The sequence below is a fragment of the Microbacterium sufflavum genome (genome assembly GCF_023101165.1).
GTDB lineage: Bacteria > Actinomycetota > Actinomycetes > Actinomycetales > Microbacteriaceae > Microbacterium > Microbacterium sufflavum.
The window spans coordinates 167,569-1,068,288 of sequence record NZ_CP078076.1 but is presented as its reverse complement, the minus strand read 5'-3'; the positions used below and the strand labels follow the sequence as shown (position 1 = coordinate 1,068,288).

The 900,720-nt window shown below is 71.2% G+C and carries 893 protein-coding genes, 5 tRNA genes, 4 pseudogenes and 2 riboswitches (2 of these 904 cut by a window edge); of the genes and pseudogenes, 538 read left to right on the top strand and 364 right to left on the bottom strand.

Annotated elements, in window-relative coordinates; translation table 11 throughout:
- Positions 1–129, bottom strand: partial view of a sensor histidine kinase gene (locus KV394_RS05360; RefSeq protein WP_247982482.1) — the beginning only. It extends 1,137 nt beyond the left edge of the window; the window shows 129 of its 1,266 coding nt (coding positions 1–129); its start codon is at positions 127–129; its stop codon lies beyond the left edge, outside the window.
- A 117-nt stretch (positions 130–246) separates the two neighbouring features.
- Between KV394_RS05360 and KV394_RS05355 the strand changes: the two genes are divergently transcribed.
- Positions 247–957, top strand: a complete 711-nt coding sequence (locus KV394_RS05355) for a VIT1/CCC1 transporter family protein (RefSeq protein ID WP_136036484.1) — start codon at positions 247–249, stop codon at positions 955–957.
- A gap of 65 nt (positions 958–1,022) precedes the next feature.
- Here the strand turns inward: KV394_RS05355 and KV394_RS05350 are convergent, their stop codons facing one another.
- The 7 genes from KV394_RS05350 to dnaA all read right to left on the bottom strand — a co-directional run bounded on the left by KV394_RS05350 (position 1,023) and on the right by dnaA (position 10,992).
- On the bottom strand, positions 1,023–1,427 hold the full coding sequence (locus tag KV394_RS05350) for a DUF3566 domain-containing protein (RefSeq protein ID WP_136033734.1): 405 nt from the start codon (positions 1,425–1,427) through the stop codon (positions 1,023–1,025).
- Positions 1,424–3,982, bottom strand: coding sequence for a DNA gyrase subunit A (gene gyrA, locus KV394_RS05345; RefSeq protein ID WP_136033736.1), 2,559 nt, complete (start codon positions 3,980–3,982; stop codon positions 1,424–1,426). Before gyrA ends, KV394_RS05350 begins: the two co-directional genes overlap by 4 nt.
- Positions 3,983–4,033: 51 nt before the next feature.
- Entirely contained in the window at positions 4,034–6,115 is a 2,082-nt protein-coding gene (gene gyrB / locus KV394_RS05340; RefSeq protein WP_247982481.1) for a DNA topoisomerase (ATP-hydrolyzing) subunit B, read from the bottom strand.
- Between the two features lie 118 nt (positions 6,116–6,233).
- Positions 6,234–6,737, bottom strand: coding sequence for a DUF721 domain-containing protein (locus tag KV394_RS05335; RefSeq protein ID WP_136033739.1), 504 nt, complete (start codon positions 6,735–6,737; stop codon positions 6,234–6,236).
- Positions 6,730–7,923, bottom strand: a complete 1,194-nt coding sequence (gene recF / locus KV394_RS05330) for a DNA replication/repair protein RecF (protein ID WP_136033741.1) — start codon at positions 7,921–7,923, stop codon at positions 6,730–6,732. Before recF ends, KV394_RS05335 begins: the two co-directional genes overlap by 8 nt.
- Before the next feature lie 59 nt (positions 7,924–7,982).
- The gene (dnaN, locus tag KV394_RS05325) at positions 7,983–9,125 is read right to left on the bottom strand and encodes a DNA polymerase III subunit beta (protein ID WP_136045157.1); all 1,143 of its coding nucleotides are present in this window, start codon (positions 9,123–9,125) and stop codon (positions 7,983–7,985) included.
- 478 nt (positions 9,126–9,603) lie between these two features.
- Positions 9,604–10,992: a chromosomal replication initiator protein DnaA gene (gene dnaA, locus KV394_RS05320; RefSeq protein ID WP_206252153.1), complete on the bottom strand. Its 1,389-nt coding sequence runs from the start codon at positions 10,990–10,992 to the stop codon at positions 9,604–9,606.
- A gap of 315 nt (positions 10,993–11,307) precedes the next feature.
- Here dnaA and rpmH point away from each other — a divergent pair, with 315 nt between their 5' ends.
- The 17 genes from rpmH to KV394_RS05235 all read left to right on the top strand — a co-directional run bounded on the left by rpmH (position 11,308) and on the right by KV394_RS05235 (position 28,674).
- Entirely contained in the window at positions 11,308–11,445 is a 138-nt protein-coding gene (gene rpmH / locus KV394_RS05315) for a 50S ribosomal protein L34 (RefSeq protein ID WP_022879826.1), read from the top strand.
- Positions 11,446–11,451: 6 nt separating this feature from the next.
- Entirely contained in the window at positions 11,452–11,802 is a 351-nt protein-coding gene (gene rnpA, locus KV394_RS05310; protein WP_247982480.1) for a ribonuclease P protein component, read from the top strand.
- Positions 11,799–12,149 (top strand): membrane protein insertion efficiency factor YidD, encoded by a 351-nt coding sequence (gene yidD, locus KV394_RS05305; protein WP_247982479.1) that lies wholly within the window; start codon positions 11,799–11,801, stop codon positions 12,147–12,149. Before rnpA ends, yidD begins: the two co-directional genes overlap by 4 nt.
- A 3-nt stretch (positions 12,150–12,152) precedes the next feature.
- Positions 12,153–13,223, top strand: coding sequence for a membrane protein insertase YidC (yidC, locus tag KV394_RS05300; RefSeq protein ID WP_136033750.1), 1,071 nt, complete (start codon positions 12,153–12,155; stop codon positions 13,221–13,223).
- Positions 13,220–13,711: a Jag family protein gene (locus KV394_RS05295; RefSeq protein ID WP_136033753.1), complete on the top strand. Its 492-nt coding sequence runs from the start codon at positions 13,220–13,222 to the stop codon at positions 13,709–13,711. The genes yidC and KV394_RS05295 overlap by 4 nt, the downstream gene beginning before the upstream one ends.
- Positions 13,711–14,376 (top strand): 16S rRNA (guanine(527)-N(7))-methyltransferase RsmG, encoded by a 666-nt coding sequence (gene rsmG, locus KV394_RS05290; RefSeq protein ID WP_247982478.1) that lies wholly within the window; start codon positions 13,711–13,713, stop codon positions 14,374–14,376. The genes KV394_RS05295 and rsmG overlap by 1 nt, the downstream gene beginning before the upstream one ends.
- A 3,268-nt stretch (positions 14,377–17,644) precedes the next feature.
- The gene (locus KV394_RS05285) at positions 17,645–18,517 is read left to right on the top strand and encodes a ParA family protein (RefSeq protein ID WP_247982477.1); all 873 of its coding nucleotides are present in this window, start codon (positions 17,645–17,647) and stop codon (positions 18,515–18,517) included.
- Positions 18,517–19,485, top strand: a complete 969-nt coding sequence (locus tag KV394_RS05280) for a ParB/RepB/Spo0J family partition protein (RefSeq protein WP_247982476.1) — start codon at positions 18,517–18,519, stop codon at positions 19,483–19,485. Before KV394_RS05285 ends, KV394_RS05280 begins: the two co-directional genes overlap by 1 nt.
- A 60-nt stretch (positions 19,486–19,545) precedes the next feature.
- Complete coding sequence (locus KV394_RS05275) at positions 19,546–20,994, top strand: sugar porter family MFS transporter (protein WP_206252159.1); 1,449 nt, start codon at positions 19,546–19,548, stop codon at positions 20,992–20,994.
- 9 nt (positions 20,995–21,003) lie between these two features.
- Complete coding sequence (locus KV394_RS05270; RefSeq protein ID WP_136033761.1) at positions 21,004–21,339, top strand: tryptophan synthase subunit alpha; 336 nt, start codon at positions 21,004–21,006, stop codon at positions 21,337–21,339.
- A 464-nt stretch (positions 21,340–21,803) separates the two neighbouring features.
- Positions 21,804–22,991, top strand: coding sequence for an exo-beta-N-acetylmuramidase NamZ family protein (locus KV394_RS05265; RefSeq protein ID WP_247982475.1), 1,188 nt, complete (start codon positions 21,804–21,806; stop codon positions 22,989–22,991).
- Between the two features lie 112 nt (positions 22,992–23,103).
- A complete protein-coding gene (locus KV394_RS05260) occupies positions 23,104–24,060 on the top strand; it encodes a GNAT family N-acetyltransferase (RefSeq protein WP_136037082.1) in 957 nt (318 codons plus the stop codon).
- Positions 24,061–24,084: 24 nt separating this feature from the next.
- Positions 24,085–25,389: an extracellular solute-binding protein gene (locus tag KV394_RS05255; protein WP_247982474.1), complete on the top strand. Its 1,305-nt coding sequence runs from the start codon at positions 24,085–24,087 to the stop codon at positions 25,387–25,389.
- Between the two features lie 65 nt (positions 25,390–25,454).
- A complete protein-coding gene (locus KV394_RS05250) occupies positions 25,455–26,429 on the top strand; it encodes a carbohydrate ABC transporter permease (RefSeq protein WP_205812707.1) in 975 nt (324 codons plus the stop codon).
- On the top strand, positions 26,429–27,316 hold the full coding sequence (locus KV394_RS05245) for a carbohydrate ABC transporter permease (RefSeq protein ID WP_136033769.1): 888 nt from the start codon (positions 26,429–26,431) through the stop codon (positions 27,314–27,316). The genes KV394_RS05250 and KV394_RS05245 overlap by 1 nt, the downstream gene beginning before the upstream one ends.
- A 24-nt stretch (positions 27,317–27,340) precedes the next feature.
- Positions 27,341–28,027 (top strand): PIG-L deacetylase family protein, encoded by a 687-nt coding sequence (locus KV394_RS05240; protein ID WP_247982473.1) that lies wholly within the window; start codon positions 27,341–27,343, stop codon positions 28,025–28,027.
- Positions 28,024–28,674: a GNAT family N-acetyltransferase gene (locus KV394_RS05235; protein ID WP_247982472.1), complete on the top strand. Its 651-nt coding sequence runs from the start codon at positions 28,024–28,026 to the stop codon at positions 28,672–28,674. The genes KV394_RS05240 and KV394_RS05235 overlap by 4 nt, the downstream gene beginning before the upstream one ends.
- A gap of 66 nt (positions 28,675–28,740) precedes the next feature.
- Here KV394_RS05235 and trxA read toward each other — a convergent pair whose 3' ends face one another.
- The 4 genes from trxA to KV394_RS05215 all read right to left on the bottom strand — a co-directional run bounded on the left by trxA (position 28,741) and on the right by KV394_RS05215 (position 34,029).
- Positions 28,741–29,064, bottom strand: a complete 324-nt coding sequence (gene trxA / locus KV394_RS05230) for a thioredoxin (protein ID WP_136033773.1) — start codon at positions 29,062–29,064, stop codon at positions 28,741–28,743.
- 68 nt (positions 29,065–29,132) lie between these two features.
- On the bottom strand, positions 29,133–30,107 hold the full coding sequence (gene trxB / locus KV394_RS05225) for a thioredoxin-disulfide reductase (protein WP_136033775.1): 975 nt from the start codon (positions 30,105–30,107) through the stop codon (positions 29,133–29,135).
- 98 nt (positions 30,108–30,205) lie between these two features.
- Positions 30,206–31,822, bottom strand: a complete 1,617-nt coding sequence (gene murJ, locus KV394_RS05220; RefSeq protein WP_136037079.1) for a murein biosynthesis integral membrane protein MurJ — start codon at positions 31,820–31,822, stop codon at positions 30,206–30,208.
- Complete coding sequence (locus KV394_RS05215) at positions 31,819–34,029, bottom strand: DUF6049 family protein (RefSeq protein WP_247982471.1); 2,211 nt, start codon at positions 34,027–34,029, stop codon at positions 31,819–31,821. The genes murJ (KV394_RS05220) and KV394_RS05215 overlap by 4 nt, the downstream gene beginning before the upstream one ends.
- Positions 34,030–34,125: 96 nt before the next feature.
- Here KV394_RS05215 and KV394_RS05210 point away from each other — a divergent pair, with 96 nt between their 5' ends.
- Positions 34,126–35,634, top strand: coding sequence for a N5-glutamine methyltransferase family protein (locus tag KV394_RS05210; protein ID WP_247982470.1), 1,509 nt, complete (start codon positions 34,126–34,128; stop codon positions 35,632–35,634).
- Positions 35,635–35,662: 28 nt separating this feature from the next.
- Positions 35,663–36,721 carry an LLM class flavin-dependent oxidoreductase gene (locus tag KV394_RS05205; RefSeq protein ID WP_136037430.1) on the top strand — a complete coding sequence of 353 codons (1,059 nt, stop codon included), beginning with the start codon at positions 35,663–35,665 and terminating at the stop codon, positions 36,719–36,721.
- A 34-nt stretch (positions 36,722–36,755) separates the two neighbouring features.
- Here KV394_RS05205 and KV394_RS05200 read toward each other — a convergent pair whose 3' ends face one another.
- From KV394_RS05200 to KV394_RS05155, 10 genes are all read right to left on the bottom strand, one after another.
- The gene (locus tag KV394_RS05200; RefSeq protein ID WP_206252166.1) at positions 36,756–38,525 is read right to left on the bottom strand and encodes an alkaline phosphatase family protein; all 1,770 of its coding nucleotides are present in this window, start codon (positions 38,523–38,525) and stop codon (positions 36,756–36,758) included.
- A gap of 147 nt (positions 38,526–38,672) precedes the next feature.
- Entirely contained in the window at positions 38,673–39,716 is a 1,044-nt protein-coding gene (locus KV394_RS05195; RefSeq protein WP_247982469.1) for an ABC transporter ATP-binding protein, read from the bottom strand.
- Complete coding sequence (locus tag KV394_RS05190; protein ID WP_206252167.1) at positions 39,716–40,516, bottom strand: ABC transporter permease; 801 nt, start codon at positions 40,514–40,516, stop codon at positions 39,716–39,718. The genes KV394_RS05195 and KV394_RS05190 overlap by 1 nt, the downstream gene beginning before the upstream one ends.
- Before the next feature lie 2 nt (positions 40,517–40,518).
- On the bottom strand, positions 40,519–41,346 hold the full coding sequence (locus KV394_RS05185; RefSeq protein ID WP_136037433.1) for an ABC transporter permease: 828 nt from the start codon (positions 41,344–41,346) through the stop codon (positions 40,519–40,521).
- Positions 41,343–42,428, bottom strand: a complete 1,086-nt coding sequence (locus tag KV394_RS05180) for an ABC transporter substrate-binding protein (RefSeq protein ID WP_136045691.1) — start codon at positions 42,426–42,428, stop codon at positions 41,343–41,345. Before KV394_RS05180 ends, KV394_RS05185 begins: the two co-directional genes overlap by 4 nt.
- A gap of 46 nt (positions 42,429–42,474) precedes the next feature.
- On the bottom strand, positions 42,475–42,942 hold the full coding sequence (locus KV394_RS05175) for a DUF3830 family protein (protein WP_136033794.1): 468 nt from the start codon (positions 42,940–42,942) through the stop codon (positions 42,475–42,477).
- Positions 42,939–43,697, bottom strand: a complete 759-nt coding sequence (locus KV394_RS05170; protein ID WP_247982468.1) for a gamma-glutamyl-gamma-aminobutyrate hydrolase family protein — start codon at positions 43,695–43,697, stop codon at positions 42,939–42,941. Before KV394_RS05170 ends, KV394_RS05175 begins: the two co-directional genes overlap by 4 nt.
- Positions 43,694–45,184, bottom strand: a complete 1,491-nt coding sequence (locus KV394_RS05165; protein ID WP_247982467.1) for an aldehyde dehydrogenase family protein — start codon at positions 45,182–45,184, stop codon at positions 43,694–43,696. The genes KV394_RS05170 and KV394_RS05165 overlap by 4 nt, the downstream gene beginning before the upstream one ends.
- 115 nt (positions 45,185–45,299) lie before the next feature.
- Entirely contained in the window at positions 45,300–46,325 is a 1,026-nt protein-coding gene (locus KV394_RS05160; protein ID WP_136045693.1) for an Lrp/AsnC family transcriptional regulator, read from the bottom strand.
- A 107-nt stretch (positions 46,326–46,432) separates the two neighbouring features.
- Complete coding sequence (locus tag KV394_RS05155; protein ID WP_247982466.1) at positions 46,433–49,006, bottom strand: purple acid phosphatase family protein; 2,574 nt, start codon at positions 49,004–49,006, stop codon at positions 46,433–46,435.
- Positions 49,007–49,137: 131 nt separating this feature from the next.
- Between KV394_RS05155 and KV394_RS05150 the strand changes: the two genes are divergently transcribed.
- Positions 49,138–50,565 carry a CCA tRNA nucleotidyltransferase gene (locus KV394_RS05150; protein ID WP_247982465.1) on the top strand — a complete coding sequence of 476 codons (1,428 nt, stop codon included), beginning with the start codon at positions 49,138–49,140 and terminating at the stop codon, positions 50,563–50,565.
- Between the two features lie 22 nt (positions 50,566–50,587).
- On the opposite strand, the gene treZ is transcribed toward KV394_RS05150, so the two are convergent.
- The 5 genes from treZ to KV394_RS05125 all read right to left on the bottom strand — a co-directional run bounded on the left by treZ (position 50,588) and on the right by KV394_RS05125 (position 57,848).
- Entirely contained in the window at positions 50,588–52,336 is a 1,749-nt protein-coding gene (gene treZ, locus KV394_RS05145; protein ID WP_247982843.1) for a malto-oligosyltrehalose trehalohydrolase, read from the bottom strand.
- A 16-nt stretch (positions 52,337–52,352) separates the two neighbouring features.
- Positions 52,353–54,701 (bottom strand): malto-oligosyltrehalose synthase, encoded by a 2,349-nt coding sequence (gene treY, locus KV394_RS05140; protein WP_247982464.1) that lies wholly within the window; start codon positions 54,699–54,701, stop codon positions 52,353–52,355.
- A complete protein-coding gene (gene glgX, locus KV394_RS05135) occupies positions 54,698–56,875 on the bottom strand; it encodes a glycogen debranching protein GlgX (RefSeq protein ID WP_136046094.1) in 2,178 nt (725 codons plus the stop codon). Before glgX ends, treY begins: the two co-directional genes overlap by 4 nt.
- Positions 56,872–57,159, bottom strand: a complete 288-nt coding sequence (locus KV394_RS05130) for a hypothetical protein (RefSeq protein WP_247982463.1) — start codon at positions 57,157–57,159, stop codon at positions 56,872–56,874. Before KV394_RS05130 ends, glgX begins: the two co-directional genes overlap by 4 nt.
- 119 nt (positions 57,160–57,278) lie before the next feature.
- A complete protein-coding gene (locus KV394_RS05125; protein ID WP_247982462.1) occupies positions 57,279–57,848 on the bottom strand; it encodes a dihydrofolate reductase family protein in 570 nt (189 codons plus the stop codon).
- A gap of 70 nt (positions 57,849–57,918) precedes the next feature.
- Here KV394_RS05125 and KV394_RS05120 point away from each other — a divergent pair, with 70 nt between their 5' ends.
- The 5 genes from KV394_RS05120 to KV394_RS05100 all read left to right on the top strand — a co-directional run bounded on the left by KV394_RS05120 (position 57,919) and on the right by KV394_RS05100 (position 63,216).
- Complete coding sequence (locus tag KV394_RS05120) at positions 57,919–58,485, top strand: TetR/AcrR family transcriptional regulator (protein WP_136033830.1); 567 nt, start codon at positions 57,919–57,921, stop codon at positions 58,483–58,485.
- Positions 58,486–58,597: 112 nt separating this feature from the next.
- Positions 58,598–59,932, top strand: a complete 1,335-nt coding sequence (locus tag KV394_RS05115; RefSeq protein WP_136033832.1) for a GAF domain-containing protein — start codon at positions 58,598–58,600, stop codon at positions 59,930–59,932.
- Between the two features lie 9 nt (positions 59,933–59,941).
- Positions 59,942–61,054 carry an epoxide hydrolase family protein gene (locus KV394_RS05110; RefSeq protein WP_247982461.1) on the top strand — a complete coding sequence of 371 codons (1,113 nt, stop codon included), beginning with the start codon at positions 59,942–59,944 and terminating at the stop codon, positions 61,052–61,054.
- A gap of 109 nt (positions 61,055–61,163) precedes the next feature.
- Positions 61,164–62,714, top strand: a complete 1,551-nt coding sequence (gene exaC / locus KV394_RS05105) for an acetaldehyde dehydrogenase ExaC (protein WP_206252179.1) — start codon at positions 61,164–61,166, stop codon at positions 62,712–62,714.
- 115 nt (positions 62,715–62,829) lie between these two features.
- Positions 62,830–63,216, top strand: a complete 387-nt coding sequence (locus KV394_RS05100; RefSeq protein ID WP_206252180.1) for a DUF779 domain-containing protein — start codon at positions 62,830–62,832, stop codon at positions 63,214–63,216.
- 11 nt (positions 63,217–63,227) lie between these two features.
- On the opposite strand, the gene KV394_RS05095 is transcribed toward KV394_RS05100, so the two are convergent.
- Positions 63,228–64,142: a LysR family transcriptional regulator gene (locus KV394_RS05095; protein WP_136046087.1), complete on the bottom strand. Its 915-nt coding sequence runs from the start codon at positions 64,140–64,142 to the stop codon at positions 63,228–63,230.
- 104 nt (positions 64,143–64,246) lie between these two features.
- Here KV394_RS05095 and KV394_RS05090 point away from each other — a divergent pair, with 104 nt between their 5' ends.
- Positions 64,247–65,626 carry an MFS transporter gene (locus tag KV394_RS05090; RefSeq protein ID WP_136035285.1) on the top strand — a complete coding sequence of 460 codons (1,380 nt, stop codon included), beginning with the start codon at positions 64,247–64,249 and terminating at the stop codon, positions 65,624–65,626.
- Complete coding sequence (locus KV394_RS05085; protein ID WP_247982460.1) at positions 65,623–66,369, top strand: 3-hydroxybutyrate dehydrogenase; 747 nt, start codon at positions 65,623–65,625, stop codon at positions 66,367–66,369. Before KV394_RS05090 ends, KV394_RS05085 begins: the two co-directional genes overlap by 4 nt.
- 12 nt (positions 66,370–66,381) lie before the next feature.
- Here KV394_RS05085 and KV394_RS05080 read toward each other — a convergent pair whose 3' ends face one another.
- Positions 66,382–67,020 (bottom strand): TetR/AcrR family transcriptional regulator, encoded by a 639-nt coding sequence (locus KV394_RS05080; protein ID WP_136045389.1) that lies wholly within the window; start codon positions 67,018–67,020, stop codon positions 66,382–66,384.
- Positions 67,021–67,083: 63 nt separating this feature from the next.
- Between KV394_RS05080 and KV394_RS05075 the strand changes: the two genes are divergently transcribed.
- Positions 67,084–68,397, top strand: coding sequence for a glycosyltransferase (locus tag KV394_RS05075; protein ID WP_247982459.1), 1,314 nt, complete (start codon positions 67,084–67,086; stop codon positions 68,395–68,397).
- Between the two features lie 216 nt (positions 68,398–68,613).
- Here the strand turns inward: KV394_RS05075 and KV394_RS05070 are convergent, their stop codons facing one another.
- Together KV394_RS05070 and KV394_RS05065 are read right to left on the bottom strand one after the other, a co-directional pair.
- On the bottom strand, positions 68,614–69,723 hold the full coding sequence (locus KV394_RS05070; RefSeq protein WP_136044608.1) for a hypothetical protein: 1,110 nt from the start codon (positions 69,721–69,723) through the stop codon (positions 68,614–68,616).
- A complete protein-coding gene (locus KV394_RS05065) occupies positions 69,720–70,682 on the bottom strand; it encodes a hypothetical protein (RefSeq protein WP_247982458.1) in 963 nt (320 codons plus the stop codon). The genes KV394_RS05070 and KV394_RS05065 overlap by 4 nt, the downstream gene beginning before the upstream one ends.
- Positions 70,683–70,769: 87 nt before the next feature.
- Between KV394_RS05065 and KV394_RS05060 the strand changes: the two genes are divergently transcribed.
- From KV394_RS05060 to KV394_RS05050, 3 genes are all read left to right on the top strand, one after another.
- Entirely contained in the window at positions 70,770–71,129 is a 360-nt protein-coding gene (locus KV394_RS05060; RefSeq protein ID WP_247982457.1) for a hypothetical protein, read from the top strand.
- 54 nt (positions 71,130–71,183) lie between these two features.
- Positions 71,184–71,555 carry a hypothetical protein gene (locus tag KV394_RS05055; protein ID WP_136035824.1) on the top strand — a complete coding sequence of 124 codons (372 nt, stop codon included), beginning with the start codon at positions 71,184–71,186 and terminating at the stop codon, positions 71,553–71,555.
- Between the two features lie 99 nt (positions 71,556–71,654).
- Positions 71,655–71,813, top strand: coding sequence for a hypothetical protein (locus KV394_RS05050; RefSeq protein WP_168387164.1), 159 nt, complete (start codon positions 71,655–71,657; stop codon positions 71,811–71,813).
- A gap of 7 nt (positions 71,814–71,820) precedes the next feature.
- Here KV394_RS05050 and KV394_RS05045 read toward each other — a convergent pair whose 3' ends face one another.
- Positions 71,821–72,408, bottom strand: coding sequence for an Lrp/AsnC family transcriptional regulator (locus tag KV394_RS05045; RefSeq protein ID WP_206252186.1), 588 nt, complete (start codon positions 72,406–72,408; stop codon positions 71,821–71,823).
- Positions 72,409–72,560: 152 nt separating this feature from the next.
- Between KV394_RS05045 and KV394_RS05040 the strand changes: the two genes are divergently transcribed.
- From KV394_RS05040 to KV394_RS05020, 5 genes are read left to right on the top strand one after another with little or no spacing between them, the layout of a single operon-like run.
- Positions 72,561–74,147, top strand: a complete 1,587-nt coding sequence (locus KV394_RS05040) for an ABC transporter substrate-binding protein (protein WP_136033859.1) — start codon at positions 72,561–72,563, stop codon at positions 74,145–74,147.
- A gap of 11 nt (positions 74,148–74,158) precedes the next feature.
- Positions 74,159–75,220, top strand: coding sequence for an ABC transporter permease (locus tag KV394_RS05035; protein WP_247982456.1), 1,062 nt, complete (start codon positions 74,159–74,161; stop codon positions 75,218–75,220).
- On the top strand, positions 75,217–76,128 hold the full coding sequence (locus KV394_RS05030; RefSeq protein WP_136033863.1) for an ABC transporter permease: 912 nt from the start codon (positions 75,217–75,219) through the stop codon (positions 76,126–76,128). The genes KV394_RS05035 and KV394_RS05030 overlap by 4 nt, the downstream gene beginning before the upstream one ends.
- Positions 76,125–76,967 carry an ABC transporter ATP-binding protein gene (locus tag KV394_RS05025; RefSeq protein ID WP_206252188.1) on the top strand — a complete coding sequence of 281 codons (843 nt, stop codon included), beginning with the start codon at positions 76,125–76,127 and terminating at the stop codon, positions 76,965–76,967. Before KV394_RS05030 ends, KV394_RS05025 begins: the two co-directional genes overlap by 4 nt.
- Positions 76,960–77,799, top strand: a complete 840-nt coding sequence (locus KV394_RS05020; protein WP_247638013.1) for an ABC transporter ATP-binding protein — start codon at positions 76,960–76,962, stop codon at positions 77,797–77,799. Before KV394_RS05025 ends, KV394_RS05020 begins: the two co-directional genes overlap by 8 nt.
- Before the next feature lie 60 nt (positions 77,800–77,859).
- On the opposite strand, the gene KV394_RS05015 is transcribed toward KV394_RS05020, so the two are convergent.
- Positions 77,860–78,564, bottom strand: coding sequence for a hypothetical protein (locus tag KV394_RS05015; protein ID WP_136044604.1), 705 nt, complete (start codon positions 78,562–78,564; stop codon positions 77,860–77,862).
- Positions 78,565–78,789: 225 nt separating this feature from the next.
- Here KV394_RS05015 and rpsF point away from each other — a divergent pair, with 225 nt between their 5' ends.
- The 5 genes from rpsF to KV394_RS04990 all read left to right on the top strand — a co-directional run bounded on the left by rpsF (position 78,790) and on the right by KV394_RS04990 (position 81,303).
- Positions 78,790–79,158, top strand: coding sequence for a 30S ribosomal protein S6 (rpsF, locus tag KV394_RS05010; protein ID WP_021201450.1), 369 nt, complete (start codon positions 78,790–78,792; stop codon positions 79,156–79,158).
- Between the two features lie 5 nt (positions 79,159–79,163).
- Complete coding sequence (locus tag KV394_RS05005) at positions 79,164–79,664, top strand: single-stranded DNA-binding protein (protein ID WP_136033869.1); 501 nt, start codon at positions 79,164–79,166, stop codon at positions 79,662–79,664.
- A 59-nt stretch (positions 79,665–79,723) separates the two neighbouring features.
- The gene (gene rpsR, locus KV394_RS05000) at positions 79,724–79,978 is read left to right on the top strand and encodes a 30S ribosomal protein S18 (RefSeq protein WP_017203799.1); all 255 of its coding nucleotides are present in this window, start codon (positions 79,724–79,726) and stop codon (positions 79,976–79,978) included.
- Between the two features lie 11 nt (positions 79,979–79,989).
- Complete coding sequence (gene rplI / locus KV394_RS04995) at positions 79,990–80,442, top strand: 50S ribosomal protein L9 (protein ID WP_136033871.1); 453 nt, start codon at positions 79,990–79,992, stop codon at positions 80,440–80,442.
- Positions 80,443–80,571: 129 nt separating this feature from the next.
- Positions 80,572–81,303, top strand: coding sequence for a GntR family transcriptional regulator (locus tag KV394_RS04990; protein WP_136033873.1), 732 nt, complete (start codon positions 80,572–80,574; stop codon positions 81,301–81,303).
- Positions 81,304–81,372: 69 nt separating this feature from the next.
- Here KV394_RS04990 and kynU read toward each other — a convergent pair whose 3' ends face one another.
- From kynU to KV394_RS04945, 9 genes are read right to left on the bottom strand one after another with little or no spacing between them, the layout of a single operon-like run.
- Positions 81,373–82,662: a kynureninase gene (gene kynU / locus KV394_RS04985; protein WP_247982455.1), complete on the bottom strand. Its 1,290-nt coding sequence runs from the start codon at positions 82,660–82,662 to the stop codon at positions 81,373–81,375.
- A 26-nt stretch (positions 82,663–82,688) separates the two neighbouring features.
- Positions 82,689–83,681, bottom strand: coding sequence for an amidohydrolase family protein (locus KV394_RS04980; protein WP_247982454.1), 993 nt, complete (start codon positions 83,679–83,681; stop codon positions 82,689–82,691).
- Between the two features lie 7 nt (positions 83,682–83,688).
- A complete protein-coding gene (locus KV394_RS04975) occupies positions 83,689–84,213 on the bottom strand; it encodes a 3-hydroxyanthranilate 3,4-dioxygenase (protein ID WP_136033880.1) in 525 nt (174 codons plus the stop codon).
- Entirely contained in the window at positions 84,210–84,662 is a 453-nt protein-coding gene (locus KV394_RS04970) for a RidA family protein (RefSeq protein WP_136033882.1), read from the bottom strand. Before KV394_RS04970 ends, KV394_RS04975 begins: the two co-directional genes overlap by 4 nt.
- Positions 84,659–85,465, bottom strand: coding sequence for a 2-keto-4-pentenoate hydratase (locus tag KV394_RS04965; RefSeq protein WP_247982453.1), 807 nt, complete (start codon positions 85,463–85,465; stop codon positions 84,659–84,661). The genes KV394_RS04970 and KV394_RS04965 overlap by 4 nt, the downstream gene beginning before the upstream one ends.
- Complete coding sequence (dmpG, locus tag KV394_RS04960) at positions 85,462–86,499, bottom strand: 4-hydroxy-2-oxovalerate aldolase (protein ID WP_247982452.1); 1,038 nt, start codon at positions 86,497–86,499, stop codon at positions 85,462–85,464. The genes KV394_RS04965 and dmpG overlap by 4 nt, the downstream gene beginning before the upstream one ends.
- On the bottom strand, positions 86,496–87,434 hold the full coding sequence (locus KV394_RS04955) for an acetaldehyde dehydrogenase (acetylating) (RefSeq protein ID WP_247982451.1): 939 nt from the start codon (positions 87,432–87,434) through the stop codon (positions 86,496–86,498). Before KV394_RS04955 ends, dmpG begins: the two co-directional genes overlap by 4 nt.
- Positions 87,431–88,261, bottom strand: coding sequence for a 2-keto-4-pentenoate hydratase (locus KV394_RS04950; RefSeq protein WP_282187140.1), 831 nt, complete (start codon positions 88,259–88,261; stop codon positions 87,431–87,433). The genes KV394_RS04955 and KV394_RS04950 overlap by 4 nt, the downstream gene beginning before the upstream one ends.
- Complete coding sequence (locus tag KV394_RS04945; RefSeq protein ID WP_247982450.1) at positions 88,258–89,766, bottom strand: 2-hydroxymuconic semialdehyde dehydrogenase; 1,509 nt, start codon at positions 89,764–89,766, stop codon at positions 88,258–88,260. Before KV394_RS04945 ends, KV394_RS04950 begins: the two co-directional genes overlap by 4 nt.
- A gap of 83 nt (positions 89,767–89,849) precedes the next feature.
- Here KV394_RS04945 and KV394_RS04940 point away from each other — a divergent pair, with 83 nt between their 5' ends.
- The 11 genes from KV394_RS04940 (at position 89,850) to cofD (ending at position 103,001) form a co-directional block, all read left to right on the top strand.
- A complete protein-coding gene (locus KV394_RS04940) occupies positions 89,850–90,818 on the top strand; it encodes a LysR substrate-binding domain-containing protein (protein ID WP_136033891.1) in 969 nt (322 codons plus the stop codon).
- Between the two features lie 123 nt (positions 90,819–90,941).
- Complete coding sequence (locus KV394_RS04935; protein WP_247982449.1) at positions 90,942–92,555, top strand: LVIVD repeat-containing protein; 1,614 nt, start codon at positions 90,942–90,944, stop codon at positions 92,553–92,555.
- Between the two features lie 100 nt (positions 92,556–92,655).
- Positions 92,656–94,146 (top strand): DHA2 family efflux MFS transporter permease subunit, encoded by a 1,491-nt coding sequence (locus KV394_RS04930; RefSeq protein ID WP_247638004.1) that lies wholly within the window; start codon positions 92,656–92,658, stop codon positions 94,144–94,146.
- Between the two features lie 56 nt (positions 94,147–94,202).
- On the top strand, positions 94,203–95,327 hold the full coding sequence (locus tag KV394_RS04925; protein ID WP_168387144.1) for an ABC transporter ATP-binding protein: 1,125 nt from the start codon (positions 94,203–94,205) through the stop codon (positions 95,325–95,327).
- Between the two features lie 57 nt (positions 95,328–95,384).
- The gene (locus KV394_RS04920) at positions 95,385–96,545 is read left to right on the top strand and encodes an ABC transporter substrate-binding protein (protein WP_136035839.1); all 1,161 of its coding nucleotides are present in this window, start codon (positions 95,385–95,387) and stop codon (positions 96,543–96,545) included.
- 2 nt (positions 96,546–96,547) lie between these two features.
- Positions 96,548–98,416 carry an ABC transporter permease gene (locus KV394_RS04915; protein ID WP_247982448.1) on the top strand — a complete coding sequence of 623 codons (1,869 nt, stop codon included), beginning with the start codon at positions 96,548–96,550 and terminating at the stop codon, positions 98,414–98,416.
- Between the two features lie 111 nt (positions 98,417–98,527).
- A complete protein-coding gene (locus KV394_RS04910; protein WP_247982447.1) occupies positions 98,528–99,520 on the top strand; it encodes a TIGR03557 family F420-dependent LLM class oxidoreductase in 993 nt (330 codons plus the stop codon).
- Positions 99,517–100,317 carry a coenzyme F420-0:L-glutamate ligase gene (cofE, locus tag KV394_RS04905; protein WP_247982446.1) on the top strand — a complete coding sequence of 267 codons (801 nt, stop codon included), beginning with the start codon at positions 99,517–99,519 and terminating at the stop codon, positions 100,315–100,317. The genes KV394_RS04910 and cofE overlap by 4 nt, the downstream gene beginning before the upstream one ends.
- Positions 100,314–101,327 carry a glucose-6-phosphate dehydrogenase (coenzyme-F420) gene (fgd, locus tag KV394_RS04900; protein ID WP_247982445.1) on the top strand — a complete coding sequence of 338 codons (1,014 nt, stop codon included), beginning with the start codon at positions 100,314–100,316 and terminating at the stop codon, positions 101,325–101,327. Before cofE ends, fgd begins: the two co-directional genes overlap by 4 nt.
- Positions 101,328–101,337: 10 nt before the next feature.
- A complete protein-coding gene (cofC, locus tag KV394_RS04895; protein ID WP_247982444.1) occupies positions 101,338–102,006 on the top strand; it encodes a 2-phospho-L-lactate guanylyltransferase in 669 nt (222 codons plus the stop codon).
- Complete coding sequence (cofD, locus tag KV394_RS04890; RefSeq protein ID WP_240753265.1) at positions 102,003–103,001, top strand: 2-phospho-L-lactate transferase; 999 nt, start codon at positions 102,003–102,005, stop codon at positions 102,999–103,001. Before cofC ends, cofD begins: the two co-directional genes overlap by 4 nt.
- Before the next feature lie 42 nt (positions 103,002–103,043).
- Here cofD and KV394_RS17430 read toward each other — a convergent pair whose 3' ends face one another.
- A complete protein-coding gene (locus tag KV394_RS17430) occupies positions 103,044–103,307 on the bottom strand; it encodes a helix-turn-helix transcriptional regulator (RefSeq protein ID WP_366627241.1) in 264 nt (87 codons plus the stop codon).
- A gap of 173 nt (positions 103,308–103,480) precedes the next feature.
- On the opposite strand from KV394_RS17430, the gene KV394_RS04885 reads away from it, so the two are divergent.
- The 3 genes from KV394_RS04885 to KV394_RS04875 all read left to right on the top strand — a co-directional run bounded on the left by KV394_RS04885 (position 103,481) and on the right by KV394_RS04875 (position 105,436).
- Complete coding sequence (locus KV394_RS04885) at positions 103,481–104,380, top strand: hypothetical protein (protein ID WP_247982443.1); 900 nt, start codon at positions 103,481–103,483, stop codon at positions 104,378–104,380.
- A 15-nt stretch (positions 104,381–104,395) separates the two neighbouring features.
- Entirely contained in the window at positions 104,396–104,791 is a 396-nt protein-coding gene (locus tag KV394_RS04880; RefSeq protein ID WP_136045935.1) for a hypothetical protein, read from the top strand.
- Between the two features lie 219 nt (positions 104,792–105,010).
- Positions 105,011–105,436: an ImmA/IrrE family metallo-endopeptidase gene (locus KV394_RS04875; protein ID WP_136045936.1), complete on the top strand. Its 426-nt coding sequence runs from the start codon at positions 105,011–105,013 to the stop codon at positions 105,434–105,436.
- Positions 105,437–105,471: 35 nt separating this feature from the next.
- Here the strand turns inward: KV394_RS04875 and KV394_RS04870 are convergent, their stop codons facing one another.
- From KV394_RS04870 to KV394_RS04860, 3 genes are read right to left on the bottom strand one after another with little or no spacing between them, the layout of a single operon-like run.
- Positions 105,472–106,287 (bottom strand): ABC transporter ATP-binding protein, encoded by an 816-nt coding sequence (locus KV394_RS04870; protein ID WP_136045937.1) that lies wholly within the window; start codon positions 106,285–106,287, stop codon positions 105,472–105,474.
- Positions 106,284–107,357, bottom strand: coding sequence for a putative F420-0 ABC transporter permease subunit (locus KV394_RS04865; RefSeq protein ID WP_407665456.1), 1,074 nt, complete (start codon positions 107,355–107,357; stop codon positions 106,284–106,286). Before KV394_RS04865 ends, KV394_RS04870 begins: the two co-directional genes overlap by 4 nt.
- The gene (locus KV394_RS04860) at positions 107,354–108,337 is read right to left on the bottom strand and encodes a putative F420-0 ABC transporter substrate-binding protein (RefSeq protein WP_247982442.1); all 984 of its coding nucleotides are present in this window, start codon (positions 108,335–108,337) and stop codon (positions 107,354–107,356) included. Before KV394_RS04860 ends, KV394_RS04865 begins: the two co-directional genes overlap by 4 nt.
- 228 nt (positions 108,338–108,565) lie before the next feature.
- Between KV394_RS04860 and KV394_RS04855 the strand changes: the two genes are divergently transcribed.
- The 8 genes from KV394_RS04855 (at position 108,566) to KV394_RS04820 (ending at position 115,053) form a co-directional block, all read left to right on the top strand.
- Positions 108,566–109,531: an alpha/beta hydrolase gene (locus KV394_RS04855; protein WP_136035178.1), complete on the top strand. Its 966-nt coding sequence runs from the start codon at positions 108,566–108,568 to the stop codon at positions 109,529–109,531.
- On the top strand, positions 109,528–110,934 hold the full coding sequence (locus tag KV394_RS04850; protein WP_136035177.1) for a dihydroorotase: 1,407 nt from the start codon (positions 109,528–109,530) through the stop codon (positions 110,932–110,934). Before KV394_RS04855 ends, KV394_RS04850 begins: the two co-directional genes overlap by 4 nt.
- Before the next feature lies 1 nt (position 110,935).
- Positions 110,936–111,910: an LLM class flavin-dependent oxidoreductase gene (locus KV394_RS04845; RefSeq protein WP_136035176.1), complete on the top strand. Its 975-nt coding sequence runs from the start codon at positions 110,936–110,938 to the stop codon at positions 111,908–111,910.
- Between the two features lie 40 nt (positions 111,911–111,950).
- Entirely contained in the window at positions 111,951–112,778 is an 828-nt protein-coding gene (locus KV394_RS04840; RefSeq protein ID WP_136035175.1) for an ABC transporter ATP-binding protein, read from the top strand.
- Entirely contained in the window at positions 112,775–113,608 is an 834-nt protein-coding gene (locus tag KV394_RS04835; protein ID WP_136044370.1) for an ABC transporter permease, read from the top strand. The genes KV394_RS04840 and KV394_RS04835 overlap by 4 nt, the downstream gene beginning before the upstream one ends.
- The gene (locus tag KV394_RS04830; RefSeq protein ID WP_247982441.1) at positions 113,605–114,438 is read left to right on the top strand and encodes an ABC transporter permease; all 834 of its coding nucleotides are present in this window, start codon (positions 113,605–113,607) and stop codon (positions 114,436–114,438) included. Before KV394_RS04835 ends, KV394_RS04830 begins: the two co-directional genes overlap by 4 nt.
- A 106-nt stretch (positions 114,439–114,544) precedes the next feature.
- Positions 114,545–114,796 carry a type II toxin-antitoxin system Phd/YefM family antitoxin gene (locus tag KV394_RS04825; protein ID WP_136035172.1) on the top strand — a complete coding sequence of 84 codons (252 nt, stop codon included), beginning with the start codon at positions 114,545–114,547 and terminating at the stop codon, positions 114,794–114,796.
- Entirely contained in the window at positions 114,793–115,053 is a 261-nt protein-coding gene (locus KV394_RS04820) for a Txe/YoeB family addiction module toxin (RefSeq protein WP_247982440.1), read from the top strand. The genes KV394_RS04825 and KV394_RS04820 overlap by 4 nt, the downstream gene beginning before the upstream one ends.
- 65 nt (positions 115,054–115,118) lie before the next feature.
- On the opposite strand, the gene KV394_RS04815 is transcribed toward KV394_RS04820, so the two are convergent.
- The gene (locus KV394_RS04815) at positions 115,119–116,195 is read right to left on the bottom strand and encodes an ABC transporter substrate-binding protein (protein WP_247982439.1); all 1,077 of its coding nucleotides are present in this window, start codon (positions 116,193–116,195) and stop codon (positions 115,119–115,121) included.
- A 189-nt stretch (positions 116,196–116,384) separates the two neighbouring features.
- Between KV394_RS04815 and KV394_RS04810 the strand changes: the two genes are divergently transcribed.
- The 5 genes from KV394_RS04810 to KV394_RS04790 are packed head-to-tail and all read left to right on the top strand — an operon-like array spanning position 116,385 to position 120,666.
- Positions 116,385–117,389 carry an alcohol dehydrogenase catalytic domain-containing protein gene (locus KV394_RS04810; protein WP_247982841.1) on the top strand — a complete coding sequence of 335 codons (1,005 nt, stop codon included), beginning with the start codon at positions 116,385–116,387 and terminating at the stop codon, positions 117,387–117,389.
- 27 nt (positions 117,390–117,416) lie between these two features.
- Positions 117,417–118,595 (top strand): CaiB/BaiF CoA transferase family protein, encoded by a 1,179-nt coding sequence (locus KV394_RS04805; RefSeq protein ID WP_247982438.1) that lies wholly within the window; start codon positions 117,417–117,419, stop codon positions 118,593–118,595.
- Positions 118,595–119,458 carry an amidohydrolase family protein gene (locus tag KV394_RS04800; RefSeq protein WP_247982437.1) on the top strand — a complete coding sequence of 288 codons (864 nt, stop codon included), beginning with the start codon at positions 118,595–118,597 and terminating at the stop codon, positions 119,456–119,458. Before KV394_RS04805 ends, KV394_RS04800 begins: the two co-directional genes overlap by 1 nt.
- 21 nt (positions 119,459–119,479) lie before the next feature.
- Positions 119,480–120,322 (top strand): DODA-type extradiol aromatic ring-opening family dioxygenase, encoded by an 843-nt coding sequence (locus tag KV394_RS04795; RefSeq protein WP_136035166.1) that lies wholly within the window; start codon positions 119,480–119,482, stop codon positions 120,320–120,322.
- Complete coding sequence (locus tag KV394_RS04790; protein WP_136035165.1) at positions 120,319–120,666, top strand: hypothetical protein; 348 nt, start codon at positions 120,319–120,321, stop codon at positions 120,664–120,666. Before KV394_RS04795 ends, KV394_RS04790 begins: the two co-directional genes overlap by 4 nt.
- Positions 120,667–120,870: 204 nt before the next feature.
- Here KV394_RS04790 and KV394_RS04785 read toward each other — a convergent pair whose 3' ends face one another.
- Entirely contained in the window at positions 120,871–122,787 is a 1,917-nt protein-coding gene (locus KV394_RS04785) for a hypothetical protein (RefSeq protein WP_282187139.1), read from the bottom strand.
- Positions 122,788–122,887: 100 nt separating this feature from the next.
- Positions 122,888–123,916: a hypothetical protein gene (locus KV394_RS04780; protein ID WP_247982436.1), complete on the bottom strand. Its 1,029-nt coding sequence runs from the start codon at positions 123,914–123,916 to the stop codon at positions 122,888–122,890.
- Between the two features lie 528 nt (positions 123,917–124,444).
- On the opposite strand from KV394_RS04780, the gene dnaB reads away from it, so the two are divergent.
- The 3 genes from dnaB (at position 124,445) to KV394_RS04765 (ending at position 129,067) form a co-directional block, all read left to right on the top strand.
- Positions 124,445–125,818, top strand: a complete 1,374-nt coding sequence (gene dnaB, locus KV394_RS04775) for a replicative DNA helicase (protein ID WP_062637804.1) — start codon at positions 124,445–124,447, stop codon at positions 125,816–125,818.
- A 73-nt stretch (positions 125,819–125,891) separates the two neighbouring features.
- A complete protein-coding gene (locus KV394_RS04770) occupies positions 125,892–126,638 on the top strand; it encodes a LysM peptidoglycan-binding domain-containing protein (RefSeq protein ID WP_247982435.1) in 747 nt (248 codons plus the stop codon).
- 77 nt (positions 126,639–126,715) lie between these two features.
- A complete protein-coding gene (locus KV394_RS04765; protein ID WP_247982434.1) occupies positions 126,716–129,067 on the top strand; it encodes a metallophosphoesterase in 2,352 nt (783 codons plus the stop codon).
- Here the strand turns inward: KV394_RS04765 and KV394_RS04760 are convergent.
- Positions 129,007–129,681 carry a winged helix-turn-helix transcriptional regulator gene (locus tag KV394_RS04760; protein ID WP_136028494.1) on the bottom strand — a complete coding sequence of 225 codons (675 nt, stop codon included), beginning with the start codon at positions 129,679–129,681 and terminating at the stop codon, positions 129,007–129,009. The two genes, KV394_RS04765 and KV394_RS04760, sit on opposite strands and share 61 nt — an antisense overlap.
- An 89-nt stretch (positions 129,682–129,770) precedes the next feature.
- On the opposite strand from KV394_RS04760, the gene KV394_RS04755 reads away from it, so the two are divergent.
- Complete coding sequence (locus KV394_RS04755) at positions 129,771–130,283, top strand: hypothetical protein (protein WP_247982433.1); 513 nt, start codon at positions 129,771–129,773, stop codon at positions 130,281–130,283.
- On the opposite strand, the gene KV394_RS04750 is transcribed toward KV394_RS04755, so the two are convergent.
- A complete protein-coding gene (locus tag KV394_RS04750; protein WP_247982432.1) occupies positions 130,192–130,815 on the bottom strand; it encodes a TetR/AcrR family transcriptional regulator in 624 nt (207 codons plus the stop codon). The genes KV394_RS04755 and KV394_RS04750 overlap by 92 nt on opposite strands.
- Positions 130,816–130,848: 33 nt before the next feature.
- Between KV394_RS04750 and KV394_RS04745 the strand changes: the two genes are divergently transcribed.
- Positions 130,849–131,823: a DMT family transporter gene (locus tag KV394_RS04745; RefSeq protein WP_247982431.1), complete on the top strand. Its 975-nt coding sequence runs from the start codon at positions 130,849–130,851 to the stop codon at positions 131,821–131,823.
- Here the strand turns inward: KV394_RS04745 and KV394_RS04740 are convergent.
- The 6 genes from KV394_RS04740 to KV394_RS04715 form a co-directional block, all read right to left on the bottom strand.
- The gene (locus KV394_RS04740; protein ID WP_136028492.1) at positions 131,763–131,990 is read right to left on the bottom strand and encodes an RNA-binding S4 domain-containing protein; all 228 of its coding nucleotides are present in this window, start codon (positions 131,988–131,990) and stop codon (positions 131,763–131,765) included. The genes KV394_RS04745 and KV394_RS04740 overlap by 61 nt on opposite strands.
- A 30-nt stretch (positions 131,991–132,020) precedes the next feature.
- Positions 132,021–132,896, bottom strand: coding sequence for a hypothetical protein (locus KV394_RS04735; protein WP_247982430.1), 876 nt, complete (start codon positions 132,894–132,896; stop codon positions 132,021–132,023).
- A 71-nt stretch (positions 132,897–132,967) separates the two neighbouring features.
- Positions 132,968–134,284 carry a sensor histidine kinase gene (locus KV394_RS04730; RefSeq protein WP_247982429.1) on the bottom strand — a complete coding sequence of 439 codons (1,317 nt, stop codon included), beginning with the start codon at positions 134,282–134,284 and terminating at the stop codon, positions 132,968–132,970.
- Entirely contained in the window at positions 134,277–134,954 is a 678-nt protein-coding gene (locus tag KV394_RS04725) for a response regulator transcription factor (RefSeq protein ID WP_136030477.1), read from the bottom strand. Before KV394_RS04725 ends, KV394_RS04730 begins: the two co-directional genes overlap by 8 nt.
- Before the next feature lie 57 nt (positions 134,955–135,011).
- A complete protein-coding gene (locus KV394_RS04720) occupies positions 135,012–135,542 on the bottom strand; it encodes a putative immunity protein (protein ID WP_247982428.1) in 531 nt (176 codons plus the stop codon).
- 2 nt (positions 135,543–135,544) lie between these two features.
- Positions 135,545–135,985 (bottom strand): DUF6194 family protein, encoded by a 441-nt coding sequence (locus tag KV394_RS04715; protein WP_136036230.1) that lies wholly within the window; start codon positions 135,983–135,985, stop codon positions 135,545–135,547.
- A gap of 61 nt (positions 135,986–136,046) precedes the next feature.
- Between KV394_RS04715 and KV394_RS04710 the strand changes: the two genes are divergently transcribed.
- A complete protein-coding gene (locus KV394_RS04710) occupies positions 136,047–136,850 on the top strand; it encodes a MerR family transcriptional regulator (RefSeq protein WP_247982427.1) in 804 nt (267 codons plus the stop codon).
- Positions 136,847–137,023 (top strand): hypothetical protein, encoded by a 177-nt coding sequence (locus tag KV394_RS04705; protein ID WP_168387206.1) that lies wholly within the window; start codon positions 136,847–136,849, stop codon positions 137,021–137,023. Before KV394_RS04710 ends, KV394_RS04705 begins: the two co-directional genes overlap by 4 nt.
- A gap of 6 nt (positions 137,024–137,029) precedes the next feature.
- Here KV394_RS04705 and KV394_RS04700 read toward each other — a convergent pair whose 3' ends face one another.
- The 8 genes from KV394_RS04700 to KV394_RS04665 form a co-directional block, all read right to left on the bottom strand.
- Positions 137,030–138,412, bottom strand: a complete 1,383-nt coding sequence (locus KV394_RS04700; RefSeq protein ID WP_247637978.1) for an LLM class flavin-dependent oxidoreductase — start codon at positions 138,410–138,412, stop codon at positions 137,030–137,032.
- An 83-nt stretch (positions 138,413–138,495) separates the two neighbouring features.
- Entirely contained in the window at positions 138,496–138,753 is a 258-nt protein-coding gene (locus KV394_RS04695; protein ID WP_247982426.1) for a type II toxin-antitoxin system RelE family toxin, read from the bottom strand.
- Positions 138,750–138,998: a type II toxin-antitoxin system Phd/YefM family antitoxin gene (locus KV394_RS04690; protein WP_247982425.1), complete on the bottom strand. Its 249-nt coding sequence runs from the start codon at positions 138,996–138,998 to the stop codon at positions 138,750–138,752. Before KV394_RS04690 ends, KV394_RS04695 begins: the two co-directional genes overlap by 4 nt.
- A gap of 47 nt (positions 138,999–139,045) precedes the next feature.
- A complete protein-coding gene (gene pnuC / locus KV394_RS04685) occupies positions 139,046–139,756 on the bottom strand; it encodes a nicotinamide riboside transporter PnuC (protein WP_247982424.1) in 711 nt (236 codons plus the stop codon).
- Between the two features lie 5 nt (positions 139,757–139,761).
- Positions 139,762–140,301, bottom strand: a complete 540-nt coding sequence (locus KV394_RS04680; RefSeq protein ID WP_247982423.1) for a GNAT family N-acetyltransferase — start codon at positions 140,299–140,301, stop codon at positions 139,762–139,764.
- Between the two features lie 192 nt (positions 140,302–140,493).
- Positions 140,494–141,699 carry a hypothetical protein gene (locus KV394_RS04675; protein ID WP_247982422.1) on the bottom strand — a complete coding sequence of 402 codons (1,206 nt, stop codon included), beginning with the start codon at positions 141,697–141,699 and terminating at the stop codon, positions 140,494–140,496.
- A 66-nt stretch (positions 141,700–141,765) separates the two neighbouring features.
- Positions 141,766–142,683: a DUF808 domain-containing protein gene (locus KV394_RS04670; protein ID WP_136031943.1), complete on the bottom strand. Its 918-nt coding sequence runs from the start codon at positions 142,681–142,683 to the stop codon at positions 141,766–141,768.
- A 50-nt stretch (positions 142,684–142,733) separates the two neighbouring features.
- Positions 142,734–143,456 (bottom strand): FadR/GntR family transcriptional regulator, encoded by a 723-nt coding sequence (locus KV394_RS04665; protein WP_240745299.1) that lies wholly within the window; start codon positions 143,454–143,456, stop codon positions 142,734–142,736.
- A 128-nt stretch (positions 143,457–143,584) separates the two neighbouring features.
- On the opposite strand from KV394_RS04665, the gene KV394_RS04660 reads away from it, so the two are divergent.
- From KV394_RS04660 to msrA, 10 genes are all read left to right on the top strand, one after another.
- Positions 143,585–145,183: an ABC transporter substrate-binding protein gene (locus KV394_RS04660; RefSeq protein ID WP_247982421.1), complete on the top strand. Its 1,599-nt coding sequence runs from the start codon at positions 143,585–143,587 to the stop codon at positions 145,181–145,183.
- Positions 145,184–145,261: 78 nt separating this feature from the next.
- Positions 145,262–146,218, top strand: a complete 957-nt coding sequence (locus KV394_RS04655; RefSeq protein WP_247982420.1) for an ABC transporter permease — start codon at positions 145,262–145,264, stop codon at positions 146,216–146,218.
- A gap of 1 nt (position 146,219) precedes the next feature.
- On the top strand, positions 146,220–148,271 hold the full coding sequence (locus KV394_RS04650; RefSeq protein ID WP_136031950.1) for a dipeptide/oligopeptide/nickel ABC transporter permease/ATP-binding protein: 2,052 nt from the start codon (positions 146,220–146,222) through the stop codon (positions 148,269–148,271).
- Positions 148,268–149,068: an ABC transporter ATP-binding protein gene (locus tag KV394_RS04645; RefSeq protein WP_136031953.1), complete on the top strand. Its 801-nt coding sequence runs from the start codon at positions 148,268–148,270 to the stop codon at positions 149,066–149,068. The genes KV394_RS04650 and KV394_RS04645 overlap by 4 nt, the downstream gene beginning before the upstream one ends.
- A gap of 18 nt (positions 149,069–149,086) precedes the next feature.
- Complete coding sequence (locus KV394_RS04640) at positions 149,087–150,031, top strand: dihydrodipicolinate synthase family protein (RefSeq protein ID WP_136035578.1); 945 nt, start codon at positions 149,087–149,089, stop codon at positions 150,029–150,031.
- Positions 150,031–150,963 (top strand): ROK family protein, encoded by a 933-nt coding sequence (locus KV394_RS04635; protein WP_247982419.1) that lies wholly within the window; start codon positions 150,031–150,033, stop codon positions 150,961–150,963. The genes KV394_RS04640 and KV394_RS04635 overlap by 1 nt, the downstream gene beginning before the upstream one ends.
- Positions 150,960–151,646 carry an N-acetylmannosamine-6-phosphate 2-epimerase gene (locus KV394_RS04630; RefSeq protein WP_247982418.1) on the top strand — a complete coding sequence of 229 codons (687 nt, stop codon included), beginning with the start codon at positions 150,960–150,962 and terminating at the stop codon, positions 151,644–151,646. The genes KV394_RS04635 and KV394_RS04630 overlap by 4 nt, the downstream gene beginning before the upstream one ends.
- Complete coding sequence (locus tag KV394_RS04625) at positions 151,643–152,563, top strand: DUF4862 family protein (protein ID WP_247982417.1); 921 nt, start codon at positions 151,643–151,645, stop codon at positions 152,561–152,563. Before KV394_RS04630 ends, KV394_RS04625 begins: the two co-directional genes overlap by 4 nt.
- Positions 152,564–152,671: 108 nt before the next feature.
- Positions 152,672–153,166, top strand: coding sequence for a peptide-methionine (R)-S-oxide reductase MsrB (msrB, locus tag KV394_RS04620; RefSeq protein WP_136028559.1), 495 nt, complete (start codon positions 152,672–152,674; stop codon positions 153,164–153,166).
- On the top strand, positions 153,163–153,708 hold the full coding sequence (msrA, locus tag KV394_RS04615; RefSeq protein ID WP_247982416.1) for a peptide-methionine (S)-S-oxide reductase MsrA: 546 nt from the start codon (positions 153,163–153,165) through the stop codon (positions 153,706–153,708). The genes msrB and msrA overlap by 4 nt, the downstream gene beginning before the upstream one ends.
- A gap of 6 nt (positions 153,709–153,714) precedes the next feature.
- Here the strand turns inward: msrA and KV394_RS04610 are convergent, their stop codons facing one another.
- The 11 genes from KV394_RS04610 to KV394_RS04560 all read right to left on the bottom strand — a co-directional run bounded on the left by KV394_RS04610 (position 153,715) and on the right by KV394_RS04560 (position 165,515).
- Entirely contained in the window at positions 153,715–154,515 is an 801-nt protein-coding gene (locus KV394_RS04610) for an alpha/beta fold hydrolase (protein WP_247982415.1), read from the bottom strand.
- Between the two features lie 146 nt (positions 154,516–154,661).
- Entirely contained in the window at positions 154,662–156,131 is a 1,470-nt protein-coding gene (locus tag KV394_RS04605) for a catalase (protein ID WP_136035556.1), read from the bottom strand.
- A gap of 67 nt (positions 156,132–156,198) precedes the next feature.
- A complete protein-coding gene (locus KV394_RS04600) occupies positions 156,199–156,618 on the bottom strand; it encodes a Fur family transcriptional regulator (RefSeq protein ID WP_136028563.1) in 420 nt (139 codons plus the stop codon).
- Positions 156,619–156,697: 79 nt separating this feature from the next.
- Positions 156,698–158,728 (bottom strand): hypothetical protein, encoded by a 2,031-nt coding sequence (locus KV394_RS04595; RefSeq protein WP_247982414.1) that lies wholly within the window; start codon positions 158,726–158,728, stop codon positions 156,698–156,700.
- A 4-nt stretch (positions 158,729–158,732) separates the two neighbouring features.
- A complete protein-coding gene (locus KV394_RS04590; protein WP_136046037.1) occupies positions 158,733–159,719 on the bottom strand; it encodes a glycoside hydrolase family 130 protein in 987 nt (328 codons plus the stop codon).
- 15 nt (positions 159,720–159,734) lie between these two features.
- Positions 159,735–160,577 carry a carbohydrate ABC transporter permease gene (locus KV394_RS04585; protein ID WP_136028565.1) on the bottom strand — a complete coding sequence of 281 codons (843 nt, stop codon included), beginning with the start codon at positions 160,575–160,577 and terminating at the stop codon, positions 159,735–159,737.
- The gene (locus tag KV394_RS04580) at positions 160,574–161,473 is read right to left on the bottom strand and encodes a carbohydrate ABC transporter permease (RefSeq protein WP_136028566.1); all 900 of its coding nucleotides are present in this window, start codon (positions 161,471–161,473) and stop codon (positions 160,574–160,576) included. The genes KV394_RS04585 and KV394_RS04580 overlap by 4 nt, the downstream gene beginning before the upstream one ends.
- A 1-nt stretch (position 161,474) precedes the next feature.
- Positions 161,475–162,740: an ABC transporter substrate-binding protein gene (locus KV394_RS04575; protein WP_206252255.1), complete on the bottom strand. Its 1,266-nt coding sequence runs from the start codon at positions 162,738–162,740 to the stop codon at positions 161,475–161,477.
- Between the two features lie 36 nt (positions 162,741–162,776).
- Positions 162,777–163,769, bottom strand: a complete 993-nt coding sequence (locus tag KV394_RS04570; RefSeq protein ID WP_247637968.1) for a LacI family DNA-binding transcriptional regulator — start codon at positions 163,767–163,769, stop codon at positions 162,777–162,779.
- Between the two features lie 107 nt (positions 163,770–163,876).
- Positions 163,877–164,794, bottom strand: a complete 918-nt coding sequence (locus KV394_RS04565) for a J domain-containing protein (RefSeq protein WP_136028569.1) — start codon at positions 164,792–164,794, stop codon at positions 163,877–163,879.
- 67 nt (positions 164,795–164,861) lie between these two features.
- The gene (locus KV394_RS04560; RefSeq protein WP_136046034.1) at positions 164,862–165,515 is read right to left on the bottom strand and encodes an IMPACT family protein; all 654 of its coding nucleotides are present in this window, start codon (positions 165,513–165,515) and stop codon (positions 164,862–164,864) included.
- An 80-nt stretch (positions 165,516–165,595) separates the two neighbouring features.
- Here KV394_RS04560 and KV394_RS04555 point away from each other — a divergent pair, with 80 nt between their 5' ends.
- The 3 genes from KV394_RS04555 to KV394_RS04545 all read left to right on the top strand — a co-directional run bounded on the left by KV394_RS04555 (position 165,596) and on the right by KV394_RS04545 (position 168,009).
- Positions 165,596–166,861: a sensor histidine kinase gene (locus KV394_RS04555; RefSeq protein ID WP_247982413.1), complete on the top strand. Its 1,266-nt coding sequence runs from the start codon at positions 165,596–165,598 to the stop codon at positions 166,859–166,861.
- Positions 166,858–167,481: a response regulator gene (locus tag KV394_RS04550; RefSeq protein ID WP_136028572.1), complete on the top strand. Its 624-nt coding sequence runs from the start codon at positions 166,858–166,860 to the stop codon at positions 167,479–167,481. The genes KV394_RS04555 and KV394_RS04550 overlap by 4 nt, the downstream gene beginning before the upstream one ends.
- 78 nt (positions 167,482–167,559) lie before the next feature.
- On the top strand, positions 167,560–168,009 hold the full coding sequence (locus KV394_RS04545; RefSeq protein WP_247982412.1) for a DUF2871 domain-containing protein: 450 nt from the start codon (positions 167,560–167,562) through the stop codon (positions 168,007–168,009).
- A gap of 91 nt (positions 168,010–168,100) precedes the next feature.
- Here KV394_RS04545 and cycA read toward each other — a convergent pair whose 3' ends face one another.
- Positions 168,101–169,546, bottom strand: a complete 1,446-nt coding sequence (gene cycA / locus KV394_RS04540; RefSeq protein WP_247982839.1) for a D-serine/D-alanine/glycine transporter — start codon at positions 169,544–169,546, stop codon at positions 168,101–168,103.
- A 222-nt stretch (positions 169,547–169,768) separates the two neighbouring features.
- Here cycA and KV394_RS04535 point away from each other — a divergent pair, with 222 nt between their 5' ends.
- The 3 genes from KV394_RS04535 to KV394_RS04525 all read left to right on the top strand — a co-directional run bounded on the left by KV394_RS04535 (position 169,769) and on the right by KV394_RS04525 (position 172,551).
- Positions 169,769–171,241, top strand: coding sequence for an MATE family efflux transporter (locus KV394_RS04535; RefSeq protein ID WP_136028574.1), 1,473 nt, complete (start codon positions 169,769–169,771; stop codon positions 171,239–171,241).
- A 229-nt stretch (positions 171,242–171,470) separates the two neighbouring features.
- Positions 171,471–171,905 carry a hypothetical protein gene (locus KV394_RS04530; protein ID WP_247982411.1) on the top strand — a complete coding sequence of 145 codons (435 nt, stop codon included), beginning with the start codon at positions 171,471–171,473 and terminating at the stop codon, positions 171,903–171,905.
- 220 nt (positions 171,906–172,125) lie between these two features.
- The gene (locus tag KV394_RS04525; protein ID WP_136029013.1) at positions 172,126–172,551 is read left to right on the top strand and encodes a hypothetical protein; all 426 of its coding nucleotides are present in this window, start codon (positions 172,126–172,128) and stop codon (positions 172,549–172,551) included.
- Between the two features lie 4 nt (positions 172,552–172,555).
- Here the strand turns inward: KV394_RS04525 and KV394_RS04520 are convergent, their stop codons facing one another.
- Entirely contained in the window at positions 172,556–174,259 is a 1,704-nt protein-coding gene (locus KV394_RS04520) for an AMP-binding protein (RefSeq protein ID WP_247982410.1), read from the bottom strand.
- A 423-nt stretch (positions 174,260–174,682) separates the two neighbouring features.
- Positions 174,683–175,150 (bottom strand): Lrp/AsnC family transcriptional regulator, encoded by a 468-nt coding sequence (locus tag KV394_RS04515; RefSeq protein WP_136029008.1) that lies wholly within the window; start codon positions 175,148–175,150, stop codon positions 174,683–174,685.
- A gap of 112 nt (positions 175,151–175,262) precedes the next feature.
- On the opposite strand from KV394_RS04515, the gene KV394_RS04510 reads away from it, so the two are divergent.
- The 3 genes from KV394_RS04510 to KV394_RS04500 all read left to right on the top strand — a co-directional run bounded on the left by KV394_RS04510 (position 175,263) and on the right by KV394_RS04500 (position 178,114).
- Positions 175,263–176,504, top strand: a complete 1,242-nt coding sequence (locus tag KV394_RS04510) for a trans-sulfuration enzyme family protein (RefSeq protein ID WP_247982409.1) — start codon at positions 175,263–175,265, stop codon at positions 176,502–176,504.
- Positions 176,505–176,688: 184 nt separating this feature from the next.
- Entirely contained in the window at positions 176,689–177,387 is a 699-nt protein-coding gene (locus tag KV394_RS04505) for a hypothetical protein (protein ID WP_247982408.1), read from the top strand.
- On the top strand, positions 177,374–178,114 hold the full coding sequence (locus KV394_RS04500) for a hypothetical protein (RefSeq protein WP_247982407.1): 741 nt from the start codon (positions 177,374–177,376) through the stop codon (positions 178,112–178,114). Before KV394_RS04505 ends, KV394_RS04500 begins: the two co-directional genes overlap by 14 nt.
- 52 nt (positions 178,115–178,166) lie before the next feature.
- On the opposite strand, the gene KV394_RS04495 is transcribed toward KV394_RS04500, so the two are convergent.
- Positions 178,167–178,640 carry an acyl-CoA thioesterase gene (locus KV394_RS04495; protein ID WP_136029001.1) on the bottom strand — a complete coding sequence of 158 codons (474 nt, stop codon included), beginning with the start codon at positions 178,638–178,640 and terminating at the stop codon, positions 178,167–178,169.
- Between the two features lie 137 nt (positions 178,641–178,777).
- Here KV394_RS04495 and KV394_RS04490 point away from each other — a divergent pair, with 137 nt between their 5' ends.
- Positions 178,778–179,392 (top strand): ClpP family protease, encoded by a 615-nt coding sequence (locus tag KV394_RS04490; RefSeq protein ID WP_136029000.1) that lies wholly within the window; start codon positions 178,778–178,780, stop codon positions 179,390–179,392.
- Positions 179,389–179,985 (top strand): ClpP family protease, encoded by a 597-nt coding sequence (locus KV394_RS04485; RefSeq protein WP_136028998.1) that lies wholly within the window; start codon positions 179,389–179,391, stop codon positions 179,983–179,985. Before KV394_RS04490 ends, KV394_RS04485 begins: the two co-directional genes overlap by 4 nt.
- Before the next feature lie 151 nt (positions 179,986–180,136).
- On the opposite strand, the gene KV394_RS04480 is transcribed toward KV394_RS04485, so the two are convergent.
- From KV394_RS04480 to KV394_RS04470, 3 genes are read right to left on the bottom strand one after another with little or no spacing between them, the layout of a single operon-like run.
- Positions 180,137–180,496 carry a helix-turn-helix domain-containing protein gene (locus KV394_RS04480; RefSeq protein WP_247982406.1) on the bottom strand — a complete coding sequence of 120 codons (360 nt, stop codon included), beginning with the start codon at positions 180,494–180,496 and terminating at the stop codon, positions 180,137–180,139.
- A gap of 60 nt (positions 180,497–180,556) precedes the next feature.
- A complete protein-coding gene (locus tag KV394_RS04475; protein ID WP_136045102.1) occupies positions 180,557–181,027 on the bottom strand; it encodes a MarR family winged helix-turn-helix transcriptional regulator in 471 nt (156 codons plus the stop codon).
- A gap of 17 nt (positions 181,028–181,044) precedes the next feature.
- Complete coding sequence (locus KV394_RS04470) at positions 181,045–181,704, bottom strand: GTP cyclohydrolase II (RefSeq protein WP_136032021.1); 660 nt, start codon at positions 181,702–181,704, stop codon at positions 181,045–181,047.
- Between the two features lie 126 nt (positions 181,705–181,830).
- On the opposite strand from KV394_RS04470, the pseudogene murJ (KV394_RS04465) reads away from it, so the two are divergent.
- Both murJ (KV394_RS04465) and KV394_RS04460 read left to right on the top strand, forming a co-directional pair.
- Positions 181,831–183,497 (top strand): annotated as a pseudogene (murJ, locus tag KV394_RS04465) (murein biosynthesis integral membrane protein MurJ).
- 9 nt (positions 183,498–183,506) lie between these two features.
- Complete coding sequence (locus KV394_RS04460) at positions 183,507–184,346, top strand: sulfurtransferase (RefSeq protein WP_247982405.1); 840 nt, start codon at positions 183,507–183,509, stop codon at positions 184,344–184,346.
- Here the strand turns inward: KV394_RS04460 and KV394_RS04455 are convergent.
- Positions 184,334–185,266: a hypothetical protein gene (locus tag KV394_RS04455; RefSeq protein ID WP_247982404.1), complete on the bottom strand. Its 933-nt coding sequence runs from the start codon at positions 185,264–185,266 to the stop codon at positions 184,334–184,336. The two genes, KV394_RS04460 and KV394_RS04455, sit on opposite strands and share 13 nt — an antisense overlap.
- A 288-nt stretch (positions 185,267–185,554) precedes the next feature.
- On the opposite strand from KV394_RS04455, the gene KV394_RS04450 reads away from it, so the two are divergent.
- The 3 genes from KV394_RS04450 to KV394_RS04440 all read left to right on the top strand — a co-directional run bounded on the left by KV394_RS04450 (position 185,555) and on the right by KV394_RS04440 (position 188,038).
- Entirely contained in the window at positions 185,555–186,199 is a 645-nt protein-coding gene (locus KV394_RS04450; protein ID WP_136036388.1) for an acyl-CoA synthetase, read from the top strand.
- Positions 186,196–186,558 carry a hypothetical protein gene (locus tag KV394_RS04445; RefSeq protein ID WP_247982403.1) on the top strand — a complete coding sequence of 121 codons (363 nt, stop codon included), beginning with the start codon at positions 186,196–186,198 and terminating at the stop codon, positions 186,556–186,558. The genes KV394_RS04450 and KV394_RS04445 overlap by 4 nt, the downstream gene beginning before the upstream one ends.
- A 127-nt stretch (positions 186,559–186,685) precedes the next feature.
- Positions 186,686–188,038, top strand: a complete 1,353-nt coding sequence (locus KV394_RS04440; protein ID WP_378803840.1) for an MFS transporter — start codon at positions 186,686–186,688, stop codon at positions 188,036–188,038.
- Between the two features lie 12 nt (positions 188,039–188,050).
- Here the strand turns inward: KV394_RS04440 and purB are convergent, their stop codons facing one another.
- A complete protein-coding gene (gene purB, locus KV394_RS04435) occupies positions 188,051–189,433 on the bottom strand; it encodes an adenylosuccinate lyase (RefSeq protein ID WP_247982838.1) in 1,383 nt (460 codons plus the stop codon).
- A 23-nt stretch (positions 189,434–189,456) separates the two neighbouring features.
- Complete coding sequence (locus tag KV394_RS04430; protein WP_205812681.1) at positions 189,457–189,978, bottom strand: low molecular weight protein-tyrosine-phosphatase; 522 nt, start codon at positions 189,976–189,978, stop codon at positions 189,457–189,459.
- Positions 189,979–190,118: 140 nt separating this feature from the next.
- Here KV394_RS04430 and KV394_RS04425 point away from each other — a divergent pair, with 140 nt between their 5' ends.
- Positions 190,119–190,388 carry a hypothetical protein gene (locus tag KV394_RS04425; RefSeq protein WP_247982401.1) on the top strand — a complete coding sequence of 90 codons (270 nt, stop codon included), beginning with the start codon at positions 190,119–190,121 and terminating at the stop codon, positions 190,386–190,388.
- Complete coding sequence (locus KV394_RS04420; protein WP_247982400.1) at positions 190,376–191,659, top strand: hypothetical protein; 1,284 nt, start codon at positions 190,376–190,378, stop codon at positions 191,657–191,659. The genes KV394_RS04425 and KV394_RS04420 overlap by 13 nt, the downstream gene beginning before the upstream one ends.
- A 25-nt stretch (positions 191,660–191,684) precedes the next feature.
- Here the strand turns inward: KV394_RS04420 and KV394_RS04415 are convergent, their stop codons facing one another.
- Positions 191,685–192,365: a hypothetical protein gene (locus KV394_RS04415; RefSeq protein WP_247982399.1), complete on the bottom strand. Its 681-nt coding sequence runs from the start codon at positions 192,363–192,365 to the stop codon at positions 191,685–191,687.
- Position 192,366: 1 nt separating this feature from the next.
- On the bottom strand, positions 192,367–192,771 hold the full coding sequence (locus KV394_RS04410) for a phage holin family protein (protein ID WP_136032042.1): 405 nt from the start codon (positions 192,769–192,771) through the stop codon (positions 192,367–192,369).
- A gap of 52 nt (positions 192,772–192,823) precedes the next feature.
- Between KV394_RS04410 and KV394_RS04405 the strand changes: the two genes are divergently transcribed.
- From KV394_RS04405 to KV394_RS04390, 4 genes are all read left to right on the top strand, one after another.
- Entirely contained in the window at positions 192,824–193,891 is a 1,068-nt protein-coding gene (locus KV394_RS04405; RefSeq protein WP_247982398.1) for a histidinol-phosphate transaminase, read from the top strand.
- Positions 193,892–193,987: 96 nt separating this feature from the next.
- A complete protein-coding gene (locus tag KV394_RS04400) occupies positions 193,988–195,115 on the top strand; it encodes a thiamine pyrophosphate-dependent dehydrogenase E1 component subunit alpha (RefSeq protein WP_247982397.1) in 1,128 nt (375 codons plus the stop codon).
- Positions 195,116–195,126: 11 nt separating this feature from the next.
- Complete coding sequence (locus KV394_RS04395; RefSeq protein ID WP_247982837.1) at positions 195,127–196,092, top strand: alpha-ketoacid dehydrogenase subunit beta; 966 nt, start codon at positions 195,127–195,129, stop codon at positions 196,090–196,092.
- A gap of 24 nt (positions 196,093–196,116) precedes the next feature.
- Positions 196,117–197,469, top strand: coding sequence for a dihydrolipoamide acetyltransferase family protein (locus KV394_RS04390; protein WP_136032052.1), 1,353 nt, complete (start codon positions 196,117–196,119; stop codon positions 197,467–197,469).
- 1 nt (position 197,470) lies between these two features.
- On the opposite strand, the gene KV394_RS04385 is transcribed toward KV394_RS04390, so the two are convergent.
- The 3 genes from KV394_RS04385 to KV394_RS04375 are packed head-to-tail and all read right to left on the bottom strand — an operon-like array spanning position 197,471 to position 199,270.
- A complete protein-coding gene (locus KV394_RS04385) occupies positions 197,471–197,914 on the bottom strand; it encodes a MarR family winged helix-turn-helix transcriptional regulator (protein WP_247982396.1) in 444 nt (147 codons plus the stop codon).
- Between the two features lie 30 nt (positions 197,915–197,944).
- On the bottom strand, positions 197,945–198,274 hold the full coding sequence (locus tag KV394_RS04380; protein ID WP_247982395.1) for an NIPSNAP family protein: 330 nt from the start codon (positions 198,272–198,274) through the stop codon (positions 197,945–197,947).
- Positions 198,275–198,283: 9 nt separating this feature from the next.
- On the bottom strand, positions 198,284–199,270 hold the full coding sequence (locus tag KV394_RS04375) for a quinone oxidoreductase family protein (protein ID WP_247982394.1): 987 nt from the start codon (positions 199,268–199,270) through the stop codon (positions 198,284–198,286).
- Between the two features lie 194 nt (positions 199,271–199,464).
- On the opposite strand from KV394_RS04375, the gene KV394_RS04370 reads away from it, so the two are divergent.
- Complete coding sequence (locus KV394_RS04370; RefSeq protein WP_247982393.1) at positions 199,465–200,550, top strand: serine hydrolase domain-containing protein; 1,086 nt, start codon at positions 199,465–199,467, stop codon at positions 200,548–200,550.
- A 16-nt stretch (positions 200,551–200,566) separates the two neighbouring features.
- On the opposite strand, the gene KV394_RS04365 is transcribed toward KV394_RS04370, so the two are convergent.
- Positions 200,567–201,787 (bottom strand): ROK family protein, encoded by a 1,221-nt coding sequence (locus KV394_RS04365; RefSeq protein ID WP_247982392.1) that lies wholly within the window; start codon positions 201,785–201,787, stop codon positions 200,567–200,569.
- Positions 201,788–201,887: 100 nt separating this feature from the next.
- Between KV394_RS04365 and KV394_RS04360 the strand changes: the two genes are divergently transcribed.
- From KV394_RS04360 to KV394_RS04320, 9 genes are all read left to right on the top strand, one after another.
- Positions 201,888–203,213, top strand: coding sequence for an ABC transporter substrate-binding protein (locus tag KV394_RS04360; protein ID WP_205814396.1), 1,326 nt, complete (start codon positions 201,888–201,890; stop codon positions 203,211–203,213).
- Complete coding sequence (locus tag KV394_RS04355; protein ID WP_205812616.1) at positions 203,210–204,151, top strand: carbohydrate ABC transporter permease; 942 nt, start codon at positions 203,210–203,212, stop codon at positions 204,149–204,151. Before KV394_RS04360 ends, KV394_RS04355 begins: the two co-directional genes overlap by 4 nt.
- A complete protein-coding gene (locus KV394_RS04350; protein ID WP_136036820.1) occupies positions 204,151–205,029 on the top strand; it encodes a carbohydrate ABC transporter permease in 879 nt (292 codons plus the stop codon). The genes KV394_RS04355 and KV394_RS04350 overlap by 1 nt, the downstream gene beginning before the upstream one ends.
- A 38-nt stretch (positions 205,030–205,067) precedes the next feature.
- Positions 205,068–206,759: a glycoside hydrolase family 13 protein gene (locus tag KV394_RS04345; RefSeq protein WP_247982391.1), complete on the top strand. Its 1,692-nt coding sequence runs from the start codon at positions 205,068–205,070 to the stop codon at positions 206,757–206,759.
- A 106-nt stretch (positions 206,760–206,865) separates the two neighbouring features.
- Positions 206,866–207,873 (top strand): metal ABC transporter solute-binding protein, Zn/Mn family, encoded by a 1,008-nt coding sequence (locus KV394_RS04340; protein ID WP_247982390.1) that lies wholly within the window; start codon positions 206,866–206,868, stop codon positions 207,871–207,873.
- A complete protein-coding gene (locus KV394_RS04335; RefSeq protein WP_136036817.1) occupies positions 207,870–208,703 on the top strand; it encodes a metal ABC transporter ATP-binding protein in 834 nt (277 codons plus the stop codon). The genes KV394_RS04340 and KV394_RS04335 overlap by 4 nt, the downstream gene beginning before the upstream one ends.
- The gene (locus tag KV394_RS04330) at positions 208,700–209,578 is read left to right on the top strand and encodes a metal ABC transporter permease (protein WP_205828273.1); all 879 of its coding nucleotides are present in this window, start codon (positions 208,700–208,702) and stop codon (positions 209,576–209,578) included. Before KV394_RS04335 ends, KV394_RS04330 begins: the two co-directional genes overlap by 4 nt.
- 19 nt (positions 209,579–209,597) lie before the next feature.
- Complete coding sequence (locus tag KV394_RS04325) at positions 209,598–210,020, top strand: hypothetical protein (RefSeq protein WP_136044656.1); 423 nt, start codon at positions 209,598–209,600, stop codon at positions 210,018–210,020.
- Positions 210,001–210,375 carry a DUF5615 family PIN-like protein gene (locus tag KV394_RS04320; protein WP_247982389.1) on the top strand — a complete coding sequence of 125 codons (375 nt, stop codon included), beginning with the start codon at positions 210,001–210,003 and terminating at the stop codon, positions 210,373–210,375. Before KV394_RS04325 ends, KV394_RS04320 begins: the two co-directional genes overlap by 20 nt.
- Before the next feature lie 111 nt (positions 210,376–210,486).
- On the opposite strand, the gene KV394_RS04315 is transcribed toward KV394_RS04320, so the two are convergent.
- A complete protein-coding gene (locus tag KV394_RS04315; RefSeq protein WP_247982388.1) occupies positions 210,487–210,669 on the bottom strand; it encodes a hypothetical protein in 183 nt (60 codons plus the stop codon).
- A 241-nt stretch (positions 210,670–210,910) separates the two neighbouring features.
- Between KV394_RS04315 and KV394_RS04310 the strand changes: the two genes are divergently transcribed.
- The 10 genes from KV394_RS04310 (at position 210,911) to KV394_RS04265 (ending at position 219,378) form a co-directional block, all read left to right on the top strand.
- Positions 210,911–211,327: a Fur family transcriptional regulator gene (locus KV394_RS04310; RefSeq protein WP_136032082.1), complete on the top strand. Its 417-nt coding sequence runs from the start codon at positions 210,911–210,913 to the stop codon at positions 211,325–211,327.
- A complete protein-coding gene (locus KV394_RS04305) occupies positions 211,324–212,364 on the top strand; it encodes a permease (RefSeq protein ID WP_136032084.1) in 1,041 nt (346 codons plus the stop codon). The genes KV394_RS04310 and KV394_RS04305 overlap by 4 nt, the downstream gene beginning before the upstream one ends.
- 28 nt (positions 212,365–212,392) lie before the next feature.
- Positions 212,393–213,163 (top strand): TIGR03943 family putative permease subunit, encoded by a 771-nt coding sequence (locus KV394_RS04300; protein WP_247982387.1) that lies wholly within the window; start codon positions 212,393–212,395, stop codon positions 213,161–213,163.
- Positions 213,153–215,009, top strand: coding sequence for an Ig-like domain-containing protein (locus KV394_RS04295; RefSeq protein ID WP_247982386.1), 1,857 nt, complete (start codon positions 213,153–213,155; stop codon positions 215,007–215,009). Before KV394_RS04300 ends, KV394_RS04295 begins: the two co-directional genes overlap by 11 nt.
- 16 nt (positions 215,010–215,025) lie before the next feature.
- Positions 215,026–215,733: a DNA-3-methyladenine glycosylase gene (locus KV394_RS04290; protein WP_282187160.1), complete on the top strand. Its 708-nt coding sequence runs from the start codon at positions 215,026–215,028 to the stop codon at positions 215,731–215,733.
- 140 nt (positions 215,734–215,873) lie between these two features.
- Positions 215,874–216,110, top strand: a complete 237-nt coding sequence (gene rpmB / locus KV394_RS04285) for a 50S ribosomal protein L28 (RefSeq protein ID WP_025102729.1) — start codon at positions 215,874–215,876, stop codon at positions 216,108–216,110.
- The gene (gene rpmG, locus KV394_RS04280; RefSeq protein ID WP_017203558.1) at positions 216,110–216,280 is read left to right on the top strand and encodes a 50S ribosomal protein L33; all 171 of its coding nucleotides are present in this window, start codon (positions 216,110–216,112) and stop codon (positions 216,278–216,280) included. The genes rpmB and rpmG overlap by 1 nt, the downstream gene beginning before the upstream one ends.
- A 3-nt stretch (positions 216,281–216,283) precedes the next feature.
- A complete protein-coding gene (gene rpsN, locus KV394_RS04275; protein WP_017829734.1) occupies positions 216,284–216,589 on the top strand; it encodes a 30S ribosomal protein S14 in 306 nt (101 codons plus the stop codon).
- A gap of 394 nt (positions 216,590–216,983) precedes the next feature.
- Positions 216,984–217,271: an HU family DNA-binding protein gene (locus tag KV394_RS04270; RefSeq protein ID WP_017203554.1), complete on the top strand. Its 288-nt coding sequence runs from the start codon at positions 216,984–216,986 to the stop codon at positions 217,269–217,271.
- Positions 217,272–217,353: 82 nt separating this feature from the next.
- Positions 217,354–219,378, top strand: a complete 2,025-nt coding sequence (locus tag KV394_RS04265; protein WP_247982385.1) for a cytochrome c oxidase assembly protein — start codon at positions 217,354–217,356, stop codon at positions 219,376–219,378.
- Between the two features lie 9 nt (positions 219,379–219,387).
- Here the strand turns inward: KV394_RS04265 and KV394_RS04260 are convergent, their stop codons facing one another.
- Entirely contained in the window at positions 219,388–220,461 is a 1,074-nt protein-coding gene (locus KV394_RS04260; protein ID WP_136044270.1) for a hypothetical protein, read from the bottom strand.
- A 115-nt stretch (positions 220,462–220,576) separates the two neighbouring features.
- Between KV394_RS04260 and KV394_RS04255 the strand changes: the two genes are divergently transcribed.
- Positions 220,577–221,962, top strand: coding sequence for an ATP-dependent DNA helicase (locus KV394_RS04255; protein ID WP_136029696.1), 1,386 nt, complete (start codon positions 220,577–220,579; stop codon positions 221,960–221,962).
- A gap of 56 nt (positions 221,963–222,018) precedes the next feature.
- Here the strand turns inward: KV394_RS04255 and KV394_RS04250 are convergent, their stop codons facing one another.
- Together KV394_RS04250 and KV394_RS04245 are read right to left on the bottom strand one after the other, a co-directional pair.
- Entirely contained in the window at positions 222,019–222,666 is a 648-nt protein-coding gene (locus KV394_RS04250) for a biliverdin-producing heme oxygenase (RefSeq protein WP_240744512.1), read from the bottom strand.
- 54 nt (positions 222,667–222,720) lie between these two features.
- Positions 222,721–223,035: a DUF2470 domain-containing protein gene (locus tag KV394_RS04245; RefSeq protein ID WP_247982384.1), complete on the bottom strand. Its 315-nt coding sequence runs from the start codon at positions 223,033–223,035 to the stop codon at positions 222,721–222,723.
- Between the two features lie 99 nt (positions 223,036–223,134).
- On the opposite strand from KV394_RS04245, the gene KV394_RS04240 reads away from it, so the two are divergent.
- The 3 genes from KV394_RS04240 to KV394_RS04230 are packed head-to-tail and all read left to right on the top strand — an operon-like array spanning position 223,135 to position 226,792.
- Positions 223,135–224,418: a serine hydrolase domain-containing protein gene (locus tag KV394_RS04240; protein WP_136029698.1), complete on the top strand. Its 1,284-nt coding sequence runs from the start codon at positions 223,135–223,137 to the stop codon at positions 224,416–224,418.
- Positions 224,419–224,444: 26 nt separating this feature from the next.
- Positions 224,445–225,461 (top strand): magnesium/cobalt transporter CorA, encoded by a 1,017-nt coding sequence (gene corA, locus KV394_RS04235; protein ID WP_136044266.1) that lies wholly within the window; start codon positions 224,445–224,447, stop codon positions 225,459–225,461.
- A 20-nt stretch (positions 225,462–225,481) separates the two neighbouring features.
- Positions 225,482–226,792: an FGGY family carbohydrate kinase gene (locus KV394_RS04230; protein WP_247982383.1), complete on the top strand. Its 1,311-nt coding sequence runs from the start codon at positions 225,482–225,484 to the stop codon at positions 226,790–226,792.
- 10 nt (positions 226,793–226,802) lie between these two features.
- Here the strand turns inward: KV394_RS04230 and KV394_RS04225 are convergent, their stop codons facing one another.
- Both KV394_RS04225 and KV394_RS04220 read right to left on the bottom strand, forming a co-directional pair.
- Positions 226,803–227,423, bottom strand: coding sequence for a beta/alpha barrel domain-containing protein (locus KV394_RS04225; protein WP_247982382.1), 621 nt, complete (start codon positions 227,421–227,423; stop codon positions 226,803–226,805).
- Complete coding sequence (locus tag KV394_RS04220) at positions 227,423–228,373, bottom strand: sugar-binding transcriptional regulator (protein ID WP_168387142.1); 951 nt, start codon at positions 228,371–228,373, stop codon at positions 227,423–227,425. The genes KV394_RS04225 and KV394_RS04220 overlap by 1 nt, the downstream gene beginning before the upstream one ends.
- Before the next feature lie 139 nt (positions 228,374–228,512).
- On the opposite strand from KV394_RS04220, the gene KV394_RS04215 reads away from it, so the two are divergent.
- From KV394_RS04215 to KV394_RS04180, 8 genes are all read left to right on the top strand, one after another.
- A complete protein-coding gene (locus KV394_RS04215; RefSeq protein ID WP_206252318.1) occupies positions 228,513–229,163 on the top strand; it encodes an SIS domain-containing protein in 651 nt (216 codons plus the stop codon).
- Positions 229,160–230,653: a xylulokinase gene (xylB, locus tag KV394_RS04210; RefSeq protein ID WP_247982381.1), complete on the top strand. Its 1,494-nt coding sequence runs from the start codon at positions 229,160–229,162 to the stop codon at positions 230,651–230,653. The genes KV394_RS04215 and xylB (KV394_RS04210) overlap by 4 nt, the downstream gene beginning before the upstream one ends.
- Entirely contained in the window at positions 230,646–231,701 is a 1,056-nt protein-coding gene (locus KV394_RS04205) for an NAD(P)-dependent alcohol dehydrogenase (protein WP_136029711.1), read from the top strand. The genes xylB (KV394_RS04210) and KV394_RS04205 overlap by 8 nt, the downstream gene beginning before the upstream one ends.
- Positions 231,698–233,197 carry a sugar ABC transporter ATP-binding protein gene (locus KV394_RS04200; RefSeq protein WP_136044353.1) on the top strand — a complete coding sequence of 500 codons (1,500 nt, stop codon included), beginning with the start codon at positions 231,698–231,700 and terminating at the stop codon, positions 233,195–233,197. The genes KV394_RS04205 and KV394_RS04200 overlap by 4 nt, the downstream gene beginning before the upstream one ends.
- A complete protein-coding gene (locus KV394_RS04195) occupies positions 233,194–234,237 on the top strand; it encodes an ABC transporter permease (RefSeq protein WP_240744513.1) in 1,044 nt (347 codons plus the stop codon). Before KV394_RS04200 ends, KV394_RS04195 begins: the two co-directional genes overlap by 4 nt.
- 47 nt (positions 234,238–234,284) lie before the next feature.
- Positions 234,285–235,295, top strand: coding sequence for a sugar ABC transporter substrate-binding protein (locus tag KV394_RS04190; RefSeq protein ID WP_136029715.1), 1,011 nt, complete (start codon positions 234,285–234,287; stop codon positions 235,293–235,295).
- A 77-nt stretch (positions 235,296–235,372) separates the two neighbouring features.
- Positions 235,373–235,987 carry a nucleoside/nucleotide kinase family protein gene (locus KV394_RS04185; protein WP_136037151.1) on the top strand — a complete coding sequence of 205 codons (615 nt, stop codon included), beginning with the start codon at positions 235,373–235,375 and terminating at the stop codon, positions 235,985–235,987.
- On the top strand, positions 235,984–236,754 hold the full coding sequence (locus KV394_RS04180; protein WP_247982380.1) for an SDR family NAD(P)-dependent oxidoreductase: 771 nt from the start codon (positions 235,984–235,986) through the stop codon (positions 236,752–236,754). Before KV394_RS04185 ends, KV394_RS04180 begins: the two co-directional genes overlap by 4 nt.
- 62 nt (positions 236,755–236,816) lie before the next feature.
- Here the strand turns inward: KV394_RS04180 and KV394_RS04175 are convergent, their stop codons facing one another.
- The gene (locus KV394_RS04175) at positions 236,817–237,038 is read right to left on the bottom strand and encodes a multidrug transporter (RefSeq protein WP_136029719.1); all 222 of its coding nucleotides are present in this window, start codon (positions 237,036–237,038) and stop codon (positions 236,817–236,819) included.
- Positions 237,025–238,380 (bottom strand): APC family permease, encoded by a 1,356-nt coding sequence (locus tag KV394_RS04170; protein WP_136037149.1) that lies wholly within the window; start codon positions 238,378–238,380, stop codon positions 237,025–237,027. Before KV394_RS04170 ends, KV394_RS04175 begins: the two co-directional genes overlap by 14 nt.
- A 253-nt stretch (positions 238,381–238,633) precedes the next feature.
- On the opposite strand from KV394_RS04170, the gene KV394_RS04165 reads away from it, so the two are divergent.
- On the top strand, positions 238,634–239,284 hold the full coding sequence (locus KV394_RS04165) for an MIP/aquaporin family protein (RefSeq protein ID WP_136029723.1): 651 nt from the start codon (positions 238,634–238,636) through the stop codon (positions 239,282–239,284).
- 201 nt (positions 239,285–239,485) lie between these two features.
- Positions 239,486–240,754 (top strand): hypothetical protein, encoded by a 1,269-nt coding sequence (locus KV394_RS04160; RefSeq protein ID WP_247982379.1) that lies wholly within the window; start codon positions 239,486–239,488, stop codon positions 240,752–240,754.
- A gap of 109 nt (positions 240,755–240,863) precedes the next feature.
- On the opposite strand, the gene KV394_RS04155 is transcribed toward KV394_RS04160, so the two are convergent.
- On the bottom strand, positions 240,864–241,901 hold the full coding sequence (locus KV394_RS04155; protein WP_168387219.1) for an FUSC family protein: 1,038 nt from the start codon (positions 241,899–241,901) through the stop codon (positions 240,864–240,866).
- Between the two features lie 53 nt (positions 241,902–241,954).
- On the opposite strand from KV394_RS04155, the gene KV394_RS04150 reads away from it, so the two are divergent.
- Together KV394_RS04150 and KV394_RS04145 are read left to right on the top strand one after the other, a co-directional pair.
- Entirely contained in the window at positions 241,955–242,767 is an 813-nt protein-coding gene (locus KV394_RS04150) for a sugar nucleotide-binding protein (protein ID WP_247982378.1), read from the top strand.
- A gap of 47 nt (positions 242,768–242,814) precedes the next feature.
- Positions 242,815–243,444, top strand: a complete 630-nt coding sequence (locus tag KV394_RS04145; RefSeq protein WP_136028766.1) for a DUF1684 domain-containing protein — start codon at positions 242,815–242,817, stop codon at positions 243,442–243,444.
- Between the two features lie 12 nt (positions 243,445–243,456).
- On the opposite strand, the gene KV394_RS04140 is transcribed toward KV394_RS04145, so the two are convergent.
- Entirely contained in the window at positions 243,457–243,849 is a 393-nt protein-coding gene (locus KV394_RS04140) for a hypothetical protein (RefSeq protein ID WP_136036557.1), read from the bottom strand.
- Between the two features lie 46 nt (positions 243,850–243,895).
- Complete coding sequence (locus tag KV394_RS04135; protein WP_247982377.1) at positions 243,896–245,398, bottom strand: M23 family metallopeptidase; 1,503 nt, start codon at positions 245,396–245,398, stop codon at positions 243,896–243,898.
- Positions 245,385–245,449: riboswitch (guanidine-III (ykkC-III) riboswitch) on the top strand. (Overlaps the previous gene by 14 nt.)
- An 87-nt stretch (positions 245,450–245,536) precedes the next feature.
- Between KV394_RS04135 and KV394_RS04130 the strand changes: the two genes are divergently transcribed.
- Together KV394_RS04130 and KV394_RS04125 are read left to right on the top strand one after the other, a co-directional pair.
- Positions 245,537–245,695, top strand: coding sequence for a hypothetical protein (locus tag KV394_RS04130; RefSeq protein ID WP_247982376.1), 159 nt, complete (start codon positions 245,537–245,539; stop codon positions 245,693–245,695).
- Between the two features lie 14 nt (positions 245,696–245,709).
- Positions 245,710–246,420, top strand: a complete 711-nt coding sequence (locus tag KV394_RS04125) for a WD40/YVTN/BNR-like repeat-containing protein (protein ID WP_247982375.1) — start codon at positions 245,710–245,712, stop codon at positions 246,418–246,420.
- A gap of 880 nt (positions 246,421–247,300) precedes the next feature.
- On the opposite strand, the gene KV394_RS04120 is transcribed toward KV394_RS04125, so the two are convergent.
- The 4 genes from KV394_RS04120 to KV394_RS04105 form a co-directional block, all read right to left on the bottom strand.
- Positions 247,301–247,780: a hypothetical protein gene (locus KV394_RS04120; RefSeq protein ID WP_247982374.1), complete on the bottom strand. Its 480-nt coding sequence runs from the start codon at positions 247,778–247,780 to the stop codon at positions 247,301–247,303.
- 155 nt (positions 247,781–247,935) lie between these two features.
- The gene (locus KV394_RS04115) at positions 247,936–248,748 is read right to left on the bottom strand and encodes a TIGR04255 family protein (RefSeq protein WP_247982373.1); all 813 of its coding nucleotides are present in this window, start codon (positions 248,746–248,748) and stop codon (positions 247,936–247,938) included.
- 163 nt (positions 248,749–248,911) lie between these two features.
- Positions 248,912–248,985 (bottom strand) — tRNA-Gly (locus KV394_RS04110).
- Positions 248,986–249,057: 72 nt separating this feature from the next.
- Positions 249,058–249,435: a winged helix-turn-helix transcriptional regulator gene (locus tag KV394_RS04105; protein WP_136044995.1), complete on the bottom strand. Its 378-nt coding sequence runs from the start codon at positions 249,433–249,435 to the stop codon at positions 249,058–249,060.
- 86 nt (positions 249,436–249,521) lie between these two features.
- Between KV394_RS04105 and KV394_RS04100 the strand changes: the two genes are divergently transcribed.
- From KV394_RS04100 to KV394_RS04090, 3 genes are read left to right on the top strand one after another with little or no spacing between them, the layout of a single operon-like run.
- Complete coding sequence (locus KV394_RS04100) at positions 249,522–250,874, top strand: MFS transporter (RefSeq protein ID WP_168387208.1); 1,353 nt, start codon at positions 249,522–249,524, stop codon at positions 250,872–250,874.
- Positions 250,875–250,929: 55 nt separating this feature from the next.
- Positions 250,930–251,535: a dCTP deaminase gene (gene dcd, locus KV394_RS04095; protein ID WP_136028727.1), complete on the top strand. Its 606-nt coding sequence runs from the start codon at positions 250,930–250,932 to the stop codon at positions 251,533–251,535.
- Between the two features lies 1 nt (position 251,536).
- Entirely contained in the window at positions 251,537–252,103 is a 567-nt protein-coding gene (locus KV394_RS04090; protein WP_247982372.1) for a hypothetical protein, read from the top strand.
- Between the two features lie 25 nt (positions 252,104–252,128).
- On the opposite strand, the gene KV394_RS04085 is transcribed toward KV394_RS04090, so the two are convergent.
- Positions 252,129–253,655 (bottom strand): MFS transporter, encoded by a 1,527-nt coding sequence (locus tag KV394_RS04085; protein WP_247982371.1) that lies wholly within the window; start codon positions 253,653–253,655, stop codon positions 252,129–252,131.
- A gap of 120 nt (positions 253,656–253,775) precedes the next feature.
- On the opposite strand from KV394_RS04085, the gene KV394_RS04080 reads away from it, so the two are divergent.
- Entirely contained in the window at positions 253,776–254,156 is a 381-nt protein-coding gene (locus tag KV394_RS04080; RefSeq protein ID WP_136045524.1) for a winged helix-turn-helix transcriptional regulator, read from the top strand.
- 68 nt (positions 254,157–254,224) lie between these two features.
- On the opposite strand, the gene KV394_RS04075 is transcribed toward KV394_RS04080, so the two are convergent.
- On the bottom strand, positions 254,225–255,244 hold the full coding sequence (locus KV394_RS04075; protein ID WP_247982370.1) for an alpha/beta fold hydrolase: 1,020 nt from the start codon (positions 255,242–255,244) through the stop codon (positions 254,225–254,227).
- 73 nt (positions 255,245–255,317) lie between these two features.
- Here KV394_RS04075 and KV394_RS04070 point away from each other — a divergent pair, with 73 nt between their 5' ends.
- Entirely contained in the window at positions 255,318–255,971 is a 654-nt protein-coding gene (locus KV394_RS04070) for a TetR family transcriptional regulator C-terminal domain-containing protein (RefSeq protein ID WP_136036424.1), read from the top strand.
- Positions 255,972–256,029: 58 nt separating this feature from the next.
- Here the strand turns inward: KV394_RS04070 and KV394_RS04065 are convergent, their stop codons facing one another.
- Positions 256,030–256,704 carry a hypothetical protein gene (locus KV394_RS04065; protein ID WP_247982369.1) on the bottom strand — a complete coding sequence of 225 codons (675 nt, stop codon included), beginning with the start codon at positions 256,702–256,704 and terminating at the stop codon, positions 256,030–256,032.
- Positions 256,705–256,846: 142 nt separating this feature from the next.
- On the opposite strand from KV394_RS04065, the gene KV394_RS04060 reads away from it, so the two are divergent.
- Positions 256,847–257,428 (top strand): MarR family winged helix-turn-helix transcriptional regulator, encoded by a 582-nt coding sequence (locus tag KV394_RS04060; RefSeq protein ID WP_240745364.1) that lies wholly within the window; start codon positions 256,847–256,849, stop codon positions 257,426–257,428.
- 82 nt (positions 257,429–257,510) lie between these two features.
- Here KV394_RS04060 and KV394_RS04055 read toward each other — a convergent pair whose 3' ends face one another.
- From KV394_RS04055 to KV394_RS04045, 3 genes are all read right to left on the bottom strand, one after another.
- The gene (locus KV394_RS04055) at positions 257,511–258,437 is read right to left on the bottom strand and encodes a cation diffusion facilitator family transporter (protein ID WP_407665454.1); all 927 of its coding nucleotides are present in this window, start codon (positions 258,435–258,437) and stop codon (positions 257,511–257,513) included.
- Between the two features lie 30 nt (positions 258,438–258,467).
- Positions 258,468–259,874: an MFS transporter gene (locus tag KV394_RS04050; protein WP_247982368.1), complete on the bottom strand. Its 1,407-nt coding sequence runs from the start codon at positions 259,872–259,874 to the stop codon at positions 258,468–258,470.
- A gap of 87 nt (positions 259,875–259,961) precedes the next feature.
- Complete coding sequence (locus tag KV394_RS04045) at positions 259,962–260,471, bottom strand: DUF3253 domain-containing protein (protein ID WP_247982367.1); 510 nt, start codon at positions 260,469–260,471, stop codon at positions 259,962–259,964.
- Between the two features lie 108 nt (positions 260,472–260,579).
- Between KV394_RS04045 and KV394_RS04040 the strand changes: the two genes are divergently transcribed.
- Entirely contained in the window at positions 260,580–261,155 is a 576-nt protein-coding gene (locus KV394_RS04040) for an ATP-dependent endonuclease (protein WP_136044337.1), read from the top strand.
- Positions 261,156–261,209: 54 nt separating this feature from the next.
- Here the strand turns inward: KV394_RS04040 and KV394_RS04035 are convergent, their stop codons facing one another.
- Positions 261,210–262,106 carry an Lrp/AsnC family transcriptional regulator gene (locus tag KV394_RS04035; protein ID WP_136028719.1) on the bottom strand — a complete coding sequence of 299 codons (897 nt, stop codon included), beginning with the start codon at positions 262,104–262,106 and terminating at the stop codon, positions 261,210–261,212.
- A 219-nt stretch (positions 262,107–262,325) separates the two neighbouring features.
- On the opposite strand from KV394_RS04035, the gene KV394_RS04030 reads away from it, so the two are divergent.
- The 4 genes from KV394_RS04030 to speB are packed head-to-tail and all read left to right on the top strand — an operon-like array spanning position 262,326 to position 268,019.
- Positions 262,326–263,669 carry an MFS transporter gene (locus tag KV394_RS04030; protein ID WP_136028718.1) on the top strand — a complete coding sequence of 448 codons (1,344 nt, stop codon included), beginning with the start codon at positions 262,326–262,328 and terminating at the stop codon, positions 263,667–263,669.
- Between the two features lie 48 nt (positions 263,670–263,717).
- Positions 263,718–265,406 (top strand): amidohydrolase, encoded by a 1,689-nt coding sequence (locus tag KV394_RS04025; RefSeq protein WP_247982366.1) that lies wholly within the window; start codon positions 263,718–263,720, stop codon positions 265,404–265,406.
- 14 nt (positions 265,407–265,420) lie between these two features.
- A complete protein-coding gene (locus KV394_RS04020) occupies positions 265,421–267,037 on the top strand; it encodes a thiamine pyrophosphate-binding protein (RefSeq protein WP_247982365.1) in 1,617 nt (538 codons plus the stop codon).
- A gap of 34 nt (positions 267,038–267,071) precedes the next feature.
- The gene (speB, locus tag KV394_RS04015; protein ID WP_136028715.1) at positions 267,072–268,019 is read left to right on the top strand and encodes an agmatinase; all 948 of its coding nucleotides are present in this window, start codon (positions 267,072–267,074) and stop codon (positions 268,017–268,019) included.
- Positions 268,020–268,028: 9 nt separating this feature from the next.
- Here speB and KV394_RS04010 read toward each other — a convergent pair whose 3' ends face one another.
- Entirely contained in the window at positions 268,029–268,901 is an 873-nt protein-coding gene (locus KV394_RS04010) for a serine protein kinase RIO (RefSeq protein ID WP_136044705.1), read from the bottom strand.
- A 251-nt stretch (positions 268,902–269,152) separates the two neighbouring features.
- On the opposite strand from KV394_RS04010, the gene KV394_RS04005 reads away from it, so the two are divergent.
- A complete protein-coding gene (locus KV394_RS04005; protein ID WP_247982364.1) occupies positions 269,153–270,349 on the top strand; it encodes an MFS transporter in 1,197 nt (398 codons plus the stop codon).
- A gap of 183 nt (positions 270,350–270,532) precedes the next feature.
- Here the strand turns inward: KV394_RS04005 and KV394_RS04000 are convergent, their stop codons facing one another.
- A complete protein-coding gene (locus KV394_RS04000; protein ID WP_136035955.1) occupies positions 270,533–271,450 on the bottom strand; it encodes a helix-turn-helix domain-containing protein in 918 nt (305 codons plus the stop codon).
- 106 nt (positions 271,451–271,556) lie between these two features.
- On the opposite strand from KV394_RS04000, the gene KV394_RS03995 reads away from it, so the two are divergent.
- Positions 271,557–272,018, top strand: coding sequence for a DUF3817 domain-containing protein (locus KV394_RS03995; protein WP_247982363.1), 462 nt, complete (start codon positions 271,557–271,559; stop codon positions 272,016–272,018).
- 115 nt (positions 272,019–272,133) lie between these two features.
- Positions 272,134–272,514 carry a YybH family protein gene (locus tag KV394_RS03990; protein ID WP_136028710.1) on the top strand — a complete coding sequence of 127 codons (381 nt, stop codon included), beginning with the start codon at positions 272,134–272,136 and terminating at the stop codon, positions 272,512–272,514.
- Positions 272,515–272,609: 95 nt separating this feature from the next.
- Here the strand turns inward: KV394_RS03990 and KV394_RS03985 are convergent, their stop codons facing one another.
- Together KV394_RS03985 and KV394_RS03980 are read right to left on the bottom strand one after the other, a co-directional pair.
- Positions 272,610–273,122: an RNA polymerase sigma factor gene (locus tag KV394_RS03985; protein ID WP_168387175.1), complete on the bottom strand. Its 513-nt coding sequence runs from the start codon at positions 273,120–273,122 to the stop codon at positions 272,610–272,612.
- Between the two features lie 73 nt (positions 273,123–273,195).
- Positions 273,196–273,789: an HAD family hydrolase gene (locus KV394_RS03980; protein ID WP_247982362.1), complete on the bottom strand. Its 594-nt coding sequence runs from the start codon at positions 273,787–273,789 to the stop codon at positions 273,196–273,198.
- A 179-nt stretch (positions 273,790–273,968) separates the two neighbouring features.
- Here KV394_RS03980 and dnaK point away from each other — a divergent pair, with 179 nt between their 5' ends.
- From dnaK to KV394_RS03955, 5 genes are all read left to right on the top strand, one after another.
- Positions 273,969–275,834 (top strand): molecular chaperone DnaK, encoded by a 1,866-nt coding sequence (dnaK, locus tag KV394_RS03975; RefSeq protein WP_247982361.1) that lies wholly within the window; start codon positions 273,969–273,971, stop codon positions 275,832–275,834.
- A gap of 2 nt (positions 275,835–275,836) precedes the next feature.
- Positions 275,837–276,493 (top strand): nucleotide exchange factor GrpE, encoded by a 657-nt coding sequence (locus tag KV394_RS03970; protein WP_247982360.1) that lies wholly within the window; start codon positions 275,837–275,839, stop codon positions 276,491–276,493.
- A 7-nt stretch (positions 276,494–276,500) separates the two neighbouring features.
- Entirely contained in the window at positions 276,501–277,484 is a 984-nt protein-coding gene (locus tag KV394_RS03965; protein ID WP_136044710.1) for a DnaJ C-terminal domain-containing protein, read from the top strand.
- Positions 277,485–277,518: 34 nt separating this feature from the next.
- On the top strand, positions 277,519–277,932 hold the full coding sequence (locus KV394_RS03960; protein ID WP_136028704.1) for a heat shock protein transcriptional repressor HspR: 414 nt from the start codon (positions 277,519–277,521) through the stop codon (positions 277,930–277,932).
- Positions 277,933–278,043: 111 nt separating this feature from the next.
- Positions 278,044–278,484: a DoxX family protein gene (locus KV394_RS03955; RefSeq protein ID WP_136035959.1), complete on the top strand. Its 441-nt coding sequence runs from the start codon at positions 278,044–278,046 to the stop codon at positions 278,482–278,484.
- Between the two features lie 4 nt (positions 278,485–278,488).
- Here the strand turns inward: KV394_RS03955 and KV394_RS03950 are convergent, their stop codons facing one another.
- From KV394_RS03950 to KV394_RS03935, 4 genes are read right to left on the bottom strand one after another with little or no spacing between them, the layout of a single operon-like run.
- Positions 278,489–278,917: an ATP-binding protein gene (locus KV394_RS03950; protein WP_136028702.1), complete on the bottom strand. Its 429-nt coding sequence runs from the start codon at positions 278,915–278,917 to the stop codon at positions 278,489–278,491.
- Complete coding sequence (locus tag KV394_RS03945) at positions 278,907–279,239, bottom strand: STAS domain-containing protein (protein WP_025102664.1); 333 nt, start codon at positions 279,237–279,239, stop codon at positions 278,907–278,909. Before KV394_RS03945 ends, KV394_RS03950 begins: the two co-directional genes overlap by 11 nt.
- Positions 279,223–281,187: a glycosyltransferase family 2 protein gene (locus tag KV394_RS03940; RefSeq protein WP_247982359.1), complete on the bottom strand. Its 1,965-nt coding sequence runs from the start codon at positions 281,185–281,187 to the stop codon at positions 279,223–279,225. The genes KV394_RS03945 and KV394_RS03940 overlap by 17 nt, the downstream gene beginning before the upstream one ends.
- Positions 281,184–282,341, bottom strand: coding sequence for a PP2C family protein-serine/threonine phosphatase (locus KV394_RS03935; protein ID WP_282187138.1), 1,158 nt, complete (start codon positions 282,339–282,341; stop codon positions 281,184–281,186). Before KV394_RS03935 ends, KV394_RS03940 begins: the two co-directional genes overlap by 4 nt.
- A gap of 293 nt (positions 282,342–282,634) precedes the next feature.
- Between KV394_RS03935 and KV394_RS03930 the strand changes: the two genes are divergently transcribed.
- The 4 genes from KV394_RS03930 (at position 282,635) to KV394_RS03915 (ending at position 286,317) form a co-directional block, all read left to right on the top strand.
- Positions 282,635–283,555, top strand: a complete 921-nt coding sequence (locus KV394_RS03930) for a carbohydrate ABC transporter permease (protein WP_247982357.1) — start codon at positions 282,635–282,637, stop codon at positions 283,553–283,555.
- On the top strand, positions 283,555–284,508 hold the full coding sequence (locus KV394_RS03925; protein WP_136028698.1) for a carbohydrate ABC transporter permease: 954 nt from the start codon (positions 283,555–283,557) through the stop codon (positions 284,506–284,508). The genes KV394_RS03930 and KV394_RS03925 overlap by 1 nt, the downstream gene beginning before the upstream one ends.
- A 29-nt stretch (positions 284,509–284,537) precedes the next feature.
- Positions 284,538–285,902 carry an extracellular solute-binding protein gene (locus KV394_RS03920; protein ID WP_136044713.1) on the top strand — a complete coding sequence of 455 codons (1,365 nt, stop codon included), beginning with the start codon at positions 284,538–284,540 and terminating at the stop codon, positions 285,900–285,902.
- Between the two features lie 103 nt (positions 285,903–286,005).
- Positions 286,006–286,317 (top strand): helix-turn-helix domain-containing protein, encoded by a 312-nt coding sequence (locus tag KV394_RS03915; protein WP_205812625.1) that lies wholly within the window; start codon positions 286,006–286,008, stop codon positions 286,315–286,317.
- 539 nt (positions 286,318–286,856) lie between these two features.
- On the opposite strand, the gene KV394_RS03910 is transcribed toward KV394_RS03915, so the two are convergent.
- On the bottom strand, positions 286,857–287,375 hold the full coding sequence (locus KV394_RS03910) for a hypothetical protein (protein ID WP_136044714.1): 519 nt from the start codon (positions 287,373–287,375) through the stop codon (positions 286,857–286,859).
- Between the two features lie 336 nt (positions 287,376–287,711).
- Here KV394_RS03910 and KV394_RS03905 point away from each other — a divergent pair, with 336 nt between their 5' ends.
- The 6 genes from KV394_RS03905 (at position 287,712) to KV394_RS03880 (ending at position 295,370) form a co-directional block, all read left to right on the top strand.
- The gene (locus KV394_RS03905; protein ID WP_247982356.1) at positions 287,712–288,863 is read left to right on the top strand and encodes a DUF4185 domain-containing protein; all 1,152 of its coding nucleotides are present in this window, start codon (positions 287,712–287,714) and stop codon (positions 288,861–288,863) included.
- Between the two features lie 155 nt (positions 288,864–289,018).
- Positions 289,019–290,341, top strand: a complete 1,323-nt coding sequence (locus tag KV394_RS03900) for an ABC transporter substrate-binding protein (RefSeq protein ID WP_205812626.1) — start codon at positions 289,019–289,021, stop codon at positions 290,339–290,341.
- The gene (locus KV394_RS03895; RefSeq protein WP_205828199.1) at positions 290,334–291,260 is read left to right on the top strand and encodes a carbohydrate ABC transporter permease; all 927 of its coding nucleotides are present in this window, start codon (positions 290,334–290,336) and stop codon (positions 291,258–291,260) included. Before KV394_RS03900 ends, KV394_RS03895 begins: the two co-directional genes overlap by 8 nt.
- A complete protein-coding gene (locus tag KV394_RS03890; RefSeq protein ID WP_136028683.1) occupies positions 291,257–292,159 on the top strand; it encodes a carbohydrate ABC transporter permease in 903 nt (300 codons plus the stop codon). The genes KV394_RS03895 and KV394_RS03890 overlap by 4 nt, the downstream gene beginning before the upstream one ends.
- Positions 292,156–292,887 carry a hypothetical protein gene (locus KV394_RS03885; protein WP_247982355.1) on the top strand — a complete coding sequence of 244 codons (732 nt, stop codon included), beginning with the start codon at positions 292,156–292,158 and terminating at the stop codon, positions 292,885–292,887. The genes KV394_RS03890 and KV394_RS03885 overlap by 4 nt, the downstream gene beginning before the upstream one ends.
- Positions 292,884–295,370, top strand: a complete 2,487-nt coding sequence (locus KV394_RS03880; RefSeq protein WP_247982354.1) for a GH116 family glycosyl-hydrolase — start codon at positions 292,884–292,886, stop codon at positions 295,368–295,370. Before KV394_RS03885 ends, KV394_RS03880 begins: the two co-directional genes overlap by 4 nt.
- 51 nt (positions 295,371–295,421) lie before the next feature.
- On the opposite strand, the gene KV394_RS03875 is transcribed toward KV394_RS03880, so the two are convergent.
- Positions 295,422–296,555, bottom strand: coding sequence for a glycoside hydrolase family 172 protein (locus tag KV394_RS03875; RefSeq protein WP_247982353.1), 1,134 nt, complete (start codon positions 296,553–296,555; stop codon positions 295,422–295,424).
- Between the two features lie 102 nt (positions 296,556–296,657).
- Between KV394_RS03875 and KV394_RS03870 the strand changes: the two genes are divergently transcribed.
- The 3 genes from KV394_RS03870 (at position 296,658) to KV394_RS03860 (ending at position 300,915) form a co-directional block, all read left to right on the top strand.
- Complete coding sequence (locus tag KV394_RS03870; RefSeq protein ID WP_247982352.1) at positions 296,658–297,644, top strand: LacI family DNA-binding transcriptional regulator; 987 nt, start codon at positions 296,658–296,660, stop codon at positions 297,642–297,644.
- A 122-nt stretch (positions 297,645–297,766) separates the two neighbouring features.
- A complete protein-coding gene (locus tag KV394_RS03865; RefSeq protein WP_247982351.1) occupies positions 297,767–299,284 on the top strand; it encodes an FGGY-family carbohydrate kinase in 1,518 nt (505 codons plus the stop codon).
- On the top strand, positions 299,281–300,915 hold the full coding sequence (locus tag KV394_RS03860) for a fucose isomerase (protein ID WP_136036302.1): 1,635 nt from the start codon (positions 299,281–299,283) through the stop codon (positions 300,913–300,915). Before KV394_RS03865 ends, KV394_RS03860 begins: the two co-directional genes overlap by 4 nt.
- 15 nt (positions 300,916–300,930) lie before the next feature.
- Here the strand turns inward: KV394_RS03860 and KV394_RS03855 are convergent, their stop codons facing one another.
- Complete coding sequence (locus tag KV394_RS03855; protein WP_247982350.1) at positions 300,931–301,209, bottom strand: hypothetical protein; 279 nt, start codon at positions 301,207–301,209, stop codon at positions 300,931–300,933.
- Between the two features lie 123 nt (positions 301,210–301,332).
- Positions 301,333–303,252, bottom strand: a complete 1,920-nt coding sequence (locus KV394_RS03850; protein WP_247982349.1) for a heavy metal translocating P-type ATPase — start codon at positions 303,250–303,252, stop codon at positions 301,333–301,335.
- A 144-nt stretch (positions 303,253–303,396) separates the two neighbouring features.
- Here KV394_RS03850 and KV394_RS03845 point away from each other — a divergent pair, with 144 nt between their 5' ends.
- Positions 303,397–304,602, top strand: a complete 1,206-nt coding sequence (locus tag KV394_RS03845) for an endo-beta-N-acetylglucosaminidase H (RefSeq protein WP_247982348.1) — start codon at positions 303,397–303,399, stop codon at positions 304,600–304,602.
- Here the strand turns inward: KV394_RS03845 and KV394_RS03840 are convergent.
- From KV394_RS03840 to KV394_RS03825, 4 genes are read right to left on the bottom strand one after another with little or no spacing between them, the layout of a single operon-like run.
- Positions 304,586–307,819 (bottom strand): GH92 family glycosyl hydrolase, encoded by a 3,234-nt coding sequence (locus KV394_RS03840; protein ID WP_247982347.1) that lies wholly within the window; start codon positions 307,817–307,819, stop codon positions 304,586–304,588. The genes KV394_RS03845 and KV394_RS03840 overlap by 17 nt on opposite strands.
- A complete protein-coding gene (locus KV394_RS03835) occupies positions 307,816–308,745 on the bottom strand; it encodes a carbohydrate ABC transporter permease (protein WP_136036573.1) in 930 nt (309 codons plus the stop codon). The genes KV394_RS03840 and KV394_RS03835 overlap by 4 nt, the downstream gene beginning before the upstream one ends.
- Positions 308,742–309,629: a carbohydrate ABC transporter permease gene (locus KV394_RS03830; RefSeq protein WP_136035139.1), complete on the bottom strand. Its 888-nt coding sequence runs from the start codon at positions 309,627–309,629 to the stop codon at positions 308,742–308,744. Before KV394_RS03830 ends, KV394_RS03835 begins: the two co-directional genes overlap by 4 nt.
- A 41-nt stretch (positions 309,630–309,670) precedes the next feature.
- A complete protein-coding gene (locus KV394_RS03825) occupies positions 309,671–310,954 on the bottom strand; it encodes an ABC transporter substrate-binding protein (protein WP_247982346.1) in 1,284 nt (427 codons plus the stop codon).
- Positions 310,955–311,187: 233 nt separating this feature from the next.
- Between KV394_RS03825 and KV394_RS03820 the strand changes: the two genes are divergently transcribed.
- Positions 311,188–312,498: a glycoside hydrolase 5 family protein gene (locus KV394_RS03820; RefSeq protein WP_247637904.1), complete on the top strand. Its 1,311-nt coding sequence runs from the start codon at positions 311,188–311,190 to the stop codon at positions 312,496–312,498.
- 19 nt (positions 312,499–312,517) lie between these two features.
- Here KV394_RS03820 and KV394_RS03815 read toward each other — a convergent pair whose 3' ends face one another.
- Positions 312,518–313,543: a LacI family DNA-binding transcriptional regulator gene (locus KV394_RS03815; RefSeq protein WP_136035143.1), complete on the bottom strand. Its 1,026-nt coding sequence runs from the start codon at positions 313,541–313,543 to the stop codon at positions 312,518–312,520.
- 133 nt (positions 313,544–313,676) lie between these two features.
- Here KV394_RS03815 and KV394_RS03810 point away from each other — a divergent pair, with 133 nt between their 5' ends.
- On the top strand, positions 313,677–316,670 hold the full coding sequence (locus KV394_RS03810; protein ID WP_247982345.1) for an alpha-mannosidase: 2,994 nt from the start codon (positions 313,677–313,679) through the stop codon (positions 316,668–316,670).
- Between the two features lie 55 nt (positions 316,671–316,725).
- A complete protein-coding gene (locus tag KV394_RS03805) occupies positions 316,726–317,136 on the top strand; it encodes an MmcQ/YjbR family DNA-binding protein (protein WP_136035145.1) in 411 nt (136 codons plus the stop codon).
- 35 nt (positions 317,137–317,171) lie between these two features.
- Here KV394_RS03805 and KV394_RS03800 read toward each other — a convergent pair whose 3' ends face one another.
- Positions 317,172–317,759 carry a hypothetical protein gene (locus KV394_RS03800; RefSeq protein WP_206252422.1) on the bottom strand — a complete coding sequence of 196 codons (588 nt, stop codon included), beginning with the start codon at positions 317,757–317,759 and terminating at the stop codon, positions 317,172–317,174.
- A 125-nt stretch (positions 317,760–317,884) separates the two neighbouring features.
- On the opposite strand from KV394_RS03800, the gene KV394_RS03795 reads away from it, so the two are divergent.
- The gene (locus KV394_RS03795) at positions 317,885–319,111 is read left to right on the top strand and encodes a glycosyltransferase (RefSeq protein ID WP_136045519.1); all 1,227 of its coding nucleotides are present in this window, start codon (positions 317,885–317,887) and stop codon (positions 319,109–319,111) included.
- A 4-nt stretch (positions 319,112–319,115) separates the two neighbouring features.
- A complete protein-coding gene (locus KV394_RS03790; protein WP_247982344.1) occupies positions 319,116–320,348 on the top strand; it encodes a glycosyltransferase in 1,233 nt (410 codons plus the stop codon).
- A 19-nt stretch (positions 320,349–320,367) separates the two neighbouring features.
- On the opposite strand, the gene KV394_RS03785 is transcribed toward KV394_RS03790, so the two are convergent.
- A complete protein-coding gene (locus KV394_RS03785) occupies positions 320,368–321,009 on the bottom strand; it encodes a hypothetical protein (RefSeq protein WP_247982343.1) in 642 nt (213 codons plus the stop codon).
- Positions 321,010–321,060: 51 nt separating this feature from the next.
- Positions 321,061–321,222, bottom strand: a complete 162-nt coding sequence (locus KV394_RS03780; protein ID WP_168387248.1) for a hypothetical protein — start codon at positions 321,220–321,222, stop codon at positions 321,061–321,063.
- 85 nt (positions 321,223–321,307) lie between these two features.
- Between KV394_RS03780 and KV394_RS03775 the strand changes: the two genes are divergently transcribed.
- Entirely contained in the window at positions 321,308–322,279 is a 972-nt protein-coding gene (locus KV394_RS03775; RefSeq protein ID WP_136035150.1) for a GlxA family transcriptional regulator, read from the top strand.
- A gap of 143 nt (positions 322,280–322,422) precedes the next feature.
- Here the strand turns inward: KV394_RS03775 and KV394_RS03770 are convergent, their stop codons facing one another.
- On the bottom strand, positions 322,423–323,121 hold the full coding sequence (locus KV394_RS03770; RefSeq protein ID WP_247982342.1) for an NRDE family protein: 699 nt from the start codon (positions 323,119–323,121) through the stop codon (positions 322,423–322,425).
- 136 nt (positions 323,122–323,257) lie between these two features.
- Here KV394_RS03770 and coaBC point away from each other — a divergent pair, with 136 nt between their 5' ends.
- Both coaBC and KV394_RS03760 read left to right on the top strand, forming a co-directional pair.
- Positions 323,258–324,457: a bifunctional phosphopantothenoylcysteine decarboxylase/phosphopantothenate--cysteine ligase CoaBC gene (gene coaBC, locus KV394_RS03765; protein WP_247982341.1), complete on the top strand. Its 1,200-nt coding sequence runs from the start codon at positions 323,258–323,260 to the stop codon at positions 324,455–324,457.
- A gap of 121 nt (positions 324,458–324,578) precedes the next feature.
- Positions 324,579–326,795, top strand: a complete 2,217-nt coding sequence (locus KV394_RS03760; RefSeq protein WP_136035153.1) for an ATP-dependent Clp protease ATP-binding subunit — start codon at positions 324,579–324,581, stop codon at positions 326,793–326,795.
- Between the two features lie 57 nt (positions 326,796–326,852).
- Here KV394_RS03760 and KV394_RS03755 read toward each other — a convergent pair whose 3' ends face one another.
- From KV394_RS03755 to KV394_RS03740, 4 genes are all read right to left on the bottom strand, one after another.
- Positions 326,853–328,364, bottom strand: coding sequence for an APC family permease (locus KV394_RS03755; protein ID WP_136035154.1), 1,512 nt, complete (start codon positions 328,362–328,364; stop codon positions 326,853–326,855).
- 124 nt (positions 328,365–328,488) lie between these two features.
- Complete coding sequence (locus KV394_RS03750; protein WP_247982340.1) at positions 328,489–329,076, bottom strand: nitroreductase family protein; 588 nt, start codon at positions 329,074–329,076, stop codon at positions 328,489–328,491.
- 106 nt (positions 329,077–329,182) lie between these two features.
- On the bottom strand, positions 329,183–330,670 hold the full coding sequence (locus tag KV394_RS03745) for a glycosyltransferase (protein WP_247982339.1): 1,488 nt from the start codon (positions 330,668–330,670) through the stop codon (positions 329,183–329,185).
- A 60-nt stretch (positions 330,671–330,730) separates the two neighbouring features.
- On the bottom strand, positions 330,731–331,639 hold the full coding sequence (locus tag KV394_RS03740; RefSeq protein ID WP_136035157.1) for a LysR family transcriptional regulator: 909 nt from the start codon (positions 331,637–331,639) through the stop codon (positions 330,731–330,733).
- A gap of 138 nt (positions 331,640–331,777) precedes the next feature.
- Here KV394_RS03740 and KV394_RS03735 point away from each other — a divergent pair, with 138 nt between their 5' ends.
- Positions 331,778–335,239, top strand: a complete 3,462-nt coding sequence (locus tag KV394_RS03735) for a proline dehydrogenase family protein (protein ID WP_247982338.1) — start codon at positions 331,778–331,780, stop codon at positions 335,237–335,239.
- Positions 335,240–335,305: 66 nt separating this feature from the next.
- On the opposite strand, the gene KV394_RS03730 is transcribed toward KV394_RS03735, so the two are convergent.
- The 5 genes from KV394_RS03730 to KV394_RS03710 all read right to left on the bottom strand — a co-directional run bounded on the left by KV394_RS03730 (position 335,306) and on the right by KV394_RS03710 (position 340,535).
- Positions 335,306–336,409, bottom strand: a complete 1,104-nt coding sequence (locus tag KV394_RS03730; protein ID WP_247982337.1) for an ABC transporter permease — start codon at positions 336,407–336,409, stop codon at positions 335,306–335,308.
- Positions 336,406–337,290 (bottom strand): ABC transporter ATP-binding protein, encoded by an 885-nt coding sequence (locus KV394_RS03725; protein ID WP_247982834.1) that lies wholly within the window; start codon positions 337,288–337,290, stop codon positions 336,406–336,408. Before KV394_RS03725 ends, KV394_RS03730 begins: the two co-directional genes overlap by 4 nt.
- A gap of 91 nt (positions 337,291–337,381) precedes the next feature.
- Positions 337,382–338,554 carry a benzoate/H(+) symporter BenE family transporter gene (locus KV394_RS03720; RefSeq protein ID WP_247982336.1) on the bottom strand — a complete coding sequence of 391 codons (1,173 nt, stop codon included), beginning with the start codon at positions 338,552–338,554 and terminating at the stop codon, positions 337,382–337,384.
- Between the two features lie 38 nt (positions 338,555–338,592).
- A complete protein-coding gene (locus tag KV394_RS03715; RefSeq protein WP_247982335.1) occupies positions 338,593–339,285 on the bottom strand; it encodes a response regulator in 693 nt (230 codons plus the stop codon).
- Entirely contained in the window at positions 339,282–340,535 is a 1,254-nt protein-coding gene (locus KV394_RS03710; protein ID WP_247982334.1) for a sensor histidine kinase, read from the bottom strand. The genes KV394_RS03715 and KV394_RS03710 overlap by 4 nt, the downstream gene beginning before the upstream one ends.
- Positions 340,536–340,638: 103 nt before the next feature.
- Between KV394_RS03710 and KV394_RS03705 the strand changes: the two genes are divergently transcribed.
- From KV394_RS03705 to KV394_RS03695, 3 genes are read left to right on the top strand one after another with little or no spacing between them, the layout of a single operon-like run.
- Positions 340,639–341,043: a VOC family protein gene (locus KV394_RS03705; RefSeq protein WP_247982333.1), complete on the top strand. Its 405-nt coding sequence runs from the start codon at positions 340,639–340,641 to the stop codon at positions 341,041–341,043.
- On the top strand, positions 341,040–341,351 hold the full coding sequence (locus KV394_RS03700) for a winged helix-turn-helix transcriptional regulator (protein WP_247982332.1): 312 nt from the start codon (positions 341,040–341,042) through the stop codon (positions 341,349–341,351). Before KV394_RS03705 ends, KV394_RS03700 begins: the two co-directional genes overlap by 4 nt.
- A 1-nt stretch (position 341,352) precedes the next feature.
- Positions 341,353–341,991 (top strand): dihydrofolate reductase family protein, encoded by a 639-nt coding sequence (locus KV394_RS03695; protein ID WP_136036464.1) that lies wholly within the window; start codon positions 341,353–341,355, stop codon positions 341,989–341,991.
- Between the two features lie 6 nt (positions 341,992–341,997).
- Here KV394_RS03695 and KV394_RS03690 read toward each other — a convergent pair whose 3' ends face one another.
- Positions 341,998–342,801 carry an HAD family hydrolase gene (locus KV394_RS03690; RefSeq protein WP_247637891.1) on the bottom strand — a complete coding sequence of 268 codons (804 nt, stop codon included), beginning with the start codon at positions 342,799–342,801 and terminating at the stop codon, positions 341,998–342,000.
- Positions 342,802–342,815: 14 nt separating this feature from the next.
- A complete protein-coding gene (locus tag KV394_RS03685; protein ID WP_247982331.1) occupies positions 342,816–343,661 on the bottom strand; it encodes an exodeoxyribonuclease III in 846 nt (281 codons plus the stop codon).
- Positions 343,662–343,698: 37 nt separating this feature from the next.
- On the opposite strand from KV394_RS03685, the gene pyrE reads away from it, so the two are divergent.
- Positions 343,699–344,259, top strand: coding sequence for an orotate phosphoribosyltransferase (gene pyrE / locus KV394_RS03680; protein WP_136036467.1), 561 nt, complete (start codon positions 343,699–343,701; stop codon positions 344,257–344,259).
- A complete protein-coding gene (locus KV394_RS03675; protein ID WP_247637890.1) occupies positions 344,256–345,158 on the top strand; it encodes an ROK family protein in 903 nt (300 codons plus the stop codon). The genes pyrE and KV394_RS03675 overlap by 4 nt, the downstream gene beginning before the upstream one ends.
- A gap of 18 nt (positions 345,159–345,176) precedes the next feature.
- On the opposite strand, the gene KV394_RS03670 is transcribed toward KV394_RS03675, so the two are convergent.
- Both KV394_RS03670 and KV394_RS03665 read right to left on the bottom strand, forming a co-directional pair.
- The gene (locus KV394_RS03670) at positions 345,177–347,021 is read right to left on the bottom strand and encodes an MFS transporter (RefSeq protein WP_247982330.1); all 1,845 of its coding nucleotides are present in this window, start codon (positions 347,019–347,021) and stop codon (positions 345,177–345,179) included.
- The gene (locus KV394_RS03665; RefSeq protein WP_136045042.1) at positions 347,018–347,920 is read right to left on the bottom strand and encodes a MurR/RpiR family transcriptional regulator; all 903 of its coding nucleotides are present in this window, start codon (positions 347,918–347,920) and stop codon (positions 347,018–347,020) included. Before KV394_RS03665 ends, KV394_RS03670 begins: the two co-directional genes overlap by 4 nt.
- Before the next feature lie 163 nt (positions 347,921–348,083).
- Here KV394_RS03665 and KV394_RS03660 point away from each other — a divergent pair, with 163 nt between their 5' ends.
- The 7 genes from KV394_RS03660 to KV394_RS03630 all read left to right on the top strand — a co-directional run bounded on the left by KV394_RS03660 (position 348,084) and on the right by KV394_RS03630 (position 356,383).
- A complete protein-coding gene (locus tag KV394_RS03660) occupies positions 348,084–349,634 on the top strand; it encodes an ABC transporter substrate-binding protein (protein WP_136035409.1) in 1,551 nt (516 codons plus the stop codon).
- A 70-nt stretch (positions 349,635–349,704) separates the two neighbouring features.
- The gene (locus KV394_RS03655) at positions 349,705–350,676 is read left to right on the top strand and encodes an ABC transporter permease (protein ID WP_136030810.1); all 972 of its coding nucleotides are present in this window, start codon (positions 349,705–349,707) and stop codon (positions 350,674–350,676) included.
- A complete protein-coding gene (locus KV394_RS03650; RefSeq protein ID WP_136030808.1) occupies positions 350,673–351,560 on the top strand; it encodes an ABC transporter permease in 888 nt (295 codons plus the stop codon). Before KV394_RS03655 ends, KV394_RS03650 begins: the two co-directional genes overlap by 4 nt.
- Positions 351,557–352,462 carry an N-acetylmuramic acid 6-phosphate etherase gene (gene murQ / locus KV394_RS03645; RefSeq protein ID WP_247982329.1) on the top strand — a complete coding sequence of 302 codons (906 nt, stop codon included), beginning with the start codon at positions 351,557–351,559 and terminating at the stop codon, positions 352,460–352,462. The genes KV394_RS03650 and murQ overlap by 4 nt, the downstream gene beginning before the upstream one ends.
- Positions 352,462–353,652: an anhydro-N-acetylmuramic acid kinase gene (locus KV394_RS03640; protein ID WP_136044747.1), complete on the top strand. Its 1,191-nt coding sequence runs from the start codon at positions 352,462–352,464 to the stop codon at positions 353,650–353,652. Before murQ ends, KV394_RS03640 begins: the two co-directional genes overlap by 1 nt.
- Entirely contained in the window at positions 353,649–354,755 is a 1,107-nt protein-coding gene (locus KV394_RS03635) for a serine hydrolase domain-containing protein (RefSeq protein ID WP_247982328.1), read from the top strand. Before KV394_RS03640 ends, KV394_RS03635 begins: the two co-directional genes overlap by 4 nt.
- Complete coding sequence (locus tag KV394_RS03630; protein WP_247637885.1) at positions 354,752–356,383, top strand: ABC transporter ATP-binding protein; 1,632 nt, start codon at positions 354,752–354,754, stop codon at positions 356,381–356,383. Before KV394_RS03635 ends, KV394_RS03630 begins: the two co-directional genes overlap by 4 nt.
- Positions 356,384–356,409: 26 nt before the next feature.
- Here KV394_RS03630 and KV394_RS03625 read toward each other — a convergent pair whose 3' ends face one another.
- From KV394_RS03625 to KV394_RS03605, 5 genes are read right to left on the bottom strand one after another with little or no spacing between them, the layout of a single operon-like run.
- A complete protein-coding gene (locus KV394_RS03625) occupies positions 356,410–356,574 on the bottom strand; it encodes a hypothetical protein (RefSeq protein WP_168387172.1) in 165 nt (54 codons plus the stop codon).
- Positions 356,571–357,140, bottom strand: a complete 570-nt coding sequence (locus KV394_RS03620) for a YdeI/OmpD-associated family protein (RefSeq protein WP_136044664.1) — start codon at positions 357,138–357,140, stop codon at positions 356,571–356,573. Before KV394_RS03620 ends, KV394_RS03625 begins: the two co-directional genes overlap by 4 nt.
- Position 357,141: 1 nt before the next feature.
- The gene (locus tag KV394_RS03615; protein ID WP_247982327.1) at positions 357,142–357,951 is read right to left on the bottom strand and encodes an HAD-IIA family hydrolase; all 810 of its coding nucleotides are present in this window, start codon (positions 357,949–357,951) and stop codon (positions 357,142–357,144) included.
- Positions 357,952–357,987: 36 nt separating this feature from the next.
- Positions 357,988–358,620 (bottom strand): metal-dependent transcriptional regulator, encoded by a 633-nt coding sequence (locus KV394_RS03610; RefSeq protein ID WP_206252459.1) that lies wholly within the window; start codon positions 358,618–358,620, stop codon positions 357,988–357,990.
- Positions 358,621–358,629: 9 nt separating this feature from the next.
- On the bottom strand, positions 358,630–359,301 hold the full coding sequence (locus KV394_RS03605) for a TetR/AcrR family transcriptional regulator (RefSeq protein WP_136030791.1): 672 nt from the start codon (positions 359,299–359,301) through the stop codon (positions 358,630–358,632).
- A gap of 69 nt (positions 359,302–359,370) precedes the next feature.
- Between KV394_RS03605 and KV394_RS03600 the strand changes: the two genes are divergently transcribed.
- Both KV394_RS03600 and KV394_RS03595 read left to right on the top strand, forming a co-directional pair.
- Entirely contained in the window at positions 359,371–360,984 is a 1,614-nt protein-coding gene (locus tag KV394_RS03600; RefSeq protein WP_247982326.1) for an amidohydrolase, read from the top strand.
- Positions 360,985–361,034: 50 nt separating this feature from the next.
- On the top strand, positions 361,035–362,480 hold the full coding sequence (locus KV394_RS03595) for a Na+/H+ antiporter NhaC family protein (RefSeq protein ID WP_136030787.1): 1,446 nt from the start codon (positions 361,035–361,037) through the stop codon (positions 362,478–362,480).
- A gap of 1 nt (position 362,481) precedes the next feature.
- On the opposite strand, the gene KV394_RS03590 is transcribed toward KV394_RS03595, so the two are convergent.
- Positions 362,482–362,784, bottom strand: a complete 303-nt coding sequence (locus KV394_RS03590) for a hypothetical protein (protein WP_136030785.1) — start codon at positions 362,782–362,784, stop codon at positions 362,482–362,484.
- A 20-nt stretch (positions 362,785–362,804) separates the two neighbouring features.
- Positions 362,805–364,085 (bottom strand): Nramp family divalent metal transporter, encoded by a 1,281-nt coding sequence (locus KV394_RS03585; RefSeq protein WP_247982325.1) that lies wholly within the window; start codon positions 364,083–364,085, stop codon positions 362,805–362,807.
- Between the two features lie 114 nt (positions 364,086–364,199).
- Here KV394_RS03585 and KV394_RS03580 point away from each other — a divergent pair, with 114 nt between their 5' ends.
- Entirely contained in the window at positions 364,200–364,892 is a 693-nt protein-coding gene (locus tag KV394_RS03580) for an RNA methyltransferase (RefSeq protein ID WP_136030783.1), read from the top strand.
- A gap of 33 nt (positions 364,893–364,925) precedes the next feature.
- Here the strand turns inward: KV394_RS03580 and KV394_RS03575 are convergent, their stop codons facing one another.
- Positions 364,926–366,248 carry an MATE family efflux transporter gene (locus tag KV394_RS03575; protein ID WP_247982324.1) on the bottom strand — a complete coding sequence of 441 codons (1,323 nt, stop codon included), beginning with the start codon at positions 366,246–366,248 and terminating at the stop codon, positions 364,926–364,928.
- A gap of 91 nt (positions 366,249–366,339) precedes the next feature.
- Between KV394_RS03575 and KV394_RS03570 the strand changes: the two genes are divergently transcribed.
- The 4 genes from KV394_RS03570 to KV394_RS03555 all read left to right on the top strand — a co-directional run bounded on the left by KV394_RS03570 (position 366,340) and on the right by KV394_RS03555 (position 370,984).
- Entirely contained in the window at positions 366,340–366,903 is a 564-nt protein-coding gene (locus KV394_RS03570; protein ID WP_247982323.1) for a DnaJ family domain-containing protein, read from the top strand.
- 61 nt (positions 366,904–366,964) lie between these two features.
- Positions 366,965–368,929 (top strand): M13 family metallopeptidase, encoded by a 1,965-nt coding sequence (locus KV394_RS03565; protein ID WP_247982322.1) that lies wholly within the window; start codon positions 366,965–366,967, stop codon positions 368,927–368,929.
- A 110-nt stretch (positions 368,930–369,039) separates the two neighbouring features.
- Positions 369,040–370,005: a serine hydrolase gene (locus KV394_RS03560; protein ID WP_247982321.1), complete on the top strand. Its 966-nt coding sequence runs from the start codon at positions 369,040–369,042 to the stop codon at positions 370,003–370,005.
- 220 nt (positions 370,006–370,225) lie between these two features.
- Positions 370,226–370,984, top strand: a complete 759-nt coding sequence (locus KV394_RS03555) for a hypothetical protein (RefSeq protein ID WP_247637878.1) — start codon at positions 370,226–370,228, stop codon at positions 370,982–370,984.
- A gap of 299 nt (positions 370,985–371,283) precedes the next feature.
- Here the strand turns inward: KV394_RS03555 and KV394_RS03550 are convergent, their stop codons facing one another.
- Positions 371,284–372,723, bottom strand: a complete 1,440-nt coding sequence (locus KV394_RS03550) for an MFS transporter (protein WP_136045961.1) — start codon at positions 372,721–372,723, stop codon at positions 371,284–371,286.
- Between the two features lie 61 nt (positions 372,724–372,784).
- On the opposite strand from KV394_RS03550, the gene KV394_RS03545 reads away from it, so the two are divergent.
- From KV394_RS03545 to KV394_RS03535, 3 genes are read left to right on the top strand one after another with little or no spacing between them, the layout of a single operon-like run.
- The gene (locus KV394_RS03545) at positions 372,785–374,110 is read left to right on the top strand and encodes an alpha-hydroxy-acid oxidizing protein (protein ID WP_247982320.1); all 1,326 of its coding nucleotides are present in this window, start codon (positions 372,785–372,787) and stop codon (positions 374,108–374,110) included.
- A 32-nt stretch (positions 374,111–374,142) separates the two neighbouring features.
- A complete protein-coding gene (locus KV394_RS03540; protein WP_247982319.1) occupies positions 374,143–374,763 on the top strand; it encodes a hypothetical protein in 621 nt (206 codons plus the stop codon).
- Positions 374,764–374,812: 49 nt separating this feature from the next.
- Positions 374,813–375,502: a GNAT family N-acetyltransferase gene (locus KV394_RS03535; protein ID WP_136030761.1), complete on the top strand. Its 690-nt coding sequence runs from the start codon at positions 374,813–374,815 to the stop codon at positions 375,500–375,502.
- A gap of 25 nt (positions 375,503–375,527) precedes the next feature.
- On the opposite strand, the gene KV394_RS03530 is transcribed toward KV394_RS03535, so the two are convergent.
- A complete protein-coding gene (locus tag KV394_RS03530; protein ID WP_206252480.1) occupies positions 375,528–376,997 on the bottom strand; it encodes a peptide MFS transporter in 1,470 nt (489 codons plus the stop codon).
- Between the two features lie 115 nt (positions 376,998–377,112).
- On the opposite strand from KV394_RS03530, the gene KV394_RS03525 reads away from it, so the two are divergent.
- Complete coding sequence (locus KV394_RS03525; RefSeq protein WP_136030756.1) at positions 377,113–378,498, top strand: glycine--tRNA ligase; 1,386 nt, start codon at positions 377,113–377,115, stop codon at positions 378,496–378,498.
- An 8-nt stretch (positions 378,499–378,506) separates the two neighbouring features.
- On the opposite strand, the gene KV394_RS03520 is transcribed toward KV394_RS03525, so the two are convergent.
- A complete protein-coding gene (locus KV394_RS03520; protein ID WP_247982318.1) occupies positions 378,507–379,463 on the bottom strand; it encodes a helix-turn-helix transcriptional regulator in 957 nt (318 codons plus the stop codon).
- Positions 379,464–379,530: 67 nt separating this feature from the next.
- Between KV394_RS03520 and KV394_RS03515 the strand changes: the two genes are divergently transcribed.
- Entirely contained in the window at positions 379,531–380,664 is a 1,134-nt protein-coding gene (locus tag KV394_RS03515) for an epoxide hydrolase family protein (RefSeq protein WP_206252483.1), read from the top strand.
- 254 nt (positions 380,665–380,918) lie between these two features.
- Positions 380,919–382,634: an ABC-F family ATP-binding cassette domain-containing protein gene (locus tag KV394_RS03510; protein ID WP_247982317.1), complete on the top strand. Its 1,716-nt coding sequence runs from the start codon at positions 380,919–380,921 to the stop codon at positions 382,632–382,634.
- A gap of 24 nt (positions 382,635–382,658) precedes the next feature.
- Here KV394_RS03510 and KV394_RS03505 read toward each other — a convergent pair whose 3' ends face one another.
- Together KV394_RS03505 and KV394_RS03500 are read right to left on the bottom strand one after the other, a co-directional pair.
- Entirely contained in the window at positions 382,659–383,084 is a 426-nt protein-coding gene (locus tag KV394_RS03505) for a DUF1801 domain-containing protein (RefSeq protein ID WP_247982316.1), read from the bottom strand.
- On the bottom strand, positions 383,081–383,653 hold the full coding sequence (locus tag KV394_RS03500) for an HhH-GPD-type base excision DNA repair protein (protein ID WP_136030746.1): 573 nt from the start codon (positions 383,651–383,653) through the stop codon (positions 383,081–383,083). Before KV394_RS03500 ends, KV394_RS03505 begins: the two co-directional genes overlap by 4 nt.
- A 96-nt stretch (positions 383,654–383,749) precedes the next feature.
- Here KV394_RS03500 and KV394_RS03495 point away from each other — a divergent pair, with 96 nt between their 5' ends.
- The gene (locus tag KV394_RS03495; RefSeq protein ID WP_207205401.1) at positions 383,750–383,974 is read left to right on the top strand and encodes a FitA-like ribbon-helix-helix domain-containing protein; all 225 of its coding nucleotides are present in this window, start codon (positions 383,750–383,752) and stop codon (positions 383,972–383,974) included.
- On the top strand, positions 383,971–384,354 hold the full coding sequence (locus tag KV394_RS03490) for a type II toxin-antitoxin system VapC family toxin (protein WP_247982315.1): 384 nt from the start codon (positions 383,971–383,973) through the stop codon (positions 384,352–384,354). The genes KV394_RS03495 and KV394_RS03490 overlap by 4 nt, the downstream gene beginning before the upstream one ends.
- Before the next feature lie 70 nt (positions 384,355–384,424).
- Here the strand turns inward: KV394_RS03490 and KV394_RS03485 are convergent, their stop codons facing one another.
- Entirely contained in the window at positions 384,425–385,720 is a 1,296-nt protein-coding gene (locus KV394_RS03485) for a glutamyl-tRNA reductase (protein ID WP_247982314.1), read from the bottom strand.
- 73 nt (positions 385,721–385,793) lie between these two features.
- On the opposite strand from KV394_RS03485, the gene hemE reads away from it, so the two are divergent.
- The 11 genes from hemE (at position 385,794) to KV394_RS03430 (ending at position 395,165) form a co-directional block, all read left to right on the top strand.
- Positions 385,794–386,816, top strand: coding sequence for a uroporphyrinogen decarboxylase (hemE, locus tag KV394_RS03480; protein WP_247637870.1), 1,023 nt, complete (start codon positions 385,794–385,796; stop codon positions 386,814–386,816).
- Between the two features lie 39 nt (positions 386,817–386,855).
- A complete protein-coding gene (locus KV394_RS03475) occupies positions 386,856–388,424 on the top strand; it encodes a protoporphyrinogen/coproporphyrinogen oxidase (RefSeq protein ID WP_247982313.1) in 1,569 nt (522 codons plus the stop codon).
- Positions 388,425–388,609: 185 nt separating this feature from the next.
- The gene (locus KV394_RS03470) at positions 388,610–389,020 is read left to right on the top strand and encodes a hypothetical protein (RefSeq protein ID WP_136036608.1); all 411 of its coding nucleotides are present in this window, start codon (positions 388,610–388,612) and stop codon (positions 389,018–389,020) included.
- 1 nt (position 389,021) lies between these two features.
- A complete protein-coding gene (locus KV394_RS03465; protein ID WP_136030735.1) occupies positions 389,022–389,429 on the top strand; it encodes a phage holin family protein in 408 nt (135 codons plus the stop codon).
- Positions 389,416–389,688: a hypothetical protein gene (locus KV394_RS03460; protein ID WP_136036607.1), complete on the top strand. Its 273-nt coding sequence runs from the start codon at positions 389,416–389,418 to the stop codon at positions 389,686–389,688. Before KV394_RS03465 ends, KV394_RS03460 begins: the two co-directional genes overlap by 14 nt.
- A 67-nt stretch (positions 389,689–389,755) precedes the next feature.
- Entirely contained in the window at positions 389,756–390,433 is a 678-nt protein-coding gene (gene hemQ / locus KV394_RS03455; protein WP_206252488.1) for a hydrogen peroxide-dependent heme synthase, read from the top strand.
- Between the two features lie 7 nt (positions 390,434–390,440).
- A complete protein-coding gene (gene hemC / locus KV394_RS03450; RefSeq protein ID WP_136036605.1) occupies positions 390,441–391,442 on the top strand; it encodes a hydroxymethylbilane synthase in 1,002 nt (333 codons plus the stop codon).
- Entirely contained in the window at positions 391,439–392,236 is a 798-nt protein-coding gene (locus KV394_RS03445; protein WP_136030727.1) for a uroporphyrinogen-III synthase, read from the top strand. Before hemC ends, KV394_RS03445 begins: the two co-directional genes overlap by 4 nt.
- Entirely contained in the window at positions 392,233–393,210 is a 978-nt protein-coding gene (hemB, locus tag KV394_RS03440; protein ID WP_136045113.1) for a porphobilinogen synthase, read from the top strand. Before KV394_RS03445 ends, hemB begins: the two co-directional genes overlap by 4 nt.
- A gap of 98 nt (positions 393,211–393,308) precedes the next feature.
- Entirely contained in the window at positions 393,309–394,631 is a 1,323-nt protein-coding gene (gene hemL, locus KV394_RS03435) for a glutamate-1-semialdehyde 2,1-aminomutase (protein ID WP_136030724.1), read from the top strand.
- Positions 394,632–394,715: 84 nt separating this feature from the next.
- Positions 394,716–395,165 (top strand): hypothetical protein, encoded by a 450-nt coding sequence (locus KV394_RS03430; RefSeq protein ID WP_136030722.1) that lies wholly within the window; start codon positions 394,716–394,718, stop codon positions 395,163–395,165.
- Between the two features lie 62 nt (positions 395,166–395,227).
- Here KV394_RS03430 and KV394_RS03425 read toward each other — a convergent pair whose 3' ends face one another.
- A complete protein-coding gene (locus KV394_RS03425; protein ID WP_247982312.1) occupies positions 395,228–397,819 on the bottom strand; it encodes an ATP-binding cassette domain-containing protein in 2,592 nt (863 codons plus the stop codon).
- A 110-nt stretch (positions 397,820–397,929) separates the two neighbouring features.
- On the opposite strand from KV394_RS03425, the gene KV394_RS03420 reads away from it, so the two are divergent.
- From KV394_RS03420 to KV394_RS03410, 3 genes are all read left to right on the top strand, one after another.
- Positions 397,930–398,991 (top strand): enoyl-CoA hydratase/isomerase family protein, encoded by a 1,062-nt coding sequence (locus KV394_RS03420; protein ID WP_247982311.1) that lies wholly within the window; start codon positions 397,930–397,932, stop codon positions 398,989–398,991.
- A 234-nt stretch (positions 398,992–399,225) separates the two neighbouring features.
- Positions 399,226–400,953: an ABC transporter ATP-binding protein gene (locus KV394_RS03415; protein WP_136030718.1), complete on the top strand. Its 1,728-nt coding sequence runs from the start codon at positions 399,226–399,228 to the stop codon at positions 400,951–400,953.
- Complete coding sequence (locus KV394_RS03410) at positions 400,950–403,211, top strand: ABC transporter ATP-binding protein (RefSeq protein WP_247982310.1); 2,262 nt, start codon at positions 400,950–400,952, stop codon at positions 403,209–403,211. Before KV394_RS03415 ends, KV394_RS03410 begins: the two co-directional genes overlap by 4 nt.
- A gap of 97 nt (positions 403,212–403,308) precedes the next feature.
- Here the strand turns inward: KV394_RS03410 and KV394_RS03405 are convergent, their stop codons facing one another.
- Positions 403,309–405,315 carry a D-alanyl-D-alanine carboxypeptidase gene (locus tag KV394_RS03405; RefSeq protein ID WP_247982309.1) on the bottom strand — a complete coding sequence of 669 codons (2,007 nt, stop codon included), beginning with the start codon at positions 405,313–405,315 and terminating at the stop codon, positions 403,309–403,311.
- An 80-nt stretch (positions 405,316–405,395) separates the two neighbouring features.
- Positions 405,396–405,507: riboswitch (TPP riboswitch) on the top strand.
- Between KV394_RS03405 and KV394_RS03400 the strand changes: the two genes are divergently transcribed.
- From KV394_RS03400 to KV394_RS03380, 5 genes are all read left to right on the top strand, one after another.
- Positions 405,498–406,142 (top strand): ECF transporter S component, encoded by a 645-nt coding sequence (locus tag KV394_RS03400; RefSeq protein ID WP_136033345.1) that lies wholly within the window; start codon positions 405,498–405,500, stop codon positions 406,140–406,142. Its footprint overlaps the riboswitch before it by 10 nt.
- Positions 406,142–407,599, top strand: a complete 1,458-nt coding sequence (locus tag KV394_RS03395) for an ABC transporter ATP-binding protein (RefSeq protein ID WP_247982308.1) — start codon at positions 406,142–406,144, stop codon at positions 407,597–407,599. The genes KV394_RS03400 and KV394_RS03395 overlap by 1 nt, the downstream gene beginning before the upstream one ends.
- On the top strand, positions 407,596–408,387 hold the full coding sequence (locus KV394_RS03390; RefSeq protein ID WP_247982307.1) for an energy-coupling factor transporter transmembrane component T family protein: 792 nt from the start codon (positions 407,596–407,598) through the stop codon (positions 408,385–408,387). The genes KV394_RS03395 and KV394_RS03390 overlap by 4 nt, the downstream gene beginning before the upstream one ends.
- Before the next feature lie 100 nt (positions 408,388–408,487).
- Positions 408,488–409,858: a glutamate decarboxylase gene (locus KV394_RS03385; RefSeq protein ID WP_136033349.1), complete on the top strand. Its 1,371-nt coding sequence runs from the start codon at positions 408,488–408,490 to the stop codon at positions 409,856–409,858.
- A 10-nt stretch (positions 409,859–409,868) separates the two neighbouring features.
- The gene (locus tag KV394_RS03380) at positions 409,869–411,350 is read left to right on the top strand and encodes an amino acid permease (RefSeq protein WP_206252507.1); all 1,482 of its coding nucleotides are present in this window, start codon (positions 409,869–409,871) and stop codon (positions 411,348–411,350) included.
- Between the two features lie 31 nt (positions 411,351–411,381).
- Here KV394_RS03380 and KV394_RS03375 read toward each other — a convergent pair whose 3' ends face one another.
- Both KV394_RS03375 and KV394_RS03370 read right to left on the bottom strand, forming a co-directional pair.
- Positions 411,382–412,311 carry a helix-turn-helix domain-containing protein gene (locus KV394_RS03375; protein WP_247982306.1) on the bottom strand — a complete coding sequence of 310 codons (930 nt, stop codon included), beginning with the start codon at positions 412,309–412,311 and terminating at the stop codon, positions 411,382–411,384.
- Between the two features lie 105 nt (positions 412,312–412,416).
- Complete coding sequence (locus KV394_RS03370) at positions 412,417–413,151, bottom strand: aminoglycoside 3'-phosphotransferase (RefSeq protein ID WP_206252509.1); 735 nt, start codon at positions 413,149–413,151, stop codon at positions 412,417–412,419.
- Positions 413,152–413,372: 221 nt separating this feature from the next.
- On the opposite strand from KV394_RS03370, the gene KV394_RS03365 reads away from it, so the two are divergent.
- Both KV394_RS03365 and KV394_RS03360 read left to right on the top strand, forming a co-directional pair.
- On the top strand, positions 413,373–414,131 hold the full coding sequence (locus KV394_RS03365; protein ID WP_136033355.1) for an SDR family NAD(P)-dependent oxidoreductase: 759 nt from the start codon (positions 413,373–413,375) through the stop codon (positions 414,129–414,131).
- A 23-nt stretch (positions 414,132–414,154) separates the two neighbouring features.
- On the top strand, positions 414,155–414,985 hold the full coding sequence (locus KV394_RS03360; RefSeq protein ID WP_247982305.1) for an SDR family oxidoreductase: 831 nt from the start codon (positions 414,155–414,157) through the stop codon (positions 414,983–414,985).
- A gap of 16 nt (positions 414,986–415,001) precedes the next feature.
- On the opposite strand, the gene KV394_RS03355 is transcribed toward KV394_RS03360, so the two are convergent.
- The 4 genes from KV394_RS03355 to KV394_RS03340 all read right to left on the bottom strand — a co-directional run bounded on the left by KV394_RS03355 (position 415,002) and on the right by KV394_RS03340 (position 417,972).
- Positions 415,002–415,751 carry a sulfite exporter TauE/SafE family protein gene (locus KV394_RS03355; protein ID WP_407665453.1) on the bottom strand — a complete coding sequence of 250 codons (750 nt, stop codon included), beginning with the start codon at positions 415,749–415,751 and terminating at the stop codon, positions 415,002–415,004.
- The gene (locus KV394_RS03350; protein WP_247982304.1) at positions 415,748–416,470 is read right to left on the bottom strand and encodes an ankyrin repeat domain-containing protein; all 723 of its coding nucleotides are present in this window, start codon (positions 416,468–416,470) and stop codon (positions 415,748–415,750) included. Before KV394_RS03350 ends, KV394_RS03355 begins: the two co-directional genes overlap by 4 nt.
- Before the next feature lie 38 nt (positions 416,471–416,508).
- Positions 416,509–417,147, bottom strand: a complete 639-nt coding sequence (locus tag KV394_RS03345; protein WP_247982303.1) for a bifunctional 4-hydroxy-2-oxoglutarate aldolase/2-dehydro-3-deoxy-phosphogluconate aldolase — start codon at positions 417,145–417,147, stop codon at positions 416,509–416,511.
- Positions 417,148–417,210: 63 nt separating this feature from the next.
- The gene (locus tag KV394_RS03340) at positions 417,211–417,972 is read right to left on the bottom strand and encodes a GntR family transcriptional regulator (protein WP_136033361.1); all 762 of its coding nucleotides are present in this window, start codon (positions 417,970–417,972) and stop codon (positions 417,211–417,213) included.
- Positions 417,973–418,144: 172 nt separating this feature from the next.
- Here KV394_RS03340 and KV394_RS03335 point away from each other — a divergent pair, with 172 nt between their 5' ends.
- The 16 genes from KV394_RS03335 (at position 418,145) to KV394_RS03260 (ending at position 438,497) form a co-directional block, all read left to right on the top strand.
- Entirely contained in the window at positions 418,145–418,846 is a 702-nt protein-coding gene (locus KV394_RS03335) for an MgtC/SapB family protein (RefSeq protein WP_136033363.1), read from the top strand.
- 72 nt (positions 418,847–418,918) lie between these two features.
- The gene (locus KV394_RS03330) at positions 418,919–419,827 is read left to right on the top strand and encodes a sugar phosphate isomerase/epimerase family protein (protein ID WP_247982302.1); all 909 of its coding nucleotides are present in this window, start codon (positions 418,919–418,921) and stop codon (positions 419,825–419,827) included.
- Positions 419,824–420,993, top strand: coding sequence for a Gfo/Idh/MocA family protein (locus KV394_RS03325; protein WP_247982301.1), 1,170 nt, complete (start codon positions 419,824–419,826; stop codon positions 420,991–420,993). Before KV394_RS03330 ends, KV394_RS03325 begins: the two co-directional genes overlap by 4 nt.
- Positions 420,994–421,056: 63 nt before the next feature.
- Complete coding sequence (locus KV394_RS03320) at positions 421,057–422,466, top strand: extracellular solute-binding protein (RefSeq protein ID WP_136033371.1); 1,410 nt, start codon at positions 421,057–421,059, stop codon at positions 422,464–422,466.
- 2 nt (positions 422,467–422,468) lie between these two features.
- A complete protein-coding gene (locus tag KV394_RS03315; protein ID WP_240744632.1) occupies positions 422,469–423,416 on the top strand; it encodes a carbohydrate ABC transporter permease in 948 nt (315 codons plus the stop codon).
- The gene (locus KV394_RS03310) at positions 423,413–424,267 is read left to right on the top strand and encodes a carbohydrate ABC transporter permease (protein ID WP_205812745.1); all 855 of its coding nucleotides are present in this window, start codon (positions 423,413–423,415) and stop codon (positions 424,265–424,267) included. The genes KV394_RS03315 and KV394_RS03310 overlap by 4 nt, the downstream gene beginning before the upstream one ends.
- A complete protein-coding gene (locus KV394_RS03305) occupies positions 424,267–425,340 on the top strand; it encodes an ABC transporter ATP-binding protein (RefSeq protein ID WP_136033373.1) in 1,074 nt (357 codons plus the stop codon). The genes KV394_RS03310 and KV394_RS03305 overlap by 1 nt, the downstream gene beginning before the upstream one ends.
- Positions 425,340–426,596, top strand: coding sequence for a CehA/McbA family metallohydrolase (locus KV394_RS03300; protein WP_247982300.1), 1,257 nt, complete (start codon positions 425,340–425,342; stop codon positions 426,594–426,596). The genes KV394_RS03305 and KV394_RS03300 overlap by 1 nt, the downstream gene beginning before the upstream one ends.
- 39 nt (positions 426,597–426,635) lie before the next feature.
- The gene (locus KV394_RS03295; protein ID WP_247982299.1) at positions 426,636–429,323 is read left to right on the top strand and encodes a glycoside hydrolase family 38 N-terminal domain-containing protein; all 2,688 of its coding nucleotides are present in this window, start codon (positions 426,636–426,638) and stop codon (positions 429,321–429,323) included.
- 66 nt (positions 429,324–429,389) lie between these two features.
- Positions 429,390–430,346, top strand: coding sequence for a 5-dehydro-2-deoxygluconokinase (gene iolC, locus KV394_RS03290; RefSeq protein ID WP_247982298.1), 957 nt, complete (start codon positions 429,390–429,392; stop codon positions 430,344–430,346).
- 1 nt (position 430,347) lies between these two features.
- Entirely contained in the window at positions 430,348–431,247 is a 900-nt protein-coding gene (locus tag KV394_RS03285) for a Cgl0159 family (beta/alpha)8-fold protein (protein ID WP_206252520.1), read from the top strand.
- A 15-nt stretch (positions 431,248–431,262) separates the two neighbouring features.
- On the top strand, positions 431,263–432,780 hold the full coding sequence (locus KV394_RS03280) for a CoA-acylating methylmalonate-semialdehyde dehydrogenase (RefSeq protein ID WP_247982297.1): 1,518 nt from the start codon (positions 431,263–431,265) through the stop codon (positions 432,778–432,780).
- Positions 432,781–432,818: 38 nt separating this feature from the next.
- Positions 432,819–433,730 carry a 5-deoxy-glucuronate isomerase gene (gene iolB / locus KV394_RS03275; RefSeq protein ID WP_247982296.1) on the top strand — a complete coding sequence of 304 codons (912 nt, stop codon included), beginning with the start codon at positions 432,819–432,821 and terminating at the stop codon, positions 433,728–433,730.
- The gene (gene iolD, locus KV394_RS03270) at positions 433,730–435,640 is read left to right on the top strand and encodes a 3D-(3,5/4)-trihydroxycyclohexane-1,2-dione acylhydrolase (decyclizing) (RefSeq protein ID WP_247982295.1); all 1,911 of its coding nucleotides are present in this window, start codon (positions 433,730–433,732) and stop codon (positions 435,638–435,640) included. Before iolB ends, iolD begins: the two co-directional genes overlap by 1 nt.
- Before the next feature lie 44 nt (positions 435,641–435,684).
- Positions 435,685–436,974, top strand: coding sequence for a 23S rRNA (adenine(2503)-C(2))-methyltransferase RlmN (gene rlmN / locus KV394_RS03265; protein WP_205828305.1), 1,290 nt, complete (start codon positions 435,685–435,687; stop codon positions 436,972–436,974).
- Between the two features lie 50 nt (positions 436,975–437,024).
- Positions 437,025–438,497: a DUF4407 domain-containing protein gene (locus tag KV394_RS03260; RefSeq protein ID WP_206252522.1), complete on the top strand. Its 1,473-nt coding sequence runs from the start codon at positions 437,025–437,027 to the stop codon at positions 438,495–438,497.
- Here KV394_RS03260 and KV394_RS03255 read toward each other — a convergent pair.
- Positions 438,485–438,958 carry a hypothetical protein gene (locus KV394_RS03255; protein ID WP_247982294.1) on the bottom strand — a complete coding sequence of 158 codons (474 nt, stop codon included), beginning with the start codon at positions 438,956–438,958 and terminating at the stop codon, positions 438,485–438,487. The two genes, KV394_RS03260 and KV394_RS03255, sit on opposite strands and share 13 nt — an antisense overlap.
- Before the next feature lie 19 nt (positions 438,959–438,977).
- Here KV394_RS03255 and KV394_RS03250 point away from each other — a divergent pair, with 19 nt between their 5' ends.
- On the top strand, positions 438,978–440,477 hold the full coding sequence (locus KV394_RS03250) for an aminotransferase-like domain-containing protein (protein ID WP_247982293.1): 1,500 nt from the start codon (positions 438,978–438,980) through the stop codon (positions 440,475–440,477).
- 29 nt (positions 440,478–440,506) lie between these two features.
- Positions 440,507–441,520, top strand: a complete 1,014-nt coding sequence (locus tag KV394_RS03245; RefSeq protein ID WP_136036085.1) for an aldo/keto reductase family protein — start codon at positions 440,507–440,509, stop codon at positions 441,518–441,520.
- Positions 441,521–441,581: 61 nt separating this feature from the next.
- Here the strand turns inward: KV394_RS03245 and KV394_RS03240 are convergent, their stop codons facing one another.
- The 4 genes from KV394_RS03240 to KV394_RS03225 form a co-directional block, all read right to left on the bottom strand.
- Entirely contained in the window at positions 441,582–442,502 is a 921-nt protein-coding gene (locus KV394_RS03240; protein WP_205812679.1) for a carbohydrate ABC transporter permease, read from the bottom strand.
- Positions 442,499–443,449 carry a carbohydrate ABC transporter permease gene (locus tag KV394_RS03235; RefSeq protein ID WP_136029429.1) on the bottom strand — a complete coding sequence of 317 codons (951 nt, stop codon included), beginning with the start codon at positions 443,447–443,449 and terminating at the stop codon, positions 442,499–442,501. Before KV394_RS03235 ends, KV394_RS03240 begins: the two co-directional genes overlap by 4 nt.
- Before the next feature lie 3 nt (positions 443,450–443,452).
- Positions 443,453–444,766: an ABC transporter substrate-binding protein gene (locus KV394_RS03230; protein ID WP_247982292.1), complete on the bottom strand. Its 1,314-nt coding sequence runs from the start codon at positions 444,764–444,766 to the stop codon at positions 443,453–443,455.
- A 61-nt stretch (positions 444,767–444,827) separates the two neighbouring features.
- Positions 444,828–446,063 carry an aminotransferase class V-fold PLP-dependent enzyme gene (locus KV394_RS03225; protein ID WP_206252525.1) on the bottom strand — a complete coding sequence of 412 codons (1,236 nt, stop codon included), beginning with the start codon at positions 446,061–446,063 and terminating at the stop codon, positions 444,828–444,830.
- 164 nt (positions 446,064–446,227) lie between these two features.
- On the opposite strand from KV394_RS03225, the gene KV394_RS03220 reads away from it, so the two are divergent.
- Positions 446,228–446,938, top strand: coding sequence for a FadR/GntR family transcriptional regulator (locus KV394_RS03220; RefSeq protein ID WP_136029435.1), 711 nt, complete (start codon positions 446,228–446,230; stop codon positions 446,936–446,938).
- Between the two features lie 21 nt (positions 446,939–446,959).
- Here KV394_RS03220 and KV394_RS03215 read toward each other — a convergent pair whose 3' ends face one another.
- The 5 genes from KV394_RS03215 to KV394_RS03195 all read right to left on the bottom strand — a co-directional run bounded on the left by KV394_RS03215 (position 446,960) and on the right by KV394_RS03195 (position 450,360).
- Complete coding sequence (locus tag KV394_RS03215; RefSeq protein ID WP_136036054.1) at positions 446,960–447,478, bottom strand: glycine cleavage system protein R; 519 nt, start codon at positions 447,476–447,478, stop codon at positions 446,960–446,962.
- A gap of 65 nt (positions 447,479–447,543) precedes the next feature.
- Positions 447,544–448,281, bottom strand: coding sequence for an anti-sigma factor (locus KV394_RS03210; RefSeq protein WP_247982291.1), 738 nt, complete (start codon positions 448,279–448,281; stop codon positions 447,544–447,546).
- Positions 448,268–448,831 carry an RNA polymerase sigma factor gene (locus tag KV394_RS03205; RefSeq protein WP_136036703.1) on the bottom strand — a complete coding sequence of 188 codons (564 nt, stop codon included), beginning with the start codon at positions 448,829–448,831 and terminating at the stop codon, positions 448,268–448,270. Before KV394_RS03205 ends, KV394_RS03210 begins: the two co-directional genes overlap by 14 nt.
- Before the next feature lie 39 nt (positions 448,832–448,870).
- Positions 448,871–449,533 (bottom strand): class F sortase, encoded by a 663-nt coding sequence (locus tag KV394_RS03200; protein WP_247982290.1) that lies wholly within the window; start codon positions 449,531–449,533, stop codon positions 448,871–448,873.
- Positions 449,530–450,360 (bottom strand): DUF4397 domain-containing protein, encoded by an 831-nt coding sequence (locus tag KV394_RS03195; protein ID WP_136045316.1) that lies wholly within the window; start codon positions 450,358–450,360, stop codon positions 449,530–449,532. Before KV394_RS03195 ends, KV394_RS03200 begins: the two co-directional genes overlap by 4 nt.
- 211 nt (positions 450,361–450,571) lie before the next feature.
- Here KV394_RS03195 and KV394_RS03190 point away from each other — a divergent pair, with 211 nt between their 5' ends.
- Positions 450,572–450,838, top strand: coding sequence for a hypothetical protein (locus tag KV394_RS03190; protein ID WP_136045315.1), 267 nt, complete (start codon positions 450,572–450,574; stop codon positions 450,836–450,838).
- 12 nt (positions 450,839–450,850) lie between these two features.
- A complete protein-coding gene (locus tag KV394_RS03185) occupies positions 450,851–451,720 on the top strand; it encodes an FHA domain-containing protein (RefSeq protein WP_136029446.1) in 870 nt (289 codons plus the stop codon).
- A gap of 16 nt (positions 451,721–451,736) precedes the next feature.
- On the opposite strand, the gene KV394_RS03180 is transcribed toward KV394_RS03185, so the two are convergent.
- The 4 genes from KV394_RS03180 to KV394_RS03165 are packed head-to-tail and all read right to left on the bottom strand — an operon-like array spanning position 451,737 to position 455,016.
- A complete protein-coding gene (locus KV394_RS03180; RefSeq protein ID WP_136029448.1) occupies positions 451,737–452,795 on the bottom strand; it encodes a PLP-dependent cysteine synthase family protein in 1,059 nt (352 codons plus the stop codon).
- A 25-nt stretch (positions 452,796–452,820) separates the two neighbouring features.
- On the bottom strand, positions 452,821–453,633 hold the full coding sequence (locus KV394_RS03175) for a GntR family transcriptional regulator (protein WP_247982289.1): 813 nt from the start codon (positions 453,631–453,633) through the stop codon (positions 452,821–452,823).
- Positions 453,633–454,037 carry a D-ribose pyranase gene (gene rbsD, locus KV394_RS03170; protein ID WP_136045312.1) on the bottom strand — a complete coding sequence of 135 codons (405 nt, stop codon included), beginning with the start codon at positions 454,035–454,037 and terminating at the stop codon, positions 453,633–453,635. The genes KV394_RS03175 and rbsD overlap by 1 nt, the downstream gene beginning before the upstream one ends.
- 16 nt (positions 454,038–454,053) lie before the next feature.
- The gene (locus KV394_RS03165; protein ID WP_247982288.1) at positions 454,054–455,016 is read right to left on the bottom strand and encodes a ribokinase; all 963 of its coding nucleotides are present in this window, start codon (positions 455,014–455,016) and stop codon (positions 454,054–454,056) included.
- A 118-nt stretch (positions 455,017–455,134) separates the two neighbouring features.
- Between KV394_RS03165 and KV394_RS03160 the strand changes: the two genes are divergently transcribed.
- Positions 455,135–455,797: a transaldolase family protein gene (locus KV394_RS03160; RefSeq protein ID WP_168442788.1), complete on the top strand. Its 663-nt coding sequence runs from the start codon at positions 455,135–455,137 to the stop codon at positions 455,795–455,797.
- Positions 455,798–455,929: 132 nt separating this feature from the next.
- On the opposite strand, the gene KV394_RS03155 is transcribed toward KV394_RS03160, so the two are convergent.
- Entirely contained in the window at positions 455,930–456,607 is a 678-nt protein-coding gene (locus KV394_RS03155) for a FadR/GntR family transcriptional regulator (RefSeq protein WP_136029458.1), read from the bottom strand.
- A 47-nt stretch (positions 456,608–456,654) separates the two neighbouring features.
- On the opposite strand from KV394_RS03155, the gene KV394_RS03150 reads away from it, so the two are divergent.
- Positions 456,655–457,557, top strand: a complete 903-nt coding sequence (locus KV394_RS03150) for an amidohydrolase family protein (protein WP_247982287.1) — start codon at positions 456,655–456,657, stop codon at positions 457,555–457,557.
- A gap of 173 nt (positions 457,558–457,730) precedes the next feature.
- On the opposite strand, the gene KV394_RS03145 is transcribed toward KV394_RS03150, so the two are convergent.
- Positions 457,731–458,498 carry an SDR family NAD(P)-dependent oxidoreductase gene (locus KV394_RS03145; protein WP_378823341.1) on the bottom strand — a complete coding sequence of 256 codons (768 nt, stop codon included), beginning with the start codon at positions 458,496–458,498 and terminating at the stop codon, positions 457,731–457,733.
- Positions 458,480–459,340 carry a fumarylacetoacetate hydrolase family protein gene (locus tag KV394_RS03140; protein ID WP_247982286.1) on the bottom strand — a complete coding sequence of 287 codons (861 nt, stop codon included), beginning with the start codon at positions 459,338–459,340 and terminating at the stop codon, positions 458,480–458,482. Before KV394_RS03140 ends, KV394_RS03145 begins: the two co-directional genes overlap by 19 nt.
- Positions 459,341–459,462: 122 nt before the next feature.
- On the opposite strand from KV394_RS03140, the gene KV394_RS03135 reads away from it, so the two are divergent.
- From KV394_RS03135 to KV394_RS03125, 3 genes are read left to right on the top strand one after another with little or no spacing between them, the layout of a single operon-like run.
- Positions 459,463–460,758 carry an L-fuconate dehydratase gene (locus KV394_RS03135; RefSeq protein ID WP_247982285.1) on the top strand — a complete coding sequence of 432 codons (1,296 nt, stop codon included), beginning with the start codon at positions 459,463–459,465 and terminating at the stop codon, positions 460,756–460,758.
- Positions 460,745–461,710 (top strand): aldo/keto reductase, encoded by a 966-nt coding sequence (locus KV394_RS03130; RefSeq protein WP_247982284.1) that lies wholly within the window; start codon positions 460,745–460,747, stop codon positions 461,708–461,710. The genes KV394_RS03135 and KV394_RS03130 overlap by 14 nt, the downstream gene beginning before the upstream one ends.
- 16 nt (positions 461,711–461,726) lie before the next feature.
- Positions 461,727–462,146, top strand: coding sequence for an RbsD/FucU family protein (locus tag KV394_RS03125; protein WP_136044849.1), 420 nt, complete (start codon positions 461,727–461,729; stop codon positions 462,144–462,146).
- Between the two features lie 128 nt (positions 462,147–462,274).
- Here KV394_RS03125 and KV394_RS03120 read toward each other — a convergent pair whose 3' ends face one another.
- The gene (locus KV394_RS03120; protein WP_247982283.1) at positions 462,275–463,276 is read right to left on the bottom strand and encodes a LacI family DNA-binding transcriptional regulator; all 1,002 of its coding nucleotides are present in this window, start codon (positions 463,274–463,276) and stop codon (positions 462,275–462,277) included.
- A 186-nt stretch (positions 463,277–463,462) separates the two neighbouring features.
- Between KV394_RS03120 and KV394_RS03115 the strand changes: the two genes are divergently transcribed.
- The 5 genes from KV394_RS03115 (at position 463,463) to KV394_RS03095 (ending at position 468,902) form a co-directional block, all read left to right on the top strand.
- Entirely contained in the window at positions 463,463–464,332 is an 870-nt protein-coding gene (locus KV394_RS03115; RefSeq protein WP_247982282.1) for a sugar phosphate isomerase/epimerase family protein, read from the top strand.
- Positions 464,333–464,522: 190 nt separating this feature from the next.
- Positions 464,523–466,025 carry a sugar ABC transporter ATP-binding protein gene (locus KV394_RS03110; RefSeq protein WP_136029476.1) on the top strand — a complete coding sequence of 501 codons (1,503 nt, stop codon included), beginning with the start codon at positions 464,523–464,525 and terminating at the stop codon, positions 466,023–466,025.
- Entirely contained in the window at positions 466,025–467,059 is a 1,035-nt protein-coding gene (locus KV394_RS03105) for an ABC transporter permease (RefSeq protein WP_205812648.1), read from the top strand. The genes KV394_RS03110 and KV394_RS03105 overlap by 1 nt, the downstream gene beginning before the upstream one ends.
- Positions 467,060–467,216: 157 nt before the next feature.
- Positions 467,217–468,221: an ABC transporter substrate-binding protein gene (locus KV394_RS03100; RefSeq protein ID WP_136029478.1), complete on the top strand. Its 1,005-nt coding sequence runs from the start codon at positions 467,217–467,219 to the stop codon at positions 468,219–468,221.
- Positions 468,222–468,347: 126 nt separating this feature from the next.
- A complete protein-coding gene (locus KV394_RS03095; protein ID WP_247982281.1) occupies positions 468,348–468,902 on the top strand; it encodes a VOC family protein in 555 nt (184 codons plus the stop codon).
- Between the two features lie 126 nt (positions 468,903–469,028).
- On the opposite strand, the gene KV394_RS03090 is transcribed toward KV394_RS03095, so the two are convergent.
- The 9 genes from KV394_RS03090 to KV394_RS03050 all read right to left on the bottom strand — a co-directional run bounded on the left by KV394_RS03090 (position 469,029) and on the right by KV394_RS03050 (position 476,827).
- Positions 469,029–469,706: a hypothetical protein gene (locus KV394_RS03090; protein WP_247982280.1), complete on the bottom strand. Its 678-nt coding sequence runs from the start codon at positions 469,704–469,706 to the stop codon at positions 469,029–469,031.
- Positions 469,707–469,789: 83 nt separating this feature from the next.
- The gene (locus KV394_RS03085; RefSeq protein WP_247982279.1) at positions 469,790–470,332 is read right to left on the bottom strand and encodes a hypothetical protein; all 543 of its coding nucleotides are present in this window, start codon (positions 470,330–470,332) and stop codon (positions 469,790–469,792) included.
- Between the two features lie 78 nt (positions 470,333–470,410).
- Complete coding sequence (locus KV394_RS03080; RefSeq protein WP_136029484.1) at positions 470,411–470,707, bottom strand: putative quinol monooxygenase; 297 nt, start codon at positions 470,705–470,707, stop codon at positions 470,411–470,413.
- A gap of 48 nt (positions 470,708–470,755) precedes the next feature.
- A complete protein-coding gene (locus tag KV394_RS03075; RefSeq protein ID WP_247982278.1) occupies positions 470,756–471,724 on the bottom strand; it encodes a phosphotriesterase family protein in 969 nt (322 codons plus the stop codon).
- Positions 471,724–472,683 carry a shikimate dehydrogenase family protein gene (locus KV394_RS03070; RefSeq protein ID WP_247982277.1) on the bottom strand — a complete coding sequence of 320 codons (960 nt, stop codon included), beginning with the start codon at positions 472,681–472,683 and terminating at the stop codon, positions 471,724–471,726. Before KV394_RS03070 ends, KV394_RS03075 begins: the two co-directional genes overlap by 1 nt.
- A complete protein-coding gene (locus KV394_RS03065) occupies positions 472,680–473,645 on the bottom strand; it encodes a phosphoglycerate dehydrogenase (RefSeq protein ID WP_247982276.1) in 966 nt (321 codons plus the stop codon). Before KV394_RS03065 ends, KV394_RS03070 begins: the two co-directional genes overlap by 4 nt.
- Positions 473,645–475,135: a xylulokinase gene (gene xylB / locus KV394_RS03060; protein WP_247982275.1), complete on the bottom strand. Its 1,491-nt coding sequence runs from the start codon at positions 475,133–475,135 to the stop codon at positions 473,645–473,647. Before xylB (KV394_RS03060) ends, KV394_RS03065 begins: the two co-directional genes overlap by 1 nt.
- Before the next feature lie 9 nt (positions 475,136–475,144).
- A complete protein-coding gene (locus KV394_RS03055) occupies positions 475,145–475,720 on the bottom strand; it encodes a glucose-6-phosphate isomerase family protein (RefSeq protein WP_206252559.1) in 576 nt (191 codons plus the stop codon).
- 132 nt (positions 475,721–475,852) lie between these two features.
- Positions 475,853–476,827 carry an acetylxylan esterase gene (locus tag KV394_RS03050; protein ID WP_247982274.1) on the bottom strand — a complete coding sequence of 325 codons (975 nt, stop codon included), beginning with the start codon at positions 476,825–476,827 and terminating at the stop codon, positions 475,853–475,855.
- Positions 476,828–476,934: 107 nt separating this feature from the next.
- On the opposite strand from KV394_RS03050, the gene KV394_RS03045 reads away from it, so the two are divergent.
- A complete protein-coding gene (locus KV394_RS03045) occupies positions 476,935–477,744 on the top strand; it encodes a DeoR/GlpR family DNA-binding transcription regulator (protein ID WP_247982273.1) in 810 nt (269 codons plus the stop codon).
- Between the two features lie 11 nt (positions 477,745–477,755).
- Here the strand turns inward: KV394_RS03045 and KV394_RS03040 are convergent, their stop codons facing one another.
- From KV394_RS03040 to KV394_RS03015, 6 genes are all read right to left on the bottom strand, one after another.
- Complete coding sequence (locus KV394_RS03040) at positions 477,756–478,643, bottom strand: LacI family DNA-binding transcriptional regulator (RefSeq protein WP_240744503.1); 888 nt, start codon at positions 478,641–478,643, stop codon at positions 477,756–477,758.
- Between the two features lie 68 nt (positions 478,644–478,711).
- Positions 478,712–480,973, bottom strand: coding sequence for an FAD-dependent oxidoreductase (locus tag KV394_RS03035; protein ID WP_136035245.1), 2,262 nt, complete (start codon positions 480,971–480,973; stop codon positions 478,712–478,714).
- A 64-nt stretch (positions 480,974–481,037) separates the two neighbouring features.
- Complete coding sequence (locus tag KV394_RS03030) at positions 481,038–482,447, bottom strand: BNR-4 repeat-containing protein (protein ID WP_247982272.1); 1,410 nt, start codon at positions 482,445–482,447, stop codon at positions 481,038–481,040.
- A gap of 10 nt (positions 482,448–482,457) precedes the next feature.
- Positions 482,458–483,789 carry a type 2 periplasmic-binding domain-containing protein gene (locus tag KV394_RS03025; RefSeq protein ID WP_247982271.1) on the bottom strand — a complete coding sequence of 444 codons (1,332 nt, stop codon included), beginning with the start codon at positions 483,787–483,789 and terminating at the stop codon, positions 482,458–482,460.
- A 49-nt stretch (positions 483,790–483,838) separates the two neighbouring features.
- Positions 483,839–484,744 (bottom strand): carbohydrate ABC transporter permease, encoded by a 906-nt coding sequence (locus KV394_RS03020; protein ID WP_136029501.1) that lies wholly within the window; start codon positions 484,742–484,744, stop codon positions 483,839–483,841.
- A complete protein-coding gene (locus tag KV394_RS03015) occupies positions 484,741–485,595 on the bottom strand; it encodes a carbohydrate ABC transporter permease (protein WP_205812600.1) in 855 nt (284 codons plus the stop codon). Before KV394_RS03015 ends, KV394_RS03020 begins: the two co-directional genes overlap by 4 nt.
- 331 nt (positions 485,596–485,926) lie before the next feature.
- Here KV394_RS03015 and KV394_RS03010 point away from each other — a divergent pair, with 331 nt between their 5' ends.
- Genes KV394_RS03010 through KV394_RS03000 form a run of 3 tightly spaced genes read left to right on the top strand, consistent with a single transcriptional unit; the run spans position 485,927 to position 491,269 of the window.
- Positions 485,927–489,997 carry an Ig-like domain-containing protein gene (locus tag KV394_RS03010; RefSeq protein WP_247982270.1) on the top strand — a complete coding sequence of 1,357 codons (4,071 nt, stop codon included), beginning with the start codon at positions 485,927–485,929 and terminating at the stop codon, positions 489,995–489,997.
- Positions 489,994–490,593: an SGNH/GDSL hydrolase family protein gene (locus KV394_RS03005; RefSeq protein WP_247982269.1), complete on the top strand. Its 600-nt coding sequence runs from the start codon at positions 489,994–489,996 to the stop codon at positions 490,591–490,593. Before KV394_RS03010 ends, KV394_RS03005 begins: the two co-directional genes overlap by 4 nt.
- Positions 490,594–490,612: 19 nt before the next feature.
- Positions 490,613–491,269 carry a GntR family transcriptional regulator gene (locus tag KV394_RS03000; protein WP_136044536.1) on the top strand — a complete coding sequence of 219 codons (657 nt, stop codon included), beginning with the start codon at positions 490,613–490,615 and terminating at the stop codon, positions 491,267–491,269.
- A gap of 63 nt (positions 491,270–491,332) precedes the next feature.
- On the opposite strand, the gene KV394_RS02995 is transcribed toward KV394_RS03000, so the two are convergent.
- The 8 genes from KV394_RS02995 to KV394_RS02960 all read right to left on the bottom strand — a co-directional run bounded on the left by KV394_RS02995 (position 491,333) and on the right by KV394_RS02960 (position 499,772).
- Positions 491,333–492,142: an amidohydrolase family protein gene (locus KV394_RS02995; protein WP_247982268.1), complete on the bottom strand. Its 810-nt coding sequence runs from the start codon at positions 492,140–492,142 to the stop codon at positions 491,333–491,335.
- Positions 492,143–492,225: 83 nt separating this feature from the next.
- On the bottom strand, positions 492,226–493,170 hold the full coding sequence (locus KV394_RS02990) for an aldo/keto reductase (RefSeq protein ID WP_247982267.1): 945 nt from the start codon (positions 493,168–493,170) through the stop codon (positions 492,226–492,228).
- Complete coding sequence (locus KV394_RS02985) at positions 493,140–493,919, bottom strand: RraA family protein (RefSeq protein WP_247982266.1); 780 nt, start codon at positions 493,917–493,919, stop codon at positions 493,140–493,142. The genes KV394_RS02990 and KV394_RS02985 overlap by 31 nt, the downstream gene beginning before the upstream one ends.
- On the bottom strand, positions 493,916–495,832 hold the full coding sequence (locus tag KV394_RS02980) for a hypothetical protein (protein WP_247982265.1): 1,917 nt from the start codon (positions 495,830–495,832) through the stop codon (positions 493,916–493,918). The genes KV394_RS02985 and KV394_RS02980 overlap by 4 nt, the downstream gene beginning before the upstream one ends.
- Entirely contained in the window at positions 495,829–496,683 is an 855-nt protein-coding gene (locus tag KV394_RS02975; protein ID WP_136029520.1) for a carbohydrate ABC transporter permease, read from the bottom strand. The genes KV394_RS02980 and KV394_RS02975 overlap by 4 nt, the downstream gene beginning before the upstream one ends.
- The gene (locus KV394_RS02970; RefSeq protein ID WP_136029567.1) at positions 496,683–497,597 is read right to left on the bottom strand and encodes a carbohydrate ABC transporter permease; all 915 of its coding nucleotides are present in this window, start codon (positions 497,595–497,597) and stop codon (positions 496,683–496,685) included. The genes KV394_RS02975 and KV394_RS02970 overlap by 1 nt, the downstream gene beginning before the upstream one ends.
- Before the next feature lie 168 nt (positions 497,598–497,765).
- A complete protein-coding gene (locus KV394_RS02965; RefSeq protein ID WP_136029522.1) occupies positions 497,766–499,034 on the bottom strand; it encodes an ABC transporter substrate-binding protein in 1,269 nt (422 codons plus the stop codon).
- A 201-nt stretch (positions 499,035–499,235) separates the two neighbouring features.
- The gene (locus KV394_RS02960; RefSeq protein ID WP_247982264.1) at positions 499,236–499,772 is read right to left on the bottom strand and encodes a CGNR zinc finger domain-containing protein; all 537 of its coding nucleotides are present in this window, start codon (positions 499,770–499,772) and stop codon (positions 499,236–499,238) included.
- A 39-nt stretch (positions 499,773–499,811) separates the two neighbouring features.
- On the opposite strand from KV394_RS02960, the gene KV394_RS02955 reads away from it, so the two are divergent.
- The 6 genes from KV394_RS02955 to KV394_RS02930 all read left to right on the top strand — a co-directional run bounded on the left by KV394_RS02955 (position 499,812) and on the right by KV394_RS02930 (position 506,742).
- A complete protein-coding gene (locus KV394_RS02955) occupies positions 499,812–500,783 on the top strand; it encodes an EamA family transporter (protein ID WP_206252582.1) in 972 nt (323 codons plus the stop codon).
- A 48-nt stretch (positions 500,784–500,831) separates the two neighbouring features.
- A complete protein-coding gene (locus tag KV394_RS02950) occupies positions 500,832–501,497 on the top strand; it encodes a GntR family transcriptional regulator (protein ID WP_247982263.1) in 666 nt (221 codons plus the stop codon).
- Positions 501,494–503,020: an MmgE/PrpD family protein gene (locus tag KV394_RS02945; RefSeq protein ID WP_247982262.1), complete on the top strand. Its 1,527-nt coding sequence runs from the start codon at positions 501,494–501,496 to the stop codon at positions 503,018–503,020. Before KV394_RS02950 ends, KV394_RS02945 begins: the two co-directional genes overlap by 4 nt.
- A complete protein-coding gene (gene prpB / locus KV394_RS02940; RefSeq protein ID WP_136029531.1) occupies positions 503,020–503,922 on the top strand; it encodes a methylisocitrate lyase in 903 nt (300 codons plus the stop codon). Before KV394_RS02945 ends, prpB begins: the two co-directional genes overlap by 1 nt.
- A gap of 2 nt (positions 503,923–503,924) precedes the next feature.
- Complete coding sequence (locus tag KV394_RS02935) at positions 503,925–505,115, top strand: bifunctional 2-methylcitrate synthase/citrate synthase (RefSeq protein WP_247982261.1); 1,191 nt, start codon at positions 503,925–503,927, stop codon at positions 505,113–505,115.
- Between the two features lie 148 nt (positions 505,116–505,263).
- On the top strand, positions 505,264–506,742 hold the full coding sequence (locus tag KV394_RS02930; RefSeq protein WP_136029535.1) for an MFS transporter: 1,479 nt from the start codon (positions 505,264–505,266) through the stop codon (positions 506,740–506,742).
- 3 nt (positions 506,743–506,745) lie between these two features.
- Here KV394_RS02930 and KV394_RS02925 read toward each other — a convergent pair whose 3' ends face one another.
- Positions 506,746–507,345, bottom strand: coding sequence for an antibiotic biosynthesis monooxygenase (locus KV394_RS02925; RefSeq protein ID WP_205812669.1), 600 nt, complete (start codon positions 507,343–507,345; stop codon positions 506,746–506,748).
- Positions 507,346–507,754: 409 nt separating this feature from the next.
- Here KV394_RS02925 and KV394_RS02920 point away from each other — a divergent pair, with 409 nt between their 5' ends.
- The 4 genes from KV394_RS02920 (at position 507,755) to KV394_RS02905 (ending at position 512,239) form a co-directional block, all read left to right on the top strand.
- Entirely contained in the window at positions 507,755–509,254 is a 1,500-nt protein-coding gene (locus KV394_RS02920) for a CoA-acylating methylmalonate-semialdehyde dehydrogenase (RefSeq protein WP_136029537.1), read from the top strand.
- A 17-nt stretch (positions 509,255–509,271) separates the two neighbouring features.
- Positions 509,272–510,453, top strand: coding sequence for an acyl-CoA dehydrogenase family protein (locus KV394_RS02915; RefSeq protein WP_247982260.1), 1,182 nt, complete (start codon positions 509,272–509,274; stop codon positions 510,451–510,453).
- Positions 510,450–511,337 carry a 3-hydroxyisobutyrate dehydrogenase gene (gene mmsB, locus KV394_RS02910; RefSeq protein ID WP_136029541.1) on the top strand — a complete coding sequence of 296 codons (888 nt, stop codon included), beginning with the start codon at positions 510,450–510,452 and terminating at the stop codon, positions 511,335–511,337. Before KV394_RS02915 ends, mmsB begins: the two co-directional genes overlap by 4 nt.
- Before the next feature lie 125 nt (positions 511,338–511,462).
- On the top strand, positions 511,463–512,239 hold the full coding sequence (locus KV394_RS02905) for an enoyl-CoA hydratase-related protein (RefSeq protein WP_136029543.1): 777 nt from the start codon (positions 511,463–511,465) through the stop codon (positions 512,237–512,239).
- Between the two features lie 93 nt (positions 512,240–512,332).
- Here the strand turns inward: KV394_RS02905 and KV394_RS02900 are convergent, their stop codons facing one another.
- From KV394_RS02900 to KV394_RS02890, 3 genes are read right to left on the bottom strand one after another with little or no spacing between them, the layout of a single operon-like run.
- Positions 512,333–512,776 (bottom strand): YdeI/OmpD-associated family protein, encoded by a 444-nt coding sequence (locus KV394_RS02900; protein ID WP_247982259.1) that lies wholly within the window; start codon positions 512,774–512,776, stop codon positions 512,333–512,335.
- Between the two features lie 9 nt (positions 512,777–512,785).
- The gene (locus tag KV394_RS02895; protein ID WP_247982258.1) at positions 512,786–513,244 is read right to left on the bottom strand and encodes an SRPBCC family protein; all 459 of its coding nucleotides are present in this window, start codon (positions 513,242–513,244) and stop codon (positions 512,786–512,788) included.
- Positions 513,244–513,780 (bottom strand): MarR family winged helix-turn-helix transcriptional regulator, encoded by a 537-nt coding sequence (locus KV394_RS02890; protein WP_136029549.1) that lies wholly within the window; start codon positions 513,778–513,780, stop codon positions 513,244–513,246. Before KV394_RS02890 ends, KV394_RS02895 begins: the two co-directional genes overlap by 1 nt.
- 173 nt (positions 513,781–513,953) lie before the next feature.
- Between KV394_RS02890 and KV394_RS02885 the strand changes: the two genes are divergently transcribed.
- Genes KV394_RS02885 through KV394_RS02865 form a run of 5 tightly spaced genes read left to right on the top strand, consistent with a single transcriptional unit; the run spans position 513,954 to position 518,875 of the window.
- Positions 513,954–514,730, top strand: a complete 777-nt coding sequence (locus tag KV394_RS02885) for an electron transfer flavoprotein subunit beta/FixA family protein (RefSeq protein ID WP_247637815.1) — start codon at positions 513,954–513,956, stop codon at positions 514,728–514,730.
- Between the two features lies 1 nt (position 514,731).
- Positions 514,732–515,703 carry an electron transfer flavoprotein subunit alpha/FixB family protein gene (locus KV394_RS02880; protein ID WP_247982257.1) on the top strand — a complete coding sequence of 324 codons (972 nt, stop codon included), beginning with the start codon at positions 514,732–514,734 and terminating at the stop codon, positions 515,701–515,703.
- Positions 515,704–515,705: 2 nt separating this feature from the next.
- Positions 515,706–517,628: a cytochrome b/b6 domain-containing protein gene (locus KV394_RS02875; protein WP_247982256.1), complete on the top strand. Its 1,923-nt coding sequence runs from the start codon at positions 515,706–515,708 to the stop codon at positions 517,626–517,628.
- A 54-nt stretch (positions 517,629–517,682) separates the two neighbouring features.
- Positions 517,683–518,429 (top strand): hypothetical protein, encoded by a 747-nt coding sequence (locus KV394_RS02870; RefSeq protein WP_136034426.1) that lies wholly within the window; start codon positions 517,683–517,685, stop codon positions 518,427–518,429.
- Positions 518,414–518,875, top strand: coding sequence for a nuclear transport factor 2 family protein (locus KV394_RS02865; RefSeq protein WP_136034428.1), 462 nt, complete (start codon positions 518,414–518,416; stop codon positions 518,873–518,875). The genes KV394_RS02870 and KV394_RS02865 overlap by 16 nt, the downstream gene beginning before the upstream one ends.
- A 16-nt stretch (positions 518,876–518,891) precedes the next feature.
- Here KV394_RS02865 and KV394_RS02860 read toward each other — a convergent pair whose 3' ends face one another.
- Together KV394_RS02860 and KV394_RS02855 are read right to left on the bottom strand one after the other, a co-directional pair.
- The gene (locus tag KV394_RS02860) at positions 518,892–520,052 is read right to left on the bottom strand and encodes an NADH:flavin oxidoreductase/NADH oxidase (RefSeq protein WP_206252593.1); all 1,161 of its coding nucleotides are present in this window, start codon (positions 520,050–520,052) and stop codon (positions 518,892–518,894) included.
- Entirely contained in the window at positions 520,049–521,413 is a 1,365-nt protein-coding gene (locus tag KV394_RS02855; protein ID WP_247982255.1) for an MFS transporter, read from the bottom strand. The genes KV394_RS02860 and KV394_RS02855 overlap by 4 nt, the downstream gene beginning before the upstream one ends.
- 120 nt (positions 521,414–521,533) lie before the next feature.
- On the opposite strand from KV394_RS02855, the gene KV394_RS02850 reads away from it, so the two are divergent.
- Positions 521,534–522,568, top strand: coding sequence for an MBL fold metallo-hydrolase (locus KV394_RS02850; protein ID WP_247982254.1), 1,035 nt, complete (start codon positions 521,534–521,536; stop codon positions 522,566–522,568).
- Here the strand turns inward: KV394_RS02850 and KV394_RS02845 are convergent.
- The 5 genes from KV394_RS02845 to KV394_RS02825 all read right to left on the bottom strand — a co-directional run bounded on the left by KV394_RS02845 (position 522,555) and on the right by KV394_RS02825 (position 526,765).
- On the bottom strand, positions 522,555–522,989 hold the full coding sequence (locus KV394_RS02845; protein ID WP_136045339.1) for a nuclear transport factor 2 family protein: 435 nt from the start codon (positions 522,987–522,989) through the stop codon (positions 522,555–522,557). The genes KV394_RS02850 and KV394_RS02845 overlap by 14 nt on opposite strands.
- Entirely contained in the window at positions 522,986–523,429 is a 444-nt protein-coding gene (locus KV394_RS02840) for an acyl-CoA thioesterase (RefSeq protein WP_168387243.1), read from the bottom strand. The genes KV394_RS02845 and KV394_RS02840 overlap by 4 nt, the downstream gene beginning before the upstream one ends.
- Entirely contained in the window at positions 523,426–524,169 is a 744-nt protein-coding gene (locus KV394_RS02835; protein WP_247982253.1) for an SDR family NAD(P)-dependent oxidoreductase, read from the bottom strand. Before KV394_RS02835 ends, KV394_RS02840 begins: the two co-directional genes overlap by 4 nt.
- Before the next feature lie 77 nt (positions 524,170–524,246).
- Entirely contained in the window at positions 524,247–525,845 is a 1,599-nt protein-coding gene (locus KV394_RS02830) for a flavin-containing monooxygenase (protein ID WP_247982252.1), read from the bottom strand.
- The gene (locus tag KV394_RS02825) at positions 525,842–526,765 is read right to left on the bottom strand and encodes an alpha/beta hydrolase (protein WP_247982251.1); all 924 of its coding nucleotides are present in this window, start codon (positions 526,763–526,765) and stop codon (positions 525,842–525,844) included. The genes KV394_RS02830 and KV394_RS02825 overlap by 4 nt, the downstream gene beginning before the upstream one ends.
- 81 nt (positions 526,766–526,846) lie before the next feature.
- Between KV394_RS02825 and KV394_RS02820 the strand changes: the two genes are divergently transcribed.
- A complete protein-coding gene (locus KV394_RS02820) occupies positions 526,847–527,419 on the top strand; it encodes a PadR family transcriptional regulator (RefSeq protein ID WP_247982250.1) in 573 nt (190 codons plus the stop codon).
- 30 nt (positions 527,420–527,449) lie between these two features.
- Here the strand turns inward: KV394_RS02820 and KV394_RS02815 are convergent, their stop codons facing one another.
- Positions 527,450–528,229, bottom strand: a complete 780-nt coding sequence (locus KV394_RS02815) for an SDR family NAD(P)-dependent oxidoreductase (protein WP_247982249.1) — start codon at positions 528,227–528,229, stop codon at positions 527,450–527,452.
- A gap of 132 nt (positions 528,230–528,361) precedes the next feature.
- Here KV394_RS02815 and KV394_RS02810 point away from each other — a divergent pair, with 132 nt between their 5' ends.
- From KV394_RS02810 to KV394_RS02790, 5 genes are all read left to right on the top strand, one after another.
- Positions 528,362–529,588 carry an ABC transporter substrate-binding protein gene (locus KV394_RS02810; RefSeq protein ID WP_136034060.1) on the top strand — a complete coding sequence of 409 codons (1,227 nt, stop codon included), beginning with the start codon at positions 528,362–528,364 and terminating at the stop codon, positions 529,586–529,588.
- A gap of 110 nt (positions 529,589–529,698) precedes the next feature.
- A complete protein-coding gene (locus KV394_RS02805) occupies positions 529,699–530,556 on the top strand; it encodes a branched-chain amino acid ABC transporter permease (RefSeq protein ID WP_136034062.1) in 858 nt (285 codons plus the stop codon).
- Positions 530,557–530,558: 2 nt separating this feature from the next.
- The gene (locus KV394_RS02800; protein ID WP_136034064.1) at positions 530,559–532,376 is read left to right on the top strand and encodes a branched-chain amino acid ABC transporter ATP-binding protein/permease; all 1,818 of its coding nucleotides are present in this window, start codon (positions 530,559–530,561) and stop codon (positions 532,374–532,376) included.
- Entirely contained in the window at positions 532,369–533,088 is a 720-nt protein-coding gene (locus KV394_RS02795; RefSeq protein WP_247982248.1) for an ABC transporter ATP-binding protein, read from the top strand. Before KV394_RS02800 ends, KV394_RS02795 begins: the two co-directional genes overlap by 8 nt.
- 41 nt (positions 533,089–533,129) lie before the next feature.
- Positions 533,130–533,591, top strand: a complete 462-nt coding sequence (locus tag KV394_RS02790) for an ASCH domain-containing protein (RefSeq protein WP_136034068.1) — start codon at positions 533,130–533,132, stop codon at positions 533,589–533,591.
- 44 nt (positions 533,592–533,635) lie between these two features.
- Here KV394_RS02790 and KV394_RS02785 read toward each other — a convergent pair whose 3' ends face one another.
- The 3 genes from KV394_RS02785 to KV394_RS02775 are packed head-to-tail and all read right to left on the bottom strand — an operon-like array spanning position 533,636 to position 535,478.
- Complete coding sequence (locus KV394_RS02785; protein WP_247982247.1) at positions 533,636–534,118, bottom strand: nuclear transport factor 2 family protein; 483 nt, start codon at positions 534,116–534,118, stop codon at positions 533,636–533,638.
- A complete protein-coding gene (locus tag KV394_RS02780) occupies positions 534,115–534,648 on the bottom strand; it encodes a nuclear transport factor 2 family protein (protein WP_247982246.1) in 534 nt (177 codons plus the stop codon). The genes KV394_RS02785 and KV394_RS02780 overlap by 4 nt, the downstream gene beginning before the upstream one ends.
- Positions 534,645–535,478, bottom strand: a complete 834-nt coding sequence (locus KV394_RS02775) for an SDR family NAD(P)-dependent oxidoreductase (protein ID WP_136034075.1) — start codon at positions 535,476–535,478, stop codon at positions 534,645–534,647. The genes KV394_RS02780 and KV394_RS02775 overlap by 4 nt, the downstream gene beginning before the upstream one ends.
- A 72-nt stretch (positions 535,479–535,550) precedes the next feature.
- On the opposite strand from KV394_RS02775, the gene KV394_RS02770 reads away from it, so the two are divergent.
- Entirely contained in the window at positions 535,551–536,369 is an 819-nt protein-coding gene (locus KV394_RS02770; RefSeq protein ID WP_136034077.1) for an SDR family oxidoreductase, read from the top strand.
- Complete coding sequence (locus KV394_RS02765) at positions 536,366–537,586, top strand: acetyl-CoA C-acetyltransferase (RefSeq protein WP_247982245.1); 1,221 nt, start codon at positions 536,366–536,368, stop codon at positions 537,584–537,586. The genes KV394_RS02770 and KV394_RS02765 overlap by 4 nt, the downstream gene beginning before the upstream one ends.
- Positions 537,587–537,601: 15 nt before the next feature.
- Here KV394_RS02765 and KV394_RS02760 read toward each other — a convergent pair whose 3' ends face one another.
- Positions 537,602–538,033: a hypothetical protein gene (locus KV394_RS02760; RefSeq protein WP_136034081.1), complete on the bottom strand. Its 432-nt coding sequence runs from the start codon at positions 538,031–538,033 to the stop codon at positions 537,602–537,604.
- 72 nt (positions 538,034–538,105) lie between these two features.
- Positions 538,106–539,707, bottom strand: coding sequence for an AMP-binding protein (locus tag KV394_RS02755; protein WP_136035582.1), 1,602 nt, complete (start codon positions 539,705–539,707; stop codon positions 538,106–538,108).
- A gap of 110 nt (positions 539,708–539,817) precedes the next feature.
- On the opposite strand from KV394_RS02755, the gene KV394_RS02750 reads away from it, so the two are divergent.
- A complete protein-coding gene (locus KV394_RS02750; RefSeq protein WP_136034085.1) occupies positions 539,818–540,429 on the top strand; it encodes a TetR/AcrR family transcriptional regulator in 612 nt (203 codons plus the stop codon).
- Between the two features lie 12 nt (positions 540,430–540,441).
- On the opposite strand, the gene KV394_RS02745 is transcribed toward KV394_RS02750, so the two are convergent.
- On the bottom strand, positions 540,442–541,215 hold the full coding sequence (locus KV394_RS02745; protein ID WP_136034087.1) for a CoA-transferase subunit beta: 774 nt from the start codon (positions 541,213–541,215) through the stop codon (positions 540,442–540,444).
- Positions 541,212–542,078 (bottom strand): CoA transferase subunit A, encoded by an 867-nt coding sequence (locus tag KV394_RS02740; protein WP_136034088.1) that lies wholly within the window; start codon positions 542,076–542,078, stop codon positions 541,212–541,214. Before KV394_RS02740 ends, KV394_RS02745 begins: the two co-directional genes overlap by 4 nt.
- Before the next feature lie 90 nt (positions 542,079–542,168).
- On the opposite strand from KV394_RS02740, the gene KV394_RS02735 reads away from it, so the two are divergent.
- Positions 542,169–542,903 carry an SDR family NAD(P)-dependent oxidoreductase gene (locus KV394_RS02735; RefSeq protein WP_205812726.1) on the top strand — a complete coding sequence of 245 codons (735 nt, stop codon included), beginning with the start codon at positions 542,169–542,171 and terminating at the stop codon, positions 542,901–542,903.
- Positions 542,900–543,778: an aldo/keto reductase gene (locus KV394_RS02730; RefSeq protein ID WP_323131763.1), complete on the top strand. Its 879-nt coding sequence runs from the start codon at positions 542,900–542,902 to the stop codon at positions 543,776–543,778. The genes KV394_RS02735 and KV394_RS02730 overlap by 4 nt, the downstream gene beginning before the upstream one ends.
- On the opposite strand, the gene KV394_RS02725 is transcribed toward KV394_RS02730, so the two are convergent.
- A complete protein-coding gene (locus tag KV394_RS02725; protein ID WP_247982244.1) occupies positions 543,760–544,209 on the bottom strand; it encodes a VOC family protein in 450 nt (149 codons plus the stop codon). The two genes, KV394_RS02730 and KV394_RS02725, sit on opposite strands and share 19 nt — an antisense overlap.
- Before the next feature lie 56 nt (positions 544,210–544,265).
- On the opposite strand from KV394_RS02725, the gene KV394_RS02720 reads away from it, so the two are divergent.
- Genes KV394_RS02720 through KV394_RS02710 form a run of 3 tightly spaced genes read left to right on the top strand, consistent with a single transcriptional unit; the run spans position 544,266 to position 546,063 of the window.
- The gene (locus KV394_RS02720) at positions 544,266–545,006 is read left to right on the top strand and encodes an SDR family NAD(P)-dependent oxidoreductase (protein ID WP_136034092.1); all 741 of its coding nucleotides are present in this window, start codon (positions 544,266–544,268) and stop codon (positions 545,004–545,006) included.
- Positions 545,006–545,623 carry a gamma carbonic anhydrase family protein gene (locus KV394_RS02715; RefSeq protein WP_136035313.1) on the top strand — a complete coding sequence of 206 codons (618 nt, stop codon included), beginning with the start codon at positions 545,006–545,008 and terminating at the stop codon, positions 545,621–545,623. Before KV394_RS02720 ends, KV394_RS02715 begins: the two co-directional genes overlap by 1 nt.
- Positions 545,620–546,063 (top strand): nuclear transport factor 2 family protein, encoded by a 444-nt coding sequence (locus KV394_RS02710; RefSeq protein ID WP_168387307.1) that lies wholly within the window; start codon positions 545,620–545,622, stop codon positions 546,061–546,063. Before KV394_RS02715 ends, KV394_RS02710 begins: the two co-directional genes overlap by 4 nt.
- Positions 546,064–546,083: 20 nt before the next feature.
- Here the strand turns inward: KV394_RS02710 and KV394_RS02705 are convergent, their stop codons facing one another.
- Genes KV394_RS02705 through KV394_RS02690 form a run of 4 tightly spaced genes read right to left on the bottom strand, consistent with a single transcriptional unit; the run spans position 546,084 to position 550,190 of the window.
- Positions 546,084–547,196 carry an acyl-CoA dehydrogenase family protein gene (locus tag KV394_RS02705; RefSeq protein WP_136034098.1) on the bottom strand — a complete coding sequence of 371 codons (1,113 nt, stop codon included), beginning with the start codon at positions 547,194–547,196 and terminating at the stop codon, positions 546,084–546,086.
- Positions 547,196–548,161: an acyl-CoA dehydrogenase family protein gene (locus KV394_RS02700; protein ID WP_247982243.1), complete on the bottom strand. Its 966-nt coding sequence runs from the start codon at positions 548,159–548,161 to the stop codon at positions 547,196–547,198. Before KV394_RS02700 ends, KV394_RS02705 begins: the two co-directional genes overlap by 1 nt.
- Complete coding sequence (locus KV394_RS02695; RefSeq protein WP_136034102.1) at positions 548,161–549,330, bottom strand: acyl-CoA dehydrogenase family protein; 1,170 nt, start codon at positions 549,328–549,330, stop codon at positions 548,161–548,163. Before KV394_RS02695 ends, KV394_RS02700 begins: the two co-directional genes overlap by 1 nt.
- Positions 549,327–550,190: an enoyl-CoA hydratase gene (locus tag KV394_RS02690; RefSeq protein WP_136034104.1), complete on the bottom strand. Its 864-nt coding sequence runs from the start codon at positions 550,188–550,190 to the stop codon at positions 549,327–549,329. The genes KV394_RS02695 and KV394_RS02690 overlap by 4 nt, the downstream gene beginning before the upstream one ends.
- Positions 550,191–550,299: 109 nt before the next feature.
- Between KV394_RS02690 and KV394_RS02685 the strand changes: the two genes are divergently transcribed.
- Genes KV394_RS02685 through KV394_RS02675 form a run of 3 tightly spaced genes read left to right on the top strand, consistent with a single transcriptional unit; the run spans position 550,300 to position 553,423 of the window.
- Positions 550,300–551,466 (top strand): acyl-CoA dehydrogenase family protein, encoded by a 1,167-nt coding sequence (locus KV394_RS02685; RefSeq protein ID WP_136034106.1) that lies wholly within the window; start codon positions 550,300–550,302, stop codon positions 551,464–551,466.
- The gene (locus KV394_RS02680; RefSeq protein WP_247982242.1) at positions 551,463–552,251 is read left to right on the top strand and encodes an SDR family oxidoreductase; all 789 of its coding nucleotides are present in this window, start codon (positions 551,463–551,465) and stop codon (positions 552,249–552,251) included. The genes KV394_RS02685 and KV394_RS02680 overlap by 4 nt, the downstream gene beginning before the upstream one ends.
- 20 nt (positions 552,252–552,271) lie before the next feature.
- Complete coding sequence (locus KV394_RS02675) at positions 552,272–553,423, top strand: acetyl-CoA C-acetyltransferase (RefSeq protein ID WP_136034111.1); 1,152 nt, start codon at positions 552,272–552,274, stop codon at positions 553,421–553,423.
- 80 nt (positions 553,424–553,503) lie between these two features.
- On the opposite strand, the gene KV394_RS02670 is transcribed toward KV394_RS02675, so the two are convergent.
- Genes KV394_RS02670 through KV394_RS02655 form a run of 4 tightly spaced genes read right to left on the bottom strand, consistent with a single transcriptional unit; the run spans position 553,504 to position 556,920 of the window.
- The gene (locus tag KV394_RS02670; protein WP_136044613.1) at positions 553,504–554,577 is read right to left on the bottom strand and encodes an NAD(P)H-dependent flavin oxidoreductase; all 1,074 of its coding nucleotides are present in this window, start codon (positions 554,575–554,577) and stop codon (positions 553,504–553,506) included.
- Positions 554,574–555,323: a CoA-transferase gene (locus tag KV394_RS02665; protein ID WP_136044614.1), complete on the bottom strand. Its 750-nt coding sequence runs from the start codon at positions 555,321–555,323 to the stop codon at positions 554,574–554,576. The genes KV394_RS02670 and KV394_RS02665 overlap by 4 nt, the downstream gene beginning before the upstream one ends.
- Positions 555,320–556,165: a CoA transferase subunit A gene (locus KV394_RS02660; protein WP_247982241.1), complete on the bottom strand. Its 846-nt coding sequence runs from the start codon at positions 556,163–556,165 to the stop codon at positions 555,320–555,322. Before KV394_RS02660 ends, KV394_RS02665 begins: the two co-directional genes overlap by 4 nt.
- Complete coding sequence (locus KV394_RS02655) at positions 556,162–556,920, bottom strand: enoyl-CoA hydratase family protein (protein WP_136037419.1); 759 nt, start codon at positions 556,918–556,920, stop codon at positions 556,162–556,164. The genes KV394_RS02660 and KV394_RS02655 overlap by 4 nt, the downstream gene beginning before the upstream one ends.
- Positions 556,921–557,073: 153 nt before the next feature.
- On the opposite strand from KV394_RS02655, the gene KV394_RS02650 reads away from it, so the two are divergent.
- Genes KV394_RS02650 through KV394_RS02640 form a run of 3 tightly spaced genes read left to right on the top strand, consistent with a single transcriptional unit; the run spans position 557,074 to position 559,666 of the window.
- A complete protein-coding gene (locus tag KV394_RS02650; protein WP_247982240.1) occupies positions 557,074–557,976 on the top strand; it encodes an SDR family oxidoreductase in 903 nt (300 codons plus the stop codon).
- Positions 557,973–558,755, top strand: a complete 783-nt coding sequence (locus KV394_RS02645; protein WP_136044617.1) for a MaoC/PaaZ C-terminal domain-containing protein — start codon at positions 557,973–557,975, stop codon at positions 558,753–558,755. The genes KV394_RS02650 and KV394_RS02645 overlap by 4 nt, the downstream gene beginning before the upstream one ends.
- The gene (locus KV394_RS02640; RefSeq protein ID WP_136034126.1) at positions 558,752–559,666 is read left to right on the top strand and encodes an NAD-dependent epimerase/dehydratase family protein; all 915 of its coding nucleotides are present in this window, start codon (positions 558,752–558,754) and stop codon (positions 559,664–559,666) included. The genes KV394_RS02645 and KV394_RS02640 overlap by 4 nt, the downstream gene beginning before the upstream one ends.
- Here the strand turns inward: KV394_RS02640 and coaE are convergent.
- Entirely contained in the window at positions 559,641–560,273 is a 633-nt protein-coding gene (gene coaE / locus KV394_RS02635) for a dephospho-CoA kinase (protein WP_206252619.1), read from the bottom strand. The two genes, KV394_RS02640 and coaE, sit on opposite strands and share 26 nt — an antisense overlap.
- A 24-nt stretch (positions 560,274–560,297) precedes the next feature.
- Positions 560,298–560,807: a GNAT family N-acetyltransferase gene (locus tag KV394_RS02630; RefSeq protein ID WP_136034128.1), complete on the bottom strand. Its 510-nt coding sequence runs from the start codon at positions 560,805–560,807 to the stop codon at positions 560,298–560,300.
- Between the two features lie 130 nt (positions 560,808–560,937).
- Here KV394_RS02630 and KV394_RS02625 point away from each other — a divergent pair, with 130 nt between their 5' ends.
- On the top strand, positions 560,938–561,498 hold the full coding sequence (locus KV394_RS02625; RefSeq protein ID WP_136034130.1) for an acyl-CoA thioesterase: 561 nt from the start codon (positions 560,938–560,940) through the stop codon (positions 561,496–561,498).
- Between the two features lie 39 nt (positions 561,499–561,537).
- On the top strand, positions 561,538–562,938 hold the full coding sequence (locus tag KV394_RS02620; RefSeq protein WP_136034132.1) for a hypothetical protein: 1,401 nt from the start codon (positions 561,538–561,540) through the stop codon (positions 562,936–562,938).
- On the opposite strand, the gene KV394_RS02615 is transcribed toward KV394_RS02620, so the two are convergent.
- The 3 genes from KV394_RS02615 to KV394_RS02605 are packed head-to-tail and all read right to left on the bottom strand — an operon-like array spanning position 562,893 to position 564,720.
- The gene (locus tag KV394_RS02615) at positions 562,893–563,483 is read right to left on the bottom strand and encodes a hypothetical protein (protein WP_247982239.1); all 591 of its coding nucleotides are present in this window, start codon (positions 563,481–563,483) and stop codon (positions 562,893–562,895) included. The two genes, KV394_RS02620 and KV394_RS02615, sit on opposite strands and share 46 nt — an antisense overlap.
- Complete coding sequence (locus tag KV394_RS02610; RefSeq protein ID WP_247982238.1) at positions 563,480–564,043, bottom strand: DUF4352 domain-containing protein; 564 nt, start codon at positions 564,041–564,043, stop codon at positions 563,480–563,482. Before KV394_RS02610 ends, KV394_RS02615 begins: the two co-directional genes overlap by 4 nt.
- Positions 564,040–564,720, bottom strand: a complete 681-nt coding sequence (locus KV394_RS02605; RefSeq protein ID WP_136044621.1) for a hypothetical protein — start codon at positions 564,718–564,720, stop codon at positions 564,040–564,042. The genes KV394_RS02610 and KV394_RS02605 overlap by 4 nt, the downstream gene beginning before the upstream one ends.
- Positions 564,721–564,794: 74 nt before the next feature.
- On the opposite strand from KV394_RS02605, the gene KV394_RS02600 reads away from it, so the two are divergent.
- From KV394_RS02600 to rocD, 6 genes are all read left to right on the top strand, one after another.
- Positions 564,795–568,448, top strand: coding sequence for a proline dehydrogenase family protein (locus KV394_RS02600; protein WP_247982237.1), 3,654 nt, complete (start codon positions 564,795–564,797; stop codon positions 568,446–568,448).
- 168 nt (positions 568,449–568,616) lie between these two features.
- Positions 568,617–569,051, top strand: coding sequence for a hypothetical protein (locus KV394_RS02595; RefSeq protein ID WP_136034142.1), 435 nt, complete (start codon positions 568,617–568,619; stop codon positions 569,049–569,051).
- Positions 569,051–569,281, top strand: coding sequence for a helix-turn-helix transcriptional regulator (locus tag KV394_RS02590; protein WP_136034144.1), 231 nt, complete (start codon positions 569,051–569,053; stop codon positions 569,279–569,281). Before KV394_RS02595 ends, KV394_RS02590 begins: the two co-directional genes overlap by 1 nt.
- On the top strand, positions 569,278–570,270 hold the full coding sequence (locus tag KV394_RS02585; protein ID WP_247982236.1) for an NAD(P)-dependent alcohol dehydrogenase: 993 nt from the start codon (positions 569,278–569,280) through the stop codon (positions 570,268–570,270). Before KV394_RS02590 ends, KV394_RS02585 begins: the two co-directional genes overlap by 4 nt.
- 166 nt (positions 570,271–570,436) lie before the next feature.
- A complete protein-coding gene (gene ddaH / locus KV394_RS02580; protein ID WP_136034148.1) occupies positions 570,437–571,315 on the top strand; it encodes a dimethylargininase in 879 nt (292 codons plus the stop codon).
- Positions 571,312–572,535 carry an ornithine--oxo-acid transaminase gene (rocD, locus tag KV394_RS02575; RefSeq protein ID WP_240744654.1) on the top strand — a complete coding sequence of 408 codons (1,224 nt, stop codon included), beginning with the start codon at positions 571,312–571,314 and terminating at the stop codon, positions 572,533–572,535. The genes ddaH and rocD overlap by 4 nt, the downstream gene beginning before the upstream one ends.
- Positions 572,536–572,618: 83 nt before the next feature.
- Here rocD and KV394_RS02570 read toward each other — a convergent pair whose 3' ends face one another.
- The 3 genes from KV394_RS02570 to KV394_RS02560 are packed head-to-tail and all read right to left on the bottom strand — an operon-like array spanning position 572,619 to position 574,738.
- Complete coding sequence (locus KV394_RS02570; protein ID WP_247982235.1) at positions 572,619–572,897, bottom strand: hypothetical protein; 279 nt, start codon at positions 572,895–572,897, stop codon at positions 572,619–572,621.
- A 60-nt stretch (positions 572,898–572,957) separates the two neighbouring features.
- Positions 572,958–574,292, bottom strand: a complete 1,335-nt coding sequence (locus KV394_RS02565; RefSeq protein WP_136034163.1) for an MFS transporter — start codon at positions 574,290–574,292, stop codon at positions 572,958–572,960.
- Between the two features lie 5 nt (positions 574,293–574,297).
- Positions 574,298–574,738 (bottom strand): MarR family winged helix-turn-helix transcriptional regulator, encoded by a 441-nt coding sequence (locus KV394_RS02560; RefSeq protein ID WP_136034152.1) that lies wholly within the window; start codon positions 574,736–574,738, stop codon positions 574,298–574,300.
- A gap of 71 nt (positions 574,739–574,809) precedes the next feature.
- On the opposite strand from KV394_RS02560, the gene KV394_RS02555 reads away from it, so the two are divergent.
- From KV394_RS02555 to KV394_RS02535, 5 genes are all read left to right on the top strand, one after another.
- On the top strand, positions 574,810–575,553 hold the full coding sequence (locus KV394_RS02555; protein WP_247982234.1) for a copper homeostasis protein CutC: 744 nt from the start codon (positions 574,810–574,812) through the stop codon (positions 575,551–575,553).
- Positions 575,554–575,562: 9 nt separating this feature from the next.
- On the top strand, positions 575,563–576,417 hold the full coding sequence (locus tag KV394_RS02550; RefSeq protein ID WP_136028536.1) for an alpha/beta fold hydrolase: 855 nt from the start codon (positions 575,563–575,565) through the stop codon (positions 576,415–576,417).
- Positions 576,418–576,652: 235 nt separating this feature from the next.
- Positions 576,653–577,390, top strand: coding sequence for a DUF1684 domain-containing protein (locus KV394_RS02545; protein WP_136045497.1), 738 nt, complete (start codon positions 576,653–576,655; stop codon positions 577,388–577,390).
- Positions 577,391–577,423: 33 nt separating this feature from the next.
- Positions 577,424–578,473 (top strand): lipoate--protein ligase family protein, encoded by a 1,050-nt coding sequence (locus tag KV394_RS02540; protein WP_136028538.1) that lies wholly within the window; start codon positions 577,424–577,426, stop codon positions 578,471–578,473.
- A gap of 65 nt (positions 578,474–578,538) precedes the next feature.
- Positions 578,539–579,450, top strand: a complete 912-nt coding sequence (locus tag KV394_RS02535; RefSeq protein WP_136045501.1) for a DNA-methyltransferase — start codon at positions 578,539–578,541, stop codon at positions 579,448–579,450.
- 3 nt (positions 579,451–579,453) lie between these two features.
- On the opposite strand, the gene KV394_RS02530 is transcribed toward KV394_RS02535, so the two are convergent.
- The 3 genes from KV394_RS02530 to KV394_RS02520 are packed head-to-tail and all read right to left on the bottom strand — an operon-like array spanning position 579,454 to position 581,694.
- Positions 579,454–579,804: a cupin domain-containing protein gene (locus KV394_RS02530; protein WP_247982233.1), complete on the bottom strand. Its 351-nt coding sequence runs from the start codon at positions 579,802–579,804 to the stop codon at positions 579,454–579,456.
- Positions 579,801–581,204 carry an NAD(P)/FAD-dependent oxidoreductase gene (locus KV394_RS02525; protein WP_247982232.1) on the bottom strand — a complete coding sequence of 468 codons (1,404 nt, stop codon included), beginning with the start codon at positions 581,202–581,204 and terminating at the stop codon, positions 579,801–579,803. Before KV394_RS02525 ends, KV394_RS02530 begins: the two co-directional genes overlap by 4 nt.
- 25 nt (positions 581,205–581,229) lie before the next feature.
- Positions 581,230–581,694, bottom strand: a complete 465-nt coding sequence (locus KV394_RS02520; RefSeq protein ID WP_247982231.1) for an Lrp/AsnC family transcriptional regulator — start codon at positions 581,692–581,694, stop codon at positions 581,230–581,232.
- 99 nt (positions 581,695–581,793) lie between these two features.
- Between KV394_RS02520 and KV394_RS02515 the strand changes: the two genes are divergently transcribed.
- Entirely contained in the window at positions 581,794–583,242 is a 1,449-nt protein-coding gene (locus tag KV394_RS02515) for a gamma-aminobutyraldehyde dehydrogenase (protein ID WP_247982230.1), read from the top strand.
- A gap of 24 nt (positions 583,243–583,266) precedes the next feature.
- Here KV394_RS02515 and KV394_RS02510 read toward each other — a convergent pair whose 3' ends face one another.
- A complete protein-coding gene (locus KV394_RS02510) occupies positions 583,267–583,794 on the bottom strand; it encodes a GNAT family N-acetyltransferase (RefSeq protein ID WP_247982229.1) in 528 nt (175 codons plus the stop codon).
- A gap of 122 nt (positions 583,795–583,916) precedes the next feature.
- Here KV394_RS02510 and KV394_RS02505 point away from each other — a divergent pair, with 122 nt between their 5' ends.
- From KV394_RS02505 to KV394_RS02495, 3 genes are read left to right on the top strand one after another with little or no spacing between them, the layout of a single operon-like run.
- Entirely contained in the window at positions 583,917–585,065 is a 1,149-nt protein-coding gene (locus KV394_RS02505; protein WP_136035391.1) for an ROK family protein, read from the top strand.
- A 17-nt stretch (positions 585,066–585,082) separates the two neighbouring features.
- The gene (locus KV394_RS02500; RefSeq protein WP_247982228.1) at positions 585,083–586,012 is read left to right on the top strand and encodes a polysaccharide deacetylase family protein; all 930 of its coding nucleotides are present in this window, start codon (positions 585,083–585,085) and stop codon (positions 586,010–586,012) included.
- Entirely contained in the window at positions 586,009–587,334 is a 1,326-nt protein-coding gene (locus tag KV394_RS02495) for an MFS transporter (protein ID WP_247982227.1), read from the top strand. The genes KV394_RS02500 and KV394_RS02495 overlap by 4 nt, the downstream gene beginning before the upstream one ends.
- A 3-nt stretch (positions 587,335–587,337) precedes the next feature.
- Here KV394_RS02495 and galE read toward each other — a convergent pair whose 3' ends face one another.
- Genes galE through galT form a run of 3 tightly spaced genes read right to left on the bottom strand, consistent with a single transcriptional unit; the run spans position 587,338 to position 590,709 of the window.
- Complete coding sequence (galE, locus tag KV394_RS02490) at positions 587,338–588,318, bottom strand: UDP-glucose 4-epimerase GalE (protein ID WP_136045195.1); 981 nt, start codon at positions 588,316–588,318, stop codon at positions 587,338–587,340.
- Positions 588,319–588,364: 46 nt separating this feature from the next.
- Complete coding sequence (gene galK, locus KV394_RS02485) at positions 588,365–589,543, bottom strand: galactokinase (RefSeq protein WP_247982226.1); 1,179 nt, start codon at positions 589,541–589,543, stop codon at positions 588,365–588,367.
- Complete coding sequence (gene galT / locus KV394_RS02480; RefSeq protein ID WP_247982830.1) at positions 589,540–590,709, bottom strand: galactose-1-phosphate uridylyltransferase; 1,170 nt, start codon at positions 590,707–590,709, stop codon at positions 589,540–589,542. Before galT ends, galK begins: the two co-directional genes overlap by 4 nt.
- Positions 590,710–590,853: 144 nt before the next feature.
- On the opposite strand from galT, the gene KV394_RS02475 reads away from it, so the two are divergent.
- Positions 590,854–591,816 (top strand): LacI family DNA-binding transcriptional regulator, encoded by a 963-nt coding sequence (locus tag KV394_RS02475; RefSeq protein WP_247982829.1) that lies wholly within the window; start codon positions 590,854–590,856, stop codon positions 591,814–591,816.
- 2 nt (positions 591,817–591,818) lie between these two features.
- Here the strand turns inward: KV394_RS02475 and KV394_RS02470 are convergent, their stop codons facing one another.
- A complete protein-coding gene (locus KV394_RS02470; protein ID WP_247982225.1) occupies positions 591,819–593,825 on the bottom strand; it encodes a DUF2264 domain-containing protein in 2,007 nt (668 codons plus the stop codon).
- Positions 593,822–594,835 (bottom strand): hydroxyacid dehydrogenase, encoded by a 1,014-nt coding sequence (locus tag KV394_RS02465; protein WP_247982224.1) that lies wholly within the window; start codon positions 594,833–594,835, stop codon positions 593,822–593,824. The genes KV394_RS02470 and KV394_RS02465 overlap by 4 nt, the downstream gene beginning before the upstream one ends.
- A 193-nt stretch (positions 594,836–595,028) precedes the next feature.
- Here KV394_RS02465 and KV394_RS02460 point away from each other — a divergent pair, with 193 nt between their 5' ends.
- The 10 genes from KV394_RS02460 (at position 595,029) to KV394_RS02415 (ending at position 605,452) form a co-directional block, all read left to right on the top strand.
- Positions 595,029–596,129, top strand: coding sequence for a substrate-binding domain-containing protein (locus KV394_RS02460; RefSeq protein ID WP_247982223.1), 1,101 nt, complete (start codon positions 595,029–595,031; stop codon positions 596,127–596,129).
- 155 nt (positions 596,130–596,284) lie between these two features.
- Positions 596,285–597,454, top strand: a complete 1,170-nt coding sequence (locus KV394_RS02455) for a Gfo/Idh/MocA family protein (protein WP_136034629.1) — start codon at positions 596,285–596,287, stop codon at positions 597,452–597,454.
- On the top strand, positions 597,451–598,662 hold the full coding sequence (locus KV394_RS02450) for a DUF993 family protein (RefSeq protein WP_247982222.1): 1,212 nt from the start codon (positions 597,451–597,453) through the stop codon (positions 598,660–598,662). The genes KV394_RS02455 and KV394_RS02450 overlap by 4 nt, the downstream gene beginning before the upstream one ends.
- On the top strand, positions 598,659–599,531 hold the full coding sequence (locus KV394_RS02445) for a sugar phosphate isomerase/epimerase family protein (protein ID WP_247982221.1): 873 nt from the start codon (positions 598,659–598,661) through the stop codon (positions 599,529–599,531). Before KV394_RS02450 ends, KV394_RS02445 begins: the two co-directional genes overlap by 4 nt.
- Before the next feature lie 60 nt (positions 599,532–599,591).
- Positions 599,592–600,356, top strand: a complete 765-nt coding sequence (locus tag KV394_RS02440; protein WP_247982220.1) for a sugar phosphate isomerase/epimerase family protein — start codon at positions 599,592–599,594, stop codon at positions 600,354–600,356.
- Between the two features lie 43 nt (positions 600,357–600,399).
- Positions 600,400–601,464 carry a LacI family DNA-binding transcriptional regulator gene (locus KV394_RS02435; RefSeq protein WP_206252667.1) on the top strand — a complete coding sequence of 355 codons (1,065 nt, stop codon included), beginning with the start codon at positions 600,400–600,402 and terminating at the stop codon, positions 601,462–601,464.
- A complete protein-coding gene (locus tag KV394_RS02430) occupies positions 601,461–602,564 on the top strand; it encodes a glycerate kinase (RefSeq protein ID WP_136034639.1) in 1,104 nt (367 codons plus the stop codon). Before KV394_RS02435 ends, KV394_RS02430 begins: the two co-directional genes overlap by 4 nt.
- Before the next feature lie 141 nt (positions 602,565–602,705).
- Positions 602,706–603,557, top strand: a complete 852-nt coding sequence (locus KV394_RS02425) for an ABC transporter permease (protein ID WP_136034641.1) — start codon at positions 602,706–602,708, stop codon at positions 603,555–603,557.
- A 30-nt stretch (positions 603,558–603,587) separates the two neighbouring features.
- Positions 603,588–604,622: an ABC transporter substrate-binding protein gene (locus tag KV394_RS02420; protein WP_247982219.1), complete on the top strand. Its 1,035-nt coding sequence runs from the start codon at positions 603,588–603,590 to the stop codon at positions 604,620–604,622.
- Positions 604,623–604,633: 11 nt separating this feature from the next.
- Positions 604,634–605,452, top strand: a complete 819-nt coding sequence (locus KV394_RS02415; protein WP_136045508.1) for an ABC transporter ATP-binding protein — start codon at positions 604,634–604,636, stop codon at positions 605,450–605,452.
- Positions 605,453–605,545: 93 nt separating this feature from the next.
- Here KV394_RS02415 and pgm read toward each other — a convergent pair whose 3' ends face one another.
- Entirely contained in the window at positions 605,546–607,189 is a 1,644-nt protein-coding gene (gene pgm, locus KV394_RS02410; protein WP_136034647.1) for a phosphoglucomutase (alpha-D-glucose-1,6-bisphosphate-dependent), read from the bottom strand.
- A 77-nt stretch (positions 607,190–607,266) separates the two neighbouring features.
- On the opposite strand from pgm, the gene pheA reads away from it, so the two are divergent.
- A complete protein-coding gene (gene pheA, locus KV394_RS02405; RefSeq protein WP_136034649.1) occupies positions 607,267–608,217 on the top strand; it encodes a prephenate dehydratase in 951 nt (316 codons plus the stop codon).
- Between the two features lie 218 nt (positions 608,218–608,435).
- Here pheA and KV394_RS02400 read toward each other — a convergent pair whose 3' ends face one another.
- The 5 genes from KV394_RS02400 to KV394_RS02380 form a co-directional block, all read right to left on the bottom strand.
- On the bottom strand, positions 608,436–608,642 hold the full coding sequence (locus KV394_RS02400; RefSeq protein WP_136034652.1) for a methyltransferase: 207 nt from the start codon (positions 608,640–608,642) through the stop codon (positions 608,436–608,438).
- Positions 608,643–608,759: 117 nt separating this feature from the next.
- Positions 608,760–609,632: an endonuclease domain-containing protein gene (locus KV394_RS02395; RefSeq protein WP_247982218.1), complete on the bottom strand. Its 873-nt coding sequence runs from the start codon at positions 609,630–609,632 to the stop codon at positions 608,760–608,762.
- Positions 609,633–609,963: 331 nt separating this feature from the next.
- Complete coding sequence (locus KV394_RS02390) at positions 609,964–611,001, bottom strand: LLM class flavin-dependent oxidoreductase (RefSeq protein ID WP_247982217.1); 1,038 nt, start codon at positions 610,999–611,001, stop codon at positions 609,964–609,966.
- 82 nt (positions 611,002–611,083) lie between these two features.
- On the bottom strand, positions 611,084–611,308 hold the full coding sequence (locus KV394_RS02385) for a DUF2795 domain-containing protein (RefSeq protein ID WP_247982216.1): 225 nt from the start codon (positions 611,306–611,308) through the stop codon (positions 611,084–611,086).
- A 72-nt stretch (positions 611,309–611,380) separates the two neighbouring features.
- Positions 611,381–611,803, bottom strand: coding sequence for an Hsp20/alpha crystallin family protein (locus KV394_RS02380; protein ID WP_136034660.1), 423 nt, complete (start codon positions 611,801–611,803; stop codon positions 611,381–611,383).
- 124 nt (positions 611,804–611,927) lie between these two features.
- Between KV394_RS02380 and KV394_RS02375 the strand changes: the two genes are divergently transcribed.
- Together KV394_RS02375 and KV394_RS02370 are read left to right on the top strand one after the other, a co-directional pair.
- Positions 611,928–612,242: a MerR family transcriptional regulator gene (locus tag KV394_RS02375; protein ID WP_136034662.1), complete on the top strand. Its 315-nt coding sequence runs from the start codon at positions 611,928–611,930 to the stop codon at positions 612,240–612,242.
- 30 nt (positions 612,243–612,272) lie between these two features.
- Positions 612,273–614,003, top strand: coding sequence for a cation:proton antiporter (locus KV394_RS02370; RefSeq protein ID WP_206252674.1), 1,731 nt, complete (start codon positions 612,273–612,275; stop codon positions 614,001–614,003).
- A 73-nt stretch (positions 614,004–614,076) separates the two neighbouring features.
- On the opposite strand, the gene KV394_RS02365 is transcribed toward KV394_RS02370, so the two are convergent.
- The 5 genes from KV394_RS02365 to KV394_RS02345 all read right to left on the bottom strand — a co-directional run bounded on the left by KV394_RS02365 (position 614,077) and on the right by KV394_RS02345 (position 617,673).
- The gene (locus tag KV394_RS02365; RefSeq protein WP_247982215.1) at positions 614,077–615,507 is read right to left on the bottom strand and encodes a dicarboxylate/amino acid:cation symporter; all 1,431 of its coding nucleotides are present in this window, start codon (positions 615,505–615,507) and stop codon (positions 614,077–614,079) included.
- 143 nt (positions 615,508–615,650) lie between these two features.
- Positions 615,651–615,992: a hypothetical protein gene (locus KV394_RS02360; protein WP_136034667.1), complete on the bottom strand. Its 342-nt coding sequence runs from the start codon at positions 615,990–615,992 to the stop codon at positions 615,651–615,653.
- 72 nt (positions 615,993–616,064) lie between these two features.
- Positions 616,065–616,301 (bottom strand): helix-turn-helix domain-containing protein, encoded by a 237-nt coding sequence (locus tag KV394_RS02355; RefSeq protein WP_247982214.1) that lies wholly within the window; start codon positions 616,299–616,301, stop codon positions 616,065–616,067.
- Positions 616,298–617,050 carry a hypothetical protein gene (locus KV394_RS02350; RefSeq protein ID WP_241115082.1) on the bottom strand — a complete coding sequence of 251 codons (753 nt, stop codon included), beginning with the start codon at positions 617,048–617,050 and terminating at the stop codon, positions 616,298–616,300. The genes KV394_RS02355 and KV394_RS02350 overlap by 4 nt, the downstream gene beginning before the upstream one ends.
- Positions 617,050–617,673: a hypothetical protein gene (locus tag KV394_RS02345; RefSeq protein ID WP_247982213.1), complete on the bottom strand. Its 624-nt coding sequence runs from the start codon at positions 617,671–617,673 to the stop codon at positions 617,050–617,052. Before KV394_RS02345 ends, KV394_RS02350 begins: the two co-directional genes overlap by 1 nt.
- 176 nt (positions 617,674–617,849) lie before the next feature.
- Between KV394_RS02345 and KV394_RS02340 the strand changes: the two genes are divergently transcribed.
- From KV394_RS02340 to KV394_RS02325, 4 genes are all read left to right on the top strand, one after another.
- Positions 617,850–620,381, top strand: a complete 2,532-nt coding sequence (locus KV394_RS02340) for an ATP-dependent Clp protease ATP-binding subunit (RefSeq protein WP_136034677.1) — start codon at positions 617,850–617,852, stop codon at positions 620,379–620,381.
- A 105-nt stretch (positions 620,382–620,486) separates the two neighbouring features.
- Complete coding sequence (locus KV394_RS02335; RefSeq protein ID WP_136045512.1) at positions 620,487–620,987, top strand: amino-acid N-acetyltransferase; 501 nt, start codon at positions 620,487–620,489, stop codon at positions 620,985–620,987.
- Positions 620,988–621,047: 60 nt separating this feature from the next.
- A complete protein-coding gene (locus KV394_RS02330) occupies positions 621,048–621,692 on the top strand; it encodes a hypothetical protein (RefSeq protein ID WP_136045513.1) in 645 nt (214 codons plus the stop codon).
- A 353-nt stretch (positions 621,693–622,045) separates the two neighbouring features.
- A complete protein-coding gene (locus tag KV394_RS02325) occupies positions 622,046–622,456 on the top strand; it encodes a dehydrogenase (protein ID WP_136034683.1) in 411 nt (136 codons plus the stop codon).
- Between the two features lie 15 nt (positions 622,457–622,471).
- Here KV394_RS02325 and radA read toward each other — a convergent pair whose 3' ends face one another.
- Positions 622,472–623,839 (bottom strand): DNA repair protein RadA, encoded by a 1,368-nt coding sequence (gene radA, locus KV394_RS02320; protein ID WP_136034686.1) that lies wholly within the window; start codon positions 623,837–623,839, stop codon positions 622,472–622,474.
- A 100-nt stretch (positions 623,840–623,939) separates the two neighbouring features.
- Here radA and KV394_RS02315 point away from each other — a divergent pair, with 100 nt between their 5' ends.
- Genes KV394_RS02315 through cydC form a run of 5 tightly spaced genes read left to right on the top strand, consistent with a single transcriptional unit; the run spans position 623,940 to position 630,424 of the window.
- Complete coding sequence (locus KV394_RS02315) at positions 623,940–624,617, top strand: helix-turn-helix transcriptional regulator (RefSeq protein ID WP_247982212.1); 678 nt, start codon at positions 623,940–623,942, stop codon at positions 624,615–624,617.
- Positions 624,604–626,019: a cytochrome ubiquinol oxidase subunit I gene (locus KV394_RS02310; RefSeq protein WP_136034689.1), complete on the top strand. Its 1,416-nt coding sequence runs from the start codon at positions 624,604–624,606 to the stop codon at positions 626,017–626,019. The genes KV394_RS02315 and KV394_RS02310 overlap by 14 nt, the downstream gene beginning before the upstream one ends.
- A gap of 14 nt (positions 626,020–626,033) precedes the next feature.
- Positions 626,034–627,062 (top strand): cytochrome d ubiquinol oxidase subunit II, encoded by a 1,029-nt coding sequence (gene cydB / locus KV394_RS02305; RefSeq protein WP_247982211.1) that lies wholly within the window; start codon positions 626,034–626,036, stop codon positions 627,060–627,062.
- A gap of 30 nt (positions 627,063–627,092) precedes the next feature.
- The gene (gene cydD, locus KV394_RS02300; RefSeq protein ID WP_247982210.1) at positions 627,093–628,760 is read left to right on the top strand and encodes a thiol reductant ABC exporter subunit CydD; all 1,668 of its coding nucleotides are present in this window, start codon (positions 627,093–627,095) and stop codon (positions 628,758–628,760) included.
- Entirely contained in the window at positions 628,757–630,424 is a 1,668-nt protein-coding gene (gene cydC, locus KV394_RS02295) for a thiol reductant ABC exporter subunit CydC (RefSeq protein WP_247982209.1), read from the top strand. Before cydD ends, cydC begins: the two co-directional genes overlap by 4 nt.
- Before the next feature lie 3 nt (positions 630,425–630,427).
- Here cydC and moaA read toward each other — a convergent pair whose 3' ends face one another.
- Positions 630,428–631,486 carry a GTP 3',8-cyclase MoaA gene (gene moaA, locus KV394_RS02290; protein ID WP_247982208.1) on the bottom strand — a complete coding sequence of 353 codons (1,059 nt, stop codon included), beginning with the start codon at positions 631,484–631,486 and terminating at the stop codon, positions 630,428–630,430.
- Between the two features lie 3 nt (positions 631,487–631,489).
- Entirely contained in the window at positions 631,490–632,728 is a 1,239-nt protein-coding gene (locus tag KV394_RS02285) for an MFS transporter (RefSeq protein WP_136045182.1), read from the bottom strand.
- Positions 632,729–632,857: 129 nt separating this feature from the next.
- Between KV394_RS02285 and KV394_RS02280 the strand changes: the two genes are divergently transcribed.
- From KV394_RS02280 to narI, 4 genes are read left to right on the top strand one after another with little or no spacing between them, the layout of a single operon-like run.
- The gene (locus KV394_RS02280) at positions 632,858–636,610 is read left to right on the top strand and encodes a nitrate reductase subunit alpha (protein WP_407665452.1); all 3,753 of its coding nucleotides are present in this window, start codon (positions 632,858–632,860) and stop codon (positions 636,608–636,610) included.
- Positions 636,607–638,244: a nitrate reductase subunit beta gene (narH, locus tag KV394_RS02275; protein ID WP_136045180.1), complete on the top strand. Its 1,638-nt coding sequence runs from the start codon at positions 636,607–636,609 to the stop codon at positions 638,242–638,244. The genes KV394_RS02280 and narH overlap by 4 nt, the downstream gene beginning before the upstream one ends.
- Positions 638,245–638,303: 59 nt before the next feature.
- Entirely contained in the window at positions 638,304–638,945 is a 642-nt protein-coding gene (gene narJ, locus KV394_RS02270) for a nitrate reductase molybdenum cofactor assembly chaperone (protein ID WP_247982206.1), read from the top strand.
- Entirely contained in the window at positions 638,942–639,697 is a 756-nt protein-coding gene (narI, locus tag KV394_RS02265) for a respiratory nitrate reductase subunit gamma (RefSeq protein WP_247982205.1), read from the top strand. The genes narJ and narI overlap by 4 nt, the downstream gene beginning before the upstream one ends.
- 281 nt (positions 639,698–639,978) lie before the next feature.
- On the opposite strand, the pseudogene KV394_RS17425 reads toward narI, so the two are convergent.
- The 4 genes and pseudogenes from KV394_RS17425 to KV394_RS02245 form a co-directional block, all read right to left on the bottom strand.
- Positions 639,979–640,402, bottom strand: a pseudogene (locus KV394_RS17425) (ATP-binding cassette domain-containing protein); the annotation flags it as partial.
- Positions 640,403–640,503: 101 nt separating this feature from the next.
- On the bottom strand, positions 640,504–641,322 hold the full coding sequence (locus KV394_RS02255; protein ID WP_136045176.1) for an ABC transporter permease: 819 nt from the start codon (positions 641,320–641,322) through the stop codon (positions 640,504–640,506).
- A 10-nt stretch (positions 641,323–641,332) separates the two neighbouring features.
- Complete coding sequence (gene modA, locus KV394_RS02250; RefSeq protein WP_247982203.1) at positions 641,333–642,100, bottom strand: molybdate ABC transporter substrate-binding protein; 768 nt, start codon at positions 642,098–642,100, stop codon at positions 641,333–641,335.
- Positions 642,097–642,486, bottom strand: a complete 390-nt coding sequence (locus tag KV394_RS02245) for a TOBE domain-containing protein (protein WP_136045174.1) — start codon at positions 642,484–642,486, stop codon at positions 642,097–642,099. The genes modA and KV394_RS02245 overlap by 4 nt, the downstream gene beginning before the upstream one ends.
- Before the next feature lie 163 nt (positions 642,487–642,649).
- Between KV394_RS02245 and KV394_RS02240 the strand changes: the two genes are divergently transcribed.
- The 6 genes from KV394_RS02240 to KV394_RS02215 are packed head-to-tail and all read left to right on the top strand — an operon-like array spanning position 642,650 to position 646,625.
- Positions 642,650–643,825 carry a ThiF family adenylyltransferase gene (locus KV394_RS02240; protein ID WP_247982202.1) on the top strand — a complete coding sequence of 392 codons (1,176 nt, stop codon included), beginning with the start codon at positions 642,650–642,652 and terminating at the stop codon, positions 643,823–643,825.
- On the top strand, positions 643,822–645,048 hold the full coding sequence (locus KV394_RS02235; RefSeq protein WP_247982201.1) for a molybdopterin molybdotransferase MoeA: 1,227 nt from the start codon (positions 643,822–643,824) through the stop codon (positions 645,046–645,048). Before KV394_RS02240 ends, KV394_RS02235 begins: the two co-directional genes overlap by 4 nt.
- Positions 645,045–645,518, top strand: a complete 474-nt coding sequence (gene moaC / locus KV394_RS02230) for a cyclic pyranopterin monophosphate synthase MoaC (RefSeq protein WP_247982200.1) — start codon at positions 645,045–645,047, stop codon at positions 645,516–645,518. The genes KV394_RS02235 and moaC overlap by 4 nt, the downstream gene beginning before the upstream one ends.
- Entirely contained in the window at positions 645,515–646,120 is a 606-nt protein-coding gene (gene mobA, locus KV394_RS02225) for a molybdenum cofactor guanylyltransferase (RefSeq protein ID WP_247982199.1), read from the top strand. Before moaC ends, mobA begins: the two co-directional genes overlap by 4 nt.
- Positions 646,117–646,392, top strand: coding sequence for a DUF6457 domain-containing protein (locus KV394_RS02220; RefSeq protein ID WP_247982198.1), 276 nt, complete (start codon positions 646,117–646,119; stop codon positions 646,390–646,392). The genes mobA and KV394_RS02220 overlap by 4 nt, the downstream gene beginning before the upstream one ends.
- Complete coding sequence (locus tag KV394_RS02215) at positions 646,392–646,625, top strand: MoaD/ThiS family protein (RefSeq protein ID WP_247982197.1); 234 nt, start codon at positions 646,392–646,394, stop codon at positions 646,623–646,625. The genes KV394_RS02220 and KV394_RS02215 overlap by 1 nt, the downstream gene beginning before the upstream one ends.
- A gap of 25 nt (positions 646,626–646,650) precedes the next feature.
- On the opposite strand, the gene KV394_RS02210 is transcribed toward KV394_RS02215, so the two are convergent.
- From KV394_RS02210 to KV394_RS02200, 3 genes are read right to left on the bottom strand one after another with little or no spacing between them, the layout of a single operon-like run.
- Positions 646,651–647,085 (bottom strand): molybdenum cofactor biosynthesis protein MoaE, encoded by a 435-nt coding sequence (locus tag KV394_RS02210; protein WP_247982196.1) that lies wholly within the window; start codon positions 647,083–647,085, stop codon positions 646,651–646,653.
- A complete protein-coding gene (locus KV394_RS02205; RefSeq protein ID WP_136044460.1) occupies positions 647,082–647,558 on the bottom strand; it encodes a MogA/MoaB family molybdenum cofactor biosynthesis protein in 477 nt (158 codons plus the stop codon). The genes KV394_RS02210 and KV394_RS02205 overlap by 4 nt, the downstream gene beginning before the upstream one ends.
- A gap of 37 nt (positions 647,559–647,595) precedes the next feature.
- The gene (locus KV394_RS02200) at positions 647,596–648,372 is read right to left on the bottom strand and encodes a hypothetical protein (RefSeq protein ID WP_136034697.1); all 777 of its coding nucleotides are present in this window, start codon (positions 648,370–648,372) and stop codon (positions 647,596–647,598) included.
- A gap of 140 nt (positions 648,373–648,512) precedes the next feature.
- On the opposite strand from KV394_RS02200, the gene KV394_RS02195 reads away from it, so the two are divergent.
- Entirely contained in the window at positions 648,513–649,559 is a 1,047-nt protein-coding gene (locus tag KV394_RS02195; RefSeq protein ID WP_247982195.1) for a hypothetical protein, read from the top strand.
- 45 nt (positions 649,560–649,604) lie between these two features.
- Positions 649,605–649,695: transfer RNA gene (locus KV394_RS02190), tRNA-Ser, on the top strand.
- A gap of 62 nt (positions 649,696–649,757) precedes the next feature.
- On the opposite strand, the gene KV394_RS02185 is transcribed toward KV394_RS02190, so the two are convergent.
- The gene (locus tag KV394_RS02185) at positions 649,758–650,870 is read right to left on the bottom strand and encodes a site-specific integrase (RefSeq protein ID WP_247982194.1); all 1,113 of its coding nucleotides are present in this window, start codon (positions 650,868–650,870) and stop codon (positions 649,758–649,760) included.
- A complete protein-coding gene (locus KV394_RS02180) occupies positions 650,857–651,429 on the bottom strand; it encodes a helix-turn-helix domain-containing protein (RefSeq protein WP_247982193.1) in 573 nt (190 codons plus the stop codon). Before KV394_RS02180 ends, KV394_RS02185 begins: the two co-directional genes overlap by 14 nt.
- 250 nt (positions 651,430–651,679) lie before the next feature.
- Here KV394_RS02180 and KV394_RS02175 point away from each other — a divergent pair, with 250 nt between their 5' ends.
- The 7 genes from KV394_RS02175 (at position 651,680) to KV394_RS02145 (ending at position 655,510) form a co-directional block, all read left to right on the top strand.
- Entirely contained in the window at positions 651,680–651,877 is a 198-nt protein-coding gene (locus tag KV394_RS02175) for a helix-turn-helix transcriptional regulator (RefSeq protein ID WP_247982192.1), read from the top strand.
- A gap of 68 nt (positions 651,878–651,945) precedes the next feature.
- A complete protein-coding gene (locus KV394_RS02170; protein WP_247982191.1) occupies positions 651,946–652,437 on the top strand; it encodes a hypothetical protein in 492 nt (163 codons plus the stop codon).
- On the top strand, positions 652,437–652,742 hold the full coding sequence (locus KV394_RS02165; RefSeq protein WP_247982190.1) for a hypothetical protein: 306 nt from the start codon (positions 652,437–652,439) through the stop codon (positions 652,740–652,742). The genes KV394_RS02170 and KV394_RS02165 overlap by 1 nt, the downstream gene beginning before the upstream one ends.
- The gene (locus KV394_RS02160) at positions 652,739–653,167 is read left to right on the top strand and encodes an Lsr2 family DNA-binding protein (RefSeq protein WP_247982189.1); all 429 of its coding nucleotides are present in this window, start codon (positions 652,739–652,741) and stop codon (positions 653,165–653,167) included. Before KV394_RS02165 ends, KV394_RS02160 begins: the two co-directional genes overlap by 4 nt.
- Positions 653,168–653,367: 200 nt before the next feature.
- A complete protein-coding gene (locus KV394_RS02155) occupies positions 653,368–654,162 on the top strand; it encodes a helix-turn-helix domain-containing protein (RefSeq protein ID WP_247982188.1) in 795 nt (264 codons plus the stop codon).
- 536 nt (positions 654,163–654,698) lie between these two features.
- Entirely contained in the window at positions 654,699–655,250 is a 552-nt protein-coding gene (locus tag KV394_RS02150) for a hypothetical protein (RefSeq protein WP_247982187.1), read from the top strand.
- Positions 655,247–655,510 carry a hypothetical protein gene (locus KV394_RS02145; protein WP_247982186.1) on the top strand — a complete coding sequence of 88 codons (264 nt, stop codon included), beginning with the start codon at positions 655,247–655,249 and terminating at the stop codon, positions 655,508–655,510. Before KV394_RS02150 ends, KV394_RS02145 begins: the two co-directional genes overlap by 4 nt.
- A gap of 168 nt (positions 655,511–655,678) precedes the next feature.
- On the opposite strand, the gene KV394_RS02140 is transcribed toward KV394_RS02145, so the two are convergent.
- Complete coding sequence (locus KV394_RS02140) at positions 655,679–655,855, bottom strand: hypothetical protein (protein ID WP_247982185.1); 177 nt, start codon at positions 655,853–655,855, stop codon at positions 655,679–655,681.
- A 307-nt stretch (positions 655,856–656,162) separates the two neighbouring features.
- On the opposite strand from KV394_RS02140, the gene KV394_RS02135 reads away from it, so the two are divergent.
- From KV394_RS02135 to KV394_RS02105, 7 genes are all read left to right on the top strand, one after another.
- Positions 656,163–656,324 (top strand): hypothetical protein, encoded by a 162-nt coding sequence (locus KV394_RS02135; RefSeq protein WP_247982184.1) that lies wholly within the window; start codon positions 656,163–656,165, stop codon positions 656,322–656,324.
- Between the two features lie 101 nt (positions 656,325–656,425).
- Positions 656,426–656,587, top strand: a complete 162-nt coding sequence (locus tag KV394_RS02130) for a hypothetical protein (protein ID WP_247982183.1) — start codon at positions 656,426–656,428, stop codon at positions 656,585–656,587.
- Positions 656,580–656,810, top strand: coding sequence for a hypothetical protein (locus KV394_RS02125; protein ID WP_247982182.1), 231 nt, complete (start codon positions 656,580–656,582; stop codon positions 656,808–656,810). The genes KV394_RS02130 and KV394_RS02125 overlap by 8 nt, the downstream gene beginning before the upstream one ends.
- An 89-nt stretch (positions 656,811–656,899) precedes the next feature.
- The gene (locus tag KV394_RS02120) at positions 656,900–659,131 is read left to right on the top strand and encodes a tape measure protein (protein ID WP_247982181.1); all 2,232 of its coding nucleotides are present in this window, start codon (positions 656,900–656,902) and stop codon (positions 659,129–659,131) included.
- A gap of 80 nt (positions 659,132–659,211) precedes the next feature.
- Positions 659,212–660,855, top strand: a complete 1,644-nt coding sequence (locus tag KV394_RS02115) for a hypothetical protein (protein WP_247982180.1) — start codon at positions 659,212–659,214, stop codon at positions 660,853–660,855.
- Positions 660,856–661,098: 243 nt separating this feature from the next.
- Positions 661,099–661,605 carry a hypothetical protein gene (locus KV394_RS02110; RefSeq protein ID WP_247982179.1) on the top strand — a complete coding sequence of 169 codons (507 nt, stop codon included), beginning with the start codon at positions 661,099–661,101 and terminating at the stop codon, positions 661,603–661,605.
- A gap of 24 nt (positions 661,606–661,629) precedes the next feature.
- Positions 661,630–662,730: a fatty acid desaturase family protein gene (locus KV394_RS02105; protein ID WP_247982178.1), complete on the top strand. Its 1,101-nt coding sequence runs from the start codon at positions 661,630–661,632 to the stop codon at positions 662,728–662,730.
- A gap of 162 nt (positions 662,731–662,892) precedes the next feature.
- Here KV394_RS02105 and KV394_RS02100 read toward each other — a convergent pair whose 3' ends face one another.
- The gene (locus KV394_RS02100; RefSeq protein ID WP_247982177.1) at positions 662,893–663,297 is read right to left on the bottom strand and encodes a hypothetical protein; all 405 of its coding nucleotides are present in this window, start codon (positions 663,295–663,297) and stop codon (positions 662,893–662,895) included.
- 57 nt (positions 663,298–663,354) lie between these two features.
- Between KV394_RS02100 and KV394_RS02095 the strand changes: the two genes are divergently transcribed.
- From KV394_RS02095 to KV394_RS02085, 3 genes are all read left to right on the top strand, one after another.
- The gene (locus KV394_RS02095) at positions 663,355–664,641 is read left to right on the top strand and encodes a hypothetical protein (protein ID WP_247982176.1); all 1,287 of its coding nucleotides are present in this window, start codon (positions 663,355–663,357) and stop codon (positions 664,639–664,641) included.
- Between the two features lie 98 nt (positions 664,642–664,739).
- Positions 664,740–665,912, top strand: coding sequence for a tyrosine-type recombinase/integrase (locus KV394_RS02090; protein WP_247982175.1), 1,173 nt, complete (start codon positions 664,740–664,742; stop codon positions 665,910–665,912).
- 62 nt (positions 665,913–665,974) lie between these two features.
- The gene (locus KV394_RS02085; RefSeq protein ID WP_247982174.1) at positions 665,975–666,370 is read left to right on the top strand and encodes a helix-turn-helix transcriptional regulator; all 396 of its coding nucleotides are present in this window, start codon (positions 665,975–665,977) and stop codon (positions 666,368–666,370) included.
- Between the two features lie 251 nt (positions 666,371–666,621).
- Here the strand turns inward: KV394_RS02085 and KV394_RS02080 are convergent, their stop codons facing one another.
- On the bottom strand, positions 666,622–667,239 hold the full coding sequence (locus KV394_RS02080) for a TetR/AcrR family transcriptional regulator (protein WP_136035218.1): 618 nt from the start codon (positions 667,237–667,239) through the stop codon (positions 666,622–666,624).
- A gap of 75 nt (positions 667,240–667,314) precedes the next feature.
- Between KV394_RS02080 and KV394_RS02075 the strand changes: the two genes are divergently transcribed.
- The 7 genes and pseudogenes from KV394_RS02075 (at position 667,315) to KV394_RS02045 (ending at position 673,380) form a co-directional block, all read left to right on the top strand.
- Positions 667,315–667,695, top strand: a complete 381-nt coding sequence (locus tag KV394_RS02075) for a DUF1761 family protein (RefSeq protein ID WP_136034719.1) — start codon at positions 667,315–667,317, stop codon at positions 667,693–667,695.
- A 17-nt stretch (positions 667,696–667,712) separates the two neighbouring features.
- The gene (locus KV394_RS02070; RefSeq protein ID WP_136044462.1) at positions 667,713–667,997 is read left to right on the top strand and encodes a DUF1905 domain-containing protein; all 285 of its coding nucleotides are present in this window, start codon (positions 667,713–667,715) and stop codon (positions 667,995–667,997) included.
- A 153-nt stretch (positions 667,998–668,150) separates the two neighbouring features.
- The gene (locus tag KV394_RS02065) at positions 668,151–669,083 is read left to right on the top strand and encodes an aminoglycoside phosphotransferase family protein (protein ID WP_247982173.1); all 933 of its coding nucleotides are present in this window, start codon (positions 668,151–668,153) and stop codon (positions 669,081–669,083) included.
- A gap of 32 nt (positions 669,084–669,115) precedes the next feature.
- On the top strand, positions 669,116–669,454 hold the full coding sequence (locus KV394_RS02060) for an ArsR/SmtB family transcription factor (protein WP_136034744.1): 339 nt from the start codon (positions 669,116–669,118) through the stop codon (positions 669,452–669,454).
- A 1-nt stretch (position 669,455) separates the two neighbouring features.
- A pseudogene (locus KV394_RS02055) lies at positions 669,456–670,100 on the top strand (dihydrofolate reductase family protein).
- 9 nt (positions 670,101–670,109) lie between these two features.
- Positions 670,110–670,571: an SRPBCC domain-containing protein gene (locus tag KV394_RS02050; protein WP_247982172.1), complete on the top strand. Its 462-nt coding sequence runs from the start codon at positions 670,110–670,112 to the stop codon at positions 670,569–670,571.
- 91 nt (positions 670,572–670,662) lie between these two features.
- Positions 670,663–673,380: a glycoside hydrolase family 97 catalytic domain-containing protein gene (locus KV394_RS02045; protein WP_247982171.1), complete on the top strand. Its 2,718-nt coding sequence runs from the start codon at positions 670,663–670,665 to the stop codon at positions 673,378–673,380.
- A 52-nt stretch (positions 673,381–673,432) separates the two neighbouring features.
- On the opposite strand, the gene KV394_RS02040 is transcribed toward KV394_RS02045, so the two are convergent.
- On the bottom strand, positions 673,433–675,571 hold the full coding sequence (locus KV394_RS02040; RefSeq protein ID WP_247982170.1) for an alpha-galactosidase: 2,139 nt from the start codon (positions 675,569–675,571) through the stop codon (positions 673,433–673,435).
- 118 nt (positions 675,572–675,689) lie between these two features.
- On the opposite strand from KV394_RS02040, the gene KV394_RS02035 reads away from it, so the two are divergent.
- The 6 genes from KV394_RS02035 to KV394_RS02010 are packed head-to-tail and all read left to right on the top strand — an operon-like array spanning position 675,690 to position 682,957.
- Complete coding sequence (locus tag KV394_RS02035; protein WP_247982169.1) at positions 675,690–678,125, top strand: glycoside hydrolase family 97 catalytic domain-containing protein; 2,436 nt, start codon at positions 675,690–675,692, stop codon at positions 678,123–678,125.
- A gap of 44 nt (positions 678,126–678,169) precedes the next feature.
- Positions 678,170–679,423, top strand: coding sequence for an ABC transporter substrate-binding protein (locus KV394_RS02030; protein ID WP_247982168.1), 1,254 nt, complete (start codon positions 678,170–678,172; stop codon positions 679,421–679,423).
- The gene (locus KV394_RS02025) at positions 679,420–680,358 is read left to right on the top strand and encodes a carbohydrate ABC transporter permease (RefSeq protein ID WP_247982167.1); all 939 of its coding nucleotides are present in this window, start codon (positions 679,420–679,422) and stop codon (positions 680,356–680,358) included. Before KV394_RS02030 ends, KV394_RS02025 begins: the two co-directional genes overlap by 4 nt.
- Positions 680,351–681,238, top strand: coding sequence for a carbohydrate ABC transporter permease (locus KV394_RS02020; RefSeq protein WP_247982166.1), 888 nt, complete (start codon positions 680,351–680,353; stop codon positions 681,236–681,238). Before KV394_RS02025 ends, KV394_RS02020 begins: the two co-directional genes overlap by 8 nt.
- Positions 681,239–681,241: 3 nt before the next feature.
- Positions 681,242–682,399, top strand: coding sequence for an ROK family protein (locus KV394_RS02015; protein WP_247982165.1), 1,158 nt, complete (start codon positions 681,242–681,244; stop codon positions 682,397–682,399).
- A 30-nt stretch (positions 682,400–682,429) separates the two neighbouring features.
- Positions 682,430–682,957: a hypothetical protein gene (locus KV394_RS02010; RefSeq protein ID WP_136034750.1), complete on the top strand. Its 528-nt coding sequence runs from the start codon at positions 682,430–682,432 to the stop codon at positions 682,955–682,957.
- Between the two features lie 36 nt (positions 682,958–682,993).
- Here the strand turns inward: KV394_RS02010 and KV394_RS02005 are convergent, their stop codons facing one another.
- The 6 genes from KV394_RS02005 to KV394_RS01980 all read right to left on the bottom strand — a co-directional run bounded on the left by KV394_RS02005 (position 682,994) and on the right by KV394_RS01980 (position 689,669).
- Positions 682,994–683,953, bottom strand: coding sequence for a carbohydrate ABC transporter permease (locus KV394_RS02005; RefSeq protein WP_407665451.1), 960 nt, complete (start codon positions 683,951–683,953; stop codon positions 682,994–682,996).
- Positions 683,950–684,915: a carbohydrate ABC transporter permease gene (locus KV394_RS02000; RefSeq protein ID WP_205812595.1), complete on the bottom strand. Its 966-nt coding sequence runs from the start codon at positions 684,913–684,915 to the stop codon at positions 683,950–683,952. Before KV394_RS02000 ends, KV394_RS02005 begins: the two co-directional genes overlap by 4 nt.
- A gap of 6 nt (positions 684,916–684,921) precedes the next feature.
- Positions 684,922–686,292 carry an ABC transporter substrate-binding protein gene (locus tag KV394_RS01995; protein ID WP_247982164.1) on the bottom strand — a complete coding sequence of 457 codons (1,371 nt, stop codon included), beginning with the start codon at positions 686,290–686,292 and terminating at the stop codon, positions 684,922–684,924.
- A gap of 39 nt (positions 686,293–686,331) precedes the next feature.
- Positions 686,332–688,029 (bottom strand): glycoside hydrolase family 13 protein, encoded by a 1,698-nt coding sequence (locus tag KV394_RS01990; RefSeq protein ID WP_407665450.1) that lies wholly within the window; start codon positions 688,027–688,029, stop codon positions 686,332–686,334.
- Between the two features lie 141 nt (positions 688,030–688,170).
- Positions 688,171–689,175, bottom strand: a complete 1,005-nt coding sequence (locus KV394_RS01985) for a LacI family DNA-binding transcriptional regulator (protein ID WP_136035510.1) — start codon at positions 689,173–689,175, stop codon at positions 688,171–688,173.
- A 68-nt stretch (positions 689,176–689,243) separates the two neighbouring features.
- Positions 689,244–689,669, bottom strand: a complete 426-nt coding sequence (locus KV394_RS01980) for a VOC family protein (protein ID WP_247982162.1) — start codon at positions 689,667–689,669, stop codon at positions 689,244–689,246.
- 105 nt (positions 689,670–689,774) lie between these two features.
- On the opposite strand from KV394_RS01980, the gene KV394_RS01975 reads away from it, so the two are divergent.
- The gene (locus KV394_RS01975) at positions 689,775–691,091 is read left to right on the top strand and encodes an MFS transporter (RefSeq protein ID WP_247982161.1); all 1,317 of its coding nucleotides are present in this window, start codon (positions 689,775–689,777) and stop codon (positions 691,089–691,091) included.
- A 7-nt stretch (positions 691,092–691,098) separates the two neighbouring features.
- Here KV394_RS01975 and KV394_RS01970 read toward each other — a convergent pair whose 3' ends face one another.
- The 4 genes from KV394_RS01970 to KV394_RS01955 all read right to left on the bottom strand — a co-directional run bounded on the left by KV394_RS01970 (position 691,099) and on the right by KV394_RS01955 (position 693,597).
- The gene (locus KV394_RS01970) at positions 691,099–691,620 is read right to left on the bottom strand and encodes a hypothetical protein (protein WP_247982160.1); all 522 of its coding nucleotides are present in this window, start codon (positions 691,618–691,620) and stop codon (positions 691,099–691,101) included.
- A complete protein-coding gene (locus KV394_RS01965; protein ID WP_247982159.1) occupies positions 691,542–691,808 on the bottom strand; it encodes a helix-turn-helix domain-containing protein in 267 nt (88 codons plus the stop codon). Before KV394_RS01965 ends, KV394_RS01970 begins: the two co-directional genes overlap by 79 nt.
- A gap of 83 nt (positions 691,809–691,891) precedes the next feature.
- Positions 691,892–692,686: an alpha/beta hydrolase gene (locus KV394_RS01960; RefSeq protein WP_247982158.1), complete on the bottom strand. Its 795-nt coding sequence runs from the start codon at positions 692,684–692,686 to the stop codon at positions 691,892–691,894.
- Positions 692,687–692,763: 77 nt separating this feature from the next.
- Positions 692,764–693,597 (bottom strand): zinc-ribbon domain-containing protein, encoded by an 834-nt coding sequence (locus KV394_RS01955; protein ID WP_247982157.1) that lies wholly within the window; start codon positions 693,595–693,597, stop codon positions 692,764–692,766.
- A gap of 68 nt (positions 693,598–693,665) precedes the next feature.
- Between KV394_RS01955 and KV394_RS01950 the strand changes: the two genes are divergently transcribed.
- Positions 693,666–694,181, top strand: a complete 516-nt coding sequence (locus KV394_RS01950) for a GNAT family N-acetyltransferase (protein WP_247982156.1) — start codon at positions 693,666–693,668, stop codon at positions 694,179–694,181.
- A gap of 12 nt (positions 694,182–694,193) precedes the next feature.
- Here KV394_RS01950 and KV394_RS01945 read toward each other — a convergent pair whose 3' ends face one another.
- The 6 genes from KV394_RS01945 to KV394_RS01920 form a co-directional block, all read right to left on the bottom strand.
- Entirely contained in the window at positions 694,194–695,594 is a 1,401-nt protein-coding gene (locus tag KV394_RS01945; RefSeq protein ID WP_136036643.1) for a threonine/serine exporter family protein, read from the bottom strand.
- A 50-nt stretch (positions 695,595–695,644) separates the two neighbouring features.
- Positions 695,645–696,673: a fatty acid desaturase family protein gene (locus KV394_RS01940; protein ID WP_136034775.1), complete on the bottom strand. Its 1,029-nt coding sequence runs from the start codon at positions 696,671–696,673 to the stop codon at positions 695,645–695,647.
- A 259-nt stretch (positions 696,674–696,932) separates the two neighbouring features.
- Positions 696,933–701,054, bottom strand: coding sequence for a DUF11 domain-containing protein (locus KV394_RS01935; RefSeq protein WP_247982155.1), 4,122 nt, complete (start codon positions 701,052–701,054; stop codon positions 696,933–696,935).
- Positions 701,055–701,385: 331 nt separating this feature from the next.
- Positions 701,386–701,820, bottom strand: coding sequence for a redox-sensitive transcriptional activator SoxR (gene soxR, locus KV394_RS01930; protein WP_136034779.1), 435 nt, complete (start codon positions 701,818–701,820; stop codon positions 701,386–701,388).
- A gap of 112 nt (positions 701,821–701,932) precedes the next feature.
- Positions 701,933–703,069: a hypothetical protein gene (locus KV394_RS01925; RefSeq protein WP_247982154.1), complete on the bottom strand. Its 1,137-nt coding sequence runs from the start codon at positions 703,067–703,069 to the stop codon at positions 701,933–701,935.
- Positions 703,056–703,682, bottom strand: a complete 627-nt coding sequence (locus KV394_RS01920) for an RNA polymerase sigma factor (protein ID WP_247982153.1) — start codon at positions 703,680–703,682, stop codon at positions 703,056–703,058. Before KV394_RS01920 ends, KV394_RS01925 begins: the two co-directional genes overlap by 14 nt.
- 159 nt (positions 703,683–703,841) lie before the next feature.
- On the opposite strand from KV394_RS01920, the gene KV394_RS01915 reads away from it, so the two are divergent.
- From KV394_RS01915 to KV394_RS01890, 6 genes are all read left to right on the top strand, one after another.
- Positions 703,842–705,317, top strand: a complete 1,476-nt coding sequence (locus KV394_RS01915) for an MFS transporter (RefSeq protein ID WP_136044799.1) — start codon at positions 703,842–703,844, stop codon at positions 705,315–705,317.
- Between the two features lie 91 nt (positions 705,318–705,408).
- On the top strand, positions 705,409–706,728 hold the full coding sequence (locus KV394_RS01910; protein WP_247982152.1) for a flavin monoamine oxidase family protein: 1,320 nt from the start codon (positions 705,409–705,411) through the stop codon (positions 706,726–706,728).
- A gap of 128 nt (positions 706,729–706,856) precedes the next feature.
- Positions 706,857–707,021: a hypothetical protein gene (locus KV394_RS01905; RefSeq protein ID WP_168387187.1), complete on the top strand. Its 165-nt coding sequence runs from the start codon at positions 706,857–706,859 to the stop codon at positions 707,019–707,021.
- Positions 707,022–707,077: 56 nt separating this feature from the next.
- Positions 707,078–707,446: a hypothetical protein gene (locus KV394_RS01900; RefSeq protein ID WP_136044797.1), complete on the top strand. Its 369-nt coding sequence runs from the start codon at positions 707,078–707,080 to the stop codon at positions 707,444–707,446.
- A 173-nt stretch (positions 707,447–707,619) separates the two neighbouring features.
- The gene (locus tag KV394_RS01895) at positions 707,620–709,248 is read left to right on the top strand and encodes an MFS transporter (protein WP_372490598.1); all 1,629 of its coding nucleotides are present in this window, start codon (positions 707,620–707,622) and stop codon (positions 709,246–709,248) included.
- Between the two features lies 1 nt (position 709,249).
- On the top strand, positions 709,250–709,705 hold the full coding sequence (locus KV394_RS01890; RefSeq protein WP_136034793.1) for a MarR family winged helix-turn-helix transcriptional regulator: 456 nt from the start codon (positions 709,250–709,252) through the stop codon (positions 709,703–709,705).
- A 77-nt stretch (positions 709,706–709,782) separates the two neighbouring features.
- Here the strand turns inward: KV394_RS01890 and KV394_RS01885 are convergent, their stop codons facing one another.
- On the bottom strand, positions 709,783–710,037 hold the full coding sequence (locus KV394_RS01885) for a hypothetical protein (protein ID WP_247982151.1): 255 nt from the start codon (positions 710,035–710,037) through the stop codon (positions 709,783–709,785).
- A 529-nt stretch (positions 710,038–710,566) separates the two neighbouring features.
- Positions 710,567–711,028 (bottom strand): hypothetical protein, encoded by a 462-nt coding sequence (locus KV394_RS01880; RefSeq protein ID WP_247982150.1) that lies wholly within the window; start codon positions 711,026–711,028, stop codon positions 710,567–710,569.
- 191 nt (positions 711,029–711,219) lie between these two features.
- Here KV394_RS01880 and KV394_RS01875 point away from each other — a divergent pair, with 191 nt between their 5' ends.
- Together KV394_RS01875 and KV394_RS01870 are read left to right on the top strand one after the other, a co-directional pair.
- Complete coding sequence (locus tag KV394_RS01875) at positions 711,220–711,714, top strand: MarR family winged helix-turn-helix transcriptional regulator (RefSeq protein WP_136036657.1); 495 nt, start codon at positions 711,220–711,222, stop codon at positions 711,712–711,714.
- Positions 711,715–711,753: 39 nt separating this feature from the next.
- Positions 711,754–712,842 carry an alkene reductase gene (locus tag KV394_RS01870; protein ID WP_247982149.1) on the top strand — a complete coding sequence of 363 codons (1,089 nt, stop codon included), beginning with the start codon at positions 711,754–711,756 and terminating at the stop codon, positions 712,840–712,842.
- An 18-nt stretch (positions 712,843–712,860) separates the two neighbouring features.
- Here the strand turns inward: KV394_RS01870 and KV394_RS01865 are convergent, their stop codons facing one another.
- Positions 712,861–713,550 carry a DedA family protein gene (locus tag KV394_RS01865; RefSeq protein ID WP_247982148.1) on the bottom strand — a complete coding sequence of 230 codons (690 nt, stop codon included), beginning with the start codon at positions 713,548–713,550 and terminating at the stop codon, positions 712,861–712,863.
- A 170-nt stretch (positions 713,551–713,720) separates the two neighbouring features.
- Here KV394_RS01865 and KV394_RS01860 point away from each other — a divergent pair, with 170 nt between their 5' ends.
- The 5 genes from KV394_RS01860 to KV394_RS01840 all read left to right on the top strand — a co-directional run bounded on the left by KV394_RS01860 (position 713,721) and on the right by KV394_RS01840 (position 717,741).
- Positions 713,721–713,882, top strand: a complete 162-nt coding sequence (locus KV394_RS01860; RefSeq protein ID WP_247982147.1) for a hypothetical protein — start codon at positions 713,721–713,723, stop codon at positions 713,880–713,882.
- Between the two features lie 31 nt (positions 713,883–713,913).
- Positions 713,914–715,269, top strand: a complete 1,356-nt coding sequence (locus KV394_RS01855) for an aminotransferase class I/II-fold pyridoxal phosphate-dependent enzyme (protein ID WP_136034802.1) — start codon at positions 713,914–713,916, stop codon at positions 715,267–715,269.
- Entirely contained in the window at positions 715,266–716,498 is a 1,233-nt protein-coding gene (locus tag KV394_RS01850; protein ID WP_136044791.1) for an aminotransferase class I/II-fold pyridoxal phosphate-dependent enzyme, read from the top strand. Before KV394_RS01855 ends, KV394_RS01850 begins: the two co-directional genes overlap by 4 nt.
- Positions 716,499–716,512: 14 nt before the next feature.
- Positions 716,513–716,586, top strand: a tRNA-Cys gene (locus KV394_RS01845).
- A gap of 42 nt (positions 716,587–716,628) precedes the next feature.
- The gene (locus KV394_RS01840) at positions 716,629–717,741 is read left to right on the top strand and encodes a DegT/DnrJ/EryC1/StrS family aminotransferase (RefSeq protein ID WP_247982146.1); all 1,113 of its coding nucleotides are present in this window, start codon (positions 716,629–716,631) and stop codon (positions 717,739–717,741) included.
- A 2-nt stretch (positions 717,742–717,743) separates the two neighbouring features.
- Here KV394_RS01840 and KV394_RS01835 read toward each other — a convergent pair whose 3' ends face one another.
- The gene (locus KV394_RS01835; RefSeq protein WP_136034807.1) at positions 717,744–718,595 is read right to left on the bottom strand and encodes an AraC family transcriptional regulator; all 852 of its coding nucleotides are present in this window, start codon (positions 718,593–718,595) and stop codon (positions 717,744–717,746) included.
- A 119-nt stretch (positions 718,596–718,714) separates the two neighbouring features.
- Between KV394_RS01835 and KV394_RS01830 the strand changes: the two genes are divergently transcribed.
- Entirely contained in the window at positions 718,715–719,260 is a 546-nt protein-coding gene (locus KV394_RS01830; RefSeq protein ID WP_247982145.1) for a carboxymuconolactone decarboxylase family protein, read from the top strand.
- Between the two features lie 43 nt (positions 719,261–719,303).
- Here KV394_RS01830 and KV394_RS01825 read toward each other — a convergent pair whose 3' ends face one another.
- Together KV394_RS01825 and gabT (KV394_RS01820) are read right to left on the bottom strand one after the other, a co-directional pair.
- A complete protein-coding gene (locus tag KV394_RS01825; RefSeq protein WP_247982144.1) occupies positions 719,304–720,023 on the bottom strand; it encodes a glutamine amidotransferase in 720 nt (239 codons plus the stop codon).
- A gap of 28 nt (positions 720,024–720,051) precedes the next feature.
- Positions 720,052–721,395, bottom strand: a complete 1,344-nt coding sequence (gene gabT, locus KV394_RS01820) for a 4-aminobutyrate--2-oxoglutarate transaminase (protein WP_247982143.1) — start codon at positions 721,393–721,395, stop codon at positions 720,052–720,054.
- A 76-nt stretch (positions 721,396–721,471) separates the two neighbouring features.
- On the opposite strand from gabT (KV394_RS01820), the gene KV394_RS01815 reads away from it, so the two are divergent.
- Complete coding sequence (locus KV394_RS01815; RefSeq protein ID WP_247982142.1) at positions 721,472–722,251, top strand: YggS family pyridoxal phosphate-dependent enzyme; 780 nt, start codon at positions 721,472–721,474, stop codon at positions 722,249–722,251.
- Here KV394_RS01815 and KV394_RS01810 read toward each other — a convergent pair.
- The 5 genes from KV394_RS01810 to KV394_RS01790 form a co-directional block, all read right to left on the bottom strand.
- On the bottom strand, positions 722,233–722,466 hold the full coding sequence (locus KV394_RS01810) for a CDGSH iron-sulfur domain-containing protein (RefSeq protein ID WP_136034818.1): 234 nt from the start codon (positions 722,464–722,466) through the stop codon (positions 722,233–722,235). The two genes, KV394_RS01815 and KV394_RS01810, sit on opposite strands and share 19 nt — an antisense overlap.
- Positions 722,463–723,506, bottom strand: coding sequence for an iron-containing redox enzyme family protein (locus tag KV394_RS01805; protein ID WP_247982141.1), 1,044 nt, complete (start codon positions 723,504–723,506; stop codon positions 722,463–722,465). The genes KV394_RS01810 and KV394_RS01805 overlap by 4 nt, the downstream gene beginning before the upstream one ends.
- A gap of 130 nt (positions 723,507–723,636) precedes the next feature.
- The gene (locus KV394_RS01800) at positions 723,637–725,052 is read right to left on the bottom strand and encodes an MFS transporter (protein WP_247982140.1); all 1,416 of its coding nucleotides are present in this window, start codon (positions 725,050–725,052) and stop codon (positions 723,637–723,639) included.
- A gap of 38 nt (positions 725,053–725,090) precedes the next feature.
- A complete protein-coding gene (locus tag KV394_RS01795) occupies positions 725,091–726,167 on the bottom strand; it encodes a carboxylate-amine ligase (RefSeq protein ID WP_247982139.1) in 1,077 nt (358 codons plus the stop codon).
- 6 nt (positions 726,168–726,173) lie between these two features.
- Positions 726,174–726,440, bottom strand: a complete 267-nt coding sequence (locus KV394_RS01790) for a DUF7218 family protein (protein ID WP_136044783.1) — start codon at positions 726,438–726,440, stop codon at positions 726,174–726,176.
- 121 nt (positions 726,441–726,561) lie between these two features.
- On the opposite strand from KV394_RS01790, the gene KV394_RS01785 reads away from it, so the two are divergent.
- A complete protein-coding gene (locus KV394_RS01785; RefSeq protein ID WP_017829325.1) occupies positions 726,562–726,726 on the top strand; it encodes a hypothetical protein in 165 nt (54 codons plus the stop codon).
- 70 nt (positions 726,727–726,796) lie between these two features.
- Here the strand turns inward: KV394_RS01785 and KV394_RS01780 are convergent, their stop codons facing one another.
- Entirely contained in the window at positions 726,797–727,003 is a 207-nt protein-coding gene (locus tag KV394_RS01780; RefSeq protein WP_136034830.1) for a CsbD family protein, read from the bottom strand.
- 192 nt (positions 727,004–727,195) lie between these two features.
- On the opposite strand from KV394_RS01780, the gene KV394_RS01775 reads away from it, so the two are divergent.
- Positions 727,196–727,597: a hypothetical protein gene (locus KV394_RS01775; RefSeq protein ID WP_247982138.1), complete on the top strand. Its 402-nt coding sequence runs from the start codon at positions 727,196–727,198 to the stop codon at positions 727,595–727,597.
- Positions 727,598–727,616: 19 nt separating this feature from the next.
- Here the strand turns inward: KV394_RS01775 and KV394_RS01770 are convergent, their stop codons facing one another.
- Entirely contained in the window at positions 727,617–727,964 is a 348-nt protein-coding gene (locus tag KV394_RS01770) for a hypothetical protein (RefSeq protein ID WP_247982137.1), read from the bottom strand.
- A 293-nt stretch (positions 727,965–728,257) separates the two neighbouring features.
- On the opposite strand from KV394_RS01770, the gene KV394_RS01765 reads away from it, so the two are divergent.
- On the top strand, positions 728,258–728,749 hold the full coding sequence (locus tag KV394_RS01765; protein ID WP_247982136.1) for an FBP domain-containing protein: 492 nt from the start codon (positions 728,258–728,260) through the stop codon (positions 728,747–728,749).
- 27 nt (positions 728,750–728,776) lie between these two features.
- Here the strand turns inward: KV394_RS01765 and KV394_RS01760 are convergent, their stop codons facing one another.
- From KV394_RS01760 to KV394_RS01735, 6 genes are all read right to left on the bottom strand, one after another.
- Complete coding sequence (locus KV394_RS01760) at positions 728,777–729,649, bottom strand: PaaX family transcriptional regulator (RefSeq protein WP_247982135.1); 873 nt, start codon at positions 729,647–729,649, stop codon at positions 728,777–728,779.
- Positions 729,639–730,880, bottom strand: a complete 1,242-nt coding sequence (locus KV394_RS01755) for a kynureninase (protein ID WP_247982134.1) — start codon at positions 730,878–730,880, stop codon at positions 729,639–729,641. The genes KV394_RS01760 and KV394_RS01755 overlap by 11 nt, the downstream gene beginning before the upstream one ends.
- A 1-nt stretch (position 730,881) precedes the next feature.
- Positions 730,882–731,847 (bottom strand): amidohydrolase family protein, encoded by a 966-nt coding sequence (locus tag KV394_RS01750; RefSeq protein WP_247982133.1) that lies wholly within the window; start codon positions 731,845–731,847, stop codon positions 730,882–730,884.
- A 1-nt stretch (position 731,848) separates the two neighbouring features.
- Entirely contained in the window at positions 731,849–732,700 is an 852-nt protein-coding gene (locus KV394_RS01745) for a tryptophan 2,3-dioxygenase (RefSeq protein WP_136034845.1), read from the bottom strand.
- 49 nt (positions 732,701–732,749) lie between these two features.
- Positions 732,750–733,805 (bottom strand): alpha/beta hydrolase, encoded by a 1,056-nt coding sequence (locus KV394_RS01740; protein WP_247982132.1) that lies wholly within the window; start codon positions 733,803–733,805, stop codon positions 732,750–732,752.
- A gap of 120 nt (positions 733,806–733,925) precedes the next feature.
- Positions 733,926–734,450, bottom strand: coding sequence for a TetR/AcrR family transcriptional regulator (locus tag KV394_RS01735; RefSeq protein WP_136044257.1), 525 nt, complete (start codon positions 734,448–734,450; stop codon positions 733,926–733,928).
- An 80-nt stretch (positions 734,451–734,530) separates the two neighbouring features.
- On the opposite strand from KV394_RS01735, the gene KV394_RS01730 reads away from it, so the two are divergent.
- Positions 734,531–735,241, top strand: a complete 711-nt coding sequence (locus KV394_RS01730) for an MBL fold metallo-hydrolase (protein ID WP_247982131.1) — start codon at positions 734,531–734,533, stop codon at positions 735,239–735,241.
- A gap of 110 nt (positions 735,242–735,351) precedes the next feature.
- Here KV394_RS01730 and KV394_RS01725 read toward each other — a convergent pair whose 3' ends face one another.
- Genes KV394_RS01725 through KV394_RS01715 form a run of 3 tightly spaced genes read right to left on the bottom strand, consistent with a single transcriptional unit; the run spans position 735,352 to position 738,679 of the window.
- Positions 735,352–735,921 (bottom strand): cysteine hydrolase family protein, encoded by a 570-nt coding sequence (locus KV394_RS01725; RefSeq protein ID WP_247982130.1) that lies wholly within the window; start codon positions 735,919–735,921, stop codon positions 735,352–735,354.
- Entirely contained in the window at positions 735,918–737,360 is a 1,443-nt protein-coding gene (locus KV394_RS01720) for a purine-cytosine permease family protein (RefSeq protein WP_136044894.1), read from the bottom strand. Before KV394_RS01720 ends, KV394_RS01725 begins: the two co-directional genes overlap by 4 nt.
- A gap of 35 nt (positions 737,361–737,395) precedes the next feature.
- Positions 737,396–738,679, bottom strand: coding sequence for a M18 family aminopeptidase (locus tag KV394_RS01715; RefSeq protein ID WP_247982826.1), 1,284 nt, complete (start codon positions 738,677–738,679; stop codon positions 737,396–737,398).
- Positions 738,680–738,910: 231 nt separating this feature from the next.
- Between KV394_RS01715 and KV394_RS01710 the strand changes: the two genes are divergently transcribed.
- Complete coding sequence (locus tag KV394_RS01710; RefSeq protein ID WP_136034858.1) at positions 738,911–739,771, top strand: EamA family transporter; 861 nt, start codon at positions 738,911–738,913, stop codon at positions 739,769–739,771.
- Positions 739,772–739,936: 165 nt separating this feature from the next.
- Here the strand turns inward: KV394_RS01710 and KV394_RS01705 are convergent, their stop codons facing one another.
- Positions 739,937–740,593, bottom strand: a complete 657-nt coding sequence (locus KV394_RS01705) for a response regulator (RefSeq protein ID WP_240744674.1) — start codon at positions 740,591–740,593, stop codon at positions 739,937–739,939.
- 226 nt (positions 740,594–740,819) lie between these two features.
- On the opposite strand from KV394_RS01705, the gene KV394_RS01700 reads away from it, so the two are divergent.
- Positions 740,820–741,962 carry a sensor histidine kinase gene (locus KV394_RS01700; RefSeq protein WP_136044895.1) on the top strand — a complete coding sequence of 381 codons (1,143 nt, stop codon included), beginning with the start codon at positions 740,820–740,822 and terminating at the stop codon, positions 741,960–741,962.
- Positions 741,963–742,201: 239 nt separating this feature from the next.
- On the opposite strand, the gene KV394_RS01695 is transcribed toward KV394_RS01700, so the two are convergent.
- A complete protein-coding gene (locus KV394_RS01695; protein ID WP_247982129.1) occupies positions 742,202–742,945 on the bottom strand; it encodes a GntR family transcriptional regulator in 744 nt (247 codons plus the stop codon).
- A 169-nt stretch (positions 742,946–743,114) separates the two neighbouring features.
- Here KV394_RS01695 and KV394_RS01690 point away from each other — a divergent pair, with 169 nt between their 5' ends.
- The 6 genes from KV394_RS01690 to KV394_RS01660 all read left to right on the top strand — a co-directional run bounded on the left by KV394_RS01690 (position 743,115) and on the right by KV394_RS01660 (position 749,696).
- Positions 743,115–744,044, top strand: a complete 930-nt coding sequence (locus KV394_RS01690; RefSeq protein WP_136036454.1) for a phosphate/phosphite/phosphonate ABC transporter substrate-binding protein — start codon at positions 743,115–743,117, stop codon at positions 744,042–744,044.
- Positions 744,045–744,163: 119 nt separating this feature from the next.
- Complete coding sequence (gene phnC / locus KV394_RS01685; protein ID WP_136036455.1) at positions 744,164–744,991, top strand: phosphonate ABC transporter ATP-binding protein; 828 nt, start codon at positions 744,164–744,166, stop codon at positions 744,989–744,991.
- A complete protein-coding gene (gene phnE / locus KV394_RS01680) occupies positions 744,988–746,757 on the top strand; it encodes a phosphonate ABC transporter, permease protein PhnE (RefSeq protein WP_247982128.1) in 1,770 nt (589 codons plus the stop codon). The genes phnC and phnE overlap by 4 nt, the downstream gene beginning before the upstream one ends.
- Positions 746,754–747,893 (top strand): TIGR03364 family FAD-dependent oxidoreductase, encoded by a 1,140-nt coding sequence (locus KV394_RS01670; RefSeq protein ID WP_282187133.1) that lies wholly within the window; start codon positions 746,754–746,756, stop codon positions 747,891–747,893. The genes phnE and KV394_RS01670 overlap by 4 nt, the downstream gene beginning before the upstream one ends.
- Entirely contained in the window at positions 747,890–748,597 is a 708-nt protein-coding gene (locus tag KV394_RS01665) for an HAD family hydrolase (RefSeq protein ID WP_247982127.1), read from the top strand. Before KV394_RS01670 ends, KV394_RS01665 begins: the two co-directional genes overlap by 4 nt.
- Before the next feature lie 10 nt (positions 748,598–748,607).
- The gene (locus KV394_RS01660) at positions 748,608–749,696 is read left to right on the top strand and encodes an alcohol dehydrogenase catalytic domain-containing protein (RefSeq protein ID WP_247982126.1); all 1,089 of its coding nucleotides are present in this window, start codon (positions 748,608–748,610) and stop codon (positions 749,694–749,696) included.
- On the opposite strand, the gene KV394_RS01655 is transcribed toward KV394_RS01660, so the two are convergent.
- Positions 749,693–750,208: a CinA family protein gene (locus tag KV394_RS01655; protein WP_247982125.1), complete on the bottom strand. Its 516-nt coding sequence runs from the start codon at positions 750,206–750,208 to the stop codon at positions 749,693–749,695. The genes KV394_RS01660 and KV394_RS01655 overlap by 4 nt on opposite strands.
- A 319-nt stretch (positions 750,209–750,527) precedes the next feature.
- Between KV394_RS01655 and KV394_RS01650 the strand changes: the two genes are divergently transcribed.
- Positions 750,528–751,211, top strand: coding sequence for a DUF6766 family protein (locus KV394_RS01650; RefSeq protein ID WP_247982124.1), 684 nt, complete (start codon positions 750,528–750,530; stop codon positions 751,209–751,211).
- On the opposite strand, the gene KV394_RS01645 is transcribed toward KV394_RS01650, so the two are convergent.
- Complete coding sequence (locus KV394_RS01645; protein ID WP_240744624.1) at positions 751,184–751,717, bottom strand: FHA domain-containing protein; 534 nt, start codon at positions 751,715–751,717, stop codon at positions 751,184–751,186. The two genes, KV394_RS01650 and KV394_RS01645, sit on opposite strands and share 28 nt — an antisense overlap.
- Positions 751,718–751,901: 184 nt before the next feature.
- Between KV394_RS01645 and KV394_RS01640 the strand changes: the two genes are divergently transcribed.
- From KV394_RS01640 to KV394_RS01630, 3 genes are all read left to right on the top strand, one after another.
- Entirely contained in the window at positions 751,902–752,246 is a 345-nt protein-coding gene (locus KV394_RS01640; protein ID WP_136045591.1) for a DUF7882 family protein, read from the top strand.
- Positions 752,247–752,335: 89 nt separating this feature from the next.
- The gene (locus KV394_RS01635) at positions 752,336–753,235 is read left to right on the top strand and encodes an SDR family oxidoreductase (protein WP_247982123.1); all 900 of its coding nucleotides are present in this window, start codon (positions 752,336–752,338) and stop codon (positions 753,233–753,235) included.
- A 56-nt stretch (positions 753,236–753,291) separates the two neighbouring features.
- Positions 753,292–754,212 carry an EamA family transporter gene (locus tag KV394_RS01630; protein ID WP_240744623.1) on the top strand — a complete coding sequence of 307 codons (921 nt, stop codon included), beginning with the start codon at positions 753,292–753,294 and terminating at the stop codon, positions 754,210–754,212.
- 8 nt (positions 754,213–754,220) lie between these two features.
- On the opposite strand, the gene KV394_RS01625 is transcribed toward KV394_RS01630, so the two are convergent.
- Both KV394_RS01625 and KV394_RS01620 read right to left on the bottom strand, forming a co-directional pair.
- Entirely contained in the window at positions 754,221–754,985 is a 765-nt protein-coding gene (locus tag KV394_RS01625) for a YidC/Oxa1 family membrane protein insertase (RefSeq protein WP_247982122.1), read from the bottom strand.
- A gap of 63 nt (positions 754,986–755,048) precedes the next feature.
- Positions 755,049–755,321: a DUF6412 domain-containing protein gene (locus KV394_RS01620; protein ID WP_136035560.1), complete on the bottom strand. Its 273-nt coding sequence runs from the start codon at positions 755,319–755,321 to the stop codon at positions 755,049–755,051.
- 84 nt (positions 755,322–755,405) lie between these two features.
- Between KV394_RS01620 and KV394_RS01615 the strand changes: the two genes are divergently transcribed.
- Genes KV394_RS01615 through KV394_RS01605 form a run of 3 tightly spaced genes read left to right on the top strand, consistent with a single transcriptional unit; the run spans position 755,406 to position 757,140 of the window.
- Positions 755,406–756,449: an NAD(P)H-dependent flavin oxidoreductase gene (locus tag KV394_RS01615; protein ID WP_247982121.1), complete on the top strand. Its 1,044-nt coding sequence runs from the start codon at positions 755,406–755,408 to the stop codon at positions 756,447–756,449.
- Between the two features lie 35 nt (positions 756,450–756,484).
- Entirely contained in the window at positions 756,485–756,742 is a 258-nt protein-coding gene (locus tag KV394_RS01610) for a type II toxin-antitoxin system Phd/YefM family antitoxin (RefSeq protein WP_247982120.1), read from the top strand.
- The gene (locus tag KV394_RS01605; protein ID WP_247982119.1) at positions 756,739–757,140 is read left to right on the top strand and encodes a type II toxin-antitoxin system VapC family toxin; all 402 of its coding nucleotides are present in this window, start codon (positions 756,739–756,741) and stop codon (positions 757,138–757,140) included. The genes KV394_RS01610 and KV394_RS01605 overlap by 4 nt, the downstream gene beginning before the upstream one ends.
- 6 nt (positions 757,141–757,146) lie before the next feature.
- On the opposite strand, the gene purU is transcribed toward KV394_RS01605, so the two are convergent.
- Positions 757,147–757,998: a formyltetrahydrofolate deformylase gene (gene purU / locus KV394_RS01600; RefSeq protein WP_136037330.1), complete on the bottom strand. Its 852-nt coding sequence runs from the start codon at positions 757,996–757,998 to the stop codon at positions 757,147–757,149.
- Positions 757,999–758,082: 84 nt separating this feature from the next.
- Between purU and KV394_RS01595 the strand changes: the two genes are divergently transcribed.
- Positions 758,083–759,297 (top strand): cation:proton antiporter, encoded by a 1,215-nt coding sequence (locus tag KV394_RS01595; protein WP_247982118.1) that lies wholly within the window; start codon positions 758,083–758,085, stop codon positions 759,295–759,297.
- Complete coding sequence (locus KV394_RS01590) at positions 759,294–759,764, top strand: glutaminase (protein WP_136033161.1); 471 nt, start codon at positions 759,294–759,296, stop codon at positions 759,762–759,764. Before KV394_RS01595 ends, KV394_RS01590 begins: the two co-directional genes overlap by 4 nt.
- A 15-nt stretch (positions 759,765–759,779) precedes the next feature.
- Here KV394_RS01590 and KV394_RS01585 read toward each other — a convergent pair whose 3' ends face one another.
- The 4 genes from KV394_RS01585 to KV394_RS01570 are packed head-to-tail and all read right to left on the bottom strand — an operon-like array spanning position 759,780 to position 763,188.
- Positions 759,780–760,496, bottom strand: coding sequence for a glutamine amidotransferase-related protein (locus KV394_RS01585; RefSeq protein ID WP_247982117.1), 717 nt, complete (start codon positions 760,494–760,496; stop codon positions 759,780–759,782).
- Positions 760,497–760,536: 40 nt separating this feature from the next.
- Positions 760,537–761,289 (bottom strand): LysR family substrate-binding domain-containing protein, encoded by a 753-nt coding sequence (locus tag KV394_RS01580; RefSeq protein WP_247982116.1) that lies wholly within the window; start codon positions 761,287–761,289, stop codon positions 760,537–760,539.
- A 10-nt stretch (positions 761,290–761,299) separates the two neighbouring features.
- Entirely contained in the window at positions 761,300–761,608 is a 309-nt protein-coding gene (locus KV394_RS01575; RefSeq protein WP_247982115.1) for a hypothetical protein, read from the bottom strand.
- On the bottom strand, positions 761,605–763,188 hold the full coding sequence (locus KV394_RS01570; RefSeq protein ID WP_247982114.1) for a PspC domain-containing protein: 1,584 nt from the start codon (positions 763,186–763,188) through the stop codon (positions 761,605–761,607). Before KV394_RS01570 ends, KV394_RS01575 begins: the two co-directional genes overlap by 4 nt.
- 114 nt (positions 763,189–763,302) lie before the next feature.
- Between KV394_RS01570 and KV394_RS01565 the strand changes: the two genes are divergently transcribed.
- From KV394_RS01565 to KV394_RS01555, 3 genes are all read left to right on the top strand, one after another.
- Positions 763,303–764,532 (top strand): ATP-binding protein, encoded by a 1,230-nt coding sequence (locus tag KV394_RS01565; protein WP_247982113.1) that lies wholly within the window; start codon positions 763,303–763,305, stop codon positions 764,530–764,532.
- Complete coding sequence (locus KV394_RS01560; protein ID WP_247982112.1) at positions 764,525–765,184, top strand: LuxR C-terminal-related transcriptional regulator; 660 nt, start codon at positions 764,525–764,527, stop codon at positions 765,182–765,184. Before KV394_RS01565 ends, KV394_RS01560 begins: the two co-directional genes overlap by 8 nt.
- A gap of 143 nt (positions 765,185–765,327) precedes the next feature.
- Positions 765,328–766,896, top strand: coding sequence for a metallophosphoesterase (locus KV394_RS01555; RefSeq protein WP_247982111.1), 1,569 nt, complete (start codon positions 765,328–765,330; stop codon positions 766,894–766,896).
- Between the two features lie 52 nt (positions 766,897–766,948).
- Here KV394_RS01555 and KV394_RS01550 read toward each other — a convergent pair whose 3' ends face one another.
- The 4 genes from KV394_RS01550 to KV394_RS01535 all read right to left on the bottom strand — a co-directional run bounded on the left by KV394_RS01550 (position 766,949) and on the right by KV394_RS01535 (position 773,654).
- A complete protein-coding gene (locus KV394_RS01550) occupies positions 766,949–767,356 on the bottom strand; it encodes a DapH/DapD/GlmU-related protein (protein ID WP_136033147.1) in 408 nt (135 codons plus the stop codon).
- 81 nt (positions 767,357–767,437) lie between these two features.
- The gene (locus tag KV394_RS01545; RefSeq protein WP_136033144.1) at positions 767,438–768,211 is read right to left on the bottom strand and encodes a DNA-formamidopyrimidine glycosylase family protein; all 774 of its coding nucleotides are present in this window, start codon (positions 768,209–768,211) and stop codon (positions 767,438–767,440) included.
- Positions 768,211–769,020 carry an EI24 domain-containing protein gene (locus KV394_RS01540; RefSeq protein ID WP_247982110.1) on the bottom strand — a complete coding sequence of 270 codons (810 nt, stop codon included), beginning with the start codon at positions 769,018–769,020 and terminating at the stop codon, positions 768,211–768,213. Before KV394_RS01540 ends, KV394_RS01545 begins: the two co-directional genes overlap by 1 nt.
- A 56-nt stretch (positions 769,021–769,076) precedes the next feature.
- A complete protein-coding gene (locus KV394_RS01535; RefSeq protein ID WP_247982109.1) occupies positions 769,077–773,654 on the bottom strand; it encodes an ATP-dependent helicase in 4,578 nt (1,525 codons plus the stop codon).
- Between the two features lie 126 nt (positions 773,655–773,780).
- Here KV394_RS01535 and KV394_RS01530 point away from each other — a divergent pair, with 126 nt between their 5' ends.
- Positions 773,781–775,769, top strand: coding sequence for an acyltransferase family protein (locus KV394_RS01530; RefSeq protein ID WP_247982108.1), 1,989 nt, complete (start codon positions 773,781–773,783; stop codon positions 775,767–775,769).
- Positions 775,770–775,877: 108 nt separating this feature from the next.
- On the opposite strand, the gene KV394_RS01525 is transcribed toward KV394_RS01530, so the two are convergent.
- The gene (locus KV394_RS01525) at positions 775,878–777,572 is read right to left on the bottom strand and encodes an ABC-F family ATP-binding cassette domain-containing protein (protein ID WP_136044477.1); all 1,695 of its coding nucleotides are present in this window, start codon (positions 777,570–777,572) and stop codon (positions 775,878–775,880) included.
- A 284-nt stretch (positions 777,573–777,856) separates the two neighbouring features.
- Here KV394_RS01525 and KV394_RS01520 point away from each other — a divergent pair, with 284 nt between their 5' ends.
- On the top strand, positions 777,857–778,204 hold the full coding sequence (locus KV394_RS01520; RefSeq protein ID WP_205828297.1) for a hypothetical protein: 348 nt from the start codon (positions 777,857–777,859) through the stop codon (positions 778,202–778,204).
- On the opposite strand, the gene KV394_RS01515 is transcribed toward KV394_RS01520, so the two are convergent.
- Positions 778,177–778,857 carry an alpha/beta hydrolase gene (locus KV394_RS01515; RefSeq protein ID WP_247982107.1) on the bottom strand — a complete coding sequence of 227 codons (681 nt, stop codon included), beginning with the start codon at positions 778,855–778,857 and terminating at the stop codon, positions 778,177–778,179. The genes KV394_RS01520 and KV394_RS01515 overlap by 28 nt on opposite strands.
- Before the next feature lie 72 nt (positions 778,858–778,929).
- On the opposite strand from KV394_RS01515, the pseudogene KV394_RS01510 reads away from it, so the two are divergent.
- From KV394_RS01510 to KV394_RS01480, 7 genes and pseudogenes are all read left to right on the top strand, one after another.
- A pseudogene (locus KV394_RS01510) lies at positions 778,930–779,463 on the top strand (DUF4916 domain-containing protein); the annotation flags it as partial.
- 225 nt (positions 779,464–779,688) lie between these two features.
- Positions 779,689–781,173: an APC family permease gene (locus KV394_RS01505; RefSeq protein ID WP_247982106.1), complete on the top strand. Its 1,485-nt coding sequence runs from the start codon at positions 779,689–779,691 to the stop codon at positions 781,171–781,173.
- 15 nt (positions 781,174–781,188) lie between these two features.
- Positions 781,189–781,962: a gamma-glutamyl-gamma-aminobutyrate hydrolase family protein gene (locus KV394_RS01500; RefSeq protein WP_136035653.1), complete on the top strand. Its 774-nt coding sequence runs from the start codon at positions 781,189–781,191 to the stop codon at positions 781,960–781,962.
- A gap of 32 nt (positions 781,963–781,994) precedes the next feature.
- Complete coding sequence (locus KV394_RS01495; protein ID WP_136044472.1) at positions 781,995–782,759, top strand: SDR family NAD(P)-dependent oxidoreductase; 765 nt, start codon at positions 781,995–781,997, stop codon at positions 782,757–782,759.
- On the top strand, positions 782,744–784,129 hold the full coding sequence (locus tag KV394_RS01490; protein WP_247982105.1) for a glutamine synthetase family protein: 1,386 nt from the start codon (positions 782,744–782,746) through the stop codon (positions 784,127–784,129). The genes KV394_RS01495 and KV394_RS01490 overlap by 16 nt, the downstream gene beginning before the upstream one ends.
- Before the next feature lies 1 nt (position 784,130).
- Positions 784,131–785,573: an aldehyde dehydrogenase family protein gene (locus KV394_RS01485; RefSeq protein WP_247982104.1), complete on the top strand. Its 1,443-nt coding sequence runs from the start codon at positions 784,131–784,133 to the stop codon at positions 785,571–785,573.
- 14 nt (positions 785,574–785,587) lie between these two features.
- Positions 785,588–786,310, top strand: a complete 723-nt coding sequence (locus tag KV394_RS01480) for a FadR/GntR family transcriptional regulator (RefSeq protein ID WP_136036287.1) — start codon at positions 785,588–785,590, stop codon at positions 786,308–786,310.
- 6 nt (positions 786,311–786,316) lie between these two features.
- On the opposite strand, the gene KV394_RS01475 is transcribed toward KV394_RS01480, so the two are convergent.
- Entirely contained in the window at positions 786,317–787,384 is a 1,068-nt protein-coding gene (locus tag KV394_RS01475; protein ID WP_136033116.1) for a threonine aldolase family protein, read from the bottom strand.
- A 61-nt stretch (positions 787,385–787,445) separates the two neighbouring features.
- Between KV394_RS01475 and KV394_RS01470 the strand changes: the two genes are divergently transcribed.
- Entirely contained in the window at positions 787,446–788,915 is a 1,470-nt protein-coding gene (locus KV394_RS01470; protein WP_247982103.1) for an MFS transporter, read from the top strand.
- A 125-nt stretch (positions 788,916–789,040) separates the two neighbouring features.
- Here the strand turns inward: KV394_RS01470 and KV394_RS01465 are convergent, their stop codons facing one another.
- Positions 789,041–789,700: an SDR family NAD(P)-dependent oxidoreductase gene (locus tag KV394_RS01465; RefSeq protein WP_247982102.1), complete on the bottom strand. Its 660-nt coding sequence runs from the start codon at positions 789,698–789,700 to the stop codon at positions 789,041–789,043.
- 105 nt (positions 789,701–789,805) lie between these two features.
- A complete protein-coding gene (locus KV394_RS01460) occupies positions 789,806–791,245 on the bottom strand; it encodes a DUF6421 family protein (RefSeq protein WP_247982101.1) in 1,440 nt (479 codons plus the stop codon).
- Positions 791,246–791,317: 72 nt separating this feature from the next.
- On the opposite strand from KV394_RS01460, the gene KV394_RS01455 reads away from it, so the two are divergent.
- Positions 791,318–791,776 carry an Lrp/AsnC family transcriptional regulator gene (locus KV394_RS01455; protein ID WP_247982100.1) on the top strand — a complete coding sequence of 153 codons (459 nt, stop codon included), beginning with the start codon at positions 791,318–791,320 and terminating at the stop codon, positions 791,774–791,776.
- A 90-nt stretch (positions 791,777–791,866) separates the two neighbouring features.
- Here KV394_RS01455 and KV394_RS01450 read toward each other — a convergent pair whose 3' ends face one another.
- Complete coding sequence (locus KV394_RS01450) at positions 791,867–792,892, bottom strand: ArsR/SmtB family transcription factor (protein WP_247982099.1); 1,026 nt, start codon at positions 792,890–792,892, stop codon at positions 791,867–791,869.
- Between the two features lie 45 nt (positions 792,893–792,937).
- Between KV394_RS01450 and KV394_RS01445 the strand changes: the two genes are divergently transcribed.
- From KV394_RS01445 to KV394_RS01435, 3 genes are read left to right on the top strand one after another with little or no spacing between them, the layout of a single operon-like run.
- Complete coding sequence (locus KV394_RS01445; RefSeq protein WP_247982098.1) at positions 792,938–793,300, top strand: cupin domain-containing protein; 363 nt, start codon at positions 792,938–792,940, stop codon at positions 793,298–793,300.
- Positions 793,301–793,312: 12 nt separating this feature from the next.
- Entirely contained in the window at positions 793,313–793,603 is a 291-nt protein-coding gene (locus KV394_RS01440) for a DUF4287 domain-containing protein (protein WP_136045459.1), read from the top strand.
- A 34-nt stretch (positions 793,604–793,637) separates the two neighbouring features.
- A complete protein-coding gene (locus tag KV394_RS01435) occupies positions 793,638–794,606 on the top strand; it encodes a 1,4-dihydroxy-2-naphthoate polyprenyltransferase (protein ID WP_247982097.1) in 969 nt (322 codons plus the stop codon).
- Positions 794,607–794,789: 183 nt separating this feature from the next.
- Here the strand turns inward: KV394_RS01435 and KV394_RS01430 are convergent, their stop codons facing one another.
- Together KV394_RS01430 and KV394_RS01425 are read right to left on the bottom strand one after the other, a co-directional pair.
- The gene (locus KV394_RS01430; protein WP_136028656.1) at positions 794,790–795,086 is read right to left on the bottom strand and encodes a DUF4229 domain-containing protein; all 297 of its coding nucleotides are present in this window, start codon (positions 795,084–795,086) and stop codon (positions 794,790–794,792) included.
- Positions 795,087–795,130: 44 nt separating this feature from the next.
- Positions 795,131–796,030 (bottom strand): hypothetical protein, encoded by a 900-nt coding sequence (locus KV394_RS01425; RefSeq protein WP_247982096.1) that lies wholly within the window; start codon positions 796,028–796,030, stop codon positions 795,131–795,133.
- Positions 796,031–796,405: 375 nt separating this feature from the next.
- On the opposite strand from KV394_RS01425, the gene KV394_RS01420 reads away from it, so the two are divergent.
- The 5 genes from KV394_RS01420 (at position 796,406) to KV394_RS01400 (ending at position 802,286) form a co-directional block, all read left to right on the top strand.
- On the top strand, positions 796,406–797,386 hold the full coding sequence (locus KV394_RS01420) for a glycosyltransferase family 2 protein (protein ID WP_247637678.1): 981 nt from the start codon (positions 796,406–796,408) through the stop codon (positions 797,384–797,386).
- On the top strand, positions 797,383–798,750 hold the full coding sequence (locus KV394_RS01415; RefSeq protein WP_247982095.1) for an alpha-2,8-polysialyltransferase family protein: 1,368 nt from the start codon (positions 797,383–797,385) through the stop codon (positions 798,748–798,750). Before KV394_RS01420 ends, KV394_RS01415 begins: the two co-directional genes overlap by 4 nt.
- 5 nt (positions 798,751–798,755) lie before the next feature.
- Entirely contained in the window at positions 798,756–799,925 is a 1,170-nt protein-coding gene (locus tag KV394_RS01410) for an acylneuraminate cytidylyltransferase (RefSeq protein ID WP_247982094.1), read from the top strand.
- Between the two features lie 91 nt (positions 799,926–800,016).
- On the top strand, positions 800,017–800,889 hold the full coding sequence (locus KV394_RS01405; RefSeq protein WP_136028661.1) for an N-acetylneuraminate synthase family protein: 873 nt from the start codon (positions 800,017–800,019) through the stop codon (positions 800,887–800,889).
- Positions 800,886–802,286: a DUF6716 putative glycosyltransferase gene (locus KV394_RS01400; protein WP_247982093.1), complete on the top strand. Its 1,401-nt coding sequence runs from the start codon at positions 800,886–800,888 to the stop codon at positions 802,284–802,286. The genes KV394_RS01405 and KV394_RS01400 overlap by 4 nt, the downstream gene beginning before the upstream one ends.
- 31 nt (positions 802,287–802,317) lie before the next feature.
- Here KV394_RS01400 and KV394_RS01395 read toward each other — a convergent pair whose 3' ends face one another.
- The 3 genes from KV394_RS01395 to KV394_RS01385 form a co-directional block, all read right to left on the bottom strand.
- Positions 802,318–803,184 carry an SDR family oxidoreductase gene (locus KV394_RS01395; protein WP_247982092.1) on the bottom strand — a complete coding sequence of 289 codons (867 nt, stop codon included), beginning with the start codon at positions 803,182–803,184 and terminating at the stop codon, positions 802,318–802,320.
- 160 nt (positions 803,185–803,344) lie between these two features.
- A complete protein-coding gene (locus KV394_RS01390; RefSeq protein ID WP_136028664.1) occupies positions 803,345–804,124 on the bottom strand; it encodes an ABC transporter permease in 780 nt (259 codons plus the stop codon).
- The gene (locus KV394_RS01385; protein ID WP_136036198.1) at positions 804,121–805,158 is read right to left on the bottom strand and encodes an ABC transporter ATP-binding protein; all 1,038 of its coding nucleotides are present in this window, start codon (positions 805,156–805,158) and stop codon (positions 804,121–804,123) included. Before KV394_RS01385 ends, KV394_RS01390 begins: the two co-directional genes overlap by 4 nt.
- A gap of 62 nt (positions 805,159–805,220) precedes the next feature.
- Here KV394_RS01385 and KV394_RS01380 point away from each other — a divergent pair, with 62 nt between their 5' ends.
- From KV394_RS01380 to arfB, 3 genes are all read left to right on the top strand, one after another.
- Positions 805,221–806,213 (top strand): helix-turn-helix transcriptional regulator, encoded by a 993-nt coding sequence (locus KV394_RS01380; protein ID WP_136028666.1) that lies wholly within the window; start codon positions 805,221–805,223, stop codon positions 806,211–806,213.
- Positions 806,214–806,272: 59 nt separating this feature from the next.
- Positions 806,273–806,348 (top strand) — tRNA-Met (locus KV394_RS01375).
- 50 nt (positions 806,349–806,398) lie between these two features.
- A complete protein-coding gene (gene arfB, locus KV394_RS01370) occupies positions 806,399–806,839 on the top strand; it encodes an alternative ribosome rescue aminoacyl-tRNA hydrolase ArfB (protein WP_136028667.1) in 441 nt (146 codons plus the stop codon).
- 9 nt (positions 806,840–806,848) lie between these two features.
- Here arfB and KV394_RS01365 read toward each other — a convergent pair whose 3' ends face one another.
- Positions 806,849–807,463: a TetR/AcrR family transcriptional regulator gene (locus KV394_RS01365; RefSeq protein WP_136028668.1), complete on the bottom strand. Its 615-nt coding sequence runs from the start codon at positions 807,461–807,463 to the stop codon at positions 806,849–806,851.
- Positions 807,464–807,532: 69 nt separating this feature from the next.
- Between KV394_RS01365 and KV394_RS01360 the strand changes: the two genes are divergently transcribed.
- Positions 807,533–808,813 (top strand): MFS transporter, encoded by a 1,281-nt coding sequence (locus tag KV394_RS01360; protein WP_240753205.1) that lies wholly within the window; start codon positions 807,533–807,535, stop codon positions 808,811–808,813.
- A 42-nt stretch (positions 808,814–808,855) separates the two neighbouring features.
- On the opposite strand, the gene KV394_RS01355 is transcribed toward KV394_RS01360, so the two are convergent.
- The 3 genes from KV394_RS01355 to KV394_RS01345 form a co-directional block, all read right to left on the bottom strand.
- Positions 808,856–810,934, bottom strand: a complete 2,079-nt coding sequence (locus KV394_RS01355; RefSeq protein WP_247982091.1) for a bifunctional lysylphosphatidylglycerol flippase/synthetase MprF — start codon at positions 810,932–810,934, stop codon at positions 808,856–808,858.
- 67 nt (positions 810,935–811,001) lie between these two features.
- Positions 811,002–811,655 carry a DsbA family protein gene (locus tag KV394_RS01350; protein ID WP_136030465.1) on the bottom strand — a complete coding sequence of 218 codons (654 nt, stop codon included), beginning with the start codon at positions 811,653–811,655 and terminating at the stop codon, positions 811,002–811,004.
- Between the two features lie 67 nt (positions 811,656–811,722).
- Positions 811,723–812,163, bottom strand: coding sequence for a hypothetical protein (locus KV394_RS01345; RefSeq protein ID WP_247982090.1), 441 nt, complete (start codon positions 812,161–812,163; stop codon positions 811,723–811,725).
- A 74-nt stretch (positions 812,164–812,237) separates the two neighbouring features.
- On the opposite strand from KV394_RS01345, the gene KV394_RS01340 reads away from it, so the two are divergent.
- Genes KV394_RS01340 through KV394_RS01330 form a run of 3 tightly spaced genes read left to right on the top strand, consistent with a single transcriptional unit; the run spans position 812,238 to position 815,126 of the window.
- Positions 812,238–812,588, top strand: a complete 351-nt coding sequence (locus KV394_RS01340; protein ID WP_136028489.1) for a PLD nuclease N-terminal domain-containing protein — start codon at positions 812,238–812,240, stop codon at positions 812,586–812,588.
- The gene (gene menD / locus KV394_RS01335) at positions 812,585–814,267 is read left to right on the top strand and encodes a 2-succinyl-5-enolpyruvyl-6-hydroxy-3-cyclohexene-1-carboxylic-acid synthase (RefSeq protein ID WP_247982089.1); all 1,683 of its coding nucleotides are present in this window, start codon (positions 812,585–812,587) and stop codon (positions 814,265–814,267) included. Before KV394_RS01340 ends, menD begins: the two co-directional genes overlap by 4 nt.
- Positions 814,268–814,283: 16 nt before the next feature.
- Positions 814,284–815,126 (top strand): polyphosphate kinase 2 family protein, encoded by an 843-nt coding sequence (locus tag KV394_RS01330; RefSeq protein ID WP_206252856.1) that lies wholly within the window; start codon positions 814,284–814,286, stop codon positions 815,124–815,126.
- 15 nt (positions 815,127–815,141) lie between these two features.
- Here the strand turns inward: KV394_RS01330 and KV394_RS01325 are convergent, their stop codons facing one another.
- A complete protein-coding gene (locus tag KV394_RS01325; RefSeq protein ID WP_136044237.1) occupies positions 815,142–816,395 on the bottom strand; it encodes an isochorismate synthase in 1,254 nt (417 codons plus the stop codon).
- A gap of 54 nt (positions 816,396–816,449) precedes the next feature.
- On the opposite strand from KV394_RS01325, the gene KV394_RS01320 reads away from it, so the two are divergent.
- From KV394_RS01320 to KV394_RS01295, 6 genes are read left to right on the top strand one after another with little or no spacing between them, the layout of a single operon-like run.
- Positions 816,450–817,013, top strand: coding sequence for a DUF402 domain-containing protein (locus tag KV394_RS01320; protein WP_206252859.1), 564 nt, complete (start codon positions 816,450–816,452; stop codon positions 817,011–817,013).
- Complete coding sequence (locus tag KV394_RS01315) at positions 817,010–817,729, top strand: class I SAM-dependent methyltransferase (RefSeq protein WP_282187132.1); 720 nt, start codon at positions 817,010–817,012, stop codon at positions 817,727–817,729. Before KV394_RS01320 ends, KV394_RS01315 begins: the two co-directional genes overlap by 4 nt.
- 43 nt (positions 817,730–817,772) lie before the next feature.
- A complete protein-coding gene (locus KV394_RS01310) occupies positions 817,773–818,834 on the top strand; it encodes a polyprenyl synthetase family protein (RefSeq protein ID WP_136028851.1) in 1,062 nt (353 codons plus the stop codon).
- A gap of 56 nt (positions 818,835–818,890) precedes the next feature.
- Positions 818,891–820,264, top strand: a complete 1,374-nt coding sequence (locus tag KV394_RS01305) for an FAD-dependent oxidoreductase (protein WP_247982088.1) — start codon at positions 818,891–818,893, stop codon at positions 820,262–820,264.
- Positions 820,265–820,324: 60 nt separating this feature from the next.
- A complete protein-coding gene (locus tag KV394_RS01300; RefSeq protein WP_247982087.1) occupies positions 820,325–821,356 on the top strand; it encodes a hypothetical protein in 1,032 nt (343 codons plus the stop codon).
- Positions 821,357–821,393: 37 nt separating this feature from the next.
- Positions 821,394–822,404 (top strand): alpha/beta hydrolase, encoded by a 1,011-nt coding sequence (locus KV394_RS01295; protein ID WP_247982086.1) that lies wholly within the window; start codon positions 821,394–821,396, stop codon positions 822,402–822,404.
- Here KV394_RS01295 and KV394_RS01290 read toward each other — a convergent pair.
- Complete coding sequence (locus KV394_RS01290) at positions 822,395–823,027, bottom strand: GntR family transcriptional regulator (protein WP_247982085.1); 633 nt, start codon at positions 823,025–823,027, stop codon at positions 822,395–822,397. The genes KV394_RS01295 and KV394_RS01290 overlap by 10 nt on opposite strands.
- A gap of 409 nt (positions 823,028–823,436) precedes the next feature.
- Positions 823,437–823,925 (bottom strand): YajQ family cyclic di-GMP-binding protein, encoded by a 489-nt coding sequence (locus tag KV394_RS01285; RefSeq protein ID WP_136035747.1) that lies wholly within the window; start codon positions 823,923–823,925, stop codon positions 823,437–823,439.
- Between the two features lie 189 nt (positions 823,926–824,114).
- Between KV394_RS01285 and KV394_RS01280 the strand changes: the two genes are divergently transcribed.
- The 42 genes from KV394_RS01280 to rplQ all read left to right on the top strand — a co-directional run bounded on the left by KV394_RS01280 (position 824,115) and on the right by rplQ (position 852,864).
- Positions 824,115–825,323 carry a sugar ABC transporter substrate-binding protein gene (locus KV394_RS01280; RefSeq protein WP_247982084.1) on the top strand — a complete coding sequence of 403 codons (1,209 nt, stop codon included), beginning with the start codon at positions 824,115–824,117 and terminating at the stop codon, positions 825,321–825,323.
- A gap of 72 nt (positions 825,324–825,395) precedes the next feature.
- A complete protein-coding gene (locus tag KV394_RS01275; protein WP_247982083.1) occupies positions 825,396–827,000 on the top strand; it encodes an ABC transporter permease subunit in 1,605 nt (534 codons plus the stop codon).
- Position 827,001: 1 nt separating this feature from the next.
- A complete protein-coding gene (locus KV394_RS01270) occupies positions 827,002–827,904 on the top strand; it encodes a sugar ABC transporter permease (RefSeq protein ID WP_136028866.1) in 903 nt (300 codons plus the stop codon).
- A 69-nt stretch (positions 827,905–827,973) separates the two neighbouring features.
- Positions 827,974–828,126 (top strand): hypothetical protein, encoded by a 153-nt coding sequence (locus tag KV394_RS01265; protein ID WP_168387200.1) that lies wholly within the window; start codon positions 827,974–827,976, stop codon positions 828,124–828,126.
- A 117-nt stretch (positions 828,127–828,243) separates the two neighbouring features.
- Positions 828,244–829,386 (top strand): hypothetical protein, encoded by a 1,143-nt coding sequence (locus tag KV394_RS01260; RefSeq protein WP_206252863.1) that lies wholly within the window; start codon positions 828,244–828,246, stop codon positions 829,384–829,386.
- 65 nt (positions 829,387–829,451) lie between these two features.
- Positions 829,452–829,886 (top strand): hypothetical protein, encoded by a 435-nt coding sequence (locus KV394_RS01255; protein WP_206252865.1) that lies wholly within the window; start codon positions 829,452–829,454, stop codon positions 829,884–829,886.
- A gap of 49 nt (positions 829,887–829,935) precedes the next feature.
- Positions 829,936–830,583, top strand: coding sequence for a spermidine/putrescine ABC transporter substrate-binding protein (locus KV394_RS01250; RefSeq protein ID WP_205812819.1), 648 nt, complete (start codon positions 829,936–829,938; stop codon positions 830,581–830,583).
- Positions 830,584–830,800: 217 nt separating this feature from the next.
- Positions 830,801–831,169 carry a 30S ribosomal protein S12 gene (gene rpsL / locus KV394_RS01245; RefSeq protein WP_013584051.1) on the top strand — a complete coding sequence of 123 codons (369 nt, stop codon included), beginning with the start codon at positions 830,801–830,803 and terminating at the stop codon, positions 831,167–831,169.
- A 5-nt stretch (positions 831,170–831,174) separates the two neighbouring features.
- The gene (gene rpsG / locus KV394_RS01240) at positions 831,175–831,645 is read left to right on the top strand and encodes a 30S ribosomal protein S7 (RefSeq protein ID WP_017201608.1); all 471 of its coding nucleotides are present in this window, start codon (positions 831,175–831,177) and stop codon (positions 831,643–831,645) included.
- A gap of 87 nt (positions 831,646–831,732) precedes the next feature.
- Positions 831,733–833,847: an elongation factor G gene (gene fusA, locus KV394_RS01235; protein ID WP_136028870.1), complete on the top strand. Its 2,115-nt coding sequence runs from the start codon at positions 831,733–831,735 to the stop codon at positions 833,845–833,847.
- A 148-nt stretch (positions 833,848–833,995) separates the two neighbouring features.
- Positions 833,996–835,186, top strand: coding sequence for an elongation factor Tu (gene tuf / locus KV394_RS01230; protein ID WP_136028873.1), 1,191 nt, complete (start codon positions 833,996–833,998; stop codon positions 835,184–835,186).
- Between the two features lie 154 nt (positions 835,187–835,340).
- Positions 835,341–835,553 carry a hypothetical protein gene (locus tag KV394_RS01225; protein ID WP_105723378.1) on the top strand — a complete coding sequence of 71 codons (213 nt, stop codon included), beginning with the start codon at positions 835,341–835,343 and terminating at the stop codon, positions 835,551–835,553.
- A gap of 841 nt (positions 835,554–836,394) precedes the next feature.
- Positions 836,395–836,703, top strand: a complete 309-nt coding sequence (gene rpsJ, locus KV394_RS01220) for a 30S ribosomal protein S10 (protein WP_017201594.1) — start codon at positions 836,395–836,397, stop codon at positions 836,701–836,703.
- Positions 836,704–836,711: 8 nt separating this feature from the next.
- Entirely contained in the window at positions 836,712–837,371 is a 660-nt protein-coding gene (gene rplC / locus KV394_RS01215) for a 50S ribosomal protein L3 (protein WP_247982082.1), read from the top strand.
- A gap of 2 nt (positions 837,372–837,373) precedes the next feature.
- Complete coding sequence (gene rplD, locus KV394_RS01210) at positions 837,374–838,036, top strand: 50S ribosomal protein L4 (RefSeq protein WP_136028877.1); 663 nt, start codon at positions 837,374–837,376, stop codon at positions 838,034–838,036.
- Positions 838,033–838,356, top strand: coding sequence for a 50S ribosomal protein L23 (gene rplW, locus KV394_RS01205; RefSeq protein WP_025102406.1), 324 nt, complete (start codon positions 838,033–838,035; stop codon positions 838,354–838,356). Before rplD ends, rplW begins: the two co-directional genes overlap by 4 nt.
- Positions 838,357–838,376: 20 nt before the next feature.
- Positions 838,377–839,216 carry a 50S ribosomal protein L2 gene (gene rplB, locus KV394_RS01200; RefSeq protein ID WP_136028879.1) on the top strand — a complete coding sequence of 280 codons (840 nt, stop codon included), beginning with the start codon at positions 838,377–838,379 and terminating at the stop codon, positions 839,214–839,216.
- A gap of 12 nt (positions 839,217–839,228) precedes the next feature.
- Positions 839,229–839,510: a 30S ribosomal protein S19 gene (gene rpsS, locus KV394_RS01195; protein ID WP_017201589.1), complete on the top strand. Its 282-nt coding sequence runs from the start codon at positions 839,229–839,231 to the stop codon at positions 839,508–839,510.
- Positions 839,511–839,535: 25 nt separating this feature from the next.
- Positions 839,536–839,934, top strand: coding sequence for a 50S ribosomal protein L22 (rplV, locus tag KV394_RS01190; RefSeq protein ID WP_025102404.1), 399 nt, complete (start codon positions 839,536–839,538; stop codon positions 839,932–839,934).
- Positions 839,934–840,686: a 30S ribosomal protein S3 gene (rpsC, locus tag KV394_RS01185; protein WP_247982081.1), complete on the top strand. Its 753-nt coding sequence runs from the start codon at positions 839,934–839,936 to the stop codon at positions 840,684–840,686. The genes rplV and rpsC overlap by 1 nt, the downstream gene beginning before the upstream one ends.
- Entirely contained in the window at positions 840,686–841,105 is a 420-nt protein-coding gene (gene rplP / locus KV394_RS01180) for a 50S ribosomal protein L16 (protein WP_025102402.1), read from the top strand. Before rpsC ends, rplP begins: the two co-directional genes overlap by 1 nt.
- The gene (rpmC, locus tag KV394_RS17360; protein WP_067121112.1) at positions 841,105–841,422 is read left to right on the top strand and encodes a 50S ribosomal protein L29; all 318 of its coding nucleotides are present in this window, start codon (positions 841,105–841,107) and stop codon (positions 841,420–841,422) included. Before rplP ends, rpmC begins: the two co-directional genes overlap by 1 nt.
- A complete protein-coding gene (gene rpsQ, locus KV394_RS01170; protein ID WP_136028883.1) occupies positions 841,422–841,739 on the top strand; it encodes a 30S ribosomal protein S17 in 318 nt (105 codons plus the stop codon). Before rpmC ends, rpsQ begins: the two co-directional genes overlap by 1 nt.
- Positions 841,736–842,104 carry a 50S ribosomal protein L14 gene (rplN, locus tag KV394_RS01165; RefSeq protein ID WP_102191664.1) on the top strand — a complete coding sequence of 123 codons (369 nt, stop codon included), beginning with the start codon at positions 841,736–841,738 and terminating at the stop codon, positions 842,102–842,104. The genes rpsQ and rplN overlap by 4 nt, the downstream gene beginning before the upstream one ends.
- A 2-nt stretch (positions 842,105–842,106) precedes the next feature.
- Positions 842,107–842,466, top strand: a complete 360-nt coding sequence (gene rplX / locus KV394_RS01160) for a 50S ribosomal protein L24 (RefSeq protein ID WP_136028885.1) — start codon at positions 842,107–842,109, stop codon at positions 842,464–842,466.
- The gene (rplE, locus tag KV394_RS01155) at positions 842,466–843,056 is read left to right on the top strand and encodes a 50S ribosomal protein L5 (RefSeq protein ID WP_136028887.1); all 591 of its coding nucleotides are present in this window, start codon (positions 842,466–842,468) and stop codon (positions 843,054–843,056) included. Before rplX ends, rplE begins: the two co-directional genes overlap by 1 nt.
- A gap of 133 nt (positions 843,057–843,189) precedes the next feature.
- Positions 843,190–843,588, top strand: a complete 399-nt coding sequence (rpsH, locus tag KV394_RS01150; RefSeq protein ID WP_136028890.1) for a 30S ribosomal protein S8 — start codon at positions 843,190–843,192, stop codon at positions 843,586–843,588.
- Between the two features lie 6 nt (positions 843,589–843,594).
- Positions 843,595–844,131 (top strand): 50S ribosomal protein L6, encoded by a 537-nt coding sequence (rplF, locus tag KV394_RS01145; RefSeq protein ID WP_136028892.1) that lies wholly within the window; start codon positions 843,595–843,597, stop codon positions 844,129–844,131.
- Between the two features lie 2 nt (positions 844,132–844,133).
- Complete coding sequence (rplR, locus tag KV394_RS01140) at positions 844,134–844,493, top strand: 50S ribosomal protein L18 (RefSeq protein WP_136028894.1); 360 nt, start codon at positions 844,134–844,136, stop codon at positions 844,491–844,493.
- A 20-nt stretch (positions 844,494–844,513) separates the two neighbouring features.
- Complete coding sequence (rpsE, locus tag KV394_RS01135; protein WP_200838869.1) at positions 844,514–845,188, top strand: 30S ribosomal protein S5; 675 nt, start codon at positions 844,514–844,516, stop codon at positions 845,186–845,188.
- Entirely contained in the window at positions 845,188–845,373 is a 186-nt protein-coding gene (gene rpmD / locus KV394_RS01130; protein WP_067121122.1) for a 50S ribosomal protein L30, read from the top strand. The genes rpsE and rpmD overlap by 1 nt, the downstream gene beginning before the upstream one ends.
- Complete coding sequence (rplO, locus tag KV394_RS01125; protein WP_136045905.1) at positions 845,373–846,008, top strand: 50S ribosomal protein L15; 636 nt, start codon at positions 845,373–845,375, stop codon at positions 846,006–846,008. Before rpmD ends, rplO begins: the two co-directional genes overlap by 1 nt.
- Before the next feature lie 152 nt (positions 846,009–846,160).
- Positions 846,161–847,483: a preprotein translocase subunit SecY gene (gene secY, locus KV394_RS01120; protein ID WP_136028899.1), complete on the top strand. Its 1,323-nt coding sequence runs from the start codon at positions 846,161–846,163 to the stop codon at positions 847,481–847,483.
- Positions 847,480–848,085, top strand: coding sequence for an adenylate kinase (locus KV394_RS01115; protein WP_136045904.1), 606 nt, complete (start codon positions 847,480–847,482; stop codon positions 848,083–848,085). Before secY ends, KV394_RS01115 begins: the two co-directional genes overlap by 4 nt.
- Before the next feature lies 1 nt (position 848,086).
- Positions 848,087–848,938, top strand: a complete 852-nt coding sequence (gene map / locus KV394_RS01110; RefSeq protein WP_247982080.1) for a type I methionyl aminopeptidase — start codon at positions 848,087–848,089, stop codon at positions 848,936–848,938.
- A complete protein-coding gene (locus KV394_RS01105; RefSeq protein ID WP_136045902.1) occupies positions 848,938–849,609 on the top strand; it encodes a DsbA family protein in 672 nt (223 codons plus the stop codon). The genes map and KV394_RS01105 overlap by 1 nt, the downstream gene beginning before the upstream one ends.
- A 168-nt stretch (positions 849,610–849,777) precedes the next feature.
- The gene (infA, locus tag KV394_RS01100; RefSeq protein WP_028496510.1) at positions 849,778–849,999 is read left to right on the top strand and encodes a translation initiation factor IF-1; all 222 of its coding nucleotides are present in this window, start codon (positions 849,778–849,780) and stop codon (positions 849,997–849,999) included.
- Positions 850,000–850,063: 64 nt separating this feature from the next.
- Positions 850,064–850,180: a 50S ribosomal protein L36 gene (gene rpmJ / locus KV394_RS01095; RefSeq protein WP_005050492.1), complete on the top strand. Its 117-nt coding sequence runs from the start codon at positions 850,064–850,066 to the stop codon at positions 850,178–850,180.
- 149 nt (positions 850,181–850,329) lie between these two features.
- Entirely contained in the window at positions 850,330–850,704 is a 375-nt protein-coding gene (gene rpsM / locus KV394_RS01090; RefSeq protein WP_062632862.1) for a 30S ribosomal protein S13, read from the top strand.
- Positions 850,705–850,734: 30 nt separating this feature from the next.
- Positions 850,735–851,133, top strand: coding sequence for a 30S ribosomal protein S11 (rpsK, locus tag KV394_RS01085; RefSeq protein WP_045249905.1), 399 nt, complete (start codon positions 850,735–850,737; stop codon positions 851,131–851,133).
- A 131-nt stretch (positions 851,134–851,264) separates the two neighbouring features.
- Complete coding sequence (locus KV394_RS01080; protein ID WP_136028906.1) at positions 851,265–852,254, top strand: DNA-directed RNA polymerase subunit alpha; 990 nt, start codon at positions 851,265–851,267, stop codon at positions 852,252–852,254.
- A gap of 34 nt (positions 852,255–852,288) precedes the next feature.
- Positions 852,289–852,864 (top strand): 50S ribosomal protein L17, encoded by a 576-nt coding sequence (gene rplQ / locus KV394_RS01075; RefSeq protein WP_136045901.1) that lies wholly within the window; start codon positions 852,289–852,291, stop codon positions 852,862–852,864.
- A 64-nt stretch (positions 852,865–852,928) separates the two neighbouring features.
- Here the strand turns inward: rplQ and KV394_RS01070 are convergent, their stop codons facing one another.
- Positions 852,929–854,149 carry a PAS domain-containing protein gene (locus KV394_RS01070; protein ID WP_136045900.1) on the bottom strand — a complete coding sequence of 407 codons (1,221 nt, stop codon included), beginning with the start codon at positions 854,147–854,149 and terminating at the stop codon, positions 852,929–852,931.
- Between the two features lie 160 nt (positions 854,150–854,309).
- Here KV394_RS01070 and KV394_RS01065 point away from each other — a divergent pair, with 160 nt between their 5' ends.
- The 14 genes from KV394_RS01065 to KV394_RS01000 all read left to right on the top strand — a co-directional run bounded on the left by KV394_RS01065 (position 854,310) and on the right by KV394_RS01000 (position 866,693).
- Positions 854,310–855,329 (top strand): Bug family tripartite tricarboxylate transporter substrate binding protein, encoded by a 1,020-nt coding sequence (locus KV394_RS01065; protein WP_247982079.1) that lies wholly within the window; start codon positions 854,310–854,312, stop codon positions 855,327–855,329.
- Position 855,330: 1 nt separating this feature from the next.
- Positions 855,331–855,888: a tripartite tricarboxylate transporter TctB family protein gene (locus KV394_RS01060; protein WP_247982078.1), complete on the top strand. Its 558-nt coding sequence runs from the start codon at positions 855,331–855,333 to the stop codon at positions 855,886–855,888.
- Entirely contained in the window at positions 855,888–857,435 is a 1,548-nt protein-coding gene (locus KV394_RS01055; RefSeq protein ID WP_136035981.1) for a tripartite tricarboxylate transporter permease, read from the top strand. The genes KV394_RS01060 and KV394_RS01055 overlap by 1 nt, the downstream gene beginning before the upstream one ends.
- 46 nt (positions 857,436–857,481) lie before the next feature.
- Complete coding sequence (locus KV394_RS01050; RefSeq protein ID WP_136028919.1) at positions 857,482–858,279, top strand: sulfite exporter TauE/SafE family protein; 798 nt, start codon at positions 857,482–857,484, stop codon at positions 858,277–858,279.
- 186 nt (positions 858,280–858,465) lie between these two features.
- Positions 858,466–859,470, top strand: coding sequence for an SIS domain-containing protein (locus tag KV394_RS01045; protein WP_247982077.1), 1,005 nt, complete (start codon positions 858,466–858,468; stop codon positions 859,468–859,470).
- Positions 859,471–859,486: 16 nt separating this feature from the next.
- Complete coding sequence (locus KV394_RS01040; RefSeq protein ID WP_168387302.1) at positions 859,487–860,773, top strand: extracellular solute-binding protein; 1,287 nt, start codon at positions 859,487–859,489, stop codon at positions 860,771–860,773.
- 63 nt (positions 860,774–860,836) lie between these two features.
- Positions 860,837–861,718 (top strand): carbohydrate ABC transporter permease, encoded by an 882-nt coding sequence (locus KV394_RS01035; RefSeq protein WP_136028925.1) that lies wholly within the window; start codon positions 860,837–860,839, stop codon positions 861,716–861,718.
- A 1-nt stretch (position 861,719) separates the two neighbouring features.
- Positions 861,720–862,562 (top strand): carbohydrate ABC transporter permease, encoded by an 843-nt coding sequence (locus tag KV394_RS01030; protein WP_247982076.1) that lies wholly within the window; start codon positions 861,720–861,722, stop codon positions 862,560–862,562.
- Positions 862,559–863,491: a PfkB family carbohydrate kinase gene (locus KV394_RS01025; RefSeq protein WP_168387301.1), complete on the top strand. Its 933-nt coding sequence runs from the start codon at positions 862,559–862,561 to the stop codon at positions 863,489–863,491. The genes KV394_RS01030 and KV394_RS01025 overlap by 4 nt, the downstream gene beginning before the upstream one ends.
- Positions 863,488–864,225: a GntR family transcriptional regulator gene (locus tag KV394_RS01020; RefSeq protein WP_136028931.1), complete on the top strand. Its 738-nt coding sequence runs from the start codon at positions 863,488–863,490 to the stop codon at positions 864,223–864,225. The genes KV394_RS01025 and KV394_RS01020 overlap by 4 nt, the downstream gene beginning before the upstream one ends.
- A gap of 46 nt (positions 864,226–864,271) precedes the next feature.
- Positions 864,272–864,730, top strand: a complete 459-nt coding sequence (locus KV394_RS01015; protein WP_136028932.1) for an FAS1-like dehydratase domain-containing protein — start codon at positions 864,272–864,274, stop codon at positions 864,728–864,730.
- Complete coding sequence (locus KV394_RS01010; RefSeq protein ID WP_136045895.1) at positions 864,730–865,131, top strand: MaoC/PaaZ C-terminal domain-containing protein; 402 nt, start codon at positions 864,730–864,732, stop codon at positions 865,129–865,131. Before KV394_RS01015 ends, KV394_RS01010 begins: the two co-directional genes overlap by 1 nt.
- Positions 865,128–866,258, top strand: coding sequence for a UDP-N-acetylmuramate dehydrogenase (locus KV394_RS01005; protein WP_247982075.1), 1,131 nt, complete (start codon positions 865,128–865,130; stop codon positions 866,256–866,258). Before KV394_RS01010 ends, KV394_RS01005 begins: the two co-directional genes overlap by 4 nt.
- Before the next feature lie 30 nt (positions 866,259–866,288).
- Entirely contained in the window at positions 866,289–866,693 is a 405-nt protein-coding gene (locus KV394_RS01000; protein ID WP_136028939.1) for a VOC family protein, read from the top strand.
- 73 nt (positions 866,694–866,766) lie between these two features.
- Here the strand turns inward: KV394_RS01000 and KV394_RS00995 are convergent, their stop codons facing one another.
- Together KV394_RS00995 and ald are read right to left on the bottom strand one after the other, a co-directional pair.
- Positions 866,767–867,966: a pyridoxal phosphate-dependent aminotransferase gene (locus KV394_RS00995; RefSeq protein ID WP_136028942.1), complete on the bottom strand. Its 1,200-nt coding sequence runs from the start codon at positions 867,964–867,966 to the stop codon at positions 866,767–866,769.
- An 81-nt stretch (positions 867,967–868,047) separates the two neighbouring features.
- On the bottom strand, positions 868,048–869,139 hold the full coding sequence (gene ald / locus KV394_RS00990) for an alanine dehydrogenase (RefSeq protein ID WP_136028944.1): 1,092 nt from the start codon (positions 869,137–869,139) through the stop codon (positions 868,048–868,050).
- A gap of 107 nt (positions 869,140–869,246) precedes the next feature.
- Between ald and KV394_RS00985 the strand changes: the two genes are divergently transcribed.
- Complete coding sequence (locus KV394_RS00985; RefSeq protein WP_136028946.1) at positions 869,247–869,765, top strand: Lrp/AsnC family transcriptional regulator; 519 nt, start codon at positions 869,247–869,249, stop codon at positions 869,763–869,765.
- 167 nt (positions 869,766–869,932) lie between these two features.
- Here the strand turns inward: KV394_RS00985 and KV394_RS00980 are convergent, their stop codons facing one another.
- The 3 genes from KV394_RS00980 to aceA form a co-directional block, all read right to left on the bottom strand.
- Complete coding sequence (locus KV394_RS00980; protein ID WP_136029614.1) at positions 869,933–870,367, bottom strand: hypothetical protein; 435 nt, start codon at positions 870,365–870,367, stop codon at positions 869,933–869,935.
- Positions 870,368–870,459: 92 nt separating this feature from the next.
- Positions 870,460–872,115: a malate synthase A gene (aceB, locus tag KV394_RS00975; RefSeq protein WP_247982074.1), complete on the bottom strand. Its 1,656-nt coding sequence runs from the start codon at positions 872,113–872,115 to the stop codon at positions 870,460–870,462.
- A 27-nt stretch (positions 872,116–872,142) separates the two neighbouring features.
- Positions 872,143–873,468, bottom strand: a complete 1,326-nt coding sequence (aceA, locus tag KV394_RS00970) for an isocitrate lyase (protein ID WP_136029610.1) — start codon at positions 873,466–873,468, stop codon at positions 872,143–872,145.
- 132 nt (positions 873,469–873,600) lie between these two features.
- Between aceA and KV394_RS00965 the strand changes: the two genes are divergently transcribed.
- The 7 genes from KV394_RS00965 (at position 873,601) to KV394_RS00935 (ending at position 881,505) form a co-directional block, all read left to right on the top strand.
- A complete protein-coding gene (locus tag KV394_RS00965; RefSeq protein ID WP_247982073.1) occupies positions 873,601–875,052 on the top strand; it encodes an XRE family transcriptional regulator in 1,452 nt (483 codons plus the stop codon).
- A gap of 22 nt (positions 875,053–875,074) precedes the next feature.
- Entirely contained in the window at positions 875,075–876,202 is a 1,128-nt protein-coding gene (locus tag KV394_RS00960) for a DUF6226 family protein (protein WP_247982072.1), read from the top strand.
- A gap of 203 nt (positions 876,203–876,405) precedes the next feature.
- Positions 876,406–877,509 carry an ABC transporter substrate-binding protein gene (locus KV394_RS00955; protein WP_206252883.1) on the top strand — a complete coding sequence of 368 codons (1,104 nt, stop codon included), beginning with the start codon at positions 876,406–876,408 and terminating at the stop codon, positions 877,507–877,509.
- Positions 877,509–878,306, top strand: coding sequence for an ABC transporter ATP-binding protein (locus KV394_RS00950; protein ID WP_136029602.1), 798 nt, complete (start codon positions 877,509–877,511; stop codon positions 878,304–878,306). Before KV394_RS00955 ends, KV394_RS00950 begins: the two co-directional genes overlap by 1 nt.
- A complete protein-coding gene (locus tag KV394_RS00945; protein WP_136029600.1) occupies positions 878,299–879,147 on the top strand; it encodes an ABC transporter permease in 849 nt (282 codons plus the stop codon). The genes KV394_RS00950 and KV394_RS00945 overlap by 8 nt, the downstream gene beginning before the upstream one ends.
- A gap of 104 nt (positions 879,148–879,251) precedes the next feature.
- On the top strand, positions 879,252–880,628 hold the full coding sequence (locus KV394_RS00940) for an NtaA/DmoA family FMN-dependent monooxygenase (RefSeq protein WP_247982071.1): 1,377 nt from the start codon (positions 879,252–879,254) through the stop codon (positions 880,626–880,628).
- Positions 880,621–881,505 carry a ribokinase gene (locus tag KV394_RS00935; RefSeq protein WP_247982070.1) on the top strand — a complete coding sequence of 295 codons (885 nt, stop codon included), beginning with the start codon at positions 880,621–880,623 and terminating at the stop codon, positions 881,503–881,505. The genes KV394_RS00940 and KV394_RS00935 overlap by 8 nt, the downstream gene beginning before the upstream one ends.
- Before the next feature lie 32 nt (positions 881,506–881,537).
- Here the strand turns inward: KV394_RS00935 and KV394_RS00930 are convergent, their stop codons facing one another.
- Positions 881,538–882,239 carry a PadR family transcriptional regulator gene (locus KV394_RS00930; RefSeq protein WP_247982069.1) on the bottom strand — a complete coding sequence of 234 codons (702 nt, stop codon included), beginning with the start codon at positions 882,237–882,239 and terminating at the stop codon, positions 881,538–881,540.
- 101 nt (positions 882,240–882,340) lie between these two features.
- On the opposite strand from KV394_RS00930, the gene KV394_RS00925 reads away from it, so the two are divergent.
- Positions 882,341–882,850 (top strand): flavin reductase family protein, encoded by a 510-nt coding sequence (locus tag KV394_RS00925; protein WP_136029594.1) that lies wholly within the window; start codon positions 882,341–882,343, stop codon positions 882,848–882,850.
- Positions 882,847–883,290 (top strand): riboflavin kinase, encoded by a 444-nt coding sequence (locus KV394_RS00920; RefSeq protein ID WP_247982068.1) that lies wholly within the window; start codon positions 882,847–882,849, stop codon positions 883,288–883,290. Before KV394_RS00925 ends, KV394_RS00920 begins: the two co-directional genes overlap by 4 nt.
- A 102-nt stretch (positions 883,291–883,392) precedes the next feature.
- On the opposite strand, the gene KV394_RS00915 is transcribed toward KV394_RS00920, so the two are convergent.
- Positions 883,393–884,901 carry a PucR family transcriptional regulator gene (locus tag KV394_RS00915; protein WP_247982067.1) on the bottom strand — a complete coding sequence of 503 codons (1,509 nt, stop codon included), beginning with the start codon at positions 884,899–884,901 and terminating at the stop codon, positions 883,393–883,395.
- 93 nt (positions 884,902–884,994) lie between these two features.
- Here KV394_RS00915 and gabT (KV394_RS00910) point away from each other — a divergent pair, with 93 nt between their 5' ends.
- The 8 genes from gabT (KV394_RS00910) (at position 884,995) to poxB (ending at position 895,474) form a co-directional block, all read left to right on the top strand.
- Positions 884,995–886,356: a 4-aminobutyrate--2-oxoglutarate transaminase gene (gene gabT, locus KV394_RS00910; RefSeq protein ID WP_205814365.1), complete on the top strand. Its 1,362-nt coding sequence runs from the start codon at positions 884,995–884,997 to the stop codon at positions 886,354–886,356.
- Positions 886,357–886,448: 92 nt separating this feature from the next.
- Entirely contained in the window at positions 886,449–887,831 is a 1,383-nt protein-coding gene (locus KV394_RS00905) for a flavin monoamine oxidase family protein (RefSeq protein ID WP_247982066.1), read from the top strand.
- Entirely contained in the window at positions 887,831–888,715 is an 885-nt protein-coding gene (locus KV394_RS00900) for a universal stress protein (protein ID WP_136036501.1), read from the top strand. The genes KV394_RS00905 and KV394_RS00900 overlap by 1 nt, the downstream gene beginning before the upstream one ends.
- Entirely contained in the window at positions 888,715–890,262 is a 1,548-nt protein-coding gene (locus KV394_RS00895) for an APC family permease (protein WP_136046030.1), read from the top strand. Before KV394_RS00900 ends, KV394_RS00895 begins: the two co-directional genes overlap by 1 nt.
- 24 nt (positions 890,263–890,286) lie before the next feature.
- Positions 890,287–891,753, top strand: coding sequence for an NAD-dependent succinate-semialdehyde dehydrogenase (locus tag KV394_RS00890; protein ID WP_136034420.1), 1,467 nt, complete (start codon positions 890,287–890,289; stop codon positions 891,751–891,753).
- A 22-nt stretch (positions 891,754–891,775) separates the two neighbouring features.
- On the top strand, positions 891,776–893,140 hold the full coding sequence (locus KV394_RS00885; RefSeq protein WP_136034418.1) for an NAD-dependent succinate-semialdehyde dehydrogenase: 1,365 nt from the start codon (positions 891,776–891,778) through the stop codon (positions 893,138–893,140).
- Positions 893,141–893,257: 117 nt separating this feature from the next.
- Positions 893,258–893,695 (top strand): pyridoxamine 5'-phosphate oxidase family protein, encoded by a 438-nt coding sequence (locus KV394_RS00880; RefSeq protein WP_247982065.1) that lies wholly within the window; start codon positions 893,258–893,260, stop codon positions 893,693–893,695.
- 54 nt (positions 893,696–893,749) lie between these two features.
- On the top strand, positions 893,750–895,474 hold the full coding sequence (gene poxB / locus KV394_RS00875) for a ubiquinone-dependent pyruvate dehydrogenase (protein ID WP_247982064.1): 1,725 nt from the start codon (positions 893,750–893,752) through the stop codon (positions 895,472–895,474).
- A 27-nt stretch (positions 895,475–895,501) separates the two neighbouring features.
- Here poxB and KV394_RS00870 read toward each other — a convergent pair whose 3' ends face one another.
- Both KV394_RS00870 and KV394_RS00865 read right to left on the bottom strand, forming a co-directional pair.
- Entirely contained in the window at positions 895,502–898,300 is a 2,799-nt protein-coding gene (locus KV394_RS00870) for a tetratricopeptide repeat protein (protein WP_247982063.1), read from the bottom strand.
- A gap of 20 nt (positions 898,301–898,320) precedes the next feature.
- Complete coding sequence (locus KV394_RS00865) at positions 898,321–900,144, bottom strand: HSP90 family protein (RefSeq protein ID WP_247982062.1); 1,824 nt, start codon at positions 900,142–900,144, stop codon at positions 898,321–898,323.
- A gap of 193 nt (positions 900,145–900,337) precedes the next feature.
- Between KV394_RS00865 and KV394_RS00860 the strand changes: the two genes are divergently transcribed.
- Both KV394_RS00860 and secE read left to right on the top strand, forming a co-directional pair.
- Positions 900,338–900,410: transfer RNA gene (locus KV394_RS00860), tRNA-Trp, on the top strand.
- Between the two features lie 40 nt (positions 900,411–900,450).
- Positions 900,451–900,720: the 5' portion of a preprotein translocase subunit SecE gene (secE, locus tag KV394_RS00855; RefSeq protein WP_136034407.1), read on the top strand. The gene runs 3 nt beyond the window's last position; the window shows 270 of its 273 coding nt (coding positions 1–270); it begins with the start codon at positions 900,451–900,453; its stop codon lies off the right edge, out of view.

The window sequence follows — 900,720 nt, the reverse complement described above, 5'->3', positions numbered from 1 at the left end:
CAGTGCGCCGAGGGTGGCGAAGATCCCGCCGCCGAGGACGCCGATGCCCGCCAGATGCAGGACCGTGAGGAAGAGGCGCAGCGGTGGCTTCGCCGGTGCGGCGGCCGGAGGCGCAGGCTGAGTGGTCATGTTTCCACGGTACGGGGGAGGGTGCCACGCGGGCACCGAGGCAGCCGGACACTCCGGTTCGGGTTTTCCCTACCGGGGACCGCCCTCGCCACTGTCCTCCTCTGCTTCACTGGTGGCATGACAGCACACGAGGGAGAACCGCACGGCACCGGAGTGGGTCAGCGCCTCAACTGGCTGCGCGCCGGTGTCCTCGGAGCGAACGACGGGATCGTGTCGGTGGCATCGCTGGTCGTGGGCGTCGCCGGTGCCACCACGGACAACGCCGCGCTCCTCACCGCGGGCGTCGCCGGTCTGGTGGGTGGGGCGATCTCCATGGCTCTGGGCGAGTACGTCTCCGTGAGCAGCCAGCGCGACAGCGAGCGCGCGCTCATCGCCAAGGAGAAGGAAGAGCTGCGCACGATGCCGGAGGCGGAGCTCGCCGAGCTCACCTCCCTGTACCGCGACCGGGGGCTCACGGAGGACACCGCGCGCCGTGTGGCCGAGGAGCTCACCGCGCACGACGCTCTGTCGGCACACCTCGAGGTGGAGCTCGGCATCGATCAGGACGACCTGGTCAACCCGTGGCACGCGGCGCTGTCCTCCGCGATCGCGTTCACGCTCGGCGCGCTGCTCCCCTTGCTGGCGATCCTGCTGCCCCCGCCCGACTGGCGAGTCCCGGTGACCTTCGTCGCGGTGTTGATCGCCCTGGCCGCGACGGGCACGATCTCGGCGAGGATCGGAGGATCCGCGCCGGGCCGAGCGGCACTGCGGCTCGTGATCGGCGGAGCGCTCGCGCTGCTCGCGACGTGGCTGATCGGCACGCTCCTCGGAACGACCGGGGTGGTCTGAGCCGCCGCGCCGTGCACACGACGAAGGGCGGGTGCCGCAGCACCCGCCCTTCGTCGTGACTCGCGTCAGTTCGACATGAAGCCGACGAGCAGGCCGCCCGTCACCTTCACGGCGAGATTGTAGATGCCGGCGATCACGGCGCCGAGCACCGTGAAGACGATCAGGTTCAGGATCGCCACGACCGCGGCGAAGGCCATCACCTGCGGCAGCCCGACGACCTCGGACAGCACGAACGCGTTGTCCGTGATGCCCTGGAGGAACTCGTCTGCGGTCGACATGATGCCCGTCGCCTGGAGCACCAGGAAGATGAGGAAGAAGGAGACCATCGTGACGACGGCGAGAGCCACGGCTCCCAGGAAGGAGAGCTTCACCGCTGACCAGAAGTCGACGTACACCAGGCGGAGGCGAACCTGCTTGCCACTGGTCTTGCGGGTCGACTTCTTCGCCAGCTTGTCGGCCACTGTGCTCATGCGTCTGTATCCTCGGGTGTCTCTGTCGTCTGGGGGGCCTCGGTGTCGACATCCGCTTCGGCCTCGTCTTCTGCGAGACCGCGCTCACCGTTACGGGCGATGGCGAGGATGCGGTCGGCCTCCGTCGTGCGGGCGAACACCACTCCCATGGTGTCTCGACCCTTCGCGGGGACCTCGGCCACGGCAGAGCGTACCACCTTGCCGCTGGACAGAACCACCAAGACCTCGTCGTCCTCCGCGACGATCAGACCACCCGCGAGAGTGCCCCGATCGTCGTTCAGTTTCGCGACCTTGATGCCCGTTCCGCCACGGCCCTGGACCCGGTATTCCTCGACCGCCGTGCGCTTCGCGTACCCGCCGTCCGTGACCACGAAGACGAACTTCCCGGCGGCCGCGACCGAGGCGGACAGCAGGCAGTCGCCGTCGATCTTGAACTTCATGCCGCGCACACCGGCGGTCGCGCGGCCCATGGGGCGCAGTGCCTCGTCGGTCGCCTCGAACCGCACCGACATTCCACGGCGGCTGATGAGGAGGATGTCGTCCTCGGCGTTGACGAGCAGCGCGCTGACGAGCTCGTCCTCCTCGTTGAGCCGGATCGCGATCACGCCGCCCTGACGGTTCGTGTCGTACGCGTCGAGTCGGGTCTTCTTCACCAGACCGTCGCGGGTCGCGAGGACGAGGTAGTCGGCGACCTCATAGTCGCGGATGTCGAGCACCTGGGCGATGCTCTCGTCGGGCTGCAGGGCGAGCAGGTTGGCGACGTGGGTGCCCTTCGCGTCGCGACCGGCCTCTGGCACCTCATACGTCTTGGCGCGGTAGACGCGGCCCTTGTCCGTGAAGAACAGCAGCCAGTGGTGCGTGGTGGTGACGAAGAAGTGCTCCACGATGTCGTCGGCGCGGAGCTGGGCGCCCTTGACGCCCTTGCCACCGCGGTGCTGCGAGCGGTAGTTGTCGCTGCGCGTGCGCTTGATGTAGCCCTCGCGCGTGACGGTGACGACCATCTCCTCTTCGGCGATGAGGTCTTCCATGGAGACGTCGCCGTCGAAACCGTGCAGGATGTGCGTGCGACGCTCGTCGCCGAAGCGGTCGACGATCGCGGTGAGCTCCTCGCGGATGATCGTGCGCTGCCGGCCCTCGTCGGCGAGGATCGCCTTGTACTCGGTGATCTGCGCCTCGAGCTCGGTGGCCTGGTCGATGATCTTCTGGCGCTCGAGGGCCGCGAGGCGACGCAGCTGCATCTGCAGGATCGCATCGGCCTGGATCTCGTCGATGTCGAGGAGCTTCTGCAGCCCCTCGTTCGCGTCGGCCGTGGTCTGCGATCGGCGGATGAGCGCGATCACCTCGTCGAGGGCATCGAGCGCCTTCAGGTAGCCGCGCAGGATGTGCATGCGCTTCTCGGCCTCGTTGAGGCGGAACTGGGTGCGCCGCACGATCACGTCGATCTGGTGCGCGATCCAGTTGGTGACGAAGCCGTCGATCGCGAGCGTGCGCGGAACACCGTCGACGATCGCGAGCATGTTCGCGCCGAAGTTCTCCTGCAGCTGCGTGTGCTTGTACAGGTTGTTGAGCACGACCTTCGCGACCGCGTCACGCTTGAGCACCACGACGAGGCGCTGACCGGTGCGGTCGGAGGACTCGTCACGGATGTCCGCGATGCCGGTGATCTTCCCGTCGCGCGCGAGGTCGCCGATCTTCACCGCGACGTTGTCGGGGTTCACCTGATACGGCAGCTCGGTGATCACGAGGCACGTGCGGCCCTGGATCTCCTCGACGTTCACGACCGCGCGCATCGTGATCGAGCCGCGACCCGTGCGATAGGCCTCGTGGATGCCCTTCGTGCCGAGGATCTGCGCGCCGGTGGGGAAGTCCGGCCCGGGGATCCGCTGGATCAGACCGTCGAGCAGCTCCTCGCGGGAGATGTCCGGGTTGTCGAGGGCCCACAGCGCCGCGTCCGACACCTCGCGCAGGTTGTGCGGCGGGATGTTCGTGGCCATGCCGACCGCGATGCCGACCGAACCGTTGACGAGCAGGTTCGGGAACCGGGCCGGCAGGACCGTGGGCTCCTGTGTCTGTCCGTCGTAGTTGTCGGTGAAGTCGACGGTCTCCTCTTCGATGTCGCGCACCATCTCGAGCGCGAGCGGAGCCATCTTCGTCTCGGTGTATCGGGGGGCCGCCGCGCCCATGTTGCCGGGGGAGCCGAAGTTCCCCTGGCCGAGCGCGAGCGGGTACCGCAGCGACCACGGCTGCACCAGGCGCACGAGAGCGTCGTAGATCGCGGAGTCACCGTGCGGGTGGTACTGCCCCATGACCTCGCCGACCACGCGGGCACACTTCGAGAACGACTTGTCCGGGCGGAATCCGCCGTCGTACATGCCGTAGATCACGCGGCGGTGCACGGGCTTGAGACCGTCGCGCACGTCGGGGAGCGCGCGCCCGACGATCACGGCCATCGCGTAGTCGAGGTAGCTGCGCTGCATCTCCGACTGCAGGTCGACCTGGTCGATCTTGCCGTGGTCGTGGCCCTCGTTGATGTCGGGACGTTCTTCGTCAGTCATGTGTTCTCTTCAATTTCCGGTCGTTGAGCGAGCGAGGAGGCGAGCTCGCGCTCAGATGTCGAGGAAGCGGACGTCCTTGGCGTTGCGCTGGATGAAGCCGCGTCGCGACTCGACGTCCTCACCCATCAGCACGCTGAAGATCTCGTCGGCGGCCGCGGCGTCTTCGATGGTCACCTGACGCAGGGTGCGCGTGGTGTGGTCCATCGTGGTCTCCCACAGCTCCTTGGCGTTCATCTCGCCGAGACCCTTGTACCGCTGGATGCCGGCGTCCTTCGGGATGCGCTTGCCGTTGTCGAGCCCGTACTTCAGGAGGGCGTCGCGCTCGGCGTCGCTGAACACGTACTCGTGCGGGGCGTTCGACCACTTGAGGCGGTAGAGCGGCGGCATCGCGAGGTACACGAAGCCGGCCTCGATGAGCCCGCGCATGTAGCGGAACAGCAGCGTGAGCAGCAGCGTGGTGATGTGCTGACCGTCGACGTCGGCGTCGGCCATGAGCACGATCTTGTGGTACCGCGCCTTCTCGATGTCGAACTCCTCGCCGATGCCCGTGCCGAAGGCCTGGATCATCGCCTGGACTTCCTTGTTGCCGAGCGCCTTGTCGAGGCGCGCACGCTCGACGTTGAGGATCTTGCCGCGCAGCGCGAGGATCGCCTGCGTGTGCGGATCGCGGCCCTGCACGGCCGAGCCGCCGGCCGAGTCACCCTCCACGAGGAAGATCTCGCTGATCGACGGGTCCTTGCTCGTGCAGTCCTTGAGCTTGTCGGGCATGGCCGCAGACTCGAACACGCTCTTGCGGCGCGCGGTCTCGCGGGCCTTGCGGGCGGCGAGTCGGGCGGTCGCGGCGTCGATCGCCTTGCGGATCACGTTCTTCGCCTGGTTCGGGTTGCGCTCGAACCAGTCGCCGAGCTGGTCGCCGACGACCTTCTGCACGAAGGCCTTCGCCTCCGTGTTACCGAGCTTGGTCTTGGTCTGGCCCTCGAACTGCGGCTCCCCGAGCTTGATGGAGATCACGGCCGTGAGGCCCTCGCGCACGTCGTCGCCGGAGAGGTTGTCGTCCTTCTCCTTGAGCAGGTTGTTGGCGCGGGCGTAGCGGTTGACCAGCGTGGTCAGTGCCGCGCGGAACCCTTCCTCGTGCGTGCCGCCCTCGTGGGTGTTGATCGTGTTCGCGTAGGTGAAGACGTTCTCGGTGTACGACGTGGTCCACTGCATCGCGACCTCGAGCGAGATCTTGCGCGTGGTGTCCTCCGACTCGAACGCGATGATCTCGTCGTTCACGACCTCGGCCTTGCGCACCTTGTTGAGGTACTCGACATAGTCGACGAGACCGCGCTCGTAGAAGAACACGTCGGACGGCTGCTTGGTGACGGCCTGCCCGTCCTCCTCCGTCTCGTACGCGGAGTCCGGGCGCTCGTCGGCCAGCTCGATCCGCAGTCCCTTGTTGAGGAACGCCATCTGCTGGAAGCGCGTACGGAGCGTGTCGTAGTCGAACTCCACCGTCTCCTGGAAGATCTCCGCGTCCGGCCAGAAGGTGATGCTGGTGCCGGTCTCGTCGGTCGCGGCACCCTTCTCCAGCTTCTGCTGGGGGACACCGCCGTTCGCGAAGCTGTGGTTCCAGACGAAGCCCTTCTGCTTCACCTCGACGTCGAAGCGCGTGGAGAGCGCGTTCACCACCGACGAGCCGACGCCGTGCAGGCCGCCGGAGACCGCGTACGCGCCGCCTCCGAACTTGCCACCGGCGTGGAGGATCGTGAGAACGACCTCGACCGTGGACTTCGACGGGTCGGACGAGTGCGGGTCCACGGGGATGCCGCGGCCGTTGTCGACGACGCGGACGCCCCCGTCGGCCAGCAGGGTCACCAGGATCGTGTCCGCGTAGCCGGCGAGGGCCTCGTCGACCGAGTTGTCGACGATCTCGTAGACCAGGTGGTGCAGACCGCGCGGTCCCGTCGATCCGATGTACATGCCGGGGCGCTTGCGGACGGCCTCGAGGCCTTCGAGGATCTGGATCGAGTCGGCGCCGTACTCTCCCGGCTGCTGCTTCGGGCGGTTGGCGGACGACTCGGTGGTTCCCTCGGGTGCGGGGGTTCCCCCGGTGTTCGATTCCGTCTCGTCAGCAGGGGATTCAGGCGTCATCAGAGGGCATTCTCCAGATCGATAGCTCGAACTCCCATTCTAGCCGGGTTTCGAGTCGATATGCCGCTCAACGGCCGCGTGTGGCCCTCTGAGCGTGTCAGACCCCTTGCATGGTGCCCTACCCGTAGGTATCGCGCGGGCCCCGTCCTGGAACGACTCTGGGACCCCATTTCCAGGAGGGGACGTCCGGTCCGATGAAGCGGAGGTTCTCGACGCCCGCTTCCGGATACCGTCTCCCGATCTCCGTCAGGATCGTCGCGCGCATGAACTGCAGGTTCTTCGCCCACGCGGTCGAGTCGCACTTCACCGTCAGCAGTCCACGCTCCAGCGACACCGGCTCGGAGTGCTTCGCGGTGTCGGCGCCGGCCAGGTCGGCCCATTGCCGGACGAGGTCCTCCCTGGCGAGCGTGGTCTCCCACCCTGCGTCGCGGCTGAGCCGGTCGAGCACATCGCCGAGCGTTCCGGGGTCGCGGCCCGGTGTGAAGGGGGCGTTGTCGTCGTCGACCGTGATCCGACGCTTGCGCTTCCAGTTCTTCGCGCTCGGCGTCAGACCGCGCAGACGCAGGTAGGTGGCGACAGTCTCAGGAGCTTCGATCACGGCGTCGGCGGCCACGTCACTCATCCGGTGCCTCCCGCTCGTCGGTGATGGTGCCCGCGGTGATCCGCACCACGTGTGCGTGCAGCACCTCGGGGATATCCTCCTCCACGGCCGCGGTGACGACCACCTGTTCGTAGCCCGCGGTGAGGGACGCGAGGCGCTGGCGTCGATCCGCGTCGAGCTCGGCGAACACGTCGTCGAGGATCAGCACCGGATCACCCGCGGGTGACTCGCTGCGCAGCAGTTCGGCCGAGGCGAGCCTCAGCGCGAGGGCCACCGACCAGGATTCCCCGTGCGAGGCGTACCCCTTGACCGGGAGGTCCCGCACGCGCAGCACGAGGTCGTCGCGGTGCGGACCCGACAGCGTGAGCCCGCGGTCGAGCTCCTGGGTTCGCTTCGCTGTCAGGGACGCGCGGAACAGCTCGGCCGTGCGAGCGACGTCGATGCGCTGCTCGGCCGCGGCCGACGACACCTCCTGCTCCTCGGCGTCGGCATCGTCCTCCGGATCGGCACCGGCCACGGACAGCGCCCACTCCAACCGGGGCCGGTGGTCGGCGCCGGCGATCGCAGCGTAGGCCTCGGCCACGGGCTGCTGCAGATCCGCGGCGAGACGCTGGCGCGCGGTGATGATCTCGGCGCCGAGCGCGACCAGCTTGTCATCCCACACGTCGAGCGTGCTCAAGCCCTCGCCGCGGACGCCCCGTGCCCTGGCCGACTTCAACAGGGCGTTGCGCTGCTTGAGCACGCGGTCGTAGTCGCCGAGCACCGCAGCCATCCGGGGGGTGCGCTGGATCAGCAGCTGATCGACGAACCGTCGTCTGGCTGACGGATCACCACGGACGATCTGCAGGTCTTCCGGCGCGAAGAGGACCACGTGGGCGTAGCGTGGCAGCTCGTTCGCCTTCGATGGCGAGCCGTTGATGCGGGCTTTGTTGGATCCCTGCCGGTTCACCTGCACCTCGACCAGCACACGCCGTTCGCCATGGGAGAGCCGCGCGCGGATGACCGCGAAGTCCTGTCCGTCTCGCACCAGCGGCGCATCCGACGACACCCGGTGCGAGCCGAGCGTGGCCAGGAAGACGACGGCCTCCGCAAGGTTCGTCTTGCCCTGTCCGTTCCGTCCGACGAGGACGTTGGGGCCGCGATGAAGAGCCAGATCAGCGGTCGCGTAATTGCGGAAATCGACCAGGTTCAGGTGCTCCACAATCACGGAGCCAGCCTACCTTTCGGGTCGGACATCCTCCCCGCCGCCGGGGCGACGCGACGCGCTCAGCGCAGGAGCAGGTTCGGCTGCAGCAGGTACTTGAACGAGTCCAGGCCCGCCTGGTCCACCGACGTCTGGCTGGTGATCAGGACCGGGCTCAGCTTGTTGGCGTTGTCGCTCGACGTGAAGGTGACCCGCACGAACTCGCTCTTCACCGCGCCGAGCGCCTCGATCAGGTACTGCGGGTTGAGGCCGAGCGTGACCTCGTCACCGCCGGACAGGATGGCGTCGACCGATTCGGACGCGCGTGCGTGCTCGCTGCCGGACGCATCCATCGTGACGCCGTCGGCCGAGAAGGTGAAGCGCAGCGGGGCGGCGCGGTCGAGCACCAGGGACACGCGGCGGACGGCCTCGATCAGGTCGGCGGTGTTCACGACCGCGTAGTGATCCGTCTGCTCGGGGAACAGACGACGCACCGGCGGGAAGTTGCCCTTGATGAGCAGCGAGGTGACGGTCTTGTTGCCCGCGGTGAACGCGATGATCTCGCGGTCGCCCGCGCCGGAGAACGCGATCTGGATCGTGCCGGCGTGCCCGAACGTCTTCCCGACCTCGAGCAGGGTGCGGGCCGGGACCAGCGCGGTGGCCTCGACGGCTTCTCCGTCCCACGGCACATCCCGCAGCGAGACCCGGTAGCGGTCGGTGGCCACGAGGCTGAGCGTCTGCCCGGTCACCTCGAGCTGCACGCCGGTGAGGACCGGCGTGACGTCGTCACGCGAGGCCGCGAAGCCGACCTGGGCGATCGCGGTGCCGAACTCATCGGCGGGGACGACACCGGAGGATCCGGAGACCTCGGGGATCGAGGGGTATTCCTCGACCGGCATGGCCGCGAGCGTGAATCGCGCAGAGCCGCAGGTGACCGCGATGCCGCCGTCGTCCTCGACGGCGATCTCGATCGGTGCGTTCGGCAGACGGCTCGCGATGTCGGACAAGAGTCGGCCGTGCACCAGGATCGTCCCCGGGGTCTCGACCGTGGCCTCGATGGTCGTCCTGGCGGATGCCTCGTAGTCGAAGGCCGAAAGGGTGAGCCCTGAACCGTCTGCCTCGATCAGCACACCGGCCAGGATCGGCTGCGGGTTGCGCTGGGGGAGGAGCTTGACGACGAAGGACACAGCCTCGCTGAAGACATCGCGGTTGACCTGAAACCTCACGGGTGCTCCCTTGTCGTCGTCATGACGGGTCGTCGTCGGGTCCTGCCAGTGCAGGGCTTCCCATGCTAGCCCTACAGTCCCGCGGATCCCTACGCCGGAGCACCGGCGACGCACCTGTCGGGTTGTCCCCACCGTCTGGTGATCGGATCGCCCCTTGAATGACTTAACTCCTTAACGGTGTTAACCGCTGTGGATACTGTGGATAAGTCGGTGGAAAGCAGACGCGAGTAGGGAACTACACGACTGTCACTTGTGGAGACGCTGAGGAATCCGCGGGTTATCGAGGATGTGGAGACTCGAGGGCTCGTGACGGTTATCCACAGGTTTCCCCATTCGGCCCACATCCTGAGCGCCGCGATCCCGAATCATCCACAAGTTATCCACATGTGCATAGACGCATTTATCGGAGACGTCCGGCCGTTGTCAAGAACGACGAAGGGCGCCGTCCTCGACGGACGACGCCCTTCCTCCGGTTCCGTCAGCGACGGCCGAGCTGCGTGGTGATCTCCGTGACCTGGTTGTAGATCGAGCGGCGCTCCTTCATGAGCTCGCTGATCTTCTTGTACGCATACATGACCGTGGTGTGATCGCGGTTGCCGAACAGCTGCCCGATCTTCGGCAGAGAGAGGCTCGTGCGCTCACGGCACAGATACATGGCGATCTGCCGGGCGGTCGCGATCTGCTGCGACCGGCTGGAGCCATAGAGGTCGTCGACCGTGAGCTTGAAGTACTGGGCGGTCGCCGTGATGATGTCGGTCGGCGAGATGATGTTGTCTTCCGCCGTGTCGATGATGTCGCGAAGCACGGTCTGCGCCAGCGAGATGTCGAGCGCCGAACGGTTGAGGCTGGCGAACGCCGAGACACGGATCAGCGCACCCTCGAGCTCACGGATGTTGGACGACACCACGGTGGCGATGTACTCCAGCACCTCGTCGGGGATGTGGAGCGCCTCGCTCTGCGCCTTCTTGCGCAGGATCGCGATACGGGTCTCGAGGTCGGGCGCCTGGACGTCGGTGATCAGTCCCCACTCGAAGCGGCTGCGCATGCGATCTTCGAAACCGGTCAGGTGCTTCGGTGCCACGTCGCTCGTGATCACGACCTGCTTGTTGTGGTCGTGCAGCGTGTTGAACGTGTGGAAGAACGCCTCCTGCGTCTCGGCACGGCCCTGGAGGAACTGGATGTCGTCGATCAGGAGGATGTCGACATCGCGGTACCGGGCCTGGAAGGCGGCACCCCGGTTGTTCGCGATCGAGTTGATGAAATCGTTCGTGAACTCCTCGCTGGACACGTAGCGCACCTTCACGCCGGCGTAGAGGGACTGGGCATAGTCGCCGATCGCGTGAAGGAGGTGGGTCTTGCCGAGTCCGGAGTCGCCGTAGATGAACAGAGGGTTGTATGCCTTGGCCGGTGCTTCGGCGACGGCGACCGCGGCGGCGTGGGCGAAGCGGTTGGACTGGCCGATGACGAAGTTGTCGAAGGTGTACTTCGGGTTCAGCCGTGACTCGTGGCGCAGCTGCGTCGGCTGCTCCATCGGCGACTCGCGCGGCTGCTCCTGGCGACCGAAGTCGGCGACGGCGATCGGCGCGGTCGGCTGATCGGCCAGTTCGTGGTTCACCACGACCCGGTACGACGTGACCTCGTCGCCGATGTGGGCGAGGGCTTCCATGATCGGCAGCCGGAGACGCTTGTTGATCTGCGCGGCGGTCAGATCGTTCGGCACCTCGAGATACAGCGTCGCGGCCATCACTCCCGCCGGGACGGCGAGGCTCAGGAACCCCTGCAGCTGAGGAGTGACGCGATCGTCGGCTTCCAGCAGCTCCTGCACCGTGCTCCAGATCGGGACGTCGGGCTGGGCTGGTGAGGACATGGTGCTCCGGACGACGGTTCGGGTCGCGGTCGACGTGCCGTGCCCCTGTGGATAACTTCGGATGCCACGGTAGTCACACCGGCCACGAACGGCAACCTGCCCTTGAAAACACGGGGGCGTGTTGTGCGCATCGGGCGCGTCCGGGTTGTGGATAATGGCTGTGCGGTTCGCGAGAGGACTCGAGCGTCGCAGGGCGCTAATTTGCCCTGTGCGCCGCCAAGACGTACCCTTAGTCGGTTGACTTATGCCTTTTTGGGCAGTTCCCCATGTCTCCGGTCGAAGTGAATCCGGTGGCAGCATTCCCGGAGTGATCTCATGAGCAAGCGCACCTTCCAGCCCAACAACCGTCGTCGCGCCAAGAAGCACGGTTTCCGTGCTCGCATGCGTACCCGCGCCGGCCGTGCCATCCTGTCGGCACGCCGCGCGAAGGGCCGCACCGAGCTCTCTGCGTAAGCAGCCGTGCTCGCCCGCCCGTTCCGTCTGGCCCGCGGGAGCGACTACCGGATGGTCGTTCGACGCGGATCGCGTTGTGGCGGGGCGCGCGTCATCACCTCGATCCTGTCGACGGGTGAGCGGCGTGAGCCGCGGTTCGGTTTCATCATCAGCAAGCAGGTGGGCACCGCCGTGGTGCGCAATACCGTGCGTCGGCGTCTGAAAGCCGTCTGCGCGGAGGCGCTCCCGCGTGTTCCTCAGGGCACGGATGTCGTCATCCGTGCCCTTCCTGCATCCTCCGTGGCGTCGTTCGCCGAGCTGCGCACCGACGTCGAGAGGTGCCTGCAGCGTCTGGCTCCGAGCGAGGTCTCCTCATGACCGCGCTTCCCGCCTCGTCGGTCGGGAACGGGGAGATGCGCGGACGCGACATCGTGCGCAGCATCCCGCTGCTCCCGCGGAACGCGGTCATCGCCTTCCTGTCCGGGTACCGCAAGGTCATCTCCCCGCTCTATGGCGATGTCTGTGCGTACTACCCCTCCTGTTCCGCCTACGCTGTAGGTGCGGTGCAGCAGCACGGTGCCGTGCGCGGAGCCCTGCTCTCCGCGTGGCGCATCCTCCGCTGCAATCCCTGGACCAGCGGAGGCGTCGACGACGTCACGCCGCACCAACACTTCCGCTACGACCTGACCTCCCATGGTTTCGTCGTTCCCTCCCGAAAGGACTGACCGGTGGGTCTTGACCTCCTGCTCGCCAGCACCACCCCCAGCCCCGAACCGGCTGCCGGGGGGTTCGACCTGCTCGGCACGATCCTCTGGCCGCTGAAGTGGGTCGTCGAGCTCATCCTGGTCGCCTGGCACTGGCTGCTGACCGCGGTCGGGCTTCCCGCCGCGTCCGGTATCACCTGGGTGCTGTCGATCGTGGGCCTCGTCGTGGTGGTGCGCGCGGCGCTGATCCCGCTCTTCGTGAAGCAGATCAAGAGCCAGCGAAAGATGATGGAAATTGCTCCTGAACTGCGAAAAGTTCAGGAGAAGTATCGCGGGAAGAAGGATCAGCTCTCTCGCGAGGCCATGAGCCGCGAGACGATGGCGCTGTACAAGAAGCACGGCACGACGCCGATGTCGAGCTGCCTGCCGCTCCTCGTTCAGATGCCGATCTTCTTCTCGCTCTATAGCGTGCTGAGCGATGTCAGCAAGCACGCGCGAGACAACATCGGCGGTGTCGGTCTCCTCAGCCCCGAGCTGACGAAGGAGTTCTACGACGCGAAGCTCTTCGGCGTTGCCTCGTTGCACGAGACGCTGGGCAACGCGATCGATGCGCAGAACACGACGGCCATCATCATCCTGGTCACGCTCGTGGTGCTCATGATCGGGTCGCAGTTCTTCACGCAGCTGCAGATCATCTCCAAGAACCTGTCGCCCGAGGCCAAGACCGGCCAGGCGTACCAGATGCAGAAGATCATGCTCTACGTGCTGCCGCTGGGCTTCATCTTCTCGGGCGTCTTCTTCCCACTCGGCGTCGTCGTCTACTGGTTCATCTCCAACCTGTGGACCATGGGGCAGCAGTTCCTCGTGATCCGTGAGATGCCGACCCCGGGTTCTGAAGCGGCGAAGGCTCGTGAAGAGCGCCTGGCGCGCAAGGGCAAGGCCATCGATTCGTCGGGCAAGGTGGTCCCGATGTCGGTGTACGAGGCCGAGCAGCAGCGTCTGCTCGAGGAGGCCGAGAAGGCCAAGGCAGAGGCACCGAAGCGTCAGCAGCCCGTGGGTAAGAAGCGGGCGAAGAAGAAGGGAAGCGGTTCATGAGCGAGGTCGTGACCGGGAGCACGGAGCCGACGGTGGCGCAGCTGGAACTCGAGGGCGACGTCGCCGCCGACTACCTCGAAGAGCTGCTCGACATCGCCGACATCGACGGCGATCTGAACCTCGATGTGCGTCAGGGCCGCGCCTATGTGTCGGTGGAGGCCGAGGGCGATGGACTGTCCGTGCTCTCTGCACCTGACACGGTCCAGGCGCTGCAGGAGCTCACTCGACTCGCGGTGCAGAACAAGACCGGTTCATTCTCCCGGCTGATCCTCGACATCGGTGGTTCGCGCGACACCCGGCGTCGGCAGCTCGAAACGCTGGTCGACGCCGCGGCCGCGAAGCTCGACGAGGGGTCGTCGCAGGCGTCGCTTCCCTCGATGTCGAGCTACGAGCGGAAGCTGGTGCACGACATCGCTGCCGACCGCGGCCTCGTCTCCGAGTCGTACGGTGAGGGCGCGGACCGCCACACCGTGTTGCGTCGTCGGTGATGTCGGCGTCGGACTCGTCCACCGAACCCGGCGCACCCGAAACCGGTGTGGTCGAAGCAGAGCCGGCCGTCGCCGCTGAACTCTTCGGCGACCGTATCGACGTCGCGCGACAGTTCACGGCCGCTCTTGCTCGTGAGGGTGAGGAGCGGGGCCTGATCGGACCCCTCGAACTCCCGCGGTTGTGGACCCGTCACATTCTGAACAGCGCGATCGCCGCGCCCCTCTTCCACGGCACCGTGGCGGACATCGGGTCGGGCGCCGGGCTCCCTGGTCTGGTCCTGGCGATCGCGCGACCGGATGTCACCTGGACACTGGTCGAGCCGATGGAACGCCGGATCACCTGGTTGAACGAGCAGGTCGCGGCTCTGGGACTCGACAACGTCACGGTGCTGCGGTCGCGCGCGGAAGACGTGAAGGCGGGCGATGGATTCGACGTCGTGACCGCTCGCGCCGTGAGCGCGCTTCGGACTCTCCTTCCCCTCACAGCTCCGCTGGTCCGTGACGGAGGGGAGCTCGCCCTACTCAAGGGGGCGAACGCGGCGAACGAGATCGAGGCTGCGCAGAAGCAGATCAAGAAGTACCGCCTTTCCGAGGTGCGGGTGGAAGTTCTCGGCGAGGGAGCGCTTCCCGAGACGACTCGCGTCGTGCGTGCGCGCGTGCGGTGACGTCGCCGTTTCACGTGAAACATCCGGCCTGACGAGGCGTACACGGCACGGCTATGCCGCGGAAGTTTCGGCGGTTGCTGGGGGGCGGGCTGCATTCGACGTACGGGAGCGGACGAATCTCGCCGCAGGGGAGGACCTGGCGCCGCCGTGTCTTCGTCACGCGCCGAGCGGCGTGTCTGACCGAGCGCGTCCAACACGGACAGCACGGCGACGGTCGGTCCGGTCGGGCGAGCGTGACCTCGGCGACTCGCGGTCGCGCGATGCGATGCCTGCGATCGGTCCCGCCCGGTGTGGGGTGAGACCCCACATGGCCACGTGTCCTCCCCTCGCGGTTAGAACGTGGTGCCCGACATGCGAACACATCCCTGACCGCCGACGGAGCGTCAGCCGTTGGTGAGGGGTGTGACGGCGGCATTCCTAGACACACACGCCCAGCGCAGTTGCACGGCGGATCGACATCGTGTGCGGTGCAGCTGGTGATTGACCGGGCGCGGGCTCGCGAGGTGGGGATGTGGTTGACCGTGCCACCAGCCGGAGGTTGCAGGCCCGCGCCCTTCCGGTGCCCGACGTCCTTACAGGTTCGATGCGCGCCGGCAGCCCGTTTCACGTGAAACATCGAAGTCAGTACCTCAGGCGGAGGCTATGTTTCACGTGAAACACGGCGAGGTCGGGCAGGTGACGGTGACGTGGCTTGCATCGCGACCGAGTGGTCCTAGTGCGGCCTTCGGTTGAGATCGATGGGCAGCGCGGTGCTGGCGGATTGATGAGCAGATCTGAGGGCATACAGGGGGTGAGTACCGCTGTTCGTGCGCTGCGGACGAACTCCGGGACGGTGGGTCGCAATCGTAGGGAAGGACTGGCCGCGGGTGCCGATGGGGCCTGCGGGGTGGTGCGCATCCTGCTCCCGCGGCGAGTCGTGTGAGAGTTTCCGCGGCCGCGGATTCACTGGGTGTCCCCAGAAGGAGCGGTGTCGGGGGAACGCAGGTCTATGTCAGCGCCCTGTATGTCGGGTGGTGCGGGCCTGACCGCGGTAAGACACTGCAACCGATCATCCGAGCGGATACGACGAGGAGCCCGAGTCCGGGAGTCATCGACGCGGGAGATGGCCATGTTGCGTGAGCTTCATGGTGGTCAGCTCCCGGGAGGGGAGAAGGCTTTGGGGTGGCGGGAGGTCGGATGCGCCGGGCACGGGGCGGTGGCACGCTTGTAAACACAGCGGAACGGGCGGGGAGTCGAGATGTGTGGGCGAGCGGTGGCGCAGTCGGTAGGGCGCGAGGGAGTGCGCGGGTGCGTTCGTTGCGCAGCGTCAGGGACTCCGGTAGTCGGGGCACTACAGATGAGGGAGATGAGGCGCCTCAGAAAGGGGCTGTCACGGGCCGAGGAGTTGAGGCGTCCCTGTATCGAACGGGAATGTGTGATGGGCGCCGGGGGTGACGGCGTCGCGCCGACGAGGGGAAGACGATGGGTGGTTGCACCTCTGGTGCTGAGGCTTCGATGAGCTGGGCTCGACAGTGACCCGTGTGGTGAGGCTTCGATGAGCTGATGTCCACAGGGCTCCGTGTAGTGAGGCTTCGATGAGCTGGGGGTCCACAGTTCCCTGGCTGGGGGTGGGGAGGGCAGGGACGAGCGCGAGGTGCGGCGACCGGGTGGGACGACGTGGTGCGGGCTTGCAGGGTCGGGGCATTCCGCGCGTGCGGTTGCTCAGGTGAAAGGGGTGGGCAGGGCGCGGATGACGATGGAGTCGGGGACGTGTGGGTGCGGTGCCGGGGGTCGTGCGGGGTGTCCTGTGGGGTGTCCTGTGGGTGAGGAGAAGCATGAGAGTCGGTCGGAGAGGGACGTCAGGCTCAGCTGGGGATGTCGTGCGGGCCGTGCTTGCGTGAGGGGTGGGTGCGCGGTACGGATGACGATGGCGTGGGGGAGTGGAGGGCATGTGGCACCCGGCGGCACGGTGTCGGCGGAGTGCCCGGGTGCGGCGAGGGACATCAGCGGCCAGCTGCACGAGCCGTGAGTGCAGAGCATCTGCCCGAATCGGGCCGTTCCGCACCGGAAGCTGTGGGGCGAGGCACGGGGAGACGGGACTGCACGGCCATGAGCGGGCCTGCCGAGTCAGGAGCGGGGGCCTCCGACCGGCTGTCGCGGGCTGGTGGCGAGTCGTCGGTGAGCGCAAGACGCACGAGCGGGCGCGACCGCCGAAGGTGCGGTGTTCATGCGGGGGAAGATGTGGGCGTGGGGAGGAGGCGGGTCTGGGCCAGACGCGGGCGTGGGGCAAACGCCGGCGTGGGGCAGACGCGGGCGTGAGGAAGAGCCGCGCGTAGGGGAGGGGCGGCCGCAGGGAAGAAGCGGCCCGGGGGAAGAGGTGCGCGTAGGGGGGAGGTGGCCGTAGGGGATGAGGCGGGCGTAGGGGGGAGGTGGCCGTAGGGGATGAGGCGGGCGTAGGGGGGAGGTGGCCGTAGGGGATGAGGCGGGCGTAGGGAGGAGGCGGCCGTAGGGGAAGAAGCGGGCGTAGGGAAGAAGCGGGGTGGGGAAGAAGCGGGCGTAGGGAAGAAGCGGGGCGGGGAAGAGCGGGCGCCGAGGGTGGAGGCATGCGGGCCCCGACAACACGGAGGTCCGTCGGCTCACGAGACGCAGTGGACGACGGACCGCACCAGGGAAATGCGCGGACGTGCGGTGTTGGCCCGATGGGGGGCAAGCCCGGACGGAGACGGGACCGCGTGTGCTGGATCGCGGGGAGGGCTGGGTGAGCCGCGAGGTCGGAGCCATGAGGGGCGAGGCGACGCGGTCGCTGACGGACCGAACACGCCGCGGAACAGGCGCGGTGTTTCACGTGAAACGGTGGAAGGCGCCAATGGGGGGCGGCGTTCGCCGGGGCAGGTCGGGGCTTCTTCCAGAACCGTCGCGGGCGGGGGAGGAGGTGTCGAGGGGGCAGCTCACGCGGCGGTTCATATGGACCTGAGCGTGGATGAGCCTGGTCGGGGATCTCCAGCGCGAGCGAGGAGGCCCGGGAGCTGTTTCAGACAACCGATAGCGGTCATCGTTGCGGCACCGGGAGCGCGCGCGGCGCTCGCTGCGACGAGGAACTCCCGGAATCGATGCGGCTGCCGGTCGTGGGCCGGTACGAGCCGCGGACGGAAGTGCGCTCAGCGTCGATGCTGACGGGCCTGCGCGGTTCGAGGTCCGTCCCTGCGGTTAGAGTGGGATGCGGCCCCGAAAGGAGTGGATGTTTCACGTGAAACAGTCCGAAAAGACACCGGCAAACGACTCGTTCGGGATGGATACCCCACTTGCTCGCGAGCTCGCCGACCTCTCCGCGCGCCGCAGGGCCCTCGAAGCCGTTCACGTGGAGTTCACCGGGGAGACCCGGGTGCTTACCGTGTCGAACCAGAAAGGCGGCGTCGGCAAGACCACGAGTGCGGTGAACATCGCCTCCGCGCTGGCCGGACTCGGTGCCTCGGTTCTCGTGATCGACCTCGACCCCCAGGGGAATGCGTCCACGGCACTCGGGGTTCCGCACAACGCGGACACGCCGAGCGTGTACGACGTGCTGATCGATGAGTTCCCGCTCGCGGAGATCGTGCAGCCCAGCCCGGAGAACCCACGACTGTTCTGTGCTCCGAGCACCATCCACCTGGCGGGCGCCGAGATCGAGCTGGTGGCGCAGGTCGCGCGGGAGCATCGGCTCCGACGCGCTCTGCAGGACTACCTCGTCGACCACCCGGTGGACTTCGTGATCATCGATTGCCCGCCGTCGCTCGGGCTTCTGACGATCAACGCCTTCACCGCAGCCTCCGAGGTCTTCATCCCCATCCAGTGCGAGTACTACGCGCTGGAGGGTCTGAGCCAGCTTCTGGGAAGCATCCAGATGATCCAGAAGCACCTCAACCCGGCTCTGCACCTCTCCACCATCCTGCTGACGATGTTCGATGGCCGTACCCGGCTGGCGCAGCAGGTTGCGGAAGAGGTTCGGACGCATTTCCCCACCCAGGTGCTGAACACCGTCATCCCTCGGTCGGTCCGCGTGTCCGAGGCCCCCAGTTTCGGCCAGACGGTCATCGCGTACGACGGGCAGTCCGCCGGCGCGATCGCCTACCGCGAGGCCGCTGTCGAGATCGCGTCCCGTGTGACGCAGAGCAAGGAGAAGTAATGGCGAAGCGCACTGGACTCGGCCGGGGCATCGGTGCCCTCATTCCGACCGCGGATCAGGCGGAGCGACCCGTCGACGTGTTCTTCCCCGGCGCGAGCCTGCGCCCGGACACGACCGACTCCGGCGCAGCCGCGGTTGCGGAAGCTGCCCTCGAGGCGGTCCCCGGCATCCACCTGGTGCAGGTCGACCCGCACGCGATCGTGCCGAACCCGCGTCAGCCGCGGACACACTTCGACCCGGAGGACCTGGCCGAACTCGTGCACAGCGTGCGGGAGTTCGGGGTGCTCCAGCCGGTGGTCGTGCGCAAGAACGGCGACGGCGACTACGAACTCATCATGGGGGAGCGTCGGACGCGGGCTGCACGCGAAGCCGGGCTCGACGCGATCCCGGCCATTGTGCGCGACACCGCCGACGAGGAACTCCTGCGCGATGCGCTCCTCGAGAACCTGCACCGCTCCGAGCTGAACCCGCTGGAAGAGGCATCGGCGTACCAGCAGCTGCTCGAGGATTTCGGCATCACCCAGGAAGAGCTCGCAACCCGCATCGGCCGGTCTCGTCCGCAGATCAGCAACACCATCCGCCTGCTCAAACTGCCCGTCCCCGTGCAGCAGCGCGTCGCAGCCGGAGTGCTGTCGGCCGGTCACGCCCGCGCGATCCTGAGCCTCGACACCCCGGAGGCGATGCAGCGCCTTGCCGATAAGGTCGTGAACGAAGACCTGTCGGTGCGCGCGACGGAGGTCGCCGCCAAGGCGCAGCCGAGCGCGGGGAAGACCCCGAAGGCCACGCCGGGAGCGCGACGGGCCTATCTGGACGAGGTGGCGGGCAAGCTCGGCGATCGCCTGAACACGCGGGTGAAGATCTCGCTCGGGACGCGAAAGGGCCAGGTCACGATCGATTTCGCGTCGATCCAGGACCTCAACCGCATCCTCGAGGAGCTGGGCGAAGAAGGGTACGGCTCCGCGCGCTGACCCCGCACGGTGTCAGGGAGGGCCTAGACTCGCGTCATCTTGACGATGCGGGGGTAGGTCATGAGCAGAGCAGCTGACGCGGCGAGCATCAAGCGCCGTGTGATCGCGGTCAGTATCGCCGCGGCATTGGGTGGCTTCCTCTTCGGCTTCGACACCGCGGTGATCAACGGTGCCGTCGACGCTCTCGCGGGCGACGTGTCCGGGTTCGACCTCGGTACCGGCCTCAAGGGCTTCGCCGTGTCGTCCGCGCTGATCGGTTGCGCGGTCGGCGCCTGGTTCGCCGGCCCGATCTCGAACAAGTTCGGGCGCATCCCGGTCATGGTCGTCGCAGCCGCCATGTTCTTCGTCTCCGCGATCGGCTCCGGTCTGGCCTTCAGCGTGGTCGACCTCATCATCTGGCGCGTGATCGGCGGACTGGGCGTGGGGGCAGCCTCGGTCATCGCTCCGGCGTACATCGCCGAGGTGTCGCCGGCCGCCATCCGCGGAAGACTCGGCTCGCTGCAGCAGCTCGCGATCGTCACGGGTATCTTCGCCGCCCTCCTCTCCGACGCGCTGCTCGCGGGAATCGCCGGCGAGGCGGATCAGCCGCTGTGGGGGCTCACCGCCTGGCGCTGGATGTTCATGGTCGCGGCCATCCCCGCGCTCGTCTACGGGCTCGTCTCACTCCGGCTGCCGGAGTCGCCGCGTTACCTGGTGCGCAAGGGCGAGACGAAACGCGCCGCAGAAGTGCTCCAGACCGTCACGGGCACGATCGACACCGAGGCGAAGATCAAGGAGATCACCGGGACGATCGACACCGAGCGCGCCGAGTCGCTGCGTGACCTGCGAGGGAATCGCCTCGGGCTCAAGCCGATCGTCTGGATCGGCATCCTGCTGTCGGTGTTCCAGCAGTTCGTCGGCATCAATGTCATCTTCTACTACTCCACCACGCTCTGGCAGTCGGTCGGTTTCGACGAGTCCAGCGCCCTGCTGACCTCGGTGATCACCTCCGTGACGAACATCGTGGTGACGATCGTGGCGATCCTCCTGGTCGACAAGGTCGGCCGGCGGATCATGCTGCTCGTCGGTTCGGTCGGCATGACCGTCACCCTCGGACTGATGGCGCTGGCGTTCTCCTTCGGCACGCTGGATGCGCAGGGCACCGCAACGCTGCCCGACCCCTGGGCCACCGTCGCCCTCGTCTGCGCGAACGGATTCGTGGTGTTCTTCGGCGCCAGCTGGGGACCTCTCGTCTGGGTGCTCCTCGGCGAGATCTTCCCGAACTCGATCCGTGCTGGCGCACTCGCCGTCGCGGCCGCCGCGCAGTGGGTCGCGAACTTCTTCATCTCCACGACGTTCCCGGCCTTCGCGGAGATCGGACTCACCTTCGCCTACGGGTTCTACGCGTTCTTCGCTCTGTTGTCGTTCTTCTTCGTGTTCTTCAAGGTGCCCGAGACCAAGGGCCGGGAGCTCGAGGACATGACCGAGGACGCGAAGGTCGAGCGCCGACGGGGTCCGGCACGCGCGTAGGCTGGACGGATGACCGAGTCCGTCCCACGCCGCGCCAGCCTGGAAGTGCTGCGCGCCGAAGCGGCCGACGAACTCGCCGTGCTGATCCAGGAGCGGCTGCTGGGCGGGGAAGACCCGTGGGAGTTCATGGAGGAGCTGCCGAGCGTCGACGAACTCGTGGTGTACCTGCTCCGCGCTGACAACATCGCCGCGAACGACGGCGTGCGACCCAACGCCGCGCGGCACTACCGCGTGCTGCGACAGATCGCCCTGGAGTACCCGGAGCTCACCCCGGCGGTGTGGGGACTGCTCGACGAACAGCAGCGCCACCGCCGGTGGGACCCGCGCATCGCCGACGCCTCCTGAGGGCTCTTTCGATTCCTCCGCGCGGCGTCCGCACGCACCGGCGGTGAGGCTCGACACGCGTGGATGCGTGGGGCGGTGCGACGGCGTGTGCGCGCGATGCGGCGGCGCGGGAAATGCGTGGGCTGGGCGGGCGAGGGTACGGCATCGGGCGATGCACGGGCGTGCGGGCGCGACGTGGCGGGGCGGGCGATGCGTGAGGCGGGCGCGATGCGGCGGCGCGGGGGATGCGTGGGCCGGGCGCGCTGCGGCGCGGGTGGCGGTGTGGGGGCGAGGGAGATGTGGAGGTGGGGGCTCGACCGGCGCCGGGGCGAGGGAGGCGGATGATCAGGGACGGGCGCGACGCACAAGACTTCTGAACATGATTTTCATAAATCGCTTCATGCTGGTAAAAAGGTGACAGCAACGCGGCGGGGCGGGCACTGACCGGCACTTCCGTGTGTTCATGAAAGACAAGGGAGTTCGCCATGACGTCACGCCTACGCATCGGAGCGGAGCGTGCAGCAGACCGGGCCGACCTGATCCCCGGGAGCAGGATCGGCCTGCTCACCAACTTCACCGGGACCATGCCCGACCTGTCCCGGAACATCGATGCGTTCACGGCCGCGGGTGTGCGACTGCATCACCTGTTCGGCCCCGAGCACGGTCTCGACGGCTCGGTGCAGGCGGGGGAGAGCACCGCGATCGAGCGCGACGAACGCTCCGGGCTCCCGTTCAGCGACACCTACCTCACCGAGGGCGCGGCCCTGGACGACATGATCGCCGCGACAGGGGTGGATGCCCTCGCCTTCGACATGCAGGACATCGGGGTGCGCTTCTACACCTACATCTGGACGATGTACGACGCGATGCGCAGCGCCGCGCGCCTGGGGCTGCCGTTCACCGTGCTCGACCGACCGAATCCGCTGGGCGGCGCCGTGCTCGCGGGCCCCGGGATCGAGGGCGAGCGCTTCACGAGCTTCGTGGGGCGCAGCGACATCCACCAGCGCCACGGCCTCACCGCCGGGGAGCTGGCACGCCTCTTCGCGCGCCGCGACCTCGCCGCGGAGGGCCTCGAGCTCGACCTGCACGTGGTGACGCTGACGGACTGGGACCCCACGCGGGACTGGACCGCCACCGGACTGCCGTGGGTGCCGCCGTCGCCCAACATCCCCACGCTCGACTCGGTGTACGCGTTCGCCGGCACCGGGCTCGTCGAGGGTACGACCCTGAGCGAGGGGCGCGGCACCACGCGGCCGTTCGAGACCATCGGCGCTCCGTTCCTGACCGCCGCGTTCGCGGAGGACCTGCGCGGGCGCGACCTGCCGGGTGTGCTGTTTCGCGACATCGCCTTCCAGCCGACGTTCCACAAGCACGTGGGGGAGACCGCTCGGGGCGTGCAGCTGCACATCACCGACCACCGGGCGTATGACCCGGTGGGGACCGCCCTGGCGGTGCTGGAGGCCGCCCGTACGTCGGCGCCGGAGGACGTGCACAGCCTGGATGCGGGACAGCGGCTCGATCCAGGCGACTCCGGCTACGCGCTCGACCGCCTGTGGGGGTCCACCAGCCTCCGTGAGGCGCTGAACGCCGGGCGGGACCTGGCGGCGCTGTCCGCGGGGCCTCAGCGGGTCGCGGACGCGTACGGCGACGACGTGCTGCTCTACCCGCGCTGAAAACTATTTCCGTCATGTTAATCGTGACCAAAACTTATTGACATCGACGCGACGGTGAATGTACTTTCATTCCCATCGCGCTGCCGCACCCCCTTCACCCGAGGAGATATCAATGGAGAGCATCGTCCGGACCTTCCGCGCGGGAGACGGCCCCGAGATCGCGCGAGCCTGGACCGAAGCGGCGCCAGCCGACGGCATCAGCTACGAGCGGTTCCGCGACCTGATCCTGCTCGACCGCAACTTCGACGCCGACGGCCTCTTCCTCGCCGAGTCCGACGGCGACATCGTCGGCGCGGTCTACGCCGTCCGCCGCCAGATCGCCGCCGACGGCGACGACCTGGAGCCCACCTCCGGCTGGATCCCGTTCTTCTTCGTCGTCCCGTCCGCCCGACGCCACGGCATCGCCACCACCCTGATGGCCGCCGCGAAGGAGTGGCTGCGCGGGCACGGCGTCGAGACGGTCTACTTCTCGTCGTACACGCCCAACTACTTCCTCCCCGGGCTCGACGCCGACCGCTACCCCGAAGCCGACGCGTTCCTGCGCTCCGTCGGCTTCCAGACGCAGTACACCTCGGTCGCCATGGACCGCACGCTCAACGACTACGCCATGCCCGACGACGTGCGCGCCCGCATCGCCGAGCTCCGGGACCAGGGCTGGACGTTCTTCTCGCCGACGGGCGACGACCTGGTCGACCTGATCGAGATCGCCGGCACCTTCAACGCCGACTGGTCGCGCGGTATCCGCGAGGGCGTGCTCGGCGGACAGTCGCTCGAGCGCATCATGGTCTGCCGCAACCCCGAGGGCGCCATGCTCGGCTGGGCCATGCACGGCACGTACGAGAACGTGCTGGAGCGCTTCGGCCCGTTCGGGGTGCTGCCGGAGAGCCGCGGCACGGGACTCGGGAAGATCCTGCTGCACCTCACGCTCGAGCGCATGCGTGCCCTGGGCGCCCACAGCGCCTGGTTCCTGTGGACCGAGGAGACCTCCGCCGCCGGACACCTGTACCTGAACACCGGGTTCGAGATCACTCGCACCTTCACGATCCTGCACGCCCCCACCGCCGCCTGACGCGGCCCACCCGAGAGGAATCACATGAAGTCTGCAGCACAGCGTCACCGCCGACGCCTGGTGACCACCGTCGCGCTCACGGGCGCGGCCGCGCTCGCCCTCGCCGGATGCACCACCGGGGCGGAGGGGGGCGGAGACGACGGCGTCGTGAAGCTCACCTTCCTCAGCCACTACGGCAGCGACCCGTTCAAGACCGGGATCGGCGACCTCATCGACCAGTGGAACGAGGAGAACCCCGACATCCAGGTGACCTCGCAGGCCGTCAACTTCGACGAGCTGCTCACCACCCTCAACGTGCGCCAGACCGGCGGACGCGGCGCCGACATCGTCAGCTCGTACTCCCTGTGGGGTGGGCAGCTGCAGGCCAACGGCGTGCTCTCCGCTCCGCCCAAGGACGTCGCGGCCGACATCACCGACAACTACAGCCCCGCGGCGCTCGCCTCGGTCACGACCGGTGACGGCGAGATCCTCGGCTACCCGACCGAGTTCAACACCTACGCGCTGTTCTACAACAAGCAGCTCCTCGCCGACGCGGGCTTCGACGCCCCGCCGGCGAACTGGGACGAGCTGGTCGAGGCCGCCAACGCCACCACGAAGAAGGACGGCTCGGGCAACACGATCGTGCAGGGCCTGTCCCTCATCCAGGACGGCGACAACCACACGGTGCACCCGTTCCTGTCGCTGCTCGACTCCGCCGGTGGCGAGTTCCTCGCGGCCGACGGGAAGTCCGCCATGGACGACAAGGCCGAGGACGTGATGCAGCTCGAGTCCGACCTGGCCGAGACCGGCGCCACCTCGACCTCGATCATGCCGACGAAGGCGTTCCCCACGGGCGGCGTGGCCATGGCCGTGCAGGCCGGCTGGTGGATCGGCAGCCTGAAGGCCTCGATGGGCGACGACTACGCCAACGTCGGCGTCGCCCCCGTGCCCGGCCCGGAGACCGGTGACGTGGGCTCCCTCGCCTACAGCTTCTTCACCGGCGTGAACTCCGGCAGCCAGCACCAGGAAGAGGCCTGGAAATTCCTCAGCTGGCTCAACTCGCACGAGACCGAGGACGGCGTCACCGCCCTCGGCGACTTCCTTGCCACGCAGGGCCTGATCCCGCCGCGCACCACGGACGCGGAGATCCTCGGCCCGAAGTACCTCGCCGAGGAGCCGAACCTCGAGGCGATCTACGCCGCCGCCGACTACGCGATGGCCGAGTCGAACGCGTCGAACGCCTACGAGGCGAAGACCGCCACCAACACGGCGCTCAACGACATCATCGTCAACGGTGCAGACGTGAAGACCACCTTCTCGAAGCTGGTCAAGGAGATCGACGCCCAGTAGCACCACCGGAGGGCGGGGACCACGCGCGTCCCCGCCCTCCACCCGAGACCACCCACGGAGGGCCGATGGCCAACCCCACTCTCATGACCGCGGCGCAGGAAGCCGCGGAGGACACGATCGCGGTGACGACGGTCGGGAAGAAGGCCAAGCCGCGTTCGCGTCGCTTCCGCCGCGAAGCCCGCGCCGGCTACCTGTTCCTCGCGCCCTCCCTGCTGTTCTTCACCGTCTTCCTGATCCTGCCCACGTTCTTCGCGATCTTCCTGTCGCTGTCGACGTGGGGCGGATACGACCTCACGAAGATCGAGTTCACCGGGTTCCAGAACTACCTGGAGATCCTGCAGATCGACAGCACGTTCGTGCAGCCGATCCTCATCAACACGTTCCTGTTCGCGATCATCGCCGTGATCCTCGCGGTCGGCGGCTCGGTCGTGGTGGCCCAGCTCATCGAACGCCTCAAGTTCCAGGGATTCTGGCGGTTCCTGTACTTCCTCCCCGTCGTGGCCACCGTGGTCGCGATCGGCAACGTGTGGAAGATGCTCTACCAGCCGGCCGGCCTCATCAACGCCGTGCTCAACGCCCTCGGCGTGAACTCCATCGGCTTCCTGTCCGACCCGAACCTCGCCCTCCCCGCGGTCGCCGTGGTGCAGGCGTGGGCCTCGATCGGCGCGGCCGTGCTCATCCTGACGGCGGGCATCAAGGGCATCGACAAGACCATGTACGAGGCCGCGGAGATCGACGGCGCGAACTCCTGGCGCACGTTCTGGAGCATCACGCTGCCGCTGCTGCGGCCCTCCCTGGTGTTCGTCTTCATCACCCAGTGCATCGCCGGGCTGCAGTCGTTCGCGCTCATCATCGTGATGACCAAGGACGGCGGACCCGCGAACGCCACGAACGTCGCCGCGTTCGAGATGTACCAGCAGGCGTTCAAGTTCGGCGCCTGGGGCACCGCGAGCGCCATGGCCATGGTGCTCTTCCTGATCATCTTCATCATCACGCTGCTCCAGCTCTGGATCAGCCGTCGCACCGGAGGAGACGACTGATGGGCGTCCGTCAGCGCAAGCGCCACCCGTTCCCGTGGATCTCCTACCTCGTGGTCGCCATCGGTGGCGTGATGATGGTGGTCCCGTTCTTCGACACGGTCTTCAGCTCGCTGAAGGGCCCCGGTGAGTACGGCATCTTCCCGTACCGGTTCTTCCCGGAGAACTGGACCTGGGACAACTACACCGCCGCGTTCGAGCAGCTGCAGCTGGACAAGCTGTTCTTCAACAGCACGGTCGTGACGCTCGTGGTCACCGCGTCGGTGCTCATCACCTCCGCGATGGCGGGCTACGCGCTCGCGAAGCTGCGGTTCCGCGGTCGCGACGTGATCTTCCGGTTCGTGCTCGCGACCATGATGCTGCCGCCGTTCCTGCTGCTGATCCCCGACTTCCTGATCATGCTGAACTGGCCGCTGGTGGGCGGCAACAACATCCTCGGCCAGGGCGGGTTCGGCGGTATGACGAACAACATCGTCTCGCTCATGCTGCCGTTCCTCGTCAGCGGGTTCGGCATCTTCCTGATGCGCCAGTTCATGGTGGGCGTGCCCGACGAGATGCTCGAGGCCGCGCGCATCGACGGTGCGGGGGAGTGGCGGCTGTTCTTCAACATCGTGCTGCCGCAGGCGACGCCGGTGGCCATCACCCTCGGCGTGATCACGTTCGTCGGCCAGTGGAACGAGTACATCTGGTCGTCGCTGATCGCCTCCGCCAACCCCGACCTGATGACGCTGCCCGTCGGCATCCAGATGCTGCAGAGCTTCATCGACCCGAACCGCACCATGCCGATCGTGATGGCCGGCATCGTCATCAGCACCCTCCCGGTGCTGCTGATCTTCCTCTTCCTGCAGAAGTACTACGTCCGCGGCGTCATGCTCAGCGGAATGAAGTGACCCCCACGAAACGGAGTGATGACAATGGGTAGGACCGTACTCGCCATCGGCGGGCACATCGGCGACATGGACCTCACGGCGGGTCCGACCCTCGCCAAGATGGTGCAGGAGGGGGACCGGGCGATCATCCTCGCGTGCACCTACGGCGAACGGGGCCACCCCACGATCGCGCCCGACGAGTACCGGAAGCAGAAGGTGGCGGAGGGCGAGGCCTTCGCGGCGGCGATCGGTGCCGAGTTCCGCGTGCTGGACTACTCCGACGGCTTCCTGCCCGACGACGACTCCGCCGCGGAGCAGATCGCCGACATCATCCGGCAGGAGAAGCCCGAGATCCTCATCACGCACTGGACCACGAGCATCCACCGCGACCACGAGCGCGCGGCGATCCTCGCGGAGCGCGGCCGGTTCCTCGCGTCTCTCCCCGTGGACAGCCCGTACGGACGCCACGGCATCTCGCAGTTCCTGCACGCGGACAACTGGGAAGACGCGGAGGGTTTCACGCCCGACCTGTACGTGGAGATCCCCGACGCCGCGTTCGAGACCTGGCGGGCAGCCATCCAGGGCCAGGCCTTCGCCCGCGGAGAGACCTACGGGTTCCGGTACATCGACTACTACAGCGCGAACATGCTCGCGAAGGGCTGCCTGGCCGGCACCACCCGGGCGTGCGGCTTCAAGCGCGGCGACAAGGGCGCCGAGCTGGCAGGGCCGTGAGCCCCGAGCGCTCGACCGAAGGGCCGGAGGTGCGTCTGCGCCTCCGGCCCTTCCGCGTGGGCGACGAGGACGACCTCGCCGCCGTGTGCCTGCGCACCGGAGACTCGGGCGCCGACGCCACGGGCCTCTACCGCTCGCCACGGCTGCTGGGGGAGGTGTTCGCGCTGCCCTACGCGGCGTGGAGCCCCGAGACGTGTCTCGTGCTCGACGCCGGCGGCCGCGTGGTCGGGTACGTGGTGTGCGCGCCCGACACGACCGCGTACGAGCAGTGGTTCCGGCACGCGTGGTGGCCTCCCCGCGAGGCGCGGCACCGGGGCGACTGTGTCGACGGGGGCAGGGATGCGACCATCGTCGCGTTCGCCCGGAGGATCGGCGAAGGTCGGGTGCCGTTCGTGGACCGCTACCCCGCGCATCTTCACATCGACCTGCTGCCCGAGGCGCAGGGCCACGGGTGGGGGCGGCGGTTGATCGACACGCTCGCGGCGCTGCTGCGCGACCGGGGCGTGCCCGGGCTGCAGCTGACCGCCGGGACGCGCAACACCGGCGCCATCGCGTTCTACCGTCGCCTCGGCTTCGCGGAGCTGCGTCGGACGGACGACGGCGTGACGTTCGGGATGCTCCTCGACGACGTGACCCCGCGGCACTGAGGGTCGGGGACGCAGAAGGGGCCGCACCCCCGGGAGGTGCGGCCCCTTCTCGTCGTCCGGGGAGGATCAGCCGATGAAGTCGGCGAGATCCTTCTCGAGGGCGAACTTCGGCTTGGCGCCGATGATGGTCGTCTTGACCTCGCCGCCGTGGAAGACCTTCATCGCCGGGATCGACGTGATCTGGTACTTCATGGCGAGCTCGGGGTTCTCGTCGACGTTGAGCTTGAGGATGGTGATCTTGTCGGGGTTGTCGGCCTGAATCTCGTCCAGCACCGGCGCGACCATACGACACGGACCGCACCACTCGGCCCAGAAGTCCACCAGCACGGGACCATCGGCCTGCAGCACGTCCTGCTCCCAGGTCGCCTGGCTCGTTGCCTTTGCACTCATCAGAGTTCTCCTTGTTCGAGGTTCGCCTGCTACAACAACGGGCGAGGGGAAAGTGTTCCCGGCGCTGATCAGGCCGTGATGACCTCGGCGGCCTCCGCGGCGGGGACCTCGACCGAGGCGTCCTCCAGATCGGCGAGGAAGTGCTCCGCGTCGAGCGCGGCGACCGTGCCGGTGCCGGCGGCGGTGATGGCCTGACGGTAGGTCGGGTCGATCACGTCGCCCGCCGCGAACACCCCGGGGACCGAGGTGCGGGAGGAGCGGCCGTCGACCCAGATCGTGCCCTCGGACGTGAGCTCGAGCTTGTCGTGCACGAGGTGCGTGCGCGGGTCGTTGCCGATCGCGATGAAGAGGCCGTCGAGGGGCAGGTCGCGCAGCGAGCCGTCGACCGTGGACCGCAGCTGCACACCGGTGACCGCGGTCTCGCCGAGGATCTCCGCGACCTCGCTGTTCCACACGAACTCGATCTTCTCGTTCGCGAACGCCCGCTCCTGCATGATCTTCGAGGCGCGAAGCGTGTCCTTGCGGTGGATCACGTACACCTTGTCGGCGAAGCGCGTGAGGAAGGTCGCCTCCTCCATCGCCGAGTCGCCGCCGCCGACGACCGCGATGGTCTTCTGGCGGAAGAAGAAGCCGTCGCACGTGGCGCACCAGGACACGCCGAAGCCCGACAGGCGCTCCTCGCCCTCGATGCCGAGCTTGCGATAGGCCGAGCCCGTCGCATAGATGATGGTCTTCGCCTCGTGCGTGGCACCGGAGCCGAGCGTGACCTTCTTGACCGGGCCGGCGACATCGAGCTCGGTGACGTCGTCGTACAGGACCTCGGTGCCGAACTTCTCGGCCTGCTCCTGGAACTTGGCCATCAGCTCGGGGCCCTGGATGCCCTCCGGGAAGCCCGGGTAGTTCTCGACCTCGGTGGTGTTCATCAGCTCACCGCCGACCTCGACCGAGCTCGCGATGAGCAGCGGCTCCAGGTTCGCGCGTGCGGCGTAGATGGCAGCCGTGAATCCGGCGGGGCCGGAGCCGATGATGATGACCTGACGCATGTGATCTCCGTTAGAAAGGCGGTGCCGTCGAAAGACGTCCGACTGCTTCAACCCATGGTAACCGCGGGGCATTCCCCAGCGGCAGGCGTGCGCGGGCCTCAGCGACCAGGGAGGAAACGGCGCACCAGGCCGCCCGCCGCCTTCAGCTCGGGCGCCCGCATCGCCGCCAGCAGCGCGATGTACACCGCGACCACGACGAGGCCGATGATCGCCGTGCCCACGGCGCCCTGGATCTTGTCCGAGGCGGTCCAGCCGCCGGCGCCGCCCATCAGCTGGAACACGCCCCACCCGGCGAAGCCCGCGGGAATCGCCGCCACCGCGAAGCGGCCGATCGAGGTCGCCCACGTGCGCACGCCGAGACCGCCGAGGCGACGGTGCAGGAGCCAGGTCGCGACGATCGTCTGCAGGGTGCTCGCGACGGACTGGCCGAGGGCGACCGCGGCCGCGAGCATCGTGATCGGGATCACCCCGGCCTGGTACAGCCCGCCCGCGAGCAGCGCCGTCGCGACGATGAGGACGCACTGGAAGATCGTGAACCAGAACGGCGTGCGGGTGTCGTCGTAGGCGTAGAAGGTGCGCTGCACGATGAACAGGATCGTCAGCGGGATCAGGCTCACGAGGTAGCAGAGCAGCACCAGCGCGGCGGCCTCGGCGTCGGGCGCGGAGCTCGTGAACACGCGCGACGCAGGGATCGCGGCGGCGGCCACGGCGGCGACGGCCGCCACGATGAAGAACAGCAGGGTACGGATGCTGCGCGAGATGTCGGCGCGCACCTCGGGGTCGCGTCCGGCCGCGGCGTGCTCGCTGATCTGCGTGAAGTAGGGCGTCCCGATCGACAGCACGATCACGGAGTACGGCAGCATGAAGATCAGCCACGCGTTCGCGGTGACCGTCGCGGAGGCGCCCGAACCGGAGGCCTCGCTCACGATGTTGCCCTGGAGCACGCCGGCGGCCAGGCTCGCGAACGCCATCAGGAAGGTCCAGCCGGCGAGCTTGCCGACCGTGCCCAGGCCCACGCCGCGCCAGTGGAAGTCGGGCTTGAGGGCCAACCCGGTGCGCCGCCAGAACACGAGCAGCACCAGCGCCTGCAGCGCGATGCCGAGCGTGGCCGTGCCCCCGAGCGTGGCGATCATCGCGGGCGTCCACTCCGCCGCCTTCGTCGGCACCGGGGCGAACAGCGCCCCCAGGATCAGGAAGCCGATGATCGAGACGATGTTGTTGACGACCGGCGCCCACGTGAACGGGCCGAAGATGCGCCGCGCGTTGAGGGCCTCGCCCAGCAGCGCGTACAGGCCGTAGAAGAGGATCTGCGGGAGGCACCAGTAGGCGAGCGCGGTCGCGAGGGCCTGCGCCTCCAGCGGCGCCCGGCCGGCGACGAGCACGACCAGCCACGGCGCGGCGATGGTCGCGACAGCGGTGGTCGCGACCAGCACGACCGTGCCGAGCGTGAACAGCTTCGAGATGAACGCGTTGCCGCCGTCGGCGTCGGCCGTGGCCTTCACGATCTGCGGCACGATCACCGCCGTCAGCACGCCGACCGAGATCAGCGAGAACACGCTGTTGGGCAGGGTGTTGGCGAAGGTGAAGGCGTCGGCGGCCTCCGAGCCCACGGCGCCCAGCACGCCCACCAGCACGATGCTGCGGAGCAGACCGGTGAGGCGTGACACCAGGGTGCCGGCGCCGATGATGGCGCTCGCGCGTCCGAGGCTCGTCACGGGGTCTCCTTCGTCGGCGGGGCGTCGCGGTCGAGTGCGCGCTCCTGCGCCGCCGCCTCGGCCTCCTTCTCCTCGATCAGCTCGTCGACGGCCACCTCGACCGCGTGCTCCTCGATGGCCTCCCGGCGCTTGCGGCGCACCGTGCGCACCACGCCGAGGGCGATGAGCAGCACGGCGAGGCCGCCGAACACCACGAGCCCGATCGTCTCCCACTCGGCGCGCACCGCCACCCGCACCGACTGCTCGGACTGGATGGGCACGCCCGTGGGGCTGGACAGGCTGAGCCGGAGGTCGAGCTCGCCGCTGCCCACCCGCGCCGACACGGGCACCTTGACCCGCGTGCTCGACTGGGGCTGCACGACCGTCTCGATCATGGGCTTCACCTCGAGGCGCGGGTCGCTCGGCGAGGCGGACAGCCGCACGGTCACGGGCCACGGGAGGTCGTTGCGCACCGCGATCGGCAGGTCGGCGTTCGCGGTGAGGAGCTGGATGGTGCTCGACGGGGGGATGCTCACGCTCGACAGGGTCGTGGTCGTGCGGGCGCGGTGGGCCGCGACCTTCTCGGCGAACGCGGCGTCGGACGACCCCACCGCGATCGTGCGCAGGATGCGCATCCGCTCCGGGGCGAGCAGCACGTCGGGCTCGCTCAGGATCGACGAGAACGCGGTGAGCGACTGCTCGTCGGTGAGCAGGTTCACGAGGTCGGCCGAGCGGGGGGCGGCGGCCGCCTCCGGCAGCGTGACCGCGACGGGAGCGGCGGCGCGGACCGTCGACAGCTCGAACCCGATGGAGTCGGCGGCAGAGATCGCGTCGCGCAGTGCGTCGGCCGTGCGGGTCTCGTCGCGGTCGAGTCCGACCAGCAGCGGTGCGCCGCCCGTGGCGCCCTGCGCCAGGAACAGCTGCGCGGCGGCCTCCGCGAGCAGACGCTGCCGCACGACCGGATCCGACGCCCCGGCGGCGCCCGAGAGCGCAGCGGACGTCGCGGCGTCGGTCACCAGCAGGTCCTGTCCGCCCGCGGTGGCGTGTGCGGCGGTGGGTCCGCCGACCGTGTCGGACGACACGACCGTGGTCGTGCCCTGGCCGAGGTACCCCGCGAACGCCGTCACGTCGGCCTGGGTGAGGTCCTGCTCCGGCCACACGATGCGGGGGAGAGCGCCGTCGACCTCGGTGAGCGTCGCGTCGTCGGGCAGGGCGGGCGCATTCGTGCTCCCCGGCGAGGGGCTCGGTGTCGACCCCGGCGCGGACGTGGGCTCGGCGGTGGCCTGCTGCTGCGGGAACGCGGCGGGGTCGAGGAGGGCGGCGAACGGCAGCGGGGACAGCAGCGCGCTCAGGCCCGTCTGCGCCTGCACCGTGACGTCGGCATCACCGAACTGCAGCGCGAACCGGGGGTTGGGGAGCTCGTCGAGCCGCGTCAGCCACTCCCTCGCCGACTCCGGTGCCGCGGTGCCGAGGGCGCGGATGGACGCGAGGATCGCGGGGTCGATCGCGAGCACGGCCGTGGTGCCGGAGACCCCGTCGAGCTGCGCCGTGAGGGCGCCCTCCGGTGCGGTCAGCGTCGTGAGCTCTTCCGCCGTCAGCAGGGCCCCGCCGGCCGGGGTCGCGGTGACGGGCACGAGGACGCCGACCGGGCTCGCCGAGGGCGCGTTGACCACCAGCACGCTCGTGGCCGTGGTGTCCCACGTGGCCGCGCGCTCGCCGCCGGTGTCGCCCGTGCGCGCCCCGGTCAGTGCCGCCCGCAGCGGGTAGACGCCGGGGGCCAGGGTCTCGATGGTCTCCTGCGGCACGAACACCGTGGTCGTGGCGATGCCGTCCGGGTCGGCGGCCTTCGACGCCTCGTCGCCGAGCGAGACGAAGGAGCCGTCCGTCTCACCGTCGTCGAGCCAGTCGCTCACGGCGTCGGAGGTGGTGAGGGGCGTGCTGCCGAGCTCGATCTCGACCCGTCCGGCGCTCAGCTCGGTCTCGGTGCCGTTGGTGATCGTGACGACCGCTGACGTGGAGGTGCCGGGGGCGACCACGCCGCGCAGCCCTGCGGAGACGTGCAGCTCGACCGTGCGGGTGTCGTCGTCGCTCTTCTGATCCGCGGCGGCCGCGACCGCGGGAACCGCGACCGCGGGAACCGCGACAGCGCACACGGAGGCGGCGATCACCGCGGCCGCCAGCCGTCGCAGGCGCACACGGAGGCCCGTGTGGGGGGTGATCGCGGTCATGAAGGTCTTCCTCGAACGCCGGGGAGGGGCGGATCGTGAGTACTGACCCTGCGATTCTAGGAGGCGCGAGGGAGGAGAACCCTGAAGACGCGTAGAGTGACGGCCGTGTCCGACGCCCCCGCACCCGTCCCCGACCCCGTCCGCAGCGCCCGCCTCGCCGCCGATCTCGACGCCGCCGACCTGCGGTCGGACCCGCTCCGGCAGCTGTGGGGCACGGAGGCCGACGACGCGCTCGGCCGCGGCATGCGCGAGCCGATCCTCCGCGCGATCGCCGACGACGACGGTGTGCTCGCGACCCTCGGCCGCCTGTTCGTGCTCGGGCTCCCGCAGCCGGAGGCCGCCGTCGCGTCGGCCCTCCCGACGCTCGGAGTGGACGGCCTCGTAGCCCTGGGGCTCGCGCGCGTCGAGGGCGACACGGTCGCACCGTGCGCGCTGCTGCGCCCGCAGTCGTTCGTCGACGCCGACGGGGTGGGCGAGTGGTGGATCGCGAGCGACCTCGACGAGGTGGCGCTGGACGGCCCCTTGCCCGCCGACCACGTGCTGGGCGTGGGCGGGGCGTCGCGCACCCTCGCGGAGACCGTCGTGCCGGTGCAGGTGGAGCGCGCGCTCGACCTCGGCACGGGCTGCGGCATCCAGGCGCTGCTGGTCGCCCGGCGCGCGGGAACGGTGGTCGCGACCGACATCTCCCGCCGCGCCCTCGCCTACGCCGAGCTCAACGCGCAGCTCAACGGCGTGACGAACATCGACTTCCGCCACGGCAGCATGTTCGACCCGGTCGCGGGGGAGGCGTTCGACCTGATCGTGTCGAACCCGCCGTTCGTGATCACCCCGCGCACCGAGGGCGTGCCCGCGTACGAGTACCGCGACGGCGGGCTCGTCGGCGACGCGCTCGTGGAGACGTTCGTGCGCGCGGCCCCGGCGCACCTCACCCGCGGGGGCATCGCGCAGCTGCTCGGCAACTGGGAGTCGCGGCAGGGCGTCACCGGGCTCGCGCGGCTCGAGGCGTGGGTGCCCGCCGACCTCGACCTGTGGGTGATCGAGCGCGAGGAGCTGACGCCCCTGGCGTACGCGGAACTGTGGATCCGCGACGGAGGGACCACGCCCCGCGATGCCGCGTTCGTGCCGCTGCTCACCGCGTGGCTCGACGACTTCGCGGCCCGCGGCGTGACCGCGGTCGGGTTCGGGTACGTGCTGCTGCGCCGCGGCGACGGCGAGCCTCTGCGGCGGGTGGAACGGCTCGGACAGTCGGTGTCGAACGTGGGCGCGGCGCTCGCCGCGGGGCTCGCCGCGCACGACGTGCTCGCGGCGGGGCTGCCGTCGACGCTGCTCGTGGCGCCCGACGTGACCGAGGCCAGACACCTCATGCCGGGCGACGACGACCCCAGCGTGATCGAGCTGCGGCAGGGCGGTGGCTTCGCGCGCACGGTGGGGGTGGACTCCGCGCTCGCCGGGTTCGTCGGCGCGTGCGACGGGGAGCTCACGGTGGCGCAGATCGTCGGCGCGCTGGCCGACCTGTTCGACGTGCCGCTGGCGGACCTGTGGGCCGACCTGGAGCCGAAGATCCGCTCCCTCGTGCGGGACGGCTTCCTGACACCGGGGGAATAGACGCGGCATCCATGCGTTCGAATACATCATGAAGGCTTTCGGATTCCTCTCCTTCGGGCACTACGCAGACGTGCCCGGCTCGGCGACCCGCACCGCGGGCGACATGCTGAAGCAGACGATCGAGATCGCGGAGGGGGCCGACGAGCTGGGCGTGAACGGCGCGTACGTGCGCGTGCACCACTGGGCGCGCCAGGCCGCCTCGCCCATGCCGCTGCTGACCGCGATGGCCGCGCGCACCGAGCGCATCGAGGTCGGCACCGGCGTGATCGACATGCGCTACGAGAACCCCTTCCAGTTCGCGGAGGAGGCCGCCGCGCTCGACCTCATCGCCGACGGCCGCATCGCCCTCGGCGTGAGCCGTGGTTCACCCGAGACCGCGCTGCGCGGCTACGAGACGTTCGGCTTCCGCGACACCGAGGACCCGGAGCGCGGCAGTGTGCTGGCGCGCGAGAAGTTCGAGATCTTCCTGCGCGCCATCGACGGGGAGCGCCTCGCCCCTGGCGACCCGCGCATGGTGGGTGCCGGGCAGTACCTGGCCATCGAGCCGCAGTCGCCCACCCTCCGCGACCACATCTGGTGGGGCTCCGGCTCGCGCGCCACGGCCGAGGAGACCGGACGCCAGGGCCTCAACATGATGAGCTCCACCCTCGTGACCGAGGCCACGGGACAGCCGTTCCACGAGCTGCAGCGCGAGCAGATCGACCTGTTCCGCGCCGCGTACAAGGAGGCCGGGCACACCGGGACCCCGCGGGTGTCGGTGAGCCGCAGCGTCTTCCCGCTGATCTCCGACATGGATCGCGCCTACTTCGGGCTGCGCAGCGAGGAGAACGGCGACCAGATCGGCGTGATCGACGGGTTCCGCTCCACGTTCGGCAAGACCTACGCCGCGGAGCCCGACGTGCTCATCCAGCAGCTGCTCGCGGACGAGGCCGTGATGGCCGCGGACACCCTCATGCTCACGATCCCCAACCAGCTCGGCCCGGAGTACAACCTGCACGTGCTGGAGGCGTTCGCGGAGCACGTGGCCCCGGCGCTCGGGTGGAAGCCGAACACCGAGGGACCCGTGCAGGGCGACCCGGTCGCCTGACGCCGGTCGCCCCCCGCGCCGTCCGCGGCTCGGATCAGCCCTTCGCGGGGCCGAACAGCTCCTCGCCGTGCTCGTGCAGGAGCTTGTACGCGTCGGCGAAGGTCTGCGGCTCAGGCTCGCCGGGCGTGCCGTAGCGCGCGATGAGCAGGCCGAGCAGCCCGCGTGCCGGCGGGGTCAGCGGCTTGAGGTGGTCCGCCTCGTTCGGCTGCGGCGTGCCCTCCTCGGGGTTCGGCGGCGTGTAGGCCGGGGTGGTCACGGGCCAGTCGGCCGGATGCCGCGGCCTGTCGAGATTCACCACGTTCATGAGCGTGTTCGCCGACTGGTCACGGTCGTTGAGCGGCTTCAGGCCGTGCAACCGCGACAGCGTCGCGGTGACCGAGCCGTGGTGCATCTCGTCGTGGATGATGGTGCCGCGGCGTGTGTACGCCGACACCGCGATCGCGGGCACCCGGCAGCCCAGACGGTCGAACGTGAAGCCCATCTCGCCGGCCTTCGTGTCGGGCGTCGGCTTCGTGGCGGCGGGCGGCGGCACGTGGTCGTAGCAGCCGCCGTGCTCGTCGAACGTGATGAGCAGCAGGGTGTTCACGGCGTTCGAGCCGTCGGGGGTCGCACTCGTGCGCACCGCCTCGTAGATGTCGTGGATCAGGCGGTCACCGGCGCGCACGTCCGAGATGGCGCTGTCGAACACCGGCTCGCCGTCGACCACGCTCTCCCGCGGCGACCCGAACGGCGGGTGGAAGTCGTTGTGGTCGTAGACCATCCGCGGCTCGATGAACGCGTAGGCGGGGAGGGTGCCGTTCTTCGCGTCGGCGTAGAAGTCCTCCATCGTGCCGAAGTGCTCGGTGCGCCAGTACTTCTCCAGCACCGCGGCGTGCAGCATGCCCGTGAACGACACGAGCTGCAGCTTGTCGATGTAGATCTTCCAGCTGACCTTCGCGTCTTCCAACCGGTTGAACACGGTGGGTGCCGCGGGGGCGTCGATCCACTTCTTGTAGCCGCCGCCGGCCTGGTTCGTGACGAACCCGTGCGAGGTGGACGCGTGGAAGAACGAGCGGTTGCAGAACGTCTGCGAGGGGACGGCCGCGTACCAGTGGTCGAACACGGCGAACTCCGACGCCAGGGTCGACAGCACCGGCAGCATCTCGGGCGAGAACGAGCCCATGATGTGCCGGGCCTCGTCGACGCTCGGCTCCGTGCCGCCGCGGAGCCGCCGGAAGTTGATGATGTAGTCCTCGAGGAAGCCCGACATCGTCGCCTTCTCACCGTGCGTCGGAGCGTTGAACGGCGCGGACATCTGGTCGACGAACAGGTCGGCGTTGGTCTTCGGGTCGACCGTGCCGAAGATCTGGGTGTTGACGTGCGGGTACTCCTCGCCCGGGTCGGGGTCGGGCAGGCTCATGATCCGGTCGGTGTCGCCCTGGTAGACGTGCGCATCGACCACGGTGCCGTCGGCGGCCGTGTTGCTGTGCGAGCCGAACGCGAGACCCTCGAACGTCTCGCCCTTCGGCAGGTTGTCCTTCGTGTAGAGGTACCCGAGCAGGTTGTCGAACGAGCGGTTCTCGCCCATCACCACGACCACGTGGTCGAAGCCCGGCTCCTTCCGCGGCGTGAGGGCGGCGAACGGATCATCGCCGGTCGCGAAGCCGTCGCGCGGGTTGTTCCCCGCCACGGACGCGCCGATCGCCGCGCCTCCGGCCCCGCCGATGACGGCCCCCGCGAGTGCGGCACCCCCCACCTTGAAGAACCCGCGGCGGGACGTGTCGCGGGGGGCGGGAGACGGGGAGGGGGAGTCTTCGTCGGCCATGCGCCGATCCTATGACCGGGCGGGGCGGCTCCGCAGGGGTTGGGCGCTGTTCACAACTCCGGAGAAATCGAGCCCCATGGCCGGATCGCAGCGCAGGAGACGACGTGTCGCCCGAGAACTCCGGAGTTGTGAATGGTTGAGGGCGAGTCAGGCGGCGGGGATCCAGAGCACGGCGCCGTCGCGCCAGCCGAGGCCGGCGGGGCCCTCGGGGATCGGCTGCTCGTGGCGGGGGCGGACGACGCGCAGCCGCTTCCCGGCGAACTCGACGATGTAGACCACGTCGGCACCGCGGTACACGTGCGCCACGACCTCGACCGCCACCGGGGCGTCCGCGCCGACCGCCGGCGCCAGGTGCAGGTCTTCCTGACGCAGCACCACCTCGCCCGAGCCGTCGGCGCCCGCACCCGTCAGCGGCACCTGCACGCCCGTGCCGTCGACCGTCGCGGTCACACCGGAGCGGGTCGCGGGGAGCAGGTTCGCCGCCCCGATGAAGTCCGCCGCGAACGGGGTGCGCGGGGAGCCGTACAGTTCGGCGGGCGCACCTTCCTGCTCGATCACGCCGCCGTTCATCAGCACGATCCGGTCGGACAGGCTCATGGCCTCCTCCTGGTCGTGCGTGACGAACACCGTGGTGAGGCCGAGGGTGCGGTGCAGCTCCTTCAGCTCCACCTGCATGTCTTCCCGCAGTCGCGCGTCGAGGTTCGACAGGGGCTCGTCGAGCAGCAGCACCCGCGGCTCGAACGCGATCGCTCGGGCGAGGGCCACGCGCTGCTGCTGGCCGCCGGACAGCTGGGCGGGCATGCGGTCGGCGAGGTGACCCATCTGCACGCGCTCCAGCGCCCGCACCGCGAGCTCCTTCTGCTCGGCCTTGGGCTTGTCGCCGGCCATCCGCAGCCCGAAGCGCACGTTCTCGACCACGCTCATGTGCGGGAACAGCGCATAGCTCTGGAACATCATGCCGAGGTGCCGCTTCTCGGGCGGCAGCTTCGTGACGTCCTGTCCCGCGATCTCGATCGTGCCGCTGCTGGGCGACTCGAGCCCGGCGATGCAGCGGAGCAGCGTGGTCTTGCCGCAGCCCGACGGACCGAGCAGCGAGACGAACTCGCCGGACCGCATCGAGAGGTCGATGCCCTTGAGCACCTTCGTCCCCTTGAAGTCCTTGGTGAGTGAGGTGATGGTGAGCGTTGTCATCAGACGAACAACCTTCCCAGGCCGATGATGCGTTCGAGGACGATCATGAGGACGACGGTGAGCAGGACCATGAGGGTCGAGACGGCCGCCACGGTGGGCGACGTGCTGAACTCCAGCTGGCCGTAGATGGCGATGGGCAGCGTCTCCAGCTGCGGGGTGCGCAGGAAGAGGGCGATGACCGCATCGTCGAACGAGATGTTGAAGGCGAAGAACGCGCCGGCCGCGATGCCGGGGCGGGCGATGGGGAGCACGACGAGCCGGTAGCGGTTCCAGGTGCTGGCGCCGAGGGTGCGCGCGGCCTCCTCGGTGAAGTGGTCGGCGCGCGTCATCACCCCGGTCACGGTGCGCATCACGTACGGGATGGCGATGACCACGTGGATCGCGATCAGCACGCCGACGTTCGGCGAGCCGATCGTCAGGGACGCGATCGACAGCGCACCGATGGCGAGGATGATCGTGGGGATCGTCAGCGGCGACATCAGCAGCGCCTGGATCGCGGCCCCGCCGGGGACGCGGAAGCGGGTGAGCGCCAGCGCGGCCGCCGTGCCGATCGCCGCGGCGACGATCGCGACCGTCACACCCACCACGAGGCTCAGGCGGAACGGCTCCAGGTAGGTGTCGGAGGTGAGCGCCTCCACGTACCAGTCGAGCGTGAAGCCCTGACCGGGGAACGTGAGGAAGCGGTTCTCGCCCACCGAGGCGCCGGCGACGACGAGCAGCGGCACGAGCATGTACAGCGTCACGACGACGCCGAGGAGGATCGCGAGGATCCGGCCGAGGATCGGAACGGAACGGACCATGGTCACACCTTCTGCTTCCCGAGCCGGGACGTGGCCGCGAGCACGAGCATGACGCCCGCGAACAGCAGCACGGCCTGCGCCGCCGCGAACGCCCAGTCGAGGTTGGTGGTCGCGTCGACGTAGATGGTCTGCGCGAACACGGGGATCTGCGAGCCGCCGATGAAGCGGGGGGTGATGAACGAGCTCACCGACAGCACGAACACCAGCGAGGCACCCGCGACGATGCCCGGCACCGACAGCGGCAGCACCACGTGGCGCAGCGTGCGCCAGAAGCCGGCGCCGAGCGTGCGCGACGCCTCTTCCAGCTGCGGCCTGATGCCGGAGATCACGCCGAGGATGCTGAGCACCGCGAACGGCAGGAGAACCTGCACCATCGCGATCACCACGCCCGTCTCGGTGCCGAGGAAGCCCTGGGTGCCGCCGACGAGGAGCTCCGCGCCGGGGATCTGCATCATCAGGCCCGACGGACCCATCAGCACCACCCAGCCGAACGTGCGCACCACGACGCTGGTCATCAGCGGCAGGATGACCACGATCAGCAGGAACGAGCGCACCTTCGAGCCGGCCCTGGCCATGATGTACGACAGCGGGATGGCGATGACCAGCGTGATCACCGTCTGGATCACCCCCAGGCGGAGCGAACGCAGCGCCGCCTGGAGGTGATACTCGCTCGCGAACAAGCGGGTGAAGTTGTCGAGGGTGAACCCGCCTGCCGGCGATTGCACGCTCATGAGAAGCATGCCGGCCACCGGGGTGAGGAAGGCGAGCGCGAGCAGCACGATCGCCGGCAGGAGCAGGAGCCAGGGCTCCCTACGGGTTCGGACGCTCATTTGGTGATCAGCGCATTCCACTCATCGGTCCACGCCTGACGCGACGCGGCGATGTCGCCGGGCGCGTAGACGACGACGTCGTCGAGCTCGTCGCCGGTCAGCACGGACTCGGCCGCCTCGTCCGACAGCTCGGCCTTGGTGTTGACCGGGGAGTAGCGCATGTTCTCCGCGAAGACGGCCTGCGCCTCCGGGCGCAGCTCGAAGTCGATGAACAGCTTCGCCAGGTCGGGGTTGTCGCGACCCTCGACCACGTTCGCGGTGATGAGCGACGCCGTCGCACCCTCCTCGGGCACGATGAACTCCACCGGAAGACCCGCGTCCTGCAGCGTGCCCGCGTAGTCCATCGCGTACGGGGCGAGCCAGGTGTCGCGCTGGGCGAACGCGGTCTGCAGGTCGGGCGAGGTCGGCACCACGATCGCGTCGCCCGACGAGGCCAGGGCCCCGAGCTCCGAGATCGCCTCGGACGGGTCGTCGATGCCGCCGCCGAGGGTGTCGGCCACCCGCAGCATCGACAGCACGCCGTACGTGTTCGAGAAGTCGGTCAGCGCGATGTGACCGGCGTACGCGTCGTCGAACAGGTCCTCCCACGAGGTGGGCGCCGGAGCGTCCGCCTCGGTGTTGTAGACCAGGCCGATCGGGGCGAGCTGGATGACGGGGCCCTCGCCGCGCTCGAGACCGGCGGTCGCGATGTCGATCAGGTCGCCGGACTCCGACAGGTCGTCGGCGGCGATCGGCGCGATGAGGCCCTGCTCGGCGGCGGTGAACTCCTGGCCGCCGGAGAAGTGCACGACGTCGATCTGCGGGCTCGCCTTCTGGGCGGTGACCTGCGCGAGCGCGTCGGCGCTGTACAGGGTGATCAGCTCGACCTTCGCGCCCGTCTCCTCCTCGAACGGGTCGACGACGGCCTCGATGAAGGCCTTCTCCCAGTCGCCGCCGAACGACGTGACGACCAGGGTCTCGCCGGCGAACTCCTTCTCGCCGCCGGACGCGGAGGACTCGTCGTCACCGGCGGCACAGCCGGCGAGGACGAGGGCGCCGGTGGCGACGAGCGCTCCGGCGGTGAGGATTCTGCGGGTGTTCATGCACTGCTCCTTCGGGATGGGTCCAGCACGGGGGGAGGGGTGACGCCTAGAGGCGTCCGAGGGTGAGCTGCTTCGCTCCGTCGATGCGGATCGCGGCGCTCTCCTGAGCGAACTCCGCGAGTCCTTCGGTGATGCCGGCCCAGATGTTGACGGGTGTCCATCCGAGCGGGCCGAGAATACGGGCACCACGATCGTAGAAGACGCCGATCTCATACCACTCGAACGGCAGCCCGCCCATCTGCATCGGGCGCTGCCAGTACCACTGCAGATCACCGGGTGCGGGCACGACCTGCTGGTTCTCGGCGGGCACGGCCTCCGGGTCGAAGTTCTGCGCCTCCTCGGGCAGTCCCATCATGACCTCGGGCCCGGCGTACATCGCGTGCATGGTCTGCATGGTGACCGGCTTCTCCAGCGCGCCCCACATCGCCTCGCACGTGCGGGGGGCGAGGTCCTCGAACAGCGTGGCGACGGCGCGGACGCCGTTCTCGTACTCGAGGAAGATCTGCTTGGTCATCGGGTTCCTTTCTTCGCGGCGGAGGATTCCGCCGCTCGTTCACGGGCGGCCTCGACGAACGCCGCGAACAGCGGGCGCTCCTCGGCGGCCTCATCGGGGTCGATCCTCTTCTCGGGGTGCCACTGCACCGCCCAGAAGGGCCAGTCGCCGTCGGTCTCGACGGCCTCGACGATGCCGTCGGGCGCCCAGGCCACGGGCCGCAGGCCGGGCGCGGACCGATCGACGGACTGGTGGTGGATGGTGTTCACGATCCGCTCGGTCGTGCCGTACAGGGCGGCGAGGCGGCTGTCCTCGGCGAACACGACGGGGTGCCGTGCCGAGAGCTGCTCGTCGGCGCCGCGCACGGGATGGTGATGCTCGGTGGCGGGGATGTCGACGATCAGCGAGCCGCCGAAGGCGACGGTGCTCACCTGCAGGCCGCGGCAGATCGCGAGCACGGGGAGGCCGCGGTCGCGGGCACCGAGGGCCAGGGCGATCTCGTAGCCGTCGCGGGCGGAGTCGTACGTCTTGCCGTCCTGCGGGGCGCCACCGTAGCGGGAGGGGTGCACGTCTTCCCCGCCGGAGAGCACCAGCCCGTCGAGACGGTCGAGCACCTCGTCCACCCCGCCGGTGGGCGGCAGCAGGACGACGGCGCCGCCGGCCGCCTCGACCGGCGCGGCGTACTCGGCACCGAGCGTGTGGGCCGGGCGACCCGTGCCGAGGTCGGTGTCGATGAGGCGGCGCCACGTGGTGATGCCGATGAGCGGGCGGGTCACGACAGCTCGATCCAGGTGGTCTTGAGGTCGGTGAACTTCTCCATCGCGTGCAGGCTCTTGTCGCGCCCGAAGCCGGAGCCCTTGACGCCCCCGAACGGGATGGTCATGTCGCCCTCCTCGAAGCAGTTGACCCACACAACCCCGGCGCGCAGGCGCCGCGAGAGGGTGTGCACGGCGTTGAGGTCGGTGCTCCACAGCGCGGCGGCGAGCCCGTACTCGGTGCCGTTGGCGATGGCCAGGGCCTCCTCCACGTCGTCATACGCGATGACCGAGAGCACCGGGCCGAACACCTCGCGCTGTGCGACCTCGTGCTGCGGGGTGACCCCGAGCACGACGGGGGCGAAGTAGCTGCCGCCGTCGACCGCGGCGAAGCGCTCGGGGCTGCCGGCCGCCAGCTCGCCGCCCTCGGCCTGTGCCCGCTCCACGAAGCCGGCGATGCCGGAGAGCTGCTTCTCGCTGACGATCGCGCCCATCGAGGTGCCCACGTCGAACGGGTCGGCCGGGAGCGTGGTGCGGGCCACGTCGGCGGCGATCTCCAGGGCGCGGTCACGCTGCGCCCGCGGCACGAGCAGCCGCGACGAGGCCGTGCACATCTGGCCCTGGTTGTAGAAGCAGCCGTCGGCGGTCGCCCGCACGGCGCGCTCCAGGTCGGCGTCGGGGAGCACGAGGCTCGCGGTCTTGCCACCCAGCTCGGGCCACACCCGCTTGCCGTTGGAGGCGGCGGCGTAGCCGAGGAACCGGCGGCCGACCTCGGGGGAGCCGGTGAAGGTGACGACGTCGACGTCGTGGTGCTCGCCGAGGGCCCGGCCGGCGATGTGCCCGGCACCGGGGGTGACGTTGAGCACGCCGGCGGGGATGCCCGCCTCGTGCGCGAGCTCGGCGAGGCGGAGCGCGGAGAAGGTGGTGTGCTCGGCGGGCTTGAGCACCACGCTGTTGCCGACCGCGAGCGCGGGGGCGAGCTTCCACGCGGTCATCGTGAGCGGGAAGTTCCACGGTACGACGGCGGCGATCACACCGGCGGGTTCGCGGGTGACGAGGGCGAGGCTGCCCGGCGCGGTGACGGGCAGCTCGTCGAGCACCTTGTCGACGGCCTCGCCGTACCAGCGGAAGCAGTTCACCACGGCGCGCAGCTCGGTCTGCAGGGCCTCGCGCACGGGCTTGCCCATCTCCAGCGAGATGGTGAGGGCGAGCTCTTCGGCGTTGTCGTGGATGAGCTGCGCGAACGCGATCAGGCGCTGCCCGCGCTCGCGGGGGGCGATGCGCGACCAGACGCCGGAGTCGAACGCGGCGCGGGCCGAGCGGACGGCGCGGTCGACGTCGGCGTCCGAGGCGGCGGCGATGGGCGGCAGGGCGCGACCGTCACGCGGGCTGACCGGGGCGAGCGGCTCGGCGGTGCCGTCCTCCCACGCGCCGTCGATGAACATGCGGGTGCGCAGGGTGAGCGTCGCCGCGCGGTCCGCCCAGTCGTCTCCAGTAGCCGTGAACACGATCGTCCTCTCCAGGGGTGATGGCCCTGGAGAGGATACTCGCCCTATTTCGCCACTAGGTCAAGCTATAGCGAACGATCTCGCCATTTCTTTACACTCCCGTAACAGAATCGGCCTATAGCCGGATGGCTCCCGTCGGCATGTCCTGCGCCAGCGCCTCGGGCGCCTCGTCGACGATCAGCGAGCCGCGAAGCACCGGGGTGATCACGACGAGCGACTCCACGACCTCGAGCCCGTCGTGCCCCGCGACCGCCGGTCCCGTGAGGAAGTCGTAGAACGCGTCGGCATCGGTCACCAGCACGTTCATGAGCAGCTGCGAGGTGCCCGTCGTCGCCACGATGAACTTCACCTCCGGAGCCGCGGCCAGAGCCGTGCCCACCTTCTCCAGCCGGTCCATCGGCACGCGCAGCCACACGAGAGCCTCCAGGCCCAGCCCGAACAGGCTCGGCACGATCTCGGTGCGCGGATGCATCAGGCCGCGCCGGTTCAGCGACTCCATGCGGCGCCGGGTCGTGGTCACGTTGAGGCCCAGGGCGCGGGCGAGCTGCGCCACCGGCATCCGCCCGTCCTTCAGCAGCAGCCGGATCAGCGCCTCCTCGTCGGCGCTCAGCGCATCGGCCGGATCGACCTCCGAGCCCGACGACTCGTCGAGCATGCGCACCTGCTCGTCGGTCAGCACGCCCACCCGCCAGTCGTGCCCCGAGCGGAAGAACTTCAGCACCGTGGTGACGTTGATCGACGCGATGCCGTCGACCTCCGGGAAATCGGTGAACAGCAGCTCGCGGATCGACGCGTCGTCGTGGGGGAGCAGCATGCCCGCGATGTCGCTGCTGCCCTCCAGGACCGACACCGAGGAGGCGTCGGTGCGCCGCGCGAGCGTGCGGGCGACGTGCCACAGCGCGTGCGGCTCGGTCGTGATGCGGAACAGCACGGCCCGGGCGTGCAGCACCCTCGCCGGGTCGACGTAGGTGGAGACGCGCACGAGGCCGCGATCGAGCAGACGCTGTCCACGGCGGGCGACCGTGCGCTCCGGCAGGTCGATGGCGCGCGCGATCTCACCCCACGACGCCCGCCCGTTCACCTGCAGGGCCGCGGCCACGATCCGGTCGGTCTCGTCGGCCATCACATCGTTCGCGGGCACGGGTTCTCCTTCGCGGGTTCGGGCACGTGAAGGTTATCCCAGGACCACGACGCGCGAAGGCGCCGCCGGAGCCGAAGCCCCGGCGGCGCCCTCGGTCACGCGGGCGACTACTCCGCCTCGGCGGACTCCACCGTCGAGGCCTCCGTCGCCAGCGCACGACGGCGGCGCAGCGCGAACAGGCCGAGGCCCGCGGCGAGCAGCACGACCGCGGCGACGATGTACGGCACGCTGTCGGCACCGGTCGTCGCGAGATCGCCGTCGCTCGCGCCGCCCGAGCCGCCCTGGCCCGGAGTGGTCGCCCCGCCGCCCGCGGCCGCGGTCACGGTGATCGCGGCCGTGACCTCGGTGCCGTCCGGCAGGATCACGGCGAGCGTGTGCGCACCGGCCGGGGTGGCCGCGGGGATCGTGACGGTGCGGGAGAACGACCCGTCGGCCGCGGCCGTCACCGTGCCCAGCGACACCGGGTCGCTGCGGAGCTCCAACTGCAGCTCGGCACCCGCCGCGAAGCCGCTGCCCGAGACCGTGACCGTGCCGCCGGCCGCGACCGTGGTCGCGCCCAGCTCGACGGACGCGGGCTGCTCGGGCTCCGGCTCCTCGGTCACCGGGGGAGTGACCCCGGCCTCGGTCACCCACTTCTCGCCCGCGTCGGACTTCGTCACCGTGAACGTGTCGTACACGGCTCCCACGGGCAGGTCGGTCGACGCGGACGCCGTCTTCTCCGCCAGGTACGACCGGTACACGAGCTGGTTCTTCGACACGTCGATCACCTGGTACGTGGTCACGCCCTCGCCGCGCAGCACCTGGGTGGCGCCGTTGTTGGTCCAGACGTTCTTCTCCGGCGTCTCCAGGTCGTAGTGCTTCGCGCCCGAGTTCGACACCACGTACACGGGTCCCGTGGTGAGGCCGGGGGTGTCGGTCGCGTCGGTGTTCACGTAACCGCGGGCGTACGTGTGGTCGTGGCCCATCAGCACCAGGTCGATGTCGTTGCGCTGGAACACGGGCAGCCACTCGGCACGCAGCACCGGCTCGTCACGGCCGGCCGACGCCGAGAACACCGGCTGGTGGAAGGTCACGACGTTCCACTTCGAGGGGCTGTTCTGCAGCAGCAGGTCGAGCCACGCCGCCTGGAACCGCGTCCACAGCGTGCCGATCTGCGACGACGGGCAGTCCGCGCCCGAGCACGACGGGAGGCCGGCCGGGGTGAGGAAGGTCGTGTCGCGCGTCGCGTTCAGCGTGATGAAGCGCACGCCCTGGTAGTCGGTGTAGTACGCGGTCTCCGCGGCGAACGCGCTCCAGTGCTCGAAGAACGCGCGGTACTGCTGCGCCACGGGGGAGTCGCCCTTCGCGAGGTCGGCCAGGGCGCCGATCGAGCTCATCGAGGGGTTGTTGTGCGGGTACTCGAAGGCGGCCTTCCACGCCGTGAGCAGCTTGTCGCCGGAGTACTCGTGGTTGCCGGGGGCCGCCATCACGTTGGTGCGGACGGCCGAGTCCTCCATGCCCCTGAACCAGTTGAGCCACTCGTTCTCGTTGCTCGACGTGTTGATCAGGTCGCCCGCGTGCACGGAGCCGATGGAGCGCGGTGCGTTCGCCTCGGCCTGCTTCACGACGCTCGGCCACGTGGTGTCCAGACCGATCTGGGCGTCGCCGTAGTACAGGAACTGGAAGTCGGTGGCGTTCGGGTCGGCCGTGCGGAAGGTGAACCAGTCGCTCCAGCTGCCGGGGAGACCCACGCGGTAGCGGTACTCCGTCGCCGGGGTGAGTCCGGTCACGGTGGCCGAGAAGTGCTTGTTCGGGTTGCCGTTCACGACCCCCGCGTCGTACGCGTCGACGACGCGCGTCTCACCGCCGGCCGCCGCGCCGATCTCGACCTGTCCGACCGTGTGCGAGGCGTCGCCCGCGAGCCACGAGAACGACTGCGACACCTCGGGCCGCTCGGTCGGGGTGAGGATCACGCGCGTGGGCGGGGCGATCACCGGGGTGCCGGGGTCGGACGCGGGGACGAGCGTGAGCGACGACATGTCGAAGTAGATGTCGGAGCTGGTGGCGCGGTCCTGGAACAGCGACACCGCGATGGTGTTGGTGCCGTCGTGCAGCAGTGCGCCCTCGGCGCTGAACGTGCTGGTGAGCGGGTCGCCGTTGGAGTCGCCCGCGTACTCGACGTTGGTGGTGTCGGTGATGCGGCCGTCGACGTAGCGCGCGACCTCCGTGCCGTTGATCCACACGACGAGCGCGTCGTCGTAGGTGACGGTGCTCTGCAGGGCTGCGACCTGCTCGGCGACGCCGGCCTCGAGCTCGAACGTGGTGCGGAAGAAGTACGTCGGGACCGTAGGCGCCTTCACCCCGTCGAGGTAGTGGTTCAGGAGCGTCTTCGGCGTCTGCGGCCCGACAGCGCCGAGCTTGCCGTTCTTCGCGCCGAAGCTGCCCGGAGCGGTCTTCCAGGCGCTGTCGTCGAAGGCGGGCAGGGTCCAGTCGCGCAGGGCGGCCGGGGCGGGCGACGGGTCGGTGCCGTCGTCGAGATAGTGCCAGGCGGTGTCGCCGGTGATGAGCGAGCCGGTGGGCACCTCGGGGTCGGGTGCGGCGAGGGCCGCGGGAGCGACGACGGCGCCGCCGAGCACGGCGAGCAGCGCGACGGACGTGAGTCCGCGACGCCGCCACCGCACCGCAGGGGTGGGGGAGGTCATGTCAGTCCTTCGTGGGTGGGGTTCCGTGCTCAGCCGCACGGGGCCCGTCCAGCCCATCGAAGCCGGATGACCGTCACCTGACGCCGAGACGACGGGGAGGTGAACGCGGGCGCCCCGGTACGCTGGAACCCATGCTCAACATGGCCGACGGCCTCGCCCGTCTCGGCGCGCTCGCCGAGAATCCCGTCGTCCGCACCCTCGCGCAGGCGTTCGCCGAGGCCGGGTTCGAGCTCGCCGTCGTGGGCGGACCGGTGCGCGACGCCCTGCTCGGTCGGGAGACGCACGACCTCGACTTCACCACGAACGCCTCGCCCGACCAGATCCTCGCGATCGTGAAGCCCGTGGCCTCGGCGCACTGGGACATCGGTCGCGCGTTCGGAACGATCGGCGCGCGCGTGCGGGGCGAGCAGGTCGAGATCACGACGTACCGCGCCGACAGCTACGACGGGGTCACCCGCAAGCCCACGGTCGAGTTCGGCGACACGATCGACGGCGACCTCGTGCGGCGCGACTTCACCGTGAACGCGATGGCCCTCCAGGTGCCGGCGGTGAAGCTGATCGACCCGACCGGAGGCGTGGAGGATCTGGTGGCCGGGGTCCTCCGCACGCCCGCCGACCCGCGGGTGTCGTTCGGCGACGACCCGTTGCGCATGCTGCGGGCCGCCCGCTTCAGCGCCCAGCTCGGCTTCCGCGTCGACGACGACACCGCCGCCGCGATCACCGAGCTCCGCGAGACCCTGGCGATCGTCAGCCCCGAGCGCATCCAGTCCGAGCTCGTGCGGCTGATGCAGACCGACGACCCGGTGCGCGGCATCCGCGTGCTGGTCGACACCGGCCTCATCGAGGAGTTCCTGCCCGAGGTCAGCGAGCTGCGCCTCGAGGTCGACGAGCACCACCACCACAAGGACGTGTACGAGCACTCGCTCACGGTGCTGCGCCAGGCGATCGCGCTGGAGCACTCCCGGCACCCCGGCGCCGCGCCCGACGTGCCGCTGCGCATCGCCGCCCTCCTGCACGACATCGGCAAGCCGCGCACCCGCAAGCTCGAACCGGGCGGGGCCGTGACCTTCCACCACCACGACGTGGTCGGCGCGCGCATGGCCCGCAAGCGCCTGCAGGCCCTGCGCTTCGACACCGCCACGACCGACGCCGTCGCCGCCCTGATCGAGCTGCACCTGCGGTTCTTCGGCTACGCGGAGGGCACCTGGACGGACGCGGCCGTGCGCCGGTACGTGCGCGACGCGGGCGACCTGCTGGAGCGCCTCCACATCCTCACCAGGGCCGACGTGACCACGCGCAACAAGCGCAAGGCCGCCCGGCTCTCCGCGGCCTACGACGACATCGAGTCGCGCATCTCGGCGCTGCGCGAGCAGGAGGAGCTCGACGCGATCCGCCCGGAGCTCGACGGCAACCGCATCCAGCAGGTGCTGGGCATCCGCCCGGGCCGCGAGGTGGGCGAGGCGTACAAGTTCCTGCTCGACCTGCGCCTCGACGAGGGCGTGCTCGGGCCGGAGGTCGCCGAGCAGCGCCTGCGCGAATGGTGGGCCGCCCGCGGCTGACCGCCCCCTCCCCGTGCGGGGCTCAGTGCAGCGGCGGACCCACGACCGCGGCGCTGTCCGGCGGCAGCGTGAGCAGGCCGTCCGCGCGCGTGTGGGCTCCGGTCGACACGAGCTCCACCGCCTCGTCCGCGACCGCGAAGACCGCCCGGGCGGGGGAGAGGTTCACCAGCACCGACAGCGCCCCCCGGTCGATGCGGTACACGCGATGCTCCGGGCGGCCGTCGGTGGCACGCACCTCGACCCTCGCGTGCGTCGTGTCGGGCTCCGTCAGCTCCGGCCGCTCCCGGCGCAGTCGCGCGAGGTCGCGGTACAGGCGCAGCAGTCGCGCGTGCTCCGGTCGCTCGACCTCCGCCCAGTCCAGGTGCGAGCGGGCGAAGGTGCCGGGGTCCTGCGGGTCGGGCACCGCCGCCGGATCCCACCCCATGCGCGCGAACTCGGCCGTGCGGCCCTCCGCGACCGCGCGGCCCAGCTCCGGCTCCGGGTGCGACGTGAAGAACTGCCAGGGCGTTGTCGCCCCCCACTCCTCGCCCATGAAAAGCATGGGCGTGCCCGGGGCCGTGAGCGTGAGCACCGCGGCGACCGCGAGGCGATCGGGCGAGAGCGTGGCGGAGAGCCGGTCGCCCGCCGCCCTGTTCCCGACCTGGTCGTGATCCTGCGCGAAGGTCACCAGCCGCCACGACGGGACCTCGGGCGGGATCGGTGCTCCGTGCGGGCGGTCGCGGAACGTGGAGAACGTGCCGTCGTGGAAGAAGCCCCGGTCGGTGACCTTCGCCACGGCCTCCGGCGATGCGAAGTCCTCGTAGTAGCCCGTGGTCTCGCCGGTGAGCGCGACGTGCACCGCGTGGTGCCAGTCGTCCGACCACTGCGCCGTGAGCCCGTACCCTCCGGCCTCGCGCGGCAGGATCAGCGTCGGGTCATTGAGGTCGGACTCGGCGATCAGCGTGAGCGGCCGGTTCTGCTGCGCCGACAGCGCATCGACCCGCGCCGACAGCTCGCGCAGCAGATGCACGGGCCGGGTGTCGTGCAGGGCGTGCACGGCGTCGAGCCGCAGGCCGTCGACGTGGAAGTCGCGCAGCCACATCAGGGCGTTGTCGATGATGTACGCCCGCACGGCCGGCTCGTCGAGGTCGACCGAGTCGCCCCACGTGGTGCTGTCGCCCTCGCGCAGGTACGGACCGAACAGGGGCAGGTAGTTGCCGCTCGGGCCGAGGTGGTTGTACACGACGTCCTGCACCACGGCGAGGCCCCGGGCGTGCGCCGCGTCCACGAAGCGCTGATACGCCGCCGGGCCGCCGTACTCCTCGTGCACCGCGAACCAGAGCACGCCGTCGTAGCCCCAGTTCCACCGCCCGTTGACGGCGTTCACGGGCAGCAGCTCGACGTGGGTCACGCCGAGCTCCACCAGATGGTCCAGCCGGGCGACCGCCGCGTCGAGCGTGCCCTCGGGTGTGAACGTGCCCAGGTGCAGCTCGTAGATCAGCCCGCCCGCGAGCTGCCTCCCGGTCCAGTCGCTGTCGGTCCACGCGAACGCGGCGGGGTCGAACGCGGCCGAGGCCTCGTGCACGCCGTCCGGCTGCCGCCGCGACCGGGGGTCGGGGCGCAGGTGCTCGTCGTCGTCGATCAGGAAGCCGTAGCGCTCGCCGTCCGCCAGGATGCCGTCGCCCCGCCACCAGCCGTCGGCCGCAGCCGTGAGCTCCGTGTCGGTCGCGGTGCCGTCGGCCGCGAGCCGCCGCAGCAGCATCCGCCGTGCCCGCGGAGCCCACACCTCCATCACGACCGTGCTCCCCTCACCGCGCGAGCTCGATGAGCGCCACGGGATACGTGTCCAGCAGCTCGGCCAGCCGCACGGGGCCCGGGGCGATGCGGCGCCCCGTCAGCAGGTCGGTCCCGGGGATGTCCGGCCGCATCATCACGGTGTCGCCCCAGCCGCCGCGCCGCGCGAGGCCCACGGGCAACCGCGTCGCGATCGCGGTCGCCCCGCCGCGGTGCACCGCGACGGCATGCTCGGCGGCCGCCCCCTCGACCACGGCCGGGCGGTAGAAGCGGAACAGCTCCGGGTTGTCGCGGCGCAGGCGCAGCGCCCGGGAGGTGACCAGGAGCTTCGCGGCGCCGGAGTCGTCGATCGGCGGGAGGATGCCGCGGGCGACCTCGGCATCCAGCTCCCTCAGCATCCGCGCCCGCAGCGCGAAGTCGACCGGACGACGGTTGTCGGGGTCGACCAGCGACAGGTCCCACAGCTCGGAGCCCTGATACACGTCGGGCACGCCGGGGCCGGTGAGCTGCAGCAGCTTGGCGGCGAGCGAGTTCGAGCGGCCGTGGCCCGCGATCTCCGCGACGAAGCGGTCGAGGATCGGGGCGGCGTCGCCCTCGACGGCCTGGGCGACGGCCGCGAGACCCTCCTCGAACGCGGCGTCGGGGCGCTGCCAGGTGGTGCGCTCCGCCGCCTCGCGCGCGGCCTTGGTGGCGTACGCCAGCAGGCGCTCGGACGGGATCGGCCAGGCGCCGACCGCGGCCTGCCACAGCAGGGCGTCGAGCGGACCGTGGCCCGTGGTCGCCACGGCGCGCAGCTCCTCCAGCACCTCGGCCCATCGCTCCGGGATCTCGGACAGCACCGCGAGCCGCGCCCGGACGTCTTCCGAGCGCTTGGTGTCGTGCGTGGAGAGCGTGGTCATCGAGTACGGCCAGGCGGCGAGCCGGGCCCGCTGCGCCTCGTGGAACTCCTCGACCGTGACCGCGGGGATCGACGGGTCGGCCCCGACCTCCGTGAGCGTGCCCAGCCGCGTGTACCGGTAGAACGCGGTGTCCTCCACGCCCTTCGCCATGACAGCGCCGGTCACCTGGGGGAACCGCTGCGCGACCTCCAGCGACGTGTCCCTCAGCAGGGGTTCGAGCTCGGTGAACGCCGCGTCGAGGTCGGGGCGCCGCCGCCGGGCCTCCGCGAACGCCGCGCGCAGGTGCTCGCTGCCCTCCGGCAGATAGGCGCGGTACACCGGGAAGCACGCGACCAGCTCGGCGAGGGCGTCGTCGGCGTGCACGATGCCGCGCGGCAGGGTGCGCACCAGGCGCCGCACCTCCGCGACCAGCAGGGTGTCCGCGATCATCCGCTTCGTGTCGTGGATCAGGTCGGGCCACGCCGGCGCGGGCGGAAGCCCCGTCTCGGCGCGCAGTCGTGCGTCCAGGCGGTCGAGTGCGGCCACACCGTCGCGGTCGACGAACAGCCGGTCCAGCTCGGCCAGCGCGTCGTATCCCGTGGTGCCGTCCGTGCGCCACCAGGCCGGCAGCGCCTCGCCCGGCTCCAGGATCTTCTCCACGAGGGTGTACGCGCGACCGGTCGCGTCGGCCAGCTGCTCCAGGTAGCCGCCCGGGTCGACCAGGCCGTCCGGGTGGTCGACGCGGAGCCCGTCCGCGAGGCCCTCGCGCAGCCAGCGCAGGATCTCGCGGTGCGAGTCGGCGAACACGTCCGGCAGTTCCACGCGCACCCCGGCGAGCTCGGACACCGCGAAGAAGCGCCGGTAGGTGAGGTCGGTGTTCTGGTCCTCCCAGTACCGCAGCTCGTAGTGCTGGGCGGCGAGCAGCCGCGGCAGGTCGTCCGCGAGCGCGGCGGTGCCGGGGGCGAGGGGCAGCTCGTGCTCGAAGTAGCGCAGCACGCCGTCGGGGGCGTCGGCGGCCGGGGTCGCGTCGACAACGAGTTCGCCGTTCGCGCGGGCCTCGTCGGGCGCGGAGCCGAGCAGCGGCAGCAGGATCCGTCCGCCGCCGGCCGCCCAGTCGATGTCGAAGGCCGCCGCGCGCCTGGTCTGCCGCCCGAGCCGCAGCACCTCCCACCACCACGGGTTCTGTCGCGGCACCGCGACGCCCACGTGGTTGGGCACGATGTCGACCAGCACGCCCAGCCCCGCGTCGTGCGCGGCCGCGGCGAAGCGCTCGAGACCGGCCTCGCCGCCGCGGTCCGCGTCCACGCGGGAGTGGTCGACCACGTCGTACCCGTGGGTGGAGCCGTGCACGGCCGCGAGCAGCGGCGAGACGTACACCCACGAGGCCCCGAGGTCGGCGAGGTACGGCGCGAGCTCGGCCGCCGCGTCGAGCGGGAGGTCCCGGCTGATCTGCAGGCGGTACGTCGACAGTGGCCGTCGGGTCATGCGTCGGCCTGCTCGCTCTGCGAGCGGAGCGAGGCGTCCACGGAGTCGTCGGTCGCGAGGGGTTCGCCGTCGATCTCGCGCAGCACGATCATGGCCTTGCCCTCCAGCGGGATCGCGGCGCTGGCATCGAGCGGACGGGTGTCGTCGATGTCGCCGGCGGTGTCGACGGCCACCGACCACTCGCGGCCGTGGCGTTCGTCGGGCAGCACCAGCTCGACGGGTTCGTCTCCGCTGTTGAAGTACACCAGGAAGTTCACGTCCTCCACCGGGCGGCCGCGGCGGTCGTTCTCGCGGATGCCGCGGCCGTTGAGGAACATCCCCACCGAGCGTCCGAAGCCCGAGTCCCAGTCCTCCGGTGCCATCGGGCCGCCATCGGGCCGCAGCCAGACGACATCCGGGATCCGCTCGCCGTCGTCCGCGCTCGCCGGTCGCCCGTCGAAGAAGCGGCTGCGGCGGAAGGTCGGGTGCTCGCGCCGGAGTCGTGCGACCGCGGCGGTGAACTCCACGAGCGGCAGGTCGGCGGCGTCCCAGTCGATCCAGGTGAGCTCGTTGTCCTGCGCGTAGCCGTTGTTGTTGCCGTGCTGCGTGCGCCCCAGCTCGTCGCCGTGCGAGATCATCGGCACGCCCTGCGACAGCAGCAGAGTGGCGAGGAAGTTGCGCTGCTGGCGCGCTCGCCGCCGGTTCACCTCGACGTCGTCGGTCGGGCCCTCGACGCCGTTGTTGTCGGAGCGGTTGTGCGATTCGCCGTCGTTGTTGTCCTCGCCGTTGTCCTCGTTGTGCTTGTCGTTGTACGACACGAGGTCGCGCAGCGTGAAGCCGTCGTGCGCGGTGACGAAGTTGATCGACGCGACCGGCCGCCGTCCGGAGTGCTCGTACAGGTCGGCCGAGCCGGTGAGGCGGGCCGCGAACTCGCCCAGCGCCTGCGGTTCGCCGCGCCAGAAGTCGCGCACGGTGTCGCGGTACTTGCCGTTCCACTCCGACCACTGCGGCGGGAAGTTGCCCACCTGATAGCCGCCGGGCCCCACGTCCCACGGCTCGGCGATCAGCTTGACCTGCGACACCACCGGATCCTGCTGCACGAGCTCGAAGAACGCGGCGAGGCGGTCGACGTCGTAGAACTCGCGGGCGAGCGTGGAGGCGAGGTCGAAGCGGAACCCGTCGACGTGCATCTCCGTGACCCAGTAGCGCAGCGAGTCCATGAGCAGCTGCAGGGCGTGCGGGTTGCCGGCGTTGAGGCTGTTCCCGGTGCCGGTGTAGTCGGTGTAGTAGCGGCGGTCCTCTTCCAGGCGGTAGTACGCCTCGTTGTCGATCCCGCGCATCGAGAGGGTGGGCCCGAGGTGGTTGCCCTCGGCGGTGTGGTTGTAGACCACGTCGAGGATGACCTCGATACCGGCCTCGTGCAGGGTGCGCACCATGGCGCGGAACTCTTGCACCTGCTGGCCGTGCTGACCGGTCGCCGAATAGGCGTTGTGCGGGGCGAAGAACCCGAGGGTGTTGTAGCCCCAGTAGTTCGACAGACCCTTGTCCTGCAGCACCGAGTCGTTGACGAACTGGTGCACGGGCATGAGCTCCAGCGCGGTGACGCCGAGGCGCTGCAGGTGCTCGACGACGGCGGGGTGGGCGATGCCGGCGTAGGTGCCGCGCAGCTCCTCCGGGATCTCGGGGTGACGCTGGGTGAGGCCCTTCACGTGCGCCTCGTAGATCACGGTCTCGGCGTACGGGGTCTTGAGGCGACGGTCGCCCGCCCACTCGAAGAACGGGTTGATCACGACGCCCTTGACCATCGCGGCGGCGGAGTCGTCGTCGTTGCGGGAGTCGGGGTCGCCGAAGTCGTAGCCGAACAGCGACTGCCCCCAGTCGATGTCGCCGGCGACGGCCTTGGCGTAGGGGTCGAGCAGCAGCTTGTTCGGGTTGAAGCGCCGGCCCTGCGCGGGGTCGTGCGGGCCGTGCACGCGATACCCGTACAGCTGCCCCGGCTGCACGGTGGGCAGGTAGCCGTGCCACACGTACGCGTCGACCTCGGTGAGCGGCACCCGGGTCTCGGTGCCGTCGTCGTCGAACAGGCAGAGCTCCACGCTCTCCGCGCCCTCGCTGAAGAGGGCGAAGTTGGTGCCCTGTCCGTCGAACGTCGCGCCCAGCGGGTAGGCCTCGCCGGGCCAGATCTCGCGGCTCATCCGGCGAGGGTGTGGTGGCGCGAACCGGCGGCCATGGCGCTGACGATGCCGACGGCGTGGTCGAACTCGTAGACCTGCGCGACCTCGACGGCGCGCGCATAGGGGTGACCGAGGTAGCAGACGTAGAGGGGCGGCACGACGTCAATGTAACCCACGGGCGAGGCGGGGTCGACGACATATCTGTCGAAGTCGATCCGCTCGCAGGACTGCTCAGCGGCACCGGCGGACGGAGGCGTCTGCGTGCGCTGCGGGGAGCCAGTGGGGATGGGGGTCTCGACGTTCATGGCGTCTCTCCTGACTCGTGGGTGTGACCTCACGATAGGAAGCGGGACGGATTCGGAGAACGCCATTGCCAGGGCGGCCGGGAGGGGGTATGGGACCCGCCCTCCGGGCCGCCGAGCGCTCAGTTCTCGCGGCGCCTCTCGAATTCCGAGAACACGACGCCGGACTCGTACGCGGTCGTCTCCACGGCGTCGAACCGCTCGGGGCGATACGGGCGCTCGCCGAAGAGGGGGATGCCCGAGCCGAAGAGGAGCGGCTGGCGTTTGAGCACGAGCCGGTCGATCTCGTCGGCGAGGGTGGCCGCGAGGGCGCCGCCTCCGCACAGCCAGATCGCACCGCCGTCCTCCTGCTTGAGCCGGCGAACGACCTCGACCGGGTCGTCCGCGGTCACCTCCAGGTTCTCGGCCTCGGCCGTATGCGCGCGGCTGAACACGATCTGGCGCAGGTGCCGGTACGGGCTCGGCAGGCCGCCCACCTGATAGGTGTTCCAGCCCATCAGCACGGTGTCGAACACGTCGTTGCGCTGCTCGATGCCCAGCGCCTCGGCGGCGACCGTGGGGATCGTGTCGGCGAACCGGGCGTTGATGCCGTCCATGTGGTCGCCCTCGACGAGGAAGGCGTCGAACTCTCCGCCCGGGCCGGCGATGAAGCCGTCGAGCGTGACGGCCACGTAGTACACGAGTTCTCGCATGATTCTCCAATCACTACATCTGTCGCGGTTGAGACTACAACAGCCGTAGTGATTGCGCTAGGGTCGAGGCATGGTCAAGAACGAGTCGCGTCGCCGCGTGATCGCCGACGCCGGGCTGACGGTGCTGGCCCGCGAGGGCTCGCGCGGACTCACCCACCGGGCCGTCGACGTCGAGGCGCAGGTGCCCACCGGGACCACGTCGAACTACTTCCGCAGCCGCGAGGCCCTGATCGAAGGACTCGTCGACCGCATCGGGGAACGGCTCGCTCCGACCCCCGAGGATCTGGAGCGTCGCGCCGCCGGCACCCCCGGCCCCGCGCTGTTCGCCGACTACGTGCGCGACATCGTGCGTCGGCTCACCGGCGACCGCGACGTGACGCTCGCCCTGTTCGAGCTGCGCCTGGAGAGCGCCCGGCGCCCCGAGCTCGCGGCCGTGCTCGGCGCGTGGCAGCGCGCGGGCTTCGACGCCGACGTGGCCTTCAACACCGCGGCGGGCCTGCCCGGCGGACGCGCGGAGATCGCCCTGTTCCACTACGCGATCGACGGCCTCCTGCTCGACCGCCTCACCACCCCGATCGACCCCGACACCTCGACCGATGCCGTGATCGACGCCCTGGTCGCAGGCCTGCTCCGCTGAGCCTTCGGGCCCCTGCGCGGGAGGAGTCCCGCGGGGGGCGCGAGGCGATATTCCGCCGCAGGTCCAACGCTCCTACACTGAGGGCACGCCCGTTCTCGACGAAGGAGATCGCGTGTCTGCACCGTGGCAGGGAACCCACGGGTCTCTCCCCGAGGCCCCGCGCCTGCTCGTCGAGCGTGCGCACGAGGAGCTGATCGCCGGGAACCTCGACGACCGCCGCCTGCAGGAGGTGCGCCCGCTCGTCCGGGAGTCATGGGAGCGGTCATGGCGGGGTCGCGTCGGACCGGAAGGGCTTCCGCCGCTCGACCTGCACGCCGAGGAGCTGGAGGAGTACCGCCTCGCGCATCCGCTCGCCTCCGCGATGGACCTGATCCGCGCCCTGCTGCTGCCGGGCTCCTCGGAGGACTCGGGGGTCGTGATCGCCGTCGGCGACCAGGCCGGTCGGCTGCTGTGGATCGAGGGCGACGCGCAGCTGCGCTCCCTCACCGACGGCATGGGCTTCGTGGCGGGGGCGAACTGGTCGGAGGCCGCCGTGGGCACCAGCGCACCGGGCACCGCGCTCGCCCTCGGGCAGTCGGTGCAGATCCGCGGTGCCGAGCACTACAACCGGCTCGTGCACCCGTGGTCGTGCAGCGCGGCGCCCGTGCGCGACCCGGAGACCCAGCGGGTGCTCGGCGTGATCGACATCACCGGCGGCGCCGAGGTCGTCACCCCGCAGGCCCGGCTGCTCGTTGACGCGACCGCCCGTGCCGTCGAGTCCGAGCTGATGGTGGCCCGGCTGCGGCGGCGCGCCGAATCCCCGCGCAGCCGTCCCTCCCCGAAGCCCCGAGCGACGGCGACCGCCCGCGCGCGGCTGCACGTGCTCGGCCGCGACCGCGCGCGGCTGGAGACGGAGTCCGCGCACGAGGAGGCGGTGATCGAGCTGAGCGCGCGGCACGCCGCCATCCTCCTGATGCTCGCGGTGCACCGGCAGGGGCTCTCCGCCGAACGGCTGTGCGAGCTGGTGTACGGGCCCGACGTGTCGCCCGACACCCTGCGCCCGGAGATGGTGCGGCTGCGGAAGGTGCTGGAGCGCACGGCTCCCGACCTGGTGCCCGAGTCCCGCCCGTACCGGCTGCCCGTGCCGCTCGAGACCGACGCCCACGACGTGCTGTCGCTGCTCGACCGCGGCGCCCACCGCGTCGCGCTCACCGCCTACCGCGGTGCCGTGCTGCCCGAGTCGACCTCACCGGGCGTGGAGGAGTTCCGCGACACCGTGCGCGCGGCGCTCCGGGAGGCGATGCTGTCGGAGGCGAGTCTCGACGTGCTGCTCGCGTACGCGGACATCCCCGAGGGGCGGGAAGACGCGGAGGTGCTGCGGCTCGCGCTGGAGATGCTGCCCGCGCGCTCGCCGCGGCGGGCGGGCCTGGTCACCCGCATCGAACGCGCTGTCGGTGGCCCCGCGTAGCGTCCGGGCATGACCGAGATCCGTCCGTTCCGCGTGCACGTGTCCGACGAGGTGCTCGACGATCTGCGCGCCCGCCTTCGACGCGCGCGGCTGCTCGACGACTCGCCCCGGCGCATGCGCTCCGGCATGAACGCGGCCTGGCTGCGCGAGCTCGTGCATTCCTGGGCGGAGTGGGACTGGCGGGCGCGGGAGGAGTGGCTCAACGGCTTCCCGCAGTTCCTCGCCGAGGTCGACGGCACCGACGTCCACTTCGCGCACCTGCGCTCCGAGCGGACCGACGCCCCGGCGCTGCTCCTCATGCACGGCTGGCCGCACACGTTCGCGCTGCAGCTCGACGCCGCGGCGCTCCTCGACGACGTCCACGTGGTGGTCGCCAGCCTGCCCGGTTTCGCGTTCTCGCAGCCCTACGCCGACGGTCCGGCCGACGAGCGGCGCTTCGCCGCCACGATGCACCGGCTGATGACCGAGGTGCTGGGCTACGACTCCTACGTCACCTACGGCGAAGACGTCTCGGCGAACGTGAGCGATCTGATCGCCGCGTCATACCCCGAGCAGGTGGCGGGCATCGTCGCGACCCATGCGCACTTCGGCACGCCGGAGGAGCGGGCGGCCAGCGACGACCCGGAGGTGCAGGCGTTCTTCGCCCGGCTCGACGCCGAGCACGGACCGAACGGGTCGTACGGGCACGTGCAGTGGGCGCGGCCCGACACCCTGGCCGCGGCGCTCAACGACTCCCCGGCGGGGCTGCTCGCGTGGATCGCCGAGAAGCTGTCGGAGTGGGCCGACACCGACGGCGACGACCCGGCGGCCGTGCAGGCCGTGATCTCGCGCGACCGCATCCTCACCGAGGCGATGATCTACTCGGTCACGCAGAGCATCGCGAGCTCCTTCCGGCCGTACTACGAGGGCGCCGACACTCCGGCCCCGATGCCGCCGGTCACGGTCCCCGCCGCGGTGTTCATCCAGCGCCACGAGCACGACTACCCCGAGGGGCTCGCCCGCGGCTACTACCGCGACCTGCGCGTGTTCGAGCGGCTCGAGCACGGCGGGCACTTCACGATCGCCGAGGTGCCGGGGGCGATGGCCGAGCGGTTCCGCGCCTTCCTCGCCGCTCTTCCCTGAGGCTGCAACCTCCTGCAACGTTGCGCACGGGGCTGCAACGGGGAGCCGCCTACCGTCGGAGACAGCCGCTGAGCATCGAGGCCGCGGCCCACCCGTCGAAGGAGACCCCATGACCATCGTCGAAGAAGACGTGTCCCTCGCCTACGCCGCTCCGGGGCAGCCCGGTGCCGTGGCCACCTATCGCCCCCGCTACGGGCACTACATCGGCGGCGAGTTCGTCGAGCCCGTGAAGGGCCAGTACTTCGAGAACATCAGCCCGGTCAACGGCAAGCCCTTCACCGAGGTGGGCCGCGGCACGAGCGAAGACGTCGACCGCGCGGTCGACGTGGCGTGGAAGGCGTTCGCCACCTGGGGCAAGACCAGCCCCGCCGAGCGCTCGGTGCTGCTGAACCGCATCGCCGACCGGATGGAGCAGCACCTGGAGGCCATCGCGGTCGCCGAGACCTGGGAGAACGGCAAGCCCGTGCGCGAGACCCTCGCCGCCGACATCCCCCTCGCGATCGACCACTTCCGCTACTTCGCCGGGGTCCTGCGGGCGCAGGAGGGCGGCATCAGCCAGCTCGACGAGAACACCGTCGCGTACCACTTCCACGAGCCGCTGGGCGTGGTCGGACAGATCATCCCGTGGAACTTCCCGATCCTGATGGCCGTGTGGAAGCTGGCGCCGGCGCTCGCCGCGGGCAACTGCATCGTCATCAAGCCGGCCGAGCAGACCCCCGCCTCGATCCTGTTCCTGTTCGACCTGATCGGCGACCTCATCCCGGCCGGCGTCGTGAACATCGTGAACGGGTTCGGCATCGAGGCCGGGGCGCCGCTCGCGCAGCACAAGCGCATCCGCAAGGTGGCGTTCACGGGCGAGACCACGACCGGGCGGCTGATCATGCAGTACGCGTCGCAGAACCTCATCCCGGTGACGCTGGAACTGGGAGGCAAGAGCCCGAACGTGTTCTTCGAAGACGTCGCGCGCTCCACGACCGACCCGTTCTACGACAAGGCGCTCGAGGGCTTCACGATGTTCGCGCTGAACCAGGGCGAGGTGTGCACGTGCCCGTCGCGGGCGCTCATCCAGCGCTCGATCTACGACGGCTTCCTCGCCGACGGGCTGGAGCGGGTGAAGAAGGTCGTGCAGGGCAACCCGCTCGACCCGGCGACGATGATCGGCGCGCAGGCGTCGAACGACCAGCTGGAGAAGATCCTCAGCTACATCGACATCGGGAAGCAGGGCGGGGCGCGACTGCTCGCGGGCGGTGAGCGGGCCGACCTCGGCGGCGACCTGAGCGACGGGTTCTACGTGCAGCCGACCGTGTTCGAGGGCACGAACGACATGCGCATCTTCCAGGAGGAGATCTTCGGCCCTGTGCTGTCGGTCACCTCGTTCGACGACTTCGCCGACGCGATCTCGATCGCCAACGACACCCTGTACGGTCTCGGCGCCGGGGTGTGGAGCCGCAGCGGCGACACGGCCTACCGTGCCGGCCGGGCGATCGAGGCCGGCCGGGTGTGGACGAACACGTACCACCAGTACCCGGCGCACGCCGCGTTCGGCGGGTACAAGCAGTCCGGCGTCGGCCGGGAGAACCACAAGATGATGCTCGACCACTACCAGCAGACGAAGAACCTCCTGGTGTCGTACGCCGAGGGCCCGATGGGCTTCTTCTGATCCGCCTCCCGGGCGGGCGCGGCAGCGTCCGCCCGGGATACTCCGGTCGTCGAGCGAGCGACGCGCGAGCGGCGGGGTCTCGCTCGACGACCGGGCACCACGGAAGGACGAGCACATGACGGCGAGCACCCCCGAGCGGGTCGCGGTGACGGAGCCCGCGGCCGCACTCGTGCGTGAACTGACCGCGCAGCACGGTCCGCTCATGTTCCACCAGTCGGGCGGCTGCTGCGACGGCTCCGCGCCCATGTGCTACCCCGTGGGGATGTTCCTCACCGGTCCGGGCGATGTGCTGCTCGGACGGCTCGACGTGGGGCTGACCGAGCCCGTGGAAGTGTTCATGTCGGCGTCGCAGTTCGAGTACTGGAAGTACACGCACCTCACGATCGACGTGGTCCCCGGTCGCGGCGCCGGCTTCAGCGTGGAGGGCCCGACGGGTCTGCGGTTCCTCATCCGCTCGCGCATGCTCGACCCCGCCGAGCTCCTCTCCCTCGGGCTCGCCTGACCGCGCGACGCTCAGGCGGTGAGGCCGTCGAGCATTGCCCGGGAGGCGCGGGTGCGGGCGCGCAGCGCGTCGGCGAGGGCGGCGACCGCGGGGAGCCGTAGCGACTCGGGCCGGGCGACCATGTAGTACGGCAGCTTCTCGGCGAACACCGACGGCAGCAGTCGCACCAGGTCGTCGTGGCGGTCGGCGGCGAAGCACGGCAGCAGCCCGATGCCCGCGCCCGCCCTGGTCGCCTCCACGTGCACGAACACGTTCGTCGACGTGAGGCCGTCCTGCATCCCGGGCACGAGCCGGCGCGGGAGGTCGAGTGCGTCCACCTGCAGCATCGAGTCGACGAAGTACACCAGGCGATGCCGCTCCAGCTCCTCCCGCGTGGCCGGCGTGCCCGTGCGCGCGAGGTAGTCGCGCGAGGCGTACATGCCGAGGGTGTAGGTGCCGAGCTTCACCGCGTGGGCTCTGCGGGTCTGGGGTGCGCCGACCACCACCTCCAGGTCGAGCCCGGCGCGGTGCTCGGCCGCCCGACGCGTCGCGGCGACGATCTCGACGGTCAGCCGCGGATGCTCGAGGCGCAGGTCGGCGATGGCGGGCGCCGCGATGTAGGCGCTGAAGCCGTCCGTGGCCGACATCCGCACGACGCCCGCGACCGGGTCGGGGGTCTCACCGCCGCCGTCGTCGAGCTGCGACAGTGCGGCCTCGATGCGTCCTCCGGTCTCGGCGGCGGTGCGCCCGAGGTCGGTGAGCTCCCATCCGGACGCGGACTGGGCCACGACCCGTCCGCCGAGGGCGTCTTCCAGGGCGGCGATGCGCCGGGCGACCGTGGTGTGGTCGAGGCCGAGGTGCGTCGCGGCGCTCGTGTAGCGGCCGGTGCGGGCGACCGCGAGCAGCACGAGCAGGTCGTCAGCCCGGGGTCGCCTCGTCGCCTCCATTCTGCAATTATGCACAGGGGCTGCGCGTGACTGGGCATTGCTGCAGCCTCAGCGCCCGCCGACACTGGTCGGGAGGTGTCACCGTCGACACCCGAAGGAGAGACATGGCATCCCCCACTGCTGCATCCCCGACCGCCGCACCCCCGTCGAAGCTCAAGCGCGTCGTCGCGGCCTCCATGGCCGGCACCGTCGTCGAGTGGTACGAGTTCTTCCTCTACGCCACCGCCGCGAGCCTGGTGTTCGGCACCTACTTCTTCCCCGCGACCGGCTCCCCGCTCGACGGCATCATCGCCGCCTTCGTCACCTACGCGGTCGGCTTCATCGCGCGCCCGCTCGGCGGCATCGTGTTCGGGCAGATCGGCGACCGCTTCGGCCGCAAGCCCACCCTGCAGGCCACGATCATCATCGTCGGCGCCGCGACCTTCCTGATGGGCTGCCTGCCCGGGTTCCAGAGCATCGGCTACTGGGCCCCCGCGATGCTCGTGGCCCTGCGGTTCATCCAGGGCTTCGCGGTCGGCGGCGAGTGGGGCGGCGCAGTACTGCTGGTCGCGGAGCAGAGCCCCGACCGCTCGCGCGCGTTCTGGTCGAGCTGGCCGCAGGCCGCCGTCCCGGTGGGCAACCTGCTCGCCACGCTCGTGCTGCTCGTGAGCTCGTGGGTCATGAGCTCCGCCGCGTTCCTCGAGTGGGGCTGGCGCATCGCGTTCTGGCTGTCCGCCGTGATCGTCCTCGTCGGCTACTACATCCGCCGTCACGTGGAGGAGGCGCCGATCTTCCTGGAGGCGAAGGCCCAGGTCGAGACCGAGAAGGCCACCTCCTACGGCGTCGTCGAGGTGCTGCGCCGCTACCCGGTCGGCATCGTGCAGGCCATGGGCCTCCGGTTCGCGGAGAACATCGTCTACTACATCGTCGTCAGCTTCACGATCGTGTACCTCAAGACCGTGCACGAGTACGACACCAGCCAGCTGCTGCTGGCGCTGCTGATCGCACACGTGGTGCACTTCGCGGTCATCCCGCAGCTCGGCCGGCTCGCCGACCGCTGGGGCCGCAAGCCCGTGTACCTGACCGGCGCGATCCTCAGCGCGACGTGGGCGTTCTTCGCCTTCCCGCTGTTCGACACCCTCAACCCGGTGCTGATCGTGCTGGCGGTGACGATCGGGCTCTGCTTCCACGCGTTCATGTACGCGCCGCAGCCGGCCGTGATGGCGGAGCTGTTCCCGACGCGCATGCGCTACTCGGGGGTTTCGCTGGGCTCGCAGGTGACGGCCATCCTCGCCGGCTCGCTCGCGCCGATCCTGGCGATCCAGTGGCTGCGCGACTTCGGCTCCTGGCTGCCGATCGCGATCTACATCGTGATCGCCTGCGTGGTCACGGCGATCGCCGTGCTGTCGCTGCGCGAGACCACCGGCATCTCCCTGCAGGCGATCGACGACGAGGACGCGGCGCGCACCGCGGCACGGCTGGACGCGGAGAAGGCCATCGCATGACGGATCTGTCCGGACGCCGGGCCCTCGTGACGGGCGGAGCGAGCGGGATCGGCGCCGCGTGCGTGCGCGCGTTCGCCGCCGCGGGGGCCCGGGTGACCGTCGCCGACATCGACGGCGACGCGGCGCGGGCCCTCGCGGCGGAGGTGGGCGGGGAGGCGTGGCAGGTGGACCTGTCCGACGTCGCCGCGCTCGCCGAGGCGCGGATCGACACCGACATCCTCGTGAACAACGCGGGTGTGCAGCACGTCAGCCCCATCGAGGAGTTCGATCCGGAGCGGTTCTCGTTCCTCCTGCGGCTGATGCTGGAGGCGCCGTTCCTGCTGATCCGCGCCGCCCTCCCCGGCATGTACGAGCGCGGGTTCGGGCGGGTGCTGAACGTGTCGAGCGTGCACGGCCTGCGGGCTTCGCCGTTCAAGGCGGCGTATGTCGCGGCCAAGCACGGGCTGGAGGGCCTGTCGAAGGTCACGGCGCTGGAGGGCGCGGCCCACGGGGTGACGAGCAACTGCCTGAATCCGGGCTACGTGCGCACGCCGTTGGTGGAGAAGCAGATCGCGGATCAGGCGCGGCTGCACGGCATCGCGGAGGACGAGGTGCTGGAATCGGTGCTGCTCACCGAGTCCGCGATCAAGCGGCTGGTGGAACCGGAGGAGGTCGCGGCGCTCGCGCTGTGGCTCGCGGGCGACGCGGCGGGAATGATCACCGGAGCGAGCCACACGATGGATGGCGGCTGGTCGGCGCGCTGACGCGCAGGCGCGTCAGGGGCGTGTGACCTCGGCGAGCACCGTCGTGCGCAGCCAGTCGGCGTAGCGGGCGGGCGTCCACCCGGACTGCGCGACCAGCTGCTGGTAGCTCTCGGGCGACAGCAGGAACGACAGGGCATCGGCGGTCGCGTCGGTGTCGGTGGCCGCGGGGGCGATGCCGCGCCGCACCAGCTCCGCCACGAACCCGCGGTAGTCCGCCGCCCGGTTGTCCAGGATGCGGCGGAGCGCTTCGTCGACGACGGGGTCGGACAGCGCGGCCCCGAGCAGGACGGTCCACAGGCCGTGCCCGCGCTGGTTGGCCGTGGTGATCTGGGTGAGCACGCCGTCGAGGAATGCGTCGTCGGGCAGGTCGAGCAGTCCGGAGGCGACCTCCGTCTCCACGAGTGACTCCGCGGCCTCCGACCCGGAGAACGTCACCTCGAACGCGGCGATCAGCAGCTCGGCCTTCGCCGCGGTGGTCTTCACGGTCTCGGCCGACACCCCGGCCTCGCGGGCGATGGCAGCGATCGTGGTCGCCTGGTACCCCTGCGACGCGAAGAGGCGGGCGGCTGCGGCGACGATGCGCGCTCGCGTCTCCTGGGCCTGGCGGGTGCGCAGGGCGGACGTGTAGGCACGCGGGGCGGCTTCAGCCATTGACTTTCCTCAAGGGGTGATGAATACTTCGACGGTACAGTCAATCCTAACCGAAGGCACGCCATGTCCAGCTACCTCCTCACCTGCACTCCCGCTCACGGTCACGTGCTGTCCCTCCTGCAGGTCGCCCGGCACCTGGTCGACGCCGGGCACGAGGTCGGATTCCTCACCAGCGCCCGCTACGCCGACCGGGTGCTGGCCAGCGGCGCCCGCTTCCTTCCGCTGCCGCCCGAGGCCGACGTCGACCTCGACGACGCCGACGGCGCGTTCCCCGAGCGTGCGGGTCTCACCGGCCCCGCAGCACTCCGGTTCGACATGAGCACGCTGTTCGTGCGGCCCGGTGCCGCCCAGCTCGCGGCCGTGCGCGCCGAGCTCGCCTCCCGTCGCATCGACGCCGTCCTCACCGAGCCGCTCTTCGTCGGGGGTGCGCTGCTGCAGCTCCTGCCCGCGGCCGAGCGGCCGCCCGTGATCGCGCTCGGGATCTTCCCCCTCGGAGCCCGCAGCGTCGACACCGCGCCGTTCGGGCTGGGCGTCACCCCGATGCGCGGGCCGCTGGGGCGCCTGCGCAACGCGGCCCTGCGGCTCGTCGCCGAGCGCGCGATCTTCGGCGGGGTGCAGCGGGAGGCCGACGACATGGCGCGGCAGACCGTCGGCCGCGACCTCGGCGGCTTCGTGCTGGACTGGGCGGGACGCACCGACGCCTACGTGCAGTTCACGGTGCCCGAGTTCGAGTATCCGCGCGGCGACCTGCCCGACACGGTGCACTTCGCCGGACCGCTGCCCACGACCGCGTCCGACGCCCCGCTGCCGGACTGGTGGGACGACCTCGACGGCGACCGCCCGGTCGTGCACGTCACCCAGGGCACCATCGCCAACTCCGACTTCACCCAGCTCGTGCTGCCCGCGGTGCACGGGCTCGCGCCGTCCGACCTGCTCGTGGTGGTGACGACGGGCGGGCGCCCGAGGAACAGCCTTCCCGCCGACCTGCCGGAGAACGTGCGGGTGGCGGAGTACCTGCCGTACGACCGGCTGCTGCCGAAGATCGACGTGCTGGTCACCAACGGCGGGTACGGCGGTGTGCAGCAGGCCCTCGCCCACGGGGTGCCGATCGTCGTCGCCGGCCAGACGGAGGACAAGGTGGAGGTCTCGGCGCGCGTGGGCTGGTCGGGCGCCGGCGTGAACCTCCGCACCAACACCCCGGCGTCCGCCCAGATCGCCGCGGCCGTGCACCGCGTGCTGGCGCAGCCCTCGTTCCGCGTGGCGGCGGAGCGCATCGGCACGTCGATGCGGTCGGCCGATGCGTGGTCGACCCTGGATGGGGTGCTCGACCGGGTGACGCGGTCGTGGCCGGCGCGGGAGACCGTCGCGGAGGGCTGAGCGAGCGGTCCATTCCGGCGCATGGACGCAACAGGACGCAACGTCGACCGGTATACCATCCTGGGCAGGCGCCTCCCGGTGTCAGTCCCCAGCTGACCTGGCGGGCGCGACGGCATCGCCGTCATGCGGAGGGAACGTCGGAATTCCTTTCGATCCCGAGGGGGGATGGGGTGGGAGTCGATCCCCAGACGACACCCACCCCCACTTCGCACGCGGTCAGTTCCAGCGCGTCAGCAACCAGAACGCCGCGAAGCCGATCACCACGATCAGGGGAAGCCACGTCCCGGTGCGCTTGAGGCGTCGTCCCTGCGGCGCGACGCCCGGCGGCGGAGTCAGCAGGCCGACCGGCGGAGCGAACGGCAGTGCGTGCCCGCCGGAGGATCCCGCCGTGACGGGCGGCGTCCGCTGCGCAGCCAGCCGATCGTCGCGCCATCGCGCCCACTGGTCGAACTTCGTCAGCAGCGCGCCGACCGCGCCGAACAGCCACGCCCACGTCGCCGGATCCAGCGTCGACGCCTTGCGCTGCGTGTACAGGAACAGCCAGTCGTCGACGATCTCCACGTCGAGCTGAGCGGCGTTGTCGATGAACCGCGCCATGATGTCGGGCGTGAAGAGGTAGAGCGCATCCTGCTCGTAGCCCTCGGGGCAGTACAGGGTGAAGTGCCGGTCGAAGTCGCCCTCGAGCGACAGCCGCTGCGCCCGCTGGAACGACGCCGGCAGGTTGGAGCCGAAGCCGTTGTTGCCCGTCGCGTCGAGCACGATGTTGGGCAGCGGCACGTCGAGCTTCACGGCCACGTAGCCCCAGCGGTAGGTCGTGGAGTTCTTCCCCGACTGCACCGTGTACTGGTAGTTGCCGAACTCCACGAACCGCGGGTGGCTGCCGCGCACCAGGTCCGTGGCGAGGCGCGACCGGCCCAGCTGGAAGATCATGCCGGGCAGCGGCGGGTCGTCCACGCGCGGCTCGTACGTCATGCCGTTGGCCTGGGCGAAGCGGTGCAGCCGGTAGCGGGTGGCCTGACCGTTGCGCACGGCCATCCAGATGAGCACGCCGACCGCGGCCGCGAGCAGCACGATCAGCACGAGCGGGATCGCGGCCGCGCCGGGGGATCCGGTGGATGCGGCCAGGCTCAGCACCACCGTGAACAGGATCGGCAGCATCACCAGCCCGGCGATCGACACGGCGACGATCGCGATGATGGAGGACACCGCCATGCCCGATGTGCGCCGCGACCGCAGCTCGGCGGCGAAGGCGCGCACGGCGGCCGGGTCGACCGGTTCCGTGAGGGGACGGGCGTCGAAGCTCGGCGCTGGAGCGGGCGCCGTCACCGGTTCACCTCGTCGGCGTCCCACGTGAGGTCGGCGCCCTCGCGCAGGGCCAGCGCCTCCAGCCGCTCGTCCGTGCAGATCGCGCGGACGAGCTCGGGCGAGCCCGCGACGATCGTCGAGTCGAAGTCGATCTCCGAGACCATGACCCAGGCGCGGTCGTCGGGCCACAGCAGGCTCGGACTCTGCGCCGACGGCGGGAACCCGTGCTCCTCGGCGGCGAGGTCGCGCCACGGCGCCCGCAGGACCCAGTCCGGATCGGCGAACTCCGATGCTCCGGCGGTGAACGGCACGTGGTCGCGCTGGGGGAGCCGCAACCGGGGCCCCTCCGAGATCTCGCGTGACAGGATGCCCTCCTGCCAGGTGGGCTTGCGGAAGCCGTTGTTGAACGGATCGTGGGTGCTGCGCTCCAGCATCGCCCGGTGGTGGGGGTCGTCGTCGAACCCGAGGAACGCGCGCGACGGCGTCTGTCCGAAGAAGCCGACCAGCCCGCCCCATCCCTCCCACAGCGCCGCGACCCCCGCGTCGGGTGTCGCGGTGTGCGCGGCGAGGTGGCCCGCCAGCACGGACAGCAGGTCGGGGTCGAGCTCCCCCTCCGCAGGGGCGTTGTACTCGCGCCCGTCCGGGCCGATCCGGGTGCGCCAGTCGCCGTCGACCGGGGTGCGCACGATCCGCTGCCACTGTGCCAGTGCGTGCATCGTGGTGCCGAAGACCGCGGCGGTGTCGGCCCAGGTCACGCGCTCGCCGGAGAACTGCGCGTCGAGCCGGCGGCGCTCGGGTTCCGGCAGGCGCTCCCACTCGTCGGGGGTGGGGTACGGGCGGTCGGGCAGGGAGCGCACGACCCCCGGATGGAACACGCGCGCGTAGGCGGGGAACCCGCGCGGCACCACGCCGTGCATGCTCGCGGTCACGTCGTCGTCGAGGCGGTCGCGCAGCCAGGCGCCGGGGCTCGGGTCGGCCATCCACTCCATGCGACCCACGGTACCGGCCGGGCCCGGGCGCCCGGCCTCCCGCGCGGCGGCGTCTGCGGCATCCTCCATAATCGAGGGGTGACTGCGACTGCGACCCTTCCCTCCCTCGACGGCCGACGCTTCCGCATGGTGTCGTCCACCACCTCCGCCGTCGACCCCGACGCCCCCAGCATCTTCGAGTACTTCGAGCGCGACGGCGCCATCTGGGGCGGGTACGAGGGCGACACGGTCACGTTCGGCAAGTTCGTCGGAACCCGCACCGCCGACACCATCTGGGTGTCGTTCGTGCACGTGCTCAAGACCGACGGCACCGTCGTCACCGGCGACGGCGAGAGCGAGCTCGAGCTCACCGACGACGGCCGCATCCGCCTCGTCGAGCACTACGAGATGCACGGCCTGCCGCAGCTGAGCGTGGTCGAGGAGATCTCCGCCGCCTGACCCCCGGTCAGCGGGGCGGCCTCGTAAGCGCCGATGTCAGGTAGCGTGTTACACGTGACGAACAAGAGCAAGCAGCTCGGGATTTGCCAGGTGGCGAGTGGCGGAGGCGGAGGAACGTGCACGATCGCGAACTCGTACACCGTGAGCACTCACATTGATGCATCATTCGGTCTCTCAACCGCGACGGTAGCCGCGGGCATCGGTATCAGCGAAGACAAGACGGTCACGAGTTCCATTCAATGGACGTCGCCGGTTGCACCCGCGGGAGCCTCCTATAAAGCTTGGGCTGTCGGCACCCGAGTGACCTATCAGATCCAGAAGTGGAAGCTGACCAAGGCGCACGGGAGGTCCGCGCAGACGCTTCTATCGACGAGTCGTGTGCTGACGGCTTTCAGCCCCGTCCCGGGCTTCACGGTTGGTCAGTGACTCGTGGCAAGGAAATCGAGGAGGTTCGCGCGGCTCGGCGCCTGGGTGCTTGCCGTCGCCACACTGTCGATGGGGATCTTCTTCACCGTTTCGAGAACCGTGAGCGTAGCCTCACCGGTGCCCGGGGCGACGGAGTCCTTCGAGATCCATCCGGTCGACGTGACCGGGGTCGGGCTCGCTCTTCTCGTGGTGGGTCTCGTGATCCTCGCTGCGCTGCTCATCCTCGAGGGATACGGCCGGAGCGACACCGAGCGCTGACCCCGGGTCAGCGGGGCGGGAGGGTGTCGCGGCCGGGGGAGGCGGGCGTCCAGCGGGTCATGCCGAGCGGCACCTCGGTGTCGCGCTCCGGGAGGTCGGCGGGCAGCAGGTAGGGGCGGCGGACCACCTCGTCGAGCACCACGACGCTGACCACGGTGCGCACCTCGGGCAGCTGCGCGATCACCCCGGTGGAGAACTCGTGCACCCCGCTGACGTCGACCGCGCGGATCAGCAGCATCGCGTCGTGCTCGCCCGTGGTGATGGCGCACCACTCCACGTCGGGCATCTCGATGATGCGCTCCCGGAACGAGGCCCAGGCCTGAGGCATGACCGTGACGAACACGAGCGCGCCGATCGAGAGTCCGGCCTTGGCGTGATCGACGCGGGCGCTGAAGCCGGTGATGACGCCGTCGTGCACCAGGGACTCGACCCGGGTGTACGCGCTGGCGCGGGAGATGCCGACCTTCTCGGCCAGTGCGGCGATCGAGACGCGACCGTTATCACGCAGCACATCGAGGATTCTGTACGCCGTCTCATCCAGTGGGGCGGCACTTCGTCCAGAAAGCTTCGACGGATCCGCATCCTTGCTGGACATATTGCTCCTGACATCCGAGGTTCTGGACAAAGCGTGCCGATGTGACCCGCACTTGCTGGACACATCGTCGCATATGATGCGAATCTGATCACCGGTCGTCCACATCGGACATCACCGGAACCCGAATGTACTCCTCGCCCTTGGAGGCCCTCATGTCGTCACGCCGTTTCACGCCGGTCATCGCGCTCGGAGCCGTCGCGCTCCTGGCGCTCGCGGGTTGCTCGGGAGGGAACTCGGCGAACAACTCCGACTCGTCCCAGGGCTCCGACTCGCTCGTCATCGACACTGCGTTCTCGATCGAGACCGCCGACCCCGGTCACACCTACGACCCGACCGGCAACATGATCGCGAAGGCCCTGTACGAGACCCTCGTCGACTTCGAGGGCTCCGACGTCTCCACGCCGGTCCCCGGTCTCGCCTCGTGGGAGCAGAACGATGCCGCGACCGAGTTCACCTTCACGCTCGAGGGCGACCGCGTGTTCTCCGACGGCTCGCCCGTCGAGGCGAAGGACGTCGTGTTCTCGCTGCAGCGCATCCAGGGCATGGAAGACGCCAAGCCCAACTTCCTGCTCGGCGGCCTCACCATCACCGAGGTCGACGACAAGACCATCCGGTTCACGTCCGAGACCCCGCTGCTGCAGCTCCCGGCCATCCTCGCGAACCCGGCCCTCGGCATCGTGAACTCCGACGTGGTGATCGAGAACGGCGGCGCGATCGACGGCACCGACTCGGCGCAGGAGTTCCTCGACGGCGAGTCCGCGGGCTCCGGGCCGTTCGTGCTCGACACGCTCGACCTCAGCTCGCAGGTGGTCCTGAAGAGCAACGACGAGTACAACGGCGACGAGAAGTCGGCCTACAGCCGCGTGGTGGTGCGCAACGTGTCGGAGAGCGCCACGCAGCTCGCCAACCTCAAGGGCGGCGACTCGATGGTCGCGATGGACCTCAACGGCGACCAGGTCGCGGGCCTCGGCGACGACATCACGGTCGACTCGGTCCCGTCGGGCCAGACCATCTTCCTGCTGCTGAACCAGTCGCCCGCCGTAGCCGGCGAGCTGGCCAACGTGAAGATCGCCGAGGCGATCCGCTACGCGCTCGACTACGACGCGCTGCTCGAGCTCGCCGGTGCGGGCGCCGTGCAGGCGACGGGCGTGATCCCGCCCGGATTCGAGGGTGCACTCGACGGCGGCGTGGAGCAGGACCTCGACAAGGCGAAGGCCGCGCTCGCCGAGGCCGGCTACACCGGACAGACGCTGAAGCTGCAGTTCCCGAACGACTACCCGGTCGGCGGCGTGGAGTTCACCCCGCTCGCGGAGCGCGTGCAGGCGCAGCTCGAAGACGCCGGCATCACGGTCGAGCTCGCCCCGGCCCCGTTCGCGACCGAGCTCGACGCGTACGTCAACGGCACCGAGGGCTTCGGTCTGTGGTTCTGGGGTCCGGACTACGCCGACTCGGCGAACTTCCTCCCCTTCGCTCCCGGTCTGAAGGTCGGCCTGCGCGCCGGCTGGGCGGCCGAGGCCAACCCGGAGATCGCGGGCATCGCGGCGGGTGCCGCGAGCGCCACCGATCCCGCGCAGCGCGAGGCCGCGTTCACCGAGTTCGCCGAGGCGATGCAGGAGCAGGGTCCGTTCGTGCCGCTCATCGTCCCCGGCCGCAACATCTCCTCCGCGAGCGACGTGACCGGTGCCGTGTACAACTCCGTGTGGGAGATGGACATCGCCGAGATCGCCCCGGCCGGCTGAACGGACCTTCCATGACGACAGTGGCCGTGCAGAGGCAGGCGCAGCGGCGCCGTTCGCCTCTCGTCGGATACCTGCTGCGGCGGGCCGGGACCTCCCTGCTCCTGTTGGTGGGCGTGACGATCGTCACGTTCGCGCTCACCAACCTGGTGCCGGGAGACCCGGTCTCGGCCGCCCTCGGTGAGGGCGCGTCGCAGAACCCGGCGACGCGCGAGGCGTTCATCAAGGCGAACGGACTCGACCAGCCACTGTTCGTGCAGTACTTCATCTATATGGGGAACCTGCTCCGCGGGGACCTCGGCACGTCGCTGGTGACCGGACGCCCGGTCACCAGCGACCTCGCCACCGCGGTGCCCGCGACGATCGAGATCGCGATCGGGGCGATCATCGTCAGCCTCGCGGTCAGCATCGTGCTCGGCACGCTCGCCGCCTACCGCCGGGGCCTGGTCACCGACCAGGTCATCCGCGTGGTCACCCTCGTCGGCCTCAGCGTCCCCACCTTCTGGCTCGCGCTGGTCAGCTTCTACGTCTTCTTCCTGGAGCTGCGCATCGCGCCGGGCTCGGGGCGCATCTCGCCGTCGATCACCCCGCCGCCGCGCGTGACCGGGCTCTACACGGTCGACTACCTGCTCAACGGCGACGGCGTCGGCTTCTTCGATGCGCTCGCCCACCTCGCCCTTCCCGTCATGGTGCTCTCGCTCGTGACGATCGGCCTGCTCACCCGGTTCATCCGCACGTCGGTGCTGGAGGTGCTGGGCAGCGACTACGTGCGGGCCGCCCGCGCCAAGGGGCTTCCGGCCCTGCGCGTCATCCTCGACTACGTGCTCCGTGGAGCCTCGCTGCCGATCCTCACCGTGGTGGGCGTCGCATTCGGGGCCCTGCTGTCGGGCACCGTGCTCGTGGAGTCGGTGTTCGCGTGGCCGGGCCTGGGCACGTACGCCTACAACTCCGCCGCGAACCTCGACCTGCCCGGCATCATGGGCGTCGGTCTGGTCGTCGGCGTCATCTACCTCCTCATCAACTTCATCGTCGACCTGCTCTACGGCGTGCTCGACCCGAGAGTGAGGATCGCATGAGCCGCATCGACGCCGCCGCCGGCCCCTGGCGCTTCCGCTTCCGCTGGCCCCGCGCCTGGCGCACCCCGCTCGGCATCATCGGCACCGTGATCGCGGCGGCCTGGATCGTCATCGCCTTCACGGCGCAGTGGTGGGTGCCGTACCCGCCGAACGCGCAGGTGCTGCCGCGACTGCAGGAGCCGGGCATCGACACGATCCTCGGCACCGACGGCAACGGCCGCGACATCTTCTCGCGACTCATGACCGGAGCGACGGTGAGCCTGCCGCTCGCGCTCATGCTCGTGATCGCGGCGATGATCATCGGCACGCTGATCGGCGCCGTCGCGGGCTACTTCGGCCGCGCGGTCGACGAGACGCTGATGCGCATCACCGACCTCTTCATGGCGTTCCCGACCGTGATCCTCGCGATGGTGGTCGCCGCGTCGCTCGGCCCGTCGCTGTTCAACGCGGTAATCGCGGCGATCGTGGTGTCGTGGCCGCAGTACGCCCGCGTCACCCGCAGCATCGTGCTCGGCCTGCGCGGACAGAACTACGTGATCGCCGGACGCCTGCTCGGCCACTCGCCGCTGCGGACCCTGTTCGTCGACATACTCCCCAACATCGCCGGGCCCGTGCTCGTGCTCGCCACGCTCGACATCGGCGCCGCGATCCTGCTGCTCTCCGGCCTCTCCTTCCTCGGCCTCGGCGCGCAGCCGCCCACCGCCGAGTGGGGGTCGATGATCTCGGGGGCCATGCAGAACTTCGACGCCTGGTGGCTCGGGGTGTTCCCCGGTCTCGCGATCCTCACGGTCGTGCTGGCGTTCAACTTCCTCGGCGATGCGATGCGCGACGTGCTCGACCCGACCGCCGAGGTCACGCACGAGAAGGAGGCCGACCACCAGGCCTCCGCGACGGGGGTGCCCGCATGACCGCCGCGCTGAGCATCCGCGATCTCACGGTCGACATCGGCCGTCCGCTCGTGAAGGGCGTGTCGCTCGAGCTCGAGGCCGGGCGCATCCACGGCCTCGCGGGCGAGTCGGGCTCCGGCAAGACCCTCACCTCGCTCGCGGTGCTCGGGCTGCTGCCGCGGCAGGCCCGCACGGGCGGCTCGATCACCCTCGCGGGGGAGGAGCTGCTCGGCCTGAAGCGCCGCGGCCTCAACCGCATCCGCGGGAAGCGCATCGCGATGGTGTTCCAGGACCCGTCGGCGTCGCTGCACCCGCAGCTCCCGGTCGGCCGCCAGCTCACCGACCACATGCGCGTGCACCTCGGCCTCACGGGCGCCGCGGCGCGCGAGCGGGCGGTGGAGCTGCTGCAGACCGTGCAGGTGCCGAACCCGGCCGAGGCGCTGAAGCGCTACCCGCACCAGTTCTCGGGCGGGCAGCGGCAGCGCATCGCGATCGCGTGCGCCCTGGCGTGCGACCCCGAGGTGCTGCTGGCGGACGAGCCCACCACGGCGCTCGACGTCACGGTGCAGGCCGGCATCCTGCAGCTGCTGCGCGACCTCGCCATCGAACGGAACCTCGCCGTGCTGCTCGTGACGCACGACCTCGGCGTGATGAGCGCGATCGCCGACACCGTCGCGGTCATGAAGGACGGCCGCATCGTGGAGCTCGCCGACCGCGAGACCCTGTTCCTGCACCCGCAGCACGAGTACACGCGGATGCTGCTCGCCGCCCTCCCCGGCTCGCGCATCGAGGCGCCCGCGGTCGACGCGACGGACCAGGTCGATGCGGTCGACCCGATCGAGGAGGATGCGCATGAGTGAGGTCAGCGTCCTCGACGCGCGCGACGTGGTCGTGCGCTACCCGGGCAACCCGCCGGTGATCGCCGTGAACGGGGTGTCGGTCCGCGTGGCCGCGGGGGAGACCGTCGCGCTGGTCGGCGAGTCGGGCAGCGGCAAGTCGAGCCTCGCCCGCGCCGTCGTCGGCATCGAGAAGACCGCCGCCGGCACGGTCGAGTTCCGCGGGGCCCCGGTCGCGCCGCTCGGCATCCGCCGCCGGTCGACCGCCCTGACCGGGATCCAGATGGTGTTCCAGGACCCGTCGACCTCGCTGAACCCTCGCCGACGCATCGGCGACCAGATCTCCGACGGCATCGCCACCGCCCGAGCGCGCGGTGCCGCCGGATCCACCGTGGAGGAGTGGCTCGAACGCGTCGGGCTGCCCGCGAACGTCCGCACCCGCTTCCCGCACCAGTTCTCGGGCGGGCAGAAGCAGCGCATCGCGATCGCCAGGGCCCTGGCCGCGCGGCCCTCGCTGCTCGTGGCGGACGAGCCCATCTCGGCGCTCGACGCCTCGACGCAGACGAGCGTGGCCGGACTGATGCGCGACCTGGTGGCCGAGTCCGGCGCCGGCATGCTCTTCATCTCGCACGACCTCGCCGTGGTGCGCCGCATCGCCGATCGCACCCTGGTCATGTTCGCGGGACGGGTGCTCGAGTCGGGCCCCACGGAGCAGCTGTGGTCCGCGCCGCAGCACCCCTACACGCAGGCCCTGCTCGCGGCCATCCCCGAGCCGGACGGCGCCGGCCGCATCCCCGACGCCCCCTCCACGGACGACCGCGGCGTGTGGGCCGAGGTCCCGCCCGTCGCCTACTGACGCGGGGCCGGACGACGAAGGGCCGGGGCGCATGCCCCGGCCCTTCGTGTCATCCCCGGATCACACCGGGGCGACGATGTCCTGCTTCACGTCCCACTCGGTGATCTCCATCGCGATCTCCAGCGACTGGCCCTCGACGGACGCGGTGCTCTTCGATGCGAGGTTGACGTAGTCGGCGGTGACCTCGAACGCCACGTCGACCGTCGTGCCCTGCTGGTCGACCGAACCGGTGATCAGGAACACCTTCTGGCCGAGGCGCTCGCCGGTGCCGCTCACGGTGAAGTCGCCCGCGAGGGCCTCGGCCGCGGCGGCGGGGTCCATGGCGGCGACGTCGGCCGCGCTCGTGCTGAGGCCCGCGATGATCGGGTCGCTGGAGTCCGGGTCGGCCGGCTGCCAGTCGCTCGACGGCGACTTGACCCACACGTCGTCGCCGATCGCGACGATCGAGCCCATCGGCGAGATCGACTCGAGGGCGTTCTCGGAGGGGTTCACGCGGGCGGTGCTCTCCATGCCCAGCACGCTCGTCTTGGCGGCGTAGCCCGCGGAGTCGGCCATCGCGTCGGCGATGCACGTGCCGAGCGCCGTGCCGTCGACGGTCGCGCCCTCGGCCAGCTCGGGGCAGTCCGTGGCCGGTGCGTCGGCCTCCTGCGATGCGGCCGTGCTCGGCTTCGCGTCGGCCGGCTTGTCCGATCCGCCCGCCGAGCATCCGGTGAGCATGACGGCGGCGGCGAGAACGACGCCGACCCCCCACTTGTTGACGCGCATGGCGCCCCCCTCCAGTCATGTGCCCGATGACGGTCATCGGGCACGCCCTCCAGCATGCCAAGCCGCGGGCCGATCGGTGGGAGGCGGCTCGGAGGAATGTCCGCTAGACTGTCGAGGTTGTCTGCCTTCCGGCACCCACTCGGGTTCCACGGGCAGGCACGTGCACACACCCTCCTGCTCCCGGGAAAGTCCCGAGAGCCGTTCTAGTCCGAAGGAGGTGGGTAAGTGACGCACCAGTACGAACTCATGGTCATTCTGACCCCCGAGATCGACGAGCGCCAGGTCGCCCCGACGCTCGACAAGTTCCTGAAGGTCATCACCAACGATGGTGGCTCGATCGAGAACGTCGACATCTGGGGCAAGCGCCGTCTGGCCTACGAGATCCAGAAGAAGACCGAGGGCATCTACGCCGTCGTCAACTTCACCGCGACCAGCGCCGCCACGCAGGAGCTCGACCGTCAGCTCAAGCTGAACGAGCAGATCATGCGCACCAAGGTCCTGCGCGCGGAAGAGGCTCAGGCGATGATCGCGTCCGAGGCCAAGCGCTCCGAAGAGAAGGCTGCCCGCAAGGCCGCCAAGGCTGCGAAGGCCTAAGTCTCATGGCCGGCGAAACCGTCATCACCGTGGTGGGAAACCTCACGGCCGACCCCGAGCTGCGGTACACGCAGAACGGGCTGCCGGTGGCGAACTTCACCATCGCATCGACGCCGCGCAACTTCGACCGTGCCGCGAACGAGTGGAAGGACGGCGAAGCGCTGTTCCTCCGCGCGTCGGTCTGGCGCGAGTTCGCGGAGCACGTGGCGGGCTCGCTGACCAAGGGCATGCGCGTGATCGCGCAGGGCCGTCTGCGTCAGCGTTCCTACCAGGACCGCGAGGGCAACCAGCGCACCGCGATCGAGCTGGAGGTCGACGAGATCGGCCCCTCGCTGCGGTACGCGACCGCGCAGGTCACCCGTGCGGCCTCGAGCGGTGGCGGTGGCGGGCAGTCCCGTCCGCAGCAGCAGCAGGTGTCGGAGGAGCCGTGGTCCACGCCCGGCTCGTCGACCAGCGCCGACGCCTGGAGCACTCCGGGCAGCTTCGGCGACGACACCCCGTTCTGATCAATTCTCCGGATGCGCGCGTGCGCGCAGCGTCCGATCATCATCACTAAGGAAGAGCAATGGCTGGAAAGTCGAGCGGCGACCGCCGCAAGCCGCGGAAGGGCGCGAAGAACGCCGCCCCCGCGAAGTCCATCCGGGTCGGTGTCATCGATTACAAGGATGTCGCCACCCTCCGCAAGTTCGTCTCGGAGCGCGGCAAGATCCGCGCCCGTCGCATCACCGGTGTGTCGGTGCAGGAGCAGCGTCTGATCGCCACGGCGATCAAGAACGCCCGCGAGATGGCGCTCCTGCCCTACGCTGGCGCCGGCCGGTAAGGGGTACTGAGATGGCAAAGCTGATTCTCACGAACGAGGTCGCCGGGCTGGGTAGCGCCGGTGACGTGGTCGAGGTCAAGAACGGGTACGCCCGCAACTACCTCATCCCGCAGGGTTTCGCGACCGCGTGGACGCGCGGTGGCGAGAAGCAGGTCGCGTCGATCCAGGCCGCACGCCAGGCGCGTGCGATCCACGACCGCGACGAGGCCGTGGCCCTGAAGAACTCGCTGGAGGCCGCCAAGGTGCGCCTCGCGGTCAAGGCCGGCAAGGAGGGTCGTCTCTTCGGCTCGGTCAAGACCGCCGACGTGGCCGACGCGGTCGAGGCCGCCGGTCTCGGTGCGATCGACAAGCGCAAGGTGCACATCACGTCGCCCATCAAGGCGACCGGTGAGCACGAGGCGACCGTGCGTCTGCACGAGGACGTCACCGCGGTCATCACGCTGCAGGTCGTCGCCGCCAAGTAAGGCACGTCTGTCGAACGCCCTCCGTCCTCCGGGACGGGGGGCGTTCGTCGTTCTCCGGCCGCGACGCGTTCGGTGATCTTGGATCCAGAATGCAGAGTTTGAGGGCTTCGATCCGATAGCCTCTGACCCATGGTGAAGTCAGGGGACGCGGCCGCGTCTGCGAAGGATCGCGCCGATGCGCTGCAGAAGCTCGCCCAGCGACACGGGGCCGGGTATCGGTCGGTCGGCGCGATGGCGTACGACATCATCCGCGACGCGATCCTCGATGGCACGCTCCCGCCCGGCATGAAACTGCGCCAGGAGACCCTCGCCGAATCGATCGGCATCTCCCGCCTCCCGATCCGCTCCGCCCTCATCCAGCTCGAGGCCGACGGGCTCGTGGTGTTCCACGCACGCCGCGGCGCGATGGTGCGGGCACTGTCCACGGAGGAGGCCGGGGAGGTCTACCACCTGCGCATGCTGCTCGAGAAGGAGGCGCTGCGCCTGGCGATGGCGGAGATCACGCCCGAACGGGTCGAGCGCCTGCGGGAGCTCGCGAAGACCGCCGACGACATCTCCGAGGGCGGCGAGTTCGTCGAGGCGCGCACCGAGTTCTACGCCACCCTGTACGACGCGCAGGCCCGCCCGCTGCTGTGGGAGATGATCGAGCAGCTGCGGCTCAAGCTCGGGCGCTACGTGCTGGGGTGGCGGCTGGGGCCCGCGGGCTCGCACGATCATTCGCACACCGAGCTCGTCGACGTGGTCGCGGCCGGCGACGCGAAGAAGGCGCTGGGCGTGCTGGAGGCCCACCTGACCCAGGTGCGCGACGGCGTGATCGCCCTGCTCGACGACGCGGCCGCGGAGGGCGCGGACAACTCCTGACGCGGCGCACGACGCGCGGCGGGCGACTCCGCCGACACACAGCTCCGCAGGCGCAGGACAGCCCGGGGCTCAGGTGACGGTGCCGCGGCGCGCGAAGCGGGGCTCGCGCCACACCTCGGTCTCCAGCACGTCGTGCAGCACGTCGACCGCATCCCACACGTCGGCGTAGGAGGTGTAGAGCGGGGTGAACCCGAAGCGGATGAGGTCGGGCGCCCGGAAGTCGCCGATCACCCCGCGCTCGATGAGGGCCTGCATCACCGCATAGCCGTCGTCGTGGCGCAGCGACACCTGGCTGCCGCGGCGGGACGACTCGCGCGGTGTGACCGACACGATGCCCCAGCGCTCTGCGAGCCGCGCGTCCACGAGCGACAGGAACAGCTCGGTCAGCCGCAGGCTCTTCTCGCGCAGCAGCTCCAGGTCGACGTCGTCCCAGATGTCGAGGCTCGCCTCCAGTCCCGCGACCGACAGCAGCTGCGGTGTGCCGACGCGGAACCGCTCGATGCCGGGCGCCGGGGCGTAGTCCACCGTGAAGTCGAACGGACGGGCGTGGCCGTGCCAGCCGGTGAGCGCGGGCCGGGCGGCGGCGTGATGGCGGGACGCGGCCCACAGGAACGAGGGTGACCCCGGGCCGCCGTTGAGGTACTTGTAGGTGCAGCCCACCGCGAAGTCGGCCCAGGCGGCGTTCAGGTCGATCGGCAGCGCCCCGGCGCTGTGGCACAGGTCCCACACCACCAGCGCCCCGGCGGCCTGCACGCGGCGCGTGACCTCGGCCAGGTCGTGCAGCCGCCCGGTGCGGTAGTCGACCTGGGTGAGCACGACCACCGCCACGTGGTCGTCGAGCACGTCGTCGAGCGTGGGGCCGTCGTCGGCGATCAGCCGCCGCTCCAGGGGTTCGCCGCCGCCGAGCAGCTCCTGCACGGCCTCCAGCATGTACAGGTCGGTGGGGAAGTTGCCGCGCTCGGCGACGATCACGCGCCGCCCCGGCCGCATGCGCACCGCCGCGACCACGGCCTGGAAGAGGCTCGCCGACGTGGAGTCGCCGAGCACGACCTCGCCCTCCGCGGCGCCGATCAGCGGGGCGATCCGGTCGCCGACCGTACGCGGCTTCGCGAACCAGCCCGCGTCGTTCCAGCTGCGGATGAGCCCGGTGCCCCACTCCTCGGTGATCACGCGCTGCACGTGCGCCGGGGTGTGCCGGGGGAGCGCGCCGAGGGAGTTGCCGTCGAGGTAGATGACGCCCTCCGGCAGCACGAAGCGGTCGCGGAACGAGCCGAGCGGATCGGAGGCGTCGAGCGCCTCGCAGGTGGCGCGGTCGAGGGCGGTGCGGGTCGTGGCGCTGGGCGGGGTCGTGGTGCTCATGGGGCGGGTCCGTTCGGGTCGTGCGGTCAGCGGCCGAGGAAGCGCAGGGCGTTGTCGCGGAGGATGGCGGTCTTCTCGACGTCGTCGAGGAAGGCGGAGCGGTGGACGACGTCGCCGACCGGTCGCTCGCCCAGGGGATACGGGTAGTCGCTGCCGACCATCACCTGCGAGGCGCCGAGCGTGTCGACGAGCAGGCGCAGTGCGGCCGGGTCGAACACGACGCTGTCGACGCTGAACCGGTCGAGGTAGGAAGAGGGCGGCTGTGCGCTCACGCCGATCACGTCGGGCCGCTGCCGCCACGCGTTCTCGAAGCGGCCGAGCCAGAACGCGAACGAGCCGCCACCGTGCGCGAACGCGAGCCGCAGCGACGGCGGCACGCGGTCGAACACTCCGCCGAGGATCAGCGCGATGATCGACAGGTGCGTCTCGGCGGGCATGCCCGTGAGCCAGCGGGCCATCCAGCGATCGAGTCGCGGCGAGCCGGCCATGTCCCACGGATGCACGAACACGGGGATCCCGCGCTCGGCGCAGTGCTGGAGGAACGTGACGATGCCGGCGTCGTCGAGGTCGCGGTCACCGACGTGGTTGCCGATCTCGACGCCGGCGTGACCGGAGGCGATCGCGCGGTCGGCCTCGACGCACGCGGCATCCGGATCCTGCAGCGGCACCTGCGCGAACGGGATGAGCCGATCGGGTGCGGGGGCGCAGATCTCCAGCGCCAGGTCGTTGAAGAGGCGCGCGACCTTCACCGCCTCGTCTCCCGACTTGTCATAGGAGAAGAACAGCGGAGTGGGGGAGACCACCTGCATCTCCACCCCGTCGGCGTCCATGTCGGCCAGGCGCACCTCGGCATCCCAGCAGTCGTCGCCGATGCGACGGAACTCGGACTCGCCGAGCATGATCATCGCCTCGCGCTCGGAGTCCACGCGCAGGGTCGGCCAGAGCCCCGGCCCGACCTGCGTGGACAGGTCGGGCCAGGCGCTCGGCACGAAGTGCGTGTGGACGTCGATCGTGCCCAACGCCGCGTCAGCCCTTGCCGGGGTGGACGGTGCCGCACTCGGGGCAGGTGCGCCCCTCCTCGCTGTCGTAGAACTCGCGGAACACCGGCGGCAGGTCCTCCACGATGTCGCGCACCTGCAGCTCGACCTCGTGCACCTTGGTGTTGCAGTTCGGGCAGAACCACGCGAACTTCTCCAGCGTGCCCTCCTCGCGGATGCGCTCGATCACGATGCCGATCGACCCCTCCTCGGGGCGCTGCGGGGAGTGGAACACGTTGCCGGGCAGCAGCCACATCTCGCCCTCGCGGATGTCGATGCGCTGCGGGCCGTCCTCCGTCTGGATGTTCACGTGCATGTTGCCGCGGTACTGGTAGAACCACTCCTCGTACGGATCGAAGTGGAAGTCGGTGCGCTGGTTGGGGCCGCCGACGACCTGCACGATGAAGTCGCCCATCGGCGTCCACGCGGCCTTGTTGTTGACCGGCGGCTTCAGGAGGTGCTCGTTCTCCGTGATCCAGGCGGCGAAGTCGATGACGGGTGGGATGGTGCTCATTTCTCCTCCTCGAGAGTGGCAGGGGTGGTGCGGTCGGGGCGCCTCGCGATCGCCTGGATCTCGAGGCGCAGGTGCGGATGCGGCAGGGCGTGCACGGCGACCGTGGTGCGGGCCGGGCCCTGCTCGTCGAAGTACTCGGCCCAGACGGCGTTGTAGGGGGCGAAGTCGTTCATGTCGACCAGGAACGTCGTGGCCTGCACGAGGTCGTCGAGGTCGCAGCCCGCGGCGGCCAGCACCGCGCGGATGTTCTCGATCACGGCGCGGGTCTGCACCGCGACGTCGAGCCGGGTCGCCCCGAACTCGTCGACCTCGGCGCCCGCGATCGTGTTGTCGGGGCGGCGGCTGGAGGTGCCCGACACGAACACGAGGTCGCCGCTGAGCTTGGCGTGCGGGAAGCGTCCGCGCGGGGTGGCCTTGCCCTCCACGAGGATGCCGCGGGACTCGGTCATGATGCTCCCTTCGGGCCGGACGACGCGGAACCGTCGTCCGTGCGGATCGTGACGCCGCCCAGACCGGTGACCGTCGCCTCGACCACACCGCGGTCGGGCAGGGGAACCGCGGCGGTCGCGGCCCCGGCGAGGAGCACCATGCCCGCCCGCAGCACGAAGCCGTGGCGCGCACCGAGTCGAGCGGCCGCGAGGATGGCGCGACCGGGGTCGCCGAGGATCGCGGCGGTCGAGCCCGTCGCGGCGATGCGGCCGTCGACCTCGAGCCGCACGGCCCGGTTGTCGATGGCGCCCGTGCGGTCGAGCGGTGTCCAGGGGCCGATCGCGTAGGCCGCGGCGGAGGCGTTGTCGGCCACCACGTCGGCGAGGCTGAAGCGGAAGTCGCGGTACCGGGAGTCGATGATCTCCACGGCGGGGGCGACCGCGGCCACCAGTTCCGACAGCGGCCGGTCGACCGCGGATGCGTCGAGGTCGGCGCGCAGGAGGTAGGCGACCTCGGGCTCGATGCGCGGGTGGATGGCGGACCGCCGCGCGAACACGCCGTCGTCGTCCAGGCGCATGGCATCGGTCAGGGTGCCCAGGATCACGTCGTGCACACCCATCTGCTGCGCCTTGGCCCGGCTGGTGAACCCGAGCTTGACCCCGGTGATGTGCTCGCCGCGGGCGACCCGTCGGGCGATGAGGGCGTGCTGCGTGGCGTAGGCCGTGGCGAGGTCGACCTCCTCCGTGGGCGACAGCTGGTTGATGGGCGCGGCCGTGCGCTGGGCGGTGTCGAGGGCGGCGGCGTAGACCGCGTCGGTGCTCATGAGGCCGCCCCCGCGGAACGCGCGGCGACCAGGTCGAGCGCGACATCGACGATCATGTCCTCCTGGCCGCCCACCATGCGCCGTCGTCCGAGCTCGACCAGGATGTCCCGCGCGTCGAGGTCGTGCTTCGCGGCCGCGCGCTCGGCGTGCAGCAGGAAGCTGGAGTACACGCCCGCGTAGCCGAGGGTGAGCGTCTCGCGGTCGACGCGCACCGGACGGTGCTGCAGCGGACGCACGAGCTGCTCCGCGGCGTCCTGCAGGGCGAACAGGTCGCAGCCGTGCTCCCACCCGAGCAGATCCGCCACCGCGACGAACGCCTCGACGGGGCAGTTGCCCGCTCCGGCGCCCTGGCCCGCGAGGGATGCATCGACGCGGTATGCGCCGTGCTCGACGGCGGTCACGCTGTTGGCGACGCTCAGCGACAGGTTCTCGTGCGCGTGGATGCCGATCTGCGTCGCGGGGTCGAGCACGTCGCGATAGGCGTCCACGCGCGCGGCGACATCGTGCATCGTGAGGCGTCCGCCGGAGTCGGTCACGTACACGCAGTGCGCGCCCGCCTGCTCCATGATCCGCGCCTGCTCGGCGAGCCCGCGCGGATCGTTCAGGTGGCTCATCATCAGGAAGCCCGACACGTCCATGCCGTGCTCGCGCGCCCACGTGATGTGCTGGATCGCCACGTCGGCCTCGGTGCAGTGCGTGGCGACCCGCACGCTCGCGACGCCGAGGTCGCGGGCGCGGGCGAGGTCGTCGATCGTGCCGATGCCGGGCAGGATCAGGGTCGTCAGCACCGCCCGGTCCAGGACCTCGGCGGCCGCCGCGATCCACTGCCAATCGGTGTGGGCGCCGTGCCCGTAGGCGACGCTCGACCCGCCCAGACCGTCGCCGTGCGCGACCTCGATCGCATCCACGCCCGCGGCTTCCAGGGCCCGGGCGATGTCGCGAACCTGGTCGGTCGTGTAACCGTGGCCGATGGCGTGCATGCCGTCGCGCAGCGTCACGTCCTGCACGTACACGCGCGGAGTCGAGCCGGTCATGCGGGAACCCCCGTCCGTTGCGCGACGAGTCGCTCGGCGGTGCGCAGGGCGGCCGAGGTCATGATGTCGAGATTGCCCGCGTACTCCGGAAGGTAGTGCCCGGCGCCGGTCACCTCCAGCAGCACGGTCACGCGCGTGCCGCGGAACGCCCGGTCGAGCGCGGGGACGTACCCCTCGTCGACCGCGTCGAACTGCACGTCCTGCGCGAGCCGGTAGCCGCCCACGTACCCCTGCACCGCGGCGACCATGTCGGTCACCGAGGTGCGGACCGCGTCGCGGTCGAGCGTGGCGGGGTCGCCCTCGACCAGGCAGTACACGGTGTCGCGCATGATGAGTGGCGGGTCGGCGGGGTTCAGCACGATGATGGCCTTGCCGCGCTCGGCGCCCCCGATCACCTCCAGCGCGCGGGCCGTGGTCTCGGTGAACTCGTCGATGTTCGCGCGGGTGCCGGGTCCCGCGGACTTCGAGGCGATCGAGGCGACGATCTCGGCGTATGCGACCGGGGCCACGCGCGACACGGCGGCCACCATCGGCACGGTCGCCTGCCCGCCGCACGTGACCATGTTCACGTTGGTGGCACCCGCGTGCGCGTCGATGTTGACCACGGGCACCACGTAGGGGCCGATCGCGGCGGGGGTGAGGTCGACCATGAGCCGTCCGGCGTTGCGCACGAGGGCGTCGTTGCGGGAGTGCGCGCCGGCCGAGGTCGCGTCGAACACCAGCTCGACATCGGCGAACTCGGGCATCGCGAGCAGCCCGTCCACCCCCTCGTGCGTGGTGGCGACACCCAGGCGGCGGGCGCGCGCGAGGCCGTCCGAGTGCTCGTCGATCCCGGCCATCGCCACCACGTGCAGCGTGGTCGACAGCCGCTTCACCTTGATGAGCAGGTCCGTGCCGATGTTGCCGGAGCCGATGATGGCGATTCCCGTGGTCATGCCGCCGCCCCTTCCGTCGCCGTGCCGGAGGCCGTGCCGTGGAAGTCGGCGCGCACCTCTCCGAGTCCGTCGAGCCGGGCGCGGAACACGCCGGCCGTCGCGTCGACCATGGGCCCGAGCGCCCCGGACAGGATCACCTCGCCCGCGCGCAGCGGCTGTCCGCGCCGGGCGACCTCGCGCGCCAGCCAGGCCACCGCGATCACGGGACTGCCCAGGCACGCGGCGCCGCTGCCGGTCGAGACGGGGCGCCCGTCGCGGTCGAGCGTCATGCCGAGCGCGGTCAGATCCAAGCCGTCGAGCCGGCGGGGGGTGGTGCCCAGCACGACCGCGCCGCTGGAGGCGTTGTCGGCGATGGTGTCGGTGAGGCGGATGTCCCATCCCGCCACCCGGGAGTCCACGACCTCGATCGCGGGCAGCACGAACTCCGTCGCCCGCAGCACGTCGGCGACGGTCGTGGTGGGGGAGTCGAGGTCGCGCCCGAGCACGAACGCCACCTCGGCCTCGGCGCGCGGCTGCAGGAAGCGCCCGAGGTCGAGCGGCTCCCGGTCGGCGTGGCTCATGTCGTCGAGCAGCACGCCGTAGTCGGGGCTGTCCACGCCGAGCTGCGCCTGCACGACCGGCGAGGTGAGGCCGATCTTGCGCCCCACGATGCGCCGGCCCCAGTCCACGCGACGGGCGATGCCGAGCGACTGCACGGCGTACGCGGCGTCCTGGTCGGTGTCGCCGAGCAGGTCGCGCACCGGTGCGCACGGGCGACCGGTCTCGGCGGCCCGCCGCAGCCGCTCGTCGGCGGCCCGCACGGCCTCGGTGTCGAGGAGCCCGGTCACAGCTGCACGCACACGTTCGTCGGCTCGGTGTAGAACTCGAGCGAGTGGTGGCCGCCCTCGCGACCGATGCCGGAGAGCCCCACGCCGCCGAACGGGCTGCGCAGGTCGCGCAGGTACCAGGTGTTGACCCACGACATGCCGGTGCGCATCTGCTGGGCGACGCGGTGACCGCGGGTGAGATCGGTGGTCCAGGTGACGGCGGCGAGCCCGTAGTCGGTGTCGTTCGCGAGCCGGATCGCCTCCTCCTCGCTGTCGAACGGGATGAGGGCGGCGACCGGGCCGAACACCTCCTCGCGCACGGTGCGGTGGCTGTTGTCGAGCCCGGTCCACAGCGTCGGCTCGATCCAGGAGCCGCCGTCGAGTCCGTCGCCGAGGGTCGGCACCCCGCCACCCGCGAGCACCGTGGCGCCCTCCGACACCGCGAGGTCGAAGTACGACTGCACCTTCTGCCGGTGCGCCTGCGAGATCAGCGGGCCCGTGGTGGTCGCGGGGTCCTCCGGCCGACCGAGGCGCAGCCGCCCCGCGTGCTCGGCGAGCCCGGCCGCCACGTCGTCGAACACCGACCGCTCGACGTAGATGCGCTCGGTGCACAGGCACACCTGGCCCGTGTTGAGGTAGGTGCTGCGGGCGAGGCCGGCCACCGCGGCGTCGAGGTCGGCGTCGGCGAACACGAGCGCGGCGTTCTTGCCCCCGAGCTCGAACGACACCGGACGCACGCGCGGTGCGACGGCCCGCATGATCGCGGAGCCCGTGGAGGACTCGCCCGTGAAGGTCACACCGTCGATGCCGGGGTGCGTCGTGAGGGCCTCGCCCGCGGAACCCGCGCCGAAGCCGTGCACCACGTTCACCACCCCGGCCGGCACCCCCGCCTCCGCGAGGATCTCGGCGAGCAGCGTGGCCGACGACGGCGTCTCCTCGGACGGCTTGATCACCACGGTGTTGCCGGTGGCGAGGGCCGGCGCGAGCTTCCACGTGAGCAGCAGCAGCGGCAGGTTCCACGGCACGATCACCGCGACCACGCCGAGGGGCTTGCGCACCGCGTAGTTGAGGGCGCGGCGGCCGTCGGGCAATTCGGTGAGGAAGGAGTCGAGCCCGGTGGCGGAGACCGTGTCGGCGAAGGAGCGGAAGTTCGCGGCGGCCCTGGCCACGTCGAGGTCGCGGGCGAGGGACTCGGGCTTGCCGGTGTCGCCGACCTCTGCGGCCACGAGCTCGTCGGCGCGGCGGTCGATCGCGTCGGCCACGCCCCGCAACACGCGGGCGCGCTCGGCCACCGTCATGCGACCCCACGGTCCGTCGAACGCGGCACGGGCGGCAGCCACGGCACGGTCGACCTGCTCGGCCCCGGCCTCGTGCACCTCGGCGATCAGCGTGCCGTCGATCGGACTGATCTTGGCGAACGAGCCGATGCCCTCGACGCGCTCGCCGGCGATCAGGTTGTGGATCGCGCGCGGCGCCCGGCCCTGCTCGGCGGCAGGGCGGGGAGGCGTCATCGTCTCGGAAGGCATGCGCTCAGGCTAGGAACGTCGAAGGGATGCCGACAAATACTCTCTTGATGCACTGCCATGCCCCCACGGCTATAGTCCCGCTCATGGTCACCGATCGACTGCTCGACGGCCGGGTCAAGATCCGGCACCTCGTCCTCATCACCGCCATCGCCGACGAGGGCACGCTCGTGCGCGCGGCCGAGTCGCTGCACATCACCCAGCCCGTCGTCACGCGCGGACTGCGCGAGGTGGAGGAGGTGCTCGGGGTCGCGCTGTTCGAGCGCCTGCCGCGCGGGGTCAGGCCGACGCCGTACGGGCACGCGTTCATCGAGCGGGCCCGGTCCGTGCTCGCCGAGCTGCGGGCGGCGGGGGAGGAGGTGCGGCTGCTGCAGTCAGGGCAGCTGGGCACGGTCACGGTCGGCACGCACCTGGCGGGGTCGAACCTGCTGCTGCCGCGGGCGATCGCGGGGCTGAAGGCCGAGCATCCCCGGCTCACGGTGGTGGTGCGCGAGGGCACGCCCGACACCCTGCAGCAGCTGCTGCTCGCGGGCGACCTCGACCTCACGGTGGGGCGGCTGTCGCCCACGGTGCCCGTGCGACTGGAGCAGGAGCGGCTGCACCTCGAGCCGATCCGCCTGGTCGCGCGGGCCGGGCACCCGGTGCTCGGTGGTGCCAAGGCGCACTCGCTCGCGGAGCTCATCTCCTACCCGTGGATCTTCCCCGTGGCCCAGACCGCCCTGCGCGCGGAGCTGGAGGCGGTGTTCTTCCACGAGGGGCTGCCCCTGCCTCCCGACCGCGTGGAGTGCACGTCGATGCTGACGCTGCGCACGCTGCTGATCTCGACCGACGTGATCGCGGCGCTGCCGATGTTCATCGCGGTCGACGACCGCGAGCTGCGGATCCTGCCCACGCCGCTCAGCTCGATCCGGCGTTCGGTCGGCGTCACGCTGCCCAAGGACCGGGCGCCCTCGCCCGCCGCGACCGCCCTGCTGACGCACCTGCGCGAGGAGGGCGCGCGGCTCGCGGCCCTGGAAAGCGAGTACACGGAGGGGGAGCCGCGACCGCTCGGCTGATATGCCCGGATGGTCATGGCTCTGACCCGTATGGATATTGGACAGCATCGCGGCACCGGGTGAATCTGAGGGGGACGACACGACGTCGTGACGATCCCACCCGATTCAGCCAATGGAGGCGACATGGCCGGCTCTCCCTACGTGCCCGATGCGAAGAAGTACCGTCCGGAGGACTTCGAGCGCGTCGCCGGAGAACCGGCCGATCCCGACCCCTCCACGTGGGGCATGCAGCCCGACGGCACGTTCCTGCCGCCCGCCCACACCCCCTCCGTCCCGCGCGACGTGTTCGTCGACTGGCCCGGTCAGCTCGACTACCGCGACCCGGAGACCTACGCGCTCAACGCGAAGGCCGAGGCGTTCTACCCGATCGTGGTGAACACGAGCCACTCGTGGCAGTGCATCTACGACTGGGACGGCCGGCGCCTGATGCTGCACTACGGCGGCGGCAACCACTGGAAGCTGTACGACATCACCGACCCGCGCGACCTCACGATCGTCGACGAGGAGCAGTGGGGCTGGGGCGACCCCCGCCCGCAGTTCGGCGCGACCACCGTGCAGTGGAACCAGGAGCTCGGCGCGTACATCGCGATCCAGGCGAGCGAGACCCCGCGGTACTTCCTCCAGGGGCGCGTCGCGAACAAGTGGCTCGACGACACGGTCGAGGGGCAGCTGAAGGAGTGGGAGGGCCTGCGCGGCTTCCGCACCTGGCGGATGGACGGCCCGAGCCCGCGCGAGTGGACGCTGCTCACCGAGGTGTCGACCGACCCGAACCACTCGCCCGGCGAGATCCAGGAGGGCAACGGCGTGCTCGACCTCCCGGTGTACTACGGCGACAAGTACCTGTTCGTGGCCACCGCGCCCGACAACACCTTCACCAACCAGCCGTACCGCACCACGCTGTGGACCGCGGGCCACGCGGCCTACGACGTGTCCGACCCCGCGAAGCCCGAGCTGCTGTCGACCTGGTGGGTGCCCGGCTCGCGGGCCGGCGAGGAGGACGACTCCCCGTACCTGGCCGACAACGACCGCTGGAACAACAAGACCTCCTGGTTCGGCTCGCGCATGGGCGTGTTCCTGCCCCGCTCGGTCGAGTCGGGTTGGACGTACGGCTACGCGGCGCAGGGCGGCCAGGGCTTCTTCGTGCTCGACGTCTCCGACCCGACGGACATCCACCACGTGGGCTGGTGCCCGCTGCCGACGAGCGTCGCCGGCACCGAGGGCGACAACGTCGACACCACCCAGGTGGAGGAGACCGGGTACGTCTACGTCTCCGGCTACCCGATGAACACCGACTGCTACGAGCCCGCCAAGGAGATCTACCAGATCGACGTGAGCGACCCGACGAACCCGCGGGTCGTGCGCACGCTGCCCCGGCCCACGCCGCCCGCGGAGGCGGCCTTCACCGACTGGGCGCAGCGCCGCGGCTCGTTCGGTCCCAAGCGCTCCGGCTACTTCACCAACACCGGCACGCCGCACGGCGGGGTCATCCCGTACGCGTTCTACGCCGCCGGTCTGCAGATCTTCGACGTGCGCGACCCCGAGGACCCGAAGGTGGGCGCCTACTTCGTGCCGCCGATGGGACTGAAGGACGACGACGATCTCGCCGCACCCGTGCACGGCATCTTCGTCGAGTGGGACCGCAACCTCATCTGGCTGTTCGCGAACCACGGCATCTACGCCGTGTCGACGCCGCTGCTGGGGGAGCCCGTCACCGGGATCCCCTCCGCCGACGGCTGACCCCGGCCCCCGGAACTCCGGCGTCCGTCCTGCACTCGGGGGCGAACAGGACGGACCCCGGACCACCCGCCCCCCGTGACGCCCCACCCGAAAGCAGCTCATGACGCAGACAGTCCGGCCGTGGCCCGCCCTGTGGGCCCTGTGCATCGGCTTCTTCATGATCCTCGTGGACACGACGATCGTGGCGATCGCCAACCCGGTCATCCTCGCGGCGTTCGACGCCGACCTCACGACGGTGATCTGGGTGACCAGCGCGTACCTGCTCGCCTACGCGGTGCCGCTGCTGATCACGGGCCGCCTCGGCGATCGGTTCGGCCCCAAGCGGGTGTACCTCGCGGGACTCGTGCTGTTCACCCTCGCCTCCCTCGCGTGCGGCCTGTCCGGCAGCATCGAGATGCTGATCGCGGCGCGGGCCGTGCAGGGCTTCGGCGCCGCGCTGATGACGCCGCAGACCATGGCGATCATCGCCCGCGTCTTCCCGCCGCGCGGCCGGGGCCAGGCGATGGGGGCGTGGGGTGCCGTGGGCGGCCTCGCGACCCTCGTCGGGCCGATCCTGGGCGGCGTGCTCACCGACACGGTCGGCTGGGAGTGGATCTTCTTCGTGAACGTCCCGGTCGGCGTGGTGGCGTTCGTCGTCGCGTGGCGGCTGGTGCCGGATCTGGACGGCCACCCCCATCGGTTCGACCTGCTCGGCGTGATCCTCTCGGGTGCCGGGCTCTTCCTCCTGGTCTTCGGACTCCAGGAGGGGGAGGTGTACGACTGGGGTGTGATCGCCGGTCCGGTCACGGTGTGGGGGCTGATCGCCGCGGGCGTCGTGCTGCTGGTGCTGTTCGTGGTGTGGCAGCGCGTCAGCCGCGCCGAGCCGCTGATGCCGCTGGCCCTGTTCCGCGACCGCAACTTCTCCGTCGCGAACGCCACGATCTTCCTGGTGGGGGTCGGCATCACCGCGATGCCCGTGCCGCTCGCCTTCTACTTTCAGGTCGCCCGTGGCCTCGACCCCACGCTCGCGGCCCTCATGCTCGCGCCGATGGCGGTGGTGTCCGGGGTGCTCGGGCCGTTCGTCGGAAAGCTCAGCGACCGGGTCGGACCGCGCTGGGTGACCTTCGCCGCGTTCACGATCTCGGCGGTCGCGATGGCCTGGTACGCCGCGACCATGACGCTCGATGCGCCGTTCTGGCTGCTGCTGCTGCCGTCGGCGCTGCTCGGGGTCGGGGTGTCCGGCATGTTCGGGCCGCTGGCCTCGACCGCCACGCGCAACCTGCCGCACACGCAGGCCGGGGCGGGCTCCGGGGTCTACTCGACGACGCGGCAGATGGGCTCCGTCATCGGTTCCGCCCTGCTGGCCGTGCTGATGAACGTGACCCTGGCGGCGCAGATCCGCGGGTTCGTGCCCGGTGCGATCCACCCCGGCAGTGTGCTGTCTGACGAGGACGGCGCGGGGCTGGCGCGGGCGATGTCGCAGTCGCTGCTGCTGTCGGCCGTGGCCTTCGGGGTGTGCGCGCTCGTGGTGCTGTTCTTCGTGAGGCCGCGGCCGTGGGGTGCACCCGCCGCCCCGCAGCCGGTGGCGGCGACGACGGGAGAGGGACGATGATGGCAGCGATGATTGCGGATCCAGAATCCAGAACAGAGGCCCGGGAGAGGACGCCGATGACCGCGAACGCCGGGGGCGGACGACTCGTCGTCGATGCCCTGAAGAAGGACTACGAGCTCGACGGCGCGGCCGTGCCCGTCGTGAAAGACGTCACGTTCACGATCGAGCCCGGCACGTTCTACTCCCTGCTCGGGCCGTCGGGCTGCGGCAAGACCACGACGCTGCGGTGCGTCGCCGGGCTCGAGCGCAGCAACGGCGGAGTCATCTCGCTCGACGGGGGCGTGCTGTCCACCGGAACCCAGCACGTGTCGCCCGACAAGCGCGACATCGGCATGGTCTTCCAGAACTACGCCATCTGGCCGCACATGACCGTGTTCGCCAACGCCATCTTCCCCCTCCAGGTCGCCGGCTCCCGGCTGCCGAAGCAGGAGGCGAAGAAGCGCGCGATGGAGGCACTGGAGCTCGTGCAGCTCGACCACCTCGCGCAGCGCCCCGCCACCGCGCTGTCGGGCGGGCAGCAGCAGCGACTCGCCCTCGCCCGCGCGCTCGCGCACCGTCCGCGTCTGCTGCTGCTGGACGAGCCGCTGTCCAACCTCGACGCGAAGCTGCGCGACACCATGCGCAACGAGCTGCGCAGCCTGCAGCGCAGCCTCGGCATCAGCGCCCTCTACGTCACCCACGACCAGTCCGAGGCGCTGTCGATGTCCGACCGGGTGGCCGTGATGAACGGCGGCCGCATCGTGCAGGAGGCCGCCCCGCGCGAGCTCTACGACCAGCCGGCCGACCGCTTCGTGGCGGACTTCGTCGGCCGCGTGAACATGGTGCCCGCCCGTGTGGTCGACCGCGACGGCAGCGGTGACGCGGTGGTCGAGGCGCTCGGCACCCGGCTGCACACGCCCGTCCCCGACGGGGTGACGGCGGGCGACGAGGTCACGCTGACGCTGCGGCCCGAGGCCGTGCGCTGGCATGAGACCGCGGTCGAGCGCCCCAACGTCGTCCCCGTGCGCATCGTGCGGGTGGAGTTCCTCGGCGAGATCGTCGAGTACGAGGCCGAGGTGCTCGCCGGCGGCGAGACGGTCGGCACGATCGTCGGCCGCGGAGCTCCGCTGGCGACACCCCCCGAGGGCGGCAGGGTCTTCCTCGAACTGGTCCCGCACGCCTGCCGCGTGCTGGCCGCATGACGCAACCCGCACCACACCCGAGATCACGCACCTGATGTCAGAGAGGACATTCGGATCATGAAGAGAACACTGGGAGCCGTCGCCGGAGCGGCGGTCGTCGCACTCGCCCTGAGCGGCTGCGGCACGCAGGCCGAGGCGGGCGACGGCGAGAGCTCGCTGAAGGGCGACGCCGCCGCGGCCACGTGCGACGCGGTCGACGTCGGAGCCATCACGCGCTGCGAGAACTTCTACGACGACTACTGGCCCGAGATCGACAAGCAGCTCGACGCCCTCTACGAGCAGGCGAAGGAGGAGGACGGCGGCACCCTGGTCATCTGGGACTGGTATGAGCTGTCGCCCGACGTGATCGCGCAGTTCAACGAGCGCTTCCCCGACATCAAGGTCGAGACGCGGGGCCTCACCTACAACCTGTCGTCGGCGATCATCTCGGCCAAGGCCACCGGGTCGCGCAACACCGACGTCGTCTCCGGCTCGATCACCTCGATGGCCGCGATGTACGACGAGGGCTTCTGGGAGAAGGTCGACTGGCAGAGCTTCGGCGTGCCGGAGGAGTACCTCACCCTCGGTGCCCCCGAGCTCATGCCCGACAGCATCAACGGGTCGCTGCTGCAGTACAACACCGACAAGATCGCGGAGGTCCCGGCGTCGCTCGACGGCCTGCTCGCCCCCGAGTACACCGGCAAGGTGTCGGTCGCCGGCTACAACGCGGTGGTCTTCGCGGGCTACGGCATGGCCGAGGGCGAAGACGCGATGCTCGACCTGATCGACGAGCTGATGTCGTCCGGCACCATGAAGCTGCTCGAAGACCAGGGCGCCCCGCTGTCGAGCGGAGACGTGCCGGTCGCGCTCAACCAGACCCTGTTCAACCCGAACCCGTCGCTGCAGGTGGCGCCGTTCGAGCACTCCGGGGTGTGGGCGCAGTTCTCGGGCGTCAACTCCGATGCGAAGAACAAGCCGGGCGCCGCGCTGTGGACCCTGTGGAACGCGTTCGACCCCGACTGGATCCACCTGCGCATGACCGACGAGCGCTTCGCCAGCACGCAGGTGCCGTTCGCCGGGCTCCCCGCCGCGACCTTCGGAGAGGCCACGGGCCTCATGAAGACGAACGCCGACGCGCTGCTGCTCGGCCTCGACAGCGGTGCCGAGACCGAGACGCAGGACACCCGCGACGACTGGCAGGCCATGATCAACGCGGCCGACAAGGCGCTGAACGGATAACCATGTTCCAGGCACGACGGACCACGGGACGCCGGCGTCCCACCTCGATGACGATCGCGATGGTCGTCTCCGGGATCGTCATCTTCCTCCTGCTCGCGGTGCCGCTGATCGTTCAGGTGATCACCGCGTTCCGTGGTCCGTTCCTGCCCTTCGGGGTCTCGTCCGCCCAGTGGGGCGTCGAGAACTTCGTCACCCTGTGGCAGCTGCGCGAGGACTTCTGGGGCGTGCTCGGCGCGACCGGGGCCTTCGTCGGCGGCTCGACCCTGCTCACGCTGCTGATGGCGTTCGGCCTGGCCTGGGTCACCGTCCGCACCGACGCCCCGTGGCGCCGGCTCATCTCGGTGCTCGTGATCGTGCCGTACATCATCCCGCCGATCGTGAAGGCGCAGGCGTATCTGCTGATGCTGTCGCCCGAGTCGGGTGTGCTGAACCAGTTGCTGCGGCTGCTGCCGTTCGCGAGCGACGTGCCGATCGACCCGTATGCGTTCCCGACGATGATCGTCATCCAGGCGCTCACCAACGTGACCTTCCCGTACCTGATGATCGTGCCGATCCTGACGAACATGGACGGGTCGCTCGAGGAGTCGGCGCGGGTGTCGGGCGCGTCATGGCCGCAGACCCTGCGGCGGGTGACGCTGCCGATGCTGTGGCCGGGGCTGCTCGGGGTCACGGTGCTGACGTTCATCCTCGGCCTCGGCAGCCTGGAGGTGCCGCTGCTGTTCGGCCAGGAGTCGGGGCGCAGCATCTTCGCCCTGAAACTGTGGACGCTGATCAGCTCGAACGCGGGGGAGCTGCCGCAGTACGGCCTCGCCGCCGCGTGGGGCCTGGTGTTCCTGGTGATCACCACGATCGCGTTCGCGGTGTACCTGAGGGCGACCAGGAACGCGGAGCGCCGAGCCTCCGTCTCGGGCAAGGGCTTCCGGCCGTCGACCATGCGGATGGGGCCGTGGAAGATCCCGGTCATGGTGCTGGTGGCCGTGTTCGTGCTGCTGACCGCGGTGCTGCCGCTGCTCGCGCTGCTGTGGGCTGCGATCACGCCCTATCCGGTGGCGTTCTCGATCGACGCGATGCTGAGCCGCACCGACTTCGGGGCGTTCGGGGTGGTGCTCGCCGACTCCGAGTTCTGGGTGTCGCTCGGGCGCACGGTGCTCATCGCGGGCGGGAGCGCCACGATCGCGGTGGTCTTCGCGACCGTGCTCGCGTATGGCATCGCCCGCAGCAAGAAGAGCGGGTGGGTGAAGGCGCTCGACCTGTTCGCGTCGTCGTCGGTCGCGATCCCCGCGACCATCGCCGGCTTCGCGATGTTCCTCACCTTCATGGTGCTGAACCCCTACATCCCGCTCGCCGGGACGCTGTTCGCGCTCGTGATCGCCTACTCGTACCGGGTGTCGATCGCGTACCGCTCGTCGTACAGTGCGACGCTGCAGATCAGGCCCGAGCTGGAGGAGGCGGCGCTCACCAGCGGGGCCAGCAGGTTCCAGGGGTTCCGCCGCATCATCGCGCCGCTGCTGATGCCGACCGTGATGGCCGTGTGGATCCAGATGTTCATCCTCGGCACGAACGAGTTCACGCTGCCGGCGTTCCTGGCGACGCCGTCGTCTCGTCCGCTGTCGATGTACATCTACGCCATGATCAACCCGCGGTCCGCGCAGCTCTACGCACCCGATCAGGGTGCCGCGATGGCGCTGATCTTCACGCTCATGGTGTTCGCGATCGGCTACGGCCTGCAGTGGGTGCTGTCGCGCCGCGCGATCGGTCGCACGCGCAAGACCGTCGCCGCCGGCCTCCCCGACCTCGCCGCCGCCGCACCCGCCCCCGCCGATTCCGCCACCGTGACCCTCGCCGTGCAGCGCCGCCGCGGGAGGGGGTGAGGGGCGGAAGCCGAGCCAGGCCCGCGCCCGGAGAGGCCTGCCGACACGGCTCTTGACTTTTGGATCCAGTATCCATTCAATGGAGACAGCGACGACGCGAGAGGAGGGGCCATGCACATCGGGTACGCCGCGATGCTGGAGCAGGTGCAGCCCTCCGCCGTCATCGAGAACTGCATCGCCGCCGAGGCCCACGGGTTCCGCGGCATCATGGCCACGGACCACTTCCAGCCGTGGCTCCCGCGACACCGGGCCTCCGCGCACGTGTGGACCATGCTCGGCGCGATCGGCGCGCACACCACGGGCGACCTGGGTCCCGGCGTCACGACCCCCGGGTTCCGCACGCACCCGGCCGTGGTCGCGCAGGCCGCCGCCACGCTGGCCACCCTGTACCCCGGCCGCGCGTGGCTCGGGGTCGGTTCCGGCGACGCGCTGAACGAGCACATCACGGGCGGCTACTGGCCCGAGCCCGCCGAGCGCATCGACCGCATGTTCGAGGCCGTCGACATCATCCGCAAGCTCTTCACCGCCTCGCTCGCGGGCCGCGACACCCGCCACCGCGGCGAGCACTTCCGCATGGAGTCCACCCGGCTGTGGACCATGCCCCCGGCCGCGCCCCCGGTGTTCGTCGCCACGGCGGGCCCCGTCACCGCGCGCCGCGCCGGCCGCAACGCCGACGGCCTCATCACGGTCGCGGCCGATGTCGAGCGCCTCGCCCCGCTGCTCGCACGCTTCGCGGAGGGCGCGAGGGAGGCCGGGCGCGACGCCGACACGCTGCCGCGCGTGCTCCAGCTGCCGCTGTCGTGGGCGCCGACCGAGGAGCAGGCGCTCGCCCAGGCCCACGCCGAGTGGCCCATCGCGGCGCTGCGCATGCGGCGAGGCGACGTGCGCTCGCCCTACGACTTCGAGCAGCTCGTGCGCGGCGTGACTCCCGACGACATGCGCGCGTCGATGCTGATCTCCGCCGACCCTGACGTGCATCGCGCGCAGATCCAGCGCTACGCCGACCTCGGCTTCACCCGCATCTACCTGCACAACGTGGGGCCGAACCAGCGGGAGTGGCTCGAGGTCTTCGGGCGCGACGTGCTGCCGAAGGTGCGCGCATGACCGCCCCCGGCCTGCACGTGTTCGCCCTCCCCGGCATGGGCGAGGTGCGCCCGGGCGACGACCTGGTCGCGCTCGTCCTCGCCACGGGCGTGGAACTGCTGCACGGCGACATCCTCGTCGTCACGTCGAAGATCGTGTCCAAGGCGGAGGGGCGCTACGTGCAGGCCGCCGACCGGGAGGCCGCGATCACCGCGGAGACCGTGCGCCTCGTCGCCTCCCGCACCCACGACGGCCACACCATGCGCATCGTCGAGAACCGCCTCGGCATGGTCGCCGCGGCCGCGGGCGTCGACGCCAGCAACACCCCCGACGGCTGGGTGCTGCTGCTGCCCGAAGACCCCGACCGCTCCGCCCGTGCGCTCGCCGCGGGGCTCCGCGCCGCGACCGGGGCCGAGGTCGGTGTGCTCCTCAGCGACACCCTCGGGCGGCCCTGGCGCGAAGGACAGACCGACGTCGCGATCGGCGGCGGCGGCGTGCACATGGTCGCCGACCTGCGCGGTACCACCGACCAGGCGGGCAAGGTGCTCAGCGTCACGACCCCGTGCGTCGCAGACGAGCTCGCCGCCGCCGCCGACCTCGTCAAGGGCAAGGCCAGCGGGAACCCGGTCGCCGTCGTGCGCGGCCGCGGCGACCTCGTGGGTCCGCTCGACCTGCCCGGCGCGTCGAGCATCGTGCGCGGCGCCGACCGCGACCTCTTCTGGCTGGGCACCGCCGAGGCGCTCGACCAGGGCTACCGCGACGGCTATGCGGCCGCGCGCGCCGAACTCTCCCCACCCGAACAGAAGGATGCGACATGACACTGACCCTCGGATACAAGGCCAGCGCCGAGCAGTTCGACCCGCGTGAGCTGGTCGAGATCTCGGTCGCGGCCGAGGCGCACGGCATGCAGTCCGTGTTCGCGAGCGACCACTTCCAGCCGTGGCGGCACACCGGCGGTCACGCCCCGTTCTCGCTCACGTGGATGGCGGCGGTCGGCGAGCGCACGTCGAGCATCCGCATCGGCACCTCCGTGCTCACCCCCACCTTCCGCTACAACCCGGCCGTGCTCGCCCAGGCGTTCGCGAGCCTCGGCTGCCTGTACCCCGACCGGGTGATCCTGGGGGTCGGCTCCGGCGAGGCGCTCAACGAGATCGCCACCGGGTTCCGCGGCGCCGGCGAGCAGGAGTGGCCCGAGTTCAAGGAGCGCTACGCCCGCCTGCGCGAGTCGGTGCGGCTCATGCGGGCGCTGTGGTCGGGCGACCGCGTGAGCTTCGACGGCGAGTACTACTCCACGCACGACGCCTCCATCTACGACCGGCCCGAGGGCGGCATCCCCATCTACATCGCCGCGGGCGGCCCGATGGTCGCCCGCTACGCCGGCCGCGCGGGCGACGGCTTCATCTGCACGTCGGGCAAGGGCCAGGAGCTCTACGTCGACCAGCTGCTGCCCGCCGTGAAGGAGGGCCTGGAGCAGTCCGAGCGCTCCTTCGACACGTACGACCGCATGATCGAGATCAAGCTGTCGTACGAGGAGACCAGGGAGGCGGCGCTGGAGAACACCCGGTTCTGGTCCCCGCTGTCGCTGTCGAAGGAGCAGAAGCACGACATCACCGACCCGGTCGAGATGGAGAAGGCCGCCGACGCGCTGCCCCTGGAGACCATCGCCAAGCGGTGGATCGTCGGCAACGACCCCGACGCGGTCGCCGCCGAGATCCAGCAGTACATCGACTGGGGCTTCAACCACCTCGTCTTCCACGCGCCCGGTCACGATCAGCGCCGGTTCCTGCAGCTGTTCGAGCGCGACATCGCGCCGCGGCTGCGCGGGTGAGGGCGCGGCCATGACGGGCGGTCTGCGTGCCGGGGCGTCACCGCACGCCCCGGCGCGGGAGTGGGTGGTCGTGATCCCGGTGAAGCGGGCGGAGTTCGGGAAGACGCGACTGCGGCTCCCGGGCGTCGACCGCGAGCCGCTCGCCCGGGCGATCGCGCTCGACACGGTCGAGGCCGCCGCGCTGTGCCCGCGGGTCGCGGAGGTCGTGGTGGTCACGAGCGACGAGGTCACCGCGGCCGCCCTGCTCCCGGTGCCCCGCGTGCGGATCGTGCGCGACCGCGTCGAGGGACTGACCGCGGCGATCGCGCAGGGGGTGTCTGCGGCGTCGACGCGGCTCCCGCGGGCCGTGCTGCTCGGCGACCTCCCGGCCCTGCTGCCCGACGAGCTCACCCGGGCGCTCGACTACGCCTCGGCCCACCCGCGGGCCTTCGTGCCCGACGCGGAGGGCACCGGCACCGTGCTCGCGACCGCCCGCGCCGACGTACCGCTGCGGCCCTGCTTCGGCGACGACTCGGCCGCCGCGCACCGCGCTGCCGGGTTCGCCGAGGTGGGGTTCCCCGTGCTGAGCGGGCTGCGCCGCGACCTCGACCACGCCGATCACCTCCGAGCCGCCCGACGGTGCGGTCTCGGTCCGCGCACGGCGGCGCTCCTCGCCCCACGTCTCGTGCTGGCATCATGATGTCGTCGGCGCCGCGCATCGTGGTACTGGCGGGTGGCGTCGGCGGGTCGAAGTTCGTCGTCGGCGTGCGGGAGGCCGCCCGGCGGCGCTGGCCGGATGCCGCGGGCGGCACTCGTGCCGAGATCACCGTGGTCGTCAACACCGGTGACGACCTGTGGCTCAGCGGCTTGCGGCTGCAGCCCGACGTCGACTCGATGATCTACGCTCTCGCCGGCGTGAACGACACCGCGCGTGGGTGGGGGCGCACCGGGGAGAGCGAGCGGGTGGCCGCCGAACTGCACGCATGGGGTGCGGGGTGGCCGTGGTTCACCCTCGGCGACCTCGACCTCGGCGCCCACATCACGCGCACGGGCTGGCTTCGCGATGGTGCCACGGTGACCGAGGTCGTCGACCGGCTGGCGTCACGGTGGCCGCTCGGGGTGCGACTGTTGCCGATGACGGATGCGGAAGTCGACACGCACGTGACGGCGGCGCAGGGCCGGATGCACTTTCAGGAGTGGTGGACCAGGCACCGCGCGGCGATCCCGGTACAGGGCTTCGACTGGCCGGGAATCGAGCGGTCCGTGCCGGCGGCGGGTGTGCTGGACGCCCTCGTGGCAGCCGACGTGATTCTGCTCGCCCCGTCCAATCCTGTGGTTTCGATCGGTCCCGTCCTGACAGTGCCCGGCATCGCCGACGCGGTCAGAACGGCGTCAGGTTCCGTGGTCGGGGTGTCCCCGATCATCGCCGGCGCCCCCGTTCGCGGGATGGCCGATGCCTGTCTCGCCGCGGTCGGGATTTCGGCCACGGCTGATGCGGTGGGCCGCCACTACGGCCCGCGCGTGACTGGCGGGCTCCTCGATGCCTGGCTCATCGGTGAAGAGGACGCTTCCCTTGCTGCCGACCTCGGGACGGACGGCTTGCGCGCGCCGGTGCGGGCGCTCTGGATGCGTGACCTCGACACATCGGCTCGTCTCGCCGCGGACGCCTTCGATGTTGCGCTGGGCTCGGAATAGTGAGTCCTTGCGGGAACGACCACCATCGGCGGCACCCCGACCCTATTCTCGGCCGTCAGCTTTTCGAGTCCCCGCGTCGAAGACGGCGATGAGGTCCTGCTCGAGGTGCAGAGTCGTGGCGACCCGCATGATGGTGCTGAGTCTCGGATCCGCTAGGTGATCGACGTGGTACGTGCCCTGCTCTAGCGAACGGTACGTGGGGAGCGAGCATCCAACTTGTTCAGCGGCTTCTTCTTGGGAAAGAGCGTGTTGCTTGCGGTAGGCGGCGAGTTGCCGGGCGATGAGATCCAGCACTCGATGCGGCATAGGCGCCCTTTCGTACGCGGCAAACCGCGAAGGTAGCACATTACATCTTGGCAATCCAGAACTCATGCCTGCTGGATTCTCGATCGGAACGGAGCAGGATGGCCAGACCATTTGCGTTTGATTGCCCCGGCCAGGCTTGCCTCGTCTAGTAGGTGATCGAGGGGAGAATTCCGATGAAGAAGTTCAGGGTTGGATCAGCAGCTGGGGTGGCGGCTGTGCTGTCGGTGATGTGGGTTTCCCCAGCAGCGATCGCGGACGAAGAATCCACGGTAGACGTGGTCGCGAACGTTACTCCGGCGGATGTCACGGCGGCCATTGACACCCCGCTTCTCGACGGCGGTGAAAGCACCGTCACGATTGACCGGCTTACTGTCGATGTGTCCACCGAAGCCACCGACGGCGTCTCAATTTCAGCCGGGTCAGGGACGGCGACGATCGGCCTTCCATTCGCGGACGACGCTACCGCAGGTATCTCAACAGACCCAGGAACGGTGACGTACGACAACGGGAACGCGAGCAGCAGCGTCGTCCTCGTGCACGACACCGGATCCGTGCAGGTTGCGACAGTAATCGATACAGCAGCCGCGCCGACACGATATGACTATCCGATCGATCTTCCCGAAGCTTCGAGCCTCGTTCTCCAGGGTGGCGGCGGCGTGGCGGTGGTCGATGATGCAACTGGCGAGGTCCTGGGAAGCTTCGCGGCCCCCTGGGCGAAAGACGCAACGGGCAAGGACGTCCGCACCCGCTATGAGGTGGAAGGGCAGACGCTGACCCAAGTCGTGGAGCACAACACTAACTACGTCTATCCTGTGGTCGCCGATCCGACCTACACGACGTCGGTGATCTACCTCAGCAAGGCCCAGGTCGTCACCATGTACAACGGGCTCCACGGAATCAGCGGCGCATGTAGCGCCCTCCCGATTCCGTATCCGGCGAGTATCGCCTGCTTGGGTCTCGCCCCTGCGGCGCAGGTGGAGAAGGCATACTGGAACAAGTGGCGAATCAAGGTGACGTACTACAACTGCGGGTTCAACTACTGCAGCTACACGACGTATACGGCAGTCCCGTAGACCAAGAGGAGCATCATGCGCATCAAGGCACCGGCTGCCAAGGTCGGATATCTGCTCGTCGTGGGCGTCGGAATCACGCTCACCATGATCCCTCTCGCAGCCGTCAGCCTCTACCTCGGGTTCGCTTGGGCAGTGGTGTCTGTTCTTGCGGCCGTTGCAGTCGCAGCTCGCACGTTCCGCGGTCCCACGGAACTTGACGCCCCGCGTCCTTGGTGGAAGATGACGAGCACGCGCCGCAGCAGCATTCTGCTCGCCGTATTGTTCTTCCTTCAGGGAGTCGCCACGTCCGTGGGCGCGCTCACCGCACCGAGTCCGAGCCTGGCACTCATCGGCAGTGTGGTATCCCTGCTTCTTACTGCCCTCTACCTCAACTCCGCATGGAGGATCCACCCCATCGCGGTTTCCGCCTGACGCGTAGTCACGCATGAACCCGCTCATCAACTCCGCATGGAGGATTCATGCGGCCGTGCTCGATCGGATATAGACGTTCGGCGGAACCTCTGGCCGAAAGCCGCCAATATCGGCGTAATGAGTTGACCGTTTCCGTCATCTCTCACGTGGGAGCAGTGCTCGGCCGGATCACGGCGCGGGCCAGTCGGGCGGAGGGGCCTCATGAACGGTCGAAACGGAGTGAACCAGCTCTTCGAGGAGTTGGAAGTCGAATGCGGTGCCATGCTGGGCGGCCTCGCGGATCGGGTGTCGGTCCTGCTGGGCGTGGACATCGAGGTCGATGTGCTGGGCGAACGCGAGTGGGCGAGCATCCCGCCGTTCGCTCTCGTGAACGGCGACCGGGCACGGATCCCCGTCCGGGAGTCCGATCCACGCTGGTATCAGCTGCATGTGGTTGCCCATGAGCTCGCGCACCTGCTGTGCGGACACGCGCAGTGCGCGATGCTGCCGATGACTTTCGACGGTCCGCAGCGACCGGCCGCCGTAGACGTCGCCGCGTCGGACGTGCCGCGGCAGCAGGAGCGCGAAGCCGAAGAACTCGCGCGTCGGTTGAGCGCCTTCATGCTGGCCCCACGCTTCGAGCCGGTGCTCACGGTCGCCTGCTGATCCCGCTTCGGGTCGGGTCCCTCGAGTGACCCCGGTCACCGACCGAGGGCGGGTGTCATCGCCGCATCGAAGACGATCAGCGGACGATCGCTGTCGGGTCGAGAGAGCACCTCGGCCTCGACGTGCCACACGCGGGCGATGAGCTCACGGGTGAGCACGTCCTGCGGTGAACCGGCCGCCTGCACGTGACCGTCGGCGACCACGACGACGTGGTCGGCGAACGCCGCGGCGTGGTTGAGGTCGTGCAGCGCGGCGAGCACCGTCATCCCGTCACGGGCGAGGGTGCGCAGCAGCACGAGGGCGTCGAGCTGGGCGCGGATGTCGAGGTGGTTCGTCGGTTCGTCGCACAGCAGCAGCGCCGGTCGCTGAGCCAGTGCCCTGGCCAGATTCACGCGCTGGCGCTCGCCGCCCGAGAGGGTCGCCGCGTCGCGGTCTGCGAACTCTCGTGCGCCGGCGCGGGACATCGCGGCGTCCGTCGCATCGGCATCCGCCTCCCCGCCCTCGAACGACAGCCATCCGCGGTGCGGGAGGAGTCCGAGCCCGACGATGTCGCGTCCGGTCATGCCCTCGGCCGCCGACCACTCCTGCTCCACCAGGGCAACCCGCTGCGCCCGTGCCCTCCGCTGCATCTCGGTCAGGGACACGCCATCGAGCTCCAGGCTCTCGACCTCGCCGCGCAGTGTTCCGGCGATCAGGCGCAGCAGTGTGCTCTTGCCCGAGCCGTTCGGGCCGAGCAGGGCGGTGACCGAGCCGCCGGGAGCGGTGATGTGCATGCCGTCGATGATCACGCGGTCGCCGTGATCGAAGCGGATGCGGCGGGCATCGAGCCCGCTTCCGTCGTGCGCGGTCATGCGCGGGACTTCCGCATGCGCAGCATCAGCAGCGCGAACACCGGACCACCGATCAGCGCGGTGACGATGCCGACCGGGAGCTCGCGCGGCTCGAACACGGTGCGCGCGATGGTGTCGGCCCAGATGAGGAACACCGCCCCGGCGAGGAATGACACCGGGAGGAGAGCGCGATGCCGGGCGCCGACGACCGCACGAACGGCGTGCGGCAGGATCAGCCCGACGAAGCCGATCGATCCGCTCACCGCGACGAGCGCGCCGGTCAGCAGAGCGGCGCACACGAACAGGAGCACCCGCACGCGCGTGACCGGGATGCCCAGCGCCTCGGCGGCCGTGTCGCCGAGCACCAGGCTGTCGAGCGGGCGGGCCGAGGCCAGCAGCGGCACGGCGCACACGACCACCGCGACGCCGGCCAGCGCGGCATCCGACCAATCAGCGCCGCCGAGAGATCCGAGCAGCCAGCTGAGGATCTCGCGGTAACTGTCGTTGGTCGCGCTCCAGAAGATCACCAGGCTGGTCAGCGCGGCCAGAACCGCCGACACCGCGAGACCCGCGAGCACTACGGCCGTCGGCCCTGAGGAGCCGGCCGCGCGGGCCAGACCGAGGGCGAGGGCAAGAGCGAGCAGGGCGCCGGCGAAGGCGGCGAACGGCAGCGCCACCGCGGCACCCAGCACGATGACGATCACGGCGCCCGTCGAGGCTCCGGACGACAGGCCCAGCAGGTACGGGTCTGCCAATGGATTGCGGGTGAGCGCCTGCATCACGGCGCCGCACAGGGCAAGGCCGCCTCCCACCGCGGCGGCCGTGAGAACCCGGGGCACTCGTCCCTCCCAGATGATCGCGTCGCGGATGGGCGTGAGTCCGCTGGCTGCCCCGGTCAGGTGCGACCACACGCTCGCCACGAGCTCGGCAGGAGTGATGTCGGCCGGGCCGATGGCGACCGCAGCGACCACGGTGCCGGCCAGGGCGAGCAGCAGCACCGCGATCGTCGGGGCGGCGCGGCGCCTTCGCGGGCGGGGAACGGATGCCGCCATGGCCGGGATCGCCGCCCGCAGCGGCAGTGTGACGCTCATCGCTCTCCGAGCCGCGCGACGATCGCGGCCACCGCGTCGACGTTGCGGATCCCGGCCTCCGTCGCCGGGAAGTCCACGACCACGTACCGCTCGTTCCGCACGGCGTCGAGCTGGGCGGTCACCGGGTTCGACGCCAGCAGCTCCTGCTTCGACGCGGCGGTGTTCCACGCGGCGTCCACCAGCACGATCACGTCGGGGTCGGCCTCCGCGATCAGCTCCCACGAGGTCGAGGTCCAGGTGTCGTGCACCTCGGCGAACACGTTCTCCAGCCCCGCGGCCGCCATGATCATCTGCGGGGCGCCGATGCCCGCGCCGACGAAGGGCTGGTCGCTGCCCGACGAGTACCAGACGGCGGAGAGCCCGCGGTCGTCGGGGGCGATCGCGTCGAGGGTGGTCCGCTGTTCCGCGACGAGGGCCGCCGCGGCCTTCTGCTCGCCGAGCAGCTCGCCCGCCTCGGTGAAACCGTCGAACACGGCGTCGAACGTGAGCGGGTCGGGCATGTAGCCGGGCGCCTTGCACGCCGCCGGGGCGACGTAGGTGGCGATGCCCAGCTGCTGCAGGTCGTCGCGCTCGCCGGCGCCGTCGACCGAGAAGTTCGACTCCCATCCGGCGAACACCAGGTCGGGTTCGAGCTCGAGCACGGCCTCCTTCGACGGCACCTTGTCCGACACGGTGGGGATGCCGTCGGCCTCCGCCGCGAGCGCCTCGGGGAGCGGGCCGTCGGTGAAGGCGGAGCCGATGATGCGGTCGCCCGCGCCGAGGGCCAGGGCGAGTTCGAGGGTGGAGGACTTGACCGTGAGGATGCGCTGCGGCGGTCCGTCGAGGGTCACCTCGGTGCCGCAGTTGTCGAGGGTCGCACGGGGCCGGTCGGCGTCGGCGGCTGCGGGGGAGGCGGGGCCGCTCGCGCAGCCGCTGAGGCCCGCGGCGAGGAGGAGGGCGAGGACGGGGGTGGCGCCGAGCGCGCGGGCGGTGGGGGTCATGGTTCTCCGGAGGACGTGGGCGGGTAGGCGCGGGTGTATGCGCGGTCGCAGTCCAGGTCGGGACCACCGGCGCCGGCCAATCGGGTCGGCGCGATGCGGTCATGCTAGCTCGGATTTTGGATCCAATCAATACTGGATTCTGGATCCAAAATGGGTCATGATGAAGAAGCCCCACCGCCGCGGCGCACATCGCCCGATCGCGACGCCGCGTTCAGCCGAGAGGAATCCATGCAGACCACACCCGTCTCGTTCTTCAGCGAGGGCTCCCGCATCTCCGCGATCTGGCGCACCCCCGACCATGACGGCCCGTACCGCGCGATCGTGCAGGGGCCCGGCTGGCTCGGCCTCAAGGACGCCAAGCTCTACGTCCGCTACCACGAGGCCCTCGTCGCGGCCGGCTTCGCGGTGCTCGTGATCGACTACCGCGGCTTCGGCGACTCCGACGGCGACCGCGGCTACCTCTCGCCCGCCTGGCAGCTGCAGGACCTCGTCAACGCCGTCACCTACCTCACCACGCGCGACGACGTGATCGCCGACGCCATCGGGGTGTTCGGCACCGGGGGCACCGGCGGTGGCAACGCGGTGCTGCTCGCCGACGTCGATCCGCGCGTCAAGGCCGCTGTCAGCCAGGTTCCCGTGGCCGACGGCGAGGACTGGCTGCACCGCATGCGCAGCGAGTACGAGTGGCTCGACTTCCAGAAGTCGCTCGACGACGACCGCCGCCGGCGCGTCACCACGGGGGAGGGCCGCATCGTGCACCCCCGCGAGGAGATCATGATCCCCACGGCCGAGCGTCGCGCCACCACCATCAAGGCCGACGTCGACGACCGCATCCCCTCCGCCGTGCCGCTCGCGTGCGCCGAGGGCATCATCGCCTACCGCCCCATCGACGCCGCGGCCCGCCTGACCACGCCGCTGCTCGTGATCGGCGTCGAGGGCGATGCGACCACGCCGACCGATCACGCCGAGGCGCTGTACGAGGCGGCGCGCGGCCCCAAGCAGCTCATCATGCAGCGGCACACCACGCACTACGCCGCCTACGACACGTACTGGGAGCAGACCACCCCGGTGATCGTCGGCTGGTTCGACACGCACGTGCGCCCCGCGCATCTCATCCACCGGACCACGCCGTCGCCCGCGATCGGCGAGTCCATCCAGACAGAATCCGTTCAGGAACAGGAGGTCGCGCGATGAGCGTCGATCTGAAGATCACCGGCGGCACCGTCGTCACCCCCGCAGGACCGGTCGTCGCCGACCTGCTCGTCGCGGACGGCCGGGTCGCCGGCATCGTCGCGGCCGACACCGACATCGACGCCGCGCGCACGATCGACGCCACCGGCAAGCTCGTGCTGCCCGGCATGGTCGACGTGCACGTGCACACCCGCGAGCCCGGCTACGAGCACAAGGACGACATCTACACGACCAGCCTCCAGGCCGCGGCCGGCGGTGTCACGACGATGTTCGGCATGCCCAACCTCAAGCCGCCCACGACCGACGTCGCCACCCTCACCGACGTGTTCCGGCGCTACGAGGAGTCGTCGATCGTCGACTGGAACCACAACCCCGCCCCGACGAAGTTCGCCGAGATCGCGGGCATGAGCGACCTCGGCATCCGCGCCTACAAGATCTACATGGTCGTCGACACGGGCCGCGACTACCCGCACCCCTCCGGAACCGGCATCCACGACCACGGGCACCTGCTCGAGATCATGGACCATATCGCCCAGACCGGGAAGCGCTTCATCGTGCACCCGCACGACCAGGCGCTCATGGACTACATCGAGGGCGCCTACCTCGCCCGCGGCGAGAACACCCCGCAGGGCTACGCCTCCGCCTACGCCGCGCGCGAGGGCGTGATCTGGGACACCGCGATCGACGTGGTGCTGCGGCTCGCCGAGGCCTCCGGCTGCCCCGTGCACATCGCGCACATCCAGACCCGGCGCTCGATCGAGGCCGTGCGCCGCGCCAAGCAGAACGGCATCGACGTCACGTGCGAGGTCAACCACTGGGCGCCGTTCCTGTCCACGTGGGACGACGTGGAGACCCTCGGTCCCTACGCCCTGAGCTACTGGGTGCCCGACGACAACCGCACCGCCGTGTGGGAGGGCATGCGGGACGGCACGATCGACATCGCCGCCAGCGACCACGCCCCGCACACCCGCGAGGAGAAGGAGGTCGGCTGGACCAAGATGTGGAGCTCGCACACGGGCACCCCGGGCATCCAGTACTACTACGAGCTCATGCTCGACGCCGTGAACAAGGGCGAGCTCGACCTGCAGCGCGCGATCGACATGGTCGCCCACATCCCCGCCGCGAAGTTCGGCCTGGAGGGCGTCAAGGGCTCCCTCACGATCGGCGCCGACGCCGACATCGTGATCGCCGACCTGGCCGACGAGTGGACCATCACGAACGACGACGTGCTGTCGAAGATCGGCTGGACCCCGTACGACGGGCGCACCATCAGCGCCCGCATCCAGCGCACGCTCGTGCGCGGAGAAGACGTGTACGTCGACCGCGAGGTCGTCGGCGACCCCGCCTTCGGAAAGCTCGCCGCCTCGGCGGAAGACAGGGCGGCACTGGCCGCAGAGAGGAACTGACATGAAATTCGGACTGCTGCTGCCGCACTTCGGCGAGGAGGCGAGCAAGGAGAAGCTCCTGGAGGGGTCGAAGCTCGCCGAGAGCTTCGGATTCGACTCCGTGTGGGTGCGCGACCACCTCGTGTTCGAGCCGCACGGCGAGATGGAGAAGCCCAACCGCACGTTCTACGACGCGCTCACCACGCTCACCGCCATCGGCGCGGTGACCGAGAAGATCGAGCTCGGCACCGGGTCGCTCATCCCGTTCCGGCACCCGCTCGTGACCGCGCTGATGGCCGGCACCATGACCCAGCTGCTCGGCCCGCGCCTGATCCTCGGCTTCGGCGCCGGCACGTTCGACCACGAGTTCGAGGCGATCGGCTGGGGCGACCTGGACCGCGTGGAGATGGTGCGCTCGAACGCCGAGATCCTGCGCCGCGTGTTCACCGAGAACGACGTCACCTACGACGACGGCATTTTCTCGTTCGAGAACGTCACCATCGAGCCCAAGCCCGTCGGCGGTCGTATCCCGTTCTGGTACTGCGGCGCGACCCCGCGGTCGGCCCGCCTCGCGGCGGAGTTCGCCGACGGCTGGATGCCCGGCCGCACGGGTCTGGCCACGATGGAGAAGCGCATCCAGACCATGCGCGAGATGACCGACGAGAACGGCCGGCCGATGCCGACCATCGCCGTGATCCCTCCCACCTCCATCGAGGACACCCGCGAGGAGGCGCTCAAGCACGTGAACATCCCCGGCCTGCTGGCGTGGGCGAACAAGGCGAAGTTCGCGGTGAAGCCGCCGTCCGGCAGCTTCGAGACCGTGGAAGACCTGGAGGGTCAGCTCATCGTCGGCAGCCCCGACGAGGCGGTCGATCAGATCCGCCGGTTCGAGGAGATCGGCACCGAGCACCTGGTGTTCGACTTCCGGTTCAAGTTCGATCGGTTCTTCGAGCAGATCGAGCTCCTCGGCACCGAGGTGCTTCCTAAGCTGCGATAAGCCGCGCACCCGAGCGCGGCGACAAGACGAGAGGTCGACGATGACTGACGTGAAAGACACCGCACCCTCCGCCACGGACCCGTTGATCTCGGTCACCGGACTCTCCGTGAGCTACGACGTGGCGCGCACGGGGAAGAAGCTGATCGCGATCGAGAACGTCGACCTCGACGTGTTCGAGGGCGAGTTCATCACGGTGCTCGGCCCGTCGGGGTGCGGCAAGACGACGTTCATGAACGTCATCGCCGGCCTCGTCGCGCCGAGCACCGGGTCCGTCCTGGTGGACGGCACGGAGGTCGACGGCCCGGGACCCGACCGGGCCGTCGTCTTCCAGGACTACGCGCTGCTGCCCTGGCGCACGGTGTTCGACAACGTGAAGTTCGGGCTCGAGATGCAGAAGGGCCTGCGCACGGCCGACTGGCGCGAGCGCGTGCAGGAGGCCATCGACATGGTGGGCCTCAAGGGCTTCGAGTCGTCGTACCCGCGGGAGCTGTCCGGCGGCATGCAGCAGCGGGTGGGTCTCGCCCGGGCGTTCGTCGCCGAGCCGCGCATCCTGCTGATGGACGAGCCGCTGGGCGCCGTCGACGCCCTCACCCGCGAGGTGATGCGCGACGAGATCGAGAAGCTGATCGAGAAGACCGGCAAGACCGTCCTGTTCATCACGCACTCGATCGAGGAGGCGATCCTCCTGGGCGACCGCATCGTGGTGTTCAAGAGTCACCCCGGCGCCATCAAGGAGATCATCACCACGGGGATCGAGCGGCCGCGCTCCGAGCGGTCGGTGCAGCACGATCCCCGCTTCCTCGAACTCCGCGACCACCTCTGGGAGGCGCTGGAGGGCGAGGCCACGGCGGCAGCGGTGTCGAAATGAGCGCGCTGCTCGCCACGGGACCGAACCTCGGACGCGGCGGGGTCGCCGCCTGGCTCGCGGGGCTGAGCACGCGCGGCAAGGCCGCGGTCATCGCGGTCGAGGTCGTCGTGCTCCTGCTGCTGTGGCAGCTCGTGGTCGGAGTCCTCGGCTGGATCAACCCGGTCTTCCTGCCGCCCCCGCTGTCGATCGCGCAGGGCTTCGGGGAGATCATCGCGAACGGGTCGCTCGCCGCGAACGCCGGGATCTCGGCGCAGGCGTGGCTGACCGGCTTCGCGCTCGCCGTGGTCGTGGGCATCCCGGTCGGCCTGCTGATGGGCTCGTCCCTCCCGGTCGACCGCGTGGTCGGTCCGATCGCCTGGACCATCTACGCCACCCCGTCGATCGCATACCAGCCGCTCGCGAAGGCCTGGTTCGGCTTCGGCATCGGACCGGTCATCTTCCTCGTCACGATCAGCGCGATCTTCCCGATCCTGCTGAACGTCGCCGCGGGCATGCGCACCACGAACCCGTCGATCATCCGCGCCGCCCGCGTGTACGGCGCGGGCCGCCTGCGGCTGTACCGCTCGGTGTACCTGCCGTCGACGATCCCGTTCCTGTTCGCCGGCCTCCGCCAGGCGGTCGTGCTCGCCACGATCGGCATGGTCGTGGCCGAGCTCGCCGGGTCGTCGAGCGGCATGGGCGCGCTCATCATCCGCGCCTCCAACACGTATCAGACGGATCAGGCGTTCGCGGCGATCGCGATCGTCGTGGTGTGGAGCGTGGGCATGACCCAGGTGGTCACCGCGATCGAGCGCGGGGTCGCGCCGTGGACGAGGAAGGGCAGGCGATGAGCGTCGTCTCGGCAACCGGCACCGTGCGGATCGTGCGGCCCCGGCGCGTGGTGCGCGCGGGCGAGGGCAGGTGGACGCTGCTGCTGATCGCGGTCGTGGCCGCCGTGCTGCTCGTGTGGGAGGCGGTGGTCACCTGGTTCCAGTGGGTGCCCGAGGCGTTTCTGCCCGCCCCCAGCGCGATCGCCGTGGCCTTCGGGCGGCTCATGGTCGACCCGGAGTTCTGGGGCGCCTTCGGCTTCAGCGTCACGAACCTGCTCATCGGCCTCGCCATCGCGATCGTCGTGGGTGTGGTCGTGGGGCTCGCGGTCGGCTGGTCACCGGTGCTGCGCTTCATGGTGGCCCCGTTCCTGTGGGTGCTGTACTCCACGCCCAAGGTCGCGCTCGCTCCGCTGTTCATCCTGGGCCTCGGGCTCGGCAGCGAGTCGAAGATCGCCCTCGTGATCCTGCTCGCGGTGTTCCCGATCCTGCTGAACACGATGGAGGGCGCGGTCACCGTGAACCCGTCGCTCGTGAACGCGGCGCGCGTGTACGGCGCGAAGGGCATCGGGCTGGGGTGGAAGGTCATCTTCCCGGCGACGCTGCCCTACAGCCTGTCCGGCATCCAGCGCGGTGCGGCCCTCGGCTTCACGGGCGAGGTGCTCGGCGAGTTCCTCGGCGGCACCGGGGGCCTCGGTCACCTGCTGGAGTTCGCGGCGTATCAGTTCCGCATGGACGAGGCGATCGCGATGGTCGTGGTGATGGTGATCATCGCGAACCTGACGCTGTTCCTCATCTCGGTGCTGCGCCGCAGGCTGGCGCCCTGGTACGACGAGCGGAAGATCGTCGGCTGACGCCGCCCCCGACTCCCGGCCCCCGTCTCATGCGCGACGGGGGTCGGGTCGGCCTTCTCGCCTCGCCGAGTGGTACGCTTTTCTGTACCACTCAGGAGGTGACGAGATGACGGCGATCTCCGCGACCGAGGCGCGGAAGAGCCTCTTCGGTCTCATCCAGCAGGTGAACGACGACCATGCTCCGGTCGAGGTCGTGTCCCGCCGCGGCAACGCCGTGCTCATGTCGAAGGACGACTACGACGCGCTCACGGAGACGGCCTACCTGCTGCGCAACCCCGTCGGCGCGGAGCGGCTCCTCTCGGCACTCGAGCGCGCCCGCCGAGGTGAGTCCGAGCAGCACGACCTGATCGACGAGTGAGCAGGCGGCTCGCCTTCGACCCGCACGGGTGGGAGGACTACACCTCCTGGCAGGGCCAGGACCGGAAGACGCTGCGACGGATCAATCAGTTGATCGCCGATGCCCTCCGTGACCCGTTCGAGGGCATCGGCAAGCCGGAGCCCCTGAAGCACGTGCTCTCCGGCGCCTGGTCCCGCCGCATCGACCAGACCCACCGCCTCGTGTACCACGTGAGCGACGAGCAGATCGTGATCCTCCAGGCCCGCGATCGCTACTGACCCGCGGACGCGACGAGGCCCCACCGCCATGCGCAACGGTGGGGCCTCGTCCGGGGGCGTGCGGCTCAGGGGTAGGGGAGCGTCGCCGGTCCCTCGTTGTCGAGCCCGAGCAGCTCCTGCGCCTTGAACAGGTGCGTGAGCTGCGCGTCGTCGAACTCCAGCGGCTCGAGCTTCTGCGTCTCGATCGTGGTGTCCCAGGCGTCCGCGTCGAAGTACAGGTTCGGGCAGGCGAGGTGGCCGTCGAGGATCCAGACGCTGTCGGAGTCGCGGAGCTCCTGCACGTCGAAGTCGTTGGCCTCGTAGATGTCCAGCGCCTCCTCCGCGTTCTCCGGGAACTCGCCCGGTGCCGGGGCGGTCATGAAGTCGGTGGCCTTGAGTGTGGCGCGCAGGAACCGCACGAGCGAGTTCGGGTTCTCCTTCACCCAGGCCGTGCCGGCGATCTGCACGTCGTTGGCCCAGTTGCGCAGCGACTCCACGACGATGTTCGCGCCGTGCTCCTCGAGCGCCGCACGGTCGTCGGCGTAGAAGGGCTGCAGCGAGATGCGGTCGTTCACGAAGAACTCGGTCCACGATTCGGAGCCGGGTCCGGGGTAGACGACCTCGGCGTTGATGCTCTCGAGGTCCCAGCCCTCTTCCGCGAGCACCTGTGCCCGCTGGAATTCGGCCGGGTCGCCGGGGGTTCCGGCGAGGACGATCGAGGTGCCGTCGAGGTCTTCGACGCTCTCCACGTCGGACTGGGCCGCGAAGTCGAAGTTCTGGCGGCAGTAGTGGCCCGACACCAGGTCGATCTCCACGCCGCCGCGGATGGCGTCGATCACGGTGCCGGTGGACTCCACGCCGATGTCGGCGCTGCCGCTCGCGACCGCGGCGGTGACGTTGTCGGCGGTGATGACCTCGACGGTGAGGCCCTCCTCCTCGTAGTAGCCGAGGTCGGTGCCGAGGACGAACATCGAGTACATCGTGACGTCGGGGAAGGGGATGGCCACCGTGATGCTGGTGTCTTCGGCGGCGCCGGGTTCCCCGTCGCCGAGGTCGACCGGGCCTTCGGGTGCGGGTGTCGGCGAGGTGCAGCCGGCGAGCAGCGTCAGTGCTGCTGCGCCTCCGGCCACGGCGAGGCCGAGCCTGGTTCTTGTCGTGCGCATGACTCTCCATTCGGGCAGTGCGTGCGCCCCTTCGTGAGGGGGGCGTCTCACGCGGATTTTGGGATACGGTATCCAATTTGGTATCGGCTGTCCATGCTTCGGCCGATATCGTGCTGACAACGGGGTCTGGACGACCACGATGAAAATTGGATACAGTATCCGAAACAGTCCCACGATGAAGAGGTGACCATGCGTGCCGCCGTGCTGAGCAGCCACGACCTGGACGGCCTGACCGTCACGGAGTCGGCGGTGCCGTCGGCCGCTCCGGGCGAAGTGCTGATCCGCGTCGAGACCGTGGGCATCAACCAGCTCGACCTCAACGTCATAGCCGGCGTCGGCCCCGGAGCGCACGCCCGGCTCCCGCGCATCCTCGGCATCGACCCGGCGGGGGAGATCGTCGCCGTCGGCTCCGGCGTCGACCCCGCGCGCCTCGGCCAGGCCGTGGTCGTCAAGCCCAACATCGCCTGCGGCACGTGCCCGCGCTGCCGCGAGGGAGACGAGGCCGACTGCCCATCGCAGACCGTCGTCGGCGTGCACCGCGACGGCGGCGCCGCCGAGTACGTGACCGTCCCCGCGCGCAACGCGATCGACCGCCACGACCTGACCGCCGCCGAGGCCACGGCCGTCGTGCACAGCGCCCCGATCGTGCTCAACGCCCTGCGGATCGCCGCGCTCGCCGCCGACGAGCGTGTGCTCATCACCGGTGCGGGCGGAACGCTCGGTCGCGCGGCCGTCGCGATCGCGCTCGCCCGCGGTGCCCGCGTGGTCGCCGCCTCCCGCCGCCCCTTGACGCCGGTCGGTGACGAACGGCTCGTGCACGCCCCCGATCCCGCCGCCCTGACCGCCGCACTCGCGGCCGAGGACGGCTTCGACGTGGTGCTCGACGTCTCCGGCCACGGCCCCACGCTGAGCGCCGGGGTCGCTGCGCTCGGCTGGGGTGGACGGGCCGTGTTCTGCTCGGCCTCGGTCGACCCCGACCTGCGGATCGATGCGCGCGACTTCTACCTGCGCCGCAAGCGCCTCGCGGGTGCCGCGAGCGCCCGGTACGACGACGTGGCGGAGGCCCTCGCCCTCGCCGCCGCCGGAGTGCTGCCGCCGCTCGCGGGCGCCCGGTACGCGCTCGACGACATCGCCACGGCCTACCGCGACTTCCCCCGCGCCGGCGACGGGAAGGTGATCGTGGATGTGCGCTGACCACGGGTATCGAAGAGGAGACCAGACGTGACGAGTACTGCACTGCCGGGCGCCGGGGCGCTTGCCGGGATCCGGGTGGTCGAGCTGGGCCAGTACATCTCCGGTCCCTTCGCCGCGAAGCTCCTGGCCGATCTCGGTGCCGAGGTGATCAAGGTCGAGTCGCCGGAGGGCGACCCGATGCGCCGGTGGGAGGGTCGAGCGACCATGAGCCCGCAGTTCGCCGCGTACAACCGGGGCAAGCGCGGGGTGGTGCTCGACCTCAAGACTCCGCAGGGGCTGGCGGCGCTGTTCGCCCTGGTCGCCGACGCCGACATCGTGCTCGACAACTTCCGTCCGGGCGTCGCCGAGCGGCTCGGTTTCGGTCCGGAGGCCCTGCACGCGCACAACCCGCGCGTCATCACCTGTTCCATCACCGGCTTCGGCCCCACGGGACCCTCGGCGAAGCGTCCCGCGTACGACACGGTGATCTCCGCGACCGGCGGCATGTACAGCCAGGTCGTCCCGGCCGACACGATCCGACCGCTCGGCCCGGCGTTCTCCGATCTGCTGTCCGGGATGTCGGCGGTCCAGGCGGTGCTCGCGGCCCTCCACGCCCGCGACGTGAGCGGGGAGGGCGAGCACGTCGAGGTGTCGATGGTGGGTGCGCTGCTCGACTTCCTCACCGAGTCCGCCTCGGCGTTCCTGGAGACAGGGCAGGTATCGTCGCCGGACTCGCGTCCGCGTCGCGCCCAGGCGTACGCGTGCCGCGGCTCCGACGGCAAGGCGTTCGTGATCCACATGTCGGTGCCGGAGAAGTTCTGGACCGGGCTGCTCGACGTGCTGGAGCGGCCCGACCTCGCCGACGACCCCCGGTTCGCGACCAGGGAGGGGCGCGTGCGGAACTACGACGAGCTCGACGCGGTGCTCAAGGAGATCGCCGCCACCCGTCCGCGCGCCGAGTGGCTGGAGCGCCTGGCCGCGCACGACATCCCGCACGGCCCGCTCAACACGATGGGCGACCTGTTCGACGACCCGCAGATCGCGAGCATGGGCCTGGTCGAGGAGATCGCGGGACCGGGCGGCGCGGTGCGCGTGCCGGTGCCGAGCACCCGGTTCCACCGCAGCGGCCGGCCCGAGCTGGTCTATGCGCCCGCGCTCGGGGCCGACACCGAGGAGCTGACCGGTCTGCGCACCGCGGCCGGAACCCTGAACGAAGGAGCGGCCTGATGCCCGGCATCGACGACCTGGTGGCGATCGACGTGCACACCCACCCGCAGACCGAGGAGTTCATCGCGGCGATGGGTGCGCGGCACACGCAGATGGCCGCGCACTTCGGACGGGAGCGGCCGGTCGTGTCGTTCGCCGAGCAGGCCGACCAGTACCGCGACCGCAGGATGATGGCCGTGATCGTCAACTCCGACTCGGAGACGACGAGCGGGATCAAGGGCGCCCCCAACGACCTGCTGGGCCGGGCGCAGCGAGACCACCCCGACGTGTTCCTGGCCTTCGCGGGCATCGACCCGTGGAAGGGCGAGGCGGCGATCGCCGAGATCCGCCGCATGCACGACGAGTACGGCATCAAGGGCGTGGGCGAGCTGAACCCGTCGCGGCAGAGGTTCCTGGCGAACGACCGTCGGTTCTGGCCGATCTGGGAGACCTGCGCCGAGCTCGGGCTGGTGGTCATGTTCCACTCCGGGTTCCCCGGTGCGGGCGCCGGCACCCCGGGCGGCGGAGGGTACCGGCTGGAGAACGCCCGCCCCGTGCCCTACATCGACGACGTCGCGGCCGAGTTCCCCGAGCTGAACATCATCAGCGCGCACCCGGCGTGGCCGTGGCACCTGGAGAACCTGGCGATGGTGTGGCACAAGTCGAACGTGTACCTCGACCTCTCCGGCTGGGCTCCGAAGTACCTGCCGCCCGAGGTGGTGCGCTACGCGGACTCGCTCATCTCCGAGCGGGTGCTGTTCGGCTCGGACTGGCCCGTGATGACCGCGGACCGGTGGATGGCGGAGTTCGACGAGCTCGGCTTCAAGGAGGAGTCGCGCCGCAAGATCCTGATCGACAACGCGCGGAAGCTGTTCCGGCTGTGACCGCGGAGAAGGGAGCCGACCGTGGCTGAACTGGTGCTGGCGGCGGCGACCCCGCACAACCCGCTGCTGTGGCGCGCGATGCGGGAGCCGTATCCGCCCGACCTGGTCGCGGTCGAGGCGAACTTCCGGCGCATCCGTGAGGCGATCGCCGAGGCCGAGGTCGACGCGCTGATCGTGCTCGGCACCGACCACGTGCGGCAGTTCTTCGCCGACAACTCGCCCGCGTTCATCGTCGGCAAAGCCGCGTCGTACCACGGCACGTACGAGAACGAGGTGCGCACGTTCGGCATGGAGTACGCCGAGCTCACCGGGCATCCCGAGCTCGCGGCGCAGATCGCCGGACGCGAGGTGCTGCCCGAGGCGATCGACTTCTCGGTGTCGCACGAGTGGCGGCTCGACCACAGCTTCGTCCTCCCGCTGCAGTACGTGCGGCCCGAGCTCGACCTGCCGATCGTGCCCATCCACGCGAATGCCATCCTGCCGCCGCTGCCCTCGGCCGCGCGGTTCGCCGCGCTCGGACATCACCTGCGCGCCGCGGTCGAGTCGTGGGACGGCGGGGCCAGGGTGGCGCTGCTCACCTCGGGCCACATGGCCACCGACGTCGGAGGGCCGCGCACGTTCAACGGCTCGCCCGACCCCGCGTTCGACGCCGAGGCGGTCGGGTGGATGCGCGACGGCGACCTCGACGCCGCGATCGCCGGCTGCCGGTTCGACCGCATCATGGCGGCGGGCAACGTCACCTACCAGTACGTGAACATCGTCACGGCCCTCGCCGCGATGCAGGGCCGCCCGGCCGAGCTGGCGGAGGCCACCACGTCGCGTTTCGCCTCGAGCCCGTTCTTCTTGTGGAGGTCTGCATCGTGAGCAGGTACATGATCGGCAAGTTCATGCGGGCGGTCGAGATGAGCACGGCCAACGTGAACGCGTACGTCGCCGACACCGAGGGCTTCGTCGACCGGTGGCTGGCGGGCGGCGCCGGGCCGGATGCGGTCGCCGACGACCGGGAGCTGACGCCGCAGGAGCGGGCGGCCTTCATCGCGCGCGACTACGGGGCGCTGTACGGGCTCGGGGCGCATCCGTACCTGCTGTGGCACTTCACGGAGGCGGTGTACGAGCACGAGTACACGGAGGGCTTCGGCTGGCGCGAGCTCGTGGAGCGCTACCGCGCGGCGATCATCCCGCACGGCGAGGTCGACGACATCCTCTGAGGCGGGCGACACCCGCGCTGACGGCCTGAGCGCAGGCGTGAACGGATGCCCCGTGGCGGTTCGCCACGGGGCATCCGCGTGTCGCGCGGCCGTCGCGCTCGGCAGAGGAGGTGCGGGGGACGCACCGCACGAGTGGACGCTGCCGCGCACCGGCGGAGCCGTGTCTCCTCCCCCGAGGACACCGGCGCCGCCGGGGCTCAGCGCCTACGCCGTGCGACGGCGCAGCAGGCCCGCACCTCCCAGAAGCAGCAGGGCGGCGATCGCCCACAGCGCGGGCGACGGTGCACCGCCGGTCATGGCGAGACCGGTGGCCGCACCGGAGACGGCTGCGCCCGACGCCCAGGCCATCCCGGACGCGCCCGGAGTGGTGCCGGGGTTCGTTCCGGGGGTGGTTCCGGGGTCCGTGCCCGGGTCGGTTCCGGGGTCCGTGCCCGGGTCCGTGCCCGGGTCGGTACCGGGGTCGGTTCCGGGGTCGGTTCCGGGCGTGGTGCCCGGGCCGGTCACGGTGCTCTCGCCCACGACCGAGATGGCGTTGCCGCCGATCGTGATCGGAAGCGTCACGGGCAGACCCAGCTGGGTGCCACCGAGGATGCCGCCCTCACCGGTGGTGATCCCGCCGCCGGTCGCCGGAGCGGTCGGGGTGGTCCCGGTGCCGGTGGTGCCGCCGGTGACGGTGGCGTCGTCGAGCACGGAGATCGCGTTGCCCGTCACGCCGATGGGGGCGGTGACGGGTGCGGTGACCTGGGTGCCGCCGAGGATGCCGCCCTCACCGGTGGTGATCCCGCCGCCGGTCGCGGGTGCGGTCGAGGTGGTTCCGGTGCCGGTGGTGCCGCCGGTGACGGTGGCGTCGTCGAGCACGGAGATCGCGTTGCCGGTCACGCCGATGGGGGCGGTGACGGGTGCGGTGACCTGGGTGCCGCTGGCGGTGCCGTCCTCACCCGAGGTGGCGGGCATGCCGCCGGTGGCGGGTGCGGACGGGGTGCCGCCGGTGCCGGTGGTGCCGCTCGTGGCGCTGTCTCCCAGGAGCGAGATGGCGTTGCCGGTCACGGTCACGGGGGCCGTCACCGGTGCGACGACCTGGGTGCCGCTGGCGGTGCCGTCTTCACCCGAGGTGGCGGGAGCGCCGCCGGTCGCGGGTGCGGTCGGGGCCGGCGTCCCGGTGCCGGTGGTGCCGCCGGTGACGGTGGCGTCGTCGAGCACGGAGATGGCGTTGCCGGTCACGCCGATGGGGGCGGTGATGGGTGCGACGACCTGCGAGCCGCCGACGACGCCGTCTTCACCCGAGGTGGCGGGGCTGCCGCCGGTCGCGGGTGCGGTGGGAGCCGTGCCGGTGCCGGTGCCGGTGCCGCCGGTGCTGGCGCTGTCGCCGAGCAGCGAGATGGCGTTGCCGGTCACGGTCACGGGAGCCGTCACGGGGGCGACGACCTGCGTGCCGCTGGCCGTGCCGTCCTCACCGCTGGTGCCCGCATCGACGCCGGTCGCGGGAGCCGGTGCTGCGGCCTCCGCGTCGGTCGAGGCCGACTCGGCGTCGCCCAGGAGCGACAGCGAGTTGCCCGACACGGTCACCGGAGCGTTGACCGCGAGCAGGGCCTGCGTGCCCGAGAGCACACCGTCCATGCCGTCGGTGTCGAGGGAAAGCACCCCGGCCGCGTCAGGGGCCTGGGGAGCCGCGCTCTGGGGTGGAGCGGCGGCCGGGGTGCTGGTCGTGGAGTCGTCGGTGAGGCTGATCGCGTTGCCCGACACGGTGACGGGCAGGTTCACGGTCACGACCGCCTGGGTTCCCGACGCGGTGCCCGAGCCACCGTCCGTCTCCGCAGCGGGTGCGGGAGCCGGAGCGGGAGCCGGAGCGGGCGCGGGGGCCGGAGCCGGAGCGGGGGCCGGTGCCGGAGCGGGCGCGGGGGCCGGAGCCGGGGCCGGTGCGGGAGCCACCGCATCGCCGAGCACGGAGATCGCGTTGTCCACGACCGTGATCGGCGCCGTGATGGGTGCCACCGCCTGGGTGCCGGAGAGCAGTCCGTCGTCTCCGGATGTCTCGGCCGCATTGGCGGCCGTCGCGCCGAGCAGGGTGATCCCGCCGGCGAGGAGCGCGCCCCACAGGGCTCGCTTCGCGTAAGTACGCATGATGGTTCTCCTGACATGACTGGGGTGTCTGATGGGTGCACGCGATGAGGTGCGCGCGCAGCACGGCATCTGCCATCCGCGGGGATGGCGCGACGGTCAGTCAGTCAGGAGAGACGTCGGTGTCGGCGACGGGCGAGCCGGGAAGGGCATCGTCCGAGGCGCCGGCAACCCGCTCCCAGGCACGGAGCGGGAGCACGCCGTCGTCGCCGAGGCGAGCGTGGGCGTACGGGGTGCCTCCGCCGGAGGTGGCGGAGGAAGACGGGGCGGCGGGAGCACCGGGTGGTGCATTGCCGGGCGCGGGGGTGTGATCGCCCGCGGCAGGGTCGGCGGGAGGCGCGGCCCCCTCGGCGCGTTCGTCGGAGGCGCCGGAGATCGCGGCGGACACGCCGGGCGTCGTCGCGCCGGGCAGCGCGGACGCGGGCGCGGAGGTGAGAGCCACCGCGGCGGCGGGGAGCGATCCGTCGCTCACCGGCGGAATTCCGGGCTGGAGGCCGTCGATCACCGGCGGCACGGTCTCGTCGACGGTGCCGCCGATCACGCCGGTCACGTCATCGACCACGCCCACCACCTCGGTCACGAGGTCGGACGCGCCGGAGTCCACGACGATCCCGCCGACGATCGGAAGGCGGCCGACGGCGTCGAGGATCGGTGCGGTCACGCGCGAGATGGGCGAGTCCGCGAGGAGGTCGGTGGTGGTGTCGACGACCGACGAGGTCGCGTCCGTCACCGTGCCGAGCACGGGCGCCGCGACCGACCCCACGACCGGCACGCTCTCGACCGTCTCCGTGACCGTCTCGACGACGGCGGGCGCGGCCTGCACGGGGGCGACCGCCTGCGAGACGACGGGGGCGACCACCTGCGTCACCACCGGGGCGACCACCTGCGTGACGACGGGCGCGGCCACCTGGGTCACGACCGGGGCGACGACCTCGTTCACGACGGGTGCCGTCACAGCGGTCACCGTCTGCGTGACCGCGGTGGTCAGGGAGTCGAGCGGGCCGGGCTTCTGCTCGTCCGCGTGAGCGGATCCGCCACCGGTGAGCACCGTGAGTGCGGCCCACGCGAGCGCGCCGAGGCCACCCCAGAGAACGACGGCGGGTACGCCGCGTCGGGTCGCTCGAGCGCTCACGTCGTCCTCCCCCTCTGAAGGCAACGCCATATCGATACGGGTGTGTCGATGGGGAGCAGAATACTCGCGGGGTCCCACCCTGTCCAGGCCCATTTACAACCGCGACGGGTGGTGTCAGATCGTGACGCGCCCGGCGGATTTCCGGCTTGACTTTCCCCAAGTTCTACACATGTCGCTCCGGCAGGGGAAACCTTCAACGCGCGATTTAAGCTCGTTTCCATCCACAGGGTGGGGAAACGAGAAATCCCAGGTCAAGGATCATAAAAAAGTTCTTCTTCACCACACTCCACCGGGTTATCCACACCCGTTCTGCACAGACACTCCGCGTTTCTCCGCACGCTCTCCACATGGTTATCCACAGGCTGTGTTGCACCGTGTGGAGACCGCTCATAGCGTGGTCGAGCGACCGAATGTCGGGGGCCCCTGTTTGTCTGGAACCGGCCGCCGCGCGGGCGTGGAACCACCGACGACCACTCGTCATCCGCTGTCGGAGTTCCGCATCGGAACCGTCGCATCGAAGGGAACACTGTGTCGATCGCCGACATCTCGGAGGAGCGCCTGGGAGGGCAGCGTCCGCCCGAGCGCACCCCGCCGCACGACCTCCTCGCCGAGCAGAGCGCCCTGGGCGGCATGCTGCTTTCGAAGGACGCGGTGGCCGACGTGATCGAGACCCTCAAGGGCGCCGACTTCTACATCCCGAAGCACGAGCTGATCTTCGAGGCGATCCTGTCGCTCTACTCGCACGGCGAGCCGACCGACGTGGTCGCCGTCACCGACGAGCTCATCAAGACGGGCGAGCTGAGCAAGGCCGGCGGCGCCGACTACCTGCACACGCTCACCTCGATCGTGCCGACCGCGGCGAACGCCGGCTACTACGCGGGCATCGTGTCGGAGCGGGCCATCCTCCGCCGGCTGGTCGACGCGGGCACCCGCATCGTGCAGCTCGGCTACGACGGCCAGGGCGACGCGACCGACATCGTCAACAACGCGCAGGCCGAGATCTACTCCGTCACCGGTTCGGAGACCGCCGAGGACTACGTGCCGCTGACGGTCGCGGTCGACGCGGCGGTCGAGGAGATCGAGGCGGCGAACGGCCGCGACGGCTCCATGACGGGCATCCCGACCGGGTTCCGTGAGCTCGACGAGCTGACCAACGGCCTCCACGGCGGCCAGATGATCGTCGTCGCCGCCCGACCGGCCATGGGAAAGTCGACGCTCGCGCTCGACTTCGCGCGCGCCGCCTCCATCGGCCACGACTTCCCCTCCATCTTCTTCTCGCTCGAGATGGGCAAGAGCGAGATCGCGATGCGTCTGCTCAGCGCCGAGGGAGCCATCCCGCTGCAGAACATGCGCAAGGGAACGCTCGACCCGCGCGACTGGACCACGGTCGCCGCGACCCGCGGCCGCATCAACGACGCGCCGCTCTACATCGACGACAGCCCGAACATGACGCTCGTCGAGATCCGCGCCAAGTGCCGACGGCTCAAGCAGCGTGCCGGGCTGCGCATGGTCATCATCGACTACCTGCAGCTGATGACCTCGGGCAAGCGCGTCGAGTCCCGTCAGCAGGAGGTCTCGGAGTTCTCGCGAAGCCTCAAGCTCATCGCCAAGGAACTGCAGGTGCCGGTGATCGCGCTGTCCCAGCTGAACCGTGGTCCCGAGCAGCGGCAGGACAAGAAGCCCGCCATCAGCGACCTGCGTGAGTCGGGCTCGATCGAGCAGGACGCCGACATGGTGATCCTGCTGCACCGCGACTCCGTGTACGACAAGGACGTGCGTCCGGGCGAGGCCGACCTGATCGTGGCCAAGCACCGTAACGGCCCGACGGCCACCATCACGGTCGCGTTCCAGGGCCACTACTCCCGCTTCGCCGACATGGCCCCCGGCGGCGACTTCAACTGATCTGTGCACGGAACGCCGGTCGCCCGGGCCCGTCGCGCTGGCGCGGGCGGGCGCATCCTGACAAGCTGACGGGATGAACCGCGCCCGCGCCATCGTCGCCGTCGTCGCGGGGGTGGCGGTCGCCGGTGTCGCGGCCCTCGCCGTCCCGGCTGTCGTCTCCGCCGTCTCCGCGCCGTCCGAGACGTTCACGCACGCGCCGGCACCGGCCCCCGCCGCGGTCGACGAGTCGGAGTCCGCACCGGGCGAGGGCGACCTGGTCGATCTCGGCGACGGCGTCTCCGTGCCCGCGGGCGGTCCGGGGGAGTGCACCACGAACTCGCTCATCAACATCGTCGCCCAGGACGGAGAGGCGCCGCATGGGAAGCTGCTCGGCGACCTCGTCGAGATGGGGGCGTCCGACCTCGCGAACGGCACCCCCGTGCTCGGCGACGACGGTAAGGTCTTCGCCTACGAGGTCGCCCCGGGCGACAGCCTGATCGCGATCGGCCAGCGGTTCTGCATCGACTACGTCACCGTCTCGATGTACAACCACGTCGACGGCATGACCGTGCACCCGGGCGACGTGCTGATCCTCCGACCCGACCCGGCCCTCCCGTGGATCGACCAGTACGGGCCGTTCCAGGCGGAGGCCGGCACCTCCACCATCCCCTACGCCAACGCGTTCATCGAGTTCTCGAACGCGATCGCCGCGGGCGACCTGGGCGCGGCGCGCGTCGTGTGGCAGCGCCTCGGCCCAGATGTCTCGCCGGAGGGGCAGGCCGTGGTCACGCAGGCCCTCGCCGACGAGGACTGGGACGTGCTGCACCAGCTCTTCCCGTGACCTCGCGCCACAGGCCCTTGTGGCTCCCGCCCCGGCGGGTGTAAGACGGAGCCAGTCGAAGTGGACTGGGGTTCGACATGGGGACGTGGACGCGCGCACGGCGTCGTGCGCTGGCGGTGGTCGGAGCGACCGTGATGCTGGTCGGCGCGCTCGTGCCCGCCGTCGCCTCCGCCGCCGACGAGACCTTCACGATCGTGGTGCTGCCCGACACACAGGGCTACACCGTGTCGAGCACGTACGAGCAGACCATGGCCGCGCAGACGCAGTGGATCGTCGACTCCCGCGCGCAGCTCAACACGAAGTTCGTGATCCAGGTGGGCGACCTCGTCGAGTCGTGGCCGAACGTGAACCACTGGGAGCGCGCGAGCCGATACATGAAGACGCTCGACGACGCGGGCGTGCCGAACTCGGTGCTGCCGGGCAACCACGACCTCGACATCACGACCGGCGAGTCGAGCACGTACGACACCTACTTCCCGCCGGGCCGGTACTCCGCCGCCTCGTGGAACAGCCCGACGGTGTCGTACGGCGGATACCTGGGGCAGAACCAGTTCGGGCCCGACGGCATCGACCGCAAGAACAAGGACAGCTACAGCCTGCTCACGGTCGGCGACACGAAGCTGCTGCTGCTGAGCCTCGAATTCGAGTCGCCCGCCTACACCCTCGCGTGGGCCCAGCGCGTGCTCGACGCCCACCCCGACCGCAAGGTCATCCTCGCCACGCACGGCTTCATCAACACGGGCGGCACGCGCGCGACGCACGTCATCCGCACCGACGTCACCCCGGTGTCCGCGGTGACGCTGTGGAACGACTTCGTGTCGCAGAACTGCTCCATCTTCCTTGTCGTCAACGGCCACTGGCACGACGGCGACATCGGCGAGGCGCGGCGCACCGACCCGAACTCCTGCGGCACGCCCGTGCACCAGATCCTGTCGAACTACCAGAGCCGCGCGAACGGGGGCAATGGCTGGCTGCGGTACTACACGTTCGATCCCGCCGCGGGCACGGTCGACGCCTTCACCTACTCGCCGACCCTCCAGCAGTACGAGACCGACGCCGGGAGCCGCTTCACCCTCCCGGTCGACCTGGAACCCGGCACGGATGAGGTGCTGCTCGCGGGCGGGTCGACGTGGAAGTGGCGCAACTCGACGCAGGCGTGGCCGACCGGGTGGACGACCCTCGGCTTCGATGATTCCGGGTGGGGTTCGGGGAGGGCCCCACTCGGATGGGGCACCGCTGCCGTCACCTCGATCGACCTCGGGCCGCCGAACACCAACCGCGCCCGCGCGATGCTCTTCCGCACCACCGTGACCCTCGCCGACATCGACGAGCTCAGTGGCGTGACCGTGAGCACCCGGGCCGACGACGGGGTGGCGGTGTGGGTCAACGGCACGCTGCTGGGCACCTCGCACCTGCAGTCGACCGCGCCGACCAGCGCGACCTATGCCGACGCGGTGCGCTCGACGAGTGTCGCGACCGCCGACCCCGCCGTGTTCGCGGTGCCGTCCGGACTGCTGCGCGAGGGGGCGAACGTGATCGCCGCCTCGGCCCACGTGAACTACCGCGGCACGCCGGACAGCACGTTCGACCTGGTGATGACCGCACGCCGCACGACCGTCGACCCCCCGCAGGACCCTCCGGGCGCCCCCGCGGCCACCGCGACCGCCACGTCTCCCACGAGCGTGGACATCGCGTGGTCGCCGGGCCCCGGAGGTGCGGTGAGCGGTGTGGAGGTGTCGCGCCCTGGAATGACGACGCTCACGGGGACAGGGGCGACGGGGGTGGTGACGGACGCGGCGGCACCGGCGGGGAGTGCGGTGTCGTACGCGGTGGTCGCGATCGGGCCGGACGGTGCGCGGTCCGCCGCGACCACGGTCTCCGTCACCACACCTCCCGCGGCCACGCCCGTGCCGGCCACGCTCGTGCGCAGCGACGCCGCCTGGCGCTTCCGCTACGCGGCCGGAGCCTGGCCGACCGGATGGATGGGCGTCGCGTTCGACGACACGGCGTGGGGGCAGGGCGCCGCACCGCTGGGCTTCGGCAGCGGCATCACGACGGTCGTCGACGTGCCACCCCCCACCACGCAGCGCCCCATCAGCATGCTGTTCCGCACGTCGTTCACGGTCACCGACCCCGCGAAGCTCTCCGAGCTGGTGCTCACGGCGCGCGCGGACGACGGGGCGGTGGTGACGGTCAACGGCGTCGAGGTCGGCCGGCTCCGCATGCCGACGACGACCGTCACCTCGACCACGTACGCCACCGCGGCGCCGAACACGGCCGCCGCGGTCGCCTCACCGCTCGTGATCCCGATCCCCGCGTCGTCGCTGCGCGCCGGCGTCAACGTGATCGCCGTGTCGACGCATCTGAACTACCGCTCGACTCCCGGCGTCTCGTTCGTCGCGACGCTGGAGGGCAAGACCCTTCCCTGAGCCGCGTGCTCGCGCAGGGCGAGGTGCACGCGACAGGAATGCGCGTCGGTGAACGGCAGCACGCGATCGATCACGACCGGTCCGCCCGCGCGCTCCAGCAGTGAGCGCAGCAGCTCCTCGTGCACGCGGCAGGCGACCGGTCCGTCGTCGGCGAGCAGGGCGTGGAAGCGGCACGGTGCGAGCTCGATCGTCAGCGCCTCCTCGTCGACCTCGGGCTCCAGCCCCACCTCGTCCAGGTGGTGGTAGAGCGCGTCGAGCTGGTGCGTCGCGTCGGTCGGCAGGGTGGACTCGGTCGCCGGGAGCACCGCGCGCATGAGATCGCCGTGCCGGATCGCCTCACGCAGATGCCGCTCCGCGACCTCGTTGCGATCGGTCGCTGTCACCACCGCGAAGCGCAGCCGGGGTCGTCCACGGCGGCCGGTGTGCTCGACCTCGGAGCGCACGTGCCCCTCCTTCTCGAGGATCCGGAGGTGATCGCGGAGGGTGTTGACGTGCAGGCCGGTGATGGCGGACAACTCGGCGAGACCGATCCCCGGGGTGTCGAGCAGGGCGTCAAGGACCCGCAGGCGACTCGACTGGGCAAGACCGCGGTAGGCGTCGATAGGACGTGGCATGTTACCTATTATCCGCGCAGGTCGGAGAACGGGCGAATTGCACGGCCCGCGTCTGCGCAGGCTCCCGGCCGCCTGGGTAGCGTGGGGCCATGACCGGCGGGCGTCTGACCACAGCACTGCGACTGCTGCTGCCCGCGTTCCTGCTCGGCGCGATGGTCGCCATCTCGTTCCTCGAGGCGCCGCTCAAGTTCCTGGCGCCGGGCGTGACCATCCCGATCGGACTCGGCATCGGGCGCCTGGTCTTCACCGCGCTCAACGTGCTCGCGGGTGCCGTGCTCCTCGTGCTGACGGTCGTCACGGTGCGGGCGCGCGCCGGGCGCACCGTCGGGGTGCTGCTCACCGCGATCTGGGTCGTGTTCGCCGTCGAGGTCGTCGTGATCCGCCCCGTGCTCAACCGCCGCAGTGATCTGGTGATCGCGGGGTCTGCCGCTCCCGGGACCGACGGGGCGCACTACGCCTACATCGCGGCCGACACGATCCTGGTCGTGCTGCTCGTGGCGCTCACGATCGTCACCGTGCGCTCGGTGCTGCCCGGTCCTGCGGCGACGCCGGCTCCAGGAGCGTCCGTGCGCAGTCCCGGGCCACGAGGAACGGACCGTTGAACGTCCCCATCCCGACCGTGACGATCGCCCCTTCGTAGAGCAGCATCATCGCCTCGGCACGCCGGTCCGGATGGTCGAAGCCCGCCTCGGCGAGCAGCTCGTGGAACACCGACAGCAGCCACGTCTTCTGCCGCGACGCCTCGGCGAGTACGAGGCGCTCGTCGTCTCCGCCGTCGATCTCCGCGCGGGCGTTGATCGCGCTGCACCCCTTGGGGCTGTTCTCGCCGGACCAGGTGATGGCGGCATCGAACACGGCGAGCACGCGGTCGACGCCCGGTTCCGGCACGCGGGCGAGGTGCGCGGCGACGTGATCGCGCCAGCGGGCGTCTCGGTGCTGGAGGTAGGAGACGACGAGCGCCTCCTTCGAGCCGAACCGGTCGTACAGCGTCTTCTTCGTCACTCCGGCGGCCGCCGCGATGGTGTCGACGCCGACGGTGTGGATCCCCCGTTCGTAGAACAGCCGGGACGCCGCGTCGAGCACGCGTTGTGCTCCCGGGGTCAGGGGAACGAGCTGCGGGGTCTCCTGGGGCATGACACGAGTATACCGCCCTGTATAGTCAGGATCATGAGTAAACAGATCGGTATACTTCATGGGGCGTTGACCGTGGCCGCCGCCGTCGCCTTCGTCGCCACGTGGAGCTCGGGTTTCGTGATCGCCGCCTTCGCCACGGCCGATACCTCCGCCCTCACCCTTCTCGTCTGGCGGTTCGTCCTCCTCGCGATCGTGCTGCTCCTTCTCGTCGGCGCGACCCGGGCGGCACGGGGTGTCACGCCGCGCGAACTCGGCGTCCAGGCCGCGATCGGGTTGTTCGCGCAGTTCGGCTACTGCGCCGCCGTGTGGGGCGCCGTCGCGGCCGGCATCGCCACCGGAACGGTCGCCCTCATCGACGCCGTGCAGCCGCTCGTCGTCGCCGCCCTGGTCGGCCCCCTCCTCGGCCTGCGCGTGCGCGGCGCCCAGTGGGCGGGGCTCGGGGTGGGTGCCATCGGCGTGGCCCTCGTCGTGCACTCCCAGCTCGGCTCCGCCGCGGCCACTCCCGCGGCCTACCTGCTGCCCGTGACCGCGATGGTGTGCCTCGTGATCGGCACGTTCCTCCAGCGGCGGTCGTCCGCGCACACGGGGGTCCTCGTGACCCTCGCCGTGCAGGTCACCGTCACGGCCGTCGTGCTGCTCGTGATCGCCCTGCTCGCCGGAGCGCTCGTCCCTCCGGCCACGGCGGGGTTCTGGATCTCGGTCGCGCTCGCCGCCGTGTTCCCGACGCTCGGCGCCTACGGTCTGTACTGGTGGCTGCTGCGTCGCGTGGGCATCACCGCACTGCAGGCCCTGCTGTTCCTCATCGCACCGGCCACCGCACTCGCCGGGGCACTGCTGCTGGGTGAGCCGTTGACCGTGCTCACCGTCGCCGGCTTCGTCCTGTGCGCCGGGGGTGTGACGCTCGTGCTCGCGGGCGAGCGGGAAGCGCGGACCGAGGGGGCGGAGGCTCAGGGCCGGACGCGCACCGCCCGGCCCTCGAACGCGACCACGTCGCCATCGTGCAGTTGACGACCACGGCGGCGGTCGACCTCACCGTTCACGGTCACGAAGCCGTCGATGATGACCTCCTTCGCGTCGCCGCCCGAATCGAGCAGACCGGCGAACTTGAGGAACTGGCCGAGGCGGATGACCTCACCGCCGATGGAGACCTCGTCGATCGGATCGGAGTTCGTCATGCCTGCATCGTATCGGCCGCCCGCCGCGTCTCAGTCGTCGAGGTCCGTGCCGACCACGGCGAAGGAGGCATCGAACTCGATGTCGACCGAGCGGTTGTCCGCCGTGAGCACGGAGGCGTCGTAGGGGCTCACATCGTCGGCGTCGACGTCGAGGTCGGTGATCATGCCGTCGGCCTCCGCGAGCGCGGCCTCGACCAGCGCCCGGATGGTCTCGTCGTCGAGCGTGAGCGTCGGCCCCGTGTCGTCGTCGTCCGCCTTCTCGGTCGCCACGACGGACGCCTTCAGGTCGTCGTCCACGCGCACGTCGCTCTCGTCGCCCGTGGCCGTGGTCAGCTGCACCTCCCACGTGCCGTCACGCTTCGCGTCGATCGAGGTCACCTCGCCGTCCGCGGCTGCACGCGCCGCCTCGGCGATGTCGAGCAGCTCGTCGATCGAGGCCGTGCCGATACCGGTCACCGGTCCACCCGCACCGGCCGGCCGGCCGTCGCGGTCGCCCTCGCGCGGACCGTCGTCGTCGCGGGGGCCGTGGTCGCCGTCGCGGTGGTCGCCGTGGCGCGGTCCCTCCATCGACGGGTGGTCGTCGTCGCCGAACTCATCGCCGATCGCCGCGCCGACAGCCACCCCGCCACCCGCGAGCAGCACGGCCGCGGCGATGCCACCGCCGATGAGCAGGGCGCGCTTGCGTCCGGGCTTCGCCGGGGGAGTCGCCTCGCCTGCGGGCGCCGTGGAAGCGGGGGCGGGCTGGGCGGCGGCGGGCGCGGTCGGCTCGACCGGAACGGTGGGGGCGTCGGCGGCGGGGGTCGCGTCGGGCTGCGCGGGGGCCGGGCTCTGCGCGGCGGCGGGCTGCTCCGGGGTGCCGGGCTGCTCCGGGGTGGGGTTCTCGGGGGTGGGGTTCTTGTCGTCCATGTCCCGATGGTCTCGCGGGGGCGCTGAAGCCACCCTGAAGCGTCCTGAAGCGCTCTTCAGGAACCGCGCCGTCAGTCCGCCGACGGCAGGGTCACGACGAACCGAGCCCCGCCCCATCGCGAGTCGTCCACCGTGACGGTGCCGTGCGCCGCGGTCGCGATGCTGCGGGCGATCGCCAGGCCCAGACCGCTGCCGCCCGCATCACGGCTGCGCGCCTCGTCGAGTCGCACGAACCGCTCGAAGATCCGCTCCCGCTCGGCCGCCGGCACGCCCGACCCGTCGTCCTCCACGGTCAGGAACACGTGCTGCTGCACCGTGGTGACCCCGATCGCCAGACGACCGCGGGCGTGGCGGGCGGCGTTGTCGGCGAGGTTGCGCACGAGCTGCGCGAGCAGCCGGGGGTCGCCCGACACCCGGGCGGCGCCGATGCCCGACCCGTCCACGTCGAGCCCCGCCGCGCGCAGGCGTCGCACCTCGGTGAGGGAGATGTCGTCGAGGTCCACCGGCTCCGCGGCACCCGCCACCCCCTCGTCGAGGCGGGCCAGCAGCAGCAGCGACTCGACGATGCCCTGCAGGCGCAGGCCCTCCTCCGACACCACGTCGGCGAGCTCGCGGATGCTCGTGACCTCGGGGTGCGACTGTGCCAGCTCGGCGTGCTGACGGATGGTCGCGAGCGGCGACCGCAGCTCGTGCGAGGCGTCGGACACGAAGCGGCGCTGGGCGGTCGCGGCGGCGTCGAGCCGGTCGAGCATGCCGTTCATCGTGGTCGCGAGGGACGCGATCTCGTCGCCCGTGTCGGGCACGGGCACGCGGCGGTCGAGGCGCTCCGCCGTGATGCCGTCGACCTCCGTGCGGATGCGCGAGACCGGACGCAGGGCCCGCCCCGTGACGAGCCAGGTGGTCGCGGCGACGAGCACCAGCAGGGCGGGGACGGCGACGGCCAACAGTGTCGCGACCGTGGCGAGCGTCTCCGCGTCGTCCTCCATCGGCACCGCCAGCACCAGGCTCTCACCGTCGTCGAGGTCGTCCGACACGACCACCATCCGCTCGCCGTCGATCACGAAGCTGCGCGGGTCGTCATGCACGGGCAGCGACCCCGATCCGAGGAGCTCCTGCGCCTCCTCGCTCGCGCGACGCACGGTCCCGTCGCGTCCGATCAGCTGCACGATGTCGTCGTCGAGCAGCTCGGGACCGGGGCGCCCCGGACCCTCGAAGCGCTGCACCAGCTCCTCCAGGCGCTGCTCGGCGGCGCGCTCCCTGGCGCCGTGGATGCTCGCGCTGAGCACGCCGTAGAAGGAGAAGGCGCCGATCAGCAGGGCCACCGCCACCACCACCGTCGCGCCGAGCGTCGTCCGGCCGCGCACCGAACGGAGGAACCGGCTAGCCACCGTCGGCCGCCAGCCGGTAGCCCGCCCCGCGGATGGTCTCGATGGCCGCGCGCCCGAACGGCTTGTCCACCTTGCGCCGCAGATGGCCGACGTACACCTCGACGATGTTCGGGTCGCCGTCGAAGTCGTCGTCCCAGACCCCCGCGATCAGGTCGCGCTTGGAGAGCACCTGGCCGCGGTGCCGCATCAGGTGCTCGAGCACCGCGAACTCCCTGGCCGTGAGGCTGATCGGCGTGTCGCCGCGCCACACGTGATGCGCCGCGGGATCCAGGCGCAGATCCCCGGCCTCCAGCACGGTGGGACGGGCCACGGCCCCGCGGCGCACCAGGGCCCGCAGCCGTGCGACCAGGATCGCGAACGAGAACGGCTTCGTGACGTAGTCGTCGGCGCCGGTCTCGAGGGCCTCGACCTGATCCCACTCGCCGTCCTTCGCGGTGAGCATGAGCACGGGCGTCCAGTTCTCCTCCGCCCGCAGCGCCTCGCACACCTTCCATCCGCTCATGCCGGGCATCATCAGGTCGAGCACGATCGCGTCGTACCGCGTCTCCCGTGCCCGCCACAGTCCGTCGACCCCGTTGTGTGCCACGTCGACCGCGAAGCCCTCGGCCTCGAGCCCCCGACGCACGCCCTCCGCCAGGCGCACCTCGTCGTCCACCACCAGGATCCGCATCACCCCAGTGTGGCGGCTCGACGCTGAATCGCCGCTGAAGCGCGGCGTGCAGCGGGGTCAGGCGAGTGCGGCCTGCACCCGCCGGATCACCGCGCCGAGGTCGCCTGCGGCCAGCAGCCCGGGGCCGAGCGGTCCGGCGGTGTCGGTGCCGAGGAGGGGCAGGGAGCGCAGGGCCGAAGCTGCGGCGGGGGAGAGGAGGGCGAGCTGCTGCGTCACCTCCCGGTCGCGGGCGCGGGGGTCGTCGGGATGCGCGAGCCCCACGGCGACCGCGGCATACGCGGCCGCCCCGAGTGCATGCGCTCCCATGTGCGCCACCCCCGCGGCCTGGGCGGCGGCACGCGCGGCCGCTCGTCCGGCCGGGGTCGCGGCACTCCCCGCCGCCCGGCCCGCCACGAACCGCCGCCGGATCTCACCCGCGGCGGAGAGCTCCCCGCGCGCGAAGGCCCTGGTCCTGGCGATGGCGTCGCGCGGGCGGTCATCGCCGGGGGCCTCCGCCTCGAACAGCGGCAGCACGCGGTCGGCGCAGTCCGCGGCCCACACGGCGACGGTCCGGCGCTGCCCCTCGGTCATGCCCTGAGCGGTGCCCACGGTCACCGCCCTCGGCGCTCGGCCCGGCGGCGGGCGGTGTCGTGTGCTTCGCGGAGCAGGTCGAGCACGGTGTCGGCGGTCCGCTCGCCCGGTTCGATCACGCAGACCCACCCCGCGTCGCCGTACAGCGGATGGCGGCGGAACACGTCGGACGCTGTCGGCTCGGGGTCGGACGGCACCAGGGCCGCGGCGCGCTCCCGGCCGACGTGGATGTTGACGCGGAACCGTCCGGTCGCGGTGAGGTCCGACGACGCGTCGTCCGGGTAGTCCTTCGTGATGATGGTGCCGAAGGGCTGCGTGCGCTCGGGCATCCGTCCGTCGGGGGCGAAGAAGAAGTAGGCGTCGCCCCACGACAGCTCAGGGAACTCGCTCCCCGGCTGCGGTGTCATGGCGAGCGCGCCGTCGAACGATCGCACGGCCTCGATGATCTGCTGTCTGTCCATGCTTCAATGGTCCGGTTGCAGTGCTTATGGAGACTTGGCTGCGGAGAACAGGGGGTTATGGGTGAGCAACCCTCCAGAGCGGGTCAGGAGCACGGCGGAGATCGGTCGGAGCGTCGGCTATTCGGTGCAGCAGGTCCGCGACCTGGAGCGGCTCGGCATCATTCCCCCGGCGGTCCGCGCGGCGAACGGCTACCGGCGCTACGGTGCACGGCACGAGACCGCGGCGCGGGCGTACCGGCAGCTCGCCGCGGCCATCGGTCCGGTGGCGGCCCGCGCGCTCATGCCGATGCTCATCCGGTCGTCGGTCGAACGGGCCGCCGAGCGCATCGATGCCCTCCACGCCGACCTCGCCGACGAGCGCACCCGGGTGCGGGAGGCGCTGCGCGGTCTGGAGGTCGCGGTGTCCGACGCCGACGACGTGTTCGACGACGCCGACGAGATGACGGTCGGTGAGCTCGCCCAGGCTCTCGGCGTGCGGACCTCGGCGCTGCGCCACTGGGAGCGCGAGGGGCTCATCCGCCCGATGCGCGACGGCAGGAGCGCCCGCCGCTACGGCTCGGGCGCGATCACCGAGGCCCGCGTGGTCGCCGCACTCCGGTCGGGCGGCTATGGGATCCCGGCCATCACCCGGATCCTGGAGGAGCTGCGGGCGCACGGCGAGAGCGGAGGGCTGCAGAGCATCCTCGCCGCCCGGCTCGACGCCCTCACCCGCCGCAGCGTCGCGCTGCTGGCGGCGGCGGGCAGCCTGCATGCACTGCTCGCCGACACCGAGCGCGCGGGCGGCGCGGACACCGCGACGTCCGCCGGAGCTGGCGGTCCGGGAGGGGAGGATCCCGCGGCCCGCGCCCCTAGGCTGGACGTATGACCAAGAACATCTGGACCGTGCTCGGCGTGATCCTCGCTGTCGTGATCGCGTGGTGGATCGTCAGCGCCCTGTTCTCGGTGCTGTGGTTCATCGCGAAGCTCGCGATCGTCGCGGTCGTGGCCGTCGTGGTGTTCCTCGTGCTGCGGAACCTGTTCGCCCGCGACGCCGACTGACGCCGCTCAGGCCCGCGCCGCCGCCCCCACGCGGTACTGCGCGGCGCGGTGCGTGTCCTGCACGCGGTCGCCGCGCCCGTGGAGCTTGTGGCGCAGCGTGCCGGGCGTGTACTCCTCGGGGTACGCGCCGCGCTCGCGCAGCACCGGGATCACATGCTCGATCACGTCCTGCCACGTGCCGGGCGTGACCGCGTAGGCGAGGTTGAAGCCGTCGATGTCGGTCTGCTCCACCCACGACTGCAGCTCGTCGGCGATCTCCTCGCCCGAGCCGACGACCGTGGGTCCGAGTCCGCCGATGGCGTTGTGCCGCCCGAAGTCGCCGACCGTCCACTCCCGGCCGAGATCCGCCTCCTCCTTCAGGTGCTGGAGCACCGACTGGATCGCGTTGGACTCCACGTTCCCCACGGGTTCGTCTTCGCCGTACTGCGACAGGTCGACGCCCATCCAGCCCGACATGAACGTGAGGGCCCCCTCGGGACTCGCATACGACAGGTACTCCGCGTGCTTCGCGGTCGCCTCCTCGCTCGTCGCCGCCGTGATCACGGTCAGCAGCGTGTAGATGCGGGCGTCGTAGCGGTCGCGACCCGCCGCCTCGAGGGCGTCGCGGATGCGCTTCACGGTGCCGGCCAGCACCTCCTTCGACGGGGCGGCGACGAAGATCGCCTCGGCGTTCTCGGCCGCGAACCGCACGCCGCGGGGGCTCGCACCGGCCTGGTAGATGACGGGGGTGCGCTGCGGCGACGGCTCGGAGATGTGAATGCCCGGCACGCGGAAGTGGGTGCCCTCGTGCCGGATCGGGTGCACCTTGGCGGGGTCGGTGAAGATGCCGCGCTCGCGGTCCTCGACCACGGCGTCGTCCTCCCACGACCCCTCCCACAGCTTGTACAGCACCTCGACGTACTCGTCGGCGTGGTCGTAGCGGTCGTCATGACCGAGCTGATCCTCCTGGCCCATGTTGCGGGCGGCGCTGGGGAGGTAGCCGGTGACGACGTTCCAGCCGATGCGGCCCTGCGTCAGGTGGTCGAGCGTGCTGAGCCGCCGTGCGAACGGGTAGGGGTGCTCGAACGCCGTGCCGGCCGTGATGCCGAAGCCGAGGTGCTCGGTCACGGCGGCCATCGCGCTCACCAGCAGGATCGGGTCGTTCACCGGCACCTGGGCGCCATTACGGATCGCGGCCTCGTTGGTGCCGCCGTACACGTCGTAGGTGCCGAGCACGTCGGCGATGAAGATGCCGTCGAAGGTCGCGCTCTCCAGCAGTGTCGCCAGCTCGGTCCAGTACGAGATCGTGTTGTACTGCCGCGACCGGTCGTCGGGGTGCCGCCACAGCCCGGACGACTGGTGGGCGACGCAGTTCATGTCGAAGGCGTTGAAGCGGATCTGTCGGGTCATGCGACCCATGAAACGGGACACACGGGGCCGCGGTCGAGCACCGCCGACACGCACCGAAACAATCGCGAGGGCGGCGGTCAGGGTCAGCGGTCGTAGACGTCGCGGCGGTGCCCGAGGGTCACGACCGCGACGATCAGCACCTCGTCATGCACGGTGTAAATGATGCGGTAGTCGCCGACGCGGACGCGGAGGCCGTCGCGGCCCTGCAGCGCCTTCGCGCCCGGCGGCCGCGGATTCTCACCGAGGAGGGCGATCGCACCGCGGATCCGATCGCGGTGCTGGTGATCGATCTTCTTCAGGGCGCGGACGGCAGCGGGGCGCAGTTCGATGCGGTAGCTCACGACCAGCCCAGGTCGGCCTTCACCTGGGACCACGGGATGCTCGGGCCCTCCTCGGCCATGGCCTCGTCGAAGGCGGCCACGTCCTCCGCGTCCTCGAGCGCCTCCATCATGCGTTCGTACTGCTCGGGACTGATCACGACGGCGGCGAGCTGCCCGCGACGTTCGATGAACACCGCCTCCTTCTGGGAGTCGGTGATGACCGTGGAGAGGTTGCTGCGCGCATCGGCGACGCTGATCGTGGACATAAGGCCATTGTACGTTTCGGGGGCTGAAATGTACATCCGCAACGAGGTCAGAGGGCGTCCTCGTCGAGGCGTCGAGGGCTGGGGTCGGGAGGCAGGATCTCGATCCCGTGGTCGGCACGGCGCTGCGCCCGCCACCAGATCACGAACCCGACCGCGGTGAACACGCCGTAGAACACGTACATGAGGCCGGTCGCGTAGTAGCCGGAGCTGAACAGCAGCGGCACGCCGACCACGTCCACGGCGATCCAGATGAGCCAGAACTCCGTCCACCCCTTCGCCATGCCGTACGTGGCCAGGAGCGAGCCGACGAACGTCCAGGCGTCGGCCCACACCGGCTCCCACGACCCGAGCGCGCGGAACACCGGGGTGAGCGCGACCGTGCCGACGATCATCACCAGCACGATTCCGACGCGGGCGCTCGTCGGCGCCCACCGCGGCACCACGCGGCCGCCCTCGGCGTTGCGCCAGCGGATCCAGCCGTACACCGCGACGGCGATGAACATGACCTGGCGGCCGGCCTGGCCGAGCAGGTGGGGGAGCGAGGGGTCGGGGCTGAGCGCCGAACCGAGGAACACGGTCAGCAGCAGCAGGTTGCCGACGATGCCGACCGGCCACGCCCACACCTTGCGCCGCATGCCGCCGAGCGCGCTCGCCAGCCCGAACGCGTTGCCCACCACTTCGCGCACCAGCAGGGTCTGCCCGCCCGGCAGCAGCCACTGCGAATTGAAGGCGTCGATGAGCCACTGCAGCAGGTCCACCGGCGTCAGTCCTCGGTGCCGGGGCGCGCGTCGGGCGAGGGGCGGTCGTCGAGCACGAGCTGCAGCATGCTGAGGTCGAGCCAGCGGCCGAACTTCGCGCCCACCTGCGGCATGCGTCCGACCTCGCGGAAGCCGAGGCGCTCGTGCAGGGCGATCGACGCCGCGTTCCCGCTCTCCACCCCGCCGATCATCACGTGCATCCCGGCGGTGCGCGCGTGAGCGATGAGCTCCTCCATGAGCGTTCGGCCGATGCCGCGGCCGCGCTGATCACCCCGCACGTAGACGGAGTGCTCGACCGTGAGCCGGTAGCCGCTGTGCGGCCGCCACTGCGCGTACGACGCGTAGCCGAGCACGCCGGTGTCGTCGGCGGCGACGATCACCGGGTACCCGCGGGCGGTCCGGTCGGCGAGCCACGCGGCGCGGTCGGCGCGGTCCACCGCCTCCTCGTTCCAGATCGCCGTGGTGTGCACGACGGCGTGGTTGTGGATCTCGGTGATCGTGTCGAGGTCGGCATCGTGGGCTGGCCTGAGCTGCACGGCGGTCATGGGGCGCTCACCAGCAGGGTCGAGACGGGGATGCAGTCACGTTCCGCACTCTATCGGGGGTGACCAGCGCATCGCGTCATGGACAGGGTGGGGAACAGGCCCGCGGGGTCGAGGCCGACCGATTCGGCGCGGCCCGCCGGGGGTGAAGCGCAGCGCCCGGGCTGGTCGGGCGACCCGCCGTGGCCCCGGCGGTCAGCCGATGCGCTCGGAGTCGGACAGCGCAGCGCGGACGAGGATCGCGCGCCGCATGTCGGCCACGATCGGTTCCGAGAAGCGGGCGCGGTAGCGGCTCTCGCTCACGGCCGAGAACACGAACGGCAGCGCCGAGACGATGGCGACCAGCGTCGCCGCCTTGAGGAGGTTGACCGTGAGCGGAAGTGCCACGCCCTGCACCACGAGCGGCTGCACCACGAGCGCGTGCACCGACGTGGGATCACCCAGCCAGGTCTGCGCGAGATCCGGAGGAACGGCGATCGCCCCGATGAGAACGAGCAGCACGGCGAGCAGCAGAGCAAAGACGGCCGCCTGGACGAGGTGCGCGAGGGTCATCGCGAGCAGCAGGTTGATCCGCTGGGGACGGCCGACGGTCGACGCTGGATCCGTCGACGCCGGGCGACCCTCGGCCGGTGTGCCCCGCAGCAGGTCGCGCTCCTCGTCGACGGTGAGCGCGAGCGTCGCCGGGTCGACCTCGGTCGCGCTCACCTGCAGCACGACCGCGCCGGCGAGCGCGGCCACCACCAGTGCCAGGAGCCCGAGCGCGGACCACGACAGCACGGATGCCATCTGCCAGACCTCGACCGAGAAGAACGCGAACAGCACGAGCATGAGGATGACGGGAAGTGCGATGGTCGCCATGTGCCCGATCGCGGCGAGGTTGCGGGCTGCGAGCCTCGTCGCCCACGACAGCAGCGCGCCGCCGCCGAACGCGACCAGCAGCACGCTCCCGGCGACGATCGAGAGGGCTTCCGCGACCGGCGCTGCGGGCGCGCCCTCGGTGACGCCTCCTTCGAGCATCACGCCGGCAGCGCAGAGAGCGATGACCACCATCGCGGCCGCCGTGCGTCGAACCCCGCGCAGGTGGCGGAGCGTGACGCGCACCACGGCGAACCCGGCCCAGGCGAGGACGAGACTGGTCAGCAGCGCGGCGAGGATCGCGAACGCGAGGCCCGTGCCGTCCTTGGTCTCCACGAGCAGGTGCAGGGCGAACGAGAAGTCGTCGATCCCGTCGCCCGCGAGGGTCCAGTAGACGGACGCGGCGGCGATGAGCGGCGCCGACCGCGGCACGATGTCATGGAACCAGCGACGCCAGGGCACGAAGGTGGGGAGCCCCTGCGCCCGGAACCACCGGTCTGCAGCGAAGGAGGTGACGGTGATCGGCGACGGCGGACGTGGGCGCATCGGTGAAATCTAACATTTCACCCCGAACATCCCCTGGTGCGATCGATCTCCCCGGGTGCGATCCGCTCAGGCGTGGACGTCGGCGGGGGAGGTCTCGCCCTCGTGGAAGCTCGGCTTCTTGCCGAAGAGGCGCGCGATGCCCAGCACGATCCCGACGATCACGAGGCCCCACACGAGGCCGGCGATCGCGGAGATGAGGGTGTCGACGATCCACACCACGACGCCGCCGAGGGGTTCGAGCGCGTGCTCGACCGCGTGCAGCACGTCGGCGGGGGCGTGCAGGCCGACCTCGCCGAGGTTGATCAGCACCAGGTGACCGCCGACCCAGAGCATCGCGACCGTGCCCAGCACGCTGATGAAGCGGAACACCGCCGGCATCGACCGCACGATCCGGGTGCCGGTGTGGCGCACCCGCTGCACCGGGTTCTTCGCCATCTTCAGGCCGATGTCGTCGATCTTCACCAGCAGCGCGACCACCCCGTACACGGCCACCGTCATCAGCAGCGCGATCACGGCGAGGATCGCCAGTGTCGACCAGACGTCGAGGCCCTTGTCGAGGCTGGCCAGCGAGATGAGCATGATCTCGGTCGACAGGATGAGGTCGGTGCGGATGGCGCCGAACACGAGCTTGCGCTCGTCGCGCGCGCCCTCGTCGGCATGACCGTGCTGCACCCCGAACCACTCGAGCACCTTCTCGGCGCCCTCGAAGCACAGGTAGGAGCCGCCCAGGATCAGCAGGTACGGGAGCACCCACGGGGCGAATGCCGTGAGCAGCAGCGCGATCGGGATGATGATGACGAACTTGTTCACCAGCGACCCGAGCGCGATCTTCCCCACCACCGGGAGCTCACGCGCCGGCGTGATGCCCTGCACGTACTGCGGGGTGACGGCGGCGTCGTCGATCACGACGCCGGCGGCCTTGGCGGAGGCCTTCATGGCCGCGCTCAGGATGTCGTCGACGACGGCGAGCAGTCCAACGGACATGGCAGTCCTCTTTCCGGTGGGGGGGAAGGTCAGACTACCGACTCCCTGGGTCAGGCCCGTGCGTCCTCCGCGGTGGCGAGCACGCGCTGCAGCGGCTGGTAGTGCTCGATGACAGCCCGGCGGTACCGCTCCACGTCGCCGGCGCGTGCCGCGTCGAGCATGTCGCCGTGCGCCTGGGCGGTCTGGGTGATGTCGTCGGGCTGGGCGATGCCGAGCTGCGGGAGCACCGCGGTGTGCACGTCCCAGAACGCGCCGACGAGCTGTCCGACCAGGCGGTTGTCGATCGCGCCGAACAGCCGCGTGTGGAAGGCCCTGTCCTCTTCGAGGAAGTACTCGCCGCGCCCGGCCTTGTCGACCATGTCGGCCACGAGCTCGTCCAGCTCCGGATCCTCCTGTGCCTGGGCGGCCTCGACCACGCGCTCGGCCATCGACAGGTCGAGGGCGAGGCGCACCTCCACCACCTCGCGCAGCGCCTGCAGCGACCCCTCGGGCGAGAGCACGCCGCGGAACACGAGCGCCTCCACCATCGGGTCGAGCGACATCGGGCCGACGTAGGTGCCGTGGCCGTGGCGGACGTCGACGATGTCGAGCGTGGAGAGCGTGCGGATGGCCTCGCGGACGGAGGAGCGCGACACGTCGAGTTCCTCGCACAGCTCGGCCTCGGTGGGCAGCGGGTCGCCGGGGGTGAGCCCGCGCGTGAGGATGAGCTGCTTGATCTGGTCGGCCGTCGTGGCACGGCGCATGCGCGATGCCCTCCCCGTGGTGGACTTCATGGGGCCCCTCTCGTGCCTGACAGAAAACGCTCCGATCATCTCACTCTTGTGATCTGATCGAACGTGTGTTTAGAGTACATCAGACATCAGATGTCCTCAAGATGTCCCCCCTTCACCCTGGAGCACACATGAACCGACACATCACCCGCCGCCGCGCGGGTCGATTCGCGATGGCGGTCGCCGGCACGGTCGCCGCGTCCCTCGCCCTCGCCGGCTGCGGCGGCGGCGCCGCCAGCACGCCGGACGAGAGCCCCGCCGCGAGCGAGGTCGACCCCGACGGCATCATCGAGGCCGGCATCTCCTACACGCTCAACGGCAGCTTCGACCCGATGGTCGCCTCCGGCGCCGTCACGGTCTCCGCCAACTGGCACATCTTCGAGGGCCTCGTCGACCTCGACCCGGTCACGCAGGAGGCCGCCCCCGCGCTCGCCGCCGACTTCCCGACCAAGGTCGACGACACCACCTACGAGATCGACCTCCGCGAGGGCGCCACGTTCCAGAACGGCGACCCGGTCACCGCCGACGACGTGGTCTTCAGCTACGAGCGCGTGCTCGACCCGGCCAACAACTCGCTGTTCCGCTCGTTCGTCGACTTCATCGACACCGTCACCGCCGTCGACGAGGACACCGTCCGCATCACCACCGACTACCCGTTCTCGCTGATCGACGACCGCCTCGGCGTCGTCAAGATCGTGCCGAAGGCCGTGGTCGAGGCCGACCCCGAGGACTTCGGCGCGAACCCCGTCGGATCCGGCCCGTACTCCCTGGTCTCCGCGGTGCCCGAGGACAAGCTCGTCTTCGAGCGCTACGACGACTACAACGGCCCGCGCCCCGCGCTCGCCGCCGGCATGAACTGGAACCTGCTCGCCGACGCCTCCGCCCGCGTCACCGCGATGTCGACCGGCACCGTGCAGGCCATCGAGGACGTGCCCTACATCGACGCCGACGCGCTCGCCGCCTCCGCCGAGGTGGAGAGCGTGCAGTCGTTCGGCCTGCTGTTCATGATGTTCAATACGAAGGCCGCGCCCTTCGACGACGTGCGCGTGCGCCAGGCGCTGCACTACGCGCTCGACATGGACAAGATCATCGAGACCGGCATGCTCGGCAACGCCACGCCCGCCACCTCGTTCCTGCCCGAGGACTACCCGAACTACCACGAGGCGTCCACCGTCTACACCTACGACCCCGACAAGGCGAAGGAGCTGCTCGACGAGGCCGGGGTCTCCGACCTCGCCATCACGCTCCGCATGACCGACACCGGCTGGGTCAAGGAGGTCGCCCCGCTCATCAAGGAGTCGCTCGACGCGATCGGCATCGACACCACGCTCGACATCAGCCAGTCCGCGTCGATGTACGAGAAGATCGACTCCGGCGACTACACCGTCGCCATCGCCCCCGGTGACCCGTCGGTGTTCGGCGTCGACCCCGACCTGCTCATGAACTGGTGGTACGGCGAGAACGTCTGGACCCAGACGCGCACCGCCTGGGCCGACTCGCCCGAGTACGCCGAGCTGCGCACGCTCCTCGACACCGCCGTGACCCAGGAGGGCGACGAGCAGCAGAAGACCTGGGACCAGGCGTTCGACCTGATCTCCGACCAGGCCGTGCTGTACCCGCTGTTCCACCGCAAGCTGCCCACCGCCTGGAGCAGCCAGGAGCTCGTCGGCTTCCAGCCCGTCCCCACCACCGGCCTGTCGTTCCTCGACGTCGGCGTGGCGGCGAAGTAGCCCCGGCCCCACCCCGCGGGGGCGCGCTCGCCCGAAGAGCGCGTCCCCGCCACCACCCCCACCCGGAAGGAGCGGCACGTGTCCAACACGCTCCGCCTCATCGGCCGGCGACTGCTGCAGCTGCCGCTGATGATCCTCGGCATCACGTTCCTGGTCTTCTTCGTGATGTCGTTCTCGCCCGTCGACCCGGCGCGCACCGCGCTCGGCGAGACCGCGTCCCCCGAAGCCCTCGAGGCCTACCGCGAAGAGCACGGACTGAACCTTCCGCTGTTCGTGCGCTACGTGAACTTCCTGTTCGGCCTCGTGCAGGGCGACCTCGGCACCTACTCCGCCCGCAGCCTGCCCGTGATCGACGAGGTGGCCCGCGCGTTCCCCGTGACCCTGGCACTGACCTTCCTCGGCCTGCTCATCGCCGTGATCGTGGCGTTCGCGATCGGTGTGCTCGCCGCCGTCTACCGCGACCGCTGGCCCGACCAGGTCATCCGCGTGTTCGGCGTCGCCGCCCTCTCCACGCCCTCGTTCTGGCTCGCGATCCTGCTCATCCAGCTCTTCACGCTCGGGCTCGGACTGCTGCTGGCGTCCGGCCCCCTGCCCGACTTCTGGACCGATCCGTCGGGCTGGCTCGCCCGCATGACGCTCCCCGCCGTCGCCCTCGCCGTCCCCGTGATCGGCCAGCTCTCGCGCGTCGTACGCACCTCGATGGTCGAGGAGCTCGACCGCGACTACGTGCGCACCGCGCTCGGCGCCGGGATCCCCCGCGTGATCGTGGTCGGCCGCAACGTGCTGCGCAACGCCCTCATCACCCCCGTCACCGTGCTCGGCCTGCGCATCGGCTACCTGCTCGGCGGGGCCGTGGTGATCGAGATCATCTTCGCGATCCCCGGCATGGGAACGCTGATCCTCAACGGCGTCACCAACAACGAACCCAACCTCGTGCAGGGAGTGACGCTCGCGGTCGCCCTCGCGTTCGTCGTGATCAACATCATCGTCGACCTCCTGTACGTGCTCATCAATCCTCGAATCCGGGCGGTGTGACATGCGACGCAGACTCACGGAACGACTCTCCGTCCCCGGCCTCCGCTGGGGCCGCCTCTCCCTCGGCTCGATCATCTGCCTGACGGTGCTCGCGCTCATCGCGCTGGCTGCCGTCCTGGCCCCGCTGATCTCGCCCTACGACCCGCTGGCCTCGGGCACCCCCGTGCAGCCGCCGAGCCCCGAGCACTGGTTCGGCACCGACCGTCAGGGCCGCGACATCTTCTCGCGCCTGGTCTACGGCGCCCGCTACTCGCTCGTGATCGGCCTGGGCGCGACCCTCGTGGCCCTCGCCGTCGCCTGTGTGCTCGGCACGATCGCCGCGACCGCGCCCAAGTGGATCTCCGAGACGCTCATGCGCGTCATGGACGTCATCATGTCGTTCCCCGGCATCGCGCTCGCCGCCGTGTTCGTGGCCGTGTTCGGCAAGTCCCTCCCGGTGCTTGTCCTCACGATCGCGTTCCTCTACGTGCCCCAGCTGACCCGCATCGTGCGCGCCAACATCCTCGACCAGTACGGCGAGGACTACGTCTCCGCCGTGCGGGTGATGGGAGCGGGCACCCCGCGCATCATCGTGCGGCACGTCGCCCGCAACGCGATGGCCCCCGTGCTCGTGTTCGCCACGGTGCTCGTCGCCGACGCGATCGTGTTCGAGGCATCGCTGTCGTTCCTCCAGGCCGGGGTGCCCGACCCCGAGCCGTCCTGGGGCAACGTGATCGCCGCCGGCCGCAACCTCCTCATGAGCGGTGCGTGGTGGGCGACCTTCTTCCCCGGCATCCTCATCATGATCACGGTCCTGTGCCTCAACATCCTGTCCGAGGGCATGACCGACGCGATGGTGTCGCCGCGCGCCCGCAAGGTCACCGCGGACGCCGCGAACACCGAGGAGTCGACGCAGGAGCTGGAGGCCGCGGCCGCCCCCGACGACACGCACGTGATCCCCACCGTCGACACGTCCGTGAACCTGTCCGTGCCCAGCGGCGTGCCCGACGTGCTCGTGCCCACCGCCGAGACCGTGCCGCTCGCCGCGCGCCTGGCCGAGCTGCGCGCCCGCGAGCTCGACCGCACCGACCGCCTCGTCTACACGGGCGACCAGGCCCCGCTGCTCGAGGTGCAGGACCTGTGCATCTCCTTCCCGCGACACGGCGACGTGAACGTGGTCGACCACGTCAGCTTCACCGTGCGCCCCGGCGAGACGATGTCGCTCGTGGGCGAGTCGGGCTGCGGCAAGTCCATCACCTCGCTCGCGATCATGGGCCTGCTCGACCCGAAGGCCGACATCCGCGGACGCATCCTGTTCGACGGCAAGGACCTGCTGCAGATGTCCCCGAGGGAGCGCAACGCCCTCCGCGGACACGACATCGCGATGGTCTACCAGGACGCGCTGAGTTCGCTGAACCCGGCGATGCTGATCCGCTCGCAGATGAAGCAGCTGACCTCGCGCGGCGGCACCCGCACCGCCGAGGAGCTGCTGGAGCTGGTCGGGCTCGACCCGCAGCGCACCCTCGCCTCGTACCCGCACGAGCTGTCGGGCGGTCAGCGGCAGCGCGTGCTGATCGCCATGGCCCTCACGCGCGACCCGCGCCTGGTGATCGCCGACGAGCCCACCACGGCCCTCGACGTGACCGTGCAGGCGCAGGTCGTGGAACTGCTGATGCGGCTGCAGCGCGAGCTCGGCTTCGCGCTCGTGTTCGTGTCGCACGACCTCGCCCTGGTCGCGGAGCTGTCGCACCGCATCACCGTCATGTACGCGGGGCAGGTGGTCGAGCAGGGCACCACGCGCGAGGTGCTCACGCAGCCGGTGCACGAGTACACGCAGGGCCTCCTGGGGGCCGTGCTGTCGATCGAGGCCGGATCCGACCGGCTGCACCAGGTGTCTGGCGTCGTGCCGTCGCCGCGCGACTTCCCCGCGGGCGACCGCTTCGCGCCGCGCTCGTCCGACCCCGCCCGGTACGCGGGTGTGGAGCCCGTGCGGCGGCACATCGAGGGCACAGAGCACTACTACTCCGCGCATCCCGACGATGCGCCCGTCGAGGCGATCGGAGCAGGACGATGAGCGACCCCGTCATCCAGCTGCAGGACGTGCACGTCCGCTACAAGACCCGGGCGTCGTCGCTGTTCCGGCCCCGCTACGTCGACGCGCTCGACGGCGTCTCCCTCACGGTGCGCCGCGGCCAGACCCTCGGCATCGTGGGCGAGTCCGGATCGGGCAAGTCGACCTCGGCCAAGGTGCTGATCGGACTCGAGAAGCCCACCAGCGGGCAGGTCGTGTTCGACGGCGAGCCCGTGCGCTCGTTCACCCCCGCCGTGCGCAAACGCCTCGGACGCATCCTCTCGGTGGTGTTCCAAGACCCCGCGACCGCGCTGAACGCCCGCATGACGGTGCGCGACGCGCTGCTCGACCCGCTGCAGGTCCACCGCCTCGGCACCGCCGCGACCCGGTCGCGGAAGGTGCGCGACCTGGTCGGGCTCGTCGGGCTCCCCGCCTCCGCGCTCGACGCCCTGCCCAGCCAGCTCTCGGGCGGGCAGCGGCAGCGCGTCGCGATCGCCCGCGCGCTGGTGCTCGACCCGCAGGTGATCGTCGCGGACGAGCCCACCTCCGCGCTCGACGTGTCGGTGCGCGCGCAGATCCTGAACCTGCTCACCGACCTGAAGGAGCAGCTCGGCCTCGGCATGGTCTTCATCTCCCACGACATCCAGACCGTGCGCTACCTCTCCGACGAGATCGCCGTGATGAACAAGGGGAAGGTCGTCGAGTTCGGCGACGCGGCCCGCGTGTTCGACGATCCCGCCGATCCCTACACCAGAACGCTGCTGGGCGCCGCGCCCTCGCTGCTCGAACCCCACCACTGAAACGACCGGAACACACACATGTCCTCTGCTTCCCCCGCCCCTTCGTTCTCCGGCGTCGTCCCTCCCGTCGCCACCCCGCTCCTCCCGGACGGCACGATCGACCACGCCTCCCTCACCCGGCTCGTCGAACGGCTGATCGACGAGGGCGTCTCCGGCCTCTTCGCGCTCGGCTCGACCGGGGAGACCGCGTACTTCACCGACGACCAGCGCGTCGAGCTGCTGCGCACGATCGTCGCCGCGAACGCCGGCCGGGTGCCGGTGATCGCGGGCGCCATCGAGCTGACCGCCCCGCGCATCATCGAGACCGCCCGCCGCCTGGTCGAGGCGGGTGCGCAGGCCATCGTCACCACCGCCCCGCTGTACACGCTCAACTCGGCCGCCGAGGTCGCCGACCACTTCCGCACCATCGCCGCCGCGATCGACGCCCCGCTGTGGGCCTATGACGTGCCCGTCCGGGTGCACACGAAGCTCGGGGTCGACCTGCTCGTGCAGCTGGGCACCGAGGGCGTGATCCAGGGTGTGAAGGACTCCTCGGGCGACGACGTGTCGTTCCGCCGCCTGGTCGCCGCGAACGAGGCGGCCGGCCGCCCGCTGCAGCTGCTCACCGGGCACGAGGTCGTGGTCGACGCGATGGCCCTGGTCGGCGCGGCCGGCGTGGTCCCGGGCCTCGCGAACGTCGAGGCTGCGGGCTACGTGCGCCTGTGGAACGCCGCGCAGCAGGGCGACTGGACGGCCGCCCGCGCCGAGCAGGAGCGCATCAACCGCCTGTTCGACATCGTGTTCCAGCCGCGGGGCCTCTCCGGCGACGCGACCGGGGTCGGCGCGTTCAAGGCGGCCATGCACGCTCGCGGCATCATCGACCACGCGACCATGGCCGACACGGTGCAGGCGCTCGACGCCGACGCGGTCGCCGGCATCCGCGCCATCCTCGACGAGCTCGGGCTGCTCCCGGTCGCGGTGTGATGGGCGAGGTCGTCCTCGCCGTCGACATCGGCGGCACCAAGACGGCCGCGGCGGTCGCCGACCGTTCGGACGTGCTGCTGCGCACCGAGGTGGCCCCCACGCCCGCCGCCGAGGGGCCGGCCGCGGTCGTCGCGACCGTGGCCGCGCTGGCCGCGCGGCTGCTCCCCGAGGCCACGACGTTCGCGGGTGTCGGCATCGGCACGGCCGGGGTCGTCGACGCGTCGACGGGCACCATCGTGTCGGCCACCGACACGTTCGCCGACTGGCCGGGCACCCCGCTCGCCGCCCTCGTGCGCGCGGCCCTCGGTCCGCGGCTGCAGCCCGACGCCGTGGTCGCCGTGCAGAACGACGTCGACGCCCATGCCGCCGGGGAGCACCGCCACGGCGCGGCGTCCGGGGCCGCGAGCGCCCTGATCGTCGCGGTCGGCACGGGCGTCGGCGCCGGGCTGATCCTCGACGGCCGCGCGGCGCGCGGCGCCCATCACGTGGCGGGCGAGATCGCGCACCTCCCGACACCCGGGGCCGAGCATCTGCGCTGCCCCTGCGGTCGCCGCGGTCACCTGGAGGCGATCGGCTCCGGCATCGGCATGCACCGGCACTTCCTGTCGCTCGGTGGCGACCCCACGATCCGCGACGCCCGCGGTGTCGCGACCGCGGCCGCCGCCGGAGACCCCGTGGCCCGGCGCGCGCTCGAGGAGTCCGCGGCCGCCGTGGGCCGTGCGCTCGCGGGTGCCGCCACGATCCTCGACCCGGAGCGCTTCGTCGTCACCGGGGGCGTGCCGAACATCGGCGAGGCGTGGTGGGGTCCGATGCGCGCCGCGTACCGCGCCGAGGCCATCGACGCGCTGCAGTCCACCCCGATCCTGCCGGGTGCGCTCGGCGATGACGCACCGCTGCGGGGAGCCGCCGCATCGGCCTGGAGGAACTCATGAGATTCACCGATACCATCGACCGGCTGCGCGGCGGCCTGATCGTCTCGTGCCAGGCCTACCCCGGCGAGGCCATGCGCGACCCGCGCACCATGGCGCAGGTCGCCGCGGCCGCCCTCGCCGGCGGTGCTGCGGGCATCCGGGTGCAGGGCATCGACGACATCCGCGCGGTCGCCGACCTCCCGGTGCCGGTCGTCGGCCTGTGGAAGGACGGCGAGTCCGACGTCTTCATCACCCCGACCCTGGCACACGCGCGGGCCGTGGCGGATGCCGGGGCCGACATCGTCGCGATCGACGGCACCCGTCGCCCGCGGCCGGACGGCCTCACGCTCGCGCAGACGATCGCCGGGCTCCGCGCCCACACCGACGCGCTGATCATGGCCGACTGCGGCTCGCTCGACGACGCGGTCGCCGCGGAGGAGGCGGGGGCGGACCTGCTCGGCACCACGCTCTCCGGGTACACGGGCGAGCGGCCGAAGACCGACGGACCCGACCTGGAGCTGATCGAGCTGATCGCCGGGCGCTGCACCCGTCCGATCGTGGCGGAGGGCCGCGTGCACCGCCCGGAGCACGCCGCCGCGGCCCTCCGCGCCGGTGCCGCCTCCGTGTGCGTGGGCACCGCGATCACGCACCCGTCCACCCTCACGTCGTGGTTCGTCGACGGCATCGCGGAGGCCAGGGCGTGACCGCACCGCTGCTCGTCAGCGCCTACCCGCTCTCGCCCGCTCACGCCCAGTGGGATCCGGCGCTGGAGGCCGAGCTGCTGCCGGCGCTCTGCGCCCTCCCCGGGGTCGCGGGGCTCGAGGTGCCGTGGATGGGCGGCCTCCACCCGCACGACGACGACTGGTTCCTCGCGCACGTGCCCGGGGTGCCGCTCGCGGTCACGCCCGTGCCGTTCGTGATGCGCCGCGTGGGGGAGGACCCCCGCTACGGTCTCGCGTCGCCCGACGCCGAGGGCCGTGCGGCCGCGGTCGCCGATCTGCGCCGGGTGGCCGCCGACGTCGTCCGGCTCCGCGACGAGCGCGCCGCCCACGTGGCCGTGGTCACGCTGCACACCGCGCCGCGCGCGACCGGAGACGCCGCCGCCCTCGCCCGGTCGCTCGACGAGGTGACCGCGCTCGACTGGTCCGGCGCCGTCCTGGCGATCGAACACTGCGACGCGCACGTGCCGGACCGGACGCCCGAGAAGGGGTTCCTGCCCCTCGCGGACGAGATCGCCGCGATCCGCCTCGCCGACGTCCCGGTGGGGCTGTGGCTGAACTGGGGGCGCTCCGCGATCGAGCTCCGCGATGCCGACGCGGTCACCGCGCAGATCGCCGACGCCGCGGCGTCCGGCCTGCTGACCGGGCTCGCCCTCTCCGGCGCCGCCCCCGTGGAGAGCCCCTACGGCTACCCGTGGATCGACGCGCACCTCCCGATCGCGGAGACCCACCCCGCGTCGCGCTCTCTGCTCGACCGCGCCCACGTCGCGGCGGCCCTCACCGCCGCCGGCGACGTCGCGTGGCTCGGCCTGAAGGTCGCGCGCCGCCCCGACGACCGCACGGTCGCCGACATCCTCCGCACCGCCACCGCGAACCTGGACCTCGTGCGCGCCTCCGCCTGAGCCGTCGAAAACTCACAGCCCGCTCCCAGCCCCGCGGGACCAAAACGGGGACGGTACGGGTTCTCCTCTATGACGCCGCAGCCAGCGGCGCCGGACAAGGAGCCACTCATGTCGAACGACTACGGCAAGACCCCCGAGGCGGTCAGCGCCCTGACGAACCTGCAGTACGAGGTGACGCAGCAGGACGCCACCGAGCCGCCCTTCCGCAACGCCTACTGGAACACCCACGACGACGGCATCTACGTCGACGTGGTCTCCGGGCAGCCGCTGTTCTCGTCCCGCGACAAGTACGACAGCGGCACCGGCTGGCCGAGCTTCACGCGCCCGATCGACGCCGAGGCCGTGACCACCAAGACCGACCGCACGCTGTGGATGACCCGCACCGAGGCCCGCTCGACCGGGGCCGACAGCCACCTGGGTCACGTGTTCGACGACGGACCGGCGGCCGAAGGTGGCCTGCGCTACTGCATGAACTCCGCGGCCCTGCGCTTCATCCCGGCTGACAGGCTGGAGGAGGAGGGGTACGGTCGCTACAGCCGCCTCTTCGCCGCGGACCCCACCACGACACCCGACACCCCCGACACCGCTGAGGAGCAGTCATGACCGACACCGGAACCATCACCCGCACCCCCGGGACCGAGACCGCCGTGCTGGCGGGCGGCTGCTTCTGGGGCATGGAAGACCTGATCCGCCGCCAGCCCGGGGTGCTCGACACCCGGGTCGGATACACCGGCGGCGAGAACGACCACGCCACCTACCGCAACCATCCCGGTCACGCGGAGGCGGTCGAGATCGTGTTCGACCCGACCCAGACGACCTACCGCGACATCCTCGCGTTCTTCTTCCAGATCCACGACCCGTCGACGCTGAACCGTCAGGGCAACGACATCGGGTCGAGCTACCGCTCCGCGATCTTCCCGCTCACCCCCGAGCAGGAGCAGGTCGCGCGCGACACGATCGCCGACGTCGACGCCTCCGGGCTGTGGCCGGCGAAGGCCGTCACCACCATCGAGCCCGCCGGGCCGTTCTGGCAGGCCGAGGAGGAGCACCAGGACTACCTGATCAAGTACCCGAACGGCTACACGTGCCACTTCCCGCGCGCGGGCTGGGTGCTGCCGAAGCGTGAGGACGCCACCACGAGCTGACCGCGGTCAGCCCTCGGCGAAGAAGGCGAGCGCGGCTTCCTTGAAGTCGCGCGAGCCCGGCGCGTTGAAGTGATGCCGGTTCGGGATCTCCACGAACCGGCCGTCGGGGGCCGCGGCCGCCAGTGCCCGCGAGCCCTCGATGATCGCGTCTTTCGACCCGGTCGCGAACAGGATCGGCCGGGTCGGGGCGTCGGCCGGGTCGGGGTCGATCGTGCCCAAGCCGCGCAGCCCCTCTGCCAGCGCGACCAGGGCCCGCAGGTCGTTGCCGGGCACGCGCTCGGTCAGGGCGATGTAGTTCTGGGTGGTGCGGTCGGTCACCGGCGTGCCGTCGGCGAGATACGCCCGCACCTCGTCCAGGTCGAGCCGGGCCAGGGGGATGCCGTCCGGCACGCCGCCGAGCACCGCCCGGCCGATCCGGTGCGGGAGCTCCCGCACGACCTCCCAGCCGACGCGCGCACCCAGCGAGTAGCCCAGGTAGAAGGCGTCGTCGACGAGGTAGGTGTCCATCACCGTCTCCACGTCGGTCGCCAGGGCGCGGATCGCGTAGGCGTCGGCCTCGTGCGGCTTGTCGCTCTGGCCGTGCCCCCGCTGGTCCAGAGCCAGCACGCGGTAGCCGGCCGCGGTGAGCTCGCGCACCCAGCCCGTGAGCACCCAGTTGTCGCGCGCGCTCGACGCGAAGCCGTGCACCGCCACCACGACCGGGGCATCGAGCTCACCCCACGTGTAGGTCGCCAGCCGGGTGCCGTCGGGGGCGTACACGTGCTGGGGAGCGGGCATCGCGGTCAGGTCGGAGAGGGGAACGGCCACCCCTCCATCCTGCTCCCTCTCGCGCGGTAGCGGCCGCACCGACGACGAACCCCCTCCTGCGGGCACGGTGCAGAAGGGGGCGTTCGTCGGGGTCCCCGCCGGCGGCGCCCCTCCCCGGATGACGGAGGGAGGGGCGCCGACCCGGGTCAGACCCGGTCGCGGAGCGCGGCGCCGAGCTCGGCGTCCACGTTCGTCCAGTACTGGAAGAAGCGCTCGCGGATCGCGTCGATCGTGATCGAGCGGCCCTGGCCGGTCAGCGTCTCCAGGAAGCGGGCGCGCTGCTCCCCGTCGAACACCTCGCGGTAGAGCGTGCCGGCCTGGCCGAAGTCGTCGTCCTCGGCGTGCAGGGTCGCCGCGGAGCGGGTCAGCTCGCCGTCGGCCGCCCAGTTCGCCTCGACACCCTTCGCCGGGTCGGCCTCGGGGCCGCCGGCGGGGCCGAACGAGTTCGGCTGGTAGGTGCGGTGCGCGGCGTCGTTGTACTGGTACCGCATCGAGCCCTCGTGCTGGTAGTTGCGCACCTCGGCCGCGTGCGGCTGGTTGACCGGCAGCTGGTTGTAGTTCGCGCCGATGCGGTGACGCTGCGCGTCGGGGTACGCGAAGATGCGGCCCATCAGCATCTTGTCGGGCGAGATGCCCGTGCCGGGCACCTGGTTGCCGGGCGCGAAGCCCGCCTGCTCGATCTGCGCGAAGAAGTTCTCCGGGTTGCGGTTCAGGGTCAGCGTGCCGACCTTGATGCGCGGGTAGTCCTTCTTCGAGATCGTCTTGGTCAGGTCGAACGGGTTGAAGCGGTAGTCCTTCGCCTCGTCGTACGGCATGATCTGCACGTACAGGTCCCACTTCGGGAAGTCGCCCTGGGCGATCGACTGGAACAGGTCGCGGCGGTAGTGGTCGGCGTCGGTGCCGGCGAGCTTCTCGGCCTCCTCCGGGCTCATCGCCTCGACACCCTGGTGTGCCAGGAAGTGGTACTTCACCCAGAACAGCTCGCCCGCGGCGTTCACCCACGAGTAGGTGTGCGAGCCGTAGCCGTTCATGTGGCGCCAGCTGCGGGGGAGGCCGCGGTCGCCCATGAGGTACGTGACCTGGTGGGCGGACTCGGGCGAGAGCGTCCAGAAGTCCCACTGCATGTCGGCGTCGCGCAGACCGGAGTCGCCCAGGCGCTTCTGCGAGTGGATGAAGTCGGGGAACTTGATGGCGTCGCGCAGGAAGAACGTGGGGGTGTTGTTGCCCACGATGTCGAGGTTGCCCTCGGTCGTGTAGAACCGCAGCGAGAAGCCGCGCACGTCGCGCCAGGTGTCGGGGGAGCCCTGCTCGCCCGCGACGGAGGAGAAGCGGATCAGCGTCTCGGACGTGGCACCGGGCTGGAACACCGCGGCCCTGGTGTACTGCGACACGTCCTCCGTGACGACGAACTCGCCGAACGCGCCACCGCCCTTGGCGTGCGGGTTGCGCTCCGGCACCCGCTCGCGGTTGAACGAGGCGATCTTCTCGACCAGGTGCTGGTCGTGCAGCACGGTGGGGCCGTCGGCACCGACCGTGAGGGAGTGGGTGTCGCTCGCGATGGGCGTACCCGTCTGCGTCGTGGTGGCCGGACGGTTCGACCCGATGGGGTTCGACATGGTGTTCTCCTTCTGCGCGCGGGCACGCCGAACAGCGCCGTCGGGGGACGGGCGGTCGGAGGCGGGCCTACGCGGCGTTCTGGCAGCTGGGGCACAGGCCCCAGAAGGTGACTTCGGCTGTCTGGACGGTGAATCCCCCCGTGGAGGAGGGGGTGAGGCACGGCGCCTCGCCGACGACGCAGTCCACGTCGCCGATCGCACCGCAGGAGGTGCACACGACGTGGTGGTGGTTGTCGCCGATGCGCCGTTCGTAGAGCGCCGCGGACCCTGCCGGTTCGATCCGGCGGATGAGCCCCGCCGTCGTCAGGTCCGCGAGGATGTTGTGCACCGACTGGATCGACGTGGTCGGCAGCGACTCGGAGACCGCGCGGTAGACGCGCTCCGCATCCGTGTGGGCCATGGAGCCGAGAGCCTCGAGAACGGCGACGCGGCCCGCGGTCGCACGCAGCCCGGCGCCTCGCAGCGCCGAGTCGAGGTCTGTCTCCATGTCCTCGACTCTACACGTTCTTTTGAGTGACTCAAAAAGAGCATGCCGGCATGGCGAGTCGCCCCGGCGGCCGCGGGCCTCAGCGCCGCGTCACCGTGAAGCCCCGCCCCCGCACGCGCACGCGGCCGCCCGGGGTGCCGTTCCCGCGCGGTGCTCCGCTCTCGTCGTAGGCCGTGCCCGCTCCGGGTGCCAGGGGTGCCACGCGCTGCTGCTCCGCGGTCGCGTTGGCGTACAGCACCGCCGCGCCGCCCGTGGTCGCGTACACCGCCGTGGTCACGCGGGGTTGCACCACCAGCGCGTCCAGGCGCAGGTCGCCGCGGCTGGTGCAGCGCACGGTCACGGGGCCGTCCGGGAGTCCGCCGCCGAGCAGCTGCGGCACGAGCATGCCGTCCGCCTCCGTGAGTCCGCGGTCGCCCGTGCCCCCGGCCGCGGTCTCGGTGCTCCACAGCCGCCGTCCGCCGCGCCGCGCCTCCCACACCGCGGTCCCGGCGTCCGCGGCCTGCCGCCACACGAGCCCGTGCAGCACCCCGCCGGGCTCGGTGAGGTCGAACTCGACCCACTCGCCCTCGGGCACCCGCACGAACGCGCCGCCCGCGAGGTTGCCCTCGCCGGTCCACGCGCCGTCCGCGGGACGCTCGACCGTGCACCCGGGCGAGAGCCGTGCGGCCTCGGCGTCGAGCGCCCGCAGTCCCGCGAACGACGACAGCCCCGTGATCGAGGTCGCCAGCCGCGCCACGTCGGGGTTCGCGTCGAGCAGCTGCATCGTGAGCAGGCCGTGGATCGTCGACTCCGCGCCCGAGTTGCGGTTCACGCGGCCGTCGGTCTCGACGCCGTCGAAGGTCACGCCGGTCGCGGGGTCGTACACCGGCACGCCCGCGGTGTTGGCGCCGAAGAACCATCCCGCCGCGAGCCCCGCGATCGCCCGCAGTCTCTCGCCGCCCGCGCTCGCCGCCTGCAGCGCCCCGGCCACGCGGCCGTGTGCGCCGTAGGCGATCTGCGCCTCGGCGGGCAGCGGCGCCCACGCGTTGTGCGGTCCGCCCGAGGTCAGCACCTGCGGCGTGAAGCGGGCCGCGTCAGCCACGGCCGCGGCGGAGAGGTCGGGGCGTCGCAGCACGCCGCCCGCCCTGGCCAGCGCCTCGGGAGCCGCCGCGCCCCACGCGTGCCAGAACCCCAGCGAGCCCGTCCACGGCAGCACGGCCCCGAACGGCCAGCCCTGCTCGGGGTCGGTCGCCATGGCCGCCACGCCCTCGGCGTACGTCTGCAGGGCCGTGCGGCTGCGGTCGTCTCCGGCCTCCGCGGCGGCGGCGAGCCCGAGCATCGCCTCCGCGGTGGCGTCGGCGCCGCCCGCGATGAGCCACGCCGGCAGGTCGCGTCCGTCGCTGCGGACCCACTGCCCTGCACGGCCGAGCGACTCGCGCGCCAGCGCGTCCAGGCACAGGTGCAGCCGCGCTCGCAGGAACTCCGCGAAGGCGGGATCCTCCGTGCGGAACGCGGCGTATCCCTCTCCGAAGGCCCACACGGTGCGGGCCAGCCAGTACGACTCCGCCGAGTCCGAGGGGTCGGGCAGCTCCACCGGGATCGCGCTCGGCGTGAGTGTGCCGTCCTCCTGCTGCCACAGCACCACGCGTCCGGCGTTCGGCCCCGACACGGTCTGGAGGAACGCGAGGGAGCGGAGCACGTCGCGGGCGTCGTCGCGGCTCTGCGGGTCGCCCGTGGCGCGCCAGTCCCGCAGGAACACCACCGCGGCGCGGGCGATGTCGTCGGCGTTGTACGCGCCCTGCGACCAGTAGCCGGTGGCGGCGTCGCGCGTGCCGCCGCCGACGGGACGGTAGCCGCCCGCGCCGTCGGTGTCGGCGTAGGTCCACGGCGCCCGCACGACGGGGCGCTCCGCGATGCCCTCGGTGGTGTGCGTGTCGCTCGCGACCACCGGCACGTCGGCCAGCAGGAACCGCAGGTGCGCGAGGTTCGTGAGGCGGCGACCGCGGGCGCTGGCCGGGCGGAGGGCCGATCCGGCCGCGGTGCCCTGGGCCACCGCGGCGTCGACGGGCAGCAGCGCCAGGGCGGACGTGGTCGCGGCGAGCGTCAGGAAGGTGCGGCGCGTGGTCTCCATGGCCTCACTCCTCGCCCTCGGCCTCGCGCAGCGCGCGGCCCCACGGCTCCGCGGGGTCGTGGATCGCGACGGCCAGGGTCGTGTCGGACTGGCCGTAGTACGCGAACCACTTCCCGTGGAACTTCACCAGTCCCTCCACGAAGGTCACGTTCGACACCAGGCCGTGCAGATCCTCGAAGCTCTGCGGGCGCAGCCACGGCTCCTGCATCCGGGCGATGACCTTCGTCGGCTCGTCCGGGTCGATGGCGATCTGCCCGCAGCGGTAGTCGACGTCGACCGTGCCGTCGTCGTGCACCGTGCGTGTGGCGCCGTTGGTGAGCATCACCAGCAGCCCGTTGTCGGTGACCACGGGCGAGGTGCCGATCTCCACCAGCGCCTCGTCCCAGGTGCCGGGCGTGGGCGTGTACATCGGCTCGGTGTCGGGGGTGCCGGGTGTCCAGTGGATGAGGTCGTCGCTGGTCGCCCAGTAGATGCCGCCCTCGCCGAAGTACATCCACCACTTGCCGTGCATCTTCTGCGGGACGATCACCCCGGCCTTCGACCAGTTGAACCCGCGCGGGTCCATGGTCTTGAAGGTGTCGAAGTCGTCGAACAGCGGGCCGTGCCTGGTCCAGGTGCGCAGGTCGGTCGAGGTCGCAAGGCACAGCTGAGCGCTGTGACGGTCCCACCCGGTGTAGGTGAGGTAGTAGGTGCCGTCGATCAGCGCGATGCGCGGATCCTCGCAGCCGTAGCGCTCGTAGTCCTCGACGGGGGAGAGGATCGGCGCGTCCTCGCGCGTGAACGTGACCCCGTCGCGGGAGCGGGCGAGCCCGATGTGCGACACGATGTCGTCGGCGTGCGCGCGGTACAGCAGCAGCACCTCGTCGCCGTCGACCAGGGCCGCCGGGTTGTAGAGGTTCGCCGACTCCCAGCTGTCGCCGCGCGGACGCAGGATCGGGTTCCCCTCGTAGGGGGTGAACGGACCGAGGGGGAAGGATGCTCCGGTGAACATGGATGCCCTTTCTGGCTAGCCCTTGACGGCCGCGCCGAGGTCGGTGGCCTTGAAGAAGCGCTGGAAGACGATGAACAGGATGACGACGGGGAATGCGAGTGCCGTGGCGCCCGCGAGGATCGCCCCGTTCGGGTTGGCGGTGGACTGCGCGACGTTGGAGATGTAGTTCGCGAGCGACACGGCGAGCGGCTGCAGCGACGCGTCCTTCGTGATGAGGAACGGCCACAGGAACTCGTTCCACGGGCCGATGAAGGTGACCAGCACCACGGTCACCAGCACGGGGCGGATCAGCGGGATCGCGACCGAGGTGAGCAGGCGGATCTCGCCCGCGCCGTCGATGCGCGCGGCCTCGAAGATCTCCGTGGGCAGCGCCCGGAAGAACTGCACGAAGATGAACACCGCGGTCGTGTTGATGAGGAACGGCAGGATCATGCCCAGGTACGAGTCGCCCAGACCGTAGTTGCGCGTGATCTGCACGTACAGCGGGATCATCAGCAGCTGGAACGGCACCATCTGCACGAGCAGCATCAGCACCCAGATCACGCCGCGGCCGCGGAAGTCGAGCCGGGCGATCGCATAGCCGGCGAGCAGGCCGAACACGACGGTGCCCAGCAGCACGCCGAGCGTGAAGATCATCGAGTTGACGAGCGAGCCGACCAGGTCGATGCGCGAGTCGATCGCGACGAAGTTGTCGACCGTCCACCCGCCCGTGGGGATGAGCTGGCTGGGCGAGTTCGTCGGGTTCTCCTGGAACGCGCCGACCAGCATGAAGTAGAACGGGAAGGCGAAGCCGATCGCCGCGATCGTGAGCGCGATCACGCTCAGCACGCGGGGCAGGGTGTTCTTCCGGCGCATCATCGCTCCCTCGTCGCGCGGTTGGCGGCCAGCGACAGCATCCCCACGAGCACCACCAGGATCATGCCGATCGCGGCCGCGGTGTCGGGGTTCTGCTGCTGGATGCCCAGCTGGTAGATGAGCAGCACCGGCGTGGTGGACGCGCCGTCCGGCCCGCCGCCGTTGGTGAGCAGGTACGGCTCGGTGAAGAGGTTCGCCCCGGTGATGATCGAGAGGATCAGCACGAGCGTGGTCGCACTGCGCACGCCGGGGACGGTCACGTTCCAGAACCGCGCGAGGGCGCCGGCGCCGTCGGTCTCGGCGGACTCGTACAGCTCCTTCGGCACGTTCTGCAGCGCCGCCAGGTACAGCAGGATGTAGAAGCCGAGCTGCTTCCAGGTGACGTAGAGCGCGATCATCGGCATGGCCAGCGCACTGTTCACGAGCCACGACGGGTCGGGCGCGAGCGGCCCCAGGATCGTGTTGACGAGCCCGTTGCCCGAGAACAGCAGCATCCACACGCCCACCAGCGAGACGCTCGCGGTGAGGTACGGCACGTAGAAGGCCACGCGGTACGCGGCCACCCAGCGGATGCCGGTGTTCAGGGCGGCTGCGAGCACGAGCGCCAGCACCGCCGTGAGCGGCACGTTGATCACCAGGAACACGAGGGTGTTGCGGAACGCTCCGAGCACGCGCGGGTCGGTGAGCACCGTGACGAAGTTGTCGAAGCCGACGAAGGGCCGGTCGACCTCGGCGCCCGGCGCGGTGAAGAAGTAGTCGTGGAAGGCGATGTAGACCGCGAAACCGAGCGGATACGCGAAGATCGCGATCACGAACACGAGGTACGGCAGCGCGAAGAGGCCGCCGATCGGCTGCGCACCCAGCCACCGGGTGCGCAGCCGTCGGTTGTCGGTGGTCATGTCACTCGGCGACGAGCTCGTCGACCTTCGCGGCGGCGTTCTTCAGGAAGTCGGAGGTCGACTCCTTCGCGAAGATCACCGCGGACGAGTACTCGTCGCGGAACGCCTGCCAGGCCTCCACCGAGTTCGGGATGCTGGGCACGTCGGCCGTGTTCTCCGCCTGCTCCGCGAACGCCACATAGTTCGGGTTGGCGGAGAAGTAGTCGGCGTACGTGTCGGTGAGGTCCGTGCGCATCGGCATCTGGCCGGTCGCCTCGAGCAGCTGGCCGTCGGCCTCCTCGCTCGTGGAGAACTTCAGGAACTCCCACGCGGTCGCCTGGTTCTCGCAGGCGGTGAACATCGACACGCTCTTGGAGTCGGCGAACGTGGTGGGGTTCTCCCGGCCGTCGCTGGTCGGCACGGGCATGAAGCCCACGTCGACCGTCTCGGCGTACGACGGGATGGCCCAGGGGCCGGCGAGCTGCATGGCCGTGGTGCCGGCGGACATCGCGTCGTCGGTCGCCGCCTCGTTCGGCGCGAGCTTCTCCTCGTACACGGTGGCCCAGAAGTCGGCCACGGTCTTGCCGTCGTCCGAATCGAACGTGGCCTTGCCGTCCTCCACGAGCATGGTGCCGTCGGTCTCGGCGAGGTACAGCGGATAGAAGTCGAACCACGGCTGGTAGAACTCGCTCGTCGGCGCGGGCCAGATGGCGCTCTGCACGCCCGAGTCGACGATGGCGCGCGCCCCCTCCAGGAACGCGTCGTACGTGTTCATCTGCGGGTCCTCGGGGTCGAGCCCGGCGGCCTGGAACAGGGTCTTGTTGTACATGACCATGACCGGGTTCGACTTCCACGGCAGCTGGTAGTACTTGCCGTCCGTGGCGTAGGGCTCGACATCGCCGCTGCGCTCGGTGATGTAGTCGCTGCCGCCGTCCATCGAGCTGAGGTCGACCAGGCCGCCCTGCTTGACCCAGCCCGACACGGCCGCCGGCGCGACGTTGTAGACCAGGCACGGCGCGGTCCCGGCGGTGATCGCCGCGGTGATGGCCTCCTCCGAGGACGAGCCTGCCGGGATCTCCTGCGCGGTGACCTTCTCGTCGGGGTGCTCCTCGTTCCAGGCGTCGACGACCGCCTGACCCCAGGCGACCTCCTGCTCGTTGTTCGACAGCCAGATGTCGATGGGGCCGGTGCCCTCGGCGGAGCCTTCGCCGCCTCCGCCGCCGGACGAGCATCCGGTGACGACGAGCGCGACGGCGCCCACGAGTGCTGCTGCGCGGATCTTCTTCATGGTGTCCTCCTTGACGCGATGGGTGGTGCGGGGGGCTCAGGAGCCGGTGCTCTCCCGGAAGTGCACGACGTTGCAGTCCACGACCTCGGTGCGCGGTTCGGCGCCGAGGATGCTCTCCTGCAGCAGCCGGGCGGCCGCGCGGCCCCGGGCGGCCGGATCGGACGACACGCTCGTGAGCGCGGGGGAGAGGTGGGCGGAGAGGTGGTCGTCGTCGAAGCCGGAGATGGCCAGGTCGCGGGGGATCGCGAGACCCTGCGAGCGGGCGAGGGAGAGCCCGGCGATGGCCATGGTGTCGTTCGAGTAGAGGATCGCCGTGGGGCGGTCGGGCAGCGCGAGCAGTTCCTCGGTCACGTCGCGCCCGCTCGCGGCGGTGAAGTCGCCCTCGCGCAGCAGCTCGTCGGAGCCCGCGGCCTCGGTGTAGGCGGCGGCACGGGCGGCCGAGTGCACGTAGTCGAGCGGGCCGGACACGTGGGCGATGCGCGTGTGCCCTGCGGCGCGGAGCCGGTCGAGGATCTCGCGCATCGGCGCGGCGTCGTCGGTGCGCACGCACGAGAACGGGCTGGGCTGGTCGTAGGCGCCGACCAGCACGGTGGGCAGCCCGAGCTCGTCGAGGAAGGGCACGCGCCAGTCGTCGGTGCGCAGGTCGAGCAGCAGCGCGCCGTCGGCCCGGCCGCGGGCGAGCGTGCGGTACGCGCGCTCCTCCGCCTCGCGACCCTGCACCACCTGGAGCACGAGCGCGGTCTCGGTCTCGGCGAGCACCGACTCGACCCCGGCGATGAACGCGGGGAAGAACGAGTCGTTCGCGATGACCTCGGGGTCGCGCGCGAGGACGACGGCGATCGCGTTGGCGCGGCGCGTGGCGAGGGCTCTGGCGCTCTGGCTCGGAGCCCAGTCGAGCTTGCGGGCCGCGGCGAGCACCTTCGCCCTGGTCTCCTCGGAGATGGGGCGGTTGCCGCTGAGCGCGTGCGACACGGTGGCCTTGGTGACGCCGGCCTCGCGGGCGACGTCGGCGATCGTGGTGCGGCCCATGCCGCCTCCTCGCGGGTGTCGGGCTCACTCGGGTGCGTGAACCGGTTTGACGAGTGTAAACCGGTTTGACGACAAGCGTCAAGAGCGGGATCGCGGACGAGCGGAGGTCAGACGAACCGGACGGTCTGCTGCAGGCGCGTGCGCACGTCGAACAGCTCGTTGCCGCCGATCGCCCTGGCCCCCGGCACCCCCTGGCGCAGCACCATCGCCAGCGCACTGCGCCGCACCACCACGACCGGAACCCCGCGGCTGCTGCCGAGCGGGGTCACCGCCTGCGCCAGATCGTCGTCCGGCAGCACCACGATCGCGCCGCCGAACCTGACCTTCGCGGCCTTCGCCACCTGACGCATCCGGCCGAGCGCCGCCGTCACCGGAGCCCTGGTGCCCAGGCTCGGGCCGGTGATCTCGCCGCGGCGGAAGCCCACCACCCCGCCGAAGTCCTCCGACATGATGCCGTACAGGCCCGAGGGACTGAGCACCACGTGGTCGAGCTTGTCGTCGGGCGTCTGCCCGGCCGCGACGTCGTGCCACACGGTGAAGCCCATCCCGAGGTCGGACACCGTGCGCGCGGTCGCCTCCTCCGCGAGCGCGTCGGCCAGCATGCGCCGCAGCTCCCGCGGCGCGGCCCGCACGAGAGCCGGCGCGTACGGGTCGGGCACCTCCACCCCGTGGCCCGCCCACTCCCGGATGAGCGTGAGGTAGCGCTCGCGGCGCCAGCCGCCGGGCTGTCCGTACGACCGCGCCCGCGGACGGGTGTCGGTGCGCGCGGTCTGCGGTCGCCAGCCGCTCCACTCGGCGCCGTCGTCGGTCACGCCCGTGCGGCGGTCGTAGGCCGCGCGACCCTCCGCCGTGCCGATCAGCTCCCACGCCCGCTGCACCTGGATGAACACCGCGGCGTCGCCGCCCGTGTCGGGATGCGTCTGGCGGAGGCGGAGGCGGTAGGCCCGGCGCAGCTCCGCATCGTCGACGGACGGGTCGACCTCGAGGATCTCGTACGGCGAGGCCGAGAGCGGACTGTCGAACATCGCTCTCCTTCCGCGACCGCGGCGTCCAGGATAGCCGCCGCGCGTATGCGCCCGCCGGGAGTGCCGGTCAGGCGGGCACGTCGACCACGCGCTCGACGCCGGTTTCGAGGCGCACGGCTCCGGCCGACGCGGCGGCGAGGTCGTCGGACAGTCGCGGCAGCTCCTCCGCAGGAACCCACAGCTCCAGGCGCGCGGCCTCTCCGTAGTGCGGCGTGCCGAGGGTCGCGCCGTGCTGCAGCGCCCACTCCCGCAGCAGGTTGTCGTAGCGCCCGGCGTCGGCGTGGGGCACCTCGACCGTGGTCTGGGTCAACGCCCGTCGGTGCACGAGCGCCGCGCGGTCGAGGGTCTCCGACACCGCGGAGCCGTACGCGCGCACGAGCCCGCCCGCCCCGAGCTTCACCCCGCCGAAGTAGCGCGTCACGACCGCGACCACGTCGGTCAGTTCCCGCCGGCGCAGCACCTCCAGCATCGGCACTCCCGCGGTGCCCGACGGCTCGCCGTCGTCGGAGGAGCGGGCCTGATCGCCGCGCAGCCCCGTGACCATGGCCGTGCAGTTGTGGTTCGCGTCCCACGCGCGCTTGCGCACGCCCGCGATCACGGTCTCCGCGTCGGTTACCGACGCCACGGGCGCGACCAGCGTCAGGAAGCGCGACTTGCGGATCACGAGCTCGTGCTCCACCGGGGCCGCGATCGTCGCGGGGTAGGGGTGGGCGGCGGTCACGGCCTCACGATACCGAGGTCGTCCGCCGCCTCCGTCGAACGATGGACGCACGGGCGGGCCGTCGGGGGAAGAATGTGAGCATGTCGTCGCCAGAGCCCGCACCGCGCCCCGGCACCGGTCGGTGGTCGTGGGCGACACTGGTGGACTCGATCCGCGTGGGTCAGGCGGTCATCACCGCGGTGCTGCTCGCGGTCGGCGTGGTCAGGGCGGCGATCGACGGCGTGCCGCTGCCGTGGGTGCTCGCCCTCGGACTGGTGTTTCTCGGGTGGTACGGCGGCGGGCTGCTGCTCGGCGAGCGCACGGCCGACCGGCGCCTCGCGACCTGGTGGCTGCTCGGCCTCACCCTCATCTGGCTCGGGGCCGTGGTCGTGTCGCCGGAGTTCGTGTGGCTGGCGTTCGCGCTGTGGCTGCTCGCCGGGTTCATCCTGCCGCTGCGGTGGGCGGTGCCCCTCAGCGTGCTCGTGCTCGCGGTGGTGATCCTCGCCCCGGTCGTGCACACCGGAGAGACGACGTACGCCAACGTGATCGGTCCTCTCGTGGGCGGGGTCTTCGCGCTCGGCATCTCCCGCGGCTACCTCGTGCTGGTGCGCGACGGCCGGGAGCGACGGCGGCTGATCGCCTCGCTCGTGGCCACGCAGGAGGAGATGGCCGCGGTGCAGGACGAGCTCGCCCGCATGCAGCGCGAGTCGGGGGCGAGCGCCGAACGCACCAGGGTGTCGCGCGACCTGCACGACACCGTCGCGCAGAGCCTGTCGTCGGTGGGGATGCTGTCACGCGCGGCGCTCGCGGGCGACGACCAGGAACAGCGCACCAGGGCGCTCGAGCAGATCGGTGCGCTCGCAGGCGAGGGGCTGGCCGACGCGCGGCGCATCGTGAACGACCTGATGCCCGCGGAGCTGGAGTCCACCGCGCTCGCCGACGCCCTCGCGCGGATGCTCGACCGCCTGTCGGACGAGACCGGCATCGACACGACCCTGCACGCCGACGACGAGCTGCCGCCGCTGGGCATCGACGCCGAGATCGCGCTGCTGCGGACGGCGCAGTCGGCCCTCGCGAACGTCCGCACGCACGCCGGCGCCTCCCGCGTCGTGGTGACCCTGGCGGATGCGGGCGACGCCGTGCGGCTCGACATCGTCGACGACGGGGCGGGTTTCGACGCGTCCCGGTGGGATGCGCGCGGCACGACGGGGGCGGGCGGCGGCTACGGGTTGCGCTCGATGCGGGCGCGGCTGCGGGAGCTCGGCGGAGGCCTCGACGTGGAGAGCGCCCCGGGCGACGGGACGGCCCTCTCGGCGCACGTGCCGCTGCGGACCGCGGGCCCCCGGGAGACGGGAGCGCTGCGGTGACCGCGGTGCGGGTGCTGCTCGTCGACGACCACCCCATCGTGCGCGCGGGGGTGCGGTCGCTGTTCGACCACCGCGACGACGTGGAGGTCGTGGGCGAGGCGGCGTCGGGGGAGGAGGCGGTCGCCCTCGCGCGGCACCTGCACCCCGACGTGGTGCTGTGCGACCTGCGGCTGGGCGCGGGCATGGACGGCGTGCAGACCACGGCGGCATTGCGTGCGCAGGACCCCGCCCCCGCCGTGCTCATCCTGACCACGTTCGACCGCGACGCCGAGATCCTCGGGGCGGTCGAGGCGGGCGCCGCGGGCTACCTGCTGAAGGACATCGCCCCGGACGACATCGTGCGTGCGGTGCGTGCGGCCGCGTCGGGCGGGCTCGTCCTCACGCCGGAGCTCAGCGAGCGCGTCGGCCAGGTGCTGCGGGCACCCCGGGTGCGTCTGACCGACCGGGAGCTCGACGTGCTGCGGCTGCTCGCCACGGGCGCCTCGAACCGCGAGATCGCGAAGACCCTGTTCGTGACGGAGGCCACGGTCAAGACCCACCTCGTGCACGTGTTCGAGAAGCTCGGCGCGGACAGTCGCGCCAGGGCCGTGGCGATCGCGCGCGAGACGGGCGTGATCTGAGCCGCGCATCTCCACCGTTCGATGGATCCGCGGATTCCCGGCCCGACGGAGGCTGGGGGTGACCCGAAAGGAACACCCATGCGCCGACTCTTCTACGCCGCGTTCGCCTCCATGCTCGCCGGGGTCGCCTCCGGCCTCTTCTACCGCGAGTTCACCAAGCTCAACGACTTCCCCGAGGGCGCCCCGACGCAGCTCGGGCTCGTGCACACCCACCTGCTGGTGCTGGGCTTCGTGGTCTACCTGATCGTGCTGCTGCTGGAGCGGGCGTTCACGCTCTCCGCGAGCCGCCTGTTCGGCTGGTTCTTCTGGCTCTACACCGCCGGACTCGTGCTCACCTCGGCCATGCTGCTGTGGCACGGCTCCCTGACGGTGCTCGGCCTGGAGTCGTCCAAGATGATCGCGGGCATCGCCGGACTGGGCCACATGCTGCTCACGGCCGGGATGGTGCTGCTGTTCCTCGCTCTGCGCAAGCGCCTGCCCGCCGCGCGACCCGTCGCGGCACCCGTGTCCGCCACCGCGAGCTTCTGACCTCGCCGCAACTCCTCAGAACCGCGGCGTCACACGCGAATCGGCGGGCTCCCCTCCCGGGGGCCCGCCGATTCTGCGCAGTCGCGTTCGTCTAGTGTGCGTCGATGGTCTCGTCGCGCAGGTAGGCGATGTGCGCCTCGTGCCGGGCGATGTGATGGGGCGACTTGCGCACGAACACCCACGCGACGATGAGGATCGCGAACCAGATCGGCGTGACCAGGAGGGCCGTCAGCGTGTCGGGCTGGGTGGTGAGCGCCCACAGGATGAAGACGAAGAAGGCGAGCACCACGAACACCATGAACACGCCGCCGGGCATCTTGAACGCCGAGGCCGCGGCCTTCTCCGGACGGGTGCGCCGGTACTTCAGGTAGCTGCAGAGGAAGATCGTCCACACGAACATGAAGCACACCGCCGACACCGTGGTCACCATGTCGAACGCGGTGCCGATGTCCTTGCCCGCATAGAGCAGCACCACGCCCGACAGCAGCAGGATGCAGGAGAGGAACAGGGCGTTCTGCGGCACGCGACGCTTCGACAGGCGGGCGAACATTCGCGGCGCATCGCCGTCCTGCGCGAGGCCGAACACCATGCGCGAGGTCGAGTAGATGCCCGAGTTCGCGCTCGACATGGCCGAGGTGAGCACCACGAGGTTGACGACGGTCGCGGCGATGCCGAGGCCGGCGAGGGCGAACATCGCGATGAACGGGCTCTCCCCGGCCACGTACTCGGTCCACGGGGTGACCGCCATCAGCACGATCAGCGCGCCGACGTAGAACAGCAGCACGCGGATCGGGATCGCGTTGATCGCCTTCGGGAGGTTGCGCTTCGGGTCTTTGGTCTCGGCGGCGGCGGTGCCCACGAGTTCGATCCCGACGAACGCGAACACCGCGATCTGGAAGCCCGCGACGAAGCCCATGAACCCCTGCGGGAACATGCCGCCGTGCTCCCACAGGTTCGAGAAGCTCGCGGTGCCGGCGTCGTGCTGGAAGCCGGTGAACACCATCACCAGACCCGTCGCGATGAGCGCCACGATCGCCACGATCTTGATGAGCGCGAACCAGAACTCCATCTCGCCGAACGCGGCGACGGTCGGCAGGTTCAGCGCGAGCAGGATCACCACGACCAGCAGGCCGGGGATCCACAGCGGGACACCGGGGATGAGCGCATCCGTGTACCCGGCGATCGCGATCACGTCGGCGACGCCCGTCACCACCCAGCAGAACCAGTAGGTCCAGCCCGTGAAGAACCCGGCCCACGGGCCGAGCAGGTCGCTCGCGAAGTCGCTGAACGACTTGTACTTCAGGTTCGACAACAGCAGCTCGCCCATCGCCCGCATGACGAAGAACAGCATGAACCCGATGATCATGTAGACGAAGATCACCGAGGGCCCGGCGACCGAGATCGTCTTGCCGCTTCCCATGAACAGGCCGGTGCCGATGGCGCCGCCGATGGCCAGCAGTTGGATGTGCCGGTTGCTCAGTGCCCGCCGCAGGTGCTGCTCGCTCCCCGCATCGGCGGTGGCCCCCGTGCTGTTGATCGCCCCCGTGTCTTCCTTCGTCACGCTGTCTCCTCCGGTCTTCGTCGACACGCCGCGACACTCGCGTGCCGGCGACTGATGCAGAGTAACCACCGCGGTGCGCCCGCCCGAAATCGGCAGAGAAGCTCCGGCATTCCGCCCTCCGGTGTTCCCTCGTCCCGAAACGATTCGATAAACTGGTCGCTTCCCGATCCGCCCTTCGTCTTCTGCGAGCCGCTCTTCATGGCCACCACCCTCACCACGGGCCGTCCGTGGCGTGTCATCCTCGCCTTCTCGATCCCCCTCCTGCTCGGCAACGTCGTGCAGCAGCTGTACCAGTTCGCCGACGCGATCGTGGTCGGGCGTCACCTCGGCGTCCAGTCGCTCGCGGCGGTCGGCGCGACCGGCAGCCTCCTGTTCCTGCTGCTCGGGTTCGCGTGGGGCCTGACGAGCGGTTTCGCGATCCCGGTCGCCCAGGCCTTCGGCGCCCGAGACGATGCCGCCGTGCGCCGCTCGGTCGCGACCGGGGTGCTGCTGAGCGGCATCACCAGCGTCATCCTCACCGTGGTCGCGCCGCTCATCGCCGGGCCGATCCTGGCGCTGCTGCAGACCCCGTCCGAGCTCATGCCCGAGGCGACGGTGTTCACGCAGATCAGCTTCCTCGGCGCGGGCGCGACCATGTTCTTCAACTACCTCTCCGCGATCATCCGCGCGATCGGCGACTCCAAGACCCCGCTGGTGTTCCTCACGGTGTCGTGCGCGCTCAACGTGGGGCTCGTCGTCCTGATGGTGGGGCCGCTGGAGTGGGGCGTCGCGGGGGCCGCCCTGGCGACCGTGGTCGCGCAGGCCGTGTCGGTGATCCTGTGCCTGGAGTTCGTGCGGCGCCGCCTGCCGATGCTGCACCTGCGCCGCGCCGACTGGCGCATCACCGGCTCCGACATCGCGGAGCATCTGCGTCTCGGCCTGCCGATGGGCTTCCAGGCGTCGATCATCGCGATCGGGACGCTCACGGTGCAGGTGGCACTGAACACCCTCGGCGCCGACGCGGTGGCGGCGTACACCACGGCCTCGCGCGTGGACAGCCTCGCGGTCGCCCTGCTCTCGTCGCTCGGGCTCGCCGTGTCGATGTATGCGGCGCAGAACCACGGCGGACGGCGGCCCGACCGCATCCGCCGCGGCGTGGTCGAGGCGACGTGGATGGCGGTGGCCGCCGCGATCGTGCTCGGCGGACTGCTCATCGCGTTCGGCGCTCCCATGGTGCGGCTGTTCGTCGGAGAGGGCTCCGACGGCGTGGTCGACATGGCGCACCGGATGCTCATCATCAACGGCTGCGGCTACTGGGCACTGGGCATGCTGTTCGTGCTCCGCGGTGCGCTCCAGGGGCTCGGGCACACGCTCGTGCCGACCGTGACGGGCGTGATCGAGCTGGTGATGCGCGTCGGGGCGGCCGTGGTGCTCGGGGCCATGATCGGCTTCGACGGCGTCGCGCTCAGCAACCCGCTCGCCTGGGTCGGCGCGATCCTGCTGCTGGTGCCCGCGTACGTCCGTGCCCACCGCGGTCTCGCGAAGCTCCCGGTCGCTCCGGCCGAGGCGACCGAGACCTCGGCGATCGCGATCGTCGGGCCCACCGACGGCTCGATGGTCGTCGACGCCGTGGTCACGCAACCGGTGCGGGTCGTGCGCCCTCGGCGCCTGCGCTGGCCCGTTCGCCGCTGACCGCCACCAGCACATCCATATCGCAGTATGGGGCGCGGCAAAGCCTGGGCGCGGCTGTCATCGATCCGTAACGTGTCTCGCGCATAGCGTCGTTGGCGGGGAGTGAAGCGAGGCCCTCGCTTCACGACGACTCGTCATCGAAACGAGAGTGAAGATCATCATGAAGGTGAGAAGGTACGGAGCGTCATCCGGTCTCGCGATCTGCGGGGCAGCCGTTGCCCTGGCAGGAGTGCTTCTGACACCGGGGTTCGCGGGTGCGGATGCCTGGGACGAGCCGGGGTTCCCGCAGGATCAGGGGTTCTCCGTGGAGCAGGGCCAGCCGTTCAGCACCGGGGGCTGGGGCGATACCCCGCCGCAGCAGCAGTCGGTGCCACAGCAGCAGTCGGTGCCGCTGGGGATGCAGCCGTGGCAGCAGGCGGAGAACCGGTGGATCCTGGACGGGTTCCGGGCTCCGGCGCAGCAGTCGGCGCCCCAGCAGCAGTCGGTGCCGCTGGGGATGCAGCCGTGGCAGCAGGCGGAGAACCGGTGGATCCTGGACGCGTTCCAGGCTCCGGCGCAGCAGTCGGCGCCGCAGCAGCAGTCGGTACCGCTGGGGATGCAGCCGCGGCAGCAGGCGGAGAACCGGTGGATCCTGGACGCGTTCCAGGCTCCGGCGCAGCAGTAGGCCAGGCCGGTGCCCGGCGTCCCTGGCGGAGCCGGTGAGACGCCATGCCTCCGGAGCGCCCCGCGGTCCTCGCCAGGGCCGCGGGGCGTTCGTGTGCGTCGCCGATCCAGCCGATATATCCCTCTGGAGGATGATGCGGATCGGACTTGAGACGGATGGCCCGGAGGGGACACACTTCTAGTGTCGAGAATGCGGGAATTCCGCAGACCGGGGGGTCAACATGACGACATTGAGGGTGGCCAGTGAGCTGGCAGCGGTCCTGATTCCGATCGGATACGTGGGCGCGGCGATCGCCGTGATCTGCGCGATCGTCGCCGGGATCGCGATCGCGCGGGGTGCCGGTGGTCTCACCGGCGGGGCCGTCGGGGTCTGGATCGTCGGGGCGCTGCTGAGCGTCACCGCGTCTTTCGGCAGCCAGTGGCTGCCGCTGATCATCTCGGGCTCCGCACTCGTGCTGATGCTCACGATCGGCGGCGTCGTGCGCGGCATGGTGGGTGCCGCGGGGCTGACGCGCCGCAGCGAGGCGCCGGCCGAGGCGCTTCCGGTGGCCGCGGCTCCCGCGAAGACCGGGACGCCGAAGGTCGCCGCGGTCGTCAAGGCGGCGACGTCGTCGACGCCCACGTCGCCCGTCGCCGTCGTCTCCTGAGCGCTCAGCGGTAGTCGCGGTCGCGGTGCTGCCGTGAGTCGTCGCCCGACGCGACGCGCTCGGCCTCGCGCGCCCGCAGCTCCACGCGACGGATCTTGCCCGAGATGGTCTTCGGCAGCTCCGGCACGAACTCGATGATCCGCACCCACAGGTGCGACGACAGGCGCTCGTGCGCGTACGCGAACACGGATCGTGCCGCGGCCGTCTCGTCCGCCGCATCCGCGGTCAGGCACACGTACGCCTTCGGCACCGCGAGCCGCGTCGGGTCGGGGCTGGGGATCACGGCCGCCTCGACTACGAGCTCGTGCTCCAGGAGCACCGACTCGAGCTCGAACGGCGAGATCTTGTAGTCCGAGGCCTTGAACACGTCGTCGGAGCGCCCGATGTAGGTGAGGTAGCCGTCGTCGTCGCGCACCGCGATGTCGCCCGTGTGGTGGTAGCCGCCGGCGCGTGACTCCGCCGTCTTCTCCGGGTCGTCGTAGTACCCCGCCATGAGTCCGAGCGGCGCGCGCGACAGGTCGAGCGCGATCTCGCCCTCCCGCTCGACCACCGCGCCCGTGGCGGGGTCGAGCAGCACCACCGGGTATCCCGGCAACGGGCGGCCCATCGAGCCGATCTTCACCGGCTGCCCGGGGGAGTTGCCGATGCACGCCGTCATCTCGGTCTGACCGAAACCGTCGCGGATGGTGCCGCCCCACGCCTCCCGCACCCGGTCGATGACCTCGGGGTTCAGCGGCTCGCCGGCGCCCACCAGCTCGCGCGGAGGGTGCGTCAGGCGGCCCAGGTCGGCCTGGATGAGCATGCGCCACACGGTCGGCGGGGCGCAGAAGGTCGACACGTGGTGGGTGTCCATGACCTGCATGAGCGTGTTCGCGTCGAACCGGGCGTAGTCGTAGACGAACACGGTGGCCTCGGCCAGGAACGGCGAGTAGAAGCTCGACCACGCGTGCTTCGCCCACCCGGGCGAGGAGATGTTGAGGTGCACGTCGTCGGGGCGGACCCCGAGCCACCACATGGTCGACAGGTGCCCGACCGGATACGAGACGTGGGTGTGCTGCACGAGCTTCGGCCGGTTCGTGGTGCCCGAGGTGAAGTACAGCAGTGCGGTGTCGGACGCGGGGGTCGGGCCGTCCGGCTCGAACGCGGCGGGCGCGGCGGCGGAGTCGGCGTAGCGGGCCCAGGCGGGCGGGGCCTCGCCGACGCCGATGCGGAGGATGTCGGGGCCGAGACCGTCGACCCGTTCGGCGAGAGTCCCGAGGGTGACGACGGCGCTGGCGCGGCCGTGCTCCACGCGATAGGCGAGGTCGGTGGCCGACAGCAGCGTGGACGTCGGGATCGACACCGCCCCGATCTTGGTGATCGCCAGCATCACCTCCCACAGCTCGATCGTGTTGTTGAGCATCACGATCACGTGGTCACCGCGGCGGATGCCGAGCCCCGCGAGCCAGGACGCGACCTGGTCGGAGCGGGCGGAGAGCTCGCCATACGTCCACGACCGCAGGCGAAGGTCGGCGTCGACGATCTGCACGGCGGGGCGCTGCGGATTCTCGGCGGCCACCACGTCGAACCACTCCAGGGCGAAGTTGAACTCGTCGACCTGCGGCCACGCGAATCCCGCCCGCGCGGCGGCATAGTCCGTGGCGTGCTCGAACAGGAAGTCGCGCATCTCGCGGACGGCGTTCGTGGCGGCGGTGGCACTGCGGCTCATGGTGCTCCTTTGCTGGCGTGCATTCCATCTTTCCGCGTCGGCCCGCCGGACGGCACGCCCCGCGCCGCTTCTCATGTCCTCCCATCGACCGGAGAGAAGGTATACCAGTGTCCTCATTTGACGACGCTAGTCTGGTGGGAGCTCCAGTCAGGCGAGCCAGAGGAGGGCGATGGTGGAGGCGACGAAGAGGACTCCGCGCCCGCGCATGAGTACCAATGCGCCCCCTGCCGTGTTCGTCGTCGGGATGCTGATGCTCCCCGTGGCATTCCTCGCGGCGGCCCTGTTCCTGCCGTCGCCCGTCGGTGTCCCGGTTGGGATCGGGGCAGCGATCGTTGTCGGCATCACGACCAACCGGCTCACTGCGACACAAGTGCGGAGAGAGGCAGAACGGGTAAGAGCGGTCGGTGACGGGAAGGGGATGAGCTAGCGGGGGAGCAGGCCGGTGCCGTCGCGGAGCTCGAACACGAGCTGGGTCTCGGTGCCGCGCACGACCGGGTGGATCGTGATGTGTTCCAGCACGATGTCGCGCAGCGCCGTCGCATCCTCCACCGCGACGTGCACCAGGAAGTCGTCGACGCCCGCGACGTGGAACACCTGCAGCACGCGGGGCACCGCGACGAGGGCGTCGAAGAGCGCCGTCACCTTCGGCCCCGTGTGATTGGCGAGGCGCACCTTGATGATCGCCTGCAGCGGGTATCCGAGCGCCGCGCCGTCGACCCGCACGCGGGTGTCGCGGATGATGCCGCGCTCGCGCAGTGCCCGCACGCGGTGCGCGCACGTGGACTCGGCCAACCCCAGCCGATGCGCGAGAGCCTTGTTCGTGATCTCGGCATCGCGGGTCAGCGCCGCGAGGAGCTCCAGATCGGTCTCGTCGAGTTGCGCTTTCGCCAAGGTGCCGCCCTCCCGCCCGCCGGATGTTGCACAGAATATCGGATCAGGCCTCCGTTCCCGCGGATGCTGTCGAATTCCGGCGGTTCTCTCACGTTTCCGGCAACGTGGAGGCATGACCGCACCGCTGCATCCCGACACGATCGCCGTCCACAGCGGCCGCTCCGACCTGGAGGGGCTCGGCGTCCACGCGCTGCCGATCGACCTGTCCACCACCAACCCGCTGCCCGATGTCGAGCGCGGGGGCGACTCGTACGAGGCCATGGCCACCGGGGGCCCTCCGCCCGCCGACGGCAGCATGGTCTACGCCCGACTCTGGAACCCCACGGTCGCGCGCTTCGAGGAGGCCCTCGCCGAGCTCGAGCACGCGGAGGCCGCGGTCGCGTTCGCGTCGGGCATGGCCGCCATGACCGCGGTGATCCTCGCCCGCACCGGTGCGACGGGCACCCGCCACGTGGTCGCGGTCCGTCCGCTGTACGGCGGCACCGACCACCTGCTGGGCTCGGGGCTGCTCGGCGTCGACACCACGTACTGCCGCCCCGAGGAGGTCGCCGCGTCGATCCGCCCCGACACCGGGCTCGTGGTCGTCGAGACGCCCGCCAACCCCACGCTCGACATCGCCGACATCGCCGACGTGGTGCGCCAGGCCGGCGACGTCCCGGTCGTGGTCGACAACACGTTCGCCACCCCGGTGCTGCAGAACCCGATCGACCTGGGCGCGGCGATGTCGCTGCACAGCGCCACCAAGTACCTCGGCGGCCACGGCGACGTCATCGCCGGGGTCGTCGCCTGTGACGAGGAGACCGCAGAAGCGCTGCGCCGAGTGCGTGCCGTGACCGGGGGGCTGCTGCACCCGCTCGGCGCATATCTCCTCCACCGCGGGCTCACGACCCTGCCCGTGCGCGTGCGGCAGCAGCAGGACACTGCTCGCCGCCTCGTGCAGTGGCTGATCGACCGACCAGAGGTCGCCGAGGTCTTCTACCCGGGGCTCGACGGGGATCCCCGCGGGATCCTCGGCCGGCAGATGCGCGGCACGGGCGCCATGATCGCGATGCGGATGCGGGGCGGGTACGCGGCGGCGTCGGCGGTGGCGTCGGCGACCTCGCTGTTCACGCACGCCGTGTCGCTCGGGGGCGTGGACTCGCTGATCCAGCACCCTGCCGCTCTCACGCACCGTCCGGTGCCCCCGGAGGCACGACCCGCCGCCGACGTGCTGCGGCTGTCGATCGGCCTCGAGAACGCGGACGACCTGATCGCCGACCTGGACCGCGCGTTCGCGGTGCTCGCCGAGCGCTCGACGGGCGACGGCGCCGACCCGGTCGCGGTGGCCGGCCGCGGCGCCTCCCTGCCGGGCTAGCGGCGACGGCGCGGGGCGGCGTTCGCGGGGTGGGGGCGCGGACGCCGCTTTGTGCATCCGCCACAAGAAACTGAGTCCCGCGTACGCTGGGACTTGGTATCGTCCGGCAATTCCGGTGCGGCGGGGGACCGGGGCCCTACAGTCGCCCGTGGCAACGACGCCACACACCACCCGGGAGTCCTCAATGACGAGTGCAACACCCCACGCGCACGGCCTCGGCATGCGCATCGCCGTGATCGTGCTCAGCCTGCTGCTGGCCGCCATGATCCTGCTGTTCTTCGCCACCACGAGCAAGATCGCCGCCGGCGCCGCGGAGCTCGCCGACGGCACCACCGCCGCGGAAGACGGGTCGGCGAAGCTTGCGGCCGGTGCCGCCGAACTGTCCGACGGCGCGCAGACCCTCGCCGACGGGACGCAGGACCTCGCCGCGGGTGCCGCGAGCGCCGAGGACGGCTCGCAGAAGCTGAGCGACGGTGCCACCACCGCGGCGGCGGGAGCCACGGCCCTCGCTGCTGGTGCGGGCGACCTCGCCGCGGGCGCCGCGAACGCCGAGGCCGGTGCGAGCCGCCTGAGCGGTGGCGCGCAGACCGCGCTCGCCGGATCGCAGGACCTCGCGGCCGGTGCCGCCGCAGCCGATGCGGGCGCGCAGCAGCTCGTCGCGGGCGCCACCCGGCTGTCGGCGGGCGTGACGGGCGCGCACCAGTACACGACCGGCGTGCTGGCGGGTGCCACCACGCTGAGCGACACCCTCCGCCGGAGTGACGACCTCGGTGCAGACGCTTGCCCATCCCGACACGAAGACCGCGCTGCAGAACGCCGCGACGGCCGCCCCCGGTCGGTCGCAGCAACTCGCGGACAGCCTCGCCGGGATGCTCGCCGCTGACCCGACCAACGTGCAGCTGCAGCAGCTCGCGCAGCTCGCGGCCGGAGTCGATCAGGCCGTCGACGCCCTCGCGGCCCCGGCCGCCGCCGCACCCTCGCTCGCGCAGGGACTCATCGGCGCGGCCGACGGTGCCGCGCGCGTGACGGCCGGGGTCAACGCCATCGCCAACGGCGACCCCGCACTCGGCTGGCCCGGAACGGTCGCCCTGGTCGCCCCGGAGGGTGCCCCCGCGCTCGTCGCCGGCACGCAGGCGCTCCAGGCCGGAACCGCCCAGCTCAGCGCCGGAGCCACGAAGCTCACGCAGGGCCTCGGCACGCTCTCGACCGGTGCCTCCACGCTGCACGCCGGCACCGTGCGACTCGACGACGGCGCGGGCCGGCTCGACGAGGGCGCCAGCACCCTGGCCACCGGCATCGGCACGCTGCAGTCCGGCGCGAGTGCCCTCCACACGGGCATGGGCGAGCTGAGCGCCGGAGCCGACGCGGTCGCGGACGGATCGGGTGACCTGGCCGCGGGCGGCGGGACGCTCGAAGCGGGCGCGGCCGACCTCGCCTCCGGCAACGGGCGCATCGCCGACGGCTCCGGCACGCTCGCCACCGCCACCGCGGGCGCCGCGCCGTCGATGCTCCCGTGGATCCTCGGGGTCGCGCTCGCCGGGCTCATCGCGATCGGGTTCTGGGTGGGGCACCGGATCAGCCACCGCCGCGCGCTCGCCCTGGCCGCCTGACCCCTGACCCCTTCTCTTCTGAGCGGACGCCGTTCCCCCCGGCGGCGTCCGCTCAGAGCTTCGGCAGCCGGACCGTCCCGGTGGCGATGCGCTCCGTGGGCATGCGATCGCGGTTGTAGGTGATCTCGCGATAGCCGTGCGGGGTCGGCATCCCGTCCTCGTCCAGGCTCACGAACACGATCTCGTCGATCGTGAGGATGCGCTTGCGGGTGATCATGTTGCGGGCGACCGCGCGCATCGTCAGCGACGTGGTGCCGAACCGCGTCGCCTGCAGGCCGATCTCGATCAGGTCGCCCTGCACCGCCGACGCTTCGAACGTGATCGCGGAGATGTGCTTCGTCACGGCGCGGTAGTTGCCCAGCTGCACGATCGCGTAGATCGCCGCCTCTTCATCGATCCACTTCAGCAGGCTGCCGCCGAACAGCGTGCCGTTCGCGTTGAGGTCTTCGGGGCGCACCCACTTGCGGGTGCGGAAGTTGATCCCGTCTTCCGACCACTGCCATTCCGGTGCCTTCTGTCTCGCCATGTGCTCGAGGCTAGGAACGTCGTGAGTCGGGGGTGTTACGCGCGGCTTTCGGGCAGCGCACACGTCCTCTGCCCACGGCGGATCCGCCCACGGCGGAGACCGACCCACCGGCTCCCGGAGCGGCGGAGGCTGGGGTCATGAGCGACGAGAAACCCATACCCCAGTTCAGCCAGGAAGCCCGGCGCGCGCTCTTCCACGAGCGCGTGCTCGTGCTCGACGGCGCCCTCGACGACGACAACGGCACGCTGCTGATGACGCAGCTGCTCAGCCTCTCGGCAGAGGACCCCGTCGCCGACATCGCCCTGTGGATCCACTCTCCCGGCGGGTCCGTGCCGTCGATGCTCGCGATCCGCGACCTCATGCGGCTCGTGCCCAACGACGTCTCGACCCTCGCGCTCGGCCTCGCGTGCAGCGCCGGACAGTTCCTGCTGTCGGCGGGCACACCGGGCAAGCGTCGGGCGCTGCCGCACGCGCGCATCCTCATGCATCAGGGCTCAGCGGGAATCGGCGGATCCGCGGTCGAGATCGAAGCGCAGGCGGACGACCTCCGTCACATGCGCGACACCGTGCTCGGACTCATCGCCCACGACACCGGTCAGCCCGTGGAGCGGATCTTCGAGGACTCCCTGCACGACCGCTGGTACACCGCCACGCAGGCGCAGGAGTACGGCTTCATCGACCGGATCGTGGAGTCGACGGCCGACATCATGCCGCGACGCCGCGCGCGCGTGGGACTGGGGGCGGACGCATGAGCAGCTACACGATCCCCAACGTGATCGCCCAGCACCCCCGCGGCGAGCGGGTCATGGACGTGTACTCGCACCTGCTGGCCGAACGCGTCATCTACCTCGGCACCGGCATCGACGCGGGCGTGGCGAACGCGCTCATCGCACAGCTGCTGCACCTCGATGCCGACAGCCCCGACTCCGCGGTGCAGTTCTACATCAACAGCGAGGGCGGCGATCCCGGGGCGGCGCTCGCGATCTACGACACGATGCAGCACATCCGTCCCCGCATCGCCACGACCTGCGTCGGCCAGGCCATCGGTCCGGCGGCGCTGCTCGTCGCGGCAGGGGCGCCGGGGGAGCGGGCCGCTCTCGCGCACGCGCGCATCGTGCTGCATCAGCCCGCCGGGCAGTCGCGGGGTGCGATCCCCGACCTCATCCTCGCGGCCGACGAGGTGGTGCGGGTGCGGTCCGACATGGAGGCGATCCTGGCCAGGCACAGCGGTCGCACCCTCGAGGAGCTCCGCGTCGACACCGACCGCGACCGGGTGTTCACGGCCGTGGCGGCGAAGGAGTACGGCCTGATCGACACCGTGCTCGGGCCGCGCGACGCGGGGTGACGCCCGGACCCGGGGCCGACGCCGCGGTGCCGCGTCGGCCCCGGGGCTCCACCGGGCGGCGCGTGCGGGCGGGGCGTGCGGCGGCGCGACGGCGACACCGGGCTCCACCGGGGAGGGCACGCGGCGACGAAGCCGGGCGCCGCGTGCGCGGTCAGGCCGCGAGGGCGAACGCGCCGCGTGAGGCCGAGACCGCAGCCGATGCCGATGCCGGGGCCGCAGTCGCGCGCAGGTCGTCGGCCACGGCGCTGGTCAGCTCGACCAGGCTCGTGTCGAGGGCTCCGGCGATCGCGGCGATCATCTCGCTCGACGGCTCCTTGAGCCCGCGCTCGACCTCGGAGAGGTATTGCGGCGACACCCCGGCCTTCTCGGCGGTGGCAGTGAGGGTCTCCTCGCGGTCGTGCCGCCGACGGCGGAGCTGGTCGCCCAGCTGCTGCCGCCACAGCGGCTCGGGGTCGCTCGGCTGGGGACGGGCGGGACGGGGAGCGCGGGGGAACGGGACGATGTCGGCCATGCCTCACGATAATCCGGGCGCTCGGCGGGGTTCGAGGCGTTCTGCTCAGAGCAGAACGCCTCAGAGCGCCGCGGTCACACCCGGGAGCAGCTTCGTGAGGATCGACTGGAGCTGTTCGCGTTCCGCGGGGGTGAGCGGGTCGAGCACCAGCTCGCGCACCTGCTCCACGTGCACGGGGGCGGCGGTGCGCAGCATCTCCCTGCCCGCGGGGGTGAGCGCGGCCGACAGCGTGCGCTTGTCAGTACTGCACGACGTGCGCTCGACCCACCCCCGCTCCTCCAGCGAGTCGAGCGCGTGACTCAGCCGCGAACGGCTCAGACCGGCGATGCGTGCGAGTTCCGTCATGGTCACCGCGCCGTCGTCGCGCCCCGCGAGCGTGACCATGATCGCGTAGCGTGCGTGATTCAGGCCCACCTCGTCCTTGAGAGTGCGGTCGAGCACCTGGGGCAGCAGCTGCACGAAGCGAATGACGGGCAGCCACGTCGCCATCTCCGTGTCGTCGAGCCGCCGCTCCGAGCGCTGGGCCGTCATGGTGTCCTCCCCGCCGGTCACGCCGCCGACAGGTCGATCGTGTGCGCGGTGTGGTCGCGCTTGGCCTGCAGGTAGCGCGAGTTCGACTCCGACAGGTGCACGCCGGTGGGCACGCGCTCGGTCACGCGGATGCCCAGCGCCTCGAGCTGCACGGCCTTGTCGGGGTTGTTGCTCAGCAGACGGATGCCGTCGACCCCGACGGCGCGGAGCATCTGCGCGGCGACCGTGTAGTCGCGCTCGTCCTCGCCGTGACCCAGGGCGACGTTCGCCTCGTACGTGTCGAGACCGGCGTCCTGCAGCGCGTAGGCGTCGAGCTTGGCGTAGAGGCCGATGCCGCGACCCTCCTGGCGCAGATACAGCAGGAACCCGCCCTGCTCGGCGATCCGCTCGACCGCTTCGCGCAGCTGGGGGCCGCAGTCGCAGCGCTCGGAGCCGAACACGTCGCCGGTGAGGCACTCGCTGTGCGGGCGGACGAGCGGGGCATCGCCGCCCTCGGCCGCGCGGTCGAGCGCCGCGCGCCAGTCGCCGAGGCCGAGCAGCAGGTGCTCGCGTCCGTCGACCAGTCCGTCGAAGGTCACGACGTCGGCCGTGGTGGTGTACCCGTCGCCGAAGCGCAGCGGCACCCGCACGCGGGTCCGTTCGGTGGCAGCCGGCGCGACGGTTGAACTTTCAATCATGCGGGGTGCAACGCCCGCCGCCCGCTTCTATTCCCGACGGGGTCCGCGAATAAACCCGGGCATCTCGCTACTCGAAGGAGAAGCGACGTGACATCATCGGCCCCCGACGGCGGAACCGAGGAGCGGATGGTCGGGGTGGAACGCGGAAGCATCATGCTCGGAGCGGGCACTCTTGCTTCCCGGGTAACCGGTCTCCTGCGGACGGTCGTTCTCGTTGGTGTGGTCGGCTCGAACAGATCGGCGGTCGCCGACGCGTTCTCCGTGGCGAACCAACTTCCTAACAGCATCTTCGGGCTGATCTCCGTCGGTATCCTCACGGCCGTGATCGTGCCCCAGATCGTCCGAGCATCGCGGCGCCAAGACGGCAAGGAGTTTGTATCGAAGCTGGTCACGATGGGCGGAGCTATTCTCCTGCTGATGACGGGCGCGGCCGTCGTTGTGGCACCCTGGCTGGTCTCCTTGCAGTTGCGCCCTGAGAACACCGCTCAGATCGCCCTCGCCACCGCGTTCGCGTATTGGTGTCTCCCGCAGATCTTCTTCTACGGCTTGTATGCGCTGCTCGGTGAGGTGCTGAATGCCAAGGGCATTTTTGGCCCGTTCGCCTGGGCGCCGGTGGCGAACAACATCTTGTCGATCATCGGATTCCTGCTCATCGGTATGGCATTCGGCGAGAACCTTGCGCGAGTGGCGGAATGGAGCCCGGGCATGATCGCGTCACTAGGCGGCGTAGCGACCGGCGGCATTGCCCTGCAAGCGCTGGTCCTCCTTCTCTTCTGGAGGAGAACCGGTATCCGGCTGGAGATCGACTTCCGGTGGCGGGGCGCCCAGCTGGGCGATCTTGGCCGCGTGGCGAGCTGGACTCTTCTTATGGCATTGGTCAGCCTCGGCGCGGGCTTCTATCAGAGCTGGGTCGCAAACGAGGCATCCGGCCAGGGCGCCGCATCGGCCGTGATGAGCAATGCCTGGCTCGTCTTCATGCTGCCGTATTCGATCATCGTGCTGTCGATCGGAACCCCCTATTACCGCGATTGTCCGAGCACGCGTCGCTCGGCGCATATCCCGAAATGAGGCGGGACATTTCGCGGAGCATCAGAACACTGGGGTTCTTCTTGTTCGCAGCACTGGCGGCCTTAGTCGCGGCTGCCGTGCCCGCTTCGCGCGTCTTTACGAATTCGCCACACGATGCAGCGGAGGCCTCTCTCGTCCTTTGCTGCTACTTGTTGAGTCTGGTACCGCTCGCCGTTCTATTCATCGTGCAGCGGACCTTTTATGCGCTCGGAGATACACGTACGCCGTTCTGGTTCACGCTCTTCCAGACCGCAGTCGTGATCGCGACCGCCAGCCTCGCGTGGCTGCTCCATGAGCTGCATATCCTCCCGGTCACATCACTTGCAGCAGCCGTCGCTCTGGGGCAGTCGGTCGCGTCGATCGGCCAGAGCGCAATCGCCGTGGTGTTGCTCCGGCGGAGACTCGGCGGTCTTCACGTCCAAGATTGGGTTCGCCCACTGGCGCGGTGTCTCTTGGCAGCAGTGCCAGCGACACTCGCGGGGTGGGCGTTGTATCTCGCACTCGGCGGTCAGGCTGGTTGGTTCGTCAGTGACAAGCTCCCGGGTGTTCTCGGGACGATCGCGATCGGTCTGCTCAGTGGGGCGGTCTACGTCTCGGCATTGGCGATGTTCCGCGCACCTGAGCTTGCCGCTGCGCTGGCGCTGATTCGTGCGCGCTTCCCGCGACGCTTCTCGGCCGTGTCGCCGGATGACGCGACGAACCGAAGACGCACGGGGAGTCGGTAGCCTCGCAGCATGAGCGACCTCGTCTCCGCGACCGAACTGCACGACCTCCTCGCCGGTGAGGCGCCCGTCCGCGTGATCGACGTGCGTTGGCGTCTCGATCGACCGGAGGCCGGGCACGCCGACTACCTCACCGGTCACATCCCCGGCGCGGTGTTCGCGGCTCTGGACACGGAGCTGTCCACGCACGGCGAGCCGGACGCGGGGCGCCACCCACTGCCGTCGACCGCCACGCTCCAGGCGGCCGCGCGCCGGTGGGGCGTGCGCGAGGGCGACACGGTCGTGGCGTACGACGACACGAAGGGGCTCGCGGCGGCTCGCGCGTGGTGGCTGCTCCGGCAGGCCGGTGTTCCTGTGCGCGTGCTCGACGGCGGGCTCCGCGCCTGGACGGCCGCCGGGTACGGCACCGCGACCGACGACGTGATCCCGGAGCCGGGCGATGTGGTGCTCGACGAGATCGGCGACGACGCCCTCACGATCGACGAGGCCGCTGCGTTCCCGGAGTCGGGCGTGCTCCTCGACGTGCGCGCGCCCGAGCGCTACCGTGGCGAGACCGAGCCGCTCGACCCGGTGGCCGGACACATCCCCGGTGCCATCAACCTCCCGACCGGTTTGCATCTCGATGCGGACGGCCGAGTGCTCGACCGCGACACCGTGCTCGCCACGCTCGAAGGGGTCGGCGTCACCCGCGGCACCCCTGTTGCGGCGTACTGCGGCTCCGGGGTCACCGCGGCGCACACGGCGCTCGTGCTGCACGAGGTCGGCATCGACGCCCGGGTGTTCCCCGGCTCGTGGAGCCAGTGGTCGAACACCCCCGGTCGTCCGGTTGCGACGGGCGATCAGCCCGGCTGAACCTCCGCGTCCGCGGGCCCGTACCCCCAGCGCAGCTGGAGGGCGCCCGGGCCGAACGCGCGCCGTACCTGGTGCACGGAGGTGCCGCGGGTGAGCGGGACGGGCGAGACCGAGCGGCCGTCCGGGGTCTCCACGACCTCTTCGCACCAGTCGGGCACCGCGTCGGGGTGGAATCGCGTCCACACCAGCAGCTCCCGGCACTGGCGGCCCACCGCGTGCCCGGTGTCGCGCGACGGCGGCGACCCCGGCGGGTACTCCACCGACCACTCGACCATCGCCGTGTCGGGCGCCTCCAGCGGCAAGTCCAGCTCGAACAGCGCGCCGTGCACCTCGCCGCCCGGGTGCGAGTAGTGGCGGGTGAAACGCCCGCCCGACACCGCCCGAAGGATGGGGGCGGGGGAGGGCAGCCCCGGCATGATCTCCAGGAACGGGATCGCGTGGATGGTGCCGGTCGTGGACTGCACGATGCTCCTGGTGGAGCAGAAGGACACGTTGCCTCGCTCGTCGACGTCGGTGACCGAGTGCGTGGTCAGCTCGCGTGACGTGTCGGGGTACGGGCTGCCCATCGCCGTGTAGGCGTCGATCACGGCCTGCTCGATCTCGCGGTGGTCGATGGGGAAGCCGCTCACCCCGAGCGGTCCGGTGCGGTTGGGGCGGAGCAGACGGCTGAGTGCGGCGTCCTCCAGGCCGAGCAGGTCCTCGATGTCGGCCAGCGCCGCGAGCGACTGCGCGCCCTCCGGCCGGCGAGACCCGGAGCGCCAGTAGCTCAGCGTGGCCATCGACACCCGGTTGCCGCGTGCCTTGAGCTGGCGTTGCAGCCAGGAGAGCGTCACGGGTCTCGCGTTGATCGCGTCGCGCAGTGCCCTGGCGAAGGCGCTGCGCCCGGGTGGGCGCGGCACGCCACCGTTCGTGTACTCCATCACAACCCCCCGTCCGGTATGTGAAGAACACTTCCCTAGAGTGAGCATAAGACCGCGCGAGCACGCTTCAGGGGACCGAGCGAGCACGTGGGTCACTGGGCTCTGACGTGTGGGGGAGGTGCCCGACCCCGCGACCGTCCGGCCCGACGCAGTGACGCCCCCCGTGCTGCGTATGTCGTGAAGCCCGGCAATCGATCTGGGGAGATCCGCCGGGCTTCACGCGCATCCGCCCGGCGCTGGCGTCTCCCGCCCCCGCGTAGACTGGGGGGAAACCCCGGAGGACTCTGCATGTCTGCCCCTGCTCGCGCGTTCACCATGCGCCACGTGCAACTGCTGCGCGCACTGTTCGCGGCCGTCGCCGCCCTCATGATCACCTTCTCGTCGGATCACTCCGCCCCGGTGGGGCTGTCGGTGTTCAGCGGGTTCGTGCTGGTGACGGCGCTCGTGCACGTGCTGGCCGCCTGGCTGGTGCTGCCCGCGGGTTCGCGCTGGTCCTCCATCCTGCTCGCCGTGGTGAGCGCCCTCGCCGGCATGGCGAGCGGCGTCCCCGCCTGGCGCACGGACGACGTGTTCTTCGTGGTGGTGATCTCGTGGGCGGTGCTCAGCGGCGGGATCGAGCTGCTCGCGGGCATCCGGGCGCGTCGCGTCGGCGGGATGCTCGCCCGCGACGCGATCACGGTCGGCGCGCTGACGCTCCTGCTGGCGGTGGTGATGCTGCTGATCCCGGCCGGGTTCGTGCAGGAGTACACGATCGACGCGGCGGGCACGTTCGTGCTTTCCGGCATCATCCTGGGCGTGGGCATGTTCGGCGGTTACGCGGCGATCGTCGCCGTCTTCCTCGGCATTGCGGGACTGACCCCGAAGCGCGCCGACGCGCCTGAGGTCCCCCACGACGACCAGAGCGAGCCGGTCCAGCACGGAGGAGAGCGATGAGCGACGAGAAGCCCACCCGGCGGGACATCCTGCGTCCGCTCCACCTGCTCGGCATCGCGCTGGGCTGCGGCGTGTTCGCGATGGTGGTCACGCTGGTGTCGACCGGTGCCTTCACCCTGCGCGTGAACACGGCCATCGCGAACGGTACGTACGAAGGGCTCACGCCGCTGGCCCTGAGCCTGGTCGTGGGCGGCTCCGCGTTCATCGTGACCCTGCTGATCCTCGCGATGCTGATCCTCGCGGTCGACCCGGCCGATGTGACCAAGACCATCGACCGGCCGGTGCTGTACGACGCGGAGCCGGCCGAGAAGCCCGACAGCGACGACCAGGCCCCCGGGCGCTCCGGCACCGCGAAGTGACGACCCTCAGCCGCCCGTCCGTCGGAATACTCCGGCGGGCGGGCGGCTTGTGCCTGACGTGAGCACCCCCATCGATCGCGCCTCCGTCGGACTCCGCTCGGAACGCGGACCGGTGCTCGCGGCGCTGATGCTCTCGACGGGTCTCATCGCGATCGACGCCACGATCCTGGCCACCGCCGTGCCCAGCATCGTGCGCGACCTCGGCAGTTACCAGCAGTTCCCGTGGCTCTTCTCGGTGTACCTGCTCGCCCAGGCCGTGAGCGTGCCCATCTACTCGCGCTTCGCGGACACGGTCGGACGCAAGCCCATCATCCTGCTCGGCATCGCCCTGTTCCTGCTCGGCTCGATCCTCTGCGGTCTCGCGTGGAGCATGCCGGCGCTCATCGCGTTCCGGGTGGTCCAGGGGCTCGGCGCCGGAGCCGTCGCCCCCATGTCGATGACGATCGTCGGCGACATCTACACGGTCGCCGAGCGCGCGAAGGTGCAGGGCTACATCGCCAGCGTGTGGGCGGTGTCGTCGGTGGTCGGACCGGCCCTCGGCGGCGTGTTCGCACAGCTCGACGCGTGGCGCTGGATCTTCCTGATCAACATCCCCCTGTGCCTGCTAGCCGCGTGGGTGCTGCTGCGGCGGTACACGGAGCAGAAGCAGACGCAACGGCACCGCATCGACTACCTCGGGGCCGTGCTGCTGACGGTCGGCCTGACCGGGGTGATCCTCGGGCTGCTCGAGGGCGGCAACGCCTGGGAGTGGCTGTCGGCGCCGAGCGCGCTGTGCTTCGGGGCGGGGATCGCGGCCCTGGTGCTGTTCGCGCTGGTGGAGCGGCGGGCACCGGAGCCGATCGTCGACCTGCGGCTCGTCTCGCGCCGGCTCATCCTCACCACGACCCTCGTGTCGCTCGGCGTGGGGGCGCTCATGATCGGCGTGACCAGCTTCGCGCCCACCTACCTGGAGGGCTCGCTCGGCATCGTGCCGCTGCTGTCGGGCCTCGCCGTGGCCGCGCTCACGCTCGGGTGGCCCATCGCCGCGGCCAACGTGGGGCGGTTGTACCTGCGCATCGGCTTCCGCCGCACCACGCTGATCGGCATGAGCATCGCCTCGGTCGCGGCGATCGTCCTGGCCTCGGTCGCGTCGTGGCCGAACCCGTACGTGCTCGCCGTGATCGCGTTCGTGCTGGGCTTCGGCCTGGGGTGGAGCGCGGCGCCGACCCTGATCGCCGCGCAGTCGTCGGTGGAGTGGGGTGAGCGCGGCGCCGTGACCGGCATGAACGCGTTCGCCCGCTCGGCAGGCAGCGCGGTCGGGGTGGCCGTGTTCGGGGCGATCTCGAACGCGATCATCTCCCAGGGGGCAGGGCCGGACGACCCCGGCACGATCGTGCACGCGTCGGTCGGGGTGTTCATCGCGGTCGCCGTGACCGCGCTGCTCACCCTGCTCGCGGCGTCGTTCATGCCGCGCGACCGCGTGGAGTCGTACTCCGGCTGACCGCGCGCGGGCTCAGCGGGCGAGGCGCTCGGCGATACCCGTGTAGGTCGCGGGGGTCAGGGCGAGCAGGCGCTGCTTGGCGGCGTCGCCGATCTCCAGACCCTCGACGAATGCCGCGAGCTCGGCCGCGCCGACGCGGTGCCCGCGCGTGAGCTCCTTGAGCAGCGCGTACGGGTCGGTGATGGTGGAGCGCCCGGCGACCACCTCGGCCCGGATGACCGTCTGGATCGCCTCGGCCAGCACCTCCCAGTTGCCGTCGAGGTCGGCGAGCAGCACGTCGCGCGAGAGCGAGATCGCGTTGAGTCCCCGGCGCAGGTTGTCGAGCGCGAGCAGCGAGTGCCCGAACGCGACACCGATGTTGCGCTGCGTGGTGGAGTCGGTGAGGTCGCGCTGCAGGCGGCTCGTGACGAGGGTCTGCCCGAGCGACGCGAACAGGGCGCCGGAGATCTCCAGGTTCGCCTCGGCGTTCTCGAAGCGGATCGGGTTGACCTTGTGCGGCATGGTCGACGAGCCCGTGGCACCGGCGACCGGGATCTGCGCGAAGTAGCCGAGCGAGATGTACGTCCAGATGTCGGTGGCGAGGTTGTGCAGGATGCCACCGGCGTGCCGCACGCGGTCGTAGAGCTCGACCTGCCAGTCGTGCGACTCGATCTGCGTCGTCAGGATGTTGAAGCCGAGCCCCAGGCCCTCGATGTACTCGCGGGCGATGGTGGGCCAGTCGGCGTCGGGGTCGGCGGACAGGTGCGCCGACCAGGTGCCGGTCGCGCCGGAGAACTTCGCGAGGTAGTCGGTGCCGGCGATCTGCGCACGGACGCGCTCCAGCCGCCACGCGAACACCGCGAGTTCCTTGCCCATGGTCGAGGGCGTGGCGGGCTGGCCGTGCGTGCGGGACAGCATCGCGGCGTCGGCGTGCTCGACCGCCAGCTCGCGCAGCTTCGCGATCACGGTGTCGAGGGCCGGGAGCCAGACCTCCTCGACCGCGCGCTTGACGGTGAGGGCGTAGGAGGCGGAGTTGATGTCCTCGCTCGTGCAGGCGAAGTGCGTGAGCTCGGCGATCGCGTCGAGTCCGAGCGTCGAGAGACGGTCGCGCACCAGGTACTCCACGGCCTTCACGTCGTGCTGCGTGACGGCCTCCTTCTCGGCGAGCCAGTCGATCTCGGCCTGGCCGAAGTCGCGGTACAGCGCGCGCAGGCGCTCCTTGTCGGCGTCCGACAGCGGGCTCGTCTCGAAGAGCGAGCGGTCGGTGAGCGCGATCAGCCATTCCACCTCGACCTCGACGCGCGCGCGGTTGAGCCCGGCTTCGGAGAGGAAGTCGGCGAGTCCGGTGACGGCACCGCGGTAGCGACCGTCGAGGGGGCTCAGGGGCTGCGGCGGGAGCGAGGGCTGGAAAGTCAGGGGAGTCCTCCTGATCGGGCCCCTCAGAGTCGGGGCGTGCGGGGCGGGCGCAGAGCGGGTTCGAGCTGGCGGAACAGCCCCCGCGTGGCGGTCTCAATCATACCGAGCACCGAATCGAACATCTCGGCGCCCGCGTAGTAGGGGTCCGGCACGTCGGGGCTCGGCGCGTTCGGGTCGAACGAGAGCAGGAGCGTGACCTTGCCCTCCTCGTCTTCGTCGCGCGCCCACTCCCGCAGGATGCGCTCGTGCGTGCGGTCGAGCGCGACCACGAGGTCGTTCTCCGCGAACGACGCGAACGTGAACTGCTTGGCGCGGTGCTGCGAGCCGTCGTAGCCGCGGCGCGCGAGCGAGTCGATCGTGCGGTGGTCGGCGCGCTCGCCCAGGTGCCAGTCGCCCGTGCCCGCGCTGCGCGAGACGATCCGCGCACCGAGGCCCTGGCGTTCCGCGAGGTCGCGGAACACGACCTCGGCCATGGGGGAGCGGCAGATGTTGCCCGTGCAGACGAAGATCACGCGGAAGGGATCCTGGGCTGTCACGGTGACCATTCTGCCGGTCGGGGCGCCTCCTGCACAGCGGCGGCCTCCCGGGACCCGCCCTTCCTGCACGTCTGTGCATCCGCGCGATCTCTTCACGGGCGCTGCGAACCGGGTCGGGAGCCATGTCGGCACCGGCGCAGGGTGGAGCCATGACCGCGTTCACCGCCACCACCTTCGACACTCCACCGCACGTCTGGGCCCGCATCCGCGCCTCGAGCCATCTGGGCGATGCGCTGCACGCGCTGAACGACGCCGTCGGCACGCTGCGCGCGGTGGTCGACGACACGGCGTGGGACTCCGCCGCGCTCCGGGCGCTGCACGAGGGGATCGAGCGGCAGCACCACGCCGCGTCTGCCGAGGTCGAACGGCTCCGCGGTGTGCGCGACCACTGCCTGGGAGGCGACCGGTGGGCGGGCTGAGCATCGACCACGGCGGAGTGATCGCGGTCGACACCGAGGAGCTGCGGGCCGTGGCTGCGCGGATCGCCGCGGCCGCGGGGGCGTGCGGACGAGCGGCGACGGCGGTCGAGCAGGCCCGAGTCGCGGTGTCGTCCGATCCCGAGGCCTTCGAGGGGGTGCCGCTCCCCGCGCTGCGCGCCGCGGCCCAGGCGCTGCACGAGGTCGCCGCGGAGCTCGCACACGCGGCGGACGGAGCGCGACGCACGGCCGACGTGTTCGAGATCGTGGAGCTGCGGGCGAAGGTCGAGGCGCTCGCTCACACGGATGCGGGCGCGGCCACGGCGGCGCAGGCTCGGCTCGACCGTCTCCTCGCCGCCGACCCGGCTCTCGGCCTCGTCGCGACCGCGCTCGTGCTGCAGTGGACGACCCGTCCGCTCTTCGGCCCCGGGGTGCTCCTCGGCGGGCTCGGGCCGTCGGTGGCTCCGGCGGCCGCGGTGACCCAGCTGCTCGGCTCGACCACCGGTTTCGCGAAGGTGCAGCCGGGGGAGCGCCTCCGGGGTCACGCCGATCCGGTGCGCGTGACGGCGGTCGCCCGGTCCGCGCCGCGGGCTCCTGCCGACCTCACCGCGGCGCTGCGCCGCCTTCCGGAGAGCGGCGGCGCCCAGGTGGCCGTCGAGCGCTACACGATGAAGGACGGTGCGACCCGCTACGTGGCGTATCTCTCCGGCACGCGGTCGGTGTCGCTCGCCCCGACCGGGACGGAGCCGTGGGACATGCGCTCGAACGTGCAGCTGTACGCCGGTACGCGGTCGGCGTCGTACCAGGCGACCCTCGATGCGCTCGCCGCGTCCGGGGCGCAGCCCGGGGATCGTGTGGACGTCGTGGCGTACTCGCAGTCGGGCATGATCGCCGCGCACGTCGCGATGGAGAGCGACTTCGACGTGGAGCTGCAGATCACGGCGGGCAGTCCGTCGGAGCCGACGCTGGACGACGATCAGACGCTCGTGCAGCTGCGCCATGCCGACGATGTGGTCTCCCGGCTCGCGACGGGCGGCTCCGCCGAGGGCACGGGTTCGGCGGACAGCTTCACGGCCAGCAGGCTCGTCGAACCGCTGCCCGGCCCGGACGACCTGGGACTGGGGTCGCACGGGATCGAGGAGTACGAGGAGACCGCCCGCCTGGTGGACGCGTCGTCTGACCCGCGCGCCGAGGCCCTCGGCCGGTACTGGACCGAACTGGGCGAGGCCACCGAGGTGGAGCGTACGGAGTACCGTGCCGAACGCGTCGGATGAACTGCTGCGGTCCGCCACGGTGCGGCTAGGCGAACGCGAACGACTCCACGAGCGCGTACCCCTGGTCGTTCGACACCCGCACGGTGAAGTCCCTCTGCGGGGCGGGGTAGGGCAGGGCGCGCTCCTCGCCGGGCGCCAGCACCACGGTGTCCGTGGACTCGGGGCTGCCGTCGCTGCCCAGGTCGAACGCGATGGTCACGGTCATGGGCGCCGTCGAGTCGTTGCGCACGTGCACGGTCAGCACGCCGGAGCCGTCGTCCGGGTCGATCCGCGCGGTCAGTCCGAGCGGAGCGCAGTCGAGCTCCACGCGCTGCTGGAACCGGAGCCCCCCGTCGGTGCTCGCGCGGATCGTGTACCCGCCGTTGGGCACGAGCCCGAAGCCGAACGGGCGGGTCTCCCCCGGGGAGAGCAGGGGTCCGGGGCCCGCGTCCGGCTGAGCGCCGTCGGCGGTGAGCTCGAGGTACGTCTGGAGGGGATCCGCGGTGTCGTTGCGCAGCATGAGGGTGATGCGGTCGGCGGACTCGCACGCGGTCACGGTCCAGGCCGTCAGCTCCGGGGTCGCGCTCGCCGCGGCGACCGGGGCCGCGGCGACGGCCGCGACCACGGGAACACTCCAGGCCGCGGCGACCACGGCGCGCCGCGTCACGCCCGCCGCCGCACCTCGTCCCTGCCGCTCGCCGAGGGGCTGCGGCTCGAACGGCCCCACGTCAGTCGCGGCGCGAGCGCTTGCTCTGCGGACGCAGGATGGCGCCGAAGATCCCGTTGATGATCGAGATGATCAGGGCGGCCAGCACGCCCCACCAGAACGAGCCGACCGACAGCCCCCAGCCGAAGCTGCTCGTGATCCAGGCCGTCAGCCACAGCAGGAAGCCGTTGATCACGAAGCCGATGAGCCCGAGCGTGAGGATGTACAGCGGGAAGGCCACGACCTTCACGACCGTGCCGATGATGGTGTTCACCAGGGCGAAGATCGCGCCGACCGCGAGCAGCGTGAGCACGAGCTGCAGGGTCTCTCCCGGGGGGAAGGCGGTCACGGTCACCTGAAGGACCGGGATGAGGGTGACGACCCAGATGGCGAAGGCGTTGACGACGACGCGGATGATGAAGCGCATAGTCCGTTCAGTGTCCCACGGCGACCGCGAGCTGTCAGCCTAGACTCGACGCGTGACCGAGCCCATCCTGCCCCGCATCCGTCCCGCCATCGCCGCCCTCGCGCCGTATCGGCAGGGGAAGCAGGCGGGGCCCGAGGCCTTCAAGCTGTCCAGCAACGAGAACCCGTTCGAGCCGCTGCCCTCGGTCGTCGACGCGCTGCAGCGCACCACCCCGATCAACCGCTACCCGGACGCCACGGCCGGGCGGCTGCGGGAGCGTCTCGGTGTGCGCTACGGCGTGCGGCCCGACGAGGTGCACGTCGCCTCGGGGAGCGTGTCGATCCTGCACCAGCTGATCCTCGCGACCGCGTCGGGCGGCGACGAGGTGGTCTACGCGTGGCGGTCGTTCGAGGCGTACCCGAGCCTGCCGCTCGTGGCCGGGGCGACCGGCGTGCAGGTGCCGCTCACGGCCGATGCGCGGCACGACCTCGACGCGATGGCCGCGGCGGTGACCGACCGCACGCGCGCCCTCATCCTGTGCACGCCCAACAACCCGACCGGCCCGATCATCACGGCGTCGGAGTTCGACCGCTTCATCGACCGCGTTCCGGCCGACGTGCTCGTGATCCTCGACGAGGCGTACGCGGAGTTCGTGACCGCACCCGACGCCGTCGACGGTCTCGCCGCCCGCGTGTTCGAGCGGCACCCGAATGTGGTCGTGCTGCGCACCTTCTCCAAGGCGTACGGTCTGGCCGGTCTCCGCGTGGGCTACGCGATCGGGCACGAGAAGGTGCTCGACGCGGCACGCACCACGGGTATCCCGCTGTCGGTCACGTCCGCCGCCGAGAGCGCCGCGATCGCCAGCCTCGACGCCGAGGACGAACTGCTCGAGCGCGTCGCGGTCATCGTGGAGCGCCGTGAGCGCCTGGTGGCCGGGCTCCGCGCGCTCGGCTGGGACGTGCCCGACTCGCAGGCCAACTTCGTGTGGCTGCCCACCGGGGAGCGCACCGACGAGGTGGCCGCCGCTTTCGTGGCCGCCGACCTCATCGTGCGGCCTTTCTCCGGCGACGGGATCCGCATCTCGGTCGGCGAGGAGGAGTCGCTCGACCGCGTGCTGGAGGTCGCCGCAGCCCAGCGCTGACACCCCGGGATCCGCGGAATCTCGGGCTTCCGCGAAGATACGAGGGGGCCCTAGGTATGCGTGACCCGGAATGCCGGCACGGGTAGCGTGGGGCCCGTGAGCACCCCAGAGACCCCCCTCGTACGCGTGCTGGACGAGACCGGAAAGGTCGCGCCCACGGCGGAGGCCGAACAGTATCTGCCGCTCGTCGAGGCGATCCCCGACGCCGAGCTCGAGCAGTTCTACCGCGACATGGTGAGCATCCGGGCCATCGACACCCAGGCGACGAACCTGCAGCGCCAGGGGCAGCTCGCCCTCTGGCCCCCGAGCCGCGGCCAGGAGGCGGCGCAGGTCGGCTCCGGTCGCGCCGCCCGCGCGCAGGACACGATCTTCCCGTCGTACCGTGAGCACGCGGTCACGCGCATCCGCGGCGTCGACCCGCTCGACATCATCAAGCTGATGCGCGGTGTCTCGCACGGCGGCTGGGACCCCACCGACCCGAAGAACGGCAACACGCGGCTGTACACCCTGGTGCTGGGCTCGCAGGTGCTGCACGCGGCGGGCTACGCGATGGGGGTCGCGTTCGACGGACGCTCGGGTACCGGCGACCCCGAGCGGGACGAGGCCGTCATCGTCTACTACGGCGACGGAGCCTCCAGCCAGGGCGACGTGCACGAGGCCATGGTCTTCGCTGCGAGCTACCAGGCTCCGACGGTGTTCTTCCTGCAGAACAACCACTGGGCGATCTCGGTGCCCGTGACCACGCAGTCGCGCGTGCCGCTCGTGCAGCGCAGCGCCGGATACGGCATTCCCAGCGTGCGCGTCGACGGCAACGACGTGCTCGCCAGCTACGCGGTGTCCCGCGTGGCGCTCGACGAGGCCCGGGCGGGCGGCGGTCCGCGCGCGATCGAGGCCGTGACCTACCGGCTGGGTGCGCACACCACGAGCGACGACCCCACCAAGTACCGCGGCAACGACGAAGAGCTGATGTGGGAGGGACGCGACCCGATCGTGCGCATGCGCGCGTTCCTGGAGAATCGCGGCGCCTCAGCGCGGTTCTTCGACGAGGTCGACACGGAGGCGGCAGACGCCGCGGAGGATCTGCGCGCGCGCACGGTGACCCTCGGCATGCCCGACCCCGACGAGATGTTCGACCACGTGTACAGCGACCCGCACCCGCTGATCGATCAGCAGAAGGCGTGGCGTGCGCAGTACGAGGCCTCGTTCGAAGGAGACGCCCGGTGACCCTGGAGACGATGCCGCTCGGCAAGGCGCTGAACGCGGGGCTGCGCAAGGCGATGGAGGACGACCCGAAGGCCCTCCTGATGGGTGAGGACATCGGGAAGCTCGGGGGTGTGTTCCGCATCACCGAGCACCTGCAGCGCGACTTCGGCGACCGGCGGGTGCTGGACACGCCGCTGGCGGAGTCGGGCATCGTCGGCACCGCGATCGGCCTGGCGATGGCCGGGTTCCGTCCGGTGGTCGAGATCCAGTTCGACGGGTTCGTGTTCCCGGCGTTCGACCAGATCACGACGCAGCTCGCGAAGCTCACCAACCGCCACGCGGGTTCGCTCAGCCTGCCGATCGTGATCCGCATCCCCTACGGCGGCCACATCGGCGCGGTCGAGCACCACCAGGAGAGCCCGGAGGCGTATTTCACGCATACCCCCGGTCTGCGCGTGGTGTCGCCGTCGACCGCGAACGACGCGTACTGGATGATCCAGGAGGCCATCGCGTCGAACGACCCGGTGGTCTTCCTCGAACCCAAGAGCCGGTATTGGCCCAAGGGGGAGGTCGAGCTCGACGCGTCGGCCGTGCCGCTGCACTCGTCCCGGGTGGTGCGCACCGGCAGCGACGTGACCCTCGTGGGCCACGGCGCGATGGTCACCACGCTGCTGCAGGCCGCGGCGCTCGCGGAGGCCGAGGGCACGAGCTGCGAGGTCGTCGACGTGCGGTCGCTGTCGCCGGTCGACTACGACCCCATCCTGGGCTCGGTGCGCAAGACCGGCCGCATGGTCTACGCGCAGGAGGCTCCCGGTCACACGAGCCTCGGCAGCGAGATCGCGGCGACCGTGATGGAGCGCGCGTTCTATGCGCTCGAGGCGCCCGTGCTGCGGGTGTCGGGTTACGACACGCCGTTCCCTGCCGCCAAGCTGGAGGGCGCGTACCTGCCGGATGCCGACCGCATCCTCGAGGCCGTCGACCGCTCCCTCGCCTACTGAATCCGGTCCACGAGAGGATCACGCATGAGCACGCAGAACTTCCCCCTTCCCGATGTCGGTGAGGGTCTGACCGAGGCGGAGATCGTCGCGTGGAAGGTGGCACCGGGCGACCGGGTCGCCATCAACGATGTGATCTGCGAGATCGAGACCGCGAAGTCGCTGGTCGAGCTGCCTTCTCCGCACGCGGGCGTCGTGGGTGAGCTGCTCGTCGACGAGGGAGCGACGGTCGAGGTCGGGACCCCCATCATCACGTTCGTGACGGATGCCCGCGACGACGCCGGTCCCGGCGCCGTCGTCACGGCCGAAGCACCCGCTCCCGAGGAGGGTGGCGGCTCGGTGCTGGTCGGCTACGGTTCGGGCGGCGGGGCGACGTCGCGCCGCAAGCGTCCGGCCGAGCGCCCCGTGCGGTCGTCGGTGGGCGTGATCGCGAAGCCGCCCATCCGCAAGCTCGCCCGCGACCTCGGCGTCGACCTCACCACGGTCACCCCGACGGGTGCGGACGGCGAGGTCACCCGGGACGACGTGGTGAAGCACGCCTCGCAGGCCAGCGTGTTCCGCAACATCGAGACGCCCGAGTGGGGGAGTGTGCGCGAGGAGACGGTGCCCGCTCCGTCGGCGGCGCCGTCCGGGCTGGCGCGGGGCCTCACGGCCACCCGGCCCTCGGCGGCGGGCGACGACCGCACCGAATCGATCCCGGTGAAGGGCGTGCGCAAGGCCACGTCGTCGGCGATGGTGCAGAGTGCGTACTCGGCCCCGCACGTGACGGTGTGGAAGGAGGTCGACGCGACCCGCACGATGGAGCTCGTGAAGCGCCTCAAGGCGTCGCCGGACTATGCCGACATCAAGGTCTCGCCGCTGCTGCTCATGGCACGCGCGGTGATCTGGGCGGTGCGACGCACCCCGATGGTCAACGCCGCGTGGATCGATACGGAGGCCGGGGCCGAGATCGCCGTCCGTCACTACGTGAATCTGGGCATCGCGGCCGCCACGCCGCGCGGCCTGCTCGTGCCGAACATCAAGGACGCCCAGGACCTCAGCATGAAGGAGCTCGCCCGAGCCCTGAACCGGCTGACGCTGACCGCGCGGGAGGGCAAGACGCCTCCGGCCGACCAGCAGGGCGGGACCATCACCATCACGAACATCGGTGTGTTCGGGATGGATGCGGGAACGCCGATCATCAACCCGGGCGAGGCGGGCATCGTGGCGATGGGCACGATCAGTCAGAAGCCGTGGGTCGTCGACGGTGAGGTACGTCCGCGCTGGGTGACCACGGTCGCCGGCTCGTTCGACCACCGTGTGATCGACGGCGACGGCATGAGCCGCTTCGTCGCCGATGTCGCCTCCGTCCTGGAGGAGCCCGCGCTCCTCGTGGACTGAGTCAGGCCTCGGGGCTCCCCGCCGGCGGGAGCGCTTTGCGCAGGAGCGCGGTGAGGAGGCCCTGCTCCTCGTCGGACAGCCGCGCGAGCGCCTCCCGTGCGAACGAGAAGGCGTGCCCGAAGTCGCGGTCGAGAGCGTCGCCCTTCGGGGTGCGGGCCACCATCCGGACGCGCTTGTCCTCGGCGGCGGCCTCTCGGTAGGTGAGGCCCGCGCCGTCGAGGCGACGGACGATCTGCGTGATGTTCGACGCGTCGCACTCGAGCTCGACCGCGAGCCCGCCCATCGACCGGGACCGGGAGAGCCGCCCGAGGACGCACGCCTGGGCAGCGCTGAGTCCGACGGATTCGGCGGCGCGGTCGAAGGCCTGCTCGTACGCGTTCACCAGGTCGAGGAGAAGCTCTTCGGCCTCCGAGGTCCCGGTCGCGACGCGGTGGGTGACTGCCATGCCCCGATCCTAAGCGCTTGAGGCGATCAATCAATCGTGGAGCTCGGGAGCCTCCGCGGGCAGCAGCGGGCGCATGAAGGTGCGCTCGTAGCGGAGGACGCAGCCGCTCTCGTCGCGGATCCGGTCCGCGGCGATGAACTCCGGATCGACGCCGAAGCGCTGCCGGTAGACCTCGTAGGCTGCGAGCGAGGGGAACGTGAACAGCGCCAGCGCCTCGTCGCTCTTCCCCTCCGACGGCAGGAAGTACCCGTGGTGGATGCCGCCGTGGCGAGTCACGAGATCCATCCACGCGCGGGCGAAGCTCTCGAATGCCTCGATGCGGGCGGGGTCGACCGTGTACGTCACGACGCAGGTGATCACGGACACACCCTACGGCCGACCCGCGACCGCCGGCGGGAGGAGCCCGTGGTCGCGGATGATCAGCGCCAGTTTGCCGACGTAGTGATCGCGGAGCGCACGGTGGGCATCCCGCACCTGCGACATCGGGAACCGCCGGGCGACGTACGGCGCGAACGTTCCCGACTCGATGACGGTGTTGAGGCGGTCGAGTGCGGCTCGTGTGCGGTCGCCGTCGAACGAGAGGATCGGCACCGCAGGCGCGGTGGCGGGCAGCGGATGGACCCCGTGCGGCCACGCCACCCGCCCCGACGGCGCGAGGGCCTGCAGGGCGCGCTCCGCCATGGGGCCGCCCGCCGTGACCAGGGCGCCGTCGATGCCGTCCGGGGCGAACTCCTTCGCCGCGACCAGTACGTCCTCCGCACGACCGTCGACGACCGCGTCGGCACCCTGCTCGCGCGAGAGGGCGACACCATCCGCGCCGGACGACGCTGCGAGCACCCGCAGGCCACGCTGGCGTGCCAGCTGCACCGCCATGTGCCCCATGCCGCCGCTGGCGCCGAACACCAGGAGCGTCTGTCCGCGGTCGAGGTCGAGTGCATCGAGGCCGCTCTGCGCGGTGAGGGCGTCCCACGCCATCACGCCCGCCTGCTCGAGGGACAGACGCGCGGGTACGTGCGCGACGTGCTCTTCGTCGACGACGCCGTACTCTGCATAGAAGCCCCCGCGCGGCACCGGGGTGGATGCCGCATAGACCCGATCGCCGACCGCGAAGCGCGTGACCTCGCTGCCGACCGCCGCCACGGTCCCCGCCGCGTCCCACCCGAGCACGTAGGGAAAGCGCGACGGGATGCCGAAGACTCCGTCGTAATCGCCGCGGCGCTCGACCGCGTCCCACGAGGCCACGGCGGCGACGTGCACACGGAGGAGCACGTCGCTCGGGCCCATCTCGGGGACGGCGATCTCGCGCGACCGGAGTTCGTCCTCGTCTCCGAACCGGTCGAGCACGATCGCGTTCATGCGCGGGGGAACAGTCGGCGATGCGGGCATGGGTGCTCCTTTACTTGAGTGACTCAACTACATCACAAGTGCTTGAGTCGATCAAGCACTAACGCCGACCGTTCGTGCGAGTCCCCCTGCCGGTGGATGTGCGTGCCCGCGGGCCCTCCCTACGGTGGAAGCACAGCGCACGACCACACGGCAGGGGATGATCGATGCAGCGCAGCGAGGGGTTCGGAGACCCGGCGACGGAGCTGGCGACGCTCGCCGGCTCGGCTGAGGCTTCCGTCGCGGCAGCCCTCCGCGGAAGCTCCGGGGAGTGGACGCAGGTGGCCTATCCGGTGGAGGCGACACGCGCGCGCTTCGAGATCGGCTCGGTGAGCAAGGCGCTCACGGGCTCCCTGTTCGGCGTGCTCCTCGCCGCCGGCGACGTGGACGCGGAGCAGCCGATCGACGACGCGCGCGGTGAGCGCCTCCCGTGGCGAGGGGCCGCGCCCACGCTGCTCGACCTGGCGACCCATAGCTCCGGACTGCCGAACACGCCGCGGCGGCTCGTGCGACGCGAACTCGCCACCGCGCTGGGGTTCAGCGTCAAGGACCCGTGGCGCGGTGTGGACGACGACCACTACCGCGAGCTGCTGTCGGCCAGCGCCGGACGCGCGCGTCGAGACGGCCGCTTCCGGTACTCCAGCATGGGCGTCGGGCTCCTGGGCGACGCCCTCGCCGCGGTGACCGGGGTGCCGTTCGCGGAGCTGATGCGCGAGCGGCTCCTCGATCCGCTCGGCATGACCAGGACCGGACTCGATCGGCCGACCGCGGGTCCGGATGTGGTGGAGCGGCCCACGAACGGCAAGGGCGTCGGGCTGCCCTACCTGAAGGACGCGATGCCGGCCGCGGGCATGTACGCCTCCACGCTCGACGACCTGCAACGGCTGGCGGACGCGTTCCTCGGCCCGGCGCCCGCGGAGGTCGCCGAGGGACTGCGCCTGGCCGTCATCCCGCACCACCGCCTCAAGGACGACCTGCAGCTCGGGCTCTGCTGGTTCCTGGTGGGCTCGGGTCCGGCGCCCGTGATCGAGCACACCGGGGGCACCTGGGGGTCGCAGGCTCAGTTCACGGTGCAGCCGGGCACTGGCCGGGCGGTCGTCGCGCTCACGGCCACCCCTCGCCGCATCGACTCCTTTGCCGCCCGCTACCTGGCCGCCGGAGCGTCGGCGGTCGAGTCGCGCGCGGACGAGGCCGCCGAGGCGCACACTCCCGAGCCGCCGGAGGCGACGGCGGCGTCGCCCCGCACCCCGTGACCTGGGCGGTCGCGCTCTAGGCGGTCGTGCGTAGGCGCCGGGCCGCGAGCAGCGGCACGGCGTGCTCCCGGGCGGCGCGGCGGGCGGTCGCGACGGCGCCCACCGACACGACCTCTGCACCGAGCGACGACGCGAGGATCTCGGGCGCCGGCAGGTGCAGTTCCGCGGGGAGGATGCGGCGGGCGGCGGCGAGCACCGGCTCCACGCTCTCGGCCACCGCGCCGCACACGATCACGCGGGCGGGGTCGTACATGCTGCCGAGCACGCCGACCACACGGGCGACCGTGGCGCCCACCCGCTCGGCGACCCGCAGCGCGTCGGGGTCGCCGGAGGCGGCGAGGGTGAGCACGAGCCGTGGCTCCACGGGGCCGTCCGCCACGAGCCGTCCGAGGGAGCCGTCGGTCGCGGCCTCTCCCGACTCGACGGCGGCGCGTGCCTGGTCCTGCAGGGCATAGCGGAGCCCGAACGCCGAGCCGACGCCGACGATGTGGTCGAACACCACGCCCTCGCCCACGCCGCCGTGGGCCCCGTGCAGCACGTGCCCGTCGACGACGACTCCGCCGCCGAAGCGTTCGCTGGCGAGAAGGGCCACGTAGTCGCGGCAGTCCTGCGCGGCGCCGAGCGTGCCCTCGGCGATCGCGGCGAGCTGGGCGTCGTTCTTCACCTCGACCACGGGTGCCCAGTCGTGCAGGGCCGCGGCGAGGCCGGGGTTGGTGCGCTCCCAGAAACCCTGGGGGTGCGGCGGGGAGATGCCGTCGCGGTCGACCGGGGCGGCGACGCCGACGCACACCGCGAGCACGTGGTCCGCGTCGACCCCGGCCTCGCTGCGGGCGGCCTTCATCCGCTCGACGATCGTGGCCCGGCGGGCCTCGGCGCTCTGGGTCGGGTCGAGCTCGGTGCGGTGATGCACGAGCGTGCGGTCGAGCGGGTCGGCGACCGTGACCGCGAGGTGGGTGTCGCCCGCGTCGACGCCGATCACCACGCCGAGGTCGGGGGAGAGGGCGAACCGTCGCGCGGGGCGTCCGGCGCGGTAGTCGCCCGTGGCCCTGGCGTTGGGCAGCTCGCGCAGCACCTCGGCGCCCACGAGGGTATCGATCGCGTCGATCGCGGTCGAGCGGGTGAGGGAGGTGCCGGCCATGGCCTCGGTGGCGGTGAACTCGCTGGCGGTCCAGGCGAAGTCGAGGACGGCGCCGACGCTCGCGCGCCCGGTGCCCAATCCCGCCGAGACCTCCGCCACTCCCCTTGACCTTTCTGTCGCCCAGATGAGACAGTACCTCCTGACGGACTAGATTCGCTCACTAGATTTAGTCCGCAGATCTACCGACGGAAGGACAACGGTGTCTGCACGACGAACACGCCCGCTGCGCGGGATCGCCGGAGCGCTCGGCCTGGTTCTCGCCGGCGTCGCGCTCACGAGCTGCGCGGCAGGGGACGGGCCGGAGACCATCCGGTTCACCTTCAGCAAGCGCGAGGCCATCCCGTTCATGACCGACCTGGTCGCGGACTACAACGCCTCCCAGAACGACGTCCGCGTCGAGATCGACACCTCGGGCGTCGACGTCGTCTCTGCCAGCTTCGTCCGCGGCAACCCGCCGGACATCATGCTCGCGAACTACAACTACGAGGTCGCCCGGTTCGTGCAGCGCTGCGCGCTCACCGACCTCTCCGACACCGAGGCCGCGGCGGGCATCCGCGACGACCTGCAGCCGCTGATGGACCAGTACGGCTCGTGCGAGGGTCGAACGAGTGCCCTGCCGTACTCGGTCATGGCCGCCTCCGTCATCTACAACACGCAGATCTTCGAGGAGCAGGGGCTCGAGGTGCCGCAGACCTGGGACGAGCTGATCGCCGTGTGCGACCAGCTGCGCGAGGCGGGCATCGACCCCTTCTACGGCACCTTCAAAGACGACTGGACCGTGGCGCAGGGCTGGTACGACTACGCGGTCGGCGGTTCCCTCGACGTGCTCGAGTTCTTCGACGCCCTCGCCGCCGAGGGTACCGACGTGGGTCCCGACTCCGAGGTCTCGTTCCAGAAGGACTTCGCCGAGCCGATGGACAAGATGATGCAGCTCGCGAACGACTACACCAATGAAGACGCCCCGAGTCGCGGCTACGGCGACGGCAACCTCGCCTTCGCGAAGGGCGAGGCGGCGATGTACCTGCAGGGGCCGTGGGCGTTCAGCGAGATCGCGAAGACCGCTCCCGATCTGCCCCTGGGCACCTTCCCGCTGCCCATGACCGACGATCCCGACGACCTCGCGGTGCGGGTGAACATGGACCTCGCGGCGATGATCCCCGTGGAGTCCCGGCACCAGGAGGCCGCCCGCGACTTCCTCGAGTACCTCTACCTCCCCGAGAACATCGAGGAGTACAACGCCTCGCAGCTCGGGTTCACCCCGACGACCGACGCGGCAGCGCCGGACGACCCGCGCATCGAGGGCATGATCCCGTACTACGACGACGGCAAGATCTACCAGGGCCCGTCCGTGCTCGTTCCGAAGACCCTGCCGATCTTCAACTATGCGCAGGCGATGGTGCTCGGCGCCGCGCCGTCGTCGATCCTCCGCACGATGGACGCCGACTGGGCCCGTATCGCCTTCCGCGCTCCCATCCCGACCTCGCAGGATTCCGCATCGGCCGAGACAGAGGAGTCCGCGCCATGACCACCACCACCACCGCCACCGACACCGGTGCCAGCACCACCGCGATCGTGACGGGCGGCGAGCGGAAGCTCCGCCGGCACACCCGCCGCGTCGAGCCGATCTACTACCTCTTCCTGCTGCCGACGCTCGTGATCTTCACGCTCGCGATCACCGTCCCCGGCGTGATCGGCATCTTCTTCAGCTTCACCGACTCGATCGGCATCGGTGAATGGAGCTTCAACGGCCTCACCAACTACATCGCCCTGTTCAGCGATCCCGCGATCCTCCAGAGCTACCTGTTCACGTTCGGCTTCTCCATCGCGACCGTGATCGTGGTGAACGTGATCGCGTTCCTCCTCGCGGTCGGGCTCACCTCCCGCATCCGCTTCAAGACCGGGCTGCGGACGATCTTCGTGATCCCGATGGTGATCTCGGGCATCATCATCGCCTACGTCTTCAACTTCCTGTTCTCCAACTCGCTGCCCGCGGCGGGGGCCGCGACGGGGGTCGAGTGGCTGCAGACCAGCCTGCTCGCCAACCCCGACCTCGCGTGGGTCGCGATCGTCATCGTCACCGCGTGGCAGGCCGTGCCCGGCACGCTGCTCATCTACATCGCCGGTCTGCTGTCGGTGCCGGGCGAGGTGTACGAGGCGGCCAGCATCGACGGGGCCAGCCGCACGCAGCAGCTCACCCGCATCACCATCCCGCTCGTCGCCGGGTATGTCGTGATCAACGTGATCCTCGGGTTCAAGGGCTTCCTCAACGCCTACGACATCATCGTCGGCCTCACGAACGGCGGTCCGGGCACCGCCACCCGCAGCGTGGCCATGACGATCATCGCGGGCTTCAACGGCGGCGACTACGCCTACCAGATGGCCAACGCCACGATCTTCTTCATCGTGGCCGTGCTCATCTCGGTCTTCCAGCTCTCGCTGACCCGCGGAAGGAACACGTTCTGATGACCACGCAGACCCTCACCACGGCCCCGGCCGGCGGCCGGAAGAAGCGCGAGAAGATGGAGCGCGTCAACTGGTCAGGCACCATCATCCTGATCCTCTGCACCGCGACGGTCCTCATCCCGCTGTACGTCACGATCTCGATGGCGTTCAAGACCACCGGTCAGGCCGTCGACGGCAACGCGTTCTCGTTCCCCGCGCCGTTCAGCTTCGACGGATTCGTGCAGGCCTGGAACCTCACGAAGTTCCCCGTCGGCGCCGGCATCTCCCTGCTCGTCACGGCGGGAACGGTCGTCGCCACGATCGTGCTCGCGGCCTTTGCCTCGTACGCGATCGTGCGCAACTGGGACCGCCGGCTGTTCCGGTACTCCTTCTTCTACCTGCTCGCGGCGATGTTCATCCCCTTCCCGGTCGTGGCACTGCCGCAGATCCAGCTCACCGGACGCGTCGGACTCGACAACCCGTTCGGCGTGATCATCCTCGCCACGATGTTCCAGCTGAGCTTCAGCGTGCTGCTGTTCACGGCGTTCCTGCGGTCGATCCCGATCGAGCTGGAGGAGAGCGCCCGCATCGACGGGGCGACCACGTGGCAGACCTTCTGGCGGCTGATCTTCCCGCTGCTCGCGCCCATGAGCGCGACCGTCGGCATCTTCGCGTTCCTCTACGCCTGGAACGACTTCATGATGCCGTCGCTCATCATCTCCGACCCGGCACTGCAGACGCTGCCGGTGCGGCAGAACCTCTTCCAGAACCAGTTCAGCAACAACTACAACGTCGCCTTCGCCTCGTACCTCATGGCGATGGCCCCCGCGATCGTCGCCTACCTCTTCACTCAGCGCTGGGTGATGGAGGGCGTCACGCAGGGTGCCGTCAAGGGCTGACACCGACCACCGCAAGAAAGCAAGGAGTTCCACCCCTCATGACCGATTCGCTGCTCACCGAGACCCGCGAAGACGACAAGACCGCGACCTGGTGGCGCCAGGCCGCCGTCTACCAGATCTACCCCCGCAGCTTCGCCGACGCCGACGGCGACGGACTGGGCGACCTTCCCGGCATCGTCTCCCGTGCCGACTACCTCGCCGAGCTCGGCATCGACGCCGTGTGGCTGAGTCCCTTCTACCCGTCCGAACTCGCCGACGGCGGCTACGACGTGGCCGACTACCGCAACGTCGACCCGCGCCTGGGCACGCTGGCCGACTTCGACGCGATGGTGGAGGCGCTGCACGCGCGCGGCATCCGCGTCGTGGTCGACATCGTCCCCAACCACACCTCCGACCAGCATGCGTGGTTCCAGGAGGCGCTCGCCGCGGGGCGTGGGTCGGCCGCGCGGGAGCGCTACATCTTCCGGGAGGGCACGGGGCCCGACGGTGCGGAGCCGCCCACCGACTGGATCTCGATCTTCGGTGGCAGCGCCTGGGAGCGCGTGGCCGACGGTCAGTGGTACCTGCACAACTTCGCGGTGGAGCAGCCCGACCTCAACTGGGACCACCCCGAGGTGCGCGAGGACTTCCTGACGACACTGCGCTTCTGGTCGGACCGCGGCGTCGACGGGTTCCGCATCGACGTCGCCCACATGCTCACGAAGGACCTCACCGAGCCGCTGCCGTCGCGCGCCCAGCTCGACGCGATGGACCGCACCTCGGGCACGCACCCGATGATCGACCGCGACGACGTGCACGAGATCTACGCCGAGTGGCGTCGAGTGTTCAACGAGTACGACCCGCCGCGCACCGCCGTCGCCGAGGCGTGGGTGGAGACGCCGGAGCGCCGGGCGAAGTACGCCTCCGCGGAGGGGCTGGGCCATGCGTTCAACTTCGATCTGCTCGTGGCCGACTTCGATGCGGGCGACTTCCAGCGCATCATCGCCGACAACCTCGCCCAGGCGCACGCCGCAGGGTCGTCGACCACCTGGGTGCTGTCCAACCACGACGTGACCCGCCACGCCACGCGGTACGGCCTTCCGCCGCTGCGCGGTCGCGCGGTGAAGCAGGGCACGGAGTGGGTGCGTGCCGGCGGCCCGGAGGACGGACTCGACCGGGAGGGCGGACTGCGCCGGGCGCACGCCGCGACCCTGCTGTTGCTCGGCCTGCCCGGCAGCGCGTACCTGTATCAGGGCGAGGAGCTCGGGCTGCACGAGGTGGCCGACATCGCGCCGGAGCAGCGGCAGGACCCCGGGTTCTTCCGCGGGGCCGACTTCGATGGTCTCGGCCGCGACGGGTGCCGTGTGCCCCTGCCGTGGACGGCGTCGGGCAGCTCGTACGGGTTCGGCGAGGGCGGCGCGCATCTGCCTCAGCCCGCGTGGTTCGCCGCGGCTGCGGTCGAGGTGGAGGATGCCGACCCCGGTTCCACGCTCAACCTCTACCGCGAGGCTCTGCGGCTGCGGCGGTTGCTGCAGACCGGCGAGAGCCTGGAGTGGAGGGAGACGGGTCGTGCGGACGTGCTGCGGTTCCGTCGTCCGAACGGCTGGGAGGTCGTGACGAACTTCGGCACGGAGCCCTTCGAGCTCGGAGCGGCCGCGGAGGACGCGGTGCTGTCGACCGTGGCGCTGGACGGCTCCGCGCTGCCCGCGGAGGCGACCGCATGGATCGCGCCGTGGGGGCTCGTGGGGTGAGTCGGGGGTGACGAAAGGCGGAGGGCGTGGTCGCACGCTCTCCGCCTTTCCCGTCCGCGGAGCGTTCGATTTGATAATGGTTCTCATTAGCGTTTACGCTGGCATCATGAAGAAGCCCGCGCTCGCTCTCGCCCTCGCCTCCGTCGCCGCCCTCTCGCTGGCCGGATGCTCCAGCCCCGCCGCGTCGGGGCAGGGCGACGACGGAACGATCACCGTCGTGGCGAGCACCAACGTCTACGGCGACATCGCCGCGCAGATCGGCGGCGACCGCGTCGACGTCGAGTCGATCATCACCTCCGCCTCCCAGGACCCGCACTCCTACGAGGCCAGCGCCCGCGACCGGCTCACGCTCCAGAAGGCCGACCTCATCGTCGAGAACGGCGGCGGCTACGACGCCTTCATCGACAGCCTGCTGCAGGACGCCCAGGACCCGCACGTCGTCACCGCCGTCGAGTACTCCCACGACTTCCCCGGCAACGAGGGCCATGAGGAGGACGCCCACGACCACGCCGACGCCGACGACGCCCACGACCACGAGCATGCCGAGGGCGAGGACGGTCACGACCACGAGGGCCACAACCACATCGAGGGCTTCAACGAGCACGTGTGGTTCGACCCGCACACGATGATCCACGTGGTCGAGGCCATCGCCGACGAGCTGACGGCGCTCGACCCCGACGGCGCGGACACGTTCGCGACCAACGCCGACGAGCTGGTCGCCGAGCTCGAGGGCTTCGAGTCCGACCTCGAGACGCTCAAGGCCTCCGCCGAGGGCAAGACGGTGTTCCTGACCGAGCCGCTGCCCGGCTACCTCGCCGCGGCCGCCGGTCTCACCGACGTGACGCCCGAGGGCTTCGCCGAGTCGGTCGAGGAGGGCAGCGACGTCGCGCCGGCGGTACTGCTCGAGTCGCTCGATGTGATCGCGTCCGGACAGGTGACCGCCCTGCTGACCAACGCCCAGACGGGCGGTGCCGAGACCGAGCGGGTCGAGAAGGCCGCGGACGACGCCGGAGTGCCGGTGGTCGCCTTCACGGAGCTGCTGGAGGACGGATCGTCGTACTCTGAGTGGATGCGTGACGCGATCCAGAGCCTCGCCGCCGCCGTCCAGTCGTGAGCGGCGCGGTCGACCGCGCGGCGCCCGTGCTCGAGATCGCCGACGGGGCACTGCACCGCGGAGACCGCGAGCTCTGGTCGGGCCTCGATCTCACGGTGCAGCCGGGGGAATTCATCGCCGTGCTCGGACCCTCCGGGTCGGGCAAGACGACACTCCTGCGCAGCATCCTCGGCCTCCAGCCCCTCTCGCGCGGCACGATCCGCGTGGCAGGTGAGCCCGTGCACCGCGGCAACGCCCGCATCGGCTACATCCCGCAGCAGCGCGCGATCGCTCCCGACACCAGCATGCGTGCCAGGGATCTCGTGGCGCTCGGCGTGCAGGGCAGCCGTTTCGGCCTCCCGTTCCCGCACCGCGGCGACCGCGCGAAGGTCGATGCGCTGCTCGACGCGGTCGGCGCCGCGCACTACGCCGACCGTCGGGTGGGGTTGCTGTCGGGCGGAGAGCAGCAGCGGCTCCGCGTGGGACAGGCGCTCGCCGACGAACCGGCCCTGCTGCTGTGCGACGAGCCGCTGTCGAACCTCGACCTCGCGAACCAGGTGGGCGTGACCGACATCATCGACCGCCAGCGGCGCGAGCGCGGGGCGGCGGTGCTGTTCGTGACGCACGACATCAACCCGATCCTCGGCCGGGTCGACCGCATCCTCTACATCGCCGGCGGGCGCTTCCTGCTCGGCACCCCGGACGAGGTGCTGCAGACGCGCGTGCTCAGCGACCTGTACGGCACACCCGTGTTCGTGCTCCGAGCGGGCGACCGGCTCGTGGTCGTGGGTGTCCCCGACGCCGAGCCCCACCACCTGCACGACGACCACGACCACGGAGGGACCGCATGACCGCCGCCGCCCTCCTCGTCCCTGCCGTCGGGTGGGACGACATCTTCTCCTTCCAGGACTACGGCGAGCTCGTCGCCCTGCTCGCGAACTCGATCATCGCCGGGGCGGTGCTCGGCATCGTCGGTGGCCTGATCGGCGTGTTCGTGATGCAGCGCGACCTCGCCTTCGCGGTCCACGGGGTCAGCGAGCTCTCCTTCGCCGGTGCCGCGGCCGCGTTGCTCTTCGGCGGCAGCGTGGTGTTCGGCTCACTCGGCGGGGCCCTGGTCGCGGCGATCCTCATCGGCGTGCTCGGCGCGAAGGCGCGTGACCGCAACTCGATCGTCGGTGTGCTCATGCCGTTCGGCCTCGGCCTCGGCATCCTCTTCCTGTCGCTGTACGACGGACGCAGCGCCAACCGCTTCAGCCTCCTCACCGGTCAGATCGTGTCGGTGTCGAGCCCCGACCTGGGGTGGCTCATCGGCATCAGCCTCGTCGTGCTGCTCGGGCTGCTGGTGATGTGGAACCCGCTGCGGTTCGATTCGCTCGACCCGGAGTCGGCGGCGGCCCGCGGGGTGCCGACCCGCGCGGTGAGCCTGCTGTTCATGGTGCTGCTGGGCCTGATCGTCGCGGTGAGCGTGCACATCATCGGAGCTCTGCTGGTGATGGCGCTTCTGGTGACACCGGCCGCCGCGGCCATGCGGGTCACGGCGGGTCCGGTCGCGGTGCCGCTGCTGGCCGCGCTGTTCGGCTTCGTCTCGGCGGTCGGCGGCATCCTGCTCGCCCTCGCCGGCACCCTTCCGGTGAGTCCGTACATCACGACGCTGTCGTTCACGATCTACGTCGTGTGCTGGATCGTGCAGAAGACCCGGTCGCGCGTCCGTCGCGTCTCCGCCTGAGATTGCTACACTGTAGCGCATGGTAGCGCCCACGAATGTCCGCTTCAGCGAGAGCGTCAGCGAGGCTCTCGGCCGCTACGTACGCATGACGGGGCAGACGAAGTCAGGCGTGGTGAACAGTGCGGTCGAGGAGTGGTTGCGCATGCAGTTGCATCCCCGCATCCGCTTCGTCACGATCGAAACCGGCGAGCGTCGAGCGACTCTGACGGACGGCCCCCAGGTGTGGACGGTGGCCGAGGCGTGGCTGTCGCACGACCCCGCGGAGCGCAGCCCCGAATCGCTCGCCGACACTCTCGGGGTCCCGTCGGGGATGATCGACGCGGCGCTCGACTACTGGGCGGAGCATCGAGCCGAGATCGACGGCATCGTGGAACGGCATCGGATTGCACAGGACGAGGCGCTCGCCGCGTGGGAGCGGCGCCGTGCGATCGACGCCGCGTGAGGTGCGCTTTCTCCTCGACGAGCATTACCCCGGTCGGCTCGCTGTCGCGCTGACCGAGGCTGGTCCCGACACGGTGGCCGTGGTCGATCGCGACGACCTTCGCGGTGCCGATGACACCACAGTCCTGCGGACGGCGACTGAGGAGCGGCGCGTCGTGGTGACGGAAGACGTCACCACCTTCACCATCGCGATGTCCCGACTCCCCGATCACAGTGGAGTGGTGTTCTGTCATCACGAGCGATTCCCCCGGAACGGGGCCGGACTGGAACGCCTCCGCCAGGCCCTGATCGCGTTCTCCGCCGATCCTCCTACCGCCGCGGGTCACGCGGGGTTCGTCTGGTGGCTGGCCGAGTGACGGGTCATTCGTACTCGGGCTCGTCCCGGTCGGATTCCTCTTCGTGAGGAGCGCCGCACCGGCGAATGGTGCCGGGCCGCCGCCCTGACGGACGACGGCCCGGGGCTGGAGTCACTCGTCGGACGGGGGCCGGTTGCGGCGCACGAGCCACGGTGTGACGTCGAACACGAGGCCACCGGCGAGGAAAGATCCCGCGATCAGCATCATCATGCGCAGTCCTTCGTCGGCGGTGGTGACCGCCGTGCTGAAAGCCATCCACATGCCGATGGCGACGAACACCCACCCAGCGATCATGCGTCCCGAGGGGCGCGAGGCGGAGGGTGTCGAGTGAGCGTTCCTCTTCTCGATCGTCGGCTCCTCCGTCTTGGGCTACCCCTCTAGCGTACGCGTATGACGGCTATCCGCTGTCATGCGTAGGCAATCATCCCAATATGCGCGCGCGGCATGTGTCGCGATCCGATCCGGAGAGTGACTCCGGTCCCGCCCCCGTCCGCTCCCAGCCCTCGCCAACCCCCTCCGGCCTAGAATCGAAGGCATGGCTCAGCGGAACACCTGGCAGCGCGAACGCGTGCGCGAAGCACTCGCCGACGCCCGCGGTTTCGTCAGCGCACAGAGCCTGCACGCCTCCCTCCGCGACGACAACACCGGCATCGGCCTCGCCACGGTCTACCGCGCACTGGCAGGGCTCGCCGCCTCCGGTGACGCCGACTCGCTGCAGAGCCCCGAGGGCGAGGCGCTGTACCGTGCCTGCTCCACCCAGGGGCACCACCACCACCTGATCTGCCGGTCGTGCGGGCTCACGGTCGAGATCGAGGCGAAGGACGTCGAGCAGTGGGCGCACCGCACCGCCGCTCTGCACGGGTTCACCGACGCCGCGCACGTCGTCGACATCTTCGGGCTGTGCACCCCGTGCGCCAACAAGCGCGAGGCCGGCAGGACAGCGACAGCGTGAGTTCCCCGGCACGAACGGCCTCCCGTCCGGGCCACACGCACCGACACGCGACACCGCCGCGGTCGCCCTGGATCGGCCTCGGTCTCGGCGCCGCGATCGTGGCGGCGCTGTTCCTGATCGATCTGCTGCTCCCGTCGCTGTACCCGGCATCGCTGCCGACCAGGGCGCAGGACGGCCTCACCCTGGCGCTCAGCGTGCTGATCGAAGCGCTGCCGTTCGTGATCCTCGGCGTGCTGCTGTCGATCGTCGTGCAGGTGTGGCTGCCCGCCGACGTCATCCACCGCTGGCTGCCACGCCGCGCGTGGGCCCGGCGCGCGGTGCTGTCCCTCCTCGGGATGCTCATCCCGGTGTGCGAGTGCGGCAACGTCCCCTTCGCGCGCGGTCTGATGATGCGCGGCCTCGCCCCGGCGGAGGCCCTCACCTTCCTGATCGCCGCGCCCATCGTCAACCCGATCGTCATCCTCACCACGCACGCGGCCTTCGGTTGGGACGGCGGCATCCTCGTCGCGCGCCTGGTCGGCGGCTACCTGATCGCGAACCTGATCGGCTGGATCTACAGCCTGCACCCGTCGCCGGACTCGCTGCTCACCCAGCGCTTCGTCGATACGTGCGAGCGCGTGACGCACGAGCCGGGCACCCCGATCCGCCGCAGCCTCACGCAGTTCCTGGTCGAGCTGCGGGCGGTGATGCCGGCGCTCGTGATCGGCTCAGCGCTCGCGGGAGCCGTGCAGGTGCTGATCCCGCGCGACGTGCTGCTGGCGATCGGGTCGAACCCGGTGCTGTCGATCGTGGCGATGATGCTGCTCGCGATCGTGGTCGCCATCTGCTCCAACGTCGACGCGTTCTTCGCGCTGTCGTTCGCGTCCACCTTCTCCAGCGGGGCGATCGTGGCGTTCCTGCTGGTCGGGCCGCTCGTTGACATCAAGATGCTGGCGCTCATGCGCACGACCTTCACCGCGCGCACGCTCGTCGGGATCACCGCGGTCGTGCTCGCCGCGGCCTTCGCGATCGGGATTGGGGTGAACGTCTTTGTCTGAGCAGCAGACGCCTCGCGCTCGAGCCCTCGTGACCCGATGGCTGGGCGTCGGACTGGCCTCCGCGGTCGCGGTCGTGACGCTCGGGCTCGCGGTCACTGGGCGCCTGACGCTCTACATCAGCCCCGAGTCGGTCTGGTTCGCGAGTGCGGCCGCCGTGGTCACGCTCGCCGGGGCGGTGTGGTCGTGCACCCTGCCGCTCGGGGCCGAGGACGACCACGGCCACGACCACGGCGACGCCACCGCGGAGCCCGAGCACGCGGACGACGAGGCGTCGCGCACGACCGTGACTCCCCGGCGGACCCTGGCCGGAGTCGGCGCGGTCGCGGGCGGTGTGGTCGCCACCGGGGTCGTGGCCGCGGCGCTCGTGCTGCCGCCCGCCTCGCTGTCGGTCGAGCTCGCGATGTCGCGCGCGGGGGAGCAGGCCACGCTGTTCGCCGGTGCGGACACCGTGGCCCTCGGCGTCGCGGACACCTCGACGTTCGGCATCGGCGACTGGGCCAGTGTCTTCGCGGGGGCCACGAACACCGCGGCGTACGACGGGGCCCCGGTCACGCTCACCGGCTTCGTCACCCCGGCGGGGAAGGGCGACGGCGTGAACCTCACCCGGCTCGTCATCACGCACTGCGTGATCGACGCGCAGACCGCGGCCCTGCCGACCGACGTCGACCCCGGTGAGTACGAGACGGGGCAGTGGGTCGAGGTGACGGGCACGGTGCGCGCCGACGCCGACGGCACGCTGCGCATCGAGCCGACGGACGTCGTCGCGATCGACGAGCCGAAGGACCCCTATGAGTACTGACGACGAGCGCCGCGAGACGCCCGCCGTCCCGCGCACGCGCGCCGAACTGCGCGCCGCGCGGGAGGCGGCGGAGCGCGCGGCAGCCGAGTCGGTCTCCCTGGTCGAGGGGGAGGGCCCCGCCCCCGCCCCCGAGGCCCCTTCCGCCGAGCCGGATGCGCCCGCGTCGCCTGCGTCGACGGAGCCGTCTTCGGTGGTGCCCGCGACTTCCCCCGCCGTGCCTGAGGCGCCCGCCGCTCCTTCCGCCGCGCCGGATGCGCCCGCCGCGGTCCCGTCGACGGGATCCTCCGCGATCCCGTCCGCCGGATCGTCTGTGCCCGCGGTGCCGCTCGCCCCCGAACCCGTATCCGCTGCCGCCGCGCCGCCCGCGACCCCGACGCCGCCCGCGGCCGAGTCGTCAGAGGGTGCCGCGCCGGGCTGGCGTCCCGCCGATGGCCCGCCCGCGGCGAGCGACCGCGCCGGTGCGGCGGCCGGGCCGCGGATGTCACGTCGGTTCCTGCTGACGATCGGTGCCGTGCTGGGTGTGCTGGTGCTGGTCGGCACCGGCTTCGGCGTCGTGAGCCTGCTGCAGGGTCCGCGCATCTCAGAGGTGCAGGTCGACGCGGCCCAGGCGATCGAATCGTCCGGCAGTCGCCTGATCCTCACCGCGAACCAGCCCCTCGCCGCGATCGAGGCGGACCAGGTGTCGGTCGAGCCGGCTGTGCCGTTCACGGTCGACGCGGCCGGCCGCGGGATCGGGGTGCGCTTCACGGTGCCGCTCGACGACGACACGACGTACACCGTGAGGGTGTCCGATGCCGTCGGTGCGAGCGGTGGTCCGTCCGCCGAGCTCACGACGAGCTTCACCACGCCCGCTTCGACGATGTTCCTGCTGCGGCGCGACGTCGACGGCGACGACACGATCTTCCGCACCGACCTCAGCGGCGAGAAGGCGGTGCCGGTGTTCTCGCATCCGCGGATCAACGACTTCCGCGCCACCTCCACGCGCCTCGTGGCCTCGGTCGAGGAAGACGACGGCTCGCATCTCCTGGTGATGGACCGCGACGGCGACGACCAGCGGGAGCTCGCCCTGCCCGGCGAGGGCTACGTCGGCGAGATCCAGGTCTCCGAGCGCGGCAACCTCGTCGGCTACAGCTACTCCGACCGCGAGCTCAGCGACACCGAGGGTCGGGCGAGCGTGCTCGTGACGCAATCGCTGAGCGGCGACGACGAGCCGCAGATCATCGAGGTCGCGGGCGAGGAGGCGAGCGTCTTCGTGTGGCAGTTCGTGCCGGACAGCGCCGCCGTGCTCTTCATCGACTTCGACGGCGCGCTCGCCCTCGTCGACCGTTCCAGCGACGCGGGAGTGCAGTCGCTCGGGCTCGCCACCACCATTCAGGGCATCTCGCGCGGCACCTACACCGCGATCGTGGAGCGTCTCGACGGCACCGTGGTCGAGCTGAACCTCACCGACGGCTCGGAGCAGCCGCTCGCGGCCTCGACGCCCGACTACGGCACGGCCACGACGATCACGCCGTTCCCCGGTGGCACGCTGCGGCACGTGGTGTCGCGCGACGACTCGGGACTGCCGATCGGGCAGGCGGTGGTCCGCGTGGACGACGACGGGGTCGCAGAACCCCTGGTCGAGGTGGGGTCGAGCGACGCCATCCTCCAGGCGTGCGCGTCGCCGAGCGGGCAGTACGCGGCCGTCGTGGTCGCCCCCGACATGGCGAACAACCCCTACGACGGCATGCTGCTGCCGCTTCCGGGGCGGCTGGAGACCCACCTGATCGACCTGGACTCCGGGAAGGAGCTCGTGGCCCTCACCGGCTTCGACGCCTCCTGGTGCCAGACGGCGCCGCGGTTCTGACGTGTCGGCCGTTCCGCTGCGACGCGTGACCCGCGACGACGTGATGCGCTCCGCCGTCGAGGTGGCGCCCACCCTGCTCGGCGCGGAACTGCGCACCGTGGTGATCGAGGGCGGTGTGCCGGTGGAGGTCCGCGTGCGCGTCACCGAGGTCGAGGCCTATCACGGCCAGGGCACGGGCGACCGCGTCGACCCCGGCTCGCACGCGCGCATGGGTCGCACCGCCCGCAACGCCACGATGTGGGGCGAGCCGGGCCACCTGTACGTCTACCTGAGCCACGGGATCCACTCGTGCGTGAACGTGGCGTGCGGTCCGGAGGGGCAGGGTGACGGGGTGCTGCTGCGCGCCGGAGAGGTGGTGGCCGGTGAGGACGCTGCGGCCTTCCGCCGCGGTGCCCCGCTCCCGCTGGGGCGCACGGCCCGACGCGACCTCGCCAGGGGGCCGGGGCGACTGGGCCAGGCGGTCGGCCTGCGCCACGCGCTGCACGACGGGATCGACGCGGTCACGGGCGCGGAGCACAACGGCGCCCGCGCGGAGCTGTGGCTCGGGGCGCCGGTCGCGGATGTGTCGCAGGGGCCGAGGGTCGGGGTCGCGGGGGTCGCCGGGACGGACGCCTTCCCGTGGCGGTTCTGGATCCCGGACGACCCGACCGTGTCGGCGTTCCGGTGGGGGCGCGGTGCCGCCGAGGCCGCGGCACTGGGGGCGACCCTGCCCGTGCTAGACTGACTCTTTGTCTGCGCACGCTCCTGTGCGTAGTTCGCATGCTTCCCCTTCCGCGGCCGAGAGATCGGCGGGTCGAGGTTGCGTGCAGACAAGGGATCTTGGGTGGGGCCGTCCGGCCTCACGGTAATGAAGGAGTCATCATCATGGCAGCAGTGTGCCAGGTGACCGGAGCTGTTCCCGGCTTCGGTCACAACGTCTCGCACTCGCACCGCCGGACGAAGCGCCGCTTCGACCCGAACGTGCAGAAGAAGACCTATTTCGTGCCCTCGCTCGGTCGTAAGATCACGCTCAACGTGTCCGCCAAGGGCATCAAGGTGATCGACGCGCGCGGCATCGAGAACGTCGTCAAGGACCTCCAGGCGAAGGGTGTGAAGCTCTAATGGCCAAGAAGGCTCAGGACGTCCGTCCGATCATCAAGCTGCGTTCCACGGCGGGTACGGGTTACACGTACGTGACCAAGAAGAACCGCCGCAACACCCCCGACCGCCTCGTGCTGAAGAAGTACGACCCGGTCATCCGTCAGCACGTCGAATTCCGAGAGGAGCGTTGATCCATGGCTAAGAAGAGCAAGATCGCGCGCAACGAGCAGCGCAAGGTCATCGTCGAGCGCTACGCCGAGCGTCGTGCCGAGCTGAAGAAGACCCTGGTCGACCCGAACGCCACCGACGAGGCCCGCGAGGCCGCCCGCGTCGGCCTGCAGAAGCTGCCGCGCAACGCGTCGCCGGCTCGCGTGCGTTCGCGCGACGTCATCGACGGTCGCCCCCGCGGTGTCCTCACGAAGTTCGGCATCTCGCGTGTCCGCTTCCGTGACATGGCACACCGTGGCGAGCTGCCCGGCGTGACCAAGTCGAGCTGGTAAGTCACCGCAGTCGAAAGGGGCGAGGATCTTCGGATCCTCGCCCCTTTCGCGTGCCCCCGCGTCTCCGTCGTCTCGCGGCCCGGGTGAGCGCCGACGCGCTCCGGTGATCGCGAGAGTGCCGCGAGATCGGGGCAGACCGGCAGGGGTGGGTGGCGCTCGCGGACGCCGATCCCGTGATCGTCGGCGCCGTCCCGCGCGAGGGCATGAGCCTCCCGAATTCTGTGACACGTGTGACCAAAGTGGCGCGACACGCCGGGTAATTGGTCAAAACCCGCGAAATGACGCGGAAATCCGGGTGGTGGTTGGTACATTCAAGGCGGTCACTCGACCAACGGGAGGCACCCGCCTCTCGCACCCACAACGATGCGACGGTCCTTCGTCGCTGGAGGATGACATGGCTGACAAGTCCATCACCAAGACCGAGCTCGTCGCGAGCATCGCTTCCGCCACCGGCCAGAGCCAGGCCACCGTCTCCGGTGTCCTCGACTCGCTGTTCGCCACGGTCTCCGACGCTGTCGCCAAGGGCAGCAAGGTCTCGATCCCGGGCTGGATCTCCTTCGAGCAGGTCGACACCGCTGCTCGCACGGGCCGCAACCCGCAGACCGGCGCCGAGATCAAGATCCCCGCTGGCAAGCGCGTCAAGGTGACCGCCGGCTCCAAGCTCAAGGCTGCCGTCAAGTAAGACCGCACCCGTTCGAAGGCCGCTCCCGATCCGGGAGCGGCCTTCGTGCTTTCCCCCCGTCCAGCGCGCCTAGGCTGGAGGGGTGAGTTCCCGCACCGAGACGCCGAGCACGACGTCGGCGTATCGCGTCGCCGGCGTCGTCATCCTGCTGGCGGCGGGTCTCGTCGCCCTCGTGTGGGCGCTGCTCATCGGCGGCGGTGCCAAGCCACCCCTGCTGCAGGACCCTGGGCCCGTGGTGCTGTGGGGCACACCGATCGCCAAGCTCGTGATGAACCTCTCGGGCGCGCTCATGCTCGGGTCGCTCGTGCTCGCTCTGTTCGCACTCCGCGCGGGCGAGCGGTCGTTCGACAGGGCCCTGAACATCGCGTCGATCGGCGCCGCGGTGTTCACGGTCTCGGCCGGTCTCGCCGGCTTCCTCGCGTTCATGGCGGCGTTCAACCCGAAGCTCAGCATCGAGCGGGAGTTCGGTGCACAGCTCGGACGGTTCCTGCTGGAGCTGCCGCTCGGACAGTCGTGGCTCATCACCACGATCCTCGGAGCCGTGATCACGGTGCTCGCGTTCGCCTGGCGGTCCTGGACGCCCACCCTGATCACGGCCCTGCTCGCCGCGGTGTCGTTCCTGCCGCTGGCGACCCAGGGCCATGCGGGCGACCTCGACGGCCACAACATGGCGGTCAACTCGATCCTGCTGCACACCATCGGGGCCGCGGTGTGGCTGGGCGGCCTGCTGCTGCTGGTGCTGCTGCGCGGAGAGCCCGGCATCGACCGCGCCCGCCTGGTGTCGCGCTACTCCTCGCTCGCCATCGCGGCCTTCGCGGTCGTGGCGCTCTCCGGCTTCACACGGTCGATCGTCGCGGTGGGGTCCTGGGAGGCGGTGTGGTCGACGCCATACGGCACGATCGTGATCGTCAAGGCCGTGCTGCTGGTCGGGATGGGCCTGCTCGGCGCCTGGTACCGCGCCCGACTCATCCCGAAGCTCGACGGTGACCGCGCCAACCGCTGGTTCTGGCTGCTGGTGCTGGGCGAGGTCGCGCTGATGGGGCTCGCCTCGGGCGCCGCGGCGGCCCTCGCGCGCACGCCTCCGCCCACGGGCGAGACCGCCGCGTTCGCGCAGACCCCGGCGCAGATCCTCACCGGCTCCCTGCTTCCCCCCGAGCTCACGCTCGCGCGGTGGTTCACGGCGTGGGACATCGACGTGCTGTGGCTGGTGGCTGCCGGGTTCGGGCTCTTCCTCTACCTCGCGGGCGTGCGGCGGCTGCGGCTGCGCGGCGACCGCTGGCCGATCCACCGCACCGTCTTCTGGGTGCTCGGCATGCTGATGCTGGTGTGGGTGACGGGCGGGCCCATCAACGCGTATCAGGAGTACCTGTTCAGCGTGCACATGCTCGGGCACATGATGCTCTCGATGGCGATCCCGCTGCTGCTCGTCTCGGGTGCACCCATCACCCTGGCGTTGCGCGCGATCCACAAGCGCGACGACGGCACCCGCGGCGGCCGCGAGTGGATCATGTGGGCAGTGCACTCGCCGTTCGCGCGCGTGGTGACCCACCCGTTCGTCGCGGCCGCGATCTTCATCGTGTCGCTGTGGGCGTTCTACTTCACCGACCTGGTGCGCTGGTCGATGTACGAGCACCTCGGGCACGAGTGGATGGTCATCCACTTCCTGATCTCGGGCTACCTGTTCGTGATGAGCCTGATCGGTGCCGACCCCGTGCCGTACCGGCTGCCGTACCCCGGCCGGCTCATCACCCTCATCGCCGTGATGGCCATGCACGCGTTCTTCGGCATGGCGATCATGATGCAGGAGGGGCTGATGGTCGCCGACTGGTTCGGCGCGATGGGCCGCGACTGGGGCGCCGATCCCATGACCGACCAGTACGTGGGCGGCGGCATCGCCTGGTCGATCGGAGAGATCCCGACGCTGATCCTCGCCATCACGGTCGCGATCCAGTGGAGCCGCAGCGACACCAAGCTGCAGAAGCGTCGCGACCGGCACGCCGACCGCACGGGCGACGCCGAGCTGGAGGAGTACAACGCGCGCCTCGCCGAGCTCGCGGCGCGGGACCAGCGCGCGGCGGAGCGCCAGGCCCAGCGCGACCGGCGCTGATCCCCGGCGTCAGTCCTCGGCGGGCTCGTCGGGAGAGCCGACCCTGATCGACGCGGAGCCGTCGGGGAGGATCGCGATGGTGCCGTTCACGCGGAACGGCACGTCTTCCGACACCGGCTCGACCGAGCCGTCGAACAGCGACTGGATCTCGACCTCGACGTGGGCCACCGCATCGGCCGGCGGGATCTGCCACTGACCGTCCTCGGCGGGGACGACCGCGATCTGGGGCTGACTCGTGATCGACCAGGTGGGCGGTGCGGAGATGCGGTTCGTCACGCGCAGGCCGAACGGGCACGCGGTGGGCTGCAGCACCTCCTGGGTCGTGCACTGCGTGAGGAACTCCTCGACGCGCTGCTGCACCACCGACACGAACTCGGGAGTCGGCTCGGTCTGCACGTCGAGCGGCGTGACGGCGAGCGGCTTGTCGGCGAGCACCCCGTGGCCGGACGACGTCGAGATCGCGGTGTCGACCGTGACGGAGTAGACGCCGGGGGTGAACACGAGCAGCGGCAGGGGGTCGAGCGGCTGGGCCTCGGCCCCCGCGACGGACACCTGCCGACGATCCACCTCGAACCCGTTCACGGCGAAGCGGTCGGAGCCGCGCACGGTGAGCTGGACCACCGCGAGAGGGCTCGTCGTGAACCGCCAGTCGGGGGTGACGCCGGCCCAGCCGTCCTGCTGCACCTGGAAGGTCGTGGTGCCGTGATGGCCACCGGCCGTGTAGCCGACGGTGACGGCAGTGCCGTCGCCGGAGGGCCGTTCGGACTTCACCTCGATGTCGGTGAGGGGGCCGAGCGCGGAGCGCCGCAGCATCGCCTCCGAGGCGCGGGGGTCGATGCCGGCCTTCTCGAGCGTCTCGCGGTCGATGGCGACACCGGGCACCCGGAGCGCATCGGCCGCGCGGCCGGATGCGAGCAGGTCGAGGTAGCGGACCACGAACGCCGAGGGGCCGTAGAACTGCTGGTAGAGGGTCGCGCCGCCCGCCCCGATCGCGGCGAACAGCATCACGCCGACGACGGCGAGCATGGTCAGATCCACGCCCAGGCGCGCACGCCGGGGCGTGCTCCTCCCGGCCCGCTCCATGGCGTCAGTCTAGGAGGGAGTCCTGGGGGGACGCCGAGCGTCGGCGCCCCGCGGCTCCCGGCGCGACGTAGCATGGGTGGGCGCCCCCGTCCGCCCCTGCAGCCCTGAGAGAACCGTGTCCCTTCCCGCCCTGTCCGAGGAGCAGCAGGAGCTGTTCCGCCTCATCGAGGACACCGGGGAGCACGTGTTCATCACCGGCCGCGCCGGCACCGGCAAGTCGACGCTCCTGCAGCACTTCGCCTGGAACACGAAGAAGCAGATCGCGATCTGCGCGCCCACCGGCGTCGCCGCGCTGAACGTCGAGGGGCAGACGATCCACTCGCTGTTCCGGCTCCCGATCGGGCTGATCGGCGACGCGGACATCGACCAGAACGATGCCACCCGGCGCATCCTGAACGCGATCGAGACCCTCGTGATCGACGAGATCTCGATGGTCAACGCCGACCTCATGGACGCGATCGACCGCTCGCTGCGGCAGGCCCGCGGGCGCAGGGGCGAACCGTTCGGCGGTGTGCAGGTGGTGATGTTCGGCGACCCGTACCAGCTCGCGCCGGTCCCGCCGCGCGGCGACGAGGCCCGCTACGTGAAGGACCACTACCGCTCCTTCTGGTTCTTCGACGCGAAGGTGTGGTCGGGCGGCTCCGGGCTCTCCGACCAGGAGGGCCTGTTCCAGGTCGACACCAGGGCCGAGCTGCACGTGCGGGAGCTGGTGCAGATCCACCGGCAGTCCGACGACGGGTTCAAGGCGATGCTCAACGCCGTGCGCTACGGCCGGGTGACCGCGGAGATCGCCGGGGTGCTGAACGCGCAGGGTGCCCGCACGCCGCCCGACCCCGAGCCGGGCGAGGTGCCGATGATCACCCTCGCGACGCGCAACGACATCGTGAACGGCATCAACGGCCGTCACCTCGCCGCCCTCCCCGGCAAGGAGCAGACCGCGCGCGCCGAGATCAACGGCGACTTCGGACGCGGCGAGGCCGCCCTGCCTGCCGAGTCGGAGCTCAAGCTCAAGGTCGGCGCGCAGGTGATGTTCCTCCGCAACGACACCGCCATGTCGGGCGAGCCGCCGCGCTGGGTCAACGGCACCATCGGCACCGTCACCCGCATTCTCGGCGGGGCCGTGCGGGTGGAGATCGACGGCGAGGAGGTGGAGGTCGAGCCGGCCGTGTGGGAACGGTTCCGCTACGCCTACGACCCGAACACGAAGAAGCTGTCCCGCGACGTGGTGGCGGAGTTCACGCAGTTCCCGCTGCGGCTCGCGTGGGCCGTGACCATCCACAAGTCGCAGGGCAAGACCTATGACCGCGCGATCATCGACCTCGGCTCCGGGGCGTTCGCGCCGGGGCAGACCTATGTGGCGCTGAGCCGTCTGACCTCGCTCGACGGGCTGTACCTGTCGCGACCGTTGCGGCCGAGCGACATCCGGGTCGACGAGGACGTGCGGCGCTTCATGCGCGACGCGTGGCTGGCGGCGTCGACGCCGGAGCTTCCCACGGGCTGAACCGCGGTGGACGCCCTTCGTCTCGCGGGCGCTCGCTCAGGGACCGGTGAGGGCGCTCAGGCGGCGGCGCGGGCGCGGTCGAGGTCTTCGAACAGCTCCGTGTTGAACCGGTAGGCGAGCAGCACCTCGTCGATCACGCGCTCGCGCTCCGCCTCGTCCCACGGGGCGGCGTCGAGCTGTTCGCGGTACACGTCCTTGAAGGCGGACGGGTCGGCGATGTCGTCGAACAGGTAGAAGCCGACGCCGTTGGTCTCGAAGCCGAAGCGGCGGGACATGACGCGGCCGATGAAGATGCCGCCGGAGAGGTCGCCGAGGTAGCGCGTGTAGTGGTGGGCGACGAAGCCCCCGGCCCAGGTCGCGCCCACCTGGCGGATGCGCTCCACGTAGCGCTGCGTGGTGGGCAGCGGCGTGATCCGGTCGCGCCAGTCCGCGCCGAGCAGGAACTCGAGGTCGGCCTCGAGCGCGGGGAGGCGGGTGAGCTTGTCGCTGAGGAACACGGAGGCGACGGGGTCGGTGCGCATGCGGTCGCCCGCGCTCTCGAGCGCCTCGTAGATGAAGTAGTGCTGCGCGACGAGCGCGATGTAGTCCTCGCGGGAGCCCTCGCCCTTGAGCAGGTCGGACATGAAGCCGGCCGTCTCGCTGCGCGAGTGCGACCCGGAGGAGCGCTCGCGGAGGGCGGCGGAGAAGGAGAGGATCTCGGGCATGGCCCCAGTGTAAGGGCAGCCTAACCTTGGACGGAAGTCCGAGTCGGTGCGGAGTCAGTCGTGCGGCCGCGGCTCGACGCCCAGGCGCGCACACGCCGCGTCGTACAGCGCCACGACCTCGCGTCGCACCTCGGGGCGCTCCGTGATCGGACCGCCGGGCCACGGCACGCGCAGCGTCGAGGTGGAGCCGCCGCGGGTGACCTCCCACACGCCGGCCTCGCCGTCGAAGCCGGTCATGACGGACGCCGTCGGCTCCTGGTCGGCGGGCTCGGCGAAGGCGCGGGCGATCAGCAGGTTGTCGTCGGTGTGGTCGCCGTTCATGTGGCGGAGCACGGCGGCGATCACGTCGGGAGCGAAGTTGTGGGGCACCCTCACACCCTACGGGCCGCGATCGGCGCGGTCCCGCGAGGCGGACTTCCAGCATCCTCGCTCTAGACTCGGGGGATACGTCCTCGGGGGTTCCTTCACATGCAGCTTCTCTCGTCGCGCCGGTGGCGCGCCGCAGCGGCCACGGCCGTCGTGCTCGGGCTCGTCCTCACCGGTTGTTCGTCCGAGGACTCCTTCAGCTACACGCCGCCCGACCAGGTCGACGCCTCCCTGCCCGACGACACCGTCGCGGCGATGCAGACCGCGGTCGACAACGCGCTCACCGCGTCGGGTGCGTCCGGAGCCATCGTCGGCGTCTGGGTGCCGTGGAGCGGCAGCTGGGTCGCGGCGGCCGGCACGCAGGACAAGGAGGGCGGAGCCGAGCTGACGACGGACATGTCGTTCCGCATCGCCGACGTCACGCGCCTCATGACGTGCGACGTGCTGTACGCGCTCGCCGACGAGGGCACCGTGGAGCTCGACGCGAAGGTGCCCACCTACGTCTCCGGCGTCGCGGACATGACCGACGTGACCCTGCTCGACCTCTGCAACGGCACGAGCGGCGCCGGGTCGTCCGAGGAGACCGCCAAGGCCGCCTGGATCAATACCCCTGAGCGCGTGTGGGCTCCGCTCGAGCTCGCCGGCTACGGCCTCGGCCGCGCCAGGGTGGCCCCGCACACGACCTTCCGCGACTCCGACGCGGGCTACCTGCTGCTCGGCCTCGCGCTCGAGCGCGCCACCGGCATGACCGCGCGCGAGCTCATCGCGGAGTACGTCACCGAGCCCCTCGGCCTCACGCAGACCGAGCTGCCCACGCCGCAGGCCGCCCCGCCGGTGCCCGAGCCCGCCATGAACGGCCACTACATGTCGGCTGTCGAGGGCGGCTTCAACTGCGCGGCCCCGGTCGACATCACCACCCTCTCGTCGAGCTCCGGCTTCACCGACTCCGGCGTCGTGTCGACCATCACCGACCTCGGCCGCTACGCCCAGGCGGAGGCCGCGCAGGCGCTGCGCACGAAGGAAGAGCCCGCGCGCTTCGGCTCGCCGCTGCCCGTGTCCGACACGGCCGCGTCGTGGTTCCAGGCCACCGGCGGTGCCTACCTCGTCGGCTCGATGGTCGGCCAGCACGGCTGGACCCCCGGCTATGCGACCGCCGCCTACTCCGACCCGGCCACCGGGTTCACGGTCGCCGTGGTGCTGAACGACTCCACCGCCGGGGCGCTGTTCGCCCAGCAGCTGTCGTGGGAGCTCGCGGCCATCGCGTCGAAGGCCCCCGCCGCGTCCGGGCAGACCGCCCCCGACTTCGGGCTGCCGTTCACCGCGGAGCAGTACCACCAGGCCACCACGGACGCCGCGCTCCCGTGCGTCGCGCCCGCGGAGGAGTGAGCACCGGCTGATCGGAAGGGGTCGTCGTGGCGATCGTCGACAACGCGATCTACGTGGACGGCGTCCGCACGGAGAACCCGCGGACCCTCAGCGAGACGTTCGAGCGCATGCGCGAGCGACGCGGCATGAGCTGGATCGGGCTGTACCGGCCGAGTCCGGAGGAGATCCGCGCCGTGGCCGACGAGTTCGCCCTCCACGAGCTCGTGGTGGAGGACGCGCTGTCCGGCCACCAGCGCTCCAAGCTCGAGCGCTACGGTGACGTGCTGTTCATGGTGCTGCGACCCGCCCGCTACCTCGACGACCTGGAGGAGGTCGAGTTCGGCGAGGTGCACGTGCTCGTCGGGCCGGACTTCGTGGTGACCATCCGCCACGCGGAGGCCCCGGATCTGGCGCGGGTGCGCCGCCGCCTCGAGGCCGACCCTGCACTGCTCTCCCACGGGCCGGAGGCCGTGCTGTACGCGATCCTCGACGAGGTGGTCGACGAGTACGCCCCCGTGCTCGCCGGCCTCGAGAACGACATCGACGAGATCGAGAGCCAGCTCTTCGAGGAGGATGTGGACGCCACGCAGCGCATCTACGACCTGGGCCGCGAGGTGATCGACTTCCAGCGCGCCACCCAGCCGCTCGTCGGCATGCTCGAGGCGCTCCTGCGCGGTTCCGACAAGGACCGGGTGAGCGAAGAGCTGCAGCGGTACCTGCGCGACGTGCTCGACCACACCCTGCGCGTGAGCGACAGGGCGACCACGTTCCGCACCGTGCTCGACAACGCGCTCACGGTCGAGTCGACCATCGTCGCGCGCCGCCAGAACGAGGAGATGCGGCGCATGACCGAGCTCAGCATCCGGCAGAACGAAGAGGTGAAGAAGATCTCCGGCTGGGCGGCGATCCTGTTCGCCCCGACCCTGGTCGGCACGATCTACGGCATGAACTTCGACCACATGCCCGAGCTGCACTGGCTGCTCGGCTATCCGATGGCGCTCGCGCTCATGGTCGCGATGGGCCTCGGACTCTACGCGGCGTTCAAGAACAAGGGATGGCTCTGACGCCGTGGGATGATCGCAGGATGGAACTCGTGGCGGGAATCGACTCCTCGACCCAGTCCTGCAAGGTCGTCATCGCCGACGCCCTCTCCGGTCGGGTGATCCGCGAGGGGCGTGCACCGCACCCGCCGGGCACCGAGGTCGACCCGGAGGAGTGGTGGCGGGCGCTGCAGGCCGCGATCGCCGCGGCGGGCGGGTTCGACGACGTGCGGGCCTGGGCGATCAGCGGGCAGCAGCACGGCATGGTCGCGCTCGACGGCCGGGGACGGGTCGTGCGACCGGCCCTGCTGTGGAACGACCTGCGCTCCGCAGACGCGGCGGCCGCCCTGATCGCGGAGCACGGCGCCGCCGCCCTCGCCGAGCGCACGGGCCTGGTGCCCGTGCCGTCGTTCACGCTCACCAAGGTGCGGTGGCTGTGCGAGCACGAGCCGGAGCACGCCGCGCAGGTGCGAGCGGTCGCCCTGCCCCACGACTGGCTCACCTGGCGGTTGCGCGGCTTCGGACCGGACGCGCCGCGCGGAGCCGACCTCGACGAGCTGATCACCGACCGCTCCGAGGCCTCGGGCACCGGGTACTGGACGGACGCGGGTTACGACCGCGAACTGTTCGGCGCCGCGCTCGGCCGCGACGCGATCCTGCCCCGTGTGCTCGCGCACGACGCGGCCGTGACCGATGCGGACGGGCGCCGCGTCGGCCCGGGGTCGGGCGACAACGCCGGTGCGGCGCTGGGGCTCGGCGCGGGCGTGGGCGACGTGGTGGTGTCGATCGGCACGAGCGGCACGGTGTTCGCCACGAGTGCCCACCGCACGATCGACCCGTCGGGCATGGTCGCGGGCTTCGCCGACGCGGCCGGGGGCCACCTGCCTCTCGTCGCGACCGTGAACGCGGCACGCGTGCTCGACACGCTGGCCACGCTGCTCGCGGTGGACCACGAGGAGCTCGGGCGGCTCGCGCTCGCCGCCGACCCGGGTGCCGGGGGACTGGTGCTGGAGCCGTACTTCGAGGGGGAGCGCACGCCGAACCTGCCCGACGCCACGGGCACCCTGTTCGGCATGACCCTCGCGGCCACCACGCGCGAGAACCTGGCGCGTTCCGCGTTCGAGGGCGTGCTGGGCGGCCTGCGCTACGGCCTCGACGCGATCCGCGCGCTCGGGGTGCCGACGGCGCGGGGCATCCTGATCGGCGGGGGCGCCCGGTCGGCGGCGGTCAGGGAGATCGCGCCGCTCATCCTCGACATCCCGATGACGGCACCGCCCGCGGGTGAGTTCGTCGCGTGGGGCATGGCGCGTCAGGCCGCTCGCACGCTCGGGCACGAGCTGCCGCCCGCGGCCTGATCCGCGCGGCTCAGGCCTCGGCGGCGGGCCGCAGCAGGTCGGACCACGCCGCGGTGCCGTCGAACACGAGGTCGGTGCCCACCACGGCCCAGTCGGCGCCGGCCGCGGACAGGGCCTCCGCGTGCTCACGGCGCACGCCGCCGTCCACGCCCAGGGGTCGTGCGGGCGCGGCATCGCGGAGGGCCGAGAGCTTCGCCAGCACCCGCTCGTCGAACGTGCTCCCGGCCTGCCCCGGCACGATCGACATGCACAGCACGGGCAGGTCGAGCGGCACGGCCGTCGCGGGCGTCTGTGGGGAGACGGCGAGCCCGGCGCGCACGCCCCGGCGTTCGATCCGCGCGACCGCATCCTTCCAGTCGTCGCTCTCGACGTGCACGATCACGAGGTCGCAGAAGTCGGCCCACGCGTCGACCTCGCGCGCGGAGCGGTGCGCCATCACGTGCGCCTCGGCCGTCATGCCCGTCTGCGCGGCCAGCGCGGCGGCGTCGTCCGGAGTGAAGCCCCCGGCCGCGGCGAACCGCCCGTCGGTGGTGTCCCAGTGCAGCCGGCCCAGGCCCGCGTCGCGCAGTCGCAGTGCGGTGTCGAGGCGGTCGTCCGGGGCCACGGACCACAGCGACCCGGCGATCCGCATCACTCGTCGTCCGCCAGCACGGCCTGGGCGAGGGCGTGGTCGGTGAACAGTTCGCTGATCAGTCCCACCCGCGACACGGTGCGGATCGCGTCGGCCTTCGCTGCTCCTCCCGCGACGGCGACCACGCGCGGCACTTTCTGGAGCTGCTCGTACGAGATGTTGATGCAGCGGTCCTGGAACTCCGTGTCGACGGGGGTCCCGTCGCTGCGGATGAGGATGCCGGCGATGTCGGCGACGCACCCCTTGCTGAGCGCGTTGGCGAGGTCGTCGATGGGCAGCACGTCGCGCACCTGCGACACGGGCGGGTCCCATGCTCCGACCGACAGCAGCGCCGTGGTGACCGAGGGGAACAGGTCGATCGCCGAGCGGATGTCGGGGTGCCGGCGCAGGCTCATCGCGGTCTCGCGGTCGTCCACGATGAGCGGCGAGAAGATCGGGTACACCGCGCCTCCCGCGCGACGCGAGGTCTGTCGCACCACCTCGATCGGGGAGGAGGCGAGGTCGCCCGCCACGACGCCGGTGAGCTGCACGATCGACAGGCGCGGCAGGTGCGCGAACTGGCTCGCGGTGGCGGTGAGCGTGCGACCCCAGGTGACGCCGAGCACCTCGTCCTCCTGCAGCGTCTCGCTGAGCGCGCGGGCGGCGGCGGCGCCGATCTGGCGGCGCACGTCATCGTCGTCTCCGTGCGAGCGCACGACGAGGCAGCGCTCCAGGCCGAGCTTGTCCTGCAGGCGCTGGCTCAGCTCCACGTCGGGGAGACCCCAGTCGTGGATCTCGATCGTGACGATGCCCTCCTCCTTGGCGCGGCTGAGCAGGCGGGCGACCTTGAAGCGCGAGATGCCGAGGGCGTCGGAGATGTCGACGCGGGAGCGGTCCTCCAGGTAGTGCGCCCGGGCGACGGCCGCCATGAGGGCGCGATCCTGATCCACGCTCTTCGTCGCATCGCTCATTTGAGCGTTGAAATCACGAAACTGTGACATATGTGACGGCTGCCTTTCCTCCGGCTCGCGACGGTTCCTATGCTCAAACGTACATCCAAGCATCACAGATGAGCGCAGCATGTGCGAGGCGCGATCGAGGGAGAACGTGTTGAACGTCGATGACGACATCCTGGCGGTAGCGCGCGGGCGGCTCCAGGCCGAGGCCGAGGCCGTGCGCGCACTGATCGACACGATCGACGGCACCCTGGTCACCGCGGCCTCGATGATCCTGTCCGCCACGGGCAAGCTGTTCATCGGCGGCTCGGGCACCTCCGGCACGGTCGCCCGGCGCATGGCGCACATCCTGTCCGTCACCGGCACGCCGTCGCTGCCGTTCTCCCCGATGGACGGGCTGCACGGGGCCTCCGGCGCCATCACCGCCGACGACCTCGTGCTGCTGATCTCCAACGGCGGCGCCTCCGACGAGGTCGTGCAGCTCGCCCGCATCGCCCGCGGCCGCGGCGCCCGCGTGATCGCCCTCACCCGCAGCCACGACACACCCCTCGCGCGGCTCGCCGACCACAGCGTCGCCGTGGCCGTGCACCCCTCGGCCGACATCGGCGGCATCGTGGCCACCGGCATCACGATCGCGCAGTCCGCGTGGGGCGACGCGCTCGCCGAGGTGCTCATGCGCGGTCGCGGCTACACGTGGGCGGAGTTCATGACCACGCACCCCGCGGGCGCCGTCGGACGCCTCGAAGACCTCCCCGCCGACCCCTCCCGCCTCGCCGTTCCGCCGTTCGAGGAGGTCGCGCGATGATCGACGTGGTCGCCGGAGTCGACAGCTCCACCCAGTCGTGCACGGTCGAGCTGCGCGACGCCGCCACCGGGGCGCTCGTCGCCACCGGGCGCGCCCCCCACCCCGTGACCCACCCGCCCGTCAGCGAGCAGGACCCCGAGGCGTGGTGGGCGGCCCTGGTCGCCGCGATGGCCGAGGCCCGCCGCGGCGCCGACGTGCGGATCGTCGCGGTCGGCGTCGGTGCGCAGTGCCACGGCCTCGTCGTGTCGGATGCCGACGGACGCGTCCTGCGCCCCGCGCGACTGTGGAACGACACCACCTCCGCCCCGCAGGCCGCGGCGTTGCTCGCGCGTCACCCCGCCGCCTGGTGGGCGCAGCAGATCGGGATCGTGCCGTCGGCGGCCATCACCGTGTCGAAGCTCGCGCTGCTGGCCGAGACCGAGCCGGAGACCCTCGCCCGCGCGCGTCACCTCTCCGTGCCGCACGACTGGCTGACGTACCGCCTCACCGGGCGCCGCGTGACCGACCGCTCCGACGCCTCGGGCACCGGCTACTACTCCGCCGCGACGCGACGCTGGCGCACCGACATCCTCGACGAGGCGGTGGGCGAGCGCGACTGGGCGCCGCTGCTGCCCGAGGTGCTCGGACCCGACGAGGCCGCCGGGCGCATCCTCCCCGCCGCGGCCGACGCGCTCGGCATCGACCGCGACGCGCAGGTCAGCGCGGGTGGCGGCGACCAGCACCTCGCCGCCCAGGGCATCGGGCTCGGCGAGGGCGACGTGGCGTACAGCCTCGGCACCTCGGGCGTCGTGTTCGCGACCACGCCCGACCCGGTCGCCGACGTGACCGGGGCCGTCGACGGTGTCGCCAACGTGACCGGCGGCTACCTGCCGCTCGTCTGCACGCTCAACGCCACCAAGGTGACCGACACGATCGCGCGGCTGCTCGGCGTCGACCACCGCGAGCTCACCGACCTCGCCCTCGCCGCCCCGCTCGACCCGGAACGACCCGTGCTGGCCGCCTACCTCGACGGGGAGCGCTCGCCCCGGCTCCCGTCCGCCCGGGGCATGCTCGCCGGAATCACCACCGCGACCGGACGCGAGCAGCTCGCCCTCGCCGCGTTCGAGGGCGTCGCGCTCGGACTCGTCCGCGGGGAGCGGGCCCTCGCGGCGCTCGGCATCCCCACCACGGGCCACACCATCGCGATCGGCGGCGGCGCCCGCTCGCTCGCCTACCGGCAGGTGATCGCCGACCTCACGCAGCGCCCCGTGCACACCGTCGACGCGCCGGAGGGCACCGCACGCGGCGCCGCCATCCAGGCCGCCGCCGTGCACCGCGGCGAGACGGTCGCCGCCGTGACCGCGGCCTGGCGCCCCGCCACCACCTCGGTGACCGAGCCCGCCGCCGACCGCAGCGACGTGTGGGACCGCTACCTGCACCTCGCCGACCTGCAGGCCGAGCCGGCCGCGGCCCACCCGCTTTCCCCCGAGAGAGAGGACACTCATGTCTGAGATCCCGTCCACGATGACCGCCAGCGTGCTGCGGGGGGTGAAGGACCTGGTGCTCGAGGAGCGCCCCGTCCCCACGCCCGCCGCAGACGAGGTGCTCGTGGAGGTCGCGAGCGTCGGCGTCTGCGGATCCGACGTGCACTACTACGAGCACGGACGCATCGGACCCTACGTCGTCGAGAGCCCGCTGATCCTCGGCCACGAGGTGAGCGGCCGGATCGTCGCGGTCGGCGCCGACGTCGACCCCGCCCGCGTCGGGCAGCGCGTCGCCATCGAGCCGCAGCGCCCGTGCCGCCGGTGCGACTTCTGCCGCGCCGGCGACTACAACCTCTGCCCGCAGATGGAGTTCTACGCCACCCCGCCGATCGACGGCGCATTCTGCGACTACGTGCTGATCCAGGACGACTTCGCCTACGAGGTGCCCGACGCCATCAGCGACAACGCCGCCGCGCTCATGGAGCCGCTGTCGGTCGGCATCGCCGCCGCGCAGAAGGGCGGCATCAAGGTGGGCGACACCGTGCTGATCGCCGGCGGCGGCCCCATCGGCATCATCGCCGCGCAGGTCGCGAAGGCGTTCGGCGCGGTCGACGTCGTGGTCGCCGACATCAACCCGGCCCGCCGCGAGCTCGCCGCCTCCTACGGCGCCCGCGTGGTCGACCCCGCCGCGGAGTCCACAGTCGAACTGGCGGCGAACGTCTTCATCGACGCCTCGGGCGCCACCCCCGCGATCGTCAACGGCATCCGCTCCACCCGCGCGGGCGGCACCGTGGTGCTGGTGGGCAGCGCCGACGAGTTCCCGCTCTCGGTGCCCGAGGTCGCGATGCGCGAGCTCAACGTCACCGGCATCTTCCGCTACACAGGCACCTGGCCCATCGCCCGCGCCCTGCTCGAGTCCGGCCAGGTCGAGCTCGACTCGCTCGTCACCCACGTGTACGGCATCGAGCAGGTCGAGGAGGCGCTGTCGGGCGAGGGGTCGATCGACTCGCTCAAGCGCATCGTCCTGCCCCGCACCCGGCGCGTGGACGAGCCGTCGGTCAAGGCGGCGTCATGAGCGAGACGCTGCTGTCGGTCGAGGGGGTGTCGAAGTCGTTCCCCGGGGTGAAGGCCCTCGACGACGTCTCCTTCGACGTGCGCCCCGGCACCGTGCACGCCCTGTGCGGCGAGAACGGCGCCGGCAAGTCGACGCTCATGAAGATCATCAACGGCATCTACCAGCCCGACGCCGGGACGATCCGGGTGCGCGGCGAGGAGGTGCGGATCAAGAACCCCATCGACGCCCGCGCCCGCGGCATCGCGATGATCTCGCAGGAGCTCAACTACGTGCCGGGCATGACGATCGCGGAGAGCTTCTTCCTCGGCCGGCTGCCGATGAAGTACGGCAAGGTCGACTGGCGGTTCATCCGCAGCGAGGCCCGCCGCATCCTCGCCGAGGAGGGCCTGGAGTTCTCGATCAACCGGCGCCTGGGCACCCTCACCGTGTCGGAGATCCAGACCCTGGAGATCCTGCGCGCGGTCTACCACAGCGCCGACGTGCTGATCATGGACGAGCCGACCTCGGCCATCGCGCACAAGGAGGTCGAGTCGCTGTTCGCGAAGATCCGCGACCTGCGCGCCCAGGGCAAGTCGATCATCTACATCTCGCACAAGATGGACGAGGTCTTCGAGCTCGCCGACGACATCAGCGTGCTGCGCGACGGCACCGTCGTCAGCTCGCAGCCCGCCGCGGACATCACCTCCAGTCAGGTGATCGCGCAGATGGTGGGCCGCGACCTCGACCACCAGTCCTACCCCAAGGAGCGGGTCGAGATCGGCGACACCGTGTTCCGCGCCACCGGGCTCTCCGCCGCGCACATGTTCGAGGACATCGACCTGCACATCCGCGCGGGCGAGATCGTCGGGCTCGCGGGGCTCATCGGCGCCGGACGCAGCGAGGTCATCCGTGCGGTGTTCGGGCTCGACAAGCTCGACGCGGGCGAGATCGAGGTCGACACGAAGACCGTGAAGATCAAGAACCCCACCCACGCGATCAAGGCCGGCGTCGCGATGCTCTCGGAGGACCGCCGCCTGGTCGGCATCGTCCCGCAGCTGAGCATCATGAAGAACGCCACGCTGGCGAGCCTGCGCAAGGTCATCCGCGGGGGCTTCGCGCGGCGCCGCGAGGAGGAGAAGCTCGTCACCGAGTACTTCCAGAAGATGAACGTCAAGGCGCCCAGCCTGCAGACGCGCATCGCGAACCTCAGCGGCGGCAACCAGCAGAAGGTGCTCCTCGCCCGCTGGCTGATCGCCGACCCGAAGGTGCTGCTGCTCGACGAGCCCACCCGCGGCATCGACGTCGGCGCGAAGTTCGAGATCTACAAGATCATGACCGAGCTCGCCCGCCAGGGCCGCGGCATCCTCATGATCTCCTCCGAGCTGCCCGAGCTCATCGGGATGTGCGACCGCATCTACGTGATGTCGGCCGGACGCCTCACCGCGGAGCTGACGCCCGATCAGTTCTCGCAGGAAACCATCCTCACCTACGCCATGAATGAAATCGAGGTGGCATGACAATGCTCCAGAACCTGAAGAGACTCGAGGTGAACCGCTTCTCGATCTACATCATCCTGCTGGTGGTGATCGTCGCGGCGAGCTTCCTGAGCCCGAACTTCCTGAGCTCCGACAACATCTTCAACGTGCTCCGCCAGGTCGCCGTGATCACGATCCTCGCGTTCGGCGCGATGACGCTCATCATCGGCGGCATGATCGACCTGTCGGCCGGTGCCGTCATGGCGTTCGCGGGCGTCGTGTCGGTGCTGGTCTACAAGTCGACGGGCAACCTGCTGCTCGCGATCCTCGCCGGCATCCTCATCGGCATGCTCTGCAACCTCGTCAACGCGTTCCTCGTGGCGACGCTGAAGACCCCCGCGTTCATCGTGACCCTCGGCATGATGCTGATGGCGCGCGGCGCGGTGCTCGAACTCACGCAGGGGCAGAACGTGCTGCAGCTGGGCGACTTCATCCTCATCGGCCAGGGCAACCTCGGCTGGCTGCCCATCCCGGTGCTGGTGCTCATCGGCGTCACCATCGTGATCTGGTACCTGATGAACCAGACCCGCTACGGCCGCTCCGTCTACGCGGTCGGCGGCAACGAGGAGGCGGCTCGCGCTGCCGGCATCTCGGTCGAGCGGGTGAAGTACCAGGCGTTCCTCGTCAACGGCGCCCTGGTCGGCATCGCGGGCGTGATCTTCATGTCGCGCGTCAACGCCGGGCTCCCCAACGCGGGCGTCGGCTACGAGCTGCAGGCCATCACCGCCCCGATCATCGGCGGCACCAGCTTCTCGGGCGGCGTCGGCACGGTCATGGGCACCCTCGCGGGCGCGCTGATCGTCGGCATCCTCGGCAACATCATGAACCTCATCGGGATCGGCTCGTACATCCAGCAGATCGTGATGGGCGCCATCATCGTCGTCGCCGTCGCCTACGACGTCTTCAGCAAGCGCGGCAAGGCGAAGACCACCATCCTCAAGTCCGACGCGAAGGGCGACCCCTTCCCCGTCGGAGCCTCCTCGTCCGCATCCGATCCGGGAGGCGGCAGGACCTCGTCCTGACCCCTCCGTCCATCGCTTCACCCACCCACAGAAAACTGGAGAAGACAATGAAGAGTCTTACCCGCAGGATCATCGCGCTCGGCGCCGCTGCCGCCGCGGCGATCAGCCTCGCCGGCTGCGCCGTCACCACCGGGAACCCGGCCGGGAACGGCGGCGGAGGCGCCTCCGAGGACAAGGACGAGTACCGCGTCGCGTACATCGCCCGCGCCCAGGCCGATTCGTTCGCCGCGTGGCTCGCGAACGAGATGAAGCAGGAAGCCGGCAACTACGACGACATCACTCTCGAGGTGTTCGACGGCCAGGCCGACGACGAGATCGAGAACAAGATGATCGAGAACGCGATCGCCAACCGGTTCGACGCGATCATCATCCAGGCGAACAACGCCGACGCGCAGCTGCCGTACATCCAGCAGTCCATCGACGCGGGCATCGTGACCATCACCACGAACCCGCGCGTCGAAGGCCTGAGCGGCGGCAACTCGGTCGACGCCGACCCGTACAAGCAGGGCGCCGTGGTCGCCGAGCTCGCGGTCGAGCAGATCCCCGACGGCGCCAACGTCGTGGTGCTGAACGGCCCGGCGGGCAACTTCCACAGCACGGCCCGCCGTGACGCGTGGCAGAAGGAGTTCTTCGAGAAGCGCACCGACGTGAACATCGTCGCGGAGGACATCGCGAACTGGAACAAGGACGAGGCCATGACCCTCATGGAGGACTGGTCGCTCGCGAACCCGCAGATCGACGCGATCATCTCGATGAACGACAACATGGCGTCGGGTGCGCTCGAGGCCGTGAAGGGCAAGAGCGGCTTCGACGGCATCCTCGCGTTCGGCGTGGACGGCACCCCCGAGGCCACGCTGCTCATCGAGGCGGGGACCATGACGGCGACCTCGCTGCAGAACGCCCGCGAGCTGGCGCAGCTGAACCTCAAGGCCGTGCACGACCTGCTCACGGGCGCCGAGGACGAGGTCAACGTCGACATCGGCAACCCGCTGATCACGAAGGACAACGTGCAGGAGTACATCGACCTGTACAAGGAGGCCGGTCTGCTGGACCAGTGACACCGCGTCGGGGGAGCGGGCGACCGCCCGTTCCCCCGGCCCGTGCCCCCCGCCCGTCCCCTCCCCGAAAGACCCCGATGCGCGCACTGACCGCCGCCGACGCTCCCGTCCGGGTGCGCGAGCTCTCCCGCGACGCACGTCCGTTCCTGCTCGGCGTCGTCGGGCCGCCCGGCGCCGGCAAGTCCACGCTCGCCGCCGCCCTGGGGCAGCCGGTGCTGCCGATGGACGGGTTCCACCTCGCCAACGAGCACCTCGACCGTCTCGGACTGCGCGACCGCAAGGGCGCCCCGGAGACCTTCGACGTGCACGGCTTCGCCGCCCTGCTCACCCGACTCCGCGCGGGCGAGGCCGTGCTCGCCCCGCGCTTCGACCGCGACCTCGACGCCGCGGTCGCCGGCGCCCTCCCGCTCTCGCCCTCCGACCGCGTGATCGTGGTGGAGGGCAACTACCTGCTGCACGACGCGGGCGGCTGGGAGCGCGTGCGCCCGCTGCTCGACGAGGTCTGGTACCTCGACGTGCCCGACGGACTGCGCGTGCGCCGCCTCGTCGCCCGTCACGAGGCCCACGGCCGCTCCCACGACGACGCCGTCGCCTGGGCGACCCACGTCGACGGCCCCAACGCCGACCTCATCCGCGCGACCCGCCACCGGGCCGACGCGATCCTCACCCCGACCGAAGGAGACGACGCATGAGCGTCATGGACACATTCGCCCTCACCGACCGCACCGCCCTCGTCACGGGCGCCACGCGCGGCCTCGGACGGGAGTTCGCCCGCGCGCTCGCCGAGGCCGGAGCCGACGTGGTCGTGCACGGCCGCGACGAAGCGGCGGCACGCGAGACCGCGGCGGAGATCGAGGCCGTGGGGCGCCGGGCCTGGGTGGTGCTGGGCGACCTGACCGACCGTGCGTCGGTCGACCGCATCGCCGCCGAGGCCATCGACGCCGCGGGCGGACGCCTCGACATCCTCATCAACAACGCCGGGGCGTGCATCCACCGTCCGGCGCTCGAGGTGCCCGACGACGAGTGGTCGCACGTGATCGACACGAACCTCACGGCCCTGTGGCGGATGTCGCAGACCGTCGGCGCGCACATGGTCGCCCGCGGCTCCGGGTCGATCGTGAACGTGGGCTCGATCTCGGCGCAGATCGTGAACCGTCCGCAGTTCCAGCCGGCGTACAACGCCTCCAAGGCCGCGGTGCACCACCTCACCAAGTCGCTCGCGGCCGAGTGGGCCCCGTCCGGCGTCCGGGTCAACGCCGTCGCGCCCGGATACATCAAGACCGACATGTCGCCGGTGGACGAGCCGCGCTTCCGCCGTTTCTGGATCGAGGACTCGGCTCAGCAGCGCTACGCCACGCCGAGCGAGGTCAGCCCGTCCGTCGTGTTCCTCGCCTCCGACGCGGCGAGCTTCATGTCGGGCACCGTGCTCGTGGTCGACGGCGGCTACACGCTGTTCTGATCGCGGCGCACACGCGGACGCCCGCTCCCGGGGGAGGAGAGCGGGCGTTCGTGCGTGCGGGGTCAGTCCTCGCCGTCGGCCTCGGGCATGCCGGGGCCGGGGCCCGGGCGCACCTCGGCGTCGTCGCGGATGTCGACGCGCGTAGTGCCGTCGTGCTCGCTCACGTCGATGCGGGGGGCGGCGTCGGCCTCGGTCGCATCGGGAGCCGAGGTGAGCTGGTCGTGCCGGTTCTCCTCGAAGCTCTCGCGGTCGTCGCCGGTGCGGTCGTGGTCAGGCGTGCTCATGATGCTCCTTCTGGTCGTCGGTCGTCGAACGGGAACGCGTCCAGCGTGCCACGGCGTACAGCACCCCGCCCACCGCGAGCAGGATCGCGCCGAACAGCCACACCTGCGGACGCTGCTGGGTGAGCAGCAGGATGCACGACCCGACGCCCAGCACCGGCACGAAGGTCCACACGCGGAAGTGGTCGTGCTCCACGCGGTCGCGCCGCAGCACCAGCACCGACACGTTCACGCTGAGGAACACGACGAGCAGCAGCAGCACCACGGTCTCGGCCAGAGTGGCCAGGTCGCCGACGAGCGTGAGGCCCATCGCGACGAGGGTCGTGGTGAGGATCGCGACCCACGGGGTCTTCCGCTTCGGCAGCACGCGTCCGAGCACGGACGGCAACAGGTTCTGCTCGGCCATGCCGTACGTGAGGCGGCTGACCATGATCATGGTCAACAGGGCGCCGTTGGCCACGGCGATGAGGGCGATCAGGCTGAACAGCCACGACGGCACGTTCACCCCGGTGGCCTCCACCACGGCGAGCAGCGGGCCGCTGGACTCCTGCAGTTCGGACGACGGGAGGGCGATCGCGCTCGCGAGCCCCACGAGCACGTACACGACGCCGGCGGTGATCAGGGCGGCGAAGAGGGCCCGCGGGTACGTGCGACGCGGGTCCTTCACCTCTTCGATCATGTTCGCCGAGGTCTCGAACCCGACGAACGAGTAGTACGCGATCACGGCTCCGGAGAGCACGGCGATCGCCACGTTCGACCCCTCGGGCGCGGCCATCGCGCGCGACACGTCGCCACCGCCGCCGCCCACGAAGATCGCGACGACGACGATCACGATCACCAGGCCGCTGAGCTCGATCGCGGTCATCACGAGGTTCGCGCCCATCGACTCGCGGATCCCCCGGGCGTTCAGCAGGCCGACGAGTGCGAGGAACGCGATCGCGACGGGGATGGTCGGCAGGTCGACGAAGGTGCTGAGGTAATCACCGGCGAAGGCGATAGCCAGCCCCGCGGCACTGGTCACCCCGGCCGCGAGCATGCTGAAGCCCACCAGGAACGACACCAGCGGGCTGTGGAAGGCACGCTCCGCGAACACCGCGGCGCCGCCCGCGCGCGGGTATTTCGTGACGAGCTCGGCGTAGGAGCCCGCCGTGAGCAGCGCGAGCAGGAGCGCCAGCACCAGGGGTGCCCACAGCAGGCCGCCGACCTTGCCCGACAGCACGCCCATGAGCGCGTAGATGCCCGCGCCCAGCACGTCGCCGAGGATGAAGGCGTAGAGCAGGGGGCCGGTGATGGCGCGCCGCAGCTTGGTGGGCGCCTCGGTCGCGGGCGCAGTCTGGGAGGTCATGCTCGCACGCTAGGGGTGCGGGCGGCGGCGGGCGACGGGCTTGACAGGGGTGCGGGGCATGCGCGAAGCCTTCGGCCTTGCACCGTCCTCGGGTGCGACAGCGCCCGTCCAGCGTTTTCCCAGAAAAGACCGCGCGGCTCCGCCTCCCGGCGCACCGCGGCCGCTATCCTCAGTGCCGCAAGGCGGGTCGTCGGCTACGAATTGCCGAGCGGACGGGGTGGCCGCCTTCGGTTCCACAGAAAAGGGCACACTCATGACCGGTACACCGCGGAAGGCCATCGCCGAAGCGATCGCCACCTTCCTCTTCGTCCTCGCGATCATCGCGGCCGTCAACAGCGGCAGCCCGCTGACGCCGCTCGCGATCGGCTTCACACTGATGGTGCTCGTGTACTCCACGGGCCACATCTCCGGCGCTCACCTGAACCCCGCCGTCTCGCTCGGCGTCTTCCTCCGCGGCGGCCTCAGCGTCGCCGACTTCATCGCCTACCTGATCGCCCAGTTCGTGGGTGGCGCGCTCGCCGCCCTCGCCGCGCTCGCCGTCTGGCCCGCGGGCGACAAGGCCATGGTGATCGAGGTCGGCCCGGCGTTCCTGGTCGAGGCGCTGTTCACGCTCATCCTCGTGTGGGTCGTGCTGAACTCCGCCACGTCGAAGGACACCGCGGGCAACTCGTTCTACGGCCTCGCGATCGGCGCCACCGTGTTCATCGGCGCCGCGACCGTCGGCTCCATCTCGGGCGGCGGCTTCAACCCCGCCGTGGCCCTCGGGCTCTCGGTCAGCGGCCACTTCGCGTGGAGCTCGCTGTGGCTCTACATCGTGGCCCCGGCCGTCGGCGCGATCATCGCCGCGGTCCTGTTCCGCGTGCTCAACACCGACGACGCGAAGAAGATCGCCGCCGCCGAGTGACACCGTGACACCGGAGCGCCGCATCCCCTCGGGGTGCGGCGCTTCTGTGTGTCAGGGGTCAGGGGTCAGGGGGCGACCGTCCGGAGAATAATCAGCGAGCGATCAGGTGGGCTCTCTGACGCCGTGGCATCCTGCGGAGGCCGAGCGGGGGCCGGTCGAACGCGACCGGCGAAGATCGACCCGAGATAGGGGGACCCTCGCATGGGAACCGAAGGAATCAGCAGACGGACTTTCGCCAAGAGCGCGGCCTGGGTGGCCATGGCGGCGCTCGCCTCCACCGCCGCACCGGTCTCCGCGGCCGCGGACTCCGTCCCGGATGGAGTGACCGTGTCGTTCGTCGGCTTCGACTCGCCTCCGGCCATGTCGGATCGCGATACCGGCGATCCGACATGGCCGGAGAACTACCTGCTGGAGGCGCGCTTCCGTCTGCAGCTGGCGCCCGGGGTCTCTCTTCCTGCGGGATCCCGCCTGTTCATCGGCGCGGACGCCGGGATCTTCCCGTCGGGCTTCGCCTTCTTCCGCGGCCCGGCCGTCGGAGCGAGCACCTCGGACGGCCTCTGGGTGCGAGACCCCGACGAGTACTACACGGAGAACTACAACCCGAACACCGGCTCGCGGAAGTTCGCGTACGCGGTCTACCGCCTCACGCGCGACCTCGCAGCGCCGGCGGACCTGACGTTCTCGGTGGCGGGGGTGAGCAACGCCGCCCTCCCGACGGGATGGAACGCGCAGACGGTGCTCGTGGCCGACCTGGTGTCGGCCAGCTCGTTCAGCGCCGGTGCCGCGCATCACCGGGCGCTCTCATCGCCCTTCCGGATCGTGGACGTGCCCCCGGACCCGAAGGCCGACACGAACGGAACCGGAGTGCCCGGGCTCTACGCGTACCCCCGCGCGACGGCCGCGGGTCGAGTCGCCGAGTTCAGCACGCTGCTGCGGGTGATGCCGACGATGACCGCGAACATCTTCTGGAGCCACCAGTTCGGGATCTCTGGAACGTCGGGCGGCTACACCGGCGTGCAGACCTACGGGAACACGAACGGAAGGCAGTGGCTCTTCTCCCTCTGGGGGGCGACCGACGCCGAGGTCAATCCGAGCCTGCACGGGGTGATGGCCGGCGACACCGACGGTGCGCCCGGCCGATCCGTCCGGGTGTTCCGTCCGTGGACCACCGGTCGGACCTATGTCTTCCGCGTCGCGGAGATCCCCGGACGCCCCGGCTGGTGGAACTCGACGGTGACCGACACGGCCGACGGCACGAGCTTCTCGATCGGCAACCTGTTCGTGCCGCAGCAGGGTGCGCTCATCTCACCCCAGGCGTCGTGGGTCGAGTACTGGAACTGGAACGATTCCACAGCCCAGTGCCTCGATCAGGAGAACAGCGACGCCGTGTATGCACCGCTGAGGCTCGATGGCCTGCTCGTGCCGTACGTGGTGGGCAAGTCCAATCCGCCGTGCTCGGGGGCTCGGTGACGATCGCCCCCGACGGGTCCGCTCGCCTGCGGGCCTACCCCGGCACCTGACGGCACCGACACCGGAGCGCCGCATCCCCTCGGGGTGCGGCGCTTCTATGTGTCAGGGGTCAGGGGCGGGTGAGGCGGCGGCCGAGGCGGCGGCGCAGCGCGGCGGACACCACGGCGACCACGGTGCCGACCGCGACGCCGATGAGGGTCTCGAGCACGCGGTCGGTCAACAGCGCGTCGACCGGGGTCGGGGCCGCGAGGTGCACCATCAGCAGCGCGAGCGGGGTGACGAACACCATCGCGATGCCGTAGTTGCGGCCGATGAACAGCTCCGCGACTCCCTGCAGCACCACGACCAGGGCGATCACGGCGATCGGCGGAAGGTCGAGCGCCAGCACCCCGGCGGCGACGAGCACCCCGAGCAGTGTGCCGACCAGGCGCTGGATGCCGCGGATGATCCGGGCGTTGAGCTGTGCGCCGCTCACGGCCGCGACCGCACCGACCGCCGCCCAGTACCAGTGCGTGCCGCCGAGCAGAAGCCCCGCGATCCCGGCGCCCACGATGGCGACGGCGACCGAGACCGCCATCTCGACCGCGACGGGACCCACGGTGGGGCGCACCTTCGGCGCTCCCTCTCCCGTGGTCCGCGTGGCGACGGCGACGAGCGCGGTGAGGGCCAGGCCGAACAGCACGCTCGCCCCGCCCACCAGCAGCACGGAGCCGAACGAGCCCGCGGTGGCGGGGATGGTCGCGCACGCCCCGGTCGCGAACACCGTGAACAGCGGTCCTGGTGGGTGCCACTGCATCGTGTACGCCAGCAGGGTGACGGCGGCGGCGACGAGCGCGACCACGACCACGCTGACGACCGTCGGGGCGGCCAGGACCGACAGCGCCGTGCCGATCAGCATCGCCGCGAGCAGCACCCCGCCCGCGCTGGCCTGCATGCGGATGCGGTCGCGGAACCCGTCGTGGCGGCCGTAGAGCGCGGCGAAGGCGCCGAAGCTCGCGTAGATGCTGAGGTCGAGCCGGCCGAGCGCCCAGAGCACGAGCAGCGGGACGGCGACGCTCACGGCGGCTCGGATCGCGACGCGGTGGTCGCCGCGGTGCGGGCCGACGCGCAGGACCCCCGTCCACACCCGCCCCTGCGATTCCGCCACCGATCCAGCCTACGTCCGCGCCCGCGGCCCCCGCGCCGTGGGAGGCTGGACGGGTGACCACCGCCCCGCCTCCTCACCGCACGCTGCTCGTGGGTTTCGGCAAGCTCGGCGCGCGGCTCGCCCCGCGGCTGGTGGCGGACGGGGGAGAGGTCGTCGCCCTCCGCCGCAGCGACGGGCCCCTGCCCCAGGGGGTGACAGGCGTCATGGGTGATCTCGCCGCCCCGCTGCCCGAGCCCCTGCCCGCGGTCGATGCCGTGGTGGTCACGCTGCCGCCGGGCACGGGCGCCTCCGCGTACCCGTCCGTGCTCGCGCATCTCGCCGCGGCGCTTCCCACGATGCCCGCCCGCACGGTCTTCGTCTCGTCCACCGGGGTGTTCGACGGTGCGGGCAGCCCGACCCCGCTCACCGAGCACGACGCCCCGGAGCCGGTCACCGACCGCGGTCGCGGGCTTCGGGAGGGTGAGCGCGCTGCGGTCGACCTCTTCGGGGCCGTGGTCGTGCGGCCCGCGGGCATCTACGGTCCGGGGCGCGACTTCCTGGTGCGCCGCGTGCGTGAGGGGGCACCCGTGAACCCCCGGCGCCGCACGAACCGCATCCATGAGACCGACCTCGTGCGCACGCTCGACCTGCTGCTGCGGATGCCCGAGCCGCCGTCGCTCGTGCACGCGGTGGACGCGGCTCCCGCCCCGCTGGGCGCCGTCGTGGCGTTCCTCGCCGCGCGCCTCGGGCTGCCGGTGCCTCCCGACGACGGCGGCAGCGTGAGCGGTTTCGTCTACGACGGCGCTCTGCTGCGTTCGCTGCTCGGCCACCTGGACTACCCGTCGTTCGAGGACGGCTACGCCGACATGCTCGAGCGGGGCGCCTGACCGCGCAGACCTGATCCCGCCCGCGCGACGCGAACTAGCCTGGGGTGATGACGAGCTCGAGCGCCCGTGCGGCGGTGGACGTGGTCGACTGGCGGCGGCGGGTGTTCGCCCTGTACGAGGCCGTGCGCCGCGCGGACTCCCCGGAGGAGGCGCACGAGCTGTGGCGCATCGAACGCGATGAGCTGATGCTGCACCACCCGGCCACCCCGCTGCTGCCGGAGGATCGGGTGCTGTTCGAGGGGCTGCCGATCGCGCCGTACGACCCGCAGTGGCGGTTCGCACTGCCGATCCTGGAGGCGGAGCCGGCGGCGTTCGAGTTCGCGACGGGTACCGACGGCCTGGTGCCGTTCGAGCGCGTCGGTGTGGTCGAGGTCCCCGACGCCGGAACCCTCGACGTGTGGCGGCTGCGCTCGTACGGCGGCGGGCTGTTCGTGCCGGTGCGCGATGCATCAGCCGGGCATCCGGGCGGCACGTACGGCGGTGGGCGCTACCTGCTCGACACGATCAAGGGTGCCGACCTGGGCGGGGATGCCGCGCGCGGCACGATCGTGCTCGACTTCAACTTCGCGTACAACCCCTCGTGCGCGTACGACCCGGCGTGGGCCTGCCCGCTCGCACCTCCGGGGAACGTGCTGCCCGTGGCCGTTCCGGTGGGGGAGCGGTACGACGGGGCATAGACCGCGCCCGCGTCAGCCGAGGAACAGCGGCACGAACGAGCCGATCAGCCCGAGCACCCCGACCGCGGTGAACACGATCCCGAGCGTGCGCACGACGCGCCGGGCGTGCGGCGGTTCGCCCACCCGTGCCCTGGCGGGGTTGTGGCTGCTGACGACGCCCGTGGTGAAGCCGTCGTCCGCGGTCGAGGATTCGCCGTGGCGCAGTGGTCGCTCGTGGAAGTCGCCGCCCGCGAACCACCGGGCGATCGTGGCGCCGTCGCGTTCGATGATCGCGATGTCGACCGGGAGCCACGGGCCCTCGGCCAGCCGCATGAGCAGGGCGATCAGCAGCAGCGGCACCCCCACGCCGAGCCCGATCCAGGACAGCACCTCGCCGACGAGGGCGAGGGTGTCGACGGGCGGCATGATCCCATCGTAGGGACGCCGGACCGCGGGAGCGTGCGCGCCGCGGTCAGCTCACGTTGTCCCTGAGCCACGGCAGCGGGTCGATCGCGACCGTGTTGATGTGCACCTCGAAGTGCAGGCACGAGCCGAACACGTAGCCGGTCGAGCCGACGTCGCCGAGGTACTGGCCGGCCTCGACGCAGTCACCGACCTCGACGGCGCGCGTGCCGTTCTTCATGTGCGAGTACACGGTGCTCACCGCCTGGCCGTTCACGATGCTCTCGACCTGGATCGTGACGCCGTAGCCCTGATAGCTCTCCGTGGAGCGCGAGACGCAGCCCTTCATGGCGGCGTTGATGGGGGTACCGATGCCGGCGGCGAAGTCCTGACCCAGATGCGACCGGCCCGGTCGGGCGGCCCCGAAGCCATCGGTGAACGAGTACGAGCCGTCGGCCATCGGCATCACCACCCGGTCGGCGATCGGGATGTCCATCGCGCTGCTGAGCGGCATGCCCGCGGCGATCGCGGCTGCGGCCGCGCGGGCGTGGGTCTCCTTGATCTCCTCCGGCGTGGTCGCCGCGAAGGAGCCGCGCGCGGAGATGGTGGCGCGGATGGCATCGGTGGCCGTGTACGACTGGGCGGCGTCCTTCAGCGCTGCCGCACCGGCGACGGTCGCCACGGCGTGGTCGCCCCCGGGGGCGAGCACCGGGAGGGCGGCCCCGGTGACCATGACGCCGACGGCGAGGACGGCACCGAGCGCCTTGATCTTCGATGCGCCCCGGCCCCGCGGGCGGTCCGTCCGCCGCGGACGCCGCGAGACCCGCGGGATCCGCGGGGTGCGGGCGGTGCGGGATCCGGTCGGTGCGGTGGTGGTGGTGGTCGGCTCGGCGGCCGTGTCAGGCTCGGCGGTCGTGTCAGGCTCGGCGGTGGCGGTGGCGGTGGCGGTGGCGGTGGCGGTGGCGGTGGCGGTGGTCGGCTCGGCGGCGATGGCAGGCTCGGTGGTAGCGGTCGGCTCGGCGGCGGCGGCGATGGCAGGCTCGGCGGTAGCGATCGGCTCGGCGGCGGCGGTGGTCGGCTCGTTGGCGGTGGCAGGGGTCTCTGCGGGGGAGGCGGGCGCGTCGGCTGCGGCGAGGGTCGGCTCTGCTGCGGCAGCAACGGTCCGCTCGGCGGCGGCAGCAACGGTCGGTGCACCCTGCGGCTCGGGACGGAGGGCCCGGGAGCGGATGGCGGCCCGAGTGGCGGACGAGGACGGAGTCGGCGTCGCGGTCGCCGCGGGGGTCGGCTCCTCCGGCGGGGTCGGAGCGGACGTGCGACGTCGGTCGCGGCGCAGCAGGGGCCGGGGGTCGATCGCGGATGCTGTGGGGTCGAGCGGGGCGTTCTCGAGCGAACGTCCGGAGGGTAGAGCAGTCGTGACGTGGTCCTTCCGCGAGCAGATGATCTCGGGGCACGGCCCCTTCGGGAGGACCGTTACCGTCCCGTAACCTACGTTGCCGTCCGGGGAGGCGTCAAATCCTCCGTGCCGGCATTTCCGCCGGGGGTACTCCTGGTACCGTGGCCGCAGGCCCGCCACCCGGGTCTGCGGACGAGGGCGCAGTACCCGCTGAGCGACAAGACTGACCAAGAGGGTCGTCGGGTGTCTCAGCGCGGGAACCGTGCGGTCGTCGTCCCTCTTGTGCGCCCCCTCCGTGTCCAGCGAGGAGGACAGCACATGATCACCCGACACGGAGCAGGCCCCGAGCCGCTCGTCGATGCGGCCACCATCCACGCGATGGAGGTGTTCTTCACCAGCTTGATTGTGGCGGCGGGTGCGGCCATCTCCTTCGTGGCCGTCGTGGTGCTCCGCGGCCTCTACCGGGGTCAGAAGTGAGGCACGGTCGCGCGGTGCCGGCCGCGCTCGCGCTCGCCGCAGCCGTGTCGGTGCTGGCGGGTTGCGCGCCGGGGGAGCCGCCGGCCGGAGCGCCGCCCGTGATCGAGCACGTGCACGGCATCGCCGAGGCCCCGGGGAGCGACGATCTGCTCCTCGCGACGCACGACGGCGTCTTCACGGTCGCCCCGGACGGTGCGCTCGCGGGACCGGTGGGCGGTCACGCGTTCGACGCGATGGGCTTCACGGTCGACGGTGCGACGCTGTTCGCCTCCGGTCACCCGGGCCCCACCACACCGGCGTCGCTCGGTGAGGGCAACCTCGGCATCATCCGCAGCGACGACCTCGGTGCGTCCTGGAAGCCCGTCGCCTTCACCGGCGTCGAGGACTTCCACGTCTTGACCGCGGGGCCCGACGGCACCCTCTACGGCATCGGCTCGAGCGGCCCCGAACTGCTGACCAGCGCAGACGAGGGCGTCACGTGGAGCCGCGGAGAACCGCTCGACGCGGTCGACCTCGTCGTGACGGAGACGTGGGCGTATGCCGCGACGGAGGCCGGACTCCTGCAGGACGCCGGCGACGGGGCGGGCTTCGAGCCGGTCCCGGGTGCGCCGCTGGTGTACTCCCTCGACGCGCGCGGCGACGGTGCGCTCGTGGGGGTCGACGTCGACGGCACGGTGTGGGAGACGGTCGCCGTCGGGTCCTGGACGCCGGTCGAGCGGAGGTGATGGAGGGGCTGACGGGAATCGAACCCGCGCTGTCTGCTTGGGAAGCTGTGCAGATCGCCCTGTGAATGACCAGGTGCCGTCAGTTACCGCAGCGGAGTCCGGGCGAGTCCACGTCTATGACTCATCGAGTCATCGTTGATAGCACGTTGAGTCGCTCTAGTACTGACACGCTAACGGGATCCTTGCGTGCGTAGACGTAGCTAACTGCGGTCGAGTGCGGCGATCGCCCTACGCAGCTCCGCCCGGACGGAACCAGCTGACTGCCGAGATGTAAGCGCTTCTCTGCGGGACTGGCCGGTTCCGCCGTGCGGGTCGCTGAGCCATGACTCAACCCATGCCAGCGCGCCGGAAGTGGATAGGCCCTTCTCCATCAACTCAGGGACGGAATCCCCTACGAGGTCCGCCTCGTCAAACGGTCCAGCTGTGGACGTCTCAAGACGTGAGGTGGGTACGACCATCCGCGCATTATGGAAGATCCATCGCTGGAGTAGCAGGTTCACTCCATAGGCTGACAAGACAGCCTTCCGAACGCCGTCTGAAAGTTGCTGTGGGCTCAGAATCCGAATTTCTTGGAACTTGACTTTCGCTGCTTGCGTTCCTGGTCCGCCTGCTTCGGGCAGAAACATGGCCTTGAAATGGCCCGTCGACCAATCTTGAGGGACGTCATTCGTCTCTGCGATATCCGCGACAAGGATCCGATTCGCCAGCCTGCTCCCGTTTCGGAACGCGCATGGGTGCTGTAAGACGCAAACGGTGCCCGAGTCCCCGAGGCCAATCAGGTCACCAGTGAAGACGGGCCTGTCGCGCACTTCGTCGGCTTCGTGGCCGCGCGCCAAGTAGAGGTCCTCCGGGGACCCCGGCGTTTCCAGGTCGGTCGCGGTCACGCTTGCGGCGCGACTCGGATCGAGACGACCCCGTCACTGGCTAGGAAGCTCTCAAACTGGTCGTCTACCAAAGACGAGCGCCAGTCCGGGTCGTATTCGTCCAGCACTCGGTCAATCTCGACGGCAGGCGCGGTGCCGTCGGCTATCAGGAGCAGTACGAGGTCGAACCGGCCCTGGATGAGGAGTTCGAGCCTGGAAACAGCGACTCCCTCTTTGACGGGCATCTCCAGCCATGACGCCGGGTCGCTAATGAAATGCTCTCCCAGAATATTGAGCAGGGCCACGATCCGAGCAAGAGCAAGTCGACGCGCCCCGCTCATTCCCTCGCCTCGCCGCCATTTCTGAACTGCCGGAACCGTAACGCCGGCGAGCCTGGCCACATCGCGCCAAGCTAATCCCGAATTGCCAAGGTCTGCTAACAGCTCCCCACCATCACGGGCAGCCGCCTCCTGCTGGCGGGCCTCAAGGTCGTCCATCAGTGCCCCTCGCCGGAGCGACGCCGAGTTCTCATGGAGGTCTCGAACTTGCCGATGGAGCACGTCCGTTCTGTCCACGAAGAATGCAGACCGACGCGTTTGAGGCAGCTCCGCAAAGACGTCTCGCTGGCCGGTTCCGGGCACCATTAGGTCCGTCATGCGAAGACTTCCTCCCTTAGTCGATCGGTGATGAAGCTCTCGAAGATCTCCTTCATCGGCGCGTGTAGCTTATCCGAGAGGTGTACTACGTCCGCGGGATTGAGTGGAGGCATTTCCTCTCCATCCGTGATCTCCCAGGCGGCGTCCGTATCGATCAAGAAGAACGGCCCCGGGTTAGGAACGTTTGGGCGGACTAGGTTCGGCGCACTCGTGACTGCGGGCGGTCCGTCCATTGCGCCGTAGCGCACTGTGACGGTCTCGCCGTGATCGAGGCCGGCGTATTGAACGACAGATTGCTGCTGCTTGAGAACTAATTTCCGCCCCGCCGACTGGACCGACGGCGCAAGGAGTGCCGGAGCGAGCCAATCGGACCATCCGTCGCGGGTATCTACGGGAACGCGGATTTCATCAATGATGCGAATCCCCAATCGTACAAGCCCATCCATAGGAGCAATGTCCTGGCGCGCCGTCAGGGCGAGCCCGACCACGTTCTTGAAGTCGCTCCACCCTTTGTAATCGGTCGTTTCGATAATGGTGGATGTAGATGTGAAGGTTGCAGAAGTTCGCCTACTGCGAGTCAGGAACTTAACGAGTTCCTCTTCCCCTGAGTTGACTTGTCGAACGCCAGCGGGCCCGATCTCCATCGACAGGGTGCCAGCTCGCTCGGTCGCGAAGAGGGGTAGCCTCGGCTGGACGGCCTTCTTTAGCGAGAGGATATCGGCGCGCGTAAGTGGTGGAGACTCTGGGCCGCGGATTTCCACAATTGCTAAGGCGATCGGAGCGTTTGGGTACGGCGGTGTAGTGCTCATCTCCGCCAGGATACCGAAAGAGATACCGAAAGAGCAACCCGGGCGACCGATGCCTACTCCACCGCATTCATGGCCGACGAACAAGATGCTGGCTGAAGGCTTGCCCTTGCACCGCCGACCACTGAGTGCCCATATTTTACCGATGAACAGGCGTTTTCTCCGATGGAGGGGCTGACGGGAATCGAACCCGCGCTGTCTGCTTGGGAAGCAGAAGTTCTACCATTGAACTACAGCCCCGAACCCGCCCGAGAGCAGGTGAGGGCAAGCCTACCCGTCTCCGGGGCGATGGCCAAAGCGTGAACCGCGGCGTCAGGCCGTGGCGTCCGCCGTCGCGGGGGTGTCGCGCTGCTGCCCCGCGTACATCGTGCCCCACCGCGTGAGCGCGTCGACGAGCGGGGTCGCGGTCGTGCCCAGCTCGCTCAGCCGGTACTCCACCTTGGGCGGGACCTCGCGGTAGACCGTGCGGGTGATCAGGCCGTCCGCCTCCAGCTCGCGCAGCTGCCGGGTGAGCACGCGCGACGTGGGGTCCTGCAGCAGGCGCCCGAGCTCACCGAAGCGCAGCACGCCGTGCTCGGCGAGCAGCGACAGGATGCTCGGCTTCCACGCGCCGCCGAGCACGGCGATCGAAACCTCCGCGTCGCAGGTCTCGGTCCACTCGCGGACGATCCTGGCCGTCTTCTCGCGCATCGCGCCCTCCACAGTATCCAAACGGTAAGTACGTGACGACAATGTCGGTACTTGTGGCCCTTGCCTGTACTTTACAGACTGAGTCCGTGACCACCAGCCCCGTCGTCGTCCCCGTCCGCTCCTCTCTCCGGCTCTGGATGGCGATGGTGCCGCTCCTACTCGGCGTGCTCATCGGCGCTCTGGCGATCAGCAGCGTGTCCACGGCGCTGCCCGCGATCCGCGACGACCTCGCGCTGACCGACACCGAGGGTCTCTGGCTCGTCGACGTCTACGCGCTGTCGCTCGCGGCGACGCTGATCCTGGCGGCGCGGATCGGCGACGCGTTCGGGCGCAAGACCATCGTCGTGATCGGGCTCGTCGGCTTCGCGGTGCTCAACGGCATCGGCGGCGTCGCCACCAGCGGCCTGCTGCTCATCGTGATCCGGGCTCTGCTCGGCGTTGCGGAGGCCTTCGTGGTCGCGGGTGTGGTGGCCACGATCGGTGCGACCTTCCAGGCGAGGGAGCGCGTGCTCGCGTACGGGCTCTGGACCGCCACCTTCGGCACGGGCAGCGCCCTCGGACCCGTGCTCGGCGGGCTCCTCGCGGAGGGGCCCGGCTGGCGATGGTTGCTGCTGGGCAGTGTGCCGCTCGCGGTGGCCGCCGCCCTGCTCGCCCTGTGGCTCGTGCCGGACTCGCGCAGCACGCAGCCGCCGTCGTGGGACGTGCCGAGCATCCTGTCGTCGATCGTCGCGCTCGGCGCCCTCGTTTTCGCGCTGCACGAGGTGCTGGCCGCTCCCGTGTCGGCCGCGGTGGCCGCGGTCGTGTCGGTAGCCAGCCTCGTGTTCTTCGTGCGGCGGCAGCGTCGGCTGCCCCTCCCGCTGCTCGACCTGGCGCTGTTCCGGGTGCCGGGATTCAGTCCGGCGATCGTGCGCATCATCGTCAGCAGCGGGGCGTCGTCGGCGTCGGTGCTCCTGGTGAGCCTGCACCTGCAGGATGCGCGCGGACAGAGTGCCGCCGAGGCGGGCATCGCGCTGCTGCCGCAGGCCGCGGCGATCGCGATCGGCGGGGTGCTGGCGCCGCTCGCGCTGCGCTGGCTGTCGGCGAACGCACTCACCGTGCTGGTGCTGCTGCTGCAGGCGTTCGGGCTCGTGTGGCTCGCGTTCGACCCCGGCATCGTGGCGCTGCCCCTCGTGCTGGTCGGGCTCGGGTTCGGCATCGCGGGGACCCTCGCCGCCGCGACGCTGTTCGAGGTGACGACCGAGGATCAGGCGGGACAGGTCGGGGCGGTGCAGGAGGTGGGCTTCGCCCTGGGCGGCGGACTCGGCATCGCGGTGTTCGGCACGATCGCGGCCGTGCTCGTGACGGACGGCTTCCCGGTGGCGGTGGTCGCGGCGGCGGTGACCGTGACGGCGGCCGCGCTGCTCCCGCTGCTCTCGCGTCGCAGCGCCCCGGCCCTGTGACGCGGATGCCGCAGGTCGCGTGAGGCGCGACCCGTGCGGTGACTAGGCTGAGGCCGTGCTTCTCAGCGATCGCGACATCAGGGCAGAACTCGCGTCGGGCCGTGTCGGCCTGGCTCCGCACGAGCCGGAGATGATCCAGCCGTCCAGCATCGACGTGCGCCTGGACCGCTACTTCCGCCTCTTCGACAACCACAAGTACCCGTTCATCGACCCGTCGGTGGATCAGCCCGAGCTCACCCGGCTCATCGAGGTCGATCCGGACGAGCCGTTCATCCTCCACCCCGGCGAGTTCGCGCTCGGGGCGACGTTCGAGCAGGTGACGCTGCCGGACGACATCGCCGCGCGTCTCGAGGGCAAGTCCTCGCTCGGGCGCCTCGGCCTGATCACGCACTCCACGGCCGGGTTCATCGACCCCGGGTTCACGGGTCATGTGACGCTGGAGCTGGCGAACGTCGCGACCCTGCCGATCAAGCTGTGGCCGGGGATGAAGATCGGGCAGCTGTGCTTCTTCCGGCTCACCTCGCCCGCCGAGAACCCCTACGGCTCCGGCCCCTACGGCAACCGGTACCAGGGGCAGCGCGGGCCCACCGCGTCGCGGTCGTTCCAGAACTTCCACCGCACCGACGTGGGCGTGACCGATGTGGGAGCGATCGGAGGCTGACATGAGCGACGGCGACGGGCGGACCCCGGAGGAGCCCGGAACCCCGGGTGGACCTGTGGCCCCGGACGGCCCGGTGACGCCCGAGCCCCTGCTGCCTCATGAGCCCGCGGCCTCGGATGAGCCGGTGGCCCCGGATGACCCGGGTGCCGCCGGTGCGGCCGTCCCGACGGAGTCCGCGGCGATCCGCCCGGCCGACGACGTGATCCCCCCGGCCCCGCCGGAGACCCCGATCCCGGACGGCCTGCTCGACCCGCCGCCCGCCGACATCCCGCCCGCGAACGCCGTGCTGCCGCCGCCTCCGCCGCCCACGCGCCGCTCGGAGCGCGAGCGCCCGACGCCCGCGATCCTCGAGGGGGAGCCGCCCGCTGCGGCGGCCGACGACTGGTCGCAGCCGTCGCTCGCTCCGGAGGTGCCGGAGGGCGGCAGCTACCGCGTGCTCGCCGGCCTCATCTTCGTGTTCCTGTTCCTGCTGCTCGTCGCCGCCGTGGTCGCGCTCGTGGTCCTGGTGAATGCCGGGTTCCCGACCCTCGCCGACGCGGCGCCCGCGCTGACTCCGCTGCGGGTCTGACGCCGGATCTTCGGGCTCGCCGCACTCATCCCCGGGCTGCGCGGCGGAGGGTCACGATCGCAGTCGCGCTCGCCACCGCCAGCAGAACCGCTCCCAGCCAAGCTGCCGCTTCGAACCCTGCCGCGAACGCCTCCGTCGCGAACGAGCGGAGCGCGTCGCCCTGCACGGCGGGGAGGTCGTCGGCCGTCGTCATCGCCACCGCGAGCGTCTCGGCCGCGCTCTCATGGGCCTCGACCGTGCCGTCGGCCGGCGAGCCGTCCGGGATCCCCGCGCGGTAGATCGCGATCCCGACGCTGCCCATCACGGCGATGCCGAGCGACACCCCCACCTCGGTGCTCGTCTCGCTCAGTGCGGACGCGGAGCCGGCACGCTCCACGGGAGCGGAGCCGACGACCAGGTCGGTCGCCAGGGCCGTCACGGGGCCGATCCCGGCGTAGGCGAGCGCGAAGCCGACCAGCACCAGAGTCGTGTCTCCGAGGCCGGCCGCCCTGGCGAGGACCACGAAGCCGGCGGCCGACGCGGCGAGGGCGATGCCGATGATCAGCAGGCGGGGCACACGGCGGGCGAGGATGGGCGCGATCACCGAGGTCGCGATCAGCGCCGCCGCACCGGGCAGCAGGAGCAGGCCGGTGATGAGCGGTGGGTGACTCGCCACGAGCTGCAGGTGCTGCGTGAGGAAGAGGTAGATACCGCCGATCGCGAGCGTGCTGATCAGCATGGCGATCAGGCCGGTGCGCACCAGCGGATTCGCGAACAGGCGCAGGTCGAGCAGCGGATCGACCAGGCGGTTCTGTCGGCGGATGAAGAGGAGACCGAGGAGCAGGCCGAGCACGGCGGACGCCGCCGCGAGCAGCCCGACACCGTGGGTCGCGACCTCCTTGATCCCGAACGTGAGCGACACCATGGCGGCGACGACGAGGGCGACGCTGACGAGGTCGGGGCGGCCGGCGGACCGGTCGCGATACTCCGGGAGGAGCAGGGGGCCGACGATCAGAAGCAGGGCCATGACGGGGAGCCCCAGCAGGAACACCGATCCCCACCAGAAGTGCTCCAGCAGCGCGCCGCCGACGATCGGGCCGAGTGCGATCCCGGCCGAGAACATCGTGGCCCAGATGCCGATGGCGAGCCCGCGCTGGTGCGCGTCGCGGAACATGGTGCTGATGAGGGCGAGGGTCGACGGCATGAGGGTCGCACCCGCGATGCCCATGACCGCGCGGCTCGCGATGAGCATCTCGGGCGTGAGGGAGAAAGCCGCCGCGGCCGAGGCGGCGCCGAATGCGGCGGCTCCGATCAGCAGCAGTCGTCTGCGGCCGATCCGGTCGCCGAGGGAGCCCATGGTCACGAGGAACCCGGCGATCATGAAGCCGTAGATGTCGATGATCCACAGGAGCTGCGCCGCTGACGGCCGCAGATCCTCGCTCACGTGCGGGACGCCGAGGTGCAGCACCGTGATGTCGAGCGCCAGGAGCAGCGTCGGCAGTGCGAGCGCGGCGAGACCGAACCACTCCCTCGCGCCCGCCCGCGCCTCGGTGATCAGGGGTGCGTTGTTCATCGTGTCCTCGTTCGGCTCTTCTCCGGGTGGATCCCGTCCCTCATACTGAGACCGTTCCCGCTCCTGCGGGAAGTACCCACTAATTACTGCGGTACTTACCTTTTGGTAAGGAGGAGGATTATGGCGGAGACGGTGCGATGCGGGCCCTACGTCTGCGGGATCGACGCGGCGCTGGATGTCGTGAGCGGAAAGTGGAAGGGCCTGATCCTGTGGGAGCTGGTGGAGCACGGCACCATGCGCTTCGCCCAGCTGCGCCGCGCACTCCCGGGCGTGAGCGAGAAGATGCTCACCCAGCATCTCCGGGAGATGGAGCGGGACGGGCTCCTGCTCCGACAGGTGTTCGCCGAGGTTCCGCCGCGCGTCGAGTACTCGCTGACGGACGCGGGAGCCTCGCTCAGCGCGGCTCTCGAACCCCTGGGCGAGTGGGGTCAGCAGCGGATCCTCCGCGAGGACATCGCCCTCGTCGACCACGCGGACGCGCCGCGGATGCCACGCCCCTGACGCGTGGCGGGTGGGCGGGCCGCCGGATCTCCTCGGGTACGCTCGGCGCGGCGGTCAGTGCGCGGCGGTCAGTGCGCGGCGGATGAGGAGAGGTGTGGCCGAGACGCGGCGTCGTCCGGCCGACCGCGTCCGGTGCCGCCGGAACGATCGGACGATCCCGCCCGGTGATCGGACGCCGCCGTCGGGTGGCCGGGCGAGGCCGCCAGGTGGCTCGCGGTGCCGAGCGCGTCGACCGCGGGCAGCCCGCCCGTGACGAGAGCCACGACCGCGTCGAGGGTGGGGTCGGCCGAGAGCACCTTCGTGTGACCGAGGCCCACCGTGCGCAGCATCCGCGAGCGGCCGGGGTGGGCGGCGTGCAGGCGCAGGGCGTCACGGTCGGGCAGGCGGCGGTCGCCGCGGTCGTGCACCACGAGCAGCGCGGTGCCGTCGGGCAACGGGTGTCGTCCGGCGTCGAAGCGCTCGGCCGCCGTGGCCTCGTCGATCGCGAGGCGGCGGTGGAACCGCTCGCGGAGGTTCTGCGCGGTGGGCTCGTCGAGGCGCAGGTCGCTGGCGAACTGGGCGAGGAAGGCCTCGGGCGCCGCGGCACCGGCGAGCACGGCCACAGCGGGCACCGGCACGGTCGTGCGGGCGGCGGTGAGGGCGCCCAGCGCGCCGAAGGAGTGACCGACCAGCGCCTCGAACGGGCCGTGCTCGGCCTGCAGTCGCTCGGCGACCGTCACCCAGTCGCGCACGTCGGTCGCTCGGCCGCCGGACGACCCGTGTGCCGGCCCGTCGAACGCGAGCACGCGGAACCCCTCGGCCACCAGCTCGCGCACGAGCGGCGCGAACTGCGACGCCCGGCCGCGCCAGCCGTGCAGGAGCAGCACGGTGCGCGGCCCGCGACCCCACTCGTACGTGGTGACCTCGATGCCGCGCACCGTGACGGTGCCGCGGCGGGCGTCGCTGTGGGTCGGCGCATCGGCGGGGCGCACGCGCATGCGCGGGCCGGTGGTGAAGAACAGGCGGAGCGCGACGGCACCCGCCAGCCGTGGCGAGACGCGGGCGAGCGGGGGGACGGTGCGGGCGAGCAGAACGGGCAGGGACGGCATCGTGACTCCTTCGCCGGAACAATACGAACGATCATACGTATACTAGGCGAACGATCGTTCGTATACTAGGGGGATGTCCGAGAGCCCGATCCTGGACGGCCGACGGGTACGGGGTGATGCCTCCCGCCGCGTCGTGCTCCACAGCGCCACGAACCTGGCGTCGGTCGAGGGTCTCGACGGCCTGACGATCGGTCGGCTCGCTGCGGCGTCCGGATCGAGCAAGAGCAGCATCGCCACGCTCTTCCGCAGCAAAGAGGGGTTGCAGCTCGCCACGATCGAAGCCGCCAGGGAGATCTTCCTCGCACGGATCGTCGAGCCCGCCCGTGCCGAGCCCCGCGGCGTTCGACGCCTCGCGGCGCTGCTGCGCCACTCGCTGCTCTATTCGAAGGACCGCGTGTTCACCGGAGGCTGCTTCTTCGCCGCGACCTCCGCCGACGTCGACTCCAAGACCGGGCCGGTGACCGACGCCGTGCGCGCGGCCCTGACCGACTGGCACGGGTACATCGAGGCCCAGCTGCGTCACGCCATCGCGGTCGGAGAGATCGCGGTCGACGACGTGGACGTGCTGGCGTTCGAACTCGTCGCGCTGAACGAGGAAGCCAACTCGCGCTCGCTGCTCCTCGACGACGAACGGCCCTATGCCCTCGCCGCGGCGGCGATGCGCGGACGCCTCCGTGCTGTCGGCGCCCCCGACGACGCCGTGGCGCTCCTCGACCTCGAGATGTAGAGCCCCGGCGCGCGACAGGGCGCCTTCCCAGACGGGAAGGCGCCCTGTGGTGCGGCGGTCAGGCGGCGCGACCGCGGCGGAACCCGGCGTCGTAGCCGCGCTCGAACGCGTGACGTGCGCGGCGCTCGCCCGGGTGGCCGTGACCGCACGGCCCCTCCGGCATCGCGTGGCCGTCGTGGCCGTGGCTGTGGCCGTGGCGGACGTCGTAGCCGTCGTCGTGCCCGTAGAAGCCGTCGCGCTCGCCGTGGCCGTGGTGGCCGAACGGGGCGCGGAAACCGTGACCGTGCCGGTGGCCCCGCGGGCCGCGGTGCGTGCGGGGGAGGGGCGTGCCCTCCTCCCACCCGAACGCGCGGGCGATGGCCTCGAGCGATGCGAGCGTCGTGGCGAGGTCGTCCGTGGGGACGGCGTCGACGACCTTGGCGCGGATGCCGTCGACCAGGGCGCCGAGGCGCTCCTTCGCGGCGCGGCCGTCGTCGGTGAGGGACCAGCCCTCGCCGTCGGTGACGACCCACCCGCGGTCGATCAGGCGTCGCAGCTTGTGCGCACGAAGCGGGCGTTCGCGTTCGACCGAGCCGTCGACGACGTTGAGCAGGCGCCAGTCGCGCCGGGTGATGCCCTCGTCGTCGAACGCGGCGGCGAACTCAGCCGCCATGAGGCGGTCGACGGCCTTGAGCCAGTAGCCGAACGGGCGCGGCGGCTGGGGAGTCTCTGTGGTGTCTGTGGTGGTGTTCATGGGGTTGTCCTCTGTTCAGGGGCGGCTGGTGGGCCGCGGTGGTGGCCGGTGGATGTCAGGTGACATATCCATGTGATCCGGCATGTACATGTAGTGTGACATGCAGATCTAAAGCATGTCAAGTCGCATGTAAAATCGAGGCATGGCCACCCGTTCCCGCGACTCCGAACCGCACGACCCCGCCGAGGCGATCGCCCAGGCGCTGTCTCGTCTCCGCGGGCGTCGGCCCGGTCAGCGCGAGCACGGACCGCGCGGACGCGGCGGACCCCACGGCTGGCCCGGCGGAGGTCACGACGGCCCGCACGCCGACGGTGCCCACGAGCACTTCGGCCATCACCGCGGGCACCCCGGGATGCCGCCGTGGATGGCCGACCCCTCCGGACGCCTCGGCGGCCCCGCCCGCATGCGGATGCTCGAGGCACTGGCCTCGGCGCCCGAACCGCTGAGCGTGAGCGCGCTCGGCCAGGCGATCGGCGTGGATCAGCCCCGCGCGTCGCGGCTCGTGCAGCAGGGCGTGCAGGGCGGCTTCGTGCGTCGTGAGGCCGACCCGGACGACGCGCGCCGCACCCGGATCGCGCTGACCGACGAGGGCCGCCGGCTCGCGCGTGGTCTGCGCGGGGAGAGGAGGGAGCTGCTCACCCAGGCGCTCGCGCCCTTCACCGACGACGAGCGCACCGAACTCGCGCGTCTGCTCACCAAGCTCGCCGACAACTGGCCGCGCTGACGCCGCGACGATTCCTGCTCCGCCGGTCTCGCACCGCCGGTCTCGCGCCTCCGACCTCGCTCCGCGGGTCTCGCTCCGCGACTCAGGCGCGCGCGAAGTCGAGCGAGGGCTCGTCGTCCACCGAGAGGGACAGCACGACCGCCTCGATCGCGTCGTGCGCCTCGATCCGCCGCTCCACCTCGCGCAGCCGACGCGCCACGTCGTGCTCGCGTGCGTCGCCCGACAGGTCGACCTCGGCCGCGAGGAACAGCCGGTTCGGCCCCACGTACTCGATGTGCAGGTAGGTCACCCGTTCGATGTCGTCCAGCCCCAGCAGAGCCGTGCCGACCCTCGAGCGCAGGGTGGGGGAGACGCTCGTGCCGACGAGGAATGCGATGTTGCGTCCGATCAGGATCACCGCGACCACCCCGAGCAGCACGCCCACCAGGATCGAGCCGATCGCGTCCCAGGCGGCCACGCCGGTGAGCTGGTGCAGCAGGATCGAGCCGCCCGCGAGGACCAGGCCGACGAGGGCTGCCGAGTCCTCGAAGAACACGGCGCGGAGGGTCGTGTCGCTCGTCTCCAGCACGAAGTCCCACGTGGAGCTGCCGCGCTCGCGCGCCAGGCGGCGGGAGCGGATCATCGCCTGCGTGAACGAGGCCCCCTCGAGCACGAACGCGATACCGAGGACGACGTAGGCGACGACCGGGCTCTCCACCGGGCCGGTGTCGGACAGCTCCTGGATGCCGTGCATGATCGACACGATCGAGCCCGCGGTGAAGATGCCGAACGCGGCGATCAGCGACCACACGAAGGCGTTGCGGCCGTAGCCGAGCGGATGCCGCGCGTCTTTGGTCTTCGCGCCGCGCCGGTCGGCGATCAGCAGGAACACCTCGTTGCCCGCGTCCGCCCAGGAGTGCGCGGCCTCGGCGACCATCGACGCGGACGAGGTGATGACCGCGGCCACCGTCTTCGCGATCGCGACGAGCACGTTGGCGAGGAAGGCGAGCAGCACGGTCACCCCGGTCACGCTACTCCTGCCCCGCGGGGCGGTCGCGTCCTAGCGTGGAGCCTTCACCGGCAGCAGCAGGAGGAACCCGGCGATCAGCACGATCACGATGCCGAGGATGCCGAACGCCGTCTGCGCGGTCAGGGCGATCAGCACGGTCCAGGCGGCGGAGGCCATCCAGCTCGCCGCCCGTCCCGTCGTCGCGTACAGGCCGAAGATCTCGCCCTCGCGGCCGGCCGGGGTGACGCGGGCCAGGAAGGACCGCGCGGCGGCCTGCGCCGGTCCGACGAACGCGCACAGGATGAGTCCGCCCACCCAGAACACGATCGCGCCGGCATCGCGCAGCAGGAAGACCGCGAGCCCCGCGACGATCATGGCCGCGATCGAGCCGAGGATGATGCGCTTCGGACCGAGGCGGTCGTCGAGTCGCCCGGCCAGGATCGTCGACACCCCCGCGACGAGGTTCGCCGCGATGCCGAACACAATGATGTCCTGCGTGCCGAACCGGAACACGGCCGTGCCGATGATCGCGCCGAACGCGAACACGCCGCCCAGGCCGTCGCGGAACACCGCGCTCGCGAGCAGGTACCAGAAGGTCGAGCGGGTCTCCGGGTCGCGGTACAGCCCCACGACGTCCTGCACCAGCAGCACGTACGACCGGAAGAAGCCGACCTTCCGCTCCGGGCGGCCGAGCGACGGTTCCGGCACGTTGAGGAAGATCGGGATGGCGAACACGATCGCCCACACGGCGCAGCCGACCGCGATCAGCCGGTACGCGAGTCCGTTGTCGGTCGGCATCCCGAACCAGTCGAAGGTGTCGAGCACCACCACGATCACGAGCGCGATGATGCCGCCGAGGTACCCGGAGCCCCAGCCGAGGCCCGAGATGCGTCCGACGTTCTTGGGGTTCGCGATGCCGATCAGCATGGCGTTGGAGTTGACCGCTGCGATCTCGCCGAACACCGACCCGGCGGAGATCAGCGCCACGCCCACCCAGAACAGGGCGGGGACCGGCTCGACGAACCACAGCCCGAACATGCAGAGGATCAGTGCGCCCGTGCCGATGCCCAGCCACAGCTTCTGGCGTCCGGCGGCATCCGCCCGCTGACCGAGCACCGGGGCGAGCAGGAGGATGCCGAAGGCGGCGACCGTGAGGCCGAGACCGAGGCCGGACGCGAGGTCGGCCTCCGCGGCGATCCGTACCGGGTCGTTCTCGTCGAGCGCGGCGACCTCGGGCGGCAGGAACGAGGGGCTGACGAGGTAGAGCGCCGTGAACACGAACGTGAGGATCACCGTGTTGAACGGCTGGGTCGCCCAGTCCCACAGGGCCCACGAGTACACCTGCTTCTTCGGGGCGGGGGTCTCGCCGCGCAGGTCGAGGCCGACCACGGCGACGGCTCCGCTGTTCGCGGTCGCTGCGGGCTCCGGTGCGCCGCTGCGGGATTCGGGTTCGCTCATGCTCGCAGTCTGGCGGGGCCCGGTGAACGCCCGGTGACGGCGCGCCGTGTCCCGCGCGGCACCCCGGCTCGACCCACTCCGCCCGGGTCAGAGGGCGGGGCCGCGGCGGATGCGCACCGGGCCGCGCGCGGAGGCGATGTCGACCGGCTCGCCCTTCTGGGTCACCACGACCTCGTCCCGGTCGGCGAGCGCGGCGGTCACGCGGCGCACGTCGTCCATCCGGTTGCGCCAGGCCTCCCCGCCGACGGCTCTGGCGACGTCGCTCGGGCAGATCGACGACCCCTCCCTCTTGCGGGTGAGGGTGCGGATGGCGGCCGCGATGCGCTCCGCGGACTCCTCGGGCGTCGGCTGCTCCCACCACGGGGCGCCGCGTTCGCCGAGGGCGGTCTTCGCATCGTGCACGCGGCGCCGCGCCTCGGGCTCTGCCGCCTTGACGGCGCGCCGCGCGGCCATCAGCTCGTCGACCAGCTCCTGGCGCAGTTTCTCCGGGATGGCCGGGTCGGTCGCCCGCCACCGGCGTCCGTTCACGACGATGTGGTGGCCATCGGGCGTGCGCTCCGGTGCCGTGGCCGCGTCCGGCTCGTCGGGCTGCTCCATGTCGGCAGTGTGCCGCGGCGGGCCCTCCAACGGCAGACCCTTGACGCGCGGCCATCCGCGTCGGGTGCGGTCGAAGCGCGACGGACACCGGGTGCGTAGGGTCGAGGGATGGCGGCGAGTGCGGGGCGAGGAGGCGGCACGGTCGTGCTGTTCGAGGGGGCGAGCGACCGGCTCGCGTTCCTCGCCGCGGCGCAGCGCCTCGGCGAGACGCTCGACGACCTCGACCTGGTCGACCTCGACGGCATCACGAACCTCCGTTCCCGGCTCGCGGCCCTCCGCGCGGTCGAGCCTGCCGTGCGGGTGCTCGGCCTCTACGACGCGGCGGAGGGCGCGTACGTGACCCGGGTCCTGCGCGACGACGGCGCGATCGACGCCACGGGCGTGCCCGCCGATGCGGGGTTCTTCGGCTGTGAGCGCGACCTCGAAGACGAGGTGATCCGTGCCGCCGGGGTTCCGTTGGTGGAGCAGGCGCTGGCGGCGCGGGGCGAGCTCGGGCGGTTCCGCGTGTTCCAGGGGCAGCCGGCGCAGCGGGGCAGGGTCGTGGAGGATCAGCTGCATCGCTTCGCCGGGACGGCCGCGGGCCGCAAGGCGCGGTTCGCCGCGGACATCGTCGGCCTGCTCCCGCTCGACCGGATGCCGCCCGCGCTGTCGGCCCTGCTCGACGTGGTCCACCCCGCCGCCTGACCCGGGCTCGACGCGGTGCATGCCGCGTGACCCCCGACCCGGGCGACTTCGCGCTCACTCCGTGCGGAGCGGGCGGAGCGTGCGGGCGTAGTCCTCCTTGAGCACCGCGAGGTGGAGCCAGGCCTCGATCCGGGTCACCCCGGGCAGCGCGCGCAGGCGCTCCAGGCTCGCGTACAGGGCGCCGGCCGAGGGCTCGACGAGTGTCGCGACCGCGTCGAAGCGGCCGAGCGTGCGGGCGGCGAAGTCGACACCGCGACCGCGGCGCAGCTCCTCGATCACGGCCTCGTCGTCGTCGCCGAGGGTCATGCCCACGCCCATCGACAGCTGCCGGTGCGCGAGGCCGCGTGCCTCGACCGCGCTGATCTTGATGACGCCCGCGTCGATGAGCCGCTGCACCCGGGTCGCGACGGCGCTGGGGGAGAGGCGCACCTCTTCGCCGAGCGCGCGGAAGCTCATGCGGCCATCGGCCTGCAGGTGCTCCACGAGGGCTTCGTCGATCGCGTCGAGCGTGACCCCGCCGTGGTACTCCGACACGAAGAACCCCTTGATCACGGTGGAGTAGATGATGGTGTTGATGTCGAGCACGCCTGCGCTGCCGCGGATGCGGGCGAGCAGGTCGTGCAGTTCCGACATCGACCCCACGCGCACCTCGGTCACGATGTCGTGCGCGCCGCCGACGGCCGACACGAGCACGGTCTCGCTCATGTCGCGCAGGTGCTCGGCCACGACCTCGACGGCGCCGTCGGTGCGGATCGACACGTGCGCGAGGACGTGCTGGCCGAGGAAGACCGGGTCCACCGCGGCGACCACGCGCACCGTGCGGTCGGCCAGCAGCGTGCGCAGTCGTGCAGCCACCGCGGCCCTGGACTGCCCGAGCCGCTCGGCCAGGGCGCGGATGCTCGCGCGCCCGTCCTCCTGGAGCGCGCGGATGAGTTCGGCGTCGAAATCCATGGCTGCGTCCCGATCCGTCAGTTTCCCCGGTCTGCACGACGACGCGCGCAGAACCTCAGCGTAACCCCGCGTGCGACCGGCGGGAAGGCCCGCTTTGCGTGCACAAGGGACCAGAAGTCCAGTGAATCCCCGTTCTCGCTGGAGTTCTGCCCTTGCCGCCGGGTCGTCACGTCCCTAGCATCGATCGCTATCCGACACCATCCGCGAAGGAGCGGGTCCATGACCACCACCCCCACCCCCCGAAGCGGCGTCCACAGCCGCGCACGCCGCGCCGGCATCGCCGCCTTCGTCGGCACCACGATCGAGTGGTACGACTTCTACGTCTACGCCACGGCCGCCGCCCTCGTCTTCGGCCCGCTGTTCTTCCCGAGCGACGACCCCCTCGCCGAGACCGCCGCGGCGTTCGCGACGTTCGCGGTCGCCTTCCTCGTCCGTCCCCTCGGCGGCATCGTCTTCGGTCACATCGGCGACAAGCTCGGCCGCCGGGTCTCGCTCGTCATCACCCTGCTGCTGATGGGCGCCGCGACCGTGCTCGTCGGCTGCCTCCCCACCTACGAGAACATCGGCATCCTCGCGCCGATCCTCCTGATCCTGCTGCGCGCCATCCAGGGCCTCGCGGTCGGTGGCGAGTGGGGTGGCGCCGTGCTCATGAGCGTCGAGCACGCCCCGGAGAAGTCGAAGACGTTCTACGGCGGCTTCACCCAGCTCGGCAACCCCGCCGGTGCGCTGCTCGCCTCGGGCATCTTCGCGATCATGGCCCGCGGCGGCGACACGTTCATCATCGATGGCGGCTGGCGCATCCCGTTCCTGCTGTCGATCGTGCTGATCGCCGTCGGCCTGTGGGTCCGCTACCGCGTGGAGGAGTCGCCGGTCTTCGAGGAGAAGATCGAGGGCCGCAAGCAGTCCATGCCCCTCGCCTTCGCGCTGCGCGTCAACTGGAAGCCGATCCTGCTCGGCATCGGCATCCTGCCCATCTCCACGGGCGGCTACTACCTGGCCACGACGTTCGCCACCGCCTACGCGACCGGCGAGCCCATCGCGATCAGCGAGCAGGTGATCCTCGACGCCATGACGATCGCCTCGTTCGTGGAGTTCGTGGTCACGCTGCCGGTCGCCTGGCTCGGCGACAAGTGGGGCCGCAAGAACGTGATGTACATCGGCCTGATCACCTCGGTGTTGACGTTCGCGCCGTTCCTGCTGGTGATGCCGGGACGGGTCGAGCCGCTGATCTTCCTGCTCGCCTCGCTGGTGCGCATCGCGATGAGCGCGACCTACGCCCCGATCGCCGCGATCCTCGCGCAGATGTTCCGCCCGCAGGCGCGGTACACCTCGATCGCCCTCTCCTACGGCGTGGGCGCCGCGATCTGGGCCGGCTTCTCGCCCTGGTTCGCGACGCAGCTGATCGCCTGGACCGGCAGCGTCTGGTCGGTGATCGCGATGTTCGTCGGCATGGCCGTGATCGCCGGGATCTGCACGCGCCTCGCGCCGCAGCACTCCGACGAGGCACCGGTCACGGCCTCGTTCACCGCCCGGACCGACACCACGGCGAACCGCCTGCCCTGATCGGCTCCGCCTCCCCACCCGCACGACCCCACCGCGAACAGGCTCCTCATGCGCAAGCTCACCCCCTTCGACCGCTCGGCCCAGGCCGCCCCCGCCCTCGTCACCGCCCGCGCCATCCACACCGCGGACGCGGCGGACACCACCGCGACCGCGATGCTCACCGACCGGGGGCGCATCGTCGCCCTCGGCACGGTCGCGGAGTGCGAGGACGTGGCGGCCAGGGCCGAGCTGACCCCGGAGCGCGTCGAGCTCGGCGACGCGGTCGTGGTGCCCGGGTTCGTCGACGCGCACGCGCACCCGCTCATGTTCGGGCAGATGATGACGTGGGTGGACTGCGGGCCGGAGAAGGCGGGCAGCATCCCCGAGATCGTCGCCCTGCTGAAGGCCGCGGCGGCCGGGCTCCCCGCCGGTCGCCCGGTGCGCGGATACGGCTACGAGCAGCGCAACCTCGCCGAGAAGCGCCACCCCACCCGGTTCGAGCTCGACGAGGTCGCGTCCGACCGGGAGGTGTACCTCATGAACGCCTCGGGTCACGGCGGCGTCGTGAACTCGTACACGCTCGACGTCAACGGCGTGGACCGCGACACCCCGAACCCGGACGGCGGCGAGTTCTTCCGCGACGCCGACGGCGAGCTCACCGGGGAGCTGTCCGACGCGGCGTGCAACATCCTGACGGGCGTGCACGGGGTGAAGATCGGCCACCACGGCCCGAACTTCCACCTGGCCGATGAGCCGGAGGAGCACCTGCGGCAGCTCGACGCCGCGACGCAGCGGTTCCTCGCGGGCGGTGTCACCTCGATCGGCGACTGCCAGGTCACGCGCCGCGAGTTCGACATGTACCTGCGGCTCGCGGAGGCCGGGCGGCTCGAGCTGCGCGTGTCGATGTACCTGCTGTCGCATCTGCTCGACGAGGCGCTCGAGATGGGGCTCGTCGGACAGTTCGGCAACGCGCACCTGAGCTTCGCCGGCATCAAGTTCTACGCCGACGGCACCCTCGGCGGCTGGACCGCGTACTTCCCCGACGGCTACGTGGGCGACCCGTGCCGCACGGGCCAGCTGTACCACGAGCCCGCCGACTACGCCGAGCTGATCCGCAAGGCGCACGCCGCGGGGCTCCAGACGGCGACGCACGCGCAGTCGCCCACCGCGATCGAGATGGTCGTGTCGGCGATCGAGGCCGCGCTCGCCGAACGTCCAGATGCGGACGCCCGGCACCGCATCGAGCACTGCGGCCTGCCCACGCCCGGGCAGATCGCGCGCATGGCGACCGCCGGCATCCGTCCCGTCAACCAGACCCAGCACTACTTCAACTGGGGCGAGGGCGTGGAGGAGGCCATCGGCACCCCGGGCGAGCGGTTCAACCCGCTCGGCGAGTTCGAGCGGGCGGGCGTGCCCATGACGATCTCCTCCGACGCCCCGGTCGCCGAGCCGATCCCGCTGGAGGCCATCCAGACGGCGGTCACCCGCGTCACCCGCCGCGGCCACCGGCTCGGGCCCGACGACCTGCGCATCTCCGCGCTCGCCGCACTGCGCGCCCACACGATCGAGGGGGCCGTGTCGATCGGGCGGGAAGACGACCTGGGCTCGCTGGAAGTGGGCAAGCTCGCCGACTTCGCGGTGCTCTCGGACGACCCGCTGGCCGTGCCCGCCGAGGAGATCGCGGCCATCGAGGTGCGCGAGACCTGGGTCGACGGCGTGCGCCGCCACGTCGCCGCCCGCACCACGGCCGCCGTCTGAACGAGGATACGAGCATGAGCGCCGACGCGAACCCCACCGCCCCGTACGCCGACACGGCGGGCCGCGCGGTGCTGGAGACCATCCGCGGCTACGGGGTGACGGCGGTGTTCGGCATCCCCGGCACGCACAACCTGGAGCTGTACCGCCCCCTGGCCGACCTCGGCATCCGCGCCGTCACCAACCGGCACGAGCAGGGCTCCGGCTACGGCGCCGACGGCTGGGCGCAGCAGACCGGGCTCCCCGGCGTCGTGATCACCACGTCGGGCCCCGGGCTGCAGAACGCCCTGAGCGCGATCGGCACCGCGTTCTGCGAGTCGCGTCCGCTGATCGTGCTGTCGCCCGGGGTGCCGCTCGGCGCGGAGTTCGCCGACGTGGGCACCCTGCACGAGACGAAGGACGCCACGGCCATGGTCGGCGCGATCGCGGAGTGGTCGCGCCGGGTGACCACGGCGGCCGAGGGGGTGGAGGCCGTGCACGACGCCTTCCACCTCTTCCGCACCGGGCGCCCGCGCCCCGTGCACATCGAGATCCCGCTCGACGTGCTGGAGGCCCCGGCCGACGTGCCCGCCGCCGCCCGGGCGCCCCGTCCGATGCCCGAGCGCGTGGCCGGCGACCCGGTCGCGCTCGCCGAGGCCGGCCGGCTGCTCTCTGCCGCCGAACGTCCGGTGATCGTCGCCGGCGGGGGAGCCGTGGACGCGGTGCATCAGGTGACCGCGATCGCCGAGCGCCTGGGCGCCCCGGTCCTCACCACCCTGAACGGCAAGGGCGTGCTCGACGAGGGCCACCCGCTGTCGCTCGGCTCGAACCTGCGCCTCGCCGCCGCCCGCGCCGTCGCCGAGGCCGCGGACGTGCTGCTCGTGGTCGGCTCGAAGCTCGGGGAGGCGGAGCTCTGGGCCCCGCGCCTCGAGGCCCGCGGAGCCGTGATCCGCATCGACATCTCCCCGGCGCAGCGCGACAAGAACCTCACCGCGACCGTCGGGATCACCGGCGACGCGGCCGCGGTGACCGATGCCCTGCTGCCGCTGCTGCCCGACACGGCCCCGACACCGCGCGACCTGTCGGCCGAACGGGCCGCGATCGAGGACGAGTCCCGCGCCACGGCCCCCGAGACGGTGGCGCTCGCGGAGGTGATCGCCGCGGCACTGCCCGACGACGCGATCGTGGCGGGCGACTCGTCGCAGATCGTGTACATGGCGCTGGGCAGCGTGCTGCGACAGGAGCATCCGCACTCCCTGCTCTACACGCCCACCTATGCCACGCTCGGCTACGGGCTGCCCGCCGCCATCGGCGCCGCGGTCGCGCAGACCGAGCGCCCGGTGGTCACGGTGATCGGCGACGGCGCGCTCATGTTCTGCGTGAACGAGCTCGTCACCGCGGTCGAGCAGCGCCTCGACCTCACGGTCGTGTGCGTCGACAACGGCGGCTACGCCGAGATCCGCCAGAACGAGGTCGAACGCGGCATGGCCCCGATCGGCGTGGATCTGGTGCAGCCCGACTGGGCCGCGCTCGCCACCGCGTTCGGCGCGACCGGGCATCGTGTCGAGAGACGCGACGACATCGCCCCGAGCATCCGCGCCGCCATCGCCGCGGGCGGCGTGCAGCTCGTGCACCTGCCGCAGCACGCCCTCTGAGCCCTTCGACACCCCGAACGAACAGGAACGAGAAATGACCGACACCATCGGCCCCGTCGACGCCTCCGTGAACCCGCGGTACTCCGGCATCGCCACCTTCGCCCGCCTGCCCCGCATCGAAGACGTGCCGCGCGCCGACATCGCCGTGGTGGGGATCCCGTTCGACTCCGGTGTGAGCTACCGCCCCGGCACGCGGTTCGGTCCGTCGCACGTGCGGGAGTCGTCGCGTCTGCTGCGCCCGTACAACCCGGCGCAGGACGTGTCGCCCTTCCAGCTCGCGCAGGTCGTCGACGCGGGCGACATCCCCGTGAACCCCTTCGACCTCACCGAGGCCGTGACCGAGGTCGAGCGCGCGGCGACGGCGCTCGGCGAGCAGGTGCAGCGCATCGTGACGATCGGCGGCGACCACACCGTGGCCCTGCCGCTGCTGCGCGCCGTGGCCGCGAAGCACGGGCCGGTCGCGGTGCTGCACTTCGACGCGCACCTCGACACGTGGGACACCTACTTCGGCGCGCCCATCACGCACGGCACGCCCTTCCGCCGCGCGAGCGAGGAGGGGCTGATCGACCTCACCGCCAGCTGCCACGTGGGCACGCGCGGCCCCCTCTACTCCAAGCAGGACCTGGAGGACGACGAGCGCCTGGGGTTCTCGATCGTGTCGAGCGAGTACATCGAGGAGCACGGCGTGGAAGCCGCGATCGACCGGATCCTCACGCGCATCGGCGACAAGCCGCTGTACGTGTCGATCGACATCGACGTGCTCGACCCCGCGCACGCCCCCGGCACCGGGACCCCCGAGGCGGGAGGACTCACGAGCCGTGAGCTGCTGCGCATCCTCCGCGCGCTGCGCGACCGCGACATCGTGGGCGCCGACGTCGTGGAGGTGTCGCCCGCCTACGACCACGCGCAGATGACCGGGATCGCCGCGAGCCACGTGGTGTACGAGCTCGTGACGCTGCTGGCCGCCCGCCTGGCCTCCTGACGCGACGGGTCAGTACAGCGCCGCGAGCAGGTCGGCGAACAGATCCTCGGCGTCGCACTCCACGCGGCGCCGCGCGAACCAGTCGCACACGTTCACGCAGTCGCGGTGCAGCAGGTCGAGCCCCTGCGGGTTCGCGATCACGTCCACGATCTGCGGCAGGTCGATCACCCGCACCCGCCCCTGGTGCACGAGCAGGTTGTACGCGGACAGGTCGCCGTGCGCGAAACCCGCCGCGGCGAACACCCGCATGAGCTCGACCACCTGCGCGTAGTGCTCCTGCAGGGTGTCGCGGTCGGCGCGCACCTGCGCGAGCCGCGGGGCTGCGGTGCCGTCGTCATCGCCGAGGAACTCCATCAGCACCTCGGTCCCGCTCACCTGCACGGGGTAGGGCACCGGGGCGCCGAGCTGCCACAGGCGGCACAGCGCCTCGAACTCCGCGAACGACCACTGCGCCGCAGCCACCGCGCGCCCGTGCTCCGACTTGCGGGCCAGGGCCCTGGTGTCGCGGGTGTTCCGGGTGCTGCGGCCCTCCGTGTACACGGCGGAGCGGTGGAAGCTCCGGTTCTCCTCGCCGCGGTACCGCTTCGCCGCCAGCAGGGTGCGCTGCGCGGGGTCGTCGGGAACGGCGCGTTCGAGCAGGAACACGTCGGCCTCCTTGCCCGTCTTGAGGATGCCGAGCTCGGTGTCGAGCGCGCCCGCCGAGGTCACGACCCACGCGGGCCGCGGCTCGGGGCCGCGTTCGGTCGGGGTGGCGGAGGGCCAGGTGGTCCAGCGCTGCCCGTCACCGGGTTCGACGTCGGCGAAGGACAGGGAGGTCTCGAGGGAATCGAAGGGGGAGGCGTCGAAGGACGCGGCTTCCGGGGAAGCGGAGGGATCGGTCACGGTGTGGCTCCGGGAAGGGAGGCCGCACGGCGATCAGGAGCGGGCGGCCTCGAGGGGAAGGTGGTCGGCGAAGGGCGCGACGACGACGGTGTTCATCTCATCGCCTCCTTCCGCTCGGGCTTCCCGGGAGACTCCCGGTGCGACGACGAGCCTACGGGGGTGCGCGGGCGCGTGTCCAGGGTCGGACGATCGGTCGGACGCGGCGGACGACCGGTCGGGCGCGGACGCACGGGCGCCGGAAGGGTGGAACCATGACCACGACTGCCCCCGTCCCCACCGCGGCGCCCACCCGGGCCGACCGCATCCGCTACGGCGGACTCATCGCGCTCATGATCATGGGCTTCCTGCTCGTGACCGCCGAGTTCCTCCCCAACGGTGTCCTCACCGAGATGGCCGACGGCCTCGGGGTCACCCCGGGTCAGGCGGGGCAGACGGTCACGGTCACGGCGCTGGTGGGACTCGTCGTCGCGCCCACGATCGGGCTGATCTTCCCGCGCCTCGACCGCCGGTCGCTGCTGGTGTGGATGGCGCTCGCCGCGGCCGTGTCGAACCTCGTGGTCGCGATCGCGCCGAACCTGCTGCTCGTGCTCGCCGCCCGGTTCCTGCTGGGCGCGGCGATCAGCGCCTACTGGACCATGTCGATCACGGTCGCCGCACGGCTCGCGGGGCCGGAGCACCTGGGCCGCGGGGTCATGTTCACCTCGGCCGGGGTGTCGCTGGCCACGGTCGCCGGGGTGCCGATCGGCGTGATGCTCAGCGAGGTCGTCGACTGGCGGATGGTGTTCGCGCTCGCCGGCGTGCTGATGGTGGTGCTGGCGGTCGCGCTGCGCTGGGCGCTGCCGTCGGTGCCGGCCGAGCGGGCGTCGAGCCTGCGGCTGCTCGTCGACACGGTCCGCCGCCCCGGTATCGGGCTGGGCATGGTCGGGCACGTCCTCGTGGTGCTCGGGCACTTCCTCGCCTACACCTACGTGCGGCTGGCGCTCGAGCGCATCCCCGACGTCGACGCCTCGACCATCGTGGTGCTGCTGGCGCTGTTCGGCGTCGGCGGTCTCCTCGGCAACATCTCGATCGGGCTGGTGATCGACCGGTCGTTCGCGTTCTTCGCCGTGTTCGCGCCGCTCGTGATCGCCGCCGCGGTCATCTCGATGATCCTCTTCTCCGGGTCGATCATCGGCGTCGGCGTGGTCGTGCTCGTCTGGGGCTTCGTCTTCTCGTCGTGGCTGATCGTGATCAACACGTGGGTCGGGCACCGCATGCCGGATCGCCTGGAGGCGGGCGGCAGCCTCGTGGTCGTCGGGTTCCAGGGTGCGATCACCCTCGCCGCGGGTCTGGGCGGGCTGCTCGTCGACACGCTGAGCGTGGAGCTCGCCTACATGATCGGCGCGGTGTCGCTGCTCGCGGGTGCGGTGCTGTTCGGCCTGTCGAACCGGCTGAGCACGCGGGGCTGACGGGGCACAGGGCGGCGCCGCCTCCCGCGCGGTTCACAACTCCGCAGTTTCCCGGCGATGTGTCGCCTGCCCGTAGCCCGAGCAGTCGCATCGCCGCGGATCTGCGGAGTCGTGGGCAGCCCGCCATCGAGATCGGGCTGGGACGCGATCGGTCATCGGGACATCGGCGGCGGGGGTCGGCGCTCAGACCAGGGCGGGAGTGCGGGCGGCGGAACGCCAGGACGACGGGGTCATACCCGTGCGGCGGCGGAACGCGCGACTGAAGCCCTCGTCGGACGCGTAGCCGAGCTCGCGCGACACGTCCGACACGGAGCGCCCGGCGTCGAGCAGGCGCTTGGCCGCGTCGATGCGCACCTCCGTGACGTAGTCGGCGGGGGAGCGGCCGACCGCGACGCGGAACCGCTCGGCGAAGGTGGAGCGCGACATGGCGCCGATGGCCGCGAGGCGCTCGACCGTCCAGTCGCGTCCTGGCTCCTGGTGAATGGCGTCGACCACCCGGTCGAGGAACGGGTCGTTCGACAGCGAGGGCCAGCCCGCGGGTGCGCAGCCGTTGGCGGCCCAGGCGCGGATGACCGACATCAGCACGGTCTTCGCCATCATGCGGCAGATCACGGGGTCGCCCTGCCGGGCGGGGGAGGCCGCGGGGTCGACGAGGCCCATGTTCTCGGCGAGCGCGGCGGCCGCGGGCTCGAGCGCGTCGAATCCGGTGACGGTGAGGAACGGCGGCAGGAGGGCGGGCAGCGGTGAGGTGGCGTCGGCGAACTCGAGGTCGACCACCATGAGCGTGGTGTCGCGGTCGGCCTCCAGCACGAACGCGGTGCGGCCGAGGGTGAGGAACGCGTCACCGGCGACCAGGTGGTCGCGACGCTCGCGGGTCTCGAGGGTGAGGCGGCGGGAGTCGGGGTCGACGCCGAGGCGGCAGCCGTCGCCGAGGGGCGGATGCCCCTGCACGCTGCCGGATGCGAGGTAGACGAGCGTCGTGGGCCCGGCCGGGATCGGGAGCAGCCCTCCGGCGGCGAGCGGGATGCGCCGCGCCACGCCGACCCGCAGCTCCACGGCGTCGAGCACGTGCGAGAGCGCGTCCGGGTCCACTGTCACCATGCCTTCGGCAACGCCCCTCCCTCGTCCGGTATTCCGGTGGGAGCCGCGATTCGGCGCCCGAGGGGGGCGCGGATACTCTGGAGGGGTACCCCACCCGAGGAGTCCCGTGTTCCGCACCCCTGGCCGTCTGTACCGTGTCCTGGCGATCGCGGAGGCGATCACCTGGACGATCCTGATCGCCGCGATCATCGCCAGGGCGGTCGGCGCCCCCGGGGTCGTGGTCACGGTCGGCGGCGGTATCCACGGCTTCGTGTTCCTCGCCTATGCCGCCACCGCCGTGCTGGTGGCGCTCAACCAGCGCTGGCACCCGGGCGTCGGCGTACTGGCGGTGGCGAGCGCCGTGATCCCCTACGCCACCATCCCGATGGAGATCTGGCTGCACCGCTCCGGTCGGCTGCGCGGCGACTGGCGGCTCGACCCCACCGACCACCCCCGCGACCGCCGCTGGTACGACCGGCTGATGCGCTGGTTCCTCCGCCGCCCGTGGGTGCTCGCGGTGCTGCTGGTCGTGGGCATCGTCGCGCTCTACGTGATCCTGCTGCTGATCGGTCCTCCCGGCGGCAAGTGAGCCCGATCCGGGCCTCTCCCGGATCCGATGTCACGTTTCCCGGCGGGGAGCGTCCTTCTCTGCGGAGCCACCCCGGTTCCCGACGCCTCGGGCGTCGCACAGAGAGGAAACCATCATGACCGAACCCGTCACGTCGCTCGACCGGCTGCACATCGCCTTCATGGAGCGGTTCAACGCCGGCGACATCGAGGGACTGCTCGCGCTCAACGCTCCCGGTGTGGTGCTCGTGCCCGCTCCGGGTCAGCCGGTGTCCGAGCCGGCGGAGGTGCGCGCGGGCCTGGAGCAGTTCGTCGGCCTCGGCGGTCCGATCACCATGACCGTCCGGAACGTGTTCGTGAACGGCACGGTCGGGCTCGTCGTGGCCGACTGGACGCTCGACGGCACCGCTCCCGACGGCTCTCCGGTGTCGCTCGCGGGCGCCACGGCCGACGTCGCGGTGTACGACGAGACCCACGGCTGGCGCATCGCGATCGACAACCCGTTCGGCACCGTCTGACCGGCTGCGTGCGGGGCGCCCGTGCGGCGCCCCGCACCGGCGATCCCCCTCCCGTCTCTCGGAGAGGGGAGGGTCGGCCGAGCGGGTCGCCCGAGTCAGGCTGAGAGCAGGTGCCGGGCACGCGTGAGGCGCTGGCGTACCGCAAGCACCGTGATGCCGAGGCGTTCCGCGATCTCGGCGGCGCTCAGCTCGTGCTCCACGCGCAGCAGCAGCGGTTCGCGCAGGCTGCGGGGGAGGCGGGCGATGGCCGCTCGCACCTCGCACAGCTGCTCCTTCGCGGCGACCTCGTCCTCCACGCGCTGCGGCGCTTCGATCGCGACCGTGTCGATGTCGTCGTGCAGCGGGGTGCGGTGGCAGCGGCGGGCGCTGTCGATCACCACGCTGCGGGCCACGGCGTCGAGCCACGCGCAGAGCGATCCCGGTGCGGCCGAACGCACGCCGGGGACCGACTGCCACGCGCGCGAGGCGATGTCCTGCGCCACGTCGTCGGCGTCGCCCACCGGGGCGCCCAGTGAGATGCTCCGACGCCGGAGTCGACCGGGGTCGGAGGCCAACAGGGCGGTGAGCCCGGCCCTGGCCTCGGCGGCGTCGACCGCGGGTGCGCGCATGGTTGTCCTTCCGGTCACTGGGGACAACGTGTCGCGTGCTCGCCGTAATCCCGCGGATGCTGACGGGGTGAGGCTACGCGCGGGACACGGGGAGGCCGGCATCGGTGAGCGCAGTGCGGACGGCGGTGACGCTGGTGAAGGCGTGCGTGCTCATGCCGAGGTCCTGCGCACCACGGAGCTTGCTCGGCGAGTCGTCGATGAAGAGGATCTCCTCCGGTGGGACGGAGAGGACCGCCGCCACGTGTCGGAACGCCCGGATGTCGGGCTTGGCGTGCCCGATCTCCGCGGAGTTGAACACCCGGTCGAAGTGCTTCCCGATGCCGCTGTCGCGGAGTTCTGCGGTGATGGTGTCGGTGCCGTTCGTGAGGATGGCGCAGGTCACGCCACGGGACCGCAGCCCGTCCACGAGTGCGAGCATGTCGAGGTCCGCGGCGAACGGCGTGCGACCCCACTCCCGTGCTGCGGGCGCGGAGCCGATCATCTCGCCGACCCGGGTGATCCACTCCTCCCGGGTGAGGCGACCCGTGGTCACCGCATCGATCAGCGGTGCGGCGAAGGCGGTGCGGGCGATCGTGCCGTCCGGGAGGGTGTACCGAGCCTCCAACCCGGGGTCGTGGTCGAAGTGGCGGATGACGCCGTCGAGGTCGAAGAGCACGGCACGGATCATCCGTCCATCCTGCACGGACACTCCGTCGACCCCGGCGATACAAAGTTGAGCCGAGCCATATCAAGTTTGTTTGACACGGTCGGGCGGCCGGAGTACGCTTGAGCCATCGCGACTCAGGTTTCCCTGATCGCCGCAGGTTTTCCGAACCACAACAGACTTCCCAACAAAGGAGAGAACACATGGCACGTGCTGTCGGTATCGACCTCGGAACCACCAACTCCGTCGTCAGCGTCCTCGAGGGCGGCGAGCCCAAGGTCATCGCCAATGCCGAAGGCTTCCGCACGACCCCCTCGGTCGTGGCCTTCACCAAGGACGGGGAGGTGCTCGTCGGCGAGACCGCGAAGCGCCAGGCCGTCACCAACGTCGACCGGACCATCGCCTCGGTCAAGCGCCACATGGGCACCGACTGGACCTTCGAGGTCGACGGCAAGAAGTGGACGCCGCAGGAGATCTCCGCGCGCATCCTCCAGAAGCTCAAGCGCGACGCCGAGTCGTACCTGGGCGACACCGTGACCGACGCGGTCATCACCGTCCCCGCGTACTTCAACGACGCCGAGCGCCAGGCCACCAAGGAGGCCGGTGAGATCGCGGGCCTCAACGTGCTCCGCATCATCAACGAGCCGACCGCGGCGGCCCTCGCCTACGGCCTCGACAAGGGTAAGGAAGACGAGCTCATCCTCGTCTTCGACCTCGGTGGCGGAACGTTCGACGTCTCCCTCCTCGAGGTGGGCAAGGACGACGACTTCTCCACGATCCAGGTGCGCGCCACCGCCGGTGACAACCGCCTCGGTGGAGACGACTGGGACCAGCGCCTCGTCGACTACCTGATCAAGCAGTTCAAGGAGACCACGGGCGTCGACGTCTCGGGCGACAAGATCGCGCTGCAGCGCCTCAAGGAGGCCGCGGAGCAGGCCAAGAAGGAGCTCTCCAGCTCCACCTCGACCAGCATCAACCTGCCGTACCTGTCGCTGACCGAGTCCGGCCCGGTGTCGCTGAGCGAGACCATCACCCGCGCGAAGTTCGAGGACCTCACGAAGGACCTGCTCGACCGCACCAAGAAGCCGTTCGAGGACGTGATCCGCGAGGCCGGCATCAAGGTGTCCGACATCGACCACATCGTGCTCGTGGGTGGATCGACCCGCATGCCCGCCGTCGCCGAGCTCGTCAAGCGCGAGACCGGCAAGGAGGCCAACAAGGGCGTGAACCCCGACGAGGTCGTCGCCGTCGGTGCCGCACTGCAGGCCGGTGTGCTGAAGGGCGAGCGCAAGGACGTCCTGCTCATCGACGTGACCCCGCTCTCCCTCGGCATCGAGACCAAGGGCGGCATGATGACCAAGCTCATCGAGCGCAACACGGCCATCCCGACCAAGCGCAGCGAGACCTTCACCACGGCCGACGACAACCAGCCGTCCGTCGCGATCCAGGTCTTCCAGGGTGAGCGCGACTTCACGCGCGACAACAAGCCGCTCGGCACGTTCGAGCTGACCGGCATCGCCCCGGCGCCCCGCGGCATCCCGCAGATCGAGGTCACGTTCGACATCGACGCCAACGGCATCGTGCACGTGTCCGCGAAGGACAAGGGCACCGGCACCGAGAAGTCGATCGTCATCTCCGGCGGCTCGTCGCTGTCGAAGGAAGACATCGAGCGCATGGTGCGCGAGGCCGAGGAGCACGCCGCCGAGGACAAGGCACGCCGTGAGGCCGCCGAGACCCGCAACCAGGCCGAGACCCTGGCGTACTCCATCGAGAAGCTGATCTCCGAGAACGAGGACAAGCTCCCCGACGACGTCAAGACCGAGGTCAAGGGCGATGTCGATGCCCTCAAGACGGCCCTGGCCGGCGACGACGACGAGGCCGTGAAGACCGCGTTCGACAAGCTCAACCAGTCGCAGTCCAAGCTCGGCGAGGCGATCTACGCCTCCTCGCAGGCGGATGCCGCCGCCGGCGCTTCGGCTGACGGCGAGGCCCCGGCCGGTGACGCCCCCTCCTCCGAGGAAGACGTCATCGACGCCGAGGTCGTCGACGACGAGGACGAGAAGAAGTAACCATGACCGACAAGAACTTCGACGAGAACCAGAATCCTGAGTCCGCCGAAGGTCGCAGCGAGGGGTCGGACGCTCAGGCGTCCGGCCCCGCGCCGCAGAACCCGGACTCCCGCGAGGCGCAGGCCGCCGAAGGGTCGGACGAGACGCCGGTCGACGGCGCCGCCGACGACCTGACGGTGGACGACATCCTGGGCGCGACGCAGACCGGCGAGGCCGCGGCGGAAGACGCCGTGCTCGCCGACCTCGAGTCGACGCTGCTGAACGACCTCAAGCGCCTGCAGGCCGAGTACGCCAACTACCGCCGCCGCACCGAGGAGCAGCGCCAGATCGAGATCGAGCGCGCCAAGGGCGAGGCCGCCAAGGGCCTCATCCCGGTGCTCGACGACCTGGGCCGCGCCGAACAGCACGGCGACCTGGTGGAGGGCACCCCCTTCGCCGTGATCGCCGACAAGGTGCGCGCCGTGGTGGAGCGTCTCGGAGTCGTGGCCTACGGCGACAAGGGCGAGGAATTCGACCCGCAGCGCCACGAGGCCATCTTCCAGCAGCCGACCCCCGGCGTCGAGAAGGCCACGGTGCTCGAGGTCGTCGAGGTGGGGTACCGCCTGGGCGACGTCGAGCTGCGTCCCGCGAAGGTCGTCGTCGCCGTCCCTGCGGAGTAGGTGATCGATGGCCAGCCAGGATTGGTTCGACAAGGACTTCTACAAGACCCTCGGGGTCTCGAAGGACGTCAGCGACGCTGACCTCAAGAAGACGTACCGCAAGCTCGCGCGCAAGTATCACCCCGACTCCAATCAGGGCGATGCGAAGGCCGAGGCCAAGTTCAAGGAGATCAGCGAGGCCTACTCGGTGCTCTCCGACCCCGAGCAGCGCAAGGAGTACGACGAGATCCGCGCCATGGGCTCGGGCGCCCGCTTCACGGCCAGCGGCTCCGGGGCGGGCGGGTTCGAAGACGTCTTCAGCCGGTTCGGACAGCAGGGGCGAGGCCAGAGCGCCGACTTCGAGGACATCTTCGCGATGTTCAACCAGGGGCAGGGCAGCGGCTTCGGCGGCGGCCGGTTCGGTCAGCCGAGCGGCGGGTTCCGCGGCTTCGGCGGACCGCAGCGCGGCGCCGACGTGACCGCCCGCACCACGCTCGACTTCACCACCGCCGTGCAGGGTGAGACCATCACGCTGCAGGGTGAGGACGGCAAGCCGTTCAAGGTGAAGATCCCCGCGGGCGTCGCCGACGGGCAGAAGATCCGGCTGCGCGGCCGGGGTCGTCCGTCGCCGGACGGCGGAGAGAGCGGTGACATCGTGGTGCAGATCACGGTGCGACCGCACCCCGTGTTCACGCGCGACGGCCTCAACCTCCGCGTGGTCGTGCCGGTCACGTTCACCGAGGCCACGCTCGGTGCCACCATCGAGGTGCCGACGCTCGGCGGTGACGTGGTCAAGCTGCGCGTCGCCCCTGGCACTCCGTCCGGGCGCGTGCTGCGCGTCAAGGGCCGCGGTGTCGCGACCTCCAAGGGCACGGGCGACCTGCTCGCCGAGCTCCAGGTCGCGGTGCCGACGCACCTCGACGACGCCGCGCGCGAGGCGCTGGAGAAGTTCCAGCAGCTGGAGCCGCAGGAGAACCCGCGGGCGGAGTTGATGGCGAAGGCCCGCCGATGAGTGCGAACGCCGAGGGACGGGGGTGGAGTGCGTGATGGACGCCGACACCCCCGTCTTCGCGATCGCCGCGGCCGCCGAGCTGTCGGGCCTGCACCCGCAGACCCTCCGCCAGTACGACCGCATCGGGCTCGTGGTGCCCGGCCGCACGCCGGGCGGCTCCCGGCGGTATTCGTCGCGGAACATCGAGCAGCTGCGGGAGGTGGCGCAGCTCTCCTCCGAGGGGATGAGCCTGCCCGCGATCGCCAAGCTCCTCGACCTGGAGGACGAGAACCGGATGCTGCGCGGGCGCGTCGTCGCGCTCGAGGCCGCGCTGCGCGCCGAGCGGGAGAACCGCCCGGGCGTGCGGGTGTTCGCGGCCGGCTCGTCCGGCGTGGTCCCGATGCCCGGTGGACGACGGCTGCGTCGCTCGACCGAGCTGGTGCTGTGGCACCCGCGCGGCTCGGCGTGACCTGCGCCCGACACGTTCAGGGGATGGAAAGCCGCTCTTCCTAGCGTGGAGGCAGGGAACCCCCTGGTCCGCGCCGCGCGCGGGTGTCCTGCCACGACGGAAGAACTCCTCATGACGAACACCACTGCCCACCGCCCCGCCCCCTCGCTGGGACTCCTGATCCTCCGGGTCGTCACCGGTGCGATCTTCGCCGCCCATGGCGCCCAGAAGATCTTCGAGTACACGATCCCCGGAACTATCGGCAGCTTCGCCGGCATGGGTGTGCCGTTCGCGGAGATCGCCGCGCCAGTGGTCGCCTTCGTCGAGCTGATCGGCGGCATCCTGCTGATGCTCGGACTGTTCACCCGCCCGGTCGGCGTGGTGCTCGCGATCGACATGCTGGTCGCGCTCGTGCTCGTGCACCTGCCCGCCGGTCTCTGGGTGGGCGAGGGCGGCTACGAGTTCGTGGCCGTGCTGGGCGCGGCCGCTCTGGCCCTCGCGCTCACCGGTGCCGGGCGCTTCTCGATCGACGGGGCCGTGCTGCGGGGCCGAGCTCCCGCCTGGCTCGCCTGACCGCTCAGCCCTCGCCCCGGTCGACGCCGACCCGCCGCACCAGCACCCACGTGTTTCCGGCGTCGCCCGGCACGTGCCGGAACTCGTCGAGCGCGGCCTGCGACAGCGCCAGGCCGCGCCCGCTCTCGCTGTCCTCGCCCGGCATGGACACGGTGTCCCAGTCGATCGGGGCGGGCGGCGCGGTGTCGCGGATGTAGGCGCGCAGCTCGTCCGCCGAGACACGCACGTCGACGCTGAACACCACGTCGGTGCGCTCGTTGTGCTGCGCGATGTTGGTGGTCACTTCGCTGACGGCCAGCGCGAACAGCACCTGGTCCTCGGCGGGGATCTCCGGGCCGTCGGCCCAGAGCCGGTCGAGCGCGTCGAGCGCGCTGTCGACCAGGGCGAGCCCGGCGGGCCCGTCGACGTGGAATGCCCGGACCTCAGCGGCCATCGAACGCCGATTCCGGCGTCGGGTAGTCGCGCAGCACGCGATCCAGGTTGGTCAGGTGGAGCACCGTGCGCACGGCCTCCGGCACGGCCGCGATCCGCAGGTCGCCCCCGGCCACGCGGGCGCTCTTGAGCCCGCCGACGAGGGCGCCGAGGCCCGAGGAGTCGACGAACTCGGTGCCGCTGAGGTCGATCGCGATGCGCGGCTGCCCCGCGGCGACGAGGTCGCTCACGGCGTTGCGCAGCAGGGGTGCGCCGGACGCGGTGAGGCGCCCCGTGATGGCGACGACGGCGTAGCCGTCCCTGGTGTCAGTGCTGACGTTCATTCGACTCCTTCTCGAGGATGGCCGCGGCGGGACCGCGGTACCGGGCGGCCTGGATGATCACGCTGAGCACGACGAGGTCGTACAGCACCCAGGCGGTGTTGACGAGGGTGCCCGTGCCGTCGGCCGTGCCGAGGAACACCCGCACCACCCCGATCACGAGCGCGACGGCGAGCACGATCATGGCGGTGAGCTGCGGCCAGATCTCGCCCCACGGCACGCCGCGCGGGTCGCGGCCGTCCTTGCGGGTGACGGCGAACGACAGCGGCCGGCCGAGCACGACGTTCGCGAAGGCCGTCCAGCAGGCACGGATCCACACCGGGAACAGGGCGAGCGAATACTGCTGGCCGCGCCAGGTCTTCACGCCCTTCGCGACCACGAGGAACAGCGCCTGGTTGATGAGGAAGTACGGCAGGAATCGCGCGAAGAAGTCCACCGACCACGCGGTCACCGGGAGCACTCCGAACACCAGGTAGATCACGGGCGCGGCGAGGTAGACGATCGCCGCGAAGCCCGACAGGTAGCTCCACATCGTGGCGAAGTACATCAGCCGCTGCCCGACCGAGAGGCCGCGCTTGGCGAGCGGGTTGTCGCGCAGCATCACCTGCAACGTGCCCTGTGCCCACCGCAGGCGCTTCGTGAGCATGGTGCGCAGGTCTTCCGGGGCGAGCCCGTGGGCCAGGATCTCGTGGTGGTAGACGCTGCGCCAGCCGAGGGCGTGCAGCTGCATCGCGGTCGCCATGTCTTCCGTGACCGAGATCGTGGCGAGCGGGAGGATCGGCTGCGCCTCGTCACCGCGGTCGAGCCGCAGCGTGTCGAGCAGTCCGCGCACGGCCTCCACCGCGGTGATGGGCGACAGGTCCGACGCCGCCAGGGCGTCGAGCCCGGCCTCGTCGACCACGACGAGCCCGAGCTCGGCATCGTGCTGCATCGGCAGCGCGCCGATCTCGGCCAGGTCGGCGCGGATGCCGTCCAGGTCGTGCGCGACCAGGATGCGGGAGGCGTTGTCGACGGCGTCACCCACGCGTGCCGCCACCTCGGCGACCGACTCCCCGGCGGCGAGGTCTTTCCGGCCGCGCGAGATCGCGATGCGCAGCGCCCCGAGCTCGGTCGCCAGGGCGGGGTCGGTCGCGGCCTCCGCCTCCTTCGCCATCAGGGTCTCGGAGGTCTTGAGCGCCTTCGCGGCCGACTCCGTCACCTCGCGCACGTAACCGACGATGCCGAGCTGCATGAGCGCCTCACGTCGCAGCACAGCGTTGGAGCCGCAGAAGAACGCGGCGTTCCAGCCGTCCTTGCCCTGCTGGATGGGGCCGTAGAACAGCGGTGCCTGACTGCCGAGCGGGTCGGCCTCGTCGACGTTCACGAACCACTGCGGCGTCTGCACGAGCGCGACCTCGGGGTCGTCGGCGAAGTAGCCGAGCGTGCGGTGCAGGATCAGCGGGTCGGGCACCTGGTCGGCGTCGAGGATGAGCAGGAACTCGCCGTCGGTCTGGAACAGGGCGCTGTTGAGGTTGCCGGCCTTGGCGTGCCGGGGCTTTCCCGTCCAGTCCTCCGAGCGGGTGAGGTAGGCGACACCGGCGGCGCGGGCCTCGGCTTCGAGCTCGGGGCGCGCCCCGTCGTCGAGGATCCACGTCGTGTGCGGGTAGGCGATGCGCTTCGCCGCCCGCGCGGTGGTCATGACGAGCTCGATCGGCTCGTCGTACGTGGTGATGAACACGTCGACCGTGCCCTGCGGCGGCGACACCGGGGCCGGGCGCTCCTTGGCGCGCCACATCGTCAGGCAGAACAGGAACGTGTCGATGAGGCTGTAGGTCTCGGCGATCACGAGCGGCACGGCGATCCACCACGCCGACCAGTTCACCGACTCCAGCCAGCGCCAGGCGACGTAGTTGACGCCGAGCAGCACCGACAGCAGCGCGAGGATGCGGATGGTCGCGAACCGGGCGGTCACGAGTCCCTCCGCACCACCACGACGGTGATGTCGTCGGTGGCGCGCTCGTCCGAGTTCGCCAGCCGCAGCGCCTCCTGCACCGCGCCGTCGGGGCCGAGTGCGGCGAGCACGCGGTCGACGTGTGCGAAGGGGTCGTCCTCGTCGAGCACGTCGAGCAGGCCGTCGCTGCAGCAGATGAAGGTGTCGCCCGCCTCCAGCGTCGTCGTGATCGGCTCCCGCGGGTCGGCGACGCCCATGCCCATGCCCAGCGGCAGGTTGGTGGAGCGCAGCGGGGTCCAGGAGCGGTCGGCGCGGATCACGAACGCGAGACTGTGGCCCGCATCGATCACCTGCAGGTCACCGGTCGAGGGCTGCAGCTCGGCGACCACCGCGGTGACGAACATCGAGGTGTCGGCGAGGTCGTCCTCCAGGAGCCGGTCGACGTCGGCGACGGCCGTGGTGAGCGGACGCTCCGGGGCCGTGCGCAGCGACGCGCGCACCGTGGCCGCCACGAGCGCGGGACCGGTGCCCTTGCCCATCGCGTCGGCCAGGGTCACGCGCAGGGCGTCGCCGTGCCGCGAGAAGTCGAAGTAGTCGCCGGCGAGCATGCCGCGCGGGGCCGCGCCGGCCGCGATCGTGTAGCCCTCGACCTCGGGGAGCACGCGGGGCCGGAGCGCCCGCTGCACGACCGCCGCGTGGTCGATGTCGGCGTCCTGCGCGAGCTCGGTCTGCACCCAGAACGCGAGGTCGCGGAGCAGGTCCTGCTGCGAGTCGGTGAGCACGTGCGGCTCGGTGTCGAGCACGCACAGGGTGCCGATGGGCTCTCCGCCCGGGGCGTGCAGCGGGTGCCCGGCGTAGAACCGCAGGTGCGGGTCGCCCGTGACGAACGGGTTCTCGGCGAACAGGTCGGTGGCGCTCGCGTCTTCCACCACCACCGTCCGGTCCTGCGACACGGTGTAGTCGCAGAACGAGTCCTCGCGCGGGGCCTCGTTCCCCCCGAGGCCGATCTGCGCCTTGCGCCATTGCCGGTCCCGGTCGATCAGCGAGACGCTGACCATCGGTACCCCGAACATCTCTTTCGCCAGTCGCGCCACCCGGTCCACTCGCTCGTCCGGTGGTGTGTCAAGGATCCCCAGTTCCTCGAGCGCTGCCTGGCGCCGTCGCTCGTCGAACATCGCCCGCCCCTCCTACGGTCACTTCCGGTCATCCTAGGCGGAATATCGGCGGCGTGGTGCGGCCGTCGAAGGCGCGTCCAGGTGAACCACAGGAAACGGTTCTGCGCAAGCCCCGTGGCGAAACGCTTCTCCGGTCCTACTGTCCGATTCAAGGCTCGGACCGCCGACTGCACCTCCCCCGTCGCGCAGCACGGGCAGCCCCGATCCGGCATCGCGCGTGCCCGGCAGCCGGGCACCACGGTCTCTCCGGCGTGCCCTCGCACGCCGGATCATCGCAGGGAAGGAGCGGGTGGATGGCACGGACGCCACGCACACGCGATCGCTACAACCGCCGCGAGGCCCTCGCGGGGTACCTGTTCATCTCGCCCTGGATCATCGGGTTCCTGGTGTTCACGGCCGGTGCGATGATCTACAGCCTCTACATCTCGTTCAGCAGCTACAACTTGGCCACGAACACCGCCCGCCCGATCGGCATCGACAACTACGCCGACCTGTTCGACGACCCGCGGGTGGGGGTCTCGCTCGCGAACACCCTCTTCTACGTGGTGATGGCCGTGCCGCTGGAGATCGTGTTCGCGCTGGTGCTGGCGATGCTGCTCAACCGCGTCGGCCGGGGCGCCGGGTTCTTCCGGGTGCTGTACTACCTGCCGAAGATGACCCCGGCGGTCGCGACGGCGGCGGTGTTCTTCCTGCTGCTCAACGGCAACTCCGGCGCGGTGAACCAGTTCCTCCGGCTGTTCGGCATCGAGGGGCCGCAGTGGCTCGTCGACCCGGCGTGGGTGAAGCCGAGCATCGTGATGATGACGCTGTGGACGGTCGCTGGGACGATGGTGATCTTCCTCGCGGCGCTGAAGAACGTGCCCGTCGAGCTGTACGAGGTGGCGTCGCTCGACGGCGCGGGGCCCGTCCGCAAGTTCTTCTCGATCACCCTGCCGATGATCTCCGGGGCGATGTTCTTCAACGTGATCGTGCTATCGATCGCCGCGTTCCAGATCTTCGACCAGGCGTACCTGCTGTTCTGGCGCGACCAGAGCAACTCCTCGCCGGAGGCGTCGCTGTTCTACGCCATCTACCTGTTCCAGCAGGCGTTCCGGCAGTTCAACTTCGGATTCGCGGCGGCGATGGCGTGGCTGCTGTTCGTGATCATCATGCTGATCACCCTGATCCAGGTGAAGGTCGGCAACCGCTTCGTCTACTACGAGGGAGACCGCTGATGTCGCAGACACTGCGCCCGGAACCCGTCGAGGTCGAGCGGGAGAAGAGCCCCGGCACGTTCACCACCACGGTCCCCACGCGCGGGCGCTGGCGCCGCCGGCTCCACCAGCCGAAGAGCCTCGCCGGCCGGATCGTGCTGAACGTGATCCTCGTGCTGTTCGGTCTGCTGTTCCTCTACCCGTTCGTGTGGCTGATCGCGGCGAGCCTCAAGCCGCGCGGCGAGGTGTTCGACAACGCCCTCATCCCGAAGACGTTCGTGCCGGAGAACTACGTCGAGGTGTGGAACCAGCTGCCGCTGCTGAGCTGGATGGGCAACAGCATCGCCATCGCCCTGCTGGCCGCGGGGACTGTGGCGATCTCCAGCTCGATCGTGGCGTTCGGCTTCGCGTACTTCCGCTTCCCCGGCCGCGGCCTGCTGTTCGGCCTCGTGCTCGCGACCATGATGCTGCCCGGCGCGGTGACCATGATCCCGATCTACCTGATCTGGAAGGAGACCGGGCTACTGGGCACGTGGGTGCCGCTGTGGGGCATGAACCTGTTCGGGTCGGCGTTCTACATCTTCCTGCAACGGCAGTTCTTCCTCGGGCTGCCGCGGGAGCTGTTCGAGGCGGCGCGGCTCGACGGGGCGAGCGCGTGGGGGCTGTTCTGGCGGATCGCGATGCCGCTGTCGATCCCGTCGTTCGTGATCGTGTTCCTGTTCGAGTTCCAGGCCAGCTGGAACAACCTGCAGGCCGCCCTCATCTACCTCAACGCCGGGTCGGTCGACCAGTTCACCGCCCCGCTCGGCATCGCCTACGCCATGACCAAGTACAGCCCCACAGCGGGAGGCCACGGCGACTACCAGTACGTCATGGTCGCGTCGCTGCTGGTGACGCTGCCCATGCTCATCCTCTTCGCCTTCGGGCAGCGCTCCTTCATCGAGGGCGTCGCCACCCAGGGGCGCAAGGGCTGACAACGCACCACCGATCGAAAGGAGCAGTCATGCGCACACGCACGTGGGGAATCACCGCGGTCACCGCCGCATCCGTCCTCGTCCTCGCCGGCTGCGGCGGGGGAGGAGGGGGAGACCAGGCCGCCGACGCCGACTTCGGTGCGGAGCCGAGCGGCACGCTGAAGGCGTGGGGGTTCGAGAACGCCGACGACGTCGGCACCTCGCGCATGGACTATGCGGCAGAGCAGCTGAGCGACGTGAAGGTCGACCTCGACGCGACGGCCTTCGACGCGCAGAAGTTCACCACCCGCATCGCGAGCGGTGACGTGCCCGACGTGGTGCAGATGGACCGCCGCTACGTCACGACCTACGCCGCGCAAGACCTCATCATGCCGCTCGACGAGTGCTTCGCCGCGCAGGACGTGACGCCGCGCGACCACTGGTACCCGTTCGTGGTCGACGACGTGACCTACGAGGATGCGGTGTGGGCCGTGCCGCAGTTCTACCAGCCGCCGGCGATCCTGCTGAACAAGGCCGTGCTCGACGAGGCCGGGGTGACCGCGGAGGAGATCGACACCTCGCAGCCCGACGTGCTGCTCGGCGCGATCGCCAAGATGTACCAGGAGTCGGGCGGCGTGCCGTCGCGGCTCGGCTTCGACCCGGTCGCCACCGGACAGGCGGGGCTGTGGATCCTCGGCATGGGCGGTCAGCTCAACGACGCCGACGGCGCCCCCACCCTGGACGACCCAAGCAACGTCGCGGGCATCGAGATGCTCAAGCAGATCACCGACGCGCAGGGCGGCTTCGCGGCGGTGAAGAGCTTCACCGACTCGTTCGACGCGTTCGGCGACCAGAACCAGTTCGTGGCGCAGCAGGTCGGCTCGCAGGTGAACGCCCAGTGGTACCCCAACGTGCTCAGCCCCTACGCCGACCAGATCCAGTTGGAGGCGGTGCCGTTCCTCAACAGCGACGGGGAGCCGTTCTCGGTCGCGTCCGGCACGGCGTTCGTGATCCCCGTCGGGGCGAAGAACCCCGCGGCAGCGTGCGCGTGGATGGTGAACCTCACCTCGGACGACGCGTGGATGGCGGCGGGCGACGCGCGGGCGATGACCATCGAGGAGGAGGGTGGCATCAACACCGGGCTGTTCACCGGCTCGCCCTCGGCCGACCAGGCCATCCGCGAGAAGTTCGTGACCGAGAGCGGCAACGCGGGCTTCGACCAGGTGATCTCCACGTACTACGACGTCGTGGACTACGGGAAGTCGTTCGGCTCCTCGCCCGCGGGGCAGGAGATCCAGAACGAGCTGAACAACGCCATCACCGCGGCGCTGCTCGGCGACAAGTCTCCCGAGGACGCGTTGAAGGATGCGCAGGACGCCGCGATGCGCGCCTACGAGAACGCCACGGCGGGCTGAACCCCGGAGGGGCGTGGGTGGGGGCGGCTTCGCCCCCTCCCACGGTTGTGTCGAGTGTGTCAAAATGGTCAGATAGAGTTGCGAACTGACCAGGGAGGCCGTCGTGAGCACCTTGATGAAGATCGAGAAGAAGCCAGCAGGGGCGAAGTGGCGCGAAGAACTCCTCACGAAGATCACAGCAGAGCTCGACGCGGGCAGAATCGTCACGATCGACGTGCAGACGCCGGTCATGACCCCGCAGCAGGTCGCCCGCGAACTGGGGCTCTCCCGCACGACCGTGCTGCGCAGGATCGAATCGGGAGAGCTCCGAGCGTCGAAGCGCGGTAACCGCAATGTCATCACGGTCGCAGACTTCGAAAGGTTCCGGGCCGCCTACCTCGGCGATCTCGGCACCGCGCTCGCCGACGACTTCTGAGCGCCGTGGTGGGAGCAAAGAGCCTCGTCTACCTGGACGCCAACGTCCTCACTCCTTCGGTGACTCGGGGTCTGCTGATCATCGGCGCCGTGACATCGGACTTCCGCGTGTGCTGGTCTGCGCTCGGAGAGGCTGAGGCAGAGCGGCACCAGCACGAGCGAGCGGCGAAGATCTCTGATCTTCGAAAGCGCTTCGGCTGGGACGTGCTCGTGATCGGCCACTGCCAAGTGGCCCGCGATAACCAGCGAAGCTTGCCTACCGCAAGTGTCGCTGAGGCGCCCGTCGCAGCTGGAATGGTCACTCGAAGCCCAAGACTCGTGCCCTCGCATTCTCAACCTGAAGGGAATAGTCCGCTTGCACGATGGCGACCAGGAGTGGCTCCAATTGAGATTCAAGATCCCACAGCACGGTAGCGCTGGCATCATCGAGGCCGGGTAGGCCTCTCTCATGGGTCGACGCCAACCAATCGTAAAGAACCAGTGCTTCGCTCGAGCTCAGGTAGAGCTTCAGTTCCCCTTCCGGCATTGCGTACCCTTCACTCAACGGGGAGCCCTGCCGGGTCCCAGCGCCAACGGTGTCGTACGGACGACGCGGGCGGCGGAGTCCCACCGTGGGGACATGCTGCGCACCTCCTGATCCGTATGCGAGCCGAAGTCGGGAATCTCTCCGAGCGCCGCCACGTCGAGCGAGTGGAAGACAGCGCTCCTCCCACGGACCCGAAGATCTGCCCCCGGAGTCAATGCGAGATGAAGTTCCAGTCCCGCGTCGAGTGACCGGGCCGAAGAGCCCACCACTTTCCGCGACGTCCTGTGACGGTCGGTGACACCGGACCACTCCAGCAGACCCACGCCTCTCAGAACGAGAAGCCCCGTGTTCGTTTCGTCGAGCTGTAGAGCGGTCCGCAGATCGCACAGGATGCCCAGAGTGGCGGTGATGGCGTCGAAGTGCACGGCATTCACCTGGGCTTCGACAAACGCATCCTCTTCGGAAATGAAGGGGTCTTCGTCCTTCGTGTCTTCTGGAACGTCGGCGAAAAGCAGCTCACTGAGCGTGATCACGGGGAAGCGATCGGTGCGACGGAGTGTGAGTGCGGTGTCAGATGCTTGGAGAAGGGCGCGACCGCCTGCGCGTGTCTGGTCATCGAATGCGTAGCCCTTCGGGTGAGGACGCCGCCACGTCGTCGTCGGCGGCCAGGTTCGGACTGAGGCAGAGCTCGGATCCAGGATCGGCGAACCTGGACGGGGAGATTATGTCATGCCCCCGCGGCGGCTGGTGGAGCCGCGACGCCGCTGACCGTGCGTGACGCGGCCGACCCCCACGCAGAGGGCCTGGTGTACTGAAATCGATTTCGGTATCGTCGGCCTCCATACCCCTGTCGCTCGCCGAGGAGCCGCATGTCCCGCACCCGTGCCCGTCGCTCGACCACCCTGCTCGCCGCCGCCGCACTGGCTTCGAGCCTCGCCGCGTGCGCCGGGGGAGGGGCGCCCGTGGAGCTCGATCCCGATCCCGACAAGCCGTTCGTGCTGACCGGAATCTCCGGGCTCACCGAGGTCGCGCAGCTGACCGGACCGGCGGGCATCAACGACACCGAGGCGGTCGGTGTCGCCGGCACCGACCTCGGCTCGATGACCACCGTGGGCGACCGCACCTGGTTCTTCTTCGGCGACACGTTCGGCGAGCGCGCACCGGGCACGACCGGCGGTCAGGGCGGGCAGTGGCGCTCCAACGTGGCCGCCTGGACGACCGACGACGACCCGACCGACGGCATCTTCTTCGACGGCTGGGTGGCCGACGGGATCGGGCTCGCGGCCCCGCTGATCGAGGGCGACCACGACCCCAACGACGGCTCCGGCGAGGTCACCAAGATCCCCACTGCGGGCTTCGCGATCGGCGACACGATCTACGTCTCCTGCATGTCAGTGAGCTACTGGGGTGACCCCGGCGCGTGGGATGCGAACCGCTCCGCCCTCGTCGTCTCGCGGGATGACGGGCAGACCTGGGCTCCCGTCGAGGGCATCGAGTGGCCAGGTGACTCCGGTTTCGTGCAGTTCGCGACAGCCCCCGTCACGGCCGACGGCGAGGACTGGATCTACCTGTGGGCGATCCCCTCCGGGCGGTTCGGGGAGGTGCGGCTGATGCGGGTGCCGGCCACCGAGGAGGCTGTGGAGGACCAGGGCTCCTACTCGTACTTCGCGGGCCTCGACGACGACGAACCGGTGTGGTCGGACGATCTGGACGACGCGCAGGTCGTGGTCGAGGGCACGATCGGCGAGCTGTCGGTGATGTGGTCGACGTACCTGGAGCGCTGGATCATGACCTACTCCGACGCCGGCAACGCCTACATCCGCGAGGGCATCACCCCGTGGGGCCCCTGGGGCGAGCCGATCGAGCTCGTGCCCGGCGACGACTACCCGGGGCTCTACGGCCCCTACCTCGACCCGCGGTACGTCTCGGACGACGGTCGGCGCATCTACTTCACGCTCTCGCTCTGGGATCCGTACAACGTGTTCTGGTTCGCCGCCGACCTCGACCGCGCCGACGGATGAGCAGCCCGTCGCCGACTATTGCGCATGAAATCGATTTCGCCTAACCTGGCGCATACCCGATCAGAGTGGATCGACGCGAGCTGGTCGGCACCCCCACCCGGCGGCAGCCGGGACACAGCATGACTCGAAGACGAGTGACGTCCTGAGGAGGACCAATGCGCAAGACACGCAGTCGCATGTGGAAGGTCGCAGCATCCGTGGTGGTGGCGGGCATCGCCCTCAGCGGATGCTCCGGGGGCGGCGGCGGGGGCGGAGGCGCCGGAGCCGAGGGGGAGCCGGACAGCGGCGAGCTCAACTTCGTCTACATGGGAGACGCCGACCAGCAGAAGGCGTTCAACGCGCTGTTCGCCGAGTTCAACAAGCAGTACCCCGACATCAAGCTCAAGGCCGTCGGCATCCCCAGCGGCAACTGGGCCACGTTCTCCACCACGGTCGCGACGCGTCTCGCCGGCGGGCAGAAGATCGACATCATCCAGGTCGCCACCGAGGGCCAGCGGCTGTTCGCCTCGAAGGGCATCCTCGCCGACCTCGCGCCCTACATCGAGCAGGACCAAGACGTCGTCGACGACTACTGGGACGACATCAGCCCCAACCTGCAGAAGTTCAACGAGGAGTTCGCGGCGGGCCCCGACGGCGAGACCGTCTTCATCCCCGGCGGGTTCAACACCATGGCCATGTACCTCAACAAAGACGTGTTCGAGAAGGCCGGAGTCGCCATCCCCGAAGACGGCAACTGGACGTGGGACGAGTTCGTCGCGGCCGGGAAGCAGATCAAGGAGAAGACCGGCGCCTACCTCGTCGGCGCCGGCTCCGGCTACTTCGTCGACGTGATGCCGTGGCTCACCACCAACGGCGGCAGCACGTTCAACGCCGACTGGAGCGAGCCCACCTACAACTCCCCGGAGGCGGTCGAGTCGGCCGAGTTCGCCCGCAGCCTCGTCGAGATGGGCCTGGCCCCGAAGCCCGGCGGCCAGTTCGACGGCAACACCGCGTTCAAGCAGGGCAAGCTCGCGATCCTCAGCGGCGGACGCTGGCCCGTGCTCGGTGTGCGCGAGCTCGACATGGTCGACAAGACCGTGGTCGTGAACTGGCCCACCAAGACCGGCAACGGCTCGCCGGTCGGCTGGGACGCCTGGAACATCGCCAAGAACAGCGACAACAAGCAGGCCGCGTGGACCTTCATCAAGTTCCTCATGTCGGAGGAGGCCGGCAGCTACTTCGCCGAGATCGGCGGCACCATCGTGCCGGCCCGGGAGTCGGTCGCGAACTCGCCCGCCTTCACCGACAACGCCCCCGAGGGCACCATCCGGCTGAGCGAGGCGATGGACTTCGCCACCCCGATCCCCTCGATCGACCAGGGCGCCGAGGCGCAGAAGGTCATCGAGGAGGCGTGGGGCACGATCATCGCCGGTCAGGGCGAGGCGCAGAAGACCCTCGACGCGGCGCAGGCGGAGCTGGAGCAGCTGGTCGGTGAGTAGCATCGCCGCCGCCCCCACGGTGCGGCGCCCGGGAGCAGAGCTCCTGCGGCGTCGCACCGCGACCGCGGGCTGGATGTTCGTCAGTCCCGCGCTGCTGCTGTTCCTCGTCTTCGTCGCCGGGCCGTTCGTGTTCGCGATCGCCCTGGCGTTCCTGAAGTGGGACATGCTCACCACCCCGGAGTTCGTCGGCGCCGACAACTTCGTGCGCCTGTTCTCCGACCCGATCCTGCCGCAGGTGCTGCTGAACACGTTCGTGTTCGCGTTCGCCTCGATCGTCACCCACCTGGTGTTCGGGCTGCTGCTCGCCCTCGCGGTCAACCGGGTCGCGAGCCGCGTGCTCGGCTACTTCGCCCGCGTCGCGATCTTCTTCCCGTTCCTGATCTCCTGGGCCGCGGTCGCCCTGCTGTGGAAGTACGTGCTCGACCCGACGTTCGGCTACGTGGCGCAGTACGCGGCGACGTTCGGCATCGAGCTGCCCAACTTCTTCGCCGACCCCGCCTGGGCCATGCCCGCGATCATCTTCATCGACCTGTGGCACACGGTCGGCTTCACGTTCATCATCATGCTCGCCGGGCTCCAGACCGTGCCCACCGAGCTCGTCGAGGCCGCCCGCACCGACGGCGCGACCTCGTGGCAGATCTTCTGGAACGTGACGCTGCCGCTCATGTCGCCCACCATGTTCTTCGCCACGATCATCACGTTCATCGGTGCGTTCCAGATCTTCGATCCGATCCAGATCATCACCAAGGGCGGACCGCAGAACTCCACCACGACGATCATCATGTACCTCTACGAGAAGGGCTTCCAGGCCTTCGACATGGGATACGCGGCCGCGGTCGCCCTGCTCGTGTTCGTCATCATCATGGGCGTCACCGTGCTGCAGTTCCTCGGCCGACGGAAGTGGGTGCACGAATCATGACCGTCCTTCCCCCCACCGTGGAGCCGCGGACCGACGTGCTCACCCGCGTCGAACGACAGCGCCGCCGCCGTCGTCACCGCCCCACCGTCGGCGGCGTGATCGTCGACGTGGTGCTCGTGGTGTTCGGCATCCTGATGCTGTCGCCGCTGTTCTGGCTGATCGTGCAGAGCTTCACCGAGCCGGAGTTCGCGTTCGCCGATCCGCCGCGCTGGCTGCCGATCCCGTTCACCACGCAGAACTTCGCCGACGTGTTCGAGTACATGCCGTTCTTCCAGCAGTTCGGCAACTCGCTCGCGCTCGCGCTCATCTCCACCGTCGGAGCGCTGTTCTTCTCGGTGCTCGCCGCCTACGCGTTCGCCCGCATCGACTTCCGCGGCAGCCGCGTGCTGCTGGTCGTGATGCTGTCGGCGCTCATGGTGCCGGGACAGCTCGTCATCATCCCGATCTTCATCATGATGCGGCAGCTCGGGCTCGTCGACACGCTCGCGTCTCTGTGGCTGCCCGCGCTGATCAACGTGTTCCAGATCTTCTTCCTGTCGCAGTACTTCAAGACGATCCCGCGCGAACTCGACGAGGCCGCGCGGCTCGACGGCGCCGGACACCTGTGGATCCTGTTCCGGATGCTCATCCCGCTCTCGGCCCCCGCGGTCGCGGCCCTCGCGATCCTGGGGTTCGAGGCCTCGTGGAACGGGTACTTCGGGCCGCTCATCTTCCTGTCCAGCCCAGAGAACATGACCCTGCCCCTCGGGCTCGTCACGCTGCAGAACGGCTTCGGTGCCGCCCCCGCGGTGATCGTGTTCGCCGCCATCACCATGGTCGTGGTGCCGCTGCTCGTGGTGTTCCTGGCGTTCCAGCGGCAGATCGTGGAGAGCGTCGCATCGACGGGGCTGAAGGGATGAGTGCCGTGGACGCGACGGCGGCCGCCCGTGCCGCCGGTTCCGCTCCCGCTGCGGTCGACCCGGTGCTGCTGCGCCTTCCGGCCGCGGCGTGGCGGGCCCTCGCGCCGCTCGGGGTGACCGGAGCCGCGGCGCTCGCGGCCTGGGCGTTCGGGGCGGCGCTGCTCGGGCCGGCGTCGCCGCTGGTGCCGCTGCTCGTGGTCGCCGCGTGCGTGGTTCCGGCCGCGTGGGCCCTCGGCGCGCTGCACGACCGGATGTTCGACCACGCGGCCGCGCGCCTCCGCCGCCGCGTGCTCGCGGTCGCGGTCGGTGCCGGTGCGCCCGCGGTGCTGCTGGCGTGGTCGCAGGTCACGAGCGCGATCGCCGCCTCCGCCGCGGTGCCCCTGTTCGCCGTGCTCGGGTTCGCGGCGCTGCTGCTGTCCGCCGCGGTCGCCCTCGTCGCGGTGGTCGCGGTGCCCGTCGCCGCCCTCCGCGACGACGTGGGGCTGCGCACGGTCGCGGTCGTCTGTGCCGTCGCGGCGGTGCGTCGCCCGCTCGGACCGCTGGCCGCGCTCGCCGCGTCGGCCGCGGTCGCATGGCTCGGGCTCACCTGGTTCGGCGGGCTGCTGCTGCTCGCGGCACCCCTGCTCGTGCTGCTGTCCGTCGCCGCGGCCTGGCCGGTCGCCGCGGCATCCGGAGTGGCGCTGCCGCCGCTCGTCCCCGGCCGCCGACCCGCACGAGGAGAATCATGACCGACCGCCTGTCCCCGTCCCGTCCGCACACCGAGGCCCCCGCGCTCGCGATGCCCGTGGGTGGCATCGGCACCGGCGGCTTCGCGGTGAACGCCGACGGGTCGCTGCGCCAGTGGCAGCTGCAGGGCATGCCGAACCACCTGGGCGCTCTCCCCGGCACCGGGTTCTGGCTGCGGGTCACGCAGGTCGAGCCGCCGCTCAACGTCATCTCGATGGTGCAGGGCACCCCGGTCCCGGATCCGCAGGCCTCGCTCACCACCGACGGCTTCGTGCCCGAGTGGATGACCGCGGCGGCCGAGAGCTTCAGCACGTTCGACAGCGCCGCGTTCCGGGGCACGTACCCGGTGGCCGAGGTCGAGCTGACAGATCCGCGGCATCCGGTCGAGGTGCGCATGCGCGTGCTCAACCCGATGGCCCCGCGCGACGTCGAGTTCAGCTCGATCCCGACCGGGATGTTCGAGTTCACGCTCACCAACACCGGCTCGATCGGGGTGCACGGCACGCTCGCGGGGTCGCTGCTCAACGCGATCGGGTGGGACGGCATCACGCCCATCGCCGACAGCACTCCGGGGCTGGGCGGCAACGTCAACCGCCTGCGCCGCGGCAGGGGCTGGTCGCGCGTGGTCATGGACAACCCGAGCCTGGACGAGAGCGACCGCCTGGCCGGGCAGCTCGTGCTCGCCGCCGACGACGAGACAGCGGCCGTGCTCACGCGGTGCAGCGGTCTGGAGCACCTCGACGCGTTCCTCCGCTCCCGCGCCGGGAACGACGGACGCTCCCGGCTCGCGCTCGCCCCCACCATCGGCGACCCGCAGCTCAACGCCCCGCAGGGCGGGTCCGGCCCCAGCCCGCAGGGACGGTCGTGGCTCGGGGTGGTCGGCGTGCCCTTCGCCCTCGCCCCCGGCGCCTCGCGGACGATCCGCTTCTCGATGTCATGGCACCTGCCCAACCGGTTCGTCGACATCGAGCAGTTCGGGGCGCCGCACCCGGAGTGGGGAGCGTCCACCTTCTACCTCGGCAACGCGTACGGCCGGCGCTACCTCGACGCGCTCGACGTGCAGGCCACGGTCGAGCGCCGGTGGGACGAGCTCGTCGAGCGCACGCTCCGGTGGACCGGCACCCTCACGGGGTCGAGCCTCGACGCGCAGGAGGTCGAGCACCTGGCCGCCCAGGCCGCGTACGTGCGCAGCCCCACGTGCTTCATCGGCGCCGACGGCCGGTTCTACGGCTACGAGGGCTCGCTCGGCGACTCGACCTGGATGTGGTCGGGCGTCTTCGGCGGGTCCTGCCCGCTCAACTGCACGCACGTGTGGCAGTACGAGGCCGCGCTCGCCGGGCTGTGGCCGAGCCTGGAGCGGAACATGCGCGACACCGAGTTCGACGTGATGCAGGCGGCCGACGGGTCGATCCCGCACCGGTTGCGCGTGCCCACGTATCTGCACCAGATGACGGACGAGTTCATCGGCGGACCGGAGGAGCCCGCGCTCGACGGCATGCTCGCCACGATCCTCAAGTCGCTGCGCGACGTGCAGCGCGGGGCGGGATCGGAGTGGCTCGAACGCCGCTGGCCGCAGCTCGTGCGGTTGTACACGCACATCCGCGAGAAGTGGGACGCGGACGGTGATGGCGTGCTGCGCGGCATCCAGCCCAGCACGCACGACATCGACCTCGCCGGGGTCAACCCGTTCATGGGCACGCTGTGGCTCGCGGCGCTGCGGGCGTACGAGGAGCTCGCGCGGCGGGTGGGCGACACCGACGCCGCGGCGGAGGCGGCCGAGAGGTTCCGCTCCGGCTCGGCGGGGTACGACGAGCTGCTGTTCGACGGCACCCACTACATCCAGGTGCTCGACGAGGGCGACCCGGAGGACTTCCAGTGGCGCACGGGTGTGCTGTCCGATCAGGTGATCGGGCAGTGGTGGGCGCATCAGCTCGGGCTCGGGCCGATCCTGCCGCCCGAGCACGTGCGCAGCGCCCTCCGGCACGTGGTCGCCTCGAATCTGCGGCACGGCTTCGCGGACTTCGCGCACCCGTATCGCGTCTATGCCGACACGGCCGACGACGTCGGGTTGCTGATGTGCACGTGGCCCGAGGGCGGACGACCCGAGGTGCCCACGCGCTACGCCGACGAGGTGTGGACGGGCATCGAGTGGCAGGTCGCGGCGCACTGCTTCTTCGAGGGGCTGGAGGAGGAGGGTCGTGCGGTGCTCGAAGGACTGTGGGACCGGCACGACGGCCGCCACCGCAACCCCTACAACGAGATCGAGTGCGGCGATCACTACGCCAGGGCCATGGCGGGGTGGACGCTGCTGCAGGCGCGCTCCGGCGTGCGCGTGGACGAGGGGACGGGCGAGCTGCACGTCGGCGCCGAGGGCCGCTGGCCGTGGGTGAGCGCGGCGGGCTACGGCACCGTCACCGTGGGGGAGCAGGTGGAGGTCGACGTGGTGGAGGGCGACTGCCCGTTCACCGTGGTGCGCGCGGAGTGAACGCACCGAAGGGCGCCCGCGGGAAGCAGGCGCCCTTCGTCGTGCTCGGTGTCAGCCCTGCGGCGGGCGCGACGGGGAGGCGCCGATGTCGGGCACGGCCGCGCTGCCCAGGTGCACCTCCAGGTCGTCGGCGCTCGGTGTGCGCGGGCGGCGCGCGGTCGGCCGATCGAGGTAGAACAGCGCGGTGGAGGCGATGTCGTCCCGCAGTGGCCGGTATCGCCAGCCGCTGCGCCAGCCGAGCGCCTGGATGTCGACCCGCGGGATGCCGGTGGCGAAGTGGATCGGGTCGAGCACGTGCCAGCGGTACATGCCGAAGCGCTGCTGTGACACGTAGAGGCCGTCGGGCCGGATCACCTGCGGCATCCCCAGATACGGCGTGGAGAAGGCGGTGTAGCCCTGGCCGGGGATGTCGAAGTTCCACGCGCCGCCGAAGTAGTCTTCGGTGCCGGTGCCGCAGATCGTGGGGTGGTCGGTGTCGTCGTCGAGGTAGAACTTGATCTCGCCCTCACCCCACCAGCCGTTGGAGTTCACGCCCCACGCGATGTAGGTGCCGACGTACTGCCCGCGCCCCTCGATGCCCTCCAGCAGGACGTGCGGGGTGCGGTCCTCCAGCGGGTTCGAGCGCAGCCACTGCGCGTGGAAGTAGGCGTCGTCGGAGTGATCGCCCCCGACCTCGTAGGTCACCTGGTAGTAGACGCGCACGTCGACGGTCGACGTGTTCTCGAGCGTGAGCCGGGCGCCGTCGCGGAACGGCATCGGCCAGTAGGAGTTGAAGCCGCCGTGCGGGTTCGCGGCGATGGTCTGCGAGTTCACCTGGGCGAACACGCCCCATCCGTTGCAGAAGAAGTCGCCGTAGGGCACCTCGACCGCGGGTTCCGCGGCGCCGTCCCAGTACGCGCGCAGCAGCAGGGTGCGCCAGTTGTCGGTGTGGGTGGTGATCCAGATGTGGGTGATCTTGCCCGGACCCTCGATCGCGGCGAGCTCGAAGGTCTCTCCGGCCGGGATGTCGACGCTGGGGGAGATCTTCCAGCCGGGGCCGAGGTCGCGCGCGCTCGCCGCACCGGTGCCCTCGGTGGCGCGGCCGCCGCCGCCCGGCGAGCCGTCGAAGTTCTCGGGCGAGATGGACCGGGTCTGCACGGTGCGCAGCGCTGCGAGCGTCGACAGAGAGGAGGGGGCAGGCGTCATGGCCGCCAATGTAATCGATTTCAGATGGATGCACCAGAGACATCGCGAGCGCGCGATACTGTTGCTTCACGTCCGGGGTCACCGGACAGGCAGTGAGGGTGCATGGCCACGATCTACGACGTCGCGGAGCTCGCGGGCGTCTCGCCCGCGACGGTCTCCCGCGTGTTCAACGGCACGAGCGTCTCGGAGGAGAAGGTGGCCGCGGTGCGCGAGGCCGCCGCCCAGCTGCACTTCACGCCGAACCGCGCGGCCCGCACCCTGCGCACCCAGAGCTCCGAGGTCATCGCGCTCGTCATCCCCGACATCGAGAACCCGTACTTCACCGAGATGGCGCGCGGCGTGGAAGACGTCGCCTCCGAGGTCGGGTACTCGGTGGTGTTGTGCAACTCCGACGCCCAGCTGGAGAAGGAGGCCACGTACCTGCGCATCGCGATCGCCGAGCACATGTCGGGCGTCATCATCGCGACCGCCGACGAGCACAGCGATCTGGGCGGCATCCTCGCCACCGGGCGACCCGTCGTCGCGGTCGACCGCAGCACCACGTACGACATCGACGGCGTGGTGATGGCCAACCGGGCCGCCGGCACCTCCGCCACGCAAGACCTCATCGCCGCGGGCTATCGCCGCATCGCCTACATCGGCGGGCCCGAGCACATCGACACCGCGGCCGAGCGCGCGGCCGGCTGGCGCTCCGCGCTCTCCGCCGCAGAGCCCGACCTCGACCTGGACGAGCTCGTGCGCTTCGCGACGTTCCGGGTCGACGGCGGCCGCGCGGCCATGGAGGAGCTGCTGGCGCTGCCCGAGCCGCCCGATGCGGTGGTCGCGGGCAACAACCTCATCGGGGTCGGCGCCCTGCAGGTGCTCACCGAGCGGGGGCTCACGCCGCCCGCGGTCGGGGTCGCGGTGATCGGATCGCTGCCCTTCACCACGCTCTCGCCCACGGCGGTCACCGTCGTCCGGCTCCCGGCGCGGCACATGGGGGTCACGGCGGCGCGCATGCTGCTGGAGCGGATCAAGGGCGACACCCAGCCCGCGCGCACGGTGGTGCTGCGCAACGAGGTGCAGTCCGCGAGCACGCCCCGCGCCTGACGCCCCTGCGGACGGGCGGGCTCTGCCGGGGAAACGCCCACGCATCGGCTTGCGGCTTGAAATCGATTTCGCTTACCATGGCGAAAGGTCGGATCACCGGCCGCCCTGCGTCGAGGAGGACCATGCGCTGCACCATCGGTGTCGACATCGGCACGTCCAGCAGCAAGGGCGTGCTCGTCGACGAGGCGGGGACGATCCTCGCGACCGCGACGCGCGCGCACGAGGTGAGCCGCCCCCGCACCGGCTGGGTCGAGATGGACGGCGAGGTCTGGTGGGACGAATTCGTCGGCCTGGCCCGTGAGCTCCTGGCCGCAGTGCCGGAGGCCGAGGTGGCCGGGGTCGGCGTCAGCGGCATGGGTCCCTGCATCCTGCTCGCCGACGAGCACGACCACCCCGTCCGCCCCGCCATCCTCTACGGCGTCGACACCCGCTCCACTGCGCAGATCGCACGGATGACCGCGGAGCTGGGCGACGAGGACATCACCCGCGTGGGCGGCTCGACGCTCACGTCGCAGGCCGGCGGCCCCAAGATCGCCTGGGTCGCCGACGAGGAACCGGAGGCGTGGTCGCGCGCCCGCCGCCTCTACATGCCCGCGTCCTGGCTCGCCCGCAGGCTGACCGGCGCCTACGTGCTCGACCACCAGTCCGCCAGCCAGGTGTCGCCCCTGTACGACATCGAGCACGAGCGCTGGCACGAGCCGTGGTGGCAGCGCTACGCGGGCACGGTCGAGGCCCCGGAGCTGCGGTGGGCGGGCGACGTCGCGGGCACCGTGACCGACGCGGCCGCCGCCGCCTCCGGCATCCCCGCCGGCACCCCCGTGGTCACCGGCACCATCGACGCCTGGACCGAGGCCGTCAGCGTGGGCGCGCACGAGCTCGGCGACCTGATGCTGATGTACGGCACCACGATGTTCCTCGTCGCCACCGGCGCCGAGACCCTGCGCACGCCCTCGATGTGGACGACCGCCGGTGCCTTCGCCGGCACGCGCAACCTCGCCGGCGGACTCTCGACCTCCGGCGCGCTCACCGCCTGGCTGAAGGACCTCACCGGCGCGGACTACCCGGAGCTGCTCGGCGAGGCCGCCACGTCCGGCCCCGGCGCCCGCGGGCTCCTGATGCTGCCGTACTTCGCGGGCGAGCGCACGCCCATCCAGGACCCGGATGCGCGGGGCGTGATCGCCGGCCTCACGCTGGAGCACACCCGCGGCGACCTGTACCGCGCGGCGCTCGAGGCCACGGCACTCGGCGTGCGCCACAACGTCGAGACCATGCGGGCCGCCGGCGCCGACATCCGCCGCATCGTCGCGGTCGGCGGCGGCACCCAGGGGCGCCTGTGGCTCCAGATCGTGTCCGACGTCACGGGACTCGTGCAGGAGGTGCCCGAGACGACCATCGGCGCGAGCTACGGCGCCGCGTTCCTCGCCGCCGGAGCCACCGCGGCCCCGGGTGCTGCTCCCGCCATCGACGCCTGGAACCCGATCGCCGAGACCGTGCGGCCCGACGCGGCGCTGCGCCCCTTCTACGACGCCCTGTTCGACCGCTACGTGCGGCTGTACGAGGGGACCACATCCGTCGTCCACGACCTCGCCGCGGACCAGCGCGGCGCGACCCCGACCACCCCGACCCCGGAGGCACCATGACCACGTACACCCTGCCCGCGCCCGCCGCGCGCCCGACCGCGGCACCGAAGACCGCGTACCTCATCACCTCGGGCGATCTGCGCGAGTCGGCGAACGTCGCCGGGTGGCCGACCCAGGTGGAGCTCGAGGCCGGTGTGACGGGCGTGCTGAACGACCTCGGCTGGGAGGTGATCCGGCCGTTCGGCGTCGACCCCGAGACTGGTCACGGCTTCATCTCCAGCCAGCGCATGGGCCTCGAGGTGTTCCGCGACATCCCCACCGATGCCCCGCTGGTGGTCGCGATCGCCAACTGGCAGTACTCGCACCACGTGCTCGCCGGGCTGCGCACGCACGAGGGCCCGATCCTCACGGTCGCCAACTTCGCCGGTGACTGGCCGGGGCTGGTCGGTCTGCTCGGCCTGAACGCCGGGCTCACGAAGATGGGCAAGCCCTACGCCACCACCTGGTCGGTCGACTACACCGACGACTGGTTCATCGACGGCATCCGCGAGTGGACCGAGACCGGCGCGATCACGCACGACCAGTCGCACGTGCGTCCGCTGCCCGCGTTGCCGGACAGCCCGGAGAAGCAGCTCGGTGAGGCCCTGGCCGCGCAGCTGCGCGCCGACAAGGCCATCATCGGCGTGTTCGACGAGGGCTGCATGGGCATGTACAACGCGATCTTCGACGACGAACTGCTCAACCACACCGGCATCTACAAGGAGCGGCTGTCGCAGTCGGCGCTGTACGCCGAGATGCTGACCGTGACGGAGGACGAGGCCGACGCCGCGTACGACTGGCTGATCGACCACGGCATGACCTTCCGCTACGGCGACGACGCCGCGACCGAGCTCACGCGCGAGCAGGTGCAGTGGCAGCTCAAGATGTACATCGCCGCGCTGCGCATCGCCGACGACTTCGGGCTCGACGCCGTCGGCATCCAGTACCAGCAGGGTCTCAAAGATCTGGTGCCCGCGTCCGACCTCGCCGAGGGCATCCTCAACACCACGGAGCGCCCGCCGGTCACGTCGCGCGACGGCTCCCGCGTGCTGCACGAGGGCCGCGCGTTCCCGCACTTCAACGAGGCCGACGAGGGCGTCGCGGTCGACGCACTCGTGACCGACCGGGTCTGGCGGGCGATGGGCCTCGTGCCCGACAACACGCTGCACGACGTGCGCTGGGGCGAGGACTTCGACGGGCAGTTCGTGTGGGTGTACGAGATCTCGGGCTCCGTGCCCGCCTCGCACCTCGGCGGCTGGGAGCACGCGGAGGGCTGGCGCCAGGGCCATGTGTTCTTCCCCGCGGGCGGCGCCACCATCAACGGCGTCTCGAAGCCCGGCGAGGTCGTGCTGTCGCGCGTGTTCATCGCGGACGGTGTGCTGCAGGCCGACATCTTCCGCGCCTCGGTCGTCGAGCTGCCGGAGGAGGAGACGCAGCGCCGTAAGGACGCCACCAACCCGGAGTGGCCGATCGCCCACGTGGTGCTGCACGGCATCTCGCGCGACCAGTTCATGGCGCGGCACAAGGCCAACCACGCGCAGCTCGTCTATGCGCCCGACGCCGAGACCGCGGACCGGGCCCTCATCGCGAAGGCCGCCATGTTCGACGGGATGGGGATCCGGGTGAACCTCGTGGGGGACGTGCGCGTCTGAGCCGGGCGCGGGGCGTCACTGCGAGCGCCAGAACCGCACGGCGAGGTTCGTGAGCTCCTTGTCGAGGTCTTCCACCTTCGACTCGATCCGACCGAGGCGGGCGTCGATCCCGTCGACGCGGGCCGAGAGGGTGCCTTCGACGCGGTCGATGCGGGCGGAGAGGGTGCCTTCGACGCGACCGACCTCGGAGCGGATGACACGACTGAGCTGCGTCGTCAGGAGGGTCATCCCGCCGAGCATCACGGCGGCGAAGACGCCGAGCAGCGTCCAGATCTGCGGGTCGTTCACGGGCATGCCTCCAGTGTCTGCCAGGACGTCCACGGTGTCACGGTATTCCGCAGGCGCCCGCGCGCGAAGACCCCATCGGTGCGGTGACCGTCGTCGGACGGCGTCGTGGAGGAGGGGTGAGCGCGCCGGTCAGCGGCCGGGCGCGGGCGTCGCGGCGACCGCAGGGACCGCGTCCGCACCCGTGCCGTCGGCACCGGGGCGCAGTCCGCTCGGCGGACCGCTCAGCGCGCGGAGGGCGTAGAGGATCGTGGCGAGGTCGACGAGCTCCTGCACGAGCGCCCCGGCGACCGCGGGGATCAGGCCCGTCATCGCCACGACCATGAGCCCGACGCTCAACCCGATGCCGATCCAGATCGCCGTGAGCGCGACGCGCAGGGTGTGCCGGCCGATGGCGACCGCGTCGACGACCTTCGCGAGCGAGTCGACGAGGATCACCACGTCGGCCGCGTCGCCCGCCGCGGTCGCCCCCTTGGCGCCCATCGCGATGCCGATGTCGGCCGCCGCGAGCACCGGGGCGTCGTTGACGCCGTCGCCGACCATCAGCACGGGCCGGGGTTCGAGCTCGGCCGCGAGCCGCACCTTCTCCGGCGGGAGCAGTTCGGCGTGGACCTCCTCGATGCCCAGCTGGTGCGCCACCGACTCCGCCGTCGACCGCACGTCGCCGGTGAGCATCGCGACCCGTTCCACCTCGTGCAGCCGCAGCCACGAGACGACCGCGGCGGCCTCCGGCCGCGCCGCATCGGCGAGCAGGAGCGCTCCGGCGAAGCGACCGTCCACCGCGACGTAGGCGGCCGCCTCGCCCGTGCCCAGCTCGGCGCGCACGGTGTCTGGCGCCAGCGACGCGACGTAGGCGGGCTTGCCGACCACGACCGTGCGGCCCCGGATCGTCGCGGAGACGCCGTTGGTCGCGGTCTCGCTCGCCTCCGCGGCCGCCTCGAGGGGCAGCCCCCGCGCCTCGGCGGCGGTGCGGATACCCGCGGCCAGCACGTGCGACGAGTACTGCTCGGCCGAGGCGGCGAGCTGCAGCACCTCGTCCGCGTCGAAGCCGGGCGCCGGTCGGACCTCGACCAGCTCCGGGCGGCCCTGCGTGAGCGTGCCGGTCTTGTCGAACGCGGCCGACCGGACGCGCGCGATCTGCTCGACCACGGCCCCGCTCTTCATGATCACGCCCGACTTCGCGGCCCGGGACAGGCCACCGAGGAACGCCACGGGTGCCGCGATCAGCAGCGGGCACGGGGTGGCGAGCACGAGCACCTCCGCGAAGCGCGTCGCATCGCCCGACAGCGCCCACGCGGTGCCGGCCAGGACGAGCGCGACGGCGGTGAAGGGGATCGCGAACCGGTCGGCGAGACGGACGATGGGCGCGTGCGAGGACTCGGCCTGATGCACGAGGGCGACGATCTGCTGGTACTGGCTGTCGGCTCCGGTGCGAAGGGCGCGGAGGCGGATCGCCCGGCTGCCGTTGATCGCGCCGGACAGCACCTCCTCGCCCGCGTGCCGCGAGACCGGCAGGCTCTCACCGGTGAGCGAGGACTCGTCGAACTCGCCCTCGGCCGTCAGCAGCGTGCCGTCGACCGGCACGATCTCGGCCGGACGCACCAGCAGCACATCACCGACCGCGACCTCGTCGACCGGCACGTCGTGCGCCTCGTCCGACTGCGCGTCGCCGGGGTCGTGCAGCACGTGGGCGATGCGCGGCGACCGGTCGAGCAGGGCCGACAGGTCGCGGCGGGCGCGGCGGCCGGCGAAGTCCTCCAGCGCCTCCCCGCCCGACAGCATCAGCACGATGATGAGCGCCGCGATGTACTCGCCGACGGCGAGTGTCGCGACCATCGCCACGACCGCGAGGATGTCGAGGCCGACGTGGCCGCGGAGCACGTCGCGCACCATCCCGATCAGGGTCCACACCACGACCGCGGCGACGTACACCGTCGCGATCCAGCGCCCGACCTGCTGCTGATCGACCGCGTGCAGCACGCCCACCAGGGCGAACGCCAGCACGGTGAGGGTGATGACCGGATACCGCCACAGCAGGCCGAGCGAACGCATGCCCCCAGCATCCCGCGGAACGGCGGCGGAGGCCAAGGGCGGATCGTCCACTCTTTCACCCGCAGAACTTAAGCGATATAGTCGGCCGCGAGTCGCGCCGATGCGGCTCGCGCTCGACAACGATGCCGAAGGAGACGAACCCCCATGTATCCGTCCTCATCCAGAAGTCACCGCCATCGGCGCGCCTTCCCGGCCGCCCTCTCCGCCGCTGCGGTGGCCCTCACCGCGGTCGCCGCGACGGGCCCGGCCGCTGCGGACGCCACCGTCGACGAGGCGAAGCTGGCGGTCTACGTCGAGGTCAACTCGAACGATTTAGCGAACGTCGCCGACTACACCCTGGCCGATTCGGGTCGCCCCGCCGTGGATCTCGCGATGATCTTCGCCGCGAACATCAACTACGACGGCCAGCAGGCGTACCTGCACCTGAACGAGCGGGTGACCGAGACCCTGCAGGATGCGGAGAACCAGATCCGGCCGCTGCAGGCGCAGGGCACGAAGGTGCTGCTCTCCGTGCTCGGCAACCACCAGGGGGCCGGGTTCGCGAACTTCACCTCGTTCGCCGCCGCCGACGCCTTCGCCGCGCAGCTCGAGGACGCGGTGACCACGTACGGCCTCGACGGCATCGACTTCGACGACGAGTGGACGGAGTACGGCGCCAACGGCACACCGCAGCCCAATACCCAGTCGTTCGGGTGGCTGGCGACCGCGCTGCGCGAGCGGCTCGGCCCCGACAAGCTCATCACGCTCTACGCGATCGGCCCGTCGTACACCACCACCGACTTCACGCAGTTCGACGTCGACGGGGTGCTCGACCACGCCTGGAACCCGTACTACCCGACGTACGACGCCCCGACCGTGCCGGGCCTGGACGATCGCGCGCGGCTCGGCGCCGCGGCGATCGACCTGTCGAACACGAGCGCCGCCACCGCGGCAGACTTCGCGCAGCGCACGGTCGCCGACGGGTACGGCGTCTACGTCGCCTACAACCTCACGGCGACCGACCAGTCCGCCTACCTGTCCGGGATCACGCAGGCGTTGAAGGGAGAGGCCACGGTCTTCCAGGCGCCTCCGGCCGACACGACCGCGCCCACCGTGACGTTCAAGAGCGGCGCGCAGTTCACCAAGCAGAAGGACGACGGTTACAAGCGGGTGAGCTTCCGGCTGCACGACGAGGGGCTCATCGACCGGGTCGTGCTGAACGGCGTGCCGACCGACCTGGAGAACGGGGAGTCCCGCGACCTCGACGTGCTGAAGCCCGGCGTGCTCGGTGCCGTCCTCGGGGTCAACACGCTGCAGGTGGTCGACGTCGCCGGCAACAGCACCGAGGTGACGTTCACGCTGACGAAGTGACCGGCGCGAGGGCGAACAGCTCGAGCTGACGGATCGTGACCTCGGCGTCCGCGCACAGGCGGATCGCCGGGGTCACGGTCCGTGCGGCCAGGGTGAACGGGGTCGTGCGATCCGGCCGCAGCGCCTCGGCATGGGTCGCGGCCACCCGCTCCCACCCGCCGTCCGCCCGCTCGACCTCCCAGTGCCACCCGGACGCGGGCGCCGCGGTGACCGCGGTCACGCTCACGTCGGTGATGTCGCGCGCCGCGGGGAAGCGCCACCCCACCCACTCGCCCGGCCGCAGGCTCACGCCGTCGGCCCCCGCGGGGTCGCCGTCGTCGAACAGTCGCGCCGCGTGGTCGAGGCCCCGGGAGGCGATCGACTCGCCCGCCTCCGAGGTCAGGTCCGGGTGCCACGGCTCGACGGCGACGTCGGGCGCCGCGGCCTCCAGCGCCTCCGCGGGGTCGAGCGTGAAGGTCAGGTCGAGCACCGCATCGCCGGTCAGTCGTTCCACGGGCAGGTCGGCCGTGGGGAGGGGGTCGCCGTCGAGCAGCGCCGACCGGAGCACGTGGGCGCCCGGCTCGCTCCGCTGCACGCGGATCCGCAGCGTCGACCCGTCACCGCGATCGACGCGGACGTCGTCGAACAGCGGGGAGCCGATGCGCAGCCGCCCGGAGGCGAGCTCGAGCGGATACAGGCCCAGCGCCGCCCACAGCCACCAGGCGCTCATCTCGCCGTTGTCCTCGTCGCCGGGGAAGCCCTGCCCGATGTGCGCGCCGGCGAACAGACGCCCCGCGAGGTCGTGCACGATCGCAGCGCCCGCCCACGGGCGGTCGGTGAACGCATACAGGAAGGGGATGTGGTGGGCGGGCTGGTTCGAGATCGCGCACATGCCGGAGCGCAGCGCGCGGGCCTCCCGCTGCTCGTGGATGACCGTGCCGTAGGCGCCGCCGAAGCGTTCGTCGGCGGTCTCCGGCTCGGCGAACAGCGCGTCGAGGTGGCGGCCGAGACCGGCGGGGCCGCCGTACAGCGTCGCGAGCGCGGGGCCATCGTGCACCGCGCCGACCGACATCCCCCACGCGTTGGTCTCCACGTTGTCGCCACCCCACACCCGGGGGTCGAAGCCGGGCGCGAACGACCCGTGCGCGTCGCGGCCGCGGAAGAAGCCCGAGTCGGGATCGAACAGGGTGCGGTACGACCGGGCGCGGTTGGCGAGGTAGCGGGCGAACGCGCGGTAGCGGGCGGCGTCCGTGGCGGTGGCGGCGTCATCGGCGAGCTGCCGCGCGAACCGCCCGAGGGCCGCGTCGCTCACGGCGTTCTCGATGCTCCAGCTCATGCCCTCCGGCACGTCGGAGGAGATGTACCCGGTGAAGCGCCCGCGACCGATGCCCTTGCGGCCGCGACGGGCGTCCGGCCCCGGCTCGCACGCGTGGCGCCAGCCGCTCTCGAACGCGGCCTCCCGGTCGAACGCCACACCCCAGCGCGCGGCGTCGGCGAAGATCTGGTCGCTCGACGTGCCCACCATGCTGTCGACGTACCCCGGGGCGCTCCACCGCGCCATCCACCCGCCCCGCCGGAACTGGGCGAGCTGGCCGTCCAGCAGCTGCCCGGTCAGGGCGGGGTCGAGCAGCGCCAGCGCGGGCCACTCCGTGCGGTAGGTGTCCCAGTAGCCGTTGTTCACCACGAGCTCGCCCCCGGGCACGGGCGCACTGGTCTCGGTCTCCCCGAACGGCGCGCGCGGCGCGAACACGTCGGCGAAGCGGTGGTCGGGCGCGGTGGTGGTGCCCGCGTTCTCGCTCGCCGTGTTCGGGTACAGGTGCATGCGGTGCAGGGTCGCCGCGATCCGGGCGCGATGCTCCTCGTCGGCGAGACCGCGGTACGGCCGCTGCCGCGGGTCGAGCGGAGGGAGGGTCACGCGGCCGAGCAGGCGGTCCCACGCGGCGGCTGCGGCGGCGCGCAGCTCCTCGAAGGACCGGGACGGCGGAGCCTCCTGGGCGAGGCTGCGCCGGGCCTGCGCGATCGACAGGAACGACACCGCGATGCGGACCTCCAGGCTGCCGCGCCCGTCGAGGTGCCCGGCGACGCGCCCGCGCCCGTCGTCGTCGAGCCGGCCGCGCGCCTCGGTCGCGCCGACCGTCGCCCCGGCGAAGTAGCAGCGCGGCGCGTTGCCCCAGTCCTCCGCGCCCTCCGGGATCCAGCCCTCGAACTCGCCGTCGTCCGTCCAGGTCAGGCGGCCGTCGTCGGTGAGCTGATCGATCACGAAGCCGACGGTGGCCGTGGGGTCGTCGGCGGCCACCCGGAACGCCGCCGCGTGCGAGGTCGCGGTCATCGCCACGTGCAGTCCGTCGCCAAGGTCGGCGGCGTACTCGTGGGGGCGCGCCCGTTCGCTGCCCGGCACGATCCACCGTCGCCGTGCCGCGCGCCCCGAGCGGGCGCGGCCGAGGAACGGCATGAGCTGCAGCACCGAGCGATCACCGATCCACGGGCTCGGCTGGTGCGAGAACTGCAGGGCCTCCAGGCGGCGGCCCTGCGGATCGTCGTGCACGAACGGGCGGTACGGCCAGCGGGCGTCCACGGCGTCGGTCGCCGGCGTGACGAACGTGAAGCCGTGCGGCACCGCCACCGCCGGGATCGTGTTGCCGCGCGAGAACCGCGGTCCGGAGTGCGTGCCGCGGCGGGTGTCGACGCGCTCGACCGGCGGCAGGTCGGGGTCCGCCGGTCGGCGTTCCTCCACACGGACCTGCACGAATCCGGTCGCGCGGGCGGGCAGACCCTCCGCGCCCGTGAGCGACGGCGCGCCCAGCACCAGCTCGACCGTGGCCCGCACCGCGCCTCCGGTCGACAGAGGGGCGAGCGCGACCGTATCGGCGTTCCACTGCTCCGGGAGGCTCCAGCGGGCGGCGAACTGCGCCTCGGGCGTGAGCGGCACGTCGTAGCGGTCGCGGACGGCGGCGTGGTCGCTCAGCCGCGTCCCGTCCGCCGTTCGCACGTCCACCGTCACCGCGAGCGCCGCGTGCGGAGCCAGGGTCGCGTCCGCCCCGTCGGCGTAGAACGCCCAGTGCAGCACGGTCTCGGGGGTGACGGTGAGGTCGGAGAGCCCCGGCACGTCCAGCCGCTGCGGCCCCAGGGCGGGATCGAAAGCGAACGCGAACACGTCGCCGGGGAGCACCCCGGCGTGCGGGCGCGACGACGGGGGATCGGCCGGACCGGCGGCCGGGGTCAGCGGCGCCGCGGTCACCCCTTCAGCGCACCCTCCTGCACGCCCTTGAAGAAGAACCGCTGCGTGAAGGAGAACATGATGATGATCGGCACGAGGGCGATCATGGTGCCCGCGGCGATCAGGCGCGGGTCGACCGAGAAGCTGCTGTTCAGGTACGCCATGCCGACCGTGAGCGTGTACTTCGCGGGGTCGGAGAGCACGATCAGCGGCCACAGGTAGTCGTCCCACGCGCCGATGAACGCGAAGATCGCGACGACCGACACCATGCCGCGGATGTTGGGCCACACGATGTGCCGGATGCGCTGCCACGTGGTCGCGCCGTCGACGGTCGCCGCGTCGAGCACGTCCTTCGGGATCATGCGGCACGCGGTGGCCACGAGCAGCACGTTCATGGCGCTGATCGCTCCGGGCAGGAACACGCCCCACAGCGTGTCCGCGAGCCCGAGGGCGCGGATGGTGAGGAAGTTGCTGGTCACGGTCACCTCACCGGGGAACAGCAGGGTGGAGAGCAGGATGCCCATCACGATCCACTTGCCGCGGAACCGCATGCAGCCCAGCGCGTAGCCCGCGAAGGTCGCCAGGATCACGTTGCTCAGCACCGTGCCGAGCGAGACGAGCAGGGAGTGCCACGCGTACAGGTACACCGGCACGATGTCGGCGACGCGCGTGTAGTTCTGCAGGGTGGGGTCGCGCGGGATCAGCTCCGGTGGGAACGAGTAGATGTTCTCCTGCGGACCCTTGAACGACGTGGACAGCTGCCACACGAACGGCCCGATCACCAGGAAGAGCACCAGGAGGAGCAGCGCGTAGCGGCCGATCAGCCCGCCGAGGGTCGGCTTGCTGAAGTCGCCGGAGCCGCGGTGCCGGAAGATGCGCTCGCGCGCGGGGCGGACCGGGGCGTCGTCGGCGCGGTCGTCGGCGCGCGGTGGGGTGAGCGTGGTCATGCGGAGACCTTCGCCTTCTTCTCGCGGTTCATGAACGCGATCGCGGCCAGGGGCACGAGCGTCAGGAGGAACAGGGCCACGCTGATCGCGGAGGCGTAGCCGATGTTGCCGTTGAGTCCGGAGCCCACCTGGCGGATCAGCATCACGAGCGACATGTCGTAGCCGCCGGGGCCGCCGGTGCTCTTGGAGAGCACGTCGAGCTCGGCGAACACGCGCATGGCCGACACCGCGATCAGCACCGAGATGAGGAGCATGGCGCCGCGCACGGACGGGATCGTCACCGAGAGGAAGCGACGGAACGAGCCGGCACCGTCGAGCATCGCGGCCTCGTGGAGCTCCTTGCCCACGTTCCCCAGCGCCGCGAGGTACACGACCATGTAGTAGCCCAGGCCCTTCCAGACCGTGAGCAGGATGGCGCAGCCCAGCAGCAGCCAGCGGTCGACGAGGAACGCCATCGGCTTGTCGATCAGACCGAGGAACTCCAGGGTCTGGTTGATGATGCCGCGACTGTCGAACAGCCAGGTCCAGATGAGGGCGACCACCACGACCGAGGCGATCACGGGGAAGTAGAAGGTGGTGCGGAAGAACGAGATGCCCGGCAGCTTCTTCTGCACCAGCAGGGCGAGCAGCAGCGGCAGGATCGTGAGCAGCGGCACGCACACGACCACATAGATGAGGCACGTCGTCAGCGCGTTCCAGAACATCTCGTCGCCGAACATGCGCTCGTAGTTCGCGCCGCCCACGAACTCGGGGGTGCGCAGCGGGCGGGCGTTCGTGAAGCTGAGGACGACGGTGTTGAGGAACGGCCACAGCGCGAACACCAGCACCCAGATCACGGCGGGGGCGAGGAGCAGCCACGGGGTGAACCACCGGTGGGACCTCATCGTCGTCCTTCGCTGCCGGGTGCCGGTGCTCGCGCTCATGGTCACTGGTCCACGCGGTTCGCGTTGGCGTACTCGACGATCTTGTCGAGCTGGGCCTTCGGGTCGGCCTCGCCGTTGACCGCGAGCGCGATCTGCTGCGTCATGTAGGTCGCCATGTCCGACGTCCACTGGAACGGCAGGGCCTTGGCGTCCTTCATCGCGCCGAACACCGTGTCGATCGCGGCGAGCTGCTTCTCGTCGGTGACGGAGGAGGCGATGTTCTCCACGACCTGGTCGCCGCCCTCGGCCGTTCCGGGCGCGGTCCCGACCGCGAGCGACGAGAACGCCACCTGGTTCTCCTGGTTCGTCGCGAACTCGGCGAACGCGAGCGCGGCTTCCTTGTTGTCGGAGTCGGCGGAGACGTTCAGGCCCTGCACGTAGAGCGGTGCGATGCCGAGGCGCGGGGTGGCGACGGTGTTCGCCAGCAGCGACGGGGCGTCCTTCTGCAGATCGGTCGTGAAGCCGGTGCCGCCGGTCGTGAAGGCGACCTTCTCCTGGATGTAGGCCTCCGCGTTGCCGCCGTAGTCGCCGGTGAGCGCCTCGGCGGGCATGGCACCCGCGGCGTACGCGTCGGCGTACTTCTGGATGATCGCGGCGGCCTCGTCGGTGTTGAAGTCGAACTCGCCCTTGTCGTTGATGACCTCCATGCCCGCGGCCGTGAACGTGTCGAGCGCGGGGATCGAGGAGAGCAGCTGCACCTTGCCGCCCGACTCGGTGGCCACGTCGGTGGCGAGCGTGAGCAGCTCGTCGACCGTGGTCGGCAGGCTCTGCTCCGTGACGCCGTAGGGGGCGAGCTGGGCCAGGTTCCACCACGACGCATCGCTCGACAGGTACCACGGCAGACCATAGGTGCCGTCGACGCCCGGGTACTGGCTGTAGGCCTCCCACGCGCCCGTGTTGTACGCCGACTTCAGGTCGGGGTCGGCCGTGTCGAGGTCGACCAGCTTGCCCGCGGCGACCAGCGGGTAGGCGATGTCGGGCGGCAGGTTGAGCACGTCGGGCAGGGTGTCGGCGTTGGCCTGGCTGAGGATCTTCTCCTGGTAGCCGTCGCCGGGCTGGTCGAGCCACTCGACCTTCACGTCGGGGTGCTCCTTCTCGAACGCGTCGATCAGGTCTTCGAAGTACGGCGTGAACTTCTCGTTCTTGAGCGACCAGGTCTGGAACTGGATCGTGCCGCTCAGGTCGCCGGAGGTGTCGATCGGCCCGGCGTCTCCGGCGCCGGCGCCACCGCCGGTGCAGCCGGCGAGCGCGAGGGCGCCGATTGTGAAGGTTGCCAGTGCAGCCATGCGTGCGGGAACTCTCATCGTGCTTCTTCCTCGAGGCGGGCGATTCGGCGCGGGTCCGACAAGACCGGACTACAGCGCTTTAGCTGATGAAACCATCCGAATCCATCGGTGTCAAGAGAGGGCGCGCGGAGCGCAGGCGGCGAGCGGAATCTCGTGCCGCGGTCTCGCTGCTCAAGCGTTATAGTGGTGCGATCCGCCCTCGTCGGGGGGCTCTGTCCGAAAGGTGCGAACACATGACGCAGCGTGGCGCTCTCGACGCTCCCCTGAGGTTCGGGGCGAACTACACGCCGTCGAAGGACTGGATGCACTCCTGGCTCGACTTCACGCCCGACGACGTGCGCCGCGACTTCGCCGCCCTCGCCGAACTGGGCCTCGACCATGTGCGCGTGTTCCCGCTGTGGACCGTGCTGCAGCCGAACCGCACCCTCATCCGCCCGAAGGCTCTCGACGACGTGCGGGCGATGGTCGACATCGCCGCCGAGTTCGAGCTCGACGCGAGCGTCGACGTGATCCAGGGCCACCTGTCGAGCTTCGACTTCGTGCCCGCCTGGCTGTACACCTGGCACGACCGCAACATGTTCACCGATCCGAGGGCGCTCGACGGGCAGGTCGCCCTGGTGCAGCGGCTCGCGGAGGCGCTGCGCGATGCCCCGAACTTCCTCGGCCTCACGCTCGGCAACGAGGTCAACCAGTTCTCGGCGCACACGCACCCCGCGCCGTGGCCGGTCACGGTCGACGAGGCCGGGGCGTGGATCGAGACCCTGCTCGCGGCCGCGGGGGAGGCCGCTCCCGGACTTCCTCACGTGCACAGCGAGTACGACGCGGTCTGGTACATGGACGAGCACGGGTTCACCCCGGCGCACGCCTCGCGCCTGGGCGCCATGACCACGATCCACTCGTGGATCTTCAACGGCACGGCGCAGCGCTACGGCGGTCGCTCCGTCGCCGCCGACCGGCACGCCGAGTATCTGATCGAGCTGTCGCGGGCGTTCGCGACCGACCCGCAGCGTCCGGTGTGGCTGCAGGAGGTGGGGGCGCCGTCGAACTGTCTGGAGGCCGACGAGATGCCCGGGTTCCTGGAGGCGACGCTGCGCTCCTCGGCGCGGACCGAGAACCTCTGGGGCGTCACGTGGTGGTGCTCCCACGACGTGAGCCGCGACCTGGGCGACTTCCCCGACCTGGAGTATTCGCTCGGCCTGGTCGACCAGTCCGGCGCGGCCAAGCCGATCGGCCGACGGTTCGCGGAGCTGATCCCCGAGCTGCGCGCGCGCACGGCTGCCCCGGCGCGGCCGACCGGGATCGTGGTCGAGGTGGACGAGCGCGACGTGCCGGTGAGCCGGGCCGCGCTGAGCCCGGGAGGGGCGGTGTTCCAGGCGTGGGTTGATGCGTGCACAGCCGGACTCGACCCGGCCCTGGTCACCTCGGCCGACGCGGCAGACCCCGCGGCGCTGGAGGCTCGGGGCATCCGTGAGCTGATCCGCCCCGACCTCGCGGGCGACGCGGTCGGCCGCTACGGCTCGGTCAACACCGTCGTCGACGCCTGACACCATCCGTCGGCGCGCGTCAGGACGCGGGCGGCGCCGTGCTCTCGCGCGCCGTGAGGGTGGGCGTGGGACCGGCGACGCTGGGCAGGGTCGCGCCCGCCTCGATCTGCTGCAGCAGGAGGGTGGCCGCCTGCTCGCCGAGCTCGAACGTGTCGCGCGTCATGGCGGTGATGGACGGGTTGATGAGCCCGGCGATCACCGAGTCGTCGAAGGAGGCGAGGGAGACGTCGCGCGGCACGGTGCGCCCCATCTCCTGGGCGACGCGGAGTCCGGCGACCGCCATCACGTCGTTGTCGTAGACGATCGCGGTCGGGCGCTGCTTGCCGGAGAGCAGAGTGCGCGTGACCGCCGAGGCGCGTGCGGGGGAGAAGTCGGTCGCGATGACCTCGCCCGCGATGCCGTCCGCCGCGAGGCGCTCCAGCACCTCGGCGCGCAGGCGCGTGTGCTCGAGCTCGGCGGGTCCGGCGACGTAGGCGATGCGGGTGTGCCCGAGGGCCGCGAGGTAGGAGAACAGCGTCTCGGCCACCTCCTCGTCGCCGATCCACACGCTCGGCACGTCGCCCTCCGCGGACGGCTCGGACCCGATCATCACGGCGCGGGCGTCCAGCGACGCGATGTTCGCCGCGCGCGGGTCGTCGTCGCGCGGATCGATGTAGATGATGCCGTCGACCTGGTTCGACGACCGCCACTGGCGGTGCACCTCCATCTCCTCGTCGATGTCGGCGACCAGGCGCAGCTGCAGGCTGACCTTGCTCTCCGACAGCCGCGACTCGATGCCGGCGATCAGATCGGTGAAGAAGGCCTCGGAGCCCAGCGAGCGGGCGGGGCGGGCGAGTGCGAAGCCGACCGCGTTGGCACGGGCGCCGACCAGGGCGCGTGCCGCGGAACTGGGCTGCCAGTGGTGCTCCTCGATGATCGCGAGGATGCGCTGCCTGGTCTCCTCGCTCACGCCGGGGCGACCGTTCAGGGCGAAGGAGACGGCCCCGGGGGAGACGCCGGCCAGTCGCGCGATGTCCGCGATCGTGACGCGTTTCCCCGAGGCCATAGGCATCACCCTACTTGATCGGTTTAGCCTCGCGGGAGCGTCGTGGGTGTGCCGTAGACTCGAATCGCTAGATCGTTTTAGTAAATCGGATAGCATCAGAACGCCCCCTCACCGTCGAGCCCGGAGAACAGCCATGCATGACGACACCTCGCTCACCGTCGGCCGCGTCAAGCGCGTGCTGGAAGAGCGCATCCGTCCCGCGATCCACTCGGCCTCCGTGCCGCTGACCGTCGAGCTGCACGAACTGCCCGGGGAGCCGATCCCGCCGGCCGAGGGGCTGGCGCTCGACTACGCGCCGGGCGCGGTCGGGTCGCTGTGGGGCCCGGCCTGGGGCACCACGTGGTTCAAGCTCACGGGGCGCGTGCCGGCCGACTGGAAGGGGCGCCGTGTCGAGGCGCTGATCGACCTCGGCTTCGACGTGAACATGACCGGCTTCCAGTGCGAGGCCCTCGCGTACCGCCCCGACGGCACCCCGATCAAGAGCATCAACCCGCGCAACCAGTGGGTGCCGATCGCCGAGAACGCCCACGGCGACGAGCCCGTCGAGCTGTACCTCGAGGGGGCGTCGAACCCGGTGCTGCTCGACTACCACCCCTTCCTTCCGACGCAGGAGGGCGACATCCTCACCTCGTCGAAGGAGCCGCTGTACCGCCTGCGCCGCATGGACCTCGCGGTGTTCGAGCCCGAGGTGTTCGACCTGTCCCTCGACATCGAGGTGCTGTTCGAGCTGCAGGCCGAGCTGCCGGCGACCTCGCCGCGGCGCATGCGCATCCTCCAGGCGCTCGACGACGCCCTCGACGTGCTCGACCTCCAGCGCATCGTCGAGACGGCCGCCGACGCCCGCGCCCGACTCGCCGACGTGCTCGCGGCCCCGGCCGAGGCGAGCGCGCACCGCATCTCGGCGGTCGGCCACGCGCACATCGACTCCGCATGGCTGTGGCCCGTGCGCGAGACCATCCGCAAGGTCGCCCGCACCACCTCGTCCATGACCACGCTCATCGAGGAGCAGCCCGAGTTCCAGTACGGCATGTCCAGCGCGCAGCAGTACGCCTGGATCAAGGAGCACCGCCCCGAGGTGTGGGAGCGGGTCAGAGCCGCGGTCGCCGCGGGGCGCTTCCTGCCCCTGGGTGGCATGTGGGTCGAGTCCGACACCGTCATGCCCACCGGCGAGTCGCTCGTGCGGCAGTTCTCGCACGGCCAGCGCTTCTTCGAGCGCGAGTTCGGCATCCGGTCGAAGGGCGTGTGGCTGCCCGACAGCTTCGGTTACTCGCCCGCGCTGCCGCAGCTCATGCGCCGCGCCGGGTTCGAGTGGTTCTTCACGCAGAAGATCTCGTGGAACCAGCAGAACGTCTTCCCGCACCACTCGTTCCTGTGGGAGGGCATCGACGGCTCCCAGGTGTTCACGCACTTCCCGTCGATGGACACCTACAACTCGCAGCTCAGCGGCATGGAGGTCGCCAAGGCCGCGCGGCAGTTCAAGGAGAACCGTGTCACGTCGCGATCGATCGCTCCGGTCGGCTGGGGTGACGGCGGTGGCGGCACGACCCGGGAGATGACGGGCAAGGCCGCGCGCCTGCGCGACCTCGAGGGCAGCGCGCAGGTCGTCTGGGAGCACCCGGACGACTTCTTCGACGCCGCGAAGGCCGAGCTGCCGCACCCCGCCGTGTGGGTGGGCGAGCTGTACCTCGAGCTGCACCGCGGCACCCTCACCAGCCAGCACGCCACGAAGGCGCTGCACCGCTGGGCCGAGCACGCGCTCGTCGAGGCGGAGCTGTGGGCCGCGACCGACGCCGTGCGCACGGGGGCCGCGTACCCGCAGGCGGAGCTCGACCGGCTCTGGCAGGCCGTGCTGCTGCACGAGTTCCACGACATCCTCCCCGGCACCTCGATCGCCTGGGTGCACCGCGAGGCCGTCGCCGTGCTCTCCGACGTGCTGTCGGAGGCGCGCGACATCGCGCAGCGCGCACGCCGGTCGCTCGCGGGCGACGGGGACCGCGCACTGCGGTTCGAGCCGACCTCGGTCGCGGGAGGACGGGCGCTGGGCGCGGCGTTCGTCGGGGAGCCGACCGCGAGCCCGGTGACGCTCACCGACGCGGACGGCGGCTGGCGCCTGGAGAACGAGCTCGTGTCGGTCGTGGTGTCGGCGGAGGGCCTCATCGTGTCGGCGGTCGACAGGGCGTCCGGCCGCGAGACGGTCGCGCCGGGCAGGGCCGCGAACCTGTTCCAGCTGCACCAGGACTTCCCCAACATGTGGGACGCGTGGGACATCGACCGCTACTACCGCAACAGCGTCGAGGACCTCACCGCGGTGTCGTCGATCGAGGCCTCGGTGGTGGACGGTGTTGCGACGATCGTGGTCGAGCGGCGGTTCTCGGAGTCGACGATCACGCAGACCATCCTCCTCGCTCCCGACTCGCGCACCGTGGTACTCCGCAACGAGGTCGACTGGCACGAGACCGAGAAGCTGCTCAAGCTCGCCTTCCCGCTCGACATCCAGGCGTCGCACACCGAGGCCGAGACCCAGTTCGGCTACCAGGCCCGCGTCACCCACACGAACACGAGCTGGGAGGCCGCGAAGTTCGAGACCTCGATGCACCGCTTCGTGCTGGTGCGCGAGCAGGACTTCGGCGCCGCGCTCGTCAACGACTCGATCTACGGCTACGACACCTCGCGCGAGGTCGGTGACGACGGGGTGACCACGACCGTGCGGCTCTCGCTGCTGCGCGCGCCGCGGTTCCCCGACCCCGACACCGACCACGGGCACCACGCCATCGAGGTCGGCTTCGTGATCGGTGCGGACGCCGCGATCGCCACGGCCGAGGGAATCCGGTTCAACGCGCTGCCCACCGTCGTGCGCGGTGCCCGCGAGGTCGAGCCCCTGGTGAGCGTGTCGGGCGAGGGCATCGTGGTGTCGGCGGTCAAGCTCGCCGACGACGGCTCGGGCGACGTGATCGTGCGCGTGTACGAAGCCCTCGGGCGTCGGACCACGGGCGAGCTGGCGGTCGGCTTCGAGCATCGCGAGGTGCGCGAGGTGAGCCTGATCGAGGACGACCTCGGCGACGCGCGGACGGGTGGAGCGCTGCACCTGCGTCCGTTCGAGGTGCGCACCCTCCGCATCGCGCGCTGACCCCCGCGCGGGCCCGGGCGTTGTGCGCGGGCGGGGCGTGCGGGAGCATGACGGGATGGCGACGATCGACGACGTGCGGCGGATCGCGCTCGCGCTGCCCGGGGTCACCGAGGCCGTCAACGGTCACACGGGTCTGCCCGGGTGGCGCGTGACGCAGGGGCAGTTCGCGGGGCTGCGCGGCCCGACCGGCGCCGATCTGCGCCAGCTGGCCGAGCTCGGTCGGCAGTGGCCCGACGGCGAGGTGCTGTCGGTGCGCGTGGCGGATCAGGGCGAGAAGGAGGCGCTGCTGGCCGCGGAGCCGGAGGCGCTGTTCTCGATCCCGCACTTCGACGGCTACCCGGCGCTGCTCGTACGCCTGGACGTGGTGGACGCGGAGCGGCTGGCGGAGCTCGTCACCGACGCCTGGCTCGTGCGTGTTCCGGCCACTGTCGCGAAGGACTGGCTCGCTGCGCACGGCCTCGCGTGAGTCCTTCCCGCACCCGGCGGTGGACGTCGAGGGTGTCAGGCCGGAGGCAGCCGCAGCACGTCGGGCGACTCGCCGCCGGTGAGGTCGTCGGCGATGCGGATGCTCCGGGCGAGGTCGTCGAGCGCGGTGCCGAGCGTGCCGAAGCGCTCCCGGTCGGCGCACACCGCCGTCAGCGTGATCAGGTGCGTGCCGGTGTCCCACGTGTACGTCGTGAACGGGGGCGTCGCGGGCGAGGGCGGCATCGCGACCACCAGCTTCTCGCCGACCCCGAGCCGCGTCGGGAACGAGGTGGTGTCGTCGTACTCCATGGGCATCGATGCCCGGGCGATGCGCACATCGGGCGTCAGCACCTGGGCGGTCGCCATCGCCACCACCAGCTCGGGCTCGGCCTTCCACGTCCACACCAGCACGCGGCCGTCGGCCTTCTTCATGAGCATCGGGGCGGCCTGGCTCATGGCCCACGCGCCGAAGCGCGATCCAGGGCGCTCGGTCGCCCCCACCGCCGCGTTCACCTGTCCCAGCAGCATGCGGATCGCGGCCTTCCGGTGCCGGCGCCCCTTCCAACCGAGGGAGTCGGTGACGGGGATCCACAGCTGGGGGTCGGCGTCGGCAGTCAGTCGCATGCGCCAACGCTAACGGCTCCGGCTGGGCGGATGCCGGTATGCCTCGGCGGCCCGGCCAGGGCCCTCGGGTAGAGTTGCGTGCGCCCGACCAGGGCTTTCCCTTGGCCGCCCCATCGTAAGGCAGCATGTCTGTGACCCCCTCCGACGATCCGACCGAGGCGTCCCCCGACGCCGCCGAAGCCCCCCGCCCGCTGAAGATCCTGATCGGCTGCGACACCTTCGCGCCCGACATCAACGGTGCCGCCCGCTTCGCCGAGCGTCTCGCGGCCGGCCTCGTCCAGCGCGGACACGACGTGCACGTGGTCGCCCCCAACCAGGCGTACCGCCGCTCGGCACCGCACACCGAGGTGATCGAGGGCGAGCCGATGACGCTGCACCGGCTGCCGTCCGTGCGCTGGGCCCCGCACGACTGGCTGCGTTTCGTGTGGCCGTGGCGCTCAAAGCACTACGCGCGGAAGGTGCTCGACCGCGTGCAGCCCGACGTCGTGCACATCCAGTCGCACATCGTGATCGGGCGCGGCCTCGCGCGCATCGCGAAGCAGCGCGGCATCCCGGTCATCGCGACCAACCACGTCATGGCCGAGAACATCCTCGATCACACGACCATGCCGAAGTTCATCGACGACCTGGTGCTGAAGTTCGCCTGGGCCGATGCGAAGCGCACGTTCGACCTCACCCGCGCCATCACGACCCCGACCCGCCGCGCCGCCGACTTCCTCGAGAAGACGGTCGAGGTACGCAACGTCATCCCGGTGAGCTGCGGCATCGACCGCTCGCAGTACACGCCGGTGATCGCGCCGCGCGAGGAGAACCGCCTGGTGTTCGTCGGGCGCCTCACGGCCGAGAAGCAGGTCGAGGTCATCCTCAAGGCGATGACGAAGCTCGACCCCGCGCTGAACACGACGTTCGACATCGTCGGCGGCGGAGATCAGCGCAAGCAGCTCGAGAGCCTCACCGCGCAGCTCGGTCTCGCCGACCGGGTCACGTTCCACGGCCGCACGACCGACGAGGAGCTGCGCGCCCTGCTGTCGCGCGCGAGCCTGTTCGTGATCGCGTCGATCGCCGAGCTGCAGTCGATCGCGACCATGGAGGCGATGGCGTCGGCGCTGCCGATCGTCGCCGCGGACGCGGTGGCCCTGCCGCACCTGGTGCACGACGGCGAGAACGGCCACCTGTTCGAGCCGGGCAACGTCGACGAGCTCGCCGCGCGACTGACCGATGTCCTCACCGCCTCGCCGGGCGAGTACGAGCGGATGCAGCACGCCTCGCTCGACGGCGTCGCGATCCACGACATCAACCGCACGCTCGACACCTTCGAGGCGCTGTACCGCGACGAGCCGCTGCCGGAGTAACCGCATGCACATCGTCTTCTTCGGCGATCAGCACCTGGACTCCCTCGGCGGCGCGCAGGTGTCGATGCGGCTGCAGCGGACCTTTCTGGAGAGGGCGGGGCATACCGTGACGGTGGTCGCGCCGCGCATGCACGCGCACCGCGTTCCCGAGGGCGACGTGCCGGCCGGTGCCTACGTCGACCTCCCGTCCGTCCCGATCACACTCGACCGCGAGTACGCGATGAGCTGGCCGGGCCGCGCCACCGACCGCGCCCTCGACCGCGCCATGACGCAGCGCCCTCCCGTCGACCTCGTGCACGTGCAGGCCGACTTCTGGGGGGCGTTCATCGGACACCGCTACGCCCAGCGGCACGGGCTCCCCGTGGTGCACACCATGCACAACCGCGTCGATGTGGGCCTCGCGGCGGTCACCCCGCTGCACCGTCCCGTGCTCGCGGTGCTCAACGCGTGGCGCCGCCGCGCGTTGCGGGGCATCGGGATCCGCGTGGGGGGCAGTGACGGCTGGTCGTACCTGCGCGGGCTCGCGGCCGGGGCCTCGGCGGTCACCGCGCCCTCCGGTCACTTCGCCCGGCGTCTGGAGCAGAACGGCGTGTTCCCGCACGTCGACGTGATCTGGAACGGCATCGACGACGACGTGCGGGCGAGCACCCTCGCCGCGGCGCCCGCCGAGCGCCGCCCGGGGCGTCCGCGCTTCGTGTGGCTCGGACGGATGAGCCCGGAGAAGCGCCTGCTGCCGTTCCTGGAGGCGTTCGTGGCCTCGGGCGTCGACGCCGACCTGGAGGTCATCGGGGGCGGCGCGCAGCGCGCGGCCGCGGAACGGATCGTCGCCGGTCGCGACGGCGTGACCTTCGCGGGGCGCCTCACCTACGCGCAGACGCTCGCGCGCATCGCCGACGCCGACGCGCTCGTCCAGACCTCCATCGGCTTCGAGACGCAGGGCATGACCCCGTTCGAGGCCGCGACGCTCGGCACGCCCTCGGTGGTGTGCGACCCCGACATCGCGGCCGAGCTCGAGGGCGGGCTGTGGGCCGTACCGGAGGCGGACCCCACCGCGTCGGAGCGCGAGCGCGAGGCGCACCGGACCGCCGCCCTCGCGGAGACGCTGCGTCGTGCCGCCGCCGACATCGCCGCGGGCGCCGCTCCGTCCCCCGTTCCGGCGGTCGCCGAGGCGTTCCGCCAGTCGTCGCGCACCGCCGCCATGGTCGCGGTGTACGAGCGCGTGCGGGACGGCCGGTGAGCGGGACCCTCGGCGTCGATCAGACGAAGCGGTAGAACATCGAGGCCAGCCAGACGGTGACGATCCCGAGCAGTCCGGCGCCGGAGATGCCGATCGCGATCCCCGCGAACAGCCGGGAGCCGGGGCGGCGCGCGGCGACGATGCCCAGCACGAGCGCGACCGCGTAGCCCAGGAAGCCGACGACGGACGACGCGCCCTCGACGAATCCGATCAGCGAGTAGCCGCGGTCGCCCATGTAGAGGAACGGGCGCCCGAGGATCAGGAGCAGGTCGAGGGCGAACACCACGACCGCGACGATGAACGCCACCCGGCCGAGCGAGCTGCCACGGTCGGCGGCGGTGCGGGGCGGGGTGCCGACCGGGAACTGCGGGTACCCGGGGCCTCCCGGCGTGACGGCCGTGGGGTACGCGGGCGGGTAGGGGGTGCCGTCGGGGGCCGCGGACGGGGCGGTGGCGTACGGGTTCGCGGTCGCGCCGGGAGCCGCGGGAGCCGCGGTCGTCGAGGCGGGGGCGGCCGGCGATGCGGCGGGGTGGGGGAAGGAGGGCGCGGAGCTCGGGTACCCCGGGGGCGGCGCGGCGGGGTAGCGCGGCTCGGCCGTCAGGGGAGGGGTGGGTGCCGGGGGCACGGGTGCGGACTCGGCGGGCTGCTGGGGGTCGCTCATGCCCCGAGCGTAGCCGCGCCGCCGTGGCGCGACGAGGGGGTTGTGCGACGGTCAGCGGTAGCCGTGACCCGGCTCGGCCTGCTGGTGCACGTCGCGACCGGAGACCCGGCTCCAGTCGGTCGGGGTGGGGCGGTAGCCGTCGCGGCGCAGTTCGACGATCGTGGCGACGACCGCCCACCCGGCGATGGCGAGAAGCGCGATGATGAGTATCATGGCAGAAAAGCTACGCGCAGCGGGTTACGGCCACGAGTGGCAGAAACGACCCTCTACGACAGAAAACTGCCAACCGGGAGAGTGCATGAAGACGGTCGCCTGCGTCATCCAGGACGGATTCGCCCCCTTCGAGTTCGGTGTCGCGTGCGAGGCGTTCGGCCTCGACCGCTCGGACGACGGCGTGCCGAACTTCGACTTCCGCATCGTCGCGCCGGAGCCCGGGGTCGTGCGCTCCAAGATCGGCTTCTCGGTCAATGTCGAGCACGACCTGACCTTCGCCGACGAAGCCGACCTCGTGGTGTTCTGCCCCGTGCCCCGCTCGACCTGGGGTCGTATCGACGAGCGCCTGACCGATCTCGCCCGCGCCGCGGTCGACCGGGGCGCCTGGGTCATGAGCGTGTGCAGCGGATCGTTCATCCTCGCGGCGGCCGGGGTGCTCGACGGGCGCCGTGCCACGACCCACTGGATGTACGCGCACACCATGGCCGAGATGTACCCGCGGATCGACATCGACCCCGACGTGCTGTTCGTGCAGGACGACCGCATCATCACCAGCGCCGGGACCGCCGCGGGCATCGACGCGTGCCTGCACCTGCTGCGCCAGGAGCTCGGGGCCGAGATCACCAACCGCATCGCCCGCCGCATGGTCGTGCCGCCGCAGCGCGACGGCGGTCAGGCGCAGTTCATCGACCGCCCCATCCCGGTGGCGCCGTCGGACTCCCTCGCCGCGGTCGCCGACTGGGCCGTGGAGAACCTGCGCGAGGAGCTCAGCGTCGACCACCTCGCCGGCCGAGCGCTCATGTCGCCCCGCACGTTCGCGCGGCGCTTCAAGGCCGAGTACGGTGCGACACCCGCCGCGTGGCTCGCCCGGCAGCGCATCATCCACGCGCAGCGTCTGCTGGAGCGCACCGACCTGCCGCTCGAGCACATCGCCGGCGAGTGCGGCTTCGGCTCGGCGGCCGTGCTGCGGCAGAACTTCGCCAGGGTGCTCGGCGTGACGCCCACGGCCTATCGGGCGCGGTTCTCCTGCGCGGACGACGCGGTGCCCGCGGCCTGAGTCGCGGGCGCGCCGGGTCGGTGCCGGGCGGTGCGGGTCGTGCGGCGTGGATGGCGTGCCGGGGGAGGCGCGGGGAGGCGCGGTTTCGATCCGGAAGGCCAGGGCGCCGTGGGTCAGGGTGCCGTGGGTCAGGGTGCCGCGGGTCAGGCGGTCCAGTGCGCGGGGGACGGGAGGGTGACGTCGCGCACCTCGACCCCCGCGGGGGTGACCGCGGCCACGGCGTACAGCAGCGACTGCGTCGGATACCCGTGCGGACGGTTGTCGCGGATGATCGCGCGGTCGTCCTCGGGTGACAGCTCCGCGGAGGCCCCGAGCAGCGCCGTCCACTCCGCGACCCAGTCGGCGCTCGCCGCGGCGGGCCCGAGGGCGCGGAACTCCGGCAGCCACGCGGTGATGCGCGGCGTCTGCTCGTCGTCCAGGTCGTCGTGCGCGATCATGTGGGTTCCGGGCGTCACCGGGGTCTCGCGCAGCGCCGCGCCGTCCCACGACACCACCCGCGCGCCGTCGGGCCCCACCTCGAGCAGGTTGAACCCGTGCATGCGGGGGAGGCCCTGCGGCGAACGGCCCGACACCGATTCGAGCGGCAGCGATCCGCGCGATGCCGCGGGGCCGGGGAGGTCGTTCACGTCGGCACGGTTGAGCAGCACCGCGAGGCGGCGCTCCTGCGGGTTCACCGCGAGCCAGGCCCCGCCCGCCCGGCGGTCGCGGATGCCGATCACCCCCGGATACTGCTCCGGCCACCACGGGCCGAGCGCGTCCCACTCGCGGTGAGGATCCTCGTCTCGCACGGCCAGGAGCCGTGCCGAACCGGCAGTCTCGACATCGATCACGACCGTGCACACCCTCCCGAGTCTAGGTCGCCCGCGCGCGCCGGGGCCCTCCCGGCGCGGCGTCGACGACGTGCGCGGGACCGGGCGTGCCCGGCCCCTCTGCGATCCTGCAGGCCCGGGCGGGGGCGGGCTGGGGCAGAATCGAGACGTGAACATCGTGGTGGGGGTCACGGGCGGCATCGCCGCCTACAAGACGGTGCACCTGGTGCGCCTGCTGACGAAGGCGGGTCACGACGTGACAGTGGTGCCCACGGCGGACGCCCTGCGTTTCGTGGGGCTGCCGACGTGGGAGGCGATCAGCAGGCACCCGGTCACCACGAGCGTGCACGACGATGTGGCGAAGGTGCGCCACGTCGCGCTCGGGCAGGCCGCGGAGCTCGTGGTGGTGGCGCCCGCGACCGCCAACACGCTCGCGAAGATGGCCGCAGGGCTGGCCGACGACCTCCTGGGCACCACCCTGCTCGCGACCGAGGCGCCGGTGCTGGTGGCCCCGGCGATGCACGCGGAGATGTGGCGGCACCCCGCCACGCAGGCGAACATGGGCACGCTCCGTGAGCGCGGCGTGCACGTGGTCGGTCCGGCCGACGGCGAGCTGGCGGGTGGCGACAGCGGTCCGGGGCGGATGGCGGAGCCGGAGGAGGTGTTCGCGGCGGCGCAGGCCCTCCTCACGCCCGGCGACCTCGCCGGCGTCCGCGTGGTGGTGTCGGCGGGTGGCACGCGCGAGCCGATCGATCCGGTGCGCTTCCTCGGCAACCGTTCCAGCGGGCGGCAGGGGGTCGCCCTGGCCGCCGAAGCCGCCGCCCGCGGAGCCGAGGTGACCCTGGTGGCGGCGAACGTGTCGGGCGACGTGCGCGAGGCCGCGCGGCATCCGGGCATCCGGGTGGTCACGGTCGGCACGGCCGCGGAGCTGTCCGCCGCGATGGCCGAGGCGGGCGCGGACGCCCAGGTCGTGGTCATGGCGGCGGCGGTGGCCGACTATCGCCCGGTCGAGGTGTCGGCGCGCAAGCTCACGAAGGACACCGGGGGCGTGCCGCCGATCGAGCTCGTGGAGAACGAGGACATCGTCGCCGGGCTCGCGGCCGCTCGGCGCGCGGGACAGCTCGTGATCGCGTTCGCCGCGGAGACGCCGGAGGACGAGGCCGAGATGCTCGACCGCGCCCGCGCGAAGCAGCAGCGCAAGGGGGTCGACCTGCTGGTGGTGAACGAGGTCGGCTGGGACCGCGGCTTCGAGCGCGCGGAGAACACCGTGCACATCCTCGGTCCTGGCGGTACCGCGGCCGGCACCGCATCGGGGTCGAAGCGCGAGGTCGCCGCCGCGGTCTGGGATGCCATCGTCCGGGAGAGGTGACGACGGGCTGGAGGCACGACCCCCGGAATGGTAAACTTGAGTCAACACGGCTCAACTTTTTATCCCGTCCCCGGACTTCGGCGGCGGGGCCGACCAGAAGGAGTACCTCCAGGAGGAGCGCATGACCACCCCGCAGACCGGATCCCCGAACCAGGAACAGCAGTCCGCCCTCGAGCAGTTCGGCATCAACCTGACCGACCGCGCCCGCGAGGGCAAGCTCGACCCCGTCATCGGACGGGACAGCGAGATCCGACGCGTCAGCCAGGTCCTCACGCGTCGCACCAAGAACAACCCGGTGCTGATCGGCGAGCCCGGCGTCGGCAAGACGGCCGTCGTCGAAGGGCTCGCGCAGCGCATCGTCGCGGGCGACGTGGCCGAGTCGCTGAAGGACAAGGAGCTCGTCACGCTCGACATCTCCGCCCTCGTGGCCGGTGCCATGTACCGCGGGCAGTTCGAGGAGCGGCTGAAGCAGGTGCTCAAGGAGATCACCGAATCGGACGGGCGCGTCATCACCTTCATCGACGAGCTGCACGTGCTCATGGGCGCGGGCGGCGGGGAGGGCTCCGTCGCGGCCTCCAACATGCTCAAGCCGATGCTGGCCCGCGGCGAGCTGCGGCTCATCGGCGCGACCACGCTCAACGAGTACCGCGAGTTCATCGAGAAGGACGCGGCCCTGGAGCGCCGGTTCCAGCAGGTGTATGTCGGCGAGCCATCGGTCGAGGACACGATCGCGATCCTCCGCGGCCTCAAGGGGCGCTACGAGGCGCACCACGGGGTGACGATCTCCGACAGCGCCCTCGTGGCGGCGGCCGCCCTGTCCAACCGGTACCTGCCCGCTCGGCAGCTCCCGGACAAGGCCATCGACCTGATCGACGAGTCGATGTCGCGGCTCAAGATGGAGATCGACTCCTCCCCGGTCGAGATCGACCAGCTCAAGCGTCAGGTCGACCGGCTCAAGCTGGAGGAGCTGGCCCTCAAGCGTGAGAAGGATGCCGCCTCGAAGGAGCGCCTCGGCGCGCTGCGCGAGCACCTGGTCGAGCTGGAGAAGGAGCTCGCCGGCCTCGAGGCCCGCTGGGCGCGCGAGCGTCAGGGGCTCAACCGCGTCGGCGAGCTGAAGAAGCAGCTCGACGACGCCGTCACCCAGCGCGACCTCGCGATGCGCAACGCCGACTACACGAAGGCGTCCAAGCTCGAGTACGAGACCATCAAGCGGCTGGAGCGCGAGATCGCCGAAGCGGAGCAGGCGGAGGCGACCACCTCGACCGAGCCGCGCATGGTGAACGAGCAGGTGACCGAGGAGGACATCGCCGCGGTGATCGCCGCCTGGACGGGCATCCCCGTCGGGCGTCTGCTCCAGGGCGAGAGCGAGAAGCTGCTGCACCTGGAGAACGAGCTCGGCAAGCGCCTGATCGGCCAGAAGGATGCCGTGAAGGCCGTGTCCGACGCGGTGCGCCGCTCCCGTGCGGGCATCAGCGACCCCGGCCGTCCGACCGGATCGTTCCTGTTCCTCGGTCCGACCGGTGTCGGAAAGACCGAGCTGGCCAAGGCGCTCGCCGCGTTCCTCTTCGACGACGAGCACGCCATGGTGCGCATCGACATGTCGGAGTACGGCGAGAAGCACTCGGTCTCCCGGCTCGTCGGCGCCCCTCCCGGGTACGTCGGCTACGAGCAGGGCGGCCAGCTCACCGAGGCCGTGCGGCGTCGTCCGTACAGCGTGGTGCTGCTCGACGAGGTGGAGAAGGCGCACCCCGAGGTGTTCGACGTGCTGCTGCAGGTGCTCGACGACGGCCGCCTCACCGACGGCCAGGGTCGCACGGTCGACTTCTCGAACGTGATCCTGATCCTCACCTCGAACCTCGGCTCGCCGATCCTCATCGACCCCGTGCTCTCGCCCGACGAGAAGCGCGAGCAGGTGATGGCGCTGGTGCGGCAGGCGTTCCGCCCGGAGTTCCTCAACCGGCTCGACGACATCGTGATGTTCAGCGCGCTGAGCGAGGACGACCTCGCGCAGATCGTGGAGCTGTCGGTCGACCAGCTGCACGACCGGCTCAAGGACCGCCGGCTCACGCTCGCCGTCACCCCGGACGCGCGGGCGTGGCTCGCCGAACGCGGCTACGACCCGATGTTCGGTGCGCGGCCGCTGCGCCGGCTCATCCAGACCGAGGTGCAGAACAAGCTGGCCACGGCGCTGCTCTCCGGTGGCGTGCGCGACGGCGACACCGTCCGCGTGGACGTGGCGGCCGACGGCTCGGGACTCGTGCTCACGTCGACGACCCCCGAGCCCGAGCCCGCGGAGGACGACGACGACGTGATCGAGGCCGAGCTGCTCGACGACTGAGACTCCGTCACCACACGAGAGCCCCGTCCCGGAAACCCGGGGCGGGGCTCTTCGCCGTCAGTCCGACGGCCGGCTGCGGAGGCCGCCGAGGGCGTCGCGCTCCAGCTCCCGGCCGATCAGCGAGTGCCGGCGGGAGTAAGCGAAGTAGATCACCAGGCCCAGCGCGAGCCAGATCGCGAACCGCACCCAGGTCTCGGTGCTGAGGTTCAGCATCAGCCAGAAGCAGGCGATCGCGGAGATCCACGGGAGCCAGGGCGACAGCGGCACCGTGAACGGCCGCTCCAGGTCGGGGCGGCTCTTGCGCAGGATCGGCACCCCGATGCTCACGAGCACGAACGCCGAGAGGGTGCCGATGTTGATCATGTCGCCCAGCACCTGCACGTCGGTGAATCCGGCGATGATCGCGATCACCACCCCGACGATCAGCTGGATGCGGATGGGGGTGCCGCGCTTGGCGTCGGTCACGCTGAGCGAGCGGGGCAGCAGGCCGTCACGGCTCATCGCGAAGACCACGCGCGCCAGACCCATGAGCAGCACCATGACCACCGTGGTGAGCCCCACGAGGCTGCCGATCGCGATCACCTGCGCCGCCCACGTCGCCCCGACCAGCTCGAACGCACTGGACAGCGACGGCTCGTCGAGCTTGGCCAGCTCGGTGTACGACACCATCCCGGTGATGACGATTGCGACCAGCACGTAGAGCACGGTCACGATCACGAGCCCGAGGATGATGCCGCGCGGCACGGTGCGCTTGGGGTCCTTCGTCTCCTCGGCGCTGGTGGCGACGACGTCGAACCCGATGAACGCGAAGAACACCAGGGCCGCGCCGCTGAGGATCCCGAACACGCCGTAGATCGACGGGTCGGCGCCGGTCATGAAGGAGAACAGCGACTGCGTCCAGGCGCTCTCCGAGGCGACGCCCTCCTGCGCCGGCGGCACGAACGGGGTGTAGTTGGCGCCGTTGATGAAGAACAGCCCCACGACGATGACGAACAGCACGATCGCGACCTTGATCACCGTGAACACGCTGTTGACGCGGCTGGACAGCCGCGTGCCGAGCGCGAGCAGCACGGTGAAGATCGCCACGATCACGACGGGACCCCAGTCGAAGCTGAGCGGGCCGAGCTGCAGCGTCATCGGGATCTGCAGGTCGAACAGCGACACGGCGTCGCCCAGGTAGACGCCCCAGTACTTGGCGATCACCGCGGAGGCCATCAGCATCTCGAGGATGAGATCCCAGCCGATGATCCAGGCCAGGAACTCGCCCAGCGTCGAGTACGTGAACGTGTATGCGGACCCGGCCACCGGGATGGAGGAGGCGAACTCCGCGTAGCAGAGGATCGCGAGACCGCAGACGGCCGCCGCGATGATGAACGAGATGATGACGGCCGGGCCCGCGTGGCGCGCGGAAGCCTCGGCGCCGACGGAGAAGATGCCGGCGCCGACCGCGACCGCGACACCCATGACGGCGAGATCCCACACGCCGAGGGATCGCTTCAGCGATCTCTGCTCGTCGTGGGTCTCGGCGATCGACTGCTCGACGGACTTGACCCTGCGCTGGAATGCCATGCCGACGATTGTAGGTGCGGGGGGTCGTGCCGCACCCCTCACAAAAGTCCGCCCGATACGGCGAGGCCCGGCCCCGTGCGGGGACCGGGCCTCGTCGCGGCGGAGCCGCCGGTGAGCGCTCAACTCAGGCGCTGAGGAGCACGGTCTCCGCGATCGGGCGACGCACGCGCGGCGCGACCTCGCGCTCCTGCAGCGGCTCGGGCAGCGCGGCGATGTCGCCCAGCTCGCCGAGCGCGATGACGGTGGTGGGGGTGAAGCGCGGCTCCAGGTCGGCGAACTCGCGCACGACCTCCGAGTCGAAGCCGCTCATCTGGTGCACGACGAGGCCGTCATGGTGCGCCTGCACGGAGAGGTGGGCGACGGCCTGGCCGAGGTCGTACAGGGCGTGGGTGAGCGGCGTGCCGTCGGCGGTCTCGGTCTCGGCGATCGCGACGATCAGCGCCGCGGCGTTGCCGGCCCACGCCTGGTTGAAGCCCATCAGCGCGTCGACGATCTGCGCGTGCAGTGCGGTGCCGCGACGGGCGACCAGGAAGCGCCAGGGCTGGGTGTTGTTGGCGGAGGGGCTCCAGCGGGCGGCCTCCAGGGCGGTGGCGAGCTTGTCCTCGTCGATCGCGTTCTGCGCGTCGTAGGCGCGGGGGCTCCAGCGACCGGCGAGGACGTCGAGGACGGGGTGCTCGGTCGGGGCGGTGCGGTCGATGACGGGAGTGCTCACGGAAGTGCCTTTCGGACGGTGGGATGGATCGGACGCCGTCGTCCGGGCTACTCCCCACCCAACTCATACATGCGCATGCATATTCCCGCGCGTCAGCGGCGGATGCTCAGCGGCCGAGCGCCCACCGGGCCCGGCGCCGCACCACGCCCGCGAGTCGCCGCGCCCGCACGCCCATCGGCTGCTCCCGTGCGGCCGTCAGCAGCTTCGCGTCGTACGCGGCCCGGAGTTCGCGCGCCCACCGTCGGGTGATCGCCCGGTCGGAGAACTCGGCCGCCCTGGCCCGCGCCTTCCTCCGCATGCCCTCGACCCGCCCGGGCGGCATCGCGGCGAGTTCCGCGATCCGCCGGGCGAGCCCGTCCACGTCGCCCTCGGGGAGCAGGAAGCCGTTCACCCCGTCGCGGATCATGTCGGCCGGGCCGTAGCGGATGTCGTAGGCGAGCGGGATGCACCCGGCCGCCATGCTCTCCACGAGCACGAGGGGCAGCCCCTCCGACGTCGACGTGAGCAGGCTGAACCCGGCGGTCGCGAACTCCTCCCGTGCGTGCGGGTCGAAGCCGCGCAACCGGATCCAGTCCTCGGCGCCGAGATCGCGGATGCGGGCGGCCAGCTTCGGCCCGTCCGGGCCCTCGCCGATGACGTCGGCCTCGATCCGGGCGTCCGCGGTGTGGGCCTTCGCGAGCGCCTCGATCGCGTGGCCCAGGCGCTTGCGCTTGTCCAGCGACGCGACCACCACGCCGCGGGTGGCCGGACGGGGTGCGGAGACCGCGGGCGGCAGCGTCACCTCGTTCGGGATCGTGCGCACGCGGGCCTGCACGCCCAGGGCGGCCAGGTCTTCCACGAGGTCGCTGCGCTGCCGCTCGGTCAGCACCACGATCTCGTCGAAGTCTCCCGCGCGTCGCAGGACGCCCTCCCGGGAGGCGCGGAGCGTCCGCGGGCGTCCGGCCACCCGGTGCGAGGCGTGCACGACGTGCAGGGTCGTCACGTGGTCACGGCGGTATCGCGCGACCGGTCGCGCGGCGGTCTTCGAGTCGACCAGCAGGAAGCTCGCGCGCCCCGCCGTCAGGCGGTCGAACCACCAGCGGTACAGCCCCCAGCTGGTGCGCCAGGAGCGCAGCGGGGTCCCGTCGACGCCGTAGACGACCACGCGCCGCTCCGCCCCCTCGCGCTCGGTCGCCAGGAGGGAGCCGTCGCGGCGGAACCGGTCGACCGACAGGTGTCCGTCCCCGTCTCGGCGTGCGCGGCTGAGCACCACGCCGTCGTGCTCGCGCACGGTGTCGTCGTCTTCCGGGGCCAGCAGCGGCGGCAGCGTCGGGATGACGCCCCGGGGTGCGGGCGGGGTGGCGCGCAGCTCGTCCCACAGGTTGCGGATGCGCAGCCCGTCGATCAGCTCGCCCTTCGCCCGCAGCCGCTCCGAGAGCTCGGGGTAGTCGGGGCCGTCGTCGAGGGTCAGCAGGTCGACGTCGACGCCCCCGATCCGGCGGAACGAGCGGGACCGCCGCAGCATCGCGCTCGTCATACCCCCGAACTGCTCCGTGATGCCCCAGGTCAGGGCGAAGTACCGGGCGGCTGGGAGGCGGGGAGGGAAGAGCGACATCTTGCCGAGGATAGCCCGGGGCCCTCCGGGGCGCGTCCTCCTCGCGGATGACCGGGCGGATCAGTCGAGGAGGTTGTGCGAGGCGGCGTCGGCGAGGGCCGCCCGCACGGCGCGGATCGACGGGGCGGCGGCCGACACCCGTCGCGCGGAGGAGAAGATCTCGCGGCGCGGGGAGCGCGGCAGCGGGGAGAGGTCGACGGTCGGGGTGTCGCCCGCCCACACCAGCTCGGGGAGCAGCCCGACGGCCAGCCCGGCGTGGATCAGGCGGATGTGCGCCGTGAGGTCGGCGAGCTCGAAGCGCACGTCCGGTTCGAACCCCGCGGTGCGGCACAGCTGCTCGGCCCAGGCGCGCGAGGCGGTGCCCGCCGGCTCCAGCACCCAGGGGGCTGTGCTGGTCGACCGGAGTGTCGTCGCGGGGTCGCCGTGCGCGGGGGAACCGGGGCGCCGGGCGAGCGCGATCGCGTCGTGCGCGAGCGCCACCCGGTCGAGATCGGCGTGGATCGGACGGCTGTGCCCCGGATACTGCTCGGCGAGGATGAGGTCGTCCTCCCGGCCGGAGACCGCGTCGAGGGCGGACTCCGGGTCGCGCTCGGTCACCTCGACCCGGAGGGCGGGGTGACGTTCCGCGAGCGCGGCGAGGGCGCGGGGCAGGAGCGAGTGGGCGGTGGACTGGAACACGGCCAGACGCACGGTCCCCGTCACCTCGGTGAGCGATTCCGCGACCGCGACCCTGGCGTGCTCGAGCTGGTCGAGGATGCCGATCGCCTCGGTCACCAGCACGGTGCCCTGCGGGGTGAGCTGCACGCCGCGCCCCACCCGGCGCAGCAGGGGGACGCCCACGTCGCGCTCGAGGGCCGCGAGCTGCTGCGACACCGAGGCCTTGCTGTAGGACAGTGCGTCGGCGACCGCGGAGAGCGTGCCACGACGCGACAGCTCCACGAGCATGCGCAGGCGGGTGATGTCGAGCACGGGGCCTCGCGTCTGTTAAGTCTGAGTGAACAGAATCCACTCGAATCGGTTGATAGACGGAGCCTACCGAGCGGCTGGACAATGATCCAGCCGCACACGTCACCCGGGTGTGCGCTGCCGAGGAAGGTAACCCCGCCCATGACCGTCATCGACGACACCACGCCCCGCACGGAAGAGGTCGCCGCACTCGTGCAGCGCTGGCTCGCCGAGAGCGAGACCCACCCCGTCGAGCCCGCCGCTCAGCGCCTCTCCGAGGTGCTCAAAGACCCGAACGGTCTCGACTTCACGGTCGGCTTCGTCGACGGCGTCATGCGTCCGGAAGACCTCCGCGTCGCCGGCCGCAAGCTCGCCGAGCTCAGCGACATCACCCCCACGCTGCTGCCCGGCTACCTGCGTGCCGCGATCAAGGCCGGCGGCTTCTGGGCGCCCAAGCTCCCCGGCGTCGTCGTCCCCATCTCGCGTCGCGTGCTGCGGGCGATGGTGGGCCACCTCGTGCTCGACGCCACCCCGTCGAAGCTCGGGCCCGCGATCGCGAAGCTGCGCAAGACCGGCAACCGCCTGAACCTCAACCTGCTCGGCGAGGCCGTGCTGGGCGAGCGCGAGGCCGGCCGCCGCCTGCAGGGCACGTACGACTTCCTCGCCCGCCCCGACGTCGACTACGTGTCGATCAAGGTGTCGAGCGTCGTCAGCCAGCTGTCGATGTGGTCGTTCGACGAGGCCGTCGCCGACGTGGTCGAGAAGCTCACGCCGCTCTACCGGCTCGCCGCGAAGGCGGAGGCTGCGGGCAAGGCCAAGTTCATCAACCTCGACATGGAGGAGTACCGCGACCTCGACCTGACGATCGCGGCCTTCACGAGCATCCTCGACCAGCCCGGGCTGGAGGACCTCGAGGCCGGCATCGTGCTGCAGGCCTACCTGCCCGACGCGCTCGGTGCCATGCAGCGCCTGCAGGAGTGGGCCACCGCCCGCCGGGCCAAGGGCGGGGCGCCCATCAAGGTCCGCGTCGTCAAGGGCGCCAACCTCGCGATGGAAGAGGTCGACGCGACCGTGCACGGGTGGCCGCTCGCGACCTACGGCACCAAGCAGGACTCCGACACGAACTACAAGCGGGTGCTCGACTGGGCCATGACCCCCGAGCGCCTCGACGCGGTGCGCATCGGCGTCGCCGGACACAACCTGTTCGACATCGCCTACACCTGGCTCCTCGCGAAGGCGCGCGGCGTGACCGACGCGGTCGAGTACGAGATGCTGCTGGGCATGGCGACCGGTCAGGCCGAGGCCGTGCGCAAGGACGTCGGCCGCCTGCTGCTCTACACGCCGGTCGTGAACCCCGCCGAGTTCGACGTCGCGATCGCCTACCTCGTGCGCCGCCTGGAGGAGAACGCGAGCCCGGAGAACTTCATGTCGGCCGTGTTCGAACTCGCGTCGAACCCGACCCTGCTCACGCGCGAGCGCGAGCGGTTCGAGCGCTCCCTCGCCGCCCTCGCCGCCGACGCCGGGCTGCCGGAGTCGCAGCGGGTTCCGGCACCGCACCGCACGCAGAACCGGGCGGACGAGCGCCCCGCCGGCGTGACCGAGGGCTTCGCGAACCAGCCGGACAGCGACCCCGCGCTCGCCGCGAACCGCGCCTGGGGGCGCGACATCCTGCGCCGCTCCGTCTCCACGACGCTGGGGCGTGACGCGATCGCCGCCGCCCGCATCGAGACCGAGGCCGAGCTCGACGCGGTCTTCACCGCCGCGACCGCCGCCGCCGAGCGGTGGGCGGCGCTGCCGGCCGCCGAGCGTGCCGCCGTGCTGCACCGCGCGGGCGACGAGCTCGCCGCGCGCCGGGGACAGCTCATCGAGATCATGGCCAACGAGGCGGGCAAGACCATCGCGGAGGCCGACCCCGAGGTGAGCGAGGCCATCGACTTCGCGCACTACTACGCCGAGCGCGCGAAGGACCTGGAGGCCGTGACGGGCGCGGAGTTCGTGCCGTCGAAGGTCACCGTGGTCACACCGCCCTGGAATTTCCCCGTCGCGATCCCCGCGGGCGGCGTGCTGGCCGGCCTCGCGTCGGGCTCCGGTGTGATCATCAAGCCCGCCAAGCTCACGCAGCGCTGCGGTGCCGTGATGGTGGAGGCGCTGTGGGCCGCTGGTGTGCCGCGCGACCTCCTCGCCCTCGTCGACCTGGCCTCGCGCGACCTCGGCACCCGCCTGGTCGCCAGCCCGCAGGTCGACCGGGTCATCCTCACCGGCGCCTACGAGACCGCGCAGCTGTTCCGCTCGTTCCGGGCCGACCTGCCGCTGCTCGCCGAGACCAGCGGCAAGAACGCGATCATCGTCACGCCCTCCGCCGACCTCGACCTGGCCGCCGCCGACGTCGCCCGCAGCGCCTTCGGCCACGCGGGACAGAAGTGCTCCGCCGCCTCCCTCGCGATCCTCGTGGGCTCGGTCGCGGACTCGAAGCGGTTCGAGCGGCAGCTCGTCGACGCCGTGACCTCGATGCGCGTGGGGCTCCCCGACGACCCCGCCACGCAGATGGGCCCGATCATCGAACCCGCGAACGGCAAGCTGCTCACGGCGCTCACCACGCTCGACAAGGGCGAGCGCTGGCTGGTCGAGCCCCGCAAGCTCGACGACGAGGGGAAGCAGTGGACCCCCGGCGTGAAGACCGGTGTGCGCGAGGGCTCGTACTTCCACCTCACGGAGTTCTTCGGCCCCGTGCTCGGCATCATGCACGCGAAGGACCTCGACGAGGCCATCCGCCTGCAGAACGCCGTGGACTACGGCCTCACCGCCGGCCTGCACTCGCTCGACTCCGCCGAGGTCGCCACCTGGCTCGACCGGGTCGAGGCGGGCAACCTGTACGTGAACCGCGGCATCACCGGCGCGATCGTGCAGCGGCAGCCGTTCGGCGGGTGGAAGCGCTCGGCCGTGGGCGCCGGCGCCAAGGCGGGCGGCCCGAACTACCTGTTCGGTCTCGGCGAGTGGCGGGCGGCCGAGCTGCCCGCCGCCGCGCCCGGTGCCGCCGTGACCCCCGCGGTGTCGGGGCTGCTCGAGGCCGCCGCGCCCGAGCTCGACCCGGCCGCGATCGAGTGGCTGCACCGCGCGGCCGCCTCCGACGAGCGCGCCTGGGTGGACGAGTTCGGGGCGGTCAGCGACAAGTCCGGCCTCGGGGTCGAGCGCAACGTGTTCCGCTACCGCCCGGTCGCCGTCGACGTGCGCCTCGCGGAGGGCGCGACGCTCGTCGACGGTGTGCGTGTGCTCGCGGCCGCCCTGCGCAGCGGCAGCCCGTTCACCGTGTCGGCCGCGGCGCTGCCGTCGCGCGCGACGAAGGTCCTCTCCGGCGCCGGGGTCGCCGTGAAGACGGAGTCCGACGCGGCCTGGACCAAGCGCTACGCGAAGGGCGCCCGGTCGTGGCAGCGCGTGCGGCTCGTTGGCGGCGACGCCACGGCGCTGTACCAGGCGCTCGAGGGCTCGCCCGATGTGGCCGTGTGGTCGCACGCGGTGACGGGTGCGGGTCGCGTGGAGATCCTGCCGTTCCTGCACGAGCAGGCCGTGTCGATCACCAACCACCGCTTCGGCAACCCGACCTCGCTGTCCGACGGCGTCATCTGACCCGCCGCCGCACACACGCCGAAGCCCCCTGCACCTCCGCGGTGCAGGGGGCTTCCTCGTGCGGGATCAGCCGCGCAGGGCCTCGGAGAGCTTGACGCGCGAGCCCATCCGCAGCAGCGAGTTCTCGTAGATCTTCGCGCCGATCACGATCGCGGCCACGCAGCTCGCGAGCAGGATCACGAGGCTCAGCAGCGGCTCCCACCACTGCGCCTCGCCGACGAACAGCCGCATGGGCATGCCGACCGGGGCGGAGAACGGCACGTACGACATGATCGTCAGCACCAGCGGGTTGTCGTTGAACACGATCACCAGGATGTACGGCGCCATGATCAGCATCGTGATCGGGGTGGTCGTGGAGCCGATGTCCTCCTGGCGCGACACCATCGAGGCAGCCGCCGCGAACATCGCCGCGAGCAGGATGAACCCGAACAGGAAGAACACCGCGAACCAGAGGATCGGGGCACCGAGCGTGGTCAGCACCTCGCGTTGACCCGTGACGATCAGGCCGATCGTCGCCACGGCCGCCAGCGCGAGGATCTGCCCCATCGCCAGCACCGTGTTGCCGACCACCTTGCCGGCCAGCAGGGTGCGCGCGGGAATGGCCGACAGCAGCACCTCCACCACGCGGGTCTGCTTCTCCTCGACGACGCTCTGCGCGATCGTGCCGCCGAACGTCGCCGCGGCCATCATGAACACCAGGCCGAACGCGATCGCGATGAAGTACCGCAGCAGCGGGTTGGTGGTGACCGGTTCCAGGATCACGACCTCGGGCGACAGAGACAGTGCCGACACTAGCGAGCCGGGAGCATCCTGCAGGGCGACGATCGAATAACCGGTGTGACCCTCGGTGCCGCTCGCCGGGAGCACGGCCGCGTCGACCTTCTCCGCGCGGACCAGTTCCTCCGCCTCGGCCTCGTCGGCGACCGTGGTGACCTCGACGTTCGGGATCGCCGAGACGACCGAGGCGGTGTCGGCCGTCGCCGCGACCGGCATGGTTTCGGTGTTCTTGCTCGCGAAACCGCCGAACAGGACACCCGCGAGGGCGAGCACGAGCAGGATCCCGGTGGAGATCAGGAACGCCTTGCTGCGCAGCTTCGAGCCGATCTCACGCTCCGCGACGAGCCAGATGCCGCTGGGCGTGCGCGTGGGGGAGGGGGTGGGGGCGCTCACTGGATGACCTCCTTGAAGATCTGGGCGAGGGACGGGTGCTTGGGGGCGAAGCTCGCGACGTCGCCCCGGGCGACCGCCGACTGCAGCACGCGCTGCGCCGTCTCCGGACCGTCGGCGTCGAACAGGGCGTAGCCGCCCTCGAAGTCGATCACGGTGACGCCCGGCTCGGTGCGCAGCCAGCCCGCGTCACCCGCCGACACCAGCTCGTAGCGGTCGCGGGCGTGCTCGGCGCGCAGGGCGTCACGCGAGCCCGCGGCGCGGATCGTGCCACCGGCGAGGATCACGAGGTCGTCGCACAGGCGTTCCACCACGTCGAGCTGATGGGAGGAGAACAGGATCGAGGCGCCCTTCGCGGCGCTCGACTGCAGCACGCCGGCGACCACGTCGACCGCGAGCGGGTCGAGCCCGGAGAACGGCTCGTCGAGGATCAGCACCTCGGGGTCGTGCACGAGGGAGGCGGCGATCTGCGCGCGCTGCTGGTTGCCGAGCGACAGCGACTCGATCGTGTCGTTCAGCCGCTCCCCGAGCCCGAGCTCCGTGAGCAGCGCGGTCGCGCGCGCGGTGGCATCCTGCTTGGCGAAGCCGTGCAGTCGCGCGAGATACACGATCTGCTCCAGCACCTTCATCTTCGGGTACAGGCCGCGCTCCTCGGGCATGTAGCCGAAGCGGCGGCGGTCCGCGGTCGTGAGCGGGGCGCCATCGAGGTCGACGCGGCCGCCGTCCGACGACAGCAGTCCGAGGACGAGCCGCATGGTGGTGGTCTTGCCGGCGCCGTTGCCGCCGACGAAGCCCGTCAGGCGCCCGGGGGCGACCGTGAAGGAGACGTCGTCGAGCACGCGCCGAGAGCCGTAGCTCTTGGTGATGCCGGAGAGTTCGAGCAGTCCTGTCATGCCCCTCACGCTACGGAGCCCCGTGTTCCGGGGCATCCCCCGTGCGGCGGACCTTCCCTCCTCAGCCGTGGGGCGGAGGGGGTCAGCGGTGGAAGGCGTGCAGCACGGTGCGCACCAGGAGGCCGGCGACGAGGGCCCAGAACGCGGCGCTCACACCCAGCACCGCGATGCCCGACGCGGCGACGAGGAACGTGACCACGGCGGGCAGGCGCTCGCCGGGGTCGTCGATCGCCTGCTGCACGGCCGAGCCGAACGCGGCGAACAGCGCCAGCCCGGCCACGGCGGGGATCACGGCCTCGGGGGCCAGCACCACGAGCGTCGCGAAGGCCGCCGAGAACCCGCCGAGCACCAGGTACGACACCCCGGTCGACACCCCGGCGACCCAGCGGCGCCGCGCATCGGGATCGGCATCGGGGGAGGCCGCGAGGGCCGCGCTGATCGCGGCGAGGTTGATCGCGTGTCCGCCCGCGGTGGCGCCGAGCGCCGTGCCGAGCCCGGTCACGAGCATCGCGGGACGCCACGGCACCTCGTACCCGAAGCTGCGCATGATCGCGATGCCCGGCACGTTCTGCGAGGCCATGGTCACGATGAACAGCGGCAGCGCGACGCCCACGAGCGCCCCGACCGTGAACACCGGAGCGGTCAGCTCCACCCGGGGCAGCAGCACCGCGGGGTCGACCGCGTCGCCCTCCGCCACCAGGGTCACCGCGACCACCGCGGCCGCGGCGAGGAACGCGAACGGCACCGCCCAGCGCGGCGCGAGGCGCGCGAACACCAGCCACGTGAGCACGACCGGGACCACGCCCCACGGGTTCGCGACGACGCCCGTGATCGGTGCGAGGCACAGCGGCAGCAGCACCCCGGCGAGCATGGCCTGCGCGATCGACGGAGGGATGCGGGCGATCAGGGCGCCGAGCGCGGGCCACAGCGCCGTGAGCAGGATCAGGGCCGCGGTGACCAGGAACGCCCCGACGGCCGCCGGCCATCCGCCCTCGATCGCCCCGGTGGAGGCCAGCAGCGCGGCGCCGGGGGTCGACCACGCGACCGTGATCGGCATCCGGTAGCGCCACGCCAGCACCACGCACGCGATGCCCATGGTCACCGTCACCGCCAGCAGCCCGCTGGCCGCCTCCGCCGCGGTCGCGCCCATCGCGTCGAGTCCCGCGAGCACCACGGCGAACGAACTCGTGAAACCGACCAGTGCCGTGACCACCCCGGCCAGGATCGGGCGCGACAGGGGAGCGGTTTCCGGCATGGCTCAGAGGCTATCGCGGAGCCCGGTCCCCGGCCGCGTCAGGCGAGCCCGAGCCGGTGCGCGAGCACCACGGCCTGCACCCGGTCGCGCGCGCCGAGCTTCTGCAGGATGCGCGACACGTGCGTCTTCACGGTCGCCTCGCCGATGTACAGCGCCCGCGCGATCTCGCCGTTGCTGCGGGCATCCGCGAGCAGCGCGAGCACCTCGGCCTCCCGCTCGGTGAGCGGCTCGGCGAGCGCGGGGGTCGTGCGTGCGGAGCTCGGCACCGGCGCGGGCGACGCGGGGGCCGGCGCGGGCACCGCGGAGAACCGGGCGAGCACGCGCCGCGTCACCTCGGGCGCCAGCATGCCGTCACCTGCGGCGAGGGCGCGGACCGCGGCGATCAGGTCCTCCGCCCCGGCGTTCTTCAGCAGGAAGCCGCTGGCTCCGGCATCCAGCGCGCGGTACAGGTAGTCGTCGCGGTCGAACGTCGTGATGATCGCGATGGCCGCGCGGACCGCCGGATCCGCGACGATCCGCTCGGTGGCCTCGATGCCGTCCATGTCGGGCATCTGCACGTCCATCGTGATGACGTCGGGGAGCAGGGCGGACGCCTGGGCCACGGCCTCCGCTCCGGTCGAGGCCTCGCCCACCACCGTGATGTCGGGCTGTGTCTCCAGGATCGTGCGGAACCCGGTGCGCAGCAGCGCATGGTCGTCCACGAGCAGCACGCGGATGGCGTCGGCGCTCATCGGCTCGCTCCCGCCGCGACCGGGGCGAGGGGCACCCGGGCCCGCACGCGCAGCCCGCCGGACGGCCGCGGCGCCACCTCCAGCGTGCCCCCCGAGGCCGTCGCGCGCTCCCGCATCCCGAGCTGCCCGAGGCCCGGTCGCAACTGGGCGATCGCGCGGCCGGTGTTCACGACCTCCACCTCGACGCCGTCGTCGTCGTAGCGCACCCGCACATCGGCCGTGGCTCCCGGTCCTGCGTGACGGCGGGCGTTCGTGAGCGACTCCTGGGCGATGCGGTAGAGGTTCACGGCGACCACCGAGGGCACCGCGGTCGGAGTGCCGACGACCGTGTACGCGGTGGGGAGTCCCGCGGACGTCGAGGCCTCCGCGAGTTCGGCGATGTCGTCGAGCCCGAGCGTCGAGGCGCCGTCCGCGGTCTCGCCGCCGGGCGTGCGCAGCGTCTCCAGCAGCTGCCGCAGCTCGTGGATCGCGTCGCGCGCCGAGCCCTCGACGCCCGAGAGGATCTCGGCGGCCCGCGCGGGGTCCTGGGCCAGCACCAGGCGCGCCGCGCCGGCCTGCACGCCCATGACCGAGACGTGGTGGGCCACCACGTCGTGCAGCTCGCGGGCGATGCGCACCCGGTCGAGGGCGACCGCCTGCGCCGCCGTCACCTCGCGCTCGCGCTCCAGCTCGGTCGTGCGCTGCTCCAGCACCGACCGCTGCTCGGCGGCGGCCCAGGACCGTTCGCCGAAGTAGTACGCCCCGCCGAAGTAGAGCCCGTTGAGCAGGATCTGGATCAGCATGAAGGCGACGTAGGGCGACATCGCCCCGGCCACCACCTCGGCCTTGTCCGCCTCGCTGATCGCGTCGCGGTACATCGTGAGGAGCAGCCACACGAACATGCCGACGATGATCGCCACGCGCACGATGAGGGCGCGGCGCCGGTCGTTCATCCACGCGCCGACGGTGTAGAGGCCGATGAACATCGCGATGTTGCCGACGTAGATCTCCGGTACCCGGATCGTGACGGCCGCGAAGTAGGCGACGGATACGACCACGGCCACGGTGCCGGGCCAGCGTCGACGGAACGCGAGCGGACCGGACACCACGACGGCGTAGAGGAGGGCGGTCCACAGTGGGGCCTGCTCGTCGCCGTACACCTGGGCGATGGAGGAGAGCGCGGCGCTCAGGATCGCGCCGACGAACAGCACCCCGGCGAGCAGCAGGTCGCCGCGGCGGTCGCGCTCGGTCGGCGTGCGGGTGAAGGGCATCCCTCCACCGTAGGGCGGCGTTCGGCGGGGCCGCATCCCCCGGACGGCGGAGGCGGCGCGGAGGGGTCTTGACCGAGCACTTGTTTTTTGCAAGTATCACCGCATGAGCCTCTTCCTCACCTGCCCGGTCGAGAGCGTCGAACGCGCGACCGCCTTCTACACGGCCATCGGCTGGACCCTCAACGAGGAGATGTCCGATCACAACGTGTCGTGCTTCGCCATCGCGCCCGGGCAGTACGTCATGCTCGGCAGCCGCGAGATGTACGCCAGCGTCGGTGGCGTCGACGAGCTCGTCGGCGACCCCGACACCCCGTCCAAGGTCACCGTCTCGTTCGACCTCGGCAGCCGCGAGGCGGTCGACGAGCTGGTCGAGCGCGCGAGAGCGGCGGGCGGCCGCATCGGCGACACCGACGACTACCCCTTCATGTACCAGCGCCAGTTCGACGACCCCGACGGCTACCACTACTCGCCGTTCTGGATGAAGCCGGACGCCGACGCCGACGCGTGAGCGACCTCGGTGCCGCGCTCGGCGTGGTCGGGGCGCGCTGGGCGCTGCTGATCGTGGAGCGGCTGCTCGACGGACCCCAGCGCTACGGCGATCTGCAGCGCGACCTCGGAGTCCCCACGAACATCCTCGCCACGCGCCTGCGCGAGCTGGAGGCCGCCGGGGTGCTCGCGCGACTGCCGCTCCGGCACAACACCCGGGCGTACGCGCTCACCGACCGCGGGCTCGCGCTGCGGGAGGCGATCGAGGCGCTGCGGGCGTGGGGTGCCGCGGAGGAGGATGAAGATCCCTCGACGAGAACGGAGAAGTGACATGAGCGAGGACGCACCCGGTCGCATCCTGATCGACCTGTTCAGCACCCTCGACGGCGTGGCCCAGGGCCCCGGCGGCGTGGGGGAGGACACCTCGGGCGGATTCCGGTTCAGCGGATGGCAGGCCGGCTACCCCTCACCCGGCATGGGCGCCGAGGTCGACGCGGGCATGCGGGGCCTCGACGCGCTGCTGCTCGGCCGCCGCACCTACGACATCTTCGCCTCGTACTGGCCGCAGCACACCGACGGCGAGGAGGGCCACATCGGCCGGCTCTTCGACGCGGTGCCGAAGTACGTGGCGTCGCGGAACCCCGACCTCGCGCTCGACTGGCAGGGCAGCTCGCGCGTGGGCGACGACCTGGCCGCCGAGATCGCCCGCCTGCGCGCGACCCACCGCGAGGTGCACGTGATCGGCAGCATCGACTTCGTGCACACCCTGCTCGCCGAGGGGCTGTTCGATCAGCTCAACCTGTGGGTGTACCCGCTGCTGCTCGGCACGGGGAAGAAGGTGTTCGACGACGCCGCGCTCCCGTCGGTGCTGCGACTGCTCGAACCGCCGGTCGTCGACGACGCGGGCGTGATGCTCCTCCGCTACGGCCGCACCGATCGCACCCCGGAGGTCGGCACGTTCGGCGCCTGAGGCGGGTCAGCTCAGCAGTCGCTCGATCACGCGCGCGACGCCGTCCTCGTCGTTGGTCGCGGTGACCTCGTCGGCGGCGTCCCGCACCACGGGCTCCGCGTGCGCCATCGCCACCCCGCGCCCCGCCCAGCGGAGCATCTCGACGTCGTTCAGCGCGTCGCCGAACGCGACGACCTCGGCGCGGTCGATGTCCAGGTGCGCGCACAGCCGCGCGAGCCCGGTCGCCTTCGTCACGCCCTCGGCCATCACCTCCACGAACGGCGCACCGGACAGGGTGGCTTCGAAGCCGGTGAGCCCGAGCGAGCGCAGCGTGTCGAACAGTGCGGCGGGTGCGAGCTCCGGGTGGCGGATCACGAGCTTCAGGCTCGGCGCCGCGAGCACCTGCTCCAGCGGCACGCCGCCCATCGTCGCCGGATCGCGCTTGTGGTCGGACAGGCTCGCGATCGCCGCGTAGCCGTCCTGCGCGACGAAGGTCTCGCCGCCCTCGCGCACGCTCGCGAACAGCAGCCCGGGGATGCTCGCGCGGAGGGCATCGGCGAGCGTGCGGATCGTGTCGGACGGCAGCTCCTCGGCGAACAGCATCCGTCCGTCGCCGAGGTGCACCGCGTAGGCGCCGTTGCTGCACAGCGCCCACCCGTCGAATCCGGCGTCGGCGGCGATCGCGCGCAGTCCGATCGGCTGGCGCGCGGTGACGGGCACCACGGGGATGCCCCGTTCCCGCGCCGCGTCGAGCGCCGCGCGGGTGCGCGGTGTCACGGAGGATGAGGGGTCGAGCAGCGTGCCGTCGAGATCGGTCGCGATCAGTCGCACGTCGTCGCGCTCCGTCAGGAGAAGATCATCGGCAGGTCGTCGTCGGCGTCTGCTCCGCCGAAGTCGAGGTCCACCACCACGGGCACGTGGTCGCTGGGCTGCTCGCCCTTGCGCTCGTTGCGATGGATCGAGGCGCCGGTGACCGCGTCGGCCAGCGTCTTCGAACCGAGGATGAAGTCGATGCGGATGCCCTCGTTGCGCGGGAACTTGAGCCGCTGGTAGTCCCAGTAGGTGTAGCCCTCGGGCAGCAGCGGGCGCACCACATCGGTGACACCGGCATCGGCCAGGGCGAAGAACGCCTCACGCTCGGCGGGCGAGACGTGCGTCGACCGGCCCACCACGATGTCGGGGTCGCCGTTGTCGTGGTCGAACGGGATGATGTTGAAGTCGCCGACGAGGGCGAGCGGCAGGTCGGGGTTCGCCGACAGCTCGGCCGCGGTGGACTGCCTCAGCTGCTCGAGCCAGTGCAGCTTGTACGCGTAGTGCGGGTCGTCGAGGGAGCGCCCGTTCGGCACGTACAGGCTCCATACGCGCACGCCGTCGACCATCACCCCGAGCGCGCGCGCCTCCTGCGGAGCGTCGGGGCCCTCGTGACCCTTGGCGAAACCGGGCATCCCGTCGAACGCGGTGCGCACGTCGGTGACGGGCAGGCGGCTGGCGATCGCGACGCCGTTCCACTGGTTCAGGCCGTGCACCTCGACGTGGTAGCCGGCCTCCTCGAAGGGGGCGAAGGGGAACTGCTCCGGCTTGCACTTCACCTCCTGCATCGCGAGCACGTCGATGTCTTCACGGACGGCGAACTCGACGGTGCGGGCGACACGGGTGCGGATGGAGTTGACGTTCCAGGTGGCCAAGCGCATGCGTCCAGCCTAGTTGCGGCCTCCTACACTGGATGCCGTGACCGCACTCGACGCAGACCGCCAGACCCTCCTCGACCTCATCACCGACGAGGCGGTGTTCCACGGCGACTTCACCCTCTCCAGCGGCAAGAAGGCCACCTACTACGTCGACATGCGCAAGCTCACGCTCGACCACCGCGCCGCTCCCGCCATCGGCCGGATCATGCTCGACCTGATCGCCGACCTCGACGTCGTCGCGGTCGGCGGTCTCACGCTCGGCGCCGACCCCATCGCGAACTCCGTGCTGCACGCCTCGGTCGGCACCGACCGTCCGCTCGACGCGTTCGTCGTGCGCAAGGAGCCCAAGGACCACGGCCGCGGCCGTCAGATCGAGGGCGCCGACGTGAAGGGCAAGCGCGTGGTCGTGCTGGAGGACACGTCGACCACCGGGCAGTCCGCGCTCAAGGCCGTCGAGGCGCTGCGCACGGAGGGCGCCGAGGTCGTGGCCGTCGCCGTGATCGTCGACCGCAAGACCGGAGCGCAGGCGGCCATCGAAGCCGAGGGGCTGGAGTGGCGCGCCGCGTTCGACCTCGACGACCTCGGGCTCGACCCGCAGTGACCCGCTACGCCCTGGCCGTCGACGTCGGCGGCACCAAGATGGAGGCCGCCCTCGTCTCGGCGGACGGCGTGCTCGTCGAAGGCAGCCGCAGCCGGCAGCCCACCGGTCGCGAGGCCACGCCCCCGGCCCTCGCCGCCGCGGTCGACGCGATCGTGCGGCACGCCCTGGCCGCGCTGCCGGCCGGCGCGGAACTCGTCGGGGCGGGGATCGGCAGCGCCGGTCCGGTGGATCGCGTCGCGGGCACCATCGAGCCGGTGAACATGCCGCTCGCGCACGGCTTCGCCCTCGCGGCGGCGGTGCGGGACGCGGCGACGGCGGTGCTCGGCCGCGACCTTCCCACGACGCTCGGCCACGACGGGGGCGCCCTCGCCCTGGCGGAGTCGTGGCTCGGGGCGACCCGTGACGCGGGGGCCTCGCTGTCGATCGTGGTGTCGACGGGCGTCGGCGGCGGCTTCGTGGTGAACGGCGCCTACATCCCGGGAGCCACCGGCAACGCGGGTCACCTCGGTCAGGTGCGCCGCGAGGGAGGGCTCACGCTCGAGGAGATCGCCTCCGGCCCCGCGAGCGCCGCCTGGGCGCAGGAGCAGGGGTGGACCGGCGCGACGGGGGAGGACCTCGCGCGCGACGCGGCAGCCGGAGACGCGATCGCCCGCGCGGCCATCGAGCGCTCGGCCCGCGCGGTCGGCGAAGCGCTCGCGGACGCCGCGACCCTGGTCGACCTCGACGTGGTGGCCATCGGCGGCGGGTTCTCGCGGGTGTCGTCCGACTACATCGACCTCGTGCAGCAGGCGCTCACCGCGCACGCCGTGCACCCGTACTCCCGGCGTACCCGGGCCGTGCGCTCGGGCCTCGGCGACGAAGGGCCCCTCATCGGCGCCGCCGCCCTCGCGCTCCGTTGAACCCTCACGCGCACGCCCTCAGCGGGCTGCGGTCAGCAGGTGGCGGGGTGGTCCCTCGAGGCGGGCGACGGCGATCTTGAGGTCGGTGACGTCGGATGCGACGGCGTCGAGGCGGGTGGTGAGGCGGTCCTCGACCGTGTCGATGCGGGTGGTGAGCTTCTCGTCGACGGCGTCGATGCGGCGCACGACCCAGGCCATGGCGGCGAACATGCCGGTGCCGAGGGTGAGCACGATGCCGATCGCACTCACGATGATGGCGAGGGTGTCCGTGGTCATGCGGTGATCCTTCGAGCGGTGCGGGTGGGTCAGCGGGTGGCGGTCAGCAGATGGCGGGGTGGTCCCTCGAGGCGGGCGACGGCGATCTTGAGGTCGGTGACGTCGGATGCGACGGCGTCGAGGCGGGTGGTGAGCTTCTCCTCGACGGCGTCGATGCGGGTGGTGAGCTTCTCCTCGACCGTGTCGATGCGGGTGGTGAGCTTCGCGTCGACGGCATCGATGCGGCGCACGACCCAGGCCATGGCGGCGAACATGCCGGTGCCGAGGGTGAGCACGATGCCGATCGCGCTGATGACGACCGTCAGGCTGTCGGTGGACACGGATGCTCTCCTCGGGTGCGGTGTGTCTTCGACGATACGTCGCTGCGGGTGTGGCGACTCCCGGAATCCCGGCATCTGTGAGGAAGGGGAGAGAGGCGCGGATGGGGGAGGAGGAGCGCCTCAGCCGGTCGCCGACATGTGCCGTCCGGAGCGCGACGTCACGAGCATCAGGACCGGGACGACAGCGCACAGCACGGCCGAGACGACGAAGGTCGCAGGAGCCGCCGGATCCCGACCGATGAGCAGGATCAGCGTGGGCACGAAGGTGCCGCCCACCGCGCCGCAGGCGACCAGGGCCCCGGGTCACGGCGGCGCTCCGTGCGGGGTCGAGGCGGTCGAGGGCGAGGCCGAGGATCAGGCCGTAGCTCGGCGCGAGCAGCACGACCACCGCCGCCAGGGCCACGAGCGCTCCCACCGGCTGAGGGCCCACGAGCGCGCCGGCCACGCCCATCAGCACGGCCGCGCCCGCCGTGGCCGCGACCAGGATCGCGAGCGGGGGCACCGACGCGCGGCGCAGGGCCGCTGCCCCGAAACGGCCCGCCGCCATCAGGCCCCAGAACGCGGAGGTGCCGAGCGCGGCCGCGGCCGGTTCGAGCGTGAGCACGCGCTCCGGGATCACGGCCGACCAGCCGGAGAGCACGGTCTCGACCCCCACGTAGAGCGGCAGGGCGAGCGCGAACGGCAGCAGCACCGCGAGCGATCGCACGTCACGCGGCGCCGGGGCTTTCGCGGCGACCGTCGGCACGGGCGCGATGAGCACCGACACGGTCACCAGCGGCACCGCGGCGAGAAGAGCCAGCAGCGGACGGGTGTGCGCTCCCAGCACCACCGCGAGCGGGGTGGCCGCGGCGCACACGGCGACCGTGCCCATCAGCGCACTCAGCAGCCCGGTCGCGCTGCCCGTGCTCGCGGCCTTCGCGGCCACCGAGCCCGAGGCCTCCACGAGCCCGAAGCCGAACCCGGCGACGGCGGCGGCGGCGATGAACACGACCGCATCGCCCGCCCACGCGGCGGCGACGAGTGCGACGGCCTGCAGGGCGCTGCCGAGCAGCAGTGTCGTGCGCGGGGGCTTGCGCGTCAGCAGCGGACCCGAGGCCAGCACGCCCACCAGCAGCCCGGCGAAGAGCACGGGCACCGCGGCGCTGAGGTCGGCGCCGATATCCCGCTGCGCCGAGGGCAGCACGGCGGGGACGAACGCCGCGGTCACGCCGAGTCCTGCGAACGCGCTGAACAGGCCGAGGCGGATCCGGCCGTCCGCGCCCGTCATGCGCCGTTGGCGCGCACGTGGTGCACGGCCGCGAACGTGTCGCGCAGCGCCTCCATCGAGCGGTCGTAGTTCGACTGGGCGACCCCGATGAAGATGCAGTCGACGACCATGAGCTGCGCGATGCGGCTGCCGAGCGCGCCGGAGCGGAAGCCGGTCTCGCGCGCGGCGGTCGTCAGCACGATGTCGGCCTGCCCGGCCAGCGGCGCGCCCGCGTGGTTGGTGATCGCGATCGTGGTGGCCCCCGCCTTGCGGGCGAGGAGCAGGAACTCGATGGTGTCGGTGGTCGCGCCGCTGTGCGACACCGCGATGGCGACGTTGCCGGGGCCGAGGGTGGCGGCGGAGGTCCAGGCGGCGTGCGGATCGGACCACTCCAGGGCCGTCCGCCCGATCCGGGTGAGCTTGCGCTGGAGGTCGAGGCCGACGATCGAGCTGGCCCCGACACCGAAGATGTCGACGCGGCTCGACGACGTGATCGCCTCGACCGCGGCGCGCAGCGACTCGGTGTCGAGCACCTTGGCGGTGTCGGCGAGCGACAGCGTCTCGGCGAGGGAGACCTTCGCCACGATGTCGGCGAGCGTGTCGTTGCGGTCGATGTCGCCCGACACGGCGGGGAGCGCGGCGGTGTCGTACGTCTCGCGCTCCACCTCGCGCAGCACGTGGTTGCGCAGCTCGCGCACGTGCTCGTATCCCAGGCGCTTGCAGAAGCGGACGACGGAGGTGGTGGAGGTGTCGCAGCGGTGGGCGAGCTCGGCGACCGAGAGGCCGGCGGTGGCGGCCGGGTCGGCGAGGAAGAGATCGGCGATGCGCCGCTCGCTCGGGCGGAGCTCGGGGCGGATCGCCCGCATGCGCACCAGCACGGGGGGAGCGCCGGCGTCGTCGCGGGCGGCGTCGTGGGACATGTGTTCTCCGATCGGTGTTCATAACAGTAGAGGAACTTCTGTTACACCGACAGCGACCTTCGTGTACTTTTGGTACCACCCAGACCGACGATGTTCACGGGACGTCAGGCAGCATCGCCTGAACCCAGCCAGGGCGACGCGGTCCCAGCCAGGAGGAAACAGCATGAGCACAGTACGGCGGGCGTCATTCGGCGCTCTCTCCGCCGCGGGCGTCGCGATGGCGCTCGTCATCACCGGGTGTTCCGCGCCGGCGTCGAACCCCTCGCCCTCCGAGGGCGGCACCGCGGGCGGCGACCTCGTCATCGGCGTCACCAGCGACCCGGACACCCTCTTCCCGTGGAAGGCCACGCAGTTCCAAGCGGTCAACGTCCTGCAGAACCTGTACGGCACGCTCACCGAGTTCGACGAGGACCTGAACGTGGTGCCCGGCCTCGCCGAGTCGTGGGACGTCTCGGAAGACGGCCTCACCGTCACCTTCCACCTCCGCGAGGGCGTCACCTTCGCCGACGGCAGCACGTTCGGCTCCGAAGACGTGAAGTACTCCCTCGACGCGATCGCCGCCGAGGCCACCGCGGCCGTCGCGCGCAGCTCGCTGGCGTCCGTCACCGCGGTCGAGGCGACCGACGAGACCACCGTCACCCTCACCCTCAGCGCCCCCGACGCGGCCCTGCCCGCCAATCTCGCCGTGATCAACATGGCCATGCTCTCCTCCGACGACACCGAGGAAGCGCTCAACACCACCCCGAACGGCACCGGCCCGTTCGTGCTCGAGGACCGCACCGCCAGCCAGTCGCTCACGCTCGCCAAGAACGACGACTACTGGGGCGACAAGGCGCTGCTCGACACGGTCGAGTTCCGCGTGATCCCCGACGAGTCGTCGATCGTGTCGGCCATGCAGTCCGGCAACGTGCAGCTCGCGGTGTTCGACGACCCGCTGGTCGCCCAGACCGCCGAGGGCGCGAACGTCGAGGTCGCCACGACCCCGCAGCTCAGCTACCACGCCCTTCAGCTCAACGCCACGCGCGGCGACCTGGCCGACGTGAACGTGCGGCTCGCGATCCAGTGCGCGATCGACCGCGAGGAGGTGCTGGAGACCGCCGCGCTCGGCGAGGGCGAGGTCACCGGGCCCATCACGTCGCCGGCGTTCAAGTCCGACCCCGACGCGCGCCCGTGCCCCGAGCGCGACCTCGACAAGGCGGCCGAGTACCTGAAGAAGGCCGGCAAGGAGGACGGCGTCACGATCAAGACGATCGTGTCGCAGGGCGAGTACGCCACCTCCGTCAACGAGGCGCAGAACCTGAAGGCGCAGCTCGCCGACGCCGACATCACGCTCGACCTCGAGGTGCTCGAGTCCGGCGCGTTCGTCGACCGCTGGATCGCCGCCGACTTCGACGCCGCGGTCGCTCTCAACGGCGGACGCCCCGACCCCGACGGCATGTACGGACGCTACTTCACCAGCACCGGCAACCTGAACAAGGTCGCGGGGTACTCCTCGCCCGAGCTCGACGCGCTGTTCGCCGAGGGCCGCCAGACCGCCGACACCGAGAAGCGCAAGGAGATCTACGCCGAGGTCTCCGAGAACCTCGAGGACAACGCCGCCTGGATCTGGCTGTTCACCAGCTACACCTATACGGCCACCGCCACCAGCGTGGACGGCTTCACCCCGATGGCGAACGGCTCGCTGCAGTACCTGCGGACCACCTCCATCCAGTAGCGGACCGGAGGGGGCGCGGCCGCCCGCGCCCCCTCCGTCCCCCTCCGACGACAGGCACCCTCACACGCGCATGTTCAGACAGCTCCTCCGCAACAGCGTGCTGCGACGCATCCTCGCAGCCCTCGGCACCCTCTTCGGGGTCGCCGTGTTCGTCTTCCTGATGCTGCGCGCCATCCCCGGCGACCAGATCAGCTCGGGACTCGGCACCGAGGCCGCCGCGCTCACCCCGGCGCAGCGTGAGGCTCTCGAGGCCTACTACGGCCTGGACCAGCCGCTGTTCGTGCAGTTCTTCTCCTGGCTGGGCAACATCTTCACCGGCAACCTCGGCTTCTCGTCGCGGGCGCAGACGAGCGTGCTCGACCTCACCGCGGCCGCCCTTCCCGTCACGTTCGAGCTCGCGATCCTCTCGATCGTGATCGCCCTCGCGATCGGCATCCCGCTCGGCATGCTGTCGGCCTCCAAGCCGGACTCGCTCCGCGACGGCGTCGGTCAGGTCGTGGGACTCGCGGGCCTCTCCATCCCGGCGTTCCTGCTCGGCACGGCGCTGCTGGCGATCCTGGCCCAGTCGCTCGGCTTCAACCCCAACGGCCAGGGCTACGCGCGGCTGTTCGACGACCCGCTGCTGAACCTGCAGCAGATGCTGCTCCCGTCGATCGTGCTCGGCTTCGGCATCGCGGCGCCCATCATGCGCACGACCCGCACCGCCGTGCTGGAGATCCGCGCAAACGACTTCATCCGCACGGCCCGGGCGAAGGGCGTGCCGCCGCGCCGCCTCCAGGTGCGCCACGTGCTCGGCAACGCGCTGGTCCCGATCGTCACCATGACCGGCCTGCAGTTCGGCTACCTGCTCGGCGGCGCCGTCGTGGTTGAGCAGATCTTCTCGCTCCCCGGCATCGGCCGTCAGGTGCTGCTCGGCATCCAGCAGAAGGAGTACGCGCTCGTGCAGAGCACCGTGCTGGTGATCGCGCTCGCCTTCGTCATCGTCAACCTGCTCACCGACCTGCTGTACCGGGTCATCGATCCCCGGGTGCGTGCCGCATGACCGACATCTCTCAGACCCCGGCCCTCGCCCCCGGCGGAGGGCGCACCATGGAGCGCGTGCGTCTCCTGCTGCGCAGCCGCAGCGGGCTCGCCGGCCTCATCATCGTGTTCCTGCTGGCGGTGCTCAGCGTCGTGTCGGCGTTCGGCCTGCTGCCCTTCGACCCGCTGGCGCAGGATCCGCCCTCGCGCCTGCAGCCGCCGTCGGCCGTGCACTGGTTCGGCACCGACCAGTTCGGCCGCGACGTGTTCTCGCGCGTGGCCGCCGGTGTCGCGAACTCGGCGCTGATCTCGGTCGTCGCGGTGGCGTTCGCGACCGTGGTCGGCACGGTCTGCGGCCTCATCGCCGGCTTCTACCGCGGCATCTCCGACGGTGCGATCACCGCGGTCACCAACGTCCTGTTCGCGTTCCCGCCGCTGCTGCTGGCGCTGTCGCTCGCCTCGGTGTTCGACCGTAACTGGTTCACGATCGCGGTCGCCATCGCGATCGTCTACGTGCCGATCTTCATCCGCGTCACGCGCGGCCCGGTGCTGTCGCTGCGCGAGGTCGAGTACGTCAAGGCCGCCAAGAGCACGGGGCAGGGCCGCATGGCCACGATGTTCCGGCACGTGCTGCCCAACATCACGTCGATCATCATCGTGCAGGTCACGCTGTCGCTGTCGTGGGCCGTGCTGACCGAGGCGTCGCTGAGCTTCCTCGGCCTCGGCACGCCGCCGCCCGCGCCGTCGCTCGGCTCGATGATCTTCGAGGCGCGCACGCTCGTCACCATCGCGCCGTGGACCATGATCGCGCCCGGCGTGGTCGTGGTGCTGCTCGTGGTCGGGCTCAACCTGCTGGGCGACGGGCTGCGCGACAGCCTCGACCCGCGGAACCGGGGGAAGCGATGACCCTGGAGGATCTCGGCGCCCTCGCCACCGAGGCCAGCGACCCCCGCTACGCGCGACTCGACCAGATGAGCGTGACGGAGCTCGCCCAGACCATGAACGACGCCGACGCCACGGTGCCCGCGGCCGTGCGGCGCGCACTGCCGCAGATCGTCCCGGCCATCGAGGCCACCGCGGAGCGCATGGCGCGGGGCGGACGGCTGGTCTACGTCGGGGCAGGGACGCCCGGTCGCATCGGGGTGCTCGACGCCTCGGAGTGCCCGCCCACGTTCAGCACGCCGCCCGAGCTGGTGTTCGCCATCATGGCCGGCGGGCCCGGCGCGATCGTGAACCCGGTCGAGGGCGCGGAAGACGACGCCGAGGCCGGAGCCGCCGCGATCGACGCCGCCGGCATCGGCCCGCTCGATACCGTGATCGGCATCGCCTCGAGCGGCCGCACCCCGTACGTGGTCGCGGCCGTCCGCCGGGCGCGCGAGCGCGGGGCGCTGGGCATCGGGCTGTCGTGCAACGCGGACACCCCGCTGAGCGCCGTCGCCGAGCACGGCATCGAGGTCGAGGTCGGCCCCGAGGTGCTGTCGGGTTCCACCCGCCTCAAGTCGGGCACGGCGCAGAAGCTCGTGCTCAACATGTTCTCGACCATCTCGATGGTGCGAGGCGGCAAGGCCTACGGCAACCTGATGGTGGATGTGAAGGCCACGAATCACAAGCTCCGCGAGCGCGCGATCCGCATGGTGCGCACGATCGCCGAGGTCGATCGCGACACCGCGGTCGCGGCGCTGGAGACCGCCGCCTGGGACGTGAAGCTCGCGTCGATCATGATCCGCCGCGGCGAGGACCTCGCCGCGGCCACCACCCGACTCACCGCGGCAGGCGGACGCCTGCGCACGGCACTGGAGGAGAACTGATGCGCGTCCTCGGACTGATCTCCGGCACCTCGCACGACGGGATCGATGCCGCCGTCGTCGACTTCGCGACCAGCGGGGGCTTCACCGACCACGGCGTCGACCTGACCGGCACCGTGCTCGCGGCCACGAGCGTGCCGTACGCGCCGGAGCTGCGCGCCCGGCTGATCGCCGCCCTCCCGCCCGCGCCGACCACGCTCGCCGAGGTCGCGGAGCTCGACACCCTCATCGGCCAGGCGTTCGCCGACGTCGCGGCCGACATCGCCGCGCAGGTCGGCGGGGTCGACGCGATCTGCTCCCACGGGCAGACCGTGTACCACTGGGTCGACGGCGCCCACGCCCTGGGGACCCTGCAGATCGGGCAGCCCGCCTGGATCGCGGAGAGGGTCGGGGTTCCCGTGGTGTCGGACATCCGCATCCGCGACATCACCGCGGGCGGCCACGGCGCCCCGCTGGTGTCGTTCCTCGACGAGCTGCTGCTGCGCGGACGAGCCGGGGTCACGGCGGCCCTCAACCTCGGCGGCATCTCGAACATGACGGTCGTGCGCCAGGACGGCCTGGTCGCCTACGACATCGGTCCCGCGAACGCGCTGGTCGACGCGGTCATCGTGGAGCACGGGCTCAACCCGCTCGGCTACGACGACGATGCGGCCGTGGCGCGCACCGGCCGCGTCGACGAGGCGCTGCTGTCGGCCCTCCTCGACGACCCGTACTACGCGCTGACGCCGCCGAAGAGCACCGGCAAGGAGCACTTCCACCTCGGCTACGTGCACGAGCACCTGGCCGCGCAGGGCCGCGACATCCCGGTCGCCGATGTGGTGCGCACGCTCACCGAGCTCACCGTCCGCACGGTCGCCCGCGACGTCGCCGCGGCGGGCATCGGCTTCCTCGCCGTCTCGGGCGGCGGGTGCCGCAACCCGCTGATCCTCGAGGGTCTGCGCGCCGCGCTGCCGGAGACCGAGGTCGTGCTGGCCGACGAGCTGGGGGCTCCCGCCGACAGCAAGGAGGCGATCCTGCTCGCGCTCATCGGCTGGTCCACGATGCACGGTGTCCCCGCCATCGTCGCCGGCGGCACGGGCGCCCGCGAGCCCCGCATCCTCGGCACGATCACGCCCGGCGCCGGCCCGCTGCACATGCCGGAGCCGGTCGCGGCGATCGATTCGCTCACGCTCGGGGAGGCGACGGCGTCGTGAGCGGCCACGGAGCAGGCCAGGTGCGCGGCGCGAGCGCTGCAGGGGCCGTCGCGGCGGTGATGCGCGGCGACACCGCCCCCCGCGCGGTGGTCGCCGGGGTGGTCACGCGCACCTCGCGTGACGTCGCGGTGGGTGGCCTCGCGGACCTCGCGGGAACCCCGGTCACGCGCGACACCGCCTTCGACCTCGCCTCGGTGTCGAAGGTCGCGGCGACCACCACGGCTCTGCTGCGCCTGGTGAGCGCGGGCGACCTCGGCGTCGACGACCCGGTCGACCGCTTCCTCCCGGGCACCGCGTGCGCTCCCGGCACCACGGTGCGCCACCTGCTGCAGCACCGCGCCGGACTGTGGGAGTGGCAGCCGCTGTACCTCGACCCCGCCCCCGCCGACGCGGTCGTTGACGCCCTGCCGCTGCGCTACGGCCTCGACGAGGGGCGGCACTACTCCGACCTGGGCTTCATCCTGCTCGGGCGCCTCATCACCGCGGTGACCGGCCTTCCGCTCGACGCCGCCGTGCGGGAGCTCGTCACCGCGCCGCTGGGACTCGCGCACACGGGCTACGGCCCCGTCGGCCCTCCCGTCGCGTCCTCCGGCATCGGCGACGCCGCCGAGCGCCGCATGGTGGCCACGGGCGACCCCTACCCGATCCTCACGTCGCGCCGGCACTTCCCGTGGCGGGAGGACGAGATCGCCGGCAGCGTCAACGACGGCAACTGCTTCCACGCGCTCGGCGGCGTCTCCGGGCACGCGGGCCTGTTCGGCACGGTCGACGACCTGCTCACGCTCGGCGCCGCGCTCGCCGACGCCGACCGGCACACCGACCTCTGGCACCCCGACGCGGTCGCCGACTTCTTCCGTGACGGCCCGGACGCCGGTCAGGCCCTGGGCTGGCGCAGTGACACCGTGCCGGTCGACGGCCGCCCCACGCGCCTGCTGTGGCACCCGGGCTACACCGGCTGCGCGCTCGGCCTCGTGCCGGCGACGGGGACCGCGGCCGTGCTGCTGAGCACCCGTCTCCTCGCGGCCGAGATCGCCCCGACCGAGACCCTGTGGCGTGCGGCGCTGCCCGCCCTCCTGGACCCCGAAGGAACGAGTACCCCATGAGCACCACCCCGCCCGTGCTGAGCATCGACGGCCTCGCCGTCGCCTTCCGGACCGGTTCCGAGCTGATCACCGCGATCAGCGACGTGAACATCGACATCGCCGCGGGCGAGACCGTCGCGGTGGTCGGCGAGTCCGGCTCGGGGAAGTCCACGACCGCCGCCGCCGTCAACCGCCTGCTCCCCGAGAACGGCGTGATCACGGCGGGCAGCATCCGCTTCGACGGGCGCGAGCTGACCGAGCTGCCCGAGAGCGCGATGATCTCGCTGCGCGGCGCCGGGATCGGCCTCGTGCCGCAGGACCCGATGTCGAACCTCAACCCGCTCATGCGCGTGGGGGAGCAGATCGGCGAGGCGCTGGAGGTGCACGGTCACACCAGCGGCGAGGCGACGAAGGTCCGCGTGGTCGAGCTGCTGGAGATGGTGGGCATCGCCGACGCCGCCCGGCGCGCACGGCAGTACCCGCACGAGTTCTCCGGCGGGATGCGCCAGCGCGTGCTGATCGCGATGGGGCTCGCGTGCAAGCCCCGGCTGCTGATCGCCGACGAGCCCACCTCGGCCCTCGACGTCACGGTGCAGCGCCGCATCCTCGACCAGCTCGATCAGCTCACCGACGAGCTCGGGACCGCGGTCTTCCTCATCACGCACGACCTGGCGCTGGCGGCCGAGCGCGCCGACCGCATCGTGGTCATGTTCCGGGGCCGCGTGGTCGAGGAGGGCACGTCCGCCCAGGTGCTGGGCAACCCGCAGCACGAGTACACCAGGCAGCTGCTGGCCGCGGCGCCGAGCCTCTCCTCCCGGCGCGACGCCCTGCCCGCGCGCACGGCCGCGACCGACGCCGTGCCGTTCGTGGAGATCCGCGACCTGCGCAAGGAGTTCCCGGTGCGCGGCGCCAAGGCCGGGGAGCCGCAGACCTTCACGGCGGTCGACGGTGTGAGCCTCACGATCCGCCGCGGCACGACCGTGTCGATCGTGGGGGAGTCCGGGTCGGGCAAGTCCACGACCGCGAACATGGTGCTGGGGCTGGAGGACGCCACCTCCGGATCGATCCTGTTCGACGGGCTCGACCTCACCACGCTGCGCCGCAAGGAGCTGTTCGCCCTGCGCCGCCGCGTGCAGCCGGTGTTCCAGAACCCCTACGCCTCGCTCGACCCGCGGTTCACCGTGGAGCAGTCGATCGCGGAACCACTGCGCGTGCACCGCATCGGCACCGCGGCCTCGCGTCACGCCCGCGTCCTGGAGCTGCTGGAGCAGGTGGCGCTCCCGGCCGCGATGGCCGAGCGGCTGCCGCACGAGCTCTCCGGCGGACAACGGCAGCGCGTGGCGATCGCGCGGGCGCTGGCGCTCGAACCCGAGCTGGTGGTGCTGGACGAGGCCGTGTCGGCGCTCGACGTGCTGGTGCAGGCGCAGATCCTCGATCTGCTGGCGGAGCTGCAGACGCGCCTGGGCCTCAGCTACCTCTTCATCAGCCACGACCTCGCGGTCGTGCGGATGATCTCCGACGAGGTGCACGTGATGCAGCGCGGGGTCGTGGTCGAGAGCGGCACACCGGAGCGCATCTTCGACGACCCGCAGCACCCGTACACACGGGAGCTGCTGGCCGCGATCCCGGGGGCCTCGCTGGCGTCCTGACCGCGGCCGGGGCGACGGCCGCGGGCTCAGCGCTGGCGGTCGTCGTCGTCCCAGGGGCCTTCCCACCAGCCGGCACGCCCGTCGTCCGAGCCGCGGCCGCGACGGGAGCGCACGAACTGCACGATGATCACGGTGAGCGACGTGAGCCCGATCAGGATCAGCACGAGGAACAGCAGGTCGTTCTGGGTCATGGGCGTTTCCCCTCCGCGGCGTCCGCCACGATCTTCGCGATGCGGGCGGCCTTCGTCTCCGGTCGCTTGGCCATCGCGATGTGCGTGAGCCCGAACTTCTTCACCGACTTCGGGAACGCGTCCCAGTTCTCACGGGCGGCGGGGTCCGCGTCGAGTGCGGCCGTGAGCTCGGGCGGCTCGATGCCCGCCTCCGGTCCGTCGAGCAGGGTCCACGAGCCGTTGGCCTTCGCGACCTCCAGCGCCCGGACGCCCGCGGGGGCCAGCAGCCCGGCGGCCTCCAGCTCGGCGATGCGCGCCTTGTTCGTCGCCGCCCACCCGCTGCCGGGCCGCCGCGGCGAGAACCACTGGCCGTTCGTCTGGTCGTCGAAGCTGCGCACCGGGCCGTCGATCCACCCGAAGCACAGCGCCTGCCGCACCGCGTCCTCATAGCCGACGCCGACGGCGGAGCGGCCGCGCACGCTCAGCAGCCACACGCCCGCGGTGCGCTCGTGGTGCTCCTCGAGCCAGGCGCGCCAGGCCGCGGCGTCGGCCGCCGCGATCCGCTCGCCGTCGTCGAGGGCGCCCACGTCAGTCCTCGTCCAGGGTGGGGATCGATGCGGTGATGGTCGGCAGCAGGTCGGCGACGGAGTCGACGATCTCGTCGGGACGGAACGGGTACTGCTCGATGCTGCGCCGATCGCTGATGCCGGTCATCACGAGCACGGTGTGCAGGCCGGCCTCGATGCCGGCGACGATGTCGGTGTCCATGCGGTCGCCGATCATGCCCGTCTTCTTGGAGTGCGCACCGATCTTGTTCAGCGCCGAGCGGAACATCATCGGGTTGGGCTTGCCGACCACGTAGGGCTCCTTGCCGGTCGCCTTCGTGATGAGCGCGGCGATCGCGCCGGTGGCCGGCAGCACGCCGTCCATGCTCGGGCCCGTCGCGTCGGGGTTGGTGACGATGAACCGCGAGCCGTTGATGATGTGACGGATGGCCTTGGTGATCGCCTCGAACGAGTAGTTGCGGGTCTCGCCGACCACCACGAAGTCGGGGTTCGTCTCGGTCATGATGAAGCCCGCCTCGTGCAGAGCCGTGAGGATGCCGGCCTCGCCGATCACGAAGGCGGAGCCGCCGGGCAGCTGCTGGGCCAGGAAGTCGGCCGTCGCGAGCGCCGAGGTCCAGATGCGCTCCTCCGGCACGACCAGGCCGCTCTGCCGCAGGCGCGCGGAGAGGTCGCGGGCGGTGAAGATCGAGTTGTTCGTCAGCACCAGGTAGGGGATGTCGTTGCGCTCCCACCCGGCGAGCAGTTCGGAGGCCCCGGGGATGGCGTCGTTCTCATGGACGAGCACGCCGTCCATGTCGGTGAGCCAGCATTCGATGTCGTCACGGTGTGCCATGTGCTCAGCCTAGAGGCCGCGTGTTTCCGGCAGGTCTCAGGCGGTGATCCACACGACGCCGGCGCTTCCGTCGGGAAGGGCTCGCTCGACGCCGTCCAGGCGCACGCCGTCCGCGAGGACCTCGACGGTGCTGCCGACCGTGAGCCCCTCGGCCTCCAGGGCCCGCAGCAGGTCGGAGTCGCGGTCGTCGACCCGCAGCACGCGACCGCTGTGCCCCTCTGTGGCGTCGGCGAGCAGCACGAACGGCTCCCGCTCGATGTGCCCGTCGGCGTCGGGGATCGCGTCGCCGTGCGGGTCGAAGCGCGGGCGGCCCAGGCGGGCGTCGATGCCCTCGAGCAGCCGGTCGCTGATGGTGTGCTCCAGCACCTCGGCCTCGTCGTGCACCTCGTCCCACCCGTAGCCGAACTCCTGCACGAGCCAGGTCTCGATGAGGCGGTGGCGCCGCACCATCGCGAGGGCTCTGGTCGTCCCGGCTTCGGTCAGCCGCACGGCACCGTAGGGCACGTGCGACACGAGCCCCGCGGCGGCGAGCTTCTTCACCATCTCGGTGACCGACGACGGGGCGATGCCGAGCTTGGCCGCCAGCACCGACGGGGTGATCGGGGCGTCCTGCCATTCGGTGTGGGCGTAGACGGTCTTGAGGTAGTCGTCAGCTGCGGGGGAGGCCACCCGTCCAGCCTACGCGGTGGCGTCGGAGGCTCTTTCGGCGCGCGCCCACGCGGTGAGGCCGTGGATGAGGGCGCGCACGCCGATCTCGAACGTGCGGCGGGCGGGGTCGGAGCTGAGGCGGGCGCGAGCGCGCTCGGCCTCGGCGAAGGTCGGGTAGGCGGGGGCGAGGTCGCCGGGCGACATGTTGTCCGCCGGGGCGAGGGCGTCGAGGGCGGATCCGATGATGAAGGACTCCAGGGCGACGATCGCGTCGACGATGGTGTCGGTGGGCCAGCCGTCGTCGGCGAGCAGGCGGGCGATCTGCTCGTAGTCGGCGAACGAGCCCTCGTCGGCGTCGATGGGGGAGGTGGCGAGCATGACCATCGCCTGGGGTGCGGCGATCGTGGCGTCGCGGTAGCTGTGCGCCCAGGCGAGGAGCGCGTCCTCCAGTGGCAGGGCCCCGGGCTCGGGGGTGGCGAGGTCGCGGCTGATCCGCCCGCGCATCGCCCGGATCACGGCGTCGCGGCTCTCGAAGTGGTGGTAGAGCGCCGAGGTGCGCACGCCCAGGGACTCCGCGAGCGCCGTCATCGTGAACTGCCGTGGTGTGCGCTCGGCGCTGAGCCGGAACGCCGCCGTGAGAATCCGCTCCTCGGTGAGCACCCTGGTCGACGGGCGGCCCACGCTGCGCGGGGATGTCGTCATCGGGGCTCACTCCTGCTCGGTGTCTGCTACTTTATTGAAACTCTTTCAATTTGCTCGAGGAAGAACGCCATGACGGGTTTCGACGCCGACACTATCGTCACCGGCGCGCGCGTCGTGACCATGGACCCCCGCCGCCCGGAGGCCTCGGCGTTCGCCGTGCGCGACGGCCGCTTCCTCGCGGTGGGTGACGACGCGCTCGTGCGGGAACTGCGCGGCCCGCGCACCGTCGTCCACGACCTCGCGGGAGCCGCGGTCACCCCGGGGCTCATCGACGCCCACCTCCACCCGCTGCAGGGGCTCGAGCTCACCGCCGGGGTCGACCTCGGTGGCATCACCACCGGCACCGGCTTCCTGGCGGCTCTGCGCGCCGAGGCCGACCGCGCGCTGCGCGACGACCGCGACCCCTGGGTGCGCGGCTGGAACCTCGACTACGACGTCTTCCACGAGCTCCCCATGACCGCCGATGCGATCGACGACGCCGTGCGCGGGCTCCCCGCCCTGTTCATCGTGTTCGACGGGCACACCGCCCTCGCCAGTCACGAGGGTCTCCGCCGCGCCGGCATCACCGGGCCCCGCGAGACCGACGACTCCTCGTGCATCGTCGTCGACGACGACGGGCGGCCGACCGGGGAGCTGCGCGAGCTCGCGGCGTACGAGCCCGTGCGCCTCGCCGCCCCCGCCCTCGACCGCACGCAGACCCTCGCGGCGGGCCACGAGCTGCTGCGCGGACTGCGGGACTCCGGCCTCACGGGCGGCACCATCATGGACGGCGGCTTCGCCGCGCTCGACCTGCTCGACGGTCTCGAGCTCGGCCCGGGTCTGCCCCTCCGCATCGTGTCCGCGATCGACCACGAGCCCGGGTTCGACGCCGACCGCACGGCGGAGAACCTGCGGATGCGCGACCGCCGCGGCGAGCGGTGGCGCGGCGGGGTCGTGAAGCTGTACGCCGACGGGGTCGTCGAGACGGGCACCGCGTGGCTGTACGAGCCCGATACGGCCGGCGGCGGCACGGAGCCGTTCTGGAAGGACGCCGCCGCCTACGCCCGCACCGTGCGGCGCTACGCCGACGCCGGCTTCCAGGTCGCGACCCACGCGATCGGCGACCGCGCGGTCGGCGAGGTCGTCGACGCCTACCTCGCCGCGGGCGCGCGCTGCGCCACCGGAGCCCCGCACCGTATCGAGCACCTGGAGACCACGACCGACCGCGACGTCGCCCGCATCGCCGCCGCCGGCATCACCGCATCGATGCAGCCGCTGCACCTGCAGTGGCGCAAGGCCGACGCCTCCGACGACTGGTCGCGGCGCCTCGGCCCCGCCCGGGCCGCCAGGGCCTGGCGCGTGCGCGACTACTGGGACGCGGGTGCCCCGGTCGCCCTCGGGTCGGACTGGCCCATCGCGCAGAACGACGCCCGGATCGGCCTCGCGTGGGCCATGCTGCGCCGCCGCCCCGGCGACCGCGACGCCCCGGTGTTCGAGCCCCACCAGGTGCTCACCCCCTACCAGGCGCTGCACGGCTACACCGTGGGCGCTGCGCGGGCGCAGGGCGACGGCGACCTCGGTCGCATCGCCCCCGGCTACCGCGCCGACTACGCCGTGTGGGCGGAGAACCCGCTGCACGTGGCACCCGACGACCTCCCCGACCTGCCCGTACAGCGGACGGTCGTCGGCGGCGTCGAGCCCTGACCCCCGGCTCGACCACCCCCTCCCTTTCCTTTCACACCGAGGTGAACCCCATGCCCGAATTCGGCGCCCTCGCGCTCCTGCCCATCGCGGTGATCCTCGTGGTCGCCGTCGCCACCCGCCGCACCCTCTTCGCGCTCCTCTGCGGCACCGTCGCCGGAGCTCTGATCCTCGGCGGCTGGGGCGGCTTCGACGTCTGGGTCGAGTACACCGGCAAGGCCCTGTCGAACGAGACGGCGCAGTGGCTGCTGCTGATCGTCGCCCTGTTTGGCATCCTGATGATGCTGTTCGAGAAGTCGGGCATCGTCACCGACTTCGCCCGCTGGGTCGAGCGGTTCGTGACCTCGCGGCGGAAGTCGACCCTGCTCACGTTCCTGCTCTCGATCGTGCTGTTCGTCGACGACTACCTCAACGTGCTCACCACCGGCACGTCGATGAAGCAGGTGACCGACCGCTACCGGGTTCCCCGCACCCAGCTCGGCGCGATCATGAAGATGACCGCTGCCCCGATCGCCGTGCTCGTCCCCGTGTCGACGTGGGCACTGTTCTTCTCGGGCCTGTTCGAGGCGCAGGGGGTCACCGTCGGCGGCAGCGGCTTCGGGGCCTACCTGCAGTCCATCCCGTTCATCTTCTTCGGCTGGGCGGCCATCGCGGTGGCGCTGCTGATGAGCATCGGCTGGCTGCCGAAGCTCGGCCTGATCAAGAAGGACGCGCTGCGCGCCGAGCGCGACGGCGACGTCTTCCCGCTCGGCACGACAGACGCCGAACGCCGGGCCGAGGGCGCGGCGCTGCTCTCCGAGCTCCGCGCGGACGACGCGGACGGTTCGACCGCGCAGCGCGTCGCCGTGGCGCTCGAGACGACCACGGACACCGCGCGCAAGCCGCAGCCGTGGTCGTTCCTGATCGCGATGGCCGTGCTGGTCGGCGTCACGATCGCGACGGACGCCAACGTGGTCGCCGGTACCGCGGCGGCCCTCGCGGTCACGGTCGTGCTGGTGCTCGTGCAGCGTCGGCTCTCGGTGCGCGGCGTGCTGGACGCGGCGCTCGAGGGCATCGAGAGCATGCTCTTCGTGATGGTGCTCACCGTGCTCGCGTTCATGGTGCAGGAGATGAACATCGCCCTGCAGCTCGCCGAGTTCGTGATCCAGGTGACCGAGCCCGTGCTCACCCCTGCTCTGCTGCCGGCGATCGTGTTCGCCGTGTGCGGCGTCTACGCCTACGCGACCGGGTCGTTCTGGGACCTCGCGGCCGTCATCACCCCGGTCGTGCTGCCGCTGGCGCTCGCTCTCGGTGCCGACCCGATCCTGGCCGGTGCCGCGGTGTTCTCGGGCGCCGCGCTCGGCAGCACCACGTGCCTGTACGGCGACGGCATCATCCTGGCCTCGCGTTCGATCGGCATCAAGCCGATCAACCTCATGCTGGCGATCCTGCCCTACGCGGGGATCGCGGCCGGGCTCTCGCTCGTGCTCTATCTGGTGACGGGGTTCGTCGCGGCCTGAGTCACGGATTCGCGACGGCGACCAGCAGGCCGAACGCCACCTGCCCCGCGAAGAACACCACGAGGAAGCCGAGGAGGGCGGCGGCGAGCGACAGGCGCCCGTCGAAGCCCTCCACCTCGGCGATCCCGACCTTGCGCGCGCGGAAGGCGAGCACGAGCGTGGCGATGCCGAGGGCGAGCTGCAGCCACGGTCCGAGCGGGCCGACGACCTTCGGGAACGCGATCAGCACGGCCCCGATCACCCCGGTCGCGATTCCGATCCAGGTGAGGATGCGGACGGTGCGGCGGGCGTTCTCGGCGGGCATGGTGTCGAGCCTATCCGGGCTCATGCCCCCGTCAGCACCAGCCAGAGCAGCGCGGCGTTGAGGGCGATGAGCAGCACCGAGGCGACGACGCCGGCGATGGTGGTCCATGCGCGGTTGGCCCACACCCCGAGCGTGCGCCGCTGCGCGGTCAGCGCCACCAGCGGGATGAGCGCGAACGGGATGCCGAACGACAGCACGACCTGGCTCAGCACGAGCGCGAGGGTGGGGTCGACGCCGAGTCCGAGGATCGCGAGGGCGGGGATCAGGGTCACCAGCCGCCGTGCGAGCAGCGGGATGCGCACGTGCAGCAGCCCGTGCATGATCTCGGCGCCCGCGTAGGCGCCGACCGAGGTGGACGCCAGGCCGGAGGCGAGCAGCCCCACCGCGAAGAACGTGGCGACGACGGGACCGAGACCGGCGGCCAGGGCGGCGTGCGCGCCCTCCAGGGAGTCGGTGCCCTCGACCCCGGCGAGGTTCGCCGCGGCCAGCAGGAGGATGCCGAGGTTGACCGACCCCGCGATGACCATCGCGATCGACACGTCCCAGCGCGTGGCGGTGAGCAGGCGGCGGATGCGGGAGGCCTCGGTCCGCGTGGCCTCCTCGTGGGGCAGACCCGCGCTCCCGAAGCGGTCGCGGGCGAGCGAGGAGTGCGCATAGATCGCGTGCGGCATGATCGTGGCGCCGAGGATGGAGGCCGCGAGCAGCACCGACCCGGTGCCCTCGAAGCGGGGCACGAGTCCGGCGACGACACCCGCGGGCTCGGGCGGGGCGAGGAACAGGCCGGCCAGGAAGCCGACCGTGATGACGAGCATCAGTCCGATGATCACGAACTCGAAGGGGCGGGCGCCGCGGCGGCTCTGCACGGTGAGCAGGATCATCGACACGGCCCCGGTGATCAGGCCGCCGAGGAGCAGCGGCACGTCGAACAGCAGGTACAGTGCGACGGCGCCGCCGATCACCTCGGCGAGGTCGGTCGCCATGGCCACCAGTTCGGCCTGGAGCCAGTACGCGCGTCGCGCCCATGGGCGCTTCAGGCGTGCACCGAGCACCTCCGGCAGGCTCTGCCCCGTGACCACGCCGAGCTTGGCGGAGAGGTACTGGATGAGCCAGGCCATGACGTTTCCCGCGATGACCACCCACACCAGGAGGTAGCCGTACTGCGCGCCGGCGGTCATGTTGCTGGCGACGTTGCCCGGGTCGAGATACGCGACACCGGCCACGAGGGCGGGGCCGAGCAGCCACAGGCTGCGCGGGGCGGTGGCGGCGGACGGTGTCACGGGGGCGACGAGATTTTTCGGCACACCGAAACCGTAGCATATTTTTCGGTATGCCTAAATATCCGGATCTGGGCCACCTCGGTGACGACGATCGCTCCGCCGAGACAGGCGGCAGTGGGGCGGCGATAGCCTGGCGGGATGGATGCACGCACGCCCGAGAGCCCGGCGACGGACGACTCCGCGGCCCCGGTCCCGGACGGCGCGGGCGGGTCCCTCGCCCAGCCCGGATACGGCGTCGGCCCGTGGCCGGGAGGACGGGACGCCTGGCCCGAGGGGGAGCAGTACGACCCGGAGCTGCTCGCCAACGGCGACACCCGCAACGTGATCGACCGCTACCGCTACTGGCGGATGGAGCGGATCGTGGCCGACCTGGACACGCGGCGGCACCCGTTCCACGTCGCGATCGAGAACTGGCAGCACGACATGAACATCGGTTCGATCGTGCGCAGCGCCAACGCGTTCCTCGCCGACACCGTGCACATCATCGGGCGCCGCCGCTGGAACAAGCGAGGCGCCATGGTCACCGACCGCTACCAGCACGTCGTGCATCACGAGGACGTGGCGTCGTTCGCCGCCTGGGCTGCGGCGGAGGGGCTGCCCGTGATCGCGGTCGACAACGTCGAGGGCGCCGTCCCCGTCGACCGGGCGGACCTGCCGCGTGCGTGCGTGCTGCTGTTCGGGCAGGAGGGTCCGGGGCTCTCGGACGAGGCGCTCGCCGCGGCCTCCGCGCACGTGGAGATCACGCAGTACGGCTCGACCCGCTCCATCAACGCCAGCGCCGCGGCCGCCGTGATCATGTACGAGTGGTGTCGCCGCCACGCCGCGGACTGAGGCGCGCGTGTTCGGCCCGCCGCGCCGCGACGGTCAGGCGGCGGCGGAGAGCCAGCGTCCCGACCGCACCCGCCAGCCGAGCGTGCCGAGCCGCGCGAGCAGGTACACGCCGAAGAAGGCCACCGCGAGCCAGATCAGACCAGCCGCGCCGTCCACTCCCGTCGCCGCGATGATCCACAGCGCGGGCAGGAACGGCACCAGGTTCAGGCCGCCCGCGATCGCGAGGTAGCGCGCATCGTTCGCGCCCATCAGCACACCGTCGAGCACGAACACGACACCGGCGATCGGCTGGGCGACCGCGAGCACCAGCAGCGCCGGCTGCACGAGTGCCGCGACGTGCGGGTCGCCCGTGAACACGATCCCGAGCACGCCCGACAGTGCGGCGATGACAGCGCCGACCGCCACGCCGAACCACGCGCCCCAGGCGACCGTCCGGCCGAGGACGCGCTGCACCTGCTGCTCGTCTCCGGCGCCCAGCTCCTTGCCGATCAGCGCCTGCGCGGCGATGGCCAGGGCGTCGAGGGCGAAGGCGGCCGCGGAGAAGATGGTGAACACGATCTGCCACCCGGCGAGCTCGTCGGTGCCGACCCCGGTCGCGACCGCCACGGTCGCCAGCAGCGCCACGCGGAGGCTGACCGTGCGCAGGAACAGCCATCCGCCCGAGGTGGCGGTGTTGCGCAGGCCGTCGCGCTGCGCCCGGAGCGAGGCGCTGTGGCGGGAGGCGAGCCGCTGCACCACCAGCACGTACGCGGCGACCATGCCCCACTGCGCGGCGACCGTGCCGGCCGCGGATCCGGCGATGCCCCAGCCGAAGCCGTAGATGAAGAGCCAGTTGAGCAGCGCGTTGGCACCGAAGCCGAGGCCGGCGATCCAGAGTGGGGTCATGGTGTCCTGCATGCCGCGCAGCAGCCCGGTCGCCGCGAAGACGATGAGCATCGCCGGCAGCCCCCACATCGAGATCACCAGGTACTCGTCGGCCTGGGCGGCCACGGCCTCGCTCGCGCCGAACAGCGACACGAGCCACGGTGACGACACCGCACCGATCACGGCCAGCACGGCTCCGAGGCCCAGGGCCAGCCACATGCCGTTGATCCCGACCGACACGGCCTCGTCCGGCTGCCCGGCGCCGAAGCGCCGCGCGACCGCCGGGGTGGTCGAGTAGGCGAGGAACACCATCAGGCCCACGATGGTCTGCAGCACGGCGCCGGCGATGCCGAGCCCCGCGAGCGGCGTGGTGCCGAGGTGGCCGACGAGCGCGGCGTCGACGATGAGGAACGCCGGCTCGGCGATCAGCGCACCGAGTGCCGGAACCGCCAGTCGCAGGATCTCTCGGTTGAGGGAGGTGCGCGCGGCCATCCTCCGAGCCTATGACCTCGCGCCGACACCCGTGCCGTGCCCCCGGACCGCACGTAGGCTGGAGGAGAGCAGGATGCGGCGGAGGTGCATCATGTCCGATCCCCGAGACGAGGCGGCGCGGTACCTCGCGCGCCGTCGGTCGCCGGGCGACGGGGCCGACGACGAGACGACCGTCTCCTCGACGCCTGGTGCGGCGGCGGCCGTGGATCGGGCGGCGTTCATCGAGAGCGCGATCCAGGTGGCGATCCGCCGCGGCGACTTCGACGACCTCCCCGGTGCGGGCAAGCCCATCGAGGGGCTCGGCACCCACCACGACCCTGACTGGTGGATCCGGCGCAAGATCGAGACCGAGAACCTCACCGGGCTCGGGCCGCCCGCGCTGCTGCTGCGCACGGAGGACCGCGAGCTCGACGGACAGCTCGACCTCCTCGGACGAGAGTCCGACGTGCGGGCGGTGCTCGAGGACTTCAACCGCCGCGTGATCGAGGCCAGGCGGCAGCTGCAGGGCGGCCCGCCCGTGGTCACGGCGCCGCGGGACGTGGAGGCCGAGGTCGCCGCGTGGCGCGAGCGCCGCTCCGCCCGCGGGGTCGCATCGTCGGCAGAGGCCGCCCCCGCGCGTCCGCGTCGCCGGCTGTTCGGGCGACGGCCGCGCTGATCCGTGTCGGGGCGTGTCCGCCCTCGACACCGTGGGGGACCCCCGTCATAGGCTGGAGCGCATGACCGACGCGCTTCCCGTGGGCCTTGCCCTCGACGAGTTCAGCCCCGACATCCGCCCGCAGGACGACCTGTACCGTCACGTGAACGGCGCCTGGATCTCCCGCACCGAGATCCCCGGCGACAAGGCGCGCTGGGGCTCCTTCCACCTGCTGGCCGAGCAGGCGGAGAAAGACGTCCGCACGATCATCGAGGAGTCGCAGGACGCCGAGGAGGGCACGCTCGCCCGCAAGATCGGCGACCTGTTCGCGAGCTTCATGGACACCGACCGCATCGCGGCCGCCGGGGTCGCGCCGCTCGCGGAGACCCTCGCCGAGATCGACGCGATCGCCGACATCCCCGGCTTCCTGCGCACCGTGGGGGCGTACGACCGTGACGGGCGCGCCGCGGTGATCGGCCTCTACGTCGACGGCGACCCGGGAGACCCGGAGCGCTACATCCCGGTGCTCGTGCAGGCCGGGCTGTCGCTGCCGGACGAGAGCTACTTCCGCCTCGACACCTTCGCCGACACGCGCGCCGCGTACCGCGCCCACCTCGAGCGCCTGCTGTCCCTGGCGGGCATCGCCGACGCCGCGGACCAGGCCGAACGCTCCATCGCCCTGGAGACCGAGCTCGCGGGCCACCACTGGGACAACGTGCGCAGCCGCGACGCGGTCGCCACCTACAACCTCAAGACCTGGGACGAGCTGCAGGAGCTCGCGGGCGTCGACCTCGCACCGTGGCGCGAGGCCGTCACGCCGTCGAACCCCTCCGCGTTCGACGAGGTGGTCGTGTCGCAGCCCAGCTTCTTCGAGGGGCTGGGTGCGCTGCTCACCGCCGAGCGCCTCGACGACTGGAAGGCCTGGCTGCGCGCCAAGGTCGTGCACGCCGCCGCGCCCTACCTGACCGACGACCTGGTGCTGGAGAACTTCTCGTTCTACGGCACCGAGCTCACCGGCGTCCCCACGATCCGGGAGCGCTGGAAGCGCGGCGTCTCGGTCACCGAGGGCGCGCTCGGCGAGGCGATCGGCAAGGTGTACGTCGAGCGGCACTACCCGCCGACGGCGAAGGCCGCGATGGACGAGCTCGTCGGCAACCTCATCGAGGCGTACCGGCAGAGCATCGAGACGCTGGAGTGGATGACGGCGGAGACCCGGCAGCGTGCGCTCGCCAAGCTCGACGCGTTCACGCCCAAGATCGGCCACCCCGAGGTGTGGCGCGACTACTCCAGCCTCGTGATCGACCGCGAGGAGCTGCTCGGCAACGTGCGTCGCGCGGCGACCTTCGAGCACGACCGCAACATCGACAAGGTCGGCAGGCCCATCGACCGCACCGAGTGGCACATGCCGCCGCAGATGGTCAACGCGTACTACAACCCGTCGATGAACGAGATCGTCTTCCCCGCCGCGATCCTGCAGTATCCGTTCTTCGACGCGGGTCGCGACGCGGCCGCGAACTACGGCGGCATCGGCGCGGTCATCGGACACGAGATCGGTCACGGCTTCGACGACCAGGGCAGCCGCTATGACGGCGACGGACGTCTGCAGGACTGGTGGACCGACGCCGACCGTGCCGCGTTCGAGGAGCGCACCAAGGCGCTGATCGCCCAGTACGACGAGCTCGTCCCTGAGGGGCTGGACGCGGAGCATCACGTGAACGGCGCCCTCACGATCGGCGAGAACATCGGCGACCTCGGCGGTCTGGGCATCGCGCTCCAGGCGTACGAGCTGTCGCTGGGTGGGCAGGAGGCGCCGGTCATCGACGGCTACACGGGCGTGCAGCGGCTGCTGCTGTCGTGGGCGCAGGTCTGGCAGCAGAAGAGCCGGGAGGCGGAGACGCTGCGGCTGCTCACGATCGACCCGCACTCGCCCAACGAGTTCCGTTGCAACCAGATCGTGCGCAACATCGACGCGTTCTACGAGGCCTTCGACGTGACGCCGGACGATGCCCTGTGGCTGCCCGAGGCGTCGCGGGTGACCATCTGGTGACCATTCTCCTCAGGCTGTGAGGTGTCCCCCGGCGGTGGGGTTACGATAGCCCTGCCGCTGGGGAGCGACTCCCTTGGCATGCCGATCAGCCCCCTCCCGAAGGATCACGCGTGGCCGCACTCGAGCCTGGCGACGGGTTCCGGAACTCCCCGGTCCCCGAGTCGATGGGAGGCGCGTCCGCGTCATCGAGCGGGCGCCGTTCGCAGCAGCGCACGAGCCGTCGTCTGCCCCGTCGGGCCGCCCTCGGCCGCCGGTCGTTCACGGCCACGCTCAAGGCTCTCGAGGGCCTGGCCGATGCGGGCGCCCAGGTGTCGGTGCACGTGGTCGACCTCGACTCGCACGTGCATGTCCTGGCGGGCGACGACCACGTCACCATGCCCGTCGGCGGGCTCGGGGTCGTCCCGCTGCTGATCGAGGTCGCGGCGGCGTTCGAGTCCGGAGCGCTCGACCCGCTCGAGATCGTGGAGCGCGCGAGCGTCGACGCGGTCGAGTCGTCCGGGTTGTGGCGGCACCTGCGGGCTCCCGCGCTGCCGCTGGAAGATCTGGCGGTGCTGGCCGCGACCGCGGGCGACCCCATCGCGGTCAACATCCTGTTGGACAAGGTCGGGCACGACCGGGTGCGCGAGCGCATCGAGGGGCTCGGCCTGCGCCGCACCGCGCTGCTCGACCGGTTCCGCGACCGCCGGGGCCCCGACGACGCGCCGCAGGTGGCGGTGGGGTCGGCGCGCGAGTTCGCCGGGCTGTTCTCCGCGCTCGTCAACTCCCAGGTGGTCGACGCCGCGGTGAGCGCGCAGGTGGCCGAGTGGCTGAGCCTCAACCAGGACCTGAGTCTGGTGGCCTCCGCGACCGGGCTCGACCCGTTCGCGCACGACCACGACGCGCACGGGCTGCTGTTCGTGAACAAGACCGGCCGCGACCGCGGTGTCCGCGCCGAGGCGGGCGTGCTGGCGGGACCGCGCGCGGGCGTCGGCTACGCGCTCATCGTGTGCTTCGACGACCTGTCGATCACGCACCGCCTGCGTGCGCACGACGCGTTCCGCGTGCTGGGCGTCGAGCTCATGGAGTACACCCACTGACGCGACCGGCAGGGCAGCTCTCGACGAACCAGCCACTCATGTCCTCCGAAAGGTGGACAGACATGTGACGCATGACATGTAACACTCTACATGTCCACTGAGCTCACCCTTCGTCCAAACTCGATGCGGGTGCGCCCGAAGAGTTCAAGGAGATCAGCATGCGCTCAACGGATTTCGGGGTCCCGGGATCGAGCGGGAAGGTCGACCAATGAGGCGGGGTTTGCAGATGTTCCTCGGCGCTGCCGTCGTACTTTGCACGGCACTCGCGACGGTGTCGCCCGCCAGCGCGCGAGAAGACGTGGCGGCGACGCCGAAAACGAGCGGTAGCGTCGCAGGTGCCCCTCCCGCAGGAGCGGTGGGCGGGGACGCATCGATCAATGCGCTTGTATCGCGGATCAATCAACTCGTGGCCGCCTACGACCACGACGCGCACCGGTTTGATCTCGCTGCAGTGCCGAGCGAGGTCTTGAACAGCGACGAAGGGCAGGCGTTCCTCGCGGTTGTGTCTCTGGGAGAGGCTGGCGCAAGCCCCGCCGAACTGAGTGAGGCATTTGCAGAGTTGCGCGACGGACTCCGAGAAACGAACGCACCCTCGTCGGTGGAGATCGATCGCAATGGCGTCGTCTCCACCTATGAGCTCGCGCCCGGGATGACCATCGTCTTTCCGACGGCTCTGGCCGCGGGAAGTGCGGTCCGCGGCCTCATGAGGGCGGCGGTGGTTGGCGGTGCTGACCCCTGGCCGTACATCCAGCTCACGAATGCCGAGCAACAGGCAATGGTGACCGGCGCATCTGGTGCGTTGGTCGCAGCGATCTGTGCGCTGCTCGCGCCGACCACCGCCGGTGTCGGTTGCGGCGTCGGTGCCGCTGTGATCGCAATGATCGTGGGAATCATCGTCGCCAATGGGGTATGCCCGTACAACCGACAGATGAGGATCTATCCGCTGGTCGGGCCGACTGGATTCAGTTGCCAGCGATGAAACGGAGACGAATGAGGCCGGCGCTGTTCGCGACACTTGTCATCGCACCGATCGTCGTCCTTCAGGGATTCTTCGTTGCGGTAGGGCTCTGGGCTGCATCGATCGAGTTGCTGTCCGTGCTCGCAATCGATGCCGGATTCTGGGTTGTGACCTACGTCCTCTGGTCTCAATCGGGTCGCATTCGCCATTGATCCGGCCCGCACGCAGCGCACAGACTGGAGAGGCTCGCGCACGACGCGTTCCGTGTGCTGGGCGTCGAGCTCATGGAGTACACCCACTGACTCGTCGCGCCGAGGGCGTCACTCGGGCAGCGACGGATGCTGCTCGGCGGCGCGGCGCCGCGGGATGAACAGCGACAGCACGACCGCGAGCACCCCGGCCGCGATCGCGAGCCAGAAGCACACCTCGAACGCGCTGCGCGTGGGGACGGCCACCCCGTCGACGTCGACGCTCATGGCGGCGAGGACCCCGCCCATCACGGCCGAGGCGGTCGAGGTGCCCACCGAGCGGAACAGCGCGTTGAGCCCGTTCGAGGCGCCGGTCTCGTTCGCCGGCACCGAGCGCATGATGATCATGGGCATCGCGGCGAACGTGAACCCGATGCCGATGCCGATGAAGATGTTCGCGACGAACACGTGCCACACGGCCGTGGACCACAGCAGCACGAACACGTAGGCGAGCACGATCGCGATCGCGCCCACGGTGAACAGGGGGCGCGGTCCGACGGTGCGCTCCAGCCAGCCGGACAGCGGAGAGATCACCATCATCACCAGGCCGGCCGGCATGATCACGAGCGAGGCCGCGACCATGTCGAGCCCGAAGCCGCCGCCGACCACTGGCATCTCCAGCATCTGCGGGAACGTGACGTTCGACGCGAACAGGGCGAAGCCCATCCCGATCGCGGCGATGTTGGTGAACAGCACGGCGGGCCGCGCGGCCACGCGCAGGTCGAGCAGCGGATCCCTCGTCCTGAGCTGGTACCAGCCCCACACCAGCAGCACGGCGACGCCGCCGATCACGCACGCGAGGGTCACGGGCGACGTCCAGCCCCACTCGGCGCCGCGCGACACGAAGAGCAGCAGCCCGGTGAGGCCGATCGCGAGGCCGACGGCGCCGAGCACGTCGAGCCGACCGGGGGAGCGGAGCACGTCTTCCGGCACGACCGCGAGCACGAGCGCGAGTCCGGCGACGCCGAGCGCTGCGGCGAGCCAGAAGAGCATGTGCCAGTCGGCGTTCTCGGCGAGCAGGGCAGCCACGGGCATGCCGATCGCGCCGCCGACGCCCATGGTCGCGCTCATGAGGGCGACCGCGGTGCCCAGGCGCTCGGGCGGGAGCACGTCGCGCATGATCGCGATGCCCAGCGGCACCACGCCCGTCACGGCACCCTGCAGGGCGCGGCCGATGATCACGCCGACGATCGAGCCGGACACGGCGGCGATCACGGAGCCGAGGATCAGGATCGCGAGCAGCACGATGACCACGCGGCGCTTGCCGTACATGTCGCCGAGGCGGCCCGAGATCGGGGTGGCGACGGCGGCGACGAGCAGCGTGATCGTGACGACCCACGTGGTGTCTTCGCGCGAGGCGTTCAGCAGCTGCGGCAGCTCGGCCTGCAGCGGCACGACGAGCGTGAACATGAACGACGAACACAGCCCCGCGAAGGCCAGCACCGCGATGATCGCCCACCGGGGCGGGGTGCGGGAGAGGCGCTTCCTGGCTCTGTCGTCGCTCGCACCCACCGGCCCAGGCTATCGGCCCGTGCGCGGTGCGGGGCCGTTCGGCCGTGGCTAGCATGTGGTCATGGTCACGAGCAGCGTCGCTCCGGACGATCCCGCCGCCCACCGCGGCATCTCCCGGCGTACCCAGTCCGACATCTATCGCGCCGGGATCAGCGGCACCCGACCGGCCGTCCCGGTCGCTCCGGCCGCGCTGGAGGAGGCGGCGCGGAAGACGCTGAGCGCCGAGGCCTTCGCGTACATCGCCGGGGGTGCGGGAGCGGAGCACACGGTGACGGCGAACCGGGCGGCGTTCGATCGGTGGCAGGTCTGGCCGCGGCCGCTGCGCGACGTCAGCGAACGCGACCTCGGCGTCGAGTTCCTCGGGACACGACGGACGAGCCCGCTGATCCTCGCGCCGCTCGGGGTCATGGAGCTCGCGCACCCCGACGCCGACCGTGCGGTCGCCCGCGCCGCCGCCTCCCTCGGCGTCCCGTACACGCTGTCGAACCAGGCGTCGCTCCCGATGGAGCACGTGGCGGCCGCCGCGCCGTCCGGGTCACGGCTGTTCCAGCTGTACTGGTCGTCGTCGGACGACCTGAACCGTTCCCTGCTCGCCCGCGCCGCGGCGTCCGGCTGCGAGGCGATCGTCGTCACGCTCGACACGCACCTGCTGGGGTGGCGCACCCGGGACCTCGACCTCGCCTACCTGCCGTTCACCCGGGGCCTGGGCATCGCGCAGTACACCAGCGATCCCGTGTTCCGCGAGCTCGTGCGACAGCGGGCGGCCGCCCCGAAGAGCGACGCCTCCGCGGTGAAGGTCACCCCGACGGCGGTCGCCGCCGCGCTCAGCATCGCCAGGAAGGGCGCGGCCCTCACCGAGGGCGGACGCCTGCGCGACAACCTGCGCTCGCCGTTGCCGCGGGCGGCCGTCGAGACGTTCCTCGACGTGTTCTCCACCCCCGCGCTCACGTGGGACGACCTCGCGAAGGCGCGCGAGTGGACCACGCTGCCGATCATCCTCAAGGGCATCGTGCACCCGGACGATGCGCAGCGCGCGCTGGACGCGGGCGTGGACGGCATCTGGATCTCCAACCACGGCGGACGCCAGATCGACCGGTCCGTGCCCACCCTCGACGTGCTGCCGACGATCGCGGAGCGGATGGCCGGGCGGGTGCCGATCGTGTTCGACTCCGGGGTGCGCGGCGGCGCCGATGTCGCGATCGCCCTCGCGCTCGGCGCCACGGTGGTCGCGCTCGGCCGGCCCTACGCGTACGGCCTCGGCATCGCGGGCGAGCAGGGGGTGCGCGAGGTGGTGCGGAACGTGCTCGCCGAGCTCGACATCACCCTCGGCCTCGCCGGGCTGACCGCGGTCGCGCAGCTCGACCGCGATGCCCTGCGCGCCGTGTGACCGGGTGGACAGTGCCGTGGTTGCATGAACGGATGAGCGACGACGCCCCACCCACGCAGCACCCGGCCGATTCCCCGTTCCACCGCCGACTGCCGATCGGAGAGGTGCTCGACGCCTCGGCGATCGCCGACGGTCTGCCGTGGGCCTTCGAGACGGTGACGATGCGACCGCTCGAGCCGATGCTGGTGCCGGAGGAGCCGAGGGCGGGGGAGCTCGACCCGCGCGAGTGCGGGCACTGCGGTCCGAGCCCGCACACGATCTGGCACGACGACCTCTGGCAGGTGCGCGCCGGCTGGGACGTCGGCGGCCTGCCGTTCATCGGCGGCGTCGCCCCGCGCGAGCACTGGCTGCTCGAGGACGCCCCGCATGACGTGCTCGCGGCGCTGGGCCCGCTGCTGCAGCGGGTGTCGCAGGCGGTGAAGAGCGTCCCCGGGGTCGCCCGCTGTCACTTCGGACGCTGGAACGATGGTTCCGCGCACTTCCACATGTGGGCGATGGGGCGCCCCGCCGGCATGATGCAGGGGCGCGGCGCGGTGCTCGCGTTCTGGGACGAGATCCTGCCCCCGCTGCCGCCCGAGATGGCGTCGGAGCACCTCCGCATCGTCGCCGATGCGCTCGCCGCGGGCGGGGGAGAGGCGTTCCCGTACCGCTGAGGCCCGCCCGGGTTTCCGCGAACCCGCCGTGGAGGGGCAGACTGGAGCCGTGCGTACCATCCGTGACCTCGACACCGTTGAACTCATCCTCGACGCGCAGGGCCTGCTCGACTCCATCCGGGGTCCGCAGCGCGTGGTCGATGCCGGCACCCTCCGCGCCCTGCAGCAGTCGGGCAACTACGTCGTCGGGTTCTTCGACGGCGAGGGCGATGAGGAGCGCATGGTCGGTGCGTCCATCGCGTTCTTCGGCGAACCGGCCCGCCGGGCGATGCACTCGCACATCACGGCGCTGCTGCCGGAGTACCGCGGCCGCGGCTGGGGTCGCGAGCTGAAGGAGCACCAGCGGCAGTGGGCCTTCTCGCGCGACGTCGGCCGCATCACGTGGGTGTTCGACCCGCTCGTGGCCCGCAACGCGCACTTCTTCTTCTCGGTGCTCGGGGCCCGCGCCACCGGCTACTCCGTGAACCGCTACGGCATCTTCGGCGGCGGTGACGCGGGCGACGAAAGCGACCGGCTCGATGTCGAGTGGGCGCTGGCCGACATCGCCAAGCCCCCGGCCGACGGCGACGTCGTGGAGACCCTGGAGATCCCGGACGACATCGAGGCGATGCGGGTCTCCGACCCGGCGGCCGCGCACGAGTGGCGGCTGCGGCTGCGCGCGCAGATGGAGGGTCTGCTCGGCAGCGGTCTGCGGATCGCCGGTTTCGAGTCGGGGCGCGGCTACCTGTTCACCGCCTGAGCCCCTCGCGGGGTGACGGCGCGGTTCAGCGCACGCCGCGCATGAGGCGCAGCACAGGCTTCACGCTCAGCAGCATCCCGACGCCGACGAGGATCGCGATCCCGCCGAGGATCGAGAAGAACGGCACCTCGTTCTCGGGGTCGTAGAACTGCACGAGCCACCCGGCGATCGCCGTGCCCAGCGCCACCGACAGGAAGAACAGCGCCACCATCTGCGTGTGGAACACCGCGGGGGCGAGCTTGGTCGAGGCGGAGAGCCCGACGGGGGACAGCAGCAGCTCGGCGACCGTGAACACGAAGAGGATGCCGACGATCGCCAGCAGCGGCGTAGAGTTCTCGCCGCCCCCGGAGAACGGCAGGAACAGCAGGAACGCCGCGCCCATGATGATGGCGGCGAGACCGAACTTCACCGGCGTCGACGGCTGCCGGGTGCCGAGCTTGGTCCAGATCGCGGCGAAGACGCCCGACAGGATGATGATGAACACCGGGTTGATGGACTGCACCCACGACACCGGCATCTCCCACCCGAACAGGTTCCGGTCCAGGCGCTTGTCGGAGTAGACGGTCAGCACGGTGAACTGCTGCTGGTACAGCGACCAGAACGCCACGCTGGTGAGGAACAGCGGGACGAAGCTCCAGACGCGCGAGCGCTCGGTGGCGTCGATGCGGTGGCTGGACAGGATGACCGCGAAGTAGGCGATCGCCGCGACGATCGTGCCGATGATCACGATGAGCGCGAGGTTGTCGGCGTGGATCAGCCCCGTGAGCACGCACACGGCGATGACGAGCACGGCGCCGCCCGCGATTATCCCCACCAGCGGGTAGCGCGACCGGGGCAGGGGGTTGGGCACCTCGCGCGCCGTGTCCGGGAGCCCGCGCCGTCCGAACGCGTACTGCACGAGGCCGAGCGTCATCCCGAGCGCGGCGAGTCCGAAGCCCCAGTGGAACCCGAGCGTGGACTGGAGCAGACCGGTGAGGATCGGCCCGAGGAAGGCGCCGAGGTTGATGCCCAGATAGAACAGCGAGAACCCGGCGTCGCGGCGCACGTCGTCCGGGGCGTAGAGGGTGCCGACGACCGCGGTCGCGTTGGCCTTGAGGCCGCCGGAGCCGAGCGCCACGAGCACGAGTCCGACCCCGACGCCCACGAAGCCCGGCAGCAGGGCGAGCGCGAGGTGCCCGGCGACGATCACCATCGCGCTCACGAACAGCACGCGCTCCGAGCCGAACAGCCGGTCGGCCAGCCAGGCGCCGAGGATCGTCGCGAGGTAGACCGAGCCGCCGTACGCGCCGAGGATCCCGCCGGCCGTGGCCTCGGGCAGACCGAGACCGCCCTGCGTGACCGAGTGGTAGAGGTAGATGAGCAGGATGCCCTGCATGCCATAGAAGCTGAAGCGCTCCCACATCTCGACGCCGAAGACGTGCACGAGGGGCCAGGGCTGCCCGAAGAAGCGGGTGTCCTCGTCGCGGGAAGCGGGCTGTCGCTCGGTGGTGCTCATGCGTGGGACGGTACTCTCCGGCGGCGACCGCGGCCAGGGGGCGCGCTGCGACCACCGATAGAATGGGGATGCCCGTGCTCACGGGCGTTCTCCGCATCCGACCATTGGAGCCACCGTGGCCGAACAGTCCCGTCTTGACAAGGTCATCGCCCTCGCCCGCCACCGCGGGTTCGTGTTCCAGGCGGGTGAGATCTACGGCGGTTCCCGGTCGGCCTGGGACTACGGACCCCTCGGCACCGAGCTCAAGGAGAACATCCGTCGCCAGTGGTGGCAGACGTTCGTGCGCGGCCGTGGCGACATGGTCGGCCTCGACTCCAGCATCATCCTGCCCAAGCGCGTGTGGGAGGCGTCGGGTCACGTCGCCACCTTCACCGACCCGTTGGTGGAGTGCCTGCAGTGCCACAAGCGCTTCCGCGCCGACAACCTGATCGAGGACTTCGAGGCGCGCAAGGGCCGCAAGGCCGAGAACGGTCTCGCCGACATCCCGTGCCCGAACTGCGGCACCAAGGGCCAGTACACCGAGCCCAAGGCGTTCTCCGGTCTGGTAAAGACGTACCTCGGCGTGGTCGATGACGAGTCCGGCCTGTACTACCTGCGTCCCGAGACCGCGCAGGGCATCTTCGTCAACTTCTCCAACGTGCTCACCGCGAGCCGCAAGAAGCCGCCGTTCGGCATCGGCCAGGTCGGCAAGGCGTTCCGCAACGAGATCACCCCCGGCAACTTCATCTTCCGCACGCGCGAGTTCGAGCAGATGGAGATCGAGTTCTTCACGCCGCCCGCCGAGGCCCCGCAGTGGTTCGACCACTGGGTCGAGGCGTGCTGGAACTGGTTCATCGACCTCGGCATCGACCCGGAGAACATGCGGCAGTTCGACGTGCCCGAGGAGGACCGCGCGCACTACTCCGCCGGCACGATCGACGTGGAGTACCGCTTCGGTTTCGCGGGCAAGGAGTGGGGCGAGCTCATGGGCGTCGCCAACCGCACCGACTACGACCTCTCCAGTCACAGCGAGGCGTCCGGCCAGAGCCTGACCTACTTCGACCAGGCGACGGGCGAGCGCTACACGCCGTACGTGATCGAGCCGTCGTTCGGCCTCACGCGGGCCATGATGGCGTTCCTCGTCGACGCGTATGTGGAGGAGCAGGTGCCCAACGCCAAGGGCGGCACCGACACCCGCACGGTGCTCAAGCTCGACCCGCGTCTGGCTCCCGTCAAGGCTGCGGTGCTGCCGCTCAGCCGCAACGAGAACCTGTCGCCGCTCGCGCGCGAGGTGGCCGACACCCTGCGCGGCTCGTGGGCCGTGGACTTCGACGACGCCGGCGCGATCGGTCGCCGCTACCGTCGTCAGGACGAGATCGGCACCCCGTTCTGCGTGACGGTCGACTTCGACTCGCTCGACGACCGGGCCGTCACGGTGCGCGACCGCGACACGATGGCGCAGGAGCGGGTGCCGATCGACGGCCTGCACGCGTACCTCGCGGAGCGCCTGCGCGGGGCCTGAGTCCCGGGTCAGGAGCCCGCGACGGCCCTGGCATACCGCTCCGACAGCAGCTGGAGTCGGGGCAGCAGTTCGGGCGGCGACTCGACGGTGAAGTCCATCATCAGCATCCCGATGTAGGCGGCGATCGTGTCGAGGCTGTCGGCGCCGGTGACGAGGATGCAGTGTTCCTCGTCGACCGGCTCGACCACGCCGACCGCGGCGTGGATCCGGTCGAGCACGGCCTCGGCGGGCGCGTCGATGCGCAGTCGCGCGTGCACCTGCCAGCCGCTCACGGCGATGGTGCGCATGGCGAACGCGGTGTAGTCGCCCCCGGGCAACGGCTGCGGGTCGAAGCGGCGGCGCGTCGGCATCCGCAGCTCCATCCAGTCCACGCGGTACGTGCCCCATTCGCTCGTCTGCGGGTCGCGTGCCACGAGGTACCAGCGTCGCACCCAGGTGAGCAGGCGGTACGGCTCGACCAGCACGGGGCGGCCGTCGTAGTCGAAGCGCAGCCACTCCTGGTCGCGGATCGCTCCCGCGACGGCCCGCAGCACGGCAGCGTCGACCTCCGGGTCGGGGGCGTCGGTGTCGTTGTTCTCCGGCGCGCGGTCGACGCTCGTGCGCAGTGCGTCGACGGTGGGGCGCAGGTGCGAGGGGAGGACCTGTTCGAGCTTGGCGAGCGCTCTCGCGCCGGAGTCGGCGATGCCCGCGATGCCGGCGGCGGCGCGCAGGCCGACGGTCACCGCCACCGCCTCCTCGTCGTCGAGCAGCAGCGGGGGGAGCTTGCCGCCCGCCCCGAGCCGGTAGCCGCCGGTGGAGCCGCGACGGGCGTCGACCGGGTATCCGAGTTCGCGGAGGCGCTCGACGTCGTGGCGCACGGTGCGGGGTGAGACGCCGAGCCGCTGCGCGAGCTCGCTGCCGGATCGCTCCGAACCCGTCTGCAGCAGGGCGAGCAGCGCCAGGAGCCGTGCGGTCGGGTCCGCCATGAGGCCTCCGAAAGTCGCCGAATAATTAGGAACGTATCCAGCCTAATGGGCTTCTATCGTCGGAGACATGAACACCACGACCCTCGCCTTCCGCCCCTTCTCCGTCGACGTCTCCGACGCCGAGGTCGCCGACCTCCGCGACCGCCTCGCCCGCACGCGCCTGCCCCGCACCGCGCCCGTCGACGACTGGGACGCCGGCACCCCGAACCACTTCCTGCGCGAGGCGCTGACCGCGTGGCAGGAGTTCGACTGGGCTGCCGCGCAGGAGCGGCTCAACGCCCACCCGCAGTTCACCACCGAGATCGACGGCCAGACGATCCGCTTCCTCCACATCCGCTCGCGGCACGAGAACGCGACCCCGCTGCTGCTCGCACACACCTACCCCGGTTCCTCCGTCGACTACCTCGACCTCATCGACCGGCTCACCGACCCCGAGGCGCACGGCGGTCGCGCGGAGGAGGCGTTCCACCTCGTGATCCCGGATGCCCCCGGCTACGGTTTCTCGCAGCCGCTCGCCTCCGCCGGGTGGACGGTGGGGAAGGTCGCCGCCGCGTACGACCGGCTCATGCGCGGCCTCGGGTACGACAGCTACGGCATCCACGGCTCCGACAACGGCGCGATGGTCGCGCGCGAGCTCGGGCTGCTGGCGCCGGAGGGCTTCCTCGGGTTGCACGTGCTGCAGCTGTTCTCGTTCCCTTCGGGCGACCCCGCGGAGTTCGAGAAGCTCGAGCCGCAGGACTACGCGGGACTGGAGCACATGCAGTGGTTCCAGTCGGTGGGCGGCTACAACGCGATGAACGCCTCCCGTCCGCAGACCGTCGCGGTGGGCCTCAGCGATTCCCCGGTCGGGCTCCTCGCCTACAGTGAGCTGTTCACCTCCTTCGGCAACGGCACCTCGCTCGTGCCGCTCGAGAGCATCCTGCTGGAGGTGAGCGTGAACTGGTTCGCGAACGCCGCCTCGGGCATGAGCCGCAGTTACCTGGAGAACGCGCGCGCCGAGGCCGAGCCGCAGGTCAACCACGCGCGGACCGGGGTCGCGGTGTTCGCGGACGACTTCCAGACCATCCGGGTCTTCGCCGAGCGCGACAACGACAACATCGTGCACTGGAGCCGTTTCGACGAGGGCGGGCACTTCGCCGCGCTGGAGCGCCCCGATCTGCTCGCCGCCGACCTCCGGGCCTTCTTCGCCGACCCGCGCTGACCCCTGCCACGATCGCCCCCGCGCCCCCACGCGCGGGGGCGATCGCGTGCCGACCCTGGCGCCGGGAGCCCGAGGCTGCTACGGTCTCTCTCCGTGGGTACTCTGATTCGCTAGATCGGGACACTGCGTCGAGACGTCTTCTCCGCGGTGGGTCCTGAGCGAACGTGTCCTCTTGTGACGCGATCGAGGTCCGTTTCCCCTGCGTCGTCCGACGCGTATCCGCGGTGCCGTCCGCACCGCAGCGAGGACCCCTCATGTTCCCTGTACTCCCTTCCCCTTCTCCCTCCACCGTCCCGGCGATCCGTCCGCACCGCGTGTGCGAACTGCGCGCGGCCGGCGTGCGCTTCGCCGCGCACCGGGTGCTCGACGGGATCGATCTCGTCGTCGGTCCCGCGGATCGTCTGGCGATCATCGGCGACAACGGCGCCGGCAAGTCCACGCTGCTCGAGCTGCTTGCCGGAACGCTCGCACCGACCGCCGGGGAGGCGCGGCTGCACCTCCCGGGCGGTGTGGCCCACGCCCTCCAGAACCCGGAGTTCCCGCCGGGGGCGACGGTCTCCGCGGCGATCGACGACCTGCTGGGCGACCTGCGCGCGCTGGAACGCGAGCTCGCGCGGGCCTACGATCAGCTCGCCTCGGCCCTTCCCGCCGAGCAGGCGCAGCGCCTGGCAGCCGTATCCGACCTGCAGGACCGTTTCGAGACCAGGGCCGGCTATGACGTCGACCACCGCATCGACGTCGCGCTCGACCAGCTCGGCGTCGGAACCCTGGACCGCACGCGTCCCGTGGCCGCGCTGTCCGGCGGGGAACGTGCCCGGCTCGCGCTCGCGGTGGCACTGTCCTCCCGCGCCGAGCTGCTGCTGCTCGACGAGCCGACCAACGATCTCGACGAGCACGCGCTCGCCTGGGTCGAGGAGCGGATCGCCGCGCACCGCGGGGCCCTGGTCGTGGTGACCCACGACCGCGACTTCCTCGACCGCTTCGCGACCGCGGTCGTGCATGTGAGCGACGGCGGCATCCGCCGCTACGGCGACGGCTACCCGGGGTTCCTGCGGGCGCGGGAGACCGAGCGACGACGACTCGCGGAGCGACACGAGGCGTGGAAGGCCGAGGTCGCCCGCACCGAGGAGCTGCTCGCGACGAACGCGTTCCGCCTGGACGCGATCCCGCGCAAGCTCGAGCTCGACGGCTTCGGTCACGGCGCCTTCCGCGCCCGTAGCCGCGACCACGGCGCGGTCGGGCGCATCCGCATGGCGAAGGAGCGACTGTCTCGGCTGCGGGAGGATCCGGCGCCACCCCCACCCGAGCCGCTGCGGTTCGTGCTGCCGGACGGCCCGGCTCCGGACGCGGATTCGTCCGGCGAGGACGACGCCCTCGTCACGCTGCACGATGTCGTGTTCCAGGAGCCGGGCCGCCGGCTCACCGTGACCGCGTGGACCGTGGCGCCGGGTGACCGCTGGCTCGTGACCGGTCCGAACGGGGCAGGCAAGACCACGCTGCTCGACCTCCTCGCGGGCGAGCTGAGCGCCGCATCGGGTTCGATCGATCGGCGCCCGGGACTCCGTGTCGCCCGGCTGCGGCAAGACGTGGGGGCGGCCGCACGGGGCTCCGCGGTGGAGGTGTTCGCGCGACGGGCGGCGGTGCCCCCGAGCGATGCCCGTGCGGCTCTGCTCGCCCACGGCCTGTTCCGCGAGGACGAGATCGAGCGCCCGGCGCGGGCCCTGTCGGTCGGGCAGCGGCGGCGGCTCGACCTCGCGGTCGCGCTGGCCTCCACGTTCGACGTGCTGCTGCTCGACGAGCCGACCAACCACCTCGACCCGGAGCTGGTCGAGCAGCTGGAGCGGGCGCTCGACGACCACCCGGCCGCGGTCGTCACGGTCTCGCATGACCGGCGGTGGCTGCGGCGGGCGCGCCAGCACGGTGCCGCCGCGGTCCGTGTCACGGAGGGTGCGGCCGTGGTGGCGTCGTGACGCGGCGGCCGCGGGGGCGTGCGGTCAGCCGGTGACGGTGACCGCCGCGCCCTCGTCGCCGCCCGCTTCGGCCCAGGCGAGCGAGTGCTCCAGGATCCCGCGCAGCACCGTCAGGTCCACCTGCTCCAGGTCGGAGAGGTAGAGGCAGCCGACGCCGGTGGTGTGCGGCCCGAGCCGTGCCAGGTCGTCGGCGTGTGCGTCCGTCCCCTCGAAGAGGTAGATCGTGGTGGCGGCTCGGCGCGGCGCGAAGCCGAGGAGCGGGCTGTCGCCCTCGGTACCGGTCGGGTAGCGGTAGTGGCAGGAGCCGAAGCCGATGATGGTGCCCCAGGTCTGCGGCTCGCGGCCGGTGATCTCCTGCATGAGCGCGGTGAGCGTCTCCGCGTCTCGGCGCCGAGCGGCGGGGGAGGAGCGGGCGATGAGCCCGGCGACGTCGTTCCCCGTCGGCTTCACTTCGCCGCCTTGGCAGCGGCCTTCATCGCCTTCTTGTACTCGCGCACCTTCGTGAGCGACTCGGGGGAGACGATGTCGGCGACGCTGCGGTACGAGCCGTCCTCGCCGTAGGGCGCCGAGGCCTCGCGCCAGCCCTCGCCCGTGAAGCCGTACTGCTTGCCGAGCAGCGCCAGGAAGATCTTGGCCTTCTGCTCACCGAAGCCGGGTAGAGCCTTCAGGCGCTTCAGCACCTCCGCACCGTCCGGGTCGCCCGCGGTCCACAGCGCTGAGGCGTCGCCGCCCCACTCGTCGACGATCGCCTGGCACAGCGTCTGCACGCGTGCGGCCATCGACCCGGGGAACCGGTGCACGGCGGGCGTCTGGCGGAACGCCTCGAGGAACTCCTCGGGTGCCATCCCCGCGATGGCCGCGGCATCGGCCGCACCGGTGCGCTGTTCGATCTTGAGCGGACCGGCGAAAGCGGTCTCCATGGGCACTTGCTGGTCGAGCAGCATCCCCACGAGCAGCGCGAGCGGGTTCTCGGTCAGCAGGGTGTCGGCGGCGGTGTCTCCGGTGATGTGAAGGGCCATGCCCCCAGTGTCCCATCCCGGGCGGATGCCGCGGGGGCGGTGGCAGGACCGTGCAGTGCCGGCACATGCATTATGCATGTGCCGTATGCTTGGTGCATGACGACGATCCAGGTTCGAAACGTTTCCGACGAGACGAGTCGTGCGCTCAAGGCGAAGGCTGCACTCGAGGGCCGCTCGCTGAGTGACTACCTGCTGCGCGAGCTCGACCGCCTCGCGACGCGTCCGAGTCGGGCCGAATTGCTGGAACGGATCGCGAGTCGTGGTGTCGCAACGCTCGAACCCGCAGCACAGGTGCTCGCCGAGCAGCGGCCCGGTCGATGACACTGGTCATCGACGCATCCGCGGTCGCCGAGATCCTGTTCGGCACCGAGGCGGGCCGAAGGGCAGCCGCGTTGATCGACGGGCATGAGCTACTGGCGCCGCAGCACCTCACGGCCGAGGTCGCCTCCATCATCCGGGGATGGTCTCTCAGCGAACAGATCACAGATGAGCAGGCGCTGCGGGCGTTCGGTGAGTTCGACGCGCTCGGAGTCGAGCAGATGCCGATGATGTCGATGCTTCCGGCTGTCTACGCGCTGCGGCACAACGTCAGCGCGTATGACGCGATGTACCTCGTGCTCGCGCGCGCGGCGCAGTGCTCATTGCTGACTCTCGATGCTCGTCTCGCGGCATCCGCTGCGGATTGCGCACTGCTGCCGTAGTTCTTCGCGCATGACTGGCGTCGCCGCCTCCGGCTGAGCGGCTACGCGCTGATCCCGGGCGACCGCGCCGTCAGGCGGAGGCGGCGTCCTCGGCGGCGGGGGCCTCGGGGCTGAGGCCGTACAGGGCGGACAGCGCGGCGGCGAACTCGTCGGCCCTGCCTTCTGCGGCGAGCTCGTGGGCGCGGACGGTCGGGGTGTGCAGCAGCACGCCGACGAGGTGCCGCAGCGCCTGCTCGACCTTGCCGTCCTCGTCGCCGCGCGCACGGGCCCGGTCGATCTCGGTGTCGAGCAGCGAGAAGATGTGCGACCGCAGGGCCACGACCGAGGGGGTCACGCTCTGGCGGGCACCCACGACGTGGAAGGTGTCCGCGGCCTCACGCACGACGGTGCGGGCGGCGTCGGTCGCCTGCAGCTCCTCGAGCGGCGCGTGCAGGCGGATGGTCTCGAGGTCGAGCAGCGCCACGCCCTCCAGGGTCGCGACCGCGGGGTCGACGTTGCGCGGCATCCCGAGGTCGACGACCAGCTGACTGTGCGAGCCCACCGGGCATCCGGCCGCGGCGAGACCGACGGGGAGCTGCAGGTGTTCCGGTCCCAGCACCGGTTCGGTGGCGGACGTGCAGGTGATGAGCAGGCTGGAGTGTGCGGCTGTGCGGGCGTAGTCCGCGGCTGCGACCGCGCGGATGCCGTGCTTCGCCGCGAAGATCTCGGCCCGACCGGAGGGTGAGTACACGGAGATGTCGACCGCGCCGCGCTCGCGCAGCGTCGCGAGGGTCACGGCCGCGTAGGCGCCGGTGCCCACCAGGAGCACGCGCTCGGCGGACCAGTCGGCGATGCGGCTGTCGGCCAGTTCGAGTGCCAGGCGCACGAGCGAGCGACCGGCGCGCCCGAGCGCGGTGACGTTCTTGACCTTGCGCTGCGCCTGGCTCGCGCGCTGGAAGAGGCGCTCGAGCTCGGGGGAAGTGGTGCCGTCCTTGCGGGCCGACTTCAGGGCCCGGCGCACCTGGCCGGCGATCTCGCCCTCACCCGACACGACCGACTCGAGGCCGGAGGCGACGGAGAACAGGTGCTCGGCCACCCGGCGCCCGGCGTGGACGGTGTAGGCGCCGTCGAGGTCGGCGGCCGGGATGCCCGTGGCGGACTCGACGGCTTCGAGCACGGCCTCGACGCCGATCGCGCCCGCGGCGGTCATCGGCTCGTCCATCTCGACGTACGCCTCGAACCGGTTGCACGTCGCCAGCACCACGGCACCCTGCACGCACGGCGTCATGCCCACCAGGGTGGGGGCGACATCGTCGGGGGTGCGGCTCAGGCGTTCGAGCAGTTCGAAGGAGGCGGTCTTGTGACTCGCCGTCACACACAGCAGCACCCCTCGATTGTACCGGAGCGTTCGGACAGGCGGACTCGGCGGCCCCATAACCGGGCAATGGGAGGATGGGGGAATGGCCCTTTCCGACGCTCCGCTGCTGCGCGCCCTCACGGGCGACCGCCCCGACACGACGCCCGTCTGGTTCATGCGGCAGGCCGGCCGCTCGCTGCCCGAGTACCGGGAGCTGCGGGTGGGCACACGGATGCTCGACGCCTGCCTCACGCCCGACCTCGCGGCGGAGATCACCCTGCAGCCGGTGCGGCGGCACGGTGTGGACGCGGCGGTGTTCTTCAGCGACATCGTGATCCCGCTGCGCCTCGCCGGCGTCGAGGTGGAGATCGAGCCGGGGCGCGGGCCGGTGTTCGCGAACCCCGTGCGCACGAGGGCCGATGTCGAGCGGATCACCGCGATCGACCCGGAGTCGCTCGACGGCACGGCGATCGCGGAGGCGGTGGGCATCGTCGCGGCGGAGCTCGGCGACACCCCGGTGATCGGCTTCGCCGGCGCGCCTTTCACGCTCGCGGCCTACCTCGTCGAGGGCGGCCCGTCGAAGGAGCACCTGCGGGCACGCGGCATGATGCACGCGGACCCCGACGCCTGGCACCGTCTGGCGGGGTGGCTCGCCCGCGTCTCCCGACGATTCCTGGAGACGCAGCGCGACGCGGGTGCCGCGGTCGTGCAGCTCTTCGACAGCTGGGCCGGCTCGCTCAGCCCCGCCGACTACCGCACGTTCGTGGCGCCGCATTCGACCGCCGCGCTCGACGGCATCGGTGTCCCCACCATCCACTTCGGCGTCGGCACCGGCCCGTTCCTCGCCGACATGCGCCTCGGCGGCATCGCCGACGGGGTCGGCGTGGACTGGCGTCTTCCGCTCGACGAGGCCGCGGCGATCCTCGGACCGGACACGAGCGTGCAGGGCAACATCGACCCCGCGCTGCTCGGGGCGCCGTGGCCCGTGCTGGAGGCGCACGTGCGCGACGTCCTGGAGCGCGGTCGTGCGGCCCGCGGGCACATCGTCAACCTCGGTCACGGGGTGCCGCCCGAGACCGACCCCGACCAGCTGACGCGCATCGTCGAGCTGGTGCACGGCGCCTGAGCACGCGTCGCCCCCGGGCGCGGTGGAAGGATGGACGGCATGAGCCCTGACCCCTCCGGTGCACACCCGTCCGCGGCCGAGCCGGCCGACCTGGCCGCACGCGCCGCGGAGAAGCACGTCGTCGTGATCGGCGGGGGCATGGGTGGTCTCGTCGCCGCCCGCGAGTGCGCCAAGGTCGGCATGCGGGTCACGGTGCTGGAGGCTGCCGAGGCGCTGGGCGGTGCCCTGCGTCGCGTGGAGCTCGACGGTGTGACGCTCGATGCGGGCGCCGAGAGCTACGCGACCAGGGGCGGCCTCGTCCGCGCCCTCGTCGACGAGCTCGGACTCGCGGATCGGGTCGTGCCCCCTCGCGCGGGCGGCGCCTGGCTCTCCGGCATCCCCGGCACGGGTGCGGCTCCCCTCCCGGTGGGCGGGGTCCTCGGCATTCCCGGCAACCCGTTCCAGGACGACGTGCGGCGCATCATCGGATGGTCGGGCGCATGGCGCGCCTACCTCGACCGCGTACGGCCGCCGCTGACCATCGGCCACGAGCTGAGCCTCGGGCGGCTCGTCGCCTCCCGCATGGGCCCGAAGGTGCGCGACCGCCTGGTCGCCCCGGTCACGACGGGCGTGTACTCCGCGTCGCCCGACGACGTGGACATCGACGTGGCCGCCCCGGGGCTGAACGCCGCCCTGACCCGCGTCGGCTCGCTGTCCGGCGCGGTGCTGGCGCTGCGCGGGAACGGCGGCTCCGGTGGGGCGAAGGCTCCGGGTGCCGCGGTGGAAGGCCTCCGTGGCGGCATGACCGTGCTGGTGGACGCGATCGCCGACGACCTCGTCCAGCTCGGGGCGACCGTGCGCACGGGAGTGCGGGTGCTCTCGGTCGTGTCGGAGGACGGCGGTTGGCGGGTCACGGCCGCGACGCAGCTCGACACCCCGACGCAGACGCCGGAGCCGTGGGTTGCCGAGTCGGAGCCTCTGGCCGACGTCGTCGCGGTGACGGACGAGCCGGTGGAGGAGCTTCTCCGTGCGGACGCCGTGATCGTCGCGACCGCGGAGTCCGTGGCGCGGGAGCTGCTCGCCGACGCGGTGCCGGCGCTCGCTCTGGCCGAAGCGGCTGCGTCCCCGGAGATCGAGATCGTCACGCTGCTGCTGGATGCGCCGGCTCTGCGCAGCGTGCCGCGGGGCACCGGGGTGCTCACGGTGCCCGGGAGCCACACGGCCAAGGCGCTCACCCACTCGACGGCGAAGTGGGAGTGGGTGCGGGAGGCCGCGGGCGACAGGGAGGTCGTGCGGGTGTCGTTCGGCGCGCAGGGGGAGCCCGCGGCCACCGCCGCCCTCGACGACGCGGCGGCGATCGACCTCGCGCGGCGGGAGGCGGCCGCGCTGCTCGGCGTACCGCTGGAGCCGACCCAGGTGATCGCGGGGCACCGTGGACGGTTCGTGCAGTCGCAGCCCGCGTCGCTCCTCGGATCGGGGGCGCGGCGCCAGGCCGCGCGCGATGCGATCCAGGCGATCCCCGCCCTGGCGGTGGTCGGAGCCTGGGTGGCCGGGACCGGCCTCGCACAGGTGGTCCCGGATGCCACGGAGGCGTCCGATCGCCTGCGTCGCGCGCTCCTGTGGGACTGATCGGGCGACCTCCGCGCACCACGAAGCGCACAAGCGTGAGTGACGAAGGACCCGCTGTCAACCCTCTCCGGGATTGATGCCGAAATCGGCATACGGGGTTACGCTGGGTACCTGATCGCGGCGGAGACGTCGGCGATCGGCGTCCGAACCGGACGACCACCGCCGGAACAACGTGAGGAGACCCCATGAAGGGGAAGATCGGACTCGTCGTCGGACTCGGCGTCGGCTATGTGCTGGGCACCCGTGCCGGACGCGAGCGTTACGAGCAGATCCGGACGCAGTGGCTCAAGGTCTGGAACACGGATCCCGTCCAGGACCAGGTGGAGAAGGTCAAGGACTTCGTCGGAGACAAGGCCGCGGCGGTCCCGGGTGCCGTGTGGACGGGCGCGGTGAAGATCGTGAAGTCGGTCACGGGCAACGGCACTCCCGGCCAGAAGCTCGACGCCGTGATCGCGTCGGGCAAGGAGGCCGCCGAGGAGGTCTCGGAGGCGGCGGAGGACGCGGTCGACGAGGTCAAGGAGCGTGCCGCTGCGGCTGACAAGCCCGCTGCGAAGAAGCCCGCGACGAAGCCGGCAGCGCAGAAGTCCGGCGACTGACATGCCCCGCGGATACCGGGATCGCGCCGACGACAGTCTGCTGACCCTGCTCGGGGATCTGCCCGAGCTGGTCACCAACCTCGTGAAGGCGGAGATCGACGCCGCCAAGGCGTGGGTCTCGCGCACGGCGAAGGATGCGGGGATCGGCTCGGTCTGGTTCCTCGTCGCCCTGTTCTTCCTGTTCTGGGCCGTGCCGGTGATCCTCGTGTTCGCGATCGCCGGCCTGTCGTCGTGGTGGCCCGTGTGGCTGTCGGCGATCGCCGTATTCGGCATCCTGATCCTTGCCGTGCTGCTGTTCGCGCTGCTCGGCATCCTCAAGTTCCGCAAGGTGCTCAAGCGCCAGAACCCGGCGCAGGCCGTGGCCGAGGACATCCGAATCGTGAAGGAGGCTGGCGATGAGCACCCCTGAGTCGCTGCCGCGCACCGCCGTCCCCGCGGGCATCGTCGATCCCGTGACGTCGGCTCGTGCCGAGCTGAAGGCGGCGCTCGCCGCGATCGAGATCAAGGGCAACATCCCGCGCCGGGTGGAGAAGGCGTCGGCGCGTGCCGCGGTCAAGGCACGCGCGTTCGCCGATCGGAACCCGGTGGGCGCGGTCGCCGCGGCCGTCGGGATCGCCGCCGTCGTCGGCGGCGCCGTGTGGGCGATCGCTCGGGCCATCGCACGCTGACGGTCGGCCGTTCCTCGCGGTATTCCCCTGATTAGGGGCTTCTCCGTGAAAGGGGCAGACTGGGATCATGTCCGAAGTGCGCGAAGAGAACCCGTCCGGCTTCACCCTCTGGGCTGTGTGGCGACGCAATCCCGATGCTCCCGTCACCGAGAACGACGCCACGGAGCTCGAGTCGATCGTCTCGCACATCGAGGACTCCGGCGTCACCGTCCGTGGCTTCTACGACGTCTCCGGGTTGAAGGCTGACGCCGATCTGATGGTGTGGCTGCACGGCGACACCGCCGAAGAGCTGCAGAAGGCGCTGCGCCGCCTCCGTCGCACGGAGCTGCTGCGCTCGCTGCTGCCGGTGTGGAACGTGATGGGCGTGCACCGCGACGCGGAGTTCAACCGCTCGCACGTGCCGGGGTTCCTCCGCGGCGTCGCACCGAAGGACTGGCTCTGCCTGTACCCGTTCGTCCGCACCCCGGAGTGGTACCTGGCGCCGGAGGCTGACCGCCGCGCGATGCTCGCCGACCACGGGCGCAAGGGCGCTGCGTTCACGGGCGTCATCGCGAACACCGTCGCCGCGTTCGCGCTGGGTGACTACGAGTGGCTGCTGCCGATGGAGGCCGACGACGTGACCGACCTGGTCGACATGATGCGCGACCTCCGTTACACCGAGGCGCGGATGTTCGTGAAGGAGGAGGTGCCCTTCTACACGGGGCGCCGTCTGCGCTTCGACGAGATCGCCGACGTGCTGCAGTAACCGCACCATGAGCACCCCCATCCGTCTCGGCACCCGACGCAGCGCGCTCGCGCAGGCGCAGTCGGGCCATGTCGCCGCCGCCCTCGAGAAGGTCACGGGGCGTGCCGTCGAGCTCGTCCCGATCACCAGCGAGGGCGACACCAATCGGGCGTCGCTGTCGGAGATCGGCGGTTTGGGCGTCTTCGCGACCCGGCTGCGCGAGGCTCTGCTCGCCGGCCGTTGCGACTTCCTCGTGCACTCCCTCAAAGACCTCCCGACCGCCGTGCCGGAGGGTCTCGTGATCGCCGCGACGCCCCGTCGCGAGGATGCCAGGGACGTGGTTCTCACGCGTCACGGCGCGCCCCTGCACGAGCTCGGCTCGGGCAGCACCGTCGGCACGGGCTCGCCGCGACGCATCGCCCAGGTCCGGCGCCGGGCACCGCAGGCGGAGGTCGTGGACATCCGCGGCAACGTCGACTCCCGGCTCGCGCGGGTGGCCTCGGGCGAGCTCGACGCCGTGATCCTCGCGGCCGCCGGGCTGTCGCGTCTGGGGACCGACTCGCCGCTGAAGCGCGAAGAGCTCGGGCTCGCGGAGTGGCCGACCGCGCCGGGACAGGGGTCGCTCGCGGTGGAGACCAGGGCGGACGCCCCGGAGGAGCTGCGGGAGGCGCTCTCCGCCCTCGACGATCACGACACCCGACTGGCCGTCACGGTCGAGCGCGCCATTCTGGAGGGACTCGATGCCGGGTGTCAAGCCCCCATGGCGGCGCACGCACGCGTCGAGGGCGCCGAGATCCGCATCAGGACGGTCGTGTACGCCCCGGACGGGGGTCGGCGGATCGGGCTCGACGTCACGGAAGCCCTGAACGGGGAGTATATTCATCGGAACGGCAGTGGCAATGGAGCGGATGCTGCCGATGGTGCAGGCCCGATGCACGCAGCGCGCGAGCTCGGGCTCGCTGTTGCCCGTCGGCTGCTCGATCAAGGGGCGGCCGACCTCGTCCCCCGAGAGCACCCCGATTTCTCATGACCACATCCGAAACCAAGCAGGACCGACCGCTGGACGGCTGGCGCATCCTCGTGCCCCGTGGCGGGCCCTGGGGCGACAGTGTCGCCGCGAGCCTGCGTGCCCTGGGCGCCGTGCCGGTCGTCGCCCCGCTCATCAACTTCGCCCCCACGACCGATCAGGACACGCTCGACCGCGCGCTGGAGCAGCTGGCCGCCGGTGAGTTCGACTGGCTGACGGTGACGAGTGCGACCACGGTCGACGTGCTGTTCGCGCATCGCGCGGTCGTGCCCAAGTCCACGAAGATCGCGGCGGTGGGCGAGACCACGGCCGCAGCGCTCCAGGCCGTGGGCTACGAGGTGGCGCTGGTCCCCGAGCAGGACAACTCGGCGCAGGGCATGGCTCAGCAGCTGATCGCGCTCGAGCAGGAGCCCCGGCGCATCCTGGCGCTGCGCAGCGAGATCGCGAAGCCGGTGCTGAGCATCATGCTGTCCGAGGCCGGGCACGACGTGCACGGTGTGGTCGCCTACCGCACGGTGGGCGTGCCGGTCACGGAGCGCATCCGTCGCGACGTGGAGAACGGCCGCATCAACGCCATCCTCATCACGAGCGGTTCGGTGGCGGAGCAGGTGCGCGAGCAGTTCCCCGACATCCCGGACGAGACCCTGCTCGCCGCGATCGGCCCGCGCACCGCGAAGGATGCCGAGCGTGCCGGTCTGCCGGTGTCGGTGGTGGCCGATCGGCAGACCATCGACGCGTTGATCGATGCCGTGTCCCAGTTCACGCTTCCGCACGCGGCAGACGAGTTCGCGCCGTGAGCTTCCCCGACATCCGCCTCCGTCGGCTGCGCCAGTCCCGCGCTGTCCGCGACCTCGTGCGCGAGACCTCGCTCGAGCCCCGTCAGCTCGTGCTTCCGCTCTTCGTGCGCGAGGGACTGACCGAGCCGGCGCCCATCGGCTCGATGCCCGGCGTGGCGCAGCACTCGCTCGACTCGTTGCGCGCCGCCGCCGTCGAGGCGGCCGAGGCCGGCGTCGGCGGGGTCATGCTGTTCGGCGTCCCGGCGGTGCGCGATGCGGTCGGCTCCGGAGCGGACGATCCGCGCGGCATCCTGAACGTCGCGACCGAGGCCCTCGCGGCCGAGGTGGGCGATGCGCTCGTGGTGCAGACCGACCTCTGCCTCGACGAGTTCACCGATCACGGGCACTGCGGGGTGCTCGCGGCGGACGGCTCGGTCGACAACGACGCGACCCTCGAGCGCTACACCTCGATGGCGTTGGCGCAGGCGCGGGCCGGGTCGCAGCTGCTCGGGCTGTCCGGCATGATGGACGGCCAGGTCGCGGTGATCCGTCGGGCGCTCGACGCCGAGGGCTTCACCGACACGCTGATCCTGGCGTACGCGGCCAAGTACGCGAGCGCCTTCTACGGCCCGTTCCGTGAGGCCGTGGACTCCCAGCTGACCGGCGACCGGCGCACGTATCAGCTCGATCCGGGCAACCGCCGCGAGGGCGTGCGGGAGGCGCTGGTCGACGAGCAGGAGGGCGCCGACATCGTCATGGTCAAGCCGGCGATGGCGTTCCTCGACGTGCTGCGCGAGGTGCGCGACGCCGTGACCGTGCCCGTGTGGGCGTATCAGGTATCCGGCGAGTACGCGATGGTCGAGGCCGCCGCGGCCAACGGCTGGATCGACCGCCGGGCGGCGATCCTCGAGTCGCTGCTGTCGATCCGGCGCGCGGGCGCCGACGCCGTGCTGACCTACTGGGCGACCGAGGCCGCCCGCTGGCTTCGCGGCTGACCGCCCCGCGGCGTCACCGCGCGGACTCCGGCGTCGGTACGGCGGGTTAGCCTGGAAGGGATGCCCGGGAGAGCTCCGCGCATCACCGAGGAGCTGCCATGACCGACCGCAATGACGACCTGTTCTCCGCTGCCCGCGCTGTGATCCCGGGTGGGGTGAACTCGCCGGTGCGCGCCTACGGCTCGGTGGGCGGGACGCCGCGGTTCCTCGCTTCGGCGAAGGGAGCGACCGTCACCGACGCCGCCGGGCGAGAGTACGTCGACCTGGTGGCCTCGTGGGGTCCGGCGCTGCTGGGCCACGCGCAGCCCGAGGTGGTCGCCGCCGTGCAGGACGCCGCAGCGCGGGGTCTGTCGTTCGGTGCCCCGACCGAGGGCGAGGTCGAGCTGGCCGCGCTGATCGCCGACCGGGTGCGTTTCGGCGACATCCGACCCATCGAGCGCGTGCGCCTGGTGTCCACGGGGACCGAGGCGACCATGACCGCGATCCGACTCGCCCGTGGCGCGACCGGTCGCGACCTGCTGGTGAAGTTCGCCGGGCACTACCACGGCCACTCCGACGGGCTGCTGGCCGAGGCGGGGTCGGGCGTCGCCACGCTCGCGCTGCCCGGATCCGCCGGGGTGCCGGCACCCATCGCCGCACAGACGCTCGTCATCCGCTACAACGACCCCGAGGCGCTCGACGCGGTGTTCGCCGAGCACGGCCAGCGCATCGCCGCCGTGATCGTCGAGGCGTCCGCGGCGAACATGGGGGTGGTCCCCCCGCGGCCCGGGTTCAACCGCCTGATCGCCGACACCGCACACGCTCACGGCGCGCTCATGATCCTGGACGAGGTGCTGACGGGCTTCCGCGTGCACCCCGCGGGGTTCTGGGGTCTGCAGGCCGCGGCGGGCGAGGACTACCTCCCCGACATCATCACGTTCGGCAAGGTCGTGGGCGGTGGCATGCCGCTGGCCGCGCTCGGCGGTCGCGCCGAGGTCATGGACCTGCTGGCTCCGCTCGGCCCGGTGTACCAGGCGGGCACGCTGTCGGGGAACCCGCTGTCGGTCGCCGCGGGTCTCGCCACGCTGCGCCTCGCGACGCCCGAGGTCTACGCCACGGTCGACGCCGCGGCGACCCGGGTGGCGACCGCGCTCGACACCGCCCTCAGCGACGCGGGCGTGACGCACGCGGTGGCGTCGGCCGGCAACCTGTTCAGCGCGTCGTTCCGCGCCTCGATCCCGCGCGACTACGCCGAGGCGCAGGCGCAGCAGTCGTTCCGTTACTCGGCGTTCTTCCACGCCATGCGCGAGCACGGTGTCGCGCTTCCGCCGAGCGTCTTCGAGGCGTGGTTCCTCACGGCTGCGCACGGTGAGGACGAGTTGCAGCGCATCGAGGCGGCGCTGGCGTTCGCGGCCAGGGCCGCGGCAGACGCCCGGCCCTGATGTATCCGTGCCCACAACGGATCGTTGCTTTCCTGTGAGCAACTTCCAGCCAACCGGGAGCGCCGCGCTGGCAGACTAAGGGGCATGGTGACGTTGCTGCTGGACCAGACGCAACTCGAAGTCGTGCTCTCGCCCATCGAACGTGCCGCCACCTTCCACCGTGAGAACGTGCGGATCCCGCGCGACACCATCACCAAGGTGCAGCTGACCGACGACGCCTGGACCTGGCTCCGCGGTGTGCCGAACCCCGGGACCCACATTCCGACCGTGCTCGCCGCCGGCAGTTGGAAGGCCGCCGGAACCCTCGACTTCGTGCTCATCCGGCGGCGTCGCCCGAGCGTCGTGATCGACCTCGAGGGCGATCCGCAGTACAACCGGCTGATCCTCACCACGCGGCACGGCCTCGCACTCACGCAGGCGCTGCGGCTCGAGGTGTCGGACGAGCCGGCGAGCGTCGAGGAGATCGTCGCCACCGCACCGACGCCCGTGTCGAAGGGCAGCCGTCGTCCGGTCATCCGCCCGCGGCCGGCCTAGCAGCTCCACGAACGACAGACGCCCTCCCGGCCGCAGCCGGGAGGGCGTCTCGTGTCTCGGGCTCAGCCGCGGTGCTCGTCGCCGTCGGTGTGCTGCTCGCGATCGTGCCCGTCGTGATCGTGCGCGTCGCTCTGCCCGTCGTCGTGACCGGGGCCTTCGCTCTGCCCGTCGTCGAGTCCGTGGCCCTCGCGGTCACGGTCGTCGTCGCTGTGCTCGTCGCTGTGCTCGCCGTCGTGATCGCCGCTGTGCTCGCCGCTGTTCTCGCCGCTGTGCTGGCCGTCGTGCTCGTCGTCGTGCGCGGGCACCGCGTGCCCCTCGCTCTCGTGCCCCTCGCCGTCCTGCATCTCGGCGACACCGTCGTCGGGCTGGTGGTGCGCGTCGGCGGTGCTGTGGTCGTCCTGACCATCGGTCGCGGTGTCGCGCGCCAGCGGGACCGTGTCGATCACGCCGGTGGTCGCGACGCTCCAGTGGGCCCCGGCGTCGTGCGGCTCTCCCGGCGCGCCGGTCGCGGGCACGCTGTCGGCGGTGCTCAGCGGGTAGTCCCGCGGCTCGTCCTCGTAGTACGCGCGTGCGGCGGCGGAGAGCAGGGAGCTGACGGCGGCCGCGCGGGGGTCTTCGTCCTCGTCCGGGGTTTCGGCTCCGTCCGTGCCGACCGCCTCGAGCGGCGCCTCCTCGGCATCGCGTTCGCCGTGGTCGCCGTGGTCGGCCTCGTCGGTCTCGTCCGCCTCCTCGGCGTCGTCCAGCTCGGCGAAGAACTCGATGCCCGCGGGGTCTTCCTCGATGGACTCGTCATCGGCGGTGCTCACCGGCTCGTCGTCCGCCGGAACCGGATCTGCGGCGGGCTCGTCGGACGCGACCCCGGTGTCGTCCGCCGGCGCCTCATCCGCCGAGCTCTCGCTGTCGTGGGCGTCATCGACGGAATCCAGCGCGGACTCCTGATCGTCGGCGAGGGGCTCGTGGTCCGCGGGCTCGTCTACCGGAGTTCCGTCTGCCCCGGTTGCGTTCTCCGGAGTCTCGTCTGCCTCGGTTCCGTTCTCCGGGGCCTCGTCCGCCCCCTCCTCGGTCGGTGCGGAATTGGTGCTCCACGCCGAACCGCCCGTTGACTCCGCGTCGTCCGACCCGGTCGGGACATCACCCTCGGAGTCCTGCTCGTCGCTCGACACATGCTCCGGGGACGCGCTGTGGTCGTCGTCGGCGGACTCCGGCGTCGTCGCGAACAGCTGCGCGAGGCTGCGTCGCGTGGGCCGCTCGGTCGGCTCCTCCTCCTGGACCGGCGCGGTGCCGCCGAACAGGATCTCATCGAACGAGGTCGCCGTCTCCGCGTGCGACTCGGACAGGGAATCGCCATCGCCGATCCGCGCCGCGTCCTCCATCGTCACGGGACGCACGTCTTCTTCCACCGGGACGACCGCGACCGGGCCGGTGATCGCCGTGACCTCCGCCACGGTCTCGATCACGTCGGAGTCCTCCGTGTCGGCGGCGGCGAGGTCCTCCGACGCGGGCTCCACGTCGGTCGACTGTTCGTCCACGTCGTCGTCTTCCGCCGTGGCGTCCGTCGGCTCGGGCACGGTCTCGGTGGTGAGGTCGTCCGCGAGAGCGGCCGCACCCCCGGCAGCCAGAGCCGATGCGGCCGCACCGGCGCCCGCTGTCGCCACGTCGGCGGAGGAATCGCTCGCCTCATCGTCCGTATCGGTCGCTGCCGTCTCGCCCGGCGCCGCCCCGCCCGCAGTGGCCGCGGTCGTGTCCGCCGCTGTGCCGAAGCGACCACCGCGCATCAGATCGATGAAGACGTCTTCCAGCGTGGGCCCGCGCTGCACGAGGGTGCTGAGGGCGATGCCGGCCTCAGCGGCCACGGCACCCACCGTGCTCGCGTCGGCTCCGCGCACGGTCAGCCCGGAGCGCAGCACCTCGATGTCGAAGCCCGCCGCCACCAGCGCCGTCGTGAGGCCGGGACGATCCACGGAATCCACGATGACAGACCCGCCGGCCGGGTCGGCCAGGGTCTCGATGCCGCTGGACAGCACCAGCCGTCCCTTCGACAGCACCAGCACGTGGTCGGCCACCTGCTCGATCTCGCTGAGCACGTGCGACGACACCAGGACCGTGCGCCCCTCGTCCGCGAGACGGCGCATGAGCAGACGCATCCAGCGGATGCCCTCCGGGTCGAGGCCGTTCGCCGGCTCGTCGAAGACCAGGGCACCGGGGTCGCCGAGCAGCGCGTGCGCGACGCTCAGCCGCTGCCGCATGCCGAGGGAGAAGCCGCCGATGCGGGAATCGGCCTCGCTCTCCAGGCCCACGAGCGACAGGACCTCGTCGACGCGGGACAGGCGGATGCCGTTGGCCTTCGCGGCGATGGTCAGCTGCCGGCTGGCCGTGCGGCGAGGGCGGTAGACCGTCTCCTCCAGCACGGAGCCGATCGTGCGCAGCGGCTGGCGCAGCTCCGGATACGCGACGCCGCCGATCGTGGCGGTTCCCGACGTGGCACGCACCTGACCGAGCAGGATGCGGAGAGTCGTGGTCTTTCCGGCGCCGTTGGGACCGAGGAAGGCGGTCACGGCCCCGGGCTCGACGCGGGCGGAGAAGTCCGAGACGGCGGTCACCTCGTTGAAGCGCTTCGTCACATTCGTGAACTCGAGCACCTGTCCTTCAGGCATCCGGCACCTCTCGTCGCGATGAACAGTTCCCCCTATCCTGCCGGAAAACCGCCCCGGAACCCGCATTCCGTGCGGAATTCCACCCCTGGTGAGAAGGTAGCCTGGCACCCGTGACCGATACCTCTGCCGCCCCCCGTGTCCTCGTCCGCACGGAAGGAGCGCTCGGACGGCTCACCCTCAATCGCCCCGAGGCGATCAACGCGCTCGACGAGGACATGATCGCCGAGATCACCCGGGCGCTGGTGGCGTGGCGTGACGACTCCGACGTGCAGATCGTGCTGATCGACGGCGAGGGCGAGCGCGGCATGTGCGCGGGCGGCGATGTGCGCCGCCTGCACGAGCAGATCGTGTCCGGTCACCCCGAGCGGTCGGCCGAGTTCTTCCGCGCCGAGTACGCGATGAACGCGATGATCGCCGAGTACCCCAAGCCGGTCGTGGCGCTGGCCGACGGCATCACGATGGGCGGCGGCATCGGGCTCGCCGGGCACGCGGCCATCCGGATCGTCACCGAGCGGTCGAAGCTCGCGATGCCGGAGACCCGCATCGGCTTCACTCCCGACGTCGGTGGCACGTGGCTGCTCGGGCGGGCGCCGGGACGGTTCGGCGAGTACTTCGGGCTGACCGGGGCGACCATGAGCGCCGCCGACGCGGTGTACCTCGGGTTCGCCGACCACGTGGTGCCCTCCGACCGCCTCGACGCCCTGCGCGACGCGCTCGCGCACCGCGCCGACCCGACGAGCCCCAGCGAGATCGTGCTGCTGTTCGACGAGACGCCGGAGCCGTCGACGCTCCCGGCATCGCGCCCCTGGATCGACGAGGCGTTCTCCGCGCCGACCGTGCCCGAGATTTTGGAGCGGCTGCACGCGCAGGGCACGACAGAGGCCGCAGCCGTGGCCGATCTCCTCGAGGGGCTCGCGCCGACCGGGCTGGTCGTGACGCTCGACGCCGTGCGTGAGGCGCGGGAGCTGCCGGGACTGCGCGCCGCGCTCGAGGGGGAGTACCGACGGGTGCTGTGGTTCGTCAACGAGCACCCGGACCTCGTGGAGGGCATCCGCGCGCAGCTGGTCGACAAGGACCGCAACCCGAAGTGGCAGCCGGCGACCCTCGCCGAGCTGCCGGCGGACGCGGGTGCGCCGGCCCGCGACTACACGCCGCAGCCGCCGCTGTTCTGAGGGTCAGTCCGCTCGCTGACGCGGGCGGCGATCGGGCAGGCTTCCGGCGGGCCCTTCTTCGTCACCGTGCAGAAAAGTGCTGATCGCACGGGATGCGGTTCGCTGTGAGCGAAGGTCCGCCCCCAGGGGGATACGAATGTCCCCGCTTCGTGGCACGCTGTCCTATGGCCGGTCGTCGGTCGGCATCCGTCTGCCGGGAGATCCGCCGCCTCCTCCTTCCTAGAAAGTCCGCCTGTGCTGGGAAAAATCCTCCTCCGCTATCTGTCCCGATATAAGTGGCTCCTCGTGGCCGTGCTGGTCTTCCAGTTCGCCAGCGCGGCTGCCACCCTCTACCTGCCCCGCCTCAACGCCGACATCATCGACAAGGGCGTCGCGCAGGGCGACACCGCCTACATCTGGCGCACCGGTCTGTTCATGCTCGCGGTCTCCCTGGGCCAGATCGTCGCCTCCGTGATCGCGACCTTCTTCGCCGCGCGCGCGGCGATGGGCGCGGGTCGCGACATCCGTGCCGACGTGTTCGGCAAGGTCAGCGGCTTCTCCGAGCGCGAGGTGTCGCAGTTCGGCGCCGGCTCACTCATCACACGCAACACCAACGACGTGCAGCAGGTGCAGATGCTGGCGATGATGGGCGCGACCATGCTCGTCACCGCGCCGCTGCTCGCGATCGGCGGCATCATCTTCGCCGTGCAGACCAACGCCGGGCTCAGCTGGCTCATCGCCGTGTCGGTCCCCGTGCTCCTGCTCCTGGCGGCGCTCGTGATCGGCCGCATGGTGCCGCTGTTCCGCAGCTACCAGGGCAAGCTCGACAACGTCAACCGCATCATGCGCGAGCAGCTCACCGGCGTGCGCGTCGTCCGCGCGTTCGTGCGCGAGCGCATCGAAGAGGAGCGCTTCCGCGGAGCCAACACCGACATCATGGTCGTCGGCCGCAAGGTCGGCTCGCTGTTCGTGCTGCTGTTCCCGCTGTTCATGCTCATCCTCAACGTGACCGTGGTCGCCGTGATCTGGTTCGGCGGCATCGAGGTCAACAACGGCACCGTGCAGGTGGGCACGCTGTTCGCCTTCATGCAGTACATCGGCCAGATCATGGGCGGCGTCATCATGGCCAGCTTCATGGCGATGATGATCCCGCGCGCCGCCGTCTCGGCCGAGCGCATCGGCGAGGTGCTCAACACCGAGTCGACCATGACGCGCCCCGCGAACGGCGTCACCGAGTTCCCGACGCCGGGTGCGGTCGCGTTCGACGACGTCGCCTTCACCTACCCGGGCGCCGACGCGCCGGTGCTGACCGGCATCAGCTTCGCGGCGCAGCCGGGTGAGACGGTCGCGATCGTGGGTTCCACGGGCGCGGGCAAGACCACGCTGGTCTCTCTCATCCCGCGTCTGTTCGACGTCTCGAGCGGCTCGGTGCACGTGGGCGGCACCGACGTGCGCGAAGCCGACGTGGAGGCGCTGTGGGACAGCATCGGTCTGGTGCCGCAGCGTCCGTTCCTCTTCACCGGCACCGTCGCGTCGAACCTGCGCTACGGCCGGGAGGACGCGACCGATGAGGAGCTGTGGCACGCGCTCGAGATCGCCCAGGGGCGTGACTTCGTGGAGGAGATGCCCGACGGGCTCGAGTCCCGCATCGCCCAGGGCGGCACGAACGTGTCGGGCGGCCAGCGCCAGCGCCTCGCGATCGCGCGGGCCATCGTGCACCAGCCGAAGGTGCTCGTGTTCGACGACTCCTTCTCGGCGCTCGACCTGACCACGGACGCGCGACTGCGGCAGGCGCTGTGGCGCGAGCTGCCGCACGTCACGAAGATCGTGGTCGCCCAGCGTGTCTCCACCATCACCGACGCCGACCGCATCGTGGTGCTCGAGGGCGGCACGATGGTGGGCGTCGGCACGCACGAGGAGCTGCTGGAGACCAGCGGCACCTATCGAGAGATCGTCGAGTCGCAGCTGGGGGTGGACGCATGAGCGCGCAGGACGACAAGCGCAGCGCCGCACCGAAGCGCGGGCGGGGGAAGGCCCCGGCGCAGACCGAGGAGCGCGAGCTCACGCCGGAAGAGCAGTACGAGGCCGAGCTCGCGGAGCAGGCACGGCAGAACGGCGGCGGCTGGGACAGCGTCGCGCCGGGCAAGGCCGACAACTTCGGCCCGAGCTTCGCCCGCATGATCGGACTGCTCAAGCCCTCGGCCGTGTGGTTCGTGTTCGTGTCGATCCTCGGAGCCCTGGGCGTCGTGCTGACGGTCGCAGCTCCCAAGGTCCTGGCCGAGGCGACCAACATCGTCTACCGCGGCTTCATCTCCATCCAGCTCGGCCAGCCGAACGGCGACTTCCCCGGCTTCCCCTCCGGAACGTCGCAGGACGTGGTGGTCGATGCGCTGCGCGGAGCGGGGCAGGACGACTTCGCCAACCAGGTCGGCGCCCTCGGCGACTTCCGGGTCGGCGACGGGATCGACTTCGATGCGCTGCGCTGGGTCATCGCCGCCGTCCTCGCGATCTACGTGGTGGCCGCGTTCCTGAGCTGGCTGCAGGGATACGTGATCAACGTCATCATGGTGCGCACCATGTGGCGCCTCCGCGAGGCCGTCGAGGCGAAGATCAACCGGCTGCCGCTGTCGTACTTCGACAGGGTGCAGCGCGGCGAGCTGATCTCCCGCGTCACGAACGACATCGACAACATCACCCAGACGATGCAGCAGTCCCTCTCCGGGGCCCTGACCGCCGTGCTCACCGTGGTCGGCGTGCTGGTGATGATGTTCTCGATCTCGTGGCAGCTGGCACTGGTGGCCCTGGTCGCGCTGCCGCTCATGGGCGTGATCTTCGGCGTCATCGGCCCGCGCTCGCAGAAGGCCTTCGGCACCCAGTGGCGCAAGGTCGGCCGCCTCAACGCCCGCGTCGAGGAGGCCTTCTCCGGGCACGCGCTCGTGAAGGTGTTCGGTCGGGAGCAGGACGCGCTCGACAAGTTCAAGGCCGAGAACGAGGAGCTGTTCCAGGCGAGCTTCAAGGCGCAGTTCCTGTCGGGCATCATCATGCCGGCCATGACCTTCGTCGGCAGCCTCACCTACGTCGGCATCGCGGTGCTCGGCGGCCTCATGGTCGCGAACGGTCAGCTGCGCCTCGGCGACGTGCAGGCGTTCATCCAGTACTCGCAGCAGTTCACGCAGCCGCTGTCGGAGCTGGGCGGCATGGCCGCGGTCGTGCAGTCCGGCACGGCGTCGGCCGAGCGGGTGTTCGACCTGCTCGACGCCGACGAGCAGGAGCCCGACGAGGCCGACGCCCCGCGGCTCGGCGACGGCAAGGGCGTGATCGAGTTCGAGAACGTGTCCTTCTCCTACACGCCGGAGCGACCGCTGATCACCGACCTGTCGTTCCGGGTGGAGCCGGGCCAGACGGTCGCGATCGTCGGGCCGACCGGCGCGGGCAAGACCACGCTGGTCAACCTGATCATGCGGTTCTACGAGCTCAGCGGCGGGCGCATCACGCTCGACGGTCAGGACATCTCGCAGATCACGCGCGACGACCTGCGCTCGCGCACCGGCATGGTGCTGCAGGACCCGTGGCTGTTCGCCGGGAGCATCCGCGAGAACATCCGCTACGGTCGCTCGACCGCGACCGACGAGGAAGTGCTCACCGCCGCCAAGGCCACGTACGTCGACCGGTTCGTGCACGCCCTCCCCGAGGGCTACGACACCGTGCTCGACGAGGATGCGTCCAACGTGTCGGCCGGTGAGCGGCAGCTGATCACGATCGCGCGCGCGTTCGTCGCCCAGCCGTCGATCCTCATCCTGGATGAGGCCACCTCGGCCGTCGACACCCGCACCGAGCTGCTGCTGCAGCACGCGATGGCCGCGCTCCGCCAGGGGCGCACGTCGTTCGTGATCGCGCACCGCCTGTCCACCATCCGCGACGCCGACCTCATCCTCGTGATGGAGCACGGCGACATCGTGGAGAAGGGCACGCACGACGAGCTCATCGCCGCGCAGGGCGCCTACTGGCGGCTGTACCAGTCGCAGTTCGAGCAGGCCGCGACCGACCTCGACGCGGAGGAGGCCCTCACGGGCTCCACGCCCGTGGTCGTCACGGGGGAGGCCGCCGACGAGACGGCACGGGAGCAGGCCGACGACGCGATCGCCGGAGCCTCGGTCGGAGCGAACGTCCCGGCCGCGGAGGCCGCGGCCGCACGAGCGCTGCTCGATGACGGCGCCGAGGGCGCGGACCCCCGCGCCTGACGCCTCGGCGGTCCCGCACCACCGACACGACGCCCCGCTCCGGATCCTCGGAGCGGGGCGTCGTCGTCAGCGCGGCCGGTGAACCGCGGCGCCTGGCTCAGTCGGTGTGGACGGTGATGCCCAGCAGATCGAGCGGGTGCGTCAGGCGCCACCAGGGACTGGGGCCCTCCACGTCTTCGCGCAGCACGAGGGCCGTGTCCTCCGTGTCGAGCGGCCCGGTGGTGGTCAGCGTGCCCACGCGGTCGTCGGCCTCTCGTCGCTCGCCCAGGTCGAACGCGGCGGTCGCGGTCGCGGCGGCACCGTTCCACAGCACGACGTCCGCGTCCTCCGCGGTGACCACGTCCACCTCCTCGCCCCACATCGTGGTGACGCGACCGACCACCGTGCCCGCGGCGACGGCCGGGTCCTCCGTCTGCAGCTCCGCCTCCGCCTGACTGAACAGCGCGCGGGTGGCCGCAAGCCGCGACTCGTCGTCGGCCTGATCCAGCACTGCCGCGAACAGCCGCACGGTCGTGTCGCCCACCTCCACATCCTTCGCGGTGAGGAGGTTCCACCCGACCAGGGTCCCGGTCTTGATGCCGACGACGCCCGGATCGGCCAGCATGCCGTTGGTGTTCACGACCGTCCCCGCGCCGGGAAGCTCGACCGAGGCGGTGCCGACGATCTCCGCGAACACCGGGTTGCGCATCGCCAGCTCGCCCAGCGCGATCAGCGCCTCCGGCGTCGCGACGTTGCGCTCATCGAAACCCGACGGCGTCACCACAGTGATCCCGGTCAGACCACGCTCGCTCAGCCACTCCTCGGCCGCCCTGGCGAACTCGGAGTTCGACCCCCAGATCTCCGAGGCCAGCCGATCGATGTAGTTGTTCGCCGAGCCGAGCAGCGTGCCCTGCAACAGCTGATACTCCGTGAGCACACCGTTGACCGGGACGTCGAGCGCCGACTGATCCTGGCGTCGATAGTCCCAGTAGCGCACGCTGTCGCCGCGGGTGAAACGGAACTCCGGTCCCTGCTCACCCGGCGCCAGCGGCATCCGATCCAGCACCATCAGGCTGCTGACGACCTTCGTGATGCTCGCGATGCTCACCGCATCCGGGATCGACGCCGACGTGGTCATGCCGGCGACCCCCACGGCCGCGCTGCCCTCCGCAGGCCACGTGAGCTCGGCGGCCGTGGCGGGCGTCGTCTCGAACTGCACCGCCTCCACCGCCGGGGGCACCTCGTGTAGCGGCCACAGCAGCGTCGTGCCCGAATAGGCCAGGACGAGCCCGGCCAGCACCCCCAACGGCACCAGCAGGCCGGGGCGCGCGATGGCCGGACGCAGCCGGGCCCCGCGGAACAGCCCCTCGGCGGTCTGCGCCTCCGGCTCGGCGTCCAGCGAGACGGCGGGAGCGTGGGCCGCGACATCGGCGGGATCCACCCAGGTCAGCGCGGTCGCCGGGGTCGCGTCGTCCGCCCACTGCGCGGCCGTGCCGGACAGGAGGGCGACCGCTGCATCGTCGTCTTCGGCCGGGGGAGCCGGCTCCGAGACCCTCGCGCGGAACGGCGGCTTGGTCTGCGGCGGCGTCGGTGCCGTGATCGTCGAGGAGGCGGAGTCCGCGGCGGGCGGGGCCGACGCGACGGACGGGATCGCGGGATCAGCGGAGGGGGAGGCGTCGGCCGCGGGGCGGTCGGTGCTCCCGTCCGCGTCGCCTCCGGTGGCGGCGTCGGCCGAGGAGGCGGAGTCCGCGGCGGGCGGGGCCGACGCGACGGACGCGATCGCGGGATCAGAGGAGGGGGAGGCGTCGGCCGGGGGTCGCGCGTCGTCGTCGCCCGCGTCGCCTCCGGTGGCGGCGCCGTTCGCGGAGTTATCGGTCGCGGTGCGCGCACGGTCGCCGAACAGCGCGCCGAGACCGGAGGTCGGCACGGCGGAGGCGGCGGGAACCCGCGCCGGGGGTCGCGCGTCGTCGTCGCCCGCGTCGTCGCTCCCGGTCGGTGGGGTGGTGGTCGCCCGCGCCCGCGAGCGCAGCGCGGACGTGGGGGCGTCGTCGGAGGGGGCAGCAGTCGGAGCGGGGCCGTTGCCGCCGATGCCCGTCGCCTCGCCGGCGGGATCGGATGCGGTCACCCGCTTACGGTACCGAATCCGGCCGGGAATCGGCCGCGCCGGGGCGGCGACGCGCCAACCGGCGGACCGGGTAGGATCGTCAGCACAACCACGGGAGTCCGGCGAGCCGGGCTGAGAGGGAGCGAATCGCGCTTCGACCGTCGAACCTGATCTGGGTCATGCCAGCGCAGGGAGGAGTTCCTATGAGTACGTCCACGTCCACGTCCGCATCCGCGAAGACCTCGACGGCGGCCGCGCCGCGCAGCTACCTGCGCTGGCGCATCGTCGACATCGTCGTCGCCAGTGTCCTCGGTGTCGCCGCCGGCCTGATCTTCCTCGCCTGGAACGTCGGCTACCTCGGCCCCAAGGCCCTCCTCGAACCGCTGCTCCCGGGGCTGCAGGGCCTGCTCGACGGCCCCTGGCTGTTCGCGGGCGTGCTCGGCGGACTCATCATCCGCAAGGCAGGAGCCGCGATCTACGTCGAGCTGCTCGCCGCCGTCGTCTCGGCGCTCATCGGCAACCAGTGGGGCGGCTTCCTCACCCTGGAGGCCGGGCTCGTGCAGGGGCTCGGCGCCGAGCTCGTCTTCCTGCTGTTCTTCTACCGTCGCTGGTCGCTGCCCGTCGCGATCCTCGCCGGTGCGGGCGCCGCGCTCGCGGGCGGCATCAACAACCTCGTGCTCTGGTACGCCGGATCCGGCCCGGCGTTCACGACGATCTACCTGCTCAGCACCGTCGTCTCCGGCGCGGTGATCGCGGGGGCACTGTCGTGGGTTCTGGCCAGGGGCATCGCGGCGACCGGCGCGCTCGACCGGTTCGGCTCCGGCCGCGAGGCGCGCGTCCGCGTCTGATGGGGGCCGAGCAGGCCACCCCCGCCGCCGTCGAGGCCCGAGGGTGGGGGTGGCGTCACGCGAGTCGCCTCGCCTGGGCCCTGCGCGACGTGTCGTTCCGCATCGAGCCGGGCGAGCGCGTGCTCGTGCTCGGCGCGTCCGGCGCGGGCAAGTCGACGCTGCTGCACGGGCTCGCCGGTGTGCTCGGCGGCGAGGAGGAGGGCGAGAGCGGGGGCCGGCTGCTCGTCGACGGCGCCGCGGCGACCGCCACCCGGGGTCGCGCGGGACTGGTGCTGCAAGACCCCGACTCGCAGGTGATCCTGGCACGCGTGGGCGACGACGTCGCCTTCGGCTGCGAGAACCTGGGCATCCCGCGCGCCGAGATCTGGCCGCGCGTCACCGCCGCCCTGGAGGCCGTGGGGCTCGACGTGCCGCTCGACCACCCGACCAAGGCGCTGTCGGGCGGGCAGAAGCAGCGCCTCGCGCTCGCGGGACTCCTCGCCATGCGCCCCGGACTGCTGCTGCTCGACGAGCCCACCGCGAACCTCGACCCGCACGGGGTGGCGGAGGTGCGCGACGCGGTGTCGCGCCTGCTCGACACCCACCCCGCCACGCTCGTGGTCGTGGAGCACCGGCTCGACGTGTGGCTGCCTCTCATGACCCGCGTGATCGTGATCGGCGAGGGCGGCGTGGTCGCCGACGGCCCTCCGCACGAGGTGCTCGGGGCGCAGGGGCAGCGGCTCGCCGACGACGGGGTGTGGGTGCCCGGGCATCCGCCCGCTTTCCCGCCGCCGCCGGGCACGGCCCCCCGCGAGGTGCTGCTCTCGGCGCGCGGGCTCGCGGTCGCCCGGGTGAAGGGTCGCGCGGTCGCCACGGGCATCGACCTCGACGTGCACGCGGGAGAGGCCGTCGCGGTCACCGGGCCCAACGGCGCCGGCAAGTCGACGCTCGGCCTCACGCTCGCGGGACTCCTTCCGCCCGCGGGGGGAGCAGTGGTCGCCGCGCCCGAACTCGCGGACGGCGCCGACCCCGCGCCCATCCGGTGGAGCTCGCGCGACCTGCTCACCCGCGTCGGCATGGTGTTCCAGGAGCCGGAGCATCAGCTGCTCGCCACGACCGTGCGCGACGAGCTCGCCGTCGGCCCCCGCGCGCTCGGCCTCCCCGAGGACGAGATCGCCGCGCGCACCGACGAGCTCCTCTCCCGCCTGCGCCTCGACCGTCTCGCGGCCGCGAACCCGTACACGCTCTCCGGCGGGGAGAAGCGCCGCCTCACGGTCGCGGCCGCGATCGCCACACGCCCCCGGGTGCTCGTGCTGGACGAGCCCACGTTCGGGCAGGACGCGCGTACGTGGGCGGAACTGGTCGCGCTGCTCGCGGCCTTGCGCGACGAGGGGTCGGCCGTGGTCGCGATCACGCACGACCTCGACGTGGCCAGAGCCCTCCACGCCACCCGGTTCGACCTGGGCGGCCTGCCGTGACCCTGCTCGACGCGAAGGCCCGCACGGGCGCGGTGGCCCGCATCAACCCGGTCGCCAAGCTCGGCGTGAGCGCGCTGATCGCCGTGCCGCTCATCCTCACGCTCGACCCGGTCTCGGCCGCGGTGGCCCTGGCGCTCGAGTTCGTGCTGTTCCTGTTCGCGGGCATCGGCTGGCGGGAGTTCTGGGTGCGCACGTGGCCGGTGTGGCTCGCGGCGCCGCTCACCGGGCTCACGATCGCGCTGTACGGCGAGACCTCCGGCACCGTGTACGTGGACTGGTTCGTGCTGCACATCAGCGAGGGCTCGCTCGCCCTCGCCGTGGCGACGATGCTGCGCGTGCTCGCGATCGCCCTGCCGTCGGTGGTGCTGTTCGTGACCGTCGACCCCACCGACCTCGCCGACGGGCTCGGGCAGATCCTCCGCCTCCCCGCCCGGTTCGTGCTGGGTGCGCTCGCGGGCCTGCGCATGGTCGGACTGTTCCTCGACGACTGGCGGGCGCTCGAACTGGCGCGGCGCGCACGCGGGGTGGCCGACCGCGGGCGCCTGCGCCGCTTCTTCGGGATGGCGTTCGCGCTGCTGGTGCTGTCGATCCGCCGCGGTGCCAAGCTCGCCACGGCCATGGAAGCGCGAGGGTTCGGAGCGCCGGGGCGCCGCACGTGGGCGCGCGAGTCGCGGTTCGGGGCGGCGGAGTGGCTGCTGCTCGCGGTCGGCGCGGCCATCTCCGGCATCGCGGTCGCGGCGGCCGTGCTCACCGGAGCCTGGAACTTCATCCTCGGTCCCGGCGCCTGAGCCTCATCCCGTTTACGCGAGGGGCGGGAGATACGTCAACGCGCCGTGGCTAGCGTGACGAACGGAGTGAGAAGCCGACTCAGCCGAAAGGACTCCGCACATGAGCACTGCACCCACCGACGGTCAGCCGATCTTCACCCGGCCGGGGGAGGCCACGGTCGCACCGCGACACGTGATCCCCGACGCCGAGTCGCTCCCGTCGACCGCGAAACAGATCGTCGAGGACGAGACCATCCTCGACGGCAACGCCCGTCTGAACCTCGCGACGTTCGTGAGCACCTGGATGGACGACGAGGCCAAGCAGGTGTACATGGCCTCGTTCGACAAGAACATGATCGACAAGGACGAGTATCCGCAGACCGCCGCGATCGAGGACAACTGCTGGCACATGCTCGCGAACCTCTGGCATGCGCCGGATGCCGCCCGCAGCATCGGCACGTCCACCATCGGCTCGTCCGAGGCGTGCATGCTCGGCGGGCTCGCGTTCAAGCGCCGCTGGCAGCAGGCGCGTCGCGCCGCGGGGAAGGACGCCTCCTCGCCGAACCTCGTGATGTCGAGCGCCGTGCAGGTGTGCTGGGAGAAGTTCTGCAACTACTTCGACGTGGAGCCGCGCTTCGTGCCGATCAGCGAGGAGCACAAGACGCTCGACGGGCACGAGCTGGAGAAGTACGTCGACGAGAACACGATCGGGGTCGTGGCGATCATGGGCGTCACCTACACCGGCATGTACGAGCCGGTCGCGCAGATCGCGGCGGCGCTCGACGAGATCCAGAAGAACACGGGGCTCGACATCCCGATCCACGTGGACGGCGCCTCCGGGGCGATGATCGCCCCGTTCCTGCAGCCCGACCTGGAGTGGGACTTCCGCCTGGAGCGGGTGCACTCCATCAGCACCTCCGGCCACAAGTACGGGCTCGTGTACCCCGGACTCGGGTGGGTCGTGTGGCGCGACGCCCAGTGGCTGCCGGAGGACCTCGTGTTCCAGGTCAGCTACCTCGGCGGGGAGATGCCCACGTTCGCACTGAACTTCTCGCGCCCCGGCGCACAGGTGCTGCTGCAGTACTACCTGTTCCTCCGCCTCGGCTTCGAGGGGTACCGGGCGGTGCAGCAGGCGTCGCAGGACGTGGCGAAGTTCCTGTCGGCGGGCATCGCGAAGCTCGACGCGTTCGAGCTGTGGAACGACGGCAGCGACATCCCCGTGTTCGCGTGGCGGTTGAAGCAGGGGCATACCGACAACTGGACCCTGTACGACCTGCAGGATCGGTTGCGCATGCGCGGCTGGCTCGTGCCCGCCTACCCGATGCCCGCCGACCTGGAGGAGCTCACGGTCCAGCGCATCGTGGTGCGCAACGGCCTCAGCATGGACCTGGCCGCCGAACTGCTCGACGCGATCACCGCCGAGGTCGCGCACCTCGATGCCCTCACCGCGCCGATGCCGGGCGACCACCCCGACTCGGCGTTCCACCACTGAGGCGCGGGTCATGTCTGCACACGGTGCCGAACACGCCCCCCGTCCCGCCGTCACCCCGTCGACCCGCGTCTCCCGGCCCGCGGTGGCCGTGCTGGGGGTGGGGCAGCTCGCCCTGCTGACGCTCGTCGTGGTGGCGAGCCTGCGCTCCCTGCCGGCGATGGCGGTCTACGGCCTCGGGAGCATCATGCTCTACCTCATCCCGGCGATCCTGTTCCTGGTGCCCACGGCGCTGGTGGCGGCCGAGCTGGCGACCGGGTGGAAGGGCGGCGTCTACGTCTGGGTGCGCGAAGCCCTCGGCAACCGCTGGGGGTTCACCGCGGTGTGGCTCCAGTGGATCCAGAACGTGGTGTGGTTCCCCACCCAGCTCGCCTTCGTGGCGGGCGCGCTCGCGTTCGTCTTCCTGGATCCGTCGCTGTCGAGCTCGGGCTTCTTCACCGCGGTCGTGATCATCGTCTGCTACTGGGGTGCGACGCTGGTCACCCTCCGCGGCGGCGACCTGTTCGCCAAGCTCGGCTCGTGGGGCGGCATCCTCGGCACGCTGCTGCCCGCCGTGCTGCTGATCGTGTTCGGCGCGGTCTGGGTGTTCAGCGGCGAGAAGAGCCAGGTCCCCCTCGAGGCGTCGGCGATGATCCCGCCGTTCACGGGGCTCGCCTCGATCGTGCTGATCGTGTCGAACGTGCTGGCCTACGCCGGTATGGAGGTGAACGCGGTGCACGTGAACCAGATGAAGGATCCCGGCCGCGGCTACCCCCGCTCGGTGTTCCTCGCGGCGGCGCTCATCCTGCTCGTGTTCATCCTGCCGACCCTCGCGATCGCGGTCGCGGTGCCGCCGAAGGAGCTCGGTCTCACGAACGGCATCATGCTCGCGTTCGGGGAGTACTTCGACCACTGGAGCATGGGCTGGGCCACCGCGGTGGTGTCGGCCCTGATCGCCGCGGGCGCCCTCGCCTCGGTCGTGACCTGGGTCGCCGGCCCGTCGAAGGGCGTGCTGGCCGCGGCGGAGACGGGGCTGCTGCCGCCGCTGCTGCAGAAGAGGAACAAGGCGGGGGTGCAGTCGGGCATCCTGATGCTGCAGGGCACGATCGTGACGGTGCTCGCGGCGATCTTCATCATCGTGCCGAACGTCAGCGCGGCCTTCGTCGCGCTGATCGACATGGCCGCCGCGCTGTACCTCGTCATGTACATGCTGATGTTCGCCTCGGCCCTCGTGCTGCGGCGGAAGGCGCCGGACGTGAAGCGCGCGTACCGGGTGAAGGGGCTGCCGCTGGTCGCCGGGGTGGGCTTCGTCGCCTGCTTGGCCGCGTTCCTCCTCGCGTTCATCCCGCCGGACGGCTTCACCGCGTTCCCGCCCGCGGCCTACCCGTGGATCGTGGGGGCGGTGATCGTGGTGCTGGGTGCTCCGCCCCTGGTGTTCTACGCGGTGCGCCGTCCGTCGTGGGACCGCCGGCCAGCGGACGGCAGCCTGCCCAGCGACGCCCACCCGGAGGCCTGAGCGCCTGGACCCGACGCCGACCCGCCGCCCGTCACAGGGGCAGCGGGTCGGCGCCGTCTTCGCGGGAGCCGTACCCCCAGCGGAGCGCGATCAGCCCCGGCGCGAACCCCGAGCGCACGGTGGTGGCCGTGCGGTTCGCGGGAGGCAGCGGCACGATCTCCTCCTCGCCGCCGACCATCGTGACCTCTTCGATCCAGGTGGGCGACGGCGACCGCGCGAAGTCCACGTGCAGGAGCAGCTCGGGCGTGCGGTACATGCTCGCGTAGGTCACGAGCCGGTCGCGCGGGTAGGGGAGCGGGTAGTGCAGAGTGAACTCGATGAGCGCGGACTGCCGCTGCTCGGGCGGATCGTCGACGGCGAGGAGCATGCCGAACGCCATGCGGGAGGAGTGCGCGTGGCGCTGCACCACGCGGCACCCGGTCGCCGCGGTCAGCTCGGGCCACACGTCGGTCGGCACCCCGGGCAGGTCGATGTACGGGATGAGGCCGGCCCGTCCGCTGGGGGGCCGGAGGATCGCGCGGTAGTGGATGGTGTCGACGAGGCCGTGCGCGTCGGTGGTGCAGACCGCGTGGACGGAGTGGGTGTTGAACGACGCCGCGGGGTCGATGCCGAGCGCGCGGAACGTGTCGAGGATCGGCCCCTCCCGCGTCCAGTCCTCGCAGGGTGCCCGCGGCTTGGGTGGACGTCCGGCGCGGCGGCTGTGTCCGATGCGTCGCTGCAGGGTGCCGCTGTCGAGCAGGAGCAGCGTCTCGAGCTCCTCGACCGCCGCGAGCGAGCAGACGCCCTCGGGTTGCCGCGTGCCGTTCTGCCAGCAGCTGAGGGTGGCGATCGAGACGGGGTTCCCGTGTCGTCGGAGCCGATCGCTCAGCTGCGCGAGGGACGTGCCGCGGGCCGCGATGGCCTCCCGCAGTGTCTCGGCGAACCCGGCGACGGGAGCGGGTGGCGACGGATCGAGGTGCATGAGGCCTCCTGATCGGGGGGTCGTCCCACCCATGACACCAGATCAGACATCAGATGTCGAGAGTTCGTTGCCGCATCCCGACCTGCGCGCCGCCGGCCGGGAGGGTCAGGTGGCGTTCCACAGGTCGCGGTAGTACGCCATCCGCTCCCGGTCGGGTTCGAGGCCGTACGCCTCGACGAGGGCGTCTTCCCACCCCGGGCCGTAGTTCCACCCGGTGCTCATGGCGGCCACGGCGATGTCGGCCCAACGGTCGGCGACGCCCAGCTGCGCGAGGTCCACGTGCGCGAGCCACCGCCCGTCCGCGCCGATCAGGGTGTTCGGGCAGCAGGCGTCGCCGTGGCTCACCACCGCGCGGTCGATCGGCGGCGGAGTGCGCAGCGACTCCGGCACCACGATGCCCCGGCGCTCCGCGTTCGCGATGCGCGACGGCACGCTCCACTCCCACGGGCACTCGGCCACGGGCAGCGCGTCGTGCAGCGCCCGCAGCGCCTCGCCCACCGCGCGCACCGCGGTCGCGGGCTCGGCCGTCCACCGGGGATCCACGGCGCTCAGGCCGTCGAGGGCCGCCGTCACCAGCCACTCGTGCGTCTCGTCCTCGCCGCTGTCCAGCACGGTCGGCGCGCTGATCCACCGCGCGGCCCAGCGCATTCGCTCGGCCTCGTCGCGCAGCGTGGACTCGAGGTTGCGCGGACCCCACTTGATGTAGAACGGCTCGCCGACGCCGGTCGCGCGGAACGTGAGACCGCCGTCGTCGTTCCGCCAGACGCAGACGAGGTCTGCTCCGCGGGACAGCTCGCGCACCCGGTCGGGGACGACGACGGACTCGGCGGGGATCGTCATGCTCCCATCCTGCCGGACGCGCGGACGCTCAGGGCCGACCGGTCGCGCGAGGAGCGGACGCCGTCTCCGGACGGGCGGTGTCGTAGGCTCGCCTCGACGCCGTCCCCTCACGCCCGGTCGCACCGGCACCACCGCGGCCCGGGTTCGTCCTGGAACCAGGAACCACCTAGGCTGGGACTGCGTTTCAGGCATGTCGCACGACGTTCGAAGGAGAACCTCACATGCAGATCAGCGGACAGGGCGCCCTCGTCACCGGAGGGGCGTCGGGCCTCGGGCTCGCCACCGCGCGTCGCCTCGCGGCGGCCGGAGCCCACGTCACGATCATCGACCTCCCCTCCTCGGCCGGTGCCGAGATCGCGGAGGAGCTGGGCGGGATCTTCGTGCCCGCCGACGTCACGAGCGTCGACGAGGTCGCGGCCGCGGTCGCCGCCGCACAGGCCGCCGCCCCGCTGCGCGTGGTGATCAACTGCGCCGGTATCGCCCCGCCCGCCAAGGTGCTCGATCGCGAGGGCAACCCCGCGGTGCTCGCCGACTTCGAGCGGATCGTGCGCATCAACCTCGTCGGCACCTTCAACGTCATCTCGCAGGCCGCGGCCGTGATCGCGAAGAACGAACTGCACGACGAGGAGCGCGGCGTCATCGTCAACACAGCCAGCGTCGCGGCGTTCGACGGTCAGATCGGGCAGCCCGCGTACTCCGCGTCGAAGGGCGGCGTGCACGCCATGACCCTCCCGATCGCACGCGAACTCGCCCGACACGGCATCCGCGTGTGCACCATCGCCCCCGGCATCATGGAGACCCCGATGCTGATGGGGCTGCCGCAGGAGGCGCAGGACTCGCTCGGCCAGCAGGTGCCGTTCCCCGCCCGCCTCGGCCGACCGGACGAGTACGCCGCCCTCGCGCAGCAGATCGTCGAGAACGGCTACCTCAACGGCGAGACCATCCGCCTCGACGGCGCCATCCGCATGGCACCGCGCTGACCACCCGCCCCGAAGGAGAACCCATGTCACTCGCCGGCAAGACCATCCTCATGTCGGGCGGCAGCCGCGGCATCGGCCTCGCGATCGCGCTGCGCGCCGCCGCCGACGGCGCCAACATCGCCATGCTCGCCAAGACCGACACCCCGCATCCGAAGCTCGAGGGCACCGTGCACACCGCGGCCGAGCAGATCCGCGCGGCCGGCGGCCAGGCGCTGCCGATCGTCGGCGACGTGCGCGAGGACGACGACATCACCGAAGCGGTCATGAAGACGCAGGGCGAGTTCGGCGGCATCGACATCGTGATCAACAACGCCAGCGTGATCGACCTGTCGCGCTCGCTCGACCTCTCGGCGAAGAAGTACGACCTGATGCAGGACGTCAACGTGCGCGGGACGTTCCTGCTGTCGCGGGCGGCCGTGCCGATCCTGAAGGACGCCGAGAACCCGCACATCCTGTCGCTCTCGCCGCCCCTGAACCCCAGCCCGAAGTGGCTCGGGGCGCACACGGGCTACACGCTCGCGAAGTTCGGCATGACCATGGTCACGCTCGGGCTCGCGGCCGAGTTCGCGCGCGACGGCATCGCCGCCAACACGCTGTGGCCCCGCACGACCATCGCGACCGCCGCCGTGCAGAACCTCCTCGGGGGCGACAGGGTGATGGCCGCGAGCCGCACGGCCGACATCTACGCCGACGCCGCCTACGCGGTGCTGTGCCGGCCGGCCGCGACCACCACGGGGCAGTCGCTCATCGTGGAGGACGTGCTGGAGGCCGAGGGCGTGACCGACTTCTCGCGCTACGCCGCCGTGCCCGGCACCCCCGACAGCGCCCTGTTCCCGGACATCTTCCTCGACTGACCCGGTCCGCGCGGGATCAGAAGAGCAGGTAGAGCGCGCCGAGGATCGTGAGCGCGATCACGATGCGGTCGAACACCCGTTGATCGAGCCGTCGTGCCACGCGCAGTCCGAGGAGGGCGCCGAGCACCACCAGCGGCGCGAGCAGCGCGTCCGTCAGCAGCACCGGCGCGGTGAACAGTCCGATGCCGGCGAGGAACGGCACCTTGATCACGTTGATGATCGCGAAGAACCAGGCCGAGGTGCCCAGGAACACCTGGACCGGGGTGCGCGTCGCCAGGAAGTACATCGACATCACGGGTCCGCCGGCGTTGGCGACCATCGTCGTGAAGCCGCCCAGGGTGCCGTAGGCGCCGGCGAGCACGAGTCCGCCGCGGGGCGTGACCGTCGTCTCGACGCGCGACTGCCGCCTTCGTCGCCACAGGGTGACGGCGATCATCAGCAGCAGGATCACGCCGATCGCGCGCCGCACCACGTCGTCGCCGGTCAGGGCGAGGAAGGCGAAGCCGAGCAGCAGTCCGGCGATGACGGCGGGGGCGAGTCGCAGCAGTGTCGGCCAGTGGGCGTGCCGACGGTAGGCGAGGAGCGCGAACACGTCCCCCACCATGAGCAGCAGCAGCGTGGCCGCGGTCGAGGTGCGGGCGGGCAGCACCGCGGCGAACAGCGCGATCGCGAGGATGCTGCCGCCGGGCAGCGCGGTCTTGGAGATGCCGATCACGACCGCGGCCAGGCCGAGCGCCGCCCAGGCCCACGCGTCGAGCGCCATCACCGGCGCAGCTCGTCCGCGATGTCTTCGAAGCCGCGGGCGGTCGCGAGGTCGAGCGGCAGCACGCCGTCGCCGTCGCGGATGGTCGGGTCGGCGCCGCCGTCGAGCAGGGCGCGCACCACGGCGACGTAGCGCCCCGAGCCGTCACCGAGCACGATCGCTTCGTGCAGCGCCGTCCACCCCAGGTTGTTCACGTGGTCGGGGTCGACGCCCGCATCGAGCAGGATCTGCACGGTGTCGAGCAGTCCGCGCTCCGACGCGGGGATGAGGGCGGTGCCGCCGAAGCGGTTGGTGCTGGTGAGGTCGGCGCCGTTGGCGAGGGTGAGGCGCAGGATCTCGTCGTGACCGCGGGCACCCGCGTACAGGTAGGCCGAGTCCTGGATGTCGTCTTTGGCATTCACGTCGGCACCCGCGGAGATCAGCGCGCGGGCGGCCTCGACGTGGTTCGCCTTGGTGGCCGCGACCAGTGCGGTCATGCCGCCCTCGCCGCGGGCCTCGATGTCGGCACCGGCGCCGAGCGCAACCCGGACGGCGGCGGCGTCACCGCGGGCGGCGGCGTCGAGCAGGGCGGACGTGGCGTCGCGCGGGGCGGGCGTGGTGTCGGTCATCGGGGCCTCCGTGGTGGGTGCGGTCGGGTGCGTGGCGGTGGTCGCCGTGCACGCCGAGGTGAGCAGGGCGACCCCCGCGAGGGCCGCCCAGAGCACGCCCCGCCGCATTCGCATACCTCTGGTATACCAAACGGCCCGGAGGTGGGGGAGCGTCAGCCCCGGACGGAGGCGAGCGCGGCGGCGAACCGGGCGGCGCGCTGCTCCAGGTCGGTCCAGTCGGACGCCGCGATCGAGGCGCCGTTGGCGAGGTCGCCGCCGGCGCCCACCGCGACCGCGCCCGCGGCGTACCAGTCGGCGAGGTTGTCGGGCTTGACGCCGCCGGTGGGCATGAGCGGGGCGTCGGGGAACGGGCCGCGGAGAGCGCCGAGGTAGGCCGGGCCGCCGAGCGAGGCGGGGAAGATCTTCACGACGTCGACGCCGAGCTCGAGCGCGCCCATGACCTCGGTGGGCGTGAGGGCGCCGGTCATCACGACGCGGCCGGTGTCGAGCATCGCGCGGGTGAGGGCCGGGAGCGTGCCGGGGCTCACCAGGAACTCGGCCCCGGCGTCGGCGGCCTGCGCGGCCTGCGCGGGGGTCGTCACGGTTCCGGCGCCGATGTAGGCGGCGTCACCGTGGCGGGCGATCAGCTCGCGGATCACGGCCGGGGCGTCGGGCGTGGAGTAGGTGACCTCGATGCCGGTCACTCCACCCCGGATGATCGCCTCCGAGGCCTCCAGGGCGAGTTCGGGCGAGGGGGCGCGGAGGACGGCGAGGACGCCGGTGGTGCGGGCGCGGGCGAGACGGTCGGACATGGCGCTCCTTGATCGAGGGATGCGTCCATTCTTCCGCACCACAACTTGTCATTACAAGTTGTGCTACTTGGCGACGAGCGTCGTCTCGAAGCTGTAGAGGTCGGGGCGGTAGCAGTGGTGGCCGAACTCGATCGCGGCGCCGGACTGGTCGAACGAGATGCGCTCCATCGTGAGCACGGGGCCGCCCGCCTCGATCTCCAGCAGCTCCGGCTCGTCGTCTTCCGCGCGGCGGGCGCCGATCTTCTGCTTCGCGATGCGGATCGCGACGCCCCGGGCGCGGAGCACCTGATAGAGGCCGCGCGACTCCAGCTGCTCGGTCGAGATGTCGGCCAGCTCGCGCGGGAGGTAGTTCTCGAGCACCGCGACCGCGACGCCGTCGGTGCTTCGTCTGCGGCGCAGATGCAGCACCTCGGTGCCCGGCTCGAGCCCGAGCGCGAGGGCCACCTCGTCGGTCGCGGGGATGATCTCGTGGGTCAGCACCTGCGTGCCCGGCTCGTGGTTCGCGCTCTGCAGGTCTTCGTACAGGCTGGTCAGCTCGACCTGCCGCGTGACCGAGCCCTGCACCACCTGGGTGCCGATGCCGCGGCGGCGCACGAGCAGGCCCTTGTCGACGAGCTCCTGGATGGCGCGGCGGATCGTGGGGCGGGAGAGTCCGAGCTGCTCCGCGATCGAGACCTCGTTCTCCAGGCGGGCGCCCGCGGGGATCGCGCCGGACTGGATCGCGCTCTGGAGTCGTGTGGACACCTGGAAGTAGAGCGGGACGGGCCCCGTGCGGTCGATGTCCGCGAAGAGCTCGTGGGGCCAGGGGGTGACGACATCGGCCATGGATGCTCCGCTCTGGGTTGGGGAGTCACATTGTAGCGACAATCATACGAGCGACTCCAGACGGCGTCGAGGCGCAGTATTCCGCGGATCCCGGCCGCGCCCGCGCACGACGGCGCCGCGGGTGACCTCCAAGATGCTTAAAGTGCTATTGTGCTGACATGATGGGAGCAGCGTGAGCTTCGGGTGGGATCCCCACCTGCTCGTCGAGCTCGGGCTCCTCGGGCTGGCGTTCGTGCTCTCGCTGGCCGTGGGTGTCGAGCGCTCCCGCAAGCAGAAGAACGCCGGGCTGCGCACGCACGTGCTGGTGGGCCTGGGCTCGGCCATCTTCACCCTCATCTCGGCCTACGGCTTCGAGGGCGTGCTCGGGCCGGAGGTGGCCGTCGATCCCTCGCGCATCGCGGCGCAGGTGGTGTCGGGGATCGGGTTCCTCGGCGCCGGCGTGATCTTCGTGCGCAACAACGCCGTGTCCGGGCTCACCTCGGCCGCGACCATCTGGGTGGTCGCGGCGATCGGCATGGCCTGCGGGGCGAACATGCCCCTGCTCGCGATCGCGGGCACGGGTCTTCATCTCCTCACGGTCGGCCCGCTGTCGCGGCTGCGCGACCGCGTTCGCCCCGAGCCCGAGCGCCTGCGCGTGACCCTGCAGTACGAGGCCGACCGCGGCGCGCTGCGCGAGGTGCTGGCGGCGGCCGAGCGGCGGGGGCTGCCCGCCACACTGCTCGGTGCCGCGCGGATCCACGGTGAGGCGGACATGCGGGCGACGCTCGAGTTCGCGGAGGCCGAGCCGGGGTCGCGCTCCGAGCTGATCGACGCGATCGCCCGCCTCGACGGGGTGCGCTCGGTCGTGGTGCAGGGGTTCTCGGAGGATGATTGATGCATATGTCATGACCTGCTAACATTCGAGACGAACCCAGGGTTCGACCATTCAATGGAGAAAGGACAACGCGTGATCCGCATCGCGAACGCGCCGGTGAGCTACGGAGTCTTCGAACTCGCTCGACCGGACCTCGTGGCCCTTCCCGACGGGGAGCAGCTCGCCCGCTGGATCAGCGAAGCCGGATACCAGGGCATCGACCTGGGCCCCATCGGTCTCCTCGGCCAGGGCGCCGAGCTCGACGAGCGCCTCTCCCGCCACGGCCTCGACCTCGCCGGCGGCTGGGTCGACCTGCCGTTCGCGGGCGAGGACGAGGAGTTCGCCGCCGCGCTGGCCGGCCTCGACCGCACGCTCGACGTGTTCGTCACCGCCGCCGAGCGCGGCCAGGACCTCGCACCGCTGCCCACCCTCGCCGACTCCGGCAGCCCCGCCCGCAAGGCCCGCCCGGGCGGCGCCCCCGAGCTCACGCTCCGCGGTGCCGCGTGGGAACGGTTCGCCGACCGGGTGAACCGCGCCGCCGCGCGCGTGCGCGACCGGGGCCTCGAGCCCACGTTCCACCACCACGCGTGCACGCACGTCGAGACGCCGGAGGAGATCGACGCGCTGCTCGCCTCCACCGACGTCGACCTCACGTTCGACTCCGGTCACCTGCTGATCGGCGGCGGCGACCCCCTGCCCGACTACCGGCGCTGGCGAGAGCGGATCAACCACCTGCACCTGAAGGACGCCCGCACCGCCCTGCTGCACGACGCCCTGGCCGCCGACGACCCCATGCGCTCGGTGTGGGAGAAGCGCGTGTTCGTACCCCTCGGGGAGGGCGACCTCGCCGTCGACGCCCTGCTCGACGAGATCGCCGCGAGCGGGTACTCCGGATGGCTGATCGTCGAGCAGGACGTGGTGCCGCGCTCGACCGCCGACGTGGAGCGCGCCGTGGCCGAGCAGGCCGCCAACCGCGAGGCCCTGCGGCGGTGGTTCGCATGAGCGCCGCCGTCACCCGCGTCGCCGTGATCGGACTCGGCGCGATCAGCCAGAGCGTGCACCTGCCGCTGCTGCGCCGCAACGCCGAGGCCTTCGCGATCGCCGCGCTCGTCGACCTGTCCGCCGCGCGCACCGCCGACATGGGCGCCCGCTACGGCGTGCCGTCCGCCCGGCAGTTCACCTCGGTCGACGAGCTCGTGGCCGCGACGGCCGCCGGCGACCTCGAGGTGGACGCCGCCATCCTCGCCACCACCGGCTCGCACGCGGGAGACACCCTGCGGCTCGTGCGGGCGGGCATCCGGGTGCTCGCCGAGAAGCCGCTCGCCTACTCGCTCGCCGAGCTGGACGAGCTCACGGCGTACGGGCGCGAGGCCGGCCTCGACCTGCGCGACTGGGTGCGCGTCGGCTACATGAAGGAGTACGACACCGCGTCGCTGCGCGCGAAGGAACTGCTCGCCGACGTGACCCTGCGCGCGATCGACGTGCAGGTCATGCACCCGCTCGACGGCTCGCAGCTCGCCTACGCGCGGCTCGCCGCTCCCACGGGCGACGTGCCCCGCGACACCATCGAGCCCCTGATCGCCGCCACAGCCGCCATCGTCGACGGGGCCGTCGGGTCAGACCTCCCCGTCGACCTCCGCACGCTGTACACCAACGTCGTGCTCGGCTCGATCGTGCACGACGTGGGGCTGCTCCGGTCGCTCGTCGGCGGTCTCGGCGAGGTCGCGTTCGCGCAGCACTGGGGCCCGAAGATGCCGGGCTCCGTGCACGTGCGCGGCACCCTCGCCCGCGACGAGACGCCGTGGACCGTCGACTGGCACTACATCGACGGCTATCCCGACTACCAGGAGACCGTCGCGTTCCACCACGAGGCCGGATCGATCGAGCTCGTGTTCGGCGTGCCCTACGTGACGAACCTCCCCACCATCCTCCGCGTGACCGAGAGTCACCCGGAGCTCGGCATCCGCGTGAGCGAATCGCGGTGGATGCAACAGGAAGCATTCGAGAACGAGCTGTACGCGCTCGCGGCCCTGGTCCGCGGCGAACGCCCCGACGGGGCGAGCGTCGATGAGTCGGTCGCCGACGTGCGCGTCGGGCAGCGGATCATCCGCGCGCTCGCGGTCTCGAAGGGCCACGCGCTCGACCCGAGCGCCGAAGCCGCGCAGTAGCCATCCCGCAACACCCGAATCCGAGCGCCACCGCTCGGCGATCAACGACAAGAAAGGTCGGAAATGGTCACGCAAGGAAAGCGCCGCCTGCTCGCGGCGTTCGCCCTCACCACCGTCGGTGCGGTCGTGCTGGCCGGCTGCTCCGGAGGATCGGAGCCCGAGGCCGAGGAATCGACGGGGCCCGTCACCCTGACGCTCACCACCAACTCCATCACGGGAGGCAAGAACGCCGCCGAGGCCGACTGGATCGCGGACTGGGTCGTCCCCGAGTTCGAGAAGGCCATGGAGGAGGACGGCAAGGACGTCACCGTCGAGTTCCAGCCGCAGGGCGTCGACGACGAGGACTACAAGACGAAGATCGCCCTCGACCTGCAGTCCGGCAAGGGCGCCGACATCATCGGCATGGACGGCATCTGGGTCGGCGAGTTCGCCGAGGCCGGCTACATCAAGCCGCTCGCCGAGGTCGGCGGCGACGCCGTGGACGACTGGGACGGCTGGGGACAGATCCCCGACGCCGTGCAGAGCGCGCTGTCGTTCGACGGCGACCGCTACGGGGTGCCCCAGGGCGCGGACGGCCGGGTGCTCTACTACAACAAGGACCTGTTCGCGCAGGCCGGCCTCGACGAGGACTGGGCGCCGGAGAGCTGGGACGACATCCTCGATGCCGCGAAGGACCTCAAGAAGATCGAGGGCGTGACGCCGATCCAGCTCAACGCCGGTACCGCGATGGGCGAGGCCACGACCATGCAGGGCCTGCTCCCGATGCTCGTCGGCACCGGCGAGCAGGTGTACGAGGACGGCAAGTGGATCGGCGCCACCGACGGCATGCAGGAGGTGCTCGACCTCTACAAGACGATCTACGTCGATGAGGGCCTGGGCGACCCCGTGCTGCAGCAGGAGGCCTCCGGCCGCGACACGTCGTTCCAGCTGTTCGCCGAGGGCAAGATCGGCATCCTCCTGGAGGGCGACTACTTCTGGCGCTCCGTGATCAACCCCGCGGAGGGTGTGGGCACCGCGCCCATGGCCAACCGCGACGAGGTCGTCGGCTACGCCAAGATCCCCGCGGTCGAGCCCGGCGAGGGCATCAAGGGCCAGGACTTCGTGTCGATGTCGGGCGGCACCGGCCGCGTGCTCAACCCGAACTCGAAGCACGCCGAGCTGGCGTGGGAGCTGCTCGCGTTCATGAACTCGCCCGAGGCCTACGAGGCCCGTGCCGCCGGCACGCTCGCGATCTCGCCGCGTGACGACGTGAACGAGAAGCTGCTGTCGTCCGACCCGATGCTGACGTTCGTGAGCCAGGAGGTGCTGCCCATCACGGCGTACCGCCCCGGTCTCGCCGCGTACCCGCAGGTGTCGGTGCTGCTGCAGCAGGCCACGCTCGACGTCGCCACCGGAACCTCGGTCGACGATGCGCTGAAGACCTACGTCCGTGGTCTCGAAGGCGTCGTGGGACCGGACGCGATCTCCGAGTGACCATGACGAATGCAACCATGCCGGCGGGGAGCGTCCGCGCTCCCCGCCGGCGCCGCGCGGAGGACGTCGCCGGTCTGGGGCGCGCCAGGGCGACGCTGTTCGCGGCCCCCGGGCTCCTCCTGATCGGCCTGTTCCTCCTCTTCCCCGCGATCTGGACCGTCTACCTGGGGATGACGAACTACCGGCTCACCGGCTTCGCGGCCGCCAACCCGCAGTTCGTCGGCCTGGACAACTTCTCCACCGCACTGAACGACCCGCGGTTCTGGAACTCCCTGTGGCTCACGCTCGTGTTCGTGCTCGTCTCGGGCATCATCGGGCAGACCGTGCTCGGATTCGCGCTGGCGTGGATGCTGCGCAACGTCCGTCCCGGCGTCAAGACCTTCATCGAGACGCTCGTGCTCGCGGCCTGGGTCATCCCGGCCTCGGTCGCCTCGTTCCTGTGGCTCGCCCTGCTCGACCGCCGCACCGGCACGCTCAACGCCCTGCTCGGCACCGAGGGTGCCGCCTGGCTGATCGAGCATCCGATGGAGTGCATCATCATCTTCAACATCTGGGTCGGGACCGCGTTCTCGATGCAGCTGTTCTCGTCCGCCATCAGCGCCGTGCCGCCGTCGCAGCTGGAGAGCGCCCGCATGGTCGGCGCCAACACGTGGCAGCAGCTGCGCGACGTGATCCTGCCCAACATCAAGGGGCACCTGCTCACCAACACGCTGCTGATCACGCTGTGGACGTTCAACACGTTCACGCCGTACCTGCTGACCGCGGGCGGCCCCAACGGGCAGACCGACATCCTCTCGGTGTACATCTACCAGACCGCGATCCCGGGCGGACAGCTCGGCCTCGGTGCGGCGATCTCGCTCATCATGCTCCTGATCAACCTCGTGATCGCGCTGATGTACACGCGCGTCTCCCGGGGTGCGAATCCGAAGAAGAAGAAGGTGCGCTCATGATGTCGACCATCAAGACCGTCGCGCGCGACCGGTCCGTGACCCACTTCGTCTCGCGCATCCTGTTCACGCTCGTGCTCGTGATCGTGTCGCTGTTCTTCGCGCTGCCGATGGTCTGGCTGATCCTCGCACCGTTCGACGCGACCCCGTCGCTGACCGTGTCGTGGCCGGACTGGACGCTCGACAACTTCGCGCGCCTGGCGGAGAACCCCTACGCGCTGAAGTCGATCCTGAACTCGCTGATCCTCGGCGTGGGCACGATGGCGCTGGTGATCGTGCTGGGCGCGCTGGCCTCGTACGCCATGAGCCGCATCAACATCCCCGGCCGCGACGGCATCCTCTACGGGCTGCTGCTGCTGTCGTCGATCGTGACGGGGACCGCGGCCATGGTGCCCACGTTCCAGCTCATCAACCAGCTGCAGCTCATCAACACGCACGTCGGGGTGATCCTCGTGCTCGCCGGCGGCATCCTGCCCACCGTGATCTTCATCCTCAAGGACTTCATGGACTCGATCCCGAAGTCGTACGAGGAGTCGGCGCGACTGTACGGCGCAGGTCCCTTCCGCATCCTGAAGGACGTGGTCGTGCCGATCGCCCGACCCGGGCTCGCGTTCATCGCGATCTGGACCATCGTGCAGGTGTGGGGCAACTTCCTCGTCCCGTTCCTGCTGCTGCGCACGCCCGACATGCAGCCGGCCGCCGTGCTCATGTACACGTTCTACACCGAGAGCGGCCAGGCCGACCTGCGGCTCATCTCCGCGTTCTCGCTGGTCTTCTCGGTGCCCGTCCTCCTCATCTACTTCTTCGTCAACCGCCGCTACGGCTTCCGCTTCCACGGAGGGATCAAGTCCTGATGGCCGCCATCACTGCAACCCAACTCGTCAAGGAGTACCCCGGCGGGGTGCGCGGCGTCGACAGCGTCGACGTCGAGATCGCCGACGGCGAGTTCTTCGCCCTCCTCGGTCCCTCCGGCTGCGGCAAGACCACGCTGCTCCGCTCGATCGCCGGCCTGGAGAGCATCACGTCCGGCCGCCTCACGATCGGCGACAAGGACGTCACGAACGCCGAGCCGGGTGAGCGCGGCGTGGCCATGGTGTTCCAGGACTACGCGCTGTTCCCGCACATGGACGTGGCCGACAACATCGCCTACCCGCTGCGCATCCGCCGCGTCGCGAAGAACGAGCGCCGCACCACGGCCGAGTCGGTCGCGAACGGCCTGTCGCTGAACGGCCTCATCGAGCGTCGCCCCGGCCAGCTCTCGGGCGGGCAGCAGCAGCGCGTGGCCCTCGCCCGCGCGGTCGCCACGCGGCCCGACGTGCTGCTCCTGGACGAGCCGCTGTCGAACCTCGACGCCCGGCTGCGGCTCGAGGCGCGCACGTTCCTCAAGGAGCTGCAGCGCGACCTCGGCGTGACCACCGTGTTCGTGACGCACGACCAGGCCGAGGCGCTCGCGCTCGCCGACCGGATCGCGGTCATGAAGGCCGGGAAGCTGCAGCAGATCGGCTCGCCGCGGGAGATCTTCCACCGCCCCAACAACACGTTCGTCGCGGGGTTCATCGGCTCCGTGCCCATGAACCTGCTGGAGACCACGGTCACCGGCGGCCACGTGCGCATCGGCGACACCGACGTGCCCGTGCCCGCCGAGGCTGCCGCGGACGTGCGCGACGGGCAGGCCGTGAGCTGGGGCATCCGCCCGGAGTACGTGCGCTGGTCGACCGAGCCCGTCGCCGACGGCATCGCCGCGGAGGTCGTGGTGACCGAGACCCTCGGTGCGACCAGCCTCGTGCTGGTGAGCTCCGGCGACCACAAGCTGCAGGTCGTCGTGCCCGAGGAGCTCGAGCCGCAGCCGGGCGACCGCGGCTGGATCGTGCCGCAGCGCAACCGCGCCCTGCTGTTCGACACCGAGACCACCGAGCGGATCGGCTGATGGCCGCGATCCGCACCACCCTGCGCCTCACGCACGAGATCCAGAACGCGGACCGCTACGTGCGCGTGCCGTTCGAGGTGCCGCCCGGCACGGGCTCGCTCGAGGTGCGCCTGTCGTACGACACCGAGGCGGCCGTGATCGACCTCGGCTGCGAGGGTGCGGCGGGGTGGCGCGGATGGTCGGGCGGCTCGCGGCAGGACTTCGTGATCCGCACCGACGACGCCACGCCCGGCTACCTCCCCGGTCGCCCGGAGGAGGGGGAGTGGCACGTGATCCTCGGCGTGCACCGGCTCCCCGCGGGCGGGACCGACGCGACCGTCGAGGTGCTGCTCCCCGCGGAGTCGGGCATCGACCACGGCCCGGTGCCCGCGCGGATCGACGGGGTGCCCCGGGGGAGCAGCCGCGAGCTGCCCGCGGACGCCGGACTGCGGTGGTACGCGGGTGACTTCCACGCGCACACCCTGCACTCCGACGGGCACGAGAGCATCGCGGGGCTCGCGTCGCTCGGGGTGCGGGCGGGCCTGGACTTCCTGTCCGTGACCGACCACAACACCACCAGCCACCACGCGCACCTCCCGGTCGTGGGTGCGCAGCAGGGCATCACGCTGCTGCCCGGCCAGGAGGTCACGACTCACCGCGGTCACGCGAACGCGTTCGGCGACATCGGCTGGATCGACTTCCGCCGTCCGGCGCAGGAGTGGGTCGACGAGGTCGAGCGCCGTGGCGGTGTCCTCAGCGTGAACCACCCGATCTCGGGCGACTGCTCGTGGCTGCACCCGCTGGAGCGCACGCCCCGGGCGATCGAGCTGTGGCACTCCACCTGGTACCGCGAGCTGATCGCCACCTCGCCCCTCGCGTTCCACGAGCGCTGGGACAAGGGGGCCGTGCTGCTGGGAGGCGCCGACTTCCACATGCGGAGTCAGGGTGTCGGCCCGGGCACGCCCACCACGTGGGTCGCGGCGGAGGACGACTCGGCCGAGGCGATCCTCGCCGGGGTCGCCGCCGGCCGCACCGCGATCATGGGCGGCGTCGCCGTGCGCGACGGCCTCACCGTGCCCGAGCTGTTCACCGCGCCCGTGCTGCTGCGCGTGGACGGCGACCTGCTCGCGATCGACGCCGACGGGCTCATCCTCGTCGACGGTGCGGGCGAGCGTCGTGCCGTGCACGGCGACCGCGCCTCCTTCTCCGGCGATCCCGCCGCCGGCCCGTACTACCTGCTGCACCCCGACCGCAGCATCGCCGCCCTGTGCGCCTGAGCGCCGCCCGAACCCCCCGAGATACAGGAGTCCCCGCCCGTGAGCAGTGAGATCGTCGTCGTCCCCCACACCCACTGGGACCGCGAGTGGTACGAGCCGCACGACGTGTTCCGCCTGCGGCTCGTGCACATGCTCGACCGCCTGATCGGCATCCTCGAGGCGGAGCCGTCGTACCGGTTCACGCTCGACGGGCAGGCCGCGGCCATCGAGGACTACCTGGAGATGCGCCCCGACATGCGCGACCGCGTGGTGGCACTCGTCGAGAGCGGGCAGCTGAGCATCGGCCCCTTCCTGATCCTGCTCGACGAGTTCGGCTGCGACGGCGAGACCATCGTGCGCAACCTGGAGCTCGGCCGCGGCGCGAGCGCCCGCCTCGGCCGCACCATGCCCGTCGGCTACCTGCCCGACATGTTCGGCCACGCGGCGCAGATGCCGCAGATCCTGGCGGGCTTCGGCATCCGGCACAGCGCCCTGTGGCGCGGCGTGCCCGGTGACGTGCAGGAGCACGCGTTCTCCTGGGTCGCGCCCAACGGCGACGCGGTGCGCTGCGAGTACCTGTTCGACGGCTACGGCAACGGCCTCGACATGTTCGCCCTGCCCGGTCAGCTCCCCGCGCTCGCCCCCGACTACGCCGCCCGCACCGCGTCGTGGTACGGCGACGACCCCGTGCTGGCGATGCTCGGCACCGACCACTCCGCGCCCCCGGAGGACCTGGCCGAGGTGATCCGCGACTACGACGCGGCCGGCGGTGAGCCCCGCCTGTCGATCGCGACGCTCGACGAGCACCTCGCGCGCTACGCGACCGATGCGGACGCGCTCGCCGCGCTGCCCCAGGTGCGCGGGGAGATGCGCTCGCACGCCCGCGGCAACCTGCTGCCCGGCGTCTTCTCGATCCGCACGAACCTCAAGCGCGAGATGGCCCGCTCGGAGCAGGCCCTCGCCGCGGCCGAACGGCTCGACCTGCTGTACGGCACGCGCGACCACCGTTCGTTCTTCGACACGGCGTGGTACCGCCTCGTGGAGAGCACCGCGCACGACTCGGTCACCGGCTGCGGCGTCGACAGCACCGCGGAGCAGGTGGGCACCCGCATCCACACGGCCGGGCACATCGCCCGCGGCGTGATCGACAGCGTGCTGCGCGACCTGGCGGTGTCGGTGAGCCCCGCCCAGCACCTGGTGTTCAACCCGTCCGGCTTCGCCCGGCGCGCGCAGGCGGAGGTCACGCTGCACGGTGTGGAGCCCGCCGCCCTCGCCCCCGGCGTGCAGGTGCTCGACCCGCTGCCCACGGTGCTGGGCGACGAGCAGTTGCGCACGGCCGACCTGCCCAAGCTCCTGCGGCGCATCCACGGGCGCGAGCTGTTCGGGCAGCAGATCAACGGCTACGCGTGGGGCGAGCGGTCGCTGCGCTTCGAGGTGGCCGAGAGCCCCCGCGGGGTGTGGGATCTGGCCGCGTTCACGGTCGAGCTGGAGGAGCGCGTGGCCGCCGATGCCGCCGGCGAGGACCTGTGGCACGTGGAGACCATCGCGGATCCGCGGCACCGGGCGCTGCTCGCGGTCGACCTCGGCGGTGTCGCGCTGGCGGCCGTGTCGGAGACCTCGGCCCCCGCGCCCCTCGACCCCGTGCGGGTGACCGCGACCTCGCTGTCGAACGCGGCGCTGACCGCGACCGTGAACCCCGACGGAACGGTGCGCATCGACGGCGCGGACGGCACCGCGATCGACGGTGCCCTGGCCCTGGTCGACGAGGGCGACTGCGGCGACTCGTACAACTACGGACCGGTCGACCCCGCCTCCGCCGTGACCGCCCCGGCATCGGTCGAGGTGACGGTGGTCGAGGAGGGGCCGCTGCGCGGGCGACTGCGCATCCGCCGGGTGTACGACCTGCCGGAGCGCCTGGACGCCGACCGTCGTCGCAGCGCCGCGACCGTGCCGCTGGTGACCGAGACCACGGTCGAGCTGCGCGAGGGCGAGGGCTTCCTCCGGGTGGGCATCGACTACGTCAACACCGCGTCCGACCACCGGCTGCGGGTGCTCGTGCCCACCGGGGCCGCGGGGCTGGAGTCGTCGCGCAGCGCCGGTCAGTACGGGCTCACGGTGCGCGGGCGCGAGGCCGAGGGCGGCTGGGGCGAGTTCCCGCTGCCGACCTATCCCGCGTACCGGTTCGCCGCGGCGGGCTCGACGGCGGTGCTGGTGCAGAAGCTGTCGGAGTACGAGCTCGTCTCGACCGCGGGGGAGCAGGACGCCCTCGCGGTGACGCTGTCCCGCTCGGTGGGGATGATGAGCGTGAACCTGCACCCGCTGCGCGATGAGCCGGCCGGCTCCGAGATCCCGGTGCCCGGCGCGCAGTACCTCGGGGTGCCGGTGCACACCGAGCTGGCGATCCTGGTCGGTGCCGACGATGCGACGGCGGTGCGGGCGTCCGACCTGTTCCGGCACGAGCCGCTCGTGGTGCGGGGCACCGGAGAGACGGACGGGCCGCTGCCGGAGCCCGCGTTCCGTGCGGAGCTGTCGGGTGACGTGGTGCTCGAGTCGGCGCGACGCGTGGACGACGAGGCCGAGCTGCGCTTCGTGAACTACCTCGACGGCGAGCGCGACCTGGCGTTCGCGGCCGAGGGTGCGTGGGCGCGTACCGATCTGCGCGGTGAGGTGCAGGAGGACGCGCTGGACACCCGCGGTGCGCGAGTGGCGGGCGGCGGCGTGGTCAGCCTGCGGCGCGCGATCCGGTGACGGCCGCACGGGTGGGAGCGCAATAGTGCTAATGTTAGGACAAATGCAGCGAGAGGAGGCGGGGCGATGAGCCAGCGACCACGGGCGACCGAGATCCTCAGCATCGGACGCCTCGGCGTCGACCTGTACCCGCTGCAGGACGGCGTGGGGCTCGGCGAGGTCACGAGCTTCGGCAAGTACCTCGGCGGCAGCGCCGCCAACGTCGCGGTCGCCGCCGCCCGGTACGGCCACGACACCGCGCTGTTCTCCCGTGTGGGCGACGACCCGTTCGGGCAGTACCTGCGCGACGAGCTGGAGCGCCTCGGGGTGTCGAGCCGGTTCGTCGCCACCGACCCCGACTACAAGACCCCGATCACGTTCTGCGAGATCTTCCCGCCCGACGACTTCCCGCTGTACTTCTACCGCGAGCCGTCGGCGCCCGACCTCCAGCTCCGGCCGGACGACGTCGACGCCGACACCGTGCGCGACACGGCCCTGGTGTGGTTCACCGCGACCGGCCTCAGCGAGGACCCCAGCCGCACGACCCACCTGGAGCTGCTGGAACAGCGCGGCCGCCGGGCGCACACCGTGTTCGACCTCGACTACCGCCCGATGTTCTGGGAGTCGGCCGAGGCCGCACGCCCGTGGGTCCAGCGGGCGCTGGGCTTCGCCACGGTCGCCGTCGGCAACCGCGAGGAGTGCGAGGTCGCGGTCGGCGAGACCGATCCCGAGCGCGCCGCCGACGCCCTGCTCGACCGCGGCGTGGAGCTCGCGATCGTGAAGCAGGGCCCCCGCGGCGTGCTCGCCAAGACCGCCACGGAGCGCGTCGAGATCCCGGCGCGACAGGTCGCCGTGGTCAACGGCCTCGGGGCGGGCGACGCGTTCGGCGGTGCGCTGTGCCACGGGCTGCTCGCCGGGTGGCCGCTGGAGAAGACCCTGACGTGGGCCAACGTGGCGGGCGGCATCGTCGCCGGCCGCCGCGAGTGCTCCACGGCGATGCCGACCGAGCGCGAGATCGCGGAGGTCGTGAACGGAGATGCGTGACATGACAGCACTGACGCAAGAGGACTTCGAGCGACTGCGCACCGTGCGGGCCGAGTCCCCCCGGGCGATCCGCGAGCTGCTGGCCGCGCGTCGTCGCCGCGACATCATCCGCGGCGACGGACGGCTGTTCATCATCGCGGCCGACCATCCCGCACGCGGAGCCCTCGCGGTGGGCGCGGAGCCCTACGCCATGGCCGACCGCTACGAGCTGCTCGACCGGCTCGCGATCGCGCTGCGCCACCCGGGCGTCGACGGGGTGCTCGGCACGCCCGACATCATCGATGACCTGGCCGTGCTCGGCCTGCTCGACGACAAGATCGTGGTCGGCTCGATGAACCGCGGCGGGCTGCGGGGTGCGAGCTTCGAGATGGACGACCGCTACACCGGGTACGACGTGCCGGCGATGGTGGACTCGGGCATCGACTTCGCCAAGGCGCTGCTGCGCGTGAACCTCGACGACGACGGCACGGCGCCGACCCTGGCCTCCACGGCCGACGCGGTGACCGCGGCGGCCCGCGCCGACCTGCCGATCATGCTCGAGCCGTTCCTGAGCCGCCGCGTCGACGGCCGTATCGTCAACGACCTCAGCCCCGACGCCGTGATGCTGTCGATCGCCATCGCGAGCGGTCTGGGCGCCAGCAGCGCGAGCACGTGGCTCAAGCTGCCCGTGGTCGACGACATGGAGCGCGTGCTCGCCGCGACCACCCTGCCCGTGCTGCTGCTCGGCGGCGACGCGGGTGCCGACCCCGACGACACGTTCTCCTCGTGGGAGGACGCCCTGTCGCTCCCCGGCGTGCGCGGCCTCACGGTCGGCCGCACGCTGCTGTACTCCGCCGACATCGACGTGGCCGCGGCCATCGACGTCGCCGCCTCCCTCGTCCACCCCGGCCTGTCGGCCTGATCCCGAAGGACCCGCATGAGCTCCGACACCCCCGTCATCGGCCACTGGATCGACGGTGCCCCGCACGCCTCGACCAGCGGGCGGACCGCCCCCGTGTTCAACCCCGCCACGGGCGCCGAGACCGCCAGGGTCGCGCTCGCCGACGAAGCCGAGATCGCCGCGGCCCTCGCGTCCGCGGAGCGCGGTTTCGCGGAGTGGAGCACGTGGTCGATCGCGAAGCGGCAGGGCGTGCTGTTCGCGTTCCGGGAGCTGCTGAACGCCCGCAAGGGCGAGCTCGCCGCGATCATCACCGCCGAGCACGGCAAGGTGCTCTCCGACGCGATGGGCGAGATCCTGCGCGGCCAGGAGGTCGTGGAGCTGGCGACCGGGTTCCCGCACCTGATCAAGGGCGCCTACTCGGAGAACGCCTCGACCGGGATCGACGTGTACTCGCTCAAGCAGCCGCTGGGTGTCGTGGGCATCATCTCGCCGTTCAACTTCCCGGCGATGGTGCCGATGTGGTTCTTCCCCGTGGCGATCGCGGCGGGCAACGCGGTGGTCCTCAAGCCGAGCGAGAAGGACCCGTCCGCCGCGCTGTGGCTGGCCGAGCTGTGGGCCGAGGCGGGGCTGCCCGCCGGGGTGTTCACGGTCCTGCAGGGTGACAAGCAGGCGGTCGACGGGCTGCTGCACAGCGACACCGTGCAGTCGATCTCGTTCGTGGGATCGACGCCCATCGCGCAGTACATCTACGAGACGGCGTCGCGCACCGGCAAGCGCGTGCAGGCCCTCGGCGGTGCGAAGAACCACATGCTGGTGCTGCCGGACGCCGACCTCGACCTGGTCGCGGATCAGGCCGTGAACGCGGGCTTCGGTGCCGCGGGCGAGCGCTGCATGGCCGTGTCGGTCGTGCTGGCGGTGGATCCCGTCGCGGACGAGCTGATCGCGAAGATCACCGAGCGGATCGCGACGCTGCGGGTGGGCGACGGCGCGGGCGACGGCACCGGCGAGCCCGACATGGGCCCGCTGATCAGCGCGGAGCACCGGGCGAAGGTCTCCGGCTACGTCGACATCGCGGAGGCCGACGGCGCCCGCATCGTGGTGGACGGCCGTGGCCTGACGGTGGACGGGCGCGAGGACGGCTTCTTCTTCGGCCCCACCCTGATCGACGACATCCCCACCGACTCCCGCGCCTACACGGAGGAGATCTTCGGCCCGGTGCTCTCGGTCGTGCGGGTCGAGACGTTCCAGGAGGGCGTCGACCTGATCAACTCCGGGCGCTTCGGCAACGGCACCGCGATCTTCACGAACGACGGGGGAGCGGCCCGCCGCTTCCAGCACGAGGTGCAGGTGGGCATGATCGGCATCAACGTGCCCATCCCGGTACCCGTCGCCTACCACTCGTTCGGCGGGTGGAAGGCGTCGCTGTTCGGCGACGCCAAGGCGTACGGTGTGCACGGGTTCGACTTCTTCACCCGCGAGAAGGCCGTCACCAGCCGCTGGCTCGACCCCGCCACCCACGGCGGCATCGACCTCGGCTTCCCGCAGAACCGCTGACGACACCGACCATCCGATCGACACCGACAGGAGGCGCCATGACCGCGAACGATCCGTGGTTCCACCCGCGCGGTGCCCTCGGCCGCGACGGCTGGGAGAGCGTGGTCGACGAGGCGCTGCCGGGGTGGGCGCACACGGGCCTGCGCGTGGGCGTGCTCGCGGACGGGGAGAGCCTCGCGCTCGCCGAGTCCGGGGTCGAGCGCATCGTCGTCCCGCTCGCGGGCTCCTTCACGGTGACGCACACCGAGGGCGGCGCGACGACGGAGACGACCCTCGCCGGACGGACCTCCGTGTTCCACGGTCCCACCGACGTGCTGTACCTCTCGTGCGCCGCGACCGCGGTGATCCGCGGGACCGGACGGGTCGCGGTGGCCTCCGCCCCGACGACGGTCGTGCATCCCACCCGGCACCTCCGCGCCGATGAGACCCCGGTCGAGCTGCGCGGGGCGGGGCGGTCGAGCCGGCAGGTGCACAACTTCGGCACCCCGGCGACCCTCGACGCGGAGCGCCTGATCGTGTGCGAGGTGCTCACTCCCGCGGAGAACTGGTCGTCGTACCCGCCGCACAAGCACGACGCCCATGTGCCGGGGCGGGAGTCGCGCCTGGAGGAGATCTACTACTTCGAGGCCGCGCCCACGCGTGACGGCGGGCGGGCGGCGTCGGCCGACGCGGCGTTCGGGATGTTCGCCACCTACTCCTCGGACGCGGGCGACATCGACGTCTCGGCGATGGTGCGCACGGGCGATGTCGCGCTCGTGCCCTACGGCTATCACGGGCCAGCGGTCGCCGCCCCCGGCTACGACCTCTACTACCTGAACGTGATGGCCGGTCCCGACCCGGAGCGCTCGTGGCTCATCACCGACGACCCCGCGCACGCGTGGGTGCGCGACAGCTGGAGCGGGCAGGACATCGACCCGCGGCTTCCCTATCGAGCAGAAGGAGCGCAGTGATGCGGACGAGGCGGATGACGGTCGGCCAGGCGCTGGTGGAGTTCCTGGCGCAGCAGTGGACGGTCGACGGCGAGCACCGCGAGCGCACGATCCCCGGCATGTTCGGCATCTTCGGGCACGGCAACGTCGCCGGTCTCGGGCAGGCGCTGCAGCAGTACCACCTCGAGCAGCCGGAGCTGATGCCGTACCACCAGGCGCGCAACGAGCAGGCGATGGTGCACCAGGCCGTCGGGTTCGCACGGATGCACCGCCGCCGCGCGACGTTCGCCAGCACGGCCTCGGTGGGCCCCGGCGCCACGAACATGCTCACCGGTGCGGCCCTGGCGACCACCAACCGCCTGCCCGCGCTGCTGCTCCCCAGCGACACCTTCGCCACGCGCGTCGCCGACCCGGTGCTGCAGCAGCTGGAGCGACCGCACGACATCGGGCTCACGGTCAACGACGCCTTCCGCCCGGTGTCGGTGTTCTTCGACCGGGTGCAGCGGCCGGAGCAGCTGTTCTCCGTGGCGCTCGCCGCGCTGCGGGTGCTCACGGATCCGGCCGAGACCGGGGCCGTGACGATCGCGCTGCCGGAAGACGTGCAGGCCGAGGCGCTGGACGTGCCGGTCGAGTTCCTGCAGGAGCGGGAGTGGCACGTGCGCCGGCCGCTGCCCGAGCGCGGACCCCTGGCCAGGGCGGTCGCCGCGATCCGCGGAGCGCGGCGGCCGTTCCTCATCGCGGGCGGCGGTGTGCTGTACTCCGAGGCGGAGGGCGCGCTGCGCGACTTCGTCGAGGCGACCGGCATCCCCGTCGGCACGACCCAGGCGGGCGGCGGCGTGCTGCCGTGGGATCACCCGCAGTACCTGGGCGGGGTCGGCGCCACCGGCTCCACGGCCGCGAACCGGCTCGCGGCCCAGGCCGACGTGATCATCGGCGTCGGAACGCGGTACAGCGACTTCACGACGGCGTCGAGGTCGGCCTTCCAGCACCCCGACGCGGTGTTCGTGAACGTGAACGTCGCCCCGTTCGACGCCTACAAGCACGGCACGCAGCTGCCGGTGATCGCCGACGCCCGGGAGGCGCTGGAGGCGCTGACCGCCGAGCTGCGCGGCACCCGCGTGCGCACGGAGCTCGCCGACGAGGCCGCCGCGCAGAAGCGGGAGTGGGACGCGACGGTCGACGCCGCCCTCGCCCCGACCGGCCGCGAGCTGCCGGGGCAGCCCGAGATCATCGGGGCGGTGCGGGCCGAGGTCGCGGACCGGGATGTGATCGTGCAGGCCGCGGGCTCGCTGCCCGGCGACCTGCACAAGCTGTGGCGCGTCAGCGACCCGCTCGGCTACCACGTGGAGTACGCCTTCTCCACGATGGGCTACGAGATCGCGGGCGGGCTGGGCGTCAAGCGCGGCCTGGAGGCGGCGGGCGACGACCGCGACGTGGTGGTGATGGTCGGCGACGGCTCCTACCTCATGCTCAGCTCGGAGCTCGCGACGGCGGTGGCGGAGGGCATCAAGCTCATCGTGGTGCTCATCCAGAACCAGGGCTTCGCGTCGATCGGGCACCTGTCCGAGACGGTCGGGACGGAGCGCTTCGGCACCAAGTACCGCCGGTACGACGCGCAGGCCCGCAGCTTCCAGCACGGCGACGTGCTGCCGGTAGACCTCGCCATGAACGCGCGCAGCTACGGCGTCGACGTGATCGAGGTCGCCCCCGGTCCCTCCGCGATCGAGGACCTGCGGGCGGCGGTGCGCGCGGCGAAGGCGGCGGAGCGCACGACCGTGATCCACGTGGAGAGCGACCCCACGGTCTACGCGCCGGACGGCGAGGGCTGGTGGGACGTGCCGGTCGCCGAGGTCGCGTCGACCGACAGCGCCCGGCGGGCCCGCGCGGAGTACGAGCAGCAGCGCACGGCGCAGCGCCCGCTGCTCGGCTGATCCGGCCCAGCCGCCTCCCACCCGGCCCCCGGTATCCTGGAAGGATGACTGAGAACCCCCGCACGCGCGAGACGCGCCCCCAGGCAGCGCCCGCGTCGTCCCGCTCGGGGGCGATCCGTGAGACCCGTGCCCCCCAGGTGCGCCCGGCGACCGAGGGCTGGACGCAGAAGAAAGACGCCGAGGGCCGTCCGCTGCTGCAGTTCGCGAGCCCCAAGCGCGGCAAGCCGCCGGTGCACCTGGCCGACCTCACCCCGGCCGAGCGCATCTCGAAGGTGAAGGAGCTCGGGCTGCCCGGCTTCCGCGCCAAGCAGCTCGCCACCCACTACTTCCGCCACTACACGTCCGACCCGGCCGAGATGACCGACCTCCCCGCCGGGATCCGCGACGAGCTGGTCGCGGGCATGCTCCCGCCGCTGATGACCGAGGTGCGCCGGCTGGAGACCGACCGTGGCGACACGATCAAGTTCCTGTGGCGCCTGCACGACGGCGCGCTCGTCGAGTCGGTGCTCATGCGCTACCCCGGCCGCATCACCCTGTGCGTGTCGAGCCAGGCCGGCTGCGGCATGAACTGCCCGTTCTGCGCGACCGGCCAGGCCGGGCTGACCCGCAACATGTCGACCGCCGAGATCATCGAGCAGATCGTGCGGGCCAACCGGGCGATCGCGAACGGCGAGCTGGGCGGCAAGAAGCGCGACGACCACTCGATGGAGCGCGTGTCGAACATCGTCTTCATGGGCATGGGCGAGCCTCTCGCGAACTACAAGCGCGTGATGGATGCGGTGCGCATCATGGTCGCGCCGCAGCCCGACGGCCTGGGCATGAGCGCCCGCGGCATCACGGTCTCCACGGTCGGCCTCGTGCCCGCGATCAGGAAGCTCGCCGACGAGAACATCCCGGTCACCTTCGCGCTGTCGCTGCACGCGCCCGACGACCACCTGCGCGACGAGCTCATCCCGGTGAACTCGCGGTGGAAGGTCGATGAGGCCCTCGACGCCGCCTACGACTACTACGCCAAGACCGGCCGCCGCGTGTCGATCGAGTACGCGCTCATCAAGGACATGAACGACCACGCCTGGCGCGCCGACCTGCTGGCCGAGAAGCTCAACCAGCGCGGTCGCGGCTGGGTGCACGTCAACCCGATCCCGCTGAACCCGACGCCCGGATCGATCTGGACCTCGTCCGAGCGTGACGTGACCGACGAGTTCGTGCGCCGCCTCAACGACGCCGGCATCCCGACCACCCTCCGCGACACCCGCGGCAAGGAGATCGACGGGGCGTGCGGTCAGCTCGTCGCCACCACCGAGGACGAGGCCGCCGCCGCCGCGATGGCCTGATCAGGGCTTTCCTGAGAGCGACTCCAAGGCGGGCTTCGTACCCTGTCCGGATGCCCTATTCCGCCCATCGCCCGGGTCGCTTCGACTCGCAGGGTCGGATCATCCTCGACGGCGACCCGAACGCCGAGACGGATGACCTCGACTTCCTGCGCGAGTTCGAGCCGACGGGACCCGACCCCGACCCCTTCGTCGACGCTCCGGAGCGTGCCGAGTCCGCGCGGACGACGGAGGACGCCGACGCCGATGCCGCAACCGAGGAGCAGCCGGCCCGCGCGCGTCGCGCCCGGCCGCCCCGCCGTCGCCGCACGGCCGCCGAGCGACTCCGCGCCCTCGCGATCCTCGGCGGCGCGGAGGGCGAGATCCTCGACCGCGTGCCCGGCGAGACGCCCCGCTTCGTGCAGATGTTCTTCGTGCTCGCCGGCACCGCACTCGTGTCCGCGATCTCGATGCTGTTCGCGCTGACCACGGGTGTGCAGGCCGCGATCTGGCTCGCGGTGCCGCTCGCGGTGGTGTGGGCGCTCATCATCTTCAACCTCGACCGGTTCCTCACCTCGACCATGACCTCGACCAGGAACGTGTGGAAGCTCATCGGGCTGGCGATCCCGCGGGTGATCATGGCGGCCATCATCGGCTTCGTCGTGGCGGAGCCGCTCGTGCTGCAGATCTTCCACAACGACATCTCTCGCGAGGTCGCCGCGACCAATATCGTCCAGGCGCAGTCCGATCAGGAGGCGCTCGAATCGGGCCCGGAGCGCAAGGCCCTCGATGCCGCCTCCGAGCGGGTCTCGGAGCTGGAGAACCAGGCGGCGACCGGGATCGTCGCGGGCACCGACTCGTCGTCCGCCAGCGAGTCGGCCGCGCAGGCCACGGTCGACGACCTCACCGCGAAGATGACCGCGCAGCAGGCCGTGATCGACCAGGCGCGCGTGCTCTACCAGTGCGAGCTGACGGGCGAGGGCGCTGGTACCGTCCCCGGGTGCACCGGGGTGAATGGCGAGGGCGCGAGCTCGCAGGCCGCGCAGGCCCAGCTCGCCGAGGCGCAGCAGACCTACGACGCGCTGGCCGCCCAGCTGCGCACGGCCAACGACGAGCTCGCGGCCGCCGGCACCGCCGCCAAGGAGAACACCTCGACCTCCGAGACGCAGAACCGCCAGCAGGCGAAGGACGAGCTTCCGGCCGCGCGCGAGACGTATGACCAGGCGCTCGCCGCGTACAACGCCCGCGCGGATGCGGTCGCGCAGGGCAACGCGGGTGCGGTGGGGCTGCTCAGCCAGATCAGCGGACTCAACCGGCTCAGCGAGAAGGAGCCGGCCATCCTGTGGGCGCACATCCTGATCGCCGCGCTGTTCTTCATGATCGAGCTGCTGCCGGTGCTGGTGAAGGTGCTCACGAGCTACGGCGACCCGAGCCTGTACGAGAAGGCCGTCGCGATCCGCAAGCAGGTGGCGCTCGACCGGGTGACGGCCGAGGGCTTCCGCGACCGCGCCGATATCGTCACGACCCCGGGCGCTCAGGCCACCTGACGCTCGCGCCCGCTCGCGCGTCCCGCGGTGGCTGAGGGATCCGCGTCCCGCACGGGGGTCCGTGCGCCGGCGGGGGAGCCCGGTGCCGTGAACGGCCCCGCGGTGCCCGTGTCCGCGGCAGCGGCGGGGCGTTGCGCAGGGGCGACGTGCGGGGCCCGGGTGTCGCGCGGCACCCCGGCACCGCGCGCGCGGGCGGACGTGAGCACGTCGTGCAGGGTCCGCGCGCGGAGGGCCGGCGTCGCGGCGACGGCGAGGACCAGGGAGCGGACGAGCACGATCGCGGCGAGTGGCCGCCCGTCGTCGCTCCCCGTGATCGCGGCGTCGAGGCGGCGCAGGGGGCCGACCAGCGCGGGGTCGTCGAGCGCACGGTCGTCGGCGAGGTGAGCGAGCAACCGGTCGATGGTCCAATCCGCGGGGATTGGCCCCAGATCCGGCGTGAGAGTGGTGGTGGAGGTGTCCATTGGTCCAGAATCGGGTCACATGGACACGGATGACAGGGCCAATGCGGCGCCGATGGACCACGGATCGGCCCGGGATCGCGCGACTCCGCTGGTGCGAGCGGGCGAGGTGTCGACCGAGGGGCTGGCCGCTCGGCTCGGCCGCTGGACCCACGGCGACGGAACGCTGGCGACCCGGCTCGCGCGCGGCATCTCGGCGCTGATCGCGGGCGGCGAGCTCCGCGCGGGCGACCGGCTGCCGGCCGAGCGCTCCCTGGCGTCCGCGGTGTCGGTGTCGCGCGGCACGGTCGTCTCCGCCTACGCCGTGCTCGCGGAGCAGGAGCTCGTGGAGCGCCGCCAGGGGAGCGGCACCCGCGTGGCGGGGACGGGTGCCCCCACCGCCCCTGCGCGTCCCGGTCGCGGCGAGGCCCTGTTCTCCGCGGTGCCGAACACGATCGACCTGCTGCGCACGGTGCCGCAGATCCCGGAGCTCGGCGTGCAGCTGATCCGCGACCATCAGCCGCGTCTCGACCTCGCGCTGCTGCCCGAGACCGACCCCGCAGGGCTCCCGGTGCTGCGCGAGCTGATCGCCGAGATGTACCGCGCGGAGGGGACGCCCACCACGCCCGAGCAGATCCTGGTGACGCACGGCGCGCAGCAGGCGATCAGCCTCGTGGTGAACGCGCTCGTCGAGCCGGGCGACATCGTGCTCGCGGAGGAGATCACCTGGCCCGGGGTGACCGACAGCGTGGGGCTGCGCGGCGGCACCGTGCAGGGGGTGCCGATGGGCGCGGACGGCCTCGACGTGGTCGCGCTGGAGCAGGCGATGGCCCGGCTGCGCCCCGTGCTGGTGGCGCTCAACCCCCACCACCAGAACCCCACGGGCACGCGCCTGCCCGCCGCGGCCCGGCACCGCGTGGCCGAGCTCGCCGCGCAGTACGGTGTGCCGGTGATCGAGGACCGCGTCGTCGCGGGGATCTCGTTCGACGGGGTCGTGCCGCCCACGCTGGCCTCGGAGCGGCAGGACGCCCCCGTGATGGTCGTCGAGTCGGTGTCGAAGTGGGCCTGGGCGGGGCTGCGGATCGGGTGGCTGCGTGCCGACCCGGTGCTGGTGCGGCGTCTGCGCGGCGCCCGGCAGCTCGCCGACCAGTCCACGAGCGTGCCCGGTCAGCTGCTCGCGCTCGACCTCATCGCGCACGCCGACGAGCTGCGGCGGGCCAACAGCCGCGTGCATCGGGAGCGGCTGCGGCTGCTGGAGCACCTGATGGCCGAGCACCTGCCCGACTGGACGTACGTGGCGCCGCGGGGCGGACTGGCGCTGTGGGCCGCGCTGCCCCGGGGGTCCGCGTCGGTTCTCGCCCGCGTCGCGGCGACCCACGGCGTCTCGATCGCCGGCACCGCCGCCTTCGCCGCGTCCCCCACGGCCCCCGACGACCACGTGCGCCTGCCCTTCACGGCGCCCGATGACGTGCTCACGGAAGGGGTGCGCCGCCTGGGCGCGGCGTGGGGCGAGTATCGGGAATCCCTCGGCCGACCGGCCTGAGCGTCCGCCGCCGGGACTAGCGTTGATCCATGGTCAACTATCGCTATCTCGGCAACAGTGGTCTCAAGGTCTCGGAGATCACCTACGGCAACTGGGTCACGCACGCCTCGCAGGTCGAAGACGACGCGGCCGTCAAGACCGTCCATGCGGCGCTCGACGCCGGCATCACCACGTTCGACACCGCCGACACCTACGCCAACACGGCGGCCGAGGTCGTGCTCGGCAAGGCGCTCGAGGGCCAGCGCCGCGAAGGGCTCGAGATCTTCACGAAGGTCTACTTCCCGACCGGCCCGAAGGGCCCGAACGACACCGGCCTGAGCCGCAAGCACATCATGGAGTCGATCAACGGCTCGCTGAAGCGCCTCGGCACCGACTACGTCGACCTGTACCAGGCGCACCGCTTCGACTACGAGACCCCGCTGGAGGAGACGTTCCAGGCGTTCGCCGACGTCGTGCGGCAGGGCAAGGCGCTCTACATCGGCGTCTCGGAGTGGACGGCCGAGCAGCTGCGCGAGGGTCACGCGCTGGCGACGCAGCTCGGCATCCAGCTCATCTCGAACCAGCCGCAGTACTCGATGCTGTGGCGCGTGATCGAGGGCAAGGTCGTGCCCGCGTCGGAGGAGCTGGGCATCTCGCAGATCGTGTGGTCGCCGATGGCGCAGGGTGTGCTCAGCGGCAAGTACCTGCCGGGGCAGCCGGTGCCGGAGGGCTCGCGCGCGACCGATCAGAACTCCGGGGCCGGGTTCATCCAGAGCTTCCTGCAGGACGACATCCTCACCGCGGTGCAGCGTCTCAAGCCGATCGCCGAGCAGGCGGGGCTCACGATGCCGCAGCTCGCGATCGCGTGGGTGCTGCAGAACCCCAACGTCGCGGCGGCCCTGGTGGGCGCCTCCCGGCCCGAGCAGCTCGCCGACACCGTCAAGGCCTCGGGCGTGACGCTCGACGCCGACACGCTGTCCGCGATCGACGAGGCCCTGGGCGACACGGTGAACCGCGACGCCGAGCACACGTACTCCGTGTCCCCGAAGTCCCGCCTGGTCTGACCGGGGCAGGCGAAGGCCCCCTCCCGCGATGGGCGAGAGGGGGCCTTCGTCCGCGCGCGGGCTACTCCTTCACGGCGCCGGCCGTCAGGCCCTGCACGATCCAGCGGCTGGCGAGGGCGAACATCACCATGGTCGGCAGGATCGTCAGCACGGCCGCGGCCGACATGGAGCCCCAGTCGATGTTGAACGTGGAGATGAAGCCGTTCAGCGCCGAGGGCACGGTGCGGTTCGCGTCGGTGTTCATCAGCACGACCGACAGGAACAGCTCGTTCCAGCAGTTGACGAAGTTGAAGATGAACGCCGCGATGATGCCGGGCGTCATGACCGGCACCAGCACCCGGAACAGGGCCCCCAGGCGCGAGCAGCCGTCGATCATCGCCGCCTCCTCCAGCGCGTCGGGCACGTTCTCGAAGAAGCCGCGCAGCATCACGGTGGAGAACGGGATGCAGATCGCGATGTAGACGAGGATGAGTCCGGGCTTGGTGTCGACGAGGCCCAGGTCGGTCATCATCGAGTACAGCGGGCCGAGGGCGATGAACGCGGGGATCATCTGCGTCAGCAGGAACGCGATGAGGATCGCCCCCTTGCCGCGGAACTCGAAGCGCGCGAGCACGTAGGCGCTGAGCAGGGCGATGAGCGTCGCGACGGCTCCGGCCGACACCGCCACGATCGCCGAGTTCGCCAGGAAGACCCCGAACGAGCTCTTCTCGAACAGGCTCGTGAAGTTGTCGAACGAGGGCTCGCTCGGCCAGTACTCGATCGGGAAGCGGTTGATGGTCCCCGGCGACTTGAACGCGGTGAGCGTGATCCAGTACAGCGGGAACAGCGTGATCAGGAGCCACAGGGCCAGCCCGACCACGCGCACGACACCGCCGACGGTCACCCGCGGCCTCGGTCGCGGAGCGGCCTTCGGGTCGGGCACCGTGATCCGACGGGTCTCGGTGATCGAGGAACCGGTCCGGGTGGTCGAGGTGATGGTCATCGCTGCACCCTCCGCATCGCCATCAGATAGAAGGCGCAGAACACCATGAGGAACGCCACGACGATGAGCCCGATGGCGCTCGCGATGCCGTAGTTGCCCTGCTGCGTGTAGTTGATCATCCACGTCGTGATGATGTGGGTCTGGTTGGCCGGGCCGCCGTTCGTCATCGCGTAGATGATGTCGGGGAAGTTGAAGATCCAGATCACGCGCAGCAGGATCGTCAGCAGCAGCGTCATCGAGATGTACGGGATGATGATCGAGAACAGCTGCCGCACCTTGCCGGCGCCGTCGAGGCTCGCCGCCTCCAGCATCTCGTCGGGCACCGACTGGAGTGCCGCGAGGATCATGATCGCGAAGAACGTCACGCCGTACCAGATGTTCGCGACGATGACGGCGAACATCGCCAGCTTCGGGTCGGCCAGCCAGGGCAGCGGGGCGTCGATGAGGCCGGCCTTCATGAGCAGGTCGTTGACCACGCCGAACTCGGCGTTGAACATCCAGCGGAACAGCATGCCGATGAGGAAGCCCGACACCGCCCACGGGAAGAACACCAGCGCCTGGTAGAGCCCGCGGAAGCGGAACCGCTTGCGCAGGGCCAGCGCGATGAGGAAGCCGATGACGAGCTGGGGCACGAGCGAGCCGACCACCCACAGCACGGAGTTCCACGCCACGGTCGGGAACGCCGGGTCGCGGAACACGGCGAGGAAGTTGTCGAAGCCCACGAACGGGGTCGACGTGAGGTCCCACAGGTTCCAGTCGTGGAACGCCATGCGGGCGCCCTGCAGCATGGGCCAGTAGGTGAACCAGCAGACGAACACGATCGCCGGGGCGAGGAACGCCAGCAGCGTCAGGGCGTGACGGCCGCGGAACGGCCGACGCCGTCCGCGTGCCGGGGAGGCCCCGCCGGCAGTGCCGACGGAGCCCCCTTCACGGATGGTGCGGGCCACGGGTCAGCCCTTCTCCGCGGCGTACTTCTCGGTCCAGAACGCATCCCACGAGGCGAGCAGGTCCTTCGTCGACATGGTGCCGAGCAGCACGCTCTGCACGTCCTGGTCGGACTTCTGGATCCACTCGGTCCACCAGCTCACGCCGCGCGGCTGGCGCACGTTGACGTAGGTGTCCGGGTCCTCGGTCATGGTGACGTAGCTGGTCCAGGGGCCCGTGGAGTAGAACTCGTCGTCGGCTGCGGCGGCGATGATCGGCACGAGGCTGTTGGCCTGGGCGAACTCGGTCGCGGGCTCGGCCGACGACAGGAACTCGACCAGCTTCACCGCCGCCTCGGTGTGCTCGCTGTTCTTCGCGACACCCCAGCCGGCGACGGCGAGCGGTTGCGCGGCCTTGCCCGACGGGCCGACGAGCAGCGGAGCGGTGTCCCACTGGTCTTCGGTGAGCGAGGAGTCCTGCACGGTCGCGATCACCTCGGGGTCCTGCAGCAGGAAGGCCGTGGTGCCGTTCGTGAAACCGGCGACCATCTCGGGGTAGCCCCAGGAGACGGCGGACGGCGGCGAGGCTTTCTTGAACAGGTCGAAGTAGTCGTCGACCGCATCCTGCGCCTCGGGAGCGGCGAAGATCGTCGAGCCGTCTTCCATGAGGAACGCGTCCTCCGTGTCGAGCCCGTCGATCGTGTACGCCTCGATCGCGGCGACCACGTTGCTGTTGGCGTTCTGGCCGCCGCGGAACGCGTAGCCGTAGATGTTGTTCGACGGATCCTGGATGGCGGACGCCTGCTCCAGCAGGTCCTTCCAGCTGTGCGGGGGGCCGTCGAAGCCCGCCTTCTCCACGAGGTCGGTGCGGTAGAACAGCGACAGGCCGTAGAAGCCGTACGGGACGAAGTAGCTCTTGCCGTCCTCGGCGACGCCGGCGGACTTGGCGTTGTCGGTCAGCGCGTCCCAGCCGTCCCACTTCTTCAGGTCGGGGCCGAGGTCGTACAGCCAGCCGTTGTTGGCGAACGGACCGACCGTGATGTCGCGCACCTCGAGCACGTCGACGCCCTTGCCGGACTGGAGCATCTGCTGGATCTTCTGGTCGGCCTGCTCGGTGGGCGGCGAGACCAGGTTCACCGTGATGTCGGGGTTCTCCTTCTCGAACTCGTCGAGGAGCCCGCGGATGAGCTCGGTGCGCGCCGGGTTCGTCAGGCTCTCGACCATCTGGAGGGTGACGTCTCCGTCGCCGCCGGACGAGCCGGAGCCTCCGGAGCAGCCGGTGAGTGCGAGGACGGCGACGGTGCCGACTCCCGCTGCGGTCGTCAAGATCTTGTTCTTCACGATGTGCCTCTCGGTGGGGGATGGGTGGGTGTGTTTCGGGTGGGTCGGGTCGTGCGGGTGGTCAGGGGAGGATGAGGGCGTCGGCGGGGCGGATGCCGGCGCGGCGCAGGATCGCGGGGATGCAGCGCTCGACGAACGCCTCGACGTCGGAGGCCTCGGTGTAGAGGTGCGCGGAGAGGCGGAAGTAGCCGACCCCGCGGAAGCTCGTGAAGGCGGTCTCCACGCCGACCTCGTCGAGCAGGTCCATGCGCAGCGCGTCGGCCTCCTCGCGCGTCGCGCCGAGCCCGAGCGGCAGGCGGATCAGGCGCATGGACGGCACGGGGGAGGGCAGCGGGGTGAGCGGGTCCTCGTCGCCGTACGGGCGCAGCGCCTCGGCGATCAGCTCGGCCCCGGCGTCGGCGCGCTCGGCCATCGCGGCGCGGGCGTGCTCCCACCCGAACTCGGCCTCGATGAACTCGATCGCGGTGGGGGTGGCCAGGTACGTCGTGGCGTCGATCGTGCCCTGGGTGTCGAAGCGCCCGGGGTAGGGCTCGCGGGCGGCCCACGAGTCGATCAGCGGCCACAGCTCGTCGCGGTCGGGTGCTGCCGTGACGAGCAGGGCCGAGCCGCGGGGGGCGCAGGGCCACTTGTGCAGGTTGCCGAACCACCAGTCGCCGCCCGCGACCGCGGCGGCGTCGGCGATCAGGCCGGGGGCGTGGGCGCCGTCGACGAGGGTGCGCACGCCGCGCTCGGCCGCGAGGTCGGCGATGCGGCGCGTGGGCAGCAGGCGGGCGGTGGGCGAGGTGATCTGGTCGACGACGATCAGCCGGGTGCGCGGGGTGAGGGCGTCGGCGAACAGCTGCACGATCTCGTCGTCGGGCGCGAGCAGCGGGAGGGCGACGGTGCGGACGGTCGCCCCGAAGCGGCGGGCGAGGCGTTCCGCCCCCATGGTGATCGCGCCGTAGCCCTGATCCGTCACCAGGATCTCGTCGCCGTGCTCGAGTCGCAGCGCGTTGTACACGACGGTCGCCGCGGCGGAGGCGTTGGGCACGAAGACGCTGTCGTCCGCCCGGGCGCCGACGAACGGGGCGGTGCGCTCCCTGGCGTCCTGCACGCGCTCGGCGATGCGGGGGAACCACTCGACCGGGCTGAGGTCGGCGCGGCGACGCAGGGCGTCCTGGTGCGCGACCACGACCGACGGCACCGCGCCGAACGACCCGTGGTTGAGGTGCACGACCGCGGGGTCGAGAGGCCAGGCGTCGCGCGCTCGCAGGCCGGAGTTCAGCGTGAGCGGAGCGGGGAACAGCGGAGCGGGCATCGGACCTCATCGATGAGTGGGGGCGAGTTGTTGCACAACTTTGCCACAAGGCCCCGATTTTGGCTACGAATCCGCGAAGATGAAACATAGTTGTCATACGAGTTTGTCGCGTGGAGCGGTTCCGACAGACTGCACGAGGGGCGGGGGTGTCAGGGAGGATGACGATGAGCGCACTCGACACGGCGTTGCACGGCCTGCGGGCGCTGATCGCCGACGGTGCGCTGCGCCCCGGCGACCGCCTGCCCAGCGAGGGGGAGCTGTGCGAACGGCTCGGCGTCTCCCGCGGATCGCTGCGCGAGGCCATCCGCACGCTCGCGGCGCTGGGCGTGCTGGAGACGCGCCACGGCTCGGGCAGCTACGTCAGCGAGCTGCGCGCGGCCGACCTCATCGGCAGTCTGTCCCTCACCGTCGGGCTGCTGCCCATGGCGGGAGTGCTGGAGTTGACGGAGCTGCGCCGGGTGCTCGAACCCCATGCCGCCGCACTCGCGGCCGCCCGCATCGACGCGGACACCGTGGCGGCGCTCGCCGCGGTGCTGGACGAGATCGAGGCCACGACCGACTTCGAGGCGCAGTCACGCCTCGACCACGAGTTCCACATGCGCATCTCCGCGGTCGCGGGCAACGAGGCCCTCACGAGCTTGATCGACGTGCTGCGCTCCCGCTCCCGGGCGTACCGCATCTCGGAGCCCGACGATGCCGCGGAGCTCAAGGTGCACTCCGACGCCGGGCACCGCGCGATCCTGCGGGGCCTCGCCGCCGCCGATCCCGTCGCCGCGTCGGCCGCGGCATCCGCGCACGTCGCGTACACCGAGTACTGGGTGCGGCGGTACTCCGGGCTCGACGACGTCCCGACCGCGGAGACGCCGTCCGCCTGAGTGCGCGCCGGCGGGGTCCGCTCAGCCGAGGGTGATGTCGACCTGGATCTCGGTCGCGAGTCGCTCCAGGTCGGCCCGCAGTGCGTCGAGGTCGACCGTCGGCGGCACCTTCGCGATCACCGACGCCTCGAACAGCCGCCCGCCCGCCATCGCCGCATCGCGGGTCTCGGTCGCCAGCTCCTCGATGCTCAGCGCGTGCGCGTTCAGCACGGCCGACACCTCCCGCACGATCCCGGGATGATCGTTGCCGAGCACCTGCATCACCAGCAGCCGCTCCTCGTCCTCCTCCGCCACGCCGCGGGTCCCGGTGAGCACCGACAGCGTCAGGAGCCCCTGACCCTGGATCGCCCGGAGCGCGGTCTCCAGGTCGCCCGCGCGGTCGGTCGGCACCGACACCTCGATCACGCCCGCGAACGTTCCCGCGAGCTCGGCCAGCGAGCTGTTCTCCCAGTTGCCGCCGTGGGCGTCGACGACGTCGGCGACCGCCGCGACGAGTCCCGGGCGGTCGGCACCCGCGACAGTGAGGATGAGTGTGGTCATGGCCTCAGCGTAGGGGGCGTTCGGCGTTCGGGACATGCCCTTGACGCGGGCGTCGTGCGCTCCGCTCAGCTGAAGTCGAGCGTGCCGCGCACGATGGAGTTCCCCGAGTGGGCCGGGTCGCCGTCGACGGGTTCGAACGAGATGTCGACGAGGTCGTACTCGTCGAGGTCGACGTTCGCGGGGATGGCGAATGCGCCGGTCGCGGCGTCGAGCACGCCGAGGCTGATGAGCGCCTTCCCGTCGTTGCGGATGAGCCAGACCTCCCGGTAGTCCTCCGAGCCGACCTCGCCGTCGAGCGACACCGTGAGGGTGCGCGCGCCGTCGCGGTCCTCGTCCACCTCTGCCGTGCCGATCGCATCGGGGTGGTCGGGGAACGGGTCGAGCGTCGCCGTGGCGACCGTGACCGGCCGGAGCGCGGCCGAGATCGCCGTCCACGTGCTCACGCCCACGGTGGCGACGAGGACCGTGACGGCGGCGAGCACCCACCAGCGGGCGGCGGTTCTGCGCTGTGGGCGTGGGGCGGAGGGCGGCTCGCCCGCTGTCGGTTCCGCCGGGCGGAGAGGGTCGGCCCGGAGCCGCTCCGGCAGGCCCAGCTCGTCGTGCATGCGCGCCCACACGTCGGCGGGCGGCGACTCCAGCTCCGCGTCGGCGACGGTCGCCCGCGCGACACCCGCCGCGTGGGCGAGGTCGGCGATCTCGGCGGCGCACGCCCGGCACTGGTCGAGGTGCGCGCGCTCGCGCTCGGAGGCGACCGGCTCGCCGAGCGCGAGCAGGGCGAGCTGCTCGGGGTCAAGGTGCGACACGGTTGACCTCCAATCGGTCGCGCATACGGGAGAGGCTCCGGCGGATGTGGCTCTTCACGGTACCCAGAGGCATGTCCAGCCGCCGGGCGATCTCCTCGTGCGTCAGGTCGTCGAAGAACGCCAGCCGCATGACCTCGCGCGCCTCGGGTCGCAGCTGCCGCATCTCGTTCGCGATCAGGATGGACTGCGACAGGTCGACCGGTGCGCTGACGAGATCGTCGGGAGAGGTGACGCGCATCATCTCCTCCTGCAGCCGCTGGATGCGGGCCCGCGACTCGTGCATGTCGGCGATGCGGCGCCGGGCGATGGTCACCAGCCACGTGCTCAGGCGGGCCTTCGACGGGTCGTACCCCGTTCTCGACGTCCAGGCCGACACGAACGTGCGCTGCGTCACGTCGGCGGCGTCGGCGCGATCGCCGAGGGAGCGCAACGCGAGCGTGAACACCACCGGCGACCACCGCCGATACAGCTCGGCGAGGGCATCCTCGTCGCCCCGGACGAAGCGCTCGTTGAGCTGCGTCTCGTCGTCGGGGTCGTCCGCGGAGGTCATGCGCGCCTCCCTTCCGTTCGGGGCGTCGGGTGCGGGTGCTCAGGCGGGCCGTGCGATGGCGACGACATTATCGCGGTAGTGACCGGTCGTGCTGTCGAAGGGTCCTCCGCACGTGATGAGGACCAGGCCGGGCGGGCCCTCCCTGGCGAACAGCTCCCCGGTGGGGAGAGCCGCCTTCTCGTAGAAGGCCAGCGACTCCACCGCGTAGGTCCGGGGCACGCCGTTCGCGTCGGTCACCTCGACGGTCGCTCCGGCGCCGAGCTCGCGCAACCGGGAGAGCGGGCCGATGGGGTATCCGACGGCGTCTACGTGCGCGGCCAGCACGACGAGTCCGGCCGTGCTGGCGGCATCGGCGCCGTACCGGTACCACCCCGCCACCGCCGGGTCCTCCGGGAGCTGCATCTGCCCTGTCGGCTCCACTCCCACATCGACCACGGTCATGTCGACACCGAGGTCGGGGATGCGCAGCCGGGTCGGAGGGGTCGTGGGCTGCGGTGGGGGCAGCTCGGCGGAGTGCGTCTCCGGGCGCAGCGTCGAGGTGGGGGCAGGCGACGGCGAGCGTGGGGGGTCGGAGGGGGGATCCGACGTCATCACCTCGCCCGCCCCCACGGGGGTGCAGGCGATCAGGAGCGCCGCGCACGCGGCACCGCATCCGGCGAGGAGTCCTCGCCGGATGCGGCGGCGCAGCGCCCCCGGTCTCATCGGCGCGCGATCCGCTGACGGCGCACGGCGACGGTCGCACCCGCAGCCGCGATCATCGCCAGGCCGATCAGTGCCGTCGCCAGGACGATGGCGGTGTCGGCGTCCCGCTGCGCCGCGTAGCCCGCGGTGCCGGAGGGCACGCCGCCGGGGTTGGTGTGCAGTCCCGAGACCGTCTGTGCGGCGATGGCGAGGGTGCCCTCCTCGGCGCTGCCCCACGCGTACAGGATCGTGAGCACGCCGTCCTGCACCGCCACGTCCTGCGGGCCGAGCACGGGGTCGGTGGTGCCGGCGAGGGCGACGGCGGCCGAGACGTTCCCGGCGGGCAGGTTCAGCGTCGCCTCGTTCGGGTTGGTCAGGTCCTCGACCACCGGTGAGCCGCCGGCGAGGATGTCGACGGCGGGCGCGGCCGCGACGTGACGGACCGTGAGCCGCCCCTGGCCGGGTGCGGTGGGGGACGTGTCGTTCGTGAAGAGGTTCAGCCCGGGGTCGCCCGCCTCGGTGAGGTGCGCGACGGCGGTGTAGTTGGCACCGGCCGTGAGGGTCAGCGTCGCCGGGCCGAGCACGGGCGCACTCGCGTCGGCCGCGTCCGGCGCCGTCAGCGCGACCTCGTAGCTGCCGGCGGGGAGTTCCAGCGGACCGGCCAGTGAGCCGGGCTGGAAGTCGTCGATGGTGCGCTCGCCGTTGACGTACACGTCGACCGGGGTGTTCGGGATGGCGTGCAGCACCGAGAGCTGGGCGCTGCCGGTGGTCGCGGCGGTCGCGGGCGTGGCCAGGGCCGCTGCGGCCAGTAGTCCGACGACGAGGCCGGCTGTGGTGATTCTTCGCACGATGCTCCTCCTTGAACAGGGGCGGCGGTCGCCACCCATTGCCCCCTTATTCCGGGTGAGGGCGGTCGGCGGATGCACCCGAACCCGATCTTGTCGGCACTCTCCGGTTCCGGTGGTGCTTTTTTAGACGGTGCCCAGAAACTGATGGACATCGATCGGGACCGCGCGCATAATCGCATCCACACACCCGGACCCGGCAAAGGAGCACGCCATGAGCGACACGAACCACCCCGCCGAACTGTTCTCGTCTTCCACCGGCCCGACCGGCGCCTCCATCACCGACTGGACCGATCTCGGCCGGGAGATGTGGGCGTACCTGACCGGCCGAGGAGCGGCGGTGAACTACACCTTCGAGGACATGACCGTCGAGGTGCCGCGCGACATCGGCCCCGACGCGCCCCGCGCCACTTGGAAGTTCACCGGCACCCTGCGGGTGACCACGAGCGACCGCGCCACCGACGGACCGCACGCCGCCTGAGCGGATACGACCATGATCCGCCTCGACATCGACCTGGAGGTCGAGCACCGCGGCCCGGACGACGACACCCCCACGCGGTTCACCGTGCACGCGGCGGGACGCGAGGTCGTCGTCACGATCGCGGACACGTCCACCCTCGGCGGCATGGGTCGCCGCGACCTCGCGCAGCTCGCCCCCGTCGCGGACGGCCTCGCGCGCCGCGGCATCCGGGTGCGGGTGGAGGGACCGCGCGGCACCCTGGTGGAGTTCGGCGACGTGCGGTCGGGACCCGTGGGTCGCGCGGTCGCGGGATCACCGCACATCCGGCTCGGCCACCTCACCACGCTGCTGACGGAACTGCAGCGCCGCGACCGCGACCGCGGCGGCGGCTCGCTGCTCTCCATCCCGCCCGGCACGCTGTTCCCGCTCGTGCCCACCGTGGTGCGCCACGTCCGCCGCCGCGTGACCACGACGCACTACCTGCCCGGCTCGGGACGCCCGCGCCTGATCTTCTCGGTCGGCTCGGGCGACTGGGACCGCAGCCGTCCGCGCGAGTTCGACCTGCTGCCCGACCGGACCGTGATCGGCTCGAGTCCCGACGCCGATCTGCGGCTCGACGGACTCGAAGCGGTGCACGCCGAGATCCGGCACAACGAGGACGACGAGTACGTGCTGTACCCGCACGCCCCCACCGGCGGCGGGTGGCCGAACCTGCCGCACAGCTCGGACGGCGCGCGCATCCTCCGCACGGGCTCGCGGATCGAGCTGGGCACCTGGCGCCTCGCCTACTACCGGGAGGAGTTCGCCGACCACGGTCGTCCGTTCGGCGGGCGCCAGGGCGGGGAATACGAGTTCCAGAAGCAGCAGCCGGTGCGACCCTACGGCTCCGGCGAGCTCGGCTGACCCGGCACCGCGAGCGTCAGTCCGCCCAGACCCCGGTCGCGAGGAAGTGCTCCAGGCGGGCGCGGTGCGGGGCGAGGTCCCACCCCTGCTGCGCGACCCACTCGTCGGAGTAGTAGGTGTTGGCGTAGCGCACGCCGCTGTCGCAGATGAGGGTCACGACGCTGCCGGTCTCGCCCGCGGCACGCATGCGGGCGATGAGCTGGAACGCACCGGAGAGGTTGGTGCCGGTGGAGCCGCCAGCCCAGTGCAGTGTGCGCTCGCGCAGCAGGCGGATCGCGGCGATCGAGCCCGCGTCGGGCACCTGGATCATCTCGTCGATCACGGTCGGGACGAAGGATGCCTCCACGCGGGGGCGGCCGATGCCCTCGATGCGGCTCGGGCGCCCGGCGGGCGGGTCGACGGTCCCGGCCCATCCGTCATAGAAGGCGGAGCCCTCGGGGTCGACCACCGCGATCCGGGTGTCGTGCCGGCGGTAGCGCACGTAGCGGCCGAAGGTCGCGCTCGTGCCGCCGGTGCCCGCACCCATGACGATCCACCGCGGGATCGGATGCCGCTCCTGGGCGAGCTGGCTGAACACGCTCTCCGCGATGTTGTTGTTGCCGCGCCAGTCGGTCGCGCGCTCCGCGAACGTGAACTGGTCGAGGTAGTGGCCGCCGCACACCGACGCCAGGCGCTGGGCCTCCGGCGACATGTCCTCCGCGCGGTCTACGAAGTGACAGGTCCCGCCGTAGAACTCGATCAGGTCGATCTTCTCCTGCACGGTCGACCGGGGTACCACGGTGATGAACGGCAGACCGAGCATCCGCGCGAAGTACGCCTCGGACACGGCGGTCGACCCGCTCGACGACTCCACCAGCGTCGTGTCCTCGCGGATGCGCCCGTTCACCAGCCCGTACAGCAGCAGCGACCGCGCCAGCCGGTGCTTGAGCGAGCCCGTCGGGTGCACCGACTCGTCCTTCAGGTACAGGTCGATGCCCCACTCGGCCGGCAGCGGGAACAGGTGCAGGTGCGTGTCGGCGCTGCGGTTCGCGTCGGCTTCCAGCAGGGCGATCGCGGTGCTGGTCCAGTCGCTCATGTCTTCGAGCGTAGTGGGGCTGCCCTCAGCCGACGGTACCCGCGGGCGAGGCCCCGCCGTCGCCGTCGACGTGCAGCAGCGACGCCTGCGACTGCTCCTGCTGCAACTGGAACTCGAAGCGCGAACGGTCGCCGCGGTGGTAGGCGATGAAGTACTCGATGGGCGTGCCGTCCTCGCTGCGGCTGACGCTGCGCAGCCGGAGCAGGGCCGAGCCGGCGCTGACGCCCAGGTGCTGCGCCTGCTCGTGCGTGGCGACGGTCGCCTCCGCGGAGCGCACGCCGTGCGTCGCCACGATGCCGTGCATCGCCAGCAGCCGGTACAGTGACGCCTCGGTCAGGTCGGCGCCGAGCGTGACCCCGCCGACGGCCTCGGGCATCCACGTGGTCGACAGCGACCAGGGCTCCCCGTCGACGTGCCGCAGCCGCTCGAGCGCCACCACGGGCGACCCGACCGGCACCTCCAGCGCCAGCGCGACCTCCTCGTCGGCCACGGTCTGCTCGTGCCGCAGCACGTCGCTGTGTACGTGCCCGCCGCGACGCTCCACGTCGTCGTACAGGCCGACGAGGGTGTGCACCAGGCTCTCGCTCGTGCGCGGGCGGGAGACGAACGTGCCCTTGCCCTTCACCCGCTCGACCAGCCCCTCGTGCTCGAGCTGCGCGAGCGCCTGGCGCACGACCGTGCGCGAGATGCCGTAGCGCTCGCACAGGCGGTGCTCGCCGGGCAGCGGGTCGCCGGGCTGCAGGCCGTCGCGGGCGATGCCGTCGATGATCAGCTGCCGCAGCTGGTCGTACATGGGGGCGGCGGAGTGGCGGTCGATCGCGTCCTCGACGGTGGTCATCAGTACGCCACCCCCGCGTGCAGGATCACGTTCGCATACGGGGTGAACTCGCCGGAGCGCACGAACGCCCGTGCCGTGCGGGTGCGCTGCTTGAACTCGACGTGCGGCACCAGCTCGATCTCGAAGCCCATCCCGGCGAAGCGCTCGCGCAGGGCATCCAGCACCTCCGGGCTCTTCTCCGCGACCTCCGCGGATACCGTGACGCCCTCCACCACGAGCTCGGCGAGCACGGTGTCGAGCACGTCGAGGAAGGCGGGGGCGCCCGGGCGGTAGGCCAGGTCGATGCGCTCCGACCCCGGGGGGATGGGAAGGCCGGCGTCGGTCACGACGATCGTGTCGGTGTGGCCGGTCTCGCTGATCACCCGGGACAGGGCGGGGTTGATCGTGGTAGACGTCTTGCGCATCGGTGCTCCTGGCTGGTCAGTTCGCGACGGGGGCGGTGTCGCGCTCGGTGAGGAACGCGTCGACCTCGGCGCGGTGCGGAAGGCTCGGCGACGCGCCCTGCTTCGTGACGGCGAGGGCGCCGGCGGCGGTCGCCAGGCGCACGGCGTCGGTGAGGGTGCTGCCGCTCGCGAGGGCGGCACCGAGGTAGCCCGCGTAGGCGTCGCCCGCGGCGGTGGTGTCGACGGCCTCGACGGGGAACGGAGGGACGACCGTCGCGCCCTCCGCGGTGACCACGCACGACCCCTGTCCGGCGAGCGTGACGACCGCGGCGCCCACGCCCTGGGCGAGGAACCAGCGGCCCGCGCGCTCGGCCGACACCGCGTCGGTCACCTCGATGCCGCTGATGAGCGACGCCTCGGTCTCGTTGGGCGTGACGATGTCGATGCTGCGCCAGAGGGCGGCCGGGAGCTCCGCGGCGGGGGCGGGGTCGAGGATCACGGTCATGCCGTGCTCCCGCCCGCGGGCCGTGATGTGGGCGGTCAGCGCCGACGGCGTCTCCAGCTGGGTCAGCAGGACGGAGGTGGTGGGGGCGAGGGTGGTGAGCGCCTCGTCGATCTGCGCGGTGCTGAGCGCGGCGTTCGCGAGCGGCACCATCACGATGTCGTTCTGCGCCGACGCGTCGACGCGGATGTGCGCGATGCCCGTGGGGCCGGGGACCGTGCGCAGGTGGGTGAGGTCGACGCCGGCGGCCGTGAGCCCGTCCACCACGAGGTCGTGGAACAGGTCGTCTCCCACGCAGCCGACGAAGCTCGTGCGTGCACCGGAGCGTCCGGCCGCGACCGCCTGGTTCGCCCCCTTGCCGCCGAGCATGAGCGTGAACTCGTCGCCCAGGATGGTCTCGCCGCGGGCCGGCAGCCGACCGGAGAAGGTGGTGACGTCGGCCGTGACGCTGCCGACGATGACGACGCCGGTGCGGTCGCCGGGGTGTGCGGGTGTCATCTCGCTCCTGATCCTCCTCGACAGCGCGGGCGCTCCGGTGGCGTTGACTAGGCTCGGAGCTGTCATTACATTAGCCGAAACCGAACCTGTAACGACAGGTTCCCGCGAGGAGACCCCGATGACCCCGATCGCGCCCCGCCTGTACGTCGACAGCGCCGACGTCGACCGCGTCTCCCGGCTGCTCGCCGCGGGCGTGGTCTACGGGGTCACCACCAACCCCACGATCCTCGAACGGGGCGGCCGCACCGCCGCGGAGATCCCCGACCTCTACGCCCGATGGGTCGAGGAGGGTGCCCGCGAGGTGTTCTTCCAGACCTGGGGCGGCGACACCGCCTCCTTCCTGCGCAACGCCGAGGGCATCCGGGCGCTGGGCGACCGGGTGGCGGTGAAGGTCCCCGCCACGCCCGACGGCTTCGCGGCCGCGTCCGCCCTCGTGCGCGACGGGGCGACCGTGCTCGTCACGGCCGTGTACTCCGTGGCACAGGCCCTCGCGGGCGCCGCGATCGGCGCCCGGTACCTCGCCCCCTACCTCGGCCGGATGCGCGACGCGGGCGTCGACGGCGAGGTCGTGATCGCGCGGATGCAGGAGATGTGCGCGGGGACCGACTCGAACGTGCTCGCCGCGTCGCTGCGGTCGGCGGAGGATCTGGTCGGCCTCCGACGCGCCGGCGTGCCCTACTTCACCGCCGCCCCCGACGTGCTCGACCAGGTGCTGTCGAACCCGGTCAGCGACGCCTCCGCCGCCGAGTTCGACGCGGCCATGGTGCGCCTGGGAGCCTGACCCGCCCCGCCGCTCTCGACCTGCGCGCACACGACTCCTCCGATCCGTGCGGCTCATCGGGCCGAGGCGCGTCGCGACGGGGTGAGGCGCCGCGGAACCCCGCGATTCTGAGGAGTTGTGTCGCGCAGCGGCTCAGGCGGTCGCGGCCTGCCGCAGCCAGCGCTCCACGCCCGCGATGTGGGCCGTGGCGAGCGACGTGGCGAGAGCGGAGTCGCGCTGGGCGATGGCGTCGGCGATCGCGCGGTGCTCCGACAGCGTGCGCTCGACCGCGCCGCCCTCGGTGAGCCCTCGCCACACACGAGCCCGCACGGTCTGGCTGCTCAGGTGCTCGATCAGGCTGGCCAGATAGGCGTTGCCCGCCATCGCCACGATGTCGCGGTGGAAGCGGATGTCGTGGTCGACGAGCTCCTCGATGCTCACGCCGGCGTCGATGCCGGCGACCTCCTCCTGCACGGCCGCGATCGCTTCCTCGCTGCCGAGCGTCGCGGCGAGCCCGGTCGCCTGCGACTCGAGCATCCGCCGCACCGCGAACATCTCCAGCATCGAGTCGTCGTCGTGCATGTCGACCACGAACGCGATCGCCTCGAGCAGCAGATGCGGCTCCAGGCTCGTGACGTAGGTGCCGTCGCCGCGGCGCACGTCGAGCACGCGGATCACCTCGAGCGCCTTGACCGCCTCGCGCATCGAGTTGCGCGAGAGCCCGAGTCGTTCGGACAGCTCCTTCTCCGGGGGCAGGCGATCGCCGGGCGCCAGTTCGCCCGACACGATCATCGCCTTGATCTTCTCGATCGCCTCGTCAGTGACAGCCATGGCGTCATCCTTGCACAGTGATCGGATGTCTACGGCAGGATGGGGGCATGCGCACCCTCGACTCGCACCTGCACCTGTGGGACCCGGAGGTTCTGACCTACTCGTGGCTGGAGGGGCCCCTCGCCGGGCGGTTCGCCGCGGAGGAGATCGAGAGCGCCCGCATCGACGGGTCGACCGAGGAGCGCGCGATCTTCGTGCAGGCGGGCACCGCGGTCGACGACGAGCTCGACGAGGTGCGGTGGGTCGCGGGACAGGCCGAGCGGCTCGGGGTGGTCGGCATCGTCGCGGGTGCCCGACTCGACCGCGGCACCGACACGACCGTGCACCTGGAGAGCCTCACGGCGGAGCCGCTGGTGGTGGGCGTGCGGCACATCCTGCAGGACGAGCCGGATGCGGTGGCGCTGTCGTCCGCGTTCGTGACGGGCGCGCGAGAGGTCGCGGCCCACGGCTGGGCCTTCGACGCGTGCGTGCGGTCGTGGCAGCTGCCCGACGTCGCGCGGCTGTCCGCCGCGATCCCCGAGCTGCGCATGGTGCTGGATCACCTCGGCAAGCCCGCGGTCGGCACCGCGCACGCTCCGCTGGCCCCGACCGCGGAGTGGGAGCGCGATCTCGCCGAGCTCGCACGCCACCCGCAGGTGTACTGCAAGGTGTCGGGTCTTCCGGCGGAGGCGGGTGGTGACTGGAGCCTCGCGCAGCTCGAGCCGTTCCTGGACACCGCGGCCGACGTCTTCGGGCCGGAGCGCCTGATGTGGGGTACCGACTGGCCGGTCTCCGCGGTCGGCCCCGCCGGGACGGACGCCGCCCCGGACGCCGTCCCGGACGCCCCGTCGACGTATCAGCCGACCGCCCGCAGCCGCTGGGCCGACGCGGTCTCGACGTGGGCGGACTCCCGCGGCATCGACCGGACCGCCCTCTTCCACGACACCGCCGCCACCTTCTACCGCCTCTGACCCCCCGCCCCGTCCGCCCCATCCCGTCGCGCGGTGCGCGTGCGATATGTCACCCTCGAAGCCCCTGCGCGGCACGTTCTCGATCCCGCACCGACTCCGCACGGCAGCCCACACGCGAAAGGGCCCGGCGGCTCAGGGAGTCGCCGGGCGCTCTCGTCGAGGAGGGTGCGAGGTCACTCGGGGCGGAGCCGCAGCTGCGCCATCCCGCCGTCCACCTCGAGGAACGTGCCCGTGGTCGAGCCCGCGCCCGGTCCCACCAGGTAGGCGACGGCCGCGGCGACCTCGTCCGGGCTGACGAGCCGTCCGTGGGGCTGTCGTGCTTCGAGGGCGGCGCGCTCGGCCTCGGGGTCGGCGGCGGAGTCGAGCAGTCGCCCGACCCAGGGGGTGTCGGCGGTGCCGGGGTTCACGGCGTTGACGCGGATGCCCTCGCGCAGGTGATCGGCGGCCATCGCGCGGGTGAGGGCCGACACGGCGCCCTTCGACGCGGAGTAGAGCGCGCGCTGCGGGAGGCCGGTGGTGGAGGCGATCGACGCGGTGTTGCACACGGCGGCGGCGGGCGACTTCCGCAGCCACGGCAGTGCGGCCGAGGTCACGCGGGCGATGCCGGTCACGTTGATCGAGAGCACGCGCGCCCACTCGTCGTCGTCGTTCGCGGCGATGTCGCCCTGCGCGCCGATGCCGGCGTTGTTGACCACGATGTCGATGCGGCCGAAGCGCTCGGCGACCGCGGCCACGGCCGCGTCGACGCTCGCGCGGTCGGACACGTCGGCGGTGAACGCGGCGAAGCGCTCGTCGGCGTTCGTCGTGTCGCGGTCGAGCACGGCGATCGTGGCGCCGTCGTCGTGCAGTCGGCGGGCGATCGCCGCGCCGATGCCGGAGGCTCCGCCCGTGACGATCGCCACCAGGCCGTCCATCGTTCCGCTCACTTCTGCGCCTCCCATGCCACGAACTCCTGTCGCTGCCGGCCGAGGCCGTCGATCTCGATCTCCACCACGTCGCCCGGGGCGAGGTAGGGGTACTTGCCCGACAGGGCCACGCCCTGCGGGGTGCCGGTGAGGATCAGGTCGCCGGGCTCCAGCGTCACGTACTGCGACAGGTGGTGCACGATCTGCTCGACGGGGAAGATCATGTCGCTCGTGTTCGAGTCCTGCCGCGGCTCGCCGTTGACGAAGCTGCGGAGGCCGAGGGCCCGGTGGTCCACCTCGTCGGGCGTGACCAGCCACGGTCCGGTGGGGTTGAAGCCGAACGCGATCTTGCCCTTCGACCACTGCCCGCCCGACACCGCCATCTGGAAGTCGCGCTCCGACACGTCGTTCGCGGCGACGAAGCCGGCGACGTGCGCCATCGCCTCGTCGGGGGAGTCGAGGTAGGCGGCGCGGGCGCCGATCACGATGCCGAGCTCGACCTCCCAGTCGGTCTTCTCGCTGCCGCGCGGAATCGTGACGGTGTCGTTCGGGCCGACCACGGTGTTCGGGGTCTTGAGGAAGATGATCGGGATGGTCGGCGGCTCGGAGCCGGACTCGGCCGCGTGCGCGGCGTAGTTCATGCCGATGCAGATGACCGCGCTGGGGCGGGCGATGGGCGCGCCGATGCGCATCCCCGCGGCGTCGGGCAGCTCGGGGAGCTCTCCGGCGTCGCGCGCGGCGGCGACGCGGGCGGCGACGTCTCCGGCGAGGAAGTCGCCGTTGACATCGGATGTCAGTGGGCGGAGGTCGAGGTAGCGGTCACCCTCCACGAGGACGGGGATCTCCGCCCCAGGGGTGCCGAGCCGCGCGAACTTCATGATTCTCCTGATCGTTCGGGAAGCCGCTCTGCGGCGGCCGGTCTCGTTGACAGTATAGACATCGGATGTTTACACTCCAAGGGATCCGCACGGAAGAAGTCCCGTGCATGGAGAGGAATCCCGTGAGCCGTATCGTCGCCCTCGACACCACCGACATCCGCTTCCCCACGTCCCTGAGCCTGGACGGGTCGGACGCGATGAACCCCGACCCCGACTACTCCGCCGCGTACGTCATCGTGCGCACGGATGCGGATGACGACATCGAGGGGCACGCGTTCGTGTTCACGATCGGACGGGGCAACGACGTGCAGGTGGCTGCGATCGACGCCCTCGCGGGGCACCTGGTCGGCCGGGAGCTCGAGCCGCTGCTCGACGACATGGGCGGCACCTTCCGCGAGATCATCGGCGACTCGCAGCTGCGCTGGCTCGGGCCGGAGAAGGGCGTCATGCACATGGCCATCGGCGCCGTGATCAACGCGCTGTGGGACATCAAGGCCAAGCGCGCGGGCCTGCCGCTGTGGCAGCTCCTCGCCCGGATGACGCCGGAGGAGCTGGTCGACCTGGTCGACTTCCGCTACCTCACCAACGCCCTCACCCGCGACGAGGCGCTGGACATCCTCCGCGCCGCCGAGCCCGGCCGCGCCGAGCGGGAGCAGCAGCTGCTCGCCACCGGCTACCCCGGCTACACGACGAGCCCGGGGTGGCTGGGCTACTCCGACGAGAAGCTCGAGCGCCTGGCGCGCGAGGCGATGGCCGACGGCTTCACGCAGATCAAGCTCAAGGTCGGCGCCGACCTGCAGGACGACATCCGCCGCTTCCGCAAGGCGCGCGAGGTGTGCGGCCCCGACTTCCCGATCGCGATCGACGCCAACCAGCGCTGGGAGGTATCGGAGGCGATCGAGTGGGTGAACGCCCTCGCCGAGTTCCACCCCGCCTGGATCGAGGAGCCCACGAGCCCCGACGACATCCTCGGGCACGCCGAGATCGCCCGCGGGGTGGCGCCCATCCGCGTCGCCACCGGCGAGCACGCGCAGAACCGCATGATCTTCAAGCAGCTGCTGCAGGCCGACGCGATCTCCGTCATGCAGATCGACGCCGTGCGCGTGGCCGGGGTCAACGAGAACATCGCGAACCTGCTGCTCGCCGCGAAGTTCGACGTGCCGGTCTGCCCGCACGCCGGCGGCGTCGGGCTGTGCGAGGCCGTGCAGCACCTGTCGATGTTCGACTTCGTCGCCGTCTCGGGCACGCGCGAGGGCCGGCTGATCGAGTTCGTCGACCACCTGCACGAGCACTTCGTCGTGCCGACCGACATCCAGGGCGGCTCGTACATGGCGCCCACCGCGCCGGGTACCGGCATGGAGATGAAGGCCGACAGCATTGCCGAGTACACCTGGACGGGTGCGCATGTCGGTGCCTGACCGCCTGACCGTCCCGACGCTCGGCTACGGTGCCGCGAACGTCGGCAACCTGTTCCGGGAGCTGTCCGACGACGAGGCCTGGGCCGTGCTGGACGCGGCGTGGGAGAGCGGCATCCGCTTCTACGACACCGCGCCGCACTACGGGCTCGGGCTGTCCGAGCGTCGTCTCGGAGCCTTCCTGCGTACGAAGCCCCGCGACGAGTACGTGCTGTCCACCAAGGTCGGACGGCTGCTGCGCCCCAACCCCGACCACGCGGGGGGCCTCGACACCGCGAACGACTTCCACGTGCCCGACACCCTGCAGCGCGTGTGGGACTTCTCGGCGGAGGGCATCCGCACGAGCCTCGACGAGTCGCGCGAACGCCTCGGCATCGAGCGCATCGACCTGCTCTACCTGCACGACCCCGAGCGCCACGACCTCGACCTCGCGCTGGCGGAGGCCCTCCCCGCGCTGGAGCAGGTGCGTGCGGACGGCGAGGTGACCGCGATCGGCATCGGCTCGATGGTGTCGGAGGCGCTCTCCGCGTCGGTGCGGGCCGCGGACCTCGACCTCGTCATGGTCGCCGGGCGGTACACGCTGCTCGAACAGCCCGCCGCAGTCGACGTGCTGCCGGCGTGCCGCGAGACCTCGACCGGCATCGTGGCGGCCTCGGTGTTCAACTCCGGGCTGCTGGCGTCGAACGAGCCCCGCCGCGACGGACGCTACGAGTACGGCCAGCTGCCCGACGAGCTGTGGGACCGGCTGGTGCGCATCGCCGCGGTCTGCGCCGACCACGGGGTGCCGCTGCCCGCGGCCGCGATCCAGTTCCCGCTGCAGTCCGACGTGGTGCGCTCGGTGGTCGTGGGCGGCAGTCGCCCCGCACAGCTGACGCAGAACGCCGAGTACGCTGCGCGGGAGATCCCGTCCGCACTGTGGGAGAATCTCGCCGCCGAGGGTCTCATCCCCGCCTGACCCGAGAGGAGCCCTCGTGCTCGAAGGAATCCACCCGCTGCTGACCGGCGAACTGCTGCTGCACCTCGACCGCATGGGGCACTCCGACGCCGTGGTCGTCGCCGATGCGCACTTCCCCGCGTGGGGGCTGGGCGCCCGGGTCGTCGACCTCCCCGGCACGACGACGCCCGAGGTCGTCGCGGCGATCCGCACGGTGCTGCCCCTCGACGATGCGCCCGGCCTCGACCTGATGGCGTCAGCCGACGGCGAGGTGCTCGACGTGCAGCGCGAGCTCATGGACGCGGCGGGCACGGCGGTCGACACGACCCGGTTCGTGGAGCGCTTCGCCTACTACGACGTCGCCAAGGACGCGTATCTCCTGGTGCGCACGGGCGAGACCCGCAAGTACGGCAACGCCCTGCTCCGCAAGGGCGTCGTCGGCCACCCCTCCGCCTGACGATCGGTTCACGACTCAGGGGAACAGCGGGGACACCCGGCCTCCCGCGCGTACCGGCGCCGGGCGCGCCCCTTCTCCTGAGGTGTGAACCGGCTCAGGCGCCCACGGTGCGTGCGGTGTGATGCGGGTCAGCGGCCGCGGGTGGATTCGCGGATGACGAGTTCGGCGGGGAACGGCGGGGTCGCGGGCGGGGGAGCCGCGGGGTCGGCGAGCTGAGCGAGCAGCGCTGCACCGGCCGCGCGCCCGATCTCGTAGCCGGGCTGGCGGACGCTCGTGAGCGGCACGACGCTCTGGTGCGCCTCGGCCACGTCGTCGAAGCCGACCAGCGCGATGTCCTCCGGCACGCGGATGCCGTGCCGCAGCAGCTGTGTCAGCACGCCGAGCGCCACCATGTCGTTCGCGGCGAAGATCGCGTCGGGCCGTTCGTCCGCGGGTTGCGCCACGATCTCTGCCCCCGCGGTCAGTCCGTCCTCGGTGGCGAGGTGCCCGACCTCCCGCACCTCGACCTCCGCGCCCGTGCCCGCCGTGGCGTCGCGCAGTCCCGCCAGGCGGTCGTTCGATTCGGTCACCGCGGGGTTCCCCAGGAAGAGGATGCGCCGCAGCCCGAGGTCGACGAGGTGCTCGCCGGCGAGCCGTCCGCCCGCGCGGTCGTCGAACAGCACGGAGGCGACGGTGGCGGATTCGCGGATCGGCCCGACCACGACGGAGCGGATGCCGCGATCGGCGAGTCGCTCCAGGCGCGGCACCACGTCGCCGAGCGGGTAGATGACGATGCCCTGCACGCGATGCGCCTCGAACATGTCGATGTTGCGCTGCTCGCGGTCGGCATCCCGGTCGCTGTTGCTGAAGAAGAGCGACCAGCCGCCCTCGCGCGCCACGTCGTCGACACCGCGGGACAGCTCGTGGAAGTACGGCAGCCAGGCGTCGAGGAGGATCAGCGCCAGGGCCTTGCTCGACCCCGCCCGCAGCTGCCGCGCCGATTCGTTCGGCACGAAGCCCAGCTGCTCGATGGCCGCCCGCACCTTCTCCCGGCTGCCCTCCCCGAGCACGTGGGGGTGGTTGAGGTAGTTGGAGACCGTCGAGGAGGAGACGCCGGCGAGGGCGGCCACGTCTTTCACGCTGGCGGGCATCGGTCTCCTTCGTCGATACGGGCCGAGGCGACCCCGGCGGCGACACCAGGCTAGCCGAGGGATTGCAACGTGCCAAGAAAGTTCTTGACAGGCCGTCGCCGTCGGACCTAACGTGTGTCGAACCCGGAATTGGAACGTGCCAAGTCCGGACGGCGACGGTGCCGCACACCCGCCGGGAGAGGTCTCATGAACATCGGCTGTCACGGACTCGTCTGGACCGGAACCTTCGACGCCGACGGCATCCGCCTCGCAGTGGAGAAGACGAAGCAGGCCGGGTTCGACCTGATCGAGTTCCCGCTGATGGACCCGTTCACGTTCGACGTCGCGGCGGCGAAGGGCGCCCTCGCCGAGCACGGTCTCGCGGTCAGTGCCTCCCTCGGGCTCTCCGCGGAGACCGACGTCACGAGCTCCGACCCGGATGTGGTCGCGGCCGGTGAGGCGCTGCTGCGGCGCGCGGTCGACGTGCTGGCCGAGCTGGGCGGGACCCACTTCTGCGGCGTGATCTACAGCGCCATGCAGAAGTACATGGACCCGGTGACACCGGAGGGGCTCGCGTCGAGCCGTCGCACGATCGCCCGGGTCGCCGACCACGCCGCCGAGCGCGGGGTCTCGGTGTCGCTCGAGGTGGTGAACCGCTATGAGACCAACGTGCTCAACACCGCGCGGCAGGCCCTGGCGTACCTGGCGGAGGTGGACCGCCCGAACCTCGGCGTGCACCTGGACACGTACCACATGAACATCGAGGAGTCGGACATGTTCGCCCCGGTGCTCGACGCGGCTCCGGCGCTGCGGTACGTGCACATCGGCGAGAGCCACCGCGGGTACCTGGGCACCGGCACGGTCGACTTCGACACGTTCTTCAAGGCGCTCGGCCGCATCGGCTACGACGGGCCGATCGTCTTCGAGTCGTTCTCGTCGGCGGTGGTCGCTCCCGACCTCAGTCGCATGCTGGGCATCTGGCGCAACCTCTGGACCGACAACGACGAGCTCGGCGCGCACGCCAACGCCTATATCCGCGACAAGCTCGTCGCGGTCGACTCGATCCGGCTGCACTGAGCCGGGTCAGCGGCGACGGGATCCTCGGTCGAGATCAAGATGTTATTACAGGTCTTCCCGATCGAATGATCTTTAGATACATTTAGATACAACTTGCACCAGCCCGGGTGCAGGACGCAGAATTGATCCGATGTTTACGGCGGAATGATCCGCCAATCGCGAGACGACCTCCAAGGAAGCAGGTGAGCGCATGAGTGGACCCATCCTCAGGGTCGAGGGGATCAGCAAGGGATTCCCCGGCGTGCAGGCGCTGAAGGATGTGCACCTCGAGGTGCGCGAGGGCGAGGTGCTCGTGCTCGTGGGAGAGAACGGCGCCGGCAAGTCCACGCTGATGAAGATCCTCTCCGGCATCTACACCAAGGACGAGGGCACCATCACGTTCGAGGGCCGCGAGGTCGAGCTCACCAGCCCGCTGCAGGCGCAGGAGCTCGGCATCACGATCATCCATCAGGAGCTCAACCTGATGCCCGACCTCACCGTCGCCCAGAACATCTACGTCGGCCGCGAGCCCACGACCGGCCCGTTCCTGTCGGAGCGCAAGCTCAACGCGCAGACGGCGGAGCTGCTCCAGCGCCTCGGCATCCACCTCAACCCGCGACAGCTCGTCGGCGAGCTCACGGTGGCCGAGCAGCAGATGGTCGAGATCGCCAAGGCGCTGTCGTTCAACGCCAAGGTGCTCATCATGGACGAGCCCACCTCGGCCCTCACCGACAGCGAGGTCGAGACGCTGTTCGTGCTGATCGAGCAGCTCAAGGCGCGCGGCACCGGCATCGTCTACATCTCGCACCGGATGGACGAGCTGCGGCGCCTCGCCGACCGCGTGACCGTCCTCCGCGACGGCACATACATCGGATCACTCGACAAGGCGGAGATCACGATCCCGAAGATCATCGAGATGATGGTCGGCCGCGTGATCGACGAGGGGACCCGCCCGCAGGCCCGCGAGCACCTGAACGACCCGGTCGTGCTCGACGTGCAGGGGCTGTCGACGAAGACCCTCCTGAAAGACGTGTCGTTCCAGCTGCACAAGGGCGAGATCCTCGGGTTCGCCGGCCTCATGGGCGCGGGACGCACCGAGACCGCCCGTGCCGTGATCGGCGCCGACCACCGCGACGGCGGCACCATCACCATCGGCGGGCGCCAGGCGCGGATCGCCCAGCCCGCCGACGCGGTCAAGCACGGCGTGGGCTACCTCTCCGAAGACCGCAAGCTGCTCGGGCTCATGCTCGAACAGGACGTCACGTTCAACACCGTGCTCGCCTCGCTCGGCAGCTACGCCAACGGCATCGGCTGGATGGGCGACGGCAAGGCCAAGAACCGCACCAAGGAGTACGTGCAGCAGCTGCGCGTGAAGACCCCCTCGGTCAACCAGGTCGTCAAGCTGCTCTCCGGAGGGAACCAGCAGAAGGTCGTCATCGCCCGGTGGCTGATGCGCGACTGCGACATCCTCATCTTCGACGAGCCGACGCGAGGCATCGACGTCGGCGCGAAGGAGGAGATCTACCGCCTCATGCAGCAGCTCGCCGACAGCGGCAAGTCCATCATCGTCATCTCGTCGGAGCTCCCCGAGATCCTGCGCGTCGCGAACCGCATCGCCGTGTTCGCGAACGGGCGCATCACCGGGACGCTCCGTAACGAGGAAGCCAGCCAGGAGAAGATCATGCAACTCGCAGCCCACGGGGAGGAAGACTGATGAGCACCCCACAGCAGCCCGGAGGGTCGACGACGACCATCATCCAGACGGCCGTGAACGAGAACACCGACAAGCGCGACATCGGCGGATTCCTGAAGCGCCAGTTCCAGCAGTCGCTGGCCTTCGGCACCCTGATCGTGCTGGTCATCTTCTTCTCGATCGCCAGCCCCAACTTCTTCACCTTCAGCAACATCGCCACCGTGCTGCTGTCGACCGCGGTCATCGGCATCCTCGCCCTCGGCACCACGTTCGTCATCATCACGGGCGGCATCGACCTGTCGATCGGCACCGGCATGGCCCTGTGCGCCGTGATGACCGGCGTGATCGTCACCAACCTCGGCCTCCCCGTCTGGCTGGGTGTGATCGGCGGCATCGCGACCGGTGTGCTGATGGGCCTCATCAACGGTGTGAACATCACGTTCCTCCGCCTTCCCCCGTTCATCGCCACGCTCGCGATGATGATGATCGCCGGCGGCCTCGCCCTCGTCATCTCGAACGTCGCGCCGATCTACTTCTCGACCTCGGCGCCCGACTTCAAGAAGATCGCGCTCGGCGTGATCATCCCCGGCATCCCGAACGCCGTGCTCATCACGGCCGCCCTCGCGATCGTGGCGTGGCTGGTGCTGTCGAAGACGCTCCTCGGCCGCTACACGTTCGCGATCGGCTCGAACGAGGAGGCCACCCGCCTCTCCGGTGTGAACACGCGCCGCTGGACGATCCTCATCTACATGTTCGCCGGGGCCTTCACCGGAGTCGCGGGCATCGTGATCGCCTCGCGCCTCGACTCCGCCCAGCCGCAGATCGGCACCGGGTACGAGCTGCAGGCCATCGCGGCCGTCATCATCGGCGGCACCTCGCTCCTCGGCGGACGCGGCTCGATCCTCGGCACCGTGATCGGCGCGCTGATCATGAGCGTGCTCGTGAACGGACTGCGCATCATGTCGATCCAGACCGAGTGGCAGAACATCGTCGTCGGCGTGGTCGTGCTGCTGGCGGTCTTCCTCGACTCGCTGCGCAACCGGCAGCGCACCTGAGACCAGGGCGGCGGCGAAACCCGTGCCCGCCGCCGCCCCACCCGGCCCCGGCCGGACCCGCGGAGTCCCTCCGCACAGGCACCAGGAATGTCCCACAGCCGGCCCTGGCCGGCATCACACAGAACCATCCGGCTCGTACTCAAACAATGGAGTTTTCATGAAATTCGGGAAGAAGACCGCCTTCGCAGCCCTCGTGGCCGCTTCCGCGCTCGTGTTCGCCGGCTGTGCCGGCGGTGGCGGCGACGTCATCGAGGAAGGCTCCGGCTCCGGCAGCGGCAGCGGCGACGGCGAGATGTACATCGCGCTCGTCTCGAAGGGCTTCCAGCACCAGTTCTGGCAGGCCGTGAAGAAGGGTGCGGAGCAGAAGGCCGAGGAGCTCGGCGTGAAGATCACGTTCGAGGGCCCCGCCGCCGAGACCGAGATCGCGCAGCAGCTCGAGATGCTGACCGCCGCGATCGACAAGAACCCCGACGCCATCGCCTACGCCGCGCTCGACCCCGAGGCGTGCGTCGCCCCGCTCGAGCAGGCGAAGTCGAAGGACATCCCGGTGGTCTACTTCGACGCCCCGTGTGACGGCGACGTGGGCCTGAGCCTCTCCGCGACCGACAGCAAGGTCGCCGGTGCGCTCGCGGCCGAGCACATGGCCGAGCTGATCGGCGGCGAGGGCCAGGTCGCGATCGTCGGCCACTCGCAGATCAACTCGACCGGTGTCGAGCGTCGCGACGGCTTCGTCGAGAAGATCGAGTCGGACTACCCCGACATCGAGATCGTCGACATCCAGTACGGTGACGGCGACCACCTCAAGTCGGCCGACATTGCCAAGACGCTGATCGCCGCCCACCCCGACCTCAAGGGCATCTACGGCACCAACGAGGGCTCCGCGATCGGTGTCGTGAACGCCGTCAACGAACTGGGCCTGGAGAAGGGCAAGATCACCATCGTCGGCTTCGACTCCGGCGCCGCGCAGATCAACGCGATCAAGGACGGCACCATGGCCGGCGCCATCACGCAGGACCCGATCGGCATCGGCGCGCAGGTCGTGCAGGCCGCATACGACGCCGCGAACGGCGACGACGTCGAGGAGTTCTACGACACCGGTTCCTACTGGTACGACAAGAACAACATCGACGACGACAAGATCGCCGCGGTGCTCTACGAGTGACAACCCGCTGAACCACGGAGCCCCTCGCCTTGCGGCGGGGGGCTTCGTGTTTCCGGGACGGGAGGATCATCAGGACAGGATCTGACCGCGGTGCACGGCATCCTGTGCGGAACGAAAGGATGCACCATGCCCACACCTGCTCCCGTTCCTGCCGGGTCGAACACCGTCAACCCCTTCCTCATGACCGACGATGCCGCCCGCATCATCGATTTCGTGATCGAGGTCTTCGACGCCTCGGATGTGCCCCAGGCGCGAACGCTCGACACCGACGGCCTGATCCTGCATTCCGAGCTGCGCATCGGGGACTCGATGATCACGGTCGCCGACCGCAAGCCGGACTGGCCGTTCACCCCCGGGTTCCTCCAGGTGTACGTCGTCGACGTGGAGGCAACGCTGGCGCGGGCCGTCGCCCTCGGCGCCCGCGTCGTGACCACACCGACCGACTTCTTCGGTGACACGCTCGCGCGGTTCGTCGACCCCTCGGGCAACCTCTGGTGGGTCTACCGGCACACCCCCCAGGAGCAGACCGACGACACGAGCGGTCAAGACGAGGCCTGGTCCACGGATGGCGCCGACACCGCCGAGGACTGGTCGAGCTTCACATCGCCGGAGTTGGACTACATCCACGAGAGCCTGGTCCAGGCGATCGCATCGCTCCGGGACCCGCGACTGCCGAGCTGACGGGATTGCAACCGTGTTGTTGATCCTCGCGCAGGTGCCCGTTGCCGAGTCGAACCGCCCAGCGGAGATCGAAGGACATCCCGGCGGTCTCCTTCGACGCTCCGTGCGACGGCGACGGGACGGGAATCAACAGCCGGCTGCGGTGGGCTGCTCGTCGCAGGTGTAGCGGACGAGAGCGGACGTGGCCTCGTAGATGCGGATGCTCTGGGCGGGCCCGGCGACCGAGAGCTCTCCCGCGACGGGGAACCAGCCGTTGCCCAGGTCGACCTCTGCCGTGTAGCGGACCGTGGTGACGGCGGTGTAGGTGCCGCGGTCGCGGTAGACGTGGCTCGTCGGAGTCGGGGTGAACTGCGGCTGGTGGGCGGCGGCCCAGGTGCGGCCCCCGGTGGCGGTGGTGGCGCTGGTGCCGTCGCCGAACGTGGTGTCGAACGCGGTGGGGGTGAAGCGCACCGTGACGGCCAGGTCGAGGATGGTGCCCTGCTGCGTGTGCGCGGTCGCGGCGGTGACGAAGTTCGTCGGAAGCCCCGCGACCCCGACCCCACCCGGCTCGGCCGCCGTGGCGACCGGCTCGGGAGCGAACCGGGCGAGATCCGAGATGGTGAGCGGGTCGCCGTCGGCGCTGGTGACACGGACACCGTAGATCCCGCACGAAGCCTTGTACGGGTACGGCACGGCGGCGCACGGGTCGGCCGGCTTCGGCTCGGCGCTGCCGTTCTTCCGACCGCGGGGAGCGCTATCGCCGCGCGGTGCGGGGGTGGTCTGCGTCGCGGTGACGGTGAGCTGTCGTCCCTCTGCGCCTGCCATGAACGACGTGCCCGCGGTTGATTCGCCGTCGTCGTGATCCGACGCTGAAGCAAGCAGGCAACAGGCCAAGGCGACGGAGGCGATCAGCCGCATGACGAGTCATCTGCCTTCGATGCGCGGGAGATCAGATATGCGTCGTCGGACCAGACGAACGTCACATCTGCCACATAGATCGGCGCTCGATCCTGCGCCACTCTGGACGCTCCGCGTGCATCGACGATCTGGACCGAGCTGACGTCGACACAGATGCGGGCGCGGACCTCGTCGTATGTGGCCGTCGTTCGAAGGGGGTGAAATGCCACGACGGTATTCGCGCCCGAGACTGTCAGTTCCTCGGCGTGCATCACGGAGAGGTTCTTGCGATCCACTGCTTGGAAGTCGCCCGTCGTTCTCTCAAAGACGGCCTCAAAGGTGGCTGGATCGGCTGGATCCACGAGGTTTAGGGCGTCGTTGTAGGCGCGATACGTGGCCTCGGCGGCGGCGAAGGCGTCCTTCTTCGAGGCGAACGGCGGGGTCGGCGTCGGAGACGGGGAGGGTTTCGGATCGGCAGTGCAGCCGGTGAGCAGGACGAGGGAGACGGCGAGGGCGGCGAGGGCGCGCGTCGAAAGGGAGTGGGGACGAGTCACCGGGCCACGGTACGTGCAACGCCGGCGCGTCGGTCCGGGTTGTCCACAGGAGCCCGCGCGAGCTCCTCGGGCAGGGGGTCAGACGCGGCGGAGGAAGGTGAGGATCGAGGCCGGCTCGACGATCAGCTCCTGCAGCGCGGCGTTGAACGGGACCCCGGCGGACGCCGCGAGGTGCTCCTGGAACGCGGCCTCGTCGCGGTACACCTCGTAGACGAAGAAGCGGTCGGGGTCGTCGACGAGTCGCGTGGCGTCGAACACCACGTTGCCCTCCTCGGCGCGGACGATCTCGGCGAACTCCCGCAGGAGTGCGGCGACCCGGTCGGCCGCCCCGGGCTTCGCGGTGAAGACGGCGTGCAGGATGGTGGGTTCGGTCATGGGGGCTCCTCGGGTGGAGGCGGCGAGACGGCGTCGGGCGGCGCGGTCTCAGTGGTCGAGGGTGAGCAGTCGTGCGGGCGTGTGCACGAGCATACGCTGCACGGCCGCATCGCCGACCGCGTCGCGCAGTCGCGGCAGGTACCGGTCGCCGAGGTAGGCGAGCCCGGGCATCCCGCCGTAGGCGATGTACCGCGTGCGCCGGGCGACGTCGCCGCCGAGCACGATGCGGTCGCCCGCACCGCGTTCCACCACGGCGGCGGTCAGGGCCAGCAGTTCCGCGTCGGATCGGGTGCGCGGACGGGCGAAGCCGTCGTAGCCGAGGTGGGCGCCGCGCTCCGCGAGCGACACGTGGAGTCCGGGGTCGGGGTCGCGGTCGGCGTGGGCGAGCACCACCCGATCGCTCGCCACGCCCTCGGCCGCGAGCAGATCGAGCACCTCGTGCGCCGCCGTGCAGAACTCCAGGTGCACCATGACGGGGGCACCGGTCTCGCGGTGCGCGGCCGCCACCGCGTCGAGGGTCGTGCGCTCGAACGGGCTGATGCGCCAGTAGTCGATGCCCGCCTTGAGCATCCCCGCGCGCACCGGGGCGCCCGTGGGCGAGGTCGCGACGGGCACGTCGGGCGCGGCGAACACCGCGTCGTCGGAGGCGGGCATGCCGCGGGTGAGGTCCGCCACGAACAGCGCGGACAGCCGCTCCGCGTCCCACACCTGCATCGGGTGGTCGTCGCCGTAGTGGGCTTCGCGGTGCCGACCCGTGGTCGCGACGATGCCCAGTCCGGTCGCCGCGCTGATGCGGGCCAGCGCCTCCGGGTTCCGGGCGAGCCCGAACGGCGTGGCGTCGACCATCGCGTCGAAGCCGCTCGTCTGCAACGCCGCCGCCTCGTCGCCCGACGCCTGCTCGTCGTCGAGCTCGTCGCCCGGCAGCAGCGGCGACACCTGGAACAGGTGCTCGTGGTAGTTCACGCGCCCGAGCTCCGGCGCGTCGACGTCGCCGAGCACCGTGCGCACGACGGGCATCAGCGCACCGACTCCGCTGCCGCGGCCAGCCGCTCCACGGTCTCGGGCGTCAGCTCCAGCTCGAACACATCGGCCACCACCTGCGACCAGCCGTGGATGAAGTAGCGCCAGCCGTCGACCACGTGCAGGTCGCGCGACGCGCGCTGCGCCTCGGCCTGGTGCAGGAACTCCAGCGACCCGCGGTAGTTGAACTCCCACGCGTACGCGCCCGCGGGGAACACGACCGCGTCGCTGAGCGGCGAGCCGGGACGGTCCTTGCCGAGCCCCGTGGCGTTCGCGATCACGGAACCCGCGGGCGCCGTCGCCACCAGCGCATCGGCCTCCTCCGGCGTCTCCGTCACCACGTAGCGCAGCAGGTCGTCGGGGGTGCCGTGCTGGCGGTGCACCTCGCGCAGGTGGTCGAGCTTGTCCTGCGTGCGCGCGGTCACCGTGATGCGGGCGGGGGCGTCGGTGCGCTCCGCGAGGGCCCAGCTGAGCGCGGTGCCCGAGCCGCCCGCACCCAGGATGACGACCTCCGCCCCGGTGCGGGCGAAGTGGTCGTCGGGCAGGAAGTCGTTCAGGGCGAGGTCGACCGTGATCGGATCCTTCGCGCGGCCCGACAGGCGCGAGCCCCGCTTGGCGATGCTGGAGATCTCGGAGCACGACACCGCGAAGGGGTCGAGCTCGTCGAACAGGTCGGACGCCGCCGCGTACACATTCATCTTGTGCGTGGTCACCAGGGCGCCCCGGTGGTGGGGGTCGTCACGGATCTGCTCCACCATCGCGCGGTACTGCGCGGGGTCGGCGTCCATCGGCAGGTCGTGGCCCACGAGCCTGCGGGTCGGGAGGTCGAGGATGTCGGCCCAGAGCGGGAACACCTTCATGATCGACGACGAGGCGGTGGTCACGCCCACGAACCCCATGTAGTCCGCGGTGGCGGTGTCCGCGGCGGGTGCGGCGGTGTCGGCGGTGGTGGTCATCGCATCTCCTGGGGAACGGGCACGGGGTGGGCGGGCTCGGCGCCGCGCAGCACGGCGATCACGTCGTCGAGCGACAGGGAGCCCATGTTGTCGACGGCCTGGGTGGTCTGCGCACCGAGGTGGGGGGTGACGATCACGCGGTCGACGAGGTCGGCCGCGAGCAGCGGGCTGTCGTGGGCGGCGGTGTCGCCGTCGAGCGTGTCGGCCGCGTAGCCGGCGAGCGTGCCGTCGCGCAGGGCTTCGGCCACCGCCTGTTCGTCGACCAGGTCGCCGCGGGCCGTGTTCACCAGCACCGTGCCGCGGCGCATGTCCGCGAGGCGCTCGGCGTCGACCAGCCGCTGTCCGCCCGGCGCGTGCAGGGTGATCACGTCGGCCGCGCGGAACAGCTCGTCGAGCGGGACCGGCTCCGCGCCCTGCGCCCGCACGAGCTCGACGGGAAAAAACGGGTCGGCCGCGAGCACCCGGGAGCCGAAGCCGCTCAGGCGCCGCGCGACACCCTGGCCGATACGGCCGAAGCCCACGATGCCCACGGTCGCGGCGCCGAGCTCCCGGCCGCGCCGAACACCCCAATCGCCCGCTCGCACCCGGCGGTCGCCGTCTGGCACGAACCGGAGCGCCGCGAGCATGAGCCCCACCGCGTGGTCGGCGACCGCGTCGGCGTTGGCGCCCGGGGTGTTCGTGACGGGGATGCCGCGCTCCCGGGCCGCCGCGAGATCGACGGCCTCGGTGCCCACGCCGTAGCGTGCCACCACCTTGAGCTTCGGTGCCGCGGCGAGGTGCGCCTCGGTCACGGGACCGGTGCCCGCGATCCACGCGTCGGCCCCGTGCAGCAGCGACCGCAGCTCGTCGAGGTCGTGATGCGCGGGCCCGCGGAGGATGCGGTGCCCCGCCCGCGCCGCGCGCTCCACCAGGTCGAGGTCGCCGTCGGAGAACGAGCGACTGGTGACGAGGATGACGCCCATCAGCGCGGCCGTCCGGCGAACCAGGGCGCGAGCGCGGTGTAGGCGTCGGCGAACCGGGCATGCCGTTCGGCGTACACCGCGTGCCGGGCGGGGTCGGGCGTGAACTCGGCCGTGACCTCGCTCAGCGCCCGCGCCGCCGAGAAGTCGGTGAGCCCGAGACCCACGGCTCCGGTGACCGCCGCGCCGAGGCTGTTCGCCTCCTCTACGATCGTGCGCCGCCGCACGGGCACGCCCCACACATCCGCGAGCACGGAGAGGTACACGTCGCTCTGGGCCCCGCCGCCCACCGCGTCGATGCGGTCGATCACGGCGCCCGACTCCCGGAACGCCTGGATGCACGTGAGCAGGTTGAACGCGGTGCCCTCCAGTACCGCCCGCACCAGGTGCGCCCGGCCGTGATGGCGCGCGAGACCCACGAAGGCCCCGCGGGCATCAGGATCCCACAGCGGAGAGCGCTCGCCGAGCAGATAGGGGAGGAAGTAGAGGTCGTCGGTGTCGACGTCGGCCGAGGCCTCGGCGGTCAGGCGTCCGGTCTCGGGGTGCGCGGGATCGGGCGACAGCGCCTCCGCGATCCACTGCACCGACGCGCCGCCCGCCTGCATGGTGGCCGTCGGGACGAACGAGCCGGGCACGACGTTGTCGAACGTGAAGGTGCGCATGGCCGGGTCGTGCAGCGGGGCGTCCGCCGCGAACGAGATCCAGGAAGAGGTGCCCAGGCAGACATAGGCGCCGTCCTCGGGGGCCACGACGCCGGAGCCGACCGCGGCCAGGGGTCCGTCGCCGCCGCCCATCACCACGCGCACGCCGGTGTGCAGGCCGAGGGCCTCGGCCGCCGCGGGGGTGAGGGGACCTGCGATCTGCGTCGACTCCAGGATCTCGGGGAACAGGGCCGGGTCGAGCCGAGCGGCTGCCAGCACCTCGCTCGACCACGTGCCGGCGGCCTGGTCGTAGGCGTTCATGCCCGAGGCGTCGGAGCGGTCGGTGGCCAGGCGCCCGGTGAGCCGCAGCACGATGAAGTCCTTCGCGACGCACACCCGGCGCACGCGCGACCACACGTCGGGCTCGTTGTCGCGCACCCACATGATCTTCTCGACCGAGTAGGTGGGGTTCAGGCGGTGGCCGAGGATGCCGTACGCCCGCTCGGCGCCGAGCGCGGCCTCGAGCTCGCGCTGCTGCGCCCCGGCGCGGGTGTCGGCCCAGATGATGGCGGGACGCGCGGGCTCGCCGTCGCCGTCGAGCAGCACGGCGCCCATCATCTGCCCGCTCACCACGAGTCCCGCGACGTCGGAGGGTGCGGTGGCCGTGCGTGCGAGCAGGTCGCGGGTGGCGGCGACGACCGCGTTCCACCAGTCGTCGGGGTTCTGCTCGGCGATCCCGCCCGCGGCGAAGTGCGCGGGATACGGCACCGTGACCGCGGCGATCAGGCGGCCGTCGTCATGGTGCAGCGAGGCCTTGTTGCCGGTGGTGCCGAGGTCGTGCGCGATCAGCATGGCCGGAGCCTATTCCGCGTACGGGCGCAGGTCGACGCCGGACTCCGCACGGTAGGCGCGCGAGCCCATGCCGTGCTCCAGCACCCACCCGTAGTCGTGCCCCGCGCCGCCCGGGTAGACGGCGAGGAAGGCGTAGGGCTCGTCGCCGGTGTTGACCGAGCGGTGCGCCCAGCCCGGGGGGATGTAGCCGATGGTGCCGGGGAGCATGTCGAGCCACTCGGTGCGCTCGCCGTCGAACATGAGCAGTCCGCCGCGGCCCTTCAGCGCCAGGTAGATCTCGCCCTGGTGGTCGGGGTGCTGGTGGCCCTTCGTCATCCACAGCTCGCCCGACGTGTCGCCGGGCATGATCGTCGTGATCGACTGCGGCAGCTCGCGGTCGACCTCGGGCACGGGGGAGCTGACGACGGTGTAGACCACCGGGTCGTCGCCCGATGCGGAGGCGGCCCAGGCGTCGTGATCCCGGAACAGGCCCTCGAGGTCGGACATCCGCCGCGTGAGCGTGGGGCCCTCGGGGGAGAGCGTCAGCTTCTCGGCGTCGAAGGCGATGGCCATCGGCGGGATCGGCGGGGTCTGGTACTCGGGCATCGATGCTCCTCGGACGGGATGCTGCGGCGCTGCGCAACCTGTAATGACAAGCTCACTGTACCTGTTATGACAGGTTGCGTCCAGTGCTCGCCTGCGCGGACCCGCGTGCGCGCCTGCGGCATCTCCGGGCGCTCACCGGGCGAGCACGCGCTCCAGATGCGCCCGGCCCTCGCGGATCGCCGCCGCCGTCACGGCCGCCCACCCGGGGTACTCGGCGTGCCCGGCTGGGAGTACGGCGAGCTCGACCTCGCGGGCACCGGCGGCCACGGCGAACTGCCCCTGCGGCGGCACGTACTGGTCCCACAGGGCGGCCTCCACGCGCACCGGCATGCGCGCGAAGCCGATGCTCGTGGAGGAGTCGAACCAGCGCAGCACCTCCCGCGCCTCGGGGTGGCGGCGCACGTGCTGCCGCACGGTCTCGCCGCTGCCGAGGCACCGCACGGCGAGGCGCTCGTCGTACTGCCCGAAGCTCGGCACGATGAGCGTCGCGCCCACGAAGCGCTCGTCCCAGGGCAGCGCCAGCGCACCGATGCCGCCGCCGAAGCTCTCACCGACGTAGTACAGCGGCAGCTCCCCGACGAGCGCGGACAGGGCATCGGCGGCCAGCCACAGGTCGCGTGCGCAGCGGCCGAGCACGTAGCGCTCCGGGTCGTCGATGCCGGCGAGCACGTGCTCCGCGGTCGACTCGGGTGCGCCCACCCCGGCGTTGAGGGCGCCGAGGCCGCGGGCGACCGGGAAGATCGCCGCGAGGCCCTCGGGCACGCGCGCGAGGTCGACCTCCTCGCGGCCGCCGTAGCCGTGGCTGTGGACGACGCCGGCCCGCGGTCGCCCGTCGAGGGGCTCCACGACCCAGGCCCGCAGACGCACGCCGTCGACGCCGCTGTGCTCGACCACCGACACCCTCCGCCCGTGCTCGACCGCCGACGACAGCACGACGGGAGCCGCGTCCACCGCGGCGGTCTCACGGCGCCAGCGCCGCCACCGCTCCGCGAACCCCGGCGGCGCGGGCGCGGGCGCGACCGCGCGGAGGTCGGCCTCGGTGCGTCCGTAGCGGCCGTCGAACGCGGCAGCGGGGAACCAGGTGGCGTAGGGCTCGGGGAGGGTCATGCGACGTCGGGGATCCTGTTCCGGGAGTGGGGCGGGCGGGGGTGCGTCGACCGCGGCGGGCCGAGGGGGCGCGTGGCAGACTGGAGGCCCCACCGGAAGGAGACCGCGTGCTGGTCACGGAGCGACGCGAGCGCATCCTCGCCCTCACCCGCGACCGCGGTACGGCCTCCATCGGCGAACTCGCCGCCACGCTGCAGGTGAGCGAGATGACGGTGCGGCGCGACATCGACCAGCTCGCCGAGGAAGGCGCCGTCGAGCGCATCCGCGGGGGTGTGCGCGTGCGCGGCCCGCAGCGGCTGCTCCCGGCTCCCGCGATCTCGGACGAGCGGCGCGCGATCGTCGCCGCGGCCGCCGCGCTCGTGGAGCCCGGCATGGCCGTCGGCATCTCCGGGGGAGCCACCGCGCTCGCCCTGGCCCGCGCGCTCGTGCAGGTCCCCGAGCTCACGGTCGTCACCAACGCGCTCCCGGTGTCCGACCTCTTCTCGCCGCCCGAACGCGCCGACGCGCCCTACACGCAGACCGTCGTGCTCACCGGGGGCGTCCGAACGCCGTCGCAGGCCCTCGTCGGCCCCGTGGCCGTGCGCGCGCTCGAGCACCTGCACTGCGACCTCGTCTTCCTCGACGCGCACGGCCTCGACGTGCAGGCGGGCATGACCACGATGAACCTGCTCGAGGCCGAGACGAACCGCGCGCTCATGGCCGCCGGCCGCGAAGTCGTGGTGCTCGCCGAGCACGACCGCTGGGGCGTGGTCGGTCTCACGACGGTGGCCGACCTCAGCGACATCGACCGTCTCATCACCGACGACGGGCTCGACGGCGCGGCCAGGGAGGCGCTCGACGCCCACGTCGGAACCCTGCACCTCGCACCGCGCGACGCCGGCGACGAGCGGGCGCTCGCCACGGCCCTGGCGGACTGAGTCCGCGACGGTCATCGAGCCGTGCTCGCCCGACGGACGAGCCGGGCATCGACGGTCACGTGCCGCACCGGGAGGTCGGCTCCGGGCGGGGCGGCGATCTGACGCTCCAGCTCGGTGAACGCGGCATCGACGAGCTTCTCGTGGTCGGGGGCGATCGTCGTGAGCGCGGGGACCGCGAAGCGCGCGGCGCGGATGTCGTCGATCCCCACCACCGCGACATCGGCCGGCACCCGTCGCCCCCGCGCCTGCAGGGCAGCGAGAGCGCCGAGGGCCACCGAGTCGTTCGAGCACACGAGGCCGTCGAGGTCGGAGATCGCGGCGGCCATGGCGCCCGCCACCCGCTCGCCCTCCTCCGCCGTGAACGCATCGACCTGCGCGGTGAGGACGGGGTCGGCGGGAAGGCCCGCGGCCGCGAGGGCCTCCAGGTATCCGGTGTGCCGCCGGTCCGCCGCATCCGAGGGGCGCGCGTCGCGGCGCCCGACGAAGCCGATGCGACGACAGCCGACCGCCAGGAGATGCTCGGTGGCGGTGAACGCCGCCGCGCGGTTGTCGATCGTCACGTGCGTGAACGGGCTCACCTGGATGTGCTCGCCCAGCAGCACGAGCGGGCCCGGCGACGTGCGCCGGGTGAGGTCGGCCACCGTGAGGGAGCGCGGGATGTGGATGAGACCGTCGATCGGCGGGAGCCCCACACCGTTCGCGACGTCGATCTCGCGGCCGTGGTCGCCCTCGGTCTGGACGATGAGCACGGCGAGACCGCGCTCATCGGCGGCGCGCACGATGCGCGACCCCAGCTCGGCGAAGTAGGGCTCCTCCAGGTGCGGCACCGCGAGCGCGATGAGGCCCGTGCGGGTGGCGCGCGCGGCGGGGAGCACGCGGCCGCCGGGCGAGGTGGTCACCTGCGGCCTCCTGGAGGGACGACGGTCGCCGCCGTGCCGGCGGATGCCCTTCACGTTAGCGCTCTCCGTCACGATTGCACCCGGAACGCGACGACCCTGGCCTCCGCGGCGCCGTTCGTGCGCTCCACCACGAGGCGCGCCGCGGTGAACGGCCCGAGGTCGGCGGGGAGCGGGTGCACCCGCAGTCGATGGCGGTTGTCGTGCTCCTCGGCGACCACGCGCCACTCGTCCGCACCGGGCGCCTGCACCTCGACACGGTAGTCGCGCACGAGCGGGGGCATCACCTCGTCGGGGCTGCGATGGTGGTGCAGCGTGTTGAGCTCGAGGTCGACGTCGTCGTCGAACACCAGACGCACCTCCGCGGCCTCGACGGGGTGCTCCCAGTCCAGGCGGAGCCAGGCGGGCCCGTCCGCCGCGGGGTCCGACGCCCACAGGTGGGGTCCGCCGAAGGGCCGGTTGTACCCCGACGTCGCCCGCTCCGGGGCCAGCGCCTCCGAGGGCGGGCTCGTGCGGAACACGGGGCTGCGTCCGCGCAGGGGCTTCGTCGGCCACTGCACCAGCAGGCCGTCGCGGTCGACCTCGACGTTGCGGTCGTCGTTGTCGACGCGGTGCACCAGCGTGAGCACGCCGGGCGGCAGTGGAGACGTCAGGTGCGCGTGCACGCCGGGGGCGGCCCTCACCACGACGATCGCGTTCTGGGGCTCGTCCGGGGCGAACGGGGTGTCCGCGCGCACCCACGAGGGTCCGCCGGCCGGAACCTCCACCACGGTGCGGTGCTCGAGCCGCGCGGGCACGACATTCTGCGGGCGACCCGTCGACCACACCTCGACGGTGACCTGCGTGTCGGCCTCGGCGGAGAGCAGGAGCTCGGTCGTCTCCAGTCGCGGATGCACCGGAACCACGATGCCGAGGTCTTCGACGAGCGCGTGCGGGACGGCGTCCGCGGTGGCGCTCGCCGCGGTGCCGATGGTGCGCAGCGTGCTGGAGGCGGTCACGGCCGCGGTGCGGGCGAGGTCGGAGTCGTCCTCGTTGGCGACGCCGATGAGGCTGGCGTCGGCGCGCAGCAGCGTCTGGCGCAGCTCCGCGCGGTGCTGCTCGTACAGCTCGCGCGGGGTGGCGTCGAACGCATAGCAGAGGGCGGCGGCGGTGCCCGCGGCCTCACCCATCGCGGCGCAGGTGGCCATGACCCGCGCGGCCCCGAACGCGATGTGCGTCGCGGAGATGTCGCGACCGGCCATGAGCAGGTTGTCGACGTTGACGGAGTACAGCGACCGGAACGGGATCTCGAACACCCCGTCGGAGAAGCGCTGCACCGCGCCGGCGCCCGTCGCGTACATGCCCTCGGCGGGGTGCAGGTCGATGGACCAGCCGCCGAACGCGATGCCGTCGTCGAACGACGTCTGCTCCAGGATGTCCTGCTGGCGCAGCGTGTAGTCGCCGATGAAGCGGCGGTACTCGCGCTTGCCGGGGATGTTCCCGATCCACTCCAGGGTGAGGGTGTCGGCGTCGAACTCGCCGGAGTTCTTGATGTGGTCCCAGATACCCAGGATCACGGAGCGCAGCTCGTCGCGGATCGCCTCGTTGTCATCGACGATGTCGAGCGTGCCACCCCATTCGATCCACCAGTAGTGCGCGCCGCTGTCGCCGCTGCGGATGATGCGGGAGGACGGGATCGGCGTCGTCGAGATGTCCTTCGCGCTCTCGGGGGCGACGTACTTGACCGGGTGCCCGAGGTCCTTCGTGTAGAACAGCAGCGTCGAGCCGAGGAACTCCCGCACCGGCTGCTCGGGGGCCCAGTCCTCGCCGAACTCGCTCCTGCTCTCCTTGCCGAGCCGGTGCCGCGCTCCGACCAGGCGCCCCACCAGGCCGTCGCCCGTGCAGTCGATGAACAGCGGTGCACGGAACACCGTGCGGATCTCCGAGCCCATCGTCCACCCGGTGACCGACCGGACCCGACGGGCGTCGTCGGGTCCGGTGGCCTCGGCCTCGAGCACCTCGGTGTTGAGGAAGAGGGTGAGGTGGGGCTCCCGGCGCACGATGTCGAGCACCACGTCGTCCCAGTACACCGGGTTGCCCTCGGGATTGCGGTACTGGTTCTCGCGGTACATCTCGCCGATGATCCCGGTCTCGCGCGCCCAGCGCTGATTGCCGTGCGCGGTCGCCCCGCACACCCACACCCGCACCTCCGACGAGGAGTTGCCGCCGAGCACCGGCCGGTTGTTGATCAGCACGGTACGTCGGCCGAGGCGGGCGGCCGCGACGGCGGCGCTCACTCCGGCGAGGCCGCCGCCGACGACGATGATGTCGGCTTCGACGGTCTGGGTGCGCATGGGGGTCCTTTCGGGGGTGGGGAGAGGGGTGCCGCTCAGAGGGCGGCTGCGGAGGCGGCGGTGGTCACGAGCCCGTGTCCGTGCAGCCGCCGGCGTCGCCGCGCAGGGCGGACACGATCGCGGCGAGGGAGGTGCCGCCCTGCTGCCCGTCGCGCGGCACCTCGGCGTGGCGGAGGGTGCCGCCGCCCGGAACCGCGGGTGCGCTCAGGTACACCACATCGGTGCCGTCATCGCGCGTGGCCGCCCGGAGGCGCTGCTGCCCGGTGGTCGGGTCGCCGACGGCCTCGACCGCCCAGCCCGACGCGCCGGTCGTGTGCGACAGCAGCACCGTCTGCGTGCGGGTCACTCCGCAGTCCTGCACCGAGACCACGGCGTAGACACGGGTCTCGGAGCCCGCGGTCGTGGTGTCCAGCGCGGCGATCGTCTGCACGCCGCTGCCGAGGGCGCCGGTGTCCACGAGGGTCTCGCTCGTCCAGGCCGAGCCGTTCCAGGTGGCCCAGCGGACGTCGAAGTCGTTCTCGGTCGTGTCGGCGTAGCGGTAGGTGACACCGACCAGCGCGCCGTCGGCGATCGCCATCTTCGCGGTCTGCACGGCGGGCACGGCGTCGCCGATGGTCTCGCCCTGCTCGTACCCGCGCCACACGACCGCCCCGGGGGTGTCCGGACGGATCGGGGTGGGCAGGGCCTGGCCGGCGACGTCGCGGGAGCCGCCCGTGGCCGGGTCGTACACCGCGTACGAGCCGAGGTGACGGTAGGGGTCGGCGGGCCAGGGCCCCCACTCCCACAGCACGTGCACCCTGCCGTCGGCATCGACCTCGAGGTCGTCCGGGTAGAAGGAGTGGTTGACGGCGGCGGCGATCACGGTCTCGCGGGCCCACGTGCCGACGGCGGGATCGTAGTGGTACAGCACGCCGTCCCTGCGGGCCTGCGGGTCGGCGCCGACGCGGACCATGAGCCATACGTCCCCGTCCGCGCCCTGGGCGGTCACCGGGTACGAGATCGCGGCACCGGCGTCGGGCATCTCGGCGCTGACGTCGACGAGCGAGGTGACGTCGAACGGCGTCGTGGAGCGGAAGTACTTCCAGGGCTCGTGGTGCATCGACACGAACGCGTGGATGTGTCCGTTCCCGTCGACGGCGAGCGACGGCTGGTTGTGGCCGTTGTCGTCGTCGTACTCGGCGCAGACGCCCGTGGCGAGCTTCAGACACCCCGAGGTCCACGTGCCGTCCGCGGTGCGCACGGCGACGTTCACCCGGTGCTTCGCGGCGACCGAGCCCGGCACGTTGTAGGCGAAGAAGGTGCGGTCGCCGACGACGACGAGCGGGTTCCACCAGCCGGACTGGTTGGAGCTGTCGACCGTGACGGGCAGGGTCTCGACGGTGGTGGTCGTGACGTCGGCCTGTGCGGGCACGGCGAGCGCGACGGCGGCGACCACGGCGGCGACGGCGGCGCCGGTCTTCGAGCGGAAGGACATGGCGGCGGCCTCAGCCCAGCAGCTTCTGCGCTTCGTCGCCGGCCTGGGACATGGCGTCCTTGGCGCTCTGCTGGCCCACGAGCACGGCCTGCACGCGGTCGGCGATGGCGGTCTCGATCTGCGCGTACTGGGGGAACTGCCAGAACGGGTTGGTGGTGGCGGTCGCGGTGATCTTCTCCGCGAAGCGGGCGCCGAACGCATCGGACGAGACGACCTCGGACGTCTGGGCCTCTTCGGTCACGGGCGGCAGGCCGCGCAGCTCGTAGTCGCCGAGCACGGCGTCGAGGTCGCTCGTGGCCCACTGCCCGAAGTCGGCGGCGGTGCGCGCGCTGTCGCCCTCGCCTCCGCCGACGATCGCGATCGCGCCGCCCCACACGAGCGCGCGCGGGGTGTCGCCCTTCTTCAGGACCGGCCGCGACTCGGGCACGAGCTTGGACGCGAGGTCCGGGTCCGGCGAGTCCTTGGTGACGGAGCCGCGGCCCACCGGGGCGTCGTCGTAGATGGCGGCACGCCCCTGCGCGAACAGGGAGCGGGCGTCGAAGCGGTCGACGTCGGCGGCGATGAGGCCCTGGTCGTACAGCGACTTGTACCAGGACACCGCCTCGATGCTCGCGTCGTCGCCGATCGTGACCTCGCCGTCCTTGACGAGGTCGCTGCCGAAGGTCTGCATCCAGATGAGGATGTCCTTGAGCTGGGCGGCCTTGGTGGAGGCGGCGTAGGGGATGAGCCCGCCGCCGAGACCCTTGAGCTTCTTCAGCGAGGACTCGAAGTCGTCGACCGTGGTCGGGAACTGCGAGATGCCGGCCCTGTCGAGGAGCTCGGAGTTGGTGATGAGGCCGATCGCGCCGATGGTCCACGGGAACGCGTACTGCACGCCGTCGAGCTGGGTGGCCTCGAGGCTGGAGGCCGTGTAGCCGCGGTCCTTCGTGAGCGCGGAGACGTCTTCGAGCTTGCCGAGGGCGGCGAGGGAGGCGAGCCAGGCGACGTCGACGTGGGCGGCGCCCGTGAACTGCCCGCCGCGCACCTGCAGCATGAGCTGCTTGAAGTACTCGTTGTAGGGGAACGACACCTCGGTGATGCCGACCTTCTGGGCGCTGGTGTAGCCCTCCAGCAGGGCGCGGGTGGCCGGGGCCGCGGCCTCTTCGGTGAGCGACCAGCTCGAGAACGAGAAGTCGGTGGCGGTGAAGTCGCCGGTGCCGAAGGCGGAGCCGGCGGACGACGCGGGGCTGGTGGAGCCGCTGCCGCCGCCGCTCGGCATGCAGCCGGCGAGCAGGAGGCCGGCGGCGCCGAGCCCGGCGAACTGGAGGAGCTGGCGACGGGAGACGGTGGTGTTCTCGGACATGGGGGTGCTCTCTCTTCTTCGAGGGACTGCGGGTGAGGGGTGGTGCGGGTCAGCCCTTGACCGCGCCGGCGGTGAGACCGCCGACGAGGAAGCGCTGCAGGGCGATGAATGCGATGGCCACGGGGAGCGAGACCACGAGCGAGGCCGCCATGAGCTCCGGCCAGGCGGTCGACGCCTCGCCGATGAACGTGTTGACGAGGCCGGGCGGCAGCGTCTGCTTGTCGGGTCCGGCCAGGGTGAGGGCGAAGATGAAGTCGTTCCAGCCGCGGACGAAAGCGAACAGTCCGGCGGCGATGAGGCCGGGGGCCGCGAGGGGCAGGACGATCGAGTGGATGATGCGCATCCGGGAGGCGCCGTCGACGCGGGCGGCCTCGATGAGCTCGTCCGGGATCGTGTCGAAGAAGCCCTTCAGCATCCACACGCACAGCGGCAGCGTGAACGTGGTGAACGACAGCACCAGCGCCGTGTAGGTGTTCAGCAGCCCGTAGGCCGAGAACACCGCGTAGAGGGTGATGAGCAGCAGCGCCTGCGGGAACATCTGCGAGGCCAGCACGAAGTACATGAGGCTGCGGCGCCCGCGGTAGCGGAACTTCGAGAACGCGTAGCCCATGTAGGCCGAGACCAGCACCGAGAGGATCGCGGTGATGACCGAGACCACGATGCTGTTGCGGAGGTAGCCGAACAGCGCGGGGTTGTTCGCGAGCGCGGCATAGGCCTCGAAGGTGATCTCCGTGGGGAAGAGCTTGGGCGGGTAGCTGAACACTTCGGTGCGCGGGGTGAGGGAGGTCGCGAGCAGCCAGTACACGGGCAGCAGCGCGAACCCGCCGAACACGACCACGGCGATCCAGGCGCTGATGGTGGAGGCGCGGCGGTCGGCGCGGGCGCGGCGGCGCCGCGGGGGAGCGGGCGGGGCGGCGACGGCGGTCACCGTCTCCTCGGTCAGCACGGCGGTCATCGCTTCTCTCCCTTTTCGGACAGGCGGACGTAGACGACGACGAGCGCCATCAGCAGGACCATCCAGAGGAGCCCGATCGCGCCGGCGTGACCGAGGTCGAAGCCGTCGAACGCGGTCTCGTACACCGCCGTGGCGAAGGTCTGGGTGGAGCCGGCGGGGCCGCCGCCGGTGAGGACGTAGATGATGTCGAAGTGCTGGAAGTTCCAGATGAACTCCAGCAGGATCACGAGCCCGATGATGCCGCTCATCTGCGGGACCGTGATGGAGAAGAAGCGGCGGATGGTCCCGGCGCCGTCGATCTCCGCGGCCTCGTGCAGTTCGATCGGGACGGTCTGCAGGCCGGCGAGGAGCATGACCATCATCCAGGGGAACGACTGCCAGGTCTTCGCGACGATGACGGCGATCATGGCGGTGGTGGGGTTCGCGAGCCACGCCTGCGGGGAGTCGATGAGTCCCACGGTCTCCAGGGCCGCGTTGAGCACGCCGTAGTTGGCGTTGAAGATCCACATCCACAGGAACGACACGACCACGCCGGGGATCAGCCAGGGGATGAGCATGAGGCCGCGCAGCACCTTGGCACCGCGGATGCGCGTGTTGAGGGCGAGCGCGAGACCGAAGCCGATGACGAACGGCGCGATGGTCGTGCCGAGCGTGAAGACGAGGGTCTGCACGAGGAGCTGGACGAACTCCCCGGTGAGGACGTCGACGATGTTCTGGAAGCCGACGAACTCGCGTCCCGGTTCGACGAGGCTCTGCTTGTAGAACGCGGTGATCAGCGCGGTGATGAGCGGGTACACGACGACCGCGGCGAGGAGCGCGAGGCCGGGGGCCGTGAGGAGGAGCGCGAACATCCCGTCGGAGAGGCGACGGGGGCGGCGACCTGTTCCTATCTGTGAGGAAATGGTCTGTTCTGTCATCTAGGTCATCCTTGGCCTGGGGTGATGTGTCCGCACGCTCGCGGTGCGGTCTCGGGCTTCCTCAGTATTTCCGGCAGATTACGGGCTCGTCAACCGGAGAGCCCAAGAGTGATGAATTGGTATGAACTGTGAAATCTGTGAAGCGCTGCGCATACTTAAGAATCGATCCTTGATAGTCGATTATCGATTGGGTAGGGTCCTGTGCAGCCGCCCGCTGCGGCACCGCGCGAGCTCTTCGCGCGGGAATCGAGAGTTCGGAGACGCAATGAAGCGTGTGCTGGCAGGACTGGCCCTGGCCGCCGTGTTCGGATCCGCCCTCGGCGTCGCCCCCGCGGCGTCGGCCGCGGTCGACGACGACGCCCTCTACATCGCACCGGGGGGTGACGACGACGCCGCCGGCACCAAGGACGACCCGCTCGCCACCCTCGAGGGAGCCAGGGACCGCATCCGGGCACTCAAAGCCGACGAGCAGATCCCCGCAGACGGCCTCACGGTCTACCTGCGCGAGGGCGAGTACCCGCGCAGCGCCTCGTTCGAGATCGGCGAGCAGGACTCCGGTACCGCCGACGCCCCGATCACCTACCGCTCCTATCCGGGCGAGACCGCCACGCTCACCGGCGGTCGCGCGCTGCCCCGCGACGAGTTCGCGCCCGTCGAGGACGCCGCCGTCACCGACCGGATCATCGACCCCGCCGCCCGCGACCAGGTGGTCGCGGTCGACCTCGCCGGCCTCGGCATCACCGACTACGGCCAGCTCAGCCGCCACGGCTACTGGAAGGCCAACGACGTCAGCACCACCCCGCCGATGGAGCTCTTCATCGACGGCCAGGGCATGACGCTCGCGCGCTGGCCCAACGCCGACGCCGCCACCCCCACCGTGCAGATGGGCGACATCATCGACGTCGGCCCCGACCGCAACGACCCGGATCTGCAGAACCGCGGCGGCACCTTCACGTACGGCTACGACCGGCCCCAGTACTGGACCCAGGCCGACGACGTGTGGCTGGACGGCATCTTCGGCTACAGCTGGGAGTGGTCGTACAACAAGATCGAGAGCATCGACACCGCGGCGAAGACGATCACCCTCCGCTACGGCGAGATGTCCGGGATCATGAAGAGCTGGTTCCCCGACTTCCACTTCGCGCAGAACCTGCTGGAGGAGCTCGACGCACCGGGCGAGTACTACATCGACCGCGCGGCGGGGAAGCTCTACCTCATCCCCAACGCCGCCTTCACGTCCGGACGCGGCGACGTCACCGTCACCACGCTCGACGAGCCGATGCTGCGCGCCGACGGGGCGTCGTACGTGAACTTCGACGACCTCGTCCTGGAGTACGGCCGCGCCACCGCCGCCGTGATCCTCGGCGGCTCCCACGTCACGATCTCGCACAGCGACATCCGCAACTTCACCGACGGCGGCGTGCTCATCAACTCGCCGGGGCGCTACACCTACGACGGCATCCCGGTGAATCGCGGCGGCCGCGACCACGCCGTCACCGACAGCCGGCTCACGCACGTCGGCGGCGTCGGCGTGGTGCTCCAGGGCGGCGACAAGACCACCCTCGAGCCGGGCCGCAACCGGGTCGAGAACTCCGAGATCGCCGACTTCGCGTACTACCACAAGGCCTACAACCCCGGTGTGATGTTCGACGGGGTCGGCAACGTCGCCAAGAACAACGAGATCCACGACGCGCCGCACCCCGGCATCATCGTGCACGGCAACGACCACCTCTTCGAGCGCAACGAGGTGTACGACGTCTGCAAGCAGTTCCACGACCTCGGCGCGATCTACATGAACTCCGGCAAGACGCCGCAGCAGCGCGGACACGTCTTCCGGGAGAACTACTTCCACGACATCGGCGCCGGCATGGCGGGCGTCGAGGGCATCTACGCCGACAACTTCACGTGGGACCTCACGATCGAGAAGAACGTGTTCGTCAACATGGGCAACGGCGCCATCAAGAGCGGATCCGCCGACTACATCGAGGCGCGCAACAACGTCTTCGTCGACGCCTACGCGCCCTACGACAACTACGAGCAGTGGATGGGCGACCACGAGGGCAACGTCGTCGACAAGGACTACATGCCCGCCTGGCAGCAGGTGTTCGCCGACAACAACGACTTCGTCGGCACGCCGTATCTGGAGAAGTACCCCGAGCTCGGGCACTTCTTCGAGGACGACCACTACTTCCCGAACCACAGCACGTTCGCCGAGAACGTGGTCTGGAACCCGAACCGCCCCCGCATGGCGGGCGTCAACGAGCACGGCGCCAAGGACGGCAAGAACCTGCTGAACTACGAGGACAACTGGGTGGCCGACGCCGACCCCGGGTTCGTCGACGCCGCCGGCGGCGACTACACGCTGAAGGCCGACGCCGCCGTGTTCGACCAGATCCCCGGCTTCGAGGCGATCGCGTTCGGCGAGATCGGGGTCGACGGACACATCGGCCAGACGCAGCAGCCGCAGTCGGTCCCGCTGGAGGACATCGCGTTCGACAGCGACTCGGTCACGATCGACGCCGGCGACCAGGTGCGCGTGCGCGCCGTGCCGCTGCCCTGGAACGCCGACGACACCGCGGTGACCTACGCCTCCGCCGACGCCGCCGTCGCGACCGTGGACGACACGGGCGTCGTGCTGGGCATGGGCCCCGGCACCACGACCATCACGGCGACCGCGAAAGCCGACGCCGCCAAGACCGCGACCATCGAGGTGATCGTGGAGGAGGGCGACGGCGTGCTGCACTTCACCGACTTCGAGTCGGGGTCGAACGGCTGGGCGACCGACCCCAACCGCAGCATCCAGGCCGACGCCACGGGTGACAAGGTCTACCGGATCCTCAAGGGCGCGAACAGCATCCTGCCGCGCGACTTCACCGAGTTCGTGCTCGACTTCGACGTGACGACACCGGCGACGACGCCCACCAACGCGGGGCTCATCGTGTACGACCGCAACGGCAAGGGCGGCGGTTACATCCGCTTCCGTCAGGCCGCGGCCGGCCCGACCTGGACCATCTTCGACGACGCCTGGCAGGTGGTCGCCGAGAAGGTCGTGCCCGCCGAGCAGGGCCTCGTCCCCGGTGCGACCTCGCACGTGCGCATCGCGGTCCAGGACGGGCGGATCCGCATCTCTGTCAACGGCGCGATCGCCCTCGAGGGGGCCGATCCCGCGCCGGGTGCGGCCGGTCGCGTGGGCTTCTACGTCGAGAACTACCCGTCGCTGGACTTCGACGACATCGGGTTCTCCCTCTCCGGGGTGCCCGTGACCGGGGTCGCCCTCGACGCCGATGCGGTGGCGCTCTCGGTGGGGGAGCGGCGGACGGTCGCCGCGACGGTCGCCCCGCAGGACGCCAGCGACGCCAGGGTGACCTGGACCAGCGACGCCCCCGCGGTCGCCACGGTGGCGGACGGCCGCATCGCCGCCGTCGCCGCGGGCACCGCGACCATCACGGCCACCTCGGTCGCGGACCCCGCGTTCAGCGACACCCTGACGGTCACCGTCGCCGACGCGGAGTACCCGACGACCCGGCTGGACGCGCAGTTGAAGGATCCCGCGGCCTGGAGCACATCCGACCACATCGCCGTCGACGACGCGGGCGTGGTGATCAGCGGCGAGGGGGTGCACGGCTACGAGGGCGAGCGCTTCGGTGACACGCTCCTGCAGTTCGACGCGGACTTCGGTGCCTTCTCCGGAGGGTGGTACGGCTTTCAGGCGCGGTCCGACCAGACCGGTGTGCCCGCGTGGCAGAACTCCAACACCGGATACCTCGTGGTGATCAAGCAGGACACGATCGAGTTCCAGAGCTGGACCCCCGGTCAGACGATGCTCGACGCGATCCCCAACACCGTCATCGCCCCCGACACCTCGCACCGCATCGAGTTCGGCGCGATCGCGGAGGGCGAGGGCACGCGCATCGTGTTCCGGGTGGACGGCGTGACCGTGTGGAGCATGGTCGATGCGCGGGAGAACCTGCGCATCGGAGCGGACGGCTTCTTCAACGTGTACCACTACGGCAAGACGACGGCCCTCGCCGTGCGCCCCACGCCGCCGCCCGCGAGCGTGACCGGCATCTGCTGGGCTGCGGAGGCCGACCCCAAGACCCGCTACCTGCGCGGCGAGGAGCTCGACGTCACCGGGATGATCCTCGGGGTGCGCTGGAGCGACGGCACCCTCACGACGCAGCAGGTCACGGCCGATATGGTGAGCGGGTTCGACAGCAGCAAGGTGCGTCCGCACCAGACGCTGACCGTGACCTACGCGGGCGCGACGGTCGAGCTGGAGACCTCGGTCAAGCCCAAGCTCAAGGACGATGAGGAAGAGGTGCCCCGGTGCGAGTGACGTTCATCGGAGACTCCATCACGGATGCGGGGCGCGACCGTGCCGACCCCGACTCCCTCGGTGACGGCTACGTGGCCCTCCTCGCCCCGGGGCTGCGGGCGGCCGGCGCGACCGTGCGGAACCTCGGCATCGCCGGGAACCGTGCGCGGGACCTGGCCGCCCGGTGGGACTCCGAGCTCCTGCCGACCGCGCCGGAGCTGCTGACCGTGTACGTCGGCGTGAACGACATGTGGCGACGGTTCGACAGCGACGACCCGACGTCGGCGGAGGAGTTCCGGGCGACGCTCGACCCGCTGCTGGCCGGCGTCGCCGGGGAGCGGGGCCCCCGCCTGATCCTCATGGAGCCGTACTTCCTTCCGGTGACGCAGGAGCAGCGCGAGTGGCTCGACGACCTCGACGGCAAGCGGGCGGTCGTGCGCGACCTGGCCGCGTCGCATGGTGCCGCCTTCGTGCCGCTCCACGAGGTGCTCACGGCCGCCGCCACACGGCAGCCGGTGGCGGAGCTCGCCCCGGACGGCGTGCATCCGACGCCGCGCGGATCCGCGCTGATCGCCGAGGCCTGGCGCACGGCCGCGTCCATTAGCGATAGTCGATAATGGACGTAGACTGATGGTCATGACGGATGCTCTGGGCACAGCGGGACTGCAGCGAGGACTGCTGTCGGATCAGATCTACGCGATGATCAAGGCGATGATCAAGGAGTCGACCCTCGCCCCGGGCGAGCAGCTCGTCGAGTCCCAGCTCGCGCGACAGCTCCAGGTGAGCCAGGCTCCCGTGCGCGACGCCCTCAAGCGCCTCGCGCACGAGGGGCTGGTGTCGCACGTGCGGCACCAGGGCAACTTCGTCGCGAGCTACTCCGCCGAGGAGGCCGAGCAGGCCAAGGTCGCCCGGGTCGAGCTCGAGGGCCTGGCCGGCCGGCTCGCGTGCGGCGCGCTCGACGCCGCCCGCCGCGACGAGCTCGTGTCGCTCATCGCGCAGATGCATGAGGCGGCCGAATCCGCCGACCTCGCCCGTTTCCGCGAGCTCGACTTCACGTTCCACCGCGCCGTGATCGAGGCGAGCGGCAACGTGTACCTGCCGCGGATGTGGGATCTGCTCGAGCCGAGCCTGCGGGTGATGCACGTGCTGGGCGACCCGACGTTCACCGGCGACTGGCACGAGGTGGCCGACTGGCACAAGGGACTGCTCGACGTGCTCGACGCGGGCGATGTCGAGGCCGCGTCCGCGCTGTTCCGTCGCCACGCCGCCGGCACCCTCCTCGACGACGCCTGACCTTCCCGCGCCGTCCCGCGCGACTCCGTGCGAGCCGCCGCGCGACGAGACAGACGGCGGGGGTCAGGCGCCCGTGGGGTAGAGGCGGTCGGCGGTCGCGGACCAGAACGCCCGTTCCTCGGCGCCGGAAAGGCGGGGCAGCGCCGCGCGCGTCGCGGCGAGCACGTCCGCATAGCCGATGCTCCGCGTCGACATCGGCCAGTCGCTGCCGAACGCCAGCCGCTCCGCGCCGAAGAGGTCGAACGCCAGCCGTAGCAGGCCGCGCGATTCCTCCGCGCCGCGGGCCGAGAGGTCGAGCCCGGAGACCTTCGCCGACACCCCCGGCGCCGACGCGGCCTCGTCTAGTGCTGCCCGCCACGTGCCGTCGGCCGTCCGCGCCCCGAGGCCCAGGTGGCACACCACGATCGCGGTGCCCGGGTGGCGGCGGGAGAGGGTGGCGGCGGCGGGCAGCTGCTCCGGGCGGATCAGCAGCTCGAGCGCACGGCCGGTCGCGCCGAGGTGGTCGGCGAGCGCGTCGAGGCCGCCCACGTCGGACAGGTCGGCGGCGAACTGGGGCACCGCCGCCCGCACGCCGACGACCGCCGGGGTGACGGCGACGCCGGTCGCACCGGCCGCTCGTCCGGGCGCGGGGGAGTACTGCAGCACCACGCGCCGCAGGAACGGGTCGCGCGCGGCGGTCGCGGTCAGCCACTCCGCCTCCGCCACGGAGTCCGCGGCCTGCACCGCGATCGCGGAGGCGACACCGGCCGCGGTCAGCTCCCGTCCGAGCCCGACGGCGGAGGCGTGCCGCGGCAGGTCGAGGTCGTCGCGGAACCAGGGGATCGGCACGGCGTCCACATCCCAGACGTGCACGTGGGCATCGACGATCCGCATGTCAGGTCCCGTGCGGCGCCATCAGGCGGCCATCGCGACGACGGCGGCGCCCGCGGCACGGGGGAGCCGCCGTCGCCGCCCGCTCACACGGCCTCCGCGTCGAGTGCATCCCACAGCGCCGCGGGGAGCGCGGCGTCGAGGCCGTCGACGAACGCATGCACCTCGGTCGGCGTCCGCGCCCCCACGACCACCGCGTCGGCGCCGTGGCGCAGCGGGAACTGCACGGCCGCGTCGGCCAGCCGCGCGTCGTGCGCCGCACACACGGCCTGCAGTCGCAGCGCCCTCTCCTGCAGCGCGGCGGGCGCCGGCTTGTACTCGTAGAACGGCGAGCCGACCGGGTCGACGAGGATGCCGGAGTTGAACACCGCCGCCGCCAGGACACCGATGCCCCGTGCCCGAGCGGTGGGGATGAGGCGGTCGAGCGCCGTGCGGTCGAGCAGCGTGAGCCGCCCGGCCTCCATCACCACGTCGAGCGGCACCTCGGCCACATAGCGCTCCAGCGGATCGAGGCGCCCGAGCCCGACACTGATCGCCCGCACCACGCCCTGGTCCCGCAGATCGAGGAGGGCCGGGAAGGCCGTCGCGAACGCGGCCTCCACATCGAGGGGGTCGTGCAGGTGCAGCACGTCCACCCGGTCCACGCCGAGGCGGGCGAGGCTGCCGTCGAGGCTGCGGAGGATGCCGTCGCGGCTGAGATCGACCACGGAATCGTGCCCGCTCGCCGCACCGCGCACCGGGGCGCCTTCGGCGTCGACGAGCACCCGTCCCACCTTGGTCGCCAGCACGTAGTCGTCGCGGGGCACGCCGCGCAGGGCGAGGCCGAGCCTGCGCTCGCTCTCTCCCGAGCCGTACAGCGGCGCCGTGTCGAAGAACCGCACGTCACGGGCGAGCGCCGCGTGCACGGTGTCGACGGCATCCGCGTCCGGCACCGGCGCGAACAGGTTGCCGATCGGGGCGCAGCCGAGCCCGGCGTCGCCGCGGGCGGCGACGGCCGGGGTCAGAGGACGGAGCTGCGGACGGAACGCCATGCCTCGTACTCCTCGCGGCTGTCGGGGGTCAGGGGGTAGTAGTCGCTCAGCCGGGCGCCCTCGTCGAGGCGCTTGCGGCTGAACACCTCCCACTCCTCATGATCCTGCGCGTCCTCGACCACCTGGGGCGCCATCGCCTGCGGAACCACGACCGGTCCGTCGTCGTCGGCCACGACCAGGTCGCCGGGCATGCACAGCGCACCGCCCACCGCCACGGGCACGTCGAACGCCCACGGCACGAGCTCCGACTGCGAGGCATAGTGCGGGGTCGTGCCGGTCGACCACACGGGGATCCCGAGCTCGCGGATGCGGCCGGCGTCGCGGATGCGCCCGTCCACGACGATGCCCGCGCCGCCCTTGCGGGCGAAGTAGCGCGCGAGGATGTCGCCGACGCAGCCGGAGAAGCGGCTGCCGTACGCCTGGATCACCAGCACGTCCCCCGGCTGCACCGCTTCGAGCACGTGCCACAGGGCCGTGTGCCGTTCGGCGTACTCCTGGCCGTCGCCCGAGGCCATGTCCTCCCGCTGCGGCATGAACTGCAGCGTCAGGGCGGAGCCGACCACGCGCTGGCCGAGGCTCAGCGGCTGCGGTCCCTCGATGTAGCTGCGGCGGATGCCGAGGCCGTGGAGCTTGGCGCAGGCGGTCGCCGCGGAGATCGCGTCGAAGGAGTCGAGCACGTCGCGCGACGGCCGCTGGTACGCCGCCCCCCGCACGGGCAGGGGGAAGTCGGGTCGGATCAGGTCGCTCATGCGGCTCCTTCGGGGAAGAGGTGGCGCGGCGAGCCGGTCGCGCGCGCGATGGTCAGGTCGAGGTCGGCGAGGTGCGCCGGTGGCAGGGTCACGACGAGGTCGTCGTCGCAGGGGAAGGTGTGCGTGACGATCTCGCCCTCCGGTCCGGCGTACGTGCCGGAGGCGCCGGGCCAGCCCGAGGCGTCCTCCGCGGTCGCGGTCACCTCCACGATGCGGTCGAGACCGAAGCGGCCGCCGCGCAGCCGCACGGTGCGGGTGTGCACGGCCGAGGTGTTCACGAGCTGCACGCCGATCCCGCGGTCGTCGAGGCGATGCACGAGCGCGGCGACGTCGGGCGGGAGCCCCGGCCGGCCGCGGTCGGCGTCCTCGTAGCGGAGCGCGGTGAACCCGAGCCCGCCGTTGTAGAGCACCTGCGGGGCCCCGGCGACGAGCTGCGTGAGCACCTCGGTCACGACGGGGTTGACGCGCTGCCAGAAGTGCAGGTGGGCGGCATCCGGATCGCGGTCGTCGGCGAGCATCATGACCGTGCGCCGCGCGACCTGACCGAGCGCCATCTCGAGCGCACGCACCGGGTACTCCGGCAGGTCTCCGCGGAGATAGGCGAACCATCCGGCCTCGTGCCCCGCCTCCTCCTTGTCGCGGAAGGGCGCGACGGGGTCGGCGGAGGAGGGGAGTCCCGCGATCGCCCGCTCCAGGCGGCTGCGGTCAGCGGTCGAGCGCGACCACCACCACAGCCACAGCGGCAGGTCGAGCTGCAGCGGACCGAAGTCGAACCACCCGTCGGGTCCGTAGCGGTAGGGCACGAGGACCCCGGGCTCGGCAGCTGCGGCTCCGAGCCGGGCCATCCAGCCGCCGCGCAAGCTGTAGGTCGAGTCGGCGACGGTGCCCGTGCGGGCCTCCGCGAGCACGGTGTCGAGCATCGTGCGCACGAGGTCGAGGGCGGCATCGTCGCCGGTGACGAGCGCGTGGTTGAGGGCGCCGATGAGGGCGCTCATGCCGACGGAGTGCAGTCCGTGCGGCCACGCCCACCCGTAGTGGCCGCCCCACCAGCGCCCGTCGTGGAGCTCGCCCACCGTGCCGCCGGGGCCGACGTTGTCGGGGAGCAGCCCGCCGTCGGCCCGTGTCCGCCACCCGTCGACGTACTGCTCGATCCAGTCGGCCGCGGCGGCGTCGCCGTCGTACAGCCACCGGTTCGCCGCGAGCGAGGTGGCGGCGAGGTTCACGGCGATGTCGCCCGCGGCGCGACGCTGCATCTCCTCGGCCATGCGGTGCGCGTTGTCCGGGTCGGCGAGGTCGTCCCAGGTGCGGATGCCGTCGAGCCCGTGCAGGGGCAGACCGTAGGGTCGCATCTCGGCCCGGTCGGCCACATACGGCACGATCTTCTCGTCCAGGCCCGGTCGAGCGCCCAGGGCACCGTTGTGCGGTGCGCGGATGATGGTGTGCTCCGGGTCGTAGTTGCCCTTCGCGGGATCGGTGAAGAGCGCGGAGAACCGGGCGGCGCGCGCCGCGAACGCCGTGTCGGCCGGGTCGGCCTGGCAGATGCCCGCGAACAGCAGCAGCGACTCGCCCTGGTGGAACCAGTCGTAGCCGTTGTCGTACTCGTCGGCGAGCATGCCCGCCTCCGCGAGCTGCACCGTCACGCCCTCCCAGTGCCGCTTGGCGTCGTCCAGCACCTCGTCGGGCCCGCCGAGCAGGTAGAAGGCCGGCCAGTTGAAGAACGGCTCGTAGAGGTCGTCGACCCCGTCGCGGTCCACGAACTCGGCGACGCCGCGGAGGCGGCCGTCGGGGAGCGTGTACCGGTCGCGGAAGACGCGGCGGGCCTCCTCGATCTCGGCGAAGAGGCGCCGCTGCAGCACGGCCCAGGCCGGGATCGCCCGCAGGGGGCGGGTGAGCGGATGCGCGGGCACGGTCATCCCTTCGTCGCGCCGGCCACGAGGCCGCCGATGATGTGGCGCTGCATCACGATGAAGAACACCATCGCGGGCAGCACGGCGAGCAGCAGGGTCGGGAACACCTGCGTGTAGTCGGTGGAGAACTGCCCGACGGCGGCGTACACACCCGTGGTGACGGTGTAGATGCCGGAGCTGGGGCCGAGGATGATCTGCGGACTCACGAAGTCGTTCCACACGCCGATCGAGTTCAGCACCACCGCCGTCGCCACGACCGGCTTCATGATCGGGAAGACGCACGCCCAGAAGGCGCGGATCGGACCGGCGCCGTCGAGGGACGCGGCCTCGTCGATGTCGCGCGGCACGCTGCGCAGGTACGCGGTGAACAGGAAGATCGTCACGGGGAGCGTCGCCGCCGTCTCGAAGAGGATGAAGCCGGGGATCGTGTTGATCAGTCCGAGCACCCGCAGCACGAACACGACGGGGATCAGCGTGACCTGGCCCGGGATGAACAGGCCGGAGACGAAGAGCAGCAGCAGCCCCAGGTGCCACTTGGAGCGGCCGCGCGCGATCACGTAGGCGACCGGTGCGGCCAGGGCGATGCAGCAGAGGTTCACGAGCACGACGAACAGGAGCGTGATGCCGTAGGCCGCGATCACGTTGAACTTGCTGCTCGTGATCGCCTCCCACAGGTACTCGAACGTGAACATCTGCGGCGTGATCAGGAGCGGGTTCTCGATGATCTCCGCCTGCGGCTTGAAGGCGTTGATGACCATCGTGTACATCGGGATCAGCATGGTGATCGCCACGACGCCGAGGACGATCCAGCGGATCGCGCTCACCGCGAGCGCCGGCCGGTTGCGGGTCTGCTTCATCAGTCGGTCGCCTTCTTCTCGGAGCGGCGTCGCACCAGCGTGACGGCGAGACCGATGACCGCGGTGACGATGAGGAGGATCATGGACTGCGCGGCGCCGAACCCGAGGGCCGAGTTTGCGAACGAGTCCTTGAGGATCTGGTAGACGATCGTCTGGGTGGAGCCCGCCGGGCCGCCGTCGGTGAGCGAGAGCACCACGTCGTAGGCCTTGAGGAGCCCGACGAGGGTCAGCACCAGGTTCACCGTGAACACCGGAGCGATGAGCGGCAGGGTGATGGAGCGGAACTGCTGCCAGCGCGAGGCGCCGTCCACGGTCGCGGCCTCGTAGTACTCGGCGGGCACCGACTTGATGCCGGCGAGGAACAGGATCATGTTGAAGCCGAAGTGCGACCACACGATCGTGAAGATCACGCTCGCCTTCGCGAAGGTGGGGTCGGTGAGGAAGGGCATCGCGGGCAGGCCGACGGTGGTGAGGAACCCGTTGACGGCGCCGCTGGGGGAGAGCATCGCCGACCACAGGAACCCGATGATGAGGGCGCTGATGACGTACGGGTAGAAGAAGATCGTGCGCAGGATCGTGTTCGAGCGGCCGGGACCGGCGATGAGCGCGGCGATCGCGAGACCGATGGCGTTGCAGAGGATCGTGCCGACCACGGCGATGATGCCGGTGAAGATCGCGGCCTGGGTGGAGCGGGGGCTGCGGAACGCCTTGATGTAGTTCTCCCAGCCGACGAACGTGAAGTTGAGGCTGTACCCGTTCCAGTCCGTGAAGCTCAGCACCGCGGCGAGGATCATCGGGATGACGAACATCGCCAGGAAGACGGCCACGGCGGGCCCTCCCATGAGGATGCCGGGGAGGCGGTGCCGCCACCGCTGCAGCGCGGAGCGCTTGCGGGGGGCGGGGGTCGAGCTCATCGGCGTCGATGGTCCTGTCGGGGCGGTTGCCGTGGCCGGGGGCGGCGCGGTCGTGGTGGGCGGAGTCATGGCGGCACTCTCGTTCTCGGTGGCGCGTTGGTGGGGGTGGCGCGGATGCGGCGCCGGGGAGGCGCCAGGGACGGATGCGGTCCCTGGCGCCTCGAGCGGTCAGCCGGCGTTCGCGGCGAACCAGTCGTCCATGGCCTTCAGCACCTGCTCGGCGGAGGCGCCGCCGATGAGGGCCTGGGTCTGGGTGTTGATCTCGCCCGGGTAGCCGTCGGGGAGCGTGCGCTCGCCGTAGCCGCCGCCGGTGGGGGTGTAGGCCTCGGCGGGCGTGTCGGCGACGATCTGCAGCAGCTCTTCGCCCAGCGGCGTCATGTCGTACTCGTAACCGTCGCGGAAGTTGCCGTCGACCGCCAGCTGGTCGCTGACCGCGGTCTGGTCGGTGGTGAGGAACTCGACGAGCTTCGCCGCGGCGTCCTGGTGCTCGCTGGACTTGAGGATCGAGTACGGGCTGGCGATGTTGGCACCCATCGCGGGCTGCTCGTCGCCGTCGAACGACGGGGCGCGGAAGACCCCGATGTCGGCCGACTCGGCGGCCTTGGCCTGCGTGCCGGCGAACCAGCTGCCCATCGAGTACACGGCGGTCTTGCCCGACAGGAACGCCTGCTCGGCGTCGGGGTACTTGATGCCGAGCGCGTCGGTGGGGATGTAGCCCTCGGACACCCACTCCGCGTAGGTCTCGACCGCGTCGCCGTAGGTCTCGCTGAAGGTGTCCTCGCCGGACGACATCTTCTGGAACCATTCCGGGTCCTCGGCGATGATCGTCGGCAGGCCGAGGGCCTGCAGCGTGTGGCTGCTCATCCAGTCGCCGCCGGTCTGGATCGGGGTCCACCCCGCCGCCTTCAGCTTGCCGAGAGCCTCGGTGAGCTCGTCGACGGTGGTGGGCAGCTCGGTGATGCCGGCCTCCTCGAACGCGGTCTTGTTGTAGAAGAAGAGGCTCTGCAGCTGCACGCCGATCCCGGCCATGTAGTTCTTGCCGTCGATCGAGTACTGGTCGGCGAGGGGACCGGACGAGGCCCACTCGTACCCGGACAGGTCGACGAGCTCGGGTGCGAGCTTCGTCGTCGGGGCGATCGACTGCACGACGTCGGGGGCGTCGCCGGCCGCGAGCAGGCGGGGCACGGCGGCCTCCACGCCCTCCGCGCCGGGGTTCTGGATGACGACGTCGATGTTCGGGTTGGCCTCCTCGAACGGGGCGACGAGGTCGTTCCAGAACTCCTCGGTCAGGTTCGGGGTGACGTTGACGAGCATGCGCACCTCGACGTCCTCCGAGGAGGAGCCGCCGTCGTCTCCGGCGGGGGTGGAGCAGCTGGCGAGGGCGAGCGCGGACACTGCCGCGATGCCGACGAGGGGGAGGAGTCGGGCCTTGATCATCGTTGATCCTTTCCTGATGCATGAGGGAGGGCCGCTGGCGACATTACACTAATCGATAATCGTTTGTGAAGAGCGCAGTCGATCCGCGAGTGGGTGCGACGAGACGAAGGGCGGTCGCTGCTCAGGGGCCGTGGAGCGGGATGGGGCCCCTCGCTCAGGAGCTGCGCGAGACGGGCGCGGGAGACCGGCGAGGCGTCGGTGTCAGGCGTGTGCGCGCCGAGCGCGGTAGGCCGCGACCGCGTTGCGGTTCGCGCACGTCGTGGAGCAGTACCGCTTGGAGCGGTTGCGGGAGAGGTCGAGCGCGATCGCCTGGCAGGTGTCGTCCTCGCAGACCGTGAGGCGCGAGCCCTCGTCCGCGCGGATCACGTCGATGAGCGCCATCACCGTCTCGACGAGCACGCGCTCGGCGAGCGGCCGCTCGTCGTGCACCGCATGGAGGTGCCAGTCCGCTCCGTCGTGCCGCACCAGCCGCGGAGTGAGCTGCAGCTCGGCGAGGGCGTCGTTCACGTGTGCGGCCATCTCGTCGCGCGAGGCGAGCAGCATCGCTCGCAGCCGCGGGCGGAGGGCGCGCAGGTCGTCGAGTTCCACGCCGTCGCGGTCGATCCTCCCGGTGTAGGGGAACACCTCGAGGAACGTCTTCTCGTCGTCGATGTCGACGAGGGTGTCGGGCTCTTCGGCGGAGTTCGCGAGCCAGACCGCCGCGCGCAGCGCATCCTCGGTGTCATCGGTGAAGACCATGTTGACATCTTACTCCGTCCGCGGGTAGCGTCATCGTCCATGAGCACCGTGGCCGATGACAGGAACCGCACGCGGAGCGGTGTGCGCCTCGGGCTCCCGCTGGCCGTCGCCGCCGCGTTCGCGTTCGGCTCCTCCGGGGCGTGGGCGCGCGGACTCATCGATGCGGGGTGGACGCCCGGCGCGGCCGTCACTGTACGGGTGGGGGTCGCCGCGCTCGTCCTGCTGCTCCCGACCCTCCTGGCGCTGCGGGGGCGGTGGCGCGCCCTCCGCCGCAACGCCGGGATGGTCCTCGCCTACGGGCTGCTCGCCGTGGCGGCCACTCAGCTCTGCTACTTCCAGGCCGTCGCGGTCATGGATGTCGGGATCGCGCTGCTCATCGAGTACACGGCTCCGGTCGCGGTGCTGCTCTGGCTGTGGGTGCGCCGCGGCGAGCGACCGACGCGGCGCAGCGTGCTCGGGGCGGGGATCGCCTTCGTCGGGCTCGTGCTGATGCTCGACATCGTCACCGGTGCGCAGGTGAACGTGGTCGGCGTGCTCTGGGCGCTGGGGGCGATGGTGGGGGCGGCGAGCTACTTCGTGCTCTCGGCGAAGGCCGACACCGGACTCCCGCCGATCGCGCTCGCCGGGAGCGGGCTCCTGCTCGGTGCCGTCGGTCTGGCCCTCGCCGGTCTGGTCGGGGTGCTGCCGTTCGCGTGGACGACGGCCGATGTCGCGTACCGCTTCGGCACGGTTCCCTGGTTCGTGCCCGTCCTCGCGATCGGGCTCATCGCGACCGCGCTCGCCTACGTGCTCGGCATCGTGTCCACGAGGATGCTCGGCTCGCGTCTCGCCTCGTTCGTCGCGCTCGCCGAGGTCGTGGCCGCCCTGCTGTTCGGGTGGCTGCTGCTCGACCAGCTCCCCGGCCCGCTGCAGGCGCTGGGGGGCGTGCTCGTGCTCGCCGGCGTGGTCGTGGTGAAGCTCGGCGAGCCGCGGGTCGCCGCGTCCGAGCCTATGTATACGAATACAGCCTGAACGCGACCGCGCGTCCACCTCGAGCGGGTTTATGTATACACTGAGGGCATGGTTCTCCCTGTCGAGCGCACGTCCGCGAGCGATCGCGCCTATGCGGCCCTCCTCGACGGCATCCAGTCGGGCGCCCTCGCCGCGGGGTTCGTGCTGGGCGAGGTCGAGCAGGCCGAGCGCCTCGGCGTCAGCCGCACCCCGATGCGCGAAGCCCTCCGCCGCCTCGCCGCCGACGGACTGGTGGTGCAGCAGTCCCCCCGGGTCACGGTGGTGGCGGCCCTCGACGCCGACGACATCCGCTCGCTGTTCGAGATCCGCCGCGCGCTGGAGGAGACCTCGGCCCGCCTCGCCGCCGCCCGGGGTGACGCCGATCTCTTCGCCGCCCTCGCCGACGAGTTCTCCCACGTCGACCTGACGCGGGCCGCGGGCCGCGACGCCTACTACGCCCTGATCGCCCGCTTCGACGCGGCCCTCGACGACGCCGTCGACAACGACTACATCGCCGCGGCCCTGCGCACCGTGCGCACGCACCTGGTGCGGGTGCGGCGCATGGCCAAGGACAAACCCGCCCGGCTCGCCGCGTCGGCCGCCGAGCACCGCACGATCGCGCAGGCGCTCGCCGCGCGCGACGGCGACCTGGCCGCCCATGCCACGCACGTGCACCTGCACAACGCGCTCACCGGCATCCTCGACTCCCTCCCCGACAGCGAAGGACACTCATGACCGTCACCCACCACGTCCGCGTGCACGCCAGCTCCGAGAACCTCGCCCGCGAGGACCAGCTCGCGTGGAAGATCGCCGAGGTCGCCGTCGACCGGGTCGAGGTCGAGCAGCCCGTCGTCGACATGATCGTCAACCGCATCATCGACAACGCCGCCGTCGCCGCGGCCTCGCTCACCCGCGCCCCCATCGTGGCCGCCCGCGCGCAGGCGTTCAGCCACCCGGTGTCGACCGGGGGTGCCGGGGCGAACCTGTTCGGCGCCGCGCTCGACCACCGCACCAGCCCGGAGTGGGCGGCGTGGGCGAACGGTGTCGCCGTGCGCGAGCTCGACTACCACGACACGTTCCTCGCCGCCGAGTACTCGCACCCCGGTGACAACATCCCGCCGATCCTCGCGGTCGCCCAGCACGCGGGCAAAGACGGCCGGGCGCTCGTGCGGGGCATCGCCACCGGCTACGAGATCCAGATGGACCTGGTGCGCGCGATCTGCCTGCACCGGCACAAGATCGACCACGTCGCCCACCTCGGCCCGTCGGCCGCGGCCGGCATCGGCACCCTGCTCGACCTCGACGTCGAGACCATCTACCAGGCGGTCGGCCAGGCGCTGCACACCACCACCGCGACCCGGCAGAGCCGCAAGGGCGAGATCTCCACGTGGAAGGCGCACGCCCCGGCCTTCGCGGGCAAGATGGCCGTCGAGGCGGTCGACCGGGCGATGCGCGGACAGACCAGCCCGGCACCGATCTACGAGGGCGAGGACGGCGTGATCGCCTGGATGCTCGATGGCAAGGACGCCGCGTACGACGTGCCGCTGCCCGCCGCGGGTGAGCCGAAGCGCGCGATCCTCGACTCGTACACGAAGGAGCACTCCGCGGAGTACCAGGCGCAGGCGCTGATCGACCTCGCCCGCCGCCTCGGCCTCGCGAACCCGGCCCTCCGCGACCCCGCGAACATCGAGTCCATCGTCATCCACACCAGCCACCACACGCACAACGTGATCGGCTCCGGCGCGAACGACCCGCAGAAGTACGACCCCACCGCGTCGCGCGAGACCCTCGACCACTCGGTGCCGTACATCTTCGCGGTCGCGCTGCAGGACGGCGGCTGGCACCACGTCGACTCGTACGCCCCGGAGCGCGCGGGCCGCGCCGACACGGTCGCCCTGTGGCACAAGATCACCACGGCCGAGGACCCGGAGTGGACGCGTCGCTACCACTCGGAGGATCCGGACGAGAAGGCGTTCGGCGGTCGCGTCGAGATCCGCCTCACCGACGGCAGCACCGTGGTCGACGAGATCGCCGTGGCCGATGCGCACCCGCTGGGCGCGCGACCGTTCGCCCGCGCCGACTACATCGCGAAGTTCCGTCTGCTCGCGGAGCCCGTGCTGGAGCCGGCCGAGATCGAGCGGTTCCTGGAGCTCGTGCAGCGCCTCCCCGAGCTCACGGCCGCCCAGGTCGCCGAGCTGTCGATCGTCGCGAAGCCCGGTGTGCTCGACGCCGCCCCGGCTCCCCGAGGCCTGTTCTGATGCTGTACTCCACCGTCACGCCCGCCGAGAAGCGGCGGCTGTTCCGGGAGCGCCTGTCCTCGGGCGAGCTGCTGCGGTTCCCCGGCGCGTTCAACCCGCTCAGCGCCCGGCTGATCGAGCAGAAGGGGTTCGACGGCGTGTACATCTCGGGCGCGGTGCTCTCCGCCGACCTGGGGCTGCCCGACATCGGCCTCACGACGCTGACCGAGGTCGCCGGACGCGCCAAGCAGATCGCGCGCATGACCGACCTGCCCGCGATCGTCGACGCCGACACCGGCTTCGGCGAGCCCATGAACGTGGCCCGCACCATTCAGGAGCTGGAGGACGCGGGACTCGCCGGCACCCACATCGAGGACCAGATCAACCCGAAGCGCTGCGGTCACCTCGACGGCAAGAGCGTGGTCGATGAGGACACCGCGATCAAGCGCATCCGTGCCGCCGCCGACGCCCGCCGCGACGAGAACTTCCTGATCATGGCGCGCACCGACATCCGGGCGATCGAGGGACTGGACGCCGCGATCGACCGCGCGAAGGCCCTGGTCGACGCGGGTGCCGACGCGATCTTCCCCGAGGCGATGCGAACGCTCGACGAGTTCGAGGCGATGGCGGAGGCGCTCGACGTGCCGATCCTCGCGAACATGACCGAGTTCGGCAAGAGCGAGCTGTTCTCGGTCGACCAGCTCCGCAGCGCCGGGGTGCGGATGGTGATCTGGCCGGTGTCGCTGCTGCGGATCGCGATGGGCGCCGCGGGCCGTGCGCTCGATACGCTGAACGACGAGGGGCATCTGACCTCGACGCTCGGCGAGATGCAGCACCGCGCCGATCTCTACGACCTGATCGACTACGAGTCGTACAACCACTTCGACTCCGGGGTCTTCAACTTCACCATCACGAAGGAGTGAGCATGACCGAGCCGGACATCAAGAAGGGCCTCGCGGGGGTCGTCGTCGACACGACCGCGATCTCGAAGGTCAACCCCGAGACGAACAGCCTGCTGTACCGCGGCTACCCGGTGCAGGAACTCGCCGACACGCAGCCGTTCGAGGCCGTCGCGTATCTGCTGTGGAACGGCGAGCTGCCCACGGGGGACGAGCTCGCGGCGTTCCGGCTGGAGGAGCGGCGGCACCGCGCCCTCACGCCCGAGGTGAAGGATGCGATCGACCGGCTGCCGCTGGACGCCCACCCGATGGACGAGGTCCGCACGGCGGTGAGCGTGATCGGCGCGGTCGAGACGGCCGGCATCCGCAACGTGCTCGATGCGGTCGGCACGCCCGAGGTCAACCTGGAGCGCAGCCTGCGCCTGTTCGCGGCCCTTCCGGCGATCGTCGCCTACGGGCAGCGGCGGCGGCGGGACCTGCCGGCGGTCGAGCCGCGGGACGACCTGGACTACGCGGCGAACTTCCTCTGGATGACGTTCGGCGAGGAGCAGGACCCGGTGGTGGTCGATGCGTTCAACCGCTCGATGACGCTCTACGCGGAGCACTCCTTCAACGCGTCCACCTTCACGGCGCGCGTGATCACCTCGACGCTCAGCGACCTGTACTCCGCGGTCGTCGGGGCGATCGGGGCGCTCAAGGGCCCGCTGCACGGCGGTGCGAACGAGGCCGTGATGCACATCTTCGACGAGATCGGCGCGGCCGACCGCGTGACCGAGTGGCTCGACACGGCGCTGGCCGAGAAGCGCAAGATCATGGGGTTCGGTCACCGCGTCTACAAGCGCGGCGACTCGCGGGTGCCCACCATGAAGGCCGCGCTCGACACCCTGGTGCGCCACTACGACCGCCCGGAGGTGGCCGAGCTCTACGAGCGTCTGGAGGGCGAGTTCGTGGAGCGCAAGGGCATCTACCCGAACCTGGACTACCCGTCGGGCCCCGCCTACAACCTGATCGGCTTCGACACCCTGACCTTCACGCCGCTTTTCGTCGCGGCGCGGATCACGGGGTGGACGGCGCACATCCTGGAGCAGCAGTCGTCGAACGCCCTGATCCGGCCGCTCTCGGCGTACGTCGGAGCCGAGGAGCGGCACGTCGAGGGGTACACGCCGGACACCGCCGCGATCGAGGTGCAGGAGCGCCCCGAGGAGGCGTCGGCCTGACCGCCGCGAGCAGGATCTGACAGCGCCGCCGAGGGTTCTCGGCGGCGCTGTAGCGTGATGGAGCCCTCGGGGTCAAGGCGATGCGGCGAATTCCCGGGCGGAGTAGAACCGGATGCGGGCCGTTCGCGCCCCGCACGAAGGAGGGTTCATGTCCGCATCCGAGGTCACCGTCAAGGAGGTCCGGTCGCTCGTCCCGGCGCGCATGGACCGGCTGCCGTGGTCGCGCTTCCACTGGATGATCGTCGTCGGCCTCGGCTTCTCGTGGATCCTCGACGGGCTCGAGGTGCAGATCGTCGCCGCGAACGGCTATGCCGAGACCCTCGGCATGGGCCCGGCCGAGGTGGGTCTCGCCGGCACGTGCTACCTGCTGGGCCAGGTCTTCGGGGCGCTGGTGTTCGGTCGCCTCGCCGATCGCCTCGGCCGCAAGAACCTCTTCCTGATCTCGCTCGCGGTCTACCTCGTGGGCTCCGCGGTGGCCGGTCTCGCGTTCGCCCCGTGGTTCTTCTACATCTGGCGGTTCGTCGCCGGCGCGGGCATCGGCGGCGAGTACGCCGCCATCAACTCCGCGATCGACGAGATCATCCCGGCGAAGTACCGCGGCCGCGTCGACATCGCGATCAACGGCACCTACTGGGGCGGTGCCGCCCTGGGTGCCGTGGCGAACATGTTCTTCCTCAACACCGACCTCCTGCCCGCCGACCTGGGCTGGCGGCTCAGCTTCTTCGTCGGTCCGATCCTCGGCCTGCTGATCATCTGGCTGCGTCGGCACATCCCGGAGAGCCCGCGCTGGCAGATGACGCACGGCCGTGAGGAGGAGGCGGAGCGCAACGTCGACGCGATCGAGGAGCGCATCCGCAAGGAGGGCAAGACGATCGACCCGGTCGACGAGGACAAGGCGATCACGGTCAAGGAGTACGGCAGCGTGCCGTTCCTGGTGATCGCGAAGGTGCTGTTCCAAAAGTACCCGCGTCGCACGCTGGTCGGCATCACGATGATGGTGACGCAGTCGTTCCTCTACAACGCGATCTTCTTCACCTACGCGCTGGTGCTCGAGAACTTCTACGACACCCCGCCCGCCTCCGCCTCGCAGTACTTCATCGTCTTCGCGGTCGGCAACCTCGCCGGCGCCCTCATCCTCGGCCACTTCTTCGACACGTGGGGCCGGCGCCGCATGCTGTTCGGCACGTACGTGCTCGCCGGGCTGATCCTGCTGGTCAGCGCCTTCCTGTTCAACGCGGGCGTTCTGAACGCGGCGACGCACACGGCGTTCTGGTGCGCCTCGTTCTTCTTCGCCTCCGCCGGTGCGTCCGCCGCCTACCTGACGGTGAGCGAGATCTTCCCGCTGGAGCTGCGCAGTCAGGTGATCTCGTACGTCTTCTCCATCGGCCAGCTCGTCGGCGCGATCGCCCCGGTGCTCTACGGGGCGCTGATCGGGGCGAGTGCCGAGTCCGGCGACCGCGGCCCGCTCTTCTGGGGCTATGTGCTCGGTGCCGCGATCATGATGTTCGGCGGCGTGGTCTGCGGGGTGTTCGGGGTGAGCGCGGCGGGCAAGTCGCTGGAGGACATCGCGGATCCGCTGTCGCTCGTCGAGCCGGGGAAGAAGAAGGTCACGCCGGACGGCGCGTGAGCGTCAGCGGGCGAGCCAGCCGCGCAGCGAGCGGGTGACCCAGGGGAGCACCCAGTAGGTCATGATCGGCGTGAGCACGAGCGTGGTCGCGAGAACGCGCAGCCAGATCGGCAGGCCGTCCCATCCCGGCACCGGGCTCATGGCGTACGTGAAGGCGAGGTTGACGGGGAAGAACCCGAGCCAGATCGACACCGCCTGCTTCCAGCGCGGCGGTGCGGGGGCCACCGCGACCGTGGTCGTGCCGTCGGGCTCGACCACGGGGATGGAGCCGGTGGACGGCTCGTCGAACCACCCCTCGATGCCGGTGCGGCGCTTGGAGCGTTCGCTGCGCACGAAGCCCTCGCCCATGGAGAGCCACCAGGTGCGCTCGCCCGACTGCTCCCAGGCGGTCAGCGACTCCTCGCTCGCGAAGCGGTAGAGCATGTGCCACACCTGCGAGTCCTCGCCCGCGCGCACCCACCCCGAGCCGAGGAAGCCCGGGTACTTCGTCGCCAGGTTCACGCCGGTCTGCACCCAGGCGGTCGCCTCGGCGATGCGCTCGGGGTCGACCTCGCGGCGGATGGAGACGGTGACGGGCTCGGACACGGGGGCGGTTGCGGACATGGTGCGGTCCTCGGGGGTGGGGGCATCGGGGTGCGGACGCCGGGTGGGGTGGGGGCGCCAGGGTCGCGGCGCCAGCACGATTCTATTTCGCCGGAGCGCGGCGGCGTCCGCACGGAGAAGACCCCCGCCGACCCGATTCGGCGGGGGTCACGCGGCGTTGGGGGCCGCGACGGGAGCGAGAGCGCTCACCGTGCGCACGGAGGACGCGATTACCCGATCCGGTCTGAGTCACTGTCCGTGCACCTGCAGTTGTAATCGGCCGAGGTGACGCGCGGGTGAACGGGGTGCGAACGGCGCCGCTCGGGGTGGGGACCGGCCGTGCGCGAAGATACAAGGACGTCCTCGTATTTTCACGGACGCCGGAGTAAACTCGCGATGTGCCAACGACGGCACGGAGGGATGTCACACAATGACCCGCACGATCCCGCACTTCGTAGGCGGAACGCTTCTCACCCCCGACGACGGACGCTTCGCCGACGTCTTCGATCCGAGCACCGGCGCGGTGCAGGCGCGCGTGCCGCTCGCCTCCGCCGAGGAGGTGCGCCGCGTGATCGCCACAGCCGAGGAGGCGCAGGCCGCCTGGGCCGCGACCAATCCGCAGAAGCGCGCGCGGGTGCTGCTGCGGTTCCTCGACCTGGCGCAGCGCGAGATGCAGTCGCTCGCCGAGCTGCTGGCGAGCGAGCACGGCAAGACCGTCGACGACGCGAAGGGCGACATCCAGCGCGGCCTCGAGGTGATCGAGTTCTCCGCCGGAGCGCCCCACCTGCTCAAGGGGGAGTACTCCACCGGCGCGGGTGCGGGCATCGACGTGTACTCGATGCGACAGCCCCTCGGTGTCGTCGCCGCCATCACCCCCTTCAACTTCCCGGCCATGATCCCGCTGTGGAAGGCCGGGCCCGCGCTCGCCGCCGGCAACGCCGTGGTGCTCAAGCCCAGCGAGCGCGATCCCTCGGTGCCCGTCCGGCTGGCGGAGCTGTTCCTCGAAGCCGGGCTCCCGGCGGGCGTGCTCAACGTGGTGCACGGCGACAAGGAGGCGGTCGACACGCTGCTGAGCGACGACCGGATCCGCGCGGTCGGCTTCGTGGGCTCGACACCCATCGCCGAGTACATCTACGCCACCGCGGCCGCGCACGGCAAACGGGCGCAGTGCTTCGGCGGCGCCAAGAACCACATGATCGTGATGCCCGACGCCGACCTCGACCAGGCGGTGGACGCGCTGATCGGCGCGGGCTACGGCTCGGCGGGCGAGCGCTGCATGGCGATCTCGGTCGCGGTGCCCGTGGGGGAGGAGACGGCGGACGCGCTCGCGGCCAAGCTCGTCGAGCGGGTCGCCCAGCTGCGGGTCGGGCCCTCGCTCGCGGCCGACGTCGACTACGGCCCGCTGGTCTCGCGCGACGCCGTGGACCGCGTCACCGGCTACATCCAGCAGGGCGTGGACGAGGGGGCGACGCTCCTCGCCGACGGCCGCGGCTTCACGGTGCCAGGGCACGAGGAGGGGTTCTACCTCGGGCCGACGCTGTTCGACCACGTGACGACCGACATGGCGATCTACCGCGAGGAGATCTTCGGCCCCGTGCTCGTGATCGCGAGGGCCGCGGACTACGAGGAGGCGCTGCGGATGGCCTCGGAGCACGAGTACGGCAACGGCGTCGCGATCTTCACGCGCGACGGCGACGCGGCCCGCGACTTCGCCGCCCGCGTCGAGGTCGGCATGGTCGGGGTGAACGTGCCGATCCCGGTGCCCATCGCGTACTACACCTTCGGCGGCTGGAAGCGCAGCGGCTTCGGCGACCTCAACCAGCACGGCGCCGATGCCTTCCGCTTCTACACCAAGACCAAGACGGTGACGAGTCGCTGGCCCAGCGGCATCCGCGACGGCGCCAGCTTCGTCATCCCCACCATGCACTGAACGCCCGAGGAACCGACATGACCATGACCAGCGTCACCACCACCGCCGAGGAGCGCGAGGCCATCCTCGACGCCGTCCGCGAGTTCGCCGAGACCGAGCTCGCCCCGCAGGCCGCCGAGCGCGACGAGAAGCACCTGTTCCCACGGGAGTCGCTGAACCGCGGCGGCGAGCTCGGGCTCGGCGGCATCTACGTGAGCGAGGAGTACGGCGGCACCGGCCTCTCCCGCGTCGACACCGTCGCGATCTTCGAGGAGCTCGCCAAGGCCGACCCCGCGGTCGCCGCCTACATCTCCATCCACAACATGGTGGTGTGGATGATCGACACCTATGGCGACGACACCCAGCGTGCCACCTGGCTGCCGCAGCTCACGGCCATGCAGGAGTTCGGCGGCTACTGCCTCACCGAGCCGGGGGTCGGATCCGACGCCGCCAACGTGGCGACCAGCGCCGTGCGCGACGGCGACGACTACCTGCTCACCGGCGTCAAGCAGTTCATCTCGGGGGCGGGCGAGGCGGCCGTGTACGTCGTGATGGCGCGGACGGGCGAGCCGGGAGCGCGCGGCATCAGCGCCTTCCTCGTGCCGGGCGACGCCGAGGGGCTCAGCTTCGGCGCCCCGGAGAAGAAGATGGGCTGGCACGCGCAGCCCACCCGGCAGGTGATCCTCGACGGCGTGCGGGTGCCCGCAGCCGCGATGCTCGGCGACGAGGGTCGCGGGTTCGCGATCGCGATGTCGGCGCTCAACGGCGGGCGCCTCAACATCGCCGCCTGCTCGCTCGGCGGAGCCCAGGCGGCCCTCGACCGCGCCGTGCAGTACGTGCACGAGCGGGTGGCGTTCGGGGAGCCGCTGGCCGAGAAGCAGTCGATCCTGTTCGCGATCGCCGACATGCGCACCGACCTCCAGGCCGCGCGGCTCATGGTGCGCGACGGTGCGGAGGCGGTGGACGCGAAGGCGCCGGACGCCACGATGCGCTGCGCCATGGCGAAGCGGTTCGCCACCGACGCCGGCTTCGACGTCGCCAACCGCGCGCTGCAGCTGCACGGCGGCTACGGCTACCTGCAGGACTACGGCATCGAGAAGATCGTCCGCGACCTGCGCGTGCACCAGATCCTCGAGGGCACCAACGAGATCATGCGACTCATCGTCGGCCGGGAGATGCTGCGGCCGGCGGGGTCGGCGTCGATGCGGAGCGCCTCATGACCCGCGTGGCCTTCCTCGGCCTCGGCCACATGGGCCTGCCGATGGCGAAGAACCTCGTCGCGGCGGGACACGAGGTGCACGGCTTCGACCTCGTGCCCGCGGCCGTGGAGGCGGCGCGGGCGGCCGGGATCCCGGTGGCGGCCAGCGGCGCGGAGGCCGTGACCGACGCGGAGGTCGTGATCACGATGTTCCCCGCCGGGAAGCACGTGATCGAGGCGTATCGCACCGAGCTGCTGGCGGCGGCGCGCCCCGGCACCCTGTTCATCGAGTCGTCCACGATCGCGGTCGACGAGGCCCGCGCCGCGCACGCGCTCGCGCTCGCCGCCGGTCACCGCAACATCGACGCCCCGGTGTCCGGCGGGGTCGTGGGTGCCGAGGCCGGGACGCTGGCGTTCATGGTGGGCGGCTCGGACGAGGACTACGCGGCGGCGCTGCCGCTGCTCGAGGTCATGGGCAAGCGGATCGTGCACTGCGGTGGCTCGGGTCTCGGCCAGGCGGCGAAGGTCTGCAACAACATGGTGCTCGCGGTGTCGCAGATCGCCGTGGCCGAGGCGTTCGTGCTCGGCGAGCGGCTGGGGCTCGAGCACCAGGCGCTGTTCGACGTGGTGTCGCAGGCGTCGGGGCAGTGCTGGTCGATCACGACGAACTGCCCCGTGCCCGGTCCGGTGCCTACGAGCCCCGCCAACCGCGACTATCAGCCCGGCTTCGCGGGGGCGCTCATGGCGAAGGACCTCGGGCTCGCGCTGCAGGCGATCGAGCAGACCTCCACCGACGCGAAGATGGGCCGGCTCGCGCAGCAGCTCTACGCCGCGTACGCCGCGGGCGACGGGGCCACGCGCGACTTCTCCGGCATCATCACCGACATCCGCGACGACCGCGTGTAGCACCCCCGTCGCGGAGCACGGAGCGCCAGCGACCGGACGACCGGTGCCCGAGCGGGAGCGCCGGCGACGGGGCGACCGACGCGACGGGCGATACTGAAGCAGAACCACGACGGAGAGGGAGACAGATGACCGAGTACGAGACGATCCTGGTGGAGCAGCGCGGACGGGTCGGATGGATCACCCTGAACCGCCCGCAGGCCCTCAACGCGCTGAACAGCACCGTCGCCGAGGAGGTCACGGCCGCCGCGCTCGCCTTCGACGCCGACGACGGCATCGGCGCGATCGTCGTCACGGGTTCGGAGAAGGCGTTCGCCGCCGGAGCCGACATCAAGGAGATGGAGGGGATGTCGGCGGCGCAGATGCGCGAGACGGATCACTTCGGGGCGTGGCGGGATTTCGCGGCCGTGCGCACCCCGGTCATCGCCGCGGTGTCGGGCTTCGCGCTCGGCGGGGGGTGCGAGCTGGCGATGATGTGCGACATCATCCTCGCGGCCGACACCGCGCAGTTCGGCCAGCCCGAGATCAACCTCGGCGTCATCCCGGGCATGGGCGGCACGCAGCGGCTCATCCGCGCGGTCGGCTACTACAAGGCGGCCGAGCTCGTGCTGTCCGGCCGCTTCCTCGGCGCGGAGGAGGCCGAGCGGGCGGGACTGGTGTCGCGCGTCGTGCCCGCGGCGGAGCTGCTGGCCGAGGCGACCGCGCTCGCGGACGGCATCGCGGCGAAGTCGCTGCCGTCGGTGTACGCCGCCAAGGCCGCCCTCGACGCGGCCATGGAGACCACGCTCGCGGAGGGCCTGGCTCACGAGAAGGAGGCGTTCGCGGCGCTGTTCGACACGGCCGACCAGAAGGAGGGCATGGCCGCGTTCCGCGAGAAGCGCCAGCCCGACTTCCAGAACCGCTGACCCCGGTTCACGGCTCCTCAGAGACGCGGGACTGCTGCGCGCACCGCGCGGTGTGGCGCCGGTTCGCCCGGGATCCCGAGGGGCTGTGAACGGTCAGCCGCGGAGACCGTCGAGGATCTTCGCGATCCGGCGGTCGCGCGTCGCCGGCTGCTTGGCCTCGGCGACCGCGCGCGCGTGCTCCTTGCGGGCGCTGGGGGAGAGGGCGTCGAAGGCCGCCCGCAGGGCGGGGTCGCCGTCGAGCGCCTCGGCCAGCGCGGGCGGCACGTCGACGGTGCGCTCGGCGGTGTCGAGGCGGATCACGGCGTCGACCTCCTGGTCGATCTCCACCCCGAGGTCGGCGCGAACCGCCTGGCTGAAGCCGATGAGGTTCTCGCCGCCCATGCGGGCCAGCCGCAGTCGCGCGGTGCGGCCGCCGATGGTGACGGCGACGGGGAAGCTCTTGCCGGCCCCGAACGAGGCGACCTGCTCGTCGGTGAGCTGGATCGCCGCGGCGGGACCGCGACCGGTGAGGACGGTGTGCAGGCGCAGTTCGCTCATGCCCAGAGGTTACGCCCGCCGCCCCTCGATCGCAGCGACCAGGGCGTCGTTGCGCTCGCGGATGAGCCGTTCCATGTAGCGGCCGAGCACCAGGGCGTCGACGAGGCGGCCGAGCGGCCCGAGGGGCGAGTGGAACGCGATGGTGTCGCGCATGAGGGTGCCGCGCGGATGCGGTTCGAAGACGTGCTCGTGCCGGAGGTCGCCGAACGGCCCGCGGAGCTGGCGGTCGGTGAACCGGGACGACGCCTCGATGTCGAAGACCACGGAGCGCAGCCGGAAGGGAATGCCGAAGTGCCGCGCGCGCCAGGTCACCGTCGACCCCTCGGAGAAGCGGCCACCCGCGGGTTCTTCGATCATCGTCTCGCCGTAGCGGGCCATCGACGCGAGGTGCAGGGCCGGGTCGAGCGCGGCGTCGAACACCTCCTGCGGGGGCGCGGCGACGACCGTCTCGATCACGAACCGGGGCATCAGAGGGGCTCGGGGAGGGGGCGGGGGTCGATGAAGTCCCCGGCGTCGCGGCGCATGCGGGCGACGATCGCGACCAGTTCGGCGGCGTCGTCGTGGCTCAGGCCGGGGTCGGCGAACACGTCGGCGTTGAGCGCGGCGGTGGCACGCTCGACCAGGTCGCGTCCCTCCGCGGTCAGTGCGAGCATCGCGGCCCGGCCGTCGTGCGGGTGCGGCTCGCGCACGACGAGGCCGTCGCGGACCAGGCGCTCGGCGGTGCTGGTGACCGTGGTCGCATGCACCTGGAGGCGCGCGACGACGCTCGACAGCGGAAGCCGCCCGGTGCGGCTGAACGCGAGCAGCCGCAGCACCTCGTACCGCGCGAAGCTCAGCGCGAAGGGCTTGAGGGCCGCGTCGACCCGGGCGAGCAGCAGCTGCTGCGCGCGCATGACCGAGGTGACGACCGTCATGCCGTCGGCCGCGTCGGTCCAGCCGTGCGCGACCCACTGCCGCTTGGCTTCGGCGAGCGGATCGACGGGGAGAGGGCGAGGGCGGACCACGTCTCTACGGTACCGGCGCGTCACGGGTTGCCTCGGACGCGGTCGCGCAGGGCGTGGCTGTCGGTTATGTATACATTCACCGCGGATTCGCGGGCCGCAGCCGGGGGTTTCCTCGGTTTTTGGCTACATAGACCGCCATGCCGATAGACTCGCCGTGTCGTGAGGAGCATTCGATGAAGATCTTCGTCCTGGTCAAAGAGGTGCCGGACACCTATGGCGATCGCAAGCTGGATCTCGAGACGGGGCTCGCGGATCGTGCGGCCGGAGACGTCGTGCTCGACGAGATCACGGAGCGGGCCCTCGAAGTGGCCCTGAGCCACGCCGACAAGAACGAGGGCACGGAGGTCGTCGCCCTCACCATGGCACCCGAGGGGTCCACCGCGTCGGTGCGGCGCGCGCTCGCGATCGGTGCCGGTTCGGCCATCCACATCGCGGACGAGCAGCTCGCCGGTGCCGACCTGGGGCTCACCGCGGAGGTCCTCGCCGCGGCCATCCGTCGTGGCGCCCCCGACCTCGTCATCACCGGCAACCTCTCGACCGACGGCTCCGGCGGCGTGATCCCCGCCATGCTCGCCGAGCACCTGGGCTGGGCGCAGGCCACCGCACTCACGTCCGTGGAGATCACGGCGGACGGCGTCTCGGGCACCCGCGGTGCGGACTTCGGCGGACAGCAGGTCACGGCACCGCTGCCCGCCGTCATCTCGATCACCGAGGCGCTTCCCGACGCCCGGTTCCCGAACTTCAAGGGCATCATGGCGGCGAAGAAGAAGCCGCTGGAGGTGGTGACCCTCGCCGACCTCGACGTGTCGGCCGACCCCGCCGCGGCGCCCCGCACCATCATGACCGCGGTCGCGGAGAAGCCCCCGCGCGCCGCGGGCGTCAAGATCACCGACGAGGGCGATGCCGCCGACAAGCTCGTCGACTTCCTCGTGCAGAACAGGCTGGTGTGACATGGCGTACCCCGAGAACCCGATCCTCGTCCTGGTCGACCTCGACCCGTCCGGGAACGCCGCCAGCAGCACTGCCGGTCTGATGGGGGCTGCGGCCGGCATCGGCACCCCCGTAGCCCTCGTCGTGGGCGGCGGGAAGGAGGCCGTGGATCAGGCCGCGGCCGCCGGTGCCGCCGTCGTGCTGACCGCCGAGGGCGATGCGACCGCGCTCACCGTGCCGCTCGTCGACGCCCTGCAGGCCGCGGTTGCACAGGTGCAGCCCGATGCGGTGCTCGTGTCGAACTCGATCTCCGGACGCGACGTCGCCGGTCGCCTCGCGGTGCGCCTCCCCGGTGCGCTCGCCGTCGACGCCGTGGGGGTCTCCCGCGACGAGGAGGGCGTCGTGGCCCACCACTCGGTGTACGGCGGGGCCTACCTCGTCGATGCGGCCGCGACCTACGGCACGCTCGTGGTCACGGTGCGGCAGGGCGCGGTCGACGCGCGGGCCGAGGCCGTCGCCTCCCCGCAGGTCGAGCAGCTGACGGTCGCCCCGTCGGGTGCGGTCGCGGCGACCGCCGGTCCGGTCGAAGCCGTCGAGGCCACGTCGACCCGGCCCGAGCTGCGCGGGGCGACCCGTGTCGTCTCCGGCGGGCGCGGTCTGGCGTCGAAGGAGAAGTTCGTGCTCGTCGAGGAGCTCGCCGACGCCCTCGGTGCGGCGGTCGGCGCCTCGCGCGCGGCCGTCGACGCGGGCTACATCCCCCAGTCGCACCAGGTCGGGCAGACGGGTGTCTCGGTGTCGCCGCAGCTGTACGTCGCACTCGGCATCTCCGGCGCGATCCAGCACCGGGCGGGCATGCAGACGTCGAAGAACATCGTCGCGATCAACAAAGACCCGGAGGCGCCGATCTTCGACGTCGCGGACTTCGGCATCGTCGGCGACGTGTTCACGATCGTGCCGCAGGTGATCGCCGCGCTCGAGGCGCGGAAGAAGTAGTCATGGCCACGCGGATGCTGCGACGCGGTCTGCCGCGTGTGCCCGGTGGCGAGCCGTGGCCGCCGGCCGACGTGTCCGTCGAGGTCGCGGATGCGGCCTCCGTCGGTGCGGATGAGGCGTCGGCGGCCCTCTCCGCCTCGCAGGCGCAGTCCGAGACCGCTGTCGGTTCCGAGGCCGCGGAGGACGGTGCGAGCGGTGTCGGCGTCGCGGCCGCATCGCCCGTGATCGAGACCAGCGCCGAGACGACCCCGCCGGCCGAGCCGAGCACGAGCTCCGCGGCCTCCTCTGTCGCCGCGCCGGCTCCCGCGACGGCCGCATCCGGGCCGTCGCGTCTTCGTCGAGGCCTGCCGCGCGTTCCGGGCGGAGAGCCCTGGCCGCCCGCTTCGGCCTCCGCCGGGCTCGGATCTGCGACCGGCGCCGAGCCCGCCCCCATTCCCGAGGCCGCTTCGGTGACGGCTGCGCCCGGTGCCGCTGCTTCGGTGACGGCTGCGCCCGGTGCCGCGGCACCCGGTGCCGCTGCACCCGGGATCGCCTCGCCCGCCGAGGGTGCGGCGACTGATGCGCCCGGAGCCTCGATCGCGGACGGCGCGCCGTCCGCCCCCGCGACCACACCCGGCGCCGCGACGGTGCGCCGGGGTCTGCCGCGCGTCGCCGGTGGCGAGCCGTGGCCGCCCGCCGGGACCGTGCCGTCGCCCGCCGGGACCGTGCCGTCGTCCACCGGGACAGCTGCCGCTCCCGCCGCTGCTGCGACCGCGCAGGCGGGCGCCGCTCCCACGCCCGCCGCGACCACTCCGGCCGCTACTGGGACAGCTGTCGCTCCCGCCGCTCCCGCCGCTGCTGCCGCTTCCGCCGCTGCCGCCGCTTCCGCCGCTGCCGCCGCTTCCGCCGCTGCCACCGCTCCCGCCGCCGCGATGCCGAGCACGACGGAGATCGTGCCGGCCGCCGACCTGGCGACGCCGCTGCCGTGGACGCGGACGGTGTGGAACGGCCGTGCGCCGCGTCACCTCACGACCTCTCCGGACACGGGTCGCCGCCGCCCGACCTGGACGCAGGCGATCGCGGGGCTCTTGGGTGCCGCGGCCCTGGGCGTGCTGGCCGGCGCGGCCGTCGCGCTGGTGCGGGCACTGCTGAGCGCCCCGTTCATGCAGGACTTCCTGGCTGCGTTCCCCGGCGAGTACGAGCCGGCGATCCCGGTCGAGCCGGGCTTCGCGCCGTGGGTCAACTGGGCGCACTTCTTCAACATGTTCCTGATCGTGCTGATCATCCGCTCGGGGCTGCAGGTGCGCACCGAGAAGCGGCCGACCGTGTTCTGGACGCCGCGGAACAACCCCAAGGGAAAGATCAGCCTGAACCTCTGGTTCCACCAGGCGCTCGACATCCTGTGGCTCGTGAACGGCGTGGCCTTCGTGGTGCTGCTCTTCGTCACCGGGCACTGGGTGCGCATCGTGCCGACGAGCTGGGAGGTCTTCCCGAACGCGCTGTCGGCGGCCCTGCAGTACGTCTCGCTCGACTGGCCGCACGAGAACGGCTGGAACAACTACAACAGCCTGCAGCAGCTCGCCTACTTCGTGACCGTGTTCGTGGCGGCGCCGCTCGCCGCCGCCACCGGTTTCCGCATGTCGGCGCTGTGGCCGAAGAGGGCGGAGCGGCTGTCCAAGGCGTACCCGGTGGAGTGGGCGCGCGCGCTGCACTTCCCGATCATGCTGTACTTCGTGGCGTTCATCGTCGTGCACGTGGCACTCGTGATGCTCACCGGGTTCCAGCGCAACCTCAACCACATGTTCGCGGCGCAGGATGCGGCGACCTGGACCGGGTTCTGGGTGTTCGTGCTCTCGCTCGTCGTGATCGCGGGCGCGTGGGCGGCGGCGCGTCCGCTCGTGCTCGCCCCGATCGCGAAGCTCTTCGGCAAGGTCTCCGGTCGCTGATCGCCCGAGGTGAGCGGGTGTTGACAGGTCACCAAGCAAACGCTTGACTGGGGCGTGTCGCTGCCTCTCGCCTTCTTCTCCTTCGTCCGTCTCGACGACCGCTCACAGCACGCCGAGTACAACCGCTGGCATCAGCTCGACCACCGGCCCGAGAACCTCGCCCTGCCCGGCGTCGCAGGGGGAGATCGGTGGGAAGTGCGACCGACGGGTGATGGTCTGGCCACAGGGTCACTCGCCGGCGCTGTGGACTTCGTCGCCATGTACTGGTTCCGCGACCCGGTCGACGAGTCCGTCGCCGCGTGGGATGCGCTCGGGGAGGCCTCGTTCCAGTGGGGTCGCGGGCCGCTGCTCCCGGGCATCCAGCGCCCCCTGCTCGCGTTCTTCCGTCCGGTGAAGGGCTATGCCGCCCCGCGCGCTCTGGTGTCGCCCGACGTGCTGCCCTACCGCCCGAACCGCGGACTGCACCTCACCGCCACCCGCTTCGCCGAGCCGCATGGCCATAAGGCCCACGAGGCGCATCGGCGAGAGGACCGCGAACTCATCCCGGCCCTGCTCGACGTGGACGGCGTCGCCGGCGCCTGGACCTTCTCGTACAGCCACCCGCAGCGGCACTCCTCCCTGCCGTTCGACGAGAGTCCGGCCGATGAGCCGGGGTCCCTGCGCCTCCGCCTGCTCTATCTGGAGGACGATCCCGACCTCGTGACCCCGGCTCTGCGCGCCGTGGAAGAGCGGTTCCCCGGGGCGGGCGAGGTCGTGCTGTCGACCCCGGTGCACACGATCATCCCGTGGCAGGACTGGTGAGCGCCGATCTCGAACGGCGGCTGCGGGCGCTCGAGGACCGCGCAGAGATCGCCGAGCTGATCGCGCGGTACGGGCCCGCCGTGGACAGCGCGGACGCCGCCGAGGTCTCGGCGCTCTGGGCGGCGGATGGCACCTACCGCTTCGACGACACGGTTCTGGACGCGGACGGCATCCGGACCCTGGTCGACCTGCCGTCGCACCGCGAGTATCTGCGCCGCGGCTGCGCGCACGTACTCTCCGCCCCTCGGATCGAGATCGACGGGGACACGGCGGTGGCCGTGACGCACTCCGTGGTGCTGCTGCGCGACGGCGACCACTGGGAAGCGGAGCGGGTCAGCGCCAACCGGTGGGAGCTGGTGCGAACGACGAACGGATGGCGCGTGCGGGAGCGCCGCAATCACCTGCTCGACGGGGATGCGGTCGCCAGAGAGCTGCTCGCTCCCTGAGTGCTCGGGCTCCGGCTCAGCCCTCGAAGCGCGAGAGCGGGGTCTCACCCGCGGCGGCGAGCCGGGCGAGCGTCCGCGCGCGCGGACCGAGGGCGCTGCCGAACCGCACGTCCCATCCCTCGTGGCTGTCGTCGCCGAGCGCCGCGCGCGCGTGATGCGGCCAGTTGGGGTCGTCGAGCGCCTCCCGGCCGAGCAGCACGAGATCGGCGTCGCCGTGGTCGAGCAGTCGATCGGCCTGCACGGGGTCCACGATCAGGCCCACCGTCGCGGTCGGCACCCCGGCCTCGTCGCGGATGCGGCGGGAGAAGTCGGCGTGGAAGGCGAAGCCGCGGCGGACCCTGGTGTCCGTCGAGCGGTCGGTGGTGATGCCCCCGGACGAGGTGTCGATGAGGTCCACGCCCTCCGCGGCGAGGGCGCGCGCGATGCCGACCGTGTCGTCGATGCCCAGTCCGTCCGCGGCGCCGTCGACCGCGGACAGCCGGAACGACAGCGGGATGCCGTCGCCGATCGCCGACCGCACGGCGGTGACCACCTCGCGCGGGTAGCGGAGCCGGTTCTGCGGACTGCCGCCGTACGCGTCGGTGCGACGGTTCGACACGGGGGAGAGGAACGAGTGCAGCAGGTAGCCGTGGGCGCCGTGCAGCTCGACGAAGCGGAACCCCGCGGCGACCGCCCGCACCGCGGCGTCGTGCCAGTCCTGCACGGAGCGGGCGATGTCGGCCGCGGTGACCGCCGCGGGCACGGCGTGGCCCGGTCCTGCCGCCAGGGCGCTCGGGGCGTCGAGGGGCCAGGGGCCGTGGCCGACCGCGGCGTCGGTCTCGTCCAGGGGTGCACCGGCCCGCCACGGCTCGCGCACCGCTGCCCGCCGCCCCGCATGACCCAGCTGCACCCCGGGAACGGCGCCCGCGGCACCCACGACCTCGGCGACCCGACCCCACCCCGGCACCTGCTCGTCGCTCCACAGTCCCGCGTCGAACGGCGAGATGCGGCCCCGCGGATGCACGGCCGTCGCCTCGGCGATCACGAGCCCCGCACCACCCAGGGCGAAGCGTCCGAGATGCGCGACGTGGAAGTCGGTCACGAAGCCCTCGCGGGACGCGTACATGCACATGGGGGAGATCCCGATGCGGTTGGGCAGCGTCACGGAGCGCAGGGTCAGTGGCGAGAACAGGGTCATGGCGACTCCGGGAGACGGGGGAGGCGGAGGACGGTGGCGAGCACGGCGGTCACGGCACCGCACAGCGCTGCGGCGCCGAAGCACAGCAGAAGCGCCTGCTCGGACAGGAAGGACGGATCGGCGGCCGAGGGCAGGGCGGTGATCGCGAACGCGAAGAGAGCGGCGACGACCGCGCCGGACAGCGTGCGGATGACCGAGTTCACACCGTTCGCGGTGGCGACCTCGTCTGGAGGGACCGAGGCGGTGATGAGCGACGGCATCGCCGCGAACGCGAACGCCACCCCCGCGCCGACCAGTGCCGAGCCGAGCAGGACGGGCAGGGCCGCGCCGTGGAACAGCATCCGCAGCAGGAACGCCGCGGCCATGAGCGACGACCCCAGCAGCAGTGCGCGCTGCCCGCCGAAGCGGCTGATCACACGGGCGGCGAGGGGCGCGAGGGCGATCATCGTCACGGCGGACGGCAGCAGGAAGAGCCCGGCGGCGGCGGTCGTGGTGGCCAGGCCGTAGCCGGTCGCGGCGGGTGCCAGGGCCTCCTGGGTGGTGAGCAGGTGGTTGGCGTACATGCCGGCCGTCGCGAAGAACGAGGCCACGTTGATCGGCAGGATCGGTGCGCGCAGGCTCGTGCGCACGTCGATCAGCGGTGCCGGGTGCCGTCGCTCCCACAGCAGCCAGGCGAGCAGTGCCGCGGCCGCGAGTGCCGCGAGTCCGAGCGTCGGCACGCTGGCCCATCCCCAGTACTGACCCCGCGAGATGGCGAGCAGCAGGGCCGTGAGCCCGAGCGCGAGCAGCACGGCCCCGATGCCGTCGAATCCCCGCACGGGTCGCGTGGGGGCTTCATCGATGCGCAGCCGGATGAGCACGCAGAACACGGCGCCCACGATGGCGGAGCACCAGAACACGGCCGGCAGTCCGCCCCACGCGAGCAGCGGCCCGGCGAGCACGAGGCCCAGCGCGGAGCCCATGCCGAGCGTGCCGCTCATGAGGGCGATGCCGAGCACGGCGCGGCGGCGGGAGACGAGGGCGCTCAGGAGGGCGATGCCGATCGGCACCACGGCGGTGCCGAATCCCTGGAGCGCCCGGCCGATGAGCACCGCGAGGAATCCGGGCACGACGGCCGCGATGACCGATCCGGCGACGAGCAGCGACATGGCCACGAGCAGCATCCGCCGGCGGCCGTGCAGGTCGGCGAGCCGCGTCACCACCGGTGTGCCGACCACCCCGGTGAGCAGGGTGACCGTGATGAGCCAGGACGCATCGGCGGCCGTGGTGCCGAGCAGGGCGGGCATGAGCGGCAGGATGGGCACGATGAGCGTGAACTGCAGGGAGGTCAGCATGCCGCATGCGGCGAGCAGTGCGACCACTGCGCGCTCGTGGCGCTCTCGTCCCGACTCCACTGTCACCGTCCCGCTCGCGGGACCGCGTCCCAGGCGTCAGGCTAGCCGGATCTCGTGAAATGAACAAGCGATTGCTAGGGTGATGTCATGAACGCGGTAGCGGACGACGTGGTCCCCGTCGACGAGGCGGAGCGGACGGCGTGGGATCGCGGCGAACTGCGCCCGCCCGCCGAGATCGCCCCCGGCCTGTGGTGCATCCCGGTCGAGATCCCCGAGGGTACGCTGCCCGGCACGCTCGCCTACGCCGTGCTCGGCGGCGACGGCGTGCACCTGATCGATCCGGGGTGGGACACCCCGGGCAACCTGTCCCGCATCGAGGAAGCGCTCGCCGCCGCCGGCCGCGCGCTGTCCGAGCTCGCGACGGTCGTCGTGACCCACCACCACCCCGACCACCTCGGGCTCGCCGCACGGCTCCGCGACCGCACGGGAGCCCGCATCGCGATGTCGTCCGCCGAGCGACGGGTGCTGGGTGTCGTGGTCGATCCCGCGGCCACCGACCCCGCGGCCTACCGCCATACGGTCGAGCGCTGGGGCGTCCCCCGCGATCGCCACGCCGAGCTCCTGGCGTCGTTCACGCGTCCGTCCCTCACCGGCGACGTGGAGCCCGACGTGCTGCTCGCCCACGGCGACGTGCTCGACCTCGGCGGGCGGCGCCTCGAGGTCGTCGCGACCCCGGGGCACACGGGCGGTCACGTCTGCCTCGCCGACCGAGAGGCGCGACTGCTGTTCACGGGCGATCACGTGCTGCCGCGCATCTACTCGGGTGTCGGCATCGGCGTGCTGCCGGGCGATGAGCCCCTGGGCGACCTGCTCGACTCGCTCGACCGCCTGGCGCCGTTCGACGCCTTCACGGTGCTGCCCGGCCACGAGTTCCGGTTCACCGGGCTGAGGGAACGGCGGGCTCGGATCGCGGCCCACCATCTGCGTCGCACGGCCGAGGTGGCAGCGCTGGTCGACGAGCTCGGCGACAGCCCGGTGTGGGAGTACGCGCAGCGCCTCACGTGGACCGCGGGATGGCAGGGGCTCGACGGATTCTGGCTGCACTCCGCGCTGCGGCAGACCGAGATGCACCGCGAGCTCGTACGCAGCGGCCGGGCCCGCGCGTGGCTCAGCCCCGGCTGATCACGCGTCGCCGCAGCAGCCAGCGGTCGCCGTCGCGCACGAACTCGTCGGCGTACACCCCCATCGCCGCGAGCACCGGCGCCCCGTCGGTGCCGCGGTAGTAGCGGAAGTAGGCGCGCGACCGCGCCCGGTCGCCGTCCACCTCGACCGCGATGCTCGACACGTCGTGCCGCGTGTGGGTGCCCGGGCCCTGGATGCCGGCCGCACGGCGCTCGTGCACGCCCGCGAGCAGCGCCGCCCTCCCGGAGATCGTCTGCACGTCCATCGGCAGGTCGGTCGCGTCGGTGAGGTCCCAGACCGCGTCCGGAGTGAAGCACCGCACGTACTCCGCGGGGTCTCCCGCGTCGGCCAGGTGGGCGATGCGGGCGAGCAGCATCGCGATCTCCTGACGGTCGCCGATCGTGCGCAGGTCGACGTTCATGCGGCACCCCCTCCCGCCCAGCGCTCCAGGTGCGCGCGCAGGTCGGCGGGGATGCGCACGGGCTCCTGCGCGGGGGAGACCGTCACGACCGTGTTCTCGGCGCGCGCGACCGGCACGTCGTCGTCGAGTCGGGTCATGCGGAACGCGAAGCGGAACGACGAGGCGCCGATGCGTCCCAGACGCAGGTCGATGCGCACCTCGTCGAACAGGCGGGCTGCGGCCAGGTACTCGCACGTCGTGGCGCGTGACACCGTCCACCACCCGAAGCGCTCGACCAGCGTGTCCTGCCGTAGCCCCTGCAGATAGAGGAACTCCGACTGCAGCGCCTCCATCTTCGGGAACCAGGCGGCGTAGTAGAGGATCCCCGCGGGGTCGGTGTCCGCGTAGCTGAGGCGGGTCGTGTGGGAGTGCAGCACCGGGCGCTCGGGCTCCGCGCTCACTGGGTGACCGTCCAGCCCCCGTCGACCGGGAGGAAGACGCCGTTGACGTAGCCCGCGAGCGGCGAGAGCAGGAACAGTGTGGCCCAGGCGATGTCGTCGGGCGTGGCCATGCGCTTCAGCGGAATGCGCGTGAGGACACGCTGTCCGGTCTCGCTGCTCGCGAACCCGGCGAGCCGCGGGGTGTCGGTCATCCCGGGCGCGACGCCGTTGGAGCGGAACTCGTGGGCGCGGTGGGCGGCGAGGTGGCGGACGTAGCCCATGATGGCGGCCTTCGCGGCGGAGTACCACGCGCTGTCGGTGCCCACGAGGTTGCCGGCGACCGAGGTGGTGGCGACCATCGCGGCGCCGGTGCCGGGACCGGCCGCCGCCCAGGCGTCGGTCACACGGCGCACGCTGCCCACGCAGATCTCCAGGGCACGGTCGAAGGGGAGTGTGGAAGCAGACGCGGGGCCGGCGTTGTTGTGCAGGTAGCGCACCGGGCCGAGGGTGGCGGCGGCGTCGGCGAAACCCGCGGACACGGCGGCATCGTCCGACACGTCGGCCACCCAGGTGTGCACCGCGCGGGCGACCGCGCGCACCTGCGTCGCGGTCTCCTCGAGTCCCTCGGGGTTCAGATCCCACAGGCTCAGGGCCAGCCCGAGCTCGGCGGCGCGCACGGCGGTCGCCCGGCCGATGCCGCTGCCCGCGCCGGTGATGAGCACCGCGTCTCCCGTGGTGAATCCGAGGTCGATGGCACTCATCCCGCGCTCCTTTGCCCAAGCATTTGCTTGTTTGACTCTAGCGGCGAGGTCGTCCGAAGGCCAGCCCGACTGCGCGATCAGCGCGACGACAGCACGAAACCGCGGAACCCGGCGGCGGCGACCTCCTCGCACCGGTCGATGTAGGCCTTGAAGCCGCCGATGTACGGCAGGAAGCCGCGAGCCTTCCCCGCGATGTTGGCGCCGGTGTACCACGAGGGTGCGGAGCCGAACAGCGTGCGGTCGGCGAGCTCGAGGGAGTGCGCCGTCCACGCCTCCGCCGCATCCGCGCGCGCCTCGATCGACGTGAACCCGCGGTCACGGCAGTGCGCGATCATCCGCAGCGCCAGGTCGCCCTGCTGCTCCGACGTCAGCGCCATGTTCGACAGCACGCTGGGGCTGCCCGGGCCGTTCAGCACCAGCAGGTTCGGGTACCCGGGCAGTCCGATACCGAGGTAGGTGGAGGGGAAGCCGCTCCAGTCCTCGCGCAGCGAGCGGCCCTCGCGGCCCCGGATGTCGATCGCCGTCAGGGCCCCGGTCATGGCGTCGAAGCCCGTGGCGTACACGATCACGTCGTGCTCGCGGTGCCGGGCGGCCGTGCGGATGCCGGTCGGGGTGACCTCGGCGAGAGGCTCCGTGCGCAGATCCACGAGCGTCACGTGCGGGGCGTTGAACGTCTCGTAGTAGCCCGAGTCCGTGCAGATGCGCTTGGTACCCACGGGGTGATCGCGCGGGGTCAGCGTCGCGCGCACCTCGGGATCATGCACCCGCTCGGCGAGCTTCTCCTCGAAGAACAACCGCGCGGCGTCGTTGATCACCGGGTCGACCGTGAGGCCCTGAAACGCCTTCGCGAACAGCACGCCGCCGCGGGTCCAGCTCTCCTCGAACACCGCCCGCCGCTCCTCCTCGCCGGTCTCCGCGAAGGGCACGGGATGACTCGTCCACGGCGAGCCCGCGGCACCGTTCCACGACAGCTCGCGCCGTCGCGGTAGGGCCCGCTGCTGCTGTGCCCACTCCTCGTCGTCGATCGGACGGTTGAACGCGGGCACGCTGTAGTTGGCGCTGCGCTGATACACCGTGAGCTCGGACGCCTGCTCCGCGAGCAGCGGGATGGCCTGCACACCGGACGACCCCGTGCCGATCACGGCCACGCGCCGCCCCCGCAGGTCGACCGGGCCCTCGGGCCAGGCGGAGGTCTGCAGCACGGTGCCGGCGAAGGTGTCGCGCCCGGGGAGATCGGGCAGCTGCGGCTTCGAGAGCCCGCCCGTCGCCATCACCAGCCACCGCGCGGTCGCCGTCAGCCCGGTCTCCGTGCGCACCTCCCAGTGCTGCAGCCCCTCGTCCCAGCTCGCGGCGGACAGGCGCTGTCCGAACCGGTAGTGGCGGCGCACGTCGAAGCGGTCGGCCACGTGGTTCAGGTAGCGCAGGATCTCGGGCTGTGTCGCATAGCGCTCGGTCCATCGCCATTCGCGCTGCAGCTCGTCGTCGAACGAGAACGAGTAGTCGATGCTCTCCACGTCGCACCGCGCACCGGGGTAGCGGTTCCAGTACCAGGTGCCTCCCACGTCGTCGCCGGCCTCCAGCCCGAGCACGTCGAGCCCGGCCCGTTCGGCGTGGATCGTGGTGTACAGCCCGGCGAGGCCGGCGCCGACGACGAGGAGGTCGTGCTGGGTGGTCATGTCTGCTCCTTGGCAGGGGTGGGGGTGAGCGCGCGCACGTCGCTCCAGAGGAGCGCCGCGGCGGACGCGGCGGGGCCGAAGCCGGGGATCGTGAGGAATCCGTGGAACTGGTCGGGATGGTGTCGCTCGACCACGGGCACCCCGGCGGCGCGGAGACGCCGGGCGTACAGCGCCCCCTCGTCGCACAGCGGGTCGAGCCCGGCGGTCACGACGACGGCGGGCGGCAGATCGCCCAGGTCGTCGACCGCGAGCGGCGTGACGTCGGGGTGGACCCGGTCGGCGGCGTCACCGAGGAAGGTGCGCCAGTAGTGGGCGAGCAGCTCGGCGGTCACGAAGTACCCCGCGGCTCGCGTGCGATGGCTCTCCGTGGCCATGGCCGGGTCCAGGAACGGGTACAGCATCACCTGGCCGACGACGGGGCTGTGGCCGCGGTCGCGGAGGGCGATCGCGGCGCCGGCAGCGATGTTGCCCCCCGAGCTGTCCCCTGCGAGGAGCAGCCCGTGCGGCGCGAGGCCCGCCACCACCGTCCAGTCCGCGGCGGCCACGAGGTCGTCCCGGGCGGCGCCGGGTCCTGCCTCCGGCGCGAGCCGGTAGTCGACCGACACGACGATCGACTCCGTCTCCCGCGCCCAGCGCCGGCAGAAGCCGTCGTGTCCGGCGATCGAGCCGTGCAGAAAGCCGCCGCCGTGCGCGTACACGGTGGCGGGCGCGCCATCGCGGATCGTCGCGGGGCGGTACACGCGGATCGGGATCGGGTGCGTGCCGCGCGCGACCACCGCGTCCTCCGCGTCGGCGTCGTCGAGGTTCGCGGCGGGGCGGATGCGCGCATCCACGGCGGCGCGTCCCGCCAGCGGGTCCATCGTCCAGATCGGCGGGAACGTCGCGTTGAGCAGGTCCAGCATCCGGGTCGTCTCGTCCACCTGATCTCCTTCGATCGGCGTCGGTATGACTGTTAGTCATAGTACGATCAGGAATATCTCACTCAACGACGAGGAGGTCAAGTGACCGATCACGAGAACACCCCGCAGCTGCCGGAGCTGCCCGCCACGAGTTGGGCCGTCCTGGGCATCCTGTCGTTCGACACCGAGCTGTCGGGCTACGACGTCAAGCAGTGGGCCGACCAGAGCCTCGCGTTCTTCTACTGGGCTCCGTCGCAGAGCCAGATCTACACCGAGCTGCGCCGGCTGGAGGACCTCGGCCTCGCGGTCTCCCGGGTAGAGCAGACGCACGCCGCGAAGAGCCGGCGCCTGTACGCGATCACCCCGCTTGGACGCGACCACATGCGGCGCTGGACCGACGACGTGCCACCCGAGCCGGTGGTGCTCAAGCACCCGCAGATCCTGCGCCTGTGGGCCGCGCACAACGGCGATCTCGACCGCCTGCGCGCCGCGCTCACCGCCTACCGCGACGAGGCACTGCTGACCGCTGAGGACGCGGGGGCGCACGCCAGGGGAGCCGAGCGCGAAGAGGCGTGGCGGTTCTCCGGGGTCGCCCTGGAGTGGGCGGAGCGGTTCAACCGCGACGAGGCCGCCCGCATCGACTGGCTGCTCGAGCGCCTGCAGGGCATGCGATGACGCCGGGCCGCGCGTGACCGTCCCCGGGGCTCAGAGCCCGAAGCCCCCGTCGACGTCGAGCTTCTGCCCCGTGATGAACCCGGCCGCGGGCGACGCGAGGAAAGAGACCGCCGCGGCGATGTCGTCCGCGGTGCCGAAGCGGCGCATCGGGATGTTGGCCATGGCCACGTCGAGCGCCCGCTGGTCGAGGTCGCCCGAGGCCATGAGGCGGGCCGACATGCCGTCCCACAGCATCCCGGGGCCCACGGCGTTCACGCGCACGCCGAAGCGGCCCTCCTCCGCGGCGAGCCCGCGCGCCAGCGCCTCCACCCCGCCCTTCGGGGCCACCGAGAGCCCGTCGCGGACGGGATATCGGCGGGTGCCGGCGCTGGTCACGACCGTGAGCGAGCCGGACGCCTGGCGCAGGGCGGGCAGGAATGCCGAAGCGATCGTGAAGAAGCCCACGAGGTCGTCGTCCACCTGGCGGGCGAACTGCGCCACGGGGACCTTCGACAGGTGCACCATCGGCACGTGGGGACCGGCGGCGTGCACCACCGTGTGGATCGCACCGTGCTGTGTCACGAGGTCGTCCGCGAGGGCGCGCGCTGCCTCCTCGTCGCGCACGTCCAGGCGGTGCAGCTCGATGTCGGCACCCAGGGCCGTGCGCACCTCGGGGGCGGGCTCGGAGCGGTGGGTGACGACCACGCGCATGCCCGCCGCGACCAGGCCGCGCGCGATCGCCGAGCCGATCCCTCCGGTGCCTCCCGTCACCACGGCGACGCCGTCGAGGGGGGAGGGCTGGCGGGCGTCGATGCTCTGCTGAGTGTCCATGAGCGGCGAATCTAACAGCAGTTCCGTCATCAACCAAGCAATTGACCGGTTGGGCATTGTCCGGGTGATCCGAGTGTGATTTACTAAGCAAGCGTTTGGTCGCTCTAACTCAACGATGAGAGAGGTTCGGAAATGCGATTCAAGAGGCTCGCGGCAGTCGCCGCAGGGATCGTGGTGTCGTCCATGGCGCTCGCCGGCTGCTCCGGCGGCGATGCGGACGCCGACAACAGCGGCGGCGGGGACGCCGGGGGCGATCCGATCAAGATCGTGGTGCTGGGCGGCATGGGCGCGGAGGGCATCCTGGCGGACAACGCCACCACCGCCGTCACGGCAGCCCTCGCCTCCGTCGACGCCGTCAACGACATGGGCGGCATCCTCGACCGCGAGGTCGAGATCACGCATCTGGAGGACAACGCCGACCCGACCGTCGCCGTCACCAAGCTGCGCGAGTACATCGCCACCGAGGGCAAGCCCGCCCTCGTGATGAACTCCGGCCCTTCCACCATCACCGAGGCGATGCTGCCGATCCTCACGCAGAACCAGATCGTGTCGTTCAACATCGGCCCGACCACCGGCTCCGGCGACCCCTCGGTCAACCCCTACAGCTTCGACCTGAGCGCGTCCGTGCCCGACTACCTCGGCTCGTTCGTCGCCGAGATGGAGGATCGCGGCTACGAGGACGTGGCCATCCTGCACGGCTCCAGCGCCTACGGCGAGCTGTTCGGACAGCTCGGTGAGACCACCTTCGCCGACGCGGGCTTCACCGTCACCGGCAACGAGGGCTTCGACAACGCCGCGCTCGACATGACCCCGCAGCTGTCGGCGCTCCAGCAGGGCGACCCCGACGTGCTCGTTCTCGACGCCTACGGCGCCCCGCTCGGCTACGTGCTGCAGAGCCTCGAGAAGCTCGGCTGGGACGTGCCGGTGATGGGCAACTCCTCCGTCGCCGCGACCGGTCTGATCGCCACGCCCGCCCCCGACGGCGTGCTCGGCACCGATCAGGTGAAGAACCTCACCATGCAGGTGTACTCCAGCACCCAGTACAACCCCGACGACACCAAGGTCAACGACGCCGTGGAGCGTATGCTCGCTGCGGGCGACATCAAGTCGTCGCTGATCCTCGCGTACAACTACGACTCGGCGCTGCTGTTCAAGGCCGCCGCGGAGAAGGCCGGTGGCATCGACGACCCCGACGCCCTGGTCGAGGCGCTCATCGACCCCGAGGTGCAGAAGGCGGCCGAGACGGCGATCCTCGCCAACTACGCGTTCGAGAAGGACGCGCACAGCCCGCACGTGAGCCCGGACCAGTTCGCGTTCATCCCCCCGGGCGAGCTCGTCAACGGTCAGTTCCAGCCCTGACCCGGCCGGCGAGCGACCACGGCCGGCGGCTCGGATCCCCCGCGGATCCGAGCCGTCGGCACACGGAGCCCGCCGCCTCGAAGCCACAATGATGGAAGGACCCGACCGCAATGACCATCATCTGGTCCGGCCTCGCGCTCGGTGCGATCTACGCACTGGTGGCGATCGGCTACAACATCGTCTTCCTCTCCCAGAAGACCTTCAACTTCGCCCAGGCGGCGCTCATGATGCTCGGTGCGTTCCTCGCGTACGTCGGCATCGTCGTCTGGGGTCTGCCCTGGTGGCTCGTCGCGATCGGCGCGGCCGTGATCGTCGGCGGGATCGCCGCGCTGGAGGAGCGCGTCGCCATCCGACCGGTGAAAGACCCGCACAACCTGCTCGTCACCACGCTCGGCGCGTCGATCATCATGGAAGGCGTCGCACAGGTGATCTGGGGCGGTGAGCCCAAGCGTGTCCCCTTCTTCATGGGCGACCAGGTGCTCGAGTTCCTCGGCGGCCGCGTGTACCCCGTCGAGATCGCCCTGATCGTGCTCGTGATCGTGCTCGTGGTGGTGCTCACCCAGTTCGCGAAGCGGAGCATGACCGGCATCGCCCTGCTCGGCATGAGCGAGAACCGGGAGGCGGCCCAGCTGCGCGGCGTGAACGTGCGGCGCTTCGCCCTGCTGGCCTTCATCTTCACGGGGGTGCTCGCCGGGTTCCTCGGCGTCTTCGTCGGGCCCAAGACCTACGCGGTCGCGACCCTCGGCGCCTCGCTCGCGCTCAAGGGCTTCGTGGTGCTCGCCATCGGCGGCTTCGGGTCGCTGGGCGGCGTGCTGGTCGGGGGGCTGATCGTCGGACTCGCCGAGGCCCTCGCCACGCGCTACATCGGCGCGGACTACGCGGGGCTGACGGTGTTCTTCATCCTGATCGTGATCCTGATGGTCAAACCGACGGGGCTCTTCACCCGTCGCGTGGAACGGACGGTGTGACCATGGCCGCTCTCTGGCTGAAACTGCGTGCCGTCCCCGGGTGGCTCTGGCCGCTCGCCATCGGCGCGGTGCTGCTCGTGCTGCCCTTCCTGGGGCTCAACTACGGCGCGACCCGGCAGATCGAGCTCACGCTCATCCTCGCCCTCATCGTGCTCGGCCTGAACCTCTCGCTCGGCTACGCCGGCGAGCTCGCGATGGGTCAGGTCGCCATGTACGCCGCCGGTGCCTACGCGGCGGGTCTCGCCAACAAGGCCGGCGTGACCGACATCTGGCTGCAACTGCTGATCGGCGGAGGGGCCGCCCTGATCGTCGGCCTGATCTCCGGCATCCCCGGGCTCCGGCTCGGCAGCTGGTCGCTCGCGATGACCTCGTTCTTCCTGATCCTGATCGTCCCCGACGTGCTGTCGATCTTCAAGGAGGAGACCGGCGGTCGCAACGGCCTGGCCGGCATCATGCCCGCGACCTCCTTCGGGCAGATGATCGACGGGCGGACGTACTACGTGCTGATCGTCGCGATCGCGATCGTCGTGTTCGCCCTCATCCGCAACCTCGTCGTGTCCGACCACGGCACCGCCCTGCGCGTGCTCAAGCAGAGCCCCGTGCTGGCGTCGTCCATGGGCATCTCGGTCTTCCGCGCCAAGCTCACCGCGTACGCGATCGGCGCGGTGCCGGCCGGCATCGCGGGCGTGCTGTTCGCCAACCTCGACCTGTTCATCTCGCCGGAGGCGTTCGCGTTCTCCTTCGCGATGACGGTGCTCGCGGCGTCGATCTTCGGCGGATCCGCAAGCATCTACGGGGCGCTCATCGGCGCGGCCGTGCTGCAGTTCGGCATGAACCAGTCGACGAACTTCAGCAAGTTCGGCCTCATCATCTCCGGTGCGTTCCTGCTCATCGGAGGGGTCGCATTCACCGGCGGTCTCTCCGGGCTCGTGCGCAGCCTCGTGCGCAAGGCCGACATCGCTGCGAAGCGCAGGGTCGGCATCGAGCCCGTGCCCGCAGCCCCGGCCGACGTCGAGAGGCTCGACGGCGCCCTGCTGCGCACCGACGGTGTCTCGAAGGCGTTCGGCGGCAACCAGGCACTCTCGAAGGTCTCGATCGAGGCGGCGCCGGGCGCGGTCACCGCGATCATCGGGCCCAACGGCTCGGGCAAGACCACGCTGCTGAACATGATCTCGGGGTTCTACCGCACCGACGCCGGCACGATCGAGCTCGACGGGCGGCCCATCCAGGGGCTCTCGTCGTATCGGGTCGCGCGGGCCGGAGTGTCGCGCACGTTCCAGACCCCCAACATCCCCGAGAAGCTCACCGTGTTCGAAGCCGTGCAGGCCGGGTGCTACGCGACCGAGCGCGCCAGCGTGTTCGCGTCGGTGCTGCGCCTGCCGTCGTTCTGGCGGGCGCGTCGGGAGAACCGCGCGGCGGCCGAACGTGCCCTGGCACTGGTCGGGCTGAGCGCGCAGCGCGACGAGCCGGCCGACTCCCTCCCGCTCGGCAACCGCCGCCTGCTGGAGGTCGCCCGCAGCCTCGCGGCCTCGCCCCAGGTCGTGCTGCTCGACGAGGTCGCCTCCGGCCTCGACGAGGACGAGCTGGAGGTGCTGGAGAGCCTGGTGCGCCGGCTGCGCGACGCCGGGATGACCGTGATCCTCGTGGAGCACAACTTCCAGCTGGTGCTGCGTCTCGCCGACGACATCTACGTGCTCGCCCAGGGCGCGGTTATGGCGCACGGCACACCGGAGCAGATCGAGAGCAACCCGCGCGTGATGGAGGAGTACCTCGGCGTCACGGCGGAGACCAACGCGGCGGGAGGCGGCGACCATGAGTGACGTGCTGCTGGAGGTGTCGGCGCTGAGGACCGGCTACGGCGACCTGACCGTGGTGCGCGACGTGTCGCTCACGGTGCGGTCGGGAGAGATCACGGTGCTGCTCGGTCGCAACGGCGCCGGCAAGACCACCACGCTGCGTGCCATCACCGGATTGAACCGGGTCACGGGCGGGTCCGTCTCCTACCTGGGGGCGCCCCTCGCCGACGCGCCGCACAAGCGGGTCGCGCGCGGGATCTCCTACGTGCAGGAGGGCAAGAAGGTCTTCCGTGAGCTGACGATCGAGCAGAACCTGATCCTCGGCGGCTTCTCGCGACGCCTCGGCAAGCGCGGCCTCGCCTCCTCGGTCGACGAGATCTACCAGCTGTTCCCGATCCTCGGCAGCAAGCGGGCCCTGCCGGCTGCAAGCATGTCGGGCGGACAGCAGCAGATGCTCGCGATCGGGCAGGCGCTCATGGCGAAGCCGAAACTGCTGATCCTCGATGAGCCGAGCCAGGGCCTGGCCCCCGTGATCGTGAAGGAGGTCATGGAGCGGGTGCACGAGCTGAAGGCGACCGGCATCGGCATCCTCCTCGTCGAACAGGCGGTGCAGGAGTCCGTCGCGATCGCCGACGAGGTGGCCGTGATCGAGATGGGCCGCACGACGCTCGCGGGCGCCGCGGCCGACGTGTCCCTGGAGGATCTGCAGCGGGCGTACTTCGGCGCGGTCGCGTGACGGCAGGCGGTCCCGGGGGTGTCCGCCGCTAGTCTGGGCGGGTGGATGACGGTGCGGGGATCGAGCAGTACTGGCGCGACGCGAGGGCGGCGCTGCCGCACCTTCCCGAAGCGGTGCCGGAGGCATGGGCGTTCGGTGCCACCCCGGCGCACGCCGACGAGCTGCTCGCGCTGGTGCTCGCCGGTGTGAAGGTCGGCACCGCGTCGTCGCTGTGGGACTACGAGGCGACCGGCGACCCGCTGCCCGAGGTGGGTGAGCTCAGCATCATCCTCGACGGACGCGGGGAGCCGCGCGCCGTGATCGAGACGACCGCGCTCGAGGTCGTGCCGTTCGACCGGGTCGATGCCGTGCACGCCTTCGCCGAGGGGGAGGGTGACCGCACGCTGGAGCACTGGCGCGAGGTGCACGAGCGCTACTGGCGCACCCACTCCGAGAGCCCGCGCGGCTACGCCCCGGACATGCCCGTGCTCTGCGAGCGGTTCCGGCTCGTCCTCCCCGTCTGACCGGGGCCGCGCCTGACCGTGACCTCGCCCGACCTCCGCTCGGATCAGTCCGGCAGCACGGCCGCGGGCGGATAGCCGAGCACCGTTGTCTGTTCGCGTCCGAACGCCGTGGTGACGCGGTGGGCGATGCGCCAGCGACCGTCCACCCGGCGATACGCCACGTCGTAGTACCCGCGCATCGCCACGCGGGGTGCGCCCGGGTCCGCAGGGTGGTCGCCGTGGAACTCGAGGTGCACGCGGGCGGTCGCCCGGTCGCCGTCGAACCGCAGCTGCGGCAGGTGCAGGAAGTGGATGCCCGAGAACGGGGCGTCGCGGCAGAACGCCTCCAGCGCAACACGACCCTGTACGAACGTGACGGGCGGCGCGTCGCCTACGGGCCGGGACTGGTACACCCCGTCGTCCGTGAAGAGCGCGCTCCACGCGGCGCCGTCGCGTTCGTCGAACGAGCGCGCGTACGTCGCCTCCAGGTCGATGAGCTCCAGGCGGTCCTCCAGCAGCCGCAGCCGCCGTTCGATGTCCGCGGTCATGTCATCCTCCTCGCGCTCTCGGCTGTCGTCCGCACCCGCTCCCGGAACGCGGTGGAGGGGTCGTCCGGTCCTCGCCGTCCGCGTGGGCCGTCGCCCTCGGGATCGCGCAGGCGCCCGGCATCGGACCGGGTCCAGTCGCGCACCGCGAGGCGCTCGACGATCCGCCAGCCGTCCGGGTCGCGGCGCAGGTGGTCGAGGTAGCGGAAGCCGCTCGTGAAGTTGCGGGTCTCGTCTTCGGCCGGGGATCCCCAGTGCACAGCGGTGCCGGAGGTCTCCGCGTACGCGTGGTCGCCGAGCAGCTCGACCGTGTGGTTGGCGGTGAGGTGCGCAGTGCCGTCGAAGACCGCGGTCCGTTCGCGCAACCAGGCCACGTAGGCGTCGGCGTCACCGGAGAAACCGGTGTGGTGGTCGACGCCGTCCGTGGCATACACCGCACGCACCGCGCCCCAATCCGCCCGGTCGACCGCAGCACAGTAGCGGAGCACGAGGGCGTGGATCTCCTGACGATCGACCAGCTCCGCGAGGTTCATGCTCGATCCGGCAGGTTGGTCCAGCCGCGGCCCTCCGCGCGGCCGTACCAGCCGGAGGCGGCGAGCGTGCCGCCGTCGACCGGAATGGTGTGTCCGGTCACGAAGGCGGCGTCGTCGGAGGCGAGGAACGCCACCACGCCCGCGAAGTCCTCCGGTCGACCGAAGCGCCCGGCAGGGAGCCAGGAGCGCAGCAGAGCGGGGTCGCGTCCGGCGAGCATCAGCTCGGCCGGTGTCTGAGGGGTGTCGGCGAGGTCGGGGGCGATCGCGTTGACGCGGATGCCGGAGGGGCCGAGCTCGACCGCCAGGCTCTTGGTGAAGGCGGACACGCCGGCGTTGTAGGCGGAGTACACCGCGTTGCCGGGGATGCCGCGGAAGGCCTCCACGGTGGACACGTTCACGATGCTGCCGCGGCCGGCCGCGATCATTCCGGGCAGCAGGGCGTGCGTCACCGCGAACACGTGCCAGAGGTTCAGCTCGTGCAACCGCTGCCACTGCTCCGGTGGGCTCTTGGCGAAGAACGACTTCGCGGGGCGGAAGTCGCCGACGTTGTTGACGAGCACCTCCGCATGACCGTGCTGCTCCTGAACGTGGGCCGCCAGGCGGGCGACCGTGTCGTCCCGGGTGATGTCGCCGACGAGCGCGGTGCAGCTCCCGCCGTCTTCCTCGATCTCCGACGCTGTCGCCTCAGCGGCGTCGGCGTCGATGTCGACCAGCACCACGTGGTCGCCCTCAGCGGCGAAGCGGCGGCTGATGCCGCCACCGATGCCGAGCGCACCGCCGGTGACGACGATCGTGCGCGGAGAGCGGGGAGGTACGTCTTCGTGACCCATGCAACAAACCTAGCATTTGGTTGGTAGCATGGACAGGCCGTCGCACCGGAGCGCGGTACGGAGGAGTGCGCAGTGAGTCTGGTCATCGATTTCGCGGGGAAGGTCGTCGCGGTCACCGGCGGCGGTCGCGGTGTCGGCCGGGGCGTGGTCGACGCGTTCCTGGACGCCGGGGCCGAGGTCGAGTTCTGCGGGCGCTCCGAGCCCGACGGGGTTCCCGAGCGCGACGGGCGCCGCGCTTCCTTCCGCCCCGTCGACGTGCGCGACGCGGCGCAGAACGAGGCGTGGATCCGCGACGTGGCCGAGCGCCACGGACGGCTCGACGTACTCGTCAACAACGTCGGCGGCTCCCCCTTCGGCCGGTTCGAGGCGGGCTCGCCCCGCTACTTCCAGGCGATCACCGAGATCAACTTCCTCTCGGCCGCCGTCGCCACGCGCGCCGCGTTCGAGCCTCTGCGCGCAGCGAAGGGCAGTGTCGTCAACATCACCTCGATCAGTGCGCGCCGTCCGAGTCCGGGCACCGCCGTCTACGGGGCGGCCAAGGCGGCACTGGAGAGCCTGACCCGCAGCCTCGCCGTCGAGTGGGCCCCCGAGATCCGCGTCAACGCGGTCAGCAGCGGGCTCGTGCACACCGAGAGCGCCGCCGATCACTACGGCACGCCCGAGCAATACGCCGAGATCGCGCGCACCATCCCGCGCGGACGTCTCGCCGACCCCGCCGAACTCGGGGCCGTGTGCGTCGTGCTCGCCTCCCCCCTCTCCGCGCACCTCACCGGTGCCGTGATCCCGGTCGACGGCGGCGGCGAATGGCCGGCCTTCCTCGCCCACACCCCGAACGCCGACATCGTGCGGCAGGCCGACCGCCTGCCCGACTCTGGAGGAACCCCCTCATGACCGAAGCCGTCATCGTCTCCGCCGTGCGCTCGCCCATCGGCCGCGCGTTCAAGGGCAGCCTGAAGGACATGCGCGGCGACGACCTCGCGACGCAGATGGTGCGCGCCGCCGTGGAAGCCGTGCCGGGACTCGACCCCGCCGAGATCGACGACCTGATGATGGGGTGTGCGCAGCCGGCCGGTCAGCAGGGGTACAACATCGGCCGCATGGTCGCGCTGCAGCTCGGGTGGGACGGCGTGCCCGGCACCACCGTCAACCGCTACTGCGCGTCCTCGCTGCAGACCACTCGCATGGCCTTCCACGCGATCAAGGCGGGCGAGGGCGACGTGTTCGTGTCGGCCGGGGTCGAGGCGGTGTCGCAGTTCGGGTCCGGCAAGGCCGACGGCATGCCCGACACCAAGAACCCGCGGTGGGCCGACGCCGCTGCCCGCACCGCGCGGGACGCGCAGGACCCGGAGTTCGTGTGGTCCGACCCGCGCGCGCGCGGCGAGCTCGCCGACATCTACATCGCGATGGGCGAGACCGCCGAGAACGTGGCCTCGTTCCGCGGCGTCTCCCGGCGCGAGCAGGACGAGTGGGCCGTGCTCAGCCAGAACCGTGCCGAGGCCGCGGCCGCCCGCGGCTTCTGGCAGAAGGACATCACTCCCGTGCGTCTGACCGACGGCACGCTGGTCTCGGCCGACGACGGCCCCCGCGCGGGGGTGACCCTGGACGGCATCGGCGGGATGCAGCCCGTGTTCCGCCCGCACGGCACCGTGACGGCCGCGAACTGCTGCGCGCTGAACGATGGGGCGGCGGCGCTCGTGGTCATGAGCGACACCCGAGCCGCCGAGCTGGGGCTGACCCCGCTCGCCCGCATCGTGTCGACCGGGGTGTCGGCGCTGTCGGCCGAGATCATGGGGCTCGGTCCCGTGCAGGCCGTCGAGCGGGCGCTCGCCCACGCCCGCATGAGCATCGGCGACATCGACCTCCTGGAGATCAACGAGGCGTTCGCGGCCCAGGTCGTGCCGTCCATCGCGGACATCGGCATCGATCCGGAGCGCGTGAACGTCAACGGCGGCGCGATCGCCCTCGGCCACCCCTACGGCATGACGGGTGCGCGCATCACGACCACGGCGATCAACGCGCTGCGGGAGCGAGACGAGCAGTTCGCGGTCGAGACCATGTGCACCGCCGGTGGCCAGGGCATGGCGATGGTGCTCGAGCGCCTGAGCTGAAGCCCCGGATCCCGGTCAGGCCTCTTCGGCCTGGAACACGAGGCTGTGATCCTCGCTGCCGCCGTCGCGCAGCAGCGTGAGGGTGAGCGTGGTGGGCCACGCCGCGGCGACCGGGAATCCCTGCACCCCCGCCGCGATGGTGGCGGACGAGCCGGGCGGGACCGTCGTCGAGCCCGTGGTGGGCCCGGTCATCCAGTCCAGCTCGGGTGACACCGCGACCGACCACGTCACGGTGATCGGCGTCGTCCCAGGGTTGCCGACCACCGCTCCCGGCCAGGTGAAGGTCGCGCGGTCGATGGTGACGGGCAGCATCTGCACCGCCGGGCGCGCGGTGGACGCCGCCGCCAGTGGCGCCGCGCAGGTCACCGCCACCACCGGTACCGTCCACACCGCCGCCCGCATCGCCGTGCGTCGCGTGATCCCCGCCGATCGGTCGTGTCCCCGCATCCCCGTCCTTCCCCGTGGCCGACCTCGAAGGCTACCGGCCGGGGGTCGCGCGGGCCAATCGACCGGGGCGGGTCAGGCGCGGTCGCGGAGCTCGGACTTGAGGATCTTGCCGGTGGCGTTGCGGGGGAAGTCCTCCACGAGCACGAACTCGCGCGGCACTTTGAAGTTCGCCAGGTGCCGGCGGCAGAAGGTCTCGAGTTCGGCGGCGTCGGGGCGCGGTTCCGCGTTGTGCAGCAGCAGCACGTAGGCGCGGCCGACGGTGCCGAGCCGGTCGTCGTCCACACCGATCACGGCCGACTCGTTCACCGCCGGGTGCTTGCGCAGCGCGTTCTCGACCTCGGCGGGGTACACGTTGAAGCCGCCGACGATGAACATGTCCTTCAGGCGGTCGGTGATCTTGAGGCAGCCGTGCTCGTCGAGACGGCCGACGTCGCCGGTGTGGAACCAGCCGTCCGCGTCGAGCACGGCGTCGGTCGCGGCCGGGTCCTCGAAGTAGCCGAGCATCACATTGGGGCCGCGCAGCAGGATCTCGCCGTCCACGTCGACCCCCGCGTCGTTCCCCTCCTCGTCCACGACCCGGATCTCCACGCCCTCGACCGCGGGACCGGTGGTCTGGGCCGTGTGCTCCAGCGACTCGCCGGGGCGGGAGAGGGTGGCGACGACGCACTCGGTGAGGCCGTACGCCTGGGCCACGGTCTCGAAGCCGAGCACGTTCACCATGTCGTGGAAGAGCGTCGCGGGGGCGGCCGTGGCCCCGGCGATCGCGAACCGCAGCGACGACAGGTCGTACTCGCTGAGGCGGGGGTGGTCGAGCAGCGATGTGAAGATGGTGGGCACGCCGGGCAGCACGCTGATGCGGGCGGACTGCACGAGGTCGAGCAGGCGGTCGGCGTCGAACACGGCCAGGGGGTAGATCGTGGTGCCGGCCATGAGCGACGTGATCATGCCCGCCTTGTAGCCGAAGCCGTGGAAGAAGGGGTTCACGACGGCGTAGCGGTCCTCCGGCGTGAGGCGGGCTCCGAGGCCCCAGGCGCGCGCGACCGACAGGGTCTGCCGGTGCGCGCTGAGCACGCCCTTGGGCACGCCCGTGGTGCCCGAGGTGAACAGCACGTCCATGATGTCGTCCGGACCGACCGCCGCGGCAGCCTCGGCCACCCGTGACGGTGCCACGGCTCCACCGCCGGCGAGGAAGGCGTCCCACGACAGCAGCCCGCCGGCACCGTCGCCGTCCAGGCAGACCACGGTGCGGAGGTGCGGGAGCCCGGGGAACACCGGGCCGTCCCCGCCGCGCTCGGCCGCTGCATCGCGCAGCATCTCGCTGTAGGACTTGCCGAGGAAGCCGTCCGCCAGCACGAGCGCGGTGGCGCGGGAGCGGGCGAGGATCTCGGCGGCTTCGTGACCCGTGAAGCGGGTGTTCAACGGCACGACCGCGATCCCGACCAGCTGGGCGCCGAGCATCGCGAGGATGAACTCGTACCGGTTGGGCGCCCAGAGACCGATGCGGTCGCCGGGCGCCACGCCCTGCGCCAGGTACGCGCGGGCGACGTCCTCCACGCGGTCCCGCAGCTCGGCGTAGCCGATCGTCACATCGCCGTCGACGATGGCGGGGTGATCGCCGAGCGCCGCCATCTCCGTGAGGAGGGCGGGGACCGTGGTGGCTTCCGAGACTGTCATGGACGTCCTTTCCCAGATCATGCGTACACTCCGAAGGGATGTTTCGGGAAACCGCTCGCATGCGGCACACTTGAGCAAGCGCTTGTGAGATTTTCTGTGAAGGAGCAGCAATGGCAACGACCAAAAGCGGAGGCCGCCAGGAGCAGAGCTCCGAGCGGCGCGATCAGATCCTCTCGATCGCCGCGCGCCTGATCGCCAAGCGCGGGTACTCCGCGACCACGGTCCGCGACATCGCCGACGAGGCTGGCATCCTCTCCGGAAGCCTCTACCATCACTTCTCCTCCAAGGAGGCGATCCTCCAGGAGATCCTGGGCAGCTTCATGACCGGGCTGCTCGATCGGTTCGAGGAGATCGTGGCCGAGGGCGGCAGCCCCCGCGACATCCTCGACAAGCTCATCGCGCACGCCTTCACGACGATCGAGAGCCAGCCCGACGCGGTCGGCCTCTACCAGAACGAGCTGTCGTTCCTCGGCCGCCAGCCCGGCTTCGAGTTCCTGCGCGAGAACAGCGAGCGCATCGAGGAGCTGTGGCTGTCGCAGATCCGTGAAGGGCAGAAGGTCGGCGTGTTCCGCGACTCCATCGACGCGCCCATCGCCTACCGCTTCATCCGCGACGCCGTGTGGTCCACGGTCGCGTGGTACCGGCCCGGCCGCGGGCACACCGCCGCCAGCCTGACCGACAACTTCCTCGACCTGCTGCACAAGGGCCTCCTCTCCGACTGAGCGGAGCCCGCGTCAGTCTGCGACCTCGCGGCTGCGGGTGCCGCGCGGGTCGAGCACGTCGCGGATCAGCCGCAGCTCCTCCGCGTCGGGCGTGCGCGTGAGGGGTGCGGCGCTCGCATCCAGCGCGAAGCCGGTGCTGTCCGCCACGAGCTGCGGGTCGACGCCGGGGTGCACCGAGAGCACCGTCACGATGCCGTCCGCGTCGAAGCCGAGCACGGCGAGGTTGGTGACGATCACGCCGAGGCGGTGGTGCTCCAGCCCGGCTTCGGCCGCACGGTCGGTGCCGACACCCGACACCATGTCCACCGACTCCACGAACACGCGGGGGCTGTGCCGGGCCACCCAGTAGTCCACACGGTGGTTGGCCGTGTTGCCCGGAGCCCCGCGCACGCCGATCAGCTGCTTGGTGGGGCGGTCCCAGTCGCCGATGAGCGAGATGTTCTGGTTGCCGTGCCGGTCGATCTGGCTGGCGCCCATCATGCTCTGGCGTCGGCCGGTCGCGAGGATGTCGAAGATGCGGCGGAACGGCGCCCACCCCTCGATCGTCGGTGCGGGGGCTGCGGTGTCGCCGGGCATCGGCGGACCGCTGAGGAAGAAGGCCTCGCCGTCGCTGAGCACCAGGTCGGGCGCCGTGGTGAGCTTGGCCAGACGGGCGCCGAGGGACGGGATGATCCCGACGGCGTGGGCGAGCACCTCGCCGGAGTCGCGGTAGGTGTCGGCGCAGGCCGCGACGCAGACCTCGGCGGTGGTGGCGACGGTCGCGGGGGTGGGGGCGACGGTGGTCATGACTCTCCTCGGTCGGCGTGGAAGCGGGCGACGGCGGCGTGGTACCCCGCCTCGTCGGTGTGCAGGTACGTGCGCGCGAACTCCGCCCACGCGTCGGGGTCCTTGGCGGATGCGGCGTAGTGCTTCTGGAACGCCTCGTCGCGGTCGTAGTCGGGCGCGCACGTGGTGAAGTGCGCCCCGCGTGGTGCCTCGACCACGGCGGAGGCGTAGAGGCGGCTGAACAGCAGCGTGTGGAACGAGCCCTCGTCGAGCAGTGCGGCGGTCGGCACGACCTTCTCGGCCGAGACGATCGTGCGCTGCGCGGCCATCGCGAACAGGTCGTCGAAGTACGGGTCGGGGCCGAGGTACTGCGCGTTGCCCTGCGGGTCGGCGCGGTTCACGTGCACGAGGGCGACATCGAGGGGGAGCGCCGGCATCGCGACGTACTCGGCGTCGGAGTAGGGGGAGCGGACGGTGCGCAGCCGAGGGTTCGCCGGGAGCACGTCGGAGCCGAGGCCCGCGCGGATCGGGAGGAAGTCGAGGCGGGCGTTCGCGGCACGCAGCCCCGCGACGAACATCCCCTCGTCGTACTCCTCGACCTCGATCGCCCCGCGCTCGCGCGCCCGCGTGAACAGCGGATCGAGCGGGATGCTGTCGAGCGAAACGAAGCCGTAGACGAGGCGACGGATGCGCCCGGCCTCGGCGAGCAGCCCCACGTCGGGGCCGCCGAAGGCCACCACGGTGAGGTCGGTGATGTCGCGGCGCAGGATCTCGCGCACCAGGGCCATGGGCTTGCGCCGCGACCCCCACCCGCCGATGCCGACCGTCATCCCGCTCTCGAGGGTGCCGATCGCCTCCTCGATGCTGACCTGCTTGTCCGCCATTCCCGCTCCTTCGCGCGACCGACGCTAAACCTAGCGCTTGTTTGGGAATCACAGTAGCATGCCCGGGAGGGCGAGCAGCGAGGGAGCTGGATGATGCCGGAGCAGGCGCAGGATCGACCCGCCGACCACGTCGTGGTCACCGGGGGAGCGAGCGGGATCGGCGACGCGGTGGTGCGGCTGCTCCGCGAGCGCGGACTCACCGTGACGGTGTTCGACCTGAGCCCGAGCGCCCACGACGACGTGAGCTCCGAGGCGGTCGACCTGCGTGACGAGGCGGCGGTCGAGGCCGCGATGGAACGCGCCTGGCAACGCGCGCCCGTGGGCGGCGTGGTCGTGTGCCACGGAATCCGCGGGGCGTACATGCCCGCGCTGGAGATCGGCCTCGACCGGCTGCGGCTGCTGTACGACGTGCACGTCGTCGGGGCGCTCGCCGTGTCGCGGGCCCTCGTGCGGCGTCTCGATGGAGAACCAGGGTCGATCGTGATGGTGTCGTCGACCACGGCCTATCGCGGCTGGGCGAACCAGGCCGACTACGGTCCGGCGAAGGCGGCGGAGCGGCAGCTGATGGAGAACCTCGCGGTCGAGTGGGCGCCGCTCGGCGTGCGCGTGAACGCGGTCGCCCCCGGCCACACGCTCACCCCGATGGTGCAGGAGCTGGTGGCCGGCGGCTACGACCTCGCCGCGGTCGAGCGCCGCACGCCGCGCGGCCGTCTCGCCGATCCCGAGGAGATCGCCGCCGCGATCATCTGGCTGCTGCGCGATGCCACGCACGTGATCGGCCAGTGCCTGCCGGTGGATGGCGGCTGGACGGTCGTGGGCCGATGATGCCGCAGCGCGCGCTCGGCGACCTGCGGGTCTCGGCGCTCGGGATGGGCGCGATGACGCTCACGCAGACCCCGGAGTCGGATGTCGAGCGGGGCGTCCGCGCCGTGCACGCCGCGGTCGATGCCGGCATCACGCTGTTCGACACCGCCGACTCGTACGGACCGTCGAGCGAGATGGGCGTGAACGAGCGCGCCCTCGCCGCGGCCCTGCGCCGGCACCCCGACGCGAGGGACCGCGTGGTCGTCGCCACGAAGGGCGGCCACACGCGCGGGCCCGCCGCGACGTGGTGGGTGGACGGCACCCCCCCGCATCTCGCCGCCGCCGCGCGTGCCTCGGCGCGGCGTCTCGGACTCGACGCGCTCCCGCTCTACCAGCACCACCGGCCCGACGTGCGCGTGCCCTATGCGGACTCGATGGGGGCCCTGCGGCAGCTGGTGGACGACGGGGTCGTGGTGCGGGTCGGGGTGTCGAACGTCGACGTTGCGCAGCTCGACCTCGCCCGGGGCGTCCTCGGCGACGCGCTCGTGAGCGTGCAGAACGAGTACAGCTTCCTGGAGCGGTCGAGCGAGCCCGTGCTGCGGCGCTGCGAGGAGCACGGCCTGGCGTTCCTCGCGTGGGGTCCGCTCGGCGGCATGCGCCAGGCGAAGGCGCTCGGCGGGGCGGCGGCGCCCGTGGCCGAGGTGGCGGCGCGCTCCGGCGTCAGCCCGCAGCGCGTGGTGCTGGCGTGGCTGCTTGCACGATCGCCCGTGCTGATCCCGATCCCCGGTGCGAGCCGGCCGGAGAGCGTGCGGGATTCCGTCGCGGCGGTCGAGCTGACGCTGGACCCCGCCGACCTGCGGCTGCTCGACGGCGCCGGTCAGGCGGTGCCGGGATGAGGCCCCTGCAGCAGCTCGACCCGCACGTCGTCGGGCCCGAGCACGTACACGTAGCGGAAGCCGTCGAGCGGTCCGGCCGTCGCGGTCATGACCGCCGAGAGCGGGTGGTGGCCGAGCTCCGCCAGCCGCGCGAGGCTCTGCGCGATGTCGGGCACCGTGATCGCGGGGTGGGCAGCGCCGATGTGGCCGTTGTGCGGGTCGATGCGCGCAGCGTCGACCCCGCGGTACTCCGCGAGCTCCAGGAAGACGCCGTCGTCGAGCCGCACGAACGTGAGCAGGATCTCGGCACCGGGGCGTCCGGTCGCGGCCTCGACCGCGGGGCCGCTCTTGACCAGGGGGCCGGTCACCGTGCCGCCCGTCGCGGCGGCGTAGAACGCGGCGGCCGCCGCCGTGTCGCTCACGGTGATGCCCATGTGGTGCAGGCGCGGCATGCCGTCTCCCATCTCTCAAGCAAACGTTTGTTCGATCACTATCGCGGAGGAACCCCATGAGTGCAACACCCGTCATCGACCTGACCGGACGCGTCGCCGTCATCACCGGCGCCGCCGGAGGGCAGGGCCGCTCGCACGCCGCTCTGTTCCACGAGCTCGGCGCCGACCTGGTGCTGACCGACCTCGACGGGGCGGCCGTGCAGGAGGTCGCGGCCGGGTACGGCGATCGCGCGATCGGCCTCGCGCACGACGTCTCCTCCGCCGACGCGTGGGGCGCGGTCGCCGAGGCTGCGCGCGAGCGGTTCGGCCACGTGGACGTGCTGGTGAACAACGCCGGGTTCTGCCCCGAAGGACCGCTCGCGGAAACGGCCGAGCGCGTCATCCGTCTCACGCTCGACGTGAACCTCATCGGCCCCATGCTCGGCGTGCAGGCGCTGCTCCCGCTCCTGGGCGACGGCGGCTCGATCATCAACATCGCCTCGACGGCCGGGGTCGCCGGCTACGCCAACCGCGTGCCCTACTCGGCGTCTAAGTGGGGGCTGCGGGGGGTCTCCCACGCGCTGGCCCGCGAGCTGGCGGGCAGCGGCATCCGCGTGAACACCGTGTGTCCCGGCGCCGTCGACACGCCCATGATCACCGAGGACACCCGGGCGGGGGTCGGGTTCATCTCACGCATCCCCATCCCGCGCGCGGGCCGGCCCGAGGAGATCTCGGCACTCGTCGCCTACCTCGCGAGCCCGGCCAGCAGCTACTGCACCGGACAGGACTTCGTCATCGACGGCGGTCAGGTCGCCTGATGCCGTCGTACGCGTTCGACGGCGTGGTGCCGGTGGTCGACCCGACCGCGTTCGTGCACGAGACCGCGAGCCTGATCGGTGACGTCGTGATCGGTCCCGGCTGCTACATCGGACCCTTCGCGAGCCTGCGCGGAGACTTCGGTCGCATCGTCGTGGGGGAGGGGTCGAACGTGCAGGACTCGTGCGTCATCCACGCGTTCCCCGGTGCGGACGCGGTGCTCGACCCGCACAGCCACGTCGGCCACGGTGCGGTGCTGCACGGCTGCCGCATCGGGTCGTTCGCGCTGATCGGCATCGGGGCCACCGTGCTCGACGGCGCCGAGATCGGGGCGGACGCGCTGCTGGGCGCAGGTGCCGTGGTCACCGCGGGCACCGTGATCCCGCCCGGGTCGAAGGCGCTTGGAGCCCCGGCGCGGGTGGTCGGGCTCCTCGACGACGACGCGCAGGAGTGGAAGCGGAACGGCGTGCGCATCTACCAGGAGCTCGCCCGGCGCAGCCGTGAGACCCTGGTGGCGGTGGAGCCGCTGCCGGCTGCGGAACCCGACCGCCGACGCACCACCTGGGCCGCGGACGCCGCGACACCGCTGCACCGTCGACGCGCGGAGGGACCCCGGTGAGCACGGCCGAGTTCGCGGACTGGCTCGACATCACCCGCACGATCCTGCGGTACGGGCGCTACGCCGATCAGCGGAGGTTCGCCGACATGGCGTCGTTGTTCGTGCCGGACGGGCGGATGCTCCTGTATCGGCCGCGTGCCGATCACCCGGCCGAGACGCCGCGGGGGACGGCGGAGCTGGTCGCGGCGTTCGAGGCCCTCACGGCCTTCGTGGCGACCAGTCACGCGCTGTCTCCGAGCGATGTGGAGGTGCGAGGCGACACCGCCCGGGTGCATACGGGCTGCCTGTCGCACCACATCCGCGAGACCTCGGAGGGACGCATCCGCTTCACCCTCGCCGACCGCTACGACGACGACCTCGTGCGGGTGGACGGCCGCTGGCTGTTCCGCGAGCGCCGCAAGTACACCGACTGGGCCGAGACCACCCCGCTCCGCCGCTGAGGCCGCCGCCAGGGCTGCGGTCAGAGGCGTGCGAGGGCCCAGGGCTCGGCGGCGGCGCGGAGCTCGCGCGGGGTGCCGAATAGGGTGCCGAGGGCGTGCGCGCGCTTGAACACCAGGTGCGCGTCGTGCTCCCACGTGATCGCGATCCCGCCGTGCAGCTGGATCATCTCTCCCGCGACCCGGGTGAGCGCTTCCGAGCACACGGCCTTCGCGATCGTAGCCAGCTCCGCGCGGTCGGGGGCGCCGGACGCGAGGGCGTCGGCGGCCGCGCGGGACGCGGTGCGCGCCACCTCCACCCGCACGTGCAGGTCGGCCATGCGGTGCTTGAGCGCCTGGAACGAGCCGATGGGTCGCCCGAACTGCACCCGCTGCTGCGCGTAGGCCACGGTGTCGTCGAGGGCCCGCGCCGCTGTGCCCGCCTGCACCGCCGCGACCGCCGCGAGCGCGAGCGCCCGCACGTCGTCGAGCACGGCGGGATCGCCGTCGCCGAGCGGACGGGCAGGGACCCCGTCGAACCGGAGGGTGGCGAGCCGCAGGGTCTGGTCCATCGTCGGGTCGTCCTCGCGCGCGACCGCCGCGGCGTCGAGCACCTCGAACAGGCGCGGGCCGTCGGCGGTGCGGGCCACCGCGACCAGCACGTCGGCGGGCAGCCCGTCCAGCACGAAGCCCGCCGTGCCGGTGAGCGTCCACGCCTCCCCGTCGGCCTCGGCGTGCACGTCGATGTGGTCGGGGGCGAAGCGTCCGGACGGGTCGGCCCACACGAGCGCCGCCGCCGACGATCCCTCCGCGATGCCGGGCAACAGTCGGGCGGACGCCTCCGCATCGCCCGCGGCCAGGATCGCCTGCGCCGCGATCGCGACCGAGCCGAGGTACGGCGACGGCGCGAGCGCGTAGCCGATCTCCTCCAGCGCCAGCTGCGCCTCCCGCAGTGTGAAGCCGGCGCCGCCGTGCTCCTCGGGGACGGCCATGCCGGCGATGCCGATCTCCTCGCAGAGCAGACGCCACAGGTCGGCGTCGAACCGTTGGTCCGACTCCAGGGCCCGACGCGTCGCCGCACTGTCGGCGCGTTGGCTCAGGATCCCGCGCACGAGGGCGACGAGCTCCTGCTGATCCTCATCGGGTTCGAAAGACATCACCGCTCCTTCGGAAGGATGTCGCGGGCGATGCGCGCCCGATGGAAATCCGGCGTGCCCCACGCCGCGGACAGCGCGGGCGCGAGGCCCAGCCAGATCCGCAGCGTGTGCTCGGCCGTGTAGCCGATCGCGCCGTGCACCTGCAGCGAGGTGCGCGCGGCGCGCAGCGCGGCGTCGCCCGCGGCGACCTTGGCGGCCGACACCGCCCGGTCCTCGTCGGGCTCGTCGGCGCGCAGTGCCGCGTTCCACACGAGCGGCCGCGCGAAGCTCAGCGCGATCCGCACATCCGCCAGCTGGTGCTTGAGCGCCTGGAACTCCCCGATCGGACGGCCGAACTGTTCGCGCACCTTCGCGTACGACACGGCCTCCGCGAGCAGCCGCTCTCCCGCGCCCACGAGCAGCGCGGCGGCGGCGAGGGCTGCTTCGTTCAGGGCCGCGTCGAGGGCGCCGGGCACGAGCGGGGTCGAGGCTCCCGTGGGGGAGAGCCGGGCGAGACGCCGGGTGGGCGCGACCGAGGTCAGCTCCGCGCCCGGCTCGCCCTCGTGCAGCGCGTCACCGCGGACGAGGTAGCGGTGCGTGGCCACGGCGGCGTCCACGGCGGCGGGAGCGACACCGTCGACCGCCGCGGTGGCGATGGCTCCCGCGGCGAGGGCCTGCCGCGTCCCGTCGTCCACCAGGGAGGGCAGCAGCGCGACCGTCTCCAGGTAGGGGCCGGGCACGCCGTGGTAGCCGAGCCGCTCGAACACCACCACCAGGTCGCCGAGGGTGCCGCCGAAGCCGCCCGCCTCCTCGCTCACCCGCAGCCCCAGCAGCCCGAGCTCGGCGAACTGCGCCCACAGGGCGAGCCCGGGGGCGGTGTCGCCGTCGGCCCAGGCACGTGCGACGTCGGCGCCGCCCGCGCCCTCCACGATCTCGTCGATGGCCTCCGCGAACGCGGTCTGTTCTTCCGTGGGCAGGAACCGCATCAGGCGCGCCTTCCGTCTCCGCCGCGGGGGAGTCCGAGGATCCGCTCCGCGATGATGTTCCGCTGCACCTCGTTGGTGCCCGCGTAGATGGGACCGGCGAGCGCGAACTGGTAGTCGTCGACCCAGCGCCCGCCGTCGACCGCCGACTCCCCGCGCAGCTCGGACTCCGGTCCCAGGATGCGCAGCGCGGTCTCGTGGATGTGCACGTCGAGCTCCGACCAGAACACCTTGTTGATGCTGCCCTCCGCGCCGACCGCACCACCGTCGAGCAGGGTGCTCACGGTCTGCCACGTGAACAGCCGGTAGGCCTCCGCGCCGATCCAGGCGTCCACCACGGCGTCATCCTCGCCGGTCGCGCCCCGCTCGGACTGCAGTGCGATCAGGCGGTCGGTCGCTGCGAGGAACCGTCCCGGCGCCCGCAGCGACAGTCCGCGCTCGTTGCCCGCGGTGCTCATGGCCACGCGCCACCCGTCGCCGGGAGCGCCCAGCACGTCCTCATCGGGCACGAACACGTCGTCGAAGAAGATCTCGGCGAACCCGGTCGTGCCGTCGAGCTGGGCGATCGCCCGCACCGTGATGCCCTCGGCGTCCATCGGGAACAGGAAGTACGTCAGGCCGCGGTGCCGCTGCGCTTCGGGGTCGGACCGGAACAGGCCGAACCCGCGGTCGGCCCACACCGCGCGCGAGCTCCAGATCTTCTGGCCGTTGAGCACCCATCCGCCGCGGTCGTCGTCGCGGCGGGCGGTGCTGCGGATCGCGGCGAGGTCGCTGCCCGCTCCGGGCTCCGACCACGCCTGCGCCCAGATCAGCGAGCCGTCGGTCATGGCGCGCAGGTACCGCTCGTGCTGATCCGGGGTGCCATGCTCGAACAGGATCGGCGCGAGCAGGGAGATGCCGTTCTGCGCCACCCGGGTCGGGGCGCCCGCGCGGTAGTACTCCTCCTCGAACAGCACCCACTCCGTGATTCCGGCGTCGCGGCCGCCGTACTGCTCGGGCCAGGAGACGACGGACCAGCGGCCCTCCGCCAGCTCGGCCTCCCACGCGCGGTGCGCCGCGAAGCCCTCGGCCGTGTCCATCGAGGGCAGCGGTGTGGACGGCACGTGCTCGGTGAGCCAGGCGCGCGCCTCCGCGGCGAAGGCCTCCTGCGCGGGGGTGAGGTCGAGGTTCATCGGGATGCTCCGTCCGCGGTGTCGGCCTTGATGGTGCGCACGTCCACGCCGCCGAGGGAGTCGCCGCCCACCTCGGCGTTGTGCGCGTGGGCGGCGTGGTGCAGCCCGAACACGGAGTCCATGCCGGGGCGCAGGCCCTGCAGATCCTCCGCCTGGTTCACGGCCTTCTTCGCGAGGGCGAGCCCGAGTCGGGGCATGCGGCCGATGCGCTCGGCGAGCTCGAGCGTGCGCTGCTCCAGCTCGGACGACGGGACGACGTGGTTGACCATGCCGAGTTCGTGCGCGCGGGCGGCGGGCATCCGGTCGCCGGTGTACAGCATCTCCTTGGCCGCGCGGGGGTTGGTCACCCAGGGGTGTGCGAAGTACTCGACGCCGGGGATGCCCATCGCGACGACCGGGTCCTGGAAGAACGCGTCGTCGGAGGCGACGATGAAGTCGCACGACCAGGCGAGCATGAGCCCTCCGGCGATGCAGGCACCCTGCACCATCGCGATCACGGGCTTGGGGATCTCGCGCCAGCGGCGGCACATCCCCAGGTAGACCTCGGACTCGCGGGCGAAGCGGGAGTCGACGCCCTGGGCTCCGACGTGGTCCCACCAGATGACGGCCCTGCGCTCGAAGCTCTGGTCGATGTCGCGCTCGGGGGTGCCGATGTCGTGCCCGGCGCAGAAGTGCTTCCCGTTCCCGCCGAGCACGATGACCTTCACGGCGTCGTCGTCCACGGCGCGGGTGAACGCGGCGTCGAGGGCGTAGGTGACCTTCGAGTTCTGGGCGTTGCGATACTGGGGGCGGTTCAGCCGGATGATCGCGGTCGCGCCGCGCACCTCGTAGGTGACCACGGCGTCCGAGTCGTCGGTCATGGCGGGTTCCTCTCTGAACTCCCGGGAGCGAAACCAAACAATCGCTTGGTTTAGTTTGATACTATACGGGAACGGTCCGCCGAAGACCACGACTCGATGAGGAGCACAGATGGACGCGACGCAGCACGACGCGGACGAGCGATTCCGCGCCGAGATCCGCGGCTGGCTGGAAGAGAACCTCACCGGTCGCTTCGCCGCGCTGCGCGGCCGCGGCGGCTCCGGTCGCGAGCACGAGGACTTCGAGGCGCGCCTGGAGTGGAACCGGCACCTGGCCGCTGCGGGGTGGACGTGCGTGGGCTGGCCGGTCGAGCACGGCGGCCGCGGACTCAGCATCGCGCAGCAGGTCATCTTCCACGAGGAGTACGCCCGCGCCGACGCCCCCGCCCGCGTGAACCATCTGGGGGAGGAGCTGCTCGGCCCCACCCTCATCGCGCATGGCACGCCCGCGCAGCAGGCCCGCTTCCTGCCGCGCATCGTCGCGGTCGAGGAGCTGTGGTGCCAGGGCTACTCGGAGCCGGGCGCCGGATCCGACCTCGCCGCGGTGGCGACCAAGGCTCAGCGCACGGGCGACGAGTGGTCCGTCACGGGGCAGAAGGTGTGGACGTCCCTCGCGCAGCACGCCGACTGGTGCTTCGTGATCGCCCGCACCGAACCGGGATCGAGCCGCCACCAGGGTCTGTCGTATCTGCTCGTGCCGATGGACCAGCCCGGCGTCGAGGTGCGCCCGATCCTGCAGCTCACCGCGACCAGCGAGTTCAACGAGGTGTTCTTCGACGACGCCCGCACCGATGCCGACCTCGTCGTAGGCGGCGAGGGGAACGGCTTCCGCGTCGCGATGGCGACCCTCGGCTTCGAGCGCGGCGTCTCCACCCTCGCGCAGCAGATCGCGTTCCGTCGCGAGCTCGACGCCGTGATCGAGACGGCGCAGCGCACCGGCGCGATCGACGATGCCGTGATCCGCGACCGGCTCGTGCGCGCCCGCATGGACCTGGAGGTGATCCGCCAGCACGCCCTCCGCACGCTCGGCGGTGCCCAGGGCGACGGCGCCTCCGTCGCGAAGCTGCTGTGGTCGAACTGGCACCGCGCGCTCGGCGAGCTCGCGATGGAGGTCGCCGGACCCGAGGCCCTGCGGGTCGGCGCGGACTACGCGCTTGACGACCTGCAGACGCTGTTCCTGTTCAGCCGCGCCGACACGATCTACGGCGGTTCCGACGAGATCCAGCGCACCGTCATCGCCGAGCGCGTGCTCGGCCTACCCCGAGAGGCCCGCCCATGAGCTCTTCCGCCCCCGCCTACGTCCCCGGTCACGGCCTGCTCGACGGGAAGCGCGTCGTCATCACGGCCGCCGCCGGAGCCGGCATCGGTCAGGCCGCCGCGGTCCGCTGCCTGGAGGAGGGCGCGGCGCTCGTGGTGCTCGGCGACACGCACGCCGGCCGCCTCGCCGAGACGCAGAGCGAGCTGGGTGACCGTTTCGGCGCCGACCGCGTGCGCACCGCCGTGTGCGACGTGACCGTCGAGGACCAGGTCGCCGCCCTCCTCGACCTCGCGGAGGACGGCGGCGCGATCGACGTGATGATCAACAACGCCGGGCTCGGCGGGTCGGTGTCGATCCTCGACATGACCGACGAGCAGTGGGACAGGGTGATCGACGTGACCCTCACCGGCACGTTCCGGTGCCTGCGCGCGGTCGGCCGCCGCATGGTCGCGGCGGGCACGGCCGGCGTCATCGTCAACAACGCGTCCGTGATCGGCTGGCGCGCGCAGGTGGAGCAGGCCCACTACGCCGCCGCGAAGGCCGGCGTGATGGCGCTCACCCGCAGCGCGGCGATGGATTTCGCGCCGCACGGCATCCGCGTGAACGCCGTGTCACCGAGCCTCGCGATGCACCCGTTCCTGGAGAAGGTCACCTCGCCCGAGCTGCTGGAGCAGCTGAAAGCGCGCGAGGCGTTCGGCCGGGCCGCGGAACCCTGGGAGGTCGCCAACGTCATGGTGTTCCTCGCCAGCGCATACTCCTCTTATATGACCGGCGAGGTCGTCGCCGTCAGCAGTCAGCACCCGTGAACCCGGAGAGAAGGAACACCATGGCAGAGGCATACATCGTCGACGCGGTCCGCTCGCCCGTCGGGAAGCGGGGCGGCTCGCTGTCCGGCATCCACCCGGCCGACCTCGGCGCGCACAGCCTGAAGGCGCTCGTGGAGCGGACGGGCATCGACCCTGGCGCGCTCGACGACGTGATCATCGGCGCGACCGACACGATCGGAGGACAGGCGGGCAACGTGGGTCGCTCCGCCGTGCTCGTCGCTGGCTTCCCCGAGCACGTGCCCGGCGTCACGATCGACCGGCAGTGCGGTTCGAGCCAGCAGGCCGTGCACTTCGCCGCGCAGGCCGTGATGAGCGGGACCAGCGACCTGGTGATCGCCGGCGGTCTGCAGAACATGTCGCAGCTGCCGATCTCCTCGGCCATGGTGGCCGGAGAGGCATACGGCTTCACCACGCCGTTCGCCGAGTCGCCGGGCTGGCAGGAGCGCTACCCCGGGCAGGAGATCTCGCAGTTCGTCGGCGCGGAGATGATCGCCGAGAAGTGGGACATCACGCGCGAGGAGATGGAGCGGTTCGCGCTGGAGAGCCATCAGCGGGCGGCCAGAGCGCAGGACGAGGGTCGGTTCGACGGCGAGATCGCCCCGCTGAACGGGCTCGACCGCGACGAGGGCGTGCGCCGCGACACCTCGCTCGAGCGTATGGCGGGCCTGCAGACGCTCACCCCCGGCGGACGGCTCACGGCTGCCGTGGCCTCGCAGATCAGCGACGCCTCCAGCGCGGTGCTCGTCGCGAGCGCGCAGGCGGTGAAGGACCACGGGCTCACGCCCCGCGCGCGCATCCACCACCTGTCGGTGCGCGGCGACAGCCCGGTGTTCATGCTCACCGCGCCGATCCCCGCCACGCGGTACGCGATGGAGCGCACGGGCATGAGCCTCGACGACATCGACCTGTTCGAGGTGAACGAGGCCTTCGCGTCGGTCGTGCTCGCCTGGATGCGCGAGACCGGGGTGCCGCACGAGAAGGTGAACGTGAACGGGGGCGGCATCGCCCTCGGTCACCCGATCGGCGCGACGGGCACCCGTCTCATGACGACGCTGCTGAACGAGCTCGAACGCACCGGCGGTCGCTACGGTCTGCAGACCATGTGCGAGGGCGGCGGTCTCGCCAACGTCACCATCATCGAGCGCCTCTGAGGCTGCGCATCCGGGCCTGACGACGGACGACCCGCGGATGGCGTGCGTCCGGGCCCCGGGGGGGCGCGGCTCCCCGGGGCTCAGGCGAGGACGCAGGAGGCGGCGGCGCGGAGGTGGGCCACGGCGTCGCGCACCACGCGGTCGACGAGCTCCTCGCAGCTGGGGAGGTCGTCGATCAGCCCCACCACCTGGCCGGCGGCGAGCATGCCCGCGGAGGTGTCGCCGTCGACGAGCCCGGCCTTCAGCAGCACCGGAGTGTTCGCGGCGAGGGTCATCTGCGTCCAGGAGCGCCCGGTCGCCTTCTTCATCGACACGGCATCCCGCACCAGCTGCGGCCAGCTCAGGCCGCTCAGCTTCTTGAACTCCCACGACCGGCGCAGCGTCGGCAGCAGGCGGGACACCCCGCTTCCGCCCTCCAGTCCCTCCACGAACTCGGTGCGCAGCAGGCGGTGGGGCATGCCGTCGGCCTTCGAGGTGACGACCGTGCCGTCCAGCCCGACGTCGAGGTATCGCCGCTTCACGGCCTCGGGCACCGAACTGTCGCTCGTGAGCAGGAACCGCGTGCCCATCCCGACCCCGGCGGCGCCGTACGCGAGCGCGGCGGCGAGACCCCGTCCGTCGTGGAAGCCGCCGGCCGCGATCACGGGGATGTCGACGGCCGCGACCACCGAGGGCAGCAGGATCGAGGTGGGCACGGCGCCGGTGTGACCGCCGCCCTCACCGCCCTGCACCATCACGGCGTCCGCACCCCACGCCGCGACCTTCTCGGCGTGCCGCACGGCCCCGATCGAGGGGATCACGACCACGCCGTGGTCCTTGAGTCGCTCGATCAGCTCGCGTCGTGGGGCGAGAGCGAAGCTGGCGACCTTCACGCCGTGCCGGATGAGCAGTTCGACGCGCTCGGTGGCATCCCCGGCGTCGGCGCGCAGGTTCACGCCGAAGGGCCGGTCGGTGCGCTCGGTCACCTCGATGATCTGCCGTTCGAGCTCGTCGATGGTCATGGTGGCGGAGGCGAGGATGCCCAGCGCTCCGGCCTGCGCGGTGGCGGTGACCAGGCGGGCGCCGGCGACCCAGCCCATGCCGGTCTGCACGATCGGATGGTCGACGCCGGTCAGGCGCGTGAGCGGCGTGGAGAGCTGCGGGGGCGTGGTCATGATGCGATCACCTCTCGGTCGCGGAGTCCGCGGGGGTCGAGACGCTCGCGCACCAGGCGCAGCTCCTCGGCGGTGGGCTGCCGGGTCTCGGGGACGACGGCGGGGATGTGCAGCGGGAAGCCGGTGGCCGCGACCACCCGGTCGAGGGTCACGCCGGGGTGCAGGCTGACGAGGGCGACCGTGTCGCCGGGGCCGGTCAGGTCGAGCACCGCGAGGTCGGTGACGATGCGGCGCACGTCGTGGAAGCGGTGGGCCCCGGCCGTGCGCGCCCTGGCCGGCCCGACGCCCGTGACCACGTCCACCCGGTCCACGAACACGCGCGGGCTGTGGCGGGCGACCCAGTAGCTGGTCGCGTGGTTGACGGTGTTCGTGGCGGCGGCCCTGGCGCCGAGCAGCTGCCGGGTGGGACGGTCGCGGTCGCCGATCGCGGACAGGTTCTGGTCGCCGTGGCGGTCGAGCTGTGCGGCCCCCATGATCACGTGGCGGCGACCGCGGGCGATCAGCTCGAACAGCTGCGCGTAGGGGAGCGGCGCCTCCGGCTCGCGGAACGGCTCGTCGACGGCGGGGGTGTCGGCGTACAGGGTGGCTTCGCCGTCGCTGAGCAGCAGGCCGGGCGCGTGCGTGAGCCGCGCGAGCCGCACCCCGACGGTGGGCACGATGCCGACGGGGCTCGCGAGGATCGTGCCCGCGCCGCGGAAGAGGTCGCTGCACGCGGCGATCGCGACCTCGGCGCGCGTGGCCGTCATGGTGTCGCCGCCTCACTCGTCCGCGGGGCGAGCTCGCCCGCCCGGAACCGGGTCAGATACGCCTCACGGTCCGCGGGCGAGGCGGCCGCGGCGGCGTAGGCGCGCTGCCCCTCCTCGTCGCGGTCGTGATGGGGCGGATGCGCCGTGAACCCGGCTCCGCCCGGGGCATGCACGATCCGGTCGGTGAGCGTGCGGTCGAGGAAGCGCGCCGTGGGGCCGAGCCCCGTCCACAGCGCGGCGGTGTCCACCACCTCCTCCACGCTCACCACGGTGTGCGCCGCCGCGCCCGCGAACAGGTCGTCGAAGAACAGGTCCGGCCCGAGGCACACGGCGGTGCCGGCGGCGTCGGCCCGATCGAGGTGGAGCAGGGCGAGGTCGAGGGGCACGGCGGGCATCGCCACCAGCACCTCGGCGTCGGCGTAGGGCGATGTGATCGTGCGGATCTGGGGGTTGCGGCTGACGGCGTCCGAGCCCGCCCCCGCCCGGGTGGCCTCGAAGGGCAGGCGCCGGGCGGCGGCGCGGAGTCCGGCGACCAGCATCGCCTCGTCGTACTCCACGCTGCGCACCGCGCCGGACTGCCGGGCGTCCGCGAAGTAAGGGTCGATCGCGATGCTGTCGAGCGAGACGAACCCGTGCACGATCTCGGACGCCTGGCCGGTGGCGCAGAGCAGGCCCACGTCCGGTCCGCCGAAGCTGACGATGCGCAGGTCGCGCGCCCCGGAGAGCACGATCTGCCGCACGAGGGCCATCGGCTTACGCCGCGAACCCCAGCCGCCGACGCCGATCGTCATGCCGTCGCGGATCAGCGGCGCGAGATCGGCGGCGGATCCGGCGGCGGTCATGTCGTCAGGTTCTCGCCGGTCGCGACGAACGCGTCGCGGTGCTGGTCGGCGACGCCGGCGAGGTTGAGCTCGAACGTGAAGCCCTGCTCGAACCGGTAGCTGCGGTTGACGTCGATCGGGTCGATGCCGTTCAGCGCCTCCTTGGCGGCGCGGATGACGCGCGGGTCCTTCGCGGCGATCTCCTCCGCGAGCGCGAGCGCGGTCGCGTCGAGGTCGGCGCGCGGCACCACCGCGTCGACGGATCCGAACTCCGCGAGACGCTGCGCCGTCACCGTGCGGCTCGTGAAGTACAGCGAGCGCAGCAGATGCTGCGGCACGAGGCGGGCCAGGTGGGTGGCGGCGCCGAGCGCGCCGCGGTCCACTTCGGGCACGCCGAAGGTCGCGTCGTCGGAGGCGACGATCACGTCGCTGTTGCCGACGAGGCCGATCCCGCCGCCCAGGCAGAAACCGTTGACGGCGGCGATGACCGGAACGGCGCACTCGTAGATGGCCTTGAACGCCTCGTAACAGCCGCGGTTGGCGCCGAGGATGCCGGAGAAGCCCTCGATGCGCTGCATCTCCTTGATGTCGACGCCCGCGTTGAACCCGCGGCCCTCGGCGCGGAGGATGACGACGCGGGTCTCGGCGTCGGCCGTGGCCTCGCGCATCGCGGCGGCCACGTCGAACCACCCGGCGACGGGGAGTGCGTTCACCGGCGGGTAGTCCATCGTGACGGTGCGGACGCCGCGAGGGTGCAGGGTGGAAGTGATCGTCATCGGACACCTAACCTAACGTTTGCTCAAGCACCCTAGCAGTTGCTTGGTTATCGACGGAACCCTCACCGTGCATTTGCCCTAGCAATTGCTTGGTTGGTATGCTCGGGCGCATCCCACCCGCGTCCGCCGACGCCGCTCGAAGGAGAGTCGACCATGGCAGGAATACTCGAAGGCCGCGTGGCCATCGTCACCGGTGCCGGTCGCGGCCTCGGCCGAGAGCACGCGCTGGAGCTCGCGCGCCAGGGGGCGAGGGTGGTCGTGAATGACCTCGGCACGACCCTCGACGGTGACGGCGTCTCGGTCGGTCCGGCGCAGGAGGTCGTCGAGCTCATCGAGGCCGCCGGGGGAGAGGCGATCGCGAACGGCGCCGACATCGCCGACTTCGCGCAGGCCGGGGCCCTCGTCGAGCAGGCGCTCACGGCGTTCGGACGACTGGACATCCTCGTGAACAACGCCGGGTTCGTGCGCGACCGCATGCTGGTCAACGCCGGCGAGGACGAGTGGGACGCGGTGATCCGCGTGCACCTCAAGGGGCACTTCGCGCCGCTGCGCCACGCGAGCGCGCACTGGCGTGCCGAGGCCAAGGCCGGGCGGCAGCCGGTCGCCCGCGTCGTGAACACCTCGTCCGGCGCCGGGCTCCAGGGCAGCATCGGGCAGGCGGCCTACTCCGCCGCGAAGGGCGGCATCGCCTCCCTCACCCTCGTGGCCGCCGCCGAGCTGCAGCGGTACGGCGTGCACGTCAACGCGATCGCCCCATCCGCCCGCACGCGCATGACCGAGGGGCCCTTCGCCGACGCGATGGCCGCGCCCGCGCACGGCTTCGATCGCATGGACCCGGCGAACGTCTCGCCCGTGGTCGCCTGGCTCGCCAGCGCGGACTGCGACGTCACCGGCCGCGTGCTGGAGATCGAGGGCGGCCGCCTCTGCCTGGAGGAGGGATGGCGGCACGGGCCCCGGCGTGACCGGGATCGGCGGTGGGACGCGGCCGAGGTCGGCGAGGCGGTGCGGGCCCTGGTCGCCGAAGCTGCTGCCCCCGAGCCGGTGTACGGCGCATGAGCGCGGGCGACTGGGCCGGGCGCGACCTCGGCGAGCGGACGGTCGGCTACGACGAGCGCGACGCGATCCTCTACGCGCTGTCGGTCGGGGCCGCCGCGACCGACCTCGATCTCGTGTTCGAGGACCGTCTGCGCGTGCTCCCGTCGTTCGGGCTGACGCTCGCGCAGTGGGCGCCCGACGTGCTCGCCGAGGCGGGGGCGTTCGACGACCGCGCCGTGCACGGCTCGCAGACGCTGGAGGTGCACCGGCCGCTGCCGCGCTCGGGCGAGCTGCGGCTGTCCGCCCGCGTTGGCGACGTGTGGGACAAGGGTTCCGCGGCCGTGTTCGACGTGATCGTGGAGTGCGCCGAGTTCACCGCGACCTGGTCACTGTTCGCGCCCGGTGCGGGCGGGTTCGGTGGGGGACGGGGCCCGGCGCGGGCTGCCACCGACGAGCGACCGGTGGGTGCGACGGCCGCCGTGACGACGTTCCCGACGCAGGCCGCCCTGTACCGGCTGACCGGCGACCGCCACCACATCCACATCGATCCCGCGGCGTCCGCGCGGATCGGGCAGACCGTGCCGATCCTCCAGGGGCTGTGCACGCTCGCCGCCACCACCCTCGTCCTCGCTTCCGAGCAGGGCGCGCATCCGGCCGACCTCCGCTCGCTACGGGGCCGGTTCAGCGGTCCGGTCATCCCGGGCGATGTGCTCGAGGTCGAGTCGTGGCACGGCGGCGACTTCGAGTTGCGGCGCGACGGGACGTCCGTGATCTCCGACGGCCGGGCGGTGTTCGCATGAGCCGGGTGCTGGTGGTCGGCGCGACCGGGATGATCGGCAGTCACGTTGCCGCCGACCTCGCCGCGCGCGGTGACGCGGTGACCGTGATGGCGCGGCGCGAGCCGTCCGAGCGCGACCCCCGGGCCATCGCCGGGATGCCGCGCCTCCGGGGCGACTACACCGACGCCGGATCCGCCGCGCTGCTCGACGGTTTCGACGCGGTCGTGTTCGCGGCGGGCAACGACATCCGCCACGTGCCCGCCGCGCAGGAGGACGACGCGTTCTGGGAGCGCACGCAGAGCGTCGGGGTGCCGCGCTTCGCCGCGCTCGCGAAGACCGCGGGCGTCGGCCGGTTCGTGCAGATCGGCAGCTACTACCACCAGCTGCACCCGGAGTGGGCGGAGCGGATCCCCTACGTGGCGGCGCGGCGCGACGCCGACGAGCGCACCCGCGCCCTGAGCGACGACGGTTTCGCGGCGATCACCCTGAACCCGCCGTCGATCGTCGGCGCCGATGAGCGCGGCCTGCGGCGGTTCGCCCGCATGATCGCGTGGACGCGCGGCGAGCTCGACGAACCCGCGCTGTTCGCCCCGCCGGGCGGCACCAACTACCTGTCGGTGCGCTCGCTCTCGCAGGCCGTGCAGGGCGCGCTCGATGCGGGCGAGGGCGGGCGGGCCTACCTGGTGGGCGACGCGAACCTCACGTATCGCGACTACTTCCAGCTGCTCGCCGACGCCGCCGGCAGCGCGCACACGATCGAGGAGCGCGACGAGGAGCATCCGTTCCAGCCCGACCGCTTCATCGTGCAGGGCCGCGGCGCGGTGATCGCGTACGAGCCGGACCCCGCGGAGACCGCCCTGCTCGGCTACGACCGGGGCGATGTCGAGCGCGCGCTGGCGGAGATCGTCACCGCGGCGGACGCGCAGCGCTGAGCCGCTCCCACAGCACGGCCGTCGCGGCGAGAGTGTCGGCGAGGGTGCCGTCCGTGCGCAGCACCTCGTCGGCGATCGCGATCCGGTCGGCCTCGGCGCCCTGTGCGCGGAGCCGCCGCTCGGCCTCGGCCGCATCGTGCCCCCGCTCCTCCCGCAACCGGCGCAGGCGCATGGCCTCGGCGGCTTCGACCGTCACGACCCGGTCGTACGTCCAGGGCAGGGGGGCGGTGGTGCGGCTGAGCAGCGGGATCTCGTGCACCACGACACCCGGTTCGCGGCGGGCCTCGGCGATGCGCGCAGCCACCTCGGCCAGCAGAGCCGGGCGCAGCAGGGCGTTGTAGCGGGAGAGGAGGGCGGGATCGTCGAACACGCGTGCCGCGACCGCCGCCCGGTCGAGAGACCCGTCCGCCGTGCGGACCTCGGCCCCGAGCAGCGCCGTGATCCGGTCGAGCAGCGCCGCGCCGTCCGTGGTGCCGGGATCGACGATGGCACGGGCGGCCGCGTCACCGTCTACGATGCGGGCACCGTGCGCGGCCAGGGCGCGCGCGACCGTGCTCTTCCCCGCGGCGATCCCGCCCGTGAGTCCGACCAGGATCGCCGCCGTCACGAGGGTTCTCCGTGTCGCGACGCGTCAGGGACGGACGAAGCGGACCTCGGTCAGCGTCTCGCCGAGGAAGGGCTCGGTGTGCGAGGCGCCGTCGAGGTGGAAGCCGTTGCGCGTGTAGAAGCGGTGCGCGCGGGGGTTGTCCTCCGCGACCCACAGGTAGAGCGGCTCGTCCTTCTCGACTGCGGCGTCGAACAGCTTCTGGCCGATGCCGGTGGAGTGGTACGCGTCGAGCAGGTAGATGAAGTAGAGCTCCCGGAAGGCGGGGGCGTCCTTGTCGCGGGCGGGGCCGGAGCCGACGAAGCCGACGATCTCGCCGTCGACGAGGGCCGCGTTCATCTTGAAGTCGGGGCCCTGGGCGGCCCAGTGCGTCCACAGCTCGGCCATGCGGCGGGGCGAGACCTTCTCCAGCGCGGCCTTGCTGATCAGGTGATCGTAGGTCTCGTGCCAGCACTGCGCGTGCACGCGACCGAGGGCTTCGGCATCCACATCACGGACCGGACGGACGATGACTTCGGGCTGGGCTTCGGCGCTCATGCGGTGACTCTACGCGCGGCCCGTGAAAACTCGAAATCGGCGCGGAGCGGGGTGACGCGCGGGTGAACGGCCTGGAGGAACCGCACAACGATATTCACGGTTCGTGCGCCGCTGGCTACGATCGTCCCTCGTGAACGTGATCTGGCGGACCCTCCTCGTGATCCTCGGCGCGCGGCGTCGCGTGCGGCAGGGGAAGACCCTCGACCCGACCGCGGTGAGCAGCGTCACCGTCACGACCCTCCCCACCGACCTCGACATCCTCCGGCACATGAACAACGGCCGCTATCTGTCGCTGTTCGACCTCGGCCGTTGGGATCACCTGATCCGCACCGGGCTGTTCGACGTGATGAAGCAGCGCGGCTGGTACGCGGTCGTCTCGAGCGAGACCATCACGTTCCGCAAGTCGCTGCAGCTGTGGCAGCGCTTCGAGGTGCAGTCGCGGTTCATCGGCCACGACGACAGGGCGCTGTTCCTGGAGCACCGGGCCGTGGTCGACGGCGAGGTGTACGCCAGGGCCATCGTGCGGGCGCGCGTGCTGCGGCGCACAGGCGGCACCGTGAGCAACGAGGAGCTGTTCGCCGCGGTCGGCAAGCCGGAGGGCGTGCCGGAGATCGACGCCTGGGTGCACGACTGGGCGGCGGCGTCCGCCCTCCCGCCCGTGCGCACGCCCGCCCCCAGCGTCTGGAACTGATCAGGCGCGCGGCGGGCGCACTGCCGATATATTGACGCTGTGCTGGCCATCCTGACGACCGCCGGGCGCGTGCTGCTGCGGCACTGGCCCGCGCTCATGGCGTGGTACCTGGCCGGGGTCCTCGTGCACTACGTGATCACCGAGATCGCCGGTTTCGTGGGTGCCACCTCGGCCACGCTGGGCTTCCTGGTGCTGCCCATCGCGATCCTCGCCCGGCTCGTCAGCCTGGTGGCCATGTTCCTGGTGCTGCGCGACGGGCTGCGCAACCTGCAGGAGGTCGCCCCGCTCCCGGAGTCCGCCGCCGACCGGCGCCGGACGTTCCTCACCGCGCTGCTCGCCGGGATCCTCCCCTTCTTCGCCGTGTACTGGGCGCAGGGCCTGCTCGGCGAGGACGTGCGCACCTACTCGGCCCGTGCCCTCGAGGTGCGCTCCGGGATCATCTGGACGGCGAGCGTCAACGGCGAACCGGCCGTCGGCTCCGAGGACACGGTGCTCAACCTGCCCCTCAACGTCTGGACGATCGCGATCATCGTCGTCGCGTTCGCCGGGCGATGGGCGTGGTCGAAGTGGTCGCCGAAACTCGCCGCCTGGCTCTCGCCCGTGGCGGTGTACTTCGAGGTCGTCTGGGTGTTCTTCTCGGTCATGGTGCTCGGCGACGTGTTCGACGCGATCAAGGCCTGGGTCGACAGCCGAGCCGCGATGGCGGTCCTGGAAGACGTGCGCGAGGGACTGCTGGACGCGGTCGCGCCGCTGCGGTGGCTGTGGGACGGGGTCGGCTGGGTGCTGTCGGAGGCCGGTCCGGTGCTGCTGGCGCCGCTGGCGTGGCTCACGATCGCCGGCGTCGTGTTCGGGCAGGCGATCGTGGCCGAGAAGCTGCGCGTCGAGAGCCGGTTCTTGTCGCGGTTCCGTCAGCACGCTGAGGCCATCCCCAACCCGCTCGTGCGCCGGCTCAGAGACCTCGGCGACGAACTCGGCGCCCGGTTCCGCCCGATCGGTCGCGCGCTGCTGCTGATGTGGCGGGCCGGCCCGCTCCTGGTCGCGTCCTACGCCCTGCTGTACGTGGTGGTGAAGGCGCTCGAGTCGTACCTGGCCTTCGGTCTCACCCGCCTGATCGGTCCGCACGACTTCGTCTTCTGGGCGGTCGCGACGCCCCTCGTGTCCCTCGTCCCGATGCTGCTGATCGAGCCCGTGCGCATCGCCGTGATCAGCGGCGCGTACGACGCCACGCTCGGGCGACTGCGACGCAAGCAGCAGGAGCGCTCCGACACCACCACCGGTTCCGCGGCCGAGGCGGAGATGCGCGCCGTCGCCGATGCCGCGGGGCTGCTGCCCTCCTCGGTCGACGCGGTCGCCGCGGCCGTCGTCGCCGCCCCGCCGCGCGATGCCGTGGGGGGTCAGAGCTCGAACGCGAACCTGAGGAACGAGCCGCCCGCGTCGTAGGGTCGCACGTCCACCCAGAACGGGCCCTCCGCGTCGTCCGGCACCACGAACGGCACGACCAGCTCGTACTCCCCGGCCTCTGCGCTCAGGCACGTCTCCGGCTCGTCCGGGTCGGACAGCAGCCCGATCTCCAGACGCACGGGGCGCCACTCGCGGCCCGTCGCCCGCTCCACCAGCTTCGGGGGCTCGCAGCCGATGCCCGCGGTGCTCGCGTCGACCGGCACCGCCACGGCGATCAGCCGCGTGCCGTCGGGGACGTCGAGGCCGCTCACGTCGTCGATCTCGCCCCCGCGCACCGGGCCCCACTCTGCTCCGGCGAGGTCGGCCGAGGCGTCTTCGTCGACCGTGATCGCGGTGACCGCCCTGGCCCCGAACCCGAAGTACTGATACCACTCCTGCCAGCCGACGGCCGCAGCGGTGACCGGGGCGAGCACCGCGAGTGCGACGAGCGCGACGGCGTTGCGACGCCACCACGACGGCCGACGCGGGGCCGGTGCGGGCTCGACCGCGGTCGCGGGTGGCAGTGGCGGGGGAGGGGTGGTCATCGGCGGGCCCACCCGTTCTCGTCCAGGAGGATGGCGGCCTCGACCGGGAGGTCGGCGAGGTCGAGCGGCAGGTCGACGACCCCGTCGAGCAGGACCTCGCCGATGCCGGCGCCCGCGACCCCGAGGCGCAGGGTGGCGCGGTCGTCCGTGACGTCGTCTGGCAGCTCGAACGCCAGACTCCCCGCGCGCGGGACGCCGGTCACCAGCCGCTGCTGCGCGAACGTCGTCCCGCGGTCGGTGGCGCTGAACGTGCGGTCGCCGATGGTGAGCTGCGCGAGCGAGAGGGTGCTGAGGTCCTGCGTCACCGCCGACGCGGCCTCCAGGTCGACCACCAGCCAGGTGCCGTCGGCCGACCAGCCGTCCGCGTCTTCGACCCGGTCGGCCAGACGCACGTCGGTGACCGTCACGACGAGGTTGCGCACGGCGGCCTCCTCACCGATCTGCGTGGTCCGGGGGAACGCGGCCGTCGCGGCGTCGTCCGGAAGGGTGACCTTCGACACCACCCACGCGCCGGCGAGCAGGGCCGCGGTGAGCAGCCACACGAGGACGTGCTTCTTCACGGTGCCGTCCCCTCGCCGATCCGCGCCGTGAGGGTCGCGCCGACCCGCACGTCGGTCCAGTAGTCCCCGCGGATCACCCGCGAGCCGACCGCGTGCGTGGAGTCCGGCAGGGTGAGCGTGAGCTCCTCGCCCTCCCGGTAGTCGTCCGGCCCCACGAGCCAGGCGAGCAGCAGTCGTGCGGGGACGTCGGGCTGCAGCGTCGGGGCCCCGCGTCCGTCGTCGGCCCGCGACACCTGCCCCTTCTCGTCGAGGCCCTCGATGCGGATGCCGTCGACCACCGCCGACTCGGGGACGCCCGAGGTCGAGCCGCGCGGGGCGTGGAAGGTGTTCACCGCGTCGACCGTGACCACCAGCACGCGCTCGCCCTTCTCCTCGTCGGGGAACACCCACGTCTGCCCGCGGTCGTCGCGCAGCTCCACCGCCACGACCGTCAGCTCCAGGTCGGACCCCGCGTACGTCTCACCCACCGCGACCTCGGGGATCGGGTCGACCGCGGCCGCCTCCAGCCCGCCGAACACCGCGGTGCCGGCGAGGAGCAGCGCCCCCGCGCCGGTGAGCAGCCACGGGGTCGGGATCAGGTCGATGCTGCGCCGCGCCCACCCCAGCACCCTGGCCCGGGCGGCGGACGCGTCGCTGCGGCCCTGCGGCGCCGTCCCCTCCGGCGGTGTCGTGGTCACGGCAACAGCATAGGGGCGAGGTCGTGCGGCCCGGGCTCCCGCCGAAACAGGGGCCCGGTCATAGGCTGAGGATCATGGCCGAGCTCCCGCCGGATGCCGCGTCGTCCGCCCCCCTCTCCGACCGTGCGATCGACCTGGCGCGCCGCTGGGTGATCGAGGCCGCGGCGGCCGACGTCGACCCCGCGGCCGCACGCCTGGCCGGGGTGCTGCGCGACGCGAACGGCCTGCCCTTCACGCTCGGCTTCGTCGACGGGGTGATGCGCCCGGAGAGCCTGACCGCGGCCGCCGCCCGCCTGCACCGCATCGCGCCGATCGTGCCCGAGTTCCTGCCCTGGTACCTGCGCTCGGCCGTGCGTCTGGGCGGGGGTGTCGCGCCCGTGCTGCCGACCCCGGTCGTGCCGATCGCGCGGCGGGCGCTGCGCGACATGGTCGGGCACCTCGTGGTCGACGCGCGTCCCGCCAAGCTCGGCCCCGCGATCGAGCGGCTGCGTGCCTCGGGCTCGCGGCTCAACCTCAACCTGCTGGGCGAGGCGGTGCTGGGCGAGGCCGAGGCGCAGCGCCGGCTCGACGGCATCCACGAGCTCATCCGCCGCGCAGACGTGGACTACGTGTCGGTCAAGGTGTCGGCCATCATGAGCCGCATCTCGATGTGGGGGTTCGACGTCGTCGTCGACCGCGTGGTGCAGCGTCTGCTGCCGCTGTACCTGACCGCGGCGGACGACGGCACCTTCATCAACCTCGACATGGAGGAGTACCGCGACCTCGACCTCACGATCGCGGTGTTCACGCGGCTGCTGGAGGATCCGCGGCTGGCGCGGCTGGAGGCCGGCATCGTGCTGCAGGCCTACCTGCCCGACGCGCTGCCCGCGCTGCAGGAGCTGACCGCGTGGGCGCAGGACCGCGTGGCCCACGGGGGTGCCCGCATCAAGGTGCGGCTCGTGAAGGGCGCGAACCTCGCCATGGAGCACGTCGAGGCGCGGCTGCACGGCTGGACCCCCGCGACCTACGACACCAAGCTCGACACCGACGCGAACTACCTCCGCTGCCTGGATTGGGCGCTCACGCCCGCGCACACCTCCGCCGTGAAGCTGGGGATCGCCGGGCACAACCTGTTCGGCATCGCCTACGCCTGGCTGCTCGCGGGCGAGCGCGGCGTGCGCGATGCGATCGAGTTCGAGATGCTGCTCGGGATGGCGCAGGGCCAGGTGCGGGCCGTGTCGCGCGAGGTCGGGCCGGTGCTGCTGTACGTGCCCGTGGTCGCCCCGGCCGAGTTCGACGTGGCCATCAGCTACCTGGTGCGGCGGCTGGAGGAGAACGCGTCGTCCGACAACTTCCTGTCCGCGGCCTTCCGGCTGCACGAGGACGAGGGGCTGTTCGCCCGGGAGCGCGACCGGTTCCTCGACGCCCTCGACCGCTCCACGGACGCGACCCTGCTCCGCGGACCGCGCCGCACGCAGGACCGGCTCGCACCCGTGCACGAGTCGGTCCGCCCGACCGCCGCGGCCCCGATCCCCGAGGCCGACCTGACGCAGGCGGTGCTGGGCATCGCCCGCGGCACCGACGGCGCGGACACCGGGGCCTTCCTGGAGACGGCGGTGTACGCGGCCCGCGAGCGCGGTGAGGACACGGGCGGCGCTCCGGGCTTCGCCAACGCGCAGGACACCGACCTCGCGCTGCCCGCCAACCGGGAGTGGGCCGACGGGATCCGTGGTCGCCTGGCCGACTCGACCGTGGGGGAGGCCGTGCTCGCCGCCGCCCGCGTGGACGACGCCGACGAGCTCGGGCGCCTCGTGCGGGGCGTGCGCGCCGCGGCCGCGTCGTGGGGCTCGCGTCCGGCGGCGGAGCGCGCGGAGGTGCTGCTGCGGGCCGCCGCCGCGCTCGACGGTCGGCGCGGGGAGCTGATCGAGGTGGCCGCGGCGGAGACCGGAAAGGTGTTCGCCGAGGCCGACGTGGAGGTCAGCGAGGCCGTCGACTTCGCCCGCTACTACGCCTCCACGTGCCGCGAGCTCGACGCGATCTCCGGTGCCGTGTTCGAGCCGGCGCGCGTGACCGTGGTCGCGCCGCCCTGGAACTTCCCGCTGGCGATCCCGGCCGGAGGAGTGCTCGCCGCGCTCGCCGCCGGCTCGGGGGTCGTGCTCAAGCCCGCCCCGCAGGCGCGACGCTGCGCCGCCGCGCTCGCCGAGGCCCTGTGGGAGGGCGGCGTGCCGCGCGAGGTGCTCGCCCTGGTCGACATCGAGGAGGGCGAGCTCGGACGGGCGCTGATCACCGACGAGGCCGTGGACCGCGTGATCCTCACCGGCTCGTGGGAGACGGCGGCGCTGTTCCGCTCGTGGCGCCCCGACCTGCCGCTGCTCGCCGAGACCAGCGGCAAGAACGCCATGATCATCACGCCGTCCGCCGACCTCGATCTGGCCGTCGCCGACCTGGTCAAGAGCGCCTTCGGGCATGCGGGGCAGAAGTGCTCCGCCGCCTCCCTCGCGATCCTCGTCGGCCCGGTCGGCCGTTCGCAGCGCTTCGCCCGGCAGCTCGCCGACGCGGTCCGCTCCCTGCGCGTGGGCTGGCCGGCGGATCCGTCGGCCGAGCTGGGCCCCGTGATCGAGCAGCCGCAGGGCAAGCTCGCCTGGGCGCTCACCGAGCTGGAGGGCGACGAGCGGTGGCTGATCGAGCCCGCCCCCGTGGACGGCGACGAGAGCGGACGACTGTGGCGGCCCGGCGTGCGCGTGGGCGTGCAGCCGGGGTCGCGCTTCCACCTCGAGGAGTTCTTCGGCCCGGTGCTCGGCATCATGCACGCGCCCACGCTCGCGCGCGCGATCGAGCTGCTGAACGCGGTCGCGTACGGCCTCACGGCCGGGCTCCACACGCAGGACCCCGACGACCTGTCGCTCTGGCTCGACCGGGTGCAGGCGGGCAACCTCTACGTCAACCGCGGCACCACGGGGGCGATCGTGCAGCGGCAGCCCTTCGGCGGCTGGAAGCGGTCGTCGGTCGGCCCCGGTGCGAAGCCGGGCGGCCCGAACCACCTGATCGGCCTCGGCACGTGGCGCTCGCAGCCCGGGGGCGCGGCATCGAGCACCCTGCACCTGCGGGGACTCGACTCGCGTATCACGGCGCTCATCGAGTCGGCGCAGCCGTCGCTGGCGTACGAGGCCTTCGAGTGGCTGCGGCGCGCGGCCCTGTCGGATGCCCTGGCCTGGGACCGTGAGTTCGGGCGGGTGCGCGACGTGTCGCGGCTGGAGGTGGAGCGCAACCTGTTCCGCTACCGCCCGGGGCACGTGGAGATCAGGGCGACCGAGGACGCACGGCTGCAGGACGTGCTGCGGGTCGTGATCGCGGGGGTCCGCGCGGGGGCGGGCTTCGTGCTCTCCACCCCGGTGGGGCTGCCGGCCGGGGTGCGGCACGCGCTGGGCGACCTCGACGCGGTGGTGTTCCTGGAGTCGGACGAGGAGTGGATGCAGCGCCTGCTGCCCGCGGAGGAGGAGCCGGCGGAGGGCGCGAGCGCGGGCGCGCGGTACGACCGGGTGCGTCTGGTGGGCGGCCGGGAGGCGGTCGCGACGCTGCGGGCGTCGCTGGCGGCGGCGACCGCGGGCGACCCCGACCTGGCGGTGTACGACGCGGAGGTGACCGCGGCCGCCCGCATCGAGCTGCTCCCGTTCGTGCGCGAGCAGTCGATCTCCATCACGGCGCACCGCTACGGCAACCTCGACCCCTGGAGTGCTCCCGTCATCTGACCCCGCCCCCGCCCGCCCCGCCCACCGGTGCGGGGTCGAAAAGGTGCGTTCCGCGGGCGTGTCCGGCGCGTCTTCGATCCGGCACCGCCGGGCGTGTAAAAGATTCTTGACACCTCTGCCCGCCGCGCGTAGCCTCATGTCAAGAATCCTTTACATTCGGAGGGCGTCATGGTCTACGAGGAACGCAATGTCTGGGCGGGGCTCATCATCAGCCCGATCGTGCTCGTCGCCTACGTGGTGCTCGTGCTGCAGCAGGCGGCGGGCGGGCCGCTCACCGCGGTCGACTGGTTCCCGCTCATGCTCTGGAGCATCGGCGGAGGCATCGTCGGCACCATCCTGCTCAGCGTCGCCTGGGGCATCCTCGCCGGGATGCGCGACCCCGACGGCGTCGGCCGCTCCGACATCCGCGACCGCGACATCGGCCGCATGGGCGCCCGCGTGGAGCAGGCGTTCGTGGCGATCGCCGGACTCGGCGTGATCGTGCTGTGCGGGATCGGAGCCGACGTCTTCTGGATCGCGAACACGATGTTCCTCGGGTTCTTCGTGGCCGCGGTCGTCGGCGGCATCGCCCGGGTGATCGCCTACCGGCGGGGGCTCGTGTGATGGTCAAGCCCACCCTCGTCTCCAACAGCATCCGCGCCCACCGCGAGCGGGCAGGGCTCACGCAGGCCGAGCTCGCCAAGACCGTCGGCGTGACGCGCCAGACGCTCATCGCGATCGAGCAGCAGAAATACTCGCCCACGCTCGAGCTCGCGTTCCAGATCGCCCGCGCCTTCGGCGTCGGGCTCGACGAGCTGTTCTCCTATCCGAGCGCCCCCGGAGGTGCCGCATGACCGCCCGCATGGCTGCCTGGCGTCGCGAGACCTACGGCCCCGCCGACGGAGTCGCGCTCGAACGCCTCCCCCTGCCGCAGCCGCACCACGGCGAGGTGCTGCTCCGCGTGCGGGCCACCGCGCTCAATGCGGGCGACGTGCGGCTGCTGCTCGGCGATCCGCTGCTCGTGCGACCGGCGTTCGGGCTCACCCGGCCGAAGCATCCCGTGCGCGGCATGGAGGTCGTCGGCACGGTCGTGGGCGTCGGGCCCGACGTGGTGGGCGCCGAGCTCGACGAGCACGTGGTCGGCGAGCTCGTGGGCGGCGGAGGTCTCGCGGAGTACGTGCGGGTGCCGGCCGCCCGGCTCGTGCCGCTGCCGCCGGGCGTGGAGCCCGAGGTCGCCGCCACGCTCCCGGTCGCCGGGGGCACGGCGTGGCAGGCGCTCGACCTCGGCGGGGTCGGACTGCACGGCGGCACCCCGCGGGTGCTGGTGATCGGGGCGTCGGGCGGGGTCGGCACGTTCGCGGTGCAGCTCGCCGCGCTGCGCGGGGCCGAGGTGTGGGCGTCGTGCCGCGACCGCAACCAGCCGCTGATCGAACGCCTCGGGGCCGTGCACACGTTCGACCACCGGGTCACGCCCCTGCGCGAGCTGCCCGCGGGGCACTTCGACGCGATCATCGACGTCGCGGGCGGCATCCCGCTGCGGCAGCTGCAGCGACTGGTGGTGCCCGGCGGTCGCGTGGTGCTGGTCACCGGCGACGGCGGGCCCGTGCTGGGTCCGATCCCGCGCATGCTGAGGGCGGTCGTGCTGTCGCTCGGGTCGCGGCGCATCCGCCCGCTCGCGGCGACGCCCCGCCCCGAGGTGCTCGCCCGGCTGCTCGAGCTCGTGGCGGATGGCAGCCTCGTGCCGGTGATCGCCGAGACCTACGACTTCGCCGGGGCCGGGGCCGCGCTCGCCCGGCTGCAGGAGGGGCACGTGGTCGGAAAGCTGGTCGTGCGCGGCACCTGAGCGCGGCGGCGCGGGATCTGGCGGGCGGTCAGGCGCGGGTGGCACAATGGTCACCGGCGTGCCCGAGTCGCATCTTCCCCGCACCCGCTCCCGCGCGAGCGACGGGTCGAAGGACCGCCGGGCCCCTGGACAGCGTCCGCCGCGCCCGTTCACACGAGGAGCATCCATGTCGACGCCGGAGACCGCCGTCACCACCGCCCCTGCGCGCACCGCGCACCGCCGCCACTACCTGATGTGCCGTCCAGAGCACTTCACGGTGAACTACTCGATCAACCCGTGGATGGAGCCGGCCAAGCCGACCGACACGGCCCGTGCGGTCGAGCAGTGGCAGAAGCTGTACGACCTGTACGTCGAGCTGGGCCACGAGGTCGAGCTGATCGAGCCGCTCGCCGGATACCCCGACATGGTCTACACGGCCAACGGCGGCTTCCTGATCGACGGCCGCGCGTACGTGCCCGAGTTCCGCTTCGTCGAGCGTCAGGGCGAGGCCCCGGCGTTCGCCGACTGGTTCCGCGCCAACGGCTACGACACGGTGCTGCCCGAAGAGGTCAACGAGGGTGAGGGCGACTTCCTGCTGGTGGGCGACGTGATCCTCGCCGGCACCGGTTTCCGCTCCACGGGCGACAGCCACCGCGAGGTGGGTGAGGTGTTCGGCCGCGAGGTCGTGTCGCTCAACCTCGTCGACCCGCGCTTCTACCACCTCGACACCGCCATCGCGGTGCTCGACCCGGTGCAGGGCGTGGAGAACGGCGGCCCGGAGCGCGCCAACATCGCCTACCTGCCCGGTGCCTTCGACGACGCCAGCCGGGCCGAGCTCGAGCGGCGCTTCCCGGACGCGATCCTGGTGTCCGACGAGGACGGCGCGGTGTTCGGCCTCAACTCGTCCAGCGACGGCTACAACGTGATCATCTCGCCGCGCGCGAAGGGCTTCGAGCAGCAGCTGCGCGAGCGCGGGTACAACCCGATCACGGTCGACCTGTCCGAGCTGCTGCTCGGCGGCGGCGGCATCAAGTGCTGCACGCTCGAACTGCGCGGTGCGAAGTGACCGCGGTCGAGCCGGTGACCGCGGCGGCCGCTGAGGCCACGGCGCACGCGGAGCCGCACGTCGCGCACAACTACCACCCGCTGCCGGTCATGATCGCGCGGGGCGAGGGCGCGTGGGTCACCGACGTGGAGGGCAAGCGCTACCTCGACCTGCTCGCCGCCTACTCGGCCGTGAACTTCGGTCACCGCCACCCCGCCCTGGTCGCCGCCCTCACGGAGCAGCTCGGCCGCGTGACCCTGGTGAGCCGGGCGTTCCAGAGCGACACGCTCGAGCCCTTCGCCGCGGCGCTCGCCGAGCTGTGCGGCAAGGAGCTCGTGCTCCCGATGAACACCGGCGCCGAGGCCGTGGAGACCGGCATCAAGGTCGCCCGCGCCTGGGGCTACCGCGTCAAGGGCATCCCCGAGGGCGAGGCGCGCATCGTGGTGGCCAACGGCAACTTCCACGGGCGCACCACCACCATCGTGAGCTTCAGCGACGACGAGACCGCGCACGACGACTTCGGCCCCTACACGCCGGGCTTCGACCGGGTGCCGTTCGCCGACGCCGACGCCATCGAGGCGGCGATCACGGAGAACACCGCGGCCGTGCTGGTCGAGCCGATCCAGGGCGAGGCCGGGGTCGTGATCCCGCCGGAGGGCTACCTGCGCCGCATCCGCGAGATCTGCGACGCGAAGAACGTGCTGTTCATCGCCGACGAGATCCAGGCGGGACTGGGCCGGGTGGGCGAGACGTTCGCGTGCGACCGCGAGGGCGTCGTGCCCGACCTGTACCTGCTCGGCAAGGCGCTCGGCGGCGGCATCCTCCCTGTGTCGGCCGTGGTGGGCGACCGCGACGTGCTGGGCGTGATCCGCCCGGGCGAGCACGGGTCGACGTTCGGCGGCAACCCGCTCGCGGCGGCGGTCGGGCTGCGCGTGGTGGAGATGATGCAGACGGGCGAGTTCCAGGAGCGCGCACGGGCTCTGGGCGCGCACCTGGAGGCCGCGCTGCAGCCGCTCATCGGCCACGGCGTGACTGCGGTGCGCATCGCGGGGCTGTGGGCCGGCGTCGACATCGACCCGGCGATCGGGACGGGCCGGGCGGTCGCGGAGAAGCTGTCCGAGCGGGGCGTGCTCGTGAAGGACACGCACGGCCAGACCATCCGCATCGCCCCGCCGCTCGTGATCCGCGCGACCGAGCTCGACTGGGCGGTCGAGCAGCTCAAGCTCGTGCTGGCCGGCTGAGCCCCTCACACGCATACGCGAAGGATCCGCGGACGGGCACCGGTCTCCGGTCGTCCCGTCCGCGGTTCCGTCTGCGGGAGCTCTCAGGCCGGCGGGTTGTCCGGGTCGAGCGTCTTCAGGGTGTCCTCCTCGGCGGGGTTGTCCGCCGCGAGGTCGTCCTCCGTGTTCTCCGAGCCGCCGAGCGGGGCGTGACCGGGGCCGGAGCTGCCCTGAATCGCGCCGCCGGTCGACTCGCCGCGGGAGCTGTCGCCCTGGATCGCGCCGCCGGTGCCGTCGCCCTGGCCGTCCTCCTGGGGCACGTCGACGTCGGGCGCGCCCTCGGCCGGGTCCTGGGGATGGGGGGTGCTCATGTTGTCGTCCATGGCCCGACCGTACGGCGCGGGGCGGATGACGCGGAGGGCGTTGACAAAACGCCGCGGTCGTCACTCGCCGTCGTCGCGGCGCACCGTGCGGATCGGCGTGGTCACGGTCGCCTTCTCGGTGAAGTCGACCGGTTCGACGGGCTGCACGACCCGCAGCGGCCGCGTCTCGTCGAGGGTGAGCAGGAAGCGGCTGGTCTCGTGCCGGTGCAGGCGCCCGGAGGTGAGCACCCACAGCACGCCGATGGCGCACGCGACGAAGCCCGCCGTGCCGCCCAGCATGATCGCGGCGCGGGGGCCGAACGTGTCGGCGACCCACCCGGCGATCGGCGCGCCGACCGGGGTCGAACCCATGATCACGGCCATGTACAGCGCCAGCACGCGTCCGCGCAGCGCCGGGTCGGTCGTGATCTGCACGTACCCGTTCGCCGTGGTCAGCAGCGTCACGATCATGAAGCCCGTGAAGGTGAGGGTCACGGCGTAGGCGAGGTAGCTCGGCATGGCGGCCGACACGAACGCGGCGATGCCGAACCCGCCCGCGGCGAGGATCACGACCCGCACGCGGGCGGTGTCGCGGCGGGCGGCGAGCAGCGCGCCGATCAGCGAGCCGATCGCGAGCACCGAGCTGAGCACCCCGTAGCCGTCGGCTCCCGCACCGAACTCGAGGGCCATGGTGGAGGCGAAGATCGGGAAGTTCATGCCGAACGCGCCGATCAGGAACACCGTCACGAACACGACCTTGAGGTCGCTGCGCGCCCACACGTAGCGGAAGCCCTCGGCCAGCCCGCCCCGGTTGCGGTGCTTGGGCCGCGGGGCGAGCAGGTTCGCGCGCATCAGCAGCAGGGCCAGGATCATCGCGAGGAAGGTGGCGGCGTTGGCGATGAACACCCACCCGGAGCCGATCGCGACGATGAGGAGTCCGCCCACGGCCGGGCCCACCATGCGGGCGAGGTTGAACGAGGCGGAGTTGAGGGCGACCGCGTTCGAGGTGTCGGCGGCGGAGACCATGTCGGACACGAAGGCCTGGCGGGCCGGGGCGTCGAACGCGTTGACGATGCCGAAGCCGAGCGCGAAGGCGAACATCATCGGCAGTGTCATGACGCCGGCCAGCAGCAGCGAGCCGACGGCGATCGCGAGCGCGAGCAGCGAGCCCTGCGTGGCGAGCAGGATGCGGCGGCGGTCGAAGCGGTCGGCCACCCAGCCGGTGAGGCTCACGAGCACGAGGGGCGGCCCGAACTGGAGGGCCATCGTGATGCCCATCGCGGTCGCGTCGTTGTCGGTGAGCTCGGTCAGCACGACCCAGTCCTGCGCGGTGGCCTGCATCCAGCCGCCGACGTTGGAGACCAGGGCGCCCGCGAACCAGATGCGGTAGTTGATGTTCGCGAACGAGCGGAACATGGCGCTCATCGTTCGACCACCCTCCGCATCAGGGCGCTCGCATCGCGCAGGATCGCGAGCTCGGCCTCGGTGTAGTCGACCTCGCGGAGCATGTCGGCCAGCAGCTCGTCGCGGCGGCGGATGGTCTCGACCACGATCTCGGCGCCGGCGGGCGTGATGTCGACCTGCACGCGCCGGCGGTCGTCCTCGTCGGGCGTGCGGGCGACGTAGCCCTGCTCCTCGAGCCCGTTGACGATGCTGGTCATGGAGGGGGCGGTCACGCGCTCGCGCTCGGCGAGGGTGGAGATCGTGCGCCGGCCGTTCATGCGCAGATCGGCGAGCACGGCGAGCTGGGTGTCGCTCATGGTGTCGGCGGCGCGGGCGCAGCGGAGGCGGCGGGCGAGCCGGAACGTGGCCAGGCGCAGGTCTGTGGCGGTGAGGGCGAGGAGATCATCGGGCGCAGACATACTTAGTTAGTCTATCTAATATTCGGGCGTCGTGGGCGGGCCGTCGCGCATCCACCCGGCAGAATGGACGGGTGACCCGTACCCTCGCTCTCGAACTCGCCGTCCAGGACCCCGCCGGAGTGCGCATCGCCGCAGAGATCGGCGCCGCCCGTGTCGAGCTTGCCACGGCCCTCGCGCTCGGCGGCCTCACCCCCTCGCCCGGGACCGTGGAGCTCGCGCTCGCCGCCGCCGCCGACGGCCCGGAGGTGCACGTGCTGATCCGTCCGCGCGCCGGCGACTTCCACTACGACGCCGACGAGCTCGCGGTCGCCGAGCGCGACGTGCGCCACGCGATCGCCGCGGGGGCCGCGGGCGTCGTGATCGGCGTGCTCGACGCCGCCGGCCGCCTCGACCGCGAGGCCGTCGCCCGTCTCCGCGACGCCGCCGGGGGAGCACCCGTCACGCTGCACCGCGCCATCGACGTGACCGCCGACCCGGTCGCCACGCTCCGCACCGCGCGCGAGCTCGGGCTGCGCCGCGTGCTCACCTCGGGCGGAGCGTCCGCCGCGATCGACGGCATCGACACGCTGCGCGCCCTGGTCGCCGCGGCCGAGGGCGCGATCGAGGTCATGGCCGGCAGCGGCGTCGACGTCGCGAGTGCCCCCGTGCTCGCCGAGACCGGCATCGACGCGCTCCACTTCTCCGCCAAGCGCACGGTCGTCGCCGAGGGCGGCGTGCGCATGGGCTCGGCGTCCGACGGCGTGGGCGGCTACGAGGTCACCGACCGCGACATCGCGGTCGCGATCAGGGACGCGCTCGCGGGGCGCGACCGGTAGGGTCGCAGCGTGACCGACACCCGCGAGTTCACCGATTCCCACGGCATCGCCATCGTCTACGACGTCCACCCGGCTGCGGGCGAGCCCCGCGGCGTCGTGCAGCTGCTGCACGGCGTGGGCGAGCACGCCGGCCGCTATCCCGCGCTGATCGCCGCGCTCACCGGCGCGGGCTTCCACGTGTACGCCGACGACCACCGCGGCCACGGGCGCACCGGTCTGCGTCAGCACGGCGACCCCGAGAAGCTGGGGCGGCTCGGCCCCGGCGGACTCCGGGCGGCGAAGGACGCGATCTGGCAGCTCACCGGCATCATCCGCGACGAGAACCCCGGCCTGCCGCTCGTGCTCCTCGGGCACTCGTGGGGGTCGTTCCTGGCGCAGATGCTCGTGAACGAGCACGCCGAGGCGTACGACGCGGTGATCCTCTCCGGCTCGGCACTGCGGACCCCGCGGTCGTTGAACCCCGCGCCGCTGAACGCCGCGTGGGCCGCCGACGACGCGACCGGATACGAGTGGCTGAGCCGCGACCCCGCGGTGTGGAAGTCCTTCGAGGAGGACCCGCTCACCACGGGCGTGCCCCTGCTGAAGCTGTTCGGTCCGCTCGACGCGGCGCGGCTCTACGGGCGCCCGGCGAAGCACCTCGCCCGCGACCTGCCGATGCTCCTCCTGGTCGGCCGCGACGACCCGGTCGGCGGTCCGCGCAGCGTCCACAAGCTCGCCGACGAGTACCGCCGCCGCTCGGGCCTCACCGACGTCACGACCCTCGTGTACCCCGACGCCCGCCACGAGATCTTCAACGAGCAGCAGCAAGACGAGGTGCGCGCCGACGTGCTCGCGTGGCTCGACGCGCACATCCCCGCCCGCTGACATCCCCGCTGCCGGGCGGCGACCCCGGTGCGAGGTCGTTATCGGCCCTCCGCCCGACCTCGTGGGCCCCTTTTCGCACCCGCACCGGCCCGTCCGCACCCACACCCGCACGCGACCGAGGCGGACTGTGACGCGGGATGACGCGCGGTGAAGGAGTGTGACGCGAGCGCGCCGCGCCCGGCGTCGGCGACCTAGATTCGGCTCATCCGCAGCAGGGACGGGAGGGCGCGCGGCGATGGGTTTCCGGAGCGACTGGCACGAATGGCATGCGGCGCGCGAGCGCTACGCCGGCGCGGAGTACGGGCCGTCCGCGCTCGAGTCCACGAACTGGCTCATCAGCGAGCCCGCGGCCGTCGACGGCATCCCCGGGCTCTGGGCCCTCGCCGGCGACGATGGCATCCGCGGCACCGAGCTCGGTCAGGCGGGGTCGAGCGTCACCCTCCGTGGCACCCAGACCCTGCGCCTCGGTCGCCGCGAGCTGCGCGTGTTCGACCGCAACGGAGCGATCGCGCTGCGCGTGTGGAACCCCGCGCGCCCGCAGCGGGAGTGGTTCACGGCGATCGACGCCTACGCCCCGGACGAGCGGTGGCGGCTGCCCGCCACGTTCGAGCCGACGCCGGGCGAGCGGATCCTGGTGACCTCGGTCGACGGCGCCTCGCGCGAGACGGACGTGGCGGGGCGCCTGCACTTCACGCTCGCCGGAGCCCCGCACACCCTCACGGTCACCCGCACCGGCCAGGGCACGCTGAGCGCGGTGTTCTCCGACGGCACCAGCGGCCTGGAGACGTACCGGTTCCGTTTCCTCCCGATCGACGAGCCCGCCGAGGACGGGACGGCGGTGCTCGACTTCACGCGCGCCTACCTGCCGCCGTGCGCGTTCTCCGACCAGTTCGTGTGCCCGCTGCCGCCACCGGGCAACCGCTACTCCACGCCCATCCGCGCGGGGGAGCGCGTGGTGGTGCTCGGCGGCTGACCCGCGCGGCACGGCGCGCCTTAAGCTGGAGTCGTGCACGGTGAATACAAGGTCCCTGGGGGCAAGCTCGTCGTCGTCGACCTCGAGGTGGAGAACGACCGGATCGCGCGGTTCCGGCTCGCAGGCGACTTCTTCCTGGAACCGGACTCGGCGCTCGACGACATCAATGCGGCGGTCGAGGGTCTGCCCGTGGAGTCCGACGCCTCCGCGATCGCGGCCGCCGTCCGCGGGGCCCTCCCCGAGGGGGCGCAGCTGCTCGGCTTCACGCCGGAGGCGGTCGGCACCGCCGTGCGACGTGCCCTGGTCACCGCGCCGGGCTGGCGCGACTTCGACTGGGAGATCGTGCACGACAGGGCCGTCTCCCCGCGCATGAACCTCGCGCTCGACGAGGTGCTCACGTCGCGCGTGGGCGAGGGGCGTCGTCGTCCCACGCTGCGCATCTGGGAGTGGGACGAGTCGGCGGTCGTGATCGGCTCGTTCCAGTCGTACCGCAACGAGGTCGACCCTGAGGGCGCGGCCCGGCACGGGTTCGACGTGGTGCGCCGCATCTCCGGCGGCGGGGCCATGCTCATGGCGGCCGGCCAGATCATCACCTACTCGCTGTACGTGCCGGCGTCGCTCGTGGCGGGCATGACCTTCGCCGACTCCTACGCGTTCCTGGACGACTGGGTGCTGCAGGCGCTGCGCTCGCTCGGCATCGACGCGGTGTACCAGCCGCTCAACGACATCGCGAGCCCCACTGGCAAGATCGGCGGCGCCGCGCAGAAGCGTCTCGCCAACGGCGGGGTGCTGCACCACGCGACGCTGTCGTACGACATCGACGGTCAGGTGATGACCGAGGTGCTGCGCATCGGCCGCGAGAAGCTCAGCGACAAGGGCACCACGTCGGCGGCGAAGCGCGTCGACCCGCTGCGCAGCCAGACCGGGCTCGAGCGGGCGGAGATCATCGACCGGTTCGTGGAGACGTTCCGCTCGCTCACGTCCGCCGAAGACGGCACGATCACGCCGGAGGAGTACGCCGACGCCGAGGCTCTGGTGGAGTCGAAGTTCTCCACCGACGCGTGGCTGCACCGGGTGCCGTGACGACCTCGGACGCGGGCGCGGGCCGTCCCGTCGCCGCGGAGGGGGCGCCGCGGGGTGCGGTCGAGATCGTGGAGGGCGACAACCTCGCCGTCGCCGCGACCCTGCCGTCCGGATCGTTCACGCTGGTGTACCTCGATCCGCCGTTCAACACCGGGCGGGCGCGCGAGCGGCAGGTCGTGACCGCACGGCGGACGTTCACGACTCCTCACGACCCCGCCGACCCGGAGGCCCCCGGTGCCGACGGGCCTGATGCGGAGGCAGATCCGCGGACTTCCGGACCCGCGACGACCGAGGCCGAGGTGCGGCACGGGTTCCACGGCCACGCGTACGAGCGGGTGCGGGGCATGCTGCGCGCGTACGACGACAGCTTCGACGACTACGGCGCCTTCCTGATGCCGCGGCTGGAGGAGGCGTGGCGGCTGCTGGGCGACGACGGCACGCTGTATCTGCACCTCGACTACCGGGAGGCGCACTACGCCAAGGTGATGCTCGACGCGGTGTTCGGGCGGGACTGCTTCCTCAACGAGCTGATCTGGGCCTACGACTACGGGGCGAAGTCGCGGCGGCGCTGGCCCACCAAGCACGACACGATCCTGGTGTACGTGAAGAACCCGCGCACGTACGTGTTCAACTCCGACGACGTCGACCGCGAGCCGTACATGGCTCCCGGTCTGGTCACGGCGGAGAAGGCGGCGCGCGGCAAGCTCCCCACCGACGTGTGGTGGCACACCATCGTCCCCACCACGGGTCGCGAGAAGACGGGCTATCCGACGCAGAAGCCCGAGGGGATCCTGCGGCGCATCGTCACGGCGTCGAGCCGTCCGGGCGATCGCGTGCTCGACCTCTTCGCGGGCAGCGGCACGACCGGGGCGGTGGCGTCGGCGCTGGGCCGTGACGCGGTGCTGGTCGACGACAATCCCGAGGCGGTGCGGATCATGGCCGAGCGCATGCCGCACGCCGAGGTCCGTCGCGGCTGAGGCTCAGACCGCGAGGGAGACCTTGCGCAGCGTCTCGGTCACCGTCCACACCGTGCGCATGCCGGCCGACAGGCGCATCACCGACCCGGGCCCGACCTCGACAGACGGCAGCGCGGGCTCGGTGAACTCGATGGTCGCGCGGCCAGACAGCACCACGAACACCTCGTCCTCCTCGGTGTCGCTCGCGGCGCCCGGCGTCATCTCCCAGACGCCGATCTCCGTCCCGTCCGTGGCGTCGAGCACGGCATACGCCGCGGTCGGCGCTCCGTCGCGCACCTCGTCCGCGGGCAGGGGCTCGTGCGCGAGGGCGACGGCGCGCGCGTCCACGGGCGTGCCCGGTGTCAGCGCGGTCACGAGTCGAACCCCATGCCGAGGGCGTCGAGCGTCTTCAGGAACGGGCCGCGTCGTCCCCCGTCGTGGTCGGCGCGGTCCATCGCGGCGCGCACCAGGTTGATGCCGATCGAGGCGGCGGGCTCGGGCGGGAAGGGGATCGGCTTCTCGCGCACCATGCGCAGCTCCGTGCGCTCGGTCTCCTCCCCGGCGAGCTTGTCGAGCATCACGTCGGCGGCGAACCGCGCGGCGCCCACCCCGAGCCCGGTGAATCCCGTGGCGTAGGCCACGCGCCCGCGACGGGCCGTGCCGAAGAACGCGCAGAACCGGCTGGAGGAGTCGATCGCGCCGGCCCAGCGGTGCGTGAAGCGGAGCCCGGCGAGCTGCGGGAACGTGGTGAAGAAGTGGGAGGCGAGGCGTCGGTGGCTCTCCATCCGGTCCTCGTACGCGGGGCGCACCTTCCCGCCGAAGTGGTAGACCGCGTCGTAGCCGCCGAACAGGATCCGGTCGTCGGCGGTGAGCCGGTAGTAGTGGAACTGGTTGGCGCTGTCGGCGAGGCCCTGGCGGTTGCGCCAGCCGATCGCGTCGAGCTGCTCCGCCGACAGCGGCTCGGTCATCAGCACGTAGTCGTACACGGGCACCGTCATGAGCCGGTTGCGCTTCAGCAGCGAAGGGAACACGTTCGTGGCGAGGGCGATGTTCTCCGCGGTCACCCGTCCGCCGTCGGTCACGAGGGCGACCGGGCCGGCGTCGGGTCCCTCGATGCGGCGCACCATCGTGTGCTCGTGGATCTGCACGCCGAGCTCGACGGCCAGGCGCGCGAGCTCCAGGCCGAGCTTGGCGGGGTGCACGAGGGCCGTGCCCTCCCGGTCCCACGCGCCGGCGAGGAACGTGGGGGAGTGCACCTCGGCCTGCACGGCGTCGCGGTCGAGGAAGCCCTCCTCCTCGCGCAGCCACTCCACCTGGTGCGGTTCCACGGCCACGGCCAGCTGGCCCGTGCGCTCGAACTCGGCGTCGAGGGCGTACCGGCGCACGGTGTCCTCGATGCCGTCGAGGTTCTGCCGCCCCAGCTCCTCGAGCCGGTCGATCTCCTCCGGCCACCGGTTCACGCCGTTCTCGTGGCCGTGCGTGATGCTGGCCTCGCAGAAGCCGCCGTTGCGCCCCGACGCGGCCCAGGCGACGCGCGAGGCCTCGAGCAGCACGACCGTGCGCCCGGGGTCGCGCTCCTTCGCCCTGATCGCGGTCCACAGCCCGGTGTAGCCGCCGCCGACGATCGCGAGGTCGGCGTGTGCCGTCCCGCGCAGCGGCGGATGCGTCGGGCGGTCGACGTCGTCGAGCCAGAAGACCGACAGGGCGGTGTCGCGCAGGGACTCGTCGATGACGGATGGCGCGGGACGCCGGCGTTCGAAGACCGTGGTGCCCATGTTCACTCCCGGGTGCGGGGACGCGTCAGCGCGTTCCCCAGTTGTAGAGGTCTTTGTACAGTCCGGCGTAGAGCAGGCTCTCGGTCTGCACGATGCCGGGGATGGTGCGGATGCGGGTGGCGATGAGGTCGATCAGGTGGTCGTCGTCCTCGCACACCGCCTCGACGAGGATGTCGAAGGTGCCGAGCGTGACGACGACGTACGCGAGCTCGGTGATCGCGGTCAGCTCCTCGGCGATCGCGCGGGGGTCGTCGGAGACGCGGATGCCGATCATCGACATGCGCCGGAAGCCGAGCTGGAGCGGATCGGTGACGGCGACGATCTGGATGATCCCGGCCTCGGTCATGCGCTGCACCCGCTGGCGGGCGGCGGCCTCGCTGAGTCCGACCTCGCGCGCGATCTCGGAGTAGGGGCGGCGGCCGTCTTCCTGCAGCAGCTCGACGATGCGCTTGGAGATGTCGTCGAGGGGCGGCTGCGGCGTCGGAGTCATGTACCGATAGTGACATTCTCAGGGGGCTGTCGCAACTGATTCCGTCGTTCGACCCTCGTCATCCTTCAGATTCCGCGTTCGAGTGGCTACCATGGCGCCATGCACACCCCGTCGACGACGACCGAGCCCCTGCACAACTTCCTCGGCGGCCGCGCCGTGCCCGCGCACGGACGGGGACGGCTGCCGCTGATCGACCCGGCGACCGAGGAGCCGTACGGCGAGATCCCCCTGTCCGACGCCGCCGACGTGGACGCGGCCGTCGCCGCCGCGGCCGCCGCGTTCCCCGAGTGGCGCGACACCACGCCCGCGCAGCGCCAGCTCGCCCTGTTCCGCATCGCCGACGAGATGGCCGAGCGGGCGGAGGAGTTCGCCGACCTGGAGTCCCGCGACACCGGCAAGCCCCGCGCCACGCTGGTCGCCGACGAGATCGAGCAGTCCATCGACCAGCTGCGCTTCTTCGCGGGTGCCGCGCGCAGCCTCGAGGGGCGGGCCGCCGCGGAGTACGTCGCCGGACACACGTCGTTCGTGCGCCGCGAGCCGATCGGGGTCATCGCGCAGGTCACCCCGTGGAACTATCCGCTCAACATGGCGGTGTGGAAGATCGCGCCGGCGCTCGCCGCGGGCAACACCGTGGTGCTCAAGCCCGCGGAGGCGACGCCGCTCACCACGCTGCTGCTCGCCGAGATCGTCGCGCGGCACACCCCGCCCGGAGTGTTCAACGTGGTGCTGGGCGACCGCGACACCGGCGCCGCGCTGATCGCCCACCCGGTGCCGCAGATGGTCGCGATCACCGGCTCGGTGCGCGCGGGCATGGCGGTCGCCCGATCGGCCGCCGACGACGTGAAGCGCGTGCACCTGGAGCTCGGCGGCAAGGCCCCCGCACTGGTGTTCGCCGACGCGGCGCTCGACCGCGCCGTGGAGGGCATCGTCGCCGGCGCGTTCTTCAACGCGGGGCAGGACTGCACGGCCGCCACCCGGTTGCTCGTGCACGCGTCCAAGCACGACGAGCTCGTGGCGGCCCTGGTCGCCCGCGCCCGCACGCACGCGCGCACCGGCGGCCCGCACGACCGGGGCGTGCTCTACGGACCGCTCAGCAGCGCCGCCCAGCTCGCCCAGGTGCAGGGCTTCATCGACCGCCTCCCCGCGCACGCCACCGTGGCCACCGGCGGCCGCCGGCAGGGCGACCGCGGCTACTTCTGGGAGGCGACGATCGTGACCGGTGTGCGGCAGGACGACGAGGTCGTGCAGGGCGAGATCTTCGGACCCGTGCTCACCGTGCAGTCGTTCGAGACCGAGGAGGAGGCGCTGGCCCTCGCTAACGGCGTGCCGTACGCGCTCGCGGCGTCGGTGTGGACCACGGATCACGCCAGGGCGATGCGCTTCTCGCGCGACCTCGACTTCGGGTGCGTGTGGATCAACACCCACCTGCCGTTCGTTTCGGACATGCCGCACGGCGGCTTCAAGCACTCCGGCTACGGCAAGGACCTGTCCCAGTACGGCTTCGACGACTACACCCGCCTCAAGCACGTCATGAGCGCGATCGACTGACGGGCGGCCCCGGGCCGTCCGGGCTCAGCGCGGGCCGAGCAGCTTGACGCGGCGGTGCTCGCGGAGCGTGAACTGCTGGCGCTGGTCGATCTTGGTCGCCCCGTCGAGCTCCCACCCGTGCCGGGCGTAGAACCCGTCGGCGCGGTCGTTGCCGTCGAGCACCCACAGGTAGCCGCGCGTGTGCCCGGCCTCGATCATGCGCGCCTCCGCGGCTTCGAGCAGCGCATGACCCGCGCCCGTCGACCACGTGTCCGGGTCGGCGTAGATGCCGTACAGCTCGGCGTCGTCGAGACCGTCGGGGTCGCGCCCCGAGCCGAACGACGCCCACGCGATCACCGCGCCGTCGCGCACCGCCACCAGGGTGCCCAGGCTCGTGGGCAGCGGGTCGGCGAAGATCCGCCGCCACCCCTCGGCGCGCTCCGAGACCGAGAGCCCGTCGAGCACCTCCTGGTCGATCAGGCCGCGGTAGGCGGTCTGCCACGAGCGCACGTGCACTCGGGCCACGGCATCGGCGTCGTCGGCGCGGGCGTCGCGGATCACGAAGGACGTCATCCCTCCACCCTAGGTGCGTGCGGCGACGGCGGAATCGGGGTGGACGCACGCGGCCGGATGTAGCATGCTGGCCGGGCACCCGAGCCGAACCACGAGCATCGACACCTCCGAGGATCAGCCGCATGTCACGACCCCTTGCCGGACCGCAGAGCCTGCTCCGGTCGCTCAACGGCCGCGCGATCCTGGAGCGGCTCGCCGACAGCGGTCCGCAGACGCGCGCGGAGCTGATGGCGGCGACCGGGCTGTCGCGCACGGCCGTGACCCAGGTGCTGCGGATGCTGGAGGCGGGCGGTGCGGTGGCGGCCGCCGGTGTCGACCGCGGTGCGCGGGGTCCCGCCGCGGGGCGCGTGGCCCTGCACCCGCTGCTCGGGGTCGCCGCCGCGGTGCACGTGGACCATCATGCCGCCCACGTCGTGCTGGTCGATGCGACCGGGACCGTGCGGGCTGAGCAGCACGCGCCGTTCCCCTCGTCCGGGGACCGGGTCGGGCACATCGCCGGGCTCGTGGCGTCGTGCCGGGAGTCCACGCGCGGCCCGCTGCACCTCGCGGTGGTCGGGGTGCCCGGCATCGTGACGGCCGACGGCGGCATCCGCGACGACCAGGGCCCGGACGGCGGTGCGTTCCGCTCGGCGCTGCAGACGGCGCTCGGGTGCCCCGTGCAGGTGGAGAACGACGTGAACCTGGCCGCGCTCGCGGAGCTGACGGCGGGGGCGGGGGCCGAGCTGAGCAGCTTCGCCCTGTTCCTGCTCGACGACGACCTCGGCGCGGGCATCGTGATCGAGGGGCTGCTGCACCGGGGCTTCTCGGGTGTCGCGGGCGAGATCATGTATCTGCCGCAGTCGCCGCTGCCGATCGGCGCCCCCATCGTGGGGGAGGAGGTGGTGCACGACCTCGCGCTCGGTCTGGGCCTCGACGTGCGGGCGCCCCTGCTGGCCCACCTCGAAGCCGCGCAGCAGGGCGACGAGAAGGCGCGCGAGCTGGTGGCCGAGATCGGCCGGCGCCTGGTGGTGGCGGCGGGCACCGTGGCGCTCGTGCTCGACCCCGAGGCGTTCATCCTCGGCGGCGAGGCCGCGCACCCCGCGCTCGTGGAGGCGGTCGACCGCGTCGCGGAGGAGTTCGCCGCGCAGCTGCCGCTCCGGTTCCTCGTCTCGGCGTTCGGCCCGGAGGCTCCGCTCGTCGGGGTCGTGGGCGAGGCGGCCTCCGCCCTGCGCGCGCTCGTCTTCTCCCGTCTCCTCACCCCCGCGGCCGCCACCCCCCGACCCGGCCGCTGACCCCGACAGGACCCGCCATGACCGCTCCGCCCCCGCTCGCCGACCGGCTCGGCCTCCCGTCCGGTACCAGGGCGATCATCCTCAACGCCGACGACTTCGGCATGTGCCACGCGGCGAACACGGCGATCGGGAGCCTCCTCGAGCGGGGCCGTATCGACAGCGCGACCGTCATGGTCCCGTGCGCCTGGGCGCCCGAGGCGCTCGCGTTCGCCGCCGGTCGACGCGACCTCGATGTGGGCGTGCACCTCGTGCTCACCAGCGAGTGGCGGCGCTACCGGTGGCGTCCGCTCACCGGCCCCGGCACCACCCTCGTCGACGGCGACGGCTTCTTCCCGAACGAGGTCGCCGCGGTCGAGCAGGGAGCATCCGAGGCCGACGTGGCCGCCGAGCTGACGGCGCAGGTGCAGGCCGCGCTCGACGCCGGAGTCGACGTCACCCACCTCGACAACCACATGGGCTCGGTCTACGGACTGCAGAGCGGGCGCGACTTCCTGCGGCCGGTGTTCGAGCTCGCCGCCCGGCTCGGCCTGCCGTTCCGGCTTCCGCGGTACCGGGAGGGCGCGGAGGCCGACCAGGAGCTGCAGGCGAAGCTCGCGGAGGCCACGGCCGCCGCCGATGCGCTCGGCGTGGAGATCATCGACCGGCTGTGGACGCACCCGTTCGAGCTGGCCGGTGAGGGCACGGCGCAGGAGGAGACGTACGAGCGGGTGCGCGACGGGTTCCTCGACGTGCTGCGGGCCGTGCCGCCCGGCGTGACCGAGATCTACCTGCACCCGATGACCGACGGCGCCGAGCTGCGCGCCGCCGTCGACTTCGGGGCGGCCAAGCGCGGCTACGAGCTGCGGCTGCTCGACGACCCGCTCGTGGAGCAGACGATCGACGACGAGGGCCTGGTGCGGGTCGGCTGGCGCGACCTGCGCGACCTGCAGCGCGGGGCGGCCCGGTGACGGCGCTCGCGGACCGGCTGCGCGACCGTCGTCTCGACGCGGCCCCGACGCGGGCGCAGTCGATCGCGTTCGGGGCGTCCGGGTTCCCCACGCAGCTGATGACGCAGACGTTCTCTGCGTTCGTCGTCTACTTCTACGTGTCGCACCTCGCGGTGCCCGCCACCTGGGTGGCCGTCGCGATGGTCGCGCACGGCATCCTCAACGCGGCGCTCAACCCGCTGATGGGCGCGCTGTCCGACCGGATCCGCACGCCGTGGGGCCGCCGCATCCCGTGGATCGGACTCGGCATCGTGCCGCTGGTGGTGGCGTTCGCGCTGGTGTGGATGCCGCCCGACCTGCCCGCGGACGGCCTCATCGCCTGGTTCCTGGTGGTGGTCGCGGTCTACGACATCGCGTTCGTGGTGGTGGTGCTCAACATCTCGGCGCTGTTCCCGGAGATCTTCCGCACGACGGAGGAGCGCGCGCGGGGCAACGTGCCGCGGCAGATCTTCGCGATCCTCGGCATGGTGCTCGGCACGGCGGGCGCCCCGGCACTGTACGACGCGATCGGCTGGCCGGGCATGGCGCTCGTGCTGTCCGGCGTGTGCCTCGTGCTGCTGGCGTGGTCGTTCTTCGGCGGCATGATCGAGCGGCGCGTGCCGGAGGCGGCGTCCGAGGCGATGCGCTGGCGCGACCAGCTCACCTACACGTTCCGCAATCGGGCGTTCGTGCCGTACGTGCTGGGGTCGCTGTGCGTGCAGACCTCGATCGCGGTGATCCTCGCGTCGGTCCCGTTCTACGTGCGGTACTCGCTGGGTGCGGCGGAAGGGGAGGGCAGCCTGCTGCTCGGTGCGATCTTCGTGACCGCTATCCCGTCGATCGTGCTGTGGAGCACGGTGGTCCGCCGCACCTCCCCCCGCACGGCCCTGCTGTGGAGCGTGGCGGTGTTCGGGGTCGCGGTGCTCGGGTATCTGATCCCCACGTCGGTGCTCGGAGCGGCTCTCGTCGGCGTCGCGGTGGGTGTGGGCGTGGGCGGGCTGCTGCAACTGCTCGAGGTCGTGCTGGCGCAGATCATCGACGACGACGCGACGCGCACGGGGCATCGGCGGGAGGGCGCGTACTTCGGCGTCAACGGCTTCGTCGTCCGCGGCTCCGTCGTGCTGCAGGCGATCGTCGCGGCGGTCGTGCTCACGGCGTCGGGGTTCGACGCGACGCTCGGCGAGGCGCAGCCCGACACGGTCGACGGCGGCATCCGGCTCATGCTGGCGGTGATCCCGCTGGGGTTCACCGCGCTCGCGTGGCTGTGCTTCTGGCTCTACCCCATCCGCACCCGCGACGTGTGAGGCTCAGGCGCCGGCGGCCCGCCGCGCTTCCCAGCCCGTGCGCACCATCTCGTCGACCGTGTACCGCATGCGCCAGTCGAGGTCGCGCGCTGCGAGCTCGCCGGTGGCCACGATGCGGTCGGGGTCGCCCGGGCGCCGAGGGCCGATCTCGGGCGTGAAGTCGATGCCCGTGACCCGGGCGACCGCGTCCATGATCTGCGCCACGCTGAGGCCGTCGCCCGAGCCGAGGTTGTACGCCGGTTCGATGGGCTCGCCCGCCGCGAGGCGCTGCGCGGCGGCCACGTGCGCGGCGGCGATGTCGCCCACGTGCACGTAGTCGCGCACGTTCGTGCCGTCGGGGGTGTCGTAGTCGTCGCCGAAGATCTTCGGGGTGCGGCCCTCCAGCAGCGCCTCGAACACGATCGGGAAGAGGTTGTGCGGGCTCACGTCGTACACCGCGGGGTCGGCCGAGCCGACGACGTTGAAGTAGCGCAGCGAGGTCTGCCGGAGCGGCCGCTCGCTGTCGGCGGTGGCGATGGCCTGGTCGCGCAGCAGCCACTCGCCGATCAGCTTCGACTCCCCGTAGGGGCTCGCCGGCTTCTTGGCGGTGTCCTCCACCACGAGCGGCACGTCGGGTGTGCCGAACACGGCGGCCGAGGAGGAGAACACGATGTTCGCGGCGCCGGCGGCCTGCATGGCCTCCAGGATCACGCGGGTGCCCTCCACGTTCTGCGCGTAGGTGTGCAGCGGGCGCTGGACGGAGACCCCCGCGTACTTGTACCCGGCCACGTGGATCACGCCGTCGGCGTCGTGGTCGCGCAGGGCCTTCTCGACCAGGTCGCGGTCGAGGATGCTGCCCTGCACGAACGGCACGCCCTCCGGCACGAACGAGGCGACGCCGCTGGACAGGTCGTCGAGCACGACCGGGGTGAGACCCGCCTCCGCGAGAGCGCGGACCACGTGGGCGCCGATGTAGCCGGCGCCGCCGGTGACGATCCAGGACATGCGTTCCTCTCCTGCCGCGACCGTGGCGGCTCGACCACTCATTGTGTCAGGCGTCGCGGTGCGGACCTGCGGACGGGCTGACGGTGAACACGTGCGGCTCGGCGTATCCGGCCTCGGCGAACCGGGCGCGCACGGCGGTCGTCACCGCCTCGACCTCGTCGCGCGGCACGAGCGCGATCGCCGCGCCCCCGAAGCCGCCGCCGGTCATGCGCGCCCCCAGGGCACCGGCGGCGAGCGCGGCGTCGACTGCGGTGTCGAGCTCGGGGGTGGAGATCTCGAAGTCGTCGCGCATCGAGGCGTGCGAGGCGACGAGCAGGCCGCCGATGGCCCGCGCGCCCTCCGCCCGCAGCACGGTGACGGTGTCGCGCACGCGCTGGTTCTCGGTGACGATGTGGCGCACGCGGCGGAAGGTCTCGTCGTCGAGCAGCTCCTGCGCGCGGGCGAGGTCCGCCACCGCGACGTCGCGCAGCGCGGGCACCCCGAGCGCCGCGGCGCCGCGCTCGCACGACTCGCGGCGCGCGCGGTAGCCGCCGGTCGAGTGGGCGTGCTTCACGCGGGTGTCGATCACCAGCACGGACAGCCCGGCCGCGGCCATGCCCAGAGGCACGACCTCGGCCTCCAGCGAGCGGCAGTCGAGGAAGATCGCGGCGTCGGGCTCGCCGAGCATCGACGACATCTGGTCCATGATCCCGGTGGGGGCGCCGACCGCCTCGTTCTCGGCCGTGCGACCGATGCGCGCGAGGGCCACCGCGTCGAGCCCGGTGCCCCACAGCTCGTTCAGCGCGGACGACGTGGCGCCCTCGATCGCGGCCGACGACGACAGCCCGGCGCCCACCGGCACGGTCGACGCGATCGCGATGTCGGCGCCGTGGCCCGGCACCCCCGTCGCCCGGCGCAGCGCCCACGCCACCCCGAGCGGGTACGCGGCCCACTCCGGCACCGCGGGGCGGCTCCCGGGCGCGGTGGGGAACAGGCGGTCGAGGTCGTCGAGGGCGACCTCCACGGGCTCGTCCGCGAACGTGGAGGTGACGCGGAGCCGACCGTCGTCGCGCCCGCCGACCGCCGCGGCCGTGCGCTGCGGGATCGCGAACGGCAGCACGAAGCCGTCGTTGTAGTCGGTGTGCTCGCCGATCAGGTTCACGCGACCGGGAGCCGACCACACGCCGTCCGGCCCGTGCCCGGTCAGGGTCGCGAACAGGGCCTCGGCCTCCCGCACCGCGGTCATGCGGAGACTCCGTCCACGGCGTCCGTGCGGGCGATGGCGTCGCGGAGGCGCTCGGCCCCCTGCTCCGGCGTGACCTCGGCGGCCCACGCCCACATCGCCGCCTCGGAGCCGGCGAGGTACTTGAGCCGGTCGGCGGCGCGGCGGGGGCTCGTCAGCTGCAGGTGCAGGCGCACGCTGTCGCGGCCCACGCGCACGGGAGCCTGATGCCACGCGGCGATGTAGGGCGTCGGGGTGTCGTACAGCGCATCGACCCCGCGCAGCAGGCGCAGGTAGAGCGGGGCGAGCTCGTCGCGCTCGGCGTCGGTGGTCGCGGCGAGGTCGGGCACGTGGCGGTGCGGCATCAGATGCACCTCCAGCGGCCAGCGGGCGGCGAAGGGCACGAACGCGGTCCAGTGCTCGCCGCGGAGCACGACGCGCTCGGACCGCTGCTCGGTGTCGAGGATGCGGGCGAACAGGTCGGGCGCGGTGCGGTCGATCATGTCGAGCGTGCGGGTCGTGCGCGGCGTCACGTACGGGTAGGCGTAGATCTGGCCGTGCGGGTGGGGCAGCGTGACCCCGATCTCGGCGCCGCGGTTCTCGAACGGGAACACCTGCTGGATGCCGGGCAGTGCGGAGAGGGCTTCGGTGCGGTCGGCCCACGCCTCGATCACGGTGCGGGCGCGCGTGACGGTCTGGGTGCCGAACGATCCCGCGGGCTCGGGGCTGAAGCACACGACCTCGCAGCGTCCGACCGCGGTGCGGGTGCGACCGAGGCCCGGGGCGTCGAGGTCGTCGAGCCCGCGCGGGGCGTCGGCGGCGGTGGGGGCGGCGCCCACGGCCTCGGCGAGCGCGGGGCCGAACGCGGGGGAGCGGTTCTCGAACACGGCGACGTCGTAGCGCGACGGCACCTCGGACGGGTTGCCCGGGGTCTGCGGGGCGAGCGGGTCGGCGTCGGCGCTCGGCATCATCACGCGGTGCTGTCGATTCGCGGCGACCGTGATCCAGTCGCCCGTCAGCACGTCGAGCCGCATGGTCGCGGTGTCGGGTCGCGGGGCGAGGGTGCGGGCGTCGACGGCTCGCTCCGCGCCGAGGGCGGTGCCGGGGTCGTCGTAGTAGAAGAGGTCGCGGCCGTCGGCGAGGGTCGTGGCGCGGCGGACGACGCCGGCACCGAGGACCTGCGTCCGCATCTCAGGGGAATCGGGCGTGTTCACGTCAACATGGTAGGTCTCCGCGCGTGATAACGTCAACATGACGGAGTTGTGAACGGAGGACGCGTGGCACGAGACACCCCCGCCTCCGCATCCGCCGCGCCGGACGCCGCCCGCGTCTCCATGGCCCAGGTCGCCGCGCGCGCCGGAGTCTCGGGCCAGACGGTGTCGCGCGTCGTCAACGGCAGCCCGCGGGTCGATCCGGCCACGCGTGCCCGCGTCGAGGCGGCGATGGCGGAGCTCGGCTACCGGCCGCACCGCGCCGCGCGAGCCCTGCGCACGGGCCGCTCGCACACGATCGGCCTCGTCGTCACCACCCTCGCGACGATCGGCAACTCCCGCATGCTGCAGGCCACGGCCGAGGCGGCGGCCGAACGCGGCTACGCCCTCACCGTGGTCACCGCGTCCGAGGGCGTCGAGGCGGCGTTCGCCCAGCTCGCGGACCAGGGCGTCGACGGCGCGGTCGTGCTGAACGAGGCCTCCGCGCTCGTGCCGTCCGCCCCGCGGCCTCCGGGTCTGCGGCTCGTGGTGGTCGACGCGCCCGCCGAGACCGGGGCGATCGTCGTGCACAGCGATCACGCAGGAGGGGCGGCCGCGGCCACGGCGCACCTGCTGAGCCTCGGACACGCCACCGTGCACCATCTCGCCGGGCCCGCCGACTCCTTCGCCGCCGCCGAGCGCGAGCGGGGATGGCGGGAGGCGCTCGCCGCGGGCGGCATCGCGGCGCCCGCGGTGGTCCGCGGCGACTGGACCTCGCGGTCGGGATTCGCGGCAGGTGCCGCGCTGGCTCCCGCGACGGCCGTGTTCTGCGCGAACGACCAGATGGCCCTCGGTCTGCTGCGGGCCGTGGCGGAGTCCGGACGCCGTGTGCCCGCGGACGTGAGCGTGGTGGGGTTCGACGACGTGCCGGATGCCGCGGACTACCTGCCGCCACTCACCACCATCCGCCAGGACTTCTCCGCTCTGGCACAGCGGGCGGTGGGCGCCCTCGTCGCGGCGATCGAGGGAGCGGACCCGGCGGCGGACGGCGACCGTGCGATCGTGCCCACCCGGCTGCTCGTGCGCGACAGCACCGCGCACCGCTGAGGTCAGCCGGACGGCAGCAGCTCCTCCGCGTCGAACGCGGTCGTCGACCCGTCCGCCCACACGACCAGCCACCCGCCCTCCTGCGGGGTGAGCTGCGGCGACGCCGAGGCCACGCCGAGCAGCACCCCCACCGCCACCCAGGCCCCCGGGCGCGCCGGAACGGTGAGCCACGGTGTCGCCGTCCGCGGGGCCAGGGGTGTCACGTCGGACTCGACCCGCACGCCCGAGGCCGCCCCGTCCGTGCCGTGCAGCTCCACGAGGCGGCTGTGCCGCGCGGGCGCGCGACCGCCGGGCCGCCCGCTGCCGTGCGACGCGTTCCCCGCCTCGGCTCCGGCGGACACGCTCCCCGGGCCGTCCTCGACGAGATCCTCTCCCGACAGCGCCCATCCCCCGACGCGCAGCTGGTCGCCCTCCCGCACCCGCGTCGCGGCCGCCTCCCCCTTCGCGTCGCGGACACGCACCAGCCGCACCTCCCAGGCGCCGCGCACGACCGACACGACGTCGAGCACCGGCCCCGTCTCGGTGACGCGCGCCGCCGCACCGCCGCCCACGTCGAACGCCGACACGAACTCCCGGTGCCAGTGCACCCGCCCCGACGACCCGCCGAGCAGCGTCCCTCCGCGCTCGCGGAGCGTCCCGGTCGAGAAGCCGGAGCGGTGACTCGGGCGACCGTCCCGCACCAGGGCGGCGGTGCCGTCGAGCGGCTCCGTCAGTCCGGGCGTGCGGAGCACGGGCGCGGTCGCCGTCGAGTAGCCGAGTTTCGCGTAGAGCGGCGCGTCCGGATGCCGCTCTCCCGGAACGCCGTGGTCGGTGCCGTGGTTGACGATGCGCACGACACCGTCCTCCTGGGTGCCGCTCGCGAGCCACCCGGGCGCGGCGAGCACCCGCGCGAACGACCCCGCATCGATGGGCAACGGTTCTTCCACGGCCGTCCATACCGGATGGGCGGCGGGCAGCGCGAGCGCGAACAGCCCCTTCGCCGCCCAGGACGGCGACCCCGGGCCCGAGTAGTCCTGCGCGAGCGCCCGCCACGCGCCGTGCCAGCCCAGCGGGAGCACGCCGGACGCGTCCGGGGTCCCGCGGTCGACGAAGTGCCGCACCTGGGCGCTGATGGCGCGGCGCAGCAGGCCAGGGCCGTGCCGCGATCCGCCCGTGAAGGCCGCAGCGCCCGCCGCCGCCGCCGACGCGAACCGGTACGTGAGGCTGCGGCCCTGGATCAGAGGTCCGCCGTCGGCGCCGACGAGGTGCAGGGCGTCGTCGAGGTAGTCGTCGAGGCGGGCGCGGGAGCGGGCGATCCGGGCGGTGTGCCGCGGATCGTCGGCGACCATGTCGGCCCAGATCGCGGGATAGAAGGACAGCGCCCAGCCCGCGTAGTGGTCGAACGAGCGCGCGGCGCCGTCGGAGGTCCAGCCGTGGGCCCGCTCGAACCCGTCGAGCAGGGCGAAGTCGGCCCCGCGGTCCTCGGTCGAGAACGGGCCGCCCACGCTCTCCAGGAACTGCTCGACGAGGATGCGGAACCAGGCCCAGTTGTTCGGCGGGTACGAGCCTCCGATGAACCCGGCGAGGTAGTCGATCGTGCGGGTGCGTGCGGTGTCGTCGAGTCGAGCCCAGACGGTGTCCCGCGTGAGGTGGAGCCCGACGGCGAGGGCTGCGGCCTCCACCTTCGCCTGATCGACCTCGTCGGGCCGGGGCCAGCGCTCCGGGTTCCCCCGGTCCACTCCGGCGGCGAGTCCGCGCGCATACCGCGCGGCCAGGTCGCCGGTGCCGTCGGGGTCTCCGGCGATGCGGAACGCGGCGAGCAGGAAGGTGCGGCTGAAGCCCTCCAGGGCGTCGACCGCGGGGCCGAAACCGCCAGGGCGGCCCGGATAGCGCACACCGGCGCCCGTGGGGCTCGCGTACCGCGCGGCCCCGTCGAGGATGGCGTCGGCGACCGTTTGGAGGTGCGCGCGACCCCAGCCGGTGTACGGCGACAGGTCGCGGTCCTCCGGAGGGAGGGGGAGAGCGCTCACGCGCCGTGCTCCAGGTCGGCCGGGCGCACGGGGTGGAGCGGGGGAGCCCCGGCGATCCAGGCCTCCAGCTCGTCGAGGGCCGCATCAGCGAGCCGCCGCGTCTCGCTGCCGAGCGAGCCGGCGAGGTGCGGGGTGACCGCGACGTTCGGCAGCTGCAGCAGCCGCGAGTCCACGGGCAGGGGCTCGGGTTCCGTCACGTCGAGCACGGCGTCGAGTCGTCCGTCCGTGCACTCGTCGGCGAGGGCGTCGTGGTCGAGGAGCGCTCCGCGGGCCGTGTTGATGATGGTCGTGCCATCGCGGAGGGCGGCGAGCTGTGCGCGTCCGATCATGCCGCGGGTCGCCGGGAGCGCCGGGGCGTGCAGCGACAGCACGTCCACGCGGGGGAGCAGTGTCGCCAGCGGCACGAGCTCGGCGCCCGCGGCCCTGACCTCGGCCGCATCGGCGAAGGGATCCGCGACGAGCACCTCGATGCCGGGGAACGGCCGGAGCAGCTCCACCACGCGCCGGCCGATGCGCGAGAACCCGACGATGCCGACCGTCCGGTCGAGGTTGCCGATGCGACGGCCGACGCGGGCGCCGGTGCGGAGGTCGAGCTGCGGGTCGGCCGTCCGCAGGGGCACGAGGGCTCGCTTGCCGGCGAGGAGGATCATCGCGAGGGTGTACTCGGCGACGGGGGCCGCGTTGGCGTCGGCGGCGGAGGTGACGAGGATGCCCCGGTGCCACAGTGCCTCGGACACGAGGCCGCGGACGCTCCCGGCGGCATGGAACACCGCGCGCAGCCGGGGGAGCCGGGCCAGGGCCGCCTCGTCGAGCGCGGGCGCGCCCCACCCCGTGACGAGCGCCTCCACCCGAGCGAGGCGCTCCTGCGGGGCGGCGGCGTCGACGGCGGTGACGGGAACGGGGTCGTCGATCAGGGCGAGTGCCGCGAGCCGGTTGCGACGGGGGCCGTCGAACAGGAGGTCCCAGGCATCGGGGGACATCGCGACGAGGACGGTGGGGCGGGCGGACATGGTCTCCTCGGGGCCTGCGCGACGGACGTCGGCGCCGCTCCAGTGAAGGACGGCGGGGCGGTGCGCGCAATGGAGACGAACACGGTCTGTCATGATCGAACACACTCGAACAAGGAGTCCCGATGCCGATCCCACACCGCGCCCGCTCGGCTGAGCGGTGCCGTGCGTCCACGACACACGGGGAGGCCGCGACGTGAGCGGCGGGGAGGAGGCGCCGCGCTTCGGCATCTCCCGCCGCGAGCGGATCCTCGACGAGCTGCGGCGCGCGGGGGCCGTGCGGGTGTCCGCGCTCGCCCGCGACCTGGGCGTGGCCGAGCTGACGATCCGCCGCGACATCGCCGACCTCGCGGAGCGGGGGCTCCTCACGCGCGTGCACGGCGGCGCCACGCTCCGCAGCACCCTCGACCCGGCCGCGGCTCGGCCGCTGTCCGCTCCGCGACGGTTCGGCATGGTGGTGCCGTCGCTGAGCTACTACTGGCCGCAGGTGGTGGAGGGCGCCCGCGTGGCGGGGATCGAGACCGACACGCAGATCGTGCTCCGGGGGGCGAGTTATGCGGCCGCCGACCAGCGCCGACAGATCTCCGCCCTGGTCGCGTCGGGGACGGTCCACGGGCTGATCGTGGCTCCCGAGACCGCGGGCGCGGACGGTCATGCCCTCCTCGCCTGGCTGGATGCGCTGCCCCTGCCCGTCGTGCTCGTCGAGCGTCGCGCGCCCGACGTCCTCGCGCTGACGCGTCTCGAGAGCGTCGTCACCGATCATGCGTTCGGGGGCGCGCTCGCCGCGAGTCATCTCGCCGGCCTCGGCCATCGGCGGGTCGGCATCCTCACCTCGCCGCAGTCGCCGACCTCCGCCGCCCTGCGCCGCGGGTGGGGCCGTGCGGTCGAGGAGCTCGGTCTCGAGCCGGGGGTCGACCGCGAGGTCGCCCTCGACCGCATGGATCGGTCGGCGGTGGGGCCCTTCGTCACCGCGCTCCTCGACGAGATCCGGGCGACGGCGACGACCGCGCTGCTCGTGCACTCCGACCCGCAGGCGCTCCTGCTGCAGCAGCACCTGGTCGATGCGGGGTGGCGGGTGCCGGGCGACGTGTCGCTCCTCGCCTACGACGATGAGATCGCGATGAACGGGGCCCCGCCCCTCACCGCGCTGCGCCCGCCGAAGCCGCAGGTGGGCCGCCGCGCCGTGGAGCTGCTCCGCGAACGCCTGCGCGACGGCATCGATCGCCCGGCGGAGCGGGTGGCGCTGGCCCCGGCTCTGCACGTGCGCGCCAGCACGGGGTCGCCGCCGGAAGCGTGACCCGGCGGGCCGCGCGGTGATGCGGCCGGCCGTGCGCGCCCGAGGTCCGCCGCGGTTGCGGGGTGGACGTTCTCGTGCCATGATCTCGGAAAGCGCTTACCCGCATCCTCGAATCCGGGCCGCGCATCCCCCTCCACCGAAAGGAACGGACCGAGATGGCACAGGCCACGACCCGCGAGATCGGGATCATCATGAACGGCGTCTCCGGGCGCATGGGGTACCGGCAGCACCTGGTGCGCTCGATCCTCGCGATCCGCGACCAGGGCGGCATCGAGCTCGCGGACGGCACGCGGGTCACCGTGAAGCCGATCCTCGTGGGCCGCAGCGAGGCCAAGCTGGCGGAACTCGCCGCGGCCCACGGCATCGCCGACTGGACGACCGACCTCGACGCCGCGCTCGCCGACCCGCAGTGGGAGATCTACGCCGACTTCCTCGTGACGAAGGCCAGGGCCTCCGCGATCCGCAAAGCCATCGCCGCGGGCAAGGCGATCTACACCGAGAAGCCCACCGCCGAGTCGCTGGAGGAGGCGCTGGAGCTGGCCCGGCTCGCCCGCGACGCCGGCGTGAAGACCGGCGTCGTGCACGACAAGCTCTACCTCCCCGGGCTGCAGAAGCTCAAACGCCTCATCGACTCCGGATTCTTCGGGCGCATCCTGTCGGTGCGCGGCGAGTTCGGCTACTGGGTGTTCGAGGGCGACTGGCAGCCCGCGCAGCGACCGAGCTGGAACTACCGCACGGAAGACGGCGGCGGCATCATCACCGACATGTTCCCGCACTGGAACTACGTGCTCGAGAACCTCTTCGGCGAGGTCACGAGCGTCTACGCCCAGGCGGCCGTGCACATCGCGGACCGCTGGGACGAGAAGGGCGAGCACTACACCGCGACGGCCGAGGATGCGGCGTACGGCATCTTCGAGCTGGCGGGCGGCGTCGTCGCCGAGATCAACTCCTCGTGGACGGTCCGCGTCAACCGCGACGAGCTCGTGGAGTTCCAGGTCGACGGCACGCACGGCTCCGCGGTGGTCGGACTCTTCGGCGCGAAGATCCAGCCCCGCAACGCCACCCCCAAGCCGGTGTGGAACCCCGACCTGGAGGACGACCACGACTACGACGCCGACTGGCAGCAGGTGCCCGCCAACCAGGTCTTCCAGAACGGCTTCCGGCAGCAGTGGGAGGAGTACCTGGTGTCCTACGTCGAAGGCACCGACTACCCGTTCGACCTGCTGGCGGGGGCCCGCGGCGTGCAGTTCGCGGAAGCCGGCCTGGCGTCCAGCGCCGAGGGCCGCAAGATCGTGCTCGAACCGCTGACGCTGGACCGGGCATGAGCGCTCTCCGTCTGCTCGCCGCCGACGGGCGCACCTCCGGCGTCGAGCTGCGTGCGCCCGACGCCGTGACCCGGCCGGACGGACCACTGCGCAGCCGGGTGGCGTACGCGGCGGCCCACGTGGTGCCGAAGCCGCACGCCGACAACACCCCCGGACGCCCCGCCGACATCGACTGGGACGCGACGCTCGCGTTCCGCCGCAACGTGTACTCGTGGGGGCTCGGCGTCGCGGATGCGATGGACACCGCGCAGCGCAACATGGGACTCGACGCGGTCGCGACGCGCGAGCTCATCGCCCGCAGCGCCGAGGTCGCCCGCGAGGAGGGCGGGTCGGTCGTGGTCGGGGTCAACACCGATCAGGTCGACGACGCGCACATCCCGCTCGATCGCATCGTCGACGCGTACGTCGAGCAGCTGCACTTCGCCGAGGAGCAGGGAGCGGGGCCGGTGCTCATGGCGTCGCGACACCTCGCCAGGGCGGCCGAGAGCGCCGACGACTACCGCCGCGTGTACCGGGAGGTGCTGTCCCGCGCGTCCGCGCCCGTGGTGCTGCACTGGCTCGGCACCGCGTTCGACCCCGAGCTGGCCGGGTACTTCGCGCCGACGGCGGCCGCGGACGGCTCGGCCGGATGGGAAGAAGCGGCACGGGTGCTGCTCGACATCATCGCCGAGCACCGCGACGCGATCGCCGGGGTGAAGATGAGCCTGCTCGACGCCGACTCCGAGGTCTGGGTGCGCGACCGGCTCCCCGCGGGCGTGCGGATGTTCACGGGCGACGACTTCCACTACGTCGGCCTCATCGGCGGCGACAGCCTGGGCTCCGGCGGTGCGACGCCGGCCTCGCACGGGCACTCGGATGCGCTGCTCGGGGCCTTCGCCGCGATCGCCCCCGTGGCGTCGGCGGCGATCCAGGCGCTGGATGCGGACGACCCCGACCGCTACCTCGCACTGCTCGGGCCCACCGAGGAGCTCAGCCGGCAGGTGTTCGCCGCGCCGACCTACTACTACAAGACGGGCGTGGCCTTCCTGTCGTGGCTCAACGGCCATCAGCCGGCGTTCCAGATGGTGGGCGGACTCCACTCCGCCCGGAGCCTCCCGCACCTCAGTCGCGTCGTGGAGCTCGCGAACGCGGCGCTCGCCCTCGAGCGGCCGGAGCTCGCCCGTGAGCGCTGGCACGGCCTCCTCCGGCTGAACGGCGTCGACGCATGACCGCCCCGTTCCCCGACCCGCGTCTCTCCCTCAACCAGGCCACGATCAAGCACGCCGACCTCGCCACGGCGCTGCAGGTCACGGCCGAGGCCGGGCTCGCGGCGATCGGCCTCTGGCGGGAGCCCGTGCAGGACGTGGGCCTCGCGGGGGCGGCGCGCATGCTCGCCGACTCCGGGCTGCGTTTCAGCACGCACTGCCGGGGCGGCTTCTTCACGCTCCCGGCCGGCCCCGCGCGCGAGGCCGCGCTCGACGACAACCGGCGGGCGATCGAGGAGACCGCGACGCTCGCGGCGGCGGGGGCCGAGGGGTCGACGGCGGTCCTGGTGCTCGTCGCGGGAGGGCTGCCCGAGGGGTCGCGCGACCTCGTCGGCGCCAGGGAGCGCGTGCGTGACGCGATCGGAGCCCTCGCCGACGATGCCCGCGGCGCGGGCGTGACCCTGGCGATCGAGCCGCTGCATCCCCTCTACGCGTCGGACCGCGCCGTGGTGTCGACGCTCGGACAGGCGCTCGACATCGCCGCCGACTTCGACCCGGCCGTGGTGGGGGTCGCCGTGGACACCTTCCACATCTGGTGGGACCCCCAGGTGCTCGATCAGATCGCGCGCGCCGGGCGCGAGGACCGCATCGCCACGTACCAGGTGTGCGACTGGAAGACGCCGCTCGCCGCCGACCCGCTGCTGTCGCGGCACTACCCGGGGGAGGGGGTGATCGACTTCGGCGTGCTCACCCGCGCGGTGCGGGCGACCGGCTACGACCGGGACATCGAGGTCGAGATCTTCCGCGCGGACGTCTGGGCCGCCGATCCGCGCGCCGTGGTCCGGCGCACGGCCGAGTCGTTCGCCGCGACCGTCTCCCCGCACCTGCGATGACCGCCGGTCGTGCCGCCGTGGCGGGGTCCCGTCGGCGAGGGGGATTGAGATGATGAGGCCATGACGGGGATGCGCCCAGGGTTGTGCTCGGTGACGTTCCGCGCGCTCGAGCCCGCCCGGATCGTCGCCCTCGCGGCGGCCGCGGGCCTGGAGGTGATCGAGTGGGGCGGTGACGTGCACGTGCCGCCCGGCGATGTCGCGCGTGCCGAAGAGGTGGCGCGGCTCACGGCCGACGCCGGGCTCGCGGTCGCGTCCTACGGGTCGTACTTCCGTGCGGGGGCGGCCGAGTCCCTCACGGCCGTGCTCGACAGTGCCGCTGCGCTCGGGGCCGACCGCGTGCGCGTGTGGGCGGGCTCGACCGGATCCGCCGCGGCGACGCCTCGCGAGCGCGCCGAGGTGGTCACGCGCCTCCGCGCCGCCGCGGTCGAGGCGGCCGCCCGCGGGATCGGGCTCGCCCTCGAGTTCCACTCCGGCACCCTCGCCGACACGGCCGAGGCCGCCCTCCGGGTGCTCGCCGAGGTCGACCATCCGGCGCTGTCGAGCTACTGGCAGCCGACGGTCGGGGCTCCCGATGCCGATGCGCTCGAGGAGTACCGACGGCTCGCCGCCTACGTGAGCGCCGTGCACGTGTTCTCCTGGTGGCCGCGGACCGAGCGGCACCCGCTGCGCACCCGGGAGGCGCTGTGGACGCGCGTCGCCGCGGAGGCGGCTGCGGCGGAGCGACCGCCCCGCGACGCCCTGCTCGAGTTCGTCCCGGACGACGACCCCGCGCACCTCGCGGGGGAGGCCGCCGCCCTCCGCGCCTACCTCGGCCGGCCCGCATGACCCCGGCCGAGGGGCCCGAGGCGCCCGCCGGTAGGCTCTGGGCATGACCACGCCAGCCGCCCCGGCGGAGCCGCCGACCGCGCGTCGTCCTCGCCACGCCCGCGGTCCGGCGCCCACCCTGCACGACGTCGCCCTCGAGGCCGGCGTCTCGCTCGCGACGGCCTCGCGGGTGCTCAACGGGTCAGAGCGCAAGGTCGCTGCCGCGTTCCGCGAGAGGGTGGAGGCCGCCGCCGCGACCCTCGGCTACACGGCCAACGTCTCGGCCCAGGCGACCGCACGAGGGCGCTCGCCGGTGATCGCCCTCCTCGTGGCCGACATCGCCGATCCCTACTTCGGTCTCATCGCCTCGGGCGTCGCGCGCGGCGCCGACGAGCAGGGTCTCGTCGTCACCGTGGCGATCACGGAGCGCGATCCCGCCCGCGAGGCGCGGATCGTGCGGGCTCTGCGCGGGCAGCGGCCGCAGGGCCTCATCCTCGCCGCGTCGCGCACGCAGGAGGAGGGCCAGGCCGAGACGGCCCGAGAGCTCGCGGAGTTCATCCGACTCGGCGGACGTGTCGTGGCGTTCGGCGCGGAGGCCGAGGGAGCGCGCCGCGTCGAGATCGACAACCGCGCCGGTGCCACGGCCCTCGGCCGCCGGATGGCACAGCTCGGGTACCGCTCGGCCGTTCTCGTGGGGGCGGCGGAGGGCGTGCGCACCTCGGACGACCGCCTCGCCGGGTTCCGCGCGGGCTTCGAGGAGGGCGGCGGCGCGGTGGCGCAGACCGTCCGCGGCGACTTCCGACGCGAGTCCGCCGCGGCGGCGATGACCGCGGCCCTCGATGCGGGCGTGCCGACGGGCACGGTCGTGTTCGGGATCAGCGACGTGGTGGCCATCGGTGCGATGGCGGCGATCCGTGCGGCGCGGCGCGAGGTCGGCGCGGACATCGCGGTGTGCGGCTTCGACGACGTGCCGTCCAGCCGGGATGTGACCCCCGCGCTCACCACGGTCCGGGTGCCGCTCAGCGACGCCGGGTACGAGGCCTTCCGGGCGATCGTCGACGACGACTGGACCCAGCCGCCGCTCGCGCTCGAGGTGGTCGTGCGCGACAGCACCCCGGGAGCGGCGTGACCCGGGTCGTCCTCGCGCCCGACAGCTTCAAGGGCAGCATCACCGCGGCTGCGGCGGCGCAGGCTCTCGCCGCGGGGTGGGCGGAGGTCGAGCCCGACGCGGAGTTCGTGCATCGCCCGATGGCCGACGGCGGGGAGGGCACGGTGGCGGCGTTCGCGGCGGCCGTCCCCGGGGCGCGGCGCATGCCCGTGCGCGTCACCGGTCCCGCCGGCGACGCGCACGACACGTCCTGGCTCCTCCTGCCGCCCGACGACGGTGCGCCGCACGGCACCGGAGTGGTCGACATCGCCTCCACGTCGGGCATCGAGCTGCTCGCCGCACCGCGTCCGTGGGACGCGGACACCACGGGCTTCGGGCAGGCCATCGTCGCCGCGCTCGACCACGGCGTCTCGCGGCTGGTGCTCGGCATCGGCTCCAGCGCGTCGACCGACGGCGGCATCGGCATGCTCACCGCTCTGGGCGCCCGCTTCCTCGACGGCGCGGGACGCCCGGTCGCGCCCGGAGCCCGGGGCCTGGACGACGTCGCGGCCGTCGACCTCGACGGCCTGCGGGCGGCTCCCGAGGTGCGGGTGCTCACCGATGTGACGAATCCGCTCACGGGCGCACGCGGGGCCGCGGCGGTCTTCGGTCCGCAGAAGGGCCTGGCCGATCCGGGCGACATCTCCCGTGTCGACGCGGCGCTCGCCCGGCTCGCGTCGCTGCTGGACGTGGACGCGGAGCACCAGGGCGCCGGAGCGGCGGGCGGCACCGGGGCGGCCCTCGTGCGCTGGGGTGCTGTCCTCGCCCCGGGGGCTGCCGAGGTGGCGGAGCTCATCGGCCTCGCCGACGCCGTCCGGGGCGCCGACGTGGTGGTCACGGGCGAGGGGTCGTACGACGGCCAGTCCGGCGACGGGAAGGTGCCGTCGTTCCTCGCGGGGATGGCGGCCGCGGCGGGCGCACGCCCCCTGCTCGCGGCGGGGCGCATCACGCCCGACGCCGACGTCGGGATCTTCGCCGCGACCGTCTCCCTCACGGTCCTCGCCGGCTCGGGGGAGAGCGCCCTCGAGGACCCCGCCCGCTGGCTCCGCGTCGCCGGCGCCGCCCTCGCGCGCTCCCGGTGACCCGCGTGCCGGTCGGGGATCCCCGAGCCCGCGCGCCTCGACGAACCGCGCGCGTTGACACGAGGGAACCGGCGGCATAGACTCGCAACACCGCTCGGGAATGCGCTTTCCCGAATCCTTCACGAAGATGTCGAGGACCACATGTCGTCTGCCCCCAACGCGACCATGACCCTGGCGCTGGCCGCCGACCGACCCGAGCCCGCGGGCATCGTCCGCTGGTGGAGCCGCCACTGGCACCCGCTCGTCTTCGTGCTCGCGGTCATCGCCCTGTGGTGGGTCTCGACGAGCCTCGGGTGGGTGCCGGCGTTCATCATCCCGTCGCCCGCCGACACCTGGGCGGCCTTCACCGACAACGCGGCCTACCTGGCGCAGAACACCTGGGTCACGACCTACGAGACCGTGATCGGATTCGTCATCGCGGTCGTCGTCGGCGTCCTCGTGGCGGTGCTCATGGTCTACTCCCGCGGCCTGGAGCAGACGCTCTACCCGGTGATCCTGTTCGCCCAGGTCATCCCGAAGATCGCGATCGCGCCGCTGTTCGTCGTGTGGCTCGGGTTCGGCGCCGAGCCCAAGATCCTCGTCGCCGTGCTCATGGCGTTCTTCCCCGTCGTCATCTCGGGCCTCGCAGGTCTGCGCACCGTCGATCCCGAGATCCTCCAGCTCACGTCGACCATGGGAGCGAGCCGCTTCAAGACCTTCCTCAAGGTGCGGCTGCCCGCCGCTCTTCCCGAGCTCCTGTCCGGACTGAAGGTCGCCGCCACGCTCGCGGTGACCGGCGCGGTGGTCGGCGAGTTCGTCGGCGCGAACGAGGGGCTCGGCTACGTCATCCTGCAGGCCAACGGCAACCTCGACACCGCGATGCTCTTCGCGGCGCTGATCATCATGTCGCTTCTCGGCGTGATCCTCTTCGGCATCATCCAGGTCGCCGAGCGCTTCCTCATCCCGTGGCACGCGTCCAAGCGCGACGTCGCCGCGGCCACCGTCCGACTCTGACCCCCCTCGCACCCACGAAAGAAGGCACTGATGAAGAAGTCAGGCACCATCCTCAGCTCCATCGCCCTCGCGTCCGCGGCGGTGCTCGCCCTCTCCGGGTGCGGCGGCTCCTCGGCCCCGGCGGGCGAGGGCGGCGACGACGCCGACGCGCTCACCCCGGTCACGCTCATGCTCAACTGGTACCCCTACGGCGAGCACGCCGCGTTCTACTACGGGGTCGACCAGGGCATCTTCGAGGAGCACGGGATCGACCTCACGATCAAGGCGGGGCAGGGCTCGACCAAGACCGCCCAGGCCGTGGGACAGGGCCAGGTCGATTTCGGCTGGGCCGACACCCCCGCCGTCCTCGCGAACATCGACAAGGGCGTCGGGATCAAGAGCGTCGGCGTCTTCCTCCAGACGACGCCGTCGGCCGTGCAGGTCTTCGCTGACTCCGGCATCTCCGGCCCGGAGGACCTGAAGGGCAAGACCATCGCGGTCTCCGCCGGCGACGCTCCGACCACGACGTTCCCGATGTACCTCGAGGCGGTCGGGCTCGACGAGGGCGACGTGACCCAGCAGAACCTCGACGCCGCGGGCAAGATCGCCGCGATGCTCTCCGGCCAGGTGGACGGGCTCATCGGGTTCGCCCACGACCAGGGACCGACCATCGCCGACAAGAGCGGCAAGGACGTCGAGTACCTGCGCTACTCCGACGCGGGGCTGAACTTCTTCAGCAACGGCCTCATCGCCCCGAACGACACGATCGAGAACGATCCGGAACTCGTCGAGGCGCTGGTCGCCGCGACCTCGGAGGCGTTCGAGGCCGCGCAGGAGGACCCGGAGGCCGCGGTCGCCGCGATGGAGGGCAAGGACCCGCAGATGCCGGCCCAGAAGGTGCTGCTGCACCAGTGGGAGGAGACCATCGAGCTGCTGCACACCGACGCCACCGAGGGCCAGGCTCCCGGAGCGAATGCCGCCGAGGACTGGGAGGCTACGCTCGAGGTGCTGTCGAAGGCGGGCCTCATCTCCGGCGACGGTGACGTCGAGACCTACTTCGACGACGCGTTCACCCCCGGGAAGTGAGGTCGGATCGCATGCTCACCCACGATCAGCAGGCGCGCGCCACGGCGGCCACGCCCACCGGCCCCGCGCTGGAGGTCTCCGACCTGGCGATCACGTTCGCCTCCAAGCGCCGTCAGGTCACCGCGCTCGAGGGGGTCGACCTGCGCGTGGAGGAGGGCGAGTTCCTCTCCATCGCCGGCCCGTCCGGATGCGGCAAGTCGACGCTGCTCAAAGCCGTGGCGGGACTCACCGCTCCCAGCCGCGGCAGCATCCGCCTCCGCGGGGACGAGGTCCGCGGTCCCCGGCAGGACATCGGGTACGTCTTCCAGCGCGCGGCGCTCCTCGAATGGCGCAGCGTCCGCGGCAACATCCTCCTCCAGGCCGAGATGCGCGGGATGGACATGCGCAAGGCCCAGGCCCGTGCCGACGAGCTCATCGAGATGACCGGTCTCACCGGCTTCGAGAAGTCGCTGCCGCACGAGCTCTCGGGCGGGATGCAGCAGCGCGTCTCGCTGTGCCGCGCGCTGCTGCACGAGCCGCGGGTGCTGCTCATGGATGAGCCGTTCGGTGCGCTCGACGCCCTGACGCGCGAGCGCATGAACGTGGAGCTGAACCGCATCTGGAGCGCCACCGGGACCACCGTCCTGCTCGTGACGCACTCGGTCGCCGAGGCGGTCTACCTCGCGAGCCGCGTCATCGTGATGAGTCCGCGTCCCGGCCGGATCCTGGAGGAGCACCGGGTCGACCTCCCGGCCCGCCGCGGGTACGCCGAGGTGCTGGAGACGCCGGAGTTCCACCGGGTGTCGAGTCGCGTGCGCGAGCTGCTCGGCTCCTCCACCGACGCGGACTGAACCGCCCCGCCCTCCGGTCCCACCCCTGCGCGGGATCGCGAACGTCCCCACCCGCTCCGGGGTCGTTCCGATCCCGCCGGGGTCGCCCGGATGTCAGTCGCCGAGGGCGGCGGACACCACGGCGCGGGCCTCCTCCTGCACCTCGGCGAGGTGCTCCGGGCCGCGCAGGCTCTCGGCGTAGAGCTTGTAGACGTCTTCCGTGCCCGACGGGCGGGCGGCGAACCACGCGTGCTCGGTCTGCACCTTGAGCCCGCCGATCGCCGCACCGTTGCCGGGGGCGTGCGACAGCTTCGCCGTGATGTCCTCGCCTGCCAGCGTGGTCGCGGTGACCGACTCCGGCGCCAGCTTGCCCAGCGTGGCCTTCTGCTCCGGCGTCGCCGGGGCGTCGACGCGCTGATACGCCGAGGCGCCGAACGCCTGCTCCAGCTCGGCGTAGCGCTCCGACGGGGTCTTGCCCGTGACCGCGATGATCTCCGCCGCGAGCAGGCACAGCAGGATGCCGTCCTTGTCGGTCGACCACACGGAGCCGTCGCGGCGCAGGAACGACGCACCGGCCGACTCCTCGCCGCCGAACGCGACCGTGCCGTCGAGCAGCCCGGGCACGAACCACTTGAACCCGACCGGCACCTCCAGCAGACGGCGGCCCAGCGACTCCGCCACCCGGTCGATGATCATCGACGACACGAGGGTCTTGCCGACCGCGGCGTCGCGCGGCCACTGCTCGCGGTGGGAGAAGAGGTAGTCGATCGCGACGGCGAGGTAGTGGTTGGGGTTCATGAGCCCCGCATCCGGGGTCACGATGCCGTGCCGGTCGGCATCGGCGTCGTTCCCGGTGAGCACGTCGTAGTCGCCCTTGCGGGCGACCAGGGACGCCATCGCCGACGGAGACGACGGATCCATCCGGATCTTCTCGTCCCAGTCGAGGGTCATGAAACGCCAGGTCGGGTCGACCTCGGGGTTCACCACGTCGAGGTCGAGGTCGTGCATCTCGGCGATCAGCGCCCAGTACTCCACCGATGCCCCGCCGAGGGGGTCGGCGCCGATGCGCACGCCCGCGCTGCGGATCGCGTCGAGGTCGATGATCGACGGCAGGTCGCGCACGTACGCGTCGCGGAAGTCGTACCCGGTGATCGCGTCCCAGTCGACGTCGGCGAACCGCTCGCGCTTCACCTCGGTGAGGCCGTCGGCGATGAGCTGGTTCGCGCGGTCGGCGATCCAGCCCGTGGCGTCGGTGTCGGCGGGACCACCGTGCGGCGGGTTGTACTTGAAGCCGCCGTCGCGGGGCGGGTTGTGCGACGGGGTGACCACGATGCCGTCGGCCCGGCCGGGGTCGTCGGTCGCGCGACCCCTGTTGTACGTGAGGATCGCGTGGCTCAGGGCGGGCGTCGGCACCCAGGAGTCGCGGGCGTCGACGCGCACGTCCACGCCGTTCGCGAGCAGCACCTCGATCGCGCTGCGCTCGGCAGGCAGCGACAGGGCGTGCGTGTCGCGGCCGAGGAACAGCGGCCCGGTGATGCCCTGCGCGGCGCGGTAGTCGACGATCGCCTGCGTCGTGGCGAGGATGTGGTTCTCGTTGAAGCTCTTCGTCAGCGAGGAGCCGCGGTGGCCGCTGGTGCCGAACACGACCCGTTCGGCCGGGACCGTCGGGTCGGGCACGCGGTCGTAGTAGGCGGCGATCAGCTCGTCGACGTCGATCAGGTCACTTTCCTCCGCGGGGAGGCCGGCACGACTGCTCATCCTCTCAGTCTGCCCCGTGATCCGGATGCGCGCATCCGCTTGACATCCGGGAGGCCGGTGCGCGAGCGAGGGATAGGCTGAACGCCGTGACCGATCGCCGCACCTACAGCTATCTCGGACCAGCCGGAACCTTCACCGAGGCGGCACTCGACCAGGTGGCGGAGGCCAGGGGGCAGGTGTGGCGTCCCGTGCACAACGTCGGCGAGGCGCTCGACGACGTGCTGGAGGGCCGCAGCGACGCCGCGATGATCGCGATCGAGAACTCGATCGAGGGCGGTGTGTCCACCACGCAGGACGCGTTGGCGACGCTCCCCGGGCTGCGCATCATCGGCGAGTACCTGGTGCGGGTCAACTTCGTCCTGGTCGCCCCGCGCGGCACCACGCTCGACCAGGTGGAGGTGATCGCGGCGCACCCCGTGGCGTACGCGCAGTGCCACGGCTGGCTCGGCGAGCACCTGCCGCGGCACTCGCACGTGCCGGCGGCGAGCAACGTGGCCTCGGCGATCGGCGTGCTCGACGGTTCGCTGCCCGCCCAGGCGGCGATCGCGGCCCCCGGCATCGTGCAGCACTACGACGTGGACGTGCTCGCAGAGGGCATCGGCGACAACGCGGCCGCCGTCACGCGCTTCGTGCTGGTCACCCGCACGACGCGCTCCCCGGAGCCGACCGGGGCCGACAAGACCTCCCTCATCGTGGAGCTGCCCCACGACCACCCCGGCTCGCTGCTGGAGATGCTGGAGCAGTTCTCCACCCGCGGCATCAACCTCTCGCTCATCGAGTCTCGCCCGATCGGCGACGAGCTCGGCCGCTACCGCTTCGTGATCGACGCCGACGGTCACATCGAGCACGAGCGCATGGCCGACGCCCTGCTCGGCATCCGCCGCTTCAGCCCGCGCGTGGTGTTCCTCGGGTCGTACCCGCGTGCCGACCGGCAGATCGTGCAGTACCCCGACCGCTACTCCGACGACGTGTTCATCGAGGCACGCGACTGGCTGCGCGGCATCCTCTCCGGCGAGCCCGAGTCCTGACACCCGTCCCCGGGCTTCGGTGCGGGTGCCGAGGTGGAAGCCGGTGCCGGGTGGAATTCGTGCCTCCGATGGCGCTTTCGCGACGTTTCCGACCCCGCATCGGGGACGGCTCCGGGGCGCGTGTCGGGTGGAAAACGTCCCTCTGGCGCCGCGGGTAGGCCCGTTATCGATCCCGCACGGAGTGACCCGGACGGGCGAGGCGGCGAGGCGGCGCCCGCTCAGTGCTCCTGGAACAGGGGCCACGCGCTCCCCGGCACCAGCCGCGAATGGAGTGCTCCCTTCGCCGACGCCAAGCTCGGGAACGTGCCGGTCGCGGCGTCCGCGCCTGCCATGGTCACGACGTACCCCTCGTCGTTGTGACGGATGCTGCCCACCACGCCGTTCGGACCGTAGGCAACCCAGAGTGCGAGTGTCTTGGTGCTCATCGTCGAACCCCTCTCTCTGTCGCCGAGGCTACGCCTCTCGGCAGGCGCGGGCCAGCCCCAGGGCACGAGGGCGTCGACGCCGCCGAGCTCGCGTCGGTGCGCTGGCACGAGCGGGAGTCAGCGGGTGCTCGTCGCCCTGCGTATCCTGGCGACGAGTGACCGTCCCCCGTCGCGGAGATCGAGCTCGGTGACACGGATGACGATCCACCCGAGATCCTCGAGGTCTCGCTGCCGCCGAATGTCCACCCGCCACTGATCGCGGTCCGTCCGGTGCCCATCTCCCTCGTACTCGATGGCGACGCGCCACTGCGGGTACGCGAGGTCGACCCTGGCCACGAATCGGCCGTGGGCCGACACGACGTACTGGATCATCGGCTCCGGTAGCCCCGCACCGGTGAGCAGCAGCCGAGTCTCGGTCTCCTTGGGTGACTCCGCACCCGAGCGCGTGTGGGGAAGCTGGGCCCGCACGCGCGCACAGCCGGGGAAACGGCCCCACTCGCTCAGCCGTCGCTCGATCGAGTCCAGCGTCGCCGGGGGACGGTCGGGTCGCAGCCCCGGATAGCAGGAGGCCGTGGCGATCGCCGCTTCCAGGGCGACTGTGAGGGCGCGGTCTTCCAGTTCCGGGGCACACAGGAAGAGTGCCGCGATCGGGTCGACGACCGCTGCTCCGTCGACGCGATCTTCGACGGCGCGACCCGGGGCGATGCGTCGCCCGCGAACCCCGGCGGTTCGGGGCGGGGTTGATCCGGTCGCCACCGCCACGTCGAGGGGCTCGCTCGGCCGCCAGCGGAACGGTAGCGGGAGCCCCCAGAGCCGCATGGCCGTGCGTCCGGCGAACAGTTGCCCGGGACGAAGCCGAGGCAGGTAACACGCGACGCGCTCCTCGAACGTCGTCGGGTCGGACGTCGCACGGATTCCCGCGAAGGGTCGACGCAGGTCGGCACTCGAGTAGCGCTTCCGCCCGACTCCCGCGAGCGTGGCGTCGCGCACCGAGAAGCGTGTTCCGAGTTCCGGCGGGAGAGGGATCCGATGTCGCACTCGGCCATGATCCTCAGCGGAAGATCGCCACGGCGCCCCTTCGTTCCCTCTGCCCACGCCCTGGGGAGAACCCGTCCTTGCCCTCGCCGGTGACGGAGGGATGGCTAACGTGCGGAGTGGGAAACGTGCCGGCGAGAGGGGTGGGAGGAGCGTTTTCGACCCGGCACCGAGCGGGTCGGGTCGCGTGGTGGGTGCGGGGTGGGAAACGTGCCGGGGCGAGGGGCGGGAGGGGCGTTTTCGACCCGGGCAACGGGGCCCGGGGGGCCAGCCCCTCGCGCCGGGTTCAGGCGGTCGCGATGAGCTCGAGCGTCTGCGTGCGTCCGGGCGAGGTGTCGGCGGGCTCGGCCTCGAACGCTCCGGCGACGGGCGAGAGCATGACCTCGTCCACGCCGTGCTGCGTGGCGAAGGCCCGCACCTCTGCGGCGACGGACTCGCCCGTGCCGACGAACCACCGCGACCGGGCGGCCTGCACGACCTGGTCGGTCGCGGCGTCGGAGGTCGCGGCGAGTGCCTGCTCCACGGTCTCCAGCGCCACCAGCGGCTGGTTGAGCCGCAGCCGGGCCATCATCCGCAGCTGGGGGAGGGCGCGCTGCTCGGCCTCGTCCGCGGTGGGGGCGGCGACCGCGTTGACGGTGAGGAACGTGCGCGGCTCCGGGTGCTCCTCGCTGGGGCGGTAGTTCGTGCGGTACAGGTCGAGCGCCCGCTCCAGCCCCTGGCCGGAGAAGTGGTTGGCGAACACGTAGGGCAGTCCGTGCGAGGCGGCGAGCTGCGCGGAGTAGTCGCTCGACCCGAGCAGCCACACCTCGGGCACGCCGGTCGCGGCGGGGGTGGCCCGCACGGTGTACTCGCCGCCCGACGTGAAGCGCACCGTGGCACCGTCGGCGGAGAAGAGCGCCGCGATGTCCTGCACGTGACGCGGGAACTGCTCGACGTCGCTGGTGGTGCCGCTGCCGCGCAGCAGCTGCGTGATGACGGGGTCGCTCCCGGGCGCGCGGCCCAGGCCGAGGTCGATGCGTCCCGGCGCGATGGCCTCGAGCGCCGCGAACTGCTCGGCGACGATGAGGGGTGCGTGGTTCGGCAGCATCACGCCACCCGAGCCCAGGCGCAGCCGCCGGGTGCGCGCGGCCGCCGCGGCGATCAGCACCGGGGGCGTGGTCGAGGCCACCGCGGGCATGTTGTGGTGCTCCGCAAACCAGTAGCGGCGGTAGCCGAGACGGTCGGCGGTCTCGGCGAGCGAGAGGGAGGCGGCGATGGCCTCGGCGCTGGTCTGGCCGGAGCGGACCGGCACGAGGTCGAGGACGGAGAGGGCGACGTCGTTCATCCCCGGATGCAACCCGAGACGTCGCGCGGGCATTCCCGGCCTCGCACCGGTGCGTCCGTGACGCGACCGCGCGGGTGCGGGCTCAGGCGGCCCGGGCGGCGGGGGTCAGAGACTCGCGGAGCGCGGCGCGGGCCAGGTGGTAGCGGATGTGCCAGGCGGCGCTGTAGCTCTGCTCGGGGAGGGTGCGCAGCACGGCACGGTCGTCGGCGTCGAGTCCGTCGCGGGTGGCCTCGCGCAGCAGGTCGTCGCGCGTCGCCGGGTACTCCATGCCGGCGAGGAAGCGATCGAGGGTGGGGGAGAGGGCCATGGTCGTCCTTTCTGCGGGGAGGAGGAAAGGGGAGGGGGACGGGGCGGCGCGGGTGCGCCGCCCCGTCGCGGGTCAGGCGTCGATGGCCTGGCGCTGCTCGCCGGACTCCACGACGATCTTGCGCGGCTTGGCGCGCTCGCTCACCGGGATCACGACCGACAGCACCCCGCTCTCGTAGGAGGCGCTGATGCTGTCGAGGTCGACGCCGTCGCCGAGCGAGAACTGGCGCAGGAACGAGCCGGCGCCGCGTTCGCGGGCGAGCCACCGCACGCCCTCGCGCGTGTCGGCGGTGCGCTGGGCGCGGATGGTGAGCTGACCGCCGTCGAGGTCGACGTCGATCGAGCCCGGGTCGGCGCCGGGGAGGTCGGCGTGCAGGATGTAGCGGTCACCGTCGCGGTACAGGTCCACCGGCATCGACCGGGGTGCGCGAACGGAGTCCAGCACGCTCGCGGCGAAGCGATCGAGCTGGCTGAAGGGATCGAAGGTCAGTGCCATGAGGTTCTCCTTTCGTGCGGCCCGTATGGGCTGAGGTGGTGTGCAGATTATCTGCACGTGGGGTATAGATTTGTTATAGAACGAGATGACCGATCTCGCAACCCCGATCCGAGGACACGTCAGGATGACCGCACGCGACTCGCGCACCCCCGTCTACGGCATCGCCGTGGCCGCCCAGCTCGTCGACCTGCCGGAGGCGACCATCCGCCTCTTCGAGAGCAAGGGGCTGCTCGTCCCCGCCCGCAGCGACGGCGGCACGCGCCGCTACAGCGACGACGACATCGAGCGGCTGCGACGCGCGGCCGAGCTCCGCGGCGACGGGCTCAACATCGCCGGCATCGCCCGTGTGCTCGACCTGCAGGACGAGAATGCGGGACTCCGCGACGCGCTCGACGCGGAGACCGCCCGCACGCCCGCGCGGCGTCGCCCCACCCGCTGACCCGTCCTCGGACGACGCTACGCTTCCCCCATGGAAGCCGGGATCTTCTACGTCCTCGTCGGAGCCGTCGCCGTGGCCGCGTTCGCGCGCTGGCGCGGGTGGCCGGCGCCGCTGCTGGTGACGGTGGTCGCGCTCGCCGCCTCGTTCCTGCCGATCGTGCCCGACCTCCCCATCGACGGGCACCTGCTGCTCGGCCTGGTGCTGCCGCCGCTGCTGTACTCCGCCGCGCTGGATGTGTCGTTCGTCGGGTTCAAGCGCAGCCTGCCGCAGATCCGACGGCTCGGCATCTGGCTCGTCCTGCTCACCGCGCTCGCGGTCGGCCTCGTGGCGTGGTGGATCCTGCCGTCGCTGACCCTCCCCGGTGCGCTGCTGCTCGGGGCGATCGTCGCACCGCCCGATGCCGTGTCCGCCGCCGCGATCGGCCGCCGTCTCGGGCTCCCTCGGCGCATCATGACGGTGCTGTCGGGCGAGAGCCTCATCAACGACGCCACCTCGCTCACGCTGTACCGCGTGTTCGCGGCGATCCTCGCCGGGGCCACCCTGACGGTGTGGGACGGGGTCTGGCAGTTCCTGGTCGCGGTGGGCGTCGGCGTCGCGGTCGGGCTCGTGTTCGGGATCGTGCTCCACCAGCTGCGCATGCGCATCAGCGACCCCGTGGTGATCGGCACGTTCGGGCTGCTGGCGCCGTTCGGGGCGTACGGCATCGCCGAGCACCTCCTGGGGTCCGGCGTGCTCGCGGTCGTCGCGATGGGACTGTACGTGGGGTTCAACGCCCCGCGCACCGACTACACCACCAGGCAGCAGGAGGCGCCGCTGTGGCTGTCGGCCGACCTGCTGCTGGAGAGCTTCGTGTTCGCGTACATCGGGCTGCAGTTCCCGCGGGTGCTCCGCGACCTGAGCAGCGAGTCCGTGGGGCGCATCCTGCTGCTGTCCCTCGCCGTGCTGGTGGTGGTGCTGCTCGTGCGGCCCCTGTACATCTACCCCACCAGCGCGTGGGCGAACTTCCAGGACCGTCGTCGGCTCGCGCGCATGGACCGGGGGATCGCCTCGGGGGAGTTCGACGAGCGTCGGCGGCGGTCGCGGCGCTGGCGGCAGTACAGCGCGGACGAGCTGCGCACGCAGATCGTGCGGGAGCGCATGGCCGGACTCCAGCTCACGTGGAAGGACAACGCCGTGATCTCCTGGGCGGGGATGCGCGGCGTGGTCACGCTCGCGATCGCGGTGGCCGCGGCCGACCTCGCGACGCTCGACACCGAGGCCTCGCACGCGATCGTCGTCGTGGCGTTCATCGTGACGGTGGGCACGCTGCTGCTGCAGGGGCTGACGCTGCCGCTACTCATCCGGCGGCTCGGGATCCGGGGCGACGCCGAGCACGCGGAGGACGAGGCCGCGCTCGAGGCGGTCAAGGCCAAGAGCCGGGAGGCGGGCAAGGAGTACCTGGCGCAGAAGCGCGTCGAGTGGGAGCAGAAGCACGGTGCGGTCGACCTGAGCGTGTTCGACGCCTTCACGAAGCGCATGACCAGGGTGGAGAAGGACACCGACGAGGCGCAGCGGGTGGAGGACACCTCGAGCCGTCCGTCGTTCGACGACCTGGTCGCGCTGTCGAAGGGGTGGTTGCAGGTGCGGAGGGAGATCCTGGTCGCCGAGCGCGACGCGGGCAACCTCGACGAGGAGGTCATGCGGGAGCTGCTGACCGCGATGGATGCGGAGGAGCTGGCGATGGACACGCGCGGCGCCACGCGTCAGCAGGGCCGCGTCTGACGCGGTCGCCTCGCACCCCGCACACGAGAACGCCCCGCCTCCCGGAGGAGACGGGGCGTTCCGGCGTGACGGGTCAGCGGGCGCCGGCCGGCTCCGGCGCGGTGTCCGAGGCGGCGTCGGCCTCGGGGGCGTCGTCGTCGGACGAGTCGTCGGCGAACGGCAGGCCCTCGCGCGGCGCGTTGTAGAGCTCCTCGTTGAGGATGCCCTCGCGCTTGGCGACGATGGTCGGGATCAGCGCCTGGCCCGCGACGTTGACCGCGGTGCGGCCCATGTCGAGGATCGGGTCGATCGCGAGCAGCAGACCGACGCCCTCGAGCGGCAGACCCAGGGTCGACAGCGTGAGCGTGAGCATGACGACCGCGCCCGTGGTGCCGGCGGTGGCGGCGGAGCCCACGACCGAGACGATCACGATCAGCAGGTACTGCACGAAGTTCAGCTCGATGCCGAAGAACTGGGCGACGAAGATCGCGGCGATGGCCGGGTAGATCGCGGCGCAGCCGTCCATCTTCGTTGTCGCGCCGAGCGGCACCGCGAACGAGGCGTACGAGCGGGGCACACCGAGGTTGCGCTCGGTCACGCGCTCCGTGAGCGGCAGCGTTCCGATGGAGGAGCGGCTCACGAACGCGAGCTGCACCGCGGGCCAGACGCCCGAGAAGTACTGCTTGATCGACAGGCCGTGCGTGCGCACGAGGATCGGGTAGACCACGAACAGCACGAGAGCGAGGCCGATGTAGATCGCGGCGGCGAACCAGCCGAGCGACGCGAGCTTCTCCCAGCCGTACTTGATGACGGCGGAGCCGATGAGGCCGAACGTGCCGATCGGGGCGATGCGGATGATCCACCACAGCACGCGCTGGATGACCTTGAGCAGCGACTCGGTGAAGACCAGGAACGGCTCGGCCTTCTTGCCCGCCTTGAGGGCGGCGACGCCGACGACCGCGGCGACGACGATCACCTGCAGGATGTTGAAGCCCACCGTGGAGGTGAACGCGCCCTCGGTCGCGCCGGGGGAGGTGCTGACCGTGAGGCCGAGGAAGTTCTGGGGGATCAGGCCGAGGAGGAAGTTCCACCACGTGCCGACCGTGTAGGGGTCGCCGGGCTCGAGGCCCTCGCCGGCGCGGTTGCCCGGCTGGATCACGAGGCCGAGCCCGATGCCGATGATGACGGCGATGAACGCGGTGATCGCGAACCACAGGATGGTCTGACCGGCCAGGCGTGCCGCGTTCTGCACGCGGCGCAGGTTGGAGATGCTCGCGACGATCGCGGTGAAGATCAGCGGGACGACCGCCGCGCGCAGCAGCGTGACGTACGAGCTGCCGATCGTGTCGAGCGTGGCGGACAGGCCGGTGGGGTTCTCGGCCGTGGCGCCGAGCTGACGGCCGATCAGGCCGGCGGCGATGCCGAGGACGAGGGCGGCGATGATCTGGAAGCCGAACGAGGTCAGCAGCTTCCGGACCGGCCCGCGGGTGTCTGGCGCCTTCTGGGCGCGTGCGGTGGTGCTCATCGAGGTGGGGACTCCAGAGATCGCGGCGCGCCGGGATGCGCGCCATGAGGCTCAACGCTAGAGCTGGCTGGGAATTCCCTGGGCGGATATGACGAAGCATGACGGCCGCCCCTCCGCAGCCGTCATGCTCCGGGTTCGGGGGGTCAGGGCGCGACGCACTCGTTCAGGTTGTCGGTGATGATCTGCGTCGTGAGCGCCTTGTCGGCTTCGTCCTTCTGCTTGTCTTCGCCGTTGGCGATGTAGGTGAGCGTCTCGTCGCTCAGCTCGGAGTCGACCAGGGCGTCGGCGAGGCAGCTGGCGGCCTCGTCGGTCATCGCCTGCTCCTGGCTCGTGCCGGCGAACACCTTCTGGATCCCCTCGGCCACCTCGTCGGACGACGGGCGGGCCGGTCCGCCGCACGCGGCGAGGGACAGGGCGAGCGCGACGGCGGGCACGAGGGCAGCGAGGCGGGCGGCCGGGCGGGCCGCGGGTGCTGGCTTCTTCATGCGGACGACGCTAGTGCGCCACAGCAGATCCATAGAAGGGGCTTGCGTGCGGAGGCGCATCCATGCTCCGCGTCAGCGGGCCGCGAGCACGAGCAGGTCGCCCACGTCGCACTCCAGCGCCTCGCAGATCGCCCGCAGCGTGGAGTAACGGATCGCGCGGGCACGGTCGTTCTTGAGCACGGACAGGTTGACGATGCTCACGCCGACCGCGGCGCTCAGCTCGGTGAGGCTCATGCCGCGCTCGGCGAGCAGCTCGTCCAGGCGGCAGTGGATGCCGGTGAACTCCTCGTCGCTCTCGGCCGGGCTCACACCAGCCCCTCCGTCTCCTTCTCCAGGGCGGCGCGCTGCTGCTCCAGGCGCATGCCCTGCCGGAACACGGCGGCGAGGGCGAGCAGGCCGAGCGCGGCGGCGAACGGCAGCGGCGTCACGGTGAGCTGATACGCCGCGGGGTACCACGGGCTGCCGATCGGGAGGGCCTCCCGCAGACCCGCCGTGGCGGCGATCCCGTTCAACAGGTCGGATGCCACGCCGAGCACCACGAGCGCGACCGCGCCGCCGACCAGGGCGCGGGTCACGACCAGGGAGAACGCGCGCCCGCGCAGCGTGTGGAAGCAGATGAGGGCGAGGACCACGGCGGGCACCGTGGCGAGCGCCAGGCTGCTGAGCTGTGCCGCCGCGGCGAGGAGGCGGAGTCCGAGCGAGGCGTTGCCCACGGTGAAGTCCGTCAGTTCCGTGCCGCCGCAGGTGAGGGCGGTGTGCGCACCGTCGCCGAACTCGGAGCAGGGGAGGGCGGCGGGCCAGTCGAGGAAGACGACGGTCCGCCCGTGCAGCTCCGCCCAGTCGACCGCGAACGCCTTGACGACGACCGCGATCGCGCCGAGTGCCGACAGGATCACCCACCATCCCGACAGCGTGAGCGCCGCATCGAGGGTGACCGTGCGGCTGCCGCGCCGGCGGCTGTTCCAGACGACGAGGGCGACGACGGCGGCGCCGACGGCGAGGGCTATCGCGATGTTGAGCAGCGAGGGCCAGACGGCCTCCGAGCCGAACGTGATCATCAGACCAGTCCCTCCGTGTCGCGCTGCAGGCGGCGGCCGACGGCGAACACGCCCGCCACGAGGGCCAGGGCGAACGCCCACCCCACGGGTGCCAGGTCGAACTGCACGAGCAGCGTCCACAGCACGTCTTCGACGCCGGGTTCGGTCGCGGCCAGATCCTTCACGATCTCGGCCCGGCCGATGCCGCCGGCGAACTGCCCGAGCAGCGTGCCGGCCATCAGCAGGCAGGCGGCGACCGCGAACATCCACCCGAGCGAGGCGCGGAACGGGCGGGAGCGGATGAGGGACACGCCCAGCCACCAGACCACCGCGCACAGGGCGACCGTGGCGAGCGCGGGCAGCGCCGTCTCCAGCAGCAGCAGCCAGCGGGCGGCGGTGGGCGGCGCGGTGAGGGTGGCGAGTGCGGAGTCGACGGTGGCGCCCTCGATCCCGGCCACGCCGTCGAGGGCGGTGAGGTCGACGTCGTGCACGGGCATCGCGATCGTCGGCGACGGCGAGAACAGGGTGGCGGCGGCCTGGGCGACGGCGACGATCGCACCGATTCCGACGCTCACGGCTCCGGTCGCGATCAGTCCGAGGGCGATGCCGTCGGCGAGCGAGGGTCGTCTATCCGTGGCGAGCATGGGCTCCTCCTGGAGATCGGGGGGTTATCGACTTTCGTTAACATAACGACTGTCGATAAACGGGTCAAGCCCCCGCTATGCCCACGGCGAACACGGGCATACCCGGCATTCCTGGTCGTTACTCTCGATGTACAAGCGCTTCATGCGTCTTCGCCCCGTGCGAATAAGGAGTCAACATGTTCGAGAGATTCACGGACCGAGCCCGTCGAGTGGTCGTCCTCGCCCAAGAAGAGGCGAAGATGCTCAACCACAACTACATCGGCACCGAGCACATCCTGCTCGGCCTCATCCACGAGGGCGAGGGCGTCGCAGCCAAGGCGCTGGAGTCGCTCGGCATCTCCCTCGACGCCGTGCGCGAGCAGGTGCAGGACATCATCGGCCAGGGTCAGCAGCAGCCGACCGGCCACATCCCGTTCACGCCGCGCGCCAAGAAGGTGCTCGAGCTCAGCCTCCGCGAGGCTCTGCAGCTCGGCCACAACTACATCGGCACCGAGCACATCCTCCTCGGCCTCATCCGTGAGGGCGAGGGCGTGGCCGCCCAGGTGCTGGTCAAGCTCGGCGCCGACCTCAACAAGGTGCGCCAGCAGGTCATCCAGCTGCTGTCCGGCGCTCCGGGGCGCGAGCCCGCGTCGGTCGGCGCGCAGACCAACGACTCGCCCGCCGGCGCCCAGGGTGGCTCCGCGGTGCTCGACCAGTTCGGTCGCAACCTCACCCAGGCCGCGCGCGACAACAAGCTCGACCCGGTGATCGGGCGCGAGAAGGAGGCGGAGCGGGTCATGCAGATCCTCTCCCGCCGCTCCAAGAACAACCCCGTCCTGATCGGTGAGCCCGGCGTCGGCAAGACCGCCGTCGTCGAGGGCCTGGCGCAGGCGATCGTCAAGGGCGATGTGCCCGAGACGCTGAAGGACAAGCAGCTCTACTCGCTCGACCTCGGCTCTCTCATCGCCGGTTCCCGCTACCGCGGCGACTTCGAGGAGCGCCTGAAGAAGGTCACCAAGGAGATCCGCACGCGCGGCGACATCATCGTCTTCATCGACGAGATCCACACCCTCGTGGGTGCGGGTGCCGCCGAGGGCGCGATCGACGCGGCGAGCATCCTCAAGCCGCTGCTCGCCCGCGGTGAACTCCAGACGATCGGCGCCACCACGCTCGACGAGTACCGCAAGCACTTCGAGAAGGACGCCGCTCTCGAGCGCCGCTTCCAGCCGGTGCAGGTGAACGAGCCGACGCTGCCGCACGCGATCAACATCCTCAAGGGGCTGCGCGACCGCTACGAGGCGCACCACAAGGTGCAGATCACCGACGGCGCGATCGTGGCCGCGGCGAACCTCGCCGACCGCTACGTCTCCGACCGGTTCCTCCCCGACAAGGCGATCGACCTGATCGACGAGGCCGGCGCGCGCCTGCGTCTGTCGATCCTGTCGAGCCCGCCCGAGCTGCGGGAGTTCGACGAGAAGATCGCCGCCGTGCGCGAGCAGAAGGAGCTCGCCTCCGAGGAGCAGGACTTCGAGAAGGCCGCGTCGCTGCGCGACGAGGAGAAGAGCCTGCTCGCCGAGCGGCTGCGCCTCGAGAAGCAGTGGCGTGCGGGCGACGTCGCGACCCAGGCGGTCGTCGACGAGGGCCTGATCGCCGAGGTGCTCGCGCAGGCCACGGGCATCCCCGTGTTCAAGCTGACCGAGGAGGAGTCCAGCCGACTCGTCTTCATGGAGAAGGCGCTGCACCAGCGCGTCATCGGTCAGGAGGAGGCCATTGCGGCCCTCTCCAAGACCATCCGTCGTCAGCGTGCGGGCCTCAAGGACCCGAAGCGCCCCTCCGGTTCGTTCATCTTCGCCGGCCCCACGGGCGTCGGAAAGACGGAGCTGGCCAAGGCGCTCGCGGAGTTCCTGTTCGACGACGAGGCCGCGCTCATCTCGCTCGACATGAGCGAGTTCGGCGAGAAGCACACCGTCTCGCGGCTGTTCGGTGCCCCTCCCGGGTTCGTCGGTTTCGAAGAGGGCGGTCAGCTCACCGAGAAGGTGCGGCGCAAGCCGTTCAGCGTGGTGCTGTTCGACGAGATCGAGAAGGCCCACCCCGACATCTTCAACTCGCTGCTGCAGATCCTTGAAGAGGGTCGCCTCACCGACGGTCAGGGTCGGATCGTGGACTTCAAGAACACGGTCATCATCATGACCACCAACCTCGGTGCACGCGACATCGCCGGCGGTCCCGTGGGCTTCCAGATCGAGGGCAACAACGCCACCAGCTACGAGCGGATGAAGGGCAAGGTCAACGAGGAGCTCAAGCGGCACTTCAAGCCCGAGTTCCTCAACCGTGTCGACGACATCATCGTCTTCCCGCAGCTGAGCAAGGACGAGCTGGTGCAGATCGTGGACCTGTTCACGAAGCGCCTCGGCGAGCGTCTGCTCGACCGCGACATGACGATCGAGCTGTCGCAGGCCGCCAAGGAGCGTCTGATCGAGATCGGCTTCGACCCCGCTCTGGGCGCCCGGCCGCTGCGTCGCGCGATGCAGCACGAGATCGAGGACCGTCTGTCGGAGAAGATCCTGCACGGCGAGCTCGACTCGGGCGACCACGTGAAGGTCGACGCGAAGGACGGGGAGTTCCTGTTCGAGCACGGTCCGCGCGGCGAGAAGGTCGCGGTCGGTGTCAACACCGGCGGCGGCGCCATCGCCGGTACGCCCGACCTGGCGATCACCGGCAACGACTGATCCCACCCGGGTCGTGAGCCCGGACGAGAAGGGGCGGATGCTGCGGCATCCGCCCCTTCCTCGTGTCTGGGAGGCGCACGGAGGGTGCGGTTCTAGGCTGGTCGGGTGAGCGACTACATCGTCCGGCCCGCCCGCAGCGCCGATATCGTCAGCATCCGCAACCTGCTCCAGCCGCTCGTGGAGCAGCGCATCCTGCTCGGCAAAGACCTGGCGGTGCTGTACGGCGCGGTGCAGGAGTTCGTGGTGGCGGAGGCCGAAGGCGAGCTGATCGGCTGCGGCGCCCTGCACGTGATCTGGGAGGACCTCGGCGAGGTGCGCACCCTGCTCGTGCGCGACGACTGGCTGCACCACGGCATCGGTCGCGCGATCGTCGAGCGCCTGGAGGAGAACGCGCGCGCACTCGGACTGACGCGCCTGTTCTGCCTCACGTTCGAGGTGGATTTCTTCGGCCGCCGCGGCTTCACCCCCATCGGCGAGCAGGTCGTCGATCCCGACGTGTACTCGCAGCTGCTGCGCAGTGGAGACGCGGGTGTCGAGGAGTTCCTCGACCTGGCGCACGTCAAGCCGAACACGCTCGGCAACACCCGGATGCTCAAGGTGCTCTGAGGCCCGACGGGCGCACGACGCCTCCCAGGATCGCGGGGGTCGATCGCTTAACCTGGAACCATGCCCCGTCGTTCCGCCGCCGTCTACCGTCGTCGGCGTCTGGTGGTGCTGCTCGGGCTGATCCTGGTCCTCGCGGTGATCGGGGTGTCGGTGTGGCTGCTGGTCGCGCGCCCCTGGGCCGCCGCGACCGATGCGACCCCGGCGCCGACGTCCTCCGCGACGACCGAGACGACGCCGCCGCCCACGGGTTCCGCGAGCCCGGCGCCCACTCCGAGCGCCTCCGAGACGCCCGCTGTCGTGGCCTGCCAGGCGAAGGACATCGAGGTCACGGCTGTCACCGACGCCGACACCTACGCGGCGGGCGTCACCCCGCGCCTGTCGATCTCGCTGACGAACAAGGGCACCACGGACTGCACGATCGACGTGGGGTCGAGCACCCAGGTGTTCACGGTGTCGAGCGGCGCGGACGTGTGGTGGCGGTCGACGGACTGCCAGGAGAACCCGAGCAGCATGATCGCGACGCTCACCGCCGGATCGACCGTGGTGAGCAAGGAGCCCGTGGTGTGGGATCGCACCCGGTCGAGCGTGGAGACGTGCGCGCAGGAGAACCGGCAGCGGGCGCCCGGTGGCGGCGCGTCGTACCATGTGGCCGTGTCGATCGGCGGCTTCCCCAGCGCCACGACGGCGCAGTTCCTGCTCTACTGACCGCACGCTACGGCTTTGCGGGCGATCCGGCCGTGCGGCTTCGGATTGCTTCGTCTGCTGCGGCAACCGATCCGAATTGCGGCGACCTTCGCGTCGGAGGGCCTCTTGTGCTGACACGAGTCGTTCTTTGGGATACCATAGACATGACTCTCCGCCTATGCGGCATAAGCCATCCCCAGTGGCGTCGAACTACAGCGTCCCCAGCGCTTCGACACCGCCGCTCGAGAGTCCGAGGGCCCTCTCGAGTACCCCAGTCCCCAATGGAGGACTCGAGAGGGCCCCAATCTTTCTCCCGCGCCGGCCGGAGGTCGCCGTGGAGCCGCGCTCGTCGTGTCGATGCCTAAGCTGGAGACATGGCTGCGAAGAAGGCGAAGTCCGGCAAGAAGAAGCCCGCACCCGAGGACTTCCGGTCCGAGGCGCTGGCGGTGGCCCTGGAGAAGCAGGACGTGGCCGCGGTCGCCCTGGCCCTGCGGCACGGCACGACCGTCGTCCCGCTCATCAAGCCCGGTGCGCGCGACAACCCGCTCGACGGCGGCGAAGTGTGGACGTACCGCGACCCGAACACGGGCGACCTGGCGCTGCTGCTCTTCAGCGACGCGAAGAACAAGCCGGCCAACCTGCCGCCCGGTGTGGGCATCTACGACGCGGCGTGGCTGCGGCGGTTCCTCTCCGCGCACCCCATCACGACCGTGTTCCTCGACATCGCCGGTCCCCATCCCATGCAGGCGGATCCGGTCGAGCTGCTCAAGGCGCTCGACGCCTGATCGCTGCGCCGTGGCTCAGAACGGCGGGATGTCGCGGTCGGGACGCCGGGCCGCGTTCCGCGAGCGGATGTCGCCCAGGGCGGCGCGCAGCGTCTTCGACCGGTCGTCGACCACCTGCTCGTAGCCCAGTCGCGCCGCCTCCGTCCGGCGCTGCGCGGCCTGCGTGACCGGCCGCACCTCACCCGCCAGGCTGAGCTCGCCCACGGCGGCGACCGTGCGCGGCACCGAGATCATCTGGATCGACCCCGCCACCGCGATCGCGATCGCGAGGTCGGCCGCGGGCTCGGTGAACCGCACGCCGCCCACCGTGGAGACGTAGACGTCGAGGCTGCCGGTGGGCACTCCGGCCCGGCGCTCCAGGATGGCCAGCACCATCGCGACACGCGAGGCGTCGAGCCCGTGCACGATGCGCCGGGGGTTCGGAGCGTTGCTGGGCACCGTGAGCGCCTGCACCTCCACCGGCAGGGCCCGGCGGCCCTCCAGCGAGATCGCGACGCACGTGCCGGGCTCGGACGCCCCCTGAGACAGGAAGAGGCCGGACGGGTCCGGCACCTCGGCGATACCGTCGCCGGTCATCTCGAAGCACCCCACCTCGTCGGTCGGCCCGAAGCGGTTCTTGAGCGCGCGGATGAAGCGCAGCGACGTCTGCCGGTCGCCCTCGAAGTGGCACACCACGTCGACCAGGTGCTCCAGCACGCGGGGGCCGGCGACCTGCCCGTCTTTCGTGACGTGACCGACGATGATGATCGGCAGGTCCCGCTCCTTGGCGACGCGGATGAGGGTCGCGGCGACCTCGCGCACCTGGCTGGGTTGTCCTGCCGCGCCGTCGGTGAGCGACGACGACACCGTCTGCACGGAGTCGACGATCACGAGCTGCGGCTGCACCTCGTCGATGTGACCGAGGATCGTGGCGAGGTCGGTCTCGCTCGCCAGGTACAGCTCGTCGTGCAGCGCGCCGGTGCGCTCGGCGCGCAGCCGCACCTGAGCGGGGGACTCCTCGGCGCTCGCGTACAGCACCCGCCGCCCTGCACGTGCCGCCTGCGCGGCGACCTCGAGCAGCAGCGTGGACTTGCCGACGCCCGGCTCGCCGCTGAGCAGGATGGCGGCGCCAGGGACGATGCCGCCGCCCAGCACGCGGTCGAACTCGCCGACCCCGCTCGTGCGCCGGGGTGCGTCCTGCGTCGTGATCTGCGTGATCGGTCGGGCGGCGCGATCGGCGGTGGGTGCGAGGGCGTTCACGCGTCGGAGGATGCCGGTCTGGGCGGCCTGCTCCTGCACGGTTCCCCACTGCTGGCACTCGCCGCAGCGGCCGACCCATTTCGCCGTCGTCCACCCGCACTCCGTGCACACGTACGCAGGGGGAGCGGGTTTCCGGGTGGCCATGCCCCCAGGCTATCGGCGGGATCAGACATCCCTATCGCCCGGGTGATTATTCACGGTCCGGTGCCCCAAGAGCCCGTGGAAAAGCCAACATAATGAAGACATGTCCAACGGCGGGTCCGTCTGCGGACCGATCTCGAGCTACTCCCGGGTGCGCATCCTGCATCTGCTCTTCGAGGCGGGGGCGGTCGGTGTGTCCAGGCACCTCACGATCGGGGAACTGTGCGAGGCCACCGGCCTGCACGCCAACACCGTCCGCGAGCACCTGCAGCGTCTCATCGAGGGCGGCTACGTGATCCCCGAGGTGGAGCACCGCACCACCCGCGGCCGCCCGCGCACGCTCTACCGCGCCGCGACCGGTGCGTCCGACGCATCGAGCCCGGTCGCCAGGGACAAGGCCAAGGCGGCGGCCCGTCGCGGCGACCTGCTGCGCAGCGTGGTGCCCTCCGCGGCCCCGAGCGCCCTCGGGCGCGACGCCGTGCACCAGCTCGACGCCCTGGTCGAGCACCTGGAGGAGAGCGGCTTCGAACCGGTCGTCGACGACCGGGTGCTGACGGTCGACCTGAGCCCGTGCCCGCACGCCGCCGGCCGTCCCGAAGACCGCCCGCTCCTGTGCCAGGTGCATCTGGGCCTCATGCAGAGCGTGCTGACCGAGGCCGGGGGACCGCTCGTCGCCGCGTGCGTGCGCGACGCTCAGAGCCCATCGGAGTGCACCGTGCAGCTGCGCGACACCACGACGCAGCAGTCCGACCGAAGAGGAGTCGCGCATGGAATGGCTTGATCCGCTCGTCCTGTCCCGATGGCAGTTCGGGCTGACGACCGTCTACCACTACCTCTTCGTGCCGCTGACGATCGGCATGGCCCTGGTGGCCGCGATCTTCCAGACGGCGTGGGTGCGCACCGGCAAGGTGCAGTACCTCCACCTCACCCGCTTCTTCGGCAAGATCTTCCTGATCAACTTCGCCATGGGCGTGGTCACCGGCATCGTACAGGAGTTCCAGTTCGGCATGAACTGGTCGGACTACTCCCGCTTCGTCGGCGACGTGTTCGGCGCCCCGCTGGCCTTCGAGGGTCTCCTCGCCTTCTTCTTCGAGGCGACCTTCATCGGCCTGTGGATCTTCGGCTGGGACAAGCTGCCACAGAAGCTGCACCTCGCGACCATCTGGTGCGTCTCGATCGGCAGCATCCTGTCGGCGTATTTCATCATCGCGGCGAACGCGTTCATGCAGAACCCCGTCGGCTACACGTTCAACGAGGCGACCAACCGTGCCGAGCTCACCGACTTCTGGGCGCTGCTGACCAACCCCGTGGCGCTCGCCGCCTTCCCGCACACCATCTTCGGCGCACTCATGTTCGCCGCCGGTGTCGTCATCTCGGTCTCGGCCTGGCACCTGGCGCGGGGCCAGCACTTCGACACCATGCGCGTCTCCCTCAAGTTCGGGCTGTGGGCCATGATCTTCTCCACCGCGGGCGTGGTGCTCACCGGCGACCAGCTGGGCCTGGCGATGTACGCCGCGCAACCCATGAAGATGGCCGCCGCCGAGGCGACGTTCAACACCGTGTGCGGACCGGACGCCTCCTTCAGCCTGTTCACGCTCGGCACGCCGGACGGCAGCTCCGAGCTGTTCTCCATCCGCGTCCCGTACCTGCTGTCGCTGCTGTCGACGCACACGCTCGACGCGTGCGTGCACGGCATCAACGACCTCAACGCCGAGTACGCCCAGACCTACGCCGCCACGGGCCTGACCGACTTCGCCCCGATCCTGTGGGTCACGTACTGGTCGTTCCGCTGGATGATCGGCCTCGGCATGGCCGCCGCCCTCGTCGCGGTCGCCGGCCTCTGGGTCACCCGCAAGAACGCCAAGAAGCCGGTCGCCCCGTGGATGTGGAAGGTCGCGATCTGGTCGTTCCCGCTCGCGCTCGCCGCCAACATCATGGGCTGGGTGTTCACCGAGATGGGTCGGCAGCCGTGGATCGTGTTCGGGCTGATGTCCACGCGAGACGGCGTCTCGCCCGGTGTCAGCGGTGTCGAGGTGCTCATCTCGCTGATCGCCTTCACCGCGATCTACGCCGCCCTCGCGGTGGTCGAGGTGCGGTTGATCGTGAAGGCCGCCCAGAAGGGGCCGGACACCGATGAACAGCCCCATGAGGAGACGGCTCAGCTGCCGTCGGTCGTGTACTGAGAGGAAGGAGCATCATGGATCTCGCAACGCTCTGGTTCTGGATCGTCGCCTTCCTCTTCGTGGGGTACTTCGTGCTCGACGGATTCGACTTCGGCGTCGGCATGTCGCTGCCGTTCCTCGGCAAGGACGACGTCTCCCGCCGGCAGGTCATCAACACGATCGGCCCGGTGTGGGACCTCAACGAGACGTGGGTCATCGTCGCCGGCGCCTCGCTGTTCGCGTCGTTCCCCGAGTGGTACGCCACCCTGTTCAGCGGCTTCTACCTGCCGCTGCTGCTCATCCTGCTCGCGCTCATCCTGCGCGGCGTCTCGTTCGAGTACCGCCACCAGCGGGAGAGCAGGAAGTGGAAGCAGGGCTTCGACCGGATGATCGTGATCGGCTCGGTCGTGCCCGCGCTGCTGTGGGGCGTCGCCTTCGGCAACATCGTGCAGGGCGTCGCGATCGACGAGAACCACATCTACGTCGGCGGCTTCTTCTCGCTGCTCAACCCGTACGCGCTGCTGGTCGGCGTGACCACGCTGCTGTTGTTCTTCCTGCACGGCGTGCTGTTCGTGGCGCTCAAGACCGACGGGCAGGTGCACGCCGATGCCCGGAAGCTCGCCGCCCGCGCGGCCGTGCCCACCGTGATCGCCGCCGCCGCGACGGTGCTGTGGACCTACTTCCTCGCCGCGGGGCGGGAGGCGCCGCTGCTGTGGCTGGTCGCGGGGGCCGGTGCCATCGCCGCGGTGTCGCTCATCGCCGCGATCGTGCTGTCGCTGCGGGGCCGAGACGGCCAGGCCTTCACCGCGGGCATCGTCACGGTGCTGACGGCCGTGGTGATGCTGTTCGCCGCGCTGTTCCCGTTCGTCATGCCGTCAACCATCGACCCGGCGTTCAGCCTGACGATCGCGAACGCGTCGAGCGCTCCGTACACGCTGCAGATCATGACCTGGACCGCGCTGATCGCGCTGCCGCTCGTCATCGCCTACCAGACCTGGACATACTGGGTGTTCCGCAAGCGCGTCACCCGCAGCTCGATCGAGGGGGCGCCGGCCCACGCGTGACCCTGCCCCGCCCCCGATGATCGCCCCCGCATGAAACCCGTCGACCCGAGACTGCTGCGCTACGCGGCCGCCGCCCGTGGGTACCTCGCGGCCTCCGCGGTGATCGGCGTCGCCCAGACCGCGGTCACGATCGCGTTCGCGTGGCTGCTGACCGAGGCCATCACGGGAGCGATCGCCGGCCGAGACGTCACCGTGGTGCTGCTCACGCTGCTCGCGACGGCCCTGGTGCGCGGGCTGCTGATCGCCGCGTCCGACGCCGCGGGCACACGGGCGGCCGCGCGCACGGGCATGCAGCTGCGGTCCGCGCTCGTGGCGGCCGTCGGGCGCCTCGGGCCGGGGTGGCTGGCGCAGCGGAACCAGACGGCGCTCGCGGTGACCGCGGGGCACGGGCTGGAGGCGCTCGACGCCTACTTCGCCCGGTACATCCCGCAGCTGGTGCTCACGGCGATCGCGACACCCGTGCTGGTCGCGGTCATGTGGTGGCAGGACTGGCCGAGCGGGCTCACGGCCCTCATCACCCTGCCGCTCATCCCGCTGTTCCTCATCCTGATCGGCATCGCCACCCGCACCGTGCAGAAGCGGCAGTGGCAGACGCTGCAGCGACTGGCCGCCCGGTTCGCCGACACCGTGCAGGGACTGTCGACGCTGCGCCTGTTCGGCCGCGACGCCCGGGCGGCCGACCGCATCGAGGCCACCGCCGACGACTACCGTCGCGAGACCATGAAGGTGCTGCGGTTCTCGTTCCTGTCGGGCTTCTCCATGGAGCTGCTGTCGTCGCTGGCGGTGGCGCTCATCGCGGTCGCGGTGGGGTTCCGGCTGCTGTCGGGCGAGCTCACGCTCGAGGTCGGGCTGTTCGTGCTGCTGCTGGCGCCCGAGGCCTTCCTCCCCATCCGGCAGGTGGGCGTGCAGTTCCACGCGGCGGCGGAGGGGGTCGCCGCGACCGAGGACGTGTTCGCGGTGCTCGACGAGGCGCGGGGCGACGGCTCCGGCGTACACGACTCGGGAGCGCCTGCCGCGGTGAGCGCCTCCGGCGCGGTCCCCGGCGCAGCCGCCGTCCGTTCTCCGGAGTCGCGAACCCCCACGGACGGGGCCCTCGTCGTGGAGCAGCTGCGCGTGCGCGACCTGCCGCCCGTGTCGTTCACCGCCGAGCGCGGCACCATCACCCTCATCGAGGGGCCGAGCGGCGCGGGCAAGTCGAGTCTGCTGGCGGCCCTGCGGGGCGCGGTGCCGTTCGCGGGCGAGGCGACGTGGTCCGGGCGTGACGTCCGCGGCCTCGCGTCGTCGGAGTGGCTGGCGTGGGCGGGCCAGTCGCCCGGGCTCATCCGCGGCACGGTGGCGGACAACGTCGCCCTCGGCGACCCGGAGCCCGATGCCGAGCGGGTGCGGAGGGCGCTCGACGCCGCCTGCGCCGAGGGGATCGACCCCGCGCGAGAGCTCGGCGTGCAGGGCAGCGGACTGTCGGGCGGGCAGGCGCAGCGGGTCGCGGTGGCGCGGGCGCTCTACCGCCAGGCGGGGATGCCGCACGCCGTGCTCGCGCTCGACGAACCCTCCAGCGCGCTCGACCCCGCCACGGAGGAGCGGCTGTGGTCCTCGCTGCGCGCGCGGGCGGACGCCGGAGCGACCGTGCTGCTGGTCTCCCACCGCCGGTCGGCGCGCGACATCGCCGACCGCGTGGTCGCCCTGGGGGTGAGCGCATGAGCGAGACCACCAGGGCCCGGCGGGTGCGCGAGGTTCTCCGCCTGGCGCAGCCGCCCGTCGCGCGGTTCCTGCCCGGCCTGATCTGGGGCGTGCTGTCGGCGGGCGCGGCCGTGAGCCTGCTCGCGGTGAGCGGCTGGCTGATCGTGAGCGCCTCGATCGTGGACTCGCTCGTGCCGCTGTCGGTGGCCGTGGTCGGGGTGCGGTTCTTCGCCGTGACCCGCGCCGTGACCCGTTACCTCGAGCGGCTCAGCGGGCACGACGCGGCGCTGCGGCAGCTGGCCTCGACGCGCTCCGACCTGGTGCGCCGCCTCATCCCGCTCTCTCCCGCGGGGCTCGGCGCGACCGACCGGGGGCAGGTGCTCGCGGCACTGGTCGACGACGTGGAGAATCTGCAGAACCTGCCGTTGCGGGTGGTGCAGCCGCTCGCGGTGTCGGCGCTCGTCGCCGTGGGAGCCGTGGGGTTCCTCGCCTTCGTGTCGCCCGCGGCCGCGCTGACCCTCGCCGTGTGCCTGGTCGTCGCCGCGCTCGCCGCGATCGGGCTCGGGTGGGTGTTCGGCTCCCGGGCCGAGGCGGCCGTGTCTGCCCGTCGCGCCGAGGTGTCGGCGGCACTGGTCGACTACCTCGGCAGTCTCGACGTGCTGCTCGCCTACGGGGCGGAGGGCCAGGCGCGCGAGCGCATCCGGGTGGCCGACGCCGCCCTGCGCCGGGTCGTGAGCAGGGCCTCGGTCGCCCAGGCCGTCGCCGCGGGCACCGTGTCGCTCGTGGCGGGGGCTGCGTCGGTGTGGGCGCTCGCGGCGGCCGCGCCGGGACTCGCGACCGGGGCGATCGATGCGCCGTGGCTCGCGGTCGCGGTGCTCGTGCCGATGGTGGTGTTCGAGGTGTTCGGGGCCGTGCCGATCGCCGCGGCCTCGTGGCGCAGCGTGCGGGCGAGCGCCGAGCGCATCGTGGACGTGCTGCCGGAGCGCATGCCGTCGGAGCTGCGGACGGACGCGGGGGAGGATGTCGCGTTCGACGGCACACCGCGGGTCACGCTCCGCGGGGTCGCGGCGCACTGGCCCGGAGGGGTTCCGGCACTGCGCGGCGTCGACCTCGACCTGCGGCCCGGGGAGCGCGTGCTCGTGACCGGTCCGAGCGGTGCGGGCAAGAGCTCGCTCGCGGCCGCGCTGGTCGGGTTCCTCCGCGTGACAGGGGAGTACCGCATCGACGGGCGCGACGCCGCGGCACTGTCGGGTCCGGCGCTGCGCCGCACGATCGGCCTGTGCGAGCAGCACCCGCAGCTGTTCGACGAGGATCTGCGGCAGAACCTCCTGTTCGCCAGGGACACCGCGACCGACGCGGAGCTCCTCGACGCGCTCGACCGCGTGGGGCTGGGGGCGTGGGCGCGCGAGCGCGGGGGCCTCGACGCCAGGGTGGGCGACCGCGGGTCGCTGGTGTCGGGCGGCCAGGCGCAGCGCATCGCCCTGGCCCGTGCGCTGCTCCGGGGGTTCCCGGTGCTGGTGCTCGACGAGCCGACCGCTGGCGTGGACCCCGACGCCTCGGACGCCCTGCTGCGCGACCTGCTCGACGCCGCGGGCGACCAGACGGTGCTGCTGATCTCGCACGTGGATCCCCCCGCGGGAACGGTGGACCGGGTGGTGCGGCTCGACGGCGGTCGCACGCTCTGAGGCTCAGCCGCCGATCGCGTTCATGCCCCGTTCGGGCTGGAGGAACGCCGGGTCGTCGATGGCGTGACCGGGGAGCTTCGCCCAGACGCACGCGCGCAGCACGCGGTCGAGGTCGCGGTCCGATGCGCGGGTGTCGCGGAGCACCGGCAGCAGATCGAACTCGTGCGACGAGAACAGGCAGTTCCGCAGCTGCCCGTCGGCCGTGAGGCGCAGGCGGTCGCAGTCTCCGCAGAACGGTGCCGTGACCGAGGCGATCACCCCGACGGTGGCCGCTCCTCCGTCCAGGCGCCAGCGCTCGGCCGGGGCTCCACCGCGTCCCGCGACGGGGGTCAGGGCCCAGCGGCGACCGAGGGCGTCGAGGATCTCCTGTCGCGTGACCATCCGTTCGCGGTCCCACGTGTGGCCTGCATCGAGGGGCATCTGCTCGATGAAGCGGAGCTCGGCGTCGTGCGCGATCGCGAACTCGACCAGGTCGCACAGCTCGTCGTCGTTCACGCCGCGCATCGCGACCGTGTTGAGCTTGAGCGGGCGAAGGTCAGACGCCGCGGCGGCCGCGATGCCGCGCAGCACGTCGGCGAGCCGGTCGCGGCGGGTGAGGGCGGCGAAGCGGTCGCGGCGCAGCGTGTCGATGGAGATGTTGAGTCGCGCGAGCCCCGCGTCGGCGAGCGCGTCGAGCGTCTCGGCGAGGCGGATGCCGTTGGTGGTCATGGCGACCCGCACGGGTCCGTGGCCCTCGTCGATCGCGCTCAGGCGGCGGACGACCTCCACCAGGTCGGGGCGGAGGAGCGGTTCGCCGCCGGTGAGCCGGAACGTGGTGATACCGGCCGCCGCCGCCACCCGTGCCACGCGCACGATCTCGTCGACCGTCAGGATGGAGGAGCGCGCGAGCCACTCGTTCCCCTGCTCCGGCATGCAGTAGGTGCAGCGCAACGAGCAGCGGTCGGTGAGCGAGATCCGCAGGTCGCGGTGTACCCGCCCGTGCGTGTCGAGCAGCGGCCCGTGCGCGGCCGGTGCGGTCGCGGCGGGCCGGCGGCGTCCGAGCTGCACGGGCACGGAGGTCATGCGTCAGACCTTACTCGCGGCGCGTCGTCCACCGACGTCGCGGAGCATCCCGGCGACCACGAGCGCGAACGCGCCGACGAACACGAGCAGCCACAGGCCGAGCGAGTAGGAGTTGGTGTCGGGGTTGTACGTCGCGCCCATGACCAGCGGCGGGAAGTACCCGCCGAGGCCGCCCGCCGCGGCGACGATGCCGCTCACGGATCCCACCTTCTCCGGCGGGGTGGACGGCCCGATCCACGCGAAGACGGCGCCCATGCCGAGACCCATCGCGGCGGCCATGAGGATGAAGGTCGCGCCCGTGACGATGCCCTCGGGCGGTTGCTGGCCGACGATGTACGCGAGCGACACGATGCCGCCGAGCGAGATGAGCGCGATGACCTTGGGGCCGAAGCGGTCGGCCAGCACCCCGCCGATCGGGCGCGCGACCACGGCGGCGGCGGCGAACAGGGCGGTGCGGGTGCCCGCTCCCACCACGTCCACGTCGTCGGGGTAGATCGTGGTGAGGTACTTCGGCAGGAAGGTCGAGAACGCCACGAAGCCGCCGAACACGATGCCGTAGAGGAACGCCATCTCCCACGTCACGGCGAGTTTGAGCGCGCCGACCACCTTCGGGACGAATCGCTCGGTGTTGGGCCGCCAGACGGGGGAGTCCCGCAGCAGCACCCACGACACGACGGCGAACACGCCGAGGACGCCCGCGATGAGCAGATGGGTGGGCAGGTAGCCGATCGACTCCGCCAGCCGCGGGGTGAAGAACGCCGAGATCGCCGTGCCGATCATGCCCATGCCGAAGACGCCGTTCGCGAAGCCGCGACGGGACGGCGGGAACCACGCGCTCGAGAACGGGATGCCGACCGCGAAGATCGTGCCGGCGACGCCGAGGTAGAAGCCGGCGATCAGCAGCAGCGGGAAGCTGCGGATCTCTCCCGCGAGCGCCACGAGGAGCACCGCGGGCACCGAGGCCAGGAGAACGAACGTGAACATCCGGCGGCCGCCGAAGCGGTCGGTCATGGCGCCCACCACGATGCGGCCCAGGGCGCCGACCAGCACCGGGGTCGCGAGCATGAGCGAGATCTGGCCCTCGTCGAGTCCCATCTGCTCGGCGTAGGACTTCTGCAGTGGCGAGATGGCCATCCACGCCCAGAAGCCCGCGGTGGAGGCGAGCGTGGCGAGGATGACCTGGACCATCCCGCCGCGGAGCTGATCGGGGGCGGCGGTCGGGGCGGGAGCAGCAGAAGTCATGGGTGGAGCCTCCTTCGTGCGTTGAGAGTAGCTTCGCGGCTGGACCGCGGAGGCGCCATCACCCGTGCTAATTCCGCCCGGGTGATTTGTCCCGGCGTACCCTTGTGCGCCCTCGTGGGCGGGGGGAGGATGCTGAGTCAAAAGCCGCGTGAAGGAGCAGCCGTGACCCCTGGCATCCGATCCGACAGCCCGCCCGCGACCGATGGCGCTCTCGCCGACGGACTGCTGAATCTGGGTCGGTTCCTCCGGCCGGGTGAGGTGTCGCCCGACCTGCGGTCGCTGTTCTTGGAGGGCGGTCGGTCGGGTGACGCGTTCTACCGCGACCGCTGGTCGCACGACAAGGTCGTCCGCTCCACCCACGGCGTGAACTGCACCGGTTCGTGCTCGTGGAAGGTGTACGTCAAGGACGGCATCATCACGTGGGAGGCGCAGCAGACCGACTATCCCTCGATCGGCCCGGACTCTCCCGAGTACGAGCCTCGCGGCTGTCCGCGTGGTGCCGCGTTCAGCTGGTACACCTACTCGCCGACGCGCGTGCGCTATCCGTACATCCGCGACACACTGGCCCGGCTCTATCGCGAGGCCCGTGCCGTGCACGCCGACCCGGTGGATGCCTGGGCATCGATCGTGGAGGATCCGGAGAAAGCGCAGTCGTACAAGCGCGTGCGCGGCAAGGGCGGTCTCATCCGCACGAGCTGGGACGAGGTCATGGAGATCGCGGCCGCGGCGCACGTGCACACGGTGAAGACCCACGGCCCGGATCGGATCGCCGGGTTCTCGCCGATCCCCGCGATGTCGATGGTGTCGCACGGCGCCGGCTCCCGGTTCCTGAACCTGCTGGGCGGCACGATGCTGTCGTTCTACGACTGGTACGCCGACCTCCCGGTCGCGAGCCCGCAGGTGTTCGGCGACCAGACCGACGTGCCGGAGTCGGCGGACTGGTGGAACGCGGGCTACCTCATCATGTGGGGCTCGAACGTCCCGGTCACGCGCACGCCCGACGCCCACTTCATGGCCGAGGCGCGGTACCGCGGGCAGAAGGTCGTCACCGTGTCGCCGGACTACACCGACAACACGAAGTTCGCCGATGAGTGGGTCGCCCCGCACCCGGGCACCGATGCGGCGCTGGCCCTCGCCATGGGTCATGTCATCCTGCGCGAGCACTTCGTCGACAAGCGCACGCCGCGGTTCGAGGAGTACATGCGCCGCTACACCGATGCCCCGTTCCTGGTGGCTCTGGAGGAGCGGGACGGCGGGCTGGTGCCCGGCAAGTTCGTCACGGCGTCCGACCTCGACGGCGACACAGCGGCGCAGGCGCGCGCCGAGTTCAAGCCCGTGCTGCTCGACGCGGACGGCACGCCGGTGGTGCCGAACGGATCGCTCGGGCACCGCTTCTCCCCGGAGGGCAAGGGCGCGTGGAATCTCGACCTCGGCGACGTCGTGCCGCCGCTGTCGATCGCCGATCTCCCCGGAGGGACCGAGGCGGCGGAGGTGCGCCTGCCGCGGTTCGACCTCGACCCCGAGCCCGGCCAGGAGCACGCCGGCGGCTCGGGCGTGGTGGTGCGCGGCGTCCCCGTGCGCACGGTCGCCGGGCGCCGTGTGACCACGGTGTTCGACCTGATGCTCGCGCAGTACGGCGTGGGCCGCGACGCCCTTCCCGGCGAGTGGCCGTCCGGCTACGACGACGCGAGCACCCCGGGCACCCCCGCGTGGCAGGAGGAGCACACCTCGGTGCCCGCCGCGCAGGCCCTGCGCATCGCGCGCGAGTTCGCCGACAACGCCGAGCGCTCCGGCGGCCGGTCGATGATCCTGATGGGCGCGGGGACCAACCACTGGTTCCATTCCGACACGATCTACCGCACGTTCCTCGCGCTGACGACGATGACCGGCTGTCAGGGGGTGAACGGCGGCGGTTGGGCGCACTACGTGGGACAGGAGAAGGTGCGGCCGATCACGGGCTACCAGCAGTACGCCGCGGCCGCGGACTGGGGCCGCCCTCCCCGGCACACGATCGGCACCGCCTTCTGGTACCTCGCCACGGACCAGTGGCGCTACGACGGGCTGCCGGCGGACCGGCTCGCCTCGCCACTGGGCACCGGGCGCTTCACGGGGCGCACGACCGCCGACTGCCTGGTCGAGTCGGTGCAGCGCGGATGGATGCCGAGCTACCCGACGTTCGACCGCAACCCGCTCGACCTGTGCGACGAGGCCGAGGCGCTCGGCAAGGAGCCGGCGCAGCACGTCGTCGACAGCCTGAACGACGGGTCCCTCCGGTTCGCGGTGGAGGATCCCGACGCCCCGGAGAACTTCCCCCGCATCGTGCTGGTGTGGCGCGCGAACATCCTCGGCTCGTCCGGCAAGGGCAACGAGTACTTCCTGAAGCACCTGCTCGGCACCGACGCGTCGGTGCGTGCCGCCGAGGCGTCGCCCGGGTCCCGCCCGGCGACCATGACGTGGCGCGACCGGGCTCCCGAGGGCAAGCTCGACCTGCTGATGACGGCCGACTTCCGGATGACCAGCACGACGCTGTTCAGCGATATCGTGCTGCCGGCGGCGACCTGGTACGAGAAGCACGACCTCTCCTCGACCGACATGCACCCCTTCATCCACGCGTTCAACCCGGCGATCGCGCCCCCCTGGCAGACGAAGACCGACTTCGACGTGTTCGGGTTGCTAGCCGAGAAGTTCAGTGCGATGGCCCGCACGCACCTCGGTGTGCGGAAGGACCTCGTCGCGACGCCGCTGCAGCACGATACGCCGGATGTGATGGCGACGCCGCACGGCCGGGTGCAGGATCTGCCGCGGGTCCCGGGAGTGACCATGCCGAAGCTCGCCGTGGTGGAGCGGGACTACCCGAACCTGCACGAGCGATGGAAGGCGCTCGGCCCGCTCACACAGAAGCTGGGCATGACGACGAAGGGCATCACGTACCGCGCCGAGCCGGAGATCGAGAAGCTGAAGAGGGTCAACGGTGTCGTGGAGAGCGGGCCGTACGCGGGGTCCGTGCGCCTCGACACCGACCGCCGCGCGTGCGAGCTGATCCTCGCGTTCTCCGGTACGAGCAACGGGCGACTCGCGGTGCAGGGCTTCCACGCCCTCGAGGAGCACACCGGTCAGCGGATGGCGTTCCTCGCGGATGAGCACGAGGGCACGCAGCTCACCTTCAACGACGTGTCGGTGCAGCCGCGCAGCGTGATCACGTCTCCCGAGTGGTCGGGATCGGAGCACGGCGGACGGCGCTACACCGCGTTCGCGATCAACGTCGAGCACCTCAAGCCGTGGCACACGCTCACCGGGCGCCAGCACTTCTACCTCGACCACGACTGGATGGACGAGCTCGGCGAGGCGCTGCCGATCTACCGCCCCCCGCTCGACATGCACCGGCTGTTCGACGACGTGGTGCCGGGCACCAGCAGCGCCGCCGAGGTGCACGTGCGGTATCTGACCCCGCACTCCAAATGGTCGATCCACTCCGAGTACCAGGACAACCTGTTCATGCTGTCTCTCTCGCGCGGCGGGCCCACGATCTGGATGAGCCCGCAGGACGCGGCCAAGATCGGCGTGCGCGACAACGACTGGATCGAGTCGTACAACCGCAACGGCGTCGTGGTCGCTCGGGCGAACGTGTCGCACCGGATGCCGGAGGGAACGGTGTACATGTACCACGCGAAGGACCGCACGGTGGATGTGCCGATCTCCGAGGTCAGCGGCCAGCGCGGTGGCATCCACAACTCGCTCACGCGGATCCTGCTCAAGCCGAGCCACCTCATCGGCGGCTACGCGCAGCTCGCCTGGGCGTTCAACTACCTGGGTCCGACGGGGAACCAGCGCGACGAGGTCACCACGATCCGCCGCCGCGATCAGGAGGTGCGGTACCGATGAAGGTCATGGCTCAGATGTCGATGGTGATGAATCTCGACAAGTGCATCGGATGCCACACGTGCTCGGTCACGTGCAAGCAGGCGTGGACCAACCGCACGGGCATGGAATACGTGTGGTTCAACAACGTGGAGACCAGGCCGGGCGTCGGGTACCCGCGCGGCTACCAGGACCAGGAGAAGTGGGGCGGCGGCTGGGTGCGTGACAAGCGCGGTCGGCTCCGGCTGCGCAGCGGCGGCCGGCTCGCCAAGCTCATGCGCATCTTCTCCAACCCGAAGCTGCCCGGCATGGACGACTACTACGAGCCGTGGACCTACGACTACGACATGCTCGTCAACGCGCCCAGCGGCGAGCACACGCCGGTCGCCCGGCCGAAGAGCCTCATCACGGGCAAGGACATGAAGATCTCGTGGTCGGCCAACTGGGACGACGATCTCGGCGGCTCGCTCGAGACCATGCACGACGACCCGATCCTGAAGAAGATGAGCGAGCAGGTGGAGGCCGAGTTCCAGAAGGCCTTCATGTTCTACCTGCCGCGCATCTGCGAGCACTGCCTGAACCCGTCCTGCGTGGCGTCGTGTCCTTCGGGCGCGATGTACAAGCGCGAGGAGGACGGCATCGTGCTGGTGGATCAGGATGCGTGCCGTGGATGGCGCATGTGCGTGTCGGGCTGCCCGTACAAGAAGGTCTACTTCAACCACAAGACCGGCAAGGCCGAGAAGTGCACCATGTGCTATCCCCGCATCGAGGTGGGGCTGCCGACGGTCTGCTCGGAGACCTGCGTCGGACGACTGCGCTATCTCGGGCTCGTGCTCTACGACGTGGACCGGGTCGCCGAGGCCGCCGCGGTCGAGGACGAGCACGAGCTGCTGGACGCGCAGCGCTCGATCATCCTCGACCCGAACGACCCTGCGGTGGTCGAGGCCGCCCGCCGCGACGGCATCCCCGAGGACTGGATCGAGGCCGCGCAGCGCAGCCCCATCCACAAGCTGATCCAGAAGTACCGGGTGGCGCTGCCGCTGCACCCCGAGTACCGCACGATGCCGATGGTCTGGTACATCCCGCCGCTGTCGCCCGTGGTCGACGTGGTCACCGGCTCCGGCAACGACGGGGAGGACGCGCGAACGCTGTTCGCCGCGATCGACAAGCTCCGCATCCCGATCGGCTACCTCGCGGAGATGTTCACGGCCGGCGACGTGCAGCCCGTCGATGCGTCGCTGCGCAAGCTCGCCGCGATGCGGTCGTACATGCGCGGGGTGAACCTCGACGACGAGCGCGACGAGCGCATCGCGCACGCGGTGGGCATGACGGGGGCCGAGATCGAGGAGATGTACCGGTTGCTCGCGATCGCGAAGTACGAGGAGCGCTACGTCATCCCGGCGGCGCACGCCGAGCGGGCGCACGAGCTGGAGGAGATGGCCTGCTCGCTCGACTACGAGGACGGCCCCGGCATGGGCGGTGCGGGCCCGTTCGGTGAGAACAGCGGATATCCCACGCCGGTCGCGGTGGAGAACTTCCACGTGCTCGCGGATCGGCAGACCGCGGATCGACCGTCGACGCCCGGGCGGGTGAACCTGCTGAACTGGGACGGCAACGGTCGGCCGGGCGGGCTGTTCCCGCCGGAGGCGGAGAAGTGAGCAGCGTCCTCCCGGTGCGAGAGCGAGGGCGGGTCACCCCGCGGCGACCATTGCCCGAGGTGCTGACGCCGGCTGTCCTGTCGGGCACGCAGCGCCGCACGGTGCACATGCTGGCGTCCCTGCTGCTCGACTACCCCGATGCCCCCTGGTTCGACCGTGCGGGGACCCTGCGCGCGCACGCCGCCGGACTGCCGCAGCCGGTCGCCGAGCCGCTGATCCGTTTCCTCGACGGAGCCGTGGAGGTCGGGCCGACGGCGGTGCAGCGCGAGTACGTCACGACGTTCGACCTGAAGCGCAAGTGCTCGCTGTACCTGAGCTACTACGCGACCGGGGACACGCGGCGCCGCGGGACGGCGCTCGTCACGTTCCTGGAGGCGTATCGCGCGGCAGGGTGGGAGTTCGACGCCGCCGAGCTGCCGGACTACCTGCCGGCGGTGCTGGAGTTCTCCGCGCGCTCCGCGTCCCCCGTCGCAGACGCTCTGCTGTCGGCGCATCGCGAGGGCGTCGAGGTGCTGCGGGCCGCGCTGGAGGACGGGGGTAGCCGCTGGGCGGACGTGGTCAGGGCGGTGACGCTCTCGCTGCCGAAGGTCGACCAGGCGACGCGGGAGCGTGTCCTGGCGCTGGTGAACGAGGGGCCGCCCGCCGAGACCGTGGGGCTGAGCCTGCCGATGCCCGCATTCCGAGCGAGGGAGTCGCGATGAGTCTGGAGATCGTCCTGTGGGTGGTCGTGCCCTACGTGTGCGCGGCGGTGTTCGTCCTCGGCCACATCTGGCGCTACAAGTACGACAAGTTCGGCTGGACGACGCGATCGTCGCAGACCTACGAGAACCGCCTGCTGCGGTGGGGCTCGCCCATGTTCCACCTGGGCATCCTGATGGTGATCGCGGGGCACGTGGTGGGTCTGCTCATCCCGCGGGAGTGGCTGTATGCGATCGGGATCACCGAGGAGATGTACCACGTCGGCGCGACCGTGCTCGGGACGGCGGCGGCGATCCTCACCCTCGCGGGCCTGGCGATCCTCATCTACCGGCGACGCACGGTCGCCGCGGTGTTCCTCGCGACGACCGTGATGGACAAGGTGATGTACGTCTTCCTCGGCGCCACGCTGCTGTTCGGCACCGCGGCGACGGTCGTCTACCAGGTGTTCGGCGGCGGCTTCCACTACCGTGAGACGGTGTCGCCGTGGATCCGGCAGCTCATCATCCTGCAGCCGCGCCCCGATCTCATGGTCGACGTGCCGCTGCTGTTCCAGCTCCACGTGTTCACGGCGACGCTGCTGTTCGCGCTGTGGCCGTTCACGCGGCTCGTGCACGTGTTCTCGGCACCGGTCGGCTACCTGTTCCGTCCGTACATCGTGTACCGCTCGCGTGACGACCAGCGCGGCACCCGGGCGCCGAAGCGCGGATGGGACCCGGTGTCGACGCCGGACGCGGCACGGCTGCGGCGGCCCTGACACCGCCGTCGTCGGGTGGGGCGGCGCATCGCGCGGACGGCGGCGTCGCGCTCGGGGTGGTGAGAGTCAGCGAGCGGATTCGGCGACCGCGGCGACGAACGATGATGCGGGGACGGACAGCACGTCGGCCACGGGGCCGTCCTGCACCACGCGGCCGTCCTGCACGATGACGAGGCGCGTCGCGAGGGACTGGGCGTCGACGATGCCGTGCGTCACGAGGACGGTCGTGGTGCTGCCGCGCTGCTCGTGCATGACCGCGCGCAGCTGGGCCGCGGCCTCCACGTCGAGCGACGTGAACGGCTCGTCCAGCAGCAGCAGCCGGGGGCGGGCCGCCAGAGCCCTGGCGAGGGCGACACGCTGGCGCTGACCTCCGGAGAGTTCGTGGGGGCGCCGGGGGCCGAGTCCGTCAAGGCCAATGCGCGTCATCCAGGCGTCGGCGGTCTCGCTGGCGGCCGTCCGGTTCGAGCCGGCGGCGCGGGCGGCGAAGGCGATGTTCTCCGCCGCGGTCAGGTGCGGGAACAGCAGCGCGTCCTGCCCGAGGAGCCCGACGGCTCGACGGGACGGCGGCACGTGCACGGCACGAGCCGCGCGGGGTGCGGCACCCGAGAGGCGTGCGCCGTCGAGGTCGACGTGACCGTCGTCGATACGGAGGAGACCGGCGATCGCGGAGAGGATCGTGGTCTTGCCGGCGCCGCTCGGACCCATGATCGCCACGCACTCGCCCGCAGCGACACCGAGCGCGACGTCGAGATGGGCGCGATGGACCACGACCCGCGCGTCGAGCCGTCCCGCGTGCGCGCCCGCGGTCATCGCACGGCTCCCGGCCGCCAGGCCCGCACGAGCAGCAGCACGAGGACCGCGCAGCCCAGCAGCAGGATCGACAGGGCGACGGCGGTCTCCCGGCCGGTCCCCGCGCCGTTGAACGCGGTGTAGATCGCGAGCGGCATGGTCTGCGTGACCCCGGGGGCGTTGCCGGCGAACAGGGCGGTCGCCCCGAACTCGCCGATGGCCCGCGCGAAGCACAGGATCACGCCGGCGACGATGCCGGGCGTCGCAAGGGGCAGTGTCACCCGCCACAGCACCACGGCGGGGGAGGCGCCGAGGGTCGCGGCCGTGCGTTCGTAGCGGCTGCCGGTGCTGCGGATGGTGCCCTCGACCGCGAGCACGAGGAACGGCAGCGCGACGAACGCCTGGGCGAGCACGACCGCGGCCGGTGTGAACGGGATGCCGGTGCCGAACCAGTCCGCGACGAGACGGCCGAGTGGGCTCGTGCGACCCAGCAGGAACAGCAGCGCGACCCCGCCGACCATCGGGGGCAGCACGAGCGGCACTGCGACGACGGCACGCAGGATCGCGGAGGTGCGTGGGCCGGAGCGGGCGATGAGCAGCGCGAGCGGGAGCCCCAGGACGAGGCACAGCGCGGTGGCGGCGAGCCCGGTCACAAGCGACAGACGCAGGGCGTCGACCGCGACGGGCGAGGTGATGTCGGCCCACAGCGTTCCCCAGGAGGCGCGGGCGAGCAGGGCGATCAGGGGCAGGGCCAGCAGGAGCATGCCGAGCACGGCGGGCGCGATGACGAGGAACGGTGGTGCGGCTCCGGTGTCCGCGCGGCGCAGGGGCGTCATGATGCCAAGGTCACGGGGCGCCGAACCCGTGATCGGCGAGGATCCGTCGTCCCTCTGGCCCGAGGACGAAATCGGCGAAGGCCGCGCCCGCGGCGGTGGCGTCGCCGAGTGCGACGATCGGGTAGCGGTTCATCGCCTTCTCCGTGCCCGGCGGCGAGAAGCTCTCGACGTCCTCTCCGATCACGTCGGTCGCGTAGACCAGGCCCGCGTCCGCCTCACCCGCGAGGATCTTCTGCAGCACTCCCGTGACGTTCTGCTCGAGACTGGCCGGTCTCACGGTCACGCCGGCCGCGTCGAGCAGCGTCTGCGAGGCCGCTCCGCACGGCACCTCGGGCGCGCACAGCACGGTGGTGACGTCGGCCAGATCCTCGACGCCGAGGACGTCGCCGGGGTTTCCCGTCGGCATGGCGACGACGAGGGTGTTGGTGGCGAAGAGCCGCGGAGCGGAGGCGAGTCCGGCGTCCACGACCTCCTTCATCGTGCGCTCGTCGGCGGTGGCCAGGACATCGGCGTGCGCGCCCTCCGCGAGCTGTGTCACCAGCACGCTCGACCCGTCGTAGACGATGGGGGCGACCGTGACGGCGGGGTGCGCGTCGTGGAAGGCGTCGGCGATCTCGTCGAACGCGGCGCGGAGCGACGCGGCGGCGAACACGGTGACCTCGCCGGTGAGCTCGTCCGCCGACGTGGGGGAGGGCGACGTCGACTCCGGGGCGGCGCAGCCGGTCAGGGCGAGGGCGACCGCGAGGGCGCTCGCCGCGAGCACCGGGGCGCGCCTCATCGGGGAGTCTCCACGATCACGGTGGTCGCCTTGATGACGGCGACCGCGAGCGAGCCGGGCTGCAGGTCGAGCTCGGTGGCGGCCTCGGCGGACAGCAGGGAGACGAAGCGGTGCGGACCGGCCTGGATGTCGACCTGGGCCATGACGCCGTCGATCTGCACGCGGGTCACCAGGCCCGTGAACCGGTTGCGGGCGCTGGACAGCACGTCGCCCGGCGTCGGCGGGGTGGCGGCGAGGTCGACGGCGTGGCGGGCGAGGGCGTCGCCGGGAATGCGCGCGGGGCTGTCGTCGGTCACGGGGAGCGCCCCCTGGTCGATCCACCGGCGCACCGTGTCGTCGCTCACGCCGAGCAGCCGTGCGGCCTCCGCGATCCGATAGCTGACCATGGCCGAGAGCCTAGAGCGGTGTGATCCGCAGATCCAGGGGTTTCGCCGGAGAAAGTCCGCAAGTGCGGATCGGAGGCGACGGTGCAGGGCGCTCGACCGCTCCGGACAATTCCCCCGGGTGAACCCCGCCCGCCCGTCGGAGGACGCGGGGTAGCCTGAGCCCATGCCCCTGCCTCCGCTGGTCGAGCCCGTCGCGGAGCTCCGTCCTGTCGAGGCCGCGAGGACCGCGCGGCACCTGGTGCTGGCCGGCCTCGGCGAGCTCGGGCAGCGCCGGCTCGCGGCAGCGCACATCGCCGTCGTGGGAGCAGGCGGACTCGGGTCGCCCGTCGTGCTGGCGCTCGCGGCGGCGGGGATCGGCACGCTCACGGTGATCGACGACGACGTGGTGGAGCTGTCCAACCTGCAGCGTCAGGTGCTGCACCGGATCGTCGACGTGGGGGCGCCCAAGGCGGACAGCGCCGTGCGGGTCGCCGCCGAGCTGTCCCCGGAGACGACCGTCCGCCCCGTGCGCCGCCGCCTCACCACGCAGAACGCGGAGGAGCTCCTGGCCGGAGCCGACCTCGTGATCGACGGCTCCGACACCTTCGAGACCCGCGCGCTCGTGGCCTCCGCGTGCGAGCGCCTCGGCGTTCCGCTCGTGTGGGGCGTGGTGCAGGAGTTCGCCGCGCAGGTCACCGTGTTCTGGTCGGACCCGCCCGCCGACGTCGCACCCGTGGTGTTGGGCGATCTGTACCCGCCGGAGGAGGTCGGTGAGCTGCCGTCGTGCGCCGCCGTCGGGGTGCTCGGGGCGCTGTGCCTGCAGGTCGGATCCGTGCTGGCGATGGAGGCGATCAAGCTCGTCGCGGGCATCGGCGATCCCCTGCTCGGGCGGGTGCTGCTGATCGACGCGCTGCGCGGCCGGATGAGCGAGGTGCCGCTGCGGGGTCGCGGGACGGTCCCGCCCGCCGACGGCTCTGCGACCGGCGTGACCGCGGGTGCTCAGCGGCCCGCGGGCTCTCGCGGAGCCGCGGGGCCCGGACGCGAGGACGCCACGCCCGCTTCCGCGCCTGCCGTCCCGCCGCACATCGCCCCTGCGGCGCTCGCCGCCGAGGTCGACGCGGGTGCCGTGGTGCTCGACGTGCGCGAGGCCGCGGAGGTCGCGACGGGCATGATCCCCGGCGCGCGGCACACCCCGCTCGGCGAGGTGCTCGCCCGCCCGCACGAGTTCGCGGCGGACGATCGCATCGTCGTCGTGTGCCAGGCCGGTATGCGTGCCGCTCGGGCTGCCGCCGCGCTGCGGGCCGCGGGTGCGGATGCCGTGGTGCTCGCGGGCGGCATGGATGCGTGGGGCGCGCGATGAGCGGCCTGCGCGGCGTCGAGGAGCAGCTGGCGCTCGTGCTCGCGGCGGTCGAGCCACGTCCGCCGGTGGAGCGGCGGCTCTCCGACGCCGTGGGCTCGACGCTCGCGGAGCCCGCACGCGCGCGCAACGCCGTCCCCGCGTTCGACAACTCGGCCATGGACGGGTTCGCGGTGCGCTTCACCGAGGTGACGGGCGCGTCCGTCACCCGCCCCGTGACGCTGCGGGTCGTGGCGGATGTGCCCGCGGGGAGTGGCGACGACCCGGAGCTTCCGCCCGGATCCGCCGTCCGCATCATGACCGGGGCCCCGCTGCCCTCCGACGCCGATACGGTCGTGCCCTTCGAGGACACGGTCGGCGGCCTGGCGGACTCGCTCGACGAGGTCGTGGTCCGGAGTGCTCCGCGACAGGCGGGTGCTCACGTCCGTCGCGCGGGTGAGGACGCCGCGGCGGGAAGTCTCGCGCTCGCCGCGGGCACGCTGCTCGGCGCCCGGCAGCTCGCCGCGCTGGCGTCGGTCGGTATCGACCGGGTCGCCGTGGCTCCGCGCCCCCGGGTCGCGGTCGTCTCCACGGGGGCGGAGCTCGTGGCACCGGGGGAGCCGCTGCGCCGCGGCCAGATCCCGGAGTCGAACGGCCTGCTGCTCGCGGAACTCGCCGTCGAGGCCGGGGCGGAAGTGATCCTGCGCGAGGTGGTCGGCGACGAGCCGGGCGGGCCTGCGTCTGCGGTGGCCCGGGCCGAGGAGCTCGGAGCGGACGCGGTCATCTTCTCCGGCGGGGTCAGTGCGGGCGCGTACGAGCCCGTGCGCCAGAGCCTGGGTGCCGCGATGGAGTTCGTCCGGGTGGCGATGCAGCCGGGCAAACCGCAGGGGTTCGGGGTGACCGCGCGCGGCACGCTGCTGTTCGGGCTGCCCGGCAACCCCGTGAGCGCCGCCGTCTCGTTCGAGGTCTTCGTACGGCCCGCGCTGCTGCGCCTGCAGGGGCGGAGCATGATCCACCGGCCCGTGCGCAGAGCCCCCGCCGGAGCGGAGTGGCCGACGCCGCCCGGCCGACGCCAGTACCTGCCCGCCGTGCTCGACGCCGAGGGCCGGGTGCATCCCGCGACCCGGGGAGGTTCGGGCTCCCACCTCGCGGTCGGCCTCGCCGCCGCCACCGCCTACGCCATCGTTCCCGCCGACGTCGATCGGGTGTCGGTCGGGGACCTCGTCGATGTGATGGAGCTGACATGACGTTCACCCACCTGGACTCCGCGGGGCACGCGCGCATGGTCGACGTGACCGACAAGCAGCCCACCGTGCGCGCGGCGTCCGCGGCCGGCCTGGTGCGCTGCGCGCCCGAGACCGTGACGCTGCTGCGCGACGGCGGGGTACCGAAGGGCGACGTGCTCGCGGTGGCCCGCATCGCCGGCATCCAGGCCGCCAAGCGCACGCCGGAGCTGCTGCCCCTCGCGCACGTGATCGGCGTGCACGGGGCGGTGGTCGACCTCGACATCGTCGACGAGGGCGTGCGCATCACGGCGACCGTCCGCACCGCCGACCGCACGGGTGTGGAGATGGAGGCGCTCACGGCGGTCTCGGTCGCCGCGCTGGCCGTGGTCGACATGATCAAGGGCGTGGACCGTTCCGCGTCGATCGAGCACGTGCGCATCACCGCCAAGGAGGGCGGCCGCAGCGGCTCGTGGCGGAGGCCGGAGGAGTGACCGCCGGGGTGCCGTCGGCCGCCGCGATCGTGCTCGTGGGCGGTCGGGGGCGGCGGATGGGTGGTGCGGTGAAGCCGCTGCTGATGATCGGCGGCGAGACACTGCTGGCTCGGACGCTACACGCGCTGGACCGTGCCGGTGCGGCGCCGGTGTATGCGGTGGGGCCGGTGCTGGATGCGGCGGCGGAGGTGCGCTGGGTGCGCGAGGATCCGCCGCTCGGCGGGCCGGCGGCCGGAGTCGCGGCGGCCGTGCCCGAGGTGGCGGCGGACTGGACGTTCGTGCTCGCCGGCGACCTGGTGCACCCGGATCGCGTGGTCGCCCGTCTCACGTCCGCGCGGCTCGAGAGTGCGGACGACGGGGAGAGCGGGGACGGGTGGGTGTTCACGGCGGGCGGGCATCCGCAGTGGCTCGCCGGGCTGTATCGCACGGCCGCGGTGCGGGCGGCGCTGGTCGGGCTTTCCTCCGTCAGCGGATCGTCGATGCGCGGACTGCTCGGAGGGCTCGCCCTCGCACGGCTCGACGACGAGGATGGCATCACCGCCGACATCGACGAACCCGCCGACCTGGCTCGGGCCGGGGGCGAAGAGGAGGAGACCCGATGACCGAGACGCACCGCACGCTGCCGCCGGAGGCGCTGGACGCATGGGCCGCCGAGCTGCGGGCACGCTTCGACCTCGTTGCGGAGGACATCCCGACCGCGCTGATCCTCGACCTGGCGCGCGACGTGGCCAACGGCGTCGCCCGCCCGGCCGCCCCGCTCAGTGCCTTCGTGGCTGGACTGGTCGCCGGACGGGCGGGCGGATCGCCCGATGATGTGCGCGCGACGGTCGCCGCGGTCGTCGAGCTCGCGAACGCGCACGGGACGCGCGGCTGATGCCCACCGTCCGCTACTTCGCCGCCGCCCAGGACGCCGCGGGTGTCGAGGAGGAGACCACGGAGGCCGACACCGTCGGGGCGCTGCGCGTCGCGCTGATCCACGCGCACCCGGCGCTCGCGGTCATCCTCGACCGCTGCGCCCTGCTGGTGGACGGGGTCAGGGCGGACGACGGATTCGCGCTCGCCGGAGCGGGAACGGTCGACGTGCTGCCGCCGTTCGCCGGAGGGTGACGCCGGTGACCGCGCGGCGGGATCGTCAGCCGCCGAGGCCCTTCCACGCCGTGGTGCCGTCGGCCTCGACCTGACGCTTCCAGACGGGCAGGTCGCGCTTGATTGCCTCGATGGTCTCGCGGCACACGGCGAACGCCTCGTCGCGGTGGGCGGCGGAGACGGCGATCACGACGGCCGCGGAGCCGACGGGAAGCCGTCCGACGCGGTGGCTCACCGCCACGACGGCCTCACCGGTCTCCCCGATCGAGACGGCGTGGGCGGCGATGGCGCCGAGGATGCGCTCGGCGTCGGGGTGCGCGGTGTACTCGAGGGCCACGACCTCGCCGTGCGCGTCCGGGTCGTGGTCGCGCACGCGGCCGAGGAACGTCGTGACCGCTCCTGCCCCGGGGTGGTCCACCGCGGCGAGGTGCGCGTCGAGCGACAGCGGTTCCGCGCTGATCACGGCCAGGGCGACCGTCATGCGTGGTCCTCGCCGTCGAGCTGGGCGATCACGTGCGCGGCGACCGACAGGATCACGGGCATGCCGTCGCGCACACCACCGGGGGAGCCGGGAAGGTTGACGATGAGCGCGCCGCCGGCGATCCCCGCGAGACCGCGGCCGAGCAGGGCGGTGGGGAGTGCGGCCGCGCCCCGGCGCCGCAGTTCTTCGGCGATGCCGGGCAGCTCGACGTTGAGCACGCGGGCGGTGCCCTCCGGGGTCGCGTCGCGCGGGGCGACTCCGGTGCCGCCGGTGGTGACGATCAGCCGGGCTCCGCGGGTGAGGAGCGCGCGCAGCGCCTGTTCCACGGACTCGGCGCCGTCGGGCACCACGGTCGGCTCGTCACAGCGGTAGCCGGCGTCGCGAAGGGCTGTCACCGCGAGCGGTCCGGCCTCGTCGATGCGCGTTCCGGCGGCGGAGCGGTCGGACACGGTGAGCACGGCGGCGGTGATCATGAGGCGAGCGTAGCGGCGCGGCGGCGGGACATCGAGGTCAGACGCTCATGTCGACGGGCGGCTCCATCACGATGCCCTGCGCCTCGAACGCGCGGCGGCGCTCCTCGATGCGGCGGTGCATCTCCACCTGCGCGGCCTCGACCAGGCGCGGGTCGAGCTCGACGGTGGGCGGGTGCGGGTCTCCGTGGTGCGCGGCGATGTAGGCGTCGAGCTCGGGGCCGCTGGTCCACGACGTGATGAGGGCGTACCGCGGGGCCGTGCCGCGGTGCCACACGGCGTGCCAGAACCGCTGCGTGTCGATCACGATGCGGGAGCCGGCGTGCAGGGGCAGACGCACCTCGGTCGCGGGGTCGAAGCGGTCGGAGCGGAGGATGAGCATCGACTCCGTGTCGTCGGTGAGGTTGACGTAGCCGCGCACCACCCAGCCCGTGCCCGGTTCGTTGAGCCGGTTGTTGTCGTCCTGGTGCAGGTTGTAGATCGCGTCGGCGTAGTCGTTGGGCTGCAGCTCGATCACGCGGCACCGGCCGATGCCCGCGCCCGGCTCCAGCGCCCGGCTCTGCAGCGTCGGCGCGATCGCGACCTGCGCGTCGATCCACACGCCGTCCTTGTCGGTGCGGGGAGGCGTGCGGTTCCAGAAGCCGTTGCAGTCGATGTCGCCCGCGTAGCTGGTGAGCGGGGCGAAGCGGGTGATGCCGGACGAGCGCCAGCCGACGTACTCCAGGTCGCGCCACTCGGCGGGATCGATGGGGCTCGTGTCGTCGTCGAGGACGACGTAGCCGGTGTCGGCGAGAGCCTCCGAGGTGATGAATGCCATGCTGCTGTCCTTCCCGTCGATGCCACCCCAAGACGGCGGGTTCTTAGGCAATCCTAACCGGCTGGTGCGGAGGTGCCGGGCGCCACGACCGGGTAAAAGGTGCGGGCGGTCGCGCCGCACCCCACCGATATCCTGGGGCGATGACGCAGCCCCAGGGTGCCCTTCTCGTGGGCAGTGTGAACTACGACGACGCCGAGACCACGATGCGCACGGCGGCGGAGCTGCTGGGCGACCGCCTGCGCCGCCTCCCCGACGGCGAGGTCGGCAAGCGGTTCCACTGGATCATGTTCCAGCCCGACGTGATCGGCCGGGCCGACGGCATCGAGCGGATCGGCGACGAGCCCATCCCGTTCCCGGGCGGCATCGACGCGCGGGGGCTCCGCCTCGCCGAGGGCGTCGACCCCGCGCGCATCGAGCTGCCCCCGCTCGGGTATGCCGAGGCGGCTCTCGAGTCGTATGCCCTGTTCACCCGGCTCCGCGAGGAGGGTGCCGTGGCGCCGGGCACCCGGTTCCAGGTGTCGCTGCCCACGCCGCTCGCCGTGATCTCCTCGTTCTTCCACGGCGACGACCGCGCGGCGATCGAGCCGGTGTACACCGCGGCCATCCTGCGCGAGCTCGATGAGATCCTCGCCGGGATCCCGCACCACGACCTCGCCGTGCAGTGGGACGTGGCCAGCGAGATGGGCATCATCGAACGCGCGTCGGGCTACGGCGCGGTCATGGAGGCGTGGTGGCCGGGCGACCCGTTCGACGGGCTGGTGTCGCGCCTCGCCGCCCTCGTCGACGCGGTGCCCGCCGACGTCGAGGTGGGGGTGCACCTCTGCTACGGCGACGCGGGGGAGAAGCACTTCTTCGAGCCGTCCGACGCCGGGAACCTCGTGCGCTACGCGAACGCCGTGGCCGCCGCGAGCTCCCGACCGCTCACGTGGCTGCACCTCCCGGTGCCGATCGCCCACGACGACGCGGCCTACTTCGCTCCGCTCGCACAGCTCGAGCCCGTGGACGAGCTGTACCTCGGCCTCGTGCACCGGGAGGACGGCGAGGAGGGCGCGCGTCGACGGATCGCCGCAGCGGCCCCGTACGTGCCGGCGTTCGGCGTCGCCACCGAGTGCGGCATCGGTCGCGCCCCCGCCGGCTCGACCGAGGGCATCCTCCGCACGCACGCCGCGGTCGCCGCGGCCTGGTGACCGCTCGATTCGCGCGGCCGCCCCGTCTGTCGTAAACTGATCCGCGGTGACGTGTCCGAGCGGCCGAAGGTGCAACTCTCGAAAAGTTGTGTAGGGTAACCCCCTACCGTGGGTTCAAATCCCACCGTCACCGCCAGAATAGAAGCCCCGCATCCCGTTGGAAACACTGGGATCGCGGGGCTTTTTCTTTGCCGGGAGTCAGTCGTTGGACACGTCCATGGACACATTCACTCGGGAGCGTGCCTGATCTAGCGCGTCCGCCACGGCGTTTAGGTCGTCGTCAAATAGGTCGCTGTACACGTCCAGGGTCATGGCCGCAGACGCGTGGCCAAGCATCCGCTGGACTGCCTTGACGTTCGCGCCGGCGGAGATCGCCAGTGAAGCAGCGGTGTGGCGGAGGCTGTGGGGAGTGACCTTCGGGAAGCTCGGATCGAGGGCCTGCACTCGCTTCACTGAGGCCGCAAACCAGCCGTCACGCGAGTTCGGCAGGCGCATGTGATCGAACCCGTCCCCGAAAACGATCGACTCCTGAGACGGACGTGAAGCCACCACCTTCGAGAGCTCGTCAGCCAGGAACGCCGGGTAGGGAACCGAACGAGAGGCATGTGTCTTCGGCGTGCCCACATGCACCTTCGAGCCGACCATCACCGCGTTCTCATGCACGTTCAATCTGCGCTGCACGACATCGACGTCCCGCACTCGAAGCCCGGTCACTTCACCCCAACGCAGGCCCGTGTAGGCAAGCACCTCTACCACCAGCGAGTGCCGACCAGCAGCAGCAGCAAGACGAGCCACCTGCTCGTGCGTCAGATACGTCTTGCGCATTGCGGTCTTGCGCGGCAGGTTGACACCGCGGGCCGGATTTGAGGGCAATCGCCTGTCCTTGACGGCCACGTCGAGGATTCCGGCCAGCACGCCATAAATGCGCAGCACCGACGTGGGCGATAGGTCAGCGGTCAGCTTGGTCACCCAAGCCTGCACCTCGCTGTGCTTGAGGGTGCCAATACTGCGGGCGCCCCAGTATGGTTCGACGTAGAGCCGCCATGCGCTCTCTACGGGCCTCAATGATGAGGGTTTGAGGTGAGACTGGCCGGAAAGCCACGCGGCCCCCAGAACGCCGATCGTGACTTTGCTCTCCGCTGGGTCGACGAACGTGCCCATGCTCTTCGACGACTCGATGCTGTGCATGAACTCACGCGCATCGCGTTTCGTCTTGAACCCGCGCTTAGACGTCTGCTTCCGATCAGGCGTCCGATAGCGCACCCGATAGAGCGTCTTGCCGCCCGCCGTGTACTCCTCAATCGTCGCCATCGGGAAGGCCAGTCTCATCGATCTTGTAATAGGTGAGGTCGATGCCGAGCCCAGCTAGTTCCTCGGTCAGATCCCGCAGGCGGATTCGCTGCTCCTCTGCGATGGCTGACCAGTTGGCGGAATCATCACCGTTCGCTGTTGCCGCTTCTGCCCTCGCAAGTTGGGCCTGAGTCGAGTAGTAATCACGGAGCATTCGCAGGCGGGTCGTTGCGATCATCTGCTGCGGTGTCGAGGCCCCACCGGGCTTCTTTCCGGTCATGAACCAGTCGATTGCCGCGTGTGCCCGCGCCGACTCAGTGCGAGTTTCTCCACTCGCGGTTTCAAGAAACACGTTCGGCTGCTCGACCGGCAGCGCGAGGGCCACTGGTGGGATGTCCAGCGCCCACGCAAGTGCCAGCATCTCGTCGACAGTGACGTCTCTCTTGCGACCGCTCTCGATATTGGCAATGACGGCGCGAGACATCGGGACGCGTTGGCTCAGTCTTTCGGCGCTCAGGCCGGCGAGCTTTCGGTAGTAGGCAAGGCGAGACCCGAGGCCGTCACTTGGTCGCTGTGACATGTGTGCAGTCTAGGCACGGCTTCCCTCATCGCGGCAAAAGCTGAGTCAAACTGAACTAACTTGTGTAATCCAGACACAACCTGGTACTGTGTCTACACAACACAAGATCGCCCGGACCGGAGCAGCACGCGATGAACGACCGGGACGACAAGCACATTGAGAACTCAATCGACGGCATGACCGTCACACATACAGACTTCGGGCTCGCCAGCCGGCGCAGCCCTACTTGAAGCACACGAAGGGAGAAGACATGGATGAACTGCTTACGCCAGAAGAGGTCGCCAAGTGGTTCAAGACCTCCACGCAGCGTCTCGCCAATGACCGCTATCTCGGTCAGGGTCCGCGGTTCGTGAAGGTCGGGAAGTTCGTTCGATACCGCCTCGCTGACTGCCAGGCGTACCTCAATGAAAACCAGTACACGCGCACTGATACGCGTGTACCCGCCTGAACCAAAAAGAAGGCCCAGACCGGCGGCAACCGGATCTGAGCCAAGTAGTCAAATGAAGGAGATTCGAAATGACTAGTAGCCCCAGTATCGCAGATCCGCGCGCCAACCGCACCTTGTTGGAAGTGGGGGCGGAGAGTACAGCGGCAACTCCGCCCCCCACCCGCCGCGATCCCGGCTGGGACGAGTACTCGGCCGCCTATCTCCGGGTGCACCCGGAGGTGTCAGCCGCGGCGCCCGCGTGGACGGAGGAGCTCGAGTTCCTGGACATCGAAGACGAGGTGGAGGGAACTGTCTTCTCCTTCTCTCGGACCATCCGGGACGTTGAGCTCTACGGCGGGGGACGCCTCCACCCGGACGGCCGCGTCGAGCTGTACGACAACGGCATCCCGAACATCTACATCCGCGACGAACTGCGTGCGGACCAAGACCCGGACGTCGCTCGTTGGGCGATGGACGTGGCAGAAGACCTCGTTGCCGCAGCGTTGTTGTTGCGAGCAGAGCCGAAGTTGTTGCGGCGGCCCGCTCAGGTCGACGCCGAGTTGCAGAGGCTGGACATCTGATGGCCTGCCGTTACGCGTGGTGCGAGACCGATCCTCAGCAGCACGCAGATGACCCGACGTATCACACCCGTGAGGTCGGGCACGGGATGCTTTTCGCCGTCGACCTTGAGGGCGAACCGCACGTCAACTGGATGCCGGATTGGTCTGAGTGGATCGCGACTTTGCCTGAGATCGACGAGGCATTCGATGACGTCGAGATCATGCTCTGCGAGCTCAAGAGGGACTTCCGCCACTTCCACGCCACCCTGACGGAGGACCCACTGTTCGCCGCCGAGGTTGCGGGCATGAAGGAGCGGGAGAAGTGACCGCGCTCGAGGTTAAGCCGAATCCTGTCGCAGTTCGAGCCTGGGCGCGCAAGAACGGCATCCGAGTCTCCGAGACGGGGAACATCTCGCGTCACGTGCGCGAGTGCTACCTCGAGGCGAATCCCGACGTCGAGCTGCAGGCACGCAATGCGCGTCCGGATCTCTTCGCCCTGGCCGACGACATGGTGGAAGCCGAGCTGATCCGCACCGGCGAGTTGAGCTTCGAAGCACCCGAGCCGGAAGCGCATGCGGAACAGGTTGTGACAAGCGTCTCCACCTGCGAGCCTCGGTCGCTAGCCGAGTGGTTGAGGCTCCGCGACGAGCTCGCGGCCACGATCGCCCAGCATGTCGGCGGTTCTCCCTCCGTCCGAGAGGCAGCCGAAGCACTCCTCGTCCAGGGCTGGATGCGGAACTCTGCTGCCTGACCGACCGCCTCGTGCCCTACATCCGGTGCCCCTCGTCGTGAGCGATGAGGGGCACCGTCCGTTTCAACTGAACACAGACCCTGGGGAAGGGGACGACATGACGAATCAGAAGAAGGAGAGCGCGTTCCAGAGACGCATGAGGGAGTTCCACGAAGCACGTGAGCGGAACGCAGTGAGCCGGCAGCGGGCGAAGGGAGGTGATGATGACCGATCTGTTCACGAAGCTCCCGCACTGGCTGATCAGGGAGAGTGACCTCGACGGCAACGAATTGCTCCTTTACATCGCGATGTTGAGCCGCGCGAACTCGAAGGGGATCTGCTTCCCGAGCGTGAGCCTGCTGGCCAAGGACGCGCGGATGTCGGAGAGCACGGTTCGCCGCACCCGCAAGCGCTTGGTCGATAAGGGTCTCGTCACTGTGACGCGGCGGATGATCGGCGATTCACGGAACGACTCGAACCTCTATCAGGTTGCGTTGCCGAAGCGGCCGCCGGTCAAGTTCATCGAGGACGACCCTGTGGATAACTTGCCGCCCGAACCGCACGATGACGTTTCGAATGGCAGTCACAGTGACTGGGGTGGTTCCACGGTGACGGTACCCCCCTTTCAGGGTGACCGGTGGGGTGGTGTCACAGTGACTGGGGAAGAAGAACCATTACAAGAAGATCCAATTAAGAAGACTCTTAGCGTCGAAAACGACGCATTCGAGTTCAGCAACCTGGGGATAACAGAAGCGCAATGGTGGCTTCTCTCCGACCTCTACATACACCTCACAGGCAACACGCCAAGCGACCGCACTCAAGCCGAGTGGCGCGTCCTTAGCTCAGACGACGCTCGCGAGCTCATCGGCCGCTTCTACTCGAACGTCGGCAGGAACGACGACTACACCGGTCCGGAGTTCGGGACGCCCGCCTACGCGGAACTAACCGAGCGCGGAAAGAAATGGGCAGATGGCGGAATGATCCCCGACAACGTCCTGACCGGAGAAGCCGCATGAACCGACCCGTCAGCATCATGCCCGCAACCTGCGACACCTGCTGGCCCTGGGTTCGTTGGTGGCGCACCGGCTCAGGCGCATGGGTACGCCAGGAGCAACACGAAGCGCACTGCACCGTCTACCCGAAAGTGCAGCGATCCAACCACGACAACAACTGAAAGGAGCGCACGATGACCGACAACACCAAGGATGAGCCGACACCCGGACTCCACGACCCGACCGGACTCACACGCACCGAATCCGGACTCTACCTACCCGAGGGTATGCAACGTGTCGCAGAGGGCCTATACGCCCCCAAGGACCACCCGTGACTCGCTTCTACTCGAGTCCTCACCGCTACCAACAGAACATCTCAGACGGCGCGTCCGCGTCCATCAGGGAAGCAGTTCTCGTCACACCAGACGGAACACGACTACCCGGGATCGCCATCATGATCGGCCGACTACCCAAACTCGTCATCCCAACATCAGACGCAATCCGCATCGCAACAGACATCGCGGATGCTGCAACCAATCAGAACAACTAGGAGAACAACCATGGCACTCGACCAGTTCAGCAACGAGGTCAACGCGCTCCGCGAAGCCGCAAGCGCACAGATCCGCCTCTTCCAGAACGACAGGGAAGCAGTCAAGACGAACCCGAACCTCAGCGCAGCCGGCAAGAAGCAAGTACTCGACGAATCCCGGGCGAGCGTAAAGGCCGAGCTCGCGAAGCTGAGCCAGCAGGAAGACGCCGCAATCGCGAAGAAGCTCGACTCCCTCGAGCAGTCCCTGCACACCCGACTCGGAGACAGCGGTGCAGACCTCATCGCCATCCGCGACGCCGAAGAACGGGCCGACAACCTCCACGAGCAGGAAGACGCCGTGCGTGCAATCAAGCGCGCAATCCGCTCCAACGACCGCCCACTGGCATACGCCATCATCCGACGAGCCAACGAAATGGGCTGGACGGAAGCGATCGACAAAGCCGCGGAGGCATACCCCAGCGCCGGGGAAGCCCTTCGCGACATCCGGGACCTGACCCGATTCCGGGACGACATCAACCAAGTCCTCTCCCGGCAGATGTCCTACTACATCAGCGACCTGTGACCGGCACCGTACGCATCGGGGAACACAGCTACACGCTCCCCGATGATGAAGCCCGGGAGCTGGGGGAAGCAGCCATGCGGACCGCGACGGGTCGAGGCGGGTGGCTATCGCCCGACAACGACACCCTAATCGCCGTCACACCCAGCACACCGATCAGCATCACCATCACAGGTGAGTTCACCGAGGAGAACGTGCCCAACGCCAAGCCAAAGCACATCCTCAACCGAACCCAGCAGCCGCGCCAAGCACGCATCTGGTGAGCGAGGGAGGTGGCCAGCATCAACCCAGGCCACCTCCCCCTCCCGCCCCCACCCAAGGCCACCCCAGAGGTATAGGGCCGTTCTCTCCCCGAACGCCCAAACGATGGGCCCCTTTCGGGGCAATTTGTAGTGAAAGAAGGTGTTGTTATGGCTGGTATGCCGAGAGGCCTAGGCGGCCCGGGCCGGAAGTTGTGGAAGTCGATCGACGAGCAATTCGATCTGGCTGAGCATGAGCGGGCGCAGCTTGAGCAGGCCTGTCGTGTGCGAGACACGATCGAGGTTCTTCGCGCTCGTGTTGCGACAGATGGGGTGATGATCAAGTCCTCTCAGGGTGATCGCCTTCATCCGGCGATTGTCGAAGTTCGGCAGCAGCAACTTGCTCTCGCCCGCCTGCTGGCGACGCTCAAGGTTCCGGGCCTTGAGGAGGACGACCTGCCTGCGTCCCGGCCCGTGAGGGGCGTGTATCCGCTTCGGAGCGCGTCGTGAAGCGCAAGAGCGCTCCGCCGTGGGGTGGCGGCAAGTGAGGAGGAAGAAGCTCGCTGATCGAGATCCGTCGATTGCGGAGCTGCTCGGTCCGGAGGGCCTGATGGCAGCGCGACCGGATGACCCGTCTATGCCGTACCCGCTTCGCATCGCGGCACACCGACGCTGGATGGATAAGCGCGCCGACTGGGTTGCGCGGCGGGAACGGTATGCGCTCGAGCATGGCTGGCCGGGTGGCGACTATGCACGTCACTTGGAGGAGAACGAGGCTCATCCCGTGCCGGATGCGCCGTTCGATCCGAATTGGGAGATGCTGCACGGCGGCCTCTGATCCTCCGTGTGTGAAAAGGCCCTACACCTCCAGGGAGGGCCGCGAAGGGGGCGGGAGGGACTACCCGCCCCGTAAGTCTTTGATGAGAAGGAGTTGGAGCGATGAACCCTTGGGAAATCGTTAGTTGGATCGGTGCGATTGCGGTGTCGATCGTGATCATCGGCCTGTTGGTCGTGTTCGTGAAGGGTCTGGTGAAGCCGTCGTCGCCGGAGCATCCGGTCGATAGGTTGGCGCGTCGGCTGGGTGGTGATGCGCGTGGATGACCTGGATTTGGCGCGGCGGGTGTCGGCGATGGTGATCCTGGCGGACCCGTCTGAGCGTGAGTCGGTTCTACAGAGGGAGATCCCGTTGGATCGGTTTGCTCGTGTGCTTGCGCTGTTGCCGGGGGTGATGGCGGCCACGATCGATTCGATCGTGGCGCGGGATAAGCGGCACCGGCTGGCTGTCCAGGGCGTCCTTCGCACATTCCTGCAGGAATCGAAGTAGTAGCGGCGATTGAGCCGAACAGGGCGTCTCGACCTCACTGGTCGGGGCGCCCTTCCTAATTCAACAGGGGATGTCGCCTAACCCTCTGCGTGGCCTTCGGGCTGTTTGGGGGTGCCGTTGTGGCACAGGAAATTGGTGTCGCCTATGTGAGCCTGCTCCCGTCTGGGGCCGGGTTTTCGAAGGCGGTTGACAAGGAGGCGCAGCAGGCGTTTTCGGGTGCTGAGAAGCGTTCCACGGGCTTCTTCGCCTCGTTGCGGAGCGGTGTGGGGAAGGTAGTCGGCGGTGTGGGGCTGCTAGCCGGCACCGTCGGTGCGATTGCCCTCGGCGGGGGTATCTCGCGCGCCCTGAACATTGAGGACGCGACGGCGAAGCTTAAGGGCTTGGGGCACGACACCCAGGCGGTCGAAGCAATCATGAAGGACGCTTTGGCGTCGGTGAAGGGGACGGCGTTCGGCCTGGATGCTGCTGCTACGACGGCCGCGTCTGCTGTTGCTGCTGGCATCAAGCCGGGTCAGGAGCTCGAGCGGTATCTGCGGCTGACCGCGGATGCTGCGACGATCGCCGGCACCTCCATGGAGGAAATGGGCTCGATCATCAACCAGGTGACCTCTAAGGGTTACGCGGGGATGGAGAACCTGAACCGGCTCACTGAGCGGGGTATCCCGATCTTGCAGTGGTTGGCGGACGAGTACGGGGTTACTGCCGACGAGTTGCAGAAGATGGTGTCGCGCGGTGAGGTCGACGCTGCCACGTTCCGGAAGGTCATCGAGGACAACATCGGCGGCGCCGCGCTGGCCTCCGGCGAGACGACGCGTGGTTCGCTTGCCAACCTTGGCGCTGCGCTGAGCCGTCTCGGGGAGGCTTTTGCGGGCCCGGTTCTCGGGCTGGCGAAGGACTTCTTTGGTGAGCTGACCACGATCGCTGATGGGATCACGTCCCGGGTGCAGCCGGTCGTTGAGAAGCTGCAAGTGACGCTCGATGGAATCGACTTCCAGTTCTCTGACTCCGTGCTGAGCACTCTCGATCGTGTTGTAGCTGGGTTCTCCGAACTCAAGGGGACGTTCGCGGGCATGGAAGGGTTGACCCCCATTCTCGCCACGCTTGCCGGCGCGATGGCGCCGCTCCTGTCGGCTCTGCCGATCATCGGCCGCTTTCTACCGGCGATCTCCGGTCCCGTGGGTGCTGTCATTGGGTTGCTCGCGGGCATGGTCATCGAGTCAGACGCGTTGCAGTCGGCGCTCCTGGGTCTCGGGGAGACTTTCAAACCGCTGGGTGCTGTGTTGCAGGAGCTGGGGACGACGATCGGCCCGGTGGTGGCGAGTGTGTTCGCGGAGCTCGGTGACCAACTCGCAGAGGTTGTCCCGTTGATCTCGGAGACTCTGGTCGACGCGATCTCGCAACTCCTTCCGCCGCTGTCGGAACTGCTGATTTCGCTGCTGCCCCTCTTGCCGCCGCTGATCGACTTGGTTATCGGAGTGCTCCCCGTATTCACGGAGCTTTTGTCGTTCTTGATTCCGATCGTTGCTGCGATTGCTCAGGGGATCGCTGATTGGTTGACGATCTTCACCGCGTTGCAGACCGCCTTTGCTGGGGATACAACGTTCGACGACTTCGTGGCCACGTTGTATTCGGTCATCGGGCCTGTGGGTGACCTGTGGCGGAGCGTGTATGAGGCTGCGGAGCAGGTTTACGCGGCTTTGACGTGGATTGATGGGGTGTGGAGGGCGACGTTCGGTCAGATCACTGCGGTGCTGACTGGTGCGTATCGGAACATCTCGACCACGGCGTCTAGCATCTGGTCGACGTTGACGTCTGTGTTCAGTGGTGGTGTGTCGACGGTTGTGGGGATTTTCGCGAACTTCCCCCGCAGCATCCAAAGCCTGTTCTCCGGTGTTGGTTCATGGTTGGTGAGCTCGGGTCGTGCGTTGATCCGCGGGTTCATCGATGGGATCAACTCGATGGTTGGTGCGGTTGGTGACGCGATCGGTGGCGTCCTTGAATGGGCGTCCGGCTTCTTCCCGCATTCGCCGGCCAAGCGTGGGCCGTTCTCAGGCCAGGGATGGACTGCCGTGTTCGACGGTGGTGAGTCGCTGATGGAGCAGTTCGCGTTGGGTGCCGAGCGGTTCCGGCCCGAACTGTCCTTCTCGAACTTCACCACACTCGCCAGCATCCAGGGGGCTGTCGCCCCTGGTGACATCTACGTTCAGAACCCGTTCACGGCTGACTACCTGCTCGCGGAAGTCGAGTCCGCCGCGGATCGCCGCATCGGCGCCTACGACGATCGTCGAGCTTTCGCGACCCGAGGAGGCCGGCGGCAGTAAGTCACGACTCATACGGGGAGCCCGCGCGACCACGCGGGCTCCCCGTCTCAATCTCAGAAATCTCATCGAAGGAGAAACCTATGGTCAATCGTCTTGTAGCCGTCGACGACGCGGATTACCGTCTCCCAGCACCAGTGCGCCTCGCGCTCGCCGGCGACTTCACGAGCGCGGACGAACTTGTCATAAACGTGTCGCGTTACCCCACCGTTCAGGCCGCCATCGACGCGGCACCTACTGGTGCGACCCTGTACTTTCCCCCGTCGATGAGCCCGGTCGCTGTGCCTGCTGGCGGGTTTGCGTTGAAGTCGAACAACTTGACGATCGATGCGATGGGCGTGGAGTTTCAGGTGTCGAACTGGGGCACCCCGGCGTTTCTAGCGCTGCGGTCGAATGGTGGCGCGGACGGCCACCGGTATCGGATCGGGATGGTCAAGTACGTCGGTGTGCGTGGCAACCACACAGGGGCTACCATCCGCGGATCGGCGCCCTACTGTTCTGGATGCGGTGACTGGTCGAACGGTGATCGCAACTTCATCGAGTACCTGCGCACGGACGGGATGCCCACACCGATCTTCTTCTCGTCGTGGGATGGCATTAGTCAGACCGACCGCACCGGTGTCGGCAACCGCATCGGGTACGTGGAGTTCACCCGGTATGACTTCGGGTTGCTCTACGTGAAGCAGACTGGATTCGACTGGGGCGACGCTTACGTACATGACGATCTCGACGACTCGGGTGGCGTGAATCCCACCCACGCGATCTACTGCTCCGCCGCATCAGGGCACCGTGCGGGCCAGGGCACAATTGGCCGGTGGCAGACCGTCCGGAACGTCAGCGGCCACGCATACATCTTCAAGTTCCAGGACAGCCTCACGTTCGATTCGCTCACGGCCGTCGACAGCGCGGGTCTGGTCTCCTTCCTCAGTGCGAAAGGCATCGCTGGGAACCAGTTGATTGGCGCCGACCTCCGCTCGTCAGGAAGCGACCGAGCTGTTAGCTTCTCCGGGGTGGAGCGGTGCGAGGACGTGTCGATCGGGCGGATCGAGGCGCGATTGAAGGCTGGGGTTCAGTCGTGGGCGCTCGGATTGTGGGTCGATGGCCTCTGCGAGATCGGCAGCGTCAACATCGAGACGAACCATGCGACCGGTCTGAGCACCGCGGTTCCGGAAGTGACGATCCGCGGGGTCGGCTCCGGGCGAGTCGGCTCGGTGATGATCAACGCGAAGGGTGTCCACTCCCGTCCCGTCGAACTCGGGGACGGAACGCTGGCCGGTCAGGCAGCCGGATGGACGCTCCCGATCGTTCGTGCACCGGGCTCAGACAGCTCGATGACCGCGGTCCCGGTGGCGGAGTACGCACTGTCTCATTCGAACGCGTGGGGCGACGGCAACACCTATCTAGTGGCAGCATCGCCCGCCAAAGGTGTGTTCCGACGGGGGATGCGGTGGGGCAACTCCGCTCCGAGTGTTGGGGTAGCCCGCGGTTGGGTACAAATCGCCAATGGGGCCCTGTCCGCCGCCGCGTGGTCTGCTTCGACTGCTGTGACCGCCGGCGCATGGTGGAAGCTTGCAGACGGTCGCGTCATCAGGTACATGACCGCAGGCACGACCGGAGCAACCGAACCGAACCCGACCGCTGTTGGTCAGACCGGCAGCGACGGCGCGACCACCTGGGAGCTAATGTCCACCACATCCGCGTCAGTGGTCTCTGAGGGCAACCTGTAAGAGCAGTCGGCGACAAGCGTAAGAATCGCCCGGGTGATGCGAACGTGGCCCTATAGCCCCCGCTCAGTGCAGCAGGGCAGGATGGTCGCGCTGAGAGACCGAGATCACTCCTGGCGGGGTGGACTCTCCGTACTGAACGTCCCTCCGCTGTCCCCCGGCGGAGGGACGTTCACGGTCAGGTGCGGCTGCCGTGCCGCGCGCGAAGCTGTGTGCGCGCACATCTTCGGGGCGTACCGTTTGAAGATGAACGCACAATTGAAGAACGTAGAGCCGCTGGGGCTCAGAGCGGTCATGGTCAGTTCGCTGCCGGCGACGCTCATGACGGATGATGCCCCGGACCGCTACACCGTCGAAGCGGTGTTCACGCGTCAGGCCGATCGCGACGAAGTCGCCGCCATCCACGGGGTGCCGATGCGCGATTTTCTTTCCGCCCGTGGATATCCGACGGTGGAGCTGAAAGTCTCTGATCGCCGACTGGAGATCGCCAACACCAATCTGCCCGAGTTGCGAGACGGCCTTGCCGCAGTCATCGCGGAACGGTTGGTAGAAATCAACCGGCGTCTCGTCGCGGAACGACTCGTGTCCGCGCTGGGGCTCGAAAAGGCCTCGGCGCGCGAGCATGAACGAGTCGCGCTCGTGGCATCGCTCGCCGAGTCGGTGGTGTTCGCCGCGGGAGCCCACACCGCGTACAGCGACGACGCATCCCGGGCGAGCGACTGGGAAGAGGAGGGTGGGGCACCCCTGAAGTAGGGGCTCCACCGCTGGGAGGTCATCATGGATGACGCCGCTTCAATCATCCGAGCTCGCCCGCGCGACCGTGCCGCGAGTTCGTTCACGGCCCTCGCGCAGCAGGTGCGTGACGCTGGCCTTCTCCGCCGACGATACGGGTACTACTGGACCAAGTTGGTCGCGGCCCCTCTTGCGGTCGCCCTGGGTCTCTTTCTCTTCGTGTGGTTGGGAGACACCTGGTGGCAGCTGTTCGTGGCCGCAGGATTCGCGGTCCTTTTCACTCAGATCGCGTTCCTGGGTCATGACGCGGCGCACCGGCAGATCTTCGTCTCAGGCCGGTGGAACGACTGGGTGAGTCTCATCCTCGGTGACTTGCTTGTCGGCATGAGCTACGGCTGGTGGCAGCACAAGCACACCAGGCACCACGGCAATCCAAACAAGCTCGGTGTCGACCCGGACATCGAGCTTCCGGTCATCGCCGTCACCGACGAAAGCGCCAAGAAGTTCCAGCGTGGGCCGTTGCGGTGGCTGCGCGCACATCAAGGGTGGTTCTTCTTCCCAATCCTTCTTCTGGAGGGAGTTTCCCTTCACGCGTCTGGAGTCCGTCGGGTGTTCACTCGAGGGCACCTGGATCGTCGATGGGTGGAGATCGTGTTCCTCGCGGTCCGTATCGGTGGCTATCTGGTCGTTGTCTTCTTGGTTCTTTCGCCGGGGATCGCTTTCACATTCCTCGTCGTGCAACTCGGGCTATTCGGCTTCTACATGGGCGTGTCGTTCGCGCCGAACCACAAGGGCATGCCGGTGGTGCCACGCGATCTGAGGCTCGACTTTCTTCGTCGCCAGGTGATGATGAGTCGGAACGTTCGCGGTAGCAGGCTGCTCGATACCGCGATGGGGGGATTGAACTATCAGATCGAGCATCATCTTTTTCCCTCCATGCCCCGCCCTCATCTCCGTCGCGCAGCGCCCATCATCGAGGACTACTGTCGCGCACAAGGAGTGCCCTACACCCGGGTAAGCCTGTTTCGGTCATACGCCATCGTTGTTGCCTACATCAACCGCGTCGGGCTAGGCGACAGGGACGCCTTCGCCTGCCCCCTCGTCGAGGCGAGAGCCTCGATCGGATCAACTGCTCACGTCGCGTGAGGTGTGGGTTATGGGCTGACCTGATTGCGGGTAGTGTTGCCAGCAGAGCGCAGCTCGGGACTCTGGGGAGAACCCTTGTGAAGGCTCCGGTTGAGGGGCTCTTGCCCCGCGGTTGCGATTCGCCCGCCGCGTGAGAGCCCTTCTCCTGTGAAGGGTCTCGGTCTACAGGCTCCAGTCCGCCCAGTCGTCGGGCAGTATCCCCATAGCTCCCGTCTCGGCGGTCGGGTCGACGCAGACCGTGACCCTGGTGTGGGAGCCGACGAGCACGCTGACCAGGTTCCCTGCGGTCGCGAATGTCACGAACGCGGCATCGCTGTGGGTGGCGCTCTCGATTCGCTCCATGAGGTCCGCCAGATCGCTACCTGGTGGAAGCGTGTAGGTCTCGTCGTCGAACCTGATCGTCGTGCTTTGCGTCATGGTCACCTCGGTGCTGGTGCGTGCTGTCCGCTCGCTCGCTTCGAGGCTAGGTGCGTGATCTTGGTTGCGATCGGGGGTTGCGTTCTGGTGGCAATCGTGCGCGAGATGTCGGTCTTCGGCGACCCACTCAATCGTGGCGAGTCCGGCCACACTTTCAAGGGTGAGGACGGGTGGCACGTCCACCGCTACTACGACTAGATTCCACGCATGCAAACGGCCCGCAACGATGGCGGGCCGCAGCTGGGTTTCGGCGGGCAAAATGCTCTCGCCTCCACTTATAGTAAGCGCATGACAAGAACGGGTCAAGACGGCGGAGATGTAACTAAGTTCTCATACTCTGCCGCGATTCGGTCGAGCCTGGTGGAGCTGCTGGCAGGGATCGTGATGATCGTTGCCGGGGTGGCGCTGCAAGTGAACGGCGCGACCGGAGATGAGCCCGACGCGGGGCTAACGATCTGCGGCGGCGTGTTACTCGCATTCGGAGGTGTCTTGCTCTCCTGGATGGCATCCCGGATACTCGCCGAGCATCAACTGTTCCAGCACGAGAGCGACACACGCCGCGACGCAGAAAGCGCGCTTAAGACCGCTCAGGCCGAAGTTGACGAGAAGCTTGGAAACCTGAGCCGCGTGCTTGGCCAAGCTGCTGGACAGATCGCACAGGCGGTCGAGAAAGTCGATTCCGGTCTGATCTCGAACGACACTGGCTTCGAGCTAATCTCGCAGTCCAACCGAATGATCTATGGGCAAGTTGGAGAGATCGCCGTCATCCGAAAGAGCAAGTTCGATCCCGCATACCTACTTGATACGGCGTCAACACTCGATGATCTCGCACGAGATCTGAGCGCGCGAACCCAGACGGGTACGACGGACCAAGACTCGCTTGCTACCGTGAGGCAAAAGATCGAGACGGTGCGCGTCGGGCTTGAAGGTGCAGGGGCGACCAACGTACGCGCGGTCTCGGAGACTCAGGTTACCTGCCCATACTGCGATGCAACTCAGCGGGCGATGTTGGGCGTGAATCCGGGAGACACCGCTTCCGTCACATGCGCCCTATGTGGCGAGGGCTTCAACGCGCACCGGAATGCGGCCGGCGACTCTTTCACACGACGACGCGGAGCAACCGCGGTTCCGGACGCTGTAACACCGACTAGCACCCGCTGGTCGACCAAGTGCGAAAGCTGCGGATACGTGCTGTCAATCTCGAAGAACGGCAAGGGTGAGCGGACAGTAATCTGCGCCAACTGTTTTTCGGCCAACGAGATCGATCCGGACGCCCCATCCTCCAAGCTCGCGAGCGAGCCATGGCGAAAAGAAGATGCGCAAGATGTCTTCCGCAGCGGGTCTAGGCCCAAAAGCTTGTGCCCCGACTGCGGAGCGCGCGTCAACATGCCATTGCGGTGGCAAGACGGCTACTTTGGCTTCTGCTCACAGGACAAGGTTGTTCTCCTCACCACGGACGATGTTTGGGGTGCCCTACTGCTCGCGGAGTCCTGAACCACACTCTCCGTCATGCTCAGCAGTGACTTGGCGCGCCCTTCCTCGCCGCCAAGCGCACGCTAGCGCGAAGTCATCGGCGCTCGTAGTGTCCATGCATGGCGAAGCGGCGAGCACAGGGAACTGGGACGATCTTCCGAGACCAGAAGGGATACTGGACCGTGGTTCTCCCGCTCCCAAGTGTGAACGGGAAACGTAGGCGGAAGAGCTACCGTTCCAAGAAGCGCGAAGTCGTACTTGCTCATCTGCGGGCATTCGAGCAAGCGCGTGGCGGGACTGACCTGCCCTCGTTGGAATCCTATCCATCGGGTAGCGGCACAACAGTTGGCGAGTGGTTCGACTACTGGCTTGCCGAGTGCGTCTACCCGCACCTCCGACCCAAGACTGCCGACGGATACCGGTCCATCGCCAAGACGAGGATCATCCCCGCACTCGGCGCAGGCACGCCGCTCGCAGCCATCAGAGCCGCCGACGTTCGCCGCATGCACCGTTGGATGCGGGACGAGTGCTCCCCAACCACGGTTCGCAACGCGCATGTGGTCGCCGCGCGCGCCTTCGACGTGGCCGTGCGCGAAGAAGAGATCGAACGCAATCCCGTTCGCCTAGTCGAACAGCCTCGACCAGCCCGCCCGAAACTCGACGTTCCCACCACACAAGAACTCCGGTACCTCATCGACGCGCTGAGGACGCGCCCAGACGGGCTCAAGTGGATGACGTACATCCTGACGGGAGCGCGCCGCGGGGAGGTCGTCGGACTCGAGGTAGGTCGCGTCGGTGCGCACCTCGACATCAGTTGGCAGATGCAGACGTTAAGACGCGGCGAGAACGGTCTACCGATCGCCCCGCCCGACTTCGACTACCGGCACCTCTACGGCGGGTTCTTCCTCACTAGGCCCAAATCAAGAGCAGGCTGGCGCACAGTCCCGCTGATCAACCCACTACGGGACATGATGGAAGACCACCTGTCCACCATGGAGCCCAACCCCTGGGGGCTCGTTTTCACCCGCAAGGGCAGGCCCATTGACCCGAACATGGAGACCCGGCTGTGGCCGGCCGTGCAACGGGAGCTTCTCGGAGAAGACCGGCACGTCAGGCTGCACGACCTGAGACATGCCGCAGTTGACCTTCTCTACGCCGCGGACGTTCCCGAAGAGCTGATCGTCGAGCTCGTCGGACACTCAACGCGCGCCATGACACGCTCCTACAAGAGCCCCGCACACCTCGACCGCCTCTCCCGAGCGATGACTGGCGTCGAAGATCTCCTCGCTTGAATGTCAGTACATGCGGACACGACTTCTGAGTATCGTCTCTCCTGACTAAGGAGGTGCGAAGCATGGGTGAGTTCGAGAGCGTCGTTCGTGAGATCGTCCGTGAGGAGTTGGCGGCTGCTCGGGGCGTACCCGCCGCATACTCGCTTTCGGCAAAGAGCATCGGTGCGGCAGTTCGAGCCGAGTGCGCTCGTGCGGGCAAGAATCGCTCAGAGCTCGCCGAAGCGCTTGGAGTAAGCCGACCGACGATCGCGGGTCGGCTCAGCGGAGCCTACGAGTTCAAGCAAGGCGAGCTCGAAAAGATCGCCGATCTTCTCGGCATCACTCCCTACAACATCGTCGAGTCAGCATGCTTGGGACAGAGAATCCACAGTGAAACGGCGGACCAGTCCGAAGTGGCCCGCGTGTTCAATCGGGACGCTTGGGCTCAACCGTCCCGCGCACGGGCCAGGCGAAAGTAACTTTCGAGGACGACACCCAGGCGTGGACACATTCATGGACACAACCGCACGAGATTTCTGGTGAGCCAGGCGTATTCTGAAAGCTGCTAGATCCGCGTCAAATCAGCGAAGTCGGCCCACGGCGGCAGGGTTCCCTGCGTGTGCACTTGGGTTCAAATCCCACCGTCACCGCCACCACGAAGGCCCCGACTCCCCTGGAAACATGGGGATGCGGGGCCTTCGTCCTGTCCGGGTGACGCCGACGGCGCGGGTCAGGGCCGTCCGTAGCGGGCGAGGAACGCGTCCACCGCACGGGGCACCGGGCCGCCCGTCTCGTCGACGCCCAGCAGTTGCGCGTTCAGGGCGGGCCCGATCACGAGCCACGTGAACTCGGAGGCCGCGGCGTGCGCATCGTCGATCTGCAGCCCGCGGTCGACGGGGAGCTGCGCGAGCGTGTCGGCGAGGTTCTGGATGTTCCGGTTCCAGCTCTCCTCGAGGTAGAGCCGCGCGACCTCGGGGTGGGCCGGGGCCTCGGCGATCACGAGGCGTCGCATCCGCAGCACGGGCTCGCTCAGGATCCCCGCGCGCATGGTCTCCGCGAGCTCGGTGAGGCCGCGGCGCACATCGTCGTCGGCGGCGAGCCGTTCGAGCGCCGGGCGCATCGCGTCGCGGCCCGCGGCCGCCCACTGCCGCACGACCGCGGTGTACAGCTCGGTCTTGGAGGAGTGGTCGCGGTAGAGCGAGGCCTTGGAGATGCGGGCCCGTCGGGCGACCTCCTCCATGGACGCCCCGGCGTACCCGTGCTCCAGGAACACGTCGCGCGCGGTGGCGAGGAGGGCGTCGCCGGTGAGTCCGGGCGGGCGGCCGGGGCCGGAGGCGCGCGAGGTCATACCGCCCACTTTAGTACTTGACAGTTCTCTATGCCGAGCGTAGTTTCGTACCAATCGGTACTAAAGGAGCCGCTCATGATCGTCCTCGGCATCGCCCTCGCCACGGTGGCCTCGTTCCTCGCCAGCGCCGCGCTCTACGCCATCCCCGCGGTCTCGACGCTGATCGCACGGACCAGCACCCCGCGCCCCGGGCTCCCCGTCGCCGTGCAGATGCTCACGGTCGTCGTCCGCAGCCTGCTCGCCGCCGGGCTGATCGCCGGGCTCATGGCGACCGCGGGGTGGCACGGCGCCGGAGCCGGAGCGCTGCTCGGGCTCGCGCTCTCCGTGCTTCCCCTCACCCTGCTCTCGGGCGGCGTGATCCACGAGAACACGGCCGTGCCCGCGGCCGGTGTCCACCTGCTCGACTGGGTCGTGAAGCTCGTGCTCACCGGCGCCATCGTCGGGCTCTTCCTCTGAACTGCACAGGAGCGACCATGACGAACAGCACTCCGCTCGACATCACCTTCACCGCGACGCTCGGCAAGGTCCGCGACGGCGACACCTGGACGTGCGTGCAACTGCCCGACTCGGCGACGGTCTTCGGAACGCGCGGCCTGGTGAAGGTCGCGGGAACGGTCGACGGCGAACCCTTCCGCGGCGCGTTCATGGCCCTCGGCGACGGCACGCACAAGCTCCCCGTCGCGGCCGCCGTCCGCCGGCGCATCGGCAAGACCGACGGCGACAGTGTCACGGTGCACCTGACCGAGCGCCTGAACTGACCGCGGTCGGAGCCCTCGCGATCGCGGGCATCCTCGGCGTCGCGCTCGTCGTCGCGAGGGTCGTGGTGCGGCGACGGATCCCGGAGGAGGCCCAGGGGCCCGCGGACCGGGATCGACGCGACGTGCCGACCGCACTGTGATGGACTGGCGAGCATGACCAACGAGGACCGACTCGCTCTTCCGCGTCCGATCCGCGAGCGGTTCGAGTCCGGCGACGCCGCGACCAGGGAGTGGGTGAGCGCCGTCCCCTCGGTCGCGCGCGAGCTCTTCCAGCGGTGGGCGCTGCGACCCGACGGCGAGGTGCGGGCGGGGGAGGCGGGCCTCGTCGTGCCGGTGCGCGACGAGGAGGGCGCCCCGGCCGCGCTGAAGCTGCAGGTGCCGCGTGCCGAGACCACGGCGGCGATCCTCGGTCTCACCCGCTGGGACGGACGGGGTGCCGTCCGCCTTCTGGACAGCGACGAAACCCGGGGTGCCATGCTGCTCGAGCGCCTGGATGGCGAGCGACCGCTCGCCGCGATCGACGACGACGACGAGGTCGTCCGGGTCATCGGCGACCTGCTGCGGCAGCTGCAGCGCGTACCCGCCCCCGACGGGCTTCCGCGCCTCGGGGTGGTCGCGGCGGAGATGATCGAGGCGGCGCCGGCCGCGGCGCGGGTGCTCGACGGCGACGACCGCACGCGGCTCGACCGGTGGGTGCGCACCGTCGCGGAGGTGCAGCCCGAGCCCGGAGATCGCCTCCTGCACTGGGACCTGCACGACGGCAACGTGCTCGCCGCCGACCGTGCACCGTGGCTGGCGATCGACCCCGAGCCGCTCGTGGGCGATCCCGGATTCGACCTCTGGCCCGCCCTGGACAGCCGGTGGAGTGCCGGTGGGGCGGCCGACGCCGGGCGTCTCGTGCGCCGCCGCTTCGACATCCTGACCGAGATGCTCGACCTGGATCGTCGCCGTGCCGCCGCGTGGACGCGCGCGCGGCTGCTGCAGAACACGCTGTGGGACATCGAAGACGGCCACACCGCCATCGGTGTCCCGGCGAAGGTCGTGGACGAGGCGCTCGCCTCTGTCGGCGTCGGCGAAGGGTCTTGACGGGAGAGGCACCCCGCCCAATACTTAGGTATATGCCTAAGTATCCCGACGACCTCGACGCCGTGCTCCGCGCCCTCGCGGACCCTACGCGCCGGGCGATCGTCGAGAGGCTCGCCTCATCGCCCGCCATCGTCTCGGAGCTCGCGGCGCCGTTCACGATGACGCTGCCCTCGCTGCTGCAGCACCTCGGAGTCCTGGAGGCCGCGGGGGTGATCACGTCGGAGAAGCAGGGCAGGGTCCGCACGGTCACTCTGCGCCCCGGCGGCCTCGACGTGCTCCACCTCTGGCTCGGCCAGCAGCGCACACCGGCCGAGCACAGCGCCGACCGGCTGGGCATCCACCTCGCCCGCACCGCCCCGAAGGAGCACTGACATGACCCGCGTCCGCATGGACCTGTTCGCCTCCCTGGACGGCTACACGCCCTCCGACCTCACACCCGACAGCCCCATGGGGGAGGACTGGGGGCGCCTCACCGCGGCCTACGCGGGCACCCGCACGTTCCGCGAGAGGATCTTCGGCGACACCAGCGGCGCCGGAACCACCGGTGTCGACGACCGCTACGCCCGCGCGTTCTTTTAGGGCGTCGGCGCCGAGATCATGGGAGCGGGGATGTTCGGCCTCCACTCCCACCCCGACGACCCCGACTGGAAGGGCTGGTGGGGCGACACCCCGCCGTTCGGCACGCCCGTCTACGTGCTCACCCGCACCGCGCCCCGCCCGTCGATCCCGATGGACGGCGGCACCACGTTCCACTTCCGCGATGCCGCGATCGAGGACGTGCTCGCCGAGGCGTCCGACGCCGCCGGCGACCTCGACGTGCGGATCGGCGGCGGGTACCGCACGGCGCAGGCGTTCCTGCGCGCGGGACTCGTCGACGACCTGCACCTCCTGGTCGCGCCGCTCTTCCTCGGCCGCGGATACCGCCTGTGGGACGACCTGACCGGCTTCGAGAACACCTACACCGTGACGACGGAAGCGGCCGAGAGCGGCGTCGTCCACGTCACCCTGACGCGATAGGACACCGCGATGACGACGGAGCACCGGCTCGCACACTCCGGATTCGCCCTCACCCGCGACTACCCCGCGCCGCTCGACCGGGTGTGGGCCGCCTTCGCGGACGAGGACCAGAAACGCGGATGGTGGGGCGACGCGGACGCCATCGAAGAGCGGGAGTGGGCGTTCGACTTCCGCGTCGGCGGGCGCGACGTCCACGAGGGGCGGTTCCACGACGGACCCGTGTCGCGGTACGTGGCCACCTACACCGACATCGTCGACCGGGTGCGGATCGTCACCGCGTACGACATGTGGCTGGACGGGGAGCACATGTCGACCTCGGTCGCGTCCCTGGAGTTCGAGGCGGTCGACCTCGGCACGCGCTTCACCCACACCGAGCACGGGGTCTTCCTCGACCGCTTCTGGGACGACGGACCAGGGCGCGAGGCCGGGACGCGCGGGCTCCTCGACGCGCTCGGCTCCTTCCTCGCCTGAGCCCCCGCTCCTTCGGCGACTTTCTTGACGGCGTAACTTTACGGTGTCAATATAGTCGCGCCACCGCGACGACGCGGGGGCGGAAGGAGCCATGATGGCGAAACTCCAGAGGACGTCGCTGGCCACGGTGGCCGCGCTGGTCCTGTCCATGGGGGTGCTCGCGTCGGCCTCACCGGCGCTCGCGTCCACCGATCACACCGTCACGTCGCCCGATGGGCAGACGTCGCTCACGGTGCGGCACGAGAACGACGGATCGCTGTCGTACTCGGTCGTGCAGGGCGGCCTCGCCGTGATCGACAGCTCGAAGATGGGCGTCGTCACGGCCGCGGTCGACCTGTCGACCAGCCTCACGTTCGGCACCGAGACGACCACCCCCGTCGTGCAGAACTACTCCCTCGTGGAGCACTTCGACGGCCCGATCTCGTCGTCGGCGAACCAGATGACGCTCACGTTCACCCGCGGATCCGCGCAGCTCGCGGTCGTGGTGCGCGCCCAGAACGACGGCGTCGCGTTCCGCTACCAGGTGTCGGGCGTGGGATCGACCACCATCACCCGCGAGGCGACGACCTTCGCCCTCCCCGCGAACACCGGGCTGTGGGCGAGCGACTACCGGTCGGCGAGGGACTATGAAGACGCCTACCCCTACGTATCCGCCATGTCGATGGGGTCGCGTCACTTCGCGATGCCGACGCTCGCCAGCCTGTCGAACAACGCCAAATGGGCGCTGATCTCCGAGGCCGCGGTGTACGTGAACCCCACCTACCCGGCCGTCCGGCTCGACGCGCAGGGCAACAACAACCGCACGCTGAAGGTGCAGCTCCCCGGCCCGGACAGCAACGTGTTCGACACGTCCACCGCCGGCACCCAGGTCGCGACCACCGGCTCCTTCACCACGCCGTGGCGCGCGATCGCCGTCAGCTCCTCGCTCGACGCCATCGTCAACACCTCCCTCATCACCGATCTCAACCCGGCACCCGCCGCGGGCACCGACACGTCGTGGATCCGTCCGGGCAAGGCGCTGTGGTCGTGGTGGTCGAACGAGGAGAAGGCCTCGGAGGGCGACGACATGTTGCGCTCGCAGAAGGAGTACATCGACACCGCCGAGCAGCTGGGCATGCAGTTCGTGACGGTGGACTGCTGCTACAACGACGGCGACGGCTCGATCGAGCAGCTCGTCGCCTACGGCAAGAAGCGTGACATCGGCGTGTTCATCTGGAAGAACAAGGGCGACTACGTCAACAGCGACGGCAGCTACTACACGCAGGCGCAGCTCGACACCGCGATGCAGGCGATCGCGAACCGCGGGGTCGCCGGGGTCAAGATCGACTTCATGCAGTCCGACCGGCTGGAGACCATGGCCCTGTACGACCGGATCGCGAAGGCGGCGATGAAGGCGAAGGTGCTCGTCAACTTCCACGGCAGCACGAAGCCCGCGGGGGAGAACCGCACCTATCCGAACCTCATCACCTCGGAGGCCGTGCTCGGCAGCGAGCAGTACAAGTACGGTCGGCCGCCGACGGGCACCGACACGGCGACGTACCCGTTCACCCGCAACCCGATCGGCGGCATGGACATGACGCCCGTGATCTTCTCCAACTCGAACCTGCTCACCACCCACGCGCACCAGCTCGCGCAGAGCGTGCTGTTCAGCTCGGCCATGCAGCACTTCGCCGACTCGGCCGCCGCGTACGAGACCTGGGTGGGGCGGCACGTGCTGAGTGCGGTTCCGACCGTGTGGGACGAGAGCCGACTGATCGAGGGGTTCCCGGGCGACTACGCGACCATCGCGCGGCGGACGGGATCGGACTGGTTCATCGGCTCGGTGTCCGACACGGCGCGCACCACGAACATCCCGCTCACGTTCCTGGGCTCCGGCTCGTACACCGCCACCCTGTTCAAGGACGGCGCGACCGACCGGCAGATCGTGACCGAGACACGCACCGTGACGTCGAGCTCGACCCTGGCGATCCCGGTGCGCGCGAACGGCGGCCTGACGGTGCAGATCAGCGCGACGCCGCTGCCCTTCGCCGGTACCGGTGACCGTGTGCTGGAGGCCGAGGCGAGCGGCAACACGCTCGCGGGCGGCGCCAGCGTCGCCGCATGCCCAGGCTGCTCCGGCGGCTCGAAGGTCGGCAGCCTCGGCAACGGTGCCACCGTGCGCTTCAACGGCGTCCAGGCCGCCACGGCGGGGACGTACGTGCTGCGGGTGGGCTACCTGGCCGAGGACCCGCGCTCGTTCACGGTCTCCGTCAACGGCGGGGCCGCGCAGACCGTCAGCCCGCCGCGCTCCGGCAAGGGCAACGCGGGCAACCCGAGCGGCTGGGACATCGTGCGCGACGTCGAGGTGCCCGTGACCCTCGCTGCCGGCGCCAACACGATCACGATCGGCGGCAGCAGCTACGCCCCCGACATCGACCGCATCATCGTGCTGCGCTCCTACGAGGCGGAGGCGACCGGCAACACCCGCACCGGCACCGCGGCCGTCGTGGCGTGCACCGGACCGGAGTGCTCCGGGCAGAAGGTCGGCGACCTCTACGGCGCGTCTACCCTCGCCTTCACCGGGGTGCAGGCGCAGCAGGCGGGATCGACCACCGTGCACATCCGGTATGCGGCCGCCACGGCGCGGTCGGTGCAGGTCAGGGTGAACGGGGGAGCGCCGATCACGGTCGCGTTCCCGGTCACCGCCGACTGGAACGACATCAGCACGCAGACCGTGCACCTGCCGCTCGCGGCAGGGGCGAACACCATCACGTTCGACGCGGCCGGGGGCTACGCGCCCGACATCGACCGCATCATCGTGCGGCAGTAGCGGACACACAGGAGGGGCGGCGCGGATCGACCGCGCCGCCCCTCTTCCGTGCTCAGTCCGCGGGGGTCGCGGTGAGGTGCAGCAGCATCGCCTGCCCGGGATTGAGCACCGGCAGCGGCAGGCCCTGCGCGAGCACGGCTCCCGTGAACGTCAGCTCGGGCGCGGCTTCCACCCACGCCGGGTCGGCGACCTGGTGACGGCTGGCCGCGCCCACCTCCTCCCGGATCCGCACGCGGTAGTGCTGTGCGGGATCGAGCCCGGGGATCGGCACGCGCGGACTGTGCGCTGTCGCGCTCGTCGCCGTCCGCACCCACGCGAACACCGCCTCGGTCTGCGCGGTGTCGACCACCCCGTGCAGCAGGGCGCCGTCGTCCACCTCATCGCCGCGCACGGTGGTGCCGCCGTGCAGCAGGCCGCGCAGCTCGCGGTACAGCGCCGTCCACGCGGCGACCTGCGCCTTCTCCTCCGCGGTGATGCGGGTGAGGTCCCACTCCAGCCCGGCGTGACCGAAGAGCGCCGTGATGGCCCGGAACGAGAAGTCCGCGTGACGGTGGGTCGTGTGCGACTCGGTCGGACCGACGTGCGCGCCGATCAGCTCGGGCGGGAGGAGCGTCTGCGTCCAGCGCTGGATCGCCTGCCGCTCGACCGGGTCGTTGCAGTCGGAGGCCCACACGCGGTCGGTCACGCGGAGGATGCCGAGGTCGGCCCGCGCCCCTCCGCTCGCGCACGACTCGATCTCCAGGTGCGGATGGCGACGGCGCAGCTCCTCGAACACCCGGTACACGCCGAGGGTGTGCGCGTGCACCCTCCGGTCGCCGCGTGCACCGGTGGCGGCGTGGAGGTCGCGGTTGTGGTCCCACTTGAGGAAGTCCGCCGTGGAGGAGTGCACGACCTCGTCGAGGCGTTCCACGAGGTACGCCACGACCTCGTCCTGCGAGAGGTCGAGGACGAACTGGTGCCGCGACTCGAGCTGCGGGTCCTCCCCGAGGATCCAGTCGGGGTGAGCGCGCGCGAGGTCGGAGTCGGGGTTGACCATCTCGGGCTCGACCCAGAGGCCGAACTGCATGCCGAGGCCGTGCACCTGGTCGGCGAGGGGCCGCAGTCCCTCCGGCCACACGGTCTCGTCGACGTACCAGTCGCCCAGTCCGGCGGTGTCGTCGCGGCGGCCGCGGAACCACCCGTCGTCGAGCACGAACCGCTCGACGCCCACCTCCGCCGCGACCCTGGCGAGCTCGCCGAGCGTGTCGAAATCGTGGTCGAAGTACACCGCCTCCCACGTGTTGAGCAGCAGCGGGCGCGGCGACCGCGGGTGGGTCGGCCGCGCGCGGAGAGAGTCGTGGAAGCGCGCGGTGAGCCCGTCGAGCCCGCGGTCGCTCCACGCGAACACGGCCGTGGGGGAGTAGTACGACTCGCCGGGACCGAGCCCGGCCTCGCCCGCGTCGAGCAGCTCGCCGGCGCCGAGCACGCTGCTGTGCACCCCGGCGCCCTCGGGCAGTCGCTCCACGAGCACCTCCTGGTTGCCGCTCCAGGCCAGATGCGCGGCCCACACCTCTCCGCTGCGGAACCGGAATCCGCGCGTGCCCGTCGCGGTGAGGAGCGCGGAGTCGTGCCCCGGCCGCCCGCGTCGGGAGGAGCGCAGCCAGGTGCCGTCGCGCAGCTCGGACCGCTGCGGGTGGTGCTCGTGCGTCCAGCGGCCGGTGAAGTCGAGCAGCTCCTGCGCGCGCGCCGGAAGGGGCAGCAGCACGCGGGCCGCCGCGACGTCGATCCAGCGGTCGGAGGTGAGGTTGTCGATGCGGATGTCGGCGTGAAGAAGGCCCGCGGTATCGAGGCGGTAGGCGAAGGCCGCGTCGACCGAGGAGCTCTCGTCGCGGAGCGTGAAGACGACGCCGTCGGCATCGTGCTCGACGCGGTGGAGCTCGAAGCGCTCGATCACGACGTCGTCGTCGTGCACGTCGAGCGCGGGGGTGCCCGACCAGCCGAACGCCCGGGAGGCGGCGATCGAGAACGAGCGGGGCAGGTCGAGAGAGCTGTTCATGGCCGCGGGAGCGGTGCTGGCGAGGAGGCCGTCGAGCTCCTCGTCGCGGAGGACGGCCCCCCAGTGCGCGACGGACGGGAGCCCGAAAACGTCGAACGCGAAGACGATGCTCGTCCCGGAGCGGGAGAGGTGGGCGTACTCCGGCGTGACCGTCACCCCGTCCCGGACTTTCTGTTCATCGTGAAGTTTCATACTTGACGTCATGAATTAATCATGCGTATCCTCGACACAACCCGCAACCCGAACTTTTCCGAACGACAACGGAGTCCGTGCCTTGAGCCACGCCACCCCCGCCACCGCCGTCGAGATCTCCACCGGCCGACGCCGCGCCGTCCTCGCGATCGCCGACGGCCGTCCCGCCCTGGAGCTCCTGCTCGACGAGGCGCCGCTCGCCTTCATCGCCCTCGGGGTCGACGTGGACGGTGCCGACCTCGCCGCAGGGACCGCGATCGTCGGCAGCGACGACCGCGAGGTGCGCGAGGAGTGGGACGCCGCGCTCGGCAAGGCCACCGGGCCGCGCGCCGCCGTGCACCGCGAGACCACCGTCACGCTGCGCAGCGGCACGCTGACCTGGGCCGTGGTGGTGCGGGTGAGCGACGACGGCTTCGCCTTCCGCTACGTGCTCCCCGCCACCGCGGCCTCGCTCGGCGCCGAGCACACCCGCATCGATGCGGGCGACCACGGCCGCGCCTGGGTGCTCGAGTACCAGACCTGGTACGAGACACCGCGGTTCGGCAGCGACCTGCGCGACCTCGCCGCCGGGTCGTACGGCTTCCCCGTGCTGGTGGAGTGCGACCCGCAGCGGTTCCTGCTGCTGAGCGAGTCCGACATCGACGGTCGCAGCTCCGGCGCGCACGTCGACTGGGACGGCACCGTGTTCCACGTGACCACGGCGGACGACCGCATCGAGGTCGAGCCAGGACACCGCACGCCGTGGCGCGTGATCGTCGCCGGCACGCTCGCCGAGGTCGTCGCCACCGAGCTGATCGACGCGCTCGCCCCCGCCGCGCAGCCCGGCGCACTGCGGCCGCGGCCCGGGCGCGCCGCCTGGTCGTGGTGGTCGAGCCAGTACTCCGGCGCCTACCTCGACGTGCAGAAGCGCTTCACCGACTTCGCCGCGGAGCAGGGCTGGGAGCACGTGCTCGTGGACTGCGGGTGGGATGCCGCCTGGGTGCCCGAGCTGGTGTCGTACGCGAGCGCCCGCGGCATCCAGGTGCACCTGTGGAGTGCGTGGAGCGACCTCGACGGCGCGGAGGCCCTGCGCTCCCTCGCGCTGTGGCGGTCGTGGGGCGTCGCCGGCATCAAGGTCGACTTCATGGAGTCGGAGTCGCAGGAGCGCTACCGCTGGTACGACGCGATCATCGCCGAGAGCGCCCGCGTCGGACTCGTCGTCAACTTCCACGGATCGGTCATCCCGCGCGGCTGGGCCAGGACCCACCCGCACGTCGTCAGCTACGAGGGCATCCGCGGTGCCGAGTACTACGTGTTCTACGGGCACCCGCTCACCGCCGCGCACAACGTGATCCAGCCGTTCACGCGCAACGTGGTGGGCTCGATGGACTACACCCCCGTCACCTTCAGCGCCCCGGAGCGGGAGACCACCGACGCCCACGAGCTCGCGCTCGGCGTGGTGTACGAGAGCGGCATCACCCACTTCGCCGACGACCCCGACCAGTACCGCTCCCGTCCGCTCGCCGCCGCGTTCCTCGCCGAACTGCCCGCGACCTGGGACGAGGTGCGTCTGCTCGACGGTCACCCCGACACGCACGCGGTCGTGGCGCGGCGCAGCGGCGACCGCTGGTTCATCGGCGGCATCGGTGCGCACACCTCCGACGCGGTCGTCGAGCTCGACCCCGCAGCACTCGTCGGGGGCCCGGCCGCGGTGTGGGCGATCGGCGACGTCGACGGCGCCCTGACCGAACTCGCAGCCCCCGAGCCCGGAACCCGGATGCGCGTCCCGCTCGCGCCGCGCGGCGGTTTCGTCGCGGTCGTCGCCCCCGCCGCCGCTCCCGTGCGCCGGGCGGTCCAGCGGGCCGAGCTCCCCCGGCCGACCGTCGCCGAGAGCCTGATCGTGCTGCGCGGGACCGAGGTCACTGTGGGCACCGACGCGGCCGCCGTGCGCACGCCCCCCGGGTGGACAGCCGACCGCGGCGCCGACGGCGAGTGGATCGTCGCGCCGCTGCACCGTCCTGACCAGGGCGACGTGGCCGTGCTCACCCTGGAGAACCCCGGCCACGACGGCGTCCCCGTCGTGTCGCACGTGCGGGTGCTCACCCCGTTCGACGGCGGCGTGCATGACGTGTCTCGGCTGCCGTTCGTGTCCGCGCGCAACGCCGTGGGACCGGTCGAGCGCGGGCGCGCCAACGGCGGCGGCGACCCCAGGGACGGCGGCCCGCTGCAGGTGCGCGGCGTGTCGTACCCCGACGGGCTCGGCGTCTCACAGGACTCCGAGATCACGATCGCCGTGGCCGGATCCGCCACGCGCTTCACGGGCTCCGTCGCCGTGGACGACGAGACCCCCGACACCGCGGCCGTCGCCGAGATCCTCGTCGACGGAGTGACCGCCGCCCGGCTCACGCCGAGCGCCACGACCGCACCGCTGCCGTTCGACATCGACGTCACCGGAGCGTCGCTGCTGACGCTGCGCACGTCGCCCGACTCGGCCGACGAGACGCACGTCGACTGGCTGACGCTGCGGCTGAGCGAATGACTCCTGGCATCGTGGCCAGGCTGACCAAGAGGAGGACCACTCACATGCGCAGATGGACTGCTGGCGGGGTAGCGGCGGTCGCCGCCCTCGCTCTGCTCACCGGATGTTCGAGCACCGGGACGGGCGGTGACGACGCCGGGGGCGACGTCACCCTCACCTACGGGGTGTGGAGCCAGGACGAGACGATGCAGGCGCTCGTCGACGCCTTCGAGAAGGAGAACCCGGGCATCACGGTCGACCTCCAGGTCAACCCGTGGACCGAGTACTGGACCAAGCTGCAGGTCGGAGCTCAGGGCGGCACCGCCCCCGACGCGTTCTGGATGCTGGGCGACCGGTTCCAGGTGTACGCCGCGAACGACCAGCTCCTGCCGCTGGGTGATGCGATCGAGGACGCGGGGGTCGACCTCGGCGTCTACCCCGAGGCCCTGGTCGACCTGTTCACCTACGATGACGAGCTGTACGGCCTGCCGAAGGACTTCGACACCGTCGGCCTCTGGTACAACAAGACGCTGTTCGACGCCGCCGGGGTCGCCTACCCGACCGACCAGTGGACCTGGGACGACGTCTCCGCCGCCGCGGCGCAGCTCACCGACCCGGCCGCTGGCGTGTACGGCATCGCCGCGCCGCTCAACCGGCAGGAGGGCTTCTACAACACGGTCGCGCAGGCCGGCGGTCACATCATCGACGACGGGAAGTCCGGCTACGACGACCCGAAGACGCAGGAGGGCCTGCGCTTCTGGACCGACCTGCAGAAGGCGGGGGTCTCGCCCACGCTCGAACAGTTCGCCGACACTGAGGCCGTCGCCCAGTTCGAGAACGGCTCCGTCGCGATGTACTACGGCGGCTCGTTCTACGCGCAGCGGTTCTACGAGAACGCCGACCTGCGCGCCGCGGTCGACGTGACCGTGCTGCCGCAGGGAGCCGAGCGGGCGACCGTGATCAACGGCATCCAGAACGTCGGCTTCGCCGGTACGAAGCACCCCGAGGAGCTGAAGAAGTTCCTGCTCTTCCTCGGTGGCAAGGAGGCAGCGGAGATCCAGGCCGCGACCGGCGCGGTCATCCCCGCATACGAGGGGACGCAGCAGGCCTGGGTCGACTCGATGCCCGAGTTCAACGTCCAGGCGTTCATCGACCAGGTTCCCGACGGCGTCGTCTACCCGGTCTCGGCCGACACCGCGGCGTGGAACGCGCTCGAAGACGAGTACCTCCCCGCCGCCTGGAACGGCACCGAACCGGTGGAGGACGTGGCCGACCGGCTCGCGACCGCCATGAACGACGTGCTCGCGAAGGAACGATGACCTCTCACACGACAGGGCGGAGCGCCGCGGGGCGCTCCGCCCGCACGACCATCGCCCGCCGGCGCGCGCGCGTCTCCGGGCTGCCCGGGCTCGCGTTCATCGCACCGGCGCTCGTCGGTCTGCTCGCGCTGTACATCCTCCCGCTGCTGACCACGGTGTACCTCAGCTTCACCGAGACGAAGCCGTTCGGCGGCGAGACTTTCACGGGCATCGACAACTACGCGGCCCTGGTCGCCGACCCGCAGTTCTGGAACGCGCTGCGCAACAGCGCGATCTACACCGCGATCGTGCTGCTCGGCATCCCGATCAGCATCGTGATCGCCACGCTCATCCACGCCGTCCGCCGCGGCAAGAACGTCTACCGGGTGCTCTTCTTCCTCCCCATCGTCACGCTCCCGGTCGCGGTCGGCATGGTCTGGCGCTACATCTTCAACGGCGAGTTCGGCCTGCTCAACCAGGCGCTCGGGGTGGTCGGCATCGACGGGCCGAGCTGGGTCGCCGACCCGAGCGTCGCGATCTTCGCGGTCTCGATCGTCGGCATCTGGATGAGCCTGGGCACGAGCATCATCATCCTCGGGGCCGGACTCCAGGGCGTGCCGCCCGAGCTGCTGGAGGCATCGGCGCTCGACGGCGCAGGACCGGTCCGACAGTTCTTCGCGGTGACGCTGCCGCTGCTGTCGCCCAGCATCTTCTTCGTCTCGGTGCTCTCGGTCATCTCGTCGCTGCAGATGTTCGACCTCATCTACGTGATGCTGATCCGCGGGTCGCAGGCCGAGACCGCCTCGCAGACCATCGTCTACTACTTCTTCCAGCAGACCTTCGTGCGCTTCGACCGCGGCTACGGCTCGGCGATCGCGATCGTGCTGCTGCTGCTCATCATGCTGGTCACGGCCGTGCAGTTCCGGCTGCAGCGGAAGGCGGTGTTCTATGGCTGACACGGCCACGCTCGTCCTCGCCGACCCCGAGGTGCAGCGCCCGCCCGCGCCCCGGGTGCGCGCTCGCCGCCGGTCGCAGTGGCCGCTGCACCTGATCCTGGGGGTGTGCGCGGCCGTGATGGTGTTCCCGTTCGCGTGGCAGATCCTCACCGCGTTCAAGACCGTGTCGGAGTCGCGCGCCGTGCCGCCCGTGTTCCTCCCCGACGAGCTCGACTTCGGCGCCTTCGAGCGCTTCTTCGCCACCGTCCCGTTCGGGAGCATGCTCGGGGTGTCGGCCCTCGCCCTGATCCTCCGGGTCGCGGGACAGCTGGTGGTCTGCACGCTCGCGGCCTACGGTTTCGCACGGTTCCGCTTCCCCGGCCGCGACGTGCTGTTCGTGCTGTTCCTGGTGATGCTCATGGCGCCCAGCCAGCTGTTCCTCATCGCCCAGTTCGACCTGATGAAGACGCTCGGCCTGCTCAACACGGTGCCCGCGATCGCGATCCCCGGCGTGTTCTCGGCGTTCGGCACGTTCCTGCTGCGGCAGGCGTTCCTCGCGCTCCCCGCCGACTACGAGGAGGCCGCGCGCCTGGACGGCGCCAACGCCCTCCAGATCTTCTGGCGCATCATGCTGCCGATGGTGGGGCCGACGGTCGCGGCCCTCGCGGTGCTCACGTCGCTGTACTCGTGGAACGACCTGCTCTGGCCCCTGATCGTCACGTCGTCCCCGGACACGATGACCCTGCCTGTCGGTCTGGCGAACCTTCAGGGGCAGTATGGAACCGACTACCCCACACTCATGGCGGGGTCGTTGGTGGCGTCGCTCCCGCTCGTCGTGATATTCATCGCACTGCAACGGCAGTTCTTCGCCGGAATCGCCTCGAGCGGACTGAAAGGCTGAAACGTGAATCGCATACCGGTCTCCTCGCCCGCCTCCGTCACGGTGTTCCGGCGCATCCTCACCCACGGACCGATCGGCCGCGTGGACATCTCCCGCGCCACCGGCCTCTCCCAGGCCGCGGTGACGAAGGCCGTCACGCCGCTCATCACCGCCGGTTTCGTGGTGGAAGACGACGAGCTGCGCTCCACCCCGGTGGTCGGCCGCCCGATCAGCCCGCTCGCCGTGGCGCGCGACCGTGCGCACATCATCGGGATCAAGATCACCGCCGAGCGCACCTACGGCGTGCTGACCGATCTCGCGGCGAACGTGCTCGCGCGCACCGAGGAGCACAACGCGAGCACCGCGGTCGACGATGTGATCGCCGCGGCGACGAGCGTCGTCGACCGGCTCCGCGATTCCTCGCCCACCCCGATCGACGGACTGGGCGTCGCGGTGTCCGGCGATGTCGACCGCGAGGGCGGCATGGTGCGCGACTCCCCGCTGCTCGGGTGGAAGGGGGTCGCGCTCGCCGAGGCGCTGGAGACGGCCACCGGCATCCCGGCCCTGCTCGAGAACGACGTGCGGGCGCTCACGGTCACCGAACTGCTGTTCGGGTCGGCGCGCGACGCCAGCTCGTTCGCGGTCATCACGATCGGCACGGGCATCGGTTGCGGCATCTACCTGCACGGCAAGGTGGTGGAGGGCGCGCACGGGGTCGCCGGCGAGATCGGTCACCTGCCGCTCGGTCCGCGCGACGCGGTGTGCAGCTGCGGCCGCCGCGGCTGCGTGGAGGCGGTCGCGTCGACCCCGGCCGTGCTCGAGCTCGTGCGTGCGGGGCACGACGACCCGTCCATCACGACGGAGGACGCGTTCGCCCTCGCGCATGACGGAGACCCGGTGGCGCGCCGCGCGTTCGAGCAGGCGGGGGAGGTGATCGGCTCCGCCCTGGCCGCGCTCGTCAACCTGGTCGGACCGGAGACCGTGGTGATCGCCGGGGAGAACGTGACGGAGTACGACCTGTACGCCAACGCCCTCCGCACCGCCTTCTCGGAGCACGCCTTCGGCGCCGCGAGCGAGTGCGACATCCAGTTGCGCCCGCACCGGTTCGACGACTGGGCGAGGGGAGCCGCCGCGTGCGTGATCGAGGTGATCGCCGGAGGTCTGGCCACCCAGGCCGCCTGAACGCCGTCCCGTGTTGGTAGCATCCCGCACATGAGCTCGCCGGAACCCGCCCCCTCTCGGCCGCCGCGCGACGAGGCCGTCGAGCGGGCCGCGCTCAAGGAACGCGTGTACGCCACCTTCACCGGGCTCGCCATCGTGCTCGTGCAGAACGCGAACGCGGAGCACACCAGCGCCGCGCGGGCCACGGTCACCCTGCTGGTCGGCATCGTGGCGATCGCCCTCGCCGGGTTCGCGGCCGACCTGATCGCGCACCTCGCGACCCACGGCCGCTTCCCGCGCGGGGCCGAGCTGACGGAGCTGCTCCGGCTCACCGGCACCGCCATCGGCTCTGCCGCGATCCCGCTGCTCGTCCTGCTGGCGGCGGTGCTCGACTGGATCGAGCTGCAGACCGCGCTCACCATCGCGTCGGTGGTGTACCTGGCGATCCTGGGAGTCATCGGCTACGTCGCGGTCCGCCGCACGGGCCTGAGCGGGTGGAAGCAGCTGATCGCGATGGGGATCCTCGTGGGGCTCGGCGCTCTCGTCGTGGTCGTGCAGCAGCTCGCACACGGCCACTGAGCGACGGTCGCGGCGCCGGCCCCGTCGGGGGCGCGGTCAGCCCTTGACCGCGCCGCCCAGTCCCGCCGAGCGCAGGAACACCGACTGGAACAGCAGGAACATCGCGATCGGGATGAGCGTCGCGATCGCGAGGGCCGCGAGGAACACGTCGAGCTCGGTCTGCGACTGCACCGCCGGGAGCCGCACCGACAGCGGCTGCACCGCGGGGTCGGGCAGCACCAGCATCGGCCACAGGTAGTCCTTCCACGCCGCGATGATCGCGAACACCGACACCACGCCGAGGATGGGCTTCGACATCGGCAGCACGATCGACCAGAACAGCCGGAACGGCCCGGCGCCGTCGGTGCGTGCCGCCTCGAACACCTCGCGCGGCAGCGAGTCGAAGAAGCGCTTCACCAGCAGGATGTTGAACGCGTTCGCCCCCATCGGCAGCCACACCGCGAGGTAGTTGTTGAGCAGGTTCACGTCGCCGGGCAGCGGCGGGTTCACGATCGTCAGGTACAGCGGCACCAGCAGCACGATCCCGGGGATGAACAGCGTCGCCAGCACGAGCGCGTTCAGGATCGGCGCGTAGCGGGGTCGCAGCACCGACAGTGCGTACCCGGCCGTGGTCGCGACGAACAGCTGCACGAACCACGCGCCGAGCGCGATCACCACCGTGTTCAGGAAGTACTGGTCGATGTGGATGTCGTTCCACGCGGTCTCCAGGTTCGCCCAGTCGATGCCGTTCGGCCACAGCGCGAACGGCTGCTGCAGGGTGTCCTGGGTGGGGGTCACGGCGGACTTCGCGAGCCACAGGATCGGCCCGAGACCGGCCACCACGAGACCCACCGCGAGGAACACGTGCGTGAGGGTGAGGCCGACGCGGATGCCGGGGCGCCGACGCTCGGAGGCGGAGATCACGGTGCGGTCGCCCACGGCGTCGGCGGCTCGGGCGGCCGCTCGTTCCGCGGCGCGGGAGGATAGGCGGGTGGTGAGGCGGGCGGTGAGGCTCACGTCGTGCTCCAGCGGTCGGTCAGTCGGAAGTAGAGCCAGGACAGGACGGCCAGCACGATCGCCAGCAGCACCGAGACCGCTGTGGCCTCGCCGTAGTCGCCGCCCAGGCTGTTCCGGAACGCCTTGTCGTAGATGTAGAGGAGCACGGTCTTGGTCGCGCCCGCCGGCCCGCCGCCCGTGAACAGGAACGGCTCGAGGAACACCTGCGCGGTGGCGATCACCTGCAGGATCAGCATGATGAAGAGGATGCCGCGCAGCTGCGGCAGCGTGACGTGCCACACCTTCTTCGCGATGCCGGCACCGTCGACCTCTGCCGCGTCGTACAGCTCAGGCGGCACGCCGAGCAGCGCGGCCAGGTAGATGATGATCGATCCGCCGGCCCCGGCCCAGGTGGCCTCCAGCACGAGAGACGGCATCGCCTGCACCGCGTCCTGGATCCACGGCTGCGGCGGGATGCCCACCCACCCGAGCACGGTGTTGAACACGCCGGACGGGTCGGCGCTGTAGAAGAACTTCCACAGCAGCACCGCGACGACGGGCGGGATCACGACAGGGAGGTAGGCGAGGGCGGAGTAGATGCCCTTGCCGCGGCGCACCTCGCTCATCAGCACCGCCATCAGCAGCGGCAGCGGGAAGCCGAACAGCAGCGCGAGCACCGCGAACCAGAGCGTGTTGAGCACGGCGCGCCCGAGCTCCGGGTCGCCGATCACCGCGAGGTAGTTGTCGAACCCGACCCACTCGGAGACGATCAGGTTCGTCTTCTGCAGGCTCATGATCACGGACTGCACGATCGGCGACCACGAGAAGAACACGAACACGAACAGCATCGGCAGCACGAACACGAGGTTCGCGAGCCCGCCGCCGCGCAGCCACGTGAGCGGCGAGCGGCGACGGGTCGGGCGCACAGCGGGCGGCGGAGGGGTGTCCGCCGCCGCCCGCTGCTCGGGGAGCGTCATCGTCATGGAGCGTTACTCGTCGAGCTTCGCCTGGGCGTCGGTCTGCGCCTGGGCGAGCAGGGCGTCGATGTCGGCGTCCTGCTGGGTGAGCACGGTCTGCACCACCGCGTCGAGCAGCGCGTAGACCTCCTGGGTCTTCACCTTCGGCTCGCCCACGGGCGTCTGTTCCCAGATGCGGTCGCTGAACGGCTTCATCTGGTCGACCGGAACGTTGATGTAGTCCGCGATCCACACCTGCGACTCGTCGTACAGCTCACGGCTGAGCACCGGCAGCAGCGGGGTACCAACGGCCTGCCCCGACTCGTCGAGGGTCTTCGCGTCCTGCACGGCCGCGTCCTCGTCCATCAGCTTCTGCATGTAGTACCAGTCGATCCAGGTGACAGCGGCGTCCTTGGTGGCGTCGTCGACCGTGGGGCTGATCACCGCGATGTCGCCGCCGCCGAGCGTGCCGGGGTCGTCGCCCTCCATCGGCACGACCGTCATGCCGTAGATCTCCGAGTCCATGCCGAAGTCGCGCACGAGGGCGGTGTAGATGTCGGAGCCCGAGGTGTACATGCCGATGTTGCCCGCGGCGAACTCCTGGTTGATGGTGCCCCAGTCGAGGTCGACCTTGGAGCCGAACGACCCGTCCTCCCACTTCACGTCGTGGAGGAACTGGAGGGCGGCCTTGGTGGCGTCGTTGTCGATCGTGGACTCGGCGGTGCCGTCGCCGTTGTCGGTCTGCGTGCGGCCGCCGCGCGCAACGGTCTGCGAGGTGAGCTGCCAGCCGCCGGTGTTGTTGATCGCCATCTGCGCGTAGCCGGCCTTACCGGTGGCGTCGGTGATGGCCTTGGCGGCCTCGCGGATCTCGTCCCACGTCTGCGGCGGGTCGTCGGGGTCGAGGCCGGCCTGCTCGAACAGGTCGCGGTTGTAGTGCAGCGCGGCGGCGTATGCCTGGCGGGGGAAGCCGTAGATCTTGCCGTCGTCGCCCGTGACGCCCTCGAGGATGATCGGGTTGAACTTGTCGGTGTACCCGAGCTCGTCGATCGCGTCGGTCACGTCCATGAGCTGGCCGTTCTCCAGCAGCGTCTTGGAGTCGGTGAACGGCACGGTGAACACATCGGGGAGGCTGCCGCCCGCGAGCTGCACGGCGAACGTCGGGCCCTCCCACTCGTACTCGACACCGATGATGTCGATGTCGGGGTGCTCCTTCTCGAACTGCTTCTCCTGGGCGGCGAACGCGTCGTACGCGGCGGCGTCGGCGCCGGGCGGGAACGTCGCGACGCGCAGCTCGAGCCTGCCGTCGGAGCCGGAACCGGTGTCGTTCGCGGAGCATCCGGCCAGTGCGCCCGCCGTGGCGAGCACGGCGATCCCAGCGACCAGGGCCTTCTTCGGTGACTTCATCGTCTGTCCTTCCATGTGATGCGGATCGGGTGGTGCGGGTCAGTGGGGCGCGCGACCGGTGCGCGCCGGGCGCAACGTGAGCCACGCGGTGGCGTCGGCCGGCAGGGTGCCGTCGAGCGGCGTGCTGGACAGCAGCACCGCGTGGTGGGCGGGGAGCGGGATCGGCGTCGCACCGAGGTTGGTGATGCTGACGGTGTCGTCGCCGCGGCGGAACGCGAGCACGTCGGATCCGAGCTCGAGCCACGACAGCTCGCCGTTCGCCAGGTCGTGCACTTCGCGGCGCAGCCGGATGGCCGCGCGGTAGAGGTGCAGGGTGGACGCGGGGTCGAGTTCCTGCGCGTCGACCGTGAGCCCGGCCCAGTCGGCGGGCTGCGGCAGCCACGGGGCGCCGCCGAACCCGTACGGGCTCGCGTCGCCCGCCCACGGCAGCGGCACCCGGCACCCGTCGCGGCCGGGGTCGACGCCGTGCGACCGGAAGTGCATCGGGTCTTCGATCGCGTCGAGCGGCAGCTCCACCTCGGGCAGCCCCAGCTCGTCGCCCTGGTACACGTACAGGCTGCCGGGCAGCGCCGCCACGAGGAGGGCTGCGGCGCGCGCTCGCCGGAGCCCGCGCGCGGTGTCGGTCGCGGTGCCGAAGCGCTTGCGCTCGAATGCGAACGACGAGTCGGCCTGCCCGTAGCGGGTGACGGGACGCGTGACGTCGTGGTTCGACAGCACCCAGGTGGCGGGGGCGCCGACCGGTGCGTGCTCGGCGAGGGTGCGGGTGATGGAGGCGCGCATGGCCGCGGCGTCCCACGGCTGGGTCATGAACCCGAAGTTGAACGCCGTGTGCATCTCGCCGGGTCGCAGGTACCGCGCGAAGCGCTCGGCGTCGTCGAGCCACACCTCGCCGACGAGCACGCGCTCTCCGGCGTAGTCGTCGGCCACGGCCCGCCACTCGCGGTAGATGTCGTGCAGCTCGTCGCGGTCGATGTGCGGGTGGTTTTCCGCGGGGGCGGAGCCTGCGGGCAGGTCGGGCAGCGCGGGGTCCTTCGCCGGCAGGGCGGCGGAGTCGATGCGCACACCGGCGACGCCGCGGTCGAACCAGAAGCGCAGCACCTCCTCGTGCTCACGGCGCACGTCGGGGTGGTTCCAGTTGAGGTCGGGCTGCTGCGGCGTGAACAGGTGCAGGTACCACTCGCCCGGTGTGCCGTCGGCGTTGCGCGTGCGCGTCCAGGTCTCGCCCTGGAAGCTCGACACCCAGTTGGTGGGGATGCCGGAGCCGTCGGCGCCGCGACCGGGGTGGAACCAGAACCGTTCCCGCTCCGGGCTGCCGGGGCCGGCGGCCAGTGCCTGCCGGAACCACTCGTGGCGGTCGGAGATGTGGTTGGGCACGATGTCGACGATGGTGCGGATGCCGAGCTCCAGTGCCTCGGCGATCAGCAGCTCGGCCTCCTCCAGGGTGCCGAAGCGCGGGTCGATGGCACGGTAGTCCTGCACGTCGTAGCCGCCGTCGGCGAGGGGGCTGCGGTACCAGGGGGTGAACCAGAGGGCGTCCACGCCGAGGCTCTTCAGATACCCGAGGCGGGAGCGGACGCCGGCGAGGTCGCCGATGCCGTCGCCGTTCCCGTCGGCGAAGCTGCGCACGTAGATCTGGTAGATCACCGCGGTGCGCCACCAGCCCTCGTCCGTCGGGGGGACGGGCCGGGAAGCGGGGGCGGTGCTGCGCAGAACGTCGGTGTCCACGGGTCTCCTCATCGACGATGATGAGTTGAATGTAGCTTTCCGAAGGGATTAACGCAAGAACAGGACAAAAAAATGAAAAACAGAAAGGGCTCCAGGGCGCGCGAAAGCCCCCGGGGGAGCCCGCGGGGGGAGGAGCGGCGGAACGCCGCCGATTCAGTGCAGCGGACCGGTGGAGGCGCGCAGCACGAGCTCGGGCTCGAACAGCAGCTCGTCGGCGGCCTGCGGCGTGCCCGCGATCTGCGCGAGGAGCAGCTCGATCACGGCCCGGCCCATCGACTCGATCGGCTGGCGCACGGTGGTCAGCGGCGGCTCGGTGCAGCTCATCAGCGCCGAGTCGTCGAAGCCGACCACGCTCACGTCGCCCGGCACGGACAGCCCGGCGCGGCGGGCGGCGCGCACGGCCCCGAGCGCCATCGGGTCGCTCGCGCACACCAGGGCCGTGGCTCCGGCGGCGAACAGTCGCGCGGCCCCCGCCTGGCCCGACTCGAGCGAGTAGAGGCCGCGCGCCACGAGCTCGTCGCTGAGTGGAGAGCCGAGCTGGTCGAGCAGCCGGCGGGCGGCGTCGAGCTTGCGGCGCGAGGGGATGTGATCGTCCGGCCCGAGCAGCAGACCGATGCGCCGGTGCCCGAGCTGATGCACGTGGAGCACGGCCTGCTCCGCGGCCGCGACATCGTCGGTGGAGACGGTGGGGAACGGCAGCTCCGGCACGCGCGCGTTCACGAGCACGGTCGGCAGGTTCACCGCCCGCAGCCGCTCGTAGTGCTGGTGGGCGGCGTCGGCCTGGGTGTAGTTGCCGCCGAGGAACACCACGCCCGACACCTGCTGGGCGAGCAGCAGGTCCACGTAGTCGGACTCGGTGACCCCGCCGGCGTTCTGCGTGCAGAGCAGGGGCGTGTAGCCGTTCTGGGTGAGCGCACCGCCGACGATCTCGGCGAACGCGGGGAAGATCGGGTTCTGCAGCTCCGGCAGCACAAGACCGACAAGGCGCGCCCGCTCGCCGCGCAGCTTCGTGGGCCGCTCGTAGCCCAGCACGTCCAGCGCCGTGAGCACGGCCTGCCGGGTGGCGTCCGAGACCCCGGGCTTGTCGTTGAGCACGCGGCTGACCGTCGCCTCGCTCACGCCGACCTTGCGGGCCACCTCTGCCAGACGCTTCGACATGCGCTCAGTGTACGCAAGTCCTTGCAAGATCGCGCAAGCGGGTTGCGCTCACTCGCCGGGGCTCGCGCTCACTCCGACGTTGCGCCCGCGGACGTTCCGCTCTCGCTGCCGTTGGCGGGGTCCCCCGCGAACGCGATCGCGCCCAGGAAGTTGTCGCTCGGGTCGGAGAACTTCAGGAACCGCGCGAAGCCCAGGTCCTCGATGCTGGCGATCCGCGTGTCGGACGCCCGCAGCCGCGCGGCCAGGTCGTCGAAGCGCTCCGTCTTGAGGAAGAGGGCCGGCTTCGTGTCGCCGTCCACGGTGACCCGCATCGGCGTGTACTCCGCCGCCTCCCAGAGCATGAGGTCGAGGCCGGGGTCCAGGCGCAGCATGGCGTAGGTCCCGTAGTGCGTGAGCACGCGGAAACCGAGCACGTCCGAGTACCAGCCGATGGCCTCGTCCAGGTTCTTCGCGGGCAGCTGGACATGGTCGAGGGCAGTGACGACGGGGGTCATAGGCGTCCTTCCGGGTGGGACTCCCAACCTATCCGCGGCCGCCGTGGGAAATGCCGCGTCCGATACCCGCCAGAACTCCGGGCGGCGGACTGCTGGGCTGAGGGGATGCACCCGCGAGTCCCCCGCCCTCCGCTGCCTCCGGCGTTCACGCGACTGTCCTGGTCGAGCGTCCTCACGCAGTTCGCCGAGCAGATCGCCCTGGTGGCCGTCCCGCTCGCAGCCGTGCTGCTGCTGGGCGCCGACGCCGCGGGCACGGCGCTGCTCCAGGTCGCGCAGACCCTCCCGTTCCTGCTGCTCGCCATCCCGTTCGGGCTCCTCGTCGACCGTTCGTCCCCGCGCCGGCTCCTCCTGCTGTCCGAGGCGCTGCGCGCGAGCACGCTCGTGGCGGTGATCGTCCTCCTCGCCCTCGACGCCCTGCGCTTCGAGTCGTTGCTGGCCCTCGGTTTCGCGGGAGCCGTGGGCACCATGGGCATCAGCGTCGCCGTGCCCGCCGCCGTTCCGCGCACCGTCTCGCGCGATCGCCTGGTCGACGCGAACCGGTGGCTGGAGCTCGGGCGCAGTGCGGCGTTCATCGGGGGGCCGGCCGTCGCCGGGGCGATCGTGTCGCTGGGCGGCGCCGACACCGCGTTCGTCGTGGCGACCGTCGCCTGCCTGGCCGCGCTGGCCGTGCTCGCGCGCACCGACATCCCCGCCCGCGTGGCCGCACCCCGCACGACACCCTGGCGCGACATCGGCGAGGGACTGCGCTTCGCGTTCTCCCATGCGCTGCTGCGGCCGATGATCGTGACCTCCTTCGTGTTCAACGTGGGGTGGTTTCAGCTGCAGTCGGTGTTCGTGGTCTACGCGCTCGACCGCCTCGGCATGACCCCCGCGACGGTCGGCGCCGCGATGGCCGTGTACGGCGGCGGCATGGTGATCGGCGCACTGCTCGCCCCGGTGCTGTCGCGACGGTTCGCGCTCGGCGCCCTGACGATGCTGGGGCCGCTCGGCGGGTTCGCCGCCGCACTCCTGATGGCTGCGACGCTGTGGGTGCCGGCGCCGGCGTTCGCGTTCGCGGCGTATCTGCTGTTCGGGCTCGGGCCGGTGCTGTGGACCATCGGCACGACGTCGCTGCGTCAGGCGGTGACCCCGGTGTCGATGATCGGCCGGGTGTCGTCGGTGCTGGTCGTCGCCACGTACGGGGCCCGCCCGGTCGGCGCGGCGCTCGGGGCCGTGGTCGCCGCCGGGGTGGGAGTCGAGGCGTGCATCGTGCTGTGCGCCGGGGTGTTCGCCGCGCAGCTCGGCTACGTCCTGCTCTCGGCGCTGCGCCGGGTGCGGGAGATCCCTGCCGACCCCGCGGACGCTGCGGTCGAGGCGACACCGCCGGACGAGTCCGCGGGCGGACGGACGGCACCCTCCGCCCGCGGGTCCGCGTCCGAGTAGTTCCGCGTCAGACCCGACCCGATGGCGTGCGCAGCGCCCTGGCCTCGGCCCGCGTGATGCACGCCTGGACCACGGAGGTGACGCCCAGCGCGGCGCTCACCACCACCAGCCCCGCGACCACGAGGAACAGCACGTTCGCGTCGATCGTGTCGGACTGCCAGCGCGACAGATCGGCCGGGAGGGGGGCGGGCTCGCCGAGGATCGACGTGATCGCCGGATCGAGCACGAGCGTCGCGACCGCGCCGGTCGCCGTGACGATCGCGGCGATCCCGAGTCCGTTCAGCGGGAGGTAGCGGATGACCAGCGCCGCGATCCAGACCGGGATCAGCGCGATCGCGGCGATCGGGACGGCGACGGTCGCCCAGCGGTCGGCCCGGCCGAGCGCCGCGAGCAGGATGAGCAGGAACAGGAGGATCGCGACGGTGCCCACGACCAGCGTGAGCAGCGCGTTCAGCTGCCGGACCGCCGCCGGAACAGCGGGCAGCGAGAGCCAGATCGGCGTGAACACCAGGACGATCGCCAGCAGCACCCGACGTCCAACTCGCGGGCGAGGGCCGGGAGGAGGCTGATGTCGGGGTAGGAGAGTCCGCGTTCCCACTTCGACACCGCGGACTCGGTCACGTGCAGCATCGACGCGAGCTCCCGCTGCGTGAGCCCCGTCCCGCGGCGGTGCTCGGCGACGAAGTCACCGAAGTCCTGCTTGGCGCTGTGTGTCATGACGCCGAGTCAAGCGCGCGCCTGGACCCGCGGTTCAACATCCCGGAGGAAGTGCGGACTCGACCGTTCGGCCAGTCCCGGAATCACGCGGGTGTGGGCCCGCCCGTCGCTCCATCGGACGACAGTCGCGGCTCGCCGATGCCGGAGGCGGTGAGGGCACCGAGGGTCTCGTCGAGCCACGCGATGCTCTCGGGAACCCAGCTCCGGCCGCGCGGCGTGAGGGGGCGCGGGTTCAGGTGCGCCGCCCCGGTCGAGAAACCGTGGGCACCGTACGAGTAGACGTGGGCCTCGAAGGGCACTCCGGCTCCGGCCAGCGCGGAGGCGAAGGTGAGCGTGTTCTCCACGACCGTCACGTCGTCGTCGCGCGTGTGGAAGAGGAAGGTGGGGGCGGTGTCGGCCGTGACGTGCTCCGCCGGGTAGGGCATGCCCGGTCGGCAGCGGTCGGCGATCTCCGGCAGGATCACCGGGTAGCCGAGGATCGCGGCGGCGGGCCGGTGCTCGGCCACGGTCGCCGCGACTGCCGCGAGGTGCCCGCCGGCGGAGAACCCGATGACGGCGATCTTCGTCGGGTCGAGGTGCCACGCGTCGGCGTTCGCCGTGAGCTGTGCCATCGCCTGCTCGTAGTCGTCGAGCGGGCGCGGCCAGGCTCCCTGATCGCCGACCGAATAGCGCAGCACGAACGCCTGATACCCCGCCGCGAGGAACGGGTAGGCGACGGGATCCGCCTCCCGGTCGCTGCAGTACTGGTAGCCGCCGCCGGGGAGGATCAGCACGGCCGGGCGCGCCGTGACCCCGGCGAACTCGCCGTCGACGGGCTGCACGTAGCAGGTGAGCGTGACGCCGCGCTCGGCGTTCAGGGTGACGGTCTCGCCGAGCATCGGGGCGGCCTTTCGGGGTGGGGGCGGGGTGGTCGTCAGGCTACCAAGCGCGGGACGTCGCCGGGGGAGCGCGGCGCTCACGCGCGCAGATACGGGTCGACGAGGAGCGGGCCCCGGATCTCGCGGAGCCGCTCGACGAGCCGATCGATCGCCACCCGGCCGAGCCCCGTGAGCTGCACGTCGTACGGGCCGAGGGATTCGAGCGGACCGGTGCGCAGCCGCACGACCTCCCAGCCGGCGCCCCGCACCGCGCGGTCCTTGCGGCGATCGGCCTCCTCGCGCGTGCCGACGTGCTCGAGCCCGTGACGGCCGACGGAGTCGTACTCGATCGCGACCCGCAGCTCGGGCAGCAGGATGTCGGGCCACACCTCGGTGTGCCGGAAGAACGGCCGCACGACCTTGATCGCGTTGAGGCCATCGGTGAACTCCAGCCGGTCGCGCAGCATCGCGCGCAGCTTCGCCTCGGCCGCCGACGCGGGCTTCGGCGCGCACGCGCTGAGGAACGGGGTGCCCTTCGGCAGGTCGGGGGTCTTCGTGCACAGCGCGGGTGCGGGCTTCTTCGGGCGGGCGGGCAGCGCGCGAGCCTCGCCCAGCACCACCGGCTGCGGGCGGGCGAGCGCGGAGCACTCCGGACACCACGACGAACGCCGCCGCACGCGCCCCGGTCGTTCGCGCTGCTCGGTCGGGGTGGCCGCGAACCGGTGCCCGAGCGGACACTCCCAGCACAGCAGCACGTCGGCGGCCAGCGGCACCTGCGACAGCGCGATGCCGTGGTTGAGCTCGGGGTGGTACTGGCGGACGAGCTCGGGATACGCCGACCACGCCGACCGGTAGGTGCCCACCGCGTAGGGCACGGCGGCACCGCGCGAGAACTGGCGTCTCGCCCACCACGTCGGCACGGGATCTGGCATGCGGGAGACGGTAGGCGCGACCTCCGACATCGGTCGCGGATGTCGGAGGTCGACGGCAGACTCCCCGCATGGACACCCTCGCCCTGCGGCCGTGGTCGCCCGCCGACCTGCCGCTGCTGCACGCCGCCAACACCCCGGAGATGACCGCGCATCTCAACGGACCGGAGAGCGAGGAGGAGATCCTGGCGCGTCACGAGCGGTACCTCTGGCTGCAGCGCGACGGCGAGGCGCGGATGTTCGCGATCGTCGACGAGAGCGGTACGCCGCTCGGCTCGATCGGGCGGTGGAAGGTCGAGGGGAGCGCGGGCCCCTCGTGGGAGACCGGGTGGTTCGTGCTGCCCGCGGCGCAGGGGCGAAGGGTCGCCGCGCGGGCGCTGTCCCTCCTCGTCGCGGAGGCGCGCGAGCACCACGAGGGCCGGAGGCTGCTGCTCGCGTTCCCCGCGGTCGACAACCCGGCCTCCAACGCGGTGTGCCGCCGCGGCGGGTTCGAGCTCGTGGGCGTGGCAACCGAGCGGTTCCGCGGGGCCGACCTCACCGTGAACGAGTGGGCGCTCGACCTCACCGCGCCCCCTCGCGCGACCTGAGCCGCGCCCGCGTCAGCGCCGCACGCGCGCCCTGGTCTTCGCGACGCCCGCGAGGGTCGCCCGCACGGGGGTGCCGAGGTAGAGGCCGAGGGAGGCGCCGGAGGCGAGCGCGATGCCGATCACCGCGGCGTCGATGAGCGAGCCGCCCGTGGCGAGCATCCCGGCGGAGGTGCCCGCCGCGTGCACCATCTCCAGCAGCCCCTGGAACACCGCGACCCCGGGCACGAGCGGCACGATCGCGGCCGTCGTCACCGCGACCGAGGGCACGTGCAGGTTGTGCGCGATCAGCATGCCGACGAAGCTCGCCAGCAGCGCGCCGACCGCGCTCGCCGCCGCGGGGTGGAGGTGCAGCGCCACGGTGCCCGCGTACCCGGCGAGCGTCAGGGCGCTCAGCAGCGCGCTCACCAGGATGATCCGCAGTCCCGCGCCGTTGAACACCGCCACGGCGACCGCGATGATGACGGCACCGGCGAACTGGTTCAGCAGCGGCCCGAACGGGGCGGGGTCGTCGGGCAGCCCCATCGTGAAGCCGAGCACGCCGCCCAGCTCCAGTCCGACGAGGATGCCGATCACGACCCCGAGGGTCTGCATCGTGAGGTCGAGGATGCGACCGCCCGCGGTGAGCGCGAAACCGTCGATCGCGTCCTGCGCGGCACCGACCACGGTGAGTCCGGCGAGCATGAGCACGATGCCGGACGCGACGATGATCGACGGCCGGATGCCCACGAAGGGCTCGACGCCGGCGCTGCCCAGCGCGGACACCGCGACCGCGACGACCGTCGTCACGAACCCGCCCGCGATCTGGCTGAAGAACAGGGGCACCCGCAGCCGCGCGAGCCCGGCCTGGGTGAGCGCGGCGCACAGGGCCGCGACGAACGTGAGCCCGACGATGATCGGGGAGGCGCCCAGCATGATGCTCACGCCCACCGCGAGCAGCGCACGGGCCACGATCACGACCGGCTGCTGGTAGCGGAACGGCATCCGCCGGATCACGCGGAAGGCGGTGCGGGCCGACTCCAGGTCGAGCCCGGCGTCGATGTCGGCGACCAGGGCCTGCACGCGCTGCAGCTTGGCGTGGTCGGGGGCGGCGACCCGCACCACGCGCACCAGGGTCTCCGGCCACACCTCCCCGCTGAGGTGGAACGACACCGTGATCGAGTTGTAGGTGACGTCGACTTGCACGCCCTTGAGCCCGTAGGCCTCGCACACGCGGGTGATCGCGAGGGTCACCTCGTGCGCGGACGCCCCCACCGCGAACATCGACTCGCCGATGCGGGTCGCGAGGTCGAGCACGCGCGGCACGGTGCGCTCGTCGATGACGGGCAAGGCCTCGGTGTGCGCGACGCTCGACGGGTCGGTGTGCAGCAGCCGGCGGACCGAGGAGAGCAGTCGCTGGGGAGAACGCGCGGACATGGAGTCCATTCTCCCGTGCCGCGACCGCACCCCCGGTCTGCGGGCGGCGGTCAGGCGCGGCGCAGCTGGGCGGCGGCGGGGCAGTCGAATGGGTCGCGCGCGGCGAGCCCCACCCGGTTGAGGTAGTCGATCACGATCGCGTAGGAGCGCACGAGGCTCGTCTCGGTGTACGCGATGCCGTTGGCGGCGCAGTAGTCGCGCACGATCTCCCGCGCCTTCGCCAGGTGCAGGCGCGACATGTTGGGGAACAGGTGGTGCTCGACCTGGTGGTTCAGGCCGCCCATGAGCCAGGTGACCCAGCGGCCGCCGTGGATGTTGCGCGAGGTGCGCACCTGCTTGGAGAAGAAGTCGAGCTTGGCGTCGGGCGCGATGATCGGCATGCCCTTGTGGTTCGGGGCGAACGACGCGCCCATGTACACGCCGAACACCGCGAGCTGCACCCCGAGGAACGCGAACGCCATCCCGAGCGGCAGCATCAGGAACACCGGGATCAGGATGATCGCGAACCGGGCGACGATGAGCGACAGCTCGATCCAGCGGCCCTTCACGTTCTTGCGGGTGAGCAGGTGCTTGAGGCCGATGTAGTGCAGGTTGAGGCCCTCGAGCGTGAGCAGCGGGAAGAACAGCCAGCCCTGCTTGCGGGTGATCAGCCGCACGAGGCCGCGGGACTGCGCGGCATCGGTCTCGAGGAAGGAGATCGTGTCGACCTCGATGTCGGGGTCGCGGCCGACCTGGTTCGGGTTGCCGTGGTGGCGGGTGTGCTTCGAGTCCCACCAGTGGTAGCTCATGCCGACGATCCCGGCGAGGATGCGCGCGAGGCGGAAGTTCGCGGGACCGGACGACAGGATCTGTCGGTGCGCTGCCTCGTGCGCGAGGAACGCGATCTGCGTGAAGACGATGCCGAGCGCCGCCGCGATGAGCAGCTGGAACCAGCTGTCGCCGAGCAGCAGGAAGCCGGTGACGCAGCCGGCGAGGGCCAGCAGCAGGGCGCCGCCGACGAGCGAGTAGAACACGGGGGTGCGCTGCAGCAGCCCGGTCTCCTTCACCACCTGCTGCACGTCGCGGTACGCCCGTGTCATCGGGGGGAATTCGGCGGTGCCCGCGTAGGTCTGGCGGACGGGGCCGAGGGCGGAGGCGGGGGAGGCGGTTCGGGTGAGAGAGATGATGCTCTCCTGTCGATCGGGAGCCCTTGAGCTGTGGAAGCCAAGGGCGGATGCCGATCGCTGTCCTCAGGCTAACCCGGCCCGCATACGCCGCACGGCATGCGTCGAAGCGGCTCCGCAGACGACGAGAGCGGGGTGGCCGGATGGCCACCCCGCTCCCGTCGAGCACCGTCCACTACTCGGCGTTCATGTCGCTCCGACGACGGCGGGCGACGACGTACACGCCGCTGCCGACCAGCAGGAGCAGGAGCGCGATCGGCACCGACCACACCGGCAGCTCGCCACCGGTGGTGGCCAGGCCCGGCATCGGCGGCACGTCGTGCTCGGTGCGGCACGGCTCGTTGGCCGCGCAGCCGCCGCGCGGGTCGTCGGTGGTGACGACGTTGTCGATGTCGCCATCACCGTTGCCCGTGACGGTCACCGAGTAGGTGATCGTCACCACGTCACCCGCGACGAGGTCGCCGGTCCAGGTGAGGTCCACGCCGTCACGGGTCACGGTCCCCGCGGACGCGACCGCATCGTCGTTGTACGTGGCGTCGTCGAGCACCGCGGTCAGATCGTCGAGGATCCGCGCACCGGGGATCGGTCCGACGCCGGTGTGGCGCACCGTCAGGGTGTAGTCGATCACGTCGCCGCGGTCGACCCGTCCCGGTGCGGGGTCCGATGTCTTCTCGAAGGTGTACGCGCCGACCTGGTGCACCGTGGCGCAGTCGGTCTGGCTCTGGCAGCCCGGGCTCGTGACCACGTTGGGCAGCTGCCCGTCACCCGATCCGATCGCCCCGACGGTCACGGAGTACGGGATCGTCGCGACCTCGCCGGGCGCGAGCGTCGCGTTCCAGGTGAGGTTCGCGCCGTCCATCGCCACCGTGCCGAGGCTCGCCGCCACGTCGCCGTTGTACGACGCGTCGTCGAAGACACCGGTCAGGTCGTCCGACAGCAGTGCGGCCACCGATCCGGCACCGTCCTGCGTGACCGTGATCGTGTAGTCGATCACCTGGCCGGCCGCGACCGTCGTGCCCGACACCGGGTCCGAGCTCTTCACGACGGCGTAGGTGCCGGTGTAGTGCTCGGTGGTGCACACCGACTCGGATTCGCAGCCGGGGCTGGTCACGACGTTGGTGAGCGTCGTGTCGCCACCCTCGACGACGGTGACCGAGTACGTGATCGTCACCACGGCGCCGGGAACCAGGTCGCCCGTCCAGGCGAGCTGTGCCGTCGCCGGGTCGAACGTCGCGGCACCGCTGGTGGCGGTGATCGTGTCGTCCCACGTGGCGTCGTCCAGCACCTCGGACAGGTCGTCCGTGAGCGTCGCGCCCGTCACGGCGGCGAGGCCCGACTGGGTGACGGTCACGGTGTAGGTGATCGTGTCACCCGTGGCGACGTCGGTGCCCGGGGCGGGATCGGAGTCCTTCACGACGGAGTAGGAACCCGCGAGGTGGTTCGTCGTGCAGTCCTCCGGCGTGAGGCAGCCCGGGCTGGTGACCGTGTTGGTCAGGCTGGTGTCGCCCGCGGCGGTCACGGTCACCGAGTAGGTGATCGTGACGACGTCGCCCACGGCCAGGTCACCGGTCCAGCTCAGCTCCTGCGTGTCCTCGTCGTACTCGAGGTCACCGGCGGAGACCTCCGCGTCGTCGTTCCAGGTGGCGTCGTCGAGCACCTCGGGCAGCTCGTCGGTGAGGACGGCGTCCTGCACCGCCCCGCTGCCGGTCTGCGTCACCGTCACCGTGTAGGTGATGACGTCCCCCGGCTCGACGGCCGTCCCCGGCGCGGGGTCGGACGTCTTGACCACGGAGTACGCCCCGACGAAGTGCTCCGTGGAGCAGACGTCGGCGGTGGCACAGCCCGGGCTGGTGACGACGTTGAGCAGGTCGGTGTCTCCGGCGCCGCTGACCCCGACCGAGTAGGTGATCGTGGCCACCTCGCCCGGCTGGAGCGTGCCGTTCCACGTGAAGGCGTTCGTCGCGGGATCGAACGACGCGGTGCCGAGGTCGGCCGCCAGGTCGCCGTTCCACACGGCGTCGTCGAGCACCCCGGTCAGGTCGTCCGTGAGCACGGCGTCGACCGCGCCCGTACCCGCCTGGGTGACGGTCACCGTGTAGGTGATGGTGTCACCGGGGGCCACGTCGGTGCCCGACGCGGGGTCGGACTCCTTGACCACCGAGTAGGTGCCGTACAGGTGCGTCGTGCCGCACGTCTCGGGCGAGGCGCACCCGGGGCTGGTGACCTGGTTGATCAGCGACTGGTCGCCGTCTCCGGTGACGGTCACCGAGTAGGTGATCGTCACGACGGCGCCGGGGGCCAGGTCGCCCGACCAGTCCAGCTGCTCGCTGTCCTGGTCGAAGGACACCGTGCCGGCGGAGGCGACGAGGTCGTCGTTCCAGGTGGCGTCGTCGAGCACGTCGGAGAGGTCGTCGGTCAGCGTCGCGCCGTCCACGGAACCCTGACCGGTCTCGGTGACGGTGACGGTGAACGTCAGCTTCTGATCATCGGACACGGTTGTGCCGGACGCGGGGTCCGAGGTCTTCACCACGGAGTACGCGCCGATCGGGTGCACCGTCGAGCAGTCGTCCGCGGTCGCACAGCCGGGGCTGGTGACCACGTTGCCGAGACTGTAGTCGCCCGCGGGCAGGTCGGACATGTCGTCGACGGTCACGGAGTAGGTGATCGTCGCGGTCCCGCCCACGGGGAGGGTGCCGTTCCACGACAGGGTGGTTCCGGTCACGTCGACCGTTCCCGTGCTGGCGGCGACGTCGCCGTTGTACGCGGCGTCGTCGAGCACGTTCGCGAGGTCGTCGGTGAGCGTGGCGTCCGCGGGGACGTTGCCCACCTGTGCCACGTCGATCGTGTAGGTCACCACGTCACCCGACTGGACCGACTCGCCGTCGGCCGGGTCGGACGACTTCACCACGGTGTAGTTCGCCGCGGGTGCGACGATGATCTGCTCCTGCTCGTCGACCGGCGTGAAGGTCCAGTCGTCGATGTGGCGCACGTCGCCCCAGGGGCCGTCGACGCCGTTGTTCGCGTTGTTGGGCTGGATGCTCATGTCGCAGGGCCAGCCGTGCACGCCGCCGGGGACAGCGCTCGCCGTCCCCGCCCGTCCGTCCATCACGGGCGGAAGGCAGTCCGTGCGGTGATTCGCGAGCTCCAGGGTCGTGTCGTTCCAGTACAGGGTGGACGACCCGGCCGCCGGGCCGTTGATCGCGGTCACGGAGATGCCGCCGCGGCTCTCGATGTCGGAGTTGACGAAGTGGATCTCACCCGCCTTGGAGATACCGGCGCGCGCGGCGAACTGCGTCGTCGCGGGAATCGGTGCTCCGAAGGCGTCGAGTCCGTCGAAGGACACCGTCTGCACGCCGTCCCCGTTGACCGCCACGGTGATCAGGCGATCGCCCGCGGTTCCGTAGAAGCCGTCGGCGTCCGCGTCGACCCAGAGGTCGACCGAGCCGACGTGACCGCTCGTGGTGAAGGTGAACGTGCCGGCACGCGTGTCGTTGCCGGCGGGCGCGAACGCGAAGCCGGAGATGTCCGGTGTTTCCGGCGCGGGCAGCACGAAGTGGCTGCCGTCCACGGCAGAAGCCGACGCGGGGAGGTCGGCCGCGGGCATCTCGAAGAAGATGTGGTACGGCACACCGCACGAGTCGCTCGGCTCGATGCCGGGGATCTCCGAGCCGGTGGGCGCCCCCATGGCCGCGCTGCCGTAGTACGGCGTGCACGTCCCTGGCAGCACGTTGCCGAACTGGTTCACCTGGAACCGGCTCGAGATGCCGCGGAAGTCCGAGTACGTCGACCGGTACTGGTAGCCCGTCGAGCCGACGTACCAGAGGTCGAAGGTCGCCGGTTCCGTGTCTTCCATGATGAAGTCGTCGGACCACACGCGGCCGGGGATCGGCGTGCCGCCCGAGCTGACGGTGATGTTCCACTGGAAGGTGCCGGCGGCGGCCTGCGAGTCGGCGACGGGACGGACGAAGTCGATCGTCCAGATGCCGCTGACCGCCGCCGTCTGGGTGCCGAACGTGCAGGCGGTGCCGACGACCGCGTCGGCGGCCACGGTGCACTCGAACGTCTCACCGGACGGCGATGTGGCCCGGAGCGTGGCCGACTGGGATCCGACCCCTCGCACGAGCTTCGAGATGTCGCCGGTGAGCTGTTCGCCGGCGTTGACATAGGCGAAGAACTGGTTGGTCTGACGAAGCGTCGTCGTGCCCCAGCTCTGGGTGGCCTCGGCGCTCGGAGCGGGGCCTCCGAGCGTGCTCACCCCGACCAGTGCCGAGGTGACGAAGAGCGATGCCAGGAGCATGCTCGTGAATCGGCGCACGCGACCGGGTGGTCGCGAGAGCACTGCTGCTGTGGAGTCCACGGGTATCCCTTCAATGGTTGGTCGATCACGCCGGCGCGACGACACCGTGCGACGACGTGATGATCGGTTCCCTCGCGGACGCGCACCCGCGCCTGGCTGTCGGGACAGCCCGCGACCGTGAGGACGGCACACGGATGGCCGCGTGCCGTCTAGAAGGTAAAGGGTTACTCGTTACCGGCACAACGCCGTTCGGACGGCCTGGCGGCCCGGCGCAGAGGTCTGGCTGATCGTCGGATCCGCGCTGGACGAACGTCGAGCGCGACGTGCCCGGTCAGATGCGGCGGGGGCCCGGACCGTCGTCGCCGAGGGTGTCGTCGGGATTGAGCAGGCGGCACGCCTTGAGCGACAGGCAGCCGCAGCCGATGCACCCCGTGAGCTCGCGCTGCAGGTGTTCCAGCTGGGTGCGACGCTCCTCGAGCTGTGTGCGCCACAGCTTCGCGACCCGGCGCCAGTCGGCGTGCGAGGGCGGCGTGTCGATGGGCAGTGTCTGGAACAGCTCCTGCACCTCGCTGAGCGGGATGCCGATGCGCTTGGCGACGACGATCAGCGAGACGCGGCGGAGCATGTGCCGGCGGTAGCGGCGCTGGTTCCCCGCGGTGCGCGTCGACGAGATGAGGCCGAGCTGCTCGTAGAAGTGCAGCGCGGAGGGGGCGACGCCGGTGCGCCGGGTGACCTCGCCGATCGGAAGCAGGTCTTCGGGTTCCATCGTGCGCTCCCTTCGCTCGACCTCAACAATAGATGAGGTCTGCGCGGGTGCGGGGCGACGACGGCGCCCCTCCACCGGAGACCGGGGAGGGGCGCCGTGGGGCGAGGACGGCTCAGCTCGCAGGAGCGGAGCGGAACGTGCTCGACCGGGAGGGGATGCCGTCGGGCAGGAACGGGGCGGAGCCGACCTCGACGGGCGGGTCGTCCTTCGTGTGGCGGTTCCACAGCTGTCCCGGCACGGCCAGCAGGAACTCGTCGATCTGGACGACGGCACCGGCCGCCGGGTCGATCGACAGCCGGTAGCGCTGCTCGTCGGAGGCGTAGGCGAGCACCTTGACCGCCGTGGAGTCCTCCTCGACCGTGATGCCCGGAGCGAGGGCGAGGGCTTCGAGGAAGGTCGCGCGGTACTCCGGCGATCCCGTGTGCAGCAGGGTCGAGGTGGCGAGCGTGGAGAGCATGTGCTCGGCGGCCGGCACGTCGTACCGCTCGTACGTCCGGTCGAGGATCCCGCTCTCCTCCAGGTCGCCGTCGACGAGTTCCGCGGACTCGGCGATCTCCGCGTCCATCAGGTCCCTCATGCCCTGGGTCCAGGCCTCGAGGAAGGCGGCGGGATCGTGCGGGAAGTCCGCGGGCGACACGGGGAGCGTCTCCGGCGGCGAGTCCGCCGAGTGCGGGTCCTCGGCCACGGGTGGCGTGCCGAGGGGACCGATCTCCGTGCTGCCGTAATAGTCGTTCCACGCGGTCGCCACCGCGGCCTCGTCTCCGTAGACGTCGGTGGAGTGGAAGCGGATCTGGTCGGTGACGTGCAGGGTGCCGTCGGCGTCGAGCCGGTACGTGCCGCTCCACTGCGACACGACGGCGCCGGTGGCTCCGGCGCGGATGTCGCCGAAGGGTGCGAACACGGTGTTCGGGCCGCCGACCATCCCGAGGTGCCTGGTGGTGATGGTGACCGCGGTCGTCTCCGAGGCGGGGGCCGCGGCCGCGGCGGCCCTGATGGACGCGGCGGTCTCGGTGAGGTACTCGGCGGCCGACGCGGCCTGCGGCTGGCTGACGACCCCGGGCGGCGCCACGGCGATGGCGGTCACGACGGCGGCGGCGACGGCGGCGCCGCCGAGCGAGACCACCGCGATGCGGCGGAGGGGGCGCGAGCGCCGGGAGCGGGCGATCTCCTGGTGCAGCGCCCGGCGGGGCGCCTGGGGGGAGGTGGGATAGGTGGGCCGGATCTCCCTGACCTGGTCAAAGATGTCCATGAGCGGACTCCGTCTCTGCGTAGCGGATGTGTGTGGTGGCCGAGCGGGGGGCGTGCGCGAGGCGCGCGGGTGCCGGCGGTGGGGGCGCGGAGAGTTTCGCGCGGATGCGGCTCAGCCGGGAGCGCACCGTGCCGATGGGGATGCCGAGCGCCGCGGCGATCTCCGGGTAGGTCAGATCGCCCCAGGCGTGCAGGAACAGCACCTCGCGGTCCCTGGCCGACAGCGCGGCGATCCGGGGGAACAGATCCTCCAGCTGGGCCGAGGCGTCCAGCCGGGAGATCGAGCGGTCGAGGTCGTCGACCGTGTCCTCGTCGCCGGCGCCGAACGCGGCGTGCAGTGCGCGCCAGTGCGTGGCCTGCGCCCGCCGGTGCTGCGCGAGCACCTTGGTCGCGATCCCCATGAGCCAGGGGAGCGCGGAGGTCCTGGTCATGTCGTAGCGCTTGCGCCGACGGAACGCGGCGAGGAAGGTCTCGCTGACGATGTCGTCGCTGGCGTGGGGGCCGACCCGCCGCGCGACGTAGGCGGTGACGGCAGTGATATGTCGCTCGAAGATCTCGGCGAAGCGCTCCGCCGACGTGATCGAGTCACGGATGATGTCGTTGTCGTTGGTCACAAGAGGTATCCGCATCCCGGCCGCATCCGGTTCCAAACCGGTCCGCGCGGCGCTGCCGCTTGACCTCAACATTACTTGAGGTCATACCGTGACGGAAGGCCGCCGAGCACCGGCGCCACGGAGGTGATCGACCTCCGCCGACGCTGCAAAGGAATGCTCATGTCCTCACCACAGACGTCCACACCGGTCAGCGGGAGCTGGCGCGAGCTGCTGAGCAGTCGCTACGCCCCGATCGCCGCCGTGCTCGCCGGCGGCGTGCTGCTCGAGGCGAGCAACGTCTACCTCACCACGAGCCTCCTGCCCACGATCGTCGGCGACATCGGCGGGGCCGAGTTCTACGCCTGGACGATGATGACCTTCCTGCTCGCGTCGGTCGTGAGCGCGATGCTCGTGAGCCGCATCCTCACCCGTCAGGGGGCCGTGCGGGCCTACCTGCTGGCGCTCGGGCTGTTCGCCCTCGGCTCGCTCCTGTGCGCGGTGAGCCCTTGGATGTCGGCGCTGCTCGTCGGGCGCGCCGTGCAGGGGCTCGGCGGCGGCCTGCTCGCCGGTCTCGGCTATGCGCTCATCCAGCGTGCCCTGCCGGAGCGGCTCTGGGCCCGCGGCGCTGCTCTCGTGTCGGCCATGTGGGGCGTGGGCAACATCGTCGGCCCCGTCGTCGGCGGGATCTTCGCGCAGCTCGACGCGTGGCGCGCGCCGTTCGTCGGACTCGCCGTCCTGTCGGCGCTGATCGGACTGGTCGTGGTCCGCGCGCTGCCGCAGACCGCCCGTGCCCGCTCGAGCGAGTCGGTGCCGTGGGGGTCGCTGGTGCTGCTCGCCGGCGGGGTGGCGGCGGTCGGGGTCGCCGGCGTCGTGCCCGCGGGTGTCGGCACGGGCGTCGCGCTGGTCGTGGGCGTCGTGCTCGCCCTGTGGTTTGTGCGGCACGAGAAGCGCAGCCGCGTCGGGATCCTCCCCCGGGTCACGTTCGTGCGCGGCTCCTCCCTCGGTTGGGTGTACCTGACGGTCGCGGTGCTGGCCTTCGCGATCGGCACGGAGGCGTTCATCCCGCTCTTCGGGCAGGAGATCGGGGGACTGATGCCGTTCGTCGCCGGGCTGCTCGGCGCGGCGCTGTCGCTCGGGTGGTCCGTCACGCAGATGTTCACCGCGAACGCCACGGGGGTCCGGTCCCGGCGGGTGCTCATCACGGTCGGCCCGCTCACGGTCGCGCTCGGGCTCGCCGCGTACGGGCTGCTCCAGCACGAGGGGCCGTCGGCACTCGTCGTCGCGCTGTGGTTCGTCACGCTGTTCGTCGCCGGCGCGGGGATCGGCCTGGGATTCCCGCACCTCACGGTCGCGGCGCTCGGCAGCACGCGCGATGAGGAGGAGGGGGCGAAGGCGGCGGCCGCCGTCAACACGGTGTTCCTCATCGCGAGCGCCTTCAGCGCGGCGATGGCGGGCGTGCTCGTGAACCTGGCGCTGCCCGACATGGTCGGCTCGGCGCGGCTGCTGATGCTGACCTTCGCGGTCGTGTCCGTGCTCGGCATGATGCTGGCGCGCGGAGCGAGCTGGGGCATCGGGCTTCGCGCGGACGCAGACGACGCGGACGACGCGACGCCCGCCACCACGGCGGTCCCGCGTCGGGCGCCGGACGCGGGGTGACCGGCGTCCGTCGAGGTGATGGGGCGGTGGCGGCGGGCGGCGATGGGTATCGTCGAGGCGAGGACGCCGATGTCCCGCCGCGGGAGGAATCATGGAACGGGTCGACACGGTCGTGGTCGGAGCCGGGGTCGCGGGACTGACCGCGGCACGGCTGCTGCAGGACGCCGGGCGCACGGTGGTCGTGCTGGAGGCTCGGGACCGCGTCGGCGGTCGCGTGCACACGGATCGGACGGACGGCGCCACCGACCTCGGCGCCTCGTGGATCCACGGCGTCGACGGGAGCCCGGTGGCGGCGGCGGCCGCGGCCTTCGGCATGCGCACGGTCGAGTTCACGGTGGGCGGCTACCAGGTCGACGGTCGTCCGATCGCGAACTACGGCGTGGACGGGCGGCGGCTGCCCGATGAGGCCGCCCGTGCCTTCGCGGCCGACGTGCACGCGGTCGATGCCGTCCTGCCCGAGGTCATCGCGGCGTCGGCGCCCGAGGCCTCGTACCGCGAGGCCACGGAGGAGGCCCTGGAGCGGCAGGGTTGGGATGCGGATCGCACCCAGCGCGTGCGCGAGTATCTGGAGCACCGCGCGGAGGAGCAGTACGGCGCGTGGATCGAGGACCTCGCGGCGCACGGGCTCGACGACGACCAGATCGACGGCGACGAGGTCGTGTTCCCCGACGGCTACGGCGCGCTGCCCGAACGGCTGGCGCAGGGTCTCGACGTGCGGCTCGGCCACGTGGTGACGGGCGTCGACTGGACCGACGGGGTGCTGGTGCACACGGGGCGCGGCGTGTTCGCGGGCGACACCGCCGTGGTGACGCTGCCGGTCGGGGTGCTCCACTCCGGGGCGGTCGACATCGTGCCCCCGCTGCCTTCGGCCAACGCCGACGCGCTCGGACGGCTGCGCATGAACGCGTTCGAGAAGGTGTTCCTGCGCTTTCCCGAGCGGTTCTGGGACGAGGGCGTCTACGCCATCCGGCAGCAGGGCCCGGAGGGCCGCTGGTGGCATTCCTGGTACGACCTCACCGCAGCGCACGGGCGTCCGACGCTGCTGACCTTCGCGGCGGGGCCGGCGGCGACCGCGACGAGGGACTGGGCAGACGAGCAGGTCGTGGCCTCGGTCATGGCGCAGCTGCGGCGGCTGTACGGCGACCGGGCCGTGGAGCCGGTGGCCGTGCACCGCACCGCGTGGCAGGACGACCCGTTCGCGCACGGCTCATACGCGTACATGACGCTCGGCTCCACGACCGCCGACCACGACGATCTCGCGACGCCGATCGGGGGCGTGCTGCACCTCGCCGGGGAGGCCACCTGGACAGATGACCCCGCGACCGTGTCGGCCGCGATGCTGTCCGGTCACCGCGCCGCCGAGCGCATCCTGGGCGCGGCCGTCCCGATCGAGCGGCTCTGGGCCGACTGACCCCTGGGTGCTCGACGGGCGGGCTCGTGCTCGCGGGAGTGTGGGGCCTGGCGCGACGGCGGTCAAGCCCCTGCGCTCGGCCGTGGTCGCGCGCGTAGCGTCGGGGCACCAGACAGAGGAGGCACGACATGAGTGATCCGCAGAACACGCAGGGCACGCCGGGGGCCGACGAAGAGGCCGACACCGCCTCGGGTGGCGCTCCCGACGAGGGCGGCGAGACGACGGACGAGGTGCTGGAGCGCGAGACCACCGACGACGAGGGGCGCCCGCTCGACAACCCGTCGGGCGGCTGACCCCGCGGGGGCGGCGGGTCAGGATCGGTCCAGGTGGCCCGGGTTACCCTCGGGTCATGCGCCGATTCGCCGTCGTCCCCCTCCTCCTTACCGCCGGGCTCCTCGCGGGCTGCTCGCAGGTCACCCAGGCGGCCGGCGACGCCCTCGGGGTCGATGTGCAGGGCGCGTGCGCCACGATCGACGACGCCTACGCGCAGTACCAGGGTCTGCTCGACCAGGGTGGGGCGACCGCAGAGCAGGCGGATGCCGCGCGCGATCGGCTGGTGGCGACGCTCGACGATCTGGCGGCCGGGATCGACGGCCACCTGGGGGACGTGATCGCCTCGGGTGCCGATCAGATCGATGGACTGGGAGACCTCCAGTCTCCGGAGACGATCCAGGCCGTGGAGCAGTTGCACGAGTCGCTGGGGGCGTTCTGCGGCTGACGCGGACGGGGCACCCGGGATAGTTGCGTTTTCGCAACCATCGGCGTATGGTTGATCTCGATCAACTTTCTACGCAGGAGCGTTCCCCCTTGTCACACACCTCTTCTTCTCCGGCCGACGCCACGCGCTCGGCCCGCGAGGTCTTCACCGCGATCTCCGGCCTCATCGTCGGCATGTTCGTCGCCGTGCTCTCGGGCACCGTGGTGTCGACCTCGATGCCGGTCATCATCGCCGACCTCGGCGGCACGCAGTCCCAGTACACGTGGGTCATCACCGCGAGCCTGCTGGCCACCGCCGTCTCCACCCCGATCTGGGGCAAGCTCGCCGACCTCGTCGACCGCAAGGTGCTTATCCAGATCTCGCTGATCCTCTTCACGGTCGGCACCGTGATCGCCGGGTTCTCCACCGACACGAACATGCTCATCGCCGTGCGGGTGATCCAGGGCATCGGCGTCGGCGGGCTCATGTCGCTGGTCATGATCGCGGTCGCCCTCATCATCTCGCCGCGCGAGCGCGGCAAGTACATGGGCGTCGTCGGCGGGATCATGGCCCTCGGCACCATCGGCGGCCCGCTGCTCGGCGGCGTCATCACCGACGCGTGGGGCTGGCGCGCCAACTTCTTCGTCGGCGTCCCGTTCGCGATCGTCGCGCTCGTGCTGCTGCAGTTCACGCTGCACCTGCCCAAGCCGCAGCGCGACACGAAGGTGTCGATCGACTACTTCGGCATCGTGCTCCTGGCCGTGGGCGTGTCCAGCCTCCTCATCTGGGTGTCGATGGGTGGCAACCAGTTCGACTGGGACTCCTCGACGAGCATCGTGCTCGCCGTGATCGCCGGCGTCGCCATCGCCGGGTTCGTGGCGGTCGAGTTCTTCGTGAAGGAGCCGATCGTGCCGATGTCGCTGTTCCGCAACCGCACGTTCACGCTGTCGGTCATCGCCTCCATCGCGATCGGCGTCTCGATGTTCGCCACCTCGGTGTTCCTCGCGCAGTACTTCCAGCTCGCCCGTGGCGCCACGCCCACCGAGTCCGGCCTCATGACCATCCCGATGATCATCGGGCAGATGGGTGCGTCGATCATCATCGGCCAGCTGGTCAGCCGCTTCGGCAAGTGGAAGGGCTGGATGCTCACGGGCTCCGTGCTCGCCACGGTCGGCGTGAGCCTCATGTCCACGCTGCGCTATGACACCCCGTTCATCCTGGTCGCCGTCTACATGTTCGTGCTCGGGGCCGGCCTCGGCATGGTCATGCAGAACCTCACCCTCATCGTGCAGAACGACACCGATCCGCGTCAGCTCGGCGCCGCGTCGTCGAACGTCAACTTCTTCCGCACGATCGCCGGCACCATCGGCGTGACCGTGATGGGATCGCTGCTCTCCTCGAGCGTCGCGACGTACGTCAAGGACGGGCTCGAGGGCTTCACCCCGTCGAGTCAGGCGGAGGTCGACGCGCTGAAGCACCTCGCCTCGGGCGACGTGCCGAAGGTGGGCCAGCTGCCCGACGCCATCCGCTCCATCGTCGAGAGCGCCTACGGCCACGGCATCGCCGACGCGTTCATCATCGCCATCCCGCTCGCCGTGATCTCGATCATCGCGATCGCGTTCATCAAGAACAAGCCGCTGTCCACCAAGAACGCCGCGGAGCAGCTGCGCGAGCAGGCCGAGGAGTCGGTCATCGAGGTGTCGGAGGCCGAGGTGGGAGCCTCGCTCTCCACGGGCACGATCCGTACCACGCGGGCCGAGCCGGCGACCACCACGGGAACGGTGGGCGTGCTCGAGCGCGAGGATCGGACGCGGGAGCGCTGAGATGATCGCCCCCGACGCGGTCGGCACTGCCGACGTCGACACGGCGCTCAGCGACCTGCAGGCGCACCTCAACCTGATCTTCGCGCGGACCCGGTCGCTGTGGAAGGAATCCGCAGCCCGGGTCCACCCGGAGCTCCCGGTGGCGGGGTACAAGCTGCTCACGTTCATCGACAGGGCCGGGTCGGCCAATGCGCACGAGCTCGCCGAGCGCTTCGACATGGACAAGTCGGTCGTCAGCCGCCAGGTGCGGATGCTCGAGGAGCTGGGGCTGCTGGACTCCCACCCCGACGAGCGTGACGGCCGGCTGCGGGTGCTCACCGCGACCCCGGGGGCGTGCACCGCGCTCGCCGAGGTCCGTCGCGAGTACGGCACCCGGCTGCGGGCCGTGATCGACCAGCTCACGCCGCGCGAGATCGAGGCCGCGTCGAAGGCCTTCCGGCTGCTGTCGGAGGTGTGACGACGCCCGCCGGAAGCCCCGCCACCCCGGAGGTGGCGGGGCTTCGCCGTACACTGGCGGCATGAGGTGTCGTCGGGCTACGGCTCTCGCTCTTCACGCTCGCGATCATCGCGTCGTCGACGCACGTCGGTGGCGAGTTCCCAGAAGAGGAACGCGAAGATCGGGCTCACCGACAGTGCTCCGAGCCATTCGGGCGCGCCGTCATCGCGTATGTAGAGGATGTTCCCGATGACGGCGACGAGGAGCGCCCCGGCGAAGAGCGCCGAGCGTGCGGGCGAGAAAAGCACCCGCATCCGCGTGCGTAGCGATTTTCGGTAGGAGTTCTCCGCCATCGGCATGCGTACGTTCCGTACCAGGGCACCACGATGCTGACCCCGGGAACGTAGGTGAGGAAGCCCTCGAGGCAACGCTTTGGCGTCGAATTCTGTGCCACACCGGCAGTGTCGATGGCGGGCGAGCTCGTGAGTAGGCAGCCAGCCCCGAGGATGGCAGCGCCGGCGGCACCCGCGAGAGCCCCACCGGCGGACGCGCACACCCCGGTCATTCCCGCCGAGCCCCAACCGCCGTTCGCGATGGTGGCCGTCTCTGCGCGGTTCCACCGTACTCGCACCTGTAGCGGCCCCGAGAAGCCCCACTTTGGATCTGCGACGACGGGGAACCTCGCTCCGGCGGTGTCGACTGTCTGCCTCAAAACGCCGTCAGCGAGTGCATACGCGGTCGGCACTGATCGTCCATCCGCGTCGATCGCCCACGCGGGCTCGATCTTGCCGACGACGGTGGCGACCGTGGTGGAAACTGCGTCAAAATCACCCACGGAGGATCGAGTGAGAAGCACGCTGCCGTCCTGAAGAATCTCCCCGTTCACGCCAGGGGCAACCGATAATCGAAGGTGCTGGTCTGAGTCTTGTCCCAGAGCACGGTCGAGATTCGGACGCCGTCGTTGAGCGGTGCCACCGTCACGTCGGGCTGCCCGTCCTTACCCACGTACACAGTGCTGCCGTCAGCGGCGACCACGCCGCTTTCAAGCGAGAGTTGAGTGGGGCTAGAAACGGCATACTCCGAGCCGTCGGGAGTATGGACTGCAATTCCGTCGGAAGCATGGTCGGGGACCGCCACCTCGACCGTCGAGGGTGTCCCGGTGGGTGTGGCACTAGCACCAGCCGCATCTGCGGCCCTCTCAACGAGGGACGAGATGTGATCGGGAGTAGCTGCGTCATGGGTCGGATCGTCGTCGGCGGCCGCTGGCGACGCGATGCTCATCAACCCAACGGTCGACGCGACCACAATCGACGCGGCGGTGAAGGTGCTCTTTCGGTTGATCACCTGATGTCCATCCTCTCAGTCCCGCCGATAAAATGTTACGTGTGACCACCGTGCCACTCATCGCTGCCCGTGTCTGTCCCCCCTACGGTGGACAAGGAGCACGCCACCATCGCGGCACCACCCTGTGTGACGACGCCCGCCCGAAGCCCCGCCACCCCGGAGGTGGCGGGGCTTCGCCGTACACTGGCGGCATGAGTGCCCCGTCCGACCCCGCCCCCGGCGAGGGCGCCGTCGACACCTCCGCGTCGTCGGAGATCGACGTCGATCACGCCGCCGTGGTGCGCGTCGAGCACGAGCTCGGGCGACTGATCGCCCGCATCCGCGTCGCCTGGCGCGAGGCCGCGGTGACGGTGCACCCCGAGCTGCAGCCGCTCGGCTATCAGGTGCTCACCTCGATCCTGTCGGGCAAGGCGGCGACGGCGGGTGCCCTCATCGAGCGGCTCCAGACCGACAAGTCCGCCGTCAGCCGGCAGGTGCGGCAGCTCGAACAGCTCGGACTCGTGGAGAGCATTCCCGACCCGGAGGACCGCCGTGCCCGTCGGCTCGTGGCGACGCCCCTCGCGCAGGAGCGGGTGGCACTCGCGCGTTCCCGCTACGAGGGGCGGATCGGCGAACGACTGCGGAAGTGGTCGACCGCCGACCTCGACCACTTCGCGACCCTGCTGGCCGACCTCGGCGGCGGCTGAGCGGGAATACCGCGGGCGCTGCGGGGATTGGTCCCCACTGTGACTCTTTACGACCCCGCCATCCTCGGCGCCCTGCCGCTGTCCAACCGCGTCGTCATGGCGCCCCTCACGCGCACCCGCGCCGACGCCGACGGCGTGCCGACGCCGGTCATGGAGGAGTACTACCGCCAGCGGGCCGGGCAGGGCCTCATCGTCTCCGAGGGCACCTGGCCCGCCCGTGAGGGCATGTCCTACCCGGGTCAGCCGGGCATCGTCACCCCCGCCCAGATCGAGGGGTGGCGTCGCATCACCGACGCCGTCCACGCGGCCGGCGGCACGATCGTGATGCAGCTCATGCACGGCGGACGCGTCGGGCACCCCGCCATCTCGGGTGAGCCGCGCGTCGTGGGGCCGAGCGCCCTCGCCGCCCCGGGCCAGACCCGGACGCCGGAGGGAAAGCGCGACCTTCCCGTCGCGCACGCGCTCACGCTCGACGAGATCCCCGTGGTCGTGGAGCAGTTCGCGCAGGCCGCGCGCAACGCGATCGCCGCGGGCTTCGACGGGGTCGAGGTGCACGGCGCGAACGGCTACCTGGTGCACGAGTTCCTGTCGCCGGTGTCGAACGTGCGCGACGACCGCTACGGCGGGTCGCCCGAGAACCGCGCGCGCTTCGCGATCGAGGTCACGGCGGCCGTCGCGGCCGCGGTCGGCGCGGACCGCACGGGTATCCGCCTGTCGCCGCAGCACGGCATCCAGGGTGTTCTGGAAGACGACGCGGATGACGTGCGGGCCACCTACACCGCGGTCGCCGAGGGGCTCGCGCCGCTCGGCCTCGCGTTCCTCGACGTGCTCCACGCCGAGCCGTCGGGCGACCTCGTGCAGCACCTCCGCCGGGTGGCGGGCGCGCCGCTGATCGTCAACACGGGCTTCGGCGTGCCCACCACGCGGGAGTCCGCGGAGGAGCTGGTGGCGGAGGGGTGGGCCGACGCGGTCGCGGCGGGCCGCCCGGTGATCGCGAACCCCGACCTGGTGGAGCGCTGGCGCACCCGCGCGGAGCTGAACGAGCCGCGTCCTGAGCTCTTCTACGGCTCCACGGCCGAGGGGTACGCGGACTACCCGTCGCTCGAGGGCGTGCGCTCCGGGAACTGACGGCGGGAGGGGTCGGCGTCAGGCCGGCCCCTCCTCCTGCTCGCGCCGCGCGGCCGCCTCGCGCATCCGCCGCCGGATGCGCAGCGCGATGAAGACCACGAGCAGCACAACGATGGCGCCGACCGCGATGTCGGAGAGCAGGCCGCTCCACTGCTCCAGGATCGGGCGGATCGCGGGGCCGAACGCGAAGCCCAGGCCGATCCAGATGCCGTTCCACACCGCCGACCCGATGGTCGTGTAGAGCGTGAAGCGCCACAGGGCCATGCGCTCGATGCCGGCCGGGATGGAGATGAAGGAGCGCACCAGCGGCACGCACCGGCCGAGCAGCACCGCGCGGCCACCCCACCGCTGGAAGAACGCCTCCGCCTTGTCGAAGTCGTCGTGGTCGAGCAGGGGGATGCGACCGACGAGGCGTCGTGTGCGGTCCCGGCCGATCGCGGCACCGATCGCGTACCAGATCCAGGCCCCGACGAGACCGCCGATCGTGGCGGCCGCCCAGGCGCCCCACGCGCTCATGCGTCCGTCGTACGCGAGGAAGCCGGCGGCGGGGAGGATCGCCTCCGAGGGGATCGGCGGCACGAAGGTCTCGATGAGCACGGCCAGCCCGACGCCGATCTCGCCGAGCGACTCGATCAGGCTGAGGACCCAGCCGATGAAGCCCTCGTATCCGGACTGGGGGGCGGCGAGGGCGAGGGTGCCGTGGGTCATCGTGTCCTCTGTCGGGGGATCGCGGTGATCGTGCGGGGGTCCCCTGCACGGTATCGCCCCTCCCTGGGCTCCACCTGCGCGGGTGCCGCACGCTCGCGCGTCCTGTCAAGGTGCTGGTGCGCGCAGGTCCGGTCGGCCGATGCTTGGACATCCGACCCCGAGGAGGAGACATGTCCGATCAGCGACGCGATGAGACGACCGGGTTCCACGGTGAACCGCCGACGGCGAACAACGGCGAGGGCGACGCCCCGGAGGTCGACGTCACCGACCTCGGTGAGGAGGAGCGGGAGGACGGCGTGGAGGTGGACGACCGCCCTTTAGCCCGACTTTGACATAGGTCAATATCTGGCCTACGGTCGAGGCATGGCCTCGGAAGACTCGCGCGATCCCCTCCACGACCGGATCGCCGGGTCGACCGCCGCTGAGATCTCCGACAGCATCCGCGACCTCGTCGAGCGCGGCGCCCTCGCCGCCGGCGACCAGCTGCCTCCCGTGCGCACCCTCGCCGAGCGCCTCGGCGTCAACCGCAACACGGTGCTGGCGGCCTACCGGGCCCTCGTCGTCGCGCGCATCGCGGCCACCGGCGGGCGCACCGGCACCACCGTGCTCGGCCCGGGGACCGGTCCCGACGAGGGTTTCACGCCGGGCACCGTGCTGCGCGACATCGGCAGCGGCAACCCGCAGGCGGCGCTGCTTCCCGACCTCGCCGCGGCGTTCGCGACCGTGCGCCCGGAGCACGTGCTGTACGGCGAGTCCGTCATCGACCCCGAGCTCGCCGAATGGGCGACCACGTGGATCGCCGAAGACCACCCGCGCCCGTTCCGGCTCTCGGTCACGGCGGGGGCGGTCGACGCGGTCGAGCGGCTCCTCGCCCAGACGCTCGTGCAGGGTGACCGCGTCGGGCTGGAGGACCCGTGCTTCCTCTCCAGCATCCAGACCGCGCGGCTCGCGGGGTACGCCCCCGTCGCCATCCCGGTCGACGCCGAGGGGATGACGGTCGACGGCGTGCGCGCGGCCCTCGACAGCGGGGTGCGCGCGATCGTCTGCACGCCCCGCGCACACAACCCGACGGGCGCGAGCATCACCCCCGCGCGCGCGGCCGAACTGCGCGCCGTGCTCGCCCCCTACCCGCACGTGCTGCTGATCGAGGACGACCACTTCTCGCTGCTCGCCCCCACGCCCTACGCCAGCATCATCGCCCCCACCCATGAGCGCTGGGCCCTGGTCCGTTCGGTGTCGAAGTTCCTCGGACCCGACCTGCGTCTCGCTGTCACGGCGTCCGACCCGGTCACGGCCGGACGCCTGGCCCTGCGACTGAGCCCCGGCACGATGTGGGTCAGTCACGTGATGCAGCGTCTCGCCGCCGGCATGCTGCGCGATGCCGATGTGCGGGAGCAGATCGCCAGGGCCGGCGCGCACTACGCCGCCCGCCACGCCGACTTCGTCGCACTGCTGCGCGAGCGCGGGATCGCGGCCGACGACGGGGCCGGGCTCAACGTGTGGCTCGACGCGCACGACGATGCCGCGCGCGCGGCCGAACGTCTCGCCGCGCGCGGCTGGCTCGTGCGCTCGGGAGCAGACTTCGCGCTCGAGCACGGGGGGCCGGGCGCCCGCCACCTCCGCCTCACGGTGCACGACCTCGACGACGACGACCTGCAGCGCCTGGCCGACGATGTCGCGGCGGTCGTCACGGTCGCGGGGCGGGAGTCCGCGGGATGACCGGGGTGCTGCGCGTCGGGCGCTCGTCGCGGCTCGACGGCGTGCAGTACGACCTGCGCGGCACGGTGGCCGCGCGGGCCGCGGAGCTCGAGGCCCGCGGCGAGGAGATCCTGCGGCTCAACATCGGCAACCCCGCGCCCTTCGGGTTCGAGGTGCCGACGGTGATCGTGGAGGCGCTGCGGGCCGCCCTGCCGCACGCGCACGGATACTCCGAGTCGCTCGGCCTGGTCGAGACCAGGGAGGCGATCGCGGCGCACTACGCCCGGCGCACGGGCTTCCCGCGGGTGGACCTCGACGACGTCACGGTGGGCAACGGCGTCTCCGAGCTGGTCGGCCTCGTGCTGCAGGCGCTGCTCGAACCCGGTGACGAGGTGCTCGTGCCGAGTCCGGACTACCCGCTGTGGACGGCGTCCACGGTGCTCGCAGGGGGCACCGCGGTGCACTACCCCTGCGTCGAGGAGGAGGGCTGGCTGCCCGACCTCGACGCGATGGCCGCGCTGATCGGCCCGCGCACGGTGGCCATCGTGGTCATCACCCCGAACAACCCCACGGGCGCGGTGTACGACCGGCGCACGCTGGAGGGCATCGCCGAGCTGGCGCGACGGCACGGGCTCCTGCTGCTGTCCGACGAGATCTACGACCGGGTCGTCTATCCCGGGCACGCGCACCTGTCGATGGCGGCGGTCGCGTCGGATCAGCCGTGCGTGACGTTCGCGGGACTGTCCAAGACCCATCGCGTCGCCGGGTACCGCGCCGCGTGGGCGGTGACCTGCGGCTTCGCGCCCGACGACCCGTTCCTGTCCGGACTGCGGCTGCTGGCCTCGCTGCGCATGTGCGCCTCCGTGCCGGCGCAGCACGCGATCACCGCGGCACTGGAGCACGACACCTCGCTCGACGCCCTGGTCGCCGCCGACGGCAGGCTCACGGTGCAGCGCGACGCCGCCACCGCCGCGTTGCGGGCGATCCCCGGTGTCGAGGTGACGGAGGCGGGCGGCGGGCTCTACCTCTTCCCGCGGCTGGACCCCGCGCGCTACCCGGTGCTCGACGACGAGCGTCTGGTGCTCGACCTGCTCGACGCGGAAGGGATCCTCCTGGCGCACGGCCGCGGGTTCCACTGGCCGCGGCCCGACCACCTGCGGATCGCGTTCCTGCCGGAGGCGCCGGTGCTGGTGGATGCACTGCGGCGCTTCGGCGGGTTCCTCCAGGGCTACTCTCCGCCGGGGAGCTGACGCCGTAGAGACCCGGTGGAGTGACCGAGTGGCCAGGTCGCGGTCCGCAAGACCGTGTACGCAGGTTCGATTCCTGCCTCCACCTCCAGACCGGCTCGCCCGAGCCGACCAGACGACGAAGGACACCGCCATGCACGACCAGCTCATCCCCGCCGCGAAACCCCTGATCGGCGATGAGGAGGTGGCTGCGGTCGAGCGGGTGCTGCGCAGCGGCATGCTCGCGCAGGGCGCCGAGGTCGCGGCGTTCGAGGAGGAGTTCGCCGCCCAGTTCCTCCGCGGGCGCACGACCGTGGCCGTGAACTCCGGGACGAGCGGGCAGCTGCTGGGACTGATCGCGGCGGGCGTCGGGCCGGGGGATGAGGTGATCGTGCCGTCGTTCACGTTCGCCGCCGTCGCGAACTCGGTCGTGCTCGCCGGCGCCACCCCGGTGTTCGCCGACATCGAGCCCGTGCACTTCACGCTCGACCCGGAGCACGTGCGCGCACTCGTCACTCCGCGCACGAAGGGCGTCATGCCGGTGCATCTGTACGGCCACCCGTTCCTGGTCGACGGGATCGAAGAGGTCGCCGCCGCGCACGGCCTCGCGATCTTCGAAGACGCCGCGCAGGCGCACGGCGCGTCGTGGCGGGGTCGCCCTGCCGGCACGATCGGGTCGTTCGCGATGTTCAGCCTGTACCCCACGAAGAACATGACGGCGATCGAGGGCGGCATGGTCGCCTGTGCGGACGAGGGCACCGCCCGCCGTGTGCGACTTCTGCGCAATCAGGGCATGGAGACGCAGTACGCCAACGAGATCGTCGGCTACAACAACCGCATGAGCGAGGTGCACGCGGCGGTGGGCCGGGTGCAGCTGCGCAAGGTCGCGGCCTGGACGGCGCAGCGGCAGCGCAACGCGGCCGTGCTCGACGCCGCGCTCGACGGCATCGACGGGCTCACCGTGCCGCGGGTCGCGGAGGGGGCGGAGCACGTGTACCACCAGTACACCGTGCGCATCGCGGAGGGGGAGCGCGACCGCGTGCGCGAGGCGCTGCGCGAGGAGCACGGCGTGGGCACGGGCGTGTACTACCCGATCCCGAACCACCGACTGCCGTCTCTCACGCGCTACGCGCAGGGCGTGGAGCTGCCGGAGACCGAGCGGGCCGCGGCCGAGGTGCTGTCGATCCCCGTGCACCCCTCGCTCACGGACGGCGAACTCGACCGCGTCGTCTCCGGACTCACCGCCACGATGTCGGCGGGCGGCTGAGGCTACGCGGCGAGACCCAGCCACGCACGCGGCGAGTGGCCGAGACGCTGCGTGAACACCCGGGAGAACGCGGAGGCGCTCGCGTAGCCGAGCTCCGCGGCGACCGCGCTGACCGTCATGCCCGCGCGGAGCTGTTCCTGCGCGATCGTGAGCCGCCACTCGGTGAGGTAGTCGCCCGGCGCCCGGCCGACGACCTCTTTGAAGCGGGCCGCGAAGGCGCTGCGCGACAGGGCGGCGCGGCGGGCGAGGGCCTCCAGCGTCCAGGCCTCTCCGGGGGCCTCGTGCATCGCGACCAGGGCGGGGGCGAGCCGCTCGTCGGCGAGGCCCGGCAGCAGCCCGGGCGGCAGGGCGAGGCCGTCGGGGTGGTCGAGCATCCACCGCAGCAGTTGGATCAGCACGACCTCGAAGAGGCGGTCGGCGAGCAGCGGGCGACCGCAGCGGACGTTGTCGACCTCGGCGAACAGCAGGTCGAGCGCGGGGGAGAGGGTGGCGACCTCGTCGAGGGGCAGCACGATCACGGGCGGCAGCGTGCGGACGAGGGGGTGGGTGGCGCCACCGTCGACGTCGATCGTGGCGCACGCGAAGTCGGATTCCGCGGTCGGGGCGTTGAGGAACGTATGGTCGAGCGGGCGGGGGAAGAACAGCAGGCTCGGGCGGGTGATGCGCTCGCGCGCACGGCCGCCGTCGACGCGCGGATACGTCAGCTCCAGTTCGCCGCGGCGCAGCACGTGCAGGAACCCCTGTCCTCGGCTCGCCGCGAACTCCGTGGTGCCGCACAGGGGCCCGGTGTGGAAGAGCCGCGTGCGCACGCGGAACCGATCGAGCAGGGGTGTGAGGCGGTCGAGGGGTGGCACCTCTCCATTCTCTGGACGATCTGCGGTGAATGCAAGACCGGATGATGCGTATCGTCCGGAGGATTCGAGAAGACTGAGGGCGGGTCGACACCCGGCCCGATCGAACAAAGGAGCATCCCGTGCCCAACGTCCCTCTCATCGACCGTGACGCCGCCACCGGACCCGTCAAGGACCAGCTCGACCAGATCGGTGCCGCGTTCGGCGCCGTCCCCGCCATGTTCCGGGCCGTGGCGAACTCCCCGGCCGCGCTGACCAGCATGTGGAGCGCGTTCGGCGCCTACGGGGGCGGTTCGCTCGGAGCCGCGCTCAGCGAGCAGATCGCGGTGGCCGTCGCCAACCGCAACTCGTGCGGCTACTGCCTCGCGGCGCACACCGCGCTGGGCAAGAAGGCCGGGCTCTCCGCCGACGCGCTCGCCGCGGCGCAGGAGGGCACCTCGGAGGACCCGCGCACCGCGGCCCTGCTGACCTTCGCGCTCGCGGTGGTCGAGCAGCGCGGGCAGGTGAGCTCCGCCGAGGTCGACGCCGTGCGCGCCCAGGGCTGGAGCGACGAGGAGATCGTCGAGACGATCGGCCAGGTGGCGCTCAACCTGTTCACGAACTACGTGAACCTCGCGCTCGACGTGCCGATCGACTTCCCGACGGTGCCGCTGCATCGCGCCGCGTGACGATACGGGAAGGGGCCGGATCCGCGGGGGATCCGGCCCCTTCTCAGTGCGCGGGCTCGACCTCGTCGAGCCAGGTTCCGATCGCCGTACGCGCGCGGTGCTCGAGTCGGGGGCCGTGCGCGGCCGCCTGTCTCCGGATCGAGCGGGGGTCGATGCCGCGGTGGTGCAGCTCGTGCGCATGGCCGATCAGCCAGCGCTCGATCGTACGGTGGTCGGCTTCGACGTGGAACTGCAGCCCGAGTGCACGGCCCCGCGAGAACGCCTGGTGCGGGAAGCCGGGCGTGCGGGCGAGGTGGCGCGCGCCCGGGGGGATCTCGAAGGCGTCGCCGTGCCAGTGCAGCACGGGCTCGCCGTCCAGCGCTGACAGCGGTGAGGTGCGCCCGTCCAGCGTGAGGTCCACGGGCGCGTACCCGATCTCGACGCCGCCCGTCGGGGCGACCCGAGCCCCCAGCGCCTCGGCGAGCACCTGGGCGCCGAGGCAGATCCCGAGCGTGGGACGGTCCGCCGCGAGTCGTGCCGACAGGGCGTCCTTCGTGGGGGCGAGGAACGGGTAGCGGTCGTCGTCGTACACGCCGATGGGGCCGCCGAGCACCACCACCAGATCAGCCGAGGCGACCTCGGCCCGGTCGAGTTCGTCGACGCCGGCGTCGTGATACCGGACGCGGTAGCCGCGCTCCTCCAGCAGCGGCGCGAGGATGCCGAGGTCTTCGAACGCGACATGGCGCAGGGCGAGGGCGGTGCGCGTGGGGGTCGATGCGCTCATGGGTCTCCTGGTCGGGTGGGAGTCGCGGTCAGCCGAGTGCGGCGAGGGCGTCGTCGATCACGCTCACCGCCGTGTCGAGCTGCGCGTCGGTCGTGGTGAGCGTGGGGAGGAAACGGATGACGTTGCCGTCGCTGCCCGCGGTGAGGAGCAGGATGCCTCGCTGCGCGGCGAACTCCGCGATGGCCGTCGCGGCACCCGCGAGGGGCCGGGTGGTGCCGGGCTCGCTCAGCTCGAACGCCTGCATCGCCCCGATCCCGCGGACGTCGCCGATGATCCGGTGGCGCGACGCCAGCTCGGTCAGCCGGGCCCGCAGGTGCGCGCCGATGCGGGCCGCGTCGGCGAAGAACTCGCCCTCCGCGAGCTCGTCGAACACCGCGACGGCCGCGGCGATCGACACGGGGTTGCCGCCGAACGTGCCGCCGAGTCCGCCGGGGTCCGGTGCGTCCATGATCTCGGCGCGGCCGGTCACTCCCGCGAGCGGCAGTCCGGCCGCGATGCCCTTCGCGGTGAGCACGAGGTCGGGCACGAGGCCGAAGTGCTCGCTTGCGAACCAGGTGCCCGTGCGGCCCAGGCCGGTCTGGATCTCGTCGGCGATGAAGACCACGCCGTGGCGCGTGCACCACTCCTGCAGCGCGGGCAGGTAGCCGTCGGCGGGCACGACGAAGCCGCCCTCGCCCTGGATGGGTTCGGCGATGACGGCGGCGAGGTCGCCCGCGCCGATCCGCTGCTCGAGGTAGCCGATCGTGCGGGCCGCCGCCTCGGCGCCGCTCAGGCCGTCGCGGTACGGGTAGGAGTTGGGGACGCGGTGCACATCGGGCGCGAACGGGCCGAAGCCCGCCCCGTACGGCACGGCCCGGTGGTTCATCGCGAGCGCCAGGTTCGTGCGGCCGTGGAACGCGTGATCGAGAGCGGCGACGGCGCGGCGGCCGGTGTGCCTGCGGGCGATCTTCACGGCGTTCTCGACGGCCTCGGCGCCGGAGTTCGCGAGCATCGTGCGCTTCTCGTGGTCGCCGGGGGTGTGCGCGGCGAGCAGCTCCGCGAGGTGCACGTAGCCCTCGTAGGGGGTGACCGTGAAGAGGGTGTGGGTGACGCGGTCGAGCTGATCCGCCGCCGCGGTGACCGCCGCGCGGTTGGTGTGCCCGATCGTGGTCACGCCGATGCCGCTGCCCAGGTCGAGGAAGCGGTTGCCGTCGACGTCGGTGACCCACGGACCGTCGGCGTGCTCGATGTAGACCGGCAGCACGCTGCCGACGCCGCGGGGCACGACGCGCAGGCGCCTCTCGTGCAGCGCGCGACTGCGGGGGCCGGGCACCTCGGTGCGCAGGCGCGGGGTGATCAGGGCGGTGTCGGAGAACAGGCCGGGCACGGTCATGGGCGGACTCCTTCGGAGGGAGGGCGACGGCCGGCGGGCGCGCGGCGTGACTCGAAGCTATGTTAGATTTTGGCCTATGTCAAAGTCAGTCGACGAGGAGAACACCTCCGCCCGCTACCCCACGGCCACCACCGTCGCCGACTTCCGAGCCAACGTCGCCGCCGTCCGGGCGCGCATCGACGCCGCCGCCGACCGCGCCGGGCGCGATGCCGCGAGCGTGCGGCTGCTGCCGGTCAGCAAGACTGTGCCGACCGAGCGGCTGCGCATCGCGATCGACTCCGGGCTGCGGCTCCTCGGCGAGAACAAGGTGCAGGAGGCCGTGCGCAAGCACCGTGAGACGGAAGACCTCGACGTCTCGTGGGCGATCATCGGACACCTGCAGACCAACAAGGCGCGCGATGTCGCCGCGTTCGCGCACGAGTTCCAGGCACTCGACCGGCTCCGGGTCGCCGAGGCGCTGGACCGAAGGCTGCAGGCGGCCGGTCGCGGTCTCGACGTGTTCGTGCAGGTGAACACCTCCGCGGAGGACTCGAAGTTCGGCATGCCGCCCGCGGAGCTGTCCGGGTTCCTGAAGGCACTGCCGGTGTACTCGTCGCTGCGGGTGCGCGGGCTCATGACGCTCGCGATCCTCACCCCGGACGAGACCAGGGTGCGCGCGTGCTTCCGCGTGCTGCGCGAGCTCCGCGACCGCGCCAAGGCGGACGATCCCGACCTGATCGGCGACGGGGAGCTGTCGATGGGGATGTCGGGCGACTACGAGATCGCGGTCGAGGAGGGGGCGACGTGCGTGCGGGTCGGGCAGGCGATCTTCGGCGCGCGCGCCCTGCCCGACAGCTACTACTGGCCGGAGGGCTGACGCGGCCCCTCGTCGTCGGTCCGGAAGCCGGCCGCCTTGTGAGTGCCGTCGCAGAACGGCTTCACGGCGGACAGGCCGCAGCGGCACAGCGCGACCGTGCGCCGGCCGGGGTCGATCAGCGCGCCGTCCGCGGACCGCAGCTCGATGTCGCCGCGGACGAGCAGGGGCCCGTCCGGGTAGGGGGTGACGGTGACCGGCTCGTCGCGCCCGCTCATGACGACTCCCGCCCGCGCAGCGCCGAGGCGCCGGCCGCCCAGGCGTCGAGCATGTGCTGTCCCGCCCAGCCGTCCACGGTGAGGCACGCGGCGGCCCCGAACACGACGTCGCCGAGCACCTCGGGGCGATCCTCCGCCAGGCTGCCGGCGAGGTCGCGCGCGGCGATCTGCTCGTGCACCGCGTCGGCCTCCACGTGCTCGTCGAAGTAGGCGGCCACCTCGTCGGTGAAGCCGAGGCGCCGCAGCCCGTCCGCGTAGAAGCGGCACGGGATCGACGACGTCATCTCGTACGCGGCGAGGTGCCCGACGATCGCGCCGACCAGCCGGCGGTTGAGCCCGAACAGGGTCATCAGATTGTGCGAGGCGAGCGTGATCGCGGGGGCGTCGTCGACGTAGGCGCCGTACGTGTCGTCGAGGTCGGCGGCCCGCATGGCCCTGGCGTACAGCTCCGCGTGCACGCGCTGCGGCCGGCCGCCGCCGTACTCGTCCGACTGGATCTCGACGAGGGCCGCCTTCGCCCGACCGGTCAGACGCGGGATCGCCCACGAGTGCGGGTCGGCTTCGCGCAGCGTGTAGATCGAGCGGAGGATCAGCGACTCCTCCGCCTGCTCCCGCGTGGCCTTCTTGGCGATGTAGCGCGCCACGCTCGGTCCGGTGTCGGCGGCGGCGAGCGCGAACAGGGCCCGGCCCACCGCGTCGACCGTCGGCTCGGGCAGCTCCGGCACCGGCACGGTCTCGCGCAGGGCCGCCTCGAACGCGTCTTCCAGGAGGCGCCGGGCGGTGATGACGCCCGCGTCCCACTCCCGCGATGCGTCGAGCGCGGGAAGCGATCCGTACGACGACGCGTACAGCACGAACAGGGCGAGCTGGATGTCGTCGTCGCGGACGACGTCGGTGGTCTCGGCCACGGCGGTCGCCGCGAGCTCCGGCAGGTCGACGCTGTCGTCGCCGTGGACGAGGCAGGACAGCACGGCGGCCGACAGCGGGCCGCGCGGGGAGAATCCGACGGCGGTGTCGGTGTCGAGGGTGGAGACGGTCATGTGGAGGGGCTCCCATCGGATCGATCACCGGCATCATCGCGCGGGCGCGCGAACGGAGCCAGGGACTTGACGCCGAGCCGTCGGGGAGGCATGCAGCGACCGCGCTCCTGCGCGCGGACGTCTCGTGCTCTCAGCCGCGACCGGGGACGGGCGGGGCCGGAGCCGGGGCGCCCTCCGCGGAGGCCGTCGGGTCTTCGGACGGGTTGCGACGGATGCCGATCCACGACACCACGCCGCCCAGCACCAGGAGCGCGGCCGTGACCCAGGCGGCGCTGTGGAAACCGTCGAGGTCGAGGGCGCCGCCGACGATCGTCGACAGCATCGCCACCACCAGGAGCCCGGCCACGCGCGAGACCGCGTTGTTCACGGCCGAGGCGATGCCCGAGTGGTTCTCGTCGATCGCGCCGAGGATCGCGGCCGTCAGCGGAGCGACCGTGAGCGAGAGGCCCAGCCCCATCACGACCATGGCGGGAAGCACCTGCCACCAGTAGTCGAACTCGGCGGACACGGTCAGCAGCATCAGCGCACCGGCCGCCATGATCAGCGGACCGATCGTCATGAAGATGCGCGGACCCCAGCGCCCCGCCCACCCTCCCGCGCGCGAGCTCACCAGGATCATGAGGATCGTCATCGGCAGGCTCGCGAGACCCGCGGCGGTGGCACTGAGCCCGGCGCCCTGCTGCAGGTACACCCCGACCACGAAGCCGTTGAGCGAGAGCGCGGCGTACACGAACAGCGTCGCGAGGTTGCCCCAGCCGAAGTCGCGCACGCGGAACAGCCACAGCGGCATGAGCGGGGCGGCCGAGCGGCGCTGGCGCAGCAGGAACGCCGCGAACAGGGCGGCGCCCGCGACTGCGGGGACCCAGATCGCGGGCGAGCCCCATCCGAGGTTCGGCTGCTCGATCAGGGCGAACACGACCGCACCGAGTCCCACGGCGCACAGCGCACCGCTCCACCAGTCCACCCCGACGCCGCGGGGCCGCTCGGGCAGCTGGAGTCGAGCCAGCAGCAGCAGCGTCACGCCGATGGGCAGCACGTTGATGAGGAACACGAACCGCCACGACAGGAAGTCGACGAACAGCCCGCCCAGCAGCGGCCCGACCAGCTGCGCCGCGGTCGTGAAGGCCGTCCAGACGCCGATGGCCCTCGCCTGCACGTCGCCGCGCATCGTGGCCGTGATCAGTGCCAGGGAGCTCGGCACGAGCAGGGCGCCCGCCGCTCCCTGGGCCGCGCGGGCGACGATCAGCATGAGCGGGTCGACCGCCGCGGCGACCGCGATCGACGCGATGCCGAACGCGATCAGGCCGATGCGCATGACCACCACCCGGCCATACGCGTCGGACAGCGACCCCGCCAGCAGGATCAGCGCGCTCAAAGTGATGAGGTAGGCGTCGACCACCCACTGCTGCGTGGTGATGCCGCCGCCGAGCTCACGGCTGATGGCGGGCAGCGCGACGTTCACCACCGTGCCGTCGAGGAAGGTCACGAAGGACGCGAGCACCGCGATCGCGATGACGAGCCGCTGGAGGGGGGCGAAGGAGGCCACGAGCCGACCCTACTCCCGGCCGCGGACGCCGGGGCGGGTCAGGCCGACGCGGTCTCCGTCCCCGCGCGGAGCAGTTCCGTGAGCCCCTCGCGACCGCCGTCGCGGTAGGCGGTCCGCTGCCGCTCGGCGCCGGTTCCCTCCGCGCGCAGGCGTCCCAGGGCCTCATCGACCGCGGCCTCGTCGCCGAGCTGCTGCAGCACCGGGCGGATCTCGGCGAGCAGGCCCTCCGCGACCGCCCACGCGTCGGCGACCTCGCCCGACAGCGGGTCGACGATGCGTGCGCCCATCCCGGCCCGCGCCGCCGTCCACACCGACGCGTCCAGGGCGTCGATGCGTTCCTCGGCCAGCCGCTGCTCGGTGCTCAGCGCGATCGCCCGGCACAGCAGCGCCGACAGCACGGCATCGTCGGCGGTGAGCTGCGCGTCGGCGATCCGTGCCTCGACGGTGGGGTATCGCTCGGACAGCCGCACCGCCCACGACAACGAGCTGGCCTCGCCGATCGTGCCCAGGGCGAGCAGTTGCCCGACCCGGGCGCGGTAGTCGTCGAGGTCGTGGAACCGCGGCGGGCACCACGATGAGGGCAGTCGCCGGATGAGCATGCTCCGCCAGCTCGCGAAGCCCGCGTCGAGGCCGTGGGCGAACGGGCTGTTGGCGCTCAGCGCGAGCAGCAGCGGGAGCCAGCCGCGCAGGCGGTTGAGCGCGCGCACCTGTTCCTCCTCGTCGAGCACCTCGACGTGCACGTGCAGGCCGTTCACCTCGTGCTCGCGGGTCAGGTGCGCGAGCCGCCGGGCCACGTCGTCGTAGTGCGGTGACGGGGAGAGCCGGGGCGAGCGCGCGGTGGTGAACGGGCTCCCGGTCGGGGCGGCCACCGCGTGGAGGGCGCGTGCGTGCTCGCCCAGCAGGCTGCGCAGGCCACGCAACTGGCGCCGCGCCGCCTCCGCGGTCGACACCGGCTCGGTGAGGCACTCGAGCTGCGACGCCAGGTACTCCGTGGTCACCCGCCCGGTCAGCGGGCGGTCGCCGATGCGCTCCAGGACGTCGCCGGACAGGCCGACGGGCAGCAGCGAGTTCTCATCGAGCAGGAGGAACTCCTCCTCGATCCCGAAGCGCGCCATCCCGCCTCAGTGGTCGCGCAGAGCGGAGATGAGCTCCGCCTTGCGCTTCCCGCTGTAGCCGGTCAGTCCGATCTCCTTGGCCCGCTTGCGCAGTTCGGCGACCGTCCAGTCCTCGTAGTCGCCGTGCTTCCCGCCCCGGCGGCCGACCGTGCTGCGGCCGTCCCTGGCGGCGGCGTTGGAGATGCGTGCGGCCTTCTCCTTCGAGGCTCCGTCGTCCCGGAGCTCTTCGTACAGCTCCGGGTCCTTCAGGGAGTTGTTGCGTGCTCCTGGCATTGCTCTGCTCCTTCGCGCACTCGGAGGGTGGAAGTCAACCCCCTCGAACGAGGGTGTCCGTGCGGTCTAGCGTGAGGGCACCGCAGTCGGGCGCCCGCGCCCCCAGAGAAGGGAAAGACCGATGAACATCCTCCTGATCATCGTCATCGTCATCGCCGTGATCCTCGCGATCACCGGAGGACTGGTGCAGTCGCTCCAGTTCCTGCTGTGGGTCGGTCTGGTGCTCCTGGCTATCGCCGTGATCGCCTGGCTGATCCGAGCGATCAGCGGCAGCCGCAAGGTCTGACCCGTATGCGGAGGGGGAGGCTCGCCGGTCCGGCGGGCCTCCCCCTCTTCATGGGATCAGCGGGGCGGGATCAGCGGTCGAACGCGTCCCGGACGCTGTCGCCGGCCTTGCCTGCGGCGTCCTTCACGTTCTCGCCGGCCTGCTTGGCGTCAGCCTTCACCTGATCCGCCTGGCCCTCGGCCTCGAGCTTCTCGTTGTCGGTGAGCTTGCCCACGCCCTCCTTGACCTTCCCGCCCAGCTTCTCGGCGGAGTTCTTCATGTCGTCTGCGCCACTCATGTGGGGCTCCTCTCCTCGGCGGATCGATTGCTCTCCGAGCCTCGCATCGGCCGCGACGAGGGTCCACGGGATTGACAATCGCTCCCTGCCGTGTCAGCGTTCCGCCCCCATCGACGCGAGCCCCCGCAGCGGCTAGCCTGGCGCCAGGCGGGTGGTCCTGCCCGCTGTCCTCGACGAAGGGAGCGGAGCCCGATGGACGCGACGATGATGGGCGCGATGTCGAAGAGCGTGGAGTCCATGCCCGACATGGCGATGATGGACATGGCGGTGCTGCAGGCCTGCATGGACGCGTGCGCCGCGTGCGAGCAGGCGTGCACCGTGTGCTCGACGCAGCTGATGGACTGCGCGCCCGCGTGCATGAACTGCGCCGACATGTGCCACACGATGATGCGGTCGATGCTGCGGATGCAGGGCATGACCCCCGCGACGATGATGGCGATGCTCGACGCGTGCATCGCCATGTGCCAGATGTGCATGGACGAGTGCATGCAGCACGCCGATCACAGCGACGTCTGCCGCCTCTGCGCGCAGGCATGCCAGGCGTGCATGAACGCGTGCATGGCCGTGCGCGACATGATGATGGCGAGCGCCTGACGCGGCAGGACGGTCGCCGTCAGATGGTGGCGACGTTGAAGCGCGCGTCTCCCACGGCCAGCACGCCGTAGGGGAGGTGGAGGGCGACGGGGGTGCCGACGGCCGCTTCGAGCGCGGCGCCGGAGCCGTTCCACAGGGCGTGCGCGGTGCCGTCGAGGGTGCGCACGACCAGGTCGCCGGTCACCGGATCGGCGGACTCGACCAGCGCGTCCGCCCAGTCGGCGGGCGTGGCGGCGGCCAGGCGGGCCTGGATCAGGTGCAGCGCGTGTCCCGGTGCGATCGAGGAGCAGCGGCCACCCGCGCGGCACATGCACGTCGCACGCTCGCTCACCTCGAGGGGTGACAGGCGGTGGGGCGACGTGGACACGGTGATCTCTTTCGGTTCGGCGTTCCGGCGACAGTAGGCGGCGCGGGCGGCGGGACGCGAGGGCGGGCGACATCGGGCGAAACAATCGGGTGTAGGCTCGCCGGGTGCTGTCGTCGATGAGCGCCCTCGGGGCGCGGAGCGGAGCCGCAGGCGCGTTCAGCGCCGCGGGCAGAGGCTGAGGACCGGCCGGAGGCGGAACCCCCGTCCCCGGTGCTGCACCGTACCCGGCTCCTGTCCGGGGTCCTCCATCCGACCCGAATCGCCGCACGGCGACCGTCCGAAAGCACACTCCCATGCGTCCCCTCGACGAGCGCGACATCCGCGCCTCCTTCCTCAACGCCTCCCGCAAGGAGGTCTCCGACCTCACCCTGCCGCCCGGTTTCGCCGACATCGACTTCGATCGGCTCGATTTCCTCGGCTGGACCGACCCCAAGCAGCCCCGTCGCGCCTACGTCGTGACCTGGGTCGACGACGCCCCGGTGGGCGTGCTGCTGCAGCGCGCCGAACAGCGGGTGCTCGCCCGCGCCCAGTGCTCGTGGTGCGAAGACGTGACCCTCCGCAACGACGTGCAGCTGTTCGTCGCCCGCAAGGCCGGTGCGGCCGGACGCAAGGGCGACTCGGTCGGCGTGCTGGCCTGCGCCGGGTTCGAGTGCAACCGCTCGGTGCGGATGCTGCCGCCCCTCGCGTACCAGGGCTACGACCGGGAGCTCGCGCGAAACCTGCGGATCGTCCGGCTGCAGGAGCACGTCACCGGGTTCCTGGCCGAGGTGGCCGGGACCGCCTGAGGCCGTGGGTGGCGGGCCGGTGCGTCCTCAGCGCCGGTCCGCCACCGCCGGGTCCGGGGTGTCCGCCCGATCCACCCCGGCCGCCGTGACGGCGCGCACGTGCGCCAGCGCCGGCGCGGACAGCTCGGCCGACAGCGCCGTGAAGCGCTCCACGCTGCGGGCGCCGGGCCAGTCCGTCGGCAGCATCGACGCGGGCAGCCCGGGGTCGGTGTAGGGCAGCACGCGCCATCGGTCGAGCAGGTGCACATACGCGGCGAACGGCTCGGGCGGCAGCGTGCTGAGCGACGCCTGGAAGGCGAGGTGCTCCGTCCGCAGCGCACCCAGGTCCCACCACTGCGCTGCCGCCTCCACGAGGCTGCCGGCGGGAGCGGGGGCCACGGCGTCGAACAGCGTCGCCCACTGCCGCGCGCCGAGCTCTTCCAGGATCTGCGTCGCCTCGTCGCGCAGGTGACCGGGGCAGATCCACAGGGCGGGTGACACCACGCCCGCGCCGATCCACTGCAGCCGGCGACGCAGCTGATGCCGCACGCTGCGGGCGCTCTCCGGGATCGAGAACGACACCAGGCACCACGGGTCGGTGTCGCCCATCTGCCGCATGGTGAAGATGCGCCGGTCGCCGCGCTCCAGCATGGGCAGCGCCTCCGGGTTCAGGCGGTATCCCGCGGTCTCGCCGCGCTCGGCCAGCAGCAGCCCCTTCTGCTTCAGGCGCGTCACGCCCGTGCGGGCCTGGGCGGCCGGGATCCCCAGCTCGCCCGCGAGGTGCACGAGATGCGCGGCGGAGATCCAGCCGCCGAGGGGCCGCAGATACAGCCCGATCAGCGTCCGCAGCAGCGACGCCGTGCTGCCGGGGCGGGCATCGATGTCGTCGCGCACGGCGGTCGCCGCCGCCTCAGTCGTCATCGGACTCCAGGGCGTCGCGCACGGCCAGCACGCCCGTGATCGTCTCGACGTGCGAGGTGCTGAGCGGGGAGAGTCCGAGGCGGATGCCGTCGGGGAAGCGGAAGTCGGGGATGATGCCGTCCGCCCAGAGCCGGCGGGTGACGTCGCGGAAGTCGGGGTGGCCGATCGTCACATGCCCGCCGCGTCGCGCGGAGTCGCGGGGGCTCAGCAGCCGCACGCCGAGCGGGGCGAGCACCTCGTCGTACGCGCGCACCGCGAGATCGGTCAGCGACTGCGACTTGGCCCGCACCCCCGCGATCGTCGACTGCTCGATCAGGTCGAGCATCCCCTGCATCGCGAGCATCGAGGTGACGGGCGGCGTGCCGCTGAGCAGCTGCCGGATGTCGCCGCTCGGCACGTACTCCGGCCCCATCGCGAAGATGTCCTCCGCGCTCCACCACCCCTGGATCGGCTGCCGGAGCACCCCCTGCAGCCCGTGGCGGAGGTACGCGAACGCGGGGGAGCCCGGGCCGCCGTTCAGGTACTTGTAGGTGCAGCCGACCGCGAGGTCGACGCCCCACGCGTCCAGCTGCATCGGCACGACGCCGGCCGAGTGGCACAGGTCCCACATCATGAGCGCCCCCGCCTCGTGCGCCGCCGCCGTGATGCCCGGCATGTCCGCCAGCGCGCCCGAGCGGTAGTCCACGTGGCTGAGCGACACGAGCGCGGTGCGGTCGGACACCGCGGCCGTCACGTCGTCCACCGTCACGCCGTGCACCGGGTCGGGTTCCAGCCAGCGGATGGTCAGCCCCGTCTCGGCGGCGACGCCCTCGGCGAGGAACCGGTCGGTGGGGAAGTTGCCCGTCTCGATCACGAGCTCCGTGCGGGCGGGGTCGGCGGCGGCCGCGGCGCGCATGAGCTTGTAGATGAGCACGCTGGTCGAGTCGGCCACGACGGTCTGCCCGGGGGCGGCTCCGAGCGCGACCTCGCCGATGCGGTCGCCCAGGCGCATCGGCAGTGCCATCCACTGCTCGTCCCACGAGCGGATGAGCCGGGTGCCCCAGTCCTCGCGCACGAACGCGGCGAGCTTCTCCGGCATGTCCCGCAGGGGGCGGCCGAGGGAGTTCCCGTCGAGGTAGGCCGTGACCCCCGGCGCCTCGGCGAACGCGTCGAGGTGCGCGGCGAGCGGGTCGGCCGCGTCGAGGGCGCGGGCGGCGTCGAGCAGGGCGGCGTCGGAGGAACGGTCGGTCATGTCACACCTTCAGGTCGGCGGGGGTCAGCGGGCGGGCGTCGAACGGATCGGTCGAGCCGTCGGGTAGCAGGAGCAGCAGCGCGCCGGGCTGCAGCGGGTCCACGGGGGCGAGGGCGCGCAGCAGGGCGGCGTCGTCGAGCCCCGCGCGGCGGAGGGCGTCGAGCTCGGCGGGGTGGAGGTCGACCGGGGTGGGGCCGTTGCCCATGTCGGTGCCGTAGAGCACGGTGCCCCCGGCGGCGTGGAACCGTCGCACGTTGTCGACGGCGATGCGCAGGGCGGCGGGGTCGTGGATCGCGAGGGTCGAGATCCAGGAGACCGAGGCCGCGTGGCGGGCGACCTCGGCGTCGTCGAGGCGCTCGGTGAACGGCGCGTGCGCGAGGCGGGCGGCTCCGAGGCGTACGGCCCGCTGCGCCTCGTCGGGGCCCTCGGCGTGCACGACCACCGGCAGGCCGTGCGCGTCCGCGCGCTCGACGATCGCGTGGACGAGCGCGTCGGCGAACACCGGACCGGCCGTGCTGTTGCCGGCGACCTTGAGGAGGGCGACCCCGGCGGCCGCGAGCTCATCGACCGCGGCGACGGCGGCAGCCTCGTCCGCGACCTCCCGCACCGACCCCGCGGGGGCCCAGTCGCGGTCGGACGGGTAGCCGCCGGGCGGGGTGAGGAACGCTCCGGCGTACCGGACCTCGACGGCGTGATCGGGGGTGGCCGAGGTGTGCACCGCGAGCTCACGCAGCACCGCGGGGTTCCCGCCCAGGTCGTCGACCCGGGCGAGGCGCGAGGTGCGCAGCAGGGCGTGGTCGACGAGCTGCAGGTGCACGTGGTGGTCGGTGAAGCCGCCGACGACCCCGCCGGGGACGCGAGGGAGGCCGGGGGCCGGAGTCTCGGCGCGGAGCCGCACGTGTTCCGCGGTCGCCTCGACGACGCCGTCGCGCCACCGGGTGCCGTCGAAGTACGTCGCGGCGTGCATCTCAGCCGCCGATCTCGGTGCGGACGGTGTAGAGCTCGGGGAAGAACGTGAGGTCGAGGGCGCGCTGCAGGAATCCGACGCCGCTGGAGCCGCCCGTGCCGACCTTCATGCCGATCGTGCGCGACACGGTCTTGAGGTGCCGGAACCGCCAGAACTGGAAGTTGTCCTCCAGGTCGACCAGGTCTTCGCACGCCTCGTACAGGTCCCAGTGCGTGCCGGGGTCCTGGTAGATGGCGCGGATCGCGGGGACCAGCGCCGGGGTCTCGCGGTAGGGCTCGCGCACGTCTCGGTCGAGGATCTCGGCCGGAACGGGCAGTCCGCGGCGGGAGGCGTAGCGCAGGAACTCGTCGTACAGCGTGGGCTTCTCCCACTCGGCGGTGAGCAGCGCCAGGTTCGCGGGATGGTCGCGGAAGACGCCGAGCATCTTCTCGTTCTTGTTGCCCAGCGCGAACTCCACGGCGCGGTACTGCACCGACTGGAAGCCGGACGAGGTGCCGAGTGAGCCGCGGAACTGCGCGTATTCGGTCGGGGTGAGGGTGGCGAGCACGGACCACTGCTGCGTCATCACGTCTTGGATCTTCTTGACCCTGGCGATGCGCTTGAGGGCTTCACGCAGGTCGTCGGCGGCCAGCAGCGTGCGCGCGGAGGACAGCTCGTGCAGCACCTGCTTGAGCCACAGCTCGGTGGTCTGGTGCTGGATGATGAACAGCATCTCGTCGTGGTGCTCCGGCTGGCTCACGGGGTGCTGTGCGGTGAGCAGCTGATCCAGGGCGAGGTACGAGCCGTAGGTCATCCGTCCGGTGAGGTCGGTGACGATGCCGTCTTCCAGGGCGCGCTGGTTCTCCGGGTGCATGCGGAAAACATATCACTTCTGTGGCGACCGTCACGGGAGTGAAATGTTCTCAGCGGGTGGTGTGCTTCCCCAGGAACGCGATCGTCTCGTCCAGAGCGGTCCGGGCATCCGGCAGGTCGAGGTGGAACTGGTACTCGTGCGGCAGGGCGGGCTCGTGATCCATCGGCCAGAACAGCGTCGTCACCTCCACACCCAGGGACTCGAGGCGCTTCGCCATCGGGATCGACTGGAGCCAGGTGAGACCGTCGCCGTTGCCGCCGGAGATGTAGGTGGCGGGGAAGTCCGCCGTGACCCAGTCGAGCGTCGACATCGTCGACCCGGTGGAGTCCTCCGCCCAGGTCTTGGTGCCCGAGTACGCCCACATCGCGGTCTTGAGGCCCCAGCCGGCGATGCCGTCGAGCTCGGCCAGGGCCGCGAGGTCGTACACGCCGCAGTTGAGGATCGTGGCGGCGAGCTGGTCGGCCTTCAGCGACGGGTCGATGCCGACGATCTCGGCGTAGTCGGGGTTGGTGATGAGCGCGGCCATCTGGCTGGCGAGCTGGCTGCCGGCGGAGTCGCCCGCGAGCACGATCTGGTCGGGGTCGATGCCGAGTTCCGCGGCGTGCTCGTCGATGTAGGCGAGGGCCTGGTCGAGCTGCCGCACGGCGAGCGGGTACACGCCCTCGGGCCCGATCGTGTAGTTCACCCCGACGGTCGTGTAGCCCTCGGCCGCGAGGATCCGGAGGTACGGGTCGACGTTCTCCTTCTCGCCCGAGATCCAGGCGCCCCCGTGGATCCACACCACGGTCGGCAGTGGACCGTCGGCGTCGGCCGGGCGGAACACGTCCATCGTCGTGTCGGTGCCCGCGTCGCCGTACGCGATCCCCTGCTGCACGTCGAGCGCGGTGTCGGGCACGTGCTTGTCCATCTCGGCGGCGGTCTCGTCGCCGCCCTTCGTGAACACCGCGCGGATGACCATGGCGGACGGCCAGGGGGTGAGGCTGCTGATGAGGGCGACCACGGCGGCGACGGCCACCACGATCACCACGATCACCTTCGTGCGGTGCCAGGGCTTCCGGGCCCTCGTGGGGTGGACGGACTCTCCGGTGTGCGCGTCGGTGCTCATGGACCCTCCCGGCAACAGTGTGCCAGTATTCCGGCCCGTCGAATCGCCGGTGCGGGCGGGTGTGTCCTGGCGCCCCGTGCGATCGCGGCCGTCCCTGCGGCCCCGGGCCCGGGGAGGGGCTCAGCGGGAGAGACCGCCGATCAGCTGCCGAAGGCCGTAGGCGTAGGCGCGGTCGACGTCGCCGCCCAGGCGGAAGGCGCCCGCGAGCTCCATCTGCAGGAACCCGGTCGCCCAGGCGGTGAAGAGCCGGGCGGCATCGAGGGCGTCGTCGTCGCCGACCCTGGCCGCGCACGCCCGGATGACCGGTGCCGCCGTGCGCTCGAGGGCCTCCTGCGGCACGGGTACAGCGAACATCAGCCGGAAGCCCTCGGGGTGCGTGTGCGCGAAGGCGCGGTAGGCGGTGGCGAGCTCGGCGAGGTCGTCGCCGACCCTCTCGAGGCCCTCACCCAGCGCGTCGACCGTGGCGGTCGCCACCGCGGCGAGCAGTGCCTCGCGATCCTTCACGCGCTTGTAGAGCGAGGGGGCGCGCACGCCGACGCGCGTCGCCACGGCCTGCATCGTGAGGCCCGAGGGACCGGACGCCTCGAGGATCTCTCGTCCGGCGGTCACGATCGCGTCGGTCGTGGTGCGTTCGGGGGTCGGCATGCATCCTCCAGCGATGGCTATTGACAGTAGCCATCATAGCTACGTATCGTAGCTATCGCAATCATCCGAGAGGACCCGCCATGCAGCTCGCCCCGCACCTCCACCGCCTCGGCAACGACATCGTCGCCTCGTACCTGATCGACCTGCCCGAGGGCATCACGCTCATCGACGCCGGTCTACCCGGACACTGGAAAGACCTGCAGCACGAGCTGTCCGCCATCGGTCGTCCGCTGTCCGACGTCCGCGGTCTGGTGCTCACCCACGGCGACAGCGACCACATCGGCTTCGCCGAACGCCTGCGCCGCGAGACCGGCGTGCCCGTGATCATCCACGCCGCCGACGCCCACCGCGTGCGCACGGGCGAGAAGCCCCGGACGCCGATGGGGCCCGCGCGCCCGCTGCCGATGCTGGGCTTCCTCGCCTACGGCCTGCGCAAGAACGCGCTGCGCACGCCACACGTCGCCTCGGTCGTCGAGGTGGACGACAGCGCGGTGCTCGACCTGCCCGGTGCCCCGGTGGTCGTCGGACTGCCCGGCCACTCGCCCGGCAGCATCGCGGTGCACGTGCCGGCGGTCGACGCGGTGTTCGTGGGCGACGCGCTCACCACACGGCACGTGCTCACCGGGCGCGAGGGTGCCCAGCCGGCTCCCTTCACGGATGCACCCGCAGAGGCCCTGGCGTCGCTGGACCGGCTGGCCGCGCTCGACGCGTCGTGGGTGCTCCCCGGGCACGGCGCTCCCTGGCGCGGCTCCCCGGCCGACATCGCCGCCGCCGTCCGCGCCGCCGTCTGACCCCGTCCGCTCCGGTCGCGGTGCCCCGGTCGCGGTGCCGGGCGCGGTGCCGGATCGAAAACGCGCCGGGGGAGGCTTCGCGCGGCCCGTTTTCCACCCCGCACGCGGGGTCAGCGCGACAGGAGGGCGGACGTCTCGGCGACCGTGATCTGCGGCGGGTAGAGGCTCATGACCTGCACCGCGGCGGCGTGGTTCTCCGCCGTGGAACCTGCGCAGGCGTCGGCGGCGACGGTCACCCGGGCCCCCGCGTCCGCGGCAGCGAGCGCCGTGGAGATCACGCAGCAGTCGGTGGACACGCCGGCCAGCACCACCGGCGCGCCGTGTCCCACCACCGCCTCCAGCTCCGCGCCCCACTTGCCGAACGTGGGCAGGTCGAGCGTCGGGTGCGGGGACAGCCCGCGCGCCGCGGGAACCAGGTCGAACAGTGCGTCGTCGGCCGGGCGGTCGGCGAAGGGCCACGCGGCGAAGTAGTCGCCCCAGGAGGTGGAGCGGTCGGCCGTGGGCAGCCACCGCGTCACCAGCACGCGGTCGCCGAACCCGTCGGCGAGCCGCCGGATGTTGCCCATCGCGTCGTCGAAGAACGGCGACCCCCACGCGGAGTCGGGCGAGGCGAAGATGTGCTGAGGGTCGATCACGACCAGCCAGGCGTCCCGCGAATCCGGGCCGGCGGTCGTGGTCACGCCGCCTCCTGCCGCCGGATCTTCCCCGCCCTGGCGAACCAGGTCACGACGAACGACAGCACGAGCGCGAAGAACACCCCGAGGTTGGCGTACGCCCAGTCGCCGTCCGCGCCGCCGACCAGGAACAGCAGATACCCCTGCCAGTTGTTCCACGGGGCGGCCTCGGCGAAGCCGTTGAGCACGAATCCCCAGCCGATCACGCTCGCGACCACCAGGGTGACGATCGAGGTCCAGTCCCAGGCGCCGTAGCGGCCGCGGCTGTCGAACAGCGCCTGCTCGTCGTAGTCGGCGCGGCGGCGGAGGATGTCGGCGATCAGGATGCCGGCCCAGGAGGCGAGCGGCACGCCGAGCGTGATGAGGAAGCTCTGGAACGGGCCGAGGAAGTCGGTCGCGAAGAACACCACGTAGATCGTGCCGAGCGTGAGGATGACCCCGTCGATCGCGGCCGCCGACGGGCGCGGGATGCGGATGCCGAGGCTCAGCAGGGTCAGGCCGGAGGAGTAGATGCCCAGCACGGCGCCCGACACGAGCGCGAGGACCGCGGTGAGCAGGAACGGCACCAGCACCCAGAGCGGGAGGATGCTCGCGAGGGCGCCGATCGGGTCGGCCGCGATCGCCGTCAGCAGGTCGTCGTCGGAGCCGCCGAGCAGCAGGCCGAACACGACGAGGATGACCGGCGCGACCGAGCCGCCGACCGTGTTCCAGGCGACGATCGCGCCGTCGGAGGCCGTGCGCTTCTGGTAGCGCGACCAGTCCGCGGCGATGTTGATCCAGCCCAGGCCGAACCCGGTCATCACCATCACGAGTGCGCCGATCACCTGCCCGATGCCGCCGTCCGGACGCGCGAGCACCACGCCGAGGTCGATGCTCGGGATCGCGAGGACGATGTAGAGCACGGTCACCACGCCGGTGACCCAGGTGAGCACCGACTGCAGGCGCATGATCGTGTGATAGCCCAGCACGGAGGCCGTGACGATGAGCGCGGCCACCACGACGGTCGCGACGATCTTGAGCCACAGGCTGTCGCCGTCGCCGCCGAGCTGCGTGATCACGGTCGCGGTGGCGAGCACGGCCATGATCGCCAGGAACGTCTCCCAGCCGATCGAGGTGAGCCACGAGACGATGCCGGGGATCTTCTGCCCCTGCACGCCGAACGCCGCCCGCGAGAGCACCATGGTCGGCGCGGAGCCGCGCTTGCCCGCGATCGCGATCAGCCCGCACAGCAGGAACGACACCACGATGCCGATCACCGACACGAGCGTCGCCTGCCAGAACGAGATGCCGAAGCCGAGCACGAAAGAGCCGTACGACATGCCGAACACCGACACGTTCGCGGCGAACCACGGCCAGAAGAGGTCGCGCGGCTTCGCGGTCCGCTCGGATTCGGGGATGATCTCGATGCCTGCGCGCTCGATGAGAGCCGGCCTGATGTCGGTCATCTGCTCATGATGGCACTGCTGCGCCCGTGCAGGGCTCAGCCGGCGAAGAACGCTCCGGCCACGCGTGTCAGGTCGTGCAGGTCGCTCACGCCGGCGAGCTCCCGCGCCGAGTGCATCGACAGGATCGGGATGCCCACGTCGACCGTGCGGATGCCCAGGCGCGTCGCCGTGATCGGTCCGATGGTGGAGCCGCAGGGCACGCCGTTGTTCGACACGAACTCCTGCGTGGCGACGCCCGAGCGCTCGCACCACTCCCGCCAGGCGGCGCTGCCGACCGCGTCCGTGGCGTAGCGCTGATTGGCGTTGAGCTTGAGGATGGGGCCGGAGCCGAGCACCGGCTGCACCACGGGGTCGTGGCGGCCGACGTAGTTGGGGTGCACCGAGTGACCCACGTCGCTCGACAGGCACCACGACGCGGCGTAGGCCCGACGGCGGGCCGACGCGTCGGCGCCCAGCCCGTCGTAGACCCGCTCCAGCACGTCCTCCAGGAACGGGCCGGCCGCGCCGGAGCGCGACTCCGACCCGAGCTCCTCGTGGTCGAACGCGGCGAGCACCGCGATCGGCGCACCAGCGGCGGGCTCGTGCGCCTGCAGCGCCACCACGCCGGCGTGCACGGAGGCGAGGTCGTCCAGGCGACCGGAGGCGAAGAAGGCGCTGTCCTTGCCGAACACCGCGCCGCGTGCCGCATCGGCCACCACCACGTCGTAGCCGCGGATGTCAGACGCCGACACCTCGGCGGAGGCCGCGAGCTCCGCGAGGATGTCCGCCTCGGACGGGTCGCCCAGTCCCCAAACGGGCTGCGTCTCGGTCTGCTTGTCGAGCGCGAGGCCGTTGTTCACGCCGCGGTCGAGGTGGATCGCCAGCTGCGGCAGTCGCAGCAGGGCACCCGTGTCGGCGAGCACGACGCGGCCGTCGGCGAGGGCCAGGCGACCGGCGAGGCGCAGCTCCCGGTCGAGCCAGGAGTTCAGCAGCGGGCCGCCGTAGACCTCGACCGCCGCCTGCAGCCACCCGCGGACACCGGTCGTGGGCTGCGGCTTGAGTTTGAAGCCAGGGGAGTCGGTGTGGGCGCCGAAGACCTGCACGGGCGTGGTCGCGGTGGCGTCGGCGGGGACGACCCAGGCGATCGCGGCTCCGTCGCGCACCACGACGTACCGCCCGCCCGTGGCGGACGGCCACGCGTCGTGCTCGTCGAGCCGCGTGAACCCGGCGTCCTCCAGGCGACGGGCGACCTCGGCCGCGGCGTGATAGCTGGAGGGGGAGGCGGCGACGAAGTCGGCGAGGTCCTCGGCGTGGGCGAGAGCGACCGGGGTGACGGGCATGGGCATGACCTTCCTGCGCGGGGTGTCTTTCGAGCGTAGTCGCGACCGGCGTTCCCCTCCGGTTCGCCTCGGACGGCTAGGGTGGTCCCGATAGCGCCTAGGGTTCCGGGGTCCGCACCCGTCTGGTCCGAGCGGCGCCACGGTCCGCTCCCGTGAGCGGGCCGTCATCTGACAGGACAAAAGCCCGGAGGACCCTGTTCGTCGTGCCCGCGCCGAACGGAAGGGTCTGTCGTGTCCCCACTCGCCTTCGTCCTGGTCCTCGGTGCCGCCGTCGCCCACGCCGCCTGGAACGTGATCGCGCACGGCATCAGCCGCGCCGGCTCGCCGTTCCTGTGGTGGGGCGCGGTGGCCAGCACGGCCGTGTGGATCGGGGCGGTGCCGTTCACGGGGGGCCTCGGCACGTCCGACCTCGCCTCGTTCGCCCTCGGGGTGGGTGTCTCGGCCGTGCTGCACGTGGTGTACATGGCGGTGCTGCAGCGCGGCTATCGCGAGGGCAGCCTGTCGACCGTGTATGCGACGGCGCGCGGGACCGGTCCCTTCCTGTCGGTGATCGTCGCGGTGCTGCTGCTGGGGGAGCGGCCGTCGGGCATCGCACTGGTCGGCGTCGCCGCGGTGATCGTCGGCGTGGTGGCGGTCGGGCTGGTCGACCGGGGGAGCGGCGGAGGGCGGGGCGTCGACCTCGGCCTGGTGTTCGGGCTGCTGACGGGCGTGGCGATCGCGGTGTACACGATCTGGGACACGCATGCGGTGCGCACGTGGAGCCTGTCGCCGGTGGCCTTCATGGTGGGCACGACCCTGCTGCAGGTGCCGTTCTACTCGATCGCGGTCCGTCGCCGCTGGCCCGCGGTGTGGGCGCTCGGGCGTGCCCAGTGGCGCCGCATCCTGGCGTTCGGTGTGCTGTCGCCCCTGTCGTACATCCTCGTGCTGTCGGCGATCCAGATCGCTCCGGTCGCGCTGGTCGCGCCGTTGCGCGAGGTGAGCGTGGTGCTGGTGAGCCTGTTCGGCGCGGTCGTGCTCAGGGAGTCGCGGCCAGGGTGGCGGGTGGGCGCCTCGCTCATCGTGCTGACCGGCATCGTGCTGCTTGCGCTGTGACCCCCGCGGTTCCATTCTGGAGATGGCGCGGGGTGGAAGAACGACAGCCCTCGGACCGTCGACGCCGACGGTCCGGAGATGGATGCAGGTGTGAGCACTCTCCCGGATCCCCGCGGCGCGCGCGGTGCGCCAGCGGAATGCCCGCGTGCCGCGCGAGGCACGGGGTCAGCGGAAGGTGACCAGTCCCGCGTGCGCGGCCGTGACGAGGATCTGCACGCGGTCGCGCAGGTGCCACTTCGACATCATGCGCCCGAGGTGCGCCTTGACCGTGCCCTCCGACACGATGAGCGCCTTGGCGATCTCGGCGTTCGACATGCCCTTCGCGAGGCACTGCAGCACCTCTTCCTCACGGTCCGTGAGCGGTTCGAGGGCATCAGCGGCGGTCGCGGCGGGCGTGGAGTCGCGCACGTGCCGGATCAGCATGGAGGCGATGCGCGGGGACAGCGAGCTCTGGCCGGCGAACACCTCGCGCACGCCGGTCACGATGTCCTCCGCGCTGGAGTCCTTGAGCAGGTAGCCCGACGCCCCGGCGCTCAGCATCGGCAGGACCGTGTCGCTGCCGTCGAGGGTGGTCACGGCGAGGATCCGCACATCGGGCCACCGTTGCGCGATGGCCGCCGTCGCCTCGATGCCGTTCATCTCGGGCATCTGGACGTCCATCATGACGACGTCCGGCTTCTCCCGCTCCACCGTGCTGAGGGCCTCCCGACCGTCCTCCGCCTGCGCCACGACCGTGATCTCCGGCGCGCGCGACACGAAGTGGGACAGCGCGGAGCGGACCAGTGGATCGTCATCGACGATCACGACGCGGATTTCCTGCATGGAGGAAGCCTAACCGCGCTGCACCCGCGGATCCGCGCTGTAGACCTTTGGCCATCGAGGTCTGGACTCAAGACAGATGTGCCCGCTCAGCGTCGTCGAGAAGATGAATACAGACATCGACAAACGACTACAAAATGGAGGTGAACGTAATGACTTTCTGGCAGCAGGTTGGCAAGTTCTTTGGTCTCGTCCGCTAGAGTACCTGGCGAATAGGAGATAGTGAACCATGGCCTTCGACCATTCGATTCGCGGGTCTGCGGATACTCTCCGGCTGGTCCGGGGCGAGAAGCTCAGTCCCATCGAGCGGATCGTCGTCCTGGTGATCATCTCCATCACGATCGCCGTCGATCTCATCGGGTTCATCACCACCCCCGGGGTCAACCCGGGAGCAGTGCTGGTGAGCATCGCTTCGACGGCCGCGTTCGCCCTCTACCTCTGGAAACCGCTCATCGCGACATGCGCCCTCGGCGTCGTGTTCGCCCTCTCTTTCTTGGCAGGAACCGAATCCCAGGTCCTGACCGCCGCCGCTGTCGCGGCCGGATTGGTCATGAGGCTCGGCTGGACTTCGCTGATCCTGTCGTACACCGGCGCGTTCCTCGTTTCGGCCGCCGTCGTCGCCATGGGCGACGCCGACGCCGGCGTGAACGTCGCCCTCTTCTTGGTCTTCGCCGCTGTCGCGGGAGCCGTCGGCTTCGCGCTGCGGATCGCGTTCGCACGTGGCAGCCGCCTGGAGCGTCAGCTCGAGGCAGCGGCCGAACAGGAACGCGAAGCAGTGCTCGCCGAGCGGCGTTGGATCGCCGGCGAGTTGCACGACAGCATCGCGCACCACCTCACGGTGGTGTCGCTGCACGTGCAGATGCTCGAGGACCCCGGAACCAGTGACGATTCGCGTGAGGCCATCCGGGTGGCCGCGCGCAAGGCCATGACCGATCTCCGGTTCGTGATCGAGCTGGCCGACGACGGGCCCCGGTCGGCAGGCATGCCGACGGGCGACCTCGTCGCGGCGATCGACGAAGCACGCACCGAGTTCGCGGCCGCCGGGCACACGGTGGTGTGCGAAGGCGACCCGGGCGACGAGCGCATCCCGCGCGCCGTGGAGATCGTGCTGGCGCGCATCGTGCGCGAGTCCGCCACCAACATCTTGAAGTACGCCGGCGAGGGCACGGTCGAGATCCGTCTCGCCGTGGACGACGACACCGCGCACCTGACCCTGCGCAGTCCCCTTCCGACCACGCCCCGCCGCGAGCTCTCGTCGAGTCGCACGGGCCTCGGCCGCATGGCCGAGCGCGTCATGGGCGCGAGCGGTGAGTTCAGCGCGGGGGAGGTCGACGGGCACTGGCTCGTGTCGGCCGCACTGCCGGTGGCCTGAGGCGCTACAGTGGCAGAGTGCGCTGCGTGTGCACGAACAGACCTAGACGAAAGTCTAAAAAGGTCTCGACTTTCGGCACTTCAGAGCCCAATTCGCACCGGCATATGCTGAAAGCTCCCCAGATAAAGCGTCCCCAGCGCTGCGATCGCGGGCGCGATCTTTCTGGCTTCTGAACACTCCCGTGCCCGCGATCGCGAATCTGTTTCCGGGCCCTTTCCCCTGCGGCCGAATCCCTCTCCTCACGCACCCACGGCGCGCATGAAGTGCCCATCGGTCGAGATGCCGGACGCCGCCACCGTGAACCGGACCACCTCGCTGAGGTAGCGGTCCTCCGAGGCCTCGAAGACGCGTCCGTCGGCGTCGCGCGACGTGCGCGTGAGTCGCAGGATCGGTGCGCCCCGCGGAACCCGCAGCAGGCTCGCGTCCTGCTCGTCGGCTGCGACCGCATCGATCTCGTGCCGCAGCGTGACGATCGGATGCCCGAGGGAGGCCAGGTACTCGGTGATCGAGACCTCGTCCAGATCGACCTCGAACAGCCGACGCCCGACGTCTTCGGTGTAGGCGAGGCGCTCCAGCATGGTCGGCCGCCCGTCGAGGAGGCGCAGGCGGACGACGCGGACGATGGTGTCGTCACGCCCCACGCCGAGCGCGGGGCCCAGGTCGCCGGCGCGGCGCAGGCTGAGCTCCTGCGTCTCGGCGCCGGGGGTCACGCCGAGCTCGCGCGCCCAGCGCGTGAACGGCACCGACACGTCGACCGCCTGGTTCGCCTTGCGCGCGACGACGCGCGCCGGGCGTCCGCGACCGGTCTCGATCAGCCCCTCGGCGCGCAGCGCCGCGAGCGCGTTGCGGATCGGGCCGCGGGAGGTGTGCCAGCGCTCGGCGAGCTCGGCCTCGGTGGGTACGTCGTCGCCGGGGCCCAGCGTGCCGTCGGTGATCCGGGCGCGCAGGTCGTCGGCGATCTGGGTGTACACAGCTTCAGCCACATAGGTACATTACTTCGCCATCGGGCGGAGGCCGCGGATGGTCGGTGAGTGTTAACCCAGGCGACTGGCGGGTGAACGCGCCCTGAACTCTTCCAAGATAGGTATACATCTGAAGACCGGGCCTGTCAGAGTCGTCGAGGATCACCCCTCCCACCCTGAAAGGTCCACCATGAAGCTCCGTGCTCTCCCCGCCCTCGCCGGCGCTGCGATCCTCGCGCTCGGCCTCGCCGCCTGTGCCGGAACGGCCGAGGCCACCGACGCCCCCGGCGACGCACAGTCCGCCGGCGCGAGCGGGTTCGCCGTCGACGAGAACACGCTGGTCTTCGGCGTCGTGCCCGACTCGGTCGACACCGAGACCAACTACCAGCCCCTGATGGACTACATCGCCGAGGTCACCGGGAAGACCGTCGAGTACCACGAGTCCACCGACTACGCCGCGCTGATCGAGGCCGCCGTCGCCGGGAAGGTCGACGTCGCGTCGTTCTCCGGCTTCACCTACGTGACCGCCACCAACAACGGCGCGAAGCTCACGCCCATCTCGTCGATCATCACCGAGGAGGGCCAGGAGCCCGGCTACTACTCGCAGGCGATCGTCCCCGCCGACAGCGACATCACCAGCCTGAAGGACTTCGCCGGCAAGAAGGTCTGCTTCGTCGACCCGTCGTCGACCTCCGGCTACCTCTTCCCCTCCTACAACCTGCTCGAGGCGGGCATCGACCCCCAGGCCGACATCACGCCGGTCTTCGCGGGCAAGCACGACGTGAGCGTGCAGAAGGTCGGCGAGGGCGTCGAGTGCGAGGTCGGGTTCGCCGAGGACTCCGAGGTCGAGAAGTCCGACAAGGTGAAGGTGATCGACGAGACCATGGTGCCCGGTGCGCCCCTGGTCTACTCCTCGTCCCTCCCGGACGAGGTCGCGCAGGAGCTCGTCGACGCGCTCGGTGAGGTCACGATCGACGACATCATCGCCGCGGGCATCGACGGCGCCGACTCCGACGCGTTCCGCAGCGTGTTCTACGCCACGAAGCCGGTCGACGACGCGTACTACGACCTGATCCGCGACATCTGCGCCGAGACCGAAGCGGAGCAGTGCAAGGCCTGACGGCCTGATGTGCCCGTCGTCTCGCCGGCGCTCGCTCAGGAACCCGACTGCGGTTCCTGAGCGAGCGCAGCGGGACGAAGGGCCTCGCACCGGACCCGACCGCACGACAAGGAGATGCCATGACCGCGGCCACCGACACCCTCATCCGCCTCGACGGCGTGACCAAGACCTTCGGCAGCACCACGGCTCTGAGCGACGTGTCGCTCACCGTGGCCCGCGGCGAGATCGTCGTGCTGCTCGGCCTGTCCGGCTCGGGGAAGTCGACGCTCCTGCGACACCTCGACGGGCTCGAGGTGCCCACCGCCGGCACGGTCGACGTGCTCGGCGCCGCGGTCCCCGCGCTCCGCGGTCGGGCGCTGCGCGACCTGCGCAGCCGCGTCGGCTTCATCTTCCAGCAGTTCGAGCTCGTGCCGTCGCTGACCGTGCTGGAGAACGTGCTCACCGGCTCGCTCTCGCGCGTGCGCGGCCCCCGCCTCGGGCTCTGGGGCTACTCCCGCAGCGCGAGGCTGACCGCTCTCGAACACCTCGACCGGGTCGGGCTGCTCGACCGGGCGTACCAGCGCAGCGACACCCTCTCCGGGGGACAGCAGCAGCGCGTGGCCATCGCCCGTGCGCTCATGCAGAAGCCCGACATCCTGCTCGCGGACGAGCCCGTCGCCTCGCTCGACCCCGAGTCGAGCGAGCAGGTCATGGCCCTCATCCGCCGCATCGCCGCCGACGAGGGGCTCACCGTGGTGTGCAGCCTGCACCAGGTGGACCTCGCCATCAGCTGGGCCGACCGCATCGTGGGGCTGAGGCACGGCGAGGTCGTGCTCGACACCCCCACCGACGGCCTCAGCAAGGCGGAGGTCATGGAGATCTACGGACGCGTGGCCACGACGACCGCGGAGATCACGGCCGTGCAGGTCGAGCTCGCCGACGCAGCCACCCCGGCGGGCGTGGCATGACGGCCCTGGACACGGCGGCGGCGCCCGGCACCCGCGGCGGCGCAGCACCGCGCGGGGGTGCACCCACCGGTTCGGGCGGGGCGACCGTCGCGGCCCGTGCGCCCCGGCGCCGGCCCTCCCCGGAGCGCATCGCCGCGGGACTCACGCTCGTCGCGCTCGTCGTGCTCGGTGTGCTCGCGGTGCGCGACGTCGACATCTCGATCCCCGCGATGGTGCAGAGCTGGGGCAACGCGCAGAACTTCCTGGCCCGCGTCGGCGGCCTCTCCTTCCCGGAGCCCGGCGAGCTCCTGTGGCTCATCGCGCTGACGGTGGGCCTCGTGCTCGTGGGCACCCTGCTCGCCGCGGTGCTGTCGGTGCCGATCGCCTACCTCGCCGCCTCCAACACCACCCCGGGAGCGGGCTGGCGCGCCGCGGCGCGGTTCGTCGGCGTGCTGACCCGCGCCCTGCCCGACGTGGTGCTCGCGATGGCGTTCGTGCTGATGTTCTCGCTCGGCACCCTGCCCGGCATCCTCGCGATCGGCATCCACTCGATCGGCATGATCTCCAAGATGTTCGCCGACGCGATCGAGCAGATCGACGAGGGGCCGCGCCTGGCGATCCGGGCCGCGGGCGGCTCGAAGCTGCAGGAGTTCACCGCCGGCATCCTCCCGCAGGTGCGGCCGAGCTGGGTCGCGACCGTGCTGCACCGCAACGACATCAACCTGCGCGGCAGCGTCGTCCTCGGCTACGTCGGCGTCGCAGGGCTCGGTCTGGAGATGTCGTACGCGTTCAAGGCGCTCAACTACGGCAAGGGTCTCGGCATCGCGCTCGTGATCTTCGCGCTGTGCATCGCGATGGAGGTCGTGTCGAGCCTCGTGCGCGGGGCCATGCTGGGCGATCAGCGGCAGACGCGCTCCTGGATGGACCGCCTGGTGCACCCCCGGCTGCGCCGCACGACCGCGCCCACCGCCGCCCGGTCGGAGTGGGCAGCGACACCGCAGACCGCCCTCCGCCGCCCCTGGACCGCGCAGCGCGTGCGCCACACCCTCGCCGGGGTCGCCGCCGTCCTGGTCGTGATCGGCAGCGTCGCGGTGAGCCAGATCACCTGGCTCGACCTCTTCACGTTCTGGGCCAAGCTCCCCGAGGTCGCCGCGCGCTTCTGGCCGCCGTCGTTCGGGAACTACGACGCGCCCGCGATGCTGGAGGCCATGCGCGAGACCGTCGCGATCGCGCTCGCCGCGACCGTGCTCACCCTGCTGCCCTCTCTGCTGCTCGGCTCGCTCGCCGCCCGCAACGTCGCCCCGAACGGAGCCGCGCGAGGGACCGCGCGCCTGCTGCTCGTCGGCATCCGCGGCATCCCGGAGCTCATCCTCGCGATCGTGCTCGTCGTCATCACGGGACTGGGCGCCCAGGCCGGCGTCATCGCGCTCGCTATCGGCGGCATCGGGTTGCTGGGCAAGCTCATCGCCGACTCCCTCGAAGAGGTCGACCGCGGACCGGAGCGCGCACTGCGTGCGGTCGGTGCGACCCGCCTGCAGACCTACGCGGCCGCCACCGTGCCGCAGGGGACCAGGGCGCTGATCGGGCACAGCTTCTACATGCTCGACACCAACATCCGTGCCGCCACCATCCTGGGCATCGTCGGCGGTGGCGGCGTGGGGTACTACCTGCTGAACGCCAGCCAGGGCTCCCGCTACGAGACGGTGACCGCGATCGTCCTGATGATCCTGGTGACCGTGCTCGCGGTGGAGGGTCTCGCGATGTGGATGAGGAAGGTGTTCCGATGACCCGCGCGAACGACACCGCCGACGTGGTCGTGATCGGTGCGGGCATCGTGGGGCTCGGCGCCGCGTACGCCGCCGTCCGCCGGGGGCTGCGCGTGATCGTGCTCGACCGCAGCGACCGGCCCGTCGGTGCGACCGTGCGCAACTTCGGGCACCTGTGCATCGGCGCCCAGGGCGGAGACGCGCGGCGCTACGCCGACACCTCGCGCGAACTGTGGCTGCGGCTCGCCCGCGACGCCGGGTTCTGGCTGCGCGAGTCCGGCACGCTCGTGGCCGCCAGGCACCGGGACGAGCTGGACGTGCTGGAGGCCGCGGCGCACGATGGCGGCATCCGGATGCTGGACAGCGCCGAACTGCGCCGCCGGGCGCCGCTGCGCGCGGAGGGGCTGCACGGTGGCGCGCTCATCGATGCCGACCTGCAGACCGATCCGCGCACCGCGGCCGCCGCGATCGTGCGCCACCTCGCCGCGAACGGTGTGGACTTCCGCTTCCGCACCGCCGCGACCCGCCTCGCCGACGGACGGGTCGACACCACGCGCGGTCGCATCGACGCCGGGGTCGTGGTCGTCGCCGTGAACCACGACCTCGACCAGCTGCTGCCCGAGGTCGCCGAGCGGCACGGTGTCGCCCGCTGCGCCCTCGACATGATGCGGGTCGCGGCGACCCTCCCGCGACCGCTCGACGCGCCCCTGCTCACCGGGTGGTCGCTCATCCGCTACGGCCGGTTCGCCGCGACCCCGCAGGCCGCGGCGCTGCGCGAGCGCCTACACGCCGAACGCCCCGACCTCGCCGCGCTCGACCTCAACCAGATGTACACGCAGCTGCCCGACGGCACCCTGATCCTGGGCGACTCGCACGCGACCGCGACCGCTCCCGCGCCGTTCCAGCCCGAGGCCGCGTTCGCCGCGTTCCTCGCGGAGGCTCTGGCGCTGTTCGACATGCCGGAGCCGCGCGTGATCGAGCGGTGGCAGGGCGTGTACGCCAAGGCCCCGGGCGAGTTCCTCGTCGACCGCGGCGACGACGGCACCCTGGTGATCGCCGCGACCACCGGCATCGGCATGACCTGCGGGCTCGGACTCGCCGAGCTCACCCTCGCCTCGGCCCTCGGCCGGGCACCCGCCCTGGAAGGAACACCATGACCACTCCCATCGAACTCGTCGTCCTCGACATGGCCGGCACCACCGTGCGCGACGACGGCGTGGTGGAGCAGGCGTTCCAGCGCGCCGCCGAGCGCACCGGGGTGGCCGCGCGGCTGCCGTGGGAGGAAGCGCTCGACCACGTGCGCGCCACCATGGGGCAGTCGAAGCTCGACGTCTTCCTGCACCTCGCCGACGGCGACTTGGCCGCCGCGCAGCGCGCCACCGCCGCGTTCGAGGACGCCTATGCGGAGATCGTCGCGGAACACGGCGTGACCGAGATCCCCGGGGCCGCGGACGCGATCCGGAGCCTCAAGGACGCCGGACTCGCCGTGGCCCTGACCACCGGATTCGCACCAGTGACCCGGCAGGCGCTGCTCGACGGGCTCGGATGGGGCGACCTCGTCGACGTGGCGCTCTCACCCGCGGACGCGGGCCGCGGCCGTCCGGCGCCCGACCTCGTGCTCGCCGCGCTCCTGCGCTGCGGGGCCTCGGCGGTGGACGCGGCCGCGGTGGTCGGCGACACCGTGAGCGACGTGCAGTCCGGGCGCCGCGCCGGGGCCGGGTTCGTGGCGGGCGTGCTCACCGGCGCGCACGACCGCGCAGCCCTGAGCGGCGCGGGAGCCCACGCCGTGCTCGCCGACGTCACCGCCCTGCGCGGCGCGCTCGCCCAGCGCGACCTGCTGCCCACCGTCTCCGCGCGCTGAGCATCCGGCCATGGGAACCGTGCTGATCCGTCCGCCCGGTCACCGGAGGGACGTCGCCCTGCGCCCCGCCGCCACCGCCATGGTGTGGATCGGCGACGGGCACCCGCACGAGACCATCGCGGTGCCCGGCGTCGCCCTCGGCGACCACGACGTGCTGGTCGCTGTCGAGATGTCGACCATCTGCGGCTCCGACGTGCACACCGTGCAAGGGCGGCGCGCGGCCCCCACCCCGCTCGTGCTCGGGCACGAGAGCGTGGGGCGGGTCATCGCGCTCGGCGACGCCGGAGCGGACGCGACCGACGGGGCCCCGCTGCGCCTCGGCGACCGCGTGGTGTGGTCGGTCACGGTGTCGTGCGGCACGTGCGACCGCTGCCGCCGCGGGCTCACCCAGAAGTGCCGCGACCTGGGCAAGTACGGCCACGACAGGGTGGGCGTGCACGGCGACCTCACCGGCGCGTTCGCCAGCCACGTGCAGCTGCGCGCGGGGACGGCGGTCGCGCGGGTGCCGGAGTCACTGCCCGCCGCGGTGCTCGCGCCGGCCGGCTGTGCGACGGCGACCGCGTGGGCCGCGGTGACCAGGGCCGCGCGCGACATGCCCCTCGACGGCGCGACGGTGCGCGTGCACGGCGCCGGGCTGGTGGGGCTCTCCGCCGCGGCGATCGCCGTCGAACACGGGGCGGTGGTGGAGGTGCGCGACCCCGACCCCGCGCGACGGGCCCTCGCCGCGCGCTTCGGGGCCACCGCGCTCGACCGGGAGCCCGACGTCGTGATCGAGGCGTCGGGGCACGCGGTCGCGGAGGCACTGGCCGGGGTCGCGGTGGGTGGCACGGTCGTGCTGGTCGGCAGCGTGTTCCCCGCCGAGCCGGTGCCCGTGGACGCCGAGGCCGTGGTGCGGCGCCTGGTCACCGTGGCCGGGGTGCACAACTACACGTCGCAGGACCTCGCCGACGCGGTCGCGTTCCTCGCGGGTCGCGGCCGCGCCTACCCGTTCGCGGACGCGGTCGGCGCCGTGCGCTCGCTGCTCGACATCGACGCGGCCCTCGCCGAGGCAGCGGCCCCCGGAGCCCCGCTGCGCACCGGCCTCGTGCCGGGGCGCTAGTCCTCGCCGCCCGACCCGCGGCGGGGCCCCGCGGGGTGCAGGGACTCGGCGTGGAACGCGAGCAGGCGCACCGCGGCATCGACGCTCGCCGACAGCACTTCGTCGGGGTCGCCCGTGAGCGCGAGCCGCCGGTGGCCGGAGTCCTCCGCGGTCGCCCAGCCGAGGTACACGGTGCCGGCGGGGTGGCCGCCCTCGGGGCCCGGGCCACCGACACCCGTGGTCGAGACGCAGATGTCCGCCTCGAACAGCCGAAGGGCCCCGGTGGCGAGCTGCTCGGCGCACGCCGCGGAGGTGGGGTCGGTTCCCGGCGTGAGACCGAGCACCCGCTCCTTGACCTCGGTGAAGTAGGCCACGATGCCGCCCGCGAACCAGTCGGACGCGCTCTCCCCGGCGCCGATGGTGTTCGCGAGCCGCCCGGAGGTGAGCGACTCCGCCACGCTCACCCGCAGACCGCGGGTGCGGGCGAGCTCGCTCAGCCGCTCCAGCTCGGGCGTCTCGTTCGGCGCGGTCATCGCTCGCTGCTCTCGGACGTGCGCGTCATGGGCGATCCTCTCGTCTCGGTCGTCGCGCCACGCGTCCCGCCGCGGCGCCTGATCCGACGGTAGGGGACGGGGCGACACGGACGCAGGGGATTGACAAGGAGAGCGACGGCGTCAAGCCCCTGCCGGTGGTCGTCCGGCCCGGCCAGGGTCGGTCCATCGGACATCGCGAGGAGGCGGACAGGGGAGAGCAGACGCGGGACACCGCGGGGATGGGCGCGGTCTTCTGGACGTGGGCCGGCATCATCGCCGTCGGGCTGGCGATCATGATCGCGCTGCTGCTGGGAGGTCGATGACCGTGTGGAGCCGGATCAGGGATCACGCCCTCAGCCTGTTCTTCCTCGCGCTGTTCGCGGCGGCGCTGATCGGCCAGTCGATCGCCGGATACCTGCGCAACAACGACGAGCTCGTGGAGCACGGACAGGCCACGATCGGCTTCCTCGACTTCGTGTGGTCGTCGGACTTCGCGGTCGACGTGGCCGAGAACTGGCAGTCCGAGTTCCTGCAGTTCTTCCTGTTCATCGCTGCGACGATCTGGTTCGTGCAGCGCGGTTCACCCGAGTCCAAGAAGCCGAGAGACGAGGGTCCGGGGAGCGACGCGGATCAGCTCGTGGGACGCCACGCCCGCCCTGACTCCCCGCGATGGGCCAGGGCGGGCGGGTGGCGCGCCGCCGTGTTCGGCAACTCGCTGCTGATCGTGATGGGGGCGGTGTTCCTGCTGTCGTGGTTGGCGCAGTCGCTCGCCGGGACCGTCGTGATGAACGCGGAGAACGCGCAGCACGGCGCGGCGGCGATCACCTGGCTGGACTACGTGGTCTCGCCCGACTTCTGGGATCGGACGCTTCAGAACTGGCAGTCCGAGTTCCTGGCCGTCGGCACCATGGTCGCGTTCGCGATCTACCTGCGTCAGCGCGGGTCAGCCGAATCGAAGCCCGTGGGGACGCCGCATCACACCTCGGCGTCGGAGTCCGACTGAGGCGCGCGCTCGCCGTCGCCGTCGTAGTCGGGGCGCGGCGGCTGCAGCGGCTGGTCGGAGTACTCCCCGCCGAGGCGTCCGCCGTAGGGGCGCCCGTGGTCGGCGAACTCGTCGCGGGCGAAGACCAGCTCCCACGGGCCGACCGTGAACCGCGAGCCGGTGCGCAGCGTCTCGGTGCGCTCGCCGGGGTGCGTGGCGTCGGCGTCGGGGTTCGAGTTCATCTCGCCGTCGGCGTGCAGCGTCACCACGTACTCGTCGCGGTCGTCGTGCACCACCGTCGCGTGCACGGGCTCGGTGTCGGCGAGGCGCAGCTCGTTGCCCGCCGCCGATCCGATGCGCACCTCGTCGACGTCGAGGGCGAACTCGGTACGCTCGTCGTCGCGGCGCACGCGCAGGCGCGGGTTGCCGGCGCCCCGCTCGGCGTGGGTGGTGCCGGGCGTGTAGCCCTCGTCGGGACGGTCGTCGATGTGGCGTGCGTTCATGGCGGTGCCCTCCTCGGGTGTCATGGCCCCGAGGCTAGTCCGCTCCGGAATCCCGCGCGCGGGGCTTGACTTCCGGGCCCCGCGCGCTCCAGCAGACCACTCGACCCGCGGAGTTGCGGCCCGCCCGGGGCGAGGGCTTACGCTACCCCCAGGGCATGATCCCGGCGGTGGCCGGGCGGGAACCGGATCGACCGAGGAGCATCACCCGATGGGCAAGTTCATCTACGAAGGCAGCGTGAAGAGCGAGATCGAGGATCGCGCCCTCACGCACCTGCAGCTCGTGATCACGGCGAAGCTGCGCCGGGGGGAGCCGTTCCCGTTCAGCTGGCGCGAGGACGCGAGCGTGGGCGGCGGGCGCACCACGGTGTGGATCCAGCCGGGCAGCTCGCTCGTGTTCAAGTACTTCGGCAGCCGGCAGCCCTCGATCAACCGGGCGTGGATCGAGGCGCTCGCCTTCACCGCCAACGCCCCCAGCGGCCTGTACCTGGTGCCGGAGCCCGCGGAGGCGGGCGACCAGCCGGGCGGCGACACCCCGGTCACACCGCCGCTCTGAGGTGTCAACCCCCTGCCCCCCGGTCGGCGGTTGCCATGATGCTCGATCCGAGCACGACACGACAGCCACTCGACACAGGAGGAGCGGACATGACCGACACCACCCGCGACAGCGGCCTCACCGACCCCCGGCACGCGCACCGCGAGGAGGGCTTCCCGGCGCAGAGCCAGGACCAGCCCGGCCTCACCGAGCGCACCACGCCCGAACCCGACCACGGCGAGTCCTCGTACGTGGGCCACGGACGGCTCGAGGGGCGACGCGCGCTCATCACCGGCGGTGACTCCGGCATCGGCCGTGCGGTCGCGATCGCCTTTGCCAGGGAGGGTGCCGACGTCGCGATCGTGCACATGCCCGAGGAGCAGGACGACGCGGAGGACACGCTGGCCCTCGTGCGCGAGGCCGGACGCACCGGCGTCAGCATCCCCGGCGACGTGCGGGACGAGGCGTTCGCGACGGAGGCGGTGCATCGGGCGCGGACCGAGTTCGGCGGCCTCGACGTGCTGGTGCTGAACGCCGCCTACCAGCACGACATCGACGGCTTCGAGAACCTCGACACCGAGAAGATGCGCCGCGTGTTCGACACGAACCTGGCCGGGCTGATCTTCTCCGCGCGCGCCGCCTTCCCCGACCTGGAGCCCGGCGCCAGCATCATCGTCACCTCGTCGGTGCAGTCGGCGCAGCCCTCACCGGGACTGATCGACTACGCCATGACGAAGGCCGCGCAGGTCGCGTTCGTGAAGGCGCTCGCCGAGGAGGCGGGCCCGCGCGGCATCCGCGTGAACGCTGTGGCGCCCGGGCCGATCTGGACGCCGCTGATCCCCGCTACCGGGTGGGGTCCCGAGCGCCTGGAGACCTTCGGGCAGGACACCCCGCTCGGACGCGCCGGACAGCCGGCCGAACTCGCCGGCGCCTACGTGTTCCTCGCGTCGGAGGAGTCGTCGTACGTCTCGGGCACGGTCGTCGCGGTGACCGGGGGCAAGGCCCTCTGAGGCCCCATCGAGCTGCGTGGGCGGCGGGGTGACGGGCTCCCGCCGCCTAAGCTCGTATGGTGCAGAAACCCGCGGCATCCGGCACCCTCGTGGGGGTCGCGCTCGTCATCGGCTCGTGTCTCTCGCTGCCGTTCGGGGCCGCCGTCGCCGCGCAGCTTTTCCCCGTCCTCGGCCCCTGGGGCGTGACCTCGCTGCGGGTCGCGATCGCTGCGGTGCTGCTGGTCGTGCTCGTGCGCCCGAGGGTGCGGGGGTGGACGCGGCAGCAGTGGCTCGCGGCCGTGCTCTTCGGGGTGTCGCTCGCCGCGATGAACGGCTTCTTCTACGCCGCCATCGACCGCATCCCGCTCGGGCCGGCCGTGGCGATCGAGTTCCTCGGCCCGCTCGTGCTCGCGGCCGTGCTCACCCGGCGGCTCGCCGATGCCGTCTGGGTCGCGGTGGCCCTGCTCGGCATGGCGCTGCTCGGCATCGACGGCCTGATCGGCGCGGAGCCCCTCGACCCGCTCGGCGTGGTGTTCATCCTGATCGCGGCCGGCTTCTGGGTGATGTACATCCGGATGAGCGCCCGCGTCGGAGCCCTCATCCCCGGCAGCAGCGGGCTCGCGATGGGGCTCGTCGTGGCGGCGGTGCTGCTGATCCCCGTGGGGGTGCCCGCGGCCGCGACGGTCGCCGCCGACCCGTCGCTGCTGCTGCTGGCCGCGGTGACGGCCGTGCTGTCGTCGGTCATCCCGTACAGCTTCGAGCTGGCGGCGCTGCGTCGCCTGCCGCAGCGGGTGTTCGGGGTGCTCCTGAGCCTGGAGCCCGCGTTCGCGACCCTCGCCGGATGGCTCCTCCTGGGGCAGGACGCGACGGTGCTGCGGCTGCTGGCCGTCGCGCTCGTGATCGCCGCGAGCGTGGGGACGACCCTCGGCGTGCGCCGGGACCGGAGAGGTGAGGAGCCGTCCGGCCCCTTCACCGCCCCGATCCCGCTGCCCGACTGACCCCGAGGTCACGCGCGGGCGGCGGCGGGCTCCGGCAGGGGGAACCGCCGGCGGAGCACCACGCGCTGCACGAGCGTCCACACGACCGTGACCGTGAGATAGAGCGCGGCCGCGAGCGGGACGAACGCCGCGAACACGGCTGTGAGGTAGTGCAGCGCCGACATCGCCCGCAGCACCCCGGGCGAGCTGAGCGGCGAGTCGTCGCCCTCGACGGGCGCGGGGCGGAACACGCGCCGGGTGACCTCGGCGACCGCGATCATCACCGCCAGCAGCACCCCGAACACCGCGAACGTCGCCGGGGTCGCGGTGCCGCCGAACAGCGCGGAGACCAGGCTCGTGCCCAACGGGGCGCCGAACAGGTCGTGGGCCAGCAGGTCGTTCGGGTGTCCGGCGATCTCGGGTCGCAGGAACAGCGTGTAGAGCAGCCCGACGACCGGGGCCTGGGCCAGCACGGGGAGCATCCCGGCGAACGGCGAGGTGTTCTCGGAGCGGTAGAGCTCCATCATCTCCTTCTGCAGCCGCTCGGGGTTCTTCTTGTGCCGACGCTGCAGTTCGCGCAGCCGGGGAGCGAGGCGCGCCCTGGTCTGCTCGGCCCTCGCCTGCGAGATGCCGACGGGGATGAGGAGGGCACGCACCAGGAGCGTGACGAGCACCACGGCGAGGGCCGCGGCGGACGGGCCGGCGAGGGGCTCGAGGGCGGTGGAGAGGCCGGTCAGGGCCGTGTAGGCCGCGTTCAGGAGCGCGGCGATGGGAGGGAAGGCGAAGATGTCCACGGGAGTGTCCGTTCGTGAGGTCGGGAAGGGTCGGCGAAGGCCGCGCGCTCCCGTCGGAACGGGCTACGCGGCGATCGCGACTCCCGGCGCCCGCGGACGCGGATGCCCCGCGGCATCCGGGTCGCTCTGCGGCAGCAGAGTGCCGACGTCGATGGCGCGGAGGGGATGCGGGGCGTCGGCCTCCGGTCGCTGACGCACGCTCAGCACGACGGCGAGGGTCAGCGCGGTGACCGCGAGGAGGGCCACGGCGAGCCCGAGCGCGGTGGCATCGGGAAGAGCGACGAGCCCGAGCGCGGCCGCGACGATGCCGAGCATCTGCCCGATCCACTGCCGCATGTGCACACCCCGCTCTCTGCCACCGAGGCTAGCAGGGGGCGTCGTCCCGCCCGCGGCCGTCCGCCGCGGGCGTAACGTCGAAGCATGAGCGACCTGCGCACCCTGTTCGGCATCACGCACCCGATCGTCCTCGGTCCCTTCGGCGGGCTGTCGTCCGTCGCGCTCACCGCGGCCGTGAGCAACGCCGGGGGCCTGGGGTCGTTCGGCCTCTATGGCTACGACGGCGACCGTATCCGGGCGACCGGGTCCGAGCTGCGCGCCGCGACCGACCGGCCGTTCGCCCTGAACATCTGGTTGCCGACCGGCGACGAGGTCGAGCCCAACCCGCAGCACACGGTCTTCGCCCAGGCGCTCCAGCCGTTCTACGAGGCCGTGGGGGTCGCCGTGCCGACGCGGCCGGAGCGCTACGTCCCGCCGCTCGACGAGCAGCTCGACGCGATCTGGGAGGTCGCCCCGGCGGTGCTCAGCGTGGTGTTCGGCGTGCCGTCGCCCGAGGTCGTCGCGGAGGCTCACGACCGGGGCATCCGGATCGTCGGCACGGCCACGACGGTGGCGGAGGCCGTCGCGCTCGCCGAGGCCGGTGTGGATGCGGTGGTGGCGACCGGAGCGGAGGCCGCCGGACACCGGGTGTCGTTCCTGCGTCCGGCCGAGGAGTCCCTGGTGGGGACGTTCGCGCTCGTGCCGCAGGTGGTGGACGCGGTCGGGGTGCCGGTGATGGCGGCGGGCGGCATCGCGGACCGCCGCGGCGTCGCGGCCGCCCTCGCCCTCGGTGCCGCCGGCGTGCAGGTGGGGACGGCCTTCCTCGCCACGGACGAGTCCGCGGCGACCGCGGCGCACCGGGATGCGATCCGCGCGACCGCCGCGGACGACACCGTTTTGACCCGGGCGATGAGCGGACGGCTCGCGCGCGGCGCCCGCAACCGCGCCGTGCGGGCGATCGAGGCGAGCGGCACCATCGCCCCCTTCCCGATGCAGAACTGGCTCACGGGGCGCTTCCGCACGGCGGCCGGGGAGCAGAACCTCGGCGAGCTGCAGTCGCTGTGGCTGGGTCAGGCGGCTCCGCTCGCCCGCGGCACCACCGCCGCCGACGTGTTCGCCGAGCTCGCCGCCGGCCTCCCGGCGGCGTGAGGCGAAATGGCTAGGAAGATGGCTATGATGGCGTCATGTCCACTCAGAGCGTGCTCGACGCCCGGAACAACCTCTCCCGGCTGATCGCCGAGTCGCAGGCCGGAGAAGACGTCGTGATCACCAAGCGGGGGACTCCCGTGGCACGTATCGTGCCGATCGGGCCGGTCGACGTGGTGCTCAGCGGACGCGTCCTCGTCGAGTGGATCGAGCGCGACCCGCTGCCCGATCGACTGTCCCGCCCGACCAGCGAACTCGACAGCCAGATCCGAGAGAACCGGGACGCCTGGGAGTGATCTATCTCGACTCGTGCATCCTGATCTACGCATTGGAGGACCGGGGCACGTCGGGCGCGGCGGTGCGACGCGCACTGGCGAAGGTCGACATCGCCGTGGCCTCCAGCGCCCTCGCACTCCAGGAGTGCCTCGTGCGTCCGCTCCGCGAGCGCAACGCGGAGCTTCGCGACCGCTACCTCGCGATGTTCGAGCACATCGAGACGGTCGATCTCGACGCGCCCGTGTTCGTCCGTGCAGCGGAGCTGCGTGCCGACTTCGGGATCAAGACCCCGGACGCCCTGCATCTGGCGGCGGCACAGCTGTCCGGATGCACCGAACTGTGGACGAACGACAAGCGCCTGGCGGCGGCGTCCCACGGTCTCGCCGTCGACGTGCTCGCCGGCCTCCCGGGGGAGTGAAGCGGGTCAGAGGATGACGGTCGAGCGGCCGTGCACGATCACGCGGTCCTCGGCGTGCCACTGCACGGCCCGGGCGAGCACGAGGCGCTCGACGTCGGCGCCGCGGCTCTGCAGTTCGGCGGCGGACTCGGAGTGCGTCACCCGCGTGACGTCCTGCTCGATGATCGGCCCCTCGTCGAGGTCGGCCGTGGCGTAGTGCGCGGTCGCCCCGATCAGCTTCACGCCGCGCTCCTTGGCCCTGGCATACGGGTTGGCGCCGATGAACGCGGGCAGGAACGAGTGGTGGATGTTGATGACGGGGGCTTCGAGGCGCGTGATGAAGTCGTCCGTGAGGATCTGCATGTAGCGGGCGAGCACGACCAGGTCGACGTTGCCCTGCAGCAGCTCGAGCTGTCGCTCCTCCATGGCCTGCTTGTCGCCCGAGGGGATGTGCACGAACGGCACGCCGAACGAGCGCACGGCCTCGGCGAGGTCGGGATGGTTCGACACGACCATGGTGATGTCGATGTCGAGCTGCCCGCGCTGCGTGCGCCACAGCAGCTCCATGAGGCAGTGGTCGTACTTCGACACGAAGATCGCGACGCGCTTGCGCCGGGACACGTCGTGCAGCGACCACTCCATGCCGAAGCGCTCCGCGACGTCGGCGATGTCGGCCTCGAGCGCGGGGCGCGCGGCGGCCAGACCGGGGAGGTGGATGACGGTGCGCTGGAAGAAGCGTCCGCCCTCGGAGTCGGTGGAGTGCTGGTCGAGCGAGATGATGTTCGCACCGTGCCGCGCGAGTACACCGGCGACCGCGGCGACGATGCCGGGCTGGTCGTCGCAGGCGATCAGCAGGCGGGCGGTATCGGGCTGGCTCATGGGGGCTCCTCCAGGGTGTGCCTCGATTCTGCCGTGTCGCGCGGGCGGGGAGCGAATCGCCGGGGGCGTCGCTACCCTGAGACCGTGGACGCGAGCGACGTCGGCCTGGTGCTGATCCCCCTGCTGGCGGTCGCCGCCCCTCTGCTCGCCCGGGGCGTCCGGCCGCTCGTGCGCGTGCCGATCATCGTGTTCGAGCTCGTGCTGGGGATCCTCGTCGGCCCCGCCGTGCTCGGCTGGGTCGAGCCGGGTCCGCTGCTGGAGAAGCTGAGCGACTTCGGCCTGGCCGTGCTGTTCTTCGTCGCCGGCTCCGAGATCGACTTCCGCACGGTCGCCGGGAAACCGCTCGCCCGGGCGTCGCTCGGGTGGCTGCTCAGCGTGCTGCTCGGGATCGGGCTCGGGTTCTTCTTCGCGCCGGGGGAGGGCATGGTCGTCATCGGTATCGCCCTCAGCTCCACCGCCCTCGGCACCCTCATGCCGATCCTCCGCGATGCGCGGGAGCTGGACACCCCGTTCGGCCGGGCGATCACCACGATCGGGGCGGTCGGGGAGTTCCTGCCGCTGATCGCGATCTCCCTGTTCCTCAGCACCCGGACCACGCCCCTGGCGACCGCGGTCCTGCTGACCTTCGTGGTGCTCGCCGGACTCGCCGTCCTGATCGCCCACCGCATGCCGCACGGGCGACTGCACGGCATCGTGCGGGCGACGCTGCACACCTCCGACCAGTTCGGGGTGCGGTTCGTGATCCTGCTGATCGCCGCCCTGGTCGGACTCAGCGTGATGCTCGACCTCGACATGCTGCTGGGGGCGTTCGTCGCCGGCGCGATCTGGCGGATCATCATGGCGCGGGCCCCGAAGAAGGACGCCGAGGAGGTCGAGAGCAAGATCGAGGCGATCGCGTTCGGCTTCCTCGTGCCGATCTTCTTCCTCTACACCGGCGTCACGTTCGACCTCGACGCGCTGCGGTCGTCGCCGACGGCACTGGCGCTGGTGCCGGTGTTCCTGGTCGCGCTGCTGGTGTTCCGCGGGTCGGCCGCACAACTGTCCGCGCCGACGGGAGCGGGCCTGCGCGACCGCACCGCCCTGGGCCTGCTCGCCGCGACCGGTCTGCCCATCATCGTGGCCGTCACCGGCATCGGCGTGGATCAGGACATGCTCGACACGGGCACGGCCGCGGCGCTCGTCGGTGCCGGCATGCTGTCCGTGCTGCTGTACCCGCTGATCGGCATGACCCTCCGCGGCGACCGCGCTCCGGTGGTCGGGCCCGCCCTCGCCGACCGCACCAGGCAGGGGGAGCTGTGACCTCCGCCTCCGCCCTGCTGACCGACGCGGTGGCCGCGCTCGCCGGGGTGCCGCGCGAGGGGCTCGGCGAGGAACGGGAGTCGCGCTGGCGGGGTCGCCGCATCGTGCGCGTGGGGGACGCCTGGCATCTGGGCGTGCTGCTGCTCACCGACACGCACGCCCTCGCCACCGCCGAGGTGCTGCGGGCGGCCGACCCCGGACGCCGCGGCTACACGGCCGAGTCGGCACGGGCGCGCGCCGAGCGCCGAGCGGAGGCTCTGCGCGGTGGCTTCCGGGAGGGCGAGGTGGTGCACGTGGGCTGGAGCGTGATCGACGTCGCCGGGGTGGACGCGGGCGGCTCCTCGGGCCCGCTCGCCCTCGTCGACGGGGTGCCGTCGGTGCGGTGGAGCACCGCGGGCGGCTTCATGCCCCTGGAGTCGTATCTCCGCGAGCGGATCGAGCTGCTGCGCGGTGGCGCCACCGCGTGAGGGCGCGGTGACGGCTCAGGCGAAGGTCTCCGCGAAGCGCCGCAGCAGCGCGGCCCCCTCGGTGACCGACGCCGCGAGCACCTCCCGCTGCACGGCGTCGAACCGCTCGGGGTCGAAGTAGCCCGTGGTGCGGTAGAACGTCATCCGGTCGGCGAAGTCGCGCGGCGTGGGCTCCGGGTGGAACTGCGCCGCGTACAGGTGCGACCCCACCCGGTAGGCCTGCACGGGGCAGGCGTCGTTCGTGGCGAGCAGCACCGCGCCCGGAGGCACGGCCGCGGCGCTCTCCTTGTGCGCGGTGAACACCGTGAGCGCGGGCCCGCTCGGCCCGAACACGGGGTCGGCGTCGCCCTCCGCCGTCGTGCGGATCACGGTCGCGCTCGCCGGCTCCGGCATGCTCGTGACCACCTCGCCGCCCTGCATCCGTGTGAGCACACCGATGCTGAAGCACGTGAAGAACGCCGCCACGGTGGCCGCGGCCGCGGCGTGCGCGATCGTCTCCAGATCGGCCTCCACGCGCTGCTGCGTCGGGCTCTTCACGCGGTCGCTCACGTTGAACGGCGACCCCCCGATCACGATGCCCCGGTAGCGCTCCAGGTGCGCGGGGCTGAGCGGCTCATGCAGGAGGTCGAGCCGGTCGACCACGTCCACGCCGAGCGCTCGGCGGAAGGAGGCGTGCTCGGCGTCGGCCGCCCCGACCTCGGGACGCACGCAGACATAGAGGAGCGAGGCCATCAGGAGATTCTAACGAGGGGCCGGGACCGCGCCGACGCGCTCAGCGGGACGAGTTCGCGGTGCGTCCGCGCACGATCCCGACGAACGCCTCGACGTCGGGCGTCGTGCGGTCGCGGCGCCAGGCCAGCGCGACGGTCGAGACGGGGCCGCCCGCCAGCACGCGGTGGTCGGCGTCCTTGCGGTGATGCACGCGCGCGAGCGACATCGGCACGATCACCACGCCCACGCCCGAGGCCGCGGTGGCGATCGCGTCGGACGTGGCGAGGGGCGCGAACCGCGCGGCCGTCGTCCCGGGGAGCGCGAGGCCGCCCCACACGTCGTCGCTGAGCGCGATGAGCACCTCGCCGTCCAGGTCGCGGGGGGTGAGCTCGTCCGCGGCCATCAGGTGGGAGTCCGCGGCGGCCACGACCACGGGCACCTCGTCGTACAGCGGGATCACGTGCAGCGACGCGTCGTCGAGCGGAAGGCGGACGAGGGCCGCGTCGAGGTCGTCGAGAGCCGAGCGCTGCGCGGCCACCTCGATCGGGACGAGCTCGAGCGGCACGTCGGGGAGGCGCTGCTTCCACCGGTCGATCCAGGTGCCGGGAGTGGCCCCCGGCACCGCGCCCAGCCGGAACGTGCGCGGCTCCTCCGCCGCGGCGGGTGCGGCGTCGAACACGACCTTGCGTGTCGCGGGCGCCGGGGCCTTCTTCGACGCCCCGGGGCGCGGACGCGCACCGGGGACGGCCCGGTTCCGGCGCGGGGGCGTGCCCTTGCCGGAACCCTTCGCGGGTCGTCGTCCCTGGTGCGCCATGCCGTCCAGGCTACTCGGCGGTGTGCGCGACCGGAGCCTCGGCCGCCGTGGGGGCGGCAGCGACGCCCTCGGTCCGCCGCCGCTGGGCCCGCCGCACGAGCCCGGCGGCTCCGCCCACCAGCAGCAGGGCACCGGCGCTCAGCAGCACCACGGTGAGGATGGTGGCGGGTGTGAGGGTGCCCACTCCGTCGGCGAGGGCGGCGCGGCGGTCGTCGTCGGCGAGCACCCACAGGGCTGCTCCGGCGATCGCGGCCAGCACCACGCCCCAGATGATGGCGGCCCAGCGGGTGCGCGGGGCGGTGATCGTGTCGGTGCTCATCGGTCGTCCTCCGGTGATTCCTGGACCGTGATGGCGATGACGCCGCTGGTCTGGTGGATGGTGACGGGTTGCACGGTGGACGGCGAACCGGAGCCGGACGTGATGTCCTCCGACACGGTCCAGGTGCCGTCGTCGCGCGTGAGGGGCCAGGTGCCGCTGTCGGTGATGCGGCCGGCCTCGGGGTCGACGCGGATCCAGCTCACCTCGACGTCGTCGCCGACCGTGCCGCGCAGCGCCAGACGCACTCCCTCGTCCACGAAGATCTCGGTGCGACCGGAGCCCTTGTCGATCAGCATGGGCCGCGGTCCGTCGTCGTGCGCGTGCAGCTGCACGTACAGGTCGCCGAACGGCTGACGCACCTGCGCCGGCTGGTTGTTCGAGATCGATGCGTACCCCAGCGTGGCGCCGGGCACCGCCGCGAAGCCGCCGGCGACGAGGCCGCCGACGAGCGTCGCGATGGTCGCGAACGCGAGGAAGCCGCTGCGGCGCCGGAGTGCCCCGGCGACGATCATCGACACCGCGAGCACGAGCGCGGCCGACAGCAGCCCGAGCGCTCCGCCCAGGCCCTCGCCCACCGCGAGCCCCACGCCCGCACCGACCACGATCGCGAGTCCGAGCGCGGCCATCACCGCGGCGAAACCGGCACGCGGGTTCGACGTCCGGCGCACGCGTCGTCGCTCGGCGGCCTCCGCGGCGAACACCGCGGCCTCGGCCTGGCGCTCCCGGCGCAGCTGATCCCTGGCGGCACGCTCCGCGTCCTGCTGCTGGCGCCGCCACGCCTGGTCCTGCTCCTTCCAGGCCGCGTGCTGCGCGCGCCACGCCTCCAGCGCGGCGGGGTCGTTCGCTCCGGGCGGCAGCGGCGCGGGAGGGGCGGGCGGGAGGAGGCCGGTGTCGGCGAGCGGCACGGTGTGCGCGGGGGTCACCGCCGCGGAGTCGAGCGGCGACGGCGGGACGGAGGTGGCGTCCGCCCCCTCGGCGGGACCCGAACCCGCGAGGGGGGCGGACGCGCCCGGGGCCGCCTGACCTGCGGAAGCCATCGGCAGGTCCGGCGCGGAAGCGCCCGGGGTGCGGCTCGCAGCGCGCACGATCAGGAAGAGCAGGCCGGCCGCGAGCACCAGGCCCACGATCCAGCTGAAGAGGGACAGCGCCGACCAGCTCTCGTAGCCCAGCCCGAACAGCCGCCCGGTGAGCGGTGCGGTGGGCAGGAGGCCGACGATCGCCATCGCGAGGATGCCGAGCTGCACCGGCTCGTACCGGCGCTCCAGCAGGTCGCGCAGGTGCACACGGCCGTCGGTGTCGGGCAGCAGCGCCCAGGCGACGGCGTAGAGGAAGATCACCGGCAGTCCGAACAGCGCGGCCACCACGAGCACCCCGCGCACGATCAGCGGGTCGATGCGCAGCCGTGCGGCGATGCCGGCCGCGACGCCGCCGAGCCATCCGTCGGAGCGCGCGACCCCGAGACCGGCGACCCACAGCAGGAAGCGCTCGGCGCCGCGGGGAGCGGTGCGTCCGGAGGGCGCGGCGCCGTCGACCGGGGTGTCGGGATCGGCGGGCGGCGGGGGAGCGGTCGGAATCGTCATGCTTCGATCCTGCCGTCCGCCGCGGCCGGCCGACCATCGGGGGAACCCCTGAGCGGACCCTGGTTCCGCGCCAGGGAAGCCCCCGGACGGCGCGACGGATGATTGGATGACGGTATGTCCTCGGCGTCCCGCCCCGCGCCCGCCGGTCGCGTCCCCGTGTCGACGCGCCCGCCCCTGACGCGCGACCGCGACTGCCTGGTCGCCGGGGTGAGCGCCGGGCTCGCGCGCCACCTGGGCGTACGCGTGTGGATGGTCAGGGCGCTGTTCCTCGCGCTCACGCTGTGCGGCGGCGCCGGCGTGCTGCTGTATGCGTGGTGCTGGGCCTTCATGCCGTGGGCGGAAGGAGAAGTCGCGCCCACCCGCCGCGTGCCCGTGGCCTGGCTGCTGCTCGCCCCGGCCGCAGTGGGCGCCCTCGTGATCGTGGTGTGGCGGGGTGGGAGCGAGGTGCTCGACGGCTCGATCCCGCCCGCGCTCGCCGCCGTCGTCGTCGGCGGCACCGCCATCGCGGCGACCGCCGCCGGACTCTGGGCCACGCTGATCGACCGCACCGACACGGCTCGCGGCCCGCGGCACACCGTGTGGGTGCGCATCCTCGCCGTGCTGCTCCTCGGGCTCGTCTCGCTGTTGCTCCTGTCGTGGCCCATCGCCCGCTCCGGTGTGGCCCTGGCGCTGCTGCCGCTCGGCGGGCTGATCGCGGTGGTCGCGTCGGCCCTGATCCCGCGGTGGCGCGAGCTGGCGGGCGAGCGCATCCGGCGCATCAGGGAGGAGCAGCGCAGCGTGATGGCGGCGCACCTGCACGACTCCGTGCTGCAGACGCTCGCGCTCATCCAGAACCGCGCCGGCGCATCGAGCGAGGCGGCCCGGCTCGCCCGCGCGCAGGAGCGCGAGCTGCGCGCCTGGCTGTACGACGGCGACGCCCCGGCCGACAGCGACCTGTCCACCGACCTGCGCGACTACGCCGCCGCGCTCGAGCTCGACCACCCGGTGCGTATCGAGGTGGTGTCGGCTGGGCTGTCCGCGGAGCGGGCGAGCGGCGAGCTGGCGGCGGCCGCCCGCGAGGCGATGCTGAACGCGGCACGGCACGCGGGCGGCGAGGTCGCGGTGTACATCGAGGGCAGCGCGCGGGGTGTCGACGTGTACGTGCGCGACCGCGGCAGCGGCTTCCACCTCGACGACGTGCCGGGCGACCGCCTGGGCGTGCGCCAGTCGATCATCGGCCGCATGCGCAGGGCGGGCGGGTCGGGCGCGGTGCGCAGCGACGACGGCGGCACCGAGGTGCACCTCACCCTGCCGGCGGTTCCCGCGCAGGACCGGACCCCGCTCGGACAGGAGACCCGTGGCTGACAGCATCCGCGTCGTGATCGTCGACGACCACTCGATCTTCCGCTCAGGGCTGCGCGCCGACCTCGACGCGAGCGTGACCGTGGTGGGCGAGGCGGCGGACGTGCCGTCGGCCATCGCGGTGATCGCCGAGACGCAGCCCGACGTGGTGCTGCTCGACGTGCACCTTCCCGGTGGTGCGGGCGACGACGCGACCGGGGGAGAGTCGGTGATCCGCGGGTCCCAGCCGTCCAGCGCCCGGTTCCTCGCGCTGAGCGTGTCGGATGCCGCCGCCGATGTGGTGCGGGTGATCCGTGCCGGGGCCCGGGGGTACATCACGAAGGGCTCGTCGGGCGGCGAGGTGAGCGCGGCCGTGCACGCGGTGGCGGAGGGCGACGCGGTGTTCTCGCCGCGTCTCGCCGGGTTCGTGCTCGACGCGTTCGGGGCGGTCGCCGGAGAGACGGCCACCGCGACCGACGAGCTCGATCGGCTGTCGGCGCGCGAGCAGGAGGTCATGCGGCTGATCGCCCGCGGCTACGCCTACAAGGAGGTGGCCGCCGCGCTGTTCATCTCCATCAAGACGGTCGAGACCCACGTGTCGTCGGTACTGCGCAAGTTGCAGCTGTCGTCGCGGCACGAGCTCACCGCGTGGGCCTCGGAGCGCCGACTGCTCTGATCAGGGGCGGCCCTGTCATACTGCCCGTTGTGCATTCGGCGTCCGACCTGTGACCCTGGATGCACCTCCGCTGTGGGACGGAGAGGGCGGGCGGTCGATCGAGGGGATCGGCGGCGAACGGGGGTGGGGAGATGCGCTCTGCAATGCGCAGGAGCCGCGGTGTGCGGGTGCTCGGCGGGGTGCTCGCCGTGCTCGGGGGACTCGTGCTGGCCTCCCCGGCGGCGATCACGAGCGCCGAGAACGACGAGCGCGAGCGCCCGGAGCCCTTCACGATCGTGGTGCTGCCCGACACGCAGAAGTACACCGTCTCTGATGAGCTCGCGCAGAGCCTGAACGCGCAGACGCAGTGGATCGTCGACACCCGTGAGCAGCTCAACACGAAGTTCGTGATCCAGGTGGGCGACCTCGTCGACTCCTGGCCCGACGTGCACCAGTGGGAGCGCGCGAGCCGCGCGATGGCGATCCTCGACGACGCGGGGGTGCCCAGCTCCGTGCTGCCGGGCAACCACGACCTCGACGTGACGACGGGCGAGTCGAGCACGTACGACGAGTACTTCCCGCCGAGCCGCTACGCCGACGCGACCTGGAACAGCGCGACCGTGTCGTACGGCGGGTACCTCGGCCAGGACCAGTTCGGCCGGGACGGCATCGACCGCCAGAACAAGGACAACTACAGCCTCCTGACCGTGGGCGACACGAAGCTGCTGCTGCTCAGCCTCGAGTACGAGACCCCCGAGTATGCGCTGGAGTGGGCGCAGCGGGTGATCGACGCCCACCCCGACCGGACGGTGATCCTCGCGGTCCACGGCCTCATCACCACGGGCGGCGCGCGGTCGACGGCCACCGAGCGCACCGATGTGACCCCGGTGACCGAGGTCGACCTGTGGCGGGACTTCATCTCGCAGAACTGCTCCATCGCGATGGTGGTCAACGGGCACTGGGCGGTGGGCGACGCGGGCGAGGCGCGGCGCAGCGACCTCAACGCGTGCGGGCGCCCCGTGCCGCAGATCCTGTCGAACTACCAGGGCCGCGCCAACGGCGGCGACGGGTGGCTGCGCTACTACACCGTCGACCCGGCCGCGGGCACGGTCGACGCCCACACGTACTCGCCCACGCTGCAGCAGTACGAGAAGGACGACGACGGCCGCTTCACGCTCCCGCTCGACCTCACCCCGACGGACGACCGGGTGCTGCTGCGCGGCGGGTCGGACTGGAAGGTGTGGAACGAGCTCGGCGCGTGGCCGCGCGGGTGGAAGAGCGCGACATTCGACGACGAGGACTGGCAGACGGGTGCGGCCCCGCTCGGGTGGGGCAAGGGCGTGCAGACGCCGATCGACCTCGGTCCGCCGCCGGAGAACCGCGCGCGGGCGATGCTGTTCCGGCAGACGGTGGAGCTGAAGGACGTCGAGGAGCTGTCGACCGTGACGGTGAGCACGAGGGCGGATGACGGCGTCGCGGTCTGGGTCAACGGCACCCTGATCGGCACCTCGCACCTCGCGTCGAAGAAGCCGACGAGTGAGACGTTCGCGGACCTCGGCCGTTCGACCGACAACGCCACGGACGACCCCGTGACGTTCACCGTGCCGCGGGGCCTGCTGCACGACGGAGAGAACGTCGTGGCCGCCTCCGTCCACGTGAACTATCTGGGCACGAACAGCAGCACGTTCGACCTCGTGATGACGGGGCGGCGATCCTCCGCCGACGGCGACTGATCGGCCGTCGGACGGTGATGCCCGGTGCGGCCCGACCCTGCCCGAGTCGTGGTCAGGCGGCCAGCCAGAGGCCCTTCTGATCCGTGGCGACCGTGAGGCCGGCGGCGACCGTCTCGTCGTCGCCGATCCGGGCGCCGGGCACGATGCGGGCTCCGGGGCCGATGTCGGTGCGGACGCCGACGTGCGCGTGGTCGCCCACCGCCGCCCCCGGTCCCACGTGCGCGTGGGCGTCGATGTACGCGCCCTCGCCGATCACGGCGTCTTCGTCGATCCACGCACCGCGCGCGATGATGGCTCCCGCCCCGACGCGCGCGCCGGGTTCGATGTAGGCGCCCGCTTCGATGTGTGCCTTGGGGTGCACCTTCGCGCCGTGCGCGACGAGACCCCGACCGTTGGCGTGCTTGCGGTAGCGCAGCGTCGCCCCGTGGTCGTTCTCGATGTCGACGTAGTTCTTGCCCACGATTCCTCCCGTGTTCCGGAGTTCTCCGGATATATCAACAACCACGGGAGGGGGGTTTTCATTCCCTCGGATGGATGCGGCTCAGCGCTGGCAGCGCGGGCACCAGAACGTGATGCGCTCGCGGGTCGGATCGGCGCCCTGCTCGCCCCGTCTGATGAGGGTGCCGCAGCGGCGGCACGGACGCCCGGCACGCCCGTACACCCACGTGCCCTGGCCTGGCCGATCGATGCCGGTGAAGGTGCGGTGGCGGCGGTCGCGGTTGGCGCGGATGGTGCGCACACCCAGGTCGAGCAGCGCGGCCACGTCGACGTCCGCCGTCGGCGTCGTCGGGAGGATTCCGCGCAGGAACAGGAGTTCCGCGGCGTACTCGTTCCCGAACCCGGCCACGTTTCGCTGGTCGAGCAGCGCCACGTGGATGCTGCGGGTGTCGGCGCCGAGTCGTCGCACGGCCTCGGCCGCATCCCAGTCCGCGGCGAGCGGGTCCGGTCCGAGGTAGCCCACCAGCTCGCCCTCGTCGCGGGTGGGGACGACCTCGACCTCCGCGATGTCCACGCCCACGGCCTCACGCTCGGCGGTGCCCACGATCGCGCGCACCTTGAAGGCCGGGTGCCGCCACCGCTCGCCCGCGCGGTACACGAACCAGGCGCCGTCCATGCGCAGATGGGAATGCAGCGTGCTGTCACCGATGCGCAGCAGCAGATGCTTGCCGCGCGGCACCGCCGCGTGCACGCGCTGTCCGGTCAGGTCGACCGTCGCGAAGCGGGGCACGCGCAGGTCGAAGCGCGTGACCTCGGCACCCGCCAGTGCCTCGTCGAGACGCCGTGCGGTGCGGAAGACGGTATCGCCCTCGGGCATCAGCGCCTCCCGTCCGGTGAGGGCGGCGTTACGGCGGGCGGAGCGGCGGCGTCGGACGGGGCGGTCGCCGCGGGCAGGGGCCGGCGGGTCATCATGTCGCGGGCGAGCATCGTGCTCCCGGCGACCGCAGCGGGCATCACCGCGATCGCGCCGCCGGGGATCAGGAAGCACAGCTGCGTCGCGACGCCGAAGCCCAGCACGCGCGCCCTGCTGCCGGAGAACAGGACAGCGCGGTCGGACGGGCTGAGCTCACGCGCATCGAACGCGCGCCCGGTCAGCTCGCGCGCCAGCAGCCGTCCGGTCAGGATCACGCCCATCACCGGGGCCAGGACGCCGCCGACTGCCGGGATCAGGCCGAGCACCAGCACGAGCAGCGCGATCAGGATGCCGAGGACCACCAGCCGCAGGCCCTCGCCGACGGTGGTCCAGAACCCGCCGCCGTCCGTCGCGGGCGGGTGGCCGAGGTCGACCTCGACCGCGTGCCAGATGCGCTGGTAGAACGGGTCGCCGATCGTGAGGGTGAGGGCGCTGAACACCGAGCTGGCCAGGGCCAGGGCGGCCGCGACCACCACGAGACCGACGGCCGTGCGCAGCAGACCGCGCCAGGGCTCGTCCCACTGGTCGGCGAACGGCGTCAGCCAGGACGAGATCGACGGCATCCCGATGATGAGCGGGATGATGACGGCGGCCAGCACGATCACGGCGATCACCGCGGGGATCAGCCCGAGCGCCATGAGCCCCGGGCGCGTGCGCCACACACCGAAGCCGCGGAACAGGGTGCGGACGCCGGCGCTGAACTCTCTGACCATGGCTCCAGGGTAGGTGTCGGGCGGGCGGGGTGGCGGCGACGAGCGCGCGGGAGTGCTCAGACGGCCTTGCGGAGCGTGAACCCCCGCGGTGTCTGCACGAACCCGGCCTCCTGCAGGGCGGCCGCGAGCTCGGTGCCGTAGACGCCCTCGCCGTTGACCTTCTCCACCGTGAGGGTGTCGAGGCGGCGGTCGCGGGCGGTCGCCGCGAGGTCGGCGGTCGCGGCGCGCAGCACCTCGGGGTCGTCGGTGAAGCACAGCACCGTGCGCCCGCCGCGCTCGAGCGACAGCACCAGCGCGCCGTCGACCAGCACCACGAGACCGCCCGCCTTGCGCCCGGGCCGGTGCGCCACGCCATCGAGCTTCGGCCAGCCGAGCGCGGCGCCGTAGGGGTTCGCGGGGTCGGTGGCCGCGAGGGTCACAGCCGTGCGGGGCGGCGGATCCGCGAGCCCCGCATAGGTGCGCAGCCGGTCGACCGTCGCCGAGGCCGCGAACTGCGCGGCGCCGAGATTCTCGATCACATAACCGCGGCGGCAGTGTCCCGCCTCCTCGAAGCCCGCCAGCACGCGGTACGCCTGGGCGAAACCGCCGGGCACGCCCTCCGCCTGCACCGCGCCGCGGGTCACCACGCCGTAGCGGTCGAGCAGGAGCCCGGCGGTCACGGTGGCGCGTCGCGCGGCATCCGTCTCGATCGCCGGCAGCAGAGACCAGCGTCCGCCGATCGAGGTCGGCCGTGGTGCCGTGCGCGTGAGCGACATCCCGCGGTAGGTGCGCGCGCGGGGGGCACGCCGCTTCACCTTGTGCGCCTGCGACCCGCCCGCGAGCAGCGAGCGGATGGGCGCGAACGTGTCGTTCGTCACGTGTCCCGACCAGGTCAGGGCCCACAGCGCCTCGAGCACCGACTGCTCGTTCTCGGCTCCGGTCATGTCCTTCAGCTGCGCCGCGAAGTAGGCGCCGCCCGCGGCGAGGGCGTCGAGCAGCCGGGCCTCCAGGGAGTCCGCGGCGATCTCGGCGTCGGGCTCGGGAAGCGTGAACGGGGCGAGGTCGACGGGGTGCAGCGACACCCAGCCGTCGCGGCCCGGAAGCGTGCCGTGGCCCGACCAGATCACCTCGCCCGCGGCCGTGAGCTCGTCGAGCATCGCGGGGGAGTAGTCGCGCACCCGCGACGGCAGCACGAGCGACTCCCACGCGCTCGCGGGGATCGGCACGCCCGCGAACTGCTCGATCACGGTGAGCACGCCGTCGATGCCCTCCAGCGGCCGATCGAGGTGCTGCCAGTCGGGCAGGAATCGCGCGTAGGCCTCCGGCGACACCGGCTCGACGGAGCCGCGGATCGCCGCGAGCGAGCGCATGCGCAGCCGCCGCAGGACCTCGGTGTCGCACCACTCGAGGTCGTCGCCGCTGCCCGCCGCGGTCGGCAGGAAGTAGCCGCTGGTCAGACGACCGTTCGTCTCCAGGCGCTGCAGCGTGTGCCGGGCGACCGCGGCGCCGAGACCGAACCGGGTTGCGACGGCCGTGGTCGTGAAGGGCCCGTGCGTCCGCGCGTACCGCGCCACCAGGTCGCCCAGGGGATCGGCGACCGGCTCGAGGAACGCGACCGGGATCCCCGTGGGCAGGGCCGCGCCGAGAGCGTCGCGCAGCCGACCGGCGTCTTCGATCGCGGCCACCCTGGCCACACCGGCCACGGTGACCGGGATCGCACGGCGGGCGCCGATCAGCTCATCCAGCAGCGTCGCGGCGCTGGCGCCGGCGGTCGAGTCGGGGTCGAGTCGCGCCGACACCTCGTCGGCGTCGAGCGGGCCCAGCATGCGCAGCAGGTCGGCCACGCCCTCCAGACCGCGCACCCGCCGCTCGGGGTCGAGGCGCTGCGCCTCGCGCTCGAACTGCGCGATCACGTCGGGGTCGAGCAGCTCGCGCAGCTCCACCGTGCCCAGCAGCTCGCCCAGCAGTGCGGGGTCGACGGAGAGGGCGGCCGCCCGGCGTTCGGCCAGCGGCGAGTCGCCCTCGTACATGAACGCACCGACATACCCGAACAGCAGGTCGCGGGCGTAGGGGGAGGGCTGGCCGGGCTGGGTCTCCACGAGCCGGACGCGGCGGTCGCCGATCGCAGTCGCGAGCTTGCGCAGGGACGGCAGGTCGTACACGTCCTGCAGCACCTCGCGCAGCGTCTCCAGGATCACCGGGAACGTGGGGTGCCGTCGGGCGACCTCGAGCAGCTGCGCCGACCGCTGCCGCTGCTGCCACAGGGGCGTGCGCCGGTTGGGGTTCGTGCGGGGCATGAGCAGCGCCCGCGCCGCGCACTCGCGGAACCGGGAGGCGAACAGCGCCGAACCGCCCACCTCCTGCGTGACCAGCTGCTCCAGCTCGTCGGGGTCGAACACGAACAGCTCGGCGCCGGGCGGCTCGGCCTCGGCGTCGGGGATGCGCACGATGATGCCGTCGTCGCTCGCCACGGCGGAGCCCTCGACGCCCAGCCGCTCGCGCACCCGCGCGTTGATCGCGAGGGCCCAGGGCGCGTGCACCTTCATGCCGTACGGGGAATGGAGGATCACGCGCCAGTCGCCGACCTCGTCGTGACCGCGTTCGACCGTGAGGGTGCGGTCGGTCGGGAGGGTGCCCGTCGCCTCGCGCTGCTCGGTCAGGTGCGCCATCAGATTGGCGCGCGCCTGCTCGTCGAGCCCGGCCTCGATCAGCCGCTGCTGCGCCTTCTCCGGCGAGGCGGAGGAGACCTCGCGGGAGAACGCGCCCAGGGCCTCACCGAGCTCGAACGGCCGGCCGATCCCGTCACCGTGCCAGAACGGCACCTTGCCCGGCTGGCCGTATGCGGGGATCACGTTCACGCGGTCGTGCGTGATCTCGGCGATGCGCCAGCTCGTGGTGCCGAGCGTGAACACGTCGCCCACGCGCGACTCGTACACCATCTCCTCGTCGAGCTCGCCGACCCGCGCCCCGGTCGACTCGCCCGCGACGAACACCCCGAACAGCCCGCGGTCGGGGATCGTGCCGCCGCTGGTCACCGCGATGCGCTGCGCCCCGGGGCGACCGGTCAGGGTGCCCGCGTCGCGATCCCACACCAGACGCGGCCGCAGCTCGGCGAACTCGTCCGAGGGGAAGCGGCCGGCGAGCAGGTCGAGCGTGGCCTCATACGCCGAGCGCGGAAGGGACTGGAACGGCGCGGACCGCCGCACGGTCTCGAACCACTCCTCCACGCTGATGGCGCCGAGGGCGCTCGCCGCCACGGTCTGCTGCGCGAGGATGTCGAGCGGGTTGCGCGGCACCTGGATGGCCTCGATCTTGCCGGCGAGCATGCGCTCCGTGACGATCGCCGTGTGCAGCACGTCGCCGCGGTGCTTGGGGAACAGGGCGGCGCGACTGATCTCGCCCACCTGGTGCCCGGCGCGCCCGACGCGCTGGAGCCCGGAGGCGGCGGACGGCGGGGCCTCGACCTGGATCACCAGGTCGACCGCGCCCATGTCGATGCCCAGCTCCAGGCTGCTGGTCGCGACGACGCAGCGCAGCACTCCCGACTTCAGCTCCTCCTCGACCTGCGCCCGCTGCTCCTTCGACACCGAACCGTGATGGGCCTTGGCGAGCACCGGATCCGCTCCCGCGGTCGCCCCCGCCTGCGCCATCATCGCCGCGGGCACGGACGCCTCGGGAAGCGCGACCCCGATCCGCTCGGAGTAGATCTCGTTGAGCCGTCCGGTCAGCCGCTCCGCGAGGCGGCGGGAGTTCGCGAACACGATGGTCGAGTTGTTCTGGAGGATGCGGTCGACGATCGCCTCCTCCACGTGCGGCCACACCGAACCGGTCACCTCGGTGTACTCCGCGTCGATCCCCGGTGTCTCGGGCGGCGCACCGGGGGGCGGCGGCGGGTTGGTCATGTCGTCCATCGGCACGACCACGCCCAGCTCGAACGTCTTGGACGCCGGCGGGGCCACGATCTCGACCGGGTCGGCTCCGCCGAGGAACCGCGCGACCTCGTCGATGGGTCGCACGGTGGCGGACAGCCCGATCCGCTGCGCCGGCTTCTCGTTGCCGTGCGCGGCCCGCAGCGCGTCGAGGCGTTCCAGGCTGACCGCCAGATGCGCGCCACGCTTGGTGGCTGCCACGGCGTGCACCTCGTCGATGATCACGGTGTGCACGTCGCGCAGGGTCTCCCCGGCGCGGCTGGTGAGCATCAGGTACAGCGACTCGGGTGTGGTGATGAGGATGTCGGGCGGGTCGGACACGAGCTTGCGCCGGTCGCTGGAGGTGGTGTCGCCCGAGCGCACCCCGACCGTGACCGCGGGGGCGGCGAGCCCCAGCCGCCGCGCGGACTGCCCGATCCCGATCAGCGGGGACCGCAGGTTGCGCTCGACGTCGACGCCCAGCGCCTTCAGCGGGGAGATGTAGAGGATGCGCGTGCGCCCGGAGTCTGCGTCCACGGGCGCCTCGGCGCGCTCGCGGAACACGCTGTCGATCGCCCAGAGGAACGCCGACAGCGTCTTGCCTGAGCCCGTCGGCGCGACCACGAGCGCGTGCTTGCCCGCCGAGATCGCCTCCCACGCCCCCGCCTGGGCGGGAGTGGGCGCGGTGAAGGCGCCGCGGAACCAGTCCTGGGTGGCGGGCGTGAAGCGTTCGAGCACATCGCTCATCCCCCCATCTTCGTGGACACCGCCGACATTGGGGCCGACGGGCGCTCGCCCCGGCGCGACAGGAGGGCACTCAGGAATACCGGGTAACGTCTAGCGTGTTACCGTCCGAATCGAAGTGACATCCTCATGCCTTTCCTCGCCTCCTCCTCCGCCGCCTCGGCGTCCCCCTCCTCTCGCGTCTCCGGGCTGACCGGACTCCGCTCCCTGGCCGTCGTCGCCGTCCTCGGCTACCACCTCCTCCCCGCCGCGGTGCCCGGCGGATTGATCGGCGTCGACGTCTTCTTCGTCGTGAGCGGCTTCATCGTCACCCGACTCCTGCTGCGCGAACGCGCGCGCACCGGCCGGGTGTCGCTCGGCGCGTTCTGGGCGCGGCGCGCCCGACGCATCCTGCCTGCACTCGCGCTCGTGCTGGCCGTCTGCATCCCGCTCGCCTTCCTGGTCGCTCCGCACCTGCTGTCGGGCATCCGGCGTCAGTTGATCGGCGCTCTCACGTTCAGCTCGAACTGGCTGGCGATCGCCGCGGACGGCGACTACTTCCAAGCCGACCAGCCCGACCTGTTCACCAACCTGTGGTCGCTGGCGGTCGAGGAGCAGTTCTACCTGATCTGGCCGTTGCTGCTGGTCCTGCTGCTGGTGGTCGTGCGCTGGCGCCGCCGCGCCGTCGTCGTCCTCGCCCTCGTGCTGGCCGTGCTGTCAGCGGGGGCGATGGTGCTGCTGTCGGCGCCGCCGCTGGGATCGCCGACCCGCGCCTACTTCGGCACCGACACCCACGCGTTCGGACTGCTGCTGGGCGTCGCTCTCGCCGTCGGGATGGGAGCGGGAGAGGTGCGCATGGCCACCGGTCGGCGGGCCGTGGCGCGGACGGCTCTCGGCGTCGCCTCGCTCGGCGTGCTGGTCGCGCTCGCCGTGGTGCTGTCGGACGCATCTCCCGCTGCCGCGCACGGCGGCCTCGCGCTGGCCAGCCTCGCCGCTCTCGGCCTGATCTGGTCGGCGGCGACGGTGCCGCCGCTCGGCCGTGTGCTGGATGCGGCCCCGCTGTCCTGGCTGGGCGAGCGCTCGTACGCGGTGTACCTGTGGCACTGGCCGCTGCTGCTGATCCTGGGGGCCACTCCGCTCGCGGCGCAGCCACTGCTCGTCGCGGTCGTGACGGCGGCGCTGTCCATCCTCGTCGCCGCGCTCTCCTACGCCTTCGTCGAGGCACCCTTCCGGCGCGGCCTGCGCGTGCATCCGCCGCTTCCCCGTCGACACGTCGTGCTGCCGGCGCTCGTGGTCGGGGTGCTGGCGGTCGCGAGCGCGGGCATCGCGATCGGCCATGACGACGCCTCGGCGGCCGAGGCCCTCGTCGAGCGCGGCCGCGAGGCGATCGCCCACGCCGCCCCCGCCCCGGCCGCGTCGCCGCAGACGGGTTCCGGCGCCGACTCCGGTCCGACGCCCTCGCCCTCGCCCTCGCCGACCAGCACCGCGGCGACGCCGCCGCCCATCCTCGGCACCGACATCACGGCGGTCGGCGACTCGGTCATGCTCGCCGCCGCGCCCGAATTGCAGAACGCGCTGCCCGGCATCGCCATCGACGCCCAGGTCTCGCGCAGCATGTGGCCGGCCACGGGCATCCTGTCGTCGCTCGCGAACGACGGCGCCCTGCGTCCGACGGTCGTCGTGGGGCTGGCGACCAACGGCGGCGTCGATCCCGACCTGCTCGCCGACATCCTCGGGATCGTCGGCCCGGACCGCACCCTGGTGTTCGTGAACGCGCACGCGCAGCGCAGCTGGATCCCGGGCGGCAACGCGACGCTCGCCGACTTCGCCGCCGCGTATCCGAACGTCACGGTCGCCGACTGGGACGGTGCCATCACGCCCTACCCTGACGACCTCGCCGGCGACGGCATCCATCCGCAACCCGCGGGCGGCGACATCTATGCGGCGGTCGTCACGGGGGCGATCGCCCAGGCGCACCTCGACGAGGCACAGGCCGCCGACGCAGCCGCGAAGGCCGCGGCCGATGCCGCCCGGGAGGCGGCGAAGGCGGCGAAGAAGCCCGCGGCGGGGACCGCTCGTCCCGATGACACGCAGCACGACGATTCGCACGCCGTCCCGACCCCCACGCCGACGCCGTGACGGCGGTCCTGCTGATGGGGGCGGGGGTGGTCGCCCTGCCTCTGGCGGTGTCGGTCTGAGTCGCGTGCGGGTCCCGCGCCGCCGGACGACGCCGCGGGACCCGGGCGTTCACGACGGGGGGAGCGCCGTCTCCTGCAGCGCACCCTCCGCGTCGATCTCGAGGGTGAGGTCGAGGTCGAGTCGCCGCAGGAACGCATCATCGTGGCTGACGATGAGCACGGCGCCGCGATAGGTGCGCAGCGCCTCGACCAGCTGATCGACCGTGTCCAGGTCGAGGTTGTTGGTCGGCTCGTCCAGCACCACCAGGTGGGGCGCCGGGTCCGCCAGGAGGAGTCTCGCCAGGGCCACGCGGAACCGCTCGCCCCCGGACAGCGCCGCGACCGGGCGCTCGACGGTCGCTCCACGGAGGAGGAACCGGGCCAGGCGGTTGCGCAGCTCCTTCTCCGGCACGTGCGGGGCCCGGCGGGCGATGTTGTCGAACACCGACGCGCCCTCGTCGAGGCCGTCCACGCGCTGCGGAAGGTAGCCGATCCGGTCGGTGAACGCCTCCGCCCGCAACTCCGGCCGGTCGTCCCTCGGGAGGTCAGGCCCGGAATCGGCCACACCGGGTGGAGCCGCCGCGATAGGGTCCCGATCTCCTGTGTCGCGAACACCGCTGGCGACGAGTCGTTCGAGCAGGGTGGTCTTGCCGGCGCCGTTGCGACCGATCAGCGCCACGCGCTCGGGGCCCTGCACGATCCAGGAGCGCTCGCCGTCTCCGAGCTCGGCGATGCGGCGCGCGCGGGAGACCTGCGGGTCGGGGAGCTCGATCTTCATGGTGTCGTCCGAGCGGATCCGGCGCCCGGCCTCGTCGTGCGCGGCGCGGGCCGCCTCCTCCTTCGCCCCGACCTCGGTGCGCAGCTTGCCCGCCGAGACCTCGGCGGCCATCTTCCTGCCGTGTGCGATGATCTTCGGCACGCGCTTCTCGACCTCGGCCTTCTTGGCGGTGCGGGCGCGGTGGGCGAGCTTGACCTCCGCCTCGATGCGCTGCCGCTTCTCCTTGCGCAGCGCCTGCGCCGCGGCGACCTCGGCCTGTCGCGCCGCGTCCTGCTCGGCGTCCAGCCACGCGCGCCACTCGGAGTACGGCCCGCCGAACACGCTCAACGTCTGCCCGTAGAGCTCCGCGGTGTCGTCCATCAGCTCGAGCAACGACAGGTCGTGGCTGACCACGATGAGCGTGCCCTTCCACGCGTGCACCATCGCGCCGAGCGTCGCCCTGGCGTCGCGGTCGAGGTTGTTGGTCGGCTCGTCCAGGAGCGTGATCGGCGCGCGCCGCAGGCGGATCCCGGCGATCGCGACGAGGACGGCTTCGCCGCCCGACAGCTCGCCCACGGTGCGGTCGAGGAACGCGGGGGCGAGTCCGGCCTCCGCAAGGGAGGCCTCCGCGCGCGCCTCGATGTCCCAGTCGTCGCCGACCGCGTCGAAGTGCGCGGGATCGACGTCGCCCGCGGTGATGGCGCGCACCGCGTCGAGCGCGGTGGAGACGCCGAGCAGCTCCGCCACGCGGCGGTCGACGTCGAGCGTCAACTGCTGCGGCAGGTACGCCACCTCGCCGGAGGTGGAGACGGATCCGGACGTGGGGGTGAGCTCGCCGGCGATCAGGCGCAGCAGGGTGGACTTGCCGGCGCCGTTGCGTCCGACCAGGCCGGTGCGCCCGGACCCGAAGGCTCCGGACACGCCGTCGAGTGCGACCGAGCCGTCGGGCCAGGTGTAGGTGAGGCGGTCGAGCACGACCGAGGGATGAACGGTGGTGGGGTATGACACGGGGTGTCTCCTGTCGAGTGCGGGGGTGCACTGACACCGGGGCCCGGGGTGGCGCGAACGGGTCGCACCCGGAGGGCAGGGTCTGCCGGGGAGTCGGCGATCGTCGGGTCAGCGCGCGGAAAGAGGAGCGCGGAGGCGACGATTCAGATCAAAGGACTTCCAGACACGGCGGACAGGACGCCACGACGATACCCGGGCGTGTCGGCGTTCGCAACTCCCGGGCGTGTCGCGCCTCCGTCGCACGGGGGATGCCGGCACCGCGACGGATGCGTAGCGTGGGAGGCATGGCGGATCGGAACCCCAGCCCGGAGGAACTCCGGGCACGCACCGGCCTCGGCGTCGGCCTCGCGCTCGGCGTGGCGATCGGCGTGTCCCTCGGCATGGCGATGAAGAACTGGGCCCTCGGCATCGGCATCGGTCTGGCGATCGGCGTGGCTCTCTCGGTCGCTTTCCGCGGCTCCGGGCGGGCGGACCCGAGCGGGCCGGACGGCGAGCGAGACCCGGGGCATCCGGAGGACGGGGTGGACGGGGGTGAGCGGGAGCGCCCGGAAGCTGCGGCGGACCCGGGAACTCCGGTCGACCCGGGAGTCCCGGGGGAGCGCGGTCAGGACGGGCGGGACCCCTCCGCCTGATCCGCGTCGATCCCCTCGACCCAGGTCGTGAGGAAGCGGTGCACGTCGCCGAGCTCGTCCTCGGAGATGCTGTGCGTGAGGCCGCTGTAGACGCGGCCGGACAGCTCGGCGTGCGACGGCAGCCACTGGGCCGTGTGGTCGATGAGCGCCGGAGGGATCACGTCGTCGTGCGTGCCGCGCCCCCAGAACACGCGGGGCCGGAGTTCCGTCAGCGCGTCGTCGCCCGGCAGCGGCTCCGGTGCGACATAGCCGCTCAGTGCGACCACGGCGTCGAAGCGCTCCGGCGCGAGCCGCAGTGCCTGCAGTGACACGGCCGCGCCCTGCGAGAACCCGAGCAGCGCGACCGACGGGGCGTCGCCCGCCGCGGCGTCGAGCCAGCGGAGCAACGCCTCCGCCGCGAGCGTCACGGCGGTCGAGCTGCGCCCGTCCAGGCCCTCGATCGGGTACCAGGAGCGTCCGGGCTGGGGCCACGGCGGCGCGAGCGGTGCGGCGACGGAGGCGACGGCGAGTCCGCCGGGCAGGTAGGGGACGAGCCCGAACAGGTCGTGCTCGTCGGCGCCGTACCCGTGCAGCAGAACCACGAGGGGGAGCCCGGCGCGCTCCGCCGTCGACCAGCGGGTGGCGGTGTCGTCGATCGTCAGAATCTCACTCACCCCGTCATCCTGCCAGGCGGCACCGACGCGCCGCCGGTGTCCCTCGTCGGAGGGTGCTGATAGAAAGGACGCATGGCGGTGCGCACACCCGATCCCGATCCGGAGCCCGACGACGAGGGCCTCGGCGCGTTCCGCGACGCCACTCCGCCGGCGCCGGACGCGAACCCCGGCTGGCTCAGCGACGTGGAACTCGAGGAGGCGCGTCGGCGCCTTCCCATGCTGTACGTCGAGGCGATCCCGGTCCGCACCGACGGCTCCGGTCAGGTCACGGAGATCGGCATCCTCCTGCGCTCCACGCCGATGGGGGAGATGACCAGGACCATCGTGTCGGGTCGCGTGCGCTTCGGGGAGACGATCCGCGACGCCCTGTTCCGTCACGTCGAGAACGATCTGGGGCCCATGGCCTTCCCGCTCCTTCCCCCGCAGCCGCTGCCGTTCACGGTGGCGGAGTACTTCCCGATCCCCGGGGTCAGTGCCTATCACGACGACCGCCAGCACGCGGTGTCGCTGGCGTTCGTGGTGCCGGTGACCGGGACGTGCGAGCCGCGGCAGGACGCGCTGGAGGTCACCTGGTTCTCTCCCGAGGCCGCCGCGTCCGACGCGGTCGCCGCCGAGATGGAGGGCGGCCGGGGCACGCTCATCCGGCACGCCCTGGCGAGCCTGGGCCTGCTGCGCTGACCGCGCGCTGACGGCCCGGGAGCGGGGCGTCGCGCTGTTCGTCGTGCCTCGGCGGACGGGGATGATCGCCGGTCCGTGGAAAAGTCTTGCGCTGTCGCCGATCAATGGGCTAAAGATTAGACCATTGATCCAATCGGCAAAGGATGCTTCGACATGGATGCTTCGACAACGACGTCGCCCTCCGCAGAACAACCCCGCGAGCGCAACCTCCGCGGCAACCTCGGGGCGGTGGCCGTCACCTTCATGGTGATCGCCGCCGCCGCGCCCCTCACCGTGGTCGGCGGCATCGTGCCGATCGGCTACCTGCTCGGCAACGGGATCGGCTTCCCGGTCATGTTCCTCGTGGCCACCGTGATCCTGCTGCTCTTCTCCGTCGGCCTCACCGCGATGAGCCGCTACCTGCCCCGCGCCGGCTCCTTCTTCGTGTTCATCACGCACGGACTCGGTCGCACCCCCGGCCTCGCCGCCGCCTACCTCGCCCTGGTCTGCTACACCACGGTGCAGATCGCGGTGTTCTCCTACCTCGGCGCCACCATCTCATCGAGCATCGCGCTGCTCGGCGGACCCGAGATCCCCTGGTGGCTGCTCACCCTGGTCTCGGTCGCGCTGGTCGGTGCGCTCGGGTACCGGCAGATCGAGCTCAGCTCGCGCGTGCTCGTCGTGGTGCTGCTCGCCGAGATCGGGATCGTCGTCCTGCTGGGGCTCATCATCCTCGTCACCGGCGGAGCCGACGGCGTGACCTTCGGCTCGTTCGTCCTGCAGAACGTGCTCTCCGGGGCACCCGCGCTCGGGCTGATGTTCGCCATCGCCAGCTTCATCGGGTTCGAGTCCACGGTGGTGTACCGCGACGAGGTGCGCACGCCGGAGCGCACCATCCCGCGCGCCACCTACGCCTCCGCGATCGTGATCGGCGTCTTCTACGCGTTCGCCGCCTGGACCGTGGTGGTCGGCGTGGGGGAGGGAGACGTGATCGACGAAGCCGCCGCCGACCCCACGACCCTCATCACCCGCGTCACCGAGCAGTACCTCGGCCCGGTCGGCTCGGTCGCCGTGGCCCTGCTGTTCCTGGGCAGCATGTTCGCGGCGGTGCTCTCGCTGCACAACGTGCTCACCCGCTACCACCACGCCATGGCCAACGCCCGCGTGCTGCCCGACCGCGTCGGCAGCGTGCACACCCGACACGGATCGCCCCACGTCGCCTCGCTCGTGCAGGTCGCCACCTCGGGCGTCGCGATCGCCCTGCTCGCCATCCTCGGCTTCGCGCCGGAGAACATCTTCTCCTGGTTCGCGGGAATCGGCACCCTCGCGATCGTGATCCTCATGGCCGTGACCTGCCTCGCCGTGATCGTGTACTTCGCCCGCACCCGCGCCCTGCGCAGCCCCTGGCACACCGTGATCGCCCCCGGCCTCGGACTGCTCGGGCTGGCGGTGTCCGCCGTGCTCATCGCCGCGAACTTCCCGCTGCTCGTCAGCGACGTCGACGCCGACGGCAACCCGGCGTGGGGCGTCGTCAGCATCACCCTCGTCGCCGTCGTGATCATCGCCCCGGTGATCGGGCTGGTGCAGGCGGCGATCATGCGGGCGAGCGCGCCGGCGGCCTACGCCCAGATCGTGCGGCGCTTCGACGAGAACGCCTGACCCCGAAACCGAAGGATGGACATCATCAGTCTCCCCGCCCTGCCCCGGCCCCTGATCGGCATCTCCGGTCGTCGCACCAGCGGCGCGGCGATCGGCGCCCCGTACGGCTTCGCCGACGCCCCGCTGGAGGCGTACCTCAGCGAGTACGCCACCTCGGTGCTCCGCGCCGGCGGCCTCCCCGTGCACCTGCCCATGGATGCCGACCCGGCCGAACTCGTGGCGCGGCTCGACGGCGTCGTCATCGTCGGCGGCGACGACGTGGACCCGCGCCGGTACGGGCAGACCCCCGGCCCGTTCACGCCCCTCGTCGACCCGCAACGCGACGAGTTCGAGTCGGGGCTGATCCTCGCCGCGATCGAGCGCGCGCTGCCGCTGCTGGGGGTGTGCCGGGGAGCGCAGCTGCTCAACGTGGTCCGCGGCGGCACCCTGCATCAGCACCTCGCCGCGGGCGAGGGCGAGTCGCACGGCTCGTACGCCTATCCCCGCGCCCACCGGGTGCACGAGGTGCGCACGGCAGAGGGCAGCGTCGTGCACGGCCTCTACGGCGAGAGCACCCGCGTGAACTCGTTCCACCACCAGGCGGTCGACGCCCCCGGCGCCGGGGTGACCGTGACCGGCTGGGCGCCGGACGGCGTCGTCGAGGCGATCGAGCTCGACGGGCTGCCGGTGGTGGGCGTGCAGTGGCACCCCGAGACCTTCGGCGGTGACCCGGTCTTCGACTGGCTCGTCGATCAGGCGTCCGCGCACACCGCGGTCGCCCCCACCCCCGCGACCGAGAGCGTCGCCTAGGCGCCGCAGACGCACGAACAAGGAGAGACACCATGCGACACGCAGACAGGAATGCCTTCATCACGGGCGCAGGATCCGGGATCGGCCGCGAGACCGCCCTCCGCCTGGCGAGCGAGGGGGCACGCATCCTCGTCACCGACGTCTCGGCCGAGGGCGCCGCCGAGACCGTGCGCCTGATCGAGGCGACCGGAGGCACGGCGCTCGCGGCGGTCGTGGACGTGCGCTCGCGCGAGCAGATCCGCGCCGCGGTCGCGCAGGCCGCCCAGGCGTGGGGAGCCCTGCACCTGCTCGTCAACAACGCCGGCGTGGTCACCGAGCACTCGTTCGAGACGCTGACCGAGGAGGCGTGGGACTTCGTCTTCGACATCAACCTCAAGGGCCAGTTCCTCGTGGCGCAGGAGGTGGCGCCGCTCATCGCCGAGTCGGGCGGCGGCGCCATCGTCAACCTCTCCACCGTGGAGGCACTGGTCGTGGTGACCAGCACCGGCACCGCGCAGCCGCACTACAACGCCAGCAAGGGCGGCGTGCCCATGCTCACCAAGGCGCTCGCGGTCGAGCTCGCGGCCAAGAACATCCGCGTCAACTGCGTCGCCCCCGGCCCCATCGCGACCGACTTCTTCGACTACGACAGCGTCACCAGCCCCGAGGCGCTGGAGTTCATGAAGCAGCGGCTGCTCGTGCCGCGGGTGGGCCTGCCGAGCGACATCGCCGCGGCCGTATCCTGGCTGCTCAGCGACGAGGCGTCCTGGATCGACGGCATCCAGCTCCCCGTCGACGGAGGGTGGCTGACGCGATGATCGACGACGTGCGCCTGGCGCCGGACGAGCTGGAGGCCGCGGGGATCCGCACCGTGATCGTCGCGACGCCCGACCTCCAAGGTCGGCTCGTCGGTCGCCGCATCCCCGTCGAGGGCTTCGGCCGGGTCGTGGCGAACGGCGTCGACATCTGCACCTGCGCGTGGGCATGGGACATCGATCAGGGGCTCGAGCTGATCGACCAGAACCGCTTCGCCCTGTGCGGCATGCACAACGGCGTGCCCGACGTCACGCTGCTCCCCGACCTCGACACCCTGCGCCCTGCGGCGTGGCTGGAGGGCGTCGCGATCTGCCTCGCCGACCCGGTCGACGTGCACACGCACGAGCCGATGCCGCTGTCGCCGCGGGTGATCCTGAAGCAGGAGCTGGCGCGCCTGCGCGACCTCGGTCTCACGCCGCTCGCGGGCACCGAGCTGGAGTTCTACCTGTTCCGCAACGACCCGCGGGAGTTGCGCCGCTCGGGGTTCCGCGACCTCGATCCGACGACCCTCACCCCCTCCGACTTCATGATCCACGAGGGCAACCTCTACGAGCCGTTCTTCCAGAGGCTGCGGTCCGACCTGCGCGCGAGCGGCATCCTCGTCGAGGCCGCGCAGAGCGAGTGGGGTCTCGGGCAGTGGGAGATGACGTTCGAGTACGGCGACCCGCTGGAGATGGCCGACCGGCACGCGCTGTACAAGCTCGCGGTGCGTGACACCGCCGCCCGGGCGGGCATGTCGGCGACCTTCATGGCGCGTCCGCTCAACGACCAGCCGGGCTCGTCGTGCCACGTGCACGTGTCGTTCGTCGACGACGAGGGCACGGCGCTGTTCTGGGACGACTCCGACCCCGATCACCTCAGCCCCCGCATGCGCTCGGCGATCGCCGGGGCGCTGGAGCACGCGCCGGCGCTGATGGCGTGGTACGCCCCGACGGTCAACTCGTACCGCCGCAGCAACTCCACCGACGTCGCCGGCAGCGGGCGCACCTGGGGCTTCGACAACCGCACCACCACGGTGCGTGTGGTCGGCCACTCGCCGCAGGCGCTCCGGTTCGAGTTCCGCCTGCCCGGTGCCGACACCAACCCGTACTTCGCGCTCACGGGCATCCTCGCGTCGGCCCGCGACGGGATGCGGACGGGGGCCGAGCTCGGCGATCCGGTGCGCGGCAGCGCCTACGACCTCCCCGGCGACGGCGCCATGCCCGCTGACCCGCGGCAGGCGGGAGCGCTCTTCGCCGACAGCGCGTTCGTGCAGGAGATGCTGACGCCGGAGCTCATCTCGCATCAGCGCATCCTGCTCGACCACGAGTGGTCCACCTTCATGTCCCGCGTCACCGACTGGGACCTGCACCGCTACTTCGATCGGATCTGAGATGACCTTCCCCGCCCTGTGCACCTGGATCGGCGGCGTCGCCGAGGAGAGTCCGGAGGCCGACGGCTCCTGGCTGCACGACCCGAACACCGGCGAGGCCCTCGTGCCCACCGCCTCCAGCTCCCTGGAGCAGGTCGACCGGGCCGTCTCCGCCGCCCGTCGGGCGCACGACGATGGCCGCTGGCGCGGACTCGCCCCCGAGGAGCGCGCGGTCCGGCTGGGGGCGCTGGCCGCGTGGCTGGACGACCGTGCCGAGGAGATCGCCCGCCTCGACGCGCTCAACAGCGGGGTGCCGCTCGCGGTGACACGGCTGTTCGGCGGAGCCAACGGCGCGACCCTGCGTGACGCCGCCCGCCGAGCCGTCGTCCGCGGGGACGTCGCGGAGCTCCCCGCCGAGCAGGGCGGCGTGCGACTGCACCGTGTGCCGTGGGGACCGACCGCGCTCATCCTGCCGTGGAACGCGCCCAGCGCCATGGCCGTGAAGAAGACCGCGTTCGCGCTCGCCGCCGGAGCGACCGTGGTGCTCAAGCCCTCGTCGTTCTCGCCGTGGAGTGCGCAGCTGCTGCTGGAGGGCGTGCACGAGGCGGGCGTTCCCGACGGTGTCGTCGGACTCGTGCAGGGCGGCGGCGGCGTCGGCCGTGCCCTGGTCGCCGACGAGCGCATCGCCGCGATCTCGATGACCGGCTCCACGCCGACCGGTCGCGCCATCGCCGCCGCGGCCGCGCCCCGGTTCGCCCGGCTGCAGCTGGAGCTCGGCTCGAACAACGCCGCGATCGTGCGGGCCGACGCCGACCTGGAGCAGGCGGCGGAGGCGCTCGCCGACGGCGTCCTGAAGCTGTCGGGGCAGTGGTGCGAGGCTCCGCGTCGTGTGCTGGTCGACCGCGCCCGGCGCGACGAGCTGGCCCGTCTGCTCATCGCGGCGTTCGCCCGCCGGACCATCGGATCCAGCCTCGACGACGCGACCGAGGTCGGCCCGGTGGCCTTCGCCGCCCGGCGGGACGAGCTCGACGACCAGCGGGACCGGCTGGCGGCCGCCGGCGCCGAGGTGCTGCGGGTGTCCGCGGTGCCGGAACGGGGATGGTTCTTCGCCCCCACGGTGGCGGTGCTCGACGGCCCGGGGCTCGCGGACGAGGTGTTCGGGCCGATGCTGCTCGTGGGCGGCTACGACGACGAGGACGAGGCCGTGCGCCTGGCGAACACCGGCCAGGTCGGGCTCGCCGGCTACGTGTTCGGGGCGGATCAGGAGGGGGCCGCGGCGCTGGGCACCCGCCTGGTCGCGGGCGAGGTGAAGGTCAACGGCACGAGTGTGCTCGACATGTCGCCGGCCTCCGCGCAGAGCTTCTTCGGCGCGAGCGGCCTGGGCGGGCACGGCGACGACGATGTGCTTGACTTCTTCACGGGGAAGCAGGTCGTCGGCACGGACCGCGCCGGTCTTCCCCTCTGACCGGAGGAGTGGCCATGGGCGAGCGTGACGACGCGCCGCACGACTTCTCCCGCGCTGTGCTGCACCCCGTGTCGGGCTATCAGGCCGTGGCGGGGTTCCTGCGCCGGGAGATGGCGCTCGGCCGCATCCGCCCCGGCGACCGCCTGCCTCCGGAGCGGCGTCTGGCGGAGCAGCTCGGCGTCTCGCGCGAGACGCTGCGGCAGGCGCTGCGCATCCTGGAGGGGAGCGGCCAGATCGTCATCACCCGGGGAGCGTCCGGCGGGGCGATCGTCCAGGACGCGGCGCTGGATCCGCGGCTCATCCGCGACGAGGTGCGCACGCGCTCGGCCGAGATCGGCGAGCTCACCGAGTTCCGCGAGATCGTCGAGTCCGGTGGGGCGGCGCTCGCGGCGGCGCGGCGCAGCACGGCGGATCTGGAGGCGATGGCCCTCGCCCAGAGCGAGCTGGCGGGGGCGGCCACCAAGGCCGAGTCCCGCATCGCCGACACGCACTTCCATCTCGCGCTCGCCGCGGCGTCGGGTAACACGTTCGTGCGCGACGCGGTGGAAGAGGCGCGCGTGCGGATGTTCGAGCCCGTCGACCTGATGAGCTTCGACTTCGTGAAGGAGTCCAGCTGGCACGCGCACGAGCGCATCCTCGATGCCGTGCGGCGGGGCGACGCCGACGCCGCCGATGCGGCGATGCGCGCGCACCTGCGCACCACGCGCGAGGAGTTCACGCGCGTGGTCGACGACTGAGACCGCTCAGGCGGTGGTGAGGCGTCCGAGCGCGTCGACGAAGGCGTCCACGTCGGACTCCTCGGTGTCGAAGCCGCACATCCACCGCACCTCGCGCCGGGCCGCGTCCCAGTCGTAGAAGCGGAACACGTCGCGCAGCCGGTCGGCAACGCCCTCGGGCAGCGTCGCGAAGACGCCGTTGGCCTGGGTGGGCTGGGTGAACTCGACACCGGCGACGGAACCGTCGGCGAGCCCCGCCTCGATGCGGGAGCGGAGCCGGGCGGCCATGGCGTTCGCGTGCCGGGCGTTGCGCAGCCACAGGTCGCCCTCGAGCAGCGCGATCAGCTGCGCCGAGACGAAGCGCATCTTCGACGACAGCTGCATGTTGAACTTGCGGGCGTAGGGCAGCCCGTCGGCGGCGGCGGGGTTCAGCACCACGATGGCCTCGCCGAGCATGGCGCCGTTCTTCGTGCCGCCGAATGTCAGCACGTCCACGCCGACGTCGCGCGTGAAGGCGCGCAGCGGGAGGTCGAGTGCGGCGGCCGCGTTGGAGAGCCGGGCGCCGTCGAGGTGCAGCTTCATGCCCCGCTCGTGCGCGTGGTCGGCGATCGTGCGGATCTCGTCGGCCGTGTAGAGGGTGCCGAGCTCGGTGGACTGCGTGATCGACACGACCAGCGGCTGCGCGCGGTGCTCGTCGCCCCAGCCCCACGCCTCGCGGTCGATGAGCTCGGTGGTGAGCTTGCCGTCGTCGGTGGGCACGGTGAGCAGCTTGAAGCCGCCGATCTTCTCGGGCGCGCCACCCTCGTCGACGTTGATGTGCGCGGTCGATGCGGCGATCACGGCACCCCAGCGCGGCAGCATCGACTGCAGGCCGGTGACGTTCGCGCCGGTCCCGTTGAACACCGGGAACGCCTGGACGCCCTCGCCGAAGTGCTGCTGGAAGACCTCCTGCAGGCGGGCGGTGTAGGCGTCTTCGCCGTACGCCACCTGGTGGCCACCGTTCGCGGCGGCGATCGCGGCGAGGACCTCGGGGTGGATGCCGGAGTAGTTGTCGCTGGCAAAGCCCCGCAGAGCGGGGTCATGGGGGATGCTCACCGGTCAAGCCTAATCGCGGTTCCCCTACCGGATGTCCGAGCCCCGCTCTACCCTCGAACCCATGGAGCGCACCGCGGCGAAGACGGCCTTCGCGAACGTCCTCGTCAACACGTTGATCGCCAACGTGACGACGAGCTTCCTCTGGTTCGCCCTCACGTTCTGGGTGTACATCGAGACGCGGTCGGTGCTGGCCACCGGGATCATCGGCGGCGCCTACATGCTGTTCGTCGCGTTCTTCGCGATGTTCTTCGGCACGATCGTCGACCGGCACCGCAAGCACCGGGTCATGCTGCTGTCGAGCGTCATCTCGGCGGTGGCGTTCCTGATCGCGGGCGTGCTCTACGTGTGGCAGCCCGAGGCGGCGCTGCTCGACCTGGGCGGCCCGTGGTTCTGGCTGTTCTCTGGCATCATCCTGTTCGGCGGCGTGATCGAGCAGCTGCGCAACATCGCGCTGTCCACCACGGTGACACTGCTGGTGCCCGAGGAGAAGCGGGCCAACGCGAACGGCCTGGTGGGCACGGTGCAGGGCATCGCGTTCCTGGTCACGAGCGTGTTCTCCGGCCTGTCGATCGGGTTCCTCGGCATGGGGTGGACACTGGGGATCGCGATCGTGGCGATGGCGCTCACCTTCGCGCACCTGCTGTTCATCCGCATCCCGGAGTCCGAGCCGGAGGTCGACCCCGAGGCGAAGAGCGCGGTCGACTTCCGCGGCAGCGTGCAGGCCATCCGGCAGGCGCCCGGGCTGTTCGCCCTCATCGTGTTCTCCACGTTCAACAACCTCATCGGCGGCGTCTACATGGCGCTCATGGACCCGTACGGCCTCACGCTGTTCGATGCGCAGATGTGGGGCTTCGCGCTCGCGTTCTCCTCCACGGGCTTCCTCATCGGCGGCGGGCTGGTCGCGAAGTTCGGCCTCGGCAAGAAACCGGTGCGCACGATGCTGCTCGTGGTGATCGCGATGGGACTCCTCGGCGCGATCTTCATGCTGCGCGAGTGGTGGCCGCTGTACGTGCTGGGCATGTGGGTGTACATGGCGCTGGTCCCTCCGGTCGAGGCCGCCGAGCAGACGGTCATCCAGAAGGTCGTGCCGTTCACGCGACAGGGGCGGGTCTTCGGCACGGCGGCGGCGATGGAGGCCGCGGCCGCCCCGATCACGGCCTTCCTCATCGCGCCGATCGCGGAGTACGTCGTGATCCCGTACATGGACACCGCCGAGGGGCAGCGGCAGTGGGAGTGGCTGCTCGGCGAGGGCGAGGCGCGCGGCATCGCCCTCATCTGCCTGTTCGCCGGACTGATCATGGTCGTCGCGGCGACGCTGGCGTTCTTCACGCGGTCGTACCGTCACCTCACCGAGCTGTACGCGACGGCGCCGGATCAGGCGCCCGACGCGACGGACGAGGGCACCGGCCCCGCGGCACAGGATCCTTTCGGTGAGCGGCAGGAGACGGGCGACGCGCGCGATGGCCGCGCGCACGGCCATCACCCCGATGCGCCCCCGGTCGTCCGCGGCATCCCTCCCGAGTCCCGCTGACCCACACGTACGCAGCCCCGCCCGGAGCCCGCCCGCCCGCAGCCCGCCCGTCAGCCGCCCGCGCGTCCGCAGCCCGCGCGTCCGCAGCCCGCCCGCCCGTTCGCAGCCCGCGCGACGTCAGAGGCTCAGCCCAGGTCGATGATCCGGTCGTTGAGCTCGGCCGCGTCGTCTTCCCACAGCGCGGCGACCCGGGCCGCGAGGACTGCGGGGTCGAGCGCCTTCGCGCGGAACACCACCGCGGCGGCGCGCAGCGGCTCGCCGGCGTCGCGCGCGGCCTTCGCGTACCCGTGCGCCACCGCGCGCGTCCACGCCTCGCTCGCCGCCTTCACCGCCGCGTAGTTCGCCCCACCGGCGAGGGGGCGCGCGACCGCCGTCGACGACACGACCGCGAACCGCCCGGCCGTCGAGGCGCGCAGGGCCGCATCGAACGCCCGGCTGGTGGCCCGCACGGCCCCGAGTGCCGGGAGGAGCGCGTCGAAGTCCTCGTCGCTCTGTCCCGCGAGACCTCCGCCGCCGCGCCAGCCGCCCACCAGGGGCACCACGGCATCGACGGGTCCGAGCTGCTCCGCGAGCGTGGTCATCTCCGCGAGGGAGGTCGCATCGGCCACCCGGGTCTCGGCTCCCGCGTCGGCGAGAGGGGTGAGGCGTTCGGCCGAGCGGCCGGTCGCGACCACCCGCGCGCCGGCGTCGTGCAGGGCCCGGGTGACGGCGAGTCCCGCGGCGCTGGTGGCCCCGGCCAGGAGCACGGTGCGTCCGCGCGGTCCGTGCGGCGTGGTGTCGGTCATGCGATCACTCTCCTCCTGCCGAGAAGGCCTCTGCGGCCGGACCCGGATTCGGGTCTCCGGCCGCAGAGGCTGTGCGCCCCAGCGTCACAACGGTGGCGGTGCGGATCAGTCGTCCGTGCCGCGGATGCCGACCGTCGATTCGATGACGGGCTTCATCTTCTTGTCGAGCGTCTCGAAGAACATCGACAGGGGGAACTCGTCGTCCATCACCGCGTCGGTGTAGCCCTTCGGGGCGCCGGCGAGGATCTCATCCGAGAGTCCGCGTGCCCACTGCGAGGCGGGGTGCGGGGTGAGCGTGCCGCGCACGAGGTCGTAGGCGGCGAGCCAGTGCGCGACCTTCGGACGGTCGATCGAGTGCCAGTACAGGTCGTCGATCGCATCGCCCAGCGCCACGACCGCGTCGGGCACGCTGTCCCAGTCGAACGCCAGGGCCGTGTCGGTCCAGTGCAGCACGCCGCGCTGGTGCAGCCACGCGAACAGCAGCTGGCCGCCCACCGCGTCGTAGTTGCGGACGCGGGTGCCGGTGATCGCGAAGCGGAAGATGCGGTCGAAGATCACGGCGTACTGCACCAGGTGCGCGTACTCGTGCATCTCGCGCTCGGTCTCGGTGAGCTCCTCGCCCGCCGCCACGCGGGCGTCGAGGGCGCGCTCGATCTTGACCGACTCGCGGAACGCGGTCATGTCGCAGCGCATCTCCTCCAGCGAGTAGAGGAAGAACGGCATCCGCTGCTTGATCATGAACGGGTCGAACGGCAGGTCGCCGCGCATGTGCGTGCGGTCGTGGATGATGTCCCACATCACGAACGTCTTCTCGGCCATCTCCTGGTCGTCGAGCATCGCGGCGGCGCGCTCCGGCAGCTCCAGGTTCGTGATCCCGGCGGCGGCGCGGACGACCCGGCGGTAGCGGGCGGCCTCGCGGTCCTGGAAGATGGCGCCCCACGTGAACGTCGGGATCTCGCGCATGGCGACGGTCTCGGGGAACAGCACGGCGGAGTTGGTGTCGTAGCCCGGCGTGAAGTCGACGAGTCGCAGCGAGACGAACAGCTTGTTGCCGTAGTCGCCGGCCTCGAGCGCGGCGACGAACTCGGGCCAGATGGTCTCGACGATCAGCGCCTCGACCAGGCGATCGCTGGAGCCGTTCTGGGTGTACATCGGGAAGACCACGAGGTGGCGGATGCCGTCGATGCGGTGCTGCTGCGGCTGGAAGGCCACGAGGGAGTCGAGGAAGTCCGGCACGCCGAAGTCCTCCGACGCCCACCGCTCGAAGTCGGCGACGGACGCGGCGAGGTAGTCGGCATCGTGCGGGAAGGCGGGGGCGAGGGCCTGGATGCTCGCGGTGATCGCGCCGACGAGCGCGCGGGCGTCGTCGTGGTGCGCGGCCTCGGGGATGGAGCCGTCCTTGATCTGCAGCTCGCGCAGCGCGATGGCGGCCGACTTCAGCTGGGTCCAGGCGGCGGACTGCTCCGCGGTCGACGCGTCCTCGACGACCTCGGGTTCGCCGACGATGGCCTGGACAGCGGAACTGTTGGCGGAAACGAGGGACATCGGAACCTCCGATCGCAGTGTTTAACGGAAAGATTCCGGCGAATACGGAATCCTGACGATAATCTTACAGCCATGGATGATTCTGTCGACCGCGCGATCCTGGCCGCGATCTCCCGTGACGGCCGCGCCACGCTGTCCCAGCTGTCCGAGGCCGTCGGCCTCTCGGTCTCCGCCGTGCAGTCCCGCCTGCGCCGCCTGGAGACGCGCGGAGTGATCGCGGGGTACCGCGCGATCCTCGACCCGGAGCAGGTGGGCACTCCGCTGTCGGCGTTCATCGAGATCACCCCGCTCGACCCCGCCCAACCCGACAACGCCCCGGAGCTTCTCGAGCACCTGGGCGCGATCGAGGCCTGCCACTCCATCGCGGGAGAGGCGAGCTACATGCTGTTCGTCCGCGTTCCGACCCCCCGCGACCTGGAGCAGCTCGTGCGCGACGTCCGGCTCGCCGCCAACGTGAGCACCCGCACGACGGTGGTGCTGCAGACCTACTACGAGCACCGCCCGATCATCCCGGTCGGCGCCGGGGAGTAGTCCACCGCCGCAGCGCGCACCGTCGGCCGGCATCCGCGTCGCGTCGCCGCTGTCTGCGCCGTCGAACGACCGCGCGCTGACCCGCCCGCGTCAGAGCGCCGCGCCGACCACGGCCTCGCCGAGCGGGGTGCGCAGGTGCAGCATGCGGCTGCCGCGGCGCTCGCTCGCGATCAGGCCCGACTCCCGCAGCACGGTCAGGTGGTGCGACGCCGTCGACACCGCGATCCCGGCCTCCACGGCGACCTGGGACGTGGTGCGCTCGGCGCCCGCCCGCAGCAGGATGCCGGCGCGGGCCGGGCCGAGCAGGGCACCCAGGGCCGACTCGACCTCGGTGGTGTCGCGCGCCCACCCGGCCGTGACCCCGCGGGCCGGATAGAAGAGGGTCGGCTGCGCGGGCGGCTCGGTGAGCACCATGCAGCCCCACGACGACATCACGGAGGGCACGAGCACCAGTCCGCTGCCGCGGCAGTCGACCCGCTCGCTGTGCCGCCGCAACGACACCCGCACGGCGCCGTCGCCCCACGACACCTGCCGATGCAGGTCGCTCGCCATCCCCGCGATGCCCGACGTGGCGATCGCGCGTGCCCGCACCGCGATGTCCGCGCGCAGGAGTCGTTCGAGCTGCAGCCAGACCGGGTCCAGCGCCACCTCCCACAACTCCGACCAGGCGTCGGCGATCCGCGCCCTGGCCCGCGCCGGATCGTCCCGCATGTCCCGCAGCGCCTCGCGTCGACGGCCGGCGGAGCGCTGCACCATCTTCCCGAGGTCCACGCGCATGGGCCCCAGCGCGGTCGTGCGGAGCGCCGCGAGCTCCGCCTCCGGGGTGAGGTCCCACCGCGGGGTCGTGGTGAGGAAGTCGGGCAGGTAGCCGTCGTCGCCGATCACCGCGGCGAGCAGCGCGAAGCCGTCGCGCGGCAGCCGTTCGCGCACGACGCGCAGCCACCCCCACTGGAGCGGATGCGCCGCCGGGCGGAGGAGGGCGCGGACGGCGTGGGCAAGCTCGTGGCCGGGGGAGACACCGAAGCGCACCGCCTCCATGTCACCGGGACTCAGGTGGAACTCGACCCGGTGATCCGGGTGCTCCCGCCCTTCGATGGGTGCCGTGTTTCGATCCACATCGAAACACTAGGGGCCCGCGGGTGCGCTGTCGAGACTGGGCACATGACCACCACACCCGTTCCCTCGTCGCTCGTCCGCGACGCCGACCTCCGCATCGGCACCGGCCGCAGCCGCCGGTTCGTCGGGGCCGAGCACGGCGCCGACGTCTCCTATTTCTTCGTCGAGAATCAGCCGGGCGAGGGTCCAGGGCTGCACTGGCACCCGTACTCGGAGACCTGGGTGGTGCTCGAGGGGACCGTCCGCCTCCGCGTCGGCGACCGGATCCTCCTCGCCGGACCGGGCGACACCGCCACGGTCGCCGCCTTCACGCCGCACGGCTTCATGAACGCGGGGGACGGGCTGCTGCGCATCCTGTGCATCCACGCCTCCGCCACCATCGTCCAGACCTTCCTCGACAACGACTGATCAGGAGAACCCATGTCCTTCCAGGCCTACCTCGACAAGGTCGAGACCCAGACCGGGCTCACGCCCCGCCAGTTCATCGAGCTCGCCCGCGCCCAGGGCTTCGACGAGGGCACGAAGTCCACGGTCGTGCTCACGTGGCTCAAGCAGGAGTACGGCCTCGGCCACGGTCACGCGCAGGCCATGACCCACGTCATCCTCAAGGGACCGAAGATCAGCGACAAGCACGTCGGCACGGGAAGCTCCCACAGCGATGCGTCCGACACCCTGTGGCTCGACGGCAAGGACAGCAACCCGCACCGCTGAGGGTCCCCGCGCCGCGCCGACTAGGATTTCGAGCGTGGCAGCATCCTCCCGGCGCAAGAAGAAGAGCGGCACCCGAACCCGACCGCACACCAGCGGAAACCCGGCCAAGCGGCCCGCGGTCGAGGCCGGTCCGGTCACCGTCTCCGACTGGATCGGCGCCGCGCGACTGCGCACCCTGCCGCTGGCGGTCGCGCCGGTCGTGATCGGCACGGGCGCCGCGCGCAGCACGGGGCCCGAGTTCCACTGGGTCATCGCGCTCGCCTGTCTCGCGGTCGCGGTGCTGCTGCAGATCGGCGTGAACTTCACGAACGACTACAGCGACGGGGTCCGCGGCACCGACGCCCACCGTGTCGGTCCGGCGCGGCTGACGGCCTCCGGGCGGGTGAAGCCGCGCACGGTGCTGATCATCGGGCTCGTGTTCTTCGCGCTCGCCGCGGCGGTCGGCGTCGCGATCGTGGTGCGCACCGAGCAGTGGTGGATGCTGGCCGTCGGTGCCGCGTGCATCGTCGCGGCGTGGTTCTACACGGGCGGCAAGCGCCCCTACGGCTACTACGGCCTGGGCGAGGTGTTCGTCTTCGTGTTCTTCGGACTCGTGGCGACGCTCGGCACCACGTGGGTGCAGATCTTCGCGCTCCCGCAGCAGGCGTGGCTCGGGGCGATCGCGGCCGGCCTGTTCGCGTGCGCGGTGCTGCTGGCGAACAACCTCCGCGACATCGAGCAGGACCGCGCCGTCGGCAAGCGCACGCTCACGGTGCTGATCGGGCGGCGTGCGACCCAGGTGCTGTTCACCCTGTTCGTCCTCGCGCCGTTCGGGATCGCGGTGTTCCTGGCGCTGCTGTTCCCGATCGCGTGGATCGCGCTGCTCGCGCTGCTGGCGGGGCTGCCCGCCGTGCTGATCGTCTGGACGTACCGTCAGCCGCGGGAGCTGGTGACGGCGCTGGCCCTGACCTCGCTCACCTCGCTGCTGTACGCGGGCGCGCTGTTCTGGGCGTTCGTCGGCTGATCCGGGCGGTCCGTTGGCTGATCTCGGCGTTCGTCGGCTGATCCGGACGTTGGTCGGCTGATCTCGGCGTCCGTCGTGTCCTCGGTGTCCGTCGTGATCCGGGCGTCCGTCGTGTCCTCGGTGTCCGTCGTGATCCGGGCGTCCGTCGCGATCTCCGCGTCCGTCGGTTGACCGCGGGAGCGCTCAGTCGCGGCGGGTCTCGTCGGGGGCGGCGTCGATCGCCTCGTCCTCCGCATCGGCATCGGCCTGCTGACCCGACACGCGGCCCTCGCGCCGCTCGTGCAGACGCGCCGAGGCGTCGGACAGCGGCGTGCGCAGGAACAGCATCGAGATGCTCGCCCCGATGAGGGCGGCGAAGATGGCGGCGAGCCACCAGAACTCGCGGAAGATCGGGAAGAAGAACCACAGGATCGCCAGCGGGACGAGGAATGCCAGCAGGCGCAGCACGGTGTAGACGAGGAGGGGGGCGGGCTTCTTCACTCCCTCAGTCTACGTTCGCCCGCCGATGTGCCAGCCGCCGCCGCTCACCCGGGGAGGTCGAGCGCGGAGAAGGGGATGCCGCGGACGACGCGTCGCCACGGGTGCTCGCCGAGCGTCCACAGCACCCCCGCCTCGGGGTCGAGGGCGAGGTCTTCGCACCCGGCGGGCAGCGGAACGGGGTGTCGCCGCCAGGAACCGTCGCGATCGGTCCACAGGGCTCCGGGGTGCAGCAGATCGGACTGCGACACGAAGCGCGTCTCACCCCAGCGCACGGCGCCCTGCAGGTGCCGGAGGCCGGGCGCGACCCGGTCGCGCTCCACGAAGCGAGGCTGCGCGGCGCTCGGGATGTCGAACTCGCCGACCACGCCGCGGTCGTTCCCGCGGTACTCGCCGATGAGCACACGGGGCAGGGGAGTGCCGTCGGCCGTGAACACCCGCCCGAGGAACGAGCAGCGGAGGTCGACCGGGTGCTGCGCCGTGCGCACGGCGACGAGCACGGTGCTGCGACCGCCGCGGCGGCGGCTCCCGGTCAGGCGGTGGGCGTCGGAGCCGCGCACCCGGCGGAGCCGCGCCAGGTCGAACTCCCAGATCCCCTGGCCCGTGGCCGCCGCGAACAAGCGGTCGTCGAACCACGCGAGGCCGCCGGCGTGGATCGCGGCGGGCTCCAGGTGGCCGTCCTCCCCGGGGACGGCGAGCACCACGTCGAGGTGACGCGACCGGTCGAGGTCGATCATCGTGACGCGGGAGGCGAGGTGGCGGCCCGCCCTGTCCTGGCGGAACCAGCTCACCGCGAGCGTGCGTCGTCCGCGCAGCCGGCCCACGTCGATGCCCTGGGGATACCAGCGCTCGGTCCACGTGCGGGCGGACAGCCAGCGCAGGTCGATCCCGGTGCTCCGGCGGCGCCGTCGCACCGGTCGCCAGATCGTTCCGAACGGCCAGAGCATGGGCTCCATGGTCGCGGATGCCGGGTGACCGCGCCAATCGACGCGGCGCCCCGCATCGATTCGGCATCTCGTGGAGAGGTATGTATCATGTTACGTGTTGAGTGTTGATCTTCATGGAGTCGCTCTCGACGCACACCCCTCGGCCCGCTGGTGGGGGCCAGTAAACCGCGGGGTGGGCCGGCACCGCACGGTGTCGGTTTCCCGGGTGCTCGCACCCGGCAGTGCAACGCACTGGGGGTGTGGTTCGTTCGGGTGCGGACCACACCTCAGCGTTGTGCCTGCCGCGCCTCGCGTCACCCGCCGTTCACCGTGACGTCGCCGACCGGACACGCGCGACTGCGACGATCTCCGCACACCGCCCACCCCGGGAGTTCCGTGCGCACGCCCCTCGTCACCGTCATCCTTCCCGCGAAGGACGCCGGACCCTACATCGGGACGACCCTCGAGACCCTCACCCGGCAGTTCGACGACCCGCACGATCTGCAGCTCGTGGCGATCGACGACGGCTCCCGCGACGACACGCGCGCGCTCATGCAGCACTACGCCGACCGGTTCCCGCGCGCCAGGGTGGTGCACAACCCGACGCCGCGCGGCCTGGCGAGCGCCCGCAACCAGGGTCTCGCGCTCGTCGAGGGCGAGACGTTCTGCTTCCTCGACGGCGACGACTGGTTGCAGCCGCGGCGGCTGGCCGTGCTGGCCTCTCGCCTGCGCGCGCTGCGCTGCGACTTCGTCCGCACCGATCACGTGACCGTCACCGGCACCCGCCGCACGCTGGTGCGCGCGCCGTTCCCCTGGCGCGAGACCGTCGCCCCGCCGCGGAGCGCCATCCTGCCCGCCGACGAGCCGACCATGGTCGACTACCCGTACGCGTGGGCCGGGCTGTTCCACCGCCGCCTCCTCGACCGGGGCCTGGCCGGGTTCCCGCCCGGACTGTTCACCGCGGAGGACCGGCCGTGGATCTGGCGGCTGCACCTGGAGGCCTCGTCGTTCGCGGTCGTCGACGCCCCGGCACTGCTCTACCGCCGCGGCGTCGCGGGCTCGCTCACCCAGATCGCCGACCGGCGGCAGCTCGACTTCGCCGAGGCCCTGTCCCAGGTCGTCGCCCTGGCGCAGCGCGACCGCGACGCCGAGCGCTTCCTGCCCAAGGCCGTGTGGACCGCGCTCGCGCTCAGCTCTCACCACCTGGTGCGCTCGCGGCGCATGTCGCCGCCGGTGCGCGCGGAGATGCGGTCGCGCATCCGCGAGCTGCTCCGCGGTCTCCCCGCGCCGGAGGTCGCCGCGGTGGTCGAGCGGCTCGACGCGCCCCGGCGCCGCGTGCTCGCGCGCACGCTCCGACGTGCGGGGCACACGCCGTGACGCGGGTCTTCGCGCTGCACAGCGCCTACGGTCTCGCGACCGCCGTCGCGGCGATCGACCGCGGCCTCCTCGATGGGCCGACCGCCGCGCGCCCCGAGCAGGTGCTGGTGCCGTTCACCTCGTCGCGCGTGCCCGAGCTCGCGGTCGGCATCGACGCCGACCCGGCCCTGGGTCGGCTGCGCGCCCGGTTCGACCGCATCGAGCCGCTGAGTGACCTCCTCGGCCCGCTGCACCCCAGCGCGTGGGAGCCGCCGGAGGGCGAACTGCCCGTGCTCGGTCGGCTGATCGCCCGGGCCTGGGGCATCGACCCCCGCGACCTGGAGCTGTGCGTGCAGAGCCCGCAGGTCGCTCCGGCGCGGACGCTGTTCGGGCTGTTCCCCGACGCGCGTCTCACGATCGTGGGCGACGGCCTCATGACGTATGCGCCGATGCGGGTGCGGCTGCCGCACACCGTGACGGCACGGATCGGCCGTGTGGTCTACGCCGACGTCGTGCCCGGCGTGCGTCCGCTCGTCGCGTCGCCGACCGCCGAGACCGTGCCGGTGCCGCCCGCGGCCTTCGCGGCGGCGCTGCGCGAGACCGCGACGCCGGAGGTGCCGGAGGTGCCGGCGGACCCGGAGCCGGGACCGTCCACCGTGCTGGTGCTCGGGCAGTACCTGTCGGCGCTCGGGCTGCAGACACCGGCGCAGGAGATCGCGCTGCAGCAGAGCCTGGTCGACCGGGCGGCCGCGTGGGAGCCGGAGCGCATCGTGTTCAAGCCCCATCCGGCGGCGCCACCCCTGCTCGCCGATGCCGTCCGTGCCAGGGCGCAGTCGCTCGGCATGGCGTTCGAGGAGCACCGCGGCACGGGGCCTGCGGAACTGGCGGCCGAACGCCTCGATGCGCGGGCCGTGGTCGCGGCGTTCTCCACCGCGCTGCCGACCGTGCACACGGTGTTCGGCCGCGACATCGGTGCCGCCGGGACCGCGGACCTGCTCGGCACGCTCGCTCCGTTCGAGAACAGCAACCGCATCCCGCTCACGATCGTCGACGCACTCACCCGCACCGACGCCCCGCGCCCCGAGCCGCCCGAGCTGCAGCGCCTCGTCGATGCGGTCGGCTATGCCATGCAGCCGCTCGTCGCCGAGCACCTGCGGGAGCGCGCGGAGGAGGTCCTGCGCGACCTCGACGATGGCGAGCGCCGCCGGTACTTCTCGGCGGAGCGCCTCACGCAGCTGCGGTTGCCCGGCGCCGCGCCCGCCACCCTGCGACAGCGCCTGCGGCACCCCGCGGGTGGTATCGGGCGGATCGAGGAGTGGCGGCTGACGGCGATCGGGGCACGGCATCGCGCCGGTCGCGCGTGGCGGGAGATCCGGGGAGGATGACGAGCATGCAGCAGACAGACGAGGGAGCGCCGCGGACGGTGGCGATCATCCCGGCGCGCGGCGGGTCGAAGCAGATCCCGCGCAAGAACCTGGAGCGCGTGGGCGGGGTGCCGCTCGTGGCCAGGGCCGTGCACGCGGCAACGGCCGCCGCGGGCATCGACGCGGTCGTGGTCTCCACCGACGATGACGAGATCGCGGCGGTCGCGGAGACCGCGGGCGCGCGCATCGTCCGGCGCCCCGCGGAGCTGTCGGGCGACACCGCGTCGTCCGAGGCGGCGATCCTCCACGCGCTCGACGAGCTCGAGCGCCGGGGAGAGTCGTTCGCGGTCGTCGCGTTCGTGCAGGCCACGTCGCCCTTCGTGCCGAGCGTGGAGCTGTCCGCCGCCGTCGAGGCCGTGCGGGAGGGCACGGCCGACAGCGCGTTCGCGGCCGTCGAGACGTACGGCTTCCTGTGGCGCACGGGGCCCGACGGGGAGGCGGAGGCGCTCAACCACGACGCGAGCCACCGTCCACGGCGCCAGGACCGTGAGCCGCATCACCTCGAGACCGGGGCGTTCTACGTGTTCCGGGCGGACGGGTTCCGCCGCAGCCGGCACCGCTTCTTCGGCCGCACCCGCATCATCGCGGTGCCCGAGTGGAGCGCGATCGAGATCGACGACGCGGAGCAGCTCGCGGCGGCGCGGGCCCTGGCGGCCCTGCGTGAGACTCCCGCGCGGATCCCGGTGCGCGCGGTGGTCACCGACTTCGACGGCGTCCACACCGACGACACCGCGATCGTCGACGCCGACGGAGGGGAGCGGGTACGGGTGAGCCGGGAGGACGGCATGGGCGTCGCGCTGCTGCGCCGCGCCGGCGTGCCGATGCTGATCCTCTCCACCGAGGTCAACCCGGTCGTGCGGGCGAGGGCCGACAAGCTGCGCGTCCCCGTGCTGCACGGCATCGACGACAAGGAGGACGCGCTGCGGCGGTGGGCGCAGGAGCAGGGCATGCCGCTCGCCGACATCGCGTACCTCGGCAACGACGTGAACGACCTCCCGGCGATGCGCATCGTCGGGTGGCCGGTTGCCGTCGCCGACGCGCATCCCCTCGTGCGGGCCGAGGCCAGGGTCGTGCTGCACCGCCGCGGGGGAGACGGTGCGGTCAGGGAGCTCGTCGAACGCGTGTTGTCGAGCTGACCGCCCCCGGTAACCCTCCGGTCGAGGGCCGTTCACCCGCGGCGCGTACTCAGGAAGGACGGCGGCAACCCGCTCGACGACCGGAGGAACCATGACTGTCAGCATCGGCTCGCGTGTGATCGGCGGCGGCCGTCCGGCCTACGTCATCGCGGAGATCGGCCTCAACCACAACGGCGACGTGGACATCGCCAAGCGACTGATCGACGTCGCGGCGCGGGCGGGGGCCGACGCGGTCAAGTTCCAGAAGCGCACCCCCGAGATCTCCACGCCGGAGCACATGCGCGATGTACCGCGGGAGACGCCGTGGGGTGTCATGAGCTATCTCGACTACCGGCGCCGGGTCGAGTTCGGCCGCGACGAGTACGTCGAGATCGGCGACCACGCCACGCTGCTCGGGCTGGACTGGTTCGCGTCGCCGTGGGATGTGCCGAGCGTGGCGTTCCTGGAGGAACTGAACGTCGTGGCGCACAAGGTCGCCTCCGCGAGCCTGACCGACACCGAGCTGCTCACCGCGCTGCGCGAGACGGGCAAGCCCGTGATCCTCTCCACCGGCATGTCCACGATCGAGCAGATCGACCGCGCCCTCGACACCCTCGGCACCGACCGGGTCGTGCTGATGCACGCGACCTCGACGTATCCGCTGGAGCCGGAGGAGGCGAACCTGCGGGTCATCGCGACCCTCCGCGACCGCTACCCCGGCATCCCCGTCGGATACTCGGGCCACGAGCGCGGCCTGCAGATCTCGCTCGCCGCGGTCGCGATGGGCGCCGTCGCGGTCGAACGGCACATCACGCTCGACCGGACGATGTGGGGCTCCGACCACGCCGCGTCGCTGGAGCCGACCGGACTCGAGCACCTGGTGCGCGACATCCGGGTGATCGAGCGGGCGGTGGGCGACGGCGTGAAGCGCGTGTTCGACAGCGAGCGCGCCCCCATGGCCAAGCTGCGTCGCGTGCCGGCATGACCGACGCCTCCGGGCTGCGGGTGGTCGCGGTCGCCGATGCCGACTCGTTCGTGAAGTGGTCGGCCTCGCTGCTCGGCGCGGTGCCCGGTCTGCGCCCGCAGCTGCTGCTGGTGCGCACGCCCCTCACGGTGAGCGCGGAGCAGGAGCGCGCGGCGCGGGAGGGCACCGGGGTCGCGGCGACCGATGTCACCCGGCTCGACCTCGCGCACGTCGCGGCGTGGCTGGACCGGCAGCGGCCCGACGCCGTGCTGCTCGCCGGTCGCGGGCCGTTCGTGCGGCTGCTCGGACGCGTGATCGACTCGCTCGTTCACCGGCCCGTCGTCGTGTCGGGGCTGCCCGGTATGGCGATCCCGGCGCAGCGCGGGGCCCTGGAGTACCGGCGTCACACCGACCTGCTGATCGTGCACTCCCACCGCGAGGTCAGGGCGTTCGCCGAGCTGGGGGAACGGATCGGGGTGCCGGTGCCGCTGGCGCTCGCGACCCTGCCGTTCGCACGGGGCCCGCACGGCGGCCGGAGGCGGGCGGAGCGTGCCGAGGCGCGGATCCTCGCCGGAGGGGTGTCGCGGGCCGCCCTCGCCGACCGCCCGACGGAGCCGGTGGCCGACGCGGAGCCGCGGCCGGGTGCCACGGACGTCGTCTTCGCCGCCCAGGCGCTGGTGCCCGCGGATCGCGCGGCGAGGGCCGACATCGCGGCCCTGCTGGTGCGCGCCGCCGAGGCCGACCCCGACCGGCGCGTGGTGGTGAAGCTGCGTGCGCGACAGGGCGAGGCGGAGACCCACCTCGACCGCGAGCCCTACACCGGGCTCTTCGGGGCCGCGCGGCCGCGGAACCTCGTGTTCTCGCACGCTCCGATGGCCACGGCTCTGGAGACGGCGGCCGGGCTGGTCACCGTGAGCTCGACGGCCGCCGTGGAGGCGCTGGCGCACGGGGTGCCGGTCATCGCGCTCGACCGCTTCGGGGTGAGCAAGAGCCTGCTCAACACGGTCTTCGTCGGCAGCGGGCTGCTGGGCGGGGCGGGCGAGATCGTCGCCGGCCGCTTCCGGCGCCCGCACCCGGCCTGGCTGCGCGACAACTACTTCCACCCCGCCGCCGAGTCGGACTGGTGGGACCGGGTGCAGGAGCTGGTCGCGCTGCGCCGAGCGGGCGCGCTGCCTCCGCGCCGGGTGCCCGCTGCGCGCGGGGGTGCGCTGCACGAGGCCTGGCACCGGGCGAGTGTGCTCGGTCGGGAGGACCGCAGCATCTCCGGACGGCTCGCGCTCGCGGTCGGAGCCCCGGCGGTGCGGCTGCTGTCCGGCGTCCGCGCTCGCCGCAGTCCGGAGGGCGCCTCCACGTGGGCGGACCCGTCCACGGACTACACGCTCGAGCCGAACCCGTTCGCCGACTCGCTGCGTCGCTGAGCCCCGCCTCGTCCGTCCGGGTCGTGGTGCGTCAGAGGCGGCGCCAGTCGTGGCTCTCGACCGCGGCGCCGGCCTGCGGGCCCATCTGCAGCATGCCGCCGTCGATCACGACCGAGGCCCCGGAGATGTAGGCGGCTTCGGGCGAGGCCAGGAAGGCGATCAGCGCGGCCACCTCGCGCGCGTCCCCTGGTCGTCCGAGCGGGATGCCGGGGCGGTCCTCCGTGTGCGGGTCGGTGTCGGTCTGCCCGGTCATGGGTGTGGCGATCTCGCCGGGGGCCACGCTCACCGCGCTGATGCCGTGCGCACCGAGTTCGAGCGCCAGGTTCTTCATGAGGCCGCCGAGCCCGTGCTTCGCGGCGTCGTACGCGCTCGCCCCGACCATCGGCTGATGCTCGTGCACGCTGGTGACCGCGATCAGCCGGCCACCGCGTCCGGCCGCGACCATGGCCCGCGCCGCCCGTTGCAGGCACACGAACGCGCCGGTGAGGTCGGTGTCGACCACGCGGTTCCACTCGTCGAGGGTCACGTCGAGGAACGGGGTCTGCAGTCCCGCTCCGGCGTTGTTGACGAACACGTCCACCCCGCCGAGCTCGGCGATCAGGCCGTCGACCACGTCGCCGCACGCGGGGATGTCCGCCACGTCGAGGCGGGCGACCACGGCCCTGGCGCCGTGGCTGCGCACCTCCTCCGCGGTCTCCTGGGCGCCGGCCTCGTCGCTGTGCCAGGTGATGCCCACGTCGATGCCGGCCGCGGCGAGGGCGACCGCGGTCGCGCGGCCGATGCCCGAGTCCGCGCCGGTCACGATCGCGCGTCGGGCCTCGGCTTCCAGGCGCGCCTGGGGCTCCCCGGACTCCAGGCCCGTGGTCGGCGTCTTGTCGTTGTGCTGCGATTCGGACATGCGGCCCTCCTGCTGCTCGTGGTCGTGCGGGCGACGATACGAGGGCCGACGGAGCACGGTCGATGCGCTTGACGGCGGCGGGTGGCGGCGCTAGCGACCCGATGCCCCGCGGCGGTGGCCCCGCAGACGCGAGGCCGCCGTCGCGGGGGTCGAGCGCGGGTCAGTTGCTGCGGCGGATGGCGCGCACGCCCACCACGAGGCCGACCGTGGCCACCGCGAGTGCCGCGATCCAGCCCCACAGCACGGTGAGGTCGCCCAGGTCCCCGGCGAACAGCGCCCGCTCCGCCTGCACGACCCAGTTCACCGGGTTGACCGTCGCGACCGCGCGCATCCAGTCCGGCGCGGCGTCGAGCGGCAGCAGCATCCCCGACAGGATCAGCAGCGGGAAGATGAGCGACTGCTGCACGCCCCAGAACAGCCACTCCCGGTCTTTGGTCGCGAGCGCGAGCGAGTACGAGAGCGAGCCGAGGCCCACCCCGAACACGGCGAGCAGCGCGAGGCCGATCAGCAGGCCCGGCACGTCGACCGCGAACCCGAACGGCCATGCGATCAGGACGATCACGAGAGCCTGCACCACGATCGGCGCGATCTCCTTCAATGCGCGGCCGACGAGGAGGGACGACCGGGCGAGCGGGGCGACGAGGGTGCGCTCGTGCGAGCCGGTCATCATCTCGTACTGGAGGTTCGACCCGGTGGCGCCGGTGCCGAACAGCACGATCATCACCAGCACGCCCGGCACGAACCACGACAGGGTCTCGCCCGCGGGCTGTCCGGACTGGCCGATCAGCAGCGGGGCGAACAGCCCGAGGAACACCAGGGGCTGCAGCAGGCTGAAGATCAGGGTGAACGGGTCCCGCACCACGGGCTTGAGCTCCCGCGTCAGCACGTGGCGGGTGTCGCGTGCGAGGTTCGGGCGCACGAGCGTGTCGGTGGTGGTCATGAGAGGACTCCTGTCGTGGTCGGGGTGGAGGCGGGCGTGGGCTCGTCCGTGGACTCGGGGGCTCCTGCACCCTCGCCCGCATCGCGCAGGGTGCGTCCGGTGAGGGCGAGGAACACGTCGTCGAGTGTGGGCGGCACTCCGGTCGCGCGCTGCACGACGATGCCCGCGGCGTCGAGCTCCCGCACGACTACGGGCAGCAGCCGGTCGCCGTCGGGCACCGCGAGGGAGAGGCAGGCGTCGTCCCGCACGACCTCGGCCGGGCTCCGTCGGGCGACCACGGTGCGCGCCCGCTCGGCCTCCGCGGCGTCCGCGAACCCGAACGTGAGCACGTCGCCCGCGAGGGTGGCCTTGAGCGAGGCCGCGTCGTCGTCCGCGATGATGCGGCCCTTGTCCATCACCATGACCCGCTCGGCGTAGCGGTCGGCCTCCTCCAGGTAGTGCGTGGTGAGGAAGACCGTGGTGCCGTGCTGCGTGCGCAGGTCGAGGATGTGCTCCCACAGGTTCGCGCGGCTCTGCGGGTCGAGTCCCGTGGAGGGCTCGTCCAGGAACAGCAGGGGCGGCGCGTGCATGAGCCCGAGGGCGATGTCGAGCCGGCGCTTCTGCCCGCCGCTGAGCTGCTGCACGGTGCGGCCCGCGAACGACGACAGGTCGAGCGAGTCGATGAGCTCGTCCGCCCTCCGCACGCTGTCGCGCTTCGTCAGGCCGTAGAAGGCGCCCTGGCTGAGCAGTTCGTCGCGCACGCGCTGGGAGAAGCTGCCGCTGGTGAGCTGACCGACGTAGCCGATGCGCGCGCGGACGCCCGCGGCGTCGGTGCGGATGTCGTGCCCGACCACGCGCGCGCTGCCGGCCGAGGGCGGGATCAGGGTGGTGAGCATGCGGAGGGTCGTCGACTTGCCGGCGCCGTTCGGGCCGAGGAATGCGACGAGCTCACCCCGCACGGCGCTGAAGGAGACGTCGGTGACCGCGTGCACCGGCGCCTTCTTGACGGTGAAGGTCTTGGTCAGGCCTTCGGTCTCGATGAGGGTTTCGTTCATGGGAGAGAGCGTAGAAAGCAACGCGGACACATCCTGTCCGCATCGTCTGCCAATCTGAGGTCATGTCCGACACCACCGCCCGCGCCCTCGCCCTGCTCAACCTGCTGCAGACGCACCGGCACTGGCCGGGCACGGAGCTCGCCTCGCGACTGGGCGTCACCGAGCGCACCGTCCGCCGCGACGTCGACCGCCTGCGCGAGCTGGGCTATCGCGTCGAGTCCACGCCGGGATCGGCCGGCGGTTACCGGCTGGAGGCGGGGAGCGCCGTGCCGCCGCTGCTGCTGACCGACGACGAGGCGGTCACGATGGCGATCGGCCTGCGGGTCGCCGCCACGCAGCAGCTCGTCGGTGGCGCGGAGGTGACGCTGACCGCGCTCGCGAAGCTGGAGCAGGTGCTGCCCTCGGCGCTGCGGCAGCGGGTGAACGCGCTCGCCGCGGCGGTGCAGCCCCCGCGGATCGGCGCGGGACCGGTGGTGTCGCCCGTGGTCATCGGCGAGATCGCGCTCGCCACGCGCGACCACGAGCGGCTGCGGCTGCGCTACGTCGACGGGCAGGGGGAGGAGAGCGTGCGGCGCGTGGAGCCGCATGCCCTCGCCCCGGCCGGACGCAAGTGGTTCCTCCTGTGCTGGGACCTCGACCGCGAGGACTGGCGCACGTTCCGCGTCGACCGCATCACGTCCGTCGAGCACACCAGGGTGCTGTTCGCGCGGCGCGAGCTCAGTGCGCAGGAGATCGAGGAGCGGGTGCTGATCGCGGCGTCGTGGTCGCCGCAGAAGATCGAGACCGACGCGGTGATGGAGCTGCCGCTGGCGGAGATGCAGGAGCGGTTCGGGCCGTGGGGACAGGGCGCCACGGCGGAGGGACCCGACCGCACGCGCTGGCCCTTCGGCGGCGCGGACTGGCGGGAGGCGATGTACGGACTGCTCTGGATCCCCGCGGGCGTCGAGTACACCACGAGCTTCCCCGAGCCGCACCGTGCGGAGCTGCGCGAGGCGGTCGAGCGGCTGCTGCGGGCGCTCGACGCTCCCACGCCCGCGTCATCCGCGGACTCATAGGGTCATCCCAGGGAACGACCCTGGCGGGGAACATCACGGCCAGGTAACGTCAGTGCCATCGCGGCGATCCGGGCGGTCCCGGGCCCCGGCTCATATCCGGAGGCGTTGCGGGTTCGACTCCCGCCGTCGCGTCCACTCCGTGAGGCGTTCGCGTCCGCGTCCACGATATGGCGCATGATGGACGGATGCCCACCGCCCCTCGACCCGGACTCCGCGTCACGGCCGGTCTCACGATCCCCGACGCCGAGCTGTCGTGGCGCTTCTCGCGCTCCTCCGGCCCCGGGGGACAGGGGGTGAACACGGCGGACTCGCGCGTGGAGCTGGTGTGGGACGCCGCGGGTTCCGCGGTCCTGTCGCCGGTGCAGCGCGAGCGGATCCTGGAGCGTCTGCGGGGACGGCTCGTCGGCGGGGTGCTGACGATCGCGGCGTCCGAGCATCGGGCGCAGCTGCGCAACCGGGAGGCCGCACGCGAACGCCTGGCCGCCCTGGTCGCGGAGGCCCTGCGCCCGCCCGCCCCGCCGCGCCGCGCGACGAAGCCGAGCCGCGGCTCGAGGGAGCGTCGGCTCACGGCCAAGCACCGCCGCACCGACGTCAAGAGCCTGCGGCGTCGTCCGCGCGAGGAGTGAGGCAGCCGCTCAGCCGGAGTCGCGGGTGAGCCGCTTCTCGACGGGGCCCCAGCCCTCCTCCAGCACGGTGAATCCGGCCTCGAGGATGTCGCGCTGGTCGTCGCTCTCGGTCACGAGGATCTGCATCTGCAGGATGAACCGGGAGTACACGCGGATCTCCGCCGTGGGGGCGGTGAGCCCGAGCTCCTCGGCGATCGCGTCGGCGAGGGCGTCTTCGTGCCGCAGCCACATCTTCGCCGCGTAGTCGCGCAGGGCCGGCGTCTCGTTGAGGAAGCGCAGGAAGGTGCGGGCGACGTCGTCTCCGTGCTCGTCGAGGTTGGCGCCGATCTCGGCGGCGTAGAAGTCGTGGATCGCGCGGTTGATGGTGACGCCGGTCCTGCGGTCGCGCACGGCGGCGACGAGGCGGTCGCGCTGCTCGTCGTCCTCGTCGAAGACGAGCGCCTCCTTCTGGGGGAAGTGGGCGAAGACGGTGGTCGGGGAGACGTCGGCGGCGTCGGCGACCTCGCGGATGCTGACGTTGTCGAAGCCGCGCTCGAGGAACATCCTCGTCGCGACGTCGGAGATGTTCTTGCGGGTCGCGGCCTTCTTGCGCTCGCGGCGGCCGAGGGGCGCGGGGGTGGTCATGAGAGCCAGGCTACCGCGCTCGGTACAAAAGTGGCTTGACACCAAAACTGGTATCAGTACACTTTCGGTATGACTTCACCTATCTCCTCGGTCCGTGGTGCCACCCGCGCCTGGATCATGCTCATCGTGCTGACGATGCTCACCGTCATCGGCATGACGGTGGTGCTCCCCGTGCTGCCGTTCGTCGTGCTGCAGTACGTCTCGCACGAGCGCGACCTGGCCCTCTGGGTCGGCGTGCTGGAAGCGGTCAACGGCCTGTGCGCCTTCCTCGTCGCGCCCTTCCTCGGCCGGCTCTCCGACCGGTTCGGCCGACGGCCCGTCATCATCGCCGCCGCCTTCGGTGCCGCGTTCTCCATGGCCCTGTTCGGCATCGGCGGAGCGCTCTGGGTGCTCGTGCTCGCCCGTGTCATCCAGGGGCTGACGGCGGGCGACCTGCCCGCGCTGTTCGCCTACCTCGCCGACATCACCCCGCCGGAGAAGCGTGCACAGCGCTTCGGCCTGCTCGGAGCGCTGACCGGCATCGGCACCATGATCGGCCCGGCCGTCGGCGGGCTCCTCGCGGCGATCGACCTGCGCCTGCCCGTGTTCCTCACCGCCGCCGTCGCCCTGGTGATCGCGATCCTCAGCATCTCCCTGCTGCCGGAGAGCCTGAAGCCCGAGAACCGCATCCCGCGGATCACACTGCGCGCCGTGCAGCCGTTCGCGGTGTTCCGCGAGGCCTTCGGACGCCGGGAGCTGCGCGGCCTGATGATCGCGTTCGGCCTGCTCGCGCTGCCGTTCGGCTTCTTCGTCAACAACTTCAGCATCCTCGCGCTCGACTCCATCCAGTGGGGGCCGACGCAGATCGGGCTCCTCACGGCGGGCGTGGGGATCGTCGACATCCTCATCCAGGGCGTGCTGCTGGCCATCCTGCTTCCGCGGATGGGGGAGCGCGGCGTGATCCTCAGCGGCATCGTCGCCCAGGCGATCGGCCTGGCCGGTCTCGCGGTCGTCGCGACGCTGATCGCCCAGCCGTGGCTGTTCATCGTCGGCGCGCTGCTGCTCGCCGCCGGACAGGGAGCCGCGCAGGCCGCCATGGACGGCGCGATGTCCAACGCCGTCGGCGACGACGAGCAGGGCTGGCTCGGTGGCGCCACCCAGTCGCTCAACGCCGCGATGGGCACGGTCGCGCCGCTGATCGCCGCGGCCCTCTACACCGCCGTGAGCCACGCCGCCCCCTACTGGCTCGGGGTCGCGCTGATGGCCGTCGCGGGGATGGTCGTGGCACGCGCCCACATCGCGAACACCGCGAAGCGCCCGCGCCCCGCACCCTCCGGCCCGGTGCCCGCGGAGCTCGTGGCCGCCGAGTGACAGCTCCGCGGGGTGCCCCGGTGATGCGGTGCACCCCGCGGCTCAGTCCTTCCCGCCTCCGCGGACGAGTTCCAGCCCGGCACCGGCGAACTGCCGCAGCGTGGCATCCGGCAGGAACGCCCGCGTCAGCGCGCCGCCGATCCGGGTGAGGTCGCTCTCGTCGCGGAACAGCAGGTACATGGTCTCGTAGCGCGGGTGGAACTTCTGCTTGAACCGGTGCAGCGAACCGAACCCGTACACGGGTTCCAGAGCCTCCGCGAGCCGGTCGCTGAGCGCCGCGATCATGCCCGCGTCCGGCGGGTAGTCGTGCGCGAGCGGAGCCCCGGAGAGCGACATGATCTGCGCGCCCTCGTCGGAGAACTGCTTCGCGGACGACCCGATGAGGTACTCCATGACGGGGCCGAATCCGCCCTCCCTGCGGCGCATCAGGTCGAGCGTCCACCCCCGCACGACGCCGCCCTCGCCGTAGATGGGCAGCCAGGAGAGGAAGCCGTCGACGTCGCCGTTGGGGGCGATGGCGAGGGCGAGCCGTACCTCCGGATCCTCCGCCTCCTCGAGGGTGCCGAGTGTGAAGCGCATCTCGGGGAGGTCCTTGTCGCCGACCCAGGCCTCGGAGATCGCCCGCAGCTGCTGCTGCACCCCCCAGGGCTCCTCCTTCAGATGCGTCATCCGGAACGTCATGTCCTCGCGTCCTGCCTTGTTGAGGGAGGTGCGCACGGAGTTCCAGCGCTTTCCGGTGAACTCCAGGCCCGGCAGGTCGACGATCGTGTCGTCCGCCACGACCAGGCTCCGCCAGGTCTCCGGCACCGCGGCCCGCGTGGCCTCGTCGGCGCTGAAGAAGCAGGGGATGAGCCCGGCGCCCTCCGCCGCGCGGATGAAGTCCCGCACCGCATCGGTGCGGCGTTCGCGCGGCCCGATCGGATCCGCCAGTGCCAGTGCCACGCTGTTGCGCCGCTGATACGCGACGATGCCGCCGTCCACGCGCGCGAACGCGTTGCCCTCCCAGGTGGTCATCCACGACAGGGTGCCGCCGCCGTGGGTCTTCAGCTCCTTCTCCAGGTCGGCGAGCGTGGGTGCCGGCTGCGCGCCGAGCTTCGACCGCCGTCGGGCTCGGAACGCCCGCCGCACCACGATCAGGTAGACGAGGATCAGCAGCCAGAGCACGCCGCTGGCGAGGGCGAGCTCGGTCTCGCCGTCGATCTGCAGTTCGAGCTGTGCCTCGCTGGTCAGGATGATCAGCGCCAGGATGAGCGCACCGGAGAGCACGTTGAGGCTGGCGAGGATGATCGCGAGCACCCACGCCCATCGCCGACCGCGACGCAGCCCGTTCGCGATGAGCAGGATGACGGCCGCGTCGAGCGCGGTGTCCAGGAACCCGCCGGAGACGGGTGCGGTGGGGCCGAAGGGGCCGTCGGTCGGGACCAGGACGGTGATGACCTCGGTCGCCAGCAGGAGCAGCACGGCCATGACCGCGATGAGGCGCTGCTCGCGGACCGTCGTGTGCCGCACGCGCAGGCTGCGGTCCACCGCGAGGATCAGCAGCACCGCCAGCAGATGCTCGAGGTCGGCGACCTTGCCCCAGAACATCATCGCGATGAAGACGAACCCGAGGAGGATGAGCCAGCCGCGTACCCGCCACGGGGGACGGAACAGGCCGACGGCTGCTGCGATGCAGGCCATCGTGCCCCCGGACGCGCCCACGTCGAGCGCGCGCGCCTGCTCCGCCGCCCACGCCCATTCGAACTGCGACAGCAGCAGGAGCAGCAGCGCGGTGGCGAAGATCGCGAAGAGCTGTCCCACCGCGTAATAGGCGATCGCGACGCGGCTTCCGCGACGGAACTCCAGGTACCCCATGCCCCAGAAGCCGGCGATCGTGAACAGGTACACCCACGGCTGGTTGACGAAGAACGTGCCGGTGACCGGCGTCCACCATTTGCCGTCCGACAGGTTGGGCAGGCCGTACGCGACCGAGGGGAACAGCTCCGAATCCTCGAACGGCCGCCACAGTCCCTGTGAGACGACGCCGACGACCAGGATCAGGCCCACCATCGTGAGGGTCGCCGGGATGCGCCGGGCGACGGTGATCAGGGGGCGCGCGGGAGCGGAGGCATCCTCGGACATGCGCTCAGCGTAGCGACGGGTCCCCCCGGCCGGCGGGACCCGGCCGGGGTATTCCGCTGCCGCCGGGTCAGTCCGCGACGGCCTTCGCGATCGCGTCCTCCAGATCGCCCCAGGCCGTCAGCTCGAGCATCTCGCCGTCGACGAAGAACGTGGGGGTGCTCGTGACGCCGAGTCGCTCGCCGTCACGCTTGTCCTGCTCCACCCGCGCGAGGGTGGCGGGGTCGGCGACGGCCTCGTCGTACGCCGCGAGATCGAGGCCCAGCTCCTGGGCGAACGCGCGGAACACCTCCGGGGTCTCCTCGGGCTGCTCGCCCCAGTTCGCCTGCGTCGCGAACAGGTGGTGGTACATGTCCTCGAAGCGGCCCTGCTGTGCGGCGGCCTCGGCGGCCAGGGCGGCCTGTGTCGAGTTGACGTGGCCGGGGAGCGGGAAGTAGCGCGCGACGTAGCGGATGTCGCCGTCGTATGTGTCGCGGAGCTCCTCGACGATCGGATAGAAGGCGCCGCACGCCTCGCATTCGAAGTCGAGGAACTCGACGACCGTGACGGCGCCGGGACCGCCCTCGTCGAGCACGTGCGAATCGGTGCGGACGGTCGGCTGGCGCTGGCCCGCGTCGGGGTCGGGCTCGTCGGCGCGCTGGGTGATGGCCCAGACGATGGCGACGATCAGCAGGACGACGGCGACGGCGATGGCGATCAGGGTCGCCTTGACAGGGGTTCTCACGGGGTTCTCCAGACAGGGGTACGACGGATGGGGGTGCCGCGGGCGCGGCGCGGAGTCGTCGTACGGCTCAGGTCCGGGAGAGGGACAGTTGTGCGAGGGAGGGGGCGAGCCGGCGCGGGCGGGGCATCGCGCGCAGCGGCGGGGTCGTGCGGGGTGTCCGGCCGAGCGGCGTGCCGGGTCCGCGGAGCATGCGGCGGCCGAGGAGCAGCACCAGGGTGAGGCAGCACAGCGCCGCCGCGGTGCAGGCGACCGCGGCCATTCCGGTCGAGTCCTCCGGGGCGGCGACGGCGACGGCGGCGGCGACGGGGGCGCCGTCCGTGGTTTCCGCCTCCGCGGCGGAGGTCCCGGCGGCGAGGCACAGGGTCGCGTGGCTGTCGCCGGGGCCGTGCGCGGTGGACCAGGCGCCGACGACGAGGAGGAGCGCGAGGCCGACGGCGGTGACGACCCTGGCGAGCAGGATCCGCTCGGCGCGCGCTCGCGGGCTCCGGGTGGTCGCGAGAGGCGGCATGACCCGCGCAGTCTAGCAACGGGGCCTTTGCCTCTCCGAGGCCCCGCCCGCGCGGACACGCCTACACTGGAAGGGTGGCGAGACTACTCATCATCGGCGGCTTCCTCGCCGCCGTGTTCTGGGTGTTCAGCATCGTCGACTGCGCCGTGCAGCCGCCGACGCGGCACCGGGGTGTGCCCAAGGCCGCCTGGATCGCCATCGTCGTCCTGATCCCGGTCATCGGCGGCATCCTCTGGTTCGTGATCGGCCGTCGTCGCGCGAACGACCAGGGCGTGCAGCGCACGCTCGCCCCGGATGACGATCCGGCGTTCCTGCGCAGCATCAGCAAGGCGGAGCAGGACGCCCGGATCCGCCGTCTGGAGGAGGAGCTCGCCCGCCTGGACGAGGAGACCGACGAGCCGCCCACCGCGGATCCGCGCCCGTGACGTCGTCGCCCGCGACGGACGCCGCGGCGTCCCTGTTCGCCGAGCTCGTGGCGAACGGCGTGCGCGACGTGGTGCTGTCGCCGGGGTCGCGCTCGCAGGCCCTCGCACTCGCTGCCGCGCGACTGTCCGACGACGGGGTGTTGCGGCTGCACGTGCGCATCGATGAACGCGTCGCCGGTTTCACCGCCCTGGGCATCGCACGCGAGACGGGCGTGCCCGCCGCGGTCGTGTGCACGAGCGGGACGGCGGTCGCGAATCTCCTGCCCGCCACGATGGAGGCGTTCCACGCGGGGGTGCCGTTGCTGCTGCTCACGGCCGACCGTCCGCCGGAGCTGCGCGGTGTCGGCGCCAACCAGGCCACCGTCCAGCCGGGGCTGTTCGACCCGTGGGTGCGCGCCACGGTCGACGCCCCGGTGCCGGGCGACGGCGATTGGCGGGGTCTGGCGGCCGAGGCCGTCGCCGCGGCCGTGGGCGTCGCCGCGGCCGTGGGCGTCGCCGACACCGCAGCCGTCCCGGGCGTCGCCGGCCCCGTGCACCTGAACCTGCCGTCGCGCGAGCCGCTGTCCGGGGCGATGCCCCCGGTCGACGTGCGCGACGGCGCGGTTCCGGTCGCCGCCGTGTCCGAGCCGGTCGTGCTGCCGCGCGGTCCGCGCACGGTCGTGCTCGCGGGCGCCGACGCGGGTGCCGCCGCAGAGGAGCTCGCCCACACGGCGGACTGGCCGCTGATCGCCGAGGTCGTGAGCGGCGCGCGGTTCGGGCGTCGCCTCGTGCACGGCTACCGTCGGCTGCTCTCCCGCGACGACCTCGGCGGCCGCATCGAGCGTGTCGTCGTGTTCGGCCATCCCACGCTGAGCCGTGAGGCCGCGCGGCTGCTGTCGCGCCACGACGTGGAGGTCGTGGCGGTGCGCCGCGGCGGGGAGGAGCTCGACCTCAACCACCGCACGCGCGCGGTCGCGGCGGTCACGGTGGCCCCGGGGGAGCCCGACCGCGAGTGGCTCGGGCAGTGGATGCGGGCGTCGGCTGCCGAGGCCGTCGACCTGAGCGAGCAGGCGCCCGACGCCGATGCCCTCGCGTCCACCGACCTCGCCGCCCGGCGCGACGCCGTCCGCGCGGAGCTCGACGCCGTCCGCCGCCCGCTCGACCGCGAGCGGCTGGTCGACGCGGTGTGGCGGGCCACGTGGCCGCACGACCGCCTCGTGTTCGGGTCGTCCCGGCTCGTGCGCGTGGCCGACCAGGTCCTGGCGGGCAAGAAGGTCCCGGTGCACGCCAACCGCGGGCTCGCGGGCATCGACGGCACGATCGCCACCGCCACCGGTATCGCGGTCGCGAGTCAGGCCGCCGGCGCCCCTGGGATCACGCGGGTGCTGCTGGGTGATCTCGCGTTCCTGCACGACGTCGGGGCGCTGCTGCTGCCGCCCGGAGAGCAGGAGCCGCGGCTGCAGGTGATCGTCGGCAACGACGGCGGCGGCACGATCTTCGACGGGCTCGAGGTGGCGTCGTCGGCGCCGTCCGCGCATCTCGACCGGGTCTTCTACACGCCGCATGGCGTGCGCCTGGAGCATCTCGCGCTGGCGTACGGGTGGGAGTATCAGCGCGTCACGACCCGGACGGCGCTGGATCAGGCCCTCACGTCCCCGCACGGCGGACGTCAGATCATCGAGGTGCCGCTGGCGCGGTGACTGGCAGGATGTGCGTATGAACGCGCACACCTGGACTCAGAACCTGCGGGTGGGGCCCGGCTTCCGCCTCGCCGATGTCGATCCGGACGCCACGCCGGGGTACGACCACGGCAAGTCGCGCGGGAGGGAGGACCTCGCCGCCGGGCTGGAGCGGTTGAACGACCTGCAGGAGCGTCTGTTCGCGCAGAGTCGGGTCGGCACGGCGCAGGACGCGGTGCTTCTGGTGCTGCAGGCGATGGACTCGGCGGGCAAGGGCGGCATCGTCCGGCACGTGGTCGGCGGTGTGGATCCGCAGGGCGTCGCGCTCGCCGCGTTCAAGGCCCCGACCGAGGAGGAGCGGCGGCACGACTTCCTGTGGCGCGTCGAGAAGCGCCTCCCGGAGCCCGGCTTCATCGGGGTGTTCGACCGTTCGCACTACGAGGACGTGCTGATCGGGCGGGTGCGGCAGCTCGCCGATGCCGCGGAGATCGAGCGCCGCTACGACGCGATCACCGCGTTCGAGGAGCGGGTCGCGGCCTCCGGCGTCCGCATCGTCAAGGTGATGCTGCACATCTCGCCCGAGGAGCAGAAGGCGCGACTCATGGAGCGGCTGGAGCGTCCGGACAAGCACTGGAAGTACAACCCGGGCGACGTGGATGAGCGGATGCTGTGGCCGCAGTACATGCAGGCCTACCAGACGGTGTTCGACCGCACCTCGACCGACGCGGCGCCGTGGTACGTGGTGCCGGCGAACGCCAAGTGGTACGCGCGGCTCGCGGTGCAGGAGCTGCTGCTCGCGGCGCTGCAGGACATCGACCCGCAGTGGCCCGTCGCCGACTTCGACGTGGAGGCGGAGAAGAGGCGGCTGGCCGCGAGCTGACCGGGGCTGTGGTCGTCAGGCCAGGGCGTCGACCAGGGGGCGGAACTTCACGCGGGTCTCCAGCAGTTCGCTCTCGGGATCCGATCCCGCCACGATCCCGGCGCCGGCGTAGGCGGTCACCGCGATCGCGCCTCCGGTCGCCGTGAACTGCGCGCACCGGAGCGCGATGGCCCACTCGCCGTTGCCGTCCGCGTCGACCCAGCCGACCGGTCCGGCGTAGCGCCCGCGGTCGAAGGGTTCCAGGTCGCGGATGGCGGAGACCGCCGCGGCCGTGGGCGTTCCGGCGACCGCCGCGGTCGGATGCAGCGCGCGCACGAGGTCGAGGGCCGATCTCCCCTCCTCGAGCTCGCCCTCCACATCGGTCGCGAGGTGGAACAGGTTCGGCAGCTTCAGGAGGAACGGCTGCTCGCTCGCGGCCAGCGCCCTGGTGTGCGGGCGGAGCTCCGTGAGCACGCTCTGCACCGCGTACTGGTGCTCGTCGAGGTCTTTGATGCTGGAGGCCAGGTGCGTCGACGCGGCCGTGTCGGCGTCGGCGTCGGCACCGCGGCCGATGGTGCCGGCGAGCACGCGCGCGGTGACGGTGCGGTCCTGCACGGTCACGAGGGTCTCCGGGCTCGCGCCGATGAGCCCGTCCACCGCGAACGCCCAGGTGTCGGGGTAGCCGGTCGCGAGGGCTCGCACGAGGCGCCGCAGATCGGACCCGGCGGGGACGGTGCCGCGCAGGTCGCGCGCGAGCACGACCTTGCTGAGCTCCCCGTCGGCGATGCGCTCGAGCGCGGCGCGGACCGCGTCCTGGTAGCCCTGCGGGCTCTGTGCGCCGGGGCCGACCGTACCGGCCCAGTGCGGACCGTACGGGCGGGTCTCGAGCGCTGTGGGTCGCGCGGTGTCCTCGGCCAGGCGGATCCGCGTCTCCCAGAACCGGTCGCCGTGGCGGCCGAGCACGCGGGAGGGGATTGTGAGCACGCTGTCGGCGGTGGACGACGGATCGAACGTGAAGGCGCCGAACGCCACGAGCCCGGTGCCCGGCAGCCCCAGGGGGTCGGTCACGTCGGCCTGGGCGGACAGCCCCCGCCAGAACGTCGCGAGGGCTTCGAGACGCGTCTGCCCCGGTTCGGCGGTCGGACGGATCTCGGCGAACGGCTCGCCGACCGCGACGATCCCGTCTCCACGGCGGAGCCAGGCGAGGGGGCGTGCGGGGTCGGCGTAGGCGAGGAGGTCTTCGACCGGGTCGATCTGTCGGGTCTCCACGACCAGGTGGGTGTGATGCACGTGTCCAGCCTAGGCCGCGGCGCCGGCGGCGATCCCGCGTCGTAGGGTGGGCGGATGAGCGACGCGCGCCCCGCACCCGGCACCGAGATGGTCTTCCAGTGGCGCAAGTGGGACGGGTCGCCGCACTGGCGGCACGAGTGCGTCTACCTGGGTGCCGATCACTGGGGCGACTGGGTCGGTCAGCCCGCCGGCTGGCACAGCGCCCGCCCGGGGGCGGAGTTCCACGCCGCGACGCCCAATGTGACGCTGGTCCCGCCGAGTCGCGACTTCGCCCTGACCGTGAACCGGCGGCACCCGCGCGGCCTGCGCATCTACATCGACCTGGGGTGGGAGGTGCAGTGGTCGGACGACCCGCTGCGTGCCGTCGGGATCGACATGGACCTCGACGTCGTGCGCGTGGAGGGGGAGCGCGGCACCTGGGTCGACGACCGCGACGAGTGGGCCGAGCACAGCGTCGTGTACGGGTATCCGGCCGACGTCATGACCCACCTGGAGGCGCTCGCGCTCGACCTGGAGGGGCGGGTGCGGGCGAGGGTCGCGCCGTTCGACGATGCCACCGCCGACGTCTGGCTCGACCGGCTGGAGGCGCTCGATCTCGCGCCTAGACTGAACGCGTGACCTCGAACGACAAGAACCGCGCCGACCTCGGCAAGGACCCCGCCCGCGTGAGCGGCATGTTCGACCAGGTCGCGGCGGGCTACGACCGCACGAACACCGCCATGACCTTCGGCAACGACGCCCTGTGGCGCGCGGCCACCACCCGGGCCGTGGCGCCGAAGCCGGGGGAGCGCATCCTCGACCTCGGGGCGGGCACGGCGTCGTCCTCGGCGTCCCTGGCCCGCAGCGGCGCGCAGGTCGTCGCGGCCGACTTCTCGCCGGGCATGCTCGCGGAGGGCCGACGTCGGCACGGAGCGATGCGCAACCTGTCCTTCGTGCAGGCCGATGCCACCGCCCTCCCGTTCGAGGACGGGGAGTTCGACGCGGTCACCATGTCGTACGCGCTGCGCAACGTGAACGACCCGAAGACGGCCCTGCGCGAGCTCTACCGCGTGACCAAGCCCGGCGGACGCCTGGTGATCAACGAGTTCTCGACGCCGCCGGGCAAGCTGTTCCGCGGGGCGTACCGCTTCTACAACGCCCAGGTGCTCCCGCGGGTGGCCCGGGTGGCCGGGACGAACGGCGATGCGTACGACTATCTGAACGAGTCGATCCGCGAGTGGCCGGACCAGAAGCGGCTGTCCGCGTGGATCCGCGATGCCGGGTGGCAGGACGTCGCGTACCGCAACCTCTCGTTCGGCATCGTCGCCCTGCACCGCGCGCGCAAGCCCGCGTGAGCACGGCGCAAACCGCGGCATCCGACGCGGGTAGGCTGGGAGCGTGACTTCGAGCCCCCACCCCCCGGGTTCGCGACTGGCGAGCCGTCTCGGCTTCAGCGATCGCGTGTTCATCGGCCCCGCCGGACGCCGGGTGGCCCGCACGATCGAGGACGGGCTCGAGCTCGTGGAGACCGGGCTCGCCGATGACGTCCGCGTGGCCGATCCGCTGGCCGACGCTGCGAGCCGCTATCTGTACGAGGCCGGCGGCAAGCGCATCCGGCCCGTGCTCACGCTGCTCGCCGCGCAGCTGGGTGACGGCAACACCCCCGAGGTGATCGACGTCGCGAAGGCGCTGGAGATCACCCACCTCGGATCGCTGTATCACGACGACGTCATGGACGGCGCCGACCGCCGCCGCGGGGTGCCCGCTGCCCATGCGGTCTGGGGCAACAACATCGCCATCCTCACCGGCGACATCCTGTTCTCCCGGGCCAGCCAGCTCATGTCCCGGCTCGGCGAGCGGGCGATCCGTCTCCAGGCCGACACGTTCGAGCGCCTCGTCCTCGGACAGATGCACGAGACGCTCGGTCCGCAGCCCGATGACGACCCGATCGCGTTCTACATCCAGGTGCTGGCCGACAAGACCGGTTCGCTCATCGCCGCGGCGACGCAGGGGGGCGTGATCTTCTCGAACGCGCCGACCGAGTACGAGGAGCCGCTGCGGGTGTACGGCGAGAAGATCGGCGTCGCGTTCCAGCTGCTCGACGACGTGATCGACCTTTCGGCCAAGCCCGAGGAGACCGGCAAGGTGCCGGGCACCGACCTGCGCGCCGGCGTGCCGACCATGCCCTACCTGCTGCTCAAGGCGCAGAAGGATGCGACGGCCGAAGACCTGGCGGCCCGCATCGACGACGGCGTCGCGCTCATCGCGGACGGCGCCGACCCCGCGATCCTCGACGGCCCCCTGGACGAGCTGCGCGACCACCCGGTCACGCAGAAGACCCTCGAGCTCGCGCATGCGTGGACCCAGGAGGCGATCGACGCCCTCCGGCCGTTGCCGCGCGGCACCGTGCGCGAGGCATTGACCCGATTCGCCGAGACCCTCGCCGAGCGCTCGAGCTGACGCGACCCGCGGCTTCGCGCCGCGTGACGGCGGCGACGGCATACGAAAGGACCTCCATGACCAAGCTCCGACTGGCCATCGTCGGCGCCGGCCCCGCCGGTATCTACGCCGCGGACATCCTGCTGAAGGCCGAGCGCAAGTTCGACGTCTCGATCGACCTGTTCGAGCAGCTGCCGGCCCCCTACGGGTTGGTGCGGTACGGGGTCGCCCCGGACCACCCGCGCATCAAGGGCATCATCACGGCCCTCCGCGATGTGCTCGACCGCGGCGACATCCGCCTGTTCGGCAACGTGCGCTTCGGCGAGGACATCACGCTGGACGACCTCAAGCGGCACTATCACGCGGTGATCTTCGCGACGGGCGCGATCCGCGACACCTCCCTCGACATCCCCGGCATCGATGCGGTCGGCTCGTACGGCGCCGCCGACTACGTGAGCTGGTTCGACGGCCACCCCGACGTGCCGCGCGAGTGGCCTCTCGATGCGGAGTCGGTCGCGGTGCTCGGCAACGGCAACGTGGCGCTCGACGTGTCGCGCATGCTGGCCAAGCACGCGGAGGACCTGCTGGTGACCGAGGTCCCGGAGAACGTGTACGAGGGGCTGGCGGCGAGCGCTGTCACCGACGTGCACGTGTTCGGTCGTCGCGGTCCGGCCCAGGTCAAGTTCACCCCGTTGGAGCTGCGCGAGCTCGGGGAACTGCGCGACGTCGACATGGTCGTGTACGACGAGGACTTCGACTACGACGAGGCGGCGCGCGACGCGATCGCCAGCAACAAGCAGGTCATGGTGATCGACCGCATCCTGCAGTCGTGGCGCAAGCGCGACTCCGTCAACAACGCGGGGGGAACGGCCTCGCGCCGCCTGCACCTGCACTTCTGGGCGAAGCCGGTCGAGGTGCGCAAAGACGACCAGGGCCGCGTCGCCGCCCTGGTGTACGAGCGCACGAAGCCCGACGGGCAGGGTGGCGCGATCGGCACGGGCGAGCTCCGTGAGGTCCCGGTGCAGGCGCTGTACCGCGCGATCGGCTACTTCGGCTCCCCGCTCCCCGGTGTTCCGTTCGACAAGAAGCACGGCGTGATCCCGAACCGCGAGGGCCAGGTGCTGGCGAAGGACTCCAACGAGCGCGTGCCCGGCGTCTATGCGACGGGATGGATCAAGCGCGGACCTGTCGGGCTCATCGGGCACACGAAGTCCGACGCCATGGAGACCGTGCGGCACGTCATCAACGACCAGGGCTCCTGGTGGCACCCGGAGGATCCGTCGGAGGAGGCCATCCCGGCGCTGCTGGCCCAACGCGGCGTCGCGTGGACCGACCTCGACGGGTGGCACCGCCTCGACGAGCACGAGATCGCGTTGGGCGCCCCGCACGAGCGCGCCCGCGTGAAGGTCGTGCCGCGCGAGGAGATGGTGCGGGTGTCGCGGGGCGAGTGACCCGCCCGGATCGCCGCAGCGCGCCCGGGCCGGAGGAGCACTCCGCCCTAGGCTGAGGGCATGCGACACCGCCCCCTCCTGGCCCTTGCGGCCGTGACCGTGCTGCTGCTCTCCGGATGCGCGCCGGAGCCTGAGCCCACCGAGACGTCGACGCCGTCGGCCTCGGCATCGCCCACGCCGACGTCGGATCCGATCGTCGCCCCGACGCCGGCGTTCGATGTGAGCTGCACCGACGTGGCCGCCGAGATGACCGCCGCCACCGGTGAACCGGCCGGCGAGGTCGCGGAGGTGCTGGGGGTGTGGTCGGCGCCGAGCTGGTATCCGGGACCCGCACAGCACATGTTCCAGCGGGCGGGCGGCATCGCGTGCTCGTCCGGTACGAGCGAGCGCAACTGGGAGGTCTCGGTCGCACCGGGCGCGACGGCCCTGATCGAGGGCGCGGAGTCGCGCGGTGGCTACGCGGGTGAGGAGGCGCGCTGCGAGGTCGGCGGGTACTGCTTCTTCCAGGTCGTGGAGGGCGAGGTGCTGGTGTCCGGCGCGGTCGTCGATCCGGCGCTCGGCCCGGACGATGCGCCGGCGATCAAGGAGGGACTGCGTCGCATCGGCGCGGCCGCCGCGGCGTCGCTGCGTGAGGTCGTGGTGCCGGAGAGCGCGATCGCGGGCGTGGAGTGCTCGCGGTTCCTCACCGACGTTGAGTTCGGTGAGCAGCTCGGCACCGAGGTGCACGTGATCGACGGCTTCGGCGGGTGGTCCATCCCGGCCGAGGTGTACCAGACGGTGAACGGTTCCCGCATCTGCTACTACGCTTCGGGCGACGACGAATACAGCGCGCAGGGCTACCTGATGCTGACGACACTGCCCGGAGGGGCGTGGGCGTTCGAGCAGATCGAGGGCGAGAAGCCGGTGGAGGTCCCGGGCGCGGATGCCGCGCTCACGGGTGTGGACGAGCAGGGCCGCACGGTGCTCGACGTCCGCGTCGGGACGGATTGGCTGCGGCTGATCACCTTCCAGGGATCGGGCATCAGCGACCTCGCGCCGCTCGCGTCGACCATCGTGGAGAACTTCGGTGTCGGTCGCCCGGGCGGTCAGTAGCCCCGTGGGCTAGCCTGGCGGCGACGGGGGGAGACGCATGGCCGAGTGGATCCCGGATGTGCTGGGCGAGGAGTTCGAACAGCTGACGCTCGACCTCGGCGTCGATGACCAGGGACCCGTGGTCGCCACACTGGTGCGTGCGCTGCCCGCGCCGTCCGGCTGGTGGGATCGGGCCAGGGGTCGTCGGCGCCTGCTCGAGGGCGTGGACGTGCTCTACATCCACGGCTGGTCGGACTACTTCTTCCAGAAGCGGCTGGCGCGCTTCTGGACGGCTCGCGGTGCGCGCTTCTTCGCGCTGGACCTGCGCAAGTACGGACGCAGTCTGCGCGAGGGCCAGACCCCGGGGTACATCAGCGATCTGGCGACCTATGACGAGGACATCGCCGCCGCACTGACGGCGATGGGCCGAGGTGAGGGGGGAGAGGAGTCCGCACGGCGGCTGATCCTCCTCGGTCACTCGACCGGCGGGCTCACGTTGAGCCTGTGGGCGTCTCGGCACCCGCACACCGCGGACGCCCTCATCCTGAACAGTCCGTGGTTGGAGTTCCAGTTCGCCCCCGTCCGCGCGGCGATCGCGCCGATGGTCGAGTTCCAGGCGCGGATCCGGCCGCTGGACGCGGCGCCCCAGGTCGACCTCGGCTACTACACCAGGGCCCAGCAGGAGGTGGCCGACCCCGACGACCCGATGGACGTGAACCTCGCCTGGCGTCCGGTGCAGACCATGGCCGTGTACGCCGGCTGGTTGAACGCGATCCTGTCGGGCCATCGGACGGTGGCGGCAGGGCTGTCGATCGAGGCACCGGTGTGCGTGCTGCTGTCGGCGCGTTTCGTCCCGCCGACGCGATGGTCGGACGACCTCACGTCGGCGGATTCGGTGCTCGTGGTCGATGACATCGCCCGTGCAGCGCTCCGGCTGGGCTCGACGGTGACCGTCGAGCGCATCGACGGAGCGCTGCACGACGTGTTCCTGTCGCGACACGCGGCCCGTGAGGACGCGTATCGACGCCTGGACCGCTGGGTGGTCGGCTGGAGGGCCGCTCAGACGTAGTACATCGCACGGGCCAGGCGTTCCGCCTCGTCCCCGTTGCCCCGCGCGACGGCGATCTCGAAGTCGTCGTACACCTGTCGCATGCGCTCACGGTCTCCGCGAGGGACCACCCACGCGCGCAGGTTGCGGGCGAGGGCGACGTCGACGTCGGTGATCAGCATGCGGTGCTGGTGGTTGCCGCTGTGCTCCGCGAGATACGCGAACACGGCCCACCGCGCACTCGAGGTCGATGCCCCGTCGCGCAGCGTGCGGCGCACCTCTTCCATCAGGCGGACGACCCGCTGGCGCTCCGCCGGGCTGAGCCGTGGCACGGCCATCCGGGCGGCGATGCCCGCCTGGTACCCGGCGAACTCGAGCGACTGCGTCACGACGGCCGCGGTCACCGCGGTCACCTCGGTGTACCGACTCGGGTACATCGTCACGAGCCCGAGTCTCTCGAGTCGCTGCAGCGCCTCTCGGACCGGGGTCCGGGAGACGTGGAGCTCATCGGCCACGTCGACGTCGCGGATGCGCTCGCCCTCCCCCAGTTCGCCCTCGACGATGAGTCTTCCGATGTGGTGGAAGACCTCGTCGGCGAGGAGTTGCTTGCTTTCTCCGATGGTCTTCGTCTCGACGTGCCCCATGGACCAGCCCCCAGTTTCACTTCCTGTCACGGTTCCGCGGTCCCCCCCGTGTGGCGGTGGGGCCGGCGACTCCGTGCCGATCTTTCTCACCTGCGGAGCCGATGTTCGTGGGGGCGGGCAGCGGGCCGGTGAGCTGTTCTTTCTTCCTTCACCGTGGTGCGGGCACTTCGGATCCGGTGACGCGAGCCCACGGTGCCTGCACCCTCGTCCCCACGAGAGCGCCTGCGAATCCCGGGCACCTCGTTCCGCGCGGGCGGCGTGCAACGAGGGCGTCCATGGCTCCGACGGATCGGGGCCGCTTCCAGCCTTGGTCAAGCACACCGATATCTCGATATGCGTTGACCGGGGAAAGTCGGAGCGCACGCGAAAGGGGACCCGGCGACGCCGGATCCCCTCTGTGCCGCGCGACCTAGCGGTAGTTGACGAACTGCAGGTCGATGTCGAGGTCGGAGCCCTTCAGGAGAGCGATCACGGCCTGGAGGTCGTCGCGGCTCTTCGACTGCACGCGCAGCTCGTCGCCCTGGATCTGGCTCTTCACGCCCTTGGGTCCCTCGTCGCGGATGATCTTGCCGATCTTCTTCGCGTTCTCCGACGAGATCCCGTCCTTGAGGCTCGAGACGATGCGGAACTCCTTGCCGCTCGCGAACGGCTCGCCCGAGTCCAGGCTCTTCAGGGAGATGCCCCGCTTGATGAGCTTCGACTGGAACACGTCGAGCACGGCCTTCGCGCGCTCCTCCGAGCTCGCCGTGATGAGGACCTGCTCCCCGCTCCATGCGATGGATGCCCCGGTGCCCTTGAAGTCGTAGCGCTGCTCGACCTCTTTCCGTGCCTGGTTCAGGGCGTTCTCGGCCTCCTGATGATCCACTTTCGAGACGATGTCAAAGGAACTGTCAGCCATACAGGCAGTGTATCGAGCAGCCCTCGCGACGACAGGCGTGGAAGCGTTTTCAGTCGGGTGCCGCCCCGCGTGCCCCATCACAGGTTGATATCGACGCTGCTCTCGATTGCGATCCCGCTCCTGATCGATGCATACTGTAAGCGCTTGCAGTCCTTGCAGGTTGAACAGCATTGAGAGAGGCACACACCAATGAAGGTGAACAAGAGGGGCGTGCTCGCCGCGGGCGCGATCGCCATCGTTTCGACTCTGACGCTCGCCGGCTGCTCCGCGGGGACCAGCGGCGGATCCTCCTCCGGCGGCGACGACAGCGGCTCGCTCACGGTCTGGGTCGACGCCGAACGCGTCGACGCCCTCCAGGGTGCGGCCGACGCCTATCAGGACAAGACCGGCGTCAAGGTCGAGCTGGTCGGCAAGTCCGTCGACGACATGAAGGACGACTTCATCCAGCAGGTGCCGACGGGCAAGGGCCCCGACATCGTGATGGGCGCCCACGACTGGCTCGGCGAGCTGTCGACCAATGGCGTCGTCGCCCCGATCGAGCTCGGTGACAGCTCCGAGGACTACCTCCCGGTGGCCCTCCAGGCTGCGACCTACGACGGAACGGTCTACATGCTGCCGTACGCGGTCGAGAACATCGCCGTCCTGCGCAACGCCGACCTCGTGCCCCAGCCGGCCACCAGCTTCGATGACATGGTCTCGAAGCGGAAGTTCGTCGTCGAGCAGGGCACCGAGGGCAACCCGTACCACCTGTACCCGTTCCAGACCGCGTTCGGCGCCCCCGTCTTCGGCACCGACGACAGCGGCAGCTACGACCCGAGCGACCTGCAGCTCGGCAGCGAGGGTGGCTTCGCCTTCGCCGACTGGCTGGGCGCTCAGGGTGCGGCCGGCACGCTCAACACCGACGTGGACGGCGAGATCGCGAAGCAGCAGTTCCTTGACGGCACGGCCGCGTTCTGGCTGACCGGCCCGTGGAACGTGGGTGCGGCCACCGACGCCGGCATCAACGTCGCGATCGACCCGATCCCGAGCCCCACCGGCCAGACCGCCTCCCCGTTCGCGGGCGTGAAGGGCTTCTTCGTGAGCGCCGAGTCGAAGAACAAGGTCGCGGCGAACGACTTCCTCGTCAACTACATCGGCACCGAGGACGTGCAGCTCGAGCTGTTCAAGGCGGGCAACGTGCTGCCCGCCCTCACCGCTGCGGCCGACTCCGCGGCGTCCGACCCGATCATCGCCGGATTCCAGGCCGTGGGTGCCGACGCCGTCCCGATGCCGGCCATCCCCGCGATGGGCGCAGTGTGGCAGTACTGGGGTGTGGCCGAGGCCGCCATCATCAACGGTGCGGACCCGAAGGCGACGTGGCAGAAGCTCGTCGACGACGTGACCGCCGCGATCAAGTAACCGCCGCAACGGCACAGACCCTGCCGGAGCGGGCCGCACCGCCCGCTCCGGCAGGATCATGACGAGGACGACATGACAGACACCGACGAGCGCATCGCGCCTCTGACCAAACGACAGCGCCAAGCCGCCGCCATCGCCGAAGCGGCGTCCCGACCGATCGGCTGGATGCTGCTGAAGATCCTGCTGCTGGCCATCGTCGACGCGATCGCGGTCTATGCGGCCTTCGTGCTCTTCGCGCACCGGGAGTGGCTGATCCTCGCGATCGTCGTCCTGGTGACGATCCTCATCAACTACATCTACTTCTCGCGCCGGCGCGTCCCGGCGAAATACCTGACCCCCGGCATCATCTTCCTCGTCCTCTTCCAGGTGTTCACGCTGCTCTACACCGGGTACATCGGGTTCACGAACTACGGCACCGGCCACAACGGCACCAAGGAGCAGGCGATCTCCTCGCTCCTCGCCTCCGCGCAGGAGCGCGTCGAGGACTCGCCGACCTACCCCGTGACCGTGGTCGAGCAGTTCGGCACCTACGGCTTCCTGGTGACCGACCCCGAGACGGGCGATGCGCTGCTCGGCACGGCCGACGAGCCGCTGCACGAGGTCGACGCCGACTTCCAGGGCGGGCAGGCGGTCGCGGTCGACGGGTGGACCACCCTTCCGCTCGCGACGGTGTTCACGCTGTCCGACCAGCTGGAGCAGCTCTCGGTGCCGTTCAGCGACGACCCGAACGATGGGAGCCTCCGCGCGCCGGACGGGCAGAAGGGCTACCTGTACGTCTCGACGCTCGCGTACGACGCGACGGCCGACACCATCACCGACACGGACACGGGCACCGTGTACCGCGACACGGGGGAGGGTGCGTTCACCGCCGAGAACGGCGATCAGCTCCTTCCCGGCTGGCAGACGACGGTCGGCTTCGACAACTTCGTACGCGCGGTGACGGACTCCTCGATCCGGGGTCCGCTCATCTCGGTCACCGTGTGGACGTTCGTCTTCGCCCTGGTCTCGGTGGCCTCCACGTTCTTCCTCGGGCTGCTACTGGCGCTCGTGTTCAACAACACGCGGATGCGGTTCCGCAACGGCTACCGCATCATCCTGATCCTGCCGTACGCGTTCCCCGCGTTCCTCTCGGCGCTGGTGTGGGCCGGCATGATGAACGAGAGTTTCGGCTTCATCAACCAGGTGCTGTTCGGCGGTGCCGCGATCCCGTGGCTCACCGATCCCGTGCTGGCGAAGGTATCGGTGCTCCTGGTGAACCTGTGGCTCGGGTTCCCGTACATGTTCCTGGTGTGCATGGGCGCGCTGCAGGGCATCCCGGAGGACGTGAACGAGGCGGCCGTCATGGACGGGGCGAACGCCTGGCAGATCTTCCGGCGCATCAAGCTCCCCCTGCTGCTGGTGACGGTGGCCCCGCTGCTGATCTCGTCGTTCGCGTTCAACTTCAACAACTTCAACCTGATCTACATGCTGACCAAGGGGGGTCCCCGGTTCAGCGACGTGTCGATCCCGGTCGGCCACACCGACATCCTCATCTCGATGGTCTACAAGGTCGCCTTCACCGGACAGACCCGCGACTACGGACTCGCCTCGGCGTTCACGATCCTGATCTTCATCGTCGTCGCGACGATCTCGATCATCAGCTTCCGCAAGACCAAGGCCCTCGAGGAGCTGAACTGACATGAGCACGACCAGCCCCACCGCCGCCCGTCCGGCTCCGCGCCGCCGCTCGTTCCGCGCCTGGTTCGCCGACACTGGCTGGCGGCACCTCGTCGCGATCGTCGTGAGCGCGTTCGCGCTCTTCCCACTGCTCTACGTGGTCTCGGCCTCGCTGAACCCGAAGGGCACGCTGACCGGTTCGAACCAGCTGTTCTCCGCCATCGGCATCGACAGCTACGTACGCATTCTGAGCGACCCCCAGAACCCCTACGGCACCTGGTTCCTGAACACCCTGCTCATCGCGGTGGTCACCGGCGCAGTGACCGTGTTCATCGGCGCCTGCGCCGCGTATGCCTTCTCGCGCATGCGTTTTGCCGGGCGCCGCGTCGGTCTCGTCACGATTGTGGTGGTGCAGATGTTCCCGCAGCTGCTCGCGGTCGTCGCGATCTTCCTGCTCATGTCGACCATCGGCGACTGGTTCCCGGCGATCGGGTTGAACACCCATACCGGGCTGATCCTGGTCTACCTCGGCGGAGCGCTCGGGGTGAACACGTATCTGATGTACGGCTTCTTCAACACGATCCCCAAGGAGATCGACGAGGCGGCGCGCATCGACGGTGCGGGTCACGCACGCATCTTCTTCACGATCATCCTGCGCCTCGTCGCGCCCATCCTGGCCGTGGTCGGGCTGCTGTCATTCATCGGCACGGTCAACGAGTACGTCATCGCGAGCGTCATGCTCGTCGACGTCGATCAGCAGACACTCGTGGTCGGGCTCACCAAGCTCGTCGCGAACCCGCGCTACGCGGACTGGTCGGCCTTCAGCGCCGGTGCGGTCATGGCCGCGATCCCGGTGATGATCCTGTTCCTGTTCCTGCAGAAGTACATCGTGGGCGGCCTCACCGCCGGTGCCACGAAGGGCTGAGCCGTCCGGTCGCCCGTCACCTCGGCGTTGCACCCCGGCGGTCGACGGGGCGCGACGTACCCTGGCGACATGGCACGGGTGGGTGGTCGCAGCATCGGGATGAGCTGGGTGGCCGGGGTGATCTGCACCGTGATCATCGGCGGCCTGCTCTGGCTGTCGTTGCCGATGATGCCGGTGCTGGCGCAGTTCTTCGGCGACGCTCTGCGCTCCGCCCTGCCCTGATCCGCGGTTCCCCCCTTCCGCAGGCACCGACCCGGCGACACGTCGGCACGCCTCCGTGAGGGCCTGGACACGCGGCGGTACCCTCGCAGAGCACACATCGATGAGAGGCGCACCCCCATGAGTGATCCCGAGGCTCGTCAGCCCGAGAAGCCGCGCGACGTCGACGACGTCGTCGGTAGCGCGAACGCCGGTCTCGATGCTGCCGCCGCAGCCCGAGCGGACGTCGCCGGCTCCGACGCGGAGGCCGAGGCGGAGCGCACGCCCGCCGACGCGAACCCGGAGCGCCAGCACCCGCCGGTCGACCCCGATCTCGCCGCGTTCGAGGCCGCCGAGCGCGACCACCCCGGCACCTTCAGCTCGACCGCTCCCGCCGCGGGCGCGGTACCCGTCGCCGACCGTGCGGCCGCCGCCGAGCAGCGAGCGGATTCCGACCGGCTCGCCGACGACCGCGGTGCCGAGCGTCTTCCCGCCGACCGGCTCGCGGGCGACCGCCCGGATGACCGCGTCGCGGACGATCGTCGCGACGCCGATGCGACCGCGGCCTTCCCGACTCCCGGGGCGGCCTCCTGGTCGCCACGTCACGAGGAGTCGTCCATGGCGGACACGGCATACGCCCCGCACTCCGACGACGCCGACACACGCATCGTCCCGTCGGAGCCGTACGTCGGGACAGCCGGCGCCGCCGCAGCTCAGCCTCAGCCGATCTTCGTTCAGGCTCCGGAGCCGCCGCGCGACCGCGGAAACCGCGGAACGGCCGGGGCGATCGGCCTCCTGGCGACGGTCGCCTTCGCCATCCTCTACCTCGGCACCGCGGTCGGCCTGCGCGCCATCGCCGGAGACGTCACGGGCGAGAACATCGGCGAGGCCTTCCTCGCGCCGCTGCTCACGTGGGGCTACTGGACCCCGGTCGTCGTGTTCTTCCTGGGCTTCTGGCTCCTCGGCGCGATCATCAACCGCGGCCGCTGGGGCCTCTGGGTGGTGTTCGGCATCATCGTCGGGCTCATCGCGTACGCGGGGCACATCCTCGGACAGCTCTTCGAGGCGCCGTTCTGGAAGCTCACCGCTTCGCAGGGCCTGGAGCTCGCGGGGGAGCAGCTGCTCGCCCCGCTCGCCATCGCTGCCTTCGTGTTCGCCAGGGAGCTGACCATCTGGTTCGGTGCCTGGGTGGCCCGCAGCGGCGCCCGCAAGACGGAGCTGAACGCCGAGGCGCAGCGCGAGTACGAGCGCACCCTCGAAGCCGGCCCGACGCTGGCGAGGTAGTCACGCACGCCACCACGCCGAACCCCCGCGGGCCCGAGTCCGCGGGGGTTTCGCCTGTCCTCGCGGTGGTGCTCGCCTCCATCGGGTTCTTCGCGCTGTCGGTGTTCGGGCTGGGCGCGCTGAGCGTGGCGACGGATCGGGACATCATCGCGGTGGAGGGCCTCGGCCAGGTGCCGGGGGTGGTGGGCATGATCCTGGCGGTGGTCGCGTTCGCTCTGTCGCTCGGCGCGACGCTGCGGCGCCGGCGTCCGTCGTTCGGCTCCGCGCTGGTGATCGCACTCCTCACCGCGCTGGTCCATCTCGCGACGCTGTGGATTGCGGTGCTGGCTGCCGCAGAGAGCCTCATCATCGCGACGGCCGTCGCGGGAGACCTCGTCCGGGGCGGCGCTAGCGCGGTGGTCCTGGTGGCGGCGGCGATCGCGGGCTGGAGCGGTATCGCCCTCCGTCGGACCCGCAGCGAACGTCCGCGATGGCCCTGGGAGCACGACGAGGGGGAGTGACCCCCCGCAAATCCGCGCGGGGAGCGGTGACGCGCCGTACGCTGGTGTCGTGGAGCGCTCACTGGAGACGCAGGTGGACCAGGCCGTCGAGGCGTGGCTGCGCTGGGTGCCGCGCTGGGAGCCGGCCACCCACCGCGGCCGGGTCGCGCCGTGCCGTCGCTGTCTCGGTTCGCCCATCCTCGCCGCGGCCGGGATCGCGGGCGACACACCCCACGGGGTGCAGCACGGGCTGTCGACGCGCATCAAGACGATCGTCGACCACGCGGTCGCGGACTACACGGCCCGCAACCTTCCGATGCTCCAGCGCGAGCTCGACAGCCAAGCGGCCAGGAACAGAGCACGCAGCTACCGCCCGACCGAGGACCTGGCTCCCGAGTTCGAGGGCCTGCCGCTCGACCCGGAGCCGGTTCCCGGCGCACCGTTCCTGTTCACGATCGCCGGTCTCGCCGACGACTCCGCGGCGGAGCTCCCGCCGCTGCCGCCCCTGTCGGAGGAGGCGAAGATCGCGCTACGGCAGGAAGTGGCCCTCGCCGACGAGTACGCGAACCTCATCGGCCGCGAGATCTGCGGCCTGCTGCTGCGCCACCGCGTCTCCATTCAGGCGGCGGTGTCCCAGCACGTCGAACCGCAGATCGAAGCCATGCTCGCCGAACTCACGGAGTCGCTCGACTCCCCGTTCGGCCCCGACGTGAGCTGAGGCGGCGCCGGTCGCCCTCATTTGACCGCGTTGGTTACGCGGCATTACACTTGATCAGGTGTGTGCACGTCCTGACGTGCGCGCTGGGCGTCGGCCCCATGCCGGTCCGCCCCCACGGCATACCCACCACACCAAAAGCTCGCCGGTTCCGGCGTGCCGGTGGGTCATGATGTGAAACCCATCACGCTGTCACCGTGCAGCACTATGAGGAGAGAACGTGCCAACCATTCAGCAGTTGGTTCGCAAGGGTCGCTCGCCCAAGGTCTCGAAGACCAAGGCGCCGGCGCTCAAGTCGAACCCGCAGCAGGCCGGGGTCTGCACCCGCGTCTACACCACCACCCCGAAGAAGCCGAACTCGGCGATGCGCAAGGTCGCCCGTGTGAAGCTCCGCAACGGGACCGAGGTCACCGCGTACATCCCCGGTGAGGGCCACAACCTGCAGGAGCACTCGCTGGTGCTCGTCCGCGGCGGTCGCGTGAAGGACCTCCCCGGTGTGCGTTACAAGATCGTCCGTGGCGCCCTGGACACCCAGGCCGTCAAGAACCGTAAGCAGGCTCGTTCCCGCTACGGCGCGAAGAAGGGTTGAGTTAGATGCCTCGTAAGGGTCCCGCCCCGAAGCGCCCCGTCGTCAACGACCCGGTCTACGGCGCACCGATCGTCACCTCGCTGGTGAACAAGATCCTCGTCGACGGCAAGAAGTCGCTGGCCGAGTCGATCGTCTACGGCGCCCTCCGCGGCGTCGAGGCGAAGAACGGTCAGGACGCCGTCGCCACGCTCAAGAAGGCGCTCGACAACGTGCGCCCCACGCTCGAGGTCCGCAGCCGCCGCGTCGGTGGCTCGACCTACCAGGTTCCGGTCGAGGTCAAGCCGCACCGCGCGAACACCCTCGCGCTGCGCTGGCTCGTGAGCTACGCGAAGGGTCGTCGTGAGAAGACGATGACCGAGCGTCTCCAGAACGAGATCCTGGACGCGTCGAACGGCCTCGGTGCCGCGGTCAAGCGCCGCGAGGACACCCACAAGATGGCCGAGTCGAACCGCGCGTTCGCTCACTACCGCTGGTAATCAGCTCGGCCCGTCCCTCGGCCACCCGCCGAGGGACGGGCACCCCCTCTTCGCAGTACGACTGCTCCAAAAGATAAGGACACTCCTGTGGCACAAGACGTGCTCACGGACCTGAGCAAGGTCCGCAACATCGGCATCATGGCGCACATCGATGCCGGCAAGACCACGACGACCGAGCGCATCCTGTTCTACACGGGCGTCAACCACAAGCTCGGCGAGACGCACGACGGCGCCTCGACCACCGACTGGATGGAGCAGGAGAAGGAGCGCGGCATCACGATCACGTCTGCCGCCGTGACCTGCTTCTGGAACAAGAACCAGATCAACATCATCGACACCCCCGGTCACGTGGACTTCACGGTCGAGGTGGAGCGCTCGCTCCGCGTCCTCGACGGTGCGGTCGCCGTGTTCGACGGCAAGGAGGGCGTGGAGCCCCAGTCCGAGACCGTGTGGCGTCAGGCCGACAAGTACAACGTCCCCCGCATCTGCTTCGTCAACAAGATGGACAAGCTCGGCGCGGACTTCTACTTCACGGTCGACACGATCATCAACCGCCTCGGTGCCAAGCCGCTCGTGCTGCAGCTCCCGATCGGTGCCGAGAACGACTTCGTCGGCGTCATCGACCTCGTGGAGATGCGCGCACTGGTGTGGCCCGGCGACGCCAAGGGTGACGTGACCATGGGCGCCTCGTACGAGGTGCAGGAGATCCCGGCCGACCTCAAGGACAAGGCCGAGGAGTACCGCCAGCAGCTGCTGGAGACGGTCGCGGAGACCGACGAGGAGCTTCTCGAGAAGTTCTTCGGCGGCGAGGAGCTGACGGTCGCAGAGATCAAGGGCGCCATCCGCAAGATGGTCATCGCCAGCGAGATCTACCCGGTGCTCTGCGGCTCGGCGTTCAAGAACCGCGGCGTGCAGCCGATGCTGGACGCCGTCGTCGACTACCTCCCGTCCCCGCTGGACGTGCCCGCCATCGAGGCGCACGACCCGAAGGACGAGGAGAAGATCATCGAGCGTCACCCTGACGCGAAGGACCCGTTCGCGGCCCTGGCCTTCAAGGTCGCCGTGCACCCGTTCTTCGGTCGCCTGACGTACGTGCGCGTCTACTCGGGTGAGCTCGAGTCGGGCGCTCAGGTCATCAACTCGACCAAGGGCAAGAAGGAGCGCATCGGGAAGATCTTCCAGATGCACGCCAACAAGGAGAACCCGGTCGACAAGCTGACCGCCGGCAACATCTACGCCGTGATCGGACTGAAGGACACCACCACCGGTGACACCCTGGCCGACCCGCAGCAGCCGGTCGTGCTCGAGTCGATGACGTTCCCCGAGCCGGTGATCGAGGTCGCCATCGAGCCGAAGACCAAGGCCGACCAGGAGAAGCTGGGTCTCGCCATCCAGAAGCTCGCTGAGGAGGACCCGACCTTCCGCACGGAGCTCAACCCCGAGACCGGTCAGACGACCATCAAGGGCATGGGCGAGCTGCACCTCGACATCCTCGTCGACCGCATGAAGCGCGAGTTCCGCGTCGAGGCGAACGTCGGCAAGCCGCAGGTGGCGTACCGCGAGACGATCCGCAAGGCCGTCGAGAAGCACGACTACACGCACAAGAAGCAGACCGGTGGTTCGGGTCAGTTCGCCAAGATCCAGTTCAACATCGAGCCGCTCGAGCTCGACGGCGAGAAGACGTACGAGTTCGTGAACGCGGTCACGGGTGGCCGCATCCCGCGCGAGTACATCGGCTCGATCGACGCCGGTTTCCAGGACGCGATGAACGTCGGTGTCCTGGCGGGCTACCCGATGGTGGGCGTCAAGGCGACCATCGTCGACGGTGCGGCACACGACGTCGACTCCTCGGAGATGGCGTTCAAGATCGCGGGCTCCATGGGCTTCAAGGAGGCCGCGCGTCGTGCCAACCCCGTGCTGCTCGAGCCGCTGATGGCCGTCGAGGTCCGTACTCCCGAGGAGTACATGGGCGACGTCATCGGTGACCTGAACTCGCGTCGTGGCCAGATCCAGTCGATGGAGGACGCCGCCGGCGTCAAGGTCGTGCGCGCTGCGGTGCCGCTGTCCGAGATGTTCGGCTACATCGGCGACCTGCGTTCGAAGACCTCCGGTCGCGCCGTCTACTCCATGGAGTTCGACAGCTACGCTGAGGTCCCGCGCGCGGTGGCCGACGAGATCGTCCAGAAGGCCAAGGGCGAGTAACACTTCCTGGGAACAGAGCCCGCCGCTCTGTTCCCAGGTCACCTACAACTTCACATTCCCTCTCTACTAAACTGAGAACCTAACCCGTAGAGAACCGGTCGCAAACCAGTGCCCGGCACCTCTACAACGACGTCCTGAGGAGGACCCAGTGGCTAAGGCCAAGTTCGAGCGGACCAAGCCGCACGTCAACATCGGAACGATCGGTCACGTCGACCACGGCAAGACCACGCTCTCCGCAGCGATCTCGAAGGTGCTTGCTGACAAGTACCCGTCCGACACGAACGTGCAGCGTGACTTCGCTTCCATCGACTCGGCGCCGGAAGAGCGCCAGCGTGGTATCACGATCAACATCTCGCACATCGAGTACGAGACCCCGAAGCGCCACTACGCGCACGTCGACGCTCCCGGCCACGCCGACTACGTCAAGAACATGATCACGGGTGCGGCTCAGATGGACGGCGCGATCCTCGTGGTCGCCGCCACCGACGGCCCGATGGCCCAGACGCGCGAGCACGTGCTGCTCGCCAAGCAGGTCGGCGTTCCCTACCTGCTGGTCGCGCTGAACAAGTCGGACGCGGTCGACGACGAGGAGATCCTGGAGCTCGTCGAGCTCGAGGTCCGCGAGCTGCTCGCCGGCCAGGGCTTCGACGAGGACGCTCCTGTCGTCCGCGTCTCCGCTCTCAAGGCTCTCGAGGGCGACGAGAAGTGGACCCAGGCGATCCTGGACCTGATGCAGGCTGTCGACGACAGCGTTCCGGACCCGGAGCGTGACCGTGACAAGCCCTTCCTCATGCCCGTCGAGGACGTCTTCACGATCACCGGTCGTGGCACCGTCGTCACGGGTCGCGCTGAGCGTGGCACGCTGGCCATCAACTCCGAGGTCGAGATCGTGGGTCTGCGTCCGACGCAGAAGACGACCGTCACCGGTATCGAGATGTTCCACAAGCAGCTCGACGAGGCCTGGGCCGGCGAGAACTGTGGTCTGCTCCTCCGCGGCACCAAGCGCGAGGACGTGGAGCGTGGCCAGGTCATCGTGAAGCCGGGTTCGGTCACGCCGCACACCGACTTCGAGGGCACCGCGTACATCCTGTCCAAGGACGAGGGTGGGCGCCACAACCCCTTCTACACGAACTACCGCCCGCAGTTCTACTTCCGCACCACGGACGTCACCGGCGTCATCTCGCTGCCCGAGGGCACCGAGATGGTCATGCCCGGCGACACCACCGACATGACGGTCGAGCTGATCCAGCCGATCGCCATGGAGGAGGGCCTCGGCTTCGCCATCCGTGAGGGTGGTCGTACGGTCGGCGCCGGTACGGTGACGAAGATCATCAAGTAAGCATCTGCTTCCTCGCAAAGGGGTCGGACCTTCGGGTCCGGCCTCTTTGTCGTTTTCCACGCTCTAATCGGGCTTCCGCGGGCGGGGGAGGGCATGCACAATGAGTGTGTCCGGTCTCATCGGCCGGACACACACACCTCCGAAGGGGAGCCACATGGGTATCGACGACGCCGTGAACAAGGGCAAGGACCTGTACGAGCAGAACAAGGACAAGATCGCCGAGGCCGTCAAGAGCGAGCAGGCCGAGGACATCAGCGACAAGGTGCTCGACGGTGTCGCCGACTTCGCCAAGAAGATCGCTCCCGGTGCGGCCGACAAGATCGACGAGATCCGTGACAGCGCGGACAAGGCAGTCGGCAACGAGTAGCCCGAGATCGTTCACGAGCGGCGCTTCCTCCGAGGGGCGCCGCTCTTCTCGTACCCGGACGCTCTGGAATCTCGGCACGCGCGAGCGCGAACTGGCGAACTGACGGAGAGATCGAGTAGGATGATGCAGACCGCCTGGGGATCTTGCGGTCGGGGAAACCGAAGGGGTTCGGTTTCCTGAAGCACGCGGTTCTACCGCGTTCACACTGGGGAAAACGATCTTGGGGATCATCGTGCGACGCGCGCACTCTTTGCGCCAGAGCGTCTCCCCGCCTGCGCGGCGGGTCTTCCGCCGTGCCCTCGGTCGAGGCGTCCGGCGTCCCTTCACGCTGGGCACCTCGCGTTCGGTGTGCCCCCTCGCACTGAACGCCCTCCCCAAGCGGGGCGAGGCATGGGGATGCCTCGCCCCGCGCTCCACTCGGGCCTGAGACGAGCTGCAGACCCTCGCCGAAGAGGGCGGACACGAGGCGCGACACGCCCGGGTTTGCAGAAGTGAAATCGCCCGTGGCAGAATAGACAGGTTCGATATTCCGTCGCCGCTGTGCGTGCGCCGGATCACTGCCAGGGCAGTGCATAGACGGTGCCTCTTCGGAAGCGCAGGGTTCTAGGCCGCGGGCAGCAGAACACAATCCCGACACCTTCATCTCGAGGGCATCGCCGTGCGCGGCGAGGGTCGGGCATCCGTTCGCCTCCGGGCGTCCGGCTGACAGCAGAACAGTGGTGCAGCAGATCGGTTCGCAGAGCCGTTCTCGTGCCGAGGCGCAATCCGCGCCGACGTGCGTCCAATGCCCCAGGGCCACCCGGTCCAGGACGGTACGACGCTTATAGAGAGAGAGCAGACAATGGCGGGACAGAAGATCCGCATTCGCCTGAAGTCGTATGACCACGAGGTCATCGACACGTCCGCACGCAAGATCGTCGACACCGTGACCCGTGCGGGCGCGACCGTCGTCGGACCCGTGCCCCTTCCGACCGAGAAGAACGTCGTGTGCGTCATCCGGTCGCCCCACAAGTACAAGGACAGCCGCGAGCACTTCGAGATGCGCACCCACAAGCGTCTGATCGACATCGTCGACCCGACGCCCAAGGCCGTCGACTCGCTGATGCGCCTCGACCTGCCGGCCGACGTCAACATCGAGATCAAGCTCTGAGGTTCGACATGGCTGACATCAACTCCAAGGTTTCCAAGGGCATGCTGGGCACGAAGCTCGGCATGACCCAGGTATGGAACGAGAACGGCAAGCTCGTTCCCGTCACCGTCATCGAGCTCGCGCCGAACGTGGTCACGCAGATCCGTACGCCCGAGAAGGACGGCTACAACGCCGTGCAGATCGCGTACGGCCAGATCGACCCCCGCAAGGTGAACAAGCCCCTCTCGGCTCACTTCGAGGCAGCCGGCGTCACGCCGCGTCGCCACGTGACCGAGATCCGCACGGCCGACGCCGCCGACTACTCGCTGGGCCAGCAGCTCACGGTGGACGGCACGTTCGAGGCCGGCCAGCTCGTCGACGTCGTCGGCACGAGCAAGGGCAAGGGCACCGCCGGTGTCATGAAGCGCCACAACTTCAAGGGCGTCTCCGCCTCGCACGGTGCGCACCGCAACCACCGCAAGCCCGGTTCGATCGGCGCCTCGTCGACTCCGAGCCGTGTCTTCAAGGGCATGCGCATGGCCGGCCGTATGGGTGGCGAGCGCGTGACCGTCCTCAACCTCACGGTGCACGCCATCGACATCGAGAAGGGTCTGATGCTCGTCAAGGGCGCCGTCCCCGGTGCTCGTGGCCGCATCGTCTACGTCCGCAACGCAGTGAAGGGTGCCTGATCATGGCTGACTCCACTCTCGCGCTCGACGTCCTCAAGGCAGACGGCAAGAAGGCTGGCTCGGTCGAGCTTCCCGCCGCTCTGTTCGACGTCAAGACGAACATCCCGCTCATCCACCAGGTCGTCGTCGCGCAGCTCGCGGCGGCTCGCCAGGGCACGCACTCGACCAAGCGTCGTGGCGAGGTCTCCGGCGCCGGCCGCAAGCCCTTCAAGCAGAAGGGCACGGGTAACGCCCGTCAGGGCTCGATCCGCGCGCCGCACATGACCGGCGGTGGCATCGTCCACGGCCCGAAGCCGCGTGACTACTCGCAGCGCACGCCCAAGAAGATGATCGCGGCCGCCCTCCTCGGCGCGCTCAGCGACCGCTTCCGCGGCGACCGCCTGCACGCGATCGACACGTTCGGCACCGACGGTGCTCCGTCGACCAAGGCCGCCGCGGGCTTCCTCGCCCAGGTCGCCACGTCGAAGAACGTGCTCGTGGTCATCGAGCGCGGCGACGAGCTCGCGCTCAAGAGCCTGCGCAACCTCGGCAACGTGCACCTGCTGTCGTTCGACCAGCTCAACGCCTACGACGTTCTCGTCTCCGACGACATCGTCTTCACCCAGGCCGCGCTCGAGGGCTTCATCGCCTCCAAGTCCGGCGCCAACCAGGAGGTCTCCGCATGAGCGAGCAGGCATCTGTTCTCCAGACGGCCCTGAACAAGGACCCGCGCGACATCATCCTGAAGCCGGTCGTGTCCGAGAAGAGCTACGGGCTCATCGACGAGGGTAAGTACACCTTCCTCGTCGACCCGCGCGCTTCGAAGACCGAGATCAAGCTCGCCATCGAGAAGATCTTCGGTGTCAAGGTCGCGTCGGTCAACACGATCAACCGCGTCGGCAAGGCCCGTCGCACCCGCTTCGGCACGGGCAAGCGCAAGGACACCAAGCGCGCCATCGTGAGCCTGAAGTCGGGCACCATCGACATCTTCACGGCAATCGGCTGATCCGGGGGATAAGGACAATCATGGCTATTCGCAAGTACAAGCCCACGACCCCGGGCCGTCGCGGCTCGTCGGTGGCTGACTTCGCCGAGATCACCCGATCGACGCCGGAGAAGTCGCTGCTGCGCCCGCTCTCGAAGACCGGTGGTCGCAACAACCAGGGCCGCATCACGACCCGTCACATCGGTGGTGGCCACAAGCGCCAGTACCGCGTCATCGACTTCCGTCGCAATGACAAGGACGGCGTGAACGCCCGTGTCGCTCACATCGAGTACGACCCCAACCGCACCGCGCGCATCGCGCTCCTGCACTACTTCGACGGCGAGAAGCGCTACATCCTCGCGCCGGCGAAGCTGAACCAGGGCGACATCGTCGAGTCGGGCCCCGCGGCGGACATCAAGCCGGGAAACAACCTCCCGCTGAAGAACATCCCCACGGGTACCGTCATCCACGCCATCGAGCTCCGCCCCGGCGGCGGCGCGAAGATGGCGCGCTCGGCCGGTGCATCCGTCCGCCTCGTGGCGAAGGACGGCCCCTACGCCCAGCTGCGTCTGCCCTCCGGCGAGATCCGCAACGTCGATGCGCGCTGCCGCGCGACCATCGGCGAGGTTGGCAACGCCGAGCAGTCGAACATCAACTGGGGCAAGGCCGGCCGTATGCGCTGGAAGGGCGTCCGCCCGACCGTCCGTGGTGTCGCGATGAACCCGGTCGACCACCCGCACGGTGGTGGTGAGGGCAAGACGTCCGGTGGTCGTCACCCGGTCTCCCCGTGGGGTCAGGCCGAGGGTCGCACCCGTCACGCCAACAAGGAAAGCGACAAGTACATCGTGCGTCGTCGCAACGCCGGCAAGAAGCGCAAGTAGGAGTAAGAGAAGATGCCTCGCAGTCTTAAGAAGGGCCCCTTCGTCGACGAGCACCTGCTTCGCAAGGTGGTCGTGCAGAACGAAGCCGGCACCAAGAACGTCATCAAGACCTGGTCCCGTCGGTCCATGATCATCCCGGCCATGCTGGGTCACACGATCGCGGTCCACGACGGACGCAAGCACATCCCCGTGTTCGTGTCCGAGACCATGGTCGGTCACAAGCTGGGCGAGTTCGCGCCCACCCGCACCTTCCGCGGCCACGAGAAGGACGACAAGAAGGGCCGTCGCCGCTGACGCGGGGACGATAGAGGAGAGAGAAATGGTGGAGTCCATCGCACGCGTGCGACACATCCGCGTGACCCCTCAGAAGGCTCGTCGTGTCGTCGCGCTCATCAAGGGCAAGCAGGCCCAGGAAGCTCTCGCGATCTTGAAGTTCGCGCAGCAGAGCGCCAGTGAGCCGATCTACAAGCTTGTCGCGTCGGCCATGGCCAACGCGCAGGTCAAGGCGGATCGTGACGGCGAGTACCTCGACGAGCAGGACCTGTACGTGAAGAACGCGTACGTGGACGAGGGCACGACGCTCAAGCGTTTCCAGCCCCGTGCACAGGGTCGCGCTTTCCAGATCAAGAAGCGCACGAGCCACATCACGGTCGTGCTCTCGACGCCGGAGGCGGCTCCTGCCGCGGCCGGCGACAGCAACAAGAAGGCGAGCAAGTAATGGGACAGAAGGTCAACCCGTACGGCTTCCGCCTCGGCATCACCACGGACCACGTGTCGCGCTGGTTCTCCGACTCGACGAAGCCGGGTCAGCGTTACGCCGACTACGTGGCCGAGGACATCAAGGTCCGTCGCCTGCTGCAGACGCAGCTCGACCGTGCCGGCGTCTCGAACATCGAGATCGAGCGCACCCGTGACCGCGTCCGCGTCGACATCCACACCGCCCGCCCGGGCATCGTGATCGGTCGTCGTGGTGCAGAGGCCGAGCGCATCCGCGGCGACCTCGAGAAGCTCACGGGCAAGCAGATCCAGCTGAACATCCTCGAGGTCAAGAACCCCGAGGCCGACGCTCAGCTGGTCGCGCAGGGCATCGCCGAGCAGCTCTCTGCTCGTGTGGCGTTCCGTCGCGCGATGCGCAAGGGTCTGCAGGGCGCTCAGCGCGCCGGCGCCAAGGGCATCCGCATCCAGGTCTCGGGCCGTCTCGGCGGCGCTGAGATGAGCCGCTCGGAGTTCTACCGCGAGGGTCGTGTGCCGCTGCACACGCTGCGCGCGAACATCGACTACGGCTTCTACGAGGCCAAGACCACCTTCGGCCGCATCGGCGTGAAGGTGTGGATCTACAAGGGCGACCTCACCGCCAAGGAGCTCGCACGCGAGCAGGCCAACGCGCCGAAGTCGCGCCGCGACGACCGTGGTGACCGCCGCCGTGCCCCGCGCAACGAGGCACCTGTTGCAGAAGGAGCTTCGGCATAATGCTCATCCCCCGTAAGGTCAAGTACCGCAAGCAGCACCACCCGGGTCGCTCGGGTCAGGCCACCGGCGGCACGAAGGTCTCCTTCGGCGAGTTCGGCATCCAGGCCCTCACGCCCGCGTACGTGACGAACCGTCAGATCGAGTCCGCTCGTATCGCGATGACCCGTCACATCAAGCGTGGCGGCAAGGTGTGGATCAACATCTACCCGGACCGTCCGCTCACGAAGAAGCCGGCCGAGACCCGCATGGGTTCCGGTAAGGGTTCCCCCGAGTGGTGGGTCGCCAACGTCAAGCCGGGCCGTGTCCTCTTCGAGGTCGCGGGTGTCGACGAGCAGCTCGCTCGCGAGGCACTGACCCGTGCAATCCACAAGCTGCCGCTCAAGGCACGCATCATCAAGCGCGAGGAGGGCGACGCGTAATGGCGATCGGCACCAAGGAGCTCGCTCCGGCAGAGCTCGACACGTTCGAAGACCAGCGCCTCGTTGAGGAGCTGCGCAAGGCCAAGGAGGAGCTGTTCAACCTCCGTTTCCAGTCGGCCACCGGCCAGCTGGAGAGCCACGGCCGCATCCGCGCCGTCAAGCGCGACATCGCGCGCCTGTACACCGTGATCCGCGAGCGTGAGCTGGGCATCCGTGCGACGCCCGCTCCGGTCGAGGCTCCCGCGAAGAAGGCGACCAAGTCGAAGGCGAAGAAGGCGGACGCCGCCGACGACGCCGTGAAGGAAGAGGCTGAGTGATGGCCACCAAGAAGGAAGCTGCCGTCGAGGTTGAGCACGCCGCTCACGACGTGCGCGACGCGGACGCCCGCGGGTACCGCAAGGCCCGTCGCGGCTACGTCGTCAGCGACAAGATGGACAAGACCATCGTCGTCGAGGTGGAGGACCGCGTGAAGCACCCGCTTTACGGCAAGGTCATCCGCCGCACGTCGAAGGTCAAGGCGCACGATGAGGCGAACACCGCCGGCATCGGCGACCTGGTCCTGATCAACGAGACCCGCCCGCTGAGCGCCACGAAGCGCTGGCGCCTGGTGGAGATTCTGGAGAAGGCCAAGTGATTCAGCAGGAGTCCCGACTCAAGGTCGCCGACAACACCGGCGCCAAGGAGCTGCTCACGATCCGCGTTCTCGGTGGTTCGCGCCGCCGCTACGCGGGCCTGGGCGACACCATCGTCGCGACCGTCAAGGACGCGATCCCCGGTGGCAACGTCAAGAAGGGCGACGTCGTCAAGGCGGTCATCGTCCGCACCAAGAAGGAGGTCCGTCGTCCGGACGGCTCCTACATCAAGTTCGACGAGAACGCCGCCGTCATCCTGAAGAACGACGGGGAGCCCCGCGGCACCCGTATCTTCGGCCCGGTCGGCCGTGAGCTTCGCGACAAGAAGTTCATGAAGATCGTCTCGCTGGCACCGGAGGTCATCTGATCATGGCGAAGATCAAGAAGGGCGACCTGGTTCAGGTCATCTCGGGCGCCAAGCCCGAGCGTGGTGGCGACCGCGGCAAGCAGGGCAAGGTGCTCGACATCCTCGTCGAGCAGAACCGTGTCGTCGTCGAGGGCGTCAACTACGTCACCAAGCACACCCGCGTCGGTCAGACGCAGCGTGGCACCAAGACGGGTGGCCTCGAGACCGTCGAGGCGCCCATCCACATCTCGAACGTCGCACTCGTCGACCCCTCGACCAAGAAGCCGACCAAGGTCGGCCACCGGGTCGAGGAGCAGACCAAGGACGGCGTCAAGCGCACCGTCCGCGTGCGGTACGCGAAGAAGAGCGGTAAGGACCTCTGATGGCAACGACCGACGCTGCGGTGGCTGGCAAGATCCAGCCCCGCCTGAAGGCGAAGTACAACGCCGAGATCAAGAAGGCTCTGCAGGACGAGTTCGGCTACTCGAACGTCATGCAGATCCCCGGCCTGGTCAAGGTGGTCGTGAACACCGGTGTCGGCGAGGCGGCTCGCGACAGCAAGGTGATCGATGGTGCGGTCGAGGACCTCACCCGCATCACCGGTCAGAAGCCGATCGTCACGAAGGCTCGCAAGTCGATCGCGCAGTTCAAGCTGCGTGAGGGACAGGCCATCGGCGCGCACGTCACCCTCCGCGGTGACCGCGCGTGGGAGTTCGTGGACCGTCTGGTGTCGCTCGCTCTGCCCCGCATCCGCGACTTCCGCGGTCTGTCGGCCAAGCAGTTCGACGGCAACGGCAACTACACGTTCGGTCTCCAGGAGCAGAGCGTGTTCCACGAGATCGATCAGGACAAGATCGACCGCGTCCGGGGCTTCGACATCACCGTCGTGACCTCGGCGAAGACGGACGACGAGGGCCGCGCGCTTCTGCGTCACCTCGGCTTCCCGTTCCGCGCGGACGACGCTCAGGCGTAACACCGTCGACGGGCTCAGTGGTCTCGTGTCACTGAGCCCGTCGATGTGCACGTACAATTGAAGATTGCGTGCTCATCGCAGGCCGTCTGTCGTGTAACGGCAGCCGGAACCTCATGAACGAAAGTAGACAACCATGACAATGACAGACCCGGTCGCAGACATGCTGACCCGTCTGCGCAACGCGAACTCGGCGCACCACGACTCCGTGACCCTGCCGTCGAGCAAGCTCAAGACGCACATCGCGGAGATCCTCCAGCAGGAGGGCTACATCGCCGGTTGGGAGACGTCCGACGCGCGCGTGGGCAAGAACCTCACGCTGACGCTGAAGTACGGCCCGAACCGCGAGCGCTCCATCGCGGGCATCAAGCGCGTGTCGAAGCCCGGCCTTCGCGTGTACGCGAAGTCCACCGAGATCCCCACGGTCCTCGGCGGCCTCGGCGTGGCCATCCTGTCCACCTCCTCCGGTCTCCTCACGGACCGCCAGGCTGAGCAGAAGGGCGTGGGCGGAGAAGTTCTCGCCTACGTGTGGTAATCCGAAATGTCGCGTATTGGACGACTTCCCATCGACGTTCCCGCGGGCGTGACCGTTTCGGTCGACGGCCGTGAGGTCGCGGTGAAGGGCCCCAAGGGTGAGCTCACCCTCACGGTGGCCAGCCCCATCGAGGTGTCGGTCGAGGAGAACCAGGTTCTCGTCACCCGCCCCGACGACGAGCGCGAGTCCCGGTCGCTTCACGGCCTGACCCGCACGCTCATCAACAACAACATCATCGGCGTGACCCAGGGCTACTCCAAGGGTCTCGAGGTCGTCGGCACCGGCTACCGCGTGCAGCAGAAGGGCAGCTCGGTCGAGTTCGCCCTCGGCTTCTCGCACCCGGTCCTGATCGACCCGCCCGCCGGCATCACGCTCACGGTCGAGGGCACGAACAAGCTCACCGTCAGCGGGATCGACAAGCAGGCCGTCGGTGAGGCGGCTGCGAACATCCGCAAGATCCGCAAGCCCGAGCCGTACAAGGGCAAGGGTGTGCGCTACGCCGGCGAGGTCGTGCGTCGCAAGGCCGGAAAGGCTGGTAAGTAACCATGGCTGTGAAGTCGAAGTCCGACGCCCGCGCGCGTCGTCACGCCCGTCTTCGCAAGAAGATCGTGGGCACCGAGGCGCGTCCGCGTCTCGTCGTCAACCGTTCGGCGCGTCACGTCTTCGTGCAGCTCGTCGACGACAGCAAGGGTCACACGGTCGCGTCGGCATCGACGCTCGAGACCGACCTGCGCTCGCTCGAGGGCGACAAGACCGCCAAGGCTCGCAAGGTCGGCGAGCTGCTCGCCGAGCGTGCGAAGGCTGCCGGCGTTTCCGAGGCTGTGTTCGACCGTGGCGGCAACCGCTACGCGGGTCGTGTCGCCGCCATCGCCGACGGCGCCCGTGAAGGGGGTCTGGCACTGTGAGTGACAACAAGGAGAACGAAGTGACCGAAGCGGCAGCTGCCACTTCCGAGACGGCCGCCGGCACCACGCAGGCTGAGCCGACTCGTGACCAGCGGGACGGCCGCCGCGGCGGACGTGACCGCAACCAGGGCGGCCGCGACCGCAACTCGCGCGACCGCGGCGACAACCAGTTCCTGGAGCGCGTCGTCACCATCAACCGCGTCTCGAAGGTCGTGAAGGGTGGTCGTCGCTTCAGCTTCACCGCTCTCGTGGTCGTCGGTGACGGCAACGGTCTGGTGGGCGTCGGCTACGGCAAGGCCCGCGAGGTCCCCCTGGCGATCTCGAAGGGTGTCGAAGAGGCCAAGCGCAACTTCTTCCGCGTGCCCCGCGTCGGCAGCACCATCCCGCACCCCGTGCAGGGTGAGTCGGCCGCCGGTGTCGTGCTGCTGCGTCCGGCCGCTGCCGGTACCGGTGTGATCGCCGGTGGTCCGGTCCGCGCCGTGCTCGAGTGCGCTGGTATCCACGACGTGCTGTCCAAGTCGCTCGGCTCGTCGAACACGATCAACATCGTGCACGCGACGGTCACCGCCCTGAAGGAGCTCGAGGAGCCCCGCGCCGTCGCCGCACGTCGTGGTCTCGAGTTCGACCAGGTCGCCCCGGCGCGTCTCGTGCGTGCCGAGGCCGAGGCCATCGCTGCACAGAAGGTAGGTGCCTGATGGCCGCGCGACTCAAGGTCACGCAGATCAAGTCCAAGGTGAGCGAGAAGCAGAACCAGCGCGACACGCTGCGCAGCCTCGGTCTCAAGCGGATCGGTGACAGCACCGTCCGCCCCGACGACGCGCAGACGCGCGGCTACGTCAAGACCGTCGCCCACCTCGTCAAGGTTGAGGAGATCGACTAATGGCTGAGAAGAACGACGCCGCCGTCGAGGCCGAGAAGGCCCCGAAGAAGGCTGCCGCTCCCAAGGCTGCTGCTGAGAAGAAGCCCGCTGCGAAGAAGGCGCCGGCCAAGACGGCCGCCTCCGACGCGAAGGCCGACGCCGCCGCGAAGCCGGTTGCGAAGAAGGCCGCGCCGAAGAAGGACGCTCCTGCGTCCCGCCCCGGCGTGCTCAAGGTGCACCACCTGCGTCCGGTCCCCGGCGCCAACACCGCCAAGACTCGTGTGGGTCGCGGTGAGGGCTCGAAGGGCAAGACCGCCGGTCGGGGCACGAAGGGCACGAAGGCCCGCAACACCGTGCGCGTCGGCTTCGAGGGTGGGCAGATGCCGCTGCACATGCGCACCCCGAAGCTGCGCGGGTTCAAGAACCCGTTCCGCGTCGAGTACCAGGTCGTGAACCTGGAGAAGCTCGCGGAGCTCTACCCCCAGGGCGGCGACGTGACCGTCAGCGACCTGGTGGCCAAGGGTGCGGTCCGCAAGAACGAGAAGGTCAAGGTTCTCGGCAACGGCGACATCGCCGTGAAGCTCACCGTCGCGGTCGACAAGGTCTCGGGTTCCGCCGAGCAGAAGATCGTGGCTGCGGGCGGATCCGTCAAGTAACCACCGCAGAAGAGGGGTCGGAGATTCTCCGGCCCCTCTTCTGATTCGGCCGGCGGGCACGCGGCGACGCCGCAATCGCAGACCTCGGAGTGAGTTACCCTGGTCTTTCAGCCGTCCTTCAGGGACCGGCAACCTTTTCAGGAGGAACGTCCTTGTTTAGCGCCATCGCGCGGATCTTCCGCACGCCCGACCTGCGTCGGAAGATCGGTTTCACGCTCGCCATCATCGCGATCTACCGACTCGGCTCGAACGTCCCCGCGCCGTTCGTGAACTTCCCGAACGTCGAGGAGTGCCTCGCGGCCAACACCGGCACCGAGGGCCTGCTCGGACTGGTCAACCTCTTCTCCGGCGGCGCGCTGCTGCAGCTGTCGATCTTCGCCCTCGGCGTGATGCCGTACATCACCGCGACGATCATCACGCAGCTCCTCCGCGTCGTCATCCCGCACTTCGAGGCGCTGCACAAGGAGGGTCAGGCCGGACAGGCGAAGCTGACCCAGTACACGCGGTACCTCACGATCGCGCTCGCGCTGCTGCAGTCGACGACGCTCGTCACGGTCGCCCGCAGCGGTCAGCTGTTCGGCGCGACCGACATCGCGGCCTGCCAGCAGCTGCTCACGAACGACGTGTGGTGGGCGCAGCTGCTCATCATCATGGCGATGACCGCCGGTACCGGCCTCATCATGTGGTTCGCGGAGCTCGTGACCGAGCGCGGCATCGGCAACGGCATGTCGCTGCTGATCTTCACCTCGATCGCCGCCACCTTCCCGGGCGCCATGAGCATCATCTGGCAGACGAAGGGCTTCGAGATCTTCCTGCTCGTGCTCGTGGTCGGCATCATCGTGATGGGCCTGGTGGTGTTCGTCGAACAGTCGCAGCGCCGCATCCCGGTGCAGTACGCCAAGCGGATGGTGGGCCGGCGCACGTACGGCGGCACGAACACGTACATCCCGATCAAGGTGAACATGGCGGGTGTGATCCCCGTGATCTTCGCGTCGTCGCTGCTGTACATCCCCGCGCTGATCGCGCAGTTCAACACCCCGCAGGACGGCTCGACGCCGCCCGCCTGGGTGAGCTGGGTCACGGCGAACTTCACGAGCGGCAACAGCCCGATCTACATGATCGCCTACTTCCTGCTGATCATCGGGTTCACCTACTTCTACGTCGCGATCACGTTCAACCCGGTCGAGGTCGCCGACAACATGAAGAAGTACGGCGGCTTCATCCCCGGCATCCGCGCGGGTCGCCCGACGGCCGAGTACCTCGACTACGTGCTCACCCGCATCACGCTGCCCGGCTCGCTCTACTTGGGTCTGATCGCGCTGATCCCGCTGATCGCCCTCGCCACGGTCGGTGCCAACCAGAACTTCCCGTTCGGTGGCGCGTCGATCCTCATCATCGTCGGCGTCGGACTGGAGACGGTCAAGCAGATCGACGCCCAGCTGCAGCAGCGACACTACGAAGGGCTTCTCCGATGACAGCATCCGCACGTCTTCTCATCGTCGGTCCGCAGGGTTCCGGCAAGGGCACGCAGGGTGTGCGCATCGCCGAGTCCTACGGCATCCCGGTCGTCTCGACCGGAGACATCTTCCGCGCGAACATCAAGGAGGGGACGGCACTCGGCCAGCAGGTCACGGCCATCCTCGACAAGGGCGACCTCGTGCCGGACGAGCTGACGAGCGAGATCGTGCGCGACCGGCTGAGCCAGGAGGATGCCGCGAACGGCTTCCTGCTCGATGGTTACCCCCGGAACACGGCTCAGGTCGAGCACCTCGACGCGTTCCTGGAGGGCCGGGGGGAGGCGCTCGACGCCGTGATCCTGCTCGACGTCCCGCGCGAGGAGAGCATCGCGCGTCTCGCGCTCCGTGCCGCGGAGCAGGGGCGTTCGGACGACACGGACGAGGCCATCGCACACCGCCTGGACATCTACGAGAACGAGACGGCCCCGATCATCGAGGTCTACAGCGCGCGCGGGATCGTCGACCGCATCGACGGCGTCGGCTCGCTCGAGGAGATCACCGAGCGCATCGCTGCAGCACTCTCCGCGAGGGGTCTGCGCTCCGCGGCCTCCGCAGCCTGAGATGTTCCGCCGCTCGATCTACAAGACCCCGGCGCAGTTGCGCGCCATGGTCGAGCCCGGGCTGATCACGGCCGCGGCACTCGATGCCGTCCGTCCCCTCATCAGGGCGGGCGTGAAGACCATCGAGCTCGACGCCGCAGCCAACCGCGCGATCCGCCAGCGCGGGGCCGAGTCGAACTTCCAGCTCGTGCGCGGCTATCACCACACGATCTGCGTGTCGGTGAACGAGCAGGTGGTCCACGGCATCCCGGGGGAGCGCGTGCTCGAGCCCGGCGACATCGTGTCGGTGGACTGCGGCGCTCAGTACGAGGGATGGAACGGCGACAGCGCGATCACGGTCGTCGTCCCCGACGCGGAGCGTCCGGAGCTCGTGGCCCGTCGCGAGGAGCTCTCGCGCGTGACCGAGGGGTCGATGTGGGCGGGCATCGCCGCGATGGCCACCGCGACCTCGATCGACGAGATCGGCGCCGCGATCCAGGACTACATCGAGGCGCAAGGGCCGTCGGCGGTGTCGGGGCAGCCGTACGGCATCCTCCGCGAGTACGTCGGCCACGGGATCGGCCGCAAGATGCACGAGGCCCCGAGCGTGTTCAACTACCGCACGCCTGACCGCGGCGCCGACGTGAAGCCCGGGCTCGTGCTGGCGATCGAGCCGATGGTCACCGCCGGCGGCGAGGCCACGTTCATCGAGGACGACGACTGGACCGTGACCACGGTCGACGGCACTGACGGCTCACATTGGGAACATAGCGTCGCCCGACATGATGGTGGCATATGGGTGCTCACCGCGCCCGATGGCGGAAGAGCCGGACTCGCCCCGTTCGGGGTCGAGCCTCGAGAGATCGGAAAGTAATGGCAGCGGCGAAGAGCAACACCAACTGGTTCGCGATCGGCATCTCCATCGCCGTCGTCGTGGTCCTGGTCGCGATCGGTGGACTCGTGGTGTTCCTCAACAACCAGGCCACGTCGCCGGGAGCCGTGCCGAGCGCCAGCAAGAACTTCGACCCCGAGGCCGGTTCGATCAGCAAGGGCGACGGCAAGGACACCGTCGCGGTGTTCCTCGACTTCCAGTGCCCGGCGTGCAAGGCCTTCGAGGACCAGTTCGGTGCGCAGCTGGAGGAGAAGGCGGCGAGCGGGGAGATCACGCTCGTGAACCACCCCATCGCGATCCTCGACCGCTTCTCGCAGGGCACCGAGTACTCGTCGCGTTCGGCCGGGGCGGCGTTCTGCGTCGCGGAGTCCGACGCCGACCTCTACTTCGACTACGCGAAGGTGCTGTTCGAGAACCAGCCGACGGAGAACACCGCGGGTCTGACCACCGACCAGCTGGCCGAGTTCGCGAAGCAGGTGGGTGCGGACGACGACGTCGTCTCGTGCATCACCGACGAGACCTATCGCAAGTTCGGCGCCGCCCAGGCGAAGCAGAACGACATCAAGGGCACCCCGACCGTGGAGATCAACGGCGAGCGGCTCGACCTGCAGAATCAGGCCGACATGAAGAAGCTCACCGACCTCCTGAGCTGAGTGTGATCCGCCCCGATGCCCCGTCCGGCCAAGTTGCCGGACGGGGCATCGTCGGATAACATAGATCTTTGGTGCCTTGTGCCATGCGTTCGGCGTGTCCGATCGGCCAGGCGCCACCCCCACCCATCCACCGCAGATCGACCGGTCTGCAGAAGCGTCAGCGAGGCTATGGCTAAGAAAGACGGTGTCATCGAGATCGAAGGCGTGATCTCCGAGGCTCTGCCCAACGCGATGTTCCGCGTTGAGCTCACCAACGGACACAAGGTCCTGGCGACGATCTCCGGAAAGATGCGGCAGAACTACATCCGCATCATCCCCGAGGATCGTGTCGTCGTGGAGCTCAGCCCCTACGATCTGACCCGCGGCCGCATCGTCTACCGCTACCGCTGATCGGTCGAGAAGTAACACCCCAGGCATTCCGCCTGCCCGGTGAAGACAGCGAACAGGAAACAACATGAAGGTCAACCCCAGCGTCAAGCCGATCTGCGACCACTGCAAGGTGATCCGTCGCCACGGCCGCGTCATGGTGATCTGCAAGAGCAACCCGCGTCACAAGCAGCGCCAGGGCTGAGTGCCCACCGCTGCGTGAGCACCGCTCTCGCAATCTCATAACTCAATACGACACGGCAGGATCAGAACCCGCGACAGCGGGGGACACCTCGGGGCGGAGGCCCGGGCACCGATCCTGCTCCACACCTCCACAACACCCAGGAGAACCGCATGGCACGTCTTGCCGGCGTTGACATCCCGCGCGACAAGCGCGTGGTGATCGCCCTTACCTACATCTACGGCGTCGGCCGTACCCGCTCGGTCGAGATCCTCAAGGCGACCGACATCGACGAGAGCATCCGCGTGAAGGACCTCAGCGACGACCAGCTCGTCGCCCTCCGCGACTACATCGAAGGCAACTACAAGGTGGAGGGTGACCTTCGCCGCGAGGTCGCCGCAGACATCCGCCGCAAGGTCGAGATCGGCTCCTACGAGGGCCTGCGCCACCGTCGTGGCCTCCCGGTCCGCGGCCAGCGCACCAAGACCAACGCCCGTACCCGCAAGGGCCCGAAGCGCACCGTCGCCGGCAAGAAGAAGGCCCGCTAAGCAGCGGCCAGGGACTAGGAGAACACTTTCATGGCTGCACCCAAGGCCGCCGCGCGCAAGCCGCGCCGCAAGGAGAAGAAGAACATCGCGCTGGGCCAGGCCCACATCAAGTCGACGTTCAACAACACCATCGTTTCGATCACCGACCCGTCCGGCGCTGTCATCAGCTGGGCGTCGTCGGGTGGCGTGGGCTTCAAGGGCTCCCGCAAGTCGACCCCGTACGCCGCAGGCATGGCCGCCGAGTCGGCCGCCCGCCAGGCGCAGGAGCACGGCGTCAAGAAGGTCGACGTCTTCGTGAAGGGTCCGGGCTCCGGCCGCGAGACCGCGATCCGCTCGCTGCAGGCCGCCGGCCTCGAGGTGGGCTCGATCCAGGACGTCACCCCGCAGGCGCACAACGGCTGCCGCCCGCCGAAGCGTCGCCGCGTCTGATGCGTGCACCGAGCCGCTCGTCTCTCCGGAGCCGGGCGGCTCGGCGCCCCGCGCGGGCATCGACTTCCACAACTCAAGACCTCACCCCACCACATGTCATATAGCGGGCATGTGATCGAAAGGAACACAGAGTGCTTATTGCACAGCGTCCCACACTGACCGAGGAAAAGATCGTCGAGAACCGGAGCCGGTTCATCATCGAGCCTCTGGAGCCCGGCTTCGGCTACACGATCGGCAACGCGCTGCGCCGCAGCCTGCTGTCGTCGATCCCCGGCGCCGCTGTCACCAGCGTCCGTATCGACGGCGTGCTGCACGAGTTCAGCACCATCCCCGGCGTGAAGGAGGATGTCACCGAGATCATCCTCAACATCAAGCAGCTGGTCGTCTCCAGCGAGCGCGACGAGCCCATCACGGCCTACCTGCGCAAGACCGGTGCCGGTGAAGTGACCGCCGCCGACATCTCGGCTCCGGCCGGTGTCGAGGTGCACAACCCCGAGCTCGTCATCGCCACGCTCAACGACACCGCCAAGTTCGAGCTCGAGCTGACGATCGAGCGCGGTCGTGGCTACGTCTCGGCGACGCAGAACCGCAACGAGTACGCCGAGGCGGGCCAGATCCCGATCGACTCGATCTACTCGCCGGTCCTCAAGGTCAGCTACCGCGTCGACGCCACCCGTGCCGGTGAGCGCACCGACTTCGACAAGCTCGTCCTCGACGTCGAGACCAAGTCGGCGATCAGCCCGCGCGACGCCGTCGCCTCGGCCGCCAAGACGCTCACCGAGCTGTTCGGTCTCGCCCGCGAGCTGAACGTCGAGGCCGAGGGCATCGAGATCGGCCCGGCGCCCGTGGAGGCTGTGAACTCCAACGAGCTGTCGATGCCGATCGAGGACCTCGACCTGTCGGTCCGCTCGTACAACTGCCTTAAGCGTGAGGGCATCAACACCGTTTCGGAGCTCGTCGCCCTCTCGGAGACGCAGCTCATGAACATCCGCAATTTCGGCCAGAAGTCGGTCGACGAGGTGCGCGACAAGCTCATCTCGCTCGGTCTGTCGCTCAAGGATTCGGTGCCCGGTTTCGACGGCGCCCACTTCTACGGCGGCAGCGAAGACGAGTCCTTCTGATACCCGACCTTTCCTGACCAGGAGTTAGACGATTATGCCCAAGCCCACGAAGGGTCCCCGCCTCGGAGGCGGCCCCGCCCACGAGCGCCTGCTGCTTGCCAACCTGGCTGCCGCGCTGTACACCCACAAGTCGATCAAGACGACCGAGACCAAGGCCAAGCGCCTGCGTCCGCTCGCCGAGCGCCTGATCACCTTCGCCAAGCGCGGAGACCTGCACGCACGCCGTCGCGTGCTGTCGGTCATCGGTGACAAGGAAGTCGTGCACGTCCTGTTCAACGAGATCGCTCCGCTCGTCGCGGACCGCGAGGGTGGCTACACGCGCATCACCAAGGTCGGCAACCGTAAGGGCGACAACGCTCCGATGGCCGTGATCGAGCTCGTTCTCGAGCCCGTCACCCCGAAGGCGAAGTCGACCAAGAAGGCTGCTGCCGCGCCGAAGGCCGAGAAGCCCGCCGCCGAGGAGACCCCCGCCGCCGAGGAGACCACCGAGGCTCCGGCCGAGGAGACCCCGGCCGAGGACACCGCTGCCGAGGCCGGCGCCGAGTCGCAGGCCGAGGGCGAGGCCGCTGAGGCCGCCGCCGAGGACGCTGTCGAGAAGAAGTCCGAGTAACACTCGAACGCCACGAAGCCCGCCGCCCCACTGGGGTGGCGGGCTTCGTCGTCACCGGGGGTCGTCAGCGGCCGTCGGTGCTGCGGTACCGCGCCCCCGGTCGGCCCTTCGTGCTGTAGTCGAGCGAGCGCACCGCCTGCCCGGTGGCGGCCAGATGCTCCAGGTAGCGGCGGGCGCTCACGCGGGAGATGTCGAGGTCGGCGCCCAGCTCCGCCGCTGAGGCGTCCGGACGGGCGGCGAGTGCCGTGGACACGCGGTGGAGCGTCTCCGCGCTCAGGCCCTTCGGCAGGCCGAACCGCTCGCGGAACGCGATGATGGCGTCTGCCGCCTCGACGCGCTGCACCACGTCGTGCAACTCGGTGTGGTCGCGCAGCAGCAGGGTCGCGCCACGGTCGGCGTCGTCGTCGCGGCTCGCGGTGCTGCGGGCGACGAGCACGTGCGACCCCACGATCACCGGGCGGCCGGCGGCCTCGCCCTCACGCAGCACCGTCGTGAGCTCCTCGCCCAGGACGTCGGCCGCCACGGCACCGTCGAGGTCGCCCGCATCACGACCGAGGAAACGGGCGGCCGCGTCGTTCGCGAGCGTGATGCGCCCGGAACCGTCGACCGTGACCACGCCCTCGCTCAGCCCGTGCAGCGTCGTCTCCTGGTTCTTCACGAGTGCCGCGATCTGATGGGGCTCCAAGCGGTAGATGCGGCGCCGGATCACCGAGGTCACCCATGCCGCTCCGAACACGCCCAGCACGGCAGCGGCGAGCATGGCGGAGATCAGCCACACCAGGTTGGCGGTGAACTCCTCACTGAGCTCCGACTCCAGGATGCCCACCGATGCCGTGCCGATCACGACGCCATCCTCATCCCGGATCGGCACCTTCACGCGCCAGGAGGTGCCCAGCGTGCCGGTCTGCGTGCCCACGTAGATATCGCCGCCGAGCGGGATCGACGGATCGGTCGAGACCCGTTCGCCGATGCGCTCCGGGTTCGGGTGCGAGTACCGGATGCCCTCGTCGTTGGCGACCACCACGTACGCGAGGTCGGACGCCTCCCTGATCACCTCCGCGACCGGCTGGATCGCCGCGGAGGGATCGTCGTCGTCGAACGCGTCGAGCACCACGGGCAGCGCGGCCACGGACTGCGCGACCGCCTGCATGCGATCCTTGTAGGCCTCGCGGAGTGCGTTCTCCTGGAACGCCCCGGCGGCGATCCCGGTGGCGAGGGTCACCAGGAACACGATCAGCGCCTGCAGTGCGAGCAGCTGCATCCGGAGCGTCATCTTCGAGGCCACCCGCTCATTCTCCCGGCTGTCGAACCAGGGCGCGAGCCGCGCGGACCGGCGTTCGCGACCAATACTTACGGAACGCGACCAATGGTTTCGGAAGCTTGAGCGGCCGCATCCACACCTCGATGGTGGACGGATTGCACTCGAACGCTCAAGGAGGAGCGCCATGAAGTACGTCCGCATCGCCACCCTGACCGCCGCGGTCGCCGCCACCGCCCTCGCTCTCACCGCGTGCTCGTCGGGAGGCGGAGACGCCGGAGGCTCGGACGGAGACGGCGAAGCCGTCGCCATCACCGACCTGAACATCGTGGTCCCCGCCGACCCTGGCGGCGGGTGGGACCAGAGCGGCCGCGCGATGTCGCAGCTGCTCACGGAGGAGGAGATCGTCGGCTCCGCCCCGGTCACGAACGTCGGAGGCGCCGGGGGGACCGTCGGCCTCGCGCAGCTCGCCAACGAGAAGGACCCGGCGACGCTCATGGTGATGGGACTGGTCATGGTCGGAGCGGTCGAGACCAACGCGTCCGCGGTCCGCATCGAGGACATGACGCCGATCGCCCGCCTCACCGACGAGCCGCTCGTGGTGGTCGTGCCCGCGGAGTCGGAGTACGACACGCTCGAGGACCTGGTGGAGGACGTCGTCGACCGCGGACAGGCCGTGACCATCACCGGCGGTTCGGCGGGCGGGGCCGACCACATCCTGGCCGGGCTCCTGCTGGAGGAGGCGGGCCTGGACGGCGGGGAGATCGCGGAGAAGCTCAACTACACGCCCAACTCCGGTGGCGGCGAGGCGACGTCGCTGATCCTCGGCGGCAAGGTCGCCGCGGGCATCTCGGGCGTCGGCGAGTTCCTGCAGCACATCGAGGCGGGGACGATGAAGGCGCTCGCGGTGTCGTCTGACGAGCCCGTCGCGCAGCTGCCCGACGTGGACACCATCACCGACGCCGGCTACGACGTGGTGCTCACCAACTGGCGCGGCGTGATCGCCCCGGGGGGCATCGACGACGCCGAGCGCGCGGAGCTGGAGCGCATCGTGACCGAGCTGGAGGAGTTGGACGCCTGGAAGGACGAGCTGGAGACCCGTGGGTGGGCCGACGCGTTCCTCACCGGTGCGGAGTTCGACGAGTTCCTCGCCGGCAACATCGGCGAGGTCACCACGACGCTGCAGAACATCGGGCTGGTCGGCTGACATGTCGACCGGGTCTCCCGGACCCTCGGGCCTGCAGACCGGCACACGCCGGTCGGTGGGCTCGCTCGGGTCCCTGCCGCGGGGCGAGCTCGTCTTCGCCCTCCTCATGGTCGCGCTCGGTGTGTTCGCCCTCGTCGGCGTGTTCTCCATCCACGTCCCTGCCGGCGCCCAGGTGGGTCCGACCGTGTTCCCCCTGTTCGTGTCGGTGCTGCTGCTCGGGTCGGCGGTGGCCGTGGTCGTGAGCATCCTCCGCGGTCACCGCGGCGTCCCGGAGGACGGCGAGGACATCGACCAGGAGCTCCCGACGGACTGGCTCGCGCTCGTGAAGATCGTGGGGCTCGTGGTGGCGCACCTGCTGCTGATCGAGCCGCTCGGGTGGGCGCCCGCCGCGGCGCTGCTGTTCGGCGGTGTCGCCTGGGCGCTCGGGGCACGCCGATGGTGGGTGGCCCTGCTGGTCGGTGCGGCCATCGCGCTCGTGGTGCAGATCGTGTTCGGCGGACTGCTCGGGCTGTCGCTCCCCTGGGGGCCGGCGCTCGGCTGGCTGGGGAGGATGCTCTGATGGACAGCTGGACCCTGCTCCTGGAGGGCTTCGCGACCGCGCTGCAGCCCCAGTACCTCGTGTTCGCGTTCTTCGGCGTGCTGATCGGTACGGCAGTGGGCGTGCTCCCGGGTATCGGCCCCGCCATGACGGTGGCCCTCCTCCTGCCGCTCACCTACACGCTGGAGCCGGCCGCGGCCCTGATCACCTTCGCCGGCATCTACTACGGCGGCATGTACGGCGGATCGACCACGAGCATCCTCCTCAACACTCCCGGGGAGTCCGCCTCGATCGTCACCGCGATCGAGGGCAACAGGATGGCCAAGCTCGGCCGGGGCGCCGCGGCCCTCGCGACCGCGGCGATCGGCTCGTTCGTCGCCGGCACGCTCGCGACGATCGGCCTCACGCTGCTGGCGCCGGTGCTGGCGCAGTTCGCCGTGAACCTCGGACCGGCGGACTACGTGGCGCTGATCGTCGTCGCGTTCGTCACGGTCGGCGCGCTCATGGGCTCCTCGGTGCCGCGGGGCCTGCTGTCGCTCGGCGTCGGGCTGTTCCTCGGGCTGGTCGGCACCGACTGGCTGTCCGGGCAGCAGCGCTACACGCTCGGCCTGCTGCCGCTCGCGGACGGCATCGACGTGGTGCTGGTGGCGGTGGGCCTGTTCGCCGTGGGGGAGACGCTCTACGTCGCCGCCCGTCTGCGCCACGGCGCGGTCGACGTGATCCCGGTGGCGCGCGGGTGGCGGAGCTGGATGACGAAGGACGACTGGCGGCGGTCGTGGAAGCCGTGGCTGCGCGGCACCGCCATCGGGTTCCCGATCGGGACGATCCCGGCGGGCGGTGCCGATGTCGCGACCTTCCTGTCGTACGCGACGGAGCGGAAGCTCTCCCGCCGCAAGGACGAGTTCGGGCGTGGCGCCATCGAGGGGGTGGCCGGGCCGGAGTCGGCGAACAACGCGGCGGCGGCCGGAGTGCTCGTGCCGCTGCTGACGCTCGGCCTGCCGACCACCGCGACCGCGGCGATCATCCTGACCGCGTTCCAGACGTACGGCCTGCAGCCGGGCCCGCTGCTGTTCACGGGACAGTCCGACCTGGTGTGGGCGCTGGTGGCGAGCCTGTACATCGGCAACGTCATCCTGCTCGTGCTCAACCTCCCGCTCGTGGGCATGTGGGTGAAGCTGCTGCAGATCCCTCGGCCGTACCTCTACGCGGGCATCCTGCTGTTCGCCGCGTTCGGTGCCTATGCGCTGAACTTCGCGGTCGTCGACATCCTGATCCTGCTCATCATCGGTGTGCTGGGGTACTTCCTCCGCCGGTACGGGTTCCCGGTGGCGCCGCTCGTGGTGGGCATGATCCTCGGGCCGATGGGCGAGGAGCAGCTGCGTCGCGCACTTCAGTTGAGCCAGGGCGACCTGACGACGCTCGTCGCGCAGCCGTTCGCGGCCGTCGCCTACGCCGTGCTCGCGCTGCTGATCGCGGGCGGGCTGTGGCTGCGGCGTCGGCAGCGGCGGTACGAGCAGGCGCTCACGGCGTCGATCGCGGTGCCGGTGAAGGCCGACTCCGAGGTGTGAGAGCCGCGGGTTCGAGCAGGGGAGGGGCCGGGAGTAGGCTGGTCCGGTGACTGACGCGCAGGCCCTGAGACGCGGGCCTCGCGCCTATACGGCATTCATCGGCATCGGCCTGCTCGCCGGTCTCCTCTCCGGCCTGTTCGGCGTCGGCGGCGGCACGGTCATCGTCCCGCTCCTGGTGCTCCTGCTGCACTTCGACCAGCGGCTCGCGGCCGGCACCTCGCTGGCCGCGATCGTGCCGACCGCCAGCGTCGGTGTCATCTCGTACGCCACCACCGGATCGGTGGCATGGATCCCGGCCCTGATCCTCGCCGCGGGCGCCGTGGTGGGCGCGCAGATCGGCACGCGCCTGCTCCCGCGCATCTCGCAGACCGCGCTGCGCTGGGGCTTCGTGGGCTTCCTGGTCGTGGTGATCGTGAGCCTGTTCCTGGTGATCCCCTCGCGGGACGCCGTGTTCGAGCTGACCTGGCTCACCGGTATCGCCCTGGTCGGCGTCGGCGTGGGCACCGGCATCCTCGCCGGACTCATCGGCGTCGGCGGCGGTGTGATCGTGGTGCCGGTGCTCATGCTCGCGTTCGGCACCAGCGACCTGGTCGCCAAGGGCACGTCGCTGCTGATGATGATCCCGACCGCGATCTCCGGCACCGTCGGCAACCTCCGCAACCGGAACGTCGACCTGCTCGCCGCCGCGCTCATCGGTGTCTCGGCGTGCACGACGACCGCGCTCGGCGCGTGGCTCGCGACGATCGTCAACCCCTCCGTGGGCAACATCCTGTTCGCCGCGTACCTCGTGGTGATCGCGGTGCAGATGGCGATCAAGGCCGTCCGCGGCCGTCGTCGCGCCTGATTCCGCGCTTTCCGCTCGCCGGCTCCTGACCCGCGCCGAAAGGGTCCTTCGTCGCCGGGAGGTTTTCTGCGACCCATTTTCCGCAGACCTCTTTACAAGCCGACCGGTCTCTCGCTAACGTCAGTCATCACATGACGTCATATAACAAGTCATGATGTTTGCTACCGGTCATCAGAAGGGACCATCTTGTCTGCCACCGCTCTGTTCGTCGACTCCGCCGCCATCGAGAACCAGCTCGCTGCGGCTCGCCAGGCGATCGCGACCCGGGACACCATCTCGCGCGTCGTGCTCACCGCCTGCGGCGGCTCCTACGCCGTCATGCAGCCCATCGAGTACCTCTTCGGAACGAAGGGTGTCCGGCTCGAGGCGACCGCCCTGAACGCCGCCGAATTCACCTCGCGCGCCTCGTCCCGCGTCGACGCGGACACCCTCGTCCTCCTCTGCTCGCACTCGGGCACCACCCCGGAGACGGTCGAAGCCGCCCGTCACGCCCGCGAGCGCGGCGCCCTCACCGTCGCCTTCACGTTCGACCCCGCCTCCCCGTTGGCCGAGGCCGCGGAGCATGTCGTGGCCTACCAGCACGGCGAGGGCAAGAGCGAGGCCCACGTCGGGCCGGCGCTCCTCCTGCGCCTCGCCGCCGGCATCCTCGACGACCGCGAGCAGGCGGGTATCGCGACCGCCGTCGACGACGCCGTGGCCCAGTTGCCCTCGCTCGTTCCCGCAGCCCGCGAGGCGCACGCCGCCGCCGCCGATGCCTGGGGCTACGCCTCCCGCCGCGAGCCCCTCATCTACACCATGGCCGCGGGATCCAACTTCGGCTCGGCCTACTCCTTCGCCATCTGCCTGCTGCAGGAGATGCAGTGGGTGCACTCCGCCGCGATCCACGCCGGCGAGTACTTCCACGGCCCGTTCGAGATCACCGAGGAGGACGTGCCCTTCATCGCGCTGCTCGGCCTCGACGAGACCCGCGCCGTGGAGCAGCGGGCCGTCGACTTCGTCACGAAGCACTCGAAGCGGGTGCTGGTGCTCGACGCGCAGGAGTTCGGCCTGGACGTCGTCGCCCCCGAGGTCCGTGGCGTCTTCGCCCACCTGCTCTTCAACATCGTGCTGCGCGCCTACGCGGACGCGCTCGCCGACCACCGTGGTCACCCCCTCAGCGTGCGCCGCTACATGTGGCGCATGGAGTACTAGGAACGAAAGGATCGCAATGATGCGAACGTCAACCCGGATCGGCGTGGCGGCTGCGGCCGCCGTCGCCCTCGTCGTCCCCCTGGCCTCGTGCGCCGGAGGCGAGAGCGAGGCCGCGGACGGCCAGGTGGAGATCAGCTTCTTCCACCGCTGGCCGAACGAGCCGAAGAACTCGTACTACAGCGACATGGTGGCGGAGTTCGAGAAGGAGAACCCCGACATCACCGTCTCCGTCGAGAGCGTGCTCAACGACGCCTACAAGGACAAGGTCAAGGTCGTCGCCGGCTCCGCGAACGCCCCGGACGTGCTCTTCACGTGGAGCGGATCGTTCGTCGATGAGCTCGTCGCCAACGACGCGCTGCTCGACCTGGGGCCGTGGCTCGAAGAGGACACCGCGTTCCGTGACAGCTTCTACCCGAGCCAGCTCGAGGCCTTCGAGGTCGACGGCACCTCCTACGGTCTGCCTGTGGGGATGCAGTCGAAGCTGTTCTTCTACAACAAGGACGTCTTCGAGGAGCTGGGGCTCGAGCCGCCGACGACGTGGGACGAGTTCATCGACGTGCTGGAGGAGATCCAGGACGCGGGGATGACCCCCATCGAGTACGGCGCGCAGGAGCAGTGGACGATCGCGCACTACGTGGGCACGCTCAACCAGCGCGTGGTCGACCCGGAGGTCTTCGCCGCGGATCAGGACCCCGCCACCGGCGAGTTCACCGACCCCGGGTACGTGACCGCTCTGGAGAGGTTCCAGGAGCTGGCGGAGTACATGAACGACGACCTCACCGCCGTCGGGCACGAGATCGCGCGCAACGCGTGGATCGCGGGGGAGGCGCCCATCATGTACATGCAGAGCGCCGAGGTGGGGTACTTCGGCGACGCGCAGTTCGAGTACGGCACGTTCAACTTCCCGGCCGTCGAGGGAGGCAAGGGCGACCCGGAGGAGTTGACGGGGGCACCGGAGGGCTTCGCGATCTCGAAGACCACGAAGCACCCGGAGGAGGCGCAGCGCTTCCTGGAGTTCCTGCTCAGCAAGCAGAGCGGCATCGCCTACGCCGAGCGGGCGGGGGAGCTGAGCCCGGTGAAGGGTGCCGTGGAGGAGGCGGACGTGCCCGAGATCTCCCAGGAGCTCGCGCAGGGGATCGTCGACGCCTCGGCGATGACCACCTGGCTCGACAACGCCTACGATCCGCAGATCGTGCAGGCGTACCTGTCCGAGACGCAGCTGATGCTCAGCGGCCAGCAGACCCCGGAGGGTGTCATGGCCGCCGTGCAGGAGGCGGCGACGCGGGTGCGCGACGCCTCCTGATCCGCCTCGGGGCCGCCGTCGCCCGCCGTCGGCGGCCCCTCCCACTTCGGAAGAGACACCGTGATGAGAACACGATCCCGAGCCTGGTCGAACCTGCTCTACGTGCTTCCCGCGATCATCCTGATCGGGGTGTTCGTGTACTACCCGCTGGTCGCCAACGCGGCCTTCGGCTTCTTCTCCTTCAGCGCCGGCGCCGGTGAGATGCGCTTCGTCGGCCTCGACAACTTCGCCCGCCTGCTGTCGGACCCCGTGATCGCGACCGCTCTGGGCAACAACATCCTGTACGCGGTCGTGTCGATCGTGTGCCAGGTGCTGGGCGCTCTCGTGATCGCGGCCTGGCTCACCCGGCTGCTGGGACCGCGCATGGGCGCGTTCCTGCGGAGCGTCTACTTCCTCCCCGCCGTCATCTCCATGACGGTGATCGCGCTGCTGTTCACGTTCGTCTACAACGCCCGTGGCGGACTGCTCAACGCCCTGCTGGAAGCCGTCGGGCTCGGCGGCCTGCAGACCGCGTGGCTCGCCGACGTCGACACGGCCATGGGGGCGGTCATCGGCGTCTCGCAGTGGCAGAGCATCGGCTACGTCTGCATGCTCTACGTCGTGGCGCTGCAGCAGATCCCCGAGGAGTACTACGAGGCGGCTTCGCTCGACGGCGCCGGCCGCATCCGCCAGTTCTTCAGCATCACCGTGCCGCAGGCCAAGGAGATGATCTTCGTCGCCATGATCCTCACCGTCTCTGGGGCCTTCACGGTCTTCAACGAGCCCTACATCCTCACCAAGGGAGGCCCGGGCAACACCACCCAGGTGCTGGCGACCTACATGTACAACCAGGGCTTCTTCCAGAACCAGATGGGCTACGCCTCGGCCATCGCCAGCCTGATCTTCGTGATCACCCTCGTGCTGTCGGTCGTGCAGATGGTGTCGTTCCGAAGCGGGAGGGACTGAGATGAGCGGCACCCGGCTCCGTCCGGCGGAACGTCTCCGCCAGGTTCCCGTCCACCTCGTCCTCGTGATCTACGCCGTCGTGATCGCCTACCCGCTGCTGTGGATGGTCATCTCGTCGTTCAAGTCGTCGTCCGAGATCTTCACCGACCCCTGGGGACTGCCGTCGGTCTGGCTCGTGCAGAACTACGCGGCCGCCTGGGACCGCGGCATCTCCGACTACTTCGTGAACTCGGTCGTCGTCACGATCGTCTCCACGGTGGCCACGGTGGCGATCGCGGCACTGTGCGCGTACGGCATGGTGCGACTGTCGAGCCGGATCGCGAACATCGTGCTGATCGTCGCCATGGGCGGCCTGGTCGTCGCACCGCAGGTGAGCCTGATCCCGCTGTACCGGCTGCTGGACGCGATGGGCCTGCTGAACACCTCCTGGGCGATGATCCTGCCCTACGTGGCGTTCCGGCTGCCGATGGCGATCCTCCTCATCCGGTCGGTGTTCCTCGGGATCCCGCGCGAGCTGGAGGACGCCGCGACCATCGACGGCTGCCGCTCGTTCGGCGTCTTCCGCCACGTCTACCTGCCGCTGAGCGCCTCGGTGCTCACCACGGCCGCCGTGCTGACGGGCTACTTCGCCTGGAACGAGTTCCTCTTCGCGATCGTCTACATCGACGCCGATGCGCTGCGCACCATTCCCGCCGGACTGATGTCGTTCCGGGACTCGCTGTCGACCGAATGGGGGGTGCTGCTGGCAGGACTGACGATCGCCGCCCTCCCGATCGTGGTGGTGTTCCTCGCACTGCAGCGCTACTTCGTGGCGGGCGTCGCGGCGGGGAGCGTGAAGGGATGACCATGGACGCGGATGACCTCCGCACCGCGCTCGCCGCGGTGCCCCCGCCCTCGCTCGTCGGCGTGGGTGACAACGTTCTCGACTGCTACCTGCACGAGGACCTCGCCTATCCCGGGGGCAACGCCCTGAACGTAGCCGCCTACAGCCGGCTGTTCTTCGGGGGGAGCGCCGCGTTCGTGGGCATCATGGGCGACGACCGGTTCGCCGACCACGTGCGCGGCGTGCTCGACGAGATCGGCGTCGACGCCACCCGGGTCCGTCGTGTGCACGGCGCCAACGGGATGGCGTTCGTCGCCCTCGACGACGACGGCGACCGGCGCTTCGTGGCCTCCAACCGCGGCGGGGTGCAATCCGAGCTGCGGCTGCGGCTGAGCGAGGTCGACCACGAGTATCTCGCCCGCTTCGCCCGCGTGCACACGTCGGTGTACTCGTCGCTGGAGCCGGAGCTGCCCGCCATCGCCGAGCGCGGGACGCGGGTGTCGTTCGACTACTCCGACGACGCGTCACCCGAGGTGATCCGCAGCACGGCACCGCACGTCGACGTCGGCTTCTTCTCCGGGGGCGGACTCTCCGATGCCGAGGTCGAGGAACTGGGCCGCTACGCCGTGCGCTGCGGCATCGGGTCGGCCGTGGTCACCCTGGGCGCCCGCGGATCCCTCGCCTTCGACGCGCAGTCCGTGCATCGCACCGGCATCCGCCCGGTCACCGCGGTCGACGCCCTCGGCGCGGGCGACGCGTTCCTCACCGGGTTCCTCGCGGCGCGGGCCGCCGGCGCCGACCTCGGCGACTGCCTCGACGTCGCCGCGACGAGCGGGGCGCTCGCCTGCACCCTGCGCGGTGCCTTCGGATACCCTGTGCATGCCGGGGACGACGCGCGAGCGCAGATGCTGCGCCACTATCCGGCGCCGGAGAGGAGGGCTTCGACGTGACTCAGCTGTCGCCGGGGGTGGGCTCGACGCCGCTGCACGAGCAGGTCCGCGGGCTGCTCCTGCGCGAGATCGACGCGGGCACCTACGGCGAAGGGGAGCGGTTGCCGTCCGAGCCGGAGCTGTGCGAACGCTTCGGCGTCAGTCGCATCACGGTGCGTCGCGCGGTCGCCGATCTGGAGAGCCTCGGCATCGTGCGACGGCAGCAGGGCCGCGGCACGTTCGTGGCGCCGCGCCGCGAAGTGATCGGAGCCATGACGCTGGGCGGATTCGCCGACACGGTCGTCGCCGACGGCGTCAAGTCCCGTCGCATCATGCGCGCCGAGACCGTCCCCGCCGACGAGAAGCGCGCGCGCCGTCTCGGCGTGCAGGTGGGTGACCCGGTGTTCCGTCTCGTGCGCGTCTTCGCCCTCGACGACATCCCGCTGTCCATCGACGACAGCCGGTACTCCCTCACCCGCTTCCCCGAATTCGACCGGCACATCCGCGACGACACCTCCACCTACCAGGTGCTCCGCGACGTCTACGGCGTGGAGTTCTCGGAGATGTACCGCGAGATCGACGTGGGGTTCACGAACGCGCAGACAGCGGAGTGGCTCGCGCGCCCCGAGCACGATCCGCTCATCGTCATCCGCAAGCGTGCTCTCGACCGCTCCGGCGAGATCGTGCACACCTCCCGGGTGAAGGTTGTCCCCAGCCGGATGACGTTGAACATGGTGGCGCGATCGAAGGACTGACGGTCGCGAGGGCGTCCGGTGTCCACCCCCTCGGTAGGATCGAGGGGTGGCAGTCAACCAAGATCTGATCGGCCGGGAGTTCCCGCCGACCGCCCCCTATCTGGTCGGCAGGGAGAAGGTGCGCGAGTTCGCGCGCGCCGTCTTCGCCGACGCCCCGCAGCACACCGACGTCGAGGCGGCCCGCGCAGCCGGCTACGCCGACGTGGTCGCCCCGCCGACCTTCGCGATGGTGATCCAGGACCTCACGCTCCAGCAGCTGCTGGGCGACGAGAACGCCGGGATCGAGCTGTCGCGCACGGTCCACGCGGAACAGCGGTTCCGCTACTCGCGGCCGATCGTGGCGGGCGACGAGCTCACCGCACAGCTGCGGGTCACCGGCATCCGCATGATGGGCGGCAACGCCATGATCACGAGCGAGACCGAGATCGTCGATGACGAGGGTGCGCACGTGGTCACCGCCACCACCGTGCTGCTCGTCGGCGCGGAAGAGGGAGAGGACGCCTGATGGGCTTCACCGTCGGAGACGTGGTCGCCGAGCGCACCGTGCACCTCACCCGCGAGTCCCTGGTGCGCTACGCCGGTGCCTCCGGAGACTTCAACCCGATCCACTACCGCGACGACGTGGCCGCATCGGTCGGGCTCCCCGGCGTGCTCGCGCACGGCATGCTCACGATGGGCATCGCCTCGTCGGTGGTCGTGGCCGCCCTCGACCCCGCCACCCGCATCGTCGACTACGGCGTGCGCTTCACCAAGCCCGTCGTGGTCGACCCGGTGGACGGTGCCGACATCCATGTGGCGGCGACGGTCGGCGCGGTCGACGACGACACCGCGCGGATCGACCTGAAGGTCACGTTCGACGACACGAGCGTGCTCGTCAAGGCGCAGCTGCGCGTCGCCGTCCGATGAGAGAGGTCGAACCCCTGCGGCTGGCCGAGCTCACGACGCTGCGCACCGGCGGCGCCCCCGATCGCATGTTCGACGCCACCACGACCGAGGGTCTCGTCGAGGCGCTCCGCGAGACCTGGGAGCGGGGCGACCCGTGGCTGGTGCTGGGCGGCGGCTCCAACCTCTTCGTGGGGGACGAGCCGTTCGACGGCACCGTCATCCGCGTCCGCACGACCGGGATCGAGGAGCTCCCCTCGCCGCATGCGGGTCGTATCCGGCTGCGCGTGCAGGCGGGCCACGGCTGGGATGACCTCGTCGCCTACGCGGTCGAGCACGGGTACGCGGGCCTGGAGGCCATGAGCGGCATCCCGGGGACCGTCGGTGCGTCTCCCGTGCAGAACATCGGCGCCTACGGCCAGGAGATCCAGGAGACGCTGGTCGAGGTCGAGCTGATCGACGAGTCCACGGGTGAGATCTCGACCGTGCCCGCGGCGGAGCTCGGGCTGGGCTTCCGCACCTCGGTGCTCAAGCATCACCACGGCAGCGAGCCGCAGCGCCGCGCCGTGATCCTGTCGGTGACGGTCGACCTGCTGGTCGCGGGGGAGCGGGTGGTGCGCGGTGAGCAGCTGCGTCGCGCGCTCGGGCTGACCGACGACACGCCGGTGCCGCTGACCTGGGTGCGGGAGCGCATCCTGGCGACCCGCGGGTCGAAGGGCATGCTGCTCGACGAGCACGACCCCGACACGCACGGCGTCGGCTCCTTCTTCCAGAACGCGATCGTGACGGCTGCGCAGGCGCGCACGCTGCCCCCGGAGTGCCCGCGCTGGCCGGTGGCCCCCGACCTCGACGCCGTGACGGTCATCCCGCTCGCGTCGTACGACGGGTACGTGCCGCCGACCAGGGCCGAGGCGCCCGACGTGAAGGTGAGCGCGGCCTGGCTGATCGAACAGGCGGGTATCCGCAAGGGCTTCAAGCTCCCGCGGTCGCGCGCCTCGGTCTCCACCAAGCACGCCCTCGCCCTCACGAACCGCGGTGGGGCGACGGCGGCGGAGGTCGCGGAGCTGGCGCGGTTCATCCAGAGCCGCGTGCACGCCGAGTTCGGGCTGGTGCTGCAGCCGGAGCCCGTGCTGCTCGGCGTCGACCTCTAGGGCGTCCGACCCGCGTCGTACACTCGCCGCATGAGTGGACTGATCCCGTACCTGCTGTTCCCCGGCACCGCCGCCGAAGCCCTCGGCCACTACCGCGACGTGTTCGGGGGTGAGTTGCAGCTGATGGACTACGCGCAGGCCGGTCGCCACGACGGTCCTGGCGACGCCGTCGCGCACGGGCAGCTCAGCGGCGGCCCGGTCGAGCTCGCCGGAGCGGATGCGGGCGCCGACGACGACGCGGTGCAGATGAGCGGCATGTTCCTGTCGCTCCTCGGAACGGCGGATGCGGCGACCCTGACGCGCTGGTTCGGTGAGCTCGCCGCCGGCGGGCGCGTGATCGATGCGCTGCAGCGGCGGCCGTGGGGCGACCACGACGGAACGCTCGTCGACCGCTACGGCATCCGTTGGCTCATCGGCTTCCACCCCGAGGACTGACCCGCGCGCAGCACCGGGACAGACGACGAGACCCGCCCGGCCGGGAGCGGCGGGGCGGGTCTCGGGGTGTCGGTCAGGAGAACAGTCGCTGCAGGCGCTGCACGCCCTCGAGGAGCTGCTCGTCGCCGAGCGCGTACGACATGCGGATGTAGCCGGACGGGCCGAACGCCTCGCCGGGCACCACGGCGACCTCGGCCTGGTCGAGGATGAGGTCGGCGAGCTCCAGCGACGTGGTCGGGGTCACCCCGCCCCACGTGCGACCGAGCAGGCCCTGCACATCGGGGTACACGTAGAACGCGCCGAGCGGGTTGGGCACCACGAGGCCGTCGATCTTCGACAGCTCCGACACGATGAGGCGTCGACGCCTGTCGAACGCCTCGCGGAACTGCTCGGCCTCGGTCTGCGGGCCGTTGAGCGCCGCGATCGCCGCCTTCTGCGCCACGTTGTTCACGTTGCTGGTGAGGTGCGACTGCAGGTTGCCGGCGATCTTGATCGCGTCGGCCGGGCCCACCATCCAGCCCACCCGCCACCCGGTCATGGCGTACGTCTTGGCGACGCCGTTGACGAGGATCGTCTGGTTCGCGGCCTCGGGCACGGCCTCCACGATCGACGTGGCCTTCACGCCCTCATAGGTGAGGTTCTGGTAGATCTCGTCGCTGATGATCCAGATGCCGTGCTCGACGGCCCACTCGCCGATGGCCTTCGTCTCCTCCGCCGTGTACACCGAGCCGGTGGGGTTCGACGGCGACACGAACACGAGCACGGTGGTGCGCTCGGTGCGCGCCGCTTCCAGCTGCTCGACCGTGACCTTGTACTCCTGGTCGGCGCCCGCGAACACCTCGACCGGCGTGCCGTCGGCGAGTCGGATGGCCTCGGGGTACGTGGTCCAGTACGGGGCGGGCAGCAGCACCTCGTCGCCCGGGTTCACGACCGCCTGGAAGGCCTGGTACACCGACTGCTTGCCGCCGTTGGTGACGATGACCTGGCTGGGCGAGACCTCGAGTCCCGAGTCGCGGAGCGTCTTGGCGGCGATGGCCTCGCGCAGCGCGGGCAGTCCGGGGGCCGGGGTGTAGCGGTAGCTGGCCGGGTCGGCGAGGGCCTCGGCGGCGGCGTCGACGATGAACTGCGGCGTCGCGAAGTCGGGCTCGCCCGCCGCATACGAGATGACGGGCTTGCCCTCGGCCTTGAGGGCCTTCGCCTTGGCATCGACCTTGAGCGTCGCGGACTCGGCGATGGCGGACAGTTTGCGGGAGAGAGGAGCGCGTTCGGTCACGGTTACGAGCGTACTCGCGTCGCCACGGCGGTCGACATGTGGGGACCGGCCAAGATCCGCGGTTCTTTCGGGTCGGGAAGGTCAGTCCGCGAGGCCGTGGGCGCGGGCGACGGCCTCGAGCGTGATGCGTCCGCCCTGGACGTTGAGCCCCTTCGCCAGCGCCGCGTCCTCGGCGGCCGCGCGCTCCCAGCCCTTGCCCGCGATCGCGGACACGTAGGGCAGCGTGGCGTTGGTGAGGGAGCGGGTCGCCGTCGTGGGAACCGCTCCCGGCATGTTCGCGACGCAGTAGTAGATGGAGTCGTGCACCGCGAAGGTGGGGTCGTCGTGCGTGGTGGGCCGCGAGCCCTCGAAGCAGCCGCCCTGGTCGATCGCGATGTCGACCAGCACCGAGCCCTTCTTCATCCCGGCGACCATGTCGTCGGTCACGAGCTTCGGCGCGGCGGCCCCGGGGATCAGCACCGAGCCGATCACGAGGTCGGCCGTGGCGAGCTCCTCGGCGATGTCGTAGCGGCTCGACGCGCGGGTCTCGAGCGCGCCGCCGTACCGGTGCTCGAGCTCGCGCAGGCGCGGCAGGGAGATGTCGACCACCGTGACCTTCGAGCCGAGGCCGAGCGCGTTGGCTGCCGCGTGCTCTCCGGCCACGCCGCCGCCGATGACGACCGTCTTGGCGCGGGGTGTCCCGGCGATCCCGCCCAGCAGCATGCCGCGGCCGCCCTGCGACCGCAGCAGCGAGTACGAGCCCATGGTGACCGAGAGGCGTCCGGCGATCTCGCTCATGGGGACGAGGAGGGGAAGCGATCGGTCGGGCAGCTGCACCGTCTCGTACGCGACGGCCGTGGTCCCCGCGGCCACGAGGGCGTCGGTGAGCGGGCGGTCGGCGGCCAGGTGCAGGTAGGTGAACAGGGTGAGATCGTCGCGCAGGAAGCCGTACTCCGCGGCGACGGGTTCCTTGACCTTGATGAGCAGGTCGGCCTCGCCCCAGGCCTCTTCGGCGGAGTCGACGATCTCGGCGCCCGCCGCGCGGTAGTCGTCGTCGGCGATGCTGGAGCCGATGCCGGCCCCCGACTGCACGAGCACGCGGTGGCCCTCGTGCACCAGGCGATCCGCGCCCGCGGGAGTGAGGGCGACGCGGTTCTCGTTGTTCTTGATCTCGGTCGGGACGCCGATCTTCATCGATCCTCCTGGTCTCGGGGTGCGTAGGCGCAGACCAGAATCGCAGAAACGTCGAGGAAGGGACAGATTTGATGAAGGCAATTCGGCCATCTCGAGAATCCTGAATAATGCTTCGTATGGCCACCACGTCTTCCGCCCCCGAGCCGAACAGCGTTCGGGCACCGGCGCTCGACCAGACCGATGCCCGCATCGTGCAGCTGCTCACCGTCGACGGCCGCATGACCAACGCCGAGCTCGCGGCGCGCCTCGGCGTCGCGCCCTCCACCGCGCACGCCCGGTTGCGCGCCCTCGTCGACCGCGGCGTGATCACCGGCTTCCACGCCAGCGTCGACGAGCGGCAGCTGGGCGCGGGACTCCAGGCGATCATCGGCGTGAGCCTGCGCCCGAGCGCCCGGCGCGAGAGCATCGTGGAGTTCGCCGACCGGGTGCGCGCCCTGCCGCAGGTGATCCAGGTGTTCTTCCTGGGCGGCGACGACGACTTCCTGCTGCACATCGCGGTCGCGGACTCGTCGGAGATGCGCGAGTTCGTCCTGGAGCACCTGTCGGCGCAGAGCAGCGTCGCCTCGACCCGCACGAGCATCGTGTTCGACTACCACCGCAACTCCGTGGCCGCGCCGTTCCACTGAGCGGGGGTCAGGAGCGCACGGAGCGGAGGACCAGGGCGAGCCGTGCTGCGGCCTCCTCCACCAGTGCGTCGTCGAGGTTGCCGTAGCCCAGCACGAGTGCCTCGAACGGTGTGACGCCTCGACGCGGAACCCGGCGAAGTCTGATCCCCGCCGTACGAACCGGGGACTCAGGTCTCGAAGGACGACGGCACCGCGCAGTAGTCCGCGAAGCGGCGGGCGGGGTGCGCGGGATCCGTGAGGTCGACCAGGGCGTTCGCGGCCGTGTGCGGCGGCTCCTCCCCGGCGAGCTGCCAGAGCACGGAGTTCCACAGGCCACGCGCCGTGGGCGACACCACCGCGGCGGGACCGGAGACGAGCAGGATGGTGCCGTCCGCGCTGCCGGTGCGGAACGGTGTGATGATGAGGGCACGCAGCGCCGTCTCGTCCACCGCGGTGAGGTGCACGCGCTCCACCGTCTGGTCCGCGGCGGTGAGCGCGGTGGCGAGCGCATCGGCGGCGAGGCGCGACCGCTCGGCATCGGCTCCCGCGACCGCGAACAGCCGGCGGCCGCGCGGATACAGGTGCAGGAACTCCTCGGCGATGCCGGTCCACACGTCGCTCATGGGTCCAGGCTACGCCCGCACCGGACGCCCGGGGCCGCGGCGGACGCACGGGTGCCGCGGGCCTCTCGACCCGCGGCACCCGTGTCCCGCGCTCAGTCCTCGTCGATCAGGAAGCGGCTGTACGCGCCGAGGGTGAGGAACGCGGGGAACTCCTCCTGCAGGGCGACCTCGCGGAAGACCTCGGCCGCGTCGTCGAAGCGGTCCCCGTCGCGGCGGTCCACCCCGTCCAGCACCTCCGCGATCAGCCCCTCCACGTACTCGGCCGTGATCGGGGTGCCGTCCTGCGTCGTGCGGTCCTGGTGGATCCACTGCCACACCTGCGACCGGCTGATCTCGGCGGTCGCCGCGTCTTCCATGAGGTTGTCGATCGCCACCGCTCCGAGCCCGCGCAGCCACGCCTCCAGGTAGCGGATCGCGACCGACACGTTGTCGCGCACGCCCTGTGCGGTGATCGGCCGCCCGATGTGCAGGTCGAGCAGGTCCTCGGGAGTGACGTGCACCTCGGGGCGCTGCCGGTCGACCTGGTTCGGACGGTCGCCGAGCACCGCGTCGAACTCGGCCTGCGCCGTGGGGATGAGGTCGGGGTGGGCGACCCAGGTGCCGTCGAAGCCGTCACCGGCCTCGCGCTTCTTGTCGGCCGACACCTTCTCCACCGCGCGCGCCGTGACCTCGGGATCGCGGCGGTTGGGGATGAAGGCGCTCATGCCGCCGATCGCGAAGGCCCCGCGCTTGTGGCACGTCTGCACCAGCAGCTCGGTGTACGCCCGCATGAACGGGACCGTCATCGTCACCTCGCTGCGGTCCGGCAGCACGAACCGGGCTCCGCGCCCGCGGTAGTTCTTGATGATCGAGAAGATGTAGTCCCAGCGACCGGCGTTGAGGCCCGCGCAGTGGTCGCGCAGCTCGTACAGGATCTCGTCCATCTCGAACGCGGCGGGCAGCGTCTCGATCAGCACGGTCGCGCGGATGGTGCCGTGCGGGATCCCGACGTACTCCTCACTGAAGGAGAACACGTCGTCCCACAGCTTCGCCTCCTCGCTGGACTCGAGCTTGGCGAGGTAGAAGTACGGCCCGCGGCCGCCGTCGATCAGCGCCTGCGCGTTGTGCAGGAAGTAGAGGCCGAAGTCGACCAGCGAGCCGGAGGCCGAGGTGCGGCGGCCGGCGCGGTCGATGAACCCGATGTGCTTCTCGGGCAGGTGCCAGCCGCGCGGGCGCATCACGATCGTGGGCGTGCGCTCGGCGGTGACGCGGTACTCCTTGCCCTCGGGGGAGGTGAAGGACAGCTCGCCGCGGATGGCGTCGCGCAGCGACAGCTGCCCCTCGATCACGTTCTTCCAGGTGGGGCTCGTGGCGTCCTCCTGGTCGGCGAGCCAGACGCGGGCGCCAGAGTTGAGGGCGTTGATGGTCATCTTCGGGTCGGTGGGCCCGGTGATCTCGACGCGGCGGTCCTCCAGCCCGGGCCCGGCACCCGCGACGCGCCAGTCGGCGTCGGCGCGGATGTGCGCGGTGTCGTCGCGGAAGCGCGGGTCGTGGCCGTTGCCGATCTCGAAGCGGCGGCGCAGGCGGTCGGCCAGGCGGTCGTGGCGGCGAGAGGCGAAGCGGTGGTGCAGCTCGGTGAGGAAGGCGATCGCCGCGGGGGTGAGGATCTCGTCGTAGCGGTCGCGGATCGGTCCGGTGACCTCGATCGCAGGTCCCTGCCGGGTCGTCGGGATCGGGGCGGTGGTCGGGGGAGCGGTGGGAGTGGTCATGATGCGGATCCTTTGCAGAGGTGGGGATCAGTGGAACTGGGCGGCCTCGGTGGAGCCGGCGAGGGCCAGGGTCGCGCTGTCGGGGTTGAGCGCGGTGGAGATCACGTCGAAGTAGCCGGTGCCCGCCTCGCGCTGGTGCTTGGTGGCGGTGTAGCCGTCGGCCTCGGCGGCGAACTCGGCCTCCTGCAGCTCGACGTAGGCGCTCATGGCGCGCTCGGCGTAGCCGCGGGCGAGGTCGAACATGGAGTGGTTCAGGGCGTGGAAGCCCGCCAGCGTGATGAACTGGAACTTGTAGCCCAGGTCGGCCAGCTCCTGCTGGAACGTCGCGATCTCGGCGTCCGACAGGTGGCGCTTCCAGTTGAAGCTCGGGGAGCAGTTGTAGGCCAGGAGCTTGCCGGGGAACTCGGCGTGGATCGCCGCGGCGAACTCCCGGGCGAGCTCGATGTCGGGCTCACCGGTCTCGACCCACAGCAGGTCGGCGTAGGGCGCGAAGGCGAGCCCACGGCTGATGACCGATTCGATGCCGGGACGGATGCGGTAGAACCCCTCGGTCGTGCGCTCGCCGGTGGTGAACTCCCGGTCGCGCTCGTCGACGTCGCTCGTGAGCAGGTCGGCGGCCAGGGCGTCGGTGCGGGCGATGATCACGGTCGGCACCCCGGCGACGTCGGCCGCGAGTCGCGCCGCGTTCAGCGTGCGGATGTGCTGCTGCGTGGGGACGAGCACCTTGCCGCCCAGGTGACCGCACTTCTTCTCGCTCGCGAGCTGGTCCTCCCAGTGGATCGCGGCGGCGCCGGCCTGGATGAGCGACTGCGCGAGCTCGTAGGCGTTGAGAGGCCCACCGAATCCGGCCTCCGCGTCGGCGACGATCGGGGCGAGCCAGTCCTGCGTGATCTCGCCCTCGGCGTGCTCGAGCTGGTCCTGCCGGAGCAGCGCGTTGTTGATGCGGCGGACCACGGCGGGCACCGAGTTGGCGGGGTAGAGCGACTGGTCGGGGTAGGTCTGCCCGGCGAGGTTGCCGTCGGCGGCGACCTGCCACCCGGAGAGGTAGATGGCCTTGAGCCCGGCCCGCACCTGCTGCACGGCCTGCCCGCCGGTGTAGGCGCCGAGCGCGCGGACGTAGTCCTCGGTGTGCAGGAGGTTCCACAGGTTCTCGGCGCCGCGGTGCGCGAGGGTGGCGTCCTCGCGGACGGAGCCGCGGATGCGGATGACGTCGTCGGCGGAGTAGGTGCGCTCGACGCCGTCCCAGCGGGGGTCGGTGTCCCAGATCTCCTGGAGCTCCGCCGCCGTCTGAACCTGGTCGCCGGCGCGCAGGCCGGCGGGGCGCGGGGTGGGGTTCGATGCGGTGTTCGTCATGGTGTCTCCTCGGATGGAACCGGCGTCGGTGCCGGTGGCGTGGTCCCACTCTGTGTGAACTTCGGCGCTCTTCTCGGCCGGATCGAAGGAGAAGTTTGTCGTTCTTTCTGTTTTCGTGACAGAATCCCCGCCATGACCAGCACCGAGGCCGCAGAAGACACCGACGCCCTCACGATCGGGCGACGGATCCGTCAGCTGCGCACCGCTCAGGGGATGACCCTCGAAGAGCTCGCGACGGCGGTGGACCGCGCTCCCAGTCAGCTGTCGATGATCGAGACCGGCAAGCGCGAGCCCAAGCTCACGCAGCTCCAGGCGATCGCGCGAGCGCTCGGGGTCACGATCGACGCGCTGCTGGAGGGCGAGCCGCTCGACGAGCGCAGCAGCCTGGAGGTCGCGCTGGAGCGGGCGATGAAGGGCCAGACGTTCCGGGCGCTCGGCATCGACCCGTTCCGCATCGCGAAGACCGTGCCGACCGATGCGCTGAAGGCGATGCTCGCGCTCCACGGCGAGATCGACCGGCTGCGGGACGAGCGGGCGGCCACGCCGGAGGAGGCGCGGCGGGCGAACGTGGAGCTGCGGCACCTGATGCGGAGGCAGGACAACCACTTCGCCGACCTGGAGGCCAAGGCGTCGGAGATCCTCGCCGCGGTCGGGCACCCGGGCGGACCCCTCACGCAGCGGACGGCCTCGGAGATCGCCGCCTACCTCGGCTTCACGCTGCACTACGCCCCCGACCTGCCGCAGACCACTCGCAGCGTCGCCGATCTCGCCCACGGACGGCTCTACCTGTCGAGCAGCGTCCCGGCCAAGGGTGATGCGCGGACGGCGGTGCTGCAGGCGCTCTCGAGCCGGATCCTCGGGCACGCCGAGCCGCGCAGCTACGCCGAGTTCCTGCGGCAGCGCGTCGAGACGAACTACCTCACGGGCGCCCTCCTCATCCCGGAGGCCCACGTCGTGCCGACGCTCAAGGACGCGAAGCAGCGGCGCGCGATCTCGATCGAGGACCTCCGCGACGCCTACTCCGTGTCGTACGAGACGGCCGCGCACCGCTTCACCAACCTCGCGACACGGCACCTCGACATCCCGGTGCACTTCCTCAAGGTGCACGAGTCGGGCACCATCACCAAGGCGTACGAGAACGACGACGTGAACTTCCCGACCGATCGGCTGGGCGCGATCGAGGGACAGATGTGCTGTCGACGGTGGACCTCGCGGGTCGTGTTCGACGAGGACGACCGCTTCAACCCGTACTACCAGTACACGGACACGGGCAACGGGACCTATTGGTGCACGGCCCGGGTCGAGGCGTCGAGCGAGGGGCTGCACTCCGTGAGCGTGGGGGTGCGGTTCGACGACACGAAGTGGTTCGTGGGCCGCGACACCCCGCACCGCGGCGTCTCGAAGCACTCGGTCGAGGTGTGCTGCCGCCGTGCCCCCGCGGAGCTGGAGGGGCGGTGGCGCGAACAGTCGTGGCCCAACGTGAAGACCCCGCGCACGCTGCTGGCGACCCTGCCCACCGGCGCCTTCCCCGGCGTGGACACCACCGACGTGTACGAGTTCCTGGAGGCCCACGCGCCGCGGTGACCCCGCTCGGTACGCTCGGTCGATGAGCAGTGCTGTCTTCCCCGGTCCCCTCGGCCCGATGCCCGAGGCGGGTGCCGCCGCGGTCCTGTGGATGCCCCCGCAGGCGGATGCTCCGGGGCCGGTCCGGTTCGTCGACGGCTTCGAGCCTTTCGCCGAATTCGCGCGGGGCCACGAGGTCGACCCCGCGCTGCTCGCCGTCGATCTCGGGGCGACGTGGGACTTCGTCGCCGGTCATCCTGAGGTCCTCGAGAGCGAGACGCTGGCCGCGGGGGCGGCGCGGTTCGTGGGGAACGTCATCGCGGTCGTGCACCCGGCCGCGACATGGCGGATGACGAGTGAGCCGGAGATCGGGACCAACACCCTCTCGATCCCGGTCGCGGGTCTCGTGCAGGGGATGGTGCAGCAGCCCGACCAGCGGGATGCGTTCCTGCAGATGCTCGCTCCGTGGGAGCAGGACGACATCGATGACGAGGAGATGAGGGCGCTGTCCGCGGAGGATTCGGCTCCCGCGTTCGTCGTCGTCCCGGCGCGCGCGTATGTCCGGCCTGCTCTCCCGATCCTGACCTTCCACGACGACCGCGGCGAGGGGATCCCCTACGGACACCGCTGGCCCGACGGCATCGCGCCGGAGGAGTCGTACTCCCGGGAATCCCACCTGGAGCGCTTCGCACCGCTGTCCCTCGTGGTCGACGCGCTCATCGAGCACCTCCGTCGCGAGTACGAGGTCGAGGTGCGGCGAGAGAGGGGGGAGGGAGGGACCGAGCGCGTCGTGCTCGAACCGGCGCGCGGTGCGCAGATCACGATCACGCTGGGCGTTCCCTCCGTCCGCATCGACGCGGGTGCCCACTTCCACGCGATCGTGCCTTCGTGCATCTGCGATGCCTGCGACGAGACCGCCGAGACCGCGGCGGACGAACTGGAGCGGATCGTGCTGTCGGTCGCCGCCGGGGGCTTCCGGGAGAAGTACCCCGTGGGTCGCCGTGCGTGGCTGTACACGGAGATCCGGTCGCCGGACGGCGAGCGGCGGGAGAGCAGCTCCGGTCCTGCGCCGGAGATGCCCGACGAGGCGCGAGAGCGCGCGGCCGCCCTGCTGCGCGGGCTCGACGACGGCTGGTGGCCCGCCTGGCCGCTCCGCTCCCTCCCCGCCTGACCTCGCCCGACCCCGGCCCCACCTCCGCCCCGTTCGTGCCCCGCATGCACGACGGTGTTCCGCGTGCACGACCCGACGGTCGGGAGAGTCGTGCGCCCGTCGCCCGATCGTGCAGGACGAACTTAGTTTGATCTTGCTTAGTCAAGATTGACTATGTTACTTTCATCGAGCCATCAATGACGAACGGCCGAGAAGGGACCCTCATGGCTACTTCCTCTGCGGAAACCCGATTCCGCACCACTGCCACCCTGACGTGCGTTCTCGCCGCCACGCTGACGCTCGGAGCATGCTCCGCGCAGACGCCGGGCGGCGATACCGCCCCCACGAGCGCAGACGGATCCGACGCCTGCCAGCGCAACCAGGACGCCGGCACCATCACCTACATCTCCGGCTACGGCTACTCCGCCAGCGCCGGGCAGCTTGACGTGTTCCTCGCGAAGGAGCTCGGCTACTTCGACGACCTCTGCCTCGATGTCGAGATCAACGCCTCCGGCGCGAACGGACAGCAGCTCGTCGCCTCCGGTCAGGCGCAGTTCACCGCCCTCGGCTCCGCGTCCGACGTGATGCTCGCCGCCGCCAACAGCAAGAACCTCACGGCCGTCGCGACCTACGGCACGACCCCGCCGTTCTCGATCTTCGGCAACGAGAAGCTCGAGGACCTCACCGACCTCGAGGGCGGCTCGCTCGGCTACTTCATCAACCTCACGCCCATCGCCTCGGCCATGCTCGACGAGGCCGGCGTCGACGTGTCGAAGGTCGAGATGGTGAAGATGACCAACTACGACCCCACCGTGGTCGTGCGCGAGCAGGTCGACGCGATCGTCGGCTACGCCTCCAACCAGCCGCAGACCCTCAAGGCGCAGGACCTCCCGTTCAGCGAGTTCCTGCCGTCCGACCTCGGCGTCGAGGGCACCTACAACGTGATGGAGGTGAACTCGCGTTTCCTCGCCGAGCACCGCGAGGTCGCCGCCGACTTCCTGCGCGCGAGCCTCAAGGCACTGCAGTTCTGCCTCGACGAGTCCGACGAGTGCATCGACATGCTCGCCGAGCTCGCGGAGGAGAACGGCCAGGGCGCCGCGTTCCCGCGCGACCAGCTCGCCCGCACGTGGGAGGTCGAGTCGGCCTGGGTGCGTGAGAGCGCGGGCGGCAACCCCGGCGTGCAGACCGAGGCCATGTGGGAGCCCGAGTACGAGATCGTGCAGGAGTACGGCGACGTGAAGAACCTGCCCGCGATCGCCGACATGATGGACCCCGACCTGGTGGCCGACCTCTACGACGGCGACGAGCTCATCTGGACGGCGAAGTGATGACCGCGGCCACGGGCGCCGGCGTCGAGGTGCGCAACGTCTCGAAGTCGTTCGGGGTCGACGGAGCCAGGGTCACCGTGCTCGACGACGTGAGCCTCACGATCGGCATGGGCGAGTTCGTGTCGGTGATCGGCCCGAGCGGCTGCGGCAAGTCGACGCTGCTCAAGGTCGTCGCCGGGCTCCTCGACGCCGACTCGGGCACCGTGACCATCGACGGCGAGAGCGTCACCGCGGCATCCCGCGACAAGAAGATCGGCCTCGTGCCGCAGTCGCCCGCCCTGCTTCCGTGGAAGACCGTGCGCGAGAACGTCGAGCTCCCCGTGCGGATCAACCGCGGGGCGAACGGCGACCGCGCCCTCCGCGACCCCGCGGAGCTGCTGTCGACCTTCGGCCTCGGGCATGCCCTGAAGAAGTACCCCGGGCAGCTGTCCGGCGGCATGCAGCAGCGCGCTGCGATCGCCAGGGCCTTCGTGTTCGACCCGGCGATCATGCTGATGGACGAACCGTTCTCGGCCCTCGACGAGATGAACCGCGACCTGCAGCGCATCGCCCTGCTGGACTTCTGGCAGTCCAACCGCAAGGCCGTCATGTTCGTCACGCACTCCGTGCCCGAGGCCATCATGCTCTCGGACCGGATCGTGGTGATGGCCGCCCACCCCGGGCGCATCGCCGAGGTGATCGACGTGAACCTGCCGCGGCCCCGCACCGAGGAGGCGTACGCCACCGACGAGTTCCGCGACCTGGAAGCAGTCGTGCGCGGTGCGCTGCGCGCGCAGACGGAGAAGGCCCATGTCTGAGCTGACCATGAGAGACACCACCGCCACCCTCGCCACCGCGCGCCTGCGCGAGACCCCCCGCCGCGGCGTCCCGTCGTGGCTGCGCTGGGGATCGTGGCTGCCCACCCTCATCACCTTCGTGATCGCGGCGCTGCTGTGGCAGATCGTCGCATGGACCAACCCCTATGTGCTGCCCACGCTGGAGGCGATCGGAGGAAGCCTCGTCGACGACGCGGGCATGTACTGGTCGAACTTCCTGGTGACGCTGCTCGAAGTGGTGGTCGGCGCCTCGGCCGGCATCCTCGCCGGGTTCCTGCTGGCGGTGGTGATGGCAGAGTTCCAGATCATCGAACGGGCCGTCATGCCGCTCGTGATCATCGTGATGGTCACGCCGATCGTCGCGATCGCCCCCGCGCTGGTCGTCGCGTTCGGCTTCGGCATGGTGCCGAAGTTCATCGTGACCGGGCTGGTGGTGTTCTTCCCGATGCTGGTCAACTCGCTCGCCGGACTCCGCGACGTCGACCAGAAGGCGCTCGACGTGTTCAAGACCCTGCATGCCTCGCGGTGGGAGATCTTCCGCGAACTGCGATTCCCTGGCAGCATGCCCTACGTCTTCGCCGGGCTGCGGATCGCCCTGCCGCTGGCCGTGGTCGGAGCCGCGGTCGCGGAGTTCGTCGCCGCCGGGCAGCAGGCCGGCCTCGGCTCGCTCGTCACCACCTCCGCCGCACAGGCGAACCTCCCCGTCACCTGGGCCAGCATCGCGCTGCTCTGCCTGCTCGGCGTGCTCCTGATCGTGCTCCTCGCGGTCGTGCGCAAGCGCGTCCTGTGGTGGAGCGACGGCGAGGTCACCGCCAAGGGCTGACCCGGCCCCACCCGCCCCGGGGGTGCGCCCCCGCCCCCGGGGTTCCCCCGGCGTGCCCGGACACCCCACGACGACACCACCCACCCACAAGGAAGGCACCCGCCATGACCGATCACCCCGTGAAGCAGCTGCGCCTCGGCCTCTTCGAGAACGCGCAGGCGAACGACTCCGGCACTGCGACCTGGCGCCACCCGGACAACGGGCGCTACCTCTTCGACCGACTCGACTACTGGCGCGACACCGCGCGCCTGGCGGAGGACGCGGGCTTCGACTTCCTGTTCCTCGCCGACGCGTGGGGGTGGGCCGACGTCGCGGGCGAGCGTCCCGACATCTGCTCGATCGAAGGCCTCGACCTGCCGCGACTCGACCCCGCCGTGCTCCTCGCGGCTCTCATTCCGCAGACCACGCGTCTCGGACTCGTCGCCACCGGGTCGACGCTGCTGGAGCCGCCCTACGCGTTCGCGCGGCGCATGGCCAGCCTCGACATCCTGTCCGGCGGGCGCATCGGCTGGAACGTCGTCACGACCGGCACCGCCGACACCGCCGTGCAGGGCTTCGGGGTGCCGATGGTCGGGCACGACGAGCGCTACCTGATGGCCGACGACTTCATGCAGGTCGTGTACAAGCTGTGGGAGCAGGCGTGGGAGGAGGGGGCGCTCGAGCGCGACAAGTCCGGCCGCTTCGCCGACCCGGCCAAGGTGCACCGCATCGCGCACGACGGCCCGTACTTCCGCTCGCACGGCTACGGCAACACGCAGCGCTCGCCGCAGGGCACCCCGGTGCTGTTCCAGGCGGGCGCGTCTCCGGCCGGCCGCGAGTTCGGCGGCAAGCACGGCGAGGCGATCTTCGTCGGCAGCGGCTCGGTCGAGCAGCTCCGCGGCCACGCGACCGCGATCCGCGAGGAGGCCGTGAAGAACGGCCGCGCCGCGCACGAGGTCAAGATCATGTCCGCGTTCGCCGCCGTCGTCGGCAGCACCGAGGAGGAGGCTCGTCGCACGTACGCCGAGGTCGCCGACGCCCAGAACCCCGAGGTCACGGTCGCCTCCTACGCCTGGTTCACCGGCCTCGACCTGTCGTCGTACGACCCGGGCACACCGATGTCGGAGCTGAGCACGGAGCTGTCGCAGACCCAGGTCGCGCGCTTCGCCGACAAGACCGTGGGCGACGTGCTGGGCGACTGGCACGCGCACGGCGTCGGCGCCCGCCCGCTCGTCGGCACCCCGGAGCAGGTGGCCGACCGGATGATCGCGCTCGCCGACGGCGCCGACCTCGACGGCTTCCTGTTCGCCCCGGTCATCCCGCCGGCGTCCACGAAGGACTTCATCGAGCATGTGCTGCCGATCCTGAAGGAGCGCGGCGCGATCGCCGAGCCGTCCGACGAGCCGCAGTCGCTGCGCGAGCGGCTGATGGGAACCCCGACGCCCGCGCTGGCCGAGTCGCACGTGGGTTCGACGTTCCGCCGGTCGATGGCGCGTGTCTGACGAGCTGTCCGGCGTCGCTGTCGTGGGGAGCGCGAACCTCGATCTGGTGGTCGAGGTGTCGCGCCCCCCGCGCATCGGCGAGACACTGCTGGGCCGCGCCGGCGGCCGTTTCGCGGGCGGCAAGGGCCTGAACCAGGCGGTCGCCGCGGCCCGCAGCGGCGCGCCGACGCGGTTCTGCGGTGTGGTCGGGACGGACGAGGGCGCCGCACTGCTGGAGCGCACGCTCGTCGACGCCGGGGTGACCTCGGCCCTGCGCCGCTCGGATACCGCCCCGACCGGGGTCGCGCACGTGCTGGCGCTGGAGGGCGGCGACAACAGCATCATCGTCGCGGCCGGCGCGAACGCGGAGCTGTCGCCGGAGGATGCGGTCGCCGGGGTCTCCGGGGCCGCCGTCGTGCTGGCGCAGCTCGAGGTGCCTGTGCCCGCGGTGTCGGCGGCACTGCGGGCGGCGCGCGACGCCGGCGCCACGACCGTGCTGAACGCCGCCCCCGCCCACGCCGCGACCCTCGGGCTGCTGGAGTGCGTGGACGTGCTCGTGGTGAACGAGACGGAGTGCGCGGAGCTCGGCGGCATCGACCTCCTGCACCGCGCCGGGGCCGCGACCGTGGTGCTCACGCGCGGCGCCGGGGGAGTGGACCTGCACCGCACCGGTCGCCCGGTTGTGCACGTCGAGGCGTTCCGTATCGATCCGGTCGACACGACGGGCGCGGGCGACGCGTTCTGCGGCGCGCTCGCCGGTGCGCTCGCCCGTCGAGTGCCGGTGGAGGACGCCCTCGTCCTCGCGTGCGCCGCGGGGGCGATCGTGGCGCTGCACCGGGGAGCGACCACTCCGGCGCTCACGCCCGAGGCGCTGGCGGAGCTGACGGCGACGCGCTGAGGCCGGTCCGGAGGGGACGGCGCGGGGTGCGGTCAGTCCTTCGCGGGGCTCTTCGTCGCTGTCTTCGCGGGGCTCTTCTTCGCCGTCTTGGCGGGGCTCTTCGTCGCCGTCTTGGCGGCGCTCTTCGTCGTGGCGGCCGCCGCCTCCCGCTCCGGCGTCGTGTCCTCGGCCGTCTCGCCCGCGAAGGCGTACTCGCCGGCCCGCAGCCGTTCCAGCAGGTCGAGCAGCCACTGCTTCTCGGCGGTGAGCCGGGCGGTGGAGAGGTCGAAGATCTCTCGCACGTACTTCGGCGTGGTCTCGGAGCGCAGGGTGTCCTGCACGTCGAAGCCGTTCTGCGTGATGATCGCGTCGCTCTTGATGAGGCGGTGCTCCAGGCCCGCGATGACCTCCTGGCGGCTCAGCACGAACATGAACGAGGCGACGGTCATGATCGCCTGGGTGTCGAAGGCCGCCACGTTCCAGAGGTTCTCGCGCAGCATCCGCTGCAGCTCGACCTCGCCCGAGGGGGTGATGCGATACGTGGTGCGGGCGGGGCGCTTGCCCTCGGCCTCGGTGCCGCTCTCCGTGATGTACCCGTCGACCTCCAGGGCCCGGAGGGCGTTGTAGATCGAGCCGGGCTGGATGTGCGCCCACTCGTCGACGTGCCAGGTCATCAGTTCTCGCCGGAGGAAGTAGCCGTGTACCGGCTGGAACTGCTTCACGGCGCCGAGGACGACGAGACGGGTGGTCGACATGTCGTTCATGCTAACGGCTGGGATGCGCGTTCCCGGTTGTTTGAGTGGTCAAATTTGTCTATAGTCGCCTTAGTCAAAGTTGACTACCGAAAGGACTCGTGATGACCACTGCCGTGACCGATGCCCTGCCGCGTGACCGTGCGCTCCGTCGTGCCTTCTCGGTCTATCCCACGGGGGTGGTCGCCCTCGCGGCCGTCGTGGACGATCGCGCCGTCGGGATGGCGGTCAACTCCTTCACCTCGATCTCCCTGGAGCCCGCCCTCGTCGCGGTCAGCGCCGCCCGCACCTCGAAGACCTGGCCGGTGCTGCGTGCCGTCCCGGAACTGGGGATGAGCGTCCTCGCAGCACACCACGAACCGCTCAGCCGCTCCCTGTCCGCGCGGGAGGGGGACCGGTTCGGGGGTCACGCCTGGCACCGCACCGACGGCGGGGCCGTGCTGGTGGCCGACGCCGCGCTCTGGCTCACCTGCCGTCTGCACAGCACGTTCGACGGTGGCGATCACGAGATCGCTCTGTACGAGATCCAGGATGTGACGCTCTTCGACGACGTCGAGCCGCTCGTGTTCCACCAGAGCCGCTACCGCGCGATCTCTCCCGCCGCAGGCGTGTGAGCGCACCCGTCCGCGAGATCGCCGGAGTGGTCGTCACCGGCGACGGTCGAGGACGCGACCTCGGGTTCCCGACCGCCAACCTCGCCCTCGACGGCCCCGGTCTCCCCGCCGACGGCATCTACGCCGCGCTGGCCTGGATCGACGACGAGCAGGAGGGGATGCCCGCGACCGTGAGCGTGGGTGCCAACCCGACCTTCCACGGCAGCCGGGAGCGCCGGGTGGAGGTGCACCTGCACGACACGGACCTCGACCTGTACGGGCACCGCCTCCGGGTCGAGCTGCTCTCGCTGCTGCGCCCGACGCTCTGCTTCGACACCGTCGCGGCCCTCGTAGCCCAGACCGCCGCCGACATCGAGCGCGCCGGGGCCCTCCTCGCGACGGTGCGGCGGGCGCGCACCGGACGCCCGGCCTCGCGCCGAGGGCACGGTTTCTCCGTGTGAACAGGCGGGGCGGTCGGCAGCAGGCCGCGCACTCGGCGAGGGGATGGGGCCGCTCGGGATGAGGCTGCGCGGGCCTGAGGCGGCGCAGGGGCGGGGCGCGGATCAGTCGCGCGCGGTCTGCAGCAGCGCCCAGAGCTCGGCGCGGGCGGGGAACGACGCCAGATCCACGCCCAGCATGGCCCCGGCCTGCGCTACCCGCGAGCGCAGGGTGTGCCGGTGGATGCCCAGCGCCGCGGCGGCCGGCTCCGCGCGTGCGTCGTGCTCCAGCCAGACCCGCAGCGTGTGCTCGAGTCCGGTGCCGACCGCCGCGTCCTGCTCGCGCAGCGGCGCCAGGCGCGACTCCGCCACCAGCCGCGCCTCGTCGGTCGCCAGCGCCGTGAGGATGTTCGCACCCACCGTGTCCGCGTAGCGCACGACGGCCGCAGACGCGGGTTGCCGCAGGGCCGTCAGCGCCTGGGCGTGCGCACGGGAGAAGACCGCGTAGCCCTCGGGGCCGGAGACCCCGATGCGGATGCCGAAGCGCTCGGCGACCTCGTCCAGCAGCCCCTCGTCGCCCGAGGACACGCACATCGTCAGGCCCTCGGGCGACTCCGCCAGGAACGACACCGTGCCGTGGTCCGCCCGGCGCCGCTCCCACCAGTCGACCAGCGGTCCGGCCGGGGCGTCGGCGGCGACCGCCACCATGATCGGTGCCGGAGGGAGGGCGCCGAGCACGCGGCGGGCGAGCGCGGGGTCGTCGGCCAGCAGCGACTGCAGCAGCTGGGTGTGCAGGCGGCGACGGCTCCTGGCGAGCTGCTCGCTCTGCTCCAGCGCCAGTCCGGCCATCGCGATCACCGAGGTCACGACCGACCGGGCCTCCGCGTCCAGCGTCTCGGCGGCGACCGCGATCACCCCGCGCAGGTGCCCTCCGCGCCCGACGGTGAAGAGCATGAAGGTGTGTGCGTCGATCGTGAGAGACTGCCCCGCCTCCAGTCCACGGCCCAGGATCTCCAGCACGCGGTCGGCGAGCAGATCGAGCGTGGCGGTGTCGACCGCATCACGCGGATGGGCGAACAGCAGCGCCCCTGCCGCGTCGTACATGCCCGCCCAGACGTCGAGCCGGCGGCCGAGCTCCGCGACGATCGCGTCGAGGCCGCGCGGGCGGAGGGCGGCGAGGGCGAGCGCGCGCTGCGTGTCCAGCGCCCAGGAACGGCGGGCGTACGCCTGGGCCGCGATGGCCTCGGAGTGTGCGCGGGCGACGGCGATGAACGGCGTGCGGTAGGGCACCTCGAACAGGGGGATGCCGTGTGCGGCGCAGGCGGCGATGAGCTCGTCCGGGATCCCGGAGCGGTGCACCTCGGTGCCGAAGCCGAGCCCGAGCACGCCGCGGTCGGCCAGCCGCCCGACGTAGGAGGGGATGTCCGCGGCGCCGTCGAACTGCGTGCCCGTGGTGAGCAGCGCCAGATCCTCGGACAGGAAGGGCGTCGGGTCTGCGAGGTCGGAGCCGTGCACCCACCGCAGCGGCCGGTCGAGGGCGCCGTCGGGCAGCGCGTGCTCGTCGGACACGAGCGTCAGGCCGAGGTCCCTGCGCTGGAGCAGGGACCGCAGCGTGGGGGCGTCGGTGGGGGCCATGGGCTTCCGGTTTGTACGAGGTGGCGGATCCGCTGCTCAGATTGTACAAGCCGGCGAATGCGACCCTCCCGGCGGCGGTCGTACGCTCGCGACATGGCACTCCTCGACACCGCAGCACCCGCAACCCCCCTCGGCGGCCCCGACCTCCCGCAGGAGCGTCGCCTCGTCACGGAACTCCCCGGCCCGCGCTCGGCCGAGGTCCTCGCCCGCAAGGCCGACGCCGTCGCCGCCGGTGTCGGCCACACCGTGCCGGTCGCCGCCGTCGCCGCGGGCGGCGGAGTGGTCGTCGACGCCGACGGCAACTCGCTCATCGACCTCGGCTCCGGCATCGCCGTCACCACGGTCGGCAACGCGCACCCGAAGGTCGCCGCGGCCGTCGCCGCGCAGGCCGCGCAGTTCACCCACACCTGCTTCATGATCTCGCCCTACGAGTCGTACGTCGGCGTGGCCGAGGCGCTGAACCGGGTCACCCCCGGCGACTTCGCCAAGAAGAGCGCGCTGTTCAACTCGGGCGCCGAGGCGGTCGAGAACGCGATCAAGATCGCCCGCAAGCACACCGGACGCCAGGCCGTCGTGGCGTTCGACCACGGTTACCACGGCCGCACCAACCTCACGATGGCGCTGACGGCCAAGTCGATGCCGTACAAGAGCGGCTTCGGCCCGTTCGCCCCCGAGGTGTACCGCGCCCCGATGTCGTACCCGTTCCGCGACGGCCTCGAGGGCGCAGAGGCCGCGGCCCGCGTGATCCTGCAGCTCGAGAAGCAGATCGGCGCGGACAACCTCGCCGCCGTCATCATCGAGCCGATCCAGGGCGAGGGCGGCTTCATCGTCCCCGCCGAGGGCTTCCTCCCCGCGATCGTCGAGTGGTGCCGCGCGAACGGCGTGGTCTTCATCGCCGACGAGGTGCAGACCGGCTTCGCCCGCACGGGCCACATGTTCGCCAGCGAGATCTTCGGCATCGAGCCCGACCTCATCACCACGGCCAAGGGCATTGCGGGCGGCCTGCCGCTGGCCGCGGTCACCGGTCGCGCCGAGATCATGGACGCCTCGCACTCGGGCGGCCTCGGCGGCACCTACGGCGGCAACCCGATCGCGTGCGCCGCGGCCCTCGCCGCGATCGACGTGTTCGAGAACGACGGCGTGATCGAGCGCGCCCGCGAGATCGGCGAGATCCTCATCGGCCGCCTCACCGCGCTGCAGTCCGACGACGCCCGCATCGGCGACGTGCGCGGACACGGCGCGATGGTCGCAGCAGAGTTCGTCGACCCCGAGACCAAGGCCCCCGACGCCGCGCTCACCGCCGCGGTCGCGAAGGCCTGCATCGCGCAGGGCGTGATCGTGCTCACGTGCGGCACCTACGGCAACGTCATCCGCTTCCTGCCGCCGCTGTCGATCGGCGACGAGCTGCTGAACGAGGGCCTCGACGTCGTCGCGCAGGCGCTCGCCTCGGCCTGACCCCGCTGTCCGGCCGCGTCCCCGGATCGGGGGATTTCGGGACGCGGCCGGTACTTCATCCCCCACATCCCCCGACGACGAAGGAGTTGCAGATGGCTGAGATCACTCGCGACGTGCTGATCGTCGGCGCCGGAGCCGCAGGGCTCACGGCCGCCAACGATCTGCGCAAGGCCGGCCTGTCGGTCGCCGTGCTGGAGGCCCGCGACCGCGTGGGCGGCCGGCTGTGGACCGACGTGATCGACGGCGCCATGCTCGAGATCGGCGGCCAGTGGGTGTCGCCCGACCAGGACGCCCTGAAGGACGCGATCGAGGAGCTCGGGCTCGAGACCTACAGCCGCTACCGCGAGGGCGACAGCGTCTACGTCGGCCCCGACGGTCAGGCGCACCGCTTCACGGGCGAGATGTTCCCGGTGTCGCCGGAGACCGAGGCCGTGATCGCCCGCATCACCGGCATCCTCGACGCCCTGGTGGCCGAGATCGACCCGGACAAGCCGTGGGAGCACCCGAACGCGGCGGAGTGGGACTCCATCTCGTGGGACGCCTGGCTGCGCTCGCAGACCGACGACGACGAGGCCGTACGCAACCTCGCCTTCGCTACCGGCTCGGCGATGCTGACCAAGCCGACGCACTCCTTCTCGCTGCTGCAGTCGCTGCTCATGGCGGCCTCGGCCGGCTCCTACTCGAACCTCGTTGACGCCGACTTCATCCTCGACAAGCGCGTGGTCGGAGGCCTGCAGCAGGTGCCGCTGCGTCTCGCCGAGCGCCTGGGGGAGGACGTGCTGCTGAACCAGCCCGTCCGCAGCCTGGAGTGGTCGGATGACGGGATCGTGGCGACCACCGACGACCTCACGGTCCGCGCACGGTACGCGATCCTCGCGCACGCCCCCATCCTCTACAACCGCATCTCCTTCGTCCCGCCGCTGCCGCGTCGCCAGCACCAGCTGCACCAGCACCTGTCGATGGGCTTCGTCATCAAGGTGCACGCCGTCTACGACCGGCCGTTCTGGCGCGAGCAGGGCCTGAGCGGCACGGCGTTCAGCCCGTACGAGCTCTCGCACGAGGCGTACGACAACACCAACCACGGCGACGAGCGCGGCACCCTGGTCGGCTTCGTCTCCGATGCCAACGCCGACGGCGTGTTCGAGCTGTCGGCCGAGGAGCGCAAGGAGCGCATCCTCGAGTCGCTGTCGCACTATTACGGCCCGGAGGCCAAGAACCCGGTCGTGTACTACGAGAGCGACTGGGGCAGCGAGGAGTGGACGCGGGGCGCGTACGCCGCGAGCTTCGACCTCGGCGGGCTGCACCGCTACGGCGCCGACCTGCGCACGCCGGTCGGACCGATCCACTTCGCCTGCAGCGACATGGCCGGAGCGGGTTACCAGCACGTCGACGGGGCGATCCGCATGGGCCACCTCGTCGCGGCGAACATCGTCGACGCCCGCCGCGAGGCCGGCGCTCCCGAGAGCATCGGCTGATGACCGGCTCGGTCGTCGTCGGCTACACGGCGACGGACGCGGGGGCGGACGCCGCGGCGCTGGGCGCCCGGCTGGCCCGCAGCATCGGCGCGACGCTGCACCTGGTGATCGTGCTCCCCACCGAGGGCACCCGCAGCGCGGCCGTCCCGCCGGAGCGCGCGTATGAGGACGTGATCCGCACGCAGGCACGGAAGTGGCTGCAGGACGCGGTCGTGCGGCTCCCGCAGGAGCTGGTGCGCAGCGGCCACGTGCGCTTCTCCGAGTCGTTCGCGGAGGGGCTCATCGCGGCGGGCGAGGAGTTCGACGCGAGCGTGATCGTGATCGGCACCGCGGGCGGCGGCCTCTTCGGCCGTCACCGCCTCGGCAGCGTCGCGTCCGAGCTGCTGCACTCCTCGCCGATCCCGGTCGCCCTCGCGCCGTCGGGGCTCGCGCAGCAGGACGACCACGTGCTCCCGCGCGTCACGGTCGCGGTCGGTACGCGCCCGGGTGCGGAGGGCGTGCTCGACCAGGCCGTCGCCCTCGCCGGGGCGGCCGAGGTCTCCCTGCGGCTGGTGTCGCTCGTGCCGTTCGACGTGCCGCCGGGCCTCGACACCGGCGCGATCCGCCTGGCCGGCAGCGAGCACGCCCACCGGGTGCTCGCGGTCGCTGCCGAGCAGCTGCCGGACGGCCTGGGCGCCGTCGTCGAGGAGGCACCGGGCGAGACGGTCGAAGACGCCGTCGCCGGGCTCTCCTGGCTCCCCGGCGAGGTGGTGCTGGTCGGCTCGAGCCGCCTGGCACAGCCGCGCCGTCTGTTCCTGGGCTCCACGGCGGCGAAGATGCTGCACGAGCTGCCCGTTCCCATGATCGTCGTCCCGCGCACCCGCAACGAAGCAGGAGACCGCTGATGAGCAGCACCAACCGGGCGACGGAGCCCGCATCCGGCGTCACGACCGGCATCTCCACGAAGGGCCTGAGTGCCGGCACCGTCGGCCTCATCGGCGCCGTCGTGATCGGCATCTCGTGCATCGCCCCCGCCTACACGTTCACGGCCGCCGTCGGCCCCACCGCGTCCGAGGTGGGCGCGCAGATCCCGGCGATCATCCTCGTCGGCTTCATCCCGATGCTCCTGGTGGCTTTCGGCTACCGCGAGCTCAACAACCGCATGCCCGACTCCGGCACGTCCTTCACCTGGGCCGCCCGCGCGTTCGGACCCTGGGTGGGCTGGATGGCCGGCTGGGGCCTGGTCGTCGCGACGATCCTGGTGCTGTCGAACCTCGCCGGGGTCGCCGTCGACTTCCTGTTCCTGCTGCTGTCGCAGATCACGGGCAACGCCGGGATCGCCGACCTGGCCGGGGTGACGTGGATCAACATCGGCGTGTGCCTGCTGTTCATGCTGGGGGCGACGTGGGTGTCGTACCGCGACATGCAGACGACCCAGAAGCTGCAGTACTGGCTGGTGGGCTTCCAGATCCTGGTGCTGGTGTTCTTCGCGGTCGCCGCGATCGTCCAGGCCGTGAGCGGCAACGGCTTCGACTACCAGCCGTTCGACCTCAACTGGTTCAACCCGTTCGCGATCTCGTCGTTCAGCGCCGTGGCGGCCGGTCTCTCCCTGTCGATCTTCATCTTCTGGGGCTGGGACGTCACGCTCACCATGAACGAGGAGACGAAGGACCCGGAGAAGACGCCGGGCCGCGCGGCCACGGTCACCGTGCTCACGATCGTCTCGCTGTACCTGCTCCTCGCCGTCGCGATGATCATGTTCGCGGGCGTGGGCACGGGCGAGCTCGGCCTCGGCAACGGCGACATCCAGGAGAACGTGTTCTTCCACCTCTCCGGACCGATCCTCGGGCCGCTCGCGTTCCTCGTGTCGCTGGCGGTGCTCACCAGCTCGGCGTCGTCGCTGCAGTCGACGTTCGTCGGTCCGGCGCGCACCCTGCTCGCGATGGGCCACTACGGCGCCCTGCCGAAGTCGTTCGCGAAGGTCAGCCCGCGGTTCTTCACCCCCGGCTACGCCACGATCGTCTCGGCCATCGTCGCCTCGGCGTTCTACGCGGTCATGCGCGTGGTCAGCGAGGACACCCTGTGGGACACGATCCTCACGCTCGGCATGATGATCTGCTTCTACTACGGCATCACCGCGTTCGCGTGCGTCTGGTACTTCCGCAAGCAGTGGTTCGACTCCACGCGCAACGTCTTCTTCACGTTCCTGTTCCCGCTGGTGGGTGGCATCATCCTCGCGATCCTGTTCTTCACCACGCTGATCGACTCGATGGACCCGGCTTACGGCTCGGGGTCGGAGATCGGCGGCGTCGGGATCGTGTTCATCCTCGGGATGCTGATCATCGTCGTGGGCATCGCGGTGATGATCTGGAACGCGATCCGCCGCCCGGCGTTCTTCCGCGGACAGACGCTGAGCATCGACGCGCCGCCGAGCCGGCGTCGTCGCCCCTAGCCCCCACTCACAGAAAGAGAACCCATGAGCACTCAGACCGAGCAGGCGCTGCTCGACAGCATCCCCACTGGACTCTTCATCGGCGGACAGTGGATCGACGGCGAGACCGGCGCCACGTTCGACGTCAAGGACCCGGCCACGAACCAGGTGATCCGCACGATCGCCGACGCCACGCCCGCCGACGGCATCCGCGCGCTCGACGCCGCGGTGGCCGCTCAGGACGAGTGGGCCGCCACCGCTCCGCGCGTGCGGAGCGAGATCCTGCGCCGCGCGTTCGACCTGGTGCAGGCGCACAAGGAAGACCTGGCGCTGCTGATGACCCTGGAGATGGGCAAGCCGCTCGCCGAGGCGCGCGGCGAGGTCGCGTACGGCGGCGAGTTCCTCCGCTGGTTCAGCGAGGAGGCCGTGCGCATCAGCGGTCGCTACGGTCTGAACCCGGAGGGCACCGGGCACATGATCGTGTCGCAGCGCCCCGTCGGGCCGTCGTTCTTCGTCACCCCGTGGAACTTCCCGTTCGCGATGGCCACCCGCAAGATCGCGCCGGCGCTCGCCGCCGGGTGCACGGTGGTCATCAAACCCCCGGCACTCACGCCGCTCACGACCATCTTCTTCACGAAGCTGCTGGAGGAGGCGGGGCTCCCCGCCGGCGTCGTCAACGTGGTGCAGACCTCGAAGTCCAGCGCCCTGTCGGCGCCGATCATCGCCGACCCGCGGCTGCGCAAGCTGTCGTTCACGGGGTCGACCGAGGTGGGCCGCAAGCTCATCGCGCAGGCGGCCGAGGGCGTGCTGCGCGTGTCGATGGAGCTCGGCGGCAATGCGCCGTTCGTGGTGTTCGACGACGCCGACCTCGACAAGGCCGTGGAGGGCGCTCTCGCCGCGAAGTTCCGCAACATCGGCCAGGCGTGCACGGCGGCCAACCGCTTCATCGTGCACCGTGACGTGGCGGGCGAGTTCGCCAAGCGGGTGACCGAGCGCGTGAACGCGATGAAGATCGGTCGCGGCACCGAGGAGGGCGTGGCGATCGGCCCGCTCATCGACGAGGACGCGGTCGCCAAGGCCGGAGAGCTGGTGGACGACGCCGTGGAGCGCGGCGCGACCCTGCTCGCGGGCGGCAAGGCGCTCGAGGGCACCGGCACGTTCTACGAGCCGACGGTCCTCACCGATGTCGTGGCCGGCAGCGCGATCCTGCGCGAGGAGATCTTCGGCCCGGTGCTCGCGATCGCCACGTTCGAGACCGAGGACGAGGCCGTGCGGCTCGCGAACGACACCGAGTACGGCCTGGTGTCGTACGTGTTCACCGAGAACCTGCAGCGCGGTCAGCGCATGATCGACGCGCTCGAGACCGGCATGATGGGACTCAATGTGGGCGTGGTCTCCAACGCGGCGGCTCCGTTCGGCGGCGTCAAGCAGTCCGGTGTCGGACGCGAGGGCGGCTTCGAGGGCATCCACGAGTACCTGTCCACCAAGTACACGCTGATCCCGGTCTCCTGACCGGACGGCAAGAGGAGGAGACATGACCGACTACGCCGTCGTCAATCCCGCCACCGGCGAGACCCTGGCCACGTACGACACGTTCACCGATGCGCAGATCGAAGAGGCGGTCGCGGCCGCCGACGAGGCGCACCGCGAGTGGTCGCGCTCGACCACGGTCGCGGAGCGCGCACAGCTGCTGCGCCGCGCCGCCGAGCTGCATCGCGAGCGCCGCGAGGAGCTGGCCGACGTGTTCGTGCGCGAGATGGGCAAGCCGCGCGAGGCCGCGCTCGGCGAGGTCGACTTCGCCGCCGACATCGCCGAGTACTACGCGGATCAGGCCGAGGACATCATGGCCGACCAGCCCATCACGATCCTCGGTGACGGCTCGGCGATCATCCGCCGGTCGTCGCTGGGGCCGCTCGTGGGCATCATGCCGTGGAACTTCCCGGCCTACCAGATCGTGCGCTTCGCGGCGCCGAACCTGATCGTCGGCAACACGATCCTGCTGAAGCCCGCGCCGCAGTGCCCCGAGTCGTCGAGCGCGATCGAGGCGATCTACCACGACGCCGGGTTCCCGAAGGGCGCGTACCAGAACGTGCTCGCCACGAACGAGCAGATCGCCGACATGATCGCCGACCCGCGCGTGCAGGGCGTCTCGCTCACCGGCTCGGAGCGTGCGGGGGCGGCGGTGGCCGAGGTCGCCGGACGGCACCTCAAGAAGGTCGCGCTGGAGCTCGGCGGCTCCGACCCGTTCCTCGTGCTCTCGACCGACGACCTCGACGCGACGGTCCAGGCCGGCGTGGACGCGCGCCTCGACAACAACGGTCAGGCGTGCAACGGCGCCAAGCGCTTCATCATCGTCGACGAGCTGTACGACGCGTTCGTGGAGAAGTTCACGGCGGCGATGGCGGCCGTCGAGGCGACCGACCCCACGCAGGACGACACCGTGCTCGGACCGGTGTCGTCGGAGGCGGCGGCGGAGAACCTGCAGAAGCAGATCGACACCGCGGTCGCCCAGGGCGCCACGCTGCTGACCGGGGGCACGCGCGACGGGGCGTTCTTCGCGCCGACCGTGCTCGCCGACGTCACGCCGGAGATGGACGTGTACCGGGAGGAGCTGTTCGGCCCCGCCGCCGTCGTGTACCGCGTGGCCGACGAGGACGCCGCGGTGCAGCTGGCCAACGACACCACGTTCGGGCTCGGTTCGTACGTCTTCACGACCGATGAGGCCCAGGCGGAGCGGGTGGCCGACAAGATCGAGGCCGGCATGGTGTACGTCAACCTGGTTCTCGCCGACAGCCCGGAGCTGCCGTTCGGTGGCATCAAGCGCAGCGGCACCGCGCGTGAGCTCGGACACCTCGCCGCCGACGAGTTCGTCAACAAGAAGCTCATCCGCATCGGCTGAGTCCGACGCGGTGACGGTGCCCGGGGGTCGATCGGCCCCCGGGCACTGTCGCGTCCGGACCTGTGACGTTCGGACGGGTGCTGTCCAGCCGGCGGGTCCGTGGGTGACAATGGCGGCATGAGTGTGCACAGCGACCCCGTCCGGACCCTGACCGATGCCGAGAGCTGGGAGCGCCTGCGCGGACAGGAGCTCGGACGCCTCGTGACCCACATCGGCGACACGATCGACATCTTCCCGATCAACTACGCGGTCGACGGGGATGGCATCGTGTTCCGCACCGCTCCGGGGAGCAAGCTGTTCGAACTGACCGCGAACGCCGATGTGCTGTTCGAGGTCGACGACCACACCGACGTCGACGCGTGGAGCGTGGTCGTGCGCGGGCACGCCGCGGCGCTGGAGACCGATGCCGATGTCGCGCGCGCCGAGGCCGCGGGGCTGCGCCCGTGGATCCCGACCGTCAAGCGGGTGTTCATCCGCATCGCACCCGCCTCGGTGTCGGGACGCGCGTTCCACCGTGATCCCGAGCCGGAGCGCGACGGCCCCCAGGAGTACTGACCGGCCCGCGTCAACCCCGGCACCAGGGCGGAGGGGCGGGCGTAGGGTCGGGGTATGGCCAACGTCGCTGAGAACATCGTCAAGACTCTGCACGCCAACGGGATCGATCGGGTCTACGGCATCCCCGGGGATTCGCTCAACGGATTCACGGACGCGCTGCGCAAGGACGGCCGCATCCGCTGGGTGCACGTGCGCCACGAGGAGTCCGCGGCGTTCGCGGCCGCCGCGGACGCGGGCACCACGGGTGAGCTCGCCGTCGTCGCCGGCTCGTGCGGGCCGGGCAACCTGCACCTCATCAACGGGCTGTACGACGCCCAGCGTTCCCGCGTGCCCGTCCTGGCGATCGCGGCGCACATCCCGACGACCGAGATCGGCACCGGCTACTTCCAGGAGACGCACCCGCAGGAGCTGTTCCGCGAGTGCAGCGTGTACGTCGAGTACGTGGCGGACCCGAAGCAGATGCCGCGGCTGATGGAGATCGCGATGCGGGCGGCGATCGAGCAGCGCGGTGTCGCGGTGCTGGTGATCCCTGGCGATGTGGCGCTGGCGGAGATCGAGGATGACCGCGCCGTCGTGGTCCGCCGCGCCCGGCCGGTGGTGGCACCGAGCGGGGCGGAACTGGAGCAGGCGGCCACGCTGCTGAATGCCGCGAAGCGCGTCACGATCCTCGCCGGCGCCGGCGTCGAGGGCGCGCACGACGAGGTGATCGCGTTGGCCGACCGTCTGGGCGCGCCGATCGTGCACGCGCTGCGCGGCAAGGAGTTCATCGAGTACGACAACCCGTTCGACGTCGGCATGACCGGTCTGCTCGGGTTCGCGTCCGGCTACCGGGCGATGGAGGCCGCCGACACGCTGCTCGTGCTCGGCAGCGACTTCCCGTACGAGCAGTTCTACCCCGACCACGCGACCACGATCCAGGTGGACATCCGCGGCTCGCAGCTCGGCAAGCGCCACCCGCTCGACCTCGGACTCGTGGGCGACGTCGGCGCCACCGCGGAGGCCCTGCTGCCGCGCCTCGCCCGCAAGGACGACCGCACGCACCTCGACGACGCGACGGCGCACTACCGCAAGACGCGCAAGAAGCTCGACGAGCTCGCGGTCCCGGCGAAGGGCGACCGTCCGATCCACCCGCAGTACCTCGCGCGGCTGCTCGACGAGCAGGCCGCGGACGACGCGATCTTCACGGCCGACGTGGGGTCGCCGACGGTGTGGGCGGCGCGTTACCTGACGATGACCGAGCACCGTCGACTGATCGGCTCGTTCACGCACGGCTCGATGGCGAACGCGCTGCTGCACGGCATCGGGGCCCAGGTCGCCCACCCGCAGCGCCAGGTCGTGGCCCTCGCGGGCGACGGCGGGCTGTCGATGATGCTGGGTGAGCTGCTCACGCTCACGCAGAACCGCCTGCCCGTGAAGACCATCGTGGTGAACAACTCCTCGCTGAACTTCGTGGAGCTGGAGATGAAGGCCGCCGGGTTCGTCACGTACGGCACCGGACTGGACAACCCGAGCTTCGCCGCCATCGCCGAAGCCATGGGGATCTTCGCCCGCCGGGTGGAGCGCAGCGACGAGCTGCCGGACGCCGTCCGCGAGGTGCTGGCGCACGACGGTCCCGCCCTGCTCGACGTGGTCACCGAGCGTCAGGAGCTCTCGATGCCGCCCGCGATCGAGGCGGCGCAGGTGAAGGGGTTCGCGCTGTACGCGATCCGCACGGTCATGTCGGGCCGCGGCGACGAGCTCCTCGATCTGGCGCGGGCGAACTGGCGCCAGCTGTTCTGACGCCTCCGGCCGCGCCGGGGTGCGGGCTCAGCTCTCCAGCAGCGCCCGCACCTCGGCCGCCTCGCCGTGGCGGCCGAGCCCTTCGAGCACGTCGCCGAGCTCGAGCGCGGTGACCTGACGCAGCGGCGGGAAGCCTTCGGCGTGCTCCAGGGCGCTGCGGTAGACCGCGACCGCGTCGGCGGCGCGCTCGTTGCCCGCGAGCACCCGGGCGGCGAACAGCTCGGAGCCTCCGGCGGAGCCCGGGTCGCCCAGCTCCGCGAACGCGTCCGCGGCGGTGAGCGCGGCGGCCACGGCCTCGTCGATCCGTCCGAGCTGCGCGAGCGCGCGGGCGCGGGAGTCCGTCACGTCGGCGTGCAGCCACCCGGCCTCGTGCTGCTGCGCGAGGGCGGCGACCTCGTCGAACAGGGCGAACGCCCGCTCGTCGCCGCGTCCGCCGTAGGCCTGACCCAGGCTGTGGAGCACCTCGCTGAGGGCGCCGACCGCTTCCGGCGCGCCCCGGACGATCTCGGCCGCGCCCTCCAGGAGGCGGATGGCGTCGTCGTGCTCCTCGAAGCGGGCGAGGATCTTCGCCTGCTCGGTCATCGCCATCGCCTGGTCGGCGTGCTCCGCGCCCTCGCCGAACAGCTCGGCGGCGTAGCCGTGCACGCCCACCGCCTGTCCGAACTCGCCCGACTCGGCCAGAGCGCGCGCGAGCAGGGTGGCGGTCATGCCGCGGGAGGCGGGGGCCACGTCGGCCTGCTCCTCGCGCTGCAGCACGTCGCCGAACAGCTCGGCCGCCTCCTGGGCGTCGCCCGAGCGCAGCATGGCGCGGGCGAGCCGGAAGTCGACGCCGGTCGCGTCGCCTCCGGCCTCGGCGCGCAGGCGCGAGGCGAGGCGGTAGCGCGAAACGGCGCGGTCGGGGTGGTCGGCGTCCTCCCACAGTGCCCCGGCGAGCACGTGCGCGTCGGCGAGGGCCCGTGTGGCGCCCAGCTCGGCGAGGAGGCGGCAGACCTCGTCGGCGTCCGCGGCGCCGTCGAGGTGCTCGCCCGTCCCTCCGCGCACCCGGGCCCTGGTCTGCAGCGCCTGGGCGCGATGCCCGGCGGAGAGGTCGTCCTGCGCGAGGAATCGGTCGAGCAGAGCGGTCGCGGCCTCCAGGTCGCCCTTGGAGAGCACGGCCCCGATGGCGACGAGCGTGGTGGTGTTCGACAGCCGGGTGTCCTCGGCCTCGGCGAACGCGCGGGCGGCGTGCTCGGCGAGGTCGAGCGCGGCGTCGGGCTCGTCGGCGTGCAGGTGCAGCGAGGCGCGGCTGATGGCGAGGTCTCCGCGCGACCACGCCGGAAGGCGCTCGGCGGCGGCCAGCTCCTCCTCCAGGGCGGCCCTGGTGTCGTCGGTGTCGAGCCCGAACGTGGCGAGGCCGAGGCGCAGCTCCAGCTCGGCCTGCACGTCGCGGCCGGCGTCGCGCAGCGCGGCGATGCGCTCGGGCAGCACCTGCTCCGCCTCCTCGATGCGGTCGAGCGCCACGAGGATCCCCAGGCGCATCGACAGCAGCTGTGCGCGTTTGCCGGGGTCGGTCACCTCGAGCGCACGGGGGAGGGCGTCGAGCGTCTCGTGCTCGGCGCCGAACTGGGCGAGCTGCATCGCGCGGTCGAACCAGCCGTCCGCGTCCGTCGGGGTCGTGGCCGGTGCGGTGGCGACGAAGGCGTCGGAGCGGATCGGCACGTCCCAGCTCTCGTCGGCCAGGCGGCGCGAGCGGGCGAGGCTCCGCGCGTGCCCGTCCGTTCCGTCGCGCTCGTCGAACTGCGCGCCGATGCGCTCGGCGGCCGTCCAGGCGGCGGTGGCGAGCTCGGCCGCGGTCCACGCGCCGTCGTGCTCTCCGAAGAGCCCGACGAGGGCGGGGGCGTCCGCACCGCGGACGGGGGTGTCGCCGTGCCCGGTCGCCACGACCCTGTCCAGTGCGACGGCGAAGGCGGTGAGGGCCGCGAAGTGCGCGTCGACGTTCAGGCCGTCGTGCGCGAGCCATCCGATGTGCCGCTCGATCAGGGCGAGGGCACGCGCCTCGTTGCCGGTGACGGCCGCGAACACGATGTTGTTGGCGACGATGCGGAGGTTGTCGGGGTTGTCCTTCGCGAGGCGGTAGCTGCGCAGGTGGGCGGTCTTCGCGTCCTCCAGGCGTCCGGCGCGGAGGTAGGGGAGGAGGACGCGGGAGAGCGCGTGCTCGGGCTCCTCGCCGCACGAGAAGCCGCCCTCGATCATCTCCTCGACCAGGCGGATGGCGTCGGCGTCGCGGTCGGTGTCGGCGAAGAAGCCCGCGAACTGGCTGCGGCCGCAGGCGTCGCAGTGGCTGTGGTCGTCGCGGGGTGTGGCCTCCAGCTGCACGCGCAGCGCCTCGGCGTCGTCCATCCGGCCGGCGTCCCACGCGTCCTCGAACCGGGCGGTGAGCACGCCGCTGAGGCCGAGGCCCGCGGCGCGGTAGTGGGCCTCCATGTCGTCGAGCACGGCGGCGATCTGCTCCTGCGAGAACGCGGGGGACGACCGCAGCGACGAGGCCATCCACTTGAACTGCCACATGAGGTCGGCGCCGCCGTTGTCGAGGTCGGCGGGGAAGCGCTGCGGGTCGGCGTCGTGGTGGGCGAGGCACCACGCGAAGGAGTTGAGCATCACGTCGGTGGCGCCGACCATGTTGGCCGAGGCGGTCTGCCGCATGCGGGCCTCGTACTCCAGGCGCTCGTCGCCGAGCTCGACTGCGAGGGCCACGGCCTCCGCGACGAGGGCCTGCTCCTCCGGACCCCACGGGGTGCGGTCGATCTCCTCGATGAGCTGCTGGAAGCGCTTCTTCGGACGTGCCATGGGAGCCTTTCGGTGGAGTGTCAGCGGGCGTCGCCGAAGGGGAGGGAGTCCCCCTCGATGCCGGCGGAGAGCGAGACGAGGTCGGCCAGCGCGCTGGTCATGAGCGCCCGGTCGGCGTCACGGAGCGGATGGTGGCCGGCGAGGAGCGCCTGGATGTAGAGCAGCTGCACGGTGCGGGCGAACACGGCGTCGTCCTCGACGCGCACCAGGGCGCGCACCACGCGGTTGGACCAGTTCAGGCACAGCCGTGCGGTGAGGTCGTCGTCGCGGGCGGCGGACAGCGTCTGGTCGATGCGGTCGAGCACGCCGCCCCACAGTGCCCCGGCGACCCCTCTGGTGCGGCCGCGGTCGATCGCGCGCAGCACCTCGGGGTCGGCGACGTACAGCCCGGTGAGTGCGGGCTGGTCGATCGAGCGCACGACGACGGCGCAGTCGGAGGCGGCGAGCACGGCCCCCGCGCGGGTCTCGAGCGCCACGGCGGCGTCGCGGTCGTCCAGGGGCGGGGGATCGAGACGGTCGAGCTCGCCGGCGACGTCCACCTTCTCCACGGTGACGGCGGGGTACAGCTCGGGCAGCAGGCGCACGAGGTCCGCGTCGTACAGGTAGCCGCCGTTGACCAGCACCTCGTCGCCGGGCGAGATCCCGGCGACCTGGCGGAACTCGTCGACGGTCTGCGCGTAGCGGATGTGCGGGTAGCGCTCGACCAGGTCGCCGATGCGCAGCGTGCCGTGCGTGGTCTCGACGGTGAGCCACCGGGTGATGAACCGCGCCAGCTCTTCGTCGTGGCGCACGAGCGACTTGAGACCGACCTCGTGCACCGCCACGAACTGTGCGAGGCGGTGCGGCTCGCGCAGTCCGAGCTCGAGCACCCAGCGGCGGATCCCCGCGCCGAGCTGCTCGCGCACGTGCTCCAGGGCCGTGTCCTCCACGAGGGACTCCCGGCTCGCGGTGGGGGCGAGGCCGGTGGAGTCGACGACCGCCCGCACGAAGAACGCCCAGTCGGGCAGCACGTCGTCCACGCGCTCGGACAGCAGCATGCGGCCGAGGTACATGCGGGTGGCCTGGCGCGCGCCGGGCGGGGGTGCGTAGGGGAGCACGTAGGCGAGACCGCGCGTGCCTGTCCCCGGTTCGCCGAGCTCGATCACGTCGAGGGGGTTCGCGCCGAGCAGGTCCCGCCCGTAGGCGACGGCCGCCTCGGGGTCGTCGGCGGGGGAGAGGAACGGCGGCTCGCGCGTGATGTCGACGTCTCCGGCGCCGGTGTCGATCGTGACCCGCACGGGGAGGAACTCGCCGAACGTGGTGGCGAGCTCGTGCACGGCGGCGGGCCGGAGCAGCTCGTCGGCGTCGAACCGCGGTACGAGGTGCACGCTGGTGCCGACCGGGAGATCGTCGTCGAGCTCGACCACCTGGAACGTGCCGTCGGCGCTGCCCGTCCACTCCACGGCCGCGCCGCCTCGGGCGCTGCGCGAGCGGATGACGATGGTGTCGGCGACCATGAAGCAGCTGAGGAGTCCGATGCCGAACTGCCCGAGGTAGTCGCTGCGGGGGAGGTCGAAGATGTCGCGCTTCGAGCTGCGGCCGACCGTGGCGAGCAGGTCGGCGACCTCGGCGGCGGTCAGGCCGACGCCGTCGTCGCGGAGCACGAACTCGCCGGTCTGCGCGGTGAGCGGCGTGATGCGGATGCGCCCGCCGCCGCCGTCGACCTCGCGACGGGCGGTGATCGCGTCGCGGGCGTTCTGCAGCAGCTCGCGCAGGTAGACGCGGGGGCTCGAGTAGATGTGCCTGCTCAGCAGATCGACGACTCCGCGCAGATCCACCTGGAACTGCTGCACATCCCCACCCACACGCGCCCCTTCTCGCCGGCATCCGCTCGCCGAGCCTAGCAACAACCCGTATATCGAGCCCGGTTCGGCACCGTCGGGCGGATGCCGTATGCTTGTGGAGCAGTTGTTCTCTGCATTCTTTCGCCGTGCCTCGGGTCTTCGGATCTCGGCGCAGCGCGGGGATGGGAGGGCACCCCGAGGCCTCCGGGTCTCTAGGGCGGTAGCTCAATTGGCAGAGCAGCGGTCTCCAAAACCGCAGGTTGCAGGTTCGATTCCTGTCCGCCCTGCGCGTCAGTGCAACGCTGGCACACGAAAGGTACATTCAGGATGGATCAGGACGAACCGCGCGGCGAGGTCGTCGCGGCCGGCGCCACGCGCCAGAAGAAGGGCAACCCCTTCTCCCGGTTCTTCGGGGGCATCGCCCTGTTCATCCGCCAGGTCATCGCCGAACTGCGCAAGGTCGTCACCCCGACCCGCAAGGAGCTGTTCAAGTTCACGGGTGTGGTGCTCGTCTTCGTCGTGATCGTGATGGGCATCGTCTACGGTCTCGACTACGTCTTCGGGCTCCTGACCCACTACGTGTTCGGTATCCCTGGC

Bases quoted from the DNA above. Each gene is read 5' to 3' on its own strand.
- KV394_RS01555 (WP_247982111.1), top strand. From the start codon at position 765,328: ATGCGCAGGAGCCGCGGTGTGCGGGTGCTCGGCGGGGTGCTCGCCGTG.
- KV394_RS03985 (WP_168387175.1), bottom strand. From the start codon at position 273,122: ATGCGCGCACCCGCGGTCGACGCCGCCGAGGCCAGGGCCGGGCTCACC.
- KV394_RS03925 (WP_136028698.1), top strand. From the start codon at position 283,555: ATGTCGCAGACACTGCGCCCGGAACCCGTCGAGGTCGAGCGGGAGAAG.
- KV394_RS03150 (WP_247982287.1), top strand. From the start codon at position 456,655: ATGCGCACCCTCGACTCGCACCTGCACCTGTGGGACCCGGAGGTTCTG.
- KV394_RS01750 (WP_247982133.1), bottom strand. From the start codon at position 731,847: ATGCACGCCGCGACGTACTTCGACGGCACCCGGTGGCGCGACGGCGTC.
- KV394_RS01575 (WP_247982115.1), bottom strand. From the start codon at position 761,608: ATGAGCACCGACACGATCACCGCCCCGCGCACCCGCTGGGCCGCCATC.
- KV394_RS04750 (WP_247982432.1), bottom strand. From the start codon at position 130,815: ATGCCCCAGGAGACCCCGCAGCTCGTTCCCCTGACCCCGGGAGCACAA.
- KV394_RS02105 (WP_247982178.1), top strand. From the start codon at position 661,630: ATGGATGACGCCGCTTCAATCATCCGAGCTCGCCCGCGCGACCGTGCC.
- KV394_RS03920 (WP_136044713.1), top strand. From the start codon at position 284,538: ATGCGCACACGCACGTGGGGAATCACCGCGGTCACCGCCGCATCCGTC.
- KV394_RS02750 (WP_136034085.1), top strand. From the start codon at position 539,818: ATGGCAACGACCAAAAGCGGAGGCCGCCAGGAGCAGAGCTCCGAGCGG.
- KV394_RS03820 (WP_247637904.1), top strand. From the start codon at position 311,188: ATGACGCAGCGTGGCGCTCTCGACGCTCCCCTGAGGTTCGGGGCGAAC.
- KV394_RS04835 (WP_136044370.1), top strand. From the start codon at position 112,775: ATGAGCGCGCTGCTCGCCACGGGACCGAACCTCGGACGCGGCGGGGTC.
- KV394_RS03315 (WP_240744632.1), top strand. From the start codon at position 422,469: ATGACGAATGCAACCATGCCGGCGGGGAGCGTCCGCGCTCCCCGCCGG.
- KV394_RS02315 (WP_247982212.1), top strand. From the start codon at position 623,940: ATGTCCAACGGCGGGTCCGTCTGCGGACCGATCTCGAGCTACTCCCGG.
- KV394_RS04930 (WP_247638004.1), top strand. From the start codon at position 92,656: ATGACGCAGACAGTCCGGCCGTGGCCCGCCCTGTGGGCCCTGTGCATC.
- KV394_RS02765 (WP_247982245.1), top strand. From the start codon at position 536,366: ATGACCGAAGCCGTCATCGTCTCCGCCGTGCGCTCGCCCATCGGCCGC.
- KV394_RS05085 (WP_247982460.1), top strand. From the start codon at position 65,623: ATGACGGATCTGTCCGGACGCCGGGCCCTCGTGACGGGCGGAGCGAGC.
- KV394_RS01995 (WP_247982164.1), bottom strand. From the start codon at position 686,292: ATGAAGTCACCGAAGAAGGCCCTGGTCGCTGGGATCGCCGTGCTCGCC.
- KV394_RS03710 (WP_247982334.1), bottom strand. From the start codon at position 340,535: ATGCCCTTCACCCGCACGCCGACCGAGCGCGACCGCCGCGGCGACCTG.
- KV394_RS04975 (WP_136033880.1), bottom strand. From the start codon at position 84,213: ATGAGCACCATCCCACCCGTCATCGACTTCGCCGCCTGGATCACGGAG.
- cydC (WP_247982209.1), top strand. From the start codon at position 628,757: ATGAGCGAGACCACCAGGGCCCGGCGGGTGCGCGAGGTTCTCCGCCTG.
- KV394_RS02030 (WP_247982168.1), top strand. From the start codon at position 678,170: ATGCGCAGATGGACTGCTGGCGGGGTAGCGGCGGTCGCCGCCCTCGCT.
- moaC (WP_247982200.1), top strand. From the start codon at position 645,045: ATGACGTTCACCCACCTGGACTCCGCGGGGCACGCGCGCATGGTCGAC.
- KV394_RS02000 (WP_205812595.1), bottom strand. From the start codon at position 684,915: ATGACGATGACGCTCCCCGAGCAGCGGGCGGCGGCGGACACCCCTCCG.
- KV394_RS03845 (WP_247982348.1), top strand. From the start codon at position 303,397: ATGTATCCGTCCTCATCCAGAAGTCACCGCCATCGGCGCGCCTTCCCG.
- KV394_RS04175 (WP_136029719.1), bottom strand. From the start codon at position 237,038: ATGAGCACGCCTGACCACGACCGCACCGGCGACGACCGCGAGAGCTTC.
- KV394_RS05355 (WP_136036484.1), top strand. From the start codon at position 247: ATGACAGCACACGAGGGAGAACCGCACGGCACCGGAGTGGGTCAGCGC.
- KV394_RS04545 (WP_247982412.1), top strand. From the start codon at position 167,560: ATGCGCCGACTCTTCTACGCCGCGTTCGCCTCCATGCTCGCCGGGGTC.
- KV394_RS03890 (WP_136028683.1), top strand. From the start codon at position 291,257: ATGACCGTCCTTCCCCCCACCGTGGAGCCGCGGACCGACGTGCTCACC.
- KV394_RS04640 (WP_136035578.1), top strand. From the start codon at position 149,087: ATGTCCTCTGCTTCCCCCGCCCCTTCGTTCTCCGGCGTCGTCCCTCCC.
- KV394_RS04785 (WP_282187139.1), bottom strand. From the start codon at position 122,787: ATGCGTACTTACGCGAAGCGAGCCCTGTGGGGCGCGCTCCTCGCCGGC.
- KV394_RS01500 (WP_136035653.1), top strand. From the start codon at position 781,189: ATGGACATCATCAGTCTCCCCGCCCTGCCCCGGCCCCTGATCGGCATC.
- KV394_RS02835 (WP_247982253.1), bottom strand. From the start codon at position 524,169: ATGAGTGCCATCGACCTCGGATTCACCACGGGAGACGCGGTGCTCATC.
- KV394_RS02150 (WP_247982187.1), top strand. From the start codon at position 654,699: ATGGCACTCGACCAGTTCAGCAACGAGGTCAACGCGCTCCGCGAAGCC.
- KV394_RS01265 (WP_168387200.1), top strand. From the start codon at position 827,974: ATGGCACGGGTGGGTGGTCGCAGCATCGGGATGAGCTGGGTGGCCGGG.
- KV394_RS04185 (WP_136037151.1), top strand. From the start codon at position 235,373: ATGCGCGCACTGACCGCCGCCGACGCTCCCGTCCGGGTGCGCGAGCTC.
- KV394_RS04460 (WP_247982405.1), top strand. From the start codon at position 183,507: ATGAGCGACCTCGTCTCCGCGACCGAACTGCACGACCTCCTCGCCGGT.
- KV394_RS03385 (WP_136033349.1), top strand. From the start codon at position 408,488: ATGAGCACTGCACCCACCGACGGTCAGCCGATCTTCACCCGGCCGGGG.
- trxA (WP_136033773.1), bottom strand. From the start codon at position 29,064: ATGAGTGCAAAGGCAACGAGCCAGGCGACCTGGGAGCAGGACGTGCTG.
- KV394_RS01795 (WP_247982139.1), bottom strand. From the start codon at position 726,167: ATGGCGCGCTTCGGGATCGAGGAGGAGTTCCTCCTGCTCGATGAGAAC.
- KV394_RS02095 (WP_247982176.1), top strand. From the start codon at position 663,355: ATGCAAACGGCCCGCAACGATGGCGGGCCGCAGCTGGGTTTCGGCGGG.
- KV394_RS03900 (WP_205812626.1), top strand. From the start codon at position 289,019: ATGCGCAAGACACGCAGTCGCATGTGGAAGGTCGCAGCATCCGTGGTG.
- KV394_RS04735 (WP_247982430.1), bottom strand. From the start codon at position 132,896: ATGGACGACAAGAACCCCACCCCCGAGAACCCCACCCCGGAGCAGCCC.
- KV394_RS01875 (WP_136036657.1), top strand. From the start codon at position 711,220: ATGAGTGCCCCGTCCGACCCCGCCCCCGGCGAGGGCGCCGTCGACACC.
- KV394_RS01385 (WP_136036198.1), bottom strand. From the start codon at position 805,158: ATGAACGAAACCCTCATCGAGACCGAAGGCCTGACCAAGACCTTCACC.
- KV394_RS04630 (WP_247982418.1), top strand. From the start codon at position 150,960: ATGAGATTCACCGATACCATCGACCGGCTGCGCGGCGGCCTGATCGTC.
- KV394_RS00960 (WP_247982072.1), top strand. From the start codon at position 875,075: ATGAGCAGTGCTGTCTTCCCCGGTCCCCTCGGCCCGATGCCCGAGGCG.
- KV394_RS04310 (WP_136032082.1), top strand. From the start codon at position 210,911: ATGGCTCAGCGGAACACCTGGCAGCGCGAACGCGTGCGCGAAGCACTC.
- KV394_RS04660 (WP_247982421.1), top strand. From the start codon at position 143,585: ATGAACCGACACATCACCCGCCGCCGCGCGGGTCGATTCGCGATGGCG.
- KV394_RS02050 (WP_247982172.1), top strand. From the start codon at position 670,110: ATGACGACGGAGCACCGGCTCGCACACTCCGGATTCGCCCTCACCCGC.
- KV394_RS02800 (WP_136034064.1), top strand. From the start codon at position 530,559: ATGGCCGCTCTCTGGCTGAAACTGCGTGCCGTCCCCGGGTGGCTCTGG.
- treY (WP_247982464.1), bottom strand. From the start codon at position 54,701: ATGACCCGACGGCCACTGTCGACGTACCGCCTGCAGATCAGCCGGGAC.
- rpsC (WP_247982081.1), top strand. From the start codon at position 839,934: ATGGGACAGAAGGTCAACCCGTACGGCTTCCGCCTCGGCATCACCACG.
- KV394_RS02445 (WP_247982221.1), top strand. From the start codon at position 598,659: ATGACCGCCCCGTTCCCCGACCCGCGTCTCTCCCTCAACCAGGCCACG.
- KV394_RS02590 (WP_136034144.1), top strand. From the start codon at position 569,051: ATGGTCAAGCCCACCCTCGTCTCCAACAGCATCCGCGCCCACCGCGAG.
- KV394_RS03695 (WP_136036464.1), top strand. From the start codon at position 341,353: ATGAGCGAGGACGCACCCGGTCGCATCCTGATCGACCTGTTCAGCACC.
- ald (WP_136028944.1), bottom strand. From the start codon at position 869,139: ATGAAGATCGGCGTCCCGACCGAGATCAAGAACAACGAGAACCGCGTC.
- KV394_RS05155 (WP_247982466.1), bottom strand. From the start codon at position 49,006: ATGACCTCCCCCACCCCTGCGGTGCGGTGGCGGCGTCGCGGACTCACG.
- KV394_RS02850 (WP_247982254.1), top strand. From the start codon at position 521,534: ATGAACGCGGTAGCGGACGACGTGGTCCCCGTCGACGAGGCGGAGCGG.
- KV394_RS02830 (WP_247982252.1), bottom strand. From the start codon at position 525,845: ATGACCACCCAGCACGACCTCCTCGTCGTCGGCGCCGGCCTCGCCGGG.
- KV394_RS02435 (WP_206252667.1), top strand. From the start codon at position 600,400: ATGACCACGCCAGCCGCCCCGGCGGAGCCGCCGACCGCGCGTCGTCCT.
- dnaK (WP_247982361.1), top strand. From the start codon at position 273,969: ATGGCACGTGCTGTCGGTATCGACCTCGGAACCACCAACTCCGTCGTC.
- KV394_RS04885 (WP_247982443.1), top strand. From the start codon at position 103,481: ATGAAGAAGTTCAGGGTTGGATCAGCAGCTGGGGTGGCGGCTGTGCTG.
- KV394_RS01635 (WP_247982123.1), top strand. From the start codon at position 752,336: ATGACCGACACCACCCGCGACAGCGGCCTCACCGACCCCCGGCACGCG.
- KV394_RS01395 (WP_247982092.1), bottom strand. From the start codon at position 803,184: ATGTCCGAATCGCAGCACAACGACAAGACGCCGACCACGGGCCTGGAG.
- KV394_RS04740 (WP_136028492.1), bottom strand. From the start codon at position 131,990: ATGACGAACTCCGATCCGATCGACGAGGTCTCCATCGGCGGTGAGGTC.
- KV394_RS01505 (WP_247982106.1), top strand. From the start codon at position 779,689: ATGGATGCTTCGACAACGACGTCGCCCTCCGCAGAACAACCCCGCGAG.
- KV394_RS04240 (WP_136029698.1), top strand. From the start codon at position 223,135: ATGCAGCTTCTCTCGTCGCGCCGGTGGCGCGCCGCAGCGGCCACGGCC.
- KV394_RS01545 (WP_136033144.1), bottom strand. From the start codon at position 768,211: ATGCCCGAGGGCGATACCGTCTTCCGCACCGCACGGCGTCTCGACGAG.
- KV394_RS04020 (WP_247982365.1), top strand. From the start codon at position 265,421: ATGAGCGCCGACGCGAACCCCACCGCCCCGTACGCCGACACGGCGGGC.
- KV394_RS01965 (WP_247982159.1), bottom strand. From the start codon at position 691,808: ATGACACACAGCGCCAAGCAGGACTTCGGTGACTTCGTCGCCGAGCAC.
- KV394_RS04440 (WP_378803840.1), top strand. From the start codon at position 186,686: ATGCTCTCGACGGGTCTCATCGCGATCGACGCCACGATCCTGGCCACC.
- KV394_RS01225 (WP_105723378.1), top strand. From the start codon at position 835,341: ATGGGTATCGACGACGCCGTGAACAAGGGCAAGGACCTGTACGAGCAG.
- KV394_RS04250 (WP_240744512.1), bottom strand. From the start codon at position 222,666: ATGCCCGAGATCCTCTCCTTCTCCGCCGCCCTCCGCGAGCGCTCCTCC.
- KV394_RS03875 (WP_247982353.1), bottom strand. From the start codon at position 296,555: ATGACGCCTGCCCCCTCCTCTCTGTCGACGCTCGCAGCGCTGCGCACC.
- KV394_RS03010 (WP_247982270.1), top strand. From the start codon at position 485,927: ATGAAGCGTGTGCTGGCAGGACTGGCCCTGGCCGCCGTGTTCGGATCC.
- KV394_RS00890 (WP_136034420.1), top strand. From the start codon at position 890,287: ATGAGCACTCAGACCGAGCAGGCGCTGCTCGACAGCATCCCCACTGGA.
- KV394_RS02845 (WP_136045339.1), bottom strand. From the start codon at position 522,989: ATGAACGTCGACCTGCGCACGATCGGCGACCGTCAGGAGATCGCGATG.
- KV394_RS03080 (WP_136029484.1), bottom strand. From the start codon at position 470,707: ATGACCGAACCCACCATCCTGCACGCCGTCTTCACCGCGAAGCCCGGG.
- KV394_RS05040 (WP_136033859.1), top strand. From the start codon at position 72,561: ATGTCGTCACGCCGTTTCACGCCGGTCATCGCGCTCGGAGCCGTCGCG.
- KV394_RS01905 (WP_168387187.1), top strand. From the start codon at position 706,857: ATGAGTGATCCGCAGAACACGCAGGGCACGCCGGGGGCCGACGAAGAG.
- KV394_RS02815 (WP_247982249.1), bottom strand. From the start codon at position 528,229: ATGGACACTCAGCAGAGCATCGACGCCCGCCAGCCCTCCCCCCTCGAC.
- KV394_RS03755 (WP_136035154.1), bottom strand. From the start codon at position 328,364: ATGGCATTCCAGCGCAGGGTCAAGTCCGTCGAGCAGTCGATCGCCGAG.
- KV394_RS03240 (WP_205812679.1), bottom strand. From the start codon at position 442,502: ATGACCATCACCTCGACCACCCGGACCGGTTCCTCGATCACCGAGACC.
- KV394_RS02885 (WP_247637815.1), top strand. From the start codon at position 513,954: ATGAAGATCTTCGTCCTGGTCAAAGAGGTGCCGGACACCTATGGCGAT.
- KV394_RS04085 (WP_247982371.1), bottom strand. From the start codon at position 253,655: ATGAACAACGCACCCCTGATCACCGAGGCGCGGGCGGGCGCGAGGGAG.
- KV394_RS05275 (WP_206252159.1), top strand. From the start codon at position 19,546: ATGAGCAGAGCAGCTGACGCGGCGAGCATCAAGCGCCGTGTGATCGCG.
- KV394_RS01650 (WP_247982124.1), top strand. From the start codon at position 750,528: ATGACCGTGTGGAGCCGGATCAGGGATCACGCCCTCAGCCTGTTCTTC.
- KV394_RS03470 (WP_136036608.1), top strand. From the start codon at position 388,610: ATGAAGGGGAAGATCGGACTCGTCGTCGGACTCGGCGTCGGCTATGTG.
- KV394_RS04325 (WP_136044656.1), top strand. From the start codon at position 209,598: ATGGTAGCGCCCACGAATGTCCGCTTCAGCGAGAGCGTCAGCGAGGCT.
- rpsR (WP_017203799.1), top strand. From the start codon at position 79,724: ATGGCTGGAAAGTCGAGCGGCGACCGCCGCAAGCCGCGGAAGGGCGCG.
- KV394_RS04220 (WP_168387142.1), bottom strand. From the start codon at position 228,373: ATGAGCGATGCGACGAAGAGCGTGGATCAGGATCGCGCCCTCATGGCG.
- KV394_RS02080 (WP_136035218.1), bottom strand. From the start codon at position 667,239: ATGACCTCGCGCGCCTCCGGCCCCGGCCGCCCGCCCGGACTCACCGGC.
- KV394_RS02350 (WP_241115082.1), bottom strand. From the start codon at position 617,050: ATGATCACGTTCGGCTCGGAGGCCGTCTGGCCCTCGCTGCTCAACATC.
- KV394_RS03145 (WP_378823341.1), bottom strand. From the start codon at position 458,498: ATGGGAGGCGCAGAAGTGAGCGGAACGATGGACGGCCTGGTGGCGATC.
- KV394_RS04830 (WP_247982441.1), top strand. From the start codon at position 113,605: ATGAGCGTCGTCTCGGCAACCGGCACCGTGCGGATCGTGCGGCCCCGG.
- KV394_RS02235 (WP_247982201.1), top strand. From the start codon at position 643,822: ATGAGCGGCCTGCGCGGCGTCGAGGAGCAGCTGGCGCTCGTGCTCGCG.
- KV394_RS03705 (WP_247982333.1), top strand. From the start codon at position 340,639: ATGAGCCTCTTCCTCACCTGCCCGGTCGAGAGCGTCGAACGCGCGACC.
- KV394_RS04500 (WP_247982407.1), top strand. From the start codon at position 177,374: ATGCTCGCCGCTGACCCGACCAACGTGCAGCTGCAGCAGCTCGCGCAG.
- KV394_RS03885 (WP_247982355.1), top strand. From the start codon at position 292,156: ATGAGTGCCGTGGACGCGACGGCGGCCGCCCGTGCCGCCGGTTCCGCT.
- KV394_RS01445 (WP_247982098.1), top strand. From the start codon at position 792,938: ATGACCACCACACCCGTTCCCTCGTCGCTCGTCCGCGACGCCGACCTC.
- KV394_RS01855 (WP_136034802.1), top strand. From the start codon at position 713,914: ATGGCCTCGGAAGACTCGCGCGATCCCCTCCACGACCGGATCGCCGGG.
- KV394_RS03570 (WP_247982323.1), top strand. From the start codon at position 366,340: ATGTCCGATCCCCGAGACGAGGCGGCGCGGTACCTCGCGCGCCGTCGG.
- glgX (WP_136046094.1), bottom strand. From the start codon at position 56,875: ATGAGCCGCGAGATCTGGCCCGGCGAGGCCTACCCGCTGGGCGCGACG.
- KV394_RS03715 (WP_247982335.1), bottom strand. From the start codon at position 339,285: ATGAGCGCCGACGCCATCCGCGTGCTGCTCGTGGACGACCATGCGCTG.
- KV394_RS04700 (WP_247637978.1), bottom strand. From the start codon at position 138,412: ATGACCCGACAGATCCGCTTCAACGCCTTCGACATGAACTGCGTCGCC.
- KV394_RS01010 (WP_136045895.1), top strand. From the start codon at position 864,730: ATGGGCTTCACCGTCGGAGACGTGGTCGCCGAGCGCACCGTGCACCTC.
- KV394_RS05255 (WP_247982474.1), top strand. From the start codon at position 24,085: ATGAAGTCTGCAGCACAGCGTCACCGCCGACGCCTGGTGACCACCGTC.
- KV394_RS01305 (WP_247982088.1), top strand. From the start codon at position 818,891: ATGACCAAGCTCCGACTGGCCATCGTCGGCGCCGGCCCCGCCGGTATC.
- KV394_RS03310 (WP_205812745.1), top strand. From the start codon at position 423,413: ATGATGTCGACCATCAAGACCGTCGCGCGCGACCGGTCCGTGACCCAC.
- KV394_RS00965 (WP_247982073.1), top strand. From the start codon at position 873,601: ATGACCAGCACCGAGGCCGCAGAAGACACCGACGCCCTCACGATCGGG.
- KV394_RS03305 (WP_136033373.1), top strand. From the start codon at position 424,267: ATGGCCGCCATCACTGCAACCCAACTCGTCAAGGAGTACCCCGGCGGG.
- KV394_RS01890 (WP_136034793.1), top strand. From the start codon at position 709,250: ATGATCGCCCCCGACGCGGTCGGCACTGCCGACGTCGACACGGCGCTC.
- KV394_RS02200 (WP_136034697.1), bottom strand. From the start codon at position 648,372: ATGGCATTCATCACCTCGGAGGCTCTCGCCGACACCGGCTACGTCGTC.
- KV394_RS05295 (WP_136033753.1), top strand. From the start codon at position 13,220: ATGAGCGAGGTCGTGACCGGGAGCACGGAGCCGACGGTGGCGCAGCTG.
- KV394_RS04080 (WP_136045524.1), top strand. From the start codon at position 253,776: ATGGCGGAGACGGTGCGATGCGGGCCCTACGTCTGCGGGATCGACGCG.
- KV394_RS02585 (WP_247982236.1), top strand. From the start codon at position 569,278: ATGACCGCCCGCATGGCTGCCTGGCGTCGCGAGACCTACGGCCCCGCC.
- KV394_RS03950 (WP_136028702.1), bottom strand. From the start codon at position 278,917: ATGGCCGCTGAGGTCCGGGCATTCCACGTCGACGGGCCCGCCGGGCTC.
- KV394_RS02665 (WP_136044614.1), bottom strand. From the start codon at position 555,323: ATGACGGCCACGCGCGCCGAGGTCGCGATCGCCGCGTGCAGCGACCTC.
- KV394_RS01000 (WP_136028939.1), top strand. From the start codon at position 866,289: ATGAGTGGACTGATCCCGTACCTGCTGTTCCCCGGCACCGCCGCCGAA.
- KV394_RS04675 (WP_247982422.1), bottom strand. From the start codon at position 141,699: ATGCGCCCACGTCCGCCGTCGCCGATCACCGTCACCTCCTTCGCTGCA.
- cydD (WP_247982210.1), top strand. From the start codon at position 627,093: ATGAAACCCGTCGACCCGAGACTGCTGCGCTACGCGGCCGCCGCCCGT.
- KV394_RS04370 (WP_247982393.1), top strand. From the start codon at position 199,465: ATGCAGCGCAGCGAGGGGTTCGGAGACCCGGCGACGGAGCTGGCGACG.
- rplV (WP_025102404.1), top strand. From the start codon at position 839,536: ATGGTGGAGTCCATCGCACGCGTGCGACACATCCGCGTGACCCCTCAG.
- KV394_RS02730 (WP_323131763.1), top strand. From the start codon at position 542,900: ATGATGCCGCAGCGCGCGCTCGGCGACCTGCGGGTCTCGGCGCTCGGG.
- KV394_RS01715 (WP_247982826.1), bottom strand. From the start codon at position 738,679: ATGCCCGTCACCCCGGTCGCTCTCGCCCACGCCGAGGACCTCGCCGAC.
- KV394_RS05100 (WP_206252180.1), top strand. From the start codon at position 62,830: ATGACGGCGAGCACCCCCGAGCGGGTCGCGGTGACGGAGCCCGCGGCC.
- KV394_RS04330 (WP_205828273.1), top strand. From the start codon at position 208,700: ATGACCGCCGCCGCCCTCCTCGTCCCTGCCGTCGGGTGGGACGACATC.
- KV394_RS01355 (WP_247982091.1), bottom strand. From the start codon at position 810,934: ATGTCCGAGGATGCCTCCGCTCCCGCGCGCCCCCTGATCACCGTCGCC.
- KV394_RS03640 (WP_136044747.1), top strand. From the start codon at position 352,462: ATGCGCGTCCTCGGACTGATCTCCGGCACCTCGCACGACGGGATCGAT.
- rpsH (WP_136028890.1), top strand. From the start codon at position 843,190: ATGACAATGACAGACCCGGTCGCAGACATGCTGACCCGTCTGCGCAAC.
- rbsD (WP_136045312.1), bottom strand. From the start codon at position 454,037: ATGCGCAAGACGTCTACCACGATCAACCCCGCCCTGTCCCGGGTGATC.
- KV394_RS01295 (WP_247982086.1), top strand. From the start codon at position 821,394: ATGGCCGAGTGGATCCCGGATGTGCTGGGCGAGGAGTTCGAACAGCTG.
- KV394_RS03790 (WP_247982344.1), top strand. From the start codon at position 319,116: ATGCACATCGTCTTCTTCGGCGATCAGCACCTGGACTCCCTCGGCGGC.
- KV394_RS04935 (WP_247982449.1), top strand. From the start codon at position 90,942: ATGGCCGGCTCTCCCTACGTGCCCGATGCGAAGAAGTACCGTCCGGAG.
- KV394_RS01360 (WP_240753205.1), top strand. From the start codon at position 807,533: ATGACTTCACCTATCTCCTCGGTCCGTGGTGCCACCCGCGCCTGGATC.
- KV394_RS01620 (WP_136035560.1), bottom strand. From the start codon at position 755,321: ATGCGGCAGTGGATCGGGCAGATGCTCGGCATCGTCGCGGCCGCGCTC.
- rpsN (WP_017829734.1), top strand. From the start codon at position 216,284: ATGGCTAAGAAGAGCAAGATCGCGCGCAACGAGCAGCGCAAGGTCATC.
- KV394_RS01950 (WP_247982156.1), top strand. From the start codon at position 693,666: ATGGACACCCTCGCCCTGCGGCCGTGGTCGCCCGCCGACCTGCCGCTG.
- modA (WP_247982203.1), bottom strand. From the start codon at position 642,100: ATGAGGCGCGCCCCGGTGCTCGCGGCGAGCGCCCTCGCGGTCGCCCTC.
- KV394_RS02360 (WP_136034667.1), bottom strand. From the start codon at position 615,992: ATGAAGAAGCCAGCACCCGCGGCCCGCCCGGCCGCCCGCCTCGCTGCC.
- KV394_RS04485 (WP_136028998.1), top strand. From the start codon at position 179,389: ATGAGCAGCTACACGATCCCCAACGTGATCGCCCAGCACCCCCGCGGC.
- KV394_RS02170 (WP_247982191.1), top strand. From the start codon at position 651,946: ATGACTAGTAGCCCCAGTATCGCAGATCCGCGCGCCAACCGCACCTTG.
- KV394_RS04580 (WP_136028566.1), bottom strand. From the start codon at position 161,473: ATGACCACCGACAACCGACGGCTGCGCACCCGGTGGCTGGGTGCGCAG.
- KV394_RS03250 (WP_247982293.1), top strand. From the start codon at position 438,978: ATGGACACGGATGACAGGGCCAATGCGGCGCCGATGGACCACGGATCG.
- KV394_RS03155 (WP_136029458.1), bottom strand. From the start codon at position 456,607: ATGGCTGTCACTGACGAGGCGATCGAGAAGATCAAGGCGATGATCGTG.
- KV394_RS03990 (WP_136028710.1), top strand. From the start codon at position 272,134: ATGACCGAACCCGTCACGTCGCTCGACCGGCTGCACATCGCCTTCATG.
- KV394_RS05150 (WP_247982465.1), top strand. From the start codon at position 49,138: ATGCTCAACATGGCCGACGGCCTCGCCCGTCTCGGCGCGCTCGCCGAG.
- cofD (WP_240753265.1), top strand. From the start codon at position 102,003: ATGATGTCGTCGGCGCCGCGCATCGTGGTACTGGCGGGTGGCGTCGGC.
- KV394_RS02385 (WP_247982216.1), bottom strand. From the start codon at position 611,308: ATGGCCCTCTCCCCCACCCTCGATCGCTTCCTCGCCGGCATGGAGTAC.
- KV394_RS03380 (WP_206252507.1), top strand. From the start codon at position 409,869: ATGTCTGCACACGGTGCCGAACACGCCCCCCGTCCCGCCGTCACCCCG.
- KV394_RS03860 (WP_136036302.1), top strand. From the start codon at position 299,281: ATGACCACGTACACCCTGCCCGCGCCCGCCGCGCGCCCGACCGCGGCA.
- KV394_RS02400 (WP_136034652.1), bottom strand. From the start codon at position 608,642: ATGAGCACCAAGACACTCGCACTCTGGGTTGCCTACGGTCCGAACGGC.
- KV394_RS04230 (WP_247982383.1), top strand. From the start codon at position 225,482: ATGGAACTCGTGGCGGGAATCGACTCCTCGACCCAGTCCTGCAAGGTC.
- rpmC (WP_067121112.1), top strand. From the start codon at position 841,105: ATGGCGATCGGCACCAAGGAGCTCGCTCCGGCAGAGCTCGACACGTTC.
- map (WP_247982080.1), top strand. From the start codon at position 848,087: ATGTTCCGCCGCTCGATCTACAAGACCCCGGCGCAGTTGCGCGCCATG.
- KV394_RS04645 (WP_136031953.1), top strand. From the start codon at position 148,268: ATGAGCGACCCCGTCATCCAGCTGCAGGACGTGCACGTCCGCTACAAG.
- KV394_RS05020 (WP_247638013.1), top strand. From the start codon at position 76,960: ATGAGTGAGGTCAGCGTCCTCGACGCGCGCGACGTGGTCGTGCGCTAC.
- KV394_RS02425 (WP_136034641.1), top strand. From the start codon at position 602,706: ATGTCGTCTGCCCCCAACGCGACCATGACCCTGGCGCTGGCCGCCGAC.
- KV394_RS03220 (WP_136029435.1), top strand. From the start codon at position 446,228: ATGAGCGCACTCGACACGGCGTTGCACGGCCTGCGGGCGCTGATCGCC.
- KV394_RS02195 (WP_247982195.1), top strand. From the start codon at position 648,513: ATGACGCAGCCCCAGGGTGCCCTTCTCGTGGGCAGTGTGAACTACGAC.
- KV394_RS04005 (WP_247982364.1), top strand. From the start codon at position 269,153: ATGACCACGACTGCCCCCGTCCCCACCGCGGCGCCCACCCGGGCCGAC.
- KV394_RS02440 (WP_247982220.1), top strand. From the start codon at position 599,592: ATGACGGGGATGCGCCCAGGGTTGTGCTCGGTGACGTTCCGCGCGCTC.
- KV394_RS02330 (WP_136045513.1), top strand. From the start codon at position 621,048: ATGCCCCGTCGTTCCGCCGCCGTCTACCGTCGTCGGCGTCTGGTGGTG.
- KV394_RS02995 (WP_247982268.1), bottom strand. From the start codon at position 492,142: ATGCGGATCGTCGATGCCCACGTGCACGTCTGGGATGTGGACGCCGTG.
- KV394_RS04865 (WP_407665456.1), bottom strand. From the start codon at position 107,357: ATGAGCGTCACACTGCCGCTGCGGGCGGCGATCCCGGCCATGGCGGCA.
- KV394_RS03260 (WP_206252522.1), top strand. From the start codon at position 437,025: ATGCCCTATTCCGCCCATCGCCCGGGTCGCTTCGACTCGCAGGGTCGG.
- KV394_RS03960 (WP_136028704.1), top strand. From the start codon at position 277,519: ATGGACGCCGACACCCCCGTCTTCGCGATCGCCGCGGCCGCCGAGCTG.
- KV394_RS04225 (WP_247982382.1), bottom strand. From the start codon at position 227,423: ATGCGGATCGCCGGGTCGCTGTGGTCCGTGGCCCCGGACGACCGCCTC.
- KV394_RS02630 (WP_136034128.1), bottom strand. From the start codon at position 560,807: ATGAGCGCCGAAGCCCAGCCCGAAGTCATCGTCCGTCCGGTCCGTGAT.
- KV394_RS04350 (WP_136036820.1), top strand. From the start codon at position 204,151: ATGACCACGCAGACCCTCACCACGGCCCCGGCCGGCGGCCGGAAGAAG.
- rplW (WP_025102406.1), top strand. From the start codon at position 838,033: ATGAGCGAGCAGGCATCTGTTCTCCAGACGGCCCTGAACAAGGACCCG.
- rplB (WP_136028879.1), top strand. From the start codon at position 838,377: ATGGCTATTCGCAAGTACAAGCCCACGACCCCGGGCCGTCGCGGCTCG.
- rpsM (WP_062632862.1), top strand. From the start codon at position 850,330: ATGGCACGTCTTGCCGGCGTTGACATCCCGCGCGACAAGCGCGTGGTG.
- KV394_RS01535 (WP_247982109.1), bottom strand. From the start codon at position 773,654: ATGAGCGATGTGCTCGAACGCTTCACGCCCGCCACCCAGGACTGGTTC.
- KV394_RS01320 (WP_206252859.1), top strand. From the start codon at position 816,450: ATGAGCGACGCGCGCCCCGCACCCGGCACCGAGATGGTCTTCCAGTGG.
- KV394_RS00870 (WP_247982063.1), bottom strand. From the start codon at position 898,300: ATGGCACGTCCGAAGAAGCGCTTCCAGCAGCTCATCGAGGAGATCGAC.
- KV394_RS03400 (WP_136033345.1), top strand. From the start codon at position 405,498: ATGAGTACGTCCACGTCCACGTCCGCATCCGCGAAGACCTCGACGGCG.
- KV394_RS04650 (WP_136031950.1), top strand. From the start codon at position 146,220: ATGCGACGCAGACTCACGGAACGACTCTCCGTCCCCGGCCTCCGCTGG.
- KV394_RS01885 (WP_247982151.1), bottom strand. From the start codon at position 710,037: ATGGCGGAGAACTCCTACCGAAAATCGCTACGCACGCGGATGCGGGTG.
- KV394_RS01540 (WP_247982110.1), bottom strand. From the start codon at position 769,020: ATGGTCAGAGAGTTCAGCGCCGGCGTCCGCACCCTGTTCCGCGGCTTC.
- KV394_RS03445 (WP_136030727.1), top strand. From the start codon at position 391,439: ATGACCACATCCGAAACCAAGCAGGACCGACCGCTGGACGGCTGGCGC.
- rpmJ (WP_005050492.1), top strand. From the start codon at position 850,064: ATGAAGGTCAACCCCAGCGTCAAGCCGATCTGCGACCACTGCAAGGTG.
- KV394_RS04870 (WP_136045937.1), bottom strand. From the start codon at position 106,287: ATGACCGCGCACGACGGAAGCGGGCTCGATGCCCGCCGCATCCGCTTC.
- KV394_RS01665 (WP_247982127.1), top strand. From the start codon at position 747,890: ATGACCACTCCCATCGAACTCGTCGTCCTCGACATGGCCGGCACCACC.
- KV394_RS03340 (WP_136033361.1), bottom strand. From the start codon at position 417,972: ATGGCCGATGTCGTCACCCCCTGGCCCCACGAGCTCTTCGCGGACATC.
- KV394_RS02010 (WP_136034750.1), top strand. From the start codon at position 682,430: ATGAGCTCGCCGGAACCCGCCCCCTCTCGGCCGCCGCGCGACGAGGCC.
- KV394_RS03370 (WP_206252509.1), bottom strand. From the start codon at position 413,151: ATGACGATCCCCGCCGAGTCCGTCGTCGTCCCCGACCGGGTGCGCGAG.
- KV394_RS05245 (WP_136033769.1), top strand. From the start codon at position 26,429: ATGGGCGTCCGTCAGCGCAAGCGCCACCCGTTCCCGTGGATCTCCTAC.
- KV394_RS03720 (WP_247982336.1), bottom strand. From the start codon at position 338,554: ATGCCGGAAACCGCTCCCCTGTCGCGCCCGATCCTGGCCGGGGTGGTC.
- KV394_RS03780 (WP_168387248.1), bottom strand. From the start codon at position 321,222: ATGATACTCATCATCGCGCTTCTCGCCATCGCCGGGTGGGCGGTCGTC.
- dnaA (WP_206252153.1), bottom strand. From the start codon at position 10,992: ATGTCCTCACCAGCCCAGCCCGACGTCCCGATCTGGAGCACGGTGCAG.
- KV394_RS04860 (WP_247982442.1), bottom strand. From the start codon at position 108,337: ATGACCCCCACCGCCCGCGCGCTCGGCGCCACCCCCGTCCTCGCCCTC.
- KV394_RS00885 (WP_136034418.1), top strand. From the start codon at position 891,776: ATGACCGACTACGCCGTCGTCAATCCCGCCACCGGCGAGACCCTGGCC.
- KV394_RS03745 (WP_247982339.1), bottom strand. From the start codon at position 330,670: ATGTCGCTCTTCCCTCCCCGCCTCCCAGCCGCCCGGTACTTCGCCCTG.
- KV394_RS01735 (WP_136044257.1), bottom strand. From the start codon at position 734,450: ATGCCGACCCCCGAACGCACCACGACCGACGCGATCGTGACCGCCGGA.
- KV394_RS03615 (WP_247982327.1), bottom strand. From the start codon at position 357,951: ATGGCACACCGTGACGACATCGAATGCTGGCTCACCGACATGGACGGC.
- KV394_RS01740 (WP_247982132.1), bottom strand. From the start codon at position 733,805: ATGAGCACCGACGCGCACACCGGAGAGTCCGTCCACCCCACGAGGGCC.
- rpsS (WP_017201589.1), top strand. From the start codon at position 839,229: ATGCCTCGCAGTCTTAAGAAGGGCCCCTTCGTCGACGAGCACCTGCTT.
- KV394_RS03020 (WP_136029501.1), bottom strand. From the start codon at position 484,744: ATGACCGCCGTGCTGACCGAGGAGACGGTGACCGCCGTCGCCGCCCCG.
- KV394_RS01810 (WP_136034818.1), bottom strand. From the start codon at position 722,466: ATGAGCGGGCGCGACGAGCCGGTCACCGTCACCCCCTACCCGGACGGG.
- KV394_RS02525 (WP_247982232.1), bottom strand. From the start codon at position 581,204: ATGGGCACCACGGTCTTCGAACGCCGGCGTCCCGCGCCATCCGTCATC.
- KV394_RS03980 (WP_247982362.1), bottom strand. From the start codon at position 273,789: ATGATCCGTGCCGTGCTCTTCGACCTCGACGGCGTCATCCGCCACTTC.
- KV394_RS03050 (WP_247982274.1), bottom strand. From the start codon at position 476,827: ATGACCCTCCCCGAGCCCTACGCCACCTGGTTCCCCGCTGCCGCGTTC.
- KV394_RS04050 (WP_247982368.1), bottom strand. From the start codon at position 259,874: ATGAGCGAACCCGAATCCCGCAGCGGCGCACCGGAGCCCGCAGCGACC.
- KV394_RS03030 (WP_247982272.1), bottom strand. From the start codon at position 482,447: ATGTCCTTCCGCTCGAAGACCGGCGCCGCCGTCGCCGCCGTGGTCGCC.
- hemQ (WP_206252488.1), top strand. From the start codon at position 389,756: ATGTCCGAAGTGCGCGAAGAGAACCCGTCCGGCTTCACCCTCTGGGCT.
- moaA (WP_247982208.1), bottom strand. From the start codon at position 631,486: ATGACCTCCGTGCCCGTGCAGCTCGGACGCCGCCGGCCCGCCGCGACC.
- KV394_RS02905 (WP_136029543.1), top strand. From the start codon at position 511,463: ATGACCGAGTACGAGACGATCCTGGTGGAGCAGCGCGGACGGGTCGGA.
- KV394_RS02810 (WP_136034060.1), top strand. From the start codon at position 528,362: ATGCGATTCAAGAGGCTCGCGGCAGTCGCCGCAGGGATCGTGGTGTCG.
- KV394_RS01960 (WP_247982158.1), bottom strand. From the start codon at position 692,686: ATGCTCGGCGAGACCGTCACCCTGAACGCCGAGCGCGGCGTCACGCTC.
- KV394_RS03590 (WP_136030785.1), bottom strand. From the start codon at position 362,784: ATGCCCGCCGAGAACGCCCGCCGCACCGTCCGCATCCTCACCTGGATC.
- KV394_RS02900 (WP_247982259.1), bottom strand. From the start codon at position 512,776: ATGAGCGAACTGCGCCTGCACACCGTCCTCACCGGTCGCGGTCCCGCC.
- galK (WP_247982226.1), bottom strand. From the start codon at position 589,543: ATGACCGCGGTGCGGGAGGCCGAGGCCCTGTTCGCGACCCTGACCGGG.
- KV394_RS02920 (WP_136029537.1), top strand. From the start codon at position 507,755: ATGACCCGCACGATCCCGCACTTCGTAGGCGGAACGCTTCTCACCCCC.
- KV394_RS01275 (WP_247982083.1), top strand. From the start codon at position 825,396: ATGACAGACACCGACGAGCGCATCGCGCCTCTGACCAAACGACAGCGC.
- KV394_RS03360 (WP_247982305.1), top strand. From the start codon at position 414,155: ATGTCACTCGCCGGCAAGACCATCCTCATGTCGGGCGGCAGCCGCGGC.
- KV394_RS01910 (WP_247982152.1), top strand. From the start codon at position 705,409: ATGGAACGGGTCGACACGGTCGTGGTCGGAGCCGGGGTCGCGGGACTG.
- KV394_RS03475 (WP_247982313.1), top strand. From the start codon at position 386,856: ATGAGCCCTGACCCCTCCGGTGCACACCCGTCCGCGGCCGAGCCGGCC.
- KV394_RS03320 (WP_136033371.1), top strand. From the start codon at position 421,057: ATGGTCACGCAAGGAAAGCGCCGCCTGCTCGCGGCGTTCGCCCTCACC.
- KV394_RS01345 (WP_247982090.1), bottom strand. From the start codon at position 812,163: ATGCCGCCTCTCGCGACCACCCGGAGCCCGCGAGCGCGCGCCGAGCGG.
- KV394_RS03830 (WP_136035139.1), bottom strand. From the start codon at position 309,629: ATGAGGTCCCACCGGTGGTTCACCCCGTGGCTGCTCCTCGCCCCCGCC.
- KV394_RS01290 (WP_247982085.1), bottom strand. From the start codon at position 823,027: ATGGGGCACGTCGAGACGAAGACCATCGGAGAAAGCAAGCAACTCCTC.
- KV394_RS01990 (WP_407665450.1), bottom strand. From the start codon at position 688,029: ATGAGGAGACCCGTGGACACCGACGTTCTGCGCAGCACCGCCCCCGCT.
- KV394_RS03510 (WP_247982317.1), top strand. From the start codon at position 380,919: ATGTTCCCTGTACTCCCTTCCCCTTCTCCCTCCACCGTCCCGGCGATC.
- KV394_RS04590 (WP_136046037.1), bottom strand. From the start codon at position 159,719: ATGTTCACCGGAGCATCCTTCCCCCTCGGTCCGTTCACCCCCTACGAG.
- KV394_RS01485 (WP_247982104.1), top strand. From the start codon at position 784,131: ATGACCTTCCCCGCCCTGTGCACCTGGATCGGCGGCGTCGCCGAGGAG.
- msrB (WP_136028559.1), top strand. From the start codon at position 152,672: ATGTCGAACGACTACGGCAAGACCCCCGAGGCGGTCAGCGCCCTGACG.
- KV394_RS02650 (WP_247982240.1), top strand. From the start codon at position 557,074: ATGGCAGGAATACTCGAAGGCCGCGTGGCCATCGTCACCGGTGCCGGT.
- KV394_RS05130 (WP_247982463.1), bottom strand. From the start codon at position 57,159: ATGAACGTCGAGACCCCCATCCCCACTGGCTCCCCGCAGCGCACGCAG.
- KV394_RS04940 (WP_136033891.1), top strand. From the start codon at position 89,850: ATGGTCACCGATCGACTGCTCGACGGCCGGGTCAAGATCCGGCACCTC.
- KV394_RS03495 (WP_207205401.1), top strand. From the start codon at position 383,750: ATGACGACGATCCAGGTTCGAAACGTTTCCGACGAGACGAGTCGTGCG.
- KV394_RS04520 (WP_247982410.1), bottom strand. From the start codon at position 174,259: ATGAGCCGCAGTGCCACCGCCGCCACGAACGCCGTCCGCGAGATGCGC.
- KV394_RS01720 (WP_136044894.1), bottom strand. From the start codon at position 737,360: ATGACCGACATCAGGCCGGCTCTCATCGAGCGCGCAGGCATCGAGATC.
- rplF (WP_136028892.1), top strand. From the start codon at position 843,595: ATGTCGCGTATTGGACGACTTCCCATCGACGTTCCCGCGGGCGTGACC.
- KV394_RS03685 (WP_247982331.1), bottom strand. From the start codon at position 343,661: ATGCGCTTGGCCACCTGGAACGTCAACTCCATCCGCACCCGTGTCGCC.
- KV394_RS03095 (WP_247982281.1), top strand. From the start codon at position 468,348: ATGCCCACACCTGCTCCCGTTCCTGCCGGGTCGAACACCGTCAACCCC.
- KV394_RS03015 (WP_205812600.1), bottom strand. From the start codon at position 485,595: ATGTTCGCGCTCCTCCTCACGGCCCCCGGCCTCGCGCTCCTCGCCGCG.
- KV394_RS04090 (WP_247982372.1), top strand. From the start codon at position 251,537: ATGAGCGACGGCGACGGGCGGACCCCGGAGGAGCCCGGAACCCCGGGT.
- KV394_RS01030 (WP_247982076.1), top strand. From the start codon at position 861,720: ATGAGCGGCACCCGGCTCCGTCCGGCGGAACGTCTCCGCCAGGTTCCC.
- KV394_RS03430 (WP_136030722.1), top strand. From the start codon at position 394,716: ATGGTGACGTTGCTGCTGGACCAGACGCAACTCGAAGTCGTGCTCTCG.
- KV394_RS01825 (WP_247982144.1), bottom strand. From the start codon at position 720,023: ATGAGCGCATCGACCCCCACGCGCACCGCCCTCGCCCTGCGCCATGTC.
- KV394_RS01865 (WP_247982148.1), bottom strand. From the start codon at position 713,550: ATGACCCACGGCACCCTCGCCCTCGCCGCCCCCCAGTCCGGATACGAG.
- aceA (WP_136029610.1), bottom strand. From the start codon at position 873,468: ATGACGAACACCGCATCGAACCCCACCCCGCGCCCCGCCGGCCTGCGC.
- gabT (WP_247982143.1), bottom strand. From the start codon at position 721,395: ATGACCGTGCCCGGCCTGTTCTCCGACACCGCCCTGATCACCCCGCGC.
- KV394_RS01400 (WP_247982093.1), top strand. From the start codon at position 800,886: ATGACCGACGCCTCCGGGCTGCGGGTGGTCGCGGTCGCCGATGCCGAC.
- KV394_RS02600 (WP_247982237.1), top strand. From the start codon at position 564,795: ATGGCCGAGCTCCCGCCGGATGCCGCGTCGTCCGCCCCCCTCTCCGAC.
- KV394_RS01860 (WP_247982147.1), top strand. From the start codon at position 713,721: ATGTCCGATCAGCGACGCGATGAGACGACCGGGTTCCACGGTGAACCG.
- KV394_RS04670 (WP_136031943.1), bottom strand. From the start codon at position 142,683: ATGTCCGTTGGACTGCTCGCCGTCGTCGACGACATCCTGAGCGCGGCC.
- KV394_RS01465 (WP_247982102.1), bottom strand. From the start codon at position 789,700: ATGACCGACACCACGCCGCACGGACCGCGCGGACGCACCGTGCTCCTG.
- KV394_RS05005 (WP_136033869.1), top strand. From the start codon at position 79,164: ATGGCCGGCGAAACCGTCATCACCGTGGTGGGAAACCTCACGGCCGAC.
- KV394_RS02970 (WP_136029567.1), bottom strand. From the start codon at position 497,597: ATGAGCTCGACCCCCGCCCCCCGCAAGCGCTCCGCGCTGCAGCGGTGG.
- KV394_RS03630 (WP_247637885.1), top strand. From the start codon at position 354,752: ATGAGCACCACCCCGCCCGTGCTGAGCATCGACGGCCTCGCCGTCGCC.
- narI (WP_247982205.1), top strand. From the start codon at position 638,942: ATGAGTCTGGAGATCGTCCTGTGGGTGGTCGTGCCCTACGTGTGCGCG.
- KV394_RS00900 (WP_136036501.1), top strand. From the start codon at position 887,831: ATGACCGGCTCGGTCGTCGTCGGCTACACGGCGACGGACGCGGGGGCG.
- KV394_RS03140 (WP_247982286.1), bottom strand. From the start codon at position 459,340: ATGAAGTTCGCGCGGCTCGGCACCCCTGGGGCGGAGATCCCCGTCCTC.
- KV394_RS01610 (WP_247982120.1), top strand. From the start codon at position 756,485: ATGTCCACTCAGAGCGTGCTCGACGCCCGGAACAACCTCTCCCGGCTG.
- KV394_RS01925 (WP_247982154.1), bottom strand. From the start codon at position 703,069: ATGGACATCTTTGACCAGGTCAGGGAGATCCGGCCCACCTATCCCACC.
- KV394_RS03500 (WP_136030746.1), bottom strand. From the start codon at position 383,653: ATGGCCCTTCACATCACCGGAGACACCGCCGCCGACACCCTGCTGACC.
- KV394_RS00945 (WP_136029600.1), top strand. From the start codon at position 878,299: ATGTCTGAGCTGACCATGAGAGACACCACCGCCACCCTCGCCACCGCG.
- KV394_RS04815 (WP_247982439.1), bottom strand. From the start codon at position 116,195: ATGCGCACGACAAGAACCAGGCTCGGCCTCGCCGTGGCCGGAGGCGCA.
- KV394_RS03255 (WP_247982294.1), bottom strand. From the start codon at position 438,958: ATGGACACCTCCACCACCACTCTCACGCCGGATCTGGGGCCAATCCCC.
- iolC (WP_247982298.1), top strand. From the start codon at position 429,390: ATGAGCCAGCGACCACGGGCGACCGAGATCCTCAGCATCGGACGCCTC.
- rplX (WP_136028885.1), top strand. From the start codon at position 842,107: ATGGCGAAGATCAAGAAGGGCGACCTGGTTCAGGTCATCTCGGGCGCC.
- KV394_RS01460 (WP_247982101.1), bottom strand. From the start codon at position 791,245: ATGTCCCTCGTTTCCGCCAACAGTTCCGCTGTCCAGGCCATCGTCGGC.
- KV394_RS02795 (WP_247982248.1), top strand. From the start codon at position 532,369: ATGAGTGACGTGCTGCTGGAGGTGTCGGCGCTGAGGACCGGCTACGGC.
- KV394_RS05200 (WP_206252166.1), bottom strand. From the start codon at position 38,525: ATGGCCGACGAAGACTCCCCCTCCCCGTCTCCCGCCCCCCGCGACACG.
- KV394_RS04880 (WP_136045935.1), top strand. From the start codon at position 104,396: ATGCGCATCAAGGCACCGGCTGCCAAGGTCGGATATCTGCTCGTCGTG.
- msrA (WP_247982416.1), top strand. From the start codon at position 153,163: ATGACCGACACCGGAACCATCACCCGCACCCCCGGGACCGAGACCGCC.
- KV394_RS04060 (WP_240745364.1), top strand. From the start codon at position 256,847: ATGGCCACCCGTTCCCGCGACTCCGAACCGCACGACCCCGCCGAGGCG.
- KV394_RS02565 (WP_136034163.1), bottom strand. From the start codon at position 574,292: ATGTTCCGCTCGTTCGCGAACATCAACTACCGCATCTGGTTCGCGGGC.
- hemE (WP_247637870.1), top strand. From the start codon at position 385,794: ATGGCCCTTTCCGACGCTCCGCTGCTGCGCGCCCTCACGGGCGACCGC.
- KV394_RS01655 (WP_247982125.1), bottom strand. From the start codon at position 750,208: ATGACCGCGCCGAACGAGACGCCCGAGCTGGAGCGGCTGAGCGAGCTC.
- KV394_RS04525 (WP_136029013.1), top strand. From the start codon at position 172,126: ATGACGACATTGAGGGTGGCCAGTGAGCTGGCAGCGGTCCTGATTCCG.
- KV394_RS01815 (WP_247982142.1), top strand. From the start codon at position 721,472: ATGTCAAAGTCAGTCGACGAGGAGAACACCTCCGCCCGCTACCCCACG.
- KV394_RS04390 (WP_136032052.1), top strand. From the start codon at position 196,117: ATGAGCACGCAGAACTTCCCCCTTCCCGATGTCGGTGAGGGTCTGACC.
- KV394_RS05175 (WP_136033794.1), bottom strand. From the start codon at position 42,942: ATGACCAAGCAGATCTTCCTCGAGTACGAGAACGGCGTCCGCGCCGTC.
- KV394_RS04040 (WP_136044337.1), top strand. From the start codon at position 260,580: ATGGCGGCGAGTGCGGGGCGAGGAGGCGGCACGGTCGTGCTGTTCGAG.
- KV394_RS03970 (WP_247982360.1), top strand. From the start codon at position 275,837: ATGACCGACAAGAACTTCGACGAGAACCAGAATCCTGAGTCCGCCGAA.
- KV394_RS02325 (WP_136034683.1), top strand. From the start codon at position 622,046: ATGGCTGCGAAGAAGGCGAAGTCCGGCAAGAAGAAGCCCGCACCCGAG.
- KV394_RS02020 (WP_247982166.1), top strand. From the start codon at position 680,351: ATGGCTGACACGGCCACGCTCGTCCTCGCCGACCCCGAGGTGCAGCGC.
- KV394_RS02060 (WP_136034744.1), top strand. From the start codon at position 669,116: ATGCCTAAGTATCCCGACGACCTCGACGCCGTGCTCCGCGCCCTCGCG.
- KV394_RS04065 (WP_247982369.1), bottom strand. From the start codon at position 256,704: ATGAACACCACCACAGACACCACAGAGACTCCCCAGCCGCCGCGCCCG.
- KV394_RS03760 (WP_136035153.1), top strand. From the start codon at position 324,579: ATGACCACCCCGCAGACCGGATCCCCGAACCAGGAACAGCAGTCCGCC.
- KV394_RS02185 (WP_247982194.1), bottom strand. From the start codon at position 650,870: ATGGCGACGATTGAGGAGTACACGGCGGGCGGCAAGACGCTCTATCGG.
- KV394_RS02155 (WP_247982188.1), top strand. From the start codon at position 653,368: ATGATGACCGATCTGTTCACGAAGCTCCCGCACTGGCTGATCAGGGAG.
- KV394_RS04855 (WP_136035178.1), top strand. From the start codon at position 108,566: ATGCAGACCACACCCGTCTCGTTCTTCAGCGAGGGCTCCCGCATCTCC.
- KV394_RS02915 (WP_247982260.1), top strand. From the start codon at position 509,272: ATGACCATGACCAGCGTCACCACCACCGCCGAGGAGCGCGAGGCCATC.
- KV394_RS02975 (WP_136029520.1), bottom strand. From the start codon at position 496,683: ATGAAGCAGACCCGCAACCGGCCGGCGCTCGCGGTGAGCGCGATCCGC.
- KV394_RS04635 (WP_247982419.1), top strand. From the start codon at position 150,031: ATGGGCGAGGTCGTCCTCGCCGTCGACATCGGCGGCACCAAGACGGCC.
- KV394_RS02735 (WP_205812726.1), top strand. From the start codon at position 542,169: ATGATGCCGGAGCAGGCGCAGGATCGACCCGCCGACCACGTCGTGGTC.
- KV394_RS05215 (WP_247982471.1), bottom strand. From the start codon at position 34,029: ATGACCGCGATCACCCCCCACACGGGCCTCCGTGTGCGCCTGCGACGG.
- KV394_RS02205 (WP_136044460.1), bottom strand. From the start codon at position 647,558: ATGATCACCGCCGCCGTGCTCACCGTGTCCGACCGCTCCGCCGCCGGA.
- KV394_RS03225 (WP_206252525.1), bottom strand. From the start codon at position 446,063: ATGCCCGCTCCGCTGTTCCCCGCTCCGCTCACGCTGAACTCCGGCCTG.
- KV394_RS04355 (WP_205812616.1), top strand. From the start codon at position 203,210: ATGACCACCACCACCACCGCCACCGACACCGGTGCCAGCACCACCGCG.
- KV394_RS02340 (WP_136034677.1), top strand. From the start codon at position 617,850: ATGTTCGAGAGATTCACGGACCGAGCCCGTCGAGTGGTCGTCCTCGCC.
- KV394_RS04600 (WP_136028563.1), bottom strand. From the start codon at position 156,618: ATGGAGACAGACCTCGACTCGGCGCTGCGAGGCGCCGGGCTGCGTGCG.
- KV394_RS04915 (WP_247982448.1), top strand. From the start codon at position 96,548: ATGTTCCAGGCACGACGGACCACGGGACGCCGGCGTCCCACCTCGATG.
- KV394_RS01300 (WP_247982087.1), top strand. From the start codon at position 820,325: ATGCGACACCGCCCCCTCCTGGCCCTTGCGGCCGTGACCGTGCTGCTG.
- KV394_RS05125 (WP_247982462.1), bottom strand. From the start codon at position 57,848: ATGCGAGAACTCGTGTACTACGTGGCCGTCACGCTCGACGGCTTCATC.
- KV394_RS01935 (WP_247982155.1), bottom strand. From the start codon at position 701,054: ATGCTCCTGGCATCGCTCTTCGTCACCTCGGCACTGGTCGGGGTGAGC.
- prpB (WP_136029531.1), top strand. From the start codon at position 503,020: ATGCTGTACTCCACCGTCACGCCCGCCGAGAAGCGGCGGCTGTTCCGG.
- KV394_RS01850 (WP_136044791.1), top strand. From the start codon at position 715,266: ATGACCGGGGTGCTGCGCGTCGGGCGCTCGTCGCGGCTCGACGGCGTG.
- galE (WP_136045195.1), bottom strand. From the start codon at position 588,318: ATGTCCTGGATCGTCACCGGCGGCGCCGGCTACATCGGCGCCCACGTG.
- KV394_RS04385 (WP_247982396.1), bottom strand. From the start codon at position 197,914: ATGGCAGTCACCCACCGCGTCGCGACCGGGACCTCGGAGGCCGAAGAG.
- KV394_RS04480 (WP_247982406.1), bottom strand. From the start codon at position 180,496: ATGGCCGACATCGTCCCGTTCCCCCGCGCTCCCCGTCCCGCCCGTCCC.
- KV394_RS04035 (WP_136028719.1), bottom strand. From the start codon at position 262,106: ATGGATTTCGACGCCGAACTCATCCGCGCGCTCCAGGAGGACGGGCGC.
- radA (WP_136034686.1), bottom strand. From the start codon at position 623,839: ATGGCCACCCGGAAACCCGCTCCCCCTGCGTACGTGTGCACGGAGTGC.
- KV394_RS03035 (WP_136035245.1), bottom strand. From the start codon at position 480,973: ATGCGCACCCAGACCGTCGAAGCCGACATCATCGTCGTCGGCGGCGGC.
- KV394_RS04410 (WP_136032042.1), bottom strand. From the start codon at position 192,771: ATGCGCTTCATCATCCGCGTCGTCGTCAACGCCTTCGCCATCTGGGTC.
- KV394_RS04510 (WP_247982409.1), top strand. From the start codon at position 175,263: ATGACCGCACCGCTGCATCCCGACACGATCGCCGTCCACAGCGGCCGC.
- KV394_RS03870 (WP_247982352.1), top strand. From the start codon at position 296,658: ATGGCCACGATCTACGACGTCGCGGAGCTCGCGGGCGTCTCGCCCGCG.
- rpmG (WP_017203558.1), top strand. From the start codon at position 216,110: ATGGCCAAGAAGGCTCAGGACGTCCGTCCGATCATCAAGCTGCGTTCC.
- KV394_RS01270 (WP_136028866.1), top strand. From the start codon at position 827,002: ATGAGCACGACCAGCCCCACCGCCGCCCGTCCGGCTCCGCGCCGCCGC.
- KV394_RS02690 (WP_136034104.1), bottom strand. From the start codon at position 550,190: ATGACCGACGACTCGGACGCCGTGGTCACCTACGAGGTGCGCGGCGCG.
- KV394_RS02510 (WP_247982229.1), bottom strand. From the start codon at position 583,794: ATGACGTCCTTCGTGATCCGCGACGCCCGCGCCGACGACGCCGATGCC.
- KV394_RS03395 (WP_247982308.1), top strand. From the start codon at position 406,142: ATGGGGGCCGAGCAGGCCACCCCCGCCGCCGTCGAGGCCCGAGGGTGG.
- KV394_RS04025 (WP_247982366.1), top strand. From the start codon at position 263,718: ATGCGCAAGCTCACCCCCTTCGACCGCTCGGCCCAGGCCGCCCCCGCC.
- KV394_RS03515 (WP_206252483.1), top strand. From the start codon at position 379,531: ATGAACACCACGACCCTCGCCTTCCGCCCCTTCTCCGTCGACGTCTCC.
- KV394_RS02520 (WP_247982231.1), bottom strand. From the start codon at position 581,694: ATGACTCCGACGCCGCAGCCGCCCCTCGACGACATCTCCAAGCGCATC.
- KV394_RS02465 (WP_247982224.1), bottom strand. From the start codon at position 594,835: ATGTCCGCCCGCCCCACCGTCCTCGTCGCGATGTCCCCCGATGCCTGG.
- KV394_RS04340 (WP_247982390.1), top strand. From the start codon at position 206,866: ATGAAGAAGCCCGCGCTCGCTCTCGCCCTCGCCTCCGTCGCCGCCCTC.
- KV394_RS01495 (WP_136044472.1), top strand. From the start codon at position 781,995: ATGCGACACGCAGACAGGAATGCCTTCATCACGGGCGCAGGATCCGGG.
- KV394_RS02390 (WP_247982217.1), bottom strand. From the start codon at position 611,001: ATGAACGACGTCGCCCTCTCCGTCCTCGACCTCGTGCCGGTCCGCTCC.
- aceB (WP_247982074.1), bottom strand. From the start codon at position 872,115: ATGACCACTCCCACCGCTCCCCCGACCACCGCCCCGATCCCGACGACC.
- KV394_RS04715 (WP_136036230.1), bottom strand. From the start codon at position 135,985: ATGGACAGACAGCAGATCATCGAGGCCGTGCGATCGTTCGACGGCGCG.
- KV394_RS03465 (WP_136030735.1), top strand. From the start codon at position 389,022: ATGCCCCGCGGATACCGGGATCGCGCCGACGACAGTCTGCTGACCCTG.
- KV394_RS04570 (WP_247637968.1), bottom strand. From the start codon at position 163,769: ATGGGCCGCACCACGATCGCCGACGTCGCCCGCGAGGCCGGCGTCACC.
- KV394_RS04425 (WP_247982401.1), top strand. From the start codon at position 190,119: ATGACCGCGTTCACCGCCACCACCTTCGACACTCCACCGCACGTCTGG.
- phnE (WP_247982128.1), top strand. From the start codon at position 744,988: ATGACGGCCCTGGACACGGCGGCGGCGCCCGGCACCCGCGGCGGCGCA.
- KV394_RS03565 (WP_247982322.1), top strand. From the start codon at position 366,965: ATGACCGACGCGCTTCCCGTGGGCCTTGCCCTCGACGAGTTCAGCCCC.
- KV394_RS01455 (WP_247982100.1), top strand. From the start codon at position 791,318: ATGGATGATTCTGTCGACCGCGCGATCCTGGCCGCGATCTCCCGTGAC.
- KV394_RS04490 (WP_136029000.1), top strand. From the start codon at position 178,778: ATGAGCGACGAGAAACCCATACCCCAGTTCAGCCAGGAAGCCCGGCGC.
- KV394_RS02255 (WP_136045176.1), bottom strand. From the start codon at position 641,322: ATGACGCCCCTGCGCCGCGCGGACACCGGAGCCGCACCACCGTTCCTC.
- KV394_RS03425 (WP_247982312.1), bottom strand. From the start codon at position 397,819: ATGCCTGAAGGACAGGTGCTCGAGTTCACGAATGTGACGAAGCGCTTC.
- KV394_RS03285 (WP_206252520.1), top strand. From the start codon at position 430,348: ATGACAGCACTGACGCAAGAGGACTTCGAGCGACTGCGCACCGTGCGG.
- KV394_RS02990 (WP_247982267.1), bottom strand. From the start codon at position 493,170: ATGGCGTTCCGTCCGCAGCTCCGTCCTCTGACCCCGGCCGTCGCCGCC.
- poxB (WP_247982064.1), top strand. From the start codon at position 893,750: ATGGCCAACGTCGCTGAGAACATCGTCAAGACTCTGCACGCCAACGGG.
- KV394_RS04205 (WP_136029711.1), top strand. From the start codon at position 230,646: ATGTCTGAGATCCCGTCCACGATGACCGCCAGCGTGCTGCGGGGGGTG.
- KV394_RS01105 (WP_136045902.1), top strand. From the start codon at position 848,938: ATGGCAGCGGCGAAGAGCAACACCAACTGGTTCGCGATCGGCATCTCC.
- KV394_RS01660 (WP_247982126.1), top strand. From the start codon at position 748,608: ATGGGAACCGTGCTGATCCGTCCGCCCGGTCACCGGAGGGACGTCGCC.
- KV394_RS03775 (WP_136035150.1), top strand. From the start codon at position 321,308: ATGAAGACGGTCGCCTGCGTCATCCAGGACGGATTCGCCCCCTTCGAG.
- rplE (WP_136028887.1), top strand. From the start codon at position 842,466: ATGGCAACGACCGACGCTGCGGTGGCTGGCAAGATCCAGCCCCGCCTG.
- KV394_RS02700 (WP_247982243.1), bottom strand. From the start codon at position 548,161: ATGCGGTTCCTGCCCACGGAAGAACAGACCGCGTTCGCGGAGGCCATC.
- KV394_RS04455 (WP_247982404.1), bottom strand. From the start codon at position 185,266: ATGGAGTACACGAACGGTGGCGTGCCGCGCCCACCCGGGCGCAGCGCC.
- KV394_RS04105 (WP_136044995.1), bottom strand. From the start codon at position 249,435: ATGCGCGAGAAGACGGCCAGGATCGTCCGCGAGTGGACCGAGACCTGC.
- KV394_RS01985 (WP_136035510.1), bottom strand. From the start codon at position 689,175: ATGTCGAAGCGTCTGGCAGAGGTGGCCCGCAAGGTCGGCGTGAGCGAG.
- KV394_RS03650 (WP_136030808.1), top strand. From the start codon at position 350,673: ATGACCGACATCTCTCAGACCCCGGCCCTCGCCCCCGGCGGAGGGCGC.
- KV394_RS02670 (WP_136044613.1), bottom strand. From the start codon at position 554,577: ATGACCACGCCCCCGCAGCTCTCCACGCCGCTCACGCGCCTGACCGGC.
- KV394_RS02140 (WP_247982185.1), bottom strand. From the start codon at position 655,855: ATGAAGGCGATCACCCTGAGAGGACTTGATCATCACCCCATCTGTCGC.
- KV394_RS02420 (WP_247982219.1), top strand. From the start codon at position 603,588: ATGAAGAAGTCAGGCACCATCCTCAGCTCCATCGCCCTCGCGTCCGCG.
- cydB (WP_247982211.1), top strand. From the start codon at position 626,034: ATGGATCTCGCAACGCTCTGGTTCTGGATCGTCGCCTTCCTCTTCGTG.
- arfB (WP_136028667.1), top strand. From the start codon at position 806,399: ATGCCCACCGCCCCTCGACCCGGACTCCGCGTCACGGCCGGTCTCACG.
- KV394_RS04605 (WP_136035556.1), bottom strand. From the start codon at position 156,131: ATGTCGAACCCCATCGGGTCGAACCGTCCGGCCACCACGACGCAGACG.
- KV394_RS04535 (WP_136028574.1), top strand. From the start codon at position 169,769: ATGGCCACCACCCTCACCACGGGCCGTCCGTGGCGTGTCATCCTCGCC.
- KV394_RS04045 (WP_247982367.1), bottom strand. From the start codon at position 260,471: ATGGAGCAGCCCGACGAGCCGGACGCGGCCACGGCACCGGAGCGCACG.
- KV394_RS03215 (WP_136036054.1), bottom strand. From the start codon at position 447,478: ATGACCACACTCATCCTCACTGTCGCGGGTGCCGACCGCCCGGGACTC.
- KV394_RS05240 (WP_247982473.1), top strand. From the start codon at position 27,341: ATGGGTAGGACCGTACTCGCCATCGGCGGGCACATCGGCGACATGGAC.
- KV394_RS00940 (WP_247982071.1), top strand. From the start codon at position 879,252: ATGACCGATCACCCCGTGAAGCAGCTGCGCCTCGGCCTCTTCGAGAAC.
- KV394_RS02045 (WP_247982171.1), top strand. From the start codon at position 670,663: ATGATGGCGAAACTCCAGAGGACGTCGCTGGCCACGGTGGCCGCGCTG.
- KV394_RS02775 (WP_136034075.1), bottom strand. From the start codon at position 535,478: ATGGGTCACGAAGACGTACCTCCCCGCTCTCCGCGCACGATCGTCGTC.
- murQ (WP_247982329.1), top strand. From the start codon at position 351,557: ATGACCCTGGAGGATCTCGGCGCCCTCGCCACCGAGGCCAGCGACCCC.
- KV394_RS02695 (WP_136034102.1), bottom strand. From the start codon at position 549,330: ATGAACCTCGACCTCACCCCCGCGCAGGAGGCCTTCGCCGCGGAGGCG.
- KV394_RS02715 (WP_136035313.1), top strand. From the start codon at position 545,006: ATGCCGTCGTACGCGTTCGACGGCGTGGTGCCGGTGGTCGACCCGACC.
- kynU (WP_247982455.1), bottom strand. From the start codon at position 82,662: ATGAGCACCACGACCCCGCCCAGCGCCACGACCCGCACCGCCCTCGAC.
- yidD (WP_247982479.1), top strand. From the start codon at position 11,799: ATGACCGCGCTTCCCGCCTCGTCGGTCGGGAACGGGGAGATGCGCGGA.
- KV394_RS02680 (WP_247982242.1), top strand. From the start codon at position 551,463: ATGAGCTCTTCCGCCCCCGCCTACGTCCCCGGTCACGGCCTGCTCGAC.
- KV394_RS01760 (WP_247982135.1), bottom strand. From the start codon at position 729,649: ATGACGACTGAGGCGGCGGCGACCGCCGTGCGCGACGACATCGATGCC.
- KV394_RS03880 (WP_247982354.1), top strand. From the start codon at position 292,884: ATGACCGACCGCCTGTCCCCGTCCCGTCCGCACACCGAGGCCCCCGCG.
- KV394_RS02450 (WP_247982222.1), top strand. From the start codon at position 597,451: ATGAGCGCTCTCCGTCTGCTCGCCGCCGACGGGCGCACCTCCGGCGTC.
- KV394_RS03540 (WP_247982319.1), top strand. From the start codon at position 374,143: ATGAGCGACGACGCCCCACCCACGCAGCACCCGGCCGATTCCCCGTTC.
- KV394_RS02085 (WP_247982174.1), top strand. From the start codon at position 665,975: ATGGGTGAGTTCGAGAGCGTCGTTCGTGAGATCGTCCGTGAGGAGTTG.
- KV394_RS05195 (WP_247982469.1), bottom strand. From the start codon at position 39,716: ATGACAACGCTCACCATCACCTCACTCACCAAGGACTTCAAGGGGACG.
- KV394_RS01755 (WP_247982134.1), bottom strand. From the start codon at position 730,880: ATGACCGACCGTTCCTCCGACGCCGCCCTGCTCGACGCCGCCCGCGCC.
- KV394_RS04965 (WP_247982453.1), bottom strand. From the start codon at position 85,465: ATGAGCACCGACGCGGTCTACGCCGCCGCCCTCGACACCGCCCAGCGC.
- KV394_RS04925 (WP_168387144.1), top strand. From the start codon at position 94,203: ATGACCGCGAACGCCGGGGGCGGACGACTCGTCGTCGATGCCCTGAAG.
- KV394_RS04140 (WP_136036557.1), bottom strand. From the start codon at position 243,849: ATGCCGCCCGTCGACACCCTCGCCCTCGTCGGCGAGGTGCTGTCCTGG.
- phnC (WP_136036455.1), top strand. From the start codon at position 744,164: ATGACCGCGGCCACCGACACCCTCATCCGCCTCGACGGCGTGACCAAG.
- KV394_RS05035 (WP_247982456.1), top strand. From the start codon at position 74,159: ATGACGACAGTGGCCGTGCAGAGGCAGGCGCAGCGGCGCCGTTCGCCT.
- KV394_RS01640 (WP_136045591.1), top strand. From the start codon at position 751,902: ATGGGCAAGTTCATCTACGAAGGCAGCGTGAAGAGCGAGATCGAGGAT.
- KV394_RS02180 (WP_247982193.1), bottom strand. From the start codon at position 651,429: ATGTCACAGCGACCAAGTGACGGCCTCGGGTCTCGCCTTGCCTACTAC.
- KV394_RS17430 (WP_366627241.1), bottom strand. From the start codon at position 103,307: ATGCCGCATCGAGTGCTGGATCTCATCGCCCGGCAACTCGCCGCCTAC.
- KV394_RS01895 (WP_372490598.1), top strand. From the start codon at position 707,620: ATGTTCGTCGCCGTGCTCTCGGGCACCGTGGTGTCGACCTCGATGCCG.
- KV394_RS05350 (WP_136033734.1), bottom strand. From the start codon at position 1,427: ATGAGCACAGTGGCCGACAAGCTGGCGAAGAAGTCGACCCGCAAGACC.
- KV394_RS03800 (WP_206252422.1), bottom strand. From the start codon at position 317,759: ATGCGACTGACTGCCGACGCCGACCCCCAGCTGTGGATCCCCGTCACC.
- KV394_RS02780 (WP_247982246.1), bottom strand. From the start codon at position 534,648: ATGAACCTCGCGGAGCTGGTCGATCGTCAGGAGATCCACGCCCTCGTG.
- KV394_RS02500 (WP_247982228.1), top strand. From the start codon at position 585,083: ATGACCGCTCCGCCCCCGCTCGCCGACCGGCTCGGCCTCCCGTCCGGT.
- KV394_RS02240 (WP_247982202.1), top strand. From the start codon at position 642,650: ATGCCCCTGCCTCCGCTGGTCGAGCCCGTCGCGGAGCTCCGTCCTGTC.
- KV394_RS01025 (WP_168387301.1), top strand. From the start codon at position 862,559: ATGACCATGGACGCGGATGACCTCCGCACCGCGCTCGCCGCGGTGCCC.
- KV394_RS03810 (WP_247982345.1), top strand. From the start codon at position 313,677: ATGCATGACGACACCTCGCTCACCGTCGGCCGCGTCAAGCGCGTGCTG.
- KV394_RS05025 (WP_206252188.1), top strand. From the start codon at position 76,125: ATGACCGCCGCGCTGAGCATCCGCGATCTCACGGTCGACATCGGCCGT.
- KV394_RS02075 (WP_136034719.1), top strand. From the start codon at position 667,315: ATGATCGTCCTCGGCATCGCCCTCGCCACGGTGGCCTCGTTCCTCGCC.
- KV394_RS04825 (WP_136035172.1), top strand. From the start codon at position 114,545: ATGACGGCGATCTCCGCGACCGAGGCGCGGAAGAGCCTCTTCGGTCTC.
- KV394_RS00895 (WP_136046030.1), top strand. From the start codon at position 888,715: ATGAGCAGCACCAACCGGGCGACGGAGCCCGCATCCGGCGTCACGACC.
- KV394_RS03075 (WP_247982278.1), bottom strand. From the start codon at position 471,724: ATGCCCGTCGTGCGCACGGTGCTCGGCGACGTCGACGCGCCGGAGCTC.
- rpsJ (WP_017201594.1), top strand. From the start codon at position 836,395: ATGGCGGGACAGAAGATCCGCATTCGCCTGAAGTCGTATGACCACGAG.
- KV394_RS03365 (WP_136033355.1), top strand. From the start codon at position 413,373: ATGCAGATCAGCGGACAGGGCGCCCTCGTCACCGGAGGGGCGTCGGGC.
- KV394_RS01365 (WP_136028668.1), bottom strand. From the start codon at position 807,463: ATGACCACCCCCGCGCCCCTCGGCCGCCGCGAGCGCAAGAAGGCCGCG.
- KV394_RS02965 (WP_136029522.1), bottom strand. From the start codon at position 499,034: ATGATCAAGGCCCGACTCCTCCCCCTCGTCGGCATCGCGGCAGTGTCC.
- KV394_RS05090 (WP_136035285.1), top strand. From the start codon at position 64,247: ATGGCATCCCCCACTGCTGCATCCCCGACCGCCGCACCCCCGTCGAAG.
- KV394_RS04850 (WP_136035177.1), top strand. From the start codon at position 109,528: ATGAGCGTCGATCTGAAGATCACCGGCGGCACCGTCGTCACCCCCGCA.
- KV394_RS01955 (WP_247982157.1), bottom strand. From the start codon at position 693,597: ATGCCAGATCCCGTGCCGACGTGGTGGGCGAGACGCCAGTTCTCGCGC.
- KV394_RS04195 (WP_240744513.1), top strand. From the start codon at position 233,194: ATGACAATGCTCCAGAACCTGAAGAGACTCGAGGTGAACCGCTTCTCG.
- KV394_RS05335 (WP_136033739.1), bottom strand. From the start codon at position 6,737: ATGAGTGACGTGGCCGCCGACGCCGTGATCGAAGCTCCTGAGACTGTC.
- KV394_RS05075 (WP_247982459.1), top strand. From the start codon at position 67,084: ATGTCCAGCTACCTCCTCACCTGCACTCCCGCTCACGGTCACGTGCTG.
- KV394_RS04145 (WP_136028766.1), top strand. From the start codon at position 242,815: ATGACGAGCTCGAGCGCCCGTGCGGCGGTGGACGTGGTCGACTGGCGG.
- rplR (WP_136028894.1), top strand. From the start codon at position 844,134: ATGGCTGTGAAGTCGAAGTCCGACGCCCGCGCGCGTCGTCACGCCCGT.
- KV394_RS04475 (WP_136045102.1), bottom strand. From the start codon at position 181,027: ATGACGGCCCAGCGCTCGGAGCGGCGGCTCGACGACACGGAGATGGCG.
- KV394_RS04990 (WP_136033873.1), top strand. From the start codon at position 80,572: ATGGTGAAGTCAGGGGACGCGGCCGCGTCTGCGAAGGATCGCGCCGAT.
- KV394_RS03945 (WP_025102664.1), bottom strand. From the start codon at position 279,239: ATGAACGTCAGCACTGACACCAGGGACGGCTACGCCGTCGTCGCCATC.
- KV394_RS01915 (WP_136044799.1), top strand. From the start codon at position 703,842: ATGTCCTCACCACAGACGTCCACACCGGTCAGCGGGAGCTGGCGCGAG.
- KV394_RS03325 (WP_247982301.1), top strand. From the start codon at position 419,824: ATGAGCGCCGCCGTCACCCGCGTCGCCGTGATCGGACTCGGCGCGATC.
- KV394_RS03850 (WP_247982349.1), bottom strand. From the start codon at position 303,252: ATGCGTTCGCTCGGCCTGCTGTGGCGGTATCCGGTCATCACCCTCACC.
- KV394_RS01260 (WP_206252863.1), top strand. From the start codon at position 828,244: ATGAGTGATCCCGAGGCTCGTCAGCCCGAGAAGCCGCGCGACGTCGAC.
- KV394_RS03000 (WP_136044536.1), top strand. From the start codon at position 490,613: ATGACGGATGCTCTGGGCACAGCGGGACTGCAGCGAGGACTGCTGTCG.
- KV394_RS05065 (WP_247982458.1), bottom strand. From the start codon at position 70,682: ATGGCCGACCCGAGCCCCGGCGCCTGGCTGCGCGACCGCCTCGACGAC.
- KV394_RS01790 (WP_136044783.1), bottom strand. From the start codon at position 726,440: ATGCCAGGAGCACGCAACAACTCCCTGAAGGACCCGGAGCTGTACGAA.
- KV394_RS02755 (WP_136035582.1), bottom strand. From the start codon at position 539,707: ATGACAGTCTCGGAAGCCACCACGGTCCCCGCCCTCCTCACGGAGATG.
- dmpG (WP_247982452.1), bottom strand. From the start codon at position 86,499: ATGACCGGCTCGACTCCGCGCGTGTACGTGCAGGACGTGACGCTGCGC.
- KV394_RS01040 (WP_168387302.1), top strand. From the start codon at position 859,487: ATGATGCGAACGTCAACCCGGATCGGCGTGGCGGCTGCGGCCGCCGTC.
- KV394_RS03595 (WP_136030787.1), top strand. From the start codon at position 361,035: ATGCCCGAATTCGGCGCCCTCGCGCTCCTGCCCATCGCGGTGATCCTC.
- KV394_RS03345 (WP_247982303.1), bottom strand. From the start codon at position 417,147: ATGTCCGACCGTCTCGCCCGCGCCCGCACCACCGGCGTCCTCGCCGTC.
- KV394_RS04000 (WP_136035955.1), bottom strand. From the start codon at position 271,450: ATGGTGACAGTGGACCCGGACGCGCTCTCGCACGTGCTCGACGCCGTG.
- KV394_RS01765 (WP_247982136.1), top strand. From the start codon at position 728,258: ATGCGTCCCCTCGACGAGCGCGACATCCGCGCCTCCTTCCTCAACGCC.
- rpsG (WP_017201608.1), top strand. From the start codon at position 831,175: ATGCCTCGTAAGGGTCCCGCCCCGAAGCGCCCCGTCGTCAACGACCCG.
- KV394_RS03055 (WP_206252559.1), bottom strand. From the start codon at position 475,720: ATGCCCGAGTACCAGACCCCGCCGATCCCGCCGATGGCCATCGCCTTC.
- KV394_RS04705 (WP_168387206.1), top strand. From the start codon at position 136,847: ATGACCAAGAACATCTGGACCGTGCTCGGCGTGATCCTCGCTGTCGTG.
- KV394_RS01975 (WP_247982161.1), top strand. From the start codon at position 689,775: ATGCACCCGCGAGTCCCCCGCCCTCCGCTGCCTCCGGCGTTCACGCGA.
- KV394_RS02960 (WP_247982264.1), bottom strand. From the start codon at position 499,772: ATGGTCTTCACCGATGACACCGAGGATGCGCTGCGCGCGGCGGTCTGG.
- KV394_RS01380 (WP_136028666.1), top strand. From the start codon at position 805,221: ATGTCCGACACCACCGCCCGCGCCCTCGCCCTGCTCAACCTGCTGCAG.
- KV394_RS02860 (WP_206252593.1), bottom strand. From the start codon at position 520,052: ATGACCCTGTTCTCGCCACTGACCCTGCGCTCCGTGACGCTGCCCAAC.
- KV394_RS01700 (WP_136044895.1), top strand. From the start codon at position 740,820: ATGGCCTTCGACCATTCGATTCGCGGGTCTGCGGATACTCTCCGGCTG.
- KV394_RS04450 (WP_136036388.1), top strand. From the start codon at position 185,555: ATGTCTGCCCCTGCTCGCGCGTTCACCATGCGCCACGTGCAACTGCTG.
- KV394_RS04800 (WP_247982437.1), top strand. From the start codon at position 118,595: ATGCCCGGCATCGACGACCTGGTGGCGATCGACGTGCACACCCACCCG.
- rpmD (WP_067121122.1), top strand. From the start codon at position 845,188: ATGGCCGCGCGACTCAAGGTCACGCAGATCAAGTCCAAGGTGAGCGAG.
- KV394_RS01405 (WP_136028661.1), top strand. From the start codon at position 800,017: ATGACTGTCAGCATCGGCTCGCGTGTGATCGGCGGCGGCCGTCCGGCC.
- KV394_RS01280 (WP_247982084.1), top strand. From the start codon at position 824,115: ATGAAGGTGAACAAGAGGGGCGTGCTCGCCGCGGGCGCGATCGCCATC.
- KV394_RS05280 (WP_247982476.1), top strand. From the start codon at position 18,517: ATGGCGAAGCGCACTGGACTCGGCCGGGGCATCGGTGCCCTCATTCCG.
- KV394_RS03180 (WP_136029448.1), bottom strand. From the start codon at position 452,795: ATGAGCGACTGGACCAGCACCGCGATCGCCCTGCTGGAAGCCGACGCG.
- KV394_RS01630 (WP_240744623.1), top strand. From the start codon at position 753,292: ATGGTGCAGAAACCCGCGGCATCCGGCACCCTCGTGGGGGTCGCGCTC.
- KV394_RS00925 (WP_136029594.1), top strand. From the start codon at position 882,341: ATGACCACTGCCGTGACCGATGCCCTGCCGCGTGACCGTGCGCTCCGT.
- KV394_RS03490 (WP_247982315.1), top strand. From the start codon at position 383,971: ATGACACTGGTCATCGACGCATCCGCGGTCGCCGAGATCCTGTTCGGC.
- KV394_RS04260 (WP_136044270.1), bottom strand. From the start codon at position 220,461: ATGGAGCGGGCCGGGAGGAGCACGCCCCGGCGTGCGCGCCTGGGCGTG.
- KV394_RS03785 (WP_247982343.1), bottom strand. From the start codon at position 321,009: ATGAGCGACCCCCAGCAGCCCGCCGAGTCCGCACCCGTGCCCCCGGCA.
- KV394_RS03130 (WP_247982284.1), top strand. From the start codon at position 460,745: ATGTCGGTGCCTGACCGCCTGACCGTCCCGACGCTCGGCTACGGTGCC.
- KV394_RS04555 (WP_247982413.1), top strand. From the start codon at position 165,596: ATGTCGTCGCCAGAGCCCGCACCGCGCCCCGGCACCGGTCGGTGGTCG.
- KV394_RS04810 (WP_247982841.1), top strand. From the start codon at position 116,385: ATGCGTGCCGCCGTGCTGAGCAGCCACGACCTGGACGGCCTGACCGTC.
- KV394_RS02070 (WP_136044462.1), top strand. From the start codon at position 667,713: ATGACGAACAGCACTCCGCTCGACATCACCTTCACCGCGACGCTCGGC.
- KV394_RS04845 (WP_136035176.1), top strand. From the start codon at position 110,936: ATGAAATTCGGACTGCTGCTGCCGCACTTCGGCGAGGAGGCGAGCAAG.
- KV394_RS01035 (WP_136028925.1), top strand. From the start codon at position 860,837: ATGAGAACACGATCCCGAGCCTGGTCGAACCTGCTCTACGTGCTTCCC.
- KV394_RS03855 (WP_247982350.1), bottom strand. From the start codon at position 301,209: ATGCCCGTGAACGACCCGCAGATCTGGACGCTGCTCGGCGTCTTCGCC.
- KV394_RS02370 (WP_206252674.1), top strand. From the start codon at position 612,273: ATGGAAGCCGGGATCTTCTACGTCCTCGTCGGAGCCGTCGCCGTGGCC.
- KV394_RS04725 (WP_136030477.1), bottom strand. From the start codon at position 134,954: ATGCGGATCCTGGTGGTGGACGACGAGGTGCGCCTGGCGGAGGGCGTG.
- narH (WP_136045180.1), top strand. From the start codon at position 636,607: ATGAAGGTCATGGCTCAGATGTCGATGGTGATGAATCTCGACAAGTGC.
- KV394_RS02880 (WP_247982257.1), top strand. From the start codon at position 514,732: ATGGCGTACCCCGAGAACCCGATCCTCGTCCTGGTCGACCTCGACCCG.
- gyrA (WP_136033736.1), bottom strand. From the start codon at position 3,982: ATGACTGACGAAGAACGTCCCGACATCAACGAGGGCCACGACCACGGC.
- rplC (WP_247982082.1), top strand. From the start codon at position 836,712: ATGGCTGACATCAACTCCAAGGTTTCCAAGGGCATGCTGGGCACGAAG.
- KV394_RS02980 (WP_247982265.1), bottom strand. From the start codon at position 495,832: ATGACCGTGCCCGCGCATCCGCTCACCCGCCCCCTGCGGGCGATCCCG.
- rlmN (WP_205828305.1), top strand. From the start codon at position 435,685: ATGACTGAGAACCCCCGCACGCGCGAGACGCGCCCCCAGGCAGCGCCC.
- hemL (WP_136030724.1), top strand. From the start codon at position 393,309: ATGACCGACCGCAATGACGACCTGTTCTCCGCTGCCCGCGCTGTGATC.
- KV394_RS01060 (WP_247982078.1), top strand. From the start codon at position 855,331: ATGTCGACCGGGTCTCCCGGACCCTCGGGCCTGCAGACCGGCACACGC.
- galT (WP_247982830.1), bottom strand. From the start codon at position 590,709: ATGCGGACGCAGGTCCTCGGTGCCGGCGTCGTCCGCCGCGCCACGACC.
- KV394_RS03530 (WP_206252480.1), bottom strand. From the start codon at position 376,997: ATGAGCACCACCGAGCGACAGCCCGCTTCCCGCGACGAGGACACCCGC.
- KV394_RS02930 (WP_136029535.1), top strand. From the start codon at position 505,264: ATGTCCGCATCCGAGGTCACCGTCAAGGAGGTCCGGTCGCTCGTCCCG.
- KV394_RS01775 (WP_247982138.1), top strand. From the start codon at position 727,196: ATGGACGCGACGATGATGGGCGCGATGTCGAAGAGCGTGGAGTCCATG.
- KV394_RS04690 (WP_247982425.1), bottom strand. From the start codon at position 138,998: ATGTCCACGATCAGCGTCGCCGATGCGCGCAGCAACCTCTCCACGGTC.
- KV394_RS05015 (WP_136044604.1), bottom strand. From the start codon at position 78,564: ATGCGCGTCAACAAGTGGGGGGTCGGCGTCGTTCTCGCCGCCGCCGTC.
- KV394_RS02025 (WP_247982167.1), top strand. From the start codon at position 679,420: ATGACCTCTCACACGACAGGGCGGAGCGCCGCGGGGCGCTCCGCCCGC.
- KV394_RS04910 (WP_247982447.1), top strand. From the start codon at position 98,528: ATGCACATCGGGTACGCCGCGATGCTGGAGCAGGTGCAGCCCTCCGCC.
- KV394_RS04430 (WP_205812681.1), bottom strand. From the start codon at position 189,978: ATGGTCACCGTGACAGCCCAGGATCCCTTCCGCGTGATCTTCGTCTGC.
- KV394_RS00985 (WP_136028946.1), top strand. From the start codon at position 869,247: ATGCTTCGTATGGCCACCACGTCTTCCGCCCCCGAGCCGAACAGCGTT.
- KV394_RS03815 (WP_136035143.1), bottom strand. From the start codon at position 313,543: ATGGCCTCGGGGAAACGCGTCACGATCGCGGACATCGCGCGACTGGCC.
- KV394_RS01425 (WP_247982096.1), bottom strand. From the start codon at position 796,030: ATGCTCTGGCCGTTCGGAACGATCTGGCGACCGGTGCGACGGCGCCGC.
- ddaH (WP_136034148.1), top strand. From the start codon at position 570,437: ATGTCGACGCCGGAGACCGCCGTCACCACCGCCCCTGCGCGCACCGCG.
- KV394_RS04190 (WP_136029715.1), top strand. From the start codon at position 234,285: ATGAAGAGTCTTACCCGCAGGATCATCGCGCTCGGCGCCGCTGCCGCC.
- KV394_RS02380 (WP_136034660.1), bottom strand. From the start codon at position 611,803: ATGGCACTGACCTTCGATCCCTTCAGCCAGCTCGATCGCTTCGCCGCG.
- KV394_RS03280 (WP_247982297.1), top strand. From the start codon at position 431,263: ATGAGCTCCGACACCCCCGTCATCGGCCACTGGATCGACGGTGCCCCG.
- infA (WP_028496510.1), top strand. From the start codon at position 849,778: ATGGCTAAGAAAGACGGTGTCATCGAGATCGAAGGCGTGATCTCCGAG.
- KV394_RS01840 (WP_247982146.1), top strand. From the start codon at position 716,629: ATGCACGACCAGCTCATCCCCGCCGCGAAACCCCTGATCGGCGATGAG.
- KV394_RS03100 (WP_136029478.1), top strand. From the start codon at position 467,217: ATGAAATTCGGGAAGAAGACCGCCTTCGCAGCCCTCGTGGCCGCTTCC.
- KV394_RS03935 (WP_282187138.1), bottom strand. From the start codon at position 282,341: ATGTTCGACGAGCGACGGCGCCAGGCAGCGCTCGAGGAACTGGGGATC.
- KV394_RS02560 (WP_136034152.1), bottom strand. From the start codon at position 574,738: ATGTCTGCGCCCGATGATCTCCTCGCCCTCACCGCCACAGACCTGCGC.
- rplI (WP_136033871.1), top strand. From the start codon at position 79,990: ATGGCAAAGCTGATTCTCACGAACGAGGTCGCCGGGCTGGGTAGCGCC.
- xylB (WP_247982275.1), bottom strand. From the start codon at position 475,135: ATGCTGATCGCGCACGACCTCGGCACCACCGGCAACAAGGCCTCGCTG.
- KV394_RS01285 (WP_136035747.1), bottom strand. From the start codon at position 823,925: ATGGCTGACAGTTCCTTTGACATCGTCTCGAAAGTGGATCATCAGGAG.
- KV394_RS02655 (WP_136037419.1), bottom strand. From the start codon at position 556,920: ATGACGATCACTTCCACCCTGCACCCTCGCGGCGTCCGCACCGTCACG.
- KV394_RS01390 (WP_136028664.1), bottom strand. From the start codon at position 804,124: ATGACCACCACCGACACGCTCGTGCGCCCGAACCTCGCACGCGACACC.
- KV394_RS00930 (WP_247982069.1), bottom strand. From the start codon at position 882,239: ATGTCGACCACCCGTCTCGTCGTCCTCGGCGCCGTGAAGCAGTTCCAG.
- KV394_RS04115 (WP_247982373.1), bottom strand. From the start codon at position 248,748: ATGAGCACTACACCGCCGTACCCAAACGCTCCGATCGCCTTAGCAATT.
- KV394_RS03105 (WP_205812648.1), top strand. From the start codon at position 466,025: ATGAGCACCCCACAGCAGCCCGGAGGGTCGACGACGACCATCATCCAG.
- KV394_RS03200 (WP_247982290.1), bottom strand. From the start codon at position 449,533: ATGAGACCGGGGGCGCTGCGCCGCCGCATCCGGCGAGGACTCCTCGCC.
- KV394_RS03905 (WP_247982356.1), top strand. From the start codon at position 287,712: ATGTCCCGCACCCGTGCCCGTCGCTCGACCACCCTGCTCGCCGCCGCC.
- KV394_RS05180 (WP_136045691.1), bottom strand. From the start codon at position 42,428: ATGAACACCCGCAGAATCCTCACCGCCGGAGCGCTCGTCGCCACCGGC.
- KV394_RS02720 (WP_136034092.1), top strand. From the start codon at position 544,266: ATGAGTGCAACACCCGTCATCGACCTGACCGGACGCGTCGCCGTCATC.
- KV394_RS02245 (WP_136045174.1), bottom strand. From the start codon at position 642,486: ATGGTCAGCTATCGGATCGCGGAGGCCGCACGGCTGCTCGGCGTGAGC.
- KV394_RS02950 (WP_247982263.1), top strand. From the start codon at position 500,832: ATGGTTCTCCCTGTCGAGCGCACGTCCGCGAGCGATCGCGCCTATGCG.
- KV394_RS02745 (WP_136034087.1), bottom strand. From the start codon at position 541,215: ATGACCACCGTCGCCCCCACCCCCGCGACCGTCGCCACCACCGCCGAG.
- KV394_RS04270 (WP_017203554.1), top strand. From the start codon at position 216,984: ATGGCTGACAAGTCCATCACCAAGACCGAGCTCGTCGCGAGCATCGCT.
- KV394_RS02785 (WP_247982247.1), bottom strand. From the start codon at position 534,118: ATGACCGCGGACATCGAACGGCGGCTGCGGCTGCTGGAGGACCGCCTG.
- KV394_RS04445 (WP_247982403.1), top strand. From the start codon at position 186,196: ATGAGCGACGAGAAGCCCACCCGGCGGGACATCCTGCGTCCGCTCCAC.
- KV394_RS02215 (WP_247982197.1), top strand. From the start codon at position 646,392: ATGCCCACCGTCCGCTACTTCGCCGCCGCCCAGGACGCCGCGGGTGTC.
- KV394_RS03735 (WP_247982338.1), top strand. From the start codon at position 331,778: ATGACCGTCATCGACGACACCACGCCCCGCACGGAAGAGGTCGCCGCA.
- KV394_RS02515 (WP_247982230.1), top strand. From the start codon at position 581,794: ATGCACACCCCGTCGACGACGACCGAGCCCCTGCACAACTTCCTCGGC.
- KV394_RS02955 (WP_206252582.1), top strand. From the start codon at position 499,812: ATGAGCACCGTGGCCGATGACAGGAACCGCACGCGGAGCGGTGTGCGC.
- iolD (WP_247982295.1), top strand. From the start codon at position 433,730: ATGCGGACGAGGCGGATGACGGTCGGCCAGGCGCTGGTGGAGTTCCTG.
- KV394_RS02115 (WP_247982180.1), top strand. From the start codon at position 659,212: ATGGTCAATCGTCTTGTAGCCGTCGACGACGCGGATTACCGTCTCCCA.
- KV394_RS02135 (WP_247982184.1), top strand. From the start codon at position 656,163: ATGGATAAGCGCGCCGACTGGGTTGCGCGGCGGGAACGGTATGCGCTC.
- KV394_RS03655 (WP_136030810.1), top strand. From the start codon at position 349,705: ATGTTCAGACAGCTCCTCCGCAACAGCGTGCTGCGACGCATCCTCGCA.
- KV394_RS01780 (WP_136034830.1), bottom strand. From the start codon at position 727,003: ATGAGTGGCGCAGACGACATGAAGAACTCCGCCGAGAAGCTGGGCGGG.
- KV394_RS03185 (WP_136029446.1), top strand. From the start codon at position 450,851: ATGATCCGCCTCGACATCGACCTGGAGGTCGAGCACCGCGGCCCGGAC.
- KV394_RS04470 (WP_136032021.1), bottom strand. From the start codon at position 181,704: ATGATTGAAAGTTCAACCGTCGCGCCGGCTGCCACCGAACGGACCCGC.
- KV394_RS03795 (WP_136045519.1), top strand. From the start codon at position 317,885: ATGTCTGTGACCCCCTCCGACGATCCGACCGAGGCGTCCCCCGACGCC.
- cofC (WP_247982444.1), top strand. From the start codon at position 101,338: ATGACGGGCGGTCTGCGTGCCGGGGCGTCACCGCACGCCCCGGCGCGG.
- KV394_RS04665 (WP_240745299.1), bottom strand. From the start codon at position 143,456: ATGAAGTCCACCACGGGGAGGGCATCGCGCATGCGCCGTGCCACGACG.
- KV394_RS04755 (WP_247982433.1), top strand. From the start codon at position 129,771: ATGACCGGCGGGCGTCTGACCACAGCACTGCGACTGCTGCTGCCCGCG.
- KV394_RS02310 (WP_136034689.1), top strand. From the start codon at position 624,604: ATGGAATGGCTTGATCCGCTCGTCCTGTCCCGATGGCAGTTCGGGCTG.
- KV394_RS02740 (WP_136034088.1), bottom strand. From the start codon at position 542,078: ATGGCGGACAAGCAGGTCAGCATCGAGGAGGCGATCGGCACCCTCGAG.
- KV394_RS03205 (WP_136036703.1), bottom strand. From the start codon at position 448,831: ATGACCTCCGCGGACGACCCCGACGACGAGACGCAGCTCAACGAGCGC.
- KV394_RS03835 (WP_136036573.1), bottom strand. From the start codon at position 308,745: ATGACCACGCTCACCCCACCGCGCGCCGACGACCGCGCCGACGACGCC.
- KV394_RS02505 (WP_136035391.1), top strand. From the start codon at position 583,917: ATGTCACGACCCCTTGCCGGACCGCAGAGCCTGCTCCGGTCGCTCAAC.
- KV394_RS04315 (WP_247982388.1), bottom strand. From the start codon at position 210,669: ATGATCGCTGGGTGGGTGTTCGTCGCCATCGGCATGTGGATGGCTTTC.
- KV394_RS02645 (WP_136044617.1), top strand. From the start codon at position 557,973: ATGAGCGCGGGCGACTGGGCCGGGCGCGACCTCGGCGAGCGGACGGTC.
- speB (WP_136028715.1), top strand. From the start codon at position 267,072: ATGACCGACACCATCGGCCCCGTCGACGCCTCCGTGAACCCGCGGTAC.
- KV394_RS01410 (WP_247982094.1), top strand. From the start codon at position 798,756: ATGCAGCAGACAGACGAGGGAGCGCCGCGGACGGTGGCGATCATCCCG.
- KV394_RS02165 (WP_247982190.1), top strand. From the start codon at position 652,437: ATGGCCTGCCGTTACGCGTGGTGCGAGACCGATCCTCAGCAGCACGCA.
- KV394_RS04180 (WP_247982380.1), top strand. From the start codon at position 235,984: ATGAGCGTCATGGACACATTCGCCCTCACCGACCGCACCGCCCTCGTC.
- KV394_RS02570 (WP_247982235.1), bottom strand. From the start codon at position 572,897: ATGGACGACAACATGAGCACCCCCCATCCCCAGGACCCGGCCGAGGGC.
- KV394_RS02640 (WP_136034126.1), top strand. From the start codon at position 558,752: ATGAGCCGGGTGCTGGTGGTCGGCGCGACCGGGATGATCGGCAGTCAC.
- KV394_RS03605 (WP_136030791.1), bottom strand. From the start codon at position 359,301: ATGACGACATCCCCGCGCAGCGTGGGCCGCCCGTCGACCAGGGTGCTC.
- KV394_RS04030 (WP_136028718.1), top strand. From the start codon at position 262,326: ATGACCACCACCCCCACCCCCCGAAGCGGCGTCCACAGCCGCGCACGC.
- KV394_RS04575 (WP_206252255.1), bottom strand. From the start codon at position 162,740: ATGAAGAAGATCCGCGCAGCAGCACTCGTGGGCGCCGTCGCGCTCGTC.
- KV394_RS04760 (WP_136028494.1), bottom strand. From the start codon at position 129,681: ATGCCACGTCCTATCGACGCCTACCGCGGTCTTGCCCAGTCGAGTCGC.
- KV394_RS01330 (WP_206252856.1), top strand. From the start codon at position 814,284: ATGAACGCGCACACCTGGACTCAGAACCTGCGGGTGGGGCCCGGCTTC.
- KV394_RS01945 (WP_136036643.1), bottom strand. From the start codon at position 695,594: ATGTCCGCGCGTTCTCCCCAGCGACTGCTCTCCTCGGTCCGCCGGCTG.
- KV394_RS02675 (WP_136034111.1), top strand. From the start codon at position 552,272: ATGGCAGAGGCATACATCGTCGACGCGGTCCGCTCGCCCGTCGGGAAG.
- KV394_RS01570 (WP_247982114.1), bottom strand. From the start codon at position 763,188: ATGACGATTCCGACCGCTCCCCCGCCGCCCGCCGATCCCGACACCCCG.
- KV394_RS01005 (WP_247982075.1), top strand. From the start codon at position 865,128: ATGAGAGAGGTCGAACCCCTGCGGCTGGCCGAGCTCACGACGCTGCGC.
- rplP (WP_025102402.1), top strand. From the start codon at position 840,686: ATGCTCATCCCCCGTAAGGTCAAGTACCGCAAGCAGCACCACCCGGGT.
- KV394_RS01730 (WP_247982131.1), top strand. From the start codon at position 734,531: ATGCAGCTCGCCCCGCACCTCCACCGCCTCGGCAACGACATCGTCGCC.
- KV394_RS05285 (WP_247982477.1), top strand. From the start codon at position 17,645: ATGGATACCCCACTTGCTCGCGAGCTCGCCGACCTCTCCGCGCGCCGC.
- KV394_RS02615 (WP_247982239.1), bottom strand. From the start codon at position 563,483: ATGACCACCCCTCCCCCGCCACTGCCACCCGCGACCGCGGTCGAGCCC.
- KV394_RS01645 (WP_240744624.1), bottom strand. From the start codon at position 751,717: ATGACACCCGAGGAGGGCACCGCCATGAACGCACGCCACATCGACGAC.
- rplO (WP_136045905.1), top strand. From the start codon at position 845,373: ATGGCTGAGAAGAACGACGCCGCCGTCGAGGCCGAGAAGGCCCCGAAG.
- KV394_RS01615 (WP_247982121.1), top strand. From the start codon at position 755,406: ATGAGCGACCTGCGCACCCTGTTCGGCATCACGCACCCGATCGTCCTC.
- KV394_RS04945 (WP_247982450.1), bottom strand. From the start codon at position 89,766: ATGCCTTCCGAGACGATGACGCCTCCCCGCCCTGCCGCCGAGCAGGGC.
- KV394_RS03805 (WP_136035145.1), top strand. From the start codon at position 316,726: ATGGCGACGATCGACGACGTGCGGCGGATCGCGCTCGCGCTGCCCGGG.
- mmsB (WP_136029541.1), top strand. From the start codon at position 510,450: ATGACCCGCGTGGCCTTCCTCGGCCTCGGCCACATGGGCCTGCCGATG.
- KV394_RS04505 (WP_247982408.1), top strand. From the start codon at position 176,689: ATGACGAGTGCAACACCCCACGCGCACGGCCTCGGCATGCGCATCGCC.
- KV394_RS02925 (WP_205812669.1), bottom strand. From the start codon at position 507,345: ATGTCCGCAACCGCCCCCGTGTCCGAGCCCGTCACCGTCTCCATCCGC.
- KV394_RS01440 (WP_136045459.1), top strand. From the start codon at position 793,313: ATGTCCTTCCAGGCCTACCTCGACAAGGTCGAGACCCAGACCGGGCTC.
- KV394_RS02935 (WP_247982261.1), top strand. From the start codon at position 503,925: ATGACCGAGCCGGACATCAAGAAGGGCCTCGCGGGGGTCGTCGTCGAC.
- exaC (WP_206252179.1), top strand. From the start codon at position 61,164: ATGACCATCGTCGAAGAAGACGTGTCCCTCGCCTACGCCGCTCCGGGG.
- KV394_RS05030 (WP_136033863.1), top strand. From the start codon at position 75,217: ATGAGCCGCATCGACGCCGCCGCCGGCCCCTGGCGCTTCCGCTTCCGC.
- KV394_RS03660 (WP_136035409.1), top strand. From the start codon at position 348,084: ATGAGCACAGTACGGCGGGCGTCATTCGGCGCTCTCTCCGCCGCGGGC.
- KV394_RS03865 (WP_247982351.1), top strand. From the start codon at position 297,767: ATGCGCTGCACCATCGGTGTCGACATCGGCACGTCCAGCAGCAAGGGC.
- KV394_RS05260 (WP_136037082.1), top strand. From the start codon at position 23,104: ATGGAGAGCATCGTCCGGACCTTCCGCGCGGGAGACGGCCCCGAGATC.
- KV394_RS04130 (WP_247982376.1), top strand. From the start codon at position 245,537: ATGATCACCCGACACGGAGCAGGCCCCGAGCCGCTCGTCGATGCGGCC.
- KV394_RS04770 (WP_247982435.1), top strand. From the start codon at position 125,892: ATGAACCGCGCCCGCGCCATCGTCGCCGTCGTCGCGGGGGTGGCGGTC.
- KV394_RS03410 (WP_247982310.1), top strand. From the start codon at position 400,950: ATGAGCGCGCAGGACGACAAGCGCAGCGCCGCACCGAAGCGCGGGCGG.
- KV394_RS02110 (WP_247982179.1), top strand. From the start codon at position 661,099: ATGAACGCACAATTGAAGAACGTAGAGCCGCTGGGGCTCAGAGCGGTC.
- KV394_RS04395 (WP_247982837.1), top strand. From the start codon at position 195,127: ATGCCGCTCGGCAAGGCGCTGAACGCGGGGCTGCGCAAGGCGATGGAG.
- KV394_RS05190 (WP_206252167.1), bottom strand. From the start codon at position 40,516: ATGGTCCGTTCCGTTCCGATCCTCGGCCGGATCCTCGCGATCCTCCTC.
- KV394_RS03600 (WP_247982326.1), top strand. From the start codon at position 359,371: ATGACGGGTTTCGACGCCGACACTATCGTCACCGGCGCGCGCGTCGTG.
- KV394_RS04920 (WP_136035839.1), top strand. From the start codon at position 95,385: ATGAAGAGAACACTGGGAGCCGTCGCCGGAGCGGCGGTCGTCGCACTC.
- KV394_RS01980 (WP_247982162.1), bottom strand. From the start codon at position 689,669: ATGACCCCCGTCGTCACTGCCCTCGACCATGTCCAGCTGCCCGCGAAG.
- KV394_RS01530 (WP_247982108.1), top strand. From the start codon at position 773,781: ATGCCTTTCCTCGCCTCCTCCTCCGCCGCCTCGGCGTCCCCCTCCTCT.
- KV394_RS01690 (WP_136036454.1), top strand. From the start codon at position 743,115: ATGAAGCTCCGTGCTCTCCCCGCCCTCGCCGGCGCTGCGATCCTCGCG.
- KV394_RS02725 (WP_247982244.1), bottom strand. From the start codon at position 544,209: ATGCCGCGCCTGCACCACATGGGCATCACCGTGAGCGACACGGCGGCG.
- KV394_RS03825 (WP_247982346.1), bottom strand. From the start codon at position 310,954: ATGGCTGCACTGGCAACCTTCACAATCGGCGCCCTCGCGCTCGCCGGC.
- KV394_RS05045 (WP_206252186.1), bottom strand. From the start codon at position 72,408: ATGTCCAGCAAGGATGCGGATCCGTCGAAGCTTTCTGGACGAAGTGCC.
- gabT (WP_205814365.1), top strand. From the start codon at position 884,995: ATGGCACTCCTCGACACCGCAGCACCCGCAACCCCCCTCGGCGGCCCC.
- KV394_RS05080 (WP_136045389.1), bottom strand. From the start codon at position 67,020: ATGGCTGAAGCCGCCCCGCGTGCCTACACGTCCGCCCTGCGCACCCGC.
- KV394_RS03175 (WP_247982289.1), bottom strand. From the start codon at position 453,633: ATGACCACCGTCGAGGACGCGATCGACCGCCACTCCGCCGCCCCCATG.
- KV394_RS03190 (WP_136045315.1), top strand. From the start codon at position 450,572: ATGAGCGACACGAACCACCCCGCCGAACTGTTCTCGTCTTCCACCGGC.
- KV394_RS03120 (WP_247982283.1), bottom strand. From the start codon at position 463,276: ATGCCCGCCAGCGTGAAAGACGTGGCCGCCCTCGCCGGCGTCTCCTCC.
- KV394_RS02895 (WP_247982258.1), bottom strand. From the start codon at position 513,244: ATGCCCCGGTTCGTGATCGAGACGGTCGTCGCCGCGCCCCCGCAGGAG.
- KV394_RS01520 (WP_205828297.1), top strand. From the start codon at position 777,857: ATGGCGGATCGGAACCCCAGCCCGGAGGAACTCCGGGCACGCACCGGC.
- KV394_RS01055 (WP_136035981.1), top strand. From the start codon at position 855,888: ATGGACAGCTGGACCCTGCTCCTGGAGGGCTTCGCGACCGCGCTGCAG.
- KV394_RS05270 (WP_136033761.1), top strand. From the start codon at position 21,004: ATGACCGAGTCCGTCCCACGCCGCGCCAGCCTGGAAGTGCTGCGCGCC.
- KV394_RS03065 (WP_247982276.1), bottom strand. From the start codon at position 473,645: ATGGGCGTCATCCTCGTCACCAGTCGCTCGTTCTCCGACGGCGACCTC.
- KV394_RS05095 (WP_136046087.1), bottom strand. From the start codon at position 64,142: ATGGAGGCGACGAGGCGACCCCGGGCTGACGACCTGCTCGTGCTGCTC.
- KV394_RS04565 (WP_136028569.1), bottom strand. From the start codon at position 164,794: ATGTTCGACAGTCCGCTCTCGGCCTCGCCGTACGAGATCCTCGAGGTC.
- KV394_RS03545 (WP_247982320.1), top strand. From the start codon at position 372,785: ATGGTCACGAGCAGCGTCGCTCCGGACGATCCCGCCGCCCACCGCGGC.
- KV394_RS03460 (WP_136036607.1), top strand. From the start codon at position 389,416: ATGAGCACCCCTGAGTCGCTGCCGCGCACCGCCGTCCCCGCGGGCATC.
- KV394_RS00950 (WP_136029602.1), top strand. From the start codon at position 877,509: ATGACCGCGGCCACGGGCGCCGGCGTCGAGGTGCGCAACGTCTCGAAG.
- KV394_RS02805 (WP_136034062.1), top strand. From the start codon at position 529,699: ATGACCATCATCTGGTCCGGCCTCGCGCTCGGTGCGATCTACGCACTG.
- KV394_RS03160 (WP_168442788.1), top strand. From the start codon at position 455,135: ATGACCCCGATCGCGCCCCGCCTGTACGTCGACAGCGCCGACGTCGAC.
- xylB (WP_247982381.1), top strand. From the start codon at position 229,160: ATGATCGACGTGGTCGCCGGAGTCGACAGCTCCACCCAGTCGTGCACG.
- KV394_RS03965 (WP_136044710.1), top strand. From the start codon at position 276,501: ATGGCCAGCCAGGATTGGTTCGACAAGGACTTCTACAAGACCCTCGGG.
- KV394_RS02130 (WP_247982183.1), top strand. From the start codon at position 656,426: ATGAACCCTTGGGAAATCGTTAGTTGGATCGGTGCGATTGCGGTGTCG.
- treZ (WP_247982843.1), bottom strand. From the start codon at position 52,336: ATGGAGGTGTGGGCTCCGCGGGCACGGCGGATGCTGCTGCGGCGGCTC.
- KV394_RS04345 (WP_247982391.1), top strand. From the start codon at position 205,068: ATGACCGATTCGCTGCTCACCGAGACCCGCGAAGACGACAAGACCGCG.
- KV394_RS04765 (WP_247982434.1), top strand. From the start codon at position 126,716: ATGGGGACGTGGACGCGCGCACGGCGTCGTGCGCTGGCGGTGGTCGGA.
- KV394_RS01785 (WP_017829325.1), top strand. From the start codon at position 726,562: ATGAACATCCTCCTGATCATCGTCATCGTCATCGCCGTGATCCTCGCG.
- KV394_RS04295 (WP_247982386.1), top strand. From the start codon at position 213,153: ATGAGTACTGACGACGAGCGCCGCGAGACGCCCGCCGTCCCGCGCACG.
- KV394_RS01585 (WP_247982117.1), bottom strand. From the start codon at position 760,496: ATGGCCTCGCTCCTCTATGTCTGCGTGCGTCCCGAGGTCGGGGCGGCC.
- KV394_RS03670 (WP_247982330.1), bottom strand. From the start codon at position 347,021: ATGACGGGCGCGGACGGCCGGATCCGCCTCGGCCTGTTCAGCGCGTTC.
- KV394_RS04160 (WP_247982379.1), top strand. From the start codon at position 239,486: ATGGGAACCGAAGGAATCAGCAGACGGACTTTCGCCAAGAGCGCGGCC.
- KV394_RS01745 (WP_136034845.1), bottom strand. From the start codon at position 732,700: ATGCACCCGGAGAACCAGCGCGCCCTGGAAGACGGCATCGTCACCGAC.
- KV394_RS01470 (WP_247982103.1), top strand. From the start codon at position 787,446: ATGGAGCGCACCGCGGCGAAGACGGCCTTCGCGAACGTCCTCGTCAAC.
- KV394_RS02705 (WP_136034098.1), bottom strand. From the start codon at position 547,196: ATGTCTTTCGAACCCGATGAGGATCAGCAGGAGCTCGTCGCCCTCGTG.
- KV394_RS00955 (WP_206252883.1), top strand. From the start codon at position 876,406: ATGGCTACTTCCTCTGCGGAAACCCGATTCCGCACCACTGCCACCCTG.
- KV394_RS01115 (WP_136045904.1), top strand. From the start codon at position 847,480: ATGACAGCATCCGCACGTCTTCTCATCGTCGGTCCGCAGGGTTCCGGC.
- KV394_RS04745 (WP_247982431.1), top strand. From the start codon at position 130,849: ATGAGTAAACAGATCGGTATACTTCATGGGGCGTTGACCGTGGCCGCC.
- KV394_RS00905 (WP_247982066.1), top strand. From the start codon at position 886,449: ATGGCTGAGATCACTCGCGACGTGCTGATCGTCGGCGCCGGAGCCGCA.
- purU (WP_136037330.1), bottom strand. From the start codon at position 757,998: ATGAGCCAGCCCGATACCGCCCGCCTGCTGATCGCCTGCGACGACCAG.
- KV394_RS03165 (WP_247982288.1), bottom strand. From the start codon at position 455,016: ATGACACCCGCACACCCCGGCGACCGCACCGGCGTCGTCATCGTCGGC.
- KV394_RS02365 (WP_247982215.1), bottom strand. From the start codon at position 615,507: ATGAGCACCACCGCACGCGCCCAGAAGGCGCCAGACACCCGCGGGCCG.
- KV394_RS04680 (WP_247982423.1), bottom strand. From the start codon at position 140,301: ATGACCGCCGTGCAGCTCAGGCCAGCCCACGATGCCGACCTCGACACG.
- rplQ (WP_136045901.1), top strand. From the start codon at position 852,289: ATGCCCAAGCCCACGAAGGGTCCCCGCCTCGGAGGCGGCCCCGCCCAC.
- KV394_RS02285 (WP_136045182.1), bottom strand. From the start codon at position 632,728: ATGACTTCTGCTGCTCCCGCCCCGACCGCCGCCCCCGATCAGCTCCGC.
- KV394_RS02685 (WP_136034106.1), top strand. From the start codon at position 550,300: ATGGACGCGACGCAGCACGACGCGGACGAGCGATTCCGCGCCGAGATC.
- fgd (WP_247982445.1), top strand. From the start codon at position 100,314: ATGACACTGACCCTCGGATACAAGGCCAGCGCCGAGCAGTTCGACCCG.
- KV394_RS01580 (WP_247982116.1), bottom strand. From the start codon at position 761,289: ATGGCGCACCAGGGACGACGACCCGCGAAGGGTTCCGGCAAGGGCACG.
- soxR (WP_136034779.1), bottom strand. From the start codon at position 701,820: ATGGAACCCGAAGACCTGCTTCCGATCGGCGAGGTCACCCGGCGCACC.
- KV394_RS05185 (WP_136037433.1), bottom strand. From the start codon at position 41,346: ATGAGCGTCCGAACCCGTAGGGAGCCCTGGCTCCTGCTCCTGCCGGCG.
- rsmG (WP_247982478.1), top strand. From the start codon at position 13,711: ATGTCGGCGTCGGACTCGTCCACCGAACCCGGCGCACCCGAAACCGGT.
- KV394_RS02475 (WP_247982829.1), top strand. From the start codon at position 590,854: ATGGCCCAGGTCGCCGCGCGCGCCGGAGTCTCGGGCCAGACGGTGTCG.
- KV394_RS03110 (WP_136029476.1), top strand. From the start codon at position 464,523: ATGAGTGGACCCATCCTCAGGGTCGAGGGGATCAGCAAGGGATTCCCC.
- rpmB (WP_025102729.1), top strand. From the start codon at position 215,874: ATGGCAGCAGTGTGCCAGGTGACCGGAGCTGTTCCCGGCTTCGGTCAC.
- KV394_RS00980 (WP_136029614.1), bottom strand. From the start codon at position 870,367: ATGAGCGACGTGTGGACCGGCATCGCCGAGGAGTTCCTGCACCTGTAT.
- KV394_RS04070 (WP_136036424.1), top strand. From the start codon at position 255,318: ATGTCCGAGAGCCCGATCCTGGACGGCCGACGGGTACGGGGTGATGCC.
- KV394_RS04165 (WP_136029723.1), top strand. From the start codon at position 238,634: ATGACCGGTACACCGCGGAAGGCCATCGCCGAAGCGATCGCCACCTTC.
- KV394_RS04970 (WP_136033882.1), bottom strand. From the start codon at position 84,662: ATGACCGAGTCCCGCGGCATCCTCGTGGAGGGCAAGGCCACCCCGCGC.
- KV394_RS03575 (WP_247982324.1), bottom strand. From the start codon at position 366,248: ATGGCCGCGCGCACCTCCCTCAACCGAGAGATCCTGCGACTGGCGGTT.
- KV394_RS01805 (WP_247982141.1), bottom strand. From the start codon at position 723,506: ATGACCGTCTCCACCCTCGACACCGACACCGCCGTCGGATTCTCCCCG.
- rplD (WP_136028877.1), top strand. From the start codon at position 837,374: ATGGCTGACTCCACTCTCGCGCTCGACGTCCTCAAGGCAGACGGCAAG.
- KV394_RS05250 (WP_205812707.1), top strand. From the start codon at position 25,455: ATGGCCAACCCCACTCTCATGACCGCGGCGCAGGAAGCCGCGGAGGAC.
- rpsK (WP_045249905.1), top strand. From the start codon at position 850,735: ATGGCTGCACCCAAGGCCGCCGCGCGCAAGCCGCGCCGCAAGGAGAAG.
- KV394_RS05265 (WP_247982475.1), top strand. From the start codon at position 21,804: ATGACGTCACGCCTACGCATCGGAGCGGAGCGTGCAGCAGACCGGGCC.
- KV394_RS02875 (WP_247982256.1), top strand. From the start codon at position 515,706: ATGGCCACGCGGATGCTGCGACGCGGTCTGCCGCGTGTGCCCGGTGGC.
- KV394_RS03955 (WP_136035959.1), top strand. From the start codon at position 278,044: ATGACGAACACCACTGCCCACCGCCCCGCCCCCTCGCTGGGACTCCTG.
- KV394_RS02660 (WP_247982241.1), bottom strand. From the start codon at position 556,165: ATGACCGCCGCCGGATCCGCCGCCGATCTCGCGCCGCTGATCCGCGAC.
- KV394_RS01480 (WP_136036287.1), top strand. From the start codon at position 785,588: ATGGGCGAGCGTGACGACGCGCCGCACGACTTCTCCCGCGCTGTGCTG.
- KV394_RS01565 (WP_247982113.1), top strand. From the start codon at position 763,303: ATGTCCTCGGCGTCCCGCCCCGCGCCCGCCGGTCGCGTCCCCGTGTCG.
- KV394_RS02375 (WP_136034662.1), top strand. From the start codon at position 611,928: ATGACCGCACGCGACTCGCGCACCCCCGTCTACGGCATCGCCGTGGCC.
- KV394_RS04120 (WP_247982374.1), bottom strand. From the start codon at position 247,780: ATGGACGACCTTGAGGCCCGCCAGCAGGAGGCGGCTGCCCGTGATGGT.
- KV394_RS04955 (WP_247982451.1), bottom strand. From the start codon at position 87,434: ATGACCACGGGAATCGCCATCATCGGCTCCGGCAACATCGGCACGGAC.
- rpmH (WP_022879826.1), top strand. From the start codon at position 11,308: ATGAGCAAGCGCACCTTCCAGCCCAACAACCGTCGTCGCGCCAAGAAG.
- KV394_RS00880 (WP_247982065.1), top strand. From the start codon at position 893,258: ATGAGTGTGCACAGCGACCCCGTCCGGACCCTGACCGATGCCGAGAGC.
- KV394_RS03665 (WP_136045042.1), bottom strand. From the start codon at position 347,920: ATGTCCCACGACGCCGCCCGCGACGACGCCGGCGCTCCCCCCGTGCTG.
- KV394_RS05110 (WP_247982461.1), top strand. From the start codon at position 59,942: ATGACCGAGATCCGTCCGTTCCGCGTGCACGTGTCCGACGAGGTGCTC.
- KV394_RS01705 (WP_240744674.1), bottom strand. From the start codon at position 740,593: ATGCAGGAAATCCGCGTCGTGATCGTCGATGACGATCCACTGGTCCGC.
- KV394_RS02545 (WP_136045497.1), top strand. From the start codon at position 576,653: ATGGGTTTCCGGAGCGACTGGCACGAATGGCATGCGGCGCGCGAGCGC.
- KV394_RS05205 (WP_136037430.1), top strand. From the start codon at position 35,663: ATGAAGGCTTTCGGATTCCTCTCCTTCGGGCACTACGCAGACGTGCCC.
- KV394_RS03070 (WP_247982277.1), bottom strand. From the start codon at position 472,683: ATGACCACCACCGCCGACACCGCCGCACCCGCCGCGGACACCGCCACC.
- KV394_RS02985 (WP_247982266.1), bottom strand. From the start codon at position 493,919: ATGAGCGACCTGATCCGACCCGACTTCCCCCTGCCCGTGCGGGGGGCG.
- KV394_RS02595 (WP_136034142.1), top strand. From the start codon at position 568,617: ATGGTCTACGAGGAACGCAATGTCTGGGCGGGGCTCATCATCAGCCCG.
- KV394_RS04840 (WP_136035175.1), top strand. From the start codon at position 111,951: ATGACTGACGTGAAAGACACCGCACCCTCCGCCACGGACCCGTTGATC.
- pgm (WP_136034647.1), bottom strand. From the start codon at position 607,189: ATGAGCAGTCGTGCCGGCCTCCCCGCGGAGGAAAGTGACCTGATCGAC.
- KV394_RS03090 (WP_247982280.1), bottom strand. From the start codon at position 469,706: ATGGCAGGCGCAGAGGGACGACAGCTCACCGTCACCGCGACGCAGACC.
- KV394_RS03520 (WP_247982318.1), bottom strand. From the start codon at position 379,463: ATGGCGGACCCGACCGCACGGCTCCTGGCGCTGCTCGCCCTGCTGCAG.
- KV394_RS02175 (WP_247982192.1), top strand. From the start codon at position 651,680: ATGGATGAACTGCTTACGCCAGAAGAGGTCGCCAAGTGGTTCAAGACC.
- KV394_RS04595 (WP_247982414.1), bottom strand. From the start codon at position 158,728: ATGGAGACCACGCGCCGCACCTTCCTGACGCTCGCCGCGACCACGTCC.
- KV394_RS04170 (WP_136037149.1), bottom strand. From the start codon at position 238,380: ATGACCTCCCAGACTGCGCCCGCGACCGAGGCGCCCACCAAGCTGCGG.
- trxB (WP_136033775.1), bottom strand. From the start codon at position 30,107: ATGCGTCAGGTCATCATCATCGGCTCCGGCCCCGCCGGATTCACGGCT.
- KV394_RS04375 (WP_247982394.1), bottom strand. From the start codon at position 199,270: ATGAACGCGATCGTGCTCGACCGGTTCGGAGACGAGGACGAACTCCGG.
- KV394_RS03625 (WP_168387172.1), bottom strand. From the start codon at position 356,574: ATGACCCAGAACGACCTGCTGTTCCTCGTGCTGATCCTGATCGGGCTC.
- KV394_RS03025 (WP_247982271.1), bottom strand. From the start codon at position 483,789: ATGTCCGAGAACACCACCGTCTCCCGTCGCCAGCTCCTCCAGTTCGCC.
- KV394_RS02220 (WP_247982198.1), top strand. From the start codon at position 646,117: ATGACCGAGACGCACCGCACGCTGCCGCCGGAGGCGCTGGACGCATGG.
- KV394_RS02065 (WP_247982173.1), top strand. From the start codon at position 668,151: ATGACCAACGAGGACCGACTCGCTCTTCCGCGTCCGATCCGCGAGCGG.
- rpsQ (WP_136028883.1), top strand. From the start codon at position 841,422: ATGGCCACCAAGAAGGAAGCTGCCGTCGAGGTTGAGCACGCCGCTCAC.
- KV394_RS04585 (WP_136028565.1), bottom strand. From the start codon at position 160,577: ATGATGCGCCGGAAGAACACCCTGCCCCGCGTGCTGAGCGTGATCGCG.
- KV394_RS03350 (WP_247982304.1), bottom strand. From the start codon at position 416,470: ATGCGAATGCGGCGGGGCGTGCTCTGGGCGGCCCTCGCGGGGGTCGCC.
- KV394_RS03930 (WP_247982357.1), top strand. From the start codon at position 282,635: ATGGCACGGACGCCACGCACACGCGATCGCTACAACCGCCGCGAGGCC.
- KV394_RS02455 (WP_136034629.1), top strand. From the start codon at position 596,285: ATGGCACAGGCCACGACCCGCGAGATCGGGATCATCATGAACGGCGTC.
- KV394_RS02345 (WP_247982213.1), bottom strand. From the start codon at position 617,673: ATGCTCGCCACGGATAGACGACCCTCGCTCGCCGACGGCATCGCCCTC.
- KV394_RS00915 (WP_247982067.1), bottom strand. From the start codon at position 884,901: ATGGCCCCCACCGACGCCCCCACGCTGCGGTCCCTGCTCCAGCGCAGG.
- cofE (WP_247982446.1), top strand. From the start codon at position 99,517: ATGACCGCCCCCGGCCTGCACGTGTTCGCCCTCCCCGGCATGGGCGAG.
- KV394_RS03375 (WP_247982306.1), bottom strand. From the start codon at position 412,311: ATGCACCTCGATCCGTCGCCACCCGCTCCCGTCGCCGGGTTCGCCGAG.
- KV394_RS02945 (WP_247982262.1), top strand. From the start codon at position 501,494: ATGACCGTCACCCACCACGTCCGCGTGCACGCCAGCTCCGAGAACCTC.
- KV394_RS03245 (WP_136036085.1), top strand. From the start codon at position 440,507: ATGGTCAACTATCGCTATCTCGGCAACAGTGGTCTCAAGGTCTCGGAG.
- KV394_RS04075 (WP_247982370.1), bottom strand. From the start codon at position 255,244: ATGCCGTCCCTGCCCGTTCTGCTCGCCCGCACCGTCCCCCCGCTCGCC.
- KV394_RS01940 (WP_136034775.1), bottom strand. From the start codon at position 696,673: ATGACACGGGCGTACCGCGACGTGCAGCAGGTGGTGAAGGAGACCGGG.
- KV394_RS03300 (WP_247982300.1), top strand. From the start codon at position 425,340: ATGGCCGCGATCCGCACCACCCTGCGCCTCACGCACGAGATCCAGAAC.
- gyrB (WP_247982481.1), bottom strand. From the start codon at position 6,115: ATGACGCCTGAATCCCCTGCTGACGAGACGGAATCGAACACCGGGGGA.
- KV394_RS01065 (WP_247982079.1), top strand. From the start codon at position 854,310: ATGAAGTACGTCCGCATCGCCACCCTGACCGCCGCGGTCGCCGCCACC.
- KV394_RS04200 (WP_136044353.1), top strand. From the start codon at position 231,698: ATGAGCGAGACGCTGCTGTCGGTCGAGGGGGTGTCGAAGTCGTTCCCC.
- KV394_RS02415 (WP_136045508.1), top strand. From the start codon at position 604,634: ATGCTCACCCACGATCAGCAGGCGCGCGCCACGGCGGCCACGCCCACC.
- KV394_RS04495 (WP_136029001.1), bottom strand. From the start codon at position 178,640: ATGGCGAGACAGAAGGCACCGGAATGGCAGTGGTCGGAAGACGGGATC.
- KV394_RS03115 (WP_247982282.1), top strand. From the start codon at position 463,463: ATGAACATCGGCTGTCACGGACTCGTCTGGACCGGAACCTTCGACGCC.
- KV394_RS02210 (WP_247982196.1), bottom strand. From the start codon at position 647,085: ATGACGGTCGCCCTGGCCGTGATCAGCGCGGAACCGCTGTCGCTCGAC.
- KV394_RS03580 (WP_136030783.1), top strand. From the start codon at position 364,200: ATGGATGCACGCACGCCCGAGAGCCCGGCGACGGACGACTCCGCGGCC.
- hemC (WP_136036605.1), top strand. From the start codon at position 390,441: ATGAGCACCCCCATCCGTCTCGGCACCCGACGCAGCGCGCTCGCGCAG.
- KV394_RS01670 (WP_282187133.1), top strand. From the start codon at position 746,754: ATGACCCGCGCGAACGACACCGCCGACGTGGTCGTGATCGGTGCGGGC.
- KV394_RS02760 (WP_136034081.1), bottom strand. From the start codon at position 538,033: ATGCGGGGACACGACCGATCGGCGGGGATCACGCGACGCACGGCGATG.
- KV394_RS02090 (WP_247982175.1), top strand. From the start codon at position 664,740: ATGGCGAAGCGGCGAGCACAGGGAACTGGGACGATCTTCCGAGACCAG.
- KV394_RS01900 (WP_136044797.1), top strand. From the start codon at position 707,078: ATGCGCCGATTCGCCGTCGTCCCCCTCCTCCTTACCGCCGGGCTCCTC.
- KV394_RS05120 (WP_136033830.1), top strand. From the start codon at position 57,919: ATGGTCAAGAACGAGTCGCGTCGCCGCGTGATCGCCGACGCCGGGCTG.
- KV394_RS02280 (WP_407665452.1), top strand. From the start codon at position 632,858: ATGCTGAGTCAAAAGCCGCGTGAAGGAGCAGCCGTGACCCCTGGCATC.
- iolB (WP_247982296.1), top strand. From the start codon at position 432,819: ATGACCGCGAACGATCCGTGGTTCCACCCGCGCGGTGCCCTCGGCCGC.